Origin of the sequence: Brevundimonas sp. Root1279 (genome assembly GCF_001425945.1) — a bacterium.
Taxonomy (GTDB): domain Bacteria; phylum Pseudomonadota; class Alphaproteobacteria; order Caulobacterales; family Caulobacteraceae; genus Brevundimonas.
This window is the reverse complement of record NZ_LMEB01000004.1, coordinates 1-647,721: the sequence shown is the minus strand read 5'-3', so window position 1 is coordinate 647,721 and position 647,721 is coordinate 1. Positions and strand designations below refer to the sequence as shown.

Annotated in this window: 643 protein-coding genes, 12 tRNA genes, 3 pseudogenes and 1 riboswitch; of the genes and pseudogenes, 299 read left to right on the top strand and 359 right to left on the bottom strand. The window is 68.5% G+C overall.

Features of this window, described 5'->3' with window-relative positions:
• The first annotated feature begins 34 nt into the window (after positions 1–34).
• The 3 genes and pseudogenes from tuf (at position 35) to ASC65_RS05975 (ending at position 1,791) form a co-directional block, all read left to right on the top strand.
• The gene (tuf, locus tag ASC65_RS05980; RefSeq protein WP_082525878.1) at positions 35–1,225 is read left to right on the top strand and encodes an elongation factor Tu; all 1,191 of its coding nucleotides are present in this window, start codon (positions 35–37) and stop codon (positions 1,223–1,225) included.
• 3 nt (positions 1,226–1,228) lie between these two features.
• A pseudogene (locus ASC65_RS17810) lies at positions 1,229–1,327 on the top strand (hypothetical protein); the annotation flags it as partial.
• 134 nt (positions 1,328–1,461) lie between these two features.
• Positions 1,462–1,791: a hypothetical protein gene (locus ASC65_RS05975; RefSeq protein ID WP_056450386.1), complete on the top strand. Its 330-nt coding sequence runs from the start codon at positions 1,462–1,464 to the stop codon at positions 1,789–1,791.
• On the opposite strand, the gene ASC65_RS05970 is transcribed toward ASC65_RS05975, so the two are convergent.
• From ASC65_RS05970 to ASC65_RS05960, 3 genes are all read right to left on the bottom strand, one after another.
• Positions 1,788–2,882, bottom strand: a complete 1,095-nt coding sequence (locus ASC65_RS05970) for a L,D-transpeptidase family protein (RefSeq protein WP_056450385.1) — start codon at positions 2,880–2,882, stop codon at positions 1,788–1,790. The two genes, ASC65_RS05975 and ASC65_RS05970, sit on opposite strands and share 4 nt — an antisense overlap.
• A 71-nt stretch (positions 2,883–2,953) precedes the next feature.
• Positions 2,954–3,715 (bottom strand): SGNH/GDSL hydrolase family protein, encoded by a 762-nt coding sequence (locus ASC65_RS05965; RefSeq protein ID WP_056450383.1) that lies wholly within the window; start codon positions 3,713–3,715, stop codon positions 2,954–2,956.
• Positions 3,712–3,903, bottom strand: coding sequence for a hypothetical protein (locus ASC65_RS05960; RefSeq protein WP_056450381.1), 192 nt, complete (start codon positions 3,901–3,903; stop codon positions 3,712–3,714). The genes ASC65_RS05965 and ASC65_RS05960 overlap by 4 nt, the downstream gene beginning before the upstream one ends.
• Positions 3,904–4,044: 141 nt before the next feature.
• On the opposite strand from ASC65_RS05960, the gene ASC65_RS05955 reads away from it, so the two are divergent.
• The 3 genes from ASC65_RS05955 (at position 4,045) to ASC65_RS05945 (ending at position 7,134) form a co-directional block, all read left to right on the top strand.
• Positions 4,045–5,211, top strand: coding sequence for a GNAT family N-acetyltransferase (locus ASC65_RS05955; protein ID WP_056450380.1), 1,167 nt, complete (start codon positions 4,045–4,047; stop codon positions 5,209–5,211).
• 11 nt (positions 5,212–5,222) lie between these two features.
• Positions 5,223–6,140 (top strand): cupin-like domain-containing protein, encoded by a 918-nt coding sequence (locus ASC65_RS05950; RefSeq protein ID WP_056450378.1) that lies wholly within the window; start codon positions 5,223–5,225, stop codon positions 6,138–6,140.
• A 112-nt stretch (positions 6,141–6,252) separates the two neighbouring features.
• On the top strand, positions 6,253–7,134 hold the full coding sequence (locus ASC65_RS05945) for a GIN domain-containing protein (protein WP_056450376.1): 882 nt from the start codon (positions 6,253–6,255) through the stop codon (positions 7,132–7,134).
• A 133-nt stretch (positions 7,135–7,267) separates the two neighbouring features.
• On the opposite strand, the gene ASC65_RS05940 is transcribed toward ASC65_RS05945, so the two are convergent.
• On the bottom strand, positions 7,268–8,041 hold the full coding sequence (locus ASC65_RS05940) for a porin (protein ID WP_056450374.1): 774 nt from the start codon (positions 8,039–8,041) through the stop codon (positions 7,268–7,270).
• A 100-nt stretch (positions 8,042–8,141) separates the two neighbouring features.
• Positions 8,142–8,912, bottom strand: coding sequence for a hypothetical protein (locus ASC65_RS05935; protein ID WP_056450372.1), 771 nt, complete (start codon positions 8,910–8,912; stop codon positions 8,142–8,144).
• Positions 8,913–9,452: 540 nt separating this feature from the next.
• Here ASC65_RS05935 and rpsJ point away from each other — a divergent pair.
• The 30 genes from rpsJ (at position 9,453) to ASC65_RS05785 (ending at position 25,497) form a co-directional block, all read left to right on the top strand.
• Positions 9,453–9,758, top strand: a complete 306-nt coding sequence (gene rpsJ, locus ASC65_RS05930; RefSeq protein WP_003164367.1) for a 30S ribosomal protein S10 — start codon at positions 9,453–9,455, stop codon at positions 9,756–9,758.
• 20 nt (positions 9,759–9,778) lie between these two features.
• Entirely contained in the window at positions 9,779–10,534 is a 756-nt protein-coding gene (rplC, locus tag ASC65_RS05925; protein WP_056450370.1) for a 50S ribosomal protein L3, read from the top strand.
• Positions 10,534–11,172, top strand: a complete 639-nt coding sequence (gene rplD / locus ASC65_RS05920; RefSeq protein ID WP_056450368.1) for a 50S ribosomal protein L4 — start codon at positions 10,534–10,536, stop codon at positions 11,170–11,172. The genes rplC and rplD overlap by 1 nt, the downstream gene beginning before the upstream one ends.
• A complete protein-coding gene (locus ASC65_RS05915; protein WP_056450366.1) occupies positions 11,172–11,477 on the top strand; it encodes a 50S ribosomal protein L23 in 306 nt (101 codons plus the stop codon). Before rplD ends, ASC65_RS05915 begins: the two co-directional genes overlap by 1 nt.
• A gap of 4 nt (positions 11,478–11,481) precedes the next feature.
• Positions 11,482–12,315 carry a 50S ribosomal protein L2 gene (gene rplB, locus ASC65_RS05910; RefSeq protein WP_056450363.1) on the top strand — a complete coding sequence of 278 codons (834 nt, stop codon included), beginning with the start codon at positions 11,482–11,484 and terminating at the stop codon, positions 12,313–12,315.
• 3 nt (positions 12,316–12,318) lie between these two features.
• On the top strand, positions 12,319–12,597 hold the full coding sequence (rpsS, locus tag ASC65_RS05905; protein ID WP_056450360.1) for a 30S ribosomal protein S19: 279 nt from the start codon (positions 12,319–12,321) through the stop codon (positions 12,595–12,597).
• 3 nt (positions 12,598–12,600) lie between these two features.
• The gene (gene rplV / locus ASC65_RS05900) at positions 12,601–12,981 is read left to right on the top strand and encodes a 50S ribosomal protein L22 (protein ID WP_056450358.1); all 381 of its coding nucleotides are present in this window, start codon (positions 12,601–12,603) and stop codon (positions 12,979–12,981) included.
• The gene (rpsC, locus tag ASC65_RS05895; protein WP_056450356.1) at positions 12,981–13,733 is read left to right on the top strand and encodes a 30S ribosomal protein S3; all 753 of its coding nucleotides are present in this window, start codon (positions 12,981–12,983) and stop codon (positions 13,731–13,733) included. Before rplV ends, rpsC begins: the two co-directional genes overlap by 1 nt.
• A 3-nt stretch (positions 13,734–13,736) precedes the next feature.
• On the top strand, positions 13,737–14,177 hold the full coding sequence (gene rplP / locus ASC65_RS05890; protein WP_056450354.1) for a 50S ribosomal protein L16: 441 nt from the start codon (positions 13,737–13,739) through the stop codon (positions 14,175–14,177).
• On the top strand, positions 14,177–14,374 hold the full coding sequence (gene rpmC / locus ASC65_RS05885; RefSeq protein WP_056450349.1) for a 50S ribosomal protein L29: 198 nt from the start codon (positions 14,177–14,179) through the stop codon (positions 14,372–14,374). The genes rplP and rpmC overlap by 1 nt, the downstream gene beginning before the upstream one ends.
• Before the next feature lie 10 nt (positions 14,375–14,384).
• Positions 14,385–14,624 carry a 30S ribosomal protein S17 gene (gene rpsQ / locus ASC65_RS05880; protein ID WP_056450347.1) on the top strand — a complete coding sequence of 80 codons (240 nt, stop codon included), beginning with the start codon at positions 14,385–14,387 and terminating at the stop codon, positions 14,622–14,624.
• 18 nt (positions 14,625–14,642) lie between these two features.
• Positions 14,643–15,011 carry a 50S ribosomal protein L14 gene (rplN, locus tag ASC65_RS05875; RefSeq protein WP_055832151.1) on the top strand — a complete coding sequence of 123 codons (369 nt, stop codon included), beginning with the start codon at positions 14,643–14,645 and terminating at the stop codon, positions 15,009–15,011.
• Between the two features lie 2 nt (positions 15,012–15,013).
• Positions 15,014–15,322: a 50S ribosomal protein L24 gene (gene rplX / locus ASC65_RS05870; RefSeq protein ID WP_056450345.1), complete on the top strand. Its 309-nt coding sequence runs from the start codon at positions 15,014–15,016 to the stop codon at positions 15,320–15,322.
• Complete coding sequence (gene rplE / locus ASC65_RS05865; RefSeq protein ID WP_056450344.1) at positions 15,322–15,879, top strand: 50S ribosomal protein L5; 558 nt, start codon at positions 15,322–15,324, stop codon at positions 15,877–15,879. Before rplX ends, rplE begins: the two co-directional genes overlap by 1 nt.
• 19 nt (positions 15,880–15,898) lie before the next feature.
• Complete coding sequence (gene rpsN / locus ASC65_RS05860; RefSeq protein ID WP_056450342.1) at positions 15,899–16,204, top strand: 30S ribosomal protein S14; 306 nt, start codon at positions 15,899–15,901, stop codon at positions 16,202–16,204.
• A gap of 14 nt (positions 16,205–16,218) precedes the next feature.
• Positions 16,219–16,617, top strand: coding sequence for a 30S ribosomal protein S8 (gene rpsH, locus ASC65_RS05855; RefSeq protein ID WP_056450340.1), 399 nt, complete (start codon positions 16,219–16,221; stop codon positions 16,615–16,617).
• 1 nt (position 16,618) lies between these two features.
• Positions 16,619–17,152 (top strand): 50S ribosomal protein L6, encoded by a 534-nt coding sequence (rplF, locus tag ASC65_RS05850; protein WP_056450338.1) that lies wholly within the window; start codon positions 16,619–16,621, stop codon positions 17,150–17,152.
• 3 nt (positions 17,153–17,155) lie between these two features.
• On the top strand, positions 17,156–17,512 hold the full coding sequence (gene rplR, locus ASC65_RS05845; RefSeq protein WP_056450337.1) for a 50S ribosomal protein L18: 357 nt from the start codon (positions 17,156–17,158) through the stop codon (positions 17,510–17,512).
• A gap of 12 nt (positions 17,513–17,524) precedes the next feature.
• Entirely contained in the window at positions 17,525–18,136 is a 612-nt protein-coding gene (gene rpsE / locus ASC65_RS05840; RefSeq protein WP_056450335.1) for a 30S ribosomal protein S5, read from the top strand.
• 3 nt (positions 18,137–18,139) lie between these two features.
• Positions 18,140–18,337, top strand: coding sequence for a 50S ribosomal protein L30 (rpmD, locus tag ASC65_RS05835; RefSeq protein WP_056450333.1), 198 nt, complete (start codon positions 18,140–18,142; stop codon positions 18,335–18,337).
• 173 nt (positions 18,338–18,510) lie between these two features.
• Positions 18,511–19,101 carry a 50S ribosomal protein L15 gene (gene rplO / locus ASC65_RS05830; protein ID WP_056450332.1) on the top strand — a complete coding sequence of 197 codons (591 nt, stop codon included), beginning with the start codon at positions 18,511–18,513 and terminating at the stop codon, positions 19,099–19,101.
• A 107-nt stretch (positions 19,102–19,208) separates the two neighbouring features.
• Positions 19,209–20,585, top strand: a complete 1,377-nt coding sequence (gene secY, locus ASC65_RS05825) for a preprotein translocase subunit SecY (RefSeq protein ID WP_056450330.1) — start codon at positions 19,209–19,211, stop codon at positions 20,583–20,585.
• Positions 20,586–20,607: 22 nt separating this feature from the next.
• Positions 20,608–21,171, top strand: a complete 564-nt coding sequence (locus ASC65_RS05820; protein WP_056450521.1) for an adenylate kinase — start codon at positions 20,608–20,610, stop codon at positions 21,169–21,171.
• Positions 21,172–21,237: 66 nt separating this feature from the next.
• Positions 21,238–21,993 carry a TonB family protein gene (locus tag ASC65_RS05815; protein ID WP_056450328.1) on the top strand — a complete coding sequence of 252 codons (756 nt, stop codon included), beginning with the start codon at positions 21,238–21,240 and terminating at the stop codon, positions 21,991–21,993.
• Positions 21,994–22,123: 130 nt separating this feature from the next.
• Positions 22,124–22,492, top strand: coding sequence for a 30S ribosomal protein S13 (gene rpsM / locus ASC65_RS05810; RefSeq protein WP_056450326.1), 369 nt, complete (start codon positions 22,124–22,126; stop codon positions 22,490–22,492).
• A 14-nt stretch (positions 22,493–22,506) separates the two neighbouring features.
• Positions 22,507–22,896, top strand: coding sequence for a 30S ribosomal protein S11 (gene rpsK / locus ASC65_RS05805; RefSeq protein WP_056450325.1), 390 nt, complete (start codon positions 22,507–22,509; stop codon positions 22,894–22,896).
• A gap of 87 nt (positions 22,897–22,983) precedes the next feature.
• Positions 22,984–24,003 (top strand): DNA-directed RNA polymerase subunit alpha, encoded by a 1,020-nt coding sequence (locus tag ASC65_RS05800; RefSeq protein ID WP_056450323.1) that lies wholly within the window; start codon positions 22,984–22,986, stop codon positions 24,001–24,003.
• A gap of 104 nt (positions 24,004–24,107) precedes the next feature.
• Entirely contained in the window at positions 24,108–24,527 is a 420-nt protein-coding gene (rplQ, locus tag ASC65_RS05795; RefSeq protein WP_056450322.1) for a 50S ribosomal protein L17, read from the top strand.
• 73 nt (positions 24,528–24,600) lie between these two features.
• The gene (locus ASC65_RS05790) at positions 24,601–24,969 is read left to right on the top strand and encodes a DUF4180 domain-containing protein (protein ID WP_056450320.1); all 369 of its coding nucleotides are present in this window, start codon (positions 24,601–24,603) and stop codon (positions 24,967–24,969) included.
• A gap of 54 nt (positions 24,970–25,023) precedes the next feature.
• Positions 25,024–25,497: a GNAT family N-acetyltransferase gene (locus ASC65_RS05785; protein ID WP_056450318.1), complete on the top strand. Its 474-nt coding sequence runs from the start codon at positions 25,024–25,026 to the stop codon at positions 25,495–25,497.
• Positions 25,498–25,635: 138 nt separating this feature from the next.
• Here ASC65_RS05785 and ASC65_RS05780 read toward each other — a convergent pair whose 3' ends face one another.
• Positions 25,636–26,493 (bottom strand): hypothetical protein, encoded by an 858-nt coding sequence (locus ASC65_RS05780; protein ID WP_056450317.1) that lies wholly within the window; start codon positions 26,491–26,493, stop codon positions 25,636–25,638.
• Positions 26,483–27,394 (bottom strand): ABC transporter ATP-binding protein, encoded by a 912-nt coding sequence (locus ASC65_RS05775; protein ID WP_056450315.1) that lies wholly within the window; start codon positions 27,392–27,394, stop codon positions 26,483–26,485. The genes ASC65_RS05780 and ASC65_RS05775 overlap by 11 nt, the downstream gene beginning before the upstream one ends.
• A gap of 130 nt (positions 27,395–27,524) precedes the next feature.
• On the opposite strand from ASC65_RS05775, the gene ASC65_RS05770 reads away from it, so the two are divergent.
• Together ASC65_RS05770 and ASC65_RS05765 are read left to right on the top strand one after the other, a co-directional pair.
• Positions 27,525–28,769 carry a TCR/Tet family MFS transporter gene (locus ASC65_RS05770; RefSeq protein WP_056450313.1) on the top strand — a complete coding sequence of 415 codons (1,245 nt, stop codon included), beginning with the start codon at positions 27,525–27,527 and terminating at the stop codon, positions 28,767–28,769.
• Positions 28,770–28,845: 76 nt separating this feature from the next.
• Positions 28,846–30,219, top strand: coding sequence for a trypsin-like peptidase domain-containing protein (locus ASC65_RS05765; protein ID WP_056450519.1), 1,374 nt, complete (start codon positions 28,846–28,848; stop codon positions 30,217–30,219).
• On the opposite strand, the gene ASC65_RS05760 is transcribed toward ASC65_RS05765, so the two are convergent.
• Both ASC65_RS05760 and ASC65_RS05755 read right to left on the bottom strand, forming a co-directional pair.
• On the bottom strand, positions 30,216–30,632 hold the full coding sequence (locus ASC65_RS05760) for a VOC family protein (protein ID WP_056450311.1): 417 nt from the start codon (positions 30,630–30,632) through the stop codon (positions 30,216–30,218). The two genes, ASC65_RS05765 and ASC65_RS05760, sit on opposite strands and share 4 nt — an antisense overlap.
• 7 nt (positions 30,633–30,639) lie before the next feature.
• On the bottom strand, positions 30,640–31,065 hold the full coding sequence (locus tag ASC65_RS05755) for a VOC family protein (RefSeq protein WP_056450310.1): 426 nt from the start codon (positions 31,063–31,065) through the stop codon (positions 30,640–30,642).
• Between the two features lie 73 nt (positions 31,066–31,138).
• Between ASC65_RS05755 and ASC65_RS05750 the strand changes: the two genes are divergently transcribed.
• The 5 genes from ASC65_RS05750 to ASC65_RS05730 all read left to right on the top strand — a co-directional run bounded on the left by ASC65_RS05750 (position 31,139) and on the right by ASC65_RS05730 (position 35,067).
• On the top strand, positions 31,139–32,455 hold the full coding sequence (locus ASC65_RS05750; RefSeq protein ID WP_056450303.1) for a replication-associated recombination protein A: 1,317 nt from the start codon (positions 31,139–31,141) through the stop codon (positions 32,453–32,455).
• A 64-nt stretch (positions 32,456–32,519) separates the two neighbouring features.
• The gene (locus ASC65_RS05745; protein ID WP_056450301.1) at positions 32,520–32,981 is read left to right on the top strand and encodes a hypothetical protein; all 462 of its coding nucleotides are present in this window, start codon (positions 32,520–32,522) and stop codon (positions 32,979–32,981) included.
• A gap of 93 nt (positions 32,982–33,074) precedes the next feature.
• Positions 33,075–33,821, top strand: coding sequence for an RluA family pseudouridine synthase (locus ASC65_RS05740; protein WP_056450299.1), 747 nt, complete (start codon positions 33,075–33,077; stop codon positions 33,819–33,821).
• 53 nt (positions 33,822–33,874) lie between these two features.
• A complete protein-coding gene (locus ASC65_RS05735) occupies positions 33,875–34,387 on the top strand; it encodes a CC0125/CC1285 family lipoprotein (RefSeq protein ID WP_056450298.1) in 513 nt (170 codons plus the stop codon).
• Between the two features lie 23 nt (positions 34,388–34,410).
• The gene (locus ASC65_RS05730) at positions 34,411–35,067 is read left to right on the top strand and encodes a 2OG-Fe(II) oxygenase (RefSeq protein ID WP_056450297.1); all 657 of its coding nucleotides are present in this window, start codon (positions 34,411–34,413) and stop codon (positions 35,065–35,067) included.
• Here the strand turns inward: ASC65_RS05730 and ASC65_RS05725 are convergent.
• The 3 genes from ASC65_RS05725 to ASC65_RS05715 form a co-directional block, all read right to left on the bottom strand.
• Positions 35,064–36,275, bottom strand: coding sequence for a hypothetical protein (locus ASC65_RS05725; protein WP_056450296.1), 1,212 nt, complete (start codon positions 36,273–36,275; stop codon positions 35,064–35,066). The genes ASC65_RS05730 and ASC65_RS05725 overlap by 4 nt on opposite strands.
• 154 nt (positions 36,276–36,429) lie before the next feature.
• Positions 36,430–36,870 carry a DUF2214 family protein gene (locus ASC65_RS05720; protein WP_235561411.1) on the bottom strand — a complete coding sequence of 147 codons (441 nt, stop codon included), beginning with the start codon at positions 36,868–36,870 and terminating at the stop codon, positions 36,430–36,432.
• Complete coding sequence (locus ASC65_RS05715; RefSeq protein ID WP_056450291.1) at positions 36,870–37,244, bottom strand: hypothetical protein; 375 nt, start codon at positions 37,242–37,244, stop codon at positions 36,870–36,872. The genes ASC65_RS05720 and ASC65_RS05715 overlap by 1 nt, the downstream gene beginning before the upstream one ends.
• 65 nt (positions 37,245–37,309) lie before the next feature.
• Here ASC65_RS05715 and crcB point away from each other — a divergent pair, with 65 nt between their 5' ends.
• The 10 genes from crcB (at position 37,310) to ASC65_RS05660 (ending at position 46,094) form a co-directional block, all read left to right on the top strand.
• Positions 37,310–37,705 carry a fluoride efflux transporter CrcB gene (gene crcB / locus ASC65_RS05710; protein ID WP_056450289.1) on the top strand — a complete coding sequence of 132 codons (396 nt, stop codon included), beginning with the start codon at positions 37,310–37,312 and terminating at the stop codon, positions 37,703–37,705.
• Positions 37,702–38,742, top strand: coding sequence for an RluA family pseudouridine synthase (locus ASC65_RS05705; protein WP_056450287.1), 1,041 nt, complete (start codon positions 37,702–37,704; stop codon positions 38,740–38,742). The genes crcB and ASC65_RS05705 overlap by 4 nt, the downstream gene beginning before the upstream one ends.
• Before the next feature lie 127 nt (positions 38,743–38,869).
• A complete protein-coding gene (locus ASC65_RS05700; protein ID WP_056450285.1) occupies positions 38,870–39,547 on the top strand; it encodes an HAD-IA family hydrolase in 678 nt (225 codons plus the stop codon).
• A 17-nt stretch (positions 39,548–39,564) separates the two neighbouring features.
• A complete protein-coding gene (locus ASC65_RS05695) occupies positions 39,565–40,329 on the top strand; it encodes an ATP12 family chaperone protein (protein WP_056450283.1) in 765 nt (254 codons plus the stop codon).
• An 80-nt stretch (positions 40,330–40,409) separates the two neighbouring features.
• Complete coding sequence (locus tag ASC65_RS05690; RefSeq protein ID WP_156459560.1) at positions 40,410–40,868, top strand: hypothetical protein; 459 nt, start codon at positions 40,410–40,412, stop codon at positions 40,866–40,868.
• Complete coding sequence (locus ASC65_RS05685; protein WP_056450279.1) at positions 40,865–41,188, top strand: winged helix-turn-helix domain-containing protein; 324 nt, start codon at positions 40,865–40,867, stop codon at positions 41,186–41,188. The genes ASC65_RS05690 and ASC65_RS05685 overlap by 4 nt, the downstream gene beginning before the upstream one ends.
• A gap of 83 nt (positions 41,189–41,271) precedes the next feature.
• Entirely contained in the window at positions 41,272–43,050 is a 1,779-nt protein-coding gene (locus tag ASC65_RS05680; RefSeq protein ID WP_056450278.1) for a hypothetical protein, read from the top strand.
• A 515-nt stretch (positions 43,051–43,565) separates the two neighbouring features.
• Complete coding sequence (locus ASC65_RS05670; protein WP_056450275.1) at positions 43,566–45,098, top strand: acyl-CoA carboxylase subunit beta; 1,533 nt, start codon at positions 43,566–43,568, stop codon at positions 45,096–45,098.
• 153 nt (positions 45,099–45,251) lie between these two features.
• A complete protein-coding gene (locus ASC65_RS05665) occupies positions 45,252–45,584 on the top strand; it encodes a low molecular weight protein tyrosine phosphatase family protein (protein ID WP_235561410.1) in 333 nt (110 codons plus the stop codon).
• Between the two features lie 168 nt (positions 45,585–45,752).
• Positions 45,753–46,094 carry a GIY-YIG nuclease family protein gene (locus ASC65_RS05660; protein WP_056450273.1) on the top strand — a complete coding sequence of 114 codons (342 nt, stop codon included), beginning with the start codon at positions 45,753–45,755 and terminating at the stop codon, positions 46,092–46,094.
• Between the two features lie 178 nt (positions 46,095–46,272).
• On the opposite strand, the gene ASC65_RS05655 is transcribed toward ASC65_RS05660, so the two are convergent.
• Positions 46,273–46,938, bottom strand: a complete 666-nt coding sequence (locus tag ASC65_RS05655; RefSeq protein ID WP_056450271.1) for a hypothetical protein — start codon at positions 46,936–46,938, stop codon at positions 46,273–46,275.
• 56 nt (positions 46,939–46,994) lie between these two features.
• Positions 46,995–47,387, bottom strand: coding sequence for a MerR family transcriptional regulator (locus ASC65_RS05650; protein WP_056450269.1), 393 nt, complete (start codon positions 47,385–47,387; stop codon positions 46,995–46,997).
• Between the two features lie 82 nt (positions 47,388–47,469).
• Here ASC65_RS05650 and ASC65_RS05645 point away from each other — a divergent pair, with 82 nt between their 5' ends.
• Positions 47,470–48,222, top strand: coding sequence for a glutaredoxin family protein (locus ASC65_RS05645; protein ID WP_056450267.1), 753 nt, complete (start codon positions 47,470–47,472; stop codon positions 48,220–48,222).
• 178 nt (positions 48,223–48,400) lie between these two features.
• Here ASC65_RS05645 and ASC65_RS05640 read toward each other — a convergent pair whose 3' ends face one another.
• The 3 genes from ASC65_RS05640 to ASC65_RS05630 all read right to left on the bottom strand — a co-directional run bounded on the left by ASC65_RS05640 (position 48,401) and on the right by ASC65_RS05630 (position 50,397).
• The gene (locus ASC65_RS05640) at positions 48,401–49,156 is read right to left on the bottom strand and encodes a pseudouridine synthase (RefSeq protein WP_056450265.1); all 756 of its coding nucleotides are present in this window, start codon (positions 49,154–49,156) and stop codon (positions 48,401–48,403) included.
• Between the two features lie 42 nt (positions 49,157–49,198).
• Complete coding sequence (locus ASC65_RS05635; RefSeq protein ID WP_056450263.1) at positions 49,199–49,702, bottom strand: GlcG/HbpS family heme-binding protein; 504 nt, start codon at positions 49,700–49,702, stop codon at positions 49,199–49,201.
• Positions 49,703–49,767: 65 nt separating this feature from the next.
• Positions 49,768–50,397 (bottom strand): DUF938 domain-containing protein, encoded by a 630-nt coding sequence (locus ASC65_RS05630; protein ID WP_056450261.1) that lies wholly within the window; start codon positions 50,395–50,397, stop codon positions 49,768–49,770.
• Positions 50,398–50,603: 206 nt separating this feature from the next.
• Between ASC65_RS05630 and ASC65_RS05625 the strand changes: the two genes are divergently transcribed.
• Both ASC65_RS05625 and ASC65_RS05620 read left to right on the top strand, forming a co-directional pair.
• On the top strand, positions 50,604–52,451 hold the full coding sequence (locus ASC65_RS05625; protein WP_056450260.1) for a phosphoenolpyruvate carboxykinase (GTP): 1,848 nt from the start codon (positions 50,604–50,606) through the stop codon (positions 52,449–52,451).
• A 56-nt stretch (positions 52,452–52,507) separates the two neighbouring features.
• A complete protein-coding gene (locus tag ASC65_RS05620) occupies positions 52,508–53,518 on the top strand; it encodes an NAD(P)/FAD-dependent oxidoreductase (RefSeq protein WP_235561409.1) in 1,011 nt (336 codons plus the stop codon).
• On the opposite strand, the gene ASC65_RS05615 is transcribed toward ASC65_RS05620, so the two are convergent.
• Positions 53,519–54,253: an energy transducer TonB family protein gene (locus ASC65_RS05615; RefSeq protein ID WP_056450258.1), complete on the bottom strand. Its 735-nt coding sequence runs from the start codon at positions 54,251–54,253 to the stop codon at positions 53,519–53,521.
• A gap of 147 nt (positions 54,254–54,400) precedes the next feature.
• Here ASC65_RS05615 and ASC65_RS05610 point away from each other — a divergent pair, with 147 nt between their 5' ends.
• Complete coding sequence (locus ASC65_RS05610; RefSeq protein WP_056450256.1) at positions 54,401–55,213, top strand: transglycosylase SLT domain-containing protein; 813 nt, start codon at positions 54,401–54,403, stop codon at positions 55,211–55,213.
• Positions 55,214–55,306: 93 nt separating this feature from the next.
• Positions 55,307–56,446 (top strand): DUF2336 domain-containing protein, encoded by a 1,140-nt coding sequence (locus ASC65_RS05605; RefSeq protein ID WP_056450513.1) that lies wholly within the window; start codon positions 55,307–55,309, stop codon positions 56,444–56,446.
• 59 nt (positions 56,447–56,505) lie between these two features.
• Here the strand turns inward: ASC65_RS05605 and ASC65_RS05600 are convergent, their stop codons facing one another.
• From ASC65_RS05600 to ASC65_RS05590, 3 genes are read right to left on the bottom strand one after another with little or no spacing between them, the layout of a single operon-like run.
• A complete protein-coding gene (locus ASC65_RS05600; RefSeq protein ID WP_056450254.1) occupies positions 56,506–57,018 on the bottom strand; it encodes a hypothetical protein in 513 nt (170 codons plus the stop codon).
• Between the two features lie 44 nt (positions 57,019–57,062).
• Entirely contained in the window at positions 57,063–57,836 is a 774-nt protein-coding gene (locus ASC65_RS05595; protein ID WP_056450252.1) for an NAD kinase, read from the bottom strand.
• Positions 57,837–57,883: 47 nt separating this feature from the next.
• Positions 57,884–58,987, bottom strand: coding sequence for a DUF2336 domain-containing protein (locus tag ASC65_RS05590; RefSeq protein WP_235561407.1), 1,104 nt, complete (start codon positions 58,985–58,987; stop codon positions 57,884–57,886).
• A gap of 143 nt (positions 58,988–59,130) precedes the next feature.
• On the opposite strand from ASC65_RS05590, the gene ASC65_RS05585 reads away from it, so the two are divergent.
• The 4 genes from ASC65_RS05585 to ASC65_RS05570 all read left to right on the top strand — a co-directional run bounded on the left by ASC65_RS05585 (position 59,131) and on the right by ASC65_RS05570 (position 65,203).
• Entirely contained in the window at positions 59,131–59,895 is a 765-nt protein-coding gene (locus tag ASC65_RS05585; protein ID WP_056450250.1) for a class II aldolase/adducin family protein, read from the top strand.
• A 42-nt stretch (positions 59,896–59,937) separates the two neighbouring features.
• A complete protein-coding gene (locus ASC65_RS05580; protein ID WP_056450249.1) occupies positions 59,938–60,693 on the top strand; it encodes a hypothetical protein in 756 nt (251 codons plus the stop codon).
• A 125-nt stretch (positions 60,694–60,818) separates the two neighbouring features.
• Positions 60,819–61,970, top strand: a complete 1,152-nt coding sequence (locus ASC65_RS05575; protein WP_056450248.1) for an efflux RND transporter periplasmic adaptor subunit — start codon at positions 60,819–60,821, stop codon at positions 61,968–61,970.
• On the top strand, positions 61,970–65,203 hold the full coding sequence (locus ASC65_RS05570; protein WP_056450509.1) for an efflux RND transporter permease subunit: 3,234 nt from the start codon (positions 61,970–61,972) through the stop codon (positions 65,201–65,203). The genes ASC65_RS05575 and ASC65_RS05570 overlap by 1 nt, the downstream gene beginning before the upstream one ends.
• A gap of 4 nt (positions 65,204–65,207) precedes the next feature.
• On the opposite strand, the gene ASC65_RS05565 is transcribed toward ASC65_RS05570, so the two are convergent.
• A complete protein-coding gene (locus ASC65_RS05565) occupies positions 65,208–65,717 on the bottom strand; it encodes a c-type cytochrome (protein ID WP_056450247.1) in 510 nt (169 codons plus the stop codon).
• A 149-nt stretch (positions 65,718–65,866) separates the two neighbouring features.
• Between ASC65_RS05565 and ASC65_RS05560 the strand changes: the two genes are divergently transcribed.
• The 3 genes from ASC65_RS05560 (at position 65,867) to ASC65_RS05550 (ending at position 68,544) form a co-directional block, all read left to right on the top strand.
• Complete coding sequence (locus ASC65_RS05560; RefSeq protein ID WP_056450245.1) at positions 65,867–66,139, top strand: FeoA family protein; 273 nt, start codon at positions 65,867–65,869, stop codon at positions 66,137–66,139.
• The gene (gene feoB / locus ASC65_RS05555) at positions 66,139–68,013 is read left to right on the top strand and encodes a ferrous iron transporter B (RefSeq protein WP_056450243.1); all 1,875 of its coding nucleotides are present in this window, start codon (positions 66,139–66,141) and stop codon (positions 68,011–68,013) included. The genes ASC65_RS05560 and feoB overlap by 1 nt, the downstream gene beginning before the upstream one ends.
• A gap of 84 nt (positions 68,014–68,097) precedes the next feature.
• Positions 68,098–68,544: a hypothetical protein gene (locus ASC65_RS05550; RefSeq protein ID WP_156459558.1), complete on the top strand. Its 447-nt coding sequence runs from the start codon at positions 68,098–68,100 to the stop codon at positions 68,542–68,544.
• 175 nt (positions 68,545–68,719) lie between these two features.
• Here ASC65_RS05550 and ASC65_RS05545 read toward each other — a convergent pair whose 3' ends face one another.
• On the bottom strand, positions 68,720–70,981 hold the full coding sequence (locus ASC65_RS05545) for a TonB-dependent receptor domain-containing protein (RefSeq protein ID WP_235561406.1): 2,262 nt from the start codon (positions 70,979–70,981) through the stop codon (positions 68,720–68,722).
• Positions 70,982–71,257: 276 nt separating this feature from the next.
• Positions 71,258–71,332 (bottom strand) — tRNA-Thr (locus tag ASC65_RS05540).
• Positions 71,333–71,394: 62 nt separating this feature from the next.
• Here ASC65_RS05540 and ASC65_RS05535 point away from each other — a divergent pair.
• Positions 71,395–71,748, top strand: a complete 354-nt coding sequence (locus ASC65_RS05535) for a DMT family protein (RefSeq protein ID WP_056450506.1) — start codon at positions 71,395–71,397, stop codon at positions 71,746–71,748.
• Here ASC65_RS05535 and ASC65_RS05530 read toward each other — a convergent pair.
• A complete protein-coding gene (locus tag ASC65_RS05530) occupies positions 71,745–72,182 on the bottom strand; it encodes an HIT family protein (RefSeq protein WP_056450239.1) in 438 nt (145 codons plus the stop codon). The genes ASC65_RS05535 and ASC65_RS05530 overlap by 4 nt on opposite strands.
• A 102-nt stretch (positions 72,183–72,284) precedes the next feature.
• Here ASC65_RS05530 and ASC65_RS05525 point away from each other — a divergent pair, with 102 nt between their 5' ends.
• Positions 72,285–72,641: a phage holin family protein gene (locus tag ASC65_RS05525; RefSeq protein WP_056450504.1), complete on the top strand. Its 357-nt coding sequence runs from the start codon at positions 72,285–72,287 to the stop codon at positions 72,639–72,641.
• Here the strand turns inward: ASC65_RS05525 and ASC65_RS05520 are convergent.
• Positions 72,638–73,795, bottom strand: a complete 1,158-nt coding sequence (locus tag ASC65_RS05520) for a GNAT family N-acetyltransferase (protein WP_056450237.1) — start codon at positions 73,793–73,795, stop codon at positions 72,638–72,640. The two genes, ASC65_RS05525 and ASC65_RS05520, sit on opposite strands and share 4 nt — an antisense overlap.
• 183 nt (positions 73,796–73,978) lie before the next feature.
• Between ASC65_RS05520 and ASC65_RS05515 the strand changes: the two genes are divergently transcribed.
• Positions 73,979–74,365: a hypothetical protein gene (locus ASC65_RS05515; protein ID WP_056450235.1), complete on the top strand. Its 387-nt coding sequence runs from the start codon at positions 73,979–73,981 to the stop codon at positions 74,363–74,365.
• Between the two features lie 17 nt (positions 74,366–74,382).
• Here ASC65_RS05515 and ASC65_RS05510 read toward each other — a convergent pair whose 3' ends face one another.
• Both ASC65_RS05510 and ASC65_RS05505 read right to left on the bottom strand, forming a co-directional pair.
• Positions 74,383–74,841, bottom strand: coding sequence for a RidA family protein (locus ASC65_RS05510; protein ID WP_056450233.1), 459 nt, complete (start codon positions 74,839–74,841; stop codon positions 74,383–74,385).
• A gap of 146 nt (positions 74,842–74,987) precedes the next feature.
• A complete protein-coding gene (locus ASC65_RS05505; protein ID WP_056450231.1) occupies positions 74,988–76,238 on the bottom strand; it encodes a DNA polymerase IV in 1,251 nt (416 codons plus the stop codon).
• Between the two features lie 189 nt (positions 76,239–76,427).
• On the opposite strand from ASC65_RS05505, the gene ASC65_RS05500 reads away from it, so the two are divergent.
• Genes ASC65_RS05500 through ASC65_RS05490 form a run of 3 tightly spaced genes read left to right on the top strand, consistent with a single transcriptional unit; the run spans position 76,428 to position 79,271 of the window.
• Positions 76,428–76,796, top strand: coding sequence for a response regulator (locus ASC65_RS05500; RefSeq protein ID WP_056450229.1), 369 nt, complete (start codon positions 76,428–76,430; stop codon positions 76,794–76,796).
• A gap of 3 nt (positions 76,797–76,799) precedes the next feature.
• Positions 76,800–78,164: a PleD family two-component system response regulator gene (locus ASC65_RS05495; protein ID WP_056450227.1), complete on the top strand. Its 1,365-nt coding sequence runs from the start codon at positions 76,800–76,802 to the stop codon at positions 78,162–78,164.
• A 54-nt stretch (positions 78,165–78,218) separates the two neighbouring features.
• Positions 78,219–79,271 carry an NAD(P)H-dependent flavin oxidoreductase gene (locus tag ASC65_RS05490; protein ID WP_056450226.1) on the top strand — a complete coding sequence of 351 codons (1,053 nt, stop codon included), beginning with the start codon at positions 78,219–78,221 and terminating at the stop codon, positions 79,269–79,271.
• Between the two features lie 19 nt (positions 79,272–79,290).
• Here the strand turns inward: ASC65_RS05490 and ASC65_RS05485 are convergent, their stop codons facing one another.
• A complete protein-coding gene (locus ASC65_RS05485; RefSeq protein ID WP_056450224.1) occupies positions 79,291–80,772 on the bottom strand; it encodes an arylsulfatase in 1,482 nt (493 codons plus the stop codon).
• A 117-nt stretch (positions 80,773–80,889) separates the two neighbouring features.
• Entirely contained in the window at positions 80,890–81,072 is a 183-nt protein-coding gene (locus ASC65_RS05480) for a hypothetical protein (protein ID WP_056450223.1), read from the bottom strand.
• An 83-nt stretch (positions 81,073–81,155) separates the two neighbouring features.
• Here ASC65_RS05480 and ASC65_RS05475 point away from each other — a divergent pair, with 83 nt between their 5' ends.
• Positions 81,156–81,758: an RNA ligase 1 family protein gene (locus ASC65_RS05475; RefSeq protein WP_056450221.1), complete on the top strand. Its 603-nt coding sequence runs from the start codon at positions 81,156–81,158 to the stop codon at positions 81,756–81,758.
• 104 nt (positions 81,759–81,862) lie between these two features.
• Here ASC65_RS05475 and rpmG read toward each other — a convergent pair whose 3' ends face one another.
• The 8 genes from rpmG to rnr form a co-directional block, all read right to left on the bottom strand.
• On the bottom strand, positions 81,863–82,030 hold the full coding sequence (gene rpmG / locus ASC65_RS05470) for a 50S ribosomal protein L33 (protein ID WP_003164451.1): 168 nt from the start codon (positions 82,028–82,030) through the stop codon (positions 81,863–81,865).
• Positions 82,031–82,086: 56 nt separating this feature from the next.
• The gene (locus ASC65_RS17110) at positions 82,087–82,569 is read right to left on the bottom strand and encodes a hypothetical protein (RefSeq protein WP_056450220.1); all 483 of its coding nucleotides are present in this window, start codon (positions 82,567–82,569) and stop codon (positions 82,087–82,089) included.
• Between the two features lie 148 nt (positions 82,570–82,717).
• Positions 82,718–84,562 (bottom strand): sulfotransferase, encoded by a 1,845-nt coding sequence (locus ASC65_RS05460; protein ID WP_056450217.1) that lies wholly within the window; start codon positions 84,560–84,562, stop codon positions 82,718–82,720.
• Between the two features lie 48 nt (positions 84,563–84,610).
• Positions 84,611–85,021, bottom strand: a complete 411-nt coding sequence (locus ASC65_RS05455) for a DUF5990 family protein (RefSeq protein WP_056450215.1) — start codon at positions 85,019–85,021, stop codon at positions 84,611–84,613.
• Position 85,022: 1 nt separating this feature from the next.
• A complete protein-coding gene (locus ASC65_RS05450; RefSeq protein ID WP_156459557.1) occupies positions 85,023–85,457 on the bottom strand; it encodes a hypothetical protein in 435 nt (144 codons plus the stop codon).
• A gap of 79 nt (positions 85,458–85,536) precedes the next feature.
• Entirely contained in the window at positions 85,537–86,256 is a 720-nt protein-coding gene (locus ASC65_RS05445; protein ID WP_056450210.1) for an NUDIX hydrolase, read from the bottom strand.
• Complete coding sequence (locus ASC65_RS05440; RefSeq protein ID WP_056450208.1) at positions 86,243–87,223, bottom strand: DUF4424 family protein; 981 nt, start codon at positions 87,221–87,223, stop codon at positions 86,243–86,245. Before ASC65_RS05440 ends, ASC65_RS05445 begins: the two co-directional genes overlap by 14 nt.
• Before the next feature lie 61 nt (positions 87,224–87,284).
• A complete protein-coding gene (gene rnr / locus ASC65_RS05435) occupies positions 87,285–89,606 on the bottom strand; it encodes a ribonuclease R (protein WP_056450207.1) in 2,322 nt (773 codons plus the stop codon).
• A gap of 113 nt (positions 89,607–89,719) precedes the next feature.
• On the opposite strand from rnr, the gene ASC65_RS05430 reads away from it, so the two are divergent.
• A complete protein-coding gene (locus ASC65_RS05430) occupies positions 89,720–91,123 on the top strand; it encodes a pyridoxal-phosphate dependent enzyme (protein WP_056450205.1) in 1,404 nt (467 codons plus the stop codon).
• Positions 91,124–91,127: 4 nt separating this feature from the next.
• Positions 91,128–92,291: a cystathionine gamma-synthase gene (locus tag ASC65_RS05425; RefSeq protein ID WP_056450204.1), complete on the top strand. Its 1,164-nt coding sequence runs from the start codon at positions 91,128–91,130 to the stop codon at positions 92,289–92,291.
• A gap of 3 nt (positions 92,292–92,294) precedes the next feature.
• On the opposite strand, the gene ASC65_RS05420 is transcribed toward ASC65_RS05425, so the two are convergent.
• The 7 genes from ASC65_RS05420 to ASC65_RS05390 form a co-directional block, all read right to left on the bottom strand.
• On the bottom strand, positions 92,295–92,810 hold the full coding sequence (locus ASC65_RS05420) for a hypothetical protein (protein WP_056450203.1): 516 nt from the start codon (positions 92,808–92,810) through the stop codon (positions 92,295–92,297).
• 76 nt (positions 92,811–92,886) lie between these two features.
• Positions 92,887–93,147, bottom strand: coding sequence for a hypothetical protein (locus ASC65_RS05415; protein WP_056450202.1), 261 nt, complete (start codon positions 93,145–93,147; stop codon positions 92,887–92,889).
• 73 nt (positions 93,148–93,220) lie between these two features.
• Positions 93,221–93,433 carry a cold-shock protein gene (locus tag ASC65_RS05410; RefSeq protein WP_056450201.1) on the bottom strand — a complete coding sequence of 71 codons (213 nt, stop codon included), beginning with the start codon at positions 93,431–93,433 and terminating at the stop codon, positions 93,221–93,223.
• Positions 93,434–93,680: 247 nt separating this feature from the next.
• Positions 93,681–93,893, bottom strand: coding sequence for a cold-shock protein (locus tag ASC65_RS05405; protein WP_003164457.1), 213 nt, complete (start codon positions 93,891–93,893; stop codon positions 93,681–93,683).
• 164 nt (positions 93,894–94,057) lie between these two features.
• On the bottom strand, positions 94,058–94,267 hold the full coding sequence (locus ASC65_RS05400; protein ID WP_056450199.1) for a hypothetical protein: 210 nt from the start codon (positions 94,265–94,267) through the stop codon (positions 94,058–94,060).
• A gap of 37 nt (positions 94,268–94,304) precedes the next feature.
• Positions 94,305–95,006, bottom strand: coding sequence for a porin (locus ASC65_RS05395; protein WP_056450197.1), 702 nt, complete (start codon positions 95,004–95,006; stop codon positions 94,305–94,307).
• A 92-nt stretch (positions 95,007–95,098) separates the two neighbouring features.
• Positions 95,099–96,028: an NAD(P)H-dependent flavin oxidoreductase gene (locus ASC65_RS05390; RefSeq protein ID WP_056450195.1), complete on the bottom strand. Its 930-nt coding sequence runs from the start codon at positions 96,026–96,028 to the stop codon at positions 95,099–95,101.
• A gap of 489 nt (positions 96,029–96,517) precedes the next feature.
• On the opposite strand from ASC65_RS05390, the gene ASC65_RS05385 reads away from it, so the two are divergent.
• From ASC65_RS05385 to queF, 3 genes are all read left to right on the top strand, one after another.
• Complete coding sequence (locus tag ASC65_RS05385) at positions 96,518–97,318, top strand: aspartyl protease family protein (protein WP_056450193.1); 801 nt, start codon at positions 96,518–96,520, stop codon at positions 97,316–97,318.
• A 178-nt stretch (positions 97,319–97,496) separates the two neighbouring features.
• Complete coding sequence (locus ASC65_RS05380) at positions 97,497–98,657, top strand: M24 family metallopeptidase (RefSeq protein WP_056450191.1); 1,161 nt, start codon at positions 97,497–97,499, stop codon at positions 98,655–98,657.
• 31 nt (positions 98,658–98,688) lie between these two features.
• Positions 98,689–99,150: a preQ(1) synthase gene (gene queF / locus ASC65_RS05375; RefSeq protein WP_056450189.1), complete on the top strand. Its 462-nt coding sequence runs from the start codon at positions 98,689–98,691 to the stop codon at positions 99,148–99,150.
• A 67-nt stretch (positions 99,151–99,217) separates the two neighbouring features.
• On the opposite strand, the gene adhP is transcribed toward queF, so the two are convergent.
• Positions 99,218–100,240 carry an alcohol dehydrogenase AdhP gene (adhP, locus tag ASC65_RS05370; RefSeq protein WP_056450187.1) on the bottom strand — a complete coding sequence of 341 codons (1,023 nt, stop codon included), beginning with the start codon at positions 100,238–100,240 and terminating at the stop codon, positions 99,218–99,220.
• Between the two features lie 294 nt (positions 100,241–100,534).
• On the opposite strand from adhP, the gene ASC65_RS05365 reads away from it, so the two are divergent.
• Positions 100,535–103,549 (top strand): HAD-IA family hydrolase, encoded by a 3,015-nt coding sequence (locus ASC65_RS05365; protein WP_082525874.1) that lies wholly within the window; start codon positions 100,535–100,537, stop codon positions 103,547–103,549.
• Between the two features lie 104 nt (positions 103,550–103,653).
• Positions 103,654–104,484, top strand: a complete 831-nt coding sequence (locus ASC65_RS05360; RefSeq protein ID WP_056450500.1) for a DUF817 domain-containing protein — start codon at positions 103,654–103,656, stop codon at positions 104,482–104,484.
• Positions 104,485–104,488: 4 nt separating this feature from the next.
• Here the strand turns inward: ASC65_RS05360 and ASC65_RS05355 are convergent, their stop codons facing one another.
• Positions 104,489–105,388: an oxidoreductase gene (locus tag ASC65_RS05355; RefSeq protein WP_056450185.1), complete on the bottom strand. Its 900-nt coding sequence runs from the start codon at positions 105,386–105,388 to the stop codon at positions 104,489–104,491.
• A gap of 152 nt (positions 105,389–105,540) precedes the next feature.
• Between ASC65_RS05355 and ASC65_RS05350 the strand changes: the two genes are divergently transcribed.
• Both ASC65_RS05350 and ASC65_RS05345 read left to right on the top strand, forming a co-directional pair.
• Positions 105,541–106,437 (top strand): AraC family transcriptional regulator, encoded by an 897-nt coding sequence (locus ASC65_RS05350; RefSeq protein WP_082525873.1) that lies wholly within the window; start codon positions 105,541–105,543, stop codon positions 106,435–106,437.
• Positions 106,438–106,495: 58 nt separating this feature from the next.
• Positions 106,496–108,085 (top strand): phytoene desaturase family protein, encoded by a 1,590-nt coding sequence (locus tag ASC65_RS05345; RefSeq protein ID WP_056450183.1) that lies wholly within the window; start codon positions 106,496–106,498, stop codon positions 108,083–108,085.
• 59 nt (positions 108,086–108,144) lie between these two features.
• Here ASC65_RS05345 and ASC65_RS05340 read toward each other — a convergent pair whose 3' ends face one another.
• Positions 108,145–108,522: a response regulator gene (locus tag ASC65_RS05340; protein WP_056450182.1), complete on the bottom strand. Its 378-nt coding sequence runs from the start codon at positions 108,520–108,522 to the stop codon at positions 108,145–108,147.
• A gap of 6 nt (positions 108,523–108,528) precedes the next feature.
• Positions 108,529–110,037, bottom strand: coding sequence for an HWE histidine kinase domain-containing protein (locus ASC65_RS05335; protein WP_056450180.1), 1,509 nt, complete (start codon positions 110,035–110,037; stop codon positions 108,529–108,531).
• Positions 110,038–110,196: 159 nt separating this feature from the next.
• Here ASC65_RS05335 and ASC65_RS05330 point away from each other — a divergent pair, with 159 nt between their 5' ends.
• From ASC65_RS05330 to ASC65_RS05290, 9 genes are all read left to right on the top strand, one after another.
• A complete protein-coding gene (locus ASC65_RS05330; protein ID WP_235561405.1) occupies positions 110,197–111,699 on the top strand; it encodes a carboxylesterase/lipase family protein in 1,503 nt (500 codons plus the stop codon).
• A 545-nt stretch (positions 111,700–112,244) separates the two neighbouring features.
• Positions 112,245–113,306 carry a LacI family DNA-binding transcriptional regulator gene (locus ASC65_RS05325; protein ID WP_056450176.1) on the top strand — a complete coding sequence of 354 codons (1,062 nt, stop codon included), beginning with the start codon at positions 112,245–112,247 and terminating at the stop codon, positions 113,304–113,306.
• Positions 113,306–116,320, top strand: coding sequence for a TonB-dependent receptor (locus ASC65_RS05320; RefSeq protein ID WP_056450174.1), 3,015 nt, complete (start codon positions 113,306–113,308; stop codon positions 116,318–116,320). The genes ASC65_RS05325 and ASC65_RS05320 overlap by 1 nt, the downstream gene beginning before the upstream one ends.
• Positions 116,321–116,444: 124 nt before the next feature.
• On the top strand, positions 116,445–119,501 hold the full coding sequence (locus tag ASC65_RS05315; protein WP_056450172.1) for a TonB-dependent receptor: 3,057 nt from the start codon (positions 116,445–116,447) through the stop codon (positions 119,499–119,501).
• Between the two features lie 90 nt (positions 119,502–119,591).
• The gene (locus tag ASC65_RS05310) at positions 119,592–121,028 is read left to right on the top strand and encodes a glucoamylase family protein (RefSeq protein ID WP_056450170.1); all 1,437 of its coding nucleotides are present in this window, start codon (positions 119,592–119,594) and stop codon (positions 121,026–121,028) included.
• Positions 121,025–122,296 carry a sugar ABC transporter substrate-binding protein gene (locus ASC65_RS05305; RefSeq protein WP_082525871.1) on the top strand — a complete coding sequence of 424 codons (1,272 nt, stop codon included), beginning with the start codon at positions 121,025–121,027 and terminating at the stop codon, positions 122,294–122,296. Before ASC65_RS05310 ends, ASC65_RS05305 begins: the two co-directional genes overlap by 4 nt.
• Complete coding sequence (locus ASC65_RS05300) at positions 122,296–123,237, top strand: carbohydrate ABC transporter permease (protein ID WP_235561404.1); 942 nt, start codon at positions 122,296–122,298, stop codon at positions 123,235–123,237. Before ASC65_RS05305 ends, ASC65_RS05300 begins: the two co-directional genes overlap by 1 nt.
• Positions 123,234–124,049 (top strand): carbohydrate ABC transporter permease, encoded by an 816-nt coding sequence (locus ASC65_RS05295; protein ID WP_056450168.1) that lies wholly within the window; start codon positions 123,234–123,236, stop codon positions 124,047–124,049. Before ASC65_RS05300 ends, ASC65_RS05295 begins: the two co-directional genes overlap by 4 nt.
• 153 nt (positions 124,050–124,202) lie before the next feature.
• Positions 124,203–127,415 (top strand): discoidin domain-containing protein, encoded by a 3,213-nt coding sequence (locus tag ASC65_RS05290; RefSeq protein WP_056450166.1) that lies wholly within the window; start codon positions 124,203–124,205, stop codon positions 127,413–127,415.
• Positions 127,416–128,057: 642 nt separating this feature from the next.
• On the opposite strand, the gene ASC65_RS05285 is transcribed toward ASC65_RS05290, so the two are convergent.
• From ASC65_RS05285 to ASC65_RS05250, 8 genes are all read right to left on the bottom strand, one after another.
• Positions 128,058–129,548 carry a replicative DNA helicase gene (locus ASC65_RS05285; RefSeq protein WP_056450492.1) on the bottom strand — a complete coding sequence of 497 codons (1,491 nt, stop codon included), beginning with the start codon at positions 129,546–129,548 and terminating at the stop codon, positions 128,058–128,060.
• A 106-nt stretch (positions 129,549–129,654) separates the two neighbouring features.
• Positions 129,655–130,035, bottom strand: a complete 381-nt coding sequence (locus tag ASC65_RS05280) for a hypothetical protein (RefSeq protein ID WP_056450164.1) — start codon at positions 130,033–130,035, stop codon at positions 129,655–129,657.
• A 40-nt stretch (positions 130,036–130,075) separates the two neighbouring features.
• Positions 130,076–130,441 (bottom strand): hypothetical protein, encoded by a 366-nt coding sequence (locus tag ASC65_RS05275; RefSeq protein ID WP_056450162.1) that lies wholly within the window; start codon positions 130,439–130,441, stop codon positions 130,076–130,078.
• Between the two features lie 99 nt (positions 130,442–130,540).
• Positions 130,541–132,943: a TonB-dependent receptor plug domain-containing protein gene (locus ASC65_RS05270; protein ID WP_056450160.1), complete on the bottom strand. Its 2,403-nt coding sequence runs from the start codon at positions 132,941–132,943 to the stop codon at positions 130,541–130,543.
• Between the two features lie 271 nt (positions 132,944–133,214).
• A riboswitch (SAM riboswitch) is annotated at positions 133,215–133,326 on the bottom strand.
• Positions 133,327–133,439: 113 nt separating this feature from the next.
• Positions 133,440–134,024 carry a 50S ribosomal protein L9 gene (gene rplI / locus ASC65_RS05265; RefSeq protein WP_056450158.1) on the bottom strand — a complete coding sequence of 195 codons (585 nt, stop codon included), beginning with the start codon at positions 134,022–134,024 and terminating at the stop codon, positions 133,440–133,442.
• 1 nt (position 134,025) lies between these two features.
• Positions 134,026–134,301, bottom strand: coding sequence for a 30S ribosomal protein S18 (gene rpsR / locus ASC65_RS05260; protein WP_056450156.1), 276 nt, complete (start codon positions 134,299–134,301; stop codon positions 134,026–134,028).
• A 12-nt stretch (positions 134,302–134,313) separates the two neighbouring features.
• Positions 134,314–134,700, bottom strand: coding sequence for a 30S ribosomal protein S6 (gene rpsF / locus ASC65_RS05255; protein WP_056450154.1), 387 nt, complete (start codon positions 134,698–134,700; stop codon positions 134,314–134,316).
• A 196-nt stretch (positions 134,701–134,896) separates the two neighbouring features.
• Complete coding sequence (locus tag ASC65_RS05250; protein WP_235561403.1) at positions 134,897–136,333, bottom strand: D-alanyl-D-alanine carboxypeptidase; 1,437 nt, start codon at positions 136,331–136,333, stop codon at positions 134,897–134,899.
• A gap of 306 nt (positions 136,334–136,639) precedes the next feature.
• Between ASC65_RS05250 and phaP the strand changes: the two genes are divergently transcribed.
• The 5 genes from phaP to ASC65_RS05225 all read left to right on the top strand — a co-directional run bounded on the left by phaP (position 136,640) and on the right by ASC65_RS05225 (position 141,517).
• On the top strand, positions 136,640–137,131 hold the full coding sequence (phaP, locus tag ASC65_RS05245; RefSeq protein ID WP_082525870.1) for a TIGR01841 family phasin: 492 nt from the start codon (positions 136,640–136,642) through the stop codon (positions 137,129–137,131).
• A 190-nt stretch (positions 137,132–137,321) separates the two neighbouring features.
• A complete protein-coding gene (gene clpS / locus ASC65_RS05240; protein WP_056450152.1) occupies positions 137,322–137,654 on the top strand; it encodes an ATP-dependent Clp protease adapter ClpS in 333 nt (110 codons plus the stop codon).
• Positions 137,655–137,665: 11 nt separating this feature from the next.
• Positions 137,666–139,975: an ATP-dependent Clp protease ATP-binding subunit ClpA gene (clpA, locus tag ASC65_RS05235; protein ID WP_056450151.1), complete on the top strand. Its 2,310-nt coding sequence runs from the start codon at positions 137,666–137,668 to the stop codon at positions 139,973–139,975.
• A gap of 113 nt (positions 139,976–140,088) precedes the next feature.
• Positions 140,089–140,934, top strand: a complete 846-nt coding sequence (locus ASC65_RS05230) for a hypothetical protein (protein ID WP_056450149.1) — start codon at positions 140,089–140,091, stop codon at positions 140,932–140,934.
• 1 nt (position 140,935) lies between these two features.
• Positions 140,936–141,517, top strand: a complete 582-nt coding sequence (locus tag ASC65_RS05225) for a DUF4287 domain-containing protein (protein WP_056450147.1) — start codon at positions 140,936–140,938, stop codon at positions 141,515–141,517.
• On the opposite strand, the gene ASC65_RS05220 is transcribed toward ASC65_RS05225, so the two are convergent.
• Positions 141,518–141,823: a CsbD family protein gene (locus tag ASC65_RS05220; protein WP_056450145.1), complete on the bottom strand. Its 306-nt coding sequence runs from the start codon at positions 141,821–141,823 to the stop codon at positions 141,518–141,520.
• Positions 141,824–142,071: 248 nt separating this feature from the next.
• Between ASC65_RS05220 and ASC65_RS05215 the strand changes: the two genes are divergently transcribed.
• Complete coding sequence (locus ASC65_RS05215; protein WP_056450143.1) at positions 142,072–142,662, top strand: DUF2239 family protein; 591 nt, start codon at positions 142,072–142,074, stop codon at positions 142,660–142,662.
• Here ASC65_RS05215 and ASC65_RS05210 read toward each other — a convergent pair.
• From ASC65_RS05210 to cobS, 3 genes are all read right to left on the bottom strand, one after another.
• On the bottom strand, positions 142,659–143,135 hold the full coding sequence (locus ASC65_RS05210) for a hypothetical protein (RefSeq protein WP_156459556.1): 477 nt from the start codon (positions 143,133–143,135) through the stop codon (positions 142,659–142,661). The two genes, ASC65_RS05215 and ASC65_RS05210, sit on opposite strands and share 4 nt — an antisense overlap.
• A gap of 90 nt (positions 143,136–143,225) precedes the next feature.
• Positions 143,226–143,810: a hypothetical protein gene (locus ASC65_RS05205; RefSeq protein WP_056450139.1), complete on the bottom strand. Its 585-nt coding sequence runs from the start codon at positions 143,808–143,810 to the stop codon at positions 143,226–143,228.
• On the bottom strand, positions 143,810–144,814 hold the full coding sequence (gene cobS, locus ASC65_RS05200) for a cobaltochelatase subunit CobS (RefSeq protein ID WP_056450137.1): 1,005 nt from the start codon (positions 144,812–144,814) through the stop codon (positions 143,810–143,812). Before cobS ends, ASC65_RS05205 begins: the two co-directional genes overlap by 1 nt.
• Before the next feature lie 126 nt (positions 144,815–144,940).
• On the opposite strand from cobS, the gene ASC65_RS05195 reads away from it, so the two are divergent.
• Genes ASC65_RS05195 through ASC65_RS05180 form a run of 4 tightly spaced genes read left to right on the top strand, consistent with a single transcriptional unit; the run spans position 144,941 to position 148,603 of the window.
• Positions 144,941–145,567: a TetR/AcrR family transcriptional regulator gene (locus ASC65_RS05195; RefSeq protein ID WP_056450135.1), complete on the top strand. Its 627-nt coding sequence runs from the start codon at positions 144,941–144,943 to the stop codon at positions 145,565–145,567.
• Positions 145,564–146,544: an HlyD family secretion protein gene (locus tag ASC65_RS05190; protein WP_056450133.1), complete on the top strand. Its 981-nt coding sequence runs from the start codon at positions 145,564–145,566 to the stop codon at positions 146,542–146,544. The genes ASC65_RS05195 and ASC65_RS05190 overlap by 4 nt, the downstream gene beginning before the upstream one ends.
• Positions 146,541–147,476: an ABC transporter ATP-binding protein gene (locus ASC65_RS05185; protein WP_056450131.1), complete on the top strand. Its 936-nt coding sequence runs from the start codon at positions 146,541–146,543 to the stop codon at positions 147,474–147,476. Before ASC65_RS05190 ends, ASC65_RS05185 begins: the two co-directional genes overlap by 4 nt.
• Positions 147,476–148,603, top strand: coding sequence for an ABC transporter permease (locus ASC65_RS05180; protein WP_056450129.1), 1,128 nt, complete (start codon positions 147,476–147,478; stop codon positions 148,601–148,603). The genes ASC65_RS05185 and ASC65_RS05180 overlap by 1 nt, the downstream gene beginning before the upstream one ends.
• On the opposite strand, the gene ASC65_RS05175 is transcribed toward ASC65_RS05180, so the two are convergent.
• Positions 148,600–149,028 (bottom strand): organic hydroperoxide resistance protein, encoded by a 429-nt coding sequence (locus ASC65_RS05175; RefSeq protein WP_056450127.1) that lies wholly within the window; start codon positions 149,026–149,028, stop codon positions 148,600–148,602. The genes ASC65_RS05180 and ASC65_RS05175 overlap by 4 nt on opposite strands.
• Positions 149,029–149,280: 252 nt before the next feature.
• The gene (locus ASC65_RS05170) at positions 149,281–149,949 is read right to left on the bottom strand and encodes a J domain-containing protein (RefSeq protein WP_056450125.1); all 669 of its coding nucleotides are present in this window, start codon (positions 149,947–149,949) and stop codon (positions 149,281–149,283) included.
• A gap of 45 nt (positions 149,950–149,994) precedes the next feature.
• Here ASC65_RS05170 and ASC65_RS05165 point away from each other — a divergent pair, with 45 nt between their 5' ends.
• From ASC65_RS05165 to ASC65_RS17105, 7 genes are all read left to right on the top strand, one after another.
• Positions 149,995–150,294 (top strand): BolA family protein, encoded by a 300-nt coding sequence (locus ASC65_RS05165; RefSeq protein WP_056450485.1) that lies wholly within the window; start codon positions 149,995–149,997, stop codon positions 150,292–150,294.
• 88 nt (positions 150,295–150,382) lie between these two features.
• Positions 150,383–152,200, top strand: a complete 1,818-nt coding sequence (locus ASC65_RS05160) for an ATP-binding protein (protein WP_056450123.1) — start codon at positions 150,383–150,385, stop codon at positions 152,198–152,200.
• 140 nt (positions 152,201–152,340) lie between these two features.
• Positions 152,341–152,877 (top strand): RcnB family protein, encoded by a 537-nt coding sequence (locus tag ASC65_RS05155; protein WP_056450122.1) that lies wholly within the window; start codon positions 152,341–152,343, stop codon positions 152,875–152,877.
• A 118-nt stretch (positions 152,878–152,995) separates the two neighbouring features.
• Positions 152,996–154,690, top strand: coding sequence for a cisplatin damage response ATP-dependent DNA ligase (locus tag ASC65_RS05150; protein ID WP_056450120.1), 1,695 nt, complete (start codon positions 152,996–152,998; stop codon positions 154,688–154,690).
• A gap of 43 nt (positions 154,691–154,733) precedes the next feature.
• On the top strand, positions 154,734–155,615 hold the full coding sequence (locus ASC65_RS05145) for a mechanosensitive ion channel family protein (protein ID WP_056450118.1): 882 nt from the start codon (positions 154,734–154,736) through the stop codon (positions 155,613–155,615).
• Between the two features lie 3 nt (positions 155,616–155,618).
• Positions 155,619–156,632 carry a threonine aldolase family protein gene (locus ASC65_RS05140; RefSeq protein WP_056450116.1) on the top strand — a complete coding sequence of 338 codons (1,014 nt, stop codon included), beginning with the start codon at positions 155,619–155,621 and terminating at the stop codon, positions 156,630–156,632.
• 66 nt (positions 156,633–156,698) lie between these two features.
• Positions 156,699–156,857: a hypothetical protein gene (locus ASC65_RS17105; protein WP_156459555.1), complete on the top strand. Its 159-nt coding sequence runs from the start codon at positions 156,699–156,701 to the stop codon at positions 156,855–156,857.
• A 2-nt stretch (positions 156,858–156,859) separates the two neighbouring features.
• Here ASC65_RS17105 and ASC65_RS05135 read toward each other — a convergent pair whose 3' ends face one another.
• Entirely contained in the window at positions 156,860–157,432 is a 573-nt protein-coding gene (locus ASC65_RS05135) for a sigma-70 family RNA polymerase sigma factor (protein WP_082525869.1), read from the bottom strand.
• 171 nt (positions 157,433–157,603) lie between these two features.
• Between ASC65_RS05135 and egtB the strand changes: the two genes are divergently transcribed.
• On the top strand, positions 157,604–159,763 hold the full coding sequence (egtB, locus tag ASC65_RS05130) for an ergothioneine biosynthesis protein EgtB (RefSeq protein ID WP_056450113.1): 2,160 nt from the start codon (positions 157,604–157,606) through the stop codon (positions 159,761–159,763).
• A gap of 62 nt (positions 159,764–159,825) precedes the next feature.
• On the opposite strand, the gene ASC65_RS05125 is transcribed toward egtB, so the two are convergent.
• Both ASC65_RS05125 and ASC65_RS05120 read right to left on the bottom strand, forming a co-directional pair.
• On the bottom strand, positions 159,826–160,050 hold the full coding sequence (locus tag ASC65_RS05125) for a general stress protein (RefSeq protein ID WP_056450111.1): 225 nt from the start codon (positions 160,048–160,050) through the stop codon (positions 159,826–159,828).
• A gap of 104 nt (positions 160,051–160,154) precedes the next feature.
• Positions 160,155–160,334 (bottom strand): hypothetical protein, encoded by a 180-nt coding sequence (locus tag ASC65_RS05120; protein ID WP_056450110.1) that lies wholly within the window; start codon positions 160,332–160,334, stop codon positions 160,155–160,157.
• A gap of 128 nt (positions 160,335–160,462) precedes the next feature.
• Here ASC65_RS05120 and ASC65_RS05115 point away from each other — a divergent pair, with 128 nt between their 5' ends.
• Positions 160,463–160,753 (top strand): DUF883 C-terminal domain-containing protein, encoded by a 291-nt coding sequence (locus ASC65_RS05115; protein ID WP_056450108.1) that lies wholly within the window; start codon positions 160,463–160,465, stop codon positions 160,751–160,753.
• A 3-nt stretch (positions 160,754–160,756) separates the two neighbouring features.
• On the opposite strand, the gene ASC65_RS05110 is transcribed toward ASC65_RS05115, so the two are convergent.
• Positions 160,757–161,458, bottom strand: coding sequence for an MBL fold metallo-hydrolase (locus tag ASC65_RS05110; RefSeq protein WP_056450106.1), 702 nt, complete (start codon positions 161,456–161,458; stop codon positions 160,757–160,759).
• Positions 161,459–161,651: 193 nt separating this feature from the next.
• On the opposite strand from ASC65_RS05110, the gene tig reads away from it, so the two are divergent.
• The 5 genes from tig to ASC65_RS05085 all read left to right on the top strand — a co-directional run bounded on the left by tig (position 161,652) and on the right by ASC65_RS05085 (position 166,326).
• The gene (tig, locus tag ASC65_RS05105; protein WP_056450104.1) at positions 161,652–162,995 is read left to right on the top strand and encodes a trigger factor; all 1,344 of its coding nucleotides are present in this window, start codon (positions 161,652–161,654) and stop codon (positions 162,993–162,995) included.
• A 150-nt stretch (positions 162,996–163,145) separates the two neighbouring features.
• On the top strand, positions 163,146–164,102 hold the full coding sequence (locus tag ASC65_RS05100; protein ID WP_156459554.1) for a hypothetical protein: 957 nt from the start codon (positions 163,146–163,148) through the stop codon (positions 164,100–164,102).
• A 135-nt stretch (positions 164,103–164,237) separates the two neighbouring features.
• The gene (locus ASC65_RS05095) at positions 164,238–165,152 is read left to right on the top strand and encodes a hypothetical protein (RefSeq protein ID WP_056450099.1); all 915 of its coding nucleotides are present in this window, start codon (positions 164,238–164,240) and stop codon (positions 165,150–165,152) included.
• Positions 165,153–165,290: 138 nt separating this feature from the next.
• The gene (locus tag ASC65_RS05090) at positions 165,291–165,938 is read left to right on the top strand and encodes an ATP-dependent Clp protease proteolytic subunit (RefSeq protein ID WP_056450097.1); all 648 of its coding nucleotides are present in this window, start codon (positions 165,291–165,293) and stop codon (positions 165,936–165,938) included.
• A gap of 70 nt (positions 165,939–166,008) precedes the next feature.
• Positions 166,009–166,326: a hypothetical protein gene (locus tag ASC65_RS05085; protein WP_056450481.1), complete on the top strand. Its 318-nt coding sequence runs from the start codon at positions 166,009–166,011 to the stop codon at positions 166,324–166,326.
• Between the two features lie 4 nt (positions 166,327–166,330).
• Here ASC65_RS05085 and ASC65_RS05080 read toward each other — a convergent pair whose 3' ends face one another.
• On the bottom strand, positions 166,331–166,978 hold the full coding sequence (locus tag ASC65_RS05080) for an HAD-IB family hydrolase (RefSeq protein ID WP_056450095.1): 648 nt from the start codon (positions 166,976–166,978) through the stop codon (positions 166,331–166,333).
• 189 nt (positions 166,979–167,167) lie between these two features.
• Between ASC65_RS05080 and clpX the strand changes: the two genes are divergently transcribed.
• The 4 genes from clpX (at position 167,168) to ASC65_RS05060 (ending at position 173,794) form a co-directional block, all read left to right on the top strand.
• Positions 167,168–168,436: an ATP-dependent Clp protease ATP-binding subunit ClpX gene (gene clpX, locus ASC65_RS05075; protein ID WP_056450092.1), complete on the top strand. Its 1,269-nt coding sequence runs from the start codon at positions 167,168–167,170 to the stop codon at positions 168,434–168,436.
• Positions 168,437–168,455: 19 nt separating this feature from the next.
• Positions 168,456–170,276 carry an SGNH hydrolase domain-containing protein gene (locus ASC65_RS05070; RefSeq protein ID WP_056450090.1) on the top strand — a complete coding sequence of 607 codons (1,821 nt, stop codon included), beginning with the start codon at positions 168,456–168,458 and terminating at the stop codon, positions 170,274–170,276.
• 285 nt (positions 170,277–170,561) lie between these two features.
• A complete protein-coding gene (gene lon / locus ASC65_RS05065; protein WP_056450088.1) occupies positions 170,562–172,958 on the top strand; it encodes an endopeptidase La in 2,397 nt (798 codons plus the stop codon).
• A gap of 173 nt (positions 172,959–173,131) precedes the next feature.
• Complete coding sequence (locus ASC65_RS05060; protein ID WP_082525868.1) at positions 173,132–173,794, top strand: YidH family protein; 663 nt, start codon at positions 173,132–173,134, stop codon at positions 173,792–173,794.
• 58 nt (positions 173,795–173,852) lie between these two features.
• Here the strand turns inward: ASC65_RS05060 and ASC65_RS05055 are convergent, their stop codons facing one another.
• From ASC65_RS05055 to ASC65_RS05040, 4 genes are all read right to left on the bottom strand, one after another.
• Positions 173,853–174,548, bottom strand: coding sequence for a pirin family protein (locus ASC65_RS05055; RefSeq protein ID WP_056450086.1), 696 nt, complete (start codon positions 174,546–174,548; stop codon positions 173,853–173,855).
• A gap of 64 nt (positions 174,549–174,612) precedes the next feature.
• Positions 174,613–175,008, bottom strand: a complete 396-nt coding sequence (locus ASC65_RS05050) for a hypothetical protein (protein ID WP_056450085.1) — start codon at positions 175,006–175,008, stop codon at positions 174,613–174,615.
• Complete coding sequence (gene aroC, locus ASC65_RS05045) at positions 175,005–176,090, bottom strand: chorismate synthase (RefSeq protein ID WP_056450084.1); 1,086 nt, start codon at positions 176,088–176,090, stop codon at positions 175,005–175,007. The genes ASC65_RS05050 and aroC overlap by 4 nt, the downstream gene beginning before the upstream one ends.
• 9 nt (positions 176,091–176,099) lie before the next feature.
• Entirely contained in the window at positions 176,100–176,804 is a 705-nt protein-coding gene (locus tag ASC65_RS05040; protein WP_056450083.1) for a DnaJ C-terminal domain-containing protein, read from the bottom strand.
• A gap of 90 nt (positions 176,805–176,894) precedes the next feature.
• On the opposite strand from ASC65_RS05040, the gene pdxH reads away from it, so the two are divergent.
• Positions 176,895–177,572 (top strand): pyridoxamine 5'-phosphate oxidase, encoded by a 678-nt coding sequence (gene pdxH / locus ASC65_RS05035; protein ID WP_056450082.1) that lies wholly within the window; start codon positions 176,895–176,897, stop codon positions 177,570–177,572.
• A 2-nt stretch (positions 177,573–177,574) separates the two neighbouring features.
• Here pdxH and ASC65_RS05030 read toward each other — a convergent pair whose 3' ends face one another.
• The 3 genes from ASC65_RS05030 to ASC65_RS05020 all read right to left on the bottom strand — a co-directional run bounded on the left by ASC65_RS05030 (position 177,575) and on the right by ASC65_RS05020 (position 179,339).
• Positions 177,575–178,201 carry a TetR/AcrR family transcriptional regulator gene (locus tag ASC65_RS05030; RefSeq protein WP_056450081.1) on the bottom strand — a complete coding sequence of 209 codons (627 nt, stop codon included), beginning with the start codon at positions 178,199–178,201 and terminating at the stop codon, positions 177,575–177,577.
• 69 nt (positions 178,202–178,270) lie between these two features.
• Entirely contained in the window at positions 178,271–178,924 is a 654-nt protein-coding gene (udk, locus tag ASC65_RS05025) for a uridine kinase (RefSeq protein ID WP_056450078.1), read from the bottom strand.
• A 31-nt stretch (positions 178,925–178,955) separates the two neighbouring features.
• Entirely contained in the window at positions 178,956–179,339 is a 384-nt protein-coding gene (locus ASC65_RS05020; protein WP_056450077.1) for a hypothetical protein, read from the bottom strand.
• A gap of 139 nt (positions 179,340–179,478) precedes the next feature.
• On the opposite strand from ASC65_RS05020, the gene ASC65_RS05015 reads away from it, so the two are divergent.
• Both ASC65_RS05015 and ASC65_RS05010 read left to right on the top strand, forming a co-directional pair.
• Positions 179,479–181,110, top strand: a complete 1,632-nt coding sequence (locus tag ASC65_RS05015) for a long-chain-fatty-acid--CoA ligase (protein ID WP_056450076.1) — start codon at positions 179,479–179,481, stop codon at positions 181,108–181,110.
• 7 nt (positions 181,111–181,117) lie between these two features.
• Positions 181,118–181,807 carry a DUF1499 domain-containing protein gene (locus ASC65_RS05010; RefSeq protein ID WP_056450074.1) on the top strand — a complete coding sequence of 230 codons (690 nt, stop codon included), beginning with the start codon at positions 181,118–181,120 and terminating at the stop codon, positions 181,805–181,807.
• A gap of 9 nt (positions 181,808–181,816) precedes the next feature.
• Here the strand turns inward: ASC65_RS05010 and ASC65_RS05005 are convergent, their stop codons facing one another.
• Positions 181,817–182,719, bottom strand: a complete 903-nt coding sequence (locus tag ASC65_RS05005) for an MBL fold metallo-hydrolase (RefSeq protein WP_056450073.1) — start codon at positions 182,717–182,719, stop codon at positions 181,817–181,819.
• Between the two features lie 66 nt (positions 182,720–182,785).
• On the opposite strand from ASC65_RS05005, the gene ASC65_RS17450 reads away from it, so the two are divergent.
• A complete protein-coding gene (locus ASC65_RS17450; RefSeq protein ID WP_200939787.1) occupies positions 182,786–182,932 on the top strand; it encodes a hypothetical protein in 147 nt (48 codons plus the stop codon).
• Between the two features lie 2 nt (positions 182,933–182,934).
• On the opposite strand, the gene ASC65_RS05000 is transcribed toward ASC65_RS17450, so the two are convergent.
• On the bottom strand, positions 182,935–183,357 hold the full coding sequence (locus ASC65_RS05000) for a TIGR01244 family sulfur transferase (RefSeq protein WP_082525867.1): 423 nt from the start codon (positions 183,355–183,357) through the stop codon (positions 182,935–182,937).
• Between the two features lie 210 nt (positions 183,358–183,567).
• Here ASC65_RS05000 and ASC65_RS04995 point away from each other — a divergent pair, with 210 nt between their 5' ends.
• Both ASC65_RS04995 and ASC65_RS04990 read left to right on the top strand, forming a co-directional pair.
• The gene (locus ASC65_RS04995; protein WP_056450069.1) at positions 183,568–186,792 is read left to right on the top strand and encodes a TonB-dependent receptor; all 3,225 of its coding nucleotides are present in this window, start codon (positions 183,568–183,570) and stop codon (positions 186,790–186,792) included.
• A gap of 147 nt (positions 186,793–186,939) precedes the next feature.
• A complete protein-coding gene (locus ASC65_RS04990; protein WP_056450067.1) occupies positions 186,940–187,527 on the top strand; it encodes a hypothetical protein in 588 nt (195 codons plus the stop codon).
• A 6-nt stretch (positions 187,528–187,533) separates the two neighbouring features.
• On the opposite strand, the gene metH is transcribed toward ASC65_RS04990, so the two are convergent.
• The 4 genes from metH to ASC65_RS04970 form a co-directional block, all read right to left on the bottom strand.
• On the bottom strand, positions 187,534–190,200 hold the full coding sequence (metH, locus tag ASC65_RS04985; RefSeq protein ID WP_056450066.1) for a methionine synthase: 2,667 nt from the start codon (positions 190,198–190,200) through the stop codon (positions 187,534–187,536).
• On the bottom strand, positions 190,200–191,267 hold the full coding sequence (locus tag ASC65_RS04980) for a homocysteine S-methyltransferase family protein (RefSeq protein ID WP_056450064.1): 1,068 nt from the start codon (positions 191,265–191,267) through the stop codon (positions 190,200–190,202). The genes metH and ASC65_RS04980 overlap by 1 nt, the downstream gene beginning before the upstream one ends.
• Positions 191,268–191,376: 109 nt before the next feature.
• Complete coding sequence (gene metF, locus ASC65_RS04975) at positions 191,377–192,336, bottom strand: methylenetetrahydrofolate reductase [NAD(P)H] (RefSeq protein WP_056450062.1); 960 nt, start codon at positions 192,334–192,336, stop codon at positions 191,377–191,379.
• Positions 192,333–193,295, bottom strand: a complete 963-nt coding sequence (locus ASC65_RS04970) for an ArsR/SmtB family transcription factor (protein WP_056450060.1) — start codon at positions 193,293–193,295, stop codon at positions 192,333–192,335. Before ASC65_RS04970 ends, metF begins: the two co-directional genes overlap by 4 nt.
• A gap of 108 nt (positions 193,296–193,403) precedes the next feature.
• Here ASC65_RS04970 and ASC65_RS04965 point away from each other — a divergent pair, with 108 nt between their 5' ends.
• Positions 193,404–193,922, top strand: a complete 519-nt coding sequence (locus ASC65_RS04965; RefSeq protein ID WP_156459553.1) for an EF-hand domain-containing protein — start codon at positions 193,404–193,406, stop codon at positions 193,920–193,922.
• Positions 193,923–193,926: 4 nt separating this feature from the next.
• Here ASC65_RS04965 and ASC65_RS17100 read toward each other — a convergent pair whose 3' ends face one another.
• The 4 genes and pseudogenes from ASC65_RS17100 to ettA form a co-directional block, all read right to left on the bottom strand.
• On the bottom strand, positions 193,927–194,856 hold the full coding sequence (locus ASC65_RS17100) for a 2-hydroxyacid dehydrogenase (RefSeq protein WP_156459572.1): 930 nt from the start codon (positions 194,854–194,856) through the stop codon (positions 193,927–193,929).
• 41 nt (positions 194,857–194,897) lie between these two features.
• Positions 194,898–195,923 (bottom strand): calcium-binding protein, encoded by a 1,026-nt coding sequence (locus ASC65_RS17805; RefSeq protein ID WP_442854119.1) that lies wholly within the window; start codon positions 195,921–195,923, stop codon positions 194,898–194,900.
• A gap of 280 nt (positions 195,924–196,203) precedes the next feature.
• Positions 196,204–202,416 (bottom strand): annotated as a pseudogene (locus tag ASC65_RS17695) (hypothetical protein); the annotation flags it as partial.
• A 378-nt stretch (positions 202,417–202,794) separates the two neighbouring features.
• Complete coding sequence (gene ettA / locus ASC65_RS04955) at positions 202,795–204,462, bottom strand: energy-dependent translational throttle protein EttA (protein ID WP_056450057.1); 1,668 nt, start codon at positions 204,460–204,462, stop codon at positions 202,795–202,797.
• A gap of 165 nt (positions 204,463–204,627) precedes the next feature.
• Between ettA and ASC65_RS04950 the strand changes: the two genes are divergently transcribed.
• Entirely contained in the window at positions 204,628–205,242 is a 615-nt protein-coding gene (locus ASC65_RS04950; RefSeq protein WP_056450055.1) for a hypothetical protein, read from the top strand.
• Between the two features lie 33 nt (positions 205,243–205,275).
• Here ASC65_RS04950 and ASC65_RS04945 read toward each other — a convergent pair whose 3' ends face one another.
• Positions 205,276–206,025 carry an SDR family NAD(P)-dependent oxidoreductase gene (locus tag ASC65_RS04945; protein ID WP_056450053.1) on the bottom strand — a complete coding sequence of 250 codons (750 nt, stop codon included), beginning with the start codon at positions 206,023–206,025 and terminating at the stop codon, positions 205,276–205,278.
• 111 nt (positions 206,026–206,136) lie between these two features.
• On the opposite strand from ASC65_RS04945, the gene ASC65_RS04940 reads away from it, so the two are divergent.
• The gene (locus ASC65_RS04940) at positions 206,137–206,742 is read left to right on the top strand and encodes a TetR/AcrR family transcriptional regulator (RefSeq protein ID WP_056450051.1); all 606 of its coding nucleotides are present in this window, start codon (positions 206,137–206,139) and stop codon (positions 206,740–206,742) included.
• Between the two features lie 56 nt (positions 206,743–206,798).
• Here the strand turns inward: ASC65_RS04940 and ASC65_RS04935 are convergent, their stop codons facing one another.
• From ASC65_RS04935 to ASC65_RS04925, 3 genes are all read right to left on the bottom strand, one after another.
• The gene (locus ASC65_RS04935; protein WP_056450049.1) at positions 206,799–207,635 is read right to left on the bottom strand and encodes an acid phosphatase; all 837 of its coding nucleotides are present in this window, start codon (positions 207,633–207,635) and stop codon (positions 206,799–206,801) included.
• A 106-nt stretch (positions 207,636–207,741) separates the two neighbouring features.
• The gene (locus ASC65_RS04930) at positions 207,742–208,353 is read right to left on the bottom strand and encodes a TIGR02466 family protein (RefSeq protein WP_056450047.1); all 612 of its coding nucleotides are present in this window, start codon (positions 208,351–208,353) and stop codon (positions 207,742–207,744) included.
• A gap of 196 nt (positions 208,354–208,549) precedes the next feature.
• Positions 208,550–209,308: a tRNA1(Val) (adenine(37)-N6)-methyltransferase gene (locus tag ASC65_RS04925; RefSeq protein ID WP_235561401.1), complete on the bottom strand. Its 759-nt coding sequence runs from the start codon at positions 209,306–209,308 to the stop codon at positions 208,550–208,552.
• A 104-nt stretch (positions 209,309–209,412) separates the two neighbouring features.
• Here ASC65_RS04925 and ASC65_RS04920 point away from each other — a divergent pair, with 104 nt between their 5' ends.
• The gene (locus ASC65_RS04920) at positions 209,413–210,441 is read left to right on the top strand and encodes a polyprenyl synthetase family protein (RefSeq protein ID WP_056450475.1); all 1,029 of its coding nucleotides are present in this window, start codon (positions 209,413–209,415) and stop codon (positions 210,439–210,441) included.
• A gap of 187 nt (positions 210,442–210,628) precedes the next feature.
• Here the strand turns inward: ASC65_RS04920 and ASC65_RS04910 are convergent, their stop codons facing one another.
• Positions 210,629–211,834, bottom strand: a complete 1,206-nt coding sequence (locus ASC65_RS04910) for a pyridoxal phosphate-dependent aminotransferase (RefSeq protein WP_056450045.1) — start codon at positions 211,832–211,834, stop codon at positions 210,629–210,631.
• A 205-nt stretch (positions 211,835–212,039) separates the two neighbouring features.
• Between ASC65_RS04910 and ASC65_RS04905 the strand changes: the two genes are divergently transcribed.
• The 11 genes from ASC65_RS04905 to ASC65_RS04855 all read left to right on the top strand — a co-directional run bounded on the left by ASC65_RS04905 (position 212,040) and on the right by ASC65_RS04855 (position 225,151).
• Entirely contained in the window at positions 212,040–212,387 is a 348-nt protein-coding gene (locus tag ASC65_RS04905) for a hypothetical protein (RefSeq protein WP_056450043.1), read from the top strand.
• A 123-nt stretch (positions 212,388–212,510) separates the two neighbouring features.
• Positions 212,511–213,641: an efflux RND transporter periplasmic adaptor subunit gene (locus ASC65_RS04900; RefSeq protein WP_235561400.1), complete on the top strand. Its 1,131-nt coding sequence runs from the start codon at positions 212,511–212,513 to the stop codon at positions 213,639–213,641.
• 1 nt (position 213,642) lies between these two features.
• Positions 213,643–216,813 carry an efflux RND transporter permease subunit gene (locus tag ASC65_RS04895; RefSeq protein ID WP_056450041.1) on the top strand — a complete coding sequence of 1,057 codons (3,171 nt, stop codon included), beginning with the start codon at positions 213,643–213,645 and terminating at the stop codon, positions 216,811–216,813.
• Between the two features lie 54 nt (positions 216,814–216,867).
• Positions 216,868–217,584 (top strand): TVP38/TMEM64 family protein, encoded by a 717-nt coding sequence (locus tag ASC65_RS04890; RefSeq protein ID WP_056450040.1) that lies wholly within the window; start codon positions 216,868–216,870, stop codon positions 217,582–217,584.
• A gap of 71 nt (positions 217,585–217,655) precedes the next feature.
• Entirely contained in the window at positions 217,656–218,273 is a 618-nt protein-coding gene (locus tag ASC65_RS04885; RefSeq protein ID WP_056450039.1) for a glutathione S-transferase family protein, read from the top strand.
• A 258-nt stretch (positions 218,274–218,531) separates the two neighbouring features.
• Entirely contained in the window at positions 218,532–219,572 is a 1,041-nt protein-coding gene (locus tag ASC65_RS04880) for a rod shape-determining protein (protein WP_056450471.1), read from the top strand.
• A gap of 171 nt (positions 219,573–219,743) precedes the next feature.
• Positions 219,744–220,868: a rod shape-determining protein MreC gene (gene mreC / locus ASC65_RS04875; protein WP_056450038.1), complete on the top strand. Its 1,125-nt coding sequence runs from the start codon at positions 219,744–219,746 to the stop codon at positions 220,866–220,868.
• A complete protein-coding gene (locus ASC65_RS04870) occupies positions 220,865–221,389 on the top strand; it encodes a hypothetical protein (RefSeq protein ID WP_056450036.1) in 525 nt (174 codons plus the stop codon). Before mreC ends, ASC65_RS04870 begins: the two co-directional genes overlap by 4 nt.
• Complete coding sequence (mrdA, locus tag ASC65_RS04865; protein ID WP_056450034.1) at positions 221,386–223,467, top strand: penicillin-binding protein 2; 2,082 nt, start codon at positions 221,386–221,388, stop codon at positions 223,465–223,467. Before ASC65_RS04870 ends, mrdA begins: the two co-directional genes overlap by 4 nt.
• Positions 223,464–224,621, top strand: a complete 1,158-nt coding sequence (gene rodA / locus ASC65_RS04860; RefSeq protein WP_056450032.1) for a rod shape-determining protein RodA — start codon at positions 223,464–223,466, stop codon at positions 224,619–224,621. Before mrdA ends, rodA begins: the two co-directional genes overlap by 4 nt.
• A gap of 29 nt (positions 224,622–224,650) precedes the next feature.
• Entirely contained in the window at positions 224,651–225,151 is a 501-nt protein-coding gene (locus tag ASC65_RS04855; RefSeq protein ID WP_056450031.1) for a DUF6173 family protein, read from the top strand.
• 66 nt (positions 225,152–225,217) lie between these two features.
• On the opposite strand, the gene pip is transcribed toward ASC65_RS04855, so the two are convergent.
• Positions 225,218–226,192: a prolyl aminopeptidase gene (pip, locus tag ASC65_RS04850; RefSeq protein WP_056450029.1), complete on the bottom strand. Its 975-nt coding sequence runs from the start codon at positions 226,190–226,192 to the stop codon at positions 225,218–225,220.
• 28 nt (positions 226,193–226,220) lie between these two features.
• Entirely contained in the window at positions 226,221–226,592 is a 372-nt protein-coding gene (locus ASC65_RS04845; RefSeq protein ID WP_056450028.1) for a DUF423 domain-containing protein, read from the bottom strand.
• A 48-nt stretch (positions 226,593–226,640) separates the two neighbouring features.
• Between ASC65_RS04845 and ASC65_RS04840 the strand changes: the two genes are divergently transcribed.
• Positions 226,641–227,798 carry an MFS transporter gene (locus tag ASC65_RS04840; protein WP_056450026.1) on the top strand — a complete coding sequence of 386 codons (1,158 nt, stop codon included), beginning with the start codon at positions 226,641–226,643 and terminating at the stop codon, positions 227,796–227,798.
• On the opposite strand, the gene ASC65_RS04835 is transcribed toward ASC65_RS04840, so the two are convergent.
• The 3 genes from ASC65_RS04835 to ASC65_RS04825 all read right to left on the bottom strand — a co-directional run bounded on the left by ASC65_RS04835 (position 227,740) and on the right by ASC65_RS04825 (position 231,367).
• On the bottom strand, positions 227,740–228,387 hold the full coding sequence (locus tag ASC65_RS04835) for a hypothetical protein (protein ID WP_200939786.1): 648 nt from the start codon (positions 228,385–228,387) through the stop codon (positions 227,740–227,742). The two genes, ASC65_RS04840 and ASC65_RS04835, sit on opposite strands and share 59 nt — an antisense overlap.
• A 93-nt stretch (positions 228,388–228,480) precedes the next feature.
• Positions 228,481–231,069: a hypothetical protein gene (locus tag ASC65_RS04830; protein WP_056450024.1), complete on the bottom strand. Its 2,589-nt coding sequence runs from the start codon at positions 231,067–231,069 to the stop codon at positions 228,481–228,483.
• A 118-nt stretch (positions 231,070–231,187) separates the two neighbouring features.
• Entirely contained in the window at positions 231,188–231,367 is a 180-nt protein-coding gene (locus tag ASC65_RS04825) for a hypothetical protein (RefSeq protein WP_056450022.1), read from the bottom strand.
• Positions 231,368–231,555: 188 nt separating this feature from the next.
• On the opposite strand from ASC65_RS04825, the gene ASC65_RS04820 reads away from it, so the two are divergent.
• On the top strand, positions 231,556–233,040 hold the full coding sequence (locus ASC65_RS04820) for a phospholipase D-like domain-containing protein (protein WP_056450018.1): 1,485 nt from the start codon (positions 231,556–231,558) through the stop codon (positions 233,038–233,040).
• Here ASC65_RS04820 and ASC65_RS04815 read toward each other — a convergent pair.
• Genes ASC65_RS04815 through folD form a run of 5 tightly spaced genes read right to left on the bottom strand, consistent with a single transcriptional unit; the run spans position 233,030 to position 237,002 of the window.
• Positions 233,030–233,800 carry an endonuclease/exonuclease/phosphatase family protein gene (locus tag ASC65_RS04815; protein ID WP_235561399.1) on the bottom strand — a complete coding sequence of 257 codons (771 nt, stop codon included), beginning with the start codon at positions 233,798–233,800 and terminating at the stop codon, positions 233,030–233,032. The genes ASC65_RS04820 and ASC65_RS04815 overlap by 11 nt on opposite strands.
• Before the next feature lie 31 nt (positions 233,801–233,831).
• Positions 233,832–234,518 (bottom strand): TPM domain-containing protein, encoded by a 687-nt coding sequence (locus tag ASC65_RS04810; RefSeq protein WP_235561398.1) that lies wholly within the window; start codon positions 234,516–234,518, stop codon positions 233,832–233,834.
• Positions 234,518–235,306, bottom strand: coding sequence for a TPM domain-containing protein (locus ASC65_RS04805; protein ID WP_235561397.1), 789 nt, complete (start codon positions 235,304–235,306; stop codon positions 234,518–234,520). The genes ASC65_RS04810 and ASC65_RS04805 overlap by 1 nt, the downstream gene beginning before the upstream one ends.
• 41 nt (positions 235,307–235,347) lie before the next feature.
• Entirely contained in the window at positions 235,348–236,022 is a 675-nt protein-coding gene (locus ASC65_RS04800) for a LemA family protein (protein ID WP_056450014.1), read from the bottom strand.
• Between the two features lie 56 nt (positions 236,023–236,078).
• Entirely contained in the window at positions 236,079–237,002 is a 924-nt protein-coding gene (gene folD / locus ASC65_RS04795; protein WP_056450012.1) for a bifunctional methylenetetrahydrofolate dehydrogenase/methenyltetrahydrofolate cyclohydrolase FolD, read from the bottom strand.
• A gap of 94 nt (positions 237,003–237,096) precedes the next feature.
• On the opposite strand from folD, the gene ASC65_RS04790 reads away from it, so the two are divergent.
• Positions 237,097–238,941, top strand: coding sequence for a PPC domain-containing protein (locus ASC65_RS04790; RefSeq protein WP_056450010.1), 1,845 nt, complete (start codon positions 237,097–237,099; stop codon positions 238,939–238,941).
• Positions 238,942–239,008: 67 nt separating this feature from the next.
• A complete protein-coding gene (gene fni, locus ASC65_RS04785) occupies positions 239,009–240,031 on the top strand; it encodes a type 2 isopentenyl-diphosphate Delta-isomerase (protein WP_056450008.1) in 1,023 nt (340 codons plus the stop codon).
• A gap of 267 nt (positions 240,032–240,298) precedes the next feature.
• On the opposite strand, the gene hutH is transcribed toward fni, so the two are convergent.
• Positions 240,299–241,828, bottom strand: coding sequence for a histidine ammonia-lyase (hutH, locus tag ASC65_RS04780; protein ID WP_056450006.1), 1,530 nt, complete (start codon positions 241,826–241,828; stop codon positions 240,299–240,301).
• A gap of 168 nt (positions 241,829–241,996) precedes the next feature.
• Positions 241,997–243,661: a urocanate hydratase gene (hutU, locus tag ASC65_RS04775; RefSeq protein ID WP_056450467.1), complete on the bottom strand. Its 1,665-nt coding sequence runs from the start codon at positions 243,659–243,661 to the stop codon at positions 241,997–241,999.
• A gap of 80 nt (positions 243,662–243,741) precedes the next feature.
• Between hutU and ASC65_RS04770 the strand changes: the two genes are divergently transcribed.
• The 3 genes from ASC65_RS04770 to hutI all read left to right on the top strand — a co-directional run bounded on the left by ASC65_RS04770 (position 243,742) and on the right by hutI (position 246,684).
• Positions 243,742–244,437, top strand: a complete 696-nt coding sequence (locus tag ASC65_RS04770; protein ID WP_056450004.1) for a UTRA domain-containing protein — start codon at positions 243,742–243,744, stop codon at positions 244,435–244,437.
• Between the two features lie 2 nt (positions 244,438–244,439).
• On the top strand, positions 244,440–245,327 hold the full coding sequence (locus ASC65_RS04765) for an agmatinase family protein (RefSeq protein ID WP_056450002.1): 888 nt from the start codon (positions 244,440–244,442) through the stop codon (positions 245,325–245,327).
• A gap of 145 nt (positions 245,328–245,472) precedes the next feature.
• A complete protein-coding gene (gene hutI / locus ASC65_RS04760; RefSeq protein WP_235561417.1) occupies positions 245,473–246,684 on the top strand; it encodes an imidazolonepropionase in 1,212 nt (403 codons plus the stop codon).
• Positions 246,685–246,691: 7 nt separating this feature from the next.
• Here hutI and ASC65_RS04755 read toward each other — a convergent pair whose 3' ends face one another.
• On the bottom strand, positions 246,692–247,294 hold the full coding sequence (locus tag ASC65_RS04755; RefSeq protein ID WP_056449999.1) for a nitroreductase family protein: 603 nt from the start codon (positions 247,292–247,294) through the stop codon (positions 246,692–246,694).
• Between the two features lie 45 nt (positions 247,295–247,339).
• Here ASC65_RS04755 and ASC65_RS04750 point away from each other — a divergent pair, with 45 nt between their 5' ends.
• From ASC65_RS04750 to ASC65_RS04740, 3 genes are all read left to right on the top strand, one after another.
• A complete protein-coding gene (locus tag ASC65_RS04750) occupies positions 247,340–247,990 on the top strand; it encodes an NUDIX domain-containing protein (RefSeq protein WP_235561396.1) in 651 nt (216 codons plus the stop codon).
• Between the two features lie 21 nt (positions 247,991–248,011).
• Positions 248,012–248,833, top strand: a complete 822-nt coding sequence (gene cysE / locus ASC65_RS04745) for a serine O-acetyltransferase (RefSeq protein ID WP_056449997.1) — start codon at positions 248,012–248,014, stop codon at positions 248,831–248,833.
• 63 nt (positions 248,834–248,896) lie between these two features.
• Positions 248,897–249,106: a DUF3126 family protein gene (locus ASC65_RS04740; protein WP_056449995.1), complete on the top strand. Its 210-nt coding sequence runs from the start codon at positions 248,897–248,899 to the stop codon at positions 249,104–249,106.
• Between the two features lie 75 nt (positions 249,107–249,181).
• On the opposite strand, the gene ASC65_RS04735 is transcribed toward ASC65_RS04740, so the two are convergent.
• The gene (locus ASC65_RS04735; RefSeq protein ID WP_056449993.1) at positions 249,182–249,622 is read right to left on the bottom strand and encodes a hypothetical protein; all 441 of its coding nucleotides are present in this window, start codon (positions 249,620–249,622) and stop codon (positions 249,182–249,184) included.
• A gap of 238 nt (positions 249,623–249,860) precedes the next feature.
• Between ASC65_RS04735 and ASC65_RS04725 the strand changes: the two genes are divergently transcribed.
• From ASC65_RS04725 to ASC65_RS04710, 4 genes are all read left to right on the top strand, one after another.
• Positions 249,861–250,730 carry a 50S ribosomal protein L11 methyltransferase gene (locus tag ASC65_RS04725; RefSeq protein ID WP_056449989.1) on the top strand — a complete coding sequence of 290 codons (870 nt, stop codon included), beginning with the start codon at positions 249,861–249,863 and terminating at the stop codon, positions 250,728–250,730.
• Positions 250,731–250,782: 52 nt separating this feature from the next.
• Positions 250,783–251,250 carry a hypothetical protein gene (locus tag ASC65_RS04720; protein ID WP_056449987.1) on the top strand — a complete coding sequence of 156 codons (468 nt, stop codon included), beginning with the start codon at positions 250,783–250,785 and terminating at the stop codon, positions 251,248–251,250.
• Positions 251,251–251,513: 263 nt separating this feature from the next.
• On the top strand, positions 251,514–253,328 hold the full coding sequence (locus ASC65_RS04715) for an aminopeptidase P family protein (protein ID WP_056450464.1): 1,815 nt from the start codon (positions 251,514–251,516) through the stop codon (positions 253,326–253,328).
• Between the two features lie 72 nt (positions 253,329–253,400).
• Positions 253,401–254,390 carry an aldo/keto reductase gene (locus tag ASC65_RS04710; protein ID WP_056449985.1) on the top strand — a complete coding sequence of 330 codons (990 nt, stop codon included), beginning with the start codon at positions 253,401–253,403 and terminating at the stop codon, positions 254,388–254,390.
• On the opposite strand, the gene ASC65_RS04705 is transcribed toward ASC65_RS04710, so the two are convergent.
• The 4 genes from ASC65_RS04705 to ASC65_RS04690 form a co-directional block, all read right to left on the bottom strand.
• A complete protein-coding gene (locus tag ASC65_RS04705) occupies positions 254,387–254,749 on the bottom strand; it encodes an iron chaperone (RefSeq protein WP_056449984.1) in 363 nt (120 codons plus the stop codon). The two genes, ASC65_RS04710 and ASC65_RS04705, sit on opposite strands and share 4 nt — an antisense overlap.
• 8 nt (positions 254,750–254,757) lie before the next feature.
• Complete coding sequence (locus ASC65_RS04700; RefSeq protein WP_056449982.1) at positions 254,758–255,180, bottom strand: DUF2147 domain-containing protein; 423 nt, start codon at positions 255,178–255,180, stop codon at positions 254,758–254,760.
• A 20-nt stretch (positions 255,181–255,200) separates the two neighbouring features.
• Positions 255,201–257,525: an NAD-dependent DNA ligase LigA gene (ligA, locus tag ASC65_RS04695; protein ID WP_056449980.1), complete on the bottom strand. Its 2,325-nt coding sequence runs from the start codon at positions 257,523–257,525 to the stop codon at positions 255,201–255,203.
• 291 nt (positions 257,526–257,816) lie between these two features.
• On the bottom strand, positions 257,817–258,395 hold the full coding sequence (locus ASC65_RS04690) for a hypothetical protein (protein ID WP_056449978.1): 579 nt from the start codon (positions 258,393–258,395) through the stop codon (positions 257,817–257,819).
• Between the two features lie 143 nt (positions 258,396–258,538).
• On the opposite strand from ASC65_RS04690, the gene ASC65_RS04685 reads away from it, so the two are divergent.
• Together ASC65_RS04685 and ASC65_RS04680 are read left to right on the top strand one after the other, a co-directional pair.
• Entirely contained in the window at positions 258,539–259,495 is a 957-nt protein-coding gene (locus ASC65_RS04685) for a M28 family peptidase (RefSeq protein ID WP_082525866.1), read from the top strand.
• Positions 259,496–259,520: 25 nt separating this feature from the next.
• A complete protein-coding gene (locus ASC65_RS04680; protein ID WP_235561395.1) occupies positions 259,521–260,075 on the top strand; it encodes a hypothetical protein in 555 nt (184 codons plus the stop codon).
• A 3-nt stretch (positions 260,076–260,078) separates the two neighbouring features.
• Here ASC65_RS04680 and ASC65_RS04675 read toward each other — a convergent pair whose 3' ends face one another.
• From ASC65_RS04675 to ASC65_RS04660, 4 genes are all read right to left on the bottom strand, one after another.
• Positions 260,079–261,596, bottom strand: a complete 1,518-nt coding sequence (locus ASC65_RS04675) for a Ppx/GppA phosphatase family protein (RefSeq protein WP_056449976.1) — start codon at positions 261,594–261,596, stop codon at positions 260,079–260,081.
• Positions 261,596–263,818 (bottom strand): RNA degradosome polyphosphate kinase, encoded by a 2,223-nt coding sequence (locus tag ASC65_RS04670; protein WP_056449974.1) that lies wholly within the window; start codon positions 263,816–263,818, stop codon positions 261,596–261,598. The genes ASC65_RS04675 and ASC65_RS04670 overlap by 1 nt, the downstream gene beginning before the upstream one ends.
• Positions 263,819–263,924: 106 nt before the next feature.
• Positions 263,925–264,989 (bottom strand): RcnB family protein, encoded by a 1,065-nt coding sequence (locus tag ASC65_RS17440; RefSeq protein WP_235561394.1) that lies wholly within the window; start codon positions 264,987–264,989, stop codon positions 263,925–263,927.
• Between the two features lie 168 nt (positions 264,990–265,157).
• Positions 265,158–265,763: an RcnB family protein gene (locus ASC65_RS04660; protein ID WP_056449972.1), complete on the bottom strand. Its 606-nt coding sequence runs from the start codon at positions 265,761–265,763 to the stop codon at positions 265,158–265,160.
• A gap of 162 nt (positions 265,764–265,925) precedes the next feature.
• On the opposite strand from ASC65_RS04660, the gene ASC65_RS04655 reads away from it, so the two are divergent.
• Both ASC65_RS04655 and ASC65_RS04650 read left to right on the top strand, forming a co-directional pair.
• The gene (locus ASC65_RS04655; protein ID WP_056449971.1) at positions 265,926–266,645 is read left to right on the top strand and encodes a glutathione S-transferase N-terminal domain-containing protein; all 720 of its coding nucleotides are present in this window, start codon (positions 265,926–265,928) and stop codon (positions 266,643–266,645) included.
• 215 nt (positions 266,646–266,860) lie between these two features.
• A complete protein-coding gene (locus tag ASC65_RS04650) occupies positions 266,861–267,160 on the top strand; it encodes a sel1 repeat family protein (protein WP_156459552.1) in 300 nt (99 codons plus the stop codon).
• Between the two features lie 49 nt (positions 267,161–267,209).
• On the opposite strand, the gene ASC65_RS04645 is transcribed toward ASC65_RS04650, so the two are convergent.
• Together ASC65_RS04645 and ASC65_RS04640 are read right to left on the bottom strand one after the other, a co-directional pair.
• Complete coding sequence (locus ASC65_RS04645) at positions 267,210–267,602, bottom strand: four helix bundle protein (RefSeq protein ID WP_056449967.1); 393 nt, start codon at positions 267,600–267,602, stop codon at positions 267,210–267,212.
• Positions 267,603–267,703: 101 nt separating this feature from the next.
• Positions 267,704–268,489, bottom strand: coding sequence for a polysaccharide biosynthesis/export family protein (locus ASC65_RS04640; RefSeq protein WP_235561393.1), 786 nt, complete (start codon positions 268,487–268,489; stop codon positions 267,704–267,706).
• Between the two features lie 92 nt (positions 268,490–268,581).
• Between ASC65_RS04640 and ASC65_RS04635 the strand changes: the two genes are divergently transcribed.
• Positions 268,582–270,030, top strand: a complete 1,449-nt coding sequence (locus ASC65_RS04635; protein WP_056449965.1) for a GumC family protein — start codon at positions 268,582–268,584, stop codon at positions 270,028–270,030.
• Positions 270,031–270,163: 133 nt separating this feature from the next.
• Entirely contained in the window at positions 270,164–270,793 is a 630-nt protein-coding gene (locus tag ASC65_RS04630; RefSeq protein ID WP_235561392.1) for a hfsB, read from the top strand.
• Here ASC65_RS04630 and ASC65_RS04625 read toward each other — a convergent pair.
• The 4 genes from ASC65_RS04625 to ASC65_RS04610 are packed head-to-tail and all read right to left on the bottom strand — an operon-like array spanning position 270,790 to position 275,727.
• Positions 270,790–271,737: a glycosyltransferase gene (locus tag ASC65_RS04625; protein WP_056449962.1), complete on the bottom strand. Its 948-nt coding sequence runs from the start codon at positions 271,735–271,737 to the stop codon at positions 270,790–270,792. The two genes, ASC65_RS04630 and ASC65_RS04625, sit on opposite strands and share 4 nt — an antisense overlap.
• The gene (locus ASC65_RS04620; protein WP_327019503.1) at positions 271,737–272,618 is read right to left on the bottom strand and encodes a glycosyltransferase family 2 protein; all 882 of its coding nucleotides are present in this window, start codon (positions 272,616–272,618) and stop codon (positions 271,737–271,739) included. Before ASC65_RS04620 ends, ASC65_RS04625 begins: the two co-directional genes overlap by 1 nt.
• Positions 272,619–272,671: 53 nt before the next feature.
• Positions 272,672–274,123, bottom strand: coding sequence for a lipopolysaccharide biosynthesis protein (locus ASC65_RS04615; protein WP_056449959.1), 1,452 nt, complete (start codon positions 274,121–274,123; stop codon positions 272,672–272,674).
• Positions 274,123–275,727 (bottom strand): exopolysaccharide biosynthesis polyprenyl glycosylphosphotransferase, encoded by a 1,605-nt coding sequence (locus tag ASC65_RS04610; protein WP_082525893.1) that lies wholly within the window; start codon positions 275,725–275,727, stop codon positions 274,123–274,125. Before ASC65_RS04610 ends, ASC65_RS04615 begins: the two co-directional genes overlap by 1 nt.
• A 123-nt stretch (positions 275,728–275,850) precedes the next feature.
• On the opposite strand from ASC65_RS04610, the gene ASC65_RS04605 reads away from it, so the two are divergent.
• Positions 275,851–275,942, top strand: a tRNA-Ser gene (locus ASC65_RS04605).
• A 222-nt stretch (positions 275,943–276,164) separates the two neighbouring features.
• On the opposite strand, the gene ASC65_RS04600 is transcribed toward ASC65_RS04605, so the two are convergent.
• The 6 genes from ASC65_RS04600 to cyoA all read right to left on the bottom strand — a co-directional run bounded on the left by ASC65_RS04600 (position 276,165) and on the right by cyoA (position 283,916).
• Positions 276,165–279,002, bottom strand: a complete 2,838-nt coding sequence (locus ASC65_RS04600; protein ID WP_056449957.1) for a M16 family metallopeptidase — start codon at positions 279,000–279,002, stop codon at positions 276,165–276,167.
• An 87-nt stretch (positions 279,003–279,089) separates the two neighbouring features.
• Positions 279,090–279,890, bottom strand: a complete 801-nt coding sequence (locus tag ASC65_RS04595; protein WP_442854117.1) for an SURF1 family protein — start codon at positions 279,888–279,890, stop codon at positions 279,090–279,092.
• Positions 279,782–280,198, bottom strand: a complete 417-nt coding sequence (gene cyoD, locus ASC65_RS04590) for a cytochrome o ubiquinol oxidase subunit IV (RefSeq protein WP_056449955.1) — start codon at positions 280,196–280,198, stop codon at positions 279,782–279,784. Before cyoD ends, ASC65_RS04595 begins: the two co-directional genes overlap by 109 nt.
• On the bottom strand, positions 280,195–280,833 hold the full coding sequence (gene cyoC / locus ASC65_RS04585) for a cytochrome o ubiquinol oxidase subunit III (RefSeq protein WP_056449953.1): 639 nt from the start codon (positions 280,831–280,833) through the stop codon (positions 280,195–280,197). The genes cyoD and cyoC overlap by 4 nt, the downstream gene beginning before the upstream one ends.
• A complete protein-coding gene (gene cyoB, locus ASC65_RS04580; RefSeq protein ID WP_056449951.1) occupies positions 280,830–282,836 on the bottom strand; it encodes a cytochrome o ubiquinol oxidase subunit I in 2,007 nt (668 codons plus the stop codon). Before cyoB ends, cyoC begins: the two co-directional genes overlap by 4 nt.
• A gap of 15 nt (positions 282,837–282,851) precedes the next feature.
• Positions 282,852–283,916 carry a ubiquinol oxidase subunit II gene (cyoA, locus tag ASC65_RS04575; protein ID WP_082525864.1) on the bottom strand — a complete coding sequence of 355 codons (1,065 nt, stop codon included), beginning with the start codon at positions 283,914–283,916 and terminating at the stop codon, positions 282,852–282,854.
• Between the two features lie 139 nt (positions 283,917–284,055).
• On the opposite strand from cyoA, the gene ASC65_RS04570 reads away from it, so the two are divergent.
• The gene (locus ASC65_RS04570) at positions 284,056–285,387 is read left to right on the top strand and encodes an MFS transporter (RefSeq protein WP_056449948.1); all 1,332 of its coding nucleotides are present in this window, start codon (positions 284,056–284,058) and stop codon (positions 285,385–285,387) included.
• Positions 285,388–285,405: 18 nt separating this feature from the next.
• Here ASC65_RS04570 and ASC65_RS04565 read toward each other — a convergent pair whose 3' ends face one another.
• On the bottom strand, positions 285,406–286,212 hold the full coding sequence (locus ASC65_RS04565) for a response regulator transcription factor (protein ID WP_056449945.1): 807 nt from the start codon (positions 286,210–286,212) through the stop codon (positions 285,406–285,408).
• Between the two features lie 157 nt (positions 286,213–286,369).
• Here ASC65_RS04565 and ASC65_RS04560 point away from each other — a divergent pair, with 157 nt between their 5' ends.
• A complete protein-coding gene (locus tag ASC65_RS04560; RefSeq protein ID WP_056449943.1) occupies positions 286,370–287,101 on the top strand; it encodes a helix-turn-helix transcriptional regulator in 732 nt (243 codons plus the stop codon).
• A 77-nt stretch (positions 287,102–287,178) separates the two neighbouring features.
• On the opposite strand, the gene ASC65_RS04555 is transcribed toward ASC65_RS04560, so the two are convergent.
• A complete protein-coding gene (locus ASC65_RS04555) occupies positions 287,179–288,369 on the bottom strand; it encodes a hypothetical protein (protein WP_056449941.1) in 1,191 nt (396 codons plus the stop codon).
• Between the two features lie 191 nt (positions 288,370–288,560).
• Between ASC65_RS04555 and ASC65_RS04550 the strand changes: the two genes are divergently transcribed.
• The 3 genes from ASC65_RS04550 to ASC65_RS04540 all read left to right on the top strand — a co-directional run bounded on the left by ASC65_RS04550 (position 288,561) and on the right by ASC65_RS04540 (position 290,858).
• Positions 288,561–289,169 carry a hypothetical protein gene (locus ASC65_RS04550; RefSeq protein ID WP_056449939.1) on the top strand — a complete coding sequence of 203 codons (609 nt, stop codon included), beginning with the start codon at positions 288,561–288,563 and terminating at the stop codon, positions 289,167–289,169.
• 97 nt (positions 289,170–289,266) lie between these two features.
• Complete coding sequence (locus tag ASC65_RS04545) at positions 289,267–289,572, top strand: SCP2 sterol-binding domain-containing protein (protein WP_056449937.1); 306 nt, start codon at positions 289,267–289,269, stop codon at positions 289,570–289,572.
• A 77-nt stretch (positions 289,573–289,649) separates the two neighbouring features.
• Positions 289,650–290,858, top strand: coding sequence for an acyl-CoA dehydrogenase family protein (locus ASC65_RS04540; RefSeq protein ID WP_056449935.1), 1,209 nt, complete (start codon positions 289,650–289,652; stop codon positions 290,856–290,858).
• A gap of 16 nt (positions 290,859–290,874) precedes the next feature.
• On the opposite strand, the gene ASC65_RS04535 is transcribed toward ASC65_RS04540, so the two are convergent.
• From ASC65_RS04535 to trmFO, 3 genes are read right to left on the bottom strand one after another with little or no spacing between them, the layout of a single operon-like run.
• Positions 290,875–291,336, bottom strand: coding sequence for a GNAT family N-acetyltransferase (locus ASC65_RS04535; protein ID WP_056449933.1), 462 nt, complete (start codon positions 291,334–291,336; stop codon positions 290,875–290,877).
• Complete coding sequence (locus ASC65_RS04530) at positions 291,336–291,551, bottom strand: hypothetical protein (RefSeq protein ID WP_056449931.1); 216 nt, start codon at positions 291,549–291,551, stop codon at positions 291,336–291,338. The genes ASC65_RS04535 and ASC65_RS04530 overlap by 1 nt, the downstream gene beginning before the upstream one ends.
• Complete coding sequence (gene trmFO / locus ASC65_RS04525) at positions 291,551–292,939, bottom strand: methylenetetrahydrofolate--tRNA-(uracil(54)-C(5))-methyltransferase (FADH(2)-oxidizing) TrmFO (protein ID WP_056449929.1); 1,389 nt, start codon at positions 292,937–292,939, stop codon at positions 291,551–291,553. The genes ASC65_RS04530 and trmFO overlap by 1 nt, the downstream gene beginning before the upstream one ends.
• Before the next feature lie 65 nt (positions 292,940–293,004).
• Between trmFO and ASC65_RS04520 the strand changes: the two genes are divergently transcribed.
• From ASC65_RS04520 to ASC65_RS04510, 3 genes are read left to right on the top strand one after another with little or no spacing between them, the layout of a single operon-like run.
• Positions 293,005–293,949, top strand: a complete 945-nt coding sequence (locus ASC65_RS04520) for a hypothetical protein (RefSeq protein ID WP_156459551.1) — start codon at positions 293,005–293,007, stop codon at positions 293,947–293,949.
• A gap of 31 nt (positions 293,950–293,980) precedes the next feature.
• Positions 293,981–294,883: a glycerophosphoryl diester phosphodiesterase membrane domain-containing protein gene (locus ASC65_RS04515; protein ID WP_056449925.1), complete on the top strand. Its 903-nt coding sequence runs from the start codon at positions 293,981–293,983 to the stop codon at positions 294,881–294,883.
• A gap of 31 nt (positions 294,884–294,914) precedes the next feature.
• On the top strand, positions 294,915–295,850 hold the full coding sequence (locus tag ASC65_RS04510; RefSeq protein ID WP_056449923.1) for a CPBP family intramembrane glutamic endopeptidase: 936 nt from the start codon (positions 294,915–294,917) through the stop codon (positions 295,848–295,850).
• Position 295,851: 1 nt separating this feature from the next.
• On the opposite strand, the gene uvrA is transcribed toward ASC65_RS04510, so the two are convergent.
• Positions 295,852–298,785 (bottom strand): excinuclease ABC subunit UvrA, encoded by a 2,934-nt coding sequence (uvrA, locus tag ASC65_RS04505; RefSeq protein WP_056449921.1) that lies wholly within the window; start codon positions 298,783–298,785, stop codon positions 295,852–295,854.
• A gap of 146 nt (positions 298,786–298,931) precedes the next feature.
• The gene (locus tag ASC65_RS04500; RefSeq protein WP_056449918.1) at positions 298,932–299,381 is read right to left on the bottom strand and encodes a group III truncated hemoglobin; all 450 of its coding nucleotides are present in this window, start codon (positions 299,379–299,381) and stop codon (positions 298,932–298,934) included.
• A 166-nt stretch (positions 299,382–299,547) separates the two neighbouring features.
• Between ASC65_RS04500 and ASC65_RS17525 the strand changes: the two genes are divergently transcribed.
• Together ASC65_RS17525 and ASC65_RS04495 are read left to right on the top strand one after the other, a co-directional pair.
• Complete coding sequence (locus ASC65_RS17525; RefSeq protein WP_235561391.1) at positions 299,548–299,685, top strand: hypothetical protein; 138 nt, start codon at positions 299,548–299,550, stop codon at positions 299,683–299,685.
• Positions 299,651–301,222, top strand: a complete 1,572-nt coding sequence (locus tag ASC65_RS04495) for an ABC-F family ATP-binding cassette domain-containing protein (protein ID WP_082525863.1) — start codon at positions 299,651–299,653, stop codon at positions 301,220–301,222. Before ASC65_RS17525 ends, ASC65_RS04495 begins: the two co-directional genes overlap by 35 nt.
• Here ASC65_RS04495 and ASC65_RS04490 read toward each other — a convergent pair.
• The 4 genes from ASC65_RS04490 to ASC65_RS04475 all read right to left on the bottom strand — a co-directional run bounded on the left by ASC65_RS04490 (position 301,219) and on the right by ASC65_RS04475 (position 304,705).
• A complete protein-coding gene (locus ASC65_RS04490) occupies positions 301,219–302,769 on the bottom strand; it encodes an EAL domain-containing protein (RefSeq protein ID WP_235561390.1) in 1,551 nt (516 codons plus the stop codon). The two genes, ASC65_RS04495 and ASC65_RS04490, sit on opposite strands and share 4 nt — an antisense overlap.
• Positions 302,770–302,853: 84 nt before the next feature.
• On the bottom strand, positions 302,854–303,297 hold the full coding sequence (locus ASC65_RS04485) for a hypothetical protein (RefSeq protein WP_056449913.1): 444 nt from the start codon (positions 303,295–303,297) through the stop codon (positions 302,854–302,856).
• On the bottom strand, positions 303,294–303,599 hold the full coding sequence (locus ASC65_RS04480) for a rod-binding protein (protein ID WP_056449911.1): 306 nt from the start codon (positions 303,597–303,599) through the stop codon (positions 303,294–303,296). Before ASC65_RS04480 ends, ASC65_RS04485 begins: the two co-directional genes overlap by 4 nt.
• A 2-nt stretch (positions 303,600–303,601) precedes the next feature.
• Positions 303,602–304,705 carry a flagellar basal body P-ring protein FlgI gene (locus ASC65_RS04475; RefSeq protein WP_056449909.1) on the bottom strand — a complete coding sequence of 368 codons (1,104 nt, stop codon included), beginning with the start codon at positions 304,703–304,705 and terminating at the stop codon, positions 303,602–303,604.
• 184 nt (positions 304,706–304,889) lie between these two features.
• Here ASC65_RS04475 and ASC65_RS04470 point away from each other — a divergent pair, with 184 nt between their 5' ends.
• The 3 genes from ASC65_RS04470 to gltX (ASC65_RS04460) all read left to right on the top strand — a co-directional run bounded on the left by ASC65_RS04470 (position 304,890) and on the right by gltX (ASC65_RS04460) (position 307,339).
• On the top strand, positions 304,890–305,315 hold the full coding sequence (locus ASC65_RS04470; protein WP_056449907.1) for a flagellar assembly protein FliX: 426 nt from the start codon (positions 304,890–304,892) through the stop codon (positions 305,313–305,315).
• A 182-nt stretch (positions 305,316–305,497) separates the two neighbouring features.
• A complete protein-coding gene (gene dksA / locus ASC65_RS04465; RefSeq protein ID WP_056449905.1) occupies positions 305,498–305,923 on the top strand; it encodes an RNA polymerase-binding protein DksA in 426 nt (141 codons plus the stop codon).
• Between the two features lie 81 nt (positions 305,924–306,004).
• The gene (gene gltX / locus ASC65_RS04460) at positions 306,005–307,339 is read left to right on the top strand and encodes a glutamate--tRNA ligase (RefSeq protein ID WP_056449903.1); all 1,335 of its coding nucleotides are present in this window, start codon (positions 306,005–306,007) and stop codon (positions 307,337–307,339) included.
• 85 nt (positions 307,340–307,424) lie between these two features.
• Here gltX (ASC65_RS04460) and ASC65_RS04455 read toward each other — a convergent pair whose 3' ends face one another.
• Positions 307,425–307,712: a CC_3452 family protein gene (locus ASC65_RS04455; protein ID WP_056449901.1), complete on the bottom strand. Its 288-nt coding sequence runs from the start codon at positions 307,710–307,712 to the stop codon at positions 307,425–307,427.
• A gap of 117 nt (positions 307,713–307,829) precedes the next feature.
• Positions 307,830–308,432, bottom strand: a complete 603-nt coding sequence (locus tag ASC65_RS04450; protein WP_056449899.1) for a TIGR00730 family Rossman fold protein — start codon at positions 308,430–308,432, stop codon at positions 307,830–307,832.
• A gap of 81 nt (positions 308,433–308,513) precedes the next feature.
• Between ASC65_RS04450 and ASC65_RS04445 the strand changes: the two genes are divergently transcribed.
• On the top strand, positions 308,514–309,263 hold the full coding sequence (locus ASC65_RS04445; protein WP_056449897.1) for a hypothetical protein: 750 nt from the start codon (positions 308,514–308,516) through the stop codon (positions 309,261–309,263).
• Positions 309,264–309,410: 147 nt separating this feature from the next.
• On the opposite strand, the gene ASC65_RS04440 is transcribed toward ASC65_RS04445, so the two are convergent.
• A tRNA-Asn gene (locus ASC65_RS04440) sits at positions 309,411–309,485 on the bottom strand.
• Positions 309,486–309,554: 69 nt separating this feature from the next.
• On the opposite strand from ASC65_RS04440, the gene ASC65_RS04435 reads away from it, so the two are divergent.
• Positions 309,555–310,358, top strand: coding sequence for a TrmH family RNA methyltransferase (locus tag ASC65_RS04435; RefSeq protein WP_156459550.1), 804 nt, complete (start codon positions 309,555–309,557; stop codon positions 310,356–310,358).
• 226 nt (positions 310,359–310,584) lie between these two features.
• Here the strand turns inward: ASC65_RS04435 and ASC65_RS04430 are convergent.
• Positions 310,585–310,658, bottom strand: a tRNA-Cys gene (locus ASC65_RS04430).
• A gap of 143 nt (positions 310,659–310,801) precedes the next feature.
• On the opposite strand from ASC65_RS04430, the gene ASC65_RS04425 reads away from it, so the two are divergent.
• The 5 genes from ASC65_RS04425 (at position 310,802) to ASC65_RS04405 (ending at position 317,439) form a co-directional block, all read left to right on the top strand.
• Positions 310,802–311,431, top strand: coding sequence for a protein-L-isoaspartate O-methyltransferase family protein (locus tag ASC65_RS04425; RefSeq protein WP_056449895.1), 630 nt, complete (start codon positions 310,802–310,804; stop codon positions 311,429–311,431).
• Between the two features lie 127 nt (positions 311,432–311,558).
• Entirely contained in the window at positions 311,559–313,040 is a 1,482-nt protein-coding gene (locus tag ASC65_RS04420; protein ID WP_056449893.1) for a TolC family outer membrane protein, read from the top strand.
• Between the two features lie 169 nt (positions 313,041–313,209).
• A complete protein-coding gene (locus ASC65_RS04415) occupies positions 313,210–313,839 on the top strand; it encodes a DUF2497 domain-containing protein (protein WP_056449892.1) in 630 nt (209 codons plus the stop codon).
• A gap of 134 nt (positions 313,840–313,973) precedes the next feature.
• On the top strand, positions 313,974–316,703 hold the full coding sequence (locus ASC65_RS04410; protein ID WP_056449890.1) for a valine--tRNA ligase: 2,730 nt from the start codon (positions 313,974–313,976) through the stop codon (positions 316,701–316,703).
• Positions 316,704–316,707: 4 nt separating this feature from the next.
• Positions 316,708–317,439 carry a TlyA family RNA methyltransferase gene (locus ASC65_RS04405; RefSeq protein ID WP_056449888.1) on the top strand — a complete coding sequence of 244 codons (732 nt, stop codon included), beginning with the start codon at positions 316,708–316,710 and terminating at the stop codon, positions 317,437–317,439.
• A 139-nt stretch (positions 317,440–317,578) separates the two neighbouring features.
• Here ASC65_RS04405 and ASC65_RS04400 read toward each other — a convergent pair whose 3' ends face one another.
• Positions 317,579–318,229 (bottom strand): glycine zipper 2TM domain-containing protein, encoded by a 651-nt coding sequence (locus ASC65_RS04400; protein ID WP_056449886.1) that lies wholly within the window; start codon positions 318,227–318,229, stop codon positions 317,579–317,581.
• Positions 318,230–318,380: 151 nt separating this feature from the next.
• Between ASC65_RS04400 and ASC65_RS04395 the strand changes: the two genes are divergently transcribed.
• Positions 318,381–319,625, top strand: coding sequence for a class I SAM-dependent RNA methyltransferase (locus tag ASC65_RS04395; protein WP_056449884.1), 1,245 nt, complete (start codon positions 318,381–318,383; stop codon positions 319,623–319,625).
• A gap of 8 nt (positions 319,626–319,633) precedes the next feature.
• On the opposite strand, the gene ASC65_RS04390 is transcribed toward ASC65_RS04395, so the two are convergent.
• The 3 genes from ASC65_RS04390 to ASC65_RS04380 all read right to left on the bottom strand — a co-directional run bounded on the left by ASC65_RS04390 (position 319,634) and on the right by ASC65_RS04380 (position 322,700).
• Positions 319,634–320,713, bottom strand: a complete 1,080-nt coding sequence (locus tag ASC65_RS04390; RefSeq protein ID WP_056450452.1) for a PA0069 family radical SAM protein — start codon at positions 320,711–320,713, stop codon at positions 319,634–319,636.
• A 207-nt stretch (positions 320,714–320,920) separates the two neighbouring features.
• Positions 320,921–321,005, bottom strand: a tRNA-Leu gene (locus ASC65_RS04385).
• Between the two features lie 108 nt (positions 321,006–321,113).
• Positions 321,114–322,700: an amino acid permease gene (locus ASC65_RS04380; RefSeq protein ID WP_056449882.1), complete on the bottom strand. Its 1,587-nt coding sequence runs from the start codon at positions 322,698–322,700 to the stop codon at positions 321,114–321,116.
• Positions 322,701–322,845: 145 nt separating this feature from the next.
• On the opposite strand from ASC65_RS04380, the gene hrpB reads away from it, so the two are divergent.
• Positions 322,846–325,263 (top strand): ATP-dependent helicase HrpB, encoded by a 2,418-nt coding sequence (gene hrpB / locus ASC65_RS04375; protein WP_056449880.1) that lies wholly within the window; start codon positions 322,846–322,848, stop codon positions 325,261–325,263.
• A gap of 3 nt (positions 325,264–325,266) precedes the next feature.
• Here the strand turns inward: hrpB and ASC65_RS04370 are convergent, their stop codons facing one another.
• The 3 genes from ASC65_RS04370 to ASC65_RS04360 all read right to left on the bottom strand — a co-directional run bounded on the left by ASC65_RS04370 (position 325,267) and on the right by ASC65_RS04360 (position 327,187).
• Positions 325,267–325,677, bottom strand: a complete 411-nt coding sequence (locus ASC65_RS04370; protein ID WP_056449878.1) for a hypothetical protein — start codon at positions 325,675–325,677, stop codon at positions 325,267–325,269.
• 23 nt (positions 325,678–325,700) lie between these two features.
• Positions 325,701–326,393, bottom strand: coding sequence for a M23 family metallopeptidase (locus tag ASC65_RS04365; protein ID WP_056449876.1), 693 nt, complete (start codon positions 326,391–326,393; stop codon positions 325,701–325,703).
• Positions 326,394–326,500: 107 nt separating this feature from the next.
• Positions 326,501–327,187, bottom strand: a complete 687-nt coding sequence (locus ASC65_RS04360; RefSeq protein ID WP_056449874.1) for a hypothetical protein — start codon at positions 327,185–327,187, stop codon at positions 326,501–326,503.
• Positions 327,188–327,300: 113 nt separating this feature from the next.
• Here ASC65_RS04360 and chrA point away from each other — a divergent pair, with 113 nt between their 5' ends.
• From chrA to ASC65_RS04290, 14 genes are all read left to right on the top strand, one after another.
• Positions 327,301–328,506: a chromate efflux transporter gene (gene chrA, locus ASC65_RS04355; RefSeq protein WP_056449871.1), complete on the top strand. Its 1,206-nt coding sequence runs from the start codon at positions 327,301–327,303 to the stop codon at positions 328,504–328,506.
• Positions 328,507–328,686: 180 nt separating this feature from the next.
• Positions 328,687–329,598: a 30S ribosomal protein S2 gene (gene rpsB / locus ASC65_RS04350; RefSeq protein WP_056449869.1), complete on the top strand. Its 912-nt coding sequence runs from the start codon at positions 328,687–328,689 to the stop codon at positions 329,596–329,598.
• Positions 329,599–329,828: 230 nt separating this feature from the next.
• Entirely contained in the window at positions 329,829–330,770 is a 942-nt protein-coding gene (tsf, locus tag ASC65_RS04345) for a translation elongation factor Ts (RefSeq protein ID WP_056449867.1), read from the top strand.
• Between the two features lie 85 nt (positions 330,771–330,855).
• Entirely contained in the window at positions 330,856–331,548 is a 693-nt protein-coding gene (locus ASC65_RS04340) for an SMI1/KNR4 family protein (protein WP_056449866.1), read from the top strand.
• A complete protein-coding gene (locus ASC65_RS04335; RefSeq protein WP_056449864.1) occupies positions 331,545–331,943 on the top strand; it encodes a hypothetical protein in 399 nt (132 codons plus the stop codon). Before ASC65_RS04340 ends, ASC65_RS04335 begins: the two co-directional genes overlap by 4 nt.
• Positions 331,944–332,135: 192 nt before the next feature.
• Entirely contained in the window at positions 332,136–333,737 is a 1,602-nt protein-coding gene (locus ASC65_RS04330) for a M20/M25/M40 family metallo-hydrolase (RefSeq protein WP_056449861.1), read from the top strand.
• 189 nt (positions 333,738–333,926) lie between these two features.
• The gene (locus ASC65_RS04325; RefSeq protein ID WP_056449859.1) at positions 333,927–334,940 is read left to right on the top strand and encodes a hypothetical protein; all 1,014 of its coding nucleotides are present in this window, start codon (positions 333,927–333,929) and stop codon (positions 334,938–334,940) included.
• 65 nt (positions 334,941–335,005) lie between these two features.
• The gene (gene mce / locus ASC65_RS04320) at positions 335,006–335,431 is read left to right on the top strand and encodes a methylmalonyl-CoA epimerase (RefSeq protein WP_056449857.1); all 426 of its coding nucleotides are present in this window, start codon (positions 335,006–335,008) and stop codon (positions 335,429–335,431) included.
• A complete protein-coding gene (locus ASC65_RS04315) occupies positions 335,431–335,700 on the top strand; it encodes a DUF1467 family protein (RefSeq protein ID WP_442854116.1) in 270 nt (89 codons plus the stop codon). Before mce ends, ASC65_RS04315 begins: the two co-directional genes overlap by 1 nt.
• Entirely contained in the window at positions 335,700–336,038 is a 339-nt protein-coding gene (locus ASC65_RS04310; protein ID WP_056449855.1) for a DUF3088 family protein, read from the top strand. The genes ASC65_RS04315 and ASC65_RS04310 overlap by 1 nt, the downstream gene beginning before the upstream one ends.
• A 259-nt stretch (positions 336,039–336,297) precedes the next feature.
• A complete protein-coding gene (proS, locus tag ASC65_RS04305) occupies positions 336,298–337,614 on the top strand; it encodes a proline--tRNA ligase (protein WP_056449853.1) in 1,317 nt (438 codons plus the stop codon).
• Complete coding sequence (locus ASC65_RS04300) at positions 337,611–338,915, top strand: lipoprotein-releasing ABC transporter permease subunit (protein WP_056449851.1); 1,305 nt, start codon at positions 337,611–337,613, stop codon at positions 338,913–338,915. The genes proS and ASC65_RS04300 overlap by 4 nt, the downstream gene beginning before the upstream one ends.
• On the top strand, positions 338,908–339,609 hold the full coding sequence (locus tag ASC65_RS04295; protein WP_056449849.1) for an ABC transporter ATP-binding protein: 702 nt from the start codon (positions 338,908–338,910) through the stop codon (positions 339,607–339,609). The genes ASC65_RS04300 and ASC65_RS04295 overlap by 8 nt, the downstream gene beginning before the upstream one ends.
• Before the next feature lie 105 nt (positions 339,610–339,714).
• Entirely contained in the window at positions 339,715–340,263 is a 549-nt protein-coding gene (locus tag ASC65_RS04290; protein ID WP_235561389.1) for a PepSY-like domain-containing protein, read from the top strand.
• Between the two features lie 206 nt (positions 340,264–340,469).
• On the opposite strand, the gene ASC65_RS17520 is transcribed toward ASC65_RS04290, so the two are convergent.
• On the bottom strand, positions 340,470–340,586 hold the full coding sequence (locus tag ASC65_RS17520) for a hypothetical protein (RefSeq protein ID WP_235561388.1): 117 nt from the start codon (positions 340,584–340,586) through the stop codon (positions 340,470–340,472).
• 565 nt (positions 340,587–341,151) lie between these two features.
• Here ASC65_RS17520 and dnaE point away from each other — a divergent pair.
• Together dnaE and ASC65_RS04280 are read left to right on the top strand one after the other, a co-directional pair.
• Positions 341,152–344,637 (top strand): DNA polymerase III subunit alpha, encoded by a 3,486-nt coding sequence (gene dnaE / locus ASC65_RS04285; RefSeq protein WP_056449847.1) that lies wholly within the window; start codon positions 341,152–341,154, stop codon positions 344,635–344,637.
• The gene (locus ASC65_RS04280) at positions 344,637–344,993 is read left to right on the top strand and encodes a GFA family protein (protein WP_056449845.1); all 357 of its coding nucleotides are present in this window, start codon (positions 344,637–344,639) and stop codon (positions 344,991–344,993) included. Before dnaE ends, ASC65_RS04280 begins: the two co-directional genes overlap by 1 nt.
• Here ASC65_RS04280 and ASC65_RS04275 read toward each other — a convergent pair.
• Genes ASC65_RS04275 through ASC65_RS04265 form a run of 3 tightly spaced genes read right to left on the bottom strand, consistent with a single transcriptional unit; the run spans position 344,990 to position 348,109 of the window.
• Positions 344,990–345,787 (bottom strand): TrmH family RNA methyltransferase, encoded by a 798-nt coding sequence (locus tag ASC65_RS04275; RefSeq protein WP_056450447.1) that lies wholly within the window; start codon positions 345,785–345,787, stop codon positions 344,990–344,992. The two genes, ASC65_RS04280 and ASC65_RS04275, sit on opposite strands and share 4 nt — an antisense overlap.
• Entirely contained in the window at positions 345,784–346,674 is an 891-nt protein-coding gene (locus ASC65_RS04270; protein ID WP_056449843.1) for a class I SAM-dependent methyltransferase, read from the bottom strand. Before ASC65_RS04270 ends, ASC65_RS04275 begins: the two co-directional genes overlap by 4 nt.
• Positions 346,646–348,109, bottom strand: coding sequence for a glycosyltransferase family 2 protein (locus ASC65_RS04265; protein ID WP_082525890.1), 1,464 nt, complete (start codon positions 348,107–348,109; stop codon positions 346,646–346,648). Before ASC65_RS04265 ends, ASC65_RS04270 begins: the two co-directional genes overlap by 29 nt.
• Before the next feature lie 97 nt (positions 348,110–348,206).
• Here ASC65_RS04265 and ASC65_RS04260 point away from each other — a divergent pair, with 97 nt between their 5' ends.
• Genes ASC65_RS04260 through ASC65_RS04245 form a run of 4 tightly spaced genes read left to right on the top strand, consistent with a single transcriptional unit; the run spans position 348,207 to position 351,425 of the window.
• The gene (locus ASC65_RS04260) at positions 348,207–348,839 is read left to right on the top strand and encodes a TetR/AcrR family transcriptional regulator (protein ID WP_056449841.1); all 633 of its coding nucleotides are present in this window, start codon (positions 348,207–348,209) and stop codon (positions 348,837–348,839) included.
• A complete protein-coding gene (locus ASC65_RS04255) occupies positions 348,836–349,633 on the top strand; it encodes an ABC transporter substrate-binding protein (RefSeq protein ID WP_327019502.1) in 798 nt (265 codons plus the stop codon). The genes ASC65_RS04260 and ASC65_RS04255 overlap by 4 nt, the downstream gene beginning before the upstream one ends.
• Positions 349,630–350,628 carry a FecCD family ABC transporter permease gene (locus ASC65_RS04250; RefSeq protein WP_235561387.1) on the top strand — a complete coding sequence of 333 codons (999 nt, stop codon included), beginning with the start codon at positions 349,630–349,632 and terminating at the stop codon, positions 350,626–350,628. Before ASC65_RS04255 ends, ASC65_RS04250 begins: the two co-directional genes overlap by 4 nt.
• Positions 350,625–351,425, top strand: coding sequence for an ABC transporter ATP-binding protein (locus ASC65_RS04245; protein ID WP_056449838.1), 801 nt, complete (start codon positions 350,625–350,627; stop codon positions 351,423–351,425). The genes ASC65_RS04250 and ASC65_RS04245 overlap by 4 nt, the downstream gene beginning before the upstream one ends.
• Here the strand turns inward: ASC65_RS04245 and ASC65_RS04240 are convergent.
• Positions 351,371–353,464, bottom strand: a complete 2,094-nt coding sequence (locus tag ASC65_RS04240) for a lytic transglycosylase domain-containing protein (RefSeq protein ID WP_235561386.1) — start codon at positions 353,462–353,464, stop codon at positions 351,371–351,373. The genes ASC65_RS04245 and ASC65_RS04240 overlap by 55 nt on opposite strands.
• 112 nt (positions 353,465–353,576) lie before the next feature.
• Between ASC65_RS04240 and dapA the strand changes: the two genes are divergently transcribed.
• Together dapA and smpB are read left to right on the top strand one after the other, a co-directional pair.
• Positions 353,577–354,464: a 4-hydroxy-tetrahydrodipicolinate synthase gene (gene dapA, locus ASC65_RS04235; protein ID WP_056449834.1), complete on the top strand. Its 888-nt coding sequence runs from the start codon at positions 353,577–353,579 to the stop codon at positions 354,462–354,464.
• Positions 354,464–354,934, top strand: coding sequence for an SsrA-binding protein SmpB (gene smpB / locus ASC65_RS04230; RefSeq protein ID WP_056449832.1), 471 nt, complete (start codon positions 354,464–354,466; stop codon positions 354,932–354,934). The genes dapA and smpB overlap by 1 nt, the downstream gene beginning before the upstream one ends.
• A gap of 9 nt (positions 354,935–354,943) precedes the next feature.
• Here the strand turns inward: smpB and ASC65_RS04225 are convergent, their stop codons facing one another.
• The 3 genes from ASC65_RS04225 to ASC65_RS04215 form a co-directional block, all read right to left on the bottom strand.
• Positions 354,944–355,135 (bottom strand): hypothetical protein, encoded by a 192-nt coding sequence (locus tag ASC65_RS04225; protein WP_156459548.1) that lies wholly within the window; start codon positions 355,133–355,135, stop codon positions 354,944–354,946.
• Positions 355,136–355,267: 132 nt separating this feature from the next.
• On the bottom strand, positions 355,268–355,912 hold the full coding sequence (locus ASC65_RS04220; protein WP_056449828.1) for a uracil-DNA glycosylase: 645 nt from the start codon (positions 355,910–355,912) through the stop codon (positions 355,268–355,270).
• 40 nt (positions 355,913–355,952) lie between these two features.
• On the bottom strand, positions 355,953–356,486 hold the full coding sequence (locus ASC65_RS04215; RefSeq protein ID WP_056449826.1) for a LabA-like NYN domain-containing protein: 534 nt from the start codon (positions 356,484–356,486) through the stop codon (positions 355,953–355,955).
• On the opposite strand from ASC65_RS04215, the gene folK reads away from it, so the two are divergent.
• The 12 genes from folK (at position 356,485) to ASC65_RS04150 (ending at position 367,173) form a co-directional block, all read left to right on the top strand.
• Positions 356,485–357,045 carry a 2-amino-4-hydroxy-6-hydroxymethyldihydropteridine diphosphokinase gene (folK, locus tag ASC65_RS04210; protein ID WP_082525860.1) on the top strand — a complete coding sequence of 187 codons (561 nt, stop codon included), beginning with the start codon at positions 356,485–356,487 and terminating at the stop codon, positions 357,043–357,045. The genes ASC65_RS04215 and folK overlap by 2 nt on opposite strands.
• Positions 357,046–357,130: 85 nt before the next feature.
• Positions 357,131–357,607 carry a hypothetical protein gene (locus tag ASC65_RS04205; protein ID WP_156459547.1) on the top strand — a complete coding sequence of 159 codons (477 nt, stop codon included), beginning with the start codon at positions 357,131–357,133 and terminating at the stop codon, positions 357,605–357,607.
• Between the two features lie 121 nt (positions 357,608–357,728).
• Positions 357,729–358,088: a DNA-directed RNA polymerase subunit omega gene (gene rpoZ / locus ASC65_RS04200; RefSeq protein ID WP_056449820.1), complete on the top strand. Its 360-nt coding sequence runs from the start codon at positions 357,729–357,731 to the stop codon at positions 358,086–358,088.
• A 134-nt stretch (positions 358,089–358,222) separates the two neighbouring features.
• Entirely contained in the window at positions 358,223–360,379 is a 2,157-nt protein-coding gene (locus ASC65_RS04195; RefSeq protein WP_268750052.1) for a RelA/SpoT family protein, read from the top strand.
• Complete coding sequence (locus tag ASC65_RS04190; protein ID WP_056449818.1) at positions 360,376–361,197, top strand: TIGR00730 family Rossman fold protein; 822 nt, start codon at positions 360,376–360,378, stop codon at positions 361,195–361,197. The genes ASC65_RS04195 and ASC65_RS04190 overlap by 4 nt, the downstream gene beginning before the upstream one ends.
• Positions 361,198–361,207: 10 nt before the next feature.
• The gene (pyrE, locus tag ASC65_RS04185; protein WP_056449816.1) at positions 361,208–361,798 is read left to right on the top strand and encodes an orotate phosphoribosyltransferase; all 591 of its coding nucleotides are present in this window, start codon (positions 361,208–361,210) and stop codon (positions 361,796–361,798) included.
• 3 nt (positions 361,799–361,801) lie between these two features.
• Complete coding sequence (locus tag ASC65_RS04180; RefSeq protein ID WP_056449813.1) at positions 361,802–362,551, top strand: pyridoxine 5'-phosphate synthase; 750 nt, start codon at positions 361,802–361,804, stop codon at positions 362,549–362,551.
• Positions 362,548–362,949, top strand: coding sequence for a holo-ACP synthase (acpS, locus tag ASC65_RS04175; RefSeq protein ID WP_056449811.1), 402 nt, complete (start codon positions 362,548–362,550; stop codon positions 362,947–362,949). Before ASC65_RS04180 ends, acpS begins: the two co-directional genes overlap by 4 nt.
• 538 nt (positions 362,950–363,487) lie before the next feature.
• Complete coding sequence (gene lepB, locus ASC65_RS17515; RefSeq protein WP_056449807.1) at positions 363,488–364,273, top strand: signal peptidase I; 786 nt, start codon at positions 363,488–363,490, stop codon at positions 364,271–364,273.
• Positions 364,273–364,989: a ribonuclease III gene (gene rnc / locus ASC65_RS04160; protein WP_056449805.1), complete on the top strand. Its 717-nt coding sequence runs from the start codon at positions 364,273–364,275 to the stop codon at positions 364,987–364,989. Before lepB ends, rnc begins: the two co-directional genes overlap by 1 nt.
• Positions 364,986–365,933 carry a GTPase Era gene (gene era, locus ASC65_RS04155; protein WP_056449803.1) on the top strand — a complete coding sequence of 316 codons (948 nt, stop codon included), beginning with the start codon at positions 364,986–364,988 and terminating at the stop codon, positions 365,931–365,933. The genes rnc and era overlap by 4 nt, the downstream gene beginning before the upstream one ends.
• Positions 365,934–365,937: 4 nt before the next feature.
• Entirely contained in the window at positions 365,938–367,173 is a 1,236-nt protein-coding gene (locus ASC65_RS04150) for a serine hydrolase domain-containing protein (protein ID WP_056449801.1), read from the top strand.
• 102 nt (positions 367,174–367,275) lie between these two features.
• Here ASC65_RS04150 and ASC65_RS04145 read toward each other — a convergent pair whose 3' ends face one another.
• From ASC65_RS04145 to ASC65_RS04110, 8 genes are read right to left on the bottom strand one after another with little or no spacing between them, the layout of a single operon-like run.
• Entirely contained in the window at positions 367,276–367,935 is a 660-nt protein-coding gene (locus tag ASC65_RS04145) for a dihydrofolate reductase family protein (protein ID WP_056449799.1), read from the bottom strand.
• Positions 367,936–367,959: 24 nt separating this feature from the next.
• The gene (locus tag ASC65_RS04140; protein WP_056449797.1) at positions 367,960–368,910 is read right to left on the bottom strand and encodes an alpha/beta fold hydrolase; all 951 of its coding nucleotides are present in this window, start codon (positions 368,908–368,910) and stop codon (positions 367,960–367,962) included.
• 13 nt (positions 368,911–368,923) lie between these two features.
• Entirely contained in the window at positions 368,924–369,304 is a 381-nt protein-coding gene (locus ASC65_RS04135) for a DUF1801 domain-containing protein (RefSeq protein WP_056449795.1), read from the bottom strand.
• Position 369,305: 1 nt separating this feature from the next.
• Positions 369,306–369,794: an SRPBCC family protein gene (locus ASC65_RS04130; RefSeq protein ID WP_056449793.1), complete on the bottom strand. Its 489-nt coding sequence runs from the start codon at positions 369,792–369,794 to the stop codon at positions 369,306–369,308.
• Positions 369,795–369,851: 57 nt separating this feature from the next.
• Positions 369,852–370,292, bottom strand: coding sequence for a VOC family protein (locus tag ASC65_RS04125; protein ID WP_056449791.1), 441 nt, complete (start codon positions 370,290–370,292; stop codon positions 369,852–369,854).
• Between the two features lie 23 nt (positions 370,293–370,315).
• Entirely contained in the window at positions 370,316–370,798 is a 483-nt protein-coding gene (locus ASC65_RS04120) for an SRPBCC family protein (RefSeq protein WP_056449789.1), read from the bottom strand.
• A gap of 43 nt (positions 370,799–370,841) precedes the next feature.
• Positions 370,842–371,345, bottom strand: coding sequence for an SRPBCC family protein (locus ASC65_RS04115; RefSeq protein ID WP_056449787.1), 504 nt, complete (start codon positions 371,343–371,345; stop codon positions 370,842–370,844).
• On the bottom strand, positions 371,329–371,676 hold the full coding sequence (locus tag ASC65_RS04110; protein ID WP_056449785.1) for an ArsR/SmtB family transcription factor: 348 nt from the start codon (positions 371,674–371,676) through the stop codon (positions 371,329–371,331). The genes ASC65_RS04115 and ASC65_RS04110 overlap by 17 nt, the downstream gene beginning before the upstream one ends.
• 117 nt (positions 371,677–371,793) lie before the next feature.
• Between ASC65_RS04110 and ASC65_RS04105 the strand changes: the two genes are divergently transcribed.
• On the top strand, positions 371,794–372,282 hold the full coding sequence (locus ASC65_RS04105) for a nuclear transport factor 2 family protein (protein ID WP_235561385.1): 489 nt from the start codon (positions 371,794–371,796) through the stop codon (positions 372,280–372,282).
• Between the two features lie 12 nt (positions 372,283–372,294).
• Here ASC65_RS04105 and ASC65_RS04100 read toward each other — a convergent pair whose 3' ends face one another.
• The gene (locus ASC65_RS04100) at positions 372,295–373,254 is read right to left on the bottom strand and encodes a hypothetical protein (RefSeq protein ID WP_056449781.1); all 960 of its coding nucleotides are present in this window, start codon (positions 373,252–373,254) and stop codon (positions 372,295–372,297) included.
• A 176-nt stretch (positions 373,255–373,430) separates the two neighbouring features.
• Between ASC65_RS04100 and recO the strand changes: the two genes are divergently transcribed.
• From recO to ASC65_RS04080, 4 genes are all read left to right on the top strand, one after another.
• Entirely contained in the window at positions 373,431–374,162 is a 732-nt protein-coding gene (recO, locus tag ASC65_RS04095; protein WP_056449779.1) for a DNA repair protein RecO, read from the top strand.
• Positions 374,163–374,446: 284 nt separating this feature from the next.
• Positions 374,447–376,648 (top strand): DNA topoisomerase IV subunit A, encoded by a 2,202-nt coding sequence (gene parC, locus ASC65_RS04090; RefSeq protein WP_056449777.1) that lies wholly within the window; start codon positions 374,447–374,449, stop codon positions 376,646–376,648.
• A 97-nt stretch (positions 376,649–376,745) separates the two neighbouring features.
• Entirely contained in the window at positions 376,746–377,318 is a 573-nt protein-coding gene (locus ASC65_RS04085; RefSeq protein ID WP_056449775.1) for a LemA family protein, read from the top strand.
• Between the two features lie 9 nt (positions 377,319–377,327).
• Positions 377,328–378,353, top strand: a complete 1,026-nt coding sequence (locus ASC65_RS04080) for a M48 family metallopeptidase (RefSeq protein WP_056449773.1) — start codon at positions 377,328–377,330, stop codon at positions 378,351–378,353.
• Here ASC65_RS04080 and ASC65_RS04075 read toward each other — a convergent pair.
• A complete protein-coding gene (locus ASC65_RS04075; RefSeq protein ID WP_056449771.1) occupies positions 378,350–379,084 on the bottom strand; it encodes an arginyltransferase in 735 nt (244 codons plus the stop codon). The two genes, ASC65_RS04080 and ASC65_RS04075, sit on opposite strands and share 4 nt — an antisense overlap.
• A gap of 118 nt (positions 379,085–379,202) precedes the next feature.
• A complete protein-coding gene (locus ASC65_RS04070) occupies positions 379,203–380,105 on the bottom strand; it encodes a flagellar motor protein MotB (protein WP_056449769.1) in 903 nt (300 codons plus the stop codon).
• Between the two features lie 117 nt (positions 380,106–380,222).
• Here ASC65_RS04070 and ASC65_RS04065 point away from each other — a divergent pair, with 117 nt between their 5' ends.
• A complete protein-coding gene (locus tag ASC65_RS04065) occupies positions 380,223–380,720 on the top strand; it encodes a flavin reductase family protein (protein WP_056449767.1) in 498 nt (165 codons plus the stop codon).
• Positions 380,721–380,728: 8 nt separating this feature from the next.
• A complete protein-coding gene (locus ASC65_RS04060) occupies positions 380,729–381,598 on the top strand; it encodes an NAD(P)-dependent oxidoreductase (RefSeq protein ID WP_056450439.1) in 870 nt (289 codons plus the stop codon).
• A 203-nt stretch (positions 381,599–381,801) separates the two neighbouring features.
• On the opposite strand, the gene ASC65_RS04055 is transcribed toward ASC65_RS04060, so the two are convergent.
• Positions 381,802–382,488: a carbonic anhydrase gene (locus ASC65_RS04055; RefSeq protein WP_162245658.1), complete on the bottom strand. Its 687-nt coding sequence runs from the start codon at positions 382,486–382,488 to the stop codon at positions 381,802–381,804.
• 323 nt (positions 382,489–382,811) lie between these two features.
• Here ASC65_RS04055 and ASC65_RS04050 point away from each other — a divergent pair, with 323 nt between their 5' ends.
• On the top strand, positions 382,812–383,084 hold the full coding sequence (locus ASC65_RS04050; RefSeq protein WP_056449763.1) for an SHOCT domain-containing protein: 273 nt from the start codon (positions 382,812–382,814) through the stop codon (positions 383,082–383,084).
• Positions 383,085–383,104: 20 nt separating this feature from the next.
• Here the strand turns inward: ASC65_RS04050 and nhaC are convergent, their stop codons facing one another.
• A complete protein-coding gene (gene nhaC, locus ASC65_RS04045) occupies positions 383,105–384,601 on the bottom strand; it encodes a Na+/H+ antiporter NhaC (RefSeq protein ID WP_056449762.1) in 1,497 nt (498 codons plus the stop codon).
• Positions 384,602–384,962: 361 nt separating this feature from the next.
• Here nhaC and ASC65_RS04040 point away from each other — a divergent pair, with 361 nt between their 5' ends.
• The 3 genes from ASC65_RS04040 (at position 384,963) to ASC65_RS04030 (ending at position 387,217) form a co-directional block, all read left to right on the top strand.
• Entirely contained in the window at positions 384,963–386,228 is a 1,266-nt protein-coding gene (locus tag ASC65_RS04040; RefSeq protein ID WP_200939782.1) for a metal-dependent hydrolase family protein, read from the top strand.
• Between the two features lie 153 nt (positions 386,229–386,381).
• Positions 386,382–386,960, top strand: coding sequence for a beta/gamma crystallin-related protein (locus ASC65_RS04035; protein WP_056449760.1), 579 nt, complete (start codon positions 386,382–386,384; stop codon positions 386,958–386,960).
• A gap of 74 nt (positions 386,961–387,034) precedes the next feature.
• Entirely contained in the window at positions 387,035–387,217 is a 183-nt protein-coding gene (locus tag ASC65_RS04030) for a DUF3606 domain-containing protein (RefSeq protein ID WP_047413801.1), read from the top strand.
• On the opposite strand, the gene ASC65_RS04025 is transcribed toward ASC65_RS04030, so the two are convergent.
• From ASC65_RS04025 to lipA, 17 genes are all read right to left on the bottom strand, one after another.
• Complete coding sequence (locus ASC65_RS04025; protein ID WP_056449758.1) at positions 387,214–387,675, bottom strand: YcxB family protein; 462 nt, start codon at positions 387,673–387,675, stop codon at positions 387,214–387,216. The two genes, ASC65_RS04030 and ASC65_RS04025, sit on opposite strands and share 4 nt — an antisense overlap.
• Positions 387,675–389,078 carry a dihydrolipoyl dehydrogenase gene (lpdA, locus tag ASC65_RS04020; protein ID WP_056449756.1) on the bottom strand — a complete coding sequence of 468 codons (1,404 nt, stop codon included), beginning with the start codon at positions 389,076–389,078 and terminating at the stop codon, positions 387,675–387,677. Before lpdA ends, ASC65_RS04025 begins: the two co-directional genes overlap by 1 nt.
• 6 nt (positions 389,079–389,084) lie before the next feature.
• Positions 389,085–390,107, bottom strand: a complete 1,023-nt coding sequence (locus ASC65_RS04015; protein ID WP_156459544.1) for a DUF3667 domain-containing protein — start codon at positions 390,105–390,107, stop codon at positions 389,085–389,087.
• A gap of 101 nt (positions 390,108–390,208) precedes the next feature.
• Complete coding sequence (locus ASC65_RS04010) at positions 390,209–391,468, bottom strand: pyruvate dehydrogenase complex dihydrolipoamide acetyltransferase (RefSeq protein ID WP_056449752.1); 1,260 nt, start codon at positions 391,466–391,468, stop codon at positions 390,209–390,211.
• Positions 391,465–391,764, bottom strand: coding sequence for a DUF5076 domain-containing protein (locus ASC65_RS04005; protein WP_056449750.1), 300 nt, complete (start codon positions 391,762–391,764; stop codon positions 391,465–391,467). The genes ASC65_RS04010 and ASC65_RS04005 overlap by 4 nt, the downstream gene beginning before the upstream one ends.
• Positions 391,754–393,121: a pyruvate dehydrogenase complex E1 component subunit beta gene (locus tag ASC65_RS04000; RefSeq protein WP_056449748.1), complete on the bottom strand. Its 1,368-nt coding sequence runs from the start codon at positions 393,119–393,121 to the stop codon at positions 391,754–391,756. The genes ASC65_RS04005 and ASC65_RS04000 overlap by 11 nt, the downstream gene beginning before the upstream one ends.
• A 2-nt stretch (positions 393,122–393,123) precedes the next feature.
• Positions 393,124–394,152, bottom strand: coding sequence for a pyruvate dehydrogenase (acetyl-transferring) E1 component subunit alpha (pdhA, locus tag ASC65_RS03995; RefSeq protein WP_056449746.1), 1,029 nt, complete (start codon positions 394,150–394,152; stop codon positions 393,124–393,126).
• Positions 394,153–394,278: 126 nt separating this feature from the next.
• Entirely contained in the window at positions 394,279–394,596 is a 318-nt protein-coding gene (locus ASC65_RS03990; protein ID WP_056449744.1) for an FtsB family cell division protein, read from the bottom strand.
• A 143-nt stretch (positions 394,597–394,739) separates the two neighbouring features.
• On the bottom strand, positions 394,740–396,017 hold the full coding sequence (eno, locus tag ASC65_RS03985; RefSeq protein ID WP_056449741.1) for a phosphopyruvate hydratase: 1,278 nt from the start codon (positions 396,015–396,017) through the stop codon (positions 394,740–394,742).
• An 82-nt stretch (positions 396,018–396,099) separates the two neighbouring features.
• On the bottom strand, positions 396,100–397,434 hold the full coding sequence (locus tag ASC65_RS03980; RefSeq protein WP_056449739.1) for an MFS transporter: 1,335 nt from the start codon (positions 397,432–397,434) through the stop codon (positions 396,100–396,102).
• 24 nt (positions 397,435–397,458) lie between these two features.
• The gene (locus ASC65_RS03975) at positions 397,459–398,076 is read right to left on the bottom strand and encodes a hypothetical protein (protein ID WP_056449737.1); all 618 of its coding nucleotides are present in this window, start codon (positions 398,074–398,076) and stop codon (positions 397,459–397,461) included.
• A 94-nt stretch (positions 398,077–398,170) separates the two neighbouring features.
• Positions 398,171–398,353 (bottom strand): 50S ribosomal protein L32, encoded by a 183-nt coding sequence (rpmF, locus tag ASC65_RS03970; RefSeq protein WP_056449735.1) that lies wholly within the window; start codon positions 398,351–398,353, stop codon positions 398,171–398,173.
• 113 nt (positions 398,354–398,466) lie between these two features.
• Positions 398,467–398,982 carry a GNAT family N-acetyltransferase gene (locus tag ASC65_RS03965; RefSeq protein WP_056449733.1) on the bottom strand — a complete coding sequence of 172 codons (516 nt, stop codon included), beginning with the start codon at positions 398,980–398,982 and terminating at the stop codon, positions 398,467–398,469.
• The gene (locus ASC65_RS03960) at positions 398,982–399,512 is read right to left on the bottom strand and encodes a GNAT family N-acetyltransferase (RefSeq protein ID WP_056449731.1); all 531 of its coding nucleotides are present in this window, start codon (positions 399,510–399,512) and stop codon (positions 398,982–398,984) included. Before ASC65_RS03960 ends, ASC65_RS03965 begins: the two co-directional genes overlap by 1 nt.
• A complete protein-coding gene (locus tag ASC65_RS03955; RefSeq protein WP_056449729.1) occupies positions 399,505–400,617 on the bottom strand; it encodes an NAD(P)/FAD-dependent oxidoreductase in 1,113 nt (370 codons plus the stop codon). Before ASC65_RS03955 ends, ASC65_RS03960 begins: the two co-directional genes overlap by 8 nt.
• Positions 400,614–401,084, bottom strand: a complete 471-nt coding sequence (locus tag ASC65_RS03950) for a type II toxin-antitoxin system RatA family toxin (protein WP_056449727.1) — start codon at positions 401,082–401,084, stop codon at positions 400,614–400,616. The genes ASC65_RS03955 and ASC65_RS03950 overlap by 4 nt, the downstream gene beginning before the upstream one ends.
• A gap of 7 nt (positions 401,085–401,091) precedes the next feature.
• The gene (gene lipA / locus ASC65_RS03945) at positions 401,092–402,054 is read right to left on the bottom strand and encodes a lipoyl synthase (RefSeq protein WP_056449725.1); all 963 of its coding nucleotides are present in this window, start codon (positions 402,052–402,054) and stop codon (positions 401,092–401,094) included.
• A 176-nt stretch (positions 402,055–402,230) separates the two neighbouring features.
• Here lipA and ASC65_RS03940 point away from each other — a divergent pair, with 176 nt between their 5' ends.
• Together ASC65_RS03940 and ASC65_RS03935 are read left to right on the top strand one after the other, a co-directional pair.
• Positions 402,231–403,784: an AMP-binding protein gene (locus ASC65_RS03940; RefSeq protein WP_056449723.1), complete on the top strand. Its 1,554-nt coding sequence runs from the start codon at positions 402,231–402,233 to the stop codon at positions 403,782–403,784.
• A gap of 66 nt (positions 403,785–403,850) precedes the next feature.
• Complete coding sequence (locus tag ASC65_RS03935; protein WP_200939781.1) at positions 403,851–404,243, top strand: DoxX family protein; 393 nt, start codon at positions 403,851–403,853, stop codon at positions 404,241–404,243.
• Here the strand turns inward: ASC65_RS03935 and ygiD are convergent.
• From ygiD to ASC65_RS03920, 3 genes are all read right to left on the bottom strand, one after another.
• On the bottom strand, positions 404,240–405,004 hold the full coding sequence (ygiD, locus tag ASC65_RS03930) for a 4,5-DOPA dioxygenase extradiol (RefSeq protein ID WP_268750051.1): 765 nt from the start codon (positions 405,002–405,004) through the stop codon (positions 404,240–404,242). The genes ASC65_RS03935 and ygiD overlap by 4 nt on opposite strands.
• Positions 405,005–405,067: 63 nt before the next feature.
• Positions 405,068–405,574, bottom strand: coding sequence for a hypothetical protein (locus tag ASC65_RS03925; RefSeq protein WP_056449719.1), 507 nt, complete (start codon positions 405,572–405,574; stop codon positions 405,068–405,070).
• Positions 405,561–406,436: a M15 family metallopeptidase gene (locus ASC65_RS03920; RefSeq protein ID WP_056449717.1), complete on the bottom strand. Its 876-nt coding sequence runs from the start codon at positions 406,434–406,436 to the stop codon at positions 405,561–405,563. The genes ASC65_RS03925 and ASC65_RS03920 overlap by 14 nt, the downstream gene beginning before the upstream one ends.
• A 148-nt stretch (positions 406,437–406,584) precedes the next feature.
• Here ASC65_RS03920 and ASC65_RS03915 point away from each other — a divergent pair, with 148 nt between their 5' ends.
• The 4 genes from ASC65_RS03915 (at position 406,585) to ASC65_RS03900 (ending at position 409,900) form a co-directional block, all read left to right on the top strand.
• Positions 406,585–407,988, top strand: a complete 1,404-nt coding sequence (locus ASC65_RS03915; protein WP_056449716.1) for an MFS transporter — start codon at positions 406,585–406,587, stop codon at positions 407,986–407,988.
• Entirely contained in the window at positions 407,985–408,773 is a 789-nt protein-coding gene (mazG, locus tag ASC65_RS03910; protein ID WP_056449714.1) for a nucleoside triphosphate pyrophosphohydrolase, read from the top strand. The genes ASC65_RS03915 and mazG overlap by 4 nt, the downstream gene beginning before the upstream one ends.
• Complete coding sequence (locus ASC65_RS03905) at positions 408,770–409,432, top strand: HAD family hydrolase (RefSeq protein WP_056450433.1); 663 nt, start codon at positions 408,770–408,772, stop codon at positions 409,430–409,432. The genes mazG and ASC65_RS03905 overlap by 4 nt, the downstream gene beginning before the upstream one ends.
• Before the next feature lie 108 nt (positions 409,433–409,540).
• Positions 409,541–409,900 (top strand): endonuclease domain-containing protein, encoded by a 360-nt coding sequence (locus ASC65_RS03900; RefSeq protein WP_056449711.1) that lies wholly within the window; start codon positions 409,541–409,543, stop codon positions 409,898–409,900.
• 61 nt (positions 409,901–409,961) lie between these two features.
• On the opposite strand, the gene ASC65_RS03895 is transcribed toward ASC65_RS03900, so the two are convergent.
• The 7 genes from ASC65_RS03895 to dusB all read right to left on the bottom strand — a co-directional run bounded on the left by ASC65_RS03895 (position 409,962) and on the right by dusB (position 419,019).
• Positions 409,962–411,599 carry a Na+/H+ antiporter gene (locus tag ASC65_RS03895; protein ID WP_056449709.1) on the bottom strand — a complete coding sequence of 546 codons (1,638 nt, stop codon included), beginning with the start codon at positions 411,597–411,599 and terminating at the stop codon, positions 409,962–409,964.
• A gap of 16 nt (positions 411,600–411,615) precedes the next feature.
• A complete protein-coding gene (gene hflX / locus ASC65_RS03890; RefSeq protein ID WP_056449708.1) occupies positions 411,616–412,917 on the bottom strand; it encodes a GTPase HflX in 1,302 nt (433 codons plus the stop codon).
• A gap of 125 nt (positions 412,918–413,042) precedes the next feature.
• On the bottom strand, positions 413,043–413,288 hold the full coding sequence (gene hfq, locus ASC65_RS03885; RefSeq protein ID WP_013269198.1) for an RNA chaperone Hfq: 246 nt from the start codon (positions 413,286–413,288) through the stop codon (positions 413,043–413,045).
• Positions 413,289–413,390: 102 nt separating this feature from the next.
• Positions 413,391–414,254: a D-amino-acid transaminase gene (locus tag ASC65_RS03880; protein ID WP_056449706.1), complete on the bottom strand. Its 864-nt coding sequence runs from the start codon at positions 414,252–414,254 to the stop codon at positions 413,391–413,393.
• Positions 414,251–415,666 (bottom strand): nitrogen assimilation response regulator NtrX, encoded by a 1,416-nt coding sequence (gene ntrX / locus ASC65_RS03875; RefSeq protein WP_056449704.1) that lies wholly within the window; start codon positions 415,664–415,666, stop codon positions 414,251–414,253. Before ntrX ends, ASC65_RS03880 begins: the two co-directional genes overlap by 4 nt.
• A gap of 9 nt (positions 415,667–415,675) precedes the next feature.
• Entirely contained in the window at positions 415,676–417,970 is a 2,295-nt protein-coding gene (locus tag ASC65_RS03870) for a sensor histidine kinase NtrY-like (RefSeq protein ID WP_082525855.1), read from the bottom strand.
• Positions 417,967–419,019: a tRNA dihydrouridine synthase DusB gene (gene dusB, locus ASC65_RS03865; protein ID WP_056449702.1), complete on the bottom strand. Its 1,053-nt coding sequence runs from the start codon at positions 419,017–419,019 to the stop codon at positions 417,967–417,969. Before dusB ends, ASC65_RS03870 begins: the two co-directional genes overlap by 4 nt.
• A 64-nt stretch (positions 419,020–419,083) precedes the next feature.
• On the opposite strand from dusB, the gene ASC65_RS03860 reads away from it, so the two are divergent.
• Positions 419,084–420,235, top strand: coding sequence for a bifunctional 2-C-methyl-D-erythritol 4-phosphate cytidylyltransferase/2-C-methyl-D-erythritol 2,4-cyclodiphosphate synthase (locus ASC65_RS03860; protein ID WP_056449700.1), 1,152 nt, complete (start codon positions 419,084–419,086; stop codon positions 420,233–420,235).
• Here the strand turns inward: ASC65_RS03860 and ASC65_RS03855 are convergent.
• A complete protein-coding gene (locus tag ASC65_RS03855; RefSeq protein WP_056449698.1) occupies positions 420,232–422,535 on the bottom strand; it encodes a fused MFS/spermidine synthase in 2,304 nt (767 codons plus the stop codon). The two genes, ASC65_RS03860 and ASC65_RS03855, sit on opposite strands and share 4 nt — an antisense overlap.
• Before the next feature lie 84 nt (positions 422,536–422,619).
• Between ASC65_RS03855 and ASC65_RS03850 the strand changes: the two genes are divergently transcribed.
• Both ASC65_RS03850 and ASC65_RS03845 read left to right on the top strand, forming a co-directional pair.
• Positions 422,620–423,114, top strand: coding sequence for a CinA family protein (locus ASC65_RS03850; protein ID WP_056449696.1), 495 nt, complete (start codon positions 422,620–422,622; stop codon positions 423,112–423,114).
• Positions 423,111–423,341: a sulfurtransferase TusA family protein gene (locus ASC65_RS03845; protein ID WP_056449694.1), complete on the top strand. Its 231-nt coding sequence runs from the start codon at positions 423,111–423,113 to the stop codon at positions 423,339–423,341. The genes ASC65_RS03850 and ASC65_RS03845 overlap by 4 nt, the downstream gene beginning before the upstream one ends.
• Here ASC65_RS03845 and ASC65_RS03840 read toward each other — a convergent pair.
• Entirely contained in the window at positions 423,304–424,215 is a 912-nt protein-coding gene (locus ASC65_RS03840; RefSeq protein ID WP_056450431.1) for a YihY/virulence factor BrkB family protein, read from the bottom strand. The genes ASC65_RS03845 and ASC65_RS03840 overlap by 38 nt on opposite strands.
• 207 nt (positions 424,216–424,422) lie before the next feature.
• On the opposite strand from ASC65_RS03840, the gene ASC65_RS03835 reads away from it, so the two are divergent.
• From ASC65_RS03835 to ASC65_RS03825, 3 genes are read left to right on the top strand one after another with little or no spacing between them, the layout of a single operon-like run.
• Positions 424,423–425,736 carry a diguanylate cyclase domain-containing protein gene (locus tag ASC65_RS03835; RefSeq protein WP_200939780.1) on the top strand — a complete coding sequence of 438 codons (1,314 nt, stop codon included), beginning with the start codon at positions 424,423–424,425 and terminating at the stop codon, positions 425,734–425,736.
• Positions 425,737–425,777: 41 nt separating this feature from the next.
• Entirely contained in the window at positions 425,778–426,374 is a 597-nt protein-coding gene (locus ASC65_RS03830; protein WP_162245657.1) for an ArsR/SmtB family transcription factor, read from the top strand.
• An 8-nt stretch (positions 426,375–426,382) separates the two neighbouring features.
• Positions 426,383–427,132 carry an SRPBCC family protein gene (locus ASC65_RS03825; protein WP_056449688.1) on the top strand — a complete coding sequence of 250 codons (750 nt, stop codon included), beginning with the start codon at positions 426,383–426,385 and terminating at the stop codon, positions 427,130–427,132.
• Here ASC65_RS03825 and mfd read toward each other — a convergent pair.
• Positions 427,129–430,566, bottom strand: a complete 3,438-nt coding sequence (gene mfd, locus ASC65_RS03820) for a transcription-repair coupling factor (protein ID WP_442854115.1) — start codon at positions 430,564–430,566, stop codon at positions 427,129–427,131. The genes ASC65_RS03825 and mfd overlap by 4 nt on opposite strands.
• An 11-nt stretch (positions 430,567–430,577) precedes the next feature.
• Positions 430,578–430,898: an FAD assembly factor SdhE gene (locus tag ASC65_RS03815; protein WP_056449684.1), complete on the bottom strand. Its 321-nt coding sequence runs from the start codon at positions 430,896–430,898 to the stop codon at positions 430,578–430,580.
• Positions 430,899–430,983: 85 nt separating this feature from the next.
• Between ASC65_RS03815 and recG the strand changes: the two genes are divergently transcribed.
• The gene (gene recG, locus ASC65_RS03810) at positions 430,984–433,071 is read left to right on the top strand and encodes an ATP-dependent DNA helicase RecG (protein ID WP_056449682.1); all 2,088 of its coding nucleotides are present in this window, start codon (positions 430,984–430,986) and stop codon (positions 433,069–433,071) included.
• On the opposite strand, the gene ASC65_RS03805 is transcribed toward recG, so the two are convergent.
• Genes ASC65_RS03805 through kdsA form a run of 4 tightly spaced genes read right to left on the bottom strand, consistent with a single transcriptional unit; the run spans position 433,068 to position 437,505 of the window.
• Positions 433,068–434,174 carry a DUF3089 domain-containing protein gene (locus ASC65_RS03805; RefSeq protein ID WP_056449680.1) on the bottom strand — a complete coding sequence of 369 codons (1,107 nt, stop codon included), beginning with the start codon at positions 434,172–434,174 and terminating at the stop codon, positions 433,068–433,070. The two genes, recG and ASC65_RS03805, sit on opposite strands and share 4 nt — an antisense overlap.
• Entirely contained in the window at positions 434,171–435,172 is a 1,002-nt protein-coding gene (gene rfaD / locus ASC65_RS03800) for an ADP-glyceromanno-heptose 6-epimerase (protein WP_056449679.1), read from the bottom strand. The genes ASC65_RS03805 and rfaD overlap by 4 nt, the downstream gene beginning before the upstream one ends.
• Positions 435,172–436,623 carry a D-glycero-beta-D-manno-heptose 1-phosphate adenylyltransferase gene (gene rfaE2, locus ASC65_RS03795; protein WP_056449677.1) on the bottom strand — a complete coding sequence of 484 codons (1,452 nt, stop codon included), beginning with the start codon at positions 436,621–436,623 and terminating at the stop codon, positions 435,172–435,174. Before rfaE2 ends, rfaD begins: the two co-directional genes overlap by 1 nt.
• An 18-nt stretch (positions 436,624–436,641) precedes the next feature.
• Positions 436,642–437,505 (bottom strand): 3-deoxy-8-phosphooctulonate synthase, encoded by an 864-nt coding sequence (kdsA, locus tag ASC65_RS03790; RefSeq protein ID WP_235561384.1) that lies wholly within the window; start codon positions 437,503–437,505, stop codon positions 436,642–436,644.
• 199 nt (positions 437,506–437,704) lie between these two features.
• On the opposite strand from kdsA, the gene ASC65_RS03785 reads away from it, so the two are divergent.
• Both ASC65_RS03785 and sseA read left to right on the top strand, forming a co-directional pair.
• Positions 437,705–438,925: an SAM-dependent methyltransferase gene (locus tag ASC65_RS03785; RefSeq protein ID WP_056449675.1), complete on the top strand. Its 1,221-nt coding sequence runs from the start codon at positions 437,705–437,707 to the stop codon at positions 438,923–438,925.
• Between the two features lie 25 nt (positions 438,926–438,950).
• Positions 438,951–439,781, top strand: coding sequence for a 3-mercaptopyruvate sulfurtransferase (gene sseA / locus ASC65_RS03780; protein WP_056449673.1), 831 nt, complete (start codon positions 438,951–438,953; stop codon positions 439,779–439,781).
• A gap of 1 nt (position 439,782) precedes the next feature.
• Here sseA and ASC65_RS03775 read toward each other — a convergent pair whose 3' ends face one another.
• Positions 439,783–441,096 carry a dicarboxylate/amino acid:cation symporter gene (locus tag ASC65_RS03775; protein WP_056449671.1) on the bottom strand — a complete coding sequence of 438 codons (1,314 nt, stop codon included), beginning with the start codon at positions 441,094–441,096 and terminating at the stop codon, positions 439,783–439,785.
• A gap of 30 nt (positions 441,097–441,126) precedes the next feature.
• Entirely contained in the window at positions 441,127–442,203 is a 1,077-nt protein-coding gene (locus tag ASC65_RS03770) for an amino acid ABC transporter substrate-binding protein (RefSeq protein ID WP_235561383.1), read from the bottom strand.
• Positions 442,204–442,333: 130 nt separating this feature from the next.
• Between ASC65_RS03770 and metC the strand changes: the two genes are divergently transcribed.
• Positions 442,334–443,506 carry a cystathionine beta-lyase gene (metC, locus tag ASC65_RS03765; RefSeq protein WP_056449668.1) on the top strand — a complete coding sequence of 391 codons (1,173 nt, stop codon included), beginning with the start codon at positions 442,334–442,336 and terminating at the stop codon, positions 443,504–443,506.
• Here the strand turns inward: metC and ASC65_RS03760 are convergent.
• Together ASC65_RS03760 and ASC65_RS03755 are read right to left on the bottom strand one after the other, a co-directional pair.
• Positions 443,503–443,961, bottom strand: coding sequence for a hypothetical protein (locus tag ASC65_RS03760; RefSeq protein ID WP_056449666.1), 459 nt, complete (start codon positions 443,959–443,961; stop codon positions 443,503–443,505). The genes metC and ASC65_RS03760 overlap by 4 nt on opposite strands.
• A gap of 30 nt (positions 443,962–443,991) precedes the next feature.
• A complete protein-coding gene (locus tag ASC65_RS03755) occupies positions 443,992–444,774 on the bottom strand; it encodes an exodeoxyribonuclease III (protein WP_056450428.1) in 783 nt (260 codons plus the stop codon).
• Between the two features lie 125 nt (positions 444,775–444,899).
• Between ASC65_RS03755 and ASC65_RS03750 the strand changes: the two genes are divergently transcribed.
• Together ASC65_RS03750 and ASC65_RS03745 are read left to right on the top strand one after the other, a co-directional pair.
• Positions 444,900–445,385, top strand: a complete 486-nt coding sequence (locus ASC65_RS03750; RefSeq protein WP_056449664.1) for a hypothetical protein — start codon at positions 444,900–444,902, stop codon at positions 445,383–445,385.
• Positions 445,386–445,640: 255 nt separating this feature from the next.
• The gene (locus ASC65_RS03745; protein ID WP_056449663.1) at positions 445,641–446,312 is read left to right on the top strand and encodes an HAD family hydrolase; all 672 of its coding nucleotides are present in this window, start codon (positions 445,641–445,643) and stop codon (positions 446,310–446,312) included.
• On the opposite strand, the gene map is transcribed toward ASC65_RS03745, so the two are convergent.
• From map to ASC65_RS03685, 12 genes are all read right to left on the bottom strand, one after another.
• Complete coding sequence (gene map, locus ASC65_RS03740; RefSeq protein ID WP_056450427.1) at positions 446,309–447,067, bottom strand: type I methionyl aminopeptidase; 759 nt, start codon at positions 447,065–447,067, stop codon at positions 446,309–446,311. The genes ASC65_RS03745 and map overlap by 4 nt on opposite strands.
• Before the next feature lie 22 nt (positions 447,068–447,089).
• Positions 447,090–447,308 carry a ParD-like family protein gene (locus tag ASC65_RS03735; RefSeq protein WP_056449661.1) on the bottom strand — a complete coding sequence of 73 codons (219 nt, stop codon included), beginning with the start codon at positions 447,306–447,308 and terminating at the stop codon, positions 447,090–447,092.
• 72 nt (positions 447,309–447,380) lie between these two features.
• Positions 447,381–447,457 (bottom strand) — tRNA-Arg (locus ASC65_RS03730).
• 79 nt (positions 447,458–447,536) lie between these two features.
• Entirely contained in the window at positions 447,537–447,842 is a 306-nt protein-coding gene (locus tag ASC65_RS03725; protein WP_056449659.1) for an ETC complex I subunit, read from the bottom strand.
• A gap of 148 nt (positions 447,843–447,990) precedes the next feature.
• A tRNA-Pro gene (locus ASC65_RS03720) sits at positions 447,991–448,067 on the bottom strand.
• A gap of 58 nt (positions 448,068–448,125) precedes the next feature.
• Entirely contained in the window at positions 448,126–448,599 is a 474-nt protein-coding gene (locus ASC65_RS03715) for a DUF192 domain-containing protein (protein WP_056449658.1), read from the bottom strand.
• 83 nt (positions 448,600–448,682) lie between these two features.
• Positions 448,683–449,237 (bottom strand): cold-shock protein, encoded by a 555-nt coding sequence (locus ASC65_RS03710; protein ID WP_056449656.1) that lies wholly within the window; start codon positions 449,235–449,237, stop codon positions 448,683–448,685.
• Positions 449,238–449,441: 204 nt separating this feature from the next.
• Positions 449,442–449,516, bottom strand: a tRNA-Glu gene (locus tag ASC65_RS03705).
• Between the two features lie 50 nt (positions 449,517–449,566).
• Positions 449,567–449,641, bottom strand: a tRNA-Glu gene (locus ASC65_RS03700).
• Positions 449,642–449,725: 84 nt separating this feature from the next.
• Entirely contained in the window at positions 449,726–451,528 is a 1,803-nt protein-coding gene (gene recJ, locus ASC65_RS03695) for a single-stranded-DNA-specific exonuclease RecJ (protein ID WP_056449654.1), read from the bottom strand.
• On the bottom strand, positions 451,528–452,484 hold the full coding sequence (glpX, locus tag ASC65_RS03690; protein WP_056449653.1) for a class II fructose-bisphosphatase: 957 nt from the start codon (positions 452,482–452,484) through the stop codon (positions 451,528–451,530). Before glpX ends, recJ begins: the two co-directional genes overlap by 1 nt.
• A 61-nt stretch (positions 452,485–452,545) precedes the next feature.
• Positions 452,546–453,004 carry a hypothetical protein gene (locus ASC65_RS03685; protein WP_235561382.1) on the bottom strand — a complete coding sequence of 153 codons (459 nt, stop codon included), beginning with the start codon at positions 453,002–453,004 and terminating at the stop codon, positions 452,546–452,548.
• 320 nt (positions 453,005–453,324) lie between these two features.
• On the opposite strand from ASC65_RS03685, the gene phaC reads away from it, so the two are divergent.
• Together phaC and ASC65_RS03675 are read left to right on the top strand one after the other, a co-directional pair.
• Positions 453,325–455,070, top strand: coding sequence for a class I poly(R)-hydroxyalkanoic acid synthase (gene phaC, locus ASC65_RS03680; protein ID WP_056450425.1), 1,746 nt, complete (start codon positions 453,325–453,327; stop codon positions 455,068–455,070).
• Positions 455,067–455,447 (top strand): hypothetical protein, encoded by a 381-nt coding sequence (locus tag ASC65_RS03675; protein WP_056449647.1) that lies wholly within the window; start codon positions 455,067–455,069, stop codon positions 455,445–455,447. Before phaC ends, ASC65_RS03675 begins: the two co-directional genes overlap by 4 nt.
• Here ASC65_RS03675 and msrB read toward each other — a convergent pair.
• Positions 455,444–455,818 carry a peptide-methionine (R)-S-oxide reductase MsrB gene (gene msrB, locus ASC65_RS03670; protein ID WP_235561381.1) on the bottom strand — a complete coding sequence of 125 codons (375 nt, stop codon included), beginning with the start codon at positions 455,816–455,818 and terminating at the stop codon, positions 455,444–455,446. The genes ASC65_RS03675 and msrB overlap by 4 nt on opposite strands.
• A 202-nt stretch (positions 455,819–456,020) precedes the next feature.
• Here msrB and ASC65_RS03665 point away from each other — a divergent pair, with 202 nt between their 5' ends.
• Positions 456,021–457,178: a serine hydrolase domain-containing protein gene (locus ASC65_RS03665; protein ID WP_056449644.1), complete on the top strand. Its 1,158-nt coding sequence runs from the start codon at positions 456,021–456,023 to the stop codon at positions 457,176–457,178.
• 4 nt (positions 457,179–457,182) lie between these two features.
• On the opposite strand, the gene argC is transcribed toward ASC65_RS03665, so the two are convergent.
• The 4 genes from argC to rplM form a co-directional block, all read right to left on the bottom strand.
• Positions 457,183–458,118 carry an N-acetyl-gamma-glutamyl-phosphate reductase gene (argC, locus tag ASC65_RS03660; protein ID WP_056449642.1) on the bottom strand — a complete coding sequence of 312 codons (936 nt, stop codon included), beginning with the start codon at positions 458,116–458,118 and terminating at the stop codon, positions 457,183–457,185.
• Positions 458,115–458,342, bottom strand: coding sequence for a hypothetical protein (locus ASC65_RS03655; protein WP_056449640.1), 228 nt, complete (start codon positions 458,340–458,342; stop codon positions 458,115–458,117). Before ASC65_RS03655 ends, argC begins: the two co-directional genes overlap by 4 nt.
• Before the next feature lie 73 nt (positions 458,343–458,415).
• Positions 458,416–458,910, bottom strand: a complete 495-nt coding sequence (rpsI, locus tag ASC65_RS03650) for a 30S ribosomal protein S9 (RefSeq protein ID WP_056449635.1) — start codon at positions 458,908–458,910, stop codon at positions 458,416–458,418.
• Positions 458,911–458,912: 2 nt separating this feature from the next.
• Positions 458,913–459,386 (bottom strand): 50S ribosomal protein L13, encoded by a 474-nt coding sequence (rplM, locus tag ASC65_RS03645; protein ID WP_156459563.1) that lies wholly within the window; start codon positions 459,384–459,386, stop codon positions 458,913–458,915.
• A gap of 312 nt (positions 459,387–459,698) precedes the next feature.
• Here rplM and ASC65_RS03640 point away from each other — a divergent pair, with 312 nt between their 5' ends.
• Positions 459,699–461,108 carry an alkaline phosphatase PhoX gene (locus tag ASC65_RS03640; protein ID WP_056449631.1) on the top strand — a complete coding sequence of 470 codons (1,410 nt, stop codon included), beginning with the start codon at positions 459,699–459,701 and terminating at the stop codon, positions 461,106–461,108.
• Here the strand turns inward: ASC65_RS03640 and ASC65_RS03635 are convergent.
• Positions 461,077–462,144 (bottom strand): COX15/CtaA family protein, encoded by a 1,068-nt coding sequence (locus ASC65_RS03635; protein ID WP_056449629.1) that lies wholly within the window; start codon positions 462,142–462,144, stop codon positions 461,077–461,079. The two genes, ASC65_RS03640 and ASC65_RS03635, sit on opposite strands and share 32 nt — an antisense overlap.
• Positions 462,145–462,281: 137 nt before the next feature.
• Between ASC65_RS03635 and ASC65_RS03630 the strand changes: the two genes are divergently transcribed.
• Both ASC65_RS03630 and ASC65_RS03625 read left to right on the top strand, forming a co-directional pair.
• Positions 462,282–462,533 (top strand): hypothetical protein, encoded by a 252-nt coding sequence (locus ASC65_RS03630; RefSeq protein ID WP_056450423.1) that lies wholly within the window; start codon positions 462,282–462,284, stop codon positions 462,531–462,533.
• Positions 462,533–462,736, top strand: a complete 204-nt coding sequence (locus ASC65_RS03625; RefSeq protein ID WP_056449627.1) for a DUF2842 domain-containing protein — start codon at positions 462,533–462,535, stop codon at positions 462,734–462,736. Before ASC65_RS03630 ends, ASC65_RS03625 begins: the two co-directional genes overlap by 1 nt.
• On the opposite strand, the gene ASC65_RS03620 is transcribed toward ASC65_RS03625, so the two are convergent.
• The 8 genes from ASC65_RS03620 to ASC65_RS03585 form a co-directional block, all read right to left on the bottom strand.
• Positions 462,733–463,731 carry a 2-hydroxyacid dehydrogenase gene (locus ASC65_RS03620; protein ID WP_056449625.1) on the bottom strand — a complete coding sequence of 333 codons (999 nt, stop codon included), beginning with the start codon at positions 463,729–463,731 and terminating at the stop codon, positions 462,733–462,735. The two genes, ASC65_RS03625 and ASC65_RS03620, sit on opposite strands and share 4 nt — an antisense overlap.
• Positions 463,732–463,917: 186 nt before the next feature.
• A tRNA-Pro gene (locus ASC65_RS03615) sits at positions 463,918–463,994 on the bottom strand.
• Positions 463,995–464,050: 56 nt separating this feature from the next.
• Positions 464,051–464,476 carry a MerR family transcriptional regulator gene (locus ASC65_RS03610; protein WP_056449623.1) on the bottom strand — a complete coding sequence of 142 codons (426 nt, stop codon included), beginning with the start codon at positions 464,474–464,476 and terminating at the stop codon, positions 464,051–464,053.
• A 5-nt stretch (positions 464,477–464,481) separates the two neighbouring features.
• Entirely contained in the window at positions 464,482–464,790 is a 309-nt protein-coding gene (locus ASC65_RS03605) for an integration host factor subunit alpha (RefSeq protein ID WP_156459541.1), read from the bottom strand.
• Positions 464,791–464,964: 174 nt separating this feature from the next.
• Positions 464,965–465,942 carry a beta-ketoacyl-ACP synthase III gene (locus ASC65_RS03600; RefSeq protein ID WP_056449619.1) on the bottom strand — a complete coding sequence of 326 codons (978 nt, stop codon included), beginning with the start codon at positions 465,940–465,942 and terminating at the stop codon, positions 464,965–464,967.
• Positions 465,939–467,015 (bottom strand): phosphate acyltransferase PlsX, encoded by a 1,077-nt coding sequence (gene plsX / locus ASC65_RS03595; RefSeq protein WP_156459540.1) that lies wholly within the window; start codon positions 467,013–467,015, stop codon positions 465,939–465,941. The genes ASC65_RS03600 and plsX overlap by 4 nt, the downstream gene beginning before the upstream one ends.
• Positions 467,016–467,106: 91 nt before the next feature.
• On the bottom strand, positions 467,107–467,619 hold the full coding sequence (locus ASC65_RS03590) for a YceD family protein (protein WP_056449617.1): 513 nt from the start codon (positions 467,617–467,619) through the stop codon (positions 467,107–467,109).
• Positions 467,616–468,155: a ubiquinol-cytochrome C chaperone family protein gene (locus ASC65_RS03585; protein ID WP_056450419.1), complete on the bottom strand. Its 540-nt coding sequence runs from the start codon at positions 468,153–468,155 to the stop codon at positions 467,616–467,618. Before ASC65_RS03585 ends, ASC65_RS03590 begins: the two co-directional genes overlap by 4 nt.
• 88 nt (positions 468,156–468,243) lie before the next feature.
• On the opposite strand from ASC65_RS03585, the gene ASC65_RS03580 reads away from it, so the two are divergent.
• Complete coding sequence (locus ASC65_RS03580) at positions 468,244–468,723, top strand: outer membrane protein assembly factor BamE (protein WP_056449615.1); 480 nt, start codon at positions 468,244–468,246, stop codon at positions 468,721–468,723.
• A gap of 152 nt (positions 468,724–468,875) precedes the next feature.
• Here ASC65_RS03580 and ASC65_RS03575 read toward each other — a convergent pair whose 3' ends face one another.
• The 19 genes and pseudogenes from ASC65_RS03575 to ASC65_RS03485 form a co-directional block, all read right to left on the bottom strand.
• Positions 468,876–471,026 (bottom strand): sodium-translocating pyrophosphatase, encoded by a 2,151-nt coding sequence (locus ASC65_RS03575; RefSeq protein WP_056449613.1) that lies wholly within the window; start codon positions 471,024–471,026, stop codon positions 468,876–468,878.
• A 177-nt stretch (positions 471,027–471,203) separates the two neighbouring features.
• Positions 471,204–471,638 (bottom strand): hypothetical protein, encoded by a 435-nt coding sequence (locus ASC65_RS03570; RefSeq protein WP_056449611.1) that lies wholly within the window; start codon positions 471,636–471,638, stop codon positions 471,204–471,206.
• Between the two features lie 37 nt (positions 471,639–471,675).
• Positions 471,676–472,665, bottom strand: a complete 990-nt coding sequence (thiL, locus tag ASC65_RS03565; protein ID WP_056449610.1) for a thiamine-phosphate kinase — start codon at positions 472,663–472,665, stop codon at positions 471,676–471,678.
• Complete coding sequence (nusB, locus tag ASC65_RS03560; protein WP_056449608.1) at positions 472,665–473,192, bottom strand: transcription antitermination factor NusB; 528 nt, start codon at positions 473,190–473,192, stop codon at positions 472,665–472,667. The genes thiL and nusB overlap by 1 nt, the downstream gene beginning before the upstream one ends.
• Complete coding sequence (gene ribH, locus ASC65_RS03555; RefSeq protein ID WP_442854118.1) at positions 473,189–473,653, bottom strand: 6,7-dimethyl-8-ribityllumazine synthase; 465 nt, start codon at positions 473,651–473,653, stop codon at positions 473,189–473,191. Before ribH ends, nusB begins: the two co-directional genes overlap by 4 nt.
• Positions 473,647–474,783 (bottom strand): 3,4-dihydroxy-2-butanone-4-phosphate synthase, encoded by a 1,137-nt coding sequence (ribB, locus tag ASC65_RS03550; protein WP_056449604.1) that lies wholly within the window; start codon positions 474,781–474,783, stop codon positions 473,647–473,649. Before ribB ends, ribH begins: the two co-directional genes overlap by 7 nt.
• Entirely contained in the window at positions 474,780–475,370 is a 591-nt protein-coding gene (locus ASC65_RS03545) for a riboflavin synthase (protein WP_056449602.1), read from the bottom strand. Before ASC65_RS03545 ends, ribB begins: the two co-directional genes overlap by 4 nt.
• A 142-nt stretch (positions 475,371–475,512) precedes the next feature.
• Positions 475,513–476,154: a RibD family protein gene (locus tag ASC65_RS03540; RefSeq protein ID WP_056449600.1), complete on the bottom strand. Its 642-nt coding sequence runs from the start codon at positions 476,152–476,154 to the stop codon at positions 475,513–475,515.
• Entirely contained in the window at positions 476,154–476,624 is a 471-nt protein-coding gene (nrdR, locus tag ASC65_RS03535) for a transcriptional regulator NrdR (RefSeq protein WP_056449599.1), read from the bottom strand. The genes ASC65_RS03540 and nrdR overlap by 1 nt, the downstream gene beginning before the upstream one ends.
• Before the next feature lie 7 nt (positions 476,625–476,631).
• Complete coding sequence (gene glyA / locus ASC65_RS03530; protein WP_200939779.1) at positions 476,632–477,945, bottom strand: serine hydroxymethyltransferase; 1,314 nt, start codon at positions 477,943–477,945, stop codon at positions 476,632–476,634.
• Positions 477,946–477,982: 37 nt separating this feature from the next.
• Complete coding sequence (locus ASC65_RS03525; protein ID WP_056449595.1) at positions 477,983–478,171, bottom strand: DUF6898 family protein; 189 nt, start codon at positions 478,169–478,171, stop codon at positions 477,983–477,985.
• Positions 478,172–478,319: 148 nt separating this feature from the next.
• On the bottom strand, positions 478,320–479,546 hold the full coding sequence (hemA, locus tag ASC65_RS03520) for a 5-aminolevulinate synthase (protein WP_056449594.1): 1,227 nt from the start codon (positions 479,544–479,546) through the stop codon (positions 478,320–478,322).
• Positions 479,547–479,706: 160 nt separating this feature from the next.
• Positions 479,707–480,627 (bottom strand): annotated as a pseudogene (mmsB, locus tag ASC65_RS03515) (3-hydroxyisobutyrate dehydrogenase); the annotation flags it as partial.
• Between the two features lie 48 nt (positions 480,628–480,675).
• Entirely contained in the window at positions 480,676–481,434 is a 759-nt protein-coding gene (locus tag ASC65_RS03510) for a class I SAM-dependent methyltransferase (RefSeq protein WP_056449591.1), read from the bottom strand.
• Positions 481,435–481,496: 62 nt separating this feature from the next.
• Positions 481,497–482,279, bottom strand: coding sequence for a class I SAM-dependent methyltransferase (locus ASC65_RS03505; protein ID WP_056449589.1), 783 nt, complete (start codon positions 482,277–482,279; stop codon positions 481,497–481,499).
• 107 nt (positions 482,280–482,386) lie between these two features.
• Positions 482,387–483,436 carry an enoyl-CoA hydratase/isomerase family protein gene (locus ASC65_RS03500; protein WP_056449587.1) on the bottom strand — a complete coding sequence of 350 codons (1,050 nt, stop codon included), beginning with the start codon at positions 483,434–483,436 and terminating at the stop codon, positions 482,387–482,389.
• Between the two features lie 48 nt (positions 483,437–483,484).
• Complete coding sequence (locus tag ASC65_RS03495; RefSeq protein ID WP_056449585.1) at positions 483,485–484,204, bottom strand: hypothetical protein; 720 nt, start codon at positions 484,202–484,204, stop codon at positions 483,485–483,487.
• A gap of 65 nt (positions 484,205–484,269) precedes the next feature.
• The gene (locus tag ASC65_RS03490; RefSeq protein WP_056449583.1) at positions 484,270–484,572 is read right to left on the bottom strand and encodes a hypothetical protein; all 303 of its coding nucleotides are present in this window, start codon (positions 484,570–484,572) and stop codon (positions 484,270–484,272) included.
• Entirely contained in the window at positions 484,569–485,708 is a 1,140-nt protein-coding gene (locus ASC65_RS03485) for an isobutyryl-CoA dehydrogenase (RefSeq protein WP_056449581.1), read from the bottom strand. Before ASC65_RS03485 ends, ASC65_RS03490 begins: the two co-directional genes overlap by 4 nt.
• A gap of 151 nt (positions 485,709–485,859) precedes the next feature.
• Here ASC65_RS03485 and ASC65_RS03480 point away from each other — a divergent pair, with 151 nt between their 5' ends.
• Both ASC65_RS03480 and hemB read left to right on the top strand, forming a co-directional pair.
• A complete protein-coding gene (locus ASC65_RS03480; protein WP_162245656.1) occupies positions 485,860–486,927 on the top strand; it encodes a M23 family metallopeptidase in 1,068 nt (355 codons plus the stop codon).
• 206 nt (positions 486,928–487,133) lie between these two features.
• Positions 487,134–488,138 carry a porphobilinogen synthase gene (gene hemB, locus ASC65_RS03475; protein WP_056449577.1) on the top strand — a complete coding sequence of 335 codons (1,005 nt, stop codon included), beginning with the start codon at positions 487,134–487,136 and terminating at the stop codon, positions 488,136–488,138.
• Here hemB and ASC65_RS03470 read toward each other — a convergent pair whose 3' ends face one another.
• Genes ASC65_RS03470 through ASC65_RS03450 form a run of 5 tightly spaced genes read right to left on the bottom strand, consistent with a single transcriptional unit; the run spans position 488,139 to position 492,174 of the window.
• Positions 488,139–488,951 (bottom strand): MBL fold metallo-hydrolase, encoded by an 813-nt coding sequence (locus ASC65_RS03470; RefSeq protein ID WP_056449576.1) that lies wholly within the window; start codon positions 488,949–488,951, stop codon positions 488,139–488,141. It abuts the gene before it with no gap.
• Complete coding sequence (locus ASC65_RS03465) at positions 488,948–489,736, bottom strand: TatD family hydrolase (RefSeq protein WP_056449574.1); 789 nt, start codon at positions 489,734–489,736, stop codon at positions 488,948–488,950. Before ASC65_RS03465 ends, ASC65_RS03470 begins: the two co-directional genes overlap by 4 nt.
• Positions 489,736–490,713 (bottom strand): DNA polymerase III subunit delta', encoded by a 978-nt coding sequence (locus tag ASC65_RS03460; protein ID WP_056449572.1) that lies wholly within the window; start codon positions 490,711–490,713, stop codon positions 489,736–489,738. The genes ASC65_RS03465 and ASC65_RS03460 overlap by 1 nt, the downstream gene beginning before the upstream one ends.
• Positions 490,710–491,336: a dTMP kinase gene (gene tmk, locus ASC65_RS03455; protein WP_056449570.1), complete on the bottom strand. Its 627-nt coding sequence runs from the start codon at positions 491,334–491,336 to the stop codon at positions 490,710–490,712. Before tmk ends, ASC65_RS03460 begins: the two co-directional genes overlap by 4 nt.
• 37 nt (positions 491,337–491,373) lie before the next feature.
• Positions 491,374–492,174 (bottom strand): septal ring lytic transglycosylase RlpA family protein, encoded by an 801-nt coding sequence (locus ASC65_RS03450; RefSeq protein WP_056449568.1) that lies wholly within the window; start codon positions 492,172–492,174, stop codon positions 491,374–491,376.
• 96 nt (positions 492,175–492,270) lie between these two features.
• Between ASC65_RS03450 and ASC65_RS03445 the strand changes: the two genes are divergently transcribed.
• A tRNA-Ser gene (locus ASC65_RS03445) sits at positions 492,271–492,360 on the top strand.
• Between the two features lie 87 nt (positions 492,361–492,447).
• Here the strand turns inward: ASC65_RS03445 and ASC65_RS03440 are convergent.
• Positions 492,448–494,874: a TonB-dependent receptor gene (locus ASC65_RS03440; RefSeq protein WP_082525852.1), complete on the bottom strand. Its 2,427-nt coding sequence runs from the start codon at positions 494,872–494,874 to the stop codon at positions 492,448–492,450.
• A gap of 125 nt (positions 494,875–494,999) precedes the next feature.
• On the opposite strand from ASC65_RS03440, the gene ASC65_RS03435 reads away from it, so the two are divergent.
• Complete coding sequence (locus ASC65_RS03435) at positions 495,000–495,641, top strand: TetR/AcrR family transcriptional regulator (RefSeq protein WP_056449567.1); 642 nt, start codon at positions 495,000–495,002, stop codon at positions 495,639–495,641.
• A gap of 11 nt (positions 495,642–495,652) precedes the next feature.
• Here ASC65_RS03435 and ASC65_RS03430 read toward each other — a convergent pair whose 3' ends face one another.
• The 19 genes from ASC65_RS03430 to tpiA form a co-directional block, all read right to left on the bottom strand.
• Entirely contained in the window at positions 495,653–497,068 is a 1,416-nt protein-coding gene (locus ASC65_RS03430; protein ID WP_056449565.1) for an aldehyde dehydrogenase family protein, read from the bottom strand.
• Complete coding sequence (locus tag ASC65_RS03425; RefSeq protein ID WP_056449563.1) at positions 497,059–498,198, bottom strand: SO2930 family diheme c-type cytochrome; 1,140 nt, start codon at positions 498,196–498,198, stop codon at positions 497,059–497,061. Before ASC65_RS03425 ends, ASC65_RS03430 begins: the two co-directional genes overlap by 10 nt.
• Positions 498,199–498,207: 9 nt before the next feature.
• Positions 498,208–499,446, bottom strand: coding sequence for a parallel beta-helix domain-containing protein (locus ASC65_RS03420; protein ID WP_056449561.1), 1,239 nt, complete (start codon positions 499,444–499,446; stop codon positions 498,208–498,210).
• Positions 499,447–499,627: 181 nt separating this feature from the next.
• On the bottom strand, positions 499,628–500,467 hold the full coding sequence (gene pflA, locus ASC65_RS03415) for a pyruvate formate-lyase-activating protein (RefSeq protein ID WP_200939778.1): 840 nt from the start codon (positions 500,465–500,467) through the stop codon (positions 499,628–499,630).
• Between the two features lies 1 nt (position 500,468).
• A complete protein-coding gene (pflB, locus tag ASC65_RS03410) occupies positions 500,469–502,724 on the bottom strand; it encodes a formate C-acetyltransferase (protein WP_056449559.1) in 2,256 nt (751 codons plus the stop codon).
• A 13-nt stretch (positions 502,725–502,737) separates the two neighbouring features.
• Complete coding sequence (locus ASC65_RS03405; RefSeq protein WP_056449557.1) at positions 502,738–504,015, bottom strand: MFS transporter; 1,278 nt, start codon at positions 504,013–504,015, stop codon at positions 502,738–502,740.
• Between the two features lie 7 nt (positions 504,016–504,022).
• Positions 504,023–505,618, bottom strand: coding sequence for an L-serine ammonia-lyase (locus tag ASC65_RS03400; protein WP_056449556.1), 1,596 nt, complete (start codon positions 505,616–505,618; stop codon positions 504,023–504,025).
• Between the two features lie 139 nt (positions 505,619–505,757).
• A complete protein-coding gene (locus ASC65_RS03395; protein ID WP_056449554.1) occupies positions 505,758–506,948 on the bottom strand; it encodes an acetate/propionate family kinase in 1,191 nt (396 codons plus the stop codon).
• A 16-nt stretch (positions 506,949–506,964) separates the two neighbouring features.
• The gene (gene fabI, locus ASC65_RS03390) at positions 506,965–507,732 is read right to left on the bottom strand and encodes an enoyl-ACP reductase FabI (RefSeq protein WP_056449552.1); all 768 of its coding nucleotides are present in this window, start codon (positions 507,730–507,732) and stop codon (positions 506,965–506,967) included.
• A 12-nt stretch (positions 507,733–507,744) separates the two neighbouring features.
• Positions 507,745–508,734 (bottom strand): phosphate acetyltransferase, encoded by a 990-nt coding sequence (locus ASC65_RS03385; RefSeq protein WP_056449550.1) that lies wholly within the window; start codon positions 508,732–508,734, stop codon positions 507,745–507,747.
• On the bottom strand, positions 508,727–510,889 hold the full coding sequence (locus ASC65_RS03380; RefSeq protein WP_056449548.1) for a DUF3141 domain-containing protein: 2,163 nt from the start codon (positions 510,887–510,889) through the stop codon (positions 508,727–508,729). Before ASC65_RS03380 ends, ASC65_RS03385 begins: the two co-directional genes overlap by 8 nt.
• Complete coding sequence (locus tag ASC65_RS03375) at positions 510,873–512,342, bottom strand: efflux transporter outer membrane subunit (protein ID WP_056449546.1); 1,470 nt, start codon at positions 512,340–512,342, stop codon at positions 510,873–510,875. Before ASC65_RS03375 ends, ASC65_RS03380 begins: the two co-directional genes overlap by 17 nt.
• A gap of 16 nt (positions 512,343–512,358) precedes the next feature.
• On the bottom strand, positions 512,359–513,492 hold the full coding sequence (locus ASC65_RS03370; RefSeq protein WP_056449544.1) for an ABC transporter permease: 1,134 nt from the start codon (positions 513,490–513,492) through the stop codon (positions 512,359–512,361).
• Entirely contained in the window at positions 513,489–516,233 is a 2,745-nt protein-coding gene (rbbA, locus tag ASC65_RS03365; protein WP_056449542.1) for a ribosome-associated ATPase/putative transporter RbbA, read from the bottom strand. The genes ASC65_RS03370 and rbbA overlap by 4 nt, the downstream gene beginning before the upstream one ends.
• Positions 516,230–517,336: an HlyD family secretion protein gene (locus ASC65_RS03360; protein WP_082525850.1), complete on the bottom strand. Its 1,107-nt coding sequence runs from the start codon at positions 517,334–517,336 to the stop codon at positions 516,230–516,232. Before ASC65_RS03360 ends, rbbA begins: the two co-directional genes overlap by 4 nt.
• 298 nt (positions 517,337–517,634) lie before the next feature.
• Positions 517,635–520,616, bottom strand: a complete 2,982-nt coding sequence (locus ASC65_RS03355) for a beta strand repeat-containing protein (protein WP_056449540.1) — start codon at positions 520,614–520,616, stop codon at positions 517,635–517,637.
• A 115-nt stretch (positions 520,617–520,731) separates the two neighbouring features.
• The gene (locus tag ASC65_RS03350) at positions 520,732–522,384 is read right to left on the bottom strand and encodes a CTP synthase (protein WP_056449538.1); all 1,653 of its coding nucleotides are present in this window, start codon (positions 522,382–522,384) and stop codon (positions 520,732–520,734) included.
• Positions 522,385–522,530: 146 nt separating this feature from the next.
• Entirely contained in the window at positions 522,531–522,971 is a 441-nt protein-coding gene (gene secG / locus ASC65_RS03345) for a preprotein translocase subunit SecG (RefSeq protein ID WP_082525849.1), read from the bottom strand.
• 85 nt (positions 522,972–523,056) lie between these two features.
• Complete coding sequence (gene tpiA, locus ASC65_RS03340; RefSeq protein WP_056449535.1) at positions 523,057–523,806, bottom strand: triose-phosphate isomerase; 750 nt, start codon at positions 523,804–523,806, stop codon at positions 523,057–523,059.
• Positions 523,807–523,944: 138 nt separating this feature from the next.
• On the opposite strand from tpiA, the gene ASC65_RS03335 reads away from it, so the two are divergent.
• Together ASC65_RS03335 and trpE are read left to right on the top strand one after the other, a co-directional pair.
• A complete protein-coding gene (locus tag ASC65_RS03335; protein ID WP_056449533.1) occupies positions 523,945–525,861 on the top strand; it encodes a peptidylprolyl isomerase in 1,917 nt (638 codons plus the stop codon).
• Entirely contained in the window at positions 525,858–527,369 is a 1,512-nt protein-coding gene (gene trpE, locus ASC65_RS03330) for an anthranilate synthase component I (RefSeq protein WP_056449531.1), read from the top strand. Before ASC65_RS03335 ends, trpE begins: the two co-directional genes overlap by 4 nt.
• Here the strand turns inward: trpE and ASC65_RS03325 are convergent.
• On the bottom strand, positions 527,348–527,551 hold the full coding sequence (locus tag ASC65_RS03325; RefSeq protein ID WP_056450414.1) for a hypothetical protein: 204 nt from the start codon (positions 527,549–527,551) through the stop codon (positions 527,348–527,350). The genes trpE and ASC65_RS03325 overlap by 22 nt on opposite strands.
• A 103-nt stretch (positions 527,552–527,654) precedes the next feature.
• Here ASC65_RS03325 and ASC65_RS03320 point away from each other — a divergent pair, with 103 nt between their 5' ends.
• The 4 genes from ASC65_RS03320 to lexA all read left to right on the top strand — a co-directional run bounded on the left by ASC65_RS03320 (position 527,655) and on the right by lexA (position 531,448).
• Positions 527,655–528,245, top strand: coding sequence for an anthranilate synthase component II (locus tag ASC65_RS03320; RefSeq protein ID WP_056449529.1), 591 nt, complete (start codon positions 527,655–527,657; stop codon positions 528,243–528,245).
• A 2-nt stretch (positions 528,246–528,247) separates the two neighbouring features.
• Positions 528,248–529,285, top strand: coding sequence for an anthranilate phosphoribosyltransferase (trpD, locus tag ASC65_RS03315; RefSeq protein WP_056449527.1), 1,038 nt, complete (start codon positions 528,248–528,250; stop codon positions 529,283–529,285).
• The gene (trpC, locus tag ASC65_RS03310; RefSeq protein ID WP_056449525.1) at positions 529,282–530,073 is read left to right on the top strand and encodes an indole-3-glycerol phosphate synthase TrpC; all 792 of its coding nucleotides are present in this window, start codon (positions 529,282–529,284) and stop codon (positions 530,071–530,073) included. The genes trpD and trpC overlap by 4 nt, the downstream gene beginning before the upstream one ends.
• A 682-nt stretch (positions 530,074–530,755) precedes the next feature.
• Entirely contained in the window at positions 530,756–531,448 is a 693-nt protein-coding gene (lexA, locus tag ASC65_RS03305; RefSeq protein WP_056449523.1) for a transcriptional repressor LexA, read from the top strand.
• Between the two features lie 270 nt (positions 531,449–531,718).
• Here the strand turns inward: lexA and ASC65_RS03300 are convergent, their stop codons facing one another.
• Positions 531,719–533,809 carry a ComEC/Rec2 family competence protein gene (locus tag ASC65_RS03300; RefSeq protein ID WP_235561380.1) on the bottom strand — a complete coding sequence of 697 codons (2,091 nt, stop codon included), beginning with the start codon at positions 533,807–533,809 and terminating at the stop codon, positions 531,719–531,721.
• Positions 533,810–533,858: 49 nt separating this feature from the next.
• On the opposite strand from ASC65_RS03300, the gene gltX (ASC65_RS03295) reads away from it, so the two are divergent.
• Entirely contained in the window at positions 533,859–535,286 is a 1,428-nt protein-coding gene (gene gltX, locus ASC65_RS03295; RefSeq protein ID WP_056449519.1) for a glutamate--tRNA ligase, read from the top strand.
• Positions 535,287–535,355: 69 nt separating this feature from the next.
• On the top strand, positions 535,356–536,657 hold the full coding sequence (gene gltA / locus ASC65_RS03290) for a citrate synthase (protein WP_056450412.1): 1,302 nt from the start codon (positions 535,356–535,358) through the stop codon (positions 536,655–536,657).
• A 74-nt stretch (positions 536,658–536,731) separates the two neighbouring features.
• On the opposite strand, the gene ASC65_RS03285 is transcribed toward gltA, so the two are convergent.
• The 36 genes from ASC65_RS03285 to ASC65_RS03110 form a co-directional block, all read right to left on the bottom strand.
• Entirely contained in the window at positions 536,732–537,199 is a 468-nt protein-coding gene (locus ASC65_RS03285; RefSeq protein ID WP_056449516.1) for a hypothetical protein, read from the bottom strand.
• A gap of 61 nt (positions 537,200–537,260) precedes the next feature.
• A complete protein-coding gene (locus ASC65_RS03280) occupies positions 537,261–537,992 on the bottom strand; it encodes a 2OG-Fe(II) oxygenase (protein WP_056449513.1) in 732 nt (243 codons plus the stop codon).
• Positions 537,993–538,048: 56 nt separating this feature from the next.
• The gene (lpxB, locus tag ASC65_RS03275) at positions 538,049–539,239 is read right to left on the bottom strand and encodes a lipid-A-disaccharide synthase (protein ID WP_056449509.1); all 1,191 of its coding nucleotides are present in this window, start codon (positions 539,237–539,239) and stop codon (positions 538,049–538,051) included.
• The gene (lpxI, locus tag ASC65_RS03270; RefSeq protein WP_056449506.1) at positions 539,236–540,066 is read right to left on the bottom strand and encodes a UDP-2,3-diacylglucosamine diphosphatase; all 831 of its coding nucleotides are present in this window, start codon (positions 540,064–540,066) and stop codon (positions 539,236–539,238) included. The genes lpxB and lpxI overlap by 4 nt, the downstream gene beginning before the upstream one ends.
• A gap of 10 nt (positions 540,067–540,076) precedes the next feature.
• Complete coding sequence (gene lpxA, locus ASC65_RS03265) at positions 540,077–540,862, bottom strand: acyl-ACP--UDP-N-acetylglucosamine O-acyltransferase (RefSeq protein WP_056449503.1); 786 nt, start codon at positions 540,860–540,862, stop codon at positions 540,077–540,079.
• On the bottom strand, positions 540,862–541,338 hold the full coding sequence (gene fabZ / locus ASC65_RS03260) for a 3-hydroxyacyl-ACP dehydratase FabZ (protein ID WP_056449500.1): 477 nt from the start codon (positions 541,336–541,338) through the stop codon (positions 540,862–540,864). Before fabZ ends, lpxA begins: the two co-directional genes overlap by 1 nt.
• Positions 541,331–542,353, bottom strand: coding sequence for a UDP-3-O-(3-hydroxymyristoyl)glucosamine N-acyltransferase (gene lpxD / locus ASC65_RS03255; protein WP_056449497.1), 1,023 nt, complete (start codon positions 542,351–542,353; stop codon positions 541,331–541,333). Before lpxD ends, fabZ begins: the two co-directional genes overlap by 8 nt.
• A gap of 9 nt (positions 542,354–542,362) precedes the next feature.
• Entirely contained in the window at positions 542,363–542,947 is a 585-nt protein-coding gene (locus ASC65_RS03250) for an OmpH family outer membrane protein (protein ID WP_056449494.1), read from the bottom strand.
• Positions 542,948–542,981: 34 nt separating this feature from the next.
• Positions 542,982–545,423, bottom strand: coding sequence for an outer membrane protein assembly factor BamA (bamA, locus tag ASC65_RS03245; RefSeq protein ID WP_056450410.1), 2,442 nt, complete (start codon positions 545,421–545,423; stop codon positions 542,982–542,984).
• Positions 545,424–545,452: 29 nt separating this feature from the next.
• Entirely contained in the window at positions 545,453–546,670 is a 1,218-nt protein-coding gene (locus ASC65_RS03240; protein WP_056449491.1) for a M50 family metallopeptidase, read from the bottom strand.
• Positions 546,671–546,693: 23 nt separating this feature from the next.
• On the bottom strand, positions 546,694–547,890 hold the full coding sequence (gene dxr, locus ASC65_RS03235; RefSeq protein ID WP_056449488.1) for a 1-deoxy-D-xylulose-5-phosphate reductoisomerase: 1,197 nt from the start codon (positions 547,888–547,890) through the stop codon (positions 546,694–546,696).
• Positions 547,887–548,705 (bottom strand): phosphatidate cytidylyltransferase, encoded by an 819-nt coding sequence (locus tag ASC65_RS03230; protein ID WP_056449486.1) that lies wholly within the window; start codon positions 548,703–548,705, stop codon positions 547,887–547,889. Before ASC65_RS03230 ends, dxr begins: the two co-directional genes overlap by 4 nt.
• Positions 548,705–549,466: a polyprenyl diphosphate synthase gene (gene uppS, locus ASC65_RS03225; RefSeq protein ID WP_056449482.1), complete on the bottom strand. Its 762-nt coding sequence runs from the start codon at positions 549,464–549,466 to the stop codon at positions 548,705–548,707. Before uppS ends, ASC65_RS03230 begins: the two co-directional genes overlap by 1 nt.
• A 32-nt stretch (positions 549,467–549,498) precedes the next feature.
• Complete coding sequence (gene frr, locus ASC65_RS03220) at positions 549,499–550,056, bottom strand: ribosome recycling factor (protein ID WP_056449479.1); 558 nt, start codon at positions 550,054–550,056, stop codon at positions 549,499–549,501.
• A gap of 31 nt (positions 550,057–550,087) precedes the next feature.
• The gene (gene pyrH, locus ASC65_RS03215) at positions 550,088–550,831 is read right to left on the bottom strand and encodes a UMP kinase (protein ID WP_056449476.1); all 744 of its coding nucleotides are present in this window, start codon (positions 550,829–550,831) and stop codon (positions 550,088–550,090) included.
• A 77-nt stretch (positions 550,832–550,908) separates the two neighbouring features.
• A complete protein-coding gene (locus tag ASC65_RS03210) occupies positions 550,909–552,582 on the bottom strand; it encodes a ribonuclease J (protein WP_056449473.1) in 1,674 nt (557 codons plus the stop codon).
• On the bottom strand, positions 552,579–553,361 hold the full coding sequence (locus ASC65_RS03205; RefSeq protein ID WP_056449470.1) for a type III pantothenate kinase: 783 nt from the start codon (positions 553,359–553,361) through the stop codon (positions 552,579–552,581). Before ASC65_RS03205 ends, ASC65_RS03210 begins: the two co-directional genes overlap by 4 nt.
• Positions 553,358–554,107, bottom strand: a complete 750-nt coding sequence (locus tag ASC65_RS03200) for a biotin--[acetyl-CoA-carboxylase] ligase (protein ID WP_056449469.1) — start codon at positions 554,105–554,107, stop codon at positions 553,358–553,360. Before ASC65_RS03200 ends, ASC65_RS03205 begins: the two co-directional genes overlap by 4 nt.
• A 7-nt stretch (positions 554,108–554,114) precedes the next feature.
• Positions 554,115–555,554, bottom strand: coding sequence for an NADH-quinone oxidoreductase subunit NuoN (nuoN, locus tag ASC65_RS03195; RefSeq protein ID WP_056449468.1), 1,440 nt, complete (start codon positions 555,552–555,554; stop codon positions 554,115–554,117).
• A gap of 7 nt (positions 555,555–555,561) precedes the next feature.
• The gene (locus ASC65_RS03190; protein ID WP_056450407.1) at positions 555,562–557,040 is read right to left on the bottom strand and encodes an NADH-quinone oxidoreductase subunit M; all 1,479 of its coding nucleotides are present in this window, start codon (positions 557,038–557,040) and stop codon (positions 555,562–555,564) included.
• Between the two features lie 11 nt (positions 557,041–557,051).
• Positions 557,052–559,130, bottom strand: a complete 2,079-nt coding sequence (gene nuoL / locus ASC65_RS03185; RefSeq protein ID WP_056449465.1) for an NADH-quinone oxidoreductase subunit L — start codon at positions 559,128–559,130, stop codon at positions 557,052–557,054.
• 2 nt (positions 559,131–559,132) lie between these two features.
• Positions 559,133–559,441 (bottom strand): NADH-quinone oxidoreductase subunit NuoK, encoded by a 309-nt coding sequence (nuoK, locus tag ASC65_RS03180; RefSeq protein WP_056449462.1) that lies wholly within the window; start codon positions 559,439–559,441, stop codon positions 559,133–559,135.
• Positions 559,441–560,067 carry an NADH-quinone oxidoreductase subunit J gene (locus ASC65_RS03175; RefSeq protein WP_056449459.1) on the bottom strand — a complete coding sequence of 209 codons (627 nt, stop codon included), beginning with the start codon at positions 560,065–560,067 and terminating at the stop codon, positions 559,441–559,443. Before ASC65_RS03175 ends, nuoK begins: the two co-directional genes overlap by 1 nt.
• 74 nt (positions 560,068–560,141) lie before the next feature.
• Positions 560,142–560,633 carry an NADH-quinone oxidoreductase subunit NuoI gene (nuoI, locus tag ASC65_RS03170; protein WP_056449456.1) on the bottom strand — a complete coding sequence of 164 codons (492 nt, stop codon included), beginning with the start codon at positions 560,631–560,633 and terminating at the stop codon, positions 560,142–560,144.
• A complete protein-coding gene (locus tag ASC65_RS03165; RefSeq protein WP_056449453.1) occupies positions 560,633–560,857 on the bottom strand; it encodes a hypothetical protein in 225 nt (74 codons plus the stop codon). The genes nuoI and ASC65_RS03165 overlap by 1 nt, the downstream gene beginning before the upstream one ends.
• On the bottom strand, positions 560,857–561,921 hold the full coding sequence (gene nuoH / locus ASC65_RS03160) for an NADH-quinone oxidoreductase subunit NuoH (protein ID WP_056449450.1): 1,065 nt from the start codon (positions 561,919–561,921) through the stop codon (positions 560,857–560,859). The genes ASC65_RS03165 and nuoH overlap by 1 nt, the downstream gene beginning before the upstream one ends.
• A 6-nt stretch (positions 561,922–561,927) precedes the next feature.
• Positions 561,928–563,973, bottom strand: coding sequence for an NADH-quinone oxidoreductase subunit NuoG (gene nuoG, locus ASC65_RS03155; RefSeq protein WP_056449447.1), 2,046 nt, complete (start codon positions 563,971–563,973; stop codon positions 561,928–561,930).
• Positions 563,973–564,467: a hypothetical protein gene (locus ASC65_RS03150; RefSeq protein ID WP_056449444.1), complete on the bottom strand. Its 495-nt coding sequence runs from the start codon at positions 564,465–564,467 to the stop codon at positions 563,973–563,975. Before ASC65_RS03150 ends, nuoG begins: the two co-directional genes overlap by 1 nt.
• 2 nt (positions 564,468–564,469) lie before the next feature.
• Positions 564,470–565,783: an NADH-quinone oxidoreductase subunit NuoF gene (gene nuoF / locus ASC65_RS03145; protein ID WP_056449442.1), complete on the bottom strand. Its 1,314-nt coding sequence runs from the start codon at positions 565,781–565,783 to the stop codon at positions 564,470–564,472.
• Positions 565,784–565,786: 3 nt separating this feature from the next.
• Positions 565,787–566,053 (bottom strand): hypothetical protein, encoded by a 267-nt coding sequence (locus tag ASC65_RS03140; RefSeq protein WP_056449439.1) that lies wholly within the window; start codon positions 566,051–566,053, stop codon positions 565,787–565,789.
• Positions 566,050–566,712, bottom strand: coding sequence for an NADH-quinone oxidoreductase subunit NuoE (nuoE, locus tag ASC65_RS03135; RefSeq protein WP_056449437.1), 663 nt, complete (start codon positions 566,710–566,712; stop codon positions 566,050–566,052). The genes ASC65_RS03140 and nuoE overlap by 4 nt, the downstream gene beginning before the upstream one ends.
• Positions 566,712–566,900, bottom strand: coding sequence for a hypothetical protein (locus ASC65_RS03130; RefSeq protein ID WP_056449434.1), 189 nt, complete (start codon positions 566,898–566,900; stop codon positions 566,712–566,714). Before ASC65_RS03130 ends, nuoE begins: the two co-directional genes overlap by 1 nt.
• A complete protein-coding gene (locus tag ASC65_RS03125; protein ID WP_442854114.1) occupies positions 566,897–568,168 on the bottom strand; it encodes an NADH-quinone oxidoreductase subunit D in 1,272 nt (423 codons plus the stop codon). The genes ASC65_RS03130 and ASC65_RS03125 overlap by 4 nt, the downstream gene beginning before the upstream one ends.
• On the bottom strand, positions 568,168–568,791 hold the full coding sequence (locus ASC65_RS03120) for an NADH-quinone oxidoreductase subunit C (RefSeq protein ID WP_056449431.1): 624 nt from the start codon (positions 568,789–568,791) through the stop codon (positions 568,168–568,170). Before ASC65_RS03120 ends, ASC65_RS03125 begins: the two co-directional genes overlap by 1 nt.
• A complete protein-coding gene (locus ASC65_RS03115; RefSeq protein WP_442854113.1) occupies positions 568,788–569,441 on the bottom strand; it encodes a NuoB/complex I 20 kDa subunit family protein in 654 nt (217 codons plus the stop codon). The genes ASC65_RS03120 and ASC65_RS03115 overlap by 4 nt, the downstream gene beginning before the upstream one ends.
• Positions 569,411–569,788, bottom strand: coding sequence for an NADH-quinone oxidoreductase subunit A (locus ASC65_RS03110; protein ID WP_056449427.1), 378 nt, complete (start codon positions 569,786–569,788; stop codon positions 569,411–569,413). Before ASC65_RS03110 ends, ASC65_RS03115 begins: the two co-directional genes overlap by 31 nt.
• Positions 569,789–569,998: 210 nt before the next feature.
• On the opposite strand from ASC65_RS03110, the gene ASC65_RS03105 reads away from it, so the two are divergent.
• The 4 genes from ASC65_RS03105 (at position 569,999) to ASC65_RS03090 (ending at position 573,490) form a co-directional block, all read left to right on the top strand.
• Positions 569,999–571,627: an AbgT family transporter gene (locus tag ASC65_RS03105; RefSeq protein ID WP_056449425.1), complete on the top strand. Its 1,629-nt coding sequence runs from the start codon at positions 569,999–570,001 to the stop codon at positions 571,625–571,627.
• Between the two features lie 97 nt (positions 571,628–571,724).
• Positions 571,725–571,801, top strand: a tRNA-Asp gene (locus ASC65_RS03100).
• Positions 571,802–572,003: 202 nt separating this feature from the next.
• Positions 572,004–572,756: a hypothetical protein gene (locus tag ASC65_RS03095; protein ID WP_056449423.1), complete on the top strand. Its 753-nt coding sequence runs from the start codon at positions 572,004–572,006 to the stop codon at positions 572,754–572,756.
• Positions 572,756–573,490, top strand: coding sequence for a CPBP family glutamic-type intramembrane protease (locus ASC65_RS03090; protein ID WP_056449422.1), 735 nt, complete (start codon positions 572,756–572,758; stop codon positions 573,488–573,490). The genes ASC65_RS03095 and ASC65_RS03090 overlap by 1 nt, the downstream gene beginning before the upstream one ends.
• Here ASC65_RS03090 and ASC65_RS03085 read toward each other — a convergent pair.
• Positions 573,487–573,846 carry a hypothetical protein gene (locus ASC65_RS03085; protein ID WP_056449421.1) on the bottom strand — a complete coding sequence of 120 codons (360 nt, stop codon included), beginning with the start codon at positions 573,844–573,846 and terminating at the stop codon, positions 573,487–573,489. The genes ASC65_RS03090 and ASC65_RS03085 overlap by 4 nt on opposite strands.
• A gap of 235 nt (positions 573,847–574,081) precedes the next feature.
• On the opposite strand from ASC65_RS03085, the gene ASC65_RS03080 reads away from it, so the two are divergent.
• The 3 genes from ASC65_RS03080 (at position 574,082) to ASC65_RS03070 (ending at position 577,703) form a co-directional block, all read left to right on the top strand.
• Positions 574,082–575,725, top strand: a complete 1,644-nt coding sequence (locus ASC65_RS03080; RefSeq protein WP_056449420.1) for a DEAD/DEAH box helicase — start codon at positions 574,082–574,084, stop codon at positions 575,723–575,725.
• Positions 575,726–575,822: 97 nt separating this feature from the next.
• The gene (locus ASC65_RS03075) at positions 575,823–576,878 is read left to right on the top strand and encodes a GGDEF domain-containing protein (RefSeq protein ID WP_056449418.1); all 1,056 of its coding nucleotides are present in this window, start codon (positions 575,823–575,825) and stop codon (positions 576,876–576,878) included.
• A 39-nt stretch (positions 576,879–576,917) separates the two neighbouring features.
• Positions 576,918–577,703 carry a lysophospholipid acyltransferase family protein gene (locus ASC65_RS03070; RefSeq protein WP_056449414.1) on the top strand — a complete coding sequence of 262 codons (786 nt, stop codon included), beginning with the start codon at positions 576,918–576,920 and terminating at the stop codon, positions 577,701–577,703.
• Here ASC65_RS03070 and ASC65_RS03065 read toward each other — a convergent pair.
• From ASC65_RS03065 to ASC65_RS03000, 14 genes are all read right to left on the bottom strand, one after another.
• Complete coding sequence (locus ASC65_RS03065) at positions 577,693–578,061, bottom strand: TfoX/Sxy family protein (protein WP_056449411.1); 369 nt, start codon at positions 578,059–578,061, stop codon at positions 577,693–577,695. The genes ASC65_RS03070 and ASC65_RS03065 overlap by 11 nt on opposite strands.
• Before the next feature lie 3 nt (positions 578,062–578,064).
• Positions 578,065–578,871 (bottom strand): MetQ/NlpA family ABC transporter substrate-binding protein, encoded by an 807-nt coding sequence (locus tag ASC65_RS03060; protein ID WP_056449409.1) that lies wholly within the window; start codon positions 578,869–578,871, stop codon positions 578,065–578,067.
• A 23-nt stretch (positions 578,872–578,894) separates the two neighbouring features.
• The gene (locus ASC65_RS03055; RefSeq protein ID WP_056449408.1) at positions 578,895–579,551 is read right to left on the bottom strand and encodes a methionine ABC transporter permease; all 657 of its coding nucleotides are present in this window, start codon (positions 579,549–579,551) and stop codon (positions 578,895–578,897) included.
• Positions 579,551–580,552 carry a methionine ABC transporter ATP-binding protein gene (locus tag ASC65_RS03050; RefSeq protein ID WP_056449407.1) on the bottom strand — a complete coding sequence of 334 codons (1,002 nt, stop codon included), beginning with the start codon at positions 580,550–580,552 and terminating at the stop codon, positions 579,551–579,553. Before ASC65_RS03050 ends, ASC65_RS03055 begins: the two co-directional genes overlap by 1 nt.
• Positions 580,552–580,950: a HesB/IscA family protein gene (locus ASC65_RS03045; protein WP_056449404.1), complete on the bottom strand. Its 399-nt coding sequence runs from the start codon at positions 580,948–580,950 to the stop codon at positions 580,552–580,554. The genes ASC65_RS03050 and ASC65_RS03045 overlap by 1 nt, the downstream gene beginning before the upstream one ends.
• A gap of 11 nt (positions 580,951–580,961) precedes the next feature.
• On the bottom strand, positions 580,962–581,348 hold the full coding sequence (locus tag ASC65_RS03040) for an SUF system Fe-S cluster assembly protein (RefSeq protein ID WP_056449403.1): 387 nt from the start codon (positions 581,346–581,348) through the stop codon (positions 580,962–580,964).
• A complete protein-coding gene (locus ASC65_RS03035; RefSeq protein WP_056449402.1) occupies positions 581,345–582,583 on the bottom strand; it encodes an aminotransferase class V-fold PLP-dependent enzyme in 1,239 nt (412 codons plus the stop codon). Before ASC65_RS03035 ends, ASC65_RS03040 begins: the two co-directional genes overlap by 4 nt.
• Positions 582,562–583,584 carry a Fe-S cluster assembly protein SufD gene (gene sufD, locus ASC65_RS03030; RefSeq protein ID WP_056449401.1) on the bottom strand — a complete coding sequence of 341 codons (1,023 nt, stop codon included), beginning with the start codon at positions 583,582–583,584 and terminating at the stop codon, positions 582,562–582,564. The genes ASC65_RS03035 and sufD overlap by 22 nt, the downstream gene beginning before the upstream one ends.
• Positions 583,581–584,330, bottom strand: a complete 750-nt coding sequence (gene sufC / locus ASC65_RS03025; RefSeq protein ID WP_056449400.1) for a Fe-S cluster assembly ATPase SufC — start codon at positions 584,328–584,330, stop codon at positions 583,581–583,583. The genes sufD and sufC overlap by 4 nt, the downstream gene beginning before the upstream one ends.
• Complete coding sequence (locus tag ASC65_RS03020) at positions 584,331–584,648, bottom strand: hypothetical protein (protein WP_156459537.1); 318 nt, start codon at positions 584,646–584,648, stop codon at positions 584,331–584,333.
• 178 nt (positions 584,649–584,826) lie between these two features.
• Positions 584,827–585,531 (bottom strand): TIGR02466 family protein, encoded by a 705-nt coding sequence (locus ASC65_RS03015; RefSeq protein ID WP_056449396.1) that lies wholly within the window; start codon positions 585,529–585,531, stop codon positions 584,827–584,829.
• Positions 585,528–586,997, bottom strand: a complete 1,470-nt coding sequence (gene sufB, locus ASC65_RS03010; RefSeq protein WP_056449395.1) for a Fe-S cluster assembly protein SufB — start codon at positions 586,995–586,997, stop codon at positions 585,528–585,530. Before sufB ends, ASC65_RS03015 begins: the two co-directional genes overlap by 4 nt.
• 3 nt (positions 586,998–587,000) lie before the next feature.
• A complete protein-coding gene (locus ASC65_RS03005) occupies positions 587,001–588,137 on the bottom strand; it encodes a cysteine desulfurase family protein (protein WP_056449391.1) in 1,137 nt (378 codons plus the stop codon).
• The gene (locus tag ASC65_RS03000) at positions 588,134–588,604 is read right to left on the bottom strand and encodes an Rrf2 family transcriptional regulator (protein WP_056449388.1); all 471 of its coding nucleotides are present in this window, start codon (positions 588,602–588,604) and stop codon (positions 588,134–588,136) included. Before ASC65_RS03000 ends, ASC65_RS03005 begins: the two co-directional genes overlap by 4 nt.
• 161 nt (positions 588,605–588,765) lie before the next feature.
• Here ASC65_RS03000 and ASC65_RS02995 point away from each other — a divergent pair, with 161 nt between their 5' ends.
• Positions 588,766–589,416, top strand: coding sequence for an alpha/beta hydrolase (locus tag ASC65_RS02995; protein ID WP_056449385.1), 651 nt, complete (start codon positions 588,766–588,768; stop codon positions 589,414–589,416).
• A 39-nt stretch (positions 589,417–589,455) separates the two neighbouring features.
• Here the strand turns inward: ASC65_RS02995 and ASC65_RS02990 are convergent, their stop codons facing one another.
• Positions 589,456–590,658, bottom strand: a complete 1,203-nt coding sequence (locus ASC65_RS02990) for an exo-beta-N-acetylmuramidase NamZ family protein (protein WP_056449383.1) — start codon at positions 590,656–590,658, stop codon at positions 589,456–589,458.
• Positions 590,655–591,266 carry a DOMON-like domain-containing protein gene (locus ASC65_RS02985; RefSeq protein ID WP_056449380.1) on the bottom strand — a complete coding sequence of 204 codons (612 nt, stop codon included), beginning with the start codon at positions 591,264–591,266 and terminating at the stop codon, positions 590,655–590,657. Before ASC65_RS02985 ends, ASC65_RS02990 begins: the two co-directional genes overlap by 4 nt.
• 193 nt (positions 591,267–591,459) lie before the next feature.
• On the opposite strand from ASC65_RS02985, the gene tyrS reads away from it, so the two are divergent.
• From tyrS to ASC65_RS02965, 4 genes are all read left to right on the top strand, one after another.
• Positions 591,460–592,764 carry a tyrosine--tRNA ligase gene (gene tyrS / locus ASC65_RS02980; protein WP_056449379.1) on the top strand — a complete coding sequence of 435 codons (1,305 nt, stop codon included), beginning with the start codon at positions 591,460–591,462 and terminating at the stop codon, positions 592,762–592,764.
• 8 nt (positions 592,765–592,772) lie between these two features.
• Entirely contained in the window at positions 592,773–593,240 is a 468-nt protein-coding gene (locus ASC65_RS02975) for a peroxiredoxin (protein ID WP_056449378.1), read from the top strand.
• 199 nt (positions 593,241–593,439) lie between these two features.
• Positions 593,440–594,591, top strand: coding sequence for a M23 family metallopeptidase (locus ASC65_RS02970; RefSeq protein ID WP_056449377.1), 1,152 nt, complete (start codon positions 593,440–593,442; stop codon positions 594,589–594,591).
• Positions 594,575–595,132 carry a bactofilin family protein gene (locus ASC65_RS02965; RefSeq protein WP_082525848.1) on the top strand — a complete coding sequence of 186 codons (558 nt, stop codon included), beginning with the start codon at positions 594,575–594,577 and terminating at the stop codon, positions 595,130–595,132. Before ASC65_RS02970 ends, ASC65_RS02965 begins: the two co-directional genes overlap by 17 nt.
• 178 nt (positions 595,133–595,310) lie before the next feature.
• On the opposite strand, the gene prfB is transcribed toward ASC65_RS02965, so the two are convergent.
• The 4 genes from prfB to ASC65_RS02945 all read right to left on the bottom strand — a co-directional run bounded on the left by prfB (position 595,311) and on the right by ASC65_RS02945 (position 601,042).
• Positions 595,311–596,433 (bottom strand): peptide chain release factor 2 gene (gene prfB / locus ASC65_RS02960; protein WP_156459536.1). Its coding sequence is split into 2 segments (ribosomal slippage): positions 595,311–596,363 and positions 596,365–596,433, totalling 1,122 coding nucleotides; the frame shifts between segments, so codons are not numbered across the junction.
• Positions 596,434–596,595: 162 nt separating this feature from the next.
• On the bottom strand, positions 596,596–599,016 hold the full coding sequence (locus ASC65_RS02955) for a penicillin-binding protein 1A (RefSeq protein ID WP_056449374.1): 2,421 nt from the start codon (positions 599,014–599,016) through the stop codon (positions 596,596–596,598).
• 29 nt (positions 599,017–599,045) lie between these two features.
• Positions 599,046–599,771 carry an exonuclease domain-containing protein gene (locus tag ASC65_RS02950; protein ID WP_056449372.1) on the bottom strand — a complete coding sequence of 242 codons (726 nt, stop codon included), beginning with the start codon at positions 599,769–599,771 and terminating at the stop codon, positions 599,046–599,048.
• Between the two features lie 56 nt (positions 599,772–599,827).
• A complete protein-coding gene (locus ASC65_RS02945) occupies positions 599,828–601,042 on the bottom strand; it encodes an N-acetylmuramoyl-L-alanine amidase family protein (RefSeq protein WP_235561379.1) in 1,215 nt (404 codons plus the stop codon).
• A gap of 450 nt (positions 601,043–601,492) precedes the next feature.
• Between ASC65_RS02945 and ASC65_RS02940 the strand changes: the two genes are divergently transcribed.
• The 3 genes from ASC65_RS02940 to ASC65_RS02930 all read left to right on the top strand — a co-directional run bounded on the left by ASC65_RS02940 (position 601,493) and on the right by ASC65_RS02930 (position 606,477).
• A complete protein-coding gene (locus ASC65_RS02940; RefSeq protein WP_056449371.1) occupies positions 601,493–604,147 on the top strand; it encodes an Rne/Rng family ribonuclease in 2,655 nt (884 codons plus the stop codon).
• A 61-nt stretch (positions 604,148–604,208) separates the two neighbouring features.
• Positions 604,209–605,621, top strand: coding sequence for a M48 family metalloprotease (locus tag ASC65_RS02935; protein ID WP_056450399.1), 1,413 nt, complete (start codon positions 604,209–604,211; stop codon positions 605,619–605,621).
• A gap of 31 nt (positions 605,622–605,652) precedes the next feature.
• A complete protein-coding gene (locus ASC65_RS02930; RefSeq protein ID WP_056449370.1) occupies positions 605,653–606,477 on the top strand; it encodes a DsbA family protein in 825 nt (274 codons plus the stop codon).
• Positions 606,478–606,483: 6 nt separating this feature from the next.
• On the opposite strand, the gene ASC65_RS02925 is transcribed toward ASC65_RS02930, so the two are convergent.
• A complete protein-coding gene (locus ASC65_RS02925) occupies positions 606,484–608,181 on the bottom strand; it encodes a tetratricopeptide repeat protein (protein ID WP_056449369.1) in 1,698 nt (565 codons plus the stop codon).
• A 101-nt stretch (positions 608,182–608,282) separates the two neighbouring features.
• On the opposite strand from ASC65_RS02925, the gene mutL reads away from it, so the two are divergent.
• The 3 genes from mutL to ASC65_RS02905 all read left to right on the top strand — a co-directional run bounded on the left by mutL (position 608,283) and on the right by ASC65_RS02905 (position 611,710).
• Positions 608,283–610,178: a DNA mismatch repair endonuclease MutL gene (mutL, locus tag ASC65_RS02920; protein ID WP_056449368.1), complete on the top strand. Its 1,896-nt coding sequence runs from the start codon at positions 608,283–608,285 to the stop codon at positions 610,176–610,178.
• Positions 610,179–610,546: 368 nt separating this feature from the next.
• Positions 610,547–611,017 (top strand): low molecular weight protein-tyrosine-phosphatase, encoded by a 471-nt coding sequence (locus ASC65_RS02910; protein ID WP_056450397.1) that lies wholly within the window; start codon positions 610,547–610,549, stop codon positions 611,015–611,017.
• Positions 611,018–611,044: 27 nt separating this feature from the next.
• Complete coding sequence (locus ASC65_RS02905; RefSeq protein WP_056449366.1) at positions 611,045–611,710, top strand: hypothetical protein; 666 nt, start codon at positions 611,045–611,047, stop codon at positions 611,708–611,710.
• Here the strand turns inward: ASC65_RS02905 and rsmD are convergent.
• Genes rsmD through ASC65_RS02890 form a run of 3 tightly spaced genes read right to left on the bottom strand, consistent with a single transcriptional unit; the run spans position 611,685 to position 614,233 of the window.
• Entirely contained in the window at positions 611,685–612,260 is a 576-nt protein-coding gene (gene rsmD / locus ASC65_RS02900) for a 16S rRNA (guanine(966)-N(2))-methyltransferase RsmD (RefSeq protein ID WP_056449365.1), read from the bottom strand. The genes ASC65_RS02905 and rsmD overlap by 26 nt on opposite strands.
• Positions 612,261–612,262: 2 nt before the next feature.
• On the bottom strand, positions 612,263–612,679 hold the full coding sequence (locus tag ASC65_RS02895; RefSeq protein WP_056449364.1) for a GFA family protein: 417 nt from the start codon (positions 612,677–612,679) through the stop codon (positions 612,263–612,265).
• Between the two features lie 15 nt (positions 612,680–612,694).
• A complete protein-coding gene (locus tag ASC65_RS02890; protein WP_056450395.1) occupies positions 612,695–614,233 on the bottom strand; it encodes a pseudouridine synthase in 1,539 nt (512 codons plus the stop codon).
• Here ASC65_RS02890 and tadA point away from each other — a divergent pair.
• From tadA to ASC65_RS02875, 3 genes are all read left to right on the top strand, one after another.
• On the top strand, positions 614,222–614,707 hold the full coding sequence (tadA, locus tag ASC65_RS02885; RefSeq protein ID WP_235561378.1) for a tRNA adenosine(34) deaminase TadA: 486 nt from the start codon (positions 614,222–614,224) through the stop codon (positions 614,705–614,707). The two genes, ASC65_RS02890 and tadA, sit on opposite strands and share 12 nt — an antisense overlap.
• A gap of 32 nt (positions 614,708–614,739) precedes the next feature.
• Positions 614,740–615,147 carry an MliC family protein gene (locus ASC65_RS02880; protein ID WP_056450392.1) on the top strand — a complete coding sequence of 136 codons (408 nt, stop codon included), beginning with the start codon at positions 614,740–614,742 and terminating at the stop codon, positions 615,145–615,147.
• A 140-nt stretch (positions 615,148–615,287) separates the two neighbouring features.
• Positions 615,288–616,838 carry a calcium-binding protein gene (locus ASC65_RS02875; protein ID WP_056449358.1) on the top strand — a complete coding sequence of 517 codons (1,551 nt, stop codon included), beginning with the start codon at positions 615,288–615,290 and terminating at the stop codon, positions 616,836–616,838.
• Here ASC65_RS02875 and ASC65_RS02870 read toward each other — a convergent pair.
• Genes ASC65_RS02870 through ASC65_RS02860 form a run of 3 tightly spaced genes read right to left on the bottom strand, consistent with a single transcriptional unit; the run spans position 616,835 to position 619,109 of the window.
• Positions 616,835–617,425, bottom strand: coding sequence for a GNAT family N-acetyltransferase (locus ASC65_RS02870; RefSeq protein WP_056449356.1), 591 nt, complete (start codon positions 617,423–617,425; stop codon positions 616,835–616,837). The genes ASC65_RS02875 and ASC65_RS02870 overlap by 4 nt on opposite strands.
• Positions 617,425–618,531 (bottom strand): 3-dehydroquinate synthase, encoded by a 1,107-nt coding sequence (gene aroB / locus ASC65_RS02865; RefSeq protein WP_056449355.1) that lies wholly within the window; start codon positions 618,529–618,531, stop codon positions 617,425–617,427. The genes ASC65_RS02870 and aroB overlap by 1 nt, the downstream gene beginning before the upstream one ends.
• Entirely contained in the window at positions 618,528–619,109 is a 582-nt protein-coding gene (locus tag ASC65_RS02860) for a shikimate kinase (protein WP_056449354.1), read from the bottom strand. Before ASC65_RS02860 ends, aroB begins: the two co-directional genes overlap by 4 nt.
• A gap of 51 nt (positions 619,110–619,160) precedes the next feature.
• Between ASC65_RS02860 and ASC65_RS02855 the strand changes: the two genes are divergently transcribed.
• The 4 genes from ASC65_RS02855 (at position 619,161) to ASC65_RS02840 (ending at position 622,267) form a co-directional block, all read left to right on the top strand.
• A complete protein-coding gene (locus ASC65_RS02855) occupies positions 619,161–620,060 on the top strand; it encodes a tyrosine recombinase (RefSeq protein ID WP_056449352.1) in 900 nt (299 codons plus the stop codon).
• 86 nt (positions 620,061–620,146) lie between these two features.
• Positions 620,147–621,097, top strand: a complete 951-nt coding sequence (locus tag ASC65_RS02850) for an acetyl-CoA carboxylase carboxyltransferase subunit alpha (protein ID WP_056449349.1) — start codon at positions 620,147–620,149, stop codon at positions 621,095–621,097.
• A gap of 112 nt (positions 621,098–621,209) precedes the next feature.
• Entirely contained in the window at positions 621,210–621,782 is a 573-nt protein-coding gene (locus tag ASC65_RS02845; protein ID WP_056449346.1) for a response regulator, read from the top strand.
• The gene (locus ASC65_RS02840; RefSeq protein WP_056449344.1) at positions 621,779–622,267 is read left to right on the top strand and encodes a hypothetical protein; all 489 of its coding nucleotides are present in this window, start codon (positions 621,779–621,781) and stop codon (positions 622,265–622,267) included. Before ASC65_RS02845 ends, ASC65_RS02840 begins: the two co-directional genes overlap by 4 nt.
• 3 nt (positions 622,268–622,270) lie before the next feature.
• Here the strand turns inward: ASC65_RS02840 and ASC65_RS02835 are convergent, their stop codons facing one another.
• The 12 genes from ASC65_RS02835 to ASC65_RS02780 form a co-directional block, all read right to left on the bottom strand.
• Positions 622,271–624,157, bottom strand: a complete 1,887-nt coding sequence (locus ASC65_RS02835; RefSeq protein WP_056450390.1) for an ABCB family ABC transporter ATP-binding protein/permease — start codon at positions 624,155–624,157, stop codon at positions 622,271–622,273.
• 63 nt (positions 624,158–624,220) lie between these two features.
• Positions 624,221–624,844: a squalene/phytoene synthase family protein gene (locus tag ASC65_RS02830; protein WP_056449341.1), complete on the bottom strand. Its 624-nt coding sequence runs from the start codon at positions 624,842–624,844 to the stop codon at positions 624,221–624,223.
• 69 nt (positions 624,845–624,913) lie between these two features.
• Positions 624,914–625,534 (bottom strand): hypothetical protein, encoded by a 621-nt coding sequence (locus ASC65_RS02825; RefSeq protein WP_056450387.1) that lies wholly within the window; start codon positions 625,532–625,534, stop codon positions 624,914–624,916.
• A 136-nt stretch (positions 625,535–625,670) separates the two neighbouring features.
• The gene (gene secF / locus ASC65_RS02820; protein ID WP_056449338.1) at positions 625,671–626,639 is read right to left on the bottom strand and encodes a protein translocase subunit SecF; all 969 of its coding nucleotides are present in this window, start codon (positions 626,637–626,639) and stop codon (positions 625,671–625,673) included.
• Positions 626,639–628,228 (bottom strand): protein translocase subunit SecD, encoded by a 1,590-nt coding sequence (gene secD, locus ASC65_RS02815; RefSeq protein ID WP_056449333.1) that lies wholly within the window; start codon positions 628,226–628,228, stop codon positions 626,639–626,641. The genes secF and secD overlap by 1 nt, the downstream gene beginning before the upstream one ends.
• Positions 628,229–628,259: 31 nt before the next feature.
• Positions 628,260–628,586: a preprotein translocase subunit YajC gene (yajC, locus tag ASC65_RS02810; RefSeq protein ID WP_056449330.1), complete on the bottom strand. Its 327-nt coding sequence runs from the start codon at positions 628,584–628,586 to the stop codon at positions 628,260–628,262.
• Positions 628,587–628,708: 122 nt separating this feature from the next.
• Positions 628,709–629,827: a peptidoglycan DD-metalloendopeptidase family protein gene (locus ASC65_RS02805; protein WP_156459535.1), complete on the bottom strand. Its 1,119-nt coding sequence runs from the start codon at positions 629,825–629,827 to the stop codon at positions 628,709–628,711.
• Between the two features lie 138 nt (positions 629,828–629,965).
• A complete protein-coding gene (locus ASC65_RS02800) occupies positions 629,966–630,610 on the bottom strand; it encodes a protein-L-isoaspartate(D-aspartate) O-methyltransferase (RefSeq protein ID WP_056449325.1) in 645 nt (214 codons plus the stop codon).
• Positions 630,607–631,398: a 5'/3'-nucleotidase SurE gene (gene surE, locus ASC65_RS02795; RefSeq protein WP_056449324.1), complete on the bottom strand. Its 792-nt coding sequence runs from the start codon at positions 631,396–631,398 to the stop codon at positions 630,607–630,609. The genes ASC65_RS02800 and surE overlap by 4 nt, the downstream gene beginning before the upstream one ends.
• A 7-nt stretch (positions 631,399–631,405) precedes the next feature.
• Positions 631,406–631,792: a hypothetical protein gene (locus ASC65_RS02790; protein WP_056449323.1), complete on the bottom strand. Its 387-nt coding sequence runs from the start codon at positions 631,790–631,792 to the stop codon at positions 631,406–631,408.
• Positions 631,793–631,807: 15 nt separating this feature from the next.
• Positions 631,808–633,100 (bottom strand): serine--tRNA ligase, encoded by a 1,293-nt coding sequence (gene serS / locus ASC65_RS02785; protein WP_056449322.1) that lies wholly within the window; start codon positions 633,098–633,100, stop codon positions 631,808–631,810.
• Positions 633,101–633,218: 118 nt separating this feature from the next.
• Entirely contained in the window at positions 633,219–634,004 is a 786-nt protein-coding gene (locus tag ASC65_RS02780) for a thiazole synthase (protein WP_056449319.1), read from the bottom strand.
• Between the two features lie 171 nt (positions 634,005–634,175).
• Here ASC65_RS02780 and ASC65_RS02775 point away from each other — a divergent pair, with 171 nt between their 5' ends.
• Positions 634,176–634,517 carry a hypothetical protein gene (locus ASC65_RS02775; RefSeq protein WP_056449318.1) on the top strand — a complete coding sequence of 114 codons (342 nt, stop codon included), beginning with the start codon at positions 634,176–634,178 and terminating at the stop codon, positions 634,515–634,517.
• Between the two features lie 54 nt (positions 634,518–634,571).
• Here the strand turns inward: ASC65_RS02775 and thiS are convergent, their stop codons facing one another.
• Positions 634,572–634,769, bottom strand: a complete 198-nt coding sequence (gene thiS / locus ASC65_RS02770; protein WP_056449316.1) for a sulfur carrier protein ThiS — start codon at positions 634,767–634,769, stop codon at positions 634,572–634,574.
• Between the two features lie 98 nt (positions 634,770–634,867).
• Here thiS and aroQ point away from each other — a divergent pair, with 98 nt between their 5' ends.
• The 4 genes from aroQ to aat all read left to right on the top strand — a co-directional run bounded on the left by aroQ (position 634,868) and on the right by aat (position 637,918).
• Positions 634,868–635,335 carry a type II 3-dehydroquinate dehydratase gene (gene aroQ / locus ASC65_RS02765; RefSeq protein ID WP_056449313.1) on the top strand — a complete coding sequence of 156 codons (468 nt, stop codon included), beginning with the start codon at positions 634,868–634,870 and terminating at the stop codon, positions 635,333–635,335.
• Positions 635,336–635,354: 19 nt separating this feature from the next.
• Positions 635,355–635,861, top strand: a complete 507-nt coding sequence (gene accB / locus ASC65_RS02760) for an acetyl-CoA carboxylase biotin carboxyl carrier protein (RefSeq protein ID WP_056449310.1) — start codon at positions 635,355–635,357, stop codon at positions 635,859–635,861.
• Between the two features lie 3 nt (positions 635,862–635,864).
• On the top strand, positions 635,865–637,217 hold the full coding sequence (accC, locus tag ASC65_RS02755; RefSeq protein ID WP_056449307.1) for an acetyl-CoA carboxylase biotin carboxylase subunit: 1,353 nt from the start codon (positions 635,865–635,867) through the stop codon (positions 637,215–637,217).
• Positions 637,218–637,312: 95 nt separating this feature from the next.
• Positions 637,313–637,918, top strand: a complete 606-nt coding sequence (gene aat, locus ASC65_RS02750) for a leucyl/phenylalanyl-tRNA--protein transferase (RefSeq protein WP_235561412.1) — start codon at positions 637,313–637,315, stop codon at positions 637,916–637,918.
• Here the strand turns inward: aat and ASC65_RS02745 are convergent.
• Positions 637,885–638,544 carry a DUF2155 domain-containing protein gene (locus ASC65_RS02745; protein ID WP_056449301.1) on the bottom strand — a complete coding sequence of 220 codons (660 nt, stop codon included), beginning with the start codon at positions 638,542–638,544 and terminating at the stop codon, positions 637,885–637,887. The genes aat and ASC65_RS02745 overlap by 34 nt on opposite strands.
• On the bottom strand, positions 638,541–638,933 hold the full coding sequence (locus ASC65_RS02740) for an NADH:ubiquinone oxidoreductase subunit NDUFA12 (RefSeq protein ID WP_056449293.1): 393 nt from the start codon (positions 638,931–638,933) through the stop codon (positions 638,541–638,543). Before ASC65_RS02740 ends, ASC65_RS02745 begins: the two co-directional genes overlap by 4 nt.
• A 203-nt stretch (positions 638,934–639,136) precedes the next feature.
• Between ASC65_RS02740 and ASC65_RS02735 the strand changes: the two genes are divergently transcribed.
• The 3 genes from ASC65_RS02735 (at position 639,137) to ASC65_RS02725 (ending at position 643,082) form a co-directional block, all read left to right on the top strand.
• Positions 639,137–641,524: a TSCPD domain-containing protein gene (locus ASC65_RS02735; RefSeq protein WP_056449290.1), complete on the top strand. Its 2,388-nt coding sequence runs from the start codon at positions 639,137–639,139 to the stop codon at positions 641,522–641,524.
• A gap of 63 nt (positions 641,525–641,587) precedes the next feature.
• On the top strand, positions 641,588–642,082 hold the full coding sequence (locus ASC65_RS02730; RefSeq protein WP_056449288.1) for a pentapeptide repeat-containing protein: 495 nt from the start codon (positions 641,588–641,590) through the stop codon (positions 642,080–642,082).
• Positions 642,083–642,179: 97 nt separating this feature from the next.
• A complete protein-coding gene (locus ASC65_RS02725; RefSeq protein ID WP_056449285.1) occupies positions 642,180–643,082 on the top strand; it encodes a pentapeptide repeat-containing protein in 903 nt (300 codons plus the stop codon).
• 65 nt (positions 643,083–643,147) lie between these two features.
• Here ASC65_RS02725 and aspS read toward each other — a convergent pair whose 3' ends face one another.
• Positions 643,148–644,980, bottom strand: a complete 1,833-nt coding sequence (gene aspS, locus ASC65_RS02720) for an aspartate--tRNA ligase (RefSeq protein ID WP_056449284.1) — start codon at positions 644,978–644,980, stop codon at positions 643,148–643,150.
• 303 nt (positions 644,981–645,283) lie between these two features.
• Here aspS and ASC65_RS02715 point away from each other — a divergent pair, with 303 nt between their 5' ends.
• The gene (locus ASC65_RS02715; RefSeq protein ID WP_056449283.1) at positions 645,284–645,964 is read left to right on the top strand and encodes a DnaA/Hda family protein; all 681 of its coding nucleotides are present in this window, start codon (positions 645,284–645,286) and stop codon (positions 645,962–645,964) included.
• A gap of 30 nt (positions 645,965–645,994) precedes the next feature.
• Here ASC65_RS02715 and ASC65_RS02710 read toward each other — a convergent pair whose 3' ends face one another.
• Positions 645,995–646,375, bottom strand: coding sequence for an endonuclease domain-containing protein (locus tag ASC65_RS02710; RefSeq protein ID WP_056449280.1), 381 nt, complete (start codon positions 646,373–646,375; stop codon positions 645,995–645,997).
• 219 nt (positions 646,376–646,594) lie between these two features.
• Here ASC65_RS02710 and ASC65_RS02705 point away from each other — a divergent pair, with 219 nt between their 5' ends.
• Positions 646,595–647,617 carry an IS110 family transposase gene (locus ASC65_RS02705; protein WP_156459534.1) on the top strand — a complete coding sequence of 341 codons (1,023 nt, stop codon included), beginning with the start codon at positions 646,595–646,597 and terminating at the stop codon, positions 647,615–647,617.
• Positions 647,618–647,721: the final 104 nt, after the last annotated feature.

Sequence of the window (647,721 nt, the reverse complement as noted above, 5' to 3'; positions counted from 1 at the left end):
ACAACCGCCCTCCAGGGCCACAGGAGTTTTGGCCATGGCCAAGGAAAAGTTCGAACGTAACAAGCCGCACTGCAACATCGGCACGATCGGTCACGTCGACCACGGCAAGACGACCCTGACGGCGGCGATCACGATGACGCTGGCCAAGGCCGGCGGCGCCAAGGCGATGAACTACGCCGACATCGACGCTGCGCCGGAAGAGAAGGCCCGCGGCATCACGATCAACACGGCGCACGTGGAATATGAGACGGCCAACCGTCACTACGCCCACGTCGACTGCCCGGGCCACGCCGACTATGTGAAGAACATGATCACCGGCGCCGCCCAGATGGACGGYGCGATCCTGGTGGTTTCGGCCGCTGACGGCCCGATGCCGCAGACCCGCGAGCACATCCTGCTGGCCCGTCAGGTCGGCGTGCCGGCGCTGGTCGTGTTCATGAACAAGGTGGACCTGGTCGACGACAAGGAACTGCTTGAGCTGGTCGAGATGGAAGTGCGCGAGCTGCTTTCGTCGTACCAGTTCCCGGGCGACGACATTCCGATCACCATGGGCTCGGCCAAGGCCGCGACCGACGGCGTGAACCCGGAAATCGGCGAGCAGCAGGTGCTGGCGCTGATGGAAACCGTCGACGCCTACATCCCGCAGCCGGAACGTCCGGTCGACATGCCGTTCCTGATGCCGGTGGAAGACGTCTTCTCGATCTCGGGCCGCGGCACCGTGGTCACCGGTCGCGTCGAGCGCGGCATCGTCAAGGTCGGTGAAGAAGTCGAGATCGTCGGCATCCGTCCGGTCCAGAAGACGACCTGCACGGGCGTCGAAATGTTCCGCAAGCTGCTGGACCAGGGCCAGGCGGGCGACAACGTCGGCGTGCTGCTGCGCGGCACCAAGCGTGAAGACGTCGAGCGCGGCCAGGTGCTGTGCAAGCCGGGTTCGATCACCCCGCACACGAAGTTCCTGGCYGAGGCCTACATCCTCACCAAGGAAGAGGGCGGCCGTCACACCCCGTTCTTCACCAACTACCGTCCGCAGTTCTACTTCCGCACCACGGACGTGACCGGCATCGTGCACCTCAAGGAAGGTGTCGAGATGATCATGCCGGGCGACAACGCCGAGCTGACCGTCGAGCTGATCACCCCGATCGCGATGGAAGAGAAGCTCCGCTTCGCCATCCGCGAAGGCGGCCGCACCGTCGGCGCCGGCGTGGTCTCCAAGATCATCGCCTAATGGCTGATCACCCCGATCGCGATGGAAGAGAAGCTCCGCTTCGCCATCCGCGAAGGCGGCCGCACCGTCGGCGCCGGCGTGGTCTCCAAGATCATCGCCTAATCGCGACGATCTGACCTGAAATGCGAGCGGCCCCGGAGGAAACTCCGGGGCCGTTTTGCTGTGCGCCGTCGCCCCGTGCGGGAGGCGTGAGGGACGGCTCGGAGCCGATCGCCCGTCGTGCTCGTTTGCAGAGGATGGAAGACGCGCCGCCTCCGGTGACGCCTGACGGCCGGTACATCCTGGTGCGCGGCCGGCTGTGGCGTGCGGCCCGCCCCGATCTGTCGTCGGCGCGCCGAACGGCCCTGGTCAATGCCTTGATGGCGGCGCGGCGGGGCGTGCGCGAGGCCCAGCGGCGTCATGACCCGAAGGGGCTGGCCACCGCGCGCAAGGCGGTCGACCTGGCCAAGGTCGGGCTCGGCGAGCGCGGGCCGGCCTGGTGGACCGACGGCGCGCCCGACTACAACCGGCATATGGCGCGAAACACCCCCTATGCCGGTTGGGCCGCGGACCAGCCGGACGGCTAGATGAAGCGCACCTCGACGCCGGGTTTCACCGCCGCCGCCAGTTGCTCGGCGTCCCAGTTGGTCAGGCGGATGCAGCCGTTCGAGGCCGTCTTGGCGATCTTGGACGGATCCGGCGAGCCGTGAATGCCGTAGCTGTCGCGCGACAGCTCGATCCACACCGAGCCGACCGGATTGTTGGGACCGGCGGGGACCACGACCTTCTTGTCTCCGCGGTCGTAGCTGAGCTTGGCCGGGTCGTAGGTGTAGTCGGGCTCAGGGGCGACGCCGACGACGCGCAGCGTCCCCGAAGGAGCCGGCCGCTCGGACGAGCCGATGGTCGCCGGATAGAAGGCCAACAGCTTGCCCGAGGCGTCGAAGGCGCGGGCCGACCGCTCGGACTTGTCGATGACGATGCGGGCGACCTGGCCGATCGGGCGGTCCGCAACGGCTGGGACGACGATGGCCTGGCCGGCGCGGCGGAAGTCGACGCCGGGGTTCAGCCCTTGCAGCAGGGCCTCAGTGATGTGGAAGCGTTCGGCGAGGCGTTCGAGCGGGGTGGAATAGTTGGCGCCGCCCGCGGCTTGCGCCTGCAGGTCGCCGCCCGGCGGCGGGCTGAACGGACCGCCCACGTCGGCGGCGGTCAGGGTGTAGCTGGCCATGACGGGCGCAGCGTCGGTTCGGGCGAGACGCTCCAGCAGGGCGGCGTCAGCGACGTCCCCCTGGCCGAGATTGTTGGCCTTGCGCCAGGCGGCGATGGCCTGACGGGTGTTTTCGCCGTGCAGGCCGTCGATGACTCCGGGCGAGAAGGCGCTGCGGTCGAGCAGGATCTGCAGGCGCACCAAACCGGGGTCGGGCGGGGTCGGCGCGGCGGTCGGGGGGGTAGCGGGATCGGCGCCCGGGGCCGTCGGGGTCGTCGGCGCCGGGGCGGGCGCGGCGGCCGGGGCCGCTGCCGGGACGCCGGCCTCGATCTGGGCGACGGTCAGGACCGGCGAACCCGCCGGGGCCGTCGCGCCTGCGGCGGGGGCTTCGGCGGTCTGCTCTTCCGGCGGCGGCGCGCCGCATGCGGCGAGTGCGAGTAGACTGGCGGAGGCGGCGATCAGACGAAAGGACATGGGATTCCGAACGGTTGCGGGGTCCGTTCAATCCGCCGGATCGCTGGACGTTCCCTCCGACCCGCCTTCCCCTACCGCAGGGCCGCCGCCAGGCCTTCAGCGGTGACCGCGGCCCAGCAGGCGTAGCCCTGGTCGTTGAGGTGCAGATCGTCGGGGCCGACGCCGCCGCGATCCAGACCGTCCCAGTCGTGCATGGCCGCAAAGCGCGTCAGCACCGCATAGTGTTTGCGGCCGCCCTCGAGCCCGATCAGACGCGCCACCTCGCCGAGCGCCGGATTGCGGCCGCGGAAATTGGCGTTGGTCGTGGCTTCGGGCAGGCGCTGGGGATCGATCAGCAGGACGTCGACCCCGGCGGCGTCGAGGACGTCCTGGCCGCGGCGGAAGTCCGCGAAGACGTCCGCCATCGGCCGGTCGCGCAGCACGTCGTTGGTGCCCAGTTGCCAGATCACCAGGTCCGGGCGGCTCGCGGCGATCTCGCGTTCGAGGCGGTCGGCGGTCTCCTTGGCGGTCTCGCCGCCGATGCCCTTGTTGACCACGGTCACCTCGACGCCGGCCAACCGGCTTTCGAGCCCGGCCTCGAGCAGCGGGACGAAGCTGAGCTCGCGGCGACTGGCTCCGACGCCCTCGATCGAGGACGAGCCCATGGCCAGGATGGTCAGCTTGCCGTCCGCGACCGCGGCGCGGCTGCGCTCAAGCCCCATGTTGGCCGTCACGTGATCGGCGCTGACCGGGCAGGCGGCGGGAACAGTTTGCGACTCAGGGGCCTGGGCGAAGGCCGGCGCGGCGGCGAGCAGGGCGAGGGCGGCGGCGAGGGACGCGGAGGCTGACTTCAAGGGTTGGGCTTTCCGGTGGCTGGATCGGTGGCGGTTTCGCCGCTGTTGCTGCTGCCTTCCGAACCGGGCGGTTCCTGGGCCGGGCGCGGGGCTTCGCCCTCGCGGGCAGGGACGCGTTCCTGTTCGTATTCGTTTGCGCGTCCTGGGTCTCGGTCAGTGTCGAGTTCGGTGGGGCGGGGGTCGGCCATGGCGGTCTCCTTTACGGCAAGGCCAACGCCCCCGTCCAAGGCAGGTTTCGTTCACCATGACGGCTTACCCCGCTGAAAGAGGCGTCGGGTTAACCCTGCGGCCGAATGGCGGTCCCTCGGGCCGCGGGCAGGGGACAGCCGATGGGCGCGCTCAAGGTCGAGGTCGTCAGGATCGAAGAGCTCGGCGAGCCCGACTGGGCAGCCTGGCGGGCCATGCTGGCCGCGGCCCCGGCGCTGGCCAGTCCCTATTTCCGGCCCGAGTTCGTAAAGATCGCCGGGCGCATCAGCCCCGGCTCGGCCGTGGCGATCTTCACCCGTGGCGGCCAGACCGTCGGCTTCTTCCCGCACCAGCGCCGCGGCGGGGCCCTGCAGCCCTTGGCCGCGCCGATGAACGACTACCACGGGATCATCGCCCGCCCGGGCGAGGCCCCGACGCTGGAGGAGGCCGCGGCCGTTCTCAAGGCTTCACGGCTGAACGTCACCGCCTGGGTCGGCGCGACGGGCCTGGACGGCCGGGACCTCGGCGAGACGCGGCGAACGGTGCAGGTGCGGATGGGCGAGGGCGGTTATGACGCCTGGTACGCCGAGCGCCGCAGCGCCCAGGGCAAATTCTTCAAGGACAAGGAGCGGGCGCGCCGCAGCATGGAGGCCGAGCTGGGGCCGCTGCGCGCCGGGCGCGGCCTGCGCGATCCGGGCCTGCTGGACTGGCTGATCGGGTTGAAGCGGGACCAGTACCGGCGGACCGGGCGCCACGACATCTTCGCCTGCGGCTGGACCGCCGACCTGCTGCACGCCCTGCTGAAGACCGACATCGACGGCTTCGGCGCTTCCATGGCCGGGCTGTGGGCCGGGGATCGGCTGACGGCGATCGAATACTCGATGCATGCGGACGACCAGTACCATTTCTGGTTCCCCGCCTATGAGCCGAGCCTGGCGCGCTGCTCGCCGGGCATCCTGCTCAGCATGGACACCATGCGGCTGGCGGCCGAGCTCGGCTATCGCACCTTCGACTTTGGTTTCGAGGGCGAGCACTACAAGAAGTATTTCTGCAACGAGGCCCGCACCGTGCGCGAAGCCATGGTGTTGCGGCCGGGACTTGGCGCAGCGGTCAGCCAGGCGGCCGTCGGGGTCCTGAACGCGGCCGGCGGCGATCGCGGCGACCGGTTGCGCGCCAGCGTCCGGCGACGCTGGGCGGCCATCGAGGCCTGTGAGGTGTCGCGCGTCGACCGGTTCCGCGGCGCCGTCCAGGCCGCGGGCGCCGCGCTGGCGAAAGCCAAGGCCGGCTCGGCCCGCGCCGTTCCCGCCTGAGACAGAGCCCGATGACGAAACGCACCCGCTACGCCGGACCGATCGCCGAGGCGCGCGTCCACCCGCATCGCCTGGTGGAGCAGGGCTTCGCCAGCGACGAGGCGCTCGCCGCCGTGCTGGATCGCTACCCGGCCGAGCTGTTCGACATCAACCTGTACGACTTCGACGACGAGGGTCAGGTCTCGCTGCGCACCGGCGCCCGGGGGCGGCTGGACGGCGCCGGCCTGCTTGAGGCGATCCAGCAGGGCCGCTTGTGGGTCAATCTGCGGGAGGTCGAGCGCGGCTGGCCCGAGCTGTGGGCCGCGGCCATGATCGAGTTCGGCGGGCTGCAGGCCGCCTATCCGGGGCTGCGCGCCGTGCGCAACGCCGGCCAACTGATCCTGTCCTCGCCCAAGGCGCGGGTGCCCTACCATTTCGACGCCGCCGGCGTGGTGCTGTTCCACATGCGCGGCCGCAAACGGATCTTCGTCTATCCGGGCGACGAGACGCACCTAGCCGAGGTCGACATGGAGCAGGTCGTCGCCCGCCAGCAGACCGAGGAGCTGCCCTACAGCCTGGCCTTCGAGGCCGACGCCCAGGTCGTCGACCTAGAGCCGGGGCAGGCCCTGACCTGGCCGCTCTACGCCCCGCATCGGGTGGAGAATCTCGATCGCTTCTGCGTCTCGCTGTCCATGGACTTCCAGACCTGGAGTTCGCGGTTCCGCAACGGGGCGCTGTTCACCAACGCGGTCCTGCGACGGGCGGGGCGCGCGCCGCGACTGACGGATCGCATGAGCGGACCTGAGCTGGCGGCGCGGTGGGCGGCCTCGCTGGCCCTGAAGCGGGCAGGGGCGATGAAGAGCCGGATCGCGAACCTGCAACGGGACTTCGAGCCCGATGCGACGGCGACGGACGGGGCCGCCGCCCTCAAGGCCCAGGCGGGCGCCTGACCGCTCCGCTTCTCGGGGTTTCACCTTACAACGAGGTCATGACCTCGATTTAAAGTGACTTGGCTGCAGCGCAGTCGCACCTTCCGGACACATTCCGGAGAGGGAACCCGACATGAAAGCCATCCTGCTGTCCGCCGCCGCCATCGCCGCGATCGCCGGCCCTGCACTCGCCAAGTCGCCTGAGGTGGAGATCGAACACGCGGTCGCCCGCGTCGTCGTCATTGTCGAGGACCGCGCCGACGTCGCCGTCGAGATCGAGCAGGGCAGCTCTCGCCTGCCGCAGCTGCGCGTCGAACGCCGCGGCGACGAAGTCCGCATCGACGGAGGCCTCGGCCGTCGCATCGCCGGCGTCGGCATGGGCGACAGCATCAACAACTGCCGCGCCGGGCCGGACAACACCCGTCCGGGCGTCGGCGCCTCGGTCGAGGTTCGTGACCTGGGCCGTATTAATCTGGAAGACGCGCCCCTGATCGTTATCCGCTCGCCGCGCGACGTGAACGTCTCGGCCGGCGGGGCGGTGTTCGGCTCGGTCGGACGCGGCGCCACCTCCATCGACCTGTCCAGCGGCGGTTGCGGCGACTGGGTCGTGGCCAACACGGACGGCCCGGTCATCGTGAGATCGGGAGGTTCGGGCGCCATGCGCCTGGGCACCTCGCGCTCGCTGGACGCCGCGCTCGGCGGGTCGGGCGAACTGCTCGCCGGGTCGACCGGGACGCTTGAACTGGCCCTGGGCGGCTCGGGCAAGGCTATCGTGGCCGAGGTCAACGGTGACGCCGACATCGCCATCGGCGGTTCGGGCGAGGTCGACATCCGCCGGGGCCGCGTGCCGAACCTGAGCATCTCCATCGGCGGTTCGGGCGATGTCGACTTCGGCGGCGCCGCCGGGGACGTCGACGTCTCGATCGCCGGCTCGGGCGACATCCGCGTCGCGGAAGCCACCGGCTCGGTCAGCCGCAGCATCGTCGGCTCGGGCGACATCCGCATCGGCCGCTGATCCGGCCGACGACGGGAGCGCGGGCCCGGCGCGTGGAACCCTCCGGGCCCGTTCTTCCTGCATTCCATCGCGCATGAAAAAGCCCCGGCGGATCGCTCCGCCGGGGCTTCGTCATGTCAGGCGTCGACGGCTCTTAGAGCGCGCCGGCGAAGGAGCCGGCGCCGACGACGGTGCGGCCCAGGTCCGCGCCCGCGCGTTCGCGCGACTGCAGGGTGCCGCCGCCGAACGAGATGCGCACGCCGACCATGAAGGTGTCGATCGTCGCGTCGGCGTCTTCCAGCTCAGCGTGGTTGAAGCCGGCGGTGACGCTCAGGTCGCTGTTCGGCACGCGGTATTCGCCACCGATGTTGGCCTGCCAGGCGTCGGTCTCGAAGCCCGAGAAGTCGATCGTGGTCCAGGCGGCGCCGGCGTTCACGCGGAAGTCCGGGTTGATGAAGTAGGCGGCGTCGCCGCCGACGGTCCAGGCGTCGACGTCGAATTCGTCGATGGTTTCGTAGGCCACCGAGCCGGTCAGGGTGACCTTGTCCATGTACTGCTGGACCTGGGCGCCGCCGCTCCACAGTTGCTCGTCGGCAGCCTCGGCGCCGCCGATGAAGCCGGCCACGCGGGTGTCGCCGAACAGGGTGCTGCCGTGGACGCGGCCGCTGAAGGCGGTGTCGTTGGCGGTCTGTTCGTTGGCGGTGTAGCCGAAGACGCCGTCGAGCGTGACGGTCCAGGCTTCGCCGACCGGGATGGCGACGCCGGCGTCGATCGCGAAGCCGTCGGTGTCGGCTTCAACGCCGAGGCCCGAGGCTTCGAATTGGGTGTGGTTCAGGGTGATGCCGGCCGAGCCGACGACGTCCTGGGCCATGGCCGGGGCAGCGGCGAAGGCGGCGACCGCGGCGGTCGCGAGGAGAAGGGTCTTCATTGTCTTTATTCCTTGGTCGAGAGGCGGGCCTGGGGAGGGGCGCGCCGGAAAGCCCCGCCGGCAGGGCCGGCGGGGATCGGTCCGTCGTTTAGGACGTGCCTTAGTTCAGCAGCGCGGCCACGGGGCCGATACCGGCGGCCGAACGGCCCAGGTCGCCGCCCTTGCGGTCGCGCGTCTGCAGGTCGCCGCCGAAGCTCAGGCGGACGCCGAAGGTGAAGCTGTGGACCGACAGGTCGAGGTCTTCCAGCTCAGAGTGGTTGAAGTTGGCGAAGGCGCTGAACGGCGAGTCGCCGAACTTGAGTTCGCCGCCGATGTCGGCCTGCCAGCCGTCGGTCTCGGCGCCGGCGCCGGCGTCGAAGTTGGTGAAGCCCAGGCCGCCGTTGACGCGGAAGTTCGGGTTCACGAAGTAGGCGACGTCACCGCCGAAGCTGACGGCCTCGACGTCCAGGTCGTCGACGGTCTCGTAGGCCACCGAACCCGAGACGGTCACGTCGCTCAGGTAGTATTGGCCCTCAAGGCCGTAGGACTGCATGTAGTCGCCGAGCACTTCGCTGGAGCCGTAGAAGGCGCCGGCGCGGAAGCCGCCGAAGTCCTTCGAACCGTGGATGCGGCCGCCGACGCTGCTGTTGACGTTGTCGTCGTTGTCGATGGGCTTGTTGAAGGCGCCGTCGATGGTGACGGTGAAGCCGGCGATGTCCGTGGCGACAGCGACGTCGACCGCGGAGGTCTCGATGGTGGCTTCATCGCCGAACGCTTCGACCTGCGACAGGCCGAGGGTGCCGCCGATCGAGCCGACGCCGGCGTCCTGGGCCAGGGCGGGAGCGGCGAACAGGGCCGCGGCGGCGGCGGTTGCGAGGAGGAGGGTCTTCATTTTTTTCTTAGGTCCCATTTCGATGCCGCGTCAGATTCGTCGCGGGACGGTCCGGCTATCAGGACCCCCGCGAGCGTTGCTATTACAAAGCCGTCACAAAACAGGGGTTTGGCGCCACTGTGACGCTTGGGTCACGCAATGTGGCGAGAAGGTGACAAATACGCGGAGCGATTAAGGCCGCGGCTCACTCCGCTGTCACAATCCGACGGCCGAGGACCGGTTGGGCGTCATCTGGTTCAACGAGCGGCTCTGCCTTGCTTTCGCCGCTTGACGGAAGCGGAATCGATCGTCATAAGCGCCCACTCTTGTTGGACCGGCTGTGCACCTCGCTTGAGTTTGTGGTGCAGACGCGGTCCGCAGGAACGACCTGAGACCCTGTTCTTTGCAGTGACCCAGGACTTCAACGGCCTTCGCGGGAGACTGCGTGGGCCGATCGTTTTTGCGGACGTGCGTACTCTGAAGGCCTCTCGGCCTGAAGACTCCGGTCTTTGAAATGGTTCACAGGGACGCAGGTTCGCCTGCTTGGGAAATACGACCGATATGGATCAAAGCATCCGCATCAGGCTCAAGGCCTTCGATCATCGCGTCCTCGACTTTTCGACGCGCGAGATCGTCAACACCGCCAAGCGCACGGGCGCGACCGTTCGCGGTCCGATCCCGCTGCCGACCCTGATCGAAAAGTTCACCGTGAACCGCTCGCCGCACGTCGATAAGAAGTCGCGCGAGCAGTTTGAAATCCGCACGCACAAACGCGTGCTCGACATTGTCGACCCCACCCCGCAGACCGTGGACGCGCTCATGAAGCTCGACCTGTCCGCCGGCGTGGACGTCGAGATCAAGATCTAAGTAGAAAGAGGCGGGATCCGATGCGCACGGGCGTGATCGCCAAGAAGCTGGGCATGACCCGCGTGTTCGCCGATGACGGCGCGCACGTTCCGGTCACTGTGCTGCAGCTCGACGGCTGCCAAGTCGTCGGCCAACGTACCCAGGAGCGTGACGGCTACGTCGCTCTCCAGCTGGGCGCTGGCACCAAGAAGGCCAAGAACACCAACAAGGCTCAACGCGAAGCTTTCGCGAAGCTGGAAGTGGAGCCGAAGGCCTATGTCACTGAATTCCGCATCGATGCGGACGCGATGATGGAAGTCGGCGCCGAGTTCTCGGCTGACCACTTCGTCGCCGGCCAGAAGGTCGACGTCCAGGCCGAGACCATCGGCAAGGGCTTCGCCGGCGCTATGAAGCGCTGGAACTTCGGCGGTCTTCGCGCCACGCACGGTGTGTCGGTCTCGCACCGCTCGCACGGTTCGACGGGTAACCGTCAGGACCCGGGCCGTACGTTCCCGGGTAAGAAGATGGCCGGCCACCTCGGCCAGGAAGTCGTCACCACCCAGAACCTGACCGTCTTCCGCGTCGACGCCGACCGCGGCCTGATCATGATCAAGGGCGCTGTCCCGGGTCACGAAGGCACGTGGGTCAAGATCCGCGACGCCGTGAAGAAGGCCCGTCCGGCTGAAGCCCCCTTCCCGGGCGGTGTGAAGTCGAACAAGGCCGCGGCTGCTCAATCCGCTGAGACTCCGGCTGAAGAAGCCCCGGCCGTCGAAGCGACCGAAGGCGGTGAAGCGTAATGAAACTCTCGGTCATCAAACTCGACGGCAAGGCCTCGGGCGACGTTGAACTGTCGGACGCCGTCTTCGGCATCACCGACATTCGCGGCGACCTCCTGGCCCGTTACGTCAACTGGCAGCTGGCCAAGCGCCGCGCCGGCACCCACAAGGTTCAAACCCGCAACGAGAACTCTCGTACGGGCAAGAAGATGTACAAGCAGAAGGGCACCGGCGGCGCTCGTCACGGTTCGCGCCGTGCACCGCAGTTCGTCGGCGGTTCGCGCGCCTTCGGTCCGGTCGTTCGCGACCACGGCTTCTCGCTGCCGAAGAAGGTCCGCGCCCTGGCCCTGCGTCACGCGCTCTCGTCGAAGGCCAAGGCCGGCGACCTGGTCGTCGTCGACAGCGTTTCGGTCAAGGAAGCCAAGACGGCCTCGCTGCGCGAGACCTTCGGCAAGCTCGGCTGGACCAAGGCCCTGATCATCGCTGGTCCGGAAGTCGACACGAACTTCGGTCTGGCCGCTCGCAACATCCCGCACATCGACGTGCTGCCGAACGCCGGCCTGAACGTCTATGACATCCTGCGGGCCGACAAGCTGGTGCTGACCAAGGCGGCTGTTGAAGCCATCGAGGCGCGCTTCGCCCAGAAGGAGGCCGCGTAATGGCCGGCGCTCAACCCACTGCGCGTCACTACGACACCATCCTGGCTCCGGTGATCACCGAGAAGGCCACGATCCTGTCGGAACAGAACAAGGTCGTCTTCCGCGTCGCGGACAACGCCTCGAAGGACGAGATCGCCGCGGCGGTCGAGGCCCTGTTCAAGGTCAACGTGCTGAAGGTCAACACCCTCGTCCAGAAGGGCAAGACCAAGCGTTTCCGCGGCATCATGGGCCGTCGGGTCGATATCAAAAAAGCGATCGTGACGCTGGCTGAAGGCCAGTCGATCGACGTCACCACGGGGCTCTGATCAGATGGCCTTGAAGACTTACAATCCGACGTCGCCGGGCCGCCGCGCCCTGGTGCTGATCGACCGCTCGGAGCTCCACAAGGGCCGTCCCGAGAAGTCGCTGACCGAAGGCCTGACCAAGTCGGGTGGACGCGGTCAGGGCGGTCGTATCGCCGTCCGCTTCCGCGGCGGTGGCGCCAAGACACTGTACCGCAAGATCGACTTCAAGCGTCGCAAGTTCGCCTCGGCGACCGTCGAACGCCTGGAATACGATCCGAACCGGACCGCCTTCATCGCCCTCATCACCTATGAGGACGGCGAAAAGGCCTACATCATCGCGCCGCAACGCCTGAAGGCGGGCGACACGGTCGTGGCCGGCGAGAAGGTCGACGTGAAGCCGGGCAACGCCATGCCGCTGCGCTCGATCCCGGTCGGCACCATCATCCACAACGTGGAGATGAAGCCGGGCAAGGGCGCTCAGCTGGCCCGTTCGGCCGGCGCCTACGCCCAGCTGGTCGGTCGCGATCAGGGCTACGCCCAGATCCGTCTCGGCTCGGGCGAGCTGCGCATGGTCCTGGACGGCTGCATGGCCACGGTGGGCGCGGTTTCGAACCCCGACCACATGAACCAGAACCTCGGCAAGGCCGGTCGCGTCCGCCACATGGGCTGGCGTCCGCACGTCCGCGGCGTCGCCATGAACCCCATCGACCACCCGCACGGTGGTGGTGAAGGCCGGACCTCGGGTGGTCGCACCCCGGTCACGCCGTGGGGCAAGGACACCAAGGGCACCCGCACCCGCAAGAACAAGGCTACGGATAAGTTCATCATCCGCAGCCGCCACGTGAAGAAGGCTCGCTAACCGATGGCCCGCTCCTCCTGGAAAGGCCCGTTCGTAGACGGGTATCTGCTCAAGAAGGCCGACGCCGCTTCGACGTCGGGCCGCAAGGACGTGATCAAGACCTGGTCGCGCCGCTCCACCATCCTGCCGCAGTTCGTCGGCCTGACCTTCGGTGTCCACAACGGCCAAAAGCACGTGCCGGTGTCGGTCTCCGAAGAAATGGTCGGCATGAAGTTCGGCGAGTTCGCCCCGACCCGGAACTTCCCGGGCCACGCGGCGGACAAGAAGGCCAAGAGGAAGTAATTCATGGCCCAGACCAAGAACCCCCGTCGGGTCGCCCCGACTGAAGCCCGCGCCAAGCTGGTGAACGTCCGGATCAGCCCTCAGAAGCTGAACCTGGTGGCCCAGTCGATCCGCGGCCTGCCGGTGCAGAAGGCGCTCAACGAGCTGGAATTCAGCCGTAAGCGCATCGCCACCGACGTCCGCAAGGTCCTGTATTCGGCCGTTTCGAACGCCGAAAACAACCACAACCTCGACATCGACAACCTCGTCGTCGCCGAGGCCTTCGTGGGCAAGAACCTGGTGATGAAGCGTTTCGCGAGCCGCGCTCGTGGCCGCTCGTCGCGCATCCTGAAACCTTTCGCGGAGATCACCATCGTGGTCCGCGAAGCCGGTGAGGCCGCCTGATGGGTCAGAAAGTCAATCCGATCGGTCTGCGCCTCGGCGTCAACCGTACGTGGGACAGCCGCTGGTTCGCCGGCGGCGCCGATTACGCCAAGCTCCTGCACCAGGACCTGAAGCTGCGCACGTGGCTCAAGGAACGCCTGAACGCCGCCGGCGTGTCGCGCATCATCATCGAGCGCCCGCACAAGAAGTGCCGCGTGACGATCTACGCCGCCCGTCCGGGTGTCGTGATCGGCAAGAAGGGCGCTGACATCGAGAAGCTCCGCAAGGACATCTCGGCCCAGACGGAAGGCGAAGTTCACCTGAACATCGTCGAGGTCCGCAAGCCGGAGACCGACGCGCAGCTGATCGCTGAAAACATCGCGCAGCAGCTGGAACGCCGTATCGCGTTCCGCCGCGCCATGAAGCGTGCGATGCAGTCGGCCATGCGCCTCGGCGCCAAGGGCGTCCGCATCAACGTTTCGGGTCGCCTCGGCGGCGCTGAAATCGCCCGCATGGAGTGGTACCGCGAAGGTCGCGTGCCGCTGCACACCCTGCGCGCCGACATCGACTATGGCTTCATCGAAGCCAAGACGACCTACGGCATCATCGGTGTGAAGGTGTGGGTCTTCAAAGGCGAAGTGCTCGAGCACGATCCGATGGCCCAGGACAAGCGCTGGGCCCAGGAAGCTGCCGGCCCGTCTTCCAACGAAGGCCGTGAACGTGGCCCCCGCGGTGATCGCGGTCCGCGTCGCGACCGGGGACGTGAGAACTAGGTCATGCTGCAACCCAAAAAGACCAAGTACCGTAAGGCCTTCAAGGGCCGCATCCACGGCGCCGCCAAGGGCGGTTTCTCGCTGAACTTCGGCTCCTACGGGCTGAAGACGGTGGAGCCGGAACGCATCACTGCGCGTCAGATCGAAGCGGCCCGCCGCGCGATCACCCGCCAGATGAAGCGTCAGGGCCGCGTCTGGATCCGCGTCTTCCCCGACCTGCCCGTCACGGGCAAGCCGGCCGAAGTCCGGATGGGCAAGGGCAAGGGCGCCGTGGACCACTGGGCCGCGCGTTGCCACCCGGGCCGCATCCTGTTCGAAATCGACGGCGTGCCGGACGACATCGCTCGCGAAGCGCTGCGCCTCGGCGCCGCCAAGCTGCCGGTCCGCACCAAGGTGGTCACCCGCCTCGACGCCGGCGTCGCCCATGTGGAGGCTGCTGCCTGATGACCAAGATCGCCGATCTCCGGTCCCAGACCCCGGACCAGCTGTCCGACGAGCTGCTGAAGCTCAAGAAGGAACAGTTCAACCTGCGCTTCCAGGCCGCCACCGGCCAGATGGAAAAGACCCACCGGGTCTCGGAAGTGCGCAAGGACATCGCTCGCATCTCCACGCTTCTGCGTGAGAAGCGCGCGGCTGTTTAAGGAAACGAAGATGCCGAAGCGAATTCTCGAAGGCGTGGTCGTCTCCGACAAGGGCGACAAGACCGTCGTCGTCAAGGTCGAGCGCACCCTGCTGCACCCGGTCCTGAAGAAGACCGTCCGTCTGTCCAAGAAGTATCACGCCCACGACGAAGCGAACGCCCTCAAGGTCGGTGACCTGGCCCGCATCGTCGAGTGCGCCCCGAAGTCCAAGCTGAAGCGGTGGGAAGTTCTCCCCGCCTCGGCTTCGTAAAAAGAAGGATCGGATCCCATGATCCAGATGCAAACTAACCTGGAGGTGGCCGATAACTCGGGCGCTCGCCGGGTCATGTGCATCAAGGTGCTCGGCGGTTCTAAGCGCCGTTACGCCTCGGTGGGCGACACCATTGTCGCCTCGGTGAAGGAAGCTATCCCGCGTGGTCGCGTGAAGAAGGGCGACGTCGTTCGCGCCATCGTCGTTCGCACCGCCAAGGACATCATGCGCAAGGACGGCTCTGTCATTCGTTTCGACAAGTCGGCCGCCGTCATCGTCAACAAGCAGAACGAGCCGGTCGGCACCCGGATCTTCGGCCCGGTTCCCCGTGAACTGCGCGCCAAGAACCACATGAAGATCATCTCGCTGGCCCCGGAGGTCCTGTAACCATGGCCGCCAAGATCAAAAAGGGCGACAACGTCGTCGTCCTGACCGGCAAGGACAAGGGCCGCACTGGCCAGGTCCTGAAGGTCCTCCCCACCGAGAACCGCGTCCTTGTGCAAGGCGTCAACATGGTCCAGCGCCACACGCGCCCGAGCCAGGCTGACCCGCAAGGCGGCATCAAGAACAAGGAAGCGTCGCTGCACCTGTCGAACGTCGCGATCGCCGACGCCAACGGCAAGGCGACCCGCGTCGGCTTCAAGATCGAAGGCGACAAGAAGGTCCGCTTCGCCAAGACGACGGGAGACGTCATCTAATGGCCGACACCAAGTACACCCCGCGCCTCAAGGCCGAGTACAACGACCGCATCAAGGCCGTGATGACCGAGAAGTTCGGTTACACCAACCCGATGCAGACGCCGAAGCTCGACAAGATCGTCCTGAACATGGGCATCGGTGAAGCTGTCGCCGACTCCAAGAAGGCCACCGCGGCCCTCAAGGATCTGACCGCCATCGCCGGCCAGAAGGCCGTTCCGACCAAGGCCCGCAACTCCATCGCCGGCTTCAAGCTGCGCGAAGGCATGGTTGTCGGCGGCAAGGTCACGCTGCGCGGCGACCAGATGTATGAGTTCCTGGACCGTCTGATCACGATCGCCCTGCCGCGCGTGAAGGACTTCCGGGGCCTGAAGGGCACCTCGTTCGACGGTCGCGGCAACTACGCCACGGGTCTGAAGGAGCACATCGTGTTCCCGGAGATCAACTACGACCAGATCGACCAGATGTGGGGCATGGACATCATCGTCTGCACCACGGCCAAGACCGATGAGGAAGCCAAGGCTCTCCTCGCCGAGTTCAAGTTCCCGTTCGTGAACTGAGCGGGAAGGGAAGAGCACAATGGCTAAGAAGAGCGCCGTGAACCGCAACGAGAAGGTGAAAGCCCTCGTCGCGAAATACGCCGACAAGCGGGCCGCCCTGAAGGCGACCGCCAACAACGAATCCCTGCCGCTGGAGGAGCGCTTCGAGGCGCGCCTGAAGCTGGCTGAGCTGCCGCGTAACTCGGCCGCCAACCGGATTCGCAACCGCTGCGAAGTGACGGGCCGTCCGCGCGCCTATTATCGCAAGCTCAAGATGAGCCGGATCGCCCTGCGTGAACTCGGCAACCTGGGACAGATCCCGGGCCTGACGAAGTCCAGCTGGTAAGGGGAGCGACAGACATGATGATCAACGATCCCCTGAGCGACATGATCGCTCGCATCAAGAACGCCGCCATGCGCAAGCGTTCGAAGGTGCTGACCCCGGCCTCGCGTCTGCGCCAGCGCGTCCTCGACGTGCTGCAGGACGAGGGCTACATCCGCGGTTACAACCTGGTTCAGAACCCGGGTGAGTTCCCGCAGTTCGAGATCGAGCTGAAGTATTTCGACGGCCAGCCGGTCATCGCCGAGATCTCGCGCGTGTCCAAGCCGGGCCGCCGCGTTTACTCGGCCATCGCCGATCTGAAGCCGATCAAGAACGGCCTCGGCATCTCGATCCTCTCCACGTCCAAGGGCGTCATGTCGGACACCGCGGCTCGCGAAGCCAAGGTGGGCGGCGAAGTCCTCTGCAGGGTCTACTGATATGTCCCGTATCGGCAAACGCACCATTGCTGTTCCGAAGGGCGTGACTGTCACGCTCGACGGCCAGACCGTGTCGGTGAAGGGTCCCAAGGGCGAACGCTCCTGGACCGTCGCCGACGAAATCGAAGTCACCCAGAACGACGAAGGCCTGAACCTCGGTCTGCGCGTCGACACCCAGCGTGGCCGCGCCATGTGGGGCCTGTCGCGCACCCTGGTCGACAACATGGTCGTCGGCGTCACCACCGGCTTTGAAAAGTCGCTGGACCTGGTCGGCGTGGGTTACCGCGCTGCGATGAAGGGCAACGCCCTGTCGCTGCAGCTCGGCTTCTCGCACGACGTGGACATCGAACCGCCTGCCGGCGTCACCTTCGCGGTGCCCAAGCAGACCGAGATCAAGATCTCCGGCGCTGACAAGCAGGCCGTCGGTCAGATCGCCGCCGTCATCCGCAAGCTCCGTCCGCCGGAACCCTACAAGGGCAAGGGCGTGCGCTACACGGGCGAAAAGGTCCGGCGCAAGGAAGGCAAGAAGAAGTAAGTCATGGCTCTTTCTCTTCAACAGCAAGCCAAGCGCCGCGCCGAGCGCACTCGTCGCCGCCTGAAGGCTGTCGCCAACGGTCGCCTGCGCCTGTCGGTTCACCGTTCGGACAAGAACATCTCGGCCCAGATCATCGACGACGTCCAGGGCGTCACGGTGGCCGCCGCCTCGTCGCTGGAAGGCGGCAAGGGCAAGTCGGGCTCGGACGTCGCCGCTGCTGCCGCCATCGGCAAGCTGATCGCCGAACGCGCCATCGAGAAGGGCGTCAAGGACGTCGTCTTCGACCGCGGCGGCTACATCTATCACGGACGGGTGAAGGCGCTGGCGGAAGCCGCGCGTGAAGCCGGCCTGAACTTCTAAGGGACGCGACAGATGGCGCAACAACCCCAACGTGGCGGCCAGGGCGGTCAAAACCGCGACCGTCGCGACAACCGCAACGCCCCCGCCGTCGACGGTCCGGATTCGGACATCGTCGAGAAGCTGGTGCACATCAACCGCGTCGCCGCGACCGTCAAAGGCGGCCGCCGGTTCTCGTTCGCGGCCCTGATGGTCGTCGGCGACGGCAAGGGCCGCGTCGGCTTCGGTCATGGCAAGGCGCGCGAAGTGCCGGAAGCCATCCGCAAGGCGACCGAAGAAGCCAAGAAGACCATGATCAAGGTTCCGCTCCGCGAGAACCGCACCCTGCACCACGACGGCTCGGGCCGTTGGGGCGCCGGCAAGATCATGATGCGCGCGGCCCCTCCGGGGACGGGCGTGATCGCCGGCGGTCCGATGCGTGCGGTCCTCGAAACCCTCGGCGTCCAGGACGTCGTCGGCAAGTCGACCGGCTCGTCGAACCCGTACAACATGATCCGCGCCACCTTCGAAGCTCTGAAGGTCCAGTCGTCGCCCCGTCAGGTGGCCTCGAAGCGCGGCAAGAAGGTCGCTGACCTGATGGGCCGCCGCAACGATGGCGCTTCGTCGCCGGAAGCTGTGGAGGGCTGATAGATGGCCAAGACTGAATCGAAAGCCACCGTCACCATCCGCCAGACCGGTTCGCCGATCCGCCGCAAGTCGGACCAGCGCGCCACCCTGTCGGGCCTGGGCCTGAACCGCGTGGGTCGCGAGTCGACCCTGGAGGACACCCCCTCCGTCCGCGGCATGATCGCCAAGGTCGCCCACATGGTCGAAGTGGTCGAAAAGTAAGCTGACCCCGCCTCTTCGGAGGCGGGATCATCAAGTCGCCGCTTGCGGCGGCAGGGCAGGGGCGGCTATAGGCCGCCCTTCCTTGCGTTCCGGACCCTTTCCGGGGCGCAACACTGACATCAACGCCGAGTCCGGTTTTCAACCGGGCGCTAGAACCCGAAAGGATCAGGCACATGAAACTGAACGAAATCCGCGACAACGAAGGCGCCCACAAGAAGCGCATGCGCGTCGGCCGTGGCCCGGGCTCGGGCAAGGGCAAGACCGCCGGGCGCGGCGTCAAGGGTCAGAAGTCGCGTTCGGGCGTCGCCATCGGCGGCTTCGAAGGCGGCCAGATGCCGCTGTACATGCGTATGCCGAAGCGCGGCTTCAACAACCCGAACGCGCTGAAGCTGGCTGAAGTGAACCTGTGGCGCCTGCAAGACGCCATCGACGCCAAGAAGCTGGACATCAAGGGCGAGATCAAGGGCGACGCCCTGGTCGCCGCCGGCGTGATCCGTCGCGTCAAGGACGGCGTCCGTCTGCTGGGCACCGGCGAGATCAAGGGCAAGCTGAACCTGGTGGTGTGGTCGGCCTCGGCCGGCGCCGTCAAGGCGATCGAAGCCGCGGGCGGCACCGTCGTCCAGGAGCGCATCGCTGCGGAAGCCAAGGCCGCCGCGCGCGTCGAGAAGCGCAACGCCGCCAAGGGCAAGGCTCCGGCTCCCAAGGCTCCGAAGGGCGACGCCAACAAGGTGTCGGCCCGCGCCAAGCGCACCGCCGCCAAGTAAAAAGACCGAAGGGCGCCCTCGCCATGAGGGCGCCCTTCTCCTATCTGGACGCGGGGGTCGGATTCCTGTCCGATGCGCCGCGTTCTGATCAGTCGGGGTAACGACACATGGCTTCGGCCGCCGAACAACTTGCAGCCAATATGAATATGGGCTCGTTCGCCAAGGCGACCGAGCTGCACAAGCGTCTGCTGTTCACGCTGATGGCGCTGCTGGTCTACCGGATCGGCACCTACGTGCCGATTCCGGGCATCAACTCGGAGGCCTTCCTGGCCTTCTTCCAGAACCCGGAAGGCCAGCGCGGCATCCTGGACATGGTCAACATGTTCTCGGGCGGCGCTGTCGAGCGGATGGCCGTGTTCGCGCTGAACGTCATGCCGTACATCTCGGCCTCGATCATCGTCCAGCTGATGGGCGCGGTTTACCCGCCGTGGGAGAAGCTGCGTAAGGAAGGCGGCGAGAGCGGCCGCAAGCAGCTGAACCAGTACACCCGCTACCTGACCGTGGTGCTGGCCCTCTTCCAGGCGGGCGGCATCGCCATCGGCCTGAACGTCCAGCCGAACCTGGTCGACCAGCCGGGCATCTTCTTCATCATCTCGACCGTCACCACCCTCGTCGGCGGCACCATGTTCCTGATGTGGCTGGGCGAGCAGGTGACGGCTCGCGGCGTCGGCAACGGCATCTCGCTGATCATCTTCGCCGGCATCGTCGCCGTCCTGCCGGGCACCATCGCCCGCATGTTCGGCATGGCCCAGCAGGGTGTGATGTCGCCGGTCGTCCTGCTGCTGATCTGCGTGCTTGCGGTCGCCGTGGTCGTCTTCATCGTCTTCATGGAGCGCGCCCAGCGCCGCCTTCTGATCCAGTATCCGAAGCGCCAGGAAGGCAACCGCATGACCGGCGGAGAGCGTTCGTTCCTGCCGCTGAAGGTCAACACCGCCGGCGTCATTCCGCCGATCTTCGCCTCGTCGCTGCTGATGCTGCCGACCACGGTGGCCCAGCTGACCGCCAGCGCCGACCTGCCCTCGTGGCTGGCCTGGCTGCCGACGGTCACGGCCCAGATGCAGCACGGCCAGCCCATCTTCATGGTGCTGTACGGCGCCCTGATCATCTTCTTCTGCTTCTTCTACACCTCGATCACCTTCAACCCCGAGGATACGGCGGAGAACCTGCGCAAGTACGGCGGCTTCCTGCCGGGCATCCGCCCGGGCAAGCGGACGGCCGAGTACCTGGACTATGTGCTGACCCGCCTGACGACCATCGGCGCCATCTACATCACCGCCGTCTGCCTGCTGCCGGAGTTCCTGGCGGCCGAGATGGGCAACGGCCTGCTGTTCGGCGGCACCTCGATCCTGATCGTCGTGTCGGTGACCATGGACACCGTGGCCCAGATCCAGTCCCAACTGCTGGCGCACCAGTACGAAGGCCTGATCAAGAAGGCGAAGCTGCGCGGCCGTGGCGGCCGCACGCCGGCGCCGGTTCGCCGCTGACGAACGCCTGGGGGAGGGCGCAATGAACCTGATCCTGTTCGGCCCGCCGGCGGCGGGCAAGGGCACCCAGGCCAAGCGGCTGGTCGAGACGCGGGGCATGGTCCAGCTGTCGACCGGCGACATGCTCCGGGCGGCCATCGCCTCGGGCTCCGAGCTGGGCCTGAAGGTCAAGGACGTGCTGGCGCGCGGCGACCTCGTGACCGACGAGATCGTCATCGCCCTCATCGAGGACCGCCTGCCGGAGGCCGAGGCCGCCGGCGGCGCCATCTTCGACGGCTTCCCCCGCACCGTGGCCCAGGCTGAGGCGCTGGACGCCATGCTCGAGAAGCGCGGCGCCCGGATCGATCGCGTCGTCCGCCTGAAGGTCGACGACCAGGCTCTGACCGCGCGCATCGCCAAGCGCTTCGCTGACCAGGGCCGCCCGGACGACAATCCGGACACCTTCAAGGACCGCCTGGCCGTCTACAATCGTCAGACGGCGCCGTTGCTCCCGTACTACGAGGGGCAGGGCAAGCTGACCGAGATCGACGGCATGGGCTCCATCGAGGCCGTCTCCGCCGGCCTGGACGCCGCGCTCGACGCCTGAAAGCTGAACGCACGCTGACGATCCGTCTCGTCGCGCGTTAAGCCCGCGCAGGCTAGTGCGGAAGGCGTGACCATTAGTTTCCAGTTCCACCGCGACCGACGCGTCCGGAACGCCGGCATCGTAGCGGGCGTCACCGCCGCGCACGTGGCCGTCTTCTTCTTCATGGCCCAGACCGAGCCGGCGCCGCCCATGCCGCTGCCGCTGCCGCCGATCCAGGTGGTGCTGGTGCGCCCCGTTCCGCCTCCTCCGCCGCCGCCGGAGCCGACGCCCGAACCTCCGTCCGAGGACCCCGGCGGGGGCGCGCCCGCCGCTCCCTCGCGGGTCCATACGCCGCCGCCGCCAAAGCGGCCCGTCCCGCCGGAACTGCCCGCGCCGCGCCAACTCGCTCCTGAGCAATCGCCGGTGCTCGGCGTCGCCCCCATCGCCTCTCCGACCCCCGGCATGGGCCAGGGCGGGCAAGGGACGGGGACGGGCAGCGGGATCGGCGCCGGCGACGGACCAGGCAGGGGCGGGGTCCGTACGCCGCCGCAGAACCTGCGTCGCCCGGGCGCCCGCGAGATCCTTCCCTATGTGCCGGCTGCGGCCCGGAATCAGCGGGTGCCGGGCACGGCGAGCGTGCGCTGCCGGATTCGGGAGGATCATCGACTCGACCGCTGCTCGGTCGTAAGCGAGGATCCTTCAGGCTTCGGTTTCGGAGATGCGGCCATTCGCGTGGCCGAAGGCGAATACCGCTTTCGGCCGCCGACGCTGGACGGCCGCTACCAGGACGACATCACGGTGACCATCACGGTTGAGTTCGGCCGACAGGCGCCGCGAGGGTGAAATCCCACCCAAGAAGTTGACGACGTGGGAATCCTCTGTATAACGCCCGCTTCCGCGAAGGGCGCGCCACGCTCCTGGTCTGTTGACCGGAGCGTTTGTTGCGTCCGCAAACGCGTATCTGGAGAGCTTCGTGGCCCGTATCGCTGGCGTCAACATCCCGACCAACAAGCGCGTTGAAATCGCGCTTCAGTACATCCACGGCATCGGCCCGGCCGCCGCCAAGGACATCACTTCGAAGGTCGGCATTGAGCCGGCGCGTCGCGTCAATCAGCTGACTGACGCCGAAGTGCTGCAGATCCGCGAGACCATCGACAAGGATCACACCGTCGAGGGTGACCTGCGTCGTGAGACGTCGATGAACATCAAGCGTCTGATGGACCTGGCCTGCTACCGCGGCCTGCGTCACCGTAAGGGCCTGCCGGTCCGCGGTCAGCGCACGCACACCAACGCTCGTACCCGCAAGGGTCCGGCCAAGCCGATCGCCGGCAAGAAGAAGTAAGAGAGACCTGACCGATGGCTAAGGAACCGGGTCGCGTAAAGCGCCGCGAACGCAAGAACATCACGTCGGGCGTCGCCCACGTGAACGCCAGCTTCAACAACACCATGGTGACCATCACCGACGCTCAAGGGAACGCGATTTCCTGGTCGTCGGCCGGCCACATGGGCTTCAAGGGTTCGCGCAAGTCGACTCCGTACGCCGCCCAGATGGCTGCTGAAGACGCCGCCAAGAAGGCCAGCGAGCACGGCGTGAAGACCCTCGAGGTCAACGTGTCGGGTCCGGGCTCCGGCCGTGAATCGGCCCTGCGCGCCCTGCAGGCCGCCGGCATGACCATCACGACGATCCGCGACGTCACCCCGATGCCGCACAACGGTTGCCGTCCGCCCAAGCGCCGCCGCGTCTAAGCGACCACGACCGACTATATCTCCGCCGGTCCTGCCGCCCCTGACGAGGAGCGAGGGACCGGCGAACTCCGTTTTCGAGGGACATCCATGATCGAACGTAACTGGCAAGAGCTGATCCGTCCCGAGAAGCCGCAAGTCGAGGCCGGCTCCGACCCGCTGCGCAAGGCGCGCCTGGTTGCTGAGCCCCTGGAACGCGGCTTCGGTGTGACGCTCGGCAATGCCCTGCGCCGCGTTCTCCTGTCGTCGCTGCAAGGCGCCGCGGTGACCGCCATCCAGATCGACGGCGTCGTCCACGAATTCTCCTCGCTGGAAGGCGTGCGGGAAGACGTCGTCGACATCGTGCTCAACATCAAGCAACTGGCGCTGCGCATGCACGCCGAGGGCCCCAAGCGCATGACCCTGCGCGCCACGGGCCCTGGTCCGGTCACGGCCGGCCAGATCGACGTCCCCGCGGACATCGAAGTGCTGAACCCCGACCACGTCATCTGCACGCTGGATGACGGCGCTTCGGTGCGCATGGAACTGACCGTCCAGAACGGCAAGGGCTATGTCGCTTCGGAGTTCAACCGTCCGGAAGACGCCCCGATCGGCCTGATCGCGGTCGACGCCCTGTACTCGCCGGTCAAGCGCGTCGCCTATCGCGTCGAGCCGACCCGCCAGGGCCAGTCGCTCGACTACGACAAGCTGGTGCTGGAAGTCGAAACCAACGGCGCGGTCTCGCCGGTTGACGCGGTGGCCTACGCCTCGCGCATCCTGCAAGACCAACTGCAGATCTTCATCACCTTCGACGAACCGAAGAAGGCGGTGGAAGCCTCGGACGGCAAGCCTGACCTGCCGTTCAACCCGGCCCTGCTGAAGAAGGTCGACGAGCTGGAACTGTCGGTTCGTTCGGCCAACTGCCTGAAGAACGACAACATTGTCTACATCGGCGACCTGATCCAGAAGACCGAAGGCGAGATGCTCCGCACCCCGAACTTCGGCCGCAAGTCGCTGAACGAGATCAAGGAAGTGCTGGCGACCATGGGCCTCAGCCTCGGCATGGATGTGCCGAACTGGCCGCCGGAAAACATCGAAGACCTGGCCAAGAAGTTCGACGACCAGATCTAGTTTCAACCCTCCGCCCAAGATCCGAACAGGGTCGCGGAGCGGTTAGAATGAGAGAACCCCAGGTCCGCGTTGAGTGGAAACCAGGGTGAGTAGGAGAGACCCCGATGCGCCACGGCGCCGCCTATCGCAAGCTCGGCCGTACGGCCAGCCACCGCACCGCGATGTTCGCCAACATGGCTGCTTCGCTGATCAAGCACGAGCAGATCACGACCACCCTGCCGAAGGCGAAGGAACTGCGTCCCTTCGTCGAGAAGCTGGTCACCCTCGCCAAGAAGGGCGACCTGCACGCTCGTCGTCAGGCCATCAGCCACGTCCGTGACGTGCCGCAGGTGGGCAAGCTGTTCGAAACGATCGGCCCGCGCTACGCCGACCGGAACGGCGGCTACATCCGCATCATGAAGGCCGGCTATCGCCACGGCGACAACGCCGCCATGGCCGTCATCGAATTCGTCGACCGTGACGTCGACGCCAAGGGCCTGGACTCCGGTCCGGTCTACGCCATCGAGGGCGACGACGAAGCCTAAGCGCTTCCCGTCTGGGGCTTGAGGAAGGGCGGCTGGTGCGAACCAGCCGCCCTTTTTCATTGCGGAGATCGACATGGGCGATGAGGTGAGAGACCTGGCCGGACGCGCCATCTTCGTGTGCGACGACGACGGTCCTCCGATCACGCGCGAGGCGGACGCGGTGGATTTGCTCGGCGCGCTTTGGGGCGTCGAGGTCGAGTGGCTTGTGCTGCCCGTTGCGCGCCTGGGTCCGGACTTTCTGCTCCTGCGCACCGGCCTGGCCGGGGCGGTGATCCAGAAATTCGTCACCTATCGGCTCCGGGTGGCGATCGTGGGGGACATCGCCGCCGAAATCGCCGCCAGCAAGGCGCTGGCGGACTTCGTGCGCGAGTCCAACGGTGGCGACCGAGTCTGGTTCGTGTCTGACCTTGCCGCGTTGGAGGCGCGTCTGGCCCGGCGCTGACGACTTCCCAAGTCGGGCAGGAGGAGCCAGAAACGACCGCCGAAAGAGAGCTCCATGGCCCAACCTGCCGACGTCCTCATCCTTCCGTTCGAGCCGCGCCACCGCGCCGCCTGGGCGGCCCTGAACACCGCCTGGCTGACCGAGGGCGGCTTCGCCGTCGAGGCCAAGGATCGCAAGGCCATCGATCACCCCGAGGAGTCCTTCCTTGAGGGCGGCGGGCGCATCTTCATCGCCGAGCGTGACGGGGAGGCGATCGGCTGCTGCGCCCTGATCGCCATGGACGACGGCGGCTTCGAAGTGGCCAAGATGACGGTTTCGCCGGCCGCGCGCGGTCTAGGGCTGGGGCGTCGTCTGTTGGAGGCCTGCGAGGCCGCGGCGGGGGCCGTCGGAGCCCCGCGCCTGTACCTGGAGACCAGCAGCACCCTGAAGCCCGCGGGCGCCCTCTATCGCAGCTTCGGCTTCGTCGACCTGCCACCCCGGTCGAGCCCCTACGTCCGAGCAGACGTCTGGATGGAAAAGCGGCTCTGACTCGGTCCGGATTCGAGCTTCCAGAGGCGCCACATTTCGACGCCACATGCTCGACAGTTCGGGTCGAGACATCGGCGACATTCGCGCACCGTCGACGACAACCGCGACACGCGGCCCGGGTGGGCCGCGCAGGCGCGCCTACTCCTTCGACAGGTCCTGGCGCTTGAACCAGACCAGGGCGCCGGCCAGCGGAGCCAGGGTCCAGAGGCTGAGGCCGAGCAGGGCGCGCCAGGCCACCTCGGCCGTGACGACTGCGCCCGGTTCGGGGGCGACGAAGGCCTTGAGGGTGTCGAAGGCCAGACCCGGCAGCAGCAGCTGTGACGCCCAGTCGCCCGGCTCCCAGCCCAGCAGCGGGGCGGCGAGCTGGCCGAAGAGCGACTGGGCGAAGCCCAGGGCCCATGGCACGAACAGGGCGGCCAGCAGCGAGCGGGTGAAGACCGCGGTCAGCAGAGCGATCATGGCGAACTGGATGATGCGCACCCAGGCCAGCAGCCATAGCAGGGCGAACTGGCCGAGCTGTTCGCCGCTGAAGCTGAAGGTCAGGGGCCGTTCAAACACGATCGATTGGCTGAGGGAGTAGATGAAGCTGGCGACCAGGAAGGCGAGCATCGCCGCCAGGGCCAGGAGCTTGAACACGCCCACCTTGCCGAGGATCAGCTGGATCCGGCTGTTGCGGGCGCTGATCAGCCGCCAGGTCTCCCAGCGGTAGTCGCCGGCGTAGAGGGTGGCGGCGCCGATCAGCATGAAGATCAGGACGAGGCCGTTGGCGCCGTTCTGGGCCGCGAAGGTCAGGGCGTCGCCCAGGTTGACCGGCGCGCCGGTGGCCGACGACAGCCCCATCTTGGCGGCGAGCTCGTCGCCCTTGGCCTTGCTCATCAGGTGGTAGAAGACCCCGCCGATCGCGAACAGCAGCGGGGTGCACAGCACGCTGAAGAACATCAGGGTGCGGTTGCGGGTCAGGCGGAAGCCCTCCGCGCGGATCGCGTCAACGAGCATGGTCGGCCTCCAGGGTCTGCACGGAGCCCGTCTCGGTGAAGAAGATGCTCTCCAGGTCGGTCCCGACCCAGCGCGCTTCGGTGATGTCGACGCCCTTTTCGATCAGGGCGCGCAACAGGGCGGGCGCCTCGCCCCGCTTGATGTCGGCCAAGACAAGCTCGCCGTGAACCGAGCCGGCGGCGCCCAGCACCTCCAGCGCCTTGTCCTTTTGGGCGAGGGAGAACTGCAGCCGCTCACCGACCGAAGTCAGCTCGCTGACCAGGCCCTCGCGGACCAGCTTGCCCTTGTTGAGGATGGCGACGCGGTCGCAGACGCGCTGAACCTCGAGCAACTGGTGGCTGGCCAGGACGACGGTGACGCCGTCGTCGGTGGCGAGCGAGCGGATCAGGGCGCGCATCTCCTGGATCCCGGGCGGGTCCATGCCGCTGGTCGGCTCATCGAGAATGACAAGGTCCGGACGGCTCATCAGCGAGGCGGCGACGCCGAGGCGCTGCATCATGCCGACCGAGAAGCCGCGCACCCGGCGGTCGGCGGCCTCGCTGAGGCCGACCCGTTCGAGCCAGTAGGGGATGTCGGTGGCGCCGGCGATGCCGTGCTCCAGCGCCAGCCACTTCAGCACCTGCCGGGCGGTCAGATACGGCGGAAAGCGCGGCGTCTCGATCATCGAGCCGGTCTGGCGCATGTGGCGCACGTCGCCGAGCGGCCCGCCCATGATCATGGCCGAGCCCGCCGTGGGCCGGATCAGCCCCAGCAGGATGCGGAACAGGGTCGACTTGCCCGCCCCGTTCGGCCCCAGCACGCCATAGACCCCGCCGCGCGGGATGGTCAGGTCGAGCCCGTCGAGGGCGTGCACGCTTCCGTAGGTCTTGGTCAGCCCACGTGTTTCGATAACCGCTGTCATGGGACGAGCTTGGCCTTGCGCTGCGCCTTCGCGCAAGGCGCTTGGTGATTAAGCTTTTGCAACGCTGACGCGCGTCGGTCGCCTAAAGGGTCTCGGTCGGCTAGAAGGCCCGTCCGCCGAAAGTCCGACCATGTCCCCGCTGTCCGACATCCGCACCCGCCGCGCCGCGCTCGCCTTCATCCTGGTGACGGCGATGCTCGACATCCTGTCGATGGGCCTGGTGATCCCGGTGCTGCCGTCGCTGATCGAGCAGTTCGCCGGCTCGAACGCCGTGGCGGGCATCTGGAACGGTGTCTTTGTGGCCCTGTGGGCGGGCATGCAGTTCCTCGCCTCGCCGGTGATCGGCTCGCTGTCCGACCAGTACGGGCGACGGCCGGTGATCCTGCTGTCCTGCGCCGGCCTGGCGCTGGACTGGATGCTGATGGCCCTGGCCCCGAACCTGTGGTGGCTGGCGGTCGGGCGCATCCTCGGCGGCCTGACCTCGTCCAGCTTCACGACCGTCTACGCCTACATGGCCGACATCACCGAGCCGGAGAAGCGCGCCCGCGCCTATGGGCTGATCGGCGCGGCCTTCTCGCTGGGCTTCGTGCTCGGGCCGGCGATGGGCGGTTTCCTCGGCGACTTCGGTGCGCGGGTCCCGTTCTGGGTGGCGGCGGCCATGTCGGGCCTGGCCTTCCTCTACGGCCTGTTCGTCCTGCCCGAGAGCCTGCCGCCCGAGAAGCGGATGCCGTTCAGCTGGGCCCGCGCCAACCCGGTCGGGGCCCTGATCCTGCTCAAGCGGCACGCCGAGTTGACGGGCCTCTCGGTCGTGAACTTCCTGCTCTACTTCGCCCACCACGTCTTCTCGGCGGTGTTCGTCCTCTATGCGGCCCTGCGCTACGGCTGGGGACCGAAGGAGGTCGGCCTGCTGCTCGCCGGGGTCGGCGTGCTGGACATGATCGTCCAGGGCCTGGTCGTCGGTCCCGTGTCCAAGCGCTTCGGCGACCGGGCGACGATGATCTTCGGCCTGTTCGGCGGGGCGGTCGGCATCGCCCTGATGGGCTGGGCCCCGACCTGGCAGATGTTCGCCCTGGCCATGCTGCCCAACGCCCTGTGGGGGCTGGCCATGCCCACCCTGCAGGCGATCATGACCCGCCGCGTCGGCGAGGACGAGCAGGGCCAGCTGCAGGGCGCGAACATGAGCGTCGCCTCCATCGCCGGGGTCTTGTCGCCGCTGTTCTTCGGCTGGATCTACTCGATCTCGGCCGGGGAGGGGGCGCCGCTGCCGCACCCCGGCCTGGCCTTCTTCCTCGCCTCGGGGACGCTGCTGCTGGCGGCCATGGTCGGATGGTGGGTCGCCCGCCAGGCGGAACGCGAGGAAGCCGCGGCCGTTTGACGGGCCGCGCCATGATCCTGTCCACAATTGCGGGCGGTATGGCGGCGCTATGCTGCACTCGCTCCTGACGGATGACATGAAGACTCGCTCCCTCGCGATCGCCCTGATCCTGACGCTCGCCGCTTGCGGACAGCCGGACGCCACCAAGGCTCAGGACGGCGTCTTCTCGAACAATCGCGTGGTTCCCGGGGACGCCGGGGCGGTGAAGTCCAGCTTCGCCCCCGTGGTCCGCGCGGCGGCGCCCGCCGTGGTCAACATCTCGGCGATCGGCATGCAGCAGACGCGCGACCCCTTCTGGGGCATCCCGGGCCAGCGCCAGACCGGCTCGGTCGGCTCGGGCGTCATCGTTCGCGCCGACGGGGTGGTGGTGACCAACAACCACGTCATCGAGGGCATGCAGCAGATCCGCGTCACCCTGAACGACCGCCGCGAATACAGCGCCCGCGTCGTCCTGGCCGACGCCCGATCCGACATCGCCGTGCTCCAGCTCGAGGGCGTCAATGAGCGCCTGCCGGTGCTCAACATCGATGACCGCGAGGAGCAGGAGGTCGGCGATCTGGTGCTGGCCATCGGCAATCCGTTCGGCGTCGGCCAGACGGTGACCAACGGCATCATCTCGGCCCTGAACCGCACCGAGACCGGCATTTCGGATTCCGGCTCCTTCATCCAGACCGACGCGGCCATCAACCCGGGCAACTCGGGCGGCGCCCTGGTCGACCTGGACGGCGACCTGATCGGCATCAACACCGCCATCTTCTCCCGCTCGGGCTCATCCTCGGGCGTCGGCTTCGCCGTGCCGGCCTCGATGGTGAAGCGGGTGGTCGATTCCGCCGTCGGCGGGGCCAAGACCGTGGTCCGGCCCTGGCTGGGCGTGAAGGGCGACACCGTCACCGGCGACCTGGCGCGCAGCCTCGGTCTCGACCGGCCGCAGGGTCTGGTGGTCACCGACGTCTACGCAGGGAGCCCGGGCGCCCGGGCGGGCCTGCGCCAGGGCGACGTCATCACCGCCATCGACGGCGCCGAGGTCAACGACCAGAGCGGCCTGAACTTCCGCGTCGGCACCCACGCGCCGAACGAGAGCGTCGAGATCGCCGTGCTGCGCGACGGCCGGCCGGTGACCCTGAACGCGCGAGTCCAAGCCCTTCCGGGCGACGCCGACGTCGACCGCGCCACCCTGATCCGCTCGGGAATCCTGTCAGGCGCCCAGGTCCTGGCGCTGAATCCGGCCCTGGCCGACAGCCTGGGCGGCGACCCGTTCGCCACCGGCGTGATCATCGGCGGGGTCCAGCGCGGCAGCTACGCCAACCGCGTCGGTCTGAGGGGCGGGGACATCGTCGTCGCCGTCAACGGCCGCACCGTCTCCTCGGTGCAGCAACTGGCGGAAGTGCCGCGCGGCTCGGAGCTGGTCATCGACCGCGGCGGCCAGCGGATCAGCGGGGTAGTGCGCTAGCCGACGGCCTTCGGCCCGATCAACGACCAGACGTGGCCGTAGGGGTCGCGGACCTTGGCGTGCCGGCCGTAGGAGTCGTCCTCAGCCGGACGCAACACCTGGGCGCCCTCGGCCACGCACCGGGCCAGCCAGGCGTCGGCGTCATCCACCGCCAGGGAGATGCTGACGGTCGTGCCGCCGAAGGTCCTGGGCGCGCCGGCGCCGACGCGGTCGCCCAGCTCCGGGAACTCGTCGGCCAGATAGATGGCCCCGCCGTTGATCTCGATCATGGCGTGGCCCAGGCGGCCGTCATCCATGTCGTAGCGGGCCTTGGTGGTCCCTCCGAAGGCGCGCTCGTACCAGGTCAGCGCCCCGGGGCCGTCATGGACCATCAGGTAAGGGACGACAGGCGGGTCGGGCGGTTCGTAGGCCATGACGACCTCATTTCTTGATCGGGGCGCCGATCGACCAGGCGTGACCGAAGGGATCGCGCAGCTGGCCGTAGCGGTCGCCCCAGAACTGGTCGGCCAGCGGAAAGACCGGCACGCCGCCGGCCAGGATGGCCCGGTTCCACCATTCGTCGGCGTCGTCGACCTGAAGGTGGATGGTCACTCCCTTGGGGGCGATGTCCTGCTCGCCGTCGTACTCGGGGAATTCGTCGTTCAACATCAGCGGGCCGCCGTTGATGATCAGGTAGGCGTGCATCAGCCGCTCGCCGTCCTCGGCCAGCATGCGGCGCACCTCCTGGGCCCCGAAGGCGGCCTGATAGAACTCGATCGCCGCCTGCCCGCCGCGCGAGGGGATGGTCAGGTGGGGCGTCACCCCCGTCGCCGGGCCTTGATCCTGGGGGGGGTCGTTCTCGGTCATGGCGCATTTCCCGTGCTGTCCGGCGACACTAACGCGTGAAAACTCCAGCGGTAACGCCTATCTCTGACCGTCCATGAGCGACCTTTTCGAAGCCTCCGGCATCCATCCCCCCGACGCGCCCCTCGCCGATCGCCTGCGGCCGCGCAGCCTCGACGAGGTCGTGGGCCAGGCTCATCTGCTCGGCGAGGGCGGGCCGATCCGGCGCATGGTCGAGGCCGGGCGGCTGGGCTCGATGATCCTGTGGGGCCCGCCGGGCACCGGCAAGACCACCATCGCCCGCCTGCTGGCCCAGGCGGCGGGCTATCAGTTCCAGCAGATCTCGGCCGTGTTCTCCGGCGTCGCCGACCTGAAGAAGGCCTTCGAGGCGGCGCGGATGCGGCGGGCCGCCGGCCAGTCGACCCTGCTGTTCGTCGACGAAATCCACCGCTTCAACCGCGCCCAGCAGGACGGCTTCCTGCCCTTCGTCGAGGAGGGGGTCGTCACCCTGGTCGGGGCGACCACAGAGAACCCGTCGTTCGAGCTGAACGGGGCGCTGCTGTCCCGCTCGCAGGTCTTCGTGCTCAAGCGGCTGGACGATGCGGCGCTGGATCAACTGTTGACGCGAGCCGAGGCGCAAGAGGGGCAGGCCCTGCCGCTGACGCCTGAGGCGCGCCAGGCGCTGCTGGCCCTGGCCGACGGCGACGGCCGCTACCTGCTGACCATGACCGAGACCCTGTTCGCTCTGCCGGCCGGGATCGAGCTCGACGTCCAGGGGCTGGCGGGAACGCTGCAACGCCGCGCGCCCGCTTACGACAAGAGCAGAGAAGAGCACTACAACCTCATATCCGCGCTGCATAAATCGGTGCGCGGATCGGACCCGGACGCGGCCCTCTACTGGCTGGCGCGGATGCTGAACGGCGGCGAGGATCCGCTCTATCTGGCGCGCCGTATCGTGCGCATGGCCGTCGAGGACATCGGCGAGGCGGACCCGCTGTCGATCCTGGTCGCCAACGCCGTCAAGGACACCTACGACTTCCTCGGCAGTCCCGAGGGCGAGCTGGCCTTGGCCCAGGCGGTCGTCCACCTGGCCACGGCGCCGAAGTCAGTGGGGGTCTACGAAGCCTTCAAGGCGGCCAAGCGGGCGGCGGCCGAGACCGGCTCGCTGATGCCGCCGGCCCACATCCGCAACGCCCCGACCAAGCTCATGAAGTCGCTCGGCTACGGCAAGGGCTACCAGTACGACCCCTCGACGCCCGAGGGCTTCTCGGGCGCCAACTTCTTCCCGGACGGGATGGAGCGCCGGGTCTTCTACGCCCCCAAGGGCGAGGGCCACGAGGCGAAGATCAAGGAACGGCTGGAGCGCTGGGCCGAGATGCGGGCGCGGGCGCAGTCCGACGCCGGAGAAGGGTGAACGTTGCCGTAACCGTGAATTCGGCCCATCCTCCGCCCATCGGAATAACCTTGGGAGGGGACCTATGACCGATACTTCAATGGACTCGATGACGCGTTCGACGCCGTGGCATCTCTGGGTGGTGGGCGTCGTCTCGCTGCTCTGGAATGGCTTCGGAGCCTACGACTTCATCCAGACGAGCACGCGCGGCGAGGCCTACTTCCGCGAAAGCGGCATGACCCAGCCGATGATCGATTACTTCAACGCCATGCCGGCCTGGATGTACGGGCCGTGGGTGCTGGGCGTCTGGGGCGCGGTCGCCGGCTCGCTGCTTCTGCTGCTGCGTAACCGCTTCGCCGTCCACGCCTTCGCCCTGTCGCTGGTCGGGGCGGTGATCAGCCTGATCTACGGCCAGTTCATCAACAAGATGCCGGCCCTGCCGTCGGAAATGGCGATGATGGCTTACATGCCGTACGTCATCGCAGTGATCGCGGCGTTCCTGCTCTGGTACGCCTGGACCATGAGCAAGAAGGGCGTGCTGAACTGAGACGCGTCTGATCAATGAGGGCCGCGCCCACCACCATGGGCGCGGCCTTTTGCGGCTATGGCCCGACGGAGCGTCTTGCTTTAGGCGGGGCCGGTGACTGTCCAGCCCCCCGTTTCCCTGACCGAAGAAGAGATCGCCGCCGTGCGGTCGTGGGTGCTGTTCGAGGATCCGCATGTGCTGGCTCTGGCCAAGCCCGCGGGCCTGTCCAGCCAGGGCGGGCGGATCAAGGCGCATACGCTGGACGACCTGCTGTGGGCCTTCATGCGCTCGAACGGCAAGCGGCCCGAGCTGGTGCATCGGCTGGACCGCGACACCTCCGGCGTCATCCTGGCCGCCAAGACCAAGCCGGCGGCCGGCTTCCTGGGCAAGGCGCTGCAGGCCAAGCGCTTCAAGAAGACCTACCGCGCCCTGGTCTCGGCCGCGCCTGAGCCGCGCGACGGCAAGATCGAGACGCCGCTGCTGCGCCAGGAGATCGGCCGCGAGAGCTATATGCGCGCCGTCACCGCCGACACCCCGGGCGCCCAGGCCTCCGTCAGCCGCTACCGCACCCTGGCCGCCTCGGAGGAGGGGGCCCTGGTCGAGCTGGAGCCCCAGACCGGCCGGATGCATCAGCTGCGCGTGCACATGGCCTCGATCGGCCGTCCGCTGGCGGGTGATGTCCGCTACGGCGGGGCCCTGACCTTCGCCGGGCGGCCCGCGCCGCGCCTGATGCTGCATGCGGCCAAACTGGTGTTTCCACACCCCGAGGGCGGCTACCGCACCATTGAAGCCCTGCCGCCCGAGGATTTCGAGACCCTTGCGCGGGCCGCGGGCCTGACCGAAGTTCCCGGCCAATCCTGAGGAACTTCCGGGGGTTCCCGGCGCTATTTCCGGGACACCGCCGGAGCGCCGCCATGAACCGTCTCGTTGTTCCCGTCCTGCTCGCCGCCAGCCTGACCGTTTCGGCCTGCGCCAGCCTGGCGCCCTACGGCCCGCAGACGTCCGCGGGCGGGCAGGGCTTCACCGAGCAGCAGATCGAGTCCAACCGATTCCGCGTCACCTACTACGGCGTCGGTTCGCCGGGGCCGGTCGCCGACCTGGCGCTTCTGCGGGCGGCGGAGCTGACCCTGCAGCAGGGCTATGACTGGTTCGAGGTCACCCAGCGCTGGATCGACGGCCGCGCAGACAGCGCCGGCGGCGTCAGTCCCAACGTCGGCGTCGGCTTCGGTTCAAGCAGCGGTTCGGGCAGGTACGGCGGCTGGTCGACCTCGGGCGTCGGCGTCGGCGTCGGACTGAACTTCAGCGGACCGTCCGCAACCTCGACCACGCTCGAGGTGGTGATGGGCCGCGGCGACCGGCCCGACCGCGGGGACGCCTATGACGCCCGCAGCGTTCAGGACTCGCTCCGGGGCCGCGCCGGGGCTTAAGGTCGTCCCGAAAGGGAGGGGCGATGGATCGTGTTGAGACCGGACGCAGAGTACACGACCGGCTGACCGCCGTGGCGGGCATTCAGCGCGTTCCGGAGGAGGCGATCGACCTGTTCCTGTTGCGGGACTTCCTCGATCGGGCCCGTTGCATGGCGTTAAGCGCGCTGATCGACGCAAGGCGAAAGCCGTCGCCCCTGTTTTCCCGCCATCCGGACCCCGACTTCCGCACCAGCGAGACCTGCAACTTCGACCCGGACGAGCCCGATGTGCAGGCTGTCGAAGTGGCTCTAGGGGCGCTCATGGGCATCGATCCGGCTCACGGCGAGCGGCTGCAGGGTCAGCGCTATGAGACGGGCCAGCAGTTCAAGCGCCACCACGACTATCTTGCCGAGAACGAGGCCTACTGGGAGCGTCAGAGCCGGGTTGGCGGCCAGCGCACCTGGACGGCGATGATCTTCCTCGACCGGCCCGAGGCGGGCGGGGAAACTCACTTTCCGCTTGTGGGCGTGACCATCCCTCCGCGGCCCGGGACCCTGGTGGCGTGGAACAACCTCGACGCCGCGGGCGAGCCCAATCGCATGACCCTGCACCAGGGCCTGCCGGTGCTGTCCGGGGAGAAGCACATCGTCACCAAATGGTGGCGCGAGAACCCTTGGGGACCGCCGATCGGACGGGCCTAGCGGCCGCCGCGGGTGAGGGCGCGATATTCGACCAGCCGTTCCTTGTCCCGGCGGACCTGGTCGGAGACGGCGTTGTCCACGTCCAGCGAGGCGTAGCGGACCCAGCCGTCGACCCCCAGCTTGTCCTGGATGGCCTCGGTCGGCGTGCGCCAGCGCACGTAGGAGACCCAGCTGACCGCCAGGCCGAGCGCCACCGCCAGGCCTTGCAGGATCCGGAAGTTGACGGCGTCGCCCGGGGCCGGCTCGAGCGCGAAGAGGGCCAGCCAGACCAGCAGGATGGCCGGGGTCAGGATGCGCTGCAGCCAGCGGGTCCAGTAGCGCTCGCGGCGGATGCGCCACAGCTCCATCTGGACGTATTTCTCGAGGTACTCGGTGCGCGCCGCCAGCCACATGGTCAGGCGGGTCAGGTACATCGCCCGCTTGCCCCAGCCCTTGCCGTCCATCTGGAACTGGGTCTCGGCCTGATCGGCCATGGCCCGGGCGGTGGTGAATAGGTTCTGCAACTCCCGCGTCCGCTGCACGATCTCGCGCGACAGCTCGTAGGAGTCGTTCTCCAGTCGGAAGCGGTACTGGACGAACAGGATGGCCTGCACGCCCCACCAGACGCCGAGCACGGCCAGCATGGCCCCGGCGGCCAGGCCGACGCCCAGCGGCTGCGAGCCGGTCCAGCCCGAGAACCAGGTCGGTCCCAGGAGCGCCAGGGCGGCGAAGGCGACGAGGGCCAGGGCCTGGTTCAGCCGCTTGATCCCGATGTGCACCATCAACGCCCGGAACACCCGGCGGCCATAGCCGTGGATGTGGCTGCGCAGGTCGCGGTCGATCGGGAAGCGCTCCTCGATCTGGCGCGCGAACAGGACGTGGAAGCGGTCCGGCTTGCGGCCCGTCTCCCAGAAGGGGAACAGGTCCAGCGGCTGGTTGAAATACTCGTCGATGTGGGCCGAGACGACCGCCTCGGACTCCGGCGCGGACGAGAAATACTCGCTATCCTGGATCGGCTTGAGGATGCCGTCGGCGCTGCGCAGGCCGTGAGTTGCGCCAGGGCGCGGCGGCGCCTGGCGGTTCGGCGAGTCCTCAGCGCCGCGCGGCGGCGGATTGGGCGCGTGCGGGATCGAACCGGCAGGCGCGGGGGCGGGCGTGTCGTGACCGTGCGCATCGTGATGCGTCTCGCCGTGCGCGTGGGGAGCGTGGCTGTGGTCGTCGTGGGCCATGGCGCTGCGGCGGTCCTGAAATACGGCCCGACAGTATGGCGGAGGGCGCCGCCGGGCCGACGGCCTTTCCCTCATGGCGCGAGCTGCGCCGTTGGGTTCAGGTATCGCCGTTAACCGTGCCGCTCTCAAGTGAAGTTTGGTTTAGCCGGGCCGCTCAGCCCGGCCAGCGCGCCATCATGGCGGCGAAGACCAGCAACGGAACCAGAAGCAGGGCCTGCACGCCGGTGGCGGTGCGCACCCGCGCCACCTCTTTGTCCGGCGGGGTGAAGGCCGGATACCGCTTCTGCAGCCGCGCCCAGGCCTGGTAGCGCACGGTCGGGACGATCGAGACGATCCCGATCAGGATGAAGGTCGCCACCTTGGCCCAGAAATACGGATTGCCGTCGTAGAACTCCCAGCCCTTGCCGCCGAACAACACCCGGCACGCCCCGACCACCAGGATCAGCCCCGCCAAGGCTCCGTAGCCCGTATCCACCCGCGCCAAGCGGTGGAAGTCGATGTTCGAACCCCTCAGCAGCACCCGCTCGACGGCCAGCATGGCGACCAGGCCGAAGACCAGGATGTGATGGGCGATGGCGAGCAGGAGGTCGGTCATCACTGGGCATCCTTCGCAGCCGCGTTGCATTCAAAATGGCCGAACACCCGTCCCTTGAGTCCCTCGGAAATTTCCAGGCCGCCGACGAACTCCAGCGCCATGTCCGAGTGCCAGATCCGACATTGCGCGCCCACAGTCGGCACGGGGGCGTCACGACTGAGCTGGATCAGGTAATAGGGGTCGACATCCCCGTTGGAGGACTGTCCCAGGACGAGGATGGTGGCCATCAGGAGCCCGCTGTCGAAGTCCGGCTTCGAGCCGACCCCGACGACGGTGACGACGCTCTCGGTCACCGGCGACCTCTCCGACGCGGGTGTTTCTGAAGCCATCGTCATGACGCCGAGCAGGACTGGCAGGGCAAGGTGCGCGATCATCAGCCGATATCCTCAAGCGAGACGAGTGGCATACAGGCCCGTCCCGGTCCTATAAGCCCCGCATCATGACACGATTTCTCATCGTCGCAGCCGGGGGTGCGCTCGGATCGGTGGCGCGGTACGGCGTCGGGGTTTGGGCGCAGCGCCTGTTCCCCGGCGCGGCCTGGCCCTGGGGCACGCTGACGGTCAATGTCGTCGGCGGGCTGGTGATGGGCCTGGTTGCGGGGTGGATCGCCTTCCGCGGCGGGGCCCAGGCCGAGTCGATCCGCCTGTTCGCGGCGGTCGGCGTGCTGGGCGGCTTCACCACCTTCTCGGCCTTTTCGCTGGAGACGGCGCAGTTGATCGAGCGCCGTCAATTCGCCTTGGCGTCCGGCTATGTCGCCGCCTCGGTGGTGCTGAGCATCGCCGCCCTCTTCCTCGGCCTGATGGTCGCCCGCCGCGCCTTCGGAGCCGCCCTTTGACCGACGAAACCCACGATCCCGCTGAAACACCGGCGGACGCGCCCAAGCGCGAGGTCCAGACCCTCTACGTCGCCGAGGCGGAGGACGGCATCCGCCTGGACCGCTGGTTCCGCCGGCGTTGGCCGCACCTGTCCAACATCCAGGTGCAGAAGATGGCCCGCTCGGGCCAGATCCGCGTCGACGGGGCCCGCATCAAGCCGGAAGGCCGCCTGACCGCCGGCGCCGCCGTGCGCGTGCCGCCGATCCCGGACGACACCTCGCGCCAGGCGGGCGACGCCCACACCCTGTCGGACCAGGACATCCGCTTCGCCAAGTCGCTCGTCATCTACGAGGACGACATGGTCATCGCCCTGAACAAGCCGCACGGCCTGGCCGTGCAGGGCGGCACCAAGACCAGCCGCCACATCGATCGCCTGCTCGGCGCCTGGGGCGAGGGGATGGACCGGCCGCGTCTGGTGCACCGGCTGGACCGCGACACCTCCGGCGTGTTGCTGCTCGGCAAGGGCCCCGAGGCGGCCAAGCGGCTGGCCGGGGCCTTCGCCCGTCGTCAGGCCAAGAAGACCTACTGGGCCATCGTCATCGGCAATCCCAAGCCGGCCGCCGGCCAGATCGACATGCCGCTGAAGAAGACCGGCATCAACGATTTCGAGATGATGCGCCCGGCCGAGCGCAAGGACCCGCGCGCCGAGCCGGCCGAGACCGCCTTCGCCACCATCTCCCGCGCCGCCCACCGCGCCGCCTGGATGGCCCTGCGCCCCTTCACGGGCCGCACCCACCAGCTGCGCGCCCACATGGCCGCCATCGGCCATCCGATCCTCGGCGATCCGAAGTATGGCGACGAGGCGTCGAAGGAGCTGTCCGGCCCGCTGAAGATGCAGCTGCACGCGCGCCGCATCGAGCTGGACCACCCCGCGGGCGGCAAGCTGATCGTCGAGGCCCCGCTGAGCCCCGAGATGAAGGCCGGCTTCGCCCACTTCGGCTTCTCGGCCGACGAGGCGGACAGCGATCCGTTCGAGGGCGTGAAGCGACAGCGATGACGACATTCCTCCCCCCCTGGGGGAGGGGGACCGCGAAGCGGTGGAGGGGGCTGACCCCAAGCGCCGCCGCGAAGACCCCCTCCACCATCCTTCGGACGGTCCCCCTCCCCCAATGGGGGAGGAACAGATGACCCGCCCCCTCGCAGTCTTCGACATCGACGGCACCCTGGTCGACAGCCGGACGTCGATCCATCGCGCCTGCGTCGACGCGGCCCGGACGCTCGGCCTGCCGGAGCCGGAATACGACCGTGTCCGCATGATCGTGGGCCTGAGCCTGCATGAGGCCATGCGCACGCTCGAGCCGCAGCTGACGGACGCCGAGCTGGCCGACTACGTCGCCGCCTTCCAGGCCAGCTTCCGCCGGCTCTACGACTCCGGCCATGAGGAGCCGCTGTATCCGGGCGCTATGGAGCACCTGCGCCGCCTGCAACGCGACGGCTGGCGGCTGGCGCTGGCGACGGGGCAGAACCGCCGCGGGGTGGCCCGCAATCTGGCCCGGCAGGGGTGGGCTGACCTGTTCCTGTCCTCGCACTGCGCCGAGGATGGCCCGGGCAAGCCCGATCCCGCCATGCTCCACGCCGCCATGGCCGCCTGCGACGCCGACCCGGCGCGCACCGTCATGATCGGCGACACCGCCCATGACGCCCGCATGGCCGTCAACGCCGGCGTGCATCCCTTGGGCGTGTCTTGGGGTTTCCATACCGCAGAGGAGCAACGCGCGGCGGGCGCCCGCCACGTCGCGACCAGCTTCGGTGAACTGGACGTGGTGCTGGACGGTTTCGCCGTCCGCGCCCGCGCCGCCTGAACCGCCAGGGACAGAAGATGAGCCATATTCCCCCGCTCGACCCTCAAGTCGCCGCCCGCAAGGGTTTCCGCGAGTCCGAGGAGCGGCTGAAGCGCTTCTGGAAGGTGGTCGATGTCGAAGCCGGGGAGGGAGGCTGGACGGTCCTGCTCGACGCGCGGCCGCCCAAGACGCCCGCCGGGGCCAAGCTGACCCTGCCGACCGAGGCCGCCGCGCGGCTGGTCGCCGACGAATGGGCCGCTCAGGGCGAGTTCCTCGACCCCGCCACCATGCCCGCCACCCGCCTGGCCGCGACGGCCATCGACCGGGTCTCGCAGGCGCGCGAGGCGGTCGCCGACGAGGTCGCCGCCTACGCGGGTTCGGACGCCATCTGCTACTACGCCGACGCCCCGGGCTCGCTGGTGGAGATGCAGGCGCGCGGCTGGGAGCCGTGGCGCGAGTGGGCGGAGGACACGCTCGGCGTGAAGCTGGATCCGGCCACGGGGGTCATCCACCACGCTCAGGACCCGGCCGCCATCGCCAGGGTCCGGGAGCTGGCGCTGGAGCTGGACGACTTCACCCTGACCGGTCTGGCCGCGGCCGTGCCGCTGCTGGGCTCCGCCGTTCTGGGGCTCGCGGTGCAGCGCGGCGCCCTGGACGGGGAAGGGGCCTTCGAGCTGTCGCGCCTGGATGAGCATTTCCAGGAAAGTCAGTGGGGCGTCGACGAGGAGAACGCCGCCCGGACGGCCTCGCGCCGTGCCGAGACGGTCGTCTTCGATCGCTGGTTCCGCGCGCTTCAGGGGTAACTTTCCAAGCTGGAAAGTTTTCACTTGCCAGTATGGAAAGTGACGCCTAGCTTTCCGATATGGAAAGTGAGGAAGCCCACATGACTGATCCCCAAGACCCCGCCGAGGCCCTGGCCGCGATCCAGGCGTCGCGCAAGGCGGTGCACGACCGCGTCGCCACCGGCGGCTGGCGCTATGACGTGATCTATTCGGTGCTCACCGCCGGCATGGTCGCCGGCCAGGCCCTGGATGCGCCTTTCAACATTCTCGCCAGCACCCTCGGCCTGCTCGGCCTCATCGTGATCTTCCAGGCGGAGACGCGCCGCACCGGACTGAAGATCACGGGCGTGTCGCCGCGCTACGCCCGCTGGGTCGCCGTCGGCATCGGCCTGGCCTTCGCGGCCGCCATCGTCGTCATGGCCATCATCCGCCGGCAGTCGCCGGAAACGCCCCAGGCCGTCATCGCCGGCGTCGCGGCGGTCGTCATCTTCTTCGTCGCCCTGGCCGGTTCGCGCATCTGGCGCCGGGTCTATCGCGCCGAGATGGGGGTCGGGAAATGAGCCGGGCGCCCCAGTTCGATCCGGTCATCCATGCCCCGGGGCGGCTGCAGATCTGCGCCATCCTGTCGGCGGCCGACGAGGCCGAGTTCGCCATGCTGCGGGAGGCGCTCGGGGTCTCGGACTCGGTCCTGTCCAAACACCTGAAGCAGTTGGAGGAGGCCGGCTACATCACCTCCACCAAACAGACCGCCCACGGCCGCCCGCGCACCTGGCTGGCGCTCACGGGGTCGGGCAGGGAGGCCTTCGCCGCCCATGTCGCCGAGCTGACCCGGCTGGCGGGGCTGGTCGGCCAGCCGGCCGGGGCCGGGTTCGTCGGCTGAACACTCCGGCCCTGCTCGCCTTCGCCTGTGTCCGCTGGTAGACATAGCGCCGCTATCTCGAACGGCGCGAAGCGGAGGCGGGCATGCGCAGGATGGTGAGCGGGGCCGCGGCCCTGGCCCTGGTGGGGCTGTTTTCAACCACGGCGGCGGCCCCCCGACCGCCCCAGTTCTCGGCGGAGGCGCTCGACGCCGTCGACCCGGTCCGCCAGGCCAAGGCCATCTGCGCCTCCCCGGGCGCCCGCGCGGCCCTGCTGAGCCGGCTGCTGGCCGCCGCCGCCGCGGTCGGGCCCCTGGGCCAGGCCGCCGGGCCGATCGCCCTCTATCCGGATCTCAGCGAGGTCCGCTTCGCCGTCACCACCGACAGCGACGAGGCCAACAAATTCTTCAACCAAGGCCTGATGCTCAGCTACGGCTTCAACCACGCCGGCGCCGTGCGGTCGTTCCGCGAGGCCCAGCGCCTCGATCCCGAGTGCGCCATGTGCTGGTGGGGCGAGGCGGTGGCCCTGGGGCCGAACATCAACGCCCCGATGGACGACCGCGACCGTCCGGCCGCCCTGGCCGCGCTGGAGAAGGCCGTGGCGCTCAAGGACCGCGCCAGCCCGGTCGAGCGCGCCCTGATCGAGGCGGCGGCCAAGCGCTATTCGGCAGTCCCGGACGCCGACCGCGCCGCCCTGGACGCCGCCTACGCCGACGCCATGCTGGCCGTCGCCGCGCGCTTCCCGAACCACGACGACGTGTCGGTCCTCGCCGCCGAAGCGGCCATGAACACCACGCCGTGGAACTATTGGGAGGCCGATAAGCGCACCCCGATCGGCCGCTCGGGCGAGGCCGTGCGACTGGTCGAGGCGGTGGTGGCCCGCAACCCGCAGCACATGCAGGCGTCGCACCTCTACATCCACCTGCTCGAGGCCAGCGATCCGGCCCGGGCCGAGGCCGCCGCCGACCGCATGGCGGCCCAGGCCTCCAGCGCCGGCCACCTCGTGCACATGCCGGCCCATATCTACATGGTGCGGGGGCGCTACGCAGACTCGATCAAGGCCAATGTCGCCGCCGTCCGGGCCGACGAGGACTGGATCCGCGCCTCGGACGACCAGGGCTTCGTCCGCTACGGCTACTACCCGCACAACGTCCATTTCATCGTCACCTCGGCCCAGATGGCCGGCGACATGAGCACCGCCATCGAGGAGGCGACGCGGCTCAGGACGCTGATGGACCCGGCCACCACCCAGCGCATCGCCTGGATCCAGGCCATCGACGCCGCCCCCTATCTGACCATGGCCCAGTTCGCCTCGCCCGAGGCCATCCTGGCCATGCCCCAGGCCGACGCCAGCCTGCCCTATGTCCAGGGCATGCGGCTGTACGCCCGCGCCGTGGCCTACGCCCAGCAGAAGGACCAGGCGGCCTTCGACCGCACGGTGGCTCAGCTGTCGGCCCTGCGCCGCTCCGACGCCTTCGCCGGCATGGTCGCCCAGGGCATGCCCGCGCCGGACCTGCTGGCCCTGGCCGAGGCCGCCGCCCACGGCCGCATGGCCTACGCCCAGGGCCGCTACGAGGACGCCGTCGGCCACTACCGCGCCGCCGTCGAGATCGAGTCCAAGCTGGCCTATATGGAGCCGGCCTGGTGGTACTATCCGGTCAGCCAGTCGCTGGGCGCCGCCCTGCTCAAGGCCGGCCATGAGGCCGAGGCCAGCCAGGCCTTCCGCGCCGCCCTGGTCCAGACCCCCAACAACGGCTGGGCCCTGTTCGGATTGGCCGAGGCCGAGGCCGCCCAAGGCAATGCGCTGGAGGCCGCCTCCGCCCGCCGTTCGCTCAGCCAGGCCTGGCTGGGCGATCCAGCGTGGCTGAAGCTGGAGCGGCTGTAGGAGCGCTTGCCATCATTCGCGAGCATTCGTACTGGCGGTGCAGCAAAGCTTAGGGGGACGTTCGTGAAACCTGGTCTGTTCGGCATGAGCGTGTTCGTCTCGATCGCCGTTGCTTCGACCGCCGCGGCGGGGATCGTGTGGATCTCGCGCGGCTCATATTCGACCGCGGAGGAGGCGCACCGGAACCGGGCGGCGGCGCCCGCACGGTGCCTTGACGACTCGGGCGCGAACGCTTGCGTGGCTGGCCTGATCGCGGAACGGGGAAGGGAAGGTATTATGTGGTCGCCGGTGTGGGCCACGGCGGACTCGGTCACCGTCTGCGTTGACGGGGTTACGGCGCACCGCACGGGGTGCGATGCGCCCGGCGCCGTGCGGACCATCCACATTCCGCCGCCGACGCCGTTGAAGTCCTCGCCAACCCCGACGCCTTGAGCCCCCCGCACACCCCCTCTGCCGCCCCGCCGCTTGCCTCCGACCCCGCGTCTCCTTAAGCCAGCGCTCAAGGAGACCCGACCATGCAAGACATCCTCGAACAGCTTGAAGCCCGCCGCGCCGCGGCCCGTCTCGGCGGCGGCCAGAAGCGGATCGAGAGCCAGCACGCCAAGGGCAAGCTGACGGCGCGCGAGCGGGTCGAGGTGCTGCTGGACGAGGGCAGCTTCGAAGAGACCGACATGTTCGTGGAGCACCGCTCGCACGAGTTCGGCATGGAGAAGCAGCGCATCCCCGGCGACGGCGTGGTCACCGGCCGCGGCACCATCGGCGGCCGTCTGGTCTATGTCTTCTCCAAGGACTTCACTGTCTTCGGCGGCTCGCTGTCGGGGGCGCACGCGGCCAAGATCGTCAAGCTGCAGAAAATGGCCCTGACCAACGGCGCGCCGATCATCGGCATCTTCGACGCCGGCGGCGCCCGCATCCAGGAGGGGGTCGAGAGCCTGGCCGGCTATGCCGACATCTTCCTGCAGAACACCCTGGCCTCGGGCGTCATCCCCCAGATCAGCGTCATCATGGGCCCGTGCGCCGGCGGCGACGTCTATTCGCCGGCCCTGACCGACTTCATCTTCATGGTGAAGGACACGAGCTACATGTACGTGACCGGCCCGGACGTGGTGAAGACGGTCACCAACGAGGTCGTCACCCACGAGGAACTGGGCGGCGCCCGGGTCCACGCCGGCAAGTCGGGCGTCGCCGACGGCGCCTTCGAAAACGACCTGGAGGCCCTGGCCGAGGTCCGTCGCCTGATCGGCTTCCTGCCCCTGTCGAACCGCGAGAAGCCGCCGGTCCGCGACAGCTATGACGACCCCGATCGCGACGAGGCCAGCCTCGACACCCTGGTCCCGGCCAATCCGAACCAGCCCTATGACATCAAGGAGCTGATCCTGAAGACGGTCGACGAGGCCGAGTTCTTCGAGATCGCCCCCGACCACGCCAAGAACATCGTCACCGGCTTCGGCCGCCTCGACGGCCAGACCGTCGGCGTCGTCGCCAACCAGCCGCAGGTGCTGGCCGGGGTGCTGGACATCGACTCCTCGAAGAAGGCCGCCCGCTTCGTCCGCTTCTGCGACGCCTTCGAGATTCCGATCGTCACCCTGGTCGACGTCCCGGGCTTCATGCCGGGCACCAAGCAGGAGTACGGCGGCCTGATCAAGCACGGCGCCAAGCTGCTGTTCGCCTACGCCGAGGCCACCGTGCCCAAGCTGACCGTCATCACCCGCAAGGCCTACGGAGGCGCCTATGACGTGATGAGCAGCAAGCACCTGCGCGGCGACGTCAACTACGCCTGGCCCTCGGCCGAGATCGCCGTCATGGGCGCCAAGGGCGCGGTCGAGATCATCTTCCGCAAGGAGGCCGGCGACCCGGAGGCGTTGGCGGCGCGCGAAGCCGAGTACAAGGCCCGCTTCGCCAACCCGTTCGTGGCGGCGGGCCTCGGCTATATCGACGACGTGATCATGCCGCACGGGACGCGGCGCCGGCTGATCAAGGCGCTACGCACGCTGAAGAACAAGCAGGCGGAGAACCCGTGGAAGAAGCACGATAATATTCCGCTGTAGGGACTGATCCCTTCTCCCCTTGCGGGAGAAGGTGGCAGCCCCGGCGCAGCCGGGGATGACGGATGAGGGGTCGACGAGGCGGCCGAAGTCATCGACCCCTCATCCGACCTCGCTTCGCTCGGCCACCTTCTCCCGCAAGGGGAGAAGGGTAAGGTGGCGCTTGTGACCAACCTCCTCTTTCTCTGCTCCCGCAACCGCCTGCGCTCGCCCACGGCCGAGCAGGTCTTCGCCTCCCATCCCGGCGTCGAGACCGCCTCCGCCGGCCTGGCGCCGGATGCGGAGGAGGCGTGCTCGGCCGAGCTGGTCGAGTGGGCCGACGTCATCTTCGTCATGGAGAAGGCGCATCGGACGCGGCTGCAGAAGCGGTTTCGGGCGCAGCTGAAGCGGGCGCGGGTCGTGTGCCTGGATATCCCCGACGACTACGCCTTCATGCAGCCCGAGCTGGTGGCGCTGCTGGAGAAGAAGGTGACGCCGTTCCTCAAATAGCCTTCGTCATCCCGGCGAAGGCCGGGACCCAGCGGCGCGCGCGAGCGCGAAGCTGTCGCCGCGCCGGCCCGCGGGTTCGCCTTCGCTGCGCTTCGGCGCCGCTGGGTCCCGGGGCTCGCTGCGCGCCCCCGGGATGACGAAGGGAAAGCGTAGCTATACCTTGCGGACATGGGGACGCATCGGACCTTCATCGCGACCTACATCATGGCCAGCGGGCGCAACGGGACGCTCTACACCGGCATGACCTCGAATCTGACGGCCCGGGTCTGGAGGCATCGCACGGGCGCATTCGACGGATTCAGCAAGACGTACGGATGCACTCGGCTGGTTTGGTACGAGCCGTTCGCCTGGGTTGTTGAGGCGATCCGCAGAGAAAAGCAGATCAAGGAATGGAAGCGGGACTGGAAGCTGCGGCTGATCGAGCAGGTCAATCCGGGATGGCTGGATCTCGCCGCCGACTGGTTCCAGGAGAATGACCCAAACTGGACGCCGCCGGCCGAGCCAGACTGATCGTTCATGACCCCGGCCGCGATAGCGTGACCTGTCGAGCGGGGAACTGCGTCGGGACGCCTTCGCTATGCTCCGGCGCCGCTGGGCGCCGGCCTTCGCCGCGATGACGAAGTCATGATCACCCGTAACTCATCACCCCCACTGTAAACACCATCAGCACCACCCCGCCGAGCGCCGCTCAGTCCAGCACGGCGCTGCTCAGCAGCACCAGCCCGGTTGAGCCCAGGAAGGTCCCGACAGCCCAGGCCGTCGCCCGCCACGGGCCGACGCCCTCGACCTGGCGCAGCCAGCGCAGTTGCACCACCAGGTACCAGAGGGTCGCCGCGGCCACGATGACGACGCCCGCCAGAGTGGTCGACAGCCGCGGATCGCGCACCCCCAGCGTCCCCAGGCTGACCAGGATCGAGGTCGTGCCGGACAGGTAGCACTGGGCGAAGAAGGGCGAGCGCAGGCTGTCGCGGTCGGCCCGCCGTTTCTGCAGATGCAGCCAGACCCAGGCGAAGGCCAGGGGGTGGACGCTGAACATCAGGGCCCGGAACATCAGCAGCCTCTGGTCGTCCTCGGCGATCATCCGGCCGACGTTGCTGCGCATCGCCTCGACCCCCAGGCCGGTGGCCAGCTCCAGCCCGTGCGCGATCAGGATGCTGAGCACCAGGAACAGCGGCGGGCTCAGGGTGTCGAGGTAGCGCCGCTCCTCGCGATCGCGCTGCTCCTGGTCGGAGTAATGCATCGTCTTGAGCGGCTGGAGCACCGTCAGGAACAGGGTGCGCGGGTAGAAATACAGCCAGGACACCGCCTCGTAGAGCAGCTCCTCGATCGAGCGCAGGATCTTCAGGAAGTCCATGGGCGGGCTCCGGCCAGACAGCCGCAACGCTTGGAGCCGCGGGGGCGATCCCTGCGTCAGCTCTCGAAGGCCGCGATGATCGGGCAGGGGCCCGTCGATCCGGCGCACTCCCGCGCCAGCCGCTTGAGCGAGGCCCGGGCCGTCTCGAGCTCGGCGATGCGGGCGTCCAGGTCCGCGATGCGCTCGACCGCCAGGGCCCGGGCCCGGGCGCGGTCCTCGCCGGCGTCCAGGGCGAGCAGCTCGCTGATCTGCTCGAGGGTGAAGCCGGCCGCCTGGGCCGAGCGGATGAAGCGCAGCCGCCGCGCATCGGTCTCGCCATAGCGCCGCACTCCGCCGCCCGAACCGCCCGTCTCGGGCCGTCGCGGCGTCTCCAGCAGGCCGCGGCGCTGGTAGTAGCGCACCGTCTCCACCCCGACGCCGCCGGCCTCGGCGAGGCGGGCGATAGTCATTCCCTCAGGCATGCTTGACTCCGTACCATGGTACGGACCCTACATGGGGCGGGTCGCTTCAACGGACAACCGGAGACCCCCGATGACCGCCCCCAAAAACGCCGTCCTCTATCGCATGGTCATGCCAGACCATGTCTGCCCCTGGGGGCTGAAGGCGCGCCACCTGCTGCGCTCCAAGGGCTTCACGGTCGAGGACCATTGGCTCGAGACCCGCGCCGCCAATGACGCCTTCAAGGCCGAGCACGGGGTGAAGACCACGCCCCAGGTCTTCATCGAGGGCGTCCGCATCGGCGGCTACGAGGACCTGCGCCGACACCTGGGCCTGAAGGTCCGCGATCCGAAGGCGACGACCTATACGCCCGTGCTGGTCGTCTTCGCCGTCACCGCCCTCATGGCCCTGGCGGTCAGCCAGGCCGCCTATGGGACGGTGCTGACGGGCCGGGCGGTCGAATGGTTCATCGGCCTGACCATGATGGCCCTGGCCATGCTGAAGCTGCAGAACCTCGACGGCTTCGCGACCATGTTCCTCAACTACGACCTGCTGGCCAAGCGGTGGGTCCCCTACGGCAAGGTGTATCCCTTCGCCGAACTGGGCGCGGGGGCGCTGATGGTCGCGGGCGTTTGGACCTGGCTGTCCGCCCCGGTCGCCCTGTTCATCGGCGGCGTCGGGGCGGTCTCGGTGTTCAAGGCCGTCTACCTCGACAAGCGTGAGCTGAAATGCGCCTGCGTCGGCGGCGACAGCAACGTGCCGCTGGGCTTCCTGTCCCTGACCGAAAACCTGATGATGATCGTCATGGCGGGCTGGATGCTGCTGATGGCGGCGGCCCATGGCTGAGGGCGCCGAGGCTGCGACCGATCCTGGCGCAGCGTTCCGCTAAGCTGTGCGGTTCGGTCTTTGACAACTCACGCCCGCGCCGTCCGATTTCAGACGATTCAGACGATTCAGACTCTGTTTTTTCGGCGTCCGTTTCAGACCATTCAGACGATTCAGACTCTGTTTTTCAGAGTCTGAGTCACCCCACCAGGGCCTCGCGTTCCTCATCGGTCAGCAGCCGCCACTTGCCCTCGGGCAGGTTGTCCAGCTTCAGCGGGCCGATGCGGACGCGGATCAGGTCGATGACCTCCAGGTCGACCATCTCGCACATGCGGCGGATCTGGCGGTTGCGGCCTTCGCGCAGGATGAATTTCAGGCGGAAGGACTCCATCCGGCTGACGTAGGCGGGCTTCAGTTGGCGGCCGTCCAGCATCAGGCCGTGGCGCAGGATCTTGAGCTTCTTCTCGGTGATGTCGCCGGTGACGCGGACCAGATACTCCTTGTCGAGGTCGGACTGCGGCCCGATCACCGCCTTGGCTACGACCCCGTCCGAGGACAGCAGCAGCAGGCCGCGCGAGTCCTCGTCCAGCCGGCCGATCGGGGGCAGGGAGACGTCGTCGGCCGGGACCGCGCCTTCGCCGACGCGGTTGTTCTCGGTGATCAGGCGGACGGCGGGCAGCTTGTTCGGCTCGGGCTGGCCTGAGACGTAGCCGACCGGCTTGTGCACCATGATGGTGACGCCCTCGGCCAGGGCGGCCGTGGCCGTGTGGCTGAGGGTCAGGGTCTGGCCGGGCTCCAGCTTGCGGCCCGCGTCGGTGACCACCTCGCCGTCGACCGAGACCAGGCCGTCGGCGATCAGGGCGTCGGCCTCGCGGCGCGAGCAGACGCCGGACTGACCCAGCCATTTGTTGATGCGGACCGGCTCGGGGCCGTCATAGGTGCGGGTGAAGCTCATGGCGGGGCTCCTACCACAGCCGCCGGGGCGGCGAGAGGGCCGCTATTCGCCCAGGACTGCGGCGATGGCCGCCCGCGCGACCTCGTCGTCCTGCGTCGAGGACGCGCCCGAGACGCCGATGGCCCCGACCACCCGGCCGTCGACGACAATGGGCACGCCTCCGGCGACGGGCACGATCCCATCGATGGCCAGCAGGGCCATGCGGCCGCCCTGCAGCCGCTCCTCCGCCGAGGCGGAGGCGGCGCGGAACCGGGCCGACGAGCGGGCCTTGGCCTGGGCGACGTCGATGGAGCCGTACTGGACGCCGTCCATCCGCCCGAAGGCGACCAGATCGCCCGAGGGTTCGACGACGGCGACGGCCAGGCGGAAGCCTCGGGCGCGGCCGGCCTCTATGGCCCGGTCGATCACCGCCTGCGCCGTCTCCAGTCCGATCGGCGAACCATAGGACAGGGGCGGAGCCGCTGGAGCCGCCGGGGCGGGGACGGTCTGGCTCCATGCCGGAGCGGCCGCGGCCAGAACGGCCAGGATGACGAGCAGGCGTTTCATGGCGGTTCCCGTGAAGCTTCCGCCGATGCCGCCATATCCGGGCCGGAAGTGCAAGGGCGGGCGGGTCAGGCCGCCCGGAACAGCAGCATCAGGTTGTTGGCCGGCATGGCGAGCCTGAGCGTCAGGGCCAGGCCGTGCTTCTTCGCCTCAGCGGCCACCGCGTCGCGGTCACGCAGGCCCCAGGCCGGGTCGCGGCTCTTCAGGCTGGCGTCGAAGGCCTCGTTTGAGGCGGCGGTCGGCGTCTCGGCCTCACGGTAGGGGCCGTACGTGACCAGCAGGCCGCCGGGGCGCACCAGCCGGCTCCCGGCCAGCGTCATCAGGCCTTCCGTCGCCCCCCAGGGGCTGATGTGGATCATGTTGATGCAGACCAGGGCCTCGAAGGTTCCCTCGGGCCAGGTCGCCGGGTCGAGCATGTCTAGCGCCAGGCCGGGCCCCAAGTTCGGCGGGCCGGCCTGAGCAGCCCAGGCGGCGATGCTGGCCCGGGCCTCGGACGAGGGGTCGCTGGGCGTCCACTCCAGGCCGGGCAGTGCGCTTGCGAAGGCGACGGCGTGCTCGCCCGCGCCGCTGGCGATCTCCAGCACCCGGCCCCGCGCCGGCATATGGGCCTTCAGCACCTCGAGAATCGGTCCCGTGTTCCGCGCCGTCGCGGGCGAGGCGAGGGCGCCGGCGGGAGTCGGGCGTTCGAGCGTTTGCATGGGGACCGGATACCCCGCGAGACCGCTTACCGCGACCGGAAATATGCAGCGCCGCGGGGGGCGTCCGGTCGCGAGAGGTTGAAACTTGCGTCGGTTGACCTCGCGTCGGGTTCGGTGTCATTCCGGCTGAAACAATGCGTGATCTCGCGCATCAGGGAGAGCCACGGCGGCGTAGATCGCCGGGCGCCGTTCAGGAGAGTGACACAGTGACCGCTTCCGCCGTCCCGGGTCTCCACCCGGCCCCCACCGCCCACGCCGGGCTCGTCGCCTGGGTCGAGCAGATCGCCGCCCTGACCAAACCCGCCCGGGTCCACTGGTGCGACGGCTCCGAGGCTGAGCAGGCCGAGATCGTCGCCGACCTGATCGCCAAGGGCACGCTGCGCGAGCTCGACCAGACCAAGCGCCCCGGCTGCTACTACGCCGCCTCGGACCCGCGCGACGTCGCCCGCGTCGAGAGCCGCACCTTCATCTGCCCGGCGAACGAGGCCGACGCCGGCCCGACCAACAACTGGGCCGACCCGGTCGAGATGCGCGCCCGCCTGGACGGCCTGTTCGACGGCTGCATGGCCGGCCGCACGATGTACGTCGTGCCCTTCTCGATGGGCCCGCTGGGCTCGAAGATCAGCGCCCTGGGCGTCGAGATCACCGACAGCGGCTATGTCGCCGTCTCCATGGGCATCATGACCCGCATGGGCCAGCCCGCGCTGGACGTGCTGGGCGACGACGGCGTCTTCGTGCCCGCCGTGCACACCCTCGGCGCGCCGCTCGCCGAGGGCCAGGCCGACGTGCCGTGGCCCTGCAACGACGACAAGTGGATCGTCCACTTCCCCGAGACCCGCGAGATCTGGTCCTACGGCTCGGGCTACGGCGGCAACGCCCTGCTGGGGAAGAAGTGCTACGCCCTGCGCATTGCCTCGGTCATGGCCCGCGACGAAGGCTGGCTGGCCGAGCACATGCTCATCCTCAAGCTGACCGACCCGAAGGGCCGCGCGAAGTACGTCGCCGCCGCCTTCCCCTCGGCGTGCGGCAAGACCAACCTGGCCATGCTCCAGCCGACGCTTGAAGGCTGGAAGGCCGAGACGATCGGCGACGACATCGCCTGGATGCGCTTCGGCGACGACGGCCGTCTGTACGCCGTGAACCCGGAAGCCGGCTTCTTCGGCGTCGCCCCGGGCACCAGCCGCAACACCAACCAGAACGCGCTGGCGACCCTGGCCACCAACACCGTCTTCACCAACACCGCCCTGACCGCCGACAACGACGTCTGGTGGGAAGGCCTGACCAAGGAAGCCCCCGAAGGTCTTACGACCTGGAAGGGCGCGCCGCACGATCCGGCCTCGGGCGAGCCCGCGGCCCATCCGAACGCCCGCTTCGCCGCGCCGGCCCACCAGTGCCCGACCATCGCGCCCGAGTGGGAAGACCCCAAGGGCGTGCCGATCGACGCCATCCTGTTCGGCGGCCGCCGCGCCTCGGCGGTGCCGCTGGTGACCGAGGCCTTCGATTGGGAGCACGGCGTGTTCATGGGCTCGACGGTCGCCTCGGAAGGCACCGCCGCGGCCGAGAACAAGGTCGGCGAGCTGCGCCGCGACCCGTTCGCGATGCTGCCCTTCTGCGGCTACAACATGGGCGACTACTTCGCCCACTGGCTGTCGATGGGCGGCAAGACCGACGCCGCCAAGCTGCCGCGCCTCTACTTCGTCAACTGGTTCCGCAAGAACGAGGACGGCAAATTCGTCTGGCCGGGCTTCGGCGACAACGCCCGCGTCCTCAAGTGGATCTCGGAGCGCCTGGAAGGCGAGGCGGAGGCCATCGACACGCCGGTCGGCCGCGTTCCGACGCGCGAGGCTCTGGACCTGTCGGGCCTCAGCCTGACCGACGCCGACCTGTCGACCCTGCTCGACGTCGACGCCGAAGTCTGGGCCGAGGAAGCCGCACTGATCCCGGCCTTCTACGACAAGTTCGGCGACCGCCTGCCCAAGGCCCTGTGGGCCCAGCACGCGGCCCTGACCGACCGCATCGAGCAGGACCGCGCGTCGGCGATTGCGGCTGAATAGGTCGCACGCCAGCCAAAGCTTGCATTCGAGGGCCCGGCGGTTGATCTGATCGTCGGGTGACCTCTTCCCCTGATGTGATCGTCATAGGCGCCGGCGTGCTCGGCCTGTGCACCGCCGCCGAGCTGGCCGAGCGCGGCTTCGTCGTGACCGTGATCGACCCGGGCGGCCCCAACGCGTCTTCGGTGGCGGCGGGAATGCTGGCCCCGGCGTTGGAAAGCCTGCTCGATGAGCTGTCGGCGGATCAGGCCGCGCTGCTGCGCCGGGCTCGCGACGCGTGGCCGGCCTTCGCCGAGACCTACGGCCTCGCCCTTCATCGCGAAGGCGCCGAGTGGCGAGGCCCGGGCGCTGAACAGGCGGTCGATCGCCTGCGCCAACTCGGGTTTGCCGCCCAGCCGGGCAGCGGGGGGCTCGAGACCTCCGAGGACTGGCGCATCGAGGCGGCCACGGCCCTGACGGCCCTCGCGCGCGTCGAGGGGGTGACTGTGGTTCATGCCCACGTCGCCCGTATCGGGGCTGGGGCGCAGCGTTGGCGGGTCGAGGCCGAGGACGGCCGGCTGTGGTTCTCGCCGACGGTGGTCCTGGCGACGGGCGCGGCGACGGCCGTTGAAGGCCTGCCGGACCCCGCCGCCCGCTTGGTCGCCGACATCCAGCCGATCCGCGGTCAGTTGACCCAGGTCGAGGTTCCTGCGCCGCGGCGCGTCGTGCGGGCTCCGGGCCTCTATGTCGCGCCGGGCCATGGGGGCGTCGTCATCGGCGCGACCATGGAGCCTGGTCGCCGGGATCTGGAGCCCGACATCGACGAGGCGTCGGCGCGCGTCGCCGCCGGCTTGGCCCTGATCGGGGCTGACGGACGCCCAGGGGCGACCCGGGTGGGCATCCGGGGCGCTTCGGCGGATGGCTTGCCGCTGGCGGGGCCCGCCGGGGCCGCTGGCCTGCATCTCGCCTTGGCTCCGCGCCGAAACGGCTGGCTGCTTGGACCTTTGGTCGCCCGAACCGTGGCCGATGCGATCGAAGGCGGCGACGCCGGTCCCGACGCCGCCGCCCTCGATCCGCTCAGGTTCGCCTGATCACTCGGCCGGCGGGTTGAAGCGGATGGCGATGTTGACCCGCGACCCTTCCGCAGCGCCGTTCACGGTGCGCGGCGCGATCTGGAAGTAGCGTGACAGGCTCTGCGCGGCCCGGCCGAAGCCGTAGGGACCGGCCGGTTCGCTGGTCGTGCGGCAGTCGGTGACCGTGCCGTTCAGCTGGACCAGACAGTTCAGCGTCACCACGCCGCCGATCCCGCGGTCGATCGCCCGGTCCGGATAGGCCCGCATCAGTTGCTCGGCCGAGGGCTGGCGGATCCAGGTCGGGCTGTTGATCACCGGCGGAGGGGCGGGCAGCGCCGGCGTGGTGTCGGTCGCCGTCGGCGGTGCGTCCGGCGGCGCCTTGTTGCTGAAGGTGGTGACCGGACCCACCGGCGTCTTCTCGCCGTCGACGGCGTGGATCGGCTCGACGGGCGTCGGCGCCAGCGGCGGATTGTTGACGTTGGTGTTCGGCGCCTGGGCCGGCGGCTGCTTGGCGACGACCGGCTTGGGCTCCGGCTTCGGCATGGGCAGGATCTCGATGATCGTCGTCGGCGGCTCCGCCGGCGCCAGCGGCATTTCGAAGCGCTGGTAGTACAGCGCCACGCCTAGGCCCAAATGGGCCGTGATGACGATCCCAAGGGCCGTCCAGGTCGTACGGGAGAAGCGCGGTGTCTTGCGTTCGTGGAAATCGATGGGGCTGACCGTTCCGGGGCCCCCGGCGGTACGGATCATCATGGGTTTCATCCCTGTCGTTCACCGCCCCCGCAGCGCCCGTCAGCAAGTTGAGCGCGCCGCCCATGGCAAGTTTACGGCGAAGCTTTGGCCTGTGGGTGTCCTTCGAGCGTTAGTATTCAGTTAACCATCGTAAACGACCGTAAACCCATGAGCGTCAGAGCGATTCCATCCTCCGGAGGTGTAGAGGCGGCCATTCGGCGCGCCTCCAGCGCCACGGGCGTGGATGCCGATTTTCTGATCAAGACGGCGCGGCGCGAGAGCGCCATGAATCCGTCGGCGAAGGCGCGCACGTCGTCGGCGGCGGGCCTGTTCCAGTTCATCGAGCAGACCTGGCTGGGCACGGTGAAGGCGCACGGCGCCAAGCACGGCTACGGCCAATACGCCGACCTGATCCACCGCGGTTCGGACGGCCGCTGGCGGGTCGACGGCTCGGCCCGCAACGTCGTTCTGGACCTGCGCTTCGATCCGCAGGCCGCCTCGACCATGGCGGCCGAGCTGACCGCTTCGAACGCCGCCTATCTACGCGGCCGCACCGGGCGTGAGCCGGGGGCGGGGGATCTGTACGCCGCCCACTTCCTCGGTCCGGCCGGCGCGGCCGAACTCATGAGCGCCATGGATCGCCGCCCGGGATCGAGCGCGGCCTCGCTGTTCCCAGAGGCCGCCGCGGCCAATCGTTCGATCTTCTACCGCGACGGCCGCCCGGCCACGGTCGCCGAGGTGCACGCCAATCTCCAGCGCACGGCCGGGGAGGGCGCGCCTGCCTCAGGCGTCGGTTCCGCGCCCGCTCTGGATCCGCAGCTGCTCCCCAAACTGTCGGAGCGCGACCAGATGCTGGCCGCCCGGCTGGATCGTCTGAAGCAGGACCAGAGCTTGCTCGCCCTGCTCCTCGGGCAGGACGGCGAGGGCAAGGCCGGCGGCTTCGGCGTCGCCTTCGGGCCTGAGCCTGGCTCGAACACCTAAGTTCAGGCGTCTTCTCGCGAATCCTGTGATGGTGAACGGCCCGTTAAGGATGACCGGTTGATGGTGGCCGGCGAAGCCTGCTCAGAGTCGTCCATGACCGCCTACCGCGCCCGTCTCACCGAGATCGACATCCATCGCCTGATCAAGGCGACGGATGAGGACGAGCGCGCCGCGGCCGCCCACAAGCTGTGCCGCAGCATGGAGCGGGGCGGGCTCAGCGGCGAAGAGCGCGAGGCGGCCCAGAAGATCCTGCGCCTGCTGGCCAACGACGCCGCCGAACTGGTGCGCCGGGCCATGGCGGTGACGCTGAAAGCCTCCGACCTGATTCCGCGCGATGTCGCCCGCCGCCTGGCCGCCGACGTCGACAGCGTGGCCCTGCCGCTGATCGGCTTCTCGCCCGCCTTCTCGGACGAGGATCTGATCGAGATCGTCCAGGCCGGTTCGTCGTTGCGGCAGGTGGCCGTGGCGGGGCGTCCGCGGGTCGGTCGCGACGTCGCCGATTGCCTCGCCGAGACCGGCTCCGAATTGGCCGTGCGCACCCTCGCGGCCAACGACAACGCCGACGTGTCCGAGGGCGCGATGGGCCGCTGTGTCGATCGCTTCGGTTCGTCGCCTGAGATCGTCGCCGCCATCGCCTATCGCCAGGTCCTGCCGCTCAGCATCACCGAACGTCTGGTCGAACTGGCGTCGGCCACGGTCCGCGAGCACCTGATCACACGCCACGCCCTGGCCCCCGAGACGGCCATCCGCCTGGCCGCCTTCGCCCGCGAGCGCGCCACCGTCGACCTGGTCGACCAGGCCGCCGACCAGGCAGACCTGCCGCAGTTCGTGGCCAATCTGAACGTTCGCAAAGCCCTGACCGGCTCTCTGCTGCTGCGGGCTCTGGCCCGAGGCCAAATGGGGCTGTTCGAACACGGCATGGCCGAGCTGGCCGGCACGCCGCATGCGCGGGCCTGGCTGATGATCCATGATGCGGGGCCGCTGGGTTTGAAGGCCATCTACGACCGCGCCGGCCTGCCGCCGCGCCTGTTCCACGCCTTCCGCGCCGGGGTCGACACCTGGCGGTCGCTCCAGGCCGAGGGCGCCGACACCGCCGGCGACGCCTTCCGCCAGCAGATGCTCCAGCGTTTCCTGACCCAGCGCCCCAACGCGCCGCGCGATGACCTGGCCTACCTGATGGAGCGTCTCGATCAGGCCCCGACGCCGGCTCGCTCCGCTGTCGAGGCGGCCTAGTCTCCATACGAAAACGCCCGCCGGGCGGCGGGCGTCTCCACAGTTGATTTCGGCGGCTGTCAGCCCAGGTGCGAGGCGACCTTGGCTTCGAGAGTCTCGGCCAGGATCTTGCCGGTGGGGTGGTCGTCGGTCTGGATCTGGTCGCGGACCACCGCCTTGATGGCGTCGATGTGGGCGTCGATCAGCACCACCGGCGCGGCCATGCGCTTGGTCGGATCGTCCATCATCTTGCAGAGCGAACCGGCCAGGCGGGTCACCAGCGGATACTGGTAGGTGGCTCCCAGGCCTTTCAGGTCGTGGGCGCGGAAGTAGAGTGCTTCGGCCGTCTGGGCGTTATAGCCCTGGGCGCGGATGTCGGTCTGGGCCTTGTCCAGCTTGACGATTTCGTCCTGCAGCCACTGGCCGAACTGGGCCGACATGGCCTTCAGGGCTTCCTCGGCCTTGGCGATGGCGCTGGCGTCAATGCCGCCGAAGCCGCCGCCGACCTTGAGGCGGAGGGTGTTGGGCGGACGAATGACCTGGGCCGAATTGCTCACCGGCGAACTCCTTGGGACGATTCCGTCGTAAACCATGACAGGCACGGCTTAAGAAGCGGTGCACGGCCGTCAGGGGGCTGTCAGGAGGCGAACTGCTCCGCCAGCACGCGTTCCTCGAAGGATCGGCCGGCGTCGAACAGCATGGTCAGGGCGATGTCGCGCCGTTCCCGCACCTCGACGCGAGCCACCCGCCGGACCTCGAAACTATCGGCTGTGGCGCTGACCGGGCGCTTGTCGGACTCCAGCACGTCGAACACGACCTTGGCGGTGTGCGGGAGCAGGGCGCCGCGCCAGCGCCGGGGGCGGAAGGCGCTGATCGGGGTCAGGGCCAGGGCGCGCGCATCGAGCGGAATGATCGGTCCGTGGGCGGACAGGTTGTAGGCGGTCGAGCCGGCCGCCGTCGCGACCATGCAGCCGTCACAGGCCAACTCCTCCAGCCGCACGCGATCGTCGACGGTGATGCGTAGCTTGGCGCTCTGGCGGGTCTGGCGCAGCAGGGAGACCTCATTGATGGCCAGCCCGCTCTGCACCTCGCCGGCCTCGTTCCAGGCGTCCATCTGCAGCGGGTGGATCACCGCCCGTCCGGCCGTGGCGAGTCGCTCCAGCAGGCCTTCCTCGACGTAGTCGTTCATCAGGAAGCCCACCGAGCCGCGATTCATCCCGAACACCGGCGTGCGCCGCTGCAGGTTGGCGTGCAGGGTTTCGAGCATGAAGCCGTCGCCGCCGAGGGCCACGATCACATCGGCCGTTTCGGCGTCGCTCGAACCGTAGAGAGCGGTCAGACGGTCGCGCGCGGTCTGCGCCTCGGGGCGGTCTGAGGCGGCGAAGGCGATACGAAGGTCGGACTGGCTCACCGGCGTACGCAAGCCGAGCCGGGAGGCGAAGTCAAACGCCTCGGAACTCAGGGCTCGATCAGAACGCGGAAGCAGCGCGAGGCGGACATGGCCGAGATCTCGCCGCGCAACCAGACGCGCTCGCCTTCGGAGCCCGGGAATCCATCATTGAGCAGGCGGATCTCGGTCAGCAGGGCGGGGTATACGGCGCGGTCGATGCCGACCGCCGCGCAGGCGTAGAACAGGGCCTCGGGGCTCGGCGCGGCCATGGCGTCGCGAATCTGTGCGACGGTGAAGCCGCTCAGGGTAGCCAGGCCGTGGATGAACAGGCCCAGCCGTCGTTCGCGGACCGAGCGGATCAGATAGCCGGCGCGGAGCTGGCCTGCGGCCTGCAGCTTGGCGACCAGCCGTCGCTCCATCTCGTCGCGGTCTGCGTCACTGGCGGCGATGGCGACGAACGTCCCGCGGTGCGTGTCCCGGACGGCCTGTTCGATCGCCGGCGCCAGCTTGTGCTCATCGACCTGGAAGCGAGCGACGATCGACTGGCGCAGGGCCACGCCGACCCACTGGTACATCTGCTCGGCCAGTTGCTCGGTCAGACGCGGGTGGCGGGTGAGGGGGCTGCGCAGGGCGGCGATGCGGCGCGAGTGCTCGACCAGACGACGGATGCCGTCGGCGCTGATCTCGGCCGTCCGGTTCGAGGCGAGGGCGGTCAGGGTGGCGGGCTCGCCGCGGTCGATGATGGCGTCCGCGACCCGGCCGGCCAGATTCGGACGGCGGGCGACCTCGATCTGGTGCTCAAGCGTGGCCTCGACCAGCACGCGCAGCAGGTCTTCGTCCTGCAGGATAGGGCTGGAGGCCAGGACCGGGCGGGCGATCTCGATCTCGTCCAGCGCCAGGACGTTGATCAGGGCTGCGGGGGCCCAGTCGGCGTGGGCCAGGCGCTCGGACAGGATCTTGCGCACGTCGCGCTCGGCCTGACGGGCCAGGGTGAGGAAGATCTCGCCCAGGATCGGCGACAGCTCGCCGCTCGGCGGCTTGGAATCGCACAGGCTCAACACGGCCATCAAAAGCCGCTGGCGCGCGTCGGTGCTCGGGTTCCGCGCAAGGGCCAGCAGGTCCGGCAGGGCGGGCGTCGAGGCCAGCGGGGAACGGAACTGTGCGACGGTCAAGAGCGTCTCCGGCGCGCCGAGGTGTCGGGGCTGTCCAAGACCGTATTGGGCCGGAGCCTAAGACAGGGTTAATCGAAGCTGAATCTTGACGCGAACGTCACCCGGCGCGAGCGTGCGCCGCCGGACACAGGAGACAGTGCGAAATGGCCGACGGAACCAGTCCCTCTTTGAAGTCCCGCGTATCGGACGCGGAGTGGCAGGTGCGCGTCGAATTGGCCGCCCTGTACCGCCTCGTCGCCCTGCACGGCTGGGACGACATGATCTTCACCCACATCTCCGCCCGCGTGCCGGGGCCGGAGCATCACTTCCTGATCAACCCGTACGGCTACTATTTCGAGGAGATCACCGCCTCTTCGCTGGTGAAGGTCGATCTGGATGGGAACATCGTCCAGGAGACCCAGAACTTCATCAATCCGGCGGGTTTCACCATTCACTCGGCCATCCACGGCGCGCGTGAGGACGCCCACTTCGTCATCCATCTGCATACGGTCGCCGGCGTCGGCGTGGCGGCGCAGAAGGAGGGCCTGCTGCCGATCGGCCAGAACGCGTGCCTGCTGCAGCATCAGGTCGCCTATCACGGCTACGAAGGCCTGGCCCTGAACCATGAAGAGCGCGAACGCCTCGTGGCCGATCTGGGCGACAAACCGCTGATGCTGCTGCGCAACCACGGCACCCTGGCGGTCGGCCAGACGGCGGCGCAGGCCTGGATCGGGATGTTCTTCCTGGAGCGCGCCTGCGCCCAGCAGGTGGCGGCCCTTTCGGGCGGCCGCGAGCATGTCTTGTTCGCGCCCGACGCCGCCCAGGCCGAGACCAAGGAGCAGGGCAGGGGGATCGGCTTCATCTCCGGACTTGCCTGGCCGGGCGCCCTGCGCATGCTGGATCGACGATCGCCGGGTTACGACGCCTGACGAAAACGCCGGGGGGCGACTGTGAAAAGAGCCGGGGGGCTGATGATCGGACTGGCGGCGGCCGTCTTGGCCGGTCCCGCCGCTGCGGGGGCGTGGACCCAGTCCAAGGGGCATGGCCAGGTCATCGTCAAGTTCGAGGCGATGAACGCCACCCAGGGCTTCGACCCGTCCGGCGACCTGCAGCCGCTCGCCGTCGACCGCCGCGACACGGTGCTGGGCGTGTTCGCCGAATATGGTCTGGCCGAGGGCCTGACCCTTCAGCTCAAGGCCGACTGGCAATCCGGCGAGGACCAATTCGTCGACTACGAAGGCCGCGGGCCGCTCGAGATCGGCGTGGCCTGGCAGGCGTGGCGCGACGACAACGCCGCCTTCAGCCTCTACGCGGGCTACGCGGACGGCGGCGAGGGGCGCAACGCCGGCTACGCTCCGCCGGGCCAGGGCGACCAGGACTGGGAGGTCCGCGCGTCGCTCGGCGGCTCGCTTGATCAGAGCTGGGGCGCCATCCCGCAGGGCTCCTACGTCGAAGTCCAGGCGGCGCGACGCATGCGCCAGGGCCTGCCAGACGAAACGCGCATGGACTTCACGGCCGGCTCGCGGTTTCGACCCGAGTGGCTTTTGCTGGCCCAGGCCTACGGCGGCCAGGCGGACGACGGCGGGCCGAAATGGCTGTCGGTGGAGGCGTCGGTGGTGCGCGACATCGGCGACTGGAGCCTTCAGGCCGGTTGGCGACAGACCGTCGCAGGGCGGGAGACGCCGGCGTCCGGCGGTCCCATAATCGGCGTCTGGAGGCGTTTCTAGGTCTCAAGCTCGACTGCGGAATTCCGCGACGGAAACCGCCACGGCCAACGTTGCAGAGACTTTAGTTGCGTCGACGGCGGGAGCCGCTAAGTCGGCTCGTCCCCCCTCGCCGGAGCCTGCCCCGCGTGATCAAACGTCACTTCTTCCTTGTCGCCGCCGCGGTCCTGCTGGCCCTGATGGTCGCCGCCGTGGTGATGCGAATCGCTTTTGCAGGCGATGAGAAGGGCGGCGGCGGTCCTGGCGGCCCCGGTGGTCGCGGCGGCCCCGGCGGCGGACGCGGTCAGACGGTCGCCGAGGCGGTGGCGACGCCCCGTCAGTTCGCTGACCAGATCCGCGTCCTCGGCGTCGCCCGCGGGCGACGCTCCGTGAACATCACCTCCTCGACGAGCGAGCTGATCACCCGCGTCATGTTCGCAGACGGCCAGCGCGTCGCCGCCGGCCAGCCGCTGGTCCAGTTGCAGGCGCGCGAGGAGGACGCCTCCATCGCCGAGGCTCGCGCCCGCGTGGCCCAGGCCCGCACCCAGTACGAGCGCTACAAGGAACTGGGCGAGCGCGGCTTCGCTTCGCCGATGATGATCGAGCAGTACGAGACCCAGCTTGAGACCGCCCAGGCCTCGCTGGCCGCGGCCCAGGCGCGCTCCGGCGACCGCACGATCCGCGCTCCGTTCGCGGGCGTGCTCGGCCTGACGACCGTCACCGCCGGGACCCTGGTCAATCCCGGCGCGGTGATCACCACCCTGGACGACATCGACGTCGTCCGCGTCGATTTCCCGGTCCCGGAGCGTTATCTCGGCGTGCTGCGCGCCGGAACGCCGATCAATGCGACGATCGACGCCTATGGAGACGAGGTCTTCACCGGGCGCATCGCCCTGGTCGACACCCGCGTCAACGAGCAGACCCGCTCGGTCACCGCCCGCGCCGAGATCGCCAATCCGGGCGCCCGCATCCGTCCCGGCATGGCCGTCCGCGTCGCCGTCCAGCAGGGCGTCCGCACCGCTCCGGCCGTGCCCGAGGCCGCCGTCCAGTACGAGGGCGACGGCGCCTTCGTCTATCGCATCGCCCGCAGCGAGCGCGGTACGAACGCCCAGCGGGTCGAGGTTGAGACCGGCGCCGTCGAGGGCGGCTATGTCGAAATCATTTCCGGCCTCAACGCCGGCGACCGCGTCGTCGCCTCCGGCCTGAACCGCATCCAGCCCGGCGCGCCCGTGCGCGTCGCTGGGCAAGGTGGCGGGCAGGGCGGCCGTGGGTCCGCTCCGGCCAAGGCGTCCGCACAATGATGCTGTCCGACCTCTCCGTCCGCCGGCCCGTCTTCGCGGCGGTGGCGGCGATCGTGCTGTGCGTCATCGGGGCGGCGGCCTTCTTCTTCTTGCCGGTCCGTGAACTGCCGGATGTCGATCCGCCCATCGTGTCGGTCAACACCGCCTACGCCGGGGCGTCGGCCGAGGTCATCGAGAGCCGGATCACCGAGCCGATCGAACAGCAGATCGCCGGCATCCAGGGCGTCGAGCGCATCAACTCGTCCAGCCGCGACGGCCGCTCCAGCGTCAACATTGAATTCTCCCTCGACCGCAACATCGACGACGCCGCCAACGACGTGCGCGACCGCGTCTCGCGCGTGGTCGGCCGCCTGCCGGACCAGGCCCAGCCGCCCGAAGTGGCCAAGGCCGACAGCGACAGCCAGCCGATCATCATCCTGTTCCTGCGCTCGACCAGCCTGAACCGGCTGGAGCTGACCGACTACGCAGACCGCTATCTGATCGACCGCCTGGCCACGGTGCCGGGCGCCGCCCAGGTGCAGATCTACGGCGAGCAGCGCTACGCCATGCGCATCTGGCTGGACGCCGGCGCCCTGGCGGCCCGCGGGCTGACGGTCAACGACGTCGAAACCGCCCTGACCAACCAGAACGTCGAACTCCCGGCCGGCCAGCTGGAGTCGGGCCAGAAGGACTATACGGTCCGGGTGGCGCGCACCTACGCCCGCGCCGAGGACTTCCGTCAGTTGCCGATCGGTACGCGGGGCTCGGCGACCAACGCCGCCAGCGCGAACAACACCAGCGGCCTGGCGTCGAACACCGCCGGCCTGCCGAGCGGCGCAAGCGGTGCCATCCTGGGGCAGGCGAGCTACGTCACCCGCCTGGGCGACATCGCCCGAGTCGAGGAGGCGCCCGCCGAGGATCGCCGCCTGTTCCGCGGCAACGGCGTCGACCAGATCGGCCTAGCCATCACCCGCCAGGCCCAGTCGAACGACCTGGCCATCTCCAAGGGCGTCAAGGCGATGCTGGAGGAGATTCGACCCAGTCTGCCCGCCGGCACGGAGCTGGTCGTCGGGTCGGACAACTCGGTCTTCACCTCCCACGCCATCGAGGAGGTGTGGATCACCATCGGCATTTCCATGGTGCTGGTGGCCCTGGTCAACTTCATCTTCCTGGGCAGCCTGCGGGCCGCCTTCATCCCCTCGATCGTCGCGCCGATCTGTCTGCTGTCGACCTTCATCGTCCTGGCCCCGCTGGGCTTCTCGCTGAACCTGCTGACTCTGCTGGCCCTGGTGCTGGCCATCGGCCTGGTCGTCGATGACGCCATCGTCGTGACCGAGAACATCCAGCGACGCATCGACCATGGCGAGCCGCCGCTGGTCGCCGCCGAGCGCGGTACGCGCCAGGTGTTCTTCGCCGTCGTGGCGACGACGATCACCCTGCTGTCGGTGTTCGCGCCGCTGCTGTTCCTGCCGGGCTACGTCGGCCGTCTGTTCGTCGAGCTGGCGGCTGCGATCGCGGCGGCCGTGGCCTTCTCGGCCTTCCTGGCGCTGAGCCTGTCGCCGATGCTGGCGTCAAAGATCCTGAAGCCCGCCGCGAGCAGCGGCTGGCTGGCCCGCCGGGTCGACTGGGCGATGGACAAGCTGCGCCATTCCTACGCCAACTCGCTGGACATGCTGCTCGGCAAGCGGATCGCGGTGGCCGGCGTGGTCGGCCTGATCCTGCTGGTCGCAGGCGGGGCGGCCTTCATGTTCGTCAAGCTCCCGGACGAGCTGGTTCCGGCGGAGGATCGCGGGCGTGTGCAGATCCGCGTCCAGGGCCCTGAAGGCGCCGGCTTCGACTACACCCGCAAGATCGTGCTCGGGCTCGAGCCCCTGCTGGCCGAATACAAGGCCAATGGCGAGGCCGACAGCTATCTGGTCTCGGCGCCCGGCTTCGGCGGCGGCAGCTACAACTCCGGCAATGGGAGCCTGATCCTCAGCGACTGGTCTGAACGCAGCCGTTCGGCGGACGAGATCGCACAGGAGCTGAACGGCAAGCTGCGGGGACAGACGGACGCCCAGGTGAACGCTTCAGTGCCCGGCGCCTTCCAGCGCGGCGGCGGCAATTCCAACTCGGTCGAGATGATCGTCACCGGGGCGGAGTACGAGGACATCTACAACTGGCTGCAGCCCGTACTGGCGGCCGCGCTTGAGAACCCCGGCTTCTCGCGGCCGCGTCTGAACTACGAACCGAACGCCCCGCGTCTGCTTGTCGATGTCGATCCGGAGAAGGCTGCGGCGCTGGGCGTCTCGGCCCAGGCGGTCGGCCGTACGCTCGAGACCATGTTCGGCTCGCGCCGCGCCACCACCTATCTGCGCGGCGGTCAGGAGTACGACGTCATCCTGCAGACCCAGCGCGACGACCGGCGCAACGTCGGCGACCTGGAGTCCCTCTATGTCGCCACCGGCGGCGGCCAGCTCGTGCCGCTCTCGTCCGTTGTCACCACCAAGACCTCGGGGGACACGCCGGATCGCCGGCGGCTGGACCGCCAGCGCGCCATCAGCATCAGCGCGGACCTGAATCCCGGCACCACCATCGCCGACGCCACGGCCTTCATGACCCGCGTCGCCAGCGAACAACCGCAGGGCGTGGTCACCACCCAGTGGGGCGGCGCGGCGCGGGACCAGAAGGAGGCGGGCGGCGCCGTCATGGCCGCCTTCGGCCTGGCCCTGCTGCTGGTCTTCCTGGTGCTGGCGGCCCAGTTCGAGAGCTGGATCACCCCGGCGGTGATCATGCTGACCGTGCCCCTGGCGGCGGCGGGCGGGCTGTTCGGCCTGATGATGGCCGGCTCGAGCCTGAACATCTATTCGCAGATCGGCCTGATCATCCTGATCGGCGTGGCGGCCAAGAACGGCATCCTGATCGTCGAGTTCGCCAATCAGTTGCGCGACCAGGGCCGTTCGATCCGCGAGGCGATCATCGAGTCGTCGACCCTGCGTCTGCGCCCCATCATCATGACCTCGATCGCCACCGCCTTCGGCGCCCTGCCGCTGGTGCTATGGCATGGGGCCGGGGCCGGCAGCCGTCAGACGATCGGCGTGGTCATCTTCTCGGGGGCCATGTTCGCCACCGTGCTGACCCTGTTCGTGGTGCCCGTGATCTACGGCGTGCTGGCGCGCTTCACCAAGTCGCCGGAGTACACCGCCCGCAAGATCGAGGAATGGGAGGCCAAGGAGGCCGCGGCCAACGATCCGATCCCGGCCGCGGCCGAGTAGGGCGTCAGGGCTGCGCGGGCGCGGCCGCCGGCGCAGCGGCCGGCGGCGTATAGCCGGTCTCGACTTTCAGCCAGGCGATCACATCGCGGCGGTCCGTCGCGTCCGGGATGCCCGCGAAGCTCATCTTCGTGCCCTTCAGGAAGGTGCGCGGGTTCTCCAGCCAGTGGTCCAGCTTCTCGGCGTCCCAGGTGAAGCCCGCGGCCTTCACCGCCGGCGAGTAGTTGTATTTGCCGTGCGTTCCGGCCTGGCGGCCGAACACGCCGTAGAGGTTGGGGCCGGTCATGTCCGGCCCGCCTTCGGTGATCGTGTGGCACGAGCGGCAGCGGGCGAAGACGCGACGGCCGTTGTCCAGGTCGGCCTGGTTGTAGGGCGCGGGAAGGGCGGTCAGCAGGGCGGCCTTCTCGGCGGCGGTCGGGACCGGTTTGGGCGGCGCGGCCGGGGCCTTGTCGCCGGCGCTTTCCCCACAGGCGGACAGGCCCAGCAGGGCGACGGCGGCGAGGGCGAGGCGGGTCATGGCGGGCTCCGGTGTTCTTGCGCCCTGTGATAGCTCAACCATTCGTGCGGGCAACCACGCTGCGACCTGCTGTCAGGGTGGACGGTGAGGCGTCGCACCTGATAATCACTGTCAACAGGCGCGCGATCGCGCCGGCGTACCGTGAGCCCATGTCCGACACCCTCAAACTCAGCCAGGCCCGCAAGGGCGCGCGCGGCGTCATCGTGAAGGTCGGCGACCACGGCCATCACGACGAACACGCGGTCGAACTGGAGCGCCGCCTGCTGGAGCTGGGCTTCGTAGAGGGCGCCCGCGTCGAACTGCTGCACGAGGGCCTGTTCGGCCGGGATCCGATCGCGCTGAAGGTGGACGACATGCGCGTCGCCCTGCGCCGGCACGAAGCCGCCCGCCTCGTCATCCAGGTCGACGGGAAGGCCGCCTGATGGACATGCAGGTTCGCACCGCGCGGGTCGCCCTGGTCGGCAATCCCAACAGCGGCAAGACGGCGCTGTTCAACGCCCTGACCGGCGCCCACCAGAAGGTGGCCAACTACGCCGGCGTCACGGTCGAGCGTAAGGAAGGCCATTTCCGCACCGCCGACGGCCGTTCGATGTCGGTGCTGGACCTGCCGGGCACCTATTCGCTGCGCGCCCGCAGCCCCGATGAAGAGGTCACCCGCGACGCCGTGCTCGGCAAGCTGGCCGGCGAGACGCCGCCGGACGTCATCGTCGCCGTCGCCGACGCCACCAACCTGCGCCTGGTGCTGCGCCTGATCCTTGAGCTGAAGGCCGTCGGCCGCCCGCTGGTGCTGGCCCTGAACATGTACGACATCGCGCAGCGCCAGGGCCTGCGCATCGATCTGGAGACGCTGAGCGCCGAGCTCGGCGTGCCGATCGTGCCGACCACGGCGACGCGCCGCCGGGGCATCGCCGAACTGATCGAGGCGGTCGACGCCGCTGCGCCGGCCGTCCTCTCGGCCACCGGCGAGAGCGCCTGGACCGCGCCGGACGCCGAGGCTTTGCGCGGTAAGGCGCGCGAGGCCGAGCGGATCATGAAGGCCTGCGTCCGCCCGCCTGAGCGCCCGGACACCCTGACCGGCAGGGTCGATTCCGTCCTGCTTCACCCGGTCGCCGGGCTGCTGATCCTCGGCGCGATCCTGTTCGTGATGTTCCAGGCCGTCTTCACCTGGGCGACGCCGCTGATGGACGGAATCGAGGGCCTGCTCGGCATGCTCGGCGTCTGGGTGGCGACGGTCATGCCCGACGGCATCTGGCAGAGCCTGGTCGTCGACGGCCTGATCTCCGGCGTCGGCAGCGTGCTGGTCTTCCTGCCGCAGATTCTGATCCTGTTCCTGTTCATCATCCTGCTGGAAGACTTCGGCTACATGGCCCGGGCGGCCTTCCTGCTCGACAAGATCATGGGGTTCGCCGGCCTGCACGGGCGGGCCTTCATCCCGCTGCTCTCCAGCTTCGCCTGCGCCATTCCGGGCGTGATGGCGGCGCGGGTCATCGACAACAAGCGCGACCGCCTGACCACCATCCTGGTCGCGCCGCTGATGACCTGTTCGGCGCGGATCCCGGTCTATGTGCTGATCATCAGCGCCTTTATCCCGAACGAAACCGTTTGGGGCTTCCTCAGCCTGCAGGGCCTGGTCATGTTCGGTCTCTACGTCGCCGGAATCGTCAGCGCCCTCATCGTCTCCTTCGTGATTCGGAAGATCTTCTGGAGGGGCGCGGTCGAGCCCTTCATGATGGAGCTGCCGACCTACAAGATGCCCGACCTGAAGAGCGTCCTGTTCAATCTCTGGCTCCGGGCGCGCATCTTCCTGGAGCGGGCGGGGCGGATCATCCTGCCGCTGATGATCATCGTCTGGGCCTTGTCGACATTCCCCTATCCCCCGGAGGGCGCGACGAACCCGGCCATCGACTATTCCTTCGCGGGCATGCTCGGGAAGGCGCTGGAGCCGATCTTCCAGCCGATCGGCTTCAACTGGCAGATGGTCATCGCCCTCATCCCCGGCATGGCCGCCCGCGAAGTGGCCGTCGCGGCCCTGGGCACGGTCTACGCCGTCGCCGACCCCGAGAGCGCCACCAGCGTCCTGGCCACCACGCTTGCCGGCCACTGGTCGCTGGCCACGGGCCTGGCCTTCCTGGCCTGGTACGTTTTCGCCCCGCAGTGCGTCGCGACCCTGGGCGTTGTCCGTCGCGAGACCAACTCGCTGAAATGGACCTGGGTGATGATCGTCTACATGTTCGCCCTGGCCTATCTGGCGGCCTTTGCGACCTATCGGATCGCCGTGGCGCTCGGGGGCGGTTAACCGTATCGTTCGCGCGTTCGATGAACGCTGGTTGACTTTTGGGCCGACTTGCGGCGATTCCTCCCCGTTAACGGGGGGTTATCCATGCTGTCGAGTTTGATGCCGCTGCTTTGTCGGCATGAGGTCTATTGGTCGGAGCGCCATAAGTCCGGCCGCTGCCGCCGCTGCGGCACGCTTCAGGCCCAGCCGCTGGACGTCGCTGAGCACAAGATCGGACTCGGCCGCGAGACCGGCCGCGACGCTGTCGTTCTCGAACTCCCCAAGGCCGCGCCCAAGACGGCGAGGGCCACGGCAGCTCCCAAGGCGGCCATGGTTCAAGCGCCCGACCGCCGTGAAGCCCTGCTGGCCTCGCTGCAGCAACTGGCCCAGGGCCGGCGCCCGACCTGCGAGGAGGCGATCGACCTCGTGCGGGCCGTCGTCGAGGACGCCCATTCCGCCGACCCTGTGCTGTTCGGCGCCGAGGCCGCGGGTCATTTTGCTCAGCTTGATGCAACGCGCAGCCGGACGGCGCGCTTAGCCTCGTCGTGCTAGGCCGACGGTCATAGGAGCAATGGCGTGTCGCTGATCGCCTATTTCAAGCGGATGTTGTGCCACCATCAGTGGGACATCAGCCGCAGCCGCAAGGGCGCCTACGTCTGCCGCCGTTGCGGCGCGCGTAAGGAGTAGCGGGCCCGACGTCAGGGACGCGGGCCCACTCCCAATCCGGTCAGCCGCCGCTTTGCGGACCTGAGAAGTCGAACTGCGGGTCCTGTTGACGGCGCGGTCCGCCGCCGAGGCTCCAGGTCAGGCCGACATAGGTCGCCTGGCCGCCGAAGTGGCGCTCGGTGCGGTCGCGGAACTCCGGCGTGTCATAGGTCGTGACGTCGCCGAACTGGTTGAACACGTCGCGCACCGTCATCTGGAAGGCGACGGTCTCGGTCAGCCTGCGGCGATAGCCGAGGTTGACCATCCCGCCGGCTTCGCGTGTGCCTTGGGCGAGCAGGGTCTCCCCGTTGTACTGCCCCGCGATCTGGATGAAGTCCTCCGGCGTCGGCTGCCAGTTCAGGTTCAGGCGGCCGGATGCCTGGGTGGCCGAACGGTCGCTCCCGCCTGGAATGCCCGAGGCGTCGATCTCCTGCTGGAAGACGTTGACGCTGGCGTTGTAGCGCAGGGTCTCGTGCAGGCGGCCGTTGGCGACCAGTTCGACACCCATATCGCGCCGGGCGCCCAGGTTCTCGGGGCGGGTCAGCAGTACGCCGCCGCCGATATTGGTCGCCACCTCGGTGAAGGCCTTCTCGGTGTCGCGGTAGTAGGCGGTGGCCTGGTAGAAGGTCTGGCCCGAGCGCATCTGCCACATGACCTCGAACGCGTCCGTCTCCTGCGGCTCCAGGTCAGGGTTGCCGGAGCGCAGGTTCAGCGGGTCGATGAAGGAGACGAAGGGGTTCAGCTGGAACGGCTGTGGCCGCTGGATCCGCTTCGAATAACTGCCGCGCACCGTCTGGGTGTCGCTCAGCTGATACGAGAGGTGCATCGTCGGATAGGCGCGGAAATAATCCTGCGAATCCTGGATGTTGGTCGTGATCTGGTTGAGCTCGATATCGGCCTGCTCAAGCCGCAGGCCGAACTGGGCGGACAGTTTCTCGCTGAACGGCCGCTCATAGGTCGCGTACAGCGCCTGGACCGTCTGCTCGGCCTCGAACTGGTTGGTCAGGCCGGGGACGACCACCAGGCCGCCCAGGCTCGGGCCGCGCAGCACGGTGTTGTCCTGTTCGGGCTTGCGGATCTCCAGCTCGTAGCCGAGGCGCAGCTTGGCGTCGCCCATCGGGCGGATATAGGCGCTGGTGAAGGCCTGGATGGTGAAGGCGCCTTCGTTGGTGTTGCGCTCGTAGGCGAGGGGCGCGGGCGGGATCGACGGGTCCGCCACCGTCGAGATCGCCATGGTGTTCTCGCCCTGATCGTAGCGGAACTCGTTGGTCCACTCGTGACCGGCGTCGTCGAAGCGATGCAGCACACGACCGGTCAGGCCCTGGCCGGCGAAGCTCTGGACAATGTTCGACTCCCGTCGCGAGGCGACGACGACCGTACCGCCGACGTCCTGGGCCTCGAAGACATCCACGCCGAAGCCGGTGTTCTCAAAGTCGTTGCCGCGCGCCTCGAGCGTCAGCTGGGTCTTGTCGGTCAGCTTGTACTCGACGCCGAGGCGGCCATAGAGGCCCTCGGCGTCGGCCTCGACGTCCTGCTCCTGTCGGCTGGGCAGGAACTGGCCGGACACCACGTCGAACCGTTCGCGATCGCGGTCGATCTCCTGCTCGATGCTGTCGTGGCGGACGCCGAAGTCGCCCGAAACGGTGACCGGCCCGGTGACGTGGGACCCGCTGACGCCGACGTTCCAACGGCCATGATCACCGACGTTGGCGCGAATCGAGCCGCTCGAGGTCGCGCCCGGCTTGGGCATGTTCGGCTTGGTGATCAGGTTGATCACGCCGCCCGAGCCCTCGGGGCTGTAGGCGGCCGACGGATTGGTCATGACCTCGATGCGCGCATACTGGTCGGCCTGCATCTGCAGGATGGCCTGGGCGCGGCCTTCGCCGGTCAGGACGCCCGAGGGGCGGCCGTCGATCAGGATGGTGACGTTGCTGTCGCCGCGCAGCGAGACGTTGCCCTGCGGGTCGACGTCGACGGAGGGCACATTGCGCAGGGCGTCGGCCAGGCTGCCGGTCGAGGCCTGCAGATCGTTGGCGAGGCTGTAGCTGGTCGAATCGATCGAGGTGCGGACATCGCTCTGTCGGCCCTGGACGACGACGTCGCCGACCTCGGTCGCTTCACTTTCAGCAGGCTTCTCGTCAGTCGCGGGTGGTGTCTGGGTCGCCGTCTGGGGCGCAGTCGGTTGCGCGGGCGACGTCGGCGCCGGGGCCGTCTGGGCGAAGGCCGGGCCGAACGACATGGAAAGGGCCGTGCCGGCCAGAAGCAAGGTGTAGATCGATTTCACGCAAATTCCCCTGAACGAGGCCGTCGGCTCCCGTTTGACTGGTCTTGATTGGCAGCTGCGCCGTAAAACCGACAGTTACTTCTTGGTCATCAAGAGGGCTGAGTTCTGGCGCGCCGATTTATTACAGAACTGAAATGTTTCAGCGTCTTGCGTCGGGATGATAGTCGTGTGTGAGCGCTCGCTCGTCACGAGGAGAAGCTATGGGGTTTACATGCAGAGCGTGTGCAATCCCGTTGCATGGCGCCGCGTCATGGGACGGGGCTCCTCGGTGAAGACTGGTGCCGGCTGAGGGGATCGAACCCCCGACCTTCGGTTTACAAAACCGCTGCACTACCGCTGTGCTAAGCCGGCGCCCGTCTTGACGGGCGGTCCTTATGCTGGCGCATGGCGAAGGACGCAAGCCGGGGACCGTCGTGCCTTTTTCACTGCCTCATATCGCGCCGGTGCTGATGCTGGTGGCGTCCAACGTCTTCATGACCGTGGCCTGGTACGGTCACCTGAAGTTCGGCTCCAAGCCGCTGTGGCTGGTCATCATCGTCAGCTGGGGCATCGCCTTCTTCGAGTACTGCCTGGCGGTGCCGGCCAACCGCATCGGCCACCAGGTCTATTCGGCGGCCGAGCTGAAGACGATGCAGGAGGTGATCACCCTGGTGGTGTTCGCCATCTTCTCGGTGACCTTCCTGGGCGAGAAGCTGACGATGAACCACGCCGTGGGCTTCGTCCTGATCATCGCCGGGGCCTGGTTCATCTTCCGCGGGCCGCTCTAGTCCAGCGCTGCTGCGATCTTGTCGGCCAGCGCCCGCAGCGCCGCGGGCTCGGCCATCGGCGCCTGGCTGTGGCCCTTCAGCTGGCGGTCGGACCAGCGCGGAACGATGTGGAAGTGGACGTGGAAGACGGTCTGGCCGCCGGCCTCGCCGTTGTACTGCATGATCTGGAAGCCGTCGGGCTGCAGCGCCTTCTGCACCGCCCGGGCTGTGCGCCGCGTGGCCTCGATCAGGGTCGCCAGCACCTTGGGCTCAATGTCGAGCAAAGTGCGCGCCTGTGAGGTCTTGGAGATGACCAGGACGTGGCCTTCCGACTGCGGGAAGACGTCCATGAAGGCCAGCACGTCGTCGTTCTCCCACACCTTCACGGCGGGGATCTCGGCCCGGAGGATCTTGGCGAAGATGTTGTGCGGATCGTAGGGCGCGTGGAGGGTCATGGCGGGCTCCGGAATGTGCGGCGACCGTACCAAGCCGAAGCCGGAGAGGGGAGCCCTGCCGCCGAATCCGGTGTTATGGTCGCGGCTCAAACGGAGGCGCGCATGCTCAGGTTCATCGTCCAGCTTCTCGTCACGGCCCTGGCCTTGTGGCTGGCCTCGGAAATCGTCCCCGGGGTTGAGGTCCTTTCGACCGGCTCACTGCTGGCCGCGGCCTTCCTGTTGGGCCTGGCGAACGCCATCGTGCGGCCGATCCTGACCGTCATCACCTTCCCGCTGACGCTGATCACTTTCGGTCTGTTCCTGCTGGTGGTGAACGCCATGGTCATCGGTCTGGTCGCCTCCCTGCTGGGCGGCTTCAACATCGACGGCCTGGGGGCGGGCATCGGAGCGGCGATTGTCACGGGGATCGTCAGCTGGATCGCCGGCTGGTTCATCGGACCGAAGCCGGATCGGGCCTAGCCCAGGTCCTTGCGGAAGGGCGACAGCTCTTCCGTCATCGCCGCCATCTCCGCCTCGACCGCCGGCCGCTCCCCCTCGAGGTAGCGCGCCACCGGCCCGCGCAGGGCCGGGTCGGCGATCCAGTGCGCTGAGTAGACCGGGGAGGGCAGGTAGCCGCGCGCGATCTTGTGCTCGCCCTGCGCCCCCGCCTCGACCCGCGACAGGCCCAGCGAGATCGCCAACTCGATGGCCCGGTAGTAGCAGAGCTCAAAATGGAGGAAGGGCACGTCCTCCAGCGCGCCCCACTGGCGGCCGTACAGGGCGTCACGGCCGATCAGGTTCAGGGCGCCGGCGATCGGTCGTCCGTCGCGGAAGGCCATGATCAAGGCGATGCGGTCAGCCAGGGTCGCGCCGATGCGGCTGAAGAAGTCCCGCGTCAGATAGGGCCGGCCCCATTTGCGGCCGCCGGTGTCCATGTAGAAGGCGAAGAAGGCGTCCCAGTGGGCGTCCTCGATCTCGGCGCCGGTCAGGACGCGGATATCGAGCCCGGCCTGGGCCTCGCGTCGCTCGCGCCGGACGGTCTTTCGGCGGTTCGATGAGAGGGCCGACAGGAAGTCGTCGAAGGTCTGGTAGCCGCCGTTGCGCCAGACGTACTGCATGTCCTGCCGCAGCAGCATTCCGGCCTCGCCCATGGCGCGCCACTCGTCGCGGTCGGGGAAGTTGACGTGCAGCGAGGAGGCGCCGAGCCGCTCGGTCAGGGCCAGGGCGCCCTGCAGCAGCGCCTGCCGCACTGTCGCGGCGTCGGCGTCCGGATGCGCCAGGAAGCGCGGCCCGGCCACCGGGGTGAAGGGCACGGCGCCCAGCAGTTTGGGATAGTAGCGGCCGCCGGCGCGCTCATAGGCGTCGGCCCAGCTGTGGTCGAAGACGTACTCGCCCTGGCTGTTGCCCTTGAGCCAGAGGGGCATGACGCCGATGATCCGGCCCTCAGGGTCCGTCAGCGACAGGTGGCGTCCGACCCAGCCCTCGCGCGGCGCCGCGCTGCCGGAGGCTTCGCAGGCGTCGAGGAAGTCATACGAGACGAACGGGTCGCCGGAAGATTGGGCGCAGGCGTCCCAGGCCTCCCGGCCGATGTCCGATACGGTGTTGTGGACTTGGGTCGTGAACGCTGTGCTCACCTGGTCGACCCTGGTTCGATGGGCGGAAGGTTCGTCACGCAGGATGCGAAGGGTTCACAACCCACATCAAGAGACCTGTGCCTGACCGGCCGCCGGTACACTCCGTGCTCCTTACCGGGGAAAGGCCTGATTGCCCGCCGTGCTCGCGCACCTATCGTCGGGCAAAGGCAATGAGAGGCGATCATGCGCATCCATCAAATTCTCTGCGGGGCCGCGGCCGCATCCCTGCTGGCCTTTTCCGTCGCGGCCCAGGACGGGCAAGCCACGGTCCAGGACGGACAGTATGGCCAGGCCCTGTCGCAGATACTGACCGAGGCCAGGGCCGGCACGTGTTCCGACCTCATGTCCGCAGGGGTCCAGCTGGCGTGCCAAAGACGGATCGAGTCGATCGCGGCCACGCTCGAGCGCTTCGGACCCGTGCAGAGCATCACCTTCGTCAAGGCCGAGGAAAGGTCCGGCCGCATCGTCGAAACCTGGGTGGTTGGATTCGCCGAAGGGCGCACCATGACCTGGGTCATCGGCGGGCTGCACGACGGACAATTCAGCACGGCCTTCAGCGAAGACGCCTGACGTCGAGATCGTGACGCTCACCGCACCTCGACGATCGCGTCGACTTCGACGGCGAAGCCGAGCGGAAGTTTGTAGACGCCGACGGCCGAGCGGGCGTGGCGGCCCTTGTCGCCGAACACCTCGACCATCAGGTCCGAGCAACCGTTGATCACGGCCGGGATGGCTTCGAAGTCGGCGCCGGCCTGGACGAAGCCGCCCAGCTTGACCACGCGAACGACGCGCTCGAGGTCGCCGTCCAGCGCCGCCGACATCTGGGCCAGCAGGTTGACGCCGCACATGCGGGCGGCGGCGTGGGCCTCTTCCGGCGTCACGTTCTGTCCGACCGTGCCCTTCACCCCGCCCGAGGCGTCGTTCGACAGCTGCCCGGAGATGTGGAGCACATTGCCGGTCTGGACGAAGGGCACATAGTTGGCCACCGCCTTTGCGGGTTCCGGCAGGTTGATGCCGAGTTCGGCGAGGCGGGCGGCGACGGTCATGGGAATCTCCTGGATTTGGAGCGCGGTTTAGCAGGGGGGAGGGTCGAGGGTCGAGGGTCGAGGGCCGAGGGGTGAGGTTGAAGTAGCGTGATTGGCCTCCGGCCTGGCATTGACCTTCCTCGACCCTCGACCCTCGACCCTCGCCCCTAATCCCTTTCTTTCAGCGCTCGCCCGGCCACCACGGCGCTCTTGCCGAATTTCTCGCGCAGCTTGTCGATGGCGGTCTCGGCCTTGAGGTCTCGGGTCTCGCGGGTCTCGAACAGGGCGGGGACGTCGACCGCGTCAACCACCTCGGCCAGGCCGATGCCGATCAGGCGGTAGGGGCGGCCCAGTTCGGGGGCCATCAGCTCGCGGCCGGCGGCGAACAGGGCCCGCGCGGTCTGCACCGGCTCGGGCAGGGTGACCCGGCGGGTGATGATCTTGAAGTCGGTGCGGCGCAGCTTGAGCACCACGACCCGGCTGGCGACGCCGTCGCGGCGGGCCTTGGAGGCCAGCTTTTCGCACAGGGGCCAGAGTTCGCCTTCGAGCTCCTCGGCGGTGGTCAGGTCCTCGTTGAAAGTGGTCTCGGCGCTCATCCCCTTGCGGTCGTGTTCGGGGCGGACGGCGCGGGCGTCGCGGCCGTGGGCCAGGTCGTACAGGCGCAGACCGTGCTCGCCGTAGCGCTTGGCCAGGTCTCGCAGATCCGCCGCCGCCAGATCGCCGACGGTGGCGTAGCCGTCGCTCTGGAGGGTCTTGCCGAACACCGGCCCGACGCCCGGCAGGATGCGCACCGACTTGGGAGCCAGCAGGGCCTTGGCCTCCGTGCCGATCACCGAGAAGCCGCGCGGCTTGTCCAGCTCGGAGGCGATCTTGGCCAGGAATCGGTTGGGGGCCAGGCCGATCGAGACGGTCAGGCCGGTCTCGTCCTCGATCCTCTTTTGCAGTCGCACCAACTGGAAGGCGGCCGGGCCGCCGTTCAGCCGTTCGGTCCCCGACAGATCGATCCAGGCCTCGTCGAGGGACAGGGTCTGCACCAGGGGCGTCAGTTCGCGCACGGCGCCGAAGATGCGCTCGCTTTCGTGCACGTATTTGCGGAAGTCCGGCTTGATGACCACCGCCTCGGGGCAGGCCTTCAGGGCTTTGTACATCGGCATCGCCGAGCCGACGCCGTAGAGGCGGGCCACATAGCAGGCGGTGGAGACCACGCCGCGCTTGCCGCCGCCGATGATCACCGGCAGATCGCGAAGCTCCGGCCGGTCGCGTTTCTCCACCGAGGCGTAGAAGGCGTCGCAGTCCAGGTGGGCGATGGTCAGCCGGTCCAGCTCGTCGTGCGTGATCACCCGCCGCGAATCGCAGTTACCGCAACGCTCGACCTTTCGGTCCGCGGTCCATAGACACTCTCTGCAGATGGATTTCATGCGACGGGAAGTGTGCCTGACCGGGAGTTCGGTGGGGAGAGAGTTTCCTCAGCGGAGGGCTTCGCGCGGCCGTTTGACCCCCATCAGCTTGGCTTCACGTCAACTTAAGAGACGCTGGGCCAGAGTGCTCCCGAAGAAGGCGAAAAGCCTCAGCGCAACCGCGCTTTCGAGAGGTGGGCAGGCCGGGTGATGAACTCCAAGAAAGTCCTCATCGTCGAGGATAACGAGCTGAACATGAAGCTATTTCATGATCTGCTCGACTCGCAGGGCTATGAGACGCTGCAGACCCGTGAGGGCCTCCAGGCGCTCGCCCTCGCGCGCCTGCATCGCCCCGATCTGATCCTCATGGACATCCAGCTGCCGGAGATCAGCGGTCTGGAAGTCACCAAATGGCTCAAGGACGACGAGGAGCTGAGCCATATCCCCGTCGTCGCCGTCACCGCCTTCGCCATGAAGGGGGACGAGGAGCGGATCCGGCAGGGCGGCTGCGAGGCCTACATCTCCAAGCCGATTTCGGTGATGCATTTCCTCGACGTCGTCCGGAAACACCTGGGGTAGGCGATGACCGCGCGCATCCTGGTGGTCGATGACGTCGAGCCGAATGTCCGTCTGCTCGAAGCCAAGCTGACCCTCGAATACTACGAGGTCCTGACCGCCACCGACGGCGCGACGGCGCTCGAGATCGCGGCCGCCGAGCGGCCCGACATCATCCTGCTCGACGTGATGATGCCCGGCATGGACGGGTTCGAGACCTGCCGCCGGCTGAAGGCCGATCCGGTCACCCGCCATATCCCCGTGGTGCTGGTCACCGCGCTGGATGGCCGCGAGGACAAGATCAAGGGGTTGGACGTCGGCGCCGACGACTTCGTCACCAAGCCGATCGACGACGTCATCCTGTTCGCCCGCGTGAAGTCGCTGGTGCGGCTGAAGAGCGTCATGGATGAGCTGCGCGAGCGCGAGGAGAGCGGCCGCCGGCTGGGCGTCGACTCCGATGGCGCGGGCCGGCTCCGCGGCTCCGGCGGACGGGTGCTGATCGTCGACGACAGCCCGGTCCAGGCCCAGAACATGGTCGACCATCTCGCCGGCGAGCATCGCCCGGTGGTCGAGCCCGATCCCGCCGCCGCCCTGATCGCCGCCCGCGGACCGGTCGACCTGATGATCGTCAACGTCTCGGCGTCGGAGTTCGACGGCCTGCGTCTGGTCGCTCAGGCCCGGTCCAGCGAGGCCTCGCGCCGCACGCCGATCCTGGCCGTGGTGGACCCGGTCGACCGCCCGCGCCTGCTCAAGGCGCTGGAGCTGGGCGTCAACGACATCCTTTATCGCCCGGTCGATCCGGGCGAGCTGGAGGCCCGCGCCCGCACCCAGATCAAGCGCAAGCGGTACGCCGACTTCCTCAAGGAAAAGCTCGACTACAGCCTGGAGATGGCCGTCACCGACGCCCTGACCGGCCTGCACAACCGCCGCTACATGGCCGGGCAGCTGCAGGGTCTGGTCAGCCGGGCCGGGCAGGGGGGCGACGCCGTCTCCGTGCTGGTCATGGACATCGACCACTTCAAGGCGGTCAACGACAGCTTCGGCCACGACGCCGGCGACGAAGTGCTGCGCGAGTTCGCGGTCCGTCTGGCTACCAACGTCCGCGCCATCGACTTGCCGTGTCGTCTCGGCGGCGAGGAGTTCGTGGTCGTCATGCCCGGCGCCGGCCTGGAGGACGCCACCCGCGTCGCCGACCGCATCCGCCGTGACGTGGCGGCCCAGCCCTTCCCGATCATGGGCGGGGCGGAGAGTCTGACCATCACCGTCTCCGTCGGCGTCGCCGCCAGCGCGGGCGGGGGCGACACGCCCGAAGCCCTGCTCAAGCGCGCCGACGAGGGCGTCTATGAAGCCAAGAGCCGTGGGCGGAACCTGGTGATCGCGCGGGCGGCGTAAGACAGCGGATCTCGCCGGGATTGCCCCGGCGGGCGCCGCGGACCACATGCGGTCATGACTGTCCTCGAACGTCTCGGCGTCTCCGTCCCGATCATCCAGGCGCCGATGGCCGGTACGTCGACGCCCCGGTTGGCGGCCGAGGTCTCGAACGCCGGCGCGCTCGGCTCGATCGCGGTCGGGGCGACAGACGCGGCGGGCGCGCGGCGGATGATCGAGGAGACTCGGGCGCTCACGGACCGGCCGTTCAACGTCAACGTCTTCGTGCACGCCACGCCGACGCCCGACCCGGCGAAGGAATCTGCCTGGCTGGAGAAGCTGGCGCCCCTCTTCGCCGGCTACGAGGCGCGGCCGCCGGAGCGGCTGCGGGCCATCTACGAGAGCTTCGCTGCCGACGACGCCATGCTGGCGCTGCTTGTCGAGGCGGCGCCGGCGGTGGTCAGCTTCCATTTCGGCCTGCCTGATGCACGCCGTATCGCCGCCCTGCGCCAGGCGGGCTGCATCCTGATCGCCACGGCCACCAGTCTGTCGGAGGCCGTCGCCGCGCGTGAGGCTGGAATCGACGCGGTCGTCGCCCAGGGCTGGGAGGCCGGTGGTCACCGCGGAGTGTTTGATCCTGACGCCCCTGACGACCGGCTGGGCGTCCTGGCCCTGACCCGGCTATTTGTTGAGCGGGTGGGCCTGCCGGTGATCGCCGCCGGCGGAATCATGGACGGGCGGGGCGTTCGCGCAACGCTCGAACTCGGCGCCGTGGCCGCCCAGCTGGGCACCGCCTTCATAGCCTGCCCCGAGAGCGCCGCAGACGCCGCCTACCGCGCCGCCCTGGCGAGCGAGGCGGCCGAGCACACGACGATGACACGCGCGATCTCGGGTCGGCCGGCCCGCTGCCTGAAGAACCGCTTCACCGAATGGGGCGAGGGCCGCGACGCGGACGTCCCCGCCTATCCGATCGCCTATGACGCCGGGAAGGCGCTGAACGCCGCCGCCAAGACCGCAGGCGAAGGCGGCTTCGGCGCTCAGTGGGCCGGGCAGGGCGCGCCGCTCAGCCGGGTCATGCCGGCGGCGGGGCTGATCGCCGTCCTCAAGCGGGAAGCGGGGCTGGCGGCCTGACGCCGGCCCCGCCCGCCCTTCAGTTCTGGTTCGGGCTGGCGGTCGTGATCTTCTCCATGGCGTCGCTGACCGTGAAGCTGGCGGCCTTGGCCCGCGGCGGGAACTCCTTGAAGCTCGCCAGCACCTGGCCGACGATGGCCTGGGCGGGCACCAGCAGGAAGGTGCGTTCCATCATCCACTTGGCGTACTCAAGAGACTCCGGACCCCGCTCGAACGGATCCGAACGAAGGTTGTAGAGATCCGGGGCGCGCAGGTTGTCGAAGTCCTTCTTCCACACATCCAGGCCGGTGTGCTCCTGCGCCATGAACGTGCATTTCCAGTGTCCGACCCGGATGGCCATCAGGTCCCCGTCGTCGCTCCAGTACATGAAGCCCGGACGGGGCGACTTCTCCTCGTCGCCCTTCAGGAAGGGGATGAGGTTGTGACCGTCGAGGTGCACCTTGAATGACTTGTCGCCGATCTTTCCGCCCTTCTTCACCCGCTCGACGACGTCCGCGTCGCCCGCCGCCGCGCCCAGGGTCGGAAGGAAGTCCTCGTGTGAGCACAGGTCGTTGACGATCCGCCCCGGCTCGATCACTCCGGGCCAGCGGATGGCGCAGGGCACGCGGAAGCCGCCTTCCCAGTTGGTGGCCTTCTCGCCCCTGAACGGTGTCGTGCCGCCGTCCGGCCAGGTCATCACCTCGGCGCCGTTGTCGGTGGTGTAGACGACGATGGTGTCGTCCTTCACGCCCAGCTCATCGACCAGGGCGAGGAGCTGGCCGACGTGGCCGTCATGCTCGACCATGCCGTCGGGATAGACGCCGAGGCCGGTGACACCCTCGGACTCCTTCTTCAGGTGGGTGAAGACGTGCATGCGGGTTGAGTTGAAGTAGCAGAACCACGGGCTGTCGCCGTTGTTGCGCTTGATGAAGTCCTTGGCGGCGTCGAGGAATTCCTCGTCTATCGTCTCCATGCGCTTCCTGGTCAGGGCCCCGGTGTTCTCGATCTTCTGGCCGGCCTTGCCGTCCGCCTTGCACTTCAGGACTCCGCGCGGGCCGAACTTCTCCTTGAACCTCGGGTCCTTTGGATAGTCGGGGTTCTCGGGCTCCTCCTCGGCGTTCAGGTGGTAGAGGTTGCCGAAGAATTCGTCGAAGCCATGCATGGTCGGCAGGTGTTCGTCCCGGTCGCCGAGGTGGTTCTTGCCGAACTGACCGGTGGCGTAGCCCTGGGCCTTGAGGACCTGGGCGATGCAGGGGTCGTCAGGCCCCAGGCCCAGATCAGCGCCGGGCAAGCCGACCTTGGTCAGGCCGGTGCGGATGGGCGACTGCCCGGTCAGGAAGGCCGCGCGGCCCGCCGTACAGCTCTGCTGGCCATACCAGTCAGTGAACAGCGCGCCTTCCTTGGCGATGCTGTCGATATGGGGCGTGCGATAGCCCATGACGCCGAGATTGTAGGCACTGACGTTAAACCAGCCGATGTCGTCGCCCATGATGAAGAGGATGTTCGGTTTGCCGCCCGGCATGATCGCCTCCGCTACTGAGAGAGGCTGCGGAGGCTAGGGGGCAGGGGACGATCCCGACATCCGGGTTTTCCCTCGGCGGAGGGGCCGGGAGGCCCCATCAGCGTCGCAAGAGCGTCGTCAGCGCGACATCCACGGCTTGGACTTGCCGGTAGCGATGCGGGCGGCCTGCTCGCGCTGGAATTTGCCGCCGCGAGGCGGCTGGGGGCGGGCGTTGATCTTCGCGTTCTTGAGGCGCAGCGCCCGCTGGACGGGGGTTTCGTCGGCCGGGACGGCGGCGGGTTCGTCGTTCTGATCTGTCATGCCACACCCTACCACGCCGTTAGGCTGCGAGGGTCAAAACCAATGAACGGCTAAGGTTGACGCGCGGCGGTCCGACACGCTTCATGAAACCGCTCATCTTTGAGCCCGGGGAGCAGGACTCGAAATCTCTCCAACTTCGGGATTTCAAAGACATGCAGAAAATGAAGACGGTCTTCGTCATGGACCGCACGACGCATCGCGCCACTTCGGAGGCGTACGCGCAGTGGGTGATTGACGGAGAAGGCAGGGCCACGATCAAGCACGACGGTACGTCTTGCCTGATCGAAGGGGGCAAGCTCTTCAAGCGTTTCGACGCGAAGAAGGGCAGGAGGCCTCCAGACGGCTGGGTTCCTTGCGAGCCCGCGCCGGATCCCAAGACCGGCTCCTGGCCGGGATGGGTTCCTGTCGACATGAACGATTCCGCGAGCATTTGGCATGCGGAGGCGTTCGAGCCTGGTCTGGCTGACGGCACCTACGAACTCGTGGGGCCGAAAGTCCAAGGCAACCGCTACGGCCTGGTTCGGCACCAACTATGGAGACATGGTTGCGCCGAGGTGGAGGTGGGCAGGACCATGGAGGACATGATCGCCTGGCTCGAAGCCAACGATCACGAAGGCCTGGTCTTCCATCATCCGGACGGCCGAATGGCGAAAGTCCGGCGCAAGGACTTCGGTCTACGCTGGTAGGGAAGGGGCCGCCTTAGGGCGGCCCCTTTTTCATTGCTCGCACAACGAAAAACGCCCGGCCATTTCTGACCGGGCGCTTCGAAAATTGTCAGGCGATCAAGTGCTTACTTGATCTTGCCTTCCTTGAACTCGACGTGCTTGCGGACGACCGGATCGTACTTCTTGACGACCATCTTCTCGGTCATCGTACGGGCGTTCTTCTTCGTGACGTAGAAGAAGCCGGTGTCGGCGGTGGAGTTCAGGCGGATCTTGATGGAAGCCGGCTTGGCCATCGGAAATTACCTTTGCGGACGGCGAAAGCCGCGGAAATGAGAGGCGCGGAACATACTCAGGCGCGTCGCGAAGTCAACGGGCGTCTCGACGCATTGAGCGAGACAGTTGCGAAAGGCAGGCTGAGGCCATGAAAACGCCCGTCCTCGCCGCCGTCGCGGCCCTTCTTCTGGCTGGTTGCGCCTCGTCCGTCGAGGTCCCGCATGAGCCGACCGATCCGCAGGAGCTGTTCCTGGGCGGCCTGCACACCCTGTGCGGCCGGGCCTATGAGGGGCGAGTCGTCACCAATGACGCCGCCGACGCCGATTTCCGCGGCAAGCGGCTGGTCATGCAGGTCAGCTGTGCGGACGACGGGGTGCGAATCCCCTTCTGGGTCGGCGAGGATCGGTCGCGCACCTGGGTGATCAGCCACGCCGGGACCGGTCTGCGACTCAAGCACGACCATCGCCACGCCGACGGAACCGAAGACGTGCTCAGCCAATACGGCGGCGACACGGTCGCCCCGGGCACGCCGGAGCGGCAGGAATTCCCGGTCGACCAATTCTCCAAGGACCTGTTCACCCGCGAGGGCCGCACGGTTTCGAACACCAACGTCTGGGCCATGGAGGTGCGGCCGCGCGAGGTCTTCGCCTATGAACTCCGCCGGCCGGGGCGTCATTTCCGGGTAGAGTTCGACCTGACGAGGTCGGTCACCCCCGGAAGGCCCGTAGGCGCTCCAGCAGGGGCTGGAGGTCAGCGAGCAGCGGCTCGATCTCGGCCGCGTTCTTCTTCCATTTGTCGGCCTTGGGCGGCGTCAGGGTGTGGCGCGAGACCGGCAGGTCGCCGCCGGTGCGCTCCTTGAGCGGCTCGTCGAACTGAAGGGCCGCGAAGTCGCAGATTCCGCGCACGACGGCCGCCGGATCGGCCACGAAGTCGCTGTAGCGCACCACATGGCGGCGGTCGGCCGGCAGGGCCTCCAGGTCGTCCATAATGGTCTGGTTGGTCGTCGCCCACTGATAGGCGGCGACTTCCGGCAAGGGTTTGCCCTTCAGCGACTGCCAGCCCGGCGGGAGCAGTAGCGACCATGGTCCGTCCCAGCCCGGCAGCTGCGGATAGGTCACCCAGCCGCCGGCGCGCCAGGCGTCGATGATGCTGGAGATGTTCTCTTCGGGCTCCCGCCACAGGAAGACGTAGCGGGCGTCGGGGAAGAGGGCGTCGAAGAAGGGGATGCGCAGGGCGTTCTTGGGCGTCTTTTCGAGCAGCCGGACGGAGTCCGCCGTCGACGGCTTGCCGGCGGCGTCGACCAGTCGTTCGGACAGCCGGGCCTTCATCGCCAGGGCAACCTGCGGGGTCATGTGGGCGGCGGTCAGGCGGTTCGAATCGACGCCGGGAGCGCCGGGGAGGAAGTTGCGGAAACCTTCGACCAGCCAGTGGGCCTCGCCGCCCGGGTTGTGCAGCTGGGGGCTGACCGCGACGGTCTCGAACAGGGCCGTGCTGCCCGAACGCGGAGCGGCGACGATGATCAGGGGGCGGTCGAAGTCGGGGGTGCGCACCACGGGACGGGCGGCCGCCTGGCCCGTGGCTGGGGCGCCGCCCGGCGCCCCGCCGCCGGCGACCTGCGGATTGACCGCATAGGTGCCGATGCGCTGCCCGATGACGCGCAGGATCGGCATGCCGTTGGAGCGGACCCGCAGGTCGTCGCCAAGCGCCTGGACCTGCTGCAGCAGTTGTTCCAGCCGCTTGCGGTAGTGGGGAATGCCGCGATCGCTGTCGGCGAACAGGGACCACAGCTGGCGCCAGTCCTGGCGGAAGCCATAGAGGGTCCGCTCATAGCGGCCCAACTCCTCGCGGCCGGCGTCGCCGGGCTTCATCGAGGCGGTTTCGGCGACGAGGTCCTTGAGCAGGTCGTCGATCTCCGACGGCGGCATGACCCGGTAGACGTTGTGCTGCTCGGTCGCGAAGGTCGCCCGGATTCCGGGCCGGTACGGCACGGTCATGGGGTCCAACTGCGAGGTCGCCGCTGCGTGGGCCATGTCCCAGAAGCGGCTGTTGCCGGTGGTGTCGGCGACCAGGTGGATGCGCTCGATGTTCGAGTTGTTCTCGACCTTGTGGACGCGCCAGTTGTCGAAGATCCAGGACTCGCCCTGGCCCATGTGCACGACCTGGTCGTCGCAGAAGAATTTCACGTCCGGCGTGGTGACGATGGGAATGTGCAGCCGGACCCGGTGGAACCAGTGATAGTTGATGTCGGTGTGCTCGGGGACGGTCGAGCCCGGTCCCAGCTTCATCAGGCGCGATCGGCTCCAGACGACGCCGAAATGGGCCAGCACCTGCTGCAAATAGGGCGAAGCCTGCAAATGCGGCGTCGGGGCCATGGCGCCCGCCACGTCGTCATTCTCGCCGCCGCCGACGGTGATCAGGCGAAGCGCGCTGTTGCCCGGGATGTTGTTCGGATGACGCGCCCAGGCCTCGGCCGGCAGGGCCGCGATCTCCTCCTGGAGTCGCGCCGTGTCGAACCGGAACGGCAGCTTGATGAAGGGCGCTTCGAGTTTCATGGAACCGGGATAACGGGCGGGGGAAGCGGGGTCAAAGCAGGTCTGGCTTCAGACGGATCGCCATGGCTGGACCGGGTGGATCGTGGCGCAGGCCGGCGATCCGTCCTCGCCCCGACCAGGCAGGATGATCTCCAGCACCCGCCCGGCGCGGGCCTGGTCGAGCAGGGCGGCGGGGATGTCATGGATGTCGACCTTGGCCCGGCGGGTCCAGGGGCTGCCGTGGTCGCCGGCGGAGGTCCCGATGCGGATATAGACGAAGCGTCGCTGGGGCCCTTCGCGGCGCACGAAGGGGCCGAGGAAGCGGTTGTCGTCGGACAAACGGACAGACACGTCGAAGGACAGGGGTGCGTCACCCGCCGTGGCCGGATCATGAGGCGCGTTGTCCTGCTGCAGGCTGTAGCGCACACCCTGGACCGGGTCGGCGATGGTCAGACGCAGGGTGATCGGCGTGTCGGCCATGTCAGCCGCGGTCGCGAAGGGCTTTCAGCAGGCTTTCGGCCTCATCCAGTCGGCGAAAGACGTCGTCGGCGTCGCCGGTTACGCAGCCGGCGTCCCAATTCAGCTGCTCGTCCCTCTGATCTGGCCGCGACCAGATCACACGGCCGTAGGGGCCGTCAGTAATGGTGCGCTGGCATTCGAACGGCCGACCTTCGTAGGCCCGGAAGATGTCGCGCAGGCGGTCGAAGTCCGCCTCGGGGACAGGGAAGGATTTCGTCGCGCCGTCTCGCCCGGTCCAGACGCCCTCGCCGCCGCGGGGGACGACCCAGTTCTGCGTGACGTTACCCCAGTAGAGCGAGGTCAGGGTGATGCGCTCCGGCGCGGATTGCGCTTGGGCGCCGCCGGTGACCGCGCAGGCGGCGACCAGGGCCGCCAGTCCGAGCAAGACTCTCCGCATGCCGTGTCCCTCCGTGCAGGGAGAGTAAAGCTCGCGTCGGCTGCCCGGCGCAATCGTCGTGGTGGGTTGTCAGGGACGGTCAGTCCTGATGCTCGACCAGATGCCTGCCGCGAACCATGCGCACGAAGGGCAGGGGCCGATGGGCGTGGGCCAGGCGTTCGTTCACCTCGGCCAGGACGAAGCGGGTGATGGCCGGCAGGTCCTGGGCGCGCGCCTCCTCCAACGGCAGCCAGGCGATCTCGTCCAACTCGCCGGAGCCGGCGGTCGGTTCGGGATGCAGCAGGGCGGCGGCGTCGGCCATGAAGAAGCGGGCGTCGAAGCGTCGGGTCCGCCCCGGCGGGGTGATGGCCCGGGCGACGTAGCGCAGGGCCGCCAGATCCGGCAGGGCGCCGGCGGATCGGAACTCCCGCCACGGCCCGGCCACGGAGGCGGCGGGAGCGGCCTTGGCCAGCAGCAGGCCGGTCTCCTCAAAGGTCTCGCGGATGGCGGTCAGGGCCAGGGCCCGGGCCCGACGCGCAGGCATTTCTCGCATCAGGCGGGCGGCGTCCTCGCGGGACAACTCACCGGCGGCGGCGGCGGAGTGGTCGGATCGGTCGATGCGTCCACCCGGAAAGACCCATTTCGCGGCCATGAAAACATGCCCGGGCGCGCGGCGGCCCATCAGCACCTCGCAGACGCCGCGGCGCTCGCGCGTCAGGATCAGGGTGGCGGCGTCCTTGGGGCGCTGGGCGGGGCCGACGCGCGGCGCGTCCTTCAGGTCCTGGGCGGCGTCGAAGGGGTCAGGCTTAGGGGCGGTCACTGCTCAGGATTAGCACCGACAGGTCGCGGGTGGGCGTGTAATTCCGCCGCCGGACCTCGAAGGTGCTGAAGCCGACGCGCCGCACATCCTCGCCGCAGAAGCTGATCAGGTTCTTCCAGCCGCCCTTGTCCACGATCATGCGGAAGTCGCCGATCGGGCCGGCGCCGGTCGCCTCGGGCAGGAGGACGTAGTCGATCCAGGTCTCCGACACGGTCTGGCCGCGGGTCCGCATGCGGCGGGCCGCTGACACGAAGTCGCGGTCCGTGCAGTAGCGGGCGACGTAGTCGGCGGTCAGCGGGCTGTTGGCCAGCCCCGGGTCGCCCATCACGCTGCCTGCCGAGCCGCCGACGGCGGGGACGTAGCGATGATCGATGTCGACCTCGCGCCGGGCCGGGAACATCTGGTTCCAGTAGTGGGTGGTCTTGAGGGTCCAGACCGGAACAGGCCCGCCCGGCGTCTCGCGGACCAGGCCCATGTCGACCAGCATTTCGACCTGCGGGGTCGGCAGGGCCTGGATGGCGGCGAGGGTGGCCGGAGCGACCGGCGACAGGGGCAGTTCCAGTCCGCGCAGCAGGCCCGTGTGGTCGACCCCGTTCAGGACCGCCTTCTGCTCGATGTTGGTGGCCATGCGCCGGCCTTCGACCGTGGTCTGGAAGGGCATGTCCGACGGGTCGGCGATCGCCTGCGCGCCCTCCAGACCGCCGACGATGTCCGGCATCGGGAAGGCCACCAGCGTCACGAGCGGGCGGTCGCTGCGGTTGAAGAAGCGGTAGCGGACCCGGATCTCTGCTGCGGAGACGTAGAGGTCCTCGGACCGCATCTCGATGCCGTCGGTGCGCTGCAGGACCAGTCCCCCAGCGGCCATGACGGCGACGGTGTCGTTGGGCGGGGGCGCCGAAGAGGCCAGGCCGCCTGTCGCCGTCAAACACAGGACGGCCAGGGCCGTCAGACACGTCGTGCGGTTCATTGGCCGCCCTCCCCGAGGGGAGGTTAACTCAAACTGTGCCGTTACGATACGGAGCCGGGGATCAGCGGCGCTTGCCCTTGCGCACGCCCTTCAGCCCGCCTGCAGGCTTGGCTCCGTTGCGCGGCTTGCCGCCCGAGCGTTTGGGATAGCCGCCGGCCTTGTCGCCGCGAGCCCGCATGCCCAGACGGGCCGAGGGGGCGTTGGGATCGCGCGGGGCCGGCTCGCTGAGCATCTCGAACAGCAGGCCGCCGGTGACCGGAGTCGCCTCTCGCAGCTTGACCTCGACGGTGCGCCCGAGCGTCCAGCGCTGACCGGAGCGCTCGCCGACCAGGGCATGGCTGCGGTCGTCGTGGGTGAAGTACTCATTGCCCAGCGTCGACACGGGCACCAGGCCGTCGGCGCCGGTCTCGTCCAGGCGGATGAACAGGCCGAAGCGGGTCACGCCGGTGATGCGGCCGGTGAAGGTCGCGCCGACGCGGTCCTCGAGGAAGGCGGCGATGTAGCGGTCCATGGCGTCGCGCTCGGCGGCCATGGAGCGGCGTTCGGTCAGGACCACGTGCTCGGCGATGGAGGGCAGTTCGGCGATTTCACGATCCGTCAGCCCGTCGTTATTCCCCTTTGGGCCCAGCCCGAGCGCCCGGATCAGGCCGCGGTGGACGATCAGGTCGGAGTAGCGGCGGATCGGCGAGGTGAAGTGGGCGTAGCGGTCGAGGTTCAGGCCGAAGTGGCCGACGTTCTCGGCCGAATAGACCGCCTGCATCTGGGTGCGCAGGACGACCTCGTTGACCACCTCGGCGTGCTCGCCGTCGCGGGTTTCGTCCAGCAGCTTGTTGAAGCGCTTGGTGTTGGCCGGTTCGCCCTTGTTCCAGGGCTTGCCGATGGTCTGCAGGAAGTCGGCCAGGTTGAAGAGCTTCTCCTGGCTGGGCGCGTCGTGGACGCGGTATAGCAGGGGCGTCTTCTTCTGTTCCAGCGTCTCCGCGGCGCAGACGTTGGCCTGGATCATCATCTCCTCGATCAGCCGGTGGGCTTCGAGAGAGACGCGTTTCTCGATAGAGCCGATGCCGCCGTCGGGCGTCATCCGGATGCGCCGTTCGGCCGACTCGATCTGCAGCGGGCTGCGCTTCTCGCGGCCCTTCAGCATGCAGCGGTAGGCGTTCCACAGAGGATAGAGGATGGCCTCCATGATCGGGCCGGTGGTGTCGTCCGTCTGGCCGTCGATCGCCGCCTGGGCCTGCTCGTAGGAGAGCTTGGCGTGCGAGCGCATCAGGCCGCGTACGAATTTGTGGGCGATCTTCTTGCCATCCCGGTTGAAGACCATGCGCACGGCCATCGTCGCGCGGTTCTCGCCGTGCTTCAGGCTGCATAGGCCGTTCGACAGCCGCTCGGGCAGCATCGGCTCGACGCGATCGGGGAAGTAGGTCGAGTTGCCCTTCTCGCGGGCCTCGCGGTCCAGCTCGGTGCCCGGCCGGACGTAGGCGGCGACGTCGGCGATGGCGACCCAGACGATCCAGCCGCCCTCGTTCTTCGGATCGTCGTCGCGCTGGGCGAAGACGGCGTCGTCGTGGTCGCGGGCGTCCTGGGGATCGATGGTGATCAGCGGGATGTCGCGCAGATCCTCGCGGCCCTTCAGTGAAGGCAGCTCCTGGTGCTCGGCCTCCTGCTCGACCCGCTCGGAGAAGCCGGTCGGGACGCCGTGGGCGTGTATGGCGATCAGGGAGGCGGCGCGGGGATCGTCCTCGCGGCCGATGGTCTCCAGGATCTTGCCGCGCTTGGGCCCGTAGCGGTGCTCGCCCTTTTCGATGGCGGCGAGGACCAGGTCGCCGTCCTTGAGGTCGGCGGCCTGGGCGGGCGGGACGAACAGGACGTCCTTGGAGCGGCGGTCGACGGGCTCGACCCGGACCTCGCGGTTGGACTTGCGGATAACGCCAAGGACGCGGTTGGTTCCGGCGTCGAGGCGCTTGACCAGGCGGGCTTCCCAGCCCTCTTCGCCGCGCACGAATTTGCACAGCAGGCGGTCGCCCATGCCCGGCGCGGGGCCGGTGCGGCCGGAGTTGTCGGGGACCAGCAGGGCCTTGGGGGCGTCCGCGGAGGCTTCGACGAGGCGGACGTACATCTCGCCGTCGACGTCACGCTCGACGACGTCGCAGACGCCGACCGGGGGAAGGGCGCCGGCTTCGCTGAAGCCCTTGCGGCCGCGCTTGCCGAGCGCGCCCTCGGCCTCGAGTTCGCGGATCATCTCGCGCAGGGCGCGGCGGTCGCCGCCCTTCAGGCCGAAATGGCGGGCGATATCGGTTTTCTCGGCCGAACCGGCCTCGCGCAGGAAGGCGAGGAGGGTGGCTTTGTCGGGTAGTCCGGCGACGGGCCGGCGGGGTGATTTGCTCATGTGAGTCCTTTGATAACGCACAGGTCGCCGTTTCGGAGGCGAAATCTTGCGCGGCTTGACGTTGGCGGGGGCGGCGCTCAGCTTCCGGCGCACGGCCCCCTGGAGTTTTTTGAATGACGCTGTCTTCGACCCCCGTCCTGACCGGTCCGACCGGTTCGTTGCTGGACCTCATCGGCAAGACGCCGATGGTGGAGGTGAAGAAGATCGACACCGGGACATGCCGCCTGTTCCTGAAGCTGGAGGCGCAGAACCCGGGCGGGTCGATCAAGGACCGCATCGCCCTGTCGATGATCGATGCGGCGGAGCGGGAGGGGTTTCTGAAGCCCGGCGGCACCATCGTCGAGGCGACGGCCGGCAACACGGGGCTGGCGCTGACCCTGGTCGGGCAGGCCAAGGGCTATAAGGTGCTTCTGGTCATCCCGGACAAGATGTCCAAGGAAAAAATCCAGCATCTCAGAGCGATGGGGGCGGATGTTCGCCTGACGCGTTCGGACGTTCCGCACGGCCACCCGGAATATTACACGGACATGGCTGAGCGTCTGGCGCAGCAGATCCCGGGCGGGTTCTACGTCAACCAGTTCGCCAACGACGCCAACTCGCTGGCCCATTTCCAGACCACGGGACCGGAGATCTGGGAGCAGATGGGCGGCGACGTTGACGCCGTCGTGGCCGGCATCGGCTCGGGGGGGACGATCACCGGCATCGCCCGCTATCTGAAGAGCGTCGGCTCGAACGCGCAGGTTATCCTGGCTGACCCGGTCGGCTCGACCCTGGCCGGAATCGTCAACGAGGGCGTGCCGGGGCCGGAGGGCAGCTATACGGTCGAGGGCATCGGTCAGAATTTCGTGCCGGACACCGCCGACATCACCCTGATCGACCGCGCCTATTCAATCCCCGACGCCGAGGCGATCGCCACGGTGCGCGAGCTTCTGCTCAAGGAAGGCGTGCTGGCAGGGTCCTCCTCGGGCACCCTGATCGCGGCGGCCCTGCGCTGGTGCCGCGAACAGACCGAACCGAAACGGGTGGTGACCTTCGTCTGCGACACCGGGGCGAAGTATCTCTCGAAGGTCTACAACGATGCCTGGCTGGCCGATCAGGGCTTGGGCGCGCGCGAGCTGCACGGCGACCTGTCGGACCTGATCACCCGCAAATACGAGGCCGGCGACGTGGTCGTGATCGGTCCGGACGACACCCTCGACACCGCCTTCAAGCGGATGAAGGGGTCGGACGTTTCGCAGCTGCCGGTGATCCAGGACGGGCGCCTGATCGGCATCCTCGACGAGAGCGACATCGTCCACATCATGAACACCGACGAGATCACCCGGAAGGACCGCTTCGCCAAGCCGGTGGCCTCGGCCATGACGCGCGACCTGGACACAGTGCAGGTCGGGGAGTCGCTGGACGCCCTGATCCCGCTGTTCGATCGCGACCGGGTGGCCATCGTGCTGGACGGCGAAAAATTCGTGGGCCTGATCACCCGCACCGACCTCATCAACCACCTCAGCCTGAACCGGTAAGCTCATGGCCAGTCTCAAGAACAGCCAGGGCTTCTCGACCCGCGCCATTCACGCGGGCCAGCGGCCGGACCCGACCACCGGGGCGGTGATGACCCCGATCTACGCCACCTCGACCTACGCCCAGGAGAGCCCGGGCGTGAACAAGGGCTATGAGTACGCCCGCGGCAAGAACCCGACCCGCGAGGCCTTCGAGGCCTGCCTGGCGGACCTGGAGGGCGGCACGCACGGCTTCGGCTTCGCCTCAGGCATGGCGGCCACCTCGACCGCGCTGGAGCTGCTCGACGCGGGCTCGCACATCGTCACCGGCGACGACCTGTACGGCGGGTCCTGGCGGCTGTTCGAGCGGGTGCGGCGCCGGTCGATGGGGCTGGATTTCAGCTATGTCGACCTGAGCGACCTGGGGGCGGTCGAGGCGGCGATCACGCCGAAGACCAAGCTCCTGTGGGTGGAGACGCCCACCAACCCGCTGATGAAGCTGGCCGACATCGCGGCCCTGTCGAAGATCGCCAAGGCGCGCGGACTGCTGCTGATCGTCGACAACACCTTCGCCACGCCGTGGAGCCAGCAGCCGCTGAAGCTGGGCGCCGACGTGGTCATGCATTCGGCGACTAAATACCTGAACGGGCACTCTGACATCATCGGCGGCGCCCTGGTCACCGGGAATGCCGATCTCGCGAAGGAGATCAAATTCCTGCAGAACTCGGTGGGCGGGGTGATGGGGCCGTTTGACGCCTTCCTGGCCAATCGGGGGCTGAAGACGCTGGGCCTGCGCATGAAGGCGCACAATGAGAACGCCCTGGCCGTGGCCCGCTGGCTCGAGGACCGAAAGGGCATCGCCCGGGTCGTCTATCCGGGCCTGATCAGCCATCCGCAGCACGAGCTGGCCGCGCGCCAGATGAACGGCCGCTTCGGGGGCATGGTCACGGCCTTCATCGACGGGGACCTGTCGCGCACCAAACAGGTGCTGGAGCGGGTGCAGGTTTTCACCCTGGCGGAATCGCTCGGCGGGGTGGAGAGCCTGGTCAATCACCCGGCCATCATGACCCACGCCTCGGTGCCCAGGGAGGTGCGCGAGGCCGGCGGGGTGACGGACAACCTGATCCGCCTGTCGGTGGGGGTTGAGGACCTGGATGACCTGATCACGGACCTGGATCAGGCGCTGGCTTGAGGCTCAGGGCGCGACGCGCCAGCCGTCGGCGGGATTGACCCACAGCACGACGGACTCGGCCTCGGGCTTGGCGACGCCGTCGATGGTCACGGCGGCGCGCAGCGTTCCGTCCGGGTTCGGATGGTAGGTGGTGCAGAACTCGCCTTCGCCGCCAAGGCCGGCGATCATGCTGTCGACGATCCCCTTCTGGGCCGCGGCGAGCTGTTCGCCCGCGAGGGGCGCGCCGTTGAACTCGACGGCGGTGATGGTCGTCGGGTCGTTGACGATCATCGAGCACTCCGCGCCGTCGCGGACATAGACCTTGGCCGTCGCGTGCATGACGATCAGCGGGTCGGCGTTCAGCAGGTTGACCGCGTCATTGGTGATCGCGCCGTCGGCCCCGAAGCGGTAGCTGCCGATGGCGTTGCAGGTCTTGGCGGCCGCGTTCGGCCGGTAGCACTGGACCATGCCGTCGCGCGCCGGGGCGAGCGGATCGCCGGTCTGGACCAACAGGGCGGCGGTCATGAAGGTGATCAGCATGGGGGGCTCCGGCAGCTCGGCGCGGGGCCAGACTGTCAGAAGAGGGCAGTCGGCTCCAGTTCGGAGCCGTCACGCGTCAGGCCGCGGTCTTGCTCGGCAGGGCGGTCTGGTGGCCGGTGACGGGCACGACCTTCTTCTTGGCCACGGTCGCGCGCTTCTTGGGCGTCGTCGGCAGGGCGGCGCGGCGGGCGGTCTCGGCGTCGATCAGCGGAAGGATGTCGGCGGCGGTGGCGGCCTGGACCGGGGAGCCGCTGGCGGTGAGGCGCTCGGCGTTGGCGCGCAGGGCCTTGAGGTCGGGATCGCTCATGGCGGGGATCATGTCGGCAAGCGGGGTCATCATAGTCTCCTGAAGGGGTACAGTGGTCGGGCCGGCCGCGTGATCGCAGCCGGCCCTTCCGTCAGTCTGGAAACTATTCGGCGGCCTTCAGGCGGCCGGCCGATTCCTTGCCCGAACGCGAGTCGCGCTCGATCTCGTAGGAGATCTTCTGGTTTTCGTTCAGGGAGCCGAGGTCCGAGACCTCGACGGCCGAGGCGTGGACGAAGACGTCCTTGCCGCCATCATCGGGAGCGATGAAGCCGTAACCCTTGGTGGAGTTGTACCATTTCACAGTGCCGGTAGCCATTTTCAGGACCTCCGCTAGCAGTTGGCCGACGGAAGAGTTCCGGTGCGGCCTGTCGGGTCTGAATGGGATCGGCTTTGGACCTCGGTGCGCGATGCAAAGGGGCAGCAGCGTTTCGCAGAGAGATCGACGTGGGGCAGATGGGGATCGCCGGCGCGGTTCGCAAGGGCGCCATCTGAAAATAATAACGGCGGCGAAGGCGTTCGCCCTCGCCGCCGTCGAAATCATGCGCCGGTGAGGGCGCGCGAAATCAGCCTTCGGTCTTCAGTTGACCAGCCGATTCCTTGCCCGAGCGACGGTCGCGCTCGATTTCGTAGGAAACCTTCTGGTTTTCGTCGAGGCCGCGCAGGCCGGCTTGCTCAACGGCCGAGATGTGCACGAACACGTCCTTGCCGCCGTCATCCGGCTGGATGAAGCCGTAGCCCTTGGTGCTGTTGAACCATTTCACGGTGCCGGTAGCCATTACAGACCTCCTTTTGGCGTTGGCCTCAGGGAAGAGCCCCTGAAGGCCTGTCGGGTCTGAATGGAGCGGCTAGACCTCAGTGCGAAAGCAGAGGGTGGCGTTTCGCAGAGAGATCGACGACGACGTTGTGGCCCTAGAGCGCAGCGAAATCAAGGCGAGAGCGATCAGGTCTCCGCAGGATCAACCGCTGGGGCGGTGTAATTCTCCTGGCACAGCTTGCGCAACGCCGCGCCCAGGGTCGGCCCGTACAGGGAGTCCTGGATCCGGTCGTAGCCTTCCGAAGCCAGGGCCTGCTTGATGTCGCTGACGGTACGGCAGCGACCGGTGCGCGCGAGTTCATAGGCGCGCTCTAGGGTCGTGGGACGATTTTGCATCCGCCCTAAGTAGGGAGGATGGCGACGGATTGCGAGGTCAGAAGGCTACGCTGATGCCGGCGACGATGGCGTCGGCGTACTGTTCGCTGGGGTTGTCGACGCTGGTGCCGTACCAGCGCAGCTCGGCTTCGAGGTTTTTGGTCACGGCGTAGTTCATGCCGACGTTGTAGCCGGTGTAGTCGACGCTGTTCTCCTGCTCGCGGTAGCCGAGGGCTGCGGAGGCGCTGAGCTTGTCGGTGAAGGCCCAGCCGAGCTGAGCTTCGTACCAGGTCCAGGCCTTGGTCGCGCCGGTGCTGTCGGGGGAGTACTGCAGGCGTAGGCGGGCCTTGGCCGGGCCGATCGAGCGCTTCATGTCGCCGGTGAACTCCCAGGCGTCCTCGTCGGCGCCCGGGTCCGCATTGACCTGGTATTTGTAGGCGGCGCTGAGGTCGAAGTCGAAGCCGGCCCATTGGGGACGGAGGCCGGCGGCGGCCTCAAGCTCAAGGCTCGAGCCGGTCGAGCTCTTGATCGTTTCGAACGAGGGGCCGGCGTAGAACAGGCCCGAGGCGCTTTCCCACTCGGCCGTGCCGTAGGCGTAGGACTCGCCATTCGACTTGGAGGCGTCCTTCGACCGGTTGTCCGTGGCGGCGCCGAACTCAAAGGACCAGGAACCCCCGGCCGGGGCGTCCTGCGCGGCGGCGGCGCCGGCGGAGGCGAGAAGGGCGGCCGCGAGGGCGGCGGTCGTCAGGGTCCGGATCATGAGTCGCCTCGTTTTCAACGAGGGTCCTCTAGGCGCGCTTCTTGTCGATTTTGTCACAAGGCGGAAGATTTCGCCTGCGGCGCCAAGGCTGTTCAGCCCCAGGGCGAGGCCGCCAGGCGGGCGCGGGCCTCGCTGAACTCGCCGCGCAGGCGGGCGACGAGGTCGGCGACCGGGACGATGTCGCGCACGCCGGCGGAGCCCTGTCCGGCGGACCAGACGGTCTTCCAGGCCTTGGCCTCCTCACCCATGTCCAGCTTGTGCTCGGGCAGGGATTTGGGGTCGATGCCATTGGCCATCAGGGACGGGGTCAGGAAGTTGGCCGGGATGCCCGAGACGGCCGGGGTGTAGGTGATGTCCGAGGCGCCGGCGTCGACGATCATCTGCTTGTACTCGCCCTGGGCCTGGCTCTCGGTCGTCGAGATGAAGCGGGTGCCCATGTAGGCGAAGTCGGCGCCCATGGTCAGGGCGGCGGCGACGTCGGAGCCGGTCGACAGGCAGCCGGACAGGATGATGGTCCCGTCGAAGAAGCTGCGCACCTCGTCGACCAGGGCAAAGGGGTTGACCACCCCGGCGTGGCCGCCGGCCCCGTTCGCCACCAGGATCAGGCCATCGACCCCGGCCTGGGCCGCCTTGCGGGCGTGGCGGACGTTGGCGATGTCGTGGAAGACCACGCCGCCGTAGCCGTGCACCGCGTCGACCACGTCGCGGACCGCGCCCAGGGAGGTGATGATCAGCGGCACCTTCTCCTCCACCGACACCATCATGTCGGCCATCAGGCGGGGGTTGGTGGGGTGGACGATGTGATTGACGCCGAAGGGGGCGGCGTCGGGGGTCAGGCGGGCCTTGATGTCCTGCAGCCACTCCCGATAGCCCTCGGTGGTCCGCTGGTTCAGCGACGGGAAGGTGCCGATGACGCCGGCGTTGCAGGCCTCCACGACCAGGTCCGGGCCGGAGACGAGGAACATGGGCGCCGCGATGACCGGCAGCTTGAGTCCCTTTTGCAGCGAAGCCGGAATGGCCATGGGCGTCGTCCCTAGAGTTGTCTTTCGCTACGGATAGCGGGCTGTCGCAGGGGAAGGCAAATCGGAGTCTGAATCGTCTGGTTGGATTTCAGACCCGGGCCGCGAAAAACAGAGTCTGAATCGTCTGAATCGTCTGAACTCGCGAATTCGGACTCTCGAAAACAGAGTCTGAATCGTCTGAATCGCGGCGCCCGACCCTGCGCGAAAAACAGAGTCTGAATCGTCTGAATAGTCTGAATTCGGTCCGCACGCCTCGGGTCACGACGCGACTGGAGCGGGCGTCAGATGGGACCCCTGCTTCCGAATTCAATGGTCTAGGTTTGAGGTCTTCGGCGCCACAGGGCGGCGCTCAACGAGCGGGGTCACGCGAACGCGATTGGATCGGAGCGTGCGTGACGCGTGAGGGTGTTCGCCTCGGAGGGGAAATCAATGTTGACGCCAGTCCTGGCCGCCCTGGCCCTAGTGCTCCCGCAAACGGAGTCGTCGGCGATGCGCGCCGATGCCCTCGGCCGTCCCGTCATCGCGGTGCAGGTCAACGGCGGCGCGCCGGTGGACTTCGTCGTCGACACCGCGGCGAGCCAGCATGTGGTCATGCCCCGCCTGGTGCAGCGCATGGCCCTGCGCCCCGCCGCGGACCGGGCCGATCTGCAGGGGGCCAGCGGGCTACAAACGGCGGCGCTTTACGACCTCGTGAGTCTGACCAGCGAAGCCTTCGACCACGCCGACGTCCAGGCGGTGGGCCTGCCGAACGGCAACGCCACCGACGCCTGGGGCATCGTCGGCATGGAGGATTTCGACGGTCACAAGGTCTCGTTCGACCGGGAGCGCATGCGCTTCGCGATCCAGGCCTCGGGTCCGGCCCGCGCCGGCATGGCCAGCGTGCCGGCGGTGCTGCTCGGCACCTTCGCGGTGGTCGAGGTGCACATCGAAGGCGTGTCGATGCTGGCCGTGATCGACAGCGGCGCGGCGCGCACCGTGGCCAACGCCGAGGCCATGGCCGCACTGGGCTGGGCCAAAGACGACCCGCGCCTGACTGCGGCCCGCCCGGTGGCCGGAGCCACGACGCAGGAGCTGGGGGCGTGGTCGGGCAAGGTCGGCGGCCTGCGACTGGGGCCGGCGGCGTTCGACAACGTGACCCTGACCTTCTCGGACCTGCCGGTGTTCGCGGCCCTGGGCCTCGGGGAGCTGCCGACCCTGATCCTGGGCAGCGACATCCTCAATCAGTTGCCGGCGTATGCGATCGACTATCCCCGCAGCGAACTGCACCTGAAGGCGCCGCCGTTGCGGTGAGGACGGGCGGGGGGGCAGGCGCCGGTGCGACGGCGGGTGGCGTCGTGAAGACCGCGAGCAGAACCGCCGTAGCCAGCGCCAGACCCGCGCCGCTTTGAAAAGCTGTCTTCATCGCCGTATGTCCCCCCGTGACGCTTGTTCTGGATCACAGACACCAAGCCGCAATCGGAGACCGCCGATGAACCCGCCGCCGATCACGCTCGAGGAACGCCGTGCGCGGCTGGCGCGGCTGGAAGCCGCCATGGAGGCGCAGGGCGTGGCGGCGGTGCTGATCGATGCGACGGCCAGCCTGCGCTACTTCACCGGCCTGGTGTGGTGGCGGTCGGAGCGGATGATCGCGGCCCTGGTCCGGCCCGGAAAGCCGCTGACCTACGTCTGTCCGCGCTTCGAGCTGGACAAGGTCGGCGGTTCGGTCGGCGTGCCGGGCGAGTTCCTGACCTGGGAGGAGCACGAGAGCCCCTACGCCCTGGTCGCCGATGCGGTCGGGCGGACGGGCGTGCTGGCGGTGGACGAGCAGGCGCCGGTGTTCGCCTGGCTGGGGCTGGCGGAGGCGCTGGGGGTCGAGCGGCTGCGCGGGGCGGGGTCGCTGATCACGCCGCTGCGGGCGCGCAAGTCCGAGGCCGAGATCGCCCTGATGACGCGGGCCAAGGCGCTGACCCTGGAGGCGCACCGGCGGGCGCACGAGAGCCTCGAGGCTGGCATGCGGGCGTCGGAGGTGGTGGCCATCCTCGACCGCCAGCATCGGGCGCTAGGCGCCGACGGGGGCAACACCTTTTGCAGCGTCTCCTTCGGCGAGGACACGTCGCTGCCGCACGGCGGGGAGGGGGATCCCGCGCTGAAGGAGGGCGATGTCGTGCTGATCGACACCGGCTGCGCTCTGGATGGCTACAACGCCGACATCACCCGCACCTACGTCTTCGGCGAGCCGACCCCCGAGGTGCGGCGCATCTGGGAGCTGGAGCATGCGGCGCAGGCGGCGGCCTTCGAGGCGGCGCAGCTGGGCGAGCCGTGCGAGGCGGTCGATGCGGCGGTGCGGACGTTCCTGAAGGCTGAGGGTCTGGGGCCGGACTACCAGCTGCCGGGCACGCCGCACCGGACGGGGCACGGCATCGGCCTGGACATTCACGAGGCGCCCAACCTGGTGCGCGGCGACCGGACCCTGCTGGACGTCGGCATGTGCTTTTCCAACGAGCCGATGATCGTCGTGCCGGGCCAGTTCGGCATTCGGCTGGAAGACCATTTCCACATGACCGCTGACGGGCCGAACTGGTTCACCGAGCCGCAGCCGAGCCTGGACGAGCCGTTCAGGGGCGTGGCGGTGTTGCAGGCGGCCGGATGACGCTGGCCGCGGAAGGCGCTAGATCAGCCTCATGACCACTGACACCTCCGGCCTGCACCAGCTGGGCCAACAGACCGCCGCCCCGACCTCGCCTGAGACGGCGGAGCTCGAGCGGGTGCCGAACCCGCATCCGGACACCCTGTACCTAGCGCGCTTCACGGCGCCCGAGTTCACCAGCCTGTGCCCGGTCACCGGCCAGCCCGACTTCGCTCACATCGTCATCGACTATGCGCCCGGCCCATGGCTGGTGGAGAGCAAGAGCCTGAAGCTGTACCTGACCAGCTTCCGCAACCACGGCGCCTTCCACGAGGATTGCACGGTCGCCATCGGCAAGCGTCTGGCGGAGCTCCTGGAGCCGAAATGGCTGCGCATCGGGGGGTATTGGTACCCGCGCGGCGGCATCCCGATCGACGTCTTCTGGCAGACGGGCGTCGCTCCGGAGGGGCTGTGGCTGCCCGACCAGGGCGTGCCGACCTATCGCGGACGGGGGTGAGGCGACAGGCGGCCGGGCTGTCCGTGCCGATGGCGTCGCGCCCCGCTTACTGCCGTGGCCCTGGATTTCAGGGGACGAGAACGACGCGGCCCTCGATCTGACCGTTGCGAAGCTCGTCCAGGACCTGGTTCACCTGGTCGAGGGGGCGTGAGGCGACCGTCGCCTTCACCTTGCCCTGGACGGCGAAATCGATCGCCTCGGCGAGGTCTCGGCGGGTGCCGACGATCGAGCCGCGGACCGTGATCCGCTTCAGCACGATGTCGAATATGGGCGCCTGGAAGTCGCCGGGCGGGAGGCCCACCAGGCTGACCGTGCCCCGCCGGCGGCTGCAGTCGATGGCCTGGCGAAAGGCGCCCGGCGACACCGCCGTGACCAGGACGCCGTGCGCTCCGCCGCTGGTCGCATGGAGAACGGCCTCGACCGCGCCCGGATCGCGGGCGTCGAGGGCCAGGTCCGCCCCGAGGCTGCGCGCGAGCTCCAGCTTGGCGTCGTCGACATCGAGGGCGATGACGTGCAGCCCCATCGCCTTGGCGTACTGCACGGCCACGTGGCCCAGTCCGCCGATGCCGGAGATCACCACCCATTCGCCGGGCCGCGCCTCGGTTTCCTTGAGACCCTTGTAGACCGTCACGCCGGCGCAGAGGATCGGGGCCATCTCCACAAAGTCGACCCGATCGGGGAGGCGGCCGACGAAGGGGGCGCTGGCGAGCACATACTCCGCATAGCCGCCGTTCACCCCGTAGCCGGTGTTGTGCTGGTGCTCGCAGAGCGTCTCCCAGCCCGTTTCGCAATATTCGCAGGCCCGGCAGGCGTCGTGCAGCCAGGGCACGCCGACCGCGTCGCCTTCGCGGAGACTGCTGACGCCCTGGCCGAGGGCGACGACGGTGCCCACGCCCTCGTGGCCCGGGATCAGGGGCAAGGTCGGCTTGACCGGCCAGTCGCCGTCGATCGCGTGCAGGTCCGTATGGCAGACGCCGCTGGCGGCGATCTTGACCAGCACCTCCCCGGGTCCGGGCGAGGGAATGGGAACGTCTTCCAGAGCGAGCGGCGCCCCGAACGTGTGAGCCACCGCAGCCTTCATCATACCCATGACGCGCTCCTGCACCGATCGAATGACCGCGCGCCGCCCCGATCGGGGGCCTGGGCAGGGGGAGGCTTGCGGATGATCCGCCGATCCCCGGCGTGCAGCTGAGAGGCGGAGTATGGGCCCGGCGCAACGCCCTCGAAATCGGGTCAAACCCTGCAGGGTTTCGGCGCCGTCGGCCCTGGACGGGCGGCGCCCTGGATGCAGCCTCTCGGGTGAGGGCCCCATGGCGATTCAGGGATTGAGCCGAGGGGCGCGGGCGCCGGAACGGACTAGGTTCCGCTGCCTGCAGGTGCACCCATGGCCGCCAAGCTGTCCGCCGCTATCTTCGACGTCGATGGAGTTTTGATCGCCTCGCCCCACGAGCGAGCGTGGCGCGAAGCCCTGACCGGATTCGCCGACCTCGACGGTTTCACCACCGACTTCTATCAGGCGCACGTGGCCGGAAAGCCGCGGCTCGACGGGGCCCGGGCGACCCTTGAGCGCCTCGCGGCGCCCGGCGCGGAGGACCAGGCGCCGGCCTATGCGGCCGCCAAGCAGGCCCTGATGGAGCAACTCATCGAGGCCGGCGAGTTCGACGCCTTCCCAGACGCGGTGCGGTTCGCCGCCGACCTGCGGGCGGCCGGCTTCCGCTTGGCGCTCGCCTCCTCGTCCAAGAACGTCGGCGCGATGCTGACGAAGCTGTCGCTGCCCGACGGACGCAGCGTCCTGACCCTGTTCGAGGCCGACCTGAGCGGCTGCGACACGCCTCGCGGCAAGCCCGATCCGGCGCTGTTCCTGATGGCCGCCGAGGCGCTCGGCGCGGCCCCGGCGGAATGTGTGGTCGTGGAGGATGCGACGGCCGGGGTCGTCGCCGCCCGGGCCGGGGGCATGGCGGCCCTGGGCGTGGCCCGCCTCGGCGACGAGGCGCTGCTGGCGGCCGCCGAAGCCGACCTTGTTGTGACGAGCCTGGATCAGGTGGACGTCGTCGCGCTGCTCGCCGGAGAGCTGAAGCCCTCGACCGCCACCCAGACGCCGCAGATGCAGGCCGCGCTGGAGCCGACGGTCGCCCGGGGGTGGGTGCTGACTCATCGCGGCTACAGCGTCCTGACCGAGAGCGTGGTCGAATCCCGGTTCGCGCTTGGGAACGGCTTCCTCGGCATGCGCGCGTCCCGGTCGATCAGCCGGGGGCCGACCTGGGTCAGCTGGCTGGGCCACCTGCGCTGGGCGTCGTGGCCGCGGTGCTACGTCGCCGGCCTGTTCGACGTCCCGAACACCGAGCCGCCGGTGCCCGCCCTGGTGCCGGTCGCGGATTGGTCGCGGGTCCGCATCCTGCTGGACGGAATTCCCGTCCTGGCGCACGAGGGCGAGATCCTGCACAGCGCCCGACGACTGGACATGCGCCGGGGGGTGCTGTTGTCCGGCATGACCCAGCGGACGCCCTCGGGCGTGACCATCACGGGCAAGGAGTTGCGCCTGCTGTCCCAGGCCGACCGCGCCAGCGGCCTGCAGCTGTTGCAGTTCGCGCTGGACCGGGATGATGTCGAGGTCCAGCTCGAGGCCAGCTTCTCGTTCTCCGGGCTCGGCATGGAGCCGGTGAGGATCGAGCCGGACCTCGCCGTGTGGCGGACCGAGGGCTCGGGCAAGGGGGTCGCCATGGCGGGCGCCGCGAACCTGCGCCTTGGTGACGAGACCTTGCAGGCGGAGCGGCCGTTCGGTCTGCGCTGGACCTGGCGCTGGCGGTCGGTCGCCGGACGCGTCGCGGAGCTGGACCGCATGGTCGGCGTCGCCCGCGCGGATGGGCCCGATCAGGATCCCGGCCCGGCCGCGGAGGCGGCCTTGGGACGGGGGCGGACGATCGGCTGGCGCGATGCGCTGTCCAGCCATGTGGCGGCGTGGGGAGATCGCTGGGACGCCTCCGGCGTGGAGATCGAAGGCGATGCGGACGTCCAGCGGGCGGTCCGTTTCGCGGCCTACCACCTGGTCAGCACCGCGAACCCCGAGGACGAGCGGGTCTCGGTGGGCGCCCGAGCCCTGACCGGCGACGCCTATCTGGGCCACGTCTTCTGGGACACCGAGATCTACCTGCTACCCTTCTACACCGCCGTCTGGCCCGAGGCGGCGCGGGCCATGCTGATGTACCGGTTCCACACCCTTGACGCGGCCCGGGCGAAGGCGGCGCGCGTCGGCTGCAAAGGGGCGCTCTACGCCTGGGAGTCGGCAGACACGGGGGTCGAGGCCACCCCCGAGCATGTCGTCGGGGCCAATGGCGAACAGATCGAAATCCTCTGCGGCCGCCTGGAGCAGCATATCAGCGCCGACATCGCCTATGCGGTCTGGGGGTACTGGCGGTCCACCGAGGACGACGACTTCCTGCTGGCGGCCGGGGCGGAGATCCTGTTGGAAACGGCGCGCTTCTGGGCCTCGCGGGCCGAGCCCGAAGCCGACGGCCGGCGCCACATCCGCCATGTCATCGGCCCCGACGAGTATCACGAGGACGTCGACGACAACGCCTTCACCAACGTCCTGGCCCGCTGGAACATCGCGCGCGGTCTGGAGGTGCTGGATCTGCTGGACGCCCGCTGGCCCGCCCGGGCGGCCGAGCTGCGGACCCGGCTCGGGCTGGGCGACGAAGACCTGGCCGATTGGCGGGATGCGGTCGAGCGCCTGGTGACCGGCCTCGACCCGGCGACCGGGGTGTATGAGCAGTTCGAAGGGTTCCACGCGCTGGAGCCCTTCGACCTCGCCGCCCATGCCGATCGAACGGTTCCCATCGACGTGATCATCGGACGCGAGCGGACCCAGGCTTCGCAGGTCATCAAGCAGGCGGACGTGGTGGCTCTGTTGGCGTTGCTGCCGGAGGCGTTCCCGGGGGCGACGGGAGAGGCGAACTTCCGGCACTACGAGCCCCGCTGCGGTCACGGCAGTTCGCTGAGCCCCGCCATGCATGCGCTGGTCGCGGCGCGGCTCGGCGACACGGACATGGCGCTGCGATACCTGCACCGCATCTCCCATTTCGACGCTGATCCGACGACGGCCGGCGGCGTCCGCATCGCCGGCCTTGGCGGCATATGGCAGGCTGTGGTCATGGGTTTCGGCGGCCTCGATCTGAGCGGGGACACCCCCGCCTTCAACCCCCGACTGCCCAAGGAATGGAGCGGTCTGTCCTACCGGGCGAAATGGCGCGGACGCACCTTCGAGGTCGCGGCGGGCGGGGAGGCGGTGGACGTCACCCTTCTCGAGGGCGCGCCGGTGTCGGTGGTGATCGCCGGTGTCGTCCGCGCGCTTTCGCCCGGCGAAACGGCTACGGCCCCCTTGTCGTCGCGCACGGGCTGACGCGCCCTGCACCAAACCTCCACGCCGCCTGCACAGGTCGCCGCTAGGCTGGAGGCGTGATCGTCGATTCCCACCTCCCGCTCGAAACCTGGGGCCGCCACTGGATCGGCCGCCTGCAGCGCTGGTCTGACAAGCGCGTCTGGAGCCGGGGCGGCTTCGAGTTCCTGATGTTCGGGATCAAGCAGGCCTGGGCCTGCCTGTTCGGCGGGGCGATGCTGGCGCTGATCGTCGGGACGCACCTGCTGTGGCCGCTGGCCTGGCCCGAGGCCGAGGCGCCGGTCTCGCGCTACGACTTCCTGGTAGTGGCGGCGCTGGGGATCCAGGCGGCCATGCTGGCGCTGAGGCTGGAGAGCTGGGAGGAGGCGAGGGTCATCTTCCTGTTCCACGTCGCCGGGACGGTGATGGAGCTGTTCAAGACGGCGCACGGGTCGTGGATCTATCCCGAGGACAGCCTGCTGCGGATCGGGGCGGTCCCGCTGTTCTCGGGCTTCATGTACGCGTCGGTGGGCAGCTATATCGCGCGAGTGCAGCGGATCTTCGGCATCCGGGTGAGGCGCTATCCGCCGCTTTGGATGACGTGGGCCTTGGCGGCGGCGATCTACGTCAACTTCTTCGCCCATCACTGGCTGCCGGACATGCGCCTGGCGCTGTTCGCGGCGACGGCGGTGTTGTTCGGGCGGACCGGGTTCTTCTTCACCGCCGACCGGCGACGGCGCTCGATGCCGATCCTGCTCGGCTTCTTCCTGGTGGCGCTGTTCATCTGGCTGGCCGAGAACATGGCCACCTTCGGCCGGGCCTGGGCCTATCCCGGGCAGGCGGACGGCTGGGAGATGGTCGGCGTCGAGAAGCTGGGCAGCTGGTTCCTGCTGATGATCATCTCGGTCGTCCTGGTGTCGATCGTGCACCGGCCCGAGCCTGAGCCCGGGCCGGCGTGAGCGATCAGCGCCAGGCGGTGGCGGTCGCCGCCTCGGGGCGGAACTCGAAGTCTCCGTCGGTCGAGGCGGACAGCTCCCTCCAGGCGTCGAGCTCGGCCTGCAGGCTGGTGATCTTGGCCTGGACCATGCCCAGGGCGTCGGTGCCGGCCGACCAGCGCACCGGCGGCGTCGGGGCGTCGGCCAGGGTGACGAGGGCCTTGCCGAAGCGCAGCGGGTCGCCGGCCTGGTTGCGGCTGCGGGCGTCATAGAAGGCCTTCAGATCGGCCGAGACCGCCGCATAGTCCGCGATGGCGCTCGCCCCGTGGCGGACCGAGGTCGGCTCCAGGAAGTCGGTGCGGAAGAAGCCGGGCTCGACCACGGTGACATGGATGCCGAAGCGGCGGACCTCGCCGGCCAGGGACTCCGAGAAGCCCTCCACGGCGAATTTCGAGGTGCAGTACAGGGTCCCGCTCTCGCCGCCGACGATGCCGCCGACCGAGGAGATGTTGAAGATGCGTCCCGTGCGACGGGCGCGCATGGACGGCAGGACAGCGCGTGTGACCTGCATCAGGCCGAAGACATTGGTGTCGAACTGGGCCTGGACGTCCTCGGGGGTGGACTCCTCGAACACGGACAGGTGGCCGTAGCCGGCGTTGTTGACCAGGACGTCGATGCCGCCGAAGCGGCCGAGGGCGGCGTCGACGGCGGCCTGGACCTGTTCCGGGCGGGTGACGTCGAGGGCGAGGGTCAGAAGGTTTTCGCCATCGGGGCCGAGGGCTTCGGCGAGGGTCTCGCGGCGGCGGGCGGTGGCGACGACGCGGTCGCCGGCGTCGAGGGCGGCGCGGACGATGCCGGCGCCGAGACCGCGCGACGCGCCGGTGACGAGCCAGGTCCGGGGCGAGGCTTGGGGGGAATGGGAGGTCATGGGAGGGCTCCTTGGTTGGGAGCCTCGTTATGGGCCGTGGGGCGGGCGCGGCCGTAGTCGGATGGCGCCAGTCTCTTGCACGATCCTGCCAAGCCTGACGCGCGGGGCCTGCCGGGCTTGCACCGCGGGGCCTGTAGGGCTTGAGTGGCGTCATGAGCCGATTGCACGAACTCGCCGCCATGGTGCGGAGCCATCTGGACGCCGGCGCGCTGGAGGGGGCCGGGCCTCTGCTGCTGCCGGGCCTGCAAATCATCGCCAGCACGGCGGTCACCGAGGCGCAGCAGCTGGTCTATGAGCCGATGCTGTGCGTGATCCTGGAGGGCGCCAAGAACACCACCCTGGGCGCCGAGACCCACCCCTACCGGGCCGGGCAGTACCTCGTCGTTTCGGCCGACCTGCCGGTCAGCGGGCAGGTGATCGAGGCGCCCTATCTGGCGATCGGCGTGCCGCTTGATCCGGCGATGATCGCCGAACTGCTGGTCGAGGCCGAGGGCGCGCTGCACGAGGCGCCGCCGGTGCGGGCGCTGGCGGTCAGCGACATGGACGACGACCTGATCGACACCGTGGTGCGGCTGGTGCGTCTGCTGGACCGCCCGCAGGAGGCGGCGGTGGTCGGTCCCATGGTGCGGCGCGAGCTGATGTGGCGGCTGCTGAACGGCGAGCGGGCCGACATGATGCGCCAGATCGGCGCGGCCGGCGGGCGTCTGGAGCAGGTGCGGCGCGCCATCCGCTGGCTGCGCCAGCACTACGCCGAGCCGATGCGGATCGAGCGGCTGGCCGAGGTGGCGGGGATGAGCGAGACCTCGCTGCACCGGCATTTCAAGGCGGTCACCGCCATGAGCCCGCTGCAGTACCAGAAGCAGATCCGGCTGCAGGAGGCGCGCAACCTGCTGCTGGCGCGGGGGCGCGACGTGGCCGGGATCGGCTTCACGGTCGGCTACGACAGTCCGTCGCAGTTCAGCCGCGAATACAGCCGGCTGTTCGGCCAGCCGCCGGGACGGGACCTGGAGCGGCTGAAGGCCGATCCATCGCTGGCGGTGGCGGTGTGACGCCTCAGGCGGCTTGCGGGGGCAGGCAGACCCGCTAGAGGGAGACGGCGGAGGATCCATGAGCACCACCCACACCGACGTCGTCATCCTCGGCGGGGGCCACAACGGCCTCGTCTGCGCCTTCTACCTGGCCAGGGCCGGGAAGAAGGTGACCGTGCTGGAGCGGCGGCATGTGATCGGCGGGGCGGCGGTGACCGAGGAGTTCCATCCCGGCTTCCGCAATTCGACCGCCAGCTACACGGTCAGCCTGCTGAACCCCAAGGTCATCGCCGACATGGATCTGGCCCGGCACGGGCTGAAGGTCGTCGAGCGCAAGCTGGCCAACTTCCTGCCCTTCGACGACGGCCGCTACTTCATCGCCGGCGAGGGGCGGACGCAGGCCGAGGTGGCCAAGTTTTCGGCCAGGGACGCCGAGCGGCTGCCGGAATACGAGCGGCGGCTGGAGGTGGTGGCGGGCGTTCTGCGCGACTGGATCCTGAAGTCGCCGCCCAACATGGTCGACGGCGGCTGGACCGCCATGCTGCCGGAACTTCTGAAGGCCGGCGGGCTGGGCCGGCAGGCGGCGTCCCTGGACGTGCAGGGGCGGCGCGACCTTCTGGACCTGTTCGCCAAGTCGGCGGGCGACTGGCTGGACGGCTGGTTCGAGAGCGATCCGATCAAGGCCCTGTTCGGCTTCGACAGCGTCGTCGGCAACTACGCCAGTCCCTACACGCCGGGCTCGGCCTATGTGCTGCTGCACCACGTCTTCGGCGAGGTGAACGGCAAGAAGGGCGCCTGGGGCCACGCGATCGGCGGCATGGGTGCGATCACCCAGGCCATGTTGAAGGCGTGTGTCGAACAGGGCGTCGAGGTGCGGCTCGAGACGCCGGTCGCCGAGGTGCTGACCGACAAGGGCCGGGCCGTCGGCGCCGTGACCGAGGCGGGCGACGTGGTGCGGGCCAAGGCGGTGGTGTCGAACCTGCATCCGCGGCTGTTGTTCGAGACCCTGGTCGACGATGCGGTTGTCCCGGCCGACTTCCGCGAGCGGATCGGCGCCTACCAGTCGGGCTCGGGCACCTTCCGCATGAACCTGGCGCTGTCGGAACTGCCGAACTTCACGGCCCTGCCGGGGCAGGGCGATCACCTGACGGCGGGCATCATCATCGCCCCTACGCTGGACTACATGGACCGGGCCCACGCCGAGGCGCGGTTGAACGGCTGGTCGCAAAAGCCGATCGTCGAGATGCTGATCCCCTCGACCCTGGATGACAGCCTGGCGCCCGCCGGGCAGCACGTGGCCAGCCTGTTCTGCCAACATGTCGACCCGACCTTGGCGGACGAGCACCGCGACACGGTGGCGGACCTGATGATCGAGACGGTCGACGCTCATGCGCCGGGGTTCAAGGCGTCCGTGCTGGGGAGGTTGGCGCTGGGGCCGCGGGACCTGGAGCGGCGCTTCGGCCTGGTCGGCGGCGACATCTTCCACGGCCGGCTGACCATGGATCAGCTGTTCAGCGCTCGCCCCGTCCTCGGCCATGCGGACCACCGCATGCCGGTTCCGGGGCTCTATCTGTGCGGATCGGGCGCGCACCCCGGCGGCGGCGTCACCGGCGCGCCGGGGCACAATGCGGCGCGGGCGGTTTTGAAGGGGCTGGGTTCCAGGTTTTAGGTTCTAGGGGCGCCGTTCGACGTCCTCTTCCCTAGAACCTGACCCCTAGCACCCAGAACCTACACGTTCACGATCCCCATCGCCTTCATCAGGGCCTCCCGGACGGCGGCTTCGGTGAAGGGCTTCTGCAGGGTCGGTTGACCGCGCCATTCGTCGGGCAGGCCGCCTTCGCCGTAACCGGTCGAAAAGATGAAGGGGACGCCGCGGGCCTTCAGGGCCTCGGCGACGGGGAAGATCTGACGACCCGCGACGTTGACGTCGAGCAGGGCGGCGTCGATCGGGGCGTCCTCGGCGACCAGTTGCAGACCTTCGTCGACGGTCGAGGCGGGACCGACGGGCGTACAGCCCATGTCCTCGAGGATGGTCTCGAGCAGCATGGCGACGAGGGACTCATCCTCGACGACCAGCACGCGACGTCCGGCGAAAGCCTGGCTCATGTGAAATTACTCCCTGTCCATCGGGATGGAGAACTCCGCGATCAAACCGTCGCCGGAGTAGTTGAGTTTCACCTCGCCCGCCAGATCATGACGGACGTTGCGTTCAATCAGCCGGCTGCCGAAACCGCGGCGGCTGGGTGGAGAGGCTGGAGGGCCGCCGACCTCGCGCCAGGTCAGTTGCAGGCGCGGGCTGGCCTGATTGGCGATCGCCCAGTCGACCATGATCCGGCCCTCGGGCGTCGACAGCGCTCCGTACTTGGCGGCGTTGGTGGCCAGTTCGTGGAACACCATGCCCAGCGACAGGGCCGCCGCCGGGGGCAGTGGCGCGGGCGGGCCGGTGACGGTGACGCGGTGGCTGCCGTGGGCCTCGGTCTCGTGCTGGAGGATCGAACCCAGGTCCGCGCCCTCCCAGTGGCTGCGGGTCAGCAGGTCGTGGGTGTGCGACAGAGCCATCAGCCGAGCCTGGAAGCCTTCTGCGAAGGTCGCCGGATCGGCATGCGAGCGGGCCGTCTGCATGGCGATCGACTGCACTGTCGCCAGGGTGTTCTTCACCCGGTGGTTCAGCTCGTCGATCATCAGCTTCTGGCGCTCGGTCGCCGTGACGGAGTCCGTGACGTCGTGGCCCTGGACGAGGATGCCGACGACGCGGCCCTCGGCGTCGCGGATCGGCTGGTAGATGAAGTTCAGATAGACAGTCTCAAGCGGGGCCCCCGGCTTGCGCTGCAACTGCACCTGGCTGGCCCGACCCTCGTGCGGCTCGCCCGTGGCGTAGACGCTGTCGAGGAAGTTCGAATAGCCCTGGCCGACGACCTCCGGCAGGGCTTCGCGAACCGGCTTGCCGGTGATCTCGCGATGTCCGATCAGCTGGGCGTAGGCCGTGTTGTACATCTGGAACACGTGGTCGGGCCCGGTCAGCACGGCCACGAAGCCCGGCGCCTGCATGAACATGTCCGCCAGCCAGTTGCGTTCGGTTTCGAGCGCGCGGTTCGCTTCCTGCACCTGGGCGGCGCGGCCGAGCACGGCGCCGCTCAGGGTGGGGTTGAGGGCGGCGGCGCCCCCAGGCTCGCTGGTCCGATCACGCAGGCGCTGCAGCTCGGTGATGTCGGTGGTGTGCTGAAGAATGAATTCGACCTCGCCGGCGCCGTTCAGCATCGGCGTGTGGGTGGCGCTCCAGAAGCGGTCCTCGAAGGTCTCACTCCCATCGTCGGCGCGGCGCGCGATCGAGAAGCGGACCAGCGCCAGGTGATCGCGCTGGCGGGTGTCGCGGGCTCGCTCCAGCGAAGCCCTCACCTGGCGGACGTTCTCCGGCGCCTCTTCGCCCGGGCCGGAGTCGAAGGCCGCGAACAGGGGCTGGCCGATGATGGCGTGGCGGGTGCTGTTGGTGACGTCGAGATAGGCTTGGTTGACCCCGGCGATGGTCAACTCGGGCGTGAGCAGCACATAGGGATTGGGCGAGGCGTCAAACGCGCTCGCCAGATCGACCGTCAGGCCGCCCGATTTCGCCAATTCCTTCAAGCCAGTCCCCGCCTTGCGCGCCTTGTAATGCGCTTAACCCTGATCGGTTCACGCAACCCTCGAAATCTCATGCAGGATTTTTGACAATTGAGCGATGAGGCGCGGCGCCGCTAGCATGGCCTTATGACCCTGGTTTCACTTTTCGCGGCGGCGCTTCTGATGACATCTCCGACGGTCCGCGCCCCCGAGGACGCGCCGCGCGCAGCGGTCGAGCAGGGCGTCCTCGTCGGCCGGGTCGAAGACGGAGTGAAGAGCTTCAAGGGCGTGCCTTACGCCCAGCCGCCCGTGGGGCCGCTGCGCTGGCGGGCGCCGCAACGGGCCGAGGCATGGAACGGCGAGCGGGACGCGGGGAGGCTCGCCGCCATCTGCATCCAGCCCCCGGCCAACGGCGACAACGGCGTCGGGCCCCTGCCCATGAGCGAGGACTGCCTGACGCTGAATGTCTGGGCGCCTGAAAAAGCCGAGGGGCCGCTTCCGGTGATGTTCTGGATCCACGGCGGCGGGCTGAACAACGGCTCGGGCACCGCGGCGCTGTACGACGGGACGAACCTGGCGAAGCGCGGCGTCGTGGTGGTGACGATCAACTATAGACTTGGGCGGCTGGGGTTCTTCGACCATCCGGCGCTGGCGGCGGAGCGCGGGGCAGGGGAGCCGGCTGCGAACTACGGCCTGATGGATGTGATCGCGGCGTTGCATTGGGTGAAGGACAACGCAGGGGCCTTCGGCGGGGACCCCGACAATGTGACGATCTTCGGCGAGTCCGCGGGTGGCGCCTTGGTTACACGGCTGATGATCTCGCCGAAGGCGTCGGGGCTGTTCCATCGGGCGGTGGTGCAGTCGGGTCTGGGCCGAGACGTGGGAACGCCGCTGGATGCGCCTCGCCGGGACGGCGGCGCTTCGCTGCAGGGGAGGGGAGAGGCCTTCGCGGAGGGGCGGGGCCTCGCCGATGTGAGCGCGGCGCAGCTGCGCGACATCCCGGCTGACGCCTTCCTGCGACCGGCGCCGAACTTCTACGGCGGCGACCTGCTGGTGCGGGACGGTGCGCTGATCTCCGAAGACGTCGAGGCCGCCTTCGCCGCTGGGCGCGAGGCCCCGGCGCCGCTGATCATCGGGACGAACAGCGCCGAGTTCTGGTGGATGAAGCCGTCCGACCTCAGTCCCTATGGCGAGATCGACGATTCCCTGACATCCGACGAGCGCTCGGCGCTGCATGCGGCCTACGGCGGCGAGGACGGCTACAACGCCCACGTGGTCAGCGACCTGGCCTTCAACGAGCCGGCCCGTCACCTGGCGCGGCTGCACGCGCGGAACGGCCATCCGACTTATCTGTATCGTTTCGACGTGGTCTCGGCGGCCATGCCCGAACCGCACGCGGGGGCAACGCACGCCTCGGAGCGGCAGTACGTCTTCGACAATCTGACCGCTTCGCCCTGGCCGACGGGCGAGATGGACCAGCGGGCGGCGGACGCCATGGCGGGCTACTGGACCCGGTTCGCCGTCACGGGGGATCCGAACGGCGAGGGAGCGCCGACCTGGCCCGAGTTTGGAGCCGAGCCGGACCGGCTGCTCGAGTTCACCAACGACGGGCCGGCGGCGAAGGCCGTTCCGTTCAAGGGCCGGCTGGATCTGATCGAAGCCTACTACGAGCGCGTGCGACCGTAGGTTGGCGGAGCGTCCGGCGACTCGCAGAGAATCACTCCGCGCAAACCACTCGCCTGAGTTGCAAGCCGATGGTCGGCTGGGCCGGCGGCTCCACCTGAGGTTGGCAAGACTGCCCTCGAAACACGCGTCCGCGCCTTCGCGGCGCCCGCTCAGCGCCTGAATTCACACCGACCGAAGTTCTTTCGTCACGCGCCCTCGGCGCGGGCTCGAGATGCCGCCTGTGCGCGGAACGCGCAGGCGGAAGTCGGAGCGAAATCAAGCAGCTATGCAAAATGGCCACACCCGCCGCCTCATCTATTTTGGGGCCGGAGCCCACGCCCCGGCTAGGCGTTAAAGGCTCCAGCGATCCGCCTGTAGCGCTTTGGGCACAGCGTCGATGTGACCAAACTGGGGCCCTTGCGGGGCGCAGCGTGAGTGTGTCATGTAAACGGTTACACGGAAATGGTGAACGGACTCGCGAGAAGCGGGCCGGGATCACGAGCCGCCCAGGGAGGATCGACTTTGGCGCCAGGAGCCAACCAGCACCGCTGTGCGGATGCGGTCGCGTGAAGGCCGCGACCATCCGTGACGTGGCGGAGCGGGCGGACGTTTCGGTCGCCTCGGTCTCCCGCGTGCTCACCGGCGCAGGTCCGGTCACGGAAACCACGCGAGCCAAGGTGATGCAGGCCGTCGAGGCCCTCCAGTATGTGCCCCACTCGGGCGCGCGCAGCCTGTCGACCAGCAGGACGCACACGATCGGCGTCATCCTTCCGGACCTGTACGGCGAATTCTTCTCGGAGCTGATCCGGGGCATGGACGTGGCCGCGCGAGCGCTGGGCTATCACCTGATCGTTTCGAGCTCTCACGACGACGCCGAGGAGGCCTCCGCGGCCATCCGGTCGATGCGCGGCCGCGTCGACGGCCTGATCGTGCTGTCGCCGCACGTGGATGCGGTCAACCTGGCCTCCGGGCTGGTCGGTCGCCTGCCCATCCTGGTCATGAACGGCGGCATGGACGAGGGCACGCCCTCGATCGTCGTCGACAACCACGGCGGGGCCGTGCAGGCGGTCGAGCACCTGATCGCCACCGGCCGTCGCCGCATCGCCCATATCGCCGGTCCGACCGGCAACCTGGAAGCCGAGTCGCGGATGGCCGGCTACATGGAGGCCATGGCGGCCGCGGGCCTGCCGACGATGGTTATCGAGGGAGCCTTCTCCCAAGCCTCGGGTCAGGACGCCGGCGTTCGGCTGGCCGCCCTGCCGGAGCCGCCGGACGCGGTCTTCGCCGGCAACGACAACATGGCGGTCGGGGCGATGCTGGCCCTGCAGGACGCCGGCCTGGTGGTGCCTGACCAGGTCGCCATCGTGGGCTTCGACGATATTCCGCTCGCGGCGCTGGTGCGTCCGGGCCTGACCACCCTGAGAATCAAGATCGCTGAGACCGGACGGAACGCCCTCGAGCGCGTCGTCCGGCTCATTCGGGCGGACGGCGACGCCGACACCGCCTGCGAAGTCGTGCGGCCGGAATTGGTCGTGCGCCCATCATCCACTGCTGAGCGGCCTGGGGGGGCTGCCGATCTCATACGCACCGACGTCCAGAAGCCGTCTCTTGAAGGGGAGAAACTGTGATGATCCGTAAGGCGAAGATTAGTCTGGGGGTCTCGGCCCTCGCCCTCGCGTTGTCGTTGGCCTCGGCCGACGGCGCAGCGGCCCAGGTCGCGACCGCGACCATTCGCGGCTCCGCAACCGACGGCGCCGCCGCCGAGGCCGGCGCCACGATCACGGCCAGGGATGTCGGCTCGGGCTTCGTGACGCGCACGACGGCGAATAGCACGGGCGGCTATGTCCTCTCGGGCCTGCGCCCCGGCACCTATGAAATCACGATGCGGACGACCGACGGCCAGACCGCCTCGGAAGTGGTCACCATCGGCGTCGGCCAGGTCGGCTACGTGGATCTGGCGGTCGGCGCGACGACGGCGGAGACGACCTCGGAAGCGACGGACGTGGGCGATGTGGTGGTGACCAGCCGCCGCCTGGCCGAGGTGCGGACGCCGGAAGTGGCGACCAACGTCACCACCCAGCAGATCGAGTCTTTGCCGCAGCTGAACCGCAACTTCCTCAACTTCGCCCTGCTGGCGCCCGGCGTGCGCGTCTCGCAGAACGAGCAGGAGCAGACCATCACCGCCGGCGGCCAGCGGGCGGAGTCGGTCAACGCCTTCATCGACGGCGCCAGCCTGAAGTCGAACGTCATCGCCGGCGGTATCGCCGGTCAGGACGACAGCCGCGGCAATCCGTTCCCGCAGGCGGGCATCCAGGAGTTCCGGGTCGTCAGCCAGAACTTCAAGGCCGAGTACGAACAGGCCTCATCGGCCATCATCACGGCCGTGACCAAGTCGGGCACGAACGAGTTCCACGGCGAGGTGTTCGGCCTCTATCGTGACCAGGACTTCGTCACCCAAGACATCTTCTCGGAACGCCGCGGCGACGAGCAGCCGCCGCTTGAGGTGAAGCAGTATGGTTTCGCCCTCGGCGGGCCGATCATTCGCGACCAACTGCACTTCTTCGGCACCTATGAGCGCAAGGAGGAGGGGCGCGCGGCGACGGTGACGCCGGGTCGGCAGGATCCGCGATTTACCGCCCAGTTCGCTCCCTACATCGGGGTCTTCGCGACGCCGTTCGAGGAAGACCTCTATTTCGGCAAGCTGAGCTGGCAGCCGGCGGAAGGCCATCTGGTCGACCTGAGCGTCACCTATCGCGACGAGGCTGACGTGACCGGCGTCGGCAACGCCAACTCGTTCGAACGCGCCACCGGCCTGCAACAGACGACCAAGAGCGCCAACCTGCGTTACCAGTTCCAGGGCGACAGCTTCCTGAACGAGTTCGCGGTCGACTACCGGCACTACAACTACAATCCGACGGCCGCGAACTTCGACCAGGCCGGGGCGAGCTACCGGATCTTCGAGAACGGCTATGATCCGTTTGGCGGTGTGGCGATCATGAACCTGGGCGGGGCCAATACCCGCCAGGACATCACCGATGAAGTCCTGACTTTCCGCGACGACCTGACGCTGAACGACATCGAGTTCAACGGTTTCCACACCATCAAGATGGGCGTGAAGTACTCCCGTCAGGACTATCAGGTGATCAAGGAGTTCGGGCGTAACCCGCAGTTCTTCTATGACCTGGACGGTGTGGCCAGCGGCGACGCCGACGTGCCGTACCGCGTCGAGCTGGGCAATGAGTTCCCGACCGTCGACCTGTCGAACAACGTCTGGGGCCTGTACATCCAGGACGACTGGCAGCTCACCGACAAGCTGGAGCTGAACCTCGGCATCCGCTGGGACTACGAGGACAACGCCAACAACAACGACTACGTCACCCCGCAGTCGGTCATCGACGGCCTGAACCAGTGGATCGCCTCGACGGACGGCGGCAAGCCGGCCGGTTACGCCCCGAGCTGGTTCAACATCAACGACTACATCTCGACCGGTCGCAATCGCGACCCGTTCAAGGGCGCCTGGCAGCCGCGGATCGGCTTCTCGTATGACGTCTTCGGGGACCGTTCGACGGTGATCTTCGGCGGCGCGGGCCGCTATTATGACCGGGTGATGTTCAACTTCTCGTTCGACGAGATCGCCAAGCCGTTCGACTTCACCCAGAACGTCTTCTTCTCGACCACCGGCGGCGCGCCGGGCGTGGTCGACGGCAGCCCGGCCAATCCCTTCCTGTGGGATCCCGTCTACCTGACCACGGCCGGGCTCGACGCCCTCCTCGAGGACGTCCCCGCCAAGGGCGAGGCCTTCCTGCTGAAGAACGATTTCGAGCCGCCGCGCACGGACCAGTTCAACCTCGGCGTTCGCCAGCGCTTCGGCGACTGGCAGTCGGAGTTCACCCTGGCCTACGGCAAGACCGAGAACGAGTTCACCTGGCAGTACCTGACCCGCTGCCGTGAACCTGGGTTCGGCAACGACGGCGGCGGCTTTGGCGACAACGGCGGCTTCTGCGGACCCGGCGGGACGAATCCGTACCGCGGCTACTTCGTCTCCGACCACAACAAGGAACGCGAGTTCACCGCCCTCTACGTCAAGCTCGACAAGCCCTATACGGCCGACGAGGGCTGGGGCCTGAACATCGCCTACACCTTCTCGGAGTCGCGTCAGAACGGTGGGAACGACAACTTCTGCTTCGACTGCTTCTCGGTCGAGGCGTCGCCGGTGCGGCCGTCGGCCAATGACGAGCGTCACCGGTTGGTGGCCAACGGCATCATGGACCTGCCGTGGGACATGCAGCTGTCGGGGATCCTGACGCTCGGCTCGGGCACGCCGTTCGACGTGTTCGACGGCAGCGGTCCGCAGTTCTTCTACCGGCCCTATGGCGGCCGGCCGGAGAAATACAGCTTCATCGTGCCGAACGCCTTCGCCTACCGGAACCTGGACCTGCGCCTGACCAAGCGGTTCCAGGTCTGGAACGAGTCCGAGATCGAGCTCTTCGTCGACGCCATCAACGTGTTCAACCACAAGAACTACACGAACTTCGACGGCGGCACGGGATCGGCGGCTAACCCGAACCCGAACTTCGGCAACCCGAGCGCGGTCCTGTTCCCGACCCGTCAGTTCCAGATCGGAGCGCGCTACAGCTTCTAACCCAGTAACCGCCGGGCTGGCCCCTCGCATCGAGGGGACGGCCCGGCGCCTTGCGTTTCTTCAACAGTAACCTGGGGGCCGCCGGCGCATCCGGCGGTCCCTTTCACAAGTCGGGGGTTCTTCCTTGTCTAAAGCCTACTCCACGTACCTCGGTACGGCGTCCGCGCTCGCCGTAGCGATCTCGCTTGCCTGCGCCGGCGGCGCCGCCGCCCAGGTCACCACCACCACCCTGCGCGGGACGGTGCATGAGGGCTCGGCCGTCGAAGCCGGCGGCGCCATCACGGCGACTGAAGTGGCCACCGGCTACGTCACGCGCGGCCGCATCGGCGCCGACGGCGGCTATGTGATCTCGGGACTGCGCCCGGGCACCTACCGCATCGACGCGACCTCGGCCGACGGCCAGACCGCGACCGACACCGTCACCCTCGGCCTGGGTCAAGTCACCACGCTCGACCTTGATGTGGCCGCGAATGTAACCGATTACAGCGCGACCGACGTCGGCGACGTCGTCGTCACCGGCCGGCGCATCTTCGAGGTCCGCACCTCGGAAGTGGCCACCAACGTCACCCAGCAGCAGATCAACGACCTGCCGCAGATCAACCGCAACTTCCTGAACTTCGCGGCCCTGGCTCCCGGCGTGCGCGTCACCGAAGGCGACACCGAGCGGACCATCACGGCCGGCGGCCAGCCCGCGACGGCCATCAACGTCTTCATCGACGGACAGAACCAGAAGTCGCTGATCACCGACGGCGGCGTCGCCGGCCAGGACGACAGCCGCGGCAACCCGTTCCCGCAGGCCGCGGTGCAGGAGTTCCGCGTCGTCAGCCAGAACTTCAAGGCCGAGTACGAGCAGGCCTCGTCGGCAATCATCACCTCGATCACCCGCTCGGGCACCAACGAGCTGCACGGCGAGGTCTTCGTCACCTACCAGAACGCCGACTGGGTCGAGCAGAACGTGTTCTCGCGCGCCCGCGGCGAGCCGAAGGCCCGCCTGGATCGCATGCAATGGGGCGCCGCAGTCGGTGGTCCGATCATCGAGGACAAGCTGCACTACTTCCTGAGCTACGAGCGCAAGGACGAGGTGCGCGAGCGCTCGGTGTTCCTGAACCGCGCCGAGTTCGCGCCGCTGTTCCAGGACCAGCTCGGGACCTTTGAGGCGCCGTTCGAGCAGGACCAATTCTTCGGCAAGCTGTCGTGGTCGATCGACGACCGTCAGCGCGTCGACCTGAGCGGCCAGTACCGCGTCGAACAGGACATCCGCGACTTCGGCAACGGGCCGACGGCCTATGATCGCGCCGTGGCCATCAATGGCGAGACCCAGTCGCTGCAGCTGCGCCACCAGTTCCAGGGCGACGGCTTCCTGAACGAGGCTTCGGTCGACTACTTCCTGTACCAGTACAACCCGCGGGCGCTGAACTTCGACAGCACCGGCGCCCGGTACGTCGAGTTCCGTGACGCGGCGGCCGGCGCCCCGGGGTTCCAGTTCGACTACGGCCAGATCGCCGCGACCATCTTCACCAACGGCGGCGGCGCAAACAACCAGGACCTGACGCAGGAGTCGGTGACCCTGCGCGACGACCTGACCTTCAACGACATCGAGTTCCTGGGCCAGCACACCGTCAAGATGGGTGTGAAGTACTCGATGCAGTCGCTGTACGTGAGCAAGGAGTTCAACCGGAACCCGTTCTTCACCTACGACGTCAACGCGCGTCCGGAAATCAACGGCACGACCACCATCCCGACCCAGGTGTCGTTGAACCTGCCGGTGGATCCGACCGACGCCGAGAACAACGTCTTCGGCTTCTACTTCCAGGACGACTGGCAGCTCACGCCGCAGCTGGAACTGAACCTCGGCCTCCGTTGGGACTATGAGGACAATGCGGTCAACAACGACTGGCGCACGCCCGACGTCGTCCGCCGCCTGCTGACGGCGATCGACGCCGCGCCGGGCACGGGCGCTGACGGCACGTTCAACTATCCGTCGCACATCGGCGACATCAACGACTACATCACCAACGGCGATCGCGAGGCGTTCAAGGACGCCTGGCAGCCGCGCGTGGGCTTCAGCTACGACGTCTTCGACGACGAGCAGACGGTGATCTTCGGCGGCGCCGGCCGGTATTACGACCGGATCGGCTTCAACTTCGCCTTCGACGAGCGCTTCAAGCTCTATCAGCGCAACAAGACGATCTACTTCTCGCCGGCCGGCGGGACCTACGGCGGTCGCTCCGACACCGTCGCCTGGAACCCGACCTACGCCACGGCGGAAGGGCTCGACACCCTGCTGCAGGGCACGGTCGGTCGCGGTGAAGTCTTCCTGCTGAACAACAACGCCCCGCCGCCGGTCACCGACCAGTTCAACTTCGGCGTCCGCCAGAAGTTCGGCGACTGGCAGACGGCCCTGACCTTCTCGTGGGCCCACACCGAAAACGAGTTCGCCTGGTACCGGGCCAACCTCGATCCGACCACCAACTCGGTGCCGGCCGCGGTCCGTCCGTCGGCCCTGATCGATCCGACGACCGGCCAGCCGTTCCAGTTCAACGACGGCGTCTTCGTCTCGAACCACGACCGCGAGCGCGACTATCAGGCGATCTTCCTGACCGCCGACAAGGCGTTCAACCGCGAAGACGGCTGGGGCTTCAATCTCGCCTACACCTTCACGGAAGCCACCCAGAACGGCAGCCGTGACCAGGGTCTGGGCAATTTCGACTTCGACTACCCGTGGACCAGCTACACCCCGACCTTCAACTCGCCGGGCGTTGAGAAGCACCGCCTGGTGATGTCGGGCACCGTGCTGATGCCGATGGACTTCCGTCTGTCGACCCTGATCACCCTCGGTTCGGGTCTGCCGTTCACGAAGTTCAACCCGGGCAACGGCGCCAAGCCGGGCTGGTACGAAGCCTATCCGGACAAGAAGGACTTCATCATCCCGGACGCCTGGGCCTATCGCCAGGTCGACCTGCGGGTGACCAAGGCCTTCGAGGTCCTGGACGGCCAGGTCGTCGAGCTGACGTTGGATGCGATCAACATCTTCGATCACAAGAACTTCAGCAGCTTCAACCAGACGTACCGTGTCAACAACGGCACGCCGGAGGCGGCGCTGAACCCCACGTTCGGCAACCCGACGGCCCAGTACCTCCCGACCCGCAGCTTCCAGGTGGGTCTGGCGTACCGCTTCTAGGTTCTCCTGAACCTGACGGCCGCCCCTCGTTCGCGGGGGGCGGTCCCGCTTCTTTGACTAGGCCGAGTAAGAGTAGGATAGGTGTCAGCCATGGATCGTCGTCATTTCCTGATGGGCTCCACAGTCGCAGGCGCGGCGGCGCTTGGTCTCGCCGGTTGCGCGGGTTCGGGTTCGCCCTGGACGGTTCCGACGCCGCTGGACCCCGAGGTCGAGGAGCTGCAGCGCCGGACCTTCAACTGGTTCACCCATGTGACGAACCGGTCGAACGGCCTGACGCCGGATCGCTGGCCGACCCCGTCCTTCTCGTCCGTCGCCGCCGTCGGTTTCGCCCTGACCTGCTGGCCCGTCGGGGTCGAGCGTGGCTGGATGACCCGCGAGGAGGCGCGCGAGCGCACCCTGACCACCGTCCGCTTCTTCCATGACGCCCCGCAGGGCCCCGAGCCGACCGGCAATGCGGGCTACAAGGGCTTCTTCTACCACTTCCTCGACATGCAGACCGGCCACCGCTTCGGCCGCACCGAGCTGTCGACGGTCGACACCACCCTGCTGCTCGGCGGCATGCTGTTCGCCGCCCAGTGGTTCGACGGCGACCACCCCGAGGAGGCCGAGATCCGCCGCCTGACGCAGGCGGTCTATGAGCGCGTCGAGTGGGACTGGGTGGTCATCCGCCCCAACCGCATCTCGATGGGCTGGCATCCGGAGACCGGCTTCATCCCCGCCGACTGGCACGTCTACAACGAGGGCATGCTGGTCCTGATGCTGGCCATGGGCAGCCCGACTCATCCGGTCCCGGCCGCGGTCTGGCAGGAGTGGACCTCGGTCTACGACCAGAGCTGGACCGACAAATGGGGTCCGGCGCACCTGCATTTCCCGCCGATGTTCGGCCACCAGTACAGCCACATGTACATCGACTTCCGCGGCATCCAGGACGCCTGGATGCGCGCCAAGCAGGCCGAGATCCCGGGCTTCGACTATTTCCAGAACAGCGTCCGCGCGGTCGCGGCGCAGCGCAAATACGCCATCGACAACACCATGGGCTGGGCCGGCTATTCGGCGGACGTCTGGGGCCTGACGGCCTGCGACGGGCCGGGCGACTTCAAGGAAGTCATCGGCGGCCGCGAGCGGCAGTTCTTCAGCTATTCGGCGCGTGGTCCGGGCGACCGGGATGACGGCACCATCGCCCCGACGGCGGCCATGGGCTCGATGCCCTTCGCCCCGACGGAGGTGACCGCCTGTCTGAAGGCGATGAAGGCCCAGTACGGCCACGGGATCTACACCGAGTTCGGTTTCCTGGACTCGTTCAACCCGACGCTCGAGGCGACGCAGCGCACCCTGCAGCACGGCAAGCTGGCGCCCGGCGTGGGCTGGGTCGACGGCGACTACCTGGGCATCGACCAGGGGCCGATCGTCATCCAGATCGAGAACCATCGCTCGGACATCGTCTGGAAATACATGCGACGTGAGCCGAACCTGCTGCGCGGCCTGAAGGCGGCCGGCTTCAGCGGCGGCTGGCTGAACCGCGCATGAGCCTTTGGCGGCCGGACCGACGCGCGACGCTCGGACTGCTCGCGGGAACGGCCGCGGCCGGCCTGGCGGGCTGCGGGCGGCGCGACGACGGATCGGTTCGCCTGCGCTTCTGGGCCATGGGCAACGAGGCGACCAACGTCCCGCAGATTCTGCCGGAGTTCGAGCGCCTCAATCCCGGCATCAAGGTCGAGGTCCAGGCGCTGCCCTGGACCGCGGCGCACCAGAAGCTGCTGACCGCCTACGCCGGTTCGTCGCTGCCGGACGTCAGCCAGGTGGGCAACACCTGGGTGTCCGAGATGGCGGCGATCGGGGCGATCTCGCCTCTGCCGGCCGAGGCGTCCGACCTGCTGAAGGACCAGTTCCCGGCGGTGCTGGAGACCAACCGTATCGACGGCCAGCCGGTGGCCACGCCCTGGTACGTCGACACCCGGTTGATCTTCTATCGCGCCGACCTGCTGCAGCAGGTCGGTTACGACGCCCTGCCGCAGACCTGGGCCGGCTGGAAGCAGGCGATGCACGCGGTCAAGCGCGTGGTGGGGCAGGGCAACTACGCCGTGCTGCTGCCGCTGAACGAGTTCGAGCAGTTGCTGACCTTCGGCCTGCAGGGCGACGAGCCGCTGCTGAAGGATCAGGACACGCGCGGCAATTTCTCCTCGCCGTCGTTCATCGCCGCCCTGGCCTTCTACAAGAGCCTGTTCGACGAGGGGCTGGCCCCGGTGGCGTCGGCGGCGCAGATCTCCAACGTCTGGACCGAATTCGAGCGCGGCTGGTTCAGCTTCTACTTCTCAGGCCCGTGGACGATCGGGGACTTCCGCAACCGGCTGAAGCCCGAGACGCGCTGGATGACCTCGGGCGTGCCGGGGCCGAAGGGGCCGGGCGCGTCAGCGCCGGGCGGGTCGTCGCTGGTGGTCTATCGCACCTCGCCGCACCAGGAGGCGGCCTGGAAGCTGGTGCGTTTTCTGTCCGATCCGGGCGTTCAGGCGCGCTTCAACGCCATCACCGGCAACCTGCCGGCGCGCCAGAGCGCCTGGGCCACGCCGACGGTGGCCGACGACCCCTATATCGCCGCCTTCAAGGGGCAGCTTTCGCGCGCCCGGGCCGTTCCGAAAGTGCCGGAATGGGAGCGGATCGTGACCGAGATGCAGATCGTCGCCGAGCGCATGGTGCGGGGCGAATACACGCCCCAGACCGCCGCGGCCGAGATCGATCGTCGCGCCGACCGGCTGCTCGAGAAGCGCCGCTGGATGATTGAGCGGGGCAGGGCCTGATGACCGCTCAACCCATCCTTCCCGCCACTGTGCCCGAGGCCAGCCGGATGCCGAGCGCGCGTCGTCGTGAGCGCGCCGCCTGGGGCTTCGTCGCCCCCGCGCTGCTGGCCATCGCCGTCTTCTTCGCCATTCCGGTGTTCGCGGCCCTGCTGCTGAGCCTGACCGACTTCGACATCTACGCCCTGGCGGACCTGAACAACGTCCGCTTCATCGGCCTGCAGAACTATGAGCGGCTGTTCGCCAATCCGCTGTTCTGGGGGGCGATGCGCAACACCGGCCTGTTCGCCGTGTTCGGCGTGCCGCTGTCGATCGCGGCCTCCCTCGGAGCGGCCGTGATCCTCAACGCCCGGGTGATCAAGTGGCGGCCGATGTGGCGGGTGATGTTCTTCGCCCCCTATGTCACCACGCTCGTCGCCACGGCGGTGCTGTGGAACTACCTGCTGCACACCCGCTACGGCGTCATCAACTGGGCCATCTCGAGCATCGGCCTGCAACCGGTCGATTGGCTGGGCCAGCCCGAGACCTCGATCCCCGCCATCCTGATGTTCGTGGTGTGGAAGATCTTCGGCTACAACATGCTGATCTTCCTGGCGGTGCTGCAGACCGTGCCGGACGACCTCTATGAGGCGGCCCGCATCGACGGGGCCGGACCATGGGCCCGCTTCCGGCACGTGACCCTGCCGGCCATCGCCCCGACCCTGCTGCTGGTCTCGATCATCTCGGTGGCGGGCTTCTTCCAGCTGTTCGCCGAGCCCTATGTCATGACCCAGGGCGGTCCCGCCCAGTCGACCGTGACGGTGCTCTACTTCATGTACGAAGAGGGCTTCAAATGGTGGAACCTCGGCTCCGCCAGCGCCGTCGCCTTCGTGCTGTTCATCTGCATCCTGGCCGTGACCCTGGTGCAACTGGCGGTGGCCAAGCGGGTGGGGGCGTACGAATGAAGCCCAAGGTTCTCCTGCTCAATCTGGCCGTGGCCTTCATTGGCCTTCTGGTGCTGTTCCCGTTGCTGTGGATGCTGTCGGTCAGCTTCATGTCGACCGGCGAGGCCGCCAGCTTCCCGCCGCCGCTGTGGCCCAAGACCTGGACGCTGCAGCACTATCGCGACCTGTTCGTGACCCAGGGCATGGGCCGCTATCTGTGGAACAGCCTGGCGCTGGCCACCCTCGGCACCGCGCTGGCCCTGCTGTTCACCGTTCCGGCCGGCTACGCATTCGCCAAACTGCGCTTCAAGGGGCGCGAGCGGATCTTCCAGCTGCTGGTCGGCGCCCTGGTGGTCCCGGCGCAGATCGGCACCCTGCCGCTGTTCCTGATGCTGAAGGGGATGGGGCTCGTAAACACCTACGCCGGGGCGCTGGTGCCCTGGCTGGCCTCGATCTTCGGCCTGTTCCTGGTGCGCCAGTACTCGCTGTCGATCCCGGACGAGATGCTGGAGGCGGCGCGCATCGACGGCGCCAGCGAGGGGCAGATCTTCCGCAAGGTGGTGCTGCCGACGCTGCAGCCGATCATCGTGACCCTGGCGCTGTTCGTCTTCCTGGGCAGCTGGAACGACTTCCTGTGGCCGCTGATCATCCTGACGGACCAGTCCAACTACACCCTGCCGGTGGCGCTCGCGGCGCTGTCGCGCGAGCACGTGCAGGACATCGAGATGATGATGGCCGGCGCCGTGATCACCGTGGCCCCGGTGCTGATCCTCTTCCTGGCCCTGCAGCGCTACTACATCCGCGGCATGCTCGCGGGGAGTGTGAAGGGCTGAGAACCAACTGATCCGCTCATCCCCGCGAAGGCGGGGACCCAGTGCTTTGGGTGATGGGCGGGGCCGGGGTCCGCGGTGGCTGACCCCTGAACGCCGGCGTCTCGCTGGACAGAACTGGGTCCCCGCTTTCGCGGGGATGAGCGGAGAGTTTGTATGCGCGCCTTCCTGCTGGCCTCGGCCGCCGCTCTGGCCCTTGCTCTGCCCGCTCCCGCCCACGCCCAGTCCACCCGCGTGCTGGACGGGTTCGAGAGCCTGGCGCCGTGGTCGGCGGACGCGTCGACCGACGTGTCCTCGACGATCAGCGCCGTGCCCGGCCGCGACGGAAAGGCGATGCGGCTGGACTACGACTTCAACGGGCGGTCGGGCTACGCCTTCGCGGCGCGGGCCATCGACCTGGAGGTCCCGGAGAATTTCGAGATCAGCTTCTGGCTGCGCGGCGAGATGCTGCCCAATACGCTGGAGGTGAAGTTCGTCGACGCCTCGGGCGACAACGTCCACTGGCGCAAGGTCGAGAAGTTCGAGGCGAACGGCGAATGGACCCGCTACGTCGTCAAGAAACGCCACATCGTCTGGGCCTGGGGGCCGGATCCCGACCGCACCTTCCGCGGGGCGCAGCGGATCGAGTTCGTGGTCACGGCGGGGCAGGGCGGCAAGGGCTGGATCGAGATCGACCAGCTGGAGCTGCGCGCACTGCCGCCCGAGCCGGGCGTGCCGCCGCGGCCGGTCGCCACCGGCACGAGCGAGGACGGCCAGAACGTCGCCGCGCGGGCGGTCGACGACGACCTGACCACGGCCTGGCGCACCACTGGAGCGGGGGCGCAGAGCCTGACCCTGGATCTCGGCTATGAGCGCGAGTTCGGCGGGGTGACCCTGCGCTGGGCCGACCGGATGGCGGCGGCCGACTATCGGCTGATGGCCTCGCCGGACGGGCGCGAGTGGCGCGAACTGGCCGCGGTGACTGGCGCCAACGGCGGCGTCGACTGGCTGCGGACGCCGGAAGCCTCGGCCCGCTGGCTGCGCCTGGACCTGCTGGCTCCGCGCGACGAGGCGGGCGTGGTCGGACAGGCCGGGGCCGGGCAGCGGCTCGGCCAGGCGGCGGCCAACGCCTATGCGCTGAACAGCCTGGAGATCGAGCCGCTGGCCTTCGGGGAGACGGCGACCACCTTCATGCGCGCCGTGGCCGACGAGAGCCGCCGCGGCCTGTACCCGCGGGGCTTCGTGGGTGAGCAGCCCTACTGGACCCTGGTCGGGGTCGACGGCGGCGGCGAGAGCGCCCTGATCGGCGAGGACGGCGCCATCGAGCTGCGTCGCGGCGGGCCCTCGATCGAGCCCTTCGTGCTGGACAACGGGCGGCTGGTCACTTGGGCCGACGTGAATGCGACCCAGAGCCTGCAGGACGGCGACCTGCCGATCCCGACCGTGACCTGGACTGCGGACGACTGGAAACTGGCGGTCACCGCCTTCGCCGACGGGACGCCCGAGGCGGCCCAGATCTGGGGTCGTTACGCCCTGACCAACACCTCGAACCGGCCGCGGACCCTGACCCTGGCGCTGATGGCGCGACCGTTCCAGGTGAACGGGCCGACGCAGTTCCTGACCACGCCGGGTGGGGTCGGACCGATCCAACAGATCGACTGGAACGGCGCCGCCATGGTGCTGAACGACAATATCCGGGTGAAGGCCCTCGTGCAGCCCGACGCGGTGGCGGCCGGGACCTTCGCGGCCGGCGCCGATCCGCAGAGCCTGCTGGCGGACCACGCGAGCCGGCGGCCGGTCGACCAGCGGCTGGTCGAGTCGGACCGCGAGCTGATGGCCGGGGCCATGCTCTATGACGTCACGCTGCAGCCGGGCGAGACGCGCACCTTCGGCTTCGTCGCGCCCCTCTCGGGCGGCCTCCCGGAAGGGCCGGTGACCGGCTCGATCGAGGCGGCGCTGGACACGGTGCAGGAGCGGGTCGCCGCCGGCTGGCGCGAGAAGCTGGACCGGTTCGACCTGACCCTGCCGGAGGGGCAGCAGCGGATCGAGGACGTCATGCGCTCGTCACTGGCGCACATGCTGATGTCGCGACAGGGGCCGATCCTGCAGCCGGGAACGCGGAGCTACAACCGCACCTGGATCCGCGACGGAGCGATGATGGCCGAGGGGCTGGACCGGTTGGGTCACGAGCAGCTGTCGGCCGACTATCTGCGCTGGTTTGCGCCGCTGGTGTTCGACAATGGCAAGGTGCCCTGCTGCGCCGACGCCCGCGGTTCGGACCCGGTGCCCGAGAACGACAGCCACGGCGAGTTCATCTTCCTGGCCGCCGAGACCTATCGCTACGGCGGCGACGCGGCCCTGCTGCGCGAGGTCTGGCCGCAGGTCAGCAAGGCGATCGGCTATATGGACGAGCTGCGCGCCTCGACGCGGACGGCGGAATTCCAGGCGGACGACAAGCGGCACCTGTTCGGCCTGCTGCCGCCCACGATCAGCCACGAGGGCTATTCGGACAAGATCGCCTACAGCTACTGGGACGACTTCTGGGGGCTGCTCGGCTACCGCGACGCCATCTTCATCGCCGAGACCCTGGGCGAGGCCGAGGCCGCGGCGCGCTTCCGGGCCGCCGAGGCCGAGTTCAAGGCCGACATCATGGCCTCGATCGAAGCGACCGCGCGCGTGCACGGCATCGACTGGATCGCCGGGGCGGCCGACCGGGGCGACTTCGACGCCACCTCGACCACGATCGGCCTGTCGCCGGCAGGGCTGATCGACGAACTGCCGCAGCCGCTGCTGGACAACACCTTCGACAAGTGGTGGGCCAACTTCACGGCGCGGCAGGAGAACCGCATGGCGTGGAAGGACTACACGCCCTACGAGCTGCGCAACGTGGGGGCCATGGTCCGGCTGGGACGGCGCGAGGATGCGCTGCGGGCGCTGGACTTCTACTTCGCCGACATGCGGCCGGCGGCCTGGAACGGTTGGGCCGAGGTGGTGGGCCGCGACGAACGCGAGCCGCGCTTCATCGGCGACATGCCGCACGCCTGGATCAGCTCGGACTACATCCGCTCGGCCATGGATCTGCTGGTCTACGACCGCGACGAGGCCCTGGTGCTGGCTGCCGGCGTGCCGACGGCCTGGCTGGACGGCGAGGGGGTGGGGGTGACCAACGTCCGCACCCCGTACGGGGCGCTGGTCTACAACCTGCGGCGCGAGCGAGAAGGCTATCTGCTGACCCTGGGGGCGGGGGCCAACCCGCCGGGCGGCTTCGTGCTGCAGTGGCCGGACGGCGAGGCCCTGCCGGGGCGGGTGCGGATCGACGGTCGTGAGGCGACGTGGGCGGGCCGGGAGTTGAAGATCCCGGCCGGCACACGGCGAGTCGAACTGCGCTGACGCGCTCGGCCTAGTCCGGGGCCCGAGCCGGCGGCGCGGGGGCCGCAGGGGACGTCGGCGGCGTCGGCGCCGCGCCGCGGAACTGCACCGAGGGTTTCGGCATCGGAATGTCAGCCGTGCCGCCGGTGTGCGGATGGCCGCCCTCATTGCCGGTGACCGCCTTGATTTCGTGATTTTGCGGCTGAGGGCCGGCGGGGGGCGCTTCTCTCTGGACATGCGACCCCAGTCCAGCGGCGGCGGGCTGTCCGACGGGCCTGCCGGTGAGTGCTGCTGGACCTGTCTCCGGACCGGGCGCCGTCTGGGGCGCGACTTCCCGACGCGCCGTGCCGGCCTCGTCGCCGTTCGAGGCCCGAATCGGACCTGTGGTCACCGTGGGATGGGCCCCTCGGCCGGTCGAAGGGTAGGGGATCGGAATAGGATGGGACGGTCCGGGGCAAACCGGCTCGCCCTGACGGCCGGCCGCGGACGCGCAGTCCGGGGATGCGGTCGCGGGCGCACGGGCCGGCGCCGACTGTCCGGCCTGGGGGGAGGCGAGGAGGGCGAAAGCAAACAGGATGACTGCGGACATGGTCGAGCTCCTGGTTGAAGCTCGACCCTGATCGCGTAACGATGTTCTGGCAAGGGGGCGGCGCGCCCCGCGGCTCAATCGCCGTAGTCGTCGTAGCGGCGGCCGTCGTGGGCGAGGTTGCCAAACTTGGTGGTGTCGGCGTCGAAGGCCAGCTTGACGATACCGATGGGGCCGTGGCGCTGCTTGCCGATGACGACCTCGGCCTGGTGCTCGAGGCGGTCCATCTCCTGTTGCCAGTTGAGATGTTCCTCGGTGCCTTCCTTCGGCTCGGCGCGGCCGAGGTAGTAGCTTTCGCGGTACACGAACATCACGCAGTCGGCGTCCTGCTCGATCGAGCCGGATTCCCGCAGGTCGGACAGCTGGGGCCGCTTGTCCTCGCGCTGCTCGACCTGACGCGACAGCTGCGACAGGGCGATGATGGGCACCGACAACTCCTTGGCCAGGGCCTTCATGCCGCCGGTGATCTCGGAGACTTCCTGCACCCGGTTCTTCTGTCCGCCGCCTTCGCCGACGGTGACCAGCTGGAGGTAGTCGACGATGATCAGGTCGAGGCCGTGCTCCATCCGCTTCAGGCGGCGGGCGCGGGCCGCCAGCTTGGCCATCGACAGGCCGCCGGTGGCGTCGATGAAGAGCGGGCTCTCGCCGATCTCGACGGCGGCGTCGCGGATCTTGCCGAAGTCCGAGGCGTCGATCTCGCCCTTGCGGAGCTTGTCCGAGGACACGCCTGAGGCGTCGGCCAGGATACGCATGGCCAGCTGTTCGGCGCTCATTTCCAGCGAGTAGAAGGCGACGACGCCGCCGCTGACGGTCTTGCGGCCCTCAGGCGTCGGCTCCCAGCGATAGTTCTTGGCGACGTTGAACGCGATGTTGGTGGCCAGCGCCGTCTTGCCCATCGACGGACGGCCCGCGAGGATCAGCAGGTCGGACGGGTGCAGGCCGCCGAGCTTCTGGTCGAGGTCGTCGAGGTGGGTGGCCAGGCCGGCCAGCTTGCCGTCGCGTTGATACGCCTCGGCCGCCATCTGAACGGCGCCGGACAAGGCGTGGGAAAAGCTGACGAAACCGGATGACGGCTTGCCCGTCTCGGCGAGGGTGTAGAGCCGTTGTTCGGCGCTCTCGATCTGATCGATGGCCGGGGTTTCGGGCTGGGGCGCTTCCTTGATGATCTCGCCGCCGATGCGGATCAGGTCGCGCCGAAGGGCCAGGTCGTAGACGACGCGGGCGTAGTCGGGGGCGTTGGCCGCCGGCGGGGCGCGGTCGACCAGATCGGCCAGATAGCGCAGGCCGCCGAATTCCTGGAACGCCGGATCCTGCTTGAACCGCTCCATCAGGATGGTCGGCTCGGCCAGCAGGCCCTGGCGGACGTGGTCCTCGATCGCCTCGTAGAGCCGCTGATGGAAGGGTTCGTAGAAGTGCAGGCCGCGCAAGCGGTCGGACAGCCGTTCGAACACGGAGTTGTCGAACATCAGCGAGCCCAGCAGCGCCTGCTCCGCCTCCAGGTTGTGGGGCAGCGAGGCGATGGTGGACGAATCCATCGGAGGGAAGGCGGCTGGGGCGAAGGCGTTCATCGCATCCATCTCTTACTCATGCGCGCGCGATACGACATGCGCGGACGTCCGCTTGGTCGGGGACAACCGTGGCCGGCTGTGGACGCTCCCGAATTCCGCAGGCGGATCAGTTAACGGCGGCGCTCCCGCACGGATGGCGCTCGACCATCCATTCGCGGATGGCCTGGTGCACGGTGATATCGCGACGGCTGGCCGGGATGGCCCTCAGGCGGGCGAGCAGACCTTCAGGCGTGATGCCCGTGCCACGGGCGGGGATGCAATAGGCCGGTCGACGGCCGGCGCGGACGTCCGCGGCCTGCTCGGCCCGGATGGCGTGGACGGACGTGGACACCTCGTCGACCAGCCGACGGCCTTCGGGGCGCAGCACGGCGGTGGCGTTTTGTGGCAGGCGATCGGCGGAGGCCAGGAACTCGCGAACGGTCATGCCCGGCGCGAAGGCCGCCAACATGAGCGCCGCCAGGCACAGTGCGACGACCTGTACTCTCATCGAAACCCCACAACCGCGACGGCGGAGGGAAGCCTTGCCGTCAGCGTGGGCACGGATAGCGTTCGATCATCCATTCGCGCAAGGCGTCGGTGACGCTCATATTGCGGCGGGCCGCCGGGATGGCGTTGAAGCGTGCGAGGAGGTCGGTGGCGTTCATCGAGACCTTCTCGGGCATGCAGGTCCGCGGCGAACGCCCGGCCCGGCGCGCCGCGTCCTGTTCGGCGCGGAGGGTGCTGAAGCCGTCCTTCACCTCGTTCATCAGCCGTCGCGTGTCGGAGCGGAGCAGGGCGGTCGGGTTGCGCGGAATGCCCGCGGCCGTTGTCAGGAACTCCTGCACGGTCATGGCGGCCGCGCTGGAGGCGATCAGGGTCGCGGCCAGGCCGACGATGACGGCGAGCTTTTTCATGGGGGCCTCCCGGGGAACGGCCCAGTCTGCCTGCGACGGGCGGCGCGGACAACCGGGAAGGGTACGGCGCGGACGGCTCTCCGTCCGCGCCGCCGCCCGTCACCAGTTCAGGCCGACCCGGGCGTAGATGAAGCGCCCATTGAAGCCGAACGGTGAATAGAAGGGGAAGCCCAGCACGCCGTTGCTGTTCAGGGCGGCGGGCACGGCGTCCGGGTACTCGTCGAAAGCGTTGTCGACGCCGAGCGCCAGGGTGACCCGGTCGTTCGGCTGGAACCGGCCCTCGAAGTCGAACACGGTCTTGTCCCCGGTCGAATAGTCCGAGGCCGGGGTCGAGCCCGGTTGCAGTACGTCGCCGTAGTAGGTGGCGCGCCAGGTGACGCCCCAGCGGTTGTAGGTCCAGTCGGCGTTGGCCGAGACCTTGGTGTCGGGAGTGCCCTGCTGGATGGTCTCGATACGGCTGCGTCCGAACAGCGGAGGGACCGGGTTCAGGACTGACGAAGAGGTGGGAATGCGGGTCACCTCCACATCGTTGAAATTGGCCGCCAGGGTCAGGTCCAGGTCGCCCTGGTCCTCAGTGCGCAGCCGGTAGTGGCCGACCACGTCCACGCCCTGGGTGGTCGTGTCGACGCCGTTGAGGAAGAAGCGCGCCGCCTGCACGCCCAGCGGATCGAGCAGGGAGGCGACCTGCGGGCTGAAGCTGCGGTTGATGTTCTCCGACAGGACGATCTGGTCCTCGATGTCGATCTGGTAGGCGTCGATGGTCAGGTCGAAGTCGCCCAGGCGGAAGACCGCGCCGAGCGTGTAGTTGACCGAGGTCTCGGCATCGAGCGGCTCGGCCCCGAGCACCGAGGCGACGACGCTGGTGGCCGGGAAGGTCCCAGTCTCGACGACCACGCCGTCCTGCACCACCGATGCGGTCGAGGTGAAGAAGGACTGCTGCAGCGACGGGGCGCGGAAGCCCGTCGAGATCGAGCCGCGCAGGGCGAAGGCGTCGTTGAAGTCGTAGCGGGCCGACAGCTTGCCGGTGGTCGAGGTCCCGAAGTCCGAATAGTCCTCGAAGCGCACGGCGCCGGCGATGGTGAACTGTTCGGTCACCGGGGCCTCCAGGTCGAGGTAAAGGCCGACGGCGGTGCGGTCCTCATCGACCTCGTTGGAGGGCTGGAAGCCGGGGAAGCCCTGGGCCCCGCCGGCCAGGGCGGTGTTCCCGCCCAGCGGGCCGCGGTTGTAGGACTCCGGCTGGCCGGCCTCGATCTCATAGGTCTCCTGCCGCGCCTCGAGCCCGGCGGCGACATTGAGCGGGCCGTAGAGGCCCACCTCGAACGGGCGGGTGACGTCAGCGCCGAACACCAACTGGCTGTAGATCAGCGAACCGGAATCGAAGCTGGTCGGGGAGTCCGCGCCATAGGTGGCGTTGAGCGAGTCCTCGGTGCGGAAGTCCAGCGCGTTGCGGCCGTAGACCAGGTTGATGTCCGTCGCCCAGCCCGCGGCTTCGCCGCGCACGCCGCCGGCCAGCGACAGGTCCTGAGAGTTGATGGCGATCTTGGGCAGGAAGCCGTTCGGATAGATCGCCGCGACGTTGTTCACGTTGCTGGCCAAGCGCGGGAAGGCGGCGCCTTCGCTGTCGCGGTCCTGGTAGCCGGCCCAGCCGTAGGCTTCCCAGGTCGGGGACAGGTCAATGCCGGCGTTGGCGAACAGGGTCCATTGCTCGACTTCCGGGTCGCCGAAGCGGGCGGTGACGGCCGGCGGCGTGACGCGTGGATCGAGGTCCGAGCGGTTGGTCGGGTCGCGCTGGAGGTATTCGGCGCTGACGGTCAGGAAGCCGTCTTCGCCGAGGCCGAAGCCCTGCCAGGCGGCGGCGGTCAGGGTCTGGCCGTCCTCGGTGTCGCGGCCGCCCGTGCGGGCCGTGTTGACCGAGGTGAAGTACTGGCCGGCCGTGAAGGTGGCGCCGCCGCCGTGGTCGGCCTCGCGCAGGCGAAGGTTGATCACCCCGGCGATGGCGTCCGAGCCGTATTGGGCCGAGGCGCCGTCGCGCAGCACCTCGACCTGGTTGAGGGCGGCCGTCGGGATGGTGTTGAGGTCTACCGCGGCCGAGCCTCGGCCGACCGAGCCGTTGACGTTGACCAGGGCGGAGGCGTGGCGGCGGGTGCTGTTGAGCAGCACCAGCGTCTGGTCCGGGGACAGGCCGCGCAGGGTGGCCGGTCGGATCGAGTCCGTGCCGTCGACCACGGAGGGCCGTTGGAAGGTCAAGGACGGGACAGACTGGGCCAGGGCGGCGGCCAGCTCGGTGGTGCCGCGGTTCTGGATGGTCTCAGCGGTGACGACGTCGACCGGGGCGAGGGTGTCGAGGCGAGAGCGGTTGGGCGCGCGGGTGCCGGTGACGACGACGTCGTCGACGGCGGCGGCGTCTTGCGGGGCGGCGTCCTGGGCGGAGGCGGCGCCGGCGAGCAGGGCGGTGGCCGAGGCGGCGAAGGCAAGGGTGGTGCGCAGCGATTGGGATTTCATGATGCGATCTCGATGAGGCGCAGGCGCTTGTCCGGCGTCGCGCGCAGCGATCGCCGAGGGGCCTGCTTTGATTGTGGGGTTCAGTCCGGCGCTACGGCCGGAGCGTCAGGCGATCAGAGCCGCCGCCGACATCGCATCGGGCCCGTGCACCGCGGACGGACGCCGGCGGCGAGGGCGATCAGGCAGTGAGGCGTGAAATCACGCATGCTCGTCTCCCGCTCGATCGGGAACCGCTTCGGTGCCAGTATGGGAGGGGGGCGCGTCGGCCTGCCTCTCATCTGCCGCGACCCGGGGAGGGGTCCCGAAGGAGTTGGCACCTTACGGCGGGCCGCAGGTTGCCCCGGCGTCCAAGGGCCTTTTCCCTCAGCCGGTCTCGATGAGCAGTTGCGATATTGCGATGCAGCAGAAAGCGGTCAAGGTCGTGACCGAAAAAAGTTCGGCGGCGCAGGGTTTCCCCCACGCCGCCGTGACTTCAGTACGTCAGTACCAGGATGACTTAGGCTTCCGAGCCCAGGCCTTCCTGTTGGCCGGCGCCGCCGGCGACCATGTCAGCGGCCTGTTCGGCAGCTTCGGCACGGTCCTGGTCGTAGGCCGACTTGATGACGTCCTCGCCCTTCGCCTGACGCTCGGCTTCGTCAGCCGAACGCGCGATGTTGATCTTGACGGTGGCCTGGACCTCGGCGTGCAGGCGAACCAGCACTTCGTGGACGCCCAGCGTCTTGATCGGCGTGTTGAGCACGACTTGCGAGCGCTCGACCTTGCCGCCTTCGGCCTGGATGGCTTCGGAGACGTCGCGACCGGCGACCGAACCGTACAGCTGACCCGTCTCACCCGCCTGGCGGATCATGACGTAGGTCTGGCCGTCGATCTTGTCGGCGACCTTCTGCGCGTCGGCCTTGTTCTTCTCGTTGCGCTGCTCAATGGCGGCGCGATCGAGTTCGAAAGCCTTCAGGTTGGCGGCGGTGGCCCGACGGGCCTTGTCGCGCGGGAGAAGGAAGTTGCGAGCGAAGCCGTCCTTAACAGTGACGACGTCGCCGATGGCGCCGAGGTTCTCGACGCGTTCGAGCAGAACGACCTTCATCTTACTTCACCACGTAGGGCAGGAGGGCCAGGTAGCGGGCGCGCTTGATGGCCTTGGCCAGTTCGCGCTGCTTCTTCTGGGAAACGGCCGTGATGCGCGACGGGACGATCTTGCCGCGCTCGGAGATGTAGCGCTGCAGGAGCTTGACGTCCTTGTAGTCGATCTTCGGAGCGTTGGCGCCGGAGAACGGGCACACCTTGCGGCGGCGATAGAAGGGGCGACGGGCGGGGCCGGAGCCGGCCGGCGCGCCCGGAGTCGGGGCGGTGGTGTCGGTCATGATCCGGATTCCTTAGTCAGCGGCTTCGACGGCGTCTTCGCGGGGCGTGCGCTCACGCTCGCGCTCACGCTCGCGTTCACGGCGGGCCAGCAGCGGCGACAGTTCGAGGTCGAGTTCCTCGACGCGGACGGTCAGCCAGCGCAGCACGTCTTCGTTGATCGACAGCTGACGCTCGACTTCGGCCATGGCGGCCGGAGGGGCGTCGACGGCGAGCAGCGAATAGTGAGCCTTGCGGTTCTTCTTCACGCGGTAGGTCAGGTTGCGCAGACCCCAGTACTCGATCTTGGCGACGGAACCGCCGCCTTGGGTGATCAGGTCCTTGATGGTGTCGTTCAGCGCTTCGGCCTGCTGCGCCGAGATGTCCTGGCGCGTCATGACCGTGTGCTCGTAAAGAGCCATGCGGTTATTCTCCCTTGGTGGGCGTCGGCGCGAGGGGACCGGGTAGTCCCGCCCACGATGGATCCTGAAGCGGCGGCCGGGATGACTTCCCGAACCCTTTGGAACTCCGCGTCAGGACCGACGTCCTGGAAAGGCGGCGCGTATAGGGGAAAACCGGCGCTCCGGCAAGGCGGCGACGGCTTGGGCCGGAACCGACTTACTGCGGGCGGATGACCATGCAGGTGACGCGGCGTTCCGACAGGGCGTCGCAGGCGGCCCGAGCGGTCGTCTCGGTCATGCCGGTGAAGCGCGAGCGGTACCAGCCCTCGGCGTTCTGGACGGTGCGCTCGGCGCCGGTGAACTGAGAGCGGAAGCGGCGATTGACCTCGGTCAGCCAGTCGCGGGCGACATCCTCTTCGCGGAAGGCTCCGACCTGGACCATCCAGTGGCCGGCGGGCTCCCGGGCCGGCTCACGCGCAGCGGCCGGTCGGGCCGGCCGGGCGGGCGGCGGGGCGACCGGAGGCGTCGCTCGGGCCGGGGCGGCGGCGCCGCCGTTGAGCGAGGCGGTCATCTCGCCGGCGCCCATGTCGCTGCGCAGCAGGGCGGCGACCGTCCGCTGTTCGGACGGAGCCGGAGTCACCGCGCGCGGCGCATTCATGTGCGGGGCCGGGGGCAGGGAGGTGTAGCTGACGGCGGTCGAGCCGGCGGCGTCGTCTTCGTCATTGCCGGGCGCCGAGGCGTACTGGACCGGGCCGTTGCTCTCCGGCCCGACGCCGAATCCGCGTTGCTCGAAATAGGTCTGCGCGACCTGGATGGTCTGACCGCCCTGGCGCAGGCGCTCGACCTCGAAGCCGGTGTCCATCAGCGAGGCGACGTGAGTGTTGCGGCTGGCCGTCGAACGACCGCCCAGCACGACGGTGATCAGCCGCTTGTCGCCGCGCACCGCCGAGGCCGCCAGATTGTAGCCCGAGGCGTTGGTGTAGCCCGTCTTCATGCCGTCATAGCCGTTGCCGCCGTGCAGCAGGCCATTGGTGTTGCGGTAGGTGCGGCCGTTGTAGACCCAGTCGTGCAGGCCGAAATATCTATAGTACTGCGGATAGTCGCGCATCACGGCGCGGGCCAGGATCGCCAGGTCGCGGGCCGAGGTCAGTTGGCGGGCGTCCGGCAGGCCGTTCGGATTGACGTAGCGGGTCTGGGTCATGCCCAGCTCGCGCGCCTTAAGAGTCATCTGGGCGGCGAATCGATCCTGTGAACCGCCGACGTGTTCGGCGATCGCCATGGCCATGTCGTTGGCGCTGCGCACCGCGGTGGCCTTCATGGCGTCGTCGAGGGTGATGGTCTGGCCGGCGGCGAGGCCCAGCTTGGACGGCGGCTGGCTGGCGGCGCGGGGCGAGACGGTGATCACGTCGTCCAGCTTCACCTTGCCCTCCGACAGGGCCTCGAAGGCCAGGTAGAGGGTCATGACCTTGGTGATCGAGGCGGGATAGCGCCGGCTGTCGGCGTGTCGGGCGAACAGAACCTCGCCTGTCTCGGCGTCGACCACGATCGCGGCGTAGCGCGCATTATCGGATGACTGGGCGACGGGCGGGGGAGCAGTCGGCGTCGCCACCAGGGCGGCGACCAGCAAAAGCGACAGGAATCCCCGACGGATCATGGCGGCAATCGACAAGCGCAGGCCTCATTACAATGCGCGACGGCGGCCCCACCACGCGACGCAGATGAAAGGCTATCATGCGTCCTCGGGGTTTCGTGAGGGTAAACAAGCCGTCAACGGTTTTGTGAAGCGCATTCGCCCCACAGGTGCGGCCGTTCGCGTGTGACACTATTGTGCAGCGCACAAAAACGCCTTGACCTTCCTTCGCAGGTGCACCATATGCCTGTCTGTCGCGGTGGGCTTCGCCTGCTGCGAGAAAAAAATTCATCACAGCGGCCAAGCCGCGACAGGTTCAGGAGAGATACCATGGCCGACAGCGCCGAAACCGTGAAGAAGACCGTCGAAACCGCCACCGCCCAGGTCAAGGCGACCGGCGAGAAAGTCCAAGCCCAGGCCGAGAAGTTCCAGGCCGCCGGCGCTCAAGCCTTCCGTGAAGCCGCCGACAAGTCGGTCGCCGGCCTCACCGAGCTGAACGTCCAGGGCAAGCAGAACCTCGAAGCCCTCGTCGCCTCGGCCGCCGCCGCCCAGAAGGGCGCCGAAGCCCTGTCGGCCCAAGGCGTCGCCTATTCGAAGAAGACCTGGGAAGACGGCGTCGCCGCGGCCCAGTCGCTGGCCGCCGCTCGCTCCATCCAGGAACTGATCGAACTGCAGACCTCGTGGGCCAAGTCGGCCACCGAGTTCTACCTCTCGGAAGTGACCAAGGCGACCGACACCCTGACCGCCTCGGTCAAGGACAGCTTCAAGCCGATCAACGAGCGCGTCACCGCCTCGGTTGAACGTTTCCAGGCCGCTCGCTGAACCCTGGCGAACTGAAAACGTAAAGAAGGCCCCCGGCGCGTTCTCCGGGGGCCTTTTCTTTGCCTGCTCCACAGCTGATGCGCGCGTGCAACCATGCGCAGGGCTCTCACGTAAGCTGTGACTGGACGCATCTACAAATCAGGCCATCATTCCCTATCTGTCCTTTCGACTCCCACTAATCGGACAACGAATGCCGCCGTCACGTAAGGCCGGTGATCAAGGTGGAGGCCTCGGCGCCGCCACGGTCACTGAAACAAAGCCGAAGCTTCAGAAGCCCTCGCTGTATCGAGTGCTCATCCTGAACGACGACTACACGCCGATGGAATTCGTCGTCTATGTGCTGGAGCGGTTCTTCCAAAAGAGCCGCGAGGACGCGACCCGCATCATGCTGCATGTGCACCAGCATGGCGTCGGGGTCTGCGGCGTGTTCACCTACGAGGTAGCCGAGACGAAAGTCGCCCAGGTGATCGAAACCGCCCGTCGCCACCAGCACCCGCTGCAATGCACGATGGAAAAGGACTGAGAGGAACCTCCATGCCTTCGTTTTCCCGTCCTCTCGAAGAGACCCTGCACCGCGCCGTGCATTATGCGAACGAGCGCCGGCATGAGTACGCCACGCTCGAGCACCTGCTGCTCGCCCTGGTCGACGATCCAGATGCGGCCAATGTGATGACCGCCTGCAATGTCGACCTGGTCAGCCTGAAGACGGCGCTGACGCTCTACGTCGACACCGACCTGGCCGCCCTGGCCACCTCGGACGGCGAGGACGCCAAGCCCACCGCCGGCTTCCAGCGCGTGATCCAGCGCGCCGTGATCCACGTCCAGTCCTCGGGCCGCGAGGAGGTGACCGGGGCCAATGTGCTCGTGGCCATCTTCAGCGAGCGCGAGAGCCACGCCGCCTACTTCCTGCAGGAGCAGGACATGACGCGGTACGACGCGGTCAACTTCATCGCCCACGGCATCGCCAAAAAGGCCGGCGCCACCGAGAACCGCCCGGCCAAGGCCGGCGCGAGCCCTGAGGACGCCGAGGACGCCGCCGCCGCCAAGACCGGCGGCGAGGCGCTCGAGGCCTATTGCGTCGACCTCAACGAGAAGGCCCGCAACGGCAAGATCGACCCGCTGATCGGTCGTCACGCCGAGGTCGAGCGCTCGATCCAGATCCTGTGCCGGCGGACCAAGAACAATCCGCTGCTGGTGGGCGACCCGGGCGTCGGCAAGACCGCCATCGCCGAGGGCCTGGCCCGCAAGATCGTCAACCACGAGGTGCCCGACGTCCTCAAGGACGCCACCATCTACTCGCTCGACATGGGCGCGCTGCTGGCCGGCACCCGCTACCGGGGCGACTTCGAGGAGCGGCTGAAGCAGGTCGTGAAGGAGCTGGAGAGCCACGACAACGCCGTGCTGTTCATCGACGAGATCCATACGGTGATCGGCGCCGGCGCGACGTCGGGCGGGGCCATGGACGCCTCGAACCTGCTCAAGCCGGCCCTGGCCTCGGGCACCCTGCGCTGCATGGGCTCGACGACCTACAAGGAGTACCGCCAGCATTTCGAGAAGGATCGGGCCCTCGCTCGCCGCTTCCAGAAGATCGACGTCAACGAACCCACGGTCGACGACACCATCAAGATCCTGAAGGGGCTGAAGACCTCCTACGAAGGCCACCACAAGCTGCGCTACACCGACGCCGCCATCCGCACCGCAGTGGAGCTGTCGGCGCGCTACATGACCGACCGCAAGCTGCCGGATAAGGCCATCGACGTCATCGACGAGGCCGGCGCCTCGCAGATGTTGCTGCCCGAGTCCAAGCGGAAGAAGGTCATCGGCCAGAAAGAGGTCGAGGCCGTCATCGCCAAGATGGCCCGCATCCCGCCGAAGTCGGTGTCCAAGTCCGACACCGAGAGCCTGCGGGAACTGCAGCGCGACCTGAATCGCGTCGTGTTCGGCCAGGAGGCGGCCATCGAGCAGGTCTCGGCGGCCATGAAGCTGGCCCGGGCCGGCCTGCGCGACCCGCAGAAGCCGATCGGCGCCTTCCTGTTCTCCGGCCCGACCGGCGTCGGCAAGACCGAGGTGGCCAAGCAGCTCGCTTCCACGCTGGGCATCGAGATGCTGCGCTTCGACATGTCCGAGTACATGGAGCGGCACACCGTCTCGCGTCTGATCGGCGCGCCTCCGGGCTATGTCGGCCACGACCAGGGCGGCCTGCTGACCGACGCCGTCGACCAGCATCCGCACGCCGTGGTCCTGCTGGACGAGATCGAGAAGGCCCACCCGGACGTCTACAACATCCTGCTGCAGGTGATGGACAACGGCCAGCTGACCGACGCCGTCGGCAAGAAGGTCGACTTCCGGAATGTCATCCTGATCATGACCACCAACGCCGGCGCCGCCGACAACGCGCGGGCGGCCATCGGCTTCGGTCGCGGCAAGGTCGAGGGTGAGGACGAGAAGGCCATCCAGCGCCTGTTCGCGCCGGAGTTCCGCAACCGCCTCGACGCCATCGTCGCCTTCAAGGCGCTGGACGCCGAGACCATCAAGTCGGTGGTGACCAAGTTCATCATGCAGCTGGAAGCCCAGTTGGCGGATCGCAACATCACCATCGAGCTGACCGACGAGGCTGCGGACTGGCTGGCCAAGAACGGATTCGACGAACTCTACGGCGCCCGGCCGCTGGCCCGGACGATCCAGGAGAACATCAAGAAGCCGCTGGCCGACGACATCCTGTTCGGCCGCCTGACCCGCGGCGGGCACGTCAAGGTCGAGCTGAAGGACGGCAAGATCGCCTTCGACATCACCCCGGCGACCGGTTCGGCCGCCAAGGTGCGCGAGGACGAGACGGCCGAGTAGTCGGTCGTCACTGGACACTCAGGGCCGCCGGGCGTGCAGACGTCCGGCGGCCTTTTGCTGTCTGCTCTTGCCGTGGCGCGAGAGCAGCGGTTGAGTTCAGGCTGGAGGACGCGATGCCCAGGATCCTGCTGCAGACCACCATCCCCTTCGTCGAGGACGACTGGCATATCGGCCGGTTCTCGCGCCTGACGGCGCACCTTGCGAGCCTGCCCGACGCCGAGGTGACGGCGCGCGACCGGGCGGTTCCGGGCGGCCAGACCGATCCGGTGCTTGGCGGCCTGGCGGCCAGCGACTTCGACCAGCTGTGGCTGTTCGCGGTCGATGTCGGCGACGGTCTGAACGCCGAGGAGTGCGCCGCCATCGGGGCGTTTCGCGCCCGCGGCGGCGGGGTGATGATCACCCGCGACCACATGGACCTCGGCTCTTCGGTCTGTTCGGTCGGCGGGGTGGGCGAGGCCCACTATTTCCACTCCAGCAGCCTGGATCCAGACCCCGACCGCAACTGCCGGGACGACGTGGAGACGGGCTATATCGATTTTCCCAACTACCACTCGGGCTCGAACGGCGACTGGCAGCCGGTGCAGGTCGTGGGCGAAGTGCATCCGCTGCTGCGCGATGAGGACGGCCGGGCGCTGGACCGCCTGCCGGCCCATCCACACGAGGGCGGGGTCGGGGCGCCGGCGGGCGTGGGCGAGGCGCGGGTGATCGCCACCGGCGCCAGCACGGTCACGGGCCGACCGTTCAACCTCGCCGTGGCCTTCGAGGGCGGCGCGGGGCAGGGGCGGGGACTGGCGCAGAGCACCTTCCACCATTTCGCCGACTACAATTGGGACCCGCGCGACGGCTGCCCCAGCTTCGTCAGCGAGGCGCCCGGCGACGGCATGCTCCGCGACCCCGAGGCCTTGCGCCAGACGCAGCGGTACATGACAAACCTCGCCAGGTGGCTGTCGGGAGGGTGAGATGTCGACCGCGGGGATGACCGAGCGCCAGAAGAAGTGGTTCGCGACGGTCCAGGCCAATTTCGAGGCGCAGACCGGCAAGCCGATCGAGGCCTGGGTCCAGATCATGAGGGCCTGCCCGGAGACCGCGCACCGCGCCCGGCTGGCCTGGCTGAAGGCCGAGCACGGGATCGGCCAGAACCACGGCTCCCACATCCTCGACGCCTGCGCGCCCCAGGGCCAAGGGCTGGGCTGGGACGATCCGGAAGGGCTGCGCGCGGCGCTTTGGAAGGACCCGGCGTCGCTGGCGGTGCTGGAGGCGCTAGAGCGTGTCGCCGGCGGGGTCGACGGCGTCGTGCAGGGTCAGCGCAAGGGCTACACACCGTTCTCGCGGGCGGTGCAGTTCGCGGCGGCGCGGCCGCTGAAGGGCGGGCGGGCGCTGCTCGGGCTCAAGCTGGACGCGACGGCGTCGGACCGGCTCAGCCCTGCGGTGCGCAAGGAGAGCTGGTCCGAGCGGCTGGTCTCGGTGGTCGAGCTGGACGAGCCGGGTCAGGTCGATGCGGAGATCGCCCGGCTGTTCAGCCTGGCCGCCGACAACGGCTGATCAGCGGCGACGGCCGAGGCCGGCCAGCAGCACGGCGACGCCGGCCACGATGCCGGTGGTCAGCAGGGGTTTGCGGCGGGCGAAGTCGACGCCCTTGCGCGCGTGCTCCTGGTACTGGGCCGGGGCCTTGTCGACGAGCTTTTCGACGCCGTCGATGACGCGGCCGTAGCCTTCCACGGCCTTGCCCTTCACCTCGTTGAACTTGCCCTCGAGCTGCAGCTTGGTGTCGCCGGTGAGCTTGCCGAGGCCGTTCTGGACCTGGCCTTCGGTCTGGGTGGCGAGGCCTTCGATACGTTGGTCAGTCATTGCGCTACTTCTTCTCTGGTGATGCGAGCCGGGGAGGCTCCCTGCCAAGCGCGAAGGGGAGGTGGCGGTTCCGACGAAGGGGCCCGGGACGAGGGATTAGGGACCAGGGGCGGCCGAGCGTGGCCCGGATGCAGCGTTTCGTTCTCCTTGACGCCTGGTCCCTGCGCCTCAGACCATCTTTTATCCGGGCAATATTGACTCGCCATTTTCGTCCGGGTAAATCCGCTCCGTCTTCGAGGAGCTCCGCCATGTCCGTCGCCGCTGATCATCCTGTCTTCGCCTTTGAGGACGACCGCCTGCTCGCCCGCGGCCCGGCCGCCGAGGTCGTGGCGGCGGTCAAGGCGGCGGCTGAGGCGGGGCGGGACGCCCTGAGCTTCGACGCGGCGACGGGCAAGGTGATCGACTGGGACCTGCGCGGGACGGTCGGCGAGGTTGTGGCGCGGCTGGCGGCGCCGCCGGAGCCCGAGAAGCGCGGACCGGGGCGGCCGAAGCTGGGGGTCACGGCGCGCGAGGTGACCCTGCTGCCGCGCCACTGGGACTGGCTGGCCTCCCAGCCGGGCGGCGCTTCGGTGGCGCTGCGCAAGCTGGTCGAGGCGGCGCTGAAGGAGGCCGGGGGCCCGGACCGGGCGCGGAAGGCCAAGGACGCGACCTATCGGTTCATGACGGCCGTGGCCGGTGATCTGGCTGGCTACGAGGAGGCGGTGCGCATGCTGTTCGCGGGCGACTGGACGGCGTTCGACGCGGCGGTCGAGGGCTGGCCGGCGGACCTGCGGGAGACCGTGCGCGGGATGGCCGAGGGGGCTTGGCGGAATGGGGCCTCTAGGCCGCAAACATCCTAGTCCGATTTCGAGGGCGCAGGTACGGGCGGAATCGGAAGCGGCGGAATGTGCTCGTAGCCCGGCCGCGGGCCTCGCCGGCGATCCGGATCCGGCTCGGATGTCAGAACCCAGTTCACGCCTTCGGGCGGAGTGATCGCATTACGGTCCTGGCACAAGGCCAGCGCCATCCTGCGATAGTTGGAGTTCATGTTCCGGTCGAGGACTTTGACCTGGCCGTCTCCATCCCAGTCAGCCGCACGCGGACCGTTCGCGGAAATCCGCCATTCGGCCGGCTTCGCCTCAGAGGGCGGAAAGCCTGCAATGATGATGCGGGACGGCTCGGCGTCCTGCCAGTACGTCATAAGGGAGAAGGGTTCGATGGCGCCGTCGATGTCCATTAGGCCGCAGACTTGGCGTGATCCGAGTCCCCCGTTCAAGGACGACTGGGAGAGAATCCGGGCCGTCGGGCGCTCGACCCGCAGTTCGGCGAACATCTGCTCGTCCGTCGGGCGCGGAGGGCGGACGTCTGTCGACGTCTGCACCAGGACGGCGGCCAGGGCGATCAGACCGAGCCCCAGCACGACCTAGCGCGGCCCGAAGAGCATATCGGTCAGCGCCTTGGCCTGCTCTTCGGCGCGGCGCTGGCGAGCGGGATCGGGATGGGGCTCAAGCTCCGTCACCCAGGTCGTGCCCTCCGGGGCGACAAGCGACCTGCAAGAGCTCAGCGCCATCCAACGGTCGCTGATCATCCGGTTTCGATCCCGACGATCGATGCCGTCTGCACCCGCATCGACCAGTACCGGCGCGTGGATGTAGGATTTCCAGTGCGCAGGCTCGGCGGGAAGCGGCACTGTGGACGCAGGCCGCATGACGCCGTCCTCGCCACGAACTTCGATCCTGATCGGTGGGATCCGCTCAGGTTTCGCGTCCTGCCAGGCGGTCATGATGTGAAAGGGTTCAATCTGCCCGTTCACCTCGAACAGGCCGCAGCCATCACGGGCGCCGCCGCGCGGCGTGTCGTGGAATTCGCTCGACACGATGCGCGCACCGGGGACTTCCGCCTGCACAGCGGCCAGGAGCGCTTCGTCGGAGGGGCGAGGCAGCCGCTCGGCGGCGGCCTCTTGCGGAAGGATCAGGGCCAGAAACGCAGCCAACACACTCGAAATCATCACCCCACCTTCACCCGCGTCGCCGCTTCCGGGAGATCTTCCCCGAACGCGCGCTGATAGAACTCCGCGATGGTCGGGCGCTCCAGTTCGTCGCACTTGTTGAGGAAGGTCAGGCGGAAGGCGAGGCCGATGTCGCCGCCGAAGATGGTGGCGTTCTGGGCCCAGGTGATGACGGTGCGGGGACTCATGACGGTGGAGATGTCGCCGTTCATGAAGGCGTTGCGGGTCATGTCGGCGACCCGGACCATGGCGGCGATGGCGCGCTTGCCCTCTGCGGAGCTCCACTCGGGCGCCTTGGCGACGACGATCTCGGCCTCGACGTCGTGGTCCAGGTAGTTGAGCGTGGTCACGATCGACCAGCGGTCCATCTGGCCCTGATTGATCTGCTGCGTGCCGTGATACAGGCCCGAGGTGTCGCCCAGACCGATGGTGTTGGTGGTCGAGAACAGGCGGAACCACTTGTTCGGGCGGATGACCCGGTTCTGGTCCAGCAGGGTCAGGCGGCCCTGGGCTTCGAGCACGCGCTGGATGACGAACATCACGTCCGGGCGGCCGGCGTCGTATTCGTCGAACACCAGGGCGACCGGGCGCTGTAGCGCCCAGGGCAGCATGCCCTCGCGGAACTCGGTGATCTGCTTGCCGTCCTTGAGGACGATGGCGTCCTTGCCGACCAGGTCGATGCGGCTGACGTGGGCGTCGAGGTTGACGCGGACCATGGGCCAGTTGAGGCGGGCGGCGACCTGCTCGATGTGCGTCGACTTGCCGGTGCCGTGATAGCCCTGGACCATGACGCGGCGGTCGAAGGCGAAGCCGGCGCAGATGGCCAGGGTCGTCTGCGGGTCGAAGCGGTAGGCCTCGTCGATGTCCGGGACGTGGCTGTCGCGCTCGTTGAAGGCGGGCACGACCATGTCGGAATCGATCCCGAAGGCCTCGCGCACGGTCACCTTGCGGTGCGGTTCCAGCGTCAGCAGGGAGTCGGGGGAGGCGTCGAGCAAGGCGGTCATACGCCTCCATTAGAAAACCGCAGAGGCGGGGTCCAGCGTCGCGCATGAGGCTTGCGGAAGAACGGCGCTTCACAAACGCCCTCTGTGAGCGTAATAACTGACCGGTCAGTTATTAGAGGTGAAGCCATGCTCCCCGCCGGCGAACCAAAATTCCGCCGCCGTCCGGCCGACCGCCCCGCAGAAATCCTCGCCGCCGCCCTTGAGGTCTTCGCCGAGCGGGGCTTCCACAGCGCCCGGCTGGAGGAGGTGGCCCAGCGGGCCGGCGTCTCGAAGGGCGCGCTGTATCTGTATTTCGAGACCAAGGCCGACCTGTTCCGGGCCGTGGTCGCCGACGCCATCGTGCCGAACCTGGAGCGCGTGCACGCCATGGTCTCGGCGGATGTGCATTTCGACCAGGCGGTGCGCATCGGCCTGCGCATGCTGGCGGCCAAGATCATCAGCGACCGGCGTATCACCGGCGTGGTCAAGCTGGTCATAGCCGAAAGCCGCAACCACCCGGAATTGGCGGCGATCTGGCACGAGACCGTGGTCGAGCCCGGCATCGGCCTGATGAGCGGGCTGATCGCCGAGGCGCAGAAGCGGGGCGAGGTGCGGGCCGGCGATCCGCGCCTGTTCGCCTTCGGGATCATGGGACCGATGGTGCTGTCCATGGTATGGCGCGAGACCTTTGAACCGGTCGGGGCCCAGCCGATCGACGTGGTCGCTCTGGCGGAACAGCATCTCGACACCGTCCTGACGGGGATGCGGCCATGAAGCATCCGCCGTTGCGGCTCGTCCTGGCGATCGGCGCGCTCGCCGTCATCGGTCTTCTGGCCTGGCTTCTGTTCTTCCGCGACGGCGAGGCGCGGACCCTGACCGGCTATATCGAGGGCGACCGGGTCTATCTGGCCGCGCCCGTATCCGGCGCGGTGGTGCAGCTGTACGTCCGCGAGGGCGAGCGGGTTGCGGCCGGCGGGCGCACCTTCCTGATCGATCCGCAGATCCAGCGCGCCCAGGCCGCCAGCGCCGCCGCCGCCGTCGGCGCGGCCCAGGCCCGCACCGAGGACCTGCGCAAGGGCGATCGGGCCCAGGAGCTGGCCGTGTTCGACGCCGAGTTGAACGCCGCCCTGGCTAGCCAGCACGAGGCCGAGGCCGAGTTCGGCCGCATCGAGCCGCTGGTGCGCCAGGGCATCTACGCCCCGGCGCGGTTGGACCAGGTCAAGGCGGCCCGCGACTCCGCCCGCGCCCAGACCGCCGCCGTGCGCCGCCGCCGCGAGGTGGCCGAGCTGGGCGCGCGCGAGGACGCCATCTCGCAGGCCGAGCAGCAGGCGGCCCAGGCCGCCGGCGGGCTGAACGAGGCTGAGGCCCGCCTCGGCCAGCTGGCCCCGGCGGCGCCCCGCGCTGCACGGGTGGAGGAGGTCTTCTACCGTCCGGGCGAATGGGCCGCGGCCAACGCTCCCGTCCTGGCCCTGCTGCCCGACGACGAGATCACGCTGGTCTTCTTCGTGCCGCAGGCCGAGATGGCCCGCTATCGGCCCGGCCAGACGGTCCGCTTCCGCTGCGACGGCTGCGAAGGGGAGGGGGCGGCCCGGATCACCTGGGTCAGCCCGCGGCCCGAGTTCACGCCGCCGGTGCTCTACAGCAAGGGCAGCCGCGATCGGCTGGTTTATCGCGTGGAGGCCGAGCCGCAGAACGCCGCCCGGCTGAACCCCGGCCTGCCGGTGGATGTGATGCCGCTGGCCGCCAGATGACTGCGCCCGACCATGTGATTGACGTCAGGGGGCTGAACAAGTCGTTCGGCGCTCTGCATGCGGTGAAGGACTTCGGCATCACCGTCGACCGCGGGCGCATCTGCGGCTTCCTGGGACCGAACGGCGCCGGCAAGACCACGACCCTGCGCATGCTCTGCGGCCTGCTGACGCCGGACAGCGGCGAGGGCGAGGTGCTGGGCTTTGACGTCATGAAGCAGTCGCGGCTGATCAAGCAGCGGGTCGGTTACATGACGCAGAAATTCTCGCTCTATGAAGACCTGTCGATCGAGCAGAACCTGACCTTCACGGCCCGGGTGCACGAGCTGGACCGCCGCCGGGAGCGGGTCGATGCGGCGCTGGAGCGGCTGGGTCTGACGGCGAGTCGGGCGCAGCTGGCGGGGACGTTGTCGGGCGGCTGGAAGCAACGGCTGGCCCTGGCCGCCGCGACCCTGCACGAGCCGGACCTGCTGCTGCTCGACGAGCCGACCGCGGGTGTGGATCCGGAGGCGCGCCGCACCTTCTGGGACGAGATCCACGCCATGGCGGCCGAGGGCATGACCGTCCTGGTCTCGACCCACTACATGGACGAGGCCGAGCGCTGTCACGAGATCGCCTATATCGCCGGCGGCCGGACCCTGGCGCGCGGCACGGCGGACGAGGTCATCGCCGCCTCCGGCCTGGTCACCTTTCATGCCGAGGGGCCGGGTGCGGACCGGCTGTCGCGCGAGCTGCGCGACAAGCCCGGGGTCGAGATGGCCGCGCCGTTCGGGACGGTGCTGCACGTCTCCGGCCGTGACCGGGCGGCGCTGGAGGCGGCCATCGGCCCCTATCGCAAGCCGCCGCTGGTGTGGAGCGAGACGGAGCCGACGCTGGAGGACGTGTTCATCCAGCTGATCCACGACATCAACGCCGAGAAGGCGCGAGCGGCCTGATGCTCTCGCTGACCCGCACCTGGGCCGTGATGGCCAAGGAGTTCGTCCAGCTGACGCGGGATCGGCTGACCTACGCCATGATCCTGATGCTGCCGATCGTGCAGTTGCTGCTGTTCGGCTACGCCATCAACGACGACCCGCGGCACCTGCCGACGGCGGTGCTTGTGCAGGACAATGGCGGCTTCTCGCGCTCGATCCTGACGGCCATGTCGAACAGCGGCTATTTCGACATCACCCTGCAGGCGCGCAGCCAGGCTGAGCTGGACCGCGCGCTGGCGCGGGGCGAGGTGCAGTTCGCGGTGGTCATCCCGGCCGACTTCACCCGGCGGGTGGTGCGCGGCGACGCGGCCCAGATCCTGGTCGAGGCCGACGCCACCGATCCCTCGGCGACCTCGGGCGCCGTGGCCGCCATCGCCAACCTGCCGGCCCAGGCGCTGAGCCGCGAGCTGACCGGACCGCTGGCCAGCCGGGCCCCGGGCGGCCAGCCGTTCGAAGTGGTGGTCCACCGCCGCTACAATCCCGAGGCCATCACCGCCTACAACATCGTGCCGGGCCTGCTGGGGGTGATCCTGTCGATGACCCTGGTGATGATGACCTCGCTGGGCATGGCGCGGGAGCGCGAGCGGGGCACGATGGAGAGCCTGCTGGCTACGCCGGTCCGACCGCTGGAGGTCATGGTCGGCAAGCTGGCGCCCTATGTGCTGGTCGGGCTGCTGCAGGCCTGCGTGATCCTGGTCATGGCGCGGGTGCTGTTCAGCGTGCCGATGAGCGGCGGTTGGCTGGCGCTGGCGGCCGGGCTGATGTTGTTCATCATCGGCTCGTTGGCGCTCGGCTTCCTGATCTCGACGGTGGCCAAGACCCAGTTGCAGGCCATGCAGATGAGCTTCTTCTACATGTTGCCGTCGATCCTGCTGTCGGGCTTCATGTTCCCCTTCCGGGGCATGCCGGAGTGGGCGCAGGCGATCGGCACGGCGATCCCCGTCACCCACTTCCTGCGGGTGGTGCGGGGATCGCTGCTCAAGGGCGTCGGGCTTGAGAACGCCGGCGGAAGCCTGTTCGCCCTGGCCCTGTTCGTCCTGGTCGTCGGGACCCTCGCGATGCTCCGGTACCGGACGACGCTGGACTAGACCGCCTTCAGCGCCACATCGACGTTGCCGCGGGTGGCGTTGGAGTAGGGGCAGACCTGGTGGGCCTTCTGGATCAGGTCGTCGATGACGGCCTGGTCAAGGCCGTGGTCGCTGATCGTCAGGTCGACGTCGAGGTTGAAGCCCTCGCCGCGGGTGTTCTTGCCGAAGCCGATGCCGGCCGTGACCTTGGTGTCGGGACCGACGGGCGTGCCCGCCTTGCCGCTGACCAGCCGCAGGGCGCCGAGGTAGCAGGCGGCGTAGCCGGTGGCGAACAGTTGCTCGGGATTGGTGCCGTCGCCGCCCTTGCCGCCCATCTCGGTCGGAACGGACAGGCGGACGTCGATCTTGCCGTCGTCGGTGGCCGAACGGCCTTCGTCGCGGCCGCCTCCGGAGGCGGTGGCGTGGGCGCGGTAGAGGACTTCCATGGCGAGGCTCCTGTGGTGGGAGCCCTGGAGATAGGCCCGGGCGCGCCGAACGCTAGTGAGCGCTTCCCGCGAAGCGGGGGATGAGTTTGACGGTGCTGGTTCGTCACGAAGGGCACAAAGGGATCACAAAGGACACGAAGGGACTTGCGCCAAGTGCGCCGGTCCCGCTGCGCCCTTCGTGCCTTCTTCGTGTTCTTTGCGACCAACCTACCGGCCGCGAAGCGGCCCTCGAACGGACGCCCGCTTCGCGGGTTAGGCCAGTCCCGCCTTCTTGAGCGTCTTGTAGGCCTTGATAACGCGCTGGAGCTTGGCTTCGGCGCCGCGGTCGCCCGCATTGTGGTCCGGGTGGAAGCGCTTCAGGAGCTCGTGGTAGCGGACCTTGATCGCCTTCTTGTCGGTGCGGACGTCGAGGTCCAGGTCGGCCAGGGCGGTGCGCTCCAGCTTGCCGAGGCGCAGGCCCTCGACCTCGCCCGGCGCGGGCTCGCTGGTCCGGCGTCCGAACAGGCCGAAGCTGTCGCGCCACGAGCCGGTTCCGGTGTTGTTGGCCGTGCCGACCTTGGCGGCGAAGGCCGCGGCCTCGCGCGTGAACTTGCCGGCCTTCATCTCCCACGTGGGCCGGCCGCCGGTCATGGCTTCGTTTTCCTTGGCGGCGCGGACCTCGCCCTCGGTCATGCCGGCGTAGAAATTCCAGCCCTTGTTGTACTCGCCGGCGTGGCGCTGACAGAAGTCGTAGAACTCGTGCAGCTGCTCGCGCGACTTCGGCGCCCGGGCCGTGGCGGCCTGGCGGCAGTCGGGCCACTGGCAGGGTTTCTCGCCGGGCTTCAGGTGCAGGACGTCGGCCTCCGCCGCCTCCTCTTCGGGGCGGGGCGGCTTGATCCGCATATCCTTGAATCGCGGCTTGTATTGAAACGCAGAAGACATCGCCCGAAGTGTAGGGTCGAATTGGACGCCAACAAGGACAAGCGCATGCCGGAAGGCCCGATCGCGACGATTATTCGCGAAAAACTCACAACCGGGCTGTCTCCGGAGCGTCTGGAGATCGAAGACGACAGCGCCCGGCACGCCGGCCACCACCACGAAGGCGGCATGGACGCCAAGCCTGGCGGCGAAAGTCACTTCAACATCGTCGTCGTCGCAGCGGCCTTCGAAGGGCAGGGACGGGTGCAGCGCCAGCGCGCCGTCAACACGCTGTTGCGCGACGAGCTCGCGGGCCCGGTGCACGCCCTGTCGATTCGCGCCCTGACCCCCGCCGAAGCCGTGAAATAACGTTGTTTGTCATGAAAGCGTCAGTGTTCACTTCGTCTTAGGCTCTTGTCCCTAGCGTTCGCGGCGGGTTGAGAGGGAGCTTCTGCGCATGGTGGAATCCGACGGGATCAGCAAGCCAGTGGTGGGCGAGCCGCGCGCCGGCGAAGCCGCACAGGCGCTGCGCGCGATCCTGCAGACCCAGTACCTGCGCTATATGATCATCGCCTGCTGGGCCGTGGGCCTGCTGGCCGTCGTCGGTCCGATCGCCGCCACCGTCTGGTTCTTCGGCACCATCCTCGCCGGCGCCGTGCGCGGCGCTGTCGAGAAGCGGATCAGCGAGCGCGTCGGCGCGGGCTGGGGTCTGGTCTTCCCGGCCGTCGCCACCGCCACCACCGCCGCCTGGGCCACCGCGCCCTTGCTGGCCTGGTTCTCGGGTCACCCCTTCGGCCAGCCGCTGGCCATGACCCTGCTGGTCTCGGGCTATGTGCTGGTGTTCGCCCAGCTGCGCAGCTCGCCCAAGCAGGCTGTCGTAATTTCTTCGCCCTACAGCCTCGCCGCGACGGTCATCGCCGGCTCGCTCTGGGGCTCGGACCTGTTCTGGCCCTTCCTGGCCGTGGTTCCGTTCACCGCCGCCGGCCTGGTCGTGCTGGTGCTGATGACCATGCTGCGCGAAGAGCGCATTCGCGCCTTCCAGGAACACCAGTCCCACCTGATCGAAGAGCTGGAGGCCGCGCGCGACCGGGCCAACGCCGCCAGCGAGGCCAAGTCAAGCTTCCTGGGGGTCATCTCTCACGAACTGCGCACGCCGATGAACGGCGTCCTGGGCGCCGCCCAGTTGCTCGGCGCGACCCGGCTGGAGCCGACCCAGCGCGAGTACCTGTCGATCATCCGCAACTCGGGCGACAATCTGCTCAGCCTGCTGAACGACATCCTCGACATGACCAAGATCGAGGCGGGCAAGATGACCTTCGAGGTGGTCGATGTCGCCGTGGACGACCTGCACAAGCGGGTCACCGGTCCCTTCCAGGCCCAGGCCGAGGCCAAGGGTCTGACCTTCAACGCCCGCTTCGAAGGCGAGGCCCCGTCGGTCGTGCGCGGCGATCCGCTGCGCGTCTGCCAGGTGATCCACAACCTGCTGTCCAATGCGGTGAAGTTCACCGACGGAGGCGAGGTCACCTACACGGTTCGGTCGCAGCGCGTGTCGGATGACCGGGTGTGCTTCGAGTTCGCCGTCACCGATTCCGGCGCCGGCATTGCGCCCGAGGATCTGGCGCGCCTGTTCCAGCCCTTCACCCAGGTGGACGCCTCGTCGACGCGTCGCTTCGGCGGCACGGGCCTGGGCCTGACCATCTCGCAGCGCATGGCCAATATCATGGGCGGCGGCATCACCGTCGAATCGACTGTGGGCAAGGGCTCGACCTTCACCTTCCGGGTCGAGGCCGAGGTGGTCGAGTGGACCCGCGAGGAGGCTGCGGCTCCGATCGTCGCCGCAATCGAGGATGGCCGCGCCCTGAATGTGCTGGTGGTCGAGGACCACCCGGTCAACCGCATGATCCTGGAAGCCTGGATGGGCTCGGCCGGGCACACCTCGGCCACCGCCGAGAACGGCCAGATCGCGATCGAGATGGCGGCGGAGCAGCGCTTCGACCTGATCATCATGGACGTGAACATGCCCGTGATGGACGGCCTGACCGCGACACGCGGCATCCGCGCCGGCGGCGGCGTCAACAGCGACACTCCGATCGTCGTCCTGTCGGCCTCGGCTCGCACTGAGGATCACGAGGCCGGTCTCGAGGCCGGGGCGGACGCCTACCTCAACAAGCCCATCGATTTCGCCGCCCTCGCGACGGTGATGAACCGCGTCGGCGCGGGCCGGGCCGGCGTGCGTTCGCTGGTCGAGACGGACCAGGAAGCCGCGGCGGCCTGACGGCTGCGCAATACTGACGTTCAAAAAGCGGCGCCGTTCTGAACGGCGGGTGAGCAGAGCCGTTCAGACCCAGCTCAAGGGCCAGGGACCAGATTGCGGGCAAGTCGAGATCAATCGACCGCATCTGGAGAATGACTCTCATGAAAAAGGCTCTCACCGCCGCCCTCGCCGCCACGATCGCGATGACCTCGCTGGGCGTGGCCTCCGCCGCCGAGGCGCAATCGCGCGGCGGCTACGAACAGCGCCACGACCGTCAGGACCGTCGTGACGACCGCGATGACCGTCGCGAGCATCGTCAGGATGCCCGCGAGGATCGACGCGAGCACCGCCAGGACGCCCGCGACGACCGTCGCGAGCACCGCCAGGACGCCCGCGACGACCGTCGCGAGTACCGCCAGGATCAGCGCAGCTACGCCCGCTGGCAGCGCGCCGAGCGCCGATACAATGCGCCGAGCCGCTACTACGCCCCGCGCGGCTACCAGACCCGCCAGTGGTCGTACGGCCAGCGGATGCCGTCCTACTACCGGTCGAACCAGTATGTGGTTCGCGACTACGGCCGCTATGGCCTGCGCCAGCCGCCGCACGGCTACCAGTATGTCCGCAGCGGCAATGACGTGGTTTTGGCTGCGGTCGCCGGCGGTCTGATCACCGCGGTCATCGCGGGCCTGTTCAACTAAGGCCGGGTTCGGTCCGGGAGGCGGTTCCCCTCCCTACGTCGCCTGGGCCGTGCGCGCCCCCGAGGGAGACCTCGGGGGCGTTTGCGCGTTTGCAGGGCCTGTTCCACCTTGGGTTTCCATGCGCGCCTTCGCCGAACTGCTGGATCGCCTGTCCCTGACGGCCTCGCGCAACGCCAAGCTGGTGCTGCTGCGCGACTATCTGCGCTCGACCCCGGACCCGGACCGGGGATGGGCCCTGGCGGCGCTGACCGGGGACCTGACGTTCGACGCCGCCAAGCCGGCGATGATCCGCAAGGCCGTCGAGGCGCGGATCGATCCGATCCTGTTCGGCTGGTCCTACGACTATGTCGGCGATCTGGCCGAGACGGTGGCCCTGATCTGGCCGCGCGATCCGGATCACCGCCCCAACCGCGAACCCGAGCTGGCCGAAGTCGTCGAGGCGCTGCGTACGGCCGGGCGAGGACAGGTGGCGGCCCTGCTGGAAGGCTGGCTCGACGCCCTGGAGCCCAAGGGCCGTTGGGCCCTGCTCAAGCTGATGACCGGGGGCCTGCGCGTCGGCCTGTCGGCGCGACTGGCCAAGACGGCGGCGGCGATGATCCGCCCGGCGGCCGTCACCGAGCCGCCTGATCCCGAGGGCGGCGAGGCCGTCACGCCGCTGGAGCCCGTCGACGCCTCCGACATCGAGGAGCTGTGGCACGCGCTGACGCCCCCCTATGCGGACCTGTTCGCCTGGCTCGAGGGGCGGGGAGAGCGGCCCAGCGCCGACGCGCCCGGGCGCTTCCGGCCGGTCATGCTGGCCGTGGCCATCGACGAGGCCGTCGACTTCGACAAGCTGGACCCCGCCGACTACGCCGCCGAATGGAAGTGGGACGGCATTCGCGTGCAGGGGGTGCGCGAAGGCGGGACGGCGCGGCTGTACTCCCGCACCGGCGACGAGATTTCGGGCGCCTTTCCCGACGTGATGGAGGGCTTGGCCTTCGAGGGCGCGGTGGATGGCGAATTGGTGGTCTGGCGAGATGGGGCGGTGGCGCCCTTCGGCGACCTGCAGCAGCGGCTGAACCGCAAGACGGTCGACGCGAAGATGATGGCCGCCCATCCCGCGGCGATCGTCGCCTATGATTTGCTGGCCGAGTCCGGCGAGGACCTGCGCGCGCTGCCGCTGGTCGAGCGGCGGCGACGACTGGTGGCGCTGGTCGAGGGCGGAGGCGGGGAGCGACTTCATCTGTCGCCTGTGGTGCCCTACGCCGACTGGGACGAGCTGGCGCGCCTGCGTGCGGACCCGCCCGTCGGGGCGGCGGCCGAGGGGCTGATGTTGAAGCGCTGGGACAGCCCCTACCTGGCCGGGCGGCCGAAGGGGCCGTGGTTCAAGTGGAAGCGCGATCCGCACGTCATCGATGCGGTGCTGATGTACGCCCAGCGGGGACACGGGAAGCGATCGAGCTTCTATTCCGACTACACCTTCGGCGTCTGGACGGAGGAGGGGGCGCTGACCCCGGTAGGGAAAGCCTATTTCGGCTTCACCGACGAGGAGTTGAAGCAACTCGACAAGTTCGTGCGCGATCACACCATCGAGCGGTTCGGGCCGGTGCGATCGGTGCGGGCCGAGCGGGACTTCGGCCTGGTGCTGGAGATCGCCTTCGAAGGGCTGAACCGTTCGACGCGGCACAAGTCGGGCGTCGCCATGCGTTTCCCGCGCGTCAGCCGCATCCGCTGGGACAAGCCGGCGCGAGAGGCCAACACCATCGGCGATGTGATGGACCTGCTGGACGCGATCGAGAGCGGCGGCGGCCGTCTGTCGCGGGCGATCGGCTGAGCTTCGGGGTTCCAATCCGCCGATCAGGCGTTAGACCCGGCTCATGATTTCAGACTCGACCACGCTCGCGGGCAAACTCGCCGTTCCCGACCTTCGCTACGACGCCGTCCTGGCGGCCAAGCTGATCGACATGCTCGGCGACCTCGCCGTGAATCTGGTCGTCGCCGCGCTGATCCTGATCGCCGCCTGGGTGGCGTCGCGCTGGTTGTCGCAGATCGTCGTGCGGGCGCTGGGACGGCTCAAGTCGAACCGTAACGACGCCACGCTGCCGGGCTTCCTCGGCGCGGTGGTCCGGTGGACCATCCTGATCATCGGCCTGATCGCGGTGCTTCAGCGTCTCGGCGTTCAGACCACCTCGATCATCGCCGTCCTAGGCGCCGCCTCCCTGGCGGTCGGCCTCGCGCTGCAGGGCGCGCTGTCGAACGTGGCGGCGGGCGTCCTGCTGTTGATCCTGCGGCCCTATCGGGTCGGCGACCAGGTCGAGATCGGGCCGTTCCAGGGCGTGGTGAAGCGGCTCGACCTGTTCATCACCGAGATCGCCACCTTCGACAACCGACGGGTGACCGCGCCCAACAGCAAGATCCTGAGCGACTTCATCGTCACGCGGACGGCCTATCGTCGCCGACGCATCGATGCGGCCTTCAACGTCCGCTACGACACCGACCTGGACAAGGCCTTCACCGTGCTGATCAAGACCGCCGCCGGCGTGGAGGATGTACTGGCCGATCCGGCGCCGACGGCGGAAATCACCGCCTTCAAGGACAATGTCATCGAGATCACCTTGCACGCATGGGTGAAGACGTCAGATTACGGCGCAGCCAAGCCTGAGGTGATCCTGGCTGCGAAGCGGGCCCTCGACCGGGCCGGCGTCGTGCTTCCCAACACCTTCCAGGCCGGGACCATTGCGCCGGCTGCCGCGGACTAGGCCATGCGTTACGATTTCGGATCCGATAACACCGCCGGGATGGCGCCGGCGGCGCTGCAGGCGATCGTCGACGCCAATGACGGCTATGCGCGCGCCTATGGTGCGGACGACGTCACGACGCGGGCCGCCGACCAGATTCGCCGCCGCCTCGACGCCGACGCCGAGATCCGCTTCGTCTTCTCGGGTACCGCGGCCAACGCCATCTGCCTGTCCATGCTGGCCTGGCCGCACGAGGCGGTGCTGGCGCACCACGCCGCCCACGTCTGCACCGACGAGACCGGCGCGCCCGGCTATTTCGGGCAGGGTGTCGGCCTGGTCGGCCTGCCGGGCTTTTCCGGCAAGATCGATCCCCTGTCTCTGCGCGAGGCGCTGGAGGAACCCGAGGTCGGCCATCGCCAGCCGCCCGCCGCCCTCAGCCTGACCCAGTCGACCGAGTACGGAACGGTCTACACCGAGGAGGAATTGCGCCATCTGATCGAGCCGGTGAAGCTGAAGGGCTATGGCGTGCATCTGGACGGGGCGCGGCTGGCCAATGCGGCGGCGGCCGGTTTCGACCTGACGCAGATCGCGCGGCTGGGCGTGGACCTGCTGGTGTTCGGCGGGGCCAAGGCCGGGGCCAATTGCGCCGAGGCCATCGTGATGTTCGACAAGTCGCTGGCGCGTCGCATCGACAACCGGTTGAAACAGGCGGGACAGACGGCGTCCAAGGCTCGCTTCCTGGCTGCGCCCTTCCTGGGTCTGCTGGAGAGCAACGCTTGGGAGGACGGCGCCGCCCACGCCAACCGCATGGCCCAGCGCCTGGCGGAGGGTATCGAGACCGGCACCAACTTCGTCCTCGCCCATCCGGTGGAGGCCAACGCCGTCTTCGTGCGCATGCCGCCCATCGCTCACCAGCGCCTGAACGAGGCGGGCTGGGCCTGCTACCGCTTCGATGACGGCTCGGTTCGGTTCGTCTGCTCCTGGGCGACGACCGAGGACGCGGTCGACGCCGTTCTGGACGCGATCCGGTCTCTCTGATACGGCGAAGCCAAGTCGATCCCGTAATTTAAGGGGTCGGTCTGTCGGGGGGCGACAGGAACACCGATGACCCAAGCGCGCAAACTCACGCCTAAGGCGTCGGTCGACGATGTCCTGCAGGACGCGTTCCGGCACATCGAGGCCCAGCCGGTGCCGGATGTCATCGACGCCCTGATCGACAAATTGGCTGGAGAACCGGAGGACGCCGGGGAACCCCGGTCCTGACCTCAGTACGCGCCGCGTGGCATGTCCATCGCTTCGGCGAGACGATTACGGGCGCGGTTTACGCGGCTCTTGATGGTCCCCAGGGCGCAGCCTGCGATCTCGGCTGCCTCCTCGTAGGACAGGCCGGCCGCCCCGACCATGACGATGGCCTCGCGATGCTCCGGCGGCAGATCGTCCAGGGCGACCTTCAGCGCGTGCAGCTCGACGGTCCATTCCTGGCTGCCCTCGGCCGTCAGGCGCGCTGCGTGGCGACCCTCTTCATCGGCGATCTCGCGGCTGCGCTTGGCCACGGACGAGTACCAGGAGTTCCGCAGGATCGTGAACAGCCACGCCCTGAGGTTGGTCCCGGCCTCGAACCGGTCGCGGTAGGTCCAGGCCTTGGTCAGGGTCTCCTGCACCAGGTCGTCGGCGTCGGCGCTGTTGCGTGACAGTGACCAGGCGAAAGCGCGCAGGGAGGGGATCTTGCGGGTCACCGCCTCGCGCCAGCAGTGCCGATCCACAATGCCGGCCGGAGCATCTCGCTCAGGTTCGGAGGCGGCGTCAGGTACCTCGAACGGCGCGCTCGGCAGCGTCATGCGGACAGGCTCTTGGGGCGGCAGGTGGATCGCCGGAAGGCGGCGACGTGGGATGACAACGCCTGCTCCCCCCGACTGTTCCGATGAACCCGCGGTTGTCGGCAGGAACAAAGCCAAACTGGGTCCGTTTTGCGTAATTCCGGAAACGGATCGCGACGAGGGGCCGTCCGCATGACCGCATCGAACAGGGCCGCGGCCTCCGCCGACCCTCGGCTGGAGCACTACCGCCGCATCCGGGCCGCCATGCCCGCACTGGCCGAGGGCCTCAGCGCCGAAGATCTGGCGGCCCAGTCGATGGCCGATTGCAGCCCCGGCAAGTGGCATCTGGCGCATACCAGCTGGTTCTTCGAGGCCATGATCCTGGGCGAGACGCCCGGCTATCAGCCCGTCGACCCGCGCTACCAGGTTCTGTTCAACAGCTACTACGAAAGTCTCGGCGAGCGGGTCGAACGCCCCGAGCGCGGGCTGATGACCCGGCCGGCGCTGGATGAGGTTCTCGCCTATCGGGCCGAGATCGACCGGCGGATGGAGGCCTGGCTGGCCGATGGGCCGCCCGCAGGTCGGCAGGCTTACCTGTTCACCCTGGGCCTGCATCACGACCAGCAGCACCAGGAGTTGTTCCTGATGGACTTGCTGAACCTAATGTCCCGCTCGCCGCTGGAGCCGGCGGCCTACGCCGTGGAGCCGCGAGCGGCGGCGGCGGATGCGCCCGTCGGCGGCTCCGCGCGCTTTGAGGGCGGTCTGGTCCGCATCGGCCATGACGGCGAGGGCTTCGCCTTCGACAACGAGGGGCCGGCGCATCGTGTGTGGTTGGATGCCTACCGCCTCGACCACGACCTGGTGACCAACGGCGAGTGGATCGCCTTCATCGAGGACGGGGCCTATGCGCGGCCCGAGCTCTGGCTGTCGGACGGCTGGGCGGCGGTGCAGGCCAACGCCTGGACCGCGCCGTTGTACTGGCGACAGGACGGGGGAGGGTGGACGGTCATGGGTCTGACCGGCCGATGTCCGGTTGATTGGCAGGCGCCGGTCCGCCACGTCAGTTTCTACGAGGCCGAGGCCTACGCCCGTTGGGCCGGTCGCCGCCTGCCAACCGAGGCCGAGTGGGAGCATGCGGTTCGCAGTCTCCCGGAGGCCTTCTCGAACCCCTTCGGCGAGGTCTGGCAATGGACCGCCAGCGGGTATGCGCCCTACCGCGGCTTCCGGCCAACCGAGGGCACGGCCTCGGAGTACAACGGCAAGTTCATGGCCAATCAGATGGTGCTGCGCGGGTCTTCCTTCGCCACCCCCGAGGGTCATGCGCGTTTGACCTACCGGAACTTCTTCTATCCGCACCAAAGGTGGGCGTTCATGGGCGTGAGACTGGCTTCAGACGTGACCACACCGGCCGCCCGGGCCAGCCAGGAGGGCGAGACCGCCCGCTTCCGCCGCGATCTGCTCGCCGGCCTGAGCCAGGAGCCGAAGACGGCGTCGCCCAAATGGTTCTACGACGCCGAGGGCTCGCGCCTGTTCGAGGAGATCACGCGCCTGCCGGAATATTATCCGACCCGGCAGGAGGCGGCGTTGCTGCGCCGTGTGGCGCCGGATTGGGCCAAGCGGTTCGGCCCGGGCGCGGTGCTGGTCGAGTTCGGCTCGGGCGCCAGCGAGAAGACCCGCATCGTGCTCGACGCCGCACCCGACCTGGCCGCCTATGTGCCGATCGACATCAGCGCCGACGCTCTGGACGCCGCCGCCCAACGGATCGACGAGAGCTACCACGGTCTGAAGGTCGCGCCCCTGGTCGGCGACTTCCTGCACCTGGCCGCACTCCCGGCCGGCATCGGCGAGGGGCGGCGGATGGGCTTCTTCCCGGGGTCGACGATCGGCAACCTGGAGCCGACCGAGGCCGAAGCCTTCCTGCGCGCCGCCCGGGCGCTGCTGGGCGACGACGCCCTGTTCATCCTGGGTGTCGACCTGGTGAAGCCGGAAGGCATCTTGGTCGCCGCTTATGATGACGCCCAGGGCGTGACGGCGGCCTTCAACCGCAACCTGCTGGTCCGCGCCAATCGGGAGCTGGAGGCCGGTTTCGATATCGACGCCTTTGCGCATCGTGCGCGCTGGAACGCGGCCGCCTCGCGGATGGAGATGCATCTGGAGGCTCTGCGCGACACGGAAGTCACGATCGACGGCCGCGTCATTCGCTTCCGCAAGGGAGAGACGGTCCACACCGAGAACTCGCGCAAATTCACTGAAGGCTCGGTGCGCGAACTTGCCGCGGCTGCGGGCTGGACGGTGGCCGCCTTCGAGGCCGGCTCTGCGCCATCGGTCGCCCTGGCCCTGCTCGAGGCCTGAACGAGCAAGGGCGACGCCTTGCGGCGTCGCCCTGTCGCAGTCTCTTTTTGTTTAAGGCGGCATCAGCCGGTCGGGGTGCGCGGCTCCTTGCTGCGCGACCCGTGGGAGGCCTCGCCGCCCTTGCGGCCGGCCTGTGCGGCCAGGCTGCGATCCTGCGAGAAGCTGCGCTTTTCGCTGGGTACGCTGGCCCCGCCCTTGCGGGCGATCTCACGTTGCCGTTCCGGGTCCATGGAGGCGAAGCCCCGCTTGGACACGCCGGAAGCCCGGGTGGGCGTGTTCAAAGCCATCGGGATATCCTTTCGTGGTGACGGTCGAGGTTGAATGGTGAACCGCCCGGAGGCCTTGCGGTTCCGAAGGGCGCCTCACACAAACGCGAGCGAATCAGGGGTTTTCACGGAACCGGCCGGCGATCGCCGTCATGCGGACGTGAGTCGCCGTCGCCGCCGCCGCCCGGTTCGAGGGGCGGCATCTCGTCCGGAACCGCCGAGGGATCGAGATCGGGCCCAGGCGTATCGGGGGGCTGGATCTCCGGCTGCGGGGTCCCGGGCGGCGTGGGCTCGATATAGGTCATGGCAGGCTCCTTCCATCGGTCGAACGCCGTCGGAGCGCGGGCCGTTCAATCACGATTGAGCCGCGCTGGAACCGCCTCGGGGGCGGGAGACTTCCTCATGCCGACCTCCCTCATCACAGGAACGCACCATGTCCGACACCCTCCAGACGACCCCGACGCCGGATGACATCGACGAGCCGACCGACCTGCCGTCGGCCCGCCTGGATCGCGCCGCGGACACCATTCTGGTGGATGGCGAGGAGCGGAACATCGGGCCCCGTCCGCTGCATGAGGCGGTGCGCGACGACGCCGTCGCCGCCCGCGCATGGGGCCGGGCGCGCGCCGTGCGGCTGCGTCGTTCGATCGAGGACGAGCCGATGCGCGCGACCCTCTACGCTCTCGGAATCGGCCTGGTCATCGGCCTGCTGATGTCTCGCTGAGGCCTAGGACGGCCCGGACGCCGGCCGCGGAATCGGCGCCCGGGTCATGGCCGCGTCCGAGACGAACGGATTGCTGCGCCGCTCGGCCCCGAAGGTCGAGCTGGGGCCATGGCCTGGCACGAAGGTGACGTCGTCGCCCAGCGGCCAGAGCTTGTTCGTAATGGCGTTGAGCAGCGCGCCGTGGTCGCTCATCGGGAAATCGGTGCGACCGATCGAGCCCTGGAACAGCACGTCGCCGACCTGGGCGAAGCGGGCCTCGCGATTGAAGAAGATCACATGTCCGGGCGTGTGGCCTGGGCAGTGAATCACCTCCCAGGTCGTTTCGCCCAGAGTCACCGTGTCGCCGTCGGTCAGCCAGCGGCTGGGGGTGAAGCTACGGACGCCCGGCATGCCGTACATCTGGCCCTGTTGGGGAATGCCGTCGATCCAGAACTGGTCGGCCTCGTGGGGGCCGATGATCTCCAGCCCGGTTTTCTCCTGCATCTCGGCCGCGCCGCCGGCGTGATCGAGGTGGCCATGGGTGATCCAGATGGCGTCCAGGGTCAGGCCCTGCTTGGCCGTCGCGGCGATCAGGCCGTCGACTGACGCGCCGGGATCGATGATCGCCGCCTTCCGGGTCTTCCGGCACCAGACCAGGGTGCAGTTCTGCTGCAGGGGCGTCACGGGGAAGACGGCGACGCCGATCGGGGGAGGGGACTCGCTCATCCTCGATAGATAGCCGCGCAGCCTCGCGGCCGAAACCGCTGCGGCTCACGTTGACCTTTGGGGCCGTGATCGACATAAGGGCGGGCTTCAAAGGCGCCGCCTCGCTGAAATGGCTTGGCGGCCCTTGTTGCTTTACCCACATCGCGCAGCGCCTCCCGCGGGGCGCCGCCCCAGAGCGTCAGATATCCCGGCCATGCAAGTCGTCGAAAAGTCCAACGAAGGTCTGAGCCGCGTGATCGCGGTGACCATCCCCGCCGCCGAGCTGAACCAGAAGCTGGACGCGAAGCTGAAGGAAGTCGCGCCGCAGATGAAGCTGAAGGGCTTCCGTCCCGGCAAGGTCCCGACCTCGCACGTCAAGAAGACCTACGGCCGCGACCTGATGGGCGAAATCATCAACACGGCGATCAACGAGACCAGCCAGAAGGCCCTCGACGAGGCCAAGCTGCGTCCGGCCGCTCCGGCCGAGATGAAGCTGACCTCGGACATGGAGAAGGTCATCGCCGGTCAGGACGACCTGGCCTACGAAATGTCGCTGGAAGTCATGCCGGACTTCACCCCGACCGACATCAAGAAGATCAAGCTGGAGCGCCCGACCTACGAGGCCACCGACGCCGATCTGGACGAAGCCCTCAACGAGCTGGCCGGCCAGGCCAAGTCGTACGAGGACAAGAAGGGCAAGACGGTCAAGGCCGCTGAAGGCGACGAGCTGACCATCGACTTCCTCGGCAAGCTGGACGGCGAGCCCTTCGAGGGCGGCGCCGCCACCGACGCCCAGCTGGTGATCGGTTCGGGTCGCTTCATCCCGGGCTTCGAAGAGCAGCTGAAGGGCGCCAAGGTCGGCGAAGAGAAGACCATCGAGGTCACCTTCCCGGAAGAATACCAGGCCAAGCACCTGGCCGGCAAAGCCGCGACCTTCGACATCACCGTCAAGGCCATCAAGGCCGAAGTCGCCGCCAAGGTGGACGAAGACTTCGCCAAGCGCATCGGCCTGGAGTCGCTGGACAAGCTCAAGGAGCTGCTCCGCGCCAACCTGAACCAGCAGTACACCGGCGCCGCCCGCTTCAAACTGAAGCGCGCCCTGCTGGACGCCCTGGACAAGGCCCACGACTTCCCGCTGCCGCCGAAGATGGTGGAAGCCGAGTTTGACGGCATCTGGAGCCAGGTGCAGGCCGACAAGGACGCCGGCCGCCTGCCGGAAGAGGACGCCAAGAAGTCCGAGAAGAAGCTCAAGGAAGAGTACCAGAAGATCGCCGAGCGCCGCGTGCGCCTGGGTCTGGTGCTCGCCGAGATCGGTCGTGCCAACAACGTCCAGGTCACCGACCAGGAGCTGAACCAGGCGATCATGGCCGAGGCCCGCAACTACCCGGGCCAGGAGCGCCAGGTGCTGGACTTCTATCGCCAGAACCCGAACGCCGCCGCCCAGATGCGCGCCCCGATCTACGAAGAGAAGGTCTGCGAACTGATCTTCAACACCGCCGAGGTGAAGGACGCGCCGATCACCAAGGAAGAGCTGCTCAAGGAAGAAGACGAAGCCTGATCGGCTTCTAAGTTTCCCAGCTTCAAGGCTTCGCCCCCGTCCGGTCTCCGGGCGGGGGCTTTGCTTTTTGGAGTCGTCGTTGACCGACCGTGAGTTCGGGCGGAGAGTATAGTCTCCGACGGCGGTTCATCGTTTACGGGAGGAATCGTGATGTCAGCGCCAGCCTTGTTGTCGGCCCTCGCGCTTTTGGCTGCCCCGCAGCTTTCTGATCAGCCTGAACCGCAGACTCCGCCCCAGACGCCGCCGGCGACCGCCGGCGGCGAGGTGGACCTCGGCGCGGTCGACGCGGTGGGACAACGGTCGATCGTCAACCGGGCGGCCCGGTTCGTCGAAGAGGTGGTCGCCGCCCCGCCTGGGCGAGGCCTGGCCCGGTGGGATCGAGCGGTCTGCGTGGGCGTCGCCAACCTGAAGCGGCCCTATGCGCAGTTCATGATCGATCGCGTCTCGGCCATCGCCATCGAGCTGGGTCTCGAGGTCGGCGAGCCGGGATGCCGGCCCAACATCCTGATCGTGGCCGAGAACGAACCCGACTCCCTGGCTCGAGGGATGGTCGAGGAAGACCGCTTCGGATTCCGCCCCGCGCTGAACCATACCGATCTGGGCAGCCGGGCCCTGGAACAGTTCCAGTCGACGGATGCGCCGGTGCGGTGGTGGCTCGTCAGCCTTCCAGTCGGCGCGGACACCGGGGAAATCGCCATCCGACTGAAGGATGAGGAGGCCCCGCAGCTGCGCGTGCGCGAGGCCTCGCATCTGAGCAGCAATGTTCGCGACGACCTGGTTCGGGCGATCGTCATTCTGGACGCATCAAGGATGGACGAGGTCCGGTTCGACGGGCTCAGCGACTATGTGGCCCTGGTGGCGCTGGCCCAGATCGATGCGACCGCCGACGTCTCCAGCTGGCCGAGCGTGCTGAACCTGTTCACTGCCGAAGAACAGATGGCCGGGCTGACCGATTGGGACCTCGACTATCTGCACGCCCTCTACGACGCGCCGCGCAACCTCCTGAATCCCGATCAACAGGCGCGGGAGATCGTGCGCGGATTGGTCGAGGAGCAGACCCGGTCCCATGAAGAGCGGCCCGAAGCGGCGCCAACGCCGACGCCCTGACCGTCACGCCACCCGGGCGCGGCGCGCTCTCACGTTGTCGAGTGCGTCCGGATACCGGCATGGTGGTGCGTCCCGGACGGGCCTATAGTCGACGGGTTCCGGGCCGCCGTATGGGCGGCATCAGGGAGGTGGTCGATGTCCCCTTTCACCGGCGCGGTGGCCGCTCTCCTGCTGGCCGCGCAGCAGACGCCGCCCGCGGGCCAACAGCCCCCGGCGGCCCAGCAGCCTCCCGTGGAGGCCACGCTTCCCGACGTGATGGTCAATGGGCTGAGCGAGGACGAGGTGGCGCGGCGTTTCGTTGACGCGGTGGCGGATCCGGTTGGAAGCCAGGGCCCCGCGCGCTGGGACAGAAAGGTCTGCATCGGGACGGCGAACCTGCGTCCGGAGGTCGCGCAGCCTCTGATCGACCGCGTCTCCTACATCGCGATGCAGGTGGGGCTGGAGCCGGGCGAGCCGGGCTGCCGGGCGAACGTCATGATCGTCGCCACCTCCGACGGACAGGCGCTGGCCCGAGCCTTGGTCGAGGCGCGCCCGCGGTATTTCGATACCGGAGCCAGCGGAGTGAACCAGAGTCGCCGCGACCTGGCCGAGTTCCAAAGCAATGAGAACGCGGTCCGCTGGTGGCTCCTCAGCCTGCCTGTCGATTCCGAGACCGGAGAGGCCGCCACCCGCCTGCCCGGATATGACCCACCCGTGATCCGCACCTTCCAGGCCTCGCGGCTGAGAACCCAGATACAGAACGACCTGCAGGGCGCGGTGATCATCGTCGACGCCGCGCGGGCGCATGGGATCGGGTTGGGCCAGCTAGCGGATTATGTCGCCATGGTCTCGCTGGCCCAGGTCGACCCCCACGCCGACACCCGATCCTTCCACACCATCCTCAATCTGTTCGAGGACCCGGCGGGAAATCCTGGGCTGACGGATTGGGACAGGGCCTATCTGACCGCGCTCTACAGCGCGGACCTCGACCAGACCAGCGTCACCGCCCAGCAGCGCGAGGTGGCGCGGGGCATGGCCCGGAGCCGGCCCGCGCGTGAAGCGCCGCGATAGGGGGAATTCGCGGGCGTCGGCGAATCCCTGACGACGCTTTCACGCGCGCGCCTTGCGTCAACCGGTTGGTGACGCGATATCCTGTTCAACAGGCAGGCGACGTCTGAGTCGCCGCCGAAAGCATCCGAGAAGGCCTGAATGCGCGATCCGATCGAACTGATGAACATGAACCTCGTCCCCATGGTGGTGGAGCAGTCCAGCCGGGGCGAGCGGGCTTTCGACATCTTCTCGCGCCTGCTGCGCGAGCGGATCATCTTCCTGACGGGCCCCTTCGAGGACGGCATGGCCTCGCTGATTTGCGCCCAGCTGCTGTTCCTTGAATCGGAGAACCCGAAGAAGGAAATCAGCATGTACATCAACAGCCCCGGCGGTCAGGTGACCTCGGCGCTCGCGATCTACGACACCATGCAATACATCCGCTCGCCGGTTTCGACAGTGTGCATGGGCATGGCCGCCTCGGCCGGTTCGCTGATCCTCGCCGCCGGCGCCGCCGGCCAGCGCGTGGCCCTGCCGAACGCCCGCATCATGGTGCACCAACCCTCGGGCGGCTTCCGCGGCCAGGCCTCGGACATCGAGCGCCACGCCGAGGACATCCGCTACACCAAGCGCCGCCTCAACGAGATCTACGTCCACCACACCGGCCGGACCTATGAGGAAGTCGAGAAGACCCTCGACCGCGACCACTTCATGAGCGCGGAAGAGTCCAAGGCCTGGGGCATCGTCGATCACGTCTACGATCGCCGCGAACAGGCCGACGAGGACGGCGTGAAGACGCCGGGCGCCTGAGTCCGGGACATTCTGACGGAGAGGGCGCGCCTGACGGTGCGCCCTTTTTCGTTTGTGCTATCAGGACGCCATGCAGCCCACACGCGACACGAGCGGGACCGTCGAGGTCGACGGCGAAATCTATCACTGGGACCTCCGACGCCAGCCGCGGCCGACCGGACGCACATGGCAGGGCCTGGCCCTGACCCTTCGGCTGGACGGCTTCAAGCGTGAGGCGATCGTGCAGTTCCCGCCGCCACTGCTCCCAAACGGGCGGGTCGACACCAACAAGCAGTTGGTCAATCTCGACTACGTCCGCAACGCCGTCGCGGCGGCGATCGAGGCCGGCTGGGAGCCGACCTCGCGGGGCCGTCACGTGGAATTCGACGTCGACGCCGAGGGGCGGTGACTCCTCAGGGGCGTTCCTTGAAGACCCGAAAGCCCTTCTCCTGGGCGATGGCGATCATCTCGGTGTCGCCGGAGGTGTCGCCGTAGGCGGCAGCCAGCTGGACATCGTCGCCATAGGCCGCCTTGAGGCGGCGCACCTTCTCCTCGCCGCGGCAGTTGGCGGTGGCGAAGGCGCCGGTGACGCGGTCGTCGCCGTCGAACACCAGCTGGGTCCCCAGCAGGGCGGCGGCGCCGAGGCGGCGGGCGAACGGGGCGACCGTGGTCTCCGGGCTGGCGGTGACGATCACGCGGTGCGCGCCCTTCGCGCCCCAGTCGTTCCAGACCTTCAGGGCGTCGGGGCGCATGAACTGGCTCCAGACGGCGTCGGCGAAAGCCTCGGCCTCGGATTCGAGCTCGGCGCGGGGAGCGCCCTTAAGGAACTCCTTCACCGAGGCGGCCTTGATGCGCCCGCGGTCGCGATCGCGGGCGTAGACGGCGACTGCGGGGGCCAGTTTGACCAGGCCGAGCGCCCAGCCGCCGGCTCCGGCCCGCCAGCGCAGGAACTCGGTGAAACTGTCCCGGATCGTCAGGGTGCCGTCGAAGTCGAAGGCGACGATCGGCGCACCGGATTGAACGGACTGGCGAAATGCGTGTTCGGCCCCCATGTCAGACATTCGCCGCGATCGCTATCAACAGTGAACCGTCCGCTTCTGTCCTCTGCCGCGCTTGGTCGGGGTTGTGGCGGGCGCTGGGATGGGTGATTGTCAATTTTTGAAGACCTTTGCGCCCACAGTTTGGGAATCAACGCGAAGGAAGCGCGTTTCGCCTCATATCGGGGCTGATCGCGGGAGTGAGAAGGGTCGATGACCAAAGCCGCCGGCACAGACGCCAAAAGCACGCTCTACTGCTCGTTCTGCGGGAAGAGCCAGCACGAGGTGCGCAAGCTTATCGCCGGGCCGACCGTGTTCATCTGCGATGAGTGCGTCGAGCTCTGCATGGATATCATCCGTGAAGAGCACAAAATCTCGTTCTCCAAGGCCAAGGACGGCGTCCCGAGCCCGAAGGAGATCCGCGAGGTCCTGGACGACTACGTGATCGGTCAGAGCCACGCCAAGAAGGTGCTCTCCGTTGCGGTGCATAACCACTACAAGCGCCTGAACCACGCGACGAAGAACAACGACGTCGAACTGGCCAAGTCGAACATCATGCTCATCGGGCCGACCGGCTCGGGCAAGACGCTTCTGGCCCAGACGCTGGCGCGCATCATCGACGTGCCCTTCACCATGGCCGACGCCACGACCCTGACCGAAGCCGGTTACGTCGGTGAAGACGTCGAGAACATCATCCTCAAGCTGCTCCAGGCCTCGGACTACAACGTCGAGCGGGCCCAGCGCGGCATCGTCTACATCGACGAAATCGACAAGATTTCGCGCAAGTCGGACAACCCGTCGATCACCCGCGACGTCTCGGGCGAAGGCGTGCAGCAGGCCCTGCTGAAGATCATGGAAGGCACCGTCGCCTCCGTGCCCCCGCAGGGCGGCCGCAAGCACCCGCAGCAGGAGTTCCTGCAGGTCGACACCGCCAACATACTGTTCATCGTGGGCGGCGCCTTCGCCGGCCTCGAGAAGGTCATCTCGGCCCGCGGCGACGGGGCCTCGATCGGCTTCGGCGCCAAGGTCAAGGAGATCGACGAGCGCCGTACGGGCGACATCCTCAAGGACGTCGAGCCGGACGACCTGATGCGCTTCGGCCTGATCCCCGAGTTCATCGGCCGTCTGCCGGTTCTGGCGACCCTGGAGGATCTCGACGAGACCGCCCTGGTCACCATCCTGACCGAGCCGAAGAACGCGCTGGTCAAGCAGTACAAGCGCCTGTTCGAGATGGAGAACGTCGACCTGACCTTCACCGACGACGCGCTGACCGCCGTCGCCAAGAAGGCGATCACCCGCAAGACCGGCGCGCGCGGCCTGCGCTCGATCCTGGAAGGCATCCTGCTCGAGACCATGTTCGAGCTGCCGACCTTCGAGGGCGTCGAGGAGGTGGTCGTCAACGCCGAGGTCATCGAAGGCAAGGCTCAGCCGCTGCTGATCTACGCCGAAACCAAGAAGAAGGCCGCCGACGGCGCCGCCTGATGCTTGACGCCGGGCGCTGATGCGGATCGCGCCTGACACCGAACAAGGGGCCGCTCGCCAGCGATGGCGGGCGGCCCTTTCCGTTCTGGGTGTCGCCGCCCTCCTGCTGATCGCCTTCCATGTCGCGCCGGGCCCGATGTCCTGGGCCGCCGGAGGCTTTGACCTCGCCCTTCTGGTCGCCGGCTACGCCCTGACGCGACGGATCCTGGCGGGGCAGGGCGGAGTCGGGCAGGGCGGACTCGGGCGGGGCGGATCGGGATGGGGCGGACTGGGCGACGTTTGGAGCGACGCCCTTCGCTGGGGGCTGCCGTCGCTTGCCTTGGTCGTCGCAGCGATCCTCGGCCTCGGTCTGTTCATGCTGCCGCCCGACGCCCTGGCGCGCGAGGCGCGGCTGGCCGGCTGGACCCTGACCGGCTTCAGCGGCGTCGTGCTGATGGAGCAAGGCGGCTACGATCCGGCGGTCCGCGACGAACTGCTGCTGCACGGCTGGATTCTGGGCGTGGCTGCGCAACTGGCCTTCCTGTGGTCCCTGGCCGTCGTCACCTTGCGAGGGCGGGACCGGGCCCTGGCCCTGCTGGCCTTCGCCGGGGCGGTCGTTTCACTCGCGCTCGACCTGTGGCTGACCTTCGGCGGGCGTGAGCCGTATGCCTTCTATCTCGCCCCGGCGCGGGCTTGGCCCTTCCTGCTCGGCGCCTTCCTGGCCGTGGCGTTGGGCGCGGAGATCGACCGGATCGCGGCGCCGCGCTGGCTGGTGTCCTGCGGCGCGATAGCCCTGCCGACCTATCTGTGGCTCTGGCCGCTGTTGGCCCTGCCACGCAGCCTGGTGGCGCGCCCGCTGACCACGCCCGAGCTGACAGCCGTCCTGGTGGCGGCCGTGGCCCTCGGCAGCGTCACCCATCGCTGGGTCGAGCGGCCGATCCGCCGCGGCCTTCGCGAACCCCGCAGCGAGCTGTCCGCGCTGGTGCTGGTCGCGGCCCTGGGCCTGGCCTCGGTCTGGTTGAGCCGCACGGACGGCCTGCCGGGTCGCGCGGACCCACAGCTGACCGCGGAGGCCGCCGCCCTGACTGCGCCGCGCCCCTATCAGGCCGACTGTAACGCGGAAGACGGCCGGCTGCCGCCCGCTGCGCCCTGCACGACCTCGCCGGGGCGAACGGCGGACGTCATCGTCTGGGGGGACTCCCATGCGGCCCACCTGACCCCCGCCGTCCGCGCCTGGGCGGAGCAGCGCGGCCTGGCCGTGCGCCAGGCGACCCATTCGGGCTGTCCGCCGTTGTTGCGCTTCTCGACCGGCTTCGCGCCGCGCGCCTGCAAAGCCTTCAACCAGGCCGCTCTCGCCGAGTGGGGACGCGCGCCCCACGCGAAAGTGATAATCATGGGCGGCGGGTGGACCTGGGCGCGGGCCGGCGCAGATGATCCGGAACGTGCGGCTCCGCAGTTGGCGGCCGATATCGAGGCGAGCGTCCGGGCTGTCCGCGCGGCCGTCGGGCCCGGGCCGCGCATCGTGCTGTTGGGCGTTACGCCTGACTATGGCTTCGCCCCGGCGCATTGCCATGCACAGCGCGCCTTCCTTCACCTTGATCCATTCCGTTGCGACCGCGCCGTGCCCGCCAACGCCGCCGCGGCGCGGGATCTGGACGCCCGTCTGGCGCGTATCGCGGAGTCCGAGCCCGGCGTGAGCCTTTTCAGGCCCTGGCCGGTGTTCTGCGACGGCGTCCTGTGTCGGACGCGGGGCGAGGAGGGACCCTGGTACCTCGACCGTACGCATCTGAGCCTTGCCGGCGGCCTGGCGCAGACCCGAAGCCTGGCCGCGGTGCTGGACAATGCGATCGCGCCGGGCTGATGCGTCCGGGCCACAGGGGCGTCAGGCGCCGGCGGGCGGCCTAGAGGGCGCTTCCGCACGATCCGTGTGTGCTGGCGGGAACCAGCCGGGAGATCATCCGGTTCGGACCCCTGTGGATGGAACGGATCGGCTCGCTCCCGTCACGCTTGAACCCTGAGGCGTCGGAACCACATACTCCTCAGAAGGCCGCCTCAAGGCGGGCCGAGTCGAAACGGCGGGGCTCAGTCGCCCCGGACGCCGGCCCGGCGGGTCCGAGATCAACGAGGGCCCCGGAAAGTACGCATCATGTCCGAGACCAAAACCCTGCCCGTCCTGCCGCTGAGAGACATCGTCGTCTTTCCGCATATGGTCGTGCCGCTGTTCGTAGGCCGAGAGAAATCGGTCAAGGCGCTCGACGAGATCATGAAGGGCGAGAAGCAGATCCTGCTCGCCACCCAGAAGAACAGCGTCGATGACGACCCCCAGGCGGACGCCATCTATCCGATCGGCGTGCTGGCCACGGTGCTGCAACTGCTCAAACTGCCGGACGGCACCGTCAAGGTGCTGGTCGAGGGCAAGAGCCGCGCGCGCCTGACCCGCTTCACCGACCGCACTGAGTATTTCGAGGCCGAGGCCGTCGAGATCCCCGATGATCTGGGCGAACCGTCCCAGTCGGAAGCGCTGCTGCGCGCGGTGATCGAGCAGTTCGAAAACTATGTGAAGCTGAACAAGAAGGTGCCGCCCGAGGCCCTCAGCTCCATCCCGCAGATCACCGACCCGTCGAAGCTGGCCGACTCGGTCGCCGCCCATCTGTCGGTGAAGATCGCCGACAAGCAGGGCCTGCTCGAGACCGTCGCCGTGCCGGCGCGCCTTGAGAAGGTCTACGGCCTGATGGAAGGCGAGATCTCGGTCCTGCAGGTCGAGAAGAAGATCCGCTCGCGCGTGAAGCGCCAGATGGAGAAGACCCAGCGCGAGTATTATCTGAACGAGCAGATGAAGGCGATCCAGCGCGAGCTGGGCGAGACCGACGACGCTCGCGACGAGATCATGGAGCTGGAGAAGCGCATCCGTAAGACGCGCCTGTCCAAGGAAGCTCGGACCAAGGCCGAGGCCGAGGTCAAGAAGCTGCGCAACATGAGCCCGATGTCGGCGGAGTCGACGGTGGTTCGGAACTACCTCGACTGGCTGCTGTCTATCCCGTGGGGCAAGGCCAAGCAGAAGCCGATCGACCTGCAGAAGGCCGAGGACATCCTCGAGGAGGATCACTACGGCCTCGAGAAGGTGAAGGAGCGGATCATCGAGTACCTGGCCGTGCAGGCCCGGACCAACTCGCTGAAAGGCCCGATCCTGTGCCTCGTCGGCCCTCCGGGCGTCGGCAAGACGTCGCTGGCCAAGTCGATCGCCAAGGCGACCGGGCGTGAGTACGTGCGGATGTCGCTGGGCGGCGTGCGCGACGAGGCCGAGATCCGCGGTCACCGCCGGACGTACATCGGCTCCATGCCGGGCAAGATCATTCAGTCGATGAAGAAGGCGAAGACCACCAACGCCTTCATCCTGCTGGACGAGATCGACAAGCTCGGCGCCGACTGGCGCGGCGACCCGTCGTCGGCCCTGCTCGAGGTGCTGGATCCGGCCCAGAACTCGACCTTCGGGGACCACTACCTCGAGGTCGACTACGACCTGTCCAACATCATGTTCGTGACCACGGCCAACAGCCTGAACATGCCTCAGCCGCTGATGGACCGGATGGAGATCATCCGGGTGTCGGGCTACACCGAGGACGAGAAGGTCGAGATCGCCAAGCGGCACGTCCTGCCCAAGGTGACGGCGGAGAACGGGCTCAAGCCGGCCGAATTCATCGTGCCGGAAGACAGCATCCGCAATCTGATCCGCTACTACACCCGTGAAGCCGGCGTGCGCTCGCTTGAGCGGGCGCTGGGCGGACTGGCCCGCAAGGCCGTGCGCGAAATGGCCAAGGACAATCTGCTTTCCATCACGGTCGACGACGCAAAACTGGCCCAATACGCGGGCATCAAGAAGTATCGCTACGGCGAGACGGACGAGGAAGATCAGGTCGGCATCGTCACCGGCCTGGCCTGGACCGAGTTCGGCGGCGACATCCTGACCATCGAGGCGATCAAGATGCCGGGCCGCGGCCGCATGACCGTGACCGGCAACCTCAAGGATGTGATGAAGGAGTCGATCTCCGCCGCCGCCTCCTACGTCCGGGCGCGTTCGCTGGCCTTCGGCGTCAAGCCGCCGGTTTTCGAGAAGACCGACATCCACGTGCACGTGCCAGATGGCGCGACGCCCAAGGACGGTCCCTCGGCGGGCGTGGCCATGACCGTGGCCATGGTCTCGGTCCTGACCGGCATCCCGATCCGCAAGGACATCGCCATGACCGGCGAGATCACCCTGCGCGGCCGGGTCACCGCCATCGGCGGCCTGAAGGAGAAGCTGCTCGCGGCGCTCCGCTCGGGCATCAAGACGGTGCTGATCCCGGAAGAGAACGAGAAGGATCTGGCCGACGTCCCCGACAACGTGAAGAACGCGCTCGAGATCGTGCCGATCAAGACCGCCGACGAAGCGCTGAAGTGGGCCCTGACGGGTTCGCTGACGCCGGTGGAATGGGACGAGACCGCAGAGCCGCTCCCGCCGGCCCAGCCCACGGCTGATCCGGGCTCCGTGGGGGCGACCCACTAGGGCCTCCATCCGACCGACGGATACGAATGAGCCGCCCGGATCGCTCCGGGCGGCTCTTTTGTCGTCTGTCCGGTCTCCGGCGTCCCTCCCGGACGGCTCGGGGAAACACCTGATCCCCGGCCTCGGCTCGGCTCCGCATGATCCCTCGCGGCAGGCGCGTGAGGAGTGAGGCCATGGCGACGATCAAGAGCGGCGCGGCGACGGCGGATGATCCGGCCTTCCCGTCGATCTCCACGGGGCGTTTCGACGACCTGCCTGAACCGCCGATGCCGGTGGTCGATGCGGCGAACGAGGGAAAGGCGTCGACCCAGTATTCTCGCTACCGGACCCGGCTTTCTACCCACAGGACGGGCCTTTCAGAGCACCGGACCGGACTGTCCGAGCACCGGACCAAATTGTCGGACCATCGCACCGAGATGTCGATGCGGCGCACCGGCATGTCATTCCAGCGCACGCGGATGAGCGCCGACCGGACCCTGATGTCCGTAATCCGCACCTCGCTGTCGATGATCGGCTTCGGCTTCACCATCTACAGCTTCTTCCGCGGCTTGGCTTCAAACGGGACCATCGCTCCAGGCTCCCATGCCGCGGGCTTCTTCGGTCAGGCGCTCGTTCTTCTGGGAAGCTTCATCCTGGCGCTGGGGATCGTCTACCACCTGATCTTCATGATCGGCCTTCGGAACGAGCGCGGCTCGATGAAGAGCGCGGAACTGATCCATGCGGAGAGCTTGTTCCCTGTTTCGGTGACGCTGATCACGGCCCTGCTTCTGTTCTTCCTCGGCATCTTCGCCGCGATCGGGATGATCTTCCGCATCGGGCCGTTCGGCGGCTCCTAGACAGAGAAAAGGCCGCCGGATCACTCCGGCGGCCTCGTGCTCTCAGCGGTGGACCGCCTTACAGGCTGTCGACCATGACCAGTTCGGCGTCGGCCTTGGCGGTGATGGTGATCTCGCCTTCGTCCTTGATCGCGGCGCCGTCGCGGGCGTTCAGGGCCACCCCGTTGACCTCGACCTCGCCGACCGCCGGCACCAGATAGGCGTGACGGCCCTCGGCCAGGCTGTACGTCAGGCTCTCGCCGGCATTCAGCGTGGCGCCGAGCACGCGGGCGTCGGCGTTGATGGTCAGGGCGTCGTCGGTCGGGTCGCCGGACGCCAGGACCGAGAACTTGCCGGTCCGGTCGTGCTTCGGAAACACCTTGGCGCCCCAGCTGGGCTTGGCGCCGCGCTTGTCGGCCTCGATCCAGATCTGGAACAGGGTCGTCGTCTCGTCTTCGAGGTTGAACTCGGAGTGGCGCACGCCGGTGCCGGCGCTCATCACCTGGACGTCGCCTGCCCCGGTGCGGCCCTTGTTGCCCATCGAGTCCTCGTGGGTGATGGCGCCGGTCCGGACGTAGGTGATGATCTCCATGTCCGAGTGGGGGTGGGGCGGGAAGCCGGACTTGGCGGCGATCTCGTCGTCGTTCCAGACGCGCAGCCGGCCCCAGCCCATCCGCGACGGGTCGTAGTAGTTGGCGAACGAGAAATGGTGCTTGGCGTTGAGCCAGCCGTGGTCAGCCCCGCCCAGCGTGCCGAAACGTCGAACGTCGATCATGACGCAGTCTCCCTTAGAGGCGCGCACCCTACGGCGCGCCGTTCGAGAGCCATATAGGTAACTACTACTGTTGCGAAAAGGGGGTCGGTCGTTGGCAGGGATGCGGGAGCGCCGGGGTCACCTTGGCTCTGGCGCCTCTGCGCCGCTGCTTTGACAGCAGCATCAGATCGCCCGTCCGGCAGTCGGTGTTGACCGGCAGCATAAAATACATCGTGCGGCCCTCGGCTGTGACCTGCGCAAGGCCGACTTGACTGTGCTTGCCTAGGCGGATGGCATAACTCTCGACCCGCCCCCTGATCGTCACGGGCGGGCCGATCAATTCTGGCCGCTTGAGCGACATGGCGAGCCAGATGAGCGCCAGGGCCGCCGCCGCCGCCGCTATGAGGACCAGGACAAGAATCCAGTTGGGATCGCGAAGCGCCCAGGCGAGCCGGATTTTGTCCCCTAAGTCGCGCCTCACCCCTGCTGCGCCCGGTGCCTCAGCATCGCATCGGCCAGCACGCAGGCGGCCATGGCCTCGACCACCGGCACGGCGCGAAGGGCGACGCAGGGGTCGTGGCGGCCCTTGGTGCGCAGCTCGGTCTCGGCGCCGTCGCGGGTGATGGTCTTTCGCGGGGTCAGGATGGAGGAGGTCGGCTTGAAGGCCACCCGCGCCGTCACCGCCTGGCCGGTCGAGATGCCTCCGAGGATCCCGCCGGCCTTGTTCGACAGGAACTGCGGTGTGCCGTCGTCCAGCAGGCGCATCTGGTCGGCGTTGTCTTCGCCCGACAGCTCGGCGGCCTCGAAGCCCGCGCCGATCTCGACGCCCTTGGCGGCGTTGATCGACATCAGGGCGGCGGCCAATTCGGCGTCCAGCTTACCGTAGATGGGCGCGCCCCAGCCGGCTGGGACGCCGGTCACTTCCAGCGCCACCACGGCCCCGATGGAGGAGCCGGCCTTGCGGACGCCGTCCAGATAGACCTCCCAGGCCGACACGACCTCGGCCGAGGCGGCGAACAGGGCGTTGTGCTCGACGGCGTCGAAATCGACGGCGTCGGGTGCGATGCGGTGCCGGCCCAGCTGGACCACGCCGGCGCGGATGCGCACGCCGTCACCCAGGATCTTGCGCGCAACAGCGCCTGCGGCCACCCGCGCCGCCGTCTCGCGCGCCGACGAACGGCCTCCGCCGCGGTGGTCCCGGACGCCGTATTTGGTCTGGTAGACGTAGTCGGCATGGCCCGGGCGATAGGCGCGGGCGATCTCGCCATAGTCCTTGGAGCGGGCGTCCTCGTTCTGGATCAGGATCGAGATCGGCGTGCCGGTGGTCACCGGCCCGTCGCCGTCGTCGAATACGCCGGACAGAATCTGCGCCGTGTCGCTCTCCTGCCGCTGGGTGACGAAGCGGCTGCCGCCCGGCTTGCGCTTGTCCAGCCAGGGCTGAAGGTCGGCCTCGGTCAGGGGGATCAGCGGCGGACAGCCGTCGACGACGCAGCCGATGGCCGGGCCGTGGCTCTCGCCCCAGGTGGTCACGCGAAACAGATGGCCGAAGGTGTTGTGCGACATGGCGCAGACCTAAGCCGCCAGGCGGTCCGGCGTCCAGACGCGCGTGAAGCGATCCAGCAGGTCCTCGGCGGCCGAGGGCGCGTCGTCACACGGTTTCAAGGTCACGAACAGGTGGCCTTGGGTGCGTTTTCCGCGCGGCGGCAGGCCCAGGTCCTTGAGTCGCAGGCGCAGGGTTTCCTGGCCGGCGGTGACCCAGGCCGAGCGCGGGCCGGCATGGGTCTCGATCTCCAGCCGCCCGCCGTCTTCCAAGGTGCGCGGCGCGACTGGCCAGTCCATGTAGAGGTCGTCTCCGACCACGCTCAGGCCGTCGGCGCCGCGGATCAGCACTGTCGCCGTCAGGTCGGCCCCATCGGCCGCCGCCCGGCGCAGGCGAAGCGTGTCCCCGCTGCGCAGCCCCTTCGGCGCGCGCACCTTCAGGGTCTTGCCGCCCAGTTGCACCGTCACCGTCCCGCCCTTTACCGCCTGAAGCGGCGTCAGGACGATGACGGGAGCGGCCGGCGGCATCGGCGCGGCGGACGCCGGGGCGTCCTCGTGGCGGACCAGCCGCCAGGCCTCGATCACCCGGCGGAAGCGCGCCTCGTCGCCGTCATGCAGCTCGGGTCGCGCCGCCTTCAGGGCCGTGCGGAAGGCCGCGGTCGCCGCGCGCGGCTCCGTCGGACCGTCCAGGCCCAGGACGCTCCAGGCGTCGGCGAGGGTGAGGGCGTCGTGTCCCATACGTCGACGGTGCGCCCGATATGGTCAAGACGCGGTTAAGCATGTGAGCGCGAGGCTGACGAACGGCGGCGCTGGCCCTATATCGGATGCATGACCGCGCCCGTGATCCCGCCCAGCCCGACCCGCGAGGAATACGCCGAGCACTACGCCGCGGCGCTTGCAGCCAATGGTGACGACAGCATCTTCGAGCGGACGGAGCCGTTTCTCCTGTTCCTCGAATGGCTGGAGGACGCGCGCGCGAGCGAGCCCAACGACGCCAACGCCATGGCCTTGGCCACGGTCGACGCCGAGGGCATGCCGGACAACCGGATGGTCCTGCTGAAGGAGCTCCAGTCGCCTGCCAGCTTTGTCTTCTATTCGAACCGTGAGAGCGCCAAGGGCGAGCAGCTGGCGGCGCATCCGGTTGCCGCGCTGCTGTTCCACTGGAAGTCCCTGCGGCGCCAGGTTCGGGTGAGGGGGCGGATCGAGCCGGTCGACGCGACCAACGCCGACGTCTATTTCGCCAGCCGCGCCCGCGAGAGCCGCATCGGCGCCTGGGCCTCGGATCAGTCCCGGCCGATCGAGAGCCGCGAGGCGCTTGAGCGCGCCGTCGCTCGCGAGACCGCGCGCTTTGAAGGGCTGGACGTGCCGCGGCCCGAGCGCTGGACGGGCTGGCGGGTCATCCCGGATAGCGTGGAGTTCTGGCGCGACCGGCCGTTCCGCCTGCACGATCGTCTGCGGTTCGACCGCGCCAGTCACGGCTGGACCCGCACCCGCCTGCAGCCCTGAGGTCAGGCTCCGTAGCGGGCCAGGAAGGTCTCGACCGCGTCGTCGACGATCTGCTTGCGATTGCGCCGGATGCGGATCTGGTCGCCGGTCACCAGGTTCACGAAGAAGGTCGGGTGCTCGATCATCCCGACGAGATGGCCCGCCGCCCACGATGGATGTTCGATCGGCTTCAACTCGCCGTCGGCGCTGAGGCGGCGGATCAGATCGATCAGCGTCAGGCCAACCTCGGCGCGGCCATGGTTGAAGAAGCGCAGGGCGACTTCCTGAAACCGGGTCCGTTCAGCCACCACCAGGCGGAAGACCGAGCGCACGAACGGGTCGCCCATGAAGTCGGCGTAGTCCTCGGCGAAGCTGGTGAGGGTCTCGCGGGCGTCGCCGTCGATGGCGCGAATGCTCTCCATCCGGCGAGTGAAGTCGTCGCAGGCCTCGTCGATGACCGCCGAGTAGAGCTCGGACTTGCCGCCGAACAGGGAATAGATGGTTGCCGTTGAAACACCGGCTGCGCGAGCGATCGGCTCCATCTTGGTGGCCGTGTAGCCCTCCGTGACGAAGTGCTCGCGCGCTTCGCGAACAATGGCTTGACGTTTCAGAGCCTGAACGTCAGCCGGAGATTCCGCAGGACCATCCATGGTTGTGTCCGCTATTCAACACAAGGAGGATGCGGGCGCGTCCTGACGGGGTCAAGACATATTTCGGCCCTATTTCGCCCCGGTGAAGAGTTTCGCCAGCAACGGGTGCGCCAGAACGGGCGCGGCGAGTCTGACAACGGCCTGCGGATCCTCAAGCCGCACCGCGGCCGTCGCGTCCGCGACGATGAAATCAGCGTTCAGGCGCGATGGTTCCGTCAGCCGCTCGTGACCGGGCCGGACCGTGGCCAGATACTGACCGATCACGGAGTCCGCCGTTCGTCCCCGCTCGGCCTGGTCACGCAGCAGGCGGCGGATGAAACGGATGTCGGCGGGGGTGTCGACGAACACCCGGATGTCGAACAATTCGACCAGCGCCGGGGTGCACAGGACATGGGTGCCTTCGACGATCACCACTTCGGCGTGGGTCACGGGCTCGCCGCCCGGTTCGCGGCCGTGGTGAATGAAGGAGTAGATCGGGGCGACGATGTCTCGTCCGGCCTTCAGCTCGGACAGGTCATGCACCATCAGCGCATGGTCCCGGGCCGCCACGTCGTCGAAGTCGAACGTCGCGGCGTCGAAGCCGGGCATGCTGGCGGCGTCGCGATAGTAGGAATCCTCGCGCAGCAGCACCGACGAGCCGGCGGGGAGGGCGGCGACGAGGGTCTCCGCCAAGGTGCTCTTGCCCGAGCCGGAGCCGCCGGTGATCGCGATGAGAATGGCCATGGCTTCCCATACGGTCGCCGAGCCGCGCGCGCTAGTAAGGCCAGGCCTCTCCGAAGCGGACAATGCTCGCGAACAGCCCGGCCCACGCCGACGCGTACAGGACGACCCAGTTCGTGGCCGTCGCCCAGGCGGCGCGTGTGCGCGCCTTCCAGGCGACCAGGATCGGCAGGACCAGGGGCGTGAGCACGGCTGCGCCGAACAGGATGAGTCCCAGCGTCTCTCCGCCGCCCAGAACGTTTCCGACGAGGATGAACGGCATGACGAAGAAGAGGACGAGCCAGAAGACGGCGAACCCCAGCATGGGCGGCGCGACCAGACCCATAAAGGCTACGAAGGCGCCGCCGATCAGCAGGCTGGGCCACGGAATCATCCAATGCGGATGCAGCGGCGTCGAGGACGAACGGTTCAGATCCATGCGGGCACCTTCGTCCACGGACCTTTCCAAATGATTCCACGCGCCCGTAGGTGACCTTGCGTCACGTTGCGTACCGTTCGCAGCGCCGTTAGCGTGCCGGCAAGCGCCCCGGATTGAGCGGCGCACGAGAGGGATCGCTATGCTGGGGTTGATGCAGGACTGGCCGCTCACGGTCGACAAGATCATCGAGCACGCCAAGAATTGGCATGGCCATCGCGAGGTCGTGACGCGCTCGGTCGAAGGCCCGATCGTCCGCACCACCTACGCTGAAATCTACGCCCGGGCGAAGCGGGTCACCAACGTGCTCCAGGGCTGGGACGTCAAGGTCGGCGACCGCGTCGCGACCCTGGCCTGGAACTCGGGCCGGCACATGGAGGTCTGGTACGGCGTCATGGGGATGGGCGCGGTGTGCCACACCCTCAACCCGCGCCTGTTCCCGGAGCAGCTCGCCTACATCATCAACCACGCCGAAGATAAGATCATCTTTGTCGACCTGACCTTCATCCCGCTGCTCGAAGCGGTGCTGCCGCACTGCCCGTCGGTCGAACGGGTCGTCGTCATGACCGACGAGCTGCACATGCCGGCGACCAAGCTGCCGGGAGCCGAGTGCTACGAGGCCCTGCTGGCCGACGCTTCGGACGACGTCACCTGGGGCGGGTTCAGCGAACAGACGGCCTGTGGTCTCTGCTACACCTCGGGCACGACCGGGAACCCGAAGGGCGTGCTGTACTCGCACCGCTCGAACTTCATCCATACGCTGCTGGGCATGCAGGCGACCGTGCTGGCGGCTTCGCCGAGCGATGTGATCCTGCCAGTGGTGCCGATGTTCCACGCCAACGCCTGGGGCATCGCCTTCGCCGGGCCGGCGGGCGGCACCAACCTGGTGATGCCGGGCGCCCGCATGGATGGGGCGGCCATCTATGAGCTGATCGAGACCGAGGGCGTGACCTTCTCCGCGGCCGTGCCGACCGTCTGGCAGGGGCTGCTGACCCACCTGCGCGAGAACAATCTGAAGATCCCGACCGTCAAGAAGGTGCTCATCGGCGGCTCGGCCGTGCCTGAGAGCCTGATCCGCGCCTTCCACGACGAGTTCAATATCGAGGTGCTGCAGGGCTGGGGCATGACCGAGACCTCGCCGATCGGCACCCTGTCGAACATGACGCCCGAACTGTCCGCCTTGCCGTACGACGAGCAAATGAAGTGGCGCGTCAAACAGGGTACGCCGCCGCTGGGCGTCGAGCTGAAGCTGAAGAATATCGCCGGCCAGCAGATGCCCCACGATGGTCACACCTACGGGCGGCTGATGATCAAGGGACCGACCATCGCCGGCGGCTACTTCAAGGGCGAGGGCGGCGACATCCTCGACCACGAGGGCTTCTTCGACACCGGCGACGTCGCGACCATCGACGAGCAGGGCTTCATGCAGATCACCGACCGCGCCAAGGACGTGATCAAGTCCGGCGGCGAGTGGATCAGCTCGATCGAGATCGAGAACATCGCGGTCGGTCATCCCAAGGTCGAGCTCGCCGCCGTCATCGGCGCGGCGCATCCGAAGTGGGACGAACGTCCGGTCCTGGTCATCAAGCTCAAGCCCGACCAGACCCAGGACAAGCAGGAACACCTGGACTTCCTGCAGGGCAAGATCGCCAAGTGGTGGATGCCGGACGACGTGATCTTCGTCGACGACATCCCGCTGGGTGCGACCGGGAAGATCGACAAGAAGCTCGTTCGTGAGCGTATGAAGGACTACCGGCTCCCGACAGCAGGATAGGACGACGATGGCCAGACGCGGACAGAAGGGCGGGGCAGGGGCCTGGCTGCTGGTGTTGGTTGCGATCGCGGCGCCGCTCGTCGTCCTCGGCGCGGCCTTTGCGGTGCGTTTCGGGGCGATCGACTACGCGCTCGGCCATGATCAGATCGTGCTGGGCATCGTTCCGGCTCTCGCCGCGGCCGGCTTGCTGGCCGGCCTGATCCTTCTGGTCCAGGCCCTGCGGCGCCGGGCCTCCCTGGTTCTGGCCGTCATCGCGCTTCTGATCCCGGCCGCTACGCTCTGCGGCTGGGTGTGGCAGACCCAGCGCACCGCCGCGGGTCCCGGCGACGTGAGCACCGATCTGGCCGAAATTCCCGGCTTCGGCGATCTCCGCTCCGCTTCCGCGAGCGGGCCGGCGAGCGCCGTGGTCGGGATCGAGGACTGCCCCGGCGCGCAGCCTGCGATGACCCAGGTCGCGCCTGAAACCGCGGTCTGGGCGCTGCAGGAGTCAGGCTTCAGCCTCCAGCGCGGCCCGAGCGTGAGCCGCGCCGCGGGTACGCATCGCGGCTTCTGGTTCGGCACGGTCCACGACGCGGTCATCCGTATTCGTCCGGGCCGGACGGATATCCGCGTCGCTTCGCGGGACGGCCGGCCCCATGGCGGCGAGGCCTGTCGGCTGGTCACCGCGATCAGCGAGGCCTTGCGCAGCGGCGGCTGAGCGCCGTCGTCAAGCCAGGCGCCAGACGGCGGCCAGGCCGGGATCCGGCTCCGCCCGGACCTGACCAGTTCGCTCCAGCGAGATCAGATGGGCCCAGACCGACAGGCTGGCGGCGGGCCACAGGCGTGAATCGACCGCGGCGTAGAGCACCGGCGTGATCTCGGCGATCCGGCGCGGGCCGTCGGCCAGTTGCGCCAGCACCTGCGCCTCTCGATCGAGCCGATGGGCGCGATAGGCATCCAGGAACGGTCCAGGCTCGGTGACTGGCGCCCCGTGGGTCGGCCACAGGGTGGAGAAACGACGGGCGATCACCGCCTCCAGGCTGGCCATGTAGGCCTGCATGTCGCCGTCCGGCGGGGCCACGACGGTGGTCGACCAGCCCATGACATGGTCGCCGCAGAACAGGGCGTTTTCCTCGCGCAGCACGAAGGCCATGTGGTTCGAGGCGTGGCCGGGGGTGGCCATGGCCTCCATCGTCCAGCCGTCGCCCGCCAGGATCTCGCCTCCGGTCAGCACCGTGTCGGGGAAGAAGTCGGCGTCGTCTTCTTCGTCCAGGCCGCCTGAGGCGTGGATCGTCTCGCCCGGGGGGCGGGCGGCCAGCACCGGGGCGCCGACCGCCGCCGCGAACGGGCGGGCGAGGGGCGCGTGGTCGCGATGGGTGTGGGTCACCAGCACATGGCTGACGGTCTGGCCGACGGTCGCCTTCAGCAACGCCGCCATGTGGGCGTCGTCCGGCGGGCCTGGGTCAATCACCGCGACGTCCGCGCCCGGGTCGGGGCGGCCGACGATGTAGGTCGCCGTGCCGGTGTAGGTGAACGGCCCCGGATTGGCGGCGATCACCCGCCGGATCAGGGGCGACACCGTCTCCAGGCGGCCGTGCACGACATCCGGCTGGCGAACGAAGGGGATCATGGCTGGGCCTCGGCGCGGCGCCGGCCTTGCGGAGCAAGGGGGGAATTCGTCTCCGGAGTGCTCCAAATGGCTGTTTCCATGGCCCTGGCTGTTTCAAATCGGCTCCAGCCCATCGCGGCGGCCTTCCTTTGTCTCATGGCGATGCAACTCGTCGTCGCGTCGTGTACGCCCGAGCCGACGCCCTATGCGGCCCGCACGACCATCCTGCGCTAAGCCTACAGCGGAAGCCGGCTGAGATCGTAGCCCGCCTCGGCGGCGGCAGCCCGCAGAACATCCGGATCTGCGCCCCTGATTCGCTCGGCCATGGCCCAGGCGGCGGCGGATCGCATTCCAGAGCGACAGAACAACAGCGCCTTGTCGTTCGGGCCCAGCGAATCGATGGCCTGGCGAGTCGCCGTCACCGCCTCGGCGTCCGGCAGGCCACGCACCGGCGCATTCACCACCTTCAGGCCCGAAAGCTCGGCCGCGGCGGCGATCTGGTCGGCGGAAGGCTGTCCCGGCTCCTCCTCGTCAGGCCGGTGATTCACCAAATGGGAGAAGCCCGCGGCCGCAAGTTCGCGCATGGCTTCGGGACGGATCTGTCCTGCAACCCAGATTTGGTCTGAAATTCGCCGAACAGGCGTATTGTGACTTGTCATTTCATTCTCGGAATCAATGAGTTGCGAACAGTGTGTGGCGGGATTGCGACAGACCGGCCACGATTGGATTACACGCCCGTAATTGTGCTGCGTTTGCGCAAGGCCAAGTCTAAGGTCGCCGCCAATCTGCGTGCATTGGGGCTCGCAGAGTTTGGTTGCTGGTGATGATCGCCTGTCCAGGGCGGCGCATCGGCCTCAGGAGGACCACCTTTGAAGACCCAAACCATCAAGCAGCGCCTGCTGCAATCGACGATGATCGGCGGGACGGCGCTTATGGCGCTGGTTGCAGCTCCGGCTGTGACCATGATGACCCCGACCGTCGCCGTCGCCCAAGATTTCGTTCAGGGGGCCGTCTCGGGCACCGTGACGAACCAGGCGAACGCACCGGTCGCCGGCGCCTCCGTGTCGCTGCGCTCCGTGAACCAGGGCTTCACCCGCTCGTTCACCACCGACGCCTCGGGCTCGTTCCGCGCCGTCGCTCTGCCCCCGGGCTCCTATGAGGTCGTGGTCAACTCTTCGGGCTACAACTCGCTGACCGACACCGTGTCGGTGAACGCGGGCGGCACCACCTCGATCACCCTGGTGGTCGGCGCTGCCGACGATAACGCCACCGAGATCGACGAAATCGTCGTCGTCGGCGTCCGTCAGGCCGTTTCGGAATTCGACGCCACGACCACCGGTCTGGTCGTCAACGTGGAAGAGCTGTCGCGCAACGTTCCGATCGCGCGTGACGCCACCTCGCTGGCCCTGCTGGCCCCGGGCGTGACCCAGTCGGACTCGGCCTTCGGCAACCTGCCCAGCATCTCGGGCGCCTCGGCCGGTGAAAACACCTACTACGTCAACGGCCTGAACATCACGGACTTCGTCAGCTTCCTCGGCGGCTCGACGGTTCCGTTCGAATTCTACCAGACCTTCGAAACCAAGACCGGCGGCTACTCGGCCGAGTTCGGTCGCGCGACCGGCGGCGTCCTGAACGCCACCACCAAGTCGGGCGGCAACGAATGGGAATTCGGCATCACCGGTTACTGGGAGCCGGAAGACCTGCGCGAAACCGCGCCGAACACCTATCTGGCCCTGAATGAGTTCGACGAGCGCACCTCGTGGGACGTCATCCTGGAAGCCGGCGGCCCGGTCATCCAGGACCGTCTGTTCGTCTACGGCCTGTACAACGCCCGTGAACGTGAAGCCTTCGACCGTGGCACCAACGGCCTGGGCTTCCGCGTTAGCACGGACGATCCGTTCTACGGCGCCAAGGTCGACTTCCTGCTGAACGACGATCACCGCATCGAAGCGACGTACTGGAGCGACGAAACCTCGCAAGAGACCCAGCAGACCACCTATTTCGCGGGTGACGCTGGTTCGCGCAACGACGGCACCTTCATCTCGGAGTTCGGCGGCACCAACTGGATCGCCCGCTACACCGGCGTGTGGACCGACTGGCTGACCACCTCGATCGCCTACGGCGAAAACGAGAACAACACGCGTCAGTTCTCGGACGAAGACACGAACGCGATGATCACGGACATCACCGGGTTCGACTACAACGGTGACGGCATCCAGGACGTCGCTACGGGCCTGATCGCTCAGCGCGGCAACTGGCTGGTCGGTTCGCCGAACGTCAATGAAGACAAGCGCAAGATGTTCCGCGCCGACGTCGACCTCTACGCGTCGCTGTGGGGCGAGCACCACTTCCGCTTCGGCCTCGACTACGAAAAGCTTGAGTCGTACCAGTCGCTGCAGCGTTCGGGTGAAGGCTACAGCTACTGCCGTCCGGGCGGCCCGATCAACGCCGCCGCCGGCATCAACTGCTCGGACGATGTGACCGGTGGTCTGGACTATCGCTATCAGACCGCGTTCACGGCCGCGAACGCTCCGGTGGGTCGTCCCGACCTGGTCGGTTCGCCGCGTCGCGTTCGCATCACCGTGTACGACAACTCGGGTTACTGGGAAGCCGAACAGACCGCCTTCTACCTGCAGGACAGCTGGGAGGTCACCGACCGCCTGACCCTGAACCTGGGCGTTCGTAACGAAGCCTTCGAGAACTCGAACATCGCCGGCGACGTCTTCGTCGACATCAAGGACCAGTGGGCTCCGCGTCTCGGCGCCACCTACGACGTCTTCGGTGACGGCAACGCCAAGCTGTTCGCCTTCTACGGCCGTTACTTCCTGCCGGTCGCGGTGAACACCAACCAGCGTCTGGCTGGCGCCGAGTTCTTCATCCGCGACACCTACAACCTGTGGATCGACCCGTCGAACATCGCGATCGACGCCAACCAGGACGGTATCCGCGACGCCAACGACGAGCCGATTTATCGCCCGTCGGACCTGGTTTCGCAGTCCACCCTGGCCACCGGCGACGTGAAGCCGATCGCCACCCAGGTTGACGCGCAGCTCGACCCGATGTTCGTCGACGAGTTCATCCTCGGCTACGAGCAGCGCTTCGACGACTGGACCTTCAGCATCAAGGGCACCTACCGTGACCTGGGTCGCGCCATCGACGACGTCGCCATCGACGCCGCCGTTCTGGAATACTGCGAAGCCGCCGGCGGCGGTCTGTCGGCCGCCATCTGCTACAACGTGTGGTACGGCTTCCACCAGTACGTCCTGACCAACCCGGGCGAAGACATGACGGTGACCCTGTCGGGCGCCGACCTGTCGGCTGCTACGGGCGGTGTCGTGACGCAAGATCGCGTCGTCGAACTGTCGAAGGAAGACCTGGGCTATCCGGAGCCGAGCCGCACCTACAAGGCGGTCGAACTGACGGCCGAGAAGGCGTTCGACGGTCTCTGGGGCGCTCGCTTCAGCTACGTCTGGGCTGACTCGGAAGGCAACTACGAAGGCGCGCTGAAGTCCGACAACGGTCAGACCGATCCGGGTCTGTCGCAGGACTTCGACCAGCCGGGCCTGACCGACGGTGCGTTCGGCAAGCTGCCGGGTCACCGCGAGCACACCTTCAAGGTGTTCGGCTCGTGGCAGGCCACGCAGGAACTGCTGATCGGCGCCAACCTGGTCGTTCAGTCGCCGCGTCAGTTCGGCTGCCAAGGCGAGCACGCCACCGACGACTTCGCGTACCAGTACGCGAACTCCTCGTGGTTCTGCGATCTGGACGGCAACGGCACGCTTGAGCCCTCGCCGCGCGGTTCGCAGTTCGAGTCGGATTGGCTGAAGAACGTCGACCTGACGTTCTCCTACGATCTGGGCGCGCTGATGAACGTCCCGGGTGACTCGCTCACCCTGCGTGCGGACGTGTTCAACGTCTTCAACTGGCAGTCGCAGCTGGACTTCAACGAGTTCGGCACCCTGGGCGACATCGTCGCCGGCGGCTTCATCGGGGTTGACCCGAACCTGCCTTCGACGCTGAACCCGAACTACGGCAAGGTGACCCAGTATCAGGCCCCGCGTGCGGTGCGTCTGAGCGTCTCCTACCGCTTCTAATCGCGGTCTGACGTAGTCAGAATGGGCGGCGGATCTTCGGATCCGCCGCCTTTTTCTTTGCGCCGCGCCTGCCTTGGAAAAACCATTCGCAGGCCCAAGCGTTGCTGATCCGACACCGCCCCGAGCGGGCCGCCTTCCGGAGCCTTCATGTTCGCCAGCCTTGCCTTCGCCGCCGCCCTCGCGTCGCAACCGCTTCTCACCATCCAGGACGGGCCGATCTCGACGGCGCCCCGGGCCGAACAGCCGGCCGCCCAGGAGGGACCGATCGCCACGGCCGCTCCGGTCGAAATCGAGACGCCCGAGGCCCTGCGCATCCGTGAGGCCGTGGCCTATGCCAACCCGCTGCCGCGCGGCGCGCCGGAGGGTGACTATCCGCTGGTGGCTTGGTGCGAGGCCCTGGTCCTCGGCCACGTGCGCGTCGGCGAGTCCCTCAACACCACCGATGAGCTGGATCTGGACATCATGCGCCTGGGCCGGCTTGAGGCGGCCGATTTCCACGACGCCCTGCGCATTTCGGCCAGCCGCCAGACCCCGGCCACCCGCGCCGCCGCCGACCGCGCCGCCGCGGACTCGCGTGGCAAGTGGGATCAGGTCCTGACCCGCAGCCAGGCCGACCGGAACCAGATCTTCGGCCTGTTCTACGGCCTGCCGGGCCGCTGCGAGCACGCCGCCCGCCGCCTGCGCGACAACATCACCACCCCGCCGGCCACGCCGGCTGAAGTCGGCCTGGAGTAGGCTCGGTCAGGCGGCGTCGCTGCGCGGCGTCGCCGCCGGATCGTAGTTGAGGATCGGCGACAGCCAGCGCTCGGCGGTCGCGGTGTCCCAGCCCTTACGGCGCGCGTAGTCCTCGACCTGGTCGCGATCGATCTTGCCGACGCCGAAATAGTGGCTCTCCGGATGCCCGAAATACAGGCCCGAGACCGACGCCGGCGGGTTCATGGCGAAGCTTTCGGTCAGCTGCATTCCCGCGTTCGCTTCGGCCTGCAACAGCTTGAACAACGTCGCCTTTTCGGTGTGATCCGGTTGGGCCGGATAGCCAGGGGCTGGGCGGATGCCCTGATAGGCCTCGGCGATCAGGTCCTCGACCGAGGTCTGTTCGTCCGCCGCGTGACCCCACAGCTCTGTGCGCACCTTCTTGTGCAGCGCCTCGGCGAAGGCCTCCGCGAGCCGGTCCGCCAGCGCCGTCGAGAGGATGGCTGAATAGTCGTCGCCGGCCGCCTTGAAGGCCGCCGCCCGCTCCAGTTCGCCGTGGCCCGCCGTGACCGCGAAGCCGCCCAGCCAGTCGTCGCCGTCCTCGGCCACGAAGTCGGACAGGCACAGGTTCGGCTTGCCGTTGGTCTTGGCGATCTGCTGGCGCAGGCCGTGGAAGCGGGCCAGCTCGACCGTGCGGGTCTCGTCGGCCCAGACCAGAATGTCGTCGCCCCGCGCATTGGCGGGCCACAGCCCGACCACGCCGCGGGCGGTGAACCATTTCTCGTCGACGATGCGCTTCAACATCGCCTGCGCATCCTTGAACAGGTCCTTCGCCGCCTCGCCGACGATTTCGTCTTCGAGGATCAGCGGATAGCGGCCGATCAGCTCCCAGCTGGCGAAGAAGGGCGTCCAGTCGATGTACTCGGCCAGATCGCCCAGGTCCCAGGCGTCGAACGCCCGTACGCCCAGGAACGACGGCCGCGGGGGCAGGGGCGTCGCCGCATCGGGCTTGAAGCGGTTGGCCCGGGCGGCGGGCAGGGGCGCGCGCGCCTTGGTCTCCTGGCCACGCGCGAACTGTTCGCGGATGCGGACGTATTCGTCACGCGTCGCCTGCTCGTTCCTGGCCTTCTCGGTCGGCGACAGCAGGCCGGCGACCACGCCCACGGCGCGGCTGGCGTCGATGACATAGGTGGTCGAGCCGCTGCGATAGCCGGGCTCGATCTTGACCGCCGTATGAGTCCGGCTGGTGGTCGCTCCACCGATCAGCAGGGGAATGTTGAAGCCGCGCCGCTCCATCTCGCGGGCCACGAAGGTCATCTCGTCCAGCGACGGGGTGATCAGGCCGGACAGGCCGACGATGTCCGCGCCATGCTCTTCGGCGGCGTCGAGGATGCGGTCGGCCGGAACCATGACTCCCAGGTCGACGACCTCGTAGTTGTTGCACTGGAGAACGACGCCGACGATGTTCTTGCCGATGTCGTGCACGTCGCCCTTGACCGTGGCCATGACGATCTTGCCCGCCTGCTTACGGGGCTGGCCAGCCTTCTCGGCCTCCATGAAGGGCTCCAGCCAGGCCACCGCCTGCTTCATCACCCGCGCCGACTTGACCACCTGCGGCAGGAACATCTTCCCGGCCCCGAACAGGTCGCCGACGACGTTCATGCCGTCCATCAGCGGGCCTTCGATGACGTGCAGCGGCCGCTCGGAGGCGAGGCGCGCCTCTTCGGCGTCCGCCTCGATCCAGTCGGTGATGCCGTGCACCAGGGCGTGCTCGATCCGCTTGCCGACGGGAGCCTCGCGCCACTTCAGATCGACGACCTTGGCCGCGCCCTTTTCGCCCTTGTAAGTCGGCGCCAGCTCGACCAGCCGTTCGGTGTTGGAGACATTGGTCCGCTGCGGCCGGTTCAGGATCACGTCCTCGACCGCCTCGCGCAGCACCGGGTCGATGTCGTCATAGACGGGCAGGTCGCCGGCGTTGACGATGCCCATGTCCATCCCCGCCTGGATGGCGTGGTACAGGAAAACCGAGTGGATCGCCCGGCGCACCGGCTCGTTGCCGCGGAAGCTGAACGAGACGTTCGACACCCCGCCCGAGACGCGCGCGTAGGGCAGGGCGGTCTTAATTGCCCGCGTCGCCTCGATGAAGTCGACGGCGTAGTTGTCGTGCTCCTCGATCCCCGTCGCCACGGCGAAGATGTTGGGGTCGAAGATGATGTCCTCGGGCGGGAAGCCGATGTCGTCGACCAGCAGGCGATAGGCGCGGGTGCAGATCTCGATCTTGCGCGCGGCGGTGTCCGCCTGGCCCTGCTCGTCGAAGGCCATCACCACCACGGCGGCCCCGTAGCGCAGGCATTTGACAGCGTGCTCGCGGAACTCGGCCTCGCCGGCCTTCAGCGAGATCGAATTGACGATCGGCTTGCCCTGGACGCACTTCAGGCCCGCCTCGATCACCTCCCATTTGGAGCTGTCGATCATCACCGGCACGCGGGCGATGTCCGGCTCGGCCGCGATCAGGTTGAGGAAGGTGCGCATGGCGACGACGCCGTCCAGCAGGCCCTCGTCCATGTTGATATCGATGACCGCGGCGCCCGCCTCGACCTGCTGGCGCGCGATCGCCAGCGCGGCCGGATAGTCGCCCTCGACGATCAGCTTCCGGAATTTGGCCGAGCCGGTGACATTGGTCCGCTCGCCGACGTTGATGAAGACGGGGCGCATCAGGCTACGAGTTCAAACGGTTCCAGCCCCGACAGCCGCATGGCCGTGGGCCGCTCCGGGATCGCCCGCGGCGTCACGCCCGCGACCTCCTCGGCCACGTGACGGATGTGCTCCGGGGTCGTGCCGCAGCAGCCGCCGACGATGTTGACCAGACCGGACTTCGCCCACTCCTCGATGAAGTGCGCCGTCTCGTGCGGCTGCTCGTCGTACTGGCCCATGGCGTTGGGCAGGCCGGCGTTGGGATAGGCGGCGACCAAGGTGTCGGCGACGCGGGCCAGCTCGGCGATGAAGGGCCGCATCAACTCGCCGCCCAAGGCGCAGTTGAAACCGACCGCGAACGGCTTGGCGTGGCGCACGCTGTGCCAGAAGGCCTCGGCGGTCTGGCCCGACAGTGTCCGGCCCGAACGGTCGACGATGGTGCCCGAGATCCAGATCGGCAGCGGCTCCAGCCCCTCGTCGGCGAGGTCCAGGATGGCCTTGATCGCGGCCTTGCAGTTCAGCGTGTCTGTGATGGTCTCGATCAGATAGAGGTCGACGCCGCCCTCGTTGAGGGCCCGCACCTGCTGGCGATAGGCCTCATAGACCTGGTCGAAGGTGACCAGGCGCGCGCCGGGATCGTTCACGTCCGACGACATCGACAGCATCTTGTTCAGCGGCCCGATGGCCCCGGCCACGAAGCGCGGCTTGTGCGGCTCCTTCGCCGTCCATTCGTCGGCGACGGCGCGGGCGATGCGCGCGCCCTCCAGGTTCAGGTCGTACACGTCCTGCGGAGACAGGGCGTAGTCCTCCTGGGCGATGGTCGTGGCCGAGAAGGTGTTGGTCTCGCTGATGTCGGCGCCGGCGGCGAAATACTGGTCGTGCAGGTCGGCGATGACGTCCGGCCGGGTCAGGCACAGGATGTCGTTGTTGCCCTTCATCTGCACCGGATGGTCGGCGAAGCGGGCGCCGCGGAACTCGGCCTCCGACAGCTCGCGGCGCTGGATCATCACGCCCCAGCTGCCGTCCAGAACGAGGATGCGCTCATTGGCGGCGGTCTTGAGCGCGGCGATGCGATCCGCGCGGCTCATCGGCGCGATCCATAGGCGCTGAGCGGCCGGATCAGGGCGGGCGGCAGCAGGCGGCCGAGCCGCTCGGTCGTCCAGCGACACCCCTTGCAGCCCAGGGAAAACAACTCGGTCACGCGTCGGCTCTCTGTTCGCGCACGCCCAGCACCCGGCAGATGGCGTAGACCAGGTCGGCGCGGTTCAATGTGTAGAAGTGGAAGTCGGCGAACCCCTCTTCCTGCAGGCGGGCGCAGGTCTCGGCGGCGACCGAGGCGGCGATCAGCTTGCGGGTCTCCGGGTCGCCGTCCAGCCCGTCGAAATGGGCCGCCAGCCAGTCGGGCACGCTGGCCCCACAGCCTGCGGACATGCGTTGCAGGCCGGCGAAATTGGTCACCGGCATGACGCCCGGGACCAGCGGCACGTTGATCCCCGCCGCACGCACCCGGTCGCGGAAGCGCAGGAAGGCGTCGATGTCGAAGAAGAACTGGCTGATCGCCCGCGTCGCCCCGGCGTCGACCTTGGCCTTCAGCACGTCGATATCGTGGGCCAGAGACGGGCTCTCGGGATGGCCCTCGGGATAGCAGCCGACGCTGATCTCGAAGCCACCCCGGCGCGCCACGGCGGCGGTCAGTTCGGTGGCGTTGGCGTAGCCGTCGGCGCGCGGCGCATAGGCTCCGCCGATGCCGCCCGCGTGGCCGCCCGGCGGATCGCCGCGCAGGGCCACGATGTGGCGCACGCCCGCCGCACGATAGCCGTCGATGACGTCGTCGACCTCCTCGCGGCTGGCCTCGACGCAGGTCAGGTGCGCCGCGGGCGTCAGTTCGGTCTCGCCCAGGATGCGCTGCACCGTGCGGTGCGTCCGCTCGCGGGTCGAGCCGCCGGCGCCATAGGTCACCGAGACGAAGTCGGGCTGCAGCGGGGCCAGGCGGGTCACCGCCTTCCACAGGTTGGCCTCGGCCTCGTCGGACTTTGGCGGGAAGAACTCGAAGGACACGCGCGGCCGCGAGCTGTCCTTGCCGGCGCGGGCCACGGGACCCAGCGGCGACAGCAGCAGGGCGCGGGCCTCGGCGAGGCTGAGGGCCGGGGCGGTCATGCCGCGCTCGCTTTCGCAACGGCGGGGCGTTCGGCAGTCCAGATCGACACCGTCAGGCCCTCGGTGTCCGGCGGCAGGGCAATGGGGGCGCTGGAGACCAGGCCGGCCTCCGACAGCCAGCGGCGCATCTCCTCGTCAGCGAAGCCGAGACGGCGGTGCTGATGCTCCTCGCGCAGGTGCTCGAGCGTGTGGGGGGCGAAGTCGACGATCAGCAGCCGCCCGCCCGGCATGACGAGCCGCGCCGCCTCGGCCACGGCCGCGGCCGGGTCGGCGAGGTAGTGCAGGACCTGGTGGACCAGCACCAGGTCGGCGCTCTGTGGCGGCAGGCGGGTCGAGAAGATGTCGCCGTGGCGCAGCTCGACCTTGTCCAGCCCGGCCTTGGTGACGTTGGCGCGGGCGATGTTGAGCATGTTCTGGCTGAGGTCGAGGCCCAGCGACATGGTCGCCTTCTTGCCCAGCAGGGTCAGCATCCGCCCAGACCCGGTGCCCAGGTCGACGACGCGTTCGAACGGGCCTTCGCCCGCCGCCGCCAGGATCGCCGCTTCGACGGCGGTCTCGCAGACATAGAGCGAGCGGATGCGGTCCCACTGCGGGGCGATACGCTCGAAATAGGCGCCCGCCGCCGCCTCGCGGTCGCGTCGCACCTCCTCCAGCCGCCGGTCGTCGGCCTCGTTGGCCGAGGCGTCGAGCAGGTCCAGCACGGTGTCGATCAGGCGGCGCGCCAGCGGGTCGGACGACAGGCGGTAGAAGACTCGCGCCCCGTCCGGGAATCGCTCGATCAGGCTGGCGTCGGTCATTAGCTTGAGGTGGCGCGACACCCGCGGCTGGCTCTGGTCGAGGATGCGCGACAGCTCCATCACCGACAGCTCCTCGCCCGAGAGCAAGGACAGCACCCGGAGGCGGGTCGGCTCGCCCGTGGCGCGCAGGGCTTCGACGGTCTGGTCGGCGGTCAGGGACATGAGTGTCATATAAAGATATCCTTATATGATTATGCAAGCAAAAACCTCTGGCCAGACGGGCCTTCCGCGCACAATCTGACCGCCTGTCCACCGGTCGGGATCCCCTTGATGATGCGCCGTTCCGCCTTCGCTCTCGTTCTCTCTTCCGTCCTGCTCGCCGCCGCCGCTGCGGCGGCCCAAACGCCGCCTCCGGGCGGAACGCCGGGCCAGGGGGGCGGCCAAGGGGGCGGCCAAGGGGGCGGCCAGGGCGGTGGCATGGCGCCGCCGCGCGAGAGAGCCGGTGTCGGCCCATGGTCGGAGCGTCTGTTCGTTCGGCTCGACGCCAACCAGGATGGCTTCGTGAGCGGCTCCGAACTCGGCGTTTTGACCCAAGGTCCGGCCGGGGCCGCAGGCGGGCCCCGCCTGCGCACCGCCTTCGCCCAGTCTGACGCCAATGGCGACTCGCGCATCAGCCGCGAGGAGCTGGCCGCCGGCGCCGATCGTCTGTTCACCCGCATGGACAAGAATGGCGACGGCCGTCTCGCGGGCGACGAACTGCCCCAGCCGCCGGCCCAGGCCCGACCCGCCGGCGTGCCGATGCCCTCCCAGCCGGATCCCATGCCGACCCCCGACAGCGGCGGCGGCTGATCGACTAGTCCGCGACCGGCGTCTTCAGGGGCTCGCCGGCGAAACTGGCGGCGAGGTTCTGGATCAGCAGCATCAGCATGCCTTGAACCGCCTCGGTCGTGGCCCCGCCGGTGTGCGGAGTCAGCACGGTGTTGGGCACGTCGGCCCAGCGCGCGGCAGGCGTCGGTTCTTCCTCATAGACGTCCAGCGCCGCCTGGCCGAGCCGGCCGTCCTTCAGCGCCGCGATCAGGGCGGTTTCGTCGACCAGCTGGCCGCGCGCCACATTGACCAGCAGGCCGTGCGGCCCCAGCGCCTCGATGACGTCCTTCGAGATCAGGCCGCGATTGCTCTCGTCGGCGCGGCAGGCGACCATCAGGATGTCGCTCTCCTTCGCCAGGTCGAGGACCGAGGCCGAACGCGCCCAGGGCGCTTCCTTCTCGCGGGGACCCCACCAGCGCACCTTCAGCCGCAGGGCCTCGGCGCGTCGCGCCACCGCCTCGCCGATGGCGCCTAGGCCGACGATGCCGACGGTCTGGTCCTTCAGAGACGGGGTGATCATTCGCGATTCCGCGGTCCAGCCGCCGGCGCGCAGGCCGCGATCACCGGCCGCGATCTGCCGCCGCGCCGCCAGGATCAGGCCTATGGCCTGGTCTGCGACGTCCTCATGATTGACCCCCGGGGCATGGGTGACGGGGAGGCCGCGCGCCTTGCACCATTCCACGTCGATGCCGTCATAGCCCGAGGTGAAGCAGGCGATCAGCTGCAGGTTCGGCAGGGCTTCGATCAGATGCTTGTCGAGCGGGAACTCGCCCGCGACCACCAGGGCGCGGATGTCCGCCTGCGCCTCGACCGGCGGCCCCTCCCAGAACCGGTAGACGGTATAAGCGCCCTCGAGGAAGGGCGTCAGGGGCGCCAGATGGCGCTGCATGATGAGCAGGGCAGGGCGATCGGTCATGGCGTGATTACACCAGTCCCGATCGCCCCCGCCAAGCGTCGTTAGAACAGCCAGTCGTCGTTCGACACGCCGGCGTCGAAGCCGCCGTGGTCGAAGCCGGACAGTCCGCCGTCGTGGTGCGCCATCCGGGCTTCCAGCCCAAGGAACAGCCGGTCGGCGAGGCCCGACGCCACGTCGAAGCCGTCGAAGGCGTCGGCGGCGGTGAGGCTCGGCAGGACCTGCGCCTGATCCGAGGCCAGCGCCGGCAGGACGAAGGAATCCGCATCGGCCGCCATGAGCGGGCTGACCTCGGCGCCGCCCTTGGCCGACGGTTCGCCGATCGAGGCCGCCACGGGCGGATAGCTCAGCGTGCGGACCTGGTTGTTCGACCAGCGGATCACCTCGATCGAGGTGACGAAGGTCGAGCCGTCGCGGCCGGCGACCTTGTCGGTGATGCGCCAGCCCGAGCCGTCCGCGACGACGGTGTAGTCCGCCGCCAGCCCGCGCATTTGGATCTCGTCCTTGCCCAGCCCGCCGTTGATGGTGTCGTTGCCGCCGCGACCGCGCAGGATGTCGTTGCCCGCGCCGCCGGTGATGGTGTTGTCGAGGACGTTCCCCGTCCCGACGAAGGTCCCGGTCCCGCCGACGTACAGCAGGTTCTCGATATTGGCGCCCATCGTATAGGAGCCGATGCGGGCCTCGACGGTGTCGATGCCTTCGCCGGCGAGCTCGACGCAGGTGTCGAAGGCGTCCAGCACGTAATAGTCGTTGCCGGTCCCGCCCTGCAGCTGGTTGTTGCCGCCGCCCGAGCCGCCCCACAGGATGTCGTCGCCGCCGAAGCCCAGCAGGGTGTCGGTGCCGATGCCGCCGTGCAGGGCGTTGTTCCCGGCGTTGCCGATCAGCAGGTCGTTGTAGACCGAGCCGGTCAGGTTCTCGACGTTGGTGAAGGTGTCGGTGGCGCCGTCGCCGTCGTTGGTCGCGCGCATCAGGTCGAGGCGCGCGGTGACGCCCGCCGCAGCCAGGGTGTAGTCGACCGTGTCGGTCCCGGCGCCGCCGTTGAGCACGTCCACGCCGCCGCGGCCGCGCAGGTTGTCGTCGCCGTTGCCGCCGGTGATGGTGTTGGCCTGGGCGTTGCCGGTGGCGGCGAAGTTCCCGGTCCCGCCGAAGACGAGGTTCTCGACCGCCGGTGATGGTGTTGGCCTGGGCGTTGCCGGTGGCGGCGAAGTTCCCGGTCCCGCCGAAGACGAGGTTCTCGACGTTCAGGGCCAGGACATAGGCGTTGATCCGGGCCTCGATGGTGTCGGTCCCTTCGCCGGCGACCTCGACGACGGAATCGTTGGCTTCGAGGACGTAGCGATCGTCGCCGAGCCCGCCCTGCAGTTGGTTCACGACGCCCGAGCCGCCCCAGATCACGTCGTTCCCCGCCAGGCCCAGCAGCACGTCCGAACCCAGGCCGCCGCGCAGCACGTTGACGTTGGCGTCGCCAATCAGGGTGTCATTGAAGGCCGAGCCGGTCAGGTTCTCGATCGAGACGAAGGTGTCCGTTCCGCCTTCGCCGTCGTTGGTCGACGAGTTCGAGTTGAGCTGGGCGCGCATGCCCGCCGCGGCGGCGGAGTAGTCCGCTGTGTCGATCCCCGCGCCGCCGTTCAGCGCATCCACGCCCGCGCCGCCGGCGAGGATGTCGTCGCCGCCGGCGGCCAGCAACTGGTCGTCGCCGCGCCCCCCGGTCAGCAGGTTGGACGCGGCGTCGCCCGTGAGGCGGTCGTCGAAGGCGGAGCCTACGAGGTTTTCGATGCCGGAGAGAGTGTCGGAGGCGTCGTCGCCGTCGTCCACCGCGACACCCGCTCCGAGATCGGCGATCACGCCAGACGCGGCGCCGCCATAGTCCGCGGTGTCCACGCCCTGACCGCCGGCCAGTTCGTCCGAGCCCTGGCTTCCGATCAGCCGGTCGTCTCCGCCCATTCCGATCAGGCGATCGTTCAAGTCACCGCCCGCGAAGATCTCGGCCGAGTTCGTACCCAGGGTCAGGGACTGACCCTCGAGAACCGCCGCATCGAAGCCGGTGAAACGGAGCATCTCGAACCCTGTCAGGTGATCGGAGCCTGCGGGTCCCGTCACCAGGGTGACGCCTGCGACCGTGACGGCCGTGTAGCGCCCGCCAGCGGTTGCAAAGAGCGCGATGTCGTGGCCGTCGCCGCCGTCAAGGATGTCGTCGCCCAGGCCGCCGCTAACGACATCGTCGCCTGCGCCGCCCGAGAGGGTGTCGTTTCCGAAACCGCCGGCCAGGGTGTCGTTTCCGTCGCCCCCCTGGATCGGCAGGGGTTCGCCCGCGAAATCGTAGACCCCGTCGGAGAACTGAATCCGTTCGACACCATAAAGGCGATCCGTTCCACCGACCCCGACCACCGTCGTGTATTCGGCGTTGACGGTGACAGTGAAGGCGCTCCTCGGGCCGGAATAGACGGCGGTGTCCGTCCCTACGCCGCCGTCGAGTCGATTGTTGCCGACGCCTCCCACCAGGATGTCGTCGCCGGCTTCCCCGTAGAGCAAGTCGCTGGAGGCCATGCCCTCCAGCCTATCGTCGCCGTCCATGCCCCAAAGGGTGTCGATCCCACTGGCTCCGACGATGCGGTTGTCGAGCACATTGCCGCGGCCCGTGCGTCCCTCGGTCGTATCGAACTGTTGTCCGGCTACCGCCCCGCTGGTGAAGTTGACACTGAAGAACAGGTTCTCGACGTTGGCTTCGATCGTGTGTTCAAAGTCGTTGTAATAGCTGTGGAAAATGATTGAATCGACACCTTCTCCCGCAGCCTCGTGAACGATCGATCCGGCTTCGTAGAAGTCGTTTCCGGTTCCACCAAACATGTGACCGGTCTGGGCAATGCCCATCAGGAAATCATCCCCTGCGCCGCCGAAGGCATGGTCGCCGCGTCCGTGAATGACGCCGTTGTTGTCGTAGTGCTGGCCGAAATCGAGGTAATCGTCGCCGTCGCCGCCGTTCAGTGTGTCCGTCCCACCACCGCCCTCTAGACGATCGTTCCCGGCGTCGCCGTACAGGGTGTCATCGCCGTCGTTCCCATAGAGGCGATCCGCGCCGCCGGCGCCGCGCAGGACATCGTCACCCTCCTGGCCCCACATCTGGTTGACCGCGTCATTGCCGAAGAAGACGTCGTCCCTGTAACTGCCGCCCGCATCGAACGGCATCGGCGCACCCGCCGGGGGAGCCCCCCGGAAATTGTCGGTCGACAACTCCCAGACGTTGACGCCCCGCAGGTAGGCGACCGTCTGGAAATAGGTTCCGTTCCAGACCTGGACCTGCGACCCGTCCCAGCTTTGGCCAATCTTCAGAATGTTCGAAGCGAAGAGGTCTTGGTCGGGCGAGACGCCCGGCAGCAGGGTGGCGAGGAAGGGCGCCACGTCAATGACGTCGCCCCCGGGACCGGCCTGAAAGTCGTTGATGAAGGTGGCCTGGTGGAAGTTTCGGGCGCGTTCCGGAGCGAAGAATTTGAACGTGTCCCGCCCGTCGCCACCGAGGACCTGCATGCCTTCGCCGACGGTGCGGCAATGGATGATGTCGTCGCCGGCGCCGCCGTCGATCGACAGGTTCCAGGCCCCGACGCCTGAGAGGGTGTCGGCGCCATCTCCGCCCAGGATGCGCACTATGTCGAGCTCAATCCCGCCGACGTAGAACTCGATGCGATCGTCGCCCGCTCCGCCGTCGAGCAGGACATCGATGGGATCGCGACTGGGAATTGCGCGGATTCCGACCGAAGCCGCAGGAAGGGAGTTGATGACGTCGTTTCCGTCATCACCGAACAACTGGTGGTCGCCCACTCCGGCCGTCAGCCGGTCGTCGCCGGCGGCGCCATGGATGATGTCGTCCCCGTACAGGCCGTTGAGAATGTCGGCGCCGCCTCCGCCGTTCATCGTGTCATGGTAGTGGGTGCCATTGCGGGAATCGCCTGCCGCGGTCCCGACCCAGTCCAGGCGCGCGTGCAGGGCTGAAATCCGGGTGTCGGAAAATTGCAGCCACTCCGCCTCGATGATCCGCGCTGTCCCGTCAGGGCCCGTCACGGTGACGCCGTCGCGATCGTTGTTGGTCCAGGTCACCGTGTAGGCGGATCGCGGCCCCGAGAAGACGACCGTGTCTTCGCCGGCGCCGGCATGGATCAGATCGGTCCCGCCCCGGCCTTCGATGAGGTCGTCGCCGCCGCCGCCGGTGATGGTGTTGGCACCGGAGTCCCCGCGCAGAATGTCGGCCATGGCCGAACCGGCGAGGCCTTCGATGGACGCCAGCGTGTCCCAGCCGTCTCCGCCGGTGTCCTGTCGGTCGGAAAGAGTCAGGTCGACCTGAACGCCGGCCCGGGCGGTCGAATAGTCGGCGACGTCGACGCCTTCGCCGCCGGACAGGATGTCGTCGCCCGTCCCCCCCATAAGGAGATCCCCGCCGGCGCCGCCTTCGAGCCGGTCGGTCCCGTCGCCGCCGCCGAGGACGTCGTCGCCGTCCCCGCCGTCGACCAGGTCGTCGCCCGCTCCGCCGGCCAGGATGTCGGCTTCGCCCAGTCCCGATAGGGTGTCGTCGCCCCCGCCAGCCGTGAGGAAGTTTCGTAGTTCCGTTCCGGTGAAGACGGCGCCGGCAGCCGGGGGCGGGCTTTCGGGCGGCGGGCCAAACCGGATCGCGCTTTGCCAGCCGGCGTCGACCCTGACGAAGCCGCCGCCCCGGCTGATGCCTCCGTAGTCCCCGGCGCCCACCGACCAGCCGGCGCCGATCAGATAGATGAGGTCGCCTTCGGCCGGATTGAAATCGACAAGGGTGTCGTTGAACACCGACCCATCGACCGTCGCGTCGAAGACGAAGATGTCGGCGCCGGCGCCCCCGATAAGGATGTCAGCCCCAGCGCCGCCGATGAGCCGGTCGGATCCGTCGCCGCCGCGCAGTATCTCCCCGGCGGAAGTGCCGGTCAGGACATCGTCGCCCGACCCGCCGTCGAGGGCCGCGCGGGGCGTGCTGGGATCGCCAGGCGCCGGCCGCGGCGTGGGCCGGGCGGGCGGGGCGGGGGCCGTCGGCATTGCGGGCTGAACGGCTGTTGCGCTGAAGGTGAAGCGATTGGGATATGCGCTGAGGACCGCGACTGTCTGGTTGCGGAAGGTTAGGCTGTCCGTGTCGGACAGGTGCATCACCACATCGGCGCCGACCTGTTCGAGGCTTCGCCATCCTGCGTAGCCTCCGATGAAGACGACATCGCCTTCCAGGATGTTGAAATCCGTGATGGCGTCCCGTCCATCCCCGGCATGAAACCGGAACGTATCGGTATTGGCGCCGCCGGTCAGGACGTCGTCGCCCCCGCCGCCCCACAGCTGATCGAGGCCGATGCCGCCCGACAGGGTGTCTGCCTCCACGCCCCCGTAGAGGACGTCTGATCCGGCCCCGCCGGAAACGCCGCCGAGTTGCCTGCCGCCGCGACCATCGAAGATGTCGTCCCCGGCGAGCAGCTCCACCAGACCTGTGATCAGCCCGCGATTGTAGACGGCGTCCTCGACCTCCCGCGTCGAGACCCGACCTCGCAACTCGCCCGTGTTCCAGACGATCTGAGCGGCCCAGCGTTCGGTGGAGGGGTTGTTGGAGTTGGAACCATATCGGAGGGCGTAATCCGCCTCGACAATGCCCGCGTTCAGCACGATGCCGTCCATCGACCCGTAGCTGATGCCCATGCTGTCGAGGGCCGCCGTATCATCCGTCACGCGGATATGGCCGCTGTTGTACAGGTAGGCTGCGTGGATGGAGAATATTCCGGCGCCGCCGCCGGCGGCATTGTGCACGGTGATCTGGCCGCTGTTCCAGACGGTTGTGCCGTCGAGGCCGTAGCCTACGCCGGCGGTTTGGATGTCGATCGGTCCGGTGCTCGCAATCGCACCGGCCACGATGCCGTACGTCTCGCTTCCGCCGGAGACCTGGATCAGACCATCGTTCCAAACGGGCTCCAGGACGCCGTCGATACCGACCGTGATATCCCAGCTCTCGTTCACAACGGCCACGATTCCTGTGGCGAGGTTGTGGACCAGGCTGCTGCCATCATAGCCCGGCAGTCCGTTAAAGATGCCGCTGACGCGCCCCTCCGTGCCCGCAGAGGCGTGGAGGCGGACTTCTCCATAGTTCCAGATCGACGTTGGAGTCGGATAATGCGCGTTGGCGGCCGTCAGCACGCCGATAGCGCCATAGCTCCACCCGCCTGTCTCCATCACGAACGGGTCGTTCAGGATCAGCTTCTCGCCGACCGCGATGATGACGTTCTCATCCGTCGCCAAGGTGGAGTCGCGCGCCGGCGCCGGCTCGGACGGGAGCGGCGTCGACGAGAATTGAAGGCGATCCGCAATGGAGGCCGCCTGAACGCCCTTCAGCAGGATTATGTCTGTTGACGACAGGGTGATGCGGGTGTCCGCCCCCACCTGGGTGATCGAGACGGCGCCGTCGTAGCCGTAGATTTTCAGGCTGTCGTCGGCGTCGAAATCCGTAACGACGTCCGAGCCGTCGCCGGCGGTGAAGATGAAGGTGTCGGCGCCGAGGCCACCGGCGAGGGTGTCGTTGCCCGTGCCGCCGATCAGGATGTCGTTTCCCTTGCCGCCGATCAGGCGGTCATTGCCGGCGATGCCCTCGAGGATGTTGTCGGCCGCGGAGCCGGTGATGGTGTCGCTCCAGGCGCTGCCGAGGACATCTTCGAAATTGGAGACGACGTCCGATCCTTGGCCCTGCACGGTACCCACCGACAGGTCGATCGTCACCGCCCGCAGGGCGTCGAGATAGGACAGGGTGTCCCAGCCGTCGCCGCCATCGAGGTTGTCATTGCCTCGGCCACCGTCGATGAAGTCGTCGCCGCCGCCGCCGTGAATGCGGTCGGCGTGCTCGCCCCCGAACAGATAATCGGTTCCGGTGCCGCCGATTAGAATGTCGGCCCCGTCGCCGCCGTACACCGCATCCAGTTGGACGCCGCCGGCACCGTCGAACACGTCGATGCCGTGGGACAGGAAGACCGGTCCAGTGATCAGTCCGTAGTTGAGCACGACATCGTCGCCGAACGCCGTATAGATCGCTCCGCGCAACTCACCCGAGGCTGCGTTGGTGATGACGTCGGCGTTCGCTTGGGAGGTGGCGAGCAGCCCGCCTCCATAGGCGTAGTAGGCGTAGTCCCCCTCGATCACGCCGGCGTTGAACAGGTCCGCCCGGCCTTGGTTGCTGCTGCCGCTGCTGGTGTAGAAATAAGCGAAGTAACCGATACTAATGCCGTTCGTCGCCTGTGCGGAAATCGTACCGTAGTTCTCGTGCCGGCCCGAACCGTGCACCTGCACGCCGACGCCCTGCAGGCCGCCGGCGGCTTCGATTACGCCGTAGTTGTAAAAGTCCCCTTCGCGCACCGACGCTCCGGTCGCGAACTCGACGGCGGTGGATCCAATGTAGCCGTGGTTGACCAGCAGATCGTCGATGACGTCGACTGCGATGGCGTCCTGGATGCCCGAGGCCGTTATGCGCCCGTTGTTGATCGCCGCCCCGGCCTGGATCCCGCGAATGACGGCTGGCGGGGACATCGCCACGCCGGTATCCGAAACATGGAAGGTTCCGGTCGCTTCATTGATGAAGGTGTTGGTCCGCATGCCGTAGGCGACCGGCCAGCGCGGAACATAGAAGAGCGTCTCGCCGGCGTTTCGGAAGACGCCCCCAACGACATAGTTTCCGACCGAATCGGGATTGTCAGTCCCGTAAGTGACCAGACGGCCGCCGACGCCCACACGCAAACCACCTGATACGCTCGGCATGCCAAATCCCCCCACGCTACGCGACTATGAGGCGTGCTAGCAGGCGGAAGCTTTGCCGGAAAGGCCGTCAGCTTCTGGACCCTGACAACAGGGCTCGGAGCGTGGTGAGAAAGAAGGCGGGCCCGGATTCTGGACCCGCCCCACTGACCCCTACCGCCCGAACTTCTGGAATTTAATCCGGTGCGGGATCAGGCTGTCGGCGCCCAGGCGGCGCTTTTTGTCTTCTTCGTAGGCCTCGAAGTTGCCTTCGAACCATTCGACGTGGCTGTCGCCCTCGAAGGCGAGGATGTGGGTGGCCAGGCGGTCGAGGAACCAGCGGTCGTGGGAGATGACCACGGCGCAGCCGGCGAACTCCTCCAGGGCCTCCTCGAGGTTCTGCAGGGTCTCGATGTCCAGGTCGTTGGTCGGTTCGTCGAGCAGGATCAGGTTGCCGCCCGAGGCCAGGGTTTTGGCGAGGTGCACGCGGTTGCGCTCACCGCCGGACAGCTGGCCGACCTTCTTCTGCTGGTCGCCGCCCTTGAAGTTGAAGCTGCCGACATAGGCGCGGCTGTTGATCTCGCGCTTGCCGACCATCATCACGTCGGTGCCGCCGGAGATCTCCTGCCAGATGGTCTTGTTCGGATCGAGCGCGTCGCGGCTCTGGTCGACATATGCCAGCTTGACCGTCTCGCCGACCTTGATGGTGCCGCCGTCCGGCGTCTCCTGGCCGGTGATCAGCTTGAACATGGTCGACTTGCCGGCGCCGTTCGGGCCGATGACGCCGACGATGCCGTTGGGCGGCAGCTTGAAGGTCAGGTTGTTGAACAGCAGCTTGTCGCCGTACGACTTCTCCAGGCCCTCGACCTCAAGCACGACGTTGCCCAGGCGCGGGCCGGGCGGGATCTGGATGACGGCGAAGGACTGGGCGCTGCGCGAGTTTTCCTGCTCGGCGACCATCTTCTCATAGGCGGCCAGACGGGCCTTGGACTTGGCCTGCCGGGCCTTGGCGCCCGAGCGGACCCATTCCAGTTCGCGGGTGAGGGCGCGCTGACGGGCTTCGGATTCCGACTGCTCCTGCACGACGCGCTTGGTCTTGGCTTCCAGCCACGAGGAGTAGTTGCCCTCGTGCGGGTGGCCCTTGCCGCGGTCCAGCTCCAGCGTCCACTTGGTCACCAGGTCCAGGAAGTAGCGGTCGTGGGTCACCAGGATGACGCAGCCCGGGAAATTCTCCAGGTGGTGCTGCAGCCAGGCGACCGACTCGGCGTCCAGGTGGTTGGTCGGTTCGTCGAGCAGCAGCATGTCGGGCTTGCTGAGCAGCAGGCGGGCCAGGGCCACGCGGCGCTTCTCACCGCCGGACAGGTTGGTGATCTCCCAGTCGTCCGGCGGGCAGCGCAGGGCGTCCATGGCCATTTCGATGCGGCTGTCGATGTCCCACACGTCGCCGGCGTCGATCTTCTCCTGGAGGGCGGTCATCTCCTCCATCAGCTCGTCGGTGTAGTTCTCGCCCAGTTCGGCGGCGACGGCGTTGAAGCGATTGACCCACTGCTTCTCTTCGCACCAGGCCTCGACGTTCTCACGGACGTTCAGGGCCGGATCCAGTTGCGGCTCCTGCTCCAGGTAGCCGCGCTTGACGCCGTCGGCGGCCTTGGCCTCGCCGGAGAATTCCTTGTCCAGGCCGGCCATGATCTTCAGCAGGGTGGATTTACCCGAGCCGTTGACGCCGACGACGCCGATCTTGGCGTCGCTGTAGAAGCTCAGCCAGATGTTCTCGAAGATCTTCTTGCCGCCGGGGAAGGCCTTGGTCAGGCCCTGCATCTGGAAAATGTATTGCTGCGCCATGAGGTGCGGTGCGCCCTGTCGTTCGGGTGTCGGGGGAGGTTGGCGCGGGATGTAGCGACCGGCGCGGCTTTCGGCAAATCCGTAGCGGCGGGGGAGGGCGGTTTGATGGCGGCGGGAACCGGCTGCACGCAGCCGGATTGCGGTTCCAAGCCGTCGGAGATTCCCATGCGCCGCTCCCTGCTGTTCGGCCTCGCCCTCGTGGCCGCCGCCGTATCCGCCGCGCCGGCGCTGGCCCAGTCGCCGCCGCCGGGCGTCTTCCGCGTCGAGCAAGTCGCTGAGCGTCAGGTCGGCAGCCTGCCCGACGGGCCGCTTTACTGGCGCGTCGAGTCCGCGCCGGCGCCGTTCTCGACCTCGACCATGGACGAGGACTACGCCCTGACCGGTGAGGCCGACGGCAAGGCCTGGCGCTTCACGCTGGGGCCGCAGGGCGCGCGGACGCCCGGCATGCGGCTGGAAGGGGAGGTGGGGCCTGTCGCCCTGCCGGAGGCGCCGTCGGGCTACGTCATCCGGGTCAACCGCGCCGGCGGCTCGCCCGGCTCGAAGACCGAGGTGCATTCGCATCCGGGCGCGGAGGCCTTCCTGGTCCGCAAGGGCCGGCTGTGCCAGCGGACCTCGCACGGCGAGACCGAGGCCGGGGCCGGCGAGACGATGAACGGCCACGAGCCCGGGCTGGTCATGCAACTGACCAGTTGCGGGGAGGCTGACCTCGACCAGTGGGTGATGTTCGTGCTGGATGCTTCAAAGCCGTTCTCGAGCCCGGCGAGCTTCGAGGCTGAGTAGCCGGAGGCGGATCGCCGCCTCCGGCCAGGGGCGTCAGGCGCCGACGCCGCCGTCGACGAGCAGGCTCGTACCGGTGATGTAGTTCGCGCCCGGTCCGGCCAGGAAGGCGACCGCCGCGGCGATGTCCGTCGGCTGGCCGAAGCGGCCGAGGGAGATGCCGCTCAGCAGGCCGGCGGCGTTGGGTCCATCGGCGGGGTTCATGTCGGTGTCGGTGGCACCCGGCTTGACCAGGTTCACGGTTATGCCTTTGGGGCCTAGCTCGCGCGACAGGCCCAGGGTGAAGGCCTCCAGGGCCGACTTGGTGGCGGAATAGACGGTCACGCCCGCGAAAGGCACGCGGTGGGCCAGGACGCTGCTGATCGAGATGATCCGGCCGCCTTCGCCCAAGTGGGGCAGGGCCGCCTGGGAGGTCAGCAGAACGCCGCGGATGTTGACGTTCAGGAGGGCGTCAATCTCCTCGGTCGACTGGTCGGCGAACAGCGTCCCGCCCGCGATGCCGGCGTTGTTGACGACGATGTCGAGGCCGCCGAGGCCCTTGACCGCGCCGTCCACGGCCTTGCGCGGCCCCTCGACCGATCCGGCGTCGGCCTGGACCACAACGGCGTTGCGGCCGGCGGCGCGGATGTCGGCCGCGACGGCTTCGGCGCGATCGGCCGACTTCTCATAGGTGATGGCCACGTCGGCGCCGTCGGCGGCGAGCTGGCGGGCGATGGCGGCGCCGATGCCGCGGCTGCCGCCGGTGACGAGGGCGCGTTTGCCGGCGAGCGGGAAGGTGGCGGTCATGCTGTGATTTCCATTCTGTAACGATTGCTACGGAACGCCAGATGGAAAGCTTGCCTCCGACCGTCAAGGGATTATGTATCGATCATTCGAAAATAAGGTCCGGAAGCCGCCATGGCGGGACGTCCCCGCAGTTTTGATCGCGATGAAGCCCTTTCCAGCGCCCTGCGGGTGTTCTGGACGAAGGGCTATGCTGACGCTTCCATGGCGGATCTGACCACGGCCATGGGGATCAATGCGCCCAGTCTGTATGCGGCCTTCGGGAGCAAGGAGGCGCTCTTTCGCGAGGCGGTGCGGCTCTACACCGACCGCGAGGGCACGGCGCTGTGGACGTCGATGACCGAGGCCCCGACGGCGCGCGTAGCCGTCGAGGGCCTCCTCATGGCGACGGCGGAGGCCAGCGGACGTTGCGATCGGCCGAAAGGTTGTCTGCTTGTGTTGTCCGGCGCCCATCCGGACGCCCTGCCGGAAGCCGCATGCGGCGAGGTGGCGAAGATCCGCGAGGACTCTCGCGCGGCGATGGAGGCCCGCCTGCGGCAGGCGCAGTCGTCGGGCGAGCTCGGCGCCGCGGCCGACCCGACGGCCATCGCGGCCTTCTACACGACGGTGCAGCAGGGGATGACCTTCCGGGCCCGCGAAGGCGCGACGCCGGACGAACTGACCGCCACCGCGCGCGCCGCCATGCTGGCCTGGGACGGGCTGGCGGCGAAATCGAGCTAGCCTGCGGCGGGAAGGGCTGCGGCCCTGACCCTCGCCGGGGAGCGGTTCGCCCGCCGCTAGCCCGCCAGTTGGGCCGCCTCGACAGCGCAGTCGCGGGTCGGCGTCGAGCCGGCGGTGCGAGCGGCGGCGATCTCGGCCCGGGCGGCGGCCAGGTCGGTCTGGAACTCGGGCGCGGCCTGCAGGCGAGCCACAGTGGCCGAGGCCATGACGCGGCCTTCCTCGGTGTCGCTTAGCCAGTGGACGTTGCAGACCACCCGGCTCTGCCCGAACGCCCGACCCCGGGCGAGGACCTGGTTCTGTCGGTCCGGCGCAGCCTCCGTTAGGATCAGGGCCCAACCCCAGCCGATGGCGCTGTGTCCGGATGGGTAGGAGCCGTCGTGACGCAGGAACTCGGCCTGCTCCGGGGTGCAGATCTCCGTTGAGGTGACCACGAACGGCCGGGTCCGTTGGTATTTGGTCTTGGTCGGGTAGGTCGACAGTCCGACGTCGGCCATGCTCCGGCGCAGCAGCGTGTAGGTATGCGGCGTGCCCGCCTCGCTGATCGCGACGCCCAGGGCGCACTCGAAGGTCTGCGCTGCGCCGGGCAGGTCGAGATTGGCGTCCTGGGTCGCCTGGGCCCACCGCGGGCTGCCGCGCAGGGCCTGACCGGCGCGGGCGGCCTCGTCGTCGCGCGCCTGGGCCGCCGAACCGGCTTCCGGCGGCGCTGGGAGGATGGCCAGGCTGTCGGGGGCGCCGCCTCGGGGCAGGTAGGCTGCGGCCATGATCGCCTGCAGTTCGGCCTGCTCCCTGGCGGAAAGCGACTGGGTCTGCGGGGCGGCGGGCTCCTGCGAGGCGGAGACGCCGGTCAGGATCGTCGCCGCTACGACGCCTTTCGCCAGCAACTTCAGGGACATGGTCGGGGCTCCACGGAATTTGCACTCCGTGGCACCTTCCGGCGCCGATCGGCGCGAGTTTATCGGGCGAAACCCCGAAACCGCCTGCGGCGAGCCCCCGCGAGGCTCAGGCGTAGTTGAAGCTGATCGAAATGCGCTCGGACTTGGCCGCGTTCGGCGGCACCTCATGCCGCAGCCAGCTCTCCCACATCAGCACCGTGCCCGGCTGCGGGGCAAGGTAGACGAAGGGCTTCTCGGCCTCGGGGGCGTCGGGATGGACGCCCGGCCGGGCCATCATCATCGGCAGGCGCGGATCCTCCAGCTTCAAGGCCGAGGCGCCGTCGGGCGTCTCGACATAGACCGTGCCCGAAAGGAAGGCGTGCGGGTGGATGTGGCCGGTGTGGCCGCCGCCCGGCTTGAGAATGTTGACCCAGATGTTGTCCAGCCGCGGCTTGCGCGCCAGGTCGAAATTCAGCGCCTTTGCATAGGCTTGCGCGTGGCGGTCGAGGTGCCGCTTCAGCTCGGCGAACTCGGGCAGGCGCTGCGGCAGGTCGGTCAGCGAGCCGTAGGAGGTGTAGCCGCGATAGGCGTGCTCACGGCACCAGGCCCGCCCCGCCAGATCCTCCGCCGCCAGCATCCGGCAGGCGTCGGCGAGCTCGGCGTTGAACGTCTCGAAGCCGGGCGTGACCGCCAGCGACGCTTCATAGACCTGGGTGACGAAAAGGGGGCGCAGGGACATGGCGGGTGGCATAGCGGCTCGTGCGAGGCCCGGAAAGACCGGCGCAGGCAAGTGGCTAGTGGTTAGTGGCTAGTGGCTGGCCGCCGCCGGGGACGCCGTGCTGACCGCGCTGCCCCCCGCCATGTCGGTTGAATGCCGCAGTCGCCGCGCCACCGCTCACTAGCCACTAGCCACTAGCCACTAGCCACTAGCCACTTCAGCTCCACCCCAGCCCGGCCTCGCCCCGCAGGATCGCCTCCGCCTCCGCCGTGTGCTTCGCGCCGCCGCGTTCATGCAGCACCAGCGGCGGCAGCAGTCGCAGCGGCGCCTTGCCGGTCTTGATCGCCCGCACCAGCACCCGCTTGGCCGGCTCGTCGGCGTGGGGGTGGATCGGGCGGATGGCGAAGGAGCCGGCCGTCTCGCCGAGCAGGGACAGCAGGTCGGCCAGGCGGTCGGCGCGGTGGATGACCACGATCCGCCCGCCCTCGCGCACCGCCTTGAGCAGGAAGCGCGTCCAGGCGGCCAGGCCGTCGTCGGCCATCCAGGCGCCGTGCTTGCCAGGTGAGGGCGCCCGCAGCGCGCCCGGGTCGTCGAAGAAGGGCGGGTTCGACACCGCCCAGTCGAAGGTCTCCAGGCCCAGGGCCCGAAAGCCCCCGGCGACGTCGCCCGTGATGATCTCGGCCGCCGCGCCGTTCAGGGTCGCATTCTCGCGGGCCAGGGTCGCCATCGCCGCGTCGCGCTCGACCCCAGCCAGAATCAGGCCGGGCGTGCGGGCGTGCGTCTGCATCAGCACCGCGCCGGCGCCGCAGCCCGCCTCGATCAGCCGTTCGCCGGCCTTCGCCTCCGCTGTCGCGGCCGCCAACAGGGCCGCGTCCAGGCCGGCGCGATAGCCCTTGGCCGGCTGGCGCAGCCGGACCCGGCCGCCCAGCAGGGCGTTCTCGACGATCTCGGTGGTTTCGGCGGATGCGACGGTCACGCGGCTTGACCCTTTCTGGCCCTCCCACCATTGTGCGCCGCACCGTCGTCGGGCAAGGCGTCGGTCTGATTTTCCAGCGCGTTTCCTCCCGGTCGCGCTTGCTCATGAGTCTTCCGTTGGACGCTGTCACCGTCGCCGAGGCCCGCCCCAAGGGCGACGTCGAATCCCTGGTTCGGCTGGCGAAGGACGACATGGCGGTGGTCGACGCCCTGATCGTCGAGCGCATGCAGTCCGACGTGCCGGTGATCCCGCTGCTGGCCGAACACATCGTCTCCGCCGGCGGCAAGCGCCTGCGTCCGCTGCTCACCATCGCCGCCGCCCGCGCCGTCGGCGCCCCGAACGGTATGGACGCCGCCGTCCGCCTGGCCGCCTCGGTCGAGTTCATCCATACGGCCACCCTGCTGCACGACGACATTGTCGACGCCTCGGACCTGCGCCGCGGCAAGGTCGCGGCCCACCTGATCTGGGGCGCGCCGTCCAGCGTGCTGGTCGGCGACTTCCTGTTCGCCCGCGCGTTCGAACTGATGGTCGAGACCGGCCAGATGCGCGCCCTGGGCATTCTCGCCAAGGCCTCCAGCGTCATCTCCGAGGGCGAGGTGCTGCAGCTGACCCGGGCCCACGACCTGGCGCTCGACGAAGCCACCTATCTGCAGATCATCTCGGCCAAGACCGCAGAGCTGTTCGCCGCCGCCGCCGAGTCGGGCGCGGTGGGCGCCGGCGCTGACGAGATCGCCGTCCAGGCCCTGCGCGACTACGGCCAGAACCTCGGCCTGGCCTTCCAGCTGGCCGACGACGCCCTCGACTACGGCGGCCAGTCGGCGGCCCTGGGCAAAAACACCGGCGACGACTTCCGCGAAGGCAAGGTGACCCTGCCGCTGCTGTTCGCCGCCGAGCGCACGGCCGGTCGCGAGGACGCCTTCTGGGACCGCACCATCAACAAGGGCCAGCGCACCGAGGACGACTTCCGCCGCGCCCGCGAGCTGGTGCTCGGCTCCGGCGCGCTGGGCGCCACCATCGAGACTGCCTACCGCTACGCCGACCTGGCCAAGGCCGCGCTCGAGCCCCTGCCGCAAAGCGACTGGCGCACGGCGCTGGAGCTGCTGGCGGACTTCGCGGTCAGCCGGGCGGCCTGATCGCTTCTGTGCTGAAGGGACTCGACGAGGACGAACGCCTCCGCGAGCTCCGGGAGCGCTTTCGATCGGCGACGCCGCCTCGATTCCAGCGGCGTAGGCGAGTGGGCGTGGCCGCTGTGCTCGCGGCCGTCACCCTTATCGCCCTGGCGCTCTGGCTGGCCCCGATGGTCGGCGGCCTGCTGGCCCCTTAGCGCAGCCCCGCGCAGAACCGCTGGATACGGGCGCAGGCCTCTTCCAGCACCGTCTCCGACGTCGCATAGCTGATGCGGAAATAGGGGCTGAGGCCGAAGGCTTCGCCCTGGACCACGGCCACGCCCTCGGCGTTGAGCAGTTCGGCGGCGAAGGTGGAATCGCCATCGATGACCACGCCGCTCTCCGTCGCCTTGCCGATCAGTCCGGCGATGGACGGATAGACGTAGAAGGCGCCCTCCGGCGTTGCGCAGGTGACGCCCGCCGTCTGGTTCAGCATCGAAACGACCAGGTCGCGGCGCTTTTCGAAGGCTGCGCGGCGTTCGGCCATGAAGTCCTGCGGTCCGTTCAGCGCCTCGACGGCGGCCCATTGGCTGATGCTGGTCGGGTTGGAGGTGGTCTGGCTGGCCACCTTGCGCATCAGGTCGATCAGCGGCTTGGGCCCGCCGGCGTAGCCGATGCGCCAGCCGGTCATGGCGTACGCCTTGGAGACGCCGTTGACCGTCAGGGTGCGATCGATCAGGTCCGGCGCCACCTGGGCGATGGTCGTGTACTCGAAGTCGCCGTAGACGAGGTGCTCGTACATGTCGTCGGTCAGCACCCAGACGTGCGGGTGGCGGCGCAGGACATCGGCGAGGCCCTCCAGCTCGGCGCGCGTATAGGCGGCGCCGGTCGGGTTGGACGGGCTGTTGAGGATCAGCCAGCGGGTGCGCGGCGTGATCGCCGCCTCGAGCACGGCGGGCAGCAGCTTGAAGCCGTCCTTCTCCTCGCCGATGACGGTGACCGGCTCGCCGCCGGCCAGCAGGACCATGTCGGGATACGAAACCCAGTACGGAGCCGGCACGATCACCTCGTCGCCCGGGTTCAGGGTGGCGACCAGGGCGTTGAAGATGACCGGTTTGCCGCCGGGCGCGACGTGGATCTGGGCCGGAGCGTAGTCGAGGCCGTTCTCGCGCTTGAACTTGGCCGAGATGGCCGCCTTCAGCTCGGGCATGCCGTCGGCGTCGGTGTATTTGGTCTCGCCGCGGCGGATGGCGGCGATGGCCGCCTCCTTGATGTTCTCGGGCGTGTCGAAGTCCGGCTCGCCGGCGCCCAGGCCGATGACGTCGCGACCCTCGGCTTTCAGCTGCCTGGCCTGCGCGGTCACCGCGAGAGTGGCCGACGGCTTGACGCGGGCGAGGGCGGAGGACTGCAGGCTGGACATGGCGACTCCCGGGAAGGCGGTCCTCATTACGCAGATGCGAAGGGGGGATCAATTGAACGTCCGTTTCACAACACTGCTTTGCCAACCATGCGTCGCGAAGGGACGCGCAGGCTGTAATCGGGGCCGCCCGGCACGCCGCCTGCATCACCGCGCCGCACGCTCGTCCCCGGCGACGCCGCGCCGATCCGGTGCTAAGGAACGGCGGATGCTGAAGGCCATGCGGGACATGATCCGGCGGATGGGCTTCGTCGGCGCGGTGCTGCTGACGATGGCCTTCGCCATGCCCGCCTTCGAGAGCCACGCCTGCGCCGAGGAGCTGTCGCCGACGACGGCCGAGGCGGTCGCAGGGGCGGCTGATGACGCCGGCGAGGCCTGTCCCGACTGCGGTCCGGCCTGCGCCAACGGCTGCTGCCACGCACCGCACGTCGCCACGGCGGCCGAGTTGCCCGGCGGACCGGCCGCGCCCGTCTTCGCCAAGGCGGCGCACTGGCGGCATGTCACCGGCGCGCCCCTGGACCGCCCCGGCGGGCCTGACCGACCTCCACGCCTCTGATCCCCGGCCGGGCCTGAGCCCGGCGCCCCGAGCTGCGCGCGACGTCCGACGTCGCGCGTCCTGAACGCTGGCCCCGACGCCGTCGGGCGAGGATCGATGATGACTATCCAAAGACATTGGCTGATGACCGGCGCCGCCGTCGTCGTCGCCCTGGGCGTGGGCTTCGGCGCCGCCCAACTGATAAACCGGCCCCCGGCCGAGGCCGAGGCCGAACATGCCGAAGAGGGCCATGCGGAAGAGGGCGGCGCAGACGGCTTCGTCGCCCTGTCGCCTGAGGCGGCCGCGCGCGCGGGCGTCGCCGTGGTCGCCATCCAGAGGGGCGGTGGAACGGAGCTGAAACTGCCCGGGCGCGTCGCCTTCGCCCCCGGCGCGGAGGCGGCCGTCGACGCGCCGCTGCCCGGCGCCGTCCTGCGGGTCCACGTCGGCCTGGGCGACCGGGTGGCGGCCGGCTCGCCGCTGGTCACCCTGCGCAGCCCGGAAGGCGCCGCTTCCCGCGCCACCGTGGACGCCGCCGCCGCCGCCGCCGAAGCCGCCCGGGCCGCCGAGCGTCGCGACCGCGCGCTTTTCGAACAGGGTTGGGTCGCCCAGGCCCGGGTCGACGTCAGCGCCGCCGAGGCGCGCCGGGCCGAGGCCGAGCTCCGCGCCGCGCGTGCTCGCGTGGGAGCCTATGGCGCTCCCGGGGCCGACGGCCTGACGGTGGTGCGCAGCCCCATGGCCGGCGTGGTCACCCGGCTCAGCGCCGCCCCCGGGCAGGTGCTCCACGAGGAGGCGCTGCAGGTCGCCGCCGTCGCCGACGCCGCGCGCGTCGAACTGGTCTTCGAGGCCCCGCCCAGCGCCGCCGCCCTGCTGAAGGTCGGCGACCGGCTGGAGAGCACCCTCGCCGGCGCCCAGGCGGTGACCGGCGTGGTCACCGCCATCGCCCCCGCCAACTCGGGCGGGGTTGTCATCGTCCGCGCCCGGCCAACGGGCGCCGTCCCCCCGGCCGGGACGGTGATCTCGGCCCGGGTCGCGGCCGGGACGGGGACCGGCGCCCTCGTGGTGCCGCTGGACGCGGTGCAGACGGTCGACGGCGCCCCGTCGGTCTTCGTCGTAGAAGACGGCGGCTTCCGGGCCCATCCGGTGGTCACCGGCCGCAGCGCCGAAGGCCGGGTCGAGATCCTCTCCGGCCTGACCGGCGACGAGCGCATCGCCGGGGCCGGCGCCTTCCTGCTCAAGGCCGAACTGGCCAAGGGCGAGGCGGAGCACGGGCACTGACATGCTGGACCGTCTTATCGACGCCTCGGTGCGTTTCCGCTGGCTGGTCATCGGCCTCGCTGTCGTCGCCGCCCTGTTCGGCGCGCGCGAGCTGCTGCGACTGCCCATCGACGCCGTGCCCGACATCACCAACCGCCAGGTGCAGATCACCACGGTCGCGCCCGCCCTCGGCCCGGAGGAGGTCGAGCGGCAGGTGACCTTCCCGCTGGAGACCGCCCTGGCGGGCGTCCCCGGCCTGACCGAGACGCGCTCGCTGTCGCGCCACGGCTTCTCCCAGATCACCGCCGTCTTCACTGACGAGACCGGCATCTATTTCGCCCGCAGCCTGGTCAACGAGCGGCTGCAGGGCGCGCGCGAGGACCTCCCGGCGGGCCTTTCGCCCTCGATGGGGCCGGTCGTGACCGGTCTGGGCGAGGTCTACATCTGGACCCTGGAGCTGACCGGCCCCGGGGCGCGGCCCGGCGCGGTCGTGATCACGCCCGAGGGCGAGCGGCTGGTCACCGACCAGGACAAGGCCACCTGGCTGCGCACGCTCCAGGACTGGATCGTGGCGCCCCAGCTGAAGACCGTCCCCGGCGTCGCCGGCGTCGACGTGCTGGGCGGCTATGTGAAGGAGTACGCCGTCCATCCCGATCCGGGTCGGCTGGCCGCTTATGGCGTCGGCCTGGTCCAGCTGGTCGAGGCGCTCGAACACGCCAACCGCATAGCCGGCGCGGGCTACGTCAACCGCGCCGGCGAGGCCTATATCGTGCGGGCTGACGCGCGTCTGAAGAGCTTGGAGGATCTGGCCCAGACGCCGATCCTGAACCGCGGCGGCCAGGTGATCCGGGTATCGGACGTGGCGACGGTCGAGATCGGCCGCGCCCCGCGTCTCGGCTCGGCCAGCGCCGACGGCCGCGAGACCGTGGTCGGCACGGCCCTGATGCTGCAGGGCGAGAACTCGCGCGAGGTCGCTCACCGCGTCGGCGTGCGGCTTAAGGAGATCCAGGCCAGCCTGCCGCCGGGCGTCCGCCTGCGCGCCGAACTGGACCGCACCGAGCTGGTCGAGGCCACCATCCGCACCGTCGAGCACAATCTGGCGCTCGGGGCCCTGCTGGTCGTCGCCGTGCTGTTCTTCGCCTTGGGGAACGTCCGCGCGGCCTTCATCACCGCCCTGGTCATCCCGCTCAGCTTCTTGTTCGCCGCCTCGGCGATGAACCGCTTCGGCATCAGCGCCAATCTGCTGAGCCTCGGCGCCCTGGACTTCGGCCTGATCGTCGACGGGGCCGTGGTGGTGATCGAGAACACGCTGCGTCGGCTGGGCCTGAAGCGGGAGGCTGCGGGCCGTCCGTTGACGGTCGCCGAACGGCTGGACGTCGCCGCCGCCGCCGCTCGCGAGATGGCCCGCCCGGCCGCCTTCGGCCAACTGATCATCCTGCTGGTCTACGCGCCCCTGCTCATGTTCGAGGGCGTCGAGGGCAAGATGTTCGGGCCGATGGCCGCGACCGTCATGCTGGCCCTGGGCGCCGCCTTCGTCCTCAGCTTCACCTTCGTCCCCGCCATGGCTGCCCTGCTGGTGCGCGAGCCCAAGGTCGGCCATCAGGACACCCCGCTGATCCGCGCCGCCAAGGCGCGTTATGCGCCGCTGCTGGAGCGGGCCATCGCCCGGCCCCGCATGGTGTTGGCGGGCGCCGGCGTCGCCCTGCTGGCGGGTCTGATCGCCTTCCTGACCCTCGGCCGGGAATTTGTGCCCCAGCTGGATGAGGGGGACGTGCTGGTCCAGGCGCTGCGGGTGCCCTCGACCTCGCTCGAACAGAGCCAGGCCATGCAGTTCCGCGTCGAGACCACGTTGAAGGGCCTGCCGGAGGTCGAGCGCGTCTTCACCCGCACGGGCACGGCCGAGGTGGCGTCCGACCCGATGCCGCCGTCGATCTCGGACACCTTCGTCATTCTGAAGGACCGCCGGGACTGGCCCGAGCCCGGCCTGCCCAAGGCCGAACTGGTCGAGAAGATGGAGACGGCGCTCTCGCCCCTGCTTGGCAACAGCTACGAATTCACCCAACCGATCCAGATGCGCTTCAACGAGCTGATCGCCGGGGTCCGTTCGGATGTGGCGGTGATCGTCTATGGCGACGACTTCGCGGCCATGGAGCGGACGGCCCGGCAGGTCGCGACCGTCCTCAACGACATAGAGGGGGCCGCCGACGTGCGCGTCGAACAGGTCTCCGGCCAGCCGACCATCACCGCCACGGTCGACCGCACCGTGGCGGCGGCGCAGGGGGTGCACGCCTCCGACGCCGCCGACGCCCTGGCCATCGCCCTGGCCGGGCGCAGCGCCGGCCAGATCAACGAGGGCGACCGTCGCTTCGACGTGGTGGTGCGGCTGGGCGACGCCTTCCGCAACGACCCGGCGATCATGGAGCAACTGCCGGTCATGCCCGAGAACGCCGAGGCCGGGGCGCCGACCATCCCGCTGTCCGCCGTCGCCCGCTTCGATGTCGCCGAGGGGCCGAACCAGATCAGCCGCTCGGACGGCAAGCGCCGCATGATCGTGCAGGCCAATGTGCGGGGCCGTGACCTGGGGAGCTTCGTCGCCGAGGCCCAGGCCAAGGTCGCGGCCGAGGTGAAGGCCCCACCGTCGGGCTGGATCGACTGGGGCGGCCAGTATGAGAACCTGCAGCGCGCGTCTGCCCGGCTGGCCCTGATCGTGCCGATCGTCTTCCTGACCATCGCCGGCCTGCTCGCCCTGGCCCTCCGGTCGTGGAAGGACGCCGCCCTGGTGTTCGCCGGGGTGCCCTTGGCGCTCGTCGGCGGGGCGCTGACCCTGGCGCTCAGGGGAATGCCGCTGTCGATCAGCGCAGCGGTCGGCTTCATCGCCGTCTCCGGGGTGGCGACGCTGAACGGCCTGGTGCTGATGCAGGCCATCCGGGAACGGTCAGCCGCCGGCCTGGAGCCCGCCCGGGCGGCGGTGGAGGGCGCCACGGCCCGCCTGCGGGCGGTGCTGACCACGGCCCTCGTGGCGGTGCTCGGCTTCGTGCCCATGGCCTTCGCCAGCGGCGCCGGGGCCGAGGTGCAGAAACCGCTGGCGACGGTGGTGATCGGCGGCCTGACCACGGCGACCCTGCTGACCCTGCTCGTCCTGCCCGTCCTCGTGGCGCTGGCCGGACGACGGGAAGGGGAGGCGGCGCCGTAAGCGAGTGAGGCGGGGCGTCTCGCCCCGTCCCGCTTCGGATGCTAACCCAGCCCTATGCCTCGTTTCCTCGACTTCATCCTCAACATGGAAGGCCGCCGGTGGCGGGCTCTCCTGGCGACGGCGTTGCTGCTCGGGGCGACTCTCGCCCTGCTGGCCATCGGCAAGAGCCAGATGGGGCTGGAAGCCGAGGAGAAGCTCGAGGCCTGGCTGCAGGGCTACAGCGGCAGCCCCTGGGCCTTCGCGGCGACGGTGGTGCTGTTCATCGTCGCCGCCTTCATCGGCGCGCCGCAGTTCATCCTGATCGCCGCCTGCGTGGTCGCCTTCGGGCCGTCTCTCGGCTTCTGGTACAGCTGGGCGGCGACCGTGGCCTCGGCGGCGGTGACCTACTGGATGGGGCGCGGTCCGACGGCGCGGCTGATCGACCGCTACGGCGGCCGCACCATGGGGCGGCTGAAGGGTTTCGTCGGCAAGAACGCCTTCTACGCCAGCTTCATGATCCGCAACGTTCCCTCGGCGCCCTTCATCGTGGTCAACATGGCCTTCGGGGCGACCCGGGCGGATTTCCTCAAATTCCTCGCCGGCTGCGCCCTGGGGGTCCTGCCGAAGACCGCCCTGGTCGCTTTCTTCGGCGGGGCGGTGGTGACGGCGGTGTCCGGCGACGGAATCTACACCTCGCTGATCCTGGCCGGCGTGGCGGTGGTCTGGCTGGGCCTGATGCTGGCCGTGCGCGAGCTGGTCAAACGGCGCGAGGCGGCGACCGGGGCGGATTAATCGCCGCATCGGCGGATAGGGGAGGGTGTCCCGCGCGTTCCCCAAGACCGGAGTTCTCCCAGGAGACGCTCATGCTGAAGCTCTATTATTCGCCCGGGGCCTGCGCCATGGCCTCGCACATCGCTCTGGAAGAGGCCGGAGCGGAGTACGAGCCGATCCGCATCGATCTCCGCAAGGGCGAGCAGAAGACGCCCGAATACCTCGCCATCAATCCGGCCGGCGTCACTCCGGCTCTGGTCACCCCCGAGGGGGTGCTGACCGAGAACCTGGTGATCATGGGCTTTGTCGCCCAGACTCATCCCGAAGCGAACCTGGCCGACCTCGACTCGCCGTTCGCCTTCGGAAAGATGCAGTCGTTCAACGGCTTCCTGTCGTCGTCCCTGCATCCGGCGCTCGGGCCGGTGCTGTTCTCGCACCCGCCGCTCGAGGGCGAGGCGAAACAGGCCCAGGTCGACAAGGCCCTGACCAAATTGGACTTGATCGAGCACCATCTGCTCAAGGGCCCCTGGGCCATGGGCGAGCAATACACCGTCGCCGACGGCTATCTGTCGGTGTTCACCCGATGGGCCCGGCTGGCCCATCTGCTAGACAAGGATCGCTTCCCAAAACTCAACGCCCACTTCAACGTGGTCCAGTCGCGACCGGCGGTGCAGCGCGTCCTGCACATCGAGGGCCTGCACCCGGTCTGAGCTTGGCCGGAAGCGTCGCTGAAAGCTTGGCTGACGGTATCGTGAACGAAGTGGGGCGAGATACCCCCGCAACGCTGTCCCGCCGTGATTCATGGGGCTTGTAATCGCCCTCGCACACGGGCAAACGGGCCGGAAGGTCGGTCAGGCGATAACGATCAGGAGGCGGCGCGTGTGGGGATGCGCGCGGCCGGGGCGTCGCCGAAGCGGATCGAGACAGCGAACGCCCACCAAGGCCCGAACGAACGGTATCCCGAACCCATGTTCTCCAGCATTTTCGGCGCGATTTCCAACGACATCGCCATCGACCTCGGCACCGCCAACACCCTCATTTACATGAAGGGCAAGGGCATCGTGCTGAACGAGCCGTCCGTCGTCGCGCTGCGAAACGTCGGCGGCCGCAAGATCGTCCACGCCGTGGGCATAGAGGCCAAGCAGATGCTCGGCCGCACGCCCGGTCACATGGAGGCCATCCGCCCCATGCGCGACGGCGTCATCGCCGACTTCGAAGTCGCCGAAGAGATGATCAAGCACTTCATCCGCAAGGTTCATAACCGCAAGGGCTTCGTGAACCCGAAGGTGATCGTGTGCGTGCCGTCGGGCGCCACCGCCGTCGAGCGTCGCGCCATCAACGACTCCTGCCTGAACGCCTCGGCCCGCCGCGTCGGTCTGATCGACGAGCCGATGGCCGCGGCGATCGGCGCCGGCCTGCCGATCCACGAGCCGACCGGCTCCATGGTCGTCGACATCGGCGGCGGCACCACCGAGGTGGCCGTTCTGTCGCTGTCGGGCATCGTCTATTCGCGTTCGGTCCGCGTCGGCGGCGACAAGATGGACGAGGCGATCATCTCGTACATGCGCCGCAACCATAACCTGCTGATCGGCGAGACCACCGCCGAGCGCATCAAGAAGGACATCGGCACCGCCCGGATCCCGGCCGACGGCGAAGGCCTGTCGATCGACGTCAAGGGCCGTGACCTGATGCAGGGCGTGCCGCGCGAGGTCCGCATCTCCGAACGTCAGGCTGCCGAAGCCCTGGCCGAGCCGGTCACGCAGATCGTCGAGGCCGTGAAGGTCGCGCTGGAAGCCACCCCGCCCGAACTGGCCGCCGACATCGCCGACAAGGGCATCATGCTCACCGGCGGCGGCGCCCTCCTGCGCGGTCTGGACGCCGAGATCCGCGACCACACCGGCCTGCCGGTGTCGGTGGCCGACGATCCGCTGTCGTGCGTGGCCATCGGCTGCGGCCGCGTGCTCGAGCATCCGCGCTGGATGAAGGGCGTCCTCGACTCGGCCCTCTAAGGGCCGAGCTTGGAGACCATTCTTTCAATAAGAATGGTCTAGTCCCAATCAGCGCCTCAAATCCCTGTCATCAGGGGGCGGGCGCCGGTTTCTGGATAACCGGATTTTGCGATAGGCTGGATCGTCAGCGGGGGGCGTCCCGCTGATTCCCTCATCTTAGGAAGGCGCGCCGTGGCGTTTCGCGACGGACCGTTCGAGAACATCAAGGTGCCGCTGGTCTGGACCGCGGCCGTTACAGTCGTGCTTGCCGCGATTGGCTCGATCCTCCTTCTGATCAGCGACGCCAAGGCCGGCCCCTCGCCGTACCAGCCAGTGCGCGCTGGCGTTGAGACCGTCACCGGCCCCGTCGGCGGCGTGTTCGCCGCGCCGGTCCGCTGGTTCGGGCACGCCTCCGACTACATCGGCGGCTATTTCTTCGCCGTCTCCGAGAACCGCCGCCTGAAGCGCGAGCTCGCCGAACTTGAGCCGTGGCGCGACCAAGCCATTGCGCTCAAGAACATCAACGCCCGCTACGAGGCCATGCTCGGCCTGCGACCCGAGCCGCCGGTGCCGGCGCAGACGGCGCGCTCCATCTCCGATTCCCGCGGCCCGTTCTCGCGCGCGCGCCTGATCGATGCGGGGTCCGGTAAGGGCGTGAAGGTCGGCAATCCGGTGATCAACGAGCATGGCCTGGTCGGCCGCGTCGTCGGGACCTCGTCGAACGTCAGCCGCGTCTTGATGCTGACCGATGTGGCCAGTCAGGTGCCCGTCCTGATCGACCGCTCCGACGCCCGCGCCATCCTCAAGGGCGACGGCTCGGGCAATCCGCGCCTCGAGTTCATTCGCGGCGTGGGCTCGGTCCAGGTCGGCGACCGCATTCTGTCGTCCGGCGACGGCGGTGGGCTGCCGCGCGGCGTGCCGATCGGCGTCGCCGCCAAGGGCATCGACGGCTCCTGGCGGGTGAAGCTGTTCAGCGACCGCGGCGCCATCGACTATGTGAAGGTCCTGCTGTTCGAGGACTTCGGCCAGTTGATCGCGTCCGACGACCTCAACGCCCCGCCGCTCACCGGCCTGACCACGGCGCCTGAGCCCACGGCCAGCACCGCGGCCGCCGTGGCCGACGCCGCCGCTCGTCGCGACGTCGCCCGCGCCCGGGTCGAAGAGATCCGCGCCAGCAACGCCGCCGCCCCGCCGCCGGCCGCCGCGATCCCGGCGACGCCCGCCCCGACGACGCCGCGTCCCGCCGCGCCCCGGCCCCAGGCCGCGCCGCCGCCCGCCGCCCAACCCGCCGCCCAGCCGCCGGGAGGGACCGAATGAGACGTCCCGTCGCGGTCCGCGTCGTAGGGCCGGTGCAGTGGATCGTCATTCCGGCCCTGATCACGGTGGCCGTCACCATCGTCCTCGCCACTCCGGTGGAGCTTTTCGGCCTGCGCCTGCCTGAGCCGATCATCCCGATGGTTCTGGCCTTCGCCTGGCCGCTGATCCGTCCGTCGATCATCGCCCCGCTGGTGCTGACGCTGCTGGGCCTGTTCCTCGACGTCTTCCTCGGCGCCCAGGGCGCGCTGGGCATGTGGGCCCTGGCCCTGCTGGCCATTTACGCCGTCGTCCTGGGCTCGCGCGCCTTCCTGATCGGCCAGGACACCGCCGTCCTGTTCGTCTGGTACGCCGCCTGCTGCGGCATGGCCTTCCTGCTGTCCTACCTGATCGTCACGGTGAAGGCCGGCAATCCACCCAGCCTGCTTAGCCTGATCGGGCAGGTCGTGCCGACCCTGCTGCTCTTCCCGATCGCCAATGGCATGATCGAACGCTTCGACGACGGCGACGTGAGATTCCGATGAGCTCGGAACCCTCCATCTTCTTCTCGGACGTCAACGAGCGGCAGGGCTCCTTCCTGCGCCGCACCTTCGTGCTGGGCGGCCTGACGGCGCTCGGCGGCCTGGCCCTGACTGGCCGCCTGGCCCAGCTGCAGGTGTTCCAGGCCCAGCAATACGCGACCCTCGCCTCGAACAATCAGTTCAACTTCCGCCTGGTGCCGCCGCCGCGCGGCCGCGTCCTGGATCGCAACGGCGTGGTCATCGCCGGCAATCGACCCAGCTTCCGGGTCCTCGTCGTCCGCGACGAGACCAAGGACCTCGACCAGACCCTCGACCTGCTCGGCCGCCTGCTGCCGGACACCGTCGATCGCCGCCGCTCGATCATCCGCGAGGTCAACGCCGCCCCGCGGTTCAGCCCGGTGCCGGTGAAAAGCGATCTGACCTGGGAGGAGTTCGCCAAGGTCAACCTCTACGCCAACGAGCTTCCGGGCGTGATGGCGGACATGAATGAGGCGCGCTTCTACCCGTTCGGCGGCTCCTTCGCTCACGTCATCGGCTATGTGGCCAAGCCCAACGATCGCGACATCAAGTCGATCGAGGAGAAGGGCGAGAAGGTCCCCGAAATCCTCTTCAATCCGGGCTTCCGCATCGGCCGCCAGGGCGTCGAGAAGGCCTTCGACAAGGACCTGCGCGGCGAGGCCGGCGGCAATCGGGTCGAGGTCGACGCCCGCGGCCGCGTGGTGGCCGAGGACATCGGCGGTTCGCGCCCGGCGGTGCCCGGCAAGGACATCATGCTTACCCTGGACTCCGACGTGCAGAACCGCGCGCTTGAGGTCTACGGCGAAGAATCGGGCGGCTGCGTCGTCATGGATGTGCGCAACGGCGACATCCTCTGCATGGTCTCGGCCCCGTCGTTCGACCCCAACCTGTTCGTCGGCGGCGTGCCGGGCAAGATCTACAACGCCCTGCGCGACTACGAGCGCAAGCCGCTGCTCGACAAGGCGATCTACGGCACCTTCCCGCCGGGCTCGACCTTCAAGATGACCACGGCTCTGGCCCTGTTGGACGCCGGCATCAGCCCGACCGAGCGGGTCAGCTGCTCGGGCGGCTATCGCTATGGCAACCGCACCTTCCGCTGCTGGCGCCGCGGCGGCCACGGTTCGATGGACATGCACAACGCCATCAAGAACTCGTGCGACACCTATTTCTACCACATGTGCAACCGGGCCGGCGTCGACCGGATCTCCAAGATCGCGCATGAGCTGGGCTTTGGTCAGACCTACGAGATCGGCATCGCCGGCCAGTCAAAGGGCATTGTCCCTTCGACCCAGTGGAAGAAGGACTACGCCGCGGCCACCAAGTGGGACGACGACGGCACCTGGTATCCGGGCGAGACTCTGTCGGTGTCGATCGGGCAGGGGGCCCTGGCGGTGAACGCCTTGCAACTGGCGGTGATGACCTCGCGTATCGCCAACGGCCAGAAGGCGATCCATCCGCGGCTGGTGAAGTCGGTCGGTGGAGAAGAGCGTCCCTCGGGCGCGGCCTTCGGCGACCTGCCGATCCCGAAGGAGCACCTCGACATCGTGCGCGGCGGCATGGCGGCCGTGGCCAACGACGTCACGGGCACCGCCTACCGCGCCTCGCAGCTCGGCCTCGGCGACATCCAGATGGCCGGTAAGACCGGTACGGCCCAGTCGCGGGACTACGGCTCGGGCTCACGCGGCCCGCGGGACGCCGTCTGGACTCGCCGGGACCACGCCCTGTTCGTCGCCTTCGCGCCCCATGACGCGCCGCGCTACGCCATCGCCCTGATCATCCAGCACGCTCCGGCCGGCGGCGCCGCCGACGCCGCGCCGCGCGCCCGCGAGATCATGAAGACTGTCCTGCTCAAGGACCCGGACATGCGCGCCCGCATTGAGCGGCCGCTGCCGCCCGAGGCCGTGGTCGACGCCCCCGACGAGGGCGAGGCCGGCGTCGGACCGGGCGGCGAGGTCACCGGCCAGGCCGCCGTCGAGGCGCTGCAGCCCGCCGCCTCCGCGCCGGCGACCCCGACAGCCGCCCCGACGGGTCCCGTTCCCTACAACTCGGCGCCGCCCCAATGACCGCCTCCGCCCTGACCCGTCCCGGCGAGCGCGACCGGATCTCGACCAAGCTGGCGGAGCTGGATTGGCGCCTGATCGGCCTGATCTCCATCATCGCCGGCGTCGGCGCGGCCATGCTCTATTCGATCGCGGGCGGCCACTGGCAGCCGTGGGCGGCCAAGCACCTGCTGCGCTTCGGCGCTTTGCTCATGGTCATGATCGGCCTGGCCATGGTGCACCCGAAATGGTGGTTCCGAGCCGCCTATCCGCTCTACGGCGTACTGCTCGTCCTTGTGCTGATGATCGAGTTCACCCCGCTGGGCTACACCGCCGGCGGGGCGCGCAACTGGCTCAATCTCGGCTTCACGCGGATCCAGCCCGCCGAGTTCATGAAGCTCGGCCTCGTCCTGGCCCTGGCCCGCTGGTACCACAACCACAGCGCCCAGGAGGCGCGCTGGTCCTGGAAGCTGATCATCCCCGCCGGGATGATCGGCGTGCCCTTCATCCTTGTCGCCAAGCAGCCTGACCTGGGTTCGGCGATGATCATCGGCCTGACCGGCGCGGCGGTCATGTTCGCCGCGGGCCTCAGTTGGCGCGTCGTCGCCACGGCCGGCGCTGCGGCCGTGGCCATCATCCCGCCTTTCGTCATGTTCGGCATGCATGAGTACCAGCGGAACCGGGTGCTGACCTTCCTCAATCCCGAAGCCGATCCGAGCGGCACGGGCTACAACATCATCCAGTCCAAGATCGCGCTCGGCTCCGGCGGCGTGCTCGGCAAGGGCTACGGCCTGGGCAGCCAGAGCCAGCTGGAGTTCCTGCCCGAGCGGCACACCGACTTCATCTTCTCGACGGTGTCCGAGGAGTTCGGCTTCGTCGGCTCCTTCACCGTACTGCTTTGCTACGTCGGGGCCATCCTGATCTCCCTGCGCATCGCCTCGCTGGCGCACAGCCATTTCGGCCGCATCGGCGCAGCCGGCATGACCGCCTTCTTCGCCCTGTTCGTCCTGATCAACGGCGCGATGGTGATGGGCATGGCGCCGGTTGTGGGCGTGCCCATGCCGCTGCTGTCCTACGGCGGTTCGTCGATGATGACGGTGATGTTCGGCTTCGGCCTGATCCTGTCGACCCGCGTCCACCGCTACGTCGAACTGCCGAAGGGTCACGGCCTGTTCTGATCCTGCGCTTCGCGCGTTAGGGTCGGACCATGATCGAAAAGACCGCCAAAACGACTCCCGAGACCGCCCCGGCCGCGCTCGACGCCCCCGTCGTCGCGCCCGCCTCCATGTTCTCCGACTGCGGCGACAAGCCGTGCCCGGAGCCCGTCCTGCCCAGCGCCACGCCCGAACAGGCGGCCGCCCTGACCGACGGCGTGCGCATGCGCGAAAATCCGGCCGAATGGGCCTTCGTGCGCCTGTCCAAACTGATCGAGGATTTCGAGAAGGGGCTCGACAAGGACGAGGAGGTCGGGGCCCGCATTGTCGGCCTGCCGGGCGACGGGACCATGCAGATCGAGGACGTCGGCTTCTGGGGCCCGGACTTCATCATGTTCCTGGGCAAGAACCAGGACGGCAAGGCCGTGCGCCTGATCCAGCACTACGCCCAGATCAACGTCCTGCTCGACGCCCGCCGCAAACCCGAGGAGCGGCCCGCCCGCCGCATCGGCTTCCAGCTGTCCGAGATGGTCGAGAAGACCAATCCGAAGTGAGGGGTTAGGTGTCAGGTTCTAGGTTCTAGGATCGCTGCCTAGAACCTAGCCCCTAAAACCTAGCGCCTACTGTGAGGCGGCCCAGTCCGTCGCACGCACCAGGCTGTCGATGATGCCCGGTTCAGTCGAGGCGTGGCCGGCGTCCTTGACGACATCCAGCTTGGCCTCGGGCCAGGCCTTGTGCAGGGCCCAGGCGCCCGACATCGGGGTCACCACGTCGAAGCGCCCCTGGGCGATCCAGCACGGGATGTGGCGGATGCGGCCGATGTTCTTCAGCAGCCAGCCTTCTTCGGGGAAGAAGCCGCCGTTCATGAAGTACCAGCACTCGATGCGGGCGAAGGCCACGGCGAAGTCAGGCTCGGCGAACTTGTCCGGGCGGGCGTCGGGGCCCTGGACGCTGACCGTCTCGCCTTCCCAACTCGACCAGGCGACGGCGCAGCGTTCGCGCTCGGCGCGGTCCTCGCCGGTCAGCCGCTTGTAGTAGGCGCCCATCAGGTCGCCGCGCTCTTCTTCCGGGATCGGCTCCAGGAAGCGGTCCCAGGCGTCCGGGAACAGGTTCGAGGCCCCGTCCTGGTAGAACCAGTGCAGTTCCGGCTTGGTCAGCAGGAAGATCCCGCGCAGCACGAGGGCCTTGGTGCGGTCCGGATGGGTGATGGCGTAGGCCATCGACAGGGTCGAACCCCAGCTGCCGCCGAACACCACCCACTGGTCGATGCCGAGCGTCTCACGCAGGCGCTCGATGTCCTCGATCAGCGTCCAGGTGGTGTTCTCTTCGAGCGAGGCGTTGGGCCGGCTCAGGCCGCAGCCGCGCTGGTCGAACAGGACGATGCGGTATTTGGCCGGATCGAAATAGCGCCGCATGCCCGGGTTCACCGCGCCGCCGGGACCTCCATGCAGCACCACGACCGGCACGCCCTGCGGGTTGCCGCACTCTTCGTAATAGATCTCGTGGACGCCGCCCGTCGGCATCCAGCCGCTCGCGAACGGCTCGATTTCCGGGAACAGGTCGCGTAGGGGCGCGTCGGGCGCTGGGAAGGCCATGCGGGTACTCGAGCTTGGGGTGACGCCGTCAGGCGGCGTCGGATTGGGACCGCAATGCGGCGCCCGCGACCAAAAGCCAAGCCAAGATCATCAGCAGCCCGCCGATCGGCGCCACGGCCCCCATCGCCCTAAAGCTGAGCAGGGCGATGGCCGACAACGCCAGCGAGAAAACCAGCCCTCCGACCGCCGCCAGCCAGCCGGCCACGACGATCAGCCGCCCGCGCCCGGGCCAGACGGCGCAGACCAGGGCCAGCACGGCGTGAACCAGCTGATAATGGGCGCCGGTCGTCAGCAGGGTCTTCACCTGCGGCCCGGCGCCGTGAGCCGCGAAGGCGCCGAGCGCCACGGCCAGAGCCCCGTTCAGGGCGGCGAAGATGACGAGGCTTCGAGTCGCTTTCATGCCGTCACGCTAGCCGACAGACAGCCGCCCGTCTGCTATGCGCCGCCCATGACCGCCGCCCATCGAATGGCCCTTCAGTACGTCCTGCTCTTCGGCGCCAGCGGGGTGAGCCTGCCGTTCGCCGGCCTGTGGTTCCGGGCTCAGGACCTCAGCGGGGCGCAGATCGGCGTCCTGCTGGCCGCGCCCATGCTGGGCCGCATCGCCACCGGACCGCTGCTGGCGGTCTGGGCCGACGGCTTCCGCGCCCGCCGCACCCCGATCGCCCTGCTGGGCCTGGCCATGGCGCTGGGCTACGGCGGGGCCGGCTTGGTCGACGGCTTCTGGGCCTGGGCCGCGTGCTGGTTCGTCGGGGCCACCGCCGCCGCCGCCCTGATCCCCCTGACCGACGTCCTGACCCTGAAGCTGGCGGCGCGGGACGGGTTCAACTTCTCCCTGCCTCGGGGCTGCGGCTCGGCCGCCTTCGTCGCCGCCAACATCGGCATGGGGGCCTGGCTGCTGACCGCCTCGGTCGACGTCGTCATCCTGTGGATAACCGTCGCTGCTCTGGTCGGCGCCGTAGTCGCCGCCCTGGTCCTGCCGCCCGAGCCTGTGGTCGAGGGCGCGCGGGTGCCGGGCCTCGAACGCTTCCGTGGCTTGGGCCGGCTGCTCGCCGACCCGGTCTTCATGACTGCCATCTTCGCCGTCGGGGCCGTCCAGGCGGCGCACGCCTTCCAGTACGGCTTCTCCGCCATCCTGTGGAAAACCCAGGGGATAACCGAGGCCGTGACCGGTCAGCTCTGGGCCTTCGGCGTGGTCGTCGAGATCGCCCTGATGTGGCTGTTCGAGCCGTGGCGCCGCCGCGCCGGCATCGGTCCGTGGAGCCTGCTCGTGGTCGGCTCGATCGCCGCCGTCGTGCGCTGGACCGCCATGGCCTTCGCCCCGCCCTTGTGGCTGCTCTGGCCGCTGCAGGCGCTGCACGCCCTGACCTTCGCCGCGACCTTCCTGGCGGGAGTCCAGATCGTCGAGCGCCTGTCGCCGCCCGACAGCCACACGGCCGCCCAGACGCTGAGCTCGGTGCTGTCCGCAGGGGTGCTGATCGGCCTGGCCACCGCCGCCTCGGGGCCGCTGTACGATCGGTTCGGGGCCGGAGGCTACGCCGCCATGGCGGTCATGGCCCTGGCCGGTCTGCTGGCCGCCCTGCCTCTACGTCGCCGTCTCGAAAGTTAGCGGGCCCGCGAGCGGGGGACAGGTGGCGGGCCATGGCCTGGGCCGCCGCCTTGACCGCCTTGGTCACCGCCGCGGGGCTCTCGTCCGCCGGTAGCCGCAGCAGGCCGACCGCCGGCGTGTCCGCGACCTCATCCAGATGAGCCAGGACGCTGTAGAGCAGGAAGCTGCCGGCGTCGTCTTCGGCTTCTGAAGTGGCCGATGCCGCCAGGCCTGCGTCTTTCAGCGCTCGGACGATGTCGGCGACCGGCGCTGTGGACCGCGCCACGCCGGGACCGACTTCATCCATCCGCGCTGCGCCGCCCAGGGTCCGGTTCTCCGCCCGCAGCTGCAGCCTAAAGTCATCGCCGCGCTGGCTGCGACCGATCAGCAGCAGGGCCCGGGTCCGTTTGTCGGCGAGGTGGGCGGACAGGGTCTCGGCCAGGGCTTCCGGCTCCGCCGCAGCGACCGGCACAGTCCGCGCGCCGGGCGGGCTCCACGGGACGCCTGACAGGTCCTCGACCGGATCCCAGGCGCGCTCGCCCTTGTCCCACGCGCAGATCACGATCGCGGGGCGCGGATCCGACGTCGGCTCGGCGGCTGTGTCGAGCATGAGGCCCCTGTTACTCGTGACGAATGCGTGACCGGCCCGGACGGTGTCGCCATAGGTCGAGGCCCGTCAAGGCGAAATCGCCCTTTTCCCGCCTCAGGCGAGATCGCCGATGGCCGCGTCGAGCAGCATATAGGCCCGGCCGCCGTCCGAGGTCAGCCGCCCCAGCACGGCCGGCGCGTCGCCCGCCGCCGCCCGCCCGTTCAGCTCGCGCGAGAAGGCGCGGACATAGGCCTCTGCGTCGGCCCGCAGGTCCGCATCGGTGAGAACCCGTCGCGACACGCTGCGCACGGCCGCCGGCGCGACCCGCCGCACGATCTGGCGGGCCCGGTCGGGATCACCCTCGGCGACGGCCTGCGCCGCCTCCTCGACCCGCGAGCGGGGCAGGAGGGCGTTGGGGTCGACCCCCATGCGGCGGATGGCGGCGGTGATGCGCTCGCCCAAGGCTTCGCCCTCGGCGACCGGCATGACCGGCGTGTCGAGATCCAGCGGGGCCTCGGCCGCGCCGTCGTCGACCAGGTCGTTCCAGTCCAGGCCCGGCTTGTCGGCGGGACGCGGATTGTTTGAGCCCGGCATGGGCTCCAGCTTCAGTCGCCCGCGCAGGCCGAACCCGCGCGGTTGGGGCTCTGGGGTCGGCGCCGGCTGGCTGCGAGCGCGCGGCGTTTCGGGCTCGGAGACTTGCAGCGGCGGGCTCTCGCGACGACGGGGCGACGGGGTGTCGCCCGAGACCACGCCCATCAGCCGGACAGCCTCGGTCAGCATGTCGTAGTTGCGGCGCACCCGCTCCTGGAAGCCGGCGTCCAGGACTTCGGTGTCGGCTGCGGCCTTCTGGGAAGCGGCCGAGAGGGCGGCGAGCCCTTCCTCGACCGAGCGGCGAACCGCGTCGACCCGTGCCTGCGCTTCTTCCGGGAGACGGGCCGCGCGTTCGTCCAGATCGGCGACGACTGAGTCAACGTCGTGCAGGACGGCGTTGATCCTCGACATCGTCGCTTCGAGCCGTTCAACCGCCCGTTCCCCGGCTTCGTCGACCAGATCACCGGTCTCGTTGACGATCTTGCGGGCGCTGCTGACGCGGGCGTCGGCAGCCTGATCGGCCTTCTGGGCCGCCTCGAACAGGGCCTCGCCGAGCCGGTCGGCGCGCACCTGGGCCTGGTCGGCGGCCTCGGCGGCGGCGATGCGGGACTCCTCGGCTGTGGCCTGCAGCGCCGTCAGGGCGCGGCGGGTTTCCTCAACCAGGGTGTCGCGGGCCTCGGCCGCGAGGCTCTCGAACTTGTCGAGCGCGACCTTGGTGGCCGAGTCGAAGCTGTCGGCCTCGCGCTGGGACATCTCGATAAGGGCGCGCAGCTGATCGCCCGCGGCCTCAACGACGTCCTTGATGCTTTCGGTCGTGCGCGACGAGGTATCGCCAAGTTCGCCAGCCGCGGCGCGCGTGGCCGAGAGCTGTTCCGTCAGTTGGGCGCGCTGGCTTTCGACCTGGGCCGAGAAGTCTTCCTGATCCGTGCGCAGGGCGTAGGCGGCCGTCACAAGGGCAGCGCGCTGCTGGCCGAGGCCTTCCTCGACCGACTGGATCTGTTCGGCCACGCCCGAGCCGGCGTTCTCCAGACGCAGGGTCTGGCGGGCCAGATCGTCAGCAGCGACGCGGGCGGCGTCCTGCGCCTCGCCCGCGGCGGCGGCGAGATCGGCGGCACGGGCGGCCAAGGCGGCTTCGGCCTCGCGCAACTGGGTCTGGGCCAGGTCGGAGGCGTCCACGACCATGCGTGACTGGCGCTCAACCGTGTCGACGACCTCAGTGGCCTGGGTTTCGAGCTGCTGATGCAGGGTCTGCATCTGGCTACGCTCTTGGCCAAGCTGGTCGGCCAGGCGCCGCGCGGTGCGACCCGCGGTCTCGGCCGCCTCGTTGAGACGGTTGGTTTCCTGCGCCAGAGCCTCGCGCAGCAGGGTCATGTCATTGCGGGCGCGTTCGGCGGCGAGGGACGCCTGGTCGATGTCGTTGCGCAGCGAGTGCAGCACCTCGCCGGTCTGCTGGGCGGCTAGGGCGGTCGGGGCGACCAGCGCCTCGGACAGCTCGCGCGCACGGCGGGTTTCCGCCGCCAGGCCGGCTCCCTGGCGCACGGCATGGGCCAGCATGATGGCGAGGCCGGCCGGAGCCAAGGCGATCAGGGCGTAGACGGCGAGCCGCAGGGGCTCCAACTCAACGGCGCCCGATCCGATCTCATACGCGAGCCAGGCGGCCACGCCGCCGATCCACAGCGCAGAGGCGACGCCGGCGAGAACATAGGCCTGGCCGCCAGGGGGCTTGGCCGGGCGGCGCTGGACGGGAGCCGGCGCGGAGGCGGCCGGCGTCGGCGGCGGGGCGTAGGCGACGGGCGGCGCCTCGGCTGACTGGGCCAACTCAGGCTTGGCGATCGGGTCGGCGACAGGGTCCGCGAGGGCGCGCTCGGGCTCGGCCGCGGCGCGGGCGCGCTCTTCGGCCTGGCGGCGCTCTTCGGCCAGTCGGCGACGGCGGCGCTCCGACATCGGACGTTCTGGCGCAGCGACGATCTCGGGCGGTGCCTGCTCGGGTTCAGGCTCGGGCTCTGACGCCAGTTCGGCCTTCGGTTCCGGAGCCGCGGCCTCAAACTCGGCGAGCTCGGTTTCCGGATCGGGCTCGGTCAGATTCAGCGGCGGCCGTTGGCGGGACTTCATGAGGCGGCGATCTCAACAGGATGCGACGTCACGCTGCCGACGGCGCGCGACCCGACAGGGACCCTAGCGGCTCAATCGGATGGGCGCAAAGGCGTGCGCGCGAAAGCCGTGCGGGGGCTCAGGCCTTGTCGGAGGCCGAGAACAGCGCTGCGGCGGGCTTGGCGTCGCACTCGTCGTGGACGCGATGAATCTCACGCTCAGGCTTTTCCGGGGCGTCGAGCTGCAGGCCGAACTGCGACAGCGCAGCGGCGGCCACGAGGGCGACGAAGCCGATGATCAACTCGACCAGCGCCTGCATCCGCCGATCTCCCCTGTCCACATGACAAGGTTCCTTATGCGCCTAAACTGGCGCGCCCACAATGAGGCGGAACATGAACAAAGCGTCACGCATCCCCGCAAAGGTGGAACGGAACGGCGCGGCGCGCGTCCTGTAAAGCTTGGCGGCGCACATGGCCCCGTCATACGAATCGGTCAGGCCTACCCTTGATGAACCCGGCGACGGACGAACACGATTATTCCGCCTGGTTCAAGCCTGGCGAGACCTGTTGGCGGGTTGAAACCGCCAACCGCTACGCCGTGCTCATGGAGAACGCGGCCTATTTCGAGGCCCTGCGCTCGGCCCTGCATAAGGCCCAGCGATCGATTGTCATGCTGGGATGGCAGTTCGACCCGCGGACGCGGCTCGATCCGGAGTCGCCGCTGACCAACCACCAGGCGGAGATCGGTCACCAGCTGCGGATGCTGGTGAAGTCCAAGCCCGAACTGGACGTCCGCCTGCTGATCTGGAAGTCGCCGCTGGTGATCGCCGCTTCGCAGGGCTTCTTCCCCCAGCGCGCCCACGCCTGGTTCCGCAAGCGGATGGTCGAGTTCCGCCTGGATTCGCCCGGGCCGATGGGCGCCTGTCATCACCAGAAGGTCGTCATCATCGACGATGCGGTGGCCTTCTGCGGGGGCGGGGACGTTTCGACCGACCGATGGGACTCCGCCGAGCACCTGGACGATGACCCGCGGCGCTGCCAGCCCTCGGGGCTGATCCCGTCGCCGCGCCACGAGGTCATGGCCGTCATGGACGGCCCGGCGGCGCGCGCCCTTGGCGACCTGGCCCGCGAGCGCTGGTATCGAGCGACTTCGGAGCGGACGCTCGCCGAGGAGTCGGTCGACGATCCATGGCCCGACGGCGTGGAGCCGGATCTGCGTGACACCCCGGTCGCCATCGCCCGCACCGAGCCCCAATGCTCCGGCCGTTCAGAGGTGCGCGAGAATGAAGCGCTGCACCTCGAGGCGATCCGGCGCGCCCGCAAGCTGATCTATCTCGAGAACCAGTATTTCACGTCGCCGCGCATCGCCGCGGCCTTGGCTGAGCGGCTGGTCGAGGACGACAGTCCGGAAATCATCCTGGTTTCGACGGGCGAAAGCCCGAGCTGGTTCGACAAGATGACCATGGATACGGCGCGGTCGGAGGTGTTGTTCCGGCTCGAGCAGGCCGACCGCCACAACCGCTTCTTCGCGTTCACGCCTCACACCAAGCGGGGCGAGCGGATTATCGTCCACGCCAAGGTGTCGATCTATGACGATGAGGTCCTGCGCATCGGCTCGACCAATCTGAACAATCGTTCGTTCGGCTTCGACACCGAGTGCGACGTGGCCGCCGCGCCCGGCACGGAGGAGGGGCGGGCCGCCATCCGGCGCTTCCGTCATCGCACCATCGGCCACTGGATCGGCGAGAGCGCCGAGGAGTTCGCGGCGGCAGAGGCCGTGATGGGATCGGTCGGCGAGGCGATCATCAAGTTCGACACCGGCCGAATGCGGCTGCTCGGCACGGCCCAGCCGTCGCGGATGGAGCGGCTGATCGCAGAGTTCCAGCTGGGGGATCCGGTGTCGACGCGCGACGCCTTTCGACCATGGAAGCGGCGCAGCCGGTCGCATCGCGACCTGCCGCCCCCCGCCGAGAGAAAAGCCCTCAGGTCCTGAGTTCGAAGTCCACGACCAGCGGGAGGTGATCCGACGCCATCCGGGCTAGCGGCGAGAAGGGGGCGGTGACGCGGGTCACCACCACTTCCGGGCTGGTGAAGCAATGGTCGATGCGGATCGCCGGGAAACTGGACGGGAAGGTCTTCACCGAAGGCTTCAGCTTCAGCGTGCGTTGGCAGTCGGCGAGCTTTGACGCCAGCGCCTGATAGGGGCGGGTGACCGAGGTGGCGTTGAAGTCGCCGGTCAGCAGGGTCGCGCCCTTGCAATCCGGATGCCCCAACCAACCATCGCCGATCAGGGCGGCGGCCTGCAGGCGCTGTTCGCGCGGCACCAGTCCCAGATGGGTGTTGATGACGTTCAGCGGCTGGCCGTCGAAGTCGATCTCGACCCACAGGGCGCCGCGCGGCTCCAGGCCGGGAACGCCGCGCACTGTGGGCAGCGGGCCCGATTTGATCAGCCGCTCCGGCCGCAAGGTCAGGATGGCGTCGCCATACTGCTCGCTCTCGACCTGCATGGCGGCGTGGAAGTGGAAGGTCATCGCCAGCCGCTCGGCGATCGTCTGGGCCTGGTGGACGTGCCCGGTGCGGGCCCGGCCGACATCGAGCTCCTGCAGGCAGACGACATCGGGCTCATGCTCGGCGATCACGGCCGCGATCCGGCCGACGTCGAGCTTGCGATCGACGCCGACGCAGCGGTGGACATTGTAGGTCAGCAGGCGGGGCATGACGTCCTGAACGCGGTCGGGCTCGGGCATTTCCATGAGGAATGCGACCCGGGTGGGGCGGTTGGGTTCAGATCAGCACCAGGCGGTCGGCGACTTCGTTGGGATTGGCCGTGCCTGGCGGGAAATGCTGGGCCAGAACCTCGCCGCACAGGCCGATGGCGGCCTCGAAACCTTCGGCGGGCTCGCCACGGCGCAATCCCTGGGCCAGGGCCTCGACGGTTTCGGCCCAGACGGTCTCGTCGACGCGGGAGTGGATGCCCTGATCGGCGATGACCTCGACCTGGTGGTCGCTAAAGGCCGCGAATATCAGGACGCCGGTGCGCGCCTCGGTGACGTGCAGGCCGTGGGCGAGGAACTGCTGCAGGGCCGCCTTGCGGACGCGCCCGCGGCGGATGGCGGCGGGGGTGAGCCAACGCCTGATCGGCGGGATCCGGGCGATCAGGTAGGCCAGGACGAAGACCGCGGCCTGGACGATGGCGTAGGCGGACAGCGCCTGGCCGACAGACACCTCCTGCGCCGCCAGGTGCGCGGCCTGCCAGTTGTCGGCCAGACCCGGGATCCAGCCGGGCTCGAAGCCGAGCGGGATCAGCGCCAACGGCAGGATCAGCGCTGCCGCCGCCGCCCAGCCGAGCGAGACGTCGCGGTAGGACGACACCTGTCGGGCCATGACGCAGAAGATTTCGCCAGAGGTGCGGGACTCCGCCGCTGCGATGGCGGCTGCGATCCGTTCCTGGGCGTGGGGGGTCAGCTTCATCACCATCCGCCTGAAGCGCCTCCGCCGCCGAACCCGCCGCCGCCGCCGCCGAAGCCTCCGCCGCCGCCGAAGCCTCCCCCGCCCCATGACGATCCGCCGCCCCGGTTGCGCAGCGCCTCCGACGCCGCCCAGATCAGGATCGGCGAAACGCCGCCGCGATGACGGCGTCCGCCCCGGGCGATGCCGCCGATCATGCCGATGAAGATCAGCAGGAAGACAACGCCGATGACGACCGCCGGTCCGAGCGGGATCTCGGCTCGCGGAGTCGCAGCGGCCGCGGCCCGGGCCTGCGCTTCAGCGGGGTCAAGGCGGAGTTGCCGCTCGATGGCGTCGACGCCTTGAACGATGCCCTCTTCGAACCGACCCTCGCGGAACGGCGGCAGAATGTCATCGTGGATGATCAGGGCGGACATGGCGTCCGTCATGATCCCTTCGAGGCCGTAGCCGACCTCGATCCGCACCTTCCGCTCCTCGGGTGCGATGATCAGCAGAAGGCCGTTGTCCTTGTCGGTCTGGCCGATCGCCCAATGCCGTCCAAGGCGATAGCCGTACTCCTCGATCTCCTGGCCCTGCAGGCTGGTCAGCGTCACGACCACGACCTGGTCGGTCGTGTCCTGTTCGAGCGTCTCAAGGCGGCGGGTGAGGGCGGCCTCGGTCTCAGGCGACAGCAGATTGGCCTGGTCGACGACCCGGCCAGTCAGGGCCGGGAAGGCGAGATTGTCGGAGGTCGGCTGGGCCGAGGCCGTCGACAGCATCGCCAGCCAGCTGATCGCCAGCAAGACGAACAACAGCGCCGGGGCTCGGAGCCTCAAGATGGCCGGCAAGGAGGTCACTGGGCCGGCGGAGCCGCGCCTGGGGTCGTCTGGGGCGCTGCGCCGCCGGGACGGGCGGCGGGGTTCACAGCGTCGAAGTTGACGGTCGGAGCGGTCTGCGCAGCCTCGGACGCCGAGAACAGCTGCATCGGTTGCGAGCCGCCGTGGAGCGTCTTCGCCCAGATCACCGTCGGGAACGTCCGCAGGCTGGTGTTGTAGTCGCGAACGGCGTCGTTGTAGTCGCGGCGCGCCACGGCGATGCGGTTTTCAGTGCCTTCGAGCTGCGACTGCAGGGCGATGAAGTTCTGGTTCGACTGGATCTGCGGGTACTGCTCGACGACCAGCATCAGGCGGGACAGGGACTGGGTGAGTCCGTCCTGAGCCGCCTGGAAGCGCTGGAAGGCGGCCGGGTCGTTCAGCGTCTCGGGCGTCACGGTCGCGCCAGTGGCGCGGGCGCGGGCGTTGATGACCTCGGTCAGGGTGGTGCGCTCGGCGATGGCCGCGCCCTGCACGGTGGCGACGAGGTTCGGCACCAGGTCAGAGCGGCGCTGATACTGCGACTGGACGTCAGCCCAGCGGGCCTTGGCGGCCTCTTCCTTGGTCGGGATGGCGTTAATGCCGCAGCCCGTGACGGCGGGGGCGAGGACCACGACGGCGGCGACGGCCGCCATACGAGTGTTGAAGGGCGTCATCGTCGTCTCCGGTCTGAGTCTCAGGCTGGGGACTATCGAGGGTTAACGACCGGCGTTCAAGCGCCCAGCTCTTCGGGCGTGACGCCGGCGGCGCGGCAGGCGGCGGTGTAGGTGTTGGCCAGCAGGCAAGCGATGGTCATCGGGCCCACGCCCCCGGGCACGGGCGTAATCCGGCCGGCCACTTCGATCGCCTCGTCGAAGGCCACGTCGCCGACCACGCGGGTCTTGCCTTCTAGCGCCTTCACCGTGTCGCGGGAGGGGACGCGGTTGATGCCCACGTCGATGACGGTCGCGCCAGGCTTGATCCAGTCGCCGCGCACCATCTCGGGGCGACCGACGGCGGCGACGAGGATGTCGGCGGTGCGGCAAAGGTCGGGCAGGTCGCGGGTCCGCGAATGGGCCACGGTGACGGTGCAGCTCTCGCCGAGCAGCAGCTGGGCCATCGGCTTGCCGACGATGTTCGAGCGGCCGACGATGACGGCGTTGAGGCCGGACAGGTCGCCCAGTGCGTCCTTCAGCAGCATCAGACAGCCGAGCGGGGTGCAGGGGACGAGGCCGGGCAGGCCGACGGCGAGGCGGCCGACGTTGACCACGTGGAAGCCGTCGACGTCCTTGTCGGGGTCGATGGCGCCCAGCACCGCCGCCGAATCGATGTGCGCCGGCAGGGGCAGCTGGACGAGGATGCCGTGGATGCCGGCGTCGGCGTTCAAGGCGGCGATCAGGGCCAGCAGGTCTTCCTGGTTCGTGCTGTCGGCCAGGCGGTGGGTGTCGGAGCGCATTCCGGCGCGCTGCGTGGTCTCGCCCTTGTTGCGGACGTAGATCTGGCTGGCGGGGTCCTCCCCGACGATGACCACGGCCAGACCGGGCTTCACGCCATGGGCGGTTTCGAGGCGGGCGGAGGCGGCGGCGACCCGGTCCACGAGGGCGGCGGCGTAGGCCTTGCCGTCGATGAGGGTGGCGCGGGCGGTTTCGGCCGTCATTTTCGGCTCCGGTCGTCAGGAATCGTGCGGTGAGCGCGATTTACAGACGGCGCGGTTCGGCGTCTATGATCCTTGCCTTATTCAGGGGGACCGCATGCGTCGTCATATCATCCTCGCCGCAGCCAGCAGCCTTGCCCTGGCGAGCGTCGCCGGTTTCGCCTCGGCGCAGTCGGTGGAGCCGCTGTCGGCGGGCAGCACGGTCAGCGGTTCGTTGGCCGAGGGCGACCAGACCGCGCCGGACGACGCCTACCTCTATGACGAGTTCACGGTTGAGGCGCGGGCGGGCCAGCGCTTCGAGGCGGTGATGCGCTCCGGCGACTTCGACACCTACCTCGAGGTTTACCTCCAGGGCGTGACGGACGAGCCTCTGGCGGTGGACGATGACGGGTTCGGCGAAGGCACCGATTCGCGTCTGCGCTTCGCCGCCCCGACGGCCGGGACCTATCTGGTGCGCGCGCGGACCCTGTCGGGGACCGAAGGCGGCGCCTACACGCTCAGTCTCGCGGAGCGGGCCGCGGCGCCGCGGGCTCCGCGGCCCGGCGGCATTCGGCTCGGCCAGACCGTGCGCGGCGACCTGACGACGCGCGACCCGGAGAGCGACGCCGGCTACCCCTATGACGCCTTCGCCTTCCGCGGCCGAGGCGGCGAGCGCTTCGCCCTGTCGCTGGACAGCGAGGCCTTTGATCCTGTCATCAAAGTCGGCCGCATGACGTCCGACGGCGGCTTCGAAGAACTGGCCGAGAACGACGACGGTCCGGACGCCGGGCTGAACTCGCGGCTGATCTTCACGGCCCCCGACGACGGCGACTACCTCGTGCGGGTGACGTCGCTGAACGTCAGCGGGACCGGCGGCTATTCTCTGCACATGGAGCAGGGGCCGCCGCCGATCGCGGCGCAGGGCATCGCCATCGGGGACACCGTTCAGGGCCAGCTGACGGCCAGCGACGGCAAGAGCACCGGCGACGCCCGCGCGGACGCCTATCGTTTCCAGGGCCGCGAAGGGCAGCGCGTCCGCATCGACCTGACCTCGAGCGACTTCGACACCTATCTCGAGCTGTTCGACGGCAACCGGGTGAGCTTGTCCGAAGATGACGACGGCGGGCCGGAGGGGACGAACTCGCGCGTGACCTTCACCTTGCCGCGCAACGGCGACTACATCATCGAGGCCAGGGCCTTCTCGGAGGCCACCGGCGACTACGAACTGGCCATTACGGAGGTTCCGCCGGACCGGGCGCCGGAGGCCCTGGAATTCGGGGCTACGATTCAGGGCGAGGTGACCGAAGAGGACTCTCGCGACGACGACGACCGCGGCTTCGACGCCTTCACCTTTACGGGCCGCGAGGGTCAGCGCATCCAGGCCATCATGCGCTCGGGCGACTTCGACACCTACGTCCAGGTCGGCAAGGCCGCCGGCGACTTCGAGGCTCTGGCTTCGGACGACGACGGCCTGCGCGAGGGCACGGATTCGCGCCTGACCTTCACCGTGCCGGAGGACGGCCAGTACGTGCTGCGCGTCTCCCCGCTGGGCTCCGACGAGAAGGGGTTGTACTCGCTCGAGCTGGTCGATCGTGGCCCGCAGCCGCAGGCCGGCAGCGTCCTGGTCGGTTCGACGGCGCGGGGAACCCTGACGGAGAACGACGCGACCTCCGAGGACAACAGCCACTACGACGCCTATCGGATCACCGTCCGGGAGGATGAGAAGCTGCTCGTGACCATGGTCTCCAACGAGGTCGACAGCATCATCATGATCGGCCGCGAGAAGCCCGACGGGGCGTTCGAAGTGCTGGCGTCGGACGACGACGGACTGTCGGACACCCATGCCAAGCTGGAGTGGACCGCACCGGACGACGGGACCTACGAAATCCGAGCCGGCGCCTACCAGCAGGGGCAGACGGGCTCCTACGCCCTGTCGGTCGAGAAGAAGCCCGAGAGCCACTAGGCCTTTCGGAGCGTATCAACGGCGCACGGACCCCGCTAAGGTTGTGGGGAGCCTGGAGTGCGCCCGCGTGAACGACATCACCTCCCGCAAGGACCAGCACCTGGACGTGATCCTGGCGGGCAAGGCGCGGCACGGGCTCCAGACCGGGTTCGACGCGGTGCGCTTCGTGCACGAGGCCTTGCCGGACCTTGATCACGGCAAGATCGACCTGGGCGCCGACTTCATGGGGCGTCGGCTGAAGGCCCCGCTTCTGATCAGCTCGATGACCGGCGGACCGGCGCGGGCCGAGGCGATAAACGCCCGGCTGGCCGAGGCGGCGCAGCAGTTGGGCATCGCCTTGGCGGTCGGCTCCCAGAGGGCGGCGCTGGAGAATGATGGAGCCAGCGCGGGCCTGGACATGGCCCTGCGGCTCAGGGCGCCCGACACCCCCATCCTGGCCAACATCGGCGCGGCGCAGCTGACCCGCGGCTTCGGGGCGGACGAGGCGCGGCGCATCCTGGAGATGATCGCGGCCGACGCCCTGATCGTGCACCTCAACCCGCTGCAGGAGGCCTGCCAGCCCGAGGGCGACCGCGACTGGTGGGGCGTCGGCGCGGCGCTGGAGTCTCTGGTCAAGTCGTTGGACGCGCCGGTGGTCGTCAAGGAGACCGGCGCGGGCATCTCGGCGGCGACGGCGCGGCGGCTGGTCGACATGGGCGTGGCGGGGATCGACGTATCGGGCGCCGGCGGCTCCAACTGGGCCACGGTCGAGGGCGAGCGGGCGACCGATCCGCGCGACAAGGCCCATGCCGAGGCCTTCGCCGCCTGGGGCATTCCGACGGCGCGGGCCATCGCCGAGGCGAGGGCGGCGTGTCCGCGCACCCTGATCATCGGCTCGGGCGGGATCCGCGACGGGCTCGACGCAGCCAAGGCCATCCGGCTGGGCGCTGACATGGTCGGTCAGGCGGCCGGCGTGCTGGCGGCCGCGACGGTCTCGACCGAGGCGGTGGTGGAGCATTTCCAGACCGTGATCCGCCAACTGCGCACGGTCTGCTTCTGCACCGGCTCGCCGAACCTGAATGCTCTAAGGCGGGCGCCGCTGCAGGTGTGAGAGTGTCGCGATGGTAGCGCCATCGTGAGAAATTAGACGGCTGCCAAGGCGATACTCTCGATCACCGTTCGATTGTCAAAGACCCGGCCGGCAAGGGAGCATGCGGCTGCGTCAGAAGCGGACGTGGCAAGGGCGGCGGAACGGCGAGCCGGCCCTCGGAAGCGCTTGAAGCGTAGCGCTCGGGTGTCCCCGATCGCCGCGTCGCGGCGTCGGGGATGACAAGGCCGGGCGAGAAGGCGGCGCCCTGCGCGGGATGGGTGTGTCGCCTCAGGCCGAGGGCAGCAGGTCCTGGGCGAACTGACGGTAGCAGCCCGCGCGCACGCCGGCGGTGGCGCGCTCGATGTCCGGAGCGAAGTAGTGGTCGGACGCATAGGGCGCGGCGGCCTCGCGGACGATAGCGTAGACCTGCTCCAGCGGCTCAGAGGTGGTCATCGGGCGATGGAACTCGATGCCCTGGGCGGCGGCCAGCAACTCGATGCCGACGACGGTGGCGGTGTTCTCGGCCATGTCGAGCAGGCGGCGGGCGCCGTGGGTCGCCATGGAGACGTGGTCTTCCTGGTTGGCGCTGGTCGGGACGGTGTCGATGACGCAGGGATGGGCGACCATGCGGTTCTCGGCGATCAGGGCTGCGGCGGTGACCTGGGCGATCATGAAGCCGGAGTTCAGGCCGCTCTCCTTGACCAGGAAGGCGGGCAGTTCGCTCATCTTGGGGTCGACCAGGATAGCGGTGCGGCGCTCGGAGATGTTGCCGATCTCGCAAAGGGCCATCGCGATCTGATCTGCAGCGTAAGCAACGGGTTCGGCGTGGAAGTTGCCGCCGGAGATGACGTCGCCGTCCTCGATGAAGACCAGCGGATTGTCGGTCACGGCGTTGGCTTCGCGCTCCAACATGGCGGCCGCGTTGCGCAGGACGTCGAGGGTCGCGCCCATGACCTGGGGCTGGCAGCGCAGGGAGTAGGGGTCCTGCACCTTGGCGCAGTCGTGGCGGTGGCTGTCGCGGATGGCCGAGCCGGCCATCAGGCCGCGCAGGCGGTCGGCGACGTCGATTTGGCCGGGCTGGCCGCGCAGGGCGTGGATGCGGTGGTCGAACGGGGCGTCCGAGCCCTTGAGGGCGTCGACCGACAAGGCCCCGGCGGCGATCGCAGCGGCGAAACAGGCCTCGGCGGCGAACAGGCCGGCCAGGGCCAGGGCGGTCGAGCACTGGGTGCCGTTGAGCAGGGCCAGGCCTTCCTTGGGACCCAGGGTGATCGGCTTGAGGCCGGCCGTCGCCAGCGCGGCCTCGGCGGGCAGGACCTCGCCGTTCACGCGCGCCTCGCCGACGCCGATCAGGACGCAGGACATGTGGGCCAGCGGGGCCAGATCGCCCGAGGCGCCGACCGAGCCCTTGGACGGGATGCCGGGCAGGACGCCGGCGTTGACCATGGCCACCAGGGTCTCAAGCGTCTCGCGGCGGACGCCCGAGGCGCCCCGCGACAGGCTGGCGATCTTCAGCACCATCAGCAGGCGGACGACCTCGTCCGACAGCAGGGGGCCGACTCCGCAGGCGTGGCTGAGCACAAGGTTCTTTTGAAGCGTTTCAAGATCTTCCGGCGCGATGCTGGTGTTGGCCAGCAGGCCGAAGCCGGTGTTGATGCCGTAGACGGTGCGGCCCTCGGCGAGGATGGCGGCGACGACGGCGGCGCTCTTTTCGACGTCGGCCCAGGCGGCGTCGGTCAGGGAGACGGTCACCGGTCCGTCGAGGACGGCGCGCAGTTGGGCGAGGGCGAGGGGGGCGGAGCCGATAAGGATTTGGGTCATCGTGAGTTTGTCTTTTGCTTTCGTCATTCCGGGGCGCTCGTCAGAGCGACCCCGGAACCCAGCGGCGCCCGGAGGGCGAAACGGCGGAAATGCTCTCGACCAGCAGTGTTTCGCCGCTGTCGCGGCGCCGCTGGGTCCCGGCCTTCGCCGGGATGACGAAAGCAGAGGTCATTTGAGCGACGGCAGGTTCAGGCCGTGCTCGCGGGCGGCCTCTCGGGCGATCTCATACCCCGCGTCGGCGTGGCGCATGACGCCGGTGGCGGGGTCGTTCCACAGGACGCGCTTGAGGCGCTCGGCGGCTTCCGGGGCGCCGTCGGCGACGATGACCACGCCCGAGTGCTGGCTGTAGCCCATGCCGACGCCGCCGCCGTGGTGCAGGGACACCCAGCTGGCGCCCGAGGCGGTGTTGAGCAGGGCGTTGAGCAGGGGCCAGTCGGAGACGGCGTCGGAGCCGTCCATCATGGCCTCGGTCTCGCGGTTGGGGCTGGCGACCGAGCCGGAGTCGAGGTGGTCGCGGCCGATGACGATCGGGCCCGACAGCTCGCCAGAGGCGACCATGTCGTTGAACATCAGGCCGGCGCGGTGGCGGTCGCCCAGGCCGATCCAGCAGATGCGGGCGGGCAGGCCCTGGAAGGCGATGCGCTCGCCGGCCATGTCCAGCCAGCGGTGCAGGCCGGCGTTGTCGGGGAAGAGCTTTTTCATCGCCGCGTCGGTCTTGCGGATGTCCTCCGGATCGCCGGTCAGCGAGGCCCAGCGGAACGGGCCGATTCCGCGGCAGAACAGCGGGCGGATGTAGGCCGGGACGAAGCCGGGGAAGTCGAAGGCGTTTTCGACGCCCTGGTCGAAGGCGACCTGACGGATGTTGTTGCCGTAGTCGGTGACCGGGACGCCCATCTTCTGGAAGTCGAGCATGGCCTGGACGTGGACGGCGCACGACCGGCGGGCGGCGGCCTCGACGGCGTCGGGGTCGGAGACGCGCTTGTCCTCCCATTCGGCGACGGTCCAGCCCTGGGGCAGGTAGCCGTTGACGAGGTCGTGGGCGCTGGTCTGGTCGGTGACCAGATCGGGCCGCACGCCGCGCTTGACCAGTTCAGGCAGAACATCTGCTGCATTGCCCAAGAGGCCGACTGAAATCGGCTTTTCGTCCGCGTTGGCCTTCTCGATCAGGGCCAGAGCCTCGTCGAGTGTCTCGGCCATGACGTCGAGGTAGCGGGTCTTCAGGCGCATCTCGATGCGGCTGCGCTGGCACTCCACGGCGAGGCAGGAGGCGCCCGCCATGGTCGCCGCCAGGGTCTGGGCGCCGCCCATGCCGCCGAGGCCGGCGGTCAGGATCCATTTGCCGGACCAATCGCCGCCGTAGTGCTGGCGGCCGGCCTCCATGAAGGTCTCATAGGTGCCCTGAACGATGCCCTGGGTGCCGATGTAGATCCACGAGCCGGCCGTCATCTGGCCGTACATGGCCAGGCCCTTGCGATCGAGCTCGTTGAAATGCTCCCAGGTCGCCCATTTGGGCACCAGGTTGGAGTTGGCGATCAGCACCCGCGGGGCGTCGGCGTGGGTGCGGAAGACGCCGACCGGCTTGCCCGACTGGACCAGCAGGGTCTCGTCGGCCTCGAGGGTGCGCAGGGAGTCGACGATGCGGTCGAAGCTGGCCCAGTCGCGGGCCGCTTTGCCGATGCCGCCGTAGACAACGAGGTCCTGCGGACGCTCGGCGACCTCCGGGTCGAGGTTGTTCATCAGCATGCGCAGGGCGGCCTCGGCGGCCCAGGTCTTGGCGGTCATCTCGGTCCCGCGCGGGGAACGGACGATACGGGCGTTGGGGGTGCTGCTCATGGAATCCTCCGGCGCGGGCGGCTCGATGGCGGGCATCATTATGTCTAGACATATGCCGGTGCAAGCCGGATAGTTCGGCCATGGACATGGTCATCCACCGTCGGATCGAGAGCGACATCGAGCGCCGCATCCTCTCCGGGGAGTGGCGGCCGGGGCATCGCTTGCCGACCGAGAGCGAGCTGATGGCGGAGTACGGCTGCGCCCGGATGACGGCCTCCAAGGCCATGTCGGGCCTGGCGGCGCGCGGTCTGGTGACGCGCCGGCGGCGGGCCGGAACCATCGTGGCGCACCCGCCGGTGCACTCGGCGGCCCTGGCCATTCCGGACATCCAGAGCGAGGTCGAGGGGCGGGGCCTGGCCTATGCGCACCGGCTGCTGACCCGCCGGATCCGCGACGCCGAAGCCGAGGAGGCCTGGCTCGGCGTGCAGCTGATCCAGCTGGAGACGGTGCACCTGGCCGACGGGGCGCCCTTCGCCCACGAACGGCGGCTGATTTCGCTGGCGGCGGCGCCCGAGGCGGAGTCTGCGGACTTTGCGGCCAAGCCGGCGGGCAGCTGGCTGCTGGCCCACACGCCCTGGACCGAGGCCGAGCACCGCATCTCGGCGGTCGGCGCCGATACGGTCATGGCCCGCCATCTGCTGTTGCCGCCGGGCTCGGCATGCCTGAGGCTGGAGCGCCGGACCTGGCGCGACGGCCAGGGCGTGACCTGGGCCTTCCAGACCTTCCCCGGCGACGCCTACGATCTGGTCGCCCGATTCCAGCCGACGAAAGCCTGAGCATGAGCCAGTCCGAAGCCCTGTCTTGGCGCTCGATCGCCGACCTGGTGGGCAGCCACGCCGATGCGCCGGTCGCCATCGTCGGCGCGGGCGTCAACGAGCGTTCGCTGACGCCGGGCCGTTGCGACCTGGGGCCCAAGTCTTTCCGGGGCGTGCTGCCGCGCTTCTCGACCTATGATGTCGAGACCGGCGCCGAGCTGTCGACGCGGGTGCATGACGCGGGCGATGTGGCGGTGAAGGCCCTGTCGCCCGCCGACGCCTTCGAGCCCGTGCGCGATGCGGTGCAGGCTCAAGCGGCGCGCGCGCTGACGGTGCTGATCGGCGGCAACAACGCCATAACCCGGCCGGGCGTACACGGGATGGGGCTGGAGAAGGCGGGGCTGCTGACGCTGGATGCGCATTTCGACCTGCGCGACACCGACCAGGGCCTGACCAATGGCAATCCGGTCCAGGCCCTGCTGGACGACGGCATGAACGGGACGCGCATCAGTCAGGTCGGGCTGGCGCCATTCGCCAACACCAAGCGGGCGCATGACAAGGCGAAGGCCGCGGGGATCTCGGTGCGGACGGCGCGGGAATGCCGCGAGCAGGGGCTGGCCGCCGTAGTGGCGCAGGAGCTGGCGCGGCTGTCGGCGCTGGTGGAGGTGATCTACGTCGACTTCGACATCGACGTCATCGACCGCAGCCAGTGGCCGGCCTCGCCGGGCGCGCGCCCGGGCGGGGTCTCGGCGCAGGACTTCTTCGACGCCACGCGGGTCATCGGCGCCCATCCGAAGGTGAAGGCGGTGGACCTGACCGAATACGACCCGTCGCTGGAGATCGGCGACCTCGGCTCGCTGACGGCGGGGCGGTGGTTCTGCGAACTGCTGGCGGGGTTTGAGACGCGATGAGCACCTTTCATCCGCTCATCCCGGCGAATGCCGGGATCCAGATGCGATGGCTGGAAGATGGCTCCGTGAGAACCGGTCGTGACGCTAGCGTCCCGCGCTATTGGATCTGGATCCCGGCATTCGCCGGGATGCACGGTGGAATATGTTGAAGGCCGACATCCTGCTCACTGACTGCCGCCTGGCCACCATGGTCGCGGGCGGCGAGGCCTATGGCGCGATCGAGGACGGAGCGCTTCTGATCGCCGACGGCCAGATCCTCTGGGCGGGACCGCGCAGCGAGCTTCCTGCGCATGAGGCGGCGGAGACCGAGCAGCTCGGCGGCCGCTGGGTCACGCCGGGGCTCATCGACTGCCACACCCATCTGGTGTTCGGCGGAGACCGGTCGGGCGAGTTCGAGCAGCGGCTGAACGGCGCGACCTATGAGGAGATCGCGCGGGCCGGGGGCGGCATCGTCTCGACCATGGCGGCGACGCGGGCGGCGTCGGAGGATGAGCTCTACGCCAGCGCCGTGGCGCGGCTGGAGGGGTTGAAGGCGACCGGCGTCACGACCGTCGAGATCAAGTCGGGCTACGGGCTCGATCACGACAGCGAACTGAAGATGCTGCGCGTGGCGCGGCGGATCGGGCGCGAGGCGGGAGTGCGGGTGCGGACCAGCTATCTGGGCCTGCACGCGGTGCCGCCGGAGCACCGGCCGCAGCGGGCCGCCTATGTGGACAAGGCTGTGGATGACTTCCTGCCCGCGGCGGCGGCCGAGGGGCTGGTCGATGCGGTCGACGCCTATTGCGAGCCGATCGCCTTCTCGGGCGAGGAGGTGTCGCGGCTGTTCGAGAAGGCGCGGGCCCTGGGCCTGCCGGTGAAGCTGCACGCCGACCAGCTGTCGGACGGCGGCGGGGCTGCGCTGGCGGCGAAATACGGGGCGCTTTCGGCGGACCACGTGGAGCACACGTCCGAGGGGGGCGTGCAGGCGATGGCGGCGGCGGGCGTGGTCGCGGTGCTGCTGCCGGGGGCCTTCCTGATGCTGCGCGAAACGACGCCGCCGCCTGTGGATATGTTCCGTCGTCACGCTGTGGATATGGCGGTGGCCACGGACTGCAATCCGGGCACCTCGCCGGTGGCCTCGATGACGGCGGCGATCAACCTGGCCTGCGTGCAGTTCCGCCTGACGCCCGAGGAGGCGCTGGCCGGCGCGACGCGGCATGCGGCCAAGGCGCTGGGGCTGTCGGACGAGATCGGCACGATCGAGGCCGGCAAGGCCGCCGACTTGGCCGTCTGGGACGTCACGCGGCCGGCGGAGCTGGCCTACTGGCTGGGCAAGCCGCTGCTGGCGAGGCGGATGCTGGGCGGCGCGTGGTCCTGAGCTTGCTCTAGTCCCGCCACTCCGTCAGGGCGGCGACGTCCGGACGCGGCCGCTCCAGCGGGGCCTCGGCCAGGGCGCCCAGGTGGATGAAGCCGGCGACGCGCTCGTCCTCACTGACGCCATAGAGGGCCTTGGCCTTGGCGTCATAGCTGTACCAGTCGGTGATCCAGCTGGCGGAATAGCCGAGCGCGTCGGCGGCGTGCTCGATGTTCATGCAGACGGCGCCGGCGGAGAGACGCTGCTCCCATTTGGGCACCTTCTGGCTGGGGACCGGGGCCGAGACCACCAGGATGGTGACCGGGGCGGCTGTCAGCTTGGCCAGCACCTTGGCGGCCTTGCCGGGATCGGGCTGGTGGCGGGCCAGGGTCTCCAGCTGGCGGGCCAGGTCGGCCCGCGACTGCGGACCCAGGACGACGAACCGCCAGGGGAAGAGCTTGCCGTGGTCGGGCGTCCGGGCGCCGAGCGACAGGATACGCTCGACTTCCTCGCGGGACGGGCCGGGGCCGGTGAGGGCCTGGGCCGGGGCGGAGCGGCGCTTGGCCAGGCGCTCCTGCAGTTCGGCGGACGGGACGGGGAGGGGGAGCGAGGCTCCGAGATCGCTGTCGGTCATGCCGTCTAGCTAGGCGCGGCGGGCCCGGGGCGCCATACCCGGACAATGACCGACTCCCGCAAGATGTTCGACGCCGACCGCCCGCTGGCCCCCTGGGACGACGGAAGCGACCGCCCGCCGCCGTGGACGGACGCGGGTCATACGGTCTTCTTCGAGAGCCCGTGGATGCGGCTGACCCGTCACGACGCGACCGCGCCGACGGGGCACAAGGCCGACTACATGGTGATGCGGCCGCAGAACATGTCGGTGGGCGTGCTGCCGCTGCATGCGGACGGCACGGTGACCCTGGTCGGGCAGCAGCGCTTCGCCCTAATGAACTGGTCGTGGGAGATGCCCGAGGGCGGGGCGCCGTTCGGGGAGGATCCGCTCGAGGGGGCCAAGCGCGAACTGGCCGAGGAGGCGGGGCTCCAGGCGGCGGTCTGGCGCGAGGCCTACAAGGCCGAGATGACCAACTCCATCACCGACGAGCGGGCGATGGCCTGGCTGGCCTGGGACTTCACCGAGGTTCCGATCGCGCCGGACGAGACCGAGATCATCCGCGTGACGCGCGTGCCCTTCGGCCAGTTGCTGGAGGCGATCAGGACCGGCGCGATCCGGGACATGTTCACGCTGGCGACGGCGCTGAGGGCCTACCATATGGCCCGTGAGGGCGAACTGCCGGCGGAACTGGCCGAGGCCATGCTGGCCAGCGTATGATCGTCGTCTAAGGAGCGCCTGATGCCGCAACTCGAAGTCGTCGCCGCCCAGCCCGATGTCTGGACCCAGCTGCGCGCCGCGGCCGACGAGGCGGCCCGCAGCGAGCCCCATCTCGGCTCGCTGATGAACGCCACCATCCTGTCGCACACCGACCTGGCCGGCGCCCTGAGCTTCCAGATCGCCCGCAAGCTGGGCGACGCCGAGCTGGGCGCCATGAGCGTGCGCGAGGTTTGCGCCAGCGCCTTCGAGGCGGATCCGGGCATCGTCCGCGCCGCCGAGGCCGACCTGCAGGCGGTGGCCGAGCGCGATCCGGCCATCAAGTCGGTGCTGCAGCCCTTCCTCTACTTCAAGGGCTTCCAGGCCCTGCAGGCCTACCGCGTGGCCCACTGGCTGTGGACCCACGGCCGCGAGACCCTGGCGCTGCATTTCCAGAGCCGCATGTCCGAGCTGTTCCAGGTCGACATCCATCCGGCGGCGCGAATGGGCTCGGGGCTGTTCCTCGATCACGGCACCGGCATCGTCATCGGCGAGACGGCGGTGGTCGGCGACGAGGTCTCGATGCTGCACGGCGTGACCCTGGGCGGCACGGGCGCCGAGCGCGGCGACCGCCATCCCAAGATCGGCAAGGGCGTTCTGCTGGGCGCGGGCGCCAAGGTGCTCGGGAACATCCTGGTCGGCGACTACGCCAAGGTGGCCTCGGGCTCGGTGGTGCTGAAAGCGGTTCCGGCGGGCTGCACCGTCGCCGGCGTGCCGGCGCGCCTGGTCAATTGTCCGACCGATGCGACGCCGGCGCGGACGATGGACCATACGCTGGCCGACATCGTCTACGACTTCGTCATCTGAGCCTTCCCCTCGCGCGCCCCTTTCTCTAGGGTCCGCCCCCAATTCAGAGACCGAGGCATTCCAATGAACACCGCCGACATGAAGCGCGTCGAGACGCACCTGAAGCGCACCTTCAACACCGGCGGGATCATCCTGAAGCCGCGCGGCAAGCCCAGCGACTCGGCCGAGGTCTATGTCGGCGACGAGTTCATCGGCGTCGTTTTCGAGGATGAGGACGAGGCCGGCAGCTTCATGTTCGAAATGGCCATCCTGGCGGAAGACCTGCCGGAATAAGCCACCGTACAGCGCGTAAGAAAAAGGCCCCGGGGAGCGATCCCCGGGGCCTTTCTCATTCGCGTCGATGGGCGATCAGCGCTTGCCGAAGATCGTGTCCAGCAGGCCGCTCAGGAAGCCCTTCTTCTCGACCGGCTTCGGCGCGGCCGCCGGAGCGACAGCGGGCTTCGGCGCAGCGGCGGCCGGAGCGGGCGTCGGCGCCGGAGTCGGAGCCGGCTTCGGCGCGACCGGCGCGGCGGCGGCCGGAGCAGCGGGCTTCGGAGTGGCGGCGGGCTTCGGCGCAGCAGCGGGCTTCGGCGCAGCGGCCTTGGCGGGGGCTTTCGCGGCCGGAGCCTTCTTCGGCGCGGCGGCCTTCGGAGCGGCGGCCTTCACGGCGGGCTTGGCGACGGCCTTCGGAGCAGCCTTGACGGCGGGCTTCGCAGCGGCGGCCTTCGGGGCGGCAGCCTTCTTCGGAGCGGCGGCCTTAGGAGCGGCGGCCTTGGCCGGGGCCACAGTCTTGACGGCGGCGGGCTTCACCGCGGCCTTCGGGGCGGCGGCTTTAGCGGCGGGTTTCGCAGCCGCTTTCGGCGCGGCGCTCGACTTTGCCGCCGGTTTGGGCTTGGAAGCGGCGGTCGCCGCCTTCGGTTTCGCGGTACTCGACTTGGACGGTGCTTTAGCCATGGATTCCCCGACCCCTCGGTTCAGTTGGTTGATGCTGGCGATAGAGAGCACGCCAGCGCATGTCTCGACTCGCGATCTTAGCGAGGTTTGAGAAATGTCCGAGTCTGCAGTTCAAATTATCGCGCGGGGCCCCCGGGCCGTAGCCGAGGCCGCCGCGACCGCCCTCGATTCGGACCCGCTGCTGGAAGGCGCGACCTATTCGATCCTCGAGGAAGACGAGGACAAGGGCATCTGGCGCATCGACGCCTTCCCGAATGACGAGGACGACGTCCGCGGCATCGAGGAGCACCTGAAGGCCTTCTCAGAACTGAAGGTCGTCGTCGAGAAGCTGGCCGACGCCGATTGGCTGGCCATGTCGCTGTCGGGCCTGCCGCCGGTGCGCGCCGGGCGCTTCTTCGTTTACGGCGCTCACGACCAGGGCCGGGTGCCGCGCAATACGGTGAACCTGAAGATCGACGCGGGCGCCGCTTTCGGCACGGGCCACCACGGGACAACGGTCGGCTGCCTGCAGGCCTATGACGACCTGCTGAAGCGCGAACGGTTCGAGCGGGTGCTCGACGTCGGCTGCGGCACGGGCATTCTCGCGATCGCGGCCGCCAAGACCGGCTCGAAGGTCGCGGTCGGCACCGACATCGACGCCCCCTCGGTGCGCATTGCCAACGAGAACGCCAAGCTGAACCAGGCCGACGCCCGCTTCGTCCACGCCTATGGGCTGAACGACCGCAAGGTGCGGGCGCACGGGCCGTATGACCTGGTCTTCGCCAACATCCTGGCGCCGCCGCTGGTCAGCCTGGCGCAAGAGATCAAGGAGGCGTTGGCCATCGGCGGGGTCGCCATCCTGTCGGGCCTGCTGCGCACCCAGGAGCGGCGCGTGACCGCCGCCTATCTATCGCGCGGCTTCGTGCTGGAGAGCCGCATCCGCAACGACGCCTGGAGCGCCCTGGTGCTGCGGCGGGTCGGGTAGGGAACGCCGCTGGGTCCCGACTCGTTGGGCAATCCCCAAGGAGGACTGCCGCGTGACCCAGTACGATCCGAACACCGACCCGACGCGTCCCCGGCCCGTCGACCCGGTCTACACCGAGACGACCGAGACGGTGGTGGTTCGTGAGTCCAACACCGGCTGGTGGATCGCCGGCATCCTCGGCGCCCTGGTGGTGATCGGGGTGCTGTGGATTCTGTTCGCGCGCGGTCAAGCGCCCCAGACCGACGAGGCGCTGCTGGACGCCCAGCTCGACGCCGCTGAGGCTCAGGCCCAGGCCGACGCCGCCCTGGTGCAGGGTCAGGTGGCCGGCGCCCAGGCCAGCGTCGAGATCGCCCGCGCTGACGCCGCGCGCTCGCAGGCCGACGCCGCCCGTGCGGAGAGCGAAGCGAGGGCCGCCGAAGCCCGCGCCGTGTCGCCCAGCCCGATCGTGATCGAGCGCGAGGTCCAGCCGCCGCCGCAGCCCGCGCCGGGCGAGGTGGTGTCGCCGGATCCGGCGAACTAAGCCGTCGAGCTTGTCATCCCGGACACCGCGCTGTGGTGATCCGGGACGCGGGTCCGCTTGAAGACGGTCTCCCGGACGATGCGCAAGCAGCGATCCGGGAGACAGGCTGCCGCCGCCCGTCTCCCGGATAATCGCGGGGCGATTTCCGGGAGGGCAGTCTCTCTGCGATTCCCGTCCCCGATCTCCCCGGCTTCGCCGGCTCGTCGGGGATGACAAGCGCCAGGGCTTCTAGCGGGGGAGCGAGAGGTGCTATGCCCCCGGGCATGCGCCAGACCTATGACGAAACCACCGATCCGTCCTTCGGGGCCAAGCACCTGCCGCGCGTCCGCGCCAAGATGGCCGAGCAGGGCCTCGACGGCCTGCTGGTCCCGCATGAGGATGAGCACCAGAACGAATACCTGCCGGCCGCCAACGACCGCCTGGCCTGGGTAAGCGGCTTCACCGGCTCGGCGGGCGCCGGGGTGGTGATGAAGGACAAGGCCGCTGTGTTCGCTGATGGCCGCTACACCGTGCAGGTGCGAGCCCAGGTCGACGCCGGCCAGTTCGAGATCCTCGACCTCGTCGAGGGCGGCGTAGCTGCCTATCTGGAGCGTGCGCCCAAGGGGGCGGTGATCGGCTATGACCCGCGGCTGCACAGCCCGGACGCCCTGGCGACCCTGCGCCGCGCCGCCGACAAGGCGGGCGCCGAGCTGAAGCCGGTGGCGAGCAATCCGGTCGACCTGGCCTGGGCCGAGGAACGACCGGCCCAGCCGGCCGCGCCGGTCGTGCCGCACGAAGACCGCTATACGGGCGAGACCAGCGCCGCCAAGCGCGCCCGCATCGGCGAGGCGATCGCCGGGCTCGGCGCCGACGCCGCCGTGCTGACCGCTCCGGCCTCGATCGCCTGGATCTTCAACATCCGCGGCGGCGACGTGATCCGCACCCCGCTGCCGCTGGCCCAGGCGGTGGTGAAGGCCGACGGCTCGGCGCGGCTGTTCATGGACCCGCGCAAGGTCACCAACGAGCTGCCCGCCTGGCTCGGCGACGCCGTGACCCTGGAGGCGCCCGAGGCGCTGGAGGGCGCGCTGGACGCGCTGGCCGGCCGGAAGGTGCTGGTCGATCCGGGTCAGTCGTCGGCCTGGTATTTCGACCGGCTGGAGACTGCGGGCGCCGAAGTGGTGCGGGCCATGGATCCGTGCACCCTGCCGCGGGCGGCCAAGAATCCGGTCGAGATCGAGGGCACGCGTCAGGCGCACATCCGCGACGGCGCCGCGCTGAGCCGCTTCCTGCACTGGGTCGACACCGTCGCCCAGGAGGCGCTGCCGACCGAGCGGGAGGTGGCCGAGGCGCTGGAGGGCTTCCGCGAAGAGACCGGCGCGCTGAAGGACCTCAGCTTCGACACCATCGCCGGGGCGGGGCCGAACGGCGCCCTGCCGCACTACAAGCCGGTGACCCGCACCATCCGCCGCATCGAGAAGGGCAGCCTGCTGCTCGTCGACGGCGGCGGCCAGTATCTGGACGGCACGACGGACGTGACGCGGACCATGGCCGTGGGCGAGCCCTCGGCCGACCAGCGCCGCATGTTCACCCTCGTTCTTAAGGGCCACATCGCCATGGCGACCGTGCGCTTCCCGGCGGGCACGACCGGCCACCAGCTGGACGCCCTCGCGCGTCTGCCGATGTGGATGCAGGGCTTCGACTACGACCACGGCACCGGCCACGGCGTCGGCAGCTATCTCGGCGTCCACGAGGGGCCGCAGCGCATCGCCAAGGCGGTGAACACCCAGCCGCTGCTGACCGGCATGATCCTGTCCAACGAGCCCGGCTACTACCGCGAGGGCCACTGGGGCATCCGCATCGAGACGCTGCAGGTGGTCACGGCGCCGACCCCGATCCCGGGCGGCGAGCGACCGATGCACGGCTTCGAGCAGCTGACCTTCGCGCCGCTGGATCAGAAGCTGATCGACGTTCCGCTGCTGACCGCCGACGAGCGGGCCTATGTCGACGCCTATCACGCCGAGACCTGGGCCAAGGTCGGCCCGCTGCTGGACGGCAAGGCCAAGGCGTGGCTGGAGCAGGCCTGCGCGCCCTTGAAATAAGGCCGAACGGCGCCCAACTCCCGAGAGCCGGCGGACGCCCCGCTGGCTTCCTCACATTCGGGAGACGCGCAGATGAAGACGCGCAAGCTGGGTCGTTCGGGCCCCGAGGTTTCGGCCATCGGCCTGGGATGCATGGGCATGGCCGCCTTCTATGGGCAGGCGTCGGACGAGGCGCAGGCGACGGCGGTGATCCATCGCGCGCTCGACCTCGGCCTCAACTTCTTCGACACGGCCGAGATGTACGGGCCGCACACCAATGAGATCCAGGTCGGCCAGGCCCTGAAGGACCGGCGCGACAAGGCCTTCATCGCCACCAAATTCGGCATCGGCTACAACGCCGACCGCACCGCCCTGTCTGTCGATGGCTCGCCGGCGAACGTGCGCCGCGCCATCGAGGGCAGCCTGAAGCGGCTCGGGGTCGATCACGTCGACCTCTACTACCTGCATCGCGTCGACCCGAACACGCCGATCGAGGAGACGGTGGGGGCGATGGCCGAGCTGGTGACCGAGGGCAAGGTCCGCTTCCTCGGCCTGTCCGAGGCCAGGCCCGAGACCCTGCGCAAGGGCCATGCGACCCATCCGATCACGGCCCTGCAGACCGAATACTCCCTTTGGAGCCGCGAGCCCGAGGACGAGCTGCTGGCGACCTGCGAGGAGCTGGGCATCGGCTTCGTGCCCTACAGCCCGCTGGGCCGCGGCTTCCTGTCGGGGGAGATCACGTCGATCGAGGATCTGGCCGCCGATGACTTCCGCCGCTCGAACCCGCGCTTCATGGGCGAGAATTTCCAGAAGAACCTGGACCTGGTCGCCGCGGTCACGGAGATCGCCAAGGACAAGGGCGTCACCGCCGCCCAGTTGGCGCTGGCCTGGGTGCTGGCGCAAGGCGAGCACCTCGTGCCGATTCCGGGGACGCGGCGGATCCGGACGCTGGAGGACAATATCGCCGCGGCCGAGCTGTCGCTGACGCCGGAAGACCTGGCGCGGATCGAGGCGGTCTTCCCCAAGGGCGCGGCCTCAGGGCATCGCTACGCCGAGGCGGCGCGGTCGGCGCTGAACCGCTAGGCCGTCCTGGCCTCATTCTCCCGCGCCCTGACCTTCGCCATGTCGGAGATCAGGGCGTAGGGGACGGGCCGGTCCTTGGGGAACTGCACCGCCGACTTGGACACCTTCCAGGGCGCGAGCTCGGCCTTGAAGCCCTCGAAGAAGGGCGGCGGGCAGGACAGCGTGTAATGGTTCGTGTGCGCCGACAGATAGAAGATCCAGCCGTGATGGCGGTAGGCCGGGATCTGATAGCTGATCACGGGCTCGGCCTCGGGAACGACATCGAGAATGGCGGCCTGCATGGCCAGCAGAACCTCGCGTTCTTCGGGCGAGCGTGAGGCGAAATAGTCTTCGACGGTGCGAAAGTCGGATTTCGCCATCGTCGCGCCTACTGGATCCGCGTCCAGGTCTGGGTGCGGCACAGCGGGGCGACGACGCAGCCGCGCAGGCGCAGCGTGTCTTCGCCCTGCATGGTGATCGAACCGCTATAGGTGCGGCCGTCGGCGGGATTGTAGACGCTGCCGCCGGTCCATTCGGTCGGCCCGCCGGTGAAGCCCCGCAGCATCGGCAGGTTGCGCAGCGGACGGCTGCGCAGCGCGCGATCCGAATTGTGCTCGTCCGTCAGGCTCGGATTGGCGCGGATGCTGGCCGAGGTCACCAGCACCCCGCACAGGGCCTGGCCGCAGCGGCTGATGCGCACCTGGCCGCCATTGGTCGGGGTCTGCCACAGGCCGGTCGGATCGCCGGCGAAGGCGGGGGCGGCGAGGGCGGCGACCGCCGAGACGACGGCGGCGAACAGGGCGGGACGCATGCTGAAACTCCGGAAGGGTGCTAGCCGCCGATCAGCGCCAGCCACTCGTCCTCCGTCAAGACCTGAACGCCGTGCTTCTGGGCGTCGGCCATCTTGGAGCCCGCGCCCGGCCCGGCGACGAGGTAGTCGGTCTTCTTGGACACCGAGCCGGAAACCTTGGCGCCCAGGCTCTCGGCGCGGGCCTTGGCCTCGTCGCGGGTGAAGCGTTCGAGAGCGCCGGTGAAGACCACGGTCTTGCCGGCGACGGCGGTGTCGGTCTTGGGCCGCTCGGCGTCCTCGATCCGGTCGAGCTGGGCGACGAGGGCGTCGACCATGGCGAGGTTGTGGGTCTCGCGGAAGAACAGGGCCAGGGCTCGGGCGGCGACCGGACCGACGCCGGAAACGCCGGCGATCTGGCCGAGGCTGTCCGAAGGGCCTTCGTTGCGGGCGACCTCGGCGAGGCGGACCAGTCCGGCCCAGTCCTCGGCGAGGCTGGCCAGGCCGCGGCGGGCGGGGGCGGCGAGACCCGGGAAGCCGAGGGCGATCTTCTGGTCGAGCGGAGCCTCCGGCCACGGATCGGCGGCGGGCGGGGACGCTTCAGCGAGGGTGGCGACCACGCGCGGCGAGACGGCGTGGGCTTCGTTCAGGCGGACCCAGTCTTCGCTGGGGATGCCCTCGGCGGCGGCGACGCAGGCGGCCTCGAAGGCGGGCCAGGTCTCGAACGCGCGGGCCAGGACGATGGAGGTCTGCTCGCCGATGTCGCGCACGCCCAGGCCGTAGATGAACCGGTCCAGCGAGATGGTGCGGCGGGCGTCGATGCCGGCGACGAGGTTGCGCACGCTGGTCTCGCCATAGCCGTCCTCGGCGCGCAGGGCGTCGAGCTTCTCGGCGTCGCGAGCGAGCTGGAAGATGTCGGCGGGCTGGTTGATCCAGCCCCGCTCGTGGAAGGCGATCAGCTGCTTTTCACCAAGACCTTCAATGTCGAAGGCGCGACGGCTGACAAAATGCTTGAGGTGTTCGATGCGCTGGAACGGGCAGGCCAACTCACCCGTGCAACGGCGCACGACCGACTCGACGCCGGAGGCGTTGGTCTCCTTCACCAGGGCGGTCTTCAGCGGGCAGATGCAGGTGTGCGGGAAGTCGTAGCGCGCGCCGCGATCCGGCCGGTCAGCGTCGACGACACCGAGAATCTGCGGGATGACGTCGCCGGCGCGCTGCATGACCACGGTGTCGCCGAGGCGCACGTCGAGGCGGGCGATCTCGTCGGCGTTGTGCAGGGTGGCGTTGCGCACGACCACGCCGCCCACGGTGACCGGGTGCAGGCGGGCGACCGGGGTGTGCGAGCCGGTGCGGCCGACCTGGATGTCGATGCCTTCCAGCACGGTGTAGGCTTGTTGAGCAGGAAACTTATGCGCAATCGCCCAACGCGGGCTTCGCGAGATGTAGCCCAATCGATCCTGCCACGACAAATTGTCTACTTTATAGACGACACCATCAATGTCGTAGTCGAGGCTGGATCTGATCAGCGCCAGTTGATTGAACGCAGAGAGCAGGCCGTCGACGTCAATGACTCTTTTGGATCGTTCATTTACTTTGAACCCCCAGCGCGAGAAGGATTCTAGTGCGTCCATTTGGGTGTCGGCAAAGGGATGCGATGTCTTCCCCCAGGCGTACGCAAAGAATTTTAGTGGTCGTGTTGCCGTGATTGAGGGATCTTTTTGTCGCAATGAACCCGCAGCGAAGTTTCGTGGGTTTGCGTAGCTTCTGGATCCTGCGGCTTCCGCATTTGAGTTGAAAGAATTGAATGCTCCAATGGGAGCATAGACCTCTCCTCTCACTTCGATCTCTTCAGGCCAATCGTTCCCGATGAGACGTTGGGGGATGTCGAGAATGGTTCTGAGATTTGCGGTGACATCTTCACCCTTGCGACCATCTCCCCGCGTCGCACCTTGAACCAGCCTGCCGTATTCGTATCGGAGGTTTGCCGACAGTCCGTCGATCTTAGGCTCAGCAACAAATGCGAGCTCCGTGGCTCTAGTCAGGCCAAGGAATTTACGGATCCGTTGAACAAACTCCCCAACGTCCTCACGGCTGAATGCATTTCCCAATGAAAGCATCGGAGTCCCGTGAGGAACTTCTGAAAATTGTTCAGACGGTGCCGCCCCAACATAATTTGCGTACCAATCTTGCCCTTGAAGCGACGGATTAATCTCAATCACTAGAGCGTACTTGCGCTTCAGTTCGTCAAAGAACGCATCGCTAACTTCCGGGCGGTCGCGGTTGTAGGCCTCATCGTATCTGCGAAGCTTCTCCGATATCTCCTTTAGGTAGTACAGCGCATCGACCAGTGGCGCTGCCCGGATCATGTCGAAGGTAATGTCGCTTGCGGTCGGCCGGGCAGGATCTTTCTCTGAGGGGGCGTCGAAGAGAAATGGCTCTGACATTGCGAGCAGGTCCGAAGCTGAGGAACGCGATCAGTGCGGCGAGGGGGCCGATTCCCCTCTTAGCATCTAGGAACGCATAGCGAGCGGAATGAGCAGCACGATGTCCGTTTGTCGCCGCCCTTCGACCGCAGCCAGGATACGCCGTACGCAGGCGGGGCCTTCTTTGCGCGGCCATGGGACGGGTCCGCCCCGGTCCAGCGTCCGCCGCAACGCTCAGTTCCGCGGCAGGGTCGTCCGATCGTAGTCCGGACCCATGTCGAGGATGAAGACCGGGCCCAGGTCGACGGTCTGTGCGGCCCCGGCGAGCTGGACCGTCGCGCCCATTTCGCCGGGGGCGTAGTCGCGGGTGGCGATCCCATCGGCGAAATAGAGCTTCCATTCGCCGGTCGGCTGCACCGCCGCCCCGCCCATGTCGGGATAGGGGGCGGCGTTTCCCTGCATGCGGATGTTGACCTTTCCGGTCTGGGCCCCGGCGGGCAGGCGCTCGGCGCGCAGCCAGACGGCCAGCAGCAGGACGTCGCCGGACTTGATCGGCTTGGTCGAGACCGACCCGACGCCGACGTCCCACGGGTTGGCCCCCGGCGCCGTGACGTCGACGCGGAAGGCGTGGCCGCCCTGGACCGTCGAGTCGACGATGGTGCTGGTCTGGTTCGGACCGTAGACGTTCCAGCTGGTGACGTGGACGGCGTTGACCGCCTTGTCGAGCATGGACTGGGCCGCCGCCGGCATGGCGACCGGCGTGGCGACGATGGCCACCGCGGCGGCGACGGCAGTCAGAATTCCGCGGTGCATGGCTTCCCCCCAGGCGACCTGTTTGCGTTCTCCAGCGGAACTGTATCCGCGGCGCCGCGGTGATCAAGCCGTGCATGACGAGACCGTAATCTGACGCGGGCGTCGGGGCCTGCTAGCGTCGCCGCAAAAGTCAGGAAACACCGATGCGTCATCTCTCTCTCGCCGCCCTTTCGCCGGTCGCGGCGGCCCTGCTGCTGGGCGCCTGCACGACCCCCATCGCAGAGGCGCCGGCCGCGCCGGCCGCGCCGGCGGGTCACGCGCAGCTGCTGGAGGACGTGCGTATCCTCTCGAGTGACGAGATGGCGGGCCGGGACACGGGCGCGGCCGGCGGCGCGGCGGCGCGCGCCTATGTCATCGGGCGCCTGGATGCGATCGGCGTCGCCGCCCCGGCCATGGGCCGCGAGCAGCCGTGGCGTGCGGTCGGCCGCACCCGCGAGGGCCCAAAAGAGTTCAACGGCGTCAATGTCATCGGGGTGATCCCGGGCACCCGCGTGACCGATCGCTACATCGTCGTCACCGCCCACTACGACCACGTCGGCGTCAATGACGGCCAGGTCTTCAACGGCGCCGACGACAACGCCTCGGGCGTCGCGACCATGCTGGCCCTGGCTGAGGACCTGAAGCGCCAGGCGCCCGACCACTCGGTGCTGATCGTGGCGCTCGACGGCGAGGAGCGCGGCCTGCTGGGGGCGAAGCATTTCGTCGAGGCCCCGCCGGTGCCGCTCGAATCCATCGCCATGAACCTCAACTTCGACATGACCGCCCGCGCCGATACGGACGGCAAGCTGTGGGTCACCGGCACCTATCAGAACCCCACCTTCCGCCCGATCCTGGAGACCATTCCGGCCAACGGCGCGGTGGCCCTGGCCTTTGGCAAGGACACGCCCGAGGACAAGGGCGAGGACAATTGGGTCGAGTCCTCGGACCACGCCGCCTTCTACAAGGCGCAGGTGCCGTTCCTGTATTTCGGCGTGAACTATCACCCCGACTATCACCGCCCGTCGGATGACTTCGAGCGGATCACGCCGTCGGTCTTCATCAGCGCCACCGAGCTGTCGATCGCCGGCTTCCGGGCGCTGGATCGGTCGCTGGACCGCTAAGCCCGGCGGGCGTAGGAGTCGGGACATGCGCAAGGTCCTGACCCTCGTTCTCGTCGCTGCCGCCAGCCTGGTCGCCGCCTCGTGCGACCAGGGGGCTCCGGCGAAGGGGCCGCCGGTTCCGGGCGCGGCCTTCAAGCACGCCACGACCTCGGACCTGTCCGGCTACTACATGCCGCTCAGCGAAGTCCGCATCGGTGACTGGGCGCTGGATCATCTGTTCCTGGGCCAGGCCTCGGACTTCACCGCCTGGGAGGCCGGGCGGCGCAGCGAGACCTTCGCGCCGGTCATGCTGCAGTTCGACAATCTGGCCAGCCCGATGGTGCAGACCGAGATCGGCGAGGCGCGCAGCGTCACGTCTCGGGTGCTGCCGAGCTTCTATTCGGTGTCCGACGCCCGGGTGCAGTTCGAGGGCCGTTCGCCGGAACTCGGGCGCGTCAGCTTCGACGGGCGAATGGATGCGGGTGCGCTCGCCACGGCGCGCCGTAACCTCGGCGACGAGGGGGCGGTGGTGGTCGGCGACCTGATCGTCGGCGGACGGACGGTCCGCGGCGTGCGCCTGCGCTGGTGGGCCGGCGATTGAATCTCAGCCCGCCGCCGCGCCGTTCCGAAGATCCAGCTTGAGGCCGAGAATCTCCGCCAGGGCCTTGCCCCGGCGGCGGGTCTGCTCACCCAGCAGGACGTCGGCGTAGCCGTCGGCGGCGGTGATCACCAGGGCGCCGTCCTGGATGCGGGCGCGGGCGTTGGCGAGCAGTTGCGGAGCGCGGCCTGAGAGGTCGCAGGCCAGGCGGATGGCCAGGCCGAGGGCGCGGCCGGCGCGGCGCTGTTCCTCGCTGAGCAGGCGCTCGACCGTGCTGCGTTCAGGCGTGCCGCTGGAGCCGCCGTATCGGGCATTGACGGCGACGGCGAGGAAGGCGCGTTCAGCGTGGGTCTGGCCCGGCACCGGGGCGCGCAACACCTGGTCGAAGGCCAGCTCGACGCGGTGGTCCGGATGCAGGCGAGCGCCGAGGTCGGCGAGACGGCAGGCGGCGTCGGCGAGGACCGCGTCGCGGCCCTTGTCGAAGGCGACGGGGAGGGCGTCGACGAGCGGGGCGATCCAGCCCTTCAGCGCGCTGGGCAGGCTGGGCGAAATGCCTTGGCGGGCGCCCAGGGCGGTGCAGCCGGCCAGCAGCGGATCGGTGGCGGCGGTCTCGGCGTCCAGCGCCTCATAGAGCAGGCCCTCGCGCACGCCCCAGGCCGAGATGACCACCCGCTTCAAGCCCAGGTGTTCGATCAGGCCCTCAAGCACGAGGGCGGCGTGAGGAAGGGTCTCGGCGCGCTTCTTAGACAGGCCGGGCCATTTTTCGAGGGACGACTTCGACTGTCGCGCGATCAGGCGGGCGGTGTCGCGGGCCTCCTGGGCGGTCATTTCGTACTGGTGGACGACGTGCAGGGGGTAGGCTCCCATGTCCATGTGGATCTGGGCCAGGGTCCGCCAGGCGCCGCCGACGGCGTAGAGGGTGTCGGCGCGATAGTCGGCGGCCGGCTTGAGGCGGGTGGCGATGGCGTCGCGAAGCTTGCCGGGGGTCAGACCTTCCTGCGCGCCCATCGCGAACGGACCGAGGGGCAGGGTGACGCCGCGACCAAGCGCGCCGTCCTCGACGCGGATCAGCTCCAGGCTGGAGCCGCCCAGGTCGGCGGCGACGCCGTGGGCTGCGGGAATGCCGGCCAGCACCCCGAGAGCGGCGTATCGGGCCTCCTCTTCGCCGGACAGGATGCGGATGCGCAGCCCGGTCTCGGCGGCGACCTGATCGCAGAAGGCCTGGCCGTCCTCGGCCTCGCGGACGGCGGCCGTGGCGGCGATGAAGGTGTGGGCGGGGCGGACACCCTCGACGACGGCGGCGAACCGTTTCAGCGCGACGAGGGCCTGGGCCGAGCCCTCGACGGAGAGCTTGCCTGTCGTGGCCAGGTCGCGGCCGAGGCCGGCCAGGACCTTCTCGTTGAACACGGTCCAGATGGCGCGGCCTTCGAGCCGGTAGAGCACCAAGCGCACCGAGTTGGAGCCGATGTCGATCGCGGCGACGTCCCGAGGCTCGCCGATCGCGGACAGCAGGGTCGCGGGCATCAGCGCTTCTTTCGGAGGGGTTCGTAGCTGAGGTGGCCGGGCAGGGTCTTCACCTTGCGGCCGCGTCCGGAGAGGCTGGGGTTGGTCATGAAATACTTGTGGGCGGAGAAAGGACGCTCGGGGTCGGCGGGGCTGACCCGGCGATAGGCGCCGTCGGGATCGAGCACCCAGCTCTGAGCGTCGTCCTTTAGGTTGGCGACCATGATCTGGTCCAGCACCTGGTCATGCACCGTCGCGTTCAGCACCGGGGTCATCAACTCCACCCGGCGCTCGAGGTTGCGGGTCATCCAGTCGGCGGACGAGATGAACAGCCGGGCCTTGTCGTGCGGCAGGTCGCGGCCGTTGGCGAAGGCGACGATGCGGGCGTGCTCGAGGAAGCGGCCGACGATCGACTTGACCCGGATGTTCTCCGACAGTCCCGGCACGCCCGGGCGCAGGCAGCAGATGCCGCGCACCACCAGCTCGATGCGCACGCCCCACTGGCTGGCGCGGTACAGGGCGTCGATGACGTTGGGATCGACCAAGGAATTGAGCTTGGCCCAGATGGCGGCGGGCTTGCCCTTGGCGGCGGCGGCCATTTCGGCGCCGATCAGGTCGATCAGGGTCGCCTTCATGTTCAGCGGCGAGACGACGAGGGCCTCGAGCTCGTCTGGCGTGGCGTAGCCGGTGATGTAGTTGAACACCCGGGTGGCGTCGCGGCCGAGATCCGGATGGCAGGTGAACAGGCTCAGGTCGGTGTAAACCTTGGCCGTGACCGGGTGGTAGTTGCCGGTGCCGAAGTGGCAGTAGGTGCGCAGGCTGTCGCCTTCGCGGCGGACCACCACGCTGAGCTTGGCGTGGGTCTTGTACTCGACGAATCCGAAGACGACGTGGACGCCGGCGCGCTCCATGGCCCGCGCCCAGCGCAGGTTCGCCTCCTCGTCGAAGCGCGCCTTCAGCTCGACCAGGGCGGTGACGTTCTTGCCGTTCTCGGCCGCCTCGATCAGGGCGGCGACGATCGGGCTGTCCTTGGAGGTGCGGTAGAGCGTCTGCTTGATGGCGATGACGTTCGGGTCGCGCGCGGCCTGGCGCAGGAACTGGACCACCACGTCGAAGCTCTCGAACGGGTGGTGGATCAGCATGTCCTTCTCGCGGACCGCCGCGAAAATGTCGCCGCCGTTGTCGCGGACCCGTTCGGGATAGCGCGGCTCGTAGCCGGGGAATTTCAGGTCGGGGTGGCCCGACGGGATGATGTCCGAGACCTGGGCCAGGCCGAGCATGCCGTCGATCAGGACCACGTCCTGAGGCGCGGCGTCGAGCTGGTCGGTGATGAAGGCGCGCAGGTCGTCCGGCATGGACGCCTGGATCTTGATGCGCACGACCGAGCCGAGACGGCGCTGCTTGAGCGCCTCCTCGAACTCCATGACCAGGTCCTCGGCCTCTTCCTCGATCTCGATGTCGCTGTCGCGGATCAGGCGGAAGACGCCCTGTTCCAGCACGTCGCAGCCAGGGAACAGGTGGTCGATGAACAGGGTCAGCAGGCTTTCGAGCGTGACGTAGCGCGTGCGGCCGGGATTGGAGCGGCCGTCCGTTGCCAGGGGCCAGAACCGCTTCACCTGGGTCGGCACCGGCACCAGGGCGTACAGGGTGCGGTTGTCCGCCTTGCGTCGCAGCTTCAGCGCCAGGGAAAAGCCGAGGTTGGGCAGGAAGGGGAACGGATGGGCCGGGTCGATCGCCATCGGCGTCAGCACGGCGAACAGCTGGTTGAGGAACTCGGGCTCCAGCCGATCGCGCTCGGTCTTGGTGATCTTGGCGGCGTCGACCACCTCGATGCCGGCGCCGACCAGTTCCTTGCGCAGCTTGCGCCAGCGGCGCTGCTGCTCGGCCATCAGGGCGCCGGCGGCGACGCTGATGTTGTCCAACTGCTGCGCCGGGGTCAGGCCGTCGGCGGAGAGGACGCGCACCCGCTCGCGCACCTGGCCCTTCAGGCCGGCGACGCGCGTCATGAAGAACTCATCCAGGTTGTTGGCCGAGATCGACAGGAAGCGCAGGCGTTCGAGCAGCGGGTGGGACGGGTTGGCGGCCTCTTCCAGCACCCGGCTGTTGAAGGCCAGCCAGGAGGTTTCGCGGTTGAAGAACCGGCTGGGCGAGGCCATCAGCTCTTCGGAGAGATGCAGCTGAGGCGCGCGGGAGGAGGGGACTTCCTCGCCGGTGGAGCTGTCTCGGATCGCCGCGTCGGTCATGCCTAAGGTTCTGGCCCCAGTCGGCGACCGCTGCAACCTTGCTCAGGGCAAAGAAAAACGCCGCCCGATCGAGGATCGGACGGCGTTTGCTCCGTGATCGGACGGACTACCAGCTCCAGGCGTCGTAGATGACCTCGATGATGTAGCCGTCGATCTCGTCGATCAGATAGATCTGGTTGTCGACCAGCACCCAGCGCGTCCCGACGGGCGGGTAGCCTAGGCCGTAGGTGCGCCAGTCGTTCATCTGATAGCGCCAGAAGATCGACGGCAGGTAGTCGCCGACGTACCAGCGCTGACCGTAGTAGCTGCGGGGTACGCTGTAGTAGCCGTAGCCCGGGGCGAAGTAGAAGCCGTACCGAACGCCCGAATAGTCGCGCCAACGCCGGTCGTGCCGCCACCAGTCGTGGCCGTGGCGCCGGCTCCAGTTGCGCCGCCACGAGTCGCCGTTGAAGCGGTTCCGGAAGTCTCGGTACTCGTGGCGATTGTCGCGATCCCGATCGCGGTCGGGCCGGCCAGGGCGGTCAGGCCGATTGTCTGGGCGCGTCTCGCCGCCGGGCCGACCCGGGCGGTCGGGACGGTCCGGGCGATCCGGGCGCGGACGGTCGGGACGACCGGAGTCATCGTCCTCGCGGGGCCGATCCGGACGGTTCGGACGGTTCGGTCCGCCGGCGTTGTCGCCGCCGGGACGATCCGGGCGATCCGGGCGATCTGGGCGATCCGGACGGTTGGGCTCGCCCGGACGATCCGGGCGATCGGGACGGTTCGGCTCGTTGGGACGATCGGGCCGATCGGGTCGGTTCGGCCGGTTCGGACGCGTCTCCCCGCCGCCGGAGCTCGGGCGATCAGGGCGGGACTCGCCGCCGGAGCTCGGACGATCAGGACGGGACTCGCCGCCGCCGCCGCCCGAGCTGGGGCGATCAGGACGGCTCGGCCGATCCGGTTGCGAGGGGCGCGGGTCCGGACCGGAGGGGCGGCTCGGCGGCGGGGCGGGGGTCTCCGCCCGAGGCGTGTTGGCGCGTTCGGCGCGCGCGGCGAGGCGTTCTCCGCGCAGTTCAGTGCGCGGGCGCGGCGGCGGCGGCGCGTCCGCATCCTGGGCCAGGGCCGCAAACGGCGCCGCGAGAGGCATGACGAAGGCCGCGATCGAAGCGGCGACCATCAGTGAGCGTTTCATTCTCGTCTGTTTCCTGCACGCCCCTGTCAGGCGGCTTGGGAGAAGCGTCGCGTTTCGTCGATGAACCGTGACTGAACGAACGACGTGCTTTGATCGTGAATTATAGGCCATGAAAAACGCCCCGCGAAGCGTTGTCCGCGGGGCGTCCTTCGGGCGGCGGGGAGAGACCTAGAAGACGTCGTACAGCACGCTCGCGATCAGGCCGGTGGCGAGGGCCATCAGTACGATGTCGTTGCCGGCGTGGACGTAGCGATAGCCGCGCGGAGCCGGGCCAAGGCCGTAAACGTACGGATCAGCCACGTAATAGCTGCGGTAGGCGGGCGGCAGGTAGCCGCCGCGGGTCCAGCGATAGCCGTAGTAGCGGGGCTCGACGCGGTAGTAGCCGTAGCTGGGCGCATACCAGTAGCCGCTGCGCGCGCCGCGATAGTCGTTGAAGTCCGAGCGCCCACGCCACCAGTCGCGATTGTTGCGGTCCCAGCGGCGGTCGCTTCGGTAGTCACGGTGATCGTCGCGTCGATCGTTGCGATAGTCCCGATGATCATCACGGCGCTCGTTGCGATAGCCGCGGCGATCGTCCTGGCGATGGTCTCGATCGCCGCGGTTCCGGTCGCCGTCGTTGTCGTGGCGACGCTCCTGGCGATAGTCGCGATCGCCGCGACGCTCATCGCGGTGGTCGCGCCCGTGATCGCTGCGGTCCTGGGCCTGGGCGGCGAGAGGCGCAGCGGTGGCGGCGAGCATCACGCCGACGACGGCCGCCGCAGTGAAACGGTTCATGGGGATCTCCAACTCGTCGGGCGTTCTTGCGCCTCATCCGCCCTTGTCGAAGACCAAGCTCTGCCTCTGCTGATGAACTGCCGCTGAACATTCCTGTCAGGTTCGCCGTTGCGCGTGCGACAGGCGGCACCCACCTCGAACCCAAGCGTCGCAGGAGCCTTCATGACCCGCCCGATCGAACTCTGGTACTGGCCCACGCCGAACGGCTGGAAGGTCTCGATCGCGCTGGAGGAGATGGGGCTCTCGTATGAGATGAAGCCGGTGAACATCGGCGCTGGAGAACAGTTCGCCCCGGCCTTTCAGGCCATCAGCCCGAACGGTCGGATGCCGGCCATCGTAGACCCGGACGGGCCGGACGGTCTGCCGCTGTCGATATTCGAATCCGGGGCGATCCTGCAGTACCTCGGCGCCAAGACCGGTCTGTTCTACCCGCACGACCTCCGCGGCAAGGCGGAGGTCGACCAGTGGCTGTTCTGGCAGGTCGGCGGCCTGGGGCCGATGGCCGGGCAGGCGCACCACTTCCGTCAGTATGCGCCCGCCATCGATCCCGACCAGCGGCACCTGGCCTATGGGGTCCGCCGCTACACGAACGAGGTGAACCGGCTCTATGGCGTGATGGACCGCCGCCTGGCGGATCGCGAGTACCTGGCCGGCGCCTATTCGATCGCCGACATGGCGGCCTGGCCCTGGGTGCTTCCGTCGCACCAGGGACAGGACCTGGACGACTTCCCGCATCTCAAGGCCTGGCACGAGCGGGTCGGCGCGCGGCCGGCGGTGATCAAGGGTCGAGCGCTCGGCGAAGACCTGCGCAAGAACCTCGCGGCATCGGGCAAGGCTGCGGAGGAGGCCCGCAAGCTGCTGTTCGGACAGCGGTCCCGGTAAGAGGTCGTAAGGGTCTCGGTGAGGGTTCGTTATTCGGTGTGACCGAGAGATTTCGGAACTATTTCAGAGGTCTGAACAGAAGCGCGATCTTCACTCCTGCTTTACTGAAAGGGCCGTTTCGACCCCTCTGCTGTTAACTTTAACTTCAAACCGCGGGTATTTCATTCGTGTCAGAGGGCGGGGCCAGAAAGGCTCCGGTACCGGGAGATACGGTGATGATCGCGCAAGAAACCGCGCCTGACATGGTCGAAGAGGCTCTGCCGCTGCCGACCGTCGAGATGAACGGGGACGACCTGTTCAAACTGGGCATGATGTATTCGACGGGCCAAGGCGGCTGCCCCATGGACCGTGTCTCGGCCCATATGATCTTCAATCTCGCGGCGATGAAGGGCTCGATTGAAGCTCGGGTCTATCGCCGCGAGATGAGCGCCGAGATGGAGCGGGAAGAGATCGCCGAAGCGCAGAAGGCCGCGCGTCGCTGGATCGACGCTGGCGTGGTTCAGCTGGCTGCCTGAGCAGTCACTAACCGCCGCCGGCGCCTGGCCAGTGATTAGTGGTTGGTGATTAGTGGTTGCCGGCTCCGCCGTCCTTGCGACGTGACAAGGCGCTGGAGAGCGCCACCAACATCCGGCTGATGTCTTCCGACGCCAGCAGCAGAGCGCGGGCATCTACATTCGGCAAGTAGCCGAGCCGCTCCGCCAGGATGAGTTGAGTTTCGGCTTCGGCAAGCGACCCGCGCGCCATACCTACAAACTGGATGAATTCGCCGGTGCTTCGACGGGCCGCGCCTTCAGCGATGTTGGACGCGACCGATACGGCCGCGCGCCGGATTTGACCAATCAGCCCGAACCGCTCGTCGCGAGGCCAGTGCGCTGACGCTTCGTAGATGCCCTCGGCCCAGTCCAGGGACTTTCGCCAGACCTGAAGGTCGCGGTAGTTGGTGACGCCATCGGTCATTGGCTCGCCTCGCGAATCCGGCTCCGCAGCAAACACTAATCACTAACCACTAATCACTTGGCAGCCGCGCCGCCTCTAAGCGGCCCGCCGGCGCTCGTCCTTCAGAACGACTGGTACTGTCCGCCGATGGCGTAGCTGAAGCCGATGGGCAGGGCCGAGCGGAACTGGGTGACGAAGTCGGCGACTTCGCCCAGCAGGGTCCGGGGTACGAAGACGATGTCGCCGCGGCGCAGGGCGATGATCTCGCGATCATTTGGGCTGAGGTCGACGGCGCGGAGCATGCGCGTGCCGTTCGGGCCCCGGCGGACCAGGGCGACCTGATCGCGCTTGGCCGAGGGCAGGAAGCCGCCAGCCTGGATGATGGCCTGCCAGGCGTCGATGTCGGCGGGCATGTCGTAGACGCCCGGCAACCGGACCTCGCCATCGACCCAGACCTTGAGCGGGGCGGCCGTCTTCAGCGTCACCTCGACGACCGGACGACGCAGTTGCGAGGCGAAGGCGTCGGAGGCGTCGGCCTCGAGCTCGGCGATGGTGCGGTCGGCGGCCATGATCTGGCCGACCAGGGGCAGGGAGACGCGGCCGTCAGGTCCGATCTTCTGGGTGCGAGTCAGCTCGGCGGCGGTCGGGGTGGCGATCTCGATCTCGTCGCCCGGGTAGAGGACGTATTCCGGCTCGGCCTCCGTCCAGTCGGCGAAGCCGATGTCGCGGAAGGAGCCGGCGGGGACGGTCTCGATCCGGTTGGGGCCGCTCGCGCCGTACTGCGGACGGCGCGCGGCGACGTCGCCGTTGGCGCAGGCGGCCAGGCTTCCGCCGAGCCCGGCAAGGCCGAGCAGCATCAGGCGCCGGTCGATGGTCATGAGCGAAATCGTCCCCGAAAGGTCACGCATCGGACCCTCGCTGCTTAAGGGTAACCATGGGTTAACGCGGAAGCCCCAAGGGTCACTCTCAGAAGAGTATTTCCAGGAATCAGCCCGAGCGCATGCGCACGACGGCCTACAGGACAGTCCGGCCGCGCTACGGCTTCGTCGACGTCGTCGGCCTGCTGTTCCGCGACCTGTTGCTGATGATCATCATCTTCCTGGTCGTCTTCGCCCTCGGCACGGCCGCGGTGTTGACCCTGCGCAAGACCTACACGGCCACGTCGAGCGTCTATGCCGGGGTCGGGCAGGAGTACGTCTACCAGCCGCGGGTCGGAACCCAGGACCAGAACGGCGGCCAGCCGCTGGAGGCCGACGCGGTCGCCCAGTCGGAAGCGGCCATCCTCGGCAGCCTCGAGGTCAAGCGCCGCGCCGTGCAGGCGCTCGGCGCCGATGTGATCCTGGGCGCCAAGGCGCGCGGGACGACGGCGGAGAAAACCGCGGCCGCCCTCAAGGTGCTGGACAACGGCCTTGGCGTTGGGGTGACGCCGGGCAGCGCCATCATCTCGGTGTCGTTCCAGTCCGACGACCCGCAGCGCGCGGCGCGCATTCTGAACGCCGTGGTCGACCAGTATCTGGTGCAGCGCCGTGCGGTCTTCCGCGACCGCGCCACCCCGGCCATCATCGCCCAGCGCCAAGCCTTCGAGACCGAACTGGCCGCAGCCGACACCGCCTATCAGGCCTTCCTGCAGTCGAACGACATCGGCGACTTCGCGACCGCCAAGGCGACCCTGGCGGCGACCTACCAGGCGGTCTTCACCGAGACCCTGTCGGTGCGGGCCCAGCTGAACCAGGCCAGCCAGCGGCTCGCCACCCTGGAAGCCCAGCTGGCCGAGCAGCCGGCCGAGGTGGTGCTGCAGCAGGACTTGAACATCGCCGCCCAGGACCAGATCCTGCAACTGCGCACCGAGCGCGAGAGCCTCTTGGCGCGCTATACCGAGGACGCCCAGCCGATCCGCGACATCGACCAGCGCATCGCCCAGCTGCAGTCCTATGTCGCCACCGGCACGGCTGTGGGGGCCAAGGAGGTCCGCACCGGGCCGAGCGTCATCTTCACCGAGATCGAGACCACGCGCATCAACGCCGCCGCCGACCGCGACGCCCTGGCCGCACGGCTGTCGGTGCTGAACGGCCAGCTGTCGCAGTTGCGTGATCGGCAGGGGGAGCTGACCCGGCTGGAGTCGACCAACGCCAACCTGGCCGGCAACCGCGAAATCCTGACCGCCAACATCCGCGACTTCCAGCAGCGCGAAAGCGCCGCCCGCGCCGACGGCGCCCTGGTCGCCGCCGGGGCCGACAACGTCACGGTCATCGAGCGCGCCGAGGCGCCGACCCGCGGCTCCAGCCTGAAGGCGCCGCTGCTGGCCGCCGTCTTCCTGTTCGCCGCCTTCACCGCCCTGTGCGTCGGCCTGCTGCGCGTCTTCCTGCGCAAGGGCTATGTCACCCCGGCCTCGACCAGCCGGACTCTCGAGCTGCCCGTGCTCGCCGTGGCCCCGATCAAGGGGACCTGATGCCGACCGTTAACCATCCCATGGTAGCGTTTGGTCAGTAGGCGGGGCTTTCAGCGATTCGATGGTCGATCTAACGACTGAAATGGCGGCTCTTTGGGCGGCGCTGGGCCCAGCGCCCGCGCACCGCGGCCGTGTGATTCAGATCGCGTCGGCCAGCAGCGGCGAAGGCGTCTCGACCGTGGCCCGCGAATACGCCCGGCTGGCTGCAGTGCGCGCCCGAAAGCCCGTCTGGCTGGTCGACGCCGACCTGGCCCAGCAGGGACAGCAGGAAACCATCGCCGCCTATCCGGACCGCTTCGGCGCTCTGGGGCGCGCCGCCTCGGTGACGCCTGACGGCTCGATCTTCTACGCCGTGACGCCGCGCATGATGGACCGCGCCGGCAAGCCGGTGCACCCGGCGCGTCTGATGACGGCGCGTCCCTGCCTGGGCGGCCGGCTGTGGGTGACGCGCTTCGCCGCGGAACACCTGCGCTCGGGCCAGCGCGCTGAGCCGGTCGCCGATCCGCGCTACTGGGACGCGTTGCGCAAGCACGCCGACACCGTGGTGATCGACAGCCCGGCGGCCGACCGCAATCCGATGGCCATCGCCCTGGCGCCCTTCGTCGACGCGACCGTCATCGTGGTGGCGGCCGAGAGCACGGCGGCCGGTGAACCGGTGATCCTGCGCGACGAGATCGAGGCGGCCGGCGGCAGGATCGCCGGCGTGGTGGTCAATCGCTCGACCTACAATCCGCCGGCTTTCCTGAGGCGGCTCGCCGGCTAGCTGGCGGCGGCCGCCCGATCGAGGCGGGCCAGTTCGCGAGAGCCGTAGAAATGCGGCTCGAAGCCCTTCATCCAGAACACCTTGCCGGCGCCTCGCGCGGCCTTGTCGTAAGCCTGGGCGCGGCGGGCGTTGAGGCTGACGGTCATGGCCAGGGAGACGAGGCCCCAGACCCCGGCCTGGGCGGCGCCGATCATCATCCAACGAGCGACGGCTGGCCAGTTGCGCTCGGCGGCGGCGGTCTGGCTCGGTCCTTGGCCGTAGGCGAAGGCGCGGGCCAGGGCGTACCTCAGCGTGGCGCGGTGCGGCGGTGCGAACTCCTCGACCCAGGCGTCGGCGGCCCAGCCGAATTTGGCGCCGCGTCCGCGCATGGCCGCGAACAGGGCGTCGTCCTCACCGCCCATATGATCGGCGGCGACATCGAAGGGCGTGCAGCCGGGCAGGGCTGTGGCGCGCACCATCAGGGAGTTGCCGCAGCCGTAGGGGTTGGTCACCAGGCCGGATCGCTCGGGCCCGACGCGGCCGAAGAACCGTTCCAGATAGGGCTTGAGCCAGGGCTGGGCGTCGGGGGCGCGGCCCTCGATGGGACCGAAGACGGCGTCGGCGGCGGTCTCTTCCTGGGCCTGAAGCAGGGCCGAGAGCCAGCGCGGCCGGGCCACCTCGTCATCGTCCAGGAAGGCGATCAGCGGGGCGCGGGTCGCGGCGAGGCCAGCGTTGCGCGCGGTGGCGACGCCGGGGCGCGGCGCGTGGACATAGGTCAGCGGCCAGGGGGACAGGGTGCGCAGGGCTTCGATCACCGGCGCGGCGGAGGCCGCCGGGTCGTTGTCGACCACGACGACGGCGTCGACGCGGTCGCCTACGCCGGTCTGCTCGAACAGCGAACAGAGCGCTCGTTCGAGGCTCTCGGGACGCCTGAGGGTCGGAACGATGACGGCGACGTCGCCCATCACACAGCCTCCGCATACAGGGCGGCCCGATAGAGACGGAGCGAGAAGGCTCGCGCCGCCACGGGCAGCCAGGGGAACTCGGCCGCCGCCCGCAGGCGATGGCGCAGCCAGGGCAGACCCGGCAGGGACTTCAGCAGCTTGGCCGCCTTGTAGCTGGGGTAGGCGGCGACGATCTCGGGGTGCCGCGCGGCCATGCGCGCGAAATTGGGCGCCGACTGCTCGTACTTGCGGGCCAGGGCCGGGACGGTGTCGAGGCCCATGTGGGTGGCGGCGTTGTCGAGGTGGATGACGGAGAAGCGGCGCGACACGCGCATGGCCCACTCCACGTCCTCCCAGCCCCAGCCGGTGAAGCCGGAGTCGAAGGCCTCGGCTTCGAACACGTCGCGGCGAACCAGAAGGTTGGAGGTGTAGACGTATTTCTCGGGCTGTTTGGCGCGCGCCTCAAAGGGCACGCATTCCGACTTGGCGGCCATGGCGCGGTGCACCGAGAAGCGGGCGTCGGTCGAGGCCTGTTTGAGCGAGAATCCGCCGAAGGCCACGGCGGGATTGTCGCGCGCCACCAATTCCGCCCAGTCCCGCAGGAAATGCGGATGGTCGGGGCGCATGTCGCTGTCGAGGAACAGCAGGCTGGCGCCGCGCGCCGCCGCCGCCAGCCGGTTGCGGCCGATGGCGCGACCTTCGTTGGACGGCAGGGTGATCAGCCGCGCGGGCAGGGCCATGGTCGTGATCTGGGAGATGAGCCGCTCGGTCAGGGCCGGGTCGGCGGTGCCGTCGTCCAGGATCACGATCTCGACCGCGCCGTCTACGGAGGCGGCCTCGCTTTCAAGCAGGGCGAGCAGCTCCGACGGATCGTCACGAAGGAAGGGGACCAGCACCGACATGGCAGGGCGAGACCCCTTGCGTGCCGGGTTGTCCGTGATCTGCGCCCGCTCACTCATGCAGCGGCCTTTCCGATCCGTTTACGATCGAGAAGCCGCGCCGTAACATCGCGTACGCTGGACGCATTCAACGCCAGCGCAGCAGCCGCATACACCGCGGCCCCCGTGACGGAATCCAGCACCAGTTCGGCGATCCCCCCGATCGGCGGAAGGACCGAAACCACCAGCGCCATCACTCCGGTCGCCAGGGAGCAGCGTACCAGATTCGCCCACGGAACAGGCAGGGCGATGATCCGGCGGCCCAGGATCATGGTGGCGAACAACCCCACGCCGAAGCTTGCGGCGGTCGCCCAGGCCGCGCCGATGAGGCCGAAGCGCGGAACGAGAATCAGGTTGAGGACGACGTTGAGCACCGCCGGAACGGCCATGGCCGCGAGCAGGTGTTTGGTCTTGCGCCCGAGGGTGAAGGCCTGGCCGAAATAGTAGGCGGTGAGGCCGTAGAGCAGGGCGGACAGGGCGATCCACGGGGTGATGGAGGCGGCGGCGACGCGCAGCTCCTCGCCGATCAGCACCTCGGCCAGCGGACGGGCGACGAGGGCGACGCCGGCGGCGGCGGGCAGGCCGATGAGCATAAAGGTCGACAGCTGTTCGCGGGCGGCCTCCTTGAGCCGGTCGGCCCCGCCGCGCTCCAGCGCCATGACCAGGGCCGGCTGGCCGGCCGAGCCGAGCCACAGGAACAGGACGTCCAGGGTCCGGTTCGCGATCGAATAGCCGGCGTGATAGGCGCCCACCGCGGCCTCATCCATGAAGGCGGCGAGCAGGAAGCGGTCGGTCGAGGCCAGCACCACGGTCAGGGCCAGGGAGGCGGCGATCGGATAGCCGTACAGGGCGTAGCCGCGCACCCGGGCGTGCTCGAAGGTCCCGCCGCCGGCCTGGCGCAGCTCGCCGGGCAGGACGAAGGGCAGGGCCGCCAACGGGGCCAGGCCGAGGCCGAGCAGGGGCGCGGCGCCGCCGAGACCCGCCCAGGCGAAGCCGACGCCGATGGCCAGGCCGCCGACGGCGATCGCCATGTCGAGGCCGGCGGCCTTGGCGATCTCTCCGGCGGCGCGGAACCGTTCCTGCGCCAGTTTGACGAGGCAGCGGGCCGGGGCGCCCGCGAGGCCGGCGGCCAGAGCGATGCGGAACAGCGGGTCGCCGGGCCACAGCGCCAGGACCGCGCCGCAGACGACGAGGAACACGGCCGACAGGGCGAAGGCTGAGCGGTACAGGCCGGCGAAGTGGGCGCTCATGCCGGGGCCCGGCGTCTCAGCCGCCCAGAAGCGCGCCATGGCCGCCTCCAGCCAGCTGAACACGGCCACATGGGCCAGGGTCATGACCGAGAAGGCCAGGGCGTAGCGGCCGAACTCCTCAGGGCTCAGGATGCGCGTGAACAGGACGATGGCCAGGAAGCCGACCACGCCCTGGACGATGTTGGCGGGCAGATAGCCCCAGACGCCGCGCCAGAACATCAGCGCACCGCGGCCCGGTCGCCGAGCAGAACCGGGATGGTCACGGCCATGATCCAGAGGTCAAGCCAGAGCGACTGGCGCTCGACATAGTCGATGTCCAGATGGACCCGGCGGCGCACGTCCTGGGCGGTATGGAGCGGCCCGCGCGAGCCGTTGACCGCGGCCCAGCCGGTCATGCCGGGCTTGATGCGGTGGCGGTGGGCGTATTCGGCGACCAGACGGGCGCTCTCGACATGGCCGGTCTTCATGCCGATGGCGTGCGGCCGGGGTCCGACCAGCGACATCTCGCCGGTGATGACGTTCAGCAGCTGGGGCAGCTCATCCAGGCTGGTCTTGCGGATGAATTTGCCGACGCGGGTGACGCGGTCGTCGTCATGGGTGACCTGACGGCTGGCCGTGGCGTCTGCGGCCTCTTGCTTCATCGAGCGGAATTTCCACACCACGATCTCCTCGTGGTTGAAGCCGTGGCGACGCTGGCGGAAGAAGATCGGGCCGGGGCTGTCCAGCCGGATGACCAGGGCGATCACGGCCATCACCGGGGCCAGCAGCACCAGGGCGATCAGGCCCAGCACCAAGTCCTGGATTCGCTTGTTGAAGGCGCGGCGATCGTCGTCGACCGGGCCCTGCACGTCGGCCAGGGGCGCGGCGGCGAGGCGATCCAGCGCCGAGGCGGTCTCGGCCGCGCCGTTGGGCTCGACCAGCAGGGTGATCTCGTTGGGCAGGGTGTTCAGGCGGGCATTCAGCTCGCGCACCCGGGCCTGGGCCTTGGGATCGATGGCCAGGACGACGCGGTCGACATAGGGGGTGACCTTGTGGGTCAGCAGGTCGTCGGCGGTGCCGAGCACCGGCACGCCCTCGATGGCCCGCGGACTGCGCGCCAGCCGGTCGTCGAAGATGCCCAGGACATTCAGGTCGCGGCGCTTCAGCGCCTCGCGAATGAGGGCCTCGGCGTGGCGGGTGGCGCCGACCAGGACGATGTTCGGGGTCAGGGCCCCCGACACTCGCCAGCGCCCGACCAGATCGCTCCAGCCCGTGTGAAGGGCGTTGAGGCTGATCAGCATCAAGCCGGTCCAGACCAGGCAGGCGGTCCAGGCGAAGTCGCCGCCGCGCAGGGCCAGGCCGGACGCCATCGCGACGGCGCCGCCGGTGCAGACGACGGCGGCCACCGCCGCAAGATGCACCAGGGTCTTCTGCCCGCGAGCGAAGCGGTAGCGGCCCAGTGACCGCATCAGGGCCAGAACGGTCACGGCCCCGAGGCCGAACGGGATCAACTGAGACGCCTGGGCGTGCAGCAGCGGCCCGGGCGTCGAGGCCCAGGCGCACAGCAGGGTCAAGGCGACCACGGTCAGCACGTCGAAGGCGCGAAAATAGTGGGCGGCGAGGCGCGAGGCGTGACGCTGACGCGCGTTCAGCCAGACCTCAGGACGGAAGGGACCGCGGCGAGCGGCGTGGGCGGACTTGCTCCGCTCGCTGCTCCGAGCTTCCGCGCCGAGACCCTCTGCACCGAGCGCCTCCGTCGCCAGGGCCTGCAGCCCGGGCGCGTCGAGGCCGCCGGCCGGGGCCGACGGGAGGTCGAAGGAAAGGCGGCTCGCGGCGTCGGTCATGCGGCTCGTGCGGCGGAAACGTCCCGCCAGCATGCACAGCCGCCCTCACTGTCACGTTAACGGTGGAACTGTCTCCAAGACCCGTTGCACCGGCCCGCAGGCTCCGCTATCCACCCGGCTATCGGAGACGTGGCTGAGTGGCTTAAAGCAACGGTTTGCTAAATCGTCGTACCCTGTAAGGGGTACCCAGGGTTCGAATCCCTGCGTCTCCGCCACCACCCTCAAGTTCATTGAGACTGTGGCGGCAAGCGGCTGAAATCGCCGCGTCCCAGACTTCAAAACACCACTCGCTGCAGGCCGGGCCGTCGGTCAGGCTTGAGGCTGCGCGCCTGAGGCTCTCGGCGGCCGGTCAGGTCGGCCCGCCGGGTCGACCTGGCCGTCATCCTCGGGCGGGGCCGAGAATGACGGTCGAGAGCGACCCGGCCGGTCGGTCGTCTTTACTGCGCCGTACGCACTTCCACCGGCAGGCCCAGGGCCTCCAGCTGCGGCTTGACCACCGAGGCGTCGCCGACGACGACCCAGACGAACTGGTCGGGGTGGATGACCTGGCGGGCGGCGGCGTCCATCTGGGCGGCGGTCAGGGCGCGGGTGCGGCTGGCCAGGGTCGCCTGATAGTCGTCGGGACGGCCGTACAGAGCGTTCGAGCGCAGGGCGCCGAGGATCTGGGCCGAGGTCTCGTAGCCGCCGGCCAGCGAGCGGGTGTTGCCGTTGATCGTGCGTTCCAGCTCCTGCGGCGCGACGCCGTCGGTCTGCAGGAAGCGGTCGTACTGGGCGATCAGGGCCGCGATCGAGTCACCCGTGCGGTTGGCCTGCACCGGCGCGTTGACGATGTAGGGCACGCGGTGCTCGAGCAGGTTGACGTTGCCGCGCACGCCGTACGACCAGCCCTTGGTCTCGCGCAGGTCGGAGTTGATGCGCGACAGGAAGTCCGAGCCGAGGGTCACGTTCGCGGCGTTGAGGGCCAGGACGTCGTCCGTGCCCGAGACCGGCAGGACCGCGCCGCCGTAGATCAGCGATTGCGGCGACTGCGGACGGTCAATCAGCACGATCCGGTTCGTCGGCGCCGGAATGGCGGCGGCGAAGTCCTTGACCCCCTTCGGCGTCGACGGCGCGCGCCAGTCGCCGAAGGCGGCTTCCAGTTGCGGCGTCACCTGCGACAGCGGCAGGTCGGAGACGACGAAGATGGTCGCATTGTCCGGGCGCACCCAGGCGTCGTGCTCGGCGACCAGGTCGGCGCGGGTCAGGGCGGTCAGGGTGGCGTCGTCGCCCGAGCCGGTGAACGAACGGCCATAGGGGCTGTCCGCGCCGTAGAGCAGCGGCGGCAGGGCGCGGGCCGCGATGGCGCCCGGGTTGGTGCGCTCGCTGGCCAGGCCCGACAGGCGCTGGGCCCGGATGCGCTCGATCTCCGACGGGGTGAAGGCCGGGTTGCGCACCACGTCCGACAGCAGGGTCAGGCCCGGCGTCAGGTTGGCGGTCACGGTCGACAGGTCGGCGGTGGTCCGGTCCATGGAGGCGCTGACGTTGACCGAAGCGCCCAAGCGCTCTTCTTCCTCGGCCAGCTGGTTGGCGTTGCGCGTGGTGGTGCCCTCGTCCAGCAGGTCGATCATCATGGCGTGGGCGCCCAGACGGTCGGCGCGGTCGGCGGCGTAGCCGGCGTTGAACTCCACGGCCACGCGGGTCACCGGCACGGTGTCGACCTGGGCGTAAACGACCTTGACGCCGTTCGACAGGGTGGCGCGTTCGACGGCCGGGAATTGCAGGTCGGGAACCTGGCCGATCGCCGGCATGGGCTCGCGGGCGACGCGCTGGATCTCGGCGGCCGGGACCGGGGTCGCACCCGACGGGGCCGCGGCGGCCTCGTCATACGCTTCGCGCTCACCCGGAGAGATGGTCATGTCGAACACCGGGCGGGTCAGCCAGCGCTGCATGGCGGCCGTGACTTCGGCCGGGGTGACCGAGGCGTACTCGGCCAGCTCTTTCTTGTAATGGTCGGGATCGCCCGCATAGAGCTGGCCCTCGGCCAGGACGTTGGCCTTGCCGTTGACCTGCTCCAGGCTCTGGATGCGGCTCGAGACATAGCGGGTGGCGACGCGGGCGACCTCTTCCTCGGTCGGCCCGTTGGCGATGAAGTCGGCGACAATGGCGTCCAGGCGACGGCCCACCTCGGCGGCGTCTTGACCCGGCTTCACGTCGACCGAGATGTCGAAGATGCTGATGCGGTGGAACTCCGACAGCGACGACGTCACGGCCACGGCCGTCTGCTCGTCGCGCACCAGTTGGTTGTCGAGGCGCGACGAGGCCAGGCCGCCCAGCACCGAGGCCGCCACCGACAGCGGAATGGCGTCATCGCTGAGCATGCCGGGCACGGCCCAGCTGCGGGTCAGGCGCGTGTTGGCCACTCGGTCATGCATGGTGGCCACGATCGGCGCCGCCAGCGTCGGCACGTCGGCCTCGGCCGGAGTGTTCACCGGACCGCGCGGGATGGAGCCGAAATAGCGCTCCATCAGCGGCCGCGCGGTCGCCTCATCGATGTCGCCCGACAGGACGACGACGGCGTTGTTCGGGCCGTAGTTGTCGCGGAACCAGTTGCGCACCGTCTCGAGGCTGGCGGCGTCGAGGTCGGCCATCGAGCCGATGGTCGAGTGGCGGTAGGGGTGGCCTTCCGGGAAGAGCGCTTCCAGCTGGGCGTATTCGAACAGGCCGTAGGGTTGGTTGTCGCCCTGGCGCTTTTCGTTCTGGACCACGCCGCGTTGCAGATCGAGCACGTCCTGGCCGACCTCGCCGAGCAGATAGCCCATGCGGTCGCTCTCAAGGAACAGAGCCTGCTCCAGGGCGGGGGTCGGGACGGTCTGGAAATAGTTGGTGCGGTCGAACCAGGTGGTGCCGTTCAGATTGCTCGGCCCCAGGTTCCGCATGCGGCCCAGGTAGCTGCCCGGGGCGTTTTCCGAACCGCCGAACATCAGGTGCTCGAACAGGTGGGCGAAGCCGGTCGAGCCGGCCGGCTCATCCTTGGAGCCGACGTTGTACCAGACCGACACCGCCACCACCGGCGCCTTGCGGTCCTCGTGCACGATGACCGTGAGGCCGTTGTCGAGGGTGAAGCGCTTCCACGGGATGTTGACCTCGGACACCAGCTCCGAAACCGGCGCGGCGCGCAGTTCGGGAGCCTGGGGCGACGCCGCTGCGGCGGGCGCGGCGGCGGTCTGCGCGAGAACGGCGGGGGCGGGGGCGATCACAGCCAGGATGGCGGCGAGCGAGATCGAGCGAAGACGCATGAGAAATCGGTCCTTGTCTGAGGCGGACGGACCTTACCCGACGCTTCTAGGGGTGCAACCGCCAAGCTGGGGCGGAAGGACTTAAGATCAACGCGTGACGCCGGCCGTCGCTCTCGGAGGCCGGCTCCGGAACACGATGACGGCTCCGACCAGCGACAGCACGCACAGTCCAAACCAGGTCAGGGCGTAGACGAGGTGGCTGTTGCGGAAGCGGACAACCGTCAGCCCGCCTGTCGGATATCCGCCGGGGTTGGGCGCAGCGTCGGCGTCGATGAAATAGGGGGCGACAGGCTCGCTCAGGCCTCGGGCGCGGGCGATGGCGGGGAGGTCGCGCGAGTACCAGTGGCCGGCGGCCGGGGCGTTGGCGCGCAGGAAGGCGCCGCCGGGCTCGCTGGCGCGCAACAGGCCCGTGACCTGGACCGGCCCGGAGACCTGGCCTGACGCCCTCGCCGCCGCCGGGCGCATCTCTGTCGGCACGAAGCCGCGATTGACCAGAACAACCCCGCGATCGGTCCGCAGCGGCGTCAGGATCCACCAGCCGGGGCCGAGATCTGTGACGGCCTGCACCGGGGTCTCGAGGTCGTGCAGGAAGACGCCGCCGACCGTCACCCGGGTGTAGGCCTGCTCCGGCGTCCAGTCGGCCGCAGTCGGAGGCGGGACCGGCGGCGCGGCCAGCCGCGCGTCGACGGTGTCGATCAAGTCGCGCTTCCAGCCGAGGCGCTCCAACTGCCAGGCGCCGAGGGTTGCGAAGACGACCGCCAGCGCCAGGCAGAGAGCGATCAGGCTCCAGGCGGTACGGGCGCGGGTGCGGGGTAGGGGCTCAGCGATGGGGGCAGGGCCTCCGGCGGCGTCGGCATCATGTTGCCGTGCAGGTGGAACATGATCCACAGCGAACCCGCGATGACGATGATCACGATGATCGCCGTGAAGACCAGCGTCACCAACGTCCAGCCGCCCTCCGACCTGGTGTTCACGTGGAGGAAGAAGACCGTGTGGACGATGATCTGCACGAAGGCGAGCAGGACGACGATGATCGCCGTCGTCTGCGGTCCGAGCGGTCCGGCCATGACCAGCCAGAACGGGATGGCGGTCAGCACTACCGACAGCAGGAAGCCGGTCAGATAGCCGCGACGCGAGCCATGGCTGTGGCCGGCCTCGTGACCTTCATGCGCGTGCGGGGCGTCTTGATGGGTCACGACAGCGCTCCCAGCAGGTAGACGAAGGTGAAGACGCCGATCCAGACGACGTCCAGCAGGTGCCAGAACATGCCCAGGCAGGTCAGCCGCCGCTGGTTCTCGACGCCGAGGCCGCGCTGCCCGACCTGGACCAGCATGACGCCGATCCAGATGATGCCGAAGGTCACGTGCAGGCCGTGGGTGGCGACCAGGGTGAAGAAGGCCGACAGATAGGCGCTGCGCTGGGGCGTGGCGCCCTCATGGAACATGTGCGCGAATTCGTAGAGCTCGACGCTGATGAAGGCGATGCCGAACAGGGCCGTGATCGCGAGCCAGGCCTGGGTCCCGCCTTTCTTTCCATCCTGCATGGCCAGCATCGCCATGCCGTAGGTGATCGACGAGATCAGCAGGAAGGCGGTGTTCAGCGCCACCAGCGGCAGGTTGAAGAAGTCGCTCGGGGTCGGCCCGCCGGCGTAGGCGGTGGCCAACACGCCATAGGTGGCGAAGAGCGTCGCGAAGATCAGCGCGTCGCTCATCAGGTAGATCCAGAAGCCCAGCAGGGTCGGGCTGTCGTGGGTCTCGGCGTGGTGCTCGCCCTCTTCCTGGACCAGGTAGAAGGTCGGGTTGGCGGAGGCCTCGCGGTCTAAGGCGGTCATGCCTGGGCCTCCACGGCGCGACGGGCCCGGTCATCGTCGGCGAGTTCCTCGGCCGGGACGTAATAGGCGCGGTCGTAGTCGAAGGTGAAGTAGATCGAATAGGCGATCAGGGCGACGAACGAGAGCGCAGCCAGCCACCAGATGTACCAGATCATCGCAAAGCCCAGCACCAGGGCGATGGCGGAGATGATCACCCCGGCGCCGGTGTTGCGGGGCATGTGAATCGGCTGGAAGCCGCCGGCCGGGCGATCGTGGCCGCGGTCCTTCATGTCGTACCAGGCGTCCAGGTCATGGACGACCGGGGTGAAGGCGAAGTTGTAGTAGGGCGGCGGCGAGGTGGTCGACCACTCGAGCGTGCGGCCGTTCCAGGGGTCGCCGGTGGTGTCGCGCAGCCTGTCGCGGTTCTTGATGCTGACCGCGATCTGGATGACGAAGGCGAGAATGCCGACGAGAATGATCAGGGCGCCGACGCCGGCGATAACGAACCACGGCTGCAGCGTCGGGTCTTCGAAGTAGCGGACGCGCCGCGTCGTGCCCATCAGGCCGACGATGTAGATCGGCGTCCAGGCGACCCAGTAGCCGATCACCCAGCCCCAGAACGACACCCAGCCCCAGAAGCCGTCGAGCTTGAAGCCGAAGGCCTTGGGGAACCAGTAGGTCATCCCGGCGAACAGGCCGAAGACGACGCCGCCGATGATGACGTTGTGGAAGTGGGCGACCAGGAACAGCGAGTTGTGCAGCACGAAGTCTGCCGGCGGCACGGCCAGCAGCACGCCGGTCATGCCTCCGACGACGAAGGTGATCATGAAGGCGACCACCCAGGCCATCGGCAGCTCGTAGCGGATGCGGCCGCGGTACATCGTGAACAGCCAGTTGAAGATCTTCGCCCCGGTCGGGATGGAGATGATCATCGTCGCGATGCCGAAGAACGAGTTCACGCTGGCGCCCGACCCCATCGTGAAGAAGTGGTGCAGCCAGACCAGGTAGCTGAGCAGGGTGATGACCACCGTGGCGTAGACCATCGACGAATAGCCGAAGAGGCGCTTGCCCGAGAAGGTCGAGGTGATCTCGGAATAGATGCCGAACACCGGCAGGACCAGGACGTAGACCTCGGGGTGGCCCCAGATCCAGACCAGGTTCCAGTACATCATGGCGTTGCCGCCGAGATCGTTGGTGAAGAAGTTGGTCCCGATGTAGCGGTCCAGCATCAGCATGGCGAAAGCCGCGGTCAGGACCGGGAAGATGGCGATGGCCAGGATGTTGCTGCACAGCGCCGTCCAGGTGAACACCGGCATCTTCATCAGCGTCATGCCCGGGGCGCGCATCTTGAAGATGGTGGTGACCATGTTGATCGCGGACAGAGTCGTGCCGACCCCCGCGATCTGCAGGGCCCATAGATAGTAGTCAGGCCCTGTCCCCGGACTGTTCTCGATGTTGGCGACCGGAACGTAGTTGAGCCAGCCGGCGGTCGAGAACTCGCCGATGAACAGCGAGGCCATGACCAGAAGGGCCCCCGCCACCGTCAGCCACAGGCTGAGGCTGTTGAGGAAGGGGAAGGCCACGTCGCGCGCGCCGATCTGGAGCGGCATGACGAAATTGACCACGCCGACGATCAGCGGAATGGCCACGAAAAAGATCATGATCGTGCCGTGGGCGGAGAAGACCTGATCGTAGTGGTGGGCGTTGAGGTAGCCCTCGCTGCCGCCGAAGGCGATGGCCTGCTGCAGCCGCATCATCAAGGCGTCGGCGAAGCCGCGCAGCAGCATGATGATGCCGAGGATCAGGTACATGATCCCGATCTTCTTGTGGTCGACGCTGGTCAGCCACTCGCGCCACAGCCAGAGCCACAGCTTGTAGCGGGTGACCAGGACCAGGACCGCGACGCCCAGCAGGGCGACCACGGCGAAGGTGCCGACCAGGATCGGTTCGTGCAGCGGGAAGGAATCGAGGCTCAGGCGACCGAAGATCGGGCTGAAGGCAGGGGCGGCGGGATGCTCGGACATGGGTTCTCCGTCGGCCTAGCGCTGGACGACGCCCGAGGCGCCCGCGGCGGGCGGCTCGTTCGAGAGGGGGACGGGGCGGAGGGCGTCGCCCTCCTGCGCGGACGGGGCCTGGCCGTGGGCGGCGCCGTGCGGGCCGCGTTCGCCGGCTTCGGCCGGGACGCCGGGCTTGTGATGGCGCATCTGTTCGGCGATGCAGGTCGTCCCGGGGGCCACGCAGCGATTGACGATACGGTTGAACAGGCCCGCCGGCGCGGCGCTGAATAGGGTGGCCGGATGCTTCTCGGTCGGCTTCTCCAACTGGAGGTAGCTCTCGGTGGTCAGGTTGGTCCCGGTCGCCTGGGTCTGGCTGACCCATTGATCGAAGGCGGCGGGCTCGACGCCGACGAGGCGGAACCGCATGTCCGAGAAGCCTGCGCCGCTGTAGTTGGCGGAGAAGCCTTCGTACTCGCCGGGCCGGTTCAGGACGGCGTGCAGTTGGCTCTGCATACCGGGCATGGCGTAGATCATCCCCGCCAGGGTCGGCGCGTAGAAGGTGTTCATCATATTGGTCGAGGTGATGTCGAAGCGAACCTCGCGATCGACCGGCAGGACCAGTTCATTGACCGTGGCGATGTTCTGCTCCGGGTAGATGAACAGCCACTTCCAATCCATCGCCACCACCTGGACCACCATCGGGGCTTCGGCCCGGTTGATGGGTTGGCCCTCCGAGATTCTGTCCAGTCGGCGGAAGGGGTCGAGCAGGTGGGTGCTCGACCAGGTCAGGGCGCCCAGGCAGATGATGATGAGCAGGGGGATCGACCAGATGACCAGTTCGAGCGCCGTCGAATGGTGGAAGCCGGGGGCGTAGGTCGCCTTGCTGTTGCTCGCTCGATAGCGCCAGGCGAAGACGACGATCATCACGAGCACAGGAATGATGATGATCAGCATCAGGACCGTTGATGCGTAGATCAGGTCGCGCTGTTGCAAGGCGATGTCGCCCGCCGGGTTCAACACCGCGCGTTGACAGCCGGACAGCAGACCGATCAGCGGAAGGAGCGCCAGAGACCCCAGGCGCCTAGACAGAGGCACGTGTTCGCACATGACTTGCCCTTAGGCTTTGCCCTCGTCGGGCCATATTGGACATTTTGTCCGATACAACTTTTGAGCATATAGGGGTAGGGCGGCAAGTGACTCCGTGGCCCCGGCTGCGGCGAAGGCGACCAACTCCCGGAGTGGGAAGATGAACGCACCGACTGGCTCCTCGACTTCGACCCCGCTCGAGCGTGACGCGCGCGTCGTCAATGCAGACCAGCACGAGATCAAGCCGGGCGAGATCGCCATCGGAGTCATCATCGGAAGGACGAGCGAGTTCTTCGACTTCTTCGTCTACGCCCTGGCCTCGGTGATCGTTTTCCCGTCGGTGGTCTTTCCCCATCACGAACCTGTGACGGCGACGCTTCTGTCGTTCGCCATCTTCTCCGTGGCCTTCATCGCCCGGCCGTTCGGCACCCTGCTGTTCATGTGGATCGACCGGAACCACGGCAAAGGCGTCAAACTGACCCTCGCTTTGTTCCTCTTGGGCGGCTCGACCATGGCCGTCGCGCTGCTGCCCAGCCACCAGCAGATAGGATCCCTGTCGGCCCTTCTGCTCATCACCTTCCGCTTTGGTCAGGGGCTGGCCTTGGGCGGGGCCTGGGACGGCATGCCGTCGCTGCTGGCGCTCAACGCGCCCAAGGAAAAGCGCGGCTGGTACGCCATGATTCCGCAACTGGGCGCGCCGCTGGGCCTGCTCATCGCCGCAGCCCTGTTCACCTATTTCCTGGTCATCCTGACGCCCGAGGACTTCCTGACCTGGGGCTGGCGCTATCCCTTCTTCGTCGCCCTGGCGATCAACGTCGTGGCCCTGTTCGCACGCCTGCGCCTGGTCGCCACGCCTGAGTTCGAGCACCTGTTCGCCGCGGGCGAGCTGCGGCCGTCGCCGGCGTTCGCCACCCTGTTCCGCGAATGGAGGACCATCGCCCTGGGCGCCTTGGCGCCGCTGTCGGCCTTCGCCCTGTTCCACATCGTCACCGTCTTCCCCCTGTCGTGGGTGACGCTGACCGGCCGGGATCAGCCGGTGCCGTCGCTGCGCATCGAGATGATCGGAGCGGTGGTCGGGGTCATCGCCATGCTCGGTTCCGGCCTGCTGGCCGACCGCTTCGGCCGGCGTCAGGTCCTGGCGGTGGGAGCGGTCCTGATCGGCGCCTTCAGCGGCTTCGCGCCGCAGTTGCTGAACGCCGGCGCCATCGGCGAGACGGTCTATATGATCCTCGGCTTCACCCTGCTGGGCGTCGCCTTCGGCCAGTCGTCCGGCCTGGTGAACGACCGCTTTCCCCCTGAGCATCGCTATACCGGCGCGGCGATCGTCGCCAACACCGCCTGGCTGGTGGGGGCCGGCTTCGCGCCTCTGGTCGCCCTGTTCCTCGCCGATCGCTTCGGCGTCTGGGCGGTCGGGGCCTATCTGCTGTCGGGCGCGATCTGCACCCTGGTGGCCCTGGCCATCAACAAGGAATGGGCCAAGGACGAGCATTAGGTCGCGCCGAGGCCGGCCCTAGGCCGCGAGATTGCTCAGCAGCAGATTGGTCCGTGAGCCGCCCGGAGCATAGGCGTAGCCCACGCCGCGGATGGTCTGGATGGGATCGCCGTCCCCCAGCTCCGCCAGCTTCTTGCGCAGGCGGCAGACGGTGGTTCGGAAGGTCGCTGGATGGGTCCGTCCGGCGCCGAGGGCGTGGGCGCCCGCTTCATTCGTGAAGACGACGTCGGGGTTGCTCAGAAACAGGTGGAAGGCCGAAGCGTCCGAAGGGGCCAGCACGACGCTGCGGCCGGCTGGGCTGATGGCCGTTCGGGTGGTCGGGTTCATGCGCCAGCCTCCGGTCGCTTCGCGCCCGTCGCCGGAGCGTCTGCGCGGCGCGGCCCGGCGAAGCAGCGCCTTGGCGCGCGCAACGACGAGCCGGTCGGCGACGGGTCCGACCAACAAGTCATCCGCCCCGAGTTCCAGCGCGACGATCTCGTCCACCAGATCGGCCTGACCCGCCATGACGAGCAGAAGCGGTCCTCCCGCATCCGAAGCCAGGGTGCGGCAGAAGGCCAGGGTTTCGCGGGCCAGGGTCGCGCAGTTGAGCAAGACCAGATCGACGTCTTCCGACTCGATCAGCGCTCGGGCGACGTCCAGCTTCGAGGCCTGCAACACGGTAAAGCCCGCGTCGGCGAACAGCGTGGCGAGGCGACGGCGGTCCGGGCTTGAGGGGCTGACGATCGCGACCCTGGCCGCATCGGGCGACAGCGAGGGCCAGGCGCCGTCCGTCGGACAGGGGCGCGATCTGGCGGCGTTGAACTGGGTGCGGTGCGGCTGGTCCATGAAGGCCTCACACCGCCGCGACGGAAGTTGCAACGATCAACGTTAGGAAGCGGGGGGACGGGGCGTACTTCACCGTGCCTGCGGCGGATGAACCCAGGGATGAGGGCGCGGACCGGCGCTTTCGCGCGGCGGGCCTCATCTTTGAACATGGGGCGTGATGTTGATTGCCGGAACTGAAGACGGCCTGCTGGAGCGGACCTTGCTGGCGGTGGAGTCCCTTCAGTCGGCGGGGTCCCAGCAGCAGGTGATCGCGGGGGTCACATCCTATCTGCGGGAGTTCGGCTTCTCGTCCTTCGGCATGAGCCGTCGGCCGAGGACGCCCGGCGCCAAGCCCGACATCTTGCTCGACGCCTGGCCGGAGGGCTGGTCCGACCACTACCGCGAGCAGGGACTTTATCGACATAACGGGATCGCGGACTACGCCCTGGTCGCCCAGGATGTCTTCGCCTGGGACGAAGTGCCGCCAGATTACCTTGAGGATCCCAAGACCACGGTCGCGTCTCATGACGCCGCCGCCTTCAACATGCGCGAGGGGCTCTGCGTCCCGATGCCGTCGGCGCTTGGAATGGGCAGCGTGTGGCTCAGCGCCTCGCATTTCGAGCGGGCGCCGGGCTTGAAGCGGGCCGTGCGGCTGTTGGCCTATCATGTCGGGCAGGCCGTGGAGTCGCTGCCGCCCGTGCCCAATGACGTGCAGGTGCTGACGGTCCGCGAGTTGGACGTCCTGTCCTGGGTCGCCGCCGGCAAGACGACCCTCGACATCGCCACGATCCTCAACATCTCTGACCATACGGTGGGGGAGCATCTGAAAAACACCCGCCGGAAACTGGGTACGAGCAACAACACCCACTCGACGGTCCGAGCCCTGCAGCTAGGCCTGCTCCGCTTGTGAAACCATACCGGAAACCCGGTATGGCCAGCGCGCTGCGCGTCGCCCAGTGGCGCGACCAACGCCTCAGCAGCCTCGGTTCAGAGGATGAGGTCCTTGGCGAGCTTCAGGATGGTGGCCAGGGGCACGAGCATAAGGACCACGGGCGCGAAGGGCAGGGCCATGGCAAGGATGAGAGCGACGACGCCGCGCGGCTCGACGGGCAACAGGCGGATTGATTGGGCGTTGGCGACGATGGCGTAGAGGTCGGCGGTGTAGGAGATGTCCTGCCGCGGGGCCGGGGGCGTTTCGATGGTCGCTTTATTCCTGAGCCAATCGGCCTCGAACCCGCGCCCGACCCGCCGGCCGAGCGCCCCGTAGTCGATCACCGCCTGGCGGCGCAGACGCGCCAGGATCGGGACGAAGGTGAAGAGCGGCGCGACCAGCAGGACGACCGCCAGCGCCAGCAGGCCGACGTTGAGGATCAGGTGCGGCAGTGAAATGGCCCCGGTATTGATCACGTCGTACATCGCCCGGCCGGCGACGACGGTCGACAGGGCCATGCCGGGGACGATGAAGGCGCGGACTGAATGGCCGACGAAGCCTAGGCCGCCGACACGGTCGGGGTGGGAAGCCGCCAAGGCGAGCTTCAGACCGGCGAGAAGCCAAAGCAGCCGTCCCCAAAGCAGCAGGCGCCAAAGCCAGCCGAGCATGAGGATCAGCAGCAGAGGCATGCTGGCCATCAGGTACCACCAGGCGGCCAGCGAATAGCCGTCCGGCCCGTTGAGCCAGGCCGGGAGATCCGCGGGCTCCAGGGTGCGGATCGCCAGGACGCTCGCGGAATAGGCCAGGACCACGATCAGGATTTCGGCGACATGCGAGGCCATCAGCTGTCGGGTGGAGAGGAGGGCGGCCCGGAACCGCTCACGAGCGTCGGCCGGCACGAGGTCGCCGTCGTCGAACTGGTTGATGATGTTGCTGAGGCGTGGGGCGCAGGTCGCCTCGGCCAGGACGAGGAGGGGCGCGGCCACGAGGCAGCGGACGTGAACCCCGGCCTCGCGTGCGAAAGAGGCGATGTCGCCACCGCCGGCGAGCGACGCCTGCAGCATGACGAGCAGGGGCAAGGGCGCCCAGCCGAACAGGGCCACGAGCCAGGCGCGCCTGGGGACCGTGAACCATTCGGGCGGGAACTGGCTGAAGCGACCGCTCCTGCGAACGAAGAGCGCGCCCTCGAGCACGGAGCGGAGGTCGACGTCGTCGTCCTCGGCAGCGGAAACGGTGGGTCGGGCCATTGGCGCCCCTGGCGTTCGCGGTGTGACGCGTCGGGGAAGGCTACGGGTTGCACCCCGCCCTCGCCATCAGGCGAAGGCCTGAGACGGTTTCGGTATAACGCCAAGCCTGAAAGGAGACGGGCGCAGGACTAACGGCGACCCGGGTTCCGCAACCGGATCGGTTTTGGAGGATTGGAGTGGCGTCAAACGCCATGTCCGATCAACCGCCCCAGATCCAATGTTTCAGCGAAGCCTGCCGGCGGGCCGCCGCGCGGGCGCGACCGGTTCACGGCGTGGCCTTGGTCTCGGTCGTGGTCGCGGCTTTCGGCCTGGTCGGTCTGCGCTCGTTTGAACTGCCCGGTCCCGCCCCGATCAGCGACGGTGAGCGGATGCGTATCGAGGTCGTGGCCCCGATCGAACCCAAGGTCTCGCCCGGCTCGGTGATGGAGGTCGGCGACCTGGTCAACGGGCTGACGGAGATTCCGCGGCCGGCCCCTCCTGAACCGATCCCGGCGTCCTACGCCTATGTCGACGAGGACTGGGACGCCGACCTGGCGCCGGCGCCGCCTCGCCGACGCTATGACGAGGCGCCAGTCGTCTATTCGGCGCCTCAGCCCGAGGCCCGCCCCGACCGCGGGGACCGCTGGTTCGGCTTCGACCTGCCGCGTCGCGACTACCAGGCCGAGCGTGACGCGCGACGCGTGCGCATGGACGCCCTCGAACGGCGGGAGCAGGACCGCGAGCGTGAGCGTCGCGATGTCGCGTCTGACCGGTGGCGTGAGCCTCCGCCTCCGCCCCCGCCGGACGCTGACTGGCGCTGAGGCCGGTTCGCGCCGGATAACTTGACCTGACGTGATCTTGGCAGGGGGCGAACAGCGGTCTAGGTCGGTGGCTCAACCGTCACTTGGAGCGACGCTCATGGCCGACCTGGCTTCTGTCACCGAACACATCCGCGGCGCCGTCGGCGAGAACTCCGGCCTCGGCAAGACCGTGAAGCTGGACCTGGGCGACACCGGCAAGATCTACATCGACGGCGCCTCGTCGCCGAACACGGTGAGCAACGAGGACAAGCCGGCCGACGCCACCGTCTCCATGACCTGGGACGACTTCATCGCCCTGTCGGAAGGCCGCCTGGATCCGATGATGGCCTTCATGCAGGGCAAGCTGAAGATCGCCGGCGACATGATGATCGCCCAGAAGCTGGCCCCGCTGCTGAAGCGCTGAGGCGCGGCGGCGAGTAGCTGACTATTCCACGGCGCGGCTCCGACGGGGCCGCGCCGTTTTCGTATCGGAGAACGACCATGGACTTCCGCCACAGCGATCGGGCCCAGCACTGGCAGGAGCGTGTGAAGCGCTTCATGGAGGACAAGGTCCTGCCGCGCTCGGCGGAGTACTGGGGCCAGGTGCGCGAGGACCACACTCGCCAACCGCCGGCCATGGAGGAGATGAAGGCCCAGGCGCGCGAGGCGGGCCTGTGGAACATGTTCCTGCCGGGCGAACACGGCGCCGGCCTGACCAATCTCGAATACGCCCCCCTGGCCGAGCAGATGGGCCGCGCTCTGTGGTCAGCCGAGGTGTTCAACTGCAACGCCCCGGACACCGGCAATATGGAAGTGCTCCATATGTACGGGAACGCCGAGCAGCAGGCGCGCTGGCTGAAGCCGCTGATGGCCGGCGAGATCCGCTCGGCCTTCCTGATGACCGAGCCCGAGGTGGCCTCGTCGGACGCCACCAACATCCAGACCCGCATCGAGCGCGACGGCGACCACTACGTCATCAACGGCCGCAAATGGTGGTCGACCAATATGGGCCACCCGAACGTCGCCATCAGCATCGTCATGGGCAAGACCGATCCCTCGGCCGCCACCCACGCCCAGCAGAGCCAGATCCTGGTGCCGACCGACACGCCCGGTTTCCGCGTCGAGCGGATGCTGTCCGTGTTCGGCTATGACGAGCGCCCGATCGGCCACGCCGAGGTGGTGCTGGAGAACGTCCGCGTCCCGGTCGAAAACCTGATCGCCGGCGAAGGCCGCGGCTTCGAGATCGCCCAGGGCCGCCTCGGGCCGGGCCGCATCCACCACTGCATGCGCGTGATCGGGGCCGCCGAACGGGCCCTGGAGCTGATGACCGCCCGCTTGCTCAGCCGCACCGCCTTCCGCAAGGCGCTGGCCGAGCATTCGGTCTGGGAGCAGCGCATCGGCGAGGCCCGCACCGAGATCGAGATGTGCCGTCTGCTGGTGCTCAAGGCCGCCTGGATGATGGACAACGGCGGGGCCAAGAACGCCAAGTCCGAGATCGCCCAGATCAAGGTCGCCGCGCCGCGCATGGCCCTGAAGATCATCGACGACGCCATCCAGGCCCACGGCGGCGCCGGCGTCTCGGCTGACACCCCGCTGGCCGAGATGTATTCGATGGTCCGCACCCTGCGCATCGCCGACGGCCCGGACGAGGTCCACAACCGCACCATCGCTCGGCTGGAGTACGCCAAGCACGGCGGGCGGGGCGGCTAGGCGTCGCGCCTGCTCCTCAGAGATCCAGGTGCAGGAACTGGTTGAAGGCGCTTGCCTCATAGGCGCCGAAGGCCCCGCCGTTGGCGAAGCCGCGGCGGCGGTAGAGGGCGAGGGCCGGCTCGAAGGCGGCGCCGCTGCCGGTCTCGAGGCTGAGGCGCGTCAGGCCGACGGTGCGGGCATGGGCGATGACATGTTCGAGCAAGCCGGCGGCGACCCCCTGGCGCAGGTGGTCGGGATGGGTGCGCATCGACTTCAGCTCGCCCTGGCGGTCGTCGAGGCGGCGCAGGGCGACCACGCCGATCGCCTCGCCGTCACGCCAGGCTGTCCACACCGTGATGTCCGGCTGTTGCAGGCCCGACAGGTCCAACGCAAAGACCGCGTCCGCCGGCGAGTTGGCCTGCATGCCCTGCAGGTGAAACGCCAGCAGCGCCCGTGTCGACGGATGGCTGAGGTCGTCCTGACGGATGTCGAGAGACATCAGTGCCGGGCGCCGGTCGGCGGCTCGGCTTCGAGCAGCGCGATCTTTCGGTCGAGGCGAGCGACTTCGTCCTCCAGCCGCGCCTTCTCGGAGGCCATGTCGACCGGCGTGCCGTCCTCGTATTTGATCTGCGCGCCCTTCGCGATCAGGTCGAGCCGATAGAGGAGCGTCGTCCGGCGGTCCTTCAGGCGATCCAGTTCGCTCTCTTCCGCCATCACGCCGCGTCCCGCCAGGCCTTCAGGCTGTCCATCGCTCGGATGCTCATCAGCCGCTTCTTGGCGCGGCCGCGCTCCTTGGGATGGATCCGCTTGCCCTCTTCGTCGACCTTGGGGGCCTCGAGCGGCGGCAGCAGGCCGTAGTTGATGTTCATCGGCTGGAATTTCGACCCCTCGAGGTGGCCGCCGGTGATGTGCTCGACCAGGGCGCCCATGGCCGTCTCGGGCGGCGGCGGAGCGAGGTCGCGGCCCAGCGCCTGGGCGGCGGCGAGGCGGCCGGTCAGCAGGCCCATGGCGGCGCTCTCGACATAGCCCTCGACGCCGGTGACCTGACCGGCGAAGCGCAGGCGCGGCATGGCCTTGAGGCGCAGCTGACGGTCCAGCAGCTTGGGGCTGTTCAGGAAGGTGTTTCGGTGCAGTCCGCCGAGACGGGCGAACTGAGCGTCCTGCAGGCCGGGGATCATGCGGAAGGTCTCGGCCTGGGCCCCGTGCTTCAGCTTGGTCTGGAAGCCGACGAGGTTGAACAGGGTGCCCAGCGCATTGTCCTGGCGCAGCTGGACGATGGCGTGCGGCTTGACCGTCGGATTGCGCGGATTGGTCAGGCCGACCGGCTTCATCGGGCCGTGGCGCAGGGTCTCGCGGCCGCGCTCGGCCATCACCTCGATGGGCAGGCAGCCGTCGAAATAGGGGACGTTCTCCCAGTCCTTGAACTCGGCCTTGGGGCCATCGAGCAGGGCGTCGATGAAGGCGTCGTATTGGGCCTTGTCCATCGGGCAGTTGACGTAGGCCGCCGCGTCGCCGCCCGGGCCTTCCTTGTCGTAGCGCGACTGGCGCCAGGCGATGTCGAAGTCGATGGAGTCAGCGTGGACGATGGGGGCGATGGCGTCGAAGAAGCTGAGGCTCTCCTCGCCGGTCGTTTTCAAGATGGCGTCGGCCAGGGCAGGCGAGGTCAGCGGGCCGGTCGCGACGATGACGTTGTCCCACTCTTCGGGCGGCAGTCCCGCGATTTCCTCGCGTACGATGGTCACCAGCGGATGGGCTTCCAGTTTGGCCGTCACGGCCTGGGAGAAGCCGTCACGGTCGACCGCCAGGGCGCCGCCCGCGGGCACCATATTGGCGTCGCCGCAGGCCATGATGATCGAGTCCAGGGCGCGCATCTCGGCGTGCAGCAGGCCGACGGCGTTGTACTCCCAGTCGTCCGAGCGGAACGAGTTGGAGCAGACCAGTTCGGCCAGGCCGTCGGTGTGGTGGGCGTCGGTCTTGACGCCGGGCACGCCGCGCATCTCGTGCAGGATGACGGGCACGCCGGCGCTGGCGATTTGCCAGGCGGCTTCGGAGCCGGCGAGGCCGCCGCCGATGACATGGATGGGGGAGGGGGAGGTCGTCATGGGCGGCTTCTAGCGGGACGGGCCCGGACGGGCTAGCTTGTCCGTGGGGAAAGAGGAGGGCTGTGATGCGTCGATTTTCGATCGGAACGTCGCTGGGCGATGGATTCAGGCTTTTGGGGCGGCGGCCGCTGGCGGTGTTCGCCTGGGGCCTGCTGATCGTCGCGCCGATGATCGCGATGTTCGTGGCGATGCTGCCGGCCTTGGCGTCGATATCAGCCCTGTCCATGGAGGCCGGCGCCGAGACGGGCGAGATGCCGCCTGAGCTCGTCGCCGAGATGATGCAGCTCCAGGCGGCCTCGATGCTCGCCAACCTGGTCCAGCTTTTGGTCATGGCGGTCGTCTACACGGCGATCATGCGGGCCGTTCTACGGCCGGCGGAGAAGAGCGTCTTCTCGCTGCGCATCGGCATGGACGAGATTCGCGTGGCCGTCGTCGGCCTGGCCATCGGGGTCGGCCTGTATGTCGTCATCATCATGGCGACGTTGCTCGGCATGGGCGTCGGGTTCGCTGCGTGGGGCTCGCGCATGGAAGCCGGGCCGGGTGTCGCGCTCGCCATCGTCCTGTTCCTGGTCCTCCTGATCGCCCTGGGCTGGGCGCTGGGCCGGGTCAGTCTGATGGCGCCGGCGACCGTCCTCTACCGCGACTTCGGCTTCGCCCAGGGCTGGCGGCTGGCGGCCGGAAAGGGCTGGGCCCTGTTCGGCCTGATGGTCGTGATCCTGCTGCTCTTTCTTGTGTTCGAGATCGTGATCATCATGGTCACCGCCGCCCTCGGCGCGAGTCTGGTGGTCGTGGCGTCCAATGCGGGCATCGACTGGTCCGCGGCGGATCCGTTTGCGGAGGCGTCGGCCTGGCTCGGCGCCAACTGGTACTGGGGCGTGGTCTTCGTCGCCCTGGCGGGACTCGTCGCCGGGGCGATCGCGACGCTATCGGTGGCGCCGTTCGCTTCCGCCTGCCGGCAGCTCGCCGACAGCGGTCCACGAGACGAGGCTTCACCGGCGCCGGCCGCCTGATAACATCGCCCCGCGACTCAAGGAGAGATCGATGGCCTTTTCTGCGACAGAAGCTGCGTTCGAAGGCTTTCGGGTGGTGCGGCGCAAGCCTGTGGCCCTGGTATTCTGGTCGCTGTTCTACATCCTGATCTTCGGTCTTTCGATCCTGGCCGTCGGGCGGGGCATGGCCGAGGTTATGGCGCTGAGCGAGGCCCTCGAGGCCGCCCAGCCGACCTCCTATGACGAATTCGTCCCTCTGATCGACGCCTACACCTCGACCTTCGGCCTGTTGATGCCGTTGGGCATCATCGGAAGCGCGGTGCTGACGGCGGCGATCGCGCGGTCGGTGCTGCGACCGGCGGAAAGCGCGTTCGGCTATCTACGGCTGGGCATGGACGAGCTTCGCGTGCTGATCGTCACCGTGGTGTTGAGCATCGCCTTCGCCGTGGTGCTGATGGTCCCGATGGGCTTCGCGGCCTTCATGTTCGTGCAGGCTGTCAGCGGTGGGGGCGGGGCCTCGGTCCTCGGCGGCATCCTGGCCGTGTTCGCGACCCTGTTCCTGGCCCTGTGGCTGGCGGTCCGCTTCTCGCTTGCGGTTCCGATCACGGTCGCGGAGCGCAAGATGGCCTTCTTCGACTCCTGGAGCGCCACCAAGGGCCGCTTCTGGCCCCTGCTCGGCATGGGCTTCATCGCCTTCCTGATGTCGATGGTCGTCTCGCTGCTGGGCACGATCGTTGTCCTGCCGCTCCAGATGGGCGTCGGGGGTTTCGAAAAAATGGCCGAGTACAGCGGTCAGGATCTCGGCGTGATGCTGCAAGCCATCTGGCCGGCGATCGTCGCGGGGGTCGTCACCCAGTCGATCCTTTCGGCCCTGCAACTGGCGGTGCTCTACGCCCCGTTCTCTGCGGCCTACCGCGACATGACCGGCGATCGGCCTGAGAAAGCGTTCGACTAAGGCCCGCGGGCCGACTGAGGGGGAAGCCGCCATGGCGGGAATTGAGCTCTACGCCCCGCGCAAGCCGCGGCACCGGCGCACCTGGACGGCGGCGGCCATCGTGCTGGCTGCAGTCTTCATGGTGGCCGGGCAGGTCATCACCCTCGCCCCCGCAATGCTGTCCGGAATGATTACGGACACGGAGACCTGGCCGGCCCTGACCTATATCCTGTTCGCCTCCTTCGGGCTGACGGCGGCGATGGTCATCGCGTGGGTGGTGCTTTTCGAGCGCCGCGGCATACGCGAGATCGGCTTCAACGCCCGGGCAGGCGGACGCTTCCTGCGCGGTTATCTGATCGGCTTGGCCTTCCTGGCGACGGTTGTTGGCGTGATCTGGGCCCTCGGCGGCTATGAGATTGAGGCCGGCGGCGCCTTCCAGAGCGGCGCGGTCGGCGCGGCCCTGCTGCCCATCGGACTGCTGCTGCTGGGCTTCATCGTCCAGGGCTCAAGCGAGGAGATCGTTTTCCGCGGTTGGCTGATGCAACTGATCGCTTCACGCCACGGCCTGTGGGCCGGGATCATCGGAAACGCCTTGCTGTTCGGCCTCGCGCACGGCGGCAATATCGCTCCGTCAAAGGAGCTCTTCCTCGGGTTGGCCAACGTCGCCCTGTTCGGCCTGTTCATCAGCCTCTACGCGGTCCGTGAGGGATCGCTGTGGGGCGTCTGCGGCTGGCACGCTGCGTGGAACTGGCTGCTGGGCCTGGGCTTCGGGCTGGAGGTCTCCGGTGAGGTGGTGCGCACGACGCCGCTGATCACCGACCTGACGACCAACCCGGCGACCCCCTGGTGGATCACCGGCGCGGCCTTCGGACCCGAGGCCAGCGTGATCACCACGGGCGTGCTGATCATCGGCTGCGCGGTGCTGATCCTGCGCGGCCGCTCGCAGGATCACGGCGTTGAGGTCGAGGCGGACGCGACCCAGGCCTGACCTAGGCCCGCTTCCGCGCCCGGGCCGGCTTGGCCTCGGCCGACAGGTCGGCGACCCGCGCCTTCCGGCGAGCCTCGTGCCGGTCCAGCACCTCCTTGAGGTATTTGCCGGTCCAGCTCTTGGGATTGGCCGCGACCTCTTCAGGCGTGCCGACTGCGACGATCTCGCCGCCGCCGTCGCCGCCCTCGGGGCCGAAGTCGAGCAGGTAGTCGGCGACCTTGATGACGTCGAGGTTGTGCTCGATGACCACGATGGTGTTGCCGTTCTCGACCAGCTCCTGGAGCACCTCCAGCAGCTTGCGGGTGTCCTCGAAATGCAGGCCCGTCGTCGGCTCGTCGAGGATGTAGAGCGTCTTGCCGGTGGCCCGCTTGGACAGCTCCTTGGACAGCTTCACGCGCTGCGCCTCGCCGCCCGACAGGGTCGTCGCCGACTGGCCGACCTTGACGTAGCCGAGGCCGACCCGCTCCAGCGTCAGCATCTTGTCGCGGATCGAGGGCACTGCGGTGAAGAAGCGTGCGGCCTCCTCGACGGTCATGTCGAGCACGTCCGAGATGGACTTGCCCTTGAACACGATCTCCAGCGTCTCTCGGTTGTAACGCTTGCCGTGGCAGACGTCGCAGGTGACGTAGACGTCCGGCAGGAAGTGCATCTCGATCTTGATGAGGCCGTCGCCTTGGCAGGCCTCGCAGCGGCCGCCCTTGACGTTGAACGAGAAGCGGCCGGGGCCGTAGCCGCGGGCCTTCGACTCCGGCAGGCCGGCGTACCAGTCGCGAATCGGACCGAAGGCGCCGGTGTAGGTGGCCGGATTGGAGCGCGGGGTGCGGCCGATGGGGCTCTGGTCGATGTCGATGACCTTGTCGAACATCTCCAGCCCCTCGATGCGATCGAAGGGGGCGGGGGCGTCCGAGGCGTTGTGCAGCCGGCGGGCGGCGGCCTTGTAGAGGGTCTCGATGGTGAAGGTCGACTTGCCGCCGCCGGACACGCCGGTGATGCAGGTGAACACGCCGGCCGGGATCTCACCGGTGACGTTCTTCAGATTATTGCCGGTGGCCCCGCTGATCCTCAGCAGCCGCTTGCGGTCGATCGGACGCCGGCCGTCGTGGGGCAGTTCGATCTCGCGCTCGCCGGTCAGGTATTTGCCGGTCAGCGAGTTCGGATTGGCCATTACGTCGGCGGGCGTGCCCTGGGCGCAGACCTCGCCGCCGTGGATGCCGGCGGCCGGGCCCATGTCGATGACGTAGTCGGCGGTCATGATCGCCTCCTCGTCGTGCTCGACGACGAGGACGGAGTTGCCGAGGTCGCGCAGGCCGCGCAGGCTTTCCAGCAGGCGGGTGTTGTCGCGCTGGTGTAGGCCGATCGACGGCTCGTCGAGCACGTACAGCACGCCGGTCAGGCCGGAGCCGATCTGCGAGGCCAGGCGGATGCGCTGGCTCTCGCCGCCGGACAGGGTGCCCGAGGCGCGCGACAGGTTGAGGTAGTCCAGGCCGACATTGTTGAGGAAGCGCAGCCGGTCGGTGATCTCTTTCAGGATCCGCCGGGCGATCTCCATCTGCTTTTCGGTCAGCCGGTCGTTCAGGCCGGCGAACCATTCGTGGGCGTGCTTGATCGACAGCCAGGAGACCTGGGCGATGTCCTCGCCATCGATCTTGACCGCCAGGGCCTCAGGCTTGAGGCGCTTGCCGCCGCAGGCCTCGCAGGGCGTCTCGGACTGGAAGCGGCCCAGCTCCTCGCGGACCCAGGCGCTGTCCGTCTCGCGCCAGCGGCGCTCGAGGTTCGGCAGGACGCCCTCGAAGGCCTTGGAGACCTCGTATTTGCGGGCGTTGTCGTCATAGGTGAATTTGATCTTCTCGGCGCCCGTGCCGTGCAGGATCACGTCCTGCGCCTTGGCCGGCAGCTCGCGCCAGGCCACGTCCATCGAGAATCCGTAGTGGCGGCTCAGCGACTGCAGGGTCTGGGTGTAGAGCGGGGAGGGACCGCGCGACCACGGCGCCACGGCGCCCTTGTGCAGGGTCTTGTCGCGGTCAGGGATGACCAGGTCGGCGTCGAAGGCCAGCTTCATGCCCAGGCCGTCGCAGACCGGACAGGCGCCGAACGGGTTGTTGAACGAGAACAGCCGCGGCTCGATCTCGCTGATGGTGAAGCCGGAGACCGGGCAGGCGAACTTCTCGGAGAAGGTGATCCGCCGCGGCTCCTTCTCGCCTTCGGCCACATTGGCCCATTCGGCGACGGCGATGCCCTCGGCCAGGCCGAGCGCGGTCTGCAGGCTGTCGGCGTAGCGGCCTTCAAGCCCGGCCTTGGTGACGATGCGGTCTACGACGATGTCGATGTCGTGCTTGAACTTCTTGTCGAGGGTCGGGGCGTCCTCGATGGCGTAGAAGGCGCCGTCGATCTTCAGCCGCTGGAAGCCCAGCCGCTGCCACTCGGCCATCTCCTTCTTGTACTCGCCCTTGCGGCCGCGCACGACCGGAGCCAGCAGCAGCAGGCGCTCGCCCTCGGGCAGGGCGACGAGCTTGTCGACCATCATGGAGATGGTCTGGCTTTCGATCGGCAGGCCGGTCGCGGGGGCATAGGGCACGCCCACCCGCGCCCACAGCAGACGCATGTAGTCGTGGATTTCGGTCACCGTGCCGACGGTCGAGCGCGGGTTCTTCGAGGTGGTCTTCTGCTCGATCGAAATGGCGGGGCTCAGGCCCTCGATCAGATCGACATCCGGCTTGCCCATCAGCTCGAGGAACTGGCGGGCATAGGCGCTCAGGCTCTCGACGTAGCGGCGCTGACCCTCGGCGTAGATGGTGTCGAAGGCGAGCGACGACTTCCCGGAGCCCGACAGCCCGGTCATGACCACGAGCTGCTCGCGCGGGATGTCGAGATCGACGCCCTTGAGATTGTGCTCGCGGGCTCCGCGCACGCGGATGAAATTGTGCTTTTCGGTCATGAGGTCCGGGGAACGCGGGAGGGCCGGGAGGGGTCCGGCGCGACAGCGCTATATGGGGATTGGTTCGTCGATTTCAGCAAGAACATTATAGGAACTGGCGGCGCGTTGCGCCAGTCTGCTGACAGCAGGTGGCAGCAGGTCGGTCCTTAGTCTTCTTCCGGCGTCCAGGGCTCGCTCGGCCGTAGGTATCGTTCGCCCTTGCGCAGCAGGACGCGGTTATGCCCCGCGATGCCCAGTTCCAGGCTCTCGGCGATGCGCCGGGCGCGCTCGATGAAGTGAAGGGCCGCTTCGGGCGGGCACAGCTCCAGCGCGGCGGCCTCGAACAGCTCCAGCCAGCGGTCGAAATGGCGGGCGTCAACGGGCAGGGGAAGGTGTTTCGGCATCGGCCGGCCCTGGTAGACGCCTGAGCCCAGCGCCACCGACGACCAGAACAGCTTCATCTGCTCGAGGTGCGGACCCCAGTCGGCGATCCGCGACTGGAACACCGGCCCGATCAGCGGATCGGCGCGCACCCGGGCATAGAAGCCCTCGACCAGGCGGTCGATAAGGGCCTCGTCGATGGCGTCGGGACTGGATTGAACGGCGGGCGTCGTCATGTCGCAGACCTAGGGGCTCCGCGTCCGTCGCGCCATGCGGCGCCGCGTCTCCTCACCGGTTCATAACGGCTTCGTCAGGACGGCTTGATGGGGAAAAGGCTTGCGCCGTACACAGACCGCCCCCAATCTCCCGTCACCGAGTGAGTAGCAGTTGGAGACCACGAACATGATCAGCGCCCTGGAAATCGGTTTCGCCCTTTCCGCCTCGCTGCTCGTGGTCGTCTATGCCCTCGCCCTTCCTCGCCCCAAGCCTGTCCGCATCCGCGCTCGTGACGCTCGATCGCGTCGCGGCCCGCACGCCTGACGGTTCCACCCTATTCTCAGACCTGAGCCTCGCCTTCGGGCGTGAGCGCACGGGCGTCGTCGGTCGCAATGGCGCCGGCAAGACCACCTTGCTGCGTCTGGTCGCCGGCCTGGCCGACCCGGCTGAGGGCGCGGTCAGCCGCGCCGGCCGCGTCGCCTGGCTGGAACAGCGCCGCGAGCCCGCGCCCGGTGAGACGGTTGCGCAGGCGCTTTCGGCCGCCGACGGCCTGGCCGCGATCGCCCGCGTGCTGGCCGGCGAGGGGACGCCTGACGATTTCGACGCCGCCGACTGGACCCTGGAGGACCGCATCGCGGCGGCCCTGGCCGATGTCGGCCTTTCCGGCCTCGATCCCGCGCGGCCGGTCGCCACGCTGAGCGGCGGCGAGCAGACCCGCCTCCGATTGGCGGGCCTGCTGCTCGACGCCCCCGACCTGCTGGTCCTCGACGAGCCCACCAACCACCTCGACCGAGACGGCCGCGCCATGGTCGCCGACGTGCTCGGCCGCTGGCCCGGCGGGGTGGTGGTGGTCAGCCACGACCGCGCCCTGCTGCGCCGCATGGACCGGATCGTCGAGCTGTCGTCGCTGGGCCCGGCCGTCTACGGCGGCGGCTACGACCTCTACGCCGAGCGTAAGGCGGCGGAGCGGGCGGCGGCCGAGCGGGGGCTGGAGGCGGCCGAGCGGGAGGCTGGGCGGATCGCCCGCGAGAGCCAGCGCGCCGTCGAGAAGAAGGCCCGTCGCGACAAGGCCGGCCGCGCCTTCGCCGACAAAGGCTCAGAACCGAAGATCGTGCTCGGCGCCATGGCCGAGCGCGCGGAACTGAGCGGCGCCCGCGAGCGCAAACTGGCGGAAAAGCGCGAGGCCGAGGCCGAGGCGGCGCTGGGCGAGGCGCGCGAGCGGGTCGAGCGGGTGCGGGCGCTGGCGATCCCGATGCCGTCGACTGGCCTGGCCACGGGCCGGACAGTGCTGGTTCTCGAAGAGGCGGAATGGTTTGCCCCCGGAGGCCGGCGGATCGTCGGCCCGGTCTCGCTGCGTCTGACCGGGCCGGAGGGGGTGGCGGTCACCGGGCCGAACGGGGCCGGCAAGTCGACCCTGCTGCGCCTCATCTCGGGCGAATTGACGCCCAGCGCGGGCGGTGTCGAACGACCCGTCGCGGCCGCCCTGCTGGATCAGGAAGCCGCCATCCTTCACCCGGAGGAGACCCTCGTCGAAGCCTACCGGCGCATCAATCCGGAGGCGACGCCGAACGCGGCGCGGGCCGCCCTGGCGCGCTTCCTGTTCCGCAATACGGCGGGCGACAAGCGGGTGAGCGCCCTATCGGGCGGAGAGCGGCTGCGCGCGGCCCTGGCCTGCGTGATGACCGGGGCGAAGCCCCCACAGTTGTTGATCCTGGACGAGCCGACCAATCACCTGGACCTCGACTCGGTCACGGCGGTGGAGGCGGCGCTGGCGGCCTATGACGGGGCGCTCGTCGTGGTCAGCCACGATCCGGACTTCCTGCAGGCGATCGGCGTCGAGCGGTCGATCGAGCTGGGTTAGCCCCAGCTCGCGACCTCGCCCCGGCGCCTGCCGGCAGGGGCGCTGGCGGTCACGGCAGGCACAGCGGTCGGGCGGCCGAACAACCAGCCCTGGCCGTAGTCGACCCCGAGTGCGCGAACGGCGTCGGCCTGGGGTTCGGTTTCGACCATTTCGGCGACGGTGAGGACCTTCATGTCCCGGCACAGCTCGACCAGATGCCCGATCATGGAGCGTGCCGTGCGGTCGGCGGCGATGTCGCGCACGAAGCCCCCGTCGATCTTGACGACGTCGATCTGCAGTCGGCGCAGATAGTCCAGCGAAGCGGCGCCGACGCCGAAGTCGTCAAGGCACACCTTGATCCCGGCGTTGCGCAGGGCTCCGATGCGGGCGTTGGCGGCGTCGAGGTCCTGCAGGGCCGTGGTCTCGGTGATCTCGACCATCAGCCGCTTGCGGATGTCGGGCACGGACGCCGTCATGCGCAGCAGGCCCTGGACATAGGCGTCCGAGGTCAGCGACACGGCCGAGACGTTGATCGCCGCCTTGGTCAGGCCGAAGCCCGGCTGGCGCAGCTGGCCCAGGGCCTTTTCGGCCACCGCCAGATCCAGGCCCTCGATCAGCCCCAGCTCTTCGGCCATGGAGATGGGACCGGTCGGCGCCTGCCCGGCCCCGCCGAAGCGGGTCAGGGCCTCAAAATGATGGACGGCCCGGGTGTCGAGCGCGACGATCGGCTGCCAGGCCAGCGTAAACTGCCGCTCGCGGACGATGCCGCGGAAGCGATCGGCGTCCTGAACGGTGCGCTTCAGGCGCTCGCCGAAGTGCACGCCAGCGTCGGCGCCGTCCTTCAGGCAATCCTCCAGCGCCAGGCGCAGGGTCCGGACCGCGATGGCCGCCTCGCAGCGACCGATCTCGCCGCGGCTGGTGATCGGCGACAGGTCGAGGCCCTCGGCGGCGCCCGCGGCGCGCACCGCCTCCGCCAGGTCGGAGATGTCGGACGACTCGCGGATCAGGGCGAAGCGGTCGGGGGCCAGGCGCGCGGCGCTGGCCTGGTCGAGTGAGTGGGCCTGCAGTCGCGTCTCGATGGCGGCGTTGGCGCGTCGGCGGGCCTCGCCCTCGCCGTCGAGGCCGGGCACTTGGACAAAGTCGACGGTCAGTTCCGGGCCTGTCCCGCCCAGCGCGAGTACGGCGCCCAGGCGCTGCAACAGGCCGCGGGCGTCCAGCGCCGCCTTGGGGCGTTCCGCCGGAACATCGTGGACCGCGCCTTCCCAGCTCAGGGCGCATGAGATGAACGGGGCCAGCTCGGGCAAGGCGAAGGCCCGCAGGCTCGCCGCCCGCGCGCGGCCGTCTCCGGTCAGAACGCGGATGTCGACGGGCGTGGAGCGGACGCCCGGCTGCAGGCCGGCGATCCGGGCCATGACCGCGTTGCGGCAGCTGGCGTCGAGCAGGTCGTCGAGGCTCTGACCGGCCCAGGCCGTGGCCGGATCGATCCCGGGCGCGGGCCCCGCGCCGAGCGCGAAGGCGACCCGGCCGCGATCCAGCTCCAACAGGACGTCGGCTGACGCGAACGCCATTCCAAGCAGGCGGGACTTCATACTCATGGCCGCTACAGTCCGCAGCCACAGGTTAAGAACAGCCTTAGCGCGTGGTACGTAAGGTTACGCTGTGGCGTTGTAGGCGACGGCCCGACCGTCGCCCGCATTGGCCCGGCCGCTGGCCCCGTAAGCCGACGGCGAGCCGCGCTGGCCGGCCACCTCGGCGGCGATCGTTTTGACCAGACCCTCGGAGACGACACGGGCGGCTTCGATGGCGCGGGCGTGCTTGGACAGCACCGCTTCGAAAAGCTGGGTCGCCTTGATCAGGGCCTTGCGGTCCGCCAGCGGCGCGGCCGCGATAGCGGTCGGATTGGCCTTCAGCTGGGCGGACTCGCGACGATAGGTGTTGGCCAGGTCCTGGGTGCCGGCCAGGGTGGCGGCCGCATCCTGGGGACGGCGCGCCTCGAAGGCCGCGGCCTCGGTGGTCAGGCGCTCGGTCAGGCGTTCGGTCAGGTCGATCAGCTGGCGGATGCGGGCGGCGGCGTTCAGGGCGTTGGCGTCGGTCACTGGGACATCTCCTGCATCTTCAGCATCTGGGCGACCACCTGATCGGCCATGCCGATTCCGCCGGCCTTGACCGTCTGCTTGGCCATGGCGTCGATCATGAAGCCGCGCCAGGTGCCCTCGGCCTCGCCGCCGCCGAACATGCCGTCGGTCTTCAGACCCTCGAACATCGGCTTCAGCATCTGGCTGAGGAAGGATGCCTCGAAGGCCTCGGCGGTCTCGCGCATTCGCGCCGTGGCGACCGGGCCGGTGGGCGCGGACGGTGTCGGCTGGAGCAGGGCGGGGGATACGGTGAGGTCGCTCATGTTCACATCACCTCGATGTCGGCTTGCAGCGCGCCGGCGGCCTTGATGGCCTGCAGGATGCTGATCATGTCGCGCGGGCTGACGCCCAGGGCGTTGAGGCCGGCGACCAGGCTGGACAGCGAGGTCCCGCCGCCGACGATGCGCATCTGGGTGCCCAGATCCTCGGTGACGTCGACCGTCGACTGCGGGACCACGGCGGTCTGGCCGCGGCTGAAGGGCTCGGGCTGGCTGACCTGCGGCGTTTCCTGCACCGAGACGGTCAGGTTGCCCTGGGCGATGGCGACGGTGGAGACGCGGACCGCCTCGCCCATGACGATGACGCCGTTGACCTCGTCGATAATCACCTTGGCCGGGGCGTCGACCGCCACCGGCAGGTTCTCGACCCGGCTGATGAAGCCGGCCATGCCCATCTGACCCGGCGCGCGCAGGGCGATGACGGTGCCGTTCTCGGCCAGGGCGGTGTTCGGATAGACCTGGTTGATCGCCTGGGCGACGCGCTGGGCCGTGGTGAAGTCCGGATTGCGCAGCGTCAGCCGCACTTCGTTCATATTGGCCAGCTCGAAGCCGGTCTCGCGCTCGACCGTCGCGCCCGAGGCGATGCGGCCGGCGGTCGGCACGCCGCGCGTCACCGACGAGCCCGATGAACCCGAGGCCGAGACGGCCCCGGTCTGGATCGAGCCCTGGGCCACGGCATAGACTTGTCCGTCCGCGCCTTGCAGGCTGGTGACCAGCAGGGTGCCGCCCAGCAGGCTCTTGGCGTCGCACATCGAAGAGACGTTGACGTCGATGCGCGAGCCCGGGGTGGCGAACGGCGGCAGTTCGGCCGTCACCATGATGGCGGCCAGGTTCTTGGAGTTTGCGTTGGAGTCGCGGATGTTGACGCCGAGGCGCTCGGTCATGCCTTCCAGCGACTGGCGCGTGAACGGGCAGTTGCGCAGCGAGTCGCCGGTCCCGTTCAGGCCCACCACCAGGCCGTAGCCGACCAGCTGGTTCGAGCGCACGCCCTCGACGGCGGCGATGTCCTTGATCCGCGACTGGGCCAGGGCTGGGGAGCCCAGGCCCGCCAGGGCGGCGGCGGTCAGGAGGGAGGCGAGCAGCTTTTGCATCGGTCGAACGTCCGCAAAGGATTTATGCCTAACGCGATGCGAGGTCCGTGCCAGACAGAAACCTCAATGAAATCAGCGACGGTGCGGCTCGCGGCGCCGGGCAAATCGGCAGAAACTGCCGGGCCGTTAACCAAACGGTGACTCCGTGGCTTCAATGGTCCGACATGTCCTGGAGTCGTTTCTCATGAAGGTCACCGGCGCGTCTGGACCCTCTTCGACCCAATCCTCGCGTCCCGCCCGGGCCGCGAGCGGCTTCTCCGTGCCCACGGCCGGGGGAAGCGCGCCTGCCGCCCAGGCTGCAGCGGCAAGCGGAGTCGCCGGCGTCGCCGACGTTTCGGCCCTGATGGCCCTGCAGGGCGTCGAGGATCCGACCGAGCGTCGTCGTCGGGCCATCCGCCGGGGCGGCGGCCTGCTGGATCGGCTGGATGAGCTGAAGCTGGCCCTGCTGTCAGGTGAGATGGGCGAGGGCGCCCTGGAGCGTCTTGGGCGCGGTCTGCGCGAGGAACGTCCGATCGACGCCGATCCGGAGCTCAATCGCCTGCTGGACCAAATCGACCTGCGCGCTGCGGTTGAGCTCGCCAAGGCCGATCTTCGCCGCAACGCAGCATAAAGCGGCGAAATCTTTCGCAAACGCGCGCTGCGCGGCCTGCGAGTGATGAAGAAATGTCACGCTCCTCCTCCGACGACAAAATTCGCCGGTCACGCTCGCGCGAGCGTTGTTGCCGCGACTCCCTGTGATCCCTATACGCAGCACTGCGCCACAGGGGGGCGCTGTTTACGAGCGTGAGTGCGATGAACGCATTGGCGTCTGTTATCGAGCCGGCCTACAGGCCGTCTGACGATGAGCCGTTCATGAATGAGCGGCAGTTGGCCTACTTCAAGGCCAAGCTTCTGGACTGGAAGGACGATATCCTTCGCGAGTCCAAGGGGACTGTGATCAACCTGAAGGCCGAGACGGAGAATCATCCGGATCTGGTCGATCGGGCGTCATCGGAATCCGATCGTGCGCTTGAGCTGCGTACGCGGGACCGTCAGCGCAAGCTGATCTCCAAGATCGACGAGGCGCTGCGCCGGATCGAGGACGGATCGTACGGCTACTGTGAGGAAACCGGCGAACCGATCAGCCTCGGCCGACTGGAAGCCCGTCCGACGGCGACGCTGTCGGTGGAGGCCCAGGAGCGGCACGAACGTCGCGAGCGCGTCCACCGCGACGACTGATCGGTCGATCGACGGCGGTCACGCCTTGACTTGCACGGACGGGGGCGCGACCTAGCGCGCCTCTCGCTCTAAGGTCGTGTCATGTCCGTCAAGGTCCGTTTCGCCCCGTCGCCGACGGGTAAGCTGCACGTCGGAAACGTGCGCACCGCCCTCGTGAACTGGATGTTCGCCAAGGGGCAGGGCGGGCAGTTCGTCCTGCGCATCGACGACACCGACCTGGCGCGGTCGACCGCCGAATTCGAGCAGGGCATCGAGATCGACCTGGCGTGGCTGGGCCTGCTCTGGGACGAGCGCCACAATCAATCCAAGCGCTTCGACCGCTATGAAGCCGCCGCCGAGCGCCTCAAGGCCTCTGGTCGCCTCTACGCCTGCTATGAAACCGCCGAGGAGTTGGACCGCCGCCGCAAGGTGCAGCTGTCGCGCGGCCTGCCGCCGGTCTACGACCGCGCCGCCCTGGACCTCACTGACGCCGAAAAGGCCGCCTATGAAGCCGAAGGCCGCCGTCCGCACTGGCGCTTCAAGCTGGACGGCAAGCGCGTCGCCTGGGAAGACCTGGCCCGCGGCCACGCCGAGGTCGACACGGCCTCGATGTCGGACCCGGTGCTGATCCGCGAGGACGGCCTGTTCCTCTACACCCTGCCGTCGGTGGTCGACGACATCGAGATGGACATCACCCACGTGATCCGCGGCGAGGACCACGTCACCAATACCGGCGCCCAGATCGAGATCTTCGAAGCGCTGGGCGGCCCCGTGCCGGCCTTTGCTCACATGCCGCTGCTGGTCGGCGCGGACGGCGCAGCTCTGTCGAAGCGTCTGGGCTCGCTGTCGATCTCGGAGATGCGCGACCTGGGCTATGAGCCGATCGCCATCACCAGCCACCTCGGCCGCATCGGCACCTCTGATCCGCTGGAAGTCGGGGAGTCGATCGACGCCCTCGGCGCGAGCTTCGCCTTCGCCAAGATGGGCCGCTCGCCGGCGCGCTATGACACCGCCGACCTAGACCGCCTCAACGCCCAGGCCCTGCACGCCATGGACTACAAGGTCGCCCAGGCGCGCTTGGCCAAGCTGGACGCCGACCTTGGCGAAGGCTTCTGGAACGCCATCCGTCCGAACCTTCAGAAGTTCGCCGATGTCGTTGAATTGGCTTCGATCGTCCGCGGTCCGGTGACTCCGGTCGTCGAGGACCCGGCCTTCGCCGCCGCCGCCCTGGCGGTGCTGCCGGAGACCATCGACGAGACCCTGTGGCCGACCTGGACCAATGCCGTGAAGGAGGCCACCGGCGCCAAGGGCAAGAGCCTGTTCATGCCCCTGCGCCTGATCCTGACCGGCCAGCCGCACGGCCCGGAGATGGCCACCATCGCCCCGATGATCGGCCGCGAGCGCATCGTGAAGCGGCTGCAGGGCGAAACGGCCTGAGAGCCGAGCCCACCTTACCGGACAGCAAAAAGGCCGCCCTTCTCGCGAGGGGCGGCCTTTTCGTATTCAGCGATGCGCTGCTGGATCAGGCGTTACAGGCGGTCAGTTCTTCGGCCGAAAGGGCGACGCCCTTGTAGGTGAAGGCCGAGACCGCGCCGAATTTGGCGACGACGCGGCGGCAGGCGCGCGGGGCGGGCTGGTTGGCGCCGCCCGTGGCGGTGCAGGCGCCGGCGTCGCAGCGCCAGCTGGCGCCGTCGATGATGGTGCGGGCTTCGCCCTTGGAGGAGTCGGCCAGGGTGGCGCTCGACGTGGGGGCTTGGGCGAGGGCGGGGGCGGCGATCAGCATGGCCGCGGCGACGATCAGGGCGCGCATGGGGAGGTCTCCGATGAGGCCGGGGCTCTGACCCCGTCCGCTCACTGTGCGTTGTTATTCGAAACTGTCAAGGCGCGTTGCTTTAGAAAACCCAGAACGCGCCTGATCAACGATTACTTATCGACGATCATGTTTCAAGTGAGGCATCTCGTCCATCCCCTGCATCTGGGCGATCGCCTCCTCGACCGTGTCGGCCACGGTGTAGCCCTGACGGAAGCTGGCCGGGGTCATCCCCTCGGAGATGCTGTGCTCAAGGACTGCCAGAAGCGTTTCCCAGAAGCCGTTGATATTCAAGAAAATCACCGGCTTGTGGTGCAGGTCGAGGCGCTTCCACGACAGCACCTCGATGGCCTCTTCCAGGGTGCCGACGCCGCCCGGCGCAACCACAAATGCGTCCGACTGGTCGTACATGATAGTCTTGCGCTCGTGCATCGACGTCACGACCAAGGTCTCGACGTCGTCGAACAGACGCTCGCGGCTGCGCAGGAAGCCGGGCATGACGCCCAAGACGCGGCCGCCGGCCTCATGGGCCGAGCGGGCCGAGGCGCCCATCAGGCCGACGCCGCCGCCGCCATAGACCAGCCGCCAGCCCGCCTCAGCCGTCTGCGCGCCGAAGTCACGCGCCGCGGCCAGGTAGGCCGGGGACACGCTCTCGGCCGAGCCGCAGAACAGGCAGACCGACTTGCCGTCGAACGGCTGGATGGTGGCGGGCGACGACATGGAGCCTCATGAGACGGAGAAAGACAGCGGGGCTTTAGCCGCGCTATCTGGGACGACACTCCTAACGGGCGGAGAGGCGGGATGAAACGGGCGATCTCGATGACGGCGGCTGCGATGCTGGCTGCGGCGCTCGCCGCCTGCTCGCCCGCGCCCGCCGGCAAGACCGATGAGGCGCCCCGCGCGCCAGGCGATTGGGCCCAGCCGCCGCTCATCGAGCGTGTGTCCCGCCAGGGCGATGAGTTGCTGGTGTCCGGTGTCGCCGAGCCGGGCGGGCGCGTCGTGCTGCGCAATGAGACGGGCTCGGCCTATGCGGCCTCGGCCGATGCTCACGGGCGATTCGAGATCCATGTGGCGGCGAAGTCGGGGCACCTGCTCCTCCAGCCCGAGACCCAGGTCGGCCAGGACGCCGCCCGGTCGCCGGATCGGCTGCTGATTCTGGCCGGCGGCGACGGCCCGATGGCCCTGTTGCGATTCGGCGGCCCCGCCCGGCGTCTGGACGCCGCCCCGGCGCTCGGCGCGGTCGACAGCGACGGCCGTATGCGGCTGGCCTCCGGCGCTACGGCGGAAGGAACCGCCCAGGTCGACGTCATCAGCGACGGTCAGACGGTGCGGGTCACGCCCGGCTCCGACGGCCGCTGGAGCCTGATGCTGCCGATGACGAGCGCGCCGGACGGCATCGAGGTCGCAGGGCGCGTCTTCGCCTGGCCCGGGGAGGCCGCGCGCGGCGAATCCCTGACGGTCGAACAGGGCGAAGGGGGCTGGCGGATCGGCTGGAGCGGTCCGGCGGGCGGCCGCCAGTCGACCTGGCTGCCTGTCGGAGAAGGACGCTGAACGTGGTTTACGGCCCATTAACCAATTGAGGCGATCTCGGGGGTGTTCTTCGAGTTTCGAGGACACCCACCATCACCGAACTTCTTCAGCCCGGCGCACCCCGCGTCGGGCTTTTTTTCCGCTTCGATGTCGGGGAAGGAGAGAGAGTGGCTCCGCGGGTAGGATTCGAACCTACGACCAGCCGATTAACAGTCGGCTGCTCTACCACTGAGCTACCGCGGAACACTTCCTCTCGGGAAGGCGGGCGCTATAGCAGCGCGAGTCAGCGTAGCGCAAACGGAAATTTCGAACTTGGCCAACATCTTCATCGAGAGCGCCGAAGACCCGCGAATTGCAGGCTTCCGGGACATCCGGGAACGGGACCTGACGGGCCGTCAGGGACTGTTCGTGGCTGAAGGCGAGGTCGTGCTGCGCGTCCTGGCTTCGCCCGGGTCGCAGTGTCGGCCGCTGGCGGCCCTGGTAGCCGAGAGCCGCGCCGGCGGCCTCGCCCCGATCCTCGCGCGCTTCCCGGCGGACACGCCTGTCTATGTCGCGCCCCAGCCGGTGCTGGACGGGATCGCCGGCTTTCACCTGCATCGCGGCATTCTGGCCCTCGGCGCAAAGCCGACCGCGAAAGCCCTGGATCAGGTGCTGGACGGCCTGGCCGACGACGCCGTCGTCGTTCTGGCCTGCGGCATCGGAAACCATGACAACATGGGCGGCATCTTCCGCGCGGCGGCGGCCTTCGGCGCGGGCGCAGTGCTGCTGGACGCCCAATGCTGTGACCCCTTCTACCGCAAGGCCATCCGGGTCTCTGTGGGCGCGGTCCTGCGAACCCCGATGGCGACCGGTCTTGATGCAGCGTCGACGGTAGAGGCGCTGCAGGCGAGGGGCTTCCGCGTGCTGGCCATGACGCCGTCGGCGACGACGGACCTTTCAACGGCGCCGCGCGGCGGCCGGGTGGCGATCGTGCTGGGGGCGGAGGGGCCGGGCCTGCCCGAATCCCTGATGGCCAGATGCGAGACGATCGGGATTCCGATGTCCGGCGGCTTCGATTCGCTGAACGTGGCGACTGCGGGCGCCATCGCCCTGCATCACTTCGCCCGACAGGCGTAAGAGGTCCTACGAAATTCGTATTAACCCTTCATATACCTTGATGAATGCGTCGTTCTATGACGAGCTTGGCCGTCCGGGGAGGCAGCCATGTTCGACAGCATTCTTTTCTTCGTGGGGCGCAAGGCGCGGGTGGCCATCGCGGTGGCCATCGTGGCCGGCACGGTCAGCGCGGCGACGGTGATCGGCTGGATCACCGCTCCGGTCTAGTTTTCGTCGGAAGTCGCGATGGAGGCCTGAGCCGGAATCGAACCGGCGTACACGGATTTGCAGTCCGCTGCGTAACCACTCCGCCATCAGGCCGTGACCCATCCGGTGAGGGGTCGCGTCGTCGCGAGGGGCGTCAGCTATCAGATCGGATTGTCGCCCGCAACGCACAGACCTATAAGCGCGCCAGATTTCCGGCGCATTACTGCGTCGACCGCATAATTCGGGATTATCGACAGATGGATTTCGCCGCCGCGCGCAAGGTCATGGTGGACAGCCAGGTCCGCGTGAACGACGTCACGGACCGGGCCCTGCAGGCCGCCCTGCTGGAGACGCCGCGCGAGCGTTTCGTCCCGCAGGACCGGGCTTTTACGGCCTATGCCGAGGTCGAGGCCGACATCGCCGGCGGACGCCGCCTGATGCTCGCCCGCGACCTGTCCAAGCTGCTGATGGCCGTTGCGGCCCGCCCGGAGGAGACCGCCCTGGTCATCGCCGGCCCTTACGCCGCCGCCGTCCTGGCCCGCATGGGCCTGACGGTCACGGCGCAAGAATCAGACTCCGCCGTTTTTGAGGTGGCCGGTCCGGCCCTGGCGGACGCGGGCGTCCCCACCGTCGTGGCTCCGCTGAGCCAGCCTGCAGGCGAGGGCTACGACCTGATCGTTTCCGAAGCCGCCGTTCCGGCTCGTCCGGAGGCCTGGCTGAAGGCGCTGAAGGTCGGCGGACGCCTCGCCGTGGTCGAACGCGCCGGCCCCGCCGGCAAGGCCGTCCTCTATGTGAAGGGCGAATCGGGCGTCTCGCGCCGCGAATTGTTCGACGCGGCGCCACCGCTGCTTGCGGAGCTCGCCCCGGAACCTACCTTCGCCTTATGAGGCGCAGGCGACGGAGGCTTTGCCTCTGCGCGTGAAAAAATCTTAACTGGCGCGGGCCGATACGGTCACGCATCAGGCCTATAGGATACTTTGGGGCGCGTATCCTTCGCGCCAGGCAGGAATAGTCATGCTGAAACGTTCGCGCGCACTCGCCTCGGTTGCTCTCATCGCCGTGGTGACCGGCATGGGCGCCCCGGCCTGGGCCGAGACCCTTCAGGAAGCGATCGCTCTGGCCTACCAGACCAACCCGACGCTGCTGGCCCAACGCGCCAACCAGCGCGCGCTGGACGAATCGATCGTTCAGGCCCGCGCCGGCCTGCGCCCCCAGCTCGACGTCACCGTCAGCGCCGAATACGCCCGCACCTGGAACGAGACCCTGCCGGACACCGAGACGGACGGCGGCGGCGCCAGCATCGGCCTGTCGCAAACCCTGTGGACCGGCGGCCGTATCGGCCACGGCATCACCGCCGCCGAGGCCGACATCCTGGCCGGGCGTGAAAACCTGCGCGACACCGAACAGACCGTGCTCGCCGCGGTGATCCAGTCCTATGCCGACGTGATCCGCGACACCGAGATCCTGCGCATCCGCCAGGCCAACCTGACCGTGCTGCAACGCCAGCTCGACGAGGCCACGGCCCGCTTCGAGGTCGGCGAGATCACCCGCACCGACGTCGCCCAGTCCGAGGCGCGCCTGGCCCAGTCGGAGGCTGACCTGGCCAACGCCCAGGCCCAGCTGTCCGTCTCGCGCGCCGGCTACGCCTCGGTCGTCGGCCAGTCGCCGGGCGACCTTGCCCCGATGCCGGTCCTGCCGGGCGTCCCGACCGACTTCGACAGCGCGCTCGAGACGGCTCTGATCGACAATCCGGGTGTCCGCGGAGCGCTCTACAACCTGCGCTCGGCCGAGGCCGCAGTGGCCCGCGCCCGGTCGGAATATCTGCCGTCAGCCAGCATCAACGCCTCCTACGGCGGCTCCGTGAGCGCCGTGGACCAGTTCCTGGACCTGGCGGACAACACCCAGTTCCGCGCCGGCGCCACCCTGTCGGTGCCGCTGTTCACCGGCGGCCTGAACGGTTCGCGCGTGGCCCAGGCCCTGGAACGCGCCAACGCCGCCCAGATCACCGTCGAAGGCCAGCGCCGCAACACCCTGCAGGACGTCAGCTCGGCCTACGCCCAGACCCTGTCGGCGCGTTCGACCCTGCAGGCAGGCACCGAAGCCGTCCGCGCCGCGACCGTCGCCGCCGAGGGCGTGCGTCAGGAAGCACAGGTCGGCCTGCGCACCACGCTGGACGTGCTGAACCAGGAGCTGGAGCTGCGCAACGCCGAGGTCACCCTGGCCAGCGCCCGCCGCAACGAATACGTGGCGCAGGCCAATCTGCTGGCCGCCATGGGACGGCTGGAAGGCGCGGATCTCGATCCGACCCTGCCGATCTACGATCCGGCCTCCAACTTCAACCGGGTCAAGAACCGCGGCGCGCTGCCGTGGGACGGACTGCTGGAGGGCCTCGACCGGATCGCCGCACCGACGATCGTTCCGGCGACCGACCAGCCGGACGCGCCGATCGACCAGCAACTGAAGTCCGAGATCGTGCGGACAGCGCCGAACGAGTGATCGCCCCACCGGCGACTTTTGGGGCGGTCCGTTAACCTATGACGCGAAAACGCCCGTTGATTCCAGCGGGCTGAGATGCGACGACAGAGCTAGCGGGGGAGGGGCCGCCGTCCTCGCTGAGATTCGACCAGATTTGGCGCACAGGCCGCGTGCGTCCCGGGATTTCGCCATGACCGACCAGACCGCCCAGGAACCGACGATGGAGGAAATCCTGGCGTCGATCCGCCGGATCATCTCCGAGGACGACGCGCCGGCCGAGACGGCCGCGGCGCCTGCGCCCGCTCCGGTCGCCGTCGCCCCCGAGCCCGAGCCCGAGCCCGCGCCCGCGCCGGTTTCGCCCGCGATGATGGACGAGACCCTGTCGGTGCAGGAGCCTGTCTCGGCCGAGGAAGACGTCCTCGAACTGACCGACACCTACGAGGCCCCGGCTGCGGCCGCCGAAAGCATCGGCGACCTGGACGTCGCTCCGGCCCCCGAACCCGATCCCTTCCCGGTCGAGGCCGCCGCCCAGGCCGTCTTCGCCCCTCAGCCGGACCATCCGATGGACACGACCGCTCACGAACGTCTGGTCGGCGACAACGCCGCCGCCACGGCCGCCTCGGCCTTCGCCGGCTTCGCCGCTTCGCTGAAGCGCGCCGAGCCGTCGGAGCCGTCGTTCGGTTCGGGCCCGACCGTCGACGAACTGGCTCGCGCCCTGCTGCGCCCGATGCTGAAGGAATGGCTGGACGCCAACCTGCCGGCCATCGTCGAGGCCCAGGTACGCAAGGAAGTCGAACGCATCGCCCGCACCGCCGGCTAGCTTCACCTGCGACCTGATCAAGGCTAGATCATTTCAGGGCGGCTCCAGGCGGAGCCGCCCTTTCTCTTTTTCGGCCGCCCTCAATAGCGACACGCCGCGCGTGTCGCGGTAGGGCATCAAGAATGACCTCCCCCATGCTCGACAAGACCTTCGACCCGACCGCCGCCGAACCTCGCCTCTACGCCATGTGGGAGGAGAGCGGCGTGTTCGCGCCCAAGACCGACGGCGCCGCCGAGGCCTATTCGATCGTCATCCCGCCGCCGAACGTGACCGGGTCGCTGCACATCGGCCATGCGCTCAACAACACCCTTCAGGACATCCTGACCCGCTATCAGCGGATGAAGGGCAAGGCGGCGCTGTGGCTGCCCGGCACGGACCACGCGGGCATCGCGACCCAGATGGTGGTCGAGCGCCAGCTGGCCGCCGCGGGTAATGTCAGCCGCCGCGAGATGGGCCGCGAGGCCTTCCTCGAGAAGGTCTGGGAATGGAAGGCCACCAGCGCCGGCTCGATCCAGAATCAGCTACGTCGGCTCGGGGCGTCGTGCGACTGGTCGCGCGAGCGTTTCACCCTCGACCCCAAACTGCAGGACGCCGTCCGCAAGGTCTTCGTCCAGCTGTTCAAGGAAGGCCTGATCTACCGCGACAAGCGGCTGGTGAACTGGGACCCGCATTTCCAGACCGCCATCTCGGACCTCGAGGTCGAGCAGCGCGAGATGGACGGCTTCTACTGGCATTTCGCCTATCCGCTGGCCGACGGCGTCACCTATGAGCATCCGGTCGCGTACGACGGCGACAACCAGCCGACCGAGTACGAGACGCGCGACTATATCGTCGTCGCCACCACCCGCCCGGAGACCATGCTGGGCGACACCGGCGTCGCCGTGCACCCCGAGGACGCGCGCTACGCCGGCCTGGTCGGCAAGTTCGTGACACTGCCGGTCACGGGCCGCCGCATTCCGATCGTCGCCGACGACTACGCCGACCCGACCAAGGGCTCGGGCGCAGTGAAGATCACCCCGGCGCACGACTTCAACGACTTCGGCGTCGGCAAGCGCGCCGGCTTGGCCGCCCTGAACGTCATGGACGCCTTCGGCCGCATCACTGCGGCCGACACCCCGGACGTGCCCGCCGAGTACGAGGGCATGGACCGCTTCGCCGCGCGCAAGGCCATCGTCGCCCGCGCCGAGGAGGAGGGCTGGCTCAAGGAGATCGAGAAGACCCGCCACGTCATCCCGCACGGCGACCGCTCGGGCGTGGTCATCGAGCCCTGGCTGACGGACCAGTGGTACGTCGACGCCCACACCCTGGCCCAGCCGGCCATCAAGGCCGTCGAGCAGGGCGACACCGTCTTCGAGCCGGCCAGCTATTCGAAGATCTATTTCGAGTGGCTGCGCAACATCGAGCCGTGGTGCATCTCGCGCCAGCTGTGGTGGGGCCACCGCATCCCGGCCTGGTACGGCCCGGACGGCACGGTCTTCGTCGAGGAGACTGAGGACGATGCTCGCGCCGCTGCCCGTCACCACTATGACGGCGAGACGGCCCTGACCCAGGACGAGGACGTCCTGGACACCTGGTTCAGCTCGGCCCTGTGGCCGTTCTCGACCATGGGCTGGCCCGAGAAGACCGACGACCTGGCGCGCTTCTATCCGACCGCGGATCTGGTCACGGCGGCGGACATCATCTTCTTCTGGGTCGCCCGGATGATGATGATGGGTCTGCACTTCATGGACGAGGTCCCGTTCAAGCGGGTCATCATCAATGGTCTGGTCCGCGACGAGAAGGGCCAGAAGATGAGCAAGTCGAAGGGGAACGTCATCGACCCTCTCGGCATCATCGACGAGCTGGGCGCCGACCCGCTGCGCTTCACCATGGCCATCCTGTCGGGTACACGCGATATCAAGCTTTCGAAGCAGCGTATTGAAGGCTATCGCAATTTCGGCACCAAGCTGTGGAACGCCGCACGCTTCGCCCAGATGAACGAGGCGCGCCGCGCCGAGGGCTTCGACCCGGCCGGCGTCCAGCAGACCATAAACCGCTGGATTCGCGGCGAGCTGACCAAGGCCGAGCGCCAGGTGTCCTCGGCGCTGGAAGGCGGCCGCTTCGACGACGCCGCTTCGGCCCTGTACCGCTTCGTCTGGAACGTCTTCTGCGACTGGTACCTGGAGCTGGCAAAACCGGTGTTCAACGGCGCCGACGCGGCGGCCAAGTCCGAGACCCAGGCCATGACCGCCTGGACCCTCGACCAGACCCTGAAGCTGATGCACCCGGTGATGCCCTTCATCACCGAGGAGCTGTGGGACAAGCTGGCCGGGGAGGGCGCCCCCCGCGCCGAGGCGACCCTGATCGGCGCCCGCTGGCCGGAGCTGCCGGAGAGCTTCGTCGACGCCTCGGCCGAGGCCGAGATCGGCTGGCTCGTCGACCTCGTCACCGAGATCCGTCAGCTGCGCGCCGAGATGAACGTGCCGCCGTCGGCCAAGCCGCCGCTGGCCTTCGTCGCGCCGGACGCGGCCACGGCCGAGCGCATCACCCGCCATCGCGACCTGATCCTGACCCTGGGCCGCGTGTCCGAGGTCGCCACCGCCGACGCCGCGCCCGCCGGGGCCGTGACCTTCGTCTCGGGCGGGGCCACCGCGGCGCTGTCGCTGGCGGGTATCATCGACCTGGCCGCCGAGCGCACGCGCCTGACCAAGGAGATCGCGGTCTTCGAAAGCGACATCGGCCACGTGAACAAGAAGCTGGGCAACCCCAACTTCGTGTCCCGCGCCGCGCCCGAAGTCGTCGATGAGCAGCGTGAGAAGCTTGCCGAAGCCGAAGCCGGCAAGGCCAAGCTGGAAGCGGCGCTCAAGCGTCTGGAAGCGCTCTGATCCCGTGAAGACCCGGCTCGACCAGCTGCTGGTCGCCCGCGGCCTGGCTGACAGCCGGGCCCGGGCCAAGGCCGCAATTGAGGCCGGCAACGTCACCGTAGACGGCGCCCCGGCCAAGGCCGCCTCGCAGTCTGTGGCCGAGGACGCCGTCCTGACCTTCGTGGAGGCGCACCGCTTCGTCGGTCGCGCCGCCCTGAAGCTGGATCACGCCCTGAGCGCGTGGCCGGTGCGCGTGGAGGGCCGCGTGGTGCTGGACGTCGGCGCCTCGACCGGCGGCTTCACCGAAGTCTGCCTCGAGCGCGGCGCGACGCGGGTCTACGCCGTCGACGTCGGCTCCGGCCAGTTGCACCGGCGCATCGCCGATGATCCGCGCGTTGTTGATCTCGAACAGACCGACGCCCGCGATCTGACGCCGGAGCTGATCCCCGAGGCGCCGGGTCTGATTGTCTGTGACGCCAGTTTCATCGGCTTGGCCAAGGTCCTGCCTGCCGCCTTGGCCCTGGCGGCGCCGGACGCCGACCTGGTCACTCTGGTGAAGCCCCAGTTCGAGATGGAAGCCCGCAACGAGGTCGGCCGCGGCGGCGTCGTCAAAGACCCTGAGGCCCGTCGGGCCGCCCTCGACCGTGTCTCCGCGTGGCTGGAAGGCCGGGGCTGGTTCGTCGAAGCCACTGCGGAGAGCCCCATCACCGGTGGGGATGGGAACGTCGAATTCCTGCTGTGGGCTAAGCATTCTTAGTGGGCCGCGATCAGAAGGCTCCGCCTTCTCGACCCGAGCGCCCCGCCAAAGAGAAACCGCCGGTGGATTGCTCCACCGGCGGTCCCGTCACGTCGCCGATCGACAGGGGGGCTGAAAATAAATCGACGACGCAATTCGGTCAGTAGCGCGGGCAGGACTGCTCGTAGCGGGTGACGAGGCGCCCGTTGCGGTCGTAGCTGCGGGTCTCGACGGTGCGGCACCCGTAACTGTCGCCAGCGCCGTAGCGCGGATCGTAGGCCGTCACGCCCTGCGTGCCGTAGTAGCGGCTGTCACCGTAGTAACGGCTGTCGCCGTAGTAGCGATCCGTCGAGGCGTAGCGGTCGTCGTACCGGTCGTCATAGCGCGGCGGCTGCTGGTAGCCGTAGCTATCGTAGCGGTAGTCCGAGCGGTCATAGTACCGGTCGCAATCGGCGGCCGAGCTGTTGCCGACCCCAGCGCCGATGACTGCGCCGAGCACGCCGCCCAGAACGCTGCCTTCTGTACGCCGACCGCGAGCGCCCAACTGGGATCCGGCGATGGCGCCGATCGCGCCGCCGATCGCCGTGCCCGCCGCGGTGCGTTGGCCGCGGTCGCTACGGCAATACTCCGGCGTGTTGCGATAATCGTAAGCAGAACGATCGTCATAGCGGTCATAGCCGTACGGCTGGCTGTAGCCCGAACCCTGGTAGCTGTAGGTCTGGGCCGAGGCCGCAGCGGGCGCCAGCATGACGCCGACGGCGGCCATCGCGGTGGCGGCGAGAGCGCTGGACTTGGTCAGGCGAGCGAGCATCGGCGGATCCTTGTTGTTTCGGGCGTCTCGGGGAGGAGGCGTCCTTGTCCGTTGCGTCCACTTCTAGGGCTCGCAAGCTGAACGGCCTTTGAGCGTGGCGTTCATCTTCGTTCAGGTTTGCCCCCGGCCGCGGAAGCTCTAGAAGCGCCCGATGACGGAGACGCTGACCATCACCCGCGTGGGCGGGCAGGGCGACGGGATCGCCCAAGGACCCGACGGCCCCGTGTTCGCCCCCCTGACCCTGCCGGGCGAGACCGTGCGGGCCGAAGTGCGCGACGGCCGCGCCGAACAGGTCGAGATCCTGACGCCCAGCCCCGACCGCGTCGCGCCGTTGTCGCCCCACTACGGCGACTGCGGCGGTTGCTCGCTGCAGCACTGGGCCACGGAGCCCTATCTGGAATGGAAGCGCGAGCAGGTGCGCCTGGCGCTCGCCCGCGAACGGATCGAGGCCGAGGTCGAGCCGACCGTCGCCGTCCCGCAGGGCAGCCGACGGCGCGTCGCCCTGCACGTCCGGCGCGGGCCGGACGGGCGGGCCATCCTCGGCTTCAAGGCGCGCAAGAGCTGGCGGCTGGTCGAGATCACCGAGTGCCCGGTGGCCGATCCTCGCCTGGTCGCCGCCTTCCCGGCCCTGGCCCGCGTAGCTGAGGCCTTCCTGGAGCATCCGAAGTCGGCCCCGACCCTGCATGTGACCTGGACCCTGACCGGGCTGGACGTCGACGTCACCGGCGTCGAGCGGCGCTCGGGCGGCCTGTCGCGCGACGCCCAGATGCGCGCCATCGAGGCGTCCGCCGCCGCCGACCTCGCCCGACTCAGTCTCGCCGGCGACACCCTCGTCATGGCACGACAGCCCAAGGTCGCCTTCGGCCCCGCCGTCGTGCCCCTGCCGGCCGGCGGCTTCCTGCAGGCCGTGCCCGAGGCCGAGGCGGCCATGGTCGAGCGGGCCGTGGCGGCGGTGAAGGGGGCCAAGAAGGTCGCCGACCTGTTCTGCGGGGCCGGCGCCTTCACCTTCCCTTTGGCCGAACTCGCGCCCGTGCTGGCCGCCGACGGATCGGGGCCCGGGATCGCCGCCTTGAAGGCCGGCATCGCCGCGACACGAGGGATCAAGCCGATTGAGGCGCAGGCGCGCGACCTGTTCCGTCGCCCCCTGGCCCCCTACGATCTGCGCGGCTGCGAGGCCATCGTGCTGGACCCGCCCCGGGCGGGCGCCGTCGACCAGACCGCCCAGCTGCCAGGGACCAAGGCGGGCGGGGTCGTCTACGTCTCCTGCAACCCCCAGACCTTCGCCCGCGACGCCCGCGTCCTGATCGACGCCGGCTTCACGCTGGAACGAGTGACCCCGGTCGACCAGTTCCTGTGGTCGGCGCATGTGGAGCTGGTGGCGGTGTTCAGCCGCTAGGCTGGCGCTCAACTGGCCAGATCAAACAAATCCAGCTGCTTCTTCATCTCCGCCGGCACGCGGAACTTCGTCACGTCCAGATCGTGCCGCGGGCCGTCGAGGCCGTAGCGTTTCACCGCCGCCTTGAAGCGGGTGGCGATCAACTCGGCGACGGGGCCCGTTCCCTTCATGCGCTGGTTCCAGTCGGGATCGTAGTCGCGGCCGCCCCGGGTCTGCCGGATCAGGGACATGACGCGGGCGGCGCGCTCGGGCCGGGCATCGGCCAGCCACTCGCGGAACAGGTCCTTGATCTCCAGCGGCAGGCGCAGGATGACGTACATGGCCGTGGTCGCCCCGGCCTTGGCCGCGGCCTCCAGAACCGCCTCCAACTCGTGGTCGTTCAGGCCCGGGATCACCGGCGCGAAGCCGACTCCGACCGGGCAACCCGCATCGGCCAAGCGGCTGATCGCCTCCAGCCGCTTGGCCGGGGTGGAGGCGCGCGGCTCCATCGCCCGCGCCAGGCCGCGGTCCAGGGTGGTGATGGAGACGAAGGCCGAGGCCAGGCCGTCGCGTCCCATCGGTCCGAGGATGTCCACGTCGCGGGCGATCAGCACCGACTTGGTGATGATGCTGAACGGCTGTTTGAACCGCTGCATCACCTCCAGCACCGACCGCGTCGACTTCAGTTCGCGCTCGACCGGCTGATAGGGGTCGGTGTTGCCGCCTACATGGATGCGCTTGCAGACGTATCGGGGCCTGCTGAGCTCCTGTTCCAGCAGACTCGCGGCCTCGGGCTTGAAGAAGATCCGGCTCTCGAAATCCAGGCCCGGGGATAGGCCCATGTAGGCATGGGACGGACGGGCGTAGCAGTAGATGCAGCCATGTTCGCAGCCCTTGTAGGGGTTGATGGAACGGTCGAAGCCGATGTCGGGACTGGTGTTCTTGGCGATGATGGTCCGCGCGTGCTCGGGCGTGAGGGTGGTGCGCAGCGGCGCGGCGCCCGCATCGTCGCTGGTCCAGCCGTCATCAAAGGTCTCCACCGTCTCGGGCTCGAAGCGGCCGGTCGCGTTCGATCTCGCCCCCCGTCCTTTCGCGCCTGACTGAACCATGCAGAGAGGATGGAACAGGAGTGAGAACAAAGCAAGAACTTCATGCGCGCGCCCGTGATGAGACGGGTCGAGGGCCTGATTTCGAAATGTCCGATGGGCGCTTTGGCGCGCGCCTGTGGCGCTAAAAGGGACCTGTCCGTCGACCCGGAGGCTGCCTGAGGGAATCGCCACGGCGTCGCTCTTGAGCGCTGGCGGACGCGCAAAGCCTGGTGCGGATGAGAGGACTCGAACCTCCACGCCTCGCGGCGCTGGAACCTAAATCCAGTGCGTCTACCAGTTCCGCCACATCCGCATAGGTTCTGTCCAAGCCTCTAGGGGAGCCGGACGCGGTGGGCAATGCAGCCAACGAAAAAGGCCCGAGATTGCTCCCGGGCCTTCTGTCGTTTCGCTCGCGCGCCGATCAGGAGATCGGGGGAACCGGCGGCGGCGGAGCGTCGGGGTCCGTCTCGTGGACCTCGATCAGGCCGCGGCCCAGGTGGCTCTTGCGAACGCCGTACAGCAGATAGATCACCAGGCCGATGCCGCCCCAGATCGGCAGCACCATCTTGGCGTCGTGCGGCAGGTTCCAGAACAGGAAGGCGCAGCCGGCCGCCGACAGCGGGGCCATGATCCAGACCAGCGGGGTCTTGAACGGGCGCTTACGGTTCGGCTCCTTGACGCGCAGGATCAGCACCGCCAGCGACACCATGAAGAAGGCGAACAGGGTCCCCGAGTTGGAGATGTCCGCCAGCTGGCCGACCGGGAACAGGGCCCCGGCGATGGCCACCGCGATGCCGGTGAAGGCGGTCACGATGTACGGGGTCTTCCACTTCGGGTGGACCTTGGCGAAGCTCTCCGGCAGCAGGCCGTCGCGGGCCATGACGAAGAAGATGCGGGTCTGGCCGAAGATCATCATCAGGATGACCGACGGCAGGGCCAGCATGGCGGCCATGCCGAGGATGTTGCCGACGGCCGGGTGGTTGATCTCGCGCAGAACGTGGGCCAGGGCCTCGTTCGAGCAGACCAGCTGGCTGGCGTTTTCAGCCAGGGCGCAGGCGGCGGTGAAGCCCGGCGAACCCGGCTGGACCACCGAGCCGTCGAGGCCCAGGACCGGTTGAGCGCCGATAGCGGCGATCGCCCCGGCGGCGACCAGCAGATAGAAGACGGTGCAGATGGCCAGCGAGCCGATCAGGCCGATCGGCACGTTGCGTTGCGGGTTCTTGGTTTCTTCAGCGGCGGTCGAGACCGCGTCGAAGCCGACGTAGGCGAAGAAGATCGAGGCGGCGGCGCCGACGATGCCCAGGCCCGAAGTGCCGGCCGGACCGAACCAGCCGTTCGGCGCCATCGGCGAGAAGTGGTCGCCGCTATTGGCGATCAGCGGCGCGGTGAGGACGATGAAGGCCGTCAGGGCGGCGACCTTGATCGCAACCAGGATGGCGTTGACGCGGGCCGATTCCGTCGTGCCGATCATCAGCAGCAGGGTCACGGACAGGGCGACGATGATCGCCGGAACGTTGATGATGCCCGCAGAGAAGTCCGGCGACGGGATGAAGCCGTTCATGCTCCAGGTCGGACCAGCCTGCAGCAGGTCGGGCCAGTCGAACCCGAGCGCGTTTTCGATCAGGCCGAGCACATAGCCGGACCAGCCGACCGACACGGCCGAGGCCGCCACGGCGTACTCGAGGATCAGGGCCCAGCCGACCATCCAGGCCAGCAGTTCGCCCATCACGGCGTAGGTGTAGGTGTAGGCCGAGCCCGAAACCGGGGCCATCGAGGCCAGTTCCGAATAGCAGAGCGCGGCGACGGCGCAGACGGCGCCGGCGATGATGAAGCTCCACATCATCCCGGGGCCGGCCTTTTGGGCTGCAGCCGCGGTCAGAACGAAGATGCCGGTGCCGATGATGGCGCCGATGCCCAGCAGCGTGAGCTGAATGGGGCCGAGCGATCGGTGCAGCGATTTCTTCTCGGCCGTGGCCAGAATCGCGTCTAGCGACTTAATGCGCCACATAAATTTCCCCTCCGACTTGGATGCCGCCCTCTGCGGCTTGGCGCGGACGCTAGCGGCGAGGCGGGCGGCTGGCAACGCGGTTTCCGAATGGTGAAGGCCGGACGACGCTTTCATGACCCCCGGCGTTGCGGCTAGAGCGCATGGGATGCTCCCCATTCACGCCGTCCTCGATGAGCTGAAAGCCGCGCTCGCGGCCGGCAATGTCGCGGTGCTCGCCGCGCCCCCCGGGGCCGGCAAGACCACGGTCGTGCCGCTGGCGCTGCTCGACCAGGCATGGCTGGGCGACGGCAAGATCCTGGTGCTGGAGCCGCGACGCCTCGCCGCACGCGCCGCCGCCGAGCGCGTGGCTCGAACCCTCGGCCAGACGCCGGGCGAGACGGTGGGCTACCGCATCCGCCTGCAGAGCCGGATCGGCCCCAAGACCCGCATCGAGGTGATCACGGAGGGCGTCTTCACCCGCATGATCCTCGACGACCCGGCCTTGGAAGGCGTCGGCGCCGTCCTGTTCGACGAGTTCCACGAGCGTAGCCTGGACGCCGACCTCGGCCTGGCCCTGGCGCGCGAAACGCAAGGCTTGCTGCGCGACGATCTGCGCCTGCTGGTCATGTCGGCGACGCTGGACATCGCCGGGGTTTCCCGCCTGCTTGACGGGGCTCCCGTGATCGAGGCCGAAGGCCGGATGTATCCGGTCGAGACCCGCTATTTCGGCCGCAACCCGGCAGAGCGGTTCGAGGACGCCGTCGCCCGCGCCGTGCGTCAGGCCCTGGCCGAAGAGACGGGCTCGGTGCTGGTCTTCCTCCCGGGGCAGGGGGAGATCCACCGCACCGTCCAGCGTCTCTCCGACCGCCTGCCCGCGGGTGTCGACGTGGTCCCCCTTTACGGCGCTATGGACAAGGGGGAGCAGGACCGGGCCATCGAGCCGGCGGCGCCCGGCCGCCGCAAGGTGGTGCTGGCCACCTCGGTCGCCGAGACCAGCCTGACCATCGAGGGCGTGCGGGTCGTCATCGACGGCGGCTTGTCACGCGTGCCCCGCTTCGAGCCGTCCAGCGGCCTGACCCGGCTGGCGACGGTGAAGGTCAGCCGCTCCTCGGCCGAACAGCGCCGCGGCCGCGCCGGGCGAGTCGAGTCGGGCGTCTGCTATCGCCTTTGGGACGAGGAACAGACCCGCGGCCTAGTCCCGCACCAACGGCCCGAGATCCTCGAAGCCGACCTGACCGCCTTCGCCCTTGATCTGGCCCGTTGGGGCGCCCGCTCGGCCGAGGGGCTGGCCCTGCTCGACCCACCCCCGGCTGGCGCCTTCGCCGAGGCCAGGAAGGTGCTGGAGCGGCTGGACGCGCTCGACGCCACCGGCGGGCTGACCCCGCACGGCCGACGGCTGACGGCCATCCCGCTCTCGCCCCGCCTGGCCCATATGGCCGCGGTGGCCAGCGACGCGGGCGACGCGATGCTCGGCGCGCGCATCGCCGCCGTGCTCAGCGAGCCAGGGCTGGGCGGAAACGATCTCGACCTTCGCGACCGCCTGCGCGGCCTCGATCGGGATCGTTCACCCCGCGCCCGCGACGCCATCAAGCTGGCCGAGCGCTGGGCCCGCGCCGCCGGGGGCGGGAAGGGCGGCGAGCCCGACGTCGGCGCCCTGCTGGCCGAGGCCTTCCCTGAGCGGGTCGCCAAGGCGCGCGGCAAGCCGGGCGAGATCCTGCTGGCCTCCGGCCGCGGCGCCTTCATGGAGCCGACGGACACGCTGGCGCGCGAGCCCTGGCTGGCCGTGGCCGAGCTGGGCGGCGGCGATGCGCGCGACCGTGTCCGCCTGGCCGCCCCGGTCGACCTCGCGGCGCTGGAACATCGCCTGGAGGTCGAAGACCGGCTGTCGCGCGAACCCTCGGGCCGGATGGTGATGAAGCGGATCCGGCGCATCGGGGCCATCGTCGTCGACGAAAAGATCACGGGCGCGCCCGACCGCGCCGCCATCGCTGCGGCGCTGAAGGGCGAGGTCGCGCGCGATGGCCTCGCCGGCTTGCGCTGGGGCGAGCGAGCGTCTGCGCTGCGGGCGCGGCTGGCCTTCCTTTCAACCGTTGATGACGGCTGGCCGGATGTTTCCAACGAGGGTCTGCACGCGGCGCGCGAGACCTGGCTGTGGCCCTTGCTCGACGACGTCCAGTCGCTCGGCGCGATCACCGACGGCGCGCTCGAGAACGGCCTGCGGTCGCTGATCCCCTGGGATCGCCAGCGCGCCCTCGACGACCTGGCTCCGGCCCGGTTGGAGACGCCGCTCGGCTCGGCCGCCATCGACTACGCCGCCGAGGGCGGGCCGCGCGTCGACATCCGGGTGCAGGAGCTGTTCGGGGTGAAAGCCCATCCGACCGTGGGCCGCAGCATCCCGCTGACCCTGGCCTTGCTGTCGCCGGCCCGCCGTCCGATCCAGATGACCAAGGACCTGCCGGGCTTCTGGGGCGGCTCGTGGAAGGACGTGCGGTCCGAAATGCGCGGTCGCTATCCGAAACACCCCTGGCCCGAGGATCCCGCCAACGCCGAGGCCACCAGCCGGGTCAAGCCGCGCGGGACCTGAGACTTAGTGGCCGCCGTGGCCGTGCCCATGGCCGTGTCCGGCGCCGTGCCCGCCCTTGGCTTTCTTGCCGCCACCCGCGCCGCGCCGCAGCACCCGCACGAGCACGATGGCGGCGAGGCTGAACGGCAGGCAGACGGCGAAGACGCCGAGGATGAACAGGAACAGGAAGGGCGACGGGCCCTGTTCGAACCAGCTCAGGGCCACGAAGATCGCTGTGCTCATCGCCGTGCACAACAGGGTGTCCTGCAGCACGTCCAGCCGCTTGGGGCGGAATTGGGCGATGGACGGCGCCAGCACCGCGATGGCGAAGAACGCGGTGCGCAGCAACCCCTGCGGAACGACGCCCTCGAACAGGTCGCCGTAGAACTGGCCCAGGATGGCGAGGTTGTAGGCGAGATACTCGAGGACGTTCATGGGTGCGGGTCCATCCGCGGCGCCTAGGCGGCGCCGTTCAGCAGGCGGCCGTAACTGTCGACCAGGCTGGAGTAGGTGGGCACGAAGGTGACCGCGCCGCCGCCGCCGCCGCCGCTGGCGACCGGCGCCTTGATCTCGAAATGCAGGTGGATGGTCGTGGCGCTGCCGCCGAAGTCCGCCGACACCTTGCCGATGTGCTGGCCGCGCTCGACGTTGCGCGAGACAGGGGTCGGGAACAGGGCGTTCACCCCGGCCATGTCGAGGTGCAGATAGCGGTAGATGCGGCCGGAGTCGCCCAGCAGGGTGACGGTGTAGCTGCCGATCGAGGTGATCCGTCCGCTTTCGGCGGCGACCGCCCAGTGCACCTTCTTTTCGCAGGTGGCGGGGCGGATGTCCTGGCCCTGGTGGCCCTTGCCGGTAGGGCACATGCCGTTGGTCCAGGAGCGGCTTTCACAGAAATTGTCGCGCCAGGGATAGCTGTAGTTCCGGTCGTCGCACTGCCCCCCGGGGCCCGGCGCCGCGAAGCCGCCGTACCCGTAGACCTGGGAGTTGGCGTAGGCCGGAGCCTGCTCGATCGGGAAGCGCATGCCTGCCGCCCAAAGGGTCGCATCGGTGGCGCCGCTGCCGGAGCCGGGATGCAGCGCGCCGCCCGCTTCGTGCGGCCAGTCGACCGGCGCCGGCGTGGCGGGCGGGGTTTCGACGGGCGTCTCCGCCACCAGGCCGTCGGCCGGCGGCGGCCCGCCTTTCTCTGGCGTTGGTTGGCTGCAGCCTGAGGGCGAACATGCCGTGAGCGACAATAGGGCGGCGAGCGCCGTCAGCCGCCTCACGCGCCGCCCCCGTTCAGGAGCACCAGGCCCGCGGCGAAGCCGATGGCGTCGGCCTCCGTGCAGCCGGCGCCCTGGCTCTCGCAGATGAAGCTGACGTTATAGAGGGCGCCGAAACGGCGGAAGGCGACGTCGACGCCGTATTCCGTCTTCTCGGGGCGGATATCGCTCAGGCCGCGCGCCCGGGCCTGCGCCAGGGCCCGTTCGGTCGGATCCTGGACCCGGACGGCGGCCAGTCGACCCGCCCCGGCCGGCCGCGCCGCCGCCGCGGGTGCGGCCTGAACGCCGCCGCCGGCGACCGGCGACTGGAAGGCCTTGGCGGATCCGTAGATCTCGATGACCCGACCCGTGTCTTCGATGACGAGCATGTAGTGGCGGTCGCCGTTGTAGAAGGTCGCGGCGTTCAAAAGGCCGACGTCCGGCGGCGCCAGCACCGGTACGGTCGCGGCGGCCACCTGGGCCCCGAGTCCGGCCAGTCCCTTTTCCTGTTCGAGCTGGCGGTGGAAGCGGGTGGTCAGCGGGTCCTGCTGCGCGCGGACCAGGTCGGCGGCCTCTTCGCGGCTTGGCGTGAGGCCGACCTGCGTCGCCGCGTTCGGCGGCGGGGCCGGTTGTTGCGAGGTCGCGACCCCCGCGATGGCGGCGGCGAGCACCAGCCCGCCGACGATGGCTCCAGTCCTGATATTCATCCGAACGGCCCTCCGGCGTTAACCATAGCGTCGTTCTGTCAAGCTTTCCACAGGCTTGGCCGTATTTGAGAAACCGCCATGACTGGAGTGCGGCTTCCCGGCATCATCCGCCCATGACGGACAGCACCTTCCAGCCGCCGCCTATGTCCCTGGGAGCGCTGTTCCTGCGCTTCCTCCGTTTCGGCTGTCTGGCCTTCGGCGGACCGGTCGCGCAGATCGCCATGATCCGCCGCGAACTGGTCGAGCAGGAGCGCTGGATCTCCGGCGAGCGGTTCAACCGCCTGCTGGCTGTGATGCAGGCCTTGCCGGGGCCCGAGGCGCACGAACTGTGCGTCCATCTTGGCATGCGGGCGCGCGGGCGGATCGGCGGCCTGCTGGCGGGGCTGGGCTTCATGCTGCCAGGCTTCGTGCTGATGACGCTGGCGGCCTGGCTCTACTTCCGCTTCGACATCGCCGAGGGCGCGCTGGCGCCGGCCCTTCTGGGTGCGCAGGCGGCGGCGGTCGCGCTGGTGGCCCGCGCCTCCCAGCGGATCGGCGCCCATGTGCTGTCAGCCCGGGCGCTGTGGACCCTGGCCATTCTCGCCGCCGTCGCGACCCTGGCCGGCGCGCCCTTCTGGCTGCTCCTGCCCGCCGCCGGGGCCGTCCACCTGCTGGTCAATGCGGGACGGCGAGGGGAGGCCCTGGTCCTGGTGGCGGTCGTCGCCGTGACCGCCGTTGTCTTGCGGACCACCGGGCTGGGCGCGGGCGGGCCCGGCGCGGCGGCTGGACCGCTCGCCGCGGCCACCCTCGGCGCCCTGTTCCTGGCGGGCCTGAAGGGTGGGCTGCTGACCTTCGGCGGCGCCTACACCGCGATTCCGTTCGTGCGCCAGGACGTGGTCGGCCCGGGCTGGGTTCGCGACGGTACATTCCTCGACGGCGTCGCTCTGGCCAATGTCCTGCCGGCGCCGCTGGTCATCTTCGCCACCTTCTCAGGCTTTGCGGCGGGCGGGTTCGCAGGCGCGGTCGCCATCACCATCGGCATGTTCCTGCCGGCCTTCGCCTTTTCCCTGACGCTCTACGACCGGCTGGAGGCCGTGGTCTCCGCGCCCCGGGTGCATGCGGCGCTCGACGGCGTCGCCGCGGCCGTCGTCGGCGTCATCGTCGCCACCCTCGTCAGTCTGGCCGCCAGCCTGCTGAGCGAAGCCGGCGACCGCGCCTGGATCGTAGCCGGGCTCGGCGCCGGAGCCCTTGGGGCGCTGTTCGTGCTGAAAGGCCGCTTCGCCGCGCCGCTGGTCCTGCTGGCCGCCGCAGTGCTGGGCCTCTTCATGCTCGGCGGCTGATCACCGGCCAAGCTCAAGTCCCGCTTGCCTTTTCCGCCCGACCCGCCTAGAAGCCGCGCGCACTTCGCACGTGGGCGTGGCGCAATCGGGGGAGACATCCCCGTCTGCACCATTCCGAGGATCCAGCCGGATCTTTAAAGCGCCCACGCAACGTCTATCGGAAAAAGGACACTACCGATCATGGCTCTGCCTGAATTCTCCATGCGTTCGCTGCTCGAAGCCGGCGCGCACTTCGGTCACCAGACGCACCGCTGGAACCCGAAGATGGACAAGTACATCTTCGGCTCGCGCTCGAACATTCACATCATCGACCTGTCGCAGACCATGCCGCTGCTGCACCAGGCTCTGGTCGAAGTCCGCAACGTCGCCGCCAAGGGCGGTCGCGTGCTGTTCGTCGGCACCAAGCGTCAGGCCGCTGACCCGGTCGCCGAAGCCGCCAAGCGCTGCGCCCAGTACTACATGAACAACCGCTGGCTCGGCGGCACCCTGACCAACTGGAAGACGGTCTCGGGTTCGATCGCCCGCCTGCGTGAGCTGGACGGCCTGCTGGAAACCGGCGGCGACGGCCGCAACAAGCGCGAACTGCTGAGCCTGCAGCGCGAGCGCGACAAGCTCGACGCCTCGCTGGGCGGCATCAAGGACATGGGTTCGATCCCGGACATCATGTTCGTGATCGACACCAACAAGGAAGCGATCGCGATCCAGGAAGCCCGCAAGCTGAACATCCCGATCATCGCCATCCTGGACACCAACTCGGATCCGGACGGCATCACCTTCCCGGTCCCGGGCAACGACGACGCCGCCCGCGCCATCCAGACCTACTGCGACCTGGTCGCCGACGCCGTCCTGGACGGCCTGGCCGCCGGCCAGTCGGCCTCGGGCGTGGATCTCGGCGCCGCCGTGAACCCGGACGAGCCGATGCTGCGCGAAGCCAAGGCCCCGAAGGCTGAAGTCGAAGCCGCTCCGGCCGGTACGGAAGGCGTCGCCGCCGAACTCGAAGCCGCTGCCGAGCCGGCCGTCGCCGACGAAGCCGCCCAGGCTGCGACCTCGGAAGCCAACGACGCCGTCGAAACCGAGAAGGGCGCGGTCTAAGCGACCCCGCTCCGCTCATCCCGGCGAAAGCCGGGACCCAGTGCTTTGGGTGAAGGTCGCCACAGTTGACCCGCCCCTCGCTGACCAGATCCGCCGGCGTCACGCTGGAAAGGTCTGGGTCCCGGCTTTCGCCGGGATGAGCGGGGGGCGGGGGCGACCCACCGTCAAACTGACATGAGGCCGGGTTAACCCCCGGCCGTTCCCGCATACGAATACCCAAGGAGACTACCATGGCCGAGATCACCGCCGCCCTCGTTATGGAACTGCGCGCCAAGTCCGGCGTCGGCATGATGGACTGCAAGAAGGCCCTGCAGGAAACCAATGGCGACATCGAAGCCGCCATCGACTGGCTGCGCGCCAAGGGCCTGTCCAAGGCCGCCAAGAAGGCTGACCGCGTCGCCGCCGAAGGCCTCGTCGCCGTGGCCTCGAAGGAAGTCGGAGCCGGTGAAGTCGGCGCCGCCATCGAGTTCAACGCCGAAACCGACTTCGTCGCCCGTAACGACCTGTTCCAGAACGCCGCCAAGAAGTTCGCCCAGCTGGGTCTCGAGCACGCCACGCTCGAAGGTCTGCACGGCGCCGAACTGGAAGCCGGCAAGACGGTGCAGGACGAAGTCACCAGCATGATCGCCACCATCGGCGAGAACATGCAGCTGCGCCGCGCCGCCCGCCTGTCGGTCGACGAAGGCGTGGTCGCCTCGTACGTCCACAACTCGGTTTCGCCGGGCGTGGGCCGCATCGGCGTGCTGGTCGCCCTGCACGGCGGCGGCGACAAGGCCGCCCTGCGTGAACTGGGCCGCAAGATCGCCATGCACGTCGCCGCCACGGCTCCGCTGTCGCTGAACACCGACGACCTGGACCCGGCCGCGATCGAGAAGGAACGCGCTGTCCTGACCGAGAAGGCCAAGGAAGAAGGCCGTCCGGAAGCGATGATCGCCAAGATCGTCGAAGGTCAGATCAACAAGTTCCAGAAGGACGTGGTGCTGACCAAGCAGCCGTTCGTCATGAACCCGGATCAGACCATCGAGCAACTGGTCGCTGAAACCGGCAAGGAACTGGGCGCGCCCGGCCTGCACCTCGCCGGCTTCGTCCGCCTGGCCCTGGGTGAAGGCGTCGAGAAGGTCGAAGGCCCGGACTTCGCTTCGGAAGTCGCCTCAATGATGGGCGGCAACTAAGGCTTCCATCCTAACGCGGGATGCGCACATTGGGGCCCGGCGACGACGAGTCGCCGGGCCTTTTTGTTTGGTGGAGTAGTGCGAAATGCCGGTGGCTACCTTGGCTCGACTGGACGATGTCGAACTGGGCGCTCCGATCGACGCATCAGTCCTGCGTGATAGACTGGCGTCGGCAGGCGTGCACCTACCGCTCGATCACCTTGAGTTCTTGATCCAGGCTAACGGGCTCACTGCTTACGCGGGCTACTACCGCTTGTTCGGCGTTGATGCCCCGAACGGGTGCATGATCAGCTGGAATCAGCCTGAGATGTGGAAATTCGCCTGGGCTGGGCGGTGTGATCAGTACTGGTCGTTCGGTGAAACCGGCTGGGGCGACCAGTATGCCTATCGTCTGGGCGACCCGGCTGATCAGAACGTCTACTACCTTGACGCTTTCGCCATGACGGCGGAGCCGATCGTAGCGAGTTTCACCGAGTTCCTTCAATCCGAGTTCCTGACCTGTGCCGTGAAGCCATTCGACGAAATGACGGCACGTGCGCGAGAGCGATTTGGACAGCTGCCCGCAGATGCCCACCTCGTCTACTCGCCTTCGATCCTTCTCGGCGGCGCTGAACACCTGGACAGAATTCAGATGATGCCCGCGCGTGCTGCGATGATCGTCAATGGCGACATCGCGGTTCAGCTTGATGCGGCGCCAGACGGAGCCATGTGCGGTGGCATGCGTCCTTACCTGGACGATCTCGGGAGAACGAGGGTGACGCTGGAGTGGAGCGTATGATTGATGGCCAATTCGACGAGGACGGCGGCGGCTATGACGCTGACGACTGGAGCCGGCTGACGGCCTTCACCGGGCGGGTCGCGTCCCTGGACGACGTCCAGGCCCGCAAGGCGGTGTTCGCGCTCGGCGAGACCGACGACGCCCGGCCGATCGATATGGAGCTGCCCCAGCCGGTGATCTGGTGGGAGGCCGACGGCGAACAGGCGGCGGTGGCCGTGCAGGCCGAAAGCCATATCGGCCCGGACGGCGACGAGATGGACGTCATCGGCCTGATCCTGCCGGACGGCGGCGGCGCGGTGGCCCTGCTGGAGGACGTCGACCTGGTCGACGACACCGACCCGGTCTGGCGCCGGCTGGTCGAGGAAGCCGTCGGTCCGGACGCGGCCGAGGACTGACGCCCGGCGGCGCGCCGCCGCACGTCGCCGCCTGGCGGATGCTGGCGGAGGGCCGACGGCTGACCATCCCCGGCTGATCCGGAAATGCACGGGCGCGCGACGGACTGACGCCTCGCCGACGTTCATCTCCCTTTGCACTACGGCGGCGCTTCCGATCTTATCGCGCCGTCCAGTGATTCAGGGGGAGCCTCCATGCGTCTTGCCGCCGCCTTCGTGTCCGCGTCCGTTCTCGTGCTCGCCGCGGCCATGCCCGCCGCCGCCCAGTCGGTCGACCGCGCCGCGATCAACACCATCGTCGATCAGGGCTTCAACCACTCGGAGGTGATGAACACCGCCGCGCACCTGACCGACAACATCGGCGGCCGCATGACCAACTCGCCGCAGATGCGCGAGGCCGAGGCCTGGACGCAGCAGCAGTTCCGCGACTGGGGTCTGTCGAATGTCCGCGCCGAGGGCTTCGAGTTTGGCCGGGGCTGGTCGATCGTTCGCTCCAGCGCCCGCATGACCGCTCCTCGCCCCATCGACCTGCGCGTCATTCCGGTCGCCTGGACGCCGGGCACCAACGGCGTGATCAGCGGCGGCGTCGTCGTCGCCCCGATGACCACGGCGGCCGACTTCGACAAGTGGCGCGGCAAGCTCTCCGGCAAGATCGTCATGGTCACCAAGCCGGACACCGGCTCCGAGCCGACCGAACCGGCCTTCAAGCGCTGGACCGATGACGAGCTCGCCGGCCGCACCAACTTCGTGCTGCCGACCCACACTGAGCCGAGCCTCGGCGGTCTGCGTGAGGCGGCCTTCGCCGAACGCCTCGACGCCTTCCTCAAGGAGGAGGGCGCGATCGCCTGGGTGCGCATGTCCCAGCGCGACGCCGGCCTGTTGCACGGCACCGGCTACACCTACCGCGTCGGCGCCACCCCGGTCGTGCCGGGCCTGGAGCTGGCGGCCGAGGACTACCGCCGCCTGGCCCGCCTGGCGAAGACCGACACCCCGCCGACGCTCGAGCTGATGAGCGAGGTCCAGTTCCACGACGAGGACGTCAACGCCTACAACATCCTCGCCGACATCCCGGGCACGTCACGCAGCGGCGAATACGTCATGGCCGGCGCCCACCTCGACAGCTGGGTCGCCTCGGACGGCGCAGTCGACAACGCCGCCGGCAGCGCCGTGATCATGGAAGCCGCGCGCATCCTCAAGGCGTCGGGCGTTCGACCCAAGCGCACCATCCGCTTCGCCCTGTGGAACGGGGAAGAGCAGGGCCTGCTCGGCTCGCTGGCCTATGTCGACCAGCATCTGGCCACCCGCGCCCCGCTCGGCGACGCCGCGCTGGACGCCCTGCCGAACAGCCGCACCTGGCGCCAGCGCTGGCCGGTCCAGCCGCGTCCGGGCCACGGCGACCTGGTCGCCTACTTCAACCTGGACAACGGCTCCGGCAAGATCCGCGGCATCAACGCCGAGGGCAATATCGCCGCCGTACCCTTCTTCGAGGAATGGCTCGAGCCGTTCGGCAGCATGGGCGCCTCCACCGTCTCGCTGCGCAACTCGGGCGGCACCGACCACGTCTACATGCAGTCGGTCGGCATCCCGGGCTACCAGTTCATCCAGGACCCGCTCGATTACAGCAGCCGCCTGCACCACACCTCGATCGACAGCTACGACCACCTGAAGCCGGAAGACCTGCGTCAGGCCGCCGTGATCCTGGCCAGCATCCTGCTCAGCGCGGCCAACAGCGACGAGCCCCTGCCGCGCATGCCGATCCCGACCCAGCCGACGCCGACGGATCCGTTCGCGTACTGATCGGGTGCGCAGCCCTGCCCTTGGGATGGGGCGCGTGACCACAGCGGTCCGCGTCCCACTCCGCTCGGGGCGCCTAGGGTTTCGCCCGATTGGCCTGGCGAGGGGGTGTTGATACCGATTCCCCCAAGGCCTTAGCCAGTCGGGCGCGACGCTTGCTCTACCGGTCAAAGAGGCACGGGAGAGCGCGGGATGTACGTCACAAGGTCCACTGGATTCGCGGCCGCAGTTTCTGTTTTTCTGGTCGGAGCGGCCACCGCCCAGGAGGCCGCTCCCGCAGGCGACGCCTCCTCCGCCCGGCCGGAAATCACCCTCGCTGCGGCGGCGGCGATCGCTACGGTCGATCTGGCGGGAGCTGCAGAGCCCGACCCCCTCCCGCCTGCGCTCGACGCGGCGAGCCCTGCGCCTTCGCCCGAAATCTCCGCCTATCCGCCCGTCGCCGCCTCGGCCCCGATCGCCGCGGCCCAGTACGACGATCCCTGGCGCTTCTCGATCACCCCCTATCTCTTCCTGCCGGCGATCGAGGGACAGTTGAGGTTCAATCCGCCTCCGACCAACGACGGCGCGCCGCGAGTCGCCATTGACGCTCAGGACATCCTTGAAGCTCTGAATTTCGCCTTCATGGTTACGGCGGACGCCCACTACGGTCGGTTCGGCGTCATGACTGACCTGATGTACGTCGATCTCAGCGCCCAGAACGCCAGGGTGGACCAGATCCTTCGTCCCGGCGGGATCATCGATGTTCCGGTCGATGTCGACACCAGCGTCGACTTCAATGCCTGGCTGTGGACCGGCGCGTTCGGCGTTGAGTTCGGCGACCCCGGGGCGCTGACCTTCGAACCCTTCCTGGGGTTCCGCTACATGAGGAACGAGGTCGACCTCGACTGGGCGTTCGTGGGGCCCGTAGGTCAGTTCCCTCAGACCGGCAGCCTCACGCAAGAGCAGAACTCCTGGGACGGCATCGCCGGCGTGCGGGGGTTCGTTTCGCTCGGCGAGGACAGCCGGTGGAGCGTGAACTATTACGGCGACGTCGGCGCAGGCGATTCCGAGCTCACCTGGCAGGTGATGGGCGGCGTCGGCTACGCCTTCGGCTGGGGCGACCTTCGCTTCGCCTGGCGGTATATCGCCTATGACCAGGGCGACGACGCCTTCCTGCAGGACTTCAATATGAACGGTCCGGCGTTCGGCGCGACATTCCGCTTCTAGGAAACGCCCCTCCGCGACACACGGCCCTCCTTCACCGCCGCCGCGAGACCGGCTAATGCCTGCGGATGATCGGAAGACTGAACCACGTCGGCGTCGCTACCCCCTCCATCGAGGCCAGCGTCGCCCTCTATCGCGACATGCTCGGCGCGACGAAGGCGCATGAGCCGTTCGACCTGCCGGCGCAGGGCGTCCGGGTCTGCTTCGTCGACCTGCCCAACAGCCAGATCGAGCTGATCGAGCCGCTCGGCGACGACAGCCCGATCCACGGCTTCCTGGCCAAGAACCCCAAGGGCGGCCAGCACCACATCTGCTTCGAGGTCGAGGACATCCTCGCCGCCCGCGACGCCCTGCGCGCCAAGGGTGCGACCATCCTGGGCACAGGCGAACCGCGCATCGGCGCCCACGGCACGCCGATCCTCTTCCTCCATCCCAAGGACATGGGCGGCGTCCTGGTCGAGCTGATGGAAACGCCGAAAGACGGAGCGCACTGATGCACCCCATGCCGATCGGCCTGTTCACCATGGTCGCCATCTACGTCATCTGCTGGTGGACGGTGCTGTTCACCGTCCTGCCCATCGGCATGAACCAGGAAGGGCAGGAGAAGCCGACCGACGGCGCCCAATGGGGCGCTCCGGCGAACCCGCCGTTGAAGCGCAAGTTCATCACCACCACCTGGGTCTCGATCCTGGTCTGGGTGTTCGTGATGGTGCTGGTCTACATCGGCTGGATGCCTCTGCCTGAACTGGCCCCGCCGGGCTGATGACCGACCGCCTCTTCCTGCTCAATCCGGACTGGTTCGACGCCGAGGGCGGCCCCTGGTACTGCCCCGCCGGCGCCGTGGTGGAAGGCGTGCTCGCCTTCTATCCGGCCCTGCGCGACCAGCTCGCTATTACCTATCTGGACCACCCGCGGCCCCGCCCGCCGGTGATCGAACTGGTCGGCGAGGACCACCAGAGCTGCCCCATCCTGATCCTGGACGGCGACTTCGACTGGCCCGAGGCCCAGACCAGCGAGGCCACCGGCGCCCGCTTCCTCCAGGACGGGGCGATCATTCCGTACCTGGCGGCGCGCTACGGCATCGGCCTGCCGCATCCGTAGGGAGCGACGAGTGGTTAGTGGCGATTGGCGAGTGATCTGAACCCCGGCGCGACGTTCGGAACTCTGTCGAGGGGGCGACGCTTGTGTTCGCCGACCGCGCCACTCGCCACTCGCCACTCGCCACTCGCCACTCGCCACTCGCCACTCGCCACTCGCCACTCGCCACTCGCCACTCGCCACTCGCCACTTCCCGCCTAGCTTTCGCCCCGTCCTCCCGGCTAAAGCACATAGCCCCACGCCTTCCTCCCGGATTCTGACCATGCGCCTGTCGCGCTACTTCCTGCCCACCCTCAAAGAGGCGCCCTCGGACGCCCAGATCGTCTCGCACCAGCTGATGCTGCGCGCCGGCCTGATCAAGCAGGAGGCCGCCGGCATCTACGCCTGGCTGCCGCTGGGTCTGCGGGTGCTGAAGCGCATCGAGCAGATCGTGCGCGAGGAGCAGACGCGGGCAGGGGCCGTCGAGCTGCTGATGCCGACCCTTCAGCTCGCCGACCTGTGGCGCGAGAGCGGCCGCTACGACGCCTACGGCCCGGAGATGCTGCGCATCACTGACCGTCACGAGCGCGAGCTGCTGTACGGGCCCACCAATGAGGAGATGATCACCGACATCTTCCGCGGCTTCGTGAAGAGCTACAAGGCGCTGCCGCTGAACCTCTTCCACATCCAGTGGAAGTTCCGCGACGAGCGCCGTCCGCGCTTCGGCGTCATGCGCGGCCGCGAGTTCCTGATGAAGGACGCCTACTCCTTCGACATCGACGAGGCCTCGGCCCGTCGGGCCTACAACCGCATGTTCGTGGCCTATCTGAACACCTTCGCCCGCATGGGCCTGAAGGCCGTGCCGATGCGCGCCGACACCGGCCCGATCGGCGGCGACCTCAGCCATGAGTTCATCGTGCTGGCCGACACCGGCGAGAGCGCCGTCTTCTGCGACCGCAAGCTGGTCGAGATGCCGGCCCCGGGCGCCGATGTGAACTGGGACGACCTGCAGGCCATCGTCGACGAGCGCACCTCGATGTACGCCGCCACCGAAGAGATGCACGACGCCTCGGCTTTCGAGAGCCAGACCGCCGAGAGCGACCGCCTGTCGGCCCGCGGCATCGAGGTCGGCCACATCTTCTACTTCGGCACCAAATACTCGGCCCCGATGAAGGCCAAGGTCGCCGGGCCGGACGGCCAGGACACCGAGGTCCACATGGGCAGCTACGGCGTCGGCGTGTCGCGTCTGCTGGGCGCCATCATCGAGGCCAGCCACGACGCCGGCGGCATCATCTGGCCGGACTCGGTCGCCCCCTTCGACGTCGTCGTCATCAACTTGCGCGCCAATGACGAGGCCGTCTCGGCCGCCTGCGAGGACGCCGTCGCCAAGCTGGAGGCCCTCGGCAAGGAGGTCCTCTACGACGACACCGACGAGCGTCCGGGCGGCAAGTTCGCCACCGCCGACCTCATCGGCGTGCCGTGGCAACTGACCATCGGGCCCAAGGGCCTGGCCGACGGCGTGGTCGAGCTGAAGCGCCGCGCCACCGGCGAGAAGATCTCCGTGTCCCTCGAAGACGCCATCGCGAGACTGACTGCATGACGGACGCCGTGTCGGTCGAAAAGCCGATCAAGCCCGCCGGTCCCTTCTCCGCATGGGAGTTCGGCCTGGCGTTCCGCTACCTCCGGGCCAAGCGCAAGGAGGGCGGCGTCGCCCTGATCGCCGTCATCTCCTATGTGGCCATCGCCCTGGCGGTGATGGCGCTGATCACGGTGATGAGCATCATGGGCGGCTTCCGGGCGACGCTGCTCGACCGCATGCTGTCCTTCAACGGGCATATGTTCGTGCAGGGCTATGTTCTCAGCTCGCCGAACCGCGACGCCGTGATCGAGCGCATCGGCCGGGTTCCCGGCGTGATCAGCGTCTCGCCCCTGACCAACAGCCAGAGCCTCGTGCAGGCCCGCGGACAGACGACCGGCGCCATCGTCCGCGGCATCCGTCCGCAGGACCTGGACTCGATGTCCTTCGTCTACAACAGCCTGACGCCCGAGGCCCGTCGCAGCTTCGGCCAGGGCCCCTACGGCGGCGACGGCATCATCATCGGCAAGGCCCTTGCCGACAGCATGGGCCTGGCCGTCGGAGACCCGATCACCCTGTTTTCGCCGACGGGCGCCGACAGCGCCATCGGCAACCTCGGCGGACTGGAGAAGGTCTACCGCGTCGGCGGCGTCTTCACCTCCGGCACCGCCGAGTTCGATCGCGCCTTCATGTTCATGCCGCTGGAGCAGGCCCAGCTCTTCTTCGGCAAGGAGGGCGTCTGGGACGTGGTCGAGCTGAAGGTCGAGAACCCCGATCAGATCGATCGCCTGCTGACGCCGGTGCGCGAAGCCACGGCCGGCATGGGCATCGTCACCGACTGGCGCGACGGCATGGCGGCCTTCTGGGGCGCGCTGAAGGTCGAGCGCGTGGCCATGAGCATCGTCCTGGGCCTCGTCGTGGCCATCGCCGCCCTCAACATCATCTCCGGCATCGTCATGTTGGTGAAGAACAAGACCCGCGATATCGCCATCCTGCGCACCGTCGGCGCCAGCCAGGCGTCCATGCTGCGCATCTTCTTCATCGCCGGCGCGACGATCGGCGTGGCGGGCACCCTGACCGGCCTCGTTCTCGGACTGCTGTTCTGTCTGAACGTCGCCAGCATCCAGCATTTCCTTGAGGGGCTGTTCGGCGTCCAGCTGTTCAACGCCGAGGTCTATATGCTCGACGCCATCCCGGCCAAGGTCGATCCGATCGATGTGATCTGGGTCACCATCTGGTCGGTGTTCATGAGCTGCGTCGCCTCGCTGTTGCCCTCCTGGCGGGCGGCCAAGATGGATCCGGTCGAGGCGCTTCGTTATGAGTAATCCCGTCCTGTCCGTGCGCGGCGTGACCCGCACCTACGAGACCGCCACCGGCGGCCTGACCGTGCTCAAGGGCGTCGATCTCGATGTCATGCCCGGCGAGGTCGTTGGCCTGATCGGCCCGTCCGGCTCCGGCAAGTCCTCGCTGCTGCACGCCGCCGGCCTGCTGGAGCACCCGACGACCGGCCAGATCCTCATCAACGGCGAGCCCGTCGGCGACCTGCCCGAGCGCGCCCGCACCCACCTGCGCCTCCAGCGCATCGGCTTCGTCTATCAGTTCCATCACCTGCTGCCGGAGTTCGACGCCCGCGATAACGTGGCCCTGCCGCTGCGCATCGCCGGAGTGAACCTGGCGGCCGCTCGCGCCCGTGCTGAGGAGGTGCTGACCGCCCTGGGCCTCGGCGATCGGATGAGCCACCAGCCGGCTCAGATGTCGGGCGGGGAGCAGCAACGCGTCGCCGTCGCCCGCGCCCTGGCCAACCGTCCGCGCCTGCTGCTGGCCGACGAGCCGACCGGCAACCTCGATCCGACCACCAGCCAGACGGTCTTCGAGGCGCTGCACAAGCTGGTCAAGGAAACCGGCGTCGCCGCTCTGATCGCCACGCACAACATGGAGCTGGCCGGCCACATGGACCGCGTCTTCGCCCTGAAGGACGGTCACCTGGAAGAGCGCCCGGCCGAAAGCCACGCCTACTAGGGGACGGCTGTCGGGCAGAGCAGGGCCGTTCGACCGCCCCGCTGCCCCTTTCCGGCCTAGCGGTCTGCGCCTACGCTCCAGGCTTCCCCAAACTGGAGGTTCGTCATGTCCCGCCGCCTTGTCGCCGCCGCCGTTGTCACCGGTGTCATAGCCGTCGCCGCCTGCAATCAGACCGAGCCCGCGGCCGCGCCCGAGGCCGAGGCCGTCGCCCCCGTCGCTCCGCCGACCAAGATCACCGCCACGGCCGCGGCCGAGATTCCCGAGGGGGTGCGCGCCGCCGTCCTGGCCGCCCGGCCGGGAATGGTCATCGCCGAGGCCGAGCTGAAGGAGCGGGAAGGGCGGCGCTATTACGACGTCGAAGGGACAGTCGACGGCGCTGAGATCGAACTGGACCTGCTGGAGACGCCGCAGGGCTGGCGGGTAGTCGAGATCCAGCGCGACCTGCCCTGGACCGCCGTTCCCGCCGGCGTCCGCGCCGCCGCAGAGTCCGCTCGAGCCGGGTTTGCGCCCGTCCGCGTCATCGAGAGCGTCCAGGCCGAGGACGGGGCTGTGATCTACGAACTGTTCGCCGACGGCCAGCCGGCCACGCCGGTCCTGGAGGTGCGGGTCAAGGACGGCCGCACCGAGGTGCTGAAGGAGACCTGGCCGCATTGAGGCGATGGGCTCAGTCAATTCCAGTACGCAAGGCCTAGCCGGCCTAGGCCTTTCGGCAGGGTTGCGGAAACCCTAGTTTCTCGCTGAACCTGCGGTTGCGAAGGGTTGGCCCTACCGCCCTTCGCTGGCCCACCTGACGCACAAATCGGGGGTCTGGCGGCCCGTCTGCGTTGTTGCTGCCGCAGACGGGTCGTCTAAGGGCCCGGCTACTTCTTGCCGGGCGGCGTCGTGAAGGGCGAGCTCGAGACGGACACCGCCGGCTTCGGCTTCTCGGCCTTGGGTTTGCGGACTTCCTTGTTCTTGCGGACCTGACCCTTGGCCATGACGGCTCTCCGGGACGCCTGCCGCCGGAAGGGCGGATGGAGGGTTGGCGTCGCCGACACCCTAGCGGGAGCTGCGCCCGCAGGGGAACTCATTCGCCGCGCTTGACGGGAACGAAACTGGAACATAGAACATTCCCAGAACACGAGTTGATCCGGGAGGACGGTCATGGCGCGTATGGTTCGGGATATGGTTTCGCTGGCGGCCTGCGGCGGCTTCGTCGCCATGGTCTGGGTTGCGGCCCTCAGCGTCGCGCCGATCTGATTCAGACTCTGCGTCTCACCGCGCCCCAGTGAATCCAGACACTTGCGGCCCGATTTCAGACTATTCAGACGATTCAGACTCTGTTTTTTCCGGCCCAGGGCGCCGGGACGATTTCAGACTGTTCAGACCATTCAGACTCCGTTTTTTCGGCGGACCGGCGTCCCTTGGTCCCATATCCACAACCCATCCCCGACCGCGCGACCGCCCTGTCCGGTTTGCCATGTTCCGGCGCCCCCGGATGTGAGACTCGGGGCAGGATAGGCGGCGTCGCGTGGCGGCGCAGCCCAAGGGGGTGATGATCGCGTGAGCGAGGCGTTGAACAGTCAGGGTTTCATCCACCTGCGGGTCCGCTCGGCCTATTCGCTGCTGGAAGGCGCGATCAAGGCGGGCAAGGTCCCCAAGCTGGCGGCCGATGCGGGCATGCCGGCGGTGGGCGTGGCCGACCGGGCCAACCTGTTCGGCGCCCTCGAGTTCAGCCAGGCGGCCAAGGACACGGGCGTACAGCCCATCGTGGCCTGCGCCCTGCCGGTCACCGGCATCGGCGGCCAGGTCAACGAGCGGTGGGCCAAGGTCCCGACCGTCGTCCTGCTGGTGCAGAACGAGACCGGCTGGCTCAACCTCTGCGCCCTGTCGTCCTCGGCCTATCTCGACGCCGGCGCCATGGACGAGCCGGGCGTGCCCTGGTCGATGGTGGCCGAGAAGAACGAGGGCCTGCTGCTGCTCTCCGGCGGCCCGGACGGCCCGATCGACCCGCTGTTCGTCCAGAACAAGCCGGCCGAGGGCAGGGCGGCGCTCGACGCCATGAAGTCGGTCTTCGGCGACCGCTTCTATGTCGAGCTGCAGCGCCACAACCTGGCCTCCGAGGCCCAGGCCGAAGGCGGTCTGGTCGGCTGGGCGTATGACAACGACGTGCCGCTGGTCGCCACCAACGACGTCCACTACGCCAAGGCCGCCCAGGCCAAGTCGCACGACGCCCTGCTGTGCATCGCCGACGGCGCCTTCACCGGCCAGGAGGACCGCCGCCGGATCACCGGCGAGCACTGGTTCAAGACCGCGGCGGCCATGCGCGAGCTGTTCTCGGACCTCCCCGAGGCCTGCGACACCACGCTCGACATCGCCCGCCGCTGCGCCTTCCTGGCTCCGACGCGGGCACCCATCCTGCCGCGCTTCGACACCGGCGCCGGCCGCTCCGAGCCCGATGAGCTGATGCACCAGGCCCGCGAGGGCCTGAAGGCGCGCCTGACCCAGGTCACCCCCGCCGCGCCTGAGGAAGACTACTGGGCCCGCCTCGAGTGGGAGGTCGGGATCATCCAGCAGATGGGCTTCCCCGGCTACTTCTTGATCGTGTCGGACTTCATCAAATGGGCGAAGTCGCACAGCATTCCGGTCGGACCGGGGCGGGGTTCCGGCGCCGGTTCGCTGGTCGCCTGGGCCCTGACCATCACCGACCTCGACCCGCTGCGCTTCGGACTCCTGTTCGAGCGCTTCCTGAACCCCGAACGGGTCTCCATGCCCGACTTCGACATCGACTTCTGCCAGGAGCGGCGGGAAGAGGTGATCGACTACGTCCAGGACCGCTACGGCAAGGACCGGGTGGCTCAGATCATCACCTTCGGCACCCTGCAGGCGCGGGCCGTGCTCCGGGACGTCGGCCGCGTGCTGCAGATGCCGCTCGGCCAGGTCGACCGGCTCGCCAAGATGGTCCCGGCCAACCCGGCCAATCCCGTGACCCTGGCCCAGGCCATCGACCTCGAGCCGCGCCTGAGGGAGGCCCGCGACGCCGAGCCCGCAGTGCGCACCCTGCTCGACACCTCGCTGGAGCTGGAGGGGCTGTACCGCAACGCCTCGACCCACGCCGCCGGCATCGTCATCGGCGACCGTCCGCTGACCGAGCTGGTGCCGCTGTACCAGGATCCGCGCTCGACCATCCCGGCCAGCCAGTTCAACATGAAGTGGGTCGAGCCGGCCGGCCTGGTGAAGTTCGACTTCCTCGGCCTGAAGACCCTGACCGTGCTCGACCGGGCGCGCCAATATCTCGAACGCCGCGGCGCCGCCCCCGACTGGAACGGCCTGCCGCTCGACGACAAGCCCACCTATGAACTGATGGCCTCGGGCCAGACCGTCGGCGTGTTCCAGCTGGAATCGCAGGGCATGCGCGACACCCTGCGCAAGATGCGCTGCGGCTCGATCGAGGAGATCACCGCCCTGATCTCCCTCTATCGGCCGGGCCCGATGGAGATGATCGACACCTACATCGACCGGAAATTCGGTCGGCAGGAGGTCGACTACCTGCACCCCTCGCTGAAGGAGGTGCTGACCGAGACCTACGGCGTCATCATCTACCAGGAACAGGTGATGAAGATCGCCCAGATCCTGGCCGGCTACTCCCTCGGCGAAGCCGACCTTCTGCGCCGCGCCATGGGCAAGAAGAAGAAGGAGGAGATGGACTTCCAGCGGGCGCGCTTCATCAAGGGCGCCTCCGAAAAGCAGGTCCCTGAGGAGCAGTCCGGCGGCATCTTCGATCTGGTGGCCAAGTTCGCCGGCTACGGCTTCAACAAGTCGCACGCCGCCGCCTACGCCCTGATCTCGTTCCAGACCGGCTGGCTGAAAGCCAACCACCCGGTGGAATTCATGGCCGCCTCGATGTCGCTCGATCTGAGCAACACCGACAAACTGGCTGTTTTCTATCAGGATTGCCGTCGTTTCGAGGTGCCGGTGAAGGCCCCGGACGTGAACCGCTCCTCGGCCGACTTCGACGTCGCCTGGGAGGACGGCGAGAAGGACCAGAAGATCGGCTCGGTCCTCTACGCGCTGGGCGCCATCCGCAACGTCGGCCTCGAGGCGATGAAGCATCTGGTCGAGGTCCGCGAGACCGGCGGCCGCTTCACCGACATCTTCGACTTCCTCGAGCGGGTCGATCCGAAATTCGTCAACAAACGTGCGCTGGAGAACCTGGCCCGCGCCGGCGCCTTCGACAGCTTCCACACCAACCGCCGCCAGCTGTTCGAGCAGGCCGACAAGCTGATCGCCTACAGCCAGAGCGTGGCCGCCGAGCGCGCCTCGTCGCAGGTGTCGCTGTTCGGCGGCGACCAGGCCGGCGCCGCGCGTCCGCGCCTCGCGCCGGTCGATCCCTGGGTCGGTCCGGAGAAGCTGGACCAGGAGCTGGCCGCGGTCGGCTTCTATCTGTCGGGCCACCCGCTGGAAGACATGGCGCCGGCCCTGAAGCGCAAGCGGGTCACCTTCGTCGCCGAGGCCACGGCCCTGGCCGAGAGCGGCCACGAGGCCTTCCTGATGGCCGGCGTGGTCCGCCGCCGCCAGGAACGGGCCAGCGCCAAGACCGGCGAGAAATTCGCCTTCGTCACCTTCTCCGACCCGACCGGCGAGTTCGAATGCCTGTTCCCGCCCGAACAGCTGCGCAAATGCCGCGAGATCCTCGAGGTCGGCGCCTCGGTCATGGTCAAGGTCCGGGCCAAGTCGGCCGATGGCGAGGTACGCTTCTTCGGCGACGATGCGTCCAAGCTCGATACGCTGATCGACGACGGCAACATGGGGCTGCGCATCCACGTCTCGGGCCGCACCACCGACGTGGCCGAGGCGCTGCGCTCGCGGCTCGAACGAGCCAAGGCCGGCGGGCCCAACGGCGGCAAGGGCGGCGAGGTTTCACTCCTGGCCACCCTCGAAGGCCGCCGCGAAGTCGAGATCCGCCTGCCGGGCCGCTACCGCCTTGACGGGGCCCTCCGCGGGGCGCTGAAATCCGCCCCCGGGGTGGTCCTTCTGGAGGATGCCTGATGGCCGAGTTGAAGACGCACCAAGGCTCCTGCCACTGCGGCGCGGTCGCCTATGAAGTCGACACCGATCTGCAGGGCCTGATCGAGTGCAACTGCTCGCACTGCTATCGCAAGGGTTTCGTCCTGGCCTTTGTTTCGCCTGAACAATTTCGCGAAACCGCCAGCGGCCCCCAGACCGCCTACACCTTCAACAGCCACAAGATCGGGCATCGCTTCTGCGCTGCCTGCGGCGTCCAGACCTTCGCCCGCGGCGAGGCCCCCGACGGCAAGCAGATGGTGGCGGTCAACATTCGCACCCTGACCGACATCGAGCCCTTCAGTTGGACCGCCCAGCGCGTCGACGGGGCCAGCTTCTAGGCCGCGTCGGTCACCGCATAGACCATGATGCCCGTGGCGATGGCCAGGTTCAGGCTGTCGGCCCGGCCGCGCATCGGGATCTTGACGTTGACGTCGCAGGCGGCGGCCAGGGCGTCGGTCAGCCCGGCCTGCTCATTGCCCATCAGGATCAGGGCCGGGTGCTGGATCGAAGCCCCGCGGTAGTCGCAGGTGGCGTCCAGCCGGGTCCCGATGACGCTGCCCGGCCAGGTCTGCCGCCAGGCCAGGAACTCGGCCGAGCTGCAACGCGCGATGGCCACGGCGAAGACCGACCCCATGGTCGCCCGCACGGCCTCGGTGGAATAGGGGTCGACGCAGTCGTCGATCAGGATCACCCCGCCGCAGCCGGCCGCGTCGGCGGTGCGGATGATGGTCCCCAGGTTGCCCGGGTCGCGCACCTGCTCCAGCGCCACCCAGCACGGCGCCGAGCCGGGCTGGATCGCGGACAGGGGCGTATAGACCTGCTCGAACACGCCCAGCACGGTCTGCGGATTGTCGCGCCGGCTGATCTTCTCGAGGATCGGGTGGGTGACGGTGACCACCTCGCCGCCCGCGTCGCGGGTCGCGGCCTTGGCGCGCTCCAGCAGCGGATGCTCGCGCGCCTCCATGCCCACGAGCAGCAGCTTCGGGGCGCGGTGCTGGTCCAGCGCCTCGCCGATGAATTTGAGGCCCTCCGCCAGGAAGCGGCCGGTCGTCTCGCGCTCCTTGCGCATGTTGAGCGCGCGCACGGCCTTGACCGTGTCGTTGGTCAGGGAGGTGATCAAGCGATCGGTCATGCCGACCACCGCGCGAAGAAGCTGAGCCCGATGGCTCGCCCGTCCTTGCCGTCCTCCGCCAGGGCCAGCTCGCCCCAGTCGATGGTTCCGCCGCGGTTAGCCGTCGCCTCGGCCATCAGGTGGGCCAGCGACAGGCCCGAGATGCGCGCCGCATAGGCGTTGAGCAGCAGGAAGGAGGCCTCGTCCGACAGCAGGGCGGCGCAGTCCTTCAGCAGGTCCGGCATGTCCTCGAACAGCCGCCAGACCTCGCCCGTCGGCCCGCGGCCGTATTTGGGCGGGTCCAGGATGATGCCGTCGTATTTCGAGCCGCGGCGCACCTCGCGGGCCACGTACTTCCGCGCGTCCTCCACGATCCAGCGGATCGGCTTGTCCGCCAGCCCCGATTGCTCGGCGTTCTCGCGGGCGTAGCCGACCGACTTCTTGGAGGCGTCGACATGGGTGACCTCGGCCCCCGCGGCGGCGCAGGCCAGCGAGGCGACGCCGGTGTAGCCGAACAGGTTGAGCACTTTCGGCCGCTTGAGTGTGCGGACCCGAGCGTCCAGCCATTCCCAGTTCGCGGCCTGCTCGGGGAAGAAGGCCAGGTGCCGGAACGGGGTGAAGCGGCCGGTGAAGCGGACGTCTCGCCAGGCCAGCGGGAAGGTGTCGATCGGCTTGCCCTTGAAGCGCCAACGGCCGGCCTCATCCTCGTCCGTGGGGTCGAAGACGGCGTCGGCCTGGTCAAAGGCTTGCGGATCGCGCGGCTCCCAGAAGCACTGCGGCTCGGGGCGCACGACGGTGAAGCGGCCGTAGCGCTCCAGCTTGCGGCCGCCGCCGCTGTCGAGCAGGGCGTAGTCCTGCCAGGCGCGGGTGACGAGCGTTTCAGGCGACGGGTTCAGGCGTGGCGGCATGGCCCGCTGATAGGCGGTCCGGGGCGGTCTCGTCCAGCACGGCGTGACCGGAGGGCGGCGTCTCGCAGCGGTGCCGGGTCTTGTCCCAGGCGAACGGCTGCCAGATCAGCCGCCACGCCGCGTGGCCCATGGCCAGGCTGAGCAGGGACCAGTAGGCGGGAGCCATGATCATATCGAGAGGTCCGTAGGGCACGCCAGCGCGCCGCGTCCCCACGAGGCAGGAGGTCCATGCAGCCGCCGCGCCCAGGACCATGACGCCAACGGCGTAGGCGGGCGTCATCGGCGTGTGCCCATCCATGAGGGCGACCAGAACGGTCGCGCTCACCCAGGCCATCGACGGCCCATTGGCCGCCGCCGACATAAGTCCGGCGCCGAGGGTCATCACCAAGGCCGTCAATCCTCGCAGACCCAGCCGCCACGGCCGACGGGTGTGGACGCCCCAGGTCTGCATATAGCCCTTCAGCCAGCGGGTGCGCTGGGGCAGCCAGTCGTACATCTCGCCGGGCGGCGTCTCCCAGGTCGGTCGCGTCAGCACGCCCAGGCGCCAACCCCCGGTCCACAGCCGGAAGCCGAGGTCGGCGTCCTCAGTGACGTTGTAGGCGTCCCAACCGCCCACGGCCCTCAGCACGTCGACGCGGAAGTGGTTGCTGGTGCCGCCCAGCGGGAAAGGCAGGCCGAGCCGCGACATTCCGGGCAAGGCGGTCTCGAACAGTGCCGCGTACTCCGCGGCGAACTGGCGGTCGAGAAACGGTGTCCGGCTGCCCGCCGGACGGCGGATCCGAAGCGGCGCCTGCAGGCAGGCCAAGCGCCCGTGTGCATCCGCCGCGAACCGAGCGGCCGCCTCGCGGAGTTGCCCGGGGTCCGGCTCGTCCTCGGCGTCATAGACGGTCAGCAGCTGCCCGGTCGCCTTGGTCAGGGCGAAGTTGAGCGCGCGGGGCTTGGTCTGGGGACGGCCCGGCGGGACGACCAGAATCTTGAGCCAGGACGGACGAGCGACCGCTCTTGCGGCGCGTCGCGTCGCTGTGTCGTGGGCCTCCAGCACGATCAGTCCCTGCAGTCGGTTGGTCGGATAGTCGATATTCGCCAGCCGTTCGATCAGCTGGCCTACGACTTCCGCCTCGTCGTGGAGTGCGGCCAGGATGGTGTAGCGGGGCAGGGGGCTCGCCGGCGGCGGCGTGTCGCGCGAAGCGCCACTAACGACGACCAGAAGGATCCGCCAGGCGGCGACGGCGAGGAAGGCCGCGGCGGCGGCGAACGACAGGCCCTTGAACAGCGCGCCGGGATTCTGGGCGGCGACCCATCCGGCGATCGCCAGGAGGGCGCCGAGTGTCCACTGAAAGGCCGACGGCAGGCGTACGTCGGCCCCATGCCGGACCCTAGAATGGGCGCCCTGCGATGATTTCGCGCTAGAGATAACATGGTTATCCGACGTCATGGCGCACGGTTACCGCGCAGCTTCAATTCGGGCAAGCGCTTGGCGGAAACGGGCGAATGCCGCTATTCAGGCGAGGCCTACCGGAGTGTCAGCCCGAGTGACCGATCAGACCCCCGCCAATTCGCGTTCCCAGCGCAAGCCGAAGGGCGAAGGCCACGCCCGACGCGCCGAGATTCTGGCTGCGGCCGAGCGGATTTTCGTGGAGCACGGCTACGAGGGCGCGACGATCCGCAAGATCGCGGACGAGGTCGGACTGTCGTCGACGGCGCTGTACATGCATTTCTCGGAGAAGGGCGAAATCCTGCACGAGATCTGCCGCGGCGCCTTCCAGGCGCTGGGCGACGCCAATGCCCGCGTTCTGGCCCGGCCGGGCGACCCGGAGGCGCGGCTGCGCGAAATGCTGAAGGCCTATATCGCCTTCGGGTTCGCCAATCCGAACGCCTACCGTCTGGCCTATATGACCCGGCCGGTGGAGCTGCGGGACGGGGCGCAGTCGGCGGCGCGAGAACTGGGGCAGGAGCTGTTCCGGGAGTTCGAGGCCGAGGTCGAGGCGGTCGGCGCGGCCGGTCGGCTCCGGGGCGCCCCGGCGCCGACCGCGCAGGCCCTGTGGGCGGGCGTCCATGGCGTGGTGTCTCTCGTGATCACCAAACCCTATTTCGAGTGGGTCGAAACCGACCTCCTGGCCGATACCCTGCTCGACGGCCTGTTCGCCGGCCTGCTCAAGCCGTGACATCGCGCATCGCGCTCGCGGCCGCGGCTCTGATGATGGCCGTGCCGGCTTTCGCCGAGGCGCGCCCGCTGCGAGTCATGTCGCTGGATCAGTGCGGCGACCAGTACGCCCTGGCCCTGGCGCCCGACGCCGACCTCGCCCTGTCGCCGCGGGCTGACGATCCGGACTCCTTCCTTCGTCGACAGGCTGCCGGCCATCGGAGGATGCGGCCGACGCTCGAGGCGGCCGTAGCCTTCAAGCCCGATGTCGTGATCCGTTACTGGGGAGGCGATCCCCGGATGCTGGCGCGCCTCGAACAATCGGGCGCCCGGATCGTCAATCTGGACGACGCGACAGACTTCGAAGGGGTGCGCGGCAACGTCCGCAAGGCGGCGGCGGCTCTCCAGGCGCCGGTTCGCGGCGAGACGCTGGTGAAGCGGATGGACGGGAAGTTGGCGGCCGCCGCCCCGGTCAAGGGCGCGCCGAGATCGACCCTCTATCTGACGGCGGGCGGGTTCACGGCCGGCGCCGGCACCCTGGTGGACGCCATCCTGCGCGCGGCCGGCCTGCGCAATGCTGCGGAAGCGCCGGGTTTCGCCCCGGTCAGCGTCGAGCGGATCGCCATGTCGCCGCCGCGCCGCTTCGTGCTCGGCTTCTTCGACCTCTCGCGCAGCGACTGGCGGGGCCCGGGCCGTCATCCCGTCGTACGCAAGGCCGCCAAAGGTCGGGTGGCTGCGCGCCTTCCGGGCTCCACCCTGACTTGCCCGGCCTGGTTCGCCGCCGATGCCGTCGCCGCGATCAAGGACGCCCGGTGAGCGAGCCGACACGGTCGACCCGTCTTATCCTCGGCCTCGCGATCGGCCTGGTCGCGGCGACGGCGCTGGCTGTGCTGTTCGGCGAGAGCGCCTTCAATGCCGCCCAGTGGGGGCAGGCCTTCGCCGATCCGGCCTCGGGGCCGGCCGAGGTGCTGTGGCAGGTCCGGGCGCCACGGGTGGCGACGGCCCTGATGGTCGGCGCTGCGCTCGGATTGTCGGGCGCGGTGATGCAGGGGCTGCTGCGCAATCCGCTGGCGGATCCGGGCGTGTTGGGCGTCTCGGCCCTGGCGGCGCTGGGCGCGGCCCTGGCCATCGTTGTCGGCGCCGCCGCCGTCCCTGGCGCAGTTGAGACGGCCGCTCTGGTGGGCGCGGGCCTCGCCGGAGGACTTCTGGTGCTGTTTTCGGCGCGCGTCCGGTCGCCTGAGGCGCTGATCCTGTTCGGGGTGGCGGTCTCGAGTTTCGCCGGCGCCGCCACGGCCCTGATCTTCAATCTGTCGCCCTCGCCGATCGCGACCGCGGAGGTGATGAGCTGGCTGCTCGGCTCGGTGCAGAACCGCAGCTGGATCGATGTCGCCTGGGTGACCCCGGCCGTTCTGGTCGCCGGAGGCCTCTCGGCCCTGGCCGCCCCCGGCCTCAAGATGCTCAGCCTCGGCGAGGAGACGGCGCGGACCTCAGGCCTGCCGATGGCGCGGTTGCGGTTGCTGGCCCTGCTGGCGGCGGCCCTGGCGACTGGGGCGGCTGTCGCCGTCGCGGGTGTGATCGGCTTCGTGGGCCTGGCCGCGCCGCATCTGGTGCGGACAGCGGTGCGCGGCGATCCCGGCCGGCTGCTGTTGCCCTCGGCGCTCGCGGGCGGGCTGATGCTGGTCGTCGCCGATCTGCTGGCGCGCCTGACCCCGACAGATCAGGAGCTGAAGCTGGGCGTGTTCACCGCCCTGGTCGGCGCGCCGCTGTTCGCCCTGATCGCCTGGCGCGCGGCGCGGGAGTGGCGGCTGTGAGCGCTCTCGCCCTGGTGCGGGCGTCGGCCACGCTTGGAGGACGCCCCGTTCTGGACGGCGTCGACCTGGCGGCCGCGCCGGGCGAACTCGTCGCCCTGGTCGGACCGAACGGGGCCGGCAAGTCGAGCGCGGTGCGGGCCCTGGCGGGTCTTCTGCCGTTGACCGGGGGGCAGGCGCGACTCGGCGGGGAAGACGTCGCACGCATGCCCGTGCGCCGCCGAGCCGAACTGGCCGCTTACCTGCCGCAGGAGCGGCGCATCGCCTGGAACCTGCCGGCCATCGAAGTCGCGGCGCTGGGCGCGCCGTTCCTGGCCTCGGGCGAAGCTCTGGCCCGGGCCCGCGCGACCCTGGACGAGGTCGAAGCGGGGCATCTCGCTGATCGCGGCGTGGCGGAAATGTCGGGCGGCGAGAGGGCGCGGGTGCTGCTGGCGCGGGCCTTGGCGGCGGAGGCTGCGGCCCTGCTGGTCGATGAGCCGATCGCCGGCCTGGATCCCGAGGCGCAGTTGATGGTGTTGGAGCGGCTGAAGGCAAGGGCCGGTCGGGGGCAGGCGGTGCTCGTCAGCCTTCACGATCTGGCGCTGGCCGCGCGCTATGCGGACCGCGCCGTGGTTCTGCACGAAGGCCGCGTGGCGGCCGACGGACCGCCGGTAGAGGCGTTGTCGCCGGACGTCCTGCGCCGGGTGTTCGGTCTGACGGCCCGATGGGTGGACGGGCCACAGGGTCCGCTCCTGGCTTCAAGCCGCTATTCGGACGGCGGCGGCGGAGGGGTGGTCAGGCCCGTGTCGCCGCTCGAATAGGGCATGTAGGGCTGCGGTCCAGACGATGGCGGCACGCCCCGGCGGATGTCCTGCGACAGGGTCAGGGGCGCCGAGCCGCCGTTCAGTCGAGCCTTGTAGACCTGCATGTTCTCCATGACTCTCATCATGTAGTTGCGCGTCTCGGTGAAGGGCGCGCATTCGATGAAGTCGACCGGGTCGACCGAGCCGCTGCGCGGATCGCCGCAACGGGCCACCCACTGCGGCGGACGCGCCGGGCCGGCGTTGTAGCCGACCGTCGTCAGCAGCATCGAGCCGCCGAAATTCCGCATCAGCTCGCCCAGGTGATAGCTGCCGAGCGTCATGTTGTAGTCCGGCTCCCACAGGCGCTCGGCCGAGTAGGGCATGCCCAGTCGGCGAGCGACGCCAGAAGCGGTCGCCGGGAGGAACTGCATCATGCCGCGCGCGTCGGCGCCCGAGCGGGCGCGCGGGTCGAAGCTGGATTCCTGGCGGGTGATGGCCAGGGTGAACTCCAGCGGTGCGGCGCCCGAGACCTGGGGCGGAATGCGGATCGGGTACTGGCGCTCGGGCATCAGGATGCCGCGCTGGCTGGCGGCGCGGCCTACCATCATGGCGGTGAAGCCTTCGCCATAGGCGCGCGACAAGTCCATCAGCTGGGCCAGATCCACGGCCCCCGGGAGGTCGTCGTCGAGCTGGTAGGCGAACACCCGGAACAGGCTGGTCTCGCCGTTCTCGCCGAGGATGCGCATGGCGCGCACGACCTCGTTGCCCTCGAAGGCGGCGCGGTCGCTGGCGCTCGGGTTTGGATCGGCGGGAAGGGTCAGGGTCGTGATCCCGGCCTTCTCCGCGGCCAGCTGCCCGTAGAAGGTCTGGATATGGGTGGCGCCGGCCCGGTAGTAGCCGACGGCGGCCGGCGTATTGCCCTGGGCTTCGGCGGCGCGGCCGAGCCAGTAGTTGGCGCGGCCCTGGGTGATCGGCGTCGAGGACGACTGCCGCAGGGTCTCGAAATGCTGGGCGGCGCGGGCCGGATCGTTGAGCTTGGTGAGGGCGACCCAGCCGGCGAAGAACTCGGCGTCGACCTTGCGTTCGCCCGAGGGGAAGCCGTGGCCGGCCATGGCGTCATAGGCCGCCTGCCAGTTGCGCACCTGCAGGGCGTCGAGGAAGTAGTTGCGGCGCTCGGTCCACAAGGTGTTCTGGGCGTCGGTCGAGGACGGAGCCGCGGGCAGGGCGCGCAGCAGGGGGAAACCCTCGGACTGGCGGCTCTGCGAGCGCAGGATGCGGACGCGTTCCAGCACCACGGCCGGGTCCATCGCCTGGCTCGAGCTCAGGCCCGCCACGACGGCGTCGGGGCTGTAGGCGCTGCGCAGGGTCATCACCGCATTGGCGACCGCCTGCCGATCAGAAGAGACCAGGCCGGTCATGGAGCGGGTGGCCGGGCCATGCGGGCCGAGCAGCAGCATGTTCAGCCGCGCCTCGTGATCCGCCTGGTTCAGCCAGCCGCCCCAGCGGTTGAGAATACGGCTCTGCTGCGACTCGTCGAAGGACTTCGTGCGCCACCATTCGGTGATCAGGGCGCGCGCGTCGTCATTGCGGCCGCGCTGTTCCAGGGCGCCGGCCAGGGCGATGGCGCCCTGCACCGTGGTCGGAGGCGTGTCGGCGAAGAGTGCGATGGCGGCGTCAGGCTGGCCGTAGGCGAGATCGAGCGCGCGTTCCGTGGCGGCCCGGCGACTGTCGCCGCGCGGCCAGCCGGCGAAGCTGGTCGAGGCGGCGGCGAGGTCGCTGTAGGACAGCTGTTCGCCGGAAGTGTCGATCAGGGCCCATTCGACCAGCTTGCGCGCGGTCGGGTCGCTGATGTTTGCGGCTGTCGAGCGAGCGCCCATGACGTCCCGGGCGCGGGCCTGCGCCAGGCCCTGGCGGAAGAGGGCGCTGTCCTGTTCGTTGAGGACGCGCGGCTGGCTGCTGGCCGGGGCGACAGCGGCGTAGGGCACTTCCTGGGCAACCAGGGTTTCGGGCGCGGGGGCGAGCAGAGCCAGGGCGGCCGCGAGACTGGTTGTGATCATTCGGTGTCCGATCCCCATTTCGTGCCGGTTGCGGCGACGACGCCGGCAACCTAACCTCCAGCGCTTCGCATCAGGGCGGACTCGCCCCTTCCCACGCAGGACTATCGTTTCAATGACCGCCCCTTTGTTCAAGGGCGTGATCACCGCCCTGATCACACCACTTCGTGACGGAAAGGTGGATGAAGCCGCCTTCAGGACGCTGCTGGAACGCCAGATCGCGGCCGGGGTTCACGGCGTCGTGCCGATGGGCACGACCGGCGAGAGCGCTTCGCTCCACCTGGATGAGCACAAGCGAGTCGTCGAACTCTGTGTCTCGATCGCCGCCGGCCGGCTGCGCGTGATCGCCGGGGCCGGTTCGTCCGCGACCGACAAGGCGATCGAGCTCGCCCACTTCGCCAAGACCGTCGGCGCCGACGGGGCCTTGGTGGTGACGCCCTACTACAACCGTCCTTCACAGGCCGGGATGGCGGCGCATTTCGAGGCGGTGGCGGACGCCGTGCAACTGCCGCTGCTGCTGTACAATGTGCCGGGGCGGACGGGCGTCGACCTGGCCAACGAGACCGTGGCGAAGCTGGCGGCGCATCCCAACATCGTCGGCATCAAGGACGCGACCGGTGATCTGGCGCGCGTCAGCTGGATGCGGGCCAACATTCGCAACGAGCAGTTCGACCTCATCTCGGGCGATGATCCCAGCTATCTCGGCTATCACGCACAGGGGGGCGTCGGCGTCATCTCGGTGACCTCGAACGTGGCGCCGGAGGCCATGGTGGCCCTGCACGAGGCTGCGGCCGCCGGCGATTACGCCACGGCCCGCGAGTGGCAGGATCGCTTGATCGGCCTGCACAAGGGACTGTTCCTGGACAATTCCCCGTCGCCCACCAAATACGCCCTCTCCCGTCTGCAACTGTGCAGCGAGGAGGTGCGCCTGCCGCTGGCTCCGACCGGCGAGGCGGTCCGTCCGGCGATCGACCGGGCCATGGTGGAAGCAGGCGTAGGCTAATGGCGTCCGAAAAGCCCAAGACGAAAGTCATCGCGGAGAACCGCCGGGCGAAGTTCGACTACTTCCTCGAAGACTATACCGAGGCCGGGATCCAGCTGCTGGGCACCGAGATCAAGGCGCTCCGCGACGGTCGGGCCAACATCGCCGAATCCTATGCGGCGGTGGAGGGGCGCGAGATCGTGCTCGTGAACGCCGACATCCCGCCATACAAGCAGGCCAACCGCTTCAACCACGAGCCGCGCCGGCACCGAAAGCTGCTGCTGCACCGCAAGCAGATCGACAAATTCATCGGCGCCGTCCAGCGTGACGGTCAGACCATCATCCCGGTCCGGCTCTATCTCAATGAGGCGGGCAAGGCGAAGATCGAGATCGCCCTCGCCAAGGGCAAGAAGCTGCACGACAAGCGCGAGGCGACCGCCGAGCGCGACTGGCAACGCGATAAGGCGCGGCTCATGAAGGAGCGCGGCTGAGGCCTGCGGCTAGCTGATCGGCTGGGCGTCGAGCACGCCGGGCAGGGTGTCGGCTGAGGCTTCGGCGCCCCACGGTCCAAGCGACGGCCCGATCATGTCCTGGATAAACATTCCGAACACCGCCAAAGCCGCTGCCGCGAGCAGAGCGATGGCGGCGATACGCATCTCGTCACGGGTGAAAACCCGCTGCCTGGTACCCATGACTACCTCCCAGTCCTGCTTGAGCAACGCGGGGTCGGCGGACACTGTTCCTGAGAGCCGAGGCTACACCGTGAGATCAATGATTCGCGTGTCAGGCGCGCCACACTCGCCCGGCAAGCGAACAAGGGTCGGTCAGGCCTCGATGAGATCGCGGGCGCGCTGGAAGACGGCTTCGAACATCTCGGGCGTGAGGCGGCCGGTATTCGTGTTGAGGCGCGAGCAGTGATAGCTGTTCAGCAGCACATAGGGGCCGATCCGGCCCTCCGCCCCGTGGCCGGCGGGCATGGCGGCGCCGGGCTTTCCGAGCGTCTTGAGGATGTTGCGGCGCGCGACGTCGCCGAGGGTCACGATGACCTTCAGCCGGGGCAGGGCGGCCAGACGTGACTGCAGGAAGGGGCGGCAGGTCGCTTCCTCGGCGGGCAAGGGTTTGTTCTGCGGCGGGGCGCAGCGGACCGCGTTCGTGATCATGCAGTCGACCAGCGTCAGGTCGTCGTCGCCGTCCGGATCATAGGTTCCGCGCGCGAAGCCGGTCTTGCGCAGCGTTTCGTAGAGAAGCCAGCCGGCGTGGTCGCCGGTGAACGGGCGGCCGGTGCGGTTGGCTCCGGTGCGGCCCGGAGCCAGGCCGGCGACCAGCAGGCGCGCCTCTGGATCGCCGAAGGACGGGGCCGGGCCGTTGAACCAGTCCGGGTTCTGGCGCGCGTTCTCGCGGCGGTACTCGACCAGTCGCGGACAGAGCGGGCAGTCGCGCGGAGGCTCGGGCGGGAAGGAGGCGGTCATGGCGGGGCTGTAGCCGTCCGCCGGGCGCAGTGAAAGCGGTTCACGCCTTCTGGCGGCCGATCTCGGGCAGCAGGTCCTGAAGGTCGACGAAGGCGTCGGCCTGGCGGCGCAGCTCGTCGGCGATCTGCGGCGGCTGGCTCTTCACAGTTGAGACGACCGTGACGCGGACGCCCTTGGCCTGAACGGCCTGCACCAGCCTGCGGAAGTCGCCGTCGCCCGAGAACAGGACGATGTGATCGAGATGCGGCGCCAGTTCGAGCATGTCGACGGCGATCTCGATGTCCATATTGCCCTTGATCCGGCTGTGCCCCTGGGCGTCGGTGAACCGCTTCACCGGCTTGGTCACGACCGAGAAGCCGTTGTAGTCGAGCCAGTCGACCAGCGGCTTCACCGGTGAGAATTCTTCGCCCTCGATCACGGCCGTGTAATAGTAGGCCCGAACCAATACGCCCTTCGCGCGATACATCTCGACCAGTTTGCGGAAATCCAGGTCGGTGTTCAGCGCCTTGGTCGCGGAATGGAGATTGGCCCCGTCGATAAACAGGGCGATGCGGTCGGTCGGATAAGACGTCATGGAAATGAGCTCCGCAAATATGGATGTCCCGGTCTCCGTCGAAATAGACGGCGACCTCGATATGGACTCCGCCGTCATCGTCGCGCTCGGTTGCAATGACAAGGGCGCCTGGTCGGACTGCCAGGAGGCCCTGGAAGCGGCCCTGGCGCGCTTTCGGTGCGAAGGCATCGACGTATTGGCCCGGTCGTCCTGGTGGCGGTCGACGGCTTGGCCGGACGACACCGATCCGGACTTCGTCAACGGCGTGGTGCTGGTGCGCACCGAGCTCGATCCGCATGCATTGATGGCGGCCCTTGCGCGGATTGAGGAGGCCTTTGGACGCGCCCGAGGGCGGCCGAATGCGCCCCGGACCCTGGATCTGGATCTGGTCGCCTATGGCCGGCGGACCGGCGAGGCCGACGGCCTGATCCTGCCGCACCCAAGAGCGCTGGAGCGGCGCTTCGTCATGGGGCCTCTGGCCGAGATCGCCGCCGACTGGACCGATCCGCTGAGCGGAGGCCGTGCCGGCGACATCGTTTCAGCCACCTCGGTCGGCAACGACGCCCATCCCCTCGGGTGAGGCAAATTTTCAACAATCGTCCGAGTCCTGCCCATCAGGCGCCGGGAGGTGTTCCCACTGTCGCCGAGGGCGTTAAAACGCCGCGGTGCGTCACAGTGACGCTTGGGGGCTATCCATGTTTATCGTCTGGTCCGGCTGGGGATTCCTGGTCGCCGTATTCTTTGTCGTCGGGTGCTTCATCGGCTTCCCGGTTGGTTCGATGGTGTCGCAGGATCCTGATGTCGCCATTGCGGTTGCGATCATCATCGGCGGTCTGATCGCCGGTCTCGGCTCCTTCTTCCTCGCGCGGAAGATCGAAAGCGGCCAGGGCCGCGCCTACATCGACGAAGCCACGCAGCAGCGCATTGTGGTCAAACCGCACGCCGGCTCGCTCTTCTTCGTGCCGACCCGGTACTGGGCTTATGTCGCGCCGGTGGTGGCGATCGCGCTCGGCGCTCTGGTGATGTCGTCGCCGTCGGCGGATCCGGCGCTCACCGAGACCCTGGCGGATCCGGCCGTCGAGATGACGCCGATCGACCCGGCCGCGCCGATTCCGGCGGCGACGGCGACCTCGGTCAACTGACCCGAACGGTTGCGGCGGGGTGGAAATCCCGCCGCAACGCTCCATTCCGGCCTTTGCGGCGTTGCACAATTGCGCCCGCGTCTATATTTTGTTCGGTTCTCCCCCGCGCCCGAGGATTTTCATGGCCCGCGTCACTGTCGAAGACTGCATCGAGAAGGTGCCGAACCGCTTTGGTCTGGTTCTGCTGGCCGGCCACCGCGCCCGGGCCATCGCTAACGGCGCGGCTCTGACCATCGATCGCGACAACGACAAGAACCCGGTCGTGGCGCTGCGCGAGCTGGCCGACGACACCGTCGTGCCGGACGAGCTGCAGGAAACCATCATCACCACGCTGCAGCGTGTCGATGAGCGGACCGAAGCTGAGGACGAAGCCGAGACCGTCGCGCTGCTGGCTGAGCCGCAGCACATGAACATGGCTGAAGCCGAGCTGATCCGCGCGCTGCAAAGCGACCGCGACGGCGGTCAGGAGGAGCGGTACTGACGGCCGATCCCGCCAACGGTATCACTATCCTGCCGGCGCGGCCCTTGTCGCCCGCGCCGTCTCTGAAAGCTGCGAATCTGAATGAGCCGGACGGCGAACGTCCGGCGGTTGAAGCACCCGAGCCCAAGGCGCGGGTGCTTCGTCAATTCGAGCTGGTCGAGGCGGTTCGGGCCTACGACCCGACCGCAGACGAGGCCCTGCTGAACAGGGCCTATGTCTACGCCATGAAGATGCACGGCTCGCAGCTGCGGGCCTCGGGCGATCCGTATTTCGCCCATCCGATCCAGGTCGCAGGCATCCTCACCGACTACCGGCTCGACACGGCGACCATCGTCACGGCCCTGCTGCACGATGTCGTCGAAGACACTTCGGCCACCCGGGACGACATCGCCGGCATGTTCGGCGAGGAGATCGCCGTCCTGGTCGAGGGCGTCACCAAGCTGAGCCGGCTGGAACTCCAGGCCGAGCACACGCGCCAGGCCGAGAACCTGCGTAAATTCATCCTGGCCATCTCCAAGGACGTGCGCGTCCTGCTGGTGAAGCTGGCGGACCGTCTGCACAACATGCGGACGCTGAAATACGTCAAGCCGGAGAAGCGCGAGCGCATCAGCCGCGAGACGCTGGAAGTCTATGCGCCGCTGGGCCGCTCCATTGGCATCCACTCGATCGCCACCGAGCTGGAAGAACTGGCCTTCGAGCATCTGAACCCGACCGCCCGCACGGCCATCGAGCGCCGCCTGGAGGCGTTGAAGCTGGAGCACGGGCGCGCCATCGACGGCGTGTCGAGCGAAGTCGAACGGGTCCTCGCCGAAGCCGGCGTCAAGGCCAACGTCTATGGCCGCCAGAAGACGCCGTACTCGATCTGGCGCAAGCTGCAGCGCAAGTCCGTCGGCTTCTCATCCCTGTCGGACATCTACGGCTTCCGCGTGATCGTCGAAGCCGAGGACGACTGCTATCGCGCCCTGGGCGTCATCCACCGCGCCTGGCCGATGGTGCCGGAGCGGTTCAAGGACTTCATCTCGACGCCCAAGTCGAACAACTACCGCTCGCTCCACACCACCGTGGTCGGACCGTCGGGCCTGCGGATCGAGATGCAGATCCGCACCGAGGCCATGGACCGCGTGGCCGAGGACGGCGTGGCCGCGCACTGGGCCTACAAGAACAAGAGCTATGGCTTCGACAAGGAGGCCATGGAGCGGGACGGCGGGCGCGATCCGCTGCAGAACCTGCGGCACCTCGTGCAGGTCATCGAGCACGGCGAGGGCGGCGAGGACTGGGTCGAGCACGCCAAGCTCGAGATGTATCTCGACCAGGTCTTCGTCTTCACGCCCAAGGGCGCGCTGATCACCCTGCCGCGCGGCGGCATGCCGCTGGACTTCGCCTATGCCGTCCACACCGAGGTCGGCGACACTGCGGTGGGCGCCAAGATCAACGGCGAGTTGAAGCCGATGCGGACCCAGCTTCAGAACGGCGACGTGGTCGAGATCATCCGCGGCGCCAAGCGCGAGATCCCGGTCGACTGGCGCTCGCTGACCGTCACCGGCCGCGCCCGTTCGGCGATCCGTCGGCATATCCGTACGTCGGAGCGCGGCGAGTTCCAGAAGCTGGGCAAGGCGACGCTCGAGCAGACGCTGGGGCGGGCCGGCAAGAGCCAGGCCGACGTCACCCTGCGCCCGGCCCTGGAGACGCTCGGCTTCGCCGGCGACGAGGACCTGTTCGAGGCGATCGGACGGGGTCGTCTGTCGGCGGCGAAGGTCGGCGAGACTCTGTTTCCGGCGCTTAAGGGGCGCCTGAAGGCCGGGCCCGATCGCAAGCGCATCGGCGACGATCAGGCGCGGCTGTTCGTGCGCGGCGGCGGCCTGACCCCGGGCGTCAGCGTCCACTTCGGCCACTGCTGCTCGCCCGTGCCGGGCGACCGCATCGTCGGCATCCTGGAGCCCGACGTCGGCCTGACGGTGCACACCATCGACTGCCAGCGCCTCGCCGACTTCGCCGACGACGATTCCGTCTGGCAGGACCTGCAGTGGACGCCCCAGGCGGAGCAGGGCGCTGTGGCTGCGGCGCGCATTCGGGCCACCATCAAGAACGCCCCCGGCGTGCTTGGCCAGGTCGCCACCATCATCGGCGAGGCCGGCGGCAACATCCTGAACCTGGTGATGAGTCACCGGCAGCAGGACTTCTTTGATGTCGATATCGACATGGAGGTCGAGGACGCCAAGCACGCCACGGCGATCATGGCGGCGCTGCGCACCAATCCTTCCGTCGACACCGTGGAGCGGGCTCGGGGGTGAGCGAGCCTGATCGCCTCGCCAACAGCGCCCAGCTGGACTCGCCGTCCTATCGGCTGGCGGCGCTGGACCAGGATTTCCTGCTCGGCGATTCGATGCGCGGCGTGCGCTTCCTGATGGAGTACGCCAAGGCGGAGGAGGCGCTGCGGGCGTGGGGCGTGCGCTCGACGATCGTCGTGTTCGGAGGCGCGCGAGTGCGTGAAGGCCAGGCCGGCAAACACGGTCACTGGTACGAGCAGGCGCGGCTGTTCGGCCGGATCGCTTCCGAGCGTGGCGGGGCCATGCGCGGCACGATCGGCCAGCCGCGCGATAATGTGATCGCCACCGGCGGCGGGCCGGGGATCATGGAGGCCGTCAACCGCGGCGCCTCCGAGGTCGGCGCCCCCTCCATCGGTTTCAACATCACCCTGCCGCACGAGCAGGAGCCCAACGCCTGGTCGACGCCGGAGCTGACGTTCCGCTTCCACTACTTCGCCATGCGCAAGATGCATTTCGCCATGCGCGCCAATGCCCTGGTGGTTTTTCCGGGCGGTTTCGGGACCTTTGACGAATTGTTCGAGATCCTGACCCTACGCCAGACCGGGAAGGAAAAGGCGATCCCGATCGTGCTGGTGGACAAGGCCTACTGGACTTCGGTTGTCGGCTTCGACGCCCTGGTCGAGAACGGCATGGTGGCGCCGGAGGACCTGGATCTGATGAGCTTCGCCGAAGACGCGGAGGGCGTCTGGGCGGAACTTCTGGCCCGTGGGTTGCGCCCCGGCGAAGAGAGCGTACCTGATCCCCACCAACCCGCCCTTCAAAGCGAGGCCGTGACGGGGTAGGGGAAGCGCCATGACCTCTGAAGACGTTCTCCAAGAATTCCGCGACGCCGGCGCCCTGCGCGAAGGCCACTTCGTCCTGTCCTCCGGCCTGCACAGCCCGGTCTTCCTGCAGAAGAACCTGGTGTTCATGAACGCCGAGCGCTGCGCCCGCCTCTGCAAGGCGCTGGCCGAGAAGATCACCGCGGCCGTCGGTACCGTCGACGTGGCCATCTCACCGGCCGTCGGCGGCATCATCCCGGGCTACGAGACCGCCCGCTGGCTTGAGGTCCCCTCGATGTACGTCGAGCGCGAGGGCGGCGAGTTCAAGCTTCGTCGCGGCTTCCATGTCGAGCCGGGCCAGAAGGTGGTCATGGTCGAGGACATCGTCACGACGGGTCTGAGCTCGCGCGAGTGCATCGAGGCCATCCGCAAGGCCGGCGGCGACGTGATCGCGGCGGCCTGCATCGTCGATCGCTCGGGTGGCCGCGCCGACGTCGGCGTGCCGCTGATCGCCCTCGCCACCTTGGACGTGCCGGCCTATCCGGCCGACGCCCTTCCGGCTGATCTGGCGGCCGTGCCGGTCGAGGACCCGGGCAGCCGGCGGCTGGCGAGCAAGGGGTAAGGCATGTCTGGACGGGTCAGGCTGGGCGTCAACATCGACCACGTGGCGACCGTTCGGAACGCCCGTGGCGGCGTGCACCCGGATCCGGTCCGCGCCGCGCGCGAGGCCCTGGCCGCGGGCGCCGACGGGATCACGGCGCACCTGCGCGAAGACCGTCGGCACATCACTGACACCGACATCGAAGCCCTGAGCGATCTGTGCGCCGAGGCCGGACGGCCCCTGAACCTCGAGATGGCCGTCACCGACGAGATGCTGGCCATCGCCCTGCGGCACCGTCCCCATGCGGCCTGCCTGGTGCCTGAGCGGCGCGATGAGGTCACGACCGAGGGCGGGCTGGCGGTCGCCGGTCATGAAGCGCGTATCGGCCCAGTCGCCAAGGCGCTCGCGGACGTGGGCGTCCGGGTGTCGCTGTTCATCGAGCCGTCCATCGAACAGGTCGAGGCGGCCCACGCGGTCGGGGCCCAGGTCGTGGAGTTCCATACCGGCCGCTACTGTCACCTGTCCGGAGATGACCGGGCTATCGAGTTCGACAGGCTGCAGGCTGCAGCCAGCCGGGCTGTCGATCTGGGCCTGGAAGTTCACGCCGGACATGGCCTCGACTACGAGACCGCCGCCGACATGATGGGCATCGCTGAGGTCCGCGAACTCAATATCGGCCATTTCCTGATCGGCGAGGCCGTCTTCGTGGGTCTGACCAACGCCATCCACCGGATGCGCGCCGCCATGGATCGGGCCTGCGAGGCGACGGCATGATCATCGGCGTCGGCACGGACCTGTCGGACATCCGGCGCATCCAGAACTCGCTGGATCGGTTCGGAGACCGCTTCAAGGAGCGCTGTTTCACCGAGCTGGAGCGGCGCCGTTCGGATCGAAAGCCCCAGCCCGCCTGGAGCTACGCCAAGCGGTTCGCAGCTAAGGAGGCCTGCGCCAAGGCGCTGGGCACGGGCATGCGGGCGGATGTCTACTGGCGCGACATGGGCGTGGCGAACCTCCCGTCCGGCCAGCCGACGATGGTGCTGACCGGGCACGCGGCCGAGCACCTGGCGCGTCTGACGCCGTCCGGGTACGAGCCGAAAATTCACCTAACGCTGAGTGATGAGCATCCCTATGCGCTCGCGTTCGTGGTGATCGAAGCCTTGCCGATATCTTAATCACGTTATACCGCTTGCGGCTTGAAGACCGCGCGCAGCGGCGGGGGATAGGTTCAAGATGAGCGACGAACACAAGCCGCACGACGATCATGGCCACGACGCCGGCCACGGCGCCGGCCACGGGCACGACGATCACGGGCACGGCGACCACGGCCATGACGCCCATCCGGCGGAGCCGCATCACGCCGCTGATCACGGTCACGGCGACGCTCACGGCCATGCCGCGCACGACGCGCACGGGGATGACGTGCACGCTCATGACGCCCACGGCGACGATGGACACGGCCATGACGCTCACGGGCACGATGCGCATGCGTCCCACGCCGATGATCATGGTCACGGTCACGAGGCTCACGCTCATGACGCCCACGGCCATGATGACCATGGCCACGCGGGCGCGTCGCACGACCACGCGCCGGCGCACGACGACCACCATGCGCCGGCCGTAGCCGTTGCTGCCGCCGCAGCCGCGACCGCCGCCGCCGCGGGCTCGAAGAAGCCGGTCTGGAGCGACTCCGGCGACGCGCCGTTCGAGGACGTGGACTCTACCCCGGTCTACGCCCGCGGTAAGGGCAAGAAGGGCAAGAAGGGCGGCGGAGGCAACGAGACCTTCGAGATCATCAAGACGATCGTCTTCGCCCTCCTGATCGCGCTGGTTCTGCGCATCTTCCTGTTCCAGCCGTTCACCATTCCTTCGGCCTCGATGGAGCCGAACCTCTATGAGGGCGACTACATCGTCGTGTCGAAGTGGAGCTACGGCTATTCGAAGCACTCGATCCCGTTCAGCCCGCCGCTGTTCGAGGGCCGCATCTTCGGCCAGTCGCCGAAGCGGGGCGACATTGTCGTCTTCAAGCTGCCGCGCGACAACAAGACCGACTACATCAAGCGCGTGATCGGCCTGCCGGGCGACAAGGTGCAGATGATCAACAACGTCCTGCACATCAACGGTCAGCCGGTGAAGGATGTCGTGGTCAGCGAGGCCGACCTCACCAACATGTACGGCATGCCGCTGATCCAGGCGCGTGAGACCACGCCGGAAGGAAGGTCGTTCACTGTGCAGGACTTCGGCCCGGGCAACGACCTGGACGACACTGTCGAGTTCGAAGTCCCGGCCGGTCACTACTTCATGATGGGCGACAATCGGGATAACTCGCAGGACAGCCGCATGGACGCGTCGTCGGGCGTGGGCATGGTTCCGGCGGAAAACCTGGTCGGCAAGGCCGAGATCATCCTGTTCTCGTGGGAGCCGGGCGCCTCGCTCTGGAACCCGGTGAGCTGGTTCTCGAAGGTCCGCCCGAGCCGGTTCTTCAACGTTCTCCAATAATGACTGACCGGCGCGCCGAAGCGGTCGCCGTCCTGGCGCGCAATCTCGGTCACGAATTCCGCAACCCGGCTCTGCTCGAGCAGGCCCTCACCCACGCCAGCGTGGGGGAGGGGGCGGAGCGCGACGCCCGGGGCCGGCCGTTCCTGGACAACCAGCGGATGGAGTTCCTGGGCGACCGGGTGCTCGGCCTGCTGGTCGCCGACCGCCTGATGCGCGACCTGCCGTCGGCCGACGAGGGCGAGATGTCGTCGCGCCTGCACGCCCTGGTCGACAAGGCCGCCTGCGCCCGCTGCGCCGAAGCGCTGGGGGTCGGACCGGCCATGCGGCTGTCGCCCGGCGAGGCCAAGCAGGGCGGGCGCCGTCGCGAAGGCGTTCTGGGCGACGCCATGGAGGCGATCCTCGCCGCGGTGTGGCTGGACGCCGGGATCGAGGCGGCCCGCGTCGTCTTTGAAAAGGCCTGGGCGCAGGAGTTGGCCGCGCCGGCGCGCAAGTCGCTGACCAACCCGAAATCGGCCCTGCAAGAGTGGGCCCTCGGGCAGGGACGACCGCTCCCAACCTACCGGATCGTCGAACGGACCGGCTCGGACCACGCCCCGACATTCACAGTCGAGGCAAGCGTTGCCGGATATGCGCCCTTGACCGCACAGGGGCGATCGCGTCAGGACGCTGAGAAAGCGGCCGCTACCGGCCTGCTGCAGCGTGAAGGCGTGATTTGACCGACCAAGAAAACCAGCGGGCCGGCTTCGCCGCGATCATCGGCGCTCCCAACGCCGGCAAGTCCACGCTGGTCAATCGTCTGACCGGAACCAAGGTCTCGATCGTCACCCAGAAGGTCCAGACCACGCGCTTTCCTGTGCGCGGCATCGCCATGGAAGGCGACGCCCAGATCGTGCTTGTCGACACGCCCGGCATCTTCACGCCCCGCCGTCGCCTGGACCGCGCCATGGTCGCCTCGGCGTGGGGTGGGGCCGAGGACGCCGACGTGGTCGTACACCTGATCGACGCCGCGTCGCACATCGCCGCCGAGGGCAAGGACGGCACGGCCGCGGACCGCCGCTCGGCCGAGGACACTGAGACCATCATCGCCAACCTCAAGGCGACCGACACCAAGGTCATCCTGGCCCTGAACAAGATCGACGGCATGCGCCGCGACACCCTGCTGGCGCTGTCGCATCAACTGTTCGAAACCGGCGTCTATTCGGAGGTCTACATGATCTCCGCCCTCAGCGGCGACGGGGTCGACGACCTGAAGCAGCGGCTGGCCATGGCCATGCCGGCAGGGCCTTGGCTCTATCCAGAAGACCAGTCGGCCGACGTGCCGATGCGCGTCCTGGCGGCCGAGATCACCCGTGAGAAGGTCTATCTGAGGGTTCACGAGGAGCTGCCCTATTCTGCGGCGGTCGAGACCACTTCGTTCGAGGATCGCGCCGACGGCTCGGTGCGCATCGAGCAGACCATCTATGTCGAGCGCGAGAGCCAGCGGCCCATCGTGCTGGGCAAGGGCGGCCAGACCCTGAAGTGGATCGGCCAGAAGTCCCGCGAAGAACTGAACCTCCTGCTGGATCGCCAGGTCCACCTGTTCCTGACGGTCAAGGTGGACCCGAAGTGGCAGGATTCCCGCGCCCTCTATGCCCAGTTCGGGCTGGATTACGACGTCTAGGCCTTTGTACAACGTTCCCCGTCACTCGGGCGGCCACCCTCGCCTGACGATCGCCGTCATCGTCGGCCTGGTGTTGCTGGTCGTCGGGACCGTCGCCTGGTTCACGGTTCGCCCCCAGCCGCAGTTCGAGACCGCCGCGGCGGCCGAGCCGCCGGCGCCGCGGCCGCCGCTTGTCGTCATCGAAGCCCTGCCGCACCTGAAGGCGCAGCTTGATCGCTGGGGGCCGACGGGCCAGTTCACGGGCGGCATCCTGGTGGCCAAGGGCGACCAGGTCCTCTATCGCCAGGTCTATGGCGACGCCGACCGCAGCCTCGGCAAACCGCTGGCGCTGGATTCGCGTTTCCGCCTCGCATCTGTGAGCAAGCAGTTCACCGCGGCGGCCGTCCTGCGTCTTCAGGACGAGGGCGTGCTGTCGGTGGATGATCCGGTATGCAAATGGATCCAGCCGTGCCCGGCCGCCTGGGCGCAGATCCGCCTGCATCACCTGCTCTCGCACAGCTCGGGCATCCCCGACCTGATGGCCCGTCCGGGCTGGGGCCTGCGTCGCGTAACCCCGGCCACGATGGAGGAGTTGACCGCAGACTCTGAGCGCTATCCGCTTCAGTTCGCACCCGGCACAAAGGTCTCGTACAACAACGCCGGCTTCAATCTGGCGGCCGCCGTGGTCGAGAAGGCCTCGGGGATGCCGATCCAGGATTATCTCCAGAAGGCCTTCTTCAAGCCGCTCGGCATGGCCGATACGGGCTTCGACGACGGCGTCTCCGGCGTGGTCATGGGCTACGCCAACCTGGAGGGCGGGCCGACGCCGCAGCCCAACGCCAATGTCAGCATCATTCCGGGCGCCGGCGCCCTCTATTCCACCCTGGACGACCTGCTGGTCTGGGAGCGCGCGCTCCACGGCGGCAAGCTGCTGACTGCCGAGAGCTACGCCCAGATGATCGCCGACCATGCCCCGGCGGATACGCCCAAGGAGCGCGGCCGCCCGCGCCGGGACTGGGGCTACGGCGTCTTCGTAAACAGCATCGGCCGACGCGTGACGCCTGACTTCCTCGATCGCCAGATCTTCCATACAGGCAGTTGGTCGGGCTTCCGGAACCTCATGACCTACCAGCCGGACGAGGACGTCACGGTGATCGTGCTGTCGAATAATTATCACCAGCGCGACGTCGTCTTCCTGCTCTCGCAGCAGGGCATGGCCGAGGCGTTGGGAAGGCCGGTTCCGGTGTCGATGGCGCGTTGAATCGGGCGCTATATGCTCGACATCGAAAACCGACGATAAGCGCTACAAATCGCGAGTCACCGGCGACAGGCCGCGACTGCCGCTACATCCGCGACAGAGTCGCTAGCCCTCGCGGGACATCCGGGCGCGGCGTTCCAGTTCGGCCGGGGAGGGCGGGCCGTCCTCGAACGTGCCGGTCGGCACCTCGCCGCCCAGGCGGTATTCGCTGACCACCACCCCGGAGGCGGTGCGTGTGCTGTCGATCAGGCTGAAGGCCCGTGGCTGGGCGGCCTCGTCGAAGAAGCGCTTGCCGCGACCGAGCACGATCGGGAAGGTCAGCAGGGTCAGGCGGTCGATCAGCCCGCGCGCCAGCAGGGCGTGCACGACCTCGCTGCTGCCCTGGATCAGCAAGGGCGGGCCATCCTCCTGCTTCAGCCCCGCCACCGCGTCAGCGACATCGCCCTCGAGCCGGACGGATCTGACCCAGGAAAGCGGTTCGTCCGCTCCGGCGGCCACGTATTTGGTGCAGGCGTTGAACTTGCGGGCGATGTCATCGTCCCGCTGCGGCCAGTAGGCGGCGAAGATCTCGTAGGTCTTGCGGCCCAGCAGCAGGTCGTAGCGCTCGCCCATGGCCCGATCCATCAGTTCGCCGCCCTTCTCGTCGAACCAGGGCCAGACCCAGCCGCCGTAGTCGAAGCGGGCGGTGGGATCTTCTTCGGGGCCGCCGGGGGCCTGCATGACGCCGTCGAGCGAGACGAAGACGGCTGCGGTCACGGTGCGCATTTCGATATCTCCTTGGCGTACGGATCAGAAGAAGCCCGGGGGCGGGGGACGGGTCTGGTCGTCTAGGAACGGCAGGATCATCGCCGCCAGCAGGCCCGGATCGCCGAAGACCTCGACGTGCGAACTGCTCGGCAGGATGGCGAGGCGCGCTGGAGGCGGTTCCATAAGGAACGGCTGGGACGCCCGCGCCGTGTCTCCGCCGCCGCGCAGCCGGTACAGCTCCACGGCGTGTTCGGGCCGCACGATGTCGTGGTCGCCGATGATGATGAAGGTGGGCGAGGTGAGGGCGCGAATCTGCTCCGCCGGCCAGTCCTGGCCGCGGTCCATGACCTTGATCTTGTTGACCACCGAGGGGAAGGCGTCCGGGTCCGGCGCCAGCCGCTTGAACTCCGCCTCCATGACCGAGCCGGCGAACACCTGCGGAGTGATCTGGTCCATCATCTCGGAGAAGCCCGGTAGGTTGCCCGCTTCATTGAAGCTGACCGAGGCCAGAACAAGGTGCTTCACCCGCTCCGGGTGACGGAGCGCCAGCTGCAGGGCCGCGCCCGCGCCCATCGAATAGCCGACGACATCGGCCTGCGGGACTCCGGCGTCCGCCAGCACGGCCGCGGCGTCGTCAGCCAGGGTCTGATAGGTGATTGGGCCAGGCAGGTCGCCGGTGCGCCCATGGCCGCGCTGGTCGATCACGATCAGCGGACGGTCGGTGATCAGTTCGGTCAACGGGTTCATCGCGTCCGACGACATGAAGGCGCCGTGCAGCACCAGCACCGGCGTCTTGCCGGAGGTCAGGTCGCCGTGGACGAAATAGCGGACCTCGCCGCCCTCGACCGAGGCGGAAGCATCGCGCGGCGCCTTGGGCGAGGCGGTGACCGCCGGTGCGTCCGAGGCGGGCTTGGTCTCGGCTGTCTGGGCGGCGGCGGGGCTCGCCAGCAAGGCGACTGCGCCGAGAATGACGATCGGAGGGAGCGGATTCATAAGCGCTTCTCCTTCAGGGGCGGTCGGGGCGGCCCAAGTCCGCGTTTAGCCGCAGGGCCTCGCGGGTGAGGTTGGTGATGATGGCGGCGTCGAGGTCGTCGCCCTCGCGCAGGTCGAGGGTGGCCATCTCGTACTTGCCGCCGGGCTTGAGCCGGGGCTCGATGTCGCGAAGCCGCCGGCCGCGCCAGAAGCCGAACAGCACGCGTTCGTCCTCGGCGCGGATGAGCATGGCGGGGCCGTTCGCCAGGTAGACGATGTGGCCCCATTTGATCACTTCGTCAGCGTCGCCCGCCGAGCGGACGCCGGCGCGCAGGTGCTCCACGAGGTCCCGTCGCCATCCGTCCAGCGCGGCGACGTAGGCGTCGGGGCTGGGGGCTGGGACGGTCTTGCGCATGTCAGTCGCCGCCGCGGACAGACATGATGCGGGCTTCGAGCTTGTTCAGGCTGCCGGTCCAGCCTGCCTTCATCCCGCTGAGCGGCCCGATCGCGGTCTCGTCGGCGGAGAGGACCACGGCGTCGAGCCGCTGAATGGTGCGGCCCTCGACCTCCTCGAAGGTGATGGTCTGTTCGACCTCGAACCAGATTGAGCCGTCCGGGTGATTGACCCAGGTGCGGGTGACCAGGCGCTCGGGCTCGTCCAAAGCGATGAACCGGCCGTCGAAGGGATGGTCCTCGCCGCCTGGGCCGCGCATGACCATGTGGATGGCGCCGCCCGGGCGGACGTCCATCTGCACCACCGGCGTGGTGAAGTGCTCGGGCGCCCACCAGACGGCGACGTGGGCCGGGTCGGTCCACATCTTCCAGACCAAGGCGCGGGGCGCATCGAACTCGCGCACGATGGTTAGTTTGATCAGCTCGGCAGGGATCGACGCGGCGATGGTCATGCGCGGCTCCATCGGTCAGGGAAAAAAGAGGGCGGCGGGGCGGCCGTCCGCTCCGGATCAGCCCTTGGGCTGCCAGCCTTCGGCGGGGATGGTGTTGACCATCCACGGCACGCCGAACTTGTCGATGAGGTTGCCGTAGCCCGGCGACCAGAAGGTCTCGGAGAAGGCCATCACGACCTTGCCGCCTTCGGACAGTTCCTCGAACCAGCGCCTGGCCTCGGTCGCGTCCTTGGTATGCAGGGTGACGTCGAAGCCGTTCTTGGGCTTGTCGACGTTCGGAGCCCAGTCGACATCCATGTCGGCGCCCATGATGGCCTGGTCGCCGACCTGCAGCCAGGCGTGCATCAGCCAGTCCTTGTACTGCGGGCCGACGGGCATGTCGGGCGGACCCTCGCCGTAGGGGAAGGCCGATGTGATCTCGCCGCCGAGGACCTTGGCGTAGAATTCGAACGCTTGGCGGCACTGGCCCTGGAAACTCAGGCTGGTCACGATCTGCATGGTCGTCTCCTCTTCGTTTTTCGTCAGGTCTCGTTCTTGTTGGTGGCCAGCCAAGCCTCGAGGCGGTCCGCGGTGCTGTTCCAGCCGTGGCGGTGGCCCGTCAGGCTCTGTTCGGACTTCAGGCCCTCGTGGACGAAGTCCATGCGGGTCTGGCCGTCGTGGGTCTCGGTCAGGGTCAGGGTGACTAGGGTGTCGACCGGAGGCCCGTCCTCGTGGCTCTCGTCCCATTTGAAGGTGAAAACGAGCCGCTCGGGCGGGACGATCTCGCGATAGACCCCGCCTTGCCACAGGTCCTGGCCGGTGTCCGGCGACCGCAAGCAGGCGCGCCACTCGCCCCCGACACGCAGGTCCTGCTTCACGCTGACCGCCGGCCACTCGACCGGACCCAGCCACAGAACCATCGCCTCGGGCGTCGTCCAGGCCCGCCAGACCAGCGCGCGCGGCGCGTCGAAGATGCGCTGCATGTGCAGAGTCGGTCGGCTGGCGAGGTCTTCAGCGAGGGTCATGCGCGGGCTCTCGGCGGGATCCGGTCGGCGGTCGGGGAGGGGGTCAGTGGGTCTTCAGCAACTCCGCGAGCTGGTCGGCGCACGTGCCCCAGCCCTCGTGGAAGCCCATGGCTTCGTGCTGCTTCATAGTCTCCGCGTTCCAGTGACGGGCAGTGGCGACGTATTGGGTCTTGCCGTCGTCGGTGGGCGTCAGTTCGACGGTCGCCACCATGAACGGCTGGCCCGCCGGTTTCCAGTCCGGCGTGAAGGCGTCGGTCGTGATCCAGCGGCGGTTCGGGATCGCCTCCAGGAAGACGCCGCTGTTCGGGAAGCGCTCGCCGTCGGGGCCGTGCATGACGAAGTTGAACACGCCGCCGGGACGGGGGTCGACCTGCACGTCGGAGATGCGCCACGGGCGCGGGGCGAACCACTGCTGCAGCAGTTCGGGCGTCATCCAGGCCTTCCAGATTTGTTCCGGGGAGGCGTCGATGGTGCGGCGCAGGGTCAGCGAATGCTCGTGCGCGACGCCATCGGTGTTGCAGGGGTTGCTCTCAGTTTCGTGGGTCACGGGGGTCTCCCTTCTGGATCTTCTTCAAATAGGCGTCGAGACGATCGAAGCTGGCGTCCCAATAGCGGCGGTAGTGCTCCAGCCACTCGGCGACGCTCTTGAGGGCCATCGGCTCCAGGCGGGCGGGCCGCCACTGGGCCTCGCGGCCGCGGCTGATCAGCCCGGCCTTCTCCAGCACCTTGAGGTGTTTCGACACGGCAGGGAGGCTCATGTCGAAGGGCTCGGCCAGGTCGTTGACGCTGGCCTCGCCTTCGCACAGCCGGGCCAGGATCGCCCGACGGGTCGGGTCGGCCAGGGCGGCGAATTTGGCGGAGAGGGGATCGGTCTGCATCGGGATGCTTCGTATCTAACTGAGAAGTTAAATGCTCCGGATCGCGGGAGTTGTCAACCGTTCGGTTAAATAGGCTCTCAGCCGACATTGTTCCCAGTCGGCGCTGTCCGCTCTAGCGTGGCTGGAAACGAGGAGTTCGAGATGAGCCTGCTGCTGACCGCCGTCGCCGCCCTGGCGCTGCAGAGCGCGCCCGATCCGGCCGAAGCCGAGGTGGCGGCCGTCCTCGACCAGATGAACGCGGCCTCGAGCGCGGCGGACGGAGCGGCCTATTTCGCCCTGTTCACCCCCGACGCGCGCTTCATCGGCACCGATGCGACGGAGCGTTGGTCGATGGCGGAGTTTCGCGCCTTCGCGGAGCCGTTCTTCGCGCGCGGACGGGGCTGGAGCTATCCGGCGCGCGACCGGGTGATCACCATCGCGCCGGTCGAATGCCGCTGCATCGCCTGGTTCGACGAGGACCTGGACAACGAGGGCTACGGCCGGACGCGCGGCTCGGGCGTGCTGCGCCGCACCGCGGACGGCTGGAAGATCGAGCAGTACGTGCTCAGCTTCGCCGTGCCGAACGAGCGGTCAAAGGCCGTGGTCGAGGCGATCCGCGGCGAGTGACGCCCCGCTTGTTCAGCGTCCCCGTTCGGCGGCGTCGAAGATGATGCGGTCGATGCCGGCTTCGGTGCGCGCATCGAGCTGGCGGATCTCGGCGTAGACCTTGTCATGCTCCACGACGGCCGCGTTGCGTTCCCGCTGCATGGCTTTGAGGCGATTCAGCAGGGCGGAGCTGTTCACCGTCGCGCCGCCGTAGGTCGGCCGCCATTGCCCGCGGTTGGCCAGCAGAACGTCCAGTTCTTGCTCGTGCAGGGTGATCATCCGCTCCTGCAAGCTGAAGACCTTGTCCATCAGCGCCTTGCGTTCGACCCGGGTCGTGTCGAAGCGGACCAGAACGGCCTCGCGATCGGCTTCGCCGACGATCGACTTGGCGAAGAATGCCCGCGCCTCATCCTGGCCCTTGTCGTAGTCGGCGCGGGCGGTGGCCAGCAGGTCCTTCTGGCCATCGATGACCTTGCGCGCCTGCTCGACGCCTCCGGGGCGGGAGAGGGTGTAGGTGTCGACGCCCTGGTTGCTGAGCAGCATGTACATGCGGCGAGCGTAGTCGTTCTCGGCCTTTCGGGCGGCGATGCGCGAGCGGTTGAGCGAGTCGCGCAGACGCAGCTCGTAGCCGAGGCGGTCGGCCTCCACGCCTCGGGCCACGGCCATCGGGGCGATGGCCAGGGCGCAGACGGCGACCAGAATGGAGGTCCAGGTCATGGCCCCATGACGCCCGCCAGGCGCCAGGATGGTCGTGTTGAGGACCATGCCCAGGGTCACGCCGACCAGCAGGGCGGGGATGAGGATATTGGACGCGGTCTTCACCCAGACCATGGCCCGTCCGCCCGAGGTCCCGTCGCCGAGCAGAACTCCGCTGGCGTACGGTCCGACGAAATAGCCGATGGCGGCGGCGAGGACGACGGCCGCAAAGACGAACGGCCAGATTGGGAGCTGGGACTGCCAGGTGGCGCGACGGCGAGTGGTGAACTTGTCCATGGGTCTTTCTCGACGGCTCAGGTGCGCGTGTGCGGACGCGCGGACGAGCGGGAGACCGAAATGACAGACACTGGACGCCCCCCGGCGCGATACGCGAATGCAAACGAAAGTTAACGTAGAGGTTGGGGAGCGGCAAGGCGCTGGCGTGGGCGACGGGGGATGGCTAGGTCTGGGCCATGGATTTCTCCGACGACGCCTTCGTGCTGGCCGCCCGCGCCCATGGCGACACCGGCGTCATTGTCGAACTGCTGACGGAGGCGCACGGCCGGCGGGCGGCCTATGTCGCCGGCGGGGCGTCGCGGAAGATGAAGCCCTTCCTGCAGGCGGGCGCGCGGGTGGCGGTCGAGTATCGGGCGCGAACGTCGGATCATCTGGGGTCCGCGAAGCTGGAGCCGATGGGGGAGGGGCCCAGCGCCCTGTTCGATGACCCACTGGCCTTGACCGGCCTGGCCGCCGCCGCCGCTGTGGCCCAGGGCGCCCTGCCGGAGCGGGAGCCGCACCCGGGCGCCTTTCTGGCCTTCGAGGCGATGATGAGCGCCTTCGCCATCCCGGACGTGTGGCCGGCGGTGTTCGTGCGATTCGAGGCGGGACTGCTGGAGGACCTGGGCTTCGGCCTCGATCTGAGCCGATGCGCCGCCACCGGCTCGACCGACGATCTCTGCTGGGTCAGCCCGCGCACCGGTCGCGCCGTCAGCCGAGAGGCCGGGCGACCCTACGCCGACAAGTTGCTGAAACTGCCGCCCTTCATGCTGGGGGCCCAGGCGGGCGTAGGCGAGGGGGACATCGGGGCCGGCTTCGACCTGACCGGCCACTTCCTTGAGCAGTTTGTCTTCCATCCGCTGGACCGGCCGCTGCCGCCGGCGCGGGTCTGGATGATCGACAAGCTGCGGGAGGCTGGACGGCTCTAGCCGCGGGCGAAGGCGTCGAACTGCCTAGAGGTGGGGGCGGCTCTCGCAGGTGTCGCCGACCGCGATGCGCTTCTCTCGAGAGACCCGGTCCACGTCGACGTCCGTCCCTTCAGTCGGGCCGAACCCCTGCGCGCCGGAATTCGGCGCTCCATGGCCGATCACCCGGACGCCGAGCCTTTCGATCTGGGGACAGAGTCCGATATGTCCGGAAAGTCCGCTGAAATTCACGGCGGACCGGACTCTGGCGACTAGACTTCCGAGTTCAGATTTCCGATTCGGACCCAATGAGCATCCACACGCCTCCGCCCGAGGGCGGCCGCATCGTCGACGAACCGATGAGCGAAGCGCTGTCCAAGCGCTATCTCGCCTACGCCCTGTCGACCATCACCAACCGGGCCCTCCCGGACGTCCGCGACGGTTTCAAGCCGGTGCACCGGCGCATCATGTACGCCATGCACCAGATGCGCCTGAACCCGCAGGCCGCGGCAAGGAAGTGCGCCAAGGTCGTCGGCGAGGTGATGGGCAGCTACCATCCGCACGGCGACGCCTCGATCTATGACGCCCTGGTCCGCCTCGCCCAGGACTTCGCCCAGCGCTATCCGCTGGTCGATGGGCAGGGCAACTTCGGCAATATCGACGGCGATAACGCCGCCGCCATGCGCTACACCGAGTGCAAGCTGACCGCGGCGGCCGTGCTGCTGATGGAAGGCATCGATCAGGACTCGGTCGACTTCCGGCCCACCTATGACGACCAGGACGAAGAGCCGGTCGTTCTACCGGCCGGCTTCCCCAATCTGCTGGCCAACGGCTCCTCGGGCATCGCCGTCGGCATGGCCACCTCGATCCCGCCGCACAACGTCGGCGAGCTGATCGACGCCTGCCAGTTGCTGCTCGAGCGCCCGGAGGCGACGACCGAAGAGCTCGCGACCATCGTGCCGGGGCCGGACTTCCCGACCGGCGGCGTCGCGGTCGAAGGCCACGCCTCGATCCTGGAGGCCTATGAGACCGGCCGCGGCGGCGTCCGCCTGCGCGCGCGCTGGGAGACGGAGGACCTGGGCCGCGGCGTGTGGCGGATCATCGTCACCGAGATGCCGTATCAGGTGCAGAAGTCGAAGCTGATCGCCGACCTCGCCGACCTGATCGAGAACAAGAAGGCCCCGCTTCTGGCCGACGTCCGCGACGAGTCGGCGGAGGACATCCGCCTGATCCTCGAACCGAAGTCTCGGACGGTAGAGCCTGAAGTTCTTATGGAAAGCCTGTTCAAGCTTTCCGATCTGGAAGTCAGATTCCCGATCAATATGAACGTGCTGGATGCGACCGGCACCCCGCGGGTGATGGGACTGAAAGCCTGTCTCCAGGCCTTCCTGGACCACCGCCGCGAGGTCCTGATCCGCCGCGCCCAGTGGCGCATCGAGCGGGTCGAGAAGCGACTGCACCTGTTGGAAGGCCTGCGCATCGTCTTCCTCAACCTGGACGAGGTGATCCGCATCGTCCGCGAAGAGGAACAGCCCAAGGCCGTCCTGATCGCCCGGTTCGGCCTCACCGAGATGCAGGCCGACTATATTCTCGACACCCGCCTGCGTCAGCTGGCGCGGATCGAGGAGATGGCGATCGAGAATGAATTCAAGGAGCTGTCAGAAGAACTTGCCAACCTGCAATCACTGTCGTCGTCGCCGGCGAAGCAGTGGAAGCAGATCGGCAAGGATCTCGAGGCCGTGCGCAAGGCCCTGGTCTCTCCGCGCCGCACCACTATCGCTGAGGCCGTCGACAGCTCGGCCTTCGCTCCGGTCGAGGCCTTCATCCCGCGCGAGGCGATCACCGTCATCCTGTCGGAGCGCGGCTGGATCCGCGCCGCCAAGGGCAAGGTCGAGGATCCGTCGGAACTGAAGTTCAAGGAGGGCGACAGCCTCGCCTTCCTGGTGTCCGGTTACACCACCGACAAGCTGCTGGTGGCGGCCTCGGACGGACGCATCTTCACTGTCGGCGCCGACAAGCTGGCCTCCGGCCGCGGCCATGGCGAACCCCTGCGCCTGATGATCGACCTCGACGAGAAGGCCGAGATCATCAACATCCTGGCCCATCAGCCGGGCGGCAAATTGCTCGTGGCCTCCAAGGCCGGCTACGGCTTCGTCGCCCCAGAGGATGACCTGTTGGCCCAGAAGCGCGGCGGCAAGCAGGTGCTGAACGGCGACATGCTGGCGGCGATCCGGGTCACCGGCGATCACGTCGCGACCATCGGCGACAACATCAAGGCCCTGATCTTCCCCATCGCCGAACTGCCCGAGATGGGCCGCGGCAAGGGCGTGCGCCTGCAGAACTACAAGCAGGGCGGCCTGGCCGATGTGTCGGTGTTCAACGCCGAGCAGGGACCGGAGTGGGTCGACGGCGGCGGTCGCCGTCGCAACTGGCCCGACTGGAAGGAGTGGTTGGGCAAGCGCGCCCAGGCCGGCCGCCAGGGCCCGCGCGGCCTGCGTAAGTTCCGTTAGGTTGAAAACGGTGAAGCTGGCGCCGATTTCATTTCGGCGCCGGCCCGTCCGGCCTCATAATCAGCCTTGGCCCTAGGGGCTGTGTTTGGAGACTGAAATGCTCGTCACCCTGATCGTCATCGGCGTCATCATCGCCGTTGTCCTGCTGGTCGTCGTCGGCGCCTACAACAAGCTGGTCGCCCTGGATCAGCGCGCCGACCAGTCGTTCGCCGATATCGACGTGCAGCTGAAGCAGCGGCAGGACCTGATCCCGAATCTGGTCGAGACGGTGAAGGGCTACGCAACGCACGAGCGCGGCACCCTGGACGCCGTGACCGCCGCCCGCGCCGCCGCCGCCGGGGCCACTTCGGTCAATGACAAGGTCGCCGCCGAGAACATGCTGACCGGCGCCCTGGGCCGCCTGTTCGCAGTCGCCGAGGCCTATCCGGACCTCAAGGCCAACACCAATTTCCAGCAGCTGCAGATGGAGCTGTCGGACATCGAGAACAAGCTGGCCGCGGCCCGTCGCTTCTTCAACAGCGCCGTGGGCGAGTTCAACGCCGTTCGCCGTCAGTTCCCGACCGTCCTGTTCGCCGGCATGGTCGGCTTCGGCTCGGACAAGCCCTTCTTCGACTTGGGCGAGGCCGATCGCGCCGCCATGAGCGCCGCCCCGCCGCAGGTGAAGTTCTAAATTATCGCCATGGGTGCAGTCGGGCTCCAGACCCACATCTGGGCGAACAACACGCGGTCAGTCATGCTGCTGGCCAGTTTTCCAGTCCTGATGATCATGATCCTGTACGGGGTCCAGCTGATCCTCATGGGCTTCGGCTTTCTGCCCGGCACGGGGCGGGGGCTGGACGACGACATGATCCTGGCCGCCTCCTGGCTGGGCTGGACCGTGCCCTCGGCCTTCGTCATCGCCGGCGTCTGGTTCGTGATCGCGTACTTCGGCAACCAGGTCATGATCGACGTCATGACCGGTGCGCGTAAGGTTGAGAGGAAGACTGAGCCCCAGCTGTACAACCTGCTGGAAAACCTCGCGATCTCTCGCGGTCTGCGGACACCCGCGCTGCGCATCATCGAGAACGACAGCCTGAACGCCTTCGCCTCGGGCCTGCATGAGGGCCGCTACAGCATCACCGTCACCCGGGGCCTGGTGAACACCCTGACCCGAGACGAGCTGGAAGCGGTGCTGGCCCACGAACTGACGCACGTCATCAACAAGGACGTGCGGACCATGGTGATCGCCTCGATCTTCGCGGGGATCATCAGCGTCATCGCCGAACTGGTTTTCCGGGGCCTGTTCTACGCGGGGCGGGGCCGGGAGAAGAACAACAACGCAGGCCCGCTGATCCTGATCGGCCTGGCCTTCGCGGCGATCGGATTCGCGCTCGCCATCGTTGTCCGGATGATGCTGTCGCGAACCCGTGAGTTCGTGGCTGACGCGGGCGCGGTCGAGCTGACCAAGAACCCCGACGCCATGATCTCGGCCCTGCGCAAGGTCGAGGGGCGGTCCAACCTGCGCGGGCCGGATGAGCTGCAGCAGCTGTTCCTGGACAACCAACCCGACGGGCGAGGCCTGGAGGGCCTGTTCGCCTCCCATCCGCCGATCGCCAAGCGGATAGACGCGCTGGTGAAGTTCGGCGGCGGGCGTGATCCTGGTCCGTGGGGAGCGTCGGGGGCGGCGGGGCTGGGGAGCGAAACCTCGGTCCCGAGCGCCGGCTAGACGATCAGCCGCCAGCCCAGCCGCGTCAGCTGTTCCATCGGCCGGAACTCGGCCTTGTAGTCCATTTTCCGCGAGCCCTTCACCCAGTAGCCCAGATAGACATAGGGCAGGGCGACGGACGCCGCCTGGCGCACATGGTCGAGGATGGCGAAACGGCCCAGGCTGCGCTGGTCGAGGTCGGGGTCGAAGAAGCTGTAGACCATCGACAGGCCGTCCGAGAGCAGGTCCGTCAGGCAGACGCCGACAAGGTCGCCGGGCCCGCTGTCGGTCGAAGGCAGCCGGTATTCGATCAGATGGGTGCGGACGGCTGTATCCTCGACCATGGCGACGTAGTCGAGCCAGCCCATGCCGGTCATGCCGCCGCCGGGATGTCGGCCCTGGAGATAGCGGCGCAGCAGGTCGAACTGCTCGGTCGTCGCCTCGGCCTCGACCATGTCGCGCGACAGGTCGGCGTTGCGGTTCAGCACCCGCCGCTGCGACCGTGAGAAGTGGAATTCCGCCACCGGCAGCCGGACCGAGACGCAGGCGTCGCAGCTCTCGCAGGCCGGGCGGTAGGCGATGTTCTGGCTTCGTCGGAAGCCGGCCTGGGTCAGCTCGTCGTTGACGTGAGCGCCTTCGCTGAACGGCAGGTTCGCGAAGACCTTCCGCTCCGTCTGGCCCGGCAGGTATGGGCACGGGGCGACCGAGGTGAGGTAGAAGCGCAGCTGGCGCTGGGGAACAAAGCGGGTCACGGGGCGTAGCTCCCCACCCAAATCCGCCGACATTTTGGCGTCAGGCCGTACATGTCCTGATTTGGCGCTGCATCGCGCGGCGCCGCAAGCCCCTTCGCCCGAAGCGAGGGGCCGGCGGTCACAGGCTGGTGTCCGTGGGCAGGACCGGCGCCTCGCGCAGCAGCACGATGGCGATGCGGCGGTTGCCGGCCAGAGTGGGGTCGTCCGGGTAGAGCGGATCCGAGCCGGCCTTGCCCGAGACCTGATAGACGCGGTCGGCGTCGACGCCGGCGGCCTGCAGGACGAGGCGCGCGGCGTTGGCGCGGCCGGAGGACAGGGTCCAGTCGTTCGGGGCGGTGGCGCGGTTCGAGCCCGGCGTCGCCGAGGTGTGGCCGGTCACAGAGATGCGGTTGGGCAGCTGGTTGATGACCTTGGCGATGGCCCGCAGAAGCAGCTGGGCGCGCGGGTTCGGGCGGCTGGAGTTGGGCTCGAACATCGAGCGGCCCTCCTGGTCGACCAGCTGGATGCGCAGGCCTTCCGGGGTCTGGTCGATGATCAGCTGTTTGGACAGCTCGGCCAGCTCCGGCATCGACTGCATGGCTTGGCGCAGGGATTCGGCGGCGGAGGCGAAGTCCGCGGCTTCCCGGCGGGCGATCTCCTCGCGCAGCTCTTCTTCGCTGGCGGCGGCCAGATTGGAGCTCTGACCGGCCTCCTGCGGCGCGTTCTCCGGCGCTTCGGGGGCCAGCTGGCTGACGACCGACATCGAGCCGGCGCCCTTGGCGCCGTCGTCGCCCAGGGCCGTGCCGCCGAGAATCCCGCCGGACCCGGACGTGGTCTCCGAGACGCTGGCCGGTGCGAAATATTCGGCGATGCCGCGCTTCTGCTCCGGGTCGGTCGTGTTGATCAGCCACATGAGCAGGAAGAAGGCCATCATGGCCGTGACGAAGTCCGCGTACGCGACCTTCCAGGCGCCGCCATGGTGCCCATGGCCGGCGACCTTCTTCACCTTCTTGATGAGGATCGGACGATCACTCATGGACATGGGGCGGGGGCCTTAACGCTCTTCGTTAGCCACACAATCGGGGGTGGGCGTTAAGAAGCGGTTTGCATTCGCCCCGACGGCCTTGCCGAGGCGATGTGCCTCGCCTAGTCGAAGGGGGTGAGCGCTCCCCCGGACCCCGATTTCGATCCGACCGCCTATCGCCGGGCGCTGGGCGGATTCGCGACCGGTGTCTGTGTCGTGACGGCCCATACCGAAGCGGGGCCGCTGGGGATCACGGTCAACTCCTTCACCTCGGTTTCGCTGCGCCCGCCGTTGATCCTTTGGTGCCTGGACCGCGGTTCGTGGCGCCACGACGCCTTCGCCCGCGCCGACCGCTTCGCCGTGCACATGCTGCCGGTTGAGGACCGCGACATGTCCGACCGGTTCGCCTGGGGCGTCTGCCAGCTGTCGTCGGACGAATTCGACAGCTCCAGCCAGGAGCCGCCGCGGCTGAAGAATGCGCTGACCCGCCTGGACTGCACCGTGAACGACCGGATCGTCATGGGGGACCACCTGACCATCGTGGGCGCGGTGCATGGGTTCGAGACCCGGCCGGGCGACGCCCTGACCTACTATCGCGGCCGCTACGGCGCTGCGGCTCAGCCGGAGACTTGATCATGGCCATGCGGATCGGCTTCGCCGGGCTCGGCGTCATGGGCGCGCCGATGGCCCGTCACTTGATTGCAGCCGGGCATGCGGTCGCCGGCTTCAACCGCTCGCCGGAGAAGGCGCAGGCCTGGGCTGAGGCGACGGGCGGCCGGTTCGCCGCAACCATCGCCGAGTCGGCCAAGGACGCCGAGCTGTTCATCCTGTGCGTCGGCAATGACGATGACGTCCGCCAGGTCGTGGCTGAAGCCCTGCCGCATCTGGCGCCCGGTGCGGTGATCGTCGACCACACCACAACGTCGGCCAAGGTGGCGCGCGAGATGGCCGAGGCGGCGGCGCGGGATGGGCGGTCCTTTGTCGACGCGCCCGTCTCCGGCGGTCAGGCCGGCGCCGAGAACGGCCAACTCAGCGTCATGGCCGGCGGCGAGGCGGCGGCGCTCGAGCGGGCCGAGCCGGCTCTGAAAGCCTACTCGAAGGCGATCAAACACATGGGGCCGTCGGGCGCTGGCCAGCTGACCAAGATGGTCAACCAGATCGCCATCGCCGGCGTGGTGCAGGGACTTGCCGAGGCGGTGCATTTCGCCCAGGCGGCGGGGCTGGACACCGATGCGGTCTACGACGCCGTGTCCAAGGGCGCGGCGCAGTCCTGGCAGATGGACAATCGCTGGAAGACGGCGGCCAAGGGCGAGTTCGAGTTCGGTTTCGCCGTCGACTGGATGCGCAAGGACCTTGGGCTGGTGCTGGACGAGGCCCGGGCCAACGGGGCGCACCTCGCCGTGACGGCGCTGGTCGATCAGTTCTATTCCGAAGTGCAGGCGATGGGGGGATCCCGATGGGACACGTCGAGCCTGGCGGCGCGGCTGCAGCAACGGTCGCGGAGCCGCTGACGCTGGAGAATCCGGTGTGGCCGCTGTAGCGGACGCTGAAAACGAAGTTCGCAGTCTGGAGGGCGATGGCGGACGCCTTCTGATCGCCGGGCGCCTGGGGCTATGCCGGCAAAGACTTCGTCAGCGGGCTGCGGCGCGCCCGTCAGATCCTGTCCGTGCTGGAGCTATGGCGGATGGAGCGCAGTACTCCGGCCGGCTGACCGTCAGGCATGCTCGAGCACGGGCCCCGACGCCGTCGGACCGGCGGCGGGCGATCCTTCGCCCAGGAAGCGGACCTCGCCGGAGTGCATGTGCTTGACCGCAGCGACGACCTTGAGCGTGCCCTTCGCGATCGCCTGCGCCAGAGAGGTGTCGGCCGTAGCGAGTTTTTCGGCCACGCGACGCGCGTTTTCCTCGACCGCGCGGACCGCCATGTCGGGGGCGCCTGACCGGCGGGCGTCGAGCACGGCGGGGATGATCGGCACGATCATCTCCTCAAGCGATGGATCCAGCGGGGCCCGGCCGTCAACGATGGCCTCGGCGGCGGCGACGGCGCCGCAGCCGGTGTGGCCCATGACCACGACCAGCGGGCAGTGGAGATGCTTCACCGCATAGACGATCGAGGCCAGGCCGCGGCGGTCGACCGTATTGCCGGCGACGCGGATGCTGAACAGGCGGCCGAAGCCCTGGTTGAAGAGGATGGTGGGCGGCGTGCGGCTGTCGGCGCAGCCGACGACCGTCGCGATCGGGTGCTGGCCGCCCTGCAGTTCATCGAGGTCGCCCGCGTGCACATGCCCCAGGTTGTTCTCACCCCGCAGGAAGGCGGCGTTTCCCGCCTTGAGTTGAGCGAGCGCCTCGTCTGGCGTGGGTGGGCCAGCCGGCGCGGCGGCCGCCGGCGACGGTCCGGACACTGGCTCAGGATGGTGGACGGGCGCGCTCGAACGCGCAGGCTTTCCCCGACCGAACAACCACCGCATATCGTCCCTCCACGAACGCCGTTAACCGTTAACGCGTGTCGGCGAGGAAGAGCGCGTCGTCAAGGGGGCGGCCACGCCCCAACCCCATAGATGACCCCGGCGCCGAGGTCGTGCGGCTGGCGCCCGGTGTCCCCGCAGCGGAGGTGGTGGCGTCGACTTTCGCGATACTTTGGAGCCCGCCCCTGGGGCGTCGGCCTGATGGACGCGCATCCGGACCAGGCCGATAGTCCGCGGGTCGGGGATCGAGGAGTACGAACATGATCCTGAGACGTAGCAGCGGCCCGAGCCTGGTCGGTCGCACCGCCAAGACAGTCGGACGCACAGCCGTCATCGCTGGCGCCGCCACCGCCGTGTCGAACAAGGTGTCGGCCCGCCAGGCGCCGGCGCCTCCAGGCGTTGCGGCGCCGCCGGAACCGGCGGGCCTTTCGCCCGAGGCGATCGCGCAACTCAAATCCATCGCCGAACTGCATGCCTCCGGCGTGCTGACGGACGAGGAGTTCGCGACCCAGAAGGCGCGCATCCTGGGCTGACCTAGTGGGAGGGGAGGGGCCTATTCGGCCGGCGCTGTCCCGGTCGGCGCAGCGGCCGGCGGAATGCGCTCGATCCGGAAATTGGTGTAGCCGTACAGCACGTCCAGCAGGGGACTGACGTAGTTGAAGATGGCGTAGGGGAGGTATGCGAGCGTGGGCACGCCCAGCACCGCCGACATATAGGCCCCGCACGAATTCCAGGGCACGAGCGGCGCGGTGACGATTCCGCCGTCCGAGGCTGCGCGGGACAGATTGGTCGACGCCAGGCCGCGCTTCTCGAACTCGACCCGGAACAGGCGCAGCGGCAGGACCACGGCCACATACTGGTCCGCCGTGATCACGTTCAGGCCGACGGCCGTGCCGACCGATGTGGCGACGAGGCTGCCGGTGCGCCGCGCGCGGGTCAGCACCGGCGTCACCAGCTTGGTCAGGAAGCCGAACTCGTCCAGCAGCGAACCGAACGCCAGGGCGACGATGATCAGCCAGATGGTCAGCAGCATGCTGCTCATGCCGCCGCGCGACAGGAGATCGTCGACCGGCTTGATGCCCGTCTCCGAGTGGTAGCCGCCGGCGATCACCTGCCAGACCGACTTCACGGAGTCGATGAAGCCGCCGGTGGCTTCCGGAAAGGCCGCCAGCACGGCCTGGGGCTGGAGGAGGCAGGCCAGCAGACCCGCGAACAGCGCCGAACTCATGATCGCCAGCGACGCCGGCGCCTTACGTACCGACAAGAAGATCAGCAGGACGAGCGGCAGCAGGTTCAGCGGCGTGATCCAGAAGATCTGGTCCAGCGCCATCAGCTCGGAGTTGATCATGGCGTCGCCGACGCCGGGCGAGCGATCGGCGAGGCCGAGCATGGTCAGTCCTACGGCGGCGATCGCGAAGGCCGGAATGCTCACCCACGCCTGGTGGCGTAGGTGGACGTAGATGTTGTTGTCGCTCAGCTGGGCCGCGAGGATGGTCGTCTCGGACAGCGGGGACAGCTTGTCGCCGGTATAGGCCCCTGACACGACCGCGCCGGCGGTGATCACCGGCGACACGCCCGCCAGGGTCGCCAAGCCCATCAGGCCGACGCCTATGGTGCCGACGGTCGTCCAGGAGCTGCCGATGCCGAGCGAGATCAGGGCGCAGGCGAACAGGCTGGCGACGTAGAACCAGCTCGGATCGATCAGAGCCAGGCCGTAGTAGACCAGGGTCGGGATGGTCCCGGCCATGTTCCAGGTCCCGATCAGGGCCCCAATGGCGAGCAGGATGAAGATGGCGCTGACGACCGAGGAGACGCCCTTCTTCCCGGCCGACTCGACCTCGCTCCAGCTGTGCCCGTTCTTGAGGATGATGATCGAGGTGATCATCGCCGACAGCATCATGGCGACCTGCAGAGGGCCGTTCATGGCGTCGAGACCGAACAGGGCGACGGCGCTGCTGACCAACACGGTCAGCGCGATCAGGGGCGCGAAGGCGTCGAGGTAGGACAGCGGCCTGTGCGGACGTTCGGTCTCGGGATCGGCCGTGGGCATGGGCGGACTTTCACGTGTCGACGCAGTGAACATACGCCTGCGGCAGGGCCTGGTCATTGGCGAACGGCGGTCTCGCAGACCGTTGCGGTGGCCATCGGGGTTTCACCGGATACCGATCCTCAGGGCTTCCTGCCTTGATGTCGGGGGCCGTTGACGGCCGCTACGACCAGGAGCGCGTGTGGTGTTCACCTGTTCGACTGTCGATTCCGAGGGTGCAGCCGCAGGCTGCGGCTGTTGCCAGCCTGCCCTGAAGTTCGCCGCCGACCGGATCAGCCGAGGGCTTTCGCGGCGCGGATTCGTCGCCGGGGCGACCGGTTCGTTCGCTGCTCTTGGGCTGAGTGGGACCGTACGGGCGCAGGCAGTGCAGCCGCCGACGGCGTTCCGCAACTTCCTGCTGTTCGACGGCAAGGCGTCACGGACGCGCGGCGGCGTCCAACTGCTGGTCGAAGGCAATCGCATCACACGGTTGATCGAAGGCGACGCCGCACCGCCGGACGGGGCGCGGACGATCGACTGCGGGGGAGGGGTGCTGATGCCGGGGCTGATCGACGCCCACTGGCACACCATGTTCGCGGCCCTGCCGCTCATGGCTCTCACGACCGCCGATATCGGCTTCATCTTCCTCGCCGCTAGCGCCGAGGCGGAACGCACCCTGATGCGGGGCTTCACCACGGTGCGCGATCTGGGCGGGCCGTCGTTCCCGTTGGCCCAGGCCATCGACAGGGGCATGGCGACAGGGCCGCGGATCTATCCGTCCGGCACCATGATCACCACCTCGGGCGGCCACGGCGACATGCGGCCGTTGGAGGACATTCCGCGCAGCCCGGGCGGCCGGCTCAGTCATATGGAGCATATCGGCGGCGGCAGTATCGCGGACTCCATTGACGAGGTGCGGCTGCGGGCCCGCGAGCAGCTTCTTCAGGGCGCGACCCAGATCAAGATGGTCGGCGGGGGCGGCGTCTCGTCGCCGCGGACCACCCTGGACATGTTCACCTACGGCGAGGCCGAGTTTCGGGCCGGTGTCGAGACGGCGGCGGAGCGCCGCACCTATGTGGCTGTGCACGCCTATCCGCCGGAGCAGATCCAGCGGGCGATCGCCGCCGGAGTCCAGTGCATCGAGCATGGCCATATGATGGACGAGACCACGGCGCGGATGATGGCCGAGCGCGGCGTGTGGCTGAGCACGCAACCGTTCTACAGCGAGGAGGACCAGGCGCCCCTGACGGGTCAGAGCCGCGTTAACCTTCTTCAGGTCCTGGAGGGGACGGGGACGATGTATCCGCTGGCGCGCCGACACGGGATCAAGACCGCCTTCGGGACCGATCTGCTGTTCTCGCCGGAAATCCTGCCGCGCCAGGGGCTGATGCTGGCGCGCATGTCGAACTGGTACAGCGCCGCCGAGGCGCTGCAGATGGCGACGGCGCGCAACGGCGAGCTGATGGCGCTGTCCGGACCGCGCAATCCGTATCCGGGCAAGCTCGGCGTGATCGAGCAAGGCGCTATGGCCGACATCCTGGTTGTGGACGGCGACCCAACCGCGAACCTGAATCTCATCGCCGATCCGACCAACTTCAAGGTCATCATGAAGGATGGCACGATCTACAAGGACACACGGGCCGGCGTTTAGCGGCGCCATTGCCGGCTCTGAACCGCCATTTTCACTTCACATAATATATCTTAGGCGAACAATGCATGGGGCCGAGGACGGCCCGGAACTACGGCCCCCGCCGCCCTGTTTTGCTTACGGACGGTTGGTGGGCGCAACGGACAGGAGTTTCCGATGCGTGTGATGATCGGCGCCATGCTTGCGCTGCTGGCGGCCACCCCGCCCAGCGCAGCCCAGGACGAAGCCGCCGCCGCGATGCAGTCAAGGCCGCCCCAAGGCGGTCTCGAAGCCCTGGTTCACCGCGACACCTTCTTCCAAGGCGCGGTGCGCTCGGTCACGGGGCCGGAGCCCAACCTCAACCTGGCCTGGGACGCGCGTTCGATCCGCGTGCGCAGCGGCGAATGGCAGATCTGCACCGGCCGCAACTACACCGGGCGTTGCATCACGGTAGACCGCGACATGCCCACCCTGAGCAGCCAGTTCCGCAATATCCAGTCCATGCGGCCGACCGGCGGCTTCGGCACGGGTGTCGGCCAGTCGCTGCGCGGAGCCTCGTCCGAGTTCTTTCCGGCCCCCTTGCGCAACGGCCAGCGCATCGAGTGCACAGGCGGCGGCAATTCCAGCTGCGCCCGTAGCGAGGCCAACTCGTTCTGCCGGTCGGTCGGCTGGGTCATGTCGCGGACCCAGACGACCGAGACGGTCGATCGCAGATCCGTGGTCGCCGACGTGTTGTGCAGCCGGACGCCCTTCTAGGGGCCGGCCGCCCTTCCCGGCTCGCCAGCAACCGGGAAGCGGCGTAGGGTGGACGGCACGGCGAAAGGACGACCATGGCGGGCCTGAAGGACAAGCGCGGCTTCATCGACAAGGACCGGCTCGACCTGTCGGAACGCCAGGCGGTCGAATACTGGATGAAGCGCTGGGGCGTGACCCGCGACCAGATCACCGCCGCCCACCGCAAGGTCGGTCGGATGACCAAGGACATCGCGGCCGAGCTCGGGAAGAAGCGCTAGCGCGATTGTTGGTGAAAGGCCGAAATGGTTCGGAACGCGTCAGCTGATGCGCTTGTGTCGCCAAACGCTCGGTGCGGAATGATCAGCGCATTGTAGTTTCGGCGAGCGATCACAATTCCAACGGCTTCATTCGTGACCGAGTGGATCTTCGCCCACGGCACCTGAACGGCCTGCTTGCCGCGAACTGCCGTTATGCCTTTGTCGCCAAAGGTCAGTGTCCGCTCGTCGGCGCGATATCGCACCTGGGGCCACAGGACGGCGAACAGGATCAGTACAGCGCTGTAGATCAGTCCCCAAACGATCCCAGCGAATATGGAGCCGCCAATTCTCGTTATGGCGAACAATCCGCAGGCAAGCACGGGCACGCCGAGCAGGTAGACCCAGAACCCCTTGCGTACGATCGCACAGTACCAAAGCCATAGCTCGTTGCGCGTGAGGGCGTAATGGACCGTTAGCATCAGAGGTGGATCGTCCGCCCGTAGGCGTCCAGCGCCGCCTCGTGCATGGCTTCCGACATGGTCGGGTGCGGGTAGACGATGCCGTGGATGTCTTCCTCGGTCGCTTCCATGGTGATGGCGGTGACGTAGCCCTGGATCATCTCGGTGACCTCGTGGCCGATCATGTGGGCGCCGATCAGCGCGCCGGTCTTGGCGTCGAAGATCACTTTCACGAAGCCCTCGGTCTCGCCGGCGGCCACGGCCTTGCCGTTCACCCGGAACGGGAAGCGGCCGACCTTGACCTCGCGCTTGGCCTCGCGGGCCCCCTGCTCCGTGACCCCGACCGAGGCGACCTGAGGCTGGGTGTAGGTGCAGCCCGCGATCGGCGAGTGGACGTTCGGCGTCTTGTAGGCGGCGATGTGCTCGGCGGCGTGGATGCCTTCGTGGCTGGCCTTGTGCGCCAGCCAGGGCGCGCCGGCGCAGTCGCCGATGGCGTACAGGCCCTTCACATTGGTCTGGCAGTGGCTGTCCACATTGATGTGGCCGCGGTCCATGTTCACGCCCAGCGCTTCCAGGCCGATGCCGTCGGTGTTGGCGGTAATGCCGACGGCTGAGATGCAGACTTCGGCCTCGAGGGTCTCGGCCTTGCCGCCGGCCTCGATGGCAACCTGCACGCCCTTGCCGCCCTTGGACACCTTGGTGACCTTGCAGCCGGTGCGGAATTTGATGCCGCGCTTCTCGAAGGCCTTCTGGGCGGCCTTGGAGACCTCCTCGTCCTCGACCGGCATGATGCGGTCGACGGCTTCGACGATGGTCACCTCGGCGCCGAGGGCGCGGTAGAAGCTGCCGAACTCGACGCCGATGGCGCCCGATCCGATGACCACGATGGAGGCCGGCATCTTCTTCGGCGCCAGGGCCTCGCGATAGGCCCAAATGGTGTCGCCATCGGCCTCGAGGCCGATCTGCGGGATAGCCTTGGCGCGGGCGCCGACGGCCAGCATGACGGTCTTGGCCTCGATGGTGCGCGAGCCGCCGGCCTTCAGGGCCACGACGACCTTCGGAGCGGCGGCGCCCTTCTCGAGCTTGGCCGTGCCCTCGATCACCTCGATCTTGTTCTTCTTCATCAGGAAGGTGACGCCCTTGTTCATGGTGGCGGCGACGCCCCGCGAACGCTGGATGATGGCGTCGAAGTCGAACCCGACCTTGTCGGCCGACAGGCCGTAGTCCTTCAGGTGCGACAGGCTCTCGTACTTCTCACCGGACTTGAGCAGCGCCTTGGTGGGGATGCAGCCCCAGTTCAGGCAGATGCCGCCCAGGTTTTCGCGCTCGACGATGGCCGTCTTCAGACCCAGCTGGCTGGCCCGAATGGCGGCCACATAGCCGCCCGGTCCCGAGCCGATCACGATGAGGTCGAATTCGGCCATGGCTTCCTATTCTCCGAACCAGAACTCCGCGGAGGTGTTCTGACCCACCTCCCAGAGGAAAAAGATAAACATCGCCGGGCCCCATAGGAGTCCGATGTAGGCTGCGGTGTGAATCGCGCCTTTCAGGATCGCGAACGCCCAGCTAGGCCCGTAGTAGCCTTTCAGCCCGCGCGTAATCCAGACCTGATATCCGACAAGCGCCAGCGGCAGGCCGTAGCCTACGCCGAGCAGGTTCCAGATGGCCCCGAAGGCGAGCATCAGGAAGAGGATGCTGTGCGCCCAGAGGGCGAAGATGACGTGCTCGATCAACAGCCGCCCGCGGAAGAACAGCGGCCAGAGCAGCAGCCCATACAGCGGCATCATCAGCCACAGCGCCCGGGACATCCATGATGACAGGTTGGCGTTCAGCTTCGACGGATCCTGGATGATCGTGTGCATCATCCGCATCACCTCCCTGTCCAACTCGTCAGCCCCCTCGTTCTGACGCGCGGCCTGGTCGAAGGCGGCGAGGATCGCGGGATCAGGCGTCGAGTTGAGCGGCCGTTCGAGCGCGACCGTGGTGATGCGGAAGCCGCCGGCCAACCAGCTTTCCGGCGTGCTGCGCACCCAGGGCGCCTCATCGGAGGTGCGGTAGGCGGTGAACTGCAGCAGCTTCGTCCCGCTCAGGCCCAGGAACAGGAAGAACAGCAGCGACGCCGTCAGATAGAGGCGGATCGGCGGCAGGAAGCGGCTCTTGTCCCCTTCCCTGTGCGCGTGGGGAACCGACCCCGGCTCATGGATCAACGCCCAGGCGGTGCGGGGCACAGCGGCGGTGTAGGAGAAGATGGAATCGACGAACTCGACGCCGAGGTCCTTCATCCGCCGCGCCATCGGCAAGCTGTCGTGGCCGCAGTCATGGCAGTAGCGGCCGCGCAGCTTGGTCCCGCAGGTCTTGCAAAAGCCAGGCGCCTTGCCGGCTTTCGGGGGCGAGCGCCTCCGTCTTCGCCGGACGGGCGGAGACGGGTCGGATTCTGACGACGCGTCGACCAAGGGCTCCTCCCGCGAGGAACCATGGTTATGGCAGCAGGATCAGCGCCGCTTCAAGCTGAGCCGTTCAGGCGGCGCGGGGATACGCCACCGCCTGTCGCGGATCAGGCCAGCATGGTCACCGGGTCTTCGATCATCGCCTTGAAGACCTGAAGGAATTTCGCCCCGACGGCCCCGTCGACCACGCGATGATCGCAGGTCAGGGTCACGGTCATGACGGTGGCGACGGCGAGCTGGCCGTTCTTGACGACCGGACGCTGCTCCCCTGCCCCGACGCTCATGATGGCGCCCTGCGGCTCGTTGATGATTGAGGCGAACGCCTTGATTCCGAACATGCCCAGGTTGGACACGCTGAAGGTGCCGCCCTGGAACTCCTCGGGCTTCAGCTTGCGGTCACGGGCGCGCTTGGCCAGGTCCTTCGACTCGGTCGCGATCTGCGACAGCGACTTGGTCTCGGCCTTGCGAATGATCGGGGTGATCAGGCCGCCGTCGATCGCCACCGCCATCGCCACGTCGGCGTTGTGGTGCATGGCGATGCCTTCCGGCGAGTAGCTGGCGTTGGCCTCCGGCACCGCCTTCAGGGCCATGGCGCTGGCCTTGATGACGAAGTCGTTGACCGAGACCTTCACGCCGTCCTTCTCGAGAAGGGCGTTCACCTTGGCGCGGGACGCCAGCAGGCCGTCGATCTCGCAATCGATGGTCAGCGGGAAGTGCGGCACGTCGCGGAAGCTGTCGGTCAGGCGGCGAGCGATCGCCTTGCGCATGCCGTCCAGCGGAACGAGGTCGTAGCTGCCGTCCGGGATGCCCATCTGGGCCAGGCTCTGCACCTTGCGCGGCTCGGCGCCGACAGCGGCGGATGCTGCGGCGGGCTGAGCCCCGCCCTTGCCCGCGCCCTCGACGTCGCGCTTGACGACGCGGCCGTGCGGGCCGGTGCCCTTGATCGAAGCGAGGTCCAGGCCGGCCTGGGCGGCCAGACGGCGGGCCAGGGGCGACGCGAAGATACGGGCGCCCGCGGCCTTGGCCGGCGCGGCGGCGGCGGGCGCCGGCTGGGCGGTTGCAGGCGCGGCCGGGGCGGCAGCAGCCTTGGGCGCTTCCGCGGCCTTCGGAGCCGGAGCGGCGGCGCCGCCCTCGTCCTTGAGGCGGGCGATCGGCGTGTTGACCTTCACGCCCTCGGAGCCTTCGGCCACGAGGATGTCGGTGATTTCGCCCTCGTCGACGGCCTCGACCTCCATGGTCGCCTTGTCGGTCTCAATCTCGGCGATGACGTCGCCGGCCTTGACGGTGTCGCCGACCTTGACGTGCCATTTGGCGAGAACGCCTTCCTCCATCGTCGGAGACAGGGCGGGCATCAGGATGTCGGTCATGCGCGCTCCTTCACGTCTTCAGCGGCGAGCCGATGGGCCTCTTCCCAGCCCTTCATGATGTCCTGGAAGGCGGCTTCCCGGTCGAGGCCGACGTTGGCCTCGTAGGCACGGGCGAAGTTGTAGGCGAGCTCGGCGAGGATCGCGCCGGTCAGCTTGGGATCACGGGCCACCGGTCGGATGATCGACTGGGGCCGCTCGCCCACCCACCAGACGCGGATCAGTTCAATGACCTCGTCGATGTTCTCGTGTCGAAGCGCGGGTTCGGGGATCGGCAGAGCCTTGGTTTCAGCCGACATAGGTCACCTTCCGGACAGCATCCACGATCTTGTCGACGCCCGGAAGCGACAGCACTTCCAGGTTGGCGGCGTAGGGCAGCGGCACGTCTTCCTGGTGCACGCGCAGCGGCGGGGCGTCCAGGTAGTCGAACGCGTGCTCGATGACGCGGGCCACGACCTCGGCGCCGACCCCCATCGGACCCCAGCCTTCTTCGGCCGAGACCAGGCGGCTGGTCTTCTTGACGCTCTCGACGATCGTCTCGTGATCCAGCGGACGCAGGGTGCGCAGGTCGATCACCTCGCAGGAGATCCCCTCCCCGGCCAGTTGCTCAGCGGCCTGCAGAGCGAAGCCGACCATGCGGCTGTGCGCCGTGATGGTGACGTCCGTGCCTTCGCGACGAACCTTGGCCTTGCCGATCGGCACGACGTAGTCCTCGATGTCCGGCACGTCGAACTCGAGGCCGTACATCATCTCGTGCTCGAGGAAGACGACCGGGTTCGGATCGCGGATGGCAGCCTTGAGCAGGCCCTTGGCGTCGGCCGCGTCATACGGCGCAATGACCTTCAGACCCGGGACCTGGGCGTACCAGGCCGAATAGTCCTGGCTGTGCTGGGCCGCCACGCGGCTGGCGGCGCCGTTCGGTCCGCGGAACACGATGGGCGCGCGGATCTGGCCGCCCGACATGTAGAGCGTCTTGGCCGCCGAGTTGATGATGTGGTCGATGGCCTGCATGCCGAAGTTCCACGTCATGAACTCGACGATCGGCTTCAGGCCGGCCATGGCGGCGCCGACGCCCAAGCCGGCGAAGCCGTGCTCGGTGATCGGAGTGTCGACGACGCGCTTGTCGCCGAACTCCTGCAGCAGTTCGCGGCTGACCTTGTAGGCGCCCTGGTACTGGGCGACTTCCTCGCCGATCAGGAAGACCGACGGGTCGCGGCGCATCTCTTCGGCCATGGCGTCGCGCAGGGCGTCGCGGATGGTCGTCTTGACCAGCTTGGCGTCGGCCGGGATTTCCGGATCACGCAGTTCGACCTTCGGCGTCGCGCTGACCGGGGCGGCGGCCTTCTCGGGCTCGCCCGTGGCTTCGGCGGGCGCAGCGGCCGGAGCCTCGGCCTTCGGCGCCGGAGCAGCCGCGCCGTCCTCGCCCGCGAGACGGGCGATCGGCGTGTTGACCTTCACGTTCTCGGAGCCCTCGGCGACGAGGATTTCCAGCACTTCGCCCTCATCGACGGCCTCGACTTCCATCGTGGCCTTGTCGGTCTCGATCTCGGCGATCACTTGGCCGGCGGAGACGACGTCCCCGGGCTTGATGTGCCATTTGGTCAGCGTGCCCTCTTCCATCGTGGGGGACAGCGCCGGCATCAGAATGTCGGTCACGATCAGGCCTCCACGTAGACGTCTGTATAGAGCTCGGACGGATCCGGCTCCGGGCTTTCCTGTGCGAACTGCACGGCTTCGGCGACGATCGCCTTGATCTCGTTGTCGATGACCTTCAGCTCGTCCTCGGTGGCCTTCGCCTGTTCGAGGAGCAGCTTCACGTGCTCGATCGGGTCGCGGGTCTTCTTGACCTCGTCGACCTCCTCCTTGGTGCGGTACTTGGCCGGATCCGACATCGAGTGACCGCGGTAGCGATAGGTCTTCACCTCAAGGATGAAGGGGCCGCCGCCTTCGCGGGCGCGCTTCACGGCGCGGGCCGTGGCGTCGCGGACCGCGAGCACATCCATGCCGTCAACCTGCTCGCCCGGGATGCCGAAGCTGGCGCCGCGCATGTACAGCTCGGTCGTCGACGAGGCGCGCTCGATCGAGGTGCCCATGGCGTACTGGTTGTTCTCGATGATGTAGATGGCCGGCAGCTTCCACAGCTGGGCCATGTTGAAGCTCTCGTAGACTTGGCCCTGGTTGGCCGCGCCGTCGCCGAAATAGATGAACGAGACCGAATCGTCGCCGCGGTAGTGGCCGGCGAAGGCCAGGCCAGTGCCCAGCGCCACCTGGGCGCCGACGATGCCGTGACCCCCGTAGAAGCCGGTCGGCACGTCGAACATGTGCATCGAGCCGCCCTTGCCCTTCGACGAACCGCCGATGCGGCCCGTGAGTTCGGCCATCACTTCCTTAGGATCCATGCCCGCGGCCAGCATGTGGCCGTGGTCGCGGTAGCCGGTGATGATCTTGTCGTGGCCCTGTTTGACGCTCTCCTGAACGCCCACCGCCACGGCCTCCTGGCCGATGTACAGGTGGCAGAAGCCGCCGATCAGGCCCATGCCGTACAGCTGGCCCGCACGCTCCTCGAAGCGGCGGATGAGAACCATCTCTCGGTAGAAGCGCAGCAGGTCCTCCTTCGAGGCCTGGGGCGTATTGGGCAGCTTCGCCGCCTTGCTTGAATCACTCTTGGCGGCGGGGGCCTTCGCCATACCGTCTTCTCCCGGCTGGGCCCTTCGCCAGGTGGCGAAACGGGGGCCTCTTGTCGTTACGGAAAGGGGCTTTAGCAGCCTTCGTTCCCGAAACGCAAAGCGGGCTGGCTTGGCTGTAACGAAAGTTCACGCCGCCGGGGCGGAGCCCTTTGTCGCAGCGGGCGTGGAGACCCGGATCACATAATCGCGCGGGTCGGCGAAACCGAGCACGGCGCGGGCCCGCTCTTCCAGCAGGTCGCGCGACAGGCTGTTCGTGCGGAGGTAGCGAACCCGGATCTCGAGGTCCTGCCTTTGCTCCATGATTCCAGCGAGTTGAGCTTCTCGCCGGGCGAGCATGGCGTCGCGTTCATGACCACTCAGCAGGCCGCGCTCCCCCGTGAGGGCCTGAACGCCGAGGTAGGCGATCATCGTCAGAAGAATTGCTGACGGCAGGTACGGTTTCATCCGCTCGGGCACTGACGGACGCTCCTTCTGAGCGTGGACTCACGATTGACGGAGTCTGACCGAAAATGCCTAACGAACCGTAGCTTGACCGTAAGACCTGCGGTCCCTCCCCCCGCGCGGGCGAAGGGAGGGAGCCGGGAACCTTACTTCAGCAGCATGCCGGCGCCGAAATAGTCGCCCTGGTCGCCCAGCATCTCTTCGATGCGGAGCAGTTGGTTGTATTTGGCGGTGCGGTCCGAGCGGGCCAGCGAGCCGGTCTTGATCTGCCCGCAGTTGGTGGCGACGGCCAGGTCGGCGATGGTCGAGTCCTCGGTCTCGCCCGAGCGGTGGCTCATGACGGCGGTGTAGCCCGCGCGGTGCGCCATATCGACCGCATCCAGGGTCTCAGACAGCGTGCCGATCTGATTGACCTTGATCAGGATCGAGTTGGCCAGACCCTCGCCGATGCCGGCGGCCAGACGGGCGGGGTTGGTCACGAACAGGTCGTCTCCGACGATCTGGACGCGGTCGCCCAGGCGGTCGGTCAGGAGCTTCCAGCCGTCGAAGTCATCCTCGGCGCAGCCGTCCTCGATCGAGACGATAGGGAAGCGCTCGCAAAGGTCGGCCAGGTAGTTGACCATGCCCTCGGCGTCGAACGTCTTGCCTTCGCCAGCCATGACGTACTTGCCGTCCTTGAAGAATTCGGTGGCGGCGACGTCGAGGCCCAGGTGGAAGTCCTCACCGGCCAGGTAGCCGGCCGCCTGGCCCGCCTTGGTGATGAAGGCCAGAGCTTCCTCGGCCGAGGCCAGGTTCGGGGCGAAGCCGCCCTCATCGCCGACGTTGGTGTTGTGGCCGGCGTCCTTCAGCTGCTTCTTCAGGGCGTGGAAGATCTCCGCGCCCATGCGCAGCGCCTCGGAGAAGTTCTCGGCGCCGGTCGGCAGGATCATGAACTCCTGGATGTCGATCGGATTGTCGGCGTGGGCGCCGCCGTTGATGATGTTCATCATCGGGGTCGGCAGGATGCGGGCCGAGACGCCGCCCAGGTAGCGGTGCAGGGGCAGGCCGGCCGAGATGGCGCTGGCCTTGGCGCAGGCCAGGCTGACGCCGAGGATGGCGTTGGCGCCCAGGCGGCTCTTGTTCGGCGTGCCGTCCAGTTCGATCAGGGCGGTGTCGATGCGGCGCTGGTCTTCGGCGTCCATGCCCGAGAGCGCGTCGAAGATCTCGCCGTTGACGGCGTCGACGGCCTTCTGGACGCCCTTGCCGCCCCACAGATCCTTGTCGCCGTCGCGCAGTTCGACGGCCTCATGCGCGCCGGTCGAGGCGCCCGAGGGCACGGCGGCGCGGCCGAAGCTGCCGTCCTCGAGAATGACATCCACCTCGACCGTCGGATTGCCGCGGCTGTCGAGGATCTGGCGGGCGACGATGTCAGCGATGTCGGTCATGGGAGGACTCTGTTCTTTGAGGCGGCGGTCAGACGCCGCGTTTAGCCCGTAGCGCTCTGCTCCCGCAAGGAACGGATGACCGTCAGGTCCCAGGCGCGGCCTGCGTCACAGGCGTGTTTCCGGCCCGATAGGCGGCCGAGAGTTGTCGATAGTAACGCGAGTTGAAGGCGATCAGCGTCATGATCACCCCGAGGATCCCCGCCAGGGTGAAGACCAGGGCGATCCCCCGCTCCGGCCCGCGGCCGAACCAGTCGCCGATCAGATCGGCGCCGGCGCCGTCGGTCATCAGCGGAATGAAGACGAACTGGGTCAGCGGGCCGATCAGGAAGGCGGTTAGCGGCGAGGCGGCCAGTTCAACCGACATGGCGAAGCCGAACACCCTGCCCTGCCGCTCGTAGGGCACGACCTTCTGCAGAGTCGTCTGTTCGGCGGCCTCGGCATAGGGGCCGAGGAACAGCCAGATGAAACAGCCGATGGCCAGCAGCGGGATGGACGACTGGATGGTGAAGACGGCGCTGACCGACCAAACCGCCAGGTTGACCAGCAGCAAGGTGCGCAGCGGATTGGCGCCGAGCCCGGTGCGGGCGATGACGATCCCGCTGAGGATGAAGGCGCAGGAGACGAAGGCCCAAAGCAGGCCCCAGGCGCGGACGTCCATGAGCGACAGTCCGTAAGCGTCCATCAGGGCCATGAAGACCCCGCCCAGGAAGTTGTTGAAGGCGGCGAAGAAGATCAGAGCGAACAGGCCGGGGACGGCGGCGATGATCCGGATGGTGCCCCGAAGGTCCATCCGTTTCGGCTCGGCGGGCTGGTCGGACGGCGCCTCGACGCGGGTCTCGTCCACCTTCACGAACAGCAGGTGGGCGAAGGCCAGGAAGGTGAAGCCGAGCGCGAAGACCAGGGTGTAGAGCATGCCGCCCCAGGCGACGAGGAAGCCGCTGACCGCCGAGGTGGCGAGGAAGCCGACTCCGCTGACCATGCCGACCAGACCGTTGGCCTTGTCGCGTCGGTCCTCGGGAATCAGCAGGGTGACCAGGGTCGCCAGGGCGATGCCTCGGGGATTGCCGGCAATGACGCCGATCATGACCAGGGCGATGAAGGCCCAGAGCCCCACCCCGTCGACGCGGGTCAGCGACCCCTCCGGCGACAGCACCAGCACCACGAGGGAGACGCCGTAGAGCAGGAAGGAGACGGCGCTGGAGGCCAGCATGACCAGCTTCTTGCGGTGATGGTCGACGAGGCTGCCGAACCACATGCCCGACACCGCCGTCAGCACAAGATAGACACCGGCGATCATGCCGGTGGCGAAGACCGAGCGCGTCTCCAGATAGACCCAGAAGGTCAGGGCGAACCACACCGTGAAGTTGGTGATGTTGGCGACGAGGGTGTTCGCCAGCAGGTGATGGAACGGCTTCACGGCGGGCTCCCCCGTAGGCTCGGGTCAGGCGCAGCCTTCGACATATTCGATCGAGGGGCCGCCGCCGGCGATTCCGGACACCTTGCCGTCGCCGCCGATCTCGTACTTCACGCCGCGGGCGGCCGGGCTCGTGTGGTCGCTGCTCGACCAGGCGGTGACGTACTCAGCCGGCGCGTCCTGATATTTGTGCGGCGTGACGGTCGCGGCGGAACCGTAGACGCGCTTCACCTCAGCGGCCGGGTCGCCGATGTTCAGGGCTCGGTCGGTTTCGATGGCGGTGTTCTTGCGCAGCCAGACGCTGGTCAGCCGGCCGCCCTCAAGCATGACGAGGAGGCCCTCGGGAGCCCGAGACGGGTGGAACATGTCACAGGATTCGGGATCGGCCCCGCCGACCGCATTCGGATTCGAATCAGCCCCCAGGGCGGTCTCGACCTCGGCCTTGGTCATGCCGATGCGCAGGGGGCCGAACCCCTGGGCCGTCAGCTTGTCGGCGGCGGAGACCGGCGCCTCGGGCGTAGTGGCCGCAGGCTCCGCCGGCGACCCGGGCGCCGGGGCGGCGTCCTTCGGTTCAACAGGGTCAGGCGCGCCGCACGCGGCGAGGCTGAGCGCGGCGATCGAAGCGAGCGCGAGGGGGCGGATCATGGGCGTCTCCAGCTGTTGAGCTGGATTGAACGCACGAAAACGGCGCGCGGTCTCCCGCGCGCCGTTCGAAAGGCTAACAGCCGAGTGGAAAGACCTAGTCTTCCTTCGGGGTCAGGACCTGGCGGCCACGGTAGGTGCCGGTCTTCAGGTCGATGTGGTGCGGGCGCTTCAGCTCGCCGGTGTCCTTGTCTTCGACGTAGGCGTTGGTGCCCAGGGCGTCGTGGGCGCGGCGCATGTTGCGACGCGAGGGCGATACTTTGCGCTTCGGAACGGCCATGTCCGTCTCAATCTTCTTAAAGTCGGCGCCGGTGAAGGCGCGAAAACAACAGCGGCGGCCCCCGGAAGAGCCGCCACGCGAGCGCGGGCTTATGCCTCAATGCGCCCGGGAGTTCAACCCCGCTGACGCGCATCCCATGCGGCCCGTGAAAGCCCATAGTACAGGCTGTCCATCCAGACCCCTCCGACCTCCCAGGTGCGCTGCGCCGAACCGGTGCGCACGAAGCCGAGTCGTTCGAGCAGGCGAATCGACGCGGCGTTGGCTGGATCGACGTCGGCGGTTAGCTCGTCCAGCGGCCGGGTGGCGAAGACATAGGCGATGGCGGCGCTGACCGCCTCGCTGGCCAGCCCCTGACCCCAGTGGTCAGGATGCAGGATGTAGCCGACCTCGGGCAGCTTCCAGAAGCCGGCCTTGCCGATCACCCGACCGTCCAGCTCAATGACGAAGTCGGGATGATCGGGGCCGTTCGCGATCATGCTGTCGAGCCAGGTGCGGCTCCGCTCAAGGCTCTCGTGCGGCGGGGTCGACCACCATTGGGTGGCGCGGGGGTCAGACAGGACGGCATGCATCGCGTCCAGGTCGTCCGCCTGGGCGCCGCGCAACACCAGCCTTTCAGTGACCAGTCGCATCAGTCGAGCGCCCGCTCCATGACGATGAAATACAGGTCATCCCGGAGCGGCAGGCCGAAGCGGGGATTGCCATAGGGGAACGGCAGGGTCTCGCCGGTGTCGGCGTAACCCAGCCGCTGGTACCAGGAGACCAGGGTGTCGCGCTGCGGGAAGACCGAGATGCGCGAGCGACGGGCTCCGAACCGCTCCGCCAGAAGAGTGTGCACGGCCTCGACCAGCTGACGGCCGACGCCGCCGCCCTGAAGCGTCGGGCTGACCGAAAGCATGCCGAAGTAACCGGTCTGTTCGCCGCGGTCGGCATAGAGGATGCAGCCGACCAGCGCATCGCCGCGCCAGGCCGTCAGCAGACCCTGCTTCGGATCGGCGAGAACTTCAGCGAGGTCTTCGGGGTCAGTGCGCTGACCGCCCAGCAGATCGGCCTCGGTCGTCCAGCCGGCGCGCGAGACCTCGCCGCGATAGGCGCTCTCGATCAGGCGGTGCAAAGCGGGAATGTCGGCGGGGCCGGCGTCCCGGAAAGTCAGCTCAGTCATGCTCCAGCATTTCGGCGACCCGCTCGCCGATGGCAAGCGAGCTCGTCAGCCCAGGACTCTCGATCCCGAACAGGGCGACGAGGCCGGAGAGCCCATGGTCGTCACGGCCGCGCAGTTGGAAATCGGGCTGATCGTCACCGGGGCCGTGCAGCTTCGGCCGGATGCCTGCGTAGTCAGGGACCAGCGCGCCTTCGGGCAGACCCGGCCAAAAGCGGCGGATGTAGCGCTCGAACTCGGCGGCCTTGCCGGGATCGACGGAATAGTCCTCGGCCTCGACGTAGCTGAGGTCAGGACCGAACACGCCCTGCCCGCCGAGGTCCCTGCGGTAATGTGTGCCGAGCGCGCCCGGGATCGGCGGCGGATAGATCAGACGCTCAAACGGTGCCTTGCCGGTCAGGCGGAAGTAGATCCCTTTGCCAAGGTGGCCTTCGGGGATGCGGTCCGCCGGATAACCTTCGATCCGCGACGCGACCGCCTGGGCGGAGAGGCCGGGGGCGGTAACCAGCAGGCGCGAGGTCAGGGTCGCGCCGCCCTCCCCGCCCGCCGTAATCGTAAAGCCGCCGTCCGGCAGCGGCTCGGCGCGCTCGAAGGGCGTGGAGGCCACCACCGAGCCTCCCGCGTCCTCGATCTCCCCCTGCAGGGCCAACATATAGTCGTGGCTCGCGAACAGGCCGCTCTCCGGCGACAGGATCGTCGAATGGGCGTTCAGGCCCGGCTCGAGCGCCTGCGCCTGGGCGCCGGTCAGGTGCTCCAGACCCTCGACGCCGTTGGCGACGGCCCGCTCATAGATGGCCTCGATGCGGGCGACCTCGGCCTCTTCGGTGGCGACGACCAGCTTGCCGCATTTGCGGTAGTCGACCTTGTGGCTGTCGAGGAAGGCGTAGAGGGCGCGGCGGCCCGTGACGCACAGTTCGGCTTTCAGCGAGCCGGTCGGGTAATAGAGGCCGGCATGGATGACCTCGCTGTTGCGCGAGGAGACGCCCTGGCCGATGTGCGGCTCGCTCTCGAGGACCAGAACCGACAGTCCCCGCTTCGCCAGCGCCCGGCCGCAGGCCAGGCCGACCGCGCCGGCGCCTACGACCGTCGCGTCGAAGTCGAAGGTCACGGAGCTGTCTTCGAATTCTGGGGGGCGTAGAGCGCGTCGGCCCTCGCCTCGAAACAGGCCATCAACTTGGAGACCGCCCGGTCGAAATTGGCCTGCAGCATCATGTCGAGCATCCGCGAGCGAAAGGCGAAGTCGATCATGAACTCGATGCGCGTACCCGCCGGGTCGGGGAAGAACTCCCAGCGGTTCTTCAGATGGTGGAAGGGGCCGCGCAACAAGCCGACCTCGACCATCGGCCTGTTCTCGTCATGCCGCACCCAGGTCGAGAACCGTTCCTTGAGGAAGGAGAAGCCGACCGAGGCCTCGGCGTCGACGACGCAGATGCCGGGCCGCTCCTCGCGCCGGTTCCAGGTCCGCATGCCGGTGACCCAGGGCACGAACTCCGGATAGGCGCCGACGTCCGCGACCAGCTTGGCGAGCTGCTCGGGCTGATACGGAAGGATCTTGGTGACGCGGTGGACGGCCAAGCGCGGCTCAGCGGCCGGTCTGGGCCAGACGCGCGGCCTTCAGCCGGGCGAAGTCGTCGCCGGCGTGGTGCGAGCTGCGGGTCAGCGGTGAGGCCGAGACCATCAGGAAGCCCTTGGCCCGGGCGATCGCCTCATAGGCCTTGAACTCTTCCGGCGTGACGAAGCGCTCGATGGCCGCATGCTTGCGGGTCGGCTGCAGGTACTGGCCGATGGTGATGAAGTCGACGCCGGCGGAGCGCATGTCGTCCATCACCTGCATGACCTCTTCCTTGGTCTCGCCCAGGCCGACCATGATGCCGGACTTGGTGAACTGGTTGGGGTCTCGCTCCTTGACCATCTGGAGCAGGCGCAGGGAGTGGAAGTAGCGGGCTCCCGGGCGGATCTTCAGATAGAGCCGCGGGACGGTCTCGAGGTTGTGGTTGAAGACGTCCGGGGTTGCGTCGATCATCACCTCGGCCGCGCCGTCCTTGCGCAGGAAGTCGGGAGTCAGGATCTCGATCGTCGTGCCGGGCGCCTGCAGGCGGATCTGGCGCACGACCTCGGCGAAGTGAGCCGCGCCGCCGTCGACGACGTCGTCTCGGTCCACCGAGGTGATGACCACGTGGTTCAGGCCCATCTGCTGGACGGCCAAGCCGACCTTGGCGGGCTCTTCGGGATCCAGCGGCTGCGGCAGGCCGGTCTTCACATTGCAGAAGGCGCAGGCCCGAGTGCAGGTGTCGCCCATGATCATCAGGGTGGCGTGCTTCTGGCTCCAGCACTCGCCGATGTTCGGGCAGGCGGCCTCCTCGCAGACCGTGTGGAGACCCTTCTCCTTCACGATCGCCTTGGTGGCGTTGTACTGGCCCGACCCCGGCGCCTTCACCCGCAGCCAGTCGGGCTTTTTCAGCACGACGGAGTCCGGGCGGTTCTGCTTTTCGGGGTGACGCAACTCGGCGGGCGTCTTCGTGAGGGTGTCGATCAGGGTGACCAAGACGTCTCGGCTCCGGGCGGTACGAAGGCGCTATGTCGTCCTTCCACAAGGCGAAGGCAAGGCGGCTGTCCGCCTCACGGCGGGTAACACATCTTTTCAACCCCGTTACGCATCTCTAGTTTGCGCATTCAGAAAAAGGGCGCGGGGGGAACCGAGGCCCGCACGGAGGCTGTCTTTTGCGCGTACCCCTGGACCTGAAGGCCGGCGAAGAAACGATCTTCGACGCCTTGATCGCCGCGCGGGAAACCTTTGGCGACAAGGAGATTCTGGAGGACCAGGATCGCAAGCCGCTGACCTATACGGGCCTGATCCGCGCCGCCTTCGTGCTCGGGCGCAAGATCGCCGCCATGACCGAACCGGGTGAGCGCGTCGGCATTCTGCTGCCCTCCAGCATGGGCGTTGTGGTCACCTATTACGGCCTGCATGCGCACGGCCGCGTGCCGGTGATGCTGAACTTCACGTCGGGCGAGCGGAACATCAAAGCGGCGATCCAAGCCGCCGGCGTGCAGAAGGTGCTGACGGCCAAGCGCTTCATCTCGCAAGCCAAGCTCGAGGATCTCGTGGACGATCTGGCGACGGTGGCCGAGATCGTCTGGCTGGACGACGTGCGCAAGACCATCGGCCTGCCGGACAAGCTCTACGGCCTGATGGCCGGGCTGATGCCGAAGCGCTTCCGGGTGAAGACCGAGCCGCACGATCCGGGCGTGATCCTGTTCACCTCGGGCAGTTTCGGCGCGCCCAAGGGCGTGGTCCTGAGCCAGTGGAACCTGGTCGCCAACTGCCGTCAGGTGGCCCAGCACATCGACCTGAAACCAGAGTGGGTGATGTTCAACCCGCTGCCGACCTTCCACTGCTTCGGCCTGACGGGCGGCGTGCTGCTGCCGCTGCTGCAGGGGATGAAGGCGTTCCAGTACCCTTCCCCGCTGCACGCCAAGCAGATCGTCGAACTGCTTCCGGATGTGAAGGCCTCGATCCTGTTCGCGACCGACACCTTCCTGAACCAGTACGCCCGCGTGGCCGGGCCGGACGACTTCTCGACCCTGCAGTTTGTCGTCGCCGGCGCCGAAAAGGTGCGCGACGAGACCCACCACCTGTTCAACACCCGCTTCCACGGCCTCAAGCTGCTGGAGGGCTATGGCGCGACTGAAGCCTCTCCGGTCGTGGCGGTGAACCATCCGGACCGCAACCGGCCGGGCACCGTGGGACAGGTTCTTCCGGGCCTCGACTGGCGCCTCGATCCCGTACCCGGCATCGACGAAGGCGGCCGCCTTTTCCTCCGCGGCCCTAACGTCATGGAAGGCTATCTGTCGCCAGAGGATCCAATGGCGATCGAGCCGCTCACCGGCGGCTGGCACGATACGGGGGACATCGTCGACATCGACGACGAGGGCTATGTCTCGATCCTCGGACGGGTGAAGCGGTTCGCCAAGATCGGCGGGGAGATGGTCTCGCTGACGGCGGTCGAGGGCCTGGCCAGCGCCGTCTGGCCCGAGGCCCGGCACGCAGTGGTCTCGATTCCGGACAGCCGCAAGGGCGAGAAGCTGGTCCTGGTCACCGACCGCAAGGACGCCGACGTCGCCCGCCTCGCCGAATGGGCCCGCAACCACGGCGCGCCCGAGCTGGCGGTGCCCAAAAAGATCATGCGCGTCGGCGAGGTGCCGGTGCTGGGCACGGGCAAGACCGACTACGTCGCCATCCAGCAGATGGTCGAGGTCGACAAGGCGGCCTGACCGCCAATCTTTGAACTGATCCCGACTCGGTTACACACTGGCGGCCTCGCCATGAGGAGGGCTGCCATGTTCAACCGTGTCTCAGCGTACCAACCCCAGCTTCTCAGCGTGCTGCGCATCGTCGCCGGCCTGCTGTTCGTCTGCCACGGCACTGCCAAGGTGCTGGGCTTCCCCGTCGTACCGGGCGTTCCTGCGCCCGGCCTGAGCGTACCGGGGCTCTCCGGCCCGCTGGAACTGATCCTCGGGACCCTGTTCCTGCTCGGCCTGTTCACGCGACCGGTCGCCTTCCTGGCGGCGGGCTTCTGCGCCGTCGGCTACTGGATGATCCACGCGCCGCAAGGACCGTTCCCGATCCTCAACGGCGGCGAGACCATCGCCCTGTACTGCTTTGTCTTCCTGTACTTCTTCGCCGCCGGTCCGGGGCCGTGGTCGGTCGACGCGACGATGAAGCGGGCCTAACCGATTTTCACGCCCGTCATCGAGATCGAACCACCCTCGATGACGTCATTGAAGAAGCTCACGTCGTCGCCCGGCAGGCGCTGGGCGGCGACGTAGAGCAGCGGAAGATAATGTTCGTCGGTCGGCACGCTCATCTGGGCGTCCTCGGCCAGGCCGACCCAGTCGACGAGGGCGTCGTCATCGCCGCGGATCAGGGCGGATTTGACCGCCTCGTTGAAGTGGCTCGCCCATTCGTATGGGTCGCCGCCGGATCGCTTCCAGGTTCTGAGGTTGTGCACGAAGTCGCCGGAGCCGGCGATGATCACCCCCTCGTCACGCAGAGGACGCAAGGCCTTGGCCAGTTCATAGTGGCCGCGGGCGTCGAGGCGCTGGTTCAGGGACAGCTGCACGACCGGCACGTCCGCTTCAGGCCAGACATGGGCCAGCACCGACCAGGTCCCGTGATCCAGGCCCCATTGCGTCGTCTGCACCGCGCCGGTCAGCTCGGAGACCCGCGCCGCCAGTTCGGGCGAGCCGGGCGCCGGATACTGCATCGCATGCAGTTCGTCCGGGAAGCCGCCGAAATCATGGATGGTTTCCGGCCGTTCCTGGGCCGTCACTCCGAGCCCGCCGGTCTCCCAGTGGGCGGAGATCATCAGCACGCCCCGGGGCTTGCCGACCGCCTCGCCCAGCGCACGCCAGCCATCCGCATGGACGCCGCCTAGGGCGTTCATGGGGGAGCCGTGACCGAAGAAGATGGCAGGCTGACGGGGCTGGGACACGACGACTCCATTCTGTAACTGATGAAGTATCTAATATGGGGCGAGCCCCTTCCCTCGCAAGCCTCAGGCCTGGCTGATCCTCGGCCCGATCGGGCAGACCCGGTCGTAGAAGGCTGGATCCGCCGGAACCTTGCCACCCTGCAGCAGGCGGAAACGGTGCTCCACCACCATGGCCTGCTGCTCGATGTTCAAGTCGCCCCAGGCGCAGTCCATGCCGACCGGGTATTCGTAGGACGACGGCTTGTCGCCCGCGCGGATCTTGCCGGTGATCAGGTTCACGCCCTGCTGCGCCTGCCAGACATGGGTCAACTCGTGGATGAAAGTCGCCCGCAGCTTCAGGGACTCTGCGGCGATGTCCGCCGGGAGCGTCCGCCAGGGCCAGACGATCCATTCGCGGGCGAACCAGCGACCGGGCACGAAGGCGCGGTCGAAGGGCCAAGGTGAGGCCAGGAACCGGATGCGGTCGAGATCGAGGGCGTCCCCGAAGGCGCTTTCGGCCAGCACCCGTTCGCCGTGAGTCAGCGTCCGGCTGCCGAGCGGCCGGACCGGCCAGGATTCAAGGACCGGCATAGCCGCCTGTCGGGCTCACCCACTCCCAATGCCAGGGCTCGTAGACATAGGGCACGAAGCCGAAGCGGCCGGCGTTGGCCACCAGCCAGCGGTAGGTGGCGCCGCGGGTCATCTGCCGCCGGCTTTCCGGCGAGGTGTTGTCGACGCCCATGCCGTAGCCCTGTCCCACGTACAGGTCGACGGCGGTTCCAGTCCGGTGCGGCGAACAAACGGCGCGGCGCAGGCCGTCGCAGTTGCCCTGGGCGGCGCAGCGGGCGGCGTCGGCTTCGGGATCCCGGAAGGCCGAGAAAATCTGCAGGAGCTCCGGATTGGCTGCGACCTCGGGCACTTCAGCGCGGGCCGCCGCGACCATCTGGCGATACGCGTCCAGCACGTCACGGCGCAGCAGCCGGGTCAGGCGATCGGCGTGTTCCTCCGACTCGACCAGGTATCCGAGCTGGTACAGCGGCGGCGGCGCCGGGCACGGCTCCTCGCGCACCCGGGCCATGATGAAGGGTCGGCGGCCCTGCCAGAGGCCCTTGAAGACCAGGAAGGTCTCGGTGTCGAACCAACCGGTCGCCGGCAGGGCGTTGGCCGCCTGGAACCCGGCGAGAGCCTGGGCGAAGCGTGGCGAGTTCGGTGCGCAGTTGGTGCCGATCTCCCTCTGGATCAGCGGCAGGTAGATCTCCCAGCCCCACTCAGCAGCGCCGAACGGCGTCCATTCGAGCGAGTAGAACGAGACCGCATTGGCCATGGTCGGGCCGGCCCATTCGGCCTCGCCCGCGTCGCAGACTTCGGGCCCGCGCTCCTGGGCCCTCGCAGGTCCTCCGAAAGCGAGAACCGCGACGGCGCTGAGGGCCAACAGGACGGCACGCATCGACATGGGGGGATGGTGACCCCGAACGCCGAGTCCCGGCAAGAGGCTTCACGCGAACGTCGGCGAGCGGGACCGCCGGGCACGTCTCGCGCGCCGGCGGCAAAGGCGGCATGCTGGGCCGCGGCCGACTCGCGGCCGTGCTCCGGACTCGTCCATGACCGACGCCGCCCAGACCGCGCCCGCCGCCCAGCCGGCCGCTTCCTCCGCGCCCGTGCGCCGCTCCAATGCGGTGCTGGCGGCGTTTTCGAGCGTCTGCCTGCCGCTGGCGGCGTTCGGCGTCGCCCTGCCCGTCACCCTGCCGGACTTCTACGCCACCTTCGTGGGATTGGAGCTGGGGGCGGTGGCGGCGATGTTCATGATCGTCCGTCTGATCGACATCACCTTCGATCCGTTCATCGGCTGGGCCATGGACCGGACCAAGAGTCGGTTCGGGCGCTATCGCCCCTGGCTGGTGCTAGCGACGCCAATCTTGATGCTGGCGGCCTATATGATGTTCGTCGCCGTCCAGCCGGGCGCGGGCCCGATATTCCTCTTCGCCTGGCTGCTGGTCCTGTATCTCGGCTTCTCGATCGGCACGCTGAGCCAGTTGGGTTGGGCCGCAGTCTTGGCGCCCGAATACGACCAGCGCAGCCGCGTCTATGGCTGGTGGCAGGTGTTCAACATCATCGGCGTGGTCCTCATCCTGATCCTGCCGACGGTCGTGGAGAAGACCGGCATCGGAGACTACGCCGACGGCGTCCGGATCATGGGCTGGGCGATCGTCATCGCCCTGCCGGCGACCGTAGGCCTGGCGCTGCTGGCTGTTCCCGAACCCATCACCAGCGGAGGCCAACCGCACGGCAGTCTTGGCGCCTATGTGTCGTTGTTCAAGAAGCCGGTGGTGCGCAAGCTGCTGTTCGCGGACCTGCTGCTGGGCATCGCGCCGGGGATCACCGGCTCGCTGCTGTTCTTCTTCTTCGGTCAGATCAAGGGCTACGACCATGCGCAGGCCGGACCGCTCATGGTCCTCTACTTCATCGGCGGCCTGTGCGGGGCGCCGTTCTGGGCGTGGCTGGCGACGCGGGTCGGCAAGGATCGCGGCCTGGCCATCGCCGGGATTGCGTCGGCCGTCCTTTATCTCGGGGCGACGCTGGCGCCGGGGCACAACTTCGTCTTGACCGCCATCGTCATGTTCATCGCCGGCCTGCCCTATGCGGCCGGCTTGTTCCTGACCCGCGCCATGATGGCAGACGCAGGCGACGAGGAGCGCTACGAGACGGGCGTGGACCGCACCGGGCTGATGCTGTCGATCCTATCGGCGACGACCAAGATCGGCCACGTCGTCGCTCTGGTCCCCTATCTCATCCTGCAGTTCGTGGGCTTCCGCGCCTTGCCGGGGCCGGGAGGCAATAGCGAGACGTCTCTGATCACCCTGCAGGTCCTCTTCATCCTCGTCCCCGCCTTGCTGATGGCGGCGTCGGCCTGGGTGCTGAAGGGCTACCCCCTGACGGCGCGCCGGCACCACGAAATCCGCCGGGCGCTTGATGAGCGCGATGCCGCCGCGGCGGAGGCGGCATGAGCACGCCCGTCGGCCGCCTGATCGCCATCATGGCCAAGCTGCGGGCCCCGGTCGGCGGCTGCCCGTGGGATGTCGAGCAGACCTTCGAGACCATCGCGCCCTACACGCTCGAAGAGGCCTATGAGGTCGCCGACGCCATCGAGCGCGGCGACATGGACGACCTGCGCTCCGAGCTGGGCGACCTACTGTTCCAGGTCGTGTTCCACGCCCGCATGGCTGAGGAGCAGGGTCTGTTCGCCTTCAACGATGTCGCCAACGCCATCGCCGACAAGTTGGAGCGGCGCCATCCGCACGTCTTCGGCGACGAGGCCGCCAAGCCCGACGGCGCCGCCCAGAAGGCTCGCTGGGAGGACATCAAGGCGGCCGAGCGCAAGGACAAGGAGCAACACGGCGTGCTGGACGACGTGCCGGTCGGCCTGCCTGCCCTCGCCCGCGCCGCCAAGCTGACCAAGCGCGCCGCCCGCGTCGGCTTTGACTGGCCCTCGACGGACGAGGTGTTCGACAAGTTCGTGGAGGAGGTCGCCGAGCTGCGCGCCGAGATCGCCGCCGGCGACCTGGAGAAGGCGCGCGACGAGATGGGCGACCTGCTGTTCGTGCTCGCCAACCTGGCCCGCAAGCTGGGCGTCGAGCCCGAGGACGCCCTGCGCGGGGCCAACGCCAAATTCGTCCGCCGCTTCCACTTCATCGAGGCGCGGCTGGCGGAGGACGGGCGCTCGCCCGAGCAGTCCGACTTGGCCGAGATGGACCGCCTGTGGGACGCGGCCAAGGCGGCGGAGCGGGCGTGAGCCGCTACGACCTGATCGTCTTCGACTATGACGGCGTCGTGGCGGACAGTGAGCTGCTCAACAACCGCGTCCTGGCCGAGCTGCTGACGGAGTGCGGCCTCGCGACAAGCCTGGATGACTCGCTGTCGATCTACATGGGCAAGCGCTGGCTCGACTGCGTGCCGCTGATCGAAGAGCGGCTGGGTGGTCCGTGCCCCGATCATGTGCATGGCGAATGGACCCGCCGCTGCCACGACCGCGCGACGACGGAGCTGACCCCGGTCGCGGGCTTCCTCGATTTCCTGGCGAGCCGTCGGGAGCGACGCTGCATCGCCTCATCCAGCCCGGTAAGCTGGATCGAGATGGGGCTGGAGCGGTTCGGCGTCGGCGCGACCTTCGGCGGTCCGATCTTCAGCGCGGCGGTGCATGTGACGCGCGGCAAGCCGCACCCGGACCTGTTCCTGCACGCGGCCTCGGCGTTGGCGATCGAGCCGGAACGGGCGCTGGTCATCGAGGATACGCCGACCGGCGTCCGCGCGGGCGTGGCGGCGGGGATGACGGTCGTGGGGCTGTGCGCCGGCGGGCATATCCGGGATGGGCATGCGGAGCGTCTGCTGGCGGCGGGGGCGCATGAGGTCGTGGGGAGCTATGCCGAGATTGAAGTGCTGCTGGGCCGCTAGGCCAGGGTTGCAATCGCTTCTGTCGGCCTCTCAATCCGCCTAGCCTCCGCCGTCTCCTCCCCGTGGCGCAGCCATGGGGAGGGGGACCGCGAAGCGGTGGAGGGGCGAATGACCGGGAGTGACACCGTCCTGCGGGCAAGGGAACTGCGCCGTCGGCTGTCGCCGCCAGAGGCGCGGCTTTGGATTCGGCTTCGAGGCCGCCGACTGGAGGGGTTCAAGTTCCGCCGACAGCACCCGGTCGGGCCGTTCATTCTCGACTTCTACTGCGCCGAGGCGAAACTGGCCGTGGAGGTGGATGGCCAAGGCCACCTTCATCCGGACAGGGTCGAGTATGACCGCCGCCGGACGCTGTGGCTGCACAGGCAGGGGATCCGGGTGGTGAGATTGGCGGCAGAGTCGGTGCGGGTGGATCTCGAGGGTGTGCTGGAGTTCCTTGGGCGAACCGCCAGCGAGCGGCGCTTGGGGTGATTCCCCTCCACCGCTTCGCGGTCCCCCTCCCCATCGCTGCGCGACGGGGAGGAGACGGGCCCTAGCTGTACCTGAGCTCCTGCAGGTCGATCTCGCGGATCAGGCGGCGAGCGGTGCCCTCGTCGATCTGGCGCGCCTTGGCCAGGCGGCCCAGCTCCTTGCGTTCGGCGGCGAGGCCGACCAGGCGAAGCTGCTTCTCGACGGATTCGTTGAGCCGGGCTTCGGCGATGTCGCGATCGCCGATCTGACTGCGGCTCTCGATGCGATGGCGGTACAGCTCCATCAGCCGGCCGGCCACGTCAGTGTAGAGGTCCGGGTTGGTCTTGCCCTCGGCCATCGCGTGGGAGGCGTCCTCGATGGCGCGCAGGGCGGCCGAGGCGGCGGCGACGCGGCTCTCGTCTTCCTCGCGCTGATGCGAAGGCTCGGGCGGCAGCTCTATGTTCTTGAGCAGGCGCGGCAGGGCGAAGGTCGCCACCAGAAGGGAGACGATGATCACCCCCGCGGCCAGGAAGATGGCCATGGTCCGCGCCGGCATGGGAGAGCCGTCGGCCAGGGTGAAGGGTACGGTCAGGATGCCGGCCAAGGTGATGGCGCCGCGCACGCCGGCCAGCGACATCACGGCGGTCAGGCGCAGGCCGACCTTCGGGGGCGGACCCTTCTGGCGTTTCCGAAACAGGGTCAGCTTCAACGAGGTCCACACCCAGACGAAGCGCAGAGCGGCCAACGCGGCGACTATGACCAGGACATAGACGGTCAACCACCAGATCTCGGGGCGGCTGCTGGCGGCGGAAACTTCCGCGGCGCGGGCGAAGATGGAGGGCATCTGCTCGCCGAGGATCACGAAGATCAGGCCGTTGGCGGCGAACTGGACCGTGTCCCACACGACCGTCCGCCGGATCCGGGTGACCGCCAGCGACTGGCCGCCATAGCCGCCCCGCTCGGTGAAGCTCATGGTCACGCCGGCGGCGACGGCGGCGAGGATGCCCGAGGCGTGCAGCTCCTCGGCGACGAGGTAGGCGGCGAAGGGGATCAGCAGGCTGATCAGGATCTGGGCGCCCGCCTCCTCGCCCCAGCGGCGACTGACCCGATCCTTGATCAGGCTGATGACGAGGGTCACCACCACGCCGGACGCCAGACCGGCCAGGGCCAGCCAGAGGAAGTCGCCAATGGCCTGGGTCAGGACGAAGGCGCCGGTGCTGGCTGCGACGATGGCCAGCCGCATGCAGGTCAGACCCGTGGCGTCGTTGAGCAGCGACTCACCCTCGAGGATGTGCATCAGCCGCTTCGGAATGGGCGCGCGGCCGGCGATCGACTTCACCGCGATGGGGTCGGTCGGCGAGAGGATGGCGGCCAGGGCGAAGGCCACCGCCAGGGGCATGTCGGGGATCATCCAACTCAGGAGGAAGCCGAGCCCCACGACCGTGAACAGCACCAGGCCGAGGGCGAGCTCAAGGATCACCACCCCGTCCCGGAACAGGTCTTCCTTGGGGATGCGCCAGCCGTCGAGGAACAGCAGCGGCGGCAGGAAGAGCAGGAAGAAGATGTCCGGCTCGAGATCGACGGTCGACCCCGTGACCAGGACGATGGCCGCGCCCAGGGCGATCTGGACCAGCGGCAGGGCGATCCGCGTCATGCGCGCAATCGATCCGGAGACCACGACCGCCAGCAACAGCAGCAGGGTGGTCTCGATCAGGTGCATTCGCGGATCCCGGGTGTCACCCGAACTGGCGCTCGAACCGTCCCAGCGCCGCCGGATGCAGCCGGACTACCACATGCGTGCGGCCCTCGTCGTCCGTCTCGCGGCCGGTGACCCGACCGTTGGCGTAGAGCCAGGCCAGCGCGTCGCCCTGGTGCGGCTGGAGCACGACCTCGGTCTCGGGATCGTCGTCGATCAGCGCCGCGATGGTTTCGCGCAGAGGTTCGATCCCCTCCCCGGTCCAGGCCGAGACAGCGACCGCCTGACCCTGGGCGCGCAGGCGTTCGGCCTGGCCCAGCACGGCCTCGCGGGCGTCGTCGTCCAGCAGGTCGGTCTTGTTCCAGACCTCGAGCACGCGGCGGACCTTGCCCTCGACGGTCGGGATCTGTTTCAGCACCGCCTCGACGTCCTTGGCCTGGGCCTCGCTATCGGGGCTGGCGATGTCGCGCACGTGCAGGATCAGATCGGCCTCGCCCACCTCCTCCAGCGTGGCGCGGAAGCTCTCGACCAGTTCGTGCGGCAGGTCAGAGATGAAGCCGACGGTGTCGGCCACGATGGCCGGCCGCCCCTGCGGGAGACGGATCGTGCGCTGGGTGGTGTCCAGGGTGGCGAACAACAGGTCCTTGGCCAGCACCTCGGAACCGGTCAGACGGTTGAACAGCGTCGACTTGCCGGCGTTGGTGTACCCCACCAGGGCCACGGTCGGGAACGGGACCTTCTTGCGCGCCTTGCGGTGCAGACCGCGGGTGCGGCGGACCTCCTCAAGCTCGCCCTTCAGCTTGACGATGCGGTCGGCGATCAGGCGGCGGTCGAGTTCGATCTGGGTTTCGCCGGGGCCGCCGGTCGAGCCGGTGCCGCCACGCTGCCGCTCCAGGTGGGTCCAGGTGCGGACCAGGCGCGAGCGTTCGTAGTCCAGCCGCGCCAGTTCGACCTGCAGCCGCCCTTCCTTGGTGCGGGCGCGGCGGCCGAAGATCTCGAGGATCAGGCCGGTGCGGTCGATGACCTTGCACTCCCAGGCCTTCTCCAGATTGCGCTGCTGCACCGGGGTCAGGTCGTCGTCGACGACCACGGCCTCGGCCTCGGCGGCGCGCACCAGGGCGGCCAGTTCATCGACCTTGCCCGAGCCGAACAGGGTGGCGGGCACGGGCTTGCGGACGCGCACGATTTCTTCGGCGCGGATATCGAGGTCGAGCGCGCGAGCCAGGCCGACGGCCTCCTCGAGGCGCTCGGTCGCCAGGCGCGAGCTTTCGCTGCGCCCGTCAGGGTGGATTACGACGGCCCGGATCAGCGGGACGGCATGGTCGATCAGTTGGGTACCCAAGTGTGGACGGTTCGCTTTCTTGTTCGGGGACGCGGTTCAGGCGGACAACCGCCGACGCGCGTTTGCGATCCCGGCGTTCGCCGGGGTCTGCTTAGATAGGAACGACCGTCCGATTTTGAAGCCGCTCAGTCCTCGTCAGCTTCCGGCTCGTACAGCTGAACCGGCGCCGACGGCATGATGGTCGAGATCGCGTGCTTGTAGACCAGTTGGGACTGGCCATCGCGGCGCAGCAGCACACAGAAGTTGTCGAACCAGGTGACGATGCCCTGCAGCTTGACCCCGTTGACCAGGAAGATGGTCAGGGGCGTCTTGGTCTTGCGGACCGAGTTGAGGAAGGTGTCCTGAAGGTTCTGGCGTTTGTCTTGCGACATGGCAGGTTGCCCTGTTCTTGTTGTTCTCCGGCCGAGGGAGCGGCGCGGGGCCGAGTTTCCGGCCCCGTCACCTTAACGGCGCCCCGGCTCAGGCCGCAACGCCTAGATAGCGTCCCGGGTCCCGCGCTCGATGTAGAGCTGGCGCAGGCGCGTCGCGACCGGGCCCGGCTTTCCATTGCCGATCTTGACGCCGTCGATCGAGACGGCGGGCATGACGAAGGCCCCGGCGGCGGTGAAGAAGGCCTCTTTGGCCCGTTTGGCCTCGTCCACGGTGAAGGCGCGCTCCTCCAGCTCGATCCCCTCCTCGTTGAGGATGTCGAGCAGGGTCGTGCGGGTGCAGCCCTTGAGGATGTTGGCCTGGGTGTCGCGCGTGCGCAGCTTGCCGTGTTCGTCGATGATCCAGGCGTTGGTCGAGGAGCCCTCGGTGACCAGACCCATGTCGTCGACCATCCAGGCCTCGTAGGCGCCGCGGTCGCGGGCGTGCTGCTTGGCCAGGACATTGGCCAGCAGGCCCACCGTCTTGATGTCGCAACGGCCCCAGCGGATGTCGGGCGTGGTCACCACGGCCACGCCGTTGGCGGCGGTGGCGTCGGTTTTCATCGGGCTGATCGACTTGGAGGTCACCACCACGCTCGGCGGCGTGCCGTCCGGCGGGAACGGATGGTCACGACGGGCGGTGCCGCGGGTGACCTGCAGATAGACGATTCCGTCACGGACCCGGTTCCGGCGGACTGTTTCTTTCAGCACTTGGGTCAGCGCTTCGCGGGACATCGGGATGTCGATGCGCAGTTCGGTGAGGCTGCGATGCAGGCGCGTCATGTGGCCGTCGAAGTCGGCTAGCCGACCATCGAACACGGACCAGACCTCATAGACTCCATCAGCGAACTGAAAGCCCCGATCCTCGACATGGACCGTGGCCTCCGCATGCGGGCGATAGGTTCCATTGACGTACGCGACGCGACTCATGCCTCGGCCAATCCTTCTTCGTCATCCTCGCCGCCGCGGGCCGGCGAGACGCCCAGCGACTTCAGTTTGCGGTGCAGCGCCGACCTCTCCATGCCGATGAAGGCTGCGGTGCGCGAGATGTTTCCGCCGAACCGCATGATCTGGGCGGCCAGGTATTCGCGTTCGAACACCTCGCGCGCCTCGCGCAGCGGCAGGGCGATGATCCGCTCGGCGCCCAGAGCGCCGGTCGAGGCGGCGTTGGTCGCCTCCTGCGGCAGGGCGTCGGCGCCGATCGGCTCATTGACGTCGCCGGTGGCCAGGATCAGCAGCCGCTCGACGTTGTTGCGCAGCTGGCGGACGTTGCCCGGCCAGGGATGGACCTGCAGCACGGCGATGGCGTCGTCCCCCAGGCGGCGGCGGGGCAGCCCCTGCGAGGTGGCGAGCGTCTCGATGAAATAGTCGACCAGTTCGTGGATGTCCTCGCGCCGTTCCGACAGCGCCGGAACCCGGATCGGGACCACGTTCAGGCGATGGAACAGGTCTTCGCGGAAGCGGCCCTCGGCGATCTCCTGCTTGAGGTCGCGCGAGGTCGAGGTGACGACGCGCACATCGACCTGAACGTCCTGCTCGCCGCCGACACGGCGGAACCGCTGCTCGACCAGGACGCGCAGGACCCGGCTCTGACTCTCGCGCGGCATGTCGCCGACGTCGTCGAGGTACAGGGTGCCGTTGTGGGCGCGTTCGAAGACGCCGATCTTGCGCGGCCGGCCGTCGATGCCCTCCTCGCCGAACAGTTCGAGGTCGAGGCGTTCGGGGGTCATGCCGGCGGCGGCGATGGCCACGAACTCGGCCTTGGCCCGGGCGCTGGCCTCGTGGATCTGGCGCGCGACCAGCTCCTTGCCGCTGCCCGGCGGGCCCGAGATCAGCACCCGGCTGTTGGCCGGGGCGACCTTGGCGATGGTGCTGCGCAGGGTCTGGGCGGCGGCGGACTTGCCGATGAAGCCGGTCGGGGCGGCGACCTGGGCCCGGAGACGCCGGTTCTCGCGCTTCAGCGACGACGCCTCCAGCGCCCGCTGGACCACCACCACCAGCCGGTCGGACTTGAACGGCTTCTCGATGAAGTCGTAGGCGCCGCGCTGCAACGCCGTGACGGCGGTCTCGATGTTGCCGTGGCCGGAGATCATGACCACGGGCAGGTCCGGGTCCAGCTCCTTGATCACGCCCAGCAGCTCAAGGCCGTCCAGGCCGCCGCCCTGCATCCAGATATCAAGCAACGCCAGCGACGGCTTGCGCGCCCGAATGGCGGCGAGGGCCTCGTCAGAGTTGGAGGCCGTGCGCACCCCGTGACCCTCGTCCTCGAGCAGGCCAGAGACCAGCTCGCGGATATCGGCCTCGTCGTCGACAACCAGAATGTCCGCTCCAGTGGAACGCATGTCGCCTCGCTATTGGTCAGCCGGCGCAATCGAGGGCCGGGACGCGGCGGCGTCTCGGCTCCCGCCTGCGGCGGTCGCCTTCGGTGGAGATTTCAAGGGAAAGACCAGACACACGCGGGCGCCCGTCAAATGCTCGGCGTCGGCCAGCTTCAACTCGCCGCCGTGCTCCTCGCAGATGCGTTTGACGATGGCCAGGCCGAGGCCTGTGCCCTTCTCGCGCGTGGTCACATAGGGTTCGGTCAGCCGGTCGCGATCGCGCGACGGCAGGCCGATGCCGTCATCCTCGATGACGAAGGTCGCCATGTCGTCAGACACCTCGAGCCGCGCCGCAACGCCCGGCTTCTTGCCGTCGTCGGCCTTCGGCGCCGTCGCGCGACGGGCGGCCACGGCCTCGCCGGCGTTCTTGAGAATGTTGGCCAGGGCCTGGCCGACCATGCGGCCGTCGGCGTGGAAGACGACCTCCGGTAACGGCTCGATCAGGTCGACGCCGATATCCGGGGCGGCCACCCGCTGGGCGAAGACAGCCTCACGCAGCAGTTCCGCCGGATTTTCGGCGGTGAAGCGCGGGGTCGGCATGCGGGCGAAGGACGAGAACTCGTCGACCATCCGGCCGATGTCGCCGACCTGGCGGATGATGGTTTCGGTGCAGCGATCGAACACCTCGACGTCCTCGCCGACCTGTTTGCGATAGCGGCGGCGGAGGCGTTCGGCCGACAGCTGGATCGGGGTCAGCGGGTTCTTGATCTCATGGGCGATGCGGCGGGCCACGTCGCGCCAGGCGGCGTTGCGCTGGGCGGTGACCAGGCGGGTGATGTCGTCGAAGGTCAGGACCATCTCGCCGCCCACCCCGCCCTCGATGCGGACCCGCAGGCGACGGCTGTCGCCGTTGCGGCTGACGTCGATCTCTTCCTCGATATGCGCCTCGGGCCGACCGGCCAACTCGCTGAGCTCGGGCGAGACCTCGCCCAGTGGACGGCCGATGATCTCCGGCGCCGAGATGGCCAACAGTTCGATGGCGCTGTCGTTGATGGCCGAGACCCGGCGCTGGCGATCGACGCCGATGACGCCGGCGGACACGCCGGACAGCACGGTTTCGATGAACCGGCTGCGGCCCGTCGCCTCTTCGCTGGCGGTTCGAAGCGCCGCCTGCTGCGCCTCCAGGTCTCCGGTCATGCGGTTGAAGGCCGTGGTCAGGGTCTTGATCTCGCCGGGCCCGTCCTCGTCCTCGACCCGGGCCGACAGATCGCCGCCGGCGACCTTGTCCGCGGCCTCGACCAGTCGACCGATGGGGGCCGAGATGGCGCTGGCCGCCGACATGCCCAGCCACACGGCGCCGACCAGCACCAGCAGGGCGGTCTCGAAATAGCTGAGGGCGAAGGCCGCCTGGATGCGTTCGCGGCTCTCCTGCGCCTCGCGGTAGGCGACGATCGATCCCTCCGCATCGGCCATCTGGCCGATCAGGCCCGGCTTCAGCGGCCGGACGAGGTACAGATAGGCGTCGCCGTAGGACGGGAGGGCCGCCAGGGTCCGCACGGCATCCGGATTTTCGGTCGTCTGCTGCGGTGGGGGTCCGCCCTCGGCGGCCGCTTCAAGCGCCTCGCGCGGCGGCGCGACGTACGGCGGCGCGTTGGGGCCCTCGCCGCTCGCCAGCACCTCGCCTTCGGGACCCAGAATGTAGATTGCCGGGTAGCCGAACAGATCCGCGATCTGGGTCAGGGCGTCCGAATACTGGATGCGATTCTCGAACAGAGGCCGGGCGCCGGCCAGCTGTTCGGAGATGACAACGAGGTCGGCGTCCATCTCTTCCGAAACGTCGTCGCGGTAGGCGCGACCGATGGCGGCGCCGTTGTCGACGGCGGACTTGACGTTGTCACTGAACCACTGGTCGACGCCGCGGTTGACCAACACGCCGAACACCAGGGCGATCAGGATCGCGGGCACCAGGGCGACCAGCGAGAACAGGGTCACGAAGCGCAGGTGCAGGCGGGCGCCGGCGTGGGTGCGTCGCTGGAAAAGTGAAAACACCCGCCGACCGATCACCAACGCCAATGCGCCGATCAGGAGCAGGTTGACTCCCAGAATGATCAGCACGGCCTGGCTGGCGACGGCCCGGGCGCCCTCGGCCGTGGTCCCGGGGGCGACGGCGACCAGCCAGATGGCGGCGGCGGTGATCAGGAAAGCGACCGCATAGGCGATCAGGAAGGCGTTGCGCCGGCGCTCCTCGGACCAACTGGCGAACCATCGCGCCGGCCCTCGGGGAGGAGCGGCGACGGGCTCAGCTGGAGAAGCGGGCGTTTCCGTCATGCGGCGCCAGCTTCCGCCAACTGTGACCCAATATCAACAGCTGAGTTGCCGGAAAGCGTCACCGGTCTCCACAAGTCGGCGAGCGCGCTTTCTACCGCCGCGGGCTCGTCGATCCGGCACAGCCGGGCCTTGGCGGCCCGGCGCTCCAGAGGATCTGTCGGCCACGGGGCCTGCTCAATGTACCAGCCCAGGTGTTTGCGGAACATCTTCAGCCCCAGCGGCAGGCCGTAGAACTCGACCGAGGCGCGCAGGTGCTCGACGACGATCGCCAGCCGCTCGTCCCTGTCCGGTTCGTGCAACACCGTGCCGTCCGCGAGAGCACGCTCCAGGTGAGCCGCCAGCCAGGGGCGGCCATAGACGCCGCGGCCCAGCATGAGAGCGTCGGCGCCGGACTGCCTCAGGGCGGCGCGGGCGTCATCGGCGGTGACGATGTCGCCGTTGACGATCACCGGGACCGACACGGCCGCCTTGACCGCCCCGACCGCGCTCCAGTCGGCCTGGCCGGAATAGAACTGCTGGCGCGTGCGGCCGTGCACCGTCACCGCCTTGACCCCGATGGCCTCGGCGCGGCGGGCCAGCTCGGGGGCGTTGCGGCAGGCGTCGTCCCAGCCCAGGCGCATTTTCACCGTCACAGGGCGCGTCGTCGCGCCGACCGCGGCTTCGATCAGCCGGCAGGCCAGATCGGGGGTGCGCATCAGGGCTGAGCCGCAGGCGGCGCCGGTGACTTCCTTGGCGGGACAGCCGAAATTCAGGTCGATGATGTCGGCGCCGGCCCGTTCGGCCATGCGCGCGCCCTCGGCCATGGCTGCAGGGTCGCGGCCGACCAGCTGGATCACCGTCAGCGGCAAGCCGGCGCCGACGGCGGCGCGGCGCACCACGTCGGGCCGCGCGCGGGCCAGTTCGGCGGCGGCGACCATCTCCGTTGCGACATAGGCCGCGCCCAGCCGCGAGGCGAGCCGTCGGAACGGCAAGTCCGTGATTCCGGTCATGGGCGCGGTCAGCACCTGTCCGGGCACCCACACGTCGCCGATCTGCAAGCCTGTAGCCATCGGCCCCTTTCGTCGCCGTCAGCCGCTCTCGTCAAGCGCAACCGCGGCGATTAGAAGGCCGAGGATGCCTTCTTCCCTCCCCGCCTTCGCCGCCGTCGTCGTCGCCGCCGGATCCGGATCCCGCTCCGGCGGCGCCAAGCAGTGGCGCGGCCTCGGCGGCAAGCCAGTGGTCCGCTGGTCCGTCGAGGCCCTGCTGCAGGCGGGGGCCGAGGATGTGGTCGTGGTCATCTCGCCGGGCTCCGAAGCCGAGGCTGACAGCGCCCTGAACGGGCTCGCCGGATGGCGGCTCGCCTCGGGCGGCGCAACGCGCGCAGACTCGGTCCGAAACGGCCTGAACGCCCTGGGCGGCCCCGGCGATCGGCCCGTGCTCATCCACGATGCGGCCCGCCCGCTGCTTTCTGCGGCGGTGATCGGGCGGACGCTCGAAGCCCTCTCGGACGCCGACGGCGCCCTGCCCGCCCTGCCCGTCGCCGACAGCCTGCGCCGCGGCGTCGAGGGTCGACTGGCCGAGCCTGTCGATCGCGAGTCGCTTTGGCGGGCTCAGACGCCGCAGGCCTTCCGCCTGTCGACCATTCGTGACGCCTACGCCGCCTGGCCCGAGGGCGAGGCCGCCACCGACGAAGCGACCGTGGTCCAGCGCGCCGGGGGGCGCGTTCGCATTGTCGAGGGCGACGCCCGCCTGCTGAAGCTCACCTACCCCGAGGATTTCGCCATGGCCGAAGCGCTGGTTCCCCGTCGCACCCGCATCGGCCAGGGCTTCGACGCCCACCGCTGGGGTCCGGGATCGTCGGTCTGGCTGTGCGGCGTCGAGATCCCGCACGACCAGACCCTGATCGGCCATTCGGACGCCGACGCGGGCCTGCATGCCCTGACCGACGCCATTCTCGGCGCCATGGGCGACGGCGACATCGGCGATCACTTCCCGCCGACCGATCCGCAGTGGAAGGGCGCGTCTTCGGATCGCTTCCTGATCCACGCCGTCGAACGGTTGCACGCCCGCGGCGGACGGCTGGTCAATGTCGACGTCACCCTGATCTGCGAACGACCCAAGGTGAAGCCGCACCGTCAGGCGATGCGCGAGCGCTTGGCGGAGCTGCTGTCGCTTCCGCTGGACGCCGTCAGCGTCAAGGCGACGACGACTGAGGCCATGGGCTTCACCGGCCGCGGCGAGGGCCTGGCGGCCCAGGCGGTCGCCTCGGTCGAACTGCCGGCCTAGGGCCGTTCCGGTGGCGGCCGGAAGGCCCGCCACAAGGCGCCGAACAGGTTGACGTAATCGTCTGTCCAGGGGCGAACGCTCGTCACCGGCGTCGAGGACCAGTTCCGCTGTCCGCTGAAATCCGCGAGACCTTCCGGCGTCGGCGAAATGATCACCGCCTCGGTCGAGGCGACTTCCATCGCCGGCAGGGAATTGTCCTCGACATAGAGGCCGTGGAGGCTCGGCTTGCCCAGGCTGTGCGCCGCCGCGATGCTCGGCAGGACGATCTCGAGGTTCCGGTTGGACAGGTGCAGCAGCACCACGCCGTTCGGCTTGAGCAGGCGCAGATAGCCTTCGATGGCCTCGACCGTGAGCAAGTGCGTCGGCACCGCGTCCGATGAGAAGGCGTCGATGATCAGCAGGTCGTAGGAGCCCGGCTGTTCCTTGGCGAGGGTGAGCCGCGCATCACCCAGGACAGTCCGGATCTCGCCGGCCGCGCAGTGCGAAATATAGGTGAACCACTTCGGATCGCGGGACATCCGGTTCACCGCCGGATCGATCTCGAAATAGGTCATGGTGTCTTCGGCCCGCTTGTAGGCGGCCATGGCGCCGGAGCCTTGGCCGACCACGCCGATGTTGGCCGGGCCGCGGGCCTGGACGATCTCCGCGGACTGCCCGATCGGGGTGAGCGGATTGTAGTAGAGGGTCGGCTGGCAATCGTTGCTCGAGGCGCGCGCCTGGGAGCCGTGGAGTGTCGTGCCGTGCATCAGCACATGGACGTCGCCGCCCATCGCCGGATCGGGCTGGTTGGCCACTCGCATCACACCGAAGAAGCTGCGCTCCGAGAAGCTGTAGTCATAGCCGCGCGCCACGAACTGGGACGACAGCGCGACCATCGCCAGGATGGCGGTGAAGGCCAGCGCCCGGTCGCGCAGGAGGAAGGCGCAGATGACGGCCGGAGTGAGGATGACGAGGCACAGACCGTCCAGCTGCATCACGGGGAAGGCCCCCCAGAGGCGGGCCCAGGCGTCGGGATCAGCGGTCATCCACCACGAAAGCAGGGCGGCACCGCCGGAGAGGATCGCGGCGGCGACGAGGGCCCCGATCTCCTCGCCCCGCAGGCGGCGACGGTCCCAGGGGCGCGCCAGTCCGACGAGGACCAGCACCAGCGGATACTCCCAAACCATGTTGAAGATGACCGGGGCCAGCAGCGCCGTGAAGGCGCCGCCGACGACGCCGCCGAGGGACAGAAGCAGATAGAATTCCGTCAGCCGGTCCGGCGGCGGCCGCCGCGCCGCCAGGGTCTGGTGGCACATCAGGGCGGCGAAGAAGAAGGCCAGGATGTGAATGACGAAGGCGACACGGATGTCGAGGGTGCGGAAGGCGACGACGAGGACGCAGATCGCGCCCAGCGCCGCCTGGATCACCAGGGTCACCGGCAGCGGGACCCACGGCCGGTCCTGGAAGGCGATGACGAAGGTCAGCAAGTAGAGCGCCAGCGGGATGACCCACAGGAACGGCGCCGAAGCGACATCGGTCGACAGGTGGGCGGTCACCCCCAGCATCAGGCTGGACGGCGCCGCGGCGAGCAGCACCCAGATCAGCTTTTCGCGCCAGGCGATCGGGGCGCTGGCTTCGAGGGCGGCCGGCTCGGCGGTCGCCTGATCGAAGCGACGACGCCAGACGATGAAGGCCAGGCCCGCGACCATCAGGACGAAGGCGGCATAGCCCCCGGTCCAGCCGAACATCTGGCCGGTCAGGGTCGTGAGCGGCTCGATCAGGATCGGATAGGACAGCAGGGCCAGGAAGCTGCCGAGGTTGGAAGCGGCGTAGAGGACATAGGGGTTCTGGCCGTCCGGGTAGCCGGCGCGAACGCGTGCGTACCAGGCTTGAAGCAGCGGCGCCGTGGCGGACAGAACGGCGAAGGGCGCGCCGACCGAAAGCGCAAGGGTGGCCAGCAGCCAGCCGATCGGCGCCGCCGGGTTCGGCTCGCCCAACAGACCGTTGATGTGCAGCGGGAGGAACAGGGCGGCGAGCAGGAGCAAGGCGAGATGCACCCCGACCTGGACGCGGAGCGAGCCGATCCGCTGCAGCCCATGGGCGTAGCCGTACCCCGCCAGAAGCGCGGCCTGGAAGAACACCATGGAAGTGTTCCAGACCGACGGCGACCCGCCCAGCATCGGCAGGACCAGCTTGGTCACCATCGGCTGGACGACGAAGACCAGGGACGCTGAGGTGAAGATGGCGACCGCGAACAGGATCGGGGTCAGTCGGTCAGCGGGTCGTTCCGCCATCGCCGTGTCGCCGGTGGTGTCCGTCATGCCCGCCCCGTATGCTGGCGCCGCCATTTCGGCGAACACCATCACTAGAGCGACTCGCCGCTGCTTCGGAAAGCCCCCGTCCGCATGTTTCCCGACGACATCGACAGCCTCGCCCGCGAGGTGATCCGGACCGCCGACGCCAAGGGCCTGATGATCGCCACGGCCGAGAGCTGCACCGGTGGGCTGGTCTCCGGCGCCCTGACCGCAATCGCCGGATCATCCGCTGTCGTGGACCGCGGCTTCGTCACCTACAGCAATGCCGCCAAGAGCGACCTCGTCGGCGTTCCGGCGACCCTAATTGAGGCCCACGGCGCGGTCTCGGAGCCGGTCGCCCGAGCCATGGCCCAGGGTGCGGTGGCGAACTCCGCCGCCCAGGTCTCGGTCTCGGTCACGGGCATTGCCGGCCCGGGCGGCGGCTCGCCGGACAAGCCTGTGGGCCTCGTTCACTTCGCCGCGGCCGGACCGTCCGGCGTGGTCCACATCGAGCAGCGCTTCGGCGACATTGGACGCGAGGCGGTGCGGCTGGAGAGCGTGAGGATGGCCTTGCGTCTGCTGCTCGGCCGGGTGATCGCGGCATGATCGTCGATGCGCGCGGGCATCGCTGCCCGACCCCGACCCTGAGGCTTCAGAAGGCGATGCGGGAGGCCGGTCCCGCGACCCGATTGACCCTGCTCGCGACCGATCCGATGGCGCGAATCGACGTGCCGCATCTGCTGGCCGGCGTCGGCGGGCAGGTGCTGTCCGTGACCGAGGCCGACGGCGTCCTGACTATCGAGATCGAGACGCCCGGCGCTCCGACAGGCTGACGACCGATTCGGGCAGCGGGTCCGCCGGCTTCAGATCCGGCGCACCGGCGGAGCGGGCGAGGATCTCCATCTCGGTGGCGAAGGCGCCGCCGTAGAAGATGGCGTTGACGTTCCACGACAGCCAGATCAGCAGCACGACCACGGCGCCGACCGAGCCGTAGGTGGCCCCCAGTGGTGCGATCTGCTCGACATAGATGGCGCACAGCCAGGACGAGACCGTCGACAGCACCATGGCGACCACGCCGCCAGTGATGGCTGGAACCCAGGCCACCGGCGTGCGGTGCGACATGGCGTAACGGTACAACATGGTCAGCCCCAGGCCGAGCCCCAGCGCAGGCCAAAGACCCACAAGGTCCACGCCGCTGCGGGCCGCCGGTGCGGCGGCGCCGGCGTGCTCGATCAGGCGCGAGGTGACCACGGCGCCCGAGACCACGGTGAACAGGGCGAAGGCGAACAGGGCGACGAAGAAGGCCAGCAGGTTGAACTTCAGGAAGCCGTGCGGCTCGGTCTCATCGTGGATCAGGTTCAGTCCGGCCAGCAGGGCCTTGAATCCCCTGTGTGCTGCGTAGCCGCCGATGATCAGGGCGAAGGCGCTTTGGGCCGAAACAGCGCTGGCCGGTGCGTTGGCGAGACGTTCGATCTCGGCCAGGAAGATCGACCGGGCCGCGGCCGGCATGACGTCGGCCAGGGCGGCGGCCTGGGCGTTGACCTCGGTAATGGACAGGCCGGCCTTGTAGAAGCCGATCAGGATGGCGATCGCCGGGAAGACGGCCAGCAGGGCGAAGAAGGAGACCCCGCCGGTGTAGAGCATCACGTCGCGGCCCCAGCTGCGCGTGAACGCCTTGACAGCGAGTCGCCCCCACAGCTTCGGCATGGCCCAGCGCACGGCGCCCTCGATGTTCGTTCCAGCCTGCAACCCGGTGCCCACAACCGCCCTCGACGTCCTCCCCTTTACCCTAATTCTCGCCGCGGAAAAGGACGTCGCACAGTTGCCGCGCCCAGTTGCTTCGGGCTGGCGACCGTCGCTATGGTCCCCGCCCGATGTCGCGCCCGGGCTGGGGTGCGAATGGAGACTTCGTTCTTGACCTCCGACCCGCGCATTCTGGTCGTCGCACCTGACGACGACCTGATCGGCTCCCTGTGTCAGGGGCTCGATGCGTTGGGGTGGCGGACGGTCACCGCCCGGTCGCTGGCCGGGGCGGTGCAGGTCCTGATCGACTGGCCGCTCGAGGCCGCCATCGTCGATTCCCGCATCCCCGATCCGACCGGCAGCATTGAGGCCCTGCGCCAGACAGTCACGCCGCGCCGTCTGCCGATCCTGGCCATCGGGCCGGACGCCGGCGACTGGACCCCGGGCCTGGCCGACATCGCCAGCTCTGGCCCGCCGCACGCCGCCCAGGCGGCGCTGCGTCTCGAGAATCTGGTCCGCGCAGCTATCGCCGAAGAGGAGGTCTCCCTGCGCGAAGCGACCTTCGCGTCGCGCGGCGAGCCCCTGACCCCCTCCGCCGCCGAGACGGCGCCGCTGCGCGTGCTGGCCGCGGGCAAGCCGGACCGGCATTTCCTCGCCCTGTCGAACGCCCTGCAGGAGCGCGGCTGCGAAGTGGTGGCGGCGCCTACGCCCTACACCGCCTTCGACTACCTGCACGAACGCCCGTTCGACGCCGCCGTCTTGTGGGGCGCCGAGGACCATGCGCCGGCCCTGTCGATCGCCTCGGGCATGAAGCGGAACACCCGCCTCTATCACATCCCGGCGGTGCTCTATCTTCGTGGTTCCGCCGAGATCAACCTGGCCGAGCTGTACAATCGCGGCTTCGCCGACGTCGCTGCGGCCGATACGCCGGAGGACGAGACCGCCGACCGCATCGTCGCTCTGGCCAAGCATCATCGCCGGCACCTGACGATCCGCCGGACGCTGGAGAGCGCGCGCGGTTCGGGCCTGACCGATCCGGCCACCGGCCTGTTCACCCCCGAGCTGTTCGCCAGCCATCTGGCGCGGGTGGCCGAGGGCGCGCGACTGCGGCGGCGGCCGCTGTCGGTCGTGGTGCTGAAGGTCTCCGAGACCGGGGCGGTGTCCGAGGCCCGCAAGACCGGTTGGCTGGATCGCGCGCTGCCGCAGATCGGGGCCATGGTCTCCCGACTGATCCGCACCGAGGACACGGCCGCGCGCCTGTCGTCCGACGTCTTCGCCCTTGCCCTGCCCGCGACGAAGGGGCCGGCCGGTCGCATCGCCGCCGACCGCATCGCTGCAGTGATCGGCTGCACCGCCTTCGACGCGGGCCCGGACCGGACCCCGTTCGTGGTCGAGTTCGAGGTCGGCGTGGCCGAGGTCGGGCCCGGCGAATCGCCGGCGACGGTGCTCGAGCGAGCCTCGAAGGACGTCCGCTCGCCGGTCTGAAGCCATTTGACAATCTGATTTGTCTAATGCACGGTCCGGCCATGCCCGCCGCACCCTCGGTCCTGCTCGACGACCTCGACACCGCCCTGCTCGCCCTGGCGCCGATCCGTCGCGCGATCCTGTCTGCGCTGGACGAACCGACCTCCGCCGCCGGGCTGGCCGAGAAGCTGGGCATGCCGCGGCAGAAGATCGGCCACCACCTGCGCGCCCTCGAGGCCGCGGGTCTGATCCAGCCGGCCGGCGAGCGGAAGAAGCGCGGCTTCACCGAGCGGCTGTTCACCGCCGCCGACCGCTATGTGCTCGACCCAGCCCTGCTGCAGCCGCCGCGGGATCCGGAGGCGGTCGAGGCCCAGGACCGGCACGCAGCCGACCATCTGATCCAGACCGCCTCGACCCTCGTCCGCGACGTGGCCCGGATGCGTCAGGCGGCTGAAGCCGAGGGCTCGCGCCTGCTGACCCTGACCGTCGAGGCCGATCTCAGCTTCGCCACGCCCGCCGACTTCGACGCCTTCACCGAAGAAGCGACGGCCGCTGTCGCCGCCCTCGCCCGCCGATACGCCGCCCCCGAGGGGCGGCGCTACCGCCTCACCGCCGCCGCCCATCCGGCGGTTCCCAAACCCGCCGTCACCAAGAACTGAGGCCCGTCATGACCGAAGCCGCCGACAAGCCGATGAAGGACCGGGTCCTCGTCGAGGTCACCGTCCCGGCCCCCGCCGACCTGGTCTGGGAGGCGCTGCGCGATCCGCCCAAGATCAAGCAGTGGTTCGGCTGGGAGACCGACAGCCTCGATGACGAAATCGACTACATCTTCGTAGCCAACGCCGTGGCCGACGAGGCGAACCGCGTGGTCAGCTTCCCGGGCGTCAACGACCGCTATGAGATTGAGGCCGTAGGCGACGGCGCCTGCATGGTGCGGGTCGTTCGCTCTGCCCCGGCGGACACCGACTGGGACAATGTCTTCGACGGCATGATCGAGGGCTGGATCTCCTTCACCTGGCAACTGGCCTTCGCCTTCGCCCGTCATCCGGGTCAGGCGCGCCGGACGCTGTTTTTCTCGGGCCCGCCGCATGCCGATCAGCTGGGCCGCTCGCTGCTCGGCCTCGACGCCGCCCCGGCCAAGGGCGAGCCGTGGTCGATGCCGCTGGGCCCCGACGCGGACGCCTCGGGCCAGGTGTGGTTCACGGCCCGGCACCAGATCGGCGTCACCGTCGATGGCTGGGGCGACGGCCTGCTGGTGGTGCTGGACAGCCCGGTCAACAACAAGCGCCCACGCGGCTCGACCATGATCACCCTGACCACCTACGGCCAGTCGGACGCCGAGCTCGCGGAGCTGAAGGCCCGCTGGCAGAGCTGGTGGGATGAGCGCTTCGACACTGTCGCGCCGGGCTGCGACTAGCCGGCCCCCGCCACCCGCGCCAGATCGGCGGTGATGCGCTCGGCGACCTTTAGCCGGTCTTCGGGCGTGTCCCACTCCCCCTTCACGACGATCTTCTGATCTGGCCGCAGCTTCCAGAAGGCGTGGTTCTTCTGGATCAGGCCGACCAGGCCCATCGGGTTCGGGAAGATGTTGTCACGCAGGGTCAGGACGGCGCCCTTGGGCCCGACATCGATGCGTTCGATGGAGGCGGTCTTGCAGTTCGCCTTGATGCCGACGATGCGCAACAGCTGCTTGGCCTCGTCCGGCAGCGGACCGAACCGGTCGATAAGCTCGGCGGCCAGGGCTTCGCGGGATTCGTTGTTCTCGGCATCCGAGAGGCGGCGATAGAGACTGAGGCGGACGTTGAGGTCCGGGACGTAATCCTCTGGAATCAGGACGGCGGCCCCGACATTGATGGCCGGCGACCAGCCGCGGTCGACGACCCCGCCCTCGCCTGCCTGGCGCAGCTCGGCTACGGCGTCCTCGAGCATCTGCTGGTACAGCTCGACGCCGACCTCGCGAATGTGGCCCGACTGTTCGTCGCCGAGCAGGTTGCCGCCGCCGCGCTGGTCGAGGTCGTGGCTAGCCAGCTGGAAGCCAGCGCCCAGGTTGTCGAGCGACTGCAGCACCTGCAGCCGCCGCTCGGACGACAGCGAGAGCGGCCGCTTCGGATCGGTCGTCAGATAGGCGAAGGCGCGGGCCTTGGCCCGGCCGATGCGGCCGCGGATCTGGTGCAGCTGGGCCAGGCCGAACATGTCGGCCTTGTGCACGATCAGGGTGTTGGCCGTCGGCACGTCCAGGCCGCTCTCGACGATGGTGGTCGACAGCAGCAGGTCATAGGTGCCGTCGTAGAAGGCGCTCATCACGTCTTCCAGCTGGGTCGGCGACATCTGGCCGTGGCCGACGACGAATTTGATCTCCGGCACCTGCTCGCGGAGGAATTTCTCGATGTCCGGCAGGTCGCTGAGGCGCGGCACGACATAGTAGGCCTGGCCGCCGCGGTATTTCTCGCGCAGCAAGGCCTCGCGGACCAGCACCGGATCCCACGGCGTGACGTAGGTCCGCACCGCCAGGCGATCGACCGGCGGGGTGGCGATGATCGACATCTCGCGGATGCCGGACAGCGCCATCTGCAGGGTTCGCGGGATGGGGGTGGCGGTCAGGGTCAGCAGGTGCACGTCAGCGCGAAGCGACTTGAGCTTCTCCTTGTGCTTGACCCCGAAGTGCTGCTCCTCGTCGACGATCACCAGGCCCAGGTCCTTGAACCCAACCTGTTCGCTGAGCACCGCATGGGTGCCGACGACGATCTCGAACGTCCCGTCCTTAAGGCCCGCGCGGGTCTCGGCGGCGTCTTTGGCGGTGACCATGCGCGAGAGGTGGCGGACCGTGATCGGCCAGCCGGCGAAGCGCTCCGAGAAGGTCTTGAAATGCTGGCGGGCCAGCAGGGTCGTCGGGCAGACGACGGCGACCTGCTGGCCGCTCATGGCCACCACAAAGGCGGCGCGCAGGGCCACCTCGGTCTTGCCGAATCCGACGTCGCCGCAGATCAGGCGATCCATCGGCGTACCCTTGCCGAGGTCCTCCAGCACGTCGCCGATGGCGTTGAGCTGGTCGTCCGTCTCCTCGTACGGGAAGCGGGCGCAGAACTCGTCGAACAGCCCGTGCGGCGGGGTGATGGACTCAGAGGTGCGCAGGGAGCGCTTGGCGGCCAGCGCGATCAGGCCCTCGGCCATGTCGCGCAGGCGCTGCTTGGCCTTGGCCTTGCGTGCCTGCCAGCCGGCGCCGCCGAGCCGGTCCAGCTGCGCGCCGTCGGTGTCGCTGCCGTAGCGGGTCAGCAGGTCGATGTTCTCGACCGGTAGGTAGAGCTTGCTCTCGCCGGCGTACATCAGCTCCAGGCAGTCGTGCGGCGCCTCCTGGATCTCAAGCGTCTTCAGCCCCTCGTAGCGGCCGATGCCGTGGTCGAGGTGGACGACCAGGTCGCCCGTCGTCAGGGCCGAGGCCTCGGCGAGGAAGTTCGACGCCCGGCGCTTCTTCTTCGGACGGGCCAGGCGGTCGCCGAGGATGTCGGTCTCGGAGATGACGGCGACCGCATCGGTCTCGAAGCCGTGCTCCACCGGCAGGACGCCGCGCAGGTAGATGTCCTTGGGCGCCTTCTGGACATCGGCCCAGTCGCGCACGGCGACGACGTGCTCCAGTCCGTGGTCGGCCAGCATCGAGGCCAGGCGTTCGGACGAGCCCTCGGTCCAGGAGGCGAACAGGACGCGCTTGCCGGCGCCCTTCAGCGTCTCGGCGTGGCGGGCGACCGACTCGAACAGATTGACGCTGTCCTGCGCGCGCTCGGCAGCGAAGCTGCGGCCGAGCCGACCGCCGGCGTCTTCGCCGGGCCCGTGGAAGGGCGTCATGCGCCGCACCCAGCGGCCAGCCAGGGCGGAGTTCCAGTCGCCTTGTTCGAGATACAGCCGCTGCGGCGGCAGGGCGCGCCAGGCGGCGCCGCCCTTGCCCAGCGAGGCGTCGCGGCGGGCGTCGTAGGCGTCCTTGGTCAGGGTCCAGCGTTCGCCGCGGGCGGCCTCGACCTGGTTGTCCAGGAACAGGCGGGCGTCGTCCGGCAGATAGTCGAACAGGGTCTCGAGCCGCTCGTAGAAGAGCGGCAACCAGTGCTCCATGCCCTGACGGCGCGCGCCTTCGCTGATGGTGGCGTAGAGCGGATCGTCGCCCGGGGCGCCGAACAGGTTCAGATAGCCGGTGCGGAAGCGCGAAATGGCGTCCGGCGTCAGCAGGGCTTCGGACACCGGGGCCAATGAGACGTCCCGAAGCTGGCCGGTCGAGCGCTGGGTGGCCGGGTCGAAGGTGCGGATGGACTCCAGTTCCGAGCCGAACATGTCGAGGCGGACCGGTTCGGCGAAGCCCGGCGGGAAGGCGTCGATGACCCCGCCGCGCACGGCGAACTCGCCGCGCTCCGAGACGGTCGAGGCCCTGACGTAGCCGTTGGCGCCGAAATAGAGCTCCAGGGCCGCCGTATCGAGATCGAGGCCGACCATGGTTTCGAAGCCGGCGCCGCAGGTCACCTCACGCGGCGGCGTGCGCTGCATAGCGGCGCCGATGGTGGTCACCACCAGCAAGGGCTTGCGGTCGTCGTCGGCTCGCTGGGCCAGACGGGTCAGGGCCGCCATCCGTTCGGCCGAGACCGACGAGGTCGGACTCAGGCGGTCGTAGGGCAGACAATCCCAAGCTGGAAACTCAACCAGTTCAATGTCCCCGGCGAAGAACCGGAAGGCCTGCACGAACTCGCCCATGCGGGCGTAGTCGCGGGCCACGAAGACGCCGAGGCCGCCGTCGGCCTTGAGGCGTTCGGCGACGGTAAGGGCGTCGAGGCCTTCGGGGGCTCCGCCCAGTTCCTGATCGGTGCGCTTCACGGACACATCCATCAGCCGGCCCCATCGGCGACGACGGCGGCGACGTGCTCGGCCATGAAGGCGCGGATCTTGGCCATCACCGGCGTTTCGTGCGTGGCGGGGGTCTCCGTCGTGCCGATGATCCAGGCGTAGATCTGATGGTCGTCGTCCTGCGCCAACAGCGCCTCCAAATCACTGAGTTCCTGATCCGACAGGGACGGGCCGACCTGTTCGGCGAACGGGCCGAGCACGAGGTCGGCCTCGCGGAAGCCACGGCGCCAGGCGCGGAAGACGATCCGGCCCAGCCGTTCGCGGTCGGCGGTTTCGTTCAGGCGTGCGTCGATATCGGCCACAAGGTTCCTTGCCCGGTCGGTCAGTTTGAACAGCGGCGCTCAGATAGCGTTCCCTATCCGTTTCCGCCAGCTATGCTGTGCGTCCATGCGGCCGCAGATTCTCTTTCCGCTGTTCGCCGAGGTCTCGGGGCTGAAGGGCGTCGGGCCCAAGGTGCTGCCGCTCGTCCAGAAGCTGGCCGGGCCGCTGGTGCGCGACCTGCTGTTCCTGTCGCCGTCGGGCGTGGTGGTGCGACGACCGATGACGGCGGCCGATGCGGTCGAGGGCCAGGTCGGGATCTTTGAGGTGGTGATCGATCGCCTGATCGTCCCCAACCGACCCGGCGTGCCGATCAAGGTGAGGGCCACCGATCCCACCGGCTTCGTGCACCTGATCTGGTTTGGAGGTTCGGGCCAGCACATCGACCGGCTGCTGCCCAAGGGGCAGACGAGACTGGTCTCCGGCAAGGTCGAGCGCTTCAACAACGAGGTGCAGATCGTCCACCCGGACGTGTTCAAGCCCGAGGAGGCGGATGAGGTCGCCGCGGTCGAGCCGGTGTATCCGCAGACCCAGGGCCTGACTTCACGGGTGATGCGCAAGCTGGTGCGCGCCGCCCTGCCCTCCGCGCCTGAACTGCCGGAGTGGCAGGATCCGGCCTGGAAGGCGAAGCAGGGCTGGGTCGGCTGGCGCGAGGCGCTGGAGGCCCTGCATGCGCCCGAGGGCGAGCGCGACCTGGAGCCGGACGCGCCCGCCCGGCAGCGGCTGGCCTTCGATGAGCTGCTGGCTCACCAGTTGGCCCTCGCCCGCCGTCGTCGGGCGCGGCAGATCACGCCGGCGCCGGTGATCCATGCCGGCGAGACGGCGGAGCGGCTGCTGGGCGCCCTGCCCTTCGCCCTGACCGGCGCCCAGGCCCAGGCCATCGCCGAGATTCGCCGCGACCTGTCTTCGGGCGAGCAAATGGGCCGGCTGCTCCAAGGTGACGTCGGCTCCGGCAAGACGGCGGTGGCCGCGATGGCGCTGGCCGACGCGGCGGCTTCCGGCTTCCAGGGCGCCCTGATGGCGCCGACCGAGATCCTGGCGCGCCAGCACTGGCAGCGGCTGACGCCCTTGCTGGAGGCGGCCGGCGTGACGACCGTGCTTCTGACCGGACGGGACACGCCGGCGGAGCGTCGCGCGCGGCTGGCGGCCCTGGCCTCGGGCGAGGCCCAGGTGGCGATCGGCACGCACGCCCTGTTCCAGGACGCTGTCCGCTTCGACAAGCTGGCTCTGGCGGTGATCGACGAGCAGCATCGGTTCGGCGTCAATGAGCGCCAGAGGCTGCAGGCCAAGGGCGATCCGCGCACCGGCGGCGTGCACCTGCTGACCATGTCGGCGACGCCGATCCCTCGTACGCTGGAGCTGACCCAGTACGGCGAGCTGGAAGTGTCCCGGCTGACCGAGAAGCCGCCGGGCCGGACGCCGGTGACGACGGCTGTTCTGCCGCTGGCGCGTATCGGCGAAGTCGCCAAGCGGCTGAAGTCGGCGGTGGATTGCGGGGCGCAAGCCTACTGGATCTGCCCGCTGGTGGCCGAGAGCGAGGCGATCGATCTGGCGGCGGCCGAGGCCCGGGCGGCGGACCTGCGCCGCCTGCTGCAGATCGAAGTCGGCCTGGCGCATGGCCAGATGCCCGGCGCCGAGCGCGAGGCGGTGATGGCGGATTTCGCGGACGGGCGGACCCAAGTCCTGGTGGCGACGACGGTGGTCGAGGTCGGCGTCGACGTGCCCAACGCCTCGATCATGGTCATCGAACACGCCGACCGCTTCGGCCTGGCCCAGCTGCACCAGCTGCGCGGCCGAGTGGGGCGCGGGGCCAAGGCTTCGACTTGCCTGCTGCTCTACGGCGGCGGCGACGACGGGCTCGGAGAGACGGCCAAGACGCGGCTGGAGACCCTGCGGCGCACCGAGGACGGCTTCGAAATCGCCGAAGAGGATTTCCGCCTGCGCGGCGGCGGCGATCCGCTGGGGCTGAAGCAGAGCGGTTTCCCGGCCTATCGTTTCGCCGACCCGATCCGGCACAAGGGACTGATGCTGGCGGCGGCGGACGACGCGCGCCTGGTGTTGGGTCGCGATCCCGACCTGACCAGCCCGCGTGGCGAAGCGGTGAAGGTGCTTGAGGCCTTGTTCGACTGGCGTAACGATCGCCCCGGCATCGACTAGCTCGGGTTGGCCGCCTTCCAGGCGCTCAGCCGCGCTTCCACATCTGCTTCAATATCGCCATAGAACAGATTGTATGGCCGGGATTTTCTTCGCTCCGCCCAGCTGCCAGATGCGCGGAAGGATTCCTGTTTGGGGTTGGTGTGCCGAAGCAGGCCCTCCCGGCACCGGGTCGCGATTTCGCGTGCGAGCAGCGCCGGGCGCGCGCCCCACTCAAGCCCGGTCGCATTGGTCGCGCCGCGGCTGTGACGGGCGTCCACCGGCTCGGTCGAGGTGCTGCCGGTGACGGGGTTCACGCATACGGGCTGGCGGTCCCCGAGTTCGACCAGTCGGCCGCGTTCGTCCCACACCAGGGCGCGCCGCAGCCGTCGTCGGGCCGCGCCGTCATTGCTCTCGCTCACAGGCGACCAGCCCACCACACAACCGGTCTGATCGCGCTGGGTGCAGGCCGGGACCTGGGGCGACAGGCCGTTGGCGGGGGCGATGACGTCCATCAGATAGGCGGAGACCAAACGGCGGCGCAGATCGGCGTCAGGCGCAATCCGCTCCCGCACCAACCGTTCGACCAGATCGCCGCCCTGCTCGACTCCTGCCAGTACGATCGGGCCGTCTGGATGACGGGCCAGCCAGACGTCGAACGCCGTCTCGACATCGCCCCAGGCGAAGGCGCGGGCCTCGCGGGCGTCCTCGCGCAGGGTCAGACGGGTGTAGAGGCTCCCCTGGCGGTAGCGCGGGGCGCTGATCGCGCCGACCCGCGCGAAGGGACCGGCGTAGTTCGGCAGAACAACGCGGCGCAGCCAGGCGTCCGCGCGGCGATCGCCGATCGGGCCGTTCCAGTGGCGTCCGCCGTCATAGGTCGTGGAGTGCACGAAGAAGACCGCCGCCGGGCCGGAATCCGTGATGCGCGTTTCGCTCATCGCCCAGGCTTCGGGGCGGGCGTAGTCCGGCGCAGGCGGCGGCGTATAGGTCTGGAACGGGACCTGCGGGTCGAGGCCGGCCTTGAGGATGTCGCCACGCCAGATGGCCAGGGCCACGGTCAGGACGAAGACCAGGAAGACGCCGATCCAGCCGGCCCACTGCCGTGCGCTCAGCTGCGGCCGCTTCATCGATAGGGATCCGCGCCGGAAAGGAAGTTCTGCACGTAGCGACGCACGCCTTCTTCGAGCGGCGTCGACTGCCCGCCGAAGCCGGCGGCGCGGATCCGCTCCATGCGGGCCTCGGTGAAGTACTGGTACTTGTCGCGGATGCTCTCCGGGGTGTCGACGTATTCGACCCTGGGCTCCTTGCCGGCGGCGGCGAAAGTGGCGTGGGCCAGATCGAGGAAGGAGCGCGCCTGACCCGAACCGGCGTTGAACACGCCGGACACGTCAGGCGTCTCGAGCAGCCAGTTGATGATGTCGACCACGTCGTCCACAAAGACAAAGTCGCGCAGTTGGCCGCCGTCGGCGTAATTCGGGTTATGCGAGCGGAACAGGGTGACCGGCTCGCCGGCCGCGACCTTGGGCCAGATCTGGGCCACGACCGACTTCATACCGCCCTTGTGGTACTCGTTCGGCCCGTAGACGTTGAAGAACTTCAGGCCCGCCCACTGGCTCGGCGCCTGGCCTTCTTCAGCCTGTTTGGCGGCGTATTGGTCGAACAGGTATTTCGAGTAACCGTAGGCGTTCAGCGGGCGCAGGGCCGTCAGACCGCCCAGGCTGTCGTCGTCCTCGAACCCCTCAAGCCCGTCGCCATAGGTGGCCGCCGATGAGGCGTAGATCAGCCGCGCGTCGCGCAGCACGCACCAGTCCCACAGGTCGCGCGACAGGCTGAAATTGGTGCGCATGATCAGGTCGGCGTCGGCCTCTGTCGTCGAGGAAATGGCGCCCATGTGGATGATGGCCTCGACCCGATCGGCGTGACGTTCGAGCTGTTCGAACAGCTCCTCCGGCTGCCAGAAGTCGGCGATCGGGTGCTTGGCGAGGTTCTTCCACTTACCGAGCGCGGCCGACTCCATGCGGTCGCATACGACGACGTCGCGCCGCCCCTCTGCGCACAGGCGGGCGACGATGTTGGAGCCGATGAAGCCGGCGCCGCCGGTGACCACGATCATGCGGCGAGCCATCAACTGTCCTTCATCTTCTCGATGGTGCGGGTGGTGGAGAAGCCGTCCTCAAAGGTCGCCAGCTTCACCTCGCCGCCCCAGCTCTCTACCAGATCGCCGCCGACGACGCCCTCGCGGGTATAATCGGCGCCCTTGATCAGCACGTCGGGCCGCAGGCGCTTGATCAAGGACAGCGGGGTCGGTTCGTCGAAGCTGGTGACGCGATCGACACTGACGAGGCCGCCGATGACGACAGCGCGGCTGTCCAGATCATTGATCGGGCGGCCTTCGCCCTTCAGGCGGCGCACCGAGGAGTCCGTGTTCAGCGCCACCACCAGCCGGTCGCACCAGCTGCGCGCCTGGGCCAGATAGGCCACGTGGCCGCGGTGCAGGATGTCGAAACAGCCGTTGGTGAAGCCGACCTTGAGGCCCTGATGCTTCCAGCCCTCGACCACGTGGGCCAGTTCGTCCAGCGGCATGACCTTGGCGTGGGCCCCTGCGGCGTGCTGGCTCATCTCGGCGTCGATCAGCTCCGCTGGGCTGACCACGGCTGTACCCGCCTTTCCGACCACCACGCCCGAGGCGAGGATGGCGAACTCGACCGCCGTCTCCAGCGACGCGCCGGCCCCGAGCGCCAGGCCAAGCGCCGCCAGACCGGTGTCGCCGGCGCCGGAGACGTCGAAGACCTCTCGGGCCCGGCCGGGGAAATGCTTCGCCGAGCCGCCGCGGCGCATGAGGCTCATGCCCTTCCCGGCGCGGGTGACGACGATGGCCTTGGCCGTGGTGGCGTCGAGCAGGGCCTTAAGGGCGATCTCGACCTCGGCGTCGGTGTCGACCGGCAGTCCCGTGGCGCCGGCCAGTTCGCTGGCGTTCGGCTTGATCAGATCGACGGCGCCGTAGCGGGCGAAGTCGCGGCCCTTGGGATCTACAATCACCGGCGCGCCTGACGTGGCTGCGGTATTGAGGGCCTGGGCGATGACCAGATCGCTCACCACACCCTTGGCGTAGTCCGAGAGCAGATAGACCGAAGCGCCGGTAAAGGCGTCGGTTTCCGTCGCGAGGAGCGAGGCCTCCTCCTCGTCCTGGCGCAACAGCTGCTGGCCGGCGGCCACGAAGCGGGTCTTGACGATGGTGTTGACGCCGGCCCGGCGCTCGACGGCGTCCTCGACGCCGGGTTCGGCGGCGATCAGCGCGGCGAGCTCGTCGCCGGCCGCGTCCTGTCCGGCCAGGGCGCCCAGGCGGGCCATGCCGCCCAAGGCCGCCACGTTGCGCGCAACATTGCCGACGCCGCCGGGCATGGCGGTGCGTCGACGGGTGCGCAGCACGGGAATCGGCGCTTCGGGCGAGATGCGGCTGACCTCGCCATAGACGTAGCGGTCGAGCATCAGGTCGCCGACGCAGGCGACCTTCAGTCCGCGCACGCGCTCCAGCAGAGCCTGCAGTTGTCCGAGATCGAGCGTCCGTTCAGCCATGCAACCGAACTAGAGGATTCAGGCGGCCTTCGCCATCCGCGCCTTCGACAGGTCGTCATAGGCGATGAGGTCGGCGGCCAGGGCCTCGAACTGATCGAGCGGCACCATGTTCGGGCCGTCCGACGGGGCGTGATCCGGATCCTGGTGGGTCTCCATGAAGACGGCGTCGACGCCCACGGCCACAGCCGCGCGGGCCAGGACCGGCACGAACTCGCGCTGGCCGCCCGAGGAGGTGCCCTGCCCGCCCGGCTGTTGAACACTATGGGTGGCGTCGAACACGACCGGGCAGCCGATGTCGCGCAGCACCGGCAGGGCCCGCATGTCGCTGACCAGGGCGTTGTAGCCGAAGCTGGCGCCGCGCTCGCAGGCCATGACGTTGGGATTGCCGGCGCCCACGACCTTGGCGATGACGTTCTTCATGTCCCAAGGAGCCAGGAACTGGCCCTTCTTGATGTTGATCGCCTTGCCGGTGGCGGCGGCGGCCAGCAGCAGGTCGGTCTGGCGGCTCAAGAAGGCCGGGATCTGCAGCACGTCCACGACCTGGGCGGCGATGGCGCACTGCTCCTCAGTATGGACGTCCGTCAGCACCGGCAGGCCGACGCTCTCGCGAATCTCGGCGAAGATCGGCAGCGAACCCTCGAGGCCGAAGCCGCGGGCGGCGCTGGCCGAGGTCCGGTTCGCCTTGTCGAAGCTGGTCTTGTAGATGATGCCGACGTTCAGGCGCTCGCCGATCTCCTTGAGCGCGTGGGCCATTTCCAGCGCGTGCTCGCGGCTTTCCAGCTGGCACGGGCCGGCGATGAAGACGATGCGCTGGCCGCCGCCGATGCTGACGGGGCGCTTCAGGCCGTCCTTGATGTCGATGATGGCGTTCGGCTTGGACACGGCGTGATTCCCGGAATTGCGGCTGGGGCGCGCGGCCAATGCCGCACTTCTGCGGCGATCAGGTGGCGCCGGACTCGGTGGAGTGCAAGCTACCACGCCGTTTCGGCCCATGGCCACCGCCGCCGGGCGAGGCGAATACCGTTCGCCGAACCTTCACCGGGGATTGACGCCCGGCCCCGCTCTACCCAACATCTTCACCATGACGTCGGTCACAGCCGAGCGCCACGCGGCAACACCCCGCGCCCATCGCGGGTTCGGCTTGCTGTTGCGACTTCTGGCCATGAACTGGACGGTCGGGCGCCTCACGGTGCTGCTGCCCAACGGCGAGGCCCATCACCTCGAGGGCCGCGAGCCCGGCCTGTCGGCCATCCTCGACATCAAGGACTATCGCTTCGCCCGACGTGTCCTGGCCTCGGGCGATATCGGTTTCGCCGAGGGCTATATGGCCGGCGAATGGGAGACGCCCCATCTGGCCGCCCTGTTGGAGGTGCTGGTCAGCAACCATGGCCACATCCGGCGTCTGGTCGAAGGCAATCCGGTGATGAAGGCGGTGCACTGGATGCAGCACCGCTTGAACCGGAACAGCCGCGAGGGTTCGAAGAAGAACATCCACGCCCACTATGACCTGGGCAACGCCTTCTACTCCGCCTGGCTCGACCCCTCGATGACCTATTCCTCGGCACGGTTCAGCCAGGCCGGCATGGCGTTAGAGGCGGCGCAGCGCGAGAAATACGCCGCCCTGGCCCGCACCATGGACCTGCAGTCGGGCCAATCGGTGCTGGAAATCGGGTGCGGCTGGGGTGGATTCGCAGAGTTCGCCGCCAAGGAGATCGGCGCCAAGGTCACCGGCATCACCATCTCGCGCGAGCAGTACGACTTCGCCCGCCAGCGGCTGTTCAACGCCGGCCTGGCCGAACGGGCGGGCATCCAGTTGATCGACTATCGCGACGTCAAAGGCCGGTTCGACCGGGTCGCCTCGATCGAGATGTTCGAGGCTGTGGGGCTGGAATATTGGCCGGCCTATTTCGCCAAGATCCACGAGGTTCTGGTCCCCGGCGGACGGGCCGGCCTGCAGATCATCACCATCGACGATCAGGTCTATCGCGGGGCCTCGAAGCGCACGGACTTCATCCAGAAATACATCTTCCCCGGCGGCATGCTGCCGTCGGAGAAGGCGCTGGAGCCGGTTGTTTCCGAGGCCGGGCTGGCCTGGGGCGAACTGCAGCGTTTCGGTCTCGACTACGCCGAAACTCTCAAGCAGTGGGACGAGCGCTTCCAGGGCGCCTGGGACGACATCCGGCGTATGAGCGGCTTTGACGAGCGCTTCCGTCGGCTGTGGCGGTTCTACCTCGCGTATTGTGAAGCCGGGTTCCGGGTCGGCCGCATCAACGTGGTTCAACTGGGCCTGTCGCGCGCCTGAGGCCGTGACGATGCTAGGATGGGGCATGACCGACGCCCTGATCTCCACCGAAGACCTTGCCGCCCGAATCGGCGCGCCTGATCTGAGGATCGTCGACGCCAGCTGGCATTTGGACGGGCGCGATGGACGCCCGGACTTCGAGGCGGCGCGGATTCCCGGCGCGGTCTTCTTTGATCTGGAGGCCAGTTCGGACCAGACGAGCCCCCTCCCCCACATGCTGCCGGATGCGACGACGTTCGGGGCGCGGATGAGCGCGCTGGGGCTGTCGAACGACGATCGGATCGTCGTCTACGACACCGTCGGGATCCGGTCGGCGGCGCGCGTCTGGTGGATGCTGACGGTGATGGGGGCCCAACGCGTCCATGTGCTGGACGGCGGCCTGCCGAAGTGGCGGGCCGAGGGCCGGCCGGTGGAGAGCGGCGAGGCGGCCGGACCGGCGCCAGGCGCCTTCGAAGCCCGGCTGGACGAGGAGGGCGTGGCGAATGTCGAGACGGTGCGTGCGGCGGCGACGGAGGGTGTGCAGGTGCTGGACGCGCGGGCGGCAGACCGTTTCGCCGGGCGCGCCGCCGAGCCGCGGGCGGGACTGAGGTCCGGCCACATGCCGGGGGCGCTGAACCTCCCCTTCCCCGGCGTGCTGAAGGCCGACGGGACCATGAAGCGCGGGGCCGAACTGGAAGTCGCCTTCCGCGCAGCCGGCCTGGACCTCGACCGACCCGTAATCACCACCTGCGGCTCGGGCGTCACCGCCGCCATCCTCAGCCTCGGCCTGGCCGTGCTGGGCCGGCCGTCGCAGCTCTATGACGGCAGTTGGGCCGAATGGGGCGGGCGCGGCGACACGGCGGTCGAGACCGCCTGACTCAGCTCACCGACGGCGCGAACGGCTCTTCTGCGTCGGCCGGCACCACGGCGTCCGTCTCGCCGCGCGAGACGACGGTGGCCGCGACCAGGTCGCCGGTGACGTTCAGCGTGGTGCGGCACATGTCGAGGAAGCGGTCGACGCCGAGGATCAGGCCGATCCCTTCCGGCGGAACGCCGACCATGGCCAGGATCAGGGCGATGACCGGCAAGGAGCCGGCGGGAACGCCCGCGGTGCCGATGCCGCCGAGGATGCACACCAGCATGACGATCAACTGCTGGCCGATGCTGAGCTCGACGCCGAAGAACTGGGCCAGGAAGAGGACGGTCACGCCCTCGAACAGGGCGGTGCCGTTCTGGTTGGCGGTGGCGCCGACGGTCAGGACGAAGCGCGAGATGCGGCGCGGCAGCTTGAGCTCGGTCTCCGCGACGCGGATGGAGACCGGCAGGGTCGCGTTCGACGAGGCGGTCGAGAAGGCAACCACGATCGGCTCGCGCACGCCGTGGAAGAATTTGAACGGGTTCATCCCGCCGGCGAGCCAGACGACCAGCGGGTAGACGATGAACATGTGGATCGCCATGGCGCCGACGGCGACGGCCGCATAGGCGCCGAGGCGGATCAGCAGCTCCCAGCCGAACACGGCCGCGAGGTTGAACATCAGGGCGGCGATGGCGATGGGGGCGAGTTTGATGACGAGGTTGATGAGCTTCATCATCACCTCGAACACGCCTTGCAGGGTCATCTGCAGCTGGTCGGTCGCCTTGCTCTTGGCCATGACCATGCCGATGCCGAACAACAGGGCGAAGACCATGACCGGCAGGATCTGGTTCTCGGCCGCCGCGGTGACGACGTTCGAGGGGATCATGTCGAGGAAGAACTGACCCGCCTCGATGCTCTTGGGCGCATTGCCGACAATGCCCGCCGCGCCTTCTCGCCCCTGGGCCAGCAGTTGCTGAGCCATGGCCGGGTCCACCCCGTCGCCGGGGCGGAAGTAGTTGACCATGCCCAGGCCGATGCCGACGGCGATGGCCGAGACGATGATGGTGAAGACCAGGGTCTTGAAGCCCGCACGGCCGAGGGTCTTGAGGTCGCCCATCTCGGCGACGCCGACGGCCAGGGCCGAGAACAGCAGCGGCAGGACCAGCATGAACAGCAGGCGCAGGAATATCTGGCCCACTGACTGGATCAGGCTCATCACCTCGGGGATGACGACGAGACCGTTCAGGTTGACGTACAGCCCCCCGCCCAGACCGGCGAGGAAGCCAACCAGCATCCAGACGTAGAGCGGAATACCGCCGCGTTTCGTCGTTTCCATGAGCTTCCCCCCGGGCTTTGCGCCGCGTCGTTATCGGATCGGCAGGGCGTAGATCAAGCCGCCGGGCCGAGCGCTCCATTGTGCGTTAAGCCCCCGGGCCAGGTCGAGAGGCGAATTCGGGCCGATATTCCGGTCGAATATCTCGCCATAGTTGCCGGTCGCTTCGATGGCGTCCTTGGCCCAGGTCTTGGACAATCCCAGCGACGGACCCAGTTCGCCCTCGTCGCCGAGCAGGCGGCGGATGCGCGGATCGCGGGAATCCTCGGCCATCTGTTCGGCGTTGGTCTGGGTCACACCCAACTCTTCGGCGAGAATCAGGGCGTTGAGGGTCCAGCGGACGATCGAGGTCCAGGCCTCGTCGCCGCGCCGGACGGCCGGGCCCAGCGGCTCCTTGGAGATGACATCCGGCAGGATGGCGTGCTGCTCCGGATTGGGCAGCAGAGAGCGGGCGGCGGCCAGGGCCGAGATGTCGGCGCTGAAGGCGTCGCAGTCCTCGCGAGCATAGGCACTGCGGGCCTCTTCCTCGTTGGCGGCCATGACGGCGCGATACTCGATGCCCCGGGCGCGGAAGAAGTCGGCGACATTGAGTTCGGAGGTGGTGTCTCGCTGCACGCAGACGCGGGCGCCGTTCATCTCCTGGGCGCTGGCCAGGTCGAGCGAGCGACGCACCAGAAAGCCCTGGCCGTCGTAGTAGTTGATCCCGGCGAAGCGCACGCCTTCCTGGGACTCGCGGCTGAGCGTCCAGGAGGTCGCCCGCCACAGCACGTCGATGCGACCGTTGCGCAGGGCGTTGAAGCGCTGGGCCGAGGTCACCGGCACGAAGCGCACCTTGTCTGGATCTCCGAGGATGGCGGCGGCCAGCGCCCGACAGAAGTCGGCGTCGAAGCCCCGCCACTGGCCGCGGTTGTCGGTATAGGCGAAGCCGACCAGGCCCTCATGCACGCCGCAGTTCAGACGGCCGCGACGCCGGATCGCCTGCAGGGTTGGGCTGGTGAAGTCCGGGGCGGCGGTGGCCGGGTCGGGACCGGTCGGTTCAGTGGTCTCGGCGTCCTCGGAACGGTCTCCGCCGCCGCAGGCCGCGAGCAGCAGGCCAAAGGCGAGCGTCACGCCCGCCGCCGCCGTCCGTCGAACCACCCGTGACCGCATCGCGCGCCTCGTTGAAAGCCACACCAGACTTGCGCCCCGTGGACCTTTAGATGCCTTTGACGGCGGAACCGCAACCCTTGGGCGCGCCGACATGACCGATCGCTCCGACCGCACCCGCCTGATCGCCTCCGCCACCCGCCGAGGGCGTGGGCGTCGCGGCGTCAGCCCGCCGATCGAGCGCGCCTCGACCCTGCTGAACGACGATCCCGCGGCCCTGCGGGATGAGTCGGCCGGACCCGTCTACGGCATCGAGGACCTTGGCGCGGCGCGCGAGCTGCGCTCCGCCCTGGCCGAGCTGGAGGGCGCGAAAGACGCGTGGCTTGTCCCGTCCGGTCTGGCCGCCGTCACCGTGCCCCTGACCGCACTGCTCCGCCCCGGCGATGAGGTGCTGACGACGGACGCCCTCTACGGCCCGACCCGACGGTTCCTAAAGCGGCATCTGGGCCACCGCGGCGTCACCGCGACCTTTCACGCGCCGGACGCCTCGACCGACCAGATCCTCGCCGCCGTCACGGAGCGCACAAAGGTGCTGCTGATCGAATCGCCGGGTTCGTTGACCTTCGAGATGGTCGACGTGCCGGCCCTGGCCGAAGGCTGCCGGGCGCGGGGCGTGCTGACGGTGATGGACAACACCTGGGCCGCGGGCCTGTCCTTCAAGCCGCTGGCCCACGGGGTCGACGTCAGCGTGCAGGCGGTGACCAAATACGTCGCCGGCCATTCCGACCTGCTGATGGGCGCGATCGCGGCGTCCGACCCGGCTGTCTGCAAAAGAATCGCCGAGACGATCGAGGATCTGGGCTGGCGGGTGTCGCCCGACGACGCCTGGCTTGCGCTGCGCGGCCTGCGCACCTTGCCGCTGCGCTACGCCGAGCAGGCGCGCTCGGCCCTGGCGGTGGCGGAATGGCTGCAGGCCCGCGAAGAGGTCGCCGAGGTCCTCTACCCACCCCTGCCCGGGTCACCGATGCACGCTCTGTGGAGCCGTGATTACGTTGGCGCCGCCTCCATCCTCGGCGTCGTCATGAAGGGCGGCTCCGAGGCCGCCACCCACGCCCTGATGGCCGCCGTCGAACTGTTCGGCCTCGGTTACTCCTGGGGCGGTTTCGAGAGCCTCATGACGCATGAGACGGGGCAGATGGCCTATCGTCGTGGCGAGCCGGCGCTCGGCGGCGAACTGCTGCGGATCCACATCGGACTGGAGGACCCGGCCGAGCTGATCGCCGACCTGGCGCGTGGCCTTGCGGCGTGGCGGGCGGTCATCCGCTAGAGCTTGGCGCGAGCCGCCTTCAGCCTGGCCTTCAACTCATCCCTGACGCGGCCGTGTGATCGGGCGAGAGCCGCAGCCTCCTTGTCCAGAGCCGCACGGTGGGCGTCCAGCGCCTCGGCCTCCCGCGCCTGCTCCGCATCGAGTTCGGCGAGCTCAGCCTCCAGCGCCTCGACCCGGGCGCGGTCCTTCTCGCTCGGCCCCTTCCTAGCCTTGGCCTTCGGCGCCGCCGTCCGCTCGACCTTGCCGATGTCGACGGCCAGGCCGCGCTCGATCAACTCGCCCGGCGCGGCCAGCGCCGCCTCGTAGTCAGCGCCTTCGTCGATCTCCTTGGCCGCGCCGTCCTTGAAAAGGTCGCGCTTCACGCCCCAGGCGGCCAGGGCCTTGGGCCGCGACGGCGCCGCCACAGTCCAGGCGTGGAAGCCGTCGGAATAGGTGAACACCTTCAGTTTCGCCATCCAGCCGCAACGGCCGGACAGCGCGGCGGTTCAGTCAGGGGCTGGGGCCAGCTCGATCCAGGTCGGGGCGTGGTCGCTGGCTCGCTCGCGGCCGCGCACCGGCTTGTCCACGCCTGCATCGACCAGCCGCTCCGCCGCTGCCTGGCTCAGCAGCAGGTGGTCGATCCTGAGGCCGGCGTCCCGCTCCCAAGCCTGGCGGAAATACTGCCAGAAGGTCCAGGGCGGCGGATCCTGCGGGAAGCGCTCACGCAGGGCGTCGGTCCAGCCCTGGGCCAGCAGCCGGGCGAAGGCCGCCCGCGGCGCCGGCTGAAGGAGCGCGTCCTTCTTCCACGAGCGGGTGTTGTAGATGTCCGCGTCGGTCGGGACGACATTGTAGTCTCCCGCCAGGACGACGGGGGCGCCGGTCGCCAGCAGGCCCGCCGCGTGGGCGTTCAACCGCTCCATCCAGGCCAGCTTGTAGTCGAACTTCGGTCCCGGCTGGGGATTGCCGTTGGGCAGATAGAGGCACGCGATCAGCACGCCGTCGACGGCCGCTTCGATGTAGCGGCTCTGGGCGTCCTTTTCGTCGCCGGGGAGACTGCGGCGGGTCACTACGGGCTCGCGGCGCGACAGTATCGCCACGCCGTTCCAGCGGTGTTCGCCCTTCCATACGCCGTGATAGCCCGCGTCACGGATCGCCTTCGCCGGAAACTGGCTGTCGGTGGCCTTCAGCTCTTGCAGGCAGGCCACGTCGGGCCGCGCTTCCTCCAGCCACTCCAGCAGATTGGCCAGGCGGGTGTTGATCCCGTTGATGTTGAAAGTGGCGATGCGCACGAGGCCTGAACGGCAAGCGGAGGCGCCGGTTGCGGCCTCGGCCACAGCTTCCGCTCTCCGGGAAATGGGCTAGGAGAGACTCGGAGCCCTGACTTTGGGACCGCCGTCAGCTTTCGGATCCAGGAATGTTCATCGTCGCCCTTCTCGCCTCCGCTTCGATGGCCGCCGCCGAGGATACGAACCGTTTCTCCGCCCGCGCTCCGGAGATCGAAAACGCCCGGAGCTCGGCCGCCGGCTGGGGGTACGACTCGGGACGCGGCTTCTGGTCCCGAACCGATGTCTATGCCTATCGCTCCACATCGGGGGAGTGGCTGCCCATCCTGCGCCGCGAGGAAGCCGATCGCGCCGAACCGCGATGGGCCGAACCCGCCACGTGCCCCGCCGTACTCGCCATCCTTGATGAGATGCGAAACCTCGAGGTCGGACTTCACGTGGATATCCCCAATCGCGGCTGGGAGACCTCCGACCCGAGCCAGTCCTACATTTGGGCGCCGTCGGACGAGGGATCCGACTTCGTCCGGCTCTACGCGTCGAGCGGACCGCTGCGTGCGTTCACAGGCGGCGCCGAACGAGGACTGGCCGACTGCTGGAAGGACGAACGTCCGTTCTGACGGCGCGTCACCGAAACTTCACTGTTGAAAGCTGGCGCGGACGCTTCGGCGGGACTATGTCCCCGCCCATGGAGCCGCTTCTGCGCATGCCCCGGCCTGGTCGAACCGACCGCGGAGCGTTGCGTCGATGAACGAAGCGGCTGGTCGAGACCTTTTCAGACCAGCCCCGTCCTTGGTCCGTCCAGCGTTCGCCCGCCGGCCTGGCTCCCCTTCTCCGCCCTCGCCTCCGATCCGCAACAAGGGGATTCCTCCGGGATGATCACGCTTCCGCGCCTGCCTGCCGCCGTCGTCTTCGATATGGATGGTCTGATCTTCGACACCGAACGCCTGTGGATGGCGGCGATGGTCGAGACCCTGGCGATGCACGGGCATGATATGGAGCCCGACTTCTACCTCACCGTCGTCGGCACGCCCTGGGTCAGCATACGCGAAGGTCTGCTTGAACGGTTCGGGCCGGACCTGCCCGCCGACGAAATCGGCCCCGCCTGGACCGAGCGCTTCGTGTCCCTCTGTCGCGAGCGGTTGGCGTTGAAGACCGGGGTCGTGGAGTTGCTGGACGAACTGGACGCCCTCGGCATCCCGGCGGCAGTAGCGACCTCTTCGCCCAAAGCGCTGGCGCATGAGCACTTCGACGGAGCCGGGCTGACCGAGCGCTTCCAATGCATCCTGGCGCCGGGCGACTACGAGCGCGGCAAGCCGGACCCGGCGCCCTATCTCGCCGCCGCGCGCAGGCTGGGTGTCGACCCGCATGACTGCCTGGCGCTGGAGGACTCGCGCAATGGCGTCCGCTCAGCCGCAGCGGCCGGGATGATGACGGTCATGGTCCCGGACCTGCTCGGTCCGACGCCGGAGATCGACGCCTTGTGCCAAGCCATCGCCGCCGACCTGCATGAGGTGCGTAAGGGCCTTGTGGCTCTCGCCGCCTAGGCCGAGATCCGACCGCCCACCTTGCCCGCCTCGTCGCTGCGCAGGGTCAGCACCCGCACCCCGGTCGCCGTCACCGCCACGGTGTGCTCGAACTGGGCCGACAGCGAGCCGTCGGCGGTGCGGACGGTCCAGCCGTCGGCCTCTTCCGGGGCCACTTCGCGGCGGCCGGCGTTGATCATCGGCTCGATGGTGAAGGTCATGCCCTCGCGCAGAACCATGCCGGTTCCGGCCTTACCGAAATGCAGGACCTGCGGGTCCTCGTGCATTTCGCGACCGATGCCGTGACCGCAGTAGTCACGCACCACGGTGAAGCCGTTCTGACGGGCGTGGCTTTCAATGGCGTGGCCGATGTCCCCGATGCGGGCGCCCGGGCGCACCGCGCCGATGCCCTTCCAAAGCGCCTGATAGGTGGCGCGGACCAGGCGAACAGCCGCCGCCTTCACGGCGCCGACCATGTAGGTCTTGCTGGAGTCGGCGATGTAGCCGCCGGTCTCAAGCGTGATGTCGAGGTTGACGATGTCGCCGTTCTTCAGGGTCTCGTCCGTCCTGGGCATGCCGTGACAGACCACGTCGTTGATCGAGACGTTGAGCACATAGGGATAGTTGTACTGCCCCTTGCTGGCCGGTCGCGCGCCCAGGTCGTCGACGATGAAGCGCTCGACCCGGTCGTTGATCTCCATGGTGGTCATGCCGGCCAGGGACCAGGTGTCGATATGCTCGAACACCTGCGCCAGCAGGCGGCCGGAGCGCGCCATGGCCTCCAACTCCCAGGCCTCCTTAACAACCAACGGCCCATTCTCCCGGCGCGCCCGCCTCGACCCCTGCGGCCTGCATCTCGCGGGCGAGAATTTCATTGAAGGTCAGGGTCGGATTGAGCTCGGCGAGCATGCCGATCCTCATCCAGTAGGTGGCCTGGGCGTTGATCGACCGGCAGGTCAGGCCGCTGGCCCGACGCAGTTGGTCGTGCAAGGCGTCATCGATGTTGACCAGTCCCATGGGGTCTCGCTCGAAATATACGGTTTATATACGTATCGTATATCGTGTTACGCGTCGAGCATGGCCGAACCCTGGCGCGCCCTGCAGGATTCGAACCTGCGACCGTCCGCTTAGAAGGCGGGTGCTCTATCCAGCTGAGCTAAGGGCGCCCGAGGGCGTGCAGGCGAGTAAACGCGATGCGGCAGGCTGAGGCCATCCCGCCGCGGCGCCGAGACGGTCGCCTCGGACCTAGTGCGTCCAGGACTGCTTGCGGTAGGTGGCGAAATTGTCGGCGTAGGCCTTGAGGATCACCGGCGGCTCCTGCGGCTCCTGCAGGCGGAACGGGATGCCGTGGCGCTCGGCGTAGGCGACCGCTTCTTCCTTCGAGTCGAAGGTCAGGCGGACCTGGCCGTTCATGTCCGACGACGAGGTCCAGCCCATCAGCGGATCGATGGTCCGCGCCGAGGCCGGTTCGAACTCCAGCCGCCAGTCTTTCGACTTGGCCTTGCCGGACTGCATCGCGGTCTTGGCGGGGCGGTAGATGCGGGCGAGCATGGGCGGATCTCGTTCAGGCGAAGGCGTAGACGCCTCCATACAACGCATTCGCCCGCACTCAAGTCACGAACGATGGGTGTGGCCGGCTGACCTGGGCCGCGTCGGGTCGGGAGGTCCCGAAGGGCCGACGACCGCGGCCGACCAAAAATGGTCGGAGTGAGAGGATTCGAACCTCCGACCCTCTGGTCCCAAACCAGATGCGCTACCAGGCTGCGCTACACTCCGGCGGCGGGATTTGGCACACTCGACGCTGCGCCGCAACGCGGTTGAGCGCGATTAGGCGCTATTCCGCGAAGAAGGGGTGGCGAACCTTGTCGCCGGCCTTGGCGCCGATCTCGGCGGCGCGGCCGGCGCGGAGCTCCAGCACGCCCATGGCCGGGCCGTTGGACGGAATGATCGCGTCCGAGTTCGGCGGCGCATTGGCGGCGATCGAGACGATCACGCCGTGCGGGTCGATGTAGATGATGTCCAGCGGGCTGGGGGTGTTGTGCATCCAGAAGCCGCGCTCGGCGACATCGGGGAACTCGAACAGCATGCCGCGGTCGTCGGCCAGCGGGTCGCGGTGCATCAGCCCGCGCTGGCGCTCCATCTCGTCGTCGGCGATCTCGACGTGGAAGCGGTGCTCGCCCGACTGGGTCGTGATGGTCAGCGGCTCGAGCGGCTCGCCGTTGGGACCCTGCTGGGTGCCCGCGCCCGCGCAGCCGGCGAGCAGGACGAGACCGGCGATGCCGGCCAGGAAGCCACGACGAACGATCATCAAGTCACCCTTGAGAGCTGCTGAACCCGGAATCTCCCCGGCGTCCCGCATCTATAGCGCCGCAGAAGGCCCGTGGGGAGGCGTCAGGCGCCGGGACGGATTTCGGCGACGACCAGGCCCTTGGGGCCTTCGGCGAAGCGCACCGAGACGGTCTCGCCGGGCAGCAGGTCGTCGAGGCCACAGCGGCGCAGGGTCTCGACGTGGACGAAGATGTCGCCCGGCTGGCCGTTGCGGACCACGAAGCCGTAGCCCTTGGTGCGGTTGAACCACTTGACCACAGCCATCTCGAGGGTCCCGTCGTCCATCAGCGGCGGCAGCACGCGGGCGTTCCGGAGGCTTTCGTAGCCGCGACGCGGCGAAGCGGCGGCGTCGGGGTCGCCCTCGCCCAGGTCGTGCACCTCGGTGACCTGCCATCCCTTGGGCCGTCGTGCGCAATCACAGCTGATCGGAGCGCCTTCGGCGGCGGAGTCGCGGCCGCTGTCCCGCAGGCTGGAGATGTGCAGGAGCACGTCCTTCATGTCAGTCATGACGGGATCGTCAGGTACGATGAATCCATACCCCTTGCCGGGGTCAAACCACTTGACCCGCCCGGCGATCCTCACCGTCTCAACTGTTTGAACGCCCTCGAAGTCCGACACGGCCTTCCCCCCGCCCGCGTTGTGTGCGGACCGGCTTGTTTAACACGGTTCTGTGAACGGCGGAAAAGACAAAAACGCTGATTTTCAGTTGCGACGCGAATTATTTATGCAACCGAGGCGTTGAGGGCTCTCAGGGGCGGCCAATCTTTCCGCGCGCGGAAAGTTTCCAATGGCGGGCTTCGGCGATGCGTGAGGAGGCGCTCGTGGCAGTCCCTAGGGGAATCGAACCCCTCTTTTCAGGTTGAAAACCTGACGTCCTAACCGATAGACGAAGGGACCGCAGCGCGAGCGCGGACGACGCTTTCAGCGATGTCTGTGAGAGCCCCGCGTGGCAGTCCCTAGGGGAATCGAACCCCTCTTTTCAGGTTGAAAACCTGACGTCCTAACCGATAGACGAAGGGACCGCTGCGCGGGGAAGCGGCGATATAGCCGGGGCCTCCGAAGGCTGCAACGCCTTTTTCGAAGAAAAGTTGAGATCGTCGTTACGGCTAAGCCATACGCGGATCCGCGACGTCCTCGATCTCGAACTGGACGCCTTTGCGGCCGTTCCAGTCGTCGGCTTTCAGGCGGCCTGCGACCGACAGACCGCCCTGCCCGGCTAACAGAGCCTTGCCTGACGGCAGGTCGGCGCAGCGCCAAGCGATGGCCTTCACGGACGCACCATCGGCCCCGACCAGGCGGCAGCGCACATGGCCGCCATTCATGGCGACGGGCTCGCGAACCGAGACGTGCTCGAGCGCGAAGAGCGGCTCGGGATTCGCCGGTCCGAAAGGCGCCAGCTGCTCGAACTGGTCGAACAGGGCGCGGGTGGCGGCGCGGGGATCGACCAGGGCGTCGATCTCGACCGCATCCAGCGTCTCGGCGTCGGCCTGTTCATGGGCCAGCCGGTCGTTGAGGAAGTCGCGCAGGGCGGCGATGCCGTCGGTGCGGAGGGTCAAGCCCGCGGCCATCGCGTGGCCGCCGCCGGCGAGCAGCACCCCGGTCTCCCAGGCCGCCTGGATCGCCCGTCCCAGGTTCATGCCCGGCTGGGAGCGGCCCGAGCCCTTGCCGATGCCGTTGACCGCATCGACTCCGATGACGATCACCGGTTTGCGCCAACGCTCGCGCAGGCGCCCGGCGACGATGCCGACCACGCCGGGATGCCAGTCGGCGCCCTCGATCACCACCACGGCCGAACCATCGGCGTGAGCGCCGGACGCCTCGACGCGGCGAACGGCCTGGTCGGTGACCTGCCGCTCCACTTCGCGCCGCGCGATGTTCAGGGCGTCCAGCTCCTGTGCGATCGCCCTCGCCTCATCCGGGTCGTCGGTCGACAGCAGCCGAGCGCCGAGGTCCGACTTGCCGATGCGGCCGCCGGCGTTGATTCGCGGGCCGAGGATAAAGCCGGCGTGGTTGACCTTGGCCGGGCCTTCTTCAGCGCCGGCGGCGGCCAGCAGGGCCTTGAGCCCCGGATTGCCCCAGTCGGACATCACCCGCAGGCCCAGGCTGGTGAGGGCGCGATTGAAGCCCGTCAGGCCGGTGACGTCGCAGATCGCGCCCATGGCGGCCAGATCCAGCCACTGGCGGATGTCCGGCTGGGGGCGGTCCTCGAACAGCCCCCGGCGGCGACCCTCGCGGTTGAGCGCGGCGAGCAGGACGAAGACCACCCCGGCCGCGGCCAGGTTGCCCTGCCCCGAGTTACAGCCCGGCCGGTTGGGATTGACCACGGCCAGGCAGTTCGGCGGCTCCTCGCGCATCAGGTGGTGGTCGATGACCACGACCTTCAGCCCGATGGCGGCGGCGTGGGCGACGGCCTCATTGGCCGCGGCGCCGCAGTCGACGGTGACGACCAGATCCGCCCCGGCCGCCTTCAGCGTGTCGAAGGCCTTGGCGCTGGGGCCGTAGCCTTCGGTGATGCGGTCGGGAACATAGATCGGCAGTTCCGCGCCCATCGCGCGGAACCAGCGAACCAGCAGGGCCGCGCTCGACGCGCCGTCGACGTCGTAGTCGGCGAAGACGTGGATCGAGGCCTTGGCCTGCAGGGCGTCGAGGATCGCCTCGGCCGCCGCGTCCATGTCCGTGAAGCTGGACGGATCCGGGAACAGGGCCTTGAGCGTCGGCTCCAGGAAGTCCGCCCCCTGATCGGCGCGCACGCCGCGCGCGGCCAGGGCTCGGGCCAAGGGCTCGTCGAGGCCGAGGGCCTGGATGTGGGCGCGCACGACCGAGGCCTCGGCCGGTCTTTGCCTCCAGGCGCGCCCGGACAGCGAGCGCGACACGCCCAGGAAGGCGGGCGTGGTCGCGCCGTCGGCCATCAGAGGGGCCGCTGCGTGCGGATGCGCTGCACGGTGCGGGTCGAGGAATCCATCACCAGCGTATGGGTCGAGACCGAGCCGTTGCGCAGCAGCACGCCGTCCAGCATCGCGCCCTTGGTCACGCCCGTGGCGGCGAAGACCGCATCCTTCGAGACCAGCTCGTGCAGGTCGTATTTGCGGTCGAAGTCGGTGACGCCTGTGCGCTGGGCGCGGGCCCGCTCGTCGTCGTTGCGGAAGATCAGCCGGCCCTGGAAGTGGCCGCCGACGCATTTCAGCGCCGCCGCCGCCAGGACGCCCTCCGGCGCGCCGCCGGAGCCGAGGTACATATCGATGCCGGTCTCCGGCTCGGCGGTGTGGATGACGCCGGCCACGTCGCCGTCGGTGATCAGCAGCACACGGGCGCCGACTTCGCGCAGGGCGGCGATCAGCTCCGCGTGGCGGGGGCGGTCCATAACGCAGATGGTGATGTCGCTGGGGTCGACGCCCTTGGCCGCGGCCAGCGAGCGGACGTTGTCCTGGGGCTTCATGTCCAGGTCGACGGTGCCCGGCGCATAGCCCGGGCCGATAGCGATCTTGTCCATATAGGTGTCGGGCGCGTGCAGCATGCCGCCGCCCGGCGACATGGCGAGCACGGCCAGGGCGTTGGGCATGGCCTTGGCCGTCAGGGTGGTGCCTTCCAGCGGGTCCAGCGCGATATCGACCGCCGGACCTTTGCCGGTGCCGACCTTCTCGCCGATGTAAAGCATCGGCGCTTCGTCGCGCTCCCCCTCGCCGATGACGATCTTACCGTCGATGTCGAGCGCGTTCAGGGCGGTCCGCATGGCGTCGACCGCCACCTGATCGGCGGCCTTCTCATTGCCGCGGCCGATGAGGCTGTGGGCCGCGATGGCGGCCAGTTCGGTCACGCGCGCGGCGTCCGCGGCGAGGGTCGAGGCGTAGGGGGCCGTTCCGGCCATGGGCGTTCTCCTGAGGCGATGATCCCCGGATTCTTGTGTCCGAGCGATGATTTTGGGTGGTTCAGCGGCGATCGACCGGCGGGGGGGCGGTTCCGCGCTCCCGCGTACGACGAACGAATTCCTCGATCTCGGACTGGGTCTGCTGGGTGACCGGAGCCACCTCGACGGCGTCGACCCGCGCCTGAACGTCTGCGGCGAAAGCCGTCGGGTCGCCGGTCAGGGTCCACTCGATCCGAGCGGCTTCCTCGGCCAGGGAGCCCCCGGCCGCGCTCAGGGCGCCGACCCGGGCGGCCAGCATCGCCGGCTCCGGCGCGGGCTGGAGCGACTTCGGGAAGTCCTCCCAGCGGGGGTAGCCGCGATTCGCATCGACCAGCGTCTGAATGTGCGGCGCGAGCGGCGACGACAGGTCAGCCTCGGTGTCGAACGAGCTCGCGCAGGCGGTTAAACCCGCCGCGGCGACGAATACAGCCAGGACCGCTGCGAATTTCCGGATCGGCGCGTTCATTTCAGGCCCGGTCATATGCCATGATCGCGACAGGCGGAAGGGCGACGGCGTCCCTTGCGACCGATCCTGACGACCTGACGGAGCTCTCCAGCATGGCCAAGCGTCCGATCCCTCCGTCTTCCGCGGCGCCGAATGGCGATCTTGCGGACGCTGCCGCCAAGCCCGCGCGAAAGGCTGGTCGCCCAACCTCGGCCAAGCCCCCGCGCCCTCGCGCCGCCAAGGCGCAGGCGGCCGTTCAACTCGGGCCGATGCCCGATGGGGGCGCCGAAGAGGCTCACACGAAGACGGAACAGACCGACGCCGGTTTCGCCTTCCCCGGCGCCGAACAGAGGGAAATGCTGGAGACCCTGTCTCTGAACCTGGCGCGCGCCGCCATGACGGCCCAGACGGCGATCGCCGAAGCCGCCCTGGCCCAGGCCGACCGACCCGGGGCCCTGTCGCCCGACCCGTTCAACGTCGGGCCGGCCATGACCCAGGTGATGACGGGTCTGGTTTCGCGTCCCGACAAGCTGTTCGCCGCCCAGGCCGATCTGTTCAACCGCTATATGGACGTGTGGGCCTCGACCACGCGCCGCGCCGCCGGCGAGGAGCCCACCCCGTCCAAGGACAAGCGCTTCAAAGACCCGGCGTGGACCGAGAACCCGATGTTCGACGTGATGCGCCAATCCTATCTGGCGACCGCCGACTGGATGAATGGCCTGGTCTCCTCGGTCGAGGACATCGATCCGCGCATCAAGCGGCGCGCCGAGTTCTTCACCAAGCTGCTGACGGACGCCTTTTCGCCGTCGAACTTCCTCGCCTCCAATCCCGCGGCGCTGAAGGCCCTGGCCGAGACCAATGGCGAATCCCTGGTCAAGGGCATGCAGAATTTCGCCGCCGATCTCGAGCGCGGGCACGGGAAGCTGAAGATCAGCCAGGCGGACTATGAACGGTTCAAGGTGGGCGAGAACGTCGCCACCGCGCCGGGACAGGTGGTGTGGCGCGACGAGCTGTTCGAGCTGATCCAGTACGACGCCGCGACCGACAAGCAGCGCGAGATCCCGCTGCTCATCTTCCCGCCGTGGATCAACAAATTCTACATCCTGGACCTGCAGCCGGCGAACTCGATGATCCGGTGGCTCTCGGCCCAGGGCTTCACCGTTTTCGTCTGCTCCTGGGTCAACCCGGACAAGGACAAGGCGGAGTTCGGCTTCGACGACTATCTGCAGAAAGGCATCTACCGCGCTGTCGAAAAGGCGCTTGAGCAGTCGAAGTCAGAACGGATCAACACGGTCGGCTACTGCATCGGGGGCACCCTCATGGGCGCCGCCCTGGCCCACATGGCGGCCCACGGCGACGAGCGGGTTGGGGCCAACACCTTCTTCGCCGCCCAGCACGACTTCGCCGAGGCCGGCGACCTGCTGCTGTTCACCGACGAGAACTGGCTGAAGGAGATCGAGCAGGAGATGGACGCCGCCGGCGGGGTCCTTCCCGGCGCGCATATGGCCGAGACCTTCAACGCCCTGCGCGCGAACGATCTGATCTGGTCGTTCTTCGTCAGCAACTATCTTATGGGCAAGGATCCGCCCGCCTTCGACCTGCTGTTCTGGAACGCCGACCAGACGCGGATGCCCAAGAAGCTGCACCTCGACTACCTGCGCTCGATGTACGGCCGCAACGCCCTGTCGCAAGGCGATTTCCAGATCGGCGGCCTCAAGGTCGACCTGACCAAGGTCAAGATCCCGCTCTATTTCCAGGCCAGTCGCGAGGACCACATCGCGCCGATGAACTCGGTCTACCGATCCGCCAAGGCCTTCACCAATGCCGCCGTCACCCTGACCCTGGCGGGATCGGGGCACATCGCGGGCGTGGTCAATCCGCCGTCGGCGAACAAGTACCAGCACTGGATCAATCCCGCCCTGCCCGCCACCCTTGGGGAATGGCAGGCCGGCGCGGTCGAGCATCCGGGAAGCTGGTGGAACCACTGGGCCGATTGGCTCCACGACAGGTCGGGCGGCTGGGTCCCGGCCCGTGACCCGGCCAAGGGCTCCCTGCCTCCGATCGAGCCTGCCCCTGGCAGCTATGTGAAAGTGAAGTCTTGAAGCGTCTCGAACCCAATCTGCTGCTGGCGATCTCGACGGGCTTCGCCCTGGTCCTGGCGGTGATGACCACAGTCCTGTTCGGCCCGCCGGAGGCGATGCTGCGCAACCCGCTGATGGCCATCATCTGCGCCGGAGGCTTCATCCTGCTGAATCCGAGGCTGGCGCGCATGATGGGGCAGCCTCCCCGGCCGCCGATGATCAATCGCGACACCCCGACCTCGGCCGTCTGGGCGACGCTGTTCCCCTTGATCATCATCCTGCTGGCCGCGATCCCGGTGTTCTGGCCGGGGCATGACTATGGGCTGATCGTGATCATCGCCGCGGTGATCTTCGGGCTGACGGCGGAGTCTGCGCTCAAGGCCCGCGGCGGTTTCTAGGCCGGCAGGAATTTCAGCGCCGCGCCGTTGTTGCAGTATCGCTTGCCGGTCGGCCGCGGCCCATCGTCAAAGACATGGCCCTGGTGCCCCAGGCAGCGGGCGCAATGGTACTCGACCCGCGGAATCCCCAGGGCAAAGTCGGTCTTGGTGGCGATGTTGTCGGCCGGCGCCCGGTAGAAACTCGGCCAGCCAGTCCCGGAATCGAACTTCCAGCCGGACCGGAACAGCGGCAGGTCACAGCCGCGGCAGACGAAAGTCCCGCGCCGGTGCTCGTTGTTCAGGGTGCTCGTCCCCGCCCGCTCCGTGGCCTCATGGCGCAGAACGTCATAGCTCAACCGCGGCAGGCGAGCCCGCCACTGAGCGTCGGTCATCCGCCGGAAGGGCGAAGTCGCATACCGGCTCTCCGAGGCGTTCACCGTCTCGCTCGAACAGCCGGCCAGCGCCAATGCGCCGCTGGCGAGTAAAAGTTGGCGACGCGTTTCCATCGCTCTTCAACGTCGTAGGCCGATCAAGGGTTTGCAAGCGTGGCCGCAACGGCTGCCCAGAGCCACGCGCCCTGCTAAGGTCCGGCGCATGACTCGCATCATCGCCTGCCTCGCCACTCTCGCCCTCCTCGCTCCGGCCGCCGCCGCTCAGGAGCGCCCAACCCCCGAGACCGCACCGTCCGGCGTGCTGTTCTGGGCGCCGGCCGATCGCGAGCGGGCTTTCCGGACCATGGACACCATCATGCCGCACGCCTTGGTGGCGCGCGGAGACGGGCCGCTCCGCGCCCTGCCGCAGGGCCGTCCCCTCGATCTCGATCCGGCCGCCTATATGGAAGACCAGCGCGTCGCGGGCGTGCTGGTGATCCAGGATGGCGAAATCCGACTGGAGCGCTACGGCCTCGGCATCGGTCCGGACACCCGCTGGGTCTCCTTCTCCATGACCAAGAGCCTGACCTCCACCCTGGTCGGCACGGCGCTGAAGAGCGGCGCGATCCGGTCGCTGGAGGATCCCGTCACCCGCTACCTGCCCGCGCTGGCCGGCGGCGGCTACGACGGCGTCACCGTGCGTCAGCTGATGACCATGACTTCTGGCGTGGCCTGGAACGAGGACTATTCAGACCCGACCTCGGATGTCGCCCGCTTCCTTCAGGAACCGGTCGTCGACGGTCAGGACCCGGTCGTCACCTACATGGCCCGCCTGCCCCGCGCTCACCCGCCGGGTGAACGCTGGAACTACTCCACCGGCGAGACCAATCTGGTCGGGGCCCTGGTCGCCGCAGCCGAGGGGCGGCCGCTGGCGACGCTGCTGGGCGAGCGCATCTGGTCGCGCGCGGGCATGGAGGCGGACGCCGTCTGGGCGCTGGACCAGGGTGGACGTGAGATCGGCGGCTGCTGCGTCTCGGCCACCCTGCGCGACTGGGGTCGGATCGGCCTCATGGCGCAGGACGGCGGCGTGCTGAGCGGCGAGCGCATCGTCCCCGACGACTGGTTCGCCCAGGCCACGACGAAAGAGGCCGACATCGGCACGCCCGGCGAAGGCTACGGCTTCCAGTGGTGGACCCAGGACGACGGCGTGTTCCGCGCGAGCGGCATCTTCGGCCAGACCATCCGCGTCGATCCCGAACGCAAGCTGGTGATCGTCATCCTGTCCGCCTGGCCGAACGCCATCGGCGCCTCGCACAGCGCCGCGCGTCGGGCCTTCATCGCCCAGGTCGTCGCGGCGGTGGACGCCGCGCCGCAGGACTGAGCGATCAGGCCAGTCCCGTGTCCTCGGCCAGACCCAGCATGATGTTGAGGTTCTGCACCGCCGCGCCGGAAGCGCCCTTGCCCAGGTTGTCCAGCAGGGCGACCAGCCGGGCCTGTTCGCCGGCGCGATCGCCGAAGACGTGCAGCCGCATGCGGTTGGTGCCGTTCAGGCCTTCCGGGTCGATCCCAGTCATGGCCTCGGAAGCCTCAAGCTCGGCCACCTCGACGAAGCGGGCGCCGGCGTAGGCCTCGGCCAAGGCGCCATGCACCACTTCGACCGACGGCGAGCCCGGCAGGGCGCCGAGGTGAAGCGGAACCTCGACCAGCATGCCCTGGCGATAGGCGCCGACCGCCGGGGCGAACAGCACCTTGCGCTCCAGGCCGGTGTGCAGGGTCATCTCAGGCACATGCTTGTGCTTCAGGGTCAGGCCATAGGCGCGGAAGGCCTCGGCGCCGCCCTCGGCCTCGAACTCGGCGATCATCGCCTTGCCGCCGCCCGAGTAGCCGCTCACCGCATTGACCGTCACCGGCCAGCCCGCCGGGATGATCCCCGCCGAGACCAGCGGCCGCACCAGGCCGATCAGGCCGGTCGGATAGCAGCCCGGATTCGACACCCGCGTCGAGGCGGCGATCTTCTCCCGCTGGCCCGGCGCCATCTCGGCGAAGCCGTAGACCCACTCAGGATTGACCCGATAGGCGGTCGAGGCGTCGATGACGCGCACGGCCGGGTTCTCGATCATCGACACGGCCTCGATGGCGGCGTCGTCAGGCAGGCACAGGATGACCGCATCCGCACTGTTCAGCGCCTCGCGCCGCGCCTCGACGTCACGACGACGCTCGCCGAGCAGGATCAGCTCGAGGTCCGAACGCGCCTCGAGCCGCTCGCGGATCTCCAGACCCGTGGTGCCGGCCTCGCCGTCGATGAAGATGGTATGGGTCATTCGACCTCCGAAGTACGCCAGTCGCCCTCACTGCGGGCGAAGTAATATGCGGGCCAATGAGGAGAAAGAACGACGACGGCGTCACACTCGAGGGGCTCAGCGCAAAGGTAAATGATCACCCTCTCGCCCTCAGCCACCCCGCCGACCGCCGCCACGAAGTCGTCGAGCAGATGATGAGCGCCGGTCGGATCACGATCGGCGCCAGTAACGGCAATTCGCTTCATCGCACCGTCACCTCAAAGAAAAAGGGCGCTCCGGTTTCCCGAAGCGCCCCAATCCATACCGCAGTGAAACGGCTTAGCGCTTCGAGAACTGGAAGGAACGGCGAGCCTTGGCGCGGCCGTACTTCTTGCGCTCGACGACGCGGCTGTCGCGGGTCAGGAAGCCGTGCGGCTTCAGAACCTTGCGCAGTTCCGGCTCGTAGTGCGTCAGGGCGTGCGACAGGCCGTGGCGGATGGCGCCGGCCTGGCCCGACAGGCCCGAACCTTCAACGGTGCAGACGACGTCGAACTGGGTCTCGCGGCCGGTGACGACCAGCGGCTGGGCGATCATCATGCGCAGCACGGGACGAGCGAAGTATTGCTCCTGGTCCTTGCCGTTGATGGTGAACTTGCCGGTGCCCGGCTTCACCCACACGCGGGCGATGGCGTTCTTACGCTTGCCGGTCGAGTAGGCGCGGCCCAGCGAGTCCAGCTTCTGGGTGTAGACGGGGTGTTCTTCGCCAACGCCCGGAGTTCCGAGAGCTTTCAGGGCGTCGAAGCCGGTGGCGGTTTCGGTGGTGACGTCGGTCATTCTCAGACGCTCCGGGTGTTCTTGGCCGACTTCGCAGCGAAGTCGATGGTTTCGGGCGACTGGGCCTGGTGCGAGTGCTCCGAGCCGGCGAACAGGCGCAGGTGCGTCATCTGCTTGCGGGCCAGCGGGCTTTCCTTCGGCAGCATGCGCTCGACGGCCTTCTCAAGGACGCGTTCCGGGAAACGACCGCCCAGCACCTTGGCCGGGGTGGTTTCCTTGACGCCGCCCGGGTGGCCGGTGTGACGGTAGTACACCTTGTCGGTGTTCTTCTTGCCGGTGAAGACGACCTTGTCGACGTTGGTCACGACGACGTAGTCGCCGCAATCGACGTGCGGGGTGTAGTCGCCGCGGTGCTTGCCGCGCAGACGGTTGGCGATGAAGGTCGCGAGGCGGCCCACCACGACGCCTTCGGCGTCGATGTGGATCCACTTCTTCTCGACCTCGGCCGGCTTCAGCGAAGCCGTGGTGCTCTTCAGCATAACGAGGATTCCTGGGAAGGAGACGAAACGGGCTGCCCTCCCCGGAAGACCGGGATGAGCGGAAGGCGCGCTGATAGAGGAAGGCCCGAGCGGCGTCAATGCCGATGGGTTGGGGATATCCGACCTAACCGGCTGTATTAAATAGAGAAAATGCAAACGGTATTAAAATACCGCATCAATTGAGCTCGTTCCGTCGCTCCGGCGCCGAAACCAGGGGTGATCGGAGCTTCCCAAAATGGTCACAGAACCATGATGACCGGCGTCCGGCGCCGCGCGATAAGCGCGGGCATATCGTCGGGGATGACTTGTATGCGTTTTGATCGTCGCAGCCTGCTGACCACGGGCGCCGCCGCCCTCGCCTTCACGGGCTTTGCCCGCCACGCCGCCGCCCAGGAGGCCGCGGCCGAGACCTACGTCAACGACGTCGACGGCTACGGCCCGCTGAAGGCCGACCCAAACGGCGTCCTCGACCTGCCGGAAGGCTTCTCCTACCGCATCATCTCCCAGGGCGGCGAGACGATGCGCGACGGCCTGTTCGTGCCCCAGAATTTCGACGGCATGGGGTGTTTCGCGCTGGGCGGCTCGCAGATCGCCCTGGTCCGCAACCACGAACTCAAGACCTCGCGCCCGACCCACCGCAACTGGGGCCCGGCCGGCTTCCACCAGGAGCGCGAGGCCCTGATCGACAAGTCCAAGGCCTATGGCCTGACCAAGTCGGGGCTCGTGGTTCCGGGCGGTACGACGACCCTGGTCTATGACATGGCTTCCGGCCGCACGGTCAGCCAGCACCTCAGCCTGACCGGCACCTCGACCAACTGCTGCGGCGGCATCACCCCGTGGGGCAGCTGGCTGACCTGCGAGGAGACCGAGGCCACGCCGGAGACCGCCGACGTCACCAAGCCGCATGGCTTCGTCTTCGAGGTGCCGGCCCGCGCCGAAGGTCTGGTCGAGGCCGTACCGCTGAAGGCCATGGGCCGCTTCGACCACGAGGCCGTTTGCGTTGATCCGCGCACCGGCATCGTCTATCTGACCGAGGACAAGGTCGACGGCCTGTTCTACCGCTTCATCCCCGAGACCCCGGGCGAGCTGATCAAGGGCGGCCGACTGCAGGCCATGGCCTTCCGCGACGCCCCGGGCGCCGACTGCACCAATCACGACGATCGCACCTGGGCGCCCGGCGAGTGGCGCGAGGTCTACTGGATTGACCTGGACGAGGTCGAGAGCCCCAAGTCGGACCTGCGCTTCCGCGGCCATGCCGACGGGGCCGTGCGCGTCGCCCGCGGCGAAGGCGTGTTCTGGGCCGGGACCGAGCTGTTCATGACCGCCACCTCGGGCGGCCCGCTGAAGCGCGGCCAGATCCTGCGCTACGTCCCCTCCCCCGAGGAAGGCCGTTCGGGCGAAGACCGCCGGCCCGGCCGGGTCCAGCTGTTCGTCGAAAGCGCCGATCCGAAGACGCTGAACATGGCCGACAACCTGACGGTCGCGCCATGGGGCCATCTGGTGGTCTGCGAGGACAACTATTCGACCGACACCAAGAACCACGTGAAGGGCGTCACCCCGGACGGCAAGGTCTACGCCATCGCCCGCAACGTCTTCACCGGCAACTCGGAGTTCGCCGGGGCGGTGTTCTCGCCGGACGGCTCGACGCTGTTCGTGAACCTCTACTACCCGGGCCTGACCTTCGCGATCACAGGCCCCTGGAACGCGGTCCGGACGTAAACAGCCGCGGCTGCGAGCGGCGCACCAGCCAAAGATTGACGGTCGCCGACGCCAGCACCAGGGCGGCGCCGGCCTGGTGCAGGGCGCCCAGCCACAGCGGCACGGCGTGGATCAGGGTGACCACCCCCAGCAGGGCCTGGAACCACAAGGCGACGGCGACGACGAAGGCGCTCGCGCCCAGGCCCTCGGCCAGCCGCCAGCGCCAGGCCTGGATCGCATAGGCCGTGCCGCCGGCGAGCAGGACATAGGCCAGTATCCGGTGATTGAACTGGACCAACGCCTGGTCGTGCAGGAAGGCCAGGCCGCCCTTAGCCCAGTCGACGGGCGGCCAGAAACCGCCGCCCATCATCGGCCAGTCGGTGTAGACGAATCCCGCCTTGGCTCCGGCCACCAGCCCGCCGAGCAGGCACTGCAGGAAGACCGCGCCCAGCAGCAGAGTGGCGCCGCGGCTCCAGCCGATCGGCGAGCGAGATTTCTCCTCGCCGTTCCAGGCCTCCAGCCCGGTCCAGATCAGCCCCATGAAGATCAGCAGGGCCAGGCCGAGGTGGATGGCCAGCCGCTCCGGAGCGACGTCAACGCGCTCGGACAGGCCGCTGGACACCATCCACCAGCCGATCAGCCCCTGCAGCCCGCCGAGGCCCAGCAGGAGGGCGCAGCGGGCGATCAGACGGGTCGGCAGCTTGCGCAGCACCAGAAAGACCACGAAGGGCACGGCGAAGACGAGGCCGATCAGCCGGCCGAGCAACCGGTGCGCCCATTCCCACCAGAAGATGCCCTGGAACTCGCCCAGGCTCATGCCGGCGTTGACCTGGGCGTACTGCGGGATCGCCTTGTACTTCTCGAAGGCGTCCAGCCAGTCGGCGTGGTGCATGGGCGGAAGGGCGCCCATGATCGGCTTCCACTCGGTGATCGACAGGCCGGAGCCGGTCAGGCGGGTGACGCCGCCGACCACGACCATGGCGAACACCAGGGCCGCCGTCAGGAACAGCCAGAGGGCTACGGCCCGGCTTTGATCACCCGTGCGGAAACGCTTCATTCGACGCTCGCCGTATCGCCCGTTACACTACTTGCCAGCGCCGCTGTTCCGACGCCTGACTGAGCGGTATGCCCGCCCACGACGGCGAGATCGAGTCGCTTTTCGGCGTCGTGTCGCCACACTCTGGAGAAGCCCGCTTGCAATACGCGGACATCGTCATCGCCGTTCTGGGCGCCTTCTTCCTGGCCTGGCTGGCCGACGCCGTCACCGGCCGTCGCGGGCTGTTCGCCACCTCGCTGGTGTCGGGCGTCGCCGCCATCGCCGGCTGGTTCCTGGCCGTACGGGTGTTCGCCGTCGCAACGATGGACCAGTGGAACTGGGTGCTGTGGTCGATGGTCGCCTCGATCCTCGCCCTTGGCGGCTTCTTCCTGTTCCGGAGCAAGCGCTGATGGGTCCGCGCACCCGACGCTTCATCGCCATGATCGGCGTCCTGGTTTTCCTGGTCGCCTGGATCTGGGGTGCGATCGCCCTGCGCGGGCTGCTGCCGCCCGGCCAACTGATCGACCTGCTGGTCTTCGCCGTCGCCGGGATCGGCTGGGGCGTCCCACTGTACCCGTTGTTCAAATGGGCGGAGAGCGGCGGCAAGGATTAGGCTGCCGCCTGGATCTCGTGTTCCAGCGGCCGGCCCTCGGCATAGGCTGTAATGCTCCCGATCGTCGTCTCGCAGATGGTCCCGATCGCTTCCTGGGTGAAGAAGGCCTGGTGGCCTGTGACGATGACGTTCGGGAAGGACACGAGACGCTGGATCAGGTCGTCGGCGATGATCGTGCCTGACAGGTCCTGGAAGAACAGGTCCGATTCCTGCTCGTAGACGTCGAGGCCCAGTCCGCCGATCTGTCCCGACTTCAGCCCCTCTATCACCGCCTCGGTGTCGACCAGGCCGCCGCGGCTGGTGTTGATCAACACCGCCCCGCGCTTGCCCCGCGCCAGCGACGCGGCGTTGACCAGGTGATGGGTCCCCGGCGTCAGCGGGCAGTGCAACGAGATGATGTCCGAACGCTCGGCCAACTCCGCCACCGGCACGTATCGCCCGCCGTGCGCCTCGAATTCCGGATCCGGATATGGATCGGAGCCGAGAACCGAACAGCCGAAGCCGGCCATGATGCGCGCGAAGACGCGGCCGATCTTGCCAGTCCCGATGACACCCACGGTCTGTCCATGGAGGTCCCGGCCCATCAGGCCGTCCAGCTCGAAATTGCCGTCCCGGGTCCGGTTGTAGGCGCGCGGGATTTTGCGATTAAGAGCCAGGATCAGCGCTACAGCGTGCTCGGCGACCGAATGCGGCGAATAGTCTGTCACCCGCACGACCTTGATCCCCAGCCGCGCCGCGGCCTTGAGGTCGACGTTGTTGAAGCCGGTGCAGCGCAGGGCGACGAGACCGACACCGCCCTTCGCCAGGACCTCGAGCACCGGCGCATCCATGCGGTCGTTCACGAACCCGCACACCGCACCCGCCCCCGCAGCGAGCGCCACGGTCGAGGAATCGAGGAGGTGATCGAAGAACACCAACTCGTGGGCGGCCTCGGCGTTCGCGGCCCCGAGCATCTCGCGATCGTAGCGCTTGGCGCTGAACACGGCCACTTTCACGGCGGGCGCCTTTCGGGCTGGGAAATGACGCTGCACCCTACGCCAGCTGTCTCCGCCTCCTATAGGGCCAAACCCCGACACGCGCCGGCGCTGGAAACAAGAAAGGGGCAGGTCCGAAGACCGTGCCCCTCCTGCGCCCCGAAGAGCTGTTCTCGATCGACCAATCCGCTCCATGGATGGAGCAAATGGTCGGAGCGACAGGATTCGAACCTGCGACCCCTTGACCCCCAGTCAAGTGCGCTACCAGGCTGCGCCACGCTCCGAGAGGCCGCTCGTATAGACGGGGCCTCGCCGCCCCGCAAACCCTAAAAACGCAGTCTCAGACGCTTCTCGACAGAACGGCTTCCAGTCGGGCCCGCGCGCCCTCCAGCTCGGCCAGGACCTGGCGCAGTTGGACCGCGGAAACCGGCGTCGGCGGATGGGCGGTCGCTGTGGCTTCGGTCACGGCTTCCGGCTCGAAAGTCACCGTGCCGTCCGGATCGCCATAGGCGGCGACCTTCTTGATTCCCTGTTCGCGATACAGCCGCTGGACGCCCTTGATGGTCAGGCCATCGTCATGGAGCAGCCGCTTGACCGCCTTCAGGAGCACGACATCCTGCGGCCGGTAGAAGCGACGGCCACCGGCGCGCTTCAGCGGGGTGATGAAGGTGAATTTCGTCTCCCAGAATCGCAGCACGTGCTGGGGCGCGCCAATCGCCTCGGCGGCTTCCGAAATGGTCCGGAACGCGTTGGCGCTCTTGGCCACAGCCGTCAGACGCCCACGACGACCGCGTCGTGAACCCGGCCTTTCATGATCTGCGACGCGCGGAAGCTGATCACCCGGCGCGGGTGGATCGCCGCCGGTTCGCCGGTCTTGGGGTTGCGACCCATGCGGGCGCGCTTCTCACGCACCTGGAAGACGCCGAAGCCCGACAGCTTCACGGTCTCGCCGCGCTCGAGCGACTCGATGATGAGCTCCAGGGTGCGCTCGACCATGGCGGAGCATTCCTGTCGCGAGAGGCCCACTTCCTCATGAACGGCCTCACAAAGGTCCGCACGGGTCAGGGTCTGCTGGGCCACTCGTTTGCTCCCCACAAGAATTTGATGACGCATAAAACGGCAAGCGCCCTCAAAAGCAAAGCCGAATTACACTCAAGACTGGATCGGATGCAGCGGAATCGCCTCGCAATTCCGTCGACATGGTGAATCCGGGGGTGGATTCATGCCGGGATGAATTCCGAAGGCGAACTCGCCCTAGAGGCGAAACGCGCAGGCGCCCCAGGTCAGACCGCCGCCCATCGCCTCCAGCAGGACCATGTCCCCGCGCTTGATCCGGCCGTCCTGTATGGCGGCGTCCAGCGCCAGCGGGATCGAGGCGGCGGAGGTATTGGCGTGCGTGGCTACGGTCGAAATGACCTTGTGCTCGTCCAGACCCAGACGGTCGCCGACGCCCCGGATGATGCGCTGGTTGGCCTGGTGCGGCACGAACCAGTCGACATCCGCGATCTCGATGTTCGAAGCCGCACAGGCCGCGGTGATGGCCTCGGAGATGTTGATCACGGCATGCTTGAAGACCTGATTTCCGGCCATGCGCAGATGGCCGACCGTTCCGGTCGTGGCCGGGCCGCCGTCGACATACAGCAGGTCCGTCTTGGAGCCGTCGCAGCGCAGGGCGAAGCCGAGCAGGCCCTGGTCCTCCTTGGTGCCCTTCCCTTCCCGCGGTTCGACCACGATCGCGCCGGCGCCGTCGCCGAACAGCACGCAGGTCGTGCGATCGGTCCAGTCCATCAGCCGGGTCATCTCCTCGGCGCCGATGACCAGGGCGCATTTGGCCAGGCCGCGGGCGACGAAGCCGTCGGCGACGCTGAGCGCATAGACGAAGCCCGAGCAGACGGCCTGGACGTCGAAGGCGATGCAGGTCGGCACGCCCAGCTTGCGCTGCACGATCGACGCGACCGACGGGAAGGTCATGTCAGGGGTGGTGGTGGCGACGATGATCATGTCGACGTCAGCGGCGGACTTGCCGGCGTCGATCAGGGCGCGCTTGCTGGCCTCGACGGCGAGATCGCTGGTCGGCTGGTCGTCGCGGGCCTTGTGGCGCTGCTTGATGCCGGTGCGTTCCTGGATCCATTCGTCGGAGGTCTCGACGATCTCGGCCAGGTCGGCGTTGGTGACGACCTGTTCCGGCAGATAGGAGCCGACGCCGGTCACGGCGCTGCGAATGACGCTCACTGGGGAGTCTCCGTGCCCGCGCCTTCGGCGACCGGCTTTTCTTCGAGCACGACGGTCAGTCGGCTCAGGCTGTTGCTCACCTTGGACAGATAGTCACTGCGCGCCAAATCAACAGCTATGCGGATGGCGGCGCCGAATCCGGCGGCGGTAGCGCCGCCGTGGCTCTTCACCACGATGCCGTTCAGGCCCAGCAGCGGACCGCCGTTGATGGCGTTGGGATCGACCTTGGCGCTCATCCTCTTCAGCGCGGGATAGGCCAGTGCGGCGCCGGCCTTGGCCATCAGGCTGGAGGTCAGGGCTTCCTTGGTCAGGGCGCCGATGAATTTGGCCACGCCCTCGGCGGTCTTCAGGGCGATGTTGCCGGTGAAACCATCCGTCACGACCACGTCGACCGTGCCTTTGGCGATGTCGTCTCCCTCGACGAAGCCCTTGTAGTCCAGCCCGAAGCCGCCTTCGCGCAGCAGGCGGGCCGCCTCGCGGACCTCTTCGTGGCCCTTCATGTCCTCGGAGCCGACGTTCAGCAGCCCGATCGTCGGGCGCGCCACGCCGTGGACCGCCGCGTGGAAGGCCTCGCCCATAATGGCGAACTCCACCAGCTGTTCGGCGTCGCTCTCGACATTGGCGCCGACGTCTAGGACGGCGGTCACGCCGCGGAAGGTCGGCCAGCTGGCCACGATCGCCGGGCGCTCCAGTCCGTGGGCCGACATGCGCAGGATCAGTTTGGAGATGGCCATCAGGGCGCCGGTGTTGCCGGCCGAGACGACCGCGCCGGCCTCGCCGTGCTTGACCGCCTCGATGGCGTTCCAGAGGCTGGAGCCCTTGCCTCGGCGCATGGCCTGGGCGGGCTTCTCCGTCATGGCCACGACCTTGTCGGTATGGCGTACAATGCAGACATCTTCGGTCAAGCCGCACTTGGCCATCTCGGCGCGGATCGCCGTCTCGTCCCCATGCAACTGGAAGCGCACTCCCGCGCCGCCGTGGCGCTTGAGGTAGTCACGCACCCCGCCCACCACGACCGGCGGACCAACGTCCCCGCCCATGGCGTCGAGCGAAATCACAACTGGGGATGACAAGCCGTTTCGACTCCGTCGCGCCGTCTGCCGGGCGCTCGTCAGGGGCGACGATAGCGTCGCACCGGGGGGATGCAACCGCGCGTCCGTTGCGTCAACCTTCGTCGTTCGGCCGAAGTTGCTTGAGCACGGCGAAGGGCGAGATTTCGGTGGGTTCGGCCGGCTGGACGAACTCGGCGCCCGGCTTGCGCGGGAACGGATCCAGCTTCAGGGCCAGTTGCTCGACCGCATAGTGGCCGAGATCAACCTGCCCGCCCTCGATCATGTCCGGCGATTCGTCATCGAGGGTGATGACGATCTCGTCCGGTTCTTCCTCCACCGTCTCGGCGAGCGGCACGGCGAAGCTCGCATCGATGTCGAACGGAAGCGGCTCGAGGGTGATTCCGCAGGTTTGGGCTCCGGTGGCGTGCACCCGGCCCGACAGACGCCAGCCGCCGGGGGACGGCGCCAGATCGACGTCGGCGGTGAACGAGTCCAGTGACGCCAGGTCCAGGGCCTTGGCGATTCGAGCCATGGCGGCGGCGTCAGGCTGGAGCGTGCGCTTCAGGCCTGCGCCGATCTGATGCAGACGAACAGGTTCGCTATAGGGCGGAGGCGGCAGGCTCATCGGGTGATCTCCGCCCAGTCAGGGGCAGTTGTGACGGCGGCGAAGTCCTGGGCGGCCAGGCGGCGCCGGCTGTCGAGGGCGTAGGCGGCCAAGGCCTCGCCGTAGGCGTCATCATCGCTCTCGAAGACGTTCTTCGCCAGGGCGACGGCCAGGACGGCGGGATCTCCCTCGCGCAGCGGGGCCTCGTAGGCGGTCATGCGGCCATAGAGGGACTCGCCCAGCTTGCGCATCTTCTTGCCGACCGAGATGTCGCCGACGCCCAGTTCGCGCAGGGTGTGGTCGAGGGCCGAGACATAGGTGTCGAAAAGGGCCTGTCCCGCCTCGGCGCCGCGCTCTCCGCCCGCGACGGTCTCGTCACGCAGACGCATGACCAGAAGCTGGACGTGCAGGGTGTACAGCTCGAACCGCGCATCGATCCGGTCGGCGACGCCCAGGTCGGTGTAAAAACGCGGATCGCGCGCCTGACGGACCGCCAGGTCATACAGGGGCTCGCCTAGGCGCTCGCGGGGGCGGGTACGGAAGAGTTTTTCAAGCATGATCATGCGGCCCCTTTTCCGCCGCGCGATTGAACTAAGGCTCGGGTCCGGTTAGGTCAAAGACCTTGTTCTCTCACGGGCGTCCTACATGCTCCGCACCAAGCTTCTGATTGCCGCCGCTCTGTCGGCCGCCGCACTGGCATCCGCCTGCGCCCCGACCGTGGGCCAGAACGGCTTCCAGGCGATCGACAACAAGCCGGCGGACATCGTCGCCGGCACGGACACCAAGCAGACCGTGCTCACCAAGCTGGGCACGCCGTCGACGACCTCGACCTTCGAGGGCGACAACGTCTGGTACTACATCAGCCAGATAACCGAGAAATTCACCTACAGCCGCCCGCACGTCACCCAGCGGACGGTGACCGAGATCACCTTCACCGACGCCGGCCAGGTGGCCGAAGTCCGCACCCTGGGCCTCGACGACGGGCAGCAGATCGCGATGAACAACCGCGAGACCCCGACCCGCGGCCGTCAGCTGACCATCCTCGAGCAGCTGCTCGGCAACGTCGGCCGCGGCCAGCTGCCCCGGACCGATGAAGACCAGCCGGGCCAACGCCGCCCGGACTAGGTCTGGCCGCAGGACGAACGATCTACGCCCCGGGGCTCAGGCTCCGGGGCGTTTTTCGTGGTGAAGGGCCCCGTCCGCCGGCGGACCCTCGCCAACAAAAAAGGGGCGGCGCCGTTTCCAGCGCCGCCCCCAAGCTTAGCCAGACAACGGGATCAGCCGATGTTGCCGCTCGCCAGCACCGCCAGCAGAAGCAGGGCGACGATGTTGGTGATCTTGATCATCGGGTTCACCGCCGGGCCGGAGGTGTCCTTGTAGGGATCTCCGACCGTATCGCCGGTCACTGCGGCCTTGTGGGCCTCGGAGCCCTTGCCGTGGACGACGCCGTTCTTGTCGGTGAAGCCCTCTTCGATGACCTTCTTGGCGTTGTCCCAGGCGCCGCCGCCCGAGGTCATCGAAATGGCCACAAACAGGCCCGTGACGATGACGCCCATCAGCATGGCGCCCAGAGCGGCGAAGGCGTCAGCCTTGCCGGAGAGCGCCATGATGGCGACGAACAGCACGATCGGCGACAGCACCGGAAGCAGCGACGGCACGATCATCTCGCGGATCGCCGCCTTGGTCAGGATGTCGACCGCCCGGCCGTACTCCGGCTTGACCTGATAGGTCATGATGCCGGGGTTCTCACGGAACTGGCGACGCACCTCGGCCACGACCGATTCGGCGGCGCGGCCGACGGCCATCATCGACATGCCGCCGAACAGGAAGGGCAGCAGGCCGCCGAACAGCAGGCCGACGACGACATAGGGGTTGGTCAGGTCGAAGGTGACCGGGCCCATGTCGGCGAAGAACGGATAGCTGGCCGGGTTGGCCGAGAAGTACTGCAGATCAGAGGTGTAGGCCGCGAACAGCACCAGGGCGCCGAGGCCGGCCGACCCGATGGCGTAGCCCTTGGTGACGGCCTTGGTGGTGTTGCCGACCGCGTCCAGGGCGTCGGTCGAGTGACGGACTTCCGAGGGAAGACCGGCCATCTCGGCGATGCCGCCGGCGTTGTCGGTGACCGGGCCGAAGGCGTCCAGGGCGACGATCATGCCCGCTACGCCCAGCATGGTGGTGGTGGCGATGGCGATGCCGAACAGGCCCGCCAGCTGGAAGCTGACGATGATGCCGACGATGATGGTCAGCGCCGGAAGGGCGGTCGACTCAAGCGAGACGGCCAGACCCTGGATGACATTGGTGCCGTGGCCCGAGACCGACGCGTTGGCCACCGAGCGCACCGGACGGAAGTTCGAGCCGGTGTAGTATTCGGTGATCACCACGATGGCCGCGGTCACGGCCAGGCCGACGAGGCCGGACCAGAACAGGTTCATGGCCGGCACCGGCGCCGCGATGCCGGGGATGGCGACCTCGGCGGGAGCGACATTGGTGATGACCCACCACACCGCGCCGATCGAGAGCAGGCCGGTGACGATCAGGCCCTGATACAGGGCCCCCATGATGTTCTGCGACTTGCCGAGGCGGACGAAGAACGAACCGATGATCGAGGTCACGACGCAGACCGCGCAGATGGCCAGCGGCAGAAGCATCATCGCCCCGACATAGGGTTGGTCGCGGAAGAAGATCGCCGCCAGCACCATGGTGGCGACCGTGGTCACCGCATAGGTCTCGAACAGGTCGGCGGCCATGCCGGCGCAGTCGCCGACGTTGTCGCCCACGTTGTCGGCGATGGTCGCGGCGTTGCGGGGATCATCCTCCGGTATGCCGGCCTCGACCTTGCCCACCATGTCGCCGCCCACGTCGGCGCCCTTGGTGAAGATGCCGCCGCCCAGACGGGCGAAGATGGAGATCAGCGAGGCGCCGAAGCCCAGGGCGACCAGACCGTCGATGACCTCGCGGCTGGTCGGGTTGAGGCCGAGACCCTCGGTCAGCACCGCATAGTAGCCCGCCACGCCCAGCAGGGCGCCGCCGGCCACGAACATGCCGGTGATGGCGCCCGAGCGGAAGGCGAGGTCCAGGCCCTTCGACAGGCTCTCGGACGCAGCCTGGGCGGTCCGGACGTTGGCGCGGACCGAGATCAGCATGCCCGCGAAGCCCGCCAGGCCCGACAGGACGGCGCCGATGACGAAGCCGATGGCGGCGTATTCGCCGATCAGGAAATAGGCGGCGATCAGGATCACGACCCCGACCATCGCGATGGTGGTGTATTGCCGCCGCAGATAAGCCGATGCCCCTTCCTGGATCGCGGCGGCGATCTCACGCATCTTGTCGTTACCGGTAGAGGCCTTCATCAGCGCGGCGGTCTGGATCAGTCCGTAGAGGACCCCCAGCGCACCTGCGGCGATGACCAGCCACAAAGTGTTACTCATGGCGTTTCCATACCCTGTGTTTTGAAGGCGCCCGGCCCCTTGGCGCGGCGGGCGTTTTCGCCTCTATCCGCCTTCCGGTCCCCCCGTGCGCGGCTGACGCTGACTGCGTCGCTGGGGAATTGCGGCAGAACGGTGCCCTATGAATTGGGCCTAGGCAACAGGGTTAGTGAACGCTGGTCAGCCGGTCCGGACGCCAGTGCGGCGCCGCGGCGCCTGGCTGACGACCTCGACCCGCGTGACCGAGCCGCGGCCGGCGATCGCAGCCGCCGAGCGCAAGAGGCTTGCGGACAGGGCGGCGGCGTCGAGCCGGGTCCAGTCGTCGGCGACGGTGAAGGGCGAGCGGTGCGCGGCGCGGACCAGGGCGTCGCGCAGGAAGGCGTCCTTGAGGCGCATCGATTCGGGCGTGGCGTGCCCGCCCAGATGCAGGCGTAGCGAGACGAAGACGTAGTTGCGCACCCTTCCGCCGCTGATCACCGGCAGGCCGACCCCGGACATGTTGAAGGCGGGCGCGGCGGTGGATCCGCCGCCGCTCTTGCTACTCGCCAGCGCGGGTCCGGCCGCCGCGGCGGCGGGCAGGACGGCGGAGGCGGCGATGAGGTCACGACGGCGCATTCGGCCACCGTGCCCGCTTCGCCTTGAGATTTCGTTGTCAGCCGTGGGTGAAGCCCGAACGCTCGATCTGGACCGGCTGACCGCCAAAGAGGGCGGCCACGCCCTTGCCGGCCAGAACACGGCCGATCCGGGTCAGGCGGAGGTGCCGTCGGTCGGCCTCGCGACGCAGGGTCTCCTCGTCACCCGGCCGGGCGGTAAAGGCGATCTCATAGTCGTCGCCGCCGGTGACCAGCTTCTCGATGGCCGCCAGTTCGTCGACCCGGCCTTCGAACCAGGCCTGGGCCGCGGCCGAGCGCGGGCAGACCTCCAGGTCGACCTCGATACGCACCCTGCCCGCCTCGGCGAGGTGGCCGAGATCGGCGATCAGGCCGTCGGAGACGTCGATCGAGGCGGTGGCGAAGTCGCGGACCGGACCGCCGAAGTCGAGCCGCGGCATGGGGGTGCGGTAGTGGTCGGCCAAGGCCCCGATCCGCTCGGCGTCCAGCGACAGCTTGCCCTGCACCGCCTGCAGCCCCAGCCAGCCGTCGCCGATATTGCCGGTGACGAAGACCAGATCACCCGGCCGGGCCCCGGCCCGCGGCACGGTGCGGCCCTTGGGCGTCCAGCCCATGAGGGTCAGGGAGAAGCTGGCCGGTCCGGGCGTGACGACGGTGTCACCGCCCAGCAGGGCGACGCCGAACGTCTTCTGGTCTTCCGCGAGGCCTTGCACGAACAGTTCGCGCTCGGGCCAGCCGCAGCGCTCGGACCAGTGGCAGGCCAGGACGTAGCCGAACGGCTCGGCGCCCTTGGCCGCCAGGTCGGACAGGTTCACCCGCAGCAGCTTGCGGGCCACGGTGTCGAGCGGGTCCTCGGGCAGGAAGTGAACGCCCTCGACGATGGCGTCCTTGGTCACCACCAGGTCGAAGCCCGGACGGCTGGGGACCACGGCGACGTCGTCCTTCAGGCCACGGCCCCATTCGGGATGGGCGAGCGGCGCGAAGAGGCGGTCGATGGTCTCGAACTCGCCGGCGACGTCCAGCGAGGGCATCAGGAGGCGCGGACGTCCCGGGCGACTCCGTCCAGGGCGGCGTTGACGAACTTGGCCTCGGCGTCGTCGAAGAAGGCCTTGGCCAGCTCGACGTACTCGTCGATGACGATCTCCTTGGGCACGTCCGGGCGATGGCGCAGTTCCCAGGCGCCGGCGCGCAGCAGGGCGCGCAGGGTCGAGTCGAGCCGCTCCATGCGCCAGTTCGAGGCCAGACGCGCCTTCACGTCCGCGTCGATCTCACGCTGCGCACCGACCACGCCGCGCACGATCTCGGCGAAATAGGCCTCGTCGGCCTCGGCCAGGGGCTGGCCTTCGATGTCGGCGTCGAAGCGATGGTTCGAGAACTCGGTGATCACCGTGTCGACGCCCTCCCCGGCCAGCTCCATCTGGTAGAGGGCCTGGACGGCGGCGAGGCGCGCGACGGTTCGGGCGCGACGCTGGCGGCTGGTGAGACTCGGCTCGGCGCGGGCCTTTTCGGCTTCGGCGAGTTGTTCGAGGACGGATTTGAGGCTGGCGGGTTCGGTCACGAGGCCAGTCCTACGCGCAGGCGCTTGCGCAAGGCAATCAGGTCCAGACATGCGCGGGCCGCGCCGCCGCCCTTATCGCCCTCGCTGAGACGCGCGCGGGCCCAGGCCTGGTCCTCGTCTTCGGTCGTCAGGATGCCGTTGCCGATGGCCACGCCCTTGAGGCCGAGATTGCGGATGCCGGCGGCCGACTGATCCGAAACGATCTCGAAATGATAGGTCTCGCCGCGGATGACGCAGCCCAGGGCGACATAGCCGTCGTAGCGCGGCGCGGTCGGGAAGCGACCAGCCTCTTCGGCCAGGGCGATGGCGGTCGGGATCTCCAGGGCGCCCGGCACCGAGACCACGTCGAAGTCGACGTCTTGCGCGCGTAGGGCGTCCTTCGCCCCTTCCAGCAGGGCGTCGGCGAGGTCGTCGTAGAAGCGCGCCTCGACGATGAGAACGCGGATGGGGTCGTTCACGATTGGTCTTCTCCGTCCATGTCGCGCCAGCCGACAATCCGCAGGCCGTAGCCCTCAATGGCGGTGGGGTTGGGGCGCGTCGAGCTCATGACGATCATGTCGCGGACGCCGAGGTCCAGCAGGATCTGGGCGCCGACGCCGTAGTTGCGGATCGAGCGGTCGACGGCCTTGGGCTTCTCGACCGCGGCCAGGCGCTCGGCCAGGCCCTGCAGATCGGGGTCGCGCAGGAAGACGACGACGCCGGCGCCGTCGTGCTGGGTGATGCTCTTCAGAGCGCTGGGGATGTAGTTCTGGCGCGACTCGACGTGGCCCAGAAGGTCAGCGGCGAAGTCTACCTGGTGCATGCGCACGAGCGTCGGCTTGCCCGGCTCGATCTTGCCGTGAACCAAGGCGACGTGCTCGTGCCCCTCGATGGCGTTGCGGTACAGCATCAGCCGGAACGGGCCGCCATGGACGCTCTCGAACGGCGTGTCCATGACCCGCTCGACGAAGCGCTCGGTGCGGCGGCGATAGGCGATCAGGTCGGCGATGGTGCCGATCTTGAGGCCATGCAGCTGGGCGAAGGCGACCAGGTCAGGCATGCGCGCCATGGTGCCGTCGTCGTTCATGATCTCGCAGATCACGCCCGCCGGCGTCAGGCCGGCCATGCGGCTGATGTCGACGGCCGCCTCGGTGTGGCCGGTGCGGACCAGAACGCCGCCGTCGCGGGCGACCAACGGGAAGATGTGGCCGGGCGAAACGATGTCGTCGGCGCCCTTGGTCGGATCAGAGGCGACCTGGACGGTGCGCGCGCGGTCGGCGGCGCTGATCCCCGTGGTGACGCCTTCCTTGGCCTCGATCGAGACGGTGAAGGCCGTGCCCATGCTTTCGCGGTTGTCGGCGGCCATCGGCGGCAGGCGCAGCTGCTTGGCGCGGTCGGCGGTCATGGCCAGGCAGATCAGGCCGCGGGCGTGCCGGGCCATGAAGTTGATCTGGTCCGGCGTGGCGAACTGCGCCGGGATGATGACGTCGCCCTCGTTCTCGCGATCCTCGGCGTCGACGAGGATGTAGGGCTTGCCGTTGCGGGCGTCCTCGAGGATGTCCTCGATCGGACTGATCGGGCTGTCGTTCATGTTGGCCGCCAATTGCATCATGCGGTCTCCTGCCACCGCGCGAGGTATCGCGCCAGCATGTCGATCTCGAGATTTACCGCATCGCCCGGATTCAGCGACCCGAGCGTGGTCGCTTCCCAGGTGTGGGGGATGATGTTGACCTCGAAACGCTGGCCCTCGACGGCGTTGACCGTCAGGGATACGCCGTCGACCGTGATCGAGCCCTTGGGGGCGATGAAGCGGTGCAGCGGCGGCGGGACCTCGATGTGAACCCGGTGCGAGCCTCCCTCGGGCTCAATGGCCACGACGCGGCCCAGGCCGTCGACATGGCCCGAGACGATGTGGCCGCCGAGTTCGTCGCCCAGCTTGGCGGCGCGTTCCAGATTGACGCGATGGCCCTCGGTCCAGTCGCCCAGGTTGGTCTTGGACAGGGTCTCGCCCGAGACCTCGACAGCGAACCAACCGGGCCCCTTCTCGGTGACCGTCAGGCAGCAACCCGCGTGACTGATCGAGGCGCCGAGGTCGATGCTCGAGACGTCCCAGGCGGTCTCGACCTCATAGCGGCGGTCGCGCGCGGTCTGCTCGACCTTCCGGACGCGGCCGATGTCGGTGACGATGCCGGTGAACATCAGGCGGCGGTCCTTAGGCGGAAAAACGGAGTCTGAATCGTCTGAATCGTCTGAAACCGGTCGGTGCGGCGTCGAAAAAACAGAGTCTGAATAGTCTGAATCGTCTGAAATCGGCCGGCGACGAGCCCGGCGGGGGCGCCCATCACAGTCTCTCGTAGCGTTCCCACAGGTCGTCTCCGACGGACTCGACGCCCAGGCGACGGAACTTGGGTGCGTCGGCCAGCTTTGCAAGCTCGAGGCCGGCGACGCAGGGCCGTCCCTCCCCGCCCAGCAGGATCGGAGCGCGGAACCATTCAAGGCGATCCACCGCCCCAGCGCGCAGGAAGCTGGCGGCGACCTGGCCGCCGCCTTCGATCAGGACAGAGCGGCAGCCGGCATGGGCGATGGCGGCCAGCACGGCGGCGACGGACGGACGACCGTCCTCGGCCTCGACCTGCTCGACGCGGGCGCTGCCGATCGGCGCAGGCACAGCGACTGTGAGGATCAGGGTGTTGTCGACGGCCAGCTTGGCCGTCATCGGCGTGCGCAGGCGACTGTCGAGCACCACGCGGAGCGGCTGGTCCACCGGCCGCCCCGGCAGGCGGGCGGTCAGTTCGGGGTCATCGGCGAGTACGGTCTCGATCCCGACCAGGATGGCGTCATGGGCGGCGCGGAGACGGTGGCCCTCCAGGCGCGCAGCCTCGCCGGTGATCCATTGGGACTCGCCGGACGCCGTGGCGATACGACCGTCGAGCGACGTCGCCAGCTTCAGGGTCACCGTGACCCGGGAGTTTGGGGGCCGCATCAGCGCGGGCCGGTCTCGTCGTCCAGGCCCTCGTCGCCGAGGAAGCGGGCGAAGTCGCCGGTGTGGCGGAAGTCCTTGTAGACGGAGGCGTAGCGGACATAGGCCACCTCATCGACGCCCTTCAGCGCCTTCATGATGAAGTCACCGACGGTCGAGGACGGGATCTCGGTCTCGCCGAGGCTTTCGAGCTGGCGGGTGATGCGGCTGACCAGCTGTTCGATCTGCTCGGGCTGCACCGGCCGTTTGCGCAGGGCGATGCCCAGCGAGCGCTCCAGCTTGTCGCGGTCGAAGGGCGTGCGGCGGCCGTTGCGCTTGAGGATCATCAGCTCGCGCAGCTGGACCCGCTCGAAGGTGGTGAAGCGCCCGTTGCACTGCGGGCAGGAGCGCCGCCGGCGGATGGCCGCGCCGTCGTCTGACGGGCGGCTGTCCTTCACCTGGGTGTCCTGATTTCCGCAGAAGGGGCACTTCATGGGCGCATCATCCGTAGATCGGGAAGCGGTGGGTCAGCTCACGCACTTCCGCGGCGACACGGGCCTGGACGGCCGGATCGGCCTCGTCCGTGCCCTTCATCGAGTCGATGACGTCGGCGATCCAGTGGCCGATCTGCTGGAACTCGCCCACGCCGAAGCCGCGGGTGGTGCCCGCCGGCGTGCCCAGGCGGACGCCCGAGGTGACCGTGAAGGGGGCGGTGTCGAACGGCACGCCGTTCTTGTTGCAGGTCATCAGGGCGTGCTCGAGCGCCGCCTCGGTGGCCTTGCCGGTGACGCCCTTGGGCCGCAGGTCGACCAGCATCAGGTGGCTGTCGGTGCCGCCCGAGACGATGGCGGCGCCGCGCTCGACCAGCACGGCGGCCAGGGCCTGGGCGTTGTCGACGACCTGACGGGCATAGGCCTTGAACTCGGGCTTGAGCGCCTCGCCGAAGGCCACCGCCTTCGCGGCGATGACATGCTCCAGCGGGCCGCCCTGCAGGCCGGGGAAGACGGCTGAATTGATCTTCTTGCCCAGCTCGACGTCGTTCGACAGCACCATGCCGCCGCGCGGACCGCGCAGGGTCTTGTGCGTCGTGGTGGTGACGACGTGGGCGTGCGGCAGCGGGTCGGGATAGACGCCGCCGGCGATCAGGCCCGCGTAGTGGGCCATGTCGACCATCAGATAGGCGCCGACCGAGTCGGCGATTTCGCGGAAGCGCTTGAAATCGATGTGGCGGCTGTAGGCGGACGCGCCCGCCAGGATCAGCTTGGGCTTCTCCTGCTCGGCCATCTGGGCGACGTGGTCATAGTCGATCAGGTGGGTGTCCTCGGTGACCTTGTAGGTCACGGGGCGGAACCATTTGCCGGACTGGTTGGCCGGGGAGCCGTGGGTCAGGTGGCCGCCGGCGGCCAGGTCCATGCCCAGGAAGGTGTCGCCCGGCTGCAGCAGGGCCTGGAAGACCGCCTGATTGGCCTGGGCGCCCGAGTGCGGCTGGACGTTGGCGAAGGCGCAGTTGAACAACTGCTTGGCGCGGTTGCGGGCGAGGTCCTCGGTCACGTCGACGTATTCGCAGCCGCCGTAATAGCGACGCCCCGGATAGCCCTCGGCGTATTTGTTGGTCAGGACGGAGCCCTGGGCTTCCAGCACCGCCCTAGAGACGATGTTCTCCGACGCGATCAGCTCGATCTGCTCCTGTTGGCGGCGCAGTTCGCCCTGGATGCCGCCGAAGATGTCCGGATCGGCCTCGGCGAGAGTCTTCGAGAAGTAGGCGTCGTGGGTGAAGGCGGTCACTGGGAATCCCCGTCGTATGGTGGGGACCATTTAGGCCGACGGGGGCGGCGCCACAACATCTAGTGGGTCAGCGCGACAGAAGGGCCCGTTTCAGCTTAGCCAGGGCGATCCGCTCCAGGCCGCGCGGCTCGGCGGCCGGGCCGATGGCGGTGACTTCGACGCCGGTGGCGACATGGATGGCGGCGCACTTCAGATAGGGACCGTTGCGGGTCATCTCGACAATGACTTCGCCGAGGTCGGGGTCGGTGTTTGTCATTGCTCCCCCTTCCCGCCGCGAACGCAGGGCTCCAGTATTTTGGGTGACACGCTGGACGGAATGCTCCGCCGCACGCAAGTCCTGATACGCCAGCGTCACGCTGGACCGGACTGGATCCCCGCGTCTGCGGGGATGAGCGGAATGGTAGTCAGGCCACCGCCGGAAGGCGCGCCACGTTGCAGTGGGTCCACAGGGCGTCCATCGCCTTGACCAGATCGTCCATCATCGCGTCGGTGTGGTTCGGCGACGGGGTGAAGCGCAGGCGTTCGGTGCCCTTGGGGACGGTCGGATAGTTGATCGGCTGGACGTAGACCCCGTACTGCTCGAGCAGCATGTCCGAGATCATCTTGGTGTGGACCGGGTCGCCGACGAAGACCGGGACGATGTGGCTGACCGACTCCATCACCGGGATGCCGGCCGCCTTGAAGCGGGCCTTCAGGGTGGCGGCGCGCTCCTGATGAGCCTCGCGCAGCTCCGGATGTGTCTTGAGGTGGCGGACCGAGGCCAGGGCGCCGGCGGTCAGGGCGGGCGGCAGGCTGGTGGTGAAGATGAAGCCCGAGGCCCAGCTGCGCACGGCGTCGATGATCACCGCGTCGGCGGCGATGTAGCCCCCCATGACGCCGATAGCCTTGCCGAGGGTGCATTCGACGATGTCGATCCCGTCCAGCACGCCGTCGCGCTCGGCCACGCCCGCGCCGGTCGCGCCGTACAGGCCGACCGCATGGACCTCGTCGAGGTAGGTCATGGCGCCGTACTTCTTCGCCAGGGCGATCGTCCCGGCCAGGTCGGCGATGTCGCCGTCCATCGAATAGACGCTCTCGAAGGCGATCAGCTTGGGCGCATCGGCCGGGGCGTCGCGCAGCAGCGATTCGAGGTGCTCGAGGTCGTTATGGGCGTAGATGTGCCGCTCGCAGCCGCCGTTGCGGATGCCGGCGATCATCGAGGCGTGGTTCAGCGAATCCGAGAAGATGATCAGCCCCGGCAGGATGCGCTGCAGGGTCGTCAGGGTGGCCTCGTTGGCGACGTAGCCCGAGGTGAACAGCAGGGCCGCTTCCTTCTGGTGCCACGATGCCAGTTCGGCCTCGAGGTCGACCGCGGAGCGCGTCGTGCCGGAGATGTTGCGGGTGCCGCCGGCCCCGGCGCCGGCCGCGTCGGTCTCGGCCTTCATGGCGTCGAGCACCGCCGGGTGCTGGCCCATGCCGAGGTAGTCGTTCGAGCACCAGACCACGACGTCCTGTTCGGACCCGTCCTCCCGACGGCGGATCGCCTTCGGGAACTGGCCGCGCACGCGCTTCAGGTCGGCGAAGACGCGGTAGCGCCCCTCGCCTTTCACCTGCTCGACGGCAGTCTCGAATGCGGCCTTGTAGTCGTACAATTCGGTCTCGTGCGCCCGGATGGAACTGGCGCGGGTTTTGCGCCCGGCCTCCGCGAAAGTCTATCAGACGAACGGGTTAAATCGTCGCAACATCTCAAATTGATAACGGTTCTCAGTTGCGATTTGCAGGTGATCGCCGTTCCGAGAAATGGACGTGCGCTCAGTCCCTCGGCAGCTCGTCCAGCTTGCCGCGCAGCATCTGCAGGATGGCCGAGAAGTCGCGGCCGCCGTAGCCGAGACCGTTGAACATCTGGAACAGGGCCTCGGTCTGGGCGCCCAGCGGGGTCGAGGCGCCGGACTTGGCCGCCGCGTCCTGGGCCAGCTTGAGGTCCTTGAGCATCATGGCGGCGGCGAACCCGCCCTCGTAGTTGCGATTGGACGGGGCGGTCGGGACCGGCCCGGGCCACGGGTAGTAGGTGGTCGTCGACCAGCTCTGGCCGGAGGACTTGGCGACGATGTCGAACATCTTCACCGGGTCGAGGCCCAGCTTTTCAGCCAGGCCGATGGCCTCGCAGGTGCCCAGCATGGTGATGCCGAGGATCATGTTGTTGCAGATCTTGGCCGCCTGCCCGGCGCCGTGGTCGCCGGCGCGGAAGGTGGCGCGGCTCATCGGCTCCAGCGCCGCCTCGATGCGGGCGAAGTCCGGCTCGTCGCAGCCGACCATGAAGGCCAGGGTGCCGGCGTCGGCGGCCATGGTGCCGCCCGAGACCGGGGCGTCGGCGAAGGCGTAGCCGGCCTCCTTGGCCAGGCCGGCCACCTTGCGGGCGGTGTCGACGTCGATGGTCGAGCAGTCGAGCAGCAGGGCGCTGGTCGGGGCCGCGCCGATGATCTGCTCCGAATAGACCTTCAGCACATGCGGGCCGGCGGGCAGCATGGTGATGACGACATCGGCGTCCTTGACCGCCTCGACGACCGAGCCGACCGGGGTGCAGCCGTGCTCGGCGGCGCGGTCCAGGGCCGCCTGCGACAGGTCGAAGGCCGCGACCCGGTGGCCGACCTTGGCCTGGTTGGCCGCCATGCCCCCGCCCATGTTGCCGAGGCCGATGAAGGCGATCTTGAGGGTCATGGCGTCTCTCCCGTTTTGATTTTCGGGAGGGTTAGCCGGTCGCCGCCCGCCTCGCCAGTAGGATTACTCCGGCTTCTTGAAGCGCAGCATGAACTGGCTCGTCTTGCCGCGGATCGACGGGTCGAAGACGTTGGTCGTCCGCGGGTCGGACGGCTGGGCCAGCAGGCTGCTCTCGCCGTCAAGGACGAAGCCGGCCGCCGCGACCTCCTGCTTGACCGCTTCGATATCGATGCGGTGGAGGCTGTCGGCGACCGAAATGCCCGAGCCCGCCACGGCGTCATGGTCGATGATGACGTACAAGCCGCCCGGCTTGAGCGCCGCGAAGGCCGCCGCATTGACCTTGGAGGCGGTGTCGGCGGCGAAGGGGTCCAGGTGCAGGTCGTGGTAGTTCTGCGCCGTGAAGATCAGGTCCAGACCTTGCGGGAAGTTCGGGGACCCGATCGGCGAGCGGACGCCGTCGACGTTGGCCAGGGCGTCGGCCGCGGTCAGGCTGGCGCCATAGTCAGCCTCGAAGGCGATGAACTCGTCCGGCTGCCAGGCGGTGACATGGCCGTCCGGGCCGACGGCGGCTGAGAAGGCGCGGGTGAAGTAGCCGCCGCCGATGATCATGTCGGCGACCTTGTCCCCCGGCTGGACCTCGGCGAAGGCGAGCGTCTCGGCGGTGTGGCGCGTCGCGTCGCGGGCCTTGTCCTCGGCGGTCCGCACCGGATCGGCGAGGGCCGCCGCGTAGGCGCCCGGCGCCGGGGTCTGGGGCGGGGCCGCAAATCCGGCGGCGGAGAAGGCGAGAACGGCCGAGGCGGCCAGCACGAGGGTACGACGCATGACGGAACCTCCCTTGGCGCATATGCGCGAGGGCGGGACCATAGACCCGTCAGCCGTGTTCGTCAGCGGGGCTTGCGGAAGCGGTAGACGAACTGGTCGGTGCGGCCGCGGATGGCCTCGTCGAAGACGTTGATGGTGCGGTCGTCGGCGGTGTTCACCAGGGCGTTCGATTCGCCGTCGAAGACGAAGCCAGCGGCCTCGACCTCGGCGCGCAGCGAGGCGCCTTCGATGCGGTGCAGGCTTTGCACCTCGGTGTGGCCGGTGCCGGCCCGGCCCGAGTGATCGATGACGACGAACAGCCCGCCCGGCTTGAGCGCTTGATAGATCGCCCGGTTCATTACGTTCACATCGGTGTTGAAGGCCGGGATGTGGAAGTCGTGGTACTCCTGGCTCATGAACACCACGTCCAGCGGCTCAGGGAAGCTCATGGTGTTCAGGTCGCCGTTGACGCGCACGACGTTCGGATAGGCCCCGACGAGGATGTCGGCGCGCGGGTTCTCGCGCTCGGCGGTGCGGTTCGGCACGAAGGCGTAGACCTTGCCGTCCTCTCCGACCGTCCTGGCGAACAGACGGGTGAAGTAGCCGGCGCCGGGGCGGATGTCCGCGACCTTGTCGCCCGGCTCGATCATGGCGAAGGCCAGCATGCGGTCCGGGTGGCGCAACGGGTCGCGAGCGACCTCGTCGGCGGGGCGCAGCGGATCACGGATCGCCTGGGCCTGGACCTCGGCGACCGCCATCGCCGCATAGGTGTCGTTGGCCATCCGGTCCTGACGCCCGGCCCACGGGTCCGAATTGCAGGCGCTCAGCAGGACGGCGGCGGCGGCGAGAACGGTCAGATTGCGCATGAATGAGCTCCCGGTTTCGGAGACCACAGCTACGCCTGTTCTGTGCCAGTGCAACCCCCTTCACCGTGCATCCCGGCGAATGCCGGGTTGCAAGGGGGATAGACGCTTTACAGCGGCTTCCACTCCTCGCCCGCCGGCAGCGGGGCGAACAGGGCGTCGAGGTCGGCGTCGGTGACGCCCGACAGGTCGGCCGGGGACCATTTCGGGGCGTTGTCCTTGTCTACGACGACGGCGCGGACGCCTTCCTGGAAGTCAGGGGTGCGCACCATGCGGCCGCCGAGGCGATACTCCATCGCCATGTTGTCGGCGAAGGTCTCCAGCTTGGCGCCCGTGCGCAGCTGGCGCAGGGAGACCTTCATCGACTGCGGCGACTTGGTCTTGAGCACGGCCAGCTGGGCCAGGGCCCAGTCGGAGCCGTCGGCCTCGAGGGCGGCGAAAATCTCCTCGACGGTGTCGAAGGCGAACAGGCGGTCAATGGCCTCCAGATGCGCTTCGACCGGCGCCTCGCCGGCGTCCTCCTCCAGCCCGTCGGCGACGTCGATCGGATAGGCCGGGTCAGCGGACAGGATGGCGCGGAAGGCGTCCACGGTCTCGCTGGTCATGTAGTGGGTGTGGATGCCCAGGAAGACGGTGTCCGCCGCCTTCAGCCGCGCGCCGGTCAGGGCCAGCCAGACGCCGGTCTGGCCGGGCAGGCGCGGCAGGAACCAGCCGCCGCCGACGTCCGGGAACAGGCCGATGCCGGTCTCGGGCATGGCGTAGGTGGTGCGCTCGGTGGCGATGCGGACGTCGGCGGGCTCGGAAATGCCGACGCCGCCGCCCATGACGATGCCGTCGACGATGGCCGTCACCGCCTTCGGATATTCGAACAGCAGGTGGTTGAGCTTGTACTCGGTGTCGAAGAAGGCCTTGGCGGCCGAGGCGTCCCCTGCCCCGCTCTCGGCGATCATGCGGATGTCTCCGCCGGCGCAGAAGCCGCGCTCGCCGGCGTGGTCGATCAGGATCGACTGGACCGCGTCGTCCTCGCGCCAGGCGACCAGCGCCTCGATCATCGCCTCGCACATGGCCCGGTTCAGCGCATGCAGCGCCTTGGGCCGGTTCAGGGTGATGCGGCCGACGCCGGATTCGATGCGGGCGAGGATTTCGGGTTCTTCGGTCATGCGCGGCTGATACGGCGGCGACGGCGAAGGGTCCAGCCTCAGTCGCCGTCAGGGCTTGGGCGTGATCCGCATGTCGTACGGCACGAACATCGCCAGCTCGAGCGGACCGGACTGCACCCAGGTCAGGGTGTTCGACATGCCGCCGACATCGACCGCGTAGCCGTCTCCGAAGATCGCCGCCGTGCGCCGGGCGTCCTCCGAGATCGCCTGCAGAACGACGGGGCGGTACTGCATCGGATTGACGATCGACAGCTGCCACGAGCCGTAGATTTCGACCAGCGACCTCCCGGACGTGTCGGCGCTCTCGACGAAGCGCTCGATCCGGCCAGATGCGCTGTCGAGCGTGTCGTCGGCGCGGATCGGGGTTTTGACGATCAGGGTCGCGGTGCTGGTGTCCGAGCGGTCGTCGTCGACGCCGAGCGTCAGGGTCGAGACCATGTCCTCGGTGAAGGCCACCAACTGGCCGTCCTCGACTATGCTCAGGGCGATATCCGGCTGGCTCCCGGCCGCCCGGGCCATGCTGCGCAGGGTCTGGATCAGTTCGGCGCGGCGGCCTGCGGCCTCGCGCGTGTCGTTCACGACCTGAATCGTGACGATCAGATTGTCAGCGCGGCGCGTCACGGTCACCGCAGGCGGCGCGACGGCGGGCTGGTAGTCCCTCTGCATGCGTGTCCCGGTGACCACGATCTCGTTGAGTTCGGTCTGGTCCTGGGCGAACGCCGGCGTTGCGAGCAGCGCAGCGGCGGCGATGGCGACGAGCATTTTCATGTGGTGTCCTCCCGGTTGAGAGGTTGGCACGCCTTCAGCGTGTCGTCACCTTGGCCTTATCGAGTCTATTCCGGGGTCGACCGCAGAGCAGCGAGCTTCCGGGCAACTCCTAGCGTGTGGCTTGGGTCCCGTGGATCCCCTAGCCCCATAAGCTCCTTTGCGACCCAATCGAGGTAGCCAGCGATCCGCTCGGCCCCCTCGCCTTTCATTACGCTGTCGATGACGGGGCCGACGTATGAATCGTATTCGTCGTCCGGCGCGATGTCATTGACCCCGATGGGGTCCCACTCCAGCCAAAGAATGGCGTGGACCTGCGGCCCGATCGGATGCCTAAACCGTTCCGCGACCGGAAGAAGATCGTCGCTCACTGCCGCAGCATCTCCCGCGCCGTGATCACGCGCATGATCTCGTTGGTGCCCTCGAGGATGCGGTGGACGCGCAGGTCGCGGACGATGCGCTCCAGCGGGTAGTCCTTCAGATAGCCGTAGCCGCCGTGCAGCTGCAGGGCCTCGTCGGCGATCTGGAAGCAGATGTCCGTGGCCATGCGCTTGGCCATGGCGCACCATTTGGTCTTCTCGGGATGGTTGGTGTCCATCGCCCAGGCGCCGCGCATCACCATCAGACGGCAGGCGTCCAGCTGGGTGGCCATGTCGGCCAGCTTGAACTGGGTGTTCTGGAAGTCCGCGATCGGCTTGCCGAACTGCTTGCGCGTGTTGACGTAGTCCAGCGAGGCCTCGAGCGCCAGGCGGGCGCCGCCCAGCGAGCAGGCGGCGATGTTCAGGCGACCGCCGTCCAGGCCCATCATGGCGTAGCGGAAGCCGTCGCCTTCCTTGCCGAGCAGATTGGCGGCGGGGATGCGGCAGTCGTCGAAGCTGACAATGGCGGTGGGCTGCGAGTTCCAGCCCATCTTCTTCTCCTGGGCGCCGAAGCTGAGGCCCGGCGCATCCTTGTCGACCACGAAGGTGGAGATGCCCTTGGGCCCGTCGACGCCGGTGCGGGCCATGACGACATAGACGTCCGAGGTCCCGGCGCCCGAGATGAAGGCCTTGGAGCCGTTCAGGACGTAGTGGTCGCCGTCCAGCCGCGCCGTCGTCCGCAGCGCCGCCGCGTCGGAGCCGGAGCCGGGCTCGGTCAGGCAGTAGCTGGCGATCTTCTCCATGGTCACCAGCGACGGCACGTAGCGGCCGCGCAGATCGTCCGAGCCGAAGCGGTCGATCATCCACGTCGCCATGTTGTGGATCGAGATGAAGGCAGCCGTCGACACGTCGCCGCGCGACAACTCCTCGAAGATCACCGCCGCCTCGACACGGCCCAGCGCCAGGCCGCCGTGCTCCTCGCCGGTGTAGATGCCGCAGAAGCCCATCTCGGCGGCATGACGCATGACGTCGACGGGGAAATGCTTGGTCTCGTCCCACTCGGCGCTGTGCGGGGCCAGCTCGGCGTCGGCGAAGGCGCGCGCGGCGTCCTGGATGGCGCGCTGGTCGTCGGTGAGGGCGAAGTCCATGGTCGTTTCCCGGAGCGGTTCGCGGCTGGACGCCGCTGTCGTGATTGGTCGGGCGGCTTCTACCGAGGCGGCGGCGCCGCGTCGAGGCGATAGGGTGCATCTGAACGGTCCGCCCGCGGCCTCATGGACGAAACAGATGGGGAGCAAACGGATGATGCGGATCAGTGTTGCGATGCTGGCGGTCTTGGGCGCCGCCCTGCCGGCGGGCCCTGCCCTGGCGCAGGTCGAAGGCCGCATCCTTCCCGAAAAGCCCTTCGTCGAGCAGACCCGCTATGGCCAGGCGCTGAACTTCGACCTGGCCCTGACCAACCAAGGTGCTCACGCCGTCGAGGTGAGCGAGCTGGAGGTGACCTTCATCGGCGCCGACGGCCGCGCCCTGCTGACCCGGCGTTTGGACGGCAACGGCTCGGCGCCGTCGATCCAGACCCTGCCCGACCGGACGCTGGACCCGGGCGAGGAACAGCTGTTGTTCAACCCGTTCGAATATGCCCCGGCGGGCCGGCCCGTGGCCTCGGTGCGGATCAAGGCGACCCTGTCCGCCGAGGGGCAGGACGATGTGGTGGTCACCGCCGACTCGCCGGTGCGCGCCGTCGACGCCGCGCCAGGGGTCTCGCCGGTGACCGGCCGGGTGCTGGTCTGGGACGGGCATGACGCCCTGTCGCACCATCGCCGCTGGGACTATCTTCTGCCGCCGCTCAAGGCCTTCGGCTTCTCCAGCAACGCCATGCGCTACAGCTACGACTTCGTCCCCGTCGACGCCGAGGGCCGGATGCATTCGGGCGACGGCGCCGACAACAGCGACTGGTTCGGTTTCGGCCAGCCGGTGCGGGTGCCGAGCGCCGGCGTCGTCGTCCAGGTCCGCGACGACCGGCCCGATGACCGCCAGTTCGACCCCGCGACGCTCAAAGACGACATCAACCTGGTTTTCGGCAATGTCGTGGTCATCGACCGCGGCGACGGGACCTTCGACATGCTGGGCCACATCCAGCAGGGCAGCGCCAAGGTCCGGGTCGGCGATCGGGTCGAACCGGGCCAGACCGTGGCGGCGATCGGGGCCTCCGGCAGTTCGCTCTTCCCTCACCTGCACTACCAGCGAGTCGACGCCGCCGACATGCGAGGGGAAGGCGTGCCCTCGACCTTCAGCGACCTGGTCCTGGACGACGGCTCGACGCCGGTGAACGGCCACGTCGACAGCGGCGAGATCTTCGTCGCGCGCTAGGACCCCTCTCCCAATGGGAGAGGGCTTGAGCGCCCGAGAGCGAAGCGAGCGGCTGCGCGAAAGGGTGAGGGTCGCGGCTTGGCATTCGGCGAAGCCGCGATGGGGCCGGTTCTACGGCTTACGCCGACTGATCCTGTCGACCCTCATCCGACCGGGCTCCGCCCGGCCACCTTCTCCCAACGGGAGAAGGACTATATGAGCGCTTCATGACCCAGCCGTTCGCCCCCGCCGCCTTCCCCTACGCCCGTCCGCGCCGCCTGCGCAGCTCGCCCTGGGTGCGCCGGCTGGTGGCCGAGACGACGCTGACGCCGGCGGACCTGGTCTGGCCGCTGATCGTACATGACGGCGCAGAGGACCGCGTTCCGGTGACCTCCATGCCCGGCGTCTTCCGCCTGTCGCCCAAGGCCGCCGCCGCCGCCGCCGTCGAGGCGCGCGACCTGGGCATCCCCGCCGTGGCCCTGTTCCCCAACGTCGACGGCGCCCTCAAGGACGGCGTCGGAACCGGGGCGACCGACCCGGACGGCCTGGTCCCTGACTGCATCAAGGCCATCAAGGACGCCGCGCCGGAGATCGGCGTGATCACCGACGTCGCCCTGGACTGCTACACCGACCACGGCCACGACGGCGTCGTCGAGGGCGACCGCATCGTCAATGACGCCACCCTGGAGCGACTGGCCGAGCAGGCCTTCATCCACGCCCACGCCGGCGCCGACGTGGTGGCGCCCTCGGACATGATGGACGGCCGCGTCCAGGCCATCCGCGAAGCGCTGGAAGCCAATGGATATCAGGACGTTCTGATCCTCTCCTACGCCGCCAAATACGCTTCCGCCTTCTACGGCCCGTACCGCGATGCGGTCGGCTCGGCCAAGGCGCTGCGCGGCGACAAGAAGACCTATCAGATGGATTTCGCCAACACCGACGAGGCCCTGCGCGAGGTGGCCATGGACCTCTCCGAGGGCGCCGACGCCGTGATGGTCAAGCCGGGGATGCTGTACCTCGACATCGTGCGGCGCGTGTCGGAGACCTTCCGCGTCCCGACCTTCGCCTACCAGGTGTCGGGCGAGTATTCGATGATGCGCGCCTCGATCGCCAGCGGCTGGCTGGAGGAAGACCGGGCGATCCTGGAGAGTCTGCACGCCTTCAAGCGGGCGGGCGCCGCAGGCGTGCTGAGCTATTTCGCGCCGCAGGCTGCGCGGTTGCTGGGGGCCTGATCAGAGGGCGAAGCGCTCGCTCCAACCGTCGAACGCCACCTCGACGTTCTTGGGAACAAGGGCCGCCAAACCTTTGTAATCCAGGTCGATATGCAGGTTCGACAAGACCGCGCGCTTGACGCCTGAACGGGCGATCCAGTCGAGAGTCTTCTCAACGTGAGCGTGGGTCGGATGCGGGGTCCAGCGCAGGGCGTCGACGATCCAGAGGTCGGCGCCGCGGATGGCGTCGAAGGCCGCCTCGTCCAGGTCGGAGACGTCGCTCGAATAGGCCACCGGCCCGATGCGGTAGCCCACCGAGCGGATGGGGCCGTGAGCCTGATCGAAGGTCACGACCGGCACAGGGCCGCCAGGACCGTCAACCGCCCAGGTCTCGCCGTGCGGCGGGATGTCGTGGGCCTCGACGATGGCCGGATAGCCCTCGACGCTCTCGAAGATGTAGCCGAAGCGACTGAACAGGGCCGCGCGGGTGGCGGCGTCCATGAAGGCCGGGATCCGACGGCGGGCGCGCATGGCGAAGACGCGCAGGTCGTCGATGCCATGGGTCTGGTCGGCGTGGTCGTGGGTGTAGAGGACGGCGTCGACGTGCTTGACCTGAGCGGCCAGCATCTGGGCGCGCAGGTCGGGCGAGGTATCGATCAGGACGCTGGTCACGCCGTCCGGGCCATGGCGGCGGATCAGGGCCGAGCAGCGGGTGCGGGCGTTCTTCGGCTCAGCCGGATCGCAGGCGCCCCAGTCGCCGTCCCCGCGCGGCACGCCGCCGGACGAGCCGCAGCCGAGGATGACGATCTCGAGCTGGCCCGCCGTGTCGGTCATGCGCCTTCCGGCCTCGGTATGCGGTCGAACAGGCGGAAGAAGGCGTCGGTGGTGCGGGCCTCCGCGTCGTCGCGGGTCCAGCCGCGGATCTCGGCCAGCTTGTCGAGGACGTGGCCGACATAGGCCGGCTCATTGCGGCGGCCGCGGTGCGGGACCGGCGCCAGATAGGGACAGTCGGTCTCGATGATGATCCGGTCCGCCGGCATCGCGGCGATGATCTGGCGGACTTCGCTCGCCGCCTTGAAGGTGGCGATGCCCGACACCGAGAACCAGCCACCCAGTTCCGCTGCACGAACAGCCAGTTCCGGCCCGCTCGTGTAGCAGTGCATGAGGAATACGAACGGCGCCTTGGCCTGCTCCTCGGCCAGGATGTCGCCCATGACCTGGTCGGCCTCGCGGGTGTGCACCACCAACGGCAGGCGGGTCAGGCGCGCGGCCTCGATGTGCTGGCGAAACACCGCCGCCTGCACGTCGCGCGGGCTGAGGTCGTAGTGGAAGTCCAGGCCGCACTCGCCGATGCCGATCACCCGCGGCCGCGCGGCCAGCTCGGCCAGGCGGGCGGCGGTCAGGTCCTCGTAGTGGCGGGCCTCGTGCGGATGGACGCCGACGGTGCACCAGATGTCGTCGTTGGCCATGGCCAGGGCGTGGGTGGCCTCGAAGGTGGCCAGCCGGTCCGAGATCTCGACCATCAGGCCGACGCCGGCGTCGCGGGCGCGCGCGATGACGTCGTCGCGGTCCTCATCGAACTGGTGTGCGTGCAGGTTCACATGGCTATCGATCAGCATCAGCGCCCCGCCTTGGTGCGCTGCAGGTCGGCCAAGGCGCCGGCGAGAACGTCGGCGCGGTCCAGGTTGATGGCGGCGGCGCGATCGGGAAGCTCGGACAGACGCGACCACAGCTCGGCCCAGCGGGCGCCGGACGCCCCCTCCTCCAGCGCACGGACCTTCACCGCGGCGATGAGGCGGTCCATCAGGGTCTCGAACCGCTCCTGGCCCTCGGCTCCGCGGAACTTGTCCGCGACCGCCATGGCCTCGGCGCGGTCGACCGTCTCGGAGGCCACCCATTCCTGGGCCAACAGGTCAGCCTCCAGCGTCGCGCCCGAAGCCAGCGCCAGGGCCTGACCGGGCGAGCCGGCGGCCATGGAAGCGATGCGGGCGGCATCCGCCGAGGACACGCCGGTGCGATTGCGCACCAGCTCTTCGAGGGCGTGGTTCGGCCAGACCGGGAAGGACAGGCGGCGACAGCGGGAGCGGATGGTGGCCAGCAGCCGGCCCGGCGCATGGGTCACCAGGAACAGCACGCCCCGCTCAGGAGGCTCCTCAAGAACCTTTAGCAAGGCATTGGCCGCGTTGAGATTCAGGTCATCGGCGGCATCGATGATAGCGACCCGATAGGCGGCCTGCGACGGGCTCTTGGCGAAGAACTCAGGCAACTCGCGGGCCTGGTCGACCGAGATGGCCTTCTTGGTCTTGCCGCCCTCGACGGCGCGTTCCAGCACCAGCAGGTCGGGATGGGACTGCGCGGTGACCAGTCGGGCCACCGGATCGTCGGGCCGCGTGCCCAGCAGTCCGCGCGACGGGTCGGGCGCGGCGCCGAGCAGCCGGCGAGCGGCGCGATAGGCGAAGGTGGCCTTGCCCGAGCCCTCGACCCCGCACAGCAGCCAGGCGTGGTGCAGCCGGCCCTTCTGCAGGGCGTCGACGAAGGCCGCTTCGGCCTTGGCGTCCGGGATCAGGTCAAACCGATCGCGCGGAAACTCGCTCACAGCAGCCGGGCCTCGACCGCCGCCCAGACCCGCGCCGCCACAGTCTCCTCGTCGCCGACCGCATCTATGACAACACAGCGGTCGGACTTTTCCTGCGCGATTTCAAGGAATCGGCGGCGCAATCTCTCGTGGAACTCCAGCCCCTTGGACTCGAACCGGGTCTCGAACAGGCCGCGGCCGAAGGCGCGCTCCAGGCCTACCTCGACGGGCAGGTCGAAGATCAGGGTCAGGTCCGGTTGGGTGTCGCCGACGACGGCGGCGTCCAGGGCTTCGATGAAGTCGGCCGGCGCCCCGCCCCCGGCGCCCTGATAGGCGCGGCTGGAATCGGCGAAGCGATCGCACACCACCCAGCGCCCGGCCTTGAGCGCCGGCCGGATGGTGCGCTCCAGATGGTCCGAGCGGGCGGCGAACATCAGCATGGTCTCGGTCATCGGCGACCAGCGGCCGGCGTCGCCGTTCAAGGCGATGTTGCGGATCTCCTCGGCGCCCTGAGAGCCGCCCGGCTCGCGGGTCCGCACCACATCGATCTCGCGGTCGCGCAGCCGATCGACCAGGCGCGCGACCTGGGTCGACTTGCCGGCGCCTTCGCCGCCTTCGAACGTGATGAATCTGCCGTGGGTCACCGGCGCACAATGGCGACGCCGGCCGGCTAAGCAAGCTTTAGGGAGCCGATATCAACAGGGCGTCGGCATAGCCCCGCGCCACCACGGCCTGTCGGGCGTGCTCCGCCGCGTTCGGATCGGGCCAGGGGCCCACCAGCACCCGGTAGAGCACCGAATCGCCGCGGTTGATGACATCGACCGTGGCCCGGTCGCCCAGTCGTTCTGCGACGCGCCGGGCCGCATTGCGGTCAGCGAAGGCGCCCGCCTGGACCCAGAAATGGCCGGACTCCACGGCCGCCGCCGCGACCGGCGCCGCCGGGGCCGTCGGCGCGCCGCTTGAGGCCTGGTGCAGCACCGTCCCGCCGCCCAGCCGCGGGGCCGGCCCGAGATAGCGCACCCGCACCTCCCCCACCCCGACCCGGCGCAGGTCCAGGGCGTCGGCGGCGCCGCGCGACAGGTCGATGATCCGTCCGTCAACGAAGGGCCCGCGGTCATTGACCCGCAGCACCACCCGACGGCCGTTGGCGAGGTTGGTGACCTCCACGAGACTGGGCAGCGGCAGGGTCTTATGCGCCGCCGTCAGTGCGGTCATGTCGAAGATCTCGCCGGTCGAGGTCGGCCGCCCGTTGTGGGCGTCGCCGTACCAGGAGGCCTGGCCGGTCTCGTCGTAGTTCGGCTGGACGGCCGGGTGATACCAGCGCCCGCGGATCTGATAGGGCCGCATGGTGCCGGGCACGATCGGCGCCGGATCGGTGACCACGGGATACCCGCCGCCCCCCGCCCGCGGGCCGCTCGCACAGGCGGCCGTCAGCGACAGCAGTGCGATCCCCAGCGCGGTTTTCAGAATTCGTCCAGCCATGTCCCAGCCTTAGCCGTCCATAGCATGCCGCACGGACATTTCCGCTTTGGTTAACGGGGCGTTTGAGGCTATGCGGCTTTTCCCGCCCGCGGGCGCGGACAGGTGGCCGAGTGGTTTAAGGCAGCGGTCTTGAAAACCGCCGTAGGTGTGAGCCTACCGTGGGTTCGAATCCCACCCTGTCCGCCAGCGGCCCCCCGGTGTTTGGCGCACATGCTCAGGCCCTCCGCTCGGCTGGGCGGCCGAGCGGAGGGCTTAGAGCCGTCGGACATCTCGTCAGTAGACGTAGGTGAAGTCCACACCCCACATCCTCGGCTCGGTGAGGCCCACGAACGGAGTTCCCAGCGTCGTTGCGGTGATGTTGTTGACCCCGGTCACATACTGATTGTCGAACAGATTGTTGACGTAGAAGCCGACCTGATAGCGCTCGCTCGGGGTGCGCCAGTAAAGGCGCAGATCCGTGCGGTTCTGGGCCTCGGTCGGATCGAACCAGGGCGTCTGGACGCAGGCGCCCTGAGCCGTCGAGCTCTCGTTGCACCGGCCCTCGCCGCGATAGGCGTGGACCAGTTGCATATCGATGGAGCCCATCTCCGCCATGTCGTGGAGATAGGACACGCCCGCCGACGCCGACCAGAAGGGCTCGCCCGTGGGCTGCCCCGACAGATCCACGCCGTCTGAAATCTTCCGCTTGTAGGTGGCGTCGATGTACTGGGCGGCGGCGAACAGGCTCAGCCCTTCGGCCGGCTCGAGATCGAGCTGCATGTCGAGACCCCAGGCCTCGTCGTCGCTGGTCTCGACCAGGTACTGCGGCACGCCGCCGCCCGCCGGCGTGGCGAGGCGGATCGATTGCTTGCCGTCGTAGGTGTACTGGAAGGCCGAGATGTTGAAGCGAGCGCTCGATCCGAAGTCGCGCTTGAGCCCGATCTCGAAATTCTGGACGTCTTCGTTCTCGTAGCGCGAGGCGACCTCGACGCTGTTGAAGCCGCCGGGCTTGTACCCCTTGGCGTAGGAGAAGAAGACCATCGAGTCGTCATCGAGCTGATAGTCGGCGACGAAGCGCGGGCTCAGGTCGCTCCAGGAGTCCGACAGCTCGCACGTCACGCCTTCCTGGACGGTGACGCCGTTGTCGCACGGAACGCCGGCCAGGCCGGACAGGTCGAAGACGTAGTCCGCGTGGAGGTAGTCGACGTAGGGCCCCATGTAGGTGCGCAGCACGAAATCGATCGTCGGATCGTTCAGCACCGCATCCAGTTCCGGCGCGACGCGCGGGCCGTTGAACCACGAGAACGTCTTGTCGTCGCGGGAGTAGCGCAGGCCGAACGTCAGGTTCAGACGGTCGGTGGCGGCCCAGATCACGTCGGCGAAGATGGCGGCGGATTCGAAGTCGCCTTCATTGATCATGTCCTCCTGCCAGCTGTGGCCGAGGGTGCTGGCCGGAATTCCGGCTCCCGCGAGGATCATGTCGGCCACCGAGAACAGCGGGGCGCCGGCCGCATTGGTCAGGATCGTGTTGATGCTGTCCGTGGTGGCGGTGGTGTCGCTGCGCTGGTCGGCGTGCTCTTGGTAATAGCTGACGCCGGCCAGCCAGTTGAACGCGCCCCATTCACCGTCGAACCGGAATTCCTGGGACCAGGACCGGTTCTCTTCCCGGTTGTTGGTGTCGAAATACAGGTCCGCCCGATTGGTGCCGTCCTCGTCTTCCCGGTTCTCGGTCTCAAACGTGCGGGCCGAGGTCAGCGAGGTGAAATCGATGTCGCCGAAGGCATGGGTGAACGTCAGCACGCCCTCGTCGAGGCGGCGCGTCTCATGGTTGTCGATGACGTCGTTGAGGACGATCTGATTGAACGGATTGGTGAAGTTCGCCGGATCGCTCGGCACCGCAGGCAAGCCCGGAGCCGGCGGAATGGGCGCGACGCCGATCGCCGGACGGGCGTCCTGATCGATCTCGTCGTGCGTCCAGCTGAGGATCATCTGGGTCTCGGGCGCGAGGTCCCAGCGCAGAGCCGCCCGGGCGGCCCAGTTGTCCTCGCGCTCGTAGTCCTCACCCGTCGCGTCATCGACCAGCCAGCCGTCGCGGCGGTTCACCAGCGCATTGACCCGCAGGGCCACCGTGTCGCTGATCGGCAGATTGATCATGCCCTCGAGGCGGCGCTTGTCATATTCACCGAGGCGAACGCCGAGGCGGGCCTCGAAGTCGTTGCTGGGTTCGTTGGTCGTGATGGACACGGCGCCGGCGGCGCTGCTGCGGCCGAACAGGGTGCCCTGCGGTCCCTTCAGCACCTCGATTCGCGCCACGTCGCTGAAGGCCAGAAGCCCCGCGCCCGACCGCGCCGCATAGACGCCGTCCACGTAGACGCCGACCGCCGGATCAGTGCCGACGCCGAAGTCCGACGTCGAGACGCCACGGATGCTGTAGCGGGCCTGCGTCGGGCTGCTGTTCGAGACGGACAGGCCGGGCACGAAGGCCGATATGTCACCGATGTCGTCCGCGGCCAGCGCATCCAGCGTCTCGGCCGTGACCACGTTGACCGTGATCGGCACGTCCTGAAGACTCTGCTCGCGCCTTTGCGCGGTGACGATGACTTCGTCCAAGGACGACGCCTCCTGAGCCTCCTGAGCGCTCGCCATCTGCGGCGCGATCAGTGCGGCCAAGGCCACGCCGCCGGCGAGCGCCGACCTCAAACGGGATTTCGAATTGTTCATTGATTGCCCTCCCTTCCCCAAACTCATGAAACAGAATATCATTCCGTTTGACAAGGGGAAGCGTGACTGTGTGGCCTCGCCGCGTCCGGTCATGGTAGAGGCGCTAAGAACGAGAGGATCAGGCAGTGGGCCAGCACGCGCCGCTAGAAAGCATCACCCTGGAGCGCCGCACGGCGCCGATGCAGCAGCGCGCGAGGGATCGCATAGATCTCGTCCTGGCCGCGACCGAATCCCTGCTCGCCACGACGCCTGTCGACACAATCACCACCAGCACGATCGCCGCCGAAGCCAAGGTGCCGGTCAGCTCGATCTACCGGTACTTTCCCAACGTCTTCGCGATCTACAAGGAGCTGTTCGAAACTCGAACCACGCAGCTCCACGCCTGCATCGCGGACATACTGGAGGATGGGAGTTTCACGTCCTGGCGCGAACGGCATCTGGCCGTGATGCTGGCGCTTCGAAAGACTCTCGGCGACGATCCCGTCTATCGGTCGCTGTTCCATCTGATGCTGACGACGCGCGAACTGCGGATCGTCAAGGAACACGCCAATGCTCAGATCGCGGCCTATCTGGCCGCGCGCTGGGAACGGGGGCTCGACGGGTTCGAGGGCGGCGCCCCCCTCCTCGTGGCCCGCATGGCCACTGAGATTTTCACCTCGTTCGAGACCCTGACCAGCGGCGAAGCGCAGTCGGCCTGGACCGACCGCATGTTCGCAGAGGCCACCGTCGCCCTGGAACGGTACCTCTCGGTCTATCTGAAGGACTAGGCGGCGCGAGCTCAGGCCATGCGCCGCAGAAGCGCCAGCTTGGCCTTGCTGTAGGGCGGATAGCGGATGCTGGCGTCGAGGGCGAAGCCGCGCTTGAGCACGGCGCGCTTGTGGCTGAAAGCGTCAAAGCTGTACCGGCCGTGGTAGGCGCCCATGCCGCTGGCCCCGACGCCGCCGAACGGCAGGTTCGGATTGGCCACGAAGACGACCGTGTCGTTGACCGTCACGGAGCCCGATCGCGTCGAGGCGATGATGCGGTCCGCCACGACCGCATCCCTCGTGAAGGCGTAGAGCGCCAGCGCCGGCGAACGCGCGTTGATGGCCGCAAGCGGCGCATCGAGCGTCTCGTAAGGCAGGACGGGCAGGATGGGACCGAAGATTTCGGCTTCCATCACCGACGCATCGGGCGCGACGCCTGTCAGGATCGTGGGGGCGATATAGCGGGCTGCAATGTCGACCTGCCCGCCCGTGACGGCGCGGCCGTCGGCCAACAAGGCCTGGAGGCGTTCGGCGTGGCGCTGGTTGACGATGCGCCCGTAGTCCGGGCTCAGCTTCGGGTCACGACCGAACATGGCGAGGACCGCCCTCTTCAGCTCCTCAAGCAGCCTGGCCTCGACCGAGGCGGCGACATAGACGTGGTCGGGCGCGACGCACACCTGACCGGCGTTGAGGAAGCGACCCCAGACGATACGCCTGGCCGCCACGGCCAGATCGGCCGTCTCATCGACGATGCAGGGGTTCTTGCCGCCCAGTTCGAGCACGACCGGCGTCAGGCGCTTGGCCGCCGCCGCCATCACGACGCGGCCCACGTGTTCGCCGCCCGTGTAGAAAATGAGGTTGAACGGTTGATCCAGCAGGGCGGTCGAGACCGCGGCGTCGCCCTCGACGACGACGAAGGCGCGCGTGTCCAGGTAGCGTGGCGCCAGATCCTTCAGCAGCGCTGAAGACCGGGGGGCAAGCTCCGACGGCTTGAGGACGGCGCAGTTGCCCGCCGCAATCGCCCCGACCAGAGGCGCCAGGACGAGTTGGAACGGATAGTTCCACGCGCCCATGATCAGGACGACGCCGTGCGGCGTGGCCTCGACGAAGCTCTTGCCGGGCTGGATCGCGATCGGCGTCGGCACGCGTTGGGGGCGGCTCCAGCGCCGGAGCTGCTTGCGAGCGTGCATCGCTTCCTTGCGGACGAAGTCGATCTCGGCCGTGCAGGCCTCCGCCAACGACTTGCCCAGGTCGGCCTTGAGCGCCCCGGCGATCGCGGTTTCGTTCTCGACCATCATCCGCTCGAGCGCGGCGAGCTGCTGTTCGCGCCAGGCCAGATCACGCGTGAGGCCGCTTTCGAAGCCGGCGCGCAGGGCGGCGACGACGCCTTCGACATCCGTCGTCGCCTCTATGGTCGGCGCCGGCGGCAGAACCGTCTCTATCGACATGACCCCTCCATTGAATCGATCCAGAAGCGAACCAGGGCCACCCCTTCCCTGTGGCGCAGCGACCGTCCGATCTCGGGCATCATCACCGCCGGGTTCGTCGACTCCATGCGGTATGGAATGATCGACTCGTCGGCCTCGCCGGGCACGATGTCGAAGCGATGGTCCCCGGTGCCGGCGCCCGCGGCGACCGGCATCTTGCAGACGCCGGACCGACCCGAGACCGGCGTGGCGGCGTTCAGATACAGGCCGGAGGTGTCCGCCGGTCCCGTCGGGTTGTGGCAATGACCGCAGTTCACGTCGAGATAGGCCCGCGCCCGAGCCTCCAGGGGCGCGCTTTGGTCGGTCCACGAGACATCCGCCGGGGCCGCCTTGGGATTATCAAGGCCGCGCAGATAGCCCATTTCGGTCAGGCGGCTCAGCTGGTTCTCGGTCCGGTCCGAATAGGCGAAGTCGCGGTTGAGCAAGCGCGCCTTGGGGCCGATCGGGTTGATGACGCGCGTGGTGACGTTCGGCGCATGACAGGCGGCGCACTGGGTCACATTGGGCACGACGTAGGAGAACGGCTCATCCACGCCGTCCTCGCCCACCAGCTTCAGGGGAACCACGGCGCCGACACGGTGCAGCACGGCCTCGGTCTGCGCCTCGTTCCACAGATAAGTCAGGGCGGTCCAGCCCTCCGACCGATGGATCAGCAGCCGGGTCTCGATCATGCGGACCCGCCGCAGATTGAGGCCTTCGCCTGAGTGGATCTGCGCCTGATCGGCCTTCTGCAGCACCTTTCCGCCGGGCGCGGCCTGATAGAAGAAGGTCTTGGTGATGACCGTCCCGACCGGGAAGGACAGCAACTCCCCGCCGGCGTACTGAGCCGACGCACCCGGCGGCATCCAGATCGTCCGCAGCTTCTGCGCGTAGTCGGTGAACAGCGGCGTCGTCAGGTCATAGGGCGTGACGCGTGAGCCCAGGACAAGGGCGTCGCCGGAGACCTGCACCATGCCCCATTCCCGGAGGGACTTGGGGTTCTCCGACGCGAAATAGGTCGGATCAACCAACGCCGGGGGCGCCTCTTTGGTGCAGGCCGCCAGGCCGGCGGACAGGAGCAGGCACGAAATCAGTACGCGAAACCAGGTCATCGGGCGCCGTTACGCTCCCGGCAGGGTGACGGGCGAGAGGCGCGGCAGCGTGCAGCGGTGCGCCGCGATGTCAGTGCTCGGCTTGGCGTATTTGTTCGGTCCGTCGACGTTCAGGATCCCGGCCTCGCCGTTGTCGATGCAGATGCGCAGGGCCGCCGGCGTTTCACCGTTCACCTGACGCTTGGGATTGAAATAGCCGTCCCAGACGATGTCGGGGAAGCGCCCCGTCGGCCCGAACATGGCCACGCGCAGGGTCTGCAGGTCGACCCCGTCGGGCGAGTTGCCGCCGCCGCGGAAGCGGTTGTTCTTGATCAGGATCGATTCCGGATAGGGATCGAAATCCGCGCTCATGGCGCTGTCGGAATAGCCGGCGCTGAACAGGCTCGAGATGATGATGTTGCCGGTCTTGTTGTCGGCGATCTCGTTGTCGAAGATTTCGACCTGGTCATTGGAGTTGACGATCACGCCCGTGCCCGCCGGGACGCTGGCGACCGGGGTGCCGGCGTGGCCGAAGTTACGCGTGTTGTTGGAAATCGCGCGGTTGTTGAAGACGCGCGTCCGATACCCCGCCTGCTGCAGTTGGGGCATGTTGAAGACCAGGATGCCGCCCGTGTTGTTGGTGGCCAGGTTCTCGTAGACGTCGGCGTCGATGCAGTTCTCGATCTCGATGCCGGCGACGTTGTATTCCGCCCGGTTCCTGCGGACGACCACCTTCTGGGACTGGCCGACATAGATGCCGGCGTCCGATGCGCCGATGGCCACGCTGTCCTCGATCAGGACGTTGCGGGTCTGCACGGGATAGATGCCGTAGGCGCCGTTTTCGGTCTTGGGCCCCTGCGTCCATTCAGTGCGAATCCGGCGCACGACGATGTTCTCGCCCTCGTTGATCTTCAGGGCGTCGCCCTTGGTGTCCTCGAGCGCCAGGTCCTCGATGGTGAAGTTGCTGGCGGTGACCAGCAGCCCCTGGGCGCCGGCGGCCTGGTTACGGAAGTTCAGGATCGTCTTGTCCATGCCCTGGCCGCGGATGGTGACGCCGTCCACGTTCAGGCTGAGCCCGCTGTCGATCGTGAAGACGCCCGCGGGGATCTCGATCACCGTCCCGGGCTTGGCGTCGATCAACAACTCCATCAGCTCGTTCTGATAGGTCGTATTCGCCCGCGAGAGATCGGTCCCCTTCTCGGCCGGCTTGGACCCGCAGGCCCCCAGCACGAGCACGGCGGCGACTGACAGCCAGATGCGCATCTTCATGATTTCCCCCCGCGGAACGCTTGTGAATTTTTTCCCGCCCTGCATGACGTTTCCATAAGCGCCGCGTCATCGCAAGACGAAAACGAAACTGTTTCCGTTTTCAGTCGAGCAGACTGAAAAATACCTGGGGCGACGCCTCAAGGCGTTGGGCGTCGGCGGCTATTCCAGCGGCAGCCCTGCATCAGACGGCCTCCAAACCCGCTTCGCGGAAGATGCTCAGCGCCGCCTCGACCTGGGCCTTAGTGGGCGGCTGGGTGTCCCTTAGCGTGTAGTCGAGGCCGAGCCGTTCCCACTTGTAGGCGCCCATCTGGTGGAAGGGCAGAACCTCGGCGCGCTCCACGACGCCGAGGCCGGCGGCGTAGGCGGCGAGCTTCCGCATCTCCTCGGGAACGTCGGTCAGGCCGGGTACGAGCACGAAGCGCAGCCACATGGGGCGGCGCAGGGCGGCCAGACGCTCACCGAAGGCGATGACGCGGGAATTGTCGGGCACGCCGGTGACCCGTTCGTGCTGCTCGGGCGTGAAGCCCTTCATGTCGAGGATGACCAGGTCGATGTCCTCAAGCTGGGCGTCGGTCAGCCGCTCGGAATAGAAGCCGTTGGTCTCGATCGCCGTATGCACCCGCAGCGCCTTGACCGCCTGAAACAGACGGGCTGCGAAGGGGGCCTGCATCAGCGGCTCGCCGCCGGAGAGGGTGAAGCCGCCGTTCATGACGCGCAGGCCGTGCGCATAGGTCTTCACTTCCTGCACCGCGCGGTCCAGCGATACAGGCATGCCGTTGGTGTGCAGCCAGGTGTCCGGGTTGTGGCAGAAGCGGCAGCGGAACATGCAGCCCGAGGTCCAGGCCACCAGCCGGATGCCGGGGCCGTCGACCGCAGAGCCCGTGGTGAAAGAGTGGATGAAGCCGACATCCCCGCTCTTCAGGGCGGCGCGGACATCCAGCTCGGGCACGTGGCGGGACAGGCCGACGCGCAGGTCGAACTCGCTCTTGGCCTCGAGCGTGGTCTCCCCTGCCCCGGCCACGTCATTCGCCGTGGAAGGTGCGGTTGATGACGTCCATCTGCTGCTCCCGCGTCAGGCGGACGAAATTCACCGCATAGCCGGACACCCGGATCGTCAGGCTTGGGTATTTCTCCGGGTGCTCCACCGCGTCGAGCAGGGTCTCGCGGTTCAGGACGTTGACGTTCATATGGTAGCCGGTCGAGCCGAAGAAGGCGTCGAGGATGGCGGTCAGATTGGTGATCTGCTCCTTCGGCGTCCGTCCCAGGCCGCTGGGCACGACGGTGGTGGTCAGGGAGATGCCGTCCTCGGCGTCTCGATACGGGATCTTGGCCACCGAAGCGGCCGAGGCGTGGATGCCGTGGCTGTCGCGCCCATGCATCGGATTGGCCCCGGGTGCGAAGGGCTCGCCCTGGCGCCGGCCGTCCGGCGTGTTCCCCGTGGCGCGGCCGTAGACCACATTCGAGGTGATGGTGAGCACCGACTGCGTATGGCGGGCGTTGCGATAGGTCGGGTATTTCCGCAGCTTGGCCATGAAGGTGGTGACCAGCCACGACGCCAGGTGGTCGACCCGGTTGTCGTTGTTGCCGAAGGTCGGGAAGTCGCCTTCGGTCACGTAGTCCACGACCAGGCCGGTGTCGTCGCGCACGACCTTCACCTTGGCGTATTTGATCGCCGACAGGCTGTCCGAGACCACCGACATGCCGGCGATGCCGAAGGCCATGGTGCGCAGCGGCGCATAGTCGTGGAGCGCCATTTCGATCCGCTCGTAGGCGTATTTGTCGTGCATGTAGTGGATGACATTCATGGCGCTGACGTAGGTCTGCGCCAGCCAGTCCATCACTCGCTCGAAGCGCTCCATCACATCGTCGAAGTCGAGGTAGTCGCCTTGCACCGGCTCAAAGGGCGGCGCGACCTGTTCGCCCGAGACCTCGTCGCGGCCGCCGTTGATGGCGTACAACAGGCATTTGGCGAGGTTCGACCGGGCGCCGAAGAATTGCATCTGGTGGCCCATCCGCATGGGCGAGACGCAGCAGGCGATGGCGCCGTCGTCGCCCCACTCGCGACGCATGATCTCGTCGCTCTCGAACTGGATCGAGCTGGTGTCGATGGCGACCTTGGCGGTGAAACGGCGGAAGCCGTCCGGCAGGCGCGGCGAGTACCAGATGGTCAGGTTCGGCTCGGGCGCCGGGCCCAGATTGTAGAGGGTCTGGAGGAAACGGAAGCTCGTGCGGGTGACCAGCGAGCGGCCGTCGTCGCCGAGACCGCCGATCGACTCCGTCACCCAGGTGGGATCACCGGAGAAAAGGTCATCGTACTCCGGAGTCCGCAGGAAACGGACGATGCGCAGCTTGATGACGAAGTCGTCGATGATCTCCTGGGCCTCGCTCTCGGTCAGCCGGCCGGCGGCCATGTCGCGCTCGAAATAGATGTCCAGGAAGCTGGAGGTGCGGCCCAGCGACATCGCCGCGCCGTTCTGCTCCTTCACCCCGGCGAGGTAGCCGAAGTACAGCCACTGAACGGCCTCCCTGGCGGTGGTCGCCGGGCCGGAGATGTCGAAGCCGTATTTGGCCGCCATCGCCTTGGTCTCGGCCAGGGCCCGAATCTGCTCGGACAACTCCTCGCGATCCCGGATGATGTCGTCGGTGGACCAGACGTCGTCCAGGGAGGCCTTCTCCGCCTTCTTGACCTCGATCAACCTATCGATGCCGTAGAGCGCAACGCGCCGATAGTCGCCGATGATCCGCCCGCGGCCGTAGGCGTCGGGCAACCCCGTCAGGATGTGCGACGAGCGGCATTTGCGGACGTCCTCCGTATAGGCGTCGAACACCCCGTCGTTATGCGTCTTGCGGTATTTGCTGAAGGTCTCGACCACGGCCGGGTCGGGCTCGTAGCCGTAGGTCTTGAGGGAGGTCAGGACCATGCGGAAGCCGCCGTTTGGCATGATGGCGCGCTTCAGTGGAGCCTCGGTCTGCAGGCCGACTATGACCTCGTTGTCCTTGTCGATGTAGCCGGCGTCGTGGGCGACGATCGTGCTCGGGATCTGCGAGATGTCGAGCACGCCCTTCTTGCGCTCCTCGACGAACAGGGCCTGGAGCGTGTCCCAGAGGGCGAGGGTGCGGGGCGTCGCCTCGGCCAGGAAGGACTCGTCGCCATCGTAGGGGGTCACATTCTGCTGGATGAAGTCGCGAACGTCGATGTCGCGGGTCCATAGCCCCGGGGTGAATGCAGTCCGCGGTTCGGCGGAAGCGGCAGGCGGTTCGAGGACGGTCTGGCTCATGGTCCTTCTCCGGTCAGGCGGGAGCGGGGTCGGCGGGCGGAGGCGTCGACGTCCGCGCCCGGGCGCCCGTCTCCTTCAGCAAAAGGGTCAGCAGGGCGGCGATCGCGACGCCCCAGAGCAGAGGCGAAAAGGCCGCTTGATAGTGCTCGAGCTCCCGCGGCCCGCCGCCGGAAGCGCGCATGAGAAATCCGGCGAAGACCGGTCCCAGCAGGGCCGAAAAGGAGAAGTTGATGAAGTTGACCACCCCCGTCGCGGTGCCGCTGTGCTCCGGGCGATTGGCTTCCTTGATCACCGTGTAGGGGATCATCGCTGCGCCGGAGACGATGCCCATGAGCAAGCCCAGCATGAAGGGCGGGAACAGGCCGGCCGGGCCGTAGAGGATCAGGGCCAGGACCGCCATCAGGATCAGGCTCGAGACGATGATGACCGGCTTCCGCCGACCCATGCGGTCCGAGATCATGCCGATGAGGGGGCAGCCGATGATCCAGCCGAACGGCACCGAGGCGGAGCGCAGCACCGCCATGCCGTAGGGCATGTCCTGGGCCTCCTGCAGGAAGCGGACGCCCCAGACCATGTCGAAGATGGTGGTCGGGATGAACAGCAGGCCGGAGATCAGGCCGCAGAGGATCGACTGCGGGTTGAGGAAGACCCTCTTCAGGGCGCCGGCGGCGACGCCCAACCAGTTGCCCCGGTCGGCCTTCGGCGCGCTACGGGGCATGCAGAACAACAGCAGGATGGCCAGGGCGGCGCCGACGATCCCCATGAAGAGCCAGAACTGGCTCCAGCCGACGCCGCCGGCGATGGCGGGACCGACCAGGAACTGACCGGCCGAACCGCCGGCCATGCCGAACATCTGAGTGGCGCCGATCAGGGTCGCGGCACGGGAGGCCGGGAAGTTGGTGGTGGCGATATAGGCCGCGCCGATCAGGGCGAAGACCCCGCCCGCGCCCTGCAGCAGCCGACCGATCGAGGCCAGATTGGTGTCGCCGGTCGCGAACAGCAGCGCCCCGACGGCGACCACAGCGCAGCCGAGGGGCACCACCCGCCGCGCCCCCAACTGGTCCATGGCCACGCCTGCGACCAGGCTGAACGGCGCGTAGGCGTAATAGAAGAGCCCGACCAGCGAGGCGAGCGCCGCCGTCGAGAGGCCGAAGGCGCTCGACAGCTCGGGCATCATGACCGCCGGCGCCGAGCGCAGGACATACTGGAAGAAATAGAAGACGGAGGCCGCCAGCCAGGCGATCACGATCAGCTTGCCGACGCCCCCCGATGTCCCGGTGCGCTCGCCCATCGCGGCCTCAGCAAAGCGTCACGGACAGGGCGAGGCCGCCTTCGGACGTCTCCTTGTACTTCGGGTTCATGTCGCGGGCGGTCAGCGCCATGGCCTCGACCGTGCTGTCGAAGTCGACCCGACGGTTGATCGGGACTTCGTTGGCGGCGATCAGATAGCCGGTCCAGGCCTTCACCGCCCCGAAGGCGCAGCGCTCGATGCAAGGCACCTGCACGAAGCCGGCGACGGGATCGCAGGTCATGCCGAGATGGTGCTCGAGCGCGCCCTCCGCGGCGTTGGCGGCCACCTGCGGCGGCTCGCCATAGGCCTGGGCGATGCCTGCGGCGCCCATGGCCGAGGCGACGCCGATCTCGGCCTGGCAGCCGCCCTCCGCCGCTGCGAGCGTCGCGTTGTGCTTGCACAGGTAGCCGACGACCGCGCCGGCCAACAGCGCCTCGCGCAGCTTCTCCTTGGGCAGCTGGGCGCCGTCCGGCCCGAGGGAATAGATCACCGCTGGCAGCACGCCGGCCGAGCCGCCTGTGGGCGCGGTGATGACCAGGTGGCCGCGGGCGTTTTCTTCGGATCCGGCCAAGGCGTAGGCCGAGACCAGGCCGATGGCCTTCCGGGCCGTGCCTTCCTGGTTCTTGGCGTTTTCGTAGACGTCGTGCGCCTTGGTCTTGAGACGGATCGGTCCAGGCAGGGTCGAAGTCGGAGCCGCAAGGCCGGTCTTCACCGTCGCATCCATGGCGCCCAGGATCTTGTCGAGGAAGGCGTTGATCTCCTCCTCGCTGCGGCCCGAAATCGTTGTCTCATTGGCCATGGCCATCTGCGCGAGCGAGATGTTGTCGCGCGTGCAGTGCGCGATCGCCTCGCTGATCTTCTCATACGGATATTTCGGAGCGTTCTTGGGCGGCGGCTCGTAGCCCTTCCACTCGATGAAGCCGCCGCCGACGGAATAGTACTCCTGCTCCAGCAGCACTCGGTCGCCGGCCATCAGCTTGGCGGTCATGGTGTTGGGATGGGGGAACTCTCCCTGCGTCGCGTCGTAGATGACGTCGTTGAGCGACACGTTGACGGTCTTCTCTCCGAAGGTCACCGGGAAGGTCTGGTTCGGATTGGCCGCCAAGCCGTCGAGGAAGGCGGGGTCCACCGTGGCCGGCTCCATGCCGATCAGGCCGGCGAGCGCGGCGCGCTCGGTGCCATGGCCTTTGCCGGTGGCGCTGAGGCTGCCGTACAGGTGAACCTTCAGAGCGTCGGCCTGGGCCAGTTGGTCCGCCGGCAGGGCCGCGGCGCGTTTGTAGAAGTCGTAGGTGATCCGCATCGGCCCGATGGTGTGGGATGACGAGGGCCCGGGGCCGACCTTGTAGAACTCGTCGACCGTGGTCATCACCGGCCCTTTGGACCGCTTCACCACGTCGAGGCTGGGATCCAGCGGCGGGGTCGCGTCCTGGCGCGGAGAGCGCACGGGAATTGCGGAGACATCTTTGGGTACGGCGCCGGTCAGGGCCCCGATGGACACCGCCATGGCGCTGCGCACCATGAAGGCGCGTCGGTCCGATCCGGGGGGCGGGTCGGTGAAGTCGAGTTCGGGAACGATCGGACCGGAATCACGGGAACTACGCATCTTCGTGCCTTTCCCAGGGCGCGCGGCCCTCAAAAACCTGCGACGCTCTCGCTCTGCTCCTCGCCGGCGATCGTGAATATCCGGAAATACCCTAGCTCCCAGCGACTTTACCCTAGGGATAACCCGGAAACCGACACGGTCACGGCTGCGGCCGATCCAGTAAGCGCGCCACATGCCGCGCGATCATCTGTTCCTCGTCGGTCGGCACGACCCAGACAGACGCTGCTGCCCCCTCGCGACCCAGACTTCTCGCGTCTTTCCCGGGGCCGTTGGCGCCGGCGTTCAGCTCGACCCCGAGCCAGTTGCAGCCTGATGCGACCGCTTCGCGCAGGGCGGCGTCGTTCTCGCCAATTCCGCCGGTAAAGACGAGGGCGTCGAGCCCGCCGAGCGCAGCGGCCATGGAGCCGATCTCGCGCACAACGCGGTACACGAACAGGTCGATCGCCTCGGCCGCCGCGGGATCACCCGACTGTCGAAGGGCGCGCATGTCGGAGGAAACCCCCGAGACGCCGAGCAGGCCGGAACGCTTGTAGATCAGGTCCTCGAGGGCGCGGGCGTCCATGCCGTATTCGTCCATCAGATGGATCAGGGCGCCGGGGTCCAGGGCGCCGGAGCGCGTGCCCATGACAAGCCCGTCGACGGCGGTGAACCCCATGGTGCTGGCGACGCTGCGGCCGTCGCGGATGGCGCAGAGGCTGGCGCCGTTGCCGAGGTGTGCGACGACTACGCGTCCGGCGGCCAACTCCGGCGCCACCTCCCTGAGCCGGCCGCTGACGAACTCATAGGACAGGCCGTGGAAGCCGTAGCGCTGCACGCCCGCCTCGTGGAAGCGGCGCGGCAGGGCGAACATCTGGGCCAGCGGCGGCTGGCCGCGGTGAAAGGCGGTGTCGAAACAGGCGACCTGGGCGATATGCGGCGCGGCGGTGGCGATGGCCTCGATCGGGGCGAGGTTGTGCGGCTGGTGCAGCGGCGCCAGGGGCGACAGCTCGCGCAGCGCGGCGATCACGGACGGATCGATCCGCACGGGTCGGTCGAACGCCCGCCCCCCGTGCACGACGCGGTGGCCCACGCCGAGGATGGCCCGACCGTCGATGCGGCGGATGACGGCGTCCAGCACCTCGCGGGCGGCGGCGGCGTGGTCGAAGCCCTCGCTTGTCCACGACTGCGTTTCCCGGTTGGCGCCGTCCGCATCCGCCAGCTGGAGCTGCGGCGAGACGCCGATGCCCTCCAACCGCCCCTTGAATAGCAGCGGCTCCCCAGGCGACGCGTCGTAGACCGCGAACTTAAGGCTCGACGAGCCGGCGTTGAGAACGGCGAGGCAGGCGCTCACGGCGATCCTCCGCGATTCAGCCGACGACGTTGGCGCCGCCGTCGACATAGATGGTCCCGCCGGTGATCCGCCGGGCGAAGTCGGTGGCGAGGTAGGCGCAGGCGAATCCGACGTCGTCGATGTCGACCAGTTCGCCCAAAGGCGCCTTCTCGGCGGCCGCATTCAACATAAGCTCGAAGTCCTTGAGCCCGGACGCCGCGCGGGTCTTCAGCGGCCCCGGCGAGATGGCATGGACCCGGATCCCGGACGGCCCCAGCTCATAGGCCAGGTAGCGGCAAGCCGCCTCCAGCGCTGCCTTCACCGGCCCCATGACGTTGTAGTTCGGCACGACCCGGGCGGCGCCGTAGTAGCTCATGGCGAACATGGTCCCGCCCTCGGTCATCAGCGGCGCGGCCAGTCGGGCCATCCGCACGAAGGAGTGGCAGGACACGTCCATGGCCTTGGCGAAACCGTCGGCCGAGCAGTCCAGCAGGCCGCCCTGGAGATCCTCCTTCGGGGCGAAGGCGATGGAGTGGACGAGGATGTCGAGACGGCCCCAGCGGTCGCGCACCTTCTCGAAGATCGCCTCGAGTTGACCTGGTTCGGAGACGTCGAGCGGCCCCGTGATCTCGGCCCCCAGCGCCTGGGCCAGCGGCTCGACGTGAGGACGGGCCTTGTCGTTGAGCCAGGTGATCGCCAGGTCCGCGCCAGCCTGACGGAAGGCGTGGGCGCAGCCGTAGGCGATGGAGTGTTCGTTGGCGACGCCGACGACCAGGGCGCGGCGACCGGATAGGATCGGCTCCATGTCCCCTCCCCCTCAGACGATCGCGACCGAGGCGCGCCGGGCGGCGCCGAGCAAAGAGGCGATGGCGCAGGAGGCCAGGCGTGTCAGCTTGGCGTCGGCGCGGCTGGTCAGGATGATCGGCGCCCGCGCCCCGAGCACGATCCCGGCGGCGTCTGCGCCCGACAGGAAGGACATGCATTTGGCCAGCATGTTGCCGGCCTCCAGGTCCGGCACCACCAGGACGTTGGCGTGACCGGCCACGGGCGAGACGATGCCCTTGATGGCCGCCGCCTCCGGGCTAATGGCGTTGTCGAGCGCGAGCGGGCCTTCCAGCACCGCCCCCGTTATCTGTCCCCGGTCGGCCATCTTGCACAGCGCCGCCGCCTCCAGGGTCGACAGCACCTTGGGATTGACCGTCTCCATGGCGCTGAGGATGGCCACCCGCACCCGGTCGTCCCCTTCGCCCGGAAGCAGCACCCGGGTCATGTCGATGGCGTTCTGGACGATGTCGATCTTGTCCTCGAGCGTCGGGGCGATGTTCACCGCGGCGTCCGTCACCACCAGCGGGTGGGGATGTCCCGGGACGTCCATGACGAAGCAGTGGCTGACGCGTCGGCCGGTGCGCAGGCCGGTCTCCCGCGCCACGACCGCGGCCATGACCTCGTCGGTGTGCAGGCTGCCCTTCATGACCGCCTCGGCGCGACCGGCGCGGACCAGCTCCACCGCCTTGGCGGCGCTTTCGTGGCTGTGGGCTGCGTCGACCAACTCGAACGGCGAGATGTCGAGCTCACCGGCCCTCGCCACCTCCTTGATCCGGGCGATCGGGCCGACGAGGATCGGTTCAATCAGGCCGAGCCGCGCCGCCTCGATCGCGCTGTCCAGCGAGACATGATCGCAGGGGTGGGCCACGGCCGTGACGAGGGGTCGCTGCTCCCGCGCGCGCGCCAGCAGGCGTTCGAAATTCTGATGCGGGCGTCCATCCGTGACGGCGGCGGCGGCCAGGGCTTCGGCGAGCTCAGGCATGGTAGTCTCCAAGCGACCGCTCGCGCGTCTCGAACAGGGCGTCGATGCGGTCCAACCGCTCGGCGACCTCGGGCGAAGGCTCGCCCGGCGCCTCGATCACCTCGTGCAAAGCCTCAAGGATCTGCCGCCGTTCTTCCGGGGTCGGTGGCAGCAGCCCGGGGATGGCCAGGATGGCGCGCTCCTCCTCAAGGTCGAGCAAGCGATGCTGCTCCGCCACCAGACTGCGGAGTTCGGCCCGCGTGCGCTTTCGCGACCGCGCGGCCGGAAGAGTCCGCAACAGAGTGAAGGCGCGCTCGTCAGCCGCTCCGTTGGCGTCCCCGACATAGAGAAGCGCACGCACCGCGGCCTCGGCGGGGCCGCCGTTCTCGAAGCGGGTTTCCAGCGTCGCGCGCTCCTGCGCCTGCCGGCGTTCCTGCGCGACGTCCCGGGGCATGCGGGCGGCCGCCGGCGGCGGTTGAACGCCCGCGCCGACCGTCGCCTGCACGGCTGGCGAGCCATAGACGGCCAGGAAGGCGGCCTCGGTGGCTGCGTCGCGCGCCTTGCCCCAGGCTTGGAGGTTGGCGGAGGTCCAGTGCGCCATGGCCCGCTCCCAGGCCATGAAGGGATTATCCGCCGCGACTGGCCGGCGGTCGTTGCGCGCCTGTTCGGCCAGGCGGCCGAGCGAGGGCATGAACGGATTGCGGTCCGAGAAGATCGAGAAGCGCAGCCGGTTCGGGTGGAGCTCCCGCATCGCCTCCGCCGCGACCGGCGAGGCCATCGTCCGCACCGCCGGCTGAAGCGCCGTCCGGTAGAGGCCGAGATTGATGTCCGAAGCCTTCGCCACCGCCTCGAAGCGCGGCTCGTCGCTGCGCTCTCCGCAGCCCAGGGCGCGCAGGTCCTCAAGGGTCCGAGGCTCGAGCCGGAACAGGTAACGGCCGTCGATCAGTTCGGGGTTCGACGAGTCCTCGGGGGCCTCGGTGATCACCGCCTCGTAGAGCCCCGGCGGCATCAGCTCGATCATGCCCATGCAGGAAACGAACTCGCTGTGCTCCCGCGCCGCGACCTTTCCCGAGACGAAGATGCCGAGGTGGCCGATCGTCTGGTGCAGGCAGTAGACGAGGGTCTGGCCGTTCGCGACCAGAGCCTCGTCGTCGGCGTAGAGGTCCGTAATCCAGCCTAGGGCCTGCTGTGGCGGGGTGATGTCGTCGCCCCAGGAGCAGAAGACGATGATCGGCGACTGGATGGCGCGCAGATCGACGGCGAGGCCGTCGCGGGTGCGGATCTGGCCCGAGGTCAGCCGATTGCCGACGAACAGGTTCTCGGCGATCCAGACCATCTCCTCGGCGTTGAGCAGCACCGGGCTGCCCCACCAGGTCTCGAACTCGAGGAAGCGGTCCGCCTCGGTGTCGACCTTGGAATAGACGTTGTAGGGCTTGTCGAAGAGGGTGTTGGCAGGGTTCATCGCCTCGAAATTGCGCACCAGGTTCGCGCCGTCGAAGGTCCCGGCGCCGAGATCGCCGGCCAGCGCGGTCGTCCATACCCCGCCGAGCATGCCGCCGAGGTAGCGCATCGGCGCCAGGCCCCGCGCCCCAGCCCAATAGGACAGCGGCGAGCCGGCCAGGACGATCGGGCCGCACAACTCAGGCCGGGTCGCCGCCATGATCATCGTCTGCCAGCCGGCCTGGCAGTTGGCGATGACGATCGGCTTGCCGTCGGCCTCGGGATGCAGGTCGATCACGTCCTGGATCATCGCCGCCTCGGCGTTCCAGACGTCCTCGATGGTCTGGCCCGGATGCGGATCCGGCAGGAAGCCGATGAAATAGGCTGGGTGGCCGGCGGCGAGCGCGACGCCGATCTCGCTGTCTTGCTTCATGCCGCCGATACCGGGGCCGTGGCCGGCGCGCGGATCGATGACGACCACCGGGGGCTTGGCGCGGTCGATCTCGGTCCCAGCAGCCGGCTCGATGCGGACCAGGACGTAGTTGACCGGCCGAGGAAGGGTGCGTCCGTCGCGGATCAGGGTGGTGTCGAAATCCAGAACGTGCGGCGCCAGGGCGTCGCGGTGCTCGTAGTAGTCGTTCCCGCGCCGACGCAGCACGTCGAGGAACAGCAGTGAGCGCTGGACGGCGTCCACCCAATAGACGTGGGCGGGTCCGAGGTCAGTCGGAGAGGCCATCGGGCGCTCCTGTCGCTACGGCCACGTCGGGGCCGCGCCATTGGTCGGGCGTCAACCGCCAGCCGCCTCCCAGGGCCTTGTAGAGATTGACGACGGCGATCAACTGGTCGCGCTGGGTCTGGGCCAGGGCGGCCTCGGCCGGATAGAGTTGCTGCTGGGCTTCGAGGACCTCGAAATAGGTCGCTCGGCCTTCGTCGTAACGGATGTCGGCCAGTTCGACCGCGCTCCGAAGCGAGGCCACCTGCCGCTCAAGGGCTGCCCGGCGATCGGCCAGGTTGCGCTGCGCGGCCAGGGCGTCGGCTGTCTCACCGAGGGCGACGAGGATCAGACGCCGGTAGTCGGCCACGCTCTCATCCCAGAAGGCCTTGCGGTTGTTGTAGATCTCATCGAGGCGCCCGCCGTCGAAGATCGGGCCGGCGAGACCGAGGCCGAACGAACCGACGCCGAATCCGCCCGAGTCGCCGCCGTCGACGGTGACGCCCAGCAGGCCCGCCACGGCCGAGAGACCGATGCGAGGGAATTTCTCGGCGACGGCCATGCCGACCTCGGCGTTGGCCCGCACCATGCCCTGCTCCGCCGCGCGGATGTCGGGTCGGCGCTGCAGCAGGTCCGTGGTGGCGCCGATGGGCGTGGCGGGCAGCGACTGTTCGACCAGGGGTTTGCCGCGCGGGATCGGTCCCGGCGGCGCGCCAATCAGGACGCTGAGCGCATTCTCCTGCACCGCCACCTGGCGACGAAGCTCGGCGATGCGGGCCTCAGAGGCCTCGCGGTGCGCCCGCGTGCGCTCGACCGGCAGGCGGCTGTCGCGGCCGGCCTCGTAGCGCTGATTGAACATGTCGTAGGTCGCGCCGAACGCCCGGGTGCTCTCCTCGGCGATCGCGATCTCGCGGTCGAGCGACAGCAGGCGGAAATAGCCTTCGGCCACATCGCTGGTCAGGGTCAGCAGGATGCCGGCGCGGTTCTCCTCCTGCTGCATCAGGTTGGCGACGGCCGCCTCGTTCGAGCGGCGGATGCGACCCCACAGGTCGAACTCCCAGGCGAAGTCCAAGGCGGCGCCGACGCTGCCGAAGGTGACGGTCTCGGGGTCGCCGACGTCCACCGGGGTGAAGCCCGACTGGGCGCCCGCATCGGCGCCGTAGCCCAGTTGCGGACTGCTCTGCGAGGCGGAGACACCGACCAGAGCGCGGGCCTGGGCGATGCGGGCGACGGCGACGTCGATTCGGGGGTTGTTGGCCAGGCTGCGCCCGATCAGGTCCTGCAGCACCGGATCGTCGAACACCGCCCACCAGGGCAGGTCGGCGAGCGAGTCGGCGCTCTGAGCCGGCTGGTCGCGATAGGTCGCCGGCAGTTCGACCTCGGGGCGCATATAATCGGGCCCCACGGTCTTGCAGGCTGAGACAGCCAGTATTCCGGCGAGGAGGCCGGAGGCGGCGATGGCATGGAGTCGGCTCATCTTCGTGGACTCCTTCTCACTTGGCCGCGGCCAGCATTTTTCTGAACCGGGACAGGGTGAAGACGCTGTAGGCGGCGCCGATCAGGAACATCTTGAACAGGGCAGGCCAGACCATCGCGGGCGTCGCGTCACGGAAGAGGACCGCCTGCGAGAAGCTGACGAAATGGGTCGAGGGCACGAACTGCATGATCTTCTGCAGCAGCTCCGGCATGCTCTCGAGCGGCGTCTGCCCGCCTGAGAGCAAGCTCATGACGATGTAGACGGGGAAGGCGAGCAGCCCGAACTGGGGCATCGAATTGACGATCGTCGCCAGCATGATGCCCAGCGCGGTGACCGAGAACAGATAGACGCACAGTCCAAAGGCGAAGAGCGGGATCGAGCCGGCGATGGGCACCCCGATCAGCCCCTTCACCACCAGGAAGAGCGAGGCCATGGCGGCAAGCAGCACAACGATGCCGTTCGCCCAGATCTTGGCCGACATCAGCTCCAGCGGCGTCAGCGGCATGACCAGCAGATGCTCGATGTTGCCGTGCTCGCGTTCGCGCAAGACGGCGGCCCCGGTCAGGAAGATGGCCAGGACCGAGATGTTGTTGATCACCTGGTTCACGGCCACGAACCAGCTCTGCTGCATGTTCGGGTTGAAGCGGGCCCGGGTCTCCAGCTCGACCAGGGGCAGGTTGGCCGGGTCGTTCCGACCGGGCCATTCCGGCCGCACCGTCTGCTCGATGATCTGCTGAATGTAGGACGGGCCCCGGCCCGCCTGGCTCATGGCAGTCGCGTCGGTGATGATCTGCACCTGCGGGGGCGTGCCGCTGGCGATGTCCTGCTCAAAGTCCGGCGGGATATCGACGACGAAGGTGTAGCGCCCGCGGTCCATCACATGGTTGATGTCGCCGAAGGCGATCTCGGCTGCGGGCAGGAACAGCGGCGGCAGCATGGCCTCGCGGACCAGCCGGGCGGAGCGCGAGTCATCCTCATTGACGATGGCGATGGAGGCGTTGACCACATCCATCACCGCGCTCTTGGCCGGGGTGTAGACCGAAAAGGTGAAGACGTAGGCGATCAGGAACAGCAGCACCGGATCTCGCGCCAGGCTGCGCAGCTCCTTGACCCCCAGGTGGTAGATGTGACCGAGCGTGCGCACCGTCATGCCTCCTGTTTCTTCAGCAGGAGGACCGAGAGCGCGAAGTAGATCAGCGCGATCACGGCCAGCATCAGGATGTTCGGCCACAGGGCGGCGAAATCGAGCGCCTTGGTGAAGGTGCCGACGCTGACCGCGTGGAAATAGGTCGAGGGGAAGATCTTGGAGGCGATGGCCGCGCCGCCGGTGAGCGACGACACCGGCACGAACATCCCCGAGAACTGCACCGCCGGCAGAATGGTGATGATGGCCGCGGCGAAGATGGCGGCGGTCTGGGTCGCCGCGAAGACCGAGATCAGCAGGCCGAAGCCGGTGCTGGCCAGGACATAGAGCAGGCCGCCGACCGCCAGGGTCAGGATGCTGCCCTTGATCGGCACCCCAAAGAGGAAGACCGCCAGCGCCACGAGGGAGACGAACTGGATCAGGGCGACGCCGACGTAGGGCAGTTGCTTCCCGAGCAGGAACTCGGCCCGGCTGGCCGGCGCGGCGTAGAAGTTGGCGATCGAGCCCAGCTCCTTCTCGCGCACCACGGCCAGGGCCGTGAGCATGCTGGGGATCAGGATGATCAGCAGCATGATGTCGCCGGGCACCATGGCGTAAACGCTGAGGAAGGCCTGGTTGTAGAGCGCCCGCGCGTTGATGTTCACCGCCGTCTGCGCCTGCGGCAGGCCGAGCTGGCGGCGAAGCTCGACTTCATGCGCCTTGTGCGCGGCTTCGACATAGCCCTTGGCGGTTTCGGCCCGGAACGGCACGGCGGCGTCGAAGTCGACCTGCACCGTCGGCGCCCGGCCCTGCTGGAGATCGCGCTGGAAGCCCCCGGGGATCTCGACGGCGAAGCGCAGCTCGCCATTGCGCAAGCGCCGATCCCGGTCGGCGTAGCTGTAGAGCGGCGCTCGCTCGTCGAAATATACCGAGCCTCGGAAGCTGTCGGCGTAGGCCCGGCTGGCGGGCGTGTTGTCGTGGTCGAGGACGGCGAAGGCGAGCTTGTCGACGTCCAGCGAGATGCCGTAGCCGAACACGATCATCAGCAGCAGCGGGCCGACAATGGCGAAGGCCAGGCGCACGGCGTCGTGCCGCAACTCGATCGCCTCGCGCCGCGCGAAGGCCCAGACACGGCCGGGGCTGAACCCCTCTGGCGGAACAGAGTGGCCCAGGTCCTCGGGCGGCGGCGGCACCGGCGAGTTGGCTGCGTCGGCCGCGCCGCCCAGCTCCTCGGCAGCCTCTTCCAGATAGCCGATGAAGGCCTCTTCCAGATCAGCGGCGCCCCGCTCGGCGACGAGGTCCGCGGGCACGCCCTGCGCCAGCACCTTGCCCCGGTGCATCATCGACATCCGGTCGCAGCGCTCAGCCTCGTTCATGAAGTGGGTCGACAGGAAGATGGTCACCCGGTTCTCCCGGGACAGCCGGATGAGCAACTCCCAGAAGCCGTCGCGGGCGACGGGGTCGACGCCGGAGGTCGGCTCGTCGAGGATCAGCACCTCGGGCTCGTGCAACACCGCCACCGCCAGGGACAATCGCTGTCGGATGCCCAGCGGCAGGCTCTCGGCCAGGGTGTCGGCGACCTCCTCAAGGCCGAAGCCCGCGATCAGTTCTTCGACCCGCGCCAGGCCCTTCTCTTTCGGCAGATCAAACAGATGCGCGTGAAGCATCATGTTCTGCCTGACCGTCAGTTCGGTGTAGAGCGAGAAGGCTTGTGACATGAAGCCGACGCGACGGCGGGACTCGATGTCGCCGCCCTTGACCGGCTTGCCGAACAGCAACGCCTCGCCCTCGGTGGGGGGCAAGAGGCCGGTCAGCATCTTCATCGTCGTCGTCTTGCCGCAGCCGTTGGAACCAAGAAACCCGAAGATCTCGCCCTGTTCGATGCGGAAGTTGACGTGGTCGACCGCGGTGAAGTCGCCGAACCACTGGGTCAGGCCGTGGGACTCGATCGCCGGCGGCCCCTCAGAGGACACCCAGGGGGTGATCTCCGGTTCCTTGTGGCCGCGCGTGGCCTCCTCGGGCAGCAGGCGGATGAAGGCCTTCTCCAGCGTCGGCTGGCCGGTCCGGGTGCGCAACTCCTCGGCCGTCCCGGTAGCCATGACCTTGCCGGCGTTCATCGCCACCAGCCATTCGAAGCCCTCGGCCTCGTCCATGTAGGCGGTGGCGACCATGACGCTCATCTGCGGTCGGCGCACGCGCACCCGATTGATCAACTCCCAGAACTGGCGCCGCGCCAGCGGGTCCACGCCGGTCGTCGGCTCGTCGAGGATCAGCAGGTCGGGATCGTGGATCAGCGAGCAGCACAGGCCCAGCTTCTGCTTCATGCCGCCGGACAGCTTCCCCGCCGGCCGGTCCCGGAAGGGCGTCAGGTCTGTACTCCACAGCAGGTCCTCGATGCGCCAGGCGCGCTCCGCGGCGGACTGGCCGAACAGCCGGCCGAAGAAGTCGATGTTCTCGTAGACCGACAGCGTCGGATAAAGGTTCTTGCCCAGGCCCTGCGGCAGGTAGGCGATCCGCGCCGCGATCGAGTTGCGGAACCCCGGATCGTTGATGTCCCCGCCCAGCACCTGGGCCTCGCCGTCCTGAAGCTTTCGCACCCCTGCCAGGATAGCCAACAGGGTCGACTTGCCGACGCCGTCCGGTCCGATCAGCCCGATCATTTTCCGGGCCGGGATGTCGAGCGTCACGCCGTCGAGCGCCATCACATCCCGATACCTGTGAAAGAGGTTCCGGACGCTGACGACGGGCGCGTTCCCCTCCAAGGTCATTTGGCGGCGGCCGCCCCGCCGGTCTGCTGCCAGAGGTTGGCGGGCGGCGTGGCCCCGCCACGGATCCGTTCAGGCCAGGCGGCCTGCTCGTCGAACCGCACATAGCCCATGCCGGGCAGTCCAGCCTTCACCAGCGGCTCGACCTGACGCAGGCGCTCACGCGGCACCTGCAGCTTCACCCGGAAGGTCAGGTTGTGCCGCTCCTCGGCCGTCTCGACAGTCTTGGGCGTGAACTGCGCCGCCGGGGAGACGTAGGAGACGAAGGCGCGCACCGGATACTGCGGCGCGGCGTCCAGCACGATGCGCGCCTCGGATCCGACCCGGACCTTGCCGCTGATGGCCTCGGGCAGGAAGACGAACATGTAGACGTCCGCCAGATCAATCAGCGACAACACCCGTCCGCCCGCAGCCACGACCTCGCCGGGTTCGGCGAGCCGGGTCTCGACCCGCGCCCGGATCGGGGCGACCAGCACGGCGTCGGCGATCTCGGCCCGAAGGCGGTCGGCCGTGGCGCGCGCCGCCTCGATGGTCGAGCTCGACTGCACCACGCTTGCCTGGGCGCCGGCGAGTTGGGCCCGACCGGACAGCATGGCGGCGGTGTCGACCTCAGCCTCGCGGGCGCTGACGGCCCCGGTCGAGACCAAGCGCCGCGACCGCGCATTCTGCTGGGCGGCGAAGTTGTACTCCGCCCGCCGCGCATCGACCTCGGTCATCGCGACGCGGCGCGCATCCGTGGCCGCTGCGATCTCTGCTTCGGCCTGGCGGAGCTGCGCCTCCAGGGCGCTGGTGTCCATGCGGGCGACGATCTGCCCGGCCTCCACCGTGTCGCCTTCGTTGGCCAGGACCTCGGCGATCCGGCCGGAGTATTTGCTGGAGACATAGACCTCGTTGGCTTCCAGCCGGCCGTTGCCGCCGGCGAAGCCGGGAGGCAGGTCCGGCCGCGACAGGTACAGATAGGCGCCGACCCCGACGGCCACGACCACGGCCGCGATCACCGCATAGAGCAGGCGCTTGGATTTCTTCTTTCTCGGCGGCGCCTCAGGCGTGGAGGACGCGGGTTTGGCGCCTTGCGGCGAGCCTAGGGGCGCAACCGGTTCCGACATAGGTCACCTCGCCGAATATCGGCGCTAGCTACTGCTCCTGCAGACGGCGGCGCATCAGGTGAACACCCGAGGAGGCTTGACCATCGACCCGGGACTGGCGGCGCACGGCGCACCTCTCGTTCGGCGGCAACACCGCGCCACAGCCTGCTTCAAACGGAGCGGCGGAGCGCGCCGAGCGACGGCACAAAGGTTGTCAAATGGGGCCGTGGCCCGAGAGAGACCTCGCTCGAGGCCGTCGCGGCCGACGGCGCCGCATCCGCGCGGCGCTCGCCGACCCTGCCCCTGGTCTAGGCGGCCGTCAGAACCCGTCCCAGGGGTGGGGATCGATCAGGGGTTTGTCGCCTGTGAGGCGTGTGTCGTCCAGGCGGAGCGAACCAACCGGGTCCTCGGCGAAGAGAGCCGCCATTGCGACCGGGGCCGGGGCCGGAGCGCCGAGCTCCACGACAGTCCCATCGGCGAAACGCACGCGCTCGACGCCGTAGAGGATATCCAGGCCGTCCCGGCCAGCCACGCTGTCGCTGATCGACCAATAGCCGGCGCCGGCGTTGACGGCGTAGTCCGACTGCAGGCCGGTCATCACCACCGTGTCGAAGCCGCCGCCGCCGCTGAGGATGTCGTTTCCGCCGCGGCCTGACAGGGTATCGGCCCCTGCCCCGCCGGTAATGTTGTTGGCCTGGGCGTTGCCCGTACCGGTAAAGCTTCCGGACCCGCTGTAGATCAGGTTCTCGACATTGGCGGCCAGGGTCATCGAGGCCAGGGCGGTCTCGACCAGGTCGATCCCCTCGCCGGCGATCTCATAGATGGAGTCGCCGACCGCCGAGACGATGTAGCGGTCGTCGCCCAAGCCGCCCTGCAGGACGTTGGCCACGCCAGCGCCGCCGATCAGGGTGTCGTTGCCGACGTAACCGATCAGCGAGTCCCGACCGAGGCCGCCGCTGAGAACGTTGTCGCCGTCATTGCCGGCCAGGACGTCGTCGAAGTTGGACCCGGTGGCGTTCTCGATGCTGACCAGGGTGTCCACGCCGCCGTCGCCGTCGGTCAGCACCTGGGTCTTGAACAGTTCGACCCGCACGGCCGAGCCGGCCAGGCTGTAGTCGGCGGTGTCGCCGCCGGTGCCGCCGCCGACGAAGCGGTCATTGCCAGCGCCGCCGCGGAAGGTGTCGGGCCCGTCGCCGCCCTCCAGGATGTCGTCCCCGGCCATGCCGGTGAGGATGTCGGCCCCGGCGCCGCCCCAGATGTGGTTGTTCGAGGCGTTGCCCGTGCCGGCGAAGGCGCCGGTCCCGACGAAGCGCAGGTCCTCTATCTCGGCCCGTAGGGTGACATTGACGGTGGCCTCGACCGTATCGTGACCCTCGCCCGCGTTCTCGACGACCGTGTCGCCGACCGCGGAGACCCGGTAGAGGTCGTCGCCGATGCCGCCGATCAGGGTGTTGGCCGCCCCGGTACCGCCTTCCAGGATGTCATTGCCGCCAAGACCGACGAGCGTGTCCGCTCCCAGGCCGCCGCTCAGCCGGTTGATCGCCGCCGATCCGACCAGGGTGTCGTTGAAGGCCGAGCCGACCGCGTGTTCGAAACCGATCAAAGTGTCCGCGCCGCCGTCGCCGTCATTGGCGGCGACGCCGGCCTGGAGGTTGACCGAGACCCCGCCGGCGGCGGTCACGTATTCGACCGTGTCGTTGGCGCCGGCGCCGGCGTCCATCTGGTCATTGCCGGCCCCGCCGCGCATGACGTCGTCACCGTTCATGCCGCGCAGGACGTCATTGCCGCCCAGGCCCCAGAGGATGTCGGCGCCGTTAGCGCCCTGAATCAGGTTGCCCGCGGCGTTGCCGGTTCCGAAGGCAGGGCCGGAGACGGAGAAGATCAGGTCCTCGAAATTGGCCTTCAGGACATAGACGAGCTGGTTGGTGTCGACCGTGTCGTGGCCCTCGCCCACGTTCTCCATCAGGGAGTCGCCGGCCGCACGGCTGACGTAGAGGTCGTCGCCCAGGCCCCCGATCAGCGTGTTGGCCGCGCCGGAGCCGCCCCGCAGGATGTCATTGCCCTCATAGCCGAACAGGCTGTCGGCGCCGGTCCCGCCGGCGATGTTGTTGTCGGCGGCGTTGCCGAGCCCGTTGAAGGCGCCCGTGCCGGTGTATTCAAGATCCTCGAAATTGGCCTTCAGCCGATAGGTGCCCAGTGAGGTGCGCACGGTGTCCGTGCCCTCGCCGACCGCCTCGATCAGGGTGTCGTTAGCGTCGACGACGTAGGTGTCATCGCCCAGCCCGCCCTGAAGGGTGTTCGAGGCCCCTGCTCCGCCTTGCAGGATATCGTCACCGGCCAGGCCGATCAGGTAGTCGGAGCCGAGCCCGCCCCAGATCTGGTTGTTCGAGGCCTCCCCGATCAGCACGTCGTTGAAGGCGCCGCCGACCAGGTTCTCGATCGAGACCAGGGTGTCGACCAGGCCGTAGCCGTTGTTGGTCACCACCCCGTCGTTGAGGTCGATGATCACCGCCTGGGTCGCGGCCGAATAATCGGCGGTGTCGGAATCTGCGCCGCCGTCGAGCAGGTTGGCGCCCGCACCGCCGATCAGATAGTCGCCGCCGTCCTCGCCGAAGATCTGGTCGTCGGCGGAACCGGCCTGCAGCCGATCCGAGCCGATCCCCCCGTAGGCCAAGATGGTGTTGGACACGGCCCGGGCGTCGAGGCTGTCGTTGCCCGTGCCGCCGTCGAAGTCGATCAGGCCGGTGATCGAGGTGCCGCTGAGGTCGCCGATCACGACCACGTCGTCCGCGCTGAAGTGGTAGTAGCCGTTGCCGCTGAGGACGTAGAAGGGCTCGGGAACGAACGGGTTCTCGGTGAAGCGCAGCGAGAGCGTCTCGATCCCTCGCAGGGTCGCCGTCGAGAGGTTGAAGCTCTCGGACCCGTCTCGGCTGTCGAACAGCCGGGTCCCGGAGGTGAAGACCGCGTCACCGCCCGCCCCGGCCTCGATCGTGTAGGGCACGGGCGTCAGATAGGTCCAACCCTCGAAGGTCGGGTCGCCGTAAAAGTAGTGGTCGAACAGCGTGAGGAAGCCGCCGAACAGCTGGAACTGGTCGCCACCCAGACCGCCGTCGAGCACTGCATTGCCAGTGTAGTTCGGAAAATTGTTCGGAGCCCAGCCGCCGTCGCCGGTGCGGTGCTGGAAGACGTCCGCTCCGTCGAGGCCGTTCAGGGTGTCGCTGCCGCCGCGGCCGTCAATGACGTCATCCGTCGCTGAGCCGTTGATGGTCTCAGACGCAGTGCTTCCGGTGAAAGTCGGCATGGTCGGCCCTTCGCTATGTACGCGAGGGTTCCGCCCCATGAGCGCGCCCCCGTCTCACGCAGAGATAGAACACCCGAACCTGTATGGTTCCAAGCGCGACTGTGCCGTTCTGGGATCAGACCAGGCGGCTCTGAACCACGGCCGCCTCGATGAAGCCGGCGAACAGGGGATGCGGGGCGAACGGGCGGCTCTTCAACTCGGGGTGATACTGCACCCCGATGAACCACGGATGGTCCTCCCGCTCGACCGTCTCGGGAAGGACGCCATCGGGCGACAGACCCGCGAACACCAGACCGGCCTTGGCCTCGATGGCCTCGCGGTAGTTGATGTTGACCTCGTAGCGGTGGCGGTGGCGCTCGCTGATCGTGGTCGAGCCGTACATTTCGGCGATCTTGGAGCCCGGCTTGAGCGTCGACTCATAGGCGCCCAGGCGCATGGTGCCGCCCAGATCGCCGCCCTGCTGGCGCAACACGCGCTGGTTGCCCTGGGTCCATTCGGTCATCAGGCCGACGACCGGCTCGGACGTCGGGCCGAACTCGGTCGACGAGGCCTTGGGATAGCCGGCCAGGTTCCGGGCCGCCTCGATCACGGCCATCTGCATGCCGAAACAGATGCCGAAATACGGAATGGCGTTCTCGCGGGCGAAACGGGCCGCCTCGATCTTGCCCTCCGAGCCGCGCTCGCCGAAGCCGCCCGGGACCAGGATGGCATGGGCGCCCTGCAGGCGCGCAGAACAGGCGTCGCGATCGCCCTCGAAGGTCTCCGCCTCGACCCAGTCGATGTTGACCTTGACGTTGTTGGCCACGCCGCCGTGGTGCAACGCCTCGATGAGCGATTTGTAGGCGTCCTTGAGGACCGTGTACTTGCCGACCACGGCCACGCTGACTTCGCCGTCCGGCTGCAGCCGGCGGCGGGCGATCTCCTGCCACATGGTCAGGTCCGGCGCCGGGGCGTCGCTGATGCCGAAGTGGGCGAGCACCTCGGCGTCGAGGCCCTCGCGGTGATAGTCCAGCGGCACGGCGTAGATGTCGTTGGAATCCATCGCCTGGATGACGCCGCTTTCGCGGACATTGCAGAACAGGCCGATCTTCCGCTTTTCCTCGGGCGGGATCGGGAACTCGCAGCGGCACAGCAGGATGTCGGGCTGGATGCCGATCGAGCGCAGCTCCTTGACGGAGTGCTGCGTCGGCTTGGTCTTCATCTCGCCGGCGGTCTTGATGTACGGCAGCAGGGTCAGGTGCACGAAGCACGACTGGCCGCGCGGCAGGTCCTGGCCCAGTTGGCGGATGGCCTCGAAGAACGGCAGGCCCTCGATGTCGCCGACAGTGCCGCCGATCTCGACCAGGACGAAGTCGACGTCGTCGCCGTCATCGGTCAGGGCCGGGGTCAGGCAGAAGGATTTGATCTGGTCAGTGACGTGGGGGATCACCTGCACGGTCGCGCCCAGATAGTCGCCGCGCCGCTCCTTCTCGAGGATGGTCGAATAGATCCGGCCGGTGGTGATGTTGTCCGACTTGGCCGCCGAGACGCCGGTGAAGCGCTCGTAGTGACCCAGGTCGAGATCGGTCTCGGCCCCGTCGTCGGTCACGAAGACCTCGCCGTGCTGATACGGGCTCATCGTGCCCGGATCGACGTTCAGATAGGGGTCGAGCTTACGAAGGCGAACCTTGTAGCCGCGCGCTTGCAGAAGCGCGCCGAGAGCGGCGGATGCGAGGCCTTTTCCCAAGGAGGAAACCACGCCGCCAGTGATGAACACGTAACGAGGCATGGGGACTCACCTTACCGCCGATTCGGCCTGCTGAATTGCACGCAATCGAGCAAAATTGGGGACTACCGGCCGCGCCGGGCGCGACCGGAAACTCTGGAGACTTTTAGGGCGGGAGAGGAAGGCGGGGGTGAAGTCCCCGCCCATCCTTATTCGGCCGGAGCCGGTTGGGCCGGAGCGGGCTGGGCGGCCGGGGCCGACTGCGAACCGCTCATCGAAGCCTGGAAATCTTCCAGCGACGGGCCGGTCGAAGCGGCCGGGCCTTCGGCCGGCGCCTGCTGCGTCGGGACGTCGGTGCGGGTCGCCGGAAGCGTGCCCGCCAGCTCGCCCATGGCTTCAGCGTCGACGACCGACTGGCTCGAGCGGCTGATGTTGCCGGTGATGGTCAGGCCGATCGCGCAGATGAAGAACAGGGTCGCCAGGATCCAGGTCGTCCGGGTCAGCAGGTTGCCTGCGCCGCGCGCGGTCATGAAGCCCGACGGGCCTCCGCCCATGCCCAGAGCGCCGCCTTCGGAGCGCTGGATCAGGATCACGCCCGCAAGCGCGATCGAAATGAGGATCATGACGACGAGGAGGATGGTCTGGAGCATGACAGCCGATATGTGTGCGCGAAGGCGCCGATCAAGCGGCGGCGTCTAACATTGATGTCGAGCCGGGGCAAACCCCGCGGACGGCCTAGGCGCCGCGGATGATCCCCAGGAAGTCCGCCGCTTTCAGCGAAGCGCCGCCGACCAGGGCGCCGCCGACTTCGGGCACCGCCAGGATGTCGCGGGCGTTCTCCGGCTTGACCGAGCCGCCGTAGAGGATGGGGGCCGCCGCGCTGGCCAGGCCGAGACGCTCGATCATGGCGGCGCGCACCGCCCGGTGGACCTCCTCGATCTGCTCCAGAGTCGGCGTCAGGCCGGTGCCGATCGCCCAGACCGGTTCATAGGCGACGGCGAAGGCCTGCCCGGCCAGGGCCAGCGGCAGCGAGTTCATCACCTGGCGCCGCACCACCTCGACCGCCTCCCCCGCCTCGCGCTGGGCCAGGGTCTCGCCGACGCAGACGATCGGCGAGAGGCCGGCGCGCAGGGCGGCCTCGGCCTTTGACGAAACCAGCAGATCGGATTCGCCGAACTCCTGGCGGCGTTCCGAGTGGCCCAGGATCACCAGGGTCGCGCCGGCGTCCTTCAGCATCTCGGCCGAGACGCCGCCGGTGTAGGCGCCGCTCGCCTCGGCGCGGCAATCCTGACCGCCGACCTCGATGCCGCCGCCTGCTACGGCCCCGGCAAGTCGGTGCACCAGGGTGGCGGGCGGGCACAGGGCGACGCGGCAGGCGGCGGGCTCCGCCGCGAGGGCCTCCCGCAGCGTCTCGACCTCGCCCAACGAGGCCGCGAGACCGTTCATTTTCCAGTTGCCGGCGATCAACTTCACGGATTGTTTCATGTCGCCTCTCTAGGCGTCCGGACGGCCCAAGCCAAGCCGTTCTGCGGTCGCCGCTTCGCCATCGTCTTGCCGTGCGGGCCAGTCACCCCCTATAGGCCGAAGCAACACCCGTCGCGCGCATCCGCCAGGACCGACTCCATGATCTCCGTCTTCCGCAACTTCGCGAAGTCCAAATGGGCCGTCGGCCTGCTGGTTCTGGTGGCCATCGGCCTGCTGGTGACCGGCGGCAGCCAGGTCGATATCCTGGGCAGCCTGCAGCCGCCGACGGTGATAAAGGCCGGCGACCGCAGCCTGTCGCCGCAGGAGTTCCGCGCGGAGCTGGACCAACTGCGCGAGCAGCAGCAGCAACAGCAGGGCCGCCCGGTCACCTTTGAAGAGATGATCGCCGACGGCGGCCTGCCCGGCTATCTGGAAGGCCGCAAGAACGAGCTCGGCTTCTTCGCCTGGGCCTGGAACGCCGGCCTGCGTCCGTCGAAGGAACTGGTGTGGCGCGAGCTGCGCAAGGAGCAGGCCTTCTTCGATCCGCTCACCGGCCAGTTCAGCCAGACGGCGTTCGAGTCGAAGCTGCGCGAGGTCAACCTGACCCCGGCGACCGTCATCGAACGCTCGCGTGACCAATTCAGCCAGATCCACTTCGGCACCGGCCTGAACGCCGGCGCCCGCCTGCCGCGCATCTACGGCGCCATCGTCGCCAACCAGACCAAGCAGGTCCGCGACGGCAGCTGGTTCGTGCTGAACCAATCGATGGCCGGCGCCGCCCCGGCCCCCACGGACGCGCAACTGCAGACCTTGATGACGCAGAACCGTGACCGCTGGTCCAACCCCGAGTTCCGCAGCGGCGCCCTGGTGCTGTTCCACAACCCGGCCGACGCCAATCTTCCGATCAGCGAAGAGAAGATCCAGGCCCGCTTCGACTTCCGCAAGGACGCCCTGTCCGTGCCGGAGCGCCGCTCGTTCGTCACCCTCACGGCTCCGAACAAGGCCACCGCGGACCGTATCGCCGCCGCGCTCCGTGCGGGCCAGGCCCCCGAGGCCGTGGCTTCGGCCAACAACCTCCAGCCGGCGCCGTTCACCGACACGCCGCGCAGCGCCATCAGCGATCCTGCCGTCGCCGCCGCCGTGTTCGGCGCCGCCTCGGGCGAAGTCACCGCGCCGGTCCAGGCCCGGGTCGGCTATGTCGTCGCGGCGGTCTCGTCGATCACCCCCGGGCGCGAGGCTGCGCTGTCCGACGTTCGTGAACAGGTCATCCAGGAACTCCGCGGCCAGGAAATGCGCGGCGCCATCGCGCGCCGGGTCGAGGCCTATGAAGCCGCCCGCCGCGAAGGCAAGTCGGTCGACGAGGCCGTGCGCCAGGTCGGCGCCCAGGTCGTGCCGATCAGCCCGATCAGCCGCGAAGGCCGCAATCCCCAGCGCCAGCAGATCAACGCCCCGGCCAACATCCTGGAAGCCATGTGGAAGCTGACCGAAGGCCGCGCGAGCGAGGTGATCTCCGCCGGAGACGGCCAGTATTTCGTGGTTCGCGTCGACGACATCACCCCCGCGGCCATGCCGGCGCTGAACGATGTCCGTGAGGCCGTCACCCGCGACTGGACCGCCCGCGAGAACGCCCGCCTGCTCAGCGCCAAGACCGACGAGCTGGTCGGCCGCCTGCGCCGCGGCGAGGACATCAACACGGTCGCCGCCTCGGTCGGGGCCACCGTCATCACCCGCGCCGGCGTGCAGCAGAGCGAGGAAGCCGTCGCCGAGCTCGGCCAAGGCGTCCTGGTCGGCCTGTTCTCGGCGGAGCGCGGCCAGCCGTTCTCGCGTCCGCAAGGCAACGACGGCATCGCCATCGGCCGCGTCACGGGCATCATCGCCCCGACCCCGGCTGTGGCCGCCGACGAAGCCCGCCAGTGGCAGGCCCGCTTCGGCCCGCAGACCGGTCAGGCCTTCTTCCAGACGGCCATCCAGGCCGGCGCCGTGCGCAGCAACGCCTCCTACAACGAAGCGGTCGCCCGCCAGGCGCTCGGCGTGGCCCCGGCGGAGACGCCGGCCGCCCCGGCCAAGAAGAAATGAGTCCAGCGGGCGGCCCAATCGCGCCCGGCTTCGCCGCGGGCTGGGCTCAGGGTCGCCCGCAGGTCCTCGTCCGCCGCCTGGTGGACGATCTGGAGACGCCGGTCTCGGCCTTCCTGAAGGTCGGGCACGGCCGACGTCACGCCTTCCTGCTGGAATCGGTCGAGGGCGGCGCCGTCAACGGCCGCTATTCGATCATCACCCGCGAGCCGGACGCCGTCTGGCGCTGCCGCGACGGCCTGGCCGAGCTGGCCCGCGGCGAGGCCATCTCCACCGACACCTTCCAGCCCGAGCCGGGCGATCCCCTCGCCTCGCTGCGGCGTCTGATGGCGGCGTCTCGCTTCGACCTGCCCGACGACCTGCCGCCGATGGCCGCGGGCCTGTTTGGGGTGTTCGGCTACGACATGGTCCGGCTGCTGGAGCCGCTGGGCGAGTCCAATCCGGATCCCCTGGACCTGCCCGACGCGGTGCTGACCCGGCCGACCCTGGTCGCCATCTTCGATTCGGTGCGCCACGAGATCGTGCTGGTTTCCGCCGCCTATCCCGACGGCGGACAGTCTGCCGAGGAAGCGCACGCCGCCGCCCTGGCGCGCCTGGACGTCTTCGAGGCCGAGCTGCGCGTATCGCTGCCGGCCTTGCCCGTCGCCGTCGAACAGGCGGCGCCGGAGTTCGTGTCGCCCGTCGACGAGGCCGGCTTCGCGGCCATGGTCGCCCGCGCCAAGGATTACATCGCCGCCGGCGACATCTTCCAGGTCGTGCTGAGCCACCGCTTCGCCGCGCCCTGGGGCGATGACCCGTTCGCCTTCTACCGCTCGCTGCGGCGGCAGAACCCGTCGCCCTATCTGTTCTTCCTCGACTTCGGCGACTTCCAACTCGCCGGTTCGAGCCCGGAGATCCTGGTCCGGCTCAAGGACGGACGCGTCACCATCCGTCCGCTGGCCGGCACCCGTCCGCGCGGCGAGACGCCCGAGGCCGACCGCGCGCTGGAGGCCGAGCTGCTGGCCGATCCGAAGGAGCGGGCCGAACACCTCATGCTGCTGGATCTGGGTCGCAACGACGTCGGCCGGGTGTCGGCGCCGGGCACGGTCGAGGTCACCGAGAGCTTCAAGGTCGAGCGCTACAGCTCGGTCATGCACATCGTCTCGGACGTGCAGGGCCAGGCCGATCCCAAGCTGGACGCCGTCGACACCCTGCTGGCCGCCCTGCCCGCCGGCACCCTGTCAGGAGCGCCCAAGGTGCGGGCCATGGAGATCATCGACGAGCTGGAATCGGTCAAGCGCGGCGCCGGCTACGGCGGCGGCGTGGGCTACATCTCGGCGGGCGGCGAGGCGGACATCTGCATCGTCCTGCGCACCGCCCTGTTCGCCGACGGCCAGATCCATGTGCAGGCGGGCGCCGGCGTCGTCGCCGACAGCGATCCGGCGGCCGAATACGCCGAGACCCAGGCCAAGGCCCGCGCCCCGATGCGCGCGGCTGCGGACGCCTGGCGCTATCCGTTCGGCAACAGGTAACCGGACCCTTGCATGTACGCCGGGTCCTCGAATCGGACGCCGGGGCCCAGCACGAACACCCCGGCCATCAACAGCGCCCCTGCAGCGGCCAGCCCGGCCGCGCCCAGCGTCAGCCACGGGCTGTGGCGGACCTCGGGCGCGACCAGCAGCAGGCGGGCCTGTTCGATTCGCTCGTCAATCATCGCCGCCCCCTGTTGCCGCGTCACTTCGACCGATCATGGTTAACGGACACTTACACATCCCGGCTGTTGGCGCGACGGCCCCCACCCCCTAAGAACCAGAGCCATGATCCTCGTCGTCGATAACTACGACAGCTTCACCTACAACCTCGTCCACTACCTCGCGGAGCTGGGCGCGGAGACGCACGTGGTGCGCAACGACGACCTGACCGCGGCCGAGGCCTGGGCGCTGAAGCCCGAGGCCGTGCTGCTGTCCCCGGGGCCGTGCACGCCGAACGAGGCCGGCATCTGCCTGGCCCTGCTCGACACCGCGCCGCTGGAGATGCCGATCTTCGGCGTCTGCCTGGGCCACCAGGCCATGGGCCAGGCCTTCGGCGGCGACGTGATCCGAGCCAAGACCCTGATGCACGGCAAGACCTCGCCCATGCTGCACGAGGGCAAGAGCGTGTTCCGCGGCCTGCCCTCGCCCTTTACGGCGACGCGCTACCATTCGCTGGCCGTCAAGCGGGAGACCCTGCCGGACGTGCTGGAGGTCACCGCCTGGACCGCCGACGGCGAGATCATGGGCCTGGCCCACAAGACCCGGCCGATCCACGGGGTGCAGTTCCACCCCGAATCGATCGCCACCGAACACGGCCATGACCTGCTGGCCAACTTCCTTGATTTGGCAGGCGTCAAGCGCCGGGCGATGGTCTGAGCGTGTCCGACGGTTTCAAGCCCCTGCTGGCCAAGCTGGTCGACGGCCGCGTGCTGTCGGACCAGGAGGCGCACGCCTTCTTCGCCGCCTGCCTGCGCGGCGAGCCGACCCCCGCCCAGGTCGCGGCGGCGGTCACCGCCCTGCGCATCCGCGGCGAGACGGTCGGCGAGATCGCCGCCTTCGCGACCGCCATGCGCGAGGCCGCGCTGTCGCTCGACCATCCGTGGGACGTCATCGACACCTGCGGCACCGGCGGCGACGGGCAGCACACCTACAACATCTCCACCGCCGCGGCCCTGGTGCTGGCCGGCGCCGGGCTGAAGGTGGCCAAGCACGGCAACCGGGCGCTGAGCTCCAAGTCCGGCTCGTCCGACGTGCTGGCCGCGCTGGGCGTCAATCTGGCCGCCACCCCGAAGCAGCAGCACCGCTCGCTGGACCGGGCCGGCATCGCCTTCCTGTTCGCCCCGACCTACCACGGGGCCATGCGTCACGTCGGACCGGTGCGGGCCGAGATCGGCTTCCGCACGGTGTTCAACCTGCTCGGGCCGTTGTCGAACCCGGCCGGCGCCAAGCGGCAGGTGATGGGCGTCTATGATCCGCGCCTGCTCGAGCCTCTGGCCGAGGTGCTGGGCCGGCTCGGCGCCGAGCGGGCCTGGACCGTCCACGGCCAGGGTCTCGACGAGCTGACCACGACGGGCGAGACCGAGGTGGCGGAGTGGAGGGACGGCGCGGTGCGCCGTTTCACCGTCACGCCAGAGGACGCCGGCCTGCCGCGCGCCTCCATCGAGGACATCCGCGGCGGCGACGCCGAGGAGAACGCCGCGGCCCTGCGCGCCCTGCTGGCGGGCGAAACCGGCCCGTATCGCGAGGTGGTGCTGCTGAACGCCGCCGCCGCCCTGGTGGTGGCCGACAAGGCCGCCGACCTGGCCGAGGGCGCCGCCCAGGCCGCCGCCGTCATCGACGACGGACGCGCCGCCAAGGCCCTGGCCGAACTGGTCGAGGCCTCCAACGCCCCGATCGAGGAGGAAGACGCCCAGTGACCGACGTGCTGGAACGGATCGCCGCCTACAAGCGTGAAGATGTGGCCGCCCGCAAGGCCGCCCTGTCGCAGGACGCCGTCGAGGCCCGCGCCCGCGAGGCCTCTCCGCCGCGCGGCTTCCGCGCCGCCCTCGAAGACCGTTTCGAGCTGTCAGGCCGTCCGGCGCTGATCGCCGAGATCAAGAAGGCCAGCCCGTCCAAGGGCCTGATCCGCCAAGACTTCGACCCGCCGGCCCTCGCCAGGGCCTATGAGCGCGGCGGCGCCGCCTGCCTGTCGGTGCTGACCGACGCGCCGAGCTTCCAGGGCGACGACGCATTCCTGGCCGCGGCGCGCGACGCGACCCGCCTGCCCTGCCTGCGCAAGGACTTCCTCGTCGACCCCTGGCAGGTGGCCGAGAGCCGCGCGCTCGGCGCCGACTGCATCCTGATCATCCTCGCCATGATCGACGACCGGCTGGCCGCCGAACTGCTGGCCGAGGCCGAGCGCTTCGGCATGGACGCCCTGATCGAGACCCACGACGAGGCCGAGATGGCCCGCGCCTGTGAGCTGGGCGGCGATCTGGTCGGCGTGAACAACCGTTCCCTGCGCACCTTCGAGGTCGACCTCGACACGACCGAGCGCCTGTCCATGCTGAGCCCGGTCCGCGCCCTGCTGGTCGCCGAGAGCGGCATCTTCACCGCCGACGACGTCGAGCGCGTGGCCGAGGCGCACGCGCAGGCGATCCTCGTCGGCGAGAGCCTGATGCGGCAGGACGACGTGGAAGCGGCGACGCGGGCGTTGCTGGGGTAGGGCTTCGACGCTTCACACCGGAGGATTGGATGAATCCCAACAATCTCCAACACCCCTTCGTATCCCACAGCGTGCCCTTACCGACCCCTTGGGCCTTCGTCGGCAGTTTCGGCATCGGCGGCTTGCGGCACTGCGGCTTCGGCCAAGCCAGCGATGTGCTTCTTATCGACTCGTGGAACGGATTGGGCGTGTTTGACTGCGCCTTGGGACAGTGGCTGACGGGAGACGACGAGCCTGGTGAGCCACACGCCCCGCCCGGACTGTCTCGTCCAGTGGCGAAAGGGGTCGGTCCGCTAGCTGACGAAACCGTACCGCTTGCGGGCATTTGGGGTGGGGCTTTGCCTGCCGCAACTTCAGACGGATGGCGTATCGCGCTCCATCCTAATCATGGGGCCGGGGAGAAAGCCGTGCTGTCCCTCACAGGGCCCGCTATCGCTCCTCCCAATACCGCCAGCAGTGTCACAATCGTGATACCCGACGATCTCAGGGCCTTTGGCTTTTCACCTACCGGCAGGTCTGCTGTCATCGCAGTCGCTTCGGCCTTCATCGTCTACACTCGGGGCACCCCGGTGCCAGCTTCGCCGTAAACCTCCTCTTAACCGGAACACCTCAGGAACACCTTGTGGACGTTTGCGGTTTGTTCCGCTACGTTTCTCGCAACGGGATTCGCCGAGAGGTCGCCATGCTCACCCGCAAACAGCACGAACTGCTCATGTTCATTCACGAGCGGATTCAGGAGACTGGCGTCTCGCCCTCCTTCGACGAGATGAAGGAGGCGCTCGACCTGGCGTCCAAGTCGGGCATCCACCGGCTGATCACGGCGCTGGAGGAGCGCGGCTTCATCCGCCGCCTGGCGCACCGCGCCCGGGCGCTGGAGGTCACCAAACTGCCGGAGCAGGCCACCGCCGGCGCGCCGCGCGGCCATGCCGGCTTCAAGCCGGGCGTGATCGAGGGCGGCGGCCGTGCGAAAGCCGCCGAAGCGGCCAATGACACCCGCGAACTCTCCCTGATGGGCAAGATCGCCGCCGGCACCCCCATCGACGCTATCGAGCACGAAACCGCCCGCTATCCGGTGCCCGAGGCCATGCTCGGCTCGGGCGACCACTATCTGCTCGAGATCGAGGGCGACTCGATGATCGAGGCCGGCATCCTCAACGGCGACCTGGTGATCATCAAATCGACCGACAACGCCACGTCCGGCGAGATCGTCGTGGCCCTGGTCGAGGGCGAGCAGGCCACCCTGAAGCGGCTCCGCAAGAAGGGCGCCTCGATCGCCCTCGAGCCGGCCAACCGACACTACGAGACCAAGATCTATGGCTCCGATCAGGTCGCAGTCCAGGGCAAGCTGGTCGGCCTCATCCGCCGCTATCACTGACGGCGAGATCGCCAAGTAGGCGCTTGTCGTTCCCGACGAGCCCGGCCCTTGTCATCCCCGACGGCCCCGGCGAAGCCGGGGAGATCGGGGACGCCTCCCGCACCCTCAACCTTCTCCCGGAAGGCGCGTCAGCGGCTATCCGGGAGACTGGATGGAGCAGCCGCCCTTCTTCCGGATGATCGTGTTGCGATCTCCGGAAGGGCCCCCACAAGTCCGGGCCTCCCCGTCCCGGATCACCGCTGCGCGGTGTCCGGGATGACAAGGTGGCCCCTAATCGGCAGCGGTGTTTCCATAGCGGCTCCACGGCCGTTCGCCCCGCACCTGCGCTGTCCAGAGCGCCCGCCAACCTCCGCCGTCGTCCCTACTCAGCTCCACCGCCCCGCCCTGGGCATAGTCGCGCCCGTCCAGCACCAGCCGCGCCCGGCATGAAGCCGGCAGACTCACCACCACGGCTCGCACGCTGACAACGGAAGCGCTGCGGCACATCGCATCCAGATCCTCCGCCGAGGGCGCGCGGGCGCCCCACCACAGGGCCAGCGGGCCCGCGGTCTGGGGCCGGCACGACGTGCGCTCGCACGTCCAGCCCTCGACCGGCCGCTCGACCGCCGCCAGACCGCGGCGACGCGACCAGACGTCGACGGCGAACTGGCGCACGCCGGGGCGCAGCACGACCGCCTCCCCCGCCGCGACATAGGCCGTCTGGGTCCCGCCGTCGCCGATCCAGACGTCGGGCGGCGCCGGGCGCGGCCAGACCAGCACCGCCGCCGCCAGCGGCAGCCCCAGCCAGCGCAGCGGCCCGCGCCACAGGCAGCAGAACAGCACGCCCAGGAAGGCGACCGGCAGGGCGATGGACGGTGCGCTCGCCACCGTCCGCACTGCGCCGGGCAGACCTGCGGTCCATTCGCCGATGGCCAGCATCAGCTCGATCCCCTTGGCGGCCAGCCACAGGAACAGGCCGCCCAGCCCCAGCGGCTCCAGCACCGCCCCGATCGCCAGCGCCGGCATGATCAGGAAGTCCGACAGCGGGGCCGTCGCTAGGTTGGCGCCGAGCCCGTACATGGCCGTCCGGTTGAAATGTTGCAGCGCGAACGGCCCGGTCGCCGCCCCCGCCACCAGGCTGGCCAGCACCGCCGCCCCGACCCAGGCGCCGACCCGCTGGACGGCGAGGATCGGCCACGGCGCGGAGATCTCGCGCGGTCGCTGCGGCCAGGCCTCGACCAGGGCGACCAGGGCGGCCGTGGCGGCGAAGGACATCTGGAAGCCCGGCGTGACGATGGCCTCGGGCTGGAGCAACAGGACCACGAAGGCGGCGACGGCCAGGGCGTGCATGGTGATGGCCTGGCGGTCGAGCAGGATGGCCAGGAAGGCGATCGAGGCGGTGACCGCGGCCCGCTCCGCCGGCGGCGGCGAGCCGGACACGACCAGATAGCTCCCGACCGCGATCAGCCCGACCCAGGCGGCGACCTTCTTGCCAGGCACGCGCAGGGCGAGCCAGGGGATCGCCGCGATCAGGAACCGGGCGAGGAAGAAGGCGAAGCCGCCGACCACGGCCATATGCAGGCCCGAGATCGAGAGGATGTGGGCCAGGCCGGAGTCGCGCATGATCTCGACCTCGGCCGGATCGAGCCACGCTTCATGCCCCGTGGTCATGGCCGCCGCCACGCCGCCGGCCCGCGCCCCTTGCCGCGCCACGATCCGCTGGGCCAGGTCGTAGCGCATCCCGTTGACGGCCATCACCGCACGGAGCCGCCACGGCGCCCGCTCCAGCCAGGCCGGCCGCGTCTCCCCGAGCGCGAAAGCCACCCCGCCCATGCGTTGGAACCAGGCATTGCGCCCGAAGTCGTAGGCGCCCGGCGCGGCGGGGGCCGGCGGCGGGTTGAGGATGGCGAACAGCCGGATCGCCTGCCCCGGCTCCGGCGCGACGCCCCGCACCGTGGCGCGGATCCTGACTGGCGTATCCTCCGGCGCCAGCCCTTCGATCCGCACCGGCGCCAGGATGACCCGCGGCCCCGCCGAGCCCGGGCTGTCGACATCGACGACCCAGGCCTCGATCACCGTCGGTTCAGCCAGCGTCGGCGCGATCGGCGCCGCAACAGCGTCGCTCCGCAACTTCGCCGCCGCCATCCCCAGGGCGAGGCAGGCAAGCAGCATCAGCGGCAGGGTCCGCGCTCGCGACCATCCCAGCCGCCGGGTCCCGCCCCACAGCCCCGTGGCCAAGACGGCCGCAAGCAGCAGCGCCCACAGCGGCGGCTCGACCTTGAAGCCGAAATAGACGGCGCAGCCGGCCCCGAAGGCCACGGGCGCCCACAACCGCCAGCGCAGGGTCTGGGCGGCGACCTGGTCCCGCAGAAACGGCCGCAAACGTGCGCTGACGCTAGGCTTTGCCGAGGCCGGCGCTATAACGCCCGCCATGACCTCCCCGTCCGACAGCTCCACGCCCGAAGTCGTCACCCGCTTCGCCCCCTCGCCGACCGGCTACCTGCACATCGGCGGAGCCAGAACAGCGTTATTCAACTATCTGTACGCCAAGGCGCGCAACGGCAAATTCCTGGTGCGCGTGGAGGACACTGACCGCGAGCGTTCGACCGACGACGCCGTGAAAGCCATCTTCGACGGCCTCAGCTGGCTTGAGCTGTTCGCCGACGAAGAGCCGGTGTTCCAGTTCGCCCGCGCCGAGCGCCACCGCGAGGTCGCCAATCAGCTGCTCGCCACCGGCCACGCCTACCGCGACTTCCTCTCGGCCGAGGAGACCGGCGCCCTGCGCGACGCCGCCAAGGCCGAGGGTCGCACCTTCGAGTCGCCCTGGCGCGACCGCGAGCCGAGCGTCGACGACCTGACACAGCCGCACACTGTCCGCTTCCGCCGCCCGCAGGGCGCGCCGGTCGTGGTCGAGGACGCGGTGCAGGGCACGGTCCGCTGGGAGTCGAGCGCGCTGGACGATCTGGTCATCCTGCGCTCGGACGGCGCCCCGACCTACAACCTCGCTGTGGTGGTCGACGACCACGACATGGGCGTCACCCACGTCATCCGCGGCGACGACCACCTGAACAACGCCGCCCGCCAGAGCCTGATCTACGACGCGCTCGGCTGGACCCGGCCGACCTTCGCCCACATCCCGCTGATCCACGGTCCGGACGGGGCCAAGCTGTCCAAACGCCACGGCGCCCAGGCGGTGCACGAGTACGCCAACATGGGCTACCTGCCCGAAGCCATGCGCAACTACCTGGCCCGCCTCGGCTGGGCGCATGGCGACGACGAACTGTTCTCCGACGAGCAGGCGCGCGAGTGGTTCGACCTCACTGGCGTCGGCAAGGCCCCAGCCCGCCTCGACTTCGACAAGCTGGCCCACGTCAACTCGCATTGGATCCGCCTGGCCGAGGACGACCGCCTGGCCAAGATGACTCTCGACGTCCATCTGGCCCGCGGCCACGACCTGGGTCCGGACGACGAGGCCCGGCTGCTGCGCGCCATGCCTTTCGTGAAGGACCGCGCCAAGACCACGCTGGAACTGGCCGATCAGACCGCCTTCACGCTGAAGGTTCGCCCGCTCGCCATCGACGACAAAGGCCGCGGCCTGCTCTCCGGCGAGTCCGGCGATCGCATCGGCCGCCTGCGCGATCGCCTCGCCCTGTTCGAAAGCTGGGACGTGTTTGCGCTCGAAGCGGAGCTCAAGGCCTTCGCCGAGGAAGAGGCCGTCGGCTTCGGCAAGATCGGCCCGGCGATGCGCGCGGCGCTGGCCGGTGGAGCCGTTTCACCCGACATCGCGAAAACGTTGGCGGCATTGGGTCGAGAAGAGAGCCTCGGCCGTTTGAATGATGCGCTGCAACAGACTATCTGACTTCCCACACGAAACACGGTGCGCCGCCTCCCCCGCGTGAGGCCGCCGACCGACGACCAAGGGGCCGAGATGACTGAACAAGCCAAACCCGCCGGCACGGCGAAACTCACCTATGGCGACAAGACCGTAGACCTGCCCGTGCTGACCGGTTCGACCGGCCCGGACGTCATCGACATCCGCAAGCTGTACGGCGCCACGGACGCCTTCACCTTCGACCCGGGCTTCACCTCGACCGCGGCTTGCGAGTCGGCGCTGACCTTCATCGACGGCGACAAGGGCGTGCTGCTGCACCGCGGCTACCCGATCGACCAGCTGGCCTCGCAGTCGAACTTCATCGAGGTCTGCCACCTGCTGCTGCACGGCGAGCTGCCGACGGCTGCGGAGTACGAGGCGTTCAAGAACAACATCACCATGCACACCATGCTGCATGCGCAGTTCGACCGCTTCTTCGAGGGCTTCCGTCGCGACGCCCACCCGATGGCGATCATGGTCGGCACCGTCGGGGCCCTGTCGGCCTTCTACCACGACAGCTTGGACATCCATGATCCGGTCCAGCGCAACATCTCGGCCATCCGTCTGGTCGCCAAGATGCCGACGATCGCGGCCCGCGCCTACAAATACCACATCGGCCAGCCGTTCGTTTCGCCGCGCAACGACCTGAGCTACGCCGAGAACTTCCTGCGCATGTGCTTCGCCGTCCCGGCCGAGGACTACAAGGTCGATCCGGCCCTGGTCCGCGCCATGGACCGCATCTTCACCCTGCACGCCGACCACGAGCAGAACGCCTCGACCTCGACCGTCCGCCTGGCCGGTTCGTCGGGCGCCAATCCGTTCGCCTGTATCGCCGCCGGCATCGCCTGCCTGTGGGGCCCGTCGCACGGCGGCGCCAACGAAGAGGCGCTGAACATGCTCAAGGAGATCGGCACCCCGGACAAGATCCCGGAGTTCATCCAGGGCGTGAAGGACCGCAAATACAAGCTGATGGGCTTCGGCCACCGCGTGTACAAGAACTACGATCCGCGCGCGAAGGTCATGCAGCAGTCGGCCTATGAAGTGCTGGCCGCCACCGGCCGCGAGAACGACCCGCTGTTCCTGGTCGCCAAGGAGCTGGAGAAGGTCGCCCTGCAGGACGAGTATTTCACCTCTCGCAAGCTGTTCCCGAACGTCGACTTCTATTCGGGCATCACCCTGTCGGCGATGGGCTTCCCGACCTCGATGTTCACCGTCCTGTTCGCCCTGGCCCGCACCGTCGGCTGGATCGCCCAGTGGCAGGAAATGATGGCCGACCCCGGTCAGAAGATCGGCCGCCCGCGCCAGCTGTACACCGGCCCGACCGAGCGCGACTACGTGCCGATCCAGAACCGCGGCTGACCCCAGACGCGACACGAATTGCGAACGCCGGCGGCCTGGGCCGCCGGCGTTTTGCGTTTCAGGGGCTCAGCTGGTCACAGGGGCGTGGCGCCGCCGAGTAATGTGAGCCGCGGCTGGACGCCCGGCGCCAGCTCGGTGATGTCGGGCGCCGCCCCGCTCCAGGTCGTCAGGGCGCCGGCCTCGGCCCTCCAGCCGAACACGCGCTCACCGCTGTCGGCGAAAAGCAGCAGTCCGCCCTCCAATGCGTGCCGCGAACCGCTCAGATCGATGGCGAAGCCGTACGGCGCCGTCTCAGCGCGTGCGGGAAGCCCGCGATCTCCCGCCTCATGACGAATCACGGACGGCGCGCCGTCGAGCCTCAGTCCGGCGCGGCGCAGGACCGCTGTCGCGAACTCGATCAGCGCCGCGGGCGGGCTCGCCTGACAGACGCGGCCGTCGTTAGCCCAGTCAAGATCCGCCAGCACCGGCGGCGGGGCGACCGGGGCCCAGCGCTGCGGTTTTGCTGAAGGCGTGTCGTCGAAGCGCTGGSGAGCCGGTTCCATGCGATTGAGCTTACAAGGCTGTAACCTGACGCCGCAAGATGGTCACAATGTCGATCGGCCGTCAGTCGCGCGCGTGTATCCAACCGGTGACGGACAGGCGCGGAGTCCGGGCCAGCCGCGTCACCATCGACACCGCATGGGTCTGGGGCACCGAGAAGATGTTGAGGGCGTTGAACGCCGGCACATAGCCCTCGGCCACGTGTCCATCGTCATCGAGGAACATGAGGACGCCGCCCCAATCGGCGCGCCATTCCGGCGTCAGGTTCAACACATAGGCGTAGAGCCGACGCTCAAGCGGGTTCTCGTCGCCATGGGCGGTCAGGAAATGTCCGGGAAGATACCGGGTGGCCATCACATCCGCGAAGGCCAGGCGTTCGTCTCCCGTCAGGCGCGCGACGAAGCCGAGGAAGTCTGGCCCGTTGAGGAACTGGTGGATGGCCTGCATCGGGGCCGCCATCGGACGACCCGCCTTGAGCTCGGCGGAGATCCGCACGGTGTCGAACATGTACTGGAGCGTGTCGTCGCTGGAGTCCGCCAGACTGCGCTCGAACTGCTCTCGCTCCGCGGGCGGCAGGGCTTCCAGATCCCGAACGCTGATGTCCAGGTCCTCGCCCTGGGTGACGTGGATCGATCGGGTCCAGTCCTCCGCGGCCTTCAGGCGTGCATGTAGACCGGCCGCCGACGAGGGCTCGAGGAAGTCAGGAATATGCAGGCGTCCGTGCCGCTCGAATACAGACCTGTAGGCGGCCGGTCGAAGCCTCGAGTTGAGGCGAAGTGGAAGCGAACCGGTCAAGAAGAGGCCTCTGATAGCAGGGCGCACAAAGGCGATGGCGACCCGCTATCTGCAAGTTAAAGTTTGGAAATCTGCCCTTTGGCCGCAGCCTTTTCCGCGATCACCCGCAGCACGGCATCGGCCGCCAGTTGTGATGGATCTGCGGAGCGATCGCCCATCCGATCGAGGGCTGCGGTCTGGCGGGCGGCCTGCTCTGCGCGGGCCTCGGAATCAGCCAGCAGGCGCCCGACCTCGGCGGCGAGCTTCTCGGGCGTGGCGTCCTTCTGGATCAGTTCGCGCGCGATTTCCTCGTCCGAGGCGTGGTTGAACAGGGTCGCGTACTTGCCCGTGAAGAAGGGCCTCATCACCGCATAACTGAGCGGCGGGAAGCGATAGGAGATGACCATCGGTGCGCCGGCCAGCGCCAGTTCGGTCGAGACGGTGCCGCTGGTGGCCAGGGCGACGGTGGCCGCCTTCATGGCCGAATACTTGTCCGCCTCAGTGACCACATGGGCGCGGAAGGGCCAGGTGGCGACGCGGGCCGTGACATCGGCGGCGACAGTGCCGGCGGCGACGACGGCGATCTCAAGCGACGGGTCCTGTCGTTTGAGGCGGGCGACCGCCGCTTCGAACACCGGGGTCATCAGCCGGATCTCGGACGGCCGACTGCCCGGCAGAACCAGCAGCAGGTTGGCGTCCGGCGCGATGCCGCGGGCGGCGCGGAAGCCGGCTGGGTCTGCGGCGCTCATGTCGACGTGCAGGGCTTGGGACCCGACGACCGTGGTCGGCAAGCCTTCCTTCTCAAACCACGGGGCGTCGAAGGCGTAGAGGGCCAGCAGGTGGTCGACGGCGGAGGCCAGGGTCTTGGCCCGTCCCGGACGCGAGGCCCAAACCTGCGGGCCTACGTACTTGATCAGGGGCACGCCCGGCAGGGCCGTCTTCAGCGCCTGGGCCACGCGGATGGTGAAGCCCCAGCTGTCGACCAGGACCACGGCGTCCGGCTTTTCGGCCACGGCCAGCGCGACGGTGTCTGCGACCCGGCGCTTGACCAGGCCATACGCCTTGATGCCCTCAAGCCAGCCGAAGATGGACAGTTCGGCGATGTCGAACGGGCTTTCGACGCCCTCGGCGGCCAGCTTGGGTCCGCCGACACCGACGAAACCGACCTCATCGCCGAGCCGCTTCTTCAGCGCCTGGGCCAGACCGGCGCCGAGCGCATCACCCGAGGCCTCGGCCGCGACCATCATGACCTTCAGATGGCGGCTCACCGGGTCTCGCCCCAGACGTAGAGGCCCAGCCGATCAGCGGCCTCGATCAGGCCGGCGCGGTCGATGACGATCAACTTGCCGGCCACGCCGCCGACGCCCGCCAGCCCTGCGGCGGCGGCCAGCTCGACGGTGCGCGCGCCCATGACCGGCATGTCGACGCGCAGGTCCTGGATCGGCTTGGGCGCCTTGCCCAGCGCGCCCTTGCGGCCCGTCGGGGCGCCGCGCAGGTCGGCGGGCAGGCCGGCGACCCGCACCAGCATGGCGTCGGTGCCCTCTTGGGCCTCCACCGCCAGCACCAGGCCGTCGCACACGACGGCGCCCTGGCCGATGTCGAGTTCCCCCGACTTCTCAGCGACGTAGAGTGCTTTCCTGAGGTCAGCCAGCTGCTCTTCGGAGGGTTGGACCGCCCCCAGCGCCCCGGCCGGCAGGGTCTCGCCGCCGAGGATGTCGTCGGCCCCCTCGACCGCATAACCCTCGGCCTCGAACAGCGACAGGATCTTGCGCAGCAGGGCGTCGTCGCCCTGGGTCGCGGCCTTGATGATGCCCGGCAGGACAAGGGCGCCCTTGAAGTCGGGCTTGAGTGTCTTGAAGTCAGGACGGTTGACTGTGCCCGCCAGACAGACGGCCGTGCAGCCGGCCTTCTTCATGGCCGCCAGGATCTTGCCGATCTCGGCCATGCCGGCGTCAATGCCGGGGTAGTGCGCAAGGTGTGGATCCGCGAAACCGGCCAGTCGGATGACAAACACCGGACGACCCTCGGCCTCGCAGCGCGCAGCCACCGAGACCGGCAGGGCGCCGCCGCCAGCGATCAGGCCGAGCTTGTTCATTTCCCCGCCCTCACTCGCCCGGAAGGCAGAGCGGGCGCTTGCCGTCTTCGCGGATGAAGGCGACGATCTCCATGATCTCGGGCAGATCCGTGTAGCCGGCCTCGACCGCATCGAGCCGCTCGGCGAAGGTCCCGCCGCCCTCGAACAGATCGCGATAGGCGGCCAGCAGCCGCCGGATGGCGTCCTTACCGTAGCCCTTCCGCTTCAATCCGATCAGGTTCAGGCCATGCAGGCGTGCGTGATTGCCCCAGGCCGAGCCGTAGGGGATGACGTCGCGCGTGACGGCGGCCAGACCGCCGACGATCGCCCCCTGCCCCACCCGCCCGTTCTGGTGCACCGCCGCCAGGCCCCCGAGGAAGACCTTGGAGCCGATGCGGGCGTGGCCGCCCAGAGTGGCGTTGTTGGCCATGACGACATTGTCGCCGACCACGCAGTCGTGGCCGACGTGGGCGCCGGTCATGAACAGGCTGTTGGAGCCGACCTTGGTGACGCCCGCCCCTTGGGGCGTGCCGCGGTTGAAGGTCGAATGCTCGCGGATGACGTTGTCCGCACCGATCTCGAGGCGGACGGTCTCGCCCTTGTAGCCGGTGTGCTGCGGATCGCCGCCGATCACCGCATAGGGATGGATGACCGTGCGCGGGCCGACCGTCGTGTCCTGCTGGACGACCGCATGGCTGTGCAGGCGCACGCCCTCGGAGAGCACCACGCCCGGCCCGACGATCGACCAGGGGCCGACCTCGACGTCGGCCGCCAGCTCAGCCTTGGCGTCAACGATAGCGGTAGGGTGAATGGCCATCAGGACACCGGGGCGTCGACGGTGACGACCATGGCGGCGAAGTCGGCCTCGGCGGCGAGCTTGTCGTCGATGAAGGTCTCGCCGCGGAATTTGAAGATGTCGCCCCGCTGCTTGGTGACGACGACCTTCATGTGCAGTTGGTCGCCCGGCCGGGCGGGCTTGCGGAAGCGGACCCCGTCGATCGACATGAACATGATGACCTTGCCTTCGACCGCCACGTCCATGGTCTTGGACATCAGCAGGGCGCCGGTCTGGGCCATGGCCTCGACGATCAGCACGCCGGGCATGACCGGATCGATCGGGAAGTGACCCGGGAAGAAGGGCTCGTTGTGAGTGACGTTCTTGACGCCCGTGATCGAGGTCCCGGCGACATAGTCCTGCGCCTTGTCGACCAGCAGGAACGGATAGCGGTGCGGCAGGCGCCGCATCACCTCGGCGTAATCGATCTTGCCCCCGGCCTCCGTATCGTCAGTCATTCCGATCTTTCCCTGCGCGAGCCTTTCCGGACGCCTGTTTGGCGAGCCAGACCGCTTCACGCAAGGATTGTCGTATCGGTTTCGCAGGATAGCCCGACCAGGTCTCGCCCGGAGGGATGTCCGCCAGCACCCCGGCGCCGCCCGCGACCCGGGCTCCCTGGCCGATCGTGATGTGATCGCCGATGCCTGCCTGGCCGCCGAACATGACGTTGTCGCCGACCGTCACCGAGCCCGAGATGCCGACATGGGCCGCCATCAGCACATTGCGGCCGATGATGCAGTTGTGGCCGATCATGACCAGGTTATCGATCTTGGTGTTCTCGCCGACGACGGTGTCGTCATAGGCCCCGCGGTCGATGCAGGTGTTGGCGCCGATGGTGACGCCGTCCTGGATGATCACTCGCCCGAGCTGGGGCACGTCGATCGGGCCCGCTTTTGATCCGGCGGCGCCGAAGCCCGCCTCGCCCAGCCGTGCTCCGGCATAGACCCGCACGCGGTCGCCGAGCAGGGCGAAGCCGATGGTCACGTTGGAGCCGATCGCGCAGTCGCGACCGATCTGGACGCCCGGGCCGATGACGGTGTTGGCGCCGATGCGCGAGCCGCGGCCGATGCGGACGCCCTCGCCGATCACAACGCCAGGCTCCAGCACGACGCTGTCGTCCTCGACGACGTCGGCGCGCGCCGCTGCGGTCGTCAGACTGAACGGGCGATGCAGCGCCAACGACGCACGAGCCCAGGCGGCTTGGGCTTCGCCAGAGACGAGAACGGCGGCGTCGGCCGGCGCGCCTTCGACCGCAGAGGCGGGCACGATCACGCAGCCCGCGCGGGTCGTCGACAGGGCCGCCAGGAATTTGCGGTCGCCGAGGAAGGCGACATCGGACGAGCCTGCGCTCCCCAAAGGCGCAACGGCGGAGATCTTTCGATCTCCGCCGCGCAGGACGTCCGCTCCGATCCTCTCCGCCAGCTCAGCGACGCTCAGCGCCGGGAGGGGTTCGAAGAATCGGGAATCAGGCATTGGCCCAGCTTACTGCTGCTGCTGAACCGGAACCGACATGCGGTTGAAGGCCGGAAGCGCCGGCATCTGGCGGTTCATGCGGGTCACGGCTTCCTGGGTGATGTCCATGGCCGGGTTGGAGGCCAGAACGCTCGAACCGTCCAGCAGCAGGCTGCAGCCCTTCTCCTGGTACAGGCCGATCACGATCGGACGGAAGGCGTCCGTCAGGGCGTTGGTCTGGACGCGACGGGTGTATTCCAGCTCGTTGGAGCGGATTTCTTCGGTCTGCTGGGTTTCACGGGCGCGCTGCTGCCAGGCGCGGCCGCGCGAGCCGTCCGGATCCGAGGCCTGACCACCCGACTGCAGGGCCTGGTACTCGGACTGGAGCCAGGTCTGCGACGGGGCGAGTTCGCCCTGCACTTCCACGGCCAGTTCGCGCAGGCGATTCACCATGCCCTGGCCGGCGGTGCTCTGAGCAAAGGCGAGGCTCGGAGTGTAGACACACACGCCGTTGATGGCCGGGCCGTGGTTGACGGCCGGCTGGGCCTGCTGGGCGGCGGCGGCCGAAGCAGCCAGCGAAGCGAGCGCAAAGGCGCCGATAGCGAGGAGTTTCATCTGTAAGCCTTTGATCGGGCCGATGGCCCGTCGGTTAGAACTGAGTAGAAGTCGAGAAGCGGAAGGTCTCGGTCTTGTCGTACGGTTCGCTGCCGAGGATTTTGCTGAGGTCGAAACGGATCGGGCCCATGGGCGAGCGCCAGTGGATGCTCAGGCCGGCCGAAGCGCGCAGCTCCAGCTCGTCCGCGATGGTCGGGTCAGGCTGACCAGCGTTCGCGCCGGACTGGATGATCGTGTAGCGGTCATCCAGCGCACCCACCGTACCGACGTCGGTGAACAGTGATGTGCGGATGCCATACTCCTCCGGAAGGCCGTTGGGAACGGTCAGTTCGAGCGTGCCGATGGCGTAGAAATTGCCGCCCAAGGCGTCCGTGGTCTGCAGATCGCGCGGGCCGATGCCGGCGGTTTCGAAGCCGCGGAAGCTGTTGCCGCCCTTGAAGAAGCGATCGTTGATGCGGATGGCGTCGCCGCCCCAGCCGGACACGTAGCCCGACGAGGCCGAGGCCGTGACCACCCACTCGGGCGAGATGCCCCAGTAGGCCGAGACGTCGGCTTCGGTCTTCACATAGTTCACGTCGCCGCCGATGCCGGCGAAGTCCTGACGCAGAGTGCCGGTCCAGCCGCGGGTCGGACGCACCGGATCGTTCCGGCGGTCGACCAGCAGGGTGTAGCCCGCCGACGAGTTCAGGAAGGAGCCGACCTGATCACACAGCGCGGTCGAGCCCTGACCGCCCGGGATACAGAAGCCGCGCGGAACGATGATCTCGTCCGACTTCAGGAAGTAGCGCGTGCTGAACAGGGTGTAGGGGTTCAGCGGGTAGGACAGGCGCAGACCGCCGCCGGTCGAGCGGTAGTCGTACGACGAGTAGTCGCTGAGGTCGTAGCGCGAGTGGAAGGCGTCGAAGCCGGCGCGCAGGTCGCGGCCGAGGAATTTGGGCTCGGTGAAGCGGAAGTCGATCTGCTGGCGCAGCGAGCCCCACTCGACGCGGGCGACCACGTTCTGGCCACGGCCGCGGAAGTTGCGCTCGGTGATGCCCAGGTTGACCACGAAGGAGTCGACCGAGCTGAAGCCCGCGCCGACCGACAGTTCGCCGGTGGGCTGTTCTTCGACGGTCACGTTGACAACCGAACGGTCGGGAGCCGAGCCGCGGGTTTCCTCGACGGTGACGTCCTTGAAGAAGCCCAGGGCGCGCAGGTTGTTGCGCGAACGCTCGACCAGCTGGCGATTGAAGGCGTCGCCCTCCGTCAGCATCATTTCGCGACGGATGACGTTGTCGAGCGTCCGGGTGTTGCCGATGACATTGATCCGCTCGACGTAGACACGCTGGCCCTCACGGATGTTGAAGGTCACGTCGACCGTGTCCGTGTCCGGATTGGCCCGGTAGGTCGGATCGATCTCGACGAAGGCGTAGCCCGCCGAACCGGCGGCGAAGGTCAGGGCGTCGACCGCGGCCTCGATCTTGTCGCTCTCGTACAGGTCGCCCTGATGGATCGGCAGCAGCAGCTTCAGGAAGTCGGGGTTCAGTCGCTCGTTCTCGGTGACCACGTCGACGGTCCCGAAGTTGTAGCGATCGCCCTCGTCCAAGGTGATGGTGACGCCGAAGGCGCTGTCGTCCGGCGACAGCTCGGCCACCGCCGACAGGACGCGGAAGTCGTAATAGCCGCGGTTGGTGTAGAATTTCCGCAGTTGCTCCCGATCGTAGTCGAGGCGGTTGGGATCGTAGTTGTCGTTCGAGCTGAACAGGCGCCACCACTGCGACTGCTTGGTGACCATCACCTCGCGCAGGTCGCTGTCCGAGAAGGCGCTGTTGCCGAGGAAGGTGATGGCGCGCACGCCGGTCTCCGGGCCCTCGTCGATCTCGAAGACCACGTCGACGCGGTTCTGCTCCAGTTGGACCAGCTTGGGCGTGACAGTGGCCGAGATCCGGCCCGACAGGCGATACAGCTCAACGATCTTGCCGACGTCCTCCTGGACGCGGGCGCGGGTGTAGATGCCGCGCGGCTTGAGGGTGACTTCCTCAAGCAGCTTGTCCTCGCCCAGGGCGCTGTTCCCTTCGAACACGACCTGGTTGATGATCGGGTTCTCGACGACATCCACGACCAGGTCGCCGTTCGGCTGAACGCCCAGCTGGACGTCTGCGAAGAGCTGGGTCCGGGTCAGGGTGTTGACCGCCACGGCCAGGACAGCCTGGTCGACCATGTCGCCCGGCTGGATCGGCAGATAGGACAGCACCGTCGTCTGGTCGATGCGCTGATTGCCGCGCACGAGGATGCGGTTGATCTGGACCCGCTGCTCTTGCGGAGATGCAGCGCGAGCCGGCGTCTGCGCCTCAATCGGCGCGCCCGGCTGCACGGCGGGAGCCGGCGGCGTCTGGGCCAGGGCCGGACCGGCGAGACCGGCGGCGACCGCAAGGACGAACAGGCTGGGGCTCAGGCCCCGAGCGAAGCGAAGGGCGGGCGCGGATTTTTGATTCATGCAGGAAACCATCGGGGGCTGGCGTCGGCTCATGCGAGCCCGCCGAGGAATTTGAACAAGCTTAGCTTTTGCAGGTCGTTCCAGGTGGCGAACAACATCAATCCCGCCAGCAAAGCAAGACCGACACGGTAGCCGACATCCTGAACCCGCGCGGGGACTGGCCTGCGCGCCACAGCTTCATAGCTGTAGAACAGCAGGTGGCCCCCATCGAGAACCGGTATAGGCAACAGATTCACAATGCCAATTCCGATTGAAACCAGGGCCGCGAAGTTGAGGAAGGTCAGGGCCAGGTTGGCGGCCATCCACATCGGGTCGGGATTGGCGCTGACGGCCTGCTGCGTGACTCCGCCGGCGGCCTTGGCGATGCCGATCGGGCCGTTCAGCAGATCGCCCGATTCCTTCCCGGTGAAGATGCGGCCGAGATAGGTCGCCGTCGTACCGACAGTGGTTCCGATCGTTTCGATGCCCTTGCCGAACGCTTCGATGGGGTTGAGGCGGCGGAAGCTGATGTCGCTCTGCTGCACGCCCATGAAGAGGCCGATCTGAGCGATCCGAACCCGACCGGCGATCTCATCGTCCACGATCTGCCGCTCGGGCGTCGCGGTCAGGATCAGTTGGCGGCCGCCGCGGTCGACGGTGAAGCGCACCGGATCCCCGGCGCTCATGACCACGCTGCGATTGACTTCCTGGCTGTCGGCGATCGGCCGGCCGTTGATGGCGACGATCAGATCGCCCCGCTCGAAGCCGGCGGCGGCGGCGGGGCTGCCCGCAACGGTCGAGTGCACGCGCGGCGCCAGGACCCGCTCGCCGATGGCGCTGAACAGCAGGGTGAGAAGCACCATGGCCAGCAGGAAATTCGCCGCAGGCCCCGCCGCGACGATCAGCATCCGCTGCCAGATCGGCTTGAAATGGAAATAGTCGCGCTCGGCGCCGGGGCCGTGCTCGGCGATGACGCGCTGGCGCAGTTCGTCCAGACCCGCCTGGTCCGGCACGCTGGAGGCGTCGAGGTCGCCCGAGAATTTGACGTAGCCGCCCAGCGGCAGCCAGGCGAGGCGCCACTCAATGCCGTGACGGTCCGTGCGGCTGAAGATGGCCTTGCCGAAACCGATCGAGAACCGGTCGACCTTCACGCCAAAGGCGCGGGCCACGAGGAAATGCCCCAGCTCGTGGATGGTGACGATGAACGTCAACACCAGGAGGAAGGGTACGATCGTGTAGAGCAGCAGGTGGCCGAAGGCGCCCATCATGCCGATTTCAAATCCTCCGCCGTTCAGGCCGCTGCGGCCAGACCGTCGACGATCGATTCCGCCACCCGTCGCGCTTGCGCATCCACGGCCAGTGCCGCGTCGCAAGCGTTTTGGGTACCGGAATCCACCCCCGAGGCCGTCACGCGCGACAAGGTGTCGGCGACGACTGAGGCAATATTGAGAAAGCCTAGCCTACGGTCAAGAAATGCGACGGCGGCCACCTCATTGGCGGCGTTGAAGACGATCGGGGCGGCCCCGCCCGCCTGCAGCGCCTCACGGGCGAGGCGAAGCGCCGGGAACCGGTCCTCATCCGGCGCTTCAAACGTCAGACGCCCCAGAGCGGCCAGGTCCAGACGGGGGGCCGGCCAGGCGATCCGGTCAGGCCAGGCCAGCGCGCAGGCGATCGGCGTCTTCATATCCGGCGGGCCCAATTGGGCCAGGGTGGAGCCGTCTATGTACTCGACGAGGCTGTGCACGATCGATTCGGGGTGCACCACGACCTCGATCCGCTCGGCGGGCATATCGAACAGATATGCCGCCTCGATCATTTCCAGGCCCTTGTTGGCCATGGTGGCGCTGTCGACGGAAATCTTGGCGCCCATGCTCCAGTTCGGATGGGCCACCGCCTGTTCCGGCGTGATGTCGGCCAGGGCTTCGCGCGGTCGAGTGCGGAACGGGCCGCCCGAGGCGGTCAGCACCAGCTTGGCCACCTGGGCCGGGCGATCGTGCGGAAAGACCTGGAAAATGGCCGAATGCTCGGAATCGACCGGAATCAGCCTGCCCCCGGCCTTGCGCACCCGCTCGATCAGAGCCGGACCGGCGCAGACCAGGCTTTCCTTGTTGGCCAGCGCCAGGGTCGCGCCGGTGGCCGCAGCAGCCCAGGCCGAGCGCAGGCCGGCCGCGCCGACGATGGAGGCCATGACCCAATCGGCCGGACGGGTCGCGGCCTCGATGACAGCCCCCTCCCCCGCCGCGACCTCGACCCCCGACCCGGCCAGGGCGTCGCGCAGCTCGTTCAGCCGCGCGGGATCGGCGGTGACCGCCAGTTTGGGCTTCCAGCGTCGGGCCTGTTCGGCCAGGCGGGCGATGTTGGCGCCGCCGGTCAGGGCTTCGACTTCAAAAGCGCCGCTGCCGGCGGCCTCGGCCTGTTCCATCAGGTCCAGGGTCGAGCAGCCGACGGACCCGGTCGAGCCGAGCACGGTGACGCGGCGGCGGATCATCCCCCCTGGCCCCCGACCGTGATCACCAGCAGGCGCGCGAGGGCGACGATGACGACGGCGAACATCAGGCCGTCGACGCGGTCCAGCAGACCGCCGTGACCGGGAATCAGCTTGCCCGCATCCTTGACGCCGTAGCGTCGCTTCAGGGCGGATTCCCAGAGGTCTCCGGCCATGGTGGCGAGGGCCGCGGCGAAGCCAAGCAGCGCGCCCCAACCCGGGTTGATGCCCATGTCGAGGAAGGTCGCCAGCAGGACGCCCGCGACCGTGCCGGCGGCCAACCCCCCGATGAAGCCGGACCAGGTCTTGTTGGGCGAGAACCGCGGCCACAGCTTGGGCCCGCCCAGCAGGCTGCCGACGAGATAGGCCAGGCTGTCAGAGGACCAGGCGATGATGAAGGCCGAGACGGTCCAGGCCAGGCCGCTTTCGGACGAGCCGTCCCGCAGCCAGATCAGCAGGATCGCGGGCCAACCGAGGTAGAGGACGCCATAGGCGGCATCCAGGGCCTCCTGCCCGCGGCTGCGCGCGAACAGGCCTGCGGCGGCGGCGCAGAACACCAGCATCACCAGCGCCAACGACAGCTGCTCGACATAGGCCGAGATCACGGAGGCGATCAGGCCGAAGGCGACGGCCCCCGCCATCAGCCGCCAGGCCGCCGAGGCGCTCATCATCGCCCATTCAACGGCCAGCAGGGCGCAGGCCAGCAGCATGAGGGCGAGGAACCAGTAGCCGCCGGCCCAGATCGCCACGACGGCGGCGGGCGCCAGCACGAAGGCCGACGCCGCTCTCAATCCTATGTCGCCGGCCCGAAACGCCATCAGCCGGCCGCCCGGGCGACGTCGGCGCCCGACGCCAGACCGCCGTAGCGACGGTCGCGGCGGCGATACTGCTCGACGACGTCGGCCAGGGCCTCGGCGCCGTAGTCGGGCCAGAGGATGTCCTGATAGACGAGCTCGGCGTAGGCGGCTTCCCAAAGCAGGAAGTTGGACAGGCGGCGCTCGCCCGAAGTGCGCACGATCACGTCGACCGGCGGACCGCCTGCGGTCGACAGACCGGCTCCGAGCGTCTCCTCGGTCAGCGGTCCGACGGCCTCGCCGGCCCGCTGACGCTCGAAGTGACGGCGGGCGGCGTCGACGATGTCGGACTGACCGCCGTAGTTGAAGGCCACCTGGAGCAGGAATTTGTCATTGTGGGCGGTGCTCGTCTCCGTGCGGGAGACGATGTCCGCGATGTCGGCCGGCAGACCCTCGCGGCGGCCCAGGATCCGGACACGGACCCCCGCCCGGTCCAGCCGCTTCAGGTCGCTGGCCACATAGGTGCGCACCAGCCCCATCAGGTCGGAGACTTCCTCGACCGGGCGGCGCCAGTTCTCGGTCGAGAAGCCGAACACCGTCAGACACTGGATGCCAAGGGTGGGGGCCGCCTCGATGGTGCGTTTCAGGGCCTGGACGCCCTCGCGATGGCCAAGCGCCCGCGGCAGGCCGCGCGCCTGCGCCCAGCGGCCATTGCCGTCCATGATCAGGGCGACATGGCGCGGCCCGTCCGGCGCGGGCGAAGGCTTCTGAGGTTCAGCGGGCATGACCAGCGGTTATCCTACGGCAAATTTCGCCGTCAAACCTGCATGATCTCGACTTCCTTGGCTTTCAAGGCCTCGTCGATGCGCTTGATGGCCGCGTCCGTGTCCTTCTGGACCTCGGTTTCCATCTTCTTCTGCTCGTCCTGGCTGATTTCGGACGCCTTCTCGGCCTTCTTCAGGTCGTCGTTGGCGTCGCGACGCACGTTGCGGACGGCGATCTTCTGCTGCTCGGAGTATTTGCCCGCCAGCTTGGCCAGGTCCTTGCGGCGCTCTTCGGTCAGCGGCGGGATCGGGATACGCAGGGTCTGGCCGTCGACGATCGGGTTCAGGCCCAGGCCGGCGGCGCGGATGGCCTTCTCGACCGAGACGACCATGCCCTTGTCCCAGACGTTGACCGAGATCATGCGCGGCTCGGGCACGCTGATGGCTGCGACCGCGTTCAGGGGCGAGGTCGAGCCGTAGGCCTCGACCTGGACCGGATCCAGCAGGCCGGCGTTGGCCCGGCCGGTGCGCAGGCCGTTGAACTCTTCCTTGAGGGCGCTGACCGCCTTGTCCATGCGGTCGCGGTAGGTCTTCAGGTCAGGCTTGGCCATGGTATTTTCTCGCGTTCTTTGATGGCTTTGGTCAGGCAGACTTAACGTTCGAAGTTATGACCGTGAAGGTCCCTTCGCCGGTCAACGTCTTCCGCAACGAACCATCCTCACGGATGGAGAAGACCACGATCGGAATGCCCGAGTCACGCATCAGGGCGATGGCCGAGGCGTCCATGACCTTGAGGTCCTTGGCCAGCACGTCGTGGTAGGTCAGGGTCTCGTAGCGGGTCGCGGTCTTATCCTTCTTGGGATCGGCCGTGTAGACGCCGTCGACGCTGGTGCCCTTCAGCAGGGCGTCGCAGCCCATTTCCGCAGCGCGCAGGGCGGCGCCGGAGTCCGTGGTGAAGAACGGCGCGCCGACGCCGGCGGCGAAGATCACCACCCGGCCCTTCTCGAGATGACGCAAAGCCCGCCGGCGCACATAGGGCTCGGCCACGGCATTCATGGTCAGGGCGCTCTGCACCCGGGTCGGCACGCCGATCTTCTCAAGCGCCGCCTGCATGGCCAGGGCGTTCATCACCGTCGCCAGCATGCCCATGTAGTCAGCCGTGGCGCGGTCCATGTCGCCGGCGGCCTTGGACACGCCGCGGAAGATGTTGCCGCCACCGATGACCAGGCAGATCTCGACGCCGTCCCGCGCCACCGAGGCCACGGCTTGGGCGACGGTCGCGACCGTGTTCTGGTCGATGCCGTAAGCCTGATCGCCCATCAGGACCTCGCCCGAGACCTTCAGCAGGACGCGCTTGTAGCGGAACTCGGAAGGGGCGTCGGGCATGGGAAGTCCTTGGGCGGGGGAATCGGCTCCTTATAGGAGGGCCCGGCGCCCGATCAAAGGCCCCGAGGCCCGCCGCCTCATAGTCGAAGGATGATGGTCTCGACGATCGGACGTCGGCTCCAGACCTGCTGGCTGGCCTTCTTGAGCGCCCTCGCCACGGCCTGTTCGACCACGATCTCGTCCTCCAGCGCCTCGCCCTTGAGTCCGCGCACGACCTGTTCGACGCGTTCGGCCAGGTCGTCGAGGATCTCGCCCAGCGGCCGGTCCTCGTCGCCCGGCAGGCCGAGGCCGCGGACGTCGATGTCCGAGACGATCTTGCCGCGCTTGTCCATGGCGAAGCTGACGATCAGGACGCCGTTCGAGGCCGCGTGCTTGCGCTCGCGCAGGGCCTCGCCGGCCTCCTCGACCAGCATGCCGCCGTCGACGAACAGGCGGCCGGACGGCACTTCGTCGATGATCCGCGCCGGCCCGGGGGCCAGCAGCACCATGTCGCCGTTGCGCGGGGTGACGGTTTCCGGGACCTGCATCTCCTTTGCCAGGAGGGCGTGCTCGGCCAGGTGGCGGCGCATGCCATGGGTCGGAACCGCCACGTGCGGCCGCGCCCACTGATACATCTGGCGCAGCTCGTCGCGGCACGGGTGGCCGGAGACGTGGATGCCGGGGTGGTCCTTCTCGGTGTAGAGGCGCACGCCCCGCTCCGAGAGCACGTCCTGCAGTCGGCCGATGGCCAGCTCGTTGCCGGGGATCATCCGCGACGAGAAGATGCAGTGGTCGCCCTTGCCCAGCTTGACGAAGGGATGGGTGCCCTCGGCCACGCGCGACAGAGCCGCCCTCGCCTCCCCCTGGCTGCCGGTGCAGAGGTAGAGGATCTCGTCGGCCGGCCAGACGCGGGCCTCCTGCTCCGACAGGAAGGGCTTCAGGTCCGACAGCATGCCGACTGATTTGGCGGCGGCGGTGATCCGGTGCATCGACCGGCCGGCCAGGGCCACCCGACGTCCTGCGGCCTCTGCGGCGCGGATCACGCTGTCCATGCGCGCGACATTGGAGGCGAAACACCCGACGGCGACCCGCCCCTTCAGCTGGCCGATCAGCTCGGCCAGCTTGACCTTCACAGCGCCCTCAGAGCCGGCGACGCCGTCCTGGAAGACGTTGGTGGAGTCGCAGATCATGGCCAGGACGCCCTCGTCGCCGAGGCGTTTGATCGTGTCCACGTCGGTGCGCTCGCCGACGACCGGATCGTTGTCGATCTTCCAGTCGCCGGTGTGCAGGACTGTGCCCAGCGGGGTCTTGATGGCCAGGCCGTTCGGCTCGGCGATCGAGTGGGTGATGGTGACCATCTCGACCTGGAACGGGCCCAGGTCGATCGAGCCGCCCAGCGGCACCTCGATCAGCTCGACCTCGTCCAGCAGGCCGGCGTCGCGCAGCTTCTCGCGGATCAGATAGGCGGTGAACGGCGTGGCGTAGAGCGGCGCCTTGATACGCGGCCACAGCCAGCCCAGGGCGCCGATGTGGTCCTCGTGCGCGTGGGTCAGTACGATGCCGCGGATGTTCTCGCCTTCGAGATAGGTCGGGTCCGGGACGATGACGTCGACGCCCGGCGTCGAGGGGTCGCCGAAGGTGACGCCGACGTCGACGACGATCCATTCGCGGTTGTCCGCCGGGCCGTAGCCGTAGGCGTTGAGGTTCATGCCGATCTCGTTCGAGCCGCCGAGCGGCAGGAAGACGAGTTCGTTGGTCTTGGTTTTTGTCATTGCTTCCCGAGATGGGTGTTCCGCCGCCAGATTTCGAGCAGGCCGCGGATGGTCAGGTCCGGATCGAACCGGTCGATGGATGTGGTGGCGCCTTCGAACAGCGAGGCGACGCCGCCGGTGCCGATGACGGTCATGGGCTTGCCCCACTCCGCCTTGATGCGTGCGACCAGGCCTTCGATCAGGGCGACATAGCCCCAGAAGACGCCGGACTGCATGTTGGAGACGGTGTCCTTGCCGATCACCTTCTCCGGCTTCTGGATCGCGATGCGCGGCAGCATGGCCGCCGCCTCGTGCAGGGCCTGGAGGCTGAGATTGATGCCGGGCGCGATAACGCCGCCCTCGAAGGCGCCGTCGGCGGCGACCACGTCGAAGGTGGTGGCCGTACCGCTGTCGATGATGATCAGGTCGCCCGGATAGACCAGGTGCGCCCCGATGGCGTTGACCAGCCGGTCAGCCCCCGCCTCGCTCGGCTTCAGGATGCGCACCGGAATGCCCAGGTCGACATTGTCGCCAATAACCAGCGGCTCGACGTGCAGATAGCGTCGCGACAGGTTGCGCAGATTGAAGATCGACTGCGGCACCACGCTGGAGATTATGCAGCCGTCCAGCTGACCGATGGTCAGGCCGCGCATGGTCAGCAGCTGGCTCAGCCAGACAGCGTACTCGTCGGCGGTGCGGCTGGCGTCGGTTGCCGTGCGCCACTGGGCGATCCACTCGCTCCCGTCATGGACCGCGAACAGCGTGTTGGTGTTGCCCTGCTCGATCGCCAGCAGCATCAGGCTTGCTCCCCGAAGAATACGTCGCCGGCCGAGATCATCCGCAGCGATCCGTCCGCCAGTCTCAGCCTCAGCGCTCCATCGGGCGCCACCCCCTCGGCGCGCCCCGCCAGCGTCTCATTCCCCAGCCGCGCGACGGCCGGACCGTCGAGCCCCGGCGTGCGGGCGCGCCAGGCGTCCAGGACGGGCTCGAAGCCCAGGGTTTCCCAGCGTTCGGCCCATATAGCGAAGGCCTCGGCCAGTTTCGCGGCCGCGCCGTCGATCGCCGGCACGGCCACCACATCGCCGCGCAAGTGCTGGGACAAAGCCGTCGCGGGCCGCTCGGTCGCCGGCGGCGCATGGGCCAGGTTCACGCCTATGCCGACGGCCAGCCACAGACCGCCGCGAGCGTGCATGCCGGACTCGACCAGGATGCCCGAGGCCTTGTCGCCCGCCAGCATCACGTCGTTGGGCCATTTGATCGTCACCAGCGACGGCGGCGCATAGGCGTCCAGCAGGTCGGCGACGGCCAGGGCCGCCACGAAGGTCACCTGGGCCGCCTCGGCCGGCGGCTTGCGCGTGGCGGTGAGCAAGGTGGCGAACAGGTTGCCCGTATCGCTCTCCCAGGCCCGGCCGCGACGCCCCCTGCCCGCGGTCTGGCTGCGCGCGACGATCCACAGCGGGCCGGTCTCGCCGGCTTCGGCCCGGCGACGGGCCTCCGCATTGGTGGAGTCGACGTGATCGAGCAGCAGGATGGGGGCGCCGGGCATCGGCGCCCTATTGGACTCCGAAGCCCTGGGCGGCGGCCTTGCTGAGCGGCTCGAGCCAGGTCAGCGCAACCATCACCAGCGGGAAGCAGAAGACCGCCGACGCCCAGGCGATGGTCTTGGCTTCGATCGGCGCCTTGTCCGTGGCCGCCGTCCCTTCCGGGGCCGGGTCGAACCACATCACCTTGATGATGCGCAGATAGTAGAAGCCGGCCACGACCGAGGCGACCAGGCCGGCTGCGCCGACCTGCCAGTAGCCCGCATCGGCGGCGGCGCCGAAGACGGCCCACTTGCCCCAGAAGCCCGACAGCGGCGGCATGCCAAGCACCGACAGCGACAGCACGGTCAGGGCCAGGGTGGTCACCGGACGATCCTTGCGAAGGCCGGCGAGGTCCTGGATGCGGCGGATCGGACGGCCGTTGCGGCTCAGCGACAGCAGGATGGCGAAGAAGCCGATCTGGTCGATGACGTACAGGGTCATGAACAGCAGCATGGCCTGGATGCCGACCGTGGTGCCGGCGACGATGCCGAGCAGGGCGTAGCCGATGTTGGCGATCGACGAATAGGCGAGCAGGCGCTGGATGTCTTTCTGGGCCAGGCCGCCGAAGGCGCCGACGGCGAAGCTGATCAGCGAGATCATAACCAGGACCTGGGCCCACTGGTCGTGCGAGCCGGCGAAGGCGCCTTCCAGGGTGCGGGCGATCAGCACCATGGCGGCGACCTTGGGGGCCGTGGCGAACAGGGCGACGACGGGGGTCGGGGCGCCTTCATAGACGTCCGGGGTCCACATGTGGAACGGCGCGGCCGAGATCTTGAAGGCCAGGCCGCAGATCAGGAACACCAGGCCGAAGATCAGGCCGGTCGACGGGTTGGCGGCGGCGAAGGCGGCGATGTCCTCGAAGCGCATCGAGCCGGCGAAGCCGTAGATCAGGCTGGCGCCGTACAGCAGCAGGCCCGACGACAGGGCGCCGAGGACGAAATACTTCAGGCCCGCTTCCGAGGCCTTCAGGTCGTCGCGGTGGAAGGCGGCCAGGACGTAGAGCGCCAGCGAGTGCAGCTCGATGCCGACGTAGAGCGAGATCAGGTCGCCCGACGAGGCCATCATGCCCATGCCGGCGGAGGCCAGCACGATCAGGATCGGATATTCGAAGCGCTCGATGCGGTTGCGGTGCATCCAGCCGTCGCCCAGCACGATGGCCACCGCACCGGCGAGGAAGATCAGCGCCTTGCCATAGACGGCCAGCGGGTCCGCGACATAGGCGCCGTTGAAGGCCTGCCCCAGCGGGCCGGTGACGGCGATGGCCGTGGCGGCGACCAGCAGCAGGGCCGAAAGGATAGACACCACGCGGGCGCTGCCGCCGAAGGCGCCGACCATGAGCAGAACCAGGCCGCCGACGGCGAGGGTCGCTTCCGGAGCCGAGAGATGAAGAGCTGTGATCAGATCAGGCATCAGGGTCTCACCCGCCGATCGCGGCGCGATAGGTGGTCGTCAGGGCCTCGACCGAGGCGGCGGTGTAGTTCAGCACCACATCCGGCTGGACGCCCAGCCAGATGGTGCCGACGATCAGCGGCACGAAGATCAGCAGCTCGCGCTTGTCGATGTCCGTGATGGTCTTCAGCGCCGGGTTGGTGATCTCGCCGAACATGACGTTGCGGTACAGCGTCAGGGCGTAGACCGCCGAGAAGATTACGCCCGAGGCCGCGAACAGCGCCGTCCAGGTCGACACCTCATAGATGCCGGTCATGGTCAGGATCTCGCCGATGAAGCCCGAGGTGCCCGGCAGGCCGACGTTGGCCATGGTGAACATCAGGAAGATGGCGGCGAACCACGGCATCTTCGACGTCAGGCCGCCGTAGAAGGCGATCTCGCGGGTGTGCATGCGGTCGTAGACCACGCCGACGCAGAGGAAGAGCGCGCCCGAGATCAGGCCGTGGCTCAGCATCTGGAAGACGGCGCCCTGCACGCCCTGATCGTTGCCGGCGAAGATGCCCATGGTCACGAAGCCCATGTGGGCGACCGACGAATAGGCGATCAGCTTCTTGATGTCGGTCTGACGGAAGGCGACCAGCGAGGTGTAGACGATGGCGATCGCCGACAGGGTGAAGACCAGCGGGGCGAACATCTCGGACGCCTGCGGGAACATCGGCAGGTTGAACAGGATGAACCCGTATCCGCCCAGCTTCAGCAGGATGCCGGCCAGGATGACCGAGCCCGCCGTCGGGGCCTGCACGTGGGCGTCGGGCAGCCAGGTGTGCACCGGCCACATCGGCATCTTCACCGCGAACGAGGCGAAGAAGGCGAGCCAGAGCAGCGGTTGGGCCTCGACCGGGAACGGGAATTCCTTGAGCGCCGGAATGCTGGTGGTGTCGGCGGTGTGCGCCATCCACAGCATGGCCAGGAGCATCAGCACCGACCCGAGCAGGGTGTAGAGGAAGAATTTGTACGCCGCATAGATGCGGTTCGCCCCGCCCCACACCCCGATGATGATGAACATCGGCACCAGGGTGCCTTCGAAGAAGATGTAGAACAGGAACAGGTCCAGCGCCGTGAAGACGCCGATGACCAGCGTCTGCAGCACCAGGAAGGCGATCATGTAGTCGACGACGCGGTCCTTGATCGTGGTCCAGCTGGCCAGAATGCACAGCGGCATCAGGAAGGCGGTCAGCAGGACGAACAGGATCGAGACCCCGTCCACGCCCAGGAAATACTGGGCGCCGGCGAACCACTCATAGCGTTCGACGAACTGATAGGCCGAGCTGGTGTGGTCGAACGAGCCGACCAGGACGACCGAGACGACCAGGGTGACGAGGGTCGTACCCAGGGCGATCCAGCGCGCGGCGTTGTCGGCCGAACCCTTGTTCAGCAGACGGGCCAGCAGGATCAGCCCCGCGCCGACCAGCGGCAGGAAGGTGACGACGCTCAGGATGAAGGGGATCTGGGGCAAGATCAGGCTCCCCACGCATAGATGGCGTAGGCGAGGAAGCCGGCCACGCCGAGCAGCATCACGAACGCATAGTGATAGACATAGCCGGACTGGATCTTGGCCAGGCGAGCCGCGGATTTCAGCGAGGCCCAGGCCGCGCCGTTCGGGCCGAAGCCGTCGATGATCTTCACGTCGCCGACCTTCCAGAACAGGTCGCCGATGGCCTTGGCGCCGCGGACGAAGACCGCGTCATAGAGCTCGTCGAAGTACCACTTGTTGTAGAGGAAGGCGTGGACCACGCCGCCACGATCGGCCATCCGGCGCGCCATGCCCTCCTTGAGGACATAGAGCCAGAAGGCGAACAGGCTGCCGAACACGGTCATGACCAGCGGCGACCACTTCACCCAGGTCGGAACCTCGTGGGCGTCGTGAAGGACGTGGTTGTGCGGGCCCGAGAAGATGGCGGCGCGCCAGAACTCGCCCTCGTGATGGCCGATGAAGTACGGCGCGAAGACGAAGCCGGCCGCGACGGCGCCGATCGACAGGACCAGCAGAGGCAGCAGCATCACCCAAGGGCTCTCATGCGGCTGCAGCGGGCCATGGTGGTGGTCGTCGCCGGCGATCGGCTCCGAGTGGGTTTCGAGCTGGGCGTGCGACGAGTGATCGTCGTGGTGGCCGTTGTCGCCGTGCGCGTGGTGGTCGGCGTCCTTCCAGACGGGCTTGTTGTGGAAGGTCATGAACACCAGTCGCCACGAATAGTAGGCGGTCAGGCCGGCGGCGAGGATGCCGACGAAGAAGGCGAACAGGCCGATCGGCGAGTGGCCCGAGGCCGCGGCCGCATAGGCGCTCTCGATGATCGCGTCCTTCGAATAGAAGCCGGCGAAGCCGCCGATCTCGGGGATGCCGAGGCCGGTGATGGCGATCGTGCCGATGGTCATCACCGCGTAGGTGATGGGCAGCAGCTTGGCCAGGCCGCCCATGTTCCGCATGTCCTGCTCGTGGTGCATGCCGTGAATCACCGAGCCGGCGCCCAGGAACAGCAGCGCCTTGAAGAAGGCGTGGGTGAACAGGTGGAACATGGCCGCCTCATAGGCGCCCACGCCGGCCGCGAAGAACATGTAGCCGAGCTGCGAACAGGTCGAATAGGCGATGACCCGCTTGATGTCGTTCTGGGCCAGGCCGACGGTCGCGGCGAACAGGGCCGTGACGGCGCCGATGACGGCGACGATCTGGCCGGCGATCGGCGCGTATTCGAAGATCGGGCTCAGCAGGCAGACCATGTAGACGCCGGCGGTGACCATGGTCGCCGCGTGGATCAGGGCCGACACCGGGGTCGGGCCCTCCATGGCGTCCGGAAGCCAGGTGTGCAGGAAGAACTGGGCCGACTTGCCCATGGCGCCGATGAACAGCAGGAAGGCGGCCAGGTCGAGCGCCGACCAGGTATGGCCCAGGAAGTCCCAGCCGGTCGCTTCACGCGAGGCGATCATCGGGAACAGCTCGGCGAACTGGATCGTGCCGAACATCCAGAAGATGGTGAAGATGCCCAGGGCGAAGCCGAAGTCGCCGACGCGGTTGACCACGAAGGCCTTGATGGCGGCGGCCGAGGCGGTCGCCTTCTTGTACCAGAAGCCGATCAGAAGATAGGACGCCAGGCCCACGCCTTCCCAGCCGAAGAACAGCTGCATGAAGTCGGCGGCGGTGACCAGCGCCAGCATGGCGAAGGTGAACAGCGACAGGTAGGCGAAGAACCGCGGCTTGTCCGGGTCCTCGGCCATGTAGCCCCAGGAATACAGGTGCACGAGCGACGACACGGACGTCACCACCACCAGCATGACCGCCGACAGGGCGTCGATCCGGATCGACCAACTCGACTGGAAGTCGCCGACGTTGATGAAGGGCGCGACGTGGACGGTGAACGGCTCGAGGCCGCCCCAGGTCCACTGGCTGAACACCGTCCAGGCGACGGCGCACGAGAAGAACAGCAGCCCGGTGGTGACCGCCTGCGAGGCGACGTCGCCGATGCGGCGGCCGCTCAGGCCGGCGATCGCGGCGCCCAGCAGGGGCGCGAAGACACCGAGAGTGACAAGGAGCTCGAGGTTCACGATCAGCCCTTCATGACCGAGGCGTCGTCCACGGCGATGTCGCCGCGGTTGCGGAAGAAGGTCACCAGGATGGCCAGGCCGACGGCCGCTTCAGCGGCGGCGACGGTCAGGACGAACATGGCCATGATCTGCCCGGACACGTCGTTCAGATAGGCCGAGAAGGCGACGAAATTGATGTTCACCGCGAGCAGGATCAGCTCGATCGACATCAGGATGATGATGACGTTCTTGCGGTTCACGAAGATGCCGAAGACGCCGATGGTGAACAGGATGGCGGCGACCGCCAGATAGTGCTGCAGGGTGACGACCATCAGACCAGATCCTCCGGGGTGACGCCCGCGCCGGTCGTGACCGACTTCACTTCCATGGCCTTCTTGGCGTCGCGGCCGACCTGGCGGGCGACGTCCTGGCGCTTGACGTGCGGCTTGTGGCGCAGCGTCAGGACGATGGCGCCGATCATGGCGATCAGCAGGACGATGCCGGCCGCCTGGAAGAAGTAGACGTAGTCCGTGTAGAGCACGCGCCCGATGGCCTCGACGTTGCTGGCCTCAGCCAGCGGCGCCGCCGGAGCCGTGGCGTTCGCGGCCGCGCCGTTGCTGGCGACCACGAGCGAAACCATGACCATCTCGGCCAGCAGGATGCCCGCCACGATCACCGCCAGCGGCAGGTATCGCGCGAACCCTTCGCGCAGCCGGACGAAGTCGACGTCCAGCATCATGACGACGAACAGGAACAGCACCGCGACGGCGCCCACGTAGACGACGACGAGCAGCATCGCCAGGAACTCCGCCCCCAACAGGACGAACAGCCCCGCCGACGAGAAGAACGACAGGATCAGCCACAGCACGCTGTGCACGGGGTTGCGGGCGGTGACGACCATCAGGCCGCCCGCCACGGCAACCGCCGCGAGGAGATAGAAGGCAATGCCTTGCAACATCGGAGGCGCGAGCCCCTTTCGGTTATGGGCGGCGATCCCGTCCGGAATCGCCCTCCCCGTTCAGCGGTTGCGCCTTAGCGGTAAGGCGCGTCGAGTTCCAGATTCTTCGCGATCAGCCGCTCCCAGCGGTCGCCGTTCGCGAGCAGTCGATCCTTGTCGTAGAGCAGTTCTTCGCGGGTCTCGGTGGTGAACTCCGAGTTCGGTCCCTCGACGATCGCGTCCACCGGGCAGGCCTCCTGGCACAGGCCGCAGTAGATGCATTTCACCATGTCGATGTCGTAGCGGGTCGTGCGGCGGCTGCCGTCGGCGCGCGGTTCGGCCTCGATGGTGATGGCCTGGGCCGGGCAGATCGCTTCGCACAGCTTGCAGGCGATGCAGCGCTCTTCGCCGTTGGCATAGCGGCGCAGCGCGTGCTCGCCGCGGAAGCGCGGCGACTGCGGGTTGCGCTCGAACGGATAGTTCACCGTGGCCTTCGGCTTGGCCATGTATTTCAGCGACAGCCCGATCGCGCCGACGGCGTCGATCAGGAGTGCGCCCTTCGCGGCCTGGACGATGCGGTTCAACATTACTGTTTCGCTCCGGTGACGCCGCGGCAATTCTCTTCCTTGCGCGGGTCGTCTTCCTTGGTGTTGGCGCACAGGCGCACACGTTCGTTGTACTGACGCTCGATCGCGTCCTGCCGGCGCTGCCACTGATACACCGAGGTGGGCTCGGCCTCATAGGACGGCACCGTGCAGGCGCTCGTCGAAGCGGCGGCCAGCAGCAGGATGAGGGCGAGCGGGCGGTTCATCAGGCGCCCACCCCGAAGACGCGCCAGGCGGCGACGACGACGACAGCGACCAGCGACGTCGGCAGGAAGATCTTCCAGCCCAGGCGCATCAGCTGGTCGTAGCGGTAGCGGGGCACGAAGGCCTTCACCAGCGCGATCATGCAGAACCAGAAGACGATCTTGGTGAAGAACACGAAGAAGTAGAACAGGTTGGCCAGGAATTCCGGCCAGGACTGCAGGAAGTCGGTCGGGAAGCCCGGATTCCAGCCGCCGAAGAACAGCAGGCTGATCATGGCGCACATGAAGACGATGTTGGCGTACTCGCCGATCATGAACAGCAGGTACGGGGTCGAGGAGTACTCGACCTGATAACCGGCCACGAGCTCCGACTCCGCTTCCGGCAGGTCGAACGGCGGGCGGTTGGTCTCAGCCAGGGCCGAGACGAAGAAGACGATCGCCATCGGGAACATGACGATGATGGTCGGCAGGGTGGCGATGCCGCCGCCGAAGGCGAACCAGTTCCAGAACCAGCCGGTCTGCTGGGTCACGATCTGGGTCAGGTTCATCGTGCCGGCCAGCAGGATCACGTTGATGATCACCAGGCCGATCGAGACCTCGTAGGACACCATCTGCGCCGCCGAGCGGAGCGAACCGAGGAACGGATACTTCGAGTTCGAAGCCCAGCCGCCCATTATGATGCCGTACACGCCCAGCGAGCTGATCGCGAAGATGTACAGGATGCCGACGTTCAGGTCGGAGATGACCCAGCCCGGCGCGAACGGAATGGCCGCCCAGGCGACGAAGGCCAGGATGAAGGTCAGCAGCGGCGCCAGCAGGAAGACGACCTTGTCCGAGCCGGCCGGGACGACGATTTCCTTCAGGACGAATTTGAAGAAGTCGGCGAACGACTGCAGCAGGCCGAAGGGGCCGACGACGTTGGGGCCTTTGCGCATCTGCACGCCCGCCCAGATCTTGCGGTCGGCCAGCAGCAGGAAGGCCAGCGAGATCAGGATCCCGACGGTGACGAGCAGGATGCCGCCCGCCGTGGCGAGGGTCCAGCCGAGAGGAGTGGTCCAGAAGTCCATGGGGCCTTACTCCGCAGCCATCGCGACCGGAGCCGTCCGGATGGCGGACAGCTCGGCCATGGTCACGCTGGCGCGCGCGATCGGGTTGTTCAGGTAGGGGTCGCGGACGGCCGAGCCGAAGGCCACATCGCCCAGGTCGCCCTTCTTGCCGAGGGCGGCGACGTCGAACGACGCCGGAGCCGGCAGGTAATCGACGCGGCCGAAGGTCGGATGATCGGCCATCAGCTTCGAACGCAGGGCGTCGAGGGTATCGTACGGCAGGGTCTGGCCGACCATCGCCGACAGGGCGCGCAGCACGGCCCAGTCTTCCTTGGCCTGGCCCTTCGGGAAGACCACGCGGTCCGCCAGCTGAACCCGGCCCTCGGTGTTGACGTACAGGCCCGACTTCTCGGTGTAGGCGGCGCCCGGCAGGATGACGTCGGCGCCTTGCGCGCCGCGGTCGCCGTGACTGCCCAGATAGACCTTGAAAGCCTTCGAGGCCGAGGCGTCGATCTCGTCGGCGCCGAGCAGGAACAGCACGTCGAGCGCACCCTTCTGGGTCATTTCGGCAGCGCTCAGGCCGCCCTCGCCCGGGACGAAGCCCATGTCCAGGCCGCCCACGCGCGCGGCGGCCGAGTGCAGGACGTTGAAGCCGTTCCAGCCGTCAGCGACGACGCCGACCTTCTTGGCCAGGGCGCCGAGAGCGTTGAGCACGGCCGCGCCGTTCTCACCGGCCAGAGCCGCCGAGCCGACGATGATCGCCGGACGTTCGGCCTTGGTCAGGAAGTCCATCGCCGCCTTCGGCAGCTTGGCCAGGGTCTTCGTACCGGCGCCGAGGTAGGCGTAGTCGTACGTCAGGGCGACCTGCTCGCCGATCAGGCCGATCTCGGCCTTGCCCGCCAGCCAGGTCTTGCGCAGGCGCGCATTCAGCAGCGGCGCCTCGGTGCGCGGGTTGGCCCCGACGATCAGGACGGCGTCCGCGTTTTCAATGCCTTGCAGGCCGGAGTTGAACAGCCAGCCTTCACGAGGGCCGTAGCCCAGGACAGCGCCGTCCTGGCGGCAGTCGGTGTTGGCCGAGCCCAGCGCGCGGAACAGGTCGAGCGTCGCCTTCATCGACTCGGCGTCCTGCAGGTCGCCGGCGATCACGCCGATCTTGTCGGCGCTGGCGGCCTTCAGCTTGTCGGCGACGACGGTCAGGGCCTCTTCCCACGAAGCGGCGCGCAGTCGGCCGTCCTCACGGACGTACGGTCGATCGAGGCGCTGGCGCTGCAGGCCGTCGACGGCGTAGCGGCTGATGTCCGACAGCCACTCCTCGTTGATGCCCTCGTTGACGCGCGGAAGGATGCGCATCACCTCGGCGCCCTTGGCGTCGGCGCGGATGTTCGAGCCCAGGGCGTCCATGACGTCGATGGTCTCGGTCTTCTTCAGCTCCCACGGGCGGTAGTGGTACTGCCACGGACGGTGCGTCAGGGCGCCGACCGGGCAGAGGTCGTTGACGTTGCCCGACAGCTCGGAGTCGATGTTCTTCTCGAGGTAGGTCGTGATCTCGGCGTCCTCGCCACGCGAGATCATGCCGATGTCCGGCACGCCGGCGACCTCGGTGATGAAGCGGACGCAACGGGTGCACTGGATGCACCGCGTCATGAACGTCTTCACGGTCGGGCCCATGTTCTTTTCTTCGACCGCGCGCTTGTTCTCGGCATAGCGCGAGCCGTCGCGGCCGTAGCCGACGGCCTGGTCCTGCAGGTCGCACTCGCCGCCCTGATCGCAGATCGGGCAGTCCAGCGGGTGATTGATGAGCAGGAACTCCATCACCCCTTCGCGGGCCTTCTTGACCATCGGCGTGTCGGTGAAGATCTCCTGGCCCTCGGCGGCCGGGAGGGCGCACGAAGCCTGCGGCTTCGGCGGTCCGGGCTTCACCTCGACCAGACACATCCGGCAGTTGCCGGCGATCGACAGACGCTCGTGGTAGCAGAAGCGCGGAATTTCATGGCCGGCCTTTTCGGCGACCTGGAGCACGGTCATGCCGGGCTCGAATTCGACTTCTACGCCGTTGACCTTGGCGACGGGCATCAGCGGGCCTCTTGCTCAGCCGAGACGGAATACTGTTCCGTCGCGGTCGCTCCATCGGGGAGCGTCGTGTTGATGGTGATGGCGTCGCCGTCAAGGACGAAGCGCACCACAGGATCGCCGGACTGGTTCATCCAGCGGTTTTCTTCGGGGGTCGGCCGATCGACGGCCTTCCAGGTGACCACATCGCCGTCGACGCGGCACTGCGCCCGCATCCGCCCGCCGTCGACCGGCGCGCGCCACGAGGCGTTGACGACCGGGCCTTCCAGCCCGTCGATCGAAATGGCCGACAGGGTCTGGCCGTGGATCGCCGCCAGGCCCGCGCGGCAGACGCGGCGCAGTTCGGCGGCGGTCAGTACGACCGGCGCGGCCGGGGCGACAGCGGCAGCGGCCTTCGCCTCGGGAGCCGCCTTCGCCGCCGGCGCAGCCGTCTCCGAGCGCTCGCCGCAAGCGGTGAGCGTCAGAGCGGTCAGTGCGATGACGGCGGAAGCGCGCATGCCTACTCCGCCGCGATCGCGTGGCCGGCGAAGTTCGCGCGGCGGCTGCGATAGTTGGAGATCCGTTCTTCGATCTCGTGGCGGAAGTGACGGATCAGGCCCTGCACAGGCCACGCCGCGGCGTCGCCGAGGGCGCAGATGGTGTGGCCTTCGACCTGGCCGGCGACGTCCAGCAGCAGGTCGATTTCCGACGGGTCGGCCTCGCCGATCGACATGCGCTCGAGCACGCGCCACATCCAGCCGGTGCCCTCACGGCAGGGCGTGCACTGGCCGCAGCTCTCATGCTTGTAGAAGTACGAGATGCGGGCGATCGCCTTCACCAGGTCGGTGGAGTTGTCCATGACGATGACCGCCGCGGTGCCGAGGCCCGAGCGCATTTCGCGCAGGCTGTCGAAGTCCATCAGCGCCGTTTCGGACATCTCGCGGGTGATCAGGGGTACCGACGAACCGCCCGGGATGACGGCCTTCAGATTGTCCCAGCCGCCGCGCACGCCGCCGCAGTGCTCTTCGAGCAGTTGCTTCAGCGGGATCGACATCGCCTCTTCGACGTTGCACGGCCGGTTCACGTGGCCGCTGATGGTCATCAGCTTGGTGCCCGTGTTGTTCGGACGGCCGAAGCCGGCGAACCACTCGGCGCCGCGACGCAGGATGGTGCCGACGACGGCGATCGACTCGACGTTGTTGACCGTGGTCGGGCAGCCGTAGAGGCCCGCGCCGGCCGGGAACGGCGGCTTCAGGCGCGGCTGGCCCTTCTTGCCTTCCAGGCTCTCCAGCAGGGCCGTCTCTTCGCCACAGATGTAAGCGCCGGCGCCGTGGTGGATGTAGACGTCGAAGTCCCAGCCGTGGACGTTGTTCTTGCCGATCAGGCGGGCCTCGTAGGCCTCCTTGACGGCGGCCTCCATGCGCTCGCGCTCCAGCACGTACTCGCCGCGCAGGTAGATGTAGCAGGCGTGCGCCTGCATCGCGAAGGAGGCGATCAGGCAGCCCTCGATCAGCAGCTGCGGATCGTGGCGCATGATCTCCCGGTCCTTGGCGGTGCCGGGTTCGGATTCGTCAGCGTTGACCACCAGGTAGTGAGGACGGTCCTTCACTTCCTTGGGCATGAAGGACCACTTCAGGCCGGTCGAGAAGCCGGCGCCGCCGCGTCCGCGCAGGCCCGAGTTCTTGACGTTGGTGATGATCCAGTCCCGACCGAGGTCGAGCATGTCCTTGGTGGCGTTCCACGCGCCGCGCTTCTTCGCCCCGTCCAGCGTCCAATCCTGGAGGCCGTAGAGGTTGGTGAAGATGCGATCCTTGTCTTGGAGGATTCCGACCATGATTCAGTCCAGCTCCGCCATGCGGCGGCGGTGATAGCGAGTGCGCATGAAGATGGCGGCGAGCATCAGCGCCCAACCGACCGCCAGCGCGGCGTAGCCGATCCAGAGCACGACCTGACCGGCCGCGCCCAGGACGTTCGAGCCCCAGACGGCGATGGCGCCCAGGATGACGAAGGCGAAACCCGCCAGCCGCGGGGCGCGCGCGACCGCGCGCAGCTCGGCGCGGTACTTGGCGATCGCCGCCTCATCTGACAGGTCCGGCCGCGTCATGCCGGGACCGGATCGCTGTTCGGGAGCTTCTTGATCTTCTTGGCCGCCGAGCCGTCGTAAAGCTTCGGATCGGTCAGGGTCAGGGCCCCGCCTTCCGGCTCCGAGCTCTTGCGGCCCACGCGCGACCCCGGCTTGGGCTTCTTGCCGGCGGCGAAGTCGTCGATGATCTGGCCGATCGTCTCCGGCGTCAGATCTTCGAAATAGTAGTCGTTGATCTGGGCCATCGGCGCATTGGCGCAGGCGCCCAGGCATTCGACTTCCTGCCAGGTGAAGCGACCGTCGGCGGACAGCGTGTCCTTCGGACCGATCTTGTCCTTGCAGACCTTCATCAGCTCGTTGGCGCCGCGCAGCATGCACGGCGTCGTGCCGCAGATCTGGATCAGCGCGCTCTTACCGACCGGCTCGAGCATGAACATGGTGTAGAAGGTCGCGACCTCGAGCACCCGGATGAAGGGCATGCCCAGCAGCTCGCCGATGGCGCGGATGGCGGGCTCCGAGACCCAGCCCTCCTGCTTCTGGACCAGCCACAGGATCGGGATCACCGCCGACTGACGACGGTTCTCGGGATATTTGGCGATCCACCAGTCGGCCTTGGCCTTGGTCGCCTTCGAGAAGGCGAACGAGGCAGGCTGTTCCTTGGCGAGGCGACGAACAGACATCAGACTTCCAATTCCGAGACGACGACGCCTTCGCCGACCATCTTCTTGCGGATCGTCAGCAGCTTGTGCTGACCCTGCCGCGTGACCAGGATGTTGTGGTAGACCGCCGTCCCGCCGGCGTCGTTGACCGCGTAGTTGACGACCTGCCAGCCTTGCCGGACCAGATCGCTCAGGGGCTTGTCGCTCATCGATCGACCTCCCCGAACACGATGTCGAGCGAGCCGAGGATGGCCGACACGTCGGCCAGCATGTGGCCGCGGTTCATCCAGTCCATCGCCTGCAGCGAGCGGAAGCCCGGCGCCGAGATCTTCACGCGATACGGCTTGTTGGTGCCGTCGGACACCAGATAGATGCCGAACTCGCCCTTGGGCGCTTCGACCGAGGCGTAGACCTCGCCCTCGGGCGTCTTGAAGCCTTCGGTGTAGAGCTTGAAGTGGTGGATCAGGGACTCCATCGACCGCTTCATCTCACCGCGGCGCGGCGGAACGATCTTGTTGTCCTCGATCATCACCGGCTCGCCGGGGCAGTTGCGCAGCTTGTGGATGCACTGCTCCATGATCCGCACCGACTGCTTCATCTCCTCGATGCGGCAGAGGTAGCGGTCCCAGCAGTCGCCGTTCTTGCCGACCGGCACATCGAACTCGAGGTCCGCATAGCACTCGTACGGCTGCGACTTGCGCAGGTCCCAGGCGATGTCCGAGCCGCGGATCATCACGCCGGTGAAGCCCCACTCCAGCGCCTGCTGTTTGGTGACCACGCCGATGTCGACGTTGCGCTGCTTGAAGATGCGGTTCTCGGTGACGAGGGACTCGATGTCCTTCAGCGCCGCCGGGAACTCGGCGCACCAGCGGCCGATGTCGTCGATCAGGTCCGAGGGCAGGTCCTGATGGACGCCGCCCGGGCGGAAATAGTTGGCGTGCAGGCGAGCGCCGCAGGCGCGCTCGTAGAACACCATCAGCTTCTCGCGCTCCTCGAAGCCCCAGAGCGGCGGCGTTAGGGCGCCGACGTCCATGGCCTGGGTCGTCACGTTCAGCAGGTGCGAGAGGATGCGACCGATTTCCGAGTACAGGACCCGGATCAGCTGGGCGCGGTACGGGACCTCGACCGCCAGCAGCTTCTCGATGGCCAGGCAGAAGGCGTGCTCCTGGTTCATCGGCGCGACGTAGTCGAGGCGATCCAGATAAGGCACGTTCTGGAGGTAGGTGCGCGCCTCCATCAGCTTCTCGGTGCCGCGGTGCAGCAGGCCGATGTGCGGGTCGACGCGGGTGACCAGCTCGCCGTCCAGCTCCAGCACCAGGCGGAGCACGCCGTGCGCGGCCGGGTGCTGCGGGCCGAAATTGATCGTGAACTTGCGGTCGTCCATGGCGCGCGCGTGGTCGGTCCGGCCGTCATGGGGCATGTCGTCGAACACGTCGGTCGCGCCGATCGGGGCCGGAATGCTGGAAGCTTCGGCCATCAGCCCTTCACCTTCTCGTCGCCCGGCAGGACCGGGGCCGGATACTCCGCACCCTCCCACGGGGAGAGGAAGTCGAAGTTGCGGAACTCCTGGGTCAGCTTGACCGGCTCGTAGACGACCCGCTTCTCGGTCTCGTCGTAACGGACCTCGACATAGCCGGTCATCGGGAAGTCCTTGCGCAGCGGATGCCCCTGGAAGCCGTAGTCGGTCAGCAGCCGGCGCAGGTCCGGGTGGCCCGAGAACAGCATGCCGTACATGTCGAACGCCTCGCGCTCGAACCAGTCGGCGCACGGGAAGACCGACACCGCGCTCGGCACCGGCTTCACTTCGTCCGTCGTCACCTTGACGCGCAGGCGCGCGTTCCGGGTCAGCGACAGCAGGTGGTAGACAACCTCGAACCGCTCTTCACGATCCGGGAAGTCGACGCCGCAGACGTCCAGAAGCTGCTGGAAGCCGAAACGGTCGCGCAGCGCCGTCAGCACCTCGACGATGCTGTCGCGCTCGGCGATCAGCGTCAGCTCGCCGAACGCCACCTGAGCCTGGACGCCCAGCGCCCCGACCATCTCGGCGCCCAGCGGCGTCAGCAGGCCTTCGAACTCTTGTTGCTTCACCAGAGAGGTCATCGGTCGATGGTCCCCGTACGGCGGATCTTCTTCTGCAGCTGCAGCAGCCCGTAAAGCAGCGCCTCAGCCGTCGGCGGGCACCCCGGAACGTAAGCATCCACAGGTACAACGCGATCGCAGCCGCGAACAACACTGTAACTATAGTGGTAGTACCCGCCACCGTTTGCGCACGAGCCCATCGAAAGCACGTAACGCGGGTCCGGCATCTGGTCGTATACTTTACGGAGCGCCGGAGCCATCTTGTTGGTCAGGGTTCCGGCGACGATCATCAGGTCCGACTGACGCGGGCTGGCGCGCGGCGCCATGCCGAAGCGCTCCATGTCGAAGCGCGGCATCGAGGCCTGCATCATCTCCACGGCGCAGCACGCCAGACCGAACGTCATCCACATCAGCGAGCCGGTGCGCGCCCAGTTGATGACGTCGTCGAGCGACGTCGTGATGAAGCCCCGCTCGCCGAGCTCGGCGTTCACGGCCTCGAAGAATTTGTCGTGGATGGCCGGATCATAGCCCTGCACCATCGAACGGGCGCCCTGTCCGAAGGCGACCGGCGACGAAGCGCCAGGCCCGATCGGCGAAGCGCCCTGATTGCCGACGCCGATCAGCGGGACCGTGTTGGTCGTCACTGCCATTCGAGCGCGCCCCTCTTCCATTCGTAGATAAAGCCGATGGTGAGAACGCCCAGGAAGACCATCATGGACCAGAAGGCGAACACCATGCCCGCGTGCGACAGGTCGAACATCGACACCGCCCACGGGAACAGGAAGGCGACTTCCAGGTCGAAGATGATGAACAGGATCGACACCAGGTAGAAGCGGACGTCGAACTTCATCCGCGCATCGTCAAAGGCGTTGAAGCCGCACTCGTAGGCCGAGAGCTTCTCCGAGTCGGGGTTCTTGGGGGCCAGCACCCAGGCGGCGATCATGAAGCCGAGCCCGAGCACCGCCGCGATCCCGAGAAAGATCACGATCGGCAGGTATTCGAGAAGGAATGCATTCATCCGGAAGGACCTCGTCCGCCACAGTGGGAGGGGCGGAATCGGCGCTTTCTAGACCGGGAGCCTCACAGGTTCAAACCCATGCGGTGAAAGGTTTTTCTTGAGAATGGTTCGCAGCTGTGCGGACAGCGTGTCGCAGGCCCCGAGCCTTGCCTGAACAGGCCCCCTCCTCTCCCATGCGAGCCTCCTGCTGAAGCTTCCCGGAGAAGGCCCATGGCCGGCGCATCCCGCGTTCTCAATGTCATCGAACGCGTCGGCAACAAGCTGCCGGACCCGGTCTTCCTCTTCCTCTGGCTTATCGGCGCGCTGATCGTGCTGAGCATGGTCGGCGCCGGCCTGGGGTGGGCGGCGGTCAATCCGGTCACCGGCGACACCCTGAGGGCCGAAAGCCTGCTGTCGGCCGAGAATCTGGAGCAACTGTTCATCGGCATGCCCAAGACGCTGGCTGACTTCCCGCCGCTGGGGATCGTCATCACCATCATCTACGGGGCCTCGGTGGCCGAGCGCAGCGGGCTGTTCACCACGGCCATCCGGGGGGCCCTGCTCAACGCACCCCGATTCCTGCTGACGCCGGTCGTGGTCATCACCGGCATGGTCTCGCACCACGCCTCAGACGCGGCCTATGTCGTGGTCATCCCCCTTGCGGCGGTGATCTTCGCTGCCGCCGGCCGCCATCCGCTGGCGGGCCTGGCGGCCGGATTCGCCGCGGTGTCCGGCGGATACGCCGGCAATCTGGTGCCTGGGGCCCAGGACGCCCTACTCCTGGGCATCACCGAGCCGGCGGCCCACCTGATCGACCCGTCCTACTCGGTGAACATCGCCGGCAACTGGTTCTTCATCGTCGGCGTCGTGATGGTCTTCACGCCCATCGTCTGGTTCCTCACGGACCGGATCATCGAGCCGCGGCTCGGCAAATGGACCCCGACCGACGCGTCCCCGGCCACGACGGAGGAAAAGACCCCGCTGACCGCCGCCGAGAAGCGCGGCCTGGCCTGGGCGGGTCTGGCGGTGCTCGGCATGATCGGCCTGTGGACCCTGATCACTCTCCTGCCGGTCTCCCCCTTCGTCGACACCGAGGCCGAGGCGGCGCAGCGCTTCAATCCGCTCTACCGCTCGCTCGCGGCCTTCTTCGCCATAACCTTCTTCGTCTCGGGCGCGGCCTTCGGCGCAGGCGCGGGCAGCGTGAAGAGCCACCGCGACCTGGTGCGGATGATGCGCGAGGGTCTGGTGCAGTTGGCGCCCTACCTCGTCCTGGTCTTCTTCGCGGCCCACTTCGTGGCCATGTTCAACTGGTCGGGCCTCGGGCCCATCCTGGCCATCAACGCCGCCGGCGCACTCCAGCAGGTCGAACTGCCCACGCCCCTGCTGCTGATCAGCGTGGTGCTGGTGTCCTGTTTCTTCGACCTGTTCGTCGGCTCCGCCTCAGCCAAGTGGTCGGCGCTCGCCCCGATCGTGGTGCCGATGTTCATGCTGCTGGGAATCAGCCCGGAGATGACGACCGCCGCCTACCGGATGGGCGACTCGGTCACCAACATCGCGACGCCGCTGATGAGCTACTTCCCGCTGATTCTGACCTTCGCCCAGCGCTGGGACCCGAAATTCGGACTGGGATCGCTGATGTCGACGATGCTGCCCTACGCCGGGTGCTTCCTGGTGGCGGGTCTGACCATGGTGGCGCTCTGGGTGGCGCTCGAGTTGCCGCTGGGGCCGGGCGTCGGCGTGCACTATTCGCCGCCGGCCCCGGAAACCGCCGCCCAGTTCCCGGTCGACGGCGGAATTTCGGGCCCTCAAGCTCCACCGGAACCCGCCGCAGCGGGGGCTTCGAAGGCCGCCGAACGATGATCTCAATTTTTCCTGCGGGGTCGCGCTTGACAGTGCGCCACCCCCCCGCCTAAACGACGCCCCTCGCCGCGGCGCACCAGCGCTTCGGCCGGGAAACGCGGGTGTAGCTCAGTTGGTTAGAGTGCCGGCCTGTCACGCCGGAGGTCGCGGGTTCGAGCCCCGTCACTCGCGCCATTCCTTCTGATGAAGGAATGGCGCACCGCCCTTCCCCAGTAACCTTCTTACGACCAAGCGGCCGTCCTTCGGGGCGGCCGTTTGTCGTTTGCGACCCGGCGTCGCAGTCGCCGCTCCGTTGACGCGAGTCGCTGAACTTTTGCGACCCTGAGGTATTTCGATTTTCGACGTGCTGCATCCCGCAGTGCAACAGGAGCACCCCATGTCGTTCGCGCGCCCTTGCCTGTCCCTCCTCCTGTCCGGCGCCCTGGCGCTCGGGGCCGCGACCCAGGCGGCCGCACAGACGCCGAGCCGCCTTTCCGACCTCGTCGGCGCCCGCGCGGGCCAAGCGGAGGGGGAACTGACCAGCAGGGGCTATCAGGCCACCGGCCGCAGCGAGGTCGTCGGCGACGGCCGGTTGACCTACTGGAAGCGCGGCGATGACTGCGTCGCCATCATGACGCGCGACGGTCGCTACGCATCCATCAACCAGGCAGGCCGTAGCGAATGCGGCGGCGGCGGATCGGACGGCAACGCTGCCGCCGCCGCCGTGGCGGGGGTCGCCCTCGTCGGCCTGGTCGCGGCCCTGGCAGCGCATAACAACCGCCACAACGACGCTGACCGCAACCACGACAGCGAATACCAGCGCGGCTACCAGGCCGGCCTCTACGGCTCCATCTACGACGACCGCCACGAGACCGAGGGCTATCACGAGGGCTATCTCGCCGGTGAGGCCGAGGCGACCAACCGGCGCAACTCCAACTCCCGTTGGGTCCGCCAAGCGCCGCGGGAGGCCCAGGACGCATGCGCCCGCCGCGCCGACGATTTCCAGAGCCGCCCCTACGGCTCCAGCGTGCCGATCGGCGTGCGCGATCTGGGCGGCGGCCAGTATGAGATGACCATGGCGACGGGCAGCTATCGCTCGGTCTGCCGGGTGACCGCGTCCGGAAACGTGCTGTCCATCGATCCCTATTGATGACGCCGGGCGCCCGGGACTTCCCGTTCTACGACGGTCGTCCTTACGCGCCGTCGACCCTCCGGTGGATAGTCGCCCTGGCCGCCGTGGCCGGAGGGGTGGCCGGCCTGTTCTGCGCGCCGCTCTGGTTCGGCCAGGGCGGCTCGCTCCCCGGCGCGATCCTGTTCACAGGACTCTCGTTGCTGGGACTGGCGGTCCTGACCAAGGGGCGGCTCGGCCTGGTGTTCGCGCAGCCGACACGACGCGACGTCGGCCACGGGATCGGGTTCGCCGTCCTCAACCTGGTCGTGACCGTCCTCGTCGGCTGGCTGGTGACCCGGCTCGTTCAGACAGCCGCAAATCCGGTGAACCAAGCGCTGGGCGCGCTAAGCCTGGCCGAGCTGCCGGCCTTCTTCGGGCAGACGGCGTTCCAACTCGTCGGCGAGGAGCTCGTCACCGTCGTTCCCTTTCTCGCGGTGTTGACGCTCGCGCGGCGCGTCGGTCTGGACCGCAGGGCGGCGGTGACGACTGCGGCGCTGCCCGCCGCGCTCCTGTTCGCCGCCATGCATTTCTCGACCTACCAATGGCACATCATCCAGACGGTGGTGATCATCGGCACGGCTCGGCTTGTTCTGCTCGGCGCCTACCTGACGACAAAGAACCTCTGGGCGTCGGTCATCGCCCACATCGTCAACGATTGGACCTTGTTCGCGACCGCGATGCTTCTGGCGGGCGCCGCCGGCCAATCGACCTAGTTGCGGCCCGCGACGAGCACGTTTCGGACCCGGCGGCCCAGGGGATCACGCGACTGCCAGGTCTCGCCGATGTCGGCGTCGATCATGGTGGTGCAGAAGCGCGGGATCAGCATGTTCGGGCGCATGTTGGTGAGGCAGATCCGGTCGCCATCGATGGCCCAGCGCGCCGACAGACGACGGCCATCCGAGAAATGCGCCGAATAGCTGCCGTCCGGGTTGAACCAGTGTTTCACCCAGCCGCCGTCAGGATAGTGGGAAACGACCGTATTGCCGAACGCGTCGTTGATGCCGGCCTTGCCAGGCCCGGCTATGAGACAGGCGACCGCAAAGGTCGCAACGGCAAGCGTACGCAGCATTTAATAGGCCCCTCAACCCTTCCCCGGGCGGACTATTAACAACCGTTTAGGAAATGCCAAGCCTACGACCATGGTTCCATGAATAGTTGACTCTCGCGTGGGGGCTTCTATATCCGCGGCACGTTCGGGACAGGACTGGCGAATCCGCGCCGCCCGCTCGCCCAGAGACAGGGCGGTTCCGCGCTTCGCACGACGACCCGATGCGCGGGCGTCCTTCATCCAGTCCCAAGGACCTATGACCGAATTTTCCCAGCTGGGCCTTTCGCCCACGACCCTGCAAGCGGTCGCCGACACCGGCTACACGACCGCCACCCCGATCCAGGCCCAGTCGATCCCCGTGGCCCTCGCCGGGCGCGACGTGCTCGGCATCGCCCAGACCGGCACCGGCAAAACCGCCGCCTTCACCCTTCCGCTGATCGACCGCCTGTCGAAAGGCCGCGCCCGCGCCCGGATGCCGCGCGCCCTGGTGCTGGCCCCGACCCGCGAACTGGCCGACCAGGTCGCCTCCAGCTTCGAGAAATACGCCAAGGGCACCAAGCTCTCGTGGGTGCTGCTGATCGGCGGCGTGTCGATGGCCGACCAGGTCGCCGCCCTGAACAAGGGCGTGGACGTCCTGATCGCCACCCCGGGGCGGCTGCTCGACCTGTTCGAACGCGGCAAGATGCTGCTGACGGGCGTCGAGGTCATGGTCGTCGACGAAGCCGACCGCATGCTCGACATGGGCTTCATCCCGGACATCGAGCGCATCTTCAAGCTGACGCCGCCGAAGCGTCAGACCCTGTTCTTCTCGGCCACCATGCCGCCGGAGATCACCCGCCTGACCACGCAGTTCCTCAAGGACCCGACCCGGGTCGAGGCCTCGCGTCCGGCCATGACCGCCGAGACCATCACCCAGTACCTGGTGCGCATCCCCTCCTCCGATCCGAAGGCCAAGCGCGCCGCGCTGCGGGCCCTGGTCGGCCGCGAGGACGTCAAGAACGGCATCGTCTTCTGTAACCGGAAGTCGGAAGTCGACATCGTCGCCAAGTCGCTGAAGACCCACGGCTTCGACGCCGCTCCGATCCATGGCGACCTCGACCAGTCGCTGCGCATGAAGACCCTGGCCGACTTCCGCTCGGGCGCGCTGAAGATCCTGGTTGCCTCGGACGTCGCCGCGCGCGGCCTGGACATCCCGGACGTGAGCCACGTGTTCAACTACGACGTAGCCCACCACGCCGACGACTACGTCCACCGCATCGGCCGCACCGGCCGCGCCGGCCGCAAGGGCCAGACCTTCATGATCGTCACCCCGGCCGATGACCGGGCGCTCGACAAGGTCCTGAAGCTGATCAAGATGGACCCGCAAGAGCTGGTGCTGGAAGGCGTCGACTTCTCGGGCGGCCGCCCCTCGCGTCCCGTGGCCGACAAGGGCGAGCGCCCGGCCCGCGGCCGCCGCTCGACCAAGCCGGTCGTCGAGGACACCCCGATCGAGGCGGACCCCGCTCCGGTCGCCGTCGACGCCGAATCCGCGCCCGCCCCTGAAGCCGAAGCCGCCGAAGGAGGCTCGCGTCGTCGTTCGCGCAGCCGTCGCGGCGCCAAGAAGCCGGAGGTCACCGTCGAGGCCGCCTCCGAGGCGCCGTCGGACGTCGTCCAGGCCGCCCCCGCCCCGCAACCGCCTCAGCCGGCGCCGCAGGCCCGCCCGAGCGAGCGTTCTTCGGACCGGTCGTCGGATCGCCGTGGCGGACGTGGCTCGGATCGGGGCTCGGATCGGGGCTCGGATCGGGGCTCGGATCGAGGTTCCGAGCGCGGCGGCGAAGAGCAGCAGCCTTCGCGCGGACGCCCGTTCGGCGACGCCGATATCCCGGCCTTCCTACGCCGCCCGGTCAGCATCAAGGGCTGACGCCGTCGCGCCCGTTTAACCGGGCGTTACGGAACCCGCGCTAGCGTCTCTGATGAAGGGCTCCCGTCGTCGCTGGGGGCCTGCCTCGGGGAACTTCATGACGGCACAGGTCGAAACCACGCTCCGGGGCCCGGACGCCTATTCCATGGCGCGCCGGGCGATCGAGGCGATGGAGAAGGCCGGCGTCTGGCCGACCCCGCTCAATTTCGAACTCTGGGTTCGCTACCTCGGCGATCCCGACAGCGCGCTCGGCCGCGAGATCGAGCGGATGATCGCCGCCAGCGAGCCGTTCACCGAAGCGACCGCCGAGATGCTGGCCGCTGAATACCTGATGCGCGGCCGCCTGACCGACGAGATCTGCGACGCCGGCCGCGTGCTGGATCGCGAGCTGTCCAGCGTCTCCGCCGCCGTGGCCCAGGCCCACCGCTCGCAGGCCGCCTACGGCCGCACCCTCGCCGGCGCCGCCGGCAGCCTCGACAGCGCGGACGACGCCGACGCGCTGAAGACGATCGTCTCGGACCTCAGCGAGGCGACCCGCAAGGCGCAGCAGGAAAACCAGGCTCTCGAGGTCAAGCTGGAGGCCTCGACCCGCGAAGTCGCCCGCCTCAGCCAGCATCTGGAGCAGGTCCGGCTGGACGCCATGACCGACGCCCTGACCAACCTGGCCAACCGCAAGGCCTTCGACGAGCATCTCGACGACGCCTGCGAGAAGGCCCTGCAGAAGGGCGAGGCCCTGAGCCTGGCCGTGCTGGATATCGACCACTTCAAGCGCTTCAACGACACCTGGGGCCACCAGACCGGCGACCAGGTCATCCGATATGTCGCCAGCGTGCTCAGCCGCGCCGCCCAGACGCCACGCATCGCCGCCCGCTACGGCGGCGAGGAGTTCGCCATGATCTTCCCGCGCGAAAGCCTGCCGGAGGTCGAGAAGTCGCTGGAGACCATCCGCAAGGAGATCGCCTCACGCGCCCTGCGCCGTCGCTCGACCAATGACGACCTGGGCGCCGTCACCGTCTCCATCGGCTTCGCGCACCGCCGGGGCGGCGAGCCCGCCGCCAGCCTGCTCGGCCGCGCCGACGCCGCCCTGTACGCCTCCAAGCGCTCGGGCCGGAACAAGGTCACCTGCGCCGACTGGCTCGACGACGCCGCCTAAGGCCCTTTCCCCGAATCCGGATTCGGCCATAGTCGCCCGATGCGCAGCTTTGCTTTCGCCGTCGCCTACTGGGCCCTGTCGATATCCTACACCTTGGCCGCCGTGCTCGCCGCGCTGGCGCCCGGCCGCGAGGCCACCGGCTGGATCATCCGCCGCTATGTGAAACGGATGGTCCAGGCCATGCGCGTCCTGGCCGGCATCAAGATCCAGTATCGCGGCGACGAGCGGCTGCCCGGGGGAGCCTTCATCATCGCCTCCAAGCATCAGAGCTGGGGCGACGGCTTCGCCACCTACGACCGGTTCGCCGACCTCGCCTTCGTCACCGGCGACCATCTCGAGAAATTTCCGCTGATGGCCACGGTGCTGCGCAAGCTGGGCGCCATCGTGGTCAACAACTGCGGCGGCCGCGAAGCCCGCGAGGCCCTCAAGCACCGCGCCGCCGACGCCCACCGCGAAGGCCGCAAGATCCTCATCTATCCGGAAGGCAACCTGGCCAAGGTCGGCGAGAAATTCCGCTACCGCGCCGGCGTCTGGCACATGTACCGCGACTTCGACATGCCGGTCGTGCCGCTGGCCACCAACCTGGGCCTATTCTGGCCGCAGGAAGAGTTTCGCAAGAACCCGGGCACGGCGACGCTGGAGTTCCTCGACCCCATCCCCACCGGCCTGCCCAAGGACGAGTTCCTGGCCCGGCTGGAGGCCGCCGTCGAAGGCAAGACCGCCGAACTGATCGCCGAGGCCACCGGGGCGCCCGTCACTCCCGCAGTTCGGGTTCTCGCGCCTGACGAGGTGGCGCGGACCAAGGCCGTTCCGGTTACGGCCTAGGTTTCGGCTTGCGTGGCTTCTTCGCCGCCGCCTTGCGCAGCGCTGTATCGATCGACTGTCTCGCCCAGCCCACGGCTTCGTCCGGATCGTCCAGGGCGCTCTCCGGCAGCGACCAGTAGGCCATCGCCATCTGCGCCCCATCCTTGGTCGGATAGGTGAACTGCCGCGATCCCGCCGCCTCCAGCAGCGGCGCATTGACCTCGTCGGCCTTGAGCCAGACGACCCCGTCGTCCAGCAGGGCGAAGATCAAGCCGTGGGCATAGACGCCCGCCCCGCCGAACATCCGCTTGATCTCGAGCGGACCCAGGGCGGCGAAATGTTCGCGCACCCATTCGCCGAAGTCGGGGTCATAGGCCATGCGTCAAGCCGCCGGGATCACTGCGCCATTGTACTTCTGGGCGATGAAGTCCTTGACCGTCTGGCTGCGCAGCGCCGTGGCCAGGGCCCGGATGCGCGGGTCGTTCTGGTTGTCGGGACGAGCCACCAGATAGTTCACATAGGGGCTGTCGGCGCCTTCCAGCGTCAGGGCGTCGGTCTTCGGGTTCAGGCCGGCGTCGAGGGCGTAGTTGGTGTTGATCACCGCCATGTCGACCTGGTCCAGCACGCGCGGCAGGGTCGCCGACTCCAGCTCGCGGAAGCGCAGGCCCTTGGGATTGTCGACGATGTCGCGCAGCGACTGCAACGGGTTGGCCGGGTCCTTCAGGCGGATCAGACCGGCCTTCTGCAGCAGGATCAGCGAGCGGCCGATCGAGGAGGCGTCATTCGGCACGGCCACCTCGGCGCCCTGCGGCAGGTCGGCCAGCGACTTGTGCCGGCGCGAATAGGCGCCCAGCGGCTCGACGTGGATGCCGGCCACGGTCACCAGGTTCGAGCCGCGCGAGGCGTTAAACTCGTCGAGGTACGGCTTGGTCTGGAAATAGTTCACGTCCAGCCGCTTCTCGGCCAGCTGGGTGTTCGGCTGGACGTAGTCATTGAACACCTTGATCTCGATGTTCACGCCCTGCTCCGCCAGGATCGGCTTGATGTGCTCGAGGATTTCGGCATGCGGCACGGCGGTGGCGCCGACCAGCAGCGGCGCATTGGCGTCGGTCTTCTTCTCTCCTCCCTGTCCGCAGGCGGCCAGGGCCAGCGAGGCGGCGGCGACGATGAGAAGCGAACGACGGAGCATGGGAGAGCCTTTCGGGGGAGCGATCAGCGGTGGGAGACGGCGGCGACCAGGCGGTCGCCGAGCATCTGGAGGCACTGCACCAGCAGGAGCAGCAGGACGACGGTGACCACCATGACATCGGTCTGGAAGCGCTGGTAGCCGAAGCGGATGGCCAGGTCGCCCAGGCCGCCGGCCCCGACCACCCCGGCCATGGCCGTATAGCTGACCAGGGCGATGGCGGTGACGGTGGCCCCGGCGATGACGCCCGGCAGGGCCTCGGGCAGCAGGGCGCGGGTGACGATCTGGAAGGTCGAGCCGCCCATGGCCTGGGTCGCCTCGACGACGCCCTTGTCGACCTCGCGCAGAGCCGTCTCGACCAGGCGGGCGTAGAAGGGCGCGGCCCCAACGACCAGCGGCGGGATCGCCCCGGCCACGCCGAGCGAGGTGCCGACCAGCAGCACCGTCACCGGCAGCATGACGATCAGCAGGATGATGAAGGGCACCGAGCGCAGCACATTGACCACGAAGGACAGCACGGCGTTCAGCACCGGATTGGCCGCCAGCCGCCCCTTGCCGGACAGATAGAGCAGCACGCCGAGCGGAATGCCGAACAGGATGGTCAGGACCAGCGACCCGCCCAGCATCAGCAGGGTGTCGACCGTGGCGCGGCCGATCTCGGGCCAGTCGATGTTGTCTAGCATCAGGCCGCCTCCCCCACGCCCTCGACGATGACGCCGCGGGCGCCGAGCTGGCTCAGGGCCTTCTCCGCGTCTCCGCCGGTGAAGGCGACCACCAACTGTCCGTAGGGCTCGCCGCGGATGCGGCTGATCCGACCCGACAGGATCGAATAGTCGACGCCGACCGAGCGGGCCACGCGGCTCAGTTCGGGCTCATAGGTCGAATTTCCCCGGAAGGTCAGGCGGGCCAGACGGCCGCCTTCGGGGGCCAGACTGGCGTCGAACGCCTCCTCGCCCTCGGCAAGCATGGCCTTGGTCGCGGGATGCTGCGGATGGAGGAAGACGTCGGCGGTCGCCCCCTCCTCGACCACCCGGCCGTCCTTGAGCACGGCGACCCGGTCGCAGACCCGGCGCACCACCTCCATCTGGTGGGTGATCAGCACGATGGTCAGGCCCAGTTCGCGGTTCAGCTCGTCCAGCAGGGTCAGGATGTCCTCGGTCGTCTCCGGATCGAGCGCGCTGGTCGCCTCGTCGCAGAGCAGCACCTTGGGGCCGGTCGCCAGGGCGCGAGCGATGCCGACGCGCTGCTTCTGGCCGCCGGACAGCTGGGCCGGATGCTTTTTCGCATGCTCGGCCAGCCCCAGCCGCTCCAGCAGTTCGGCGACCCGCCGATCAACCTCCGGCCCCAAACGACCTTCGAGACGCAGCGGGAAGGCCACGTTCTCGGCGATGGTCTTGGCGTTGAGCAGGTTGAAGTGCTGGAAGATCATGCCGATCCGCCGGCGCGCAGCGCGCAGTTCGGCCGGCGTCAGCGCCGTCATGTCCTGGCCGTCGACGACGACCCGGCCGCTGTCCGGCCGCTCCAGCAGATTGATCGAGCGGATCAGGGTCGACTTGCCGGCGCCCGAGCGGCCGACCACCCCGAACACCTGTCCGGCCTTCACGTTCAGGTCGACGTCGTCCAACGCCACGCGCTCGCCCGCGGCGCTCTTGAAGCGCCTCGTCACGCCTTGCAGACGGATCATCAGTCGGCCTCGAGCGCCTTGGCGGGAATGATGGTGACGCTCTCGCCGCAGCCGCAGGCGTCGGTCTGGTTCGGGTTCCGGAACACGAATTTCGACGCCAGCTTGGTCGTCTCGTAGTCGATCTCCGAGCCGATCAGGAACAGGATCGCCTTCGGGTCGATCAGGATGGTGACGCCCTTGTCCTCGACCACCTCGTCCAGCGGCTCGACCGTCTCGGCGTAGGCGAAGGTGTACTCCTGCCCCGCGCAGCCGCCGTTCTTCACCCCGACGCGCAAGGCCACATAAGGCTTCTCGGCGTTCGTCATGATCTCGCGCACGCGCTCGGCCGCCGCCTCCGTCAGGGTGACGGCCTTGGGGCGCGGGCGGCGCGGACGGGTGGTGGTCTGAAGGTCGGTCATCGGGGCGTCCGTCAGAACATGTTCAGGGCCAGCTTGGCCTCGTCGCTCATCTTCGAGGCGTCCCACGGCGGATCGAAGGTCAGCTCGACCGTCGCCGACTTGATGCCCTCGACCTTCATCACCGCCTGCTCGACCCAGATCGGCATCTCGCCGGCGACCGGGCAGCCCGGCGCGGTCAGGGTCATCTCGACGGCCACGTCGCGGTCGTCGGACAGGTCGACCTTGTAGATCAGCCCCAGCTCATAGATGTCGACCGGGATCTCCGGGTCGAACACCGTCTTGAGGGCGGTGATGATCTCGTCGGTCAGATGGTCGAGCTCGTGCTGGCTGATCTTGCCCGAGGCCACGGCCGCGGCGCGCCCGCCGTCATCTTCCACAGGGGTCGTCTGGTCGCTCATGCAAAGAACTCACGGGCCTTGATCAGGGCGTCGGCGAAGGCGTCGGCGTCCTCTGTCGTATTATATAGGGCGAAGCTGGCCCGAGCGCTCGACGTCAGGCCGAAATGGGCCGACAGCGGCTCGGCGCAGTGCAGACCGGCGCGCACGGCGACGCCGTAGCGGTCCATCACCTGGGCGATGTCGTGGGCGTGGGCCCCATCGACGGTGAAGGTCAGGATCGCGCCCTTCCCCTCCGCCTCGCCGATGACCCGCAGCCAGTTGACGCCCTCCAGCCGCTGGCGGGCGTGGTCGTACAGCGCCTTCTCATGCGCTTGCACGGCAGTCCGGTCGAACTGGCTCAGCCAGTCGATGGCGGCGCCGAGGCCGATGGCTTCCAGGATCGGCGGCGTGCCGGCCTCGAAGCGGTGCGGTGGCTTGGCGTAGGTAATCCGGTCCATCTCGACCGACTCGATCATCTCGCCGCCGCCCTGGTACGGCGGCAGGGCCTCAAGCGCCTCAGCCGCGCCGTACAGCACGCCGATGCCTGAGGGGCCGTACAGCTTGTGGCCGGTCAGGACGTAGAAGTCGCAGCCGATGGCCTGAACGTCCGGGGTCGCGTGCACCGCGCCCTGGCAGCCGTCGATCAGCACCTGCGCCCCGGCGGCGTGAGCCAGGCGGGTGATCTCGGCGATCGGAATGATCGTGCCCAGCACGTTCGACATGTGGGTGACCGCGACGACCTTGGTCTTCGGCCCCAGCAGTTCGGCGTAGGCGGCCATGTCCAGCGAGCCGTCGTCCAGCACCGGGATCCACTTGATCACCGCCCCGCGCCGCTCCCGCAGCAGGTGCCACGGCACGATGTTGGAGTGGTGCTCCATCTGGCTGACGATGATCTCGTCGCCGGGCTGGATCGACTGACCGATGCCCGCCGCCACCAGGTTGATCGCCTCGGTGCCGCCCTTGGTCCAGACGATGTTCGTCGCCGCCGGGGCGTTGAGGAACCGCGCAACGCTCTCGCGCGCATTCTCGAAAGCCTCGGTCGTCTCGTTGGCCAGGGTGTGCAGGCCGCGGTGGACGTTGGCGTAGCTGCCCTCCATCGAGGCCGTCAGGGCGTCGATCACCGCCCGCGGCTTCTGCGCCGAGGCGGCCGAGTCCAGATAGACCAGCGGCTTGCCGTTCACCGTCCGCGACAGGATCGGGAACTGAGCGCGCGCGGCGTAGGCGTCAAACCGGTTCACAGGCGATCCGTCAGCCATGCCCGCACCACTTCCTTCGCGCCGTCGTGTTCGATGCGGTCGACGACTTCCATCAGGAAGGCCTCGGTCAGCAGGGCCCGCGCCTCCTCCAGAGGAATGCCGCGCTGCTGCATGTAGAACAGGGCGTTCTGATCCAGATTGCCGACTGTATTGCCGTGCGCACACTGCACGTCGTCGGCGTAGATGATCAGCTCCGGCTTGGCGTCGATCTCGGCGCGTTCGCCCAAGATCAGGGCGTGATGGCCCATGCGGGCGTCGGTGCCGTCGGCCCCGCGCTCGACGATGATCTTGCCCTGGAAAACGCCGCGCGCTGCATCGCGCACGACGCCCTTGGTCAGCTGGGACGTGCGCCCGTCGGGCCCGCCGTGGTCGACGATGCTGGTGAAGTCAGCATGCCGCGCGCCGGAAAGAATGTAGGCGCCGTCCAGCCGTACGAAGGCGCCGTGGCCGGGGTGCTCGACGCGAGTCTCGGTCCGCTGCAGCTTGCCGCCGGCGCTGAAGGCCGCCTGGTGCAGGGTCGCACCGTGAGCCAGCGCGATGTGAGCCTGGCTCAGGCCGATGGCGTCCTCGGAGTCCTCGGCCAGGATCACCCGCGTCAGGCTCGCGCCCTCGCCGACAGTGATCTCCAGCTCGACATTCGAGACGTAGGCCGGGGCCAGGCCCTCGTAGCTCTCCAGCAGGACCAGCGAAGCCCCGGCCTTCACGTCGATGGTGACCCGCGCCTCATGACCGGTCCCCTCGCCCGTCGAGACGAAGCGCAGCCGCACCACATTCTCGCCCTCGGCGACGATGCCCGGAAAGCCCTCGCAGCGGCCGTTGACGAAGGCCAGCTCCGCGCCGCCCAGGGCCGCGAACGGGCCGCCGGGCGCGACCACGCCCTCCGGCGACGGCGCCGGGCTCTCACGCAGGAATTTGCGCAGGTCCGTGTACTTCCAGGCCTCGACGCGGCGCGAGGGGAAGCTCGACGGATCCTTCAGATCGATGCGGACTGGCGTGTTCACGCGGCTTCGGCCCCGTATTTGTCGTAGCCCTCGGCTTCCAGCTGCAGGGCCAGCTCTGGCCCGCCGGAGGCGACGATGCGGCCGGCGGCCAGGACGTGGACGCGGTCCGGTTTGATGTAGTCGAGCAGGCGCTGGTAGTGGGTGATGACCAGCATCGACCGCTCCGGCGAACGCAGGGCGTTCACCCCGTCTGCGACGATGCGCAGAGCGTCGATGTCGAGGCCCGAGTCCGTCTCGTCGAGGATCAGCAGCGACGGCTCCAGCAGGGCCATCTGCAGGATCTCCATCCGCTTCTTCTCACCGCCCGAGAAGCCGACGTTCAGCGGCCGCTTGAGCATGTCGAAGTCCATCTTCAGCGCCTGCGACGCCGCGCGGACCAGCTTGAGGAAGTTCGGAGCCGAGACCTCCTCCTCGCCGCGCGCCCGCTTCTGGGCGTTCAGGGCGGTGCGGATGAAGGTCATGGCCGGCACGCCGGGGATCTCCAGCGGATACTGGAACGACAGGAACACGCCCTTGGCGGCGCGCTCGGCCGGGTCGAGGGCCAGCAGGTCCTCGCCGTTCCACGACACCGAACCGTTGGTGGCCTCATAGCCCGGGCGGCCCGACAGGGCGTAGCCCAGCGTCGACTTGCCGGCGCCGTTCGGCCCCATGACGGCGTGCACCTCGCCCGCCGGCACGTCGAGCGTCAGCCCCTTGAGGATCGGCTTGTCGCCGACGGACACTTGAAGGTTGGAGATGGAGAGCACTTAAGTTTGAACCTTCTGCGGACCATTGGTCCAATGCGGAGGAAGAAGCGAGAAGTGGCCCAGGTTCTGGAACCGGCCAGTCGTCGAGCTTCGGACAGACAGCGAATATGGCAGCGGGTCGGGGAAATAGGCCCAGACCTGCTCGGCCAGAACCCAGACCTCATCGCCGACCCGGGCCCACCACCAGAAGTCCGCTTCGACCGTTTCAAGCCGAGGCTCTCCGGGAGTGGGGACGTAAGCCTCTGGCTGACCCCACTCGATCGCGCGGTCCGCACGGCGCATGAACTCAGCGAACTCGGCCTCATCGCGCGTCTGCATCACGTAGAATGGTTGGACGGTTTGACTGGGCTGCCACTCGTATGGGCCCGCGCCAAAGGGGCGAACTTCGCCGTTCCCCTTGGGCGACTCCCTGTCAGGCTTGCGAAGCCAACCGAACATCAGCCCACACCCTCTGTTCGAAGGGAGGCAAGATTGGCCCGAGGTGACCGGAGCGCCGTCATTGCACGCTCTCCGGCCCCTCGACGGTGCGCGCCGCGCGGTTCTTGGCCGCGGCGCTCGGCGCCTGACAGTCGAGGTTCATGGCGATGCTGACGCGCTCGCCGGAGCCCGTGTAGGGCGTCACGCCGTGCTTCAGCCACGAGGGGAACAGCACCAGATCGCCGACGGACGGCTTGATCGCCTGGGCGCCGTTGTACGGCTTGCCGGTCGCGTCACGCAGGTGGAAGTCCGGGTGCCGCATGCTGGGCAACGGATGCCGCGGGTCCTCGAAATGCAGCAGGCCGCCGACATCCTCGCCCGGGGTGTCGGCGCCGAGATCGACGTAGAACACCGCCGCCCACAGCGAGCCGGGGTGAACGTGCTCCTTGTTCGAGGCGCCGGGCCCAGAGATGTTGGCCCACATCTGGGCCGTCCACACATAGTCCTCAGGCGTCCCCTCGCCGAAGGCTGACGCCTGCCGGGCCATGCCGATGGCCAGATCAGCGAGCTGCTTCGCCGGCGGCCCGCCCCAGGCGATCATGTCGTAGCTCGAATGCCAGCCGCCCACGTTGGTCGCGGCGACGCCCGGATGGGCGCGCCGGTGGTCGCGAGCGACTGCGCCGATCTCACGAGCCAACGCGTCGCTGCCCTGGAACTTCCCCACCACGACGGGCGTGGAGAAGAAGTGGTTCACCTTCATGGTCAGGTTGATCTTCGCGGTCATCCGACCGAGCCCTCGAGGCTGATCGCCACCAGCTTCTGGGCCTCGACGGCGAACTCCATCGGCAGCTCCTGCAGCACGTCGCGCACGAAGCCGTTGACCAGCAGGGCCACCGCCTCCTCCTCCGACAGGCCGCGCTGCTGGGCGTAGAAAAGCTGGTCCTCGCTGAGCCGCGTCGTGGTCGCCTCGTGCTCCAGCTGGGCCGAGCCGTTGCGGGCCTCGATGTAGGGCACGGTGTGCGAGCCGCACTCCTTGCCGATCAGCAGGCTGTCGCACTGGGTGAAGTTGCGGACGCCCGTCGCCTTGGGATGCACCGAGACCAGGCCGCGATAGGTCGAGTCCGACTTACCCGCCGAGACGGCCTTGGCGATGATCCGGCTGCGGCTGTTCTTGCCCAGGTGGATCATCTTGGTGCCGGTGTCGGCCTGCTGGTGACCGTTGGTGATGGCGATCGAATAGAATTCGCCCGAGCTCTCCTCGCCCTTGAGCAGGCAGGAGGGGTATTTCCAGGTGATGGCCGAACCGGTCTCGACCTGGGTCCAGCTGACCTTGGAGCGGTCGCCGCGGCAGTCGGCGCGCTTGGTGACGAAGTTGTAGATGCCGCCTTTGCCGGTCGCCGGGTCGCCCGGGTACCAGTTCTGGACCGTCGAGTATTTCACCTCGGCGTCGTCCAGCACCACGATCTCGACCACGGCGGCGTGCAGCTGGTTTTCGTCGCGCATCGGGGCGGTGCAGCCCTCGAGGTAGGAGCAGTAGGCGCCCTTGTCGGCGATGATCAGGGTCCGCTCGAACTGGCCCGTCTGGCTCGCATTGATGCGGAAATAGGTCGACAGCTCCATCGGGCAGCGCACGCCCGGCGGGATGTAGACGAAGGATCCGTCCGAGAAGACGGCGCTGTTCAGGGCCGCGAAATAGTTGTCCGAGACCGGCACGACCGAGCCCAGATATTTGCGCACCAGCTCAGGATGCTCGCGCAAGGCCTCGGAAATCGGCATGAAAATCACGCCGACCTTGGCCAGCTCGGCCTTGAAGGTGGTGACCACGCTGACGCTGTCGAAGACGGCGTCCACCGCCACCCGCGGCGCGCCCTGCACCCCGGCCAGCACCTCCTGCTCCTTCAGCGGAATACCCAGCTTGGCGTAGACGGCCAGCAGCTCCGGATCGACCTCGTCCAGGCTCTTGGGCCCGATCTTCTCCTTGGGCGCGGCGTAGTAATACAGGTCCTGATAGTCGATCGGATCGTACTTCACCGCCGCCCAGGTCGGCTCCTCCATCGCCAGCCAGCGCTCGAAGGCGGCCAGCCGCCATTCCAGCATCCACTCGGGCTCGCCCTTCTTCTCCGAGATGAAGCGCACGATGTCGGCGTTCAGACCCTTGGGGGCGAACTCCTGCTCGATGTCCGAGCTGAAGCCATGCTCGTATTTCTCGAGAGCGGCGACGGCGTCGATGGTTTCCTGAACAGCGGCCATGGGTTACGCGTCTTCCTTCACGCGCTCACTGATGCGCGCTGCATGCTTCGCCCAGGCTGCGACCCAGGCGTCTGCGAAGCGGATCCAGTCCCCTTCAGTGGTGCCCCAGCCGCCCGAGATGCGGACCCCGCCAGTGGCCAGGTCGTGCAGGCCCATGGCCGAGATCGCCTTGGACGGCTTGGTCTTGCCCGAGGAGCAGGCCGAGCCCGCCGACACCATCACGCCCTGCAGGTCGAGGGTGATCAGCTGCTGCGGGCTGTCCCAGCCCTCGACGGCCATGAACAGGGTGTTGGGCAGGCGCTCCACGGCGCCGCCGATGATCGTCGCGCCGGCGGCCTTCACCCTGACCTCGGCGGCGTCGCGCCAGGTCACATGGGCCATGGCCTCGGCCAGGTCGCGCGCCGCGCAGTCGGCGGCGGTCCCGAAGCCGGCGATGCCCGGCACGTTCTCGGTGCCGGCGCGCAGGCCCCGCTCCTGCCCGGCCCCGTGCAGGATGCGCACGGCGTCGCGGCCCGGTTTCAGCACCAGGGCGCCCACGCCCTGCGGCCCGCCCAGCTTGTGCGCCGACAGGGTCAGGGTGTCGGCGTCGAGGTCGCGGATATCGACCGGGATCTTGCCCGCCGACTGGATGGCGTCGACGTGCAGCCAGCCGCCCGCAGCGCGCACCAGCTTCGCCGCCTCGGCGATCGGCTGGATGACGCCCGACTCATTGTTCGCGTGGTGGATCGCCACCACGGCCCGGCCCGGACGCGCCAGCGCCTCGGCCAGCCAGGCCAGGTCGACCACCCCGTTCGCGTCGACCGGCAGCACCTCCACCGGGGCGCCCGACACGACGGCCGCCTCGGCCACGCACGGATGCTCGGTCGCCCCGACGATCAGCCGCTCGCAGCCCGAGGCCAGCGCCGCGGCCACGGCCTGGGCGTTCGATTCCGTGCCGCCGGACGAGAAGATGATCGCCGTCGGATCGGCCCCGACCAGCTCCGCGACCTGCGCACGGGCGGTCTCGATGCGGGCCCGGGCGCGGCGGCCCGCGGCGTGCACCGCCGACGGATTGCCGTTATCCGCCAGGGCCTTGGCCATGATCTCCTGAACTTCAGGTCGAACCAGGCCGGAGGCGTTGTAATCCAGATAGACGCTCACGCCGCCACCCCGACTTCCGATTGCGCCCGGCGCCGCGCGCCGGTGCGGTTCATGACCACGTCCTCGAGCGAGACCCCGGCCAGATAGCGGTGGATCTCGTCGCCGAGGTCCTCCCAGAGATTGTGCGTGATGCAGCGTTCGCCGGCCATCATGCAGCCGCGCGGCGAGGCCTGGGCGGTGCAGCGGGTGGCGCGGATCGGCTCGTCGACGGCCAGCACGATCTCGGCCACGACCGTCTCGTTGGCGCCCTTGGCCAGACGGTAGCCGCCGCCAGGGCCGCGCACGCTCTGCACCAGCCCGCCCTTGCGCAGCCGCGCGAACAACTGCTCCAGATAGCTGAGGGAGATTTCCTGACGCGCCGCGATTTCGGCCAGGGACACGGCCCGCACGACCCCGTCGACCTGCCCGTTCTTGGCCAGATCGGCCATCGCCATCACGGCGTAACGTCCCTTCGTCGACAGTCGCATCGCACACCTTCAAAATTCGCGCGCTTTTCGAGGGTCCTGTGCTAGAACCCGCGCCTTCGCAAAGGCGTCGGCACGCACGGCGGACTTAGAAAGTCCTACCCTCGCGGTCAAGTATTACGCAGCTGCGAAATGACACGTGAACGCGGATTTTCTGGAAGCCCATGCCTGAAGTCATCCTGCCCGGCGCCTCGGGCCGCATCGAAGGCCGCTACTCCCCCGGCAAGCGCCCCAACGCGCCGATCGCCCTGATCCTGCACCCGCACCCCAAGGCGGGCGGGCACATGAACAACCCGGTGGCGGTGACCCTGTACCAGCTGTTCGTGAAGCGCGGCTTCGCGACCCTGCGCTACAACAGCCGCGGCGTCGGCAAGTCGCAGGGCGAGTTCGACTCGGGCGTCGGCGAACTGGCCGATGCCGCCACCGCCCTGGACTGGCTGCAGGCCAACAACCCGGGCGCGTCGCAGACCTGGGTCGCCGGCTACCAGTTCGGCGCCTACATCGGCATGCAGCTGCTGATGCGCCGCCCCGAGACCGACGGCTTCATCTCGGTTTCGCCGCCGTCGAACATGTACGACTTCAGCTTCCTGGCCCCCTGCCCGGCCTCGGGCCTGTTCCTGCACGGCACGGCCGACACCATCGTGCCGCCGGTCGAGGTCGAGCGCGTGGTCAACAAGCTGCGCACCCAGAAGGGCATCATCATCGACTATGAGCTGGAGGAAGGCGCGAGCCACTTCTGGCAGGACCACATCGACGCCGTCGAGCGCCGTGTCGGCGCCTACCTCGACAAGCGCCTGGAAGAAAAGCCGGCGTAAGCCGCAAAAAAAAGGGGCCCTCTGGGGCCCCTTTTCAATTCAGTACAGCAGGAACGGCTTGCGCGTTTCCAGCCACGCCCGCTCGTCCGGCTTCGCCAGGGCGTCGAGGTCATCCGGCGTCGAGGCCGGGTTGTCGACCCACTCCCGCAGCCCCGGCCCGCCGTTGATCACGTCGATCGGCAGCTTCCCGAAGGCGTACTCGTACGGGAAATCGCGCCACAGATCATAGTCGGGATAGAGCCGCCGGATCGCCTTGAAGCCCAGCGCCTGCACCCGCCACGGCTGGAACGCCTCGTGGTCGTAGGCCGGATCATCGACGTGGATCTGCACCCCCGAGCACAGCTTGCCGACGTGTTTGTGGAAGGTCGGCTCGAACCACATGTCGCGCAGCACGCAGCCCTTCAGCCACTGCGGCGCGAAGGCCTTCATCTCGGCGATGACGGCGCGGGCGTCGATGTCCGGCGCCCCGAACAGCTCCAGCGGCCGGGTCGTGCCCCGCCCCTCGGACAGCGTCGCCCCTTCCAGCATCACCGTGCCCGCATAGGCCCGGGTCATGGAGACGTTGGGGGCGTTGGGGCTGGGGTTGATCCAGCTGCGCTCGCTGAGCGGCCAGCCGTAGCCGGGGCCCGCCTCCGGCTTCCAGCCCTCCATCTCGATGACCCGGTAGGCCACGTCGAGCTTGAAGTGGTCGATGAACCACAGGCCCATCTCGCCCAGCGTCATGCCGTGCCGCATCGGCATCGGCCCGGCGCCGACGAAGCTCTCCCAGCCCGGAACCAGCGTCGTGCCCTCGATCGGGCGCCCCGCCGGGTTGGGCCGGTCCAGCACCCAGACCTCCTTGCCGTGCTCGCCGGCGGCCTCGAGCATGTACAGCAGCGTCGTCACGAAGGTGTAGATGCGGCAGCCGACGTCCTGCAGGTCGATCAGCACCACGTCGAAGGTGTTCATCCACTGTCCGCGCGGGCGACGCACCTCGCCGTACAGGCTGAAGACGGGGATGCCGTGCACCGGATCGGTGTAGTCCGGGCTCTCCATCATATTGTCCTGCAGGTCGCCCTTCATCCCGTGCTGCGGCCCAAAGGCGGCGCTCAGGGTGATGTCCGGATGCGCCGCCAGGGCGTCGACCGCATGGGTCAGGTCCTGCGTCGTCGAGGCCGGATGCGCCACCAGCGCCACGCGGCGGCCCTTCAGCGGCGCGCTGAGGGCGGGATCGGACAGCAGGCGATCGAGGCCGAACTTCATGGAAATTCCAGAACGAAGGAGTCGGGGTGATGGAAGTCGGGCTTATCGGACGGATGCGCTAGCGCCCAGTAGGAGATTGTCCCGTCCGACTCCTCGATGACGGCGGAGACGCCAACCCGATTAACTCGAGGCCAATCCGACCAGTTGAGCCAGGCGCTGATTGTGAGGCTCTGGCCATCCTGCTCGACATTGAACACCTCGACTGACCCGTCCAGATTGTGCATGCCCTCCCGATAGCCGTCGAACCTGTAGGCCGCCCATTCCTTCGACGGCGAGGCGTTGAACTCTGCGTAACCGCCGTCGCCCAGGTCTGCGAAAGCCTCGAAACACGTGGTGCGCCAAAGCGCGTCTGCGCGACCGACCTCGGGGGTGCCGGGCAAGTCATCGTACCTGCCCGTCAGGGCGGCCTTGGCGAACGCGACCCTTCCCCTGCCTTGCACCTCTTCCACCGCAGGTGAAAGGGACGGGACAGCGAGGCCAGCCACATTTCCCATCACGCGAAAGATCGCGAGAGCAGAACTCCGCCCTTCGTGGTGAAACTCCACCTCAATCTGATCGACGGCCGTGGACGGCGTCAGAGGGTGCGGAGTCAGGGAGCGAACCTTCATCCCCCTTGGATAGCCGCCGCTTGACGCGGGTCAATGGCGGACGCTACCCAGATGCCCATGATCGCACGCCGCGCCATCGCCGCCCTCTATTACCGCCCGCTGACCTAGCGAGCGGCCCGCGATCCCCTGCGCCGCACCCAGCCGGCGCAATCTCACAAGACGCCCGCCGGCTTCCCTGCTAACGGAGCCGTCCATGACCGACACCGCTTTCAAGTCCGACTTCCTGCGCACGCTCCAGGCGCGCGGCTATGTGCATCAGATCACCCATCCGGCCGAGCTGGACGAGGCGGCGTCGAACGGCGTGGTCACCGCCTACATCGGCTTTGACGCCACGGCGCCGTCGCTTCACGTCGGCTCGCTGATCCAGATCATGATGCTGCGCCGGCTCCAGCAGGCCGGGCACAAGCCGATCGTCCTGATGGGCGGCGGAACGACCAAGGTCGGCGACCCGACCGGCAAGGACGCCTCGCGCCCGCACCTCACGGACGAGACGATCCAGGCCAACATCGCCTCGATCAAGACGGTGTTCGAGAAATTCCTGACCTTCGGCGACGGCCCGACCGATGCGGTCATGCTGGACAATGACGCCTGGCTGTCGGGCTATGGCTACATCCAGTTCCTGCGCGACTTCGGGACCCATTTCACGGTCAACCGGATGCTCGCCTTCGACTCGGTCAAGCTGCGCCTCGAGCGCGAGCAGCCGATGACCTTCCTCGAGTTCAACTACATGCTGATGCAGTCGGTGGACTTCCTGGAGCTGAACCGGAGCCACAACTGCACCCTGCAGATGGGCGGCTCGGACCAGTGGGGCAACATCACTTCGGGCGTCGACCTGGTGCGCCGCGTCGACCAGAAGGCCGCCTTCGGACTGACCACCCCGCTGCTGACCACGGCCTCGGGCGGCAAAATGGGGAAGACGGCCGACGGAGCCGTATGGCTCAACGCCGAGCAATTGCCGCCACTCAAGTACTGGCAATTCTGGCGGAAGGTTGAGGACGCGGATGTTGGCCGGTTCCTACGCCTGTTTACCGATTTGCCACTCGAAGAGATTGCCCGCCTCGAAGCGCTTGAGGGATCCGGAATCAATGATGCAAAGAAGGCCCTGGCTGACGCAGCCACTGCGCTTCTACATGGCTCGGAGGCTGCCGCCGAAGCTCGTCGCACCTCGGAGGACGCCTTCGAACGAGGTGTCGCCACCTCCGGCCTGACTACGGAGTACATCTTGTGGGAAGGGGATCTTGAGGAGCAAGAGCGCAACAATCAGGGCCGACCGTTCACACAAAGACGCGTTGAAGCGTTGCTTAAAGCGTCGAAGCTTTCTCCCTCCATCGGCCAAGCCCGCAAGAAGATCGAGAATGAGGGAGTCTGGATCAACGATGAACTCGTTCGCGACCCTGGACGGTGGTTCTCCCTTGAGGACGTTGATCAAGAACTCGGAGCTTTCAAAGTCCGCCTTGGCAAGCGCGGACAGATCGTCCTAGTCCGTCCGGTGTTGTGAGAAGCGCGATGACCGAAGTGGTGGAAGGCTCCAAGGCTCCGGCCTTCGACATGGCGACCGACGGCGGCGGGCGGGTATCGCTCGAGGGCCTCAAGGGCAAGTCGGTCGTCCTCTACTTCTATCCGAAGGCCGACACGCCCGGCTGCACGACCGAGGGCCAGGACTTCTCGGCCCTGGCCGAGGAGTTCGCGGCGGCCAACGCCGTGGTCATCGGCGCCTCGCGCGATCCGGTGAAAAAGCTCGACCGGTTCAAGGCCAAGTACGACCTCAAGGTCGTGCTCGCCTCCGATGAGCCCGAGGACGTCACCGAGCGCTACGGCGTCTGGGTGCTCAAGACCCTCTACGGCCGCGAGTACATGGGCGTTGAACGCGCCACCTTCCTGATCGATGGCGACGGGGTCGTCCGCCGCGTCTGGCGCAAGGTCTCGGTCAAGGGTCATGCGGCCCAAGTGTTGGAAGCCGTCCGTTCGCTGTGACCACGGAGCGAACAGTCCCCGTTCAGATGTAACGGCTGTTCCAAAGATTCGCGGATACGCCTGTGAGGCGAAATATACGCCCGAATACCTTGGAAGTTCGCGCATCCGCGCCAAGGATGGTTAACAGGACGTAAACAGACTTGTCCCCAGCCGTGAAGCTGGCGCATAACGCTACGTCCGTGCGTGGGGGCGTCGCGTAATGACCGAAGCAACGACTGTCAGACAGTCACTATTGGGCCGGTGGTTTCCGACGCGATACCTGTACCTGCGTGACGGCGACGACGTCCGGGCCTGGGCCCTGACACCCGGCAAGCAGGCCCTTGGGACCCTCGGCGCCCTGGTTCTCGGCAGCTGGTTCATCGTCGCCTCAGGCGGGTTCGCCTTCGACCTCGTCATGCAGAGTCAGGCGGACCGCACCGTCGCCCGCGCCCGCGCCGCCTCCGAACGCCTCAACGCCGACCTTCAGGCCCGTCTCGACAGCGCCGTGGTGCGCATGACCGCGACGACCGGCTCGCTCGACGAAATGGCCCAGATGGTCGAACGCCGCCACGCCGCCCTGACCCAGGTGATGGGCATGTTCCACGGCGTCGACGGGGCCCAGACCGCCCTTGCTCCCGCAGCGCCGCTGAACCCGTCCGACCACTCGCCGGTCGAGCGCCTCGTCGCCGTCCGTCTGGATCAGGAACGCCTGATCGACCGCGCCGAGAGCGTGGCCCATACCCGCGCTGAACGCCTGCGCCTCGCCTTCCGCCTGGCGGGCCTGAACCCCGCCGCCTATGCGCCGCGCAGCGGCCAGGGCCTGGGCGGACCGCTGGTCGAAGCCTCGGACCCGCGCGCCTTGGCCGCCGTACTGGACGTCGATGAGGGCTTCGCCGTCCGCATCCGTCGCGCCGCCGACAACCTGTCCGACATGCGCACCCTGGCCGACGCCGCCGAAGGCATGCCGTTCCGCCGCCCGACCCAGGCCCGCACAACCTCCGGCTTCGGCGCCCGCTTCGACCCGTTCAACCGCCGGCCCGCCCTGCACCAGGGCCAGGACTTCGCGGCCCCGCTGAATAGTCCGATCGTCGCGCCGGCCCCCGGAATCGTGTCATTCGTCGGTGTTCGTTCAGGGTATGGAAACACGGTCGAGATAGACCATGGACGCGGCTTCAAGACGCGATACGCCCACCTCAACTCCATGGCCGTACGGCCCGGCCAGCGCGTGGCGCTCGGCCAGCGCATCGGCGCCATGGGAACGACAGGACGCTCAACCGGCGTTCACCTGCACTACGAAGTGTGGATGAACGGCCGCCCGCAAAACCCCGCCCGCTTCATGAGAGCCGGAGACCAACTTGTTCAACAAGACTAAATCCCCCGCCCCGTCCGCGCCTCAGCCGCGCTCTGACGCCGGTTCCGCCATTCCGCCGCTGCCGGATCTGCCGTCGCCGGGCGCCGCTCAGGCGAGCGCCGCGCCCCGTCCGGCCGCCACGCCGGTGGCCCAGCGCGGCCTGTCGACCCTGTCGTCGGACCTTCAGTTCGAGGGTCATATCTCTGGCTCGGGCGACTTGCAGATCGACGGCCAGATCAAGGGCGACGTCCGCGTCGGCCGCCTGATCGTCGGTGAGACCGGTGCGGTCGAGGGCAACGTCTCGGCTGACTACGTCGAAGTCCGGGGCCGCGTCGTCGGCGCGGTCAACGGCAAGCAGGTCAAGCTGATCGCCACCGCCTACGTCGACGGCGACATCACCGCCGAGCAGCTGTCGATCGACATCGGCGCCTATTTCCAGGGCCGCGTCCTGCAGGGCCGTCGCGAGGCTCCGGCCCCGGTCGCCGCGCCCCGCGCGGCCGCTCCGGTCGCGGCGCCGGCGGAAGTCGCGCCGCAGCTCATCGACATGAAGCCGCACGCCTGATCAGTGGCTAGTGGCTAGTAGCTAGTGGGCAAGCTAGCCCGCCGACCGGCTGCAACGAAAAAAGGCCCCGGATCGCCTCCGGGGCCTTTCTATTTGGTGGGGTCTCTCGCGCCGACGAAGAGAGACGCTGGGACCGCTAGCCACTAGCCACTAGCCAATAGCCACTTCCCAACCGCCGTTACTCGACCGTCGAGCCCCGCGTCTCGCCGACCCGGGCGGCCAGGGCAGCCCCCATGAAGTCGTCCAGGTCCCCGTCCAGCACCCCTTGGGTGTCGGAGGTTTCGACGTTGGTCCGCAGGTCCTTGACCATCTGATACGGCTGCAGGACGTACGAGCGGATCTGGTGACCCCAGCCGATGTCGGTCTTGGCGTCGGCCAGCGCCTGGGCGGCGGCCTCGCGCTTCTGCAGCTCCAGCTCGTACAGGCGGGCGCGCAGCATCTTCCAGGCCTGGTCGCGGTTCTGGTGCTGCGACCGCCCGGCCTGGCAGGCCACGACCGTGTTGGTCGGGATGTGCGTCAGGCGGACGGCGGAGTCGGTCTTGTTGATGTGCTGACCGCCGGCCCCCGAGGCCCGGTAGGTGTCGGTGCGCACGTCCGAGGGGTTGATGTCGATCTCGATGGCGTCATCGACGACCGGCGAGACCCCGATCGAGGCGAAGGAGGTATGGCGCTTGGCGGCGGCGTCGTAGGGACTGATGCGCACCAGACGGTGCACGCCCGATTCCGACTTCAGCCAGCCATAGGCGTTGGGCCCGCTGATCAGGATGGTGGCGGACTTGATGCCGGCCTGTTCACCCGATTCCTCGGCCTCGACCTCGACCTCATAGCCGTGCGCCTTGGCCCAGCGGGTGTACATGCGCAGCAGCATGCCGGCCCAGTCGTTGGACTCGGTGCCGCCGGCCCCGGAGTTCACTTCCAGATAGGCGTCGTTGCCGTCGGCCTCGCCGGACAGCAGGGCTTCCAGCTCGGCGCGGGCGGCGCGGTCCTTGATCGCCTTCAGGTCGGCGCGTGCGCCTTCCAGGGCGGCCTCGTCGCCTTCCTCGTCGGCCATATCGGCCAGCATGACCCCGTCCTCGAGGCCCTGCTCCATCTCGCGGACAGTATTGATCTGGGCTTCCAGCCGCGAGCGGTCGCGGCTGACGGCCTGGGCCTGTTCGGGGTCGTTCCACAGCGTCGGGTCCTCGACCCGCGCGTTCAGCTCATCGAGCTTCCGAAGCGCGACATCCCAGTCAAAGACGCCTCCTGAGCAGAGCGATGCTCTGCTCGATGTCGGCCTTCATGGCCTCGACATCCGGTCTCATCGCATTCTCCAGCGACATCAAAGTGAGGCGCGGACATAGAGCGCGCCGGGGAAAAGGGGAAGTGAGGTTCTAGGGGCTAGGTTCTGGGGGCTAGGGGAAAAGCAGGGCTGCGAACAGACGCACCCCGTCTCACCCTAGAACCTAGCCCCTAGAACCTAGAACCTAATAGAGTCCGCTCAGATCCTCCGCCGGCTCCTTCTTCGCGGGCGGCGGCGTCGTCGGGGGGGTCGGGGCGGTCGAGGGCGGCAGGCCGGCGGCCTCCTCCTCTTCGCGGCGCAGGATGTCGTTGTAGTTCTGCGGGCCGGTCGGAACCTGCGGACGGGGCGCCTGTTCCTCGCGGCGACGCTCGGTGCCGGGACGGAAGGCCTCTTCGATGCCGTTGACGGTGCGGAAGACCGCGTTCTTGGGCCGGACGAACGGACGCGCCGGGCGCTTGCGCAGGGCGACCTGCATGAAGTCGTTGAACACCGGCACCGGCCCGGTGGCGCCGGTCTCGCCCGAGCCCAGCGGCCGGTTGTCGTCGAAGCCGATGAAGACGCCGACGACGATGTCCGACGAGAAGCCGACGAACCAGGCCGAGCGGTACTCATTGGTCGTGCCGGTCTTGCCTCCCACCCAACGGCCCAGGCCGCGGGCGCTGGCGGCGGTGCCGCGCTGGACCACGCCTTCAAGCATGGACGAGATCTGATAGGCGGTGATCGGGTCGATGACCTGCTCGCCGCGTTGCTCCAGCTTCGGCGACTCCTGGCCGCTGAAGGCCCGGTCGCAGCCGCGGCAGGCGCGGTCGTCGGCGCGGAAGATGGTCTCGCCGTCGCGGTCCTGGACCATCTCGATGAGGTAGGGATCGACGCGGCGACCGCCGTTGACGAAGGCGGCGTAGGCTGCGGTCAGGCGATAGGGAGTGGTCTCCCCTGCCCCAAGCGACACCGACAGATTGGGCTGCAGAGTGTCCGAGACGCCCATCCGCTTCGACAGGTCGACGACGTTCTTCATGCCGACGGCCTGGGCCAGGCGGACCGTCATGACGTTGCGCGACAGCTCCAGACCGCGGCGCAGGGTCTGCGGGCCGTAGTACTCGCGGCTGTAGTTCTCAGGGCTCCAGCGGGTGCCGTTCGGGCCGCCGGCGAAACTGATCGGGGCGTCCAGCACGATCGAGGCCGGCGTGTAGTCGCCCTCCAGCGCCGTCGCATAGACGAACGGCTTGAAGGCCGAACCCGGCTGGCGCTCGGCCTGGGTGGCCCGGTTGAAGCTGGACAGCGAGTGCGAATAACCGCCGACCATGGCCAGGACCCGGCCCGACTGCGGCTCGATGGCCACCATGGCGCCGTTGACGGCCGGAACCTGCTTCAGGGCGAACTGGCCGCCGCGGGCCTCGACGAAGATCAGGTCGCCGCGCTTCAGCGGACGGTTGGCGTTGGCCCAGGCGGCGTCCTCGGCGATCAGGGAGCCGGTGTTGCCGTCGCGGGCGGTCCGGATGCGCACATTGTTGCCGGCGACGCTTTCGATGGCCGCGGCCTGCCAGGCGCGACGCTCGGGCGGACGCGTCTGGTCCAGCGCCTTGGCCTGCCAGCCCTCGGCGAAGTCGGTCGTGCCCCACGCCCCGCGCCAGCCATGGCGACGGTCGTAGTTCTCGAGCCCCTTCATCAGGGCGTCGCGGGCGGCCGATTGCAGCTCGGGATCGAGCGTGGTGCGCATGTAATAGCCGCCGCGGTTGACCTCCTCGCGGCCGAAGCGGGCGATGGCCTGGCGGCGCGCCTCCTCGACGAAGAAGTCTGCGTCGGCGTACTGGGCCCGGCGCGGCGCGTCCTGGGTGACCAGCGGCCGGGCGCGGGCCTGCTGCATCTGCTCCTCGGTGAGGAAGCCGTTCTGGGCCATCTCGCCCAGCACCCAGTCGCGACGGCCCTTGGCCGCGGCCGGATGGCGCTTCGGATGGTAGTTGTTCGGCCCCTTGGGCAGGGCCGCCAGGAAGGCCGCCTCGTCCGGCGTCAGCTGATCCAGCGACTTGCCGAAATAGTTGTAGGCCGCCGCGGCCACGCCGTACGAGCGATAACCGAGGAAGATCTCGTTCAGGTACAGCTCGAGGATCTGCTGCTTGGACAGCGTCGCCTCGAGACGGTTGGCCAGGATGGCTTCCTTGACCTTGCGGTTGATGCTGCTCTCGTTGGTCAGCAGAACGTTCTTGGCGACCTGCTGCGTGATGGTCGAGCCGCCCTCGAGGCGGCGCCCCGAGACCGCGTTGAAGACGTTCTTGAACATCGCCCGGCCCAGACCGGATACGTCGACGCCGCCGTGGCTGAAGAAATTGCGATCTTCAGCGGCCAGGAAGGCCTCCACGACCGGCTCGGGAATCTGTTCGTAGGAGACGTAGATCCGGCGTTCGTCCGAGAACTCGCCGATCAGGGTGCCGTCGCCGGCATAGACGCGCGTCGCCGTGGCCGGCCGATAGTCGGCCAGTTCAGACGCGTCGGGCAGGTCGTGGAACAGCCATGCGGCATAGACCGTGACCACCAGCCCGGCCAGCGCAATAGCGCCCAGCAGGGCGACGCCCGCCATGACGAACCAGCGTTCGGCTATCTTCACCATATGCTCCGAATGACGCCCGAAGGGAGGGTTTAGCCCGCGGCGGAGGCCTCCGCCAGAGCCCCCGTGCGACGGTCCAACTCCTGTCGCGCCGCGGCCACGACTTCGGCGTCCATGTCGCCCTGCCCGGCCATCCACCGCAGGTAGTCCAGCGGCGGTTCTGACCACGGTTTGCCGCGGTGCTTGCCAAACGGAATCTTGTTCAGCGTGCGCGGTTCACTGGTCCAGGCCAACATCTGCTCGACGCTCGCCTCCTTCAGAAGGTCGATCAGGATGTGCGCCGTGACCCAAGCGTCCGGCCCGGCGCGGTGTGCCGGATTGGCCATCGCCGGGTCCAGCCGCAGCCCCCGCCAATAGCGCAGAACCTGGTTCGAATGGCCCGGCGACTGGGGCCACACCGCCTTAGAGGCGCGTACGGTGCAGATCCAGGGCAGGCCGCCGGTGGCGGTGTCGGCGATGAAGCCGCGCTCGAAACGGGCGCTGTGGGCGACCATGACGTCCGCGGGGGCCGCCGCGAACATCTCGCGCAGCCGATATTCGTCGCAGTGCGGGTCGGCGTCGCAGAAATCGTCAGGCGTCAGGTGGTGCACCGCCATCGCATGCACAGAGATCTCGCCCTTCGGCCGGAACAGTCTGGTCACCGGCGGCAGGGCGCGCCAGCCCTCTCCGTCGCGCACGACGTCGACGATCCCGACCTCGATGATCTCGGCGGTCCGGTCTCCACCGGTGGTTTCAAGGTCGATGACGCGCAGACGCATGGCGGCCCAGATAATCGCTCAGGGCCGATCATGCACCCCGGATGCGTCAAAAGCGGTCAGTGGGCGCTCGTCGTCCCGGTAGAGGCCAACTGCACTTCGCCCGCCGGCTCACGGAAGTAGCGGTCGATGCCGTCCGCCACGGCCTGCATCATGCGTCGACGGGCCCGGGCGTTGGTCAGCAGTTCTTCGTCTTCCGGATTGGTGATGAAGCCCATCTCCAGCAGGACCGCCGGCACGTCCGGAGCCAACAGGACCGCCAGGCCGGCGTCGCGGTGACTGCGGCGCAGCAGCGGATGGTCCGCCCCCTCCAGCTCGCCAAGCAGCGTCCGGGCCAGCTGGGCCGAACGGTTCTGGGTGGCCCGCTGGGTCATGTCGAGCAGGATGCGGTCAACCGAGGCGTCACGGCCCGGCAGATTGAGGCTGCGCTGCCAGTTGTCGGCGCTGGTGAACTCACGCACCGCCCGGCCCGCCCCCTGTTCCGACAGGGTGTAGACGCTGGCGCCCCGCGTGGCGGGGTCGCCGCCGGCGTCGGCGTGCAGGGAGATGAACAGGTCGGCGCCCGCGGCGCGCGCAATCGCGACCCGGCGATAGAGGTCGACGTAGGTGTCGCTGTCCCGCGTCATGCGCACGCGATAGCGGCCGGTGCGCTCCAGCGCCTGCTTCAGGGTCTGGGCGGCGGCCAGCGTCACCGTGCTTTCGCGCGCATGGACGCCCTGGGCGCCGGGGTCGCGACCGCCGTGGCCGGCGTCGATATAGATCAGGGGCCGCTCCGCCGGCCGCGGCGGCTCAGGCGCCCGGTTCGGCCGCGTCGGGGCCCGCCCGGTGGCCTTCAGGTCGATGACGTAGCGATAGTGGCTGATGCCGTCGCCCGGCGGCAGTAGGAAGCGGCGCTCGATCTCGGCGCTGGTGGCCAGGTCCAGCTCCACCCGCGAGGAGGCGCCCGCCCCGGCGACACGATAGCCGCGCACCAGGCCGACGCCCCGACCGTTCAGGCCAGGCGGCGTGGTCACGCCGGACAGGCTGACGACCACCCGGCCGTCAGCGCCCGTCTGCAGCACCTCGCCGCGCGAGGTGCGGTCTAGATCAACGACCACACGGGTGCGTTCGGCGTCGCCGCCGAAGCGAACGCGCATGATTTCGCCCATGGCTCCGGAGGCCAGGCCGCGCCCGGCCGCCAGCACAGCGACGCAGAAGACCACGGCGGCCACAGCCGCCATCGCCCACTGACGCACGCCCCAATCCGGCGGAAACAGCCGCGTAAGCCCGTTCATCCTCTGCGAAACCCGTTATTCTGACGCTTCCATTATGCCACAGGCGCGTCAGCAACGCGTTAAGGCGAACGCGCCTTTTCATTCACGTTTACGGTGACTATGCTTGATGGGTTCGCGATCGATCGTGTCCCCCGCTCTGGGCTGGACGCGCCCTCCTCGCAGCAATGGCTTTCACTGATCCGAGGATCGACCGGACCCAAGGGCTCCGCTGATCCGACGACGGGCCCCGACGGCGCCTCTGGCGCGAGCGGGTCCAGGACCGACCACGACCCATGGGCTCAAACGCCTGCGCTTTTCTCCGGTCTGATCTGACCGACACCGTCTCCGGCGACCGCCGGGCAGACGGCAGCGCGCCCGCGTCCGCCCGCCTCACCCCCATTCGGCGAGCCGCTTCGCCCGTCAGCCGTGCGCTGACCGGCCGGGCCCGAGCGCGCCAGAAAGAAACACTCCATGTCAAAGACCATGTTGATCGACGCCGCCCACGCGGAGGAGACCCGCGTCGCGATCGTCGAGGGCCGTCAGATCGAGGAATTCGACTTTGAATCCCGCTCGAAGCGTCAGCTCCGGGGCAACATCTATCTCGCCAAGGTCACCCGCGTAGAGCCCAGCCTGCAGGCGGCGTTCGTCGAATACGGCGGCAATCGCCACGGCTTCCTGGCCTTCAACGAGATCCATCCGGACTATTACCAGATCCCGGTCGCCGACCGCGAAGCCATCATGGCTGAAGCGGCGACGGACGAGGATGACCACGACGACCTCGGCCGCGAGAGCGACGACGGCGAGCACGAAGGCGGTCTCGCCGAGGAAGAGCGGCTGAAGCGCCGCCTGATGCGCCGCTACAAGATCCAGGACGTGATCAAGCGCCGCCAGATCCTGCTGGTGCAGGTCGTCAAGGACGAGCGTGGCGGCAAGGGCGCGGCCCTGACCACCTGGCTGTCCCTGGCCGGCCGCTACTGCGTGCTCATGCCCAACACCGGCAAGGGCGGCGGCATCTCGCGCAAGATCACCCAGGCCTCCGACCGCAAGCGCCTGAAGGCCGCCGCGGCCTCGCTGGCCGTGCCGCAGGGCATGGGCCTGATCATTCGCACCGCGGGCGCCAAGCGCACAAAGGCCGAGATCAAGCGGGACTACGAATACCTCCTGCGTCTGTGGGAGACGATCCGCGAGACCACCCTGCGCTCCAACGCGCCCTCGCTAATCTATGAGGAAGAAAACCTCGTCCGCCGCGCCGTGCGCGACATGTTCGACAAGGACTTCGACGGCATCCAGGTCGAGGGCGTGGAAGGCTTCAAGGAAGCCCGCGACTTCATGCGCGTGCTGATGCCGGCCCAGTCCAAGAAGGTGCACCTGTACCAGGGCGCCCGGCCGCTGTTCGCGTCCAACGGCATCGAAGAGATGCTGACCCAGATCCACCAGCCGACCGTGCCGCTGAAGTCGGGCGGCTATCTGGTTATCAACCAGACCGAGGCCCTGGTCGCCATCGACGTCAACTCCGGCCGCGCCACCAAGGAGCGGAACGTCGAGGCCACCGCCTTCAAGACGAACATGGAGGCCGCCGTCGAGGCCGCCCGCCAGCTGCGTCTGCGCGACCTCGCCGGCCTGATCGTCATCGACTTCATCGACATGGATGAGTCGAAGAACAACCGGGCTGTCGAGAAGGCGCTGAAGGACGCATTGGCCAAGGATCGCGCCCGCATCCAGATGGGCCGCATCTCGGGCTTCGGCCTGATGGAGATCAGCCGCCAGCGTCGTCGCCTCGGCGTGATCGAGGGCGCCACCGAGGCCTGCCCGCACTGCCAGGGCGCCGGTCGCATCCGTTCGGCGGAAAGCGCCGCCCTGATGACCCTGCGCGCCGTCGACATCGAGGCCGGCAAGCACGGCGCCGGTTCGGTGACCCTGCGCGTCTGCACCGCGGTCGCCCTCTACGTCCTGAACCACAAGCGCGACTACCTGCAGCGCCTGCTGGACCAGCGCGGCCTGAACGTCGTCATCCAGATCGATGACAGCCTGGCCCAGGGCGAGCACTCGATCGAGCGCACTGAGACCAACGAGGACTTCACGCCGCCCGAGCGCCCCGAGACCTTCATCGATCTCGAGGACGACTTCGACGACAGCGCCTACGAGGAAGAGGAAGCGGACGACGAGGAAATCTTCGACGACGAGGACGAGGAAGACCTCGAGCGCGAAGACACCGACGACGACGAGCCTCGCGAGCGCTCTGAGCGCGCCGACGGCGAACGCGGCCGCGGCCGTGGACGCCGCCGTCGGGGCGGCGGTCGTCGCGACGAGCCCAACGGCGAGGCCGTCCCCGGCCTGGCCGCCGCCGCCACCGCTGAAGACGACGATGACAGCGAAGCCGGCCGTCGCCGCCGTCGCGGTCGTCGCGGCGGGCGTCGGGTCCGCGAAGAGGGCGGCGCCGAGCGCGATTCCTTCTTCTGGGTGCGCGGCCGTACGCCGTCGCTTGACGATCCCTATGTCTGGTTCGACCCGATCAACCCCGGCCCGGCTCAGCCGCGCTCGGCCCCGGCCGCCGTCGCCCCGCAAGGCGACGTCGACGAGGTCGTCGGCGAGCGTCCGGAAGGCGAGATCGGCGGCGAACGCGGCAACCGTTCGCGCCGTCGTCGCGGTCGCGGTCGCGGCCGGGATCGCGGTTCGGAACAGGGCCTGACCCACGAGGTCAAGGTCGAGACCCGCGCCACCAACGAAGGCATGCCGCCGGACGGCTCGCCGGACACGCCGATGGCTGTGGTCGTCGAGCCTGAAGTCGACGAGGTCGCTCCGATCGCTCTGCCCGAAGAGCCCAAGCGCCGCCGCGTGCGTCGCAAGGCCTCGGCCAGCGCCACCGCGGACTCGGCCTTCGAAACCGCTGTCGAGCCGAACGAAATCCACGCCGAAGCCGAGCCGGCCGTGATCGACGTCACGCCCGAGGAGGCCGCCGAGGCCGAACCGGTCGTCGAAGCGGCTCCGGAACCGGAACCGGCGGCGGTCGTCGAGCCCGTCCCGGCGCCCAAACCCGAGGTCGACGTTGCCTCTCTGATCGCGGAAGATCCCAATCAGATCAGCGCACCGCCAGAGAAGCCGAAGCGCGGATGGTGGCGCCGTTGAAAGGCCGTGATTAGATAGTGACCATCGAGGCGGGGGGCGTCGAGTGTATGTGGAGTTCGCCATGTCCTGGCTGACGAGACACGCCGCCCGCCTCTTTGGCGCTGCGACCGCCGTCGGCTTGGCGCTGGCGACCGCGTCGCCCGCCGCCGCCCAGTCCGCGATCCGCGACACCGAAATCGAGACCATCGTCAGCGAATGGTCCAACCCGGTGTTCTCGGCCATGGGGCTGGAGCCGTCCGAAGTCGAGATCCTCCTGATCAACGACAACGACCTCAACGCCTTCGCCACGCGCGGGCGGATCATCGGTCTGAACACCGGCCTGATCCTGCGGACACGCAATCCCAACGAGCTGCTCGGCGTGGTCGCCCACGAAGCCGGACACGTGAAGAACCGCCACACCCTGCGCGACGGGGCTCAAAACGCCGGCATGCAGCCGATGCTGATGACCATGGCGCTCGGAGCCTTGGCCATCGCCGCCGGCGCCCCCGACGCCGGCGCCGTCCTGCTCGGCAACAGCCAGTATTTCGGCACCCTCAGCGCCCTGCGCTACATGACCCACCAGGAAGGCGAGGCTGACAACTCCGGAGCCCGCGCGCTCGAGCGCGCCGGCGAATCCGGCCGCGGCCTGGTCAGCTTCTTCGAGAATTTCCGCTCGCAGGAAGTCTTCTCCGACGCCCGCCGCTACCCCTATTTCCGCAGCCACCCGCTGTCCTCGGACCGGATCGAGAACCTGCGCCGCTTCGTGCAGGAGCAGCCGCACTACGATCATCGCGACAGCCCCGAGCGAATGGCCCAGCACGCCCTGATCCTGGCCAAGATCCACGCCTTCATGGATTCGCCGAACCAGACGCTGCGCGACTTTCCGGAGAGCGACACCTCCCTCCCCGCGCGCTACGCCCGCGCCATCGCCTGGTACCGCGACGGCCAGACCGACCGCGCCCTCGCCGCCGTCGACGAGTTTCTCGCCGAACAACCCGAGAACCCGTACTTCTGGGAGTTGAAGGGTCAAATCCTGTTCGAGGAAGGTCGCCCTAACGAGGCCATCGGCGCACACCAGCGCTCGGTCGAGATCAAGCCGGACGCGCCCCTGCTGCGCATCAACCTGGCCCACGCCCTGATCGAGACCAATGATCCGGCCAAGCTCGACGCCGCCGTCGACCAGCTGAAGCGCGCCACGGCCATGGAGAACGACAACAGCATGGGCTGGCGCCTGCTGAGCCAGGCCTACGCCAGCCAGGGCAAGGAGGGTGAAGCCCGCCTGGCCTCGGCCGAGATGTATTTCGCCGCCGGCGCCGAGCAGCAGGCCACCCAGTTCGCTCTGCGCGCCCGCGACATGCTCGAGCCGGGTTCGGCGGAATGGACCCGGGCCATGGATATCGTCTTCGCCTCCGGCGCCACCCAGGCTGACGTCGACGCCATGGACGAGCGCTACGAGCGCCGCCGTCCGACCGTCGTCGTACCCGCCGGCGGCTGATTTCTACCCCTTTCGCCTACCGAGAGACCGCATGACCGACGCGCCCCAGCCGACGCCCGACGCTACGCCCGAGACCAAGCCTTCGCCGTTCCGCCGCTACCTGACCGGCGACCGTGCGGGGACGTCGGCGCTGGCGGTCGCGGCCCTGGCCCTGGTGGTTGCGGTCGCCCCCTACGCCCGCGGGACCGACTTCGACAGCCGCGTTCGCGCCTATCTGCTGCGCAATCCCGAAGTGCTTCAGGAAGTCAGCGACGCCCTGAACGCCAAGGCCCAGCAGCAACAGCTGGTCGACAACCACAAGTCCGCCCAGGACATCACCGCCCGCGTCGCCGCCAATCCGGCCCTGCTGGCCATTGATCCGCAGGACCCCAGCTTCGGCCCGGCTGACGCCAAGGTCACCGTGGTCGAGTTCTTCGACTTCCGCTGCCCGGGCTGCAAGGCCACCGCGCCCGAGGTGCTGCGCCTGATGCAGGCCCACCCGGACGTCCGCTTCGTCTTCAAGGACTGGCCGATCCTCGACCGCGGCCCCGACGGCGTCTCGCACCACGCCGCCCGCGCCGCCATGGCCGCGCACCAGCAGGGCAAATACCTGCCGGTCTTCCAGGCCCTGATGGCCGAGCCGGACCTGTCCGAAGAGGCCATCGAGCGCATCCTGGCTGAGCACGGTGTCGCCCTGCCCGCCGCGACGGCCGCCATGTCAGGACCGGAAATCGCCCGCCAACTGGCCGACATCCAGACCTCGGCCACGGCCATGGGCCTCGTCGGCACGCCGACCTTCTTCGTCAACGGCAAGGCCAGCGCGACCATCGAACCGCGCGAGATCGACAAGGCGATCCGCGCGGCCAAGGCCTCCTAGCCGGACCTAGGCCAGCTTCAGGTCCATCTCGCCGCCGATCCATTCGATCCGCGAGCGACGCAGCGCCTCGGCCGCCGCCGTCTCATCGCCCAGCGCCGCCTCGGCGCGGGCCAGGACGAAGTAGCTGTAGGGGTCGTTCGGCCAGTCCTCGATCAGCTCCAGCACCTTGGCGCGCGCCGCCGCGGCGTCGCCGGACGCCAGCAGGGCCGCGGCCAGGCTGCGGCGGGTCGGATACCAGATCACCGGCGGATCGCCGCCCTCCTCGCCCGAGGCCTGGATCTCGGCGGCCCGGGTGAAGGCCGCGATCGCGGCGGCGTGGTCGCCCTCGATCATCGCCGCCCGGCCCTCCAGGATACGTTGCGACAGCTCCGTGAAGACCGACTGGTCATCCGGCTTCGGCTCGGTCTTGAAGCCGGCGCTGGCGCGCAGTTCGGCGATGGCGCGCGCCTCGGCCCGCACGGCCGCCGCGTCCTCCGCCCGCGCCGCCGCCTCGCCCCGCGCATAGCGCCAGCTCACGCGCAGCATCGGCAGGGCCGCCGCTGGCTCCTTCAGCGCCGCGATCTGCGCCGGCGAGCCGAACCGCCCGTAGACGGCGTAGGCGTTGTTGGTGACCATCTGCCGCCAGACGTTGTCCGGCGACGGATCGGGATAGGTCCGCAGGAACCAGTCGGCGAGCTTGATACCCTCCTCGGCCCCGCCGGCCATCAGGGCCCCGCCCATGCCGAAATGGACGTTGTGGCCGTGCAGCGGCATGCCCTTCACCCCGCCGGGCGGCCGCGCCTGCTCGTCGTAGCTCAGGTCCAGCGCCACGGCGTTGACGTTGGACATCATGGCATCTCGGTATCGTCCGACGCGATAGAAGGTGTGCGACGGCATGTGCACCAGGTGGCTGGCCCCCGGCGCCAGGGCCGCCAGCCGCTCGCCATAAGGAATGGCCTTGTGCGGGTCGTCCGACCATTCGGTCAGGTGGATGTAGAGATGGATCGCCCCCGGATCGTCCGGGCTCTTCGCCAGCGCCTGCTCCAGGATGGTCATGGCGCGCGTGATGCCCGGGTCGGCGGCCTTGCCGTCATCGTCCCACCAGTCGTCGACCTTGATCATCCAGGCGTCGGCGGTGATCGCCGCCACGGCCACGTCGTCCGGATTGGCGCGGGCGATGCGGTCCATACCCTCCGCGAAGCGCCGGGCGCGGGTGGATTTGACGCCCGAATAGCGCTGCACCAGGGCGTCGATCATCTGCCGCTGCATCGGTGTGGCGTCGCGGGCCAGCCGCCGCGCGTCTCGCGCCGCCTTCAGCGCCGCCCTCTGGCTGGCGTCGTCGTTGCCGCCGCCGTTCAGGTTCGCCCCCAAGGCCCAGGCCTCGCCCCAGGCGCACATGCCGCACTCCGGATCCAGCAGCCGCGCCTTCTGGAAGGCCCGCACGGATTCCGAATGCTGAAAGGCCCAGCGCAGCTTCACCCCGTGATCGAACCAGGCCTGGGCCAGCGGGCTGTCGGTGTCGACCTGGAAGCCCCCGGTCCCGAAGCCGTCGACCATGACCATGTCGGCCACGGGCGCCCCGTCGAGCGCCGACCCGCCCGGTCCGCAGATCTGCGGCCGCTCGATCAGATCCATCACGTCCCGTTCGGTCGTCGAGTCGGCGACCGCCGAAGGTCCGAACAGGATGGTCGCCCCGGCGACGCCGCATAGAAGCCAGCCGCGCATGTCGTCTCTCCCCATTCCCCGGGGGACACAATGACCTAGCCGTGGATGGAGGCCAAGCGACGCTTCTTCCCTGACGTCGAAGGCTCCATACTTCCGAATCCATGCCCATCCGCCGCCTCCCCCCCGAAACCGTCAACCGCATCGCCGCCGGCGAGGTGGTCGAGCGACCGTCCAGCGCCATCAAGGAGCTGGTCGAGAACGCCCTGGACGCAGGCGCGCGCCGGATCGAGATCCAGGCCGACGGCGGGGGCCTCAGCCGCATTCTGATCGCCGACGACGGGCACGGCATGGCCGCCGACCAGCTGGCCCTGGCGGTCGAGCGCCATGCCACCTCCAAGCTCGAGCCCGATGACGCCGGCGACGTCGACCTGCTGCGCATCCACACCCTCGGCTTCCGTGGCGAGGCCCTGCCGTCGATCGGCTCTGTCGCCCGCCTGACCATCACCAGCCGGCCCAAGCCAGAGAACGGGGAAGCTCCCGGCGACGCCCATTCGATCACCGTCGAGGGCGGCGACCAGCGCCCGGTGGCCCCGTCCGGCTTCCCCGGCCCCCACGGCGCAAGGGTCGAGGTCCGCGACCTGTTCTACGCCACGCCCGCCCGCCTGAAATTCATGAAGTCCGAGCGCTCGGAGGCCATGGCCATCTCGGACGAGATCAAGCGGCAGGCCATGGCCCACGAGGGCGTCGCCTTCACCCTAGACCTCGACGGCAAGACCACCCTGCGCCTGCCCGCCGAACATCCGGGCGACGCCGGCCGACTCAAGCGCCTAGCCGCCCTGCTCGGCCGCGACTTCGAGGCCAACGCCCTGCTGATCGACCAGGAGCGCGACGGCGTGCGCCTGTCGGGCTACGCCGGCCTGCCCACCTATTCGCGAGGCAACGCCGCCCACCAGTACCTGTTCGTCAACGGCCGCCCGGTGAAGGACCGCCTGCTGCAGGGCGCGCTGCGCGGCGCCTATGCCGACTTCCTGGCCCGCGACCGGCACCCGGCCGCCGTCCTCTTCCTCGACATCGACCCGCTGTACGTCGACGTGAACGTCCACCCGGCCAAGGCCGAGGTGCGCTTCCGCGACCCGGCCCTGGTGCGCGGCCTGATCGTCGGCGCCCTGCGCCACGCCCTCGCCGCCGCCGGCCACCGCGCCTCGACCACGGTCGCCGCCGACGCCCTGGCCGGCTTCCGCCCGCACACCGGACTGCCGGGGGTCGAGGGGCGAGGGGCGAGGGTCGAGGGGTTCAGCGACATGGCGCAAGGCTGGTCCGGCTGGCAGGCCTGGGCCGCCCCAGCGTCACAATCCGCCCAGATCATCCCCGGCCTGAACGACCGCAGCGCGCGCGTCGAAACCCTCGACCCTCAACCCTCGACCCTCGACCCTTCCCTCGATCCTCGCCCCTCGCCCCTCGCCCCCGCCGAGATCGACCTCCCCCTCGGCGCCGCCAGGGCCCAGCTGCACGGCACCTATATCGTCGCCCAGACCCGCGACGGCCTCGTCGTGGTCGACCAGCACGCCGCCCACGAGCGTCTCGTCTACGAGCGGATGAAGGCCCAGATGGCCGCCGGCTCGGTCGCCCGCCAGGCCCTGCTCACCCCCGAGGTGGTCGAGCTCGACCCCGCCGACGCCGACCGTGTCGCCGCCCGCGCCGACGAACTGGCCCAGCTCGGCCTGATCCTCGAAGCCTTCGGCGCCGGCGCCGTCCTGGTCCGCGAAACCCCCGCCCTGCTCGGCGACACGGACGTCCAGGGCCTGGTCCGCGACATCGCCGACGACCTGGCCGAACACGGCGCCGCGCTCGCCCTCAGCGAACGCCTCGGCGAGGTGTGCGGGACGATGGCCTGCCACGGGAGCGTCCGCGCCGGCCGCGTGCTGTCAGCGCCGGAGATGAATGCGCTGCTGAGACAGATGGAGGCCACGCCGCACAGCGGGCAGTGCAACCACGGCCGGCCGACCTATGTGGAGCTCAAGCTGAACGATCTGGAGAAGCTGTTCGGACGCCGGTGATCACCCGGAGATCTCTCTCGCCCGACCGGTCGCTATCGTCTGCTCGGCGGCGCGCGCCCGTCGGTTCACGCAGTCGCTATAGGCCGCGACATCCGCATCGTGGCGACGCTTCTCCCAGTCCGATCGGGCCCGGCCCGGCCTCGAGCAGCCCGACCGCCACTCAGGATGGCCTCCGACCAGGACCAGTTCGCCGACCATAGACCGCTGCGACTGCGCCCAGGCCCCGCCGGCTGCAAAACACGCCATGGCGCAGACCATAGCCGCCCCCTTCGCCAATCTGGTACGCATGATGTCCCCCGATGGTTCGAGCCGTTAGCCCGCACGCCCAGTAGTGCCGCCCTCCCGCACAGGTTGCAAGATTGAGTCAGATACCGTCAGTCCTCTTTGTCTGCCTCGGCAACATCTGTCGCTCGCCCCTCGCCGAAGGCGCCCTGCGCGCCGAGGCCGCGCGTCTAAACCTCGACATCGAGGTCGACTCCGCCGGCACCGGGAACTGGCACGCGGGCGAGCCGCCGGACTGGCGCGCGATCGCCGTGGCCAGGCGGAATGGGGTCGACATCTCGGGCCTGCGGGCGCGGCAGGTGCGGCCCGCCGACTTCCGGCACTTCACCCATGTGATCGCGCTGGACCACGACAACCTTGCCAACCTCCGGAAGCTGGCCCCCGCCGACGCCACCGCCGAGCTCAGCCTGCTGCTCGACCACGTCCAGGGCCGCGCAGGCCAGGGCGTGACCGACCCCTGGTTCGGCGACGAGGCCGGCTTCGACGTCACCTGGGCCGAGGTGACGGCTGCGGCGCGCGGCCTCGTCGAGCGCTTCAGGCCCTACGACCGTTCCTGACGCATCCAACCGCTAAGGTCCCCGGCCATGACCGAGACCTATCGCATCCGATCTCCGGAAACCTGGGCGCAGGCGCGGGACGACTATCTCGCGGGCCTCGACGCCGCCGCGGTGTGCCGCCGATATGACCTTGGCCTGTCAGCCTTCCGGCGCCGCGCCCGCAGGCAAGGCTGGCGGCGCATCGACCAGGACGATCCGGCGCCCGGCGACCTGGACCTGGCCATCTATGACGACGTCACCTCCGACGATCAGTTGGAGATGGCCTACCTGCGCTTCGTCCAGGCCCTGGACCAGGGCAAGGCGGTCGAGGCCGCCCGCTGGCGTCGCCTTTGGCTCGAGATGCGGGCGGAGGACGCCGCCCTGGACGCCGAACTCTTCCCCGGACGGACCCGCGCCGAGGTCGCCGCCCTGCTGGCCGCCGAACGTGAGGAGGACGAACGGGTGGAGGACGCCCGCCTCCTCGCCGCCACCGCCCCTATCACCCCCCGGACCGCCGCCCTGCCCGCGCCCGGGCCGGCCGAAAAAGTGCACGATGTGCACTCCACTTTTTCGAGTGCACATTTTCCGCCCGACGAGTCGCCCCCATCCAGCCGCGCCGAACGCCGTCGCCTGCTGCGCGAAGCCAGGCGACGAACCGACGCCGCCCCGGCCGTTCGTCAACCGGGTCTCAGCTCAAAGCTGGTGACACTCTGAGAAACAGCACCCGCGCTGCGCCGTAGTCGCGCGCGTCCAGCCGCTCATAGCCGGGCGTGTCGATCTCCGGCTCGTCCGAGCCGCGCTCGAACACCACCACGGCGCCCGGCTTTAGCCAATTGCCCTCCAGCAGCCGGACCAGGGTCTGTTCACCCAGACCCTTGCGGTAGGGCGGATCCAGGAAAGCCAGATCGAACGCCTCGCCGTCCGAACCCGGGCGCACGCCCAGGTCCGTGGCGCTGCGCCGGTGCACCCGCGTCCGGCCCATCAGACCGTAGGCGTCGGCGTTCTCGCGGATTGAGCCGCGGGCCTCGTCGTCGATCTCGACGAACAGGGCGAAGGCGGCGCCGCGGCTGATCGCCTCGAAGCCCAGGGCGCCCGACCCGGCGTACAGGTCGATGACCCGCGCCCCCTCCAGCGACTCGGCCCAGGCGGCGTGTTCCAGGACATTGAAGATGGCCTGGCGGGCGCGGTCGGAGGTCGGGCGCGTGCCCTGCCCCTCCGGCGCGACGATGGCCCGGCCCTTCAAGCTTCCAGCGACGATGCGCATGCTCAGTCCTCGCCCCCGAACTGGGCCATCACCTCGGCGCCCGTCCGCCGCGGCCGATCGCCCGCGAAGTCGTAGTTGGACGGCTTGGCCTCGATGAAGATCTCGTCCTCGAAGGCGAAGGCCGACGGATCGTCGAACGCCTGCACCGACACCGCCGTCAGCCCGCCGCCCTTCAGCGTCCAGAACAGGGTCGAGCCGCAGCTGCGGCAGAACCGGCGGTCGGCCCATTCGGACGAGTCAAAGACCGCCACCGCCTCGGGGTTGGCGACCTCGACGGTCTCGCAAGCCACGCTCAGATAGACCCCGCCCGACCAGCGCCGGCAGGTCTCGCAGTGGCAGGCGTGCATGCCGCCCTTGGGCGTGGCCGTGAAGGTCACCGCTCCGCACAGGCAACGGCCGGACAGGCGTTGGTCGCTCATGGCAGGCTCCGGAGCTTAGCGGTCGCCGCGCGGCCCGCCCCGCGGACCGCCCTTGCCGCCCGGACGCGAACCGCCCGGCGGGTTGCTGCGCGTGCCGCCCCCGCGCGGCTTGAAGCTCGACGCCGAGGCCCCGCCTTCACGCGGCTTGAACGGCCGCTTGGGCCGGTCGCCGTCCGCCGCCGGCTTGCCGCCGAACGAACGGCCGCTATCCGACCGGGCCGCCGGGCGCGCGCCGCGCGGCTTGTCGATGAACTGATCCTCGCGCGGCTTGAACGGACGCTTCGGCCGGTCCCCGCGCTCTTCGCCGTCCGCCAGCCGCGGCGCGGTGCGCTCGCGCGGCTTGAAGGTCTTGGAGTGCTCGAACTTCGGCGTCGCCTTGGCCCAGCCGGCCTTTTTCGGCGGACGCGAGGCCCGGTCTGTCGCCGACTCGGCGGCGGCGTCAGCGGCGCGGACGCGGCTCGGCTTGCGCGACGGATCCGACATCGCCGAGCCCGAGGAGCCCTTGATGATCGGCGCCGAGGTGCGGCGGCCCGGGATCGGCGCCGGGGTGGAGACGGTGTTGCCGGTCGGCAGGTTCTCGGGGCGGATATGCTGGGCCAACAGCTCGCGGATCACCCGCGGACCGACCTCTTCCACCGATCCAATCGGCAGGGTGCCGAGCTGGAACGGCCCATAGGCCAGGCGGATCAGCCGGTTCACGGTCAGGCCGATGCTTTCCAGCACCTTGCGGACCTCCCGGTTCTTGCCCTCGGTGATCGATACGCTGATCCACAGGTTGGCAGGGCCGCGGCCCTCCGTCTCCCCCGCGTCCTTGGCCTTATCGAGCTTGGCCTCGATGGGGCCGTAGTGGACGCCGTCGGCGGTCACGCCGTCCTTCAGCTTGTCCAGCTCGGCCTGGGTGACGCGGCCGCGCGCCCGGGCGCGGTACTGGCGCACCAGTTCGGTCGAAGGCAGCTCCAGCGCCCGGCTCAGCTCGCCGTCGTTGGTCAGCAGCAGCAGGCCTTCGGTGTTCAGGTCGAGGCGGCCGACCGAGATCACCCGCGGCAGGCCGCTCGGCAGGGCGTCGAAGACGGTCGGGCGGCCCTGCGGGTCGCCGTGCGAGGTCACCAGGCCGGCGGGCTTGTGGTAGCGCCAGACACGCGTCGCCTGGGCCGCGCCGATCGGCTTTCCGTCGACGGTGATGACGTCGTCGCGCGTCACCAAGGTGGCCGGCGTGTCGAGAATCTTGCCGTTCACCGCCACCTTGCCGAGGCCGATCAGGCGCTCGACCTCACGGCGCGAGGCGATGCCCGCCCGGGCCATGGCCTTGGCGATGCGTTCGCTGCGCTTGGGCGCCTCGTCGACCTTCGGCCCCGGCTTGCCGTCCTTCGAGAAGGGCTTGCCGTCCTTGGCGAACGGCTTGCCGCCCGGTTTGCCGAAGGATTTGCCGCCCTTGGGCGGGCCGCGGTCGTCGCCGCCCTCGGCGCGCTTGACGTAGGGTTTGCGGGGGCCGTCGCGGCTGTCGTCTTGACGCGGGCGCGGCTTCTTGTCGTTGTCTCGGGGATGGCTGACCATGATGACCGGTTCATGCACATGGCCTTGGCCTTGGCGCAAGCGGCGGCGGACGCGGGCGAGACTCCCGTCGGCTGCGTGATCGTCGATGAATCGACCGGAGAAGTGGTCGCAGAGGGTCGAAACGGCCCCATCAGCGCCCATGATCCCACCGCCCACGCAGAGATCGCGGCGATGCGGTCAGCCGGGACGAAACTTGGAAATTATCGCCTCACGGGGCTGACCCTCTATGTGACGCTCGAGCCCTGCGCGATGTGCGCAGGCGCGATCAGCCACGCTCGCATCGGCCGCGTCGTCTGGGGCGCCGACGATCCCAAGGGCGGCGCGGTGATTCACGGGCCGCGGTTCTTCGAGCAGCCGACCTGCCACTGGCGTCCGGCCGTTGCGGGCGGTCTCCTGGCCGAGCCGGCCGCCGACCTGCTGCGCAGCTTCTTCCGCGCCCGACGCAAAGGAACGGCCGCCGCGGCGACGCGTTGAAGCGTCACAGCAACAACGGCAAGGCTTGTTCGATGCGTCTGGTTATCGCTCCGGCCGTCCTGATGCTCCTCCTCCTGGCCGCCTGCGGCCCCGATCCGGCCAAGGCGCCCACCGACGGCGACGCCGTGCGCGAGCGCGCGGAGACGGCCCAGACCGCTCGTCGCCGCACCGGCGCCGAGATCCAGGAACGCGCGATGCAGCGCGTCATTCGCACCGTCTACCTGTGCAACAACGGCGAGCGCCTGTCGGTTGATTTCGACAATCCGCGCCAGATGGCGACGGTGCGCAACTCGAACGGCGAGGCCGTCGACCTGTACCAGGAACGCGCCGCGTCCGGCCTCTGGTATCGCGCCTCCGGCTACGAGCTGCGGGGTAAAGGCGTCCTGGCCAACTGGACCGCCGACGGTCGCGAACCGACCGAGTGCCGAGCCATCGACTGACGTCCGCATCGCCGTTGGACTAGCGAAGGCGGCCTAGCTCATCCGGTCCGATTGATCCTGCGCCTCAAGGGGAATCCTCTGCCGCTCGGTCCGGGCGGGTCCGACCGCCCCAAGCAGAAAGTACTGTGGGAGCAGGCGAAATGGCTGTTTTTGAAGGCGGCTCAGGCAAGGACGTCTACGTTGGCGGCGCTGACCCCGACACCATCCGAGGCAACGGCGGCCACGACCGCCTGGACGGCGGCGGCGGCAACGACGTGGTCGAGGGCGGCGCGGGCAATGACGAGCTGCGCGGCGGCGCCGGGCGCGACCGGGTCGACGGCGGCATCGGCAATGATCTTATCTGGGGAGTCGACGACGGGGACTTCCTCGCCGGCGAGGAAGGCAACGACTGGGTCTCCGGCGACGCCGGCAATGACAACGTCTCTGGCGGCGACGGCAATGACGTGGTCCTGGGCGGCGACGGCAACGACAATGTCGACGGCGACGACGGCAATGATGTCCTGTTCGGCGGCGCCGGCGGGGACGACATCGTGGCCGGCGACGGCAACGACATCCTCTGGGGCGACGAAGGCGATGACGACCTGCAGGGCGGAGCAGGCGACGACCTCATGTATGGCGGCGTCGGCGACGACGACCTGACCGGTTACGAGGGCGTCGACATCAGCCTGGGCGGTGCCGGCTCAGACACCTTCGGCTTCTTCCTCGGCGAGTTCGCGCCTAGCTCGACCCTGGCGGCCCAGGACATCGTCCTGGACTTCGAGGGAGCGGGTCAGGAAGGCGGTGACTTCATCAGCCTGAACTTCGAAACCGTCGCCTTCGGCGGCGAGATCAACGTCCGGGTGCGTGAAGGCTCGCTTCTGCCGGGCGCCGGCGACGGCGTCACCCAGATCTTCTACACCCAGCGCCAAGGCTCGACCTGGCTGATCGCCGACGAGAACGACAACGGCGTGCTCGACGACAGTGACTTCACGGTCGAGTTCTTCGGGACCCATGACTTCACCCAGGCCGACTTCGATCGCACCAACTTCGTCATCGTCGGCACGGCAGGCCCTGACGTCATCGACGGCACGGAGGACGCCGACCGCATCTTCGGGGCCGGCGGCGACGACACGATCAACGGCCTCGGCGGCGACGACGAGCTGAACGGCGGCGATGGCGACGACGTCCTGGACGCTGGAACGGGCAGCTTCGACGTCCTCAACGGCGACGCCGGCGACGACACCCTCACCGCCGCGAACAGCGACGTCGGCGTGCTGTTCGGCGGGGAAGGAAACGACACCCTATTCGGCAGCGATGTCGGCTTCTTCAGCGACCTGCAGGGCGGAAACGGCGACGACACCATCTACGCCGGGGCCACGTCGGCCAGCGTCAGCGGCGGAGACGGCGCTGACGTGCTGGTCAGCAACGCCGGCGATGACCAGTTGAACGGCGGCTACAACGAGGACTTCACCCTCGACGGCGACCCGGACCTGTTCGTCTACGGCGCCGGCGCCTGGGGCACGGACAATGTCTACCAGTTCGAGGACGGCTCAGACCTGTTCGACCTGCGCGGCAGCGGCCTGACCTTCGCCGACCTGACCATCGTCAACGAGGACTTCCAGACCACCATCACCTCGGCCAACGGGACGATCTTCATCCAGGAGTTCGACGGCCCTATCACGATCACGGCCGACGACTTCCTCTTCAGCTAGATCTCAAAGGCCGCGAGGCGCGCGTCGAGGCCTGCGCGCACCCGCGGCCAGTCTTCGTCCGTGATCGCGAACATGACCGTATCGCGCACGCGGCCCGTATGCGTGATCTTGTGCCGCCTGAGCACGCCCTCGCGCACCGCCCCAAGCTTGGCGATGGCCGCCTGGCTGCGGGCGTTGATGCCATCGGTGATGATCTCGACCCGCACGATTCCGCTCTCGAAAGCGTGGCCCAGCAGCAGCCGCTTGCTGGCCGGGTTGGTCACGCCGCCACGGGCGTCCGGGTGAAAGAAGGTCGAGCCTAGCTCCACCCGCCGGTGCTGCGGGAACAGGTCGTGCAGGCTGGAGGTCCCGACCACGCGGCCATCCGCCTTCCGGCGCACGGCATAGGGCGTGTCCCGCCCTGCCTCCAGCCCGGCCAGGGCGTTGTCCCACCAGGCGTCGAAGCGGTCGCCGAAGGCGGTCGAGACCATGTTCGACCAGGCCGCCTCATCGACGCTGATGGCCGCCCTAACCTCGTCCTTCAGCGCGGGCGTGTAGGGCTCCAGCCGCAGCCAGCGGTCCTCAAGGACGACCGGCTCGATCCGCATCAGCGCGCGCCCTCGGCCTCAAGAAAGGCGGTCAAAGCCCTCGCGTCTACGTCCCGCGCGGTGAAGGCGTCCCCGATCGACCGAGCCAGGATCAGGGTCAGCCGCCCGCCCTCGGCCTTCTTGTCCCCGGCCATGCGCGCCACCAGGGCGGAGGCCTTGAACGAACCGACCGTCTTGAGCCGCGTCGGCAGGCCGCAAGCGGCGATCACCGCCTCGACCCGCTCGGCCTCCTCCGCCGGACACAGGCCCTGGGCGGCCGAATAGCGGTAGGCCATGGCGCAGCCGAGCGCGACCGCCTCGCCATGGGTCAGCTTGTCCTCGTCGAAGTCCAGCTCGGCCTCGATGGCGTGGCCGAAAGTGTGGCCGAGGTTCAGCAGGGCGCGCCGCCCCGCCTCCTTCTCGTCCTCGCCGACGATGGCGCTCTTGATCTCGACCGAGCGCACCACAGCGCGCTGCAGCGCCTCCGGATCTCCGTCCGCGCCCTTCGCTCCCTCACCCGCCAGCCAGTCAAAGAAGGCCCGGTCGCAGATGAGCCCGTGCTTCAGCACCTCGGCCCAACCCGATTTGAGCTGCCGCTCCGGCAGGGTCGCCAGGACGTCGATGTCGGCCACCACCAGCCGCGGCTGATGGAAGGCCCCGACCAGATTCTTGCCGCGCGGGGTGTCGATCGCCGTCTTGCCGCCGACCGAGGAGTCGACCTGGGCCAACAGGGTCGTCGGCACCTGCACGAAGTCGATGCCGCGCATGAACAGCGCCGCCGCCAACCCGGCCAGGTCGCCGACCACGCCGCCGCCCAAGGCGACGATGAGGTCCGAGCGGTCAAGCTTGAAGGCCAGCAGACGGTCGATGACCCGCTCCAGCTCCGCGAAGGATTTGGAGGCCTCGCCCGGCGGCACAGTCAGTAGACGCGCCTTCACGCCGCCGGCCTTCAGCGCAGCCAGCACGGCCGGGCCGTGATGGGCCGCCACCGTCTCGTCGGTGACCACGACCGTTCGCCCGCGCGCCAGCGGGGCCACGTGCGCGCCCAGGCCCGCCAAAAGGCCGCGGCCGACCACCACGTCATAGGGCCTGAATTCGCCGCCCGAGACCGGGATCGTCACCGTCACGCCTTCACCTCCGCCTCACGGGCCCAATAGGCCTCCAGCGCCCCGACGATCGCGTCGACCGCCGTCGCATGGGCCCCGCCCGCGACATCCACCGTCACGTCGGCCAGGGCGTAGACCGGGTAGCGCGCCTCCGCCAGCTGTCGCAGCGCTTCCAGAGGATCCCGTCCTCGCAGCAGCGGCCGCGTGTCGCGCCGCTGCACCCGGGCGGCGATCGTCTCCAGATCGGCGCGCATCCACACGGTCACAGCGCGGTTCTTCAAGACGTCACGCGTCTCAGGGTTGAGAATCGCCCCGCCCCCCGTGGCCAGCACCATGCGCGGGCCTTCCAGCAAGCGACGCATGACCCGCGCCTCCCCAGCCCGGAACTCCGACTCGCCCAGCTGGGCGAAGATGTCCGAAACGGTCATGGCCGCCGCAGATTCGATCTCGACGTCCCCGTCGGCGAAAGGCAGGTCCAACCTCTTGGCGAGTCGCCGCCCGACGGTCGATTTCCCAACTCCCATCAACCCGACCAGGGCTATGGTGCGTTCACGGACCGGAATCGGCTCAAGCGGGAGAGAGGGCAGGCAGGACGACATGACCCCACCACCCTCTACACCAAGCGGCGCCTGCGGGAAGCAGCCGCGCGCATGACGACGCCTCAAGTCGAAGCCTTTCTGGAGATGATGGCGGTGGAACGCGACGCCTCGCCCCACACCCTAGCCGCCTACGCCCGCGATCTCGCCGACGCCGAGGCTGCTCTGCCGGCGGGCCTGCTCAAGGCCGATGAGGCCGAAGTCGAGGCTTGGTACGCCGACCTCGGCGCGCGCGGCCTGTCCCCCGCCACCCAGGCGCGCCGCCGTTCGGCCGTGCGTCAATTCTATCGCTTCGCCCTCGGCGAGGCCTGGCGCGCCGACGATCCCTCCCGCCGCCTCGACGCTCCGAAGCAGGGCCGCCCGCTTCCCAAGACCCTCAGTCGCGATGAGATCGATCGTCTGCTCGCCGCCGCCGCGGCCCGGGACGGCGCCGCCGGCCTGCGCCTCGTCGCCCTGGTCGAGCTGGCCTATGCGTCAGGCCTGCGTGTCTCTGAACTGCTGGCCCTGCGCGTGGAGGCGGTGCGCCGCGACCCCGCCTTCCTGATCGTCCGCGGCAAGGGCGGCAAGGAGCGACTGGCCCCCCTGAACGCCTCCGCCCGGGAGGCGGTGAAGGCCTGGCTCGTTGCCCGCGACGCCGCCCGCCCCGAGAAGGCGCCCGACAGCCCCTGGCTCTTCCCCTCCCCGTCCGCCAAGGGCTCGCTGACCCCCCGCCGCTTCGCCCAGCTGCTCGACCAGGCCGCGGTGGGCGCCGGCATCGACGCCACCCGCGTCAGCCCGCACGTCCTGCGACACGCCTTCGCGACCCACCTGCTGGAAGGCGGAGCCGATCTGCGCGTCATCCAGACCCTGCTGGGCCACGCGGACATCGCCACCACCCAGATCTACACCCACGTCGCCGTCGACCGCCTCGCCGAGGTCGTGCGCAGCAAACACCCGCTGGCGCGGGATGACTGAACTCCGCTTGCCCCCCGGCGTTCACCTGACTAGGTTCCGCCGCCTTCCGCTGCGCCGTCGGCGCGCCTGATCAAGAAGACGCCTCGATGGCCGCGCACTACCTCGAGTTCGAAAAGCCGATCGCCGACCTGGAGGCGAAGATCGAGGAGCTGAGCCTCCTCGCCTCCACCGCCGGCTCGTTCGACGCCGAGATCGACGGCCTGCGAAAGAAGGCGGAGCAGCTTCGCAAGAAGACCTATTCCAACCTCGATCCGTGGATGAAGACCATGGTCGCGCGGCATCCGCAGCGGCCGCATTTCGTCGACTATGCCGAGGGCCTGTTCACCGACTTCGTCGAGCTGAAGGGCGATCGTCAGTTCGGCGACGACCAGGCCATCCTCGGCGGCCTGGCCCGCTTCCGCGGTCGTCCCGTGGTGATCATGGGCCACGAGAAGGGCCACGACACCCAGACCCGCCTGACCCACAATTTCGGCATGGCCCGGCCCGAGGGCTATCGCAAGGCGGTCCGGCTGATGGACATGGCCGAACAATACGGCCTGCCGGTCCTGACCTTCGTCGACACGGCCGGCGCCTATCCCGGCCTCGGGGCTGAGGAGCGCGGCCAGGCCGAAGCCATCGCCCGCTCGACCGAACGCTGCCTGACCCTGGGGGTGCCCTCGATCGCCACCGTCACCGGTGAAGGCGGTTCCGGCGGAGCCATCGCCATCGCCGCAGCGGGCCGCGTGCTGATGCTCGAGCACTCGATCTATTCGGTCATCTCGCCGGAAGGCGCGGCCGGCATCCTGTGGCGCGATGGCGCGCGGGCCAAGGACGCCGCCATGGCCATGAAGATCACAGCTCCCGACCTGGTTGAATTGAAGATCGTCGATCGCATCATCCCGGAGCCGATCGGCGGGGCCCATGCCGATCCCCAGGCGGCCGTCACTGCGGTCGGCGACGTGATCGAGGAGGAGCTCAACGCCCTCTCCGGCCTAAGCCCTGCACAGCTGCGCAAGGCCCGCTCTGACCGCTTCTACGCCATCGGCCGCGCAGGCTGAGGCGGCGGCCGGCGGCGCCGATCGAGAGATTTCGTTAACCCTTCAGCGAGGGTTGTCGCACACTATCGGTTCCATGCTGAGTTGCGTCGGGCGATTCGGTCGGGAACCGGATATGAGCGGCGTCGGCGAGTCCTTGCGGGAAAGTGCGATCATCAACCTGACCGGTGCGGTCACCATGGTGGTGGATGATTCCCCGTTCGCGGCCGAGATCACCTCCAGCGCCCTCTTGGGCTTCGGCATCAAGACCCGCTACTCGTGCCGCGGCGCTGCTGAGGCGATCGCCATCCTGGGCGAATCCGAGATCGACCTGCTGGTCGTGGACTGCGACATGCCGGGCATGGATGGCTTCGAGCTCGTCCATTGGCTGCGCCGCTCGGGCCCGCCGAACGGCTTCGTGCCGGTCATCATGACCGCCGCCCATATCCGCCGCTCCATGGTTCAGAAGGCCCGCGACTGCGGCGCCAACTTCGTCATCACCAAGCCCTTCAGCGCCGCCAGTCTGCTGGAGCGGATCGTCTGGGTCGCCCGCGACAGCCGTCCCTTCCTCGAGGTGGGCGAGTATTTCGGCCCTGACCGGCGTTTCCGCACCTCGGGCCCGCCGGGCGAAGAACGTCGCGCGGACGTGATCCGCCGCACCCAGTTCGAACTCGAGAAGGCCGCGGCAGGCGGCGGGACGACCCAGTGACCGTGATTACCCACGCCCGTCGCAAGTCGCGGCTCTCCCAGATCATCGACAGCGCCGGCGGCGTGAGCGTCGGCGCAGCCCTGGCCAAGGCTCGCGAAAATCTCGCCGCCCTGCGTCCGCGCGCCATGGAAGAGATTTCCCGCTGCATCGACGAGGCGGCGGCGGTTCCCGCCCCCATCGACCCCGAGGACGCCATCCGTCGGCTCGAGCAGGTTTACCGCGCCGCCAACGGCGTCATCGACGCGGCCCACTCCTTCGAGTTGGAGGACATCTGCGCGGTCGCCCTGAGCCTGTGCGACGTGGTCGACCGCTCGGCCGTCGCGCTTGAGGCAGGCGGCGTGGACATCGACTGGCGCGTCATCGCCGTCCACGTCCAGTCCCTGCGGCTGCTCAACACCCTCCCGGCCGAGGCCACCGCCGAGCGGGCGCAGATCCGCGCCCGCCTGGCTGAACTGGTCGTCCGGAAATTCGCCCAAGCCGGATAAGGATCAGGCCAGCTGAGCCGCCGCTCGCGCCCCGCGCGTCTGCTTGCGCCACAGCGCCGCATACTCCCCGCCCTGACGCGCCACCAGCTCATGGTGGGCGCCCCGCTCGACGATGCGACCGGCCTTCAGCACCAGGATCTGGTCGGCGTCGGCGATGGTCGACAGACGGTGCGCTACCACCAGGGTCGTGCGTCCCGTCCGCGCCCGTCGCAGGGTCTTCTGGATCGCCGCCTCGGTGCGGCTGTCCAGCGCGCTGGTCGCCTCGTCAAGGATCAGGATGCAGGGATCGGCCAGCAGGGCTCGGGCGATGCCGACCCGCTGGCGCTCGCCGCCCGACAGCTTCAGCCCGCGCTCGCCGACGACCGTATCGAGACCATTGGGCAGGGCCCGGATGAACTCGTCCAGCTCGGCGGCGTCGGCCGCGGCCCAGATCGCCGCCTCGTCCGCGTCCGGGCGGGCGAAGCCGATGTTGGCCCGGATGGTGTCGTTGAACAGAGCCACATCTTGCGGAACCAGGGCCACCGCCGCGCGCAGCGATTCCTGGGTGACGCCGCGCACATCCGCCCCGTCGACAAGCACTTCGCCCTCCTGCGGGTCAAGCAGGCGCAGCGCCAGCTTGACGATGGTCGACTTGCCCGAGCCCGACGGCCCGACCAAGGCCGTCGTCGTTCCCGGCGCGGCGTGGAAGGTCACGTCCTCCAGCCCGTTGGCGCGGGCGTCGTGCCGGAAGCCGACGTGCTCGAAGGCGATCGAGGCGCCGCGGGCGTCCACGGCCCTCGGCAGGGGCTTGGCGTCGGGCGCATCCGCCACCTGCGGGGTCTGCCGCGTCACCTTCAGCATCTCCTCCATGTCGATGAAGGACTGGCGGATTTCCCGATAGGCGAAGCCCAGGATGTTCAGCGGCGCATACAGCGAGATCATGATCAGCACCGCCGCCGTCACGTCGCCGGGGCCCATCCGCCCCGCCGCCGCCTCGAAGCCGGCCATGACCGCCATGACGCCCAGGCCGAGGTTCATGATCACGGCCTGGACGACGTTCAGCAGCGCCAGCGAGCTGTTCGCCTTCAGCGCGGCCCGCGTGTAGTCGCCCAGCGCGTCATCATAACTGCGCGCCGCCCGCGCCTCGGCCCCGAAGGACTTCACCGTCTCGTAGTTCAGCAGGGCGTCCACTGACACGCCTGCGGCCTGGGTGTCGGCCGCGTTCATCTCGCGTCGGTGTTCGATCCGCCAGTTGGACAGGGCGAAGGTGCAGACGGCGTAGACCGCCACCACAGCCACCGCCACGGCCCCGAAGCGCCAGTCATAGGCCCCCGCCAGCACCCCGGCCGCCAGCACCAGCTCGACCCCGGTCGGGATCAGGTTGAAGGCCAGGATGCGCATCAGGAAGTCCACCGCCCGCGAGCCGCGGTCCATGGTCCGCGACAGGGCGCCCGAGCGCTTGGTCTGGTGGAAGTCGAGCGACAGGCTCAGGGCGTGGGCGAAGGTCTCGGTCGCCGCCGTCCGTTGCGCCGCCGAGCGCACCGGCGCGAACACCACGTCCGAGGCGTTGGGGGCGATCGCCGACAACAGGCGGATGAAGGCCCAGCCCACCGCGAACCCCGCGAATCCCCACGCCATGCCCACGGCAGCTCCCTGCCCCGCCGCCAGCTTGTTGACCGCTGCGCCGAGCACCAGCGGAGCCAGCACGCCCAGCGCCTTGCCGCCGAGCGTCATTGCGATCGCAGCGACCAGCCGAAGGTGCAGTTGCGGCGCGTTTGAGCGCCGCACCAGTTGCATCAAATCGATCAACGCCTGCCCGGTCGGCGGCCCCTTGGGCGCCTCGACGGGCGGCGCGCCCTGCGCGGCCTTGGCGACTGAATCTCCCCGACGTCCCGACCGTTCACCGCGCATGCTCATGGGGGCCATATGGAGCGACCCGCCCGCCTTCGCAAAGCGCCTTCGACGGAACGTCGGTCAGAGCCGGCCGCGCACGACGGCCCAGACCAGCCGCAAACGCTTCAACGGCTCCGGCGCATCAGTCTTCGCCAAGGTCGCATGGGCGACCGCCGGGAAGGCCGCGGGCGGCAGACCGGACAGCGCCTGGTTGGCGCGCGCGCGATGGGTGAGCGCCTCGTCGCCTCGCCCCGTCTGCGCCAGGGCCCAGACCCGCGCCGCCTCCGCCACGGCCGCCTCATGCCCCGGCCCGGCCAGCACCTGCACGGCCGCCTGCATCGGGCCGACGTAGAAGGCGTCCAGGTCGTGCGGCTCGCCATGCACCCGGCCGATGTGGGCCTCGATCAGGGCGTCGAACGGGGCTCGGTCCAGCCCGCGTCGGACGACGAGATCGGTCAGGGCCTCCAGCACCGGATGGCCCTTGCGCGCGACGCCGGCGAACACCCCGTCCATCTGCTCGCGCCACCAGGCGTAGCGCATCTCCGCCAGCAGGGGCTGGGTCACCCGCGTCGGGATGGCCAGCAACTCGGCCTCGAAGGCGTACAGGGCGATCAGGTCCGCTCGCGCCTGCGGGTCGGCGACAAACCGGCTGGACAGCCAGCGGTCGGGATCGGCGGCGCGAACCTGGTCGTCGAGGCTGGTCATCGGCTCCCCATAATGCAGAAGGCCGGGAAGGTCGCCCTTCCCGGCCCCGCCTTCAGTCGTACGTTCGGATCAGTTGAACAGGGTCTGGTACATGGCCATCGCCGTCAGCATCGGCAGCGACAGCAGCAGGTTGGTGCGGCTGGCCAACATGGCGACGCGGGCGGCCTTGGCCTTGGCGTCGTCATCGACAACGACGATGCCCAGAGCGCGCTTCTGGTTCGGCCAGATGATGCCCCAGACGTTGAGGAACATGACGATGGCCAGCCACACGCCGGTGCCCATCAGCATGTACTGCTGGTCGCCGTCCACCAGGCCGCCGGCCAGGCCGAAGCTCAGGACTTCCATGGCGTAGGCGTGGCCGCGCAGGAAGGCGACGGTCAGGCCGGCCAGGACGGTCACCAGCGCCGACCAGCGGAACCAGAACAAGGCTTCCGGAGCGATGTGCTTGCCGATCGCCGGCTTCAGCTCGGCCGGGATCGAGGGCATGACGCGGATCTGGACGAAGTTGAAATAGTACAGCAGGCCGATCCACAGGATGCCAGCGCCCACGTGGACCCAGCGGAACACGGCCTGCCAGAAGACGGCGTCAAAGCCGCCCGGCGCAATGCGGCCGAAGGCGAAGATCATCACACCCGCCAGCACCAGGCTGAGGATGAAGGTATTGCGGAAGTTCGAAAGCAGCTTGCCCATGGTCCGCCCCTCCTCGGGCGCGTCGGCCGGCGCGGCGGGACCGCGCGCGATTCGTTGAAGCGTCAGCATATCCCTCGGGCCGGAAACGAAAAAGGGCGGCCCTTCGGCCGCCCTTTCCGTCGTCGGAATGCGAGGCTTACGGCCGCGAGGCCATGCCCAGCTTGATCGGCTTGGCGTCGTCGGTCGAACCGCCGCGCTTGACGCCCCACAGCAGGATGATCGGCGCACCCACATAGATCGACGAATAGGTGCCGACCACGATGCCGAACATCAGGATGACCGAGAAGCCGAACAGGGCCGGACCGCCGTAGAAGGCCAGGGCCGCCAGCACCATGACGGCGGTCAGACCGGTGATGATGGTCCGGCTGAGGGTCTCGTTGATCGACAGGTCGATCACTTCCTTAAGCGGCTTGGACTTGTACTTGCGCAGGTTCTCACGAAGTCGGTCGAAGACGACGACGGTGTCGTTCATCGAGTAGCCGATCACGGTCAGAATCGCCGCGACCATGTTCAGGTTGAACTCCAGCTTCATGACCACGATCAAACCGAAGCACAGGATCACGTCGTGCAGCAGGCCGGCCACGGCGCCGAAGCCGAACTGGGGCTCGAAGCGGAACCAGATGTAGAGGAACATCAGGCCGATGGCCGACGCCAGGGCCCACAGGCCCTTGCTGAACAGCTCGCCCGACACCTTCGAACCGACGATGCTGGGGGCCGAGAAGCGCACCGGGCCGGCGGCGGCGGTGACGGCTTCCTGGATCTGGGTCACGACGGCGGCCTGTTGCCGACCTTCCGGAATCTGGAAGCGGACCATGGCCAGTTCAGGGGCGCCGGCTTCCTGGACGCCGACCTCGCCGATGTCGAGGCCTTCGACGCCTTCACGGATCGCCTCGAGATCGAGCTTGCGACCCTCCGGCTGGATCACTTCCATGGTCGCGCCGCCGCGGAAGTCGATGCCCATGTTGAGCCCGGGCGTGAAGACGCCGACGAGCGATGCGACGCAGAGCACGACCGAGATGAGGGCGGTGAACTTCGCCAGACGCACGAACCGGAAGTTCGTGACCTGCGGAAGCAGCTTGATGAGGGGCCATCCACGCATCGCCATCACTCCGCGATCGGCAGTTTTTTGGGTTTTGCGACCTTCAGCCAAAGCGCCAGACCGACCTGGGCCACCAGGACCGCCGACAGCACCGAGGTGAACACGCCGATCGCCAGCGTCCATGCAAAGCCCTTCACCGGGCCCGCACCGAGGATGAACATGATCCCCGCCGCGACCAGGGTGGTCAGGTTGGCGTCGATGATGGTCGCCATGGCCTTCGAGAAGCCGGCGTCCAGGGACGCGATCACGCTTCGCCCGGCCCGCGCCTCGTCGCGCATCCGCTCATAGATCAGCACGTTGGCGTCGACCGCCACCGCGAAGGTGAGGATCAGGCCTGCGATGCCCGGCAGGGTCAGGGTGGCCTGCGTCAGGCTCATCAGGGCGATGATCAGCAGACCGTTCAGCACCAGGCCGATGACCGAGATCCCGCCGAACAGGAGCCCGTAGGCCAGCAGCATGAAGACGACGATGATGATGAAGCCGATGATGCCGGAGATCATGCCGTTCTGGACCGCGTCCGCGCCCAGTTCGGCGCCGACAGTGCGGCGCTCCTCGACCTTCAACGGAGCCGGCAAGGCGCCGCCGTTCAGCAGTTTCACCATGTCCCCCGCCTGCTGCATCGAGTAGCTGCCCTCGATGATGCCGTTGCCGCCGGTGATGGCGCTGCGGATCACCGGAGCCGAGATCACCTTGCCGTCGAGGATGATGGCGAAGCGGCGGCCGATGTTTTCCGCGGTCGCCTCCCCGAAGCGGCTTGAGCCGGCCCCGTCGAATCGGAAGCCGATGGCGGTCTGGTTGTTCTGGTCCTGGGTGACGAAAGCGTTGGTCAGGTTCTCACCCGAGACGAGCACCCGCTTCTTGATCAGGAGCGGCACGCCGTTCTCGTCGGCCAGAAGCACGGCATCGGGCGGCGGGAAGCCGGCGATGGCCTCCTCGACCGAGCTCTGCTCGTCGACCAGCTGGAAGGTCAGCTGCGCGGTCTGCCCGATCAGGCGCTCCAGCTCAGTGGGATCGCTCTGGCCCGGGGCCTGGATGACGATACGGTCCGAGCCCTGGCGGGTGATCGCGATTTCCTTGTTGCCGTCTGGATCGAGACGGCGGCGCACGACCTCGATCGACTGGCTCACCGCGTCCGAGGCCATGCTGGCCACGGCCTGGTCGGTGTAGGCGTAGCGGATGCGGTCATCGCCCAGGCGGCGCACGCTGCGGTCGACGATCCCGCCGGCGCCGGGCCGAACGAGTTCGCGCATGGCGCGCTCCGCAGCCTCCATCTGCGCCGGGTCAGCCAGGGAGATGATCACCCCGTTCCCGTCGCGCGCGATGTTGACCGGCGTGATGTCGACAGCGTCCAGCGTCGCCCGGGCGTCTTCGCCCAGGTTGGTCATGCGCTTCTCGCGCATCGCCGGCACGTCGACGCCCAGCAGCAGGTACGAGCCGCCCTGCAGGTCCAGGCCGAGGTTCACCGCCTTGTTGGGCACCCAGCCCGGCAGCGCCTCGCGTTGGGCAGGCGACAGCGCGTTCGGGAATGCGAACAGCAAGCCGAACACGAGCGAAAAGGCGAGAAGGATCACCTTCCAGCGCGACAGATGGATCATGCGGGCTTCCCCGAACCTTTCGAGAGGCCGATCAGGACTTGGCGATCTGCTTGGTGTCGTTGGCGGCCACACCCGTGCGGTCGCGCACCTGGGTGATCATAGACTTGACCACGCGGACGTTCACGCTCGGGGAGATCTCGACCATGGCCTCGTCGTTCTCGACGCGGGTGACCTTGCCGATCATGCCGTTGGACAGCACCACGGTGTCGTTGCGCTTCAGGCCGGCGACCATCGCCTGGTGAGCCTTCATCTGCTTCTGCTGCGGACGGATCAGCAGGAAGTAGCCCACGAACAGCAGCACGATGAACGGCGCAAACTGGATGAGCGTAGCGGCGAAACCGCCTTCGGAACCCGTCATGAAGTCTTCCCTCGACCGGGGACGCCGGCCAAGCCTCCGCCCCTCTTAAAATGAGGCGCGGAACCTAGGGTGCGCCGTCACACATTGCAACGCGGCGAGAGGCCCCAAACCGTCGCTGTGCGTCAGCGCGGCAACACGGTCAGGGGATCGATCGCACGCGGCTCGTCCTGGTACATCCGCCAGGTCTCGAAATGAATCGACGGGCGACCGTCGCCCGCGGTCGTGCCGACGGTGCCGATCTGCTGTCCGGGCTGGACCTCGTCTCCGTCGCGGACGGTCGTCGAACCCAGGTGGCCATAGACCGAGCGCCAGCCGTCGCGGTGCACCAGCAGCACGGTCAGCCCCTGCCCGGCCAGGTCGTCGCCGACATAGCCGACGCGGCCGCCGGCCGAGGCGCGCACCTCGGCTCCGGCGGGGGCGCCGATATTCACGCCATTGTTCTTCTCACCCATGCCGACTGGGCCGAAGCGGCGCAGGATGTCACCGCGCACCGGCCAGTCCAGGGCCACGGTCGTCGCGGTCGCCGCCGGCGTCGAGGCGCTGGACGGCGGGGCGACTGGTTGTCGAGCGGGAGGCGGCGGCGGCGCCATCTCGACCGGCGGCGGCGGCGGCGGCGGCGGCGGTGGGGCGACCTCGGCGGCGTATTCGACGAACGGCGACGGGCCGGTGGCGTAGGGGTCGCCGCCGATATCGGTCGCATTGGCGGGCAACAGCAGGCGTTGGCCCGGGCGGACCGATGCTTGCGGACCCAGTTGGTTGAGGTCGATCAGCGTCTGGATCGGAGTCTGGAAGCGACGGCCAACGCCCGAAATCGTGTCACCGGGCTGGATCTCATACGCCACGCCGGCGGCCGCGGCAGTCGCCGGGACAGCGGAGGCGCCGTTACGTGCGGGCGGCGGCGGGCTGGAGAAGCCCTCCGACGCGGGACCTGCGGCAGGAACGGCTGTCGGGTAGGCGGTGGCGGTCGTGGGCGGGCTGGACGAATAGGGCTGCGGGCCGGGATTGCTCACCGGCGCGTCCAGGCTGCCGCCCTCGATCGAGGCGACCGGCGCCGCCGAGGGCAGAGGCGCTTCATTGGCTGGATTGGTCGCGCCTCGCACACCTTCCCCGGTGGGCGCGGGCGCCGCGGTCGTCGGATAGGTCGGCGCGCGCATGGGGGCCGGCGCCGCATCTGCGTAGATCGAATAGCGCGGCTCGGACGGATAGCTCGAACAGGCCGCCGCGGCGCTCGCCACAGCCATCAGTCCAAGGACGCGAACGCCCGCTTTCGCTCGATTCATAGCCCGCTCCCGACTCATACTCAGCCCGACCCTAACTGAGCCGGAAATCCGCGCCAAAGTTGGGCGGGAAGGTTAACGAGACCCTTCCGGATCTGACAATCACCCCTCCTTCGCCGTTCCTTCGACCAGCGGCACGAACCTCACCTCGGCCAGGCTCTCGCGGCGGAACGAGCCGTCCTCCTGGCCGACGTAACGGTGCAGGCGTTGAACCGAACTACGGCCCACCGGACAGACCAGGATGCCGCCGGGCTTCAGCTGGTGCAGCAGCTCCGTCGGCTCGCCGGGCGAGGCGGCCGTGACCATGATCCGATCGAACGGAGCCTGCTCAGGCCAGCCCAGGCCGCCGTCGCCGTGGCGGGTGATGATGTTGTCGATCTGCAGCGTCTTCAGCCGCTTCTCGGCCTCGGCCAACAGGCTGCGATAGCGCTCGATCGAATAGACGTAGCGCGCCAGCCGGCTCAGCACCGCGGCCTGGTAGCCGCTGCCGGTGCCGATCTCGAGCACCCGGTGGCGCGGCTGCACCTCCAGCGCCTGGGTCATCAGGCCGACGATGTAGGGCTGGCTGATGGTCTGGGCGCAGTCGATCGGCAGGGCCTGGTCCTCCCAGGCCTGGTCGAGGAACTTCTCGTGCACGAAGACGGCGCGGTCGATTGATTCCATCGCCTTCAGCACGCGCGGGTCCGTGACCCCCTGCTGCCGCAGGCCCAGGATCAGCCGTCCAGCCCTGTCGTCGTTCAGCTTCATGCGCCCACCACCGCCTTGGGCGGCGCCCCGCCCAGCACGCCCTTCAGGTCGTTTACGCTGGGCATGTGGGTCAGGTCGATATGCAGCGGCGTGACCGAGATCTTGCCGTCGTCCATGGCGCGCAGGTCGGTGCCCTCCGGGTGCACCTGCTTCGTCCCCCGGAAGCTCATCCAGTAGTAGTCGCGGCCGCGCAGATCGGTGCGCCGCACTGCGTGCATCTCGCCGATATCGCGGAAGCCCTGGCGGGTGACCTCGATCTCCTCGACCTGGTCCGGCGCACGGTTGGGGAAGTTGACGTTCATCACTACGCCATTGCCCCACGGCCGCTCCAGCAGGCGCGAGATGATGGCCGGGCCGAAGGTCTCAGCCGTCTCCCAGTGCGCCGTCACCTCCTCGTGGAAGCGCTCCAGCGACTGGCTCAGCGCGATGGAGCGGATGCCGAAGGCCATGCCCTGCAGGGCTCCGGCCACCGTGCCCGAGTAAGAGCAGTCCTCGCCGACGTTGTGTCCGCGATTGACCCCCGACAGCACCAGGTCCGGCCGCTCCGGCATCAGGTCGTTGACCGCCAGCACCACGCAGTCGGTCGGCGTGCCGGTGACCGCGAACCGCTTCTCGCCCAAGCGGTTGACCCGCAGCGGCTCGGTGAGGGTGATGCCCCGCCCCTTGCCCGACTGCTCGACTGCGGGCGCACAGACCCAGACATCGTCCGAGAGGGTCCGCGCGATCCGCTCCAGGCACTCCAGGCCTTCGGCCTCGATGCCGTCGTCGTTGGTCAGCAGGATGCGCATGGAACTCCTATCGGATGACCGAGACGTCTTCGGCCAGAATTACGAACTCGCCGCCGCAGCTGTTGCGGACAGTGGAGCCCTCGTAGGTCAGGCCCGTGGTGGTCGAGTTGCCGGCCCAGGGCACCGCCCGGCCGGTGAAGGTCACCTTCTGCCCCGGCAGGTCGCGCCTGGCGGTGCGCTGCATGTTTAGCGGCAGCACGCCCGAAACACAGGGCCGGCCCATGGCGGAGCGCATCTGGGCCTCCCGCTCAAACAGATGGAACTCGCCGCCGTCAAAGCTGACGTAGCCGGTGAAGCTGGCCGCAGCGGGGTCGAACACCGTGCTCGGCTCACTCGACGGGGTGGAGGCGCAGCCTGCGAGGGCCAGAAGGGCAGCGGCGAGGATCGGCTTCATTTCGACTTCTCCAGACTAGCGGGCGGCGACCGTCTCCACCCCGCCCATATAGGGACGCAGCGCCTCCGGAACCCGGATCGAGCCGTCGTCCTGCTGATAGTTCTCCATGATCGCGACGAGGGTGCGACCGACCGCCAGACCCGAGCCGTTCAGCGTGTGCACGAACTCGGTCTTCTTCTCGCCGTCGCGCTTGAAACGGGCGTCCATGCGCCGGGCCTGGAAGTCGCCGCAGTTCGAGCAGGAGCTGATCTCGCGATAGGTCCCCTGGCTCGGCAGCCAGACCTCGAGGTCGAAGGTCTTGCGCGCGCCGAAGCCCATGTCGCCCTTGCAGAGCAGCAGTCGGCGATAGGGCAGCTCCAGCTTCTGCAGGATCGCTTCCGCACAGGCGGTCATGCGCTCGTGCTCGGCGTCGCTGTCTTCGGGCCGGGTGATCGAAACCAGTTCCACCTTGTAGAACTGGTGCTGCCGGATCAGGCCGCGCGTATCCCGGCCGGCGGACCCCGCCTCGGCGCGGAAACAGGCCGTCAGCGCCGTCATGCGGATCGGCGTCTTGAGTTCGCTCTCAGGCAGTAGTTGGCCCATCACCGTCGCGGTCAGGGACACTTCGGCGGTCGGGATAAGCCAGCGGCCGTCCGTGGTGCGGAACAGGTCGTCGGCGAACTTCGGCAGCTTGTCGGTGCCGTAGGCCGCCGCGTCGTTGACCAGCAGCGGCGGACTGGTCTCCTGGTAGCCGTGCTCGCCGGTTTGGACGTCCAGCATGAACTGACCCAGGGCCCGCTCCAGCCGCGCCAGACCACCCTTGAGCACAGCGAAGCGCGCGCCCGACATCCGCGCGGCCGCCTCGAAGTCCAGCAGACCCAGCGCCTCGCCGAGATCGGCGTGGTCCTTGGCCGGGCCGCCTTCGCGGGGCGCGCCCCAGCGCGACACCTCTACGTTCCCGCTCTCGTCTTCACCGTCCGGGACATCGTCGGCGGCCAGGTTCTTCTGCGCCGCCAGCAGGTCTCGCAACTGCTTGCCGACGTCGGCCTCGACGGCTTCAGCCGCCGCGATGTCCCCCTTCAGCGCCTCGACCTCGGCCTTCAGGCGGTCGGCCTCGGCCATATCCTTGCGGCCCATGGCGGCGCCGATCAGCTTGGAGGCTGCGTTGCGCTTGCTCAGCGCGTCCTGCCCCGCCGTCTGGGCGGTGCGCAGTTCCTTGTCCAGGCGCAGGAGATCGGCGACCAGGCCATCGGCCTCCTCGACCCCGCGCGACGACCATCCGGCCACATAGGCGTCGGGATGTTCGCGAATGGCTTTGATGTCGTGCATGGTCGGTCTCGGTTCGGGGAGGCCGCGTCGGGTCGAGAAGGCGCAGCCTCCTGACCGCGGCCCGGCGAGATGTTGCTCTAGCCCCCGGCGCAGATTCCGCCAAGCCGGGGCGGCCGCCTCAGATCAGCCCGCTCAGTGGCGAACTGGCGCTGGCGTACATCCGCCGCGGCATCCGCCCGGCCAGATAACCCTGCCGCCCGGCGATGACCGCATGCTTCATGGCGCTGGCCATCAGAATCGGGTCGGCAGCGCCCGCGATGGCGGTGTTCATCAGCACGGCGTCGCAGCCCAGCTCCATGGCGAGGGTCGCGTCCGAGGGCGTGCCGACCCCGGCGTCGACCAGCACCGGCACCTTGGCCTGCTCGACGATCAGCCGGATGTTGACCCGGTTCTGGATGCCCAGGCCCGAGCCGATCGGAGCGGCGGCCGGCATGATGGCGGCGGCGCCCGCCTCCTCCAGCCGCTGGGCCATGACGACGTCGTCGGTGCAGTAGACCATGACCTGGAAGCCGTCCTTCACCAGCAGGTCCAGCGCCCGCAGCGTCTCGACCATGTCCGGATACAGGTGCGCCGTGTCCGACAGCACCTCCAGCTTGACGAGGTCCCAGCCGCCCGCCTCGCGGGCCAGCCGCAGGGTCCGCACCGCGTCCTCGCCGGTGAAACAGCCCGCCGTATTGGGCAGGAAGGTGAAGCGGTCCGGCTTCACATAGTCGACGAGCATGGGCTGGTTCGGGTCGGTCAGGTTCACCCGCCGCACCGCCACGGTGACGATCTCGGCCCCGGCCGCCTCGGCCGCGGCGGCGTTCTCGGCGTAGTCCTTGTACTTGCCCGTGCCGACAATCAGGCGCGAACTGAAGGTGCGACCGGCTACGGTCCAGGTGTCTTGAGCGGTGTGCGTATCCATGGCGCAGGTTTAGCGGCTCAACGCCGCTTCGCCTACCGCCCGCGCCCCGTAACCGACGCCCCAGCACGAGACACGCGGAGATAGTTTGCCTGCGCAACCGTATGGGTTAGCCTTCACAGTTAGTACCTGAGTTTGCCGTCCATTCCGACAAGAGGTGAAACTGTGAAGGTCATGATTGTCGCCGCCGCGTGCGGCTTGCTGGCTCTGAGCTCCGCCGCCGCCGCGCAGGAGGCCGGGGCCCGCTACAATATCCGCGTTCCCACCATCGATATGACTGCGCGGATCGGCGGCAGTGCTGAAGACCGCTACCTCCGGGACGACCGACTGGCCGACTCCTTTTTGGCGATCGACCAAGGTACGCAGGCGCGCAGCAGCCTGATCGAACGCATCACGCCGATGGTCGCTCAGGGCCGCTGTAACGACGCACGCCGCGCCGCGCGCGCCGCCGGCGACCGGCCTGTCTCACGCCACATCAGCCAAATCTGCGTAGAGGGGCGCCCGACGCGCATGTAAGAGCTGGCGGCCAGGTAGGGCGCCCGCCTTGCCTGGCCGTAAGCGATGCAGTCTTCAGCCGCCGCCGACGAACTGAACGACTTCGATCCGGTCGCCGTCGGCGATAGGCGTGTCCGCGTGCAGCGACCGCGGAACGATCTCCAGATTGCGCTCCACGGCCACCTTGCGGATGTCGAGACCCAACTCCTCCACGAGACCGAGAATGGTCGCCGCAGCGACCTGGCGGAGTTCGCCATTGACCTGAATGCGCATGACGCTACGTCACTCTTTTTTGCGCGTGGTTTGATAACCGCCACGCCTCAGCTAAAAGGCCGGTCCGATTCCGGTCGGAACGCCATCCCAACGAGCGAATGCCCGACAGTCCTGTCCTCTACGTCCTGAACGGCCCGAACCTCAACCTGCTTGGGGTGCGCGAGCCGGATATCTATGGCCGCGAGACCCTGGCCGACGTTCAGGCGCTCTGCGAGCGCGCCGCTGATGGCGCGACCGTGGTGTTCCGCCAGACCAATCACGAGGGCGAACTGATCGACTGGGTCCACGAGGCCCGCGAGAAGGCGTCCGCCCTGGTCCTCAACCCCGCCGGCTACGGCCACACCTCGGTGGCCCTGCTCGACGCCCTGAAGACCCTGAGCGTTCCGATCGTGGAATGCCACCTGTCCAACCCGGCGGCGCGCGAGCGCTTCCGTCATCGTTCCTACGTCTCGCCGGTTGCGGCGGGCGTGGTCTCGGGCTTCGGCCCGTTCAGCTACGAACTGGCCGTCAAGGCCGCTCTCCGGCTGGTGCAGGAACACCGCACCGCCGCCGACCGTTCGGTTTAGAAGGTAAGAAGAGGCTCCCATGGCCGATCCCAAGACGCCCGCGCCCAAGCTCAAGAACGACGAGATCGACACCAGCCTGGTGCGTTCGCTCGCTGACATCCTCAACGACACGGATCTGACCGAGATCGAGGTAGAGCGCGGCGATCTGAAGATTCGCGTCGCCCGCGAGGTCACCGTGGCCGCGCCGGTGCAGTACGCCGCCGCCCCCGCCCCGCAGTACGCTGCGGCGCCCGCCGCCGCCGCCCCGGCCTCGATGCCGTCGGATCCGGCCACCATCGTCGCCAAGTCGGGCGAAGAGGTGAAGTCGCCGATGGTCGGCACCGCCTATCTGCAAGCCTCGCCGGAAGCCCCGCCGTTCGTCCAGCCCGGCGACAAGGTCAAGAAGGGCCAGACCCTGCTGATCGTCGAGGCCATGAAGACGATGAACCCGATCCAGTCCCCGCGCGACGGCGTCGTGAAGGAAGTCCTGGTCGGCGACGCCCAGCCCGTCGAGTTCGGCGAACCCCTCGTCCTGCTCGAGGCGTAAGCCATGTTCACCAAGGTCCTGATCGCGAACCGCGGCGAAATCGCTCTGCGGATCCATCGCGCGTGCAAGGAGATGGGCATCTCCACCGTCGCCGTGCACTCGGAAGCCGACCGCGGCGCCATGTGGGTGCGCCTAGCCGACGAGAGCGTCTGCATCGGCCCGGCTCCGGCCGCCAAATCGTACCTGAACATCCCGTCGATCATCGCGGCCGCCGAGATCACCGGCGCCCAGGCGATCCACCCGGGCTACGGCTTCCTGTCCGAGAACGCCCGCTTCGCCGAGATTGTCGAAGCCCACGGCATGACCTTCATCGGTCCCAAGCCCGAGCACATCCGGGTCATGGGCGACAAGATCACCGCCAAACAGACCGTCAAGGACGCCGGCATTCCGGTCGTTCCGGGCTCGGACGGCGAGGTCGAGACCGTCGAGGCCGCCATCGAGGCGTCCAAGACCATCGGCTTCCCCCTCATCGTCAAGGCGTCGGCCGGCGGCGGCGGGCGCGGCATGAAGGTCGCCCTGACCGCCAATGACCTCGTCGAAGCGGTGCAGACCGCCCAGTCCGAGGCCCTGGCCGCCTTCGGCAACGGCGCCGTCTACATGGAGCGCTACCTCCAGAAGCCCCGCCACATCGAGCTGCAGGTCATCGCCGACAGCCACGGCAACGTCGTCCACCTGGGCGAACGCGACTGCTCCCTGCAGCGCCGCCACCAGAAGGTGCTGGAAGAGGCCCCCTCGCCCGCCCTGTCGTCGGCCGAGCGCACCGCCATCGGCGAGACGGTCAACAAGGCCATCGCCGCCATCGGCTATCTCGGCGTCGGCACCATCGAGTTCCTGTGGGAGGACGGCGAGTTCTTCTTCATCGAGATGAACACCCGCCTGCAGGTCGAGCACCCGGTCACCGAGATGATCACCGGCGTCGACCTGGTCCGCGAGCAGATCCGCATCGCCGCCGGCCTGCCCCTGTCGTTCACCCAGGCTGACGTGCATTTCGAAGGCCACGCCATCGAGTGCCGGATCAACGCCGAGAACGCCGAGACCTTCACCCCCTCTCCGGGCACCATCACCGACTTCCACGCCCCCGGCGGCCTGGGCGTGCGGCTGGATAGCGCCATCTACGCCGGCTATTCGATCCCGCCCTACTACGACAGCCTTATCGGCAAGCTGATCGTCCACGGCCGCGATCGCGAGGAGTGCATCGCTCGCCTCAAGCGCAGCCTCGGCGAGATGGTCGTCGGCGGCATCGACACCACCATTCCGCTCTTCCAGAAGCTGCTCCAGGAGCCTGACATCCTGTCGGGCGACTACGACATCCACTGGCTGGAGCAGTGGGCCAAGCGCCAGAAGGGCGAAGCCTAAGCACCTTGGACGAGCCCGGGTTCAGCGCCAGCGGCCCCTTCGGCGCCTTCGGCCCTGAAGAACTGCTGGCCTGCTACGCCCGGGGCGTCTTTCCAATGGGCGAGGCCCGCGACGACCCGCGCGTCTTCCTCGTCGAGCCGGAACACCGGGGGCTCATCCCCCTCGACGACTTTCACATCCCGACACGGCTGCGCCGCACCGTCCGCCGCGGCGGCTTCGAGGTGCGGGTCGACACGGCCTTTACAGCCGTCCTGGACGCCTGCGCCGCCTCTGCCCCGGGTCGAGAGGACACCTGGATCAACGATCCGATCCGCCGGCTCTATGTCGAACTGCACGGTCGCGGCCACGCTCATGCAATAGAAGTCTGGCGCGACGAACGCCTTGTCGGCGGCCTCTATGGCGTGACCCTGGGCGCGGCCTTCTTCGGCGAGAGCATGTTCAGCCGCGAGCGCGACGCCTCAAAGGTGGCGCTGGTCCACCTGGTGGCCCGGCTCAAGCGCGGGGGCTGGCGGCTGCTGGACACCCAGTTCCTGACCGAGCACCTCAGCCAGTTCGGAGCCGTCGAGACGCCCCAGCGGACCTATCTCGGAATGCTGGCGGCCGCCCGAACCCTCCGCCCGACGGGACCGGCGCTACAGGAACCGATGAGCGGCGAAGACGCCGTGGTCTACGCTTTGCAGCCGACGACCCAGGCGTCGTAGATCGGGTGCTCCAGGCCGTGCACGGCCGGAGATGAGGCAAACATCCAGCCCCGGAAGATCTGCCGCGGCTCAGAGGCCTTCAGCATGCCCCGCGGCTGGATCGCCACCTCAAGGTAGGCGATCGAGTCGTCGACCGTCTCGTCGGGCGCCGCCTGTTCGCAGGCCCGGGCGGTGAAGATCAGGGTCTTCTGGAAGCGCACCGGACGGCCGCCGACGACGACCTCAAAGCGCATCCGCTCGGCCGTGACCTTGTCCACGGCCTCGACGATGGCCACGCGGCGACGCTGACGACGACCCGGCACGCCCTGGGGCTCGGCAGGAGCGGCCGCCTTCGGCGCCTCCTCCTTGGTCTCGGCCTCGGCCTCTTCCTCGGTCGTGGGCGTCTCGGCGACGACGACGAGCGGGTCGGCCGGAGTAATGGCGACCGGCGCGGTCGGCGCGGGCGCGGCCTCTGGGGCCGGCTCCTGCGGCGCCGGCGGCGTCGGCTGGCGGTTCAGATCGCCAGTCGTCGAGGGGACCGGCTGAGCGTCCTGCGGCAGGTCGTTGAGCGCGGACGCGACCACGCCGCCCGACGTCAGCAGGGTGACGATGGCGACGCCGGCGAGGATTGTCCGCTTGCGGCTCATTCCGGCTTCCAGGCCTCGTAGTCGCCGGTGGCGGCCGGGCGCTTGCCCTCAGCGGCCAGCGAACCCTGCGGACGCCACGCCATCGGCGTGCCGGTCAGGTTCGGCAGGTGGTCCAGCTCCCAGGCGCGGCGCGGCAGCGGGTGCTCGGACGGGAGTTCGTCGTAGGTGTAGTGCAGCCAGCCGTGCCAATCCGGCGGCACCTTCGAGGCGTCGGCGTAGCCGTTGTAGACCACCCAGCGGCGGCGACGACCGTCGTAGCTCGTGTTGTCGCGCGACTGGTAATACCGGTTGCCGAACTCGTCGGTCCCAACCAGCGACCCGCGCTTGGCGATGGTGAACAGGGTGCCGATGGTCGCGCCGCTGGTCCAGCCGAAGATCTTGCCTAGCACGTCGGGAAATCCACTCGTTTGGGGAGGGCCGGACGGGTCCGGCGAGTTGCGCGGATCATAGAAACCTCCGGGGCGTCCGTCCAGCGCAGGGCGACGAAGGTCAAACTCAACATCTTGGGGGTAACCCTCCCCCGACCCGCCAGATTTATTGCAGACGCCCCCCGACGCCCGGTAACCTGTCTCAAAGCCCCGCCGAGACCGCCATGCGCCCGTCGTTCCGCTTCCGCCCCATCGCCGACCGGCTTCCCCGGTCCATCCGAGAGATCGAGCGTCCGGACCGGATCGTCGAGGTATCGGCCCCCGACGGCTGGCCCGACGCCCGCGTCGAAGCCTGGCTCGACTGGGCCGACGCCGAAGGCCTCGACACCGACACGACAAACGCACTCGACGACGCAGCTGAAGCCTGGGTTGCTCGCCTCGGCGTGAGAGGGCCGCAGGCCGGCGAACTGACGGCGACGTTGACGCTCGGCTTGGCCAGCCCGGCCAGGCCCCTTCGTGTCGCCCGCGGCCGAGTCGACCTGACCGATCCAGGCGCAGCCCGCCGTCTCGAGACGGAGCGGGCCCACCGCACCGCCGACCGGATCGCCGCCGGGGCCGTGCACGCCGCCGCCGAGGCGCTCGCCGGCGTCGCCGATGCGGTCAGCCGCTGCGAAGGCCCTGCGGGCGACTGCAGCGACCCGGCACGCAATCCCGCTCTCGCCCGCGCCGCCCTCGCCGCCCGTCGCGCCGGCGCAAGCGATGCCGACATCCTGCGCGCCATCGCCGGTGAAAGCTTCGCCGCCGATCTGGCGCCCGCCAGCGCCCCCCTGCCCCTCGTGGCCCTCGCGGAGCGGGACCTGGTGGCCTCCGGCGCCCCGGACGCCGCGACCGCCGCTGAGGCCGGGCTCGACGGCGACCTGATCCTGACCTTCGACGCCGAGACGGCCGAGGCGCTGGCCGAAGCCGGCCTCGGACGCGCGGTCCAGCTGTCGCTTCCCGCCCTTCGGGCTCTTGCGGGCGAACAGTTCCAGGTCGCGCTGGCGGAACTGGTCGGCCTTTGGACCGCCACCGCCGGAGGCGCGCCCCTCGCCATCGGCCTCGGCGGCCTGGCCGAGGCCTGCCTGGCGCAAGAGGCCGCCGCGACCGAGACGACCGCCGCCCTGATCGCGGCGACGGCGGCCGGGGCCGGGGCCGCCTCGCTGTTCGTGCAGGACGCCGAGGCCGACCTGCGGCTGGGTCTCTCGGCCTTCGGCGCCGCAGAACCGTTCGAGACCGCCGACGCCGGCGTCGCACGCCGACTGCGCCCCGCCATCGCCCAAGCCATCGCGGCCGAGGGGGGCGACGTCGAGGCGGCCGAACGCCACCTGCTCGGCCGACGCACGCTCGCCGGCGCCCCCGGCGTCGATCATTCGGCCCTGCGCGGCCGGGGCTTCACCGATCTGGAGCTCGAGTCGATCGAGATCGCCCTGGCACAGGTCGACCGACTTACGGACGCCTTCCGCGCGCCCGTACTCGACGCGGGCTTCCTGCGCGACGTACTCGGGGTCGATGACGAGGGCGGCGACCTGCTGACCCGCCTCGGCTTCTCGGGCGAAGACATCGCCGCCGCCGAAGCCTGGGCCTTCGGCCATGCAGACTTGTCCGGCTGGAGCGACGCGCCCGAGGTCCTGCGCCCGGTCCTGACTGCGCCCGCCGCCTTCGAAGCCGGACTCCGGGCCGTGGTCGAGGCTTACAGCGTCGCTCCGGACGTGACGCCGGTCGCACTCGACTGGCGCACCACGACGGCCCAGGCCGTTCGCATCCTCGGCGAAGCGGCTCGTGAGGGCCGCCGAGCCGTACGCCTGCGCCGGGAGCCCGCCCCGGCCGGCCTGCTCTTCGACCTCCCTGAGGCCGAAGCGCCGCGCGAACGCCGCTGGGAGCCCGAGGTCCGCGCGGTCGAACGGGTCGTGGAGAAGGTCGTCGAGCGCTCGCGGACCCGGCGCAAGCTGCCTGACCGGCGCAAGGGCTACATCCAGAAGGCCGCCGTCGGCGGTCACAAAGTCTACATCCACACCGGCGAGTACGAGGACGGCGAACTCGGCGAGATCTTCATCGACATGCACAAGGAAGGCGCCGCCTTCCGCAGCCTGATGAACAATTTCGCCATCGCGATCTCCATCGGGCTTCAGTACGGCGTGCCGCTGGACGAGTTCGTAGACGCCTTCGTCTTCACCCGCTTCGAGCCGGCGGGACGGGTCACTGGCAACGATTCGATCCGCTCGGCGACCTCGATCCTGGACTACATCTTCCGCGAGCTGGGCGTTTCCTATCTGGACCGCCACGAGCTGGCCAACGGCGATCCCGAGGCCCTTAACGCCGACGGCCTGGGCGGCCAGGGCGAGGAGCCCGAGACGGTCCCGGCGGCGCGCTTCATCTCCAAGGGCTTCGCCCGCGGGGCGGCGCCGGACAACCTGGTCGTGCTGCCCTTCGGCCAGAAGCGCGAGGCCCCTGCCCCGTCGACCGCCGCGACCGAGGCGGTCGCCTGCCCGGCCTGCGGCGACTTTTCGCTGCAGCAGCGCGGCGCGGGCTGGATCTGCGACACCTGCGGGGCAGCGCCGTCGATGCAGGGATAGTAACCTTTGCCGGTCAGGCTGGCGCGCGTCTTGCAGGGTTTCGCGCAAGACCCGGAGCCTGCCATGAAGCCGATACTGACCGTAGTCGCCGTCGCCGCCGCCCTCATCGCGACCGCCCTGCCGGCCGCCGCCCAGAACGCCGGACAGATCGCCCGCGTGCGCAGCGGATCAAGCTGCGCCGGGTGCAACCTGTTCCAGGGCGGCTTCTCGGGTCTGGAGGCCCGAGGCCTCAACCTGAGCGGATCCCGGCTGCGCCAGGCCGATCTGAGCCTCAGCGTGATGAACCGAACCCGCTTCGCCAACGCCGACATGCGCGACGTCGAGGCCTATGGGGGCGTCTTTTCGGGATCGAACTTCTCCGGCGCCGACATGACCAACGCCAGTTTCGTCGGGGCCTATCTGGACGGGGCGAACTTCAGTGGCGCGACCCTCACGGGCGCCAATTTCGCGGGCGCATCGCTGGACGGAGCCACCGGCCTGACGCAGGCGAGGCTCAATCAGGCCTGCGGCGACGAGGCGACGCAACTTCCTCGTGGACTAAGCATTCGGCACTGCTGATCCAGACAGATCTCGGCCCTGCATGTTACCGCGATTTAAGTAGGGTTTGCGGGGGATTGGGATCATTACCTAGGACGTGACCCAGATCGCTTTGCCCATGATCCGCCGCCTCACGAAAACCCGCATCGCGCTGGGCGCCGCCGTTGTCGCCCTGATGGCCGGTTCGGCCTCCGCGGCCGAGTATCAGCTGCAGTACGGCTATCAGGATCGCGACGTGGCGCGGATGGTTTCGCTGGGCGGATCCTGCAACCGCTGCGAACTGTCGGGCCGCGACCTGACCGGCGCGGCCTTCCATGGGGCCAGCTTCACCAACGCCACCCTCGTCGGCACCGACCTGCGCGGCGCCGAGCTGATGGGTTCGAACTTCTCCGGCAGCGACTTCAGCCGCGCCGATCTCGACGGGGCCACCCTCGTCGGGGCCAACTTCACCGGGGCCAACTTCAACCGCGCCAGCCTGTCGGGCGTCGACGCCGCCGGCGCGACCCTGGTCCGGGCCCAGTTCAACAACGCGGACCTGAGCGGGGCCGAGCTGGTCGGCGCCAATCTGAACGGGGCGGTGATGGGCGGCGCAGACCTGAGCAGCGCCGAGCTGACCGCCGTGACCCTGGCCAATGTCAGCGCCCGAGGCGCCGACTTCGCCGGCGCTGACATCAGCATGTCGAATCTGTCGAACGGCGACTTCCGCTCAGCTGATTTCTCGGGCGCCACCCTGAACGGCTCGCGCCTGACCGGCGGCAACTTCGCCGGCGCCGACTTCGAAGGCGCCGAGATGAACCGCACCGACATCCGCGGCGCGGACCTGTCCTCGGCTCGCAACCTCGAGCAGGAGCAGGTCAGCCGGGCCTGCGGCGACGACAATACCCGCCTGCCGCGCGGCCTGACCCCGCGGGTCTGCCGTGGCATCGCCGGCGTGCGGGTCACCCCGCGGCCGCCGGTCCCGCCTGCCCCGCCGGTCCCGCCGCGCCAGCGCAACTTCGTGGTCGCCTCCAGCGGACGCTGAGATACCTGCAGAGATGACAAAGGCCGCGGTCCGGGACCGCGGCCTTTTCATTTGCGCCGTGCGCCTCAGACCTTGATGGGCAGGGCGGTGCGGATGTGGACGTCCTTGAGCTGGCGCTCCTGGGCCTCGGTCGGGGCGTTCATCAGGAGGTCTTCGCCCTGCTGGTTCAGCGGGAAGGCGATGACCTCGCGGATGGCCGTCTGGTTGGCCAGCAGCATGACGATGCGGTCGATGCCCGGGGCCAGGCCGCCGTGCGGCGGAGCGCCGTAACGGAAGGCGTTGAGCATGCCGCCGAACTGGTCCTCGACGACCGAGGCGTCGTAGCCGGCGATCTCGAAGGCCTTGAGCATGATCTCGGCCTTGTGGTTCCGGATCGCGCCCGAGCACAGCTCATAGCCGTTGCAGACGATGTCGTACTGGTAGGCGCGGATGGTCAGCGGGTCCTGGGTCTCCAGCGCCTCGAGGCCGCCCTGCGGCATCGAGAAGGGGTTGTGGCTGAAGTCGACCTTCTTCTCTTCTTCCGACCACTCGAACATCGGGAAGTCGACGATCCAGCAGAATTTGAACTGCTCCTCGTCGACCAGCTTCAGCTCCGTGCCGACGCGGGTGCGGGCCAGGCCGGCGAATTTGGCGAAGACCGACGGCAGGCCGGCGGCGAAGAAGGCGGCGTCGCCCTTGCCGAGGCCGAGCGCCGTCATCAGGGCGTCGGTCGGCTCCTGGCCGAGATTCTTGGCGATCGGGCCGCCCCAGGCGCCCTGGTCGTCCGACCAGAAGATGTAGCCGAGGCCCGGCTGGCCTTCGCCCTGGGCCCAGGAGTTCATCCGGTCGCAGAAGGCGCGGCTGCCGCCGGTCGGGGCCGGGATGGCCCAGACGGCGTTCTTGGCGTCGGCCGCCAGGATCTTGTTGAACAGGCCGAAGCCGCCGTCGCGGAAATGCTCCGAGACGTCCTGCATCTTGATCGGGTTGCGGGTGTCCGGCTTGTCGGTGCCGTACCAGGCCATCGACTGCTCAAAGGTCAGGCGCTCGAAGCCGGTGTGCTCCAGGGTCTGGCCGAAGTCGTTGGTGAAGGTGTGGGTCCCCGAGATCGGCGACACCGGCTTGCCGTCGGCGAACTCCTCGAACACGCCGTGCATCACCGGCTCGATGGCGGCGAAGACGTCTTCCTGGGTGACGAAGCTCATCTCGACGTCGAGCTGGTAGAATTCGAGCGAGCGGTCGGCGCGCAGGTCCTCGTCGCGGAAGCAGGGCGCAATCTGGAAATAGCGGTCGAAGCCCGAGACCATGAGCAGTTGCTTGAACTGCTGCGGGGCCTGCGGGAGGGCGTAGAATTTGCCCGCGTGCAGGCGCGACGGCACCAGGAAGTCGCGCGCGCCTTCCGGCGACGACGCCGTCAGGATCGGGGTCTGGTACTCGAGGAAGCCCTGGCCGACCATGCGCTGGCGGATCGAGGAGATCACGCGCGAGCGCAGCACGATGTTCTTGTGCAGGGTCTCGCGGCGCAGATCGAGGTAGCGGTGCTTGAGGCGGATCTCTTCCGGGTACTCGGGCTCGCCGAAGACCGGCAGCGGCAGCTCGGCGGCTTCCGACAGGACCTCGAGACCCTGAACCCGGACTTCGACCTCGCCCGTCGGCAGGAGCGGGTTCACGGTGCTGGCGTCACGCATCACGGCTTCCCCGTCGATGCAGATGACGCTCTCGGCGCGGATGCGCTCGACAATGGCGAAGCCCGGCGTCGACGGATGCAGCACCAGTTGGGTGATGCCGTAGTGGTCGCGAAGATCGACGAACAGCAGGCCGCCGAGGTCGCGCTTGCGATGCACCCAGCCGGACAGGCGGACGTTGGAGCCGGCATCCGTCGAACGGAGGGCGCCGCAGGTGTGGGAGCGGTAGGCGTGCATGGTCGGTTCGTCTTGGATTCGGGCCCGCGAGGGGCGGAATTCGGGAGCGCGGAAGGGCGCATCATCGCCCCGGAAAGTCAAGGTTTTGGGCGCTCGAGAGTATCGAAACGGTACTACCATTCTCGAAAATGCACGCCACTCCCATCGCAACACATTGGCCCCTCCCCGCCGCAGCCTCCGGGGTCGGCCTAGCCGGCGCTGCGTCAGATGCGGACGCAAGGGTCCACAGGCAGCGACTCTTGATCCACCGCGGCGTCAAAACGCGACATTACCCCGTTACCGCTTCTGGTATGATGCGGAACGATGACCGCCCGTCCCGCCCCGACCGATCAGATGCGCCTGCCGCTGCAAAGCGACGTGCCCGACGGCGCCGAGGGCTTTGTCGTCTCGGACAGCAACCGCACCGCCGTCGAGGCGCTGGCGGACTGGCCGAACCTGATCGGCGGCGTCATGGCCCTGTGTGGGCCCAAGGGCAGCGGCAAGAGCCGGCTGGCGCAGATCTGGGCCGAGCGGGTCGGCGCGGTCGCCCTGGACGGCGCCGAGGCGGCGCTGATGGACCCGCTTGAGCTGGAAGGCCGGCCAGTGCTGCTGGACCGGGCCACCCAGGTCGACGACGAGACCCTGTTCCACCTGATCAACCTGAGCCAATCGCCGGGCGGCGCCCTGCTGCTGGTCTCGCGCCCGGCGCCGAGCGCCTGGCTGGTCGAACTTCCCGACCTGCGCTCGCGCCTGGACGCGGTGATCAGCGTGCCGATCGAGGCCCCCGACGACGCCGTCCTGTCGGCCATGCTGGAGACCCGCTTCGCCGAACGGGGCATCCGCCCGGCCAAGGACGTGATCCCCTATCTGGTGCGACGGATCGACCGCTCGGCCAAGGCGGCGGCGGACGTGGTCGAGAAGCTGGACGCGCTGCACCGGCCGGTGACCCGAGCGCTGGCGCGGGAGGTGGTCGACGGCGGGGATGAGAGCGGGGAGCTGTTTTGACTGATCCTTCTCCCCCTGGGGGAGAAGGTGTCAGGCGGAGCCTGACGGATGAGGGGGATGCTTCCGAATCCGCTCTGCATGCGCCCTTATCGCGTTCAGCAGATCGTTCGGGTTCCGCAAAAAGCTCTCATTGCCGAACCGGATCACAGTGAAGCCCGCCGCTGCCAATCGCGCGTCCCGCGCCGCGTCGGCGGCCTCCCGAAGCGCATGAACGCCGCCGTCCAGCTCGATGATCAGCTTGAGCTCAGCACACAGGAAGTCGGCGATCGCTCCGGCTACCGGCGTCTGGCGACGGAACTTGAGACCCTCGAACTGACGATTGCGAAGCATCGCCCATAGGCGCGCCTCTGCGCCGGTCATGTCCGCACGCAGTCGCCTCGATTGCCGAGTCCGGTTTCCGGTCTGATGCATCCCGGATCAGACAGCCCCTTGTGTGGCTGCATGGTCGTAGAGTGCGGATGCGGGCGGCTGTTAGCAGCAACCGCCCGCCGCGGCCTGGAACCCGTACGACCCCTGGCTTGAAACCCCTTGTGTGGCTGCATGGTCGTAGAGTGCGGATGCGGGCGGCTGTTAGCAGCAACCGCCCGCCGCGGCCTGGAACCCGTACGACCCCTGGCTTGAAAGCCGTGGATGAGCCTGGGTCCGGTCGTGATCTTCCAAACCCGAACAGTTGCACGGGACCTGGATCCCGCACTGGCAAGGAAGGGTCGTAAGATGACACAGGATGCGGTGTTTGTCGGCGTCGACGTGAGCAAGGCGAGGCTGGATGTCGCCGCCACCACCGGCGAGGTCTGGTCGGTTGGCAATGATCCGGCCGGGTGGGCCGAACTGGTGGACCGGCTGCGGGAGGCGGCCCCGCACGCGGTCGGGTTGGAGCCGTCCGGCGGCTACGAGCGCGGCGTGATTGATGCGCTGGTCCAGGCCGGCTTGCCGGTCCGGCGCGTGGATGCCGCCCGGGTCCGCCAGTTCGCCCACGCCCTCGGCCTGAAGGCCAAAACCGACGCTATCGACGCCCTGTTGATCGCCCGCTTCGTCCAGACGCTGCCCGGACGGATCGTAGAGCCTGACGCCCGCGCGCGAGCCCTCGCCGAGCTGGTGGAGGCCCGCCGGGCCCTGTGCGAGGAGCGGGTCCGCGTCCGAAACCAGGCCGAACAGGTGCGCGATCCCATGTTGCGCCGCATGGCCGCGCGCCGTCTGAAACGGCTCGGCGGCGATGTCGTCCTGCTGGAGAAGCGGCTGGCGGAGGTCGTCGCGGCCGATCCCGACCTGGCCGACCGCGACCGTCGCCTGCGCTCGGTCCCCGGCGTCGGGCCGGTGCTGAGCTGGACCTTGCTGGCCCACCTGCCCGAGCTCGGCCGCCTCGGCCACCGACAGATCGCCGCCCTCGTCGGAGTCGCTCCCTACGACCGGCAGAGCGGGACCTTGAAAGGCCGGAGCATGATCAGGGGCGGTCGCGCCGTCGTACGCACCGTAGCCTACATGGCCGCCCTGAGCGGAGCCCGCAGCAATCCTGTTCTAGCGGCCATGCGGCAGCGGCTCGCCGACAAGGGAAAACCCGGCAAGGTCATCCTCATCGCCCTGGTCAACAAGCTGATGACGCTTCTGAACGCCATCCTCCGCGACCAGACCGAATGGAGAGCAGCCACGACCTGACAAACACAGTTGCTCATCCGTCGGCCTTCGGCCACAGTTGCTCATCCGTCGGCCTTCGGCATTCCGGCGGACCCGGTCGAGGCCTTCAAATGGTATCTGATCGC

What these genes read in the sequence shown, in the direction of transcription:
- ASC65_RS02895 (WP_056449364.1), bottom strand. Translation starts at nt 612,679, where the DNA reads ATGAGCGACCAACGCCTGTCCGGCCGTTGCCTGTGCGGAGCGGTGACC.
- clpA (WP_056450151.1), top strand. Translation starts at nt 137,666, where the DNA reads ATGCCTTCGTTTTCCCGTCCTCTCGAAGAGACCCTGCACCGCGCCGTG.
- rpmD (WP_056450333.1), top strand. Translation starts at nt 18,140, where the DNA reads ATGGCCAAGACTGAATCGAAAGCCACCGTCACCATCCGCCAGACCGGT.
- ASC65_RS03860 (WP_056449700.1), top strand. Translation starts at nt 419,084, where the DNA reads ATGCCTTCTTCCCTCCCCGCCTTCGCCGCCGTCGTCGTCGCCGCCGGA.
- ASC65_RS05800 (WP_056450323.1), top strand. Translation starts at nt 22,984, where the DNA reads ATGATCGAACGTAACTGGCAAGAGCTGATCCGTCCCGAGAAGCCGCAA.
- metF (WP_056450062.1), bottom strand. Translation starts at nt 192,336, where the DNA reads ATGACCGCCCCGGCCCTCAGCCTCGCCGAGGCCCGCGCCCTGCTGCTG.
- ASC65_RS03640 (WP_056449631.1), top strand. Translation starts at nt 459,699, where the DNA reads ATGCGTTTTGATCGTCGCAGCCTGCTGACCACGGGCGCCGCCGCCCTC.
- ASC65_RS05495 (WP_056450227.1), top strand. Translation starts at nt 76,800, where the DNA reads ATGACCGCGCGCATCCTGGTGGTCGATGACGTCGAGCCGAATGTCCGT.
- ASC65_RS05290 (WP_056450166.1), top strand. Translation starts at nt 124,203, where the DNA reads ATGCGCGCCTTCCTGCTGGCCTCGGCCGCCGCTCTGGCCCTTGCTCTG.
- ASC65_RS03400 (WP_056449556.1), bottom strand. Translation starts at nt 505,618, where the DNA reads ATGCGTAGTTCCCGTGATTCCGGTCCGATCGTTCCCGAACTCGACTTC.
- ASC65_RS03060 (WP_056449409.1), bottom strand. Translation starts at nt 578,871, where the DNA reads ATGCTCCGTCGTTCGCTTCTCATCGTCGCCGCCGCCTCGCTGGCCCTG.
- ASC65_RS04615 (WP_056449959.1), bottom strand. Translation starts at nt 274,123, where the DNA reads ATGTTCTGGCGCGGCGTCTGGGGCTATCTGCCCGCCAACATCGTCCAG.
- ASC65_RS03425 (WP_056449563.1), bottom strand. Translation starts at nt 498,198, where the DNA reads ATGACCTGGTTTCGCGTACTGATTTCGTGCCTGCTCCTGTCCGCCGGC.
- ASC65_RS05935 (WP_056450372.1), bottom strand. Translation starts at nt 8,912, where the DNA reads ATGAAGACCCTCCTCCTCGCAACCGCCGCCGCCGCGGCCCTGTTCGCC.
- pyrE (WP_056449816.1), top strand. Translation starts at nt 361,208, where the DNA reads ATGACCTCTGAAGACGTTCTCCAAGAATTCCGCGACGCCGGCGCCCTG.
- ASC65_RS05760 (WP_056450311.1), bottom strand. Translation starts at nt 30,632, where the DNA reads ATGGCCTACGAACCGCCCGACCCGCCTGTCGTCCCTTACCTGATGGTC.
- ASC65_RS04475 (WP_056449909.1), bottom strand. Translation starts at nt 304,705, where the DNA reads ATGCAAAAGCTGCTCGCCTCCCTCCTGACCGCCGCCGCCCTGGCGGGC.
- ASC65_RS05945 (WP_056450376.1), top strand. Translation starts at nt 6,253, where the DNA reads ATGAAAGCCATCCTGCTGTCCGCCGCCGCCATCGCCGCGATCGCCGGC.
- ASC65_RS04220 (WP_056449828.1), bottom strand. Translation starts at nt 355,912, where the DNA reads ATGACCGCCTCCTTCCCGCCCGAGCCTCCGCGCGACTGCCCGCTCTGT.
- ASC65_RS05970 (WP_056450385.1), bottom strand. Translation starts at nt 2,882, where the DNA reads ATGTCCTTTCGTCTGATCGCCGCCTCCGCCAGTCTACTCGCACTCGCC.
- ASC65_RS05135 (WP_082525869.1), bottom strand. Translation starts at nt 157,432, where the DNA reads ATGACGCTGCCGAGCGCGCCGTTCGAGGTACCTGACGCCGCCTCCGAA.
- nuoI (WP_056449456.1), bottom strand. Translation starts at nt 560,633, where the DNA reads ATGTTGAACCGCATCGTCCAGGCCGCGAAGGGCGCACTCCTGATCGAC.
- ASC65_RS02705 (WP_156459534.1), top strand. Translation starts at nt 646,595, where the DNA reads ATGAGCCTGGGTCCGGTCGTGATCTTCCAAACCCGAACAGTTGCACGG.
- ASC65_RS04415 (WP_056449892.1), top strand. Translation starts at nt 313,210, where the DNA reads ATGACCGACCAGACCGCCCAGGAACCGACGATGGAGGAAATCCTGGCG.
- phaC (WP_056450425.1), top strand. Translation starts at nt 453,325, where the DNA reads ATGCTGGAGACCCTGTCTCTGAACCTGGCGCGCGCCGCCATGACGGCC.
- ASC65_RS03825 (WP_056449688.1), top strand. Translation starts at nt 426,383, where the DNA reads ATGACCGAAGCCGCCGACAAGCCGATGAAGGACCGGGTCCTCGTCGAG.
- lon (WP_056450088.1), top strand. Translation starts at nt 170,562, where the DNA reads ATGTCCGAGACCAAAACCCTGCCCGTCCTGCCGCTGAGAGACATCGTC.
- rpsJ (WP_003164367.1), top strand. Translation starts at nt 9,453, where the DNA reads ATGGATCAAAGCATCCGCATCAGGCTCAAGGCCTTCGATCATCGCGTC.
- ntrX (WP_056449704.1), bottom strand. Translation starts at nt 415,666, where the DNA reads ATGCGTTCCACTGGAGCGGACATTCTGGTTGTCGACGACGAGGCCGAT.
- rfaD (WP_056449679.1), bottom strand. Translation starts at nt 435,172, where the DNA reads ATGGCTCGCCGCATGATCGTGGTCACCGGCGGCGCCGGCTTCATCGGC.
- recJ (WP_056449654.1), bottom strand. Translation starts at nt 451,528, where the DNA reads ATGGCCGACGGCGCGACCACGCCCGCCTTCCTGGGCGTGTCGCGCTCG.
- nuoF (WP_056449442.1), bottom strand. Translation starts at nt 565,783, where the DNA reads ATGGTCGGAATCCTCCAAGACAAGGATCGCATCTTCACCAACCTCTAC.
- ASC65_RS05205 (WP_056450139.1), bottom strand. Translation starts at nt 143,810, where the DNA reads ATGATTTCGAGTGTGTTGGCTGCGTTTCTGGCCCTGATCCTTCCGCAA.
- pdhA (WP_056449746.1), bottom strand. Translation starts at nt 394,152, where the DNA reads ATGGCGAAGGCCCCCGCCGCCAAGAGTGATTCAAGCAAGGCGGCGAAG.
- uppS (WP_056449482.1), bottom strand. Translation starts at nt 549,466, where the DNA reads ATGCCCGCTGAACCTCAGAAGCCTTCGCCCGCGCCGGACGGGCCGCGC.
- ASC65_RS04565 (WP_056449945.1), bottom strand. Translation starts at nt 286,212, where the DNA reads ATGGACCAGCCGCACCGCACCCAGTTCAACGCCGCCAGATCGCGCCCC.
- ASC65_RS05510 (WP_056450233.1), bottom strand. Translation starts at nt 74,841, where the DNA reads ATGACCGTCGCCGCCCGCCTCGCCGAACTCGGCATCAACCTGCCGGAA.
- ASC65_RS03785 (WP_056449675.1), top strand. Translation starts at nt 437,705, where the DNA reads ATGACGTCGGTCACAGCCGAGCGCCACGCGGCAACACCCCGCGCCCAT.
- ASC65_RS04510 (WP_056449923.1), top strand. Translation starts at nt 294,915, where the DNA reads ATGGCGGGAATTGAGCTCTACGCCCCGCGCAAGCCGCGGCACCGGCGC.
- egtB (WP_056450113.1), top strand. Translation starts at nt 157,604, where the DNA reads ATGACCGCATCGAACAGGGCCGCGGCCTCCGCCGACCCTCGGCTGGAG.
- trpE (WP_056449531.1), top strand. Translation starts at nt 525,858, where the DNA reads ATGAGTCCAGCGGGCGGCCCAATCGCGCCCGGCTTCGCCGCGGGCTGG.
- ASC65_RS02935 (WP_056450399.1), top strand. Translation starts at nt 604,209, where the DNA reads ATGTCCTGGCTGACGAGACACGCCGCCCGCCTCTTTGGCGCTGCGACC.
- ASC65_RS04970 (WP_056450060.1), bottom strand. Translation starts at nt 193,295, where the DNA reads ATGTCCCTGACCGCCGACCAGACCGTCGAAGCCCTGCGCGCCACGGGC.
- ASC65_RS02830 (WP_056449341.1), bottom strand. Translation starts at nt 624,844, where the DNA reads ATGACCAGCCTCGACGACCAGGTTCGCGCCGCCGATCCCGACCGCTGG.
- ASC65_RS03070 (WP_056449414.1), top strand. Translation starts at nt 576,918, where the DNA reads ATGCGCAGCTTTGCTTTCGCCGTCGCCTACTGGGCCCTGTCGATATCC.
- ASC65_RS03715 (WP_056449658.1), bottom strand. Translation starts at nt 448,599, where the DNA reads ATGATCGTTCGTCGTGGCTTCCTGGCCGGCATCGCCGGTCTCGTCCTG.
- ASC65_RS03325 (WP_056450414.1), bottom strand. Translation starts at nt 527,551, where the DNA reads ATGATTGACGAGCGAATCGAACAGGCCCGCCTGCTGCTGGTCGCGCCC.
- ASC65_RS04740 (WP_056449995.1), top strand. Translation starts at nt 248,897, where the DNA reads ATGAACACCGCCGACATGAAGCGCGTCGAGACGCACCTGAAGCGCACC.
- ASC65_RS02880 (WP_056450392.1), top strand. Translation starts at nt 614,740, where the DNA reads ATGCGTCTGGTTATCGCTCCGGCCGTCCTGATGCTCCTCCTCCTGGCC.
- secD (WP_056449333.1), bottom strand. Translation starts at nt 628,228, where the DNA reads ATGATCCATCTGTCGCGCTGGAAGGTGATCCTTCTCGCCTTTTCGCTC.
- ASC65_RS03725 (WP_056449659.1), bottom strand. Translation starts at nt 447,842, where the DNA reads ATGCTCGCCCGCATCTACCGCCCCGCCAAGACCGCGATGCAGTCCGGC.
- gltX (WP_056449519.1), top strand. Translation starts at nt 533,859, where the DNA reads ATGACCTCCCCGTCCGACAGCTCCACGCCCGAAGTCGTCACCCGCTTC.
- ASC65_RS04295 (WP_056449849.1), top strand. Translation starts at nt 338,908, where the DNA reads ATGAGTAATCCCGTCCTGTCCGTGCGCGGCGTGACCCGCACCTACGAG.
- ASC65_RS05775 (WP_056450315.1), bottom strand. Translation starts at nt 27,394, where the DNA reads ATGACAGCGGTTATCGAAACACGTGGGCTGACCAAGACCTACGGAAGC.
- rpsF (WP_056450154.1), bottom strand. Translation starts at nt 134,700, where the DNA reads ATGGCTCTTTACGAGCACACGGTCATGACGCGCCAGGACATCTCGGCG.
- tyrS (WP_056449379.1), top strand. Translation starts at nt 591,460, where the DNA reads ATGACCGACACCGCTTTCAAGTCCGACTTCCTGCGCACGCTCCAGGCG.
- rplE (WP_056450344.1), top strand. Translation starts at nt 15,322, where the DNA reads ATGGCCGACACCAAGTACACCCCGCGCCTCAAGGCCGAGTACAACGAC.
- recG (WP_056449682.1), top strand. Translation starts at nt 430,984, where the DNA reads ATGCGGCCGCAGATTCTCTTTCCGCTGTTCGCCGAGGTCTCGGGGCTG.
- ASC65_RS05820 (WP_056450521.1), top strand. Translation starts at nt 20,608, where the DNA reads ATGAACCTGATCCTGTTCGGCCCGCCGGCGGCGGGCAAGGGCACCCAG.
- ASC65_RS05780 (WP_056450317.1), bottom strand. Translation starts at nt 26,493, where the DNA reads ATGCTCGTTGACGCGATCCGCGCGGAGGGCTTCCGCCTGACCCGCAAC.
- ASC65_RS03370 (WP_056449544.1), bottom strand. Translation starts at nt 513,492, where the DNA reads ATGACGGTGCGCACGCTCGGTCACATCTACCACCTGGGGGTCAAGGAG.
- ASC65_RS04560 (WP_056449943.1), top strand. Translation starts at nt 286,370, where the DNA reads ATGTTGATTGCCGGAACTGAAGACGGCCTGCTGGAGCGGACCTTGCTG.
- ASC65_RS04900 (WP_235561400.1), top strand. Translation starts at nt 212,511, where the DNA reads ATGACCGGCGCCGCCGTCGTCGTCGCCCTGGGCGTGGGCTTCGGCGCC.
- ASC65_RS05160 (WP_056450123.1), top strand. Translation starts at nt 150,383, where the DNA reads ATGGTGGAATCCGACGGGATCAGCAAGCCAGTGGTGGGCGAGCCGCGC.
- ASC65_RS03635 (WP_056449629.1), bottom strand. Translation starts at nt 462,144, where the DNA reads ATGAAGCGTTTCCGCACGGGTGATCAAAGCCGGGCCGTAGCCCTCTGG.
- ASC65_RS05745 (WP_056450301.1), top strand. Translation starts at nt 32,520, where the DNA reads ATGACCGATACTTCAATGGACTCGATGACGCGTTCGACGCCGTGGCAT.
- ASC65_RS04765 (WP_056450002.1), top strand. Translation starts at nt 244,440, where the DNA reads ATGAGCCAGTCCGAAGCCCTGTCTTGGCGCTCGATCGCCGACCTGGTG.
- adhP (WP_056450187.1), bottom strand. Translation starts at nt 100,240, where the DNA reads ATGGGTATGATGAAGGCTGCGGTGGCTCACACGTTCGGGGCGCCGCTC.
- ASC65_RS04340 (WP_056449866.1), top strand. Translation starts at nt 330,856, where the DNA reads ATGCCGGTGGCTACCTTGGCTCGACTGGACGATGTCGAACTGGGCGCT.
- ASC65_RS03320 (WP_056449529.1), top strand. Translation starts at nt 527,655, where the DNA reads ATGATCCTCGTCGTCGATAACTACGACAGCTTCACCTACAACCTCGTC.
- ASC65_RS03805 (WP_056449680.1), bottom strand. Translation starts at nt 434,174, where the DNA reads ATGAAGCGGCCGCAGCTGAGCGCACGGCAGTGGGCCGGCTGGATCGGC.
- ASC65_RS03130 (WP_056449434.1), bottom strand. Translation starts at nt 566,900, where the DNA reads ATGAGCGACAAGCCCCTGAGCGATCTGGTCCGGCAAGGCTGGCAGGTC.
- ASC65_RS05960 (WP_056450381.1), bottom strand. Translation starts at nt 3,903, where the DNA reads ATGGCCGACCCCCGCCCCACCGAACTCGACACTGACCGAGACCCAGGA.
- ASC65_RS04270 (WP_056449843.1), bottom strand. Translation starts at nt 346,674, where the DNA reads ATGCCGCCACGCCTGAACCCGTCGCCTGAAACGCTCGTCACCCGCGCC.
- ASC65_RS04620 (WP_327019503.1), bottom strand. Translation starts at nt 272,618, where the DNA reads ATGTCGGTGCTGGTCCCCTTCCTTCGTGACGATCCGTCGGAGCTGCTC.
- ASC65_RS04890 (WP_056450040.1), top strand. Translation starts at nt 216,868, where the DNA reads ATGCCTCGTTTCCTCGACTTCATCCTCAACATGGAAGGCCGCCGGTGG.
- ASC65_RS02945 (WP_235561379.1), bottom strand. Translation starts at nt 601,042, where the DNA reads ATGAACGGGCTTACGCGGCTGTTTCCGCCGGATTGGGGCGTGCGTCAG.
- ASC65_RS03895 (WP_056449709.1), bottom strand. Translation starts at nt 411,599, where the DNA reads ATGCACCTGATCGAGACCACCCTGCTGCTGTTGCTGGCGGTCGTGGTC.
- ASC65_RS02845 (WP_056449346.1), top strand. Translation starts at nt 621,210, where the DNA reads ATGAGCGGCGTCGGCGAGTCCTTGCGGGAAAGTGCGATCATCAACCTG.
- ASC65_RS02970 (WP_056449377.1), top strand. Translation starts at nt 593,440, where the DNA reads ATGACCGAAGCAACGACTGTCAGACAGTCACTATTGGGCCGGTGGTTT.
- ASC65_RS05695 (WP_056450283.1), top strand. Translation starts at nt 39,565, where the DNA reads ATGAGCCATATTCCCCCGCTCGACCCTCAAGTCGCCGCCCGCAAGGGT.
- ASC65_RS04550 (WP_056449939.1), top strand. Translation starts at nt 288,561, where the DNA reads ATGTCCGATCAACCGCCCCAGATCCAATGTTTCAGCGAAGCCTGCCGG.
- ASC65_RS02875 (WP_056449358.1), top strand. Translation starts at nt 615,288, where the DNA reads ATGGCTGTTTTTGAAGGCGGCTCAGGCAAGGACGTCTACGTTGGCGGC.
- ASC65_RS05120 (WP_056450110.1), bottom strand. Translation starts at nt 160,334, where the DNA reads ATGACCTATATCGAGCCCACGCCGCCCGGGACCCCGCAGCCGGAGATC.
- ASC65_RS05565 (WP_056450247.1), bottom strand. Translation starts at nt 65,717, where the DNA reads ATGACCCGCCTCGCCCTCGCCGCCGTCGCCCTGCTGGGCCTGTCCGCC.
- ASC65_RS04530 (WP_056449931.1), bottom strand. Translation starts at nt 291,551, where the DNA reads ATGGCGGAAGAGAGCGAACTGGATCGCCTGAAGGACCGCCGGACGACG.
- ASC65_RS04965 (WP_156459553.1), top strand. Translation starts at nt 193,404, where the DNA reads ATGATGCGCCGTTCCGCCTTCGCTCTCGTTCTCTCTTCCGTCCTGCTC.
- ASC65_RS17520 (WP_235561388.1), bottom strand. Translation starts at nt 340,586, where the DNA reads ATGGCCAAGGGTCAGGTCCGCAAGAACAAGGAAGTCCGCAAACCCAAG.
- ASC65_RS03450 (WP_056449568.1), bottom strand. Translation starts at nt 492,174, where the DNA reads ATGGCTGGACGAATTCTGAAAACCGCGCTGGGGATCGCACTGCTGTCG.
- ASC65_RS02775 (WP_056449318.1), top strand. Translation starts at nt 634,176, where the DNA reads ATGATTGTCGCCGCCGCGTGCGGCTTGCTGGCTCTGAGCTCCGCCGCC.
- ASC65_RS05295 (WP_056450168.1), top strand. Translation starts at nt 123,234, where the DNA reads ATGAAGCCCAAGGTTCTCCTGCTCAATCTGGCCGTGGCCTTCATTGGC.
- ASC65_RS05190 (WP_056450133.1), top strand. Translation starts at nt 145,564, where the DNA reads ATGAAGCATCCGCCGTTGCGGCTCGTCCTGGCGATCGGCGCGCTCGCC.
- pip (WP_056450029.1), bottom strand. Translation starts at nt 226,192, where the DNA reads ATGGCCTTCCCAGCGCCCGACGCGCCCCTACGCGACCTGTTCCCGGAA.
- ASC65_RS05735 (WP_056450298.1), top strand. Translation starts at nt 33,875, where the DNA reads ATGAACCGTCTCGTTGTTCCCGTCCTGCTCGCCGCCAGCCTGACCGTT.
- sseA (WP_056449673.1), top strand. Translation starts at nt 438,951, where the DNA reads ATGACCGACGCCCTGATCTCCACCGAAGACCTTGCCGCCCGAATCGGC.
- rsmD (WP_056449365.1), bottom strand. Translation starts at nt 612,260, where the DNA reads ATGCGCATCGTCGCTGGAAGCTTGAAGGGCCGGGCCATCGTCGCGCCG.
- ASC65_RS05280 (WP_056450164.1), bottom strand. Translation starts at nt 130,035, where the DNA reads ATGAGAGTACAGGTCGTCGCACTGTGCCTGGCGGCGCTCATGTTGGCG.
- ASC65_RS04935 (WP_056450049.1), bottom strand. Translation starts at nt 207,635, where the DNA reads ATGTCCCTGAAGTTGCTGGCGAAAGGCGTCGTAGCGGCGACGATCCTG.
- ASC65_RS03015 (WP_056449396.1), bottom strand. Translation starts at nt 585,531, where the DNA reads ATGACCGCGAAGATCAACCTGACCATGAAGGTGAACCACTTCTTCTCC.
- ASC65_RS05650 (WP_056450269.1), bottom strand. Translation starts at nt 47,387, where the DNA reads ATGACTATCGCCCGCCTCGCCGAGGCCGGCGGCGTCGGGGTGGAGACG.
- ASC65_RS04790 (WP_056450010.1), top strand. Translation starts at nt 237,097, where the DNA reads ATGCGTCGTCATATCATCCTCGCCGCAGCCAGCAGCCTTGCCCTGGCG.
- ASC65_RS05655 (WP_056450271.1), bottom strand. Translation starts at nt 46,938, where the DNA reads ATGGACTTCCTGAAGATCCTGCGCTCGATCGAGGAGCTGCTCTACGAG.
- ASC65_RS05505 (WP_056450231.1), bottom strand. Translation starts at nt 76,238, where the DNA reads ATGAAATCCATCTGCAGAGAGTGTCTATGGACCGCGGACCGAAAGGTC.
- ASC65_RS04140 (WP_056449797.1), bottom strand. Translation starts at nt 368,910, where the DNA reads ATGAATCCGCTCCCTCCGATCGTCATTCTCGGCGCAGTCGCCTTGCTG.
- ASC65_RS03990 (WP_056449744.1), bottom strand. Translation starts at nt 394,596, where the DNA reads ATGAAACCGTACCTGCCGTCAGCAATTCTTCTGACGATGATCGCCTAC.
- ASC65_RS05140 (WP_056450116.1), top strand. Translation starts at nt 155,619, where the DNA reads ATGCGTTACGATTTCGGATCCGATAACACCGCCGGGATGGCGCCGGCG.
- ASC65_RS04010 (WP_056449752.1), bottom strand. Translation starts at nt 391,468, where the DNA reads ATGACCGACATCCTGATGCCCGCCCTGTCTCCGACGATGGAGGAAGGC.
- rpsB (WP_056449869.1), top strand. Translation starts at nt 328,687, where the DNA reads ATGGCTCTGCCTGAATTCTCCATGCGTTCGCTGCTCGAAGCCGGCGCG.
- ASC65_RS02800 (WP_056449325.1), bottom strand. Translation starts at nt 630,610, where the DNA reads ATGAAGCTGAACGACGACAGGGCTGGACGGCTGATCCTGGGCCTGCGG.
- ASC65_RS04710 (WP_056449985.1), top strand. Translation starts at nt 253,401, where the DNA reads ATGAAGACGCGCAAGCTGGGTCGTTCGGGCCCCGAGGTTTCGGCCATC.
- ASC65_RS03655 (WP_056449640.1), bottom strand. Translation starts at nt 458,342, where the DNA reads ATGAAGCGAATTGCCGTTACTGGCGCCGATCGTGATCCGACCGGCGCT.
- ASC65_RS05475 (WP_056450221.1), top strand. Translation starts at nt 81,156, where the DNA reads ATGAAACCGCTCATCTTTGAGCCCGGGGAGCAGGACTCGAAATCTCTC.
- ASC65_RS03405 (WP_056449557.1), bottom strand. Translation starts at nt 504,015, where the DNA reads ATGGGCGAGCGCACCGGGACATCGGGGGGCGTCGGCAAGCTGATCGTG.
- rpsE (WP_056450335.1), top strand. Translation starts at nt 17,525, where the DNA reads ATGGCGCAACAACCCCAACGTGGCGGCCAGGGCGGTCAAAACCGCGAC.
- uvrA (WP_056449921.1), bottom strand. Translation starts at nt 298,785, where the DNA reads ATGACCGAAAAGCACAATTTCATCCGCGTGCGCGGAGCCCGCGAGCAC.
- ASC65_RS04310 (WP_056449855.1), top strand. Translation starts at nt 335,700, where the DNA reads ATGACCGACCGCCTCTTCCTGCTCAATCCGGACTGGTTCGACGCCGAG.
- recO (WP_056449779.1), top strand. Translation starts at nt 373,431, where the DNA reads ATGGATTTCTCCGACGACGCCTTCGTGCTGGCCGCCCGCGCCCATGGC.
- ASC65_RS05155 (WP_056450122.1), top strand. Translation starts at nt 152,341, where the DNA reads ATGAAAAAGGCTCTCACCGCCGCCCTCGCCGCCACGATCGCGATGACC.
- ASC65_RS03125 (WP_442854114.1), bottom strand. Translation starts at nt 568,168, where the DNA reads ATGGCCGAAGCTTCCAGCATTCCGGCCCCGATCGGCGCGACCGACGTG.
- ASC65_RS03500 (WP_056449587.1), bottom strand. Translation starts at nt 483,436, where the DNA reads ATGACCGAAGAACCCGAAATCCTCGCCCGCATCGAATCCGGCGTCGGC.
- ASC65_RS04535 (WP_056449933.1), bottom strand. Translation starts at nt 291,336, where the DNA reads ATGTCTCTCGACATCCGTCAGGACGACCTCAGCCATCCGTCGACACGG.
- ASC65_RS04685 (WP_082525866.1), top strand. Translation starts at nt 258,539, where the DNA reads ATGCGTCATCTCTCTCTCGCCGCCCTTTCGCCGGTCGCGGCGGCCCTG.
- ASC65_RS04980 (WP_056450064.1), bottom strand. Translation starts at nt 191,267, where the DNA reads ATGAGCCGCGCGGATCGCATCGCCGCGCTCAAGACCGCCGCCAATGAG.
- chrA (WP_056449871.1), top strand. Translation starts at nt 327,301, where the DNA reads ATGACGGACAGCACCTTCCAGCCGCCGCCTATGTCCCTGGGAGCGCTG.
- ASC65_RS02730 (WP_056449288.1), top strand. Translation starts at nt 641,588, where the DNA reads ATGAAGCCGATACTGACCGTAGTCGCCGTCGCCGCCGCCCTCATCGCG.
- bamA (WP_056450410.1), bottom strand. Translation starts at nt 545,423, where the DNA reads ATGAATCAAAAATCCGCGCCCGCCCTTCGCTTCGCTCGGGGCCTGAGC.
- ASC65_RS05380 (WP_056450191.1), top strand. Translation starts at nt 97,497, where the DNA reads ATGAACCCGCCGCCGATCACGCTCGAGGAACGCCGTGCGCGGCTGGCG.
- ASC65_RS04240 (WP_235561386.1), bottom strand. Translation starts at nt 353,464, where the DNA reads ATGATCACAACCAGTCTCGCGGCCGCCCTGGCTCTGCTCGCCCCCGCG.
- rplF (WP_056450338.1), top strand. Translation starts at nt 16,619, where the DNA reads ATGTCCCGTATCGGCAAACGCACCATTGCTGTTCCGAAGGGCGTGACT.
- ASC65_RS05585 (WP_056450250.1), top strand. Translation starts at nt 59,131, where the DNA reads ATGGCCGACGGAACCAGTCCCTCTTTGAAGTCCCGCGTATCGGACGCG.
- surE (WP_056449324.1), bottom strand. Translation starts at nt 631,398, where the DNA reads ATGCGCATCCTGCTGACCAACGACGACGGCATCGAGGCCGAAGGCCTG.
- ASC65_RS05080 (WP_056450095.1), bottom strand. Translation starts at nt 166,978, where the DNA reads ATGTCTGACATGGGGGCCGAACACGCATTTCGCCAGTCCGTTCAATCC.
- ASC65_RS04410 (WP_056449890.1), top strand. Translation starts at nt 313,974, where the DNA reads ATGCTCGACAAGACCTTCGACCCGACCGCCGCCGAACCTCGCCTCTAC.
- nuoG (WP_056449447.1), bottom strand. Translation starts at nt 563,973, where the DNA reads ATGCCCGTCGCCAAGGTCAACGGCGTAGAAGTCGAATTCGAGCCCGGC.
- ASC65_RS04060 (WP_056450439.1), top strand. Translation starts at nt 380,729, where the DNA reads ATGCGGATCGGCTTCGCCGGGCTCGGCGTCATGGGCGCGCCGATGGCC.
- ASC65_RS05100 (WP_156459554.1), top strand. Translation starts at nt 163,146, where the DNA reads ATGTCAGCGCCAGCCTTGTTGTCGGCCCTCGCGCTTTTGGCTGCCCCG.
- ASC65_RS03470 (WP_056449576.1), bottom strand. Translation starts at nt 488,951, where the DNA reads ATGACCGACACGGCGGGCCAGCTCGAGATCGTCATCCTCGGCTGCGGC.
- ASC65_RS02825 (WP_056450387.1), bottom strand. Translation starts at nt 625,534, where the DNA reads ATGGGCAAGCTGCTTTCGAACTTCCGCAATACCTTCATCCTCAGCCTG.
- aat (WP_235561412.1), top strand. Translation starts at nt 637,313, where the DNA reads ATGGGCGAGGCCCGCGACGACCCGCGCGTCTTCCTCGTCGAGCCGGAA.
- ASC65_RS05185 (WP_056450131.1), top strand. Translation starts at nt 146,541, where the DNA reads ATGACTGCGCCCGACCATGTGATTGACGTCAGGGGGCTGAACAAGTCG.
- ASC65_RS05310 (WP_056450170.1), top strand. Translation starts at nt 119,592, where the DNA reads ATGGATCGTCGTCATTTCCTGATGGGCTCCACAGTCGCAGGCGCGGCG.
- tsf (WP_056449867.1), top strand. Translation starts at nt 329,829, where the DNA reads ATGGCCGAGATCACCGCCGCCCTCGTTATGGAACTGCGCGCCAAGTCC.
- ASC65_RS04635 (WP_056449965.1), top strand. Translation starts at nt 268,582, where the DNA reads ATGCGCACGACGGCCTACAGGACAGTCCGGCCGCGCTACGGCTTCGTC.
- crcB (WP_056450289.1), top strand. Translation starts at nt 37,310, where the DNA reads ATGACACGATTTCTCATCGTCGCAGCCGGGGGTGCGCTCGGATCGGTG.
- ASC65_RS04800 (WP_056450014.1), bottom strand. Translation starts at nt 236,022, where the DNA reads ATGACGCCCTTCAACACTCGTATGGCGGCCGTCGCCGCCGTCGTGGTC.
- ASC65_RS02995 (WP_056449385.1), top strand. Translation starts at nt 588,766, where the DNA reads ATGCCTGAAGTCATCCTGCCCGGCGCCTCGGGCCGCATCGAAGGCCGC.
- ASC65_RS05145 (WP_056450118.1), top strand. Translation starts at nt 154,734, where the DNA reads ATGATTTCAGACTCGACCACGCTCGCGGGCAAACTCGCCGTTCCCGAC.
- ASC65_RS04480 (WP_056449911.1), bottom strand. Translation starts at nt 303,599, where the DNA reads ATGAGCGACCTCACCGTATCCCCCGCCCTGCTCCAGCCGACACCGTCC.
- cyoB (WP_056449951.1), bottom strand. Translation starts at nt 282,836, where the DNA reads ATGTCCGAGCATCCCGCCGCCCCTGCCTTCAGCCCGATCTTCGGTCGC.
- ASC65_RS05275 (WP_056450162.1), bottom strand. Translation starts at nt 130,441, where the DNA reads ATGAAAAAGCTCGCCGTCATCGTCGGCCTGGCCGCGACCCTGATCGCC.
- ASC65_RS05525 (WP_056450504.1), top strand. Translation starts at nt 72,285, where the DNA reads ATGCTCAGGTTCATCGTCCAGCTTCTCGTCACGGCCCTGGCCTTGTGG.
- rplI (WP_056450158.1), bottom strand. Translation starts at nt 134,024, where the DNA reads ATGAAGGTCGTTCTGCTCGAACGCGTCGAGAACCTCGGCGCCATCGGC.
- serS (WP_056449322.1), bottom strand. Translation starts at nt 633,100, where the DNA reads ATGCACGACATCAAAGCCATTCGCGAACATCCCGACGCCTATGTGGCC.
- frr (WP_056449479.1), bottom strand. Translation starts at nt 550,056, where the DNA reads ATGGCCAAGCCTGACCTGAAGACCTACCGCGACCGCATGGACAAGGCG.
- ASC65_RS05550 (WP_156459558.1), top strand. Translation starts at nt 68,098, where the DNA reads ATGCTGTCGAGTTTGATGCCGCTGCTTTGTCGGCATGAGGTCTATTGG.
- phaP (WP_082525870.1), top strand. Translation starts at nt 136,640, where the DNA reads ATGGCCGACAGCGCCGAAACCGTGAAGAAGACCGTCGAAACCGCCACC.
- proS (WP_056449853.1), top strand. Translation starts at nt 336,298, where the DNA reads ATGCGCCTGTCGCGCTACTTCCTGCCCACCCTCAAAGAGGCGCCCTCG.
- smpB (WP_056449832.1), top strand. Translation starts at nt 354,464, where the DNA reads ATGGCGTCCGAAAAGCCCAAGACGAAAGTCATCGCGGAGAACCGCCGG.
- ASC65_RS04370 (WP_056449878.1), bottom strand. Translation starts at nt 325,677, where the DNA reads ATGAACGTCCTCGAGTATCTCGCCTACAACCTCGCCATCCTGGGCCAG.
- ASC65_RS02780 (WP_056449319.1), bottom strand. Translation starts at nt 634,004, where the DNA reads ATGGATACGCACACCGCTCAAGACACCTGGACCGTAGCCGGTCGCACC.
- ASC65_RS03840 (WP_056450431.1), bottom strand. Translation starts at nt 424,215, where the DNA reads ATGCCGAAGCTGTGGGGGCGACTCGCTGTCAAGGCGTTCACGCGCAGC.
- ASC65_RS03625 (WP_056449627.1), top strand. Translation starts at nt 462,533, where the DNA reads ATGGGTCCGCGCACCCGACGCTTCATCGCCATGATCGGCGTCCTGGTT.
- ASC65_RS04500 (WP_056449918.1), bottom strand. Translation starts at nt 299,381, where the DNA reads ATGACGACGCCCGCCGTTCAATCCAGTCCCGACGCCATCGACGAGGCC.
- ASC65_RS03120 (WP_056449431.1), bottom strand. Translation starts at nt 568,791, where the DNA reads ATGACCTCTCTGGTGAAGCAACAAGAGTTCGAAGGCCTGCTGACGCCG.
- ASC65_RS05355 (WP_056450185.1), bottom strand. Translation starts at nt 105,388, where the DNA reads ATGACCTCCCATTCCCCCCAAGCCTCGCCCCGGACCTGGCTCGTCACC.
- ASC65_RS03240 (WP_056449491.1), bottom strand. Translation starts at nt 546,670, where the DNA reads ATGATGGGCGCCTTCGGCCACCTGCTGCTCTACACGATCGTACCCTTC.
- hutU (WP_056450467.1), bottom strand. Translation starts at nt 243,661, where the DNA reads ATGAGCAGCACCCCCAACGCCCGTATCGTCCGTTCCCCGCGCGGGACC.
- thiL (WP_056449610.1), bottom strand. Translation starts at nt 472,665, where the DNA reads ATGCCCTCGCTGGACGTCGCCGGCGAGTTCGAGACCATCGACCGCCTC.
- ASC65_RS04930 (WP_056450047.1), bottom strand. Translation starts at nt 208,353, where the DNA reads ATGTCCCTGCGCCCCCTTTTCGTCACCCAGGTCTATGAAGCGTCGCTG.
- ASC65_RS02835 (WP_056450390.1), bottom strand. Translation starts at nt 624,157, where the DNA reads ATGCGCGGTGAACGGTCGGGACGTCGGGGAGATTCAGTCGCCAAGGCC.
- mazG (WP_056449714.1), top strand. Translation starts at nt 407,985, where the DNA reads ATGAGCACGCCCGTCGGCCGCCTGATCGCCATCATGGCCAAGCTGCGG.
- rpsC (WP_056450356.1), top strand. Translation starts at nt 12,981, where the DNA reads ATGGGTCAGAAAGTCAATCCGATCGGTCTGCGCCTCGGCGTCAACCGT.
- ASC65_RS03210 (WP_056449473.1), bottom strand. Translation starts at nt 552,582, where the DNA reads ATGACAAAAACCAAGACCAACGAACTCGTCTTCCTGCCGCTCGGCGGC.
- ASC65_RS05755 (WP_056450310.1), bottom strand. Translation starts at nt 31,065, where the DNA reads ATGACCGAGAACGACCCCCCCCAGGATCAAGGCCCGGCGACGGGGGTG.
- ASC65_RS04265 (WP_082525890.1), bottom strand. Translation starts at nt 348,109, where the DNA reads ATGACGTCGGATAACCATGTTATCTCTAGCGCGAAATCATCGCAGGGC.
- cobS (WP_056450137.1), bottom strand. Translation starts at nt 144,814, where the DNA reads ATGACCGCCTTGCTCGACGCCTCCCCCGACTCCCTGCTGACGCTGGAA.
- ASC65_RS03200 (WP_056449469.1), bottom strand. Translation starts at nt 554,107, where the DNA reads ATGCCCGGCGCCCCCATCCTGCTGCTCGATCACGTCGACTCCACCAAT.
- ASC65_RS03360 (WP_082525850.1), bottom strand. Translation starts at nt 517,336, where the DNA reads ATGTCGGAACCGGTTGCGCCCCTAGGCTCGCCGCAAGGCGCCAAACCC.
- ASC65_RS05490 (WP_056450226.1), top strand. Translation starts at nt 78,219, where the DNA reads ATGACTGTCCTCGAACGTCTCGGCGTCTCCGTCCCGATCATCCAGGCG.
- ASC65_RS05700 (WP_056450285.1), top strand. Translation starts at nt 38,870, where the DNA reads ATGACCCGCCCCCTCGCAGTCTTCGACATCGACGGCACCCTGGTCGAC.
- ASC65_RS04275 (WP_056450447.1), bottom strand. Translation starts at nt 345,787, where the DNA reads ATGACCGATCGCTTGATCACCTCCCTGACCAACGACACGGTCAAGGCC.
- ASC65_RS05415 (WP_056450202.1), bottom strand. Translation starts at nt 93,147, where the DNA reads ATGACCCCGCTTGCCGACATGATCCCCGCCATGAGCGATCCCGACCTC.
- ASC65_RS02990 (WP_056449383.1), bottom strand. Translation starts at nt 590,658, where the DNA reads ATGAAGTTCGGCCTCGATCGCCTGCTGTCCGATCCCGCCCTCAGCGCG.
- ASC65_RS05640 (WP_056450265.1), bottom strand. Translation starts at nt 49,156, where the DNA reads ATGAGCTTCACCCGCACCTATGACGGCCCCGAGCCGGTCCGCATCAAC.
- ASC65_RS03585 (WP_056450419.1), bottom strand. Translation starts at nt 468,155, where the DNA reads ATGCTTGAAAAACTCTTCCGTACCCGCCCCCGCGAGCGCCTAGGCGAG.
- ASC65_RS03510 (WP_056449591.1), bottom strand. Translation starts at nt 481,434, where the DNA reads ATGCGTCGTACCCTCGTGCTGGCCGCCTCGGCCGTTCTCGCCTTCTCC.
- ASC65_RS05330 (WP_235561405.1), top strand. Translation starts at nt 110,197, where the DNA reads ATGACATCTCCGACGGTCCGCGCCCCCGAGGACGCGCCGCGCGCAGCG.
- acpS (WP_056449811.1), top strand. Translation starts at nt 362,548, where the DNA reads ATGATCATCGGCGTCGGCACGGACCTGTCGGACATCCGGCGCATCCAG.
- ASC65_RS05055 (WP_056450086.1), bottom strand. Translation starts at nt 174,548, where the DNA reads ATGATCGACGTTCGACGTTTCGGCACGCTGGGCGGGGCTGACCACGGC.
- ASC65_RS03085 (WP_056449421.1), bottom strand. Translation starts at nt 573,846, where the DNA reads ATGCTGCGTACGCTTGCCGTTGCGACCTTTGCGGTCGCCTGTCTCATA.
- ligA (WP_056449980.1), bottom strand. Translation starts at nt 257,525, where the DNA reads ATGATCCGGGCAGCGCCACTGGTCGATGCGCTGTACTACCTAAAGGAG.
- ASC65_RS03380 (WP_056449548.1), bottom strand. Translation starts at nt 510,889, where the DNA reads ATGGCCTCTCCGACTGACCTCGGACCCGCCCACGTCTATTGGGTGGAC.
- ASC65_RS05955 (WP_056450380.1), top strand. Translation starts at nt 4,045, where the DNA reads ATGGGCGCGCTCAAGGTCGAGGTCGTCAGGATCGAAGAGCTCGGCGAG.
- ASC65_RS03915 (WP_056449716.1), top strand. Translation starts at nt 406,585, where the DNA reads ATGACCGACGCCGCCCAGACCGCGCCCGCCGCCCAGCCGGCCGCTTCC.
- ASC65_RS05670 (WP_056450275.1), top strand. Translation starts at nt 43,566, where the DNA reads ATGCAAGACATCCTCGAACAGCTTGAAGCCCGCCGCGCCGCGGCCCGT.
- pflB (WP_056449559.1), bottom strand. Translation starts at nt 502,724, where the DNA reads ATGAGCCAGACCGTCCTCGAACCGCCTGCCGCTTCCGCCGAACCGCGG.
- ASC65_RS05790 (WP_056450320.1), top strand. Translation starts at nt 24,601, where the DNA reads ATGGGCGATGAGGTGAGAGACCTGGCCGGACGCGCCATCTTCGTGTGC.
- ASC65_RS05715 (WP_056450291.1), bottom strand. Translation starts at nt 37,244, where the DNA reads ATGATCGCGCACCTTGCCCTGCCAGTCCTGCTCGGCGTCATGACGATG.
- yajC (WP_056449330.1), bottom strand. Translation starts at nt 628,586, where the DNA reads ATGACGGGTTCCGAAGGCGGTTTCGCCGCTACGCTCATCCAGTTTGCG.
- ASC65_RS03775 (WP_056449671.1), bottom strand. Translation starts at nt 441,096, where the DNA reads ATGGAAACGACGAAACGCGGCGGTATTCCGCTCTACGTCTGGATGCTG.
- lpxA (WP_056449503.1), bottom strand. Translation starts at nt 540,862, where the DNA reads ATGGCCATTCACCCTACCGCTATCGTTGACGCCAAGGCTGAGCTGGCG.
- ASC65_RS04885 (WP_056450039.1), top strand. Translation starts at nt 217,656, where the DNA reads ATGCTGAAGCTCTATTATTCGCCCGGGGCCTGCGCCATGGCCTCGCAC.
- lexA (WP_056449523.1), top strand. Translation starts at nt 530,756, where the DNA reads ATGCTCACCCGCAAACAGCACGAACTGCTCATGTTCATTCACGAGCGG.
- ASC65_RS04700 (WP_056449982.1), bottom strand. Translation starts at nt 255,180, where the DNA reads ATGCGTCCCGCCCTGTTCGCCGCCGTCGTCTCGGCGGTCGCCGCCCTC.
- rnr (WP_056450207.1), bottom strand. Translation starts at nt 89,606, where the DNA reads ATGAGCAAATCACCCCGCCGGCCCGTCGCCGGACTACCCGACAAAGCC.
- rpmC (WP_056450349.1), top strand. Translation starts at nt 14,177, where the DNA reads ATGACCAAGATCGCCGATCTCCGGTCCCAGACCCCGGACCAGCTGTCC.
- ASC65_RS04715 (WP_056450464.1), top strand. Translation starts at nt 251,514, where the DNA reads ATGCGCCAGACCTATGACGAAACCACCGATCCGTCCTTCGGGGCCAAG.
- rpsH (WP_056450340.1), top strand. Translation starts at nt 16,219, where the DNA reads ATGATGATCAACGATCCCCTGAGCGACATGATCGCTCGCATCAAGAAC.
- ASC65_RS05165 (WP_056450485.1), top strand. Translation starts at nt 149,995, where the DNA reads ATGCCGGAAGGCCCGATCGCGACGATTATTCGCGAAAAACTCACAACC.
- ASC65_RS03830 (WP_162245657.1), top strand. Translation starts at nt 425,778, where the DNA reads ATGCCCGCCGCACCCTCGGTCCTGCTCGACGACCTCGACACCGCCCTG.
- ASC65_RS04870 (WP_056450036.1), top strand. Translation starts at nt 220,865, where the DNA reads ATGAGACGTCCCGTCGCGGTCCGCGTCGTAGGGCCGGTGCAGTGGATC.
- ASC65_RS02940 (WP_056449371.1), top strand. Translation starts at nt 601,493, where the DNA reads ATGTCAAAGACCATGTTGATCGACGCCGCCCACGCGGAGGAGACCCGC.
- ASC65_RS03855 (WP_056449698.1), bottom strand. Translation starts at nt 422,535, where the DNA reads ATGACGGACACCACCGGCGACACGGCGATGGCGGAACGACCCGCTGAC.
- ASC65_RS03375 (WP_056449546.1), bottom strand. Translation starts at nt 512,342, where the DNA reads ATGAGCCGACTCCATGCCATCGCCGCCTCCGGCCTCCTCGCCGGAATA.
- ASC65_RS04455 (WP_056449901.1), bottom strand. Translation starts at nt 307,712, where the DNA reads ATGCGCGCCCTGATCGTCGCCGCGGCCATGCTGATCGCCGCCCCCGCC.
- trmFO (WP_056449929.1), bottom strand. Translation starts at nt 292,939, where the DNA reads ATGACGACCTCCCCCTCCCCCATCCATGTCATCGGCGGCGGCCTCGCC.
- ASC65_RS03540 (WP_056449600.1), bottom strand. Translation starts at nt 476,154, where the DNA reads ATGCGGCCCCCAAACTCCCGGGTCACGGTGACCCTGAAGCTGGCGACG.
- ASC65_RS04755 (WP_056449999.1), bottom strand. Translation starts at nt 247,294, where the DNA reads ATGACCGACAGCGATCTCGGAGCCTCGCTCCCCCTCCCCGTCCCGTCC.
- glyA (WP_200939779.1), bottom strand. Translation starts at nt 477,945, where the DNA reads ATGGTCCCCACCATACGACGGGGATTCCCAGTGACCGCCTTCACCCAC.
- hrpB (WP_056449880.1), top strand. Translation starts at nt 322,846, where the DNA reads ATGCTCCCCATTCACGCCGTCCTCGATGAGCTGAAAGCCGCGCTCGCG.
- folK (WP_082525860.1), top strand. Translation starts at nt 356,485, where the DNA reads ATGGAAATGAGCTCCGCAAATATGGATGTCCCGGTCTCCGTCGAAATA.
- ASC65_RS05750 (WP_056450303.1), top strand. Translation starts at nt 31,139, where the DNA reads ATGAGCGACCTTTTCGAAGCCTCCGGCATCCATCCCCCCGACGCGCCC.
- ASC65_RS04035 (WP_056449760.1), top strand. Translation starts at nt 386,382, where the DNA reads ATGCGTGTGATGATCGGCGCCATGCTTGCGCTGCTGGCGGCCACCCCG.
- ASC65_RS05500 (WP_056450229.1), top strand. Translation starts at nt 76,428, where the DNA reads ATGAACTCCAAGAAAGTCCTCATCGTCGAGGATAACGAGCTGAACATG.
- ASC65_RS05455 (WP_056450215.1), bottom strand. Translation starts at nt 85,021, where the DNA reads ATGGCCGACACGCCGATCACCCTGCGTCTGACCATCGCCGACCCGGTC.
- ASC65_RS04655 (WP_056449971.1), top strand. Translation starts at nt 265,926, where the DNA reads ATGACCCGCCCGATCGAACTCTGGTACTGGCCCACGCCGAACGGCTGG.
- argC (WP_056449642.1), bottom strand. Translation starts at nt 458,118, where the DNA reads ATGACCCATACCATCTTCATCGACGGCGAGGCCGGCACCACGGGTCTG.
- ASC65_RS05450 (WP_156459557.1), bottom strand. Translation starts at nt 85,457, where the DNA reads ATGCGGAGAGTCTTGCTCGGACTGGCGGCCCTGGTCGCCGCCTGCGCG.
- ASC65_RS04290 (WP_235561389.1), top strand. Translation starts at nt 339,715, where the DNA reads ATGTCCCGCCGCCTTGTCGCCGCCGCCGTTGTCACCGGTGTCATAGCC.
- ASC65_RS03485 (WP_056449581.1), bottom strand. Translation starts at nt 485,708, where the DNA reads ATGGACTTCGCCCTCACCGACGACCAGCGCGCCATCCAGGACGCCGCG.
- ASC65_RS04390 (WP_056450452.1), bottom strand. Translation starts at nt 320,713, where the DNA reads ATGGTTCAGTCAGGCGCGAAAGGACGGGGGGCGAGATCGAACGCGACC.
- ASC65_RS05730 (WP_056450297.1), top strand. Translation starts at nt 34,411, where the DNA reads ATGGATCGTGTTGAGACCGGACGCAGAGTACACGACCGGCTGACCGCC.
- ASC65_RS02985 (WP_056449380.1), bottom strand. Translation starts at nt 591,266, where the DNA reads ATGAAGGTTCGCTCCCTGACTCCGCACCCTCTGACGCCGTCCACGGCC.
- ASC65_RS04920 (WP_056450475.1), top strand. Translation starts at nt 209,413, where the DNA reads ATGAGTCTTCCGTTGGACGCTGTCACCGTCGCCGAGGCCCGCCCCAAG.
- ASC65_RS04625 (WP_056449962.1), bottom strand. Translation starts at nt 271,737, where the DNA reads ATGGGCGACGTCGCCGTCATCGTTCCGACCCTCAGGCGTCCCGAGAGC.
- ASC65_RS04380 (WP_056449882.1), bottom strand. Translation starts at nt 322,700, where the DNA reads ATGTGGCGCATTAAGTCGCTAGACGCGATTCTGGCCACGGCCGAGAAG.
- ASC65_RS05210 (WP_156459556.1), bottom strand. Translation starts at nt 143,135, where the DNA reads ATGTTCGCCGAACTGCGGGTCGAGCGCCCGACGGCCCGGATTCTCTCC.
- ASC65_RS04070 (WP_056449769.1), bottom strand. Translation starts at nt 380,105, where the DNA reads ATGTCCATGAGTGATCGTCCGATCCTCATCAAGAAGGTGAAGAAGGTC.
- ASC65_RS04555 (WP_056449941.1), bottom strand. Translation starts at nt 288,369, where the DNA reads ATGGCCCGACCCACCGTTTCCGCTGCCGAGGACGACGACGTCGACCTC.
- ASC65_RS03090 (WP_056449422.1), top strand. Translation starts at nt 572,756, where the DNA reads ATGACGCCGGGCGCCCGGGACTTCCCGTTCTACGACGGTCGTCCTTAC.
- ASC65_RS05225 (WP_056450147.1), top strand. Translation starts at nt 140,936, where the DNA reads ATGTCGACCGCGGGGATGACCGAGCGCCAGAAGAAGTGGTTCGCGACG.
- secG (WP_082525849.1), bottom strand. Translation starts at nt 522,971, where the DNA reads ATGCTCCAGACCATCCTCCTCGTCGTCATGATCCTCATTTCGATCGCG.
- ASC65_RS04080 (WP_056449773.1), top strand. Translation starts at nt 377,328, where the DNA reads ATGGGTGCAGTCGGGCTCCAGACCCACATCTGGGCGAACAACACGCGG.
- ASC65_RS03055 (WP_056449408.1), bottom strand. Translation starts at nt 579,551, where the DNA reads ATGCTAGACAACATCGACTGGCCCGAGATCGGCCGCGCCACGGTCGAC.
- ASC65_RS05950 (WP_056450378.1), top strand. Translation starts at nt 5,223, where the DNA reads ATGACGAAACGCACCCGCTACGCCGGACCGATCGCCGAGGCGCGCGTC.
- rplQ (WP_056450322.1), top strand. Translation starts at nt 24,108, where the DNA reads ATGCGCCACGGCGCCGCCTATCGCAAGCTCGGCCGTACGGCCAGCCAC.
- ASC65_RS02790 (WP_056449323.1), bottom strand. Translation starts at nt 631,792, where the DNA reads ATGAAGCCGATCCTCGCCGCTGCCCTTCTGGCCCTCGCAGGCTGCGCC.
- ASC65_RS02725 (WP_056449285.1), top strand. Translation starts at nt 642,180, where the DNA reads ATGATCCGCCGCCTCACGAAAACCCGCATCGCGCTGGGCGCCGCCGTT.
- rplD (WP_056450368.1), top strand. Translation starts at nt 10,534, where the DNA reads ATGAAACTCTCGGTCATCAAACTCGACGGCAAGGCCTCGGGCGACGTT.
- ASC65_RS04100 (WP_056449781.1), bottom strand. Translation starts at nt 373,254, where the DNA reads ATGGACAAGTTCACCACTCGCCGTCGCGCCACCTGGCAGTCCCAGCTC.
- mutL (WP_056449368.1), top strand. Translation starts at nt 608,283, where the DNA reads ATGCCCATCCGCCGCCTCCCCCCCGAAACCGTCAACCGCATCGCCGCC.
- ASC65_RS03420 (WP_056449561.1), bottom strand. Translation starts at nt 499,446, where the DNA reads ATGAAGATGCGCATCTGGCTGTCAGTCGCCGCCGTGCTCGTGCTGGGG.
- ASC65_RS03430 (WP_056449565.1), bottom strand. Translation starts at nt 497,068, where the DNA reads ATGTCGATAGAGACGGTTCTGCCGCCGGCGCCGACCATAGAGGCGACG.
- ASC65_RS04335 (WP_056449864.1), top strand. Translation starts at nt 331,545, where the DNA reads ATGATTGATGGCCAATTCGACGAGGACGGCGGCGGCTATGACGCTGAC.
- accC (WP_056449307.1), top strand. Translation starts at nt 635,865, where the DNA reads ATGTTCACCAAGGTCCTGATCGCGAACCGCGGCGAAATCGCTCTGCGG.
- ASC65_RS04515 (WP_056449925.1), top strand. Translation starts at nt 293,981, where the DNA reads ATGGCCTTTTCTGCGACAGAAGCTGCGTTCGAAGGCTTTCGGGTGGTG.
- ASC65_RS05400 (WP_056450199.1), bottom strand. Translation starts at nt 94,267, where the DNA reads ATGCAAAATCGTCCCACGACCCTAGAGCGCGCCTATGAACTCGCGCGC.
- ASC65_RS04895 (WP_056450041.1), top strand. Translation starts at nt 213,643, where the DNA reads ATGCTGGACCGTCTTATCGACGCCTCGGTGCGTTTCCGCTGGCTGGTC.
- ASC65_RS03900 (WP_056449711.1), top strand. Translation starts at nt 409,541, where the DNA reads ATGACCGGGAGTGACACCGTCCTGCGGGCAAGGGAACTGCGCCGTCGG.
- ASC65_RS03960 (WP_056449731.1), bottom strand. Translation starts at nt 399,512, where the DNA reads ATGACTGAGCTGACTTTCCGGGACGCCGGCCCCGCCGACATTCCCGCT.
- ASC65_RS03505 (WP_056449589.1), bottom strand. Translation starts at nt 482,279, where the DNA reads ATGCGCAATCTGACCGTTCTCGCCGCCGCCGCCGTCCTGCTGAGCGCC.
- rfaE2 (WP_056449677.1), bottom strand. Translation starts at nt 436,623, where the DNA reads ATGGCTGAACGGACGCTCGATCTCGGACAACTGCAGGCTCTGCTGGAG.
- rplB (WP_056450363.1), top strand. Translation starts at nt 11,482, where the DNA reads ATGGCCTTGAAGACTTACAATCCGACGTCGCCGGGCCGCCGCGCCCTG.
- ASC65_RS04770 (WP_056450004.1), top strand. Translation starts at nt 243,742, where the DNA reads ATGGACATGGTCATCCACCGTCGGATCGAGAGCGACATCGAGCGCCGC.
- dxr (WP_056449488.1), bottom strand. Translation starts at nt 547,890, where the DNA reads ATGATCCGCCGCCGCGTCACCGTGCTCGGCTCGACCGGGTCCGTCGGC.
- hemB (WP_056449577.1), top strand. Translation starts at nt 487,134, where the DNA reads ATGACCCAGCCGTTCGCCCCCGCCGCCTTCCCCTACGCCCGTCCGCGC.
- ASC65_RS03115 (WP_442854113.1), bottom strand. Translation starts at nt 569,441, where the DNA reads ATGGAAGAGGGGCGCGCTCGAATGGCAGTGACGACCAACACGGTCCCG.
- ASC65_RS05460 (WP_056450217.1), bottom strand. Translation starts at nt 84,562, where the DNA reads ATGAAACTCGAAGCGCCCTTCATCAAGCTGCCGTTCCGGTTCGACACG.
- ASC65_RS04300 (WP_056449851.1), top strand. Translation starts at nt 337,611, where the DNA reads ATGACGGACGCCGTGTCGGTCGAAAAGCCGATCAAGCCCGCCGGTCCC.
- ASC65_RS04315 (WP_442854116.1), top strand. Translation starts at nt 335,431, where the DNA reads ATGCACCCCATGCCGATCGGCCTGTTCACCATGGTCGCCATCTACGTC.
- ASC65_RS05560 (WP_056450245.1), top strand. Translation starts at nt 65,867, where the DNA reads ATGTCCGACACCCTCAAACTCAGCCAGGCCCGCAAGGGCGCGCGCGGC.
- ASC65_RS03495 (WP_056449585.1), bottom strand. Translation starts at nt 484,204, where the DNA reads ATGAAAATGCTCGTCGCCATCGCCGCCGCTGCGCTGCTCGCAACGCCG.
- ASC65_RS04110 (WP_056449785.1), bottom strand. Translation starts at nt 371,676, where the DNA reads ATGCAGACCGATCCCCTCTCCGCCAAATTCGCCGCCCTGGCCGACCCG.
- ASC65_RS03175 (WP_056449459.1), bottom strand. Translation starts at nt 560,067, where the DNA reads ATGTTGCAAGGCATTGCCTTCTATCTCCTCGCGGCGGTTGCCGTGGCG.
- ASC65_RS17440 (WP_235561394.1), bottom strand. Translation starts at nt 264,989, where the DNA reads ATGAAACGCTCACTGATGGTCGCCGCTTCGATCGCGGCCTTCGTCATG.
- ASC65_RS04645 (WP_056449967.1), bottom strand. Translation starts at nt 267,602, where the DNA reads ATGACCGATGGCGTCACCAACTACCGCGACCTTCAGGTCTGGCGAAAG.
- clpX (WP_056450092.1), top strand. Translation starts at nt 167,168, where the DNA reads ATGACCAAAGCCGCCGGCACAGACGCCAAAAGCACGCTCTACTGCTCG.
- nuoN (WP_056449468.1), bottom strand. Translation starts at nt 555,554, where the DNA reads ATGCCTGATCTGATCACAGCTCTTCATCTCTCGGCTCCGGAAGCGACC.
- nuoE (WP_056449437.1), bottom strand. Translation starts at nt 566,712, where the DNA reads ATGTCTGTTCGTCGCCTCGCCAAGGAACAGCCTGCCTCGTTCGCCTTC.
- rplO (WP_056450332.1), top strand. Translation starts at nt 18,511, where the DNA reads ATGAAACTGAACGAAATCCGCGACAACGAAGGCGCCCACAAGAAGCGC.
- ASC65_RS05680 (WP_056450278.1), top strand. Translation starts at nt 41,272, where the DNA reads ATGCGCAGGATGGTGAGCGGGGCCGCGGCCCTGGCCCTGGTGGGGCTG.
- ASC65_RS04400 (WP_056449886.1), bottom strand. Translation starts at nt 318,229, where the DNA reads ATGCTCGCTCGCCTGACCAAGTCCAGCGCTCTCGCCGCCACCGCGATG.
- ASC65_RS05350 (WP_082525873.1), top strand. Translation starts at nt 105,541, where the DNA reads ATGAGCCGATTGCACGAACTCGCCGCCATGGTGCGGAGCCATCTGGAC.
- ribB (WP_056449604.1), bottom strand. Translation starts at nt 474,783, where the DNA reads ATGATGCAATTGGCGGCCAACATGAACGACAGCCCGATCAGTCCGATC.
- rnc (WP_056449805.1), top strand. Translation starts at nt 364,273, where the DNA reads ATGACTGACCGGCGCGCCGAAGCGGTCGCCGTCCTGGCGCGCAATCTC.
- dksA (WP_056449905.1), top strand. Translation starts at nt 305,498, where the DNA reads ATGAACGCATTGGCGTCTGTTATCGAGCCGGCCTACAGGCCGTCTGAC.
- ASC65_RS04470 (WP_056449907.1), top strand. Translation starts at nt 304,890, where the DNA reads ATGAAGGTCACCGGCGCGTCTGGACCCTCTTCGACCCAATCCTCGCGT.
- ASC65_RS04520 (WP_156459551.1), top strand. Translation starts at nt 293,005, where the DNA reads ATGCGTCGATTTTCGATCGGAACGTCGCTGGGCGATGGATTCAGGCTT.
- ASC65_RS04135 (WP_056449795.1), bottom strand. Translation starts at nt 369,304, where the DNA reads ATGCGCAAGACCGTCCCAGCCCCCAGCCCCGACGCCTACGTCGCCGCG.
- ASC65_RS04835 (WP_200939786.1), bottom strand. Translation starts at nt 228,387, where the DNA reads ATGCTCGACACAGCCGCCGAGCCGACGTCGGATCCGCGCCCCGCGATC.
- ASC65_RS02930 (WP_056449370.1), top strand. Translation starts at nt 605,653, where the DNA reads ATGACCGACGCGCCCCAGCCGACGCCCGACGCTACGCCCGAGACCAAG.
- nuoK (WP_056449462.1), bottom strand. Translation starts at nt 559,441, where the DNA reads ATGGTCGTCACCCTGCAGCACTATCTGGCGGTCGCCGCCATCCTGTTC.
- ASC65_RS05230 (WP_056450149.1), top strand. Translation starts at nt 140,089, where the DNA reads ATGCCCAGGATCCTGCTGCAGACCACCATCCCCTTCGTCGAGGACGAC.
- ASC65_RS03545 (WP_056449602.1), bottom strand. Translation starts at nt 475,370, where the DNA reads ATGTTCACCGGCATCGTCACCGACATCGGCCGCGTCCGGAAGGTCGAG.
- sufB (WP_056449395.1), bottom strand. Translation starts at nt 586,997, where the DNA reads ATGGCCGCTGTTCAGGAAACCATCGACGCCGTCGCCGCTCTCGAGAAA.
- ASC65_RS03110 (WP_056449427.1), bottom strand. Translation starts at nt 569,788, where the DNA reads ATGAATGCATTCCTTCTCGAATACCTGCCGATCGTGATCTTTCTCGGG.
- fabZ (WP_056449500.1), bottom strand. Translation starts at nt 541,338, where the DNA reads ATGACTGACGATACGGAGGCCGGGGGCAAGATCGATTACGCCGAGGTG.
- ASC65_RS03685 (WP_235561382.1), bottom strand. Translation starts at nt 453,004, where the DNA reads ATGACCGGGCCTGAAATGAACGCGCCGATCCGGAAATTCGCAGCGGTC.
- ASC65_RS03745 (WP_056449663.1), top strand. Translation starts at nt 445,641, where the DNA reads ATGATCACGCTTCCGCGCCTGCCTGCCGCCGTCGTCTTCGATATGGAT.
- metC (WP_056449668.1), top strand. Translation starts at nt 442,334, where the DNA reads ATGACCGATCGCTCCGACCGCACCCGCCTGATCGCCTCCGCCACCCGC.
- clpS (WP_056450152.1), top strand. Translation starts at nt 137,322, where the DNA reads ATGCCGCCGTCACGTAAGGCCGGTGATCAAGGTGGAGGCCTCGGCGCC.
- rplX (WP_056450345.1), top strand. Translation starts at nt 15,014, where the DNA reads ATGGCCGCCAAGATCAAAAAGGGCGACAACGTCGTCGTCCTGACCGGC.
- ASC65_RS04030 (WP_047413801.1), top strand. Translation starts at nt 387,035, where the DNA reads ATGGCGGGCCTGAAGGACAAGCGCGGCTTCATCGACAAGGACCGGCTC.
- ASC65_RS05405 (WP_003164457.1), bottom strand. Translation starts at nt 93,893, where the DNA reads ATGGCTACCGGCACCGTGAAATGGTTCAACAGCACCAAGGGCTACGGC.
- ASC65_RS17100 (WP_156459572.1), bottom strand. Translation starts at nt 194,856, where the DNA reads ATGACCGATCGCCCTGCCCTGCTCATCATGCAGCGCCATCTGGCGCCC.
- ASC65_RS05685 (WP_056450279.1), top strand. Translation starts at nt 40,865, where the DNA reads ATGAGCCGGGCGCCCCAGTTCGATCCGGTCATCCATGCCCCGGGGCGG.
- ASC65_RS05305 (WP_082525871.1), top strand. Translation starts at nt 121,025, where the DNA reads ATGAGCCTTTGGCGGCCGGACCGACGCGCGACGCTCGGACTGCTCGCG.
- ASC65_RS03080 (WP_056449420.1), top strand. Translation starts at nt 574,082, where the DNA reads ATGACCGAATTTTCCCAGCTGGGCCTTTCGCCCACGACCCTGCAAGCG.
- ASC65_RS04660 (WP_056449972.1), bottom strand. Translation starts at nt 265,763, where the DNA reads ATGAACCGTTTCACTGCGGCGGCCGTCGTCGGCGTGATGCTCGCCGCC.
- ASC65_RS04675 (WP_056449976.1), bottom strand. Translation starts at nt 261,596, where the DNA reads ATGCCCGCGACCCTGCTGTCCGCGATCGGCGAGCCTCGGGACGTCGCC.
- ASC65_RS04395 (WP_056449884.1), top strand. Translation starts at nt 318,381, where the DNA reads ATGACGGAGACGCTGACCATCACCCGCGTGGGCGGGCAGGGCGACGGG.
- ASC65_RS03575 (WP_056449613.1), bottom strand. Translation starts at nt 471,026, where the DNA reads ATGAGTAACACTTTGTGGCTGGTCATCGCCGCAGGTGCGCTGGGGGTC.
- ASC65_RS05005 (WP_056450073.1), bottom strand. Translation starts at nt 182,719, where the DNA reads ATGATCCCCTTCGTTCGCCAGCCGGATGTCGTGCACGGCCGCCTGGAG.
- ASC65_RS05940 (WP_056450374.1), bottom strand. Translation starts at nt 8,041, where the DNA reads ATGAAGACCCTTCTCCTCGCGACCGCCGCGGTCGCCGCCTTCGCCGCT.
- ASC65_RS04600 (WP_056449957.1), bottom strand. Translation starts at nt 279,002, where the DNA reads ATGCGTCTTCGCTCGATCTCGCTCGCCGCCATCCTGGCTGTGATCGCC.
- lpxD (WP_056449497.1), bottom strand. Translation starts at nt 542,353, where the DNA reads ATGCCTGATTCCCGATTCTTCGAACCCCTCCCGGCGCTGAGCGTCGCT.
- ASC65_RS04640 (WP_235561393.1), bottom strand. Translation starts at nt 268,489, where the DNA reads ATGCGTGACCTTTCGGGGACGATTTCGCTCATGACCATCGACCGGCGC.
- ASC65_RS03465 (WP_056449574.1), bottom strand. Translation starts at nt 489,736, where the DNA reads ATGCTGATCGATAGCCATGTGAACCTGCACGCACACCAGTTCGATGAG.
- lpxI (WP_056449506.1), bottom strand. Translation starts at nt 540,066, where the DNA reads ATGAACAAGCTCGGCCTGATCGCTGGCGGCGGCGCCCTGCCGGTCTCG.
- ASC65_RS03845 (WP_056449694.1), top strand. Translation starts at nt 423,111, where the DNA reads ATGATCGTCGATGCGCGCGGGCATCGCTGCCCGACCCCGACCCTGAGG.
- ASC65_RS04425 (WP_056449895.1), top strand. Translation starts at nt 310,802, where the DNA reads ATGGATTTCGCCGCCGCGCGCAAGGTCATGGTGGACAGCCAGGTCCGC.
- ASC65_RS03665 (WP_056449644.1), top strand. Translation starts at nt 456,021, where the DNA reads ATGACTCGCATCATCGCCTGCCTCGCCACTCTCGCCCTCCTCGCTCCG.
- ASC65_RS05420 (WP_056450203.1), bottom strand. Translation starts at nt 92,810, where the DNA reads ATGCTGATCACCTTCATGACCGCCGCCCTGTTGGTCCAGACCGGCGAT.
- ASC65_RS05215 (WP_056450143.1), top strand. Translation starts at nt 142,072, where the DNA reads ATGTCCGTCGCCGCTGATCATCCTGTCTTCGCCTTTGAGGACGACCGC.
- ASC65_RS02860 (WP_056449354.1), bottom strand. Translation starts at nt 619,109, where the DNA reads ATGTCGTCCTGCCTGCCCTCTCTCCCGCTTGAGCCGATTCCGGTCCGT.
- ASC65_RS05485 (WP_056450224.1), bottom strand. Translation starts at nt 80,772, where the DNA reads ATGCCGGGCGGCAAACCGAACATCCTCTTCATCATGGGCGACGACATC.
- tpiA (WP_056449535.1), bottom strand. Translation starts at nt 523,806, where the DNA reads ATGAAACAATCCGTGAAGTTGATCGCCGGCAACTGGAAAATGAACGGT.
- ASC65_RS03920 (WP_056449717.1), bottom strand. Translation starts at nt 406,436, where the DNA reads ATGTCGATGCGTGCCGTCCTGTTGGCCCTCAGCGCCGTCGCGGTTCTC.
- feoB (WP_056450243.1), top strand. Translation starts at nt 66,139, where the DNA reads ATGGACATGCAGGTTCGCACCGCGCGGGTCGCCCTGGTCGGCAATCCC.
- ASC65_RS02735 (WP_056449290.1), top strand. Translation starts at nt 639,137, where the DNA reads ATGCGCCCGTCGTTCCGCTTCCGCCCCATCGCCGACCGGCTTCCCCGG.
- ASC65_RS02870 (WP_056449356.1), bottom strand. Translation starts at nt 617,425, where the DNA reads ATGCGGATCGAGCCGGTCGTCCTTGAGGACCGCTGGCTGCGGCTGGAG.
- ASC65_RS04750 (WP_235561396.1), top strand. Translation starts at nt 247,340, where the DNA reads ATGACCGACTCCCGCAAGATGTTCGACGCCGACCGCCCGCTGGCCCCC.
- ASC65_RS05285 (WP_056450492.1), bottom strand. Translation starts at nt 129,548, where the DNA reads ATGAACGCCTTCGCCCCAGCCGCCTTCCCTCCGATGGATTCGTCCACC.
- ASC65_RS02745 (WP_056449301.1), bottom strand. Translation starts at nt 638,544, where the DNA reads ATGAGCCGCAAGCGGACAATCCTCGCCGGCGTCGCCATCGTCACCCTG.
- ASC65_RS04225 (WP_156459548.1), bottom strand. Translation starts at nt 355,135, where the DNA reads ATGGGTACCAGGCAGCGGGTTTTCACCCGTGACGAGATGCGTATCGCC.
- ASC65_RS05320 (WP_056450174.1), top strand. Translation starts at nt 113,306, where the DNA reads ATGATCCGTAAGGCGAAGATTAGTCTGGGGGTCTCGGCCCTCGCCCTC.
- ASC65_RS04825 (WP_056450022.1), bottom strand. Translation starts at nt 231,367, where the DNA reads ATGCAGGCGCTGGTCGAGTTGATCATCGGCTTCGTCGCCCTCGTGGCC.
- ASC65_RS05040 (WP_056450083.1), bottom strand. Translation starts at nt 176,804, where the DNA reads ATGGGACACGACGCCCTCACCCTCGCCGACGCCTGGAGCGTCCTGGGC.
- lpdA (WP_056449756.1), bottom strand. Translation starts at nt 389,078, where the DNA reads ATGGCCGAATTCGACCTCATCGTGATCGGCTCGGGACCGGGCGGCTAT.
- aspS (WP_056449284.1), bottom strand. Translation starts at nt 644,980, where the DNA reads ATGCACGCCTACCGCTCCCACACCTGCGGCGCCCTCCGTTCGACGGAT.
- gltA (WP_056450412.1), top strand. Translation starts at nt 535,356, where the DNA reads ATGACTGAACAAGCCAAACCCGCCGGCACGGCGAAACTCACCTATGGC.
- ASC65_RS05125 (WP_056450111.1), bottom strand. Translation starts at nt 160,050, where the DNA reads ATGGCTTTGAACACGCCCACCCGGGCTTCCGGCGTGTCCAAGCGGGGC.
- mce (WP_056449857.1), top strand. Translation starts at nt 335,006, where the DNA reads ATGATCGGAAGACTGAACCACGTCGGCGTCGCTACCCCCTCCATCGAG.
- ASC65_RS02850 (WP_056449349.1), top strand. Translation starts at nt 620,147, where the DNA reads ATGGCCGCGCACTACCTCGAGTTCGAAAAGCCGATCGCCGACCTGGAG.
- ASC65_RS04725 (WP_056449989.1), top strand. Translation starts at nt 249,861, where the DNA reads ATGTCCGAGTCTGCAGTTCAAATTATCGCGCGGGGCCCCCGGGCCGTA.
- ASC65_RS05515 (WP_056450235.1), top strand. Translation starts at nt 73,979, where the DNA reads ATGCGCATCCATCAAATTCTCTGCGGGGCCGCGGCCGCATCCCTGCTG.
- ASC65_RS05395 (WP_056450197.1), bottom strand. Translation starts at nt 95,006, where the DNA reads ATGATCCGGACCCTGACGACCGCCGCCCTCGCGGCCGCCCTTCTCGCC.
- ASC65_RS04945 (WP_056450053.1), bottom strand. Translation starts at nt 206,025, where the DNA reads ATGACCGCCACCTTCCCGCTCGCCGGCAAACGCGCCCTCGTCACCGGC.
- ASC65_RS05720 (WP_235561411.1), bottom strand. Translation starts at nt 36,870, where the DNA reads ATGACCGACCTCCTGCTCGCCATCGCCCATCACATCCTGGTCTTCGGC.
- ASC65_RS03035 (WP_056449402.1), bottom strand. Translation starts at nt 582,583, where the DNA reads ATGGCTGACGGATCGCCTGTGAACCGGTTTGACGCCTACGCCGCGCGC.
- ASC65_RS03975 (WP_056449737.1), bottom strand. Translation starts at nt 398,076, where the DNA reads ATGATCCGCCCCCTCGCGCTCGCTTCGATCGCCGCGCTCAGCCTCGCC.
- ASC65_RS05570 (WP_056450509.1), top strand. Translation starts at nt 61,970, where the DNA reads ATGCTGTCCGACCTCTCCGTCCGCCGGCCCGTCTTCGCGGCGGTGGCG.
- ASC65_RS03250 (WP_056449494.1), bottom strand. Translation starts at nt 542,947, where the DNA reads ATGAAACTCCTCGCTATCGGCGCCTTTGCGCTCGCTTCGCTGGCTGCT.
- ASC65_RS04125 (WP_056449791.1), bottom strand. Translation starts at nt 370,292, where the DNA reads ATGCAGATCGTGACCAGCCTGAGTTTCCAGGGCCAGTGCCGCCAAGCG.
- tig (WP_056450104.1), top strand. Translation starts at nt 161,652, where the DNA reads ATGCAAGTCGTCGAAAAGTCCAACGAAGGTCTGAGCCGCGTGATCGCG.
- ASC65_RS05095 (WP_056450099.1), top strand. Translation starts at nt 164,238, where the DNA reads ATGTCCCCTTTCACCGGCGCGGTGGCCGCTCTCCTGCTGGCCGCGCAG.
- ASC65_RS03105 (WP_056449425.1), top strand. Translation starts at nt 569,999, where the DNA reads ATGGCCGGCGCATCCCGCGTTCTCAATGTCATCGAACGCGTCGGCAAC.
- ASC65_RS03570 (WP_056449611.1), bottom strand. Translation starts at nt 471,638, where the DNA reads ATGCGCCGTCGTGACCTCATCGCCGCCTCCGCCGTCCTGCCCGCCGCC.
- ASC65_RS02905 (WP_056449366.1), top strand. Translation starts at nt 611,045, where the DNA reads ATGACCGAGACCTATCGCATCCGATCTCCGGAAACCTGGGCGCAGGCG.
- nhaC (WP_056449762.1), bottom strand. Translation starts at nt 384,601, where the DNA reads ATGCCCACGGCCGATCCCGAGACCGAACGTCCGCACAGGCCGCTGTCC.
- rplV (WP_056450358.1), top strand. Translation starts at nt 12,601, where the DNA reads ATGGCCCAGACCAAGAACCCCCGTCGGGTCGCCCCGACTGAAGCCCGC.
- dusB (WP_056449702.1), bottom strand. Translation starts at nt 419,019, where the DNA reads ATGGCTACAGGCTTGCAGATCGGCGACGTGTGGGTGCCCGGACAGGTG.
- ASC65_RS03480 (WP_162245656.1), top strand. Translation starts at nt 485,860, where the DNA reads ATGATGCGGATCAGTGTTGCGATGCTGGCGGTCTTGGGCGCCGCCCTG.
- ASC65_RS04905 (WP_056450043.1), top strand. Translation starts at nt 212,040, where the DNA reads ATGCTGAAGGCCATGCGGGACATGATCCGGCGGATGGGCTTCGTCGGC.
- ASC65_RS05300 (WP_235561404.1), top strand. Translation starts at nt 122,296, where the DNA reads ATGACCGCTCAACCCATCCTTCCCGCCACTGTGCCCGAGGCCAGCCGG.
- ASC65_RS05015 (WP_056450076.1), top strand. Translation starts at nt 179,479, where the DNA reads ATGCTGGGGTTGATGCAGGACTGGCCGCTCACGGTCGACAAGATCATC.
- ASC65_RS05690 (WP_156459560.1), top strand. Translation starts at nt 40,410, where the DNA reads ATGACTGATCCCCAAGACCCCGCCGAGGCCCTGGCCGCGATCCAGGCG.
- ASC65_RS03335 (WP_056449533.1), top strand. Translation starts at nt 523,945, where the DNA reads ATGATCTCCGTCTTCCGCAACTTCGCGAAGTCCAAATGGGCCGTCGGC.
- ASC65_RS05635 (WP_056450263.1), bottom strand. Translation starts at nt 49,702, where the DNA reads ATGAAACGCCTGCTCGTCATCCTGGCCGTTCTGGCCGCGGCCGCTCCG.
- ASC65_RS05770 (WP_056450313.1), top strand. Translation starts at nt 27,525, where the DNA reads ATGTCCCCGCTGTCCGACATCCGCACCCGCCGCGCCGCGCTCGCCTTC.
- ASC65_RS05250 (WP_235561403.1), bottom strand. Translation starts at nt 136,333, where the DNA reads ATGATCCGTCGGGGATTCCTGTCGCTTTTGCTGGTCGCCGCCCTGGTG.
- metH (WP_056450066.1), bottom strand. Translation starts at nt 190,200, where the DNA reads ATGCGCCCCGTCTTCATCAACGTCGGCGAGCGGACCAATGTCACCGGC.
- ASC65_RS05915 (WP_056450366.1), top strand. Translation starts at nt 11,172, where the DNA reads ATGGCCGGCGCTCAACCCACTGCGCGTCACTACGACACCATCCTGGCT.
- ASC65_RS05610 (WP_056450256.1), top strand. Translation starts at nt 54,401, where the DNA reads ATGAGCGTCAGAGCGATTCCATCCTCCGGAGGTGTAGAGGCGGCCATT.
- ASC65_RS05410 (WP_056450201.1), bottom strand. Translation starts at nt 93,433, where the DNA reads ATGGCTACCGGCACTGTGAAATGGTACAACTCCACCAAGGGTTACGGC.
- ASC65_RS05030 (WP_056450081.1), bottom strand. Translation starts at nt 178,201, where the DNA reads ATGGATGGTCCTGCGGAATCTCCGGCTGACGTTCAGGCTCTGAAACGT.
- ASC65_RS04705 (WP_056449984.1), bottom strand. Translation starts at nt 254,749, where the DNA reads ATGGCGAAATCCGACTTTCGCACCGTCGAAGACTATTTCGCCTCACGC.
- ASC65_RS04050 (WP_056449763.1), top strand. Translation starts at nt 382,812, where the DNA reads ATGATCCTGAGACGTAGCAGCGGCCCGAGCCTGGTCGGTCGCACCGCC.
- ASC65_RS04690 (WP_056449978.1), bottom strand. Translation starts at nt 258,395, where the DNA reads ATGCACCGCGGAATTCTGACTGCCGTCGCCGCCGCGGTGGCCATCGTC.
- ASC65_RS04910 (WP_056450045.1), bottom strand. Translation starts at nt 211,834, where the DNA reads ATGTCCAGCCTGCAGTCCTCCGCCCTCGCCCGCGTCAAGCCGTCGGCC.
- ASC65_RS03870 (WP_082525855.1), bottom strand. Translation starts at nt 417,970, where the DNA reads ATGACGGAAACGCCCGCTTCTCCAGCTGAGCCCGTCGCCGCTCCTCCC.
- ASC65_RS05615 (WP_056450258.1), bottom strand. Translation starts at nt 54,253, where the DNA reads ATGATGATCCGTACCGCCGGGGGCCCCGGAACGGTCAGCCCCATCGAT.
- ASC65_RS02975 (WP_056449378.1), top strand. Translation starts at nt 592,773, where the DNA reads ATGACCGAAGTGGTGGAAGGCTCCAAGGCTCCGGCCTTCGACATGGCG.
- ASC65_RS04025 (WP_056449758.1), bottom strand. Translation starts at nt 387,675, where the DNA reads ATGCTAACGGTCCATTACGCCCTCACGCGCAACGAGCTATGGCTTTGG.
- ASC65_RS05425 (WP_056450204.1), top strand. Translation starts at nt 91,128, where the DNA reads ATGGCCAGTCTCAAGAACAGCCAGGGCTTCTCGACCCGCGCCATTCAC.
- ASC65_RS05010 (WP_056450074.1), top strand. Translation starts at nt 181,118, where the DNA reads ATGGCCAGACGCGGACAGAAGGGCGGGGCAGGGGCCTGGCTGCTGGTG.
- rplN (WP_055832151.1), top strand. Translation starts at nt 14,643, where the DNA reads ATGATCCAGATGCAAACTAACCTGGAGGTGGCCGATAACTCGGGCGCT.
- ASC65_RS02715 (WP_056449283.1), top strand. Translation starts at nt 645,284, where the DNA reads ATGACCGCCCGTCCCGCCCCGACCGATCAGATGCGCCTGCCGCTGCAA.
- ASC65_RS02925 (WP_056449369.1), bottom strand. Translation starts at nt 608,181, where the DNA reads ATGCGCGGCTGGCTTCTATGCGGCGTCGCCGGGGCGACCATCCTGTTC.
- udk (WP_056450078.1), bottom strand. Translation starts at nt 178,924, where the DNA reads ATGGCCATTCTCATCGCGATCACCGGCGGCTCCGGCTCGGGCAAGAGC.
- ASC65_RS03385 (WP_056449550.1), bottom strand. Translation starts at nt 508,734, where the DNA reads ATGCCTGAGCTCGCCGAAGCCCTGGCCGCCGCCGCCGTCACGGATGGA.
- dapA (WP_056449834.1), top strand. Translation starts at nt 353,577, where the DNA reads ATGACCGCCCCTTTGTTCAAGGGCGTGATCACCGCCCTGATCACACCA.
- ASC65_RS02855 (WP_056449352.1), top strand. Translation starts at nt 619,161, where the DNA reads ATGACGACGCCTCAAGTCGAAGCCTTTCTGGAGATGATGGCGGTGGAA.
- ASC65_RS04940 (WP_056450051.1), top strand. Translation starts at nt 206,137, where the DNA reads ATGGCGGGACGTCCCCGCAGTTTTGATCGCGATGAAGCCCTTTCCAGC.
- pdxH (WP_056450082.1), top strand. Translation starts at nt 176,895, where the DNA reads ATGACCGCGCCCGTGATCCCGCCCAGCCCGACCCGCGAGGAATACGCC.
- ASC65_RS04330 (WP_056449861.1), top strand. Translation starts at nt 332,136, where the DNA reads ATGCGTCTTGCCGCCGCCTTCGTGTCCGCGTCCGTTCTCGTGCTCGCC.
- ASC65_RS03095 (WP_056449423.1), top strand. Translation starts at nt 572,004, where the DNA reads ATGTCGTTCGCGCGCCCTTGCCTGTCCCTCCTCCTGTCCGGCGCCCTG.
- ASC65_RS03040 (WP_056449403.1), bottom strand. Translation starts at nt 581,348, where the DNA reads ATGAGCGACCAGACGACCCCTGTGGAAGATGACGGCGGGCGCGCCGCG.
- ASC65_RS17525 (WP_235561391.1), top strand. Translation starts at nt 299,548, where the DNA reads ATGATCAGCGCCCTGGAAATCGGTTTCGCCCTTTCCGCCTCGCTGCTC.
- mrdA (WP_056450034.1), top strand. Translation starts at nt 221,386, where the DNA reads ATGAGCTCGGAACCCTCCATCTTCTTCTCGGACGTCAACGAGCGGCAG.
- ASC65_RS04005 (WP_056449750.1), bottom strand. Translation starts at nt 391,764, where the DNA reads ATGTCGGCTGAAACCAAGGCTCTGCCGATCCCCGAACCCGCGCTTCGA.
- ASC65_RS05270 (WP_056450160.1), bottom strand. Translation starts at nt 132,943, where the DNA reads ATGAAATCCCAATCGCTGCGCACCACCCTTGCCTTCGCCGCCTCGGCC.
- nrdR (WP_056449599.1), bottom strand. Translation starts at nt 476,624, where the DNA reads ATGAAGTGCCCCTTCTGCGGAAATCAGGACACCCAGGTGAAGGACAGC.
- secF (WP_056449338.1), bottom strand. Translation starts at nt 626,639, where the DNA reads ATGGCGATGCGTGGATGGCCCCTCATCAAGCTGCTTCCGCAGGTCACG.
- ASC65_RS04325 (WP_056449859.1), top strand. Translation starts at nt 333,927, where the DNA reads ATGTACGTCACAAGGTCCACTGGATTCGCGGCCGCAGTTTCTGTTTTT.
- rplC (WP_056450370.1), top strand. Translation starts at nt 9,779, where the DNA reads ATGCGCACGGGCGTGATCGCCAAGAAGCTGGGCATGACCCGCGTGTTC.
- ASC65_RS04120 (WP_056449789.1), bottom strand. Translation starts at nt 370,798, where the DNA reads ATGACCCTCGCTGAAGACCTCGCCAGCCGACCGACTCTGCACATGCAG.
- secY (WP_056450330.1), top strand. Translation starts at nt 19,209, where the DNA reads ATGGCTTCGGCCGCCGAACAACTTGCAGCCAATATGAATATGGGCTCG.
- tadA (WP_235561378.1), top strand. Translation starts at nt 614,222, where the DNA reads ATGGCTGACCATGATGACCGGTTCATGCACATGGCCTTGGCCTTGGCG.
- ASC65_RS04680 (WP_235561395.1), top strand. Translation starts at nt 259,521, where the DNA reads ATGCGCAAGGTCCTGACCCTCGTTCTCGTCGCTGCCGCCAGCCTGGTC.
- ASC65_RS04280 (WP_056449845.1), top strand. Translation starts at nt 344,637, where the DNA reads ATGGCCGAGTTGAAGACGCACCAAGGCTCCTGCCACTGCGGCGCGGTC.
- ASC65_RS03140 (WP_056449439.1), bottom strand. Translation starts at nt 566,053, where the DNA reads ATGACGCGGCCGGACCTGTCAGATGAGGCGGCGATCGCCAAGTACCGC.
- ASC65_RS05170 (WP_056450125.1), bottom strand. Translation starts at nt 149,949, where the DNA reads ATGTCTTCTGCGTTTCAATACAAGCCGCGATTCAAGGATATGCGGATC.
- ASC65_RS04490 (WP_235561390.1), bottom strand. Translation starts at nt 302,769, where the DNA reads ATGGCGTTCGCGTCAGCCGACGTCCTGTTGGAGCTGGATCGCGGCCGG.
- ASC65_RS04450 (WP_056449899.1), bottom strand. Translation starts at nt 308,432, where the DNA reads ATGTCGTCGCCCGCCACCATCCAGCCGTTCGACGGCAAGTCGGTCTGC.
- ASC65_RS05645 (WP_056450267.1), top strand. Translation starts at nt 47,470, where the DNA reads ATGACCGCCCCCAAAAACGCCGTCCTCTATCGCATGGTCATGCCAGAC.
- ASC65_RS03065 (WP_056449411.1), bottom strand. Translation starts at nt 578,061, where the DNA reads ATGGCCTATGACCCCGACTTCGGCGAATGGGTGCGCGAACATTTCGCC.
- hfq (WP_013269198.1), bottom strand. Translation starts at nt 413,288, where the DNA reads ATGTCGCAAGACAAACGCCAGAACCTTCAGGACACCTTCCTCAACTCG.
- ASC65_RS05440 (WP_056450208.1), bottom strand. Translation starts at nt 87,223, where the DNA reads ATGAACCGCACGACGTGTCTGACGGCCCTGGCCGTCCTGTGTTTGACG.
- aroC (WP_056450084.1), bottom strand. Translation starts at nt 176,090, where the DNA reads ATGTCGCACAACACCTTCGGCCATCTGTTTCGCGTGACCACCTGGGGC.
- ASC65_RS05605 (WP_056450513.1), top strand. Translation starts at nt 55,307, where the DNA reads ATGACCGCCTACCGCGCCCGTCTCACCGAGATCGACATCCATCGCCTG.
- cysE (WP_056449997.1), top strand. Translation starts at nt 248,012, where the DNA reads ATGCCGCAACTCGAAGTCGTCGCCGCCCAGCCCGATGTCTGGACCCAG.
- rplR (WP_056450337.1), top strand. Translation starts at nt 17,156, where the DNA reads ATGGCTCTTTCTCTTCAACAGCAAGCCAAGCGCCGCGCCGAGCGCACT.
- ASC65_RS03935 (WP_200939781.1), top strand. Translation starts at nt 403,851, where the DNA reads ATGTTCAACCGTGTCTCAGCGTACCAACCCCAGCTTCTCAGCGTGCTG.
- ASC65_RS05580 (WP_056450249.1), top strand. Translation starts at nt 59,938, where the DNA reads ATGATCGGACTGGCGGCGGCCGTCTTGGCCGGTCCCGCCGCTGCGGGG.
- ASC65_RS05725 (WP_056450296.1), bottom strand. Translation starts at nt 36,275, where the DNA reads ATGGCCCACGACGACCACAGCCACGCTCCCCACGCGCACGGCGAGACG.
- rpoZ (WP_056449820.1), top strand. Translation starts at nt 357,729, where the DNA reads ATGGCCCGCGTCACTGTCGAAGACTGCATCGAGAAGGTGCCGAACCGC.
- ASC65_RS05020 (WP_056450077.1), bottom strand. Translation starts at nt 179,339, where the DNA reads ATGGATCTGAACCGTTCGTCCTCGACGCCGCTGCATCCGCATTGGATG.
- ASC65_RS04130 (WP_056449793.1), bottom strand. Translation starts at nt 369,794, where the DNA reads ATGACCATCGCCGCGTCGATCCCTGCCGAGCTGATCAAACTAACCATC.
- ASC65_RS03525 (WP_056449595.1), bottom strand. Translation starts at nt 478,171, where the DNA reads ATGACAAACACCGACCCCGACCTCGGCGAAGTCATTGTCGAGATGACC.
- rplP (WP_056450354.1), top strand. Translation starts at nt 13,737, where the DNA reads ATGCTGCAACCCAAAAAGACCAAGTACCGTAAGGCCTTCAAGGGCCGC.
- ASC65_RS05150 (WP_056450120.1), top strand. Translation starts at nt 152,996, where the DNA reads ATGCGCGCCTTCGCCGAACTGCTGGATCGCCTGTCCCTGACGGCCTCG.
- eno (WP_056449741.1), bottom strand. Translation starts at nt 396,017, where the DNA reads ATGACCGACATCGCTGACATCGTCGCCCGCCAGATCCTCGACAGCCGC.
- pyrH (WP_056449476.1), bottom strand. Translation starts at nt 550,831, where the DNA reads ATGCCCGACGCCCCTTCCGAGTTCCGCTACAAGCGCGTCCTGCTGAAG.
- ASC65_RS04610 (WP_082525893.1), bottom strand. Translation starts at nt 275,727, where the DNA reads ATGACCGACGCCGCGAGCCGCCTTTCCTTCGACCTCCCGTCGGCCCCG.
- ASC65_RS03045 (WP_056449404.1), bottom strand. Translation starts at nt 580,950, where the DNA reads ATGACCGACCTTCAGACCACCACCCGTCCGCGCCGCCCGCGCCCCAAG.
- ASC65_RS04855 (WP_056450031.1), top strand. Translation starts at nt 224,651, where the DNA reads ATGATCGAAAAGACCGCCAAAACGACTCCCGAGACCGCCCCGGCCGCG.
- ASC65_RS17105 (WP_156459555.1), top strand. Translation starts at nt 156,699, where the DNA reads ATGACCCAAGCGCGCAAACTCACGCCTAAGGCGTCGGTCGACGATGTC.
- ASC65_RS04650 (WP_156459552.1), top strand. Translation starts at nt 266,861, where the DNA reads ATGATCGCGCAAGAAACCGCGCCTGACATGGTCGAAGAGGCTCTGCCG.
- ASC65_RS05975 (WP_056450386.1), top strand. Translation starts at nt 1,462, where the DNA reads ATGGAAGACGCGCCGCCTCCGGTGACGCCTGACGGCCGGTACATCCTG.
- ASC65_RS04990 (WP_056450067.1), top strand. Translation starts at nt 186,940, where the DNA reads ATGTTCGCCAGCCTTGCCTTCGCCGCCGCCCTCGCGTCGCAACCGCTT.
- ASC65_RS05110 (WP_056450106.1), bottom strand. Translation starts at nt 161,458, where the DNA reads ATGAGCGAGTCCCCTCCCCCGATCGGCGTCGCCGTCTTCCCCGTGACG.
- ASC65_RS04830 (WP_056450024.1), bottom strand. Translation starts at nt 231,069, where the DNA reads ATGAAGTCCCGCCAACGGCCGCCGCTGAATCTGACCGAGCCCGATCCG.
- msrB (WP_235561381.1), bottom strand. Translation starts at nt 455,818, where the DNA reads ATGACCGACGCTCAGTGGCGGGCTCGCCTGCCGCGGTTGAGCTATGAC.
- ASC65_RS05085 (WP_056450481.1), top strand. Translation starts at nt 166,009, where the DNA reads ATGCAGCCCACACGCGACACGAGCGGGACCGTCGAGGTCGACGGCGAA.
- ASC65_RS05175 (WP_056450127.1), bottom strand. Translation starts at nt 149,028, where the DNA reads ATGGAAGTCCTCTACCGCGCCCACGCCACCGCCTCCGGAGGCGGCCGC.
- ASC65_RS05220 (WP_056450145.1), bottom strand. Translation starts at nt 141,823, where the DNA reads ATGACTGACCAACGTATCGAAGGCCTCGCCACCCAGACCGAAGGCCAG.
- thiS (WP_056449316.1), bottom strand. Translation starts at nt 634,769, where the DNA reads ATGCGCATTCAGGTCAATGGCGAACTCCGCCAGGTCGCTGCGGCGACC.
- ASC65_RS04845 (WP_056450028.1), bottom strand. Translation starts at nt 226,592, where the DNA reads ATGAAAGCGACTCGAAGCCTCGTCATCTTCGCCGCCCTGAACGGGGCT.
- ASC65_RS05070 (WP_056450090.1), top strand. Translation starts at nt 168,456, where the DNA reads ATGCGGATCGCGCCTGACACCGAACAAGGGGCCGCTCGCCAGCGATGG.
- ASC65_RS05060 (WP_082525868.1), top strand. Translation starts at nt 173,132, where the DNA reads ATGGCGACGATCAAGAGCGGCGCGGCGACGGCGGATGATCCGGCCTTC.
- ASC65_RS17450 (WP_200939787.1), top strand. Translation starts at nt 182,786, where the DNA reads ATGGCTGTTTCCATGGCCCTGGCTGTTTCAAATCGGCTCCAGCCCATC.
- ASC65_RS05345 (WP_056450183.1), top strand. Translation starts at nt 106,496, where the DNA reads ATGAGCACCACCCACACCGACGTCGTCATCCTCGGCGGGGGCCACAAC.
- hutH (WP_056450006.1), bottom strand. Translation starts at nt 241,828, where the DNA reads ATGACCCAAATCCTTATCGGCTCCGCCCCCCTCGCCCTCGCCCAACTG.
- ettA (WP_056450057.1), bottom strand. Translation starts at nt 204,462, where the DNA reads ATGGCGCAGCAATACATTTTCCAGATGCAGGGCCTGACCAAGGCCTTC.
- ASC65_RS02805 (WP_156459535.1), bottom strand. Translation starts at nt 629,827, where the DNA reads ATGGCTGTGGCGAGCGCCGCGGCGGCCTGTTCGAGCTATCCGTCCGAG.
- map (WP_056450427.1), bottom strand. Translation starts at nt 447,067, where the DNA reads ATGGCGCGCTCCGGCCGCCTGCTGGCGCAGGTGTTCGAGCATATCGAC.
- gltX (WP_056449903.1), top strand. Translation starts at nt 306,005, where the DNA reads ATGTCCGTCAAGGTCCGTTTCGCCCCGTCGCCGACGGGTAAGCTGCAC.
- ASC65_RS03750 (WP_056449664.1), top strand. Translation starts at nt 444,900, where the DNA reads ATGTTCATCGTCGCCCTTCTCGCCTCCGCTTCGATGGCCGCCGCCGAG.
- fabI (WP_056449552.1), bottom strand. Translation starts at nt 507,732, where the DNA reads ATGGAGCCGATCCTATCCGGTCGCCGCGCCCTGGTCGTCGGCGTCGCC.
- ASC65_RS03230 (WP_056449486.1), bottom strand. Translation starts at nt 548,705, where the DNA reads ATGGCGTTTCGGGCCGGCGACATAGGATTGAGAGCGGCGTCGGCCTTC.
- ASC65_RS04670 (WP_056449974.1), bottom strand. Translation starts at nt 263,818, where the DNA reads ATGACCGACGCGGCGATCCGAGACAGCTCCACCGGCGAGGAAGTCCCC.
- ASC65_RS04540 (WP_056449935.1), top strand. Translation starts at nt 289,650, where the DNA reads ATGGACTTCCGCCACAGCGATCGGGCCCAGCACTGGCAGGAGCGTGTG.
- rpsK (WP_056450325.1), top strand. Translation starts at nt 22,507, where the DNA reads ATGGCTAAGGAACCGGGTCGCGTAAAGCGCCGCGAACGCAAGAACATC.
- rpsS (WP_056450360.1), top strand. Translation starts at nt 12,319, where the DNA reads ATGGCCCGCTCCTCCTGGAAAGGCCCGTTCGTAGACGGGTATCTGCTC.
- rpsQ (WP_056450347.1), top strand. Translation starts at nt 14,385, where the DNA reads ATGCCGAAGCGAATTCTCGAAGGCGTGGTCGTCTCCGACAAGGGCGAC.
- ASC65_RS05000 (WP_082525867.1), bottom strand. Translation starts at nt 183,357, where the DNA reads ATGACAAGTCACAATACGCCTGTTCGGCGAATTTCAGACCAAATCTGG.
- ASC65_RS05365 (WP_082525874.1), top strand. Translation starts at nt 100,535, where the DNA reads ATGGCCGCCAAGCTGTCCGCCGCTATCTTCGACGTCGATGGAGTTTTG.
- ASC65_RS03150 (WP_056449444.1), bottom strand. Translation starts at nt 564,467, where the DNA reads ATGCGCGCTTCCGCCGTCATCGCACTGACCGCTCTGACGCTCACCGCT.
- ASC65_RS04085 (WP_056449775.1), top strand. Translation starts at nt 376,746, where the DNA reads ATGCTCGTCACCCTGATCGTCATCGGCGTCATCATCGCCGTTGTCCTG.
- rpsN (WP_056450342.1), top strand. Translation starts at nt 15,899, where the DNA reads ATGGCTAAGAAGAGCGCCGTGAACCGCAACGAGAAGGTGAAAGCCCTC.
- ASC65_RS03020 (WP_156459537.1), bottom strand. Translation starts at nt 584,648, where the DNA reads ATGCAGACGCGCGATGAGGCCGAGTTCGCTGAGTTCATGCGCCGTGCG.
- ASC65_RS04445 (WP_056449897.1), top strand. Translation starts at nt 308,514, where the DNA reads ATGAAACGGGCGATCTCGATGACGGCGGCTGCGATGCTGGCTGCGGCG.
- ASC65_RS05115 (WP_056450108.1), top strand. Translation starts at nt 160,463, where the DNA reads ATGTCCGACACCCTCCAGACGACCCCGACGCCGGATGACATCGACGAG.
- ASC65_RS03000 (WP_056449388.1), bottom strand. Translation starts at nt 588,604, where the DNA reads ATGCGACTGTCGACGAAGGGACGTTACGCCGTGATGGCGATGGCCGAT.
- ASC65_RS03075 (WP_056449418.1), top strand. Translation starts at nt 575,823, where the DNA reads ATGACGGCACAGGTCGAAACCACGCTCCGGGGCCCGGACGCCTATTCC.
- cyoA (WP_082525864.1), bottom strand. Translation starts at nt 283,916, where the DNA reads ATGTGCGAACACGTGCCTCTGTCTAGGCGCCTGGGGTCTCTGGCGCTC.
- ASC65_RS03590 (WP_056449617.1), bottom strand. Translation starts at nt 467,619, where the DNA reads ATGAGCCTGCCGCCTCCGCCCTATAGCGAACCTGTTCGTCTGCATCAG.
- folD (WP_056450012.1), bottom strand. Translation starts at nt 237,002, where the DNA reads ATGACGGCCGAAACCGCCCGCGCCACCCTCATCGACGGCAAGGCCTAC.
- ASC65_RS05600 (WP_056450254.1), bottom strand. Translation starts at nt 57,018, where the DNA reads ATGGTTTACGACGGAATCGTCCCAAGGAGTTCGCCGGTGAGCAATTCG.
- ASC65_RS03350 (WP_056449538.1), bottom strand. Translation starts at nt 522,384, where the DNA reads ATGCCTCGTTACGTGTTCATCACTGGCGGCGTGGTTTCCTCCTTGGGA.
- ASC65_RS03850 (WP_056449696.1), top strand. Translation starts at nt 422,620, where the DNA reads ATGTTTCCCGACGACATCGACAGCCTCGCCCGCGAGGTGATCCGGACC.
- ASC65_RS03580 (WP_056449615.1), top strand. Translation starts at nt 468,244, where the DNA reads ATGCTCCGCACCAAGCTTCTGATTGCCGCCGCTCTGTCGGCCGCCGCA.
- ASC65_RS04820 (WP_056450018.1), top strand. Translation starts at nt 231,556, where the DNA reads ATGAACCCGGCGACGGACGAACACGATTATTCCGCCTGGTTCAAGCCT.
- ASC65_RS04570 (WP_056449948.1), top strand. Translation starts at nt 284,056, where the DNA reads ATGAACGCACCGACTGGCTCCTCGACTTCGACCCCGCTCGAGCGTGAC.
- queF (WP_056450189.1), top strand. Translation starts at nt 98,689, where the DNA reads ATGACCACTGACACCTCCGGCCTGCACCAGCTGGGCCAACAGACCGCC.
- ASC65_RS05660 (WP_056450273.1), top strand. Translation starts at nt 45,753, where the DNA reads ATGGGGACGCATCGGACCTTCATCGCGACCTACATCATGGCCAGCGGG.
- ASC65_RS05390 (WP_056450195.1), bottom strand. Translation starts at nt 96,028, where the DNA reads ATGGCCATTCCGGCTTCGCTGCAAAAGGGACTCAAGCTGCCGGTCATC.
- ASC65_RS03355 (WP_056449540.1), bottom strand. Translation starts at nt 520,616, where the DNA reads ATGCCGACTTTCACCGGAAGCACTGCGTCTGAGACCATCAACGGCTCA.
- ASC65_RS04810 (WP_235561398.1), bottom strand. Translation starts at nt 234,518, where the DNA reads ATGAAGCTGACCCCCCACGCCCAGGAACGGATCGCAGCCGCCATCGCA.
- ASC65_RS05090 (WP_056450097.1), top strand. Translation starts at nt 165,291, where the DNA reads ATGCGCGATCCGATCGAACTGATGAACATGAACCTCGTCCCCATGGTG.
- parC (WP_056449777.1), top strand. Translation starts at nt 374,447, where the DNA reads ATGAGCATCCACACGCCTCCGCCCGAGGGCGGCCGCATCGTCGACGAA.
- ASC65_RS05385 (WP_056450193.1), top strand. Translation starts at nt 96,518, where the DNA reads ATGCGCGCCGATGCCCTCGGCCGTCCCGTCATCGCGGTGCAGGTCAAC.
- ASC65_RS03735 (WP_056449661.1), bottom strand. Translation starts at nt 447,308, where the DNA reads ATGGGACTGGTCAACATCGATGACGCCTTGCACGACCAACTGCGTCGG.
- ASC65_RS04145 (WP_056449799.1), bottom strand. Translation starts at nt 367,935, where the DNA reads ATGCGCACCGTGACCGCAGCCGTCTTCGTCTCGCTCGACGGCGTCATG.
- ASC65_RS03440 (WP_082525852.1), bottom strand. Translation starts at nt 494,874, where the DNA reads ATGAACAATTCGAAATCCCGTTTGAGGTCGGCGCTCGCCGGCGGCGTG.
- ASC65_RS04840 (WP_056450026.1), top strand. Translation starts at nt 226,641, where the DNA reads ATGACCGCCGCCCATCGAATGGCCCTTCAGTACGTCCTGCTCTTCGGC.
- ASC65_RS04215 (WP_056449826.1), bottom strand. Translation starts at nt 356,486, where the DNA reads ATGACGTCTTATCCGACCGACCGCATCGCCCTGTTTATCGACGGGGCC.
- ASC65_RS03965 (WP_056449733.1), bottom strand. Translation starts at nt 398,982, where the DNA reads ATGCGACTGGTCACTGAAAGGCTGGTGTTGCGCGGCGCCCAGGCGGAC.
- cyoC (WP_056449953.1), bottom strand. Translation starts at nt 280,833, where the DNA reads ATGACCGCCTTAGACCGCGAGGCCTCCGCCAACCCGACCTTCTACCTG.
- ASC65_RS02950 (WP_056449372.1), bottom strand. Translation starts at nt 599,771, where the DNA reads ATGCGTCTGCGCGTCATCGACCTTGAAACCACCGGTGGAGACCGGACC.
- ASC65_RS05785 (WP_056450318.1), top strand. Translation starts at nt 25,024, where the DNA reads ATGGCCCAACCTGCCGACGTCCTCATCCTTCCGTTCGAGCCGCGCCAC.
- rpsI (WP_056449635.1), bottom strand. Translation starts at nt 458,910, where the DNA reads ATGACCGACGTCACCACCGAAACCGCCACCGGCTTCGACGCCCTGAAA.
- rpmF (WP_056449735.1), bottom strand. Translation starts at nt 398,353, where the DNA reads ATGGCCGTTCCGAAGCGCAAAGTATCGCCCTCGCGTCGCAACATGCGC.
- ASC65_RS04950 (WP_056450055.1), top strand. Translation starts at nt 204,628, where the DNA reads ATGCGCCGCTCCCTGCTGTTCGGCCTCGCCCTCGTGGCCGCCGCCGTA.
- ASC65_RS05480 (WP_056450223.1), bottom strand. Translation starts at nt 81,072, where the DNA reads ATGACAGATCAGAACGACGAACCCGCCGCCGTCCCGGCCGACGAAACC.
- ASC65_RS04815 (WP_235561399.1), bottom strand. Translation starts at nt 233,800, where the DNA reads ATGGAAATGCCCGAGCCCGACCGCGTTCAGGACGTCATGCCCCGCCTG.
- ASC65_RS03880 (WP_056449706.1), bottom strand. Translation starts at nt 414,254, where the DNA reads ATGAGTCGCGTCGCGTACGTCAATGGAACCTATCGCCCGCATGCGGAG.
- ASC65_RS05530 (WP_056450239.1), bottom strand. Translation starts at nt 72,182, where the DNA reads ATGACCCTCCACGCGCCCTACGATCCGCACAACATCTTCGCCAAGATC.
- ASC65_RS05630 (WP_056450261.1), bottom strand. Translation starts at nt 50,397, where the DNA reads ATGCAAACGCTCGAACGCCCGACTCCCGCCGGCGCCCTCGCCTCGCCC.
- rpsR (WP_056450156.1), bottom strand. Translation starts at nt 134,301, where the DNA reads ATGACCGACACCACCGCCCCGACTCCGGGCGCGCCGGCCGGCTCCGGC.
- ASC65_RS04180 (WP_056449813.1), top strand. Translation starts at nt 361,802, where the DNA reads ATGTCTGGACGGGTCAGGCTGGGCGTCAACATCGACCACGTGGCGACC.
- ASC65_RS04420 (WP_056449893.1), top strand. Translation starts at nt 311,559, where the DNA reads ATGCTGAAACGTTCGCGCGCACTCGCCTCGGTTGCTCTCATCGCCGTG.
- ASC65_RS03050 (WP_056449407.1), bottom strand. Translation starts at nt 580,552, where the DNA reads ATGATCCGTCTGCAAGGCGTGACGAGGCGCTTCAAGAGCGCCGCGGGC.
- ASC65_RS04880 (WP_056450471.1), top strand. Translation starts at nt 218,532, where the DNA reads ATGTTCTCCAGCATTTTCGGCGCGATTTCCAACGACATCGCCATCGAC.
- rbbA (WP_056449542.1), bottom strand. Translation starts at nt 516,233, where the DNA reads ATGACCTTGGAGGGGAACGCGCCCGTCGTCAGCGTCCGGAACCTCTTT.
- ASC65_RS04360 (WP_056449874.1), bottom strand. Translation starts at nt 327,187, where the DNA reads ATGAATATCAGGACTGGAGCCATCGTCGGCGGGCTGGTGCTCGCCGCC.
- accB (WP_056449310.1), top strand. Translation starts at nt 635,355, where the DNA reads ATGGCCGATCCCAAGACGCCCGCGCCCAAGCTCAAGAACGACGAGATC.
- nuoH (WP_056449450.1), bottom strand. Translation starts at nt 561,921, where the DNA reads ATGGACTTCTGGACCACTCCTCTCGGCTGGACCCTCGCCACGGCGGGC.
- aroQ (WP_056449313.1), top strand. Translation starts at nt 634,868, where the DNA reads ATGCCCGACAGTCCTGTCCTCTACGTCCTGAACGGCCCGAACCTCAAC.
- ASC65_RS03925 (WP_056449719.1), bottom strand. Translation starts at nt 405,574, where the DNA reads ATGCCGGTCCTTGAATCCTGGCCGGTCCGGCCGCTCGGCAGCCGGACG.
- ASC65_RS05765 (WP_056450519.1), top strand. Translation starts at nt 28,846, where the DNA reads ATGAAGACTCGCTCCCTCGCGATCGCCCTGATCCTGACGCTCGCCGCT.
- ASC65_RS05340 (WP_056450182.1), bottom strand. Translation starts at nt 108,522, where the DNA reads ATGAGCCAGGCTTTCGCCGGACGTCGCGTGCTGGTCGTCGAGGATGAG.
- ASC65_RS04545 (WP_056449937.1), top strand. Translation starts at nt 289,267, where the DNA reads ATGGCCGACCTGGCTTCTGTCACCGAACACATCCGCGGCGCCGTCGGC.
- ASC65_RS02890 (WP_056450395.1), bottom strand. Translation starts at nt 614,233, where the DNA reads ATGGTCAGCCATCCCCGAGACAACGACAAGAAGCCGCGCCCGCGTCAA.
- ASC65_RS02710 (WP_056449280.1), bottom strand. Translation starts at nt 646,375, where the DNA reads ATGCATCAGACCGGAAACCGGACTCGGCAATCGAGGCGACTGCGTGCG.
- ASC65_RS05180 (WP_056450129.1), top strand. Translation starts at nt 147,476, where the DNA reads ATGCTCTCGCTGACCCGCACCTGGGCCGTGATGGCCAAGGAGTTCGTC.
- ASC65_RS05195 (WP_056450135.1), top strand. Translation starts at nt 144,941, where the DNA reads ATGCTCCCCGCCGGCGAACCAAAATTCCGCCGCCGTCCGGCCGACCGC.
- ASC65_RS05430 (WP_056450205.1), top strand. Translation starts at nt 89,720, where the DNA reads ATGACGCTGTCTTCGACCCCCGTCCTGACCGGTCCGACCGGTTCGTTG.
- ASC65_RS02955 (WP_056449374.1), bottom strand. Translation starts at nt 599,016, where the DNA reads ATGGTGAAGATAGCCGAACGCTGGTTCGTCATGGCGGGCGTCGCCCTG.
- ASC65_RS03165 (WP_056449453.1), bottom strand. Translation starts at nt 560,857, where the DNA reads ATGAACCGCCCGCTCGCCCTCATCCTGCTGCTGGCCGCCGCTTCGACG.
- rodA (WP_056450032.1), top strand. Translation starts at nt 223,464, where the DNA reads ATGACCGCCTCCGCCCTGACCCGTCCCGGCGAGCGCGACCGGATCTCG.
- rpmG (WP_003164451.1), bottom strand. Translation starts at nt 82,030, where the DNA reads ATGGCCAAGCCGGCTTCCATCAAGATCCGCCTGAACTCCACCGCCGAC.
- glpX (WP_056449653.1), bottom strand. Translation starts at nt 452,484, where the DNA reads ATGGCCGGAACGGCCCCCTACGCCTCGACCCTCGCCGCGGACGCCGCG.
- ASC65_RS03760 (WP_056449666.1), bottom strand. Translation starts at nt 443,961, where the DNA reads ATGGCGAAACTGAAGGTGTTCACCTATTCCGACGGCTTCCACGCCTGG.